A 912,371-nucleotide genomic window follows, 5' to 3' on the forward strand; every position below is an offset into this window, starting at 1 on the left:
GGATCTCGACCTCAATATCCTTCAGAGGCGGAATGCGCATCGCCTGATGAACGCCGATCGCGGCGGCCGCGGCCGCGAGCGCAGCAAGTGCGTAGCGAACGCCGTCAGGCGCGCCGACGAAGCCGCCATGGATCAGGGCTGCGACCAGCAGTCCCGCATCGAGCGCCAGTTGCAGCAGCGCCAGCAGCACGATCGTGCCGAACGCCCAGTTGAACAGGACGACCACCGGACGCGGAAACTCCGGCGAGAATTCCGATCCCGACGACAGCCTGTTCCAGCGGTGAAACTGCAAGGCGACCAGCACGAGCAACGCTGCGACGATCTTTGCCGGAAGCGGCCAGTCGAGCGGCCAGATGAAGCGGGCCAGGATCAAGAGACTGGTCAGGCCGAAGATGAGTTGGGGAATAGGTTCGCTCCGGATCGGATCGGTGGGACTGCGCGGTGAGCGCTCAGCGAAGGTAGGGTGGATCGGCCGCGGGCGTAAGGCGCCGTCATCAGCACATTTTCGGCAAGTAACGCCTCGCTGAAATGCGCGCTGCGCGCTCAGCTTTGCTGTGGAGCAAGGCGGACATCGCCCCGGCAAAGCCGGAGACCGCGTCGAAGCTTCGATGGAGGTCTCCAGGCGCCTGCCCCATCAGCGGCGGCCAAAACTCCGCTAAAAATAGAACTTGAACATCGCTCATTTTCTTGGGCCGACGCGACGATTTTCCGGCGGCGGCGGTCGAAAGCGAGCGTAGCGCCAAAGGCGCAATCCACCTTTCCTCGTCTGGATTGCCGTGACGCTTCGCTACGAGTCTCAAGCCAATCCCGTCATCCCCGCGCAAAGGCTTGGCCTTTGTCGCTGGAGGTGCGAGCGGAGCGAGCCTCGAAGGATGCACGGCCACCAGCCGGGCCGTCGACCCTTCGAGACGCCGCTACGCGGCTCCTCAGGGTGACGGGGGGGATTGCTCAGCTTGCTCAGTGTCATCACCCGCGCATGCGGGTGATCCAGTATCCCAGAGACCGCGGTGCTTGAGCCGAGAGGTCGCGGCGTACTGGATCGCCCGGTCATCAAGCAGGGCGATGACAGCGGTGGACGAGGATATAGCCTCACATCCTCTCAGGGGTGACGGTGACAGCATGTGGAGCGACTTGTCCGCCGTAGCTCGAAGAGCGAAGGCGGAAGCGATACCCATCGCTTGCTCACCAAGGTCACCCCTACGCGATCTGCACAATTTCGGAATAATGGAAATATACCGCTGAGTTGCCCGACGCGTCAAGTCGCTTCTCCGGGTCGCGGCGGGCACAGCTACTTTGCATGGGGTTGTTTTCGATATTTTGGGACGGACAGCTTTGCCGCTTCACCGCACCTCGGTCGGATCAGGCGGATTGACCCGCATGGCGACCGTATCCATATGCATCTGCATGAAACGGCAGCCCAGCCGCTTCGCACCCACCGTGGACACAGCCTGATACCACCGGCCTCGTCCCTTGCGCACCCTCCTCTAGTTCCGGAGCTCCCGTGGCCGCCCTCTCCATTCTCGATCTCGTCCGCGTCACCGAAGAGACCGACGCGCGCGGCGCGCTCTACAATGCGCGCGATGTCGCTCGCCATGCCGAGGCGCTGGGCTATCGCCGGATCTGGGTGGCGGAGCATCACAACATGGCTGGCATCGCGAGCGCCGCGACGTCTGTCGTGATCGGGCATATCGCGGCGGGCACCAAGACCATCCGGGTCGGCGCCGGCGGCATCATGCTGCCGAACCATGCGCCTTACGTGATTGCCGAACAGTTCGGCACGCTGGCGCGATTGTTTCCTGACCGGATCGACCTCGGCCTCGGCCGTGCGCCGGGCACGGATCAGCTCACCTTGCGCGCGCTGCGCCGGACGCCCGAATCCGCCGAGAACTTTCCGCAGGACGTGCTCGAGGTGCAGGCCTTCCTCGCGGCCGCCGGTCCCAACCAGCGCATCCAGGCGGTGCCGGCCGCGGGCACCGACGTGCCGCTGTGGATTCTCGGATCGAGCAATTTCGGCGCGATGCTGGCCGGCGAGCTCGGCCTGCCCTACGCCTTCGCCTCGCACTTTGCCCCCGAGCTCCTGATCCAGGCGCTGCAGATCTATCGCGCGCGCTTCAAGCCGTCGGAGCAGCTCCAGCAGCCCTACACCATGGTCGGCGTCAACATCATCGCCGCCGACACCGACGCGGAAGCGCGGCGGCTTGCGACCACGCAACAGATGTCGTTCACCAACATCTTCCGCGGCGCGCGCGGCCTGAGCCAGCCGCCGATCGACGACATCGAGAGCTACTGGTCGCCATCTGAAAAAGTGCAGGCGATGCGGATGCTTGCCCGCACCATCATCGGCTCGCCCGAGACGGTGCGTGCCGGCATCGATGCGCTGGTCGCGGAGACCGGCGCCGACGAATTGATGATCGTGTCCGACGTCTACGATCACCAGAAGCGGCTGCGATCATTCGAGCTGATCGCCGAGGCCGGCAGGATCAAGGCCGCCTGACCTCATCACGCAGCCGACCGCTGCCGCTTTTGGCGCGGCAGCGGTTGCTGGTTCGCATTCCGCTCAATGCGCAGCGACGGCTTGCGGCACGGCATGGCTGGCGCGGTTGTCGAGGCTGAGCGCGCCGGCGCCGAACGCTGCGATCTGCAGCAATCCACCCGCCATCATCACGTTCTTCAGGAAGTGGATCATCTGGTTCTGGTCGGCGAAATTGCTGTGGAACGCGACCGCGGTCGCGACCGAGAACACCGCCAGTGCGAGCGCCACGGCGCGGGCCTGATAGCCGGCAATCAGCAGCAAGCCACCGCCGAGCTCGACGACAACCGCCACCGCAAAGGCGAGCGGCGGAAACGGCAGGCCGACCGCACTGATGAGACCGGTGGTGGCCGCATAGGCGCCGAGCTTGCTGAGGCCGCTCATGGCGAACGGGAGGCCGATCAGAAGCCGGCCGGCGAAGGGAAAATATTTGGTAGCGCTCATGGTCGTGATCCTTTGTTCCGTGGATGAATTCGGCGCCCCACCGTCCGTGGCCTCGCCGGTCGCGAACCGTCTTGCTGTCCGCTTCGTCCCTGTTATCGCCCCGCAGCCGCCGATCGATTAGTCAGCCAGTTTCAGACGGATCGTTCCACCAGAAGAACGATCGCACGGCATGCGACGGCGGCGCGCCCGGACCACGCAGCGCCGGATCACGCAGCGTCGTTCAGTCCGTGGAACGCTCCGTCTGACAAACACCGGCTAATGCGGCTGGTCGGTCGCCCCTATGCTCCCCTGCATCGAAGGAGACGGACCATGTGCGATATCCTGATGAACAACCTGATCAAGGCCCTGCGCAGCTTCCAGCACGCCTGCCTCACGCCGGCCATCCGGGACGACGACGACGATGATGGCGACATCGCAACGCCGAAGACCAGCCTGGACGACGGCTGGTGAGGCCGCTCGCGAGGCGCCCTCGCCGGCCATCCGCAGACCCAGCGGCGCGCCGATATCGCGCCCGACATGGCGGCATGCCGGGCGCCGCCGCCCCGGTCGAACGGCTTTCCGGTCGACAGGTGGCGATTCGGCGTTGAAAATCGAAGGGAACTATGATGCGGATGAATGATCTGGTTCCGCCCGATGCGGGCGGAATTGACCTGGCAGCGCCTTTCATGCGGGACTTCAACGACCTCTATTTCTTCGCGGCGGTAGTCAAGCACGAGGGGTTTTCGGCCGCGGCACGCGCGCTCCGCCTGCCGAAGTCCAGAATCAGCCGCCATGTCGCGCTGCTGGAGGAGCAGCTCGGCGTTCGCCTGATCGAACGCTCGACCCGCCGCTTGAGCATCACGGCGATCGGCCGCGACGTCTACCGCCATGCGCAGACCGTGGTCGACGCCGCCGAGGCCGTCGACGAAGTCGCCTTGCGGATGAAGTCCGAGCCGCAGGGCCTCGTCCGCATCGGCTGCCCGGTCGGCGTGCAGCGGGCGCTGGCGCCGAAATTGCCCGAGCTGTTCGCCAGATATCCACGCCTCAGGGCGCAATTCCTCATCACCAACCGGCCGATCAATCTGATCGAGGAGCAGGTCGACGTCGCCATTCGCATCCGCGACAGCCTCGATACCGACAGCGAGATGCAGATGCGCAGGATCGGGACCAGCCGCAGGCTCCTGGTCGCGAGCCCGGCCTTGCTCAAGGAGCATGGCGCGCCCAAGGCGGCCGGCGATCTTGCCGGGCTGCCGATCCTCGATGCCACGGAAACGCAGGGCCTGCGGACATGGGAGCTTTCAGGCCCGCGCGGGCAAAAGGCCGCGGTCGCCGTCGAGCCGAAGATCTCGGCGGGTGATTTCACCATCCTCATTCACGCGGCCCAGGCGGGGCTCGGCATCGCGCTGCTGCCCGAGCTTCAATGTCAGGACGCACTCAGCGAAGGCAAACTGGTCCGCGTTCTGCCGGACTGGAGCGCCAAGGACGGCATCATCCATCTCGTATTTCCGTCGCGGCGCGGCATGTTGCCCGGCGTCCGCGCCACCATCGATTTCCTGGCCACCGCGCTCAAGGCACAGATTTAGCTGGCTCAAGTCTGGCCGATCCGTCCTGCGCGCTCGCCGCTCAGCCGCACACGCGACGGTTTTTTCTTGCTTTGCCCGCGTGCGCCCCTACGGTGCGCCCGTCACGACGGAGACGATCTCAACGATGGACGCGGCCATGAACTGCCCGAAATGCAATTCCGAGCATGCCTATCAGGACGCGGCTCTCTGGGTCTGCCCGGAATGCGCCCATGAATGGAGCGGCGACGCGATCACGGTAGCCTCGCACGAGGCAGGCGTGCGTGACGCGCACGGCAATCCGCTGGCGGACGGCGACAGCGTCATCGTGATCAAGGATCTCAAGGTCAAGGGCTCGTCATCGGTCGTCAAGGGTGGCACCAAGGTCAAGAACATCCGGCTCACCGAGGGGAGCGATGGACACAACATCGCCTGCAAGATCGATGGCATCGGCGCGATGAACCTGAAATCCGAGTTCGTGAAGAAGGCCTAGCGAGCATGGTGTGTAGAGCGGATTAGCCGACTACGTTCGCCGTAGCTCAACGAGCGAAGGCGGAAGGCGTAGTCCGCCGTTTCTCACGCGCTATCGGCCTGTTGCGCTGCGCTAACTCACCCGACGCATTTGCCTACACCCTGCTCAACGCCTGCGCGATGTCGGCGACCAGATCGGACGGATGCTCGATCCCGATCGAGAGCCGGATCGTCGTATCGAGCACCCCGATCTTCTTCCTGATATCGGCCGGCACGCCGGAATGCGTCATCGTCGCCGGCAGGCTCGCCAGCGACTCGGTACCGCCGAGGCTCACCGCCAGCTTGAAGATCTGCAAGCTGTTGAGGAATTTCTCCGCCGCCTGCTGCCCGCCGACGATGTCGAACGAGAAGGTCGAGCCGGCGCCGCTGCTCTGGCTTGCGAACACACGCCCCGCCGGTGACGCCGCGTCGTGGTGGCCAAGATAATGCACCTGCGCCACCTTGGGATGGTCGCGCAAATAGTCGGCGACGATCCGCGCATTGCGGTCGGCCTTCTCCATGCGCAGGCTGAGCGTTTCCAGCGAACGGCTGATCATCCAGCAGGAATGCGGATCGAGCTGGGTGCCGATCGCGCCGCGCAGCGCCTTGACGTCCTTCATCAGCTTCTTCGAGCCGAGCGCCGCGCCCGCGATCAGGTCGGAATGGCCGCCGACATATTTGGTCAGCGAGTACAGCGAGAGGTCAGCGCCGTGCTCGATCGGGCGCTGAAACACCGGTCCGAGCAGCGTGTTGTCGCAGGCAATGATCGGGGTAAAACCCTGCGCCTTGCCGATCGCGTCGGCGACGCGCCTGACAAGCGCGATATCGACCTGGCCGTTGGTCGGATTGGCCGGCGTCTCGATGAAGATCATCGCGACGCGGCCCTTCTTCATCGCCTCGTCGGCGGCAGCGCGGACGATGGTCTCGTCGAGGCCGTCGGCAAAACCCACCGCGCCGATCGAGAACCCCGCCAGCGTCCTGGTGAACAGCGTCTCCGTGCCGCCATAGAGCGGCTGCGAGTGCAGGATCACGTCGCCTGGCCGCGCGAAGGCCAGCACCGTGGTCGAGATCGCGGACATGCCGGAGGAGAACAGCGCGCAGCTCTCGGTGCGCTCATAGATCGCGAGCCGGTCCTCGACGATCTCGCTGTTCGGATGATTGAAGCGCGAATAAACCAGTCCCGCTCCCATGCCTTCCGGCGGCTCGCGCCGGCCCGCGACGAAATCGAAAAAGTCCTTGCCGTCCTCGGCAGTCCTGAACACGAAGGTCGAGGTCAAAAATACCGGCGGCTTGACGGCGCCCTCCGACAGCTGCGGATCGTAGCCGTAGTTCAGCATCTGGGTTTCCGGATGCAGCAGGTGATTGCCGATGTGGGTTCTGGACGGAAACGGTTTGACCACGGCCAGTCTCCTTGTCTCGAGGGATCGCCGCATCGGCTGATCCATAAGAATCTGCCGCAAGCATACTCCACCTTTGTGCCATTCCGCCAAAACACTGCATCGAACAGCTCTGGACAACGGACGGCCGGCGTGCGCGCTGCGCCGCCGGCCGCCCGAAAACCGTCCCCCACGTCGTACATGCCTGATGTCACCTACATCAGAACCGGTCGCCGACGCGGGCTGCCCACGCCGCAGTGAACACGCGGCTACCAGCTGCGATCCACATTGCGCACCTCGCCGGTCCGCGCATCGACATCGACCTGCATCCAGCGGCCGCGATAATCCCGGCCCTCGACTTCCCACTCGTCGCCGAGGAACTGGGTGTTGGACACCGTTACGACGCCGAGATTGGTCGCGACGTCGAGGGCTGCCTCCATCGAGATCTGGCTGCCGGAATCATAGGCGATCGCCGGCGTCGCCGCGCCGATCACCAGCGCCGCAATGGCCGGAATAATGAAGCTTCGCATCAGTCACTCCTCATGGAACGGGATGTCATGCCGCATAAAACGAGCGGCGCACCCAATCAGTTCCGACAGCAGGGGTGACGAAGCAGCGCGAAACTTCGGCAGTTGCGGCAATTTGGCGGCAGTTCCAGTTCATCGACGCGCACCGCGCGGCTTGCGCGTTGCCTTCTTCCACATCCGGAAGCCGCCCTCGAACGCGTTGGCGTTGTCGCCGAACCTCACTTTCGGCGGCGGGTTGTCGACCTTGTCGGCATTGCCGCCGCCGAGCACGATGTAATCGGGTTCCAGCGCCGCCGACAGCCGCGCGATGACGTCGTCGACGCTCTTGCGCCACTTCTTCCTGCCGCGCCGCTCGAGGCCGGCGGCGCCGACATAGTCCTCGAACGTCCCGTCCTTGCGATAGGGCAAATGACCGAGCTCCATCGGCTCGTAAACGCCCTCCACGATCATCGCCGAGCCAAGCCCGGTGCCGAGGCCGAGAAACAGCATCCGCCCGCCCTGATAGCTGCCGATCGCCTGCATCAGCGCATCGTTGACGACCTTCACCGGCCGGCCGAACGCGCTCTGAAAATCAAAGCCGGCCCAACCGCGGCCGAGGTTGTGCGGCTCCGTCAGCGGACGGTTGTGAACCACCGGTCCGGGATAGCCGATCGAGATCGCGTCATAGGACCAGTCCTTGGTCAGCGCCTTGACCTGCCGCACCATTTCGCCGGCGGACAGCGTCGGGCCTGACTCGAATTCGCGCTTGATGCGCTCCTTGTCGGTCATGACCTTCACATGCGTGCCGCCGATGTCGATCGCCAGCACCGTCCGGCGCGGCGCGGGCTTTGCCGCTTTCTTGTTTGTCTTCCTGCTTGTCTTCCCGGCCATCGTGCGCGCTCTCTCTTGTGCGCAGCGAGTGGAGCAGAGAAACGCACCGCGCGCCACAGCTCCGTTCTGCATCTGATTCCAGTTTGTTCGCGCGGAACGAATCGGAATCGAGAAAATCGGCGCAGCCCAGGCGTTAACAACCTCTATGCATGAGCCGCGTCCGAGCGACCGACATTGTGCCATGGTGGGATTATTGCGCTCGGCGCGGAATATCGTGCAGGACTTCAGGCGCGTTGCATTCAATCGCTTCCCCGATCAAACGGCAACTCGCACCACAGACATGTTCCCCATCCGACTCCAGTTTGTTCGCGAAGAACGAATCGGAATCGAAAAATCGGCGCGGAACGAATCTTAACAACACGTTTTCACGATTTGATGCCGGCGGACTTTCGTGGGGCGGATTGGCCGACCGCGTCCGCCGCTGTTCAACGAGCAAAGGCGGAAGGCGTATGATCGTTTCATGGTTGCCCTACACCACCCGCATATCGCTTCGCTCATGCGGCTACACGGATCGGACGCCAGACGTTCTCCATCCGACTCCATTTTGTTCGCAAAGAACGAATCGGAATCGGGCAAACCGACGCGAAGCGAATCTTAACAACACGTTTGCAGTTTTCGATGCCGATCGACTTTGTAAGGCGGATGAGCCGGCCGCGTTTGCCGCAGCTCAACGAGCGAAGGCGGAAGGCGTAATCCGCCATCGGTCCACGACGCCTGAGCGGCGGGTTACGCGGAGCCTGTCATCGGGCCGCCCTTCGGGCGGACCCGTTGGCCAACCCGCCTGACGCGATCATCCTCATACGCAAGCCCGGGCCGCAGCGCGCGCATCTTCTCCGCAAGCCTGCGGCTTGACGTCTCCTTCGCATGTGCGAGCCGGTTGACGAGCGCGACATAGTCGGCATCGCTCTTGTGCTGGTTGAGCTTCGACTGGCCCTCGATCTCGTCGACGACGATATCGATCACCCGGATCCCCGCCAGCATCGCTTCGCGTTTGCCGGGCTCCATCTGCGAGAGGTCCCAGGGCTGCTTCGGCAACCACACCTCGGACACTGCGAGCAGCGCGTCGCCGTGGCCGCGGTTCTCCCCGTGATCGCGCAGATGCGCGACGCCCGACAAATGCACCGCCTCATAGAGCCAGGTGGAGACGTTATCGCGCGAGACGTACCAGTCGTTCGAGATGTAGGCGTCATCGCCGGAGACGACCAGCAGGAAACGGCTGATGCCGTCGGCGAGCTCGACCAGCGGATTCTTCGCGGTGAGATGGATCTGCACGATCACGCGATCGTCGTGCCGCTGGATCACGAACGGCACATGGGATGCCCGCGGGCCGCGCGCATCGGCGGCGACGATGGCGCCGAAGCCGCGCGCCGCCGCAAAGGCCAGGGCGCGGTCGTCCTCGATGCGAAATTGCGGACGGAGGATGTGCATGGCGGCGGCGCTCGCGGCTGGAGGGAGACGACCCAGCGAAGCTAGCGCAACTTTCGCCGGAGATCACCGCCATGCACCGTCCGGCTCAGCAGATCATGGCATTGTCGCCGTGATCGCAGACGCCGCCGGGCTGCTCGCGGGGCACCCCGTCGGACTCGCCGAAGCGCAGAGCCGGCATGCGCGGCGGATTACCACTCCAGTGGCTGCCGGCACCGGCATGGCCCTTTGCGAATGAGTATGGGCCGGCCAACGGGACTTCGCGCGCCATAGCGGATGTCGTCAGCATGGCGAGCGCGACCAGGCCGGCCGCGACGTGCTTAATCGTCGTCATCGAACTTCTCCTGCTGGATTCAACAGGATGGGACCATCTCGCCGGCCTGCTGAAGCATTTTCGCTAGAACCATGACGAGCGGCGCCATCCGATTATTCCGCGACGACGCAGCGAAATTTGCGCGTCTTGCGGCTCAGTTCCACACATTCGATTGATCGGTGCGTGACCGCCGGGACCGGAGGCCCGCGCAGCTGCAACTGAGTTGCCTGCGCGCAAGTCAAATCCGGTCGCGAGAGCTGCGACAAAACAACCCGACGGGCAACTCGGCAATAAGCGTCAAGCTGCGTCCCCACAACAATTGTCATCGCCCGGCTTGACCGGGCGATCCAGTACGCCGCGGCCTCTCGGTTCAAGCACAGGCGTCTCTGGAATACTGCATCGCCCGGTCAAGCCGGGCGATGACACCGAACTTGTTCGAGACCGCGCCACACATTCGATGTCGTCCTGGCGAAAGCCAGGACAACGATGGGGCAGATTGCGGGCTCAAATCTATCACCGTCGCGCTTCAAGACGACCGCTTCGCGGCCCCCTCAACGTGGCGTTGCCTATAGAGCATACGCTCGAGATCCCAATCCACCGTTGAACTCGCGCCAACTCGCGGGTTACGCTGTCACCAATCGCGCCCTCCCGCTGGAAGGATCACCATGAACGGCAATCGATATTATGGCGTGCGCGTCGAGGGCGCGAAATACGGCGTGGGGTTCGGCTCGGCGCTGGCGATTGCGATCTCCTACACCAAGAACCATTCGATCCTGTGGGCGATCATCCACGGTATCCTGGGCTGGCTCTACGTGATCTACGCTGCGCTGTTCGGGTGATGCGCGCAACATGACCGTCATCTCGATCCAGTCACAGGTCGCCTGGGGCCATGTCGGCAACAGCGCTGCCACCTTTCCGATCCAGCTGCACGGCATCGACGTCGTCGCCGTGCCGACTACGCTGCTCAGCAACCGGCCGGGCTATCCGACCATCCGCGGACGGGTGCTCGATGTGCAACTGGTCGCCGACCTCTTGCGCGGCATCGAGGAGCGCGGCGCGGTCGAAAGTGCCCGGATGATCCTGTCGGGCTATCTCGGCTCGGCCGACATCGCGATTGAGGTCGCCGACTTCGTCGCCCGTGCGAAGGCGGAAAACCCGGCCCTGCTCTATTGCTGCGATCCCGTGCTCGGCGACCGCGACCGCGGCATGTTCGTGCGATCGGACATCCCGCCGCTGGTGCGCGACCAGCTCTGTCCGCTGGCCGACATCATCACGCCCAATCATTTCGAATTCGAATTCCTCTGCGGTACGCGCGTGACGACGATCGATGACGTCATCGCGCAAGCTAGCGCGCTGGTGGCGCGGGGGCCTGCGACCGTCGTTATCACCAGCGCAGAGCTTGCCGGTACGCCCCACAGTGAGATCGAGACGCTGGCGATCGAGCGCACGGGAGCCTGGCGCGTGCGCACCCCGCGCGTGCCGATCAGCCCGTCCGGCACCGGCGACCTGTTCGCCGCGCTGTTCGTCGCCGCCCGCGTGCGCGGCCTGGCGACGCCGGAGGCGCTCAGCCACGCCGCGTCAGGCATCCACGGCGTACTCGTGCGCACGGCGGAGAAACGAACCGAGGAAATGCGCATTGTCGAAAGCGCTGAGGTGATGCTTGATCCGAAACCGCGCTTCGCGGCGGTTGCCATCCCTGCATCCTGACATCCGGGATACGTTTCATGATCGACATCACCACCCTCCTCACCTACGCCGCCGTCGTGCTCGGCCTGTTCCTGATCCCGGGGCCGGCCGTGCTGCTGGTGCTTGCGCGTTCGGTCACCGGCGGGCCGCGCGTCGGCGTCGCGACCGGATTCGGAATCGCGCTCGGCGACCTCGTCCACACCGCGATGGCGACGTTCGGGCTGTCGGCCGTGCTGATGACCTCGGCGCTCGCGTTCTCGATCGTCAAATATGCCGGCGTGATCTACCTGATCGCGCTCGGCGTCCGCGCTTTGTTCGAGAAAAATGACGATCTGCATTTGCCGGCATCGCAACCGGTCGATCCGCGGCGCGCGTTCCGGCAGGCGATCTGGGCAGAGATGCTCAACCCGAAGACCGCGCTGTTCTTCCTCGCCTTCCTGCCGCAGTTCGTGCATCCCGGCCACGGCTCGGCCGTCGCGCAGTTCGCGACGCTGGGCCTGATCTTCGTCGCGATGAGCGCGGCCTATACCTCGCTGCTCGCGCTGGCCGCCGGCCAGATCAGCCCATGGATCCGGCGGCATCGCCGCATCGGCCAGTGGCAGGGCCGCGTGGTCGGCACGATCTACATCGCGCTCGGCATCCGCCTCGCGTTTCAGGAGCGCTGATGTCACCTCTCAAGCCGCAAGCCACGTACGACGACTTCGGCCGCCTCGACATCAGGATCGGCAAGGTGGTCGAGGTGGAGTCGTTTCCGCGCGCCCGCAATCCGTCCTACAAGGTCGGCGTCGATGTCGGCGCCGGGCGGACCATGTGGTCGAGCGCGCAGATCACGAATTATGAGCCGGCGGCGCTGATCGGCTCGCTGGTCGTCTGCGTCTGCAATCTCGGGCCGAAGAACATTGCCGGTTTCACCTCGGAACTGCTGATCCTAGGCGCCCAAGATGCCGGCGGCCACGTGATCGTGCTCGGCCCGCGCAGCGAGGTTGCGGTCGGCGAGCCGATCTTCTGACGTCGCCCTCGATCACGGCCGCGTGATTCAAATCGTCTGGATTCCCCGTAGTTTACCTATGGGGGATCACCCGGATTCTAAGTGCCCGCGCGCGCTGCTATTTCAGCGCAAGAGAATCGCTTCGGCATGGGAATCGGAAGATGTCCGCAGTTTTCTTTCACTGCTCCGACGACAAGCACGTCATCCTGGATCGCATCGGCGCCGCGATGGATTTTTCGGAGGTGCGGGTGCATGCGGAGCAGCTGGCGCGCAGCTTTGTCATGACACCGAGTGTGGAAGACTGGCGCAACTGGGCGGTCCACGTCACCGACGATATCGGGACCGAGATCTTCGAGTTGCCGTTCACCGCCGTCCTCGGCGAATTGCACTGAGGGCATGCCATGAATTCGATGGAACTCGCCCTGCAGCCCTTGCGGCGCGGCCTCGCCCACCTCGTTGCGCGCTGCGTCGCGTTGATTGAGGGCGTCATCAACCCCTATCGCCCCGAACTGTATTACATGCGCGGGCCCGGCCCGAAATGCCGCGCCAGACGGCAGGCCACGCTGCGCGACTAGGCCGAGGGCTTGAGCGACGAGAAAAGGCCGATGGGCGTTACGCCACCGGCCTTCTCCTGCGGCTGCCGGTTCCCGGAGTCCGGTTCCGCCGCAATTCCACCTGGTCCCAAGCTTGCGACGACAGTTTTAATCAAATCTTAACGGCATGGCGGTGAGCTGGATGACAGGACTCCTTCGCCGTGCCGCGCTGTGTAGTCGTTCATCGTGCGTGGAGCGTTGCACACGTTTTGCACCGGTCGCTCTACGATTGTGCGCGATGCATCTTAGGGAACGCACGACTCAGTGTTACCCTGTGATGCAAACCGAAACGGAGAACTTCGGAATGCCGTACTACACCTTCGATCTCGTGGTGGGGGACGAGTTCCGCAATCAAGGAACGATCATCCTCGAAGACATCAGCCTCGCGTCCGATCGCGCCGATCAGCTCGCCAACGAGCTGTCGCAGGTCAAGCCGGAGTTGAAGGCGCGCGGCTGCGCCGTGCGCGTCACCGACATTGACCGGCGCGAGCTCTACCGGACGCCGCTCGATCCTGTGCCGCGGTGGCGCAGGGCGGGCTAGCGTCCGCAGGCTTGAGGTTCAACTGATCGCGCCGGCCCGCGCGCGGTCTTGATCTTGCTGCGTGCGAGGCGGCCGGTGTTGCCGCCTCAGCAAGACCAATCTGCGCGCGGCCCGATCACTTCTTCATGTTCAACCGGCCAATGAAGTCACGTTTGCCGAGCGGCGCGCCCTTGTGGCGGAGGATGTCGTAGGCGGTGGTCGAGTGGAAGAAGAAGTTCGGCAGCGAGAACGACATCAGGAATCCCTCGGCCGTGAACGGCATCGTGCGCTCGCCGAGCTTGAACATGACTTCACGCCCGACCAACGCATTGACCGCGTCCGGCGTCAGGGCCGACAATTCGCTGTGCGCGTCCTTCACCAGGGTCTGCAGTGCGGCGTAGTCCAGATCGGGCTTGCCGGACGGCGGGACGAACACGCCGTTCTTCGCAGCCTCCACCGCGCCGCGGGAATGATGCGCGAGCGAGACCACCTGAAAGCGGAACGGCAACATGTCGGGAAACAACCGGGTCTCGACGATCTCGGCCGGATCGATGCCGTTGACCTTGAAATGCGCAAGGCTCTTGTCGAGAAAGCCCGAGGCGGCGCCGAGGATCTGCAGATAGTTGGCAACGGTCGCGTCGTACAGTGAAAAGGTCATGGCGAATTCCCCCAGATCAAATTTGTCTGCTGCTTGCCGGAACAGAGTTCCCGGAATTTCCAGCAAAGGCAAGCACCCCTGGGGGATTCGCAACTCAAACGGCCCAGCGCGCAGCGCCGGTTCATTCGATCAAACATCGTGGGCTCGCGCCGTCAGCTCTGATGCGGTCCGCGCATCATCTTCATGGCGTCCTCGATATGGCGCCACTCGCGGACCTCTTCGGTCTCGCCCTTGCTCTCGCAGGCGATGGCGTTCTGCGCCGCCTCGGCAATCGCCTGCAGGCCGTGCTTCTCCAGCATCTGCCGCGCGATGGTGTGGACCTGCATCTCGGCTATCATGGCGCTCTCCTCTGCTGTCTGACGCCGCAGGGACAGGCGTGACCGCGCGTCCCGCGGGGCTGACATCAGAAACCGCCGAGCGCGGCGTCTGGTTCCAGCGGCACCGCCGGCGCGACACAATCAGCGGTTCCCACGCGCCGCAGCGGCGGATACAGAGAGGCGGTCCCCGTTGCTTCCCGAGTTGCCGGACCCATGGCGCAGAATATCTATGACGATCCCGGCTTCTTCGCCGGCTACAGCCAGTTGCCGCGGCAGGTCCGCGGACTGCTCGGGGCGCCCGAATGGTCCGCGATCCGCGCCATGCTGCCTGACATCGCGGGCAAGCGCGTGGTCGATCTCGGCTGCGGCTTCGGCTGGGTGTCGCGCTGGATGCGGGAGCAAGGCGCCTCCGGCGTGCTCGGCGTCGACCTCTCGCAGAACATGATCGCGCGCGCCACGGCGGTGACGCAGGATCCGGCTATCGCTTACGAGATCGCCGACCTCGAAACGCTGGAGCTGCCGAAGGCCACATTCGACCTCGCCTACAGCGCCCTCACCTTCCACTACATCAGGGACTTCGATCGCCTGGCGCGGATGCTGTATCGCACGCTCGTCCCGGAGGGGCATCTGGTCTTCACCATCGAGCATCCGATCTACATGGCCGCCACCCATCCCGACTGGGGACAGGACCAGGACGGCCGCAAGACCTGGCCGGTCAACCGCTACTTCATCGAAGGCGAACGCCGGACCGACTGGTATGTGAAGGGCGTGCTGAAATATCACCGCACCATCGGCACCACGCTCAATGCGTTGATCGGCGCCGGCTTCACGCTTCGCCATGTCGAGGAATTCTCCCCGACGCGGGAGCAGATCAAGGCTGTGCCCGAACTGGCTGATGAACTCGAGCGGCCGATGATGATGCTGGTGTCAGCGCAGCGCTAGCGCATGATCCGGAAAAGTGCGAAGCGGTTTTCCCTCGCGACAAACGCGTAGCGTTTGCGCGGAGATCATGCGCAAACAGCAATAGAGCATTACGCCGCGAGCAGCTTGTCGAATTCCTCGGGCGGGTATGATTTTCCGTCCTTGTCGGTGATCACCACCTGCCATCCCTCGCTCGCCCAGACCTTGGCCTTGGCGATGATGATGAAGGTGCTCTCCCGCTCGATCCTGACCGTTTCGTTCTCGCGTTCTGCGATCATCTTGTAGGCCAACGCTTGTCCCTCGCCGACATCATCCATTCGGCGGTGTGTTGGCAGCGACGTTGGGCCGCAATTCGCCGGGAGCATGACAATTTGGTGGAAGCGCTGGCGCCGGATGCGGCAGAGCGCATGGCACAAAGAAAAACCCCGCCTCGGTGGGACGCCAAGGCGGGGAAGGTTCATTGGGTAGAAATCCACGCGCCTGCTAAACGAGAGCGCGGGGAAGTAGCGGCGACAATTCTATTGGGATGGGTCGTCCGGACAACAGGATTAAAGCGCACGCAACGCCGGGACTTTTTCCCGATCCGTCCGGCAAAAATCCCGAACCTGGCTCGCGACGCAGCTCACTGCACCACGTCGAGCCGGACATTCGCAACGCCCTTGCCGATCATGCCGAGCGACTGGGCGGCAGAATATGAGACGTCGACGATGCGCCCGGGAACGTAGGGCCCGCGGTCATTGACACGCACCGTGACCGAGCGGCCGGTCTTGACGTCGGTAACGCGCAGCTTGGTGCCGAACGGCAATGTCGGATGCGCGGCGGTCAGTTCGCGCCCGTCGAACTTCTCGCCGCTCGCGGTCTCCTGCCCTTCGCTGTAGAAGCTCGCGACGCCCTGCGAGGCGATCCTGGTGTGGGCGGTCTTGCGCGCAGCGTAAGGCGTGTGCTTGCGCGCGGTTGCGACATGCGTGCGCGTCGCCGATGAAGCAGCCCGCGTCGGCTCGGCCGATACCGGCCGGCTCGCGAGCGCCTGCGAGCGCTGGCTGATGACGGAGGACTGCGCACAGGCCGCAAGCGACGCGGCGCCGATCACGATGGCGCAGAGCCGCAGCGGCCCTCGCGCATAAGTCAACAAAATCGCGGGCGCAGCACCGCGTGCGCTGCGTTTGACGTCGACGTACGAAATGACTGCATCGTCGCGTGACATGTTGCACCCCCAACTCGCGCCCCAGCCCAAGCCGAAAATCCAACACCCGCATGGCCGAATCCAATCGGGGCGGAACGGTGGCGGAGCGCGGTCGGACGTGCCGCAGGCGACCCGATTTCCCCTCGGGTGTGGTGGATGCGCCACACAACCAGTGAGATTCACCCGGAAACGCGATCATGGAGCTTCCCGAGCGCCCGGGCGGGCGCCTGCCCCCCGGCTCCCAGCATCGGTTCCCGAAACTCCCCAACCTCTCCACCCTCTCGCCTTGCTTTGGTCAAACCGGACTGGAGTCGTGGGGTCAGGGCCAGGGGTCGTACAGAGCTCAAATTGCCGGCCGCCCATTTGCGGTTGACCTTGGACTGAAACGGGGACCGCCATGCAATCGACACTGAAAGACGCAGATCCGCACGATATTTTCGCGATCGAACCTAGCTTCGCTCCGGCACGCCCGGACAACGCCGCCGCGCCTGCACCCGCCGCCAAGGCAGCGCCGGGGCTGCGCGAACCATGGTTCGGCCCGAGCCTCGCGCCCTCTTCCACGCCACAGGTCGCGCCCGCCGCCCCCGTCGCCTCGGTGCCACCGGTGACACCGGTGACACCGATACCAGCGGCGCCGCCGCCGGCCGCGCCGGAATACAGCACCGCGAGCCATGACGGCAGGCTGGACGACATCAGGCTGGAGCGTGCGCCGCGTCCGACCAACAAATGGGCGATCCGCGCCTTCTGGTTCCTGTTCGCGATCGCCGGCGCCATGGGCACCGCGGCGTGGCAACACTACGGGCATCGCGTCAAGCAGGTGGTGGCGGAGTACGTGCCCCAGGTCGAGGCCCTGACGTCGCTGCTGCCAGGCAGGGCCACTCCCGCTGCCGACCAGGCGAGCCCGCCCGCGCAGGCGGCTGCCGCCGATCAGCCGGCTGAGGCTGCTCCGGCGGCTGCGCCACAGGACGTCGCTACGGCTGCGCCCACTCCTGCCGCGGCAGCGGCGCCGATCGCGCCCACAGCAGCGGCGGCGCCGGTTGCCCCGGCGGCACCAGCCGACCAGACGCAGTTATTGCAGTCGATGGCGCACGATCTCGCGTCGATGGGACAGCAGATCGAGCAGCTCAAGACCAGCATCGATCAGCTGAAGGCGGGCCAGGATCAGTTGACGCAACGGGTCGCACGGACGACTGAGACCAGGGCCGTCGAGCCGCGGCCGGTTGCGCCGCGCCCACGTGCCGCGATCGCACCGCCCCCGACGGCGTCACACACGGCCGTTGCCCCGCCGCCGGTGCGCCGGTCGTACCCGCCGGCACAGGCCTACATCCCGCCGGCATCAGCAGCACCGCTGCCGGCGCCAGTTGCGGCCGCACCGCAGGCCGTCGCGCCGCGGCCGGTGCAATCGCAGCAGTCCTCTGTTGTCGATGCCGATGAAAACGGGCCGGTGGTTCGGCCGCCGATGCCGCTGCGCTGACGGCCAGCTAACGCGTGAAAGAAAAGGCGCCGATCGCGATAACGCAATCGGCGCCCCTTGCACCTCAATTTGCGAATTACGCGCTCTGTCCCGGCGGCAGCACGACCACGGTCGCGCCCGGCTTGACGTGCTGGTAGAGATCGATGACGTCCGCGTTGTTCATGCGGATGCAGCCCGACGAGATCGCCTGCCCGATATATTCGGGCTGGTTGGTGCCGTGGATGCGGTAGAGCGTGTCCTTGTTGCCCTGGTAGAGGTAGATGCCGCGGGCACCGAGCGGATTGGCCGGGCCGCCGGCGACACGCGCCGGATACGGCCCGAGCCGCTCCTGGATGTCCTTGGTCGGAACCCAATCCGGCCATTCGGCGAGACGGCCCACGGTCGCGACGCCGGAGAACGCCATCGCCTCCTCGCCGACGGCGACGCCGTAGCGGATCGCCTTGCCGCCGGGCAGCACGTAATAGAGGTAGCGCGCGTCGGTATCGACCAGGATCGAACCCGGCTGCTCCTTGCGCGTGTAATCGACAATGTGACGCTGGAACTGATCCGGAATCCTGGCCTCCGCATAGGGCGGATGCGCCAGCAATTGCCGATCGCGCGGCGTCATCGCGGCATCCGTCACCGGCGACAGCGTCGCCTGCATGCAGCCGCCAAGTGCGAGCGAACCCATCAGCACCGCAGCAAGCCCCAACTTCGACACGATCATTCTCCCCTGCGTCAAGTTGTGGCACTTGCTGCCGAAATCGTGCTGAAATCGTGGCAGCCCAGACTGGAACACGGCTGTTTGATCGGTTCCTTCCGCAAGTGTGTCCTTACGGTTGCAGTCGGTTCCCGCGGACGCTAGCTTTGCGGCAAAATGTCTGAAACATCGGGAGGAATTCGATGCGTTACGCTCTGCTGATCGGCGGCCTGATTGTCGCGGCAACACCGGCCCACGCCGATCCGCGCGCGGCCTATGTCACCATGGTGCTGCAGGCCTTTGCCGCCAAGGTCGAGTGCCCCGGCACCGATCTGGTCTATCAGGACCTCGTGCAGCGCGCGCAGGACATGCACCTGCCCGACGGCACCACCGAGCAGGTGCGCAAGGCGATCGCCTTCATGCATACCGGCGGCAAGATGGGCGAGAAGCAGGCCGACGACCTGATGACCGAAGTCGCGATCGCGACGCAGAGCACCGACCTCGACCAGCGCCGCGCCGGCAGCATGACGACCTGGTGCCAGGACCAGAAGACGCGGCTTGCGGGCTACATCAGGACGAAGACGAAGGAGTAAACTTCTTAGTCGAACTCCGGCGGCGCGAACCAGTTGGTCAGCGACAGGCCGCCGTCGACCACGATCGATGCGCCGGTGACGTAGCCTGCGAGCCTGTGCGAGAGCACGGCGAGCGCCATCGGCGCAAGATCGTCCGCCTGACCAAGCCGCCCGAGCGGAATGTGCTTGGCCAGCGCGGGATCGGCGACGAAGCCGCCGGCCGCGATCGCACCGGGCACCAGCGCATTGACCCGGATGCCGTAGCGGCCCCAGCTCTTGGCCAGCTCCTTCACCAGCATCGTCATGCCGGCCTTGGCCGTCGAATAATGCGGCAGGTTGCGCGGCGTGCCCGCATGCAGCGAGGTGAGCAGCAGGAACGAGCCCGGCGTGTTCGCCGCGATCAGCTTGCGCGCCAGTGCGCGTGACAGATGAAAACCGGCATCGAGATTGACCGCGTGCATCTGCCGCCAGGTCTCTTCATCGACCGCCATCGCGTGATCGGCCTCGCGGCGCGGCGGCGAGGCGCTATGGACGAAATGGGTCACCTGCCCAATCGTGCCTTGCGCATGCGCCAGCAGCGCGTCGCACGCCTCGCGCTGCGCGAGATCGCCGATCCAGGGCACTGCAAGCTCGGGACGCGGAGCGGCCTTGATCGCGGCCAGCACCTTGTCCTCCTGCAGGTCGGCGAACACCGTGCGCACACCTTCGCCGACCAGGGCCTGCGCGACCGCGCGGCCGATGCCGTTGCCGGCGCCGGTCACCAGGGCAGCCTCGCGCGCGGGATCGAAGAGCGATGTGAAGGGGCTCATGATGCATGTCTCCGCGGACGCGCAGCCCTGTGCTCAGTATGGCGGCGCCTTGCGCGCCCGCTGTGCCTTGGCGGCTTCGATCCACCAGGTGAAGTCGTCGGCGAAGCGTGGAAAGGCGCGCTCGAGCGACTTGCCGCCCTCACCGATCGGCTTGCCTTCGGCGGATAGGGTCTGCGCGATCGGCCCCGCGCTGATCGAGCTCGACACCACCACCATGCCCATCTCCGACAGCGTACCGTGCCAGGCGGTCGCGGCGCGCGCACCGGCGAACCGCCCGGCCGAATAGCTTGCGATCGCCGCCGGACGCCAGAACCATTCCTCGAGGAAATGATCGGTCAGGTTCTTCAGCCCGGGCTGGATGCCCCAATTGTATTCGCCGGTGACGAACAGGAAGCCATCGGCGTCGCGGATCTTGCCGGCGAGCGTTTCGAGCACGGCCGGCGCCTGCCCCTTGGGATGCTCCTTGTACATCCGGTCGAGCATCGGCAGGCCGACCTCCTTGGCATCGATCAACTCGACATCGTCGCCGCGTCCCCGAAGGCCGTCGACGACGAAGTGCGCCAGGCGGATGCCCATGCGATCCGAACGATAGGAGCCGTAGAGAACGAGAATGCGGTGGGTCATGATGGCGCGATCCTACCACGGCGCTGCGACAGCCGTCCCGCGGCTGACGCGCAGATGTTAACGGGCATTCCGGCGCGTTTTCCCGGCATTAAGCAATTCGTCGCAGGTCGCCCGCCGCGGCCAAAAATTGCCAGATTTGTTTTCTGGATATGTTTTCGCTTCGAGAAGGAGAACCCGACATGCGGATCGCAAAGCAGGTCTTCGCAGGCTCGCTCGCGGCCATCGCTGCCATTGCCACACCAGCGCTGGCGAAGAGTGCCGAGCGGCAGAGAGCCGACGAAAAAGCCGCCACCACAACCAATTCGGCCGGCTGCCAGGCCTACCAACAGGCTGCCGACGGCACCTGGAACCAGCTTCCCTGCGGCGAAGCGGGCACAGGCGGCGCGACCCAGCACCGCGCCGCGACCAAGGGCGCTGACGAAGACTCACGCTAGAGTCTCTGTGGGAACCGCTGCGCGTACGCCAATCGGCGGACACGGTATCGTACAGCTGTCGCCGCATTCCCGGTCTTAACCTCTCTCCTTACGGAGGGAGCCGGATGTTCAAACGAGTGGCAATCGCGGTACTTGGGCTTTCGCTCGCGCTTCCATTGATACCATCGGAAGCTGCGGAGCAGCATCGCGGCGGCGACGCCGCGCTCGGCGCGTTGTCGGGCGGGATCATATTCGGCCCCATTGGCGCCGTCGCCGGCGCCGTCGTCGGCTACACGGCCGGACCGTCCATCTCTCACTCGCTCGGCGTCCGTAGCCATCAGACACATGCGCGGCGGACCAAATCCGTCAGACAGGCGCAGGCATCCACGAAGTATCGTCAACCCGCACCGGACCGTCAGGCGGCACTCCCTGAGGCGGCGCCGGCAGCGGCACCGGCACCGCCGCCGTCTCCCCTCGAGACGGCAACGACAATGCCGCCGGTCCAGCCGCTGGAATAGGCGACGGCCCCGCCGGAGTACCTCCGGTTGTCGCCGCTCGAGTGAACGCCCGATCATAACCCAAGCTTAATGCGCACCCGGTACGGTTGAGGCCTTCCCTCTCCCGTCAAGAAATGGCGCGCATCCCATGAAAATCGGTACTCTCCTGACGGCCGCGATCGTCTCTTTGTCCGCGGTCGGCGGTGGCCTGGCGGCCTATGTCGCGGCGACCAAGTACCAGACCATGGACAAGGTTTCGACTGCGCAGAGCCGGCTCGAAATCGTCCGCGCCGTTGGCGATATCCCGCGCTACATGAACCCCGAGCGTGGCTATGCCACCAACCTTCTGCTTGGGGGGGCGACGATCGATCCGAAGCAGATCGCCGAGCTCGACCGTCAGCGTCAGCTGACCGACAGCGCGCTCGCCAAGGTCAACCAGGTGCGCCCCACCCTGCCGGGATCGCTCGACGATGGCGAGGCCGTCGCGCGCGAGATCGATGCGCTGAAGCTGAAGTTTGCCGGACTGCGCGACGCCATCGCGACCGCAATCTCAGGTCCGGCCGATGCCCGCCGCGCGGCCGCCGGCAAGATCGTCGCCGACAATTCCGTATTCAACGCCGGTGTCACCACGCTGCTCGACGAGCAGGTGCGCCGGCTCGCCGGCCTCGACGGCAATGCCTATCGCCAGGCCAGCTACGCCAATGTCGCCTGGATGCTGCGCGACACCGGCGGCCTCAATGCCAGCCTGCACAAGGCGCTGGTCGGCGCCAAGCGCGTCGCGACCGATCAGGAGAAGCAGGAACTCTACCGCTCGACCGGCCGCACCGAGCAGATCCTCTCGACGCTGCAGGAATTGCGCAACAATCCGGCGACGCCCGCCAATGTCATGACCGCGCTCGGCAAGATGCAGGCCGACTATGTCGAGCGCTTCGGCAAGGCGCTGAAGCTTGCCAAGGAAGGCGCCGTGACCGGCAAGTATGAGCTGGATCTCGACACCTACTATCCGGAATCGCAGATCGGCCTCGCCGCCATCATCACCGTACGCGACGCGTTCTACGAGAATGCCGAGCAGGTGCTTGCGAACGCCTATTCGTTAGCGCGCCTCAGCTTCGTGATTGCACTGACCGGGCTGCTCGCGGTCATCGCCGTCAGCGCCGGCCTCATCGTCGTGGTCCGCCGCCGCATCCTCAACCCGATCGCCGCCCTCACCGGCCGGATGTCGCGCCTCGCCGCGGGCGACGTCGCCGAGGCGATCCCGGGCGCCGCGCGCAACGACGAGATCGGCGCGATGGCCGCCGCCGTGCAGGTGTTCAAGGACAACAGGATCGAAGCCGATCGCCTCGCGAGCGAGAAGGAAGCCGAGAACGACGTCAAGATGCGCCGCGCCCGCGTGCTCGACGATCTGACCCGTGCTTTCGAAGCCAAGGTCACCGAACTGGTCGGCGGATTGTCCGCGGCGTCCTCGGTGATGGAGGATACCGCGCAATCGATGTCCGCCACCGCGGCCGCCACCAACCGCCAGGCCGCGGTCGTCGCCGCGGCGTCGGATCAGACCTCGACCAACGTGCAGACGGTGGCGAGCGCGACCGAGGAACTGACCTCCTCGATTTCGGAGATCGCCCGCCAGGTCGCGACCTCGACCGAGATCGCCGCGCGTGCCGTCGACCATGCCCGTCGCACCGGCGACACCGCGCGCTCGCTGGCCGAAGGCGCCCAGAAGATCGGCGATGTCGTGACGCTGATCCAGAGCATCGCGGCGCAGACCAACCTGCTCGCGCTCAACGCGACCATCGAGGCGGCCCGCGCCGGCGAGGCCGGCCGCGGCTTTGCCGTTGTCGCCTCGGAAGTGAAGTCGCTGGCCGGCCAGACCGCGAAGGCGACCACTGAGATTTCCGAGCAGATCACCGCGATCCAGACCGCAAGCGACGAGACCGTGACGGCGATCCGCAGCGTCGTCGACGTCATCACCGAGATCGACCAGATCGGCACCGCGATTGCCGCCGCGATCGAGGAGCAGGGATCGGCGACCAAGGAGATCTCGCGGAGCGTTCAGGAAGCCGCGCGCGGCACCCAGGAGGTCAATTCCAACATCTCCGGCGTGCAGCGCGCCGCCGACGACACCGGCGCCGCGGCAACCCAGGTGCTGGGCGCGGCCGAGCAGCTCTCGACGCAGTCCAAGGACCTCGCCGGCCAGGTCAACCGCTTCCTCTCCGACGTGCGGGCGGCGTAGCGTGCAGGCGGGGCACGACCCCGCCTCACACGACTGACGGACCGTCAGCCGCCGCGCAGGCCAAGCACGCGGCGGGCGATCGCCTGGCGATGGACCTCGCTCGGGCCTTCGTATACCCGCATCAGGCGGGCCTTCTGCCAGAGCGCGTTCAGCGGCAATTCCAGCGTCACGCCGAGTGCGCCGAGCGTCTGCATGGCGTGGTCGCAGGCGTCATAGGCCATCTCGGTCGCGAACACCTTGATCATCGAGGCCTCGTGGCGGATGTCCTCGCCGCGATCAGTCTTGTCCGCGGCCTCGCGCACCATCAGCCGGCACGCATGCATGCGGGTGGAGATATCGGCGATCCACCACTGGATCGCCTGGCGCTCGGCGAGCTTGACGCCGAAGGTCTCGCGCTGCTTGGCGTGCTCGCACATCATGTCGAGCGCGCGCTTGGTGATGCCGACGCAGGTCGATCCCATCTCGAGCCGTCGCGTGCGCAGGCGCAGTTGCATCGGCGCGTAGCCCTTGCCGACCTCGCCCAGCACCGAGTCCTTCGGGATACGGCAGTCCTCGAACACGATCTCATAGGTCGAGCCGCCGCCGACCATCGGGATCTCCCGCTCGATGATGAAGCCGGGCGTGCCCTTCTCGACGATGAAAGAGGTGATGCCGCCCTGGCGCTGGCCGTTGCCGACGCGCGCCATCACGATGATGAAGTCGGCGGCGCGCGCATTGCTGATCCAGATCTTGCGGCCGTTCAGCACCCACTGTTCGCCATCGAGCACCGCGCGCGTCTTCATGCCCGCGGGATCGCCGCCGGCGCCGGGCTCGGAGATCGCGATCGCCGACGCCATCCGGCCCTCGATATAGGGCTGCAGATATTTCTTCTTCTGCGCGTCGGTGCCGACCGCCTGCAGCATGCGCAGGTTCGGCGAGTCCGGCGGCAGCACGAACGGCACGCAGCTGCGGCCGAGCTCTTCGTGTACTGCAGCCATCGTGCGCGTCGGCAAATCGTGGCCGCCGAGTTCCTCGGGCGCATCGAGGCCCCAGAGCCCGAGCTCCTTGGAGACGTCGCGCAGCCGCTTGCGCTGCTCAGCGGTGAGCTCGGGATGATCGCTGCCGGGCAGTTTGGATTTCAGATATTGCGGCTCGAGCGGGATGAGTTCGCGATCGACGAATCTCGCGACGGTCTCGCGGATCATGGCTGTCTGTTCATCGTCGCTCATCTGAGATTCCTCGCCTGTGCTGTTTCGCTTCACAAAACCAGTAGCGCATTTTTTGTCGGCACAAATAGCGGAAACGCGCACTCGCGCTCACGCTCGCGCGAGGGTTTCATGGTGCGGAATTCAATATCCCGCGGCGCGGTCAGCGCGTGCGCCATTGCGCCGGCCGACCGGGCGCGTCGAGCAATCGATCACGCAGCGCAAGGTTATCGGCCGCAAGCAAGCGATCGACGATCAGCGTTCAGATCGCCGATGCTGCCGGTGCTCCGCACTGGTCGGATCATGCGCTACTCGGCAAACCCGACATAGCGGACAAAGTCGCTGTTGGCCTCGCGGTCCGAACGCACCGCGTTGGCGGCGAAGCTGTCGTCGGGATAGCCCATCGCGACGCAGGTCATGATCACCTGGTCTTCCGGGATATTGGCGACCTCGCGCACGATGTCGGAGCGCATGATGCCCTGGCCGTTGATCACGCTGCCAAGGCCGCGATCCCAGGCTGCCAGTACGATGCCGTAGCAGAGCGCGCCGAGGTCGAAATGGCAGACCGCGCCGGGATCGAGGATCCGGTCGTAGGCCAGCACCAGCGAGACCGGGGCGTCGAACTGGCGGAAGCCGCGCAGCACCCAGTCCTGCCGCATCGGCTTGTCCTCGCGGGCAATCCCCATGGCCCCGAACAGCTTCTTGGCGATGTCGACCTGGCGGCCGCGGTGCACGCCCTGGTATTCGCCATGGCTGACGATGTCCCGCTTGGCCTTGGCGCCGGCGATCATCTCCTCCATGTTGCGGCGGCGCACCTCTTCCAGCGGCGCCCCGGTCAGGACATGGACGTGCCAGGGCTGGGTGTTCATCGAGGACGGCGCGCGCTTGGCCACCTCGATGATCTCCTCGACGGTCGCCCGGGACACCGGCTGCTTCTTGAACCCGCGCACGCTTTTGCGTGTCTGTACCAGCGTCTCGAATTCCATTCCGCGTTTCCCCCATTTTGTTCCGCGCTGCACACGGAATTTTCTCACGGCTATCCGGGTATTTTATAGACAAATTCGGCTGTGGGAACTTGATCGGGCCAAGAATCCGATATCCAATCCGGACACTGGTTTGGTTTAGGGAGAACCCAGATGAAGCGGATTTTCTTGGCGGCCGTGATCGCGACCTTTGCCGCCGGTTCGGCATTTGCGCAGGACGCCTCCTGCGAGACGAAGGCCGTCGGCAAGGACGGCAAGCCGCTGGCCGGCGCGGCCAAGACCTCGTTCATGAAGAAGTGCACGATGGATACCTGCGAGACCAAGGCGGTGGGCTCCGACGGCAAGAAGCTCGCCGGCGCGGCCAAGACCTCGTTCATGAAGAAATGCCAGAGCGGCGCCTGAGCCCCTCGTGGCGCTTATTTAGCCCCCTCAATCGGGACAGACTTCATCGGGACTCGATCGGGTCGCGCAGGGCGCGGCCCGAACCGCTATTGATCGGTGCCTCAGAACGAGACGCCGACCCGCACGCCCCTGCTCCAGACCCGCCGGCAACGCTTTTTGGTGTTGCCGTGAAACATCTCGAAGCGTTCCGGCAACTGCACGGGCTTCGAAAATTCCAGGCAGGCCCCGCCGGCGGAGTAATCCACCAGCCGGCATTCGATCAGGGGCGCCTTCGGTTCGAGCTGGAGCTTGACCACGCTAGACACGCATCCTGACGGACGAACACGCGCAAATCGTCGGGGATGCATCAGGCCGCCTCTGGTGGAATCGTACCAACAGATTCGCAACCGTCCGTTAAGATTCCGTTCAGGCGAATTGTTACGATTCGTGTCTGCCGTCTGACGGATCGGCGGGCACGACGCCGGCACGGCGCGAGGCTGCCAGCGTCTCCGATGGCGCTTCCCCGAACTGCGACCGGTAGCTCCGCGAAAAATCACTCAGGTGCCAGAACCCGTAGGCCAGCGCACAAGCCTTGACGCTTGGCGCACCGGCGAGCAGTCGCTGGCGCACCAGCCAGAGCCGGCGCAGCCGCAAATAGCGATGCAGGCTGACGCCCCGGTAGCGCTGGATCGCGTCGTGCAGCGTGCGCACGGACACTCCGATCTGCCTGGCGAGTTCGCCGCTGTAGATCGGGTGAGCGACGTCGCCGGCCAGGATGACGCGCGCGTCGTTGAAGACCTTGAACTGGCGCGTCGTGTTGGCCCGCGTCGTCCACTTGGCCGGCACGATCTCGGCGAACGCGTTGTCGATCGCGGCCAGCAGCGTCTCCTTGATCGACGCCCCCGTCGCGAACTCGGCAATCGTGACCTGGTTCGATGTGACGAGCAGAACCTGCCTCACCACTTCGCGCAGCCGATCTTGCGCGCGTTGAGAGATCTCGTGAATGCTGAAATGGAGTCCGGCACTCGGCCAGCCGCGGTCGACAATCTCCGGCGTGAATATCATCGAGACATATTGGCGGGGCGTCTCCTCCACGGAGGTGTAGAACGCGCCGCCGCCGCCGAGCACGATCACCGCACGATCGCGCTCGACGCCGTTGAACCGCATCGGAACGCCGTCATCCATCGTGAAGCCGACCGCGGTCGTCTGCCGCGCAAGCTGCGCGTCGACGATCCGTGGGAACGACTGCGTGTAATTGAGCTCGCATCCCGGCAAACTCAGGATGACCTGCTCGGCCGAAATCTTTCGCGCAAGTGGCGTGAAATCAACATCCAGATCTCGGATCGAACTCCGGAATGCATCAACATCGTCAAAACGAAAGACTCTCGGCACCAGCAATGGCGCCGTCAAATGACTGCTCCTGTGAAATGGTCTCTAAAATTTGCACGCGGCGCCGCGCACAGCGCGCCTGCCGCATTAATAAATTCCGTGCACAAAATACGAATCGTCCAATGAGCTCAATCAGGAAAAATGCGGTCCGCTCGTCGAACCGGACAATCAGGCAAAATAGCGCTGCTGCCGAATTTCGATAGTGTTTGCCAGGATATCCACTGTTGGGATCAGCCTCCACATCAATTTCTATACCCCTATTAAAGATTCGGGGAGCAGATTGACGTTGGGAACGATGATGTTCCCCGTCGCGGAACATTTTAGGGACCGCAATGACAGCCATTGCCTCGCCCGATCTTATTGCCAAGCTCGACCATGTCTTGAGAGCCGGTTCCCCAGACCTCCGCACGCGCATGCTGCAGGAGGTGGCCCGGCTGTTTCTCGACGACGCTCACCGCCTCAACGAGCATCAGGTCGGTCTGTTCGACGACATCCTGATCCGTCTGACCGAGAGCGTCGAGCTGCGCACCCTGACCACGCTCAGTCGCTCGCTCGCCGACTTGCATCTGGTGCCGCGGGAGCTCGCCCGTCGCCTCGCCAACCATGACGATGCCGATGTCGCCGCTCCGATCCTGCGCAAATGCGCGTGCATTCCGGACGCCGATCTGATCGACATTGCCTGGATGCGGGCCGAGGGACATCTCTGCGCCATCGCAGGACGCAAGGCCGTCAACCAGGAGCTCACGGACATTCTGCTGATGCGCGGCGACAGCAATGTGCTTCGCGCGCTCGCGCGCAATCCCGGCGCGGACATGACCAGCGCAGGCCTTGCCATGATGGTTGATGCCGCCGAGCGCGATGAAGACATCGCGGCCGCGCTGATCTCGCGCAAGGAGCTGCCTCACCGTGTTCTTGCCGATCTCGTCGTGCGATCCACGCCGCGCCGGCAAGCCCGGCTGCTCAAGATCGCACGCCCCGAGATCAAGCAGGCGATCCGCGCTGTTATCGAGGCCAGCGCAGCCCGCGCCTCCGCAACCCCACCAGCCACGATCGACTATGCGGAGGCGCGGGCTACGGTGATGGCCCTCAACAATTCCGGACAGCTGAACGATTCCAGCGTCAACCGCTTCGCGATCCGGCAGGAAGTCCACAACGTCGTCGCGGCGCTGGCGCAGCTCGCGGCCGTTCCGATCGCGACGATCGTGCCGCTGATGGAAGCCGCCGACATCAGCGGGCTCGTGATCGCCTGCCGCGCATCGCGGCTGAACTGGAATACGACGGCCACGGTCGTCAGCTACCGTAAGGCCGGATTGAAGGTCGCACCGGATGAGCTTGAGCAAGCGCGGAAGATGTTCGAGGCACTGCCGCTCTCAAATGCGCAGCGCATGATCCGGTTTGGCTCGCTGAGCGAGCTGGCTGCGAAACCCATTCAGGCAGTGTGAGTTGCGTCATGACGTATGGTGACCGCAGGGCGGAGCGTGTCAGGCTCGAGACGCGCCATCCCGTCAATCTCATGGGGGTCGACGGCACCTGGCGGCGGAGCTGCATCCTGCTCGACGTCTCACAAAGCGGTGCCCGGCTCGAGGTCGACGGAACGCTTGATGTGCTGAAGGCCCAGGAGTTCTTCCTGGTCTTGTCCTCGCGGGGACTGGCGTTTCGCCGCTGCGAGCTGGTGCGTGTCGACGGCACCGAGATCGGCGTGCGATTCATCGAAGAACGAAAGCGAAAGGGACGCGCCGTCATTCCGAAATGAGGATTGGCTGCAACCGGCCCCCAGGGGAAGTTGACGACATGACCATGCAGAGACCAACCAGCATCGCGGTATCGGCGGTCTCCGCCGCACCATTGCGCGGCACCATCGCAATCGACTGTGCCGGCAGCGTCGCGACGTTCGAGATCGACGAGGAGCTCGCCCATCGCCTGTGCACGGACCTGGAACGGTTCCTGACCCAGGTGCCGCGCGGGACCCGCGCAGCGCGGTGACCTTGAACTGCCGACTGCCGCGCCCTACCGGCGCTTGAAGCGATAGTCGAAGCCAGATCGCCGGCGACCACGGCACGCTGTCCCTTCGAGAAGATGTTGACGCAGCAATGGCAGGGCGAATGGCCCGGCGTCGGCGTCAGCGTCACGGTGTCGTCGAGCGCATAGTCGTCGTCGACCAGCAGCGCCTGCCCGGCTTCGACGATCGGCAGGCAATTGTCGCGAAACACCGTGCCGGGCGGATTGGCGCCCTTGGCGTTCTCGGCCTCCCAGGCGGCATACTCGCCCTTGTGGAAGACGTATTTTGCGTTCGGGAAGGTCGGCACCCAGCGCCCGTCGCGCAGCGTGGTGTTCCAGCCGGTATGGTCGATATGCAGATGGGTGCAGAACACGTAGTCGATTTGCTCGTAGGAGATGCCGAGCGGCAAACAGCGCGGTGTTCGTGCTCGGCCCCTATCAGGGCGGCGAATTCTCGACCGGGGTCGACGATGCCGGCCTATTCCGGCGCCTGCCCGAGAACTATTCCGGTGGCATCTGGACCAACGAGATCGAGACCATCGCCCGCCTCGCCGGCCGGTAGATCCGGCGTCTCCTGTCATCTCGCTGTCATAGAAATCGTGCGACTGAAGCCGCTCGTTGCATCGAGGATAACGCTATGAACGGACTGACCGCCGCCCGCCCCAAGCTTGCCGAAACCGTCATCGAGCCGACGGTGAAGCTGCGGGAGGTCAAGGTCGGCCGTTGCTGCGAAGTCCTCGGCGACACCGCGATCGAATACACCGAGCTCGGCGATTACTCCTACCTCGGCAGCGGCTGCATGGTCGCCGACGCCGTGATCGGCCGGTTCTGCGCGATTGCGGCGCAGGTCCGGATCGGCGCGCCCAATCATCCGGTCGAGCGTCCCTCGCAGCATCGCTTCACCTATTGCCCTGAATATTACTTGGCCACAGCCGAGCGCGATCACGGCTTCTTCAGCGACCGGCGTGCAGACCGCGTCGTGATCGGCAACGACGTCTGGATCGGCCATGGCGTGATCGTGCTGCCCGGCGTCACGGTCGGAGACGGCGCGGTGCTGGCGGCCGGCGCGGTGGTCTCGCGCGATGTCGCGCCCTACACCATCGTTGGCGGCGTGCCGGCCCGGCCGATCAAGGAGCGGTTCAACCGCAAGATCGCGGCCGAGTTGTCGCAGATCGCCTGGTGGAACTGGCCGGCCGAGACCATCTGGGAGCGGCTGCCGGAATTCCAGTCCGGAGACGTCGAGGCGTTCTGCGCGCGGTGGCGGCCTTAGCAAATCCGGTAGCCCGGATGAAGCGAAGCGAAATCCGGGGTAATCTATCCGCATGGTGCGCTATCGACGTAACTTCATACCCGGCGGCATGTTCTTCTTTACGGTCACGTTAGAAGACCGGACATCGTCGCTTCTCGTCGAGCATGTCGGGCTGTTGCGCGATGCCTTTCGCGCAACGCGCGCCAAGAAGCCGTTCACGCTGGATGCCATCGTGATCCTGCCGGATCACCTGCATACGGTAATGACGCTACCACCTGGCGACAGCGACTTTCCAGATCGCTGGCGGCAGATCAAGAGTCATTTCACGCGCGCCGTTGTTGCCGCCGGCGTGCCGCTCTCTGCAAACCACCGCGCCGAGTACCCGCTTTGGCAGAGACGGTTTTGGGAGTACACGATCCGCAACGAACGCGATCTTGAGCGTTGCATAGACTATGTCCACTACAATCCCGCCAAGCACCGGCTGGCCTCATCGCCTGTCGACTGGCAACACACGTCCCTTCACCGATACATCAGGGAAGGGATTTTGCCGGCTGATTGGGGCGGCGGCGGAGCTACAGACAACAACGACTTTGGCGAGCGGAAGGACTGACCCGGATTTCTTCGCTTCATCCGGGCTACGAAGTGGGTGGGTATAATTGCGTGAGCTAACTCCGCAACCCCGGTGCTTCCTGCCCGGTGCGCGCGACGTATTCGGTGTAGCCGCCGCCATATTGGTGGATGCCATCAGGCGTCAGCTCCAGCACGCGGTTGGAGAGCGCGGCGAGGAAATGCCGGTCGTGGGACACAAACAGCATCGTGCCCTCGAACTCGGCGAGTGCGTTGATCAGCATCTCCTTGGTGGCGAGGTCGAGATGGTTGGTCGGCTCGTCCAGCACCAGGAAGTTCGGCGGATCGAACAGCATCTTGGCCATGACGAGCCGCGCCTTCTCGCCGCCCGAGAGCACCCGGCATTTCTTCTCGACATCGTCACCCGAGAAGCCGAAGCAGCCGGCGAGCGCGCGCAACGAGCCCTGGCCGGCCTGCGGAAACTGGTCCTCCAGCGACTGGAACACGGTGCGCTCGCCGTCGAGCAGGTCCATCGCGTGCTGGGCGAAGTAGCCCATCTTGACGCTGCCGCCGACCGCGACCGCGCCGTCATCGGGTTCGGTTGAACCGGCGACCATCTTCAAGAGCGTCGACTTGCCGGCGCCGTTGATGCCCATCACGCACCAGCGCTCCCGGCGGCGGATCATGAAGTCGAGGCCGTCATAGATACGCTTGCTGCCATAGGCCTTGTGAACATTCTTCAGGCTGACGACATCCTCGCCGGAACGCGGCGCCGGCTGGAATTCGAACGCCACGGTCTGGCGCCGCCGCGGCGGCTCGACCCGCTCGATCTTGTCGAGCTTCTTGACCCGGCTCTGCACTTGAGCTGCGTGCGAGGCCCGCGCCTTGAAACGCTCGATGAACTTGATCTCCTTGGCGAGCATCGCCTGCTGCCGCTCGAACTGGGCCTGCTGCTGCTTGTCGGAGAGCGCGCGCTGCTGTTCGTAGAATTCGTAATTGCCGGAATAGGTGGTGAGCTGGCCGCCGTCGATCTCGACCACCTTGTTGATGATGCGGTTGATGAACTCGCGATCATGCGAGGTCATCAGCAGCGCGCCTTCATAGCCCTTCAGGAACTGCTCCAGCCAGATCAGGCTTTCGAGATCGAGATGGTTGCTCGGCTCGTCGAGCAGCATGACGTCGGGACGCATCAGAAGAATACGCGCAAGCGCGACGCGCATCTTCCAGCCGCCGGAGAGTTTGCCGACGTCGCCGTCCATCATCTCCTGGCTGAAGCCGAGACCGGCCAGCGCCTCGCGCGCACGGCCGTCGAGCGCATAGCCGTCGAGCTCCTCGAACTGATGCTGCACCTCGCCATAGCGCGCGATGATGTCGTCCATCTCATCGGCCTTGTCGGGGTCGGCCATCGCGGCTTCGAGTTCCCTGAGCTCGGCCGCCACCACGCTGACGGGTCCCGCCCCGTCCATCACCTCGGCAACCGCGCTGCGGCCGGACATTTCGCCGACATCCTGGCTGAAATAGCCGATCGAGATGCCGCGATCGAGCGAGACCTGGCCTTCATCGGGGATTTCCCGGCCCGAGATCATCCGGAACAGCGTGGTCTTGCCGGCGCCGTTCGGGCCGACGAGGCCGATCTTCTCGCCCTTCTGGAGCGCCGCGGAGGCTTCGATGAAGAGGATCTGGTGGCCGACTTGCTTGGAGACGTTATCGAGGCGGATCATGCTCTATTACTGGAAACTGAGGGTTTGCGGCCTCTTATTCGATCTGGGACGTGGGTGGAAGCCCATTCCTTGCGGTTTCGCGCCGTGCTCCATGCATGCCACGATCGTTGCCAATGGAATATGACATCAAGCTCTTCGGCGATCGGTTCTGGGGCAACGCATGCAAGTTTGGCTTCTCTATCTCCTCGCGCTCGGTGCCGGCATCAGCGTCGCCACGCAGCAGGTCCTGAACGGCAACCTCCGGTCCGCCCTGAACTCGCCGGCTTGGGCCGGGCTGGTCAGCTATCTCGGCGGGCTTGTGACGATGGCGGTCGTGCTGGTGGCGACGCGCGAGCCGGTGCCGTCCTGGAAGCTGGTCTCGGCCGTGCCGTGGTGGGCCTGGAGCGGCGGCATCCTCGGCGGCGTCTTCATCCTGCTGATGATCCTGCTGCTGCCGTCGCTCGGCGCCGCGACCTTGCTGGCGCTGGTGGTTGCCGGTCAGATGATCGCGGGCATCGCGATGGACCATTTTGGTATGTTCGGGCTGGCGCAGCATCCGGTTTCGATTTCACGGCTGGCCGGCATCGCGCTGATCATCGGCGGCGTGCTTCTGATCAAGGATTGAGGCCATCGACAAGCCGGTCGATGCGATTGATTCCCTGAATGAGAAAGCTCCGCTGAATCCGTATCCGTCGTCGAATGACGTTATGACGCAACCACCCCGGGTGGTAGTCTCTGGGTGTGGACACCCGCCGATTCGTCGCTTAGCTGTAAGCACCCGCCCTCGTCGTGTTGCGTCATGCGGGACCGACCCTCCCTGTTCATTCGCGTCAAAAGAGTTGCGCATCCCGCCAGCGTCGAGAGGCCGCATCCCCGGCTTCGGCGTGAGTCGGAGGTTGCGAGGAGCACAACATGACCCATCGTTTCCGTTTGGTCGCTGCACTAGCATTGCTGCTCGGTAGCGGTAGCGCGGCGCTGGCCCAGTCGCTGCCCGACTACATGGCGCCGATCTCGGGCAAGACCACCTCCACGCCGGCCGATGTCGCGACCAAGGACGTGCTCGCACTCAACACCGGCATGTTCGAGCTCTATGGCGATGCGGCGCGGATCTTCCAGAAGAACATCCTCGACAAGCATCCGGTGATCCTCGGCCTGTTCTCCGGCGCCGGCGGCCGCCTGATCCTGTACCGGCCGGGCAAGCCGCCGACCGAGGCGCCGCAGGTGCCGGTCGTCTATCAGCTGCTCAAGTCGGTCGGCCACAGCACAATGGCGCTGGCCGAGGTGGTCGGCCCCTATGTCAACAATCCCGACGACAAGGCGTGGCGCGGCTCGATGCAGGCCTATCGCAGCCGGATGCAATCGGCACTCGACGGGCTCGATGCCACGCCAATGCAGGCGGACTGGCGCGACAACAATCGCGCCATCCTCAAGAACAACATCGCCTTCATGGATGAATGCCTCACCGCGGGCGCGATCCCCTTCGCGACGCTCGAGGCGTTCGGCAAGAAGCAGGCGCCGCTGCTCGCCAAGAACGTCGCCTGGGCCGCGCAGACCCAGGTCGCGCACTGGATGACCGTCATGGCCGACTGGAAGACCCAGCTCGGCGCTGACTGGGACAAGACCTATGGCGCGAGCAACACGATCTATGTGGCGCGGCAGAACAACGTGATCTTCAGCGTGCTGGCGCAGTTCTTCGGGCCCGACGCCATCAACAGCCGCCTGATGCTGATCGAGACGATTTCCTTCACCACGACGCCGTCGGACATGCTGGAGTCGCTGACCCGGATCATCGCCGACCGCTCGGTCGGCGCGCTGTTCTTCGGCAGCTATCATTTGATGGACTTTGAACTGATGGGGGGCGATGCGCGCGAGGCGATCATCGCCGAGACCAAGAAGCGCGGCATGACGACCTTCCTGCCGCCGCTGGTGCCGTTCGGTTCCAAGCAATGGCCGACCCTGATCACCCCGGGTCCGGGACCGGCCACCATCGCAGACCTCAAGTGAGGCCAGATCTACAAGCGAGAAGGCTACGACCTATTGCGGCATTGCGATTGCGCTCGCTTTGCCGCAACACTGCAGCGTGTATTTTGCCGATTCATAAACCGCGGCGCGACGTGCCGCCGAAGCGTTGATGAGAGATCAGACCATGCGGCCCTCGCGACGCGATTTCGTGAAGTGGTTGTCGGCAGGCGGCATCTCGGTCAGCCTGTCGCATCTGGCGCTTGCGAAGGAACCGGCCTTCGCAACCCGCGAGACGCTTCCCGGGCGCGGCCACTTCAATCCGGCGGCCAACGGCGCCGGCCGGGTCGACGGACTGGCCAAGGTCACCGGCGCAAAGCTCTACGCCTCCGACTTTCGCGCCGCCGACATGCCGGGCTGGCCAGCGACCACCTCGCACGCCATCCTGGTCCGCGCCAACGACGCCACGCATGTCTATGCCGGCATGGACCTCGCCCGCCTCGACGGTCCGGCGAAGCCCTCGGTCGTGGTGACTGCGGCCGATCTCGACCGGATCGGCACGCGGGTGCCGGAGTTCTACACCGGCGATCTGTTCTGCCCGGTCGGCACGACGCCGATCTATCTCGGACAGCCGGTCGCGCTGTTGATCTTCGAGCAATTCGATGCCTTCGACCGGGCGCGCATCGCGCTGCGCGATGTCGGCTTCGTCAAGTTCGGCGACGAGACCGGTCCGGTGAGCCTGCCGAACTACGGCGCCTATCGCTTCACCCGTGTCGCCGGCGCCACGCCTGATGCGCCCGACCTCTATTCGCCGATCCAGGCCGGCTGGGTCTCGCCGAGCCGCATCCAGAATGCAGCGCTGCCGGTCTGGCTGCCGCTCGCCAAGGAGACCAAGGCCGACTACGCCAGGGCCGCAATCCGTGGCGAGGAGATCCGCTCCCTGCTCGCCAAGGACGATCCGTCGCAGCTCGTGCTCGACCGCGAGTTCGAGACCCAATCGGTCGATCCGATGTTCCTCGAACCCGAGAGCGGGCTCGCCTGGTACAGCGACAACAGCGGCAATCTCGAGCTGGTGCTCGGCGTGCAGTCGCCCTATGAGGCAACCGAGTCGATCGCGCATCTGCTCGGCAAGGCCCGTCCGCCCTTCCGCCCCTCGCACATCAACGCGCAGTTTGCCCATGTCGGCGGCGGCTTCGGCGGCCGCGACCACACCCCGTTCGTGCTTTACGTGGCGCTGGCGGCGATGTTCTTCCCGGGACGGCCGGTGCGGCTGGCGCACGATCGCTACCAGCAATTCCAGGGCGGCATCAAACGCCACCCGATCAAGATGCGCTCGCGGATCGGCATCGATCGCAAGAGCGGCAAGATCACCGCGTTCGCGGCCGACCATGTGCTCGACGGCGGCGGGCTCGCCAACTTCTCCGCCAATGTCGCGACCGTGGCCGCCGCCGCGGCGATCGGCATCTACGACGTCCCGAAGGTCGACGTCACCACCGTGGCGCTGCATTCGCGCGGCGTCACCGCCGGTTCGATGCGCGGCTACGGCACGCTGCAGACCATGACCGCGCTGGAAGTCTTGATCGACGAAGCGGCGAGCGAGCTCAAGGTCGATCCGATCGCGTTCCGCCGCAACAACGCGCTGAAGCAGAACGGCCGGACCATGACCGGCAACCCCTACATCGTGTCGGTGCGCACGCCCGAAATCCTCGACAAGCTCGAGACGCACCCGATCTGGCGGCAGCGCGCCGACTTCAAGCAGAAAGCACCGGAAGGACGGCTGGTCGGCACCGGCTTGGCCTGCGTCACCAAGGATTACGGCGCGGGCGCGGATTGCTCGCTCGGCCGGGTCGAGATCGATCCCGAGGGACGGATCGCGATCTTCTGCGACCACGTCGAGATGGGCAACGGCATCGGCACCGCGCTTGCCAACCGCGTCGCCGGCCATCTCGGCGCCGTCGCCGATGAGGTCGCCGTCTCCCGGGTCGACAGCTACGAGGCGCTCGGGCTCGTGACGTCCGGTAATCCCTACACGATGGATCAGAAGGCCCAGGATCTTGCCGAGAAGAACCCGCGCTGGGTGCCCGTGATCAGCTCGGCGACGAGTGCGTCGATCGGCGCCCATGTCGGCACGCACTCCTCGGCCGAGGCCGCCCGCGTCATCTTCCGCTTCGGCCTGTGGCCGGCGGCGCTCGAGCTCTGGCACATCGGCAAGGCCGATCCGCGCGCCCGGCAGTGGGACAGAGCGCGCTGGAGCGATGGCCAGCTCGTGCTCGATGATCTCGCGCCGCTGCCGCTGCCGAAGCTTGCCGCGACCGCGCATGCGCGTGGCTTCGTCACCGGCGCGGTGGCGCACAGCTTCTCGCGCTGGGCCTGGTCACGCGCGCGCTTCCCGCTATCCGGCGAGCAGTACCGCGCCGACATCGACGCACTCGCGATCCGGCGCGGCCGCGGCCGGTTCGAGCGGATCGACCGCGTCAGCGTCAAGTTTCCGCCGACCGACAACAACCGGATCGGCACCGCCTACACCTCGATGTGCGGCGCGCTGGTGCGTGTCGAGATCGAGCGCGCCACCGGCATCCTGCGCATCGCCAAGGCCTACAGCGTGTTCGAATGCGGAAAGGCGCTGGCGCCTGAAGTGGTGCTCGGCCAGTCGCATGGCGGTTTTGCCATGGGCGTCGGCTACGCGCTGCTCGAAACGCTGCCGCCGTTCGAGGGCGGGCCCGGCAACGGACAGTGGAATCTCGGCCAATACCTGATCGCGCGCGGCTCCGACCTGCCGCTGCACGATCTCGAGATCGAGATGCTGCCGCCGCTGACGCCGGACGAACCGCCCAAGGGCATGGCCGAGGTGGTGATGATCCCGATCGTGCCGGCGCTGCTCAACGCCATCAACGATGCCACCGGCCACCGCTTCCGCTCATTGCCGGTGACATCGAGCCTGCTCAAGGGAGCGCTTGCGTGACGAGGCTCAATCTCACCATCAACGGCCAGAAGCACGGCCCGATCGAGGTCCGCGACGACCTCTCGATGAACGATTTCCTTCGGGAAATGCTCGGCATGACCGGCACCAAGTTCGGCTGCGGCGCCGCGCAATGCCTGAGCTGCGCTGTCATCATCGATAACCCCGACGGTACGAGCTACACCAGCCCGACCTGCGTGGTGCCGGCGGCCAATTTCGACGGCATGGCGATCCGCACCGTCGAGGGCCACGCCAAGGACGGCGAGCTCTCCGCGTTGCAGCGCGCCTTCATCGACCACTTCGCGTTCCAGTGCGGCTATTGCACGGCCGGCTTCCTCAACGAGGGCCAGGTGCTGCTCGAACGGCTGGCGAAAACGCCGGTCGCGCGGGACCAGCTCGAGACGATCATCGCCGATGCGCTCGACGGCCATCTGTGCCGCTGCACCGGCTACATCAAATATCATCAGGCGGTGCGCGACGTGATCCTCGCCGATTCCAAACGCTATCTGACCGCCAACAAATGAGCGTGCGCGCAATGACATCGGAAACGCGGTTTCGGATCATTGCAGTGCTGACGGCGCTTGCGACCAGCCTGTGCGCCGGCTATGCGGCGTCGGAGAGCGCGAGCCACGCCCTCGCCTCGCCGGAGAGCTTTGCCGGCATTGAGAATGTCGAGCAGCGCTCCGCGGCGATCTTCACCGAGCTCGGCAAGGTGCTGACCCATCCGCGCTGCACCAATTGCCATCCCGCCGGCGACAGCCCGCGGCAGGGCGACATCAGCCGCATGCACCAGCCACCGGTCGCACGCGGCGCCGATGGCCATGGCACCAGCGCCATGCGCTGCTCGATCTGCCACCAGCACGCCAATTTCGATCCCGGTCGCGTGCCGGGTCACCCCGAATGGCACCTCGCGCCGCGCGAGATGGCTTGGGCCGGCAAGACAATTGGCGAGATCTGCGAGCAGATCCGCGACCCCGCGCGCAATGGCGGCCGCAAGGTCGAGGATCTGATCGAGCATATCGGCAAGGACACGCTGGTGGGCTGGGCCTGGCATCCCGGCTTCGGCCGCTCGCCGGCGCCAGGCACGCAAGCAGAGGCCGGCGCCTTGGTCGAAGCCTGGGTGAAGACCGGCGCGGCCTGCCCCGCGCCATGAGTGTGCGGGATCAAAGTATGTGATCCTGGTTGAACCAGCCCAACCGCAGACGCCTTGAACTGCGAACCGTCCTCATCGTCGTCCCTGCGAAAGCACTAGGTGGTGTGGACTCTAAGGATTCCCTTTTAGGAGCAAATCAGATTCAAGGCTGCTTTTGGGAGGCCGCCTTGGGAGTGATGGACCGTTTGGTATTGAGCGACGCGGCGTGGGAGCGGATGGCGCCGCTGATCATAGGGCGCCCCGATCAGAAGGGCTCCACCGGGCGCGACAACCGGATGTTCGTGGAAGGTGTGCTGTGGATCGTGCGTACGGGGTCTCCCTGGCGCGATCTCCCGGAGGTCTTTGGCGATTGGAACAGCGTGTTCCGGCGCTTCAGCCGATGGAGCATCAAGGGTGTTTGGTGGCGGATCTTCGAGGCGATGTCCGATGATCCGGACTTCGAATATCTGATCGTCGATTCCACCATTGTTCGGGCGCATCAGCACGCCGCCGGCGCCAAAAAGGGGGGTCTGAAGATCAAGCGATCGGTCGCTCGCGCGGGGGCCTGAGCACCAAGATACATATGGCCGTTCGAGGCTTGGGATGTCCGGTGCGGTTCACGCTTACCGCAGGTCAGAAGGGCGATGCACCGCAAGCCGCCGCATTGATCGAAGGCTTATCCGCCGAGGTCGTCATGGCCGACACCGCCTATGACGCCGATCATCTGCGCCAAGCCATTGTTGCCAAAGGCGCGATCGCCGTCATTCCCAACAACCCGTCACGCGCGCTCAAATATCCGCTCGACAAGCACCTCTACGCCCAGCGTCATCTCGTCGAATGCTGCTTCTCAAAGCTCAAGCAGTTCCGACGCGTCGCAACCCGCTTCGAAAAGACCGCCCGAAATTATCGCGCCGTCATCACCCTCGCAGCCATTGTTCTATGGATGCGCTAGTGTCCACACCACCTAGGGCATGCACAGATCTCTGAGGCTCCATCCGGTGGCGACAGCGTGGAAGTATTCGAGGCCGTTCTTGAACGTGATCGGGCCTGGCGGCTTGGACGAAGGATAGCCATCCCATCCGCCGAGGCGGCCGATGATCCATGCGGCCCATGCGAGGCAGTCTGGCGGATGCGGATTCTTGAGCCGTTTGCTGCTGGTTTCGAGCTGCTGATTGAGGGCGACGAGGGCAGCGACCTCGCCAGGATTGAAGACGATGTGGAGCGGCTGCCGACTGCCGTTGCGCGCTTGCAGGAGCTGGATGGTGATGACGGCGGCCTTGGCGGCGATGGCGACCAGCTTGAGGAGCCGGTCGGCGGAGGCGATCTGGCTGTCTTCGAGCCTGAAACCTTGGGTTTTGAGGACGCGGAAGAACTGCTCGATGAGCCAGCGCTGCTTGTACCACTCAACGATCCGCCAGGCGTCTTCAGCCTTGGCAATCGGGTGAGAGGTGAGGAGCCGCCAATGCAGCGGCTCGACGCTGGAGGCGCCGACCTCGCGCACGTCGACGACGGCCAGCGGCAGGTTTTGGGGCAAATGGCGCAGGAACTTGGTCTGGGGTCGGGCAAGCTCGATGGCGCCAAAGCGCAGCTCGAGCTGAACCTGACGCGCAGGTCGCGACGCGCGGGCAGGCAACTGGATGGCGCGCTGATCCACCGCAGCCATGGCATCGCTGACCGCATACAGGCCGCTCGCGTCGGCCAGTTTGCGATCATGCATGCTGCGGGCGATCACGTGGCATTGCTGCTCGGCCGCGCTGGCATACAGGGCAAAGATGTCGCTCTCGCGGTCACCGATCACGGTCACCATCGCAGCGCCGGCGAGCAGTGGCTTGGCGGCGATCACAGTAGACATCCAGCGCTGCGATTCCTTGTCCGACAGCTCGCGCAGGTCGTGCGAGACGGTGCGGCGGCCCTCGCGCGTCCACACCTCGCCGCTCAAAAGGCCGAGGCAGGTGCCGGCGTCCGCATCCACCGCCAGCATCGGATGCAGCAGCACGCCGTAGCTGTTGCCCTTGGCGATCTCTCCGAGCCCGCGCCGGCGTTGCGGCGTGGTGTTGAAGTGGATCTCGCTGGTGTCCTGGATCGCCAACACATGGCGGCCCACGACCGCTGCAACCGTGCTTTCGCTCCAGCTTTCGATGATCCGCTCCGCTGTTACCTTGGTGTTGCCGAGGAAGCGGTTGAACCGCACCTCCAGCGCGCGGTCACCCTTGCAAAGTCGCCGCAGGCAGACGTCCTTGCCCGCGACCATGCGTCCGACGAACGCCGCCCCCCTTTGTCGAGACGACGATCCCCGAATCTGCCCAACGTCCAGTCAATCCGCAACAACATGCTGACACTCCGTCCAAACCGAAGTGCCGTAATAGGAATCACATCAATGGGCGATTCTGGAATCCCCCCAGCCCGCCCCGAGTCAATCCGCCACACCAGATCTGTGCATGCCATAGTGCGAAAGCAGGGACCCATAACCACAAATGCCAATTTTGGGGCGATGCTGGAACGACGAGCCCCTTCAACAAGGTACGCCGCAGCGTATGGGTCCCTGCTCCCGTGCGCAATTGCGCACTAGGCAGGGACGACGTATTGGAGGAGCCGCGGACTCACATCTCTCTCCGGTGCGATGCCCCGCGTACGCATCCAGCACGCCGCAGCCTCTCGGCCCAAGCACTGCGGTCTCTGGAATACTGGATCACCCGCATGCGCGGGTGATGACACTGAGCAAGCTGAGCAATCACCCGCGAGCGTTCCTGTCTGACTAGAAGCAGAGGTTGGTCACGGCATTGCCGCGCTTGTCCTTGATCACGTACGGACAGCGCGCGCGCTCCAGCGCCTTCTTGGCATCCTCATCGCCGAGCGCGGCCGCCCGCTCGTAATAGGCCTTGGCCGCATCGCTATCCTTCGGTCCGCCGCGGCCGGCCTGCGCGAACGCGCCCATCCGCTCCAGCGCGCCCGGATGGTTCTGCGCAGCCGCCTTCTCGAACAACGCCCGCGCGCCGGCATCGTCCTGCGCGCCGCCCTTGCCTTCAGCCAGCATCATGCCGAGCTGGTACTGCGCCTCCGCATTGGTCTCGGCAGGCTTGGCGAGCAATTCGCGCGCACGTGCCGGGTCGGACGCGACGCTGCCGCCGAGGGCGGCGAGATTGCTGACGCCGCGCGCGTTGCCGGCTTGCGCCGCACGTTCGAATAATTTGCGCGCCTGCGCCTCGTCCTTGGCAACGCCGGTTCCGTTGCCGTAAAGCACGCCGAGCTCGACCATCGCCGACGTCGAGCCCTTGTCGGCCGCCTTGCGCCAGGCCGACATTGCTTCCGCGGCCTGCCGGTTGGCGGCATAGGCGCGGCCGAGCTCGTACATCGCGCGGCGCGACGATTTTGCCGCCACCGCGCAATATTTGATCGCGGTCGCGATATCCGCCGACGCAATGTCGGGGACGCCCTTCACGTCAGCCGGCTTGTCGGGATCGGTGGGATCGGCGGCGAGCCGGTCGCACAGCACGAGGTCGGCCGATTGCGCGTGGGCAAGCAGAGGTGCGGCCAGCGCCACCGCGAGAACAATAGTATGGAGAGGTCTGAGCATGACCGGCAGGTTGCGTCGCGGTGCGGGCAAATTCAAGGCTCGAGCCCGGTCGCGCGCAGCACCGGCGCGACATCGGCCGACGCCAGGTAACGCAGCAGATGGTCGGCGGCGGCTGCGCGCTCTGAGGCGACCATGCGGCCCGCGGAAAACACCGCCGGCGTCTGCAAGCCTAAGGGAATTGGCCCGACCACTTCGATGCCATCGATCTGCTTCAACTCGCTGATCTGCTGGATCGCAAGGTCGGCTTCGCCTGTGACGAGCCTTTCCGCGGTGAAGCCCACCGGAATGATCACCGCACAGGCATTGATCGCCTCGGCAATGCCGAGACGCGCGATCAGTTGCGCGAACAGGATGCCGCTGGCACCGAGCCGCGTATAGGCCACCGCCCGCGCACCGACCAGCGCCGCACGCAATGCGGTTTCGCTCGCGATATCGGGGTGCGCAGCGCCCGCCTTCACGGCGACGCCGACATAGGAGCGCGCGAGATCGACAACGCTTTCCCGCGCGATGCGGCCCTCGCCCGTCATCTGGTCGAGGCCCTCGCGGGTCAGGATCACGAGGTCGGCGGCCTCGCCGCCGCGCAGGCGTTCGAGCAGCGCCAGTGTCGGCGCGAAATCGGCGTCGATCCGCACACCGCTCGCCGCCTGGTAGGCCGCGGCAAGGCGCGCGACCGCGCCCTTCAGCGCCAGCGTCGAGAGCACGCGAACCGAATTGTCCATCCCGTTTACGCCCGCCGCATCAGCTTGAGCGCCGCCTTGAGGCGGAGGCTGCGCTTGCCGGCAAGCGCCGTCGCTTCGAGCACGGCGCCCTCCGCGTCGCAGGTACCGGCAAAGCCGATGCCGACCTCATGGCCGCCGAAGACAGGGTTCTCACCCATCGCCGAGGTGTGCTCCTGATTCAGGATCTGCCCCTTCCAGCGGCCTTTCTCTGACGTGTAGGTACCGAGATAGTAGAAGGACGCATCGCCGCCGAGGATGCGGCCATTATTCAGCAGCATCACGCCGGTGAGGCCGCCGTCGACACCGTCGAGCAGCTGGATGTGGATCGAATAGAGCCCGTTGATGATGCCGCCCTCGCCGACCCCGCCTGCGATCGGGACTTCATCCCCGGTGATCGGCGTCATCACCGACTGGAACGGCACGCCGGGCAATTCCTTGAGCTCGCCCTTGAAGCGGTATAACTCGCCGTCCGGCGCGCCCCTGGCGAGCAGCGTCGCGTCGTCGGTACCCGCCATCGCGCGGTAGTTCGGATCGGGGTTGTGGCGGACGGTCTGGATCTCGATCGCAATCTCGTCGCCGGCCTTCTCGTAGGTGCCGATATGGGCGAAGGCAGAGTTGCCGCCGAGCATCTTGCCGTCGCCGACATACATCACGCTGCGGCCGACGGCGCCGCCCAGCTCGAACCGGACCTTGTAAAACCCTTCAAACAAGCGCCGTGTCCCCGGCAGCCAAGATACAACCGTTGTCTAGCGCGGTTCATAACGCAGCGAAACCGCTTTCGGCGGCAGGCCGTCCGCAAAGACTGTCGTTAAAAAGCAAAGGTCCGCCAAGGCAGTCGCCCTGGCGGACCCTATTGCGGTACCGGATGGCTCCATCCGGGTCCGATAGCTGCTCAGGCGGCGGCCGTTAAGCCGCAGCCATTTAAGCTGCAGCCATTTAAGCCGCAGCCTTGGCGCCGGTCGGAACCTCGGAGATCGTCTTCAGGATCTGCGAAGCGATCTGGTAGGGGTCGCCTTGCGAGTTCGGGCGGCGGTCTTCCAGATAGCCCTTGTAGCCGTTGTTGACGAAGGAGTGCGGCACGCGGATCGACGCACCACGGTCAGCCACGCCATAGCTGAACTTGTTCCACGGCGCGGTCTCGTGCTTGCCGGTCAGACGCTTGTCGTTGTCCGGGCCGTAGACGGCGATGTGGTCCATGAGGTTCTTGTCGAAGGCCTTCATCAGGCTCTCGAAGTATTCCTTGCCGCCGACTTCGCGCATGTACTTGGTCGAGAAGTTGGCGTGCATACCCGAGCCGTTCCAGTCGGTGTCGCCGAGCGGCTTGCAGTGGAATTCGATGTCGATGCCGTAGCTCTCTGTGAGACGCAGCATCAGGTAGCGGGCCATCCACATCTGATCGGCGGCAGTCTTGGAGCCCTTGCCGAAGATCTGGAATTCCCACTGACCCTTGGCCACTTCGGCGTTGATGCCTTCGTGGTTGATGCCGGCGGCGAGGCAGAGATTGAGGTGCTCTTCGACGATCTTGCGGGCGACGCTGCCGACGTTCTTGTAGCCGACGCCGGTGTAGTACGGGCCCTGGGGCGCCGGATAACCCTCTTCCGGGAAGCCGAGCGGACGGCCGTCCTTGTAGAAGAAGTACTCCTGCTCGAAGCCGAACCAGGCGCCATCGTCATCCAGAACGGTGGCGCGCTTGTTCGAGACATGCGGCGTCTTGCCGTCGGGCATCATGACTTCGCACATCACCAGCACGCCGTTCTCGCGCGCGGCGTCGGGATAGCAGGCGACCGGCTTCAGCACGCAGTCAGAGCTGTGGCCTTCAGCCTGCTGGGTGGACGAACCGTCAAAGCCCCACAGCGGAAGCTGTTCGAGGGTCGGGAACGACGCGAATTCCTTGATCTGCGTCTTACCGCGCAGGCTCGGCGTCGGCGTATATCCGTCGAGCCAGATATACTCGAGCTTGTACTTGGTCATTGAACCTCTCTGTTGATGATGCAAAACCGTGAGGAACCGAAAGCCAGTCGGCCGCCGCACGCGTACCCGGCCACCATCGGCCAGCTCTTACTAAGCAATTAAAATGCCAGTCGCTGCACTGCGCACCCGCCCAACCCGCGGACGTCCACAGCGGACATCGCATTTTTAGCTGCGACAAAGCAGCGCAGCTGGCATGCGTCACGGTCAGCCAAAATCTTCTCTCAGCGCCCTCCGCCGCTCGTTTCTGCAGCAAATTCAGCTACGGCATCGGCCGCCGATTAATACGGCGGCAGCGCCGTGTGACAGTTCGTGTCCAGCCAGCGGGCGCCCAGCAACCATCGACTCGGCTCAAGCGTTGGTCAGCTGCATCCTGCCTCTCAGGAAGCAAACCTGGATTTGCACACGAATTAGACAAGACATGACTATTTTTTGGTCAACTTGCACCCTGTCGGCCCCGGGCCGATATCAAAATGACGGTAACGACACGCGAATGAGTCGGGCGCACCATGGAGGCTCGCTCCGGCCATAGGAGACTTTGACATGATCACGACGGGCCAAAATCAGGGATCGGCAACGATCTATCAATTCCCGGCTGGAGGCCGCGCGGCTCTCGGCGGACGCCGCTACGGCGAGGTGCGGACAGGGCGTGAGCTCGCCGCAGAAGTCGAGACCTCGGCCTGTAGCGAGAGCTGGTACCATCAGGCGGCCATCGACGACGCCAAGCCGAGCCGCGATCACTGATGTCGATCAGGCAGAGAGGCGAGACGCAAAAAACGTCAGACGGCAACAGCGCAGTAAGAGAGGGTCGGAACGAAGCGTTTCGGCCCTTTTTTCATGCCAGTTCGCAGGCCGTTACCGGCCGCTTCGCATGCCGGAGCCTGGTCAATCCGGCCCGGGTGATCTCGAGCGTGACACCACTGCCCTTGTAGCGCGTGCCCGTCAGCGACAGACGCTTCGTCAATGTCACCGCCTTGCCGTCGAGTTGCAGATGCGCGCGAGTGTCCCCGTTGAAGAACGCGGCAATGAACTGCGTCCCGTCGGCACAGCGATAATTCCGGAAGGCGGACTGCGCCGGCGCTGCCGAGGCACCAAAAATCCCGAAAAGAATTACGCCGACGAGAATGGCGCCTCCGCGATAAGTCATATTCTCCCCCCGAGAGGCCGGTTATAGACCTGCCTGCGCCGACATTCCTGCGCCAGGGATTCTTGCGCCAGGAATTCTTGCGCCAAGACCTCATCAGCTGCAACAGGCCCCCCGATGTCAGAAGCCCCTGCCCGTCACCTCAACCTCGCCGGCGCCAGCAATTTTCGCGACCTTGGCGGCTACCAGACACGTGACGGCCGGACGGTGCGTTGGCGACAGATCTTCCGCTCCAACCATCTTGCCCATCTCACCGAGCGGGACGTCGCCGTGGTGCGCTCGCTTGGGGTCAAGAGCGCATTCGACTTTCGCGGTGTCGCCGAGCGCGCCGAGGCGCTGTGCGGCATGAGCGACGTGACCGTGCATTCGCTTCCGGTCGAGCCGACGGTGGTTGCTTCGCTGCGGGCGATCGCCAGCAACCGTCAACTTCTGGAATCCGACGCGATCGACGTGATGCGGGATTCCTACCGCGGCTATGTGCAGGACAACACGCCGCGCTACCGCGCGCTGTTCGCCCATCTGCTTGAGGATCGCGCTCCGCTGGTGATCCACTGCACCGCCGGCAAGGACCGCACCGGCTTTGCCTGCGCGCTGATCCTGCACGCGCTCGGCGTGTCCGATCAGGTGATCGCGGACGACTATCTCCTGACCAACCAGTTCTACAAGCGCGACCCGGCCCACAGCACCGAGCTGCCCGATGACGTCAAGCAGGTGCTCGGCACCGTGCGCGCGGCGTTTCTGGAGGCGGCGTTCGAGGCGATCGATGCCGACTATGGCAGCCTCGACGGCTATTTCCGCGAAGGCCTCGGGCTCGGCCAGGCCGAGCGCAAGGCGCTTGAAGGCCGCTATCTGCAGGCCTGATCAATTTACGCGAGAGCGTTTTCGAACGAAGCCTGTCCCGCACGTGATGCGGGATGGACACCGGTTCGCGTGAAGAAAACGCAGCAGACTGAAAAAGACCTCAGGCCGCCGCGGCCTCGAGCTCGAGCTCCGCGTCGAGATCGGCGATCACATCCTCGAACGCCGAGATCGCCTGCTGGATCGCCGCGATCTGCATCAACTCCCAGCTGCCCACTGGTCCCTTGCGGTTCTGCAGCGCCACCACGAGATCGCGCCGCTGCTCCTTAAGCTGAACAAGCGGTAAACCGTGATCCGGAAGATTTCCCATTCGCATAACCCCTACCTTGGCTGGAGTTCCGCTTCTAAGGGAAAGGGTTCTGAAAACGACTTACGGAACTGCCGCAAATTTTATCCAACCGGCCCACCTCCGTAGTCTTACGTAGTCAGGACGACATGCTCGCGCTCCGTGCCGCCGCATCGTTGATCGCACCGAGCAACGCTTGAGTGACACAATCGGTCGCCCACTCGCTCGTATGGAGATGCTCCTGTGCACCATCGTCGAGTTCGGTGAGCGGAATTCCGGCATCGACCCATTGCTTCATCAGTGCAAAGCGGCGGAACAGGTTGACTTTCCTGCTTGCTGCGACGTCGGCGATCATTGGCATGAACTGGTTGGCGAGCTTGAGCACGTCCGGTGTGCCGATGATTGCCTGGGTGTATTGCGAATCCATCACCACGACGTCCAGCGGCAGCCCGGCGAGCACATCGAGTCCCGCCTCGAATGTCGCCTGCACCTGATCGAAGTTGTAGTTCCTGTACACGGCGTTGGTGCCGACCTGCCAAATCACCATCACCGGTGCTTCAGCGATGACATCGGACTCGATGCGCGAGAACTCTTCCGGCGCCTCCTGCCCGCCGATCCCTCGGTTGACGATGTCGATCATCCGGCCGAAGGATTGCTTCTGGCTTCGCCATAAGATCTCCAGCCGTGGTGGAAATGGGAGAATTTTATCGGCTCCCGCGGTCGACGATGATCCGAGGGCAATGATCTTGACCTTCCGGTCGCGCTTGAGCGCCTGCGCAAGATGCGGCAATCCGTAGCTGAACTTGACGAGTTCGAGATGGGTTTCGCAGGTCCTCGGTGTTGGCATCGCAAACATCCTTGAGCTGAATGAATTGATGAATGCGCGCAGTAGGAGACGAAATTGGCGGCATTGCAAATGAAATCCGCCTGATCATAGTGGGGCAGCAACCTGCTGCTGATACGGAGACCGCCATGAACGGAAAAGCAATCGTCATCACCGGCGCGCTTGGCGCGCTCGGCAAGGTGGTCGCCGAAGAAGCCCTGGCGCGCGGCGCGCGCGTTGCCGGCATCGATCATGCGGCTTCGCAGCTGGCCGCGACGGCCGATCGTATCGAGCTCGGCAATGTCGACCTCACCGACACCGCGCAGGCGACGGCTGCGATCGACAAGGCGGCGGCGCATTTCGGCCGGCTCGACGGACTGATCAACATCGCGGGCGGCTTTACCTTCGAGGCGGTGAGCGACGGCGATCCCGCGACCTGGCAGCGCATGTTCGCGATGAACGTGATGACCGCGTTCAACACGTCGCACGCGGCGATTCCGCATCTCATCAAATCCGGCGCCGGACGCATCATCAATATCGGCGCACTCGGCGCCTTGCAGGCCGCCTCCGGCATGGGCCCCTACGCTGCCTCGAAGGCCGGCGTGCACCGCCTCACCGAGTCGCTCGCCGCCGAACTCAAGGGCAAGGTCACGGTCAACGCCGTGCTGCCCTCGATCATCGACACCGCCGCCAATCGCGCCGCGATGCCGAAGGCCGATATTTCGAAATGGGTGACGCCGAAGGAGCTCGCCGAGGTGATCCTGTTCCTCGCCAGCGATGCCGCCAGCGCCGTCACAGGCGCGCTGCTGCCGGTGAACGGGCGAGTTTGAGCCTGTCGCTGCCGATCGGCCCCGCTACCAGAGATCGCGATAGTTCGCGAACTTTCGGAGGGTCTCGTCGTAGCGGGCCGGTACGATCCAGGGCAACAGCAACCTGAAGATCGCATTCGGAAGCGGAGAGCGAAAACGCGCATAGAGGTCGAGCGGATCGAGCTCATGCCGCATCCGGAATTTCGGCTCGTAGCTGAGACCTGTGCTGCGAAACCACCTGTAACCGTTGGCGATCGCCCAGTTCATCATGTCGCGAATGGTGTAGTAGTAAAGATGGAGGTCAAGGGCGACAGCATAGTCCAGTCCGACATACTCCCAGAACAGACTGTCGCCTTCGACCATGCAGAGGCTGAAGGCAATCACCTTCCCGCCCCGCCGCCAGATGAAGAAACGGGCCTTGTCCTTCATGTCACTGCCGACCCGGCCCAAATACTCGGCTGTCAGCTTCTCGAAACGGAATTTCGAACGGTCGAAGACCTGCAGATAGAGCGGATGGATGTCGTCGACGGCATCCCCGGCATCGTCGGTGACGGTGAGGACAAGGGGTACGCCGTCGGTCGCCTTGAATTTCTTGCGAAGCTGCCACCGCGCCGATCGCGGCAGCGCATTTTTCATGTAGGCGTCGAAATCCTCGTGCTCGATATTGAGCACCGTCATCGGCATGCTCGGCGCGCGGGCAAAGCCGTGCCGGACGAAGCAATCCAGCACCGGCCGATAGCGCGCAGGGAATTCCTTCAGGACGATGAGCTGCGCCCGGCACGACCTCGCGAGATTGACGATCTCGCGGCAAAGAATCTCCGCCATCTCGCTTGGTGGCACCGTGTCTGATGCGCCGAGGTGTCCCTCTCCGGCGAAACATCCAACCATCAAGGTGCGCATCTTGAGAAATCGGGGAACGAAGCGCCGGATGCGCGCCAGCCAAACCTGCCATTCCGCGCCAAGTCCTTCGAGAATGTCCTGGTCGAGAACAAAGAATGGCTGGACGGCCTGGATGCAGCCGGCCCGGTCGACGATCGCGACGTAGCGGTATTCGACGCCGTCGCCGAGCGTATCCTCCAGAATTTCGTAGTAGCGATGATCCTTGCGCAGGGCAGCGAAGGTGTCAGCCCAGGCGCGGCAACCGGCGAGTTCGCCGCGCGTCATGATCTTCACGCCGAACCGCGCGGCAGCAGCCGCGGCGTCGGCGACACTTGGTGTACCAGACAGGCTGACGGTGTCCGACATCACGCTTTGCCCCAGTGATGCTTAACCTTCCAAGTCCGGGTTGGAACTTAATCGATCTGGGCTGGGGACCCTGTGCCATCCGCGCAACAAGCAGCAAAATTTCAATCGGTGGCAACCAGGCGGACAAGGCTAGCAAGAAAGCCGCGGGTCAATCGCGCGCGACCCGGACGCCGCGGGGCGGCCGATGTCCCCGACCGCGACCTTGCAGAGCCCGGGATTGGCGCCTTAGTCAGCAACCATCAGCAACCAGGAGCCGCAGCTTCGACCTGAAGCGGATGCTCTGCTTGCCGGCAAGCGCCATACCGTCGCCTTCGGCGGTCTCGTCGGTGTAGGTGCCGGTAAAACCGATCGTGACCACCTTGCGTTCCCACACCGGGCGCTCGCCATAGGTCGGCGAATGCTCCTCGTTGGTGACCTCGCCCTTCCACTTGCCATCGGCCGCGGTGTAGCTGCCATGGGCAAAGAAGAACGAGTCGCCGCCGCGCATCTGGCCGTCGCGCAGCACCATGACGCCCTGGTTGCCGCCAGAGACGCCATCGAGAAATTCGACGGTGATGTGATAGAGGCCGTTCCGGATCATGAAAATGGTCGCGCCCTGTCCGGCCCAATAATAGCCGCCTGGCCGCGCTTTGGGCAAATTCCATCGGGCTCAATGGCTGCAATTCCGCGCTATGCTGGCACCTGAGTCGCGGCGGGATGCCGCAGGAGCCTGCCTGTTGGAAACTGCGCTTTATCTGCCCGTCAAACGCTTCCTCGAAAAGCTCGGCTTCACGGTGAAGGGCGAGATCGGCGGCTGCGACCTCGTGGCGCTGAGCAGCGGCGATCCGCCTGTCGTCGTGATCGGTGAACTGAAGCTCGCCTTCAATCTCGAACTGATCCTGCAGGCGGTCGATCGCGCCGGCGCCGCCGACGAGGTGTGGATCGCGGCCAAGGTTTCGGCCCGCGGCAAGGGACGCGAGAGCGACGCGCGCTATCGCAACCTGTGCCGGCGGCTCGGCTTCGGCATGCTCGGCGTCACCGACCGCGGCGACGTCGAGGTGCTGGTGCCGCCGCCAACTGCGGCACCACGCCGCAACCCGAAGAAGCGCTCGCGCCTGATCGCCGAGCACCGGAAGCGCAAGGGCGATCCTGCCATGGGCGGATCGACGCGCGCGCCGATCATGACCGCCTACCGGCAGCAGGCGCTGGCCTGCGCCTGTGCGCTGTCGGATGGTCCCCGGCGGGTGCGCGACCTCCGCGCCGAGATTCCCGACGCCGGCAAGATCCTGCTGCATAATGTTTATGGCTGGTTCGATCGCGCCGAGCGCGGCATCTATGTGCTGACCGATGCCGGCCGCACCGCGCTGAAGCGCTGGCCGCAGCAACCGATCAATGCATCAGGGGCGGAAGCCGCCCCGTAACAACAGGGGGAGACCATGATCGTCGTCACCGGCAGCGTCACCGCCCGCCCCGACTCCTTCGAGGAGGTGCGGCGATTGAGCCTCGAACATGTCCATCGCTCGCGCACCGAGCCCGGCTGCATCTCGCACGCGGTGCATGTCGACTGCGAAAATCCGCTCAGGCTGGTGTTTTTCGAGCAATGGGCCGACCGCGCTGCGCTGGCGGCGCATTTTGCGGTCCCGGCGTCACGCGATTTCGTCCGCTCCCTGCAATCTCTTGCGGCCGCAGCGACCACCATCGAACTTTATGACGCTCACAAGATTGAGAGACTCTAGCTGCATGGCTGGATTGCCATCTCATATTCATATTGCAATGCAACATTGGGGACCTTACGTATCTCCCGCGATTCAAAGATGAGGCGGCGATGAGCGGAGACTGGAACACCAAGTATGGCACCCGGCGCGTGCGGCATGATCCGCCGACGCTGGAGGAGGCAATCTTCGCCGCCATCGGCATCACCGATGAGGTGGAGGCCCAGGCCGAGATCGCGTCGTCCCTGATGGGGCTGCCCTTTGAAGAGGTGCTGGCCGAGGTGAAGAAGACCGCGCGCGTCAGCGCCCGCACCGGCACGGCAACCCGCGTGATCGCCGGCGAACAGGGCGCGCAGCGCTCGGTCGTGGTCGAGCGCCGCGTGGTCCGCCGTCTCGCACCCGCTAAGCGCACCGGCACCTGAAACACAACATCCGGCGAGTTAAGGAAAAAGGGCAATCCGCTGAGCGGATTGCCCTTTTTACGTTTGATCTGAGACTCTTATTGGACGCGTTTCCTTCACGCGAACCGGTGTCCACTTCGCTTGGAAACGCTATCGGCTCAAGCTGCCCGGCCCCAGCCGGACATCTGCATCACCATTCGCCAATAGGCACGGTTCATGGCGACGATCGCGTGCGCGGCCTCGACCGGCGTAACCGGTGCAGCGGCCGGCGCCGGTTCAGACTGGTTCTGCTCGGTCAGGTCGATGCTGCCGGTGGACTCACCATGACGGAAGCTCAGCTGCGCACCGAACTTGGTGGCGAGCGCACGCATCGCGTCGTTCTGCGCGCCGGTGGTGATGCGCAGGCTGCTGTAGCCCTTGGCATGCGCCTCGGCGATCAACTTGCGGAACAGGGTGCTACCGACGCCCTTGCGCCGCACAGACCGCTCCACGCTGAAGGCGATCTCGGGCTGCGCATCTGGTGACTGCTCCGGCGGATGCAGCTCGGCCGCACCGCGGACCACGCCATCCTCAAAGTAGGCGATGATGACGGTGCCGTCATTGGCGCAACGTTCGGCGTAGCGGCGGATGAAACTATCGTCGATGAAGCCATGAAAACGATCATGGCGGCTGGTACGATCCAGTCGCAACAGGTGATCGCGCAGCAGGGGAAGCTCCTCCTGCTGGCTCAACGTCCGCACGGTGCCCTTGGCGGACGTCGGACGAATGGAATCATAGTTCATTTCATAACTCCTCTTGGTAGCCCTCGAGGAGGCGTCGAGTCCCTAGCACCGATATATTGTGCGTCGCAGCATATAATTCAAGTACTGAGATTCATTTAAGTAAACAATGATGTGATCGGTAAATCACAGTATCGCCCCATCATAATACCAGCTGCGTTTGCGTGACCACTGCGACCAGCTTGCCGTCCTCAGTCTCCAGCCTGGTCTGCCAGACTTGGGTCCGCCGGCCGCGGTGAACCGGGGTCGCCGTCGCGATCACGGTGGTCCCTTCCTTCGCCCCGCCGATGAAGTTGGTCTTGCTCTCCAGCGTCGTGGTGCCCTTGGCGTCCTCAGGCAGGTTGATCACGGTGGCGGCGGCACCAACCGAGTCCGCGAACGCCATCACCGCGCCGCCGTGGATGGTGTTGCGAAGGGTACAGAGGTCCGGCCGCACCACCATTTTCGCGACCACGCGATCCGGGCCGGCCTCGGTGAAGGTGACGCCCTTGAGTTCCGCAAACGGCATCTTCATCGACTGGATCTTTTCGAGCGGCGTCATCAGGTTCCTCCGGTTTTTCTGGCGTCATACGCGGGCTTGACCCGCGTATCCATCGTTCTCGCGAGAAGCTTCCTCTGCATGATGGATTGCCGGGTCAAGCCCGGCAATGACGTGCGAGGTAATCGAACGGATGACGTCATGACCGCCGTGACAATCCCTGGCGAGTCTGCCTACCGTCCGCGATGCGTGACTTCCCTCCCCGCCGGATCGTCTGCCTGACCGAAGAGACGGTCGAGACGCTCTATCTGCTGGGCGAGCAGGACCGCATTGTCGGCGTCTCCGGCTACGCGGTGCGACCGCCCCAGGTCCGCCGCGAGAAGCCGCGCGTGTCGGCGTTCATCTCCGCCGACATTCCCAAGATTTTGGCGCTCGACCCCGATCTGGTGCTCGCCTTCTCCGATCTGCAGGCCGACATCGTCGCCGATCTCGTGCGCGCCGGTGTCGCCGTCCACGTCTTCAACCAGCGCAATGTCGCCGGCATCCTCGCGATGATCCGCTCCTTGGGCGCGATGGTCGGCGCCGCCGATCGCGCCGGGCAACTCGCGCAAGGCCTCGAACAACGGCTGGCCGCGATCGCAGCTGCGCCGCGCCCGGCACCGCGGCCGAAGGTCTATTTCGAGGAATGGGACGATCCGCTGATCAGCGGCATCGGCTGGGTGTCCGAACTGATCGAGATCGCCGGCGGCGAGGACGCGCTGCCGCATCTGCGTACGCACAAGGCCGCCAAGGATCGCATCGTCACGCCCGACGCCGTGCGCGACGCGATGCCCGACGTGATCCTGGCCTCCTGGTGCGGCAAGAAGGTCGTGCCCGACCGCATCCGCAATCGTGAAGGCTGGAGCGACATTCCCGCCGTGCGCGACAACCGCATCGTCGAGATCAAGTCTCCGATCATCCTGCAGCCCGGCCCAGCCGCGCTGACCGATGGGCTCGATGCGATCGTGAAGGCGTTGTGGGCGGAGCGCTGAACCTTCCAACGTCGTCCCGGCGAAGGCCGGGACCCATAACCACAGCTCTTGCTTGTTGTGCGGCTCTGCAAGGACGAGTCCCGATCACAACATCCGCCGCGGAGTATGGGTCCCGGCTTTCGCCGGGACGACATCGAATTTGTTGCGCTATCGCGCAATAAGAACGACTGCAATGAAGTGAGCGAGAGGCTGCCTACGCCTGCTCCACCCCGCACCATTCAGCGATGAACAGCGCGGTGGCCTTGGTCGACTTCCGCAGCGAGTCCAATTCGACATATTCGTTGAAGCCGTGCATCGCCGCACCACTGGCGCCGAAGCAGAGGCTCGGGATGTCGTAGTTCAGGCCGTAGAAGCGCGTGTCGGTCAGCGCGGTGAAGGCGCGGTCTTCCACCGCGCCACCATAGACCGCCTGATGCGCCTTGGCGAAGGCCGCTTCCGGCGCCTCGGAGTTCACCAACTCATAGCCTTCCGACAGGAAGCCCGACCATTCCACCTGCGGCGGATTGTTGGAGAGGAAACGATGATCGCGCGCCGCCGCCGACACGCAGGCCAGGATCTCCTTCTGGCATTCGGCGATCGACCAGCCCGGCAGCACCGCGATGCGGCAATCGACATCGCACCAGGCCGGCACGCTGGAGGCCCAGTCACCGCCCTTGATGATGCCCGGATTGAAATTGATCGGGTGATTGACGTCCTTGAAATGGCGGTCGGCCTTGGCGCGCTCGTTCCATGCGATCTCGAGCTTCTCCAGCGCATGCACAAGGTGATACGCCGCCATGATCGCGTTCGAGCCGGCGCCGGCCTCGAACACATGCACCGGGAAGCCGCGCACCTTCAGGCGGAACCAGATCACGCCGACCTGCGAGCGGATCATCTTGCCGTTGGTCGGCTCCGGGATGAAGCAGGCATCGGCGCGATAGCCGCGCTGCAAGGTCGAGAGCGCGCCGACGCCGGTGCTCTCCTCCTCGATGACGGACTGGAAGTGAATCCGCGCCGTCGGCTTCAGGCCGGCCTTCCTGATCGCATCCAGCGCATAGAGCGCCGCGATGGTGCCGGACTTCATGTCGCAGGCGCCGCGGCCGTACATCTTGCCGTCCTTGATGACCGGCGAGAACGGCGGCGTCTCCCACATCTCGAGCGGACCGGTCGGCACCACGTCACAGTGGCCCTGCAGGATCAGCGATTTGCCGGCATTGGTGGCCGGGCGGTAGGTGCCGACCACCGTGCGCGCCTTCGAGAAATCATGCTCGATCGGGCCGAAGCCGCGCAAATCCTTCAACTCGTCGAGATTGATGTGCCAGTCGTCGACCTCATAGCCGCGCTCGCGCAGGAGATCGCCGATCATGTCCTGGCACGGCCCCTCGGCGCCGCGGGTCGAAGGGATCGCGACAAAGGCCTGCGTCGTCGCAAGCTGCGCATCGAATCCCTCGTCAACGGCAGCAAGGATTCGTTGTTGCGTCTCGGCAGTCATTCGGCAGCTCCATGGGGGACATCAGAAGAGGCGGGAGCCGCACCGTAACCCGATTTATCCCTCCGGGTATTGCGCAAAATAGGCATCCCGCAATGCATCTTCGAGCAGACGGCCTTCCGAATAGCCATCGAGTGTCGCAGGCCGCGTCACGCCGTCGAGCAGCCGCGGGCACGGCTCGGGCGCACCGAGCACGGTGCGCACCGGAATCCGCTCGGCATAGATCGGCAACTCGTAATCCTCATCGTCGTCGGCGACGCCCTTGGCGCGCACCTTTGCCGAGGCCTCCTCGATCTCCATCGCGATGAACGAGGTCGCCTTGATCTCCTGCCTGTTGCTGGCGCGCAGGCCCGCGGTGCGCTCGGGAAAGAAGCGGTCGACCATCGCAACGATTGCGCGCTCCTTCTCTTCCGGGTCGGTGACGAGATAGGCAGAGCCGAACGCCATCACCGCGCGGTAGTCGGCCGAATGGTTGAAGCCGCATCGCGCCAGCACCAAGCTGTCGAGATGGGCGACCGTCAGGCACACGCGCTGGCCTTCCGACTGGTTCTCCAGCATCCGGCTCGCGCTCGAGCCGTGCCAGTAGAGCTTGGTGCCCTCGCGCCAGAAGAAGGTCGGCGTGCAATAGGGCTGGCCGTCGATCACGTAGGAGACGTGGCACAGCATCGAGGCGTCCAGGATCTTGTGCACGGTGGCGTGGTCGTAGAAGCCGCGGTCATGGCGGCGCTTGACCCGGTTGCGGGACGACATGGGGTAGGACGGAGTGGACGCGCCTTCGGTCACGGCAGTGCCTTTCGAAATCTGGAATCTGTCCAGAGTTGTAGCGGCCCATTTGGTCTGCGATAGTGCCAATTCCATGCGAAAAATTCCGACCAATTCCCGCAAGCCCTCGCCGGCCAAGCCCGAGCTGCCGCTCGACCTCACCGGCCCGCACGTGACCGCTGGCGCGGCCTCGCAGCAGCGGCTCTATCAGGCGCTGTGCCACACGATCGTCGGCGGGCTCGTCAAGCCGGGCGAGCCGCTGCCGCCGTCGCGCGCGCTGGCCAAACAGACCGGCTTCCGCCGCAACGCCATCACCACCGCCTATGAGCGGCTGATCGCCGACGGCTTTGCGGTGGCGACCACGGGCTCCGGCACCTTCGTCGCGGCGCGCATTCCGGCCCAGGCCACCGCGCCACGACGCGCGAAGATCGAGATCGAGCCGCCGCAGCACAATGCGCTGTCGCTCGGCTGCACCCATATCGATGAGCGCGCGCTGCAGCGCTTCCGCGCCTTTGCCGGCCGACGGCTGCGCGCCTTCGGCTCCGAGCATCTGCATTACGGTGATCCCCGCGGCAGCAGTGAATTGCGTGCCGCGATCTCAGACCATTTGCTGTCGGCGCGCGGGCTGCGCTGCGATCCCGATCAGATCATGCTGGCATCGGGCACGCTGCATGCGTTGCGCATTGTGTTAGGGGCGATCCTCAAGCCCGGCGACCAGGTCTGGTGCGAGGATCCCGGCTATCCGGCGGCGCGGCGCGCGATCGAGCATTGCGGCTATCGCCCGATGTCGGTGCCGGTCGATGGCTCGGGCATGCGCATCGACAAGGGACGCGCATCGGCACCGCGGGCGCGCGCCGCCTATGTCACGCCGTCGCACCAGTTTCCACTCGGCGTGCAGATGTCGATGCCACGCCGGCTCGAGCTGCTCGACTGGGCCAGGGACGCCGGCGCGTTCGTGTTCGAAGACGATTACGACAGCGAGTTCCGCTATGACGGCGCGCCGCTATTGTCGCTCGCCGGCATCGATCATCTGCGCCGCGTGATCTACATGGGCACGTTCGCGAAGACGCTGTTTCCGGGATTGCGGATCGGTTACTGCGCGCTGCCCGAAGCCTTGATCGGTCCGGTGACGGCGGCGCGCGCCGCGCTCGATCGCTTTCCCGGCACCCTGATGGAAGGCGCGGTCGCCGACATGCTGAACTCCGGCGCCTTCGCCGCGAACTTGCGCAAATCGAGAAAACTCTATCGCGAGGCGCGCGACGTGCTGGCGTCGACACTCACCCGTGCATCCGAGGGCGAACTCACGGTTCCCGTGCCATCGCAAGGCCTGCACCTCGTGGCACGGCTCGATCCCTTAACCGATCCGCAGATTGCCGCGCAGGCCAAGGCGGCTGCCGGCGTCGGCGGCTGGCTGCTCGCCGAGACCTATCATCGCGCGCGGCCCCTGCCCGGCTTCGTGCTGGGATTTTCCGGTCATCCGGTTGCGCAACTCGTCGCGTCGGCGGAACAATTGGCGCAGACAACGCTGACTGCGCTGCGCGCAACGCGCAAGATATCAGTCAAGCCATCCGCCAAGCCGCAGCGCTCTAGGAGAATCGCAGTCACCTGACTAAGGTCGCCCGCGTTCAGTCAGTGTCCGCCTACGGAGATACCGGATGCCCAATCGCAACGTCCTGTATCTCGTGATCGGCGCGCTGGTCGTGATCGCGGGGATGCTCGGCTACAATCTGTATCAGGCGAGGAAGCAGCCCGAAGGCATGCAGATCAATGTCGGCCCCGACGGGGTCAAGATCCAGAACAAGTGAAGGAGGCTGCGATTCCGCGCATTGGATTGGTCGCGCTGGTCAGCGCCGCAGCACTTGTCGCGACAATTCATTCCGCCTCCGCACAGACCGTCATGCGCGAGGCCGACATCGTCGACCTCCGGGTCGGTCAGCGCGTCCTGGTCGATGATGGCTCCTGCCCGGCCGGGCAGATCAAGCAGGTGATCGGCGCCAGGCTGAGCCAGAACGGCGTGGTGCGGACCCAAAGCTGCGTGCCGCGCCTCGCCAAAAAGTAAAGCGCCCCGCTGTCGCGAGGCGCCTCATTCATCATTGCCTCGGCAACGCGCCGCTCAGTTCGAGATCGGCTCGAACATGCATTGCAGCGTCGGCTTGGCGATCTTGGTGAAGGTCGGGCCAATCTCGTTTTGCTTGGACGGCGGCACCCAATCGGTCTCGATGGTCGGCACGCCGGTCTCGCTGATGCCGCGCAGCAGCGCCTGGCGCAGATCGGGATCATCCACCGTCGCGGCAGCATGGTCGTGCAGGCAACCGCAGACGGCCTCGGGATGCGCCCAGCGGCCGAGCATATGCGGCGCGCACTGGCGCACGAACTCGTCGCGCGGCTCAGTCACCCGGTACAGCGACCGGATCTGCATCGACTCGAGCGGCAGTTGGGATTGGGCCTGCGCGGAACCTGCCGAGAGACTCATCAGGGCGAGCGCTGCCAGGATCGCGGCGGAACAGATGCGGAGCAACATGGGGAGCCTTTACCGGCAGTTCTGTTTTTGCGCCGCGCTCAGTTGACCTGCGCCATCACCATCGGGGCCGAGGTGACCACCGGCGAGCCGTTATAGGAGAAGGCGCCGATGCCGGGCAAACCATTGTCCGGGGTACCAGCCATCGACGAACCGGCCATCACGAAGGCGAAGGCGAGGATCAGGCTCATGGTCCGCATTTGACAGTCTCCGTCATTCCGACTCGGCGCCGGGCGCCGTTGTTGACGGTTTGATAACGATCTGCCGTTTCGAGAGTTCTGCGGAACAAGCTGAAAATGGTTTCGTCGACCGGAGAATTGTTTCGTCGGTCGGCAGCCCACGAAACATTGGCCGGAAAATACCAATGTTTTCAGTGCGAGCACGCTGCCCGTGAGCGTGTTCAACATTTCGCGCGCCGAGCGCCGCCCGGCGGTTGGGAACCGCCTACGAATTATGCGTGCAAATTGAGCGGGCTACCGCGCTTTCTTAACTTTCCTCTGCTGAGACAGGAAGCAACACAGCAAGGGTGGCGTGAACCGACCGGCGGTTTGGCCAACTCATCTGGGCACCGTGCAACCATCTCCGCGGTGGCACGTTGTCGAGATTCCCGATCCCACGGTTGTTGTGGTTCCCCGATCCAACAATTGTTGTGATCCAATCCAACGAAGGATGTCAGTCGTGGGCAATGGCAACATCGGTGTTGGCAACGAATCCGCGGCCAGCAAATCCGGCCAGCAGCAACAGATGACGGCCGCAATGCCGCAGCAGGGCGCCTATGTGATGGGCGACAATGAGTGCGCGCAGCAGAAGCTGGTCCGCCTCGTCGGCTGCCGCGACTCGAAGGTCAAGCCAGGCCTCAGCATCGGCACGAAGCAGTTCGGACAAGCCAAGCGCTAGCTCGTCCGCTGCTTCAGGCGAACCGACCAAGCCCCTGCTTCAGCTACTGAATGAACTCGCCGCACTTCTGCACGGCGGTGGCATCGGCCGCGCCCCAAGGCATGATCGGCACCGACGACGTCGAGTTCTTCGGCGAGCCCTCGATCAGCTTGTCGGAATACACCATGTAGACCAGCACGTTGCGCTTGGCGTCGCAGCCGCGCACGATCTGCATCTTCTTGAAGAACAGCGACCGCCGCTTGCTGAACATATCGTCGCCCTGGCCGAACTTGCTCTTGAAGCGGATCGGCCCGATCTGCCGGCAAGCCAGCGAGATATCAGAGACTTCCTCGGCAAGGCCGAGCCAGCCCTTGAAGCCGCCCCTCTCCGGCACCGTGAAGTGACAGGCGACGCCCTCGACCTCGGGGTCGTCGACGCCATAGGTCGCGAGCTTGTCGTTGGGGCTCACCCATTTGAACACCGTCGACCGGCGAAAGATCAGGTCCGGCTCGTCAGCCGCGGCCGCGGGAACTGCCTGCCCCAAAGCCAGAAACATCAGCAGCGCCGCGCAGCCCCATCGAGACAACAATCGCATGTCACACAAGCTCACATTTCTCGATGTCATTGAGGTCTCCGCGGGGTGGGTTCCGCCTATGTAGTGCGCAAACGCCGCACAGGAAGGCGCTGACAGTTCGGTGATCAGACCGGGCGCTTTAACCTCCTGTGAGGCTTTTTTGTTACTCTTTCGTCCAAAATCCGCCCCTCACGGAAGGGTTAGATCGCTTGCGCTGGTGAACGCGTTCGGCGTCTGCGACAACCAACAGATAGTTTGGACTGGATTCGGAATATGCGCGCAAGCGGACGTCGGATTTCGATTTTTGATTCTGCGACTGGACGATTCTGGCAGTTTGCAATTCTGACGGCGGCCGGCACCGTGGCCGCCTCCTCGCAGGCCGATGCAGCCCTGTTCTACTGGAACCGTGACTCCGGCTATTACGGCGATGTCGAGCCGATGCCGCCGCAGCAGCCCCGGCCGAAGCCGAAGCGCAATACAGCCAAGAAGAATCCGGCGGTCGAGAAGGAGGCCGGCCGCAAGCCGCAGGGTCCCCTGATCATCTCGGTCTCGATCGACCAACAGCGGGTCAGCATCTACGACGCCAACGGCCTCTACGCCGAGAGCCCGGTATCGACGGGCATGAAGGGGCATTCGACCCCGATGGGTGTCTTCAGCGTCATCCAGAAGCAGAAGTACCACCAGTCCAACATCTACAGCGGCGCGCCGATGCCGTACATGCAGCGCATCACCTGGTCGGGCATCGCCATGCACGCCGGTGTGCTGCCCGGCTATCCCGCCTCGCATGGCTGCATCCGCATGCCGATGTCGTTTGCGGTCAAGATGTACAACTGGACGCGGATGGGTGCCCGCGTGTTCGTCACGCCGGGCACGATCTCGCCGGAGAGTTTCTCGCATCCGCTGCTGGTGACGCAGAAGGTCGCGCCGCAGCAGCCGGTTGCCGATGATGTCCTGAAGATGGATGCGCCGCTCGGCGTGAAGAGCGACAAGGGTGCGGACAAGCAATCCGGTCTCGACTTGCGCACCAGCGTCGGCCATGCCGCCGCCGCGTCACTGCGCGACAATACCCACACCGCCGACGCCAGCAGCGCGATGCCGGCGGCAAGCGCGTCGGCGACGATGTCCGATGCCTCCACCGCGCGCGACGCCATTGCGGAGAAGATCGCGGCTGACAAGTCCGAGACGAGCGCGACCGAGACTGCCGCGGCCGACAAGCCGGCCGAGACCAACTCCGCCGCTGACGACAGCAGCGCCGCCACCGACGACAAGACCGTCGGCGAAGTCACCGGCAGCACCGACACGCCGAAGTCCGAGGTTTCCGCAAGCGACCCGGTGAAGGTCGAAGCCAAGGCCGACGAGCCGAAGGCGGACGCCACCACGTCCGGCGTTGCCGAGGCGCCGAAGACGGAACCATCGAAGACGGATGCGGCCAACACTGATCCGGCCAAGTCCGGCGCGGTTAAGACTGATGCTGCCAAGGACGCGGCCAGCAAGGACGCAGCCAAGGCGGCGGATGCAGACAAGCCCGCCGAGGCAGCAACTGCGACCGATGCACCCGACGCCAAGAAGGATCCGGCACGGCTGCCGGGCGTCGCCAAGATCGACGTGTCGAAGCGCGCCGGCCAGATTTCGGTGTTCATCAGCCGCAAGGATTCCAAGCTCTATGTGCGGCAGAACTTTGCGCCGCTGTTCGAGGTGCCGGTGACGATCGCGGCTAGCGACCGGCCGCTCGGCACGCATGTGTTCACCGCGGAAACCGACAAGACCGATGCGAACCTGCTGCGCTGGTCGGTGGTGACGCTGCCGACCCGGAGCGCCGCCCGCATCGACGTCGAGGAGCGCGCCTCGCATCGCCGCAAGGTCGCGGCCGCAGCGCCGGTCGAGGCAAAGCCGCAGCCTGCGACCAACACCCCGGCCGAGGCACTCGACCGCATCTCGATTCCGGCCGACACGATGGCGCAGATCAACGAAGCGCTCGGCACCGGCGGATCGATCATCGTCTCCGACCTCGGTGTGAACCAGGGCGAGACCGGCGAAGGCACCGACTTCATCCTGCCGCTGCGCTGAGGCGACCGTAGCCCGCTTCCAGCAATAACGCCTTCTTGAAAGCCTCCGCCTGCCCGCTGGATTATGATCCCGACGAACATCTGTTCCGGGGACGAGACCATGATGGACCGCAGGACACTGATCGTGGCGGCGTTGGCTGCGGCCGCAGGATCCCGTGCTTTGCATGCGGAGCAGCCGGCGATGAGCCGGATCACGGCCTACGCCTTCTCATTTCCGGCACTCTCTGGCTGCGACATTCGCCTTGCCGACTATGCCGGCCATCCCCTGATGATCGTGAACACGGCCTCGCTCTGTGGCTTCACACCGCAATATGCCGGCCTGCAGCAATTGTGGACCGAATTCCGCGATCGCGGCTTCGTCATCATCGGGGTGCCGTCGAATGATTTCGGCGGCCAGGAACCCGGCGGCCCGACCGAGATCGCCGAGACCGCGCAGCATCAATACGGCGTCACCTTCCCGATCGCGGCGAAAGCCGTGGTCAAGGGCGCAAACGCGCATCCGTTCTACCGCTGGGCGGCGGAGGCACGGCCGAAGGACGTTCCGCGCTGGAATTTCCACAAATACCTGATCGGCCGTGACGGCTATATCGCCGACGTCTTCCCTGAGTCGGTGACGCCGGACGACACCCGCATCAAGACCGGGATCGCACGGGCACTGGCGGCGGCCTGAGAGGCTAAGGTAATCCACGGAATTAACTGGGATTTCGGACTGAGCCCCGCCACGTTCATTGCCTTGGCGTCGCCACTGTGACTAGGGTACGATCGGTTGGGGGTGAAGCGGCCTTGGTTGCGGCAGTGCCGGCACCGGGAGCGCGATCAGCAGGGAACACGCCATGCGCATTGCGGCAGGTCTGATTTTCGCAGGGACCGTATCGTTGCTCGCGTCGAGCGCAGCTTGGTCGCAGACGCCACCCGCCAAGGGCGCCGCCGCGGCACCGGCGGCCGCAGCCCCGGCGCCTGCCGCAGCTGCACCGGCGCCTGCCGCCGCGGCCGCTCAAGTGCCACCGAAGCAACCGCCGCAGCCGGCACGCGCCGCCTGCAACAATCCGAACGCGCTCGGCGTCGCCCGCACCGTCGAGATCGACACCACCGGCGGTCCCGGCTTCGGCTTCGAGCATTTCAAGCAGCTCGACTTCCTGCGCGATCATGAAGTGGTGCTGACCTTCGACGACGGTCCGTGGCCGGCCAACACGCCGGCGGTGCTGAAGGCGCTCGCCGACGAATGCACCACGGGCATCTTCTTCCCGATCGGCAAGCACGCCACCTATCACCCCGAAATCCTGCGCCAGGTCTATGCCGCCGGCCACACCGTCGGCTCGCACACCTGGTCGCACGAGAATCTGAACAACAAGAAGCTGACCGAGGATCAGAAGAAGGACGAGATCGAGCGCGGCCTTGCTGCAGTCAAATGGGCGCTCGAGACGTCGCCCTCGCCGTTCTTCCGTTTCCCGGCGCTGCAGCATCCGCCGGAGATGGTCACCTATCTCGGTAACCGCAACATCGCGATCTTCTCCTGCGACCTCGACTCCTTCGACTTCAAGTCGAAGAACTCGCAACAGGTGATCGACACCGTGATGAAGAAGCTCGCCAAGCTCGGCAAGGGCATCATCCTGATGCACGACTTCCAGAAGCACACCGCGGAAGCCCTGCCGACGCTGCTGACGCAGCTGAAGGCCGGCGGCTACAAGGTGGTGGCGATGCGCGCCAAATTCCCGGCGACCGTGCTGCCGCAATACGAGCAGGAGCTCGCCAAGGACGTCAAGCTGCCGACCGTGAGTTCGCGACCGGTGAACAACGTCGTCACGACAGTCGATCAGTAAACGCGCCGGCGATCATCCTGGTGTCTGCGTTGCGTATCGAGGGTTTCGTCATCGTCTCCGCCGATGGCCGGCTGGCGAACGCGCACAATGTGATGCCCGACGATCTCAAGATCGAGGGCGACAAGCGGTTCTTCACCGCAGCCCTCGACCGCGCCGATCTCGTGGTGCATGGCCGCCACTCCCAGGAAGAGCAACCGAACGCACCGAAACGGCGCCGCCTGATCCTGACCGGCAAGGTCGCCGCGATCGCACCCGACCCGGACAATCCGAAGGCGCTGTTGTGGAATCCCGCCGGCTGCCCGTTCGAGACCGCGAGCCGCGAGGCCGGCGTGAGCTCGGGCCTGGTCGCGATCATCGGCGGCCCAAGCGTGTTCGGCATGTTCATGGACCGCTACGACACGTTCTGGCTCTCGGTTGCACCGAAGGTGCGCATCCCCGACGGCGAGCCGTGCTTTCCCGGCGTCCCTGCCCGCACCCCGCAGCAGGTGCTGTCAGCGCACGGCCTTCACGCCGGCGAACCGCAGCTGATCGATGCCGCGCACAATGTCAGCGTGACGCCGTGGCGGCGCGGTTGATCCGGCGAAGCCAAGGCGGCGCGCCTCAGCTCCGCTGCTTACGGAACGAGTTCTTCACCGCGATCTTGCCGCCCTCGAACTGAAAGACGTCGCAACCTGCGACTTCGACCGGCCTACCGTCGACGCCGGTGCCCGTGAAGATCCACTCCGAGCAGCCGCGATCGCCGGAGATGAAGTGCCGGGCATCGTTCCAGCGCGCATCCGGGAACAGCTGCCACGCACGCATGAAGCCGCGCCGCACCTCTTCCCTGCCGCGATACACCGTGCCTGATACGTCGGGCCCGGCATTGGCCTCGAACACGCAATCGTCGGTCATGAACAACATCAGATCGTCGATCGCGTGACGATTCCAGGCGTCGGCGAACGCTTCGAGCGTCGCAATGGTCACCTTGCGATCGGACGTCATGCGGCAACCTTGACCGCATCCGCGAGGTGGAGCCGGCCATGGAGGAACTCCGCAATCATCGTCTCGACGTCGCATGCGCTTCCGTCGGCGCGGAGCACTGTCGCGTCACGCTGATAGAAGTGATCGGCACCGGCCACGTTCACAAACCGGTTTGCGACACCGACGCGGTCGAAATGCGCGCGCATCTCGTCGATCCCGTCGAGGATGACCGGAAGATCGCGTTCGCCGTGGAACACCAGGGCGGCCGGCGCGATCGCACCGTCGGTCAGATGGAGATCCATCGTCGGCCCGGCGATACGGCCGGACAACGCGACGACGGCGGCAACCGGCGCCCGTTCCGCAAATGCTGCATTGAGCGCGATTGCTGCGCCCGCAGAGAAGCCTCCGCACACGATCCGCGTGACGTCGACGCCATAGGCCTGCGAGCGGTTGCGCACGAAGTTGATCGCCTTGGTCATATCGTCGGTCGCGGCTTCCAGCGTATCCGCCATCATTTGCGGCGTGCATGGCGGCAGGCCGAGGATGTTGCGGACGAAGTCGATACGGTCGGTATTTTGCGGCTGCCCCGGCAACAGGAACGGCGTGACGCCGGGATCGGGCGCCTCCTGCATCAGCCGGTAGTCGATCGAGAAGCAGACATAGCCGCGGCGCGCGAATTCGCGGCAATACTCCGCCATCGCCGTGCTCGGGTGCTCGCCCTCGAACACTTCCACGCCCTTGGCGCCGCGATGGAATGCGCCGCCGAACGCGAGGATGAGCGCCGGTCGCGGCGCCTTGATGTCACCGACCGGACGGTAGACGTCGAGCTTGAGTTCGCGGTAGCGCGCGGGCCCCTTCCCCGCGACGTAGCCGATGCCGCCAACGCCATAAATGACGTCGGGCGTGAACGCGACGTCGTGGACCTTGTCGAGATAGAGTGCGTCGGCCGGTGGCCTGGACGAAACAGTGCTCACGGAATCCTCCTCACGTTCGAGCCGGCCGCGCCGGACCGGTGCTGCCACGCACGATCAGTTCGGTGGCCAGTTCGATATGCTCCACGCCGGCAGCGCCGGCGAGTTTCGCCAACAGGCTGCTTGCGGCCATCCGCCCCATATCGGCGGCGGGCGTCCTGACCGTCGTGATCGGCGGGGTCATGGCTGCCGCGATATCGAGGTCGCCATAGCCCACGACGGACACGTCGCGCGGCACCGACAGGCCGCGCGACGTGCATTCCATCATCGCGCCCGCGGCGAGCAGATCGTTGGCACAAATCACCGCGGTCGCCTCGGGAAAACGCGCCCGCGCGGTCCGGAATGCATTGCGGCCGTCCTGCAGCCCACTGCCGCCGGCGAAGATCACGCGGTCGCGCGGAAACGCGACGCCGCGACCAGCGAATGCGTCCTCGATGCCGGCCAGGCGATCGCGTTCGCGGTCGCTGACGTTCAGGAACGCCATGATGGCGACGACGTCGCGATGGCCGAGGTCGAGCAGATGATTGACGACCGGTTGGATCGCCTTGCGATGATCGAATCCGACCGACGCGACTGTGGTGTCGTAGGACCAGGTGACGATGAACGGCTTGCCGAGGTCATCGAGCAGCGGCAGCAACGTGGGATCGTGCTGCATGCCGACCAGCACAACGCCATCGACGCCCTGCCGGATCATCGAGCGAACCGCTGCAAGCTCGGTCTTCTCGTCGAAATCCGATGTGGCCAGCAGCAGCGTGTAGCCGTGTCTTGCGATCTCGGACTGCAAGCCCTCGACGGTGCTCGCGAAATAGGCGTGGCGAAGCGCGGGCACCACGGCGCCGATCACCATGCTGCGGTTGCGGCGCAACGACCGCGCCAGGCCATCAGGAATGTAGTTGAGCTCTGCGGCTGCGGCGTTGACCCGCTTCAGCGTCGCTTCGTTGAGCAGGTCCGGTGTGTTGAACGCCCGCGACACGGTCGCCGGCGACACTCCGGCGAGATCGGCGACCTGCGCCAACCTTGAGACACTGCTCGGGGATTTGTTCCGGACCGCAACCATCGATTCTGATATCTATTTCATTATGATCATGAGTAGGCTGGCGGACCGGCAAAGTCAACGAAGCCAACAACAGTCAGATAAGATATTGATAATACGTATATTGTCGAAAGTTTAGGCGCCCCGCCCACATATCGAGCCATGCAAACCCTTGACGTGGCGCGTCTTGGATGCCCTCATTATGAAATTGATTTCATAAACCATAACAGGGACGGACGATGCGCAACACCCCCTACTTTGCTGGTTGGTATGTCGTGGCCGGTTCGGGCATCGGCATCGCTTTTGGCTCGCTGCCCTTCTTTGCCGCGGGCTTTGCGCTGCTCGCCGGCGCGATGGCCAAGGATTTCGGCTGGAGCCAGCCCGAAGTCGCCAAGGCCGCGTCGATCTTCTTGCTGCTGCAAATGGTCGCCTACCCGTTTTGCGGCTGGCTGCTCGACCGCTGGGGCTCACGCAGATTTGCGGTCGCCAGCATCGCGCTATTTGCCACATCGGTGCTGGTGCTGAGTCGGATCGACGGCTCGCTCTTGCAGTTCTATCTTGCCTTCGCCCTGATCGGCATCGTCAGCGCCGGCACCAACGTCGTCTCCTATGCCCGCGCCATCGCGCTGTGGTTCAACCGCAAGCGTGGGCTGGCGCTCGGCATCGCGGCGAGCGGACAGGCACTCGGGTCATTCGTGATCCCGATCCTCGCACACCGGCTGATCTCGACGCACGGCTGGTCGTTTGCGCTGGTTGCGATGGCTGCATTCGAACTCGTGGTCTGCCTGCCGCTGGTGGCGCTGCTGGTCAAGGACAGCCCAAAGCCGCTCGGCCTGCTGCCCGATGGCGCGAGCAGCACCCAGGCGCCCGGTACAAGCGCGCCGGCTGATGACGGCATGACGGTCGGCGAGATCGTCCGAACCGGCGTGTTCTGGAAACTTGCGATCTGCTTTGCCGTCATGGGCATGTCGTTCTACGCGATCGCGCCCAACATCGTTTACATCCTGACCAAGAAGGCCGGAATGAGCCTTGCCGATGTCGCGACGGTCCAGGCGGCCTCGGGCATCGCGGTTCTGTTCGGACGAATCGGCTTTGGCTATCTGCTCGACCGGGTGCACGCGCCGTTCGTCGGCATCGTTGCCCTGGCGCTCACCAGCATCTGCGCCATGACCTATGCCACGACGTCGATACCGGCGCTGATCATCATCGCAGCCGTCCTCAGCGGACTTGCGATCGGTGGCGACACCGATTTGATGCCGTATCTCGCCAGCCGCTACTTTGGCACGGCTGCGGTGTCGCGGATCTTCGGCTGGTTCCTGTTCGCCTTCTTCCTCGGCGCCGCGATCGGGCCCGTCGCCTTCGCCCAGCTGAGCGCGACCTTCGGAGGCTCCGACATTCCGCTGATGCTGCTGGCGGGAATGCAGGCCATCCCTGCCCTGCTGTTCATCTCGATCGGCCGCTACCGGACCGGCCCGGCCGAGGCCTCCGGCCTCACCGCGGCGGCATCGTCGTAAGCCGCTTTACACATCCCCATACGCCGGGTCGTCGCGGCGCGGGCCGCGGCCGTAGCCGGCGATAATGAACAGCGCGCCGATCAGCGACAGGTTCTTCAGCGCGTCGATCAGGGTCTTGGCGTTGTCGGGCGCCGGCTGATTCCAGAAATCATGGAAATAGAAGGTCGTGAAGCACACGAAGATGATCAGCAGAATCGCGAAGAACCTTGCCAGCACGTTCACCGCGATCATCAGCCCCGCGATGATCTCGAAGCCGCCGATCGTGATCGCCAGCAGCTGCATGAACGGCATGCCGACGAAGGTTTCGATCTGCTGCGCATAGGGCGCTGCGATGGCGGGGATCGTCACCTTGGCCGTGAGCAGATCCGCCGTTGCCTGGATGCCGAACAGCTTGCTCGCCCCCGAATAGAGGAACAGCACGGCGAACAGAATGCGCCCGAAGGTGATGAACGCTGGCATGGGTCGGCCTCACTGAATGGCAGAAATCGGACGAAGCAGGCGGAGCGAGTATGGCCGCCCCGCCCGCTTCGATCAAATCGAATCCGTCTCGAGCATGATCCGGAAAAGTGCCTAGCGGTTTTCCCCCGCGACAAACGCCAAGCGTTTGCGCGGAGATCATGCTGAAAACAGCTCTTGCTCAGCCGAACAGTGTCGGCTGCGCGCGGCCGGCACGCTCCTGGGCCTCGACAGCTGCAACCGCGGTCATGTTGAGGATGCCGCGCGCCGTCACGCCGGGGGTGAGGATGTGCGCCGGACGCGCCGGACCGATCAGGATCGGCCCCACCGGCAACGCGTTGGCGAGCGACTTGATCATCTGATAGGCGATGTTGGCGGCGTCGAGGTTCGGCATGATCAGGATGTTGGCCTCGCCTTCCAGCCGTGACTGCGGCAGCACCATGCGCCGGGCAACGGCCGATAGCGCGGTGTCGCCCTGCATTTCGCCGTCGGCCTCGATCTCCGGATGCTTGTCCTTCAGGAGCTGGGTGGCCCGCCGCATCTTGCGCGAAGAGTCCGTATCATAGCTGCCGAAGTCGGAATGTGACACGAAGGCGACCTTCGGCTTGAAGGCGAAGCGCTGGACGTGGACCGCCGCGAGCGACGCCACTTCGGCGAGCTCCTCCGCACTCGGGTTCGGCCGCACCTGGGTATCGGCGAGGAAATGGGCGCCGGTGGAGGTGATCATCAGCGCCAGCGCGGCATAGTCGCTGACCCCCGGCAGGAAGCCGATGATCTCGCGGACATGGCGCAGATGGCTCATGTAGCGGCCCTCGACGCCGCACAGCATCGCGTCGGCCTCGCCGCGCGACACCGCAAGCGCCGCGATGACAGTGTTGTTGGTACGGACCACGGTCCGCGCGCCCTCTGGCGTCACACCGCGCCGGCCGGCGACGTCGATATAGGACTGCACATAGGAGCGGTAGCGCGGATCGTCCTCGGGATTGACCAGGTCGAAATCGCGGCCGGCCTTGATCGACAGGCCGAAGCGCTTGATCCGCGTCTCGACCACGGATGGACGGCCGACCAGGATCGGCCGCGCCAGCTTTTCCTCGAGCACCACCTGGGTCGCGCGCAAGACGCGCTCGTCCTCGCCCTCGGCGTAGATCACGCGCACCGGCTGGGTCTTCGCCTTGGCGAACACCGGCTTCATGGTGAGGCCGGAGCGGAACGCGAAGCGTTCGAGGCTGGCGGCATATTCGTCGAAATTGCTGATCGGCCGGGTCGCGACGCCGGACTCGATTGCGGCCTTGGCGACGGCCGGTGCGATGCGCAGGATCAGGCGCGGATCGAACGGGCTCGGGATCAGCGAGCCCGGGCCGAATCCTTGCGTCTCGCCGGTCTCGAAACCATGGGCCACCGCATCCGACGGCGGATCGCGCGCAAGCTGCGCGATCGCATCCACTGCGGCATGCTTCATCGCCTCGTTGATCGCGGTGGCGCCGACGTCGAGCGCGCCGCGGAAGATGAAGGGGAAGCACAGCACGTTGTTGACCTGGTTCGGAAAGTCCGACCGGCCGGTGCAGATCATCGCATCGGGACGCGCCGCGCGCGCCTCTTCCGGCATGATCTCCGGCACCGGATTGGCGAGCGCCATCACCAGCGGCTTGTCGGCCATCTGCTTGACCATTTCAGGTTTCAGCACGCCCGGCGCCGACAGCCCGATGAAGATGTCCGCGCCCGGAATGACGTCGGCAAGCACGCGCGCGTCGGTCTTCTGGGTGTAGACCGCCTTCCAGCGGTCCATCGTGGTGTTGCGGCCCTCATAGACCACACCGTCGATGTCGCAGACGAAGATGTTCTTGCGCTGCGCCCCCATCGAGACCAGGAGATTGAGCGTGGCGATCGCGGCGGCGCCCGCACCCGAGCAGACGATCTTCACGTCGGACAGTTGCTTGCCGTTCAGCAGCAGCCCGTTGACGATCGCGGCCGCGACGATGATGGCGGTGCCATGCTGGTCGTCGTGGAACACCGGGATCTTCATGCGCTCCTTGAGCTGGGTCTCGATCTCGAAGCACTCCGGCCCGCGGATGTCCTCCAGATTGATGCCGCCGAAGGTCGGCTCCAGCGCCGCGACGGTCTCCACAACGCGCTCGATCGTGTTGGCGTTGATCTCGATGTCGAACACGTCGATGCCGGCGAATTTCTTGAACAGCACCGCCTTGCCTTCCATGACGGGCTTGGAGGCCAGCGGGCCGATATTGCCGAGCCCGAGCACCGCGGTGCCGTTCGAGACCACCGCCACCAGATTGGCGCGGGCGGTCAGCGTCGCCGCCTCGGCCGGATTATTGGCGATCTCGGTGCAGGCAGCGGCCACGCCCGGCGAATAGGCCAGCGCTAGGTCGCGCTGGTTGGCGAGCGGCTTGATCGCCTGGATCTCGAGCTTGCCCGGCCGCGGCAGCCGGTGATAGGCGAGCGCGGCGTTATGGAGTTCTTCAGACGATGACGACATGCGTGCTTCCCGCGTTTCCGGCCCAAATTTCTTGTTTCTGTGCTAATCCAGGCAAAAGTCAGTTGTCCGGCAAATCGAGCCGGATGTGAAGCATGTCCCGCCGCTTGGATGCAACATCGGATACTATCCCCGTCAACAGGCCCGGGCGGGCCCGTTCATTGATGCTGCACCTTCCGACCGCCGATTGGCAATTTTTTTCCTTGATGATCCGGAGTTGACCGAATGAAGAAAATTCTGCTCGGCTTGGTCGCCGTCGCAGTCGTCGCAGCTGGCGGCTACTTCGGTTTCGACTTCTATGCCCAGCGCCGGGTCACGCGCGACGTCGAGGCCGCCTTCGCGCAGGTCCGTGCCGCCGGCGCCAAGGCGAGCCACGGCAAGATCGCGTTCGACACCAAGAGCCGTACCCTGACGATTTCGGACATTGCCACCGAGTCCGGCGCGCAACCCCCAGTCAGCGTCAAGATCGCCAGCCTCACCATGACGGGCCTTGGTCAACCGGACGCGGCACGGGTCTCCGCCGACAATGTCGAATTCAACGATGTCGAGATCGGCGTGACGGGGCCGACCCCGACGATCGCCTCCCTGACCTACAAGGCGCCGCGCATCACCGTGAAGGACTATTCCGGTCCGGCCGGCCTGCCCCAGCTTCCGGCCTCGTCGTCGATCTTCGAGCTGTACCGGTTTGTGTTCACCCAGCTCGCGAGCATCAACGCCTCGTCGGTGACCGCGCCCACATTGACCGGAACGATGACCTTCAGCGCCGCCGCACATGCCGGTGACGGCGCCGGTGGCGAATTCGCCTATTCGGGCCTTGCCGTCGAAAACATGAAGAACGGAAAGATCGGCACCAACAAGATCGACAAGGTTGCGTTCACGATCAACTCGCAGGCGGCGGGCAAGGCGCTCAAGACGACCGGCGATCTTGCGAATATGGTCGCGACCGATATCGACGTCGGCGCGATGGCCGCGATATTCGATCCGGCCAAGGCCAATGACGACCGGGAGTACCGGGTTCAGGGGCACGTTTCCGCCGGCCCCTACGTGGTCACCACCACGACCACGCCGCACCTCAACATGCGGATCGATGGCATGACCATCGACGACGTCAGGATCAACCCGTCAAAGATGCAACTGCCGGCGCTGCTGGCAATGGTCCCGCCACCGGGCAGTCCACCGCCGTCTCCGGCCCAGGCGCGCGAACTGCTGGAGAAAGTTGCCGGCCTCTATTCGGGTGTCGGCATCGGAAATGCCGAGATGCACGCCTTCTCGGTCGAGACGCCGAAAGGCCCGCTCAAGCTTGCCTCGATGCGCTTCAACTTCGAACACGGCAAGATCGGCGAGCTTGCGGTCGAGGGACTTGATGGCAACGCCGAGAACGGCCCCTTCAAGGTCGGACGTTTCGCGCTGAAGTCGCTCGATGTCGCGAGCCTCATGCGGCTGTCGGCGCAGTTCGCCGCGCAGAAGCCGTCACCTGAACAGGCGCTGGCGCTGTTGCCGATGATCGAGGGCGTCGAGATCAAGGGTGTCACGTCGCCCTACAAGGCCACCGGCAAGCCGGTCAACATCGATGTCTTCAGCCTCGACTGGGGCCAGTTCGTCGGAACGATCCCGAGCAAGCTGCGGCTGGTCGCGAAGATGGCGGCGCCGCTGGATGCGGCCGATCCGCGGCAACAGGCGCTCGTCGCCGCCGGGATCGACCGGATGGCCGTCGATGCCGATCTCGGCGCGGTCTGGACCGAGGCGTCCCGCTCGTTCGCGCTCGAGCCGGTCAAGCTCGACATGGCGGGCCTGTTGAATGCGTCGGCGAAGGTCACGCTCGCCAACGTGCCGCGCGAGGCATTCTCGACCAGCGCCGCGGAATCCCTGGGCGCGGCCGCGCAGATCGAGACTGGCACGATCGAACTTGCCGTCCACGACCTCGGCGTCATCGATCTCGCCATCGCCCAGTACGCGCGCACCCAGAATGTCAGCCGCGACGAGGCGCGCAGCGCCGTCCTCAGCAGCATCAAGGCGCAGGGCGAAGCGGTGAGCGGAGGCAGTGCCGATGTCACGGCTCTCGTCACCGCGATCAGCCAATTCATCGAGACGCCGGGACAAACGCTGGTCATCAAGCTGACCCCGCGCGCGAAAGCGCCGGCGCTTCAGCTGATGCAGCTGCTCAAGACCGACCCGCAATCGGCGCTGGCGCAATTCCGGATCGAGGCCTCGACAGGGTTGTGACGCGCTCGCCCATTCTTTTCCCTCTCCCCGTTCTTACGGGGAGAGGGTCAGGGTGAGGGGCTGCCTCCCCAAATTCGGAAGATGAGTTAGCGCGGAGAGAGGCCCCTCACCCGGATTGCTTCGCAATCCGACCTCTCCCCGCAAGCGCGGGGCGAGGTGACTTCAAAGGCTACCCCTTCGCCGGCAAGTTGGTCCTGATGTGCAGCTCCTTGAGCTGCTTCGGCGAGGCTTCCGACGGCGCGCCCATCAGCAAATCCATGGCCTGCTGGTTCATCGGGAACAGCGAGATCTCGCGCAGATTGTTGGTGCCGCAGAGCAGCATCACGATGCGGTCGAGGCCGGCCGCCATGCCGCCATGCGGCGGCGCGCCGTACTGGAAGGCACGGTACATGCCGCCGAAACGGTCGATGACTTCCTGCTCGCCATAGCCGGCGATCTCGAACGCCTTCACCATCGCTTCCGGCTTGTGGTTGCGAATGCCGCCGGAGGCGATCTCGTAGCCGTTGCAGGCGATGTCGTACTGGAACGCCTTGATCGTCAACGGATCCTGCGACTTCAGCGCGTCGAGACCGCCCTGCGGCATCGAGAACGGGTTGTGCGAGAAGTCGACCTTCTTGTTCTCCTCGTCGTACTCGTACATCGGGAAGTCGACGATCCAGGCGAGCTCGAACCGGTCCTTGTCGATCAGGTTCAATTCCTCGCCGAGCTTGGTGCGCGCAAGCCCCGCGAACTTCCAGAACTTCTCGGGATCGCCGGCGACGAAGAACGCGGCATCGCCCTCCTTGAGGCCGAGCTGGTCGCGGATCGCAACGGTGCGCTCCGGGCCGATGTTGTTCGCCAAGGGACCTGCGCCCTCGCCGCCCTCGCGCCACATGATGTAGCCGAGGCCGGGCTGGCCTTCGCCCTGCGCCCACGAGTTCATGCGATCGCAGAATGCGCGCGAGCCGCCGCCGGTGCCCGGGATCGCCCAGACCTGGTTCTTCGGGTCTTCCAGCATCCGCGCGAACACCTTGAAGCCCGAGCCGCGGAAGTGCTCGGAGACTTCCTGCATCTCGATCTTGTTGCGCAGATCGGGCTTGTCGGAGCCGTATTTGCGCACGGCTTCGGCAAACGGAATCCGCGGCCAGTTCTTGGTGACCGGCTTGCCCTTGGCAAAATCCTCGAACACGCCGGTGATGACAGGCTCCATCGCCGCGAACACGTCGTCCTGCGTCACAAAGCTCATCTCGACGTCGAGCTGGTAGAACTCGCCCGGCAGGCGGTCGGCGCGCGGGTCCTCGTCGCGGAAGCATGGCGCGATCTGGAAGTAGCGATCGAAGCCCGACATCATCAGGAGCTGCTTGTACTGCTGCGGCGCCTGCGGCAGCGCGTAGAACTTGCCGGGATGGATGCGCGACGGCACCAGGAAGTCGCGCGCGCCTTCCGGCGAGGACGCCGTCAGGATCGGGGTCTGGAATTCGAAGAAGCCCTGCTCCTTCATCCGCTTGCGCATGGAATCGACCACCGCGCCGCGGGTCATGATGTTCTGGTGCAGCTTCTCGCGACGCAGGTCGAGGAAGCGGTATTTGAGCCTGATGTCCTCGGGATATTCCTGCTCGCCGAACACCGGCAGCGGCAGCTCGGCCGCCGGGCCCAGCACCTCGATCTCCTTGATGTAGATTTCGATCAGGCCGGTCGGCAATTCGGGATTGTCGGTGCCGGCGGGACGGCGGCGCACCTTGCCGTCGATCCGCACCACCCATTCGGAGCGGAACTTCTCGACCTCGGCGAATGCCGGCGAGTCCGGATCGGCCACGCACTGGGTGATGCCGTAATGGTCGCGCAGATCGACGAACAGCACGCCGCCATGGTCCCGGACACGGTGGACCCAGCCTGACAGCCTAGCCGTCTGGTCGATATCGCTCTCTCGGAGCGCGCCGCATGTGTGTGACCGGTAGCGATGCATATTCGTTCCAAAACTGATTGTCAGAGAGGAATCGCAATAGGAATTATCCTATTCGAAGGCGCTGGGTTTACCCGAGCCCGCCCGGGGCGGCAACCAACGGAACGGCAAGTTTTAGCTCGAAAACGCACATTTTCGGGTCCTCCGGCACTGACCGTTTGCCTATTCTCACCTTCGGCCTATCTTTCTGGACATGACCATCCATTTCCCGTTCCAGAACACCTATTCGGCGCTGCCGGCGAATTTTTTCGCCCGCGTCGCGCCGACCCCGGTGGCTTCCCCCCGGCTGATCAAGCTGAACCGGCCGCTCGCGGTCCAGCTCGGGCTGGATCCGGACCTGCTCGCGACGGCGGAGGGCGCCGAAATCCTCGCCGGCAAGCGGCTGCCTGACGGCGCCGACCCGATCGCCATGGCCTATGCCGGCCACCAGTTCGGGCACTTTGTTCCCCAGCTCGGCGACGGCCGCGCCATCCTGCTCGGCGAGGTCATCGACAGAGACGGCGTCCGCCGCGACATCCAGCTCAAGGGATCTGGCCCGACCCCGTTCTCCCGCCGCGGCGACGGCCGCGCCGCGCTCGGCCCCGTGCTGCGCGAATATATCGTCAGTGAGGCGATGTTCGCGCTCGGCATCCCGACCACGCGTTCGCTCGCCGCGGTCGTGACCGGCGAGCCTGTGATGCGCGAGACCGCCCTGCCGGGCGCGGTGCTGACCCGCGTCGCCGCGAGCCACATCCGCGTCGGCACCTTCCAGTTCTTCGCCGCCCGCGGCGACACCGACGGCGTGCGTGCGCTCGCCGACCATGTTATCGCGCGGCATTATCCCGAGTTGAAGGATGCCGCCCAGCCCTACCACGCGCTGCTCGCCGGCGTCGTGGCGCGGCAGGCCGCGCTGGTCGCGCGCTGGCTGCTTGTCGGCTTCATCCACGGCGTGATGAACACCGACAACTCTTCGATCTCGGGCGAGACCATCGACTACGGTCCCTGCGCCTTCCTCGACGCCTACAATCCGGCGCAGGTGTTCTCCTCGATCGACGAGATGGGCCGCTACGCCTATGCCAACCAGCCGCGCATCGCGTTGTGGAATCTGACCCGGCTCGCCGAATGCCTGCTGCCGCTGTTCGACAGCGAGCAGGAGAAGGCCATCGAACAGGCGCAAGTGATCCTCGGCGAATTCCCGGAAAAGTTCACCGCGGCCTATCAGGCCGGGCTGCGCGCCAAGGTCGGCCTGTTCACCGCACGCGACGGCGACGAGGCGCTGATCCAGGACCTGCTCGACGCGATGGCCAAGAACGCGGCCGACTTCACGCTGACCTTCCGCCATCTCGGCGAGGCGGCGAGCGGTGACGCCGCAGACGCCCGCGCGCAGTTCACCGATCCGGCAGCATTCGACGAATGGGCCGGCCGCTGGCGCGCTCGCCTCGCGCTGGAGCAGCAGAGTGCAGCCGAGCGCAAGACCGCGATGGGTGCCGTCAACCCGGCCTTCATCCCGCGCAACCACCGCATCGAGGCGGTGATTGCGGCCGCCGTCAACAGCGACGACTACGCGCCGTTCGAGGAGCTGCTGACGGTGCTGGCAAGGCCGTACGAGGACCAGCCGCAATACGCCGCCTATGCCGACCCACCGCTGCCCGAGCAGATGGTGACGCAGACGTTCTGCGGGACGTGAGCCCGAGATTTGTAGGATGGGTAGAGCGCAGCGAAACCCATCCTCATACTCACACCGTCACCACGATCTTCCCGAACTGCACGTTCGACTCCAGATACCGGTGCGCCGCGACGATCTCCTCGAACGGAAACGTCCTGGCGATGATCGGCTTCAGCGTGCCGTCCGCAAACCCGTCGAGGATGAACGCTTTCGCCGCAGCGAGCCGCGCCGGATCCTGGACGATCTCGTGCACGCGGTAGCCGCGCAGGATCAGGCTCTTGCTCAGCACGGTGAACAGCGGAAACGGCGTCGGCTCCGCGGCGCGCGGCATGGGGCTGGCTTGGCTGCCTTCCTGGCTGGTGCGCGAACACCTCGAGCGCGGCGCGCTGGTCCGCGTTCTCGGCAACGAGGGTGAGCTTCCCTACGATTGCCATGCGCTGTGGCTGCCGACGCCGCGATTGCCGCCGAAAGTCCGGCTTGCGGTCGACGCGCTCGCAGCCGCGCTGCCGAAGCTCGTGGCGTAGCGCGACCGCGTTGTTCCAGCGCCCCGCCTCGTGAGCGTTAACTCAGCCTCCACCATGCCGGGAGGCTCGCGGCGGTAACCATAAGGCTTAACAGCGCGTCAACGCTCCCCCAACAAGTCTAATTGTTTCTAATGGGGGAGAATGGCCCGTGGACGCATTTGCATTCGAATTCATGGGACTGGCGATGATCGCACTATGTCTCGTCGTGCTGGCGATGCCGGCGGCGCGGCGCCCGTCGAAGAACATGCGCTACGAGTGACGCGCTCAACGCGGCGCGCGCATCCGTATGTGGTCAACAGGCGCCCCGCTCGGCTCGCCGTCGTCAACGCAGGAGATCGTTCATGTTGGACCACGTCTCCATCACGGTATCCGACATACGCGCTGCCGAGCCCTCGTCGCGAGAAATATCGCGCCGAGGCGTTATCGAATGACGATATGCTTGCCCGGATGAGTCCTGACATGGGACACGACTCAGGGATTGACGACGCTTGAACGATACCGACGTCCAGCACACCCGCACATCCACCGCGAGCTCAGCACACTCGCCGCTCGAGGTGCTGTTCATTTTCCTCAAGCTCGGCGTGACCTGCTTCGGCGGCCCGATCGCGCATATCGGTTACTTCCGCGACGAGTTCGTCACCCGCCGGCGCTGGCTTGACGAACAGGCCTATGCGGATCTGGTCGCGCTCTGCCAATTCCTGCCGGGGCCTGCGAGCAGCCAGGTCGGCTTTTCGCTCGGCCTGATGCGATCAGGCTATCTCGGCGCGCTGGCGGCCTGGACCGGCTTCACGCTGCCCTCGGCGATCGCGCTGGTGCTGTTCGCCTTCGGCGCCGGCGGATTGAGCGGCCCGGCCGGCACAGGGCTCGTGCATGGTCTCAAGCTGGTCGCGGTGGCGATCGTCGCCCAGGCGGTCTGGGGCATGGCGCGCTCGCTCTGTCCCGACCGCGAGCGCGCTTCGATTGCAACGGTCGTAGCGCTCGTCATCCTCACGAGTTCCTCGTCGATCGCTCAGATCGGCGCCATCGTGCTCGGCGCCGTCGCCGGGCTGTGGTTCTGCCGTGCGGCGCAAGGTGCCGATGGCGTCACCCACATCGCGATGCCGGTGTCGCGCCGCGTTGGCGTGGCGGCGCTGATCCTGTTCGTCGCGCTGCTGGTCGGGTTGCCGCTGCTCGCCCGCGCATGGCCCGGCCTCGGCCTGTTCGAGGCCTTCTACCGCTCCGGCGCGCTGGTGTTCGGCGGCGGCCATGTCGTGCTGCCGCTGCTGCGCGAAGCCGTGGTGACGCCGGGCTGGATCGGCGACGATGCGTTCCTGACCGGCTACGGCGCCGCACAGGCCGTGCCGGGACCGCTGTTCACCTTCGCCGCCTTTCTCGGCGCGGCAATCGGCGGCGTGCCGGGCGCGATCACAGGCCTCCTTGGCATCTTCCTGCCGGGACTCCTCATCCTGCTCGCGGCGCTGCCGTTCTGGGACGGTTTTCGCAAGCGACCGGCGGCGCAAGCGATGATGCGCGGCGTCAACGCCGCTGTGGTCGGCATCCTCGGTGCCGCGCTCTACGATCCGGTGTGGACCAGCAGCGTGCAGCGTCCGCTCGATTTCGGCATCGCGCTGGCCGGCTTCGTCCTGCTCACGGCATGGCGCGCCCCGCCGCTCGTGGTGGTCGTCCTCAGCGCGGCTGCCGGCATCGCCACCGGGCTCCTGCAATCGTGAACAGCGGCGCCGGCCCCTCGCCGGCCGAATTAAGAGCGCTTTCATGCCTGGCCGCCATCATTGAAGGCGTATGCCGAGCGTACCCAAACAACAGGATTCGACCCGGGTTCCCGTGCTGGACCTGCTGCGGCTCGCCGCGGTCGGGGCCGTGATCCTGTACCATTACGGCTTCTGGGGCACCGCATCGCACGGCGTTCAGAAGGTGGCGATGCCGTACCTCGCCCCGGTCGCCCAGTACGGCTTCCTCGGCGTCCCCGTGTTCTTCGCGATTTCCGGCTTCGTCATCGCCTATTCGGCCGAAGGCCGCACACCGATCGGATTCGCGATCGCCCGCTTCAGCCGAATCTATCCGACCTTCGTCATCTGCATGACGCTGACCTTCCTCACCACGCTGCTGCTGGGCCAGGCCCATTTCCACGTGACGTGGGGGCAATGGCTGGCAAACCTGTTCATCGCGGCGCCGATGCTCGGTCAGCCCTATATGGACGACGCCTACTGGTCGCTGGTGATCGAGGTCATGTTCTACGTCTGGGTCGCGCTGCTTCTGGCCTGGGGCATCTTCCCGCGGAAGATCGGCACCATCATCCTGGCGTGGATCGCCATCACCTTCGCCAACGAGTTGACCTTCAACCTCCCGATCGTCGACAAGCTCTTCATGGCGGCCGACAGCGGCTTCTTCGCCGTCGGACTACTGATCTATCAACACTACCGGGGACGGCGCGACATGAGGCTCTACAGCCTGCTGACGCTGGCGATGGGCACGGCGACGTTCCAGGCCGTGCACAAGCTGGAACGGCTCGGCGTCCACACCCATGGCAGCTTCGATCCACGCGTCGTCACCGTGATCTGCATCGTCTCACTCGGTACCGTGTTCGCCGCCACGCGGATCAAGTCGGTGCCGCTGCCGGACAGCCTGGTCAGGGCCGTGGGCGGCATCACCTATCCGCTCTATTTGCTGCATCTGCAGCTCGGCTACGTGCTCCTGCTGATGATGACGCCAGTGCCGGATGCGGTTTCGACCGCGCTCGTGGTCGCGGGCATGGTCGTGCTGGCGTGGTTCGTCTGGCGCTTCCTCGAAGGCCCGGCGCATGACCTGGTCAGGGACAAACTCACAATGCTGGCCTCACGGCACGGATGGCCCTCGCGCCTCGGCCGCCCCGGCAACGCCTTGCTCACGGACGGTTGATCCGGCCCGATTGGTTGCAACGTCGTTATCCCCCGACCGTTGGACACGTATTCTACGCCAGCCAACGCTTGCGCCGCTTGTAGTGCTTCACATCGCGATATGATTTTCGCTTACCGCCGGCGACGCCAAGATAGAACTCCTTGACGTCCTCGTTTGCGGCGAGCGCACGCGCTTCGCCGTCCATCACGACGCGGCCATTTTCGAGGATGTAGCCGTGGCTGGCGTATCTGAGCGCCATGTTGGTGTTCTGTTCGGCGAGAAGGAATGAGACGCCTTCCTTGATGTTGAGGTCCCGCACGATTTCGAAGATCTCCTCCACGATCTGCGGCGCGAGGCCCATCGAAGGTTCATCGAGCAGGATCATCTTCGGGCGCGACATCAGCGCGCGGCCGATCACGCACATCTGCTGTTCGCCGCCCGACGTGTAACCGGCGGTGGAACCGCGCCGTTCGCGGAGGCGCGGGAAATAGGCGTAGACCCGTTCGAGATCCTGCGCGATGGCTGACTTGCCGTCCCTCCGCGTGAAGGCTCCGGTCAGGATATTCTCCTCGACCGTAAGATGAGCGAAGGCACGCCGCCCCTCCATCACCTGAATGCAGCCGCGCCGCACCAGATCATTTGGCGACAAGGACTTCACCTCGACGCCATCGAACAGGATCGAGCCCTTGGTGACCTCGCCGCGCTCCGCGTGCAGCAGATTGGAGACCGCCTTTAGCGTCGTGGTCTTGCCGGCGCCATTGGCGCCGAGAAGCGCGACAATGCCGCCCCGCGGCACCTCCAGCGATACGCCCTTCAACACGAGGATGACGTGATCATAGACAACCTCGATATTGTTGACCGACAGAACCAGCGCCGCTTCCGTCGTCATGGCGACCTTGGCAGTTGACACGCGCAGACCTCCAAATGGTTGCACCTTCCGGAATCCGGGAGCAGGCAAACCTGCCTCCCGGATCACTCACGCGTGCTCAGGTTTCTTTCGCGCAGTCGCGCGGCTTGATCTTCTTCTCCGCGGCATATTTCGCGGACACATCGGCGACGAGCGGTTCGATGAGCGATTCGTCAGCCGTGTACCAGTCGGAGATCACTTTCCAACCCTTGCCATCCCATTGCTGGACGCGCCCGTAGCGCGCGCCCTCGTGGTCGGAACAGGAAATGCTGACCGGCTTCAACATCCCCTCGAAACCGAGTTCCTTGATACGATCAGCGGTGAGGATGAGGTTCTCAAGCCCCCAACGGACCTGCTCGCCCGTCAGCGGTTTCTTGCCGAATTTTTCCTGCGCCTTGCGGATCGCCTCCACGCCGAGCATGGCGTTGACCATGCCGCGGTTGTAGAGAACTTCGCCGATCTTGCCAGGTTCTGTCGAACCCTTGCCTTTGGCGTAGACGTACTTCTCTATGTCCGCGTGCACAGGGTACTTGCCTGCGCCATGCTGAAGCATCAGCGACTTGTAGCCGGCGGCCTGTTCACCTGCCGGCGTTACATCCGGCTCTGCGCCTGACCACCAAACACCGATCATCTTGTCGCGCGGATAGGCAACAGCCGCGGCTTCCTTGATCGCCGTGCTGTTCATGACGCCCCAGCCCCAGACCAGGACATAGTCCGGCCGCTGCTGGCGGATCGCCAGCCATTGGGACTTCTGCTCGACACCGGGGTGCGTGACCGGGATCGGGGTGAACTCAAAGCCGTACTTCTGCGCCAGCACCTGCAGCATCGGGATCGGCTCCTTGCCATAGGGGCTGTCGTGGTACAGCAGCGAAATCTTCCGGCCCTTCAACTTGTCGAACCCGCCGAGTTCCTTGGCGACGTGCTGGATCGCGATATCGGCCGCGGACCAGTAAGTGCCGAGCAACGGGAAGTTGTACGCGAACACCGCACCGTTCTTGGAATCGGCGCGGCCGTAGCCCATCGTGATGACCGGGATCTTGTCGGTCGCGGTCTTTTCGGTCAGTGCGAAGGTGATACCGGTCGACAGCGGATTGATGAACGCCGCCCCGGTCGGCCCCTTGCTCTTGAGGCGCTCGTAACACTCGACGCCCTTGTCGGTCGCGTAAGCCGTCTCGCATTCCTCGGTCAGAATCTTGACGCCGTTGATGCCGCCGTCACGTTCATTGATCAGGTTGTAGTAGTCTACCACGCCGTTTGCGTAGGGCGCGCCGTTCACGGCGTACGGTCCGGTCCGGTAGGACAGGATTGGGATGAACTGCTCGTTTTGCGCTGCGGCCGGTGCGCTGAACGCCGCGCCCGACAGGGCGGCCGCCAGTATCAGTACATTGCGTGCAATACCTGCCATGTTGATATCCTCCTCCTTAAATTCCCGTGGGGTGTTTCCTTCCTCTCGGTTGTCAGCGGCCGCCATCCGCGTTGCGATCGAGGCACGATCGCTCCTTCAATAGGGAAACGGCCAAAGTCTGAGCTTCTCCTTGCCGATCGATATCAGCCTTGCGAAGCCATGGGGTTCCTTGATGAGAAGATAACAGATCAACGATCCGAAGATGATGAGCTGGAGGTGAGTGATCGTTTGCGTGGACAGCGGCAGGCCGAGTTCGGTTGGAAGCACATTCAGCAGGATCGGCACGATGAGGATGAAGGCCGCCCCGATGAACGAACCCATGATCGATCCGAGCCCGCCAATGATGACCATGAACAGAAGATCCAGCGAGCGTTCGATCGAGAATGCAAGCGGCTCCCATGAACCGAGGTAGACGAACGCCCAGAGCGCGCCCGCCACTCCGATGATGAACGAAGAGACCGCGAAAGCCGTCAGCTTTGCGTAGAGCGGCCGGATGCCGATCAGTTCGGCGGCGATATCCATGTCGCGGATCGCCATCCACTGCCTGCCGAGATTGCCGCGAACGAGATTCTTCGCCAACACCGCAAGCACGGTCACGAAGAGCAGGCACAGCAGGTAGCGCTCGACCGGCGTGCGAACGACCAGACCGAAGAAATCCAGTTCCGGCGCATTCACCGATCCTGACGGCGCATAGTTGGTGAACCACGAGAGTCGCAGGAACGCCCAATCGAAGAAGAACTGCGCGGCAAGCGTCGCAACCGCCAGATAGAGGCCCTTGATGCGCAGACTGGGAATACCGAACAGGACTCCAACACCCGCCGACATGAGCCCGCCAAGCAGAATGGATGCCAGCACGGGCAACGGTGGGATCGCGATCGCGAAGCCGAGCGAGGCCAGCGGGATGTGGACGCCGGTCGCCAGTTTGTAGGCCGAATAAGCGCCGATGGCCATGAATGCGCCGCTGCCGAGCGAGATCTGGCCGCAATAGCCGACGAGAATGTTGGTGCCGATGGCGGCGAGCGCCAGGATGAGGAAGGGCAGCAGGATGGCCCACAGCAGATACTCGCTGCCGAACGGCCAGACATGGAAGGTGGCCAACAGCGGCACGCCAATGAAAGCAATCCCGAGCAAGATGGCGAGCGCAATACGATCCTGGCGAATCGGGAAGATCGCCATGTCCTCCGCGTAGGTCGTCTTGAACTGGCCAGCTTCGCGATAGAGCACACCGACCTCCTTGCCTCAGATGCGTTCGATGATCCGCTCGCCGAACAGCCCCTGTGGCCGCACAAGCAGCACCGCCAACGCCAGCACGTAGGCAAACCAGTATTCGATACCGCCGCCGATGGATGGCCCCAGATACACCTCGGCAATCTTCTCACCCGCCCCCACGATGAGCCCGCCGACGATGGCTCCCGGAATGGAGGTGAGGCCTCCGATGATCAAAACCGGCAGGGCCTTCAGCGCAAGGAAGGTGATGGAGAACTGCACGCCAAGCTTGGTACCCCACACCGTCGCCGCGACCAACGCAACGAGACCGGCAACGAGCCAGACCACGAACCAAATCCAACTGATTGGAATCCCGACCGAGTGCGCGGCAAGATGGTCATCGGCCACGGCCCTGAGCGCACGACCGGTCTTGGTGCGCTGAAAGAAGATCGCGAGGCCGGCGACCAGGATGCCAGCAATCAACGCGCCCCAGACGTCCAGCTTGTTGACCAGAATCCCGCCCGGGAAGAGCCCTTCAAACAAAAACCAGGCGTCGGTCGGGAACAGCCGCAACGGGTAGACATCCGATCCGAAGATCATCTCCGCCACGCCCTCGATGACGAACGTCACGCCGATCGTGGACATGAACAGCGTGAGGCCATCCTGGTTGACGAGAGGTCCGATCACGAACCGCTCGATGAGCCAGGCCGTCGCCGCCATGATCACGGCGGCAAAACCGATAGCGAGCACGACCGCGACCCAAAGCGGAAAACCAGTGGCGACCAGGAGGTCGAGGGCGCGAACCAGCGCCAGCCCTGCGAGCAATACCATCGCTCCCTGCGCATAATTGAACACGCCGGATGCCTTGAAGATAAGCACGAAGCCGAGCGCGACCAGCGAATAGAGCACGCCGGACATCAATCCGCCGATCAGGACCTCGAGAAACTGACCGAATGCGATCACGAGCGCTCCTCAGTGTGCAACGCCGAGATAGGCGTCGATGACAACCTGGCTTCGCTTCACCTCGTCAGGCGTGCCGTCGGCGATCTTTACGCCGTGATCAAGTACCGCCACGCGATCCGAGAGATCCATGACCACGGCCATATCGTGCTCGATCAGGGCGATGGTCGTGCCGTAATGATTGTTCACATCTATGATGAATCTCGACATGTCCTCCTTCTCCTCGAGGTTCATGCCGGCCATCGGCTCGTCGAGGAGGAGAAGGTCGGGCTCCATCGCCAGAGCGCGACCAAGTTCGACACGCTTCTGCAAACCATACGGCAAACGCCCGACCGGCACCTTGCGGATTGTCTCTATCTCGAGGAAGTCGATGATCTCCTCGACCTTGTGCCGATGCTCGACCTCCTCCGCCAGAGCTGGGCCCAAACGCAGCACCTGCCACAACAGGCCCCGGCGCACCTTCAAGGTACGGCCTGCCATGATGTTGTCGAGCGCGCTCATGCCCTTGAACAGGGCGACATTCTGAAAGGTACGCGCGATGCCGCCGCGTGCCGCCTCGAATGGCTGCATCTTGGCCCGGGTGCGCCCTTTGAAGGTGATGGCGCCATGATTGGGGCGATAGAAACCGTTGATGACGTTCAGCATCGAAGTCTTGCCGGCGCCGTTGGGTCCGATGATGGCCCGAATTTCGCTCTTCCGGATGTTGAACGAAACGTCCCGCAGCGCCTTGACACCTCCGAAGGAGAGCTCCACGCGCTCGACCTCAAGCAGAATGTCGTTGGTGTCCGGCGCTCTCATGCGGCTCTCCCCAGAGATTCACCCGAACCAATGGCTTGCATGTCGCAAATCCTGACCCGTGCCGCGGTCGTGCCCTTCCGGCCATCCTCGAAGGTGACTTCCGTGGAAATGTCGGCGTCATGCGCCCCGTTGTAGAGTGCCGTAACCAGCGGCGCATAGCGCTCGGCAATGAAGCGACGGCGTACCTTCTGCGTGCGGGTCAGTTCGCCATCATCCGCATCGAGCTCCTTGTGCAGAATGAGAAAGCGGCGAATCTGGGCGCCTGCAAGCGCCTTTTCCCCGGCCAGCGAGCGGTTCACCGCGGCAACGTCCCTCGCGACCATGTCGTAGACCAGCGGATGCCCGGCAAGCTCCTGATAGGATCCGTAGGCGACGTTGTTGCGTTCCGCCCAATTCGCGACGGCGACCGGGTCGATGTTGAGCATCGCGCAAACGAACTCCCGGGAGTCACCGAGCGTGATCGCTTCCTTGATATTGGGATAGAACTTCAACTTGTTCTCAAGGTACTTCGGGGCAAACATCGTGCCGTCAACCAGCCGACCGACGTCCTTCGCACGATCGATGATCTTCAGATGCCCGGTCTTCTCGTCAAAAAAGCCCGCATCGCCGGTCCTGACGTATCCGTCGGACGTCATGGCTTCCGCCGTCTTTGCCTGATCCTTGAAATATCCGAGAAACATGCCGGGCGAGCGGAACTGCACTTCGCCCGATTCCGCGATGCGGATGTCGACGTTGGGCGCCGCCGGACCAACCGTGTCCGAGTAGATCTCGCCATCAGGCTGGCACGTTACATAAAGGAACGCTTCGGTCTGGCCGTAGAGTTGTTTCAGATTCAATCCAATCGAGCGGTATAACGCGAACAGATCCGGACCAATGGCTTCGCCTCCAGTGTAGGCGACCCGCACCAGAGACAAGCCAAGGACGTTCTTGAGAGGCTCGTAGACCAGCCAGCGTCCGAGCGCATAGAGCAACCGGCCCGACAGCGGCACTGGACGTCCGGTCAAGACTTGCTCGCCATACCGGCGTGCGACGTCCAGAAAGTAGTTGAACAATCGCCGCTTGAGCGGCGCGGCGTCCTCCATGCGGACCATCAGCCGCGTCAGCATGGCCTCGAAACCGCGTGGCGGGGCCAGGTAGAAGGTTGGTCCTATCTCATGCCGATCCTGCTCGATTGTGTCGCTGCTCTCGGGACACGCCATGCAGAATCCAGCCACGAGGCCCTGCACGTAGCTGACGTAATGATCGCCCGCCCAGGCCAGCGGCAGATAGGCGAGCACCACGTCCTTGTCGGTCAGCTTGTCGAATCGCGTGGTGTCGGTTGCAGCATCGATGCAGCCGCGTGCCGACAGCATGACACCCTTCGGCGCTCCAGTCGTTCCCGAGGTGTAGAGGATGACCGCAATGTCCGAACCGTTCCCCACTCGAACGTATTCATCAATCCGTTCACCAAGCGCCACGTCGGCCGCAAGCGCGGCGCGGCCGTCCTCGATGATATCGCCGATTGCGATCAATCCACTGCGGTCGTAGCCGTCAAGGCCGCGCGGCTCGTCGTAGACAATCTTGTTGAGTTGCGGCAGTCGGTCGGACACCGACAAGACCTTGTCGACCTGCTCCTGGTCCTGCGCTGCGACGAGCTTCGCCTCGGCGTGAGCGAGGACGAAGGCAAGCTCATCCGCCACCGCATCCGAGTAGACCGGAACGGGAATGGCGCGCAGCATCTGCGCTGCCATCATGGTCCAGTAAAGCTTCGGCCGATTTGAGCCAACAACGGCGATCGTGTCGCCTTGCCGCAGGCCAAGGCGATCCAGGCCGGCGGCGTAAGCTCGCACGATCTCGGCAACCTGAGCCCAGGTCCAGTTCTGCCAGATACCGAGATCCTTGTGCCGAAACGCTGGCCGCGTGCCAAACTGCGCGGCATTTCGCAGCAGCAATTTGGGGAACGTATCGAACGATCCGCCGCCAGCCATGTCGGTCTCGATCCCAAAAACCGGCGCGTTGGTTCGCACCTGTTATGGTGATGCCTGCCCATTTTGGGCAACAGCCATGCGAGTGCCGCATGCTCCACCTTACAACGGATCGGAAGTCCCACAAATACCCTATTGAAAGATCGCGCTTCTCTGCGGCGCCTTGGCGACAGAGATAGTGTGCGAAGCTGACTATCAAATCGGTCCCGAAACGGGTTCAGTGGAAGCGCCCGGTCGGCTCCTGCTGGAGGTAATCCCAATGAGTTGCAGGCCAACGGCGTGGGGGATCTATTTCTCAATAGCGGAAGTCTCTGCCGCGCGCGCCTGCGCGAACCACCGGTCGACATCCGGCGAGGTTTGGGTCCTCGGCTCGTCACGATACCGAAGCTGGCCATAGGCACCTCGCATTGCCATCATCGTCCTCTCAATGGCCTGGCGGGGGTACAGGGTCGTGGCCAGTCTGAGACAGAGATCTTCGAGAGCGCCGTCGTGTGTCTCGTCCGCAATGGCGGGCACGACGGTTCGGCATTGCTTCGCGACCCAGCACGTAGATGACGGGGTTTCGCGTCCGCCAGCACAGGCAGAACTCCGCCGGTGCCGGGTCACCGAGCTCCGCATCATTGCAGCATCGATTTCGGAATAATGGAAAAATATCGCTGATTTGCCCGACGTGTCAAGTTGCCGTGTCGAACGTGTCAGTAGCTCGTGATCTGTCGCCTGTTTGTAGCTCGTGAAGTGTCGTGTTTTCGGTGCCCCGGAACAAAGGGGGCACGATGGGCACGGCATCCATTCACGAGGGTGTACGACGGATGCGGTTTTCAAGTTTGTTGGAGCGGACGGAGGCCAAGGAGCTGACGCAGGAGGCGGCGTCAGAGGTTCTGGGGATCAGCGTGCGGACCTTTCAACGTTGGGCAGAACGCTTTGAGGCGGAGGGCGATGACGGGCTTGTCGACCGGCGGATGGGTCAGCGCTCGCCGAGGCGGGCGCCGGAGGAAGAACTGGAGCGGATGCTGGGGCTGTTCCGGGACAAGTACGCGGACTTCACGGTGAAGCATTTCCACGAGCAGCTGCAAAAGCGGCATGACTATATGCTGGGCTATACGGTGACCAAGCTGGCCTTGCACGCGGCGGGGTTGGTGCGGAAGGCGCCGAAGCGTTCGGCGCACCGCAAGAAGCGCCCACGCCGGCCGCTTCGGGGCATGCTGCTGCACCAGGACGGATCGCGCCACGTCTGGATCGAAGGTCTGCCCGCGAAGGACCTGATCGTCACGATGGACGATGCGACCAGCGAGATCTACTCGATGGTGCTGGTCGAGGAAGAAGGAACGGCCTCGACCTTCCAGGCCTTGCGCGAAGTGATTGGCGAGCACGGCCTGTTCTGCGCGCTCTACACCGACCGCGGCAGCCATTATTTCCTGACCCCAAAAGCTGGCGAGAAGGTCTCCAAGACGCAACAAACCCAGGTGGGACGGGCTTTGTCGCATCTTGGGATCGAGCATATCGCAGCCTATTCGCCGCAGGCGCGCGGGCGCTCCGAGCGGGTGTTCGGCACGTTGCAGGATCGGCTGCCGAAGGAGCTGCGGCTTGCCGGGATCACGACGCTCGAAGCCGCCAACACGTGGCTGAAGACGCATTACATCGCCGGGCACAACGCCGCGTTTGCGATCAAGCCCGAACAGGACGGCACGGCATTCGTGGCCGACCGCCATGAGGCCTGGCGCGAGGCGCTGTGCGTGATCGAGGAGCGAACCGTCGCCAACGATAATACCGTTGCATGGAACGGTCGGCGGCTGCAGCTGCCGCAGAGCCGGCTCAGGCCTCACTTCGTCAAGGCTGTGGTGCGCCTACATGAGTATCCCGATGGCACCGTCAGCGTGTTCCTCGGACCGCATCGGTTGGCGATGTTCAGCGCCAACGGACACCAGATCAGCCCCGACGCGCCTCAGCCTGGCAGCGTGCTCGGAGCCGTCAAGGACAAGCCCTTGCGGGCGCGCAAGCGCGCGTCCTTGACCGCTCCTGCGCGCGCCGCCGTCGAGACAGCGCGGGTCGGGGCGGAGAAACGGGCTTCAAGTCGAACAAAGAAACCGACCCGGAGGGCTAAAACCGCCGCAACAGCCATGGCATGATCAATCAGGGAAAGCCGTCCCCGCCTTCCGGCTCCCCTGCAAATCTGAAACGAAGGCGACAGATCACGAGCTACAAAAACACGACATCTTCACCCGCTACGGACAGTTGCTTGGTCGAACGTGCCGTGTCGAACGCCGCTGGCTGTCGGCTACTGTGCATGGGGTTGTTTTCGATGTTTTGGTAATGCGCCCCTGCGACAGCGGGCTATCACCTATGGCGCTCAGCCCATGTTCGTCACGCCCGATCAAGCCGGGTGATGACACCGGGGGTGGGGGTCGCCAGGACGACGGAAGGATTTGGGGCACAACCGGGCCGAAAACGCCCGCGAATCGCGCCCAATCAATTCAAAAATGCCCTGTCCCTCACCCCGTGCAGGGCCAAAATCCCTGCAAGACCCTTGACATAACTGCCCTTTCGGCAGAACGCGTGTGGTCAAGCCGTCATGGACTGTTCATGGATCTGATTAGCACGACCCCCGACCTCGCCGCCGCCTGCGACCGGCTCGCCCAACACAAGGTCATCACCGTCGACACCGAGTTCCTGCGGGAGACGACCTACTATCCCCTGCTCTGCGTCGTGCAGATGGCGAGCGCGGATGAAGCTGTCGTGGTCGACGCGCTGGCGCCCGGCGTCGACCTCAAGCCGTTCTTCGAACTGATGTCGAACGAGGCCGTGCTGAAGGTGTTTCACGCCGCGCGGCAGGACATCGAAATCGTCTGGCATCTCTCCGGCACGATCCCGCATCCGATCTTCGACACCCAGGTCGCCGCCATGGTGCTCGGCTATGGCGACAGCATCGCCTATGATCAGCTGGTCGATCGCGTCACCGGCCACCGCCCCGACAAGACCCATCGCTTCACCGACTGGTCGCGCCGCCCGCTGAGCGAGGAGCAACTGCATTACGCCGTCTCCGACGTCACCCATCTGCGCGAGGTGTTCGCGGCGCTCGACGCCGATCTGAAGAAGCGCGACCGCAGCGACTGGGTCAGCGAGGAAATGGAGATCCTGACCTCGCCGAAGACCTACGACTTCCATCCCGAGCGTGCCTGGGAGCGGCTCAAGACCCGCGTCCGCAAGCCGCGCGAGCTCGCGGTGCTGATCGAGGTTGCCGCCTGGCGCGAGCAGGAGGCGCAGAGCCGCGACGTGCCGCGCTCGCGCGTGCTCAAGGACGATGCGGTCGGCGACATCGCCACCCATGCGCCGACCTCTCTCGACAAGCTCGGCAATCTGCGTTCGCTGCCGAAGGGTTTCGAGCGCTCTAAATGGGGCGCCGACATCATCGCCGCGGTGCAGCGCGGGCTGGCCCGCGACCAGGCCACGCTCCCCAAGCTGGAAAAGCCGAGAAACAATTCCAATGGCGCGGCGACCGTCGAGCTGTTGAAGGTGCTGCTCCGCATGACCTCGGAGCGCCACGGCGTCGCCAGCAAGGTGATCGCCACCGTCGACGATCTCGAGCAGATCGCGGCCAGCGATCAGGCCGAAGTCGGCGCCCTGCACGGCTGGCGGCGCGAGTTGTTCGGCGAGGCGGCGCTCAAGCTCAAGCACGGCCAGCTCGCGCTCGCGATCGACAAAGGCCGCGTGGTGCGGGTGGATCGGGGTTAGCGCACGCCATTCGCCTGGTGCACGCGAAGTTCCGGCGCCTTCGACCGTCAGCCAGTGGCCGAACGCTAGGTGCGGGAGTTCGGCCGGCACAGGCTGAGGTTGCGTCACGCGAAACCAGCGCGCTTGCTAAGGCGCAGATTTCGTGTTGCAATCCCTTCACAATCGGATTGCGGCCGTTCGACTGTGCGTTCCACGATGTTGATAGCCAAGGCTTCAATGTACAGGCTTCGAGAGGCGAAACTTCGGACTTGAAGACCTTGGATATAGAGACCCGGGAATTGAACAGACAGCGGAAAGCCCGCTTGTGGCGTGGCACGTGGAAAACGTGGTCGCGTCTTTTTTATGTCTAGACTGGGAGAGAGACGATGCCGAAGGGTACCGTCAAATGGTTCAACCCGACCAAAGGCTACGGGTTCATCAAGCCTGCCGTCGGCGACAAGGATGTGTTCGTTCACATCTCGGCGGTCGAACGCGCAGGTCTCAGCACATTGAACGAGAACCAGACCGTCGAGTACGAGCTGGTGGAGAACCGCGGCAAGGCGTCGGCAGAGAACCTCAAGGTTCACTGAGCGCCGCTGCTGGCGGAATTCATCCTGACGCCTCCCCCGGCCGCATCACCCGGGGGATTGTTCTCGGGGATCTCTCGTGCAACCGCGCACTAAGGCGCCGGCGCGATCAGCGTGCTGTCGGTTGCGGCGCTGCCTTGCGTCCTGCAGAGATCGCCTTCGAGCTTGAGCCGGCCGCTCGCCAGAAGCCGCAGCGCCTCCGGATAGATGCGATGCTCGATCGCGATCACGCGTGCGGCGAGCGTCTCCGGCGTGTCGTCGTCAGCCACGGTGACCGCGCCCTGCATCACGATCGGCCCGGCGTCGGTCTCCGGGATCACGAAATGCACCGTCGCGCCGGACAGTTTGACCCCTGCACGCAAGGCCTGGCCATGCGGATCGAGGCCGGGAAAGCTGGGCAGCAGCGACGGATGGATGTTGAGCATCCGGCCGTACCAGTGCCGGACGAAATCGGCGGTGAACAGCCGCATGAAGCCACCGAGGCAGATCAGCTCGACCTGCCTGTCGTCGAGCGCCCGCTGCAGCACCGCCTCGAAACCCGCACGGTCCTTGCCGAACGGCTTGCTCTCGATGACGATGGTCGGAATGCCGCTCGCGACCGCCTTCTCGAGCCCGGGAGCGTTGTCGCGGTTGGATATCACGGCGACGATCTCGGCTGGAAAATCCGCAGCCTTCGCAGCCTCGATCAGCGCGGCCATGTTGGAGCCGCGGCCGGAAATCAGAATGGCTGTGCGGCGCTTCATTGCGAGAGATCGAGATGACCGTGATAGACCACGCGATGCTCGTCCTTGGCTTCGATCACCTCACCCAGCAGCGTCACGGTCTCGCCGCCGGCGGTGAAGGCCGCGGTCACCGCATCGACCGCATCGGCCTTGACGATCGCGATCATGCCGATGCCGCAGTTGAAGGTGCGCAGCAGCTCGAGCTCGGCGATGCCGCCCTGCTCGGCCAGCCATTTGAACACCGGCAGCACCGGCAGCCGCGCCAGATCGATGCCGACGCCGAGATGCTTCGGCAGCACGCGCGGAATGTTGTCGGTGAAGCCGCCGCCGGTGATGTGGGCGAGCCCCTTCACTGCGCCGGTCTCGCGGATCGCGCGCAGGCAGGATTTCACATAGAGCCTGGTCGGCGTCAGCAGCGCCGCGCCGAGCGTCATGACCGGTGCGAATGGCGCCGGCGCGTCATAGGCCACGCCGGACTGCTCGACGATCTTGCGCACCAGCGAATAGCCGTTGGAGTGCACGCCGGAGGACGCCAGGCCGATCACGGCGTCGCCGGCCGCGATATCCCCGGTCGGCAACAGGGTGCCGCGTTCGGCCGCGCCGACCGCAAAGCCGCCGAGGTCGTAATCGCCATCCTTGTAGAGTCCGGGCATCTCGGCGGTCTCGCCGCCGATCAGCGCGCAACCGGATTCGCGGCAGCCCTCGGCGATCCCAGCGACGATTTGCGCGGTGGCCTCCGGATGGAGCTTGCCGCAGGCGAAATAGTCGAGGAAGAACAGCGGTTCCGCGCCCTGCACGACGAGGTCGTTGACCGACATCGCGACCAGGTCGATGCCGATGCCGCCGTGGAGGCCGGTCTCGATCGCGATCTTCAGCTTGGTGCCGACGCCATCGGTCGCGGCCACCAGGACCGGATCCTTGAAGCCCGCGGCCTTGAGGTCGAACAGCCCGCCGAATCCGCCGATCTCGGCGTCCGCGCCGGGCCGTGCGGTGGCCCGCACCATCGGCTTGATCAGATCGACCAGACGATTGCCGGCGTCGATATCGACACCCGAATCCGCGTAAGTGAGCCCGTTTTTGCGCTCGGTCATGCCCAATTCCAGATGATAAGGGGCTGGTTACGAGGAATTCCGCCCCCGCGCAATGGCTCGCGGCATTGCTGCCGCGATACTATGTAGATAACACCCGGCCGCCGCGCAAAAGAGCCGGATATCGAGTAAAATCAGGCTTCTAGCCGGGAAGCGATTCAAGTTGAGCATTCCGAATATCATCACCCTCGGCCGCATCATCCTGGTGCCGGTGATCGTCTGGGCCATCGTCTCGAGCCAGATGGAGATCGCGTTTGCGATCTTCGTGATCGCCGGCGTCTCGGACGCGGTCGACGGTTTTCTAGCCAAGCGCTTCAACATGGCGAGCGAGCTCGGCGCCCTGCTCGACCCGCTCGCCGACAAGGCGCTGCTGGTGTCGATCTATGTCGCGCTCGGCATCTGGGGCGCGGTGCCGCGCTGGATCGTGATTCTCGTGGTGTCGCGCGACATCATGATCGTCTCCGCCGTGATTGTGTCATGGTTATTCGACAAGCCGGTCGAGATGAAGCCGTTGATGGTGTCGAAACTGAACACGGTGGCACAGGTCGCGTTCGCGGCTTTGGTGCTGGCCTCGCTCGGCTTCGGCTTTCAGCCGCATCCCTACGACCTGATCCTGATGGGTCTGGTCACGATCTTTACTTTGGGTTCGGTGTCCCTCTATCTCGTGGAGTGGGTGCGGCACATGAGCACGATCGAGGCTCGGTAGCGCACGATCCGGAAAAGTGGAAACCGGCTTTCCCGCGACGAACGCGAAGCGTTTGCGCAGGGATCATGCTAGAATGAAGTGGTTTGGAGACTTGCGTGGCCGGTAGCGTTCAACCTCGTCAATTGGCCTTGGCCTTGCCGCACGAGGAGAAGCTGACCCGCGACGATTTCCTCGAGGGGCCCGCCAATGAGGCGGCGCTGGCGCTGATCGACGGCTGGCCCGACTGGCCGAACCGGATCATGCTGCTGCTGGGGCCCGAAGGCTCCGGCAAAAGTCACCTCGCCGCGATCTGGGCCGAGATCGCCGGCGCGCGCTCGACCGCGGCGCATGCCCTGACCACCGACACGGTGCCGACCGCGCTCGCAACCGGAGCACTGGTGGTCGAGGACCTGAGGCCGTCGGATTTCGACGAGCGCGCGATGTTCCATCTGATGAATCTCGCGCGCCAGGACGATGCCTTCGTCCTGATCACGGCGCGCGTGCCGCCCTCGGCGTTCGAGATCGAGCTGCGCGATCTGCGCTCCCGGCTCCGCGCGGTGCCGACGGTGACGTTGCTGCCGCCCGACGACCAGCTGTTCCGCGGCCTGATCGTCAAGTTCTGCGCCGACCGTCAGATGAGCGTGGACGAGCCGCTCGTCAGCTACCTGACCAACCGGATCGAGCGGTCCTATACCGCCGTCCGCCAGGCGGTCGAGCTGCTCGACACCGAAGCGCTCCGGCTGGGCCGGCCGGTGACCCGGGCGCTGGCGGCGGAGCTGCTGCGCGATGCCTGACCGTCCCCGCGGCTTGACGGCGCAGGCCTGCGGAACATCAATGTCATCGAAACGTCATCGCAATATCACATGTTCTGTGCGGCCCTCGGCTAGACCGCTCCGGCCCCCTGCCCCGAATTGGACCAGCACTTGATGGACTCGGCACAAGCACCTGAAATCAAAGAGAAAGAGGCAGAGCTTCCGCCCGTCCCCGCGGTCGCGACGAGCCCCGAGCGATTCATCAACCGGGAGCTCTCCTGGCTGCACTTCAACCGCCGGGTGCTCGAGGAATCGGTCAATCTCGGCCATCCCCTGCTGGAGCGGGTCCGCTTCCTGTCGATTTCGGCGAACAACCTCGACGAGTTCTTCATGGTCCGCGTCGCCGGCATCAAGGCCCAGGTCCGCGAGGGCATTGCCGAGCGCAGCCCCGACGGCCTGCTGCCGGCCGAGCAGCTCGTGATGATCAACAAGACCGTCTCGCGGCTCGCCTCCGACCAGCAGGCGATCTGGAGCGACCTGCGCGAGCTGCTGTCCAAGGTCGGCATCCAGCTGGTCGACGGGCGCGACGTTACCAAGTCCGAACGCACCTGGATCGAGGATCACTTCCTCCACAACATCTTCCCGTTGCTGACCCCGCTCGCGATCGACCCGGCGCATCCGTTCCCGTTCATCCCGAACCTCGGCTTTACGGTCGCGCTGCAATTGTCGCGGATCTCCGACGGCAAGGCGATGAACGCGCTGATCCGCATGCCCGGCAAGATCGACCGCTTCATCCGCATTCCCTCGACCAAGGAAGGCGCGCCGGCGCGGCTGATCACGCTCGAGCAGGCCACCGGTCTGTTCATCGGCCGCCTGTTCCCCGGCTACACCGTCAAGGGCCAGGGCGCGTTCCGCATCATCAGGGACTCCGAACTCGAAATCGAGGAAGAGGCCGAAGACCTCGTTCGCCTGTTCGAGACCGCGCTCAAGCGCCGCCGGCGCGGATCGGTGATCCGGCTCGAGATCGAGGCCACGATGCCCGAAGAGCTGCGCGTTTTCGTGCAGCACGCATTGTCGACCGCGGACGATGAAGTGATCCTGGTCGACGGCGTGCTTGCGATGAACGAACTGTCGCAACTCACCCGCCTCAATCGCCCCGACCTCGAATTCCCGCCCTACGTGCCGCGCCATCCCGAACGCGTGCGCGACCATGGCGGCGATATCTTCGCGGCGATCCGGCAGAAGGATCTCGTGGTCCACCACCCCTATGAATCCTTCGACGTCGTCGTGCAGTTCCTGCAACAGGCGGCGCGCGATCCCGACGTGGTCGCGATCAAGCAGACGCTCTATCGCACCTCGAACAACTCGCCGATCGTGCGCGCGCTGGCGGACGCCGCCGAAGCCGGCAAGTCGGTGACCGCGTTGATCGAATTGAAGGCGCGCTTCGACGAGGAGGCCAATATCCGCTGGGCGCGCGACCTCGAACGCGCCGGCGTGCAGGTCGTCTACGGCTTCATCGAGCTGAAGACGCACGCCAAGCTGTCGATGGTGGTGCGCCGCGAGGGCGGCAATCTCACGACCTATGTGCACACCGGCACCGGCAACTATCATCCGGTCACCGCCCGCATCTACACCGACGTCTCCTACTTTACGTCGGACCCGATCATCGGCCGCGACGTCGCGCGGGTATTCAACTACATCACCGGTTATGCCGAGCCGAGCGACATCGAGAAGATGGCGGTGTCGCCGCTCACATTGCGCAAGCGGATCATCGAGCACGTCCACGGCGAGATCGCTCACGTCAGACATGGCCGGCCCGGCGCGATCTGGATGAAGATGAACGCGCTGGTCGATCCTGATATCATCGACGCGCTGTATGAGGCCTCGCAGGCCGGCGTCTCGATCGAGCTCGTGGTGCGCGGCATCTGCTGCCTGCGGCCCGGACTGCCGGGATTGTCGGAGAACATCCGCGTCAAATCGGTGATCGGCCGGTTCCTGGAACACGGCCGAATCTATTGCTTTGGCATGGGCCAAGGCCTGCCGAGCGCAAAAGCTGCTGTGTATATCTCGTCCGCCGACATGATGCCGCGCAACCTCGACCGCCGCGTCGAGGTCCTCTGTCCGCTGCAAAATCCGACGGTGCATCAGCAGGTTCTCGAACAGATCATGGTCGCGAACCTGAAGGACACCGAGCAAAGCTGGCAATTGTTGCCGGATGGGTCGTCAACGCGTATGAAGGCCGCGAAAGGCGAAGAGCCGTTCAATCTGCATGACTATTTCATGACAAATCCGAGTCTGTCCGGCCGTGGTAAGTCTCTCAAGGAATCTTCACCGCGCCGTCTCACGCGTCGCAACGAGCGTCAGCAGCCATCGTCATAAGGGGGCCTTACGGTGAAGCGGCCGCGGAAGCGCGCTTCCAGCGTCGCTGTGATCGACATCGGCTCGAACTCGGTTCGTCTCGTGGTTTACGAGGCGATGGCGCGCAGCCTCATCACCATCTTCAACGAGAAGGCGCTGTGCGGGCTCGGACGCGAGGTGCAGAGCACCGGCCTGCTCGCAACCGATGCGGTCAACAAGGCGCTCACCGCGCTGCGGCGCTTTCGCGCGCTGTGCAGGATCCAGCAGGTCGGCCGCGTCTACGCGATCGCGACCGCGGCCTGCCGCGACGCCAAGAACGGTCCGGACTTCATCGCCCAGGCCGAGCGCATCTGCGGCGCCAAGATCGAGATTCTCACAGGACCGCGTGAAGCGAAACTGTCTGCGCTCGGCGTCGTCTCCGGCGTGCACAATCCGAACGGCATCGTCGGCGATCTCGGCGGCGGCTCGCTCGAACTGATCGACGTCAAGGGCAACCGCGTGCGCAGTGGCGTGACGCTGCCGCTCGGCAGCCTCGCGCTGCAGGACCTCTCGAACAAATCGCTCAAGCGCGCCGAGCGCATCGTCAAGAACGAACTGCTCGGCGTCGCCCAGCTCAAGACCGGCCGTGGCCGTACCTTCTACGCGGTCGGCGGCACCTGGCGCGCTCTGGCGCGCATCCACATCATCCAGAGCGGCTACCCGCTCAAGGTGATGCACGGCTATTCGATTCCCGCGGCAGACGCGCTCGACTTTGCGCAGCGGCTGCGGCGGCTGGCGGCGACCAACATGCTCGCCAATATCGAATCCGTCGCAGATGCGCGGCGGCCGCTATTGGCCTACGCCGCGCTCGTGCTCGAATACATCATCCGCGTGGCCCAGCCGAAGACCATCGTGTTCTCGACCTTCGGCGTGCGCGAGGGCCTGCTCTACGAGATGCTGCCGCAGGCCGAGCGCGCCAAGGACGGCTTGGTCTGCGCCGCGCAGAACCTCAACGAATTGCTGTCGCGCTCGGCTCGCCACGCCCAGGAGCTGACCTCCTGGACCGACCGGCTGGTGCGCGTCGTCCGGCTGCGCGAGACCGAGGAAGACCGCAGGCTGCGTCACGTCGCCTGCCTGCTGTCCGACATCGGCTGGCGCGTGCATCCCGATCATCGCGGCGAGGAAACCCTCAGCCTGATCATGAACGGCAATTTCGGCTCGATCACCCATCAGGGGCGCGCCTTCGTCGCGCTGTCGGTGTTCTATCGCTATGCCGGCCTCAGCGAGGAGAACGAGCCGCCGCCGCAGATCCGCGCGCTGGTGACGCCAGCGATGGACGAGCGTGCGCGCGTGCTCGGCGCCGCGTTCCGCGTCGCGCATCTGATCACGGCGGCACGCACCGGCGTGCTGCCGCTGACGCATTTCCGCACCCAGGGCCGCAAGCTGATGCTGGTGTTCGAGCACCGGATGGTAGATCTGGTCGCCGATCGCGTCGGCAGCCGCTTCAAGCAATTGGCGCGGCTGGTCGGGCGCGTCGGCTCGATCGTGCGGCGCTAGACGTCGTCGGTTCTGATTTCAATCAGAACCGACGACGTCTAGCCCTCTCGTTTTGACGCGTTTTCTTCACGCGAATCGGCGTCCACTTCGCTCGAAAACGCTATGGCCCCTCACGCCGCCTTGGCGGCGCGCTTGGCCCTGCGGAGCGCGTAGCGGCGCCAGATCGACCCGAAGAGCAGCACCACGATGATGCCGAGCACGGCGAGCGTGATCTCGCCGCCGGTGCCGCCATGCGCGAAGTGCGGCGACATCCCGACCGAGGTCAGCCAGGAATCGAGCCTGGTGCCGAGCGGTCCGGCGAACAGCGCATCCAGCTTTGGATGTACGGCCGGATCGGTCGCGATGACGTCACCCGCGATCCAGCCGAGCAGCGCGGCGCCGGCCCAGACCAGGACCGGCAGCTTGGTGAGCAGCGCCATGATCAGCGCAGCGCCAGCAACGATCAGGGGAACGCTGATCGCAAGTCCGAGCACCAGCAGCGGCACGCTGCCATTGGCGGCAGCGGCGACCGCGATCACATTGTCGAGGCTCATCACGATGTCGGCGACGACGACGATCTGAACCGCGGCCCACAGATGCGAGGCCGTGTTCACGCTGTCCTCGTCCTCCTGCTCCGGCACCAGGAGCTTGGCGGCAATCACGATCAGCGCCAGTCCGCCGACCAGCTTCAGATAAGGAAGAGCCATCAGGCTGGCGACGATGCCGGTGAAGATGACGCGCAGCAGCACCGCCGCGGCGGCGCCGAGAATCATGCCCCACAGGCGCTGGCGTGGCGCAAGACCGCGGCAGGCCATAGCGATCACGAGCGCGTTGTCGCCCGACAGCAGGACGTTGATCCAGATGATCTTGCCGACGGCAACCCAGAAAGTCGGGGTCGCCATCTCGTTCTTGAACTCGGTGAAGAACGCGCCGATGTACGCCGGATCAAAGATCTGCCACAGCCAGTCCACAGCGAGTCCTATTCGGCCCTGCGGCCGCCTCTGGCGGCGGTGGTCCGCCGCTCCCAGTTCATTTCGACACGGTCTCCCCAGGAGACCGCGTCACTTTCAGGTGTGCAGCGTCAGCCGACGATCTCGTTGCCGGCGAAGAACTGCGCGATCTCGATCACCGCGGTCTCCGGCGCATCCGAACCGTGCACCGAATTCTCGCCGATCGACTTCGCATAGAGCTTGCGGATGGTGCCTTCGGCGGCCTTCGACGGATCGGTCGCGCCCATCACGTCGCGATACTTCAGGATGGCGCCCTCGCCTTCCAGCACCTGCACCACGACGGGGCCGGAGGTCATGAAGTCGACCAGTTCGCCGAAGAACGGGCGCGCCTTGTGGACCGCATAGAAGGTTTCGGCCTGGCCGCGGGTCATCTGGATGCGCTTCTGCGCCACGACCCGCAGGCCCGCCTTCTCGATCACCGCATTGACCGCGCCGGTCAGGTTGCGCTCGGTGGCGTCGGGCTTGATGATCGAAAAGGTGCGTTCAATCGCCATGATTTCGTCCTTGTAAACGTGGCTGGGAGTTGCCGGGGCTTATATCGGCGCGGTGGGATAACGGCAAGCGACCCTGTGACGCGTTAGCCTTTAGTTTTGATGGATTTTCACGACAAAAACCGTCGTCCGGGCGGTCTCCGGACAGAGACAGGCTCGGCCAACTTACCGCGATTTCACCTAGGTGAACCCATTCTGACAGCGCCGTGCCGCTACCGTTCAGCTGCGGCCGCCTAGGCTCTGCACTGATCGGACGCCTTGCTGGCCCCCCATCCGCAAGCCTCACAGGACGTCTCGGGAAACGATGTCACCGCGGGCGCGTCATGCGCGCCCATACCTCGAGGAGACGATCATGTTACGCAAATTGTCGCTCGCTGCCGTTGCCGCAATTTCGCTCGGCGCCGCCGCACTCGCCCCGACCTCCGCCTCAGCCTGGGGTGGTTGGCATGGCGGCTGGCACGGTGGGTGGCACCACGGCTGGTGGGGCGGCCCGCGCGTCATCGTCGGAGGTCCGGCCTACTACGGCGGCTATGGATACGGCTACGGTGGCGGTTGCTACGTGCGCCGCGTCGTGCCGACCCCGTGGGGTCCCCGCTGGCGCCTGGTCAACCGCTGCTATTGATCCATCCGTTCTGTCGACTGCTCCCCCGACTTGCTTTCGCCCCGGCCTTGCGCCGGGGCTTTTTTATGCCCGCCAGGGAACCCGGCCGCATGATGCGCCCCACCACCTCAAGGCGAGAGTAAGGCGGAACGGAAACCAAATTCGGGGGTCGCGACTTGTCATGGCAACGATTACGCGAATACGCGAGGTGGAACTCGCCAAGAGACATTCCAAAACACATGCCAAGAGCCATGCCAATGACAATGACCCAGACCGAGAACGATCCCGATCAGATTGATCGCAAGACCTGCCGTTACATCTGCGATGCCGTGGGTGAGCGACTCCAGCAAAGCATGCGGCCAGAACCCGCATTGTCGTCCCGCCTGCAGCAACTCCTCGAGGAGATGCAACGCCGGGACAACGAGCGCCACTAGATATCGCCATCAGGTATTGTGGGCTCACCAGCAGCCCCATTGCGTTTTTGCAACAGCCGTACGGAGAGATTTTACAAACAGACGGGTTGCGTTTGGCAGCGGGTCCGGTGACAACGCTGCATGCTCTCCATCACTGACATTTCGGTCCGGATCGCCGGGCGGCTGTTGATTGATCACAGTTCTGTGCAAATCGTGCCCGGCGCACGCGTCGGATTTGTCGGCCGTAACGGCGTCGGCAAGTCGACGTTGTTCCATGCCATCCGCGGCGAGCTCCCAACCGAGAGCGGCAGCATTGCGCTTCCGCCGCGCTGGCGAATCAGCAGCCTTGCGCAGGAAGCGCCCGACGGGCCCGAAAGCCTGATCAACGTGGTGCTGAAAGCCGACCTCGAGCGCGACGCGTTGCTGCGCGAGGCCGACACCGCGCACGACCCGCATCGGATTGCCGAGATCCAGACCCGGCTGGTCGACATCGACGCCCACTCCGCCCCAGCCCGCGCCGCGGCGATTCTCTCCGGCCTCGGCTTCTCGACATCAGATCAGGCGCGGCCGTGCGCAGAATTTTCGGGCGGCTGGCGCATGCGCGTGGCGCTGGCGGCGACGCTGTTCTCCGCGCCCGATCTCCTGCTGCTGGACGAACCGACCAACTATCTCGATCTCGAGGGCACGTTGTGGCTCGAGAATCACCTCGCCAACTACCCGCGCACGGTGATCGTGATCAGCCACGACCGCGATCTCCTCGACACCTCGGTCGATCAGATCCTGCATCTCGATCGCGGCAAGCTCACGCTCTACAAGGGCACCTATTCCTCGTTCGAGGAACAGCGCGCCGCGCGCGAATTGCTCGACGCCAAGCACGCCAAGCGGCAGGCCGATGAGCGCAAGCGCCTGCAGGACTTCGTCGACCGCTTCAAGGCCAAGGCGTCCAAGGCGCGGCAGGCGCAGTCGCGCGTCAAGATGCTGGAGCGGATGAAGCCGATCACCGCGCTGGTGACCCAGGATGTTCGCGAGATCTCCTTTCCGGCACCGGAGAAGCTGCTGTCGCCGCCGATCATCGCGGTCGATGACGTTTCCGTCGGCTACGAGCCGGGCAAGCCCGTGCTCAATCGCGTGACGCTGCGCGTCGATCCCGACGACCGCATTGCGCTGCTCGGCTCCAACGGCAACGGCAAGTCGACGCTGGTCAAGCTGCTGGCAGGCAAGCTCGCGCCGTTCGCGGGCAGGATCACGCGGGCGGACAAACTGTCGGTCGGCTATTTCGCCCAGCATCAGGTCGACGAGCTCAACCTCGACGGCTCGCCCTACGATCACATCCGCAAGCTGATGCCCGAGGCGCCGGAGAGCAAGGTGCGCGGCCGCGTCGGCGCGATCGGTTTCTCCGGCAAGGCCGGCGACACGCTGGTGAAGAGCCTGTCGGGCGGCGAGAAGGCGCGGCTGCTGCTTGGGCTTGCGACGTTCTACGCCCCCAACATGATCATCCTCGACGAGCCGACCAACCATCTCGACATCGACAGCCGCGCGACGCTGGCGGAGGCGATCAACGAATTCCCCGGCGCCATCATGATGGTCTCGCACGATCGTTATCTGATCGAGGCCTGTGCCGATCGTCTGTGGGTCGTGGCGAACCAGACCGTGACGGCATATGACGGCGATCTCGACGAATATCGCCGCATGATTCTGTCAGCCAATGACGGACGGACCGCGTCGCGCGAGCGCGTCAAGGAGCTGGCAAAGCCGGAACGTGCCCGCAATGAGAAGCGCGCTTCACCCAGGCAGCGGGTCGCGCAGGCCGAGAGCGAGATCGAGCGCATCAACGGCATCATTGCAAAGATCGATACCGCGCTCGCGCTGCCCGATATTTTCACGCGCGATCCCAAGCAGGCCGCACAGCTGACCAAGGCGCGCGCCGGCGCCGAGAGCGCGCTGCAACGCGCCGAGGAGGAATGGCTGGAAGCCAGCGCCGAACTCGACGAAGCCGCGAACTAGATTTGATCCGCCGGGCGGAGCTACATATTCGCTGTCGTCCCTGCGAAAGCAGGGACCCATAACCACCAATGGTAATTGTTGCGCGATCGCGGAACGACGAGTCCCCGTAACCCCCTCCGCCGCGGAGTATGGGTCCCTGCTTTCGCACTAGGGCATGCACAGATCTCTGAGGCTCCATCCGGTGGCGACAGCGTGGAAGTATTCGAGGCCGTTCTTGAACGTGATCGGGCCTGGCGGCTTGGACGAAGGATAGCCATCCCATCCGCCGAGGCGGCCGATGATCCATGCGGCCCATGCGAGGCAGTCTGGCGGATGCGGATTCTTGAGCCGTTTGCTGCTGGTTTCGAGCTGCTGATTGAGGGCGACGAGGGCAGCGACCTCGCCAGGATTGAAGACGATGTGGAGCGGCTGCCGACTGCCGTTGCGCGCTTGCAGGAGCTGGATGGTGATGACGGCGGCCTTGGCGGCGATGGCGACCAGCTTGAGGAGCCGGTCGGCGGAGGCGATCTGGCTGTCTTCGAGCCTGAAACCTTGGGTTTTGAGGACGCGGAAGAACTGCTCGATGAGCCAGCGCTGCTTGTACCACTCAACGATCCGCCAGGCGTCTTCAGCCTTGGCAATCGGGTGAGAGGTGAGGAGCCGCCAATGCAGCGGCTCGACGCTGGAGGCGCCGACCTCGCGCACGTCGACGACGGCCAGCGGCAGGTTTTGGGGCAAATGGCGCAGGAACTTGGTCTGGGGTCGGGCAAGCTCGATGGCGCCAAAGCGCAGCTCGAGCTGAACCTGACGCGCAGGTCGCGACGCGCGGGCAGGCAACTGGATGGCGCGCTGATCCACCGCAGCCATGGCATCGCTGACCGCATACAGGCCGCTCGCGTCGGCCAGTTTGCGATCATGCATGCTGCGGGCGATCACGTGGCATTGCTGCTCGGCCGCGCTGGCATACAGGGCAAAGATGTCGCTCTCGCGGTCACCGATCACGGTCACCATCGCAGCGCCGGCGAGCAGTGGCTTGGCGGCGATCACAGTAGACATCCAGCGCTGCGATTCCTTGTCCGACAGCTCGCGCAGGTCGTGCGAGACGGTGCGGCGGCCCTCGCGCGTCCACACCTCGCCGCTCAAAAGGCCGAGGCAGGTGCCGGCGTCCGCATCCACCGCCAGCATCGGATGCAGCAGCACGCCGTAGCTGTTGCCCTTGGCGATCTCTCCGAGCCCGCGCCGGCGTTGCGGCGTGGTGTTGAAGTGGATCTCGCTGGTGTCCTGGATCGCCAACACATGGCGGCCCACGACCGCTGCAACCGTGCTTTCGCTCCAGCTTTCGATGATCCGCTCCGCTGTTACCTTGGTGTTGCCGAGGAAGCGGTTGAACCGCACCTCCAGCGCGCGGTCACCCTTGCAAAGTCGCCGCAGGCAGACGTCCTTGCCCGCGACCATGCGTCCGACGAACGCCGCCCCCCTTTGTCGAGACGACGATCCCCGAATCTGCCCAACGTCCAGTCGATCCGCAACAACATGCTGACACTCCGTCCAAACCGAAGTGCCGTAATAGGAATCACATCAATGGGCGATTCTGGAATCCCCCCAGCCCGCCCCGAGTCAATCCGCCACACCAGATCTGTGCATGCCATAGTGCTTTCGCAGGGACGACGTGTGGAGGGAGCTGAGCTCTCATCATGCCCGCGCCTGCAGGCATCGAGCTGTCGCTGCGGCGAAAATGCCCTAACCGTGCGCGGACTTTTTCTTCTTCGGCTTCGCGGGCTTCGGCTCCGGCGCAGGATCCGGGCCGCGTTCGACCGACGTCAGGCGTCCTGAGGAGAACGTATAGATACCGGCGCGCGCGCCGCGCGACCAGGTCACGACCGCGACGCGTCCGCCGCCCGGCCCGCTGGACAGGTTCACGCTGTCGGGGGCGCCGATGCCGCGCACGACGTCGCATTCGGTATGGCCGAGTGCGACACTGCCGCCGGTCGGCTGCGGCGGCGGCGCACCGGGAGCCTGCGCGTTTGCGTCAGTGGCGCCCGCCGGCGGCGCCATGCCGGGACAGCTTCCGTCGGCACTGACGAGGTCGTCGTTGGTCACCGGTTTGTCCGGCGTGAGCGGCGGCGATTCGATCGAGATGTTGCGGATGAACACCCGTCCAGGGCGCGAGAACCAATCCGCGTCACGCGAAAAGATGTCGGACGCGCTCGAGCAGCCGGCAAGGCTAGGTGCAAGCACCAGCAACGCCAGCAGCGACTTCCGACTGAATGTTCCATCACGCACGATCGACAAGGCTCCGACCCCCTCTACCTAAGGGCTTGTCCGAACATCACTTTGCGGCATGACCGTGACCCGCCCGAGGAAACGTCGAATTATCATTAATTCATCGATATCGCTATTGGCGCCGCTGCCAGCGTCCCCGCTCGTCGCTCTGCCAATAGGTGACCTCGAAGCCGCGTGCCTTACAAGCGGTCCAGCTCTCCCGCGCCGCAGCCACCGCGTCGGGGTCGTCGCCGTTGAACACGAGGACCAGGCGCTCGTAGCTGTCGCAGTCGGCCGGGAGCGCCGCGTTGTCGACCAGGAACCGGACATTGGCCCGGTTCGGATTGCCCTCCTCGATCGACAGGATGATCGGCTGGTCCTGCGCGTCGGCAACACGCGAGCTCGCATGCGGCAGGAACGAATCGTCGCTGTAGGTCCACAGATGCGCGTCGAGCGTCTCGGCGCGCTCCTGCGACGTCGATTGCACGACCACCCGCCAGCCGCGCTCGAGCGACTTCTCGAGCAGCGGCGGCAGCACGCTCTCCAGCGTCATGTTCTGCAAATGGTAAAACAGAACCTCGGTCATGCGCCGGCCGACACTCTATTCCTGTTACTTCTTGGCTTCGTAATATTCGGACACGAGCCGCTCGAGCAGCCGGACGCCGTAACCCGAGCCCCAGCTCTGATTGATCTCGGTCTTCGGCGCGCCCATCGCGGTGCCGGCGATGTCGAGATGCGCCCAGGGCGTGCCGTCGACGAAGCGCTGCAGGAATTGCGCAGCCGTGATCGAGCCGCCATTGCGTCCGCCGGTGTTCTTCATGTCGGCGAATTGCGAGTCGATCTGCTTGTCGTATTCGGGACCGAGCGGCATGCGCCACACTTTCTCTCCGGTCTCCAGACCGACCTTGGCGAGACGCTCGGCGAGTTCGTCATTGTTGGAGAACATGCCGGCGTAATCGGTGCCGAGCGCGACCATGATCGCGCCGGTCAACGTTGCGAGATCGACCATGAATTTCGGCTTGCACTTCTTGGCGACGTACCAGAGCACGTCGGCGAGCACGAGGCGCCCTTCGGCGTCGGTGTTGATGATTTCGATGGTCTGGCCGGACATCGAGGTGACGATGTCGCCCGGACGCTGCGCGTTGCCGTCGGGCATGTTCTCGACGAGGCCGATGGCGCCCACCGCGTTGACGCGGGCCTTGCGCGCCGCGAGCGCATGCATCAGCCCGACCACGCAAGCCGCGCCGCCCATGTCACCCTTCATATCCTCCATGCCGCCGGCCGACTTGATGGAGATACCGCCGGTGTCGAAGCAGACGCCCTTGCCGACGAATGCGACCGGCGCCTCGCTCTTCTTGCCGCCGTTCCAGCGCATGATCACGGTGCGGCTGGGCCGTACCGAGCCCTGCCCGACGCCGAGCAGCGCGCCCATGCCGAGCTTGGTCATCGCCTTGACGTCGAGGACCTCGACGGTGACGCCGAGCTTGCGCAGCTGGCTTGCGCGGCGCGCGAACTCTTCGGGGTACAGCACGTTCGGCGGCTCGTTGACGAGTTCACGCGCCAGGTTCACGCCGTCGACGATGAACGAATCGGGCGCAAACGCCTTCCTGGCAGAAGCGACGTCCTCGACCGCGATCGAGACGTCGGCACGTACGGCGCCGTCCTCGCCGTCCTTCTTCTTGGTCTTGTAGCGGTCGAACTTGTAGGCGCGCAGCCGGATGCCGGTGGCGATCGTCGCCGCCTGGTCGGCTGTCATCGCGGCATCGGGCAGTTCGCCGAGGACGGTCATCGCACCGCTGCCGGCGTTGAGCTTGCCGGCCACCACGCCGCCGAATTTAAGAAGGTCCTTCTCCTTGAGGTCGGCGGCCTTGCCGGTGCCGATCACGATCAGCCGGTCGACCTTGATTCCCTCCGGCGCCAGGATGTCGAGGGCGGCCCCGCTCTTGCCCTTGAACTGGTTGGCGGCAGCAGCCCGCTTCACCGTCTCGGCGGCAGCTCCCAGCGCCTTCCGGGTGGCGGCTCCCAGCTTCAATTGCTCGTCGCAAAAGACCACCAGAATGCCGCGGGCGGACGCGGAGAACGGGACAAAGCCGACCTTGACGGCGTCGGACATAGGAAAATCCTCCAGAACTCAGGGTGTTGCTCGGGCCTGAGGCGGCCCTTCCGGCACGCGGGGATGAGCATTGCGATGGCGGTCCGGAGCGACCCGGACCGGGCTTCTGGCACACTATGACCTGCCGGCTGCGCCGCTGCCAAGCGCCGGAGTGGCCGGAAGGCCACAAAAGCGATTAATTAACCATAAATTAAGCGTGCCATGGCCCGGCCATTTTGTTGACGGATCAAAGGGATGGTAGTGAGATTGTGAACAGAGAGTGAGCCGGACGAGTCCGCGGCTCGACCATAGGGGAACCCGGGTTGACGGGATTGGTCGAAAGCCGTGCGTTTGGTTGCGTGCAGGGGTCCTTGGGGGTCGTGCGGTAGCGATGGGGTCGATCGACAAGTACATCTTCAAAACGACGCTGGCGTCGTTTGCGCTTGTCCTGGTCAGCCTTACCGGCGTGATCTGGATTACCCAGGCGTTGCGCGGCATCGACCTGATGACCAGCCAGGGTCAGACCATCCTCACCTTCCTCGGCATCACCAGCCTCGTGATCCCCGCCCTGGTCCTGATCATCGCCCCGATTGCGCTGATGATCGCGATCTCGCACACGCTGAACAAGCTCGCGACCGATTCCGAAATCATCGTGATGAACGCAGCGGGCTTCTCGCCGTTCCGGCTGTTCCGGCCGTTCTTCTTCGCCACCTGCGTGGTAGCGGCGCTGGTCGCCTTCATCGGCGCCTATCTCGCCCCCGACGGCATGCGCCGAATCAAGCAATGGGATGCCGAGATCACCGCCGACGTTCTGACCAACATCCTGCAGCCCGGCCGCTTCGCCCAGCTCGATCAGAACCTGACGATTCGGATCCGCGAACGGCTGCCCGCCGGCGTGCTCGGCGGCGTTTTCGTCGATGATCGCCGCGATCCGCAGCAGCGCGTCACCATCGTCGCCGACCACGGCACCGTGCTGAAGAACGAGAGCGGCTCATATCTCGTGCTGGAAGACGGCAATCTCGAGCGATTCGAGGTCGGCAAGCGCGATCCGACGCTGGTGGTGTTTCAGCGCTACGCGTTCGACATGTCGAAATTCTCGCAGGGCCGCGACGTCACGCTCGGAATCCGCGAGCGCTATCTCTGGGAACTGATGTGGCCGGACGAGAACGACCAGACCTATCAGCAGCTGTCGGGCCAGTTCTTCGCGGAGCTGCATGATCGCTTCATGGCGCCGATCTATCCGTTCGCGTTCGCGGCCCTCACCTTTGCCTTCCTCGGCGCGCCGCGCACCACGCGCCAAAGCCGCAATTTCTCGATCGGCGGCTCGGTATTCGCGGTGTTCGGCCTGCGAATGGTCGGATTCGCCTGCTCCGTCATGGCGGTGAAGACGCCGCTGGCTGCCCTGGTGCAATATCTGATGCTGTTCGCAGGCATCGGCGTCGGGATCTGGATGATCGTCGGCGGCGTGGTCGTCGAACCGCCGGCGGCATTGATCGAAGTCATCAACAGGAACAACGAACGCATTGCGCGCCTCTTCCGGAGGCCGGCCACCGCATGAGCATGGTCACAAATACGCTCGGGCGTTATTTCGCCGGCCGCTTCGTCGTCGCGGCGGTGGGCGTGTTCGCGGGCATCTTCGTGCTGCTCGTGCTGGTCGACTACATCGAGATGGTGCGCAAGACGTCGAGCCTGGTCGGGGCCTCCGCCATCACGGTCGCGGAAACCTCGCTGTTCCGCGTGCCGCAGCTGCTCGAGAAGCTGATGCCGTTCTGCGTGCTGATCGGCGCGATGACCTGCTACCTCGCGCTGTCGCGGCGGCTGGAGCTCGTCGTGGCACGCGCCGCCGGCGTCTCGGCCTGGCAATTCATCTCGCCGGCGCTGGTCAGTGCGATCGTGCTCGGCATCTTCGCGACCACCGCCTACAATCCGGTGTCGGCCAATCTGCGCGAGCTCTCCAAGCGGATGGAGGCCGAGCTGTTCGGCTCGGCGCCGGGCGGCGGCATTCAGGACGCGTCCGGTTTCTGGCTCAACCAGATCAACGACGAAGGTCAGGCGATCATCAATGCGGCCCGCAGCGAGCAGCAGGGCATCCGGCTGACCGGCCTCACGGTGTTCCGATTCGACACGGCGCTGCAGTTCAAGGAACGAATCGAGGCCCGCGAAGCGACGCTCGAAGAAGGCCGCTGGGCGTTCACGGGAGTACGCCGATACACCCTCGACAAGGCTCCGGTGGACCAGGACACCTTCTACCTGACCACCACCCTCACCCCTGCACAGGTGCGCAACAGTTTCTCCACCCCCGAAACTGTGTCCTTTTGGCAACTGCCGAACTACATCCGTTCGTCGGAGAGCTCAGGGTTCGCGACGGCTGGCTATCGCTTGCAGTATCACAAGCTTATCGCACAGCCGTTTTTGCTGGCTGCGATGGTGATGTTGGCGGCTTCTGTGAGCCTCCGCTTCTTCCGGATGGGCGGCGTGCAGAAGATGGTTTTGAGTGGCGTGGGCGCAGGCTTTCTGCTCTACGTCCTGTCGAAAGTAACTGAAGATTTGAGCAAGGCTGAGTTGATGCATCCCATCGCTGCGGCGTGGTTGCCTGTCGTTGTGGGTAGCCTCACCGGTTTCTTAGCCTTGCTGTACCAGGAGGACGGGTAGTGGCTACTGTCGCCGCCCGCCAGTTGAGGTCGCCTGTATCCGGGTGGCGCAGTGCCCTGCGCCGTCAACGGAGCCGCATGGCCGCGTTTGGCGTTTCGATTTCTGCTCTCCTTGCCGCGTTCGTCGTGGTCAGCGCGCTCGACGTCATCGCGTCGACGCCGGCCGCCGCGCAGGCCTTCACCTACAATCCGCGTCCGCCGAAGCCGGTTCGCCCGCCGGCCAAGAATGACGGGCAGATGCTCGTTCAGGCCACCGAGGTCGATTACGACTACAACAACAGCCGCATCTCGGCCGTCGGCAACGTCCAGATGTTCTACAACGGCACCAGCGTCGAGGCTGACAAGGTCATCTACGACCAGAAGACCAAGCGTCTTCATGCCGAAGGCAACATCCGCATGACCGATGCGGAAGGCAAGATCACCTACGCCAACATCATGGATCTCAGCGACGACTACCGCGACGGGTTCGTCGATTCGCTGCGCGTCGACACGGAAGACCAGACCCGCATGGCGGCGACCCGCGCCGATCGGTCCAGCGGCAATTACACGGTGTTCGACAACGGCGTTTATACCGCCTGCGCACCCTGTAAGGATGATCCGAAGAAGCCGCCGCTCTGGCAGGTCAAGGGCGCGCGCATCATCCATAACCAGACCGAGAAGATGCTCTATTTCGAGAACGCCCAGCTCGAATTCTTCGGCGTTCCGGTGGCGTATCTGCCCTACTTCTCGACGCCCGATCCGACGGTGAAGCGCAAGAGCGGCTTCCTGATGCCGGGCTTCACCACCTACTCGGCGTTCGGCTACGGCGTCGAAATCCCCTATTATTGGGCGATCGCGCCTGACATGGACGCGACCTTCAATCCGCGCATCACCTCGAAGCAGGGCGTGCTGCTGCAGACCGAATTCCGCCAGCGCTTCGTGGACGGCTCCTATCAGATCCGGCTTTACGGCATCGACCAGCTCGATCGGGGCCAGTTTACTGGCCAGCCGGGCGACCGCGACTTCCGCTGGGGCGTCGACACCAAGGGCCAGTTCGCGCTGAACGACAAATGGGTCTGGGGCTGGGACGGCGTGGTGCTGTCCGACTACTTCTTCATGTCCGACTACCGCCTCGCGCAGTACAAGGACCCGTTCGGATCGTTCTTGTCGCTGCCGACGGAAGCGATCTCGCAGCTCTATCTGACCGGTGTCGGCAACCGCAGCTTCTTCGACGCGCGCGCGATCTACTATCTCAGCTACTCGGGTAACCAGAACCAGGTCCCCGTGGTCGCGCCCGTGATCGACTACAACAACGTGATCAACAACAACATCCTGGGCGGCGAGTTCAGCTACAAGATGAACTTCGTCAACCTGACCCGCGAAACCGCGGTGTTCGACCCGATCACGACGATCGCCAACACCGCTGGCCTGTGCAGTTTGACGTCCGCCGATCCGCTGGCGCGGACGCCGTCGCAGTGCCTGCTGCGCGGCATGCCGGGCACCTACACGAGGCTGACGGCCGAGGCGCAATGGCGCAAGTCCTACACCGACCCGCTCGGCCAGATCTGGACGCCGTTCGCCAGCGTCCGCGCCGATGCCATCAACGCCGACGTCTCGAACCAGCCCGGCGTTTCCAACTTCCTGCCGGTCGGCGATACCCAGACGGTCCGCTTCATGCCGACCGTCGGCCTCGAATACCGCTATCCCTTCATCAACGTGCAGCCGTGGGGCACGACCACCGTCGAGCCGATCGCGCAGGTCATCATCCGGCCCAACGAACCCGATGCCGGCAAGCTTCCGAACGAGGACGCACAGAGCCTGGTGTTCGACACCAGCAACCTGTTCGCGGTCGACAAGTTCTCCGGCTACGACCGCGTCGAAGGCGGCGGCCGCGCCAATGTCGGCGTGCAGGCCACCACGCAGTTCGACCGTGGCGGCAGCGTCAAGGGGATGTTCGGACAGTCCTACCAGATGTTCGGGTTGAACTCGTTCGCGGTCGCCGACGTCACCAACACCGGCGTCGATTCCGGCCTGCAGAACCCGCGCTCGGATTATGTCGCGAGCCTCGCCTATTCGCCCAACCGCACCTACACCTTCAGCGTCCGCTCGCGGATGGATGAAGCGACCTGGAACATCAACCGATTCGAAGCCACGGCGAGCGCGAATTTCGACCGCTGGTCGATCGCCGTGACGTACGGCGATTATGCAGCGCAGCCGGAACTCGGCTACCTGACGCGCCGCGAGGGCATCCTCACCAGCGGATCGGTCAAGGTGGCGTCGAACTGGGTGGTTCAGGGTGCGGCGCGCTGGGACCTTGAAGCGAACAAGATCAACCAGTATGCCGTCGGCGCGGGCTATGTGGACGACTGCTTCGTGCTGGCTGCCAACTACGTCACGTCCTATACCTATCAGGCAGGCTCGCAGCCGCCCGTCCTCAGCCATGCGTTCATGTTCCAGATCGGGCTGCGGACCATCGCCCAAACCTCCACGACCAGCAGTTCGGCTGGCGTGCAGTAGCTTGCAAAGGGCCTGGCAAGGGCTTGAATTGGGGGCTTTTATTGCCCGCGGGCCGGTGGCCCCGGCTTGAATTGGTTTAAACGACTGACATGACCACGATGACGACCGCTAGCCTGCCAAGGCGCCGCCATTCGCTAGTGTTGAGTTCCCTGCTGGCTCTTTTCCTCCTGTTCGGGGGCGGTGCGCGACTGCACGCCCAGACCATCGCCGTGATGGTCAATGGCGAACCGATCACCAATTTCGACGTCGAGCAGCGCGCCAAGCTGAACGGCCTGACCGGCGGCAAGAATCCCGATCGAAAGGCGATCCTCGACGAGCTGATCGACGAGAAGCTGAAGATCAAGGAAGCCAAGAAATTCGGCGTCGATCCCACCGCCAACGATATCGAACAGTCCTATGGCGGCATGGCCCAACGGATGCGGCTGAACAACGACCAGCTGACCAAGGTCCTCGAGAGCAAGGGCATCCGCCCCGATACGCTCAAGCAACGCATCAGGGCCGACATGGTCTGGACCAGCCTGGTCCGCGGCCGCTTCAAGGAAAGCCTGCAGGTCGGCGAAAAGGACGTCGCCACCGCGGTCAAGGAGACCGGTGACGCTCCCGACGCCGAAGCGTTCGAATACCGGATGCAGCCGGTCGTTCTGATCGTGCCCCGCGGCTCTCCGCAATCCGAATTCGAGAACCGCCGCAAGGAAGCGGACACCCTGCGCGAACGCGTGACGAGCTGCGAGGAAGCCAACACCTTCTTCAAGTCGATGCGCAACGCCGCGATCCGCGAGATCGTGGTCAAGACGTCGGCCGACCTGCCGCAGTCGCTGCGCGACATCCTGGACAAGACCCCGGTCGGCCACCTCACCCCTCCCGAAGTCACCAAGCAGGGCGTCGAAATGGTCGCCCTCTGCGGCCGGAAGGCAACCACCGTGGACACGCCGAAGAAGCGTGAGATGCGGGACAAGATGTACGTGCAGAAGTACGAGGCGAAGTCGAAAGCCTATCTGCAGGAAGTCCGGAAAGCCGCGATGATCGAATATCCAGGCGGGCGATGATCGACTATCGTTGACGCATGGCTCAACCTCTCGCACTGACATCCGGCGAGCCCGCAGGCATCGGCCCCGACATCACGCTCGCCGCATGGCTGCGCCGCCGCGAACTCGATCTGCCGCCGTTCTATCTGGTCGGTGACCGCGCGGCCCTGGCCGAGCGCGCCAAGACGCTCGGGCTCGCCGTCGAGTTTGCCGAGGTCAGCGCCGAGGAGGCATCCGCGGCATTTGCACGGGCCCTGCCCATCGTTGCGACCGGCAAGGCGGCGACTGCGCAGCCGGGCAAGCCCGACGGAACGAGCGCCGATGCCGCGTTGGCGTCGATCCGTCAGGCCGTCGCCGATGTTGTGTCAGGCAAGGCCAGCGCCGTCGTCACCAATCCGATCGCCAAGAACGTGCTGTACCGCGCCGGCTTCCGCCATCCCGGCCACACCGAATTCCTCGCCGAACTTGCCGCGCGTGGCGAGCCCGCGCCGCAGCCGGTGATGATGCTGTGGTCGCCGGCGCTCGCCGTGGTCCCGGTGACGATCCATGTGTCGGTCCGCGAGGCGCTGGCGCAATTGTCGACCGACCTGATCGTCTCGACCGCGCGAATCGTGGTCGCCGACATGAAGGCGCGGTTTGGCCTCGCCTCGCCGCGGCTTGCCGTCGCCGGCCTCAACCCGCATGCCGGCGAAGACGGCACGCTCGGCATGGAAGACATCGAGATCGTTGCGCCCGCGGTCGAGATCCTGCGCCGCGACGGCATCGACGCCCGAGGCCCGCTCCCGCCCGACACCATGTTCCACGCAGCCGCGCGCAAGACCTATGACTGCGCGCTCTGCATGTACCACGACCAGGCGCTGATCCCGATCAAGACCGTCGCGTTCGAGGACGCCGTCAACGTCACGCTGGGCCTGCCCTTCATCCGGACATCGCCGGATCACGGCACCGCGTTCGACATCGCCGGCACCGGCAAGGCCAATCCCTCGAGCCTGATCGCCGCCCTCCGGCTCGCCGCGCGCATGGCCGCGGCATCCAGCTAAGTGAGCGCGATCGACGATCTGCCACCGCTGCGCGACATCATTCGCGAGCATTCGCTGTCGGCGCGCAAATCGCTCGGCCAGAATTTTCTGCTCGATCTCAATCTCACCGCACGCATTGCCCGTGCCGCGGGCCCGCTGGAAGATTCCACCGTGATCGAGGTCGGACCCGGCCCCGGCGGACTGACGCGCGCGCTGCTTGCGATGGGCGCAAAGCGCGTCATCGCCATCGAGCGCGACGAGCGCGCGATCGATGCACTCGACTACATCGTCAAGCGCTATCCCGGCCGCATCGAGATCGTGCATGGCGACGCGCAGCACTTTGATCCACGTCCCTTGCTCGATGGGGCTAAGGCCAAGATCGTCGCCAACCTGCCCTACAACATCGCAACCCAGCTCCTGGTCGACTGGCTGTCGATCGAGCCATGGCCGCCCTGGTACGACACCATGGTGTTGATGTTTCAGCGCGAGGTCGCCGAGCGCATCGTCGCCCATGAGGACGAGGAGGCCTATGGCAGGCTCGCAGTGCTCGCCAACTGGCGCGCCGAGACCAAGATCCTGTTCGACATTTCGCCCGCAGCCTTCGTGCCGCAGCCGAAGGTGACGTCCTCGGTGGTACGACTGATACCGCGCGCCGCGCCGGAGCCGTGCGACCGCCGCATGCTCGAGCAGGTGGCCGCCGCCGCCTTCGGCCAGCGCCGCAAGATGCTGCGCCAGAGCCTGAAATCGCTGTCGGTCGATCCGGCGCGGCTTGCGGCTGCAGCCGATATCGACGCGACGCGGCGCGCCGAAACCATTCCGGTCACGGGCTTTGTTGCCATGGCAAGGGAATTGGCCGATATACGGTCCACAAAATAGAACATCAGGAGAAAACGTAATGGCGCGTATGGTTCGCCAATCCCTCGTCAAATTCGATGCACCGCTGTGCGAAACCATCGTCGACACGCCCAAGCCGCAGGGACGCGAAGTGCTGGTGCGCATCGAGCGCTGCGGCCTGTGCCATTCCGACCTCCACATCCAGGACGGCTACGCCGATCTCGGCGGCGGCAAGAAGCTCGACACCACCCGCGGCATGACCCTGCCCTTCACGCTCGGCCATGAGATCGCAGGCGTCGTCGACGAGGTCGGTCCCGATGCGCCGAAGGATCTGGTCGGAACGAAGAAGGCGGTCTTCCCCTGGATCGGCTGCGGCCAGTGCCGCGACTGTCTCGCCGGCGACGAGAATCTCTGCGTCAAGCAGCGCTTCCTCGGCGTCTCCATCGACGGCGGCTTCGCCACCCACGTGCTGGTGCCCGACGCGAAATACCTGCTCGATTACGATCCGCTGCCGGTCAATCAGGCCGCCACGCTGATGTGCTCCGGTGTCACGGCTTACGGCGCGCTGAAGCGCCTGGTCGATCGTCCGCGCCAGCGCAATCTGCTGCTGATCGGCCTTGGCGGCGTCGGCATGATGGGCCTGTCGTTCGCACAGGCGATGTTCAAGCAGCCGATCACTGTTGCCGATCTCAGCCCGGCGGCGCGCGAGACCGCGCTGAAGAATGGTGCGGCGGCGGCCTACGATCCCGCGGAGCCCGATGTCGTCAAGCGTATGCTGAAGGAGAGCGACGGCGGCTTCGACGGCGTCGTCGACTTTGCCGGCAACGAGAAGTCGATGGCGTTTGCGGTGTCGACGGTCGCACGCGGCGGCAAGATCGTGGTGTCCGGCCTGATGGGCGGCCAGTTCACGCTGCCGATGGTGCAATGGGTCTACAAGCGCATGACCATCGAAGGCTTCATGGTGGGCACGCTGGCCGAGGGCCAGGAGCTGATGGCGCTCGCCCGGGCCGGCAAGATCAAGCCGACGCCGATGAAGGAAGAGCCGATGGCCGATGTCCAGAAATGGATCGAAGAGCTGCGCGCCGGCAAGGTCGTTGGCCGCATCGTCCTTAAGAACTAAGGCATGATCGGGAAAAGCGCGTAGCGGGTTGCATGCGATAAACACGAAGCGCTTCCACGAAGATGACGTTTAGACAAGACGTCCCGCCGGCGCTGCCAGCGCCGGCGGGACGTAACGTTTCAACGGCCCCCGCGCAATTGTGGTCCTGCGGAACCTGACCGCCGACCAAGCCATCGCCCGCGTCCCAGCCTCCCGCGCGCCGCAATTGCGGTACGCCGCGAGCCTCAATTAAGCCCCACCCGTTCCGGATTTGCGGCGCATTGCGACCCAACTCTTTACCGAGATTGGCTGCACCAGCGTTTGCGTAAAAAGAAATACCGGGGACGCGTATGTCAAATCGTTCAGCGAAATTCGCTGCGGCGCTTGCCGTCAGCATGTTGGCCGGTGCCAACTTCACGGCCATGGCCCAGACCGCCGCCAACACGGCGAGCACCGATACTACGAATGCCAAGACGGCCGACACCTGTCAGGCCGCGCCGAAGGGAACCGCGCCTGCGGGGAGCCACTGGTTCTATCACCTCGACCGAAGCACCCAAAAGAAATGCTGGTACCTCGGTGACGCCAAGAACAAGGTTGTTGCCAAGACCGCGACCGCGCAGCAGCAGCCCGCGGCCGCGCCCGACACGGCAACGGCCGACGCGCAGCCGCCGCAGAGCCAGCCGGCGCCGCCACAGCCGGCCATGCGCAAGTCCGTTGCCGACGCCCATGCCGAATGGCCCTCACCGCAGGCCGCAGCAGCGCCGGTCGCGCCCCCCGCCGCCGGTCAAGCCGGCGGTGCGGCAGCGGCGACGGATCCGGCGGCGTCAGGCACGAACGCTCAGGCGTCGGACGTAAACGCCAGATGGCTGGATGCATCGAGCATGGCCGGAACCAACGGAACCCGGCACGCCGCAGACCAGCCGACCGTAGTCGCGCAGGCCGATGCGACGCCGCAACAGACGGCCGCGCCGGCACCGGCCGCCCCCGTAACAGCCGAGGCGTCCGCCGAGAAGTCTTCCTCCTCGACGCAGATGCTGCTGATCGTGATGGTCGGTGCGCTGGCGCTGGCCGGCCTGGTCAGCGCGCTGGTGTTCCGGCTGACCCGCACCCGTACGCCGCCTTACGAGATCAGCGACGAATGGCGAGCGCCCTGGGATTCTCTCCACACCGAGCCGGCGCCGCCGATGGCAGTCGTGAGCCGCGACCGTCCGCTACGCCTGTCGGAAGCTGCGCCGCGCCGGTCAGAGACACCGGTTCCGCGCCGTGCCGAGACGCCAGCTGCCCGCCGCGAGACGGCGCGCGAGCCGGATCAAACCGAGCAAGACAACAAGCAGATCGCCGCGATGCTGCAGCGGCTGGCGCGCAGCGCGGCGAATTAGAGGGCACTCAGGAAAGCAGATGAGACATGATGCGATCCCCGGATCGCACCATGGTTCCGGAGCGTTACTTCTCGAGCTGACGCTGCAGGCCGCGCACGAACTCGGTGAGGCCGGTGCGGCGCTCTCGCTTGAGACGCTCGGCCTTCAGGATCGACTGCACCTCGGCAAAGGCGTCGTCGACGTTCTGGTTGACGACGATGTAGTCATATTCCGCCCAGTGGCTCAGCTCATGGGTGGCGCGGTTCATCCGCCCGCGGATGACTTCTTCGGAATCCTGCGCACGGGTGTGCAGTCGCTTCTCGAGATCGGCGGCCGACGGCGGCAGGATGAAGACGCTGACCACGTCGGCGCGCGCCTTCTCGCGCAGCTGCTGGGTGCCCTGCCAGTCGATGTCGAACAGCACGTCCTGGCCGGCCGCGAGCGCAGCCTCGACCGGCGCGCGCGGCGTGCCGTAGCGGTTGTCGAACACGGTGGCCCACTCCAGCAGCTCACCCTGCTTTGCCATCGCCTCGAACTTGGTCTTGTCGACGAAGAAATAGTCGCGGCCCTCGACCTCGCCCGGCCGCTTCGGCCGCGTGGTCGCCGACACCGACATCTTCAATCCCGGCATGCGGTCGATCAACATGCGCGACAGCGTCGTCTTGCCGGCGCCCGAGGGCGAGGACAGGACGAACATCAGTCCGCGCCGCTCAACGCCGTCAAAACCCTGCGCCGTCATCGTTCACTCCAGATTCTGGACCTGTTCGCGGAACTGCTCGACCACGTTCTTCATTTCAAGCCCGGTATTGGTCAACTCGACGTCGTTCGACTTCGAGCAGCAGGTGTTGACCTCGCGATTGAACTCCTGGGCGAGGAAGTCGAGCCGCCGCCCGACCGGTCCGCCCTTGCCGATCATCTCGCGCGCCTGGCCGATGTGCGAGGCGATGCGGTCGAGCTCCTCGCGGATATCGGCCTTGGTGGCGATCAGGATCGCCTCCTGGCTCAGCCGGTCGGCATCGAAGCGATCGGAGGTCTCCAGCAGTGCCGCGATCTGCTCGGCAAGCCGCGCCTTGATCGCCTCGGGCTTGCGGCCGGGAGCCGTCTCGGCCCGCTTGGCGAGCCGCTCGATTTCGTCCATCCGCTGCATCAGGATCTGGCCCAGCGCATCGCCCTCGCGGCGGCGCATCTCGACGAGGCTGCCGAGCGCCTGCTCGAACGCGTTCGCGGCGGCCTCGCGTGCCGCCTTGTCCTCGTCCTCATCGCTGTCAGGCTCGACCACCTCGATGACGCCCTTGATGCCGAGCAATCCATCGATGCTCGGCGCCACCGCGTCGATCCGTTGCGCGAGCTCACCCGCGACCTTCACGACCGCGGCCAGCACGTCCTCATTGATCCGGATGGTCTGCGCCGCATCGGTGCGCTTGACGCTGAGATTGGCGTAGACCGTGCCGCGCGACAGCAACTCGCCGGCCCGCTTCTTGGCGAGGGCTTCCAGCTCGTCCCAGCCCGGCGGCAGCCGCAATCGCAGATCAAAGCCCTTGGCGTTGACCGACTTCAGCTCCCACTCGAACGTATAGGGACCGCTCGCGCCATGGCTTCGGGCAAAGCCGGTCATGCTCGATAGCGCCATCGCGTGAAACTCTCCAACAGAAGGATATGGGACTCACCCGGAGACGACGAGACTCGTGGGGACCCGGAGCGACCTTAGAACGGATTCCGTGAAAGTGGAATTACGTCCACCCTCGGGAAATGCAGAGCTGCGGCAAGCTCCGGAAAGCTGTGAAGCGGATTTCCGAAAGACGATGCTCAAACAAGAAGCTAAAGCGCGATGATCGCATCGCGCTTTAGCGCTGCACAACGGGCGGCGAGCTGGTCTGCTGGGCTGCGCCCTGGCGACCGCTGCGCGGCGGTTTCTTCTGATTGGTGGGCTTCGGCGGCGTGGCCGCCGTGGGATTGGTGTCGGCCGCGCCGGGCGCCGCTGCCGCAGGCGCCGGATCATCCGCGGGCTCGACGGTATCGTTCTGGATCTGCTTTTCCGACGCGCGCAGCTTGGCGACGTTCTTGGCATGCTGATCGTAGGTTTCGGTAAAGGCGTGGCCGCCGGTTCCGTCGGCAACGAAGAACAGGTCGCGCGTGCGCGCCGGATTGGCGGTCGCCTCCAGCGAGGCGCGGCCGGGATTGGCGATCGGTCCCGGCGGCAGGCCGTCGATCACATAGGTGTTGTAGGGCGACGGCTGCGTGATCTCGCTGCGCTTGATCGGACGCCCCAGCGTTCCCTTGCCGCCCACCAGCCCGTAGATGATGGTCGGATCGGATTGCAGCTTCATCCTCTGGCGCAGGCGGTTGACGAACACGGCGGCGACGCGGCTGCGCTCGTCGGCGCGGCCGGTTTCCTTCTCGACGATCGAGGCCAGCGTCACCAGCTGGTCCGGCGATTTCAGCGGCGAGTCGGTGTTGCGGCGTTCCCATATCTCGGCGAGCACGCGCTTCTGCGCCTGCTGCAGGCGCTGGATCACCTGGTCGCGCGTGGTACCGCGCGGAAATTTGTAGGTCTCCGGCAACAGCGTGCCCTCGCGCGGAATCTCGCGCACCGAGCCGGTGAAGATGTCGTTGTCGGTGAGCCGCGTCACGATCTGCTCCGAGGTCAGACCTTCGGGGATCGTGATGGCGTGCTGCACCACCTTGCCATCGACGATGGTGGCGATGACATCGCGCAGGCTGGCATTCTTCTGGAACGAGTATTCGCCGGGCTTGAGGTCGGAGCTCGCCTTCAGCGCAAACACGCTGCCGATGAAGACCCACGGATTGACGTTGATGACGCCCTCGCGCGACAGCACGTCGGCGATGTCACGCTTGCCGGCGCGCGCGGGGATGTTGACGATCTTGTCTTCCTGCAGCGGTCCCGGGGATTCCAGCGTCTGCTTGCCGTAGTAATAGGTGGCGCCGGCGCCGATCATCAGGATGATCAGGATGGTGAAGATGGCATTGCCGACGATCACGAAGGGATTGCGGGCACGATCCGAGCGCTTGGGCGGCGGCGGAACCTGTTCGGGCTCCAGCGCGGCACGTGGACTCCTTGGTGAAATGGGCGGCCTCTCACTCATCGATGCAAACCAATATCCTGCCGGTTGAATCGTGGCCGGACAAACCCCTGCCCTGCCAATAGCATGCGCCCGCTATTAGGAGTCACCGCGGAATACGGCAAAACGGTGGACTAGTTCTAAAGTCCCGTTCCGATCGCATCGGAACGGGACTTTAGATTCTTATTTTGACGCGTTTTCTTCACGCGAACCGGTACCCACTTCGCTCGAAAACGCTCTAACGACCTACTAATTGGTCACGCGCTGCACGATCACGGAGGCGTTTGTGCCGCCGAAACCGAAGGAATTGGACAGCGCCACATTCACGTCACGCTTGCGCGACGTATGCGGCACGAGATCGATCGCCGTTTGCACCGACGGATTGTCGAGATTGATGGTCGGCGGCACCACGTTATCGCGAATCGCCAGCACCGCGAAGATCGCCTCGATCGCACCGGCCGCGCCGAGCAGATGTCCGGTCGCGGACTTGGTCGACGACATCGAGACCTTCGAAGCCGCATTGCCGAGCAGACGCTCGACCGCGCCGAGCTCGATCTCGTCGCCGACCTGCGTCGAGGTGCCGTGCGCGTTGATGTAGTCGAGATCCGATGCGACGAGGCCGGCGCGCTTCAGCGCCATGCTCATGCTGCGGAAGCCGCCATTGCCGTCCGGCGGCGGCGAAGTGATGTGGAAGGCATCGCCCGACAGGCCGTAGCCGGTGACCTCGGCATAGATCTTCGCACCACGCTGTTTGGCGTGCTCGTATTCCTCGAGCACCAGAATGCCGGCGCCCTCACCCATCACGAAGCCGTCGCGGTCCTTGTCGTAAGGCCGCGATGCCTTTTCCGGCGTGTCGTTGAAGCCGGTGGACAGTGCGCGCGCTGCGCAGAAGCCGGCGATGCCGATGCGGGAGATCGGCGATTCGGCGCCACCTGCGAGCATCACCTCCGCATCGCCGAGCGCGATCAGCCGCGCTGCGTCACCGACCGCGTGCGCACCGGTCGAGCAAGCCGTGACGACCGCATGATTGGGCCCTTTCAGGCCGTGCTCGATCGAGACGTAGCCGGACGCCAGATTGATCAGGCGGCCCGGAATGAAGAAGGGAGAGATCCTGCGCGGTCCACGCTCCTTCAGCAGCACCGCGGTCTCGGCAATGCCGGTGAGGCCGCCGATGCCGGAGCCGATCATCGTGCCGGTCGCGAACTGATCCTCATCGGACTTCGGGTGCCAGTCGGCATCGTCGAGCGCCTGCCTGGCCGCGCACATCGCATAGAGGATGAAGTCGTCGACCTTGCGCTGGTCCTTCGGCTCCATCCACTGATCGGGATTGAAGGTGCCGTTGGAGCCGTCGCCGCGCGGAATGTAGCAGGCGACCTGGCTCGGCAGGTCGGACACTTCGAACGTGTCGATCTTCTTGCCGCCGCTGTCGCCGGCGAGGATGCGCGCCCAAGTTGCGTCAACGCCGCAGCCGAGCGGTGTAAGCATGCCCAGCCCCGTGACGACAACTCGTCTCATTTCCACGTCTCCGGCCGGCAATGCGCGGCTGATAATAAGAAGCCGGGGGACCGCTCGATCACGGTCCGTCCGGCCCCGTCAACTTCGCGATCGGCGTCAGCTCTTCGCGTTCTTCTCGAGAAACTTGGTCGCGTCGCCCACGGTCAGAATCGTCTCCGCCGCGTCGTCGGGAATCTCGCAACCGAATTCTTCTTCAAAAGCCATCACGAGCTCGACGGTGTCGAGGCTGTCGGCGCCGAGGTCATCGATGAAGCTCGCGCTATCGACCACCTTCTCGGGTTCGACACCAAGGTGCTCGACCACAATCTTCTTAACCCGCTCGCCAATCTCACTCATCGTTCAACCTCGTTGTTCCATTGGACCCGACCCCAAGACGATACGAGCCATCGTGGTCGTCTCGATTACTCAGTCGCGCATAGTCTTGATTCGGCCCGGTCGTAGCCGACTAAAGCCCCGGCGAACGGCAGGCGTCGCCACGCCAATATACAGGGTTTCAAAATCCTGCAATGGCGTTCTTTGCCCATCCATGGGGGGTTCAGCTATCATACTTCCCAAGCCTTGACTACACGCCTGAACCGGCTCCCGAAAACGGCTTTTCGCCGCATTGCGAGAGCCAGCAACCAGCTCAGATCATCGCCATCCCGCCGTTGACGTGAATCGTCTGTCCGGTGACGTAGGCGGCCTCGTTCGAGGCCAGATAGACGGCTGCCGCAGCGATATCCTCGGGCGTTCCGAGCCGCGCCGCAGGAACCTTCGCCAGGATGGCTTCGCGCTGTTTGTCGTTGAGCGCATCCGTCATCGGCGTCTTGATGAAGCCCGGCGCGATGCAGTTGGCGGTCACGCCGCGCTTGGCGTATTCGGCGCCCAGCGTCTTGATCAAGCCGATGATGCCGGCCTTCGACGCGGTGTAGTTGCCCTGCCCCGGATTGCCGGTGACGCCGACGATCGAGGTGATCGCGATGATGCGGCCGAAGCGCTTGCGCATCATCAATTTGGTCGCCGCGCGCGCCATGCGGAATGTCGCGGTCAGGTTGACCGCAATCACGTCGTCCCAATCCTCGTCGCGCAGCTGCACGAACAGGTTGTCGCGGGTGATGCCGGCGTTCGCGATCAGGATGTCGACCTGCCCCATCGCAGCTTCCGCCGCCGGCACCAGCGCCTCGACGTCATCCTTGCTGGAGAGGTTGCACGGCAGCACATGAACGCGCTCGCCGAGCTTGGCCGCGAAGCCGTCCAGCACCTCGCGCCGTGTCCCCGAAATCGCGACCGTCGCGCCCTGCGCATGCAACGCCTGCGCGATCGCGCCGCCGATGCCGCCGGTTGCACCCGTCACGAGCGCCGTCTTGCCAGTCAGATCAAACATCGAATTCTCCTTCCGGCTGCTTCAGGCCGATGCTGCCAGCGCGTCCTTGGCCGCAGCGATATCGTTCGGGCCGCCGACGGATACGCCGACCGCGCCATCGGCGATGCGCTTGACGAGGCCGCTCAGCACCTTGCCGGCGCCGATCTCGAAGAACCGCGTCACGCCCTGGCCTGCCATATAGGCAACCGACTCGCGCCAGCGAACCGTCCCCGTGACCTGCTCGACCAGGCGGCGGCGGATCTCGTCGGGATCGGTGATGGCCGAAGCCAGCACGTTGGACACCAGAGGCGCCGCGGGCGCCTTGATGGTGACGCCGGCCAGCGCCTGTGCCATCGCATCGGCCGCCGGCTGCATCAGCTTGCAGTGGAACGGCGCCGACACCGGCAGCAGCATGGCGCGCTTGGCCCCTTTGGTTTTCGCAATCTCCACCGCGCGATCGACGGCCGCCTTGTCGCCGGAGACGACCACTTGGCCGCCGCCATTGTCGTTGGCGGCCTGGCAGACCTGGCCCTGCGCCGCTTCATTGGCGACCGCAACCGCCGCCTCGTAATCGAGGCCGAGCAGCGCCGCCATCGCACCGGCACCGACCGGCACCGCCTTCTGCATCGCGAGCCCGCGGGTCCGCAGCAGCCGCGCGGTATCGCTCACGGTCAGGCTGCCGGCGGCGGCAAGCGCCGAATACTCGCCGAGCGAGTGCCCGGCAACGAAGGCCGCGTTGCGGCCGACCGAGAAGCCGGCTTCGCTCTCGAGCACGCGCAAGGTGGCGATCGAGACCGCCATCAGCGCCGGCTGGGCATTTTCCGTCAGCTGCAATGTCTCGCCCGGACCATCCCAGATGATCGCGGTCAGCTTCTCGCCCAGCGCGGAATCGACCTCATCGAACACGGCCTTGGCGACCGGAAAGGCGTCGGCCAGGGCCTTGCCCATGCCAACCGCCTGCGAGCCCTGCCCGGGAAATGTGAATGCTGCCGTCATCGGCGCTCCCTACCTTGTTGAGCGTGATCCCCGCGCAAGCGCCGCGCCTGCCGCAGGGGAAAACGGTATCCCGTCGCGCGAAACGCGCCACAGCGGGTCCGGACCCTGCCTTGCAACCGGCCTCGGACCGGGCCGTAAGACACTGATGGGGGGCGCGATGTCAAGCCGCGCGCGCGGAACCCTGGGGATGCCGGGACCGCCTCCGCCTAGAATCCACCGGCATTCTGGTCGGCGTTAACCTCGGCACCGGCCCTCGCCCGGCGCGCGCTGTTGACCAGTTGGCCCGGACGGTCTTCCCGATTGGGCCTGGCGGTCGCCAGCCGCAGCACCGCAGCGTAGCCCGGCTGGACTTCCATCCGGTCGGCATAGCGGCTTCCGCTCAGGATGCGGTGGACACGCGGCAGGTTGTAACACGGCACGTAGAACAGCAGATGATGCTCGAGGTGGTAGTTCACGTAGTACGGCGCGATGAACAGCCGCTCCAGCACATTGGCCCGCGTGGTGCGGGTGTTGCGCAAGGGGTCGGCGCTGTCGGGCACGACGGCATGTTCGGCGATGTTGCGGATGCGCGTGATCACCATCATCCAGGTCAGCAGCGGCACCAGCCACAACAGCGGATAGGCCCACCACACGCCCGCGGCGGCGAGCCCTGCGAACAGCAGCGCGTTGGTGACGCATTGTGGCCCGAGCTTCTGCCAGAAGTTCGCGGCGCGCTGCGATAGCGGCCACTCTTTCGGTCCGATCGCATTGAGCAGTTGCGCCTTGCGCTGCTGGTAGCCGGTCTGCCCGGTGATATCGCGGAGGAATTTCCGGCGGTAACTCATCTTCGTAATCGGAAACGGCGCCGACAGAACCAGATCCGGATCATCCTCCTGCTGTGTCCGGGCGTGGTGCTGCAGATGATAGCGGCGATAGCCACGGGTTTCCGCGAAGATCGGATAGGCACAGAACCACTGGCTCAACGCGAGATTGGTCGTCTCGTTCGCCGAGAGACAGCCATGCGCACCGTCGTGCATCAGGATGGCTAGCCCGAGCTGGCGCGAGCCGATGATCGCAACGGCCAGCAGATAGGTCAGCGGATTGGGCCACCATGCGACCAGCGCGATCGCGCCCAGGATCAGGGCCCAGGCGTGCACGATCAGGGCTACGCCCTTCCACGTCGTGCGTTGCCGGACGGCGACCAGTTCGTCCTCGGTGAGGAAATCGCGGGCACGCATGCGCAGCGCGGTCATGAGCTTGTCTCCCCGTCCGTTGAGGGTGAATGATCGCGATCGCCGACCAGGCGCAGCCGCGATCCATCATTGGCCGACGGCGATGTCGCCTGCTCGCCGAGCGCGCGCAGCAATTCGCGGCACATCTGCTCGGCGCCGCGGCCCATCGCAAAACCTTCGACGATCACGCCGATCGCAATCGCCCAGAAGCGGCGCGAGCTCTCCTCGGGCGCGCGCAGCGAGCGCCAGCCGTGCCGCTCGACCTGGCCCGCATAGGCGCGCGCGCCTTCGCTGTGCAGACGCTCGATGGTGCGCTCGACCAAAGGCGCGAGGTCCTGGCGGCGCCGCGTCAGCGTCAGCGCCTCGGCGAAGAAGGCGACCGTATCCGTCGCGGTCACGGTCTCGGCCAAGGCGTGGGTGTAATCGCGTGGCGTCTGGGCCTTCAGGGCGGCCTGCTCGGTCGCCCGCGCGAGATAGAGCATGTCGCGGCTGGCGGCTTCGACGAACAGCGCTTCCTTGGTGCGGAAGTAATAGGTGATCTGGCTCGGAAAGGCATCCGCCGCTGCGGCGATGTCGGAGATCGACGTGCCCGAGAGCCCGCGCTCCTTGAACAGGCGGCTGGCGGCATCCAGCAGCAGCGAACGCATCTTGCGCCCCGCCGACCGCGTTGCGCGGACCGCGTGCTTCGGATCGGGCGCAGACATGCCGCTGGCGGTCTCCGAACCCATCGATCATCCTCCCTGAGATATTTGTATGACATACAAACAAAGAAATCAACCCGGAACTGCGCAAAGTTGCGCCGAACGGCCCGGAGGGCTACGACCCGTCGCAAATCCGCAAGGCCAAGAACCCTCCGCGGACCCTTGCCTTCGCGGCCAAAATCCGTATAAAGCGCCCCATTCGTGGGCTCCGGCCGGGAGCTGAACGGACGGTCTCAGCAAATTCACCCTTTCATTTTGATGTGGCGATTTTGATGTGGCAGGGCCAGTCGGCCCGTCGTCCCGTGCTCCCGCCTTCTGAGCAGCTCGAGTCCTTTCCGAAGGTCTCGAAGGGCTTGTCGCCGGAACCCGCGCCAACACAGGAAAGGACAACCATGCCTCTATATGAGCATGTTTTTCTCGCGCGTCAGGATGCGAGCACCCAGCAGGTGGATGAACTGACGGCCCAGATGACGGGTATCGTCGAACAGGGCGGCGGCAAGGTCACCAAGACCGAGAGCTGGGGCGTGCGCTCCCTCACCTACCGCATGAACAAGAACCGCAAGGCGCATTTCGTGCTGATGAACATCGACGCACCGTCGGCTGTCGTCACCGAGATCGAGCGCCAGGAGCGGATCAGCGAAGACGTCATCCGCTATCTCACCGTGCGCGTCGAAGAGCACGAGGAAGGCCCGTCCGCGATGATGCGCAAGGCCGACCGTGACCGCGAGCGCGATGACCGCGGCGGTGGCTTCCGCGGCGACCGCGAAGGCGGCTTCCGTGGTGATCGCGATGGCGGCGGCTTCCGCGGCGATCGTGGCCCGCGCCGTCCGCGCGAAGAAGAAGCTGCGACCGAGGAGTAATGAATCATGGCTGATGCTGGTGCCCGCCGTCCGTTTTTCCGTCGTCGCAAGTCCTGCCCGTTCACGGGCGCGAATGCGCCGAAGATCGACTACAAGGATTCCAAGCTGCTGATGCGTTACGTCTCCGAGCGCGGCAAGATCGTGCCGAGCCGCATCACGGCCGTGTCCGCCAAGAAGCAGCGTGAGCTCGCCCGCGCCATCAAGCGCGCGCGCTTCCTCGGCCTGCTGCCCTACGTTATTCGCTAACCGTTTCCGGCCGGCGGCATGCGCCGCCGGCCGCTCATTCTCATAAGGCTTCCGGGTCGTCCGGTCGCCGATGGTTGGGGTTCTCGACAGAGTGCCTCTAACCGCTCGAAAGGAGCGGGACAGCTGATGATCGCGATCCTCATTGTTGCACTTGCCGCCGGCGCCGCGTCGGCGCTGATGTTCGCCTCGATCGTTTCGGGCGCGGCGGTCTCGATATTGCTGTTCTATCTCGCGCCGCTGCCTCTGATGGTGACGGCGCTCGGCTGGGGCCCGCTCGCCGCGGCCATCGGCGGTATCGCTGCAGCATCCGTGCTCGGCGCGCTCTTCGGACTTCCCTATTGCATCGCGTTTGCCATGATGGTCGCCCTGCCCGGCTGGTGGCTCGGCCATCTGGCTCTGCTCGGACGGCCGATCGCGGGCGCAGCCGGCGATAGCGCTGCCCAGCAGCCGCCGGCGCTCGAGTGGTATCCCGTCGGCCGTATCCTGCTCTGGATCGCGGCCTTCGCCGTTGTCACCACGACCGCCGCGCTGCTGACGCTTGGCACGGATACCGACACGATCACCGGCACGTTGCGGCGCGGCCTGCTCAAGATGCTCAGCGCCGGCGAAGGTCAAGCCGGCAGTGACATCGAACGGGTCGTCGACGCGTTGGTGATCTTTGCGCCGCTCGCGGCAACGGTGATCGCGATGGTCACGCTGACGCTCAACCTGTGGCTCGCCGGCAAGATCACGCAAACCTCCGGCCGGCTGAACCGGCCGTGGCCGGAGCTCCGCGGCACCGCGCTCCCCGCCATGGCGCTGGTCGCCTTGCTGGTGGCGGTGGCGGCCAGCTTCGTCGGCGGCATGCTTGCGCTGCTGGCGCAGATCGTGACCACCGCGCTCGTGATCGCCTATGCGCTGGTCGGCTTCGCCGTGCTGCACACCCTGACGCTGTCGCTTACCAATCGCGGGTTCTGGCTCGGCGGCATCTACGCCGTCGTCGTCATGTTCGGCTGGCCGATCGTGGCAATCTTCGCGCTCGGCATTGCCGACGCCGTGTTCGGCCTGCGCCAGCGCTATCTGCAAACCAGACCGCCGCCTTTGCCTGCGGCCTGACATTCGATCCAACCACTCAACCCGATACTTAGCCTCTAAAGGAGAACGAAAATGGAAGTCATTCTGCTGGAACGCGTTGCCAAGCTTGGCCAGATGGGCGAAGTCGTGCGCGTCAAGGACGGGTTCGCCCGCAACTTCTTGCTGAAGCGCGGCAAGGCGCTGCGCGCCACCGAAGCGAACCGCGCCAAGTATGACGGCATGAAGGCCGAGCTCGAGGCCAACAACATCAAGGCCAAGGGCGAAGCCGCCGTTGTCGCCGAGAAGATCGACGGCCGCGACATCATCATCATCCGCCAGGCCTCCGAGTCCGGCCAGCTGTTCGGCTCGGTCACGGTGCGCGACATCGTCACGGCGCTGGCCGCCGACGGCGTGAACGTTGCGCGACCGCAGGTCTGGCTCGACTCGCCGATCAAGGTGATCGGCGCGCAGAAGGTGACGATCGCGGTTCACCCCGAGGTCGAAACCAGCGTCACCGTGACGGTCGCCCGCTCCGCAGAAGAGGCCGAGCGCATCAAGCGCGGCGAGGACATCTCGACCCGCCAGGAAGACCAGGACGCCGCCGCCGAAGCGCTCGCCGCCGCCGGCGAATTCTTCGATCCGGAAGCCCAGCACGACGACGAGGCCGAGCCGGCTCCGGCTGCCGAAGAGAAGTAAGCGTCTCTTCATTTCTCCACCGACTGAAGCCCGGCCCCATCAGGCCGGGCTTTGGATTCGTGCCGCCGCCTGATCGTCGAGCATCGCGATCGACGCCAATGCGGTCGCGGTATGCTTTTCTTTGCCATCGATGATGCAGAACACGTCGGCTGCGACGACGGCGACCTGGCGTCCCGGCTTGATCACGCGCGCCCGGCAGATCAGGCGATCGCCCGATGCCGGCGACAGCAGGTTCAGCTTGTACTCGGCCGTCAGCGCCGGCTGGCCACGCGACGTCGCCGCCGCAATCGTGGTGGCGTTGTCGACCAGAAACGCCGTCACCCCGCCGTGAAACAGGCCGTGCTGCTGCAACAGTTCAGGCCGCCGGTCCACCGCGAGCGTGCACGCGCCGCGCGACAGCTCGGCCACCTCGGCACCGACAAGGCCCATGAAGCCCTGACGGCCGACATTGTCGCGAATTCGCGTCGCGATCGGCGCAAAGTCCGGATCGGCCTCGTTCATGACGTCCCTCCTGCTCGCTCCGGCGCACCCGGCGCCACCACCGCGCGGATCGCGCAGGCGACCAGCGTCTCGACCTGCTCGCGCGGGTCGCCGGGATGGCGGCCCGACAGATAGGCGCGGCAAAAGATCTGCGCCGGCCCGATGATCTGGCTGAAGAACAGCACAGCGCTCATCGGCAGCAACTCGCCGCGCGCGAGCAGCGGCGCGCGCCAGCGCTCAATGCCATCAGTCAGCCGCGAGTTCTCGGTGCGCTGCGCGCCGCGCACCTCCTCGCCCCACTCGCTGCGCGAAATCTCGAACAGAAAGCGCGCCTCGCGCCTGAAGGTCACGACCCAATCGAGGTGGGCGCGGATCAGCCGCGCAACGCCTTCGCTGGCGCCGTGCGTGTCGTTGACCGCGGTGATGATCGCGGCGTGATAGGCCTGCAGGATTTCCAGGAACAGGGTTCCGGCGAGCTGCTTCTTCGAGGTGAAGAAATGGAAGAAGCTGCCGTTCGACGCGCGGGCGCGGGCGCGGATCTCGGCCACCGTCGCGCCCTCGAAACCATCGCGGTCGAACACTGCCAGTCCCGCCGCCAGGAGATCTTCGCGTGCCGTACTCACCCGTGCTCCCTTCCTGACTAGATCAACACTCTAGAGTTATACTCTAGTGACAGTCAAATGATAACGCCGGACCTCCCGGCCCGGCGTTGGCGATTACTTCGAGGTTGGCGCTTCCGGCGGACCGGAGCCCGGCGTCGTCGGGGGTGGCGGAGGCGGCGCGGCTGCGGTTACCGGGGACGCGGCGGGCGCCGGCGCGGGAGATGCGGCAGCGGCCGGTTCGGGCGCCGGAGCAGCGGGCGTGACCTGCGGAACCGGGTCCGATCGCACGGCAACCGGCTCGCTGCCTGCGCTGCTCTTAGGCGCATCGACCTTGGGCGCATCGACCTTGGCCGTATCGGGCTGGCTGGCTGGCTTCGCCGGCCTCTCGGCCTCACCCTTGTCCTCGCGCTTGACGGCGGTCTGGGATTTGGGCTCGTCGCCCGCCGTCTCGCCCTTGGGCGCCTCGTCCGACTTCGGCTCCTCGACCGGCTTGCCGCGGCGGCCGTGCTTCTGGCGCGACGGCCTGCTCTCGCCCGCGGCCTGCGGGGTCTGGCCGTCGTCCGGCCTGGCACCATCAGGCGCCTCGCTCGGACGCGCCATGCGCCGGCCGCGGTGGGCGGGACGTGCTTCGGGATTCAAACCGTCGGCGTCGGGCTTCGCACCGTCATTGACGCCTTCCTTGGCCCCTTCCTGCGGCGTGGCACTCTGATGCTGCCGGCGCGACGGACGCTCGGCCGGCTGCTCCGGAGACTGGTTTGCCTCCTGCCTGCCTTCTCTGCCCTTTGCCCCCTTGGGCTGATCCTTGGCCTGGTAGCGCGGATCGTTGGCGCCGTTCGAGATCAGATAGGACGCCAGCACGCCGGCCATGTCGCTCGACGTCGTGTAGTGCTGGCGCAGGAAGCCCGGCAGCGAACCGGCCGGCACGGTCTTCAAGAGACCGCGCGGGCTCTTGTGGCAGGCCGTGCAGGTGTTGGCGAAGATCTGGGAGGGGCTTTTGCCGGCCTCGAGGTTCTGCGCTTGCGCTGATACGGCTGACAGGCAGCCAATCAGAAGCGTCACCGTCGCCAGACTGAGGGCTCGGCTCAACATTCCTTAAGTCTCCAGATTCCGGAAAAATCGCCGCCTGCGCCTCATGGATCGGCCGCGGCGGTCACCTTTTATCCGATTATCGCGCGAATGGAAGCGCGCGCGTGCCGCATCCACGCAATTGTCACATTTTGGAATATCGGCTTTGAGCACAACGCAATAGCGTGATCCAATTCCCTGCCTATGTTTGGATCGGGGACACATTGGAGTGATCAGCTCCGGTGATGTCAGTGTGCAGCTTGCCGTTCCGTTGGTGCTTCGATGGACCGATTGTTGCGATTTTTCTTGGGGCGCTTCATCCGCCGCGGTTCGATCACGTTCACGACCGCGAGCGGCGCCAAATTCACCTGTGGTGACGGCACGGGCATTCCGGTCGCCGCACGGTTCATGACCAGGGCCGCGGAACTGCGCATTCTGGTCGATCCCGAGCTGTACCTCGGCGAAGCCTTCATGGACGGCACCTTCGTGGTGGAGCAAGGCACCATCGCCGATGTGCTGGCTGTCCTGATGGGTCAGGCGGCCATGCTGCCGAACTTTGCCAGGCTGCAGGCCTGGGTTCGCTTCCTCGGGCGGCGCGCCCAGCAGCTCAATGTGCGCGGCCGCTCCCGGAGCAATGTCGCCCGCCATTACGACCTCGACGGCCGCCTCTATTCCCTCTTCCTCGACGCGGACAAGCAATACAGCTGCGCCTATTTCGAGACGCCTGACGCGGCGCTGGACGACGCCCAGCTTGCCAAGAAGCGCCACCTCGCCGCAAAACTGCTAATCAAACCCGGCCACCGCGTCCTCGACATCGGTTCCGGCTGGGGTGGCCTCGGGCTCTACCTCGCCGAGATGAGCGGCGCCGACGTCACCGGTGTCACGCTGTCGACCGAGCAGCTGCAGATTTCCAACGCCCGGGCGGCGGAAAAGAGCCTGACGCATTCGGCACGCTTCCTGCTGCAGGACTACCGCGACATCCCCGGCCCGTTCGACCGCATCGTCTCGGTCGGCATGTTCGAGCATGTCGGGGTCGCCTTCTACGAAACCTTCTTCAAGCGCTGCGCCGAGCTCCTGAGCGATGACGGCGTCATGCTGCTGCATTCGATCGGCCGTTCGACCGGTCCGGATGTCACCAGCCCCTGGATCCGGAAATACATCTTCCCCGGCGGATACATTCCGGCGCTCTCCGAAGTCATGCCGGCGATCGAAAAGGCCGGATTGCTGATCTGCGACATGGAGATCCTGCGCCTGCACTACGCCGATACCCTGAAGGCGTGGCGCGACCGCTTCATGGCGCGGCGCGAGGAGGCCGTGCGGCTCTACGACGAGACCTTTGCCCGGATGTGGGAATTCTATCTGGCAGCCTCGGAAATGTCGTTCCGGGTCCAGAACATGATGAATTTCCAGCTGCAGTTGACCAAGCGACAGGGCATCGTGCCGATGACCCGCGACTACATCGGCCGCGAGGAAGGCCGCCTCCGGCTCAAGGAAGCCGGGGCCGCAAAACCACGGCTGCAACTCGCCGGCGAATAGGTCGGAAAGCGCGGATACCGCTAGTTGCGGAGGCTGTAGGCCGAGCCGCAATGGGCGAAGGTCGGCGTCGGGCGCGCAAGGTGAGCCGCGGCGGCCGAAAGCAGGCTGATATCGCAGGGGACGCTCTGGACCTCCGGACGCCCCGCCTGCTCCATGGCATCGACAAGCGACGCCAGCCAACGGCGGTCCATGCCACCTGCCCGGCCAACCCTTGATCGCACTGTCTGAAACTCTCGAGCCATCGGCGCCGTATCTTCCCTGAGCGAAGACAACCCGGAAAGCGCCAGGTCGTTCCCGCGAAGCCGCCGCAAAGAAAAAAGCGGCAGATGTGATCTGCTTCACAGAGGTCTGTTCCGGGCTGTCGTAATGGTCCGGAATGACCCGAGAACCGCACCAGACGATGTTGGACCCGCAGCGCGACCTCGTGACCGATTACGCCCTGATCGCTACTGGCGTGGCGGCCGCCTTGATCGCGCTGGCTTTCCTCATCCTGGTCTGAGGAACCGAGGCCAGCACCGACCTCGCTGCTGGTTGGGCGCGGCAGCCCGGAAAAAGGTTCAGGCTGCGTCAGATTTTTGCCAACGATACCGCTGACCGGCCGGGCACCGCCGGTTTTCGACCGAATCCCCCGTCAAGCGGAATGCATCCGGGCGTCCCTGATTCACACATCGCGTTGTGTGAATCGTGCATAAGAAACATCCGTCCTTTCGCTTCCTGCCGGGCTGGCGCTTGATCGCGGCCCCACAGCCGAAAATCTCAGTAACGACGAAATCAGAAGAATAAGCTCGTCCATGGCCTTGATTGATTCGAACGTCCACAAGCTCACGCCCGACGCCGCGTCCCCGACCTATCGGAGCGCGCCGCATAATATCGAAGCGGAACAGGGACTGCTGGGCGCGATCCTGGTCAACAACGACGCCTTCTATCGGGTCTCCGATTTCCTGGAGTCGAAGCACTTCTTCGAAAGCATCCACCAGCAGATCTATGAAACGGCCGGCAGCCTGATCCGGATGGGCAAGGTCGCGAATCCCGTGACCTTGAAGACGTTCCTGCCTGCCGAGCTCGACCTGGGCGGCATGACGGTCAGCCAATACCTCGCCCGCCTCGCCGCCGAAGCGACCACCATCATCAACGCACAGGACTACGGGCGTACCGTCTATGATCTGAGCCTGCGCCGCAACCTGATCCAGATCGGCGAGGAGATCGTCAACGTCGCCTACGACGCACCGGTCGATTTTGCCCCGCGCGCGCAGATCGAGGACGCCGAACGGCAGCTCTACAGCCTCGCCGAGACCGGCCGCTACGATGGCGGCTTCCAGCGCTTTGCGGATGCACTCACAGTCGCCGTCGACATGGCGGCCAAGGCGTTCCAGCGCGACGGCAAACTGTCCGGCATTTCGACGGGACTGCGCGACCTCGACACCAAAATGGGCGGATTGCAGCCAAGCGATCTGATCGTACTCGCCGGCCGTCCCGGCATGGGCAAGACCTCGCTCGCCACCAACATCGCCTACAACATCGCCAAAGCCTATGTCCCCGAGGTGCAGGCCGACGGCACCACCAAGGCGGTGAACGGCGGCGCGGTCGGCTTCTTCTCCTGCGAAATGAGCGGCGAACAGCTCGCCACCCGTATTCTCGCCGAACGCACCGGCATTCCCTCCAGCCATATCCGGCGCGGCGGTATCTCCGAGCTCGATTTCGAGAAGATCCGCGACTGCTCGATCGAGTTGCAGTCGCTGCCGTTCTACGTCGACGAAACCGGTGGTCTCTCGATCTCGCAGCTCACCGCGCGCGCCCGCCGCCTCAAGCGGCAGAAGGGTCTCGACCTGATCGTGATCGACTACATCCAGCTGTTGCAGGGCTCGGGCAAGAAAGGCAACGACAACCGCGTGCAGGAAATCACCGAGATCACCACCAATCTGAAAGCGCTGGCGAAGGAGCTCAACGTCCCCGTGATCGCGCTGTCGCAGCTCTCGCGCCAGGTCGAAAACCGCGACGACAAGCGGCCGCAGCTTTCAGACCTGCGTGAATCCGGCTCGATCGAGCAGGACGCCGACGTCGTGATGTTCGTGTACCGCGAGGAATACTATCTCGCGAACAAGGAACCACGGCCCGGCACCCCGGAGCACGCGACCTGGCAGGCCGAAATGGAGCGCGCGCTCGGCAAGGCCGAAGTCATCATCGGCAAGCAGCGCCACGGTCCGACCGGCACCGTCGAACTGCACTTCGAAGCCAGCGTCACCCGGTTCGGCGACCTCGCATCGGACGGACTGGTCCCGGATCGCCCGCCCTCCTACTGACGGCGGGCACGGTTGAAGGTGGCCCTCCCCGCTTGTACAACTGAGCCATGAACATCGTGACCAACGCGAAATCGCAGCTGACGCCCGAAGCCAGACTGCTGGCGGCCCATCCGACCGCCACCGGCATCCTTACCGTCGACCTCGACGCCATCATCGCCAACTGGCGCAAGCTCGAGAAGACCGCGGTGCCGGCGGAATGCGCCGCCGTGGTCAAGGCCAACGCTTATGGCTGCGGCGCCGAGCAGGTGTCGCGGGCGCTGGCCAAGGCCGGCTGCAAGACCTTCTTCGTCGCCACCGTCGAGGAGGCTGCCGTGGTGCGCGCAGCCGTTCCGGAGGCGACCGTGTATGCGCTCGGCGGCTTCTTCCAGCAGACCGGCGACGCCTACGCCAGGATCGACTGCAAGCCTGTCATCGGCGATCTCAACGAGCTCGCCGAATGGGACGTGTTCTGCCGCCGCTCCGGCTGGTCCGGCGGCGCCGCCATCCATATCGATACCGGCATGAACCGGCTCGGGCTGACGGTCAGCGAAGCCCAGGGCATCATCCCGCGGATCAACGCCGGCGATCACGGCATCACGCTGGTCATGAGCCACCTCGCCTCCGCCGAACTGCTCAACAGCCCTGCCAACGCCAGGCAGCTGGCGAGCTTCCGCGAGATCGCGAGCCTGTTCGCCGGCGTGCCGGCCTCGCTCGCGAACTCATCCGGCGTGTTCCTCGGCGCCCAATTCCAGTTCGAGATGGTGCGGCCAGGCTGCGCGCTCTATGGCGTCAACCCGACGCCGGAGGCCGACAACCCGATGCGGCAGGTGGTCGATCTCAAGGCGCGCATCGTGCAGATCCGTAACATCGATCGCGGCGAGACCGTCGGCTATGGCGGTACCTGGACCGCGCGCCGGCCGACCCGGCTTGCGATCGTCTCCGCGGGCTATGCCGACGGCTATTTCCGCGCCGCCAGCGCCAATGACGGCACCCGCGGCGCCGAGGTCGTGGTCGCCGGCAAGCGTTGCCCGATCGCCGGCCGCGTCTCGATGGATCTGATCGCGGTCGACGTCACCGACCTCGACAAGAACGCCGTGCGGCGCGGCCACATGGTGACGCTGATCGGCGAAGGCATCACGGTCGACGAGGTCGCGCATCATTTCGGCACCATCGGCTACGAGGTGCTGACCAGCCTCGGCCGCCGCTTCGTGCGCATCTACAAGGGCGGCGATGCCGTCGCCACGAGCAGCGATGCGGCCGCCGAGAACAGCGAGGCCGTCACCGAGAAGAGCGAGCCGGCCGCGGCGCAAGCAGCGCCTCCTGCTTTGCCAACGGCAGCGCCTGCGCCGCCACCATTGCCTGCCGCCGCGCCCACGGCACCGTCCACCTGACGCGATCGAGGTTCGCGATTGCGCATGAAGATCGCGACCTTCAACATCAACAACATCAACCGCCGGCTCCCCAACCTGCTGCGCTGGCTGAAATCGGCCAGGCCCGACGTCGTCAGCCTGCAGGAGCTGAAGGCGAGCGACGCCGAGTTTCCGGCGGCCGCGCTCGAGAAGGCCGGCTACGGCGCGGTGTGGCAGGGACAGAAGACCTGGAACGGCGTCGCCATCCTCGCGCGCAAGGCCGAGCCGGTCTTGATCCGCACCGCCCTGCCCGGCGACGCCGGCGATCACGAGGCACGCTACATCGAGGCCGCGGTGCGCGGCATCGTCGTCACCAGCCTTTACCTTCCGAACGGCAATCCGCAGCCCGGCCCGAAATTCGACTACAAGCTCGCCTGGTTCAAGCGGCTGCGCGCCCATGCCGCCAAGCTGCTCAAGCAGCAGGTCCCCGTGGTGCTGGCCGGCGACTACAATGTCGCGCCGACGCCTCTCGACATCTATCCGACCCGCTCCTGGGACAAGGATGCGCTGATCCAGCCGAAGAGCCGCGCTGCGTTCAAGGCGCTGGTCGACCAAGGCTGGTGCGATGCGCTCCGCACGCTGCATCCGGATCGTCAGATGTTCACCTTCTGGGACTACAAGCGCCAGCGCTGGCCGCGCGATGCAGGTCTCCGGCTCGATCATCTGCTGCTCAGCCCCGACGTGGCGGCGCGGCTTCTGAAGGCCGGCGTAGATCGGAACGTTCGTGGCGAGGAAGGCGCCAGCGATCATGCGCCGGCGTGGGTGGTGTTGAAGTGATGGGCCGGTCTCACACCTCTTAACAATCAGCACAGGTGGTCGCGACCCGGATCGAATGATGCCGCATGCACCACCGTCGTCCTGGCGAAAGTCAGGCCCCTAACCACCGCATTCGGTGATGAACGGGATCGTGGCCCCGGCGTCGTGCAACAATTGAGATTTGGGGTAATGGGTCCTGGCTTTCGCCAGGACGACGTCGAATCTGTTGCACGGCGTGCGAGTCAAACATCCGCATTCTCGCGCCACGGGAGCCTGCGGTACAAGCGAATGCGGCCGGATGTGGCGGACCGGGTACAGCCGGAGGTGGTGCAAATCGAGTAGCCTGACATCGATTTGATTCATGCATTGGGGCTCCCCATGAAGACGTATTTCGTCGCCGCATCCATGCTCATGCTCGGCATTGCAAGCGCGTCCGCTGCCGACCTCGCCGCCCGCCCATACACCAAGGCGCCCCCGATCGTCGCCGCCACGACTGACTGGAGCGGATTCTATGTCGGCGCCAATGGCGGCGGCGGCTGGAGCCGGAAGTGCTGGGACATCGTGCCCTTCACCATCACCAATCCGACGCTCGGCGTCGTGAATTTCACCGGGCCGGAAGGTTGCCACACCGCGAGCGGCGCGACCGCCGGCGGCCAGATCGGTTATCGCTGGCAGCAGGCGGCCTGGGTGTTCGGCGTCGAAGCGCAGGGCAATTGGGCCGACCTTTCCGGTTCGAACCCGTCCATCGCCCCGTTGTTCGCAGGGTTCGCCAACCGCTCGAAGATCGATGCGATCGGCCTGTTCACCGGACAGGTCGGCTATTCCTGGGGCGCCTTCCTGCTGTACGCAAAGGGCGGAGCGGCCGTCGTGCGCGATCGCTACGAGAGCTTCATCACGCCGGCATTCGGACCGGGCGTACCGGTCGGATTCATCGCCGACCGCAGCAGCGAGACGCGCTGGGGTGGCGCGATCGGCGCCGGCACCGAATATGCGATCGCACACAACTGGTCGCTGGCGCTCGAATACGACCATCTGTTCATGGGAACCAACAATGTTCACATGACCTACGATCCCGTTTTCATCGCCCAGCTCAACCATGACGAACGCATCCGTCAGGACGTCGACATGGTGACGGTGCGCGTCAACTACCGCTTCGGCGGCCCGGTCGTCGCGAAGTATTGACGCTGCGCGCGACGACGCGTCCCTGGTTCAAGGCGCCCTTGCGCCGTCTCGAACCGTGAGGTCACACTGAGCCTTTCGCTTTCGAGACACGCATACGGCGTGGCTCGGGATCACGTCCCGGAGTGCGCGTGGGCTTCCTGTTCGTCCTCATCGTCGGCCTGGTCGCCGGCACCATCTCGGGCATCGTCGGCACCGGCTCGTCGATCATGCTGATGCCGGTGCTGGTCTATCAGTACGGACCGAAACAGGCGGTGCCGATCATGGCGGTCGCAGCCGTGATGGCCAATCTGTCGCGCATCCTGGCCTGGTGGCGCGAGGTCGACTGGCGCGCCTGCGCGGCCTACTCGGTCACGGGGATTCCGGCCGCAGCGCTCGGCGCGCGCACCTTGCTCGCTTTGCCCTCGCGCGCGGTCGATCTCGCGATCGGCGTGTTCCTGATCGCGATGGTGCCGGTGCGGCACTGGCTGGCGCAGCACAAACTGAAAGCCAATCTCTGGCATCTGATGATCGGCGGCGCGCTGATCGGCTATCTCACCGGCATCGTGGCCTCGACCGGTCCGCTCAGCGTGCCGCTGTTTTTGTTTTACGGCCTCAGCAAGGGCGCGTTCCTCGCCACCGAAGCGGCAAGCTCGCTCGGGCTCTATGTCAGCAAGTCGGTGACGTTCGAGCGGTTCGGCGCGCTGACACCCGACATCGCGCTGAAGGGCCTGATCGCCGGCGCCTCGCTGATGGCCGGCGCCTTCATCGCCAAACGCTTCGTGCTGCAGCTGAAGCCGGAGTCGTTCCGCCTGATCATGGACGGCATCATGCTGGCGGCGGGGGTGTCGCTGCTGTGGTCGGCAATGACGTCGTAGAATCGCAGGCGTGTCGTAATTCTACGGGGTTCCGCGCACACTTGGCGGTGTGTACTCCGAATGAGCCTTGCTGCGCGCTCACCTCCCGGTGTTACCCGGATTGCCTCCATCCGGCCTCTGCGCTTATGACAACTGCATTACGTACACTCGATCGTTTGCGGAAAAGAACTTTGCTCCAGCAGGCATCACGGGATTGATCGACGACCCGGATGCGAATCCCGAGAGTCAGGCGACACGTGGTGGGCTATCGAGCGCACACCTCAACGGCTGATGTCGACCTGACGGATTCGGGATCGCAAGTCGAAGCATTGGGAATAGCGGGTTGTCAGAACCCGCAGCAGGTAGGAAGGCAGACGCGCGATGCGCAAGATGATGATCACGACTGCGGCGGCCGTCATGTTCGCTGTTGCCGGCGCGGCCTTGTGGCCGACCGCAAAACCCGATGTCGAGCATCTCGGGGACAGCGTCTACGAGACGATCTGGGTCTGGCGCATTCCAGCCTACGCGAACAATCCGTCCTGGCGCGTTCGCTGGAGCTGGACCGATCCGCTGCGGGCGCAGGCACGATGCTGCCGGGCTTTGCCGACGGGCTTGGCTCCGCACGAGAGTTCGCCGCTGCTGCTGTCGGGACGAGACATCCGCGCTTGAACGCGGCCGGCGATCGAGCAGCCACGCATTTGATTCAAATTCGCGTTGTAGTTGAACTTACTTTTTATCCTTAACCAGAAACCCGATCTTTAATTTACATCTGCAAGATGCGGTTTACCTTGTCTCCGCGAACACAGCGGATTCAGGGACAACAACAAGATGCGCCAGTTAAGCCTTACGCTGTCATTGGCCTTCTTTCTCGCAACACAAGCCGTGAGCGTCGCCGCCGACGATGCGAAACCGAACCAACCGGGTTCGGCTGCCGCCGTTGACCGCGTCGCGTGTTCCCTGCAACCAAAAGCTGAGGAACCGTCCGATCCGTCGTCGACCTCGGCGATCCCTCGCCCAGAAAAATTCGTCGCACGGGACCATTTCAAGGAGAACATCGCCTCGAGCGCGCCGGTGAAAATCTCCTGGCTGGGTGCGACCTTCGCGCAACGCTTCACGAACAAGGTCGAGGACGAGACCGGCGGCGCATCGTTGCAGACCTACGTTCTGAGCGCAGCCTCGAGCGATAGGGAGATCCTGGCCAAACTGGGTCCGAGCCACGAGAGCCGGTTGGCCGACGTCTGGTGCAGGTTGCAGCAGCAGCCCAACGGCAATGGCGGCCCGCTCGAGATCAACGCCAAGCCGAACGTGTTTTATGTTCGCGATATCGCAGGCGAGCTTGGCGCCGTCGACGTGCTCTGGGGCGGCGTCGGATGGGAGGTCGGCGCAAGCCCGGTCGGGGACAAGCCGCGATGGCCGGCCGGAACGCGGGTCTTCTCTCGCTGAGCCCGTCGTCCCATCAGGTGCTCCATCTTCGATGGATCGTGCGCGCCGGCCGAACCGTGCTATGCATCGTGGGCGATAGCGCGACTCACCTGCTCCATGGCCAAATCCACTCTCTCCTTCGTCTGCCAGAACTGCGGCGCGGCGTATAATCGCTGGCAGGGCAAGTGCGATTCCTGCGGCGAGTGGAACACGCTGGCCGAGGAAGATACCACGGGCTCGGTGCCGGTCTCGATCCGCAGCAAGCGCAAGGGGCGGACGTTCGCGCTGGAATCGCTCTCCGGCAAGACCCAGGACGCGCCGCGGCTGTCGTCGGGCATGGCCGAGCTCGACCGCGTTACCGGCGGCGGCTTCGTCCGCGGCTCGGTGCTCCTGGTGGGCGGCGATCCCGGCATCGGAAAATCGACGCTGCTGACCCAGGCAACCTCCATGATGGCGCGCGCAGGCCATCGCGCGGTCTACATCTCGGGCGAAGAGGCGGTCGCGCAGGTGCGGCTGCGCGCCGAGCGGCTCGGGCTCGCGGACGCGCCGGTGCAGCTCGCCTCCGAAACCTCGGTCGAGGACATCGTCTCGACGCTGTCGGAAGGCGCGGTGCCGCGGCTGATCGTGATCGATTCGATCCAGACCATGTGGACCGACACGGTCGAATCCGCGCCCGGCACGGTGACCCAGGTCCGCGCCTCGGCGCAGGCCCTCATTCGCTTCGCCAAGAAGACAGGGGCAACGATCATCCTGGTCGGGCATGTGACCAAGGACGGCCAGATCGCCGGCCCCCGCGTGGTCGAGCACATGGTCGATGCGGTGCTGTCGTTCGAGGGCGAAGGCTCGCAGCAGTTCCGCATCCTGCGCTCGGCGAAGAACCGATTCGGCGCGACCGACGAGATCGGCGTGTTCGAGATGACCGGCCTCGGCCTGCGCGAGGTCACCAACCCCTCGGAATTGTTCCTCTCCGAACGCGAGCTCGGCAGTCCCGGCACGGCGGTGTTCGCCGGCATCGAGGGCACCCGCCCGGTGCTGGTCGAGTTGCAGGCGCTGGTGGCGCCGACCTCGCTTGGCACCCCGCGCCGCGCCGTGGTCGGCTGGGACCCGAGCCGGCTGTCGATGGTGCTGGCGGTGCTGGAGGCGCATTGCGGCGTCAAATTGTCCGGACATGACGTCTATCTCAATGTCGCGGGCGGCCTGCGCATCCAGGAGCCGGCCGCGGACCTCGCCGCGGCGGCCGCGCTGGTCTCCTCGCTGGTGAATGCGCCGTTGCCGACGGATGCGGTCTATTTCGGCGAAATTTCGCTGTCCGGCGCGATCCGCCCGGTGGCGCAGACCCCGGCCCGGCTGAAAGAGGCCCTCAAGCTCGGCTTCGGCCGCGCCATCCTGCCCGAATCGGCCCGCGGCGATGGTGGCGGAGATAGCGGGCTGGCGCTGAACAGCGTCGGTAATCTGACCACGCTGGTCGCCGAAATTGCGGCGCGCGGTACGCCCCGAGGTGGCCGCGCTGCGCCACGGGACGACCAGGGCGGCTCCAGGGGTGCTGATCCGGCTGAGAAAAATGCCACACCGGCCCGATTCCGTCGCGAGACCAGCTAAAGCAGGCGTGACGTATCAGCCCCCCGCCGCTATACATCCGCCGCGCGGGACTGGTGGTGTTGCGGCCTTGCCGAATGCCCCCGATGCGCCTCAGTTAGGACGGCACCGACTTTGCCGATTCGCGAGCCCTTAACAGCGGACCCAAACGTACCAGCGGACCTGACCAGCCGATGCCCATAACGATACTTGATCTCGTCCTGCTCGGCGTGATGCTGATCTCGGGCCTGCTTGCAATGGTGCGCGGCTTCATGCGCGAGATCCTGTCGATCGCGGCCTGGGGCGCTGCCGCGCTGGTCACGCTGTATGCTTTCTCGAAGCTGCTGCCGACCGCCAAAACTTACTTCAACAACGACACGGTCGCGGCCGTCGTCGTGGTGGCCGGCGTCTTCATCGGCACGTTGATCGTGGTCTCGATCATCACGGTGCGGATCTCGGACATGATCCTGGATTCCCGGATCGGCGCGCTCGACCGCACCCTCGGCTTCCTGTTCGGCCTCGCCCGCGGCCTCCTGATCGTGGTCGTGGCGTTCATGTTCTTCACCTGGCTGGTTCCGGACAAGCAGCGGCCCGATTGGGTGACCGGCGCGAAGTCCCGGGTGGTGTTGCAGGGAACCGGGGATTGGCTGATGGCGCTCTTGCCTGACGACCCCGAGAACACCATCTTAAAGAAGTTCAAGAAGAATAAGCCGGACGACGATTCTGCGGCTGATACCAACGATCAGGCAACGCCGGCGTCGGGCGATGGCTATAGCAAACCTGCGCGTGACAGCTTGAAAAAGCTGATCGAGAAACCCGCGGGCCGATAACTTATTTGGGCCCCTTACGAGAGGCGATGAACGAGATGCAAACCCCTTCCGATCACGCCGCCCAAATGGATCTCGACCTCGGCCCGATCGAAATGCAGGACCATCTTAGACAAGACCATCTCCGACAGGACCACCGGGACGACGATCCCAGATACCATCCCGATCTCGATGGCGACACGCTCCGCGAGGAATGCGGCGTGTTCGGTGTCTTCGGCCACCCCGAGGCCGCCGCGATCACCGCGCTCGGCCTGCACGCCCTGCAACACCGCGGCCAGGAGGCCGCCGGCATCGTCTCCTTCGACGGCGGCCGCTTCCACAGTGAACGCCGCCTCGGCCTGGTCGGCGATGCCTTCTCCCGCCGCGAGGTGATCGATCGCCTGCCCGGCAACGCCGCGGTCGGCCATGTCCGCTACTCCACCACCGGCGGCACCATCCTGCGCAACGTGCAGCCGCTGTTCGCCGAGCTCAGTGCCGGCGGCTTTGCGGTCGGCCACAACGGCAACCTGACCAACGGCCTCACCCTGCGCCGCGAACTGGTCAAGGGCGGCGCCATGATGCAGTCGACCACCGACACCGAGGTGATCCTGCATCTCGTCGCACAGTCGAAGCGCACCCACTTCATCGACCGTTTCATCGAGGCGCTGCGCACCATCGAGGGCGCCTATGCGCTGGTCGCGCTGACCAACAAGAAGCTGGTCGGCGCCCGCGATCCGCTCGGCATCCGGCCCTTGGTGCTCGGCGATCTCGACGGCCATCCGATCCTGACCTCCGAGACCTGCGCGCTCGACATGATCGGCGCGAAATACGTCCGCGACATCGAGCCCGGCGAGATCATCGTGTTCGACGAGCGCGGCGCGCACAGCCACAAGCCGTTCCCGCCGAAGCCGGCGCGGCCCTGCATCTTCGAGTACATCTATTTCGCGCGGCCGGATTCGATCGTCGGCGGCCGCTCGGTGTACGACGTGCGCAAGGCGTTCGGCGCCCAGCTCGCGCGCGAGAGCCATCCCGAGGTCGATGTCGTGGTGCCGGTGCCGGATTCCGGCGTGCCCGCCGCGGTCGGCTACAGCCAGTATTCCGGCGTGCCGTTCGAACTCGGCATCATCCGCAACCACTATGTCGGCCGCACCTTCATCCAGCCGACCCAGACCGTGCGCGAGCTCGGCGTGCGCATGAAGCATTCGGCGAACCGCGCCGCGATCGAAGGCAAGCGCATCATCCTGATCGACGACTCGCTGGTGCGTGGCACCACTTCGAAGAAGATCGTGCGCATGATGCGCGATGCCGGCGCCCGCGAGGTGCATTTCCGCCTCGCCTCGCCGCCGATCCTCTATCCCGACTATTACGGCATCGACCTGCCGGACCGCGGCGGCCTGCTCGCCGCGACCCATTCGCTCGAGGAGATGCGCGACATCATCGGCGCCGACTCGCTCGCCTTCCTGTCGATCGACGGCATGTACCGCGCGATGGGCTATGAAGGGCGCGACCCGGCCAATCCGAGATTCGCCGACCACTGCTTCACCGGCGCCTATCCGACCCACCTCACCGACCAGAGCGAAACCGAGGCCCCGCCGCGGCAGCTTTCGCTGTTGGCCGAGGCGAGCTGACGCCCCATCCACGGTGTCGTCCCTGCCTAGGGCGCGATTGCGCTCCGGAGCAGGGACGCATAACCACCAGCCTATGAGGCAGGGGCAGTATTAGACACGAACACTTTCTTCCATTATCGCCGTCACGGCGTATGGGTCCCTGCTTTCGCAGGGACGACGATTTGTTAGAGTCCCTTCCATGACAAAACCCCTCGCCTCCCGTATTGCCCTCGTCACCGGCGCCTCGCGCGGGATCGGCTATGCGACATCGGTCGCGCTGGCCAAGGCCGGCGCGCACGTCGTCGCGGTGGCGCGCACGCAAGGAGGGCTGGAAGAGCTCGACGACGAGATCCGCAAGGACGGCGGCAGCGCCACGCTGGTGCCGCTCTCGCTCACCGATTACGACGGGATCGCGCGGCTCGGGCTCGCGCTGCATGAGCGCCACGGCAAGCTCGACATCCTGGTCGGCAACGCCGGCACCGCGGGCCCGTCCTCGCCGCTCGGCCATATCGAGCTGAAGCCGTGGAACGACGTGTTCGCGATCAACGTCACCGCCAACTTCCAGCTGATCCGCTGCATGGACCCGCTGCTGCGCCAGTCGGACGCCGGCCGCGCGGTGTTCGTCACGTCAGGCGTGGCGCACAAGGCCAACGCCTATCTCGGCCCCTATGCCGCCTCGAAGGCCGCCCTCGATGCGCTGGTGCGCTCCTGGGCCAACGAGACCGCCAACACGGCGCTGCGCGTCAATCTCTTCAGCCCCGGCCCGATCCGCACCCGGATGCGCGCGCAGGTGTTTCCCGGCGAAGACCCGATGACACTGGATACGCCCGACATGGCCGCCGAGTTCGTGGTGCCGATGTGCTCGCCCGCGTGGACCGAAACCGGCAAGCTCTACGACTACAAGGCGCGCACGCTGCGGAGCTTCCAGCCGCCGGTGTAGATTCGTTCTCTCTCCCGTAGCCCGGATGGAGCGAAGCGCAATCCGGGATATCTCTACGCGGCGAAACCGGCCCCGGATTTCGCTTCGCTCCATCCGGGCTACGCACCTCCTTGCGATTGACTCGTTCCGCTCCCCGCGATTGACTGCCCTCCTCAAGCGGGACGCCCCGCCAAGAAAAATCTCGGGAGGCATCATGACGCCGACGTTCAATCGCGCGCGCTCCATTCTGTCCGGATTGTTTCTCTCCGCCGGCATCGCATCAGCAGCCTTTTTCGCTCAACCAACGCCTGCCAGGGCCGATGACGTTCCGACCTTCGCGGTCGATGCGTCGTGGCCCAAGCAGCTGCCGAACAACTGGATCATCGGCCAGGTCGGCGGCATCACCGTCGACTGGCAGGGACATATCTGGGTGGTGCATCGCCCGCGCTCGCTGACCGATGGCGAGAAGGCGGCGAGCCTCACCCCGCCGCGCGCGAAATGCTGCGTGGCGGCGCCGCCGGTGCTCGAATTCGATGTCGACGGCAATCTGCTGCGAGCCTGGGGCGGCCCCGGCGACGGCTATCAATGGGTCGGCCGCGAGCACGGCATCGAGGTCGACGAGCGCGGCTTCGTCTGGATCGGCGGCAATGCCGATGACGACAGCGCGATCCTGAAGTTCACGCTCGACGGCAAGTATCTCGGCCAGATCGGCAAGATCGCAGCCCGCACCAACAGCAACGACACCACCCAGCTCGGCCGCCCCGCCGAGATGGCGATCGACAAGGATGCCAACGAACTCTACATCGCCGACGGCTATGGCAACCGCCGCGTCATCGTGTTCGACGCCACCACGCTGGCCTACAAGCGGCACTGGGGCGGCTACGGCAAGCTCCCCACCGACGACAAGCAGCCGCCTTATGATCCAAGCGCCGCGGTGCAGGAGCAGTTCGGCAATCCCGTGCATTGCATCAAGATCGCCAATGACGGGCTGGTCTATGTCTGCGACCGCAGCCAGGACCGCATCCAGGTGTTCCAGAAGAACGGCACCTTCGTCAGGGAATGGTTCTACGAGAAGAACACCCGCGGCGACGGCGCGGTGTTCGATCTCGCGCTATGGCCCGATCCGAAGCAGACCTATCTGCTCAACGCCGACGGCGCCAACAACGAGATCCGCGTGCTGAAGCGCGACGACGGCAGCGTGGTCGGCACCTTCGGCCATAGCGGCCGCAATGCCGGACAGTTCGCCCTGCTCCACGTCATGGCGGTGGACCAGAAGGGCAACGTCTACACCGGCGAGGTCGAGGGCAAGCGGATCCAGAAATTCAAGCTGACCTCGGATGCGCTCAAGTAGACATGACGGCAGGATGACGCTTCGACGCAGTTCATCCGGCTTTATGCGGATTGCCGCTCGCCAAAGGAAAGGGTAAGCGGGAACCCGAACGACCGGCACAAGGCTCCGCAAGAGGGCCGTCCGGAAAAATTGACAGTGGAGGGAATGTCTCATGACGACGACGCTCGCACGGCGCCAGGCCGTGCTTCTCGCTTGCGCCGCACTCGGCCTTGCAACGCCAGCCTTTGCCCAAGAAAAACAAGACAAGAACGTCAAGATCGGCGTGCTCAACGACATGTCCGGCCTCTATGCCGACATCGGCGGCCCCAATTCGGTGGCCGCGGCCAACATGGCGGTGGAAGATTCCGGCCTGCGCGCCAAGGGCTGGAAGATCGAGGTGGTCAGCGGCGACCATCAGAACAAGCCTGACGTCGGCGTCAACGTCGCGCGCAACTGGATCGACAACGAGAAGGTCGACATCATCACCGATACGCCGAACTCCGGTGTCGCGCTGGCGGTGAGCAACCTCGCCAAGGAAAAGAACTCGATCGTGCTCAACTCGGGCGCGGCGACTGCCGATCTGACCGGCAAGGCCTGCAACGCCAACACGATCTCCTACACGTTCGACACCTACATGCTCGCCAACGGCACCGGCAAGGCGCTGACCAAGGCGGGCGGCGACACCTGGTTCTTCCTCACCGCCGACTACGCCTTCGGCCACGCGCTGGAGCGCGACACCTCGGCGGTCGTCACCGCGAACGGCGGCAAGGTGCTCGGCGGCGTCAAGCACCCGCTCAACACCGCGGACTTCTCCTCGTTCCTGCTGCAGGCGCAGGCCTCCAAGGCCAAGATCATCGGCCTTGCCAATGCCGGCGGCGACACCACCAACGCGATCAAACAGGCCTCCGAATTCGGCATCACCGCGGGCGGACAGAAGCTCGCGGCGCTGTTGCTGTTCGTCAACGACGTGCACGCGCTGGGCTTGAAGATCGCCCAGGGCCTCACCTTCACCGAGTCGTTCTATTGGGACATGAACGACCAGACCCGCGCCTGGTCGAAGCGCTTCCAGAAGGTCTCGCCGAAGAACGCGATGCCCTCGATGACGGTGGCCGGCGTCTATGCCGGCGTGCTGCATTACCTGAAGGCGCTCGACGCGATGGGCGGCAATCCGCATGACGGCGCCAAGGTCGTCGCCAAGATGAAGGAGATCCCGACCGACGATCCGCTGTTCGGCAAGGGTCCCTTACGGATCGACGGCCGCCGCATCATCCCGGCCTATCTGTTCGAGGTGAAGAAGCCGGAAGAGTCCAAATACCCCTGGGACTATTACAAGCTGATCGCCACCATCTCGCCGGAAGACGCCGCCAAGCCGCTCGAGGCCAGCGATTGTCCGCTGGTGAAGAAGTGACTGCGTAGCTGCGTAGGGTGGGTTAGCGAAGCGTAACCCACCCTCTTGCTTCGCGGCACGAAGTCGGCGGGTTACGCCTTCCGCCTTCGCTCGTTGAGCTACGGCGGACGTGGTCGACTAACCCGCCCTACTCTCCTTCACTTCGCTGCCGACTTCCGCGCCGGTGCCGGCAACGATGCCCATTCCCGGTCGGCACGCGGGCCGCCGGCGTCGCCGGTCAGGCCGACGAGCTGTCCGGGCTGAACGTCCAAGGTCTGCGTCCAGGTCTGGGTCTGGCACAGCAGCTTGAGCAGACACCCCTTGAGCTTCAGCCGGTCGGACGCATCGCGCCACAGCGAAACCGAATAGGACTTGCCGTCCTCGGCATTGTAGATGTCGCCGTCGAACCGGCCCTCTGGCGACAGTTTCAATCCCAGGATCAGCTGGTGGCCGAGCAGCGCGCGCGTTCGCTTGTCGGGATCGGGGTTGAAGCTGTCGCGGAACGGCTGGCCGCGTGGATCGAGCGGATCCTTCATCCACACGATGAAGCCGCAGATGCGGTCGCGCGTCGTGCCGCAATGCTCGAGGCGGATGCGCGCGCGCCCGTCTTCGGTCAGCCAGGTGCCGCTCGGATCGGCCGGCGCGATCGTCTCGGCGCGGCCGGTCGAGCTCATCAGCAAGGCGGCGACGAGGCTGCGCAGAAACATGCGAACCAGAAAGTTCATTGTCCGGGACCTTTCATTGACGGGATGATTTCGGGACGCGCGACGCGCGCCTCACTTCAGTTGCGCCATGAAGGCGTCGGCACCCTTGTCGATGCCGGCGGTGGCGGCGGCGAGATCGCCGACGCTGGCCTTGATGTCGTAGGCGTTGGGATATTGCTTGCTGACGTAGGCGCCGAGCAGGCGCGCGGTCGAGCTGTCGAACATCTCGACGGCATAGATCACCGAGCCGGTCATCGTGCCCTCGCCGTCACGCGCGGCCTGCACGCCGTTATAGATCGCACCGGCCATGTCGAAGCGCGACAGCGTGCCGAGCACCGGCGTATTGGCGACCGCGCCGGTCAACGTCAGCCGAACGCGAAACGTGTTCGGCCCGCGCGTATTCACCAGCGTGAAGCGGCCGCGCAGCTTGTCGGCGAAGCGGGTCTGCATGTAGGCGGCGAGCGTCTCCTTGTCCTTCTCGGACATGTTGCCGAACTGATGATCGGCGCCGCGATAGATCACGACCGGATCGAGCATCACCTTGTTGTAGCTCCGCCAGTCGACCGGCGGCGCATAGCGATACGGCACACGCCCCGACGAGTCGGACGTATCAGGCGTCATGTAGGCCGTTGATGCCACCTCCGAATAAGCCACCGGCGTGACGGCGGCACATCCTCCGGCGAGGACGCAAAGCGCCATCGCTCCCAGACCGCGCGCGGCGATCGAGCTCTCCATTCCAATCTCCTCATCCGACCCTAAAGCGGAAGAGCAGCTCGGCCGCAGCCGCGTCCGGGGCTGAAGTGCGGCTGCGGCCGTCACTGCCGATCTGGCTCGCCGTCGCGGCGCCGTCAGATCTTGCCTCAGTGCGACGAACTATAAAACCGACCAGTTGGTTTGTAAAGTTGCAATCGCGGGAAACGCGTCGGAAAAATGCGGCAGTCAAAGCGTGTGGAAAGCTCGCGAGGCCGCCCTGCCAAGACGGTCTCGCGCTGTCACAAACCCACGATATCTCTCGTGCTACCGCACCAATTGCCGGGGGATTTCAGGGGCCCGGTGCCGACCCAACGCCGCCGAGCGATTCATATTCCGCTTGGGCGGCGTTGCGCTTTCGCCCAGCGCCGGAGATTCAGCCGCGCTTGCGCGCCGGCTTTGCGGCCCGTGCGCCGACAGGCCGTGGCGATGCCGCGCGTGTCGCCGTCGCCTTCGATGGCTTTGCGGCCGCCGTCGCGCCCTGCTCGATCGCAGACCACTTGCTGTCGTCGAGCAATCGCTCGAACAGGCGATCGCGCTCGGCGTCGGTCAGCGACGACAGGCCGAACAACGAGCTCAGCAGCAACCCCCGCGCCGCCGCCCAGCGCAGCAGCGCGAGATCCGGATCGCGCGCCTCGGCCTTCATCAGCGCGATCTTCTTGATGTCGACATCGCGCGGCATCGCCATCAATTCGGGATTCTCGTTCATCGCAGCCAGCAGTGCGAACGCCCCGGCCCGCGGGGTCGAGATCGCTTCCCGCAGCGTCGCGATCTGCGCCGCCAGTTCCGGCTGATCCGTCGTCTCGCGTGCCGTTTCGAGGTAGCGGGTCGAGAACTCCTCGAAATGCGCCATCTGTTGCTCGAGCAAGGCGCGCAGCACCGCTTCCTTGGTGCGGAACTGATGCATCACGCCGCCCTTGCTGAGACCGCTCTCGCGCGCAATCGCGTCCAGCGTCAGGCGTCCCGGACCATCGCGCGTCACGATGGTGATCGCGGCGTCGAGTGCGGCGTTGCGGGAACGTTCCGAGCGGGAAGGATTATCCATGGATTTACTCAGGAAGGAGTCGCGTGAGATCACAGTATCTCAGCGGCATCAGTCAATCTCAAGCGCTGGATCGGAGCTCGCCTGGCAGCGCAAACGACGTCCCGGAAAGCCAATGCCGGCTCCGGGTCACACATCACTTCGAGGAATCAATCATCGCGCTACCCGGTCGCTCGCGCGCACCAGCTCCCGGTGCCGCGCACCTTTTGCAGCACGCGGCGACGCAGGCTGTGAAGGAAGCCGTGAGCCATTCGGCCGATGACCCTCTCTCCCCGGCCACGCCGGCGGGCGACAGATTCCGCGTCGGCATAACTGGCAGCGACGATCGTGCCGTGCCTGTTGCCATCGAGCTTCAGGTCGGTGAGATAAACCAGGCCGCGCGACGTCAGCAGCGCCGCCTGCGCGTCGCTGAAGCGGGTCAACTCATCGCAGATATCAACGGCCTCGTCGTCCACCATGCTCCTCCTGCCGAGGCGGCCTCCGGGAACGAGGCACGCATCTTCATCCAGCGCCAGCTTTGTACAAACCAACCGGATGGTTTGTAAATAGGCAAAATGACGCAATCCGCAAAGTCCGACCCGGACCCATCGGCGTGTCGGATCGGTGCCCTCGCGTTCGTCCTCGAAGCATCGATCAGCCAGCACTCGGAGCGCGCGAGCGATGACACAGCAGAGCCAAACGGCAGAAACCGAGATCAGAACACTCATCGAAGCCTGGGCGCACGCCGTCCGCAGACACGACTATGCGGGCGTTCTCGCCCATCACGATCAGGACATCGTGATGTTCGACGTGCCGCCGCCTTTCCAGTCACGCGGACTTGATGCGTACAGGAAGACCTGGGATCTGTTCTTCGGCTGCCAACGCCCGTCCTACGCCTTCGATATCGAGGACCTCGCGATCACGGCCGGCGATGACGTCGCCTTCGCCGTCGCCGTGATGCGGTGCGGACCGCCCGACGCCACGTTCCAGTTCCGCCTGACGATCGGACTGCGCAAGATCGACGGCAGCTGGCGGATCGCGCATGAACATCATTCGGTGCCGGCGACGGATTAGAACGCTACGCTCTCTTCGCCGTTGCGCGCCAGGCGATGGCGAGCGCGAGCAGCAGCAGCGCGCCTGCCAGATAGAACGGCGCGCCGGGCATCTTGATCGGCACGTTGTCGCCGATGAAATAGGCGAAGGTCAGCGTAAACAGGAACGGGCCGATCAGCTGCGAGACGCTCTGCACGCTTGATGTCGCGCCCTGCAGCTGGCCCTGCTGATCCGGCGCCACGAGCTGCGTGGTCAGTGCCTGCGTCGCGGCGCCCGCGACGCCCCACAACGCCATCACGGGAATGCCGATCCAGAACGCCGGCCCGGTCGGTGCCGCACCGAAGATGAAGAAGCCGGCCGCGCCAAAGCCGAGCCCGAGGAATAGCGTCTTGCGCTCGCCAAGGCGCTTGACGATCGGGCCGATCGCCGCGCCCTGCACGATCATGGCGCAGACGCCGACCAGCGCCAGCGTTGCGCCGACGGTGCCGGTGTTCCAGCCGTAACGATAGCTCGCATAGAGCACGAAGACGGAAGGCAGCACGACATGGGCAAGCTGGGCGAAGAAAGTCGTCAGCGACAGCCCGGCGAGCACGCGGTTCGAGCGCAGCAAGTGCAATGCGCCGAGAGGATTGGCGCTCCGCCAGCGGAACGGCGAACGACGCGCCGCGGGCAGCGACTCCGGCAGGATCAGCAGGCCATAGAGGCCGTTGGCAAGGCTGAGGCCGGCCGCGACCCAGAACGGCAGCCGCGGATCGACCTGGCCGAGCAAACCGCCCAGTGCCGGCCCGAGGATGAAGCCCGCACCGAAGGCGACGCCGATCTTGCCGAACACCGCGGCACGCCGCTCCGGCGCGGTCACGTCCGTGATGTAAGCGAACGCGGTTGAGATGCTTGCCGAGGTGATGCCCGAAATCATCCGGCCGATGAACAGCCAGCCGAGCGTCGGGGCGAGCGCCATCACGACATAGTCGGCGGCAAGCCCGAAGTTCGACAACAACACCACAGGCCGGCGGCCGAAGCGATCGGACAACGCGCCCAGGATCGGCGAGCAGAAGAACTGCATCAACGCCCAGATCGTGCCGAACAGTCCGAAGATGCGCGCAGCGTTCGCGGTGTCGTTGTTGACGAAACTCTCGATCAGCTTCGGCAGGATCGGGATCACCACGCCGAGCGCGAGCGTATCGAGCAGGATGGTGACGAAGATGAAGATGACGGCGGCACCGCGAGCCTGTGGTGCCTCGGTTCTGCCGCTCGCCGCCTCTCCGCTCACGACGGCCGTTTGCGCTTGTGGGCGAACGGATTGGCCTTCTCGCGCAGCGTGATCCGGATCGGCGTCCCCGGCAGATCGAAGGTCTCGCGCAGCGAGTTGGTGAGGTAGCGCAGATAGGATCTCGGGATCGCGTCGGCACGCGAGCAGAACAGCACGAAGCTCGGCGGGCGCGCCTTCACTTGCGTGATGTAGTTCAGCTTCAGCCGGCGGCCCGAGACGGCCGGCGGCGGGCTGGCCTGGATCGCCTGCTCGAACCAGCGATTGAGCGCGGCAGTCGGCAAGCGCCGGTTCCAGACCGCATAGGCCTCCTGGATCGCCGTCATCAGGCGGTCGATGCCCTCGCCGATCAGGCCGGAGACGGCAACGATCGGCGCGCCCTTGACCTGCGGCAGCCAGTGGTCGGCATCAATGCGCAGCTGCGAGATCTGGTTGGGCTTGCGCTCGACGAGGTCCCATTTGTTGACCGCGAGCACGATGGCGCGGCCCTCGCGCTCGATCAGGTCGGCGATGCGCAGATCCTGCTCCTCGAACTTGTTCTGCGCGTCCATCATCATCACGACGACTTCGGCAAAGCGCACCGCGCGCAACGCGTCGGCGACCGAGAGCTTTTCCAGCTTCTCCTCGATCCGCGAGCGGCGGCGCAGGCCGGCTGTGTCGAACACGCGGAACTGGCGGCCCTGCCAGGTGATCTCGACCGCGATGGAATCGCGCGTGGTGCCGGCCTCGGGGCTGGTCAGCAACCGCTCCTCGCCGAGCAGATGGTTGATCAGCGTCGACTTGCCGGCGTTGGGCCGGCCGACGATGGCAACGCGGATCGGGCGCTGCGCGGCCTCTTCCTCCGAAATGTCCTCGTCGTCCTCGCCCTCGTCGTCTTCGTCCGATGTCGCGGGCACCAGCGCGCTCAGCGCCTCGTGGAGGTCACCCATGCCCTCGCCGTGCTCGGCCGAGATCTGCACGGGATCGCCGAGGCCGAGCGCGTAGGATTCCATCGCGCCGATCTCGCCATGCTTGCCTTCGGCCTTGTTGGCGACCAGCACCACCGGCTTGTTGGCCTTGCGGGCGAAGTCGGCGAAGGCGCGATCGGTCGGCGTCAGGCCGACGCGGGCGTCGATCACGAACATCAGGGCGTCGGCGAGCTCGATCGCGGTTTCGGTCTGCTCCTGCATCCGCGCCGTCAGCGAGCCCTTGGCGCCTTCATCAAGCCCCGCGGTATCGATGATGGTGAAGTCGAGATCGTAGAGCCGGGCCTGCCCCTCGCGGCGGTCGCGGGTCACGCCGGGCTCGTCGTCGACCAGCGCGAGCTTCTGGCCGACCAGCCGGTTGAACAGCGTCGACTTTCCGACATTGGGCCGGCCGATAATGGCGATGGTAAAAGACATGGATCATCCCGGCGCCGCGGCGCGGCGCGCGTCTAATGAATTGAAGCAGGAGCCTAGCGGCTAAATCCACCGCTCGGTAGCGGCGCGGGGAACGCGCCGCCGGATTGTTGCGTGGTCTGGGTCTGCTGGGCCGGCGCCGCAGGCTGCGCCTGCTGGTCGTCGGCCGGCGGCGCGGTGGTGCGGCGGCGGACGATCTTCTTCGGCTTCGGATCCGGCGGCACCGCGGCGGGGGCGCCCTCTTCGGTCGCGGCGTCGGGAGCAGCGGCCTGATCCGCGGCCGGCGCGGCCCGCTTGGTGTGCTTCTTGGCGCCCTTCGGCGGCTCCGGCGGCGGAGCCGGCTGGGCGGCAGCCGCAGCCGCGGCGTTCTGCTGGTCGAGCTGCTCCTGCTGCGAGCCCTTGTACAATTCCTTCGGCACGCCCTGCTCGAGGCCGGGCACGCCTTCCGGGAACACCGGCTTGCGGTCGCCCTGCAGCTTCTTCTTGGAGTCGAGGAAGTCGAGCAAGTCGCTCGGATCGAAATTGGCCATGCCGCCACTGCCACAGCCGGCCAGCACGCTGCAAAGCGCGAGGAGAACTGCGGCTGCGATCAGGCGTTGCGAGCGGCGCATGGTCGATCTCTCACTCAAACTCGGGTTTCGCGCCAAGTCAGCTTTTGGCGACCGGCGGCAACAGCGCCTGCAGCGCTTCGGCGCGCGAACGCAGGCTCGGCGGCGTCTCGCCGTCATTGGCAATCTGGTCGAGCCACTGCCGCGCGGCGGTGGCATCGTTGGCGCGCCAGGCCGACAGCGCCAGCAGCTCGCGCGCAGAGTGGCGGAACGTCGAATCCTTCGACGTCGCCATCGCCTCGAGCCGTTGCACCATGTTCGGATAGGTCGTGGTGTCCATCACCATCTGCGCGGCACGGATCCGGGCCAGATCCTGATCGGGACCGCCGACGCTGCGGTCGGCTGCGATCTCGTCATAGAGCTTCGCAGCGGCCGGCCGATCGCGGGTCGCGACCTCGGCGGCCATGCGCAGGCGCGCTAGATTGCGGTAGCCAGACGGCGCCTTGGTGATCAGGTCGGCAAATGCAGCCTCGGCCTCGGCGTGCTTGTTCTGGTCCGATAGTTCGACCGCACGGTCGAACGCCGCACCGGCCTCGGCGGCCTTCTTGCCCTCGAGATATTGGTAGCCACGCCAGCCACCGACGCCCGCGACCACCAGGATCGCCAGCGCGATGATGAAAAGCGAGTACTTGTCCCACAGCTTCTTGAGCTGATCGCGACGGACTTCCTCGTCGACTTCGTCAAATAATTCAGACACTTAAGGCTATCCCATCCCCTCGGGACCGCGAATCTCGGCGGAGCGCAGCCCCTACCTGATCCCCACATCGCGGCGGCGTTACCCCAACGGTGTGGCGGAGGCAAGGCAAAGCGAGGCGGATCAAAGCGTTAACCGGGGAAGTTTGCCCTGCCCCGGCCTACGCCCCTGTCGAGATGCTTTCCCGCAGCTGGCGCTTGATCACCTTGCCGTTGGCGTTGCGCGGCAGCGGCTCTGCGGTCAGCGCCATCGTCTCGGGCACCTTGTAGTCGGAGAGACGCTCGGCGCACCAGGCGCGCAGGCTCTCCGCATTGACCTCGGTGCGGGTCACGATCACGGCGTGCACGCGCTCACCGAGCACCGGGCACGGTTTTGCGATGATCGCGCTCTCGACCACGGCCGGATGGCCTGAAAGCACGGACTCGACCTCGGCGGAATAGATCTTCAGGCCGCCGCGGTTGATCATGGCCTTTTGGCGATCGAACACTCGGACGAAGTTGTCGGCATCGACGGAGCCGAGATCGCCGGAGTGCCAGAAGCCGGCGGTAAAACTCTCGGCGGTCGCCTTCGGATTGTTCCAGTAGCCCTTGATGACGGAGGCGCTGCGGATCCAGAGCTCACCGATCGCGCCGCGCGGCACCTCGCGGCCATCGGCGCCCATCACGATGATCTCCGCACCGGGACACGGCAGGCCGACGCTGTCGATATGGGTGGCGGTCAACTCGCCCGGCATCAAGGTCGAGGGCGACGTGGTCTCGGTCGCGCCATAGCAATTGGCGAGCTTGAGCCCGGGAATCTTGGCATCGAGCTTCTCGATGGTCGCAACCGGCATCGGCGCGCCGCCGAAGCCGCCGATCCGCCAGCTCGACAGATCGTAGGTGTCGAAATCCGGCTGCATCAGGCAGAGATTGTACATCGCCGGCACCATCACCGTGTAGGTGACGCGCTCGCGCGCCGCCACCTTCAGATATTCCGACGCCTTGAACTCCGGCATGATGATCAGCGCGCCGGCAGAGCGCGCCATGGTGGTGACGTTGGCGACCGCGCCGGTGACATGCGCGAGCGGCACCGCAGCGATCGAGCGATCGGCCTTTGTCAGCTTCAGGCAGGAGGCGAACACCATCGAGGAGTGGATGATGTTGCAATGGGCGAGCATCGCGCCCTTCGGCCGGCCCGTGGTGCCCGAGGTGTAGAGGATCATCGCGGTGTCCTCTTCCCTCACCTCCGCCGGCGGCTGCGCGGGAGCGCTGTCGCGCAGGCCGGCGAATTGCGACGCGTTGTCGTCGCTGACCGAGATGCGATGCGCGAGGCCGGGAATGTCGGCGGCGTCGGGGATGCGGTCGGCAAGCGTGGCCTCGTGGACCAGCAGCTTCGCGCCGCAATCGTTCAGCACATAGGCGATCTCGGGCTTCTGCTGGCGTGTCGAGAGCAGCACCGTGACCAACCCAGCATGGGCGGCGGCGAACATCGTCAGCACGAACTCGATGCGGTTGCCAAGCAGGATCGCGACGCGGTCGCCGGGGACGAGGCCGAGCCTGGTAAAGCCCGCCGCGACCCTGGCCGATTGCTCAGCGACTTCGCGCCAGGAGAGGCGCCTCTCGCCGCAGACCAGCGCCTCGCCATCGCCATTCTGCGCGACGGCGTCCGCGATCATCGCCCACAGGCTGGCTGGCCGCTCGGCGAAGACAGGTACGACACGGTCGCCGAAGCGTGGCTCGAGCCGCATGGGCGGAAGTGCGTGTTGCGACCAGTCCATGCCCGCCTCGTCAGCTCTTCTTCATGCCGTAAACGTGCTCCGGCCCCGGAAAGGCGCGGCTCTTGACGTCGCGCGCATAGCCCGCGATCGCTTCCTCGATCATCGGGCCGAGGTTGCCGTAGCGGCGCACGAATTTCGGCGCGCGCGGCGACAGGCCGAGCATGTCTTCCAGCACCAGCACCTGACCGTCACAGGCAGCGCTGGCGCCGATGCCGATGGTGGGAACATCGATCGATTGCGTGATCTTGCGCGCCAGCGGCTCGGCGACCGCCTCGACCACGATCGAGAAGGCGCCCGCCTCCGCGATCGCCTTGGCGTCGTTCTCGATCGGCGCCCAAGTCTCCTCCTCGCGGCCCTGCGCGCGGAACGACCCGAGCGTGTTGATCGATTGCGGGGTCAGGCCGATATGGCCCATCACGGGAATGCCGCGCTCCGACAGGAACGCCACCGTCTCCGCCATCCGTGCACCGCCCTCGAGCTTGACCGCGCCGCACAGCGTCTCCTTCATGATCCGCACCGCGGATTGAAACGCCTGCTCCTTCGAGCCCTCGTAGGAGCCGAACGGCATATCGACCACGACCAACGCCTGCTGCGAGCCGCGCATCACGGCGCGGCCTTGTAGAATCATCATGTCGAGCGTGACCGGCACCGTGGTCTCGAAGCCGTGCATCACATTGCCGAGGGAATCGCCGACCAGGATGGCGTCGCAGTGTCGGTCGACCAGCGCCGCGGTGTGCGCGTGATACGATGTCAGCATCACGATCGGCTCGCCATTCTTGCGGGCGCGGAGATCGGGCGCGGTCTTGCGCTTGATGGCGGATTGAACAGACATAGTCAGGCTCCCATGACAGGCACGCCGATCACGACCGGGTGGAACGCAAACGCCAGCGCCAGATAGACGATGACACCGACCGCGACCGCGATCAGGTCGTTGGTCGGGCCGCCCACCGGGATCGGCGGCCCGCCGGCATCCGCGCGGCGCTTCAGCGAGATGCGGTCATAGACCGCCCAGCCGAGAAACGAGCCGAACAGGATGATCGAGCCGAGATCGCCATTGGCGAGCAGATGCGCGAACGCCCACAGCTTCACGCCCGCCAGCATCGGATGCTTCAGCGTGGTGTAGATGCGGCCGCGGATATAGGCGGCCACCACCAGGATCACGGCCGGCAGCATCAGCGCCACCGTGATGTGCTTGAACGCGGTCGGCGGCGTCCAGACGTCGATCCAGCCGGTCGCACGGTAGTGGCCGAAGCCCCAGATGATCAGCGCGAGCCCGGCGAACGACACCAGCGAATAGACGCCCTTGTAGGCGCCCTCACCCATCGCGTTCACGATGCCGGCGCGCAACTCGCGCAGGCTGGTCAGCACATGGATGCCGAGGAACAGCACGAGACCCAGGATCATGACGAGCAGTCCCACGATGTTCCTCCCCTGATTGATTGGCGCCTTCGCGTAACATCTTCGCCGGGCGGGTGGCAATGCGCCACGCCGGGTGGCGGGTCACGGATTGCCGGCCGGCTTGGCGAGCTCGCGATTGTCGACATAGCGGATCATGATCGGACGCCCGGCCAGCGCGCCCCCGAGCCCGCCGGTGAATTTCAGCGGCAGGCAGGCACTGAGCGAGGCGTTGATCGCGTTGAGGTAGGTCGTGCGGGTATCGGGGGGGATGCCCCTTGTCGCGAATGTCAGGCGCGGCGCGCCGATCATCTCCCCGGTCCGCTTGAAGCTGAAGCGCACCGACATCTGCATGCCCTCGCGCGCATCGCCCGCCGGCGGGGGCGCCCAGCAGGAACGCAGCGCGGCGAACAGATCGCCGATGGTATCGAGATCATGATCCGGCTTGCGGTACTTCTCGGCCTGTCCTTCGGGCGGCACGGTCAGGATCGTGAGCTGCAGATTTTCGCCGTACGGATAATCGATTTCGGGCAGGCACGGCCCGTGGTTGAACACGCTGCAGTAAGACGGGATGCAGGGCCCATAGTCGAGCACGCTGCAGGGCGTGTGTGCGAACGGCACGGGGTTGGTCTGCTGCCGCTGCCGCGCGCCGGCAGTGCCCGCGAGGCCAAGGGCCAGCACGGCTAAAGCGAGGCAGATGACGACGCGGCGGAACATGCAGGTAGACCCGGGATGCGCTCCGGGGAAAATGGTACCGCGGCGGGACCGGAGCAAGCGGGGGCCGGTTCACGTCCTCGCGCTTTTCGCCTCACACCCCGCTGTCATCGGCTTGACCGGGCGATCCAGTATTCCAGAGGCAGTTGTAGTTGATCGATAGGCCGCGGCGTACTGGGTCCCCCGGTCAAGCCGGGGGACGACACTGAATACGGGGCGTCACGCCTTCTTCACATCCTCGCGCTTTTCGCCTCATACCCAGCCGTCATCGCCCGGCTCGACCGGGCGATCCAGTATTCCAGAGACAGCAGTGATCGATCGATAGGCCGCGGCGTACTGGGTCCCCCGGTCGAGCCGGGGGACGACACCGAATACGGGGCATCACGCCCGCTTCTTCACGTCCTCGCGCTTCTCGCCCCACAACCCAGCCGTCATCGCCTGGCTCGACCGGGCGATCCAGTATTCCAGAGACAGCGGTGATCGATCGGTAGGCCGCGGCGTACTGGGTCCCCCGGTCAAGCCGGGGGACGACAGTGAATATGCGGCGCTACGCCTTCTTCACGTCCTCGCGCTTCTCGCCCCACAACCCAGCCGTCATCGCCCGGCTCGACCGGGCGATCCAGTATTCCAGAGACAGCAATGATCAATCGAGAAGCCGCGGCGTACTGGGTCCCCCGGTCGAGCCGGGGGACGACACTGAGTATGTGGCGCTATCGTATTCGGCGCTACGCCTTCTTCTTCACGTCCTTGACGTTGGAGAAGGTGATGCCCTCGGCGCGCTCGCGGGTGTAGCCGAGATAGAACTCATTCTTGGCCATGAACACCGGATCGCCGTCGACGTCGTCGGCGATGCCGGAATTGTTGGCGGCGACGAAGGCCTCCAGCTTCTTGCGGTCGTCGGACGAGATCCAGCGTGCCAGCGAGAATTCGGAGATCTCGAACTCGACCGGCAGCGAATATTCCGCATCGAGCCGTGCCTTCAGCACGTCGAGCTGCAGCGGGCCGACCACGCCGACCAGCGCCGGCGCGCCGTCGCGCGGACGGAACACCTGCACGACGCCCTCCTCCGACATCTGCTGCAAGGCTTCCTTCAGCTTCTTCGCCTTCATCGCATCCGTCAGGCGGACACGGCGGACGATTTCCGGAGCGAAGCTCGGCACGCCGACGAAGGTCAGATCCTCGCCCTCGGTCAGGGTGTCGCCGATCCGCAGGGTCCCGTGGTTCGGAATGCCGACCACGTCGCCGGCAAAGGCCTCGTCCGCCACCGAGCGGTCCTGGGCGAAGAAGAATTGCGGGCTCGACAGGCTCATGTTCTTGCCGGTGCGCACCAGCTTGGCCTTCATGCCGCGGCTGAGTTTTCCGGAGCACAGCCGCGCGAACGCGATGCGGTCGCGGTGGTTCGGATCCATGTTGGCCTGGATCTTGAACACGAACGCGCTCATGCGCGGCTCGGCCGCCTCGACCTTGCGCAGATCGGAATCCTGCGCGCGAGGCGCCGGCGCGAACTTGCCGAGGCCCTCGAGCAAGTCGCCGACGCCGAAATTGCGCAGCGCGCTGCCGAAATAGACCGGCGTCAGATGGCCCTCGCGGAATGCCGCGAGCTCGAACGGCTTGCAGGCCTCGGAGGCCAGCGCGAGCTCGTCCCGGACCTCGGCGACGTCGAGATTGGGATTGCGCTTGCCGAGATCGGCGATGTCGATCTGCTCGGTGGCGCCGGTCTTGGCGCCGCCGCCCTCAAGCAGCCGCACGCCGCCATTGACGACGTCATAGGTGCCGAGGAAGTCGCGGCCGCGGCCGACCGGCCAGGTCATCGGCGTGGTGTCGAGCGCCAGCGTCTTCTCGATCTCGTCCAGAAGCTCGAACGTATCGCGGCTCTCGCGGTCCATCTTGTTGATGAAGGTGATGATCGGGATGTCGCGCAACCGGCACACCTCGAACAGCTTTCGGGTGCGCGCCTCGATGCCCTTGGCGGCGTCGATCACCATGACCGCGGAATCGACCGCGGTCAGCGTGCGATAGGTATCTTCCGAAAAGTCCTCGTGGCCCGGCGTGTCCAGGAGGTTGAACACGAGCTCGTTGAACTCGAAGGTCATCACCGAGGTGACGACCGAGATGCCGCGCTCGCGCTCGATCTTCATCCAGTCCGAGCGCGTGTTGCGGCGCTCGCCCTTGGCCTTGACCTGGCCCGCGAGGTTGATGGCGCCGCCGAACAGCAGCAGCTTTTCCGTCAGCGTGGTCTTGCCGGCGTCCGGGTGCGAGATGATCGCAAAGGTGCGCCGTCGCGCCACTTCCTCTGAAAGCGGCGAGCGGGACGGCGATTCGGTTGAAACAGCGGTATCAGACATGGCGGGGCAGCGTTTGGCAGGGAAAACGGGCGCAATCAAGGGCGTTTTGTCGCAATGCGGAAGAGCCGCACCACCCACATATAGGCACGAGAAGGACGACCTTCTCCTCACCATACCATCCGCGGGGACGACCCTGCCTTATCCGGAGGGTTCGTTATGGCTTGGGCCATTCTGTTCACCGCAGGCCTGCTCGAGATCGGCTGGGCGATCGGGCTGAAATATACCGAGGGCTTCTCGCGGCTGGTGCCGTCGGTGCTGACGCTGGCGGCGATGGCCGGCAGCGTGATCCTGCTTGGCATCGCGCTGAAGACGCTGCCGATTGGAACCGCCTACGCGGTCTGGACCGGGATCGGCGCGGTCGGCACCGCAGCGCTCGGCATCATCCTGCTCGGCGAGCCCGCGACCGCGATGCGGCTGGCCAGCATCGGGCTGATCGTGTCCGGCATCGTCGGCTTGAAGCTGGTCGGCTGATCACTTGTTTTGGACGCGTTTTCTTGACGCGAACCGGCTTCCACTTCGCTCGAAAACGCTACTTTAGAACCTGCACGGCCCAATAGGTCGCGGCTGCGACCGCGGCCGAGGCCGGGATCGTGATCACCCAGGCGTAGACGATCGAGCTCGCCACGTTCCAGCGCACGGCGGACAGCCGCCGTGCGGCGCCGACGCCGACGATGGCGCCGGTGATGGTGTGGGTGGTCGATACCGGCACCCCGAGATAGGTCGCGATGAACAGCGTCGCAGCGCCGCCGGTCTCCGCGCAAAAGCCCTGCATCGGCGTCAGCTTGGTGATCCGCAGCCCCATGGTGCGCACGATCCGCCAGCCGCCCATCAGGGTGCCCAGTGCCATCGCGCTCTGGCAGGCCAGCACGACCCAGAACGGAATTTCGAACTTGTCGCCGAGATGGCCTTGCGAATAGAGCAGCACCGCAATGATGCCCATGGTCTTCTGTGCGTCGTTGCCGCCATGGCCGAGCGAATAGAGCGAGGCCGAGGCGAATTGCAGGATGCGGAAGGCGCGATCGACCGCGAACGGCGTCGAGCGCACCGAGAGCCAGGACACGATCGCGACCAGCACCAGCGCCAGCAGGAATCCGACCAGCGGCGACAGCACGATCGCGAGCAAGGTCTTGGTGAGCCCGCTCCACACCGCCGCCGATATCCCTGCTTTCGCCATGCCGGCGCCGACCAGGCCGCCGATCAGTGCGTGCGAGCTCGACGAGGGAATGCCCAGCGCCCAGGTGATCACGTTCCAGACGATCGCGCCGACCAGCGCGGCGAAGATCACGGTCGCGTCCACCACCGACGGGTCGATGATCCCGGTGCCGATGGTGTTGGCGACGTGCAGGCCGAACACCGCGAAGGCGACGAAGTTGAAGAACGCCGCCCAGAACACCGCATATTGCGGCCGCAGCACGCGGGTCGAGACGATAGTCGCGATCGAGTTCGCGGCATCGTGCAGGCCGTTCAGGAAGTCGAACAGCAGCGCGACCGCGATCAGGATGGTCAGGACCGGAAGACCCAGCGTGGCGTCCACGTGATGTCCCTGCCCTAAACCTGTTCAATCACGATCGAGTTGATCTCGTTGGCGACGTCGTCGAACCGGTCGGCCACTTTCTCGAGATGATCGTAGATCTCCGCGCCGACGATGAAGTCCATCGCGTTGGCGTTGCGGTGCTTTAGGAACAATTCCTTGAGCCCGATATCGTGGAGATCGTCGACCCGGCCTTCGAGCTTGGTCAGCTCCTCCGTGATCTGGGTCAGCATCGAGACGTTGTGGCCGATCGCCTGCAACAAAGGCAGCGCTCGGACGACCAGATTGGCGCATTCGACGATCAGCGTGCCGATCTCGCGCATTGGCGGCTCGAATTCGCGCACCTCGAACAGCATGACGGCCTTGGCCGTCGCCTGCATCTGGTCGACCGCATCGTCCATCGCAGTGATCAGGTTCTTGATGTCGCCGCGGTCGAACGGAGTGATGAAGGTGCGGCGAACCGCTGTCAGGACCTCACGGGTGACGCTATCGGCGTCGTTCTCGAACTGGTTGACGCGCTGGCAGAAGACCGGGGTCTCCTCGCCGCCCTTCAGCATGTCCTGCAGCGCCAGCGAGCACTTTACCGAGGTCTGGGCGTGTCGGGCGAATAGCTCGAAGAACCGCTCTTCCTTGGGCAGAAAGGCGCGAAACCAGCGCAGCATGTCTCAATTCCATCGTTCCGGGACAGCCCTTTTAGCGACTGTCACAGAACTGTCATAGAGCATCTGGCGGGGAAAATACCCGGAGCGACCGCCCGAACGGGCGGTCGTCCACCGCTAATGTCGGCCGAAGATCGCGTGCCCTGCCCTACAGCGAGCGCCGCAGCAGGTGGGCCAGCTCGCCGACCAGGCCGCGCCGGAACAGCAGCACGCAGGCCACGAAGATCACGCCCTGGATCACCGTCACCCACTGGCCGAAACCGGCGAGATATTGCTGCATGGCGATGATCACGAAGGCGCCGACCACCGGGCCGAAGATGGTGCCGAGGCCGCCGACCAGCGTCATCAGCACGATTTCGCCGGACATCGACCAGTGCACGTCGGTGAGCGAGGCGTTCTGCGCCACGAACACCTTCAGCGAGCCGGCAAAGCCCGCCAGCGTGCCCGACAGGATGTAGGCCAGCATCTTGTACTGGTCGGTCTTGTAGCCGAGCGAGATCGCGCGCGGCTCGTTCTCGCGGATCGCCTTCAGCACCTCGCCGAACGGCGAGTTGATGGTGCGGTAGATCAGCAGGAAGCCGGCGAGGAATCCGACCAGCACGACGTAATAGAGCACCATCGGCTTCGACAGGTCGAAGATCCCGAACAGGTGCCCCTGCGGAATGCCCTGGATGCCGTCTTCACCATGGGTGAACGGCGCCTGCAGATAGAGGAAGTAGAGCAGCTGCGACAGCGCCAGCGTGATCATCGAGAAATAGATGCCCTGCCGCTTGATCGAGATGAAGCCGGTGACGAGGCCGAGTAAGGCCGCCGCGGCAGTGCCGGCCACGATGCCGAGCTCCGGCGGCAGCCCCCACACCTTCAGCGCATGCGCCGAGACGTAGCCGGCGGTGCCGAGGAACATGGCGTGACCGAACGACAGCAGGCCGCCATAGCCGATCAAAAGGTTGAAGGCGCAGGCGAGCAGCGCAAAGCACAGCGCCTGCATCACGAAGAAGGGATAGATCCCCGTGAACGGCACCACGGCCAGCAGCACCGCCATCACGGCGAATACGATCATCTCGTCGCGCATCGCACGCGGCGTCATCGGAAGTGTATCGTCGGTCAATGCTGACATATCAGGCCGCCCGTCCCGTCAGTCCCGTCGGCTTCACCAGCAACACCACCACCATCAGGACAAACACCACGGTGTTGGAGGCCTCGGGATAAAAATACTTGGTCAGTCCCTCGATCACGCCGAGCGCGAAGCCGGTGATGATCGAGCCCATGATCGAGCCCATGCCGCCGATCACGACCACCGCGAACACCACGATGATGAGATCGGCGCCCATCAGCGGGCGGACCTGGTTGATCGGCGCCGACAGCACGCCAGCGAGCGCGGCGAGACCGACGCCGAGCCCGTAGGTCAGCGTGATCATGCGCGGCACGTTGATGCCGAAGGCCCGCACCAGCGTCGGGTTCTCGGTGGCCGCGCGCAAGTAGGCGCCGAGCTGCGTCTTCTCGATCAGGAACCAGGTCGCAAGGCACACCACCAGCGAGAAGATCACGACCCAGCCACGATAGATCGGCAGGAACATGAAGCCGAGATTGACGCCGCCCTTGAGCTGATCCGGGATCGAGTAAGGCAGGCCCGAGGAGCCGAAATAGTTCTGGAACACGCCCTGCACGATCAGCGCGATGCCGAACGTCAACAGCAATCCGTAGAGATGGTCGAGCCCGGCGAGCCATTGCAGCATGGTCCGCTCGAGGATCATGCCGAAGATGCCGACGATGACAGGTGCGATGAGCAGCGCCCACCAGTAGTTGATGCCGCCCAGATTGAGCAGGAAATACGCCACGAAGGCGCCCATCATGTAAAGCGCGCCGTGCGCGAAATTGATGATGTTGAGCATGCCGAAGATGACGGCGAGCCCCAGACTGAGCAGCGCGTAGAACGAGCCGTTGATCAGTCCTACCAGAAGCTGTGCGTAGAGAGCCTGCATCGAATGAGCTTTCGCTGGATAGATGAAGCCCGCCGGCCACGCTCATGGCCGGCGGGCATGATCGTCACTTCTTCAGAAGCGCACAGGTGCTCTTGTCGAGCGGCGTGAAGGCCTGGTTGCCCGGCACGGTGCCGACCAGCTTGTAGAAGTCCCACGGCCCCTTGGACTCCGAGGGCTTCTTCACTTCGAACAGATAGGCGTCGTGGGTGACGCGGCCGTTGGCCTCGACCTCGCCCTTGCCGAACAGCGGATCGTCGGTCGGGATCGTCTTCATCTTCGCGACCACCTTGGCGCCGTCATGCGGATTGCCGCCGAGCGCTTCCAGCGCCTTGAAGTAATGCAGCAGGCCTGCATAGACGCCGGCCTGCACCATGGTCGGCGGAGCGCTGTTCTTCATCTTCTCCGAAAAGCGCTTCGAGAACGCGCGGGTGTTGTCGTTGAGGTCCCAGTAGAAGGTCTCGGTGAAGTTGAGGCCCTGCGCGGTCTCGAGCCCGATCGCCTTGACGTCGGTGAGGAACAGCAGCAGCGCGGCGAGCTTCTGGCCGCCCTTGACGATGCCGAACTCGGCAGCCTGCTTGATCGAGTTGGTGGTGTCGCCGCCGGCATTGGCGAGACCGATGATCTTGGCCTTGGAGGCCTGTGCCTGGAGCAGGAACGAGGAGAAGTCAGCGGTGTTGAGCGGATGCTTGACGCCGCCGACCACCTTGCCGCCATTGGCGGTAACGACCGCCGCGGTATCGCGCTCCAGCGCCGCACCGAACGCGTAGTCCGCGGTCAGGAAGAACCAGGTGTCCCCGCCCGCCTTCACCAGCGCCTGGCCGGTGGCGTGGGCGAGCATGTAGGTGTCGTAGGTCCAGTGCACCGTGTTCGGCGAGCACTGCGCGTTGGTCAGGTCCGAGGTCGCGGCGCCCGAATTGATGTAGACGCCGTTCTTCTCCTTCACGATGTTGTTCACAGCGAGCGCGACGCCGGAATTCGGCACGTCGACGATGGTGTCGACCTTGTCGACGTCGAACCACTGGCGCGCGATGGTGGTGCCGATATCGGGCTTGTTCTGGTGATCGCCGGAGATCAGGTCGATGGTCCAGCCCTTGGCCTTGAGGCCGGAGTCCTCGATTGCCATCTGCGCCGCCAGCGTCGAGCCGGGGCCGGCGAGGTCGGCATAGAGGCCGGACTGATCCGACAACACGCCGATCTTGACTGTCTTGTCGTCGGCAGAGGCGACGCCTGCGACGGAGAGCACCATCGCGGTGCCGAGCAGAAGCGCTGAAATCGTATTCCTCATGGCGTATTCCCTCAGTTCTTAAATTTTCTGGCTCCGGCGGTTTCAAACGCCGAGATAGGTATGCAGCTTGTCCATGTTGGCCGACAGCTCCGAATTGGCGAAGCCGTCGATCACCTTGCCGTGCTCGACGATGTAGTAGCGGTCGGCAACGGTCGAGGCGAAGCGGAAATTCTGTTCGACCAGCAGGATGGTGAATCCCTGCGACTTCAGGCGCGCAATGGTGTGCCCGATCTGCTGGATGATGACCGGCGCCAACCCTTCGGTCGGCTCGTCCAGCATCAGGAAGCGCGCGCCGGTGCGCAGGATGCGCGCAATCGCCAGCATCTGCTGCTCGCCGCCCGAGAGCTTGGTGCCCTGGCTGGTGAGACGCTCCTTCAGGTTGGGAAACAGCGTGAATATCTGGTCGAGCGGCAGGCCGCCCGGGCGCACCACCGGCGGCAGCATCAGGTTCTCGCGCACGTCGAGACTCGAGAAGATGCCGCGCTCCTCGGGGCAGAATGCGATGCCGAGCCGCGCGATCTTGTCGGAGGTCGCGCGAATGATCTCCTTGTTGTCGAAACGGATCGAGCCGGAGCGCTTGCCGATGACGCCCATGATCGACTTCAGCGTCGTGGTCTTGCCGGCGCCGTTGCGGCCGAGCAGCGTCACCACCTCGCCGGCCTTCACGTTGAAATTGATGCCGTGAAGAATGTGGGATTCGCCGTACCAGGCCTGCAGGTCGCCAACCGTCAGCACCTCTGCGCCGGCCGCAGCCACGGGCCTCTCCGCCAGTTTTGCCTCAGCCATGACCCGCTCCCAGATAGGCTTCCTTCACGCGCTCGTCCTTGGAGAGGTCGGCGTAATTGCCCTCCGCCAGCACCTGCCCGCGCGTCAGCACGGTGATGATGTCGGAGAGGTTGGCCACCACCGAGAGGTTATGTTCGACCATCAGGATGGTGTATTTGGCGGAGATCCGCTTGATCAGCGCCGCGATCTTGTCGATGTCCTCATGGCCCATGCCGGCCATCGGTTCGTCGAGCAGCATCATCTCGGGGTCGAGCGCGAGCGTCGTTGCAATTTCGAGTGCACGCTTGCGGCCGTACGGCATCTCGACCGCAGGCGTGTTGGCGAACTCGCTCAAGCCGACGTCGTTCAGCAGTTCATGGGCGCGCGGATTGAAGCGGTCGAGCACGGTTTTCGAGCGCCAGAAATCGAACGACGAACCGTGCTGGCGCTGCAGCGCCACGCGGACGTTTTCGAGCGCCGTCAGATGCGGAAATACCGCCGAAATCTGGAACGAGCGGACCAGCCCGAGCCGCGCCACATCCGCCGGCGGCATCGCGGTGATGTCCTGGCCCTTGTAGCGAATCTGCCCGCCCGTCGGCTTCAGGAACTTGGTCAGCAGATTGAAACAGGTGGTCTTGCCGGCGCCGTTCGGCCCGATCAACGCATGGATACTGCCGCGACGCACCTTCAGCGCAACGTCGCGAACGGCAAAGAAACCCGCGAATTCCTTGGTCAATCCGCTGGTTTCGAGAATGAACTCATCGGCCAAATAGATTCCCCCATACGCCATCGCCGCGAAGCCCGTCGCCCGCGTGGCCAGCCTTTTTCGTGTTCGACAGGTTGTCCGTACGTCTTGGAAACCGTCCGGGGGCCTGTCGCCTCCGGGCCGGAATATGCCGTCATCTGCGGCGGTTACGCAAGGTGGAAAGCTGTGCAGTGCAGTATTGGCACGACCGGTTCCGGTTGATCCTTAGTCGAATGGCCTTCGAGCGCGCTTTGCGCCTCGGAAAGCCGTCATTAAGGGTGTTTTGCTGCGGACTTTCCTTTTCATAGAATATTTCCGCCCCTCGTCGAAACTCCCGCCATTGTAATAAGGGCGGTTAGAGCCTTGCATTTCGAGAGCGCCAATTCCTCGGTCATCAAGTCGATCCGGCAACGTGATTTTCTGAACACGTGGCTGCGACTTTATGCCCGTGGCCAGACCGTCGACACGGCAGCACATCCGCCGCAGCCGCTTGAATTCGGCTAGCCCATGCCATTCAGGAGTGCCGATCCATCGGTGGTCAAATCGATCACGCAGCGGGTGCTGCTGAACGCCTGGCTGCGCGCGCTACGCATGCCGGACGCGCTTCCCTTGCTGTGCGATTTCCACACCGACGGCACCGCCGACGAGCGGGCCGACATGATGAATTTTGACGTGGTCGGCAGCGGCGAGACCGCACGCTTCCTGATCACGCAGGAAGGCGCGCGGCTGACGACGGCCTATGGCAACGAACATGTCGAGCCGCGGCTGCGCACCAACCGCTACCTCGATGACGCGATCGGCCCGGAGCGCTATGCCGGCGTGATCCTGTCCTATCGCGCTTGCCTCGCGCGCAAGCGTCCGACCTACACGGTTGCGGAGGTCACGGACGCCGACGGCAAGGACGTCTCCTATGAACGGCTGCTGCTGCCGTTCGGACGTGGCGACACCGTCGAACACATCATCGGCTCGTACAAGGCGATCAGCATCGAGGGCGGCTTTCGGCTGCACAATCTGATGGGCGTAAAGGCCAAGGCCGTGCCTGTCGTCACGGTGCGGGCGGTGATCGACCGCAGGTTCGTGCCGGCGGAGCGTCCGGCGAGCCATGATTCAGTCGAGCTGATCTAGGGCCACAAGCGGTCATTTGATGGTGCCGCTTGAGTTGCTACGAAACAAGAACCCTCAATGGACGCTTCCCGCAAAAAGCTGCCGCCGGGCACAGCCTCAGACTGCAAGACGATCCAAAGGAACCGAAACCCTCAACCTGAGCCCGCTCGGCAGCCAATCATGCTCAACCTTGCCGCCGAGCTGATCAGCAATGCTGCGCTCTGCAAGCACGCTGCCAAAGCCTTTAGCTGACGGTGGGGCGACAATCACGGGGCCGCCCGTCTCCTCCCATTCAAGATGGAAATCCCCACCATGCGTCTCCCATGTGATGCTGACCGAACCAGTCGGCTCCGATAGCGCGCCGTATTTGGCCGCATTCGTCGTTGTTTCATGCAGGGCGAGAGCGAGACTTGTCACGGCCATCGCACCCACGGGCACATTAGGTCCTCTCAAAACGATGCGTTCGCGAGACGCATCATCTTCGTACGGCCGCAACACCGTTTGCACGACGTCTCCCACCGTTGTTCGCTCGCCATGCGCCTCCGTACCCATAATCCCGGGACGGATGAGATCCTTGGCCTGCATGAGAGCGTTCAGGCGGCCTCGTAGCGATTGAGCCATTTCCTGCGGCGTTCGCGCTGATCGAGCACTCAGATTAATGATGCCGTGGAAGACGGCGAACATGTTCTTCACGCGGTGGTTAGCTTCCCGCGCGAGCAATCGTTGGCGCTCTTGCGCAACTACACGCTCGGTTGTCTCACTGACGATGCAAAGAACACCGCCAATTCCACCAAATTCGTCCTGTATCGGAGAATAGGAAATGTCGAAGTAAACAGTCTCCGGGTAACCGTGGCGCTCGATATAAAAGGGGCGGTCCTTGGCGAAGACTGTTTCGCCGGTATCGAGGACGCGCGTGAGTAGCGGTTCTAAATCATCCCACAGCTCGGCCCAATTCTCGCGTGCAGGCCGTCCAAGAGCCGTTGGGTGCTTCTGACCTATCGTCGGTGCATAAGCGTCATTGTATAGCGCCACAAACTCCGGCCCCCAGAACAGCACTATCTGTGCTTTGGCCGGCAGCATAAGGCTGACTGCGCTCTTGAGGTGCGCAGGCCAGTCCGCGATTGGCCCCAAGCTGGTGGCAGACCAGTCAAGAGACCTCATGAGTGCGGCAGCTTCGCCCCCACCTTGGGGAAAATCGCCCTCGACGTTGCGAACGGTGCCCATGGCGTTCAACAAGCAGGTTTTATCGTCGGGGAACAAGGCTCTCGACACCAGCTTGTGTCAAGTCCGTTGCGGGTCATTTTCGACGGTCTCGGCGAGGACTATTGCCAGGTTGATGTCCGCCTCTGCCCGCAGGCGCCGGGGAGCCGGGTAGCAAGCGTTGCGATTGCCCCACCCCGTGTGATTCACCCCCAACGCATCAGCCCTTCTTGCGCGCCTTTGCCGGCACTTCCTTGGCATAGATATCCGGCTTGAAGCCGACGACGCGCTTGCCCCCGAGATCGAGCACCGGGCGCTTGATCATCGAGGGCTGCTCGGCCATCAGCGCCAGCGCCTTGCGCTCGTTCAAGCCTTCCTTGTCGGCATCGGGCAGCTTCTTGAAAGTGGTGCCGGCGCGGTTGAGCAGCGCCTCCCAGCCGACCTCGTCGCTCCACTGCTTGAGCTTGTCCTTGGCGATGCCGGCGGTCTTGTAATCGTGGAAGTCGTAGCCGACGCCGTGATCGTCGAGCCAGGCGCGCGCCTTCTTCATGGTGTCGCAGTTCTTGATGCCGTAGATGGTGATCGTCAAGGCCGTTCCCCGCATGCGATTGCTGCGGGGAAACTAGCCTCACTGCAACGGCAGCGCCAGATCGGACCGCGACGCGAGGACGTGAAGAAGGCGTAGTGCCCATACTCGGTGTCGTCCCCCGGCTCGCCGCCTCCGCCAAAGCTTCGGCGCGCCTGCGACTCGTGGCCTCGTCGAAGCCTTGGCGTAGACGGGACCGGAGACCCAGTACGCCGCGGCATCTCCGTATCTCACAGCCGCCTCTGGAATACTGGATCGCCCGGTCGAGGCTGGGCGATGACAGCGGGGGTATGACGAGAAGAAGCGGTCTCCACACCGATATTCGTGGCACTCAATGCGCGTCATGCGTGAAGACGAACCTGCTTCATGATCCGTGATCCGCCCGCGGCTCAGGCGTTGCTGACGTCGATGATGGCCTGGGTGAAGGCCTGCGGCGCTTCCTGCGGCAGGTTGTGGCCGATGCCGCCGGTCAGGGTCCGATGCTCGTAATGCCCGGAGAACTTCTTGGCATAGGCCGCCGGCTCCGGATGCGGCGCGCCGTTGGCATCGCCCTCCATCGTGATGGTTGGGATCGCGATCACGGGCGCCTGGGCCAGCGTCTTCTCGAAGGCGTCGTACTTCGCCTCGCCCTCGGCGAGACCAAGCCGCCAGCGATAATTGTGGATCACGATATCGACATGATCGAGGTTCTCGAAGGCAACAGCGCTGCGGTCATAGGTGGCGTCGTCGAACTTCCATTGCGGCGAGGCGAGCTGCCAGATCAGCTTGGCAAAATCGTGCCGGTTCTTGGCATAGCCCTCGCGGCCGCGCTCGGTCGCGAAATAGAACTGGTACCACCATTGCAGCTCGGCCTTCGGCGGCAGCGGCACCTTGCCGGCCGCCTGGCTGCCGATCAGATAGCCGCTGACCGACACCATCGCCTTGCAGCGCTCGGGCCAGAGCACCGCCATGATGTTGGCGGTGCGTGCACCCCAATCATAGCCGCCGAGCACAGCCTTCTCGATCTTCAACGCGTCCATCAGCGCAATGATGTCGGCGGCAACCGCGACCGGCTGGCCGCTGCGCATCGTATTGCCAGAGAGGAAGCGCGTGGTGCCGTAGCCGCGCAGATGCGGCACGATCACGCGATAGCCGGCCTCGGCCAGCGCCGGCGCGACGTCGGCATAGCTGTGGATATCGTACGGCCAGCCGTGCAGCAGGATCACCGCGGGACCCGACGCCGGGCCCATCTCGACATAACCGGTATCGAGCACGCCGGCATTGATCTGCTTGACCGGACCGATCGTGGTGTGGCCGCCGGCCTTGACCGCGGGCAACGCCGCCTTGGTCTGCGCCTCGGCCGATCCGATCAAGCCGAGCCTGGAAGCGGCGAGGATCCCGCCTGCGATGCCGAGGAAGCGGCGGCGTTGCTGATTGATGGATTGGGACATGGCGATCTCCTTAAGTCTGGTGTCGGGATCGACTATCGCAGAGACCGACCCCGGCCGCTTTCAGAGGACGTGGATTTGTCCTTCAGACCGTCGTGATTTTGGCTCCACGCTGCCTGTGCTAGGTTCCGCCCCGCATTCAGCCGCCGGCCGCCGGACTCTTCGATTTGACCTACTATTTCAATGACTTGACCCTCGATTCCGGGCGCCGGGAGCTGCGCCGCGGCAATGCCCTGGTGGCCGTCGAGCCGCAGGTCTTCGACCTGCTCGAGTTCCTGATCCGCGCCCGCGACCGTGTCGTCAGCCGCGACGAGGTGCTGGCGGCGGTCTGGCACGGGCGGATCGTCTCGGAAGCGACGCTCTCCAGCCGGGTCAATGCGGCACGGACCGCGATCGGCGACAATGGCGAGGAGCAGCGCCTGATCCGCACCCTACCCCGCAAGGGCCTCCGCTTTGTCGGCGATGTCAGGGAGCACAGCGCGGGCGATCATTCGGTTGCGGACAAGACCGCCGCGCCGCGGCCGAGCGAGGGTCCGTCGATCGCGGTGTTGCCCTTCACCAATATGAGCGGCGATCCCGAACAGGATTACTTCGCCGACGGGATCGCCGAGGACATCACCACCGCGCTGGCGCGCTGCAGCCGCCTCACCGTGATCGCGCGCAACTCCGCCTTCACCTACAAGGGCCAGGCGGTCGACATCCGCCAGGTCGGGCGCGATCTCGGCGTCGGCTATGTGCTCGAAGGCAGCGTCCGCCGCGGCGGCGACCGCCTGCGCATCACCGGACAGTTGATCGACGCCGTCTCCGGCGCGCATCTGTGGGCCGACCGCTTCGACGGCGCGGCGACCGACGTGTTCGACCTGCAGGACCGCATCACCGAGAACGTGGTCGGCGCGATCGAGCCGACCCTGCTGGTCGCGGAAGCCGAGCGGGTGCGGACGGCGCCGCCGGACAGGCTCGACGCCTACGACCTGCTGCTGCGCGCTTACAGCCTGAGGTACGAGTTCACGCCCGAAAGCATGGTTGCCGCGCTCGATTGCCTCGACCAGGCGCTGGCGCTCGCCCCCGCTTACGCGCCCGCGCTGGCGGCGTCGGCCTATTGCCATGCGATGCGCCATGTCCAGGGCTGGCTGAAGCCGAACGACGCCTATCGGGAACGCGCGGTCGCGCAGGCCTGGCGCGCGGTCGAGCTCGCGCCCGGTGATCCGCAGGTGCTGTGGATGGCCGCGTTCGCGATCTGGAATATGGCCGACGAGATCGAACCCGCGCGCGACTTGTTCGAGCGGTCGCTGGCGATCAACCCGAACTCGGCGATGGCGCTCGTCCTCTGCGGCTGGATCGAGGCGATGCGCGGCAACCAGCAGACCGGCCGCGCGATGATCGAGCGCGCACAGCGGCTGAACCCGCGCGACCCGCGCGGCTGGTTCGCTTCCGCCGCGCTGGCAATCTGCGCGGTGCTCGACGAGAATTTTGCCGAAGCGGTGATGTGGGCCGACAAGGCGCTGGCACAGAACCGGCGCTTCGCGGTGGCGCTGCGCGTCTTGATCGTGGCGCTGGTGAAGACCGGCGACACCGAGCGCGCGACCCAGATCGCGCGCGAACTGCTCAAGGTCGATCCGGAGTTCACGATCTCCGGATTCCTGTCACGGATCCCGTTCCCGGTGGAAGCGATGTCCGCGACTTATCGCGAGACGCTGAGGGCGGCCGGCGTGCCGGACTGACGCCGTTCTGCCCGTGGGCAATTTCGAGCGAAGTGGATACCGGTTCGCGAAAGGAAAACGCAGCGCCGCCGAGGCTTACGCGACCGCGAGCTTCCGTTGCTTGCGCGTCGCCCCCTGACCGTCCAGGAACCCCGACTTCAGCACGATCTCCAGCGTCGTCTCGAAGTGACTGGAGAGTAGCGCGCATGCGCGCGGGGCATCCCGATCGAGGGTCGCCTCCATGATGGCTCTGTGTTCGGCGTCAACGTCGCGATGGTCGAAGACATAAGGCGCAGCCATCCGCCGATAGCGTTCTGCCTGCAAGAACATCATGTCGCGAAGCTTCAATCTCCATGGGCTGCCGCAAGCGGCGATCAGGCTGTCGTGGAATTCGGCGTGAAGCTCAGTCCAAGTCGTGCTGACGGTGTTGTCCTCCGCGGACTTGAGCCCAGTGCGCGACAACTGATGATAGGCTGAAAGGATCTTGCCTTCCCAACCCAGGTCGCCACGTTCGATCGCGAGCTGGAGGCACCGAACCTCAGCCTCGATGCGGATGTTGGTGAGGTCCCGGAGATCGTCGACGGAAATCGGCGCTGCGATGAAGCCGCGCTGAGGCGTGTTTTGCACGAGGCCGTCGGACGTCAGACGGGACAATGCCTCCCTCACGGCGCCGATGCTGACATCCATCGATTTGCGGATCGAATCGATCCGCAACTGCTCGCCAGGCGCGAACCGGCCGTTCAAGAGACTGTTTTTCAACGACTTATAGGTTTCGGACGTCTTGCTGGTGCTCATGGCCGGCCTCTCCTCCTGCGAAAATGGCATATGATGCCGTTTTCTTCAAATAGTGAGTTTTATGGATTGAAAATGTATTTTTCTGTGATAATTCTCTTTTCAAGAATAGAACAGAGCGTCCCTTCGACTGGCCCCAGGCCAGAGTGTGGAACAGGATGCAAGAAGGAGGAGGAGGATGATGCAGGCCAAGTTCGACCCGAAAGTCTTTCAACTCGGCTTTGTTGCGCTGGAGACAGCCGACATAGAGCGCACCAAGGATCACTATCTGAAGACCATCGGCATGGCCGAAACGGCACGAGGAGACGATGGCGCCTCGTATCTGTCGGTCGGCTACAATCATCACGATCTTGTCTTGCGGCCGGCAAAGCAGAAGGCGCTGCTGCACCTCGGCTATCAGTTGAAGCCACACATCTCGGTTGCGGACTTCACGCGGCAGGTTCGCGATCTCGGGCTACCCGCCACGATCAAGACAGATAGCCAGCCCGGCATTTCCGAACTGGTCGAAGTCGAAGCGCCGGGCGCGAACATCTTCCAGTTCTACAGCGCCGCCGAGGCCCCGGCGCCTGGCTTCGCCAAGAGCGGCGTCGCGCCCCTGCGACTCGGCCATGTCGCCGTCATGTCCTCGGACGGTGACAAGCTCATCCGCTTCTATCGGGACTTCCTTGGGTTCTTCCCGACGGACGACATCGGCAAGCTTGCATTTTTCTTCACCTGCAATCGCGACCACCACGTCGTCAACATCTTGAACGTCCCGGAGTCGCGCGTGCATCACATCGCGTTCCAGTTGAGGGACAACGCTCATCATGCCGTCGCGGCCGACGCGTTGCGCGCGGCAGGCGCAAAAACCCTCTGGGGGCCGTCGCGCCACACGGCGGGTCACAATCTTGCCGGCTACCACTATGACCCCGATAAGGTGCTCGTGGAGCTCTACACGGAGATGGACGTTTTCATTCCGGAGTTGGGCTTACATGAGCCGCGTCCCTGGCATGAGTATTCCCCGATGAAGCCGAGGAGCTGGGGGCTCGACGAACTGAACGCCTGGGGCTCCGAGTTCGCCTTCAACCTCGCCGCTGGTTGAACCGAGCCCACCGCCTAATCTCGCGGATTGGATGACGATAAGGCGCCGGGCATCAGCAAGGCGCTTGCGGGAGACTGTTGTCTAAAGAGCAACCAAATCAGGGATGGAGTGCGATCATGAAGACGGAAACGCGTGTCCTCATCGTTGGCGGGGGCGGAGCTGGGCTCACCACATCGATGCTGCTCTCGCAGCTTGGGATCGACCATATATTGGTCTCGGCCCTGTCTCACACCTCCTTGCTTCCCAAGGCTCACGTTCTCAATCAGAGGACGATGGAGATCTTTGAGGAGTTGGGCGTCGCCGAGCGCATATTTGCGCGCAGCACTCCGCCCGAGAACATGAAGGCGACCGCCTGGTATGCGGGCGTCACCGGCAATCATGACGGCTACGGGCGCCGGCTTGGACATCTCGAAGTCTGGGGCGGCGGTTACACGGACCCCGATTTCATCGCCGCGAGCCCGTTCCGCACCGCCAACCTGCCGCAGATCAGGCTGGAGCCGCTGCTCAAACAGCGGGCCGAGGAGATGGGTGGCGACATCCGCTTCGGCCATGAAGTCATGGGCTATCAGCAGGACGCCGACGGCGTCACCGCTGAGATCAAGATTCGCGAGACGGGCGACACCTATCGCGTACGCTGCGAATACCTCCTCGGCTGCGACGGCGGCCGCACCATCGGCAAGCTCGCGGGAATCGAGCTCGAGGGGCAGCGCAATCTCATGCGCATGGTCTCCTCGCACATCTCCTACGATTTCTCGAAATTCCTCAAAGACGAGGACGTCCTGATCCGCTGGCTCGTCAATCCGGATTTCGGCGGCTCGTGGGCGAGCGGCGTGCTCGTCGCGATGGGTCCCGACCATTGGGGCACGAAGTCCGAGGAATGGGTGCTGCATCTGCAATTTGCGATGGACGACGAAAGCGCCCTCGACGATTCCAAGGTTCTCGAACGCATGCGCGCGACGCTGGGCATACCCGACTTCTCGCCCGTGATCCATTACATCAGCCGCTGGACGATGGAGGGCGTGCTCGCCAACAAGTTCCAGTCGGGTCGAGTCCTTGTCGTCGGCGACGCCGGGCACCGCCATCCGCCGACCGGAGGCCTTGGCCTCAACAGCGCGGTTCATGACGCCTATAATCTCTGCTGGAAGCTCGCCGCCGTGCTGCGTGGCAAGGCCGGCCCGGGACTTCTCCAGACCTATGGCGTCGAGCGCCGGCCGGTCGACGGCGCCAATGTTGAGGCCGCCGTCAACGCCGCCCTCAACCACTACACGATCGACCGCGCCCTCCTCCTCTCGCCGGAAAAGACGGCGGAGCAGAACTGGAGCGAGATCCGCCCGCTGTGGGAGGACCTGCCGGACTCGGCGCAAAAACGTCATGCGCTCAATTCCGCGATCGTCTCGCAGACGATGGAGTTCCGCCATCACAACGTCGAGTTCGGCTACGTCTATGATTCCAGCGCCGTGGTCGGAGACGGCACGCCTCCGCGCGCCCCGCTCGACAAGGTGCGCATCTACGAGCCGAGCACCAAGCCCGGCCATCCACTACCGCACGCCTGGATCGAAAAGGAAGGCAAGCGGGTCGCGCTCAACACGCTGGTTCACGGCGGCAAGTTCGTTCTCATCGCCGGCGAGAACGGCCAGCCTTGGATCGACGCCGCACAGAAGGTCGCCAGGCAATTCGGCATCGATCTGACCGCGGTGCGGATCGGCATTCTCGAAGGCGACTATGTTGACGCCCGCTGCGCCTGGACCAAGCAGCGCGAAATCTCGTCCGAGGGCGCAGTGATCGTTCGCCCGGACCGCTACATCGGATTCCGCAGCGCCAACGCAGTCGCGGACCCCGAAGCGGCTCTGTCAGGAGCACTGCGCCAGATCCTGGATCGCAATTGAGGATCAATCGGTGCACGGCTCGCGGCGCCCCTCTCTTGGAGTCGCCGCCCCCCGAATCTGCATGACCTAAGCCAAAGAGGAAACCAATGAAGCTCTTCCGACATGGGCCGTCCGGCGCCGAGGCCGCCGGCGCGGTGGACGCCAAAGGCGTCAAGCGCGATTTGTCGCTGCTCGTCCCGGATCTTACGCCCGACTGGCTGTCGCCGGCGAAGCTCAAGGCGTTGCAGGCGATCGACCTGGAGAAACTGCCTGCGGTCGCTGAGGGCGCACGCATCGGCGCCCCCGTCGGCGGCACGCGCCAGTTCATCGCCATCGGGCTCAACTACCGCAAGCACGCGGCGGAGTCAGGCATGACGCCGCCGAAAGAGCCGCTGGTGTTCAACAAGGCGCTCACCTGCATCCAGGGGCCGAATGACGACGTCGTGCAGCCGGAGGGTTCGGAGAAGCTCGACTGGGAGCTTGAGCTCGGCGTTTATATCGGGACCAAGGCGCAGCGGGTGAGCAAGGCGGATGCGCTGAAGCACGTTGCCGGCTATTGCCTCGCCAATGACGTCTCGGAGCGAGACTGGCAGGCCAACCGCAGCGGTCAATGGGTCAAGGGCAAGAGTTTCGACACCTTCGGTCCACTCGGGCCGTGGCTGGTGACGGCAGACGAAATCCCTGATCCGCAGAATATTCCGCTGTCGCTCTCGGTGAACGGTGCCCGGCGCCAGAGCAGCAACACCAGCGACATGATCTTCTCGGTCGCCGAGATCGTCGCCCATCTGAGCCTCTTCATGACGCTGCTGCCCGGCGACGTGATCGTGACCGGGACGCCCGAAGGCGTCGGCGGCGGCATGAAGCCGCCGCAGTTCCTGAAGCGCGGCGACATTGTGGAACTCGTCGGCGGCGTTCTCGGAGAACAGCGTCAGAAGATCGTCTGACTGCACGTACCGTCGCGGCTGGGCGTCACGACATCTGGTCTTCGCCCGCAACGATGCTTCCGTAGTTACCGAACTTCACCTGGAAGATGATTGGTGTTCCGAAACCTGAGGAGGTCGCATGTCAAACGCTCGACGCATCGACACACCCGCTCATATCGTTCCGCCCTTCTATGAGGAATGGCTAGCGACCAAGAACGTCAATGCGGGCGGGCTGCCCATTCCGACCTGGCGTGTGGAGTCGACCCTCGACTTCATGGAGGCAAATGGAATCGAGACCTCCATCATGGCGGTGTCGACACCCGGCGTAGAACCGGGAGACCGCGATGCCGCTGCGCGGTCGCGCTGCGCGTCTTGATCGTGGCGCTGGTGAAGACCGGCGACACCAAGCGCGCGACCCAGATCGCGCGCGAACTGCTCAAGGTCGATCCGGAGTTCACGATCTCCGGATTCCTGTCACGGATTCCGTTCCCGGTGGAATCGATGTCCGCGACCTGCCGCGAGACGTTGAGAGCGGCCGGCGTGCCGGACTGACGCCGCCCGGGGGACGCGACCATCATTCACCAGTGGTGCGCCGGGCGGCTTATTTGGCAGCATCGGCCTGATGGCGGTCCATTCCTCGTCTTAGAGTTCGCAGCGTATAGTTCAGCCCGCTTCGGTCAAAGATTCGAATCATGGCTCGGCAGTCAGGCTCAATGAGCCCGTGCCGACGCGAGCGGTCGCGATGTGCCCGGAAGCGGACGCATTATACTCACCTTGAGTTTTGTCGAGTTTGACCCAATGCGGAAGTCCTGAACTTGCCGCACCTGTCATCAGGCGGAAAGCTGTGCAAGCAATTCTTCGGTCGTGACGATGGCGTGGGCATAGGTCGGCCCGTTGATGGCGTGGGCGGCGTGCATCGCCTCGGGGCTGAAGGCCGCGGTGGCGTCCTTGACCAACGTGACGTGATAGCCGAGCTCCATGCCGAAGCGGCCGGTCGCTTCGATACAGGTGTTGGCGATCATGCCGATTAGGATCACGCGTCTGATGCCATGCTGCTTGAGCTGGAGATCGAGATCGGTATTTGCGAAGCCGCTCGATCCCCAGTGTTCGCCGACAACGACATCGCCGGGTTGCGGCTGGAAGTCGTCGTGGAAAGTGCCGCCCCAACTGTCTCTGGCAAACACCTGCGCTTTGGCGGAGCCAAGCTGGTACGGCGACGGGTTGTCAAAGTACACATAATCGCCTGGTGTCCAGCGGTGATGCGGCACAAAGACGATTTTAAGTCCACGCGTGCGCGCCGCGGCGACCACCTCGCGCAAGTGGTCAAGCAGCTTGACGTCCTCCGCGATCGCCTTGACGCGCGGCCAGAGCTTGCCGCCATCGGACAGAAAATCGTTGTACGGGTCTACCAGCAGGATCGCGGTGCTTGAAGGATCGTAACCCATGACGGCCTCCCGGGCGGAGTAAGCTCGACCACAAGATGTCACATCACCGCTTTCGCGGCTTCGCGGATCACCTCAAGCACGGCTTTCGGCTGGGACAGCATGGGGACATGGCTCGATTTGAGCTCGACGATCTTCGCACCCATGCGCTTCGCGGCGAAGCGCTCCAGCTGGGGGTTAACGGTGCGGTCCTCCGTCGCCACGATCGACCAGCTCGGCTTCGAGCGCCAGGCGACGCCGTCGAGCTTCTGCGTGAAGAGATCGAGCGCCGGCGCAAAGTGCGTCGCATAGACGATGCCCTGCTCCTCGGCGGACAAGTCGCCGGCGAAGCAGAACACGCCTTCCGGTTTCACCCAGACGCGCCCATCCGCAACTTCGATGTGGTTGAAGACGTCCGTTTTTGGAAACTGATCCTGCTGGCCCTGCGAAGTCTCGGTCTCGTCAGGCCCGAGCGCCGCGATGTAGACCAGCGCGGCAACGCGCTTGTCCATGCCGGCGTGCGTGATGACGGTGCCGCCATACGAATGGCCGACAAGGACGATCGGCCCCTTCACCCGCCCGAACGTGCGGATCGTCGCGTCGACATCGCCCTTCAGCGTATCGAGGCCATACTGTGCAGCCATCACGTCGTGGCCTTCGGCCCGCAGAGCCGGGATCAGCTTCTGGAAGCAAGAGCCGTCGGCCCAGATTCCGTGAGCGAAGACGATGCTTGGTTTGGCCATTAGCAATCTCCTGATCTGTTGCGTCACCGCAGATGCTGATTGAGAAATTCGCGTGTTCGACCGTTCGCCAGCACTGCCGCCGTTGCGTTGTAGTGTGTCCCGTTGTGTCGGGAGAACGCGTGACGCTGACCCGGATAGCTGTAGACGGTTGCGTTCGGCTTCCTCGATAGCGCGGCCGTGATCTGCGCCTGCGCCGGCTTCGGGATGAACTCGTCCTCCTCGCCAAGGTGCATCAGCAAGGGAGCGCGCAAACCACCGACTTCGCCGAGGTATTTTTCCGTGTCGCTGCCATGGTAGGCGACAGCGGCGGAGACCTCATGGCGGGCCGCCGTGATGAACGCCATCAGCGCGCCAAGGCAGTAGCCTTGCAGGGCAACCCGTGCGGTGGATTCGGGCAGGTTGGCCGCAGCGCGGATGGTTTGCGCGATGTCGCGGACCCCGGCGTCGCGATCATACGCGCCGTAGAGCTGCAGGCCGTGCTGCCAGTCGGCTTCCGATCTCACGTCGAGATCGACGCTCGGCTCCTGTCGCCAGAACAGATCCGGCGCGATTGCGATGAATCCCTGCGACGCCAGCTCATCGCAGGTCGTTCTGATGTCGGCGTTGACGCCGAACAACTCCTGGAGCACGACCACCGCGGGGGCTGGTCGGCTTGCGGGCCGCGCGATGTAAGCGTGGAACGATCCGTCCGGAGCGTTGATGAGGAGTTGATTGTCCATGAGCTCGGCCTAAAGATTTCCGATGTGACGCCCGAGGTTCCGCTCGAAATCTCCGGCCTGCCCGATTCCCCGCTCGCGCAGCTTCGGCAATCGCTCCTTCGCGCCATCCCATGAGAAGGTTTGGAAGAAGATATCCTGCGTGGCCTTGAGCGCGACCGGATCGGGCAAGCCGGCCTGGTTGACGATCAACTTCACCGTCTGCAACGCCTGCCGATCGAACGAGAGCACACGGCGGACGAAATCGGCGACGAAGGCGTCGAGTTCGGCGTCAGGCAGGGCGCGATTGATCCAGCCGTACCGTTCGGCGGTATCGGCGTCGAAATCGTTCGCGCCCATGACGATCTCGAGGGCGCGAGACCGGCCGACAAGGGGCGGCAACCGCTGAAGCGCTCCGCCTCCCGGTATCAATCCGGTGCCGACCTCCGGCTGTCCGAAAATCGCCTTCTCGCGACTGGCGAAGCGGATGTCGCACGCAAGGGCGAATTCACTTCCGCCGCCGCGAACTCGTCCCCGTATGACGGCGATGCTCAGCACGCCGCTTCTCGCCAGCCGCGTCGCGGCATCAATCCACGGCGGCACACCGAAACGGCTGCGCGGCCCCGCCGTGCCGTAATGCGCGATGAAGAAATCTGGATTCGCGCTTTCGAACGTCACGACCTTGAGCGCCGCATCGGCCTCGATCTCTCCGACGAGGTCATAGAACGCATCGTACATGCCATCGTCGATCACGTTGATCGGCGGGTTGTCCAGTGTGACGCGCCAATGGCCCGGCGTTGATTTATCGACAAGCAAGGTCTGCATGGCGTTGCTCACTCGCGTCTCGCCCCTCGCGCGCACGGTATGGTGGGCGGCGCGCGCAAAATTGTACGGATTTGACCGCATTGAAAAAATCAGTCGAAAAAACCCTGCCGCAGAGAGTGCCGCCGACGACTTTGCCGCTGTTTTTATGACGGCCGACAGATTATGCTGTTCCTGCCGGGACGGTGATGCTCGCGTTGAGGCCGCGAGAATGTTCGTCACTTTGCAACTGTGATGGAGGCAATGATGGCTGCGGATGCAATCGAGGACGACCTTTCCAGACGCTTCCGGATAGAACGACCAGCGACCCTTCTGGCGCGCAACTCCTCGAAAGCACGCGTCGTGTTTTCGCGCATGCGGAGCAATCATCCGATGCGTGGGCGTTCGCTGGCCGCCTCACCGCAAGAAGCTTTTGCATTCCATGTTCCGTTATCGGTGCCGTTCTTCTCGAACTTGTGGACGGCGGGACGGCGCAGGGAAGTGCCCGATTGGCGTCTCGGCCACGCGCAGCTCGTTGACCTCGGTGACGGTCCGGTCGTCAGTTTGGATACTCCCTTCGATTCGATCCGCTTTGGCATCACGCAGGTCGCGCTTGACGAGATGGCCAACGAGGCCGGAATCCCCCGAGTGAGAGGACTTTACGCGCCGAACTTCGGCGCCCGCGACCCGATCATGTATGGTCTGGCGCAAGCGCTCGCCGGCGCGATGGAGCAGCCGGGCGAGGGAACTGCGATGTTTGCCGACTGCATCGCGCTGGCTTTTTTTGCTCACATCGTGCGCGCATACGGCAGCATCCCGATTGGGGGACGGAACGCCCGCGGCGGGCTCGCGGCGTGGCAGCTGAAGCGCGCCCGCGACCTTCTCAATGTCAATCTGGCCCACGATCCTTCGATCGAGGAGATCGCGCATGAGTGCGGGCTTTCGAGCAGCTACTTTGCGCGGGCGTTCAAGCGGTCGACGGGCGTTCCACCCAGCCGATGGTTGACCAAAATGCGCGTCGAGCGCGCCAAAGAACTCTTGAAGGACCCGCGCTGCGAGCTCGCCGAAATTGCCCTTCAGTGCGGCTTCGTCGACCAAAGCCATTTCACGCGCGTATTTTCCAAGAGCGAGGGTTACAGCCCGGGCCGGTGGCGGCGTCTTCACCGTCTATAGTGTTGAGCTTGAGGAATGTCCGCTTGTGGCCCTTCGGCGAACTCGGGAGATGTCCGCTTTTCCGCCGCTGTTGCGGTTAAGCGGACATCAGGTGCCGGCCGCTCAATGAGTACACGGCTTACGCAGTACTACTCCAGTCGCCTGGCCGCTCCGATGAAGCGAGCACTACAATCCCGGTGATCTCGCCGCCCAAGCCTTGGTGGCCTGGCAGCTTTCCATCGCTCGAACGTAGGCCGGGCGTGCCGTCGTGCGGGCGAGATAGTCCCGCTCGGTAGAACCGGGGACGTAGTTGCCGGTTCGCATGCCGAGCAGGAGGGCGTAGCTCACCGAGATATCGGCAGCAGTGAATCGGTCGCCGGCGAGATAGGGGCAATCCGCGAGGCGACGGATAACCAACCCCAGCCGGCTCTCGAAGGTCTCGAGAGCCCAGCAGGTCACCCGGGCATCTCGCTCGGCTTCGGGCGCCAGTTGGCGACCGACAATGACGGCGTTCATCGGCCCGGCGAGGCCGGCCTCGCCCAAGTGGAGAAATTGCAGATAAGAAGCGAAGGCGGGATCGTTCGGGCCGACGGCAAGCGAACCTGAGCCGTGGCGGGCGAGCAGGTACTCAAGGATCGCGATCGATTCGACCATGATCGTCTCGCCGTCCTGCAGTGCGGGAATGAAGCCGGCGGGGTTGATCGCGAGGAAATCGCGATCATTCTCGACTGCGAACAGATCGACCGGGCGCAGCCGATAGGCCAATCCCAGTTCCTCGAGCAGCCAAACGACACGGAAGCCACGACCTTCGCCATAGACGGTGAGCATAGTTGAGCGTTCCTGGATTGGGCTGGATGAACGAACTCGCAGAGGCAGGCCGCCGCGCAATGGACTATCGATGGCGCATCATGCACGCAAGGCTTGGCGCATCTACTTTACCGACGTTCATCCTACTGGCGACGGACCTCAGCGGCAGCCCGGCATTTTCTCGGCCAGCGCTCGGATGGCGGGCTACCCGAAGGTCTACAACATCGAGATGGACCCGCACGAAGACCTCATCGTGGGAGGCATGTTTAGCTGGGTGTCAGAGCCGGCGCTCAAGCAGGTCGATGAATATTTGGAAACGGTCAAGAAATATCCCAATCCGCCCGCGCCTAACATCACGCAGTTCCATGGTGGCCGCGGTTAACTTGGAGACTGGTGTCTATTGTCCGTTGTTGGCCCGAATGCGAAGTCCAGCTGGGTTGTTAAATTGTCAGCTTATCAGGATGAAACCGGAAGTGGCCAGTTGAGGCTCGGATAGGCGCTTTTGATCCTGAGCAGACCGCCGCAACTTCCGGTCTAGCCCGTCTCATGGCCGCTAAGTGCTACGGGGCGACCTCATCGACATCGCCGTGTCCGCTTTACTTCCAGGTGGTACTCCTAAGGTGGACGTGGGGACTGACGCAGTGTCATGTCCGCTTTGTTGCATTGATTTAGATCAACGTCGTCTCTACCGAACGGTCATTACTTCCGGTTGCACTTTAGGAAAGTCTAGACCGCGCTTCGCCGTCCGCAAACACAAAAGCTACCGCACAGATGCCGATATTGGACCATCGTCCGACATCGACCGAGGATTCCGCCAGGTGGCATGCATCGGCTGGGGGGTAACGCATTGAGAGCGAAGCCTGAGCTAACGCACCATATCGCCATTTGTGATGGTGCTTCCGATATCGATAAAATGATCTGGATACCCGGCGGCACATTTCGCATGGGGTCGGACAAGCATTATCCGGAAGAAGCACCTGCGCATCGCGTTACGGCGGACGGCTTCTGGATGGACCACCACCCGGTGACAAACCGGCAATTCAAGGAGTTCACAAAAGCCACCGGGTACGTCACCGTCGCCGAGATCACACCTGACCCCAAGGATTATCCGGGAATGCTCCCGCATATGATCTATGCGGGCTCGCTAGTGTTTTCTCCGCCCAAGCACGCCGTCAGCCTGCGCGACTTCAGCCAGTGGTGGAGCTTCGCCAAGGGTGCACACTGGCGGCGTCCCTACGGACCCAATAGCAACATCCATGCGCTCGACCATCATCCCGTCGTGCATGTGGCCTTCAACGACGCGCTTGCCTACGCGCAATGGGCTGGCAAAGAATTGCCGACCGAAGCGGAGTGGGAGTTTGCGGCGCGCGGCGGGCTCGACGGCGCCGAATATGCGTGGGGCGATGAGTTTATGCCGCACGACCGTCACATGGCCAACACCTGGCAGGGTGATTTTCCGCACCAAAACACCAATGCCGACGGCTTCGAACGTACCTCGCCAGTCACCGCATTCCCGCCGAATGGCCACGGACTTTACGACATGATCGGCAACGTCTGGGAATGGACGGCCGACTGGTATTCGCCAAAGCATCAGGCGGAAGCGGCCAAGGCCTGCTGCATCCCGAAGAACCCGCGCGGCGGGCGCGAGGCCGACAGCTACGATCCCCGAACGACCAACGTGAAGATTCCACAGAAGGTCGTCAAAGGCGGCTCGCATTTGTGCGCGCCGAACTACTGCCGCCGCTATCGGCCAGCTGCGCGGCACGCGCAGCCGATCGACACCTCGACGAGTCACATTGGCTTTCGGTGCGTCAGGCGAGAAGCCTCCAATGCACCACAACCGGGAGAGTGACCATGTTTGATTGCATTCTCAAGAACAAGCCGCGCGCTGCGCCAAGCGTGCCGCCGAGGAGGACCTCGGGTTGGCACAAGCGGGCCGCTACATTCCTCGGAGCAACGACGCTCGTGACGTTGTCGTTGAGCGGGCTGACAAGCATGCCCGCTGCGGCACAGCAGCAGAAGCCCAACATCCTCTTCATCATGGGTGACGACATCGGCTGGATGCAACCAAGCATCTACCACCGCGGATTGATGGTCGGAGAGACGCCGAACATCGATCGCATCGGCAATGAAGGCGCGATGTTCACGAACTATTACGCCGAACAGAGCTGCACGGCGGGGCGTACAGCCTTCCTCACCGGCATGCAGCCGGTTCGCGTCGGCATGGTCTTGCCAGAAATTCCCGGCAGCCCATCCTACCTTCGGACGGGGACGCCGACGCTTGCCAAGTTCCTGCTCGATCTCGGCTACACAACCGGCGAATTTGGCAAGAACCATCTCGGCGACCACACCGAGTCGCTGCCGACCGCGCAAGGCTTCCAGGAGTACTGGGGCTATCTCTATCACCTCGACGCCATGCAAGGGGTGAGCTTCCCGGACATCAACAAAACCCCGACCCTGCAGACCCTTGCCCCGCCATGCCAGAACACACCGATCCCGGGCGTGGCCGAGGTCCCCGGCGCCGTGGATCCCAGGACCACGGTCTGCCTGACGCCGCCGCGGCCAATGCTGGCGTGCAAGTCCTCGGACGGCACCGCAAAAAATATGATGTGCAAGGATGAGGGCCCGCTGACCCTCGATCGATCGAAGACCGTGGACGAGGAAATCTCGGCGAAGGTCGTTGACTACCTCGATCGCAATGACCCGAAGAAGACCAACAAGCCTTTCTTCGTCTGGTACAACCCGGCGCGCATGCACATCACGACCGTGCTGCCGGACAAGTACCTGGCCATGGTGGGCGAGCCCGGCGGCAAGGACTGGGGCGTCAACGAAGCCGGCATGAAGCAGATGGATGACAACATCGGCGTCGTGCTGAAGAAGCTCGAAGACATGGGCCAGCTCAACAACACCATCGTCGTATTCACCACCGACAACGGCGCCGAGACTATCACCTTCCCGGACGGCGGCACCACGCCGTTCAAGGGCGGCAAGCTGAGCACCTGGGAGGGCGGCATGCGCGCTCCGATGGTGATCCGCTGGCCGGGCGTCATCAAGCCCGGCACGATCAAGAACGAAATGTTTTCCGCTCTTGATTGGCTCCCGACGTTCGTCGAGATCGCCGGCGGGCCCAAGGGCGACGCACTGAAGCAACAGGTCGAGGCCGGCTATCCCAATATGGTCAAGACCACCCTCGACGGTGTTAATCAGACCGATTATCTGAGCGGCAAGTCGGACAAGTCGCCCCGCGACCACTTCCTGTATTACTCCGGCAAGGAGCCGTCTGCGGTCCGCTACAAGAACTGGAAGATGTACTTCGCGATGGTGTCCGACGCACCGGCGGGCTTCATTAACGGTGTGCGGCCCTATTCCTGGACCCAGGTCGTCAACATCAAGCGCGATCCCTTCGAGACCTCCGTTGGCGAACAGCAGAAGACGCTGTTCGGCATGGGCGGAGCGATCGCGTCTCCGTCGACCGCCTATGTCTATGACTGGAACATGCTGCCTATCGGACAGCAGCTGTGGCTGAGGCACCTCGAGACTTTCATCAAATTCCCGCCGCTGCAGGACCCTGCCAGCTACAACCTGGAACAGGTCATGCAGCGAGTGAAGGACATGAGGAACGCCGGCGCCAGCGACTAGTCGGACGCCTCGGGTCGCGATTTGCGAACAACACGAGAGGCGGCCGGCCTCAAGGACCGGCCGCTTCTGTGCGGCGCTGGGAGAAACCTACCATGAGATGAAAAAATGAGTGTGGTTTGGAAATCGGTGGAAGCGCTGCAAATTGCTTTCAATCCCAATCGAGGCTGCGCGATCGATTTACAACTGACGCTCGATCAGCGGCCTCGAAGCTCATCCCACCGAATGGCCCGAGGGACTGACCTGCCAGTTTGTGGGAATCAATCGCCGAAAGGGAGTTCGGTCATGAAATGCAGTAAGCGGTCGTTTACCGTCATGTCCTTCGCAGTGTCTCTATTGCTGAGCATCGGGACACTCAATGCGCGTGACGCCGATCTCACCTCTCTCACTTTTGCGGCGGCTCAGACCGCTAATCGGCAGTGCACAAATACCTGTCGTGCGCGATATCGCGACTGCCTGTCCTTGAAGCAAATACCATCCTCCGAGTGTCGGGGCATTTACCAGGATTGTAACCGCTACACCTGCAATGCTGGTTCATCTGGTCGTCCGTCTTGGTCAGGGTTTCCAAGGTAATTGATCATGAAGGCCGCCCGCGCATCTCGCCCGTGCTGACCGGGTGATGGAATGGGCCGCTCCACTTCCGATATTGGCCCCATAGCTGACGGTCTGGACGACCATCGAGAACGTCGGCTCTCCGGAGTGAACCGGAAGTCCCAATGTTCGGTCGCAATCGGCGGCTTTTGACCCATAACGGTCATTGTGAAGTTGATGGACATATCATGGTGTTCCTCCACCGATTGAGCCCGTTACCGTCCAGGATCGGAGTGCCCAACCTAACTGAGGCACGCGAACACCTTGGCTTCCGGCTAGCCTCGCAGACAATGTCGCAGCCTACTCGCGCCCAGTGTCCGTCGGCACGCTCGCGGCTTTGAAGGGCGCATCAACACGAGATCGTTAATCGCGCAATCGATCTTAAATAACGTGCCTTCCATCGAAAAAGAGGAAAAGGGGTTGCGATTATAATCACACGCTCAAGGCCCAGTAACTCGATGAAAATAGGGTTTGATGGATGGCTGCCAAGGAAATTCTAGGAAAGCATTTGCCTACAGTCGCCATCCTCGTGATCGCCGCGGTGATCGCATGGGCTGCCATTATAGTGTTGCGCAACATGCCGCCGTTCACAATCGCTATGGCGACTGGACCCGAGGGAAGCGCCTATTACCAGTACGGTCAACGCTATCGCGAAGAACTCGCGAAGGCAGGCGTGGATGTGCGACTGGTGACCACTGCGGGCTCGCCGGAAAACATAGCTTTGCTGCAGGACCCACGTTCCGGGGTTAGTGTGGGTTTTATCCGGGGCGGCACTGCTGGCGCAAGCGCTTCGCGCGAACTCGAATCGCTTGGGGCAGTCTCCTATCAACCGTTGTGGCTTTTCCATAAGCGCGAGTTGCTGCTAGCGGACGGGTTTATGGGTCTGCGGGGCCGGAAGATATCAATTGGTCCCGTCGACAGCGGCACTCAAACACTATCGCTCGAACTGCTCAAACGTAACAGAATTGATGAACGGGTTAGCGAATTGCTGAACCTGGCTCCAGAAATAGCGGGCGAAAAGCTCATGGGCGGGGAGATCGACGCGATGCTAACGCTGAACTCTTGGGAATCACCCATTGTTCAGACGCTTCTCGCCGACGACCGCATCGAGATTACAAGTTTCCCACGTGCGGATGCGTATGTCGCGCTGTATCCCTATCTGAATAAGGTTGTGGTACCTAGGGGTGTGGGCAACCTGGCAAAGGATCTGCCACCAGCCGACGTTGTTTTGCTCGCGCCGAAAGCTAGTCTCGTCGTTCGCAAGGATCTGCATTCAGCAATTCAATACTTGCTGCTGAATGCGGCCGTGCAGATCCATTCGGGGCCCGGCATTTTTCAGCACGCTGCTCAATTCCCAGCCGCTCAATCTATCGACGTTCCCCTAAGCAGTGAGGCAAATCGGTTTTACAAGTCTGGGCCGCCATTCCTGCAGAATTATCTTCCTTTTTGGATGGTTGAACTGGTCGGAAGGCTATTAGTACTGCTCATTCCGGTTATCGGCTTGCTCTATCCGATTATAAGATTTCTGCCGTCATTTTACGATTGGCTAATGCGAACAAAGATTTTTCGGCTGTACGGCGAGCTGAGATTTCTGGATGATACTATATCGAGCCCCACCGAACGCGACACGGCTGCAATGATCGCGAAGCTCGATCAGCTTGAAGAACAAGCTGACAGTCTCAAGCTACCGGCCGCCTACGCGAGTATGCTATATATGTTGCGAAATCACATCGATCTTGTGCGGGCCAAACTGCAAAAAAGGCTGACGAATTGACAAATGGCATCCTCCCGCCTTCGGCCCATCGCATCATATCGCCCACCACGAGCTCGCACGCACCGATGAGGTGAATCAAATAGCCAGCCGTGAAGTCTCCTATTGGCCCATCGGTGATCTCGGGAGATATCCGCTTTTCCGCCGCTGTTGCGGTTAAGCGGACATCAGGCGCCCGCCGCTCAATGAGTACACGGCTTACGCAGCACTACTCCAGTCGCCTGGCCGCTCCGATGAAGCGAGCACTACAATCCCGGTGATCTCGCCGCCCAAGCCTTGGTGGCCTGGCAGCTTTCCATCGCTCGAACGTAGGCCGGGCGTGCCGTCGTGCGGGCGAGATAGTCCCGCTCGGTAGAACCGGGGACGTAGTTGCCGGCTCGCATGCCGAGCAGGAGGGCGTAGCTCACCGAGATATCGGCAGCAGTGAATCGGTCGCCGGCGAGATAGGGGCAATCCGCGAGGCGACGGATAACCAACCCCAGCCGGCTCTCGAAGGTCTCGAGAGCCCAGCAGGTCACCCGGGCATCTCGCTCGGCTTCGGGCGCCAGTTGGCGACCGACAATGACGGCGTTCATCGGCCCGGCGAGGCCGGCCTCGCCCAAGTGGAGAAATTGCAGATAAGAAGCGAAGGCGGGATCGTTCGGGCCGACGGCAAGCGAACCTGAGCCGTGGCGGGCGAGAAGGTACTCAAGGATCGCGATCGATTCGACCATGATCGTCTCGCCGTCCTGCAGTACGGGAATGAAGCCGGCGGGGTTGATCGCGAGGAAATCGCGATCATTCTCGACTGCGAACAGATCGACCGGGCGCAGCCGATAAGCCAATCCCAATTCCTCGAGCAGCCAGACGACACGGAAGCCGCGACCTTCGCCATAGACGGTGAGCATAGTTGAGCATTCCTGGATTGGGCTGGATGAAGGAACTCGCAGAGGCAGGCCGCCGCGCAATGGACTATCGATGGCGCATCATGCACGCAAGGCTTGGCGCATATTCGTCATCCTACCGTGGGCCCTTCCCGCTTCATGGGTTCACGATCAAGGCTGCGGCCGCGAACAAGGCGCGTTCCCGCTCCCGCCTGCGATGTGGAAGCGTCAGTTGCAGAAGCCCGCAAATGCCATATGCGACAGCCTTGGGACGAGGAGACACCTGGCAATTTCGGAATATTAGAAGAATACCCCTGAGTTGCCCGACGTGTCAAGTTGCTTGGTCGAACAGTGTCAGTAGCTCGTGATCTGTCGCCTGTTTGTAGCTCGTGAAGTGTCGTGTTTTCGGTGCCCCGGAACAAAGGGGGCACGATGGGCACGGCATCCATTCACGAGGGTGTACGACGGATGCGGTTTTCAAGTTTGTTGGAGCGGACGGAGGCCAAGGAGCTGACGCAGGAGGCGGCGTCAGAGGTTCTGGGGATCAGCGTGCGGACCTTTCAACGTTGGGCAGAACGCTTTGAGGCGGAGGGCGATGACGGGCTTGTCGACCGGCGGATGGGTCAGCGCTCGCCGAGGCGGGCGCCGGAGGAAGAACTGGAGCGGATGCTGGGGCTGTTCCGGGACAAGTACGCGGACTTCACGGTGAAGCATTTCCACGAGCAGCTGCAAAAGCGGCATGACTATATGCTGGGCTATACGGTGACCAAGCTGGCCTTGCACGCGGCGGGGTTGGTGCGGAAGGCGCCGAAGCGTTCGGCGCACCGCAAGAAGCGCCCACGCCGGCCGCTTCGGGGCATGCTGCTGCACCAGGACGGATCGCGCCACGTCTGGATCGAAGGTCTGCCCGCGAAGGACCTGATCGTCACGATGGACGATGCGACCAGCGAGATCTACTCGATGGTGCTGGTCGAGGAAGAAGGAACGGCCTCGACCTTCCAGGCCTTGCGCGAAGTGATTGGCGAGCACGGCCTGTTCTGCGCGCTCTACACCGACCGCGGCAGCCATTATTTCCTGACCCCAAAAGCTGGCGAGAAGGTCTCCAAGACGCAACAAACCCAGGTGGGACGGGCTTTGTCGCATCTTGGGATCGAGCATATCGCAGCCTATTCGCCGCAGGCGCGCGGGCGCTCCGAGCGGGTGTTCGGCACGTTGCAGGATCGGCTGCCGAAGGAGCTGCGGCTTGCCGGGATCACGACGCTCGAAGCCGCCAACACGTGGCTGAAGACGCATTACATCGCCGGGCACAACGCCGCGTTTGCGATCAAGCCCGAACAGGACGGCACGGCATTCGTGGCCGACCGCCATGAGGCCTGGCGCGAGGCGCTGTGCGTGATCGAGGAGCGAACCGTCGCCAACGATAATACCGTTGCATGGAACGGTCGGCGGCTGCAGCTGCCGCAGAGCCGGCTCAGGCCTCACTTCGTCAAGGCTGTGGTGCGCCTACATGAGTATCCCGATGGCACCGTCAGCGTGTTCCTCGGACCGCATCGGTTGGCGATGTTCAGCGCCAACGGACACCAGATCAGCCCCGACGCGCCTCAGCCTGGCAGCGTGCTCGGAGCCGTCAAGGACAAGCCCTTGCGGGCGCGCAAGCGCGCGTCCTTGACCGCTCCTGCGCGCGCCGCCGTCGAGACAGCGCGGGTCGGGGCGGAGAAACGGGCTTCAAGTCGAACAAAGAAACCGACCCGGAGGGCTAAAACCGCCGCAACAGCCATGGCATGATCAATCAGGGAAAGCCGTCCCCGCCTTCCGGCTCCCCTGCAAATCTGAAACGAAGGCGACAGATCACGAGCTACAAAAACACGACATCTTCACCCGCTACGGACAGTTGCCTTGTCGAACGTGTCAAGTTGCCTTGTCGAACGTTGCCTTGTCGAACGCCGGCGGCCGCCGGCTACTTTGCATGGGGTTGTTTTCGATATTTTGACGGCGCCCCCTGCGACGGCCCCATGACATCATATTGCCCTAGCCGGAGCCCCCCGGCTCCAGCGCCTCGCCGAGCTCGAGCGGATGCGCCATGGTCTCGTGCAGCGCGTCCTTGTCGAGCTCGCCCTCGGAGAGGCTGATCACGACGCAGGCGACGCCGTTGCCGATCAGGTTAGTGAGCGCGCGGCACTCGCTCATGAACTTGTCGATGCCGACCAGGATCGCGATCGACTGGATCGGAATGTCAGGCACGATCGACAGCGTCGCTGCGAGCGTGATGAAGCCGGCGCCGGTGACGCCGGAGGCGCCCTTCGAGGTGATCATGGCGATGCCGAGGATGCCGAGCTCCTGCCAGATCGTCAGATGGGTGTTGGTGGCCTGCGCCAGGAACAGCGTCGCCAGCGTCATGTAGATGTTGGTGCCGTCGAGATTGAAGCTGTAGCCGGTCGGCACCACGAGGCCGACCACCGAGCGCGAGGCGCCGAGATGCTCCATCTTCTGGATCATCTGCGGCAGCACGGTCTCCGATGACGAGGTGCCGAGCACGATCAGGAGCTCGTCCTTGATATAGGCGATGAAGCGGATGATGGAAAAGCCCGCCAGCCGCGCGATCGCGCCCAGCACGATCAGCACGAACAGGATGCTGGTGAGATAGAAGGTGGCGATCAGCGCCGCCAGATTCACCAGCGAGCCGAGGCCGTAGGCGCCGACGGTGAAGGCCATCGCGCCGAACGCGCCGAGCGGTGCGACCCGGACGATCATCCGGATGATGCCGAAGAACATCTTGGACGCCTTGTCGATCGCCTCGGCGATCGGCTCGCCGGGCTTGCCCATCAAGGCAATGGCAAACCCCGAGAGGATCGAGATCAGCAGCACCTGCAGCAGGTCGCCGCGCGCGAGCGCGCCGAAGAAGCTGTCGGGGATGATCGCCATCAGATGGGCAACGATGCCCTGCTCCTTCGCCTGCGTGACGTAGGTGGAGACGGACTTCGGATCGATCGTGGCGGGGTCGATGTTGAAGCCACGGCCGGGCTGCAGCAGTTCGCCGATCAGCAAGCCGACCGCGAGCGCGACCGTCGACACCGCCTCGAAATAGATCAGCGCCTTCAGCCCGACCCGGCCGACGCGCTTGAGGTCGCCCATCGAGGAGATGCCGTGCACCACGGTGCAGAAGATCACGGGGGCAATCATCATCTTGATCAGCGCGATGAAGCCGTCGCCGAGCGGCTTCAATTGCTTGCCGAGGCCGGGATAGAAATACCCGATCAAGACGCCGGCGGCGATCGCGATCAACACCTGGACGTAGAGGATCTTGTACCAGGGCTGATGTCTGTGATGGGCGGCGGGCTTGATCGCGTCTGTGGCCATGAGGTGCCCCGGGCTGGAATGAACTCAACTGGTGATGCCATCTTGGCGGAGCCGCGCGCAAGCGACAATGGCCATTCGCGCCCGCCGCGCGCACACGAATCTGTCATAGACTACGGCCGGCTCGCATCCGGAGGCTGAGATGGAATTCACCGCGCTGTTTCTCGCCATCACCATCGCCATGCTGGTGGCCTGGCGTGGCCCGCGTCCCCTCGCGATCGGATTGTTTGCGGTGATCCTGGTCGCCTGCGTCGCGACCTTGCTGCACCACGCCACCGACCGTCTCACCCTGTCGTTCTGAGGCGAGCCATGACCGACACGCAGGCCGTGACCCTCAATGCCCTCGCGCTCTATGGCCTCGCGCTGTTGCTGGCCGCAGCTTTTGCGGCCCAACTCCTGCTGCACGAGCTGCCCTGCCCGCTGTGTTTGCTGCAGCGCATCCTTTTCGCCCTGCTGGCGATCGGACCGATCCTGAACATCCGCTTCGGACCGCGGCCGAGCCATTATGCCCTGTCGCTGTTGACGGCTGTCCTGGGCGCCTCGGTCTCGACCCGGCAGGTCCTGCTGCATATCCTCCCCGGCGACGCCGGCTACGGGTCAGCGCTGCTCGGCTACCATTATTATACGTGGGCGCTGATCGGATTCATCGCGGCGATCGCCCTGCTCGCCACCATGCTGCTGTTCGACCGCCAGTTCGACCACCGCGTGGCGCCGGGCGCCTCGCCCGGCAAATTTGCACAAGGTAGCGTGTGGCTGGTGGTCGGGCTGACGGCGCTGAACGTGCTTTCCACCCTGCTCGAATGCGGCCTCAGTGCCTGCGCCGACAATCCGACCGTCTACGAGCTGCTGAAGCAGACAAGCTAGGGCCGCTTCGGAATAATCAACCCGCGCTCCACTGCCGGCCGTTTGAGACCGCGCTCCAGCCAGGCCGCGACGTGCGTGAACCGGTCGAATTCGACGAGCTCGCGCGCGCCGTAGAAGCCGACCAGATTGCGCACCCAGCCGATCATCGAGATGTCGGCGATGCTGTATTCGTCGTCCATGAACCACTGCCGCCCGGCCAGATGCGTCTCCATCACGCCGAGCAGGCGCGCGGACTCGGCGACATAGCGCTGCAACGGCCGCTTGTCCTCATAATCCTTGCCGGCGAATTTGTGGAAGAAGCCGACCTGGCCGAACATCGGCCCGATGCCGCCGATCTGGAAATGCACCCACTGGATCGCCTGGTAGCGGCGCGCGGCATCCGCCGGCAACAGCTTGCCGGTCTTCTCGGCGAGATATTGCAGGATGGCGCCGGACTCGAACAGCGGCAGCGGTTTGCCGCCGGGACCGTTGGGATCGAGGATTGCCGGGATCTTGCCGTTCGGGTTCAGCGACAGGAACTCCGCCGTCTTCTGGTCGTCAATGTTGAAATCGACGAGATGGACCTCATAAGGCAGCCCGATCTCCTCGAGCATGATCGAGACCTTCACGCCGTTCGGCGTCGGCAGCGAATAGAGCTGCAGGCGGTCCGGGTGCTGGGCGGGCCAGCGCTTTGTGACGGGAAAGGCTGACAGATCGGTCATGTCGACATTCTTTGCACGGTTGTTGTTGGGTGGCTAATGTACGGAGCTCAGTAAAAGCCGCAAGGTCTGCAACCGGCCATGAACGATCAAGAGACAGACGCAACGCTCGGCCCTTCCGACGACGAACTCGCGACACATCCGACGGTGTTTGCGGCCGACGCGTTGGCCGGTCAGGTGGCTGTCGTATCCGGCGGCGCCGGCGGCATCGGCCGCGCCATCGCGTGGCTGTTCGCCCGGCTCGGCGCGCATGTCGTGATCGCGGGACGCAATGCCGATAAGCTCAATACGCTCGTCGATCATCTCGGCCATCGCGGCCTCAAGGCGTCTGCGCATGTCGTCGATATCAAGGATTCCGACGCGGTTGGCGCGATGTTCGACGCGCTGTGGACCGCGCATGGCCGTATCGACCATCTCGTCAACAGCGCCGGCGGCCAATTCCCGCAAGCCGCGATCGATTTCTCGATCAAGGGCTGGAACGCGGTCATCAACACCAACCTCAACGGCACCTGGTACATGATGCAGGCCGCGGCGCAGCGCTGGCGCGACCGCAAACATCCCGGCAGCATCGTCAATATCGTCGTGGTCACGACGCACGGCCTCTACGGCATCGCGCACACGATCGCCGCGCGCTCCGGCGTGATCGGTCTGTCGCGCGCGCTCGCGGTCGAATGGGCGCCGCTGAACATCCGCATCAATTGCATCGCTCCGGGCGCAATCGAGACCGAGGGCTGGAACGTCTACAGCGAGGCGGCGCGCGCCGCCTATCCACGCTCCAACCCGATGATGCGTCCGGGCACGCCCTGGGACATCGCGGAGGCCGCCGCCTATCTCGCCGCGCCCTCCGGCAAGTTCATCACCGGCGAGACCCTGACCGTCGACGGCGGCGGCCAGCATTGGGGCGAGACCTGGACGACTGGCAAGCCCGACTACTTTAAGGGCGACGAATAGCGCAGGCCTATTCCGCCTGCCGCTTCTTCGATTACTTGCCGTCGTCGAAGCTGACGATGACGGCGGCGTTCGCGATCAGGATCGGGTCGTTGCCCACATCGGACGGAATCTCGAGCCCACCCGCGATCGCCTTCACCGTCTTGGTGCCATAAGGCAGTTCCCTGGCGACGGCGTCGGTATCGACCGCTTCGGGATTCGGCACGGCGATCGTGACGTCGACGAACATGTCGTTGGCGGTCTTGCCGAGCATGCGGAAGAAGCCGAGGCTCGAATGGCGGATCGCATCCGAGACCGCCCGCTTGGCGGCCTTGGTGGCATCGCGGCCGTGGACGTCGACGCCCATGCCCATGCCCATTTCGGTGATACAGCGCACGCGTGTCATGAAGCTTTCCTGTTGTCGTTGGCGTGAGAGACCTCCACTCCTTCGCCCCCGGCGCTCGCGCCGTCAAGCCGGGCCCCTCGCCTCGCTTGCGCTGTTGTGATCGCCGCGCGAGGCAGCGCGCCGGCGAACAAGACGAAGGCACGCAAGCAGCGCTGAAGTTCTCTCGGCGCGATCATTTCCCTTGTTGACATCGACCATGACGAGGCGTATGTCCCGCAACCTTCGCGAGCGCTGTCGCTCGCGATCGAACATGAGCACGATGATGCAATACGGATTTGAAAAATTCCGCAGACTGTCGAACGGCCTCCGGCCGGTCGATAGCGTGTGCCCGGCTCAAGGGAGCGATCTCGCATAATGCGAGGTCGATAGTCCGCCTTAAACGGACCCTCCCGAGCCAGCCGCTCCGGAGGGTTTTTTGTTGTCCGAAGCGCGGCTCATCTGAACTGCCCGGCGCAAGCCGGAACGGGAGACCCGGATCCCGGGGCTCGCGCGGCAACGCGCGTGCCCAAGCGCGCGGGGCCTGCTGGAGGGAACAAGGCGATGAGCCGGACACCGATGGCAGAGTGAACTCCAAGGAGTTCGCAAACGGCGGCGCGTCGACAGCGCCGCGACGAAATTTTCAAATCGGTTTGCCGCATCGCTGCGGCTCGACCGACGCTGGTGGTGAAGATACCGGATACGTCGCACGGTGGAACGCCGGTCCTTTGGACGCAGACACCACCACAAAAACACCGATATCGTTTGTTCCCCAGCGTGCCCATCAATGGCCGGCGCATGGCGCCGGTCTGGCGGTGGTGAAGATGTCTGTTACTTCGTGGTAAGGCGCTCCGGCGCCGAGCGGGTTCGAGGCCCGCACGCCGAAAGGCGGTTCGCCCGCAAGGGCAGCAACAGCATCGCTTGTTCCCCGCCAACCCTCTCCACGCCCCGTGGTGAAGATCGCTGTTACATCGTTCAAACACGAGAGGTCGCGGGTTCGAATCCCGCCCGGTGTCATGTGCACCGGTAGCTCAGCGGATAGAGCGCTACCCGGCCGGCTTTGGCTTGCCGGGGTCTCAGCAATCGCCCGTTCCCGGGTCGTGGTCTTCGATCGTTGGCATGGTCTCCGCAAACGCTTCGCGTTTGTTACGAAATCGTTCCGACGGCCGGTGGTGAAGAGTGCTGTTACTTCGTGATCGCAGTGTCGAGGGTTCGAATCCCTCCGGACGAAAGTCCGTAGCTCAGTGGATAGAGCATGCGAAGCCCGCAAGGGCAGTACAGTCTCGCTTGTTCCCCGGCACCACGTTCCAATCCATACTCACCCAGAAAGGAGGCCATCATGGCCACGATCAACAAGATCATGCGCGCCTTCACCCGTGAGGGGGCGCGCGGCAAGCGCTTCACGCCCGAGATGGAGCTGCGGCGCGCGCTACTGAACTGCCTCCTGTGGGAGAACCAGTTCTACGAGGACGGGGTTGCGATCGCCGATCGCATCAAGGCGCTGGTGCCGAAGGTCGAGCCGGCGCGCGTGGCGGAGCTTGCCATCGCCGCCCGCGAGACCATGAAGCTGCGGCATGCGCCGCTGCTCGTGGTCCGCGAGATGGCGCGGCACGCGACCCACCGTGGCCTCGTCGCCGATACGCTGGCGCAAGTGATCCAGCGGCCGGACGAGATGACCGAGCTGCTTGCGATCTACTGGGCCGATGCGCTCGGCCCGCAGCAGCAGCGCAAGCGTCAGCCGGTCTCGGCGCAGATCAAGAAGGGGCTGGCGCGGGCGCTCACCAGGTTCGACGCCTACCAGCTCGCGAAGTACGATCGCGACGGCGCGGTGCGGATCAAGGACGTGCTGTTCCTGGTTCATGCCAAGCCGAAGGACGCCGCACAGGAGAAGGTGTGGAAGCAGCTCGTCGACGGCGAGTTGGCCTCGCCCGACACCTGGGAGGTTTCGCTCTCGTCCGGCAAGGACAAGCGTGCGACCTTCGAGCGGTTGATCGCCGAGAACAGGCTCGGCGGGCTGGCGCTGCTGCGCAACCTGCGCCTGATGCAGAAGGCGGAGGTGCCGCGCCGGACCATTGCGGACGCGATTGAGGCGATGCGGACGGATCGTATCCTGCCCTACCGCTTCATCACGGCGGCGCGTTATGCGCCGGACTTCGAGCCCGAGCTCGAGGCCGCGATGCTGAAGTCGGTCAAGGACTACGCGCGGCTGGACGGCCGCACGCGGCTCCTGATCGACGTGTCGGGATCGATGTTCACTCCGCTCTCGGCCCAGTCAGAGATGACGCGGGCGGAAGCGGCCTGCGGGCTTGCGATCCTCGCTCGCGAGGTCTGCGACCAGGTGGAGATCTTCACGTTCAGCAATGAGGTCGTGAAGCTGCCGCCACGCCGCGGTTTCGCGCTGCGCGATGCGATCATCGGCTCGCAGCCGCATGGCGGGACGTATCTCGGCAAGGCGGTGACGGAGATCGACCGCAAGGGCGATCGCCTGATCGTCTTCACCGACGAGCAGAGCCACGACCAGGTGCCCGCGCCCAAGGGACGCGGATACATGGTCAACGTGGCGTCCTACCAGCACGGCGTCGGACACGGCGCGTGGACGCGGGTCGACGGCTTCTCGGAGGCCGTGATCGCCTGGATCGCGGCGTCGGAAGCGACGACGCACTGACCGGCGTCACACAACAACGGACCCGGACGCGCGGACCACAGCGCGCCCGGGTCTTTTCACGAGCGGCAACCAACATATCTGTGATCGTCCGTCAGCGATCTTCATCACGAGGTCGAGAGCCCTCACGCCAACTCCCCGTTCATTTCGCTGCGGTTCATCTCGGCCGGCAGACAATGTGCGCAATCAACCGCGGTTCCAGAGGGAGTCGTGTGCCCATGCCGATCAGCCGCCGGCGAGCGCTCATGCTTGCCTCGTTTGCCGCAGCGACCCCGCTGCTCGGCAGCGAAAGCCGTGCCGAACCGACGACCGTTGCGGGCGCGGCCACGTTCGACATGGCCACCTTCACAGCCACCTCCGGCGGCGACGCCGACGCGGCCTTTGCCACGGCGCTGGCCGCCATCGCCAAGGCAGCGGCTGATGCGAGCAAGGCGGGGCCGGTTCACATCGTCCTCAATCTGGAGAAGAACGCCAGCTACCGGATCAAGCGGCCGCTCGCGTTCCGGCAATTGCACGGCTTCGAGCTCAACGGCAACGGCGCACAGCTGATCAACACGGCACGTAGCGGGACCTTCGTGATCTCCGGCTGCAACCGCCTCACCATCCGCGATCTCACCATCGACTACGATCCGCTGCCCTTCACCCAGGGAACGATCACCGCATTCGACAAGCAAGCGGTCGACATCACGGTGAAGGTCGATCCCGGCTATCCCGATGATGCCGCACTGCTGGCCGCCTTCACGGACGGCTTCTTCAAGGTGATGGACCGCCGCAACCGGGCGCTGAAGACCGGCGCCAGGGGTTTCCTCTCACCAGCCCATGCCACGCGCCTCAGCGACGGCCAGATCAAGGTGCATCTGCGATGGAGCGCGAACGATCGTTTCCCGAGCCAGCTACCGATCACGGTCGGTGACATCGTCACCATCGCAAACAGCGGCGCGCACGCCATCGCCGTGGACTCCAGCGTCGCCACCAGCCTGATCGACCTGAAGCTGCTGGCCTCACCGGGCATGGGCATCATCGAGAATGGCGGCGAAGGCTCGATGATGCTGCAAAAAGTCTCGATCGTTCCGGGACCCCGGCCGAAGGGCGCGATGACCGACCGCCTGATCTCGACCAATTCCGACGGTTCGCACTTCACCGCGGTCGCGCGCGGTCCGACCATGGAGAACTGCAGTTTCGCCAACACCTCCGACGATGCCGTCAACGTCCACGGCTTCTACTACTATGTCGTGGCGAAGACCGCGCCGCGGCGGTTTCTGCTCAGCCCGAAATGGGACGTCGGCCTCGTGGCCGGCGACGATGTCGAGAGCTGCGATCACGCAACGTTTCGCTCGCTCGGGCGCGGCAAGATCGCGCAATTGACCAAGCGCCACGCGCCCGAGCTGAAGGCCAAGATCGCCCAGCTTTGGAAGAACCGGAGCCCGACCACCCAGCCGGACCTGATCTACGACGTGGTGTTGCAGCAGGACCTGGCGCTCAAGACCGGCGATGCCATCACCTCGCTGACGCATATCGGGTCCGGCGCCACCGTGCTGCGTTGCAATTTCCACGCTTGCGGCCGCGTGCTGATGAAGGCGCCGAGCGCCATCGTCGAGAACTGCCAGTTCACGTTCTCGACCGGGGTCGCGCTGCAGGCGGGGAGCGACATCGGCTTCTGGTCGGAGTCCGGATTTGCCGAGAACCTCGTGTTTCGCAACAACCGCTTCAGCCACTGCGTCAACGGCGCCAATGAGCTGACCAGCGGCAGCGGCACGCTCGGCGCGATCTATGTCGGCATGGTGCCGCCGGAAGGCGCCAAGGGATTTCAGGACAATTTCCAGAACCGGCGCGTCATCATCGAAGGCAATCACATCGACGATTCCTACATCTACGCGATCTTCGTCAGCAATGCCGACGGCGTCAGGATCGCCGGCAATGTGATCGGCCAGACATTTCTGCGCGGCGGCGCGTTCGGGGCCGGCGACTTCTTCCACGTCAAGCCCGGCAGCGCGATCTTCGTCGGCCGCGCCAGGAACGTCGAGATCAGCAACAACGTCGCCGCCCGCGGCCGGATCGCGACCAATGCCGTCGCGATCGATCCCAGCTGCGACAAACGGACGGTGCATCTTGCCGGCAACAGGCTGGCCTGAGCCAGCGCAACGCCGCCATCCAGGGCGTCATTCCCGGACTTTGCTCTACCCCTGCTTCTGCAGCACCGTGATGTGCAGACGGCGGCGGATCTCCATGCCCTGGCGGCGGTAGAGCGCGATCGCCGAGACGTTGCCGGTGAAGACGTGCAGGAACGGACGTTCGCCCCGCGTCACGATCTGGCGGCCGACCGCCGACAGCAGCGCCTGCGCATAGCCGCGGCCGCGATGGTCCGGATGCACGCAGACCGCGGTCATCTCGGTATAGTCCCCTGGCTTCATCCGTTCCCCGGTCATCGCAACCAGCTCGCCGCCAACGCGAATACCTAGGAAGGTGCCGAGCTCATGCGTCCGCGCGCTGAACGGTCCGGGTTTTGTCATTTCCGTCAACGCCATCATGGCGGGAACGTCGGCCGCGCCGAGCGTGACGATCTTGACGCCGGGCAGAGAAAACTCCGCCGGTGTGCCGATCATCTGCTCGCCGGTCTCGGCCAGCAGCACCTTGAACTCCGGCGGCACCGGGACAGGATCGGGCGTGAACAGCACCGCGATCTCCGGTCCCGACAGCAGCGCACCCAGCGCGGCAAAACTGTTGGGCGACATGTCGGCCATGTCGGCGAAGGGTGCGATCGCGACCGGAAAGCGCCGTGCCTCGGCGCCGCCTTCCGCCAGGTCGCGTTGCCTTGTGGTCAGCGCGCTCCAGATTGGGCGATCAAGCGGATGGACGGGCGGGACTTCGGACATGCGGCGCTTCGCTCCTGATTTTCCTCGAGCAGAGCAAGAAGCGCCGACAAAATCCAGCGTGGCGTGATGTCGTTGCGGCTCACAATCACGCCAGCAGGATTTCGCCGTCCCGAACCGATCCTTATGCCACCTTCAGGCAGAGCTCGGTGCCGCCCTTGAGCGGCAGCGTGATCGACACGAAGCCATTCTTGGCATCGCGCACGAACTCCAGAAAATCCGCCTCGGCATTGTCGTTCATGACATAGCCACCGACGCGAAGCTGCGGGGCGACGATCTCGATCACCTGGCGCGCCAGCGTCGGTCCCACGTCGCCGGGCCAGCCGTCGATGAGGATGAAGTCCACGGAGCCGCCGAGATCGCGCAGCGTTTGGCGCGCATCGCCCTCGCGGATCTCGGCGTAGTCGGCAAGGCCGGCCTCGGCGAGATTGCGCTTTGCAATTGCGACCTTGGCCGGCACGATCTCCGAGCCGATCACGGTGCCGCCGCCATTGTCGCGCATCGCGGCCGCGAAATACAGCGTCGACATGCCGACCGAGGTCGCGAACTCCGCGACGCGTTTGGCGCGCAGGCCGCGGCACAGCAGGTAGATCAATTCGCCTTGCTCGGGATGAATCGAGAATCCCTGCTCGGCATAGTCGTGCGGATCGCGGCTCATCGTCGGATTGCCGCGCGGTCCGCCGTCGGCCGGCCTGCGGCGCGTGGCCTGCAGGCGCGCGATGACGGCAGCCACGCGGGTATCGGCGATCGCGCTGTGCGGTTCAGCGTTGTACATGAAGGGTCTCCTTTGCGACTGCGTCATTGCTGCAGGATTTCAGCGGCGGCGCGGTCGAGGATTTTGGCGATGCGGCGAGCCTCGGCGGCGTCGCAACCGCGCTTCTGGCGCAGCGCACTCTTCAGGGCGTGGCGGGCGCGGTACACGTCGTCGGACGCTCCGCCATCCAGATCGCTGACGCCGGCGAAGGCCTCGCGTACCTCGTCCATGCGGCGGCCGATCCGCGACAACGCCTCGAGAATGGTGTCCGCGGTGGCGCGGTTCTCGGCGAGATGCGCCTTGCCCTGCTCGGTGATGTTGTAGAGCTTGCGCGCCGCGTCCTGGGTGACGCTGGCGTGGCCGATCTCCTCGAGGAAGGTCAGCGCCGGATAGATCACGCCCGGGCTCGGGGTGTAGAAGCCGTCCGACCGCTCCTCGATCTTCTTGATCAGCTCATAGCCGTGCGCCGGCTGCTCGCCGAGCAGCGCGAGGATGACGAGTTGCAAGTCCTGCGACGAGAGCCGCCGCGATCCCGGAAAGTCGCCGCCGCCACCCCGTCCGAAGAAGCCATGGCCGCCACGGCCAAAGCGATGGCCGCCCCTGCCGTGCCGGCCCATGGCGAAAAACCCAAACCGGAATCCATCATCGTCCCGGCCGCCAAACATCGATCGTCTCATTGCTCTTTCCTTACTGAAAACATATCTTACGATATATCTACAGATAGAACAGCAACAACCCACGTTTTCGTGAGGTCCAAGGGACGAAGCAGCGAGGGAAACCAGGCCGGGATCAACGGCTCACTCCGGGCTTGTGGACCTTCGCGCGGCTGGCCTATGGCTTTGACACCCCGCCAGCCCCTCCGACTCATGCGCCCAAAAACCTTCGAAGCTCACTGCCTGCGCCTGCCGGCCGCCACCAAGGTGGTGCAATGGGAAGGCACGTCGGTGTTCAAGGTCGGCGGCAAGATGTTCGCGCTGGCCGGCGGCTTCATCGCGAGCACCGGCGGCTTCATGTTCAAGACCTCGAACATGGCCTATCAGCTTCTGATCGAGCAGGGCCTGGCACGACCGGCGCCGTATCTCGCACGCGCCAAATGGGTGCAGTTGGTCGGCAACGACGCCCTGCCCGACGCCGAGCTCAAGGCCTATCTCGATCAGGCGCATGCGCTGATCGCTGCGAAGTTGACGCGGAAATCGCGCAAGGCGCTCGGGCTCGATTGACGGCCGAGCCGCTACGCGGTTCAGCCGCCCAACGGCTTGTCGGAATCGCCCGACAGCAATTTTGGAAACAGCTCCTTGAAGGCGAACTTGTCATCGCCCTTGGCGCGATGGAAGCGCAGTACGACGTCGAACCGTCTGGCATCCCATTTGGTGGGCGGCTTGCCCCTGCTGACTGGTATCAACGGAACGACGTCGGCGATGATCGCCTTGTGCTCCCAGCACAGCAGCACGACGCCGTTCAGCGCCAGCAGCGCCTTGATCAGCGCCGGCTCATCACCTTTGCCAAAACCTTCGTTGGGCGTCGCGCCAAGACGCGCCGCCAGCGCCGAGATCGTCTCAGCGGGACGGCTGCTCGGGCCCCGGTTGGGCGTGGTGCCGGGCGTCGCGGCATAGATCGCGTCAGGCTTGGCATAGTCGCCCTTGGCGAGGTCGGTGCCAAACAACGCGGTCCATGCGCCGGCGCGCTGCCAGCCGCGGAGGACAAGCGACTCGGTGTCGGACACACCGTCCGCGGTGAAGCCGGGCCCCGGCCAGCCATCATCAGGCTTTTCGGCATGACGGATGATGAAGAGCGTGAGTGCGTCCATGGCGTCCTCTCGGGCGGAGATGTGTTGCTGGCAAAGGCAATTTCGATCCTACGCTGGCGGCATGCTCCCCTTCATGAACAGAGTCACAATTTGCGAAAGCTCGACCGGTACTGCGCTGGCGACACGCTGAGCCGCTCGGTGAACACGATGCGCATGCGGTCGGCCGAGCCGAAGCCGCAATCGAACGCAACCGCCTTCAGCGGGCGATCCGAGCCCTCGAGCAGCCGGCGCGCGGCGTCGACCCGGGCGCGTTCAACGAATTCATGCGGTGTGATGCCGGTCTCCTGCGCGAAAGCGCGGCCGAAATTGCGCACGCTCATGCCGACGGCCTCGGCCAGCGATTGCAGCGTGTGGCGCTCGCCGACACGCTGCATGACATGCGCCTGCGCACGCGCGATCGGCGAATCCTCGTCGACCGGCGCGGTGAGGTAGGGGCTGAACTGCGACTGGCCGCCCTGGCGTTGCGCCACCACGACCAACCGCTTGGCCACCGCGACCGCGACCTGCGGTCCATGACGCTCGGCGACCAGCGCGAGCCCGAGATCGATGCCCGCGGTGACGCCGGCGGAGGTCATCAGCCTGCCGTCACGAATATAGATCCGGTCGAAGATCACCTCGGCAGCCGGAAAGCACGCCGCCAGAAGCTGCGCATTCTGCCAATGCGTCGTCACCTTGTGCCCGTCGAGCAGCCCGGCATGGCCGAGCGCGAAGGCACCGGTGCAGATCGAACCGTAGAGCTCGGCGCGCGCCGGCGCTCCGCGCAGCCACTGCGTCAGCGCCGGATCCGGCTCGGCATCGGGCAAGGCCGGTCCGCCGGCGACGAGCAGGATGTCGAATTTCTCTTCTGCCTCATCGAAGCTGAGGTCGGCCGATATCTTCATGCCGTTCGAGGCGCGCAGCGGTTCGCGGCTGGCGCCGACCAGCACCGTCTCATAGCCGTCGCCATCAGCGACAAAACCGTTCGTCTCCGCGAACACATCGACGGGACCGGCGACATCGAGCGCCTGAACCCCTTCGTGAATCGCGATGGCCACCTTCTGAACCGCCATACCCTCTCCCTGCCCGCTGGCGCGAAACGATGTCTCGTTGGCCCGATCCGGCGGCGCACGCGCGTTGCGGGATCAAGCCGAAACGGGCGACAAGCAGACCACGGATCACGCCACCAGGCGATCCGAACCCACCGCAGAGACGACGCCGGCGCCGCGCGTGTTCGCACGCCACGGCATCGTCTTGCCATATCGAGGAGCGTCTTGAAATGACCGAGATCATCGCCGGCATCCGTGTACCCGACAGCGCCATGGCGCGTGCCGCCACCCAGCTGGTGCGCGATACCGAGGACGACCTGCTCTACAACCACAGCCGCCGGGTGTTCTTCTGGGGCGCGCTGACCGGCAATCGCCGCAAGCTGAACTTCGATCCCGAGCTGCTCTATATCGGCGCCATGTTCCACGACATGGGCCTCACCGCCAAGCATGCGAGCCCCGATCTGCGCTTCGAGGTCGACGGCGCCAACGCCGCACGCGACTTCCTCAAGGGCTACGGCATCGCCGAACGCGACATCGAGGACGTCTGGGCCTCGATCGCGCTGCACACGACGCCCGGCATCCCCGAGCATATGCGTCCGACCATCGCGCTCGTCACCGCCGGCGTCGAGATGGACGTGCTCGGCATCGCCTACGACGATTTCTCGTACGAGCACCGCGACCATGTCTGCACGCACCATCCGCGCGAGGCGAATTTCAAGGAAAACATCATCGATCATTTCGCTGCCGGCACCATCAAGAAGCCGCTGACCACCTTCGGCAACGTCAAGGCCGACGTGCTGGCGCTGAAGGACATGAACTACACGAGGGTGAACTTCTGCTCGATTATCCTCGGCTCGAAATGGCCGACATGACCGCGCGCCGAATTTCGATCCGAACCGCAGGGGAGAAGACCATGACCATCGCCGTCAACACCGGCTTCGCCGAGGCCGAGCGGACCAACATCGCGGCGGCGCTCTCGACGGTTCTCGCCGACACCTATGCGCTGTATCTGAAGACGCATGGCTACCACTGGAACGTCACGGGTCCGACGTTCCAGGCCCTGCACACGCTGTTCGAAGGGCAGTACCGCGAGGAATGGCAGGCGCTGGATGAGATCGCCGAGCGCATCCGCGCCCTCGGCGAACTGGTGCCGCAGACCTATTCCGCGTTCGCCAAGCTCACGGCGATCAAGGACGGCTATGCCAGTCTCGACTCGGAGGCGATGGTGGCCGAACTGCTCCACGACAACGAGACGGCCGTGAGGACGATCCGCGATGCCTTCGCCGTCGCCGAGTCCGCCGGAGATCAGGCGACGATGGACATGCTCAACGTGCGCACCACCGCGCACGAGAAGCACGCCTGGATGCTGCGCGCGACGCTCGACGTCAAGTGAACGAACCGACTGAACCGCACCAGCGTGCCGGTTCAGGTGTGCGGACCGCGGTCGGGGCCTGGAGCTCGCCCCGCTGCCGCGAGCGCGAGCCTGGCAAGGTAGTGCGTCCAACCCTTGCTATGGCTCGCGCACTGCTCCGCGTTCGGCAGGCCGCTATGGGTCATCCGCAGCAGCGTGCCGCTGTCCTTGCCGATCAGGTCGATCTCGATCAGGCTCGATCCCGGCGGCACCTCCGCACCGCCCTCCCAGCCGAAGCTGTAAGCGAGACGGTGCACCGGCACGACCTCGCGGAACGCGCCGCGCGCGGCGCGGTTGCGGTCCTCGCCGAGGCCCTTGAGCAGATAGAGCCCGCCGGGATGCAGCTCGGTCTCGGCCTCGAGCCCCATCCAGCTCACGATCTTCTGCGGATCGGTCAGGAAGGCGAACACGGTCGCGGGCGGCGCTGCGATCTGGATCTCGCGTTGAACCAAGAAGGCTTCAGTCATCGATCCTTCCTCCATTGACGGTGGGTCTTCAGGGATAATTCGTGACAAGGGCGGTGCGTCAACCCCATGATGGGTGATGCAATTGTCCTCGACGCTGAGCTGGCTGGTCGACGCCGCCGCCGAGACCGCGGGCGCCAACCGGTTGCTGGCGGATCTGGGTCACCATCTTATCACGGATGGCCTGCCGCTTGCCGGCGGCGCGCTGACGCTCGAAGTTCCGCACCCGCTGATCGCAAGGCGCACCTGGCTGTGGCGCGCCGGCAATGGCGAGGTGATCGAGGCGCTCGGGTTCGCGCCGGAACAACCCTTTGCGATGCCCGATATGGTCGGATCCGGCGATGCCGGCCGGCGCTGGCTCAATGGCCTCGCGCCCGGCCCCATCCACGAGGACACGATCGGAACGCGGCCGGATGGCCCGACCCTCGGCTGGGTCGGGACACGCGCCTTCACGCCGGCCGAGGCGGATCAATTGCGCGAGGCGGCGCGCTTCACGGCCGCACCGCTCGCCGCACTCGCGGCGCGCGCGACATTGACGGCGGCGCTGGAGGCCTATCTCGGCCGGCGCAGCGCGGCGCGCGTGCTGGCATCGCCGTTGCGGCGCAACACCGGCGAAACCATCCGGGCGGCGCTGCTGTTTGCCGACCTGCGCGGCTTCACCGCGCTGTCCGAAAGCCATCCGCCGGCCGAGGTGATCGCCGCACTCGATGCTTGGTTCGACCGCATCGCCGGCGCGATCCACGCCTTCGGCGGCGAGGTGTTGAAATTCATCGGCGACGGGCTGCTCGCGATCTTTCCGGTCACGACCAGCGCGCGCAGCGCATGCGAGGCGGCATTGCGCGCGGTGTCGGCGGCCCGCGTCGGCATGGCGCATCTCGATACCGAACGGCGCAAGCAGGGCCTGCCGCCGCTGCCGTTCGGCGTGGCGCTGCATCTCGGCGAGGTGCATTGGGGCAATATCGGCGCCGCCGACCGCCTCGACTTCACCGCGATCGGCGCCGCGGTCAATCTGGTCAGCCGGCTGGAAGGCCTGTGCAAGCCGCTGGAGCAGACCGTGCTGGTCTCGGGCGCGCTCGCCGCCGAGACCGAGATGCCGTTGGTTACGCTCGGCACCCATGAGCTGCGCGGCATCGCACGGCCCTGCGCGGTCTTCACCCTGCCGGAGGGATGAGCCGGTCATCGGAACAGGCGCAGCCACGGCGCCAGATGAAATGCGCTCATCAGCGCGTACATCGGGACCATCCCCTGCAACGAGAGCGGCCCCTGCACGGCGCCGCAGATCATGTCGGCCGGCGCCATCGCGGCAACCAGCGCCATCACGGCGAAGGTCGGCGCCGCCGCCAGCGACAGCCAGCGCGCGACCATGGCACCGCGGCCACTGATGCGGCCTTTCAACCAATCCTCATGAGTCTCGATTCCGGTCATCATTCGATCTCTCTGGAGATGATCCATCTCGTCATGTGCTAGGTTAGGACCGGGCCTCGGAGGGCGAGAGTGACAAGTGTGTCGGGATTCGAATGGACTCGCTGATTACCGCTGCGGCGCGCGCGCTCGCGGCGGGTGATCCCCTCGGCGCATTGAAACGGGTGGCCCTGCGCGACGATGCGCCGGCGCTGGCGCTGCGCGGCATCGCGATGGCCCGGCTCGGCGATTTCACCCGCGCCAAGGAGCTGTTGCGGCGCGCGGGCCGCGCCTTCGGTCCGCGTGAAGCCATCGCGCGGTCCCGCTGCGTGGTGGCCGAGGCCGAGATCGCGCTGGTGTCGCGCGACCTTTCGTTTCCGAGAAAAAGCCTCGCCGCGGCGCGCGCGACACTCGCGGCGCGTGGCGACGCGCTCAACGCTGCCCATGCCGGCTATCTCGAAATCCGCCGGCTGCTCTTGATCGGGAGCCTCGATGCGGCCGAGCGCATGCTTGATGACCTCGACCCGGCGCCCTTCCCGCCGGCGCTGCGGGTCGGACATGAACTGGTCGTCGCCGGGATCGCGATGCGGCGGCTGCGCACGAAGCCGGCACGCGAGGCGCTGGCACGGGCAAGGGATGCCGCGCGCCGCGCCGGGATCGCCGAGCTTGCGGCCGAAGTGGAGAGCACCGCGAACCTGCTCGCCACACCGGCGGCGCGCCTGATCGCGCGCGGCCAGGAGCGGCCGCTGCTGCTCGAGGAGGTCGAGGCCCTGATGGCATCGAAGGCGCTCGTCATCGATGCCTGCCGCTACGTCGTGCGCGATATCAGTACCACGGTCTCGCTGACGCGGCGGCCGGTGCTGTTCGCGCTCGCCCGTGCGCTCGGCGAAGCGTGGCCGCAGGACGTATCGCGCGGCACGCTGATCGCACGCGCGTTTCGCGGCAAGCACGCCGATGAATCGCACCGTGCGCGGCTGCGGGTCGAGATCGGACGGCTGCGCCGGGCCTTGCAACCGCTCGCCGATCTCAGCGCGACGCCCGACGGCTTCGTGCTGGAGCCGCATGGCCGCCGCGAGGTCACCGTGCTGGCGCTGCCGGTCGAGGAGGAGCATGCGGCGGTGCTGGCCTTTCTCGCCGACGGCGAGGCCTGGTCGAGCTCGGCGCTGTCGGTGGCACTGGGGGCGAGCCAGCGCACCGTGCAGCGCGCGCTCGACGCCCTGGCCGCCACGGGCAAGGTGCAATCGGTCGGCCGCGCCCGCGCCAGGCGCTGGATGACGCCCCCAGTGCCGGGATTCACGACGACGTTGTTACTCCCTGCCCCGCTGCCGAACGGCTAGCATCAGGGAGCAATCAGCGCGTTTTCGAGCGAAGTGGATACCGGTTCGCGTCAAGAAAACGCGTCAAAACAACAACCAGGAGCGCCGCATGAAGAAGTCCGAGGCCGAGATCATTCGGGAATATGCGTTCGACGGCGTCGAGAGCGTGGGCGGCGTCAGCTTCGACGGCGAGCAGGTCTGGTTCGCGGCCGGCGGCCGGTTGGTCGCCTTCGATCCCGACAGCGGCAACACCACCCGCACCCTTGATATCGCGGCCCATGCCGGTACCGCGTTCGACGGCAAGCACCTCTATCAGATCGCCGAAGACCGCATCCTCAAGATCGAGCCGAACAGCGGACGCGTGGTGTCGACGATCCCCTCGCCCGGCGGCGGCCGCGACTCCGGCCTCGCCTGGGCCGAAGGCTCGCTGTGGGTCGGCCAGTATCGCGACCGCACCATCGTTCAGGTCGATCCGGAAACCGGCAAGGTTTTGCGCACCATCGAAAGCAACCGGTTCGTCACCGGCGTCTCCTGGGTCGATGGCGAACTCTGGCACGGCACCTGGGAGGAGGATCAGAGCGACGTCCGGCGCATCGATCCGCAGAGCGGCGAGGTGATGGAGCGGCTCGAGATGCCGCAGGGCGTGTTCGTCTCCGGGCTGGAGTCCGACGGCAAGGACCGGTTCTTCTGCGGCAGCGGCTCGACCAACAACAAGGTACGCGCCATCCGGCGCCCGAAGCGCAGTACGCGCTCCGGATGACAGTACCTATTCAAGGAACTCTGCGATCACCTTTCGGCTAGGGAAAGAAAGGAGCGGATGATCTGGCGCTTCTCGTCCGACAAACCGGCGAGCAGCGCTTCGTCGAGATACTGCTCTCGAATGAACTGCGCGAAGACAAGCAGGAGCTGCGAGTATCGATAGTCGAACATCTCATCAAGCTCCCTCCTTTTCCGGTGCAGATAGTCGCCAACTTCCCACATCTCCGACGGCGTCGCGGCTGCGACGGCTCTGCTCTTGAATTCGACCATCACCTTGGCGAGTGCGCACTCCACCGCTGAATCATAGGCCTTGCGCGCGATCTTCTTTTCGGCCGAGGACCATTTGAGATCATGGTACATTGAGGGTTCTCACGGAAATCGTCGGTGCCATGATGACGGTCACTGTAACGGCATTCGGGTACGTGTACACCCGGCCGATCCAATGATGCCGCTACATTGCAGTTTTGCCCGCCGCCCGGCAAGAACAAGACGTCTGTCCTCGCGGCGCGCGGCATGACGTAGGGCAAACCTCACGCCGGCGCAGGCACCGCGGTGGACCGCGCCGCCGGCATCGGGCGGAACGTCATCATGATCAGGAATGCGCCGAGGCCGACGGCCCAGGAGCCGACATAGAGCCACGTATAGCTCGCAAAGGTGTCGTAGATCAGGCCGCCGGCCAAGGGGCCGGTCGCCATGCCGAGGCTGCCGGCCATCGCGGTGCCGCCGATCACGGTGCCCAGCATCCGCAACGGAAAGTTCTCGCGGATCAGCACGGAATACAGCGGCATGGTGCCGGCATAGATGAAGCCGAACATCGCCGCGACTGCATAGAATGCGGCAAGCTCGCGCACGAAGACATAGCCGAGCGCGCCGAACGCCTGCGCCAGCAGCCCCAGCACCAGCACGCGCTTGGCACCGAAACGGTCGCCGAGCAGGCCGAAGGCGATGCGGCCGCCCATGCCGGCGAGCCCTTCCACGCTGTAGATCGTCACCGCCGCGACCATCGGAATGCCGCAGGTGACCGCATAGCTCACCGTGTGGATGATCGGTCCCGAGTGCGTGGCGCAGCAGAAGAAATTGGTCGCGATCAGGATGATGAATTGCGGCGAGCGCAGCGCCTGCGCCGGCGACATCGGCGGCTCACCGTTCGTGCCGGCCGCTTCGGCGCGGCCGCCTTTCAGCGCCGGCGGGCGACGCACCAGGAGCGAGACCGGGATCATGATCGCGCCGACCACGCCTGAGATGATCAGCATCGACGTCCGCCAGTCGTGGTGGGAGATCAGCCAGGCCGCGAGCGGCGACATCGTCATCGGCGCCATGCCCATGCCGGCTGACACCAGCGAGACGGCGAAACTGCGATGGGTATCGAACCAGCCGGTGACGCAGGCCATCATCGGGGCGAAGATCGCCGCAGTGGCCGCGCCGACCAGCGCGCCGAACAGAAACTGAAATGCCAGCAGCGACGGTGCCCGGCTTGCCAGCGCAAGGCTTGCCGCCAGCACGACCGATCCGGTCAGCACCACCGGGAGCGGTCCGAAGCGGTCGGACAGCGTGCCCCAAATCATGCTTGTGAAGGCCATCGCGAGGAAGCCGATCGTCATCGCGCTGGAGATACCGGTCACCGACCAACCGGTCTCCCGCGCCATCGGCTGCAGGAACACCGGCAGCGAGAACATGCCGCCGATCGCGACGCAGCCGAGCAGGCCGCCGGCCGCGACGATCACCCAGCGATAGGTCGAATTGGTCATTCCAGAACTCCCATGCAGTGCGTCCTGGCTGAAAGACGAACGGACCTGGGTGGAACCGACAGCGGACGACCGCCCTGGCTCACATTTTTGCGACCGTGGTGACCTCCAAGGACCACTATTGCGATACCCGGCCCACAGTCAGCGACCCGCCAGACTGCATCCGGGCTGCGGCGCGATCTCGCCAAGCGGCCGGACCTGCACCAGTTCGGTACCTTGCGTCCTGGCGATGAACATGTTCATCGCTGCGTGATGATCCTGGCCGAGCGTCACCGGGCCAGTCGGCGACGCAATGGTGAGGCCAGCCATCGCGTCGATGATGGCCTCCTTGTCGAGCTTGCCGGCCTTCTCGGCCGCCGCCTTGAGCGCGATCAGGGTGTTGTAGTGCGTCATCACATAGTTCGACACTGCGACGCCCGGGTTCGCTGCGGCGCGCGCCTTGGCGACGAACGCCTTCACGGCCGGGTCCTCGCTCGCCGCGACCGCCGGCACGACCGTCACCATGTTCTGGCCCTTGCCGTGAAAGATCCCGAGGTCGACCTCGGACAATCCAAGGAAAGCGACGGTGATCTCCTTCAGCAACCCGGCCTCGTCGGCCTGCCGGATGAAGTCCATCCCGTCGCCCTTCAGCGCGAACAGCAACACCTTGGCCCTGCTCGCCGCGACCTCCTTGATCAGCGGTGAGAAGTCCGTCTCGGTCCCCAGCGTGTACTTCGTCCCGACCACCTTGCCGCCGAGCTGCTCGATCAAGGGCTGCGCGATGCCGAACATCTGATGCGGCCAGACGCGGTCGGCGCCGAGCAGGAAATACGTGTTGCCGAAGGTTTTCGTCATGTAGGGCAGCAGCTGGCCGAGCTCCTGGTTCGGCACCGCGCCGAACGAAAACAGATAGCGGCTGCATTTGCCGCCCTCGTAATTGGTGGCGTAGAGCAGCGGCGTCCTCGAGCTCTCGGCAAGCGGCACCAGCGCATTCAGGTTTTGCGAGGTGATCGGGCCGACCACGGCCAATACGCCGTCCTTCTCGACCAGGGAGCGCATCGCCTCCGCGGCCGCTTGTGGCCGCGTCTTGTCATCGGCATAGATCACCTCGACCGGCCTGCCGAGAATGCCGCCCGCCGCGTTGATATCCCCAGCGGCGAGATCGAGACCGAGCCTCGCCTGCTGACCGTAGAGCTCGACGCCACCGGAGAACGGCAGCACCGCACCGATACGAATGGGTCCGCGGGATTCCGCTGCGCGCAACGGCTGAAGCGCCGCGCCGCAGAGCAGCAGCGTGAGCGTAATGCAGGTGATCGAGCGTGATGCCATGTGCGTCTTCCCCTTCGAGCAGGATGCAACCATGCCTGATCGACACTAACCGCGCGGCGCTGAAGAATTCGTCAAGCGCACCCCGCCTGTGTCACATTCGAGACTATGCTCACCTCGCGCGTCGCGACATCCCCGCGCCACCTTCCCCAAAACTTCAGACCATCTGGCAACCCGCGTCCGCGGGGTGCTGGTTTATGCCTTGTCATAATTGATGAAAGGACACGTCTTGCAAAATCGCTTCGTCCTGATCTCCGGCTGCTCCGGCGGCGGAAAATCGACCCTGCTGGCGGAACTGCGTGGACGCGGCTATCCGGTCGTCGAAGAGCCCGGCCGCCGCATCATCGCCGATGAACTTGCATCCGGTGGTTGCGCCCTGCCCTGGATCGATCCGGTGGCCTTCCTGCGCCGCGCTCTTGACGTCGCGCTGAAGGATATGGCGATGGCGATGGCCCATTCCGGTTGGGTGTTCTTCGATCGCGGCCTCGTCGACGCCGCGTCGGCGCTGGAGGCTCTAACGGGCGAGCCGGTGCTGCGCCCGATCTGCTCCGACCATCGCTACCACGCGCGCGTGTTCGTGACGCCGCCGTGGCCGGAGATGTATGTCAACGACGCTGAGCGACGGCACGACTTCGAGGCGGCGACGGCAGAGTACCAGCGGCTGATGCAGACGCTTCCCATGCTCGGCTACGACGTCATCAGCCTGCCGAAGACACCACCGCGAGAGCGCGCCGATTTCGTGCTGGCAACGCTTGGCGGCGGTGTGGCATCGATAGACTGATCAGACCCTCACCCCGCGGCCTTGTCGGCAAGTGGTACACTTGCCAACTCAGAACGACGTCCCGCCGCCGAACCTGAACTCCTGCACGATGTCGTATTTGCCCTTGGTGATCGGCACGGCGTAGTCGAAGCGCAGCGGGCCGAACGGCGATGCCCAGATCAGACCGACGCCCACCGAGGTTCGCACCACGTTGTTGTCGTCGTACTGCAAGCCGCAGGTCGGGCACGCCGGCGTATTCACCTCGCCGGTCACGGTCCACGACGTCGGCCCTTCGTACCCCCAGAGCGAGCCGGCATCGGCATAGACCGCGCCCTTCAGCCCAACCTCCGAAGGCAGGAACCAGAACGGCATCTGCAGCTCGAACGAGGCCCCCCAGTACTTGGTGCCGCCCAGCGCATCGCCGACCGCCCCGAGACTCGCGTAAGTGATGTCACGCGGCCCGATGCCGTTGGTGGCAAAGCCGCGCACGAGGTTCGGCCCCATCTGGAAATGATCCAGCATGCGCAGATCGTTGTCGCCGACCTTGGTGAGCACGCCGCCCTGCAGATGGATCAGGCCGATGAGGTCGGAGACCAGCGACGTGTAGTATTTCGCATCGACCGCACTCTTGAGATACGTCACGTCGCCACCGACGCCAGCAAAATCCTGCTTGAAGTCGATCAGCAGGCCGTCGGTCGGGTTCTTGGTGTTGTCGAGCGTGTTGTAGGTGAGCGTATAGCCGATCTGCGAGGTCCAGGTCGCTCCCGCAGCCAGCTCCTTGCGCACCGGCAAGGTGGATTCGCCGTCGCCGTAACAACCATATCCATAGAGCCCTGACGAGACCGAGTTCGTCGGATCGACGCCGCCGAGCACATCCTTGATGTAAGCCGGCGTCGGATTGAACGCGAGCGATGTGTTGGCGGCATTGTTGTTGCAGTTGTTGTAGGCGCTATCGAGCGAGATTTCTTGCTGATAGAGCGAATAGCGCAGCTGGAGCGTCAGGTCCTCGCGCAAAGCGAGACCCAGCCGCGGCGCGAACCCGATCGTCTTCACGCCATAGGTCGTGTAGTCGGTCGGCAGTTGCTCCTTGTAGTACGCATCGAGCCCGAGCGCGACGCGGTAGTCGAGCAGATACGGCTCGACAAAGGAGAGCGACAGGCCGCGCGAATACTGGCCGTAGCTGACCGTCGCCTTCGCGAACAGGCCGCGGCCGAGCAGGTTGCGTTCGGAGACGCTGACCTCGGCGAGCGCGCCGTCGGTCGTGGAGTAACCGCCCGAGACCGAGAAGTCGCCGGTCGACTTCTCCTCCAGATCGACGATCAGGACCACGCGATCGCTCGATGAGCCGGGCTCGGTGGTGATCTTGACCGTCTTGAAGTAGTCCAGATTCTTCAGCCGCCGCTCGACACGATCGACCAGCGCGCGATTATACGCATCGCCCTCGGAGAGATCGAACTCGCGCCGGATCACGTAATCGCGCGTGCGGCCGTTGCCGCGAATGTCGATCCGCTCGATATAGGTGCGCGGCCCCTCCTCCACGCGGAACATGATTCCCACGGTGTGGGCCTCGAAATTCCGCTCGCCGTCCGGGCGGACCACCGCGAACGCGTAGCCGCGGCGCGACGCTTCGATCTGCATGTCCTCGACCGACTTCTCGATCGCCTCGACATTGTAGAGCGAGCCTTCGCTGACCCGCGAAAGCGAGCGCAGGATGCTGGGATCGAAGCCCGAAATGCTCGAGCGGAAACTTACCGTCGCAACGCGGTACTGCTGCCCCTCATCGATCTTGAAGGTGACCTGAAAACCCTTGCTCTCGCGGTCATATTCGGCGAGCGCGGCCACCACCTGCACGTCCGCATAGCCATGCTTCAGGTAGAAGCGGCGGATCAGATCGCGGTCGGCCTCGACGCGGTCGGGGTCATAGATGTTGGCGCTGCCGAGAAAGCTCAGGAAGTTCGTCTCATGGGTCTTGATCACGTCCTTCAGGCGCGCGGCCGTGAAGCTGTTGTTTCCCATGAACTCGATGGTCTTGACGCCCGTCTTCGCGCCCTCGTCGACGGTAAAGACGAGGTCGACGCGGTTGTTCGAGCGTTCGATGATCTCGGGCGTGACGCGCACGTCGTAGCGGCCGGAGTGACGGTAGATCTCGGCGATCCGCAGCGCATCCGACTGCACCATCGGCCGCGACAGCGTGCCTCGCGACTTGGACTGCACCTCGGCCGAGAGCTGCTCGTCCTTGACCTTCTTGTTGCCCTCGAACGCGACACGGTCGATCACCGGGTTCTCGACGACCGAGACGACGACCCGTCCGCCGACCTGATTGATCTTGACGTCCTGGAACAACCCGGTCCCGACCAGCTCCTTGAGCCCGTCATCGATCGCAGCCTGATCGAGATGACCGCCCGGCCCCGGCCGGAAATAGGAGCGGATGGTCTCCGCCTCGACCCGCCGGTTGCCTTCGATCGCGATCGCATCGACCGATTGGGCCGCCGCCGGCGCCAGCAACAGCCAAGTCACCGGCCAAGTCACTGGCCGGTTCACCGACGTCGCCGGGATCGAAAATCCCGTCAGCACAAGCGCCGCGACAAAGCTCCGCCACATCTTCATTCCACACCTCGCGAACCAGTCGCCCGTTGTGGCGGGATGGTGATGGCTGCGGTGTGGCTGCCGGATTGCGGAATTATTTCCAGTGATTGGGGACTGTAAGCGCTGTACGACGCAGCCACCGTCCCGGTTTGTTTCCGGCCGCGCGCGCCGCTTACAGTTCAGAAACACTATGCTGACGAAAAGGCGCAATGCCGCCCACAAGCGATGCGCATGCTGGTCGATTGGTGGCTAAGCCAGCGCGCTGCAATGCGCGCGAAATGACCTGATGACGAGGCCCAGTCGCAAACCATGCTCGCACATACCCCGAAGATCCTGGTCGTCGAGGACGATCTGCCGACCAGAGACTTGATTGCCCGCTACCTGCGCGACCAATCGTGCCTGGTGGCCACCGCCTCGAACGGCAAGGAAATGGATCGTTACCTTGCCGGACACTCGCTCGATCTCGTCGTCCTCGACCTGATGCTGCCGGGAGAGGATGGACTAACGCTGTGCCGGCGCCTTCGCAGCGACTCGACGATTCCCATCATCATGCTCACGGCGAAGGGCGAGGACCTCGACCGGATCCTCGGGCTCGAGATGGGGGCGGACGACTATCTCGCCAAACCTTTCAATCCGCGCGAGCTGCTGGCGCGGATCAACGCGGTGCTGCGCCGCCAGACCCAGGCCGGTCTTGCCGGACGCTCCGGCCAGAGCGCCGCGCGGCTGCGCTTCCAGGATTGGACCATCGATCTTCGCCTGCGCGAACTGCGCGATCCCGACGGCGCCCAGGTCCCGCTGACCAGCGCAGAGTTCGACCTACTGCAGGCCTTCTGCGAGCGGCCCGGTCGGATCCTGACGCGGGACGGCCTCCTGACCATGACGCGCAGCCGTCCGGCGAGCCCGTTCGGGCGCAGCATCGACGTGCTCGTCAGCCGGCTTCGCCGCAAGCTCGATACCGGCGAAGGACCGTCGGTGATCAGGACGGTGCGCACCGGCGGCTACATCTTCACGCCGCATGTGGAGGATGCATGAGCTGGACCTATAGGATCGCCGCGCTCTTCAGCTTCCGGCGGATCAGCGGCCAGATCGGCGCGCTGATCTTGCTGTCGCTGGTGCTGATCCACGCGCTGATCGGGCTTTATTTCACCAGCCAGAAACCGAAATCGTTCGCGGACAGGCCGATCCATCAGTTCCAGCTGGTCGCGAAGCTTTTGGCCGAGACCCCTGCGGCCGAGCGCGCAACGCTGTTGCAGGCTGCCGACCGGGCGTTTCCCCGGCTGCATTTCGCATTGCGCGACGCAGGTCCAGCCGTGTCTGACGATGCTTCGTCCGGAGCATCAGGCGTTGATGATGTCGATCTGGAGTTTTCCACGAAGACCGCGCCGGCGGTGGTTCGATTGCCGGATGGAGCCCTGTTCGAAGCGACAATCGGCCCGGCGAAGATCCCGCCGTTCTTCGGCGCCTTCTGGCTGAGCACATTCCTGTTCCTGTTCGTGAGCGTCACGCTGCTCGGCGTCTGGGCCGGCCGGGCGCTCAGTGCTCCGCTCTCCGCCTTTGCCCGCGCCGCCGAGAATTTCAGCGTCAGCCAGGCGGCCGCGCCGCTTGCCGAGACCGGCCCGGAGGAAATCCGTGCCGCCGCGGTCGCGCTCAATCGGATGCGCGAACGCATCACCACGCTGATGAATGACCGCACGCGGATGCTCGCCGCCATCAGTCACGATTTGCGAACGCCGATCACCCGGCTGCGGCTCAGATCCGAATACATCGAGAACGATGCCCAGCGCGCAGAAACCCTGCACGACCTCGACCAGATGCAGGCCATGCTGGAATCGGTGCTGTCATTCCTGAGCGGCGGCAGCGCGGCGAAGCCGACCCTTGTGAACGTAGCCGCCCTGCTGCAGACGATCTGCGAGCAGTTCTCCGATTGCGGCCATGTCGTGCGCTACCACGGCCCGCTCAGGGCCTCGCTGTTGATCCGCCCCAGCGATATCAGCCGGACCGTGACGAACCTGGTCGAAAATGCCCTGCGGTTCGGCAGCGAGGTCGATATCCGGCTGACGGCTTCCGCCGATCACGCAACCATCGACGTAGCGGACGACGGCCCGGGGATTCCGGAGCACCGCCGGGCCGAGATGTTGAAGCCTTTCGTCCGCGGCGACGAAGCCCGCACCATGGACGAGAAAAGCGGCTTCGGGCTCGGCCTATCGATCGCTCAGGCCATGGTGTGCGGCCATGGCGGCGAGTTGTCCTTGCACGACAACGCACCGCACGGCCTGCTTGTCCGGATCAGATTGCCGGGCGCTGTGCATCTTGGATCAGATCGAAGCATGGCAAGCGCGGCTCGCCCCGCAGTTCGCGCGCTCGTGTCGGGCTAGACCCTCAGGATCGCTTGCCCCTGCCGCCAGGCTGTTTCTGCTCGGTCGGCGCCCCCTTGAGTTCCTCTGGCGTGACGCGGCAGTCGCCGTTCTTGTCGTTCTGCAAGATGAACTCGTTCGGCTTCTCGACGAACTCGCGGCGGGTAATCTTGCCGTCCTGGTTCTCGTCGAAATAGCCGAAATCCGCGTCGGCGAGCGCACTCCCGGCGCGACGAACGCTCTCGAACTCCGCCGGGGTAAGATTTCCGTCGTGATTGCGGTCGGCGCGATCGAACAGCCGCCCGAGATAGGCCTTCCATTCGTCGCAAGTGTAGACGCCATCATGATTGGCGTCCCAGATCTCGGCCGCGGTCGCCGGCGAACGATCGCCGCCCGCACGCGGCGATGGCTGTGCTCGATCCGGTGAGACCGGTTGCGCCACGGCAAGCGGCACCGCCGTACAAAGCAGACTTGTCGTCGCGATTATCCCGCAGACGAATGGCAACTTCCTGCGCAAGCCGAACTCTCCTCCGCGTCTTCCAAATGCGGAGCGGAGTAGCCGGTTGCGCCGTGGCGAAAGTGCGGAAGGACACGCTGAGGATACAGCCCGTTACAATTTGGTCCGGCGCACGTCGTGCACCGACGTGCCGCCGCAGCAGCATCAGCCCTTCTTCGAATCGCCGCGCGTGTGGTGCAGCAGATTGTCGCGCAGCCTGACCACGCTCTTCTGCACGATCGGAAATTCGTCTCCGAGCCCGGTGGCATCGACCAGCGACGCGTTGATCTCCTTGTCGAGCAAACGCCGCCCCGCCGCCGTCAGGCTCACCCGCACCTGCCGCTCGTCGGCGGGGTCGCGGGCGCGGCTGATATAGCCGCTCTGCTCCAGCTTCTTGAGGATCGGCGTCAGCGTGTTGGATTCCAGAAACAGCTTCTCGCCGAGTTCGCTGACGGTCTGCTCGTCGCCCTCCGACAGCGCGATCATGGCAATGTACTGGGTGTAGGTCAGGCCGACGGCGTCGAGGATCGGCTTGTAGGCGCGGCCAAAGGCCAGATTGGCCGAATAGACCGCAAAGCACAGAAAATTCGATAGTTTTCGGCCTTTGGTCTCGGCCTTGGCGGTACGGGTCACGGGCTTCTCCGGAGCTTGTGAAGTCGCGCCCAATATATATCGTATCCGATTAAATCGGAAGTGCTTGACACGCTCCATTCCCGGGACTATTTCAACTCGCATCCGATTAGATCGGATACGATCAATATCCAACCAAAGGAGCTCGCCATGACCGCCAATGCAAAGGTTCTCGTCACCGGAAAGACCCACGTTACCGCCGGCCCGAACGGCGCCGCCCACTCGCGCGACGGCTTCCTCGACGTCAAGCTGCCGCAGCCGCACCCGGCCGCCGAAAACCTGTTCGCCGCCGCCTGGTCGGCCTGCTACATCGGCGCGATCCAGCTCGCCGCCGGACAGCGCAAGGTCAAGCTCCCGAGCGAGCCCGAGGTCGACGCCGAGATCGATCTGAACCAGGCTGGCAGCGCCTTCTTCCTGAGCGCGCGCCTCAACGTCCATGTTCCCGGCGTCGAGCGCGAGGTTGCCCAGGAGCTGATCGAAGCCGCGCACGGCATCTGCCCTTACTCCAAGGCAGTCCACGGCAACATCGACGTCACCACCAGCCTCGTTTGAGACAGGCGGATGACGACCTCCGACGCGGGCCGGCGCCTTGCCGGTTCGCGGTCGGAAGGACCAGACGACAAACCCCGGAGTTCAAAATGACCAGCAAGCTGATGAGGGCGACGCGCCTGCTCGCAAGAGCGGCCCTGATCGCCGGAAGTTTCCTGACGATACCGACGGCCCAGGCGCAGCAGCCGGCCGGGTTCACGCGAACCGACCTGCAGCGCCATGACCTCAGCGCTCCCGGACGCGAAGCCGTGCAGGTGCGTGTCGACATCGCGTCCGGCAAGGCATTCGACCGCCATACGCATCCCGGCGAAGAGATCATCTATGTGCTCGCCGGGACGCTCGAATACGATGTCGACGGCAGACCGCCGGCAACGCTGAAGGCGGGCGACGTGCTGTTCATCCCCGCAGGCACGATCCATGCGGCAAGGAACATCGGTAGCGTCACCGCCAGCGAGCTCGCGACCTATATCGTCGAGAAAGACAAGTCGCTGCTGACCCTCGTGAAGTGACCGATGCCGCCTGCCCGCCCTGTTCCGGGGCGGCCGCGGCGACATCAGGTTCACTTGGTGCACTGAACTTCGGCCTGCCGCACCGGCCGCGCGTTGAAGATCAGGAAGCTGATAGCGGCCATGATCCAGACGCCGATGCCGCCATAGAGCATCACCCAGCCAAAGCCGCTCGCCAGCGCCTGATGCACGACAGGGCCGGTCAGCTCCGGCGCGGATGCGGCGTCGCCTGCCGCGATCCGTTCCGCGATGCTGCGGAGCTCCGCGCCGTCAAGCGCAGGCAGCACGGCCTTCAGATGCGCCAGCACGCCGCTCGCCAGGATGAAACCCATCAGGGCGATGTTGACCGAAAGCGAGACCATCCGCGCGCTCATGTCGATGCCGGAGGCCATGCCGGCGCGGTCGCTCGAGACCGAGCCCGTCGTCGTGTTGGTCACCGGCGTGTTGGTGATGCCGAGGCCAATGCCGGCGATCAAGCAGCCCGGCAGCATCGTCAGCCAGTCGGGCTGTGCGGCGGTGCTGCCGAACTTCATCAACATGAATCCAATGCCGATGGTGAACAGGCCGGCCGGGATGATCAGGCCCGGCTGATAGCGCAACGACAGGCGCTCGGCGAAGGGCGGCATCACCAACGTCGGCAGCGTGTAGGCGAGCAACGCAAGGCCGGCGGACACGCTGTCATAGCCAAGGCCGGCGTGAAACCAGATCGGCAGATAGATCATGAACGGCCAGTAGCTGAGGTTCATCGCGGCCGAGCCGACGATCGAACCGGAGAAAGCGGGGATCCGAAACACCGAGAAGTCGAACATCGGTCGCCGGCTGCTTCTCTCGGCAACGAGGAACGCGATGAAGCTCAGCGCGGAAACGCCGAGGATCGCAAGCCCCTTCGGGCTGACAAAGCCGAGATCCGGCCCCTGCGTGATGTAGAAGGCGAGGCAGAACACCGCGAGCGACATCGTCACGATGCCAGCGACGTCGAGGCTGCTCGCCTTCGGGTCTTTCGATTCATGCACGCCGCCGATCGTGAGCACGAACGCGACGGCTGCGAACAGCACGTGGACGAGGAATACCCATTCCCAGCTCAGCAGCGCGACCACAGCACCGCCGATGATCGGCCCGAAGCCGAGACCAATGCCGAAGATCACGCCCCACCAACCCCAGGCGACGGCGCGCACCCGGCCGCCCTGGAATTCGTGCGACAGCACCGCGATCTGGCAGATCAACAGCGCGCCGCCGCTGAGCCCCTGCAGCAACCGGGCGACGATCAGCATCTCGACGCTCTGGGCGACGCCGCAGATCAGCGAGGTGATGCCGAACGCCGCGATCGCGACCAGGAAGATGCGCTTGCGCCCGTAGCGGTCCGCCACCGTCCCGATCGCCATCAGCACCGTGGTCACCGCGATGGTGTAGGCGTTCATGATCCATTGCAGCGCCTTGAAGTCGGCATGCAGCACCCGCTCCAGCGTCGGCAGGATCGCGGGAATGCTGGATATCTCCAGTCCAAACATCAGGCAGGCAAGACATACGGCGGACAACACGACAGCGCCGCGGCGGCTCAGTTCAGTGGACATGATCAGGCCTTTTGTTGTGGCGAGCCAACGGCATACCGCACGCTGTTGCCAGGGTGCTGGCAGCAGCGTCGGTCGATCGACTCACGATGTATTGAGGCAGCAGCGGCGGGAATCGGGTGGCCGCGGCGCTTCACAGCCAAAAGCTAGTCACGGCTTGAGCATTGGTGAATTGGATGACTAGATATTTCAGAGACAACAATTCCGGATGACTGACATGACCACGCTCGATGTCGATGCCGTCAAGGCGTTCGTGACGATTGCCGATCTGCAGAGCTTCACCCGTGCAGCCGCCGCGCTCGGCACCACGCAAGGCGCGATCAGCGTGAAGTTGAAACGGCTTGAGGACCGGGTCGGCCAGAAACTTGTCGAGCGAACGCCGCGGCTGGTGCGCCTGTCGGCGCAGGGCGCGGTGTTTCTCGAATCAGCTCGCGCGTTCCTTGCCGCGCACGACCGCGCGGTCGCCGGATTGTCGTCAGCGCGACGCCGTTTCTCGCTGGGAATCGCAACCCATGTCGGGGCGCCCGAGCTTCCCACCCTGCTGGCTCGGCTGAATGCGCATGACCCGGCACTGACGATCGAGGTGCGGCTCGACGATGCCCGCGACCTGCTCAGTTCCTTCGATCGTGGAGCCGTTGACGCCGTGATCGTGTTTCGGGAGGACGACCGGCGCGACGGCGACGTTCTGGGACCGGACCATTTCGGCTGGTTCGCCACGCCGGATTTCGTCCATCGCGCCGGAGAGCCGTTTCGATTGGCTGCCTCATCACCGTCCTGCGGCATCCTCAACACCGCCACGCATGCGCTCGACGCGGCGGGACTTCCGTGGACAGAGACCTTCCTTGGTTGCGGCGCCTTCGCCGTCGCCGAAGCGGTCTCGGCCGGCCTCGCCATCTCGGTATTCTCATGCCGCGTTGCCCCGCCCGGTACGATCGAGGTGAGCAAGAAGTTCGGCCTCCCCGCACTGCCGGCGTCCGAAATTGTGCTGTTGTCGACCTTGTCGGACGCAAGATCACGTGCGGCGCTGAAAACGCTGGCAAGCGCCTTTCGCGAGCATCATCGTCCGCCCGTGAGCGCAGGCAGCGCTGCGAGCAGCACGCGAACGGTCACCACGGCGCTCGGGTCCTGACCGATCGACGGCCCGATAATGCTTGCCGGCTAGCGCCGCGCGCGGCCGGCTCGCCTTCCCTCGAACAGCGCGCGCTCCGAGGCGAGCGCCTTGGCCAGAAAATCGAGCGTGGCGCGGATGCGCGCGGTGCGCTTGAGATCGTCATGCGTCAACAGCCACAGCGCCGAGCGCGGCGCGGCGAGCGCCTTGGGCGTCAGGCGGCGCAGCGCGGGCGCGAGATCGCCGACATAGCAGGGAAGCAACGCAAGCCCCAGCCCCGCAGCCGCGGCATCGCGCAGCGCCGGGAGCGCATCGACACGGCAGGCGATGCGCGCCGAACGCACGCTCTCGCGCATCCAGCCGGCGATGACGGTTCCCGCCAGCGCATCGTCGAGCCCGACCCAGTCGTGTGTCGACAGATCCTTGTCGTGACGCCGGGCGAGATAGGCCCGCGATCCGTAGACCGCATGGGCAATATCGGCAACGCGCCGCCCGACCAGCAGTTCGGACGGTGCCGGCGTCGGCCGGATCGCGATCTCGGCCTCGCGGCGCGTCAGGTTCGCCATCGCATTCGAGATGATGATTTCCGGCTGGATCTCCGGATGCGCAGCGCGCATCGCGGGCAGATGCCGCACCAGCACTGCGCCGAGCGTATCCGTCGTTGTGATCCGGACCGGGCCTGATGGCCTCAAGTCCTGTCCCGTGAGCTTGCGCTCGAGTGCGAGCACTTCATCCTCGAGCCGGGCCGCCGAAGCCGCCGCGGTCTCGCCGGCCGGGGTCGGCGCGTAACCATCGCGGAAGCGCTCGAACAGCCGCGTTCCGATCGCTGCTTCGACCGTGCCGAGACGGCGAAACACCGTCGAATGCGTCACGCCCAGTCTGCGCGCCGCCCCGGACAGGCTGCCCTCCCGCGCGACCGCGAGGACAAGGCGGAGATCATTCCAGTCGAGCGGGCTGTGCATTTTTGCAAACTCGGTTCGCAGAGTTGGCGAATACCTTATCATAAACAGACAGGCCATCTTCCCGAAAGTTCGGCCGACGGGCGCATTCCTTGCGACGCGCCGGCGACGCAGGGGAGTCGGCAGGTGACAAGCGAGACCACTGATACGTTGCAATTGCACGACGCGCGGCCGACTACGGTCGACCCGCGGCGATGGCTGGCGCTGCCCGTGCTGCTCACCGGCGCCTTCCTGCCGATCCTCGACTTCAACGTCGTCAACCTCGCGCTGCCGGCCATTCGCGACAATCTCGGCGCGACCCCGAGTCAGGTGCAGTTCGTGATCTCGGCCTATGCCGCGACCTACGCGGTCTTCCTGATCACGGGCGGCCGGCTCGGCGACCTGCTCGGCCGCCGGCGCATGTTCCTGACCGGCGTCGCCGGTTTCACGATCGCATCCGTGCTGTGCGGCGTTGCGTGGTCGCCGGACATGCTGGTCGCCGGACGGATCCTGCAGGGCCTCACCGCCACCGTGATGGCGCCGCAGGTGCTCGCCTCGATCCGCGTGCTGTTTCCGGCGGCCGAACAGGGCCGCGCGCTCGGCTTCTACGGCGCGACGTTTGGTCTTGCCAACATCTGCGGCCAGGTGCTCGGCGGCGTCCTGGTCTCGGCCCATCCGCTCGGACTGGCCTGGCAGGCGATCTTCCTGATCAATGTGCCGATCGGCCTCACGGCTTTCATCGGCGGATTGCTGTACCTGACCGACTCGCGTGCCGAGCATGCGCAGCGGCTCGACATCGGCGGCGTCATCCTGCTGTCGCTTACGCTCGGCTTCCTGGTCTATCCGCTGATCGAGGGCCGGGAATCCGGCTGGCCGGCCTGGATCGTCGCGATGCTGCTGGCCTCTCCGCTGATGCTCGCCGCCTTCGTCCGCTTCGAGGCGCGCCTAAATGCCCGCGGCGGTGATCCGCTGGTCGCGCTGTATCTGCTGCGCAACAGCGATTTCGTCATCGGGCTGGTGATGGCGCTCGCCTTCTACATGCTGTCGTCGTTCTACCTCACCTTTGCGGTCTATCTGCAAAGCGGGCTGCATCTGTCGCCGCTGGCGGCCGGCCTCGCCACCCTGCCCTTTGCCACCGGCTTCTTCGTCAGTTCGCTGGTGTCGTCGCCGGTGATGCAATGGCTCGGCGCGCGCACGCTGACGCTGGGCTTCGCGCTCCAGGTCATCGGCTTCGGTGTCGTGATGCTGTCGGTCAGCGGCACGCTGCCACAAAGCATTGAATTCGGCCTGATCTGCGGCGGGCTCGGCTTCGGCACCGTGATGCCGTCGGTCATCAAGGCCGTGATCGGCAGCATCGATCCGCGTCACGCCGGGCTGGCATCGGGGATGATGATCTCGACGTTCCAGATCGGCGCCGCACTCGGCGTCGCAATCATCGGCGGCGTCTTCTACAGCCTGCTGGGACCGCATCCGGAAGCCGACGACTATGCACACGCCTTTACGGTCGCGCTCGGCTGCAATGTCGCGCTGCTGGCGCTCGGCGGCTGGCTATCGCTGTGGCTGCCGCGCGAGCCTTCGGCTTGAGGTGAGACGAGGACAATTCCATGAACGCCCCGTTGAACGACGCCTCGGTTCCGGTGTTCCGGCACATGCTCGACGCGCTTGCCGATCTCCTGCGCAGGGGCGAGGCCCACGCCCGCGAACGCGGTCTCGATCCCGACGCCATGCTCGCGGCGCGGCTGGCGCCCGACATGCTGACGCTGGTTGGTCAGGTGCCTCCGGCACAGGACAGCAACGCGGCAAGGACCAACGCAACGACGCGGGTCTTGGTCGACGGCACCATGTTCTTCTTCCTCCCTTATCTGGTTTTGCAACAGGATAACTTGCGCCGCTCACCGCAGCGAGTCCTTGGGCTCAGGACGTTCTGGGGAACATCGCCTTCAGCATCGCGGCTGCGAGCAACGTCATCACGGCAAGGCCGGTGGAAAGATAGAGCGCACTGGCATCGCCGTACTGGTCGATCACGATTGCATAGACCAGCGGCGCCGCCGCGGGCAGGATGAAGCTCGGAACAATGAGCCGGCCGACCAGCGTGCCGTAGCTGCGATGATCGAACAGGATCAGCGGCAGCGTTCCCCTGGTGATGGTCAGAATGCCGTTGCAGGCGCCGTAGAGCAGCGCGAAGGCAATCCCCATCTCCTTCGACGACCCGCTGGACAGGCCCGCGATGAACGACAGCGGCATGATCAGGCAGGCTATCAGATTGAGCGCAAGCGGATCGAGCCGTGCACCGAACAGCACCTCGCAGAGACGCGCGGCGGATTGCCCAATGCCCCGGAGCGTTGCGATCCATACCGCCACGGTGACGGTCAGCCCGAGCCCGGCGAGCACCGCGATCATATGCGCGGACATGCCGGCATTCAGGAAGTTGGCGCCGGTCATGATCACGGCGTAGAGCCCGCCGGCTGCCGCAAGCTGCCGGCCGCCGGCGGCGCGCGGTTGCTTGGATGCCGGCGCAGCCGAACCCGACACGACGGCAAACCGCTTGTTCGGGATCAGCAGATGCAGCGGGATCGTCAGCAGTGCGAGCCCGGCATAGACCAGCACGGCGATGCGCCAGCCGAACTGTTCCGAAAGCATATGACCGAGCGGCCAGAACACGGTTGCAGCCAAACCACCGAGCAAGGTGATCCCGGACATCGCGCGGCGCGCTTCCGGTCCGCCGATCCGGGCCAGCGCTGCGAACGCTGCATCGTACAGCGTCAGCCGCATGCCGAGGCCAAGCACGATCCAGGATGCGAAATAAGTCGGGATCTGATGCGAGACCGCGAGACCGGCGCAGCCGAGCGCGTTGATCACGGCGCCTGCGACCATAACCTGACGGCCACCGCTTCTGTCCACCCATCTCCCCGCAAGCGGTGACGCCACCCCCATCACCAGCAGCGCCGCGGCGAATCCGCCGTAGACGATGTCGCGCCCCCAGCCGAGATCTGCGGCCATCTGCTCGCCGAAGCCGCCGATCAAATAGTAGGTCGCGCCCCACGAGATCAGTTGAGCCAGCCCGAGGGCGGCCACGACGCGGCGGGCGATCACCGTGGCAAGTCCGTCTCCGCGGGAAGCGTTGAGGCGCCCAGCCCGAGCGGCCGCTGCATCAGCACGGTGTCGACCCATTGCCCGAGCTTGAAGCCCACCGATCTTAGCGTCCCGACCATCTCGAAGCCCATGCGACGGTGCAGCGCGATCGATCCGGCGTTGCCGCTGTTGCCGATTACGGCCAGCATCTGCCGCCACGGCCCCGCTTCGGCGCGCACGATCAAGCCCTGAAGCAGCGCCACGCCGATACCGCGGCCGTGCAGCCCGTTGGATACGTAGACCGAGTCCTCGATGGTGTGGCGATAGGCCGGCCGCGGCCGGTACGCTGTCGCATAGCAATAGCCGGCCACCCGGCCGTCAACTACAGCCACGAGATATGGCAGCCCCGCCGCCACCACCGTGTTGCGGCGGCTGCGCATCTCGTCCACCGTCGGCGGCACCTCCTCGAAGGTCGCCAGTCCGTTGAGCACGTGATGGGCGTAGATGCCCTGCACGTCGGCCATATCGTCGTCCGCTGCGTCGCGCACGACGACGCCGTTGTTGCCTGTCGCCATTCCGTGTCTCACCCGAGCCGTCAATATTGCCCGAGCATGCGCCTTCGCGTTATATAAGTGAAGCTTTGACACCTTATGCGTAGCATAAGAGATGCTTTGATGAAGAACCTCAACCTCGACTATCTCGAAAGCTTCGCCGTCGTGATCGAGTACGGCAGCTTCTCGGCCGCGGCCGAGCGGCTGCAGCTGACCCAGCCTGCAGTGAGCCTGCAGGTGCGCCAGCTCGAGAAGAGCCTCAATGCGACCTTGATCGAGCGGGTCGGACGACGGGCGAGGCCAACGGCCGCCGGCGTCGCCTTGCTCTCGCACGCGCAGCAGATCAGCGCGGCGGTGACCTCGGCGGTCGACGCCGTTGCACAGCAGACCACGGGAACGGCAGGCCGCGTGCGGCTCGGCACCGGCGCGACCGCCTGCATCTTCCTGCTGCCGCCGATCCTGAAGGAGCTGCGCGCCGCACTGCCCTCGCTCGAGATCACGGTCACAACCGGCAACACCGCGGAGATCGCGCGGGCGGTCGAGGACAACACGATCGACGTCGGGCTGGTCACACTGCCGGTATCGGGGCGAAGTTTTGAGATCACCCCCGTCATGAATGACGAGTTCGTGCTGATCGCGCCGCACGACATGCAACTGCCGGCGCGGATCACGCCGGAGGTGCTGGCGACCAGGCCGGTTCTGCTGTTCGAACCCGGTGGCAACACGAGGCGCACTGCCGACGAGTGGTTGGCGCGGGGCGGCGTGTCGCTGAAGCCATTGATGTCGCTCGGCAGCGTCGAGGCGATCAAGGAGATGGTGCGCGCCGGTCTCGGCTGCGCGATCCTGCCCGGCATGGCGGTGCCTGCCAAGACCAAGCAGCGCGACCTGATGGTCCGGTCGCTGTCGCCGAAGCTCCACCGCCGGCTCGCCGTCGTGATCCGCCGCGACAAGCGCCTCGACCGCGGCCTGCGGCAGACGCTGTCGGCGCTGAAGGCACTCTCGACCGCAAAGCACGATGGCCGCTAGTGTGCTTTATGAATGCGAAGTTCGTGAAAGCGGCTGCCGCGAAATCGCACGAACTTCGCATTCAGCACACCTACTAGGGAGGACGCTGCGCGCGTCCTCCCTGCTCCACCCGGTCAAGTCGCCTTGCGTTCCTGCTCCGCGATCTTGCGGAACGCGGCTTCGCCGGCGTCGGTCACGGCCGCCCACTTCGCGTTCGGCGCGGCTTCGGCATCGTAATTGTCGTGCCAGTTCCACCATTTGTAGGTCGGGCCCTGCGGATAACCCTTGGGCGAATCCTCCCAGAGCTCCTGGCGGCCGAACGGCGTGATGTCGAGATAACTCCACACCGTGCCCATCGCCTCGTCGCCGCGGCTGTTGACGAGATAGGTGCGGAAGATCCGCTCGCCGTCGCGGACGAACACGTTGTGGCCATGCCATTCGGCGACGCCGAAATCGGCATCGAAACTGTCGGTGATCGTGTACCACGGCATCTCCCACTCCATCCGCGCCTTCAGCCGCGCGATGTCGGCCTGAGGCGCACGCGAGGCGTAGGCCAGCGTGGTGTCGCGCTGGTTCAGATGCGAGAGATGGCCGACCTGATCGGCGCCGAGCGAGCAGCCGCGGCAACCGTGATCCGGCCAGCCGAACACGCCAGGCTCGAAGAACGCGCGGTAGATGATCAGCTGCCGGCGCCCCTCGAACAGATCGAGCAGGCTCGCCTTGCCGTTCGGTCCCTCGAAGACATAGGCCTTCTCGACTGCCATCCACGGCATCCGCCGCCGCTCGGCGGCAAGCGCGTCGCGCGCCCGCAGCTGCGCCTTTTCCTTCACCAGCATCGCCAGACGCGCCGCTTCCCACGCCTCCCGCGACACCACGGCCGGTGTCTGCATTGCCGCCAGTCCGCCGCCACCGTTTTCAGCCGATTTACTCATGATGATCTCCATCTTTCGAATTGGGCGAACTCCGCGGCGACGGCACAGTTCCCGCGCCGAGGCCGTTCGTCATTGGCCATGCCGCAATCTGGCGCGGCGGCAACGGATTGTGGGAGTGACAAGTGTGTCGGGATTTTCGCGCATGCGCTCCGATCGCTTCTCCTCCTTGGTTCATTGAGATATGCTTGCACTTTGCAAGTACCTGTGCGAGCCTCTCGACCCATGAAACAAGCTGCTCCCGCGGCCGACGATGGCCTGAAGCTCAGCACCTGGCTGCCCTATCGCCTGTTCCTGGTCGCAGCGCAGGTCGCCCGCCCGCTCGAGAGTTTTTACAGCGAGACATTCGGACTGAGCCAGGCGAGCTGGCGTATCCTCGCCGTGATCGCCGAGCGCGATGCGGCCAACGCCTCCGAGATCGGCCGCGCCTGCGCGCTCGATCCATTTGCGGTCAGCCGCGGCATCGGCCAGCTCACAGAGCTCGGCTTCGCGGTGCGGCGCCCGGGCAAGACCGATCGCCGCTTCGCCGCTGTGAGCATCACTCGCAGCGGGCGAACTGCGTTCAACCGCATCGCTACATTGGGCAGCGCGATCGAGGCGCGGCTGCTTGCGCGTCTCTCCGACAGCGAACGGACATCACTTGATTCCGCCCTCACGCGGCTCGAAGGAGAAAGCGCGCGGATCGATGCCGTCGGCTGGCGCGCGCTGCTCGACGACGCCGCAACGCCATGACGGCCGTGCTGTTCGTGCTGACCGCACTGCTGTGGGGCGGCGGCGCGCTGGCAACCGCGATGCAGGCCGGCGTCACGCCCGCACCGTGGTCGGTCGCGCTGCGCATGGTGCTCGCGGGTCTCATCCTGCTCGGCTACGGCTGGCTGCGCGGCGTGCCGCTCACGATCCCGCGCAAGGACAGGCTGGCCGTCGCGTTGCAGGGCCTGCTATTCTTCGCCATTGCCTTCATCGCGTTCTATGAAGCGACCGCGCGCATGCCGAGCGGGCTTGCGGCGCTGGTGCTGTCGACATCGTCGCTGTTCGCGGCTGTGATCGCGCGGACCGCACTCGGTGTCCCGATCTCGCCGAGCCTTGTATGGGGCGCGCTGTGCGGCATCCTTGGCCTCGCGATCATCTTCCTGCCCGGCGCCACCGCGCATGGCGCCGCGCCGCCGCTTGCCGGTCTGGCCTGGGCGCTCGCAGCGGCAATCGCGACCGGCGCCGGGACGACGGTCGGCGCACGCAACCAGCGCGCCGGACTGCCCGTCGTCTCCGTGCTGGCCTGGGGCGCATTCATCGGCGCGGCGGCGAGCGCACTCTGGGCGGTCGCGACCGGCACGCCGTTTGCCGCCGACGTCTCGCTCTCCTATTTGACTAGCTTCCTCTATCTCGCCGTCGCCGCCTCCTGCGTCACCTTCATGCTCTATTTCGAGCTGGTGCGCCGGCTCGGTCCCGGCCGCGCCGCCTATACGCTTGCGCTGGTGCCGCTCGTTGCGCTCGTGCTGTCGGCGCTGTTCGAGCACCTCGCGCTGGGCTGGCCAGTGCTCGCCGGCGCCGCCGCGATCCTTGCCGGCAATGTGCTGGTGCTGGCGCGGGCCTGAATTCAGTTGGCCTGCCCGGCCGCGCAGCCATCGCAATTGACGTCGACACGATATCTGACTAAAGTCAGAGATATGCTCGATCCGGTTTCCCGCGTTCGCCGCTTCAACCGTGCCGTGACCTCCTCGGTCGGCGCGCTCGACACCTCGTTCCTCGGGCGCGGCCGGCCACTCGGCGCGGCGCGCGTGCTGAACGCGGTCGGGCACGGGTGCACGGATGTCGGCGAGATCAGGGATTATCTCGGCCTCGATTCCGGCCTGATGAGCCGCCTGCTGCGCAGCCTCGAGGACGAAGGGCTGATCGAGACCACGGCGCATGGCGACGACGCGCGCCGGCGCATCGCGCGGCTGACGGCGGCGGGCAAGCGCGAGTTCAACGCCTATGAGGCGATCTCCAACCGGCAGGCCAAGGACTTCCTCGCTCACCACACCCAACGCGAGGCGCTGCTTTCGGCGATGGATCTGATCGCCTCGGCGCTCGGACGCGACGGCACGGCGCTGCACGAGATGGACCCGCGCAGCAACGAAGCGCGCTACTGCCTCGGCGAATATTACGCCGAGCTCGCGCGGCGCTTCAAACAGGGCTTTGACGTCAAGCTGTCGCGCGATCCCGATGCCAAGGACATGGTGCGCCCGCGCGGCAGCTTCATCGTGGCGATGTCGGACGGCCTGCCGATCGGCTGCGTCGGGCTGAAGGGCAGCAGCAGTGGGTTCGCGGAGATCAAGCGGCTCTGGGTCGCGCCAGCCGCGCGTGGCCTCGGCCTCGGCCGCCGCCTGATGGACGCGGCAGAGCGCGCCGCCCGCGAGCTCGGCATTGCTGTGCTACGGCTCGACACCAACAGCGCGCTGGCGGAAGCCGGCCAGCTCTACCGCCGAAGCGGCTGGACCGAGATCCCGCGCTTCAACGACGACCCCTACCCCGATCTGTTCTTCGAGAAGCATCTCTGAGCGGCCCGCCGAGCGCGGCATCTGCATGCGCGTGTTGTCCGGCGTCCTGCGCTGGCCTATGACGCTGACATGACCATTCGCCCCATCGTGCGCTATCCCGATCCGCGGCTCGCGCTCCCCGCTAAGCCGATCGACCTGTTCGACGACGCGCTGCGCGAACTGGCGGCCGACCTGCTGGAGACCATGCATGCGGCGCCGGGCATCGGCATCACCGCGCCGCATATCGGGGTGTCGCTGCGGCTCGTGGTACTCGAACTCGACGCCAGTGAAGGTCCACAGACCTATGTCAATCCGGAACTCATCTGGACCTCGCCGGAGATGATCCTGCACAAGGAGGGCAGCGTCTCGATGCCCGGCGTCACCGACGAGGTCGAGCGCCATGCGCGCGTGCGCATCCGCTATCAGGACCTCGACGGCAACATGCAGACCGAGGAGTCGGACGGCCTGCGCGCGGTGTGCCATCAGCACGAGATCGATCAGCTCGACGGCGTGCTCTGGATCAGGCGGCTGTCCCGCCTGAAGCGGGAGCGGCTGATCAAGCGGTATGAGAAGATCGCGCGGGGCTAAGCCTCGTGGCCTGCATGAGCGAAGCGACGTGCGGGATAATCTGTACTGAGCGGATGGAAGAGCCCCGGATATCGCTTCGCTCATCCGGGCTACACGTCCTCCTGCGCGACTGACCGAAGCTCCCTGCGTCGCTACCCTCCCGCCATCAAATCCTTCGCCAGCGCCATGTAGGCCGGCAGCGTCACCGGGTCGTTGGCGGCGTTACCGGCGGCGTGATGCGAGGCGTAGCGCGCGATCACCATCTCGGCTTTCGGATCGATATAGATGCCCTGGCCGTGCACGCCGCGCGCCATGTAGGCGCCGTGCGCATTGTGCGTCACCCACCACTGATTGCGATAGGAGGCCCCTAGCAAGGTGGTGTAGCCGGCCGGCTTGAATTTTTCGGGATCGCCGCCGCGCGCGATGTCCTCGACAACAGTGGACGGCACGATCTGCCGGCCGTTGAAGCGGCCGTGATTGCGGATCGTCTCGCCGAAGCGGGCGAGATCGCGCAGCGTCGTCGAAAGCCCGCCGCCGCCGCTCTCGGTGCCGATGCGGTCGACGTGATAATGCGCGTCCTCCTCTGCGCCCATCGGCGCCCAGATTCGCTCGGACAGCAGGTCCGACAGCGTCATGCCGCTGGCGCGCCGGCAGATGAAGGCCAGCACATCGGTGTTGACGGTCTTGTAGGCGAAGGCCTTGCCGTGCTCGCCCTGCTTCTGCTGCGCGCAGAGGAAGTCGAAGATGTTGGTCGCGCCCTCATAGCCCGGCGGGATCGGCGCCATGCCGTTGGCGCGCCGCAGCCCCCACACGTCGGAATTCCTGTCGGTATAGACCTCGGTGTATTTGAGCGCCGTGGTCATATCCATCACCTCGTGCACGCGCGCATCGCCGAACGCGCTGGCCTTCAGCTCCGGCACATAGTCGGTGACCGGTGCCTGCGGATCGATCTTGCCCTCGGCGACCAGCATGCCGGCGAGCGTGCCGGTGAACGACTTCGTCACCGACATCGCGATATGCGGCTTGTGCGGCTTCAAGGCGCCGAAATAGCGCTCGTAGATCAGCTTGCCCCGATGCAGCACGGCGATGCCGTCGGCATAGCTCTCCTCGAGCATGCGCGCGAAGGTCTGCGGGCGGCCGTCCATCGTCACCGACGCGGAAGTGCCGATGTCATGATCCTCGCGCGGCAACACCGACGCCGGCCCCGCGCCGCGCCAGACATTCACCGTCGGCACCAGCTGGCGGATGTTGCTCCAGGCCCAGCGCAGCTCAGGGAAGCTGCGGAACGAGCCGTCCTGGAATGTGATCGTCTTGTCCTGCGGCGGCGGAAAGCCCTGCATCCAGCCGAGCGTCTCGGGATCGGACTCGGCGGCAGTGGGATTCTGTTGAGTGGTGGCGGCTGCGACGGACATCAAGGCTGGCTCCAGAGCTGCGATCTGGATCTCGTATCATGCGATCGCATGAGACACATCCCGCGTTTGCGCCGGGGTGACCGTCGCGGCGAGCGCAGGCCGCGGCACGAATAGTTGCGCGACCGCACGACCAGCTTGATCGGACACATGACTGTCGAGTCCGGGCCAAATCATTCCAGCGCGCGGATTACGCCGCGGCCGCCCGCTCGATCGCGGCGATGTCGATATTCTTCATCGTCATCATCGCCTCCATCGCGCGCCGTCCCGCCGCGCGATCGGCTCCATTGACCAGTTCGAGCAATCGCCGCGGCGTGATCTGCCAGGTAAAGCCCCAGCGATCCCGACACCAGCCGCACGGCAATTCCTTGCCGCCATTGCCAGTGACCGCATTCCAGTAACGATCGGTCTCGTCCTGGCTGTCGGTGAGCACCATGAAGCTGACCGCCTCGTTCGGCGTGTAGTTGGAGCCGCCATTCAGCCCGACGAAGCGGCGGCCGAGCACGGTGAACTCAACCGTCAGTTCATCGCCCTGCCCTATGCCCGGTATCGGCGACGTGTGGCCAGCACCGACATGGCTGTTGGGAAAAGTCGCGGCGTAGAATTCCGCCGCTGCGCGCGCCTGGCCCTGATCGAACCAAAGGCATGTGACGAGATCGGTCATTTGCAGTCTCCTGGTTTTTGCGAAGGACGATTGGCGAAGACGCCAGCCGACAGCGCGCGGACAGGCTGACGAAAACAATTTTGCAGGGTGCCGTCGTCACAGCACCGCCTCTCCACGCACCACCGTCGTCCTGGCGCAAGCCAGGACCCATACCCGCCGAATTTGGTTATGGACGAGATCAAGGCCCCCGCGTCGCATAGCAACTGCCATTTGGGGTAATGGGTCCTGGCTTCCGCCAGGACGACGATGAGGATGGCTCTCGATTCAAGTTGTCACACCACGCGGTGTCATCACCCGCGCATGCGGGTGATCCAGTATTCCAGAGACGCCTATGCTTGAGCCGAGAGGCCGCGGCGTACTGGATCGCCCGGTCGAGCCGGGCGATGACACCTGAGAATAAGGACGCAGCTTCCAGGATCGGCTGTCGGGGCGCGCGCCGCGCGTTCGTCCTCGGGACGCAAGGACACGGAGAGTAACGATGACCCCGACCATCACCGCCTTCGAACGGTCCCCCGATGGCGGCAAGGGATTGGCGCGCGATACGCGGGTTCGCTGGGCGCTTGAAGAAGTGGGCCAGCCTTACGCGGTTCGTCTGGTTTCGTTCCAGGCGATGAAGCAGCCGGCACATCTGGCGCTGCATCCCTTCGGCCAGATCCCGACCTATGAGGAAGGTGATCTCGCGCTGTTCGAGACTGGATCGATCGTGCTCCATATCGCCGAGCGTGATGCGGGCCTGCTGCCCGGCGATGCCAACGCCCGCGCCCGCGCAATCAGCTGGATGTTTGCCGCGGTCAACACGGTGGAACCGCCGATCCTCGAACTCGCAACCGCCAGGATTCTGGAGAGCGACAAGCCATGGACCAGGGAGCGCCTGCCCCTGGTCATGGATCGCGTCCGCGATCGGCTCCGGCAACTCGCCGCCCGCCTCGGCGACGCCGACTGGCTCGACGGCGCGTTCAGCGCGGGCGACCTGATGATGGTGTCGGTGCTGCTCAGGCTGAGGCTATCGGGCATCCTGGACGAATTTCCGAATCTATCCGCCTACGTCGCTCGCGGCGAAGCGCGGCCGGCGTACAAGAGGGCTTTCGAGGCTCAGCTTGCGGTTAACACGGGTAAGCATTCGGCCGGCTGAGTTGCGCCAGGAACAGACGCTGTTTGCAGGCATGTGGCCGAAGCCAATGCCGCCGCGCCGGCCGAGCCCGTCTATGTTGATGGTCGCGCCTGCATCCCGGCGCCGCGTGTCGGTTCGTTCGCGACGGCGCCCTGGACCGGCAGCAATGTCCCCTGCGAACCGGGTCCGTATTGATCGCGCTTGCTGCTCTGCAGACGCGAGCACCCCGCCACCAGGTTGTAGCATTCATGATTCAAACAGCATGAACATCCGCGATCTCGCGACATGATCTGTCCGAGTTTTGCGCTTCGTTTCGCCCTCGCTTCTAACAGAGGGCGCAGGGAAGACCGGGTGCCGATCGCACCCATGGGCCCCGAGCAATGGGTAGAGAGCTCGGGGGTAGGACCACAGGTGTAACCGGGAACATCCCGGCCTTCCCTGCGCGATGGTTGTGCGGCTTACTTCGTGCTCTCCCCGGCGAGACCAGACTTTTTTGTCACCGCCCTCGCACGCGCATCGCGCAATGCGAGAAGACACCTGCCACTAGGGCGTCAGGACCACACGACTTCGCCGTCCGCGTCATGCGCACTCGTCAGTCGCGCACTCAACGTCCACCGCATCCCACACCGCGCTCGTGACGATCGCGAAGCGCCCCTCGTGTCGGGTAGGACGCGCAGATTGAACATCTGAGTTGGGTCAAACGCCAAGCGGAATATTTTCTTATCTGCCGATTGACAGGTTTTGCTGAGTTGCCCGTCGGGGTGATTTGTCGCAGGCGGCGCGGGTGGATTTGACTTGCATCGCGGGCAAACCAATCGCGACGCCCGACCGGAGCGACGAGCGAAACGGGCCATTATCGGCTGGCCGAGCAGTGCCGGATATCAGTCTACGCTCGTCCGGGATTTACACTAGCCAGCCCGTAAGCTGTCTGCGAGCGCGGAAAGCATACTGGCAAGGCGTCTTGCGGTTTCCGGCGGCGGCAGGGGCATCTTGAGGCTTTGCACGCCCGTGGTTGGATCGCGTTCGATCCAGGGATGCGCGGGAGCACCGGAATTATTGGCGGCGGCCAGCGCTGTAACAAATTGCGCGCCGACCTGAGCCAAGGCCTGCCACGGATTGGAAACAGCATCGCGCGGCGGCGCTTCGGCCGTATCAGCCCGTGCAATCGCCGTCCCGCCCGTACCGACATCCATATCCGCGTTTGCGTCTGCCGTGGATTGAGCGGTATCAGCGGTCACGATATTCGCCACCTCTTCGGCTGGCGTCACGACCTCGCTCTTGCTCATGCCCCCGGTGACGTTCTCGACATCCTTCATGAAGCGGTTAAGGCGCGAACCGCCCAGCGAAATCTCGCTGCTGCCACCGTCGAGAATGCCTGCCGACAAGGAGCGTTTGAACGCGAGAACCGAAAGCATGCCCTCCTCGATGGTGCCTTTTGAGACGAAATTGATGACCTGCACCGGCTGTCTCTGGCCCATGCGATGGACACGCGCGATGCGCTGTTCGAGGATCGCCGGATTCCACGGCATATCCATGTTCACCAGCGTCGAGGCATGCTGCAGGTTAAGGCCCGTGCTGCCGGCATCCGTGGACAGGAACACCCGGCAGGTGGGATCGGAACGGAATCGCTCGACCAATGCCGGCCGTTTCTCCGACGGCACGCCCCCGTGGAAGCTGACATAGCCCAGCCCGCGAGCTTCGAGGCGGCGGATGACGATGTCGTGGGTCCGGGTCCATTGCGAGAACACCACCGCCTTTGCCGAAGGTTCGGCGAACAAGTCGTCGAATAGCGCGGCCAATTCGTCTGCCTTGACGCCATGGTCGGTTTCCTGGTCCAGCAGATAGGTGCTGTTGCACGACATGCGCATGTTCTGCAGCGCACAGGTCAGCCGCCGCTGATCCTTGTCCGACAGAAACCTTGTCTTGCGCCAGCGGTGAACGATTTGCGCCACCACGTCGGCATTTTCCTGGTGATGGAGCATCTGCATTTCCGTCATCGGCACCAGCAGATTCTGGTCGGTCCGGCTCGGCAGCTGCCGCAGCACCTCGGATTTGCGGCGGCGGATCATGATCGGCGCCAGCGTCTGGCCAATCTTCTCCAGCCCGGTATAGCCGGTGACGCGGCCCGCTTCGTCCTTGACCTGGTGCTCGTGCAGCAGCTTCCAGGTCGGCCCAAGCCGGTGCTGATCGACGAACTGGACGATGGATACCAGTTCCTCCAGCTTGTTTTCCAAGGGCGTCCCTGTCAGCACAATTGCATAGGCGCTGTCGATGCGCTTCAGGGCGCGCGAGGCGATGGTGTTCCAGTTCTTGACCCGTTGCGCTTCATCGACGATGACGAGTTCAGGCGCCCAGGCGGCGATCAGGTCGAGATCAGGCTTGAGTTTTTCGTAGTTTGTGATTTTGCAGAAGTCATCCAGGGCGTAGTCCTTATGCCGTTGCGCCCGACCGCCGCCGATGACGCGCGCCGCATTCTCTCCATCCCGTCCGGTAAATCGCGCAATCTCGCTTTGCCACTGGTACTTGAGCGAAGTCGGGCAGATCACGAGCACGCGTGAGACGCCGAAATGTTGCGCCAATATCTCCGTTGCGGCAATCGCCTGGATGGTCTTTCCGAGTCCCATATCGTCGCCGATCAGCGCCCGGCCGGCCCGCACAGCGAACAGCGCGCCTTCGACTTGATAGGGATAGAGAGGTATCTTCAAAAGTGTCTGGAGCCCGGAATCGGCGGCTTCTCGCGGGAAAAGCTGCTTGAGCTTCGAGGCTCGTCGTTCCGCATCCCGTTTTCCGGCAATGAAATCGAGCGCATCGTCGTAGGCGCGGACCTCATGACCGCTCCTGGACGCCATGGCCATGAAAGACTCCAGGTCGCCAAAGCGGTCGTCCGGAAGCATGCCGTCGCGGTCGACGTCGAACAAGGCCGCGGCGGCCTCCTTGACCGCCGCCGGGCAGTCGGTTCCGGCACGAAAATGGACGCGGCGTTTGCCGTCATTGCGCAGATAGAACTCGGAAAATGCCGGTTGATAGCCCCGCGCAAATGCCGTCTTGGCTCCGCGCTTCTTCTCCAGTTGGGCGAGCGTGAACTCGATGTGCTTGCAGGTGCCCAACTCACCGGTGGAGTAGTCGGGGCACGAACAGAAATTGCCGCCCGGTCCCAAGCCTCGAATCGCCACGCGGTAGCTGGAGTGCGAAGCCGGATTACGGACCATGAACTCGGAGAAGAACGGCTCGCTGGTCAGGTTTTCAAGCCCGAAGTCCTGTTCGCGACCGAACTGGCGGCGCAAGCGACGTTGCCAGTCCACAGGCGATAAATCGGCGGGCGCGTGGGTACGCGAGAGCTTAGGCTCCTTGTTCGGCTTGGCCGCCGATTTCAGGCTTCGGGGCTTGGATGTTTTCATCGAGACATATTCCGTTCAGCATCGGATCCTTGCGAGGTACCTGCCGCACCAAGGCGGAGTCCGCGCCCCTTACTCCCACTCAATCATCTTTGAGGATGCTTCCACTTTGATTTCAAAGCACAAATTCTTGCAACTGACGGACAAATGCCGACGGCATACCCGCCCCAACCTTTCTCTCTTGAATTCACAGGAATATTTGAAGGCTTGAGGAAACGGCACCTTCAGCAAGTATCGGAATCAATCGACCCCGTTGACGTATATCAAGTCGGAACGGCTTCCTCGTGGCCTTTCGCCGATTTCCATCCGATACCGTCAATGCCAGTTGGACGGGGCCCGAGTGGATGCCAATCGTTTTCTCAGGAGTGACATGAAGCATCTCGCTTACTTCAAGCAAAAAGCACGCGGCGCAATAATTGAATTCGAGATGATCCTTGTTCAGCCCGGCGGATCCGTTGCCACGATCACGGACGACGCGCTCCGATTGCTGGCTGCCACCGAGCTATATTTGTTCAAGCCGACTCAGGCGAAGCTGCGTGTGGCAATCTCCGCTTAAGGAGTAGCAGCCACTCAGACGCAGGCTGTATGAGAGAACTTGGCGGTTGTGCCATCAGTTCGATTGACCCAAAAACATTTGGAACCAAATTCAGCACTGCGTACGCTGAAATCCTTAATGCCTGGACCGATCTTTTCGTCAGCCTCAGGATGTAGTTTAAGCGCCTCCGCCAAGACGGCGGCGTCGGTCGCACTGACCTTGTCCCCCGGATCATATCGATTGAGCATCGCATTTAGGAATGCCTTTGCGTCCTTCTGCGATTCGAAGTGCAGGGTAGACGGACCTGTTGAGCGTCAGGATCCTGCAAAACAGTATCCGCGAGCGGATCCGCCTCATCGAGCGTTTCGACCTCGTCGTCGGCCGATCCGGGTTCGGTCAGATCCTCCGACACTGCAGCAGCAAGATCGGCAATACGCGTGCAGGCAGCGGTCGCCTCAAGCAACTCTTGCTTGACGTTGGAAAACTCTCGAAAAATGCGCCTTTCGCGATCCAGACTGAAGGAAGTGTAGCGATCAATATCAATCAGAAATCTGTCGGCTATCGAGAGATCCTGCGCCAGCTCATCCTCCAGGTGAGCAATTGCGCTCTCTACCGTATCGATATCAGTTGGAGCGACGGCGGCCTCGCCGCGGCTGTTCCAGGTCGCACCTTTCCGACCAGATATGACCTTTACCCCGGCTTCCTGCATAACAGTACAGAGCAGCTGAAACTGGGCAGCAGTAGCGCCCGGCCACACGCTTCGCAGCTTGTTGACAGGGATAGACCCTTCCGCGAAGGCCGCGGCCATTGTCGATCTTGCGTCAACAGAGAAAGCCAGTGGCTGGCTTTGCCTACCGCTCGGCAGAGCAATCTCAGCGAACGACCATTCGTCGCGTTCTTCCCTCAAACGATATGCGGAGATCGCATCCTGGATCTCGTGCAACACTTCGCTGGACGGATGCGTGGAAACGGGAGCGATGACCTCTCCCTCAGGTTCCCATTCAACGGCGATATCGTCCAGGTCAGCATTCGACCCGGGATCTTCGACCGGCCTGGTCTGAAGCAGGGTGATCGGCTTCGAGAGCCGAACAGCCAGATCGTGATGTCCCTCCAGCTCAGCGAGCCGCGAGGCAGTCCGGCCTTCTGGGTCTTCGAGAAGGGGATCCGCTCCTTCTTCAAGCAGCAACAAACAAACGTCTGCGCGTCCTTCCTGGGCCGAGATCATTAGAGGCGTGCGGCCCGAAGAATCCCGGCCGTTTGGCGAGGCACCTCTTCTGAGGTGCATCAAGACGAGACTCTGCTGGCCCTTCGAGAGAGCCAGGCGAAAGAGCGGCGGTATCGCTACTCTCGGGTCAAGCAAGGCCCCACATGCCGCAACGCAACATCCCCCGTAATATTCCCCGTATACGAATCGAGTCCAGCCAGAACAAATTCGGCCAATCGAGCAGTGAAGCCAATTATGCTTTAGGAGCAGCTTAAACTGGTGTGCGGCCCCGATGTATACTCTTGCTGGCGTTCGGAATCCAGCTTGGCAATGCGCCGATCAGAGCCCGAAGCGGAGCTTCGCGAGGCTGTTTTTAACCCCTCCTCTTCGTCAGGCCCGCGGTAAGCGTAGGCGCGATGACCACAGGCGCGGCCGCCTACGCTAGATACCTCGAGAAAGCAAAGGGCGCGACAAGGTGTTCACGGACTTTGGGGCGGGCCGTCGAACGACAGGAGCTCGAGCCGTCGCACGGGATGTACTGAGAGCGCGACCGCCAGAACGTCTAGATTAGCCGGCTCGCGGCGAGCGAATCGGTACGACGGACTCGATTCATCACGATATTCAAGAATTGAGATTCTGGCCCCCCACCTGTCAACTTGCTCAGGGACAAAGGGGTGATTCCAATGACGAGCAGCGCAAGCCGAGGTGATGGCAGAGCCTGGGCGACCCGGGCAGTCCAGGCGCGCCGGGTTGCCGGCATGTTGTCGCCGCGAGATGCCGCGCTTGCCGAAGCCTACGCGCTGGAATGCGAGGATCGGGCGTGCAGAAATTCCACGGATGCTGTTCTGACGGTGCTGACTTCTGACAGCCAGATCGTGCCGGGCCCGATGCCGACGATCCGACGACGACCGGTCAGATCGGCGGCCTAACCGTCCCGTCGGAGGAGGCTCTGCCGCCGAGCCAAAAAGTCCGCGCGTCCCGACGTTACATAGGTACAATTTCTGATATAGTACGGCTTTTCGCACACCTTGGGGAATAGTGTGCATGCCGAAGAATATTGTGATCTTTTCCGACGGCACCGGCCAAGCCGGTGGCATTCACTTCGACGAAGCACGAACCAATATCTACAAGCTGTACCGGGCCTGCCGGGTCGGCCCGGACACCAAGGTCGAGCCATCCGAGCAGGTTGCGTTCTATGATCCGGGGCTTGGATCGGCCTCGGACGGTGGTCATTTCAAGATCGGCTGGCTGCGCTGGCTCTACAATCTCGCCAGCATGGCCACAGGTCTTGGCATCACGCGCAACATCGTCGACTGCTATGCGGCCATTATCAGCCTCTATGAGGAAGGCGATCGCGTCTTCCTGATAGGTTTCAGCCGCGGCGCCTATACCGTACGCTCGGTCGCTGGCGTCATGACCTACTGCGGCATTCCGCGCCACATGCCGGATGGCTCCCCGCTGCGCCGGGATCCGAAAAGCATCCGCAATCTGGCGGAACATGCCGTCAAGAGCGTCTATCAGTTCTGCCCATCCTACGAGCGCAAGATCCTCGGCTATCGGCAGTTCCTGCTGAAGACACGCGATGCGATCGCCGCACAATTCAGACAGCAGCATGGCTGCTCGGTGACTGTCGAAGGTAGGGAGCGCGCCAACGTGTTCCCGTATTTCATCGGTGTCTTCGATACCGTCGCGGCGCTGGGGCACAAGTATCTTGGTGCGGCCCTGGTACTGTCCGGCATTGCGGCGATTGTCGGCCTGCACATTCTGGGCGGCGCACTCGAACCGGTTTTCCCTTGGGCGGGCGTGAGCGCACGGATGCTCTCCTATCTCGGGCTCGCCACGGCCCTGATCGTGTTTCTGATGAACTATCTCAAGATTGCGCCTGCCCTGCCTGACCACAGCGCATGGCAACGGCTGCGAACCCTGCATTTCGCGCCGCCCAAGCACAAATTCTACGACAAGACGCTGAATCAGAACGTCGGCTACGCCAAGCATGCGATCTCGATCGATGAGAACCGCGCCGACTTCAAGCGGGTCGGATGGGTGCCGTCCGAGGCGAAGCAGGACCAGCGAGATGCGCACGGTAACCTCTACTTTGAGCAGGTCTGGTTTCCCGGAGTGCATGCTGACGTCGGCGGCGGCTACCTCGAAAATGAGGCTCGGCTGTCGGATGTCGCACTCAACTGGATGATCGCGGGAGCGTCCATCATTCCCGGCGGGCTGCAGCATGACGGAAGCGTGCTGCGCCTGTCGCCCGACCCCGCGGGCCCCCAACACGACCAACAGGCCGGCAGCTTTCTCAAGCTTGGCGTTCGCGACCTGCCGATTGATTCAGAGACCGAACACTCAGAATCCCCGATGCATAAATCGGTCTACCGACGCTTCGAGGCGCCATCGGTTCTGCTCTATGACCGCGTGGTTGCCTACCGCCCGGATAACATGCGCGTGCATGTGGATTTCAAGCATTACTTCGATGAGAGCTTAGCCGAGCCGCCGCAATGCGTTGCTGACGATATCGAGCTGAAATGGAAAACTGGCGGCTACGCCGGGCGGTTGTGACCGGCGAACCGGCGTGCGGCGGGTTTCTGCAAGCTCTTGTCGATGCCGATAGATCTCGAAGCCGCTGCGGCATGAACTGCCAGGTGCCATGCCGTCTCGTCCGAAAATCGGACATTCGGTTTGGCTGTTAGACGTTTTGCTGGAAGTCTTGAGCACAAGGGGATTCAAACCCTGGAAGGATGGTCGACGGCCCGAAGACTATCGCCGCAAGTTTCTTTTTCCACGATCGGTCACCAGGGGAGCTTGCCGACGACGCGCCCAATTTTCTACCGGTAGGAACTATCAAGTTCAATCGAGAGAGCAGCAACGTGGCACGTCGGGAAATCACGCCCATCAAGCGCACCATCCGGCGAGACCAGCTTCGCGAGATGGTCCCGCTCGCCGACAGCACCATCTATGAGATGGAACAGCGCAGCGAGTTTCCGAGGCGGTTCGCGCTTTCGCCCCGGTGTGTCGTGTGGGATCTCGCTGAGGTCGAAGCTTGGCTGGCTACGCGCAGATCGACGCCTCCTGCTCGTGCGCCGCATCCTGATGTGAGGCAACGTCGAGCCCGGCCGGTTAGAGCGCTGGGTCGGGCTGCAGGAGCGGCATTGAAGGCGGAATGAGCGTTGGGATGTATTTCTGGCCACCAACCCAGGCATCAATGATGTTGGACCACTCTTGCATCATATGCCGACGCTGCACCTCGTACTCTGCCTTGTTGTAGACCCCCCTCGATGACCGTCCGTCCTCGTGCGCAAGGCACTTTTCAATCCAGTCGCTGTTGAAACCGAGTTCGTTCAGGAGGGTCGACGCAGTCCTTCGCAGGTCATGAACCGTGAACGGCTGCAGCGGAAGCCCTTCCTTGCTTGCCTGCTCGACGACCGAGTATGTAACCCGGTTGAACGTTGCTCGCGACATCGGAGCGTCGGCGTCATAGCGCGATGGCAGGACATACCTTGAATTCCCTGCGCACGTCTTCAACGCGATGAAGATATCGAGCACCTGACTCGAGAGATACACATTGTGCGCCTTCGAACGCTTCATACGCTCCTTGGGAATCGTCCAGACCGCATTCTCGAAGTCAACTTCATCCCATGTGGCATCCTGCAGTTCGCTCTTGCGAACCATGGTGAGCAGATAAAGACGCAATCCCAGCCTGATGGTGGGCAGTGTCGCGACGTGATCCAGTTGTTTGAGCATGACGCGGATTTCGGTCGGTGAGAGAGAGCGATCTCTCGGGACAAAGGTTGCGATCGACGCCGGTCCGACCTCGTCGGCAGGATTTGCGATCTTCTCGCCATGCAGGATCGCAAATCCGTAGATCTGCTTCACGATATCCCGGACGTGGATTGCCGTTGCGGGGGCGCCGCGCTCTACGATGGCCGCGCAGTGGGCGCGGAGATCGCCGGGTGCAATCTCATTCAGAAGGCGCTTGCGCCAAACTGGAAGCAGCTCGCGTTCGAAGATCGATCGCCGCATTGCCCGGGTACTGTCCGCCATGGGTGCCGCGACAAGCCACTTCTCTCCGAGCTCGCCAAAACTCCTTGCTTCAAGAAGACGCCGTTTCTCGCGCTGCTTCTCGATAGCGGGTGACCGCCCCTCGCCGACCGCGCGCCTCGCATCGATGCACTTCTCGCGAGCGCGTGCGAGCGACAACCCTGTCGGGCCGTATTTTCCGAGGACCACAGTCTCGCGTCGACCATGCAGACGGTAGTCGAGCCGGAAAGACAGCGTCCCGGCGGGCGACACAACCACGTACATGCCGTCCCGGTCGGTGACCTTGTACGATTTTTCCTTTGGTCTCAGCGCCTTAAGCGCAGCGTCTGTCAGCAAGGACTTTCCCTCCAGGCAAATACCGTCAGCTATTTTTGAGCCGCGTTTGACCGGAGATTTCCTTGTTTTGCAGATACTTAGGCAAAGAAAAATACCGTCAGACGCAGCATCGCCTATGACGGTATTGATCGGGATCGGTTGTTTCAATGGACGGCGACACCGTCAGGCGCTCCGTCCGTCCGGTTTCATGCGCGCCGATAGTTGTCGAATGTAGATGACGATTTAGATCGTAAAATCAGTCTGTTACGTCGTACAATTGGATAAAGCGGGATAGTCCCGGACGGGCCTGAATCATTCCCACTCGATCGTCCCCGGCGGCTTGCTCGTCACGTCGTACACCACCCTATTCACGCCCTTCACCTCGTTGATGATGCGCGTCGCGGTCTCCGCCAGAAACTTCATGTCGAACTGGTAGAAGTCGGCGGTCATGCCGTCGGTCGAGGTGACGGCGCGCAGGCCGACGACGTATTCGTAAGTTCTGCCGTCGCCCATCACGCCGACGGTCTTGACCGGCAGCAGCACGGCGAAGGCCTGCCAGATCGCGTCATAGAGGCCGTGCTTGCGGATCTGGTCGATATAGACCGCATCCGCGTTGCGCAGGATGTCGAGCTTTTCGCGGGTGATGTCGCCGGGGCAGCGGATCGCGAGGCCGGGGCCCGGGAACGGGTGGCGGCCGACGAACACTTCGGGCAGGCCGAGCTCGCGGCCGAGCACGCGCACCTCGTCCTTGAACAATTCGCGCAGCGGCTCGACCAGCTTCATGTTCATGCGCGCGGGCAGGCCGCCGACATTGTGGTGCGACTTGATGGTCACCGAGGGTCCGCCGGTGAAGGAGACGCTCTCGATCACATCAGGGTAAAGCGTGCCCTGCGCCAGGAATGCGGCCGGTCCTTCACCTTTCTTTGCGATCTTCTTCGCTTCCGCTTCGAACACGTCGATGAACAAGCGCCCGATGGTCTTGCGCTTCACCTCGGGATCGGTGACGCCTTCGAGCTCGCCCAGAAACTCTTTCGACGCGTCGACGTGGACCAGCGGGATGTTGTAATGGTTGCGGAACAGGTCGACGACGGTTTTCGCCTCGTCGAGCCGCAGCAGGCCGTGATCGACGAACACGCAGGTGAGCTGGTCGCCGATCGCCTCGTGGATCAGGACCGCCGCCACGGCAGAATCGACGCCGCCGGAGAGGCCGCAGATCACCTTGCCCTGGCCGACCTGGGCGCGGATCTTCTCGATCGCCTCCTCGCGGAAGGCGCGCATGGTCCAGTCGCCGGTCAGACCCGCGACCTTGCGGACGAAGTTGCGCAAGAGCTTTGCGCCATCGGGCGTGTGCACCACTTCGGGATGGAACATCAGGCCGTAATATTTCCGCTTCTCGTCCTGGATGATCGCGAACGGCGCGTTCGGCGAAGTGCCGGCCACAGAGAAGCCGGGCGGCATTTTGGTGATGCGGTCGCCATGGCTCATCCACACCTGGTGCTTCTCGCCGTGGCCCCAGACGCCGTCGAACAGCTGGCTGTCGGTCTTGACCTCGACATCGGCGCGGCCGAACTCGCGGTGGTGCCCGCCCTCGACTTCGCCGCCGAGCTGGGCGGCCAGGGTCATCTGGCCGTAGCAGATGCCGAGCACGGGAACACCGGATTCGAAGATCAGCTGCGGCGCGCGCGGCGAGCCGGTCTCGTGCACCGACTCCGGCCCGCCGGACAGGATCACCGCCTTCGGCTTCATCTCCTTGAAGGCGGCCTCCGCCTTCTGGAACGGCACGATCTCGGAATAGACGCCCATCTCGCGGACGCGGCGGGCGATCAGTTGCGTCACCTGGCTGCCGAAATCGACAATCAGAATCTTGTCATGCGCCGAGGCCACCGTGGGCGCCGACGCGTTATGGGCTGTGTGCTGGGCTGTCATGGCAAGCAGATACGCGACGGCGCCCGCCCCCGCAACCGCGCAGCGCGGGGCGCCCACATTCTTCTTTGGGCATGGACAAATCGATATAGGTCAGTATTGTTGACCTAATTTGGCCATAACCGATGGGAGGAAACCAATGCCGGATTTTCACGAACCGTCCCGCCTCACCGCGCTCGGCCGCGACTGGGTCGCGGCCTGGAACGCGCGCGACCTCGAGCGCGTGCTTGCGATGTATTCGGAGGATACCGAGATGACCTCGGACCGGATCCCGGCGTTCGGCTTCGGCGCCTCCGGCACCGTGCGCGGCAAGGCGCAGCTGCGGGCCTATTGGAGCGCGGCGCTCGCGAAGCTGCCCGAGCTGCATTTCGAGCTGATCGACCTGTATGTCTCGCCCGACAGCGTCGTGGTGTTCTACCAGAACGAACGCGGCAAGAAGATCTGCGAGTACCTGCGGTGTGACGCCGAGGGCAAGATCAGGCAGGGCTCGGCGAACCATCTGGTGGGCTAGATTGCTGTGGCACTCCTACTCTCTCCCGTCACCCTGAGGTGGCCGCTTCTTCAGCGGCCCTCGAAGGGCGACAGCCCGGCTCCAACCATCCTTCGAGGCTCGCCGAGCGCTGCTCGCGCACCGCTCGACGCGCACCTCAGGATGACGTCGGCGTTTGGGGATGCAGAGCCGTAAGATGAGCAAAATCGAGGAGCCCGCCCATGAAAATCCCGACCCTGCCCTTCACGGTCACCGACTGGAGCAACGTCGAACCTTCGGTGCATCCCGGCGAGACCGGGCAAGCGTTGTGGCGCACGCTCGACATCGGCGAGCTGCGGGTGCGGATGGTGGAGTATTCGCCGGGCTATCTCGCCGATCACTGGTGCGATCGCGGCCATGTGCTCTTTGTCGTCACGGGCGAGCTCGACACCGAGCTGCGCGACGGCCGCAAATTCACGCTGAAGCCGGGCATGAGCTACCAGGTCTCCGATTTCGGCGACGCCGCGCACCGTTCGTCGACCGCGACGGGTGCGACGCTGTTTATTGTTGATTGATAGCCTCTACTTTCCCCCGTCACCCTGAGGAGGTCGCGAAGCGACCGTCTCGAAGGGCGACAGCCCGGCTCCATCCCCATTCTTCGAGGCTCGCAAGAGCTCGCACCTCCAGCGACAACGGCTTCGCCGTTGCGCGGGGATGACGTCGGAGTGTGCGGATGACGACCGCGCTTGCAGTCGCACACATGCCGCTACCGCCGCCGCGCCGCGACCTTCTTCACCTTGGTATCCGCCCAGCTCAGCGGCTTGCCGCTCTTGGACGGCAGCACGAGTTGCCCGACCGCCTGCCCGGCCTGGTCGAGCAGCACCGAATGCGGCTCGCCGCGCGCGTAGAGATGCGCCTCGCCCCATTGCCGCAAGGAGACCACGATCGGGAACAGGTCGTGTCCCCGCTTCGTCAGCACATATTCGAGGTAGGCGCTGCCGTCGGACGCCGCGACCTGCTCGAGCACGCCCGTTTCGACCAGCTTGCGCAGCCGCGCCGTCAGCATGCCCTTGGCGATGCCGAGGTTCTTCTGGAAGTCGCCGAACCGGCGCAGGCCGTCGAACGCGTCGCGCACGATCAACAGCGACCACCAGTCGCCGATCGCATCCAGCGCGCGGGCCACCGGGCAGTCCGCCTTTGCGAATCCGGTCCGCTGCATCGCGCTCCACCTCCCTCGATCACGATTCCGCACTGGTCTTAAAATAGGACTAGACAGGCTGCGATGCAACTGGTCTCATTATAAGACCAGATTGCGAATTGCAGCGGAGGCAAGATGACGAACCAGACCATGACGGAGGCCGGGCCGGCCACGGGCGATCACAAGACGGACGGCAAGCCCCGCGACACCAAGACAGGCGCGCTTTCGCCCGCGATCGTGCTGCTGTTTGCGGTCGCCTGCGGGCTGAGCGTCGCCAACATCTATTCCGCCCAGCCGCTGCTCGACACCATGGCGCAGGATCTCGGCATTACCCCCGCCGCGATCGGCATCGTCGTGACGCTGACCCAGGTCGGCCTCGCCTTCGGCCTGATGCTGATCGTGCCGCTCGGCGATCTCTGGGACCGCCGCAAGCTGATCGTCGGCCAGATCATGCTGTCCGCGGTCGCGCTTGTCGTGGTCGGCACCGCGCCGAACGCGATCGTGCTGTTCTGTGGAATGGCGCTGGTCGGGCTGCTCGCCGTCGTGATCCAGGTGATCGTCGCCTTTGCCGCGACATCGGCCGCGCCGGCCGAGCGCGGACAGACCATCGGCACCATTCAAAGCGGCGTCGTGTCGGGCATCCTGCTGGCTCGTTTTGCGTCGGGCACGCTGGCCGACATCGGCGGATAGCGCATGGTCTACCTGACCTCGGCGGTGCTGATGCTCGCGATGGCCGCGCTGCTCGCCTATGTGCTGCCGCGACAGCCGCCGCGGACGCTGACCGGATCATCCTATGCCAAGCTACTGCGCTCGACGGCCGCGCTGTTCGCCGAGGAGCAGGTTTTGCGCGAGCGCGCCGTGTTCGCGCTGCTGGTCTTCGCGAGCTTCAGCGCGTTCTGGAGCTCGGTGGTGCTGCCGCTGGCCGCACCGCCGCTGTCGCTGTCGCACACCGCGATCGGCATGCTCGGCATTGCCGGCCTCGCCGGCGCGCTGGCGGCGCGCAATTCGGGCCGCCTCGCCGATCGTGGCTGGGGCCAGCGCACCACCGGATTGTCGCTGCTGCTGATGCTCGCCGGCTGGGCGCCGATCGCCTGCCTGCATTCTTCGCTGTGGCTGGTGCTCGCCGGCGTCGTCATGATCGACTTCGCGGTGCAGGCGGTCCACGTCACCAACCAGAGTCTGATCGTCGCCGCCCGCCCCGAAGCATCGAGCCGCCTGATCGGCGTCTACATGGTATTCTACTCGGTCGGCAGCGGGCTCGGCGCGATCTCTTCGACGATGGCCTATGCCGCCGCCGGCTGGCTCGGCGTCTGCGCGCTCGGGGCCGCGATCAGCGCCATCGCGCTGTTGTACTGGGTCATCGTGGTGAGCAGGACGCCGGTGCCGGTCGGCGTGTGCACGGTTCCGTCACCCTGAGGAGCGCGCTCTTGCGCGCGTCTCGAAGAGCGACGGCCCGGCTCCATCCCCATCCTTCGAGGCCCGCCGAGCGCTGCTGACGCATTGCTCGGCGCGCACCTCAGGATGACGGGGTGGTTGCTCTGCTTGCTCAGTGTCATCACCCGCGCATGCGGGTGATCCAGTATTCCAGAGACCGCAGTGCTCGAGCCGAGGGGCCGCGGCGTACTGGATCGCCCGGTCCATGTGCGCAATTGCGCACAGGCCGGGCGATGACCGCGTTGGACGAGGATATAGCCTCACATCCTCTCAGGATGACGCCCGCTTGAGGATGCTAACGAAGAACCCGTCCGTGCCGGTGCGGCGCGGCGTCATCAGCAGGCCCTCCGGCGACAGCAGCGCGGCCTCTGCAAACGCCTCGGCCTTGTCCCACAGCACCGATGCGGTCTGCTCCGGCGGCTGCACGGAAAACTCCGGATGTCGCACGGTGAACGCCTTGACCTGCTCGCCGTTCTCCTCGGCCAGCACCGAGCAGGTGATGTAGGCGATCCGGCCGCCGGACTTGACCAGCGGCGCCGCGCGCTCCAGCACCTCGGCCTGATCCTTCAGCCGCACCTCGAGCGCGCCGGGGCGCATCCGCCATTTGGCGTCGGGATTGCGGCGCCAGGTGCCGGTGCCGGTGCACGGCGCGTCGATCAGCACGAGATCGGCGGAGGCCTTGATGTCGGACAGCACCTCGTCCTCGCCGCGCGGCGTGCGCACATCGCAATTGTGCACGCCGGCGCGCGACAGCCGCTCATGGATCGGCACGAGCTGGCGCTTGTCGCTGTCGGTCGCGATCAGCCGGCCTTTGCCGTCCATCATGGCGGCAAGCGCCAACGTCTTGCCGCCGGCGCCGGCGCAGAGGTCGATCACCTGCTCGCCGGGCTTGGCCGCCGAGAACAATGCGGCGAGCTGCGAGCCCTCGTCCTGGACCTCGATGGCGCCCTTGATGAAATCCTCCTCGGCATGGATGCCGGGGTTGCGCGCGTCGGCGCCGAGCTCGATGCGCAGGCCGAGCGGCGACCACGGCGTTTCCCTGGCGCCGAGATGCGACAGGCGCGGCAGCACCTTCTCGCGCTTGCCGCGCAGCGTGTTGACGCGCAGATCGAGCGGCGCGCGGCTCGCCATCGCGGTCGCTTCCGCTGCGCGGTCGTCGCCGAACACCTTTGCCAGATACGGGTCGAGCCAGTCCGGATAGTCGCCCGCGACATGCGCCGGCGCATCCTTGAGCGAGCGCGAGGCCAATGCAGCCTCCTCGGCCGCGGTCAGCGGATCCGGCGCGAAGCGACCGCCGTCGCACAACGCCGAGATCGTCGGGATGTCCATGCCACGCTCGAGCTTGAGCATGCCGAGCACCCGCGACCGGGCGCTGGCATCGTCCATCAACCAGGCGGCGGAGGATTGCCGGCGCAGCACGTCCCAGATCAGGCCGGAGATCGCGGCGCGATCGCCGGAACCGGCATAGCGGTGCGCGGTGCCCCATTCCTTCAGCGCTTTGGCCGCGGGAATGCGCTGTGCGTCGATGGTGGCGATCAGCTCGATCGCGGCGGAGAGCCGGGCAGCGGGGGTCATCGATCTCTTTCGGTTGGGCGCATCAAATCAGCAGCAGGAGTTTGAGCGCGAAATACAGCCACATCGCCGCCAGTACCAGTACGCCGGCGAACCAGGCGAGCGAGCGCGGCCGCACGTCGTTGGAGCTGACGAACACCCCGGCATGGGCAAACCGCGTCACCACGAACACCCAGGACATCAGCACGATGAACAGATCGGCACGGCGCAGCGGCAGCGCAATGGCAATCAGCACATAGAGCAGCACCGGCAGTTCGAACTGGTTGGCAAAGCAGTTGGCGAACTGGGTGGCGCGGGGCGGCCAGTTCGGCTGGCGCAGCGCGATATCAGCCATCTTGGTCTCACCGCTCGCCAGCGTCCTGGTCCGTGCCGTCGCCATCGCAAACAGGAGCGCGAAGGTGAGCCCGATCTGGATGAAGACCGGCAACAGAACCATTTGAACCGACATCAAGAATCTCCCTTAAGCCGGGCGCCGGCCGCTCTCTTAGCGGTCGCGGCCGCCCAACACAATGAATCGCGCCAATAACGCGCCTGGGTAACCCGTTGAACCATGATCCGAGCCCGGGTGACCAACTCCCAGGAATAATGGCGGTTTCAGTTCCCCACGGATGACGCGATGAGCATCATCACCCCGATCCTGGACGGCGCGGCTTTGGCGGCCGCGAGCCTCGGCGATCTCCTCACCTCCCTGCTGAAAGCGATCGACCCCGGCATCGGCTGGTTCGACGACGCGGCCTACGACATCGGGCACGATGCGCTCGCCTATCTCGGGCTCAACGCATCGCCGGCCGTGACGGGAACAAACCCGCCGAACACGGGGCTGCTCGGAGGTCGCGTCGGTCCGCCTGCCCTGCCCATCCGCGCGGACAAGCAGCTTGCGATCTAGCGGCCTGCGCTGCCGGATCAAACAAGACATCAAACAACGCATCAAACAGAGCAGCGAAGAACACGCTGAAATCGTCATCGTTCCGACTTCGCGCCGACGCTATAATTCGGCCGAAAGGATCGATGCATGCCCCAGTTTCGCCTGACACAAATCTCCGACACCCACCTCGCGCGCCGCTTCAAGCCGCTCGTCGACAACTTTCATCGCGTCAGCGAACACATCGACGCGACGCGTCCCGATCTCGTGCTCAACTCCGGCGACGTCGCGTTCGATGGGCCGACCAGCCGCGACGATCTGGTGTTCGCCAAGGAGCTGCACAACGCGCTGCCGGTGGATTGCCTCTATCTGCCGGGCAATCACGACATCGGCGACAATCCGACAGCGGTCGGCCCGGTGCCGGCGCAACTGCCGACCGAAGAAACGCGCCGCGCCTTCACCTCGGTGCTTGGCGAGGATCGCTGGCATTTCGACGCCGCCGGCTGGTGCTTCATCGGCCTCAATTCCCTGATCATGAACACCGGGCTCGACAGCGAGGCCGCGCAATTCGACTGGCTCGCCTCAGCGCTCGACAAGGCCGTCGGCAGACCGGTCGCGCTGTTCCTGCACAAGCCGCTGTATCTCGACGTGCCCTACGATGCCGAACGCGTCGAGACCGCGATCCGCTACGTGCCGCAGCCGGCGCGCCGCCGCCTCATCGAGATGTTCGGCAAGGTCGATTGGCGCCTGGTCGGCAGCGGCCATGTGCACCAGCGCCGCGACTATACGTTCGAGCATGTCCGGCACATCTGGGCGCCCTCGGCCGGCTTCGTCATTTCAGATGCGCGACAGGAAGTGATCGGCATCAAGGAAGTTGGCCTGGTCGAATACCGTTTCCAGCCGGACAGCTTTGAAGTGCGTCACGTCAGGGCCAAGGGACAGGTCGATGTCGACCTGGACATGCTGCTCGGCAAGCAGCCGGCGTGAGCCGTCTCAGCTCCGCGCCGCGTCGTGCAGATCCTGCTTGATGACGGTGAGCAGCGCCTGCAGCGAGTCCTTGTTGGGCCGCGCCGCCGGCCTGGCCCGCATGCGCGGCACCTGCGGCATGAAGCGGACCGGCTCGGCGGCCGGCTCGTCCGCGACAAATTTTCCATGCAAGACGTCGTCGCGGCGGCCCATGACGAACATCGTCGCCCAATAGCCGACGGCGAGGAGAATGAGCCCGAAAACGATAGCTTCAAAAATCATGGCTACACCTGAAATATAGCCATATTGAAACAACTGCTCCGGGTTCCCCGTCAAGCAAATGGGGGCCGAAACGCCCCCAAAAGCCCGCCATTGTGGCGTTTTTGATACTTTGTTACGCGGAATGGGAGATTCCGGGCCTTAACTCAGGCCTTGTCCGGCCCGATCCGGACCAGCTGCTTGCCGAAATTGGCGCCCTTGAGCAGGCCCATGAAGGCCTCCGGCGCGCTGTCCAGCCCCTCGGTCACGAACTCCTTGTACTTGACCTTGCCCTCGCGCACCCACTGCGACATGTCGCGCAGGAAGTCGCCATGCATGGCGGCGAAGTCGCTGACGATGAAGCCGCGGAACGTCAGCCGCTTGGTCAGGATGTTGCGCATCATCGCACCGGCCCATTTCGGGGCGTGCGCCTCGGTGTCGTTGTAATGCGCGATCAGGCCGCAGACCGGAATCCGCGCGAACGCATTGAGCAGCGGAAACACCGCGTCGAACACCGCGCCGCCGACATTCTCGAAATAGACGTCGATGCCCTTCGGACAGGCTTCCTTGAGCTTCGCCGCAAGGTTGGGATCGCGATGATCGAGGCACTCGTCGAAGCCGAGCTCGTTCTTGACGTAGGCGCATTTGTCCTTGCCGCCGGCAATGCCGATCGCCCGCGCGCCCTTGATCTTGGCGATCTGCCCGACCGCCGAGCCGACGGCGCCGGACGCAGCCGCAACCACCACCGTCTCGCCCGCCTGCGGCTTGCCGATCTCGAGCAGCCCCGTATAGGCGGTCATGCCGGGCATGCCGAGCACGCCGACCGCGGTCGAGATCGGCGCGATCTTCGGATCGATCTTGGCCAGCCCCTTGCCGTCGGACAGCACATGCGTCTGCCAGCCCGCGCGCGACAGCACGATGTCGCCCTTGGCAAAGGCGGGATTGTTGGACGCGATCACCTCGCTCACCGTGCCGCCTTCCATCACCCCGCCGACCGGCACCGGCGCGGCATAGGACGGACCGTCGGCCATGCGGCCGCGCATATAGGGATCGAGCGACAGCCAGATGGTGCGCAGCAGCACCTCGCCCGCGCCCGGCGTCGGCGGCGTGTAATCCTCGAGCCTGAAGTTGGCCGGCGTGGGCTCGCCGTGCGGGCGCGAGGCCAGAACGATGCGCTTTCCTTGGCCGTTTCCTTGGGACATTGGATTTCCTCTTGGGTGATTGGTTCGTGGCGCACACGTAGTCATGCAATCCAGCTCCCCGCAAGGGAGATGGATTTGCTCTTTCGCGCAGAGCTGTTTGAAATGTTGTTTGAAATGACGGCCGTCATGCCGGGGGCACGCCGCCCTGCGGGCCCGTCACTGCGGGCAGTCCGCCTGGCTTCCGCGCGATCGCTAGTCAGCCGGGATGAAACGGAGGGTGCCTGCGCGACGCGTTGGCTTGCCGGTGTCGTTGGTATGATTGACGCCGTCCATGACAGGCACCTCGGGGAAATCGAATGGGCTTACGCCGTCGAGGCATGCCACGTTGACGGCATACAGGCTCTGGTTCGATCGTCGCTGATGATGCGTGTAGATACCGCACCGAGAACAGAAGAAGTGCTGTGCTGTTCCGGTGTGGAAGCGATAGCTTGTCAGCGCCTCCTTGCCCTGCAGGAACTTGATCCCGCCCATCTCCGCCATGACGACGACGGCACCGCGCATCCGGCAGTAAGAGCAGGTGCAGCGGCGGATCGAACTGAAACCGTCGCTGAGCGTCGCCTCGAAGCGCACCGCACCGCAATGGCACTGGCCGGCCCGAACATTCGTGTCGCTCGCCATGTCGCCTGGGTTCCCTGTCAAGAGATTCCGGGGCAGTCCCGTGGACCGACCCGGAAATGACGAGCGAGGTGCTTACACCCCGCCCGGATAGTTCGGGGCTTCGCGCGTGATGGTGACGTCGTGGACGTGGCTCTCGCGCAGGCCCGCGCCGGTGATGCGGACGAACTCGGCCTTGTCGTGGAAATCCTTGATGTCCTTCGCACCGACATAGCCCATCGCCGCCCTGAGACCGCCGGCGAGCTGGTGCATCACGTTGCCGACCGGGCCCTTGTACGGCACCTGGCCCTCGATGCCCTCGGGCACCAGCTTCAGCGTGTCCTTGATGTCCTGCTGGAAGTAGCGGTCTGCCGAGCCGCGCGCCATCGCGCCGACCGAGCCCATGCCGCGATAGGCCTTGTAGGAGCGGCCCTGCCACAGGAACACTTCGCCAGGCGTCTCGTCGGTGCCGGCGAGCAGCGAGCCGACCATCGCGATGTCCGCGCCGGCGGCAAGCGCCTTGGCAAGGTCGCCGGAGTATTTGATGCCGCCGTCGGCGATCACGGGCACGTCGGCCTTCTTCGCCGCCGCCACAGCATCCATGATCGCGGTGAGCTGCGGCACGCCGACGCCGGCAACGATGCGCGTGGTGCAGATCGAGCCCGGACCGATCCCGACCTTGATGCAGTCGGCGCCCGCGTCGATCAGCGCCTGCGCGCCGCCCTCGGTCGCGACGTTGCCCGCCACCACCTGCACGGCGTTGGAGAGCCGCTTGATGCGGTTGACGGCATTGAGCACATGCCGCGAGTGACCGTGTGCGGTGTCGACCACAACGACGTCGACGCCGGCATCGATCAGCCGCTCGGTCCGTTCATATCCGGTCTCGCCGACCGTGGTCGCTGCTGCGACACGAAGCCGGCCCTGCGCGTCCTTGCAGGCCAGCGGATGGGCGACTGCCTTTTCCATGTCCTTCACGGTGATCAGGCCGACGCAGCGATATTGGTCGTCGACGACGACCAGCTTTTCGATGCGATGCTGGTGCAGCATCCGCTTCGCCTCGTCCTGGCTGACGCCCTCGCGCACCGTGACGAGGTTCTCGTGCGTCATCAGCTCCGAAACCCTTTGCCGCGGATCGGTTGCGAAGCGCACGTCGCGGTTGGTCAGGATGCCGACCAGCTTGCCCGGCACGTTCTTGCCCGCACCGGTCACGACCGGGATGCCGGAGATGCCGTGATCCTTCATCAGCGTCAGCGCGTCGGCCAGCGTGGCCTCAGGACCGATGGTCAGCGGGTTGACCACCATGCCGGATTCGAACTTCTTGACCTGCCGCACCTGCGCGGCCTGCCCTTCGGGATCGAAATTGCGGTGGATGACGCCGAGGCCGCCGGCCTGCGCCATCGCGATCGCCATCCGCGCCTCGGTGACGGTGTCCATTGCGGACGCCATGATCGGAATGTTGAGCTGGATCGCGCGGGTGACGCGCGAGCGGATATCGACTTCCGAGGGAAGAAAATCGGACAGACCGGGCTTCAGAAGCACATCGTCGAACGTGTAGGCTTCGCGGATAGCCTGAAATCCCGTGGCCATTGCCAACTCCTTATCTGCGGCCGCAGCCGCGAGGGTCTTACGGATGAGCGCTACCTGCGGCGACGCTCGCTGCGTCACCGTCGAATCGGCGCCCATCGGTGGGGTTGACGCTGGTCGATAGCATGGCGGCATGACGAATCAAAGTGTTTGCCAGCCATGCACAGGCTTTTTACGGGCCGGTTCAGGGGGCCCTGTAGCCTGCTTACCGATATCCCTGCGGCGGCCCGTGGCGGCGGATCGCCTCGACCACCTCGCGGTGGCGCCGGTCCTCGCGCTTCATATGGACCGCGATCACAGCATGGGCCGACGGCACCAGCAGCAAGACGTGGAAAAACAGCCCGAAAATCGCGCAAAACACGATCAGGACCAGATTGAAGATGGCCGAAAACGGCTGTCCGTTCAGGAGCAGCCCGATCGGCGGCAGCAGAGCGGCGAGAACGTAGATCACGGCAGCACCTCAAACGCTGGCGGATGCATAGCAGCGTCACGCAGGATTTAGGGCGTTTGCCCGGTTCCGCAATAGCGTGGTCCGGGGCAGGATGATATGGCCCCCTCGCCCGCCTTTTTCAGCACGGCTGTCCTATTTTGATGAACAAACAACGCCTGATCCCGCTCATCGTCGCCACCGCCCTGTTCATGGAAAACATGGACTCAACGGTGATCGCGACCTCGCTGCCGGCGATCGCCGCCGATATCGGCACCAGCCCCCTGACGCTGAAGCTAGCGATCACATCCTATCTGCTGTCGCTCGCGGTGTTCATCCCGGCCAGCGGCTGGACCGCGGACCGCTTCGGCGCCCGCATCGTGTTTGCCGGCGCGGTTGCCGTGTTCATGCTGGGCTCGATCGGCTGCGCGCTGTCCTCCTCGGTGACCGATTTCGTGTTCGCCCGCATCCTGCAGGGCCTCGGCGGAGCGATGATGACCCCGGTCGGGCGGCTGGTGCTGCTGCGCTCGGTCGACAAGAGCGCGCTGGTCAACGCGATGGCCTGGGTGACGGTGCCGGCGCTGATCGGCCCGGTGATCGGGCCGCCGCTTGGCGGCTTCATCACCACCTATTTCTCCTGGCACTGGATCTTCCTGATCAACATCCCGATCGGGCTGCTCGGCATCTTCCTGGCGCTGAAATACATCGACCCGATCAAGAGCGAGGATCCCGAACGTTTCGACCTGATGGGACTGGTGCTGGCCGGGGTCGGGCTCGCCGGCATCGCCTTCGGGCTGTCGGTCGCAGGCCTCAACCTGCTGCCGTGGCCGATCGTCGCTGGCCTGGTGGGGGTCGGCACGGTGTCGATGACGCTCTACGTCATCCACGCCCGGCGCACCGGATCGCCAGTGCTCGATTTCGGCTTGCTGCGGCTGCCGACGATGCGGGCGTCGATCGTCGGCGGCTTCATGTTCCGGCTCGGCATCGGCGCGCTGCCGTTCCTGCTGCCGCTGCTGATGCAGGTCGGTTTCGGCCTGTCGCCGTTCCAGTCCGGCCTCGTCACCTTTGCCTCCGCGGTCGGCGCCATGGGCATGAAGACGCTGGCGGCGCGCATCATCAAGGCCTTCGGTTTCCGCAACATGATGACGGTGAATGCGGTGGTCAGTTCGGCCTTCCTCGCCGCCTGCGCCTTGTTCACGATCTCGACGCCGCTGATGCTGATCTTCACCATCCTGGTGGTCGGCGGCTTCTTCCGCTCGCTGCAATTCACCGCGATCAACACCGTGGCCTATGCCGAGGTCGAGGCGCCGCAGATGAGCCGTGCCACCACCCTGGTCAGCGTCAACCAGCAGCTCGCAGTGTCCGCGGGCGTCGCCGTCGGCGCGTTCTCCGTCGAAACCACGCTGGCGCTGCATCACCAGACCGAGCTCTCCGCCGACGTGTTCGGGCCGGCGTTCATCGTGGTGTCGCTGATCTCGGCAGCGTCCGCCTGGTTCTTCTGGCAGATGCCGGCCGACGCCGGCAATGAAATCGCCGGCCGCAAGGCAATCGACATCTCGAGCCGCAAGGGCGCCGAGAAGCGCGCCGCTGCCGAAGCCGTCAAGGTCGCGACCGAGGACACGCAGAACGCGCGCGATCAGCGGCTCGGCTAAAGCGCGATGAGATTGGGTTGAATCGGCTCACGGCGGTTTCGGTTCACCTCTCCCCGACGGGGAGAGGTCGGATTGCGAAGCAATCCGGGTGAGGGCACTTGCTCTCTCGATAGGCCGTAACCCCTCACCCGATTTGCTACGCAAATCGACCTCTCCCAAGGGAGAGGTGAACCTCCGATGCCGATCCAGCCTAACCTAATCTCATCATGCCTTAGTTGATCGAACGAGCCGTTTCCGAAGCACGGACACTGCAAGCCGCCGTCCGGTCACGGCCAGGCCCTTAGGGGTGGCCGGTCATTCCGCCTAGCTGTCCTCGATCCGGACGTTCAATAAGTTCGTATGTGGGAACGTGGGTCGCTTCCAGCCACGATTCCAGCGCAGCTCCGCAGACCGTGCAGATCGCGTCGCCCGTATGCGGCACCAAGAACTTCTCTTCAGTGCGTCTGTACTCGGCGCCGCAACTGCATTGAACAATGGTCGCCATATCAGAGATATGCGCCCGCGATGCTCGATTTTCCAGCCCTGCAAGAAGCGGCCCCAGTGCGCGAAACCCGACGCTGCACAAGGCCGCCAACCCGGTGGGGGTTCTCCCGGTGGGCTTGGGGGCATTGGCCGGGAGCAATGGAGTCGCCCCGGCCAGGCGCCAAGATTCCAACCGGTCGCGCTGAAACATCGGGCCGCGCGCGGGATCAGCGGCTGGGGTGAGTCCGGCCTCCCTCCGACAATGACGACCTCTCTACGATGACGGCTGCTGCTGTCCCCGAAACCCCGTCGCCAGCACGTAACGCTCGGAGGAATCCTGCCGGCTGGCGGACGGCTTGACGTGACGCACGCTGGCGAAATCGCGCTTCAGCTGCCCTACCAGCTCGGCGTCGGCGCCGCTCTGGAACACTTTCGCCAGGAACGTGCCGCCGGGATTGAGCACCTCGCCGGCAAAATGCGCTGCGGTCTCGACCAGGCCGATGATGCGCAGCTGATCGGTCTTGCGATGGCCCGTGGTGTTGGCGGCCATGTCGGACATCACGAAATCGGCGCGGCCGCCCATCATCGCGATCAGCTTCGCAGGCGCGTCATGGTCGAGGAAGTCGAGCTGCGCAAAGGTGACGCCGGGGATCTCGCCCATCTCGAGCAAATCGATCGCGACCACCTTGCCCTTGCCGTCAGCGGCACCGGTGCGTTTGGCCGCGATCTGGCTCCAGCCGCCGGGCGCAGCGCCGAGATCGACGACGGTCATGCCCGGCTTGAGCAGGCGGTATTTGTCGTCGATCTCGAGCAGCTTGAACGCCGCGCGCGACCGGTAGCCCAACGCCTTGGCCTTGGCGACGTAGGGATCGTTGAGCTGGCGCTCGAGCCAGAGTTTTGAGGACAGTTTTCGCTTGCCGCCGCTCTTGACCGTGACGTGCAGCCGCCCGGTGGTGTCTTTCGCCATGATGGTTCTTGGGTCTCGGTGTGGGCTTCTCCCTCGCCCCGCGCTTGCGGGGAGAGGGTCGGGGTGAGGGGCTGCTTCCGCAATGACGGTGAGAGATGCACTCGCGGAGAGCCCCCTCACCCGGATTGCTGCGCAATCCGGCCTCTCCCCGCAAGCGGGGCGAGGCTAAGGCAGCTCTAGCACGCCCGCAGCGCGCCGTCCTCGCGCATCATCTCGACCAGCATGCCCTCGCGCAGGCCGCGATCGGCGACGCGCAGCCGCGGCATCGGGAACGCGTTGCGGATCGCATCGAGGATCGCGCAGCCGGCCAGCACGAGGTCGGCCCGCTCGACGCTGATGCAGTTGTTGTTGACGCGCGCCTCGTAGCTCATGCCGAGCAGTTTCTGGATCGTCGCGGTGACGTCGCCATCGTTCATCCAGATGCCGTCGATGCGGCGGCGATCGTAGCGCGACAGATTGAGGAACACGCCGGCGAGCGTGGTCACGGTGCCCGAGGTGCCGAGCATGTGCATGTCGCGCAGATCGCGGCCGTGCTCGGCCGCGAATGGCGCGACGTGACGGGCGACCTCATCGATCATCCGCGCATACATGTCCCTGGTGACGTTCTTGCCGCCGAAATGCTCGGCCAGCGTGACGACGCCGAGCGGGATCGACATCCACGCCTTGATGCGCGGCGGCGCATCGGGCGCGTCTGGATCGCGCTCGATCCGCACCAACTCGGTCGAGCCGCCGCCGATGTCGAACAGGATGGCGCCCCGCCCTTTCGGGTCGAGCAGCGGCGAGCAGCCGATCACGGCGAGCGTCGCCTCGGTCTCGCGATCGATCACCTCGAGCTCGATGCCGGTCTCGGCTGCGACGCGCGCGCGAAAGCTTTCGGCATTGCCGGCAGCGCGGCAGGCTTCGGTGGCGATCAGCCGCAGCCGGCGGGCCTTGCGATAGCGGATCTTGTCGCTGCAGATGGCAAGCGCGGCAATCGCCCGCTCGATCGCGGCCTCGCTGATCGAGCCGGTCGCGGCGATGCCCTCGCCGAGCCGGATGATCCGCGAGAACGAGTCGACCACGCGGAACCCGTCGCCGGTCGGACAGGCGATCAACAGCCGGCAATTGTTGGTGCCGAGGTCGAGCGCGGCGTAGACCCCGCTTTCCGCGGCCGCCGCAATCAGCCCTGACGGGGCTTCGCCGGCCGGAGGGCCGTCACAAAGCCGCACATAGTCATTCATCAAAACACTGTCTTTCCGCAGGACCCCAAGGGCAATCCAGGGGGATTCTTGGGGCCTGCCGAACAATTGTCCGTTCACGGAAACTTTAGCAGCGACAAAGCCCTACGCAAACTCCGTTCACATTGGGTCCATGCCCAATCGGGCGTTGTCGTTAAGGGGGGCGTGCGTTATCTCCTCAGCGCCCCCAAACTCCAGCAAAACCGGGCATTTCAGGTCATTTTCGATGCAAGATCATACGCCGCCCGCCTCTCTCGAGAACGCTATCGCACTGCAAAAATACGGTGTCGGACAGCCTGTTCGACGAAAGGAGGACGACACCCTGGTGCGCGGCAAGGGCAAATACACCGACGATTTCTCCCTTCCCGGCCAAGCTTACTGCTGGATGGTCCGCTCCTCCCATGCCCACGGCATCATCAAGGGGATCGACACGGAAGCCGCCAAGGCGATGCCGGGTGTGCTCGGCGTCTGGACCGGTGCCGACCTTGCGGCCGCGGGCTACAACCCCTTCACCTGCGGCCTGCCGCTGAAGAACCGCGACGGCTCGCCGCTCAAACAGACCAACCGCCCCGCGCTCGTGACCGACAAGGTGCGCTTCGTCGGCGATCCCGTGGCCTTCGTGGTCGCAGAGACCGCGGCACAGGCCCGCGACGCGGCTGAGGCCGTCGAGCTCGACATCGAGCCGCTGCCGGCGGTGACGGATGCGGCTGAAGCGTCCAGGCCCGGTGCGCCGCAGCTCTATGACAGCATCCCTGATAACGTCGCGCTCGATTATCATTATGGCGACACTGCAAAGATCGACGCGGCATTTGCCGGCGCCGCGCACGTCACAAAACTCGACATCGTCAACACCCGCGTCGCCGTGGTCTCGATGGAGCCGCGCGTCGCGCTCGCGCATTACGACAAGAAGACCGAACGCTTCACGCTGCAGGTGCCGACCCAGGGCGTCTCCGGCAATAAGGCGATCCTGGCGCGCCTGCTCAACGTGCCCGCCGACAAGGTCCGCATCCTCACCGGCAATGTCGGCGGCTCGTTCGGGATGAAGAACCTCAACTATCCCGAATACACCTGCATCGCGCATGCGGCGCGCGAGCTCGGCCGCCCCGTGAAGTGGCTCGACGAGCGCTCGACCAGCTTCTTGTCCGACAGCCAGGGCCGTGCGCAGCTGATCCATGCCGAGCTCGCGCTCGATGCCGACGGCAAGTTCCTCGCGGTGCGGCTCTCCGGCTACGGCAATCTCGGCGCCTACATCACCGGCGTCGCCCCGGGCCCGCTGTCGCTCAACACCGGCAAGAACCTCGCCAGCGTGTACCGCACGCCGCTGCTCGGCGTCGACATCAAGACGGTGCTGACCAACACCACGCTGATGGGCGCCTATCGCGGCGCTGGCCGGCCCGAGGCCAACTACTACATGGAGCGGCTGATCGACGCCGCCGCCGACGAGATGGGCATCAACCGCTTCACCTTGCGCAAGCGCAACTTCATCAAGCCGTCGCAGCTGCCGTTCCCGGCCGCTTCGGGCGTGACCTATGACAGCGGCGATTTCGCCGGCGTGTTCCAGAAGGCGCTGGAGATCTCCGACTATGAGAACTTCACCAAGCGCAAGAAGGAGAGCAGGAAGAGCGGCAAGCTGCGCGGCATCGCCGTCGGCTCCTATCTCGAAGTCACCGCGCCGCCGAGCGGCGAGCTCGGCAAGATCACCTTCGAGCCCGACGGCTCGGTGAAGCTCACCACCGGCACGCTCGATTACGGCCAGGGCCACGCCACGCCGTTCGCGCAGGTGCTGTCCGACCAGCTCGGCGTTCCCTTCGAGAAAATCACGCTCGAACAGGGCGACAGCGATCTGGTGCGCTTCGGCAACGGCACCGGCGGTTCGCGCTCGATCACCGCGACCGGCCAGGCGATCGTCGAGGCCTCAGCGCTCGTCGTCGAGAAAGGCAAGAAGGCGGCCGCGCACATGCTGGAGGCCTCCGAGGCCGACATCGAATTCGGCCAGGGCCGCTTCACCATCGCCGGCACCGACCGCTCGATCGGCATCATGGAGCTCGCCGAGCGGATGCGCGACAGCAAGATGCCCGAGGGCACGCCCGAGACGCTCGACGTCGATCACGCCACCAAGGAGACGGCGTCGACCTTCCCGAACGGCTGCCACGTCGCCGAGGTCGAGATCGATCCCGACACCGGCGTGACGCGGATCGTGCGCTACTCCGCGGTCAACGATTTCGGCACCGTGGTCAACCCGATGATCGTCGCCGGCCAGTTGCACGGCGGCGTGGCGCAGGGCATCGGCCAGGCGCTGATGGAAGAAGTCAGCTACGACGGCTCGGGCCAGCCGATCACCGGCTCGTTCATGGACTACGCGCTGCCGCGCGCCGGCGACGTCCCGTCGATGCTGGTCGGCGATCATCCCTCGCCGGCGAAATCCAATCCGCTCGGCACCAAAGGCTGCGGCGAAGCCGGCTGCGCCGGCAGCCTCGTCTGCATCGTCAATGCGGTGGTCGACGCGCTGTCGGAATACGGCATCAAGCACATCAACATGCCGCTGACGCCTGAACGCGTCTGGCGCGCGATCCAGGATGCCAAGGCAAAGGCGGCGTAGGGGCGTATTGCCCGCCGCCGCAAACACCACTGTCATCGCCCACGAAAGCGGGCGATCCAGTATCCCAGAGACAGCAGTTCTTGAGCCGAGAGACCGCGGCGTACTGGATACCCCGCATGCGCGGGGTATGACAGTTGTGGACGATGCGGGACCACGCCCCACCTCACGGTTGTCATGCCCGGGCTTGACCTGGGCATCCATCGACTTGAAACGACTCTTGCGAGGGCGATGGATTGCCGGGTCAAGCCCGGCAATGACAGACTGAACTACGCCGCGGCCTGCTCGCGCGGCTGGGTGATGGCGATGTGCCAGCAATGCGCGAGCGGCGTGCCGTTGCCGAGCACCAGCGCGTCGAGCTCGACGAAGCGGTGGCCCTTCTTGTCGTAATTGCCGGTCACCTTGGCGCGCGCGGTCAGCTCGTCGCCGATCTTGCCCGCCGAGAGCAGCTGCATGCGGGTGCCGACATGGATCCAGGGCCCGAGGATCGCGTTGTCGACCAGCACCTTGTTCATCACCCGCGGCAGCAGGCCGGGATGGCCGAGACCTTCGCGCAAGTAGATCGGGTCGGTCTCCCTGATATCGGCGAGATATTCCTTCGCGGCGTCGCCGGACCAGTCGCGCGGGATGGTGCCGAGCCATTTGCCCTCTTCATAGGACGACGCACTCACCGGCTTGCGCTCGGCGACGGCGGCGACGTGCTTGTAATTGTCGAGCACATATTTCGGCACTGAAGCCGGCAGCGACGCGGTGCCGGTGGCGCAGAGCTCGCCGCGGCTGGTGAGTTCGATCGTGAGCCCATTGCCGGTTTCCTGGCCGGTCAATTCTGCGATCTCACCGTCATAGACCGGCTTCACGAAGCGGGCCTCGATCAGGCCGCGTTCCAGGAAATCGCGGCCCCACTTCTCGACCGGCAGGTGCATCATGTAGGCCATCACATCGACGCCGGGCACCAGACCGCCGGAAAACCCGAACTTCCGCGCCACCGTGTCGTCGTGGATCTTGTTCTCCGACAGTTTCGAAGTGTTGTACGCCGAGACGCGGTAGGCCTGCGATCCGGTCTGCGAGTTCATGGGGTTTTCCCTTATTTCGGTTGTTTTTCTGGTGACAATGGTAGTCGAACAAAGAGGCATGGCAAGCCTCTCGTTTTGCTCGCAATTTTCCGCACCATGGAGTACACGCAGGCCGCGCCCGCCAACCGCTGAATCGATGACTGAAACCCCTGCCCAATCCCGCATCTATGTCGACGCCGACGCCTGTCCGGTGAAGGACGAAATCTATCGCGTCGCGATCCGGCTCGGCGTGCCCGTCAGCGTGGTCGCGGGCAATTTCATCCGCGTGCCGCAGGATCCCCTGATCGAGCGCATCGCCGCCGGTTCCGGCATGGATGCGGCCGACGACTGGATCGCGGAACGCGCGCATGAGGGCGACATCGTGATCACCGCCGACATTCCGCTGGCGAGCCGCTGCGTCAAGGCCGGCGCCGACGTGATCGCGCCGAACGGCAAGCCGTTCACCGAACAGTCGATCGGCATGACGCTCGCGGTGCGCAATTTGATGACCGATCTACGCTCGTCCGGTGAGATCACCGGCGGGCCGAAATCCTATTCGCCGCGCGACCGCTCGACCTTCCTGTCGACACTCGACCAGACCATCCGCCGCATCCAGCGCCGCCGCGCCGAGCAGGCGCCGGCGAACGGGAATTAGCGTAATGGCCCCACCGCTCATCCAGCTCAAGGACATCCGCCTGACCTTCGGTGGCACGCCGCTGCTCTCCGGCGTCGAGCTGTCGGTCTCCGCGGGCGAACGCGTCTGCCTGATCGGCCGCAACGGCTCCGGCAAGTCGACGCTGCTGCGCATCGCCGCCGGCCTGGTCGAGCCCGATGGCGGCAGCCGCTTCGTGCAGCCCGGCGCCACCATCCGCTACCTGCCGCAGGAGCCGGATTTCGGCGAGCACAAGACGACGCTGGCCTATGTCGAGGCCGGCCTTGGCCCCGGCGACGACCACTACCAGGCGCGCTATCTGCTCGAACAGCTCGGCCTCAGCGGCGAGGAAGATCCGGCGCATGTCTCCGGCGGCGAGGCGCGCCGCGCCGCGCTGGCCCGCGTGCTGGCGCCCTCGCCCGATATCCTGCTGCTGGACGAGCCGACCAACCATCTCGATTTGCCGACCATCGAATGGCTCGAGGGCGAACTGGAAAGCCGGCGCTGCGCGCTGGTCCTGATCAGCCACGACCGCCGCTTCCTCACCAATCTGTCGCGCACCACAGCCTGGCTCGACCGCGGCCAGATCCGGCAGATCGAGCGCGGCTTCGGCGCCTTCGAGGCGTGGCGCGACGAGGTGCTGGCGGAGGAAGAACGCGAGCAGCACAAGCTCGACCGCAAGATCGTCAACGAAGAGCACTGGCTGCGCTACGGGGTCTCCGGCCGCCGCAAGCGCAACGTCAAGCGGCTCGGCAATCTCTTTGCGCTGCGCGATCAGCGCCGCGACTACCGCGGCGCCACCGGCAATGCCACGCTTGCCGCCGCCGAGGCCGAGAAATCCGGCCGCCTCGTGATCGAGGCCAAGACCATCACGAAGGCCTTCGGCGAGCGCACGATCGTCGATACCTTCTCGACCCGTATCCAGCGCGGCGACCGCGTGGGCATCGTCGGCCCGAACGGCGCCGGCAAGACCACGCTCGTGCATCTGTTGATCGGTAACGATCCGCCCGACTCCGGCTCGGTGCGGCTCGGGGCCAATATCGAGATGGCGACCCTCGACCAGCATCGCGAGAGCCTCGATCCGAAGCTGACCTTGGCCGAAGCTTTGACCGGCGGCCGCGGCGATCACGTCATGGTCGGCGACAAGTCCAAGCACGTGATCGGCTACATGAAGGACTTCCTGTTCGCGCAGGAGCAGCGCGGCACGCCGCTGGAGGCGCTGTCCGGTGGCGAGCGCGGCCGGCTGATGCTGGCGCGCGCGCTGGCCAAGCCGTCGAACCTCTTGATCCTGGACGAGCCCACCAACGACCTCGATCTCGAAACCCTCGACGTGCTCGAGGACATGCTCGGCGATTACGAGGGCACCGTGATCCTGATCAGCCACGACCGCGACTTCCTCGACCGCGTGGTGACCTCGGTGATCGTGCCCGAAGGCCAGGGCCGCTGGATCGAATATGCCGGCGGCTATTCCGACATGCTGGCGCAGCGCGGCGCCGACGTGAAGCGCGAGACGGTGAAGGCAGACGCCGCGATCGAGGAAAAGAAGGAAGCCAAGATCGCGGCACCCGAAGCGGCACCGAGGCGCCGGCTCAGCTTCAACGAGAAGCACGCGCTGGAGACGCTGCCGAAGACCATCGACAAGCTGCACGCCGAGATCGCAAAGCAGCAGAAGCTGCTCGACGATCCCGACCTCTATGCGAAGGATCGCAAGAAGTTCGACGCCGCTTCAGCGGCGATCGCCAAGGCGCAGGACGAACTCGCAGCCGCCGAGGACCGCTGGCTCGAATTAGAAGTGCTCCGCGAAGAGATCGAACAGGCATGAACAATGACTTTTGCCGTCATTGCGAGGAGCGAAGCGACGAAGCAATCCATGCATCTGCAGATGCGGACAGGTAGATTGCTTCGCTTCGCTCGCAATGACGGAAACTCTGGAATGGAGCCGACCCGATGACCACGCCCCTCGCCGCCAAGATCGCCAAGGAATACGGCACGCCCTGCGCCGTGATCGACATGGACCGGGTCGAGCGCAACATCGCGCGCATCCAGAAAGCCTGCGACGAGGCCGGCGTCGCCAACCGGCCGCACATCAAGACGCACAAGAATCCGATGCTGGCGCAGCTGCAGATCAAGGCCGGTGCCAAGGGCATCACCTGCCAGAAGCTCGGCGAGGCCGAGATCATGGCCGACAGCGGCATCGACGACATCCTGATCAGCTACAATCTGCTCGGCGACGAGAAGATGGCGCGGCTCGGCGCCCTGCAGGGCAAGGCCAACGTCACTGTCGCCGCCGACAATTCGGTCGTGGTCAGCGACCTGCCGAAGGCGGCAGCCGCCTCCGGCCGCCCGCTTTCGGTCGTGGTCGAATGCGACACCGGACGCAAGCGCGCCGGCGTCGAGACCCCGGCCGAGGCGATCGCGCTGGCGCGGGAGATCGCAGCCTCGAAGGGCCTGAGCTTCGCGGGCTTCATGCTGTACCCGACCGAGACCGGCTGGGCGGAGGCGCAAAGATTCTACGACGAGGCGCTGGCCGGCGTGCGCGCCCACGGCCTCGACGCGACCATCGTCTCGACCGGCGGCACGCCGAACCTCGTCAATCTCGGCAGGCTGAAGGGCGGCACCGAGCACCGCTTCGGCACCTACATCTACAACGACCGCATGCAGGTCGCGGCCGGCGTCGCCACCTGGGACGATTGCGCGCTGCATATCTATTCCACCGTGGTCAGCCGCGCCGGCCCGGAGCGCGGCATCCTCGATGCCGGCTCCAAGACGCTGACCTCGGACACCGGCGGCCTCGAAGGCCACGGCCTGATCCTCGAACATCCCGAGGCCAAGATCGCACGCTTTGCCGAGGAGCACGGCTTCCTCGACCTGTCCCGCAGCAACACCCGGCCGAATGTGGGTGACGTCGTGCGGATCGTGCCCAATCACGTCTGCGTCGTCGTCAACATGATGGACGAGGTGGTGATGGTGCGCGGCGACGAGATCATCGGCGCGCTGCCGGTGACGGCGCGCGGCAAGTTGCGCTGATCTGAGCGCCCGCGCATCCTTCGAGGCTCGCCCAGCGTCGCAATTGCGCCGCAAGGCTCGCACCTCAGGATGACGCTCTCTCTGAGCCGTCACCCTGAGGTGCCGGAGCGAAGCGGAGGCCTCGAAGGGCGGCGGCGGGCATCGAGCCCGTAGCCTCATAGCAGCTCACCACACGGGGCGCCGATCCGAGCTTCCCCGCCACCTTGGCGCGGATCCGTTCGATCAACACCAGCAGTCCGGCGTGATCGCCCCCTTCCAGCTTGTGGCGCGACATCCGCTCCCGGTCCGGGCTATGCAGCGTCACCAGCCACGTCTTTTGACTCAGTTCGATCGCAACGAATATTGTGTCACAATCGCCGGCGGTGGGCGTGACTTTAGTCGATGCTTGCATCTGACTTCTCCGATGGTTCGAGTGTGCAAACCCAAACCTATCGGATAGGCCACGCTCACCGCCCCATGGAATCTACGATTGCTGCGCGAGCCATCGCAACGCCCCCTTCCCGACGGCGAAACCGGTCGCAAACGACGCCTGCAGCAGATAGCCGCCGGTCGGCGCTTCCCAGTCGAGCATCTCGCCGGCGGCAAAGACACCGGGCAATTTGCGCAGCATGAAATGCGCATCCAGCTCGCTGAACGCGATCCCGCCCGCAGTCGAGATCGCGCGATCGATCGGCGCGACGCCCGTGAGCTGAACCGGAATCGCATTGATCAGCTGCGCGAGCTCTGCTGGAGAGAACAATGCCAGTTGCCGGCCAGACGCAATCGCTGCCTCCTGCATCAGGCCGATGCCGACAGGAGAGAGTTGCGCCGCCTTGCGCAGGAAATTCGCGAGCGACTGCTTGCCGCGCGTCCCGGACAGGCGGGTGGTCAGCGCGGCGGCGTCGAGGTCCGGCCGCAGCGCGATCGTCAGCGTCGCCTGCCCGATACCCAGCACCGCCTCGCGCAATTCCGCAGACATCGCATAGATGGCGCCACCTTCGATGCCCGCGCGGGTGACGACGGCCTCGCCGCGCACCGTGTGCGGACCAATCGTCAATGCGATGCCCTTGAGTGGCTGGCCTTCGAAGCGATCACGGAAGACATCCGACCACGCGACCGTGAAGCCGGAATTAGCCGGCCGTATCGGTGCGACGGCGATGCCCTTCGCTGCGACGGTCACCGTCCACGTCCCGTCGGAGCCAAGCCGCGGCCAGCTCGCGCCGCCGAGCGCAAGCACCGACGCGTCGGCATTGACTACGCGCGGACCATCCGGCGTTGCAAACAATAATCCGCCGCTCTCGTCCCACCCAATCCAGCGATGCCGGAACGCAAACGCAACGCCCGCGGCATCGAGCCGCCGCAGCCAGGCACGCAGCAACGGCGATGCCTTGAACACTTTTGGAAACACGCGGCCGCTGGTGCCGACGAAGGTGGGCTGCCCCAGCCCCGCGCTCCAGGCGCGCAGGGCGTCGGGCGGAAATGTCTCGACCGCGGCCGTCAGATGCGGCATCGCCTCGCGATAGCGCGCGAGGAAATCCGGCAGCGGCTCGGTGTGGGTGAGATTGAGCCCGCCGCGGCCGGCCATCAGGAACTTGCGGCCGGCCGACGGCATCGCGTCGTAGACGGTGACCTGTGCACCGCCCGCCGCAAGGGTTTCCGCAGCCATCAGGCCGGCGGGACCGGCTCCGATGACGGCGACGCTCATGCTCAGAGCTTGATCCCGGCCCGCGCAGCGGCCTGGGCGACGTATTTCTGCGTCTGCTCGAACGCGCCCTGCAGCGCCTTCGCGGTCGACATGTCGCTGATCGCGTTGAAGTGCGCGGCAACGCCGTCGGGCGTCCATTCGGATTGCGGCAGGTTGACGCCTTCGGTCTCCAGCACGCGGATCACCGCGAACGAACCGGCACCGGCGCCCATGATGGTGCGGGTCGGCGCATCCTCCGAGAGCAGGAATTCGACCGCCGGCGTGATCGCTTCCGGCTTCATCAGCGCCAGCGCCTGCGGCGGCAGCAGTTCCTCGGTCATGCGGGTCGCAGCGGTCGGCGAGATGGTGTTGACCTTGATGTTGTTCTTGCGGCCCTCTTCCGCGAGCACATTCATCAGGCCGACCATGCCGGCCTTCGCCGCGCCGTAATTGGCCTGGCCGAAATTGCCGAACAGGCCCGACGACGAGGTCGTCAGCACGATGCGGCCATAGTTGCGCTCGCGCATGCCGGCCCACACCGCCTTGCAGCAATAGAAGGTGCCGGTGAGATGCACGTCGAGCACCTTGGCCCAGTCGGCGACCTCGAGCTTGGTGAACGATTTGTCGCGCAGGATGCCGGCATTGGCGCAGAGCAGATCGACGCTGCCCCACTCCTTTGTGGCGCGCTCGACCATCGCGGTGACCTGCTCGAAGTTCGAGACGTCGGCCCCGTCGGCCATCGCGGTGCCGCCGGCCTTGCGGATCTCCTCGACCACGGTCTCGGCCGGCGACAGCGAACCGCCGGTGCCGTCGCGCGCGCCGCCGAAATCGTTGACCACGACCTTGGCGCCGCGGCTGGCGAGCCCCAGCGCATGCGCCCGCCCAAGACCATTGCCCGCGCCGGTGACGATAGCGACGCGTCCGTCAAACCTGATTGCCATGCCGTAATTCCTGCTCTGACTTCCCTTCTCCCCTTGTGGGAGAAGGTGGCGCGAAGCGCCGGATGAGGGGTTCTCTCCACGGATGAGCACGCGGAGAGAAACCCCTCACCCGGCTCCATCTCGCTCCGCTCGATTGCGCCACCCTCTCCCACAAGGGGAGAGGGTGAGTGCCGAGCGGCATGAAAAGGTTGGAGACTTTTGAGCAGCGATGGATGGCCGGGTCAAGCGCGGCCAGGACCCAAGCGGCCACCCGGGCGCGCTAGTGTCCCGAATCCGAAGTTCGTATCATTCGCCGCACCTTCGGAGCGAACTTCGGATTCGATAAGGACACTAGCAAGCTTATGATTCTAGTGTGCTTTATGAATGCGAAGTTCGTGAAAGCGGCTGCCGCGAAATCGCACGAACTTCGCATTCAGCATACTAGATGGAAGGCGTCATCGATCCGCAGGGTTTCAGGCTTTTGAGCAGGTGCCCACTCCAGCACTCGTGATGCTCCTGAGCGTAGCTCATCGAGCCAATCACAATCAAACCGACCACGACAAGTCCGGCGACGATGTTCTGCACCATGGCTGCCACTCCCGGGACCGCACCGCCTGAAGGGCGTATGATGGACACCAGGGATCAAAGCCGTCAATGGACTACTTGGACCAGGCGAGCTCGCTCCACCTCTCCCGCTTGCGGGAAAAGTGGAGCTACTCAACCATCCCTCAGTTGAAATAGATCAGGCCGAGCCAGTCGGCGACCAGCGCGGGCTTTTCCTCGCCCTCGATCTCGACCGTGACGTTGGTGCGCGACAGCAGTTCCTTCGGCTTGCGCAGCGTGGCTTCCGCCAGCACGAAGCGGCCGCGAACGCGCTTGCCCGAGCGCACCGGCGAGATGAAGCGCAGCTTGTCGAAGCCGTAATTGACGCCCATCGCGGTGCCCTCGAGCACCGGCATCACCTCGTAGGACATGATCGACAGCAGCGACATCGTGAGGAAGCCATGGGCGATCGTGGTGCCGAAGGCGGTCTCCTTCTTGGCGCGCTCGGGATCGACATGGATGAACTGGTGATCCTCGATCACGTCGGCATAGGTGTCGATGCGGCCCTGATCGAGCAGGTGCCATGAGGACACGCCGATCTCCTTGCCGACCATGCCCTGGTAGGTTTCCAGCGACACCGGCGGCTTCTTCCAGACTTCGTTCATTGGCTAACCTCTGCTAACCGGAGGTCCGCACCTTCTGCAGCTCCGGAAATTCTTCCTCGCGGAACTCGGCTCCGCGCAACGCATCGCTTCTGACATCGTCATGTTCGAGACGGCGCAACTGCACGCGACGGATCTTTCCAGAAATCGTCTTTGGCAGTTCGGTGACCAGCTCGATCTTGCGGATGCGTTTAAACGGTGCGAGCCGCGTGTGCAAATGCTTGAAGATCGACAGCGCCGTCTCCGGGGTGCGCTCGACGCCTGATACCAGCAATATATAGGCCTTCGGGACCGCCAGCCGGATCGGGTCCGGGCTCGGCACCACGGCAGCTTCCGCCACCGCATCGTGCTCAAGCAGGACGCTCTCCAATTCGAACGGCGAGATGCGGTAGTCGGAGGATTTGAACACGTCGTCGGTGCGGCCGACGAAGGTCAGATAGCCCTCGTCATCGGTGAACACGACGTCGCCGCTGCGGTAAATCTCGCCGTCGGTGCCGATCAGCTTGCCGTCGTCGCCCTGATAGCCCTGCATCAGGCCCGCCGGCCGGTTGGCGCCGAGCAGCAGCGTCACCTCGCCCTCCTTGGCGGCATGGCCGTCATTGTCTGACACCTGCACGCGATAGCCGGGCAGCGGCCGGCCCATCGAGCCGACCTTCACCTTCTGCCCCGGCGAGTTGCCGGCCAGCGCCGTGGTCTCGGTCTGGCCGTAGCCGTCGCGGATGGTGAGGCCCCAGGCCGATTTGACCTGGTCGATGATCTCAGGGTTGAGCGGCTCGCCGGCGCCGCACACTTCACGCAGGCTCACTTTGAAGTCCGACAGTTGCTCCTGGATGAACATCCGCCACACCGTCGGCGGCGCACAGAGCGTGGTGACGCCGCAGCGGCCGATGATCGAGAGCAGTCCTTTCGCCTCGAAGCGTGGCTGGTTGGCGATGAAGATCGTCGCACCGGCATTCCACGGCGCGAAGAAGCAGCTCCAGGCATGCTTGGCCCAGCCGGGCGAGGAGATGTTGAGATGGATGTCGCCGGGCTGCAGGCCGATCCAGTACATGGTCGAGAGATGGCCGACCGGATAGCTGCGCTGGCTGTGCCGCACCAGTTTTGGCTTGGCCGTGGTGCCCGAGGTGAAATACAGCAACATCGGGTCGTCGGCGTTGGTCGGGCCGTCGGGCGTGAATGCGTCGGACGCCTTGGCCGCCTCCTCGAACGGCAGCCAGCCGTCCTGCGTCTGCGTCGCGCCGACCACGATGCGGACGAGCTTGTCGCTGCCGAGCCCTTCGAACTTCGCGACCTGATCCTGCGTCGCGACCACCGCCTTCGCCTTGCCGCGATCGAGCCGGTCGCGCAATTCATCCGCCGTCAACAGCGTGGTCGCGGGGATCACGACGACGCCGAGCTTCATCGCCGCCAGCATGGTCTCCCACAGCGGCACCACATTGCCGAGCAGTAGCAACAGATGATCGCCGCGCTGCAGCCCCTGCGTGCGCAGGAAGTTCGCGACCTGGTTGGAGCGGCGCGACAGCTCGGCAAACGACAGCTTGGTCTCGTTGCCGCTCGCGGCATCGACGATCCACAGCGCCGGCCGGTCGCGACTATCGGCATTGCGCGCGAGTTCAGCGTCGAACCAGTCGAGCGCCCAGTTGAACGGCACCGAATCCGGCCAGCGAAATCCCTTCACCGCGGCATCGTAGTCGGTGCGGTGCTTGAGCAGAAAGGCGCGTGCGTCCTGAAATGTGGTCATCTTCTTCCGAGCCCGTTGATTGGCAACCAGCGTCACCGTCAAGCGTAGCCCGGATGGAGCGAAGCGCAATCCGGGGGCGGTCGCGCCAGTAGATAAAGCAGTCCCGGATTTCGCTGCGCTCCATCCGGGCTACGAGTGGCCCGCTATTTCCCAGCGAGGCTCCGAACGTGCTGGATAATTCCGGAAAAGTCGACCCCGCCGTGGCCCGACGCGTCGAAGGTCTTATAGAGCTCCTGCGCATGCTTGCCGAGCGGCGTCACCGCGCCGGCCGCATTGGCGGCGTCCTGTGCCAGCGTCAGGTCCTTGACCATCAGGTTGGAGGCGAAACCCGGCTTGTAGTCGTTGTTGGCCGGCGAGGTCGGCACTGGACCTGGAACCGGGCAATAGGTCGTCAGCGACCAGCACTGGCCCGACGAGGTCGAGGCGACGTCGAACAGCGCCTGATGCGACAGGCCGAGCTTTTCGGCCAGCACGAAAGCCTCGCCGACCGCGATCATGGAAATGCCGAGGATCATGTTGTTGCAGATCTTCGCCGCCTGCCCTGCGCCGCCGGCACCACAATGCACGATCTTCTTGCCCATGTTGGCCAGCATCGGCTGGGCCGCCGCGAACGCCTTCGCCTCACCGCCGCACATGAAGGTCAGCGTCGCGCCCTTGGCGCCGCCGGTGCCGCCGGAAACCGGCGCATCGACCGAGGCCATGCCGTGCTTGGCGGCGAGCACGTGCGCCTGCTTGGCGCTTTCGACGTCGATGGTCGAGCAGTCGATGATCAGCGCCCCCTTGGCCATCGCCGGAAGCACTTCGTTCCAAACGCCGAGCACATGCTTGCCGGCCGGCAGCATGGTGATGACGACATCGGCACCCTTCACCGCGCTGACGCCGCTCTCGGCGATGGCGGCACCGTCACTCTTGGCCTGATCGCGCGACGCTGCGACCAGATCGAACGCGGTCACCTTGTGGCCGGCCTTGACCAGATTGGCCGCCATTGGCCCGCCCATATTGCCGAGCCCGATGAATGCGACGTTTGCCATGGGAAGTCCTCCGCTTGCGACGTTTCTATTTGCTGTCAGGAAATTTCAATTCGTCGGCGCCGATCTCGGCGAAATAAGGCGCCAGCATCTCCGCCGTCACGTCCTCGATATTGGCCGGAGACCATTTCGGATTGCGGTCCTTGTCGATCACGGCGGCGCGCACGCCCTCGCGGAAATCGTCGCTGGCGAACACCTCGAGTGCCGCGCGATATTCGCGCACCAGGCACTCTTCCAGCGTCTCGGTCGCCCGCGCCAGCCGCAGCAGCTTCAGCGTCACCACCATGCCGCGCGGCGACTTCTCACTGAGCGTCTTCAGCGTGGCCTGCGCCAGCTCGGAGCCATCGGCTTTCAGTGCATCAATGATGTCTTCCATCCGTCCGCGCGCGAACCAGCCGTCGATTTTGGCCTGTAGCGCGGCCACGGGGCCAGATTTCTCGCTGGTGGCGAAGCCTGCGATCAGCCCGTCGATCGCGACCGAGTTGGTGCCCGGCGCAACCTTGGTCAGCGCCTCGCGCAGCGCCGGAAGCTTGGCGCTCGGCACCACGGCATCGGCGAATTTGGCATAGATCGCATCCGGACCGTTCATTGTGGTGCCGGTGAGACCGAAATAGGTGCCGATCTCGCCTGGCGAACGCGACAGCAGATAGGTGCCGCCGACGTCGGGGAAGAAACCGAGCCCGACCTCGGGCATCGCGAGCTTGGTCTTCTCGGTCACGACGCGGTGGCGGCCGTGCGCCGACAGCCCGACGCCGCCGCCCATCACGATACCGTCCATGAACGCGACATAGGGTTTTGGGAATTTCTTGATCCGCGCGTTGAGGATGTACTCGTCGCGCCACAGGATCTTGCCGAGGTCGCCCTTGACCTTCGAGCTTTCCCAGAGCGCGCGGATATCGCCGCCGGCGCACAGGCCGCGCTCGCCGGCGCCCTCCAGCACGATGACCGCGACATCAGGATCGGCTTCGAACAGGTCGAGCGCCTTGTCGATGTCGTGGAACATCTCCAGCGTCACGGCATTGATCGCCTTCGGCCGGTTGAGCCGGATGATGCCGGCAGAACCTTCCTTGCGCGCGATCAGGTCGACTTCGGCAGCTGCCGTATCATTCATCGCGCGCCCTCGATCAACTTGCGCGACACGATCAGCCGCATGATTTCATTGGTGCCTTCGAGGATCTGGTGCACGCGCAGATCGCGCACGATCTTCTCGACGCCGTATTCGCTGAGATAGCCGTAGCCGCCGTGCAGTTGCAGCGCCTGGTTGGCGACCTCGAAGCCGACATCGGTGCCGAACCGCTTCGCCATCGCGCAGAGCATGGACGCGTCGGCATCCTTGCGGTCGAGTGCGGCGGCTGCGCGCCACAGGAAGGTGCGTGCGGCTTCCAGTTCGGTTGCCATGTCGGCGATCTTGAACTGCAGCGCCTGGAACTCGTCGAGCCGCTTTCCAAATGCCTTGCGGTCCTTCATGTAGGCCAGCGCCTTGTCGAGCGCCGCCTGCGCGCCGCCGAGCGAGCACGCCGCAATGTTGAGACGACCGCCGTCGAGGCCGGCCATCGCGATCTTGAAGCCGATGCCCTCCTCGCCGAGCCGGTTCGCGACCGGCACGCGCGCGTTCTCGAACACCACGGCGCGGGTCGGCTGCGCATTCCAGCCCATCTTGCGCTCATTGGCGCCGAACGACACGCCGGGTGTCTTGCCGTCGACGACGATCGTCGAGACGCCGCCGGGACCATCGCCGCCGGTGCGCACCATCGCCACCAGGAGATCGGTGCTGCCGGCCCCGGAGATGAACTGCTTCTGGCCGTTGAGCACGTAATGATCGCCGTCGCGCACGGCGCGGGTGCGGAGCGCAGCGGCATCGGAGCCGGCGCCCGGCTCGGTCAGGCAGTAGCTCGCGAGCAGCTCCATGGTGCAGAGCCTCGGCAGCCATTGGTGGCGCTGGGTGTCGTTGCCATAGGCATCGATCATCCAGGACGCCATGTTGTGGATCGAGATGAACGCAGATGTAGTCGGACAGCCCGTCGCCAGCGCCTCGAAGATCAGCGCGGCGTCGAAGCGCGTCATCGCCGAGCCGCCGACATCGTCCTTGATGTAGATGCCGCCGATGCCGAGGCCAGCGGCCTCACGCATCACGTCGACGGGAAAGTGCTTCTTCTCGTCCCATTCGAGCGCGTGCGGCGCGATCTTCTCTGCCGCAAACGCCCGCGCCATGTCGCGAACCGCGATCTGGTCCTCGTTGAGAGCGAACTGCATCTCGCCGCCTAGCCCTGAAGGTTACCCCATCGTCATTGCGAGGAGCTCGCGACAAAATTGCAAGAGCAATTTTGCGCTGAAGCGACGAAGCAATCCATTCTTCCACGCGGGGGATAGATGGATTGCTTCGTTGCGCTCGCAATGACGTTCCCGGAAATCACTTCATCGTCGGGATCGAGAACTCCGCGCCGTCCTTGACGCCGGACGGCCAACGCGAGGTCACCGTCTTGGTCTTGGTGTAGAAGCGGACCGAGTCCGGACCGTGCTGGTTGAGATCGCCGAAACCCGACTTCTTCCAGCCGCCGAAGGTGTAATAGGCGATCGGCACCGGGATCGGAACGTTGACGCCGACCATGCCGACATTGACTTTGGCGGCGAAGTCGCGCGCGGCGTCGCCGTCGCGGGTGAAGATCGCGACGCCGTTGCCGTAGTCGTGGTCGGACGGCAGCGCCAGCGCCTCGTGATAGTCCTTGGCGCGCACCACCGAGAGCACCGGGCCGAAGATCTCTTCCTTGTAGATCCGCATGTCCTTGGTGACGTTGTCGAACAGCGAACCGCCGAGATAGAAGCCGTTCTCATAGCCCTGCATCTTGAAGCCGCGGCCGTCGACGGCAAGCGTCGCGCCTTCCTTGACGCCGATGTCGATGTAGCTCTTCACCTTCTCGACCGCCTCGCGGGTCACCAGCGGGCCGTAATCGGCCGACGGATCGACCGAGGTGCCGATCTTGAGCGACTCGACGCGCGGGATCAGCTTCTCCATCAGGCGGTCGGCGGTGGTCTTGCCGACGGGCACCGCAACCGACACCGCCATGCAGCGCTCGCCGGCCGAGCCGTAACCGGCGCCGATCAGCGCATCGACCGCCTGGTCCATGTCGGCGTCCGGCATGATGATGGCGTGGTTCTTGGCGCCGCCGAAGCACTGGCAACGCTTGCCGGTCTGCGCGGCGCGCTCGTAGATGTACTGCGCGATCGGGGTCGAGCCGACGAAGCCGATCGCCTTGACGTCGGGATCGTCGAGGATGGCGTCGACCGCTTCCTTGTCGCCGTTGACGACATTGAGGATGCCGGCCGGCAGGCCCGCTTCGATCATCAGCTCGGCAAGCTTCATCGGCACGCCCGGATCGCGCTCCGACGGCTTCAGAATAAACGCGTTGCCGCAGGCGATTGCAGGCGCGAACTTCCACATCGGGATCATCGCCGGGAAGTTGAACGGCGTGATGCCGGCGACCACGCCGAGCGGCTGGCGCATCGAGTAGATGTCGATGCCGGGGCCGGCGCCTTCGGTGTACTCGCCCTTCATCAGATGCGGGATACCGCAGGCGAACTCGGCAACTTCGAGGCCGCGCTGGATGTCGCCCTTGGCGTCGGGAACGGTCTTGCCGTGCTCGCGCGCCAGCAGCTCGGCGAGCTTGTCGTAGTCGCGCTGCACCAGCTCGACGAATTTCATCATGACGCGGGCGCGGCGCTGCGGGTTGGTGGCGGCCCATTCGCCCTGCGCGGCGCGGGCGTTCTCCACCGCGGCGCGAACTTCGGCCTTGGAGGCCAGCGCCACCTTGGCCTGGACGTCGCCGGTCATCGGCTCGAAGACGTCGGCCGTACGACCCGAAGTGCCCTTGACCTCCTTGCCACCGATGAAATGTCCGATAGAGCGCATGAATATCCTCCCTTGGAGACCTGAATCGCCGCGCCTCGCCGACGAGATCGCTTTACAAACCCTAATGACCCTGCATTTTATAGGATTCAAGTCCGATAAATTGCACCATAGATGTGCGGAAATGCAGGATCAAGGCGGCGACACGATCGACTGGGACGACTTCCGTTTCGTGCTTGCCATCGTACGCGGCGGGTCGGTGTCGGCTGCCGCCAAGCAGCTCGGCGTCGATCATGCCACAGTGATCCGACGTGTCGACCGGCTGGAAGGCCACCTCTCCGCAAAACTGTTTGATCGCCGCAAGACCGGCTACCTGCTCACCGAGGCCGGCCAGCGCGTCGCCGACAGCGCGGAGGCGATGGAATCGACCATCGTCGCCAACCAGGAGGCGGTCGGCGGCTCGCGCGCGCATCTCACCGGCACGGTGCGGATCGGCGCGCCCGACGGCTTCGGCAGCCACTTTTTGGCCTCGCGATTGGTTAAGTTCACCGAGCGGTATCCCGATCTCGATCTGCAGCTCGTCGCCACCGCGCGGCTGTTCTCGCTGTCCAAGCGCGAGGCCGACATCGCGATCAGCCTGACCATGCCGAAGGAAGGCCGCATCGTCGGCCGCAAGCTGCTCGACTACACGCTCGGACTTTATGCCGCACCCGGCTATCTCGCGCAGGCGCCAAAGATCGCCGCGCGCGCCGACCTGCCGCAGCACCGCTTCGTCGGCTACATTGAGGAGCTGCTGTTCACGCCGGAGCTGGACTATCTGCCGCAAGTCTCGCCGAAGATTTCCGCCAAGTTCCGCAGCGCCAACCTGATCGCACAGCTCAACGCCACCATCGCCGGCTTTGGCATCGCCGTCCTGCCGCACTTCATGGCATCAGCCCACCCCGAACTGCAACCGGTGCTGCGCGACGAGGTGCGGATCTCGCGCACCTTCTGGCTCCTGATGCACGCCGACAGCAAGGACCTTGCCCGCATCCGCGCGGTGGCGGATTATATCTACGAGACGGTGGAAGCCGAGCGCGCGCTGTTTAGCGGGGCGACCTGACTAGCGCCGGCCCTCGAGCTCAGTTTGAGAAATGGCTTTCTGAGAAATGCCTTGGCGGTGTGGCGCTTCATCCTTAAACCGCATTTTGGACGGATCCTGAGTAGGGAGTAACACTGTGCCCGACCCGGAAAGTCTTCCAATCGATCAGATTTACGTACCCGTTAAGAAGCGGAAAACCCTCAGGCCTGAGCTCGTTCAAGAAATTGCGGCGAGTATTCTGGAAGTTGGGCAACAAGTCCCCATTCTCGTTCGGCCTGATGAGGGCCGTCTCGTTTTGCTCGAGGGGTTACATCGGCTCGAGGCCTGCAAGGCGCTTGGCGAGACAACCATCATCGGAGTCTGGGGTTTAGCAGAGACTGCTCACCACAAGACGCTGTTGTCCGACGGAGCTGAGACAGAGGCCGAGCGGGACAAAATGGCGCGATTGAAGAAGCTGCGCCTCGAGAGAGAAGCTGCCGAGAAATCGTCGGCTTCCGCAGACGCGATCGTGGAAACTGAATCAGCCAAGCTTCGGTCGGCGCGCTCCGGAACGAGTATCAGACGAGGGGCGTCGGGCGATCCACGATCAAAAACGAGGACGCTGTCGGAATGGCTCACACAACAAAAGCGCGATGGTGGTCGTTATTGATGACCGCCTCGGCCATCAAGGTCGGAGGGAGCATGCGAAGGGCCATCACTCCGGAAGCCTCGCAGGGCTGAGGCCTTCCAAAGGGTGCCTCATGCCTTCGTTGCCGACGAAAACCAAACCGGGGAGATCCGGCGCCTCGTCGCAGGAACTCCCCTAATTCGCTCTGGCACGCGGCCTCTTCGTCACCGCTGCCCGCCCCATCACCGCCTCGCGGCCCGCGCTCAGGATCTCGTCGGACATTTCGCCGTTGCCTGCGATCCGCGACATCACGATGGTGCCCATCATGGTCGCGAGCGTGGCCATCGCCTGCCTGCGCGCGGTCTTGCGCGGCACGTCCTGGATCTGGTCGGCCATCATGTCGATCATCTGGTCGAGCTTGAGCGCAAAGGCCTTGCGGGTCTTCGGGCTCTCGCGGGCGATCTCGGCGCCGAGCGCCGGGACTGCGCAGCCCTGGCCGGGATCGTCGCGATGGGTCACCGAAAGATAGCCTTCGACGATGGTCGCCAGCCGCTTCTCCGGCGGCACCTCCGCCGTGACCTTGCGCCAGCGCTCGTTGGCGCGGTCCATGGCGTAGTTGAAGGCCTCGATCACCAGCGCCTCGCGCGAATCGAAATGCGCGTAGAAGCCGCCATGGGTCAGGCCGGCGTCCTTCATCAGGTCGGCGACGCCGATGCCATGGGCGCCCTTCTCGCGCAGCCGCGTCGCGGCCTTCTTCACGATCCGCGCATGGGTCTCCTGCTTGTGTTCTTTCGAATAGCGCATGCCGCTCTCATGGAATGTTTCTAATCATACAATAGCAGATTTGCGCTGGGAATGCTGCAGTTATTTCGCTTTTGGTTCCCCGCCGAGCATGGAAAATGTCGCGGTCGCGTGCACCGCAAGATTGCCCCTGCCGTCGCGGACGAAGCCCTCGGTGTAGCTGGTCTGGCGGCCGAGCTTGATCACCTTGCCCTCGGCCGAGATGGTTCCCGAGCGCGCCGAGAGCGGGCGCAGATAGGTCAGCTTGAGGTCCAGCGTCACTGAGGTCTGCCCGGCCGGCAGCAGGGTCGAGATCGCACAGCCCATCGCGGTATCGAGCAGCGCGGCGGCGGTCGCGCCGTGCAAGAGGCCGATGGTGTTCTCCAGGCTCTCATGCGGTTCGAGTTCCATCACGATCCGCCCCTCGTCGACCACGGCCATGCGGAAGCCGATCAGCTTGGCCATCGGCGGCGGTGGCAAGGAGCCGTCGCGGATCGCGCGCATCGCCGCGATGCCGGACATCGGCATCGCCGCCTTGGCGACCGGCCCGGGCGCCTGCCAATCCACCACGCGCGTGCGCGTCAGTTCGGGCGAATGCAGGTCTGATGTCTCGGCGGCAGTCATGACGGCTCCATTTATATGATAAACATAATTCTATATGTCCGCGCCCCGCAGTGCAACCGCCGGTCCGGTGCTTGACAGCGGCGAGCTTTGTCCGGGACATGGCGCCATCAATTCCTGCGTCGGGACTTTTCCATGGACATGCTCAATCCCCACTGCGGCATCGACCGCGACAGTAGAGGCGTCGTCCGCCTCACGATCTGCAACGCCGGCAAGCTGAACATCGTCGGCTCGGCCGTGACCAACGGCGTGCGCGAAGGTCTTGAGCACCTCGCCGCCGACCGCGACATCCGTGCAGTGATTCTCGCCGGCGAAAGCGAGCGGAGCATGATCGGCGGCGCCGACATCAAGGAGATGGCGACGCTCGACCAGACGTCAGCGGAAGCGTTCATCAGCCGCCTGCGCGACCTCTGCGAGGCCGTGCGCAAATTCCCGGCGCCTGTCATCGCCCGCCTGCCCGGCTGGTGCCTCGGCGGCGGGCTCGAGGTCGCGGCCGCCTGCGACGTCCGGGTCGCGGCGCATGATGCGATGTTCGGCATGCCCGAGGTGCGCGTCGGCATCCCCTCAGTGATCCACGCCGCGCTGCTGCCGCGCCTGATCGGCTGGGGCCGCGCGCGCTGGCTGATGATGACCGCGGAAAACATCGACGCCCCCACGGCGCTCGCCTGGGGCCTGGTCGATACCGTGGCGAAGCCCGGCGGCCTCGATGAGGCCGTCGAGCACACCGTGAAGGCGCTGCTGGAATGCGGCCCCGAGGCGCTGCGCATCCAGAAGGATTTGCTGCGGCAGTGGGAAGAGTTGCCGCTGACCGAGTCGGTCAACCTCAGTGTCGACGTGTTCGGAAAGTCGTTCCAGACCGGCGAGCCGCAGCGGCTGCTGCAGGGATTTCTGGATCGCAAGCGGTAATGCCTGATGCCTCGTAGCCCGGATGAAGCGCAGCGAAATCCGGGGTGCATCGTCAGCGGATCGAGTCATCCCGGATTGCGCTTCGCTTCATCCGGGCTACGAGACCAACCTGACAGACTGTTGACCACGAACCTGGGCGGATTAGTCTAACCTCCATCGCGAGACGGGCGCTCCAGATCGAGAACGTCGATCGGAACACGCTTTCTCGCGAACAATCGCGCTTGCGGCCAAAAAAGATCACTTTCGGGACAGACGCACGAGGTCAGAACTCAAGAGCTGCAGGAGGACATATGGTCCAAAAGCGCGACGTTCCCGGTATCCGACCCTACAATGCTCCAGCCGGCGGCTGGGGCGCCCTCAAGGCCACCGCGACCGCGGTGCGCGACCAGATGGATCTGGTCGAGGCGCCGATCACGCTGCTGCGGACCAACAAGCCCGACGGATTCGATTGTCCGGGCTGCGCCTGGCCGGACAAGGAGCACACCTCCACCTTCCAGTTCTGCGAGAATGGCGCGAAAGCCGTGACCTGGGAGGCGACCAGCAAGCGCGTCACGCCTCAATTCTTCGCCGACCACACCGTCACCGAGCTGCTGACCTGGAGCGACTTCCATCTGGAGAACGAGGGCCGGCTGACCGAGCCGCTCGCCTATGACGAGGCGTCCGACACCTACCAGCCGATCACCTGGGACAACGCCTTCGCGCGGATCGGCGAGACGCTGCGCAGCCTGCCCGATCCTGACATGGCCGAGTTCTACACCTCCGGCCGCGCCTCGAACGAGGCCGCGTTCCTGTTCCAGATCTTCGCGCGCGAATACGGCAGCAACAATTTCCCCGACTGCTCGAACATGTGCCACGAGGCAACCAGCGTCGGGCTGCCGCAATCGATCGGCATCGGCAAGGGCACGGTGTCGCTGGACGATTTCGACCATTGCGAGCTGATCATCGCGATGGGCCACAACCCCGGCACCAACCATCCGCGGATGATGGGCACGTTGTGGGAGGTCTCGCGTCGCGGCGCGCCGATCATCGTGTTCAATCCGCTGCGCGAACGCGCGCTGGAGCGCTTTGCCGATCCGCAGGACCCGATCGAGATGGCGACCCTTGGCTCGACGCGGATCGCCTCGACCTATTACCAGCCCAAGGTCGGCGCCGACGCCGCGGTGCTGAAAGGCGTCATGAAGGCACTGATCGAGAAGGATGACGCGACGCACGACGTGCTCGATCATGCCTTCATCGCCGAGCACACCAACGGCTTTGCGGCGTTCGCCGCCGATCTGCGCGCCACGCCGTGGGAGGCGATCGAGACGGTTTCCGGTTTTACGCGCGCCCAGCTCGGCGAGGTCGCTACTGCCTATGCAAAATCCAATGCCACCATCGTCACCTACGGCATGGGCATCACCCAGCACAGCCGCGGCACCGACAATGTCCAGCAGATCGCAAACCTGCTGCTCTTGAAGGGCAATTACGGCAAGCCGGGCGCCGGCATCTGCCCGCTGCGCGGCCACTCCAACGTGCAGGGCAACCGCACCGTCGGCATCACCGAGAAGCCCAACATCCCGATGTTCGAGGGCATCGAGCGCACCTTCGGCTTCAAGCCGCCGCGCCATCACGGCCATGACGCGGTCGCCGCGATGGAGGCGATCGACGATGGAAGGTCCAAGGTCCTGATCTGTCTCGGCGGCAATTTTGCCATCGCGCTGCCCGATCCCGAGCGTTGCGCGGCCGGCATGCGCAAGCTCGAGCTTGCGGTTCATCTCGGCACCAAGCTCAACCGCTCGCATCTCCTGGTCGGCAAGCAGTCGATCATTCTGCCGGTGCTGGGGCGCACCGAGCGCGACATCCAGGCCTCGGGCCCGCAGGTCGTCACCGTCGAGGATTCGATGTCGATGGTGCACGCCTCGCGCGGCAAGCTGACCCCGGCCTCCGAAAATCTGCTTTCGGAATCGGCGATCATTGCCGGCATGGCGATGGCGACCCTGCCGGCGAGCAAGGTGCCGTGGACCGATCTGATTGCCGATTACGACCGCATCCGCGATGCCATCGAAGGCGTCTTCCCCGATTTTAGGGATTACAACGCGCGGATCCGGATTCCCGGCGGCTTCCGCCTGCCACTGCCGCCGACCGAGCGCAAATGGACCACGCCATCGGGCAAGGCCGAATTCCTGATTTTCGCCGGCCTCGAAGAGGACCCGGTGCTGTCGGACGAGACCATCCTCAAGCTCGCGACGATCCGCAGCCACGACCAGTACAACACCACGATCTACGGATTGAACGACCGCTATCGCGGCGTGTTCGGGCGGCGCGACGTGCTGTTCGCCAACGAGGCGGACCTCACCGCGCGCGGCCTCGCCCATGGCGATCTCGTCGAGATCGAGACCGCGCTGCCCTCGGGCGCGCCGCGCCGCCTGACGCTGACCGCGATCGTCTACGACATCGCGCGCGGCTCGGTCGCCGCCTACTATCCGGAAGCCAACGGCCTCGTGCCGCTCGACTATCAGGACAAGGAGAGCGGCACGCCGTCGTACAAGTCGATCCCGGTACATATTCGGCGGGCGGCTGAGGTGGCGTAGCGACCTTCGTAGCCCGGATTGAGCGAAGCGAAATCCGGGGCGCGCTATCCGCGGATAGGACTTCCCGGATTGCGCTTCGCTCCATCCGGGCTACGCGCACTGCTCACCTAGCGTTCGCCGGCGCGTGCACCGGCCAGAGATCGGCGCGCCAGTGCAGCGCGATCGCCAGCATCGCGATGAAGCCGGCGGCGGCGAGCAGCGTGCCGGTCGCGGTGTAGCCGATCAGGTCGATCAGGCTGCCGGCCGCGAGCAGGCCGAGCGGCAGGCCGTAGATCACCATCATGCGCACGCCCATCACGCGGCCACGCAGATGCGCGCTGGCGTTGCGCATCAGCATCACGGCGGCCGAGATCATCGACATGCTCTGCGCGATCCCGGCCAGCACCAGGCAGGCCATCGCCACCGGCATGGTCCTGAGCTCGACGAACACCAGCAGCATCGCATACCAGGCGAGCGTCGCGCCGATCAAAAGCCGTGCGATGCGGACGCCGCCGGCCATGCTGAGCGTGATCGAGCCGATCAGCGAGCCGAATGCAAAACTCGCCGAGAGATAGCCGAGGCCGGTCTGGTCGGTATGGAAGATGTCGCGCGCGACGAAAGGCAGCAGGCCGTTGGTGAGCGGAAACGCGGTGAGGTTGGCGAGGAACGCGACGCAGAGCGCGGCGCGCATGCCCGGGCCGCTCCAGGCATAGACGATGCCCTCCTTGAGGTCGCGCAGCAGCTTTGAGCCCGGCGCGTCGCCGGCCGCCTCGTCAGCCACGCCGTGCGCTTTGGCCGGACGGCCCATGCAGAGCATCAGGATCGCGGCAACGAAATAGAAGCTCGCGATCCCGACATAGACATAGCCGATGCCGAGCGCCGCGAACAATCCGGCTCCGGTCAGTGCGCCGGCGATGCGCGCCGAATCCTGCGTCGTGCGCGCCAGGCTGATGGCGCCGACCAGCTGCGCCGGCGGCATGATGTCGGCGAGCAGCGCGCCGCGCACGCCGAGATCCGACGGACGGATCACGCCCATCAGCGCGACGATGACCATGACCTTCAGCGGCGCCAGATGGCCGGTCAGCGCCAGAATCATGATGGTGCCGGCGAGTGCGGTATAGGCAAAGCGCATCACGGCGAGCAGATCGCGATGCCCCATGCGGTCACCGATCATGCCGACGACGGGCGCGACCAGCGTGCCGACATATTGCAGGGAAGCGAGCACGGTCAGCAGCAGCACCGAGCCGGTCTCGACCATGATGTACCAGCCGAGCACCAGCGTCTCGACCTCGAACGCCCAGGAGGTGAGCAGATCGGACGGCCATTGAAAGCGATAGCTGCGGATGCGAAACGGCGCGAGCGCGGAGGTCCGCGTGGTCCCGCTCAAGACGCGATGACGCGTGTCACGGCGTGTCCTGCCCTTTTTCTTGGTTCTTCTGGGTCTTGATTCTCTTGCGAAAACTCCCTGCTACGGAAGCGTAGCGCTGACAATGTCGGTGTCAATCGAAGCCGCCGCATGCAGCCATGCGCGTGGGCATCGGCGGCAACCGCGTTGCACTGCCAAGCGCCCGCGGCCGCCCGGATCGCCCCCCTCCGCCCCGCAGGATGAATGTGCTAACATGCCTGCGCCGAAATCGCGGAGGACGCCATGAAAGCCTTCGAAGTTTTCGCGATCTATGTGACGCCCTTTGTGATCATAGGGATCGCCATCAAGCTGCTGATGAAGCGCTACGCCGTCGACCTGCCCGACGTGCAGAAGCAGGCAGGCTCTACGCCGAAGCGGCGGTTTTTGCTCGGCGCCTGGCGGTCGGAATAGGTCACGTCGCAGGCCATCCGGGACGCGCCGCCTCCACGGAGAAATTCTCAATCACTGAGTTGCCCGACAGCGCAAGCCCCTTTTGCAAAAATATTTCGCTTTATCAGAAAATCAACTCGGTATATGAAACTTCGGGCAAATGATGTCGCGAGAATGCGAAGCTGCGTCCCCGCCACAACTGTCATCGTCCGGCTCGACCGGGCGATCCAGTACGCCGCGGCCCCTCCGTTCAAGCACAGGCGTCGCTGGAATACTCGATCACCCGCATGCGCGGGGTGATGACACCGCGTGTTAGACAACTTGAATCGAGAACCATCCTCATCGTCGTCCTCGCGAAAGCCAGGACTCATAACCACCGGCTTTGGTTGTCGGAAGGATCGTCGTCCCAGCGTCGCGCGACAATTCGCATTTGGGGTAATGGGTCCTGGCTTTCGCCAGGACGACGGTGGTGGTGATTGCGGAACCGTACCGGCCTCTCATGCGAACACGACATTTTGTCATGACCGGCGGAGTTGCATTTTTCGCATCGCATCATATGATGATAATAATCCAATCAAATCCCCGGCATTGAAGGGAATCCTGCCATGGCAACCAGCACCGATCCCGTCGTCATCCTCTCCGCTGCCCGCACCCCGCTCGGTCGCTTCATGGGCGAGCTCACGCCGCTCGCGGCGCATAAGCTCGGCTCGCATGTGATCGGCGCGGCGCTGGAGCGCGCCAAGCTCGCACCCGAGCGCATCGACGAGGTGTTCATGGGCAACGTGCTGCCCGCCGGCCAGGGCCAGGCCCCCGCCCGCCAGGCTGCGCGCGGCGCGGGGCTGCCGGATGCCACCGGCGCCACCACCGTCAACAAGGTGTGCGGCTCCGGCATGAAGGCGACCATGCTGGCCCACGACATCATCAAGGCCGGCTCGGCCGAGATCGTGCTGTCCGGCGGCATGGAGAGCATGAGCAACGCACCCTATCTGCTGCAGAAGGCGCGCGGCGGCTATCGCGCCGGCCACGACCGCATCATCGACCACATGATGATGGACGGGCTCGAGGACGCCTATGAGACCGGCCGCTCGATGGGCGATTTCGGCGAGGCCACCGCGGAGGCCTATCAGTTCACCCGCGCCGACCAGGACACCTATGCGATGGAGACGCTGAGCCGGGCCCGCAAGGCGGTCGAGGGCGGCGCCTTCAAGGCCGAGATCGCGCCGATCACGCTCACCGAGAAGGCCGGTCCGCGTATCATCGCCAATGATGAGCACCCGCTGAAGGTCGATCCGGCAAAGATCCCCGGCCTGAAGCCGGCATTCCGCGCCAACGGCACCATCACGCCGGCCGCCTCCTCGGCCAATGCCGACGGCGCCGCGGCGCTGATCCTCAGCCGGCGCTCGCTCGCCGACCGCGACGGCCTGCCGGTGCTGGCCGAGATCAAGGGCCATGCCACCCACAGCCAGGAGCCGCAGTGGTTCACCACCGCGCCGATCCCGGCGATCAGAAAACTGCTCGACAAGGTCGGCTGGAGCGTCGGCGATGTCGACCTGTTCGAGATCAACGAGGCGTTCGCGGTGGTCGCGATGGCGGCGCAGCGCGATCTCGGAATTCCCCGTGACAGGCTGAACATCAATGGCGGCGCCTGTGCGCTCGGCCATCCGATCGGCGCCACCGGCGCGCGTCTGATCGTGACCTTGCTGCACGCGCTGGAGGCGCAGAACCTGAAGCGCGGCGTCGCCGCCTTGTGCATCGGCGGCGGCGAAGCCACCGCGATCGCCGTCGAGCGGGTCACGCACTAGTTTTAAGACGGCTCCACGTCCGAGTCCGAAAACGAGGGAACTTTGGCATTTTAGCCATAGCTCCCTCGTGGCATATTGTGCATCACGAAATAGAATCCTCATCGCATTTCATCCGGGCCCCAATGATCTCGAACTGGCTTGCTTCCGCCCTCGCCCGCCGCAACATCCATTACGGCTGGGTGATGGTCGCCGTGACCTTCCTTGCCGCGCTGATCTCGGCCGGCACCGTCGGCGCCCCCGGCGTCTTCATCGTGCCGCTGCAGAAGGAGTTCGGCTGGTCCACCGCCGAGATCTCCTCCGCGCTGTCGATCCGCTTCATCCTGTTCGGGCTGATGGCGCCGTTCGCCGCGGCGCTGATGAACCGCTACGGCCTGCGCAACGTGACGCTGGCGGCGCAATTGATCGTGGTGTCGGGACTGTTGGCTTCGCTCGCCATGACGCAGGTCTGGCAGCTCGTCCTGTTGTGGGGCGTCGTGATCGGGATCGGCACCGGCATGACCGCGCTGGTGCTCGGCGCGACGATCGCGACGCGCTGGTTCGTCGCGCGACGCGGCCTCGTGATCGGCATGCTCACTGCGAGCGTGGCCACCGGGCAGCTCGCCTTCCTGCCGCTGCTTGCGACCATCACCGAGCATTACGGCTGGCGTGTCGCGCTCGGCCTCGTCTGCGTCATGCTCGGCGTCGCCGCCTTTGCCGTGCTGATGGTGATGCGCGACCGGCCGAGCGACGTCGGCCTGCGTCCGTTCGGCGACGAGGGCACCGCGCCGCTCCCCGCGCCGCCCCCGGCCAACGCGCCGATCATGGCGGCCGCGCTCGGCACGCTGCGCGACTCCTCGAAGTCGTCGGTGTTCTGGATCCTGTTCGCGACCTTCTTCGTGTGCGGCGCCTCGACCAACGGGCTCGTCCAGGTCCACCTGATCCCGATGTGCCTCGACTACGGCATCCCGCAGGTGCAGGCCGCGAGCCTGCTCGCCGCGATGGGCATCTTCGATTTCTTCGGCACCATCATCTCGGGCTGGCTGTCGGACCGCTTCGACAATCGCCGGCTGCTGTTCTGGTATTACGGCCTGCGCGGGCTGTCGCTGCTCTATCTGCCGTACTCCGACTTCACGTTCTACGGGCTGTCGCTGTTTGCGATGTTCTACGGGCTCGACTGGATCGCGACCGTGCCGCCGACGGTGCGCCTGACCGCGCAGCGCTTCGGCGCCGAGCGCGCCAATCTGGTGTTCGGCTGGATATTCGCCGGCCACCAGCTCGGCGCCGGTGCCGCCGCGTTCGGCGCCGGGCTGTCGCGCACGGTCTACGCGAGCTATCTGCCGGCATTCTTCATCGCCGGCGCGCTCTGCGTGATCGCCGCGCTGAGTGTGCTGGCGATCTCGCGGCCGCAGCCCAAGGTCGCGCCGGAGGCGAAACCGGTCGCGGCCTGATGGGGCACGGACGTCGCTGGGTGCTACTCCGCGGCGAGACCGGTCGGTGTCGCCGCGTCTGTGACTTCCTTGTTGTAGTCGTGCACGATGCGGCCGAACGGCAGCGTCAGGTCGGCGATATAGTGATGTGCGCCGATCACGCGCTTGAGCGGGAAATCCGCGACCGGTGCGTTGACGTGCGGCACGAGATGCAGGCGGCCCGGTCCGATCCACGATCCCTTGACGACGAGCCGGCCGCGATCGGCGGATCGTCGTCGAGATACATCTGACAGACGAAGTTGACCTCTTCGCCATGCAGCCGCGCGGGGATCACGAGGCCGGACTCGGTGTAGCTGCCGAAGCCGGAGCTGTCGGGCATCTTGATCGGCTCCAGCGGTTCAGGCAGGCCGGCGCGCGCACCGCCACCAGCTGTTACGACACGACGCCGCTGCGTGAATCGCTGCTCGAGCTGGTCGATTTCGACCGCATCAATTCCAAGAAGATGCGCTTTCCGGTCGGCGCGGTGAACGTGCTGTCCGGCAACTTCATCTATTTCGAAAATGCCCATGACGAGATCATCCCCGAGCACATCATGGCGAGCGGCGCGGTGCCGCGCCACATCCAGGACGTGATGGCTCGCCACAAGGACATCATGTATTCGTCGCGCACTGGGCGACGCCAAGGACCACGAATTCTCCGGCACCTCGATGCGCGAGCACTGGGCGAGCGGACACGAAGACACCAAGCGCTCGCTGAACCGGCGCGAATGGATCAAGATGCCCGAGAACGGCATGGGCATCGTGATCCACGACGTGCATCGCGAAGCGGAGTAGATGAACTCGTCATTGCCAGGCTTGACCCGGCAATCCATCCCGCTTCGCATGACTCATTCGTCCGCCGTTGCGGACGATGGATGCGCGGGTCAAGCCCGCGCATGACACGGTGGGTTCGCGGCGGCGGCCTTACGGCCGCGTCGACATGTTGCTCGGCGGCCCAGCCTTGCGGATCGGCTCGGCGAGACGCGCGAACTCGCAGAGCAGCGAGCGGGTCTTGCGCGGATCGATCACCTCCTCGACCCAGAACTTCTCGGCCGAGCGGAACGGCGAGCGCAGCTTGTTGAGGCGATCCTCGATCTCGCGCAGCTTGGCAGCGGGATCGGCGGCGGCATCGATCTCCGCGCGATAGGCCGCCTCGATGCCGCCCTCGAGCGGCAGCGAGCCCCAATAGGCCGACGGCCAGGCATAGCGCATCGAGAACCGGTTGGCCGGCTGATGCACCACGCCGGCAACCCCGAAGGCGTTGCGGATGATGATGGTGCACCAGGGCACCGTGCTCTGGTTGACCGCGGCCATCGCCCGCACGCCGTGACGGATGGTCGCCGACTTCTCCGCCTCGAGCCCGATCATGAAGCCCGGACAGTCCATCAGATAGACCACCGGTAGATGGAAGGTCTCGGCGAAGTCGACCCAGCGGATCACCTTCTGGCAGGCGTCCGCGGTCCACGAGCCGCCGTAGTGGAAGGGATCGCTGGCGAGCAGCAGCACCGCCCTGCCCTCGATCCGCGCCAAACCGGTGATCACAGGCCGGCCGAAATTGCTGGCGACCTCGAAGAACGAGCCCTTGTCGACGACCGCATCGATGATCGGCCGCATCTTGTAGACCTGCTTGCGGTTGCGCGGCACGGCCTTCAGCAGCGATTCCTCGGCGCGTTCCGGATCGTCGGTGCAGGGAATGGTCGGCGGCAGATCGTAGACCGACGCCGGCAGGTAGGACAGGAAGCGCCGTGCGTAATCGAACGCCTCCTCCTCCGTCTCGACCGCCTGGTCGATCGCGCCGGCGCGGGTCTGGATGTCGGCGCCGCCGAGCTCCTGCTTGGTCAGATCCTGACCCAGCCGCTTCACCACCGGCGGGCCGGCCACGAACATCGCGGAGCTCTTGGTCATGACCGAGTAATGCGTGGCCGCGAGCCGCGCCGCGCCGAGGCCTGCGACCGAGCCGAGCCCGAGACCGACCACCGGGACGCGCGCCAGATTGGCGGTCGTGTACCAGTACCAGCGCGTGCCGCCGACGCCGCCGGGCAGATTGGCCGCGCCCCTGGTCTCGATCGTCTTCACCGAGCCGCCGCCGCCGGAGCCCTCGATCACGCGAACGATCGGCAGGCGGAAGTCGTGCGCCATCTCCTCCGCCATCAACGGCTTGGCGGAAATCGATGCATCGGCCGAGCCGCCGCGCACGGTGAAATCGTCGCCGACCACGACCACGGTGCGGCCGTCGACCTTGGCGCGGCCGAACACGCAGTTCGCCGGCGTCAGATGCTTGAGTTCGTTGCTCTCGTCGTATTCGGCGATGCCGGAGATGGCACCGACCTCGTGGAAGCTGCTCTCGTCGACGAGCTTGTCGATACGCTCACGAACCGTGAGCCGGCCCTGGTCGCGTTGCCGCTTGACCTTGTCAACGCCTCCCATCTCCCGCGCGAACGCTTCGCGCCGGGCGAGGTCGTCGAGTTCCGGCTTCCAGTTCATTCATTGCCTCCGTCTTGATGATTTTGTTGTTATGGGTGGCCACCGGAAGCGACTTGCGTTCGATCCGATTGCTGAAGATGTCGCCGTCGGCGCCTTCGAGCAGGCTGCCGACCGCGGCGGCGAGGTCGACCATCAGCGGCGCGACCTCGCGATGCAGCCGCTGCTCGTCATACATCGCCGAGAGCAGGCCGATCGTGGTGACCACATAGGTCTGGTATTGCGGTGACCACAGCGGCACCGCGACGCCGTTGATGTGCGGGCTCCACAGGCCGCAGGCGACGACATAACCGTGCTCCTGCAAATGACGGCGGTTGGCCGCGATGCGCGGCGTCAGCATCTTGGCGCCGTCAGGCAACTCGCCTTCCATCTCTGCTATCAGCGCATCACCGATCGCGGGATCGAGCGCCGCCGTATAGGCGTGACCGGCTGCGGTGGTCGCCATCGAGATGCGGCTGCCGGTGGCCTCATGCAGGCCGAGCGCGTTCGCCGCGCGGGCGAACTCCAGATAGACCAGATGAAAGCGGTCGGGGATCACGAAGCCCACGGTGCCAGGCAACTGGTCCGCGACATCCTGCAAACGCAGCCGGATCAGGTTGCGCAGCTGCAGCCCCTTCATCATCGAGGTACTCATCGCGACCGCGCTCGGGCCGATGCGATATTTCTGATCGCGCGGCAGATAGACCAGCTGCCCCATTCGCGTCAGCGTGTGCGTCAAGCGCGACACCGTCGAACGCGGCAGGCCGCAGCGGTTCGAGATTTCGAGATTGCCGAGCCGGGCTTCGTGTCCTTCGAAGCACCGCAACACATCAAACGCGCGCGACACCACCTGGATGACATCGCCATCGCCAGTCTCGCTGGCGAGCATTCCCTGCCGGCTAAGCCGTTCCGAGCGCCGTCCCATTTGTTTTGGCTCCATTCCGTCTTGCGGAATAAAATTCCACTTGCAGATGAAGCTACCTCAGGCAATCTGCCGCCACAACAAAAAGCCGTTCGCCGGATGAAATTTCCGCAAGACGGTATCGGAGAGTGGAATGCCAGAGATCAAGGTTGTGACTGAAGTTGCCGGGCGCGTTTGCGCGCTTCCTGTTGAAGCCGGCAGCAGCGTCGGCGATGGCGACGAGATCGCGTTCGTCGAAGCGATGAAGATGGAGATCCCGGTCACATCGACGGCAGCAGGCAAAATCAAGTCGATTTTGGTCAGGATTGACGACGTCATCGCCGAAGGCCAGGCCGTTGCGATCGTCGAGACCTGAGCGCGGCCGTCGAGTCGCTCGGCTCGGACCAAATTCCCAGATGTCATGTGATCGGCGGTGGTTCCTTTGGGAGCCGCACGGCGTCGCATGCTGTTTCGCCTTCGAAACATTCTCAACCTGAAAGTTTCGTATGGCGATACAATTGCCGAGCAACTGCTCGTTTTGTGAACATCTGTTCGAAAACCGACGGCCACCGGTTCTCCGCACCCCGCTGATGTCGGTGCGCGCTCAGTTGCGTGCGCCATGATTGCGTTGCACAACAGGAGGTGATGAAACGATCGCCTCCTCCCGTCACCGCCACCACCACGGCCTGGTCGAGCTCCAAGCCGCCACTGCTGCGGTTTCTGCACACGTGTTACGCAGACTTCCTGCCGGAGGCCGGCGGCGCGGTGGCCGACTACATCCCGGAGCTCGGCAAGGCCGACCCCGCCCATTTTGGCATCAGCCTCGCGACGCTCGACGGTCATGTCTATGAGGTCGGCGACACCGGGGTGCCCTTCACCATCCAGTCGATGTCAAAACCGTTCGTGTTCGCGCTGGCGCTGGACACGCTCGGCGCCGAGCGGGTGGAGAGCGTGATCGGCGTCGAACCGTCCGGCGACCCCTTCAACTCGATCCGGCTCAACGCCGAGAACCACCCGTTCAATGCGATGGTGAATGCTGGCGCGATCGCCTGCTCCGGCCTGCTCCATGCCGACAAGGGCGACGGCGCGTTCGACTATATCCGCCAGGCGCTCGGCCGCTTCGCCGGCCGCGAGCTCGACGTCGACGAGGCGGTCTACGCCTCCGAGAGCGCCACCGGCGACCGCAACCGGGCGATCGGCTACCTGCTGCGCACCAACAGCGTGATCACCGAGAACGTGCCTGCGGTGCTCGACGTCTATTTCCGGCAATGCGCCATCCTGGTTACCGCGCGCGACACCGCGGTGATGGCAGCGACGCTGGCCAACCGCGGCATCAATCCGCTGACCGGTGAGCAGGTCGCGACGCCCTACGCGATCGCGCGCACGCTGTCGGTGATGACCTCGTCGGGCATGTACGACTACGCCGGCGAATGGATCTACCGCGTCGGCATCCCCGCCAAGAGCGGGGTCGGCGGCGGCATCCTGGCAGCGCTGCCGGCGCGGCTCGGGCTCGGCAGCTACTCGCCAAGGCTCGACAAGCACGGCAACAGCGTGCGCGGCATCAAGGTCTGCGAGGCGCTATCGGCGCATTACGACCTGCACATGCTGAATCGCAGCGACGACGCCCGCCACAGCATCATCGCCGACTACAATATCGGCAAGAACCCGTCACGGCGGGTGCGGCGGCCGCAGGAGCAGGAGATCCTGGCTAGGCACTTCCAGGAGGTGCGCGTGATCGAGCTGGTCGGCACGCTGTCGCTTTCCAATGTCGACTATGTCTCGCGCCGCCTCGCCGCCAGCCCGCGGCCGGAGTTCGTGATCTTCGACCTGCGCCGCGTCACCGCGACGACCCGCGCCGGCGCCCGCCTGGTGGCGGAGGCCTTTCAGGAACTGGCCGAGCTGGGCGTCACCGTGATCCTGTCCGGCATCAAGCGGACCTCGCGCGAGTGGAGCACGATCAGCGAGTGGACCAACCGGCTCGGCAATATCAGGGATTTCTACCTGCTCGACACCGCGATCGAATGGGCGGAGGACCAGATCGTCTATCGTTATGGCGGCTCGATCGACTTCCTCGAAACGACAGAACTGTCCGAGCAGCCGCTGCTCGCCGGATTGAGCGAGCGCGAGATCGCAGACATCGCCTCGCTCTGCACGGTCAGGACCTACCAGCCGAATGAAAAGATCATCGCCGCGGATCGTGAGGCGACCTCGCTGTTCTTCCTGCGCAGCGGCGTGGTCCATGTCACCCTGCCCGACGGCATCCGGCTTGCGACCCTGACCGCCGGCATGGCGTTCGGCGAGATGGCGCTGCTCGAGACGAAGCGCTCGGCCGACGTGCTCGCCGACATGTCAGCGACCGCCTATGAGGTCGCGATCAAGGATTTTGAGCGCTTCCGCGAGCAGCACCCGCGCGCCGGCGAGCGGATCATGCGCAACCTCGCGCAGATCCTCGCCGAGCGGCTGATCGTGGCGAATGCGAAGGTCGATCTGCTGACGTCGGGGTAGATTTTCGTCACACCGCGCGGGGATTTAGACAACTCGTCATGCCCGAGCTTGACCCGGGCATCCGCGTCTTGGCGCTGATCGTGAAGAAAGACGTGGATGGCCGGGTCAAGCCCGGCCATGACGTGTGGAGATGGACGCCCAGGAGCAGCCTAACTCACCACTTCCGTTACCGGCTGCATGTCGATCTCGAACGTCTCGAGGAATTTCGACGTCATGATGTAGAAGCCGACCGAGAGCTGCAGTTCGATCAGTGCGCCCGGCGTCAGCTTCGCCGCGATCGCCTTGAAGGTCGCATCGGTCGGCTTCTTCAGCTTGACGATCTCGTCGGTGAAGGCGAGCGCCGCGCGCTGCACCTCGTTGAAGCAGGCTGCCTCCTGCCAGTTCTCCAGCGCTGCGTTCTGCTCGTCGGTGACGCCGACATTCTTCCCGATGCGCTTGTGCGCGACGATTTCGTAGGGCGCCTCGCAGAGAATGCCGGTGCGCGTGATCGCGAGCTCGCGCACGATCGGATCGAGTTCGCCCTTGTGGCGGATCGCGCCGCCGAGCCGGCAGTATTGTTCGAAGTAGCTCGGCGAATGCGCCATCATGCGAAAGATGTTGGCGTTGCGGTTTTTGTCGAGGATCTCGCGGGTGCGCGGGCTTGCCTTCGTGGGATCGGAGTAGTCGATACGGGCCATTTCCCAACCTTGATGTTGCTGTCGTTTCTCTCGGGTTCCGAAACAGTATCCGCCGGGCGTCGCAGGAGCAACACGCGCGAGTCAAATTGCCGCCGTATTCCCAGACAACCCTGACACAGTCGATATTCGCTGAGTGGGGACTCGTCAAAAGCGAATGCTCGACGCGGGGTGTTCCGAGTACAAAATCTGGCCGTCGTTCGCGCAATTTGCGCAACGATGAGTCACGCCCAAGTCTAGGGGAAACGCATGAAGGAAGCCACCAAGAGGGCGGCCTCGGAAGCGCTTGCGCAAATGCTGGCGGTGACGGCGATGCTCGTCATCGCCAGCTTTGTCTTTTATTGGCGATAGTATCCGTAAACTATGAGGGGCAAGAGCGAACCAATTCAGCCTGATTTCGCGTTCTGACTGGATCGCTCAGCCCCTCATTTTGCCTTTGCGAAATACGGAACCAGTCGTCCCGTGAATTGCGTGAAACGCGCCAAAACCTTGTCGCCGATGGCAAGGTCGTTGTCGCCATGGGCCATCATGCGAAAGCCCTCGTCGGCATCCACGAGCACGATATTGTAGGGCACATGCGCCCGGGTCTCCGGCGTTGCGGCGCGGCAGACCAGCGACGTCGCATACACCGTCCCTGCTCCGCTCGCGCGATGCTCAGCGAGATCTGGTGAGCCGCAGGCCGCGCAGAAGCTGCGGCGGAAATATTGCCGCGCGCCGCAGGCGTTGCAGGTCTGGTAGACGATGGCTTCCGCGCCCTTGGTCCAATCCGCGATCGGTCCGCTCATCGCACGCGCTCCAGGAACATGCTGACATGCGAGGACAGCACGCCGCCGTCGCCGTGCAGCAGCGCGACCGAGGCGTCGCGCACCTGGCGATTGTCGGCGCGGCCAGTCATCTGCAGATGGGTTTCGACCAGATGCGCCATCGCGCCGCCGACACCGCAATGGCCATAGCTGAGCAGGCCCCCATGGGTGTTGAGCGGCAGCTCGCCATCCTGATTGAAATAGCCGGCCCGCACCCGCGCCGCCGCCTCGCCGCGCTTGGCGAGGCCGAGGTCTTCCAGCAGCATCGCCAGCGTGATCGTGAAGCTGTCGTAGACCGCGGCGTAACGCACGTCTGATATCGCGATGCCTGACACCTCTTTCGCCTTCGCGATCGAAATCTCCGCGCCCAGTTCGCTCAGCGCCGGCGCGGCCGTGACGTGCTGATGGGTATGGGCCTGGGCGCAGCCGCGAACGCGAACCCGCCGCTCGCCGGTCGGCTTGCGGCTGATCACGCACGCCGCGCCGCCGTCTGAGACCGGGCAGCAATCAAGCAGTTTGAGCGGCATCGCCACCGGCTTCGAGGCCATCACGTCGGCAACCGTGATCGGCTCGTGGAATTGCGCGCCGGGATGCGTCAGCGCATGCTTGCGCATCAACACCGCGAACTCGGCGAGGTCCTCCTGCGTGAGGCCGTATTCATGCATGTAACGCGTCGCGACCAGGCCGTAATAGGCGGGGATCGTCGGCCCCAGCGTCACCTCGTAGTCGGGATGGCCGACCTGGGCCAGCGCCTGGATCGAGGCGTCGCGGCTCTGCCCGGTTAGCCGGTTCTCGCCGCCGACCACCAGCACGTGTCTTGCGACACCGGCGTCGACCAGGTGATGCGCCAGCATGGTCATCGCAAGGCCCGTGGCGCCGCCGACCTGCACGGCGTGGGCATAGGACGGACGAATACCGAAATGCTCGGCGAATACCGTGGCCAGCATGATGTGCGGCGAGACCGTGGAGTAGCCGCACAGGATGCCGTCGATGTCGGATCGCTTCAGCCCTGCATCAGCAATGGCCAGCTCGGCCGCGTTGCTCATCAGGTCGAGCGAGGACAGGCCCTCATGCTTGCCGTAGGACGTGAGGCCGACGCCGGTGACGAAGCTCATCTTGTCTCCACCATCTCCGTCGTCATTCCGGGGCGACACGAAGCGGCGAGCCCGGAATCCATTTCAGCGGCTTCGCATGTGGCCCGATGGATTCCGGGCCTGCGCCTGATGGCGCATCCCGGAATGACGCTGTGGAAATTCCCAACCATCAATACGACTTCGGAAGGCCGAGCACCTTCTCGCCGATGAAACTGAGGATGAGCTGCGGGCTGATCGGCGCGATGCGCGGGATCAGCGACTCCCGCAGGTAGCGCTCGACGTGATACTCCTTGGCATAGCCGAAGCCGCCATGCGTCATCACCGCCTGCTCGCAGGCGTGGAAGCCGGCTTCCGCAGCGAGATATTTCGCCGAGTTCGCGGCGGGGCCGCAGGGCAGGTTCTGGTCGTATTGCCAGCCAGCCCGCAGCACCATCAGCCAGGCCGCCTCGAGCTCCATCCAGCACTTCGCCAGCGGATGCTGGATCGCCTGGTTCATGCCGATCGGGCGGTTGAACACGATGCGGCCCTTGGCGTATTCCGACGCCCGCTTCAGCGCGATCTGGCCGAGGCCGACAGCTTCGGCCGCGATCAGGATGCGCTCGGGGTTCATGCCGTGCAGAATGTATTCGAAGCCGCGGCCTTCCTCGCCGATGCGGTCTTCGACCGGAATCTCGAAATTCTCGAAGAACAGCTCGTTGGAGTCGACGGGCTTGCGGCCCATCTTCTCGATCTCGTGCACGGTGACGCGCTTGCGATCGAAATCGGTGTAGAACAGGCTGAGGCCGTGGGTCGCGCTCTTCACCTCTTCCAGCGGCGTGGTCCGCGCGAGCAGCAGGATCTTGTTGGCGACCTGCGCGGTCGAGATCCACACCTTCTGGCCGTTGACGATGTATTTGTCGCCCTGGCGCACGGCGCGGGTCTTGAGCTGGGTGGTGTTGAGGCCGGTGTTGGGCTCGGTGACCGCAAAGCAGGACTTGTCGCGGCCGTCGATGATCGGCGGCAGCATGCGCTGGCACTGCTCCTTGGTGCCGAACACCACCACCGGATTGAGCCCGAACACGTTCATGTGCACGGCCGATGCGCCGGACATGCCGGCGCCGGATTCGGAGATCGTGCGCATCATGATCGCGGCATCGGTGATGCCGAGCCCGGAGCCGCCATATTCCTCGGGGATGCAGATGCCGAGCCAGCCGGCATCGGCCAGCGCGCGGTGGAAGTCGGCCGGATAGCCGCCCTCCTTGTCCTTCTTCAGCCAGTAGGCTTCGTCGAAGCGCGAGCAGATCTTGGCGACGGCGTCGCGGATCGATTCCTGGTTGGCGGAGAGTGCGAAATCCATCTGTCGTGCTCCTATGCCTTCACCACTTTGGCCGCGCCGTCGCGCACCATTGCCGCGATCTCGTCAGCGGAGAAACCGGCCTCCCGCAAAATCTCCGCGCTGTGCTCGCCGAGCCGCGGCGCCAGCCGACTTGGCTCGACCTTGGTCTCCGACCAGCGCGCCGACGGCGTCATGCTGCGGATGCGGCCCTCGGTCGGGTGATCGATCACGGGGAAGACGCCGGTCGCGACCATATGCGGGTCCTCCAGCAGGCTCTCGAGATCGTGCATCGGCATCACGGGCACGTCGGCCTTCTCCAGGATCTCGTTCCACTCGGCCGTGGTCTTGGTCTGCAGGATGCGCGCGAGCTCGGCGTAGACGACATCGATGTTGGTGGCACGGCCGGCGAAGGTCGCGAACTTTGGATCGCTACGCAGATCGTCGCGGCCGGTCGCCTTGAAGAAGTTCTCCCACTGCTTGTCGTTGTAGACGATCACGCAGATATAGCCGTCCAAGGTCTTGTAGGGCCGCCGGTCCGGCGACAGATGCCGCGCGTAGCCGCCCTTGTCGAGCGGCGGATCGTAGGTCAGGCCGCCCATATGGTCACCCATCACGAAGCCGGCCATGGTCTCGAACATCGGGATGTCGACGCGCTGGCCCTGCCCGGTGCGGTCGCGATGCACGAGGCTCGCGCAGATCGCGCCGACCGCGGTGAGGCCGACGATGCGATCGACCAGCGCATTCGGCACGTAGCGCGGCACGCCGTCCGAGGTCTGCGCCATCAGCGCCGGCAGCGCGGTGGCGCCCTGGATCAGGTCGTCATAGGCGGGCTTGGCTGCGTATGGTCCCTCCTGGCCGAAGCCGAACACGCCGGCATAGATCAGCCGCGGATTGACCTTGGCGACGACGTCGTAGCCGAGTTGCAGCCGCGCCATCGCCTGCGGGCGCACGTTGTAGACCAGCACATCGGCCTGCGCGATCAGGCGCAGCACGGCTTCGCGCCCCGCCGGCTTCTTCAGATCGAGACAGACCGAACGCTTGCTTCTGTTGGTGTTGAGGAACACCGGTCCCATGCCGGGATGCCGGGTCGGACCGATCTGCCGCGTCACGTCGCCGTCAGGCGATTCCACCTTGATGACGTCGGCGCCGTAGTCGCCGAGCATCTGGGTGGCATAGGGCCCCATCAGCACGGTCGTCATATCGACGACCTTGATACCCTGCAGTGGTCCCATCGTGCTGTTCGCTCCCGGATGTTGTGGTTACGCAGCTAAAGCATGATGAGATCAGGCGAGCGTCATCGCGCTTTGGCGTCTTTTAAGCATGAGCTTTCCGGAAAGCCGCTTCGCACTTTCCGGTTCATGCCTACTAACGGGAGCTCTTCGCCGAGATCAAGCTGCGCCGGGCGTATGGGCGTATGCGCGGCGACGGCCGGATCGTTTCCGCGCGGCGGAACGCAGGGCGGCAAGACGAAGCGTGCGCACCGCCGGCCCGATGCCGGTTACTGCCCGGTCATCGCCTCGCGCGCCTTCAGGAACTTTTCCAGTTCCGCGTTCTGCTGCTCGAGCCGCTCGGCAATGCGCTCTTCGACTTCGGCGCCAGCGGCACCCGCGGCCTGCTCGATCAGCTGCCTGATATTGTCCCGGAGGATTGCGATGCGATCGTTCACTTCCGACAGCGACAGGGACGTCTCGATACCCATGGTCCGTTCTCCCGGTGACAGGCGCAAGCAGCTTAGCGCGACGGGAGGCCGCGGCCTATCCCTTTGCAGATTCCTTGGCCGATCCCTTTGGCCTATCCTTTGGCCATCATCTCCCGCAGCGCGGTCTTCAGCACCTTGCCATAATTGTTCTTCGGCAGGGCATCGAGATAGACATAGCGCTTGGGCCGCTTGAAGCGGGCGATCGAGGCAAGACAATGCGCGTCGAGCCTGCCGTCGTCGGCGGTGGCGCCCTCCTCCAGCACGACGCAGGCGACGACGATCTCGCCCCATTCCGGATCTGGCACACCAATCGCCGAGACCTCGCGGACATCAGGATGCGTCAGCAGCGCTTCCTCGACCTCACGCGGATAGATGTTGGTGCCGCCGGAGATAATCACGTCCTTGGAGCGGTCCGACAGCGTCAGGAAGCCGTCGGCATCGAGACGGCCGACGTCGCCGGTGCGCAGCCAGCCGTCCTTCAGCGTCTCGGCATTGGCCTTCGGATTGTTCCAGTAGCCGAGCATCACGGTTAAGCCCTTGACCTCGATCTCGCCGGTCTCGCCGGCGGGCAGCGGCATGCCGTCCTTGTCGGTGATACGCACGGTGACGACGCTCTGGGCGGTGCCGACCGAAGCCAGCCGCTCGAGATAGCGCGGATGGTCGCTCGCGCGGTGCCAATCGCGCGACAGCGCCGTGATCGTCATCGGCGACTCGCCCTGGCCGTAGATCTGCACGAAGCGCTGGCCCATGGTCGCGATCGCATCGGTGATGTCGGCCGTGTACATCGGCCCGCCGCCATAGATAATGGTGCGCAGTCCCTCGCCGTTCTCGCCGCGCTTCTTCGCCGCATCGACCAGGCGTCGCACCATGGTGGGCGCCGCGAACATCACGACATTGTCGAGCTGGCGGCCGAGGTTGAGCACCTCGTCCGGATCGAAGCCACCGGACTCGGGGACGACGTGGCGGCCGCCCATCCGGACATGCGGGAAATTGTACAGGCCGGCGCCATGCGAGATCGGCGCCGCATAGAGCGAGGCATCATGCGGCGTCGCCGGATCGACATCGGCGAGATAGCACAGCGACATCGCAACCAGATTGCCGTGGCTCAGCATCACGCCCTTGGGACGGCCGGTCGTGCCTGACGTGTAGAACAGCCAGGCAAGATCGTTGCTTTCGCGCGGCAGCGGAGCAGCTGACCCCTCGCCGCTTCGCATCGCCTTGTAGGCATCGCTGTCGACCGACAGCATGGTCATGCCGGCCGGACAATCGTCCTTCGCTTCGGTCAGCGCGCCGATGGTGTCGTCGGACACGAAAGCGAGCCTGGCGCCGCCATTGCCGCAGATCCACGCCGCCTCGCGGCCGTGCAGCTTGGCGTTGATCGGGATCGCCGCGGCGCCGATCCACCAGATGCCATAGAGACATTCGAGATATTGCGTGCAATTACCGGCAAACAGCGCGATGCGGTCGCCGGCGGCAACGCCGTGATCGCGCGCCAGCGCCGCCCCGATCGAGGCGGCGCGGCGGGCAAAGGTTGCATAGTCGGCGTCGAGGTCGAACCCGGTCAGCAGCGCCGGCGCTTCGGGACGCGCCCGTGCCGTTGCCGCCAGCCATTCGGCAATGTTCAAGCTACTTCGCCGGCTCGAGGATCGAGACGTAGTTGGCGACCGCCGCACCGCCCATGTTGAAGATGCCGCCGATCTGCGGGTTCTTGAGCTGCATGCCCTCGGGCGCCTGCCCGGTGAGCTGCATCGCGCTCATCACGTGCATGGAGACGCCGGTGGCGCCGATCGGATGGCCCTTGGCCTTGAGGCCGCCGGACGGATTGACCGGCAGCTTGCCGTCCTTCTGGGTCCAGCCTTCCATGATCGCGCGCGCGCCCTGGCCCTTCGGCGTCAGGCCCATCGCTTCGTATTCGATCAGCTCGGCGACCGTGAAGCAGTCATGGGTCTCGACAAAGGACAGATCGGAGAGCTGCAGGCCGGACTTCTGCAGCGCGCGCTGCCAGGCGACAGTGCAGCCTTCGAACTGCAGGATATCGCGCTTCGACATCGGCAGGAAATCCTGCGCATGGGCGGTGGCGCGGATGTTCACGGCCTTGCCCATGGTCTTGGCGGTCTCGGCATCGGTCAGCACCAGCGCGGCGGCGCCGTCGGAGACCAGCGAGCAATCGGTGCGCTTCAAGGGACCGGCGACGAACGGGTTCTTGTCGCTCTCGGCGCGGCAGAACTCGAAGCCGAAATCCTTGCGCATCTGCGCATAGGGGTTGGCGACGCCGTTCTTGTGGTTCTTGGCGGCGATCATCGCCAGCGCATCCGACTGGTCGCCGTATTTCTGGAAGTAGGCCTGCGCGATCTTGCCGAACACGCCGGCGAAGCCGCCGACCGTGTCGCCGTCCTCAGGCAGATAGGACGCCTTCAGGAGGTTCTTGCCGATCTCCGGCCCCGGCGTCTTCGTCATCTGCTCGACGCCGACGACGAGCACGATCTTGGCGGCACCCGCCTCGATGGCGCGGATGCCCTGGTGCACCGCGGCCGATCCGGTGGCGCAGGCGTTCTCGACGCGGGTGGTCGGCTTGAAGCGCAGCGCCGGATTGGCCTGCAGCACCAGTGACGCCGTGAAGTCCTGCGGCGAGAAGCCGGCGTTGAAATGGCCGAGCATGATCTCGTCGACGTCGGACGCGGCAATGCCGGCATCGGCGAGCGCCTCGTTGGCGACCTTGACGACGAGCCCCTCGACGGTCTCCGCGTCAAACTTTCCGAATGGCGTGTGCGCCCAACCCACAATGCTGGCTGTCATGGCCGTATCTCCCTGTTCCTGTTCGGGAGTTATGTAGCGTATCTCGAGAGCGTTTTCGAGCGAAGTGGATACCGGTTCGCGTAAAGAAAACGCGTTAAAACCAGAGTCTAGAACCCCGTTCCTATCGGAACGGAGTTCTAGCCGGCTTTCAGCGTTTTCATCGCCTTCGCGCACATGGCGGTTATGCCCGCCCAGTTGCCGGCGCGGATATCGGCCGCCGGGCACAGCCAGGAACCGCCGACCGCGAGCACATTGGGCTCGGCGAGCCAGGTCGCCGCATTGGTCTCGCCAATCCCGCCGGTCGGGCAGACCCTGACGTTCGGGAATGGACCGGCCAAGGCCCGCAGTGCCTTGATACCGCCGGCCTGCTCGGCGGGGAAGAATTTGACGACGTCGAAGCCGTGCGCCAGCGCCTGCATCAGCTCCGAGGCGGTCGCGATCCCCGGCGCGAAAGGCAGCCGGCTGGCAGCGACCGCCTTCAACAGCTCGGGCGTCGCGCCCGGGCTGATGCCGAACTTGGCGCCAAGCGCCTCGGCGCGCGCCAGATCGTCGCCATTGAGGATCGTGCCGATCCCGACCACCGCATCGGGCACCTCGGCGACGATGGCCCTGGCCGCATCGACCGCGACCGCCGTACGCAGCGTCACCTCGAGCGTCCGCACGCCGCCCGCGACCAGCGCCTTGGCGAGCGGTACCGCGTCCTCAAGCCGCTCGATGGTCAGCACCGGGATCACGGTGGCCTGGCGGATCAGCTCGGCGATCCGGTCCTGCTTCGATGTCGTTGTCATTGCGAGACCTTGCGGGATGGTGGGGGACGAGGCGCCTTCTTCGGCGGCATGGCGTAGCGTGGAATGATCGCACCGGGATAGCACACCACGACCCCGGCCAGACGATGGCCGGCGCGCGCCGCTTCCTCGGGCTCGGCGCCGCCGAGCCGCGCGGCGAGATAGGCCGCGGCAAAACTGTCGCCGGCCGCCGTGGTATCGACCACCGGTTTCGGCAGCGGCTCTGCCCTCACCTCGCGCGTTCCGCCGGCGGAGCGCACGATGCAGGCGGGCTCGGCGAGCTTCAGCACGACCTCGGGGCTCGAGATGCCGGCGAGCAGCGCGGTGTTGCTCTCGCCGGGATAGAGCGGCGCCAGATCCTCGGTCGAAGCAAGCACGATATCGGCGGTCTCGAATGCGCTGCTGAAGACCTTCCGCGCGAGAGCCAGGTCCGGCCAGCTGCGGGCGCGGAAATTGGTGTCGAACGCGAAGCGCGTGCCCAGCAGTCGCGCGCGCTTCAGCGCCGCCATCAGCCGGTCCCGCCCATCCTCGCGCAGGATCGAGAGCGTGATCGCCGAGAGATAGACGATATCATAGGTCGCGAGCGAGTTCAGGATGTCGGCCGTCTCGGGCAGGTCCATCAGTTCGCGGGCGGCGGCGCTGTCGCGCCAGTGGAAGAAGCGCCGCTCGCCCTTGTCGTCGGTCTGGATCAGATAGAGCCCGGGCAGCTTGCCGGCCAATCGCGCGACATGCTTGGTGCCGATGCCTTCGCTCGCCCAGCCCGCGATCATCTCATCGCTCAGCGCATCATCGCCGAGCGCCGTGATGTAATCGATGTGGACGCCGAGCCGGGACAGATAGACGGCGGTGTTGAGCGTGTCGCCGCCATAGGAGCGCGAATACAGCCCTCCGGGCTGGCCGCCCGGAGCCTGTCGCAACTCGATCATGCATTCGCCGATGCTGGCGACCCTGGTCATGCCAAGACCCGCGTGCCTGAGCGGAGCTAGGCGGCGAACTTGCCGCCCAGTTCGTCCTCGATGTGGATGCGGATGATGTCGTCGAACGTCTTCTCGGCGGTGGTGAAGCCGAGCTTCAGCGCGCGGTCGGTGGCGAAATCGCGCGGCCAGCCCGAGACGATGCCGATGATGGTCGGATCCGGCACCCGCTTGATCCGCGCGGTGACGTTCTTGCCGGCAACGCGCTCCAGCGAGGCGATCTGCTCGCCGACGCTGACGGACATCCCGGGCATGCTGAGATTGCGCCGCGGCCCCATCGCGTTGAGGTCCATGGTGCCGGCGTGGACCAGGAATCCGACCGCCGATTTCGGCGAAGCGTGCCAGTGCCGCACGTCCTCGGACACCGGCAGCACCGCCTCCTCGCCCGCCAGCGGCTCGCGGATGATGTTGGAGAAGAAGCCGGATGCCGCCTTGTTCGGCTTGCCCGGCCGCACGCAGATCGTCGGCAGGCGGATCGATATCCCGTCGAGCAGGCCCTTGCGGGTGTAATCGTTGATCAGCAGCTCGCAGATCGACTTCTGCGTGCCATAGCTCGTCAGCGGCGTATGGAAGAACTCGTCGCCGATCTTCTCCGGGAACGGCGCGCCGAACACCGCGATCGAAGAGGTGAACACCAGCCGCGGCTTGTAGCCGCCGCCCACCGCGCGGATCGCATCGATCAGATAGCGGGTGCCGTCGAGATTGATCCGGTAACCCTTGTCGAACTCGGCCTCCGCCTCGCCCGAGACGATCGCGGCGAGATGGAAGATCACGTCCGGCCGCTCGGCGATCAGGGGCGCCGCGGCGCCGGCATCGGCGAAATCGGATGCGACGACATTGACCGGGATCGAGGCGTTGGCGGGCTTGGCCGGCGCGACCACGTCCTGCAAGGTCATCCTGCTGATGTCCTGCTTGCCGAGACGGCCTTCACGCAACAGACGTTCGGTCAGCTTGCGGCCGACCATGCCGGCGGCGCCCAGAATCAGAATGTGCACGACCCTGCTCCCTTTCTTCTCTTCTTCGAATTCAGCTGCGGGCCTTGCGCGCTCATTCCTTCACGGCACCCGTCATCGCCGAGACATAATGCTCAACGAAGAAGGCGTAAAGAATAACCAGCGGCAGCGAGCCGCATAGCGCCCCTGCCATCAGGGAACCCCAGCGATAGATGTCACCGTCAACGAACTCGTTGACGATGGCGACCGGCACGGTCTTGTTCGGGGTCGATTGCAGGAACGTCAGCGCGTAGATGAACTCGTTCCAGCACAGCGTGAAGCAGAAGATGAAGGCCGAGATCAGGCCGGGAATGGCGAGTGGCAGCACGATCTTGATCAGGATCTGCCAGCGGCTGGCGCCGTCGATCAGCGCGCACTCCTCGAGCTCGAACGGAATGGTCTTGAAATAGCCCATCAGAAGCCAAGTCGAGAACGGGATCAGGATCGTCGGATAGGTCAGGATCAGCGCCATCGGCGAGTCGAACAGGCCGTACTGGAACACGACGGTCGCCAGCGGAATGAACAGGATCGAGGGCGGCACCAGATAGGCCAGGAAGATCAGGCCGCCGACGACGGTGGCGCCCTTGTAGCGGAGCCGCACGATCGCATAGGCCGCGAGCACGCTCGCGATGATCGACAGCACGGTGGCGCCGATCGCCACATACATCGTATTCCAGAGCCAGTGCGGATAGTAGCTCTCGAACAGCAGCTTGTGGATGTGCTTGAAGGTCGGATTCCAGGTCCAGAACGGATTGTACTTGTCGAGGTCGAGCAGCTGGTCGTCCGGCTTGATCGCGGTCAGTCCCATCCAATAGAACGGGAACAGCAAGATGATGACGATGATCGACAGCGGGATGTAGAGCGTCACGATCCGCCGCGGCACCGACTGCAGATAGCTCATGCCCTCGCTGTTGTCGACGCGCGCCGGCGTCGACAGGATGCTCTTCAGATCGACCTTCTGTGCGGGGAGATCAGTCATTGCTTTCTCCCTGCTGCCACTTCCTGCGCTGCAAGCCGAACCAGGACACCATGATCGCGGCGAGCAGGAACGGGATCATCGCGCTCGAGATCGCAGCGCCCTCGCCCAATTGTCCGGCGATGATCGCCCGCTGGTAGGACAGCGTCGCCATCAGGTGGGTGGCGTTGACCGGGCCGCCGCGGGTCATCGCCCAGATCAGCTGGAAGTCGGTGAAGGTGAACAGCACCGAGAACGTCATCACGACCGCGATGATCGGCGTCAGCAAGGGATAGGTGATGAAGCGGAACATCTGCCAGCGCGACGCGCCGTCGAGCGTCGCGGCCTCATAGAGCGAAGGCTGCACGGTTTGCAGGCCGGCCAGCAGCGTGATCGCGACGAACGGCACACCGCGCCAGATGTTGGCGAAGATCACGCAGATGCGGGCCCAGGTGCTGTCGCCGAGGAAATTGATGTTCTGGGTGATCAGGCCGAGATGTTTCAACGACCAGGAGATGATCGAGAACTGCGAATCGAAGATCCACCAGAACGCCAGCGCCGACAGCACGGTCGGCACTATGAACGGGATCAGCACGGCGGCACGCAGCAGCGCCTTGAACGGCATGCGCTCGTTGAGCAGCAGCGCGAGATAGAGCCCGACCGCGAATTTCACCGCGCTCGCGACGGAGGTGTAGAGCAGCGTATTGAACACCGACAGCCAGAAGATGGAATCGTCCCACAGCCACTCATAGTTCTCGGTGCCGATAAAATGACCGACGCGGCCGATGCGGGTGTCGGTGAAGGACAGCCAGATCCCGAGGCCCAGCGGATAGGCCAGGAAGAAGATCAGGAACGCCATCGCCGGCACCATGAACCAGAAGCCGAGCCAGTTCTTGTTGTGGCGCAGCTGATCCCAGGCGGTGGCTTCGCGGATTTCAGTCTTCCCACGTCGCGGCGCAAGGGCGATGTCAGCCATAAGCGATGTCCCGATTGCTCATGCGATTGAGCATGACCACGCAATAGTCCAGTAGTGGCATTCCAGGATGGTGCGGACGGCGGCTCGCGCCGCCCGCGCGCATCACGTCAGCGATAGGTGCGCTTCAACTGCCGCTCGGCCTCGGAGATCGCCGCCTTGGCATCCTTGGCGCCAGTGCAGTAGTTGGCGAACATGTCGACCACGATGAAGTCGGCGATCGCGGTCGCCGCCTTCTCGCCGGGGTTGCCAATCCCGGAGGCCGGCAGCGTGCGCTTCGAGGCCTGCGAGAACACCGCGTTCTTCGGGTCGGCGGTCCAGACCGGCGCGTTTTCGTAGGCGTTCAGCGTTTGCGTCAAGTATCCCTGCGCCCCGTCCAGCCACTTCTCGAACTGATCCTTCTCCAGCATGAAGGCGATGAACGCCTTCGCGGCATTCGGGTATTTCGTGAAGTTGAAGGCCAGAATCGGCAGCGCCAGTTGCAGTTCGGTCGGCTTGCCGATGGGCCCGACCGGATGCAGCGCATGATAAGTGTCTTCGGCGAGTTCCTTCTTGGTTGGATCGGTCTTGGCCGCGACATAGATCGAGATGCCGTTGAGGGTACAGTAGAGCTCACCGGCCAGGAACGCCTTGTTGTTGGATGAGTCGTTCCACGAGGCAACACCCGGAATGAAGGTTTCGGACAGCGCCTTGCAATATTCCAGTGCCTTCACCGTCTCGGGCGAGTTGATGATGACTTGATCCTTTTCGTTCACGGTATAGGCGCCGTGACCCCACAGGATCCAGTGCAGCCAGCCATTGGCGTCGCCGGTGGCATGGCCGAGCGCAAAGCCGGCTGGCGTGTTATTCGCCTTCATCGCCTTGCACATTTCGAGGAAGCCCGGAAAGTCCTTCGGGAACTCCTTGAAGCCCGCCTTGTCTGTCGCCGACTTGCGATAGGTCATGTAGCCGCCGTTGGTCGCAACGGGAATGCCCAGCCAGTCGTCGCCGAGCTTGCAGGTTTTGGCCGCCGCGTCCGTCCAGCCGCCATACTTCTTGCCGAGGTAGTCGGCGACATCGTTCATTTTCAGGACTTTGGTCGGGAACAGCTGCGGCAGCGTGTGCAGGCCCCAGGCGAGGTCGAGACCGGAGCCGGTGTTCGCGGCGACCGAGGCCTTGGGCTGCACGTCCTCGAAGGACTCGCTGAACACGTTCATCTCTGTGCCGGTTGCCGCCTTGAAGGCCGCCACCATCGCATTGAAGGCATCGTCTTCCGCGGGCACGAAGCGCTTCCAGCGCATCACGGTGAGCTTGGCGCCGGGCTCCGCCTTCCAGGGCGCGCTCTGCGCCCAGGCCTTGGCGAAGTCAAATAGCGCCGGCCCGGTGAGCATCCCGGTTGCGGCCAGCGCGGTGCCGCCCTGAAGTAGCGAGCGGCGAGTGAAATCGTGCATCGTCCTTCCTCCCAAATGACTTTGTTTTTGTTGCTTTTGATCTGGCCTGTTGGTCGGCCATTCAGATCGATCAGTCGGTCAGCTATTCAGTCGTTTCCCCGTCGAATCGTCGAACAGATGGACCAGCGCCGGATCCGGCTTGAGCCGAACCTTGTCGCCCGGGTTGAACTGATGGCGCTCGCGGAACACGGCGACGACCTGCTCGCCGCCGAGCTTGGCAAACACCTGGGTCTCCGAGCCGGTCGGCTCGACCACCACGATCTCGGCTTCGGCGCCGTCATCGGCAATGGTGAAGTGCTCGGGCCGCACGCCGTAGACCGCGGGTTGGCCGTCGGAATTGGCCGGCGCCGATTTCAACGGCAGCTTGACGCCGTTCGGCCCCTCGAAATAGGCGGCGCCGTTCACCTTGACCTTGCCCTTGAGGAAATTCATCGCCGGCGAGCCGATGAAACCGGCCACGAACTGGTTCTCGGGCTTGTCGTAGAGCTCGAGCGGCGAGCCCATCTGCTCGACGATGCCGTCATGCATCACCACGATCTTGTCGGCCATGGTCATGGCCTCGATCTGGTCGTGGGTGACGTAGACGGTCGTGGTCTTGAGTCGCTGATGCAATTCCTTGATCTCGGTGCGCATCGCCACCCGAAGCTTGGCGTCGAGGTTCGACAGCGGCTCGTCGAACAGGAACACCTGCGGATCGCGCACGATGGCGCGGCCCATGGCGACACGCTGGCGCTGGCCGCCGGAGAGCTGGCGCGGATAGCGCTCGAGCAGCGGCGTCAGCGCGAGGATTTCGGCTGCACGCTTGACCCCGCTCGAGATCTCTTCGGGCTTGGCGCCGCGCAGCTTCAGCGAGAAGCCCATATTGTCGGCGACCGTCATGTGCGGATAGAGCGCGTAGTTCTGGAACACCATCGCAATGTCGCGCTCTTTGGGCTGGACATTGTTGACGACGCGGTCGCCGATCGAGATCGTTCCGGAGGTGATGTTCTCAAGTCCCGCCAGCATGCGCAGCAGGGTCGACTTGCCGCAGCCGGAGGGGCCGACCAGAACGACGAACTCGCCGTCCTCGATCGGGATCGACACGCCGTGCAGGACTTCGAAATTACCGAACGACTTCCGCACGTCGCGAATCTGGACCGACGACATCCACTTCCCTCCCTCAAGTTCCCGACGGCGTACGACGAGTGCCGCCACCGCTCTGTTTTGTTCCGGCCACGCTGGGTGCGCGGCTCTGTTGGACTTGCGTTATTGTCCGCAGTTTATCCGGTTTTGGCAATCGTTCGATTAGCAATCGCTTGGTAGCGCTGTCAATATCGGTTTGTCTGCGACGAACGTCGTGATATGAGCGGCAAATGGCCCGAAAGCGCATCACGCCAGGCAAGATCCGGCTCGCCGAAGTCGCGAAGCTTGCCGGCGTCAGTCCGATTACGGCCTCGCGGTTCTTCAGGAATCCGGATGCACTCTCGGCCGGCAAGCGCGCCCGGGTCGAAAGTGCGGCAAAAGAACTCGGTTACGTGCCCAATCTCGCGGCACGCGCGCTTGCGTCGCAGCGCACCGAGGTGATCGGTGTCCTGATCCCGTCACTGACCAACAACGTGTTCGCCGACGTGCTGCGCGGCATCTATGACGCGCTCGACGGCAGCCGCTACAGCATTCAGCTCGCCAACACCCGCTACAGCATCCTGCAGGAAGAGCGCCTGCTGCGTCTTTTTCTGGCACAGAAGCCGGCCGGGCTGATCATCACCGGCATCAACCAGACCGACGATTCCCGCCGCATCATGGAAACGGTTGATTGCCCAATCGTGCAAATCATGGAGGTCGGTCCCTCTCCGATCGACATGATGATCGGATTCTCGCATTTTGACGCAGCAAAAGCCGCAATCGCCCACCTTCTCGCACAGGGCAACCGGCGGATCGGCTTCCTCGGCGCGCGAATGGATCCGCGGGTCCAGCGGCGGCTTGACGGCTATCGCGCCGCGATGACCGAGGCCGCGCTGTTCGATCCGCAACTCATCGTCACGACGGCGATTCCAACCTCGGTGACGCTGGGCGGGACGCTGTTTGCCGACCTGCTCGCCAAGACGCCCGACATCGACGCGGTGTTCTGCGTCAATGACGACCTGGCGCTCGGCGCGCTGTTCGAATGCAAGCGCCGTCACATGACGGTGCCGGAGCAGATGGCCATCGTCGGCTTCAACGACCTCGAATTCATGGCATCGAGCGAGCCGACGCTGAGCAGCGTACGCACCAATCGCTACGAAATGGGCAGAAACGCTGCCATGATGGTGATCGAGACGCTCGAAGGACGCCGGCCCGCCGAGCCCGTCGTCGATCTCGGCTTCAGTGTCATGGAACGGCAAAGTTCGGCCCGACGCAGCTGACATGCACTTGACACCAGCCTGTCATAAGGGACGCGAAAAATGACAAAATGGTAGCGCAACCAAGTGCCTTCAACTAAGGTCCAATCCATCCACTGAAACACCTGTGCGTGATCGCTTGGGTTTGTAATGCGCGGCGATTTGCGCAAGGTAGAACGACGTTGAACCAGAGCCCTTGAATGGGCCCATCAAGAGTTTGCATTGCGGGAGAAACCAATGACAAAACCCCACACCAACGGGCATAGCGCCGCAGGCGAGACCAAGACGGGCAAGGGCCGCAGGCTCCGCTCCCAGGAATGGTTCGACAACCCGCACAATCCGGGCATGACCGCGCTCTATCTCGAGCGCTACCTGAACTACGGCTTGACGCGCGAGGAATTGCAGTCGGGCAAGCCGATCATCGGCATCGCCCAGACCGGCAACGACCTGTCGCCCTGCAACCGCCATCACCTCGAGCTTGCGCACCGCGTCCGCGAAGGCATCCGCGCCGCCGGCGGCATTGCCATGGAGTTTCCGACCCATCCGATCCAGGAGACCGGCAAGCGCCCGACCGCGGCGCTCGACCGCAACCTCGCCTATCTCGGCCTGGTCGAGATCCTGTTCGGCTATCCGCTCGATGGCGTGGTGCTGACCACCGGCTGCGACAAGACCACCCCCGCCTGCATGATGGCGGCGGCGACCGTCAACCTGCCGGCGATCGTGCTGTCGGGCGGTCCGATGCTGAACGGCTGGCACGAGGGCCAGCGCACCGGCTCCGGCACGGTGGTGTGGAAGGCGCGCGAGCGGCTTGCCGCGGGCGAGATCGACTATGAGCAGTTCATCGAGATCGTGGCCTCCTCGGCGCCATCGGTCGGCCATTGCAACACCATGGGCACCGCCTCCACGATGAACTCGCTCGCCGAAGCGCTGGGCTTCTCGCTGCCGGGCTGCGCGGCGATCCCGGCGCCCTATCGCGAACGCGGCCAGATCGCGTACGAGACGGGCAAGCGCATCGTTGACATGGTCTGGGACGACCTGAAGCCGTCGGACTTCCTGACCCGCGAGGCGTTCGAGAACTGCATCGTGGTCAACTCCGCGATCGGCGGCTCGACCAATGCGCCGATCCACATCAATGCGCTGGCGCGCCACGTCGGCGTCGAGCTGTCGATCGACGACTGGCAGAAATACGGCCACGACGTGCCGCTACTGGTGAACATGCAGCCGGCCGGCTTCTATCTCGGCGAGGAATATCACCGCGCCGGCGGCGTGCCGTCGGTGGTGCGCGAGCTGATCAAGCACAAGCGCATCCACGAAGGCGCCCTCACCGTCAATGGCCGCACCATGGGCGAGAATTGCAAGGAAGCGCCGAAGCCCGACGGCGACGTGATCTGGGGCTACGACAAGCCGCTGGTGAAGGACGCCGGCTTCCTGGTCTTGCGCGGCAATCTCTTCGATTCCGCGATCATGAAGACCAGCGTGATCTCGAAGGAATTCCGCGACCGCTATCTGTCCAACCCGAAGGACCTCAACGCCTTCGAGGGCCGCGCCATCGTGTTCGAGGGCCCGGAGGACTATCACGCCCGGATCGAGGATCCCGCGCTCGACATCGACGAAAATTGCGTGCTGTTCGTCCGCGGCACCGGTCCGATCGGCTATCCCGGCGGCGCCGAGGTCGTGAACATGCAGCCGCCGGCGGCACTGATCAAGCGCGGCATCCTGTCCCTGCCCTGCATCGGCGATGGAAGGCAGTCCGGCACCTCGGGCTCGCCGTCGATCCTCAACGCCTCGCCGGAAGCGGCGGCCGATGGCGGGCTAGCGATCCTGAAGACCGGCGACAAGGTCCGCATCGACCTCAACAAGGGCAGCGCCAACATCATGATCTCGGAGGACGAGCTGCGCACCCGTCGCGCCGAACTGAAGGCCAAGGGCGGTTTCCCGCACCCGGCCAACCAGACGCCGTGGCAGGAGCTGTACCGCCAGACCGTCGGCCAGCACGCGACCGGCGCCTGCCTCGAGCTCGCGACGCGCTACCACGACATCGCCGGCAAGGTCGGCGTGGCGCGGGATAATCACTGATCTGCAAGACCGTCATTGCCGGGCTTGACCCGGCAATCCATCGCTCTTCGAAAGATGGATGCGCGGGTCAAGCCCGCGCATGACAGCAAAAACATACGAGAACCGAAGGAAGAAACGCATGTCCAATCGACTGAAGGGAAAGCGCGCCGTCGTCACCGCGGCGGCGGCAGGCATCGGGCGCGCATGTGCGATCGCATTCGCGCGTGAAGGCGCGACCGTGATCGCCACCGACATCAACGAGAGTGGCATCGCCAGCCTCGGCAAGGACGGCGTCGCCGAGACCGCGCGGCTCGACGTTCGCAGCACCGCCGAGGTCAACAGCTTCGCCAAGCGCGTTGGAAAGATCGATATCCTGCTCAATGCGGCGGGCTTCGTGCACCACGGCACGATTCTGGAGTGCTCCGACGAAGACTTCGACTTCTCGTTCGATCTCAACGTCAAGTCCATGCACCGGACCATCAAGGCGTTTCTGCCGGCGATGCTGGCCGGCGGCGGCGGCAGCATCGTCAACATTTCGTCCTGCGCGGCGTTGCGGCCGCCGGCCAATCGCTATGTCTACAGCGCGTCGAAGGCGGCGGTTTCGCTGCTGACGCGCGCGGTCGCGCTCGACTTCATCACCCAGGGCATCCGCTGCAACGCGATCTGCCCCGGCACCGTTGAGACGCCCTCGATGCTGGAGCGTGCGACTGCCGCGGGCCCGGACGGACGCGAGAAATTCGTCGCCCGCCAGAAGATGGGCCGGCTCGGCACCGCCGAGGAAATCGCCGCGATGGCGGTCTATCTTGCAAGCGACGAAGCCGCATTCACCACTGGTGTCGACATGGTCGTCGACGGCGGCTTCATGCTCTGATCTCAACCTCTCCCCGCTCTTTGCGGGGAGAGGTCGGATTGCGAAGCAATGCGGGTGAGGGGCGAGGCACACTGCTTCCATATGCGCGCGTGGAGACAACCCCTCACCCCAACCCTCTCCCCGTAAGAACGGGGCGTGGGAGCGGATTTTTCGCCGCGGCTGCACTTGAGGCAAACGTCAAAGGATTGAATCAATGAACAAGATCGATCTCAACGACCGCTGCGCCGTCGTCACCGGCGGCGCGCAAGGGTTCGGCCGCGCCATCACCGAGCGCTTCGTCGCATCCGGCGCCAGGGTCGCGATCTGGGATTTCGACCAGCCGCTGGCAGAGAAGACCGCCAGGGCGATCGGCGAGAACGTGATCGCGATCAAGACTGATGTCACCGACCCGGCCGCGGTCGACGCCGCACGCGATCAGACGCTGCGGGCGTTCGGCAAGATCGACATTCTCGTCAACAACGCCGGGATTACCGGAGCCAACAGGCCGGTATGGGAAACCGATCTCGACGATTGGCGCAGGGTGATGCGGATCAATCTCGAGGGGCCCTTCATCTGCTGCAAGGCGGTCGTGCCGACCATGATCGGCCAGAAATACGGCCGCATCGTCAACATCGCCTCGATCGCCGGCAAGGAAGGCAATCCGAACGCCGCGCATTATTCGTCGTCGAAAGCCGGCCTGATCGCGCTGACAAAATCGCTCGGCAAGGAGCTCGCGCAGCACGACATCCTCGTCAATGCGGTGACGCCGGCGGCGGCGAAGACCGCGATCTTCGACCAGATGACGCAAGCACACATCGACTTCATGCTGTCGAAGATTCCAAAAGCCCGCTTCGTGCAGGTCGAGGAACTCGCTTCGATGGTGGCGTGGCTGGCGTCGGAAGATTGTGCATTCTCGACCGGCGCGGTGTTCGACATCTCTGGCGGCCGGGCGACCTACTAACTCCCTCGCCTCGCCGGCTGCCGAAGCGCTGCGACGAGATGATCTGCAAGCAATGACGCCGCGCGCGCAAGGTTCGGCGCGCGGTGCAGGCGAATCGCTGCGCGCGGCAGCCGCGGCATGCCGTCGCGCGCAGTCAGGCGCCGCAACGTCGGCGGAAAGGTCCCCGACTTCACGACCGTCACCGCAAGGCCCTGCGCCGCGATCGCCTCGACCGCGGACAGGCTGTGGCTGACGAAGGCGAGCCGCCACGGCCGGCTCGCTTGGTCCAGCGCCTGCATCGCCCAGCTCCGGAACAGGCAGCCCTGCGGATAGAGCGCAACCGGCAACGGATCGAACTCCTCGACACGGTGCGTGGCGCTCGCAGCCCACACCGCCTGCTCGATGCGCAGCAACTCACCCTCGCCACGCCCCTCGGGGTGCATCGCGATCACGAGGTCATAGGCTTCGCCAAGCCGCTCCGTCATCGACGATGTCAGCCCCGTCTCCATCTCGACATGGATCAACGGATAGTTGGCGATGAACTCCTTGAGCAGCGGCGGGACGATCAGCGTCCCGTAATCGTCCATCACGCCAAGGCGCACCCGTCCGTCGATGCCGTGCTCGCGCACCCGCCCGACCGCCTCCGCGTTGAGGCTCAGAATCCGGCGGGCGTAGCCGAGCAATCCCTCGCCGGCCGCGCTCAGATCGACGCTGGACGTGCTGCGTCGAAACAGCTCGGCCTGCAGCCGCTCCTCCAGCCGCTTCACCTGCATGCTGATGGCGGATTGGGTCCGGTTCAGCGCCGCGGCGGCGCGGGTAAAGGAGCGATGGTCCGCCACCGCGACAAAGGCCTGCAGGAGATCCGGGTCCAGGACGGGCGTGCTCATCACAATCCGTGATTTAGCTGATCAGATTTATTCCATTCACTGAATATCGGCCCTTCCCTAGATTGCGCAAGCAAAACAGAGGGATCGAGACGGGATGGGCGAGATTTGGGGGGTTTTGGCCGCGGTCGCGTCGAGCGCGCTCGGTGGAACCTCGATCGGGGCTACGCGGTTTCTGGTCGGTGCCATCGATCCACTGGCGATCGGCGCATTCCGCTTCGGCATCGGCGTCCTGCTGCTGCTGCCGTTGGCACTACTGCAGCCTGGAGGCTGGCCGCCGCGGCGCGACTGGCCCGGTGTCATCGGCCTCGGCCTCTTGTTCTTTGCGGCGTTTCCGATCCTGTTCAATGCCTCGCTGATCTTCACGACCGCCGCCCGCGGTGCGCTCGCGCTCTCGACGCTGCCGCTGCTGACCATGCTGGTCGGCGCGGCGCTCGGTGCCGAGCCGCTCACGGGGCGAAAGACCACAGGCGTGCTGGTCACCATCCTGGGCGTCTCGATGGCGCTGCTCTCCGGCCTCGCCACGGCGCCGCCGGGCGCCTGGCGCGGCGATCTCCTGATGGTCGCAGCCGCGCTCTGCATGGCGCTCTACAACATCTGGTCGAAGCCCTATATCCGCCGCTCCGGCCCAATCCCCTTCACCACGCTCGCCATGGCGGCCGGAGCTGCGGTCCTCATGGCAGCCGCGCTGCTACGCGGCAGCTTCGCACCGGTTGCGGAGTTCGGTGCGCCGCAATGGTTCGGCGCGGCCTATCTCGGCGCGTTCGGCGCCGCCCTCACCTTCTATCTCTGGGCCTTCGCGCTGGAGCGGACGACGCCGACCCGGGTTGCGATCTCGGTCACCGTCAATCCGATCGCCGCCTCGCTGGTCGGTGCAGCCCTGCTCGGCGAGCCGCTGAGCTGGAATCTGATGGCCGGCATCGCCACCGTGTTCGCCGGCATCTGGATCGCGACGTCCCAGCCGCAAGAGGCGCCTGCAGCGGCGACACCGGACGCGCCCTGAGCTACGGCCGTGCGCACCGGCAAAAGCCGTCAGCGAATCCGTGCTAGCTTGAGGGTCCGGTGAAACCGAAGCTGAGGCGGCACGCCATTGAACATTTCCCTCTACGACGTCTCCGTTTGGGTATTGCCGCTGGTCATCGCGATCACCTTCCACGAGGCGGCGCACGGCTTCGTCGCGCACCGGCTCGGCGACGACACCGCCTGGAAGCTCGGCCGCGTCAGCTTCAACCCGCTGAAGCACATCGATCCGTTCGGCACGCTGATCCTGCCCGCGGTGCTGCTGTTCGCGCATTCGCCGTTCCTGTTCGGCTATGCCAAGCCCGTGCCGGTGAATTTCCGCAAGCTCAACCATCCCAAGCTCGACATGGTGTGGGTGGCGTTGGCCGGCCCGGTCACCAACATCATTCTGGCGACCGCGGCGGCGCTGGCATTCCACGCGCTGCCACTGGTTCCAGCAGATGCGGCAAAATGGACCGCGGACAATCTGAAAAACGCGTTCCTGATCAACATCGTGCTCGCGATCTTCAACATGATGCCGATCCCGCCGCTCGACGGCGGCCGGGTCGCGGTCGGGCTGCTGCCGCGGCCGCTGGCGGTCCCGCTCGCCCGGCTGGAGCCCTACGGCATGCTGATCCTGATCGGGCTATTGATCCTGCTGCCGGTAATCGGCAGCCAGATCGGCCTAAATCTTGATGTTATTTCAACGATACTGCGAACTCTGACCGGCTATGTAATCAACGCCCTTCTCCTCATTACCGGAAACACATAGCCTTGATTTGCGGATGACCCGATCGGAACATCGGAACCCGATCTTCCAGGTTATGTGCAGGGACAGGGACGCTTCGAGGCCATGGTGATCAAAGCTGCCGATATGCTGATTGCACGACGCGCCGACACCCGCGCGCGGGCCGACTTTGCAACCTGGAAGATGATGGCGAAGCTGAACGGCGCCTCCGCCCTGCCGCCGGAAGCGCAGAATTTCCTCGCTATCTACAAGAAGCTGCTGGACCAGATGAACGACGGCGAGGCCAGCGAGGCGACGATCCAGGAGATGTATCGCACCTACTATGCGGAGATGGGCGGCGCTGGCAAGGCACCCGAGGTTCCGGCACGCTCGCGCGAACCGGCCGCCGACACCGGCAACGTGACTGCGTTCCGCCGCCTGCCCGCCAAGAAGGCGACCGCCGCTGCCCCGAACGCCAAGCGTCCGATGCCGGTGGCGCTGATCTTCGCCTGCCTCGTCGTGGTCTACGTCGCGATCCGCTACTACTGGAAATAGCGCGGTCCGCGCTTCAGGCCATCCCCCGCTTTCATCATCGACATGGACGCTGCGGCGTCCCGTCGCGCGTCACTGGCTGCTCGATCGCCGCAGCGTGGAATATCGCGCGCGATTGATCACGCCTGTGCCCTAGGCGATGCGCCCGATGCCGGGCATAGTGAGGAACTCAAGAACAAAAATCATACTGGAGGAAAGATGAAGCGTTCCATTGCAGCCTCGGTCAAGGCAGCCCTGGTCATGACCACGAGCCTCGTGCTCGCCGGCAGCGCGTCGGCGCAGACGATGGACAAGGTCGCCAAGGTCGGCGCCCTTGGCGATCAGTCCGGTCTCTATCAGGACATCGGCGGTCCCGGCTCGACGGTGGCGGCGCAGATGGCGATCGAGGATTCCGGGCTGCTGGCGAAGGGCTGGAAGATCGACCTGATCTCGGCCGATCACCAGAACAAGCCCGACGTCGCGGTCAACATCGGCAAGCAGTGGATCGATGTCGAGAAGGTCGACGTGTTCGTCGATCTCGCGGCCTCCAATGTCGGGCTCGCGATCGCCAACCTCGCCAAGGAGAAGAACGTCGTCAACCTCAACTCGGGCTCCGCCTCGTCCGACCTCACGGGCGCGCAGTGCTCACCGAACACGGTGCACTGGGTCTACGACACCTACATGCTCGCCAACGGCACCGGCAAGGCGCTGGTGAAATCCGGCGGCGACAGCTGGTTTTTCCTCACCGCGGACTATGCGTTCGGCCAAGCACTCGAGCGAGACACCTCGGCGGTCGTCACTGCGAATGGCGGCAAGGTGCTCGGCAGCGTCAAGCACCCGCTCAACAACGCAGACTTCTCGTCCTTCCTGCTGCAGGCGCAAAGCTCGAAAGCCAAGATCGTCGGTCTTGCCAATGCCGGCGGCGACACCACCAACGCAATCAAGCAGGCCGCCGAATTCGGCATCGTCTCGGGCGGCCAGAGGCTTGCGGGCATGCTGCTGTTCATTACCGACATCAACGCACTCGGCCTCAACGTCGCGCAGGGCCTGAACTTCACCGAGACATTCTACTGGGACATGAACGACCAGACCCGCGCCTTCACCAAGCGCTTCATGGAGCGCTTCAAGAAGAACCCTCCGACCATGGTGCAGGCCGGCGTCTATTCCTCGCTGATCCATTACTTCAAAGCATTGGAAGCGCTCGGCGGCAATCCGCATGACGGCCGCGCCGTCGTTGCCAAAATGAAGGAGCTGCCGACCGACGATCCGCTGTTCGGCAAGGGTTCGATCCGCATCGACGGCCGCAAGATCCACCCCGCCTATCTGTTCGAGGTGAAGAAGCCGTCGGAGTCGAAGTATCCGTGGGACTATTACAAGCTGGTCGCGACCATCCCCGCGGATGAAGCTTTCCTGCCGCTCGAGAAGAGCGCCTGCCCACTGGTGAAGAAGAGCTGAGACGTCGTCATTCCGGGCCTCGTGACGCAAGCGCCCGGAAGCCGTTAGGCTAGACTTACAATAGATAAATGGATTCCGGGCCCCGCGACTTCGTCGTCCCCGGAATGACGGAGACTTGCGCGAACTACTTCTTCTGTTTGTTGAACTTGAAATCGAGACTGAAGGAGAACTGATCGTCTGTCAGGTCCGCCGGGGGCGGTGGCACAGGATCGGAACGGCGCACCGTTGAGACCGCCGCTTCGTCATAGGCGGCGTCCCCGGACGATTCCATCACGGCGACCGACAACACCTTGCCGACACGGTTGATCACAAGGGCCACCTTCACCTTGGCATCCTTGACCTTGTTCTCCGGGAATTTCTTGTGCAGGTCGAAATAGGCGCTGATCTTCTTGCCCCATTTGGCTGTCAGCGCGAGCTTGTCCTTGCCAATGCCGGGATTGGGCGCCTTGGTGGTGTCCGACTGACGCGTCGCGTCCTCCAGCTTGGTTGGCGATTGGTCTTGGTGCTTCTCAGCGGCCTCGCTCGTCTCGGTCTGTACCTTGGCGACCTGGGCATCCTCTTCCTTCGGCTTCTTGCTGTTGTCTTCCGTGACGATGCGGTCGGCGTCCTCGGTCTCGGTCGGCTTGGCCTGCGGAAGGTCGGTCTCCTTGACCTCCGCCTTCTGCTGGGTCATTTCCGGCGAAGCTTCCTGTGCACGGTCCTCGGGTCCAGGGGGCGCCGAGTTATCCTCGTCGGTTGCTGAGGCGAGCTCGACGGCATATTCCGCGCCGGCAGCACCAAGCCCCTCGTTGCCGTCGTCGCCGCGCAAATTCGTCAGCGCCAGCGCCGCGCCGCCCAGATGCAGCCCGACCGCCGTCACGGCGGCGATCACCCAGAGCCGCTTCGAGGTCCGCAGATCGAGATCAGGGTTGGTGGACATCGCTGTTCGCCGTCAGGGTTTGGCCGGCTCGGCCGGTGCCGCCGCGGGCGCTCCCGGCACGCCCTCGAGCGTGACCAGCTTCACATGCGTGTAGCCGCCGGCGCGCAGCAGCTCCATCACGCCCATCAGCTCGCCATAGGGCACCATCCGATCGGCGCGCAGGAACACGTATTTGTCCCTGCTCATGTCGGCTACCGCATCGAGCGAATTGATCAAATCGGCCCGCTTCACCGCGTTCTCGCCGATCGCCAGCGTCAGGTCCGGCTTGATGCTGAGATAGGTCGGCTTGTCCGGCTTTTTCTGCGGCGTCGCGCTGGAGGTCGGCAGATCGATCGGCAGGTCGACGGTCGAGAGCGGCGCCGCCACCATGAAGATGATCAGCAGCACCAGCATCACGTCGATGAACGGCGTAACGTTGATCTCGTGGGATTCCGCGAAATCGTCGTCGCCATCGTTCTCGGAGATCGAGACTGCCATCGCCTACTCCGCCGCCGCGGCGCGCGGATGCGCAGTGCGCGGAACGTCGCCATGGGTGCGATCGAGGTCGCGCGACAGGAGCCGTCCCGCCGCGCCCGAGGCGCGATTGACGAGCTCGAGATAGACCTTCGTGACGCGCGAGAAATGGTTGTAGATGATGACCGCGGGGATCGCTGCGACGAGGCCGATCGCGGTGGCGAGCAGAGCCTCCGCGATGCCGGGCGCCACCACGGCAAGGTTCGTCGTCTGCGACTTCGAAATGCCGATGAAGCTGTTCATGATGCCCCAGACCGTGCCGAACAGGCCGACGAAGGGCGACGTCGCGCCGATGCTCGCAAGCAGGCCCATACCGACGCGGATCTTGCGGGCTTCGGCGCGCACGATCTCGGCAAAGCTCGATGCGGCGCGCTCCTTGATGCCGGCGTCGCTGGAGATACCCGCCGACAGTCGTCCCTCGCGCATCGCAGCCGCAATGAACGACGACAGCACGCTGCCCTTGGCGCCGAGTGCGAATTGCGCTTCCGCCAGCGACCGCGATTCAGCGATCTTGGTGAGTGCGCCGCGCAGCTTGCTCTGCGCCACGGTCAGCTCGACCATCTTGGCGATGAACACCGTCCAGGTCACGAGCGAGGCGAAAGCGAGACCGAGCATCACCGCCTTCACGATGATGTCGGCATTCAGGAACATGTTCCACGGCGACAATTCGTGCAGGCCGGTGCTGGTCGACTTCAGCACCTTGCCGTCGCCGCTCGCGGGCGCGGCCGGCGACGCATCGAGCGCCGTCGGTGCCGGAGCCGCTGCGGCGGGTGCCGGCGCGGCCTGAGTTTGCTGGGCTTGCGGCGCCGCGGGCGCCGGCTGGGCCACCGGCGCGGTCTGGGCAGCTGCCGCCGGCTGGACCTGGGCAACCGGCGGTTGGGCCACGGGAGCGGACTGCGCCCGGGTCACGGGCGCGGGCTGCGCGGCAGGCGCCGTTTGCTGCTGCGCCGAGGACGGCGCGGCCAGCATCAGCATCGCCAGCGAGGCGATCATGGCGGATGCAGCGGGGAACTTGAATGTCATCATCAGTTACACTTCAGCCCAGTGGCGGATCAGGTTGTGATAAATCCCGGTCAATTTGACCGTTTCAGGGTCATCGCGGCCCAGCCGCTCTACCAGAGCCTGGATCGCACTATCGAGATCGAAGATCAGGCTGCGCGCGTGGGCATCCCGTACCATGCTCTGCAGCCAGAAAAAAGACGCTACCCGGGTCCCCCGCATGACCGGCGTGACCAGATGCAAGCTGGAAGCAGGATAAACGACGAGATCGCCCGCCGGCAGCTTGATTTCATGGGATCCGTAGAGGTCTTCAATGACGAGCTCGCCGCCATCATAGTCTTCCGGCTCCGATAAAAACAGCGTGACCGAGAGGTCGGTGCGGATCCGCAAGCCCGTCAGTTTGTCGCCCCGCACCGCATTATCGACATGCAGCCCGAAATGGTGCCCGTCGCTAGCGGCATAGCGGTTGAACAAGGGTGGAAAGATTCTAAGCGGGATCGCCGCCGAGATGAAGCGCGGGCTCGCCGACAGCGCCGACAGGATCCGGTTGCCGAGCTGCCGCGCGACCTCGCTGTCGGGCGGCAGCTGCTCGTTGCGTTTGACCATCGCGGACGCAGCACCCGCAGTCGAGCGGCCGTCCTCCCAATCGCCGGCATCCATGATGCGGCGGAAGTCCGCCACATCAGCCTTGCTCAATACGTCGGGAATACAGACCAGCATCTTGTGCCACGAAGCCTCCGTCAGTAACGCGCAGACACAACGAGATACGCAGCGCGTCCCGGCGCCTCGAGCACGAACGGTGCTGCGCTCTGGTACAGCGCGTCATAGTAGCGCTTGTCGAAGATGTTGTTGACGAACAGCTTCATGGTCCAGTGCTTGTCGATCTTGGCCTCGGCGAAGGCGTCGAAGCGCCAGTAGCTCGGGATCGACGTGCCCTGGTTTGCCGCGAGGAAGGTGCCGCCGTACATCTTGGAGCGATACACCGCTTGCCCGCCGATCTCCCACATGTCGGTCAGCTGATATTTCGAGAGCATGCTGAACGACTGATGCGCCACGTTGGCGAGCGGCAAGCCAACGTTCGAAGTGTACAGAATCGTGTTAGCTGGCGGAATGTTCGATTTGGTCACCTCCGACTGCATTAAGACGAGGCCGCCGAACACGCTCCACTTGTCGGTGATCTTGCCGCCCACTCCGAGATCGATGCCGCGGATGCGATAGGCCGCGCCGGCGCTGATGCAGGAGATAGTTCCGGTCGTACCAGCCGGATAGGGACATGCGGCGGTTGCAGTCGCCGCGGTGACGTTCATGGATTCGCGCGCGTTCTCCTTCTCAGTCTGGAACAGCGCCGCCGTAACCAGCAAATGACGATCGAACAACTCCCACTTGGTGCCGACTTCAATCGCCTGGTTTTTCTCCGGCCCGAAGATCTGGTTTGGATTGCCGTTGAGAACCGGCGCGATGCCACCATACTGAATGCTCGTGCCGTCGAACTCCGCGCCGACGGGGTTGGATGACGTGGCATAGGCGGCATAGACGCTACCGTTCGGCAACGGCTTGAGCGTCACGCCGAGGTTGAAGTTCGGCATGCCGTAGTCTTGCTGTTGCTGACCGAAGACGTTCGCGACACCATTGACCGTACCATAGCCGCTGGTCTTGATGGTGTAGTCGTCATAGCGGACGCCACCATTGAGGATGACGAAGTCGTTGTAGTTGGCGGAATCCATGACGTATCCGCTCACGGTGTCGATCCCGATCTTGGTCGGCCTGCCGCTGAGGCTCGGGCTGCCCGTAAACGGGATGTTCGTGTATTGCGGGTTGAAGACGCTGACGCCGGAGAGCGAGCCGCTCCCCGTGAAGGACGATGTGCCGGTCGTTATTTCGGAGGCCAGGCCGGTGAAGCTGTCGATCGAAGACCGCTCGTTGTCGTATTCGACGCCGGCCGTCGTGGTGTGCTTGAACCCGAGACCGTCGACCGACTTGTAGGTCGCCTCGGTCTGGTTGGCGAACACGTCGGTAACCTGGAAGCGGCTTTGCGGGTTGGCCGTGAGTGTATAGCTCGTGAACGGGGCGCCGGCGGCGAGCGTCGGCGATTCCGGCAGCGTGCCGATGTATTTCTGGGTCGAACGCGATTCCCGGATCTTGTTGCTGATCGTCAGGTCCGGCGTGATCTGCACCTCGGCATTGATCGTGCCGATGTCCTGCCCGGTCCTGAAGAAGTCGCGATTGACGAAGCCGTAGAAGTTATTGCGGTTGACGCCGAAGTCCGGGAACGGGCCGCCGGCCGTGCTCGCGGTGCTCGGCCGGTAGTAAGGCACGCCGAAATCCGGGATGCCGGTGAGTTCGGTATGGATGTAGTTGCCGCTGATCTTCACCGCATCGACCGGCTTCCACGTTCCGGCCACGAACGCGCCGTCGCGATTGTCGGTGACATAGCTGCGGCCGGCGACGCCGGCATCCTGGAACAGGCCGCCGGCGCGGATCGCCAGCGTCGGGCTGATCACCTGGTTGACATCGAGCGTCACCCGCTTGGTGCGATCGGTGCCGAACGAGGTGTCCATGTTGTAGAAGCTGTTCTCCGTGGTCGCCTGCTTGGTGACGATGTTGATCGCGCCGCCGGTGGTGCCGCGGCCCGCGAAGGACGATCCCGGGCCGCGCAGGATCTCGACCTGCTCGGTGAAGAAGTTCTCGCGGACGCTGACGCCGGCGTCGCGTACGCCGTCGATGAAGATATCGTTGCGCGCGTCGAAGCCGCGGATGAAGAAGCGGTCGCCGAACGCATTGCCGCCCTCGCCCGTGCCGAGCGTGACGCCGGCCGTCGACAGGATCGCTGATTTCAGCGAGGTGGCGTTCTTGTCTTCGAGCACATCCTTGGTCAGCACCGTGACCGATTTCGGCGTGTTCAGGATCGGCTCGGGATACTTCCCAGATGCCTGCAAACGGTCGCCCTTGTATGGCGCGGCCGGATCCGCATAGCGGTCGCGGTCAGCGGGAAGACCGCCGGCGTTGGGAAACGGCACCGGCGCCTGCTGGGCCTGCTGATTGCTGCGGCGCGCGGCGCGGCGCAGTGCGTTGCGGGCGCGGACCTGGTCCGATGTGGGCTTTGACGTGACGGGCCGCGGACGCGCGACCGGGGCGTCGACATTCACCGGCGGCAGGCTGGATTGCTGCGCTTCAGCCCCCGAAAACGACGCCACCGCGATCAGGCTCGCGACTGCGGAGACCTTCGTGGCGGAATAACCCGTATCATCGGCCCAACCGATCGCCGCATCGAAGCGCAGCGATCTCGGCGCCTTCACATTGCTCATTTCTTGCACGCCCCCAGAAAGCAAGTCCGTTCGCGAAATCACAGCGCGACGAACTGTCTCTTTCGGTTATCGAGCGCGACTTTTTTTATCAATGCGATCAGCGCCACATTTTGCTTGAATCGCCCCAATTCAAAGCGATTCTAATCTGTGGTTTGATATCGTTCTAAACTCTGGTTTTTAAGCGTTCTAATAATCGTTCTAAACTCATGCCAACGCGGCCGCGCCTTGCAGGCGCCAGCCAATGCGCCTCGCCAATCACTCGGCGCTAGGCGGCTTCATCAGCGAGAACAGCTCGTCGATGGTCCGCTGCGCGACCTGACGCACGCGGTCGCTGTTCTCGAGGCCGGCGATATTGACGCCGTTGACGACAGCTTTGATCTCGTCGCGGAAGTCGGTGAGAAAACGCAGCGGGTCACGCTGCTCGTTGGCGACGCGCGCGATCAACCCGGTGAGCAGGATCTGGCATGCCATCATGCGCCCGTTCAACTCGTCCATCGCTGCCCTCATCCTCTCGCATCGTCGCTGCGCGATATGAACGACATCCCGCGGCGTTTCAACCGCGTCGCGCAAGTTGCATCGGGTGAACGGATGGAGAGCAGGTCTGAACGCAGCGAGGCGCCCGCTATTTCGCGGCGATGTGCCCGGCATCCTCGCCGAGCGCCTTGATGCGATCCTTGACCTCGCGCAGCGTGGCCAGTCCGCTCTCGACATGTTTGTCCGATACATCGCGGAGCACGTCGCCGGCGATCGCATCGCGCAGACTGTCGAGATCGTCGACGAGACGGCGCCCGCTCTTCGTCAGGAACAGCCGATTGGCGCGGCGATCCCTGGGATCGGGACGGCGTTCGAGCAGGCCGTGTTCGACGAGGCGGTCAAGCAGCCGCACCAGCGAGATCGGCTGTAACTCGAGCACGTCGGCAAGGTCGACCTGGGACAGTCCTTCCTGCTCGCGCAGGCGGAAGAGCACGATCCATTGTGCGCGCGTGGTGCCTCGCGCCTTGGCGCGATGATCGATATAGTTGCGCAGCAGCCGGGAACTCTCGACGAGCTGCGCAATGAACTGGCGTTTGAGATCGAGCGACATGGGGTCCTCGGTGCGTTTCCCAGACAGAATGTTTCTGCTCGTTTCTGGCCTAAACCTTTCCAAATGTTTAGGATTCTCAAGCCTTGGTGTGTTTACACATTAAGTGCACGCATATTATATCCGCAAGCTCTGTGAACCGTTTCGATCACCCTTTATTGTTACGTCGAGCCCAAGAGTCCGCATGTCAAAGTCACGCACCATCGGTTGGGTTTTAGTGATCGCTGCGGTCGGCGCGGCCGGTTATTTCGGCTGGCAGAAGCACACGGACAATCAGCAGGCGGCTGAAGCCGCGCAAAAACGTTCCGCCCAGCGCCCGGCCGTGCCGGTCAAGATCGCGCCGGTCGAGAAGGCCGACTTCCCGGTCTACCTGACCGGTCTCGGCACGGTGCAGGCATTCAACACCGTCCAGGTCCGCACCCGGATCGACGGCCAGATCACCAGGATCGCGTTCAAGGAAGGCCAGTTCGTCAAGGCGGGCGACACGCTGGTCGAGATCGATCCGCGGCCCTATCAGGCGACGCTCGACCAGGCCAAGGCCAAAAAGGCCCAGGACGAGGCCAACATCGCCAACGCCAATCTCGACCTGCAGCGCTACACCAAGCTCGGCGAGTTCGCGACGCGCCAGCAGCTCGACACCCAGCGCTCCACCGTGGCCCAGCTCACGGCCCAGATCGCAGCCGACGACGCCGCTATCTTCAACGCCCAGACCCAGGTCGACTACGCGACCGTGAAGTCGCCGATCGACGGCATCGTCGGCCTGCGACTGGTCGATATCGGCAACATCGTCAACGCCTCGGCGGCGACCGGCATCGTGACGATCACCCAGATCGAGCCGATCACGGTGATCTTCACCGCGCCGGAAGACCAGCTGCCCGATATCAAGGCCGCGCTGGCCGTGGCACCGCCCAAGACCATTGCCCTGACCACCGACGGCAAGCGGGTGCTGTCCACCGGCGCGCTTGCGCTGATCAACAATCAGGTCGACACGTCAAGCGGGACTGTCCGGCTGAAGGCGGTGTTTGATAACAAGGACCATGCGTTGTGGCCGGGCCAGTCGGTCTCGACCCGGCTTCTGGTCCGAACCTTGAAGGATGCAACCGTCGTCCCGGATGACGCGGTGCAGCATGGCACAGAAGGCCTCTACGCGTATTCAGTCAATCAGGAGAACAAGGCCGAGCTTCGCAAGCTCAAGGTCAGCCAGTCGATCGACGGCAAGTCGGTGATCGAGGAAGGCCTGTCGCCGGGACAGCAGGTGATCACCGCGGGCCAGTACAAGGTCTCGCCGGGAACCCTGGTGACGACGGCGGTAGCGAGCACGGACCAGTCCCAGTCGAAGGTTACGCAGGAATGAGCGACGGAATTTCCGCACCATTCATTCGCTTCCCCATCGGCACCTCGCTGCTGATGGCCGGCATCCTGTTCGTCGGCCTCGTCGCCTATCCCCTGCTGCCCGTCGCGCCGCTGCCGCAGGTCGACTTCCCCACCATCCAGATCACCGCGACGCTGCCGGGCGGCAGCCCGGAGACCATGGCGAGTTCGGTCGCCCAGCCGCTGGAGCGCCAGTTCGCGCAGATCCCCGGCATCGCGCAGATGACCTCGACGAGCTATCTGGGCACGGCGTCGGTCACGATCCAGTTCGACCTCAACCGGTCAATCGACGGCGCCGCCAACGACGTGCAGGCCGCCATCAACGCCGCCAGCGGCCAGTTGCCGAAGAACCTTCCCTCGCCGCCGACCTATCGCAAGGTCAATCCGGCGGACGCGCCGATCATGCTGCTGTCGGCGACATCGGACACGCTGCCGCTGACCACGGTCAGCGATTCCGTCGACGCCCAGCTTGCCCAGCAGATCAGCCAGATTTCCGGCGTCGCGCAGGTCATCATCGGCGGCCAGCAGAAGCCGTCGGTTCGCGTCCAGATCGACCCGGCCAAGCTGGTCGCGAAAGGCCTGTCGCTGGAGGACGTCCGCGCCGCGATCAACATCGCAACCGTCGACAGCCCGAAGGGCAATATCGACGGCGCCACCCGCGCCTACACCATCTACGCCAACGACCAGCTGCTCACCGCGGACCCGTGGAACGACGTCATCATCGCCTACCGCAATGGCGGGCCGCTGCGCATCCGCGACATCGGCCAGGCCGTGACCGGCCCCGAGGACGCCAAGCAGGCCGCCTGGGCCAATGGCAAGCGCGGCGTGTTCCTCGTCATCTTCAAGCAGCCCGGCGCCAACGTCATCGACACCGTCGACAAGATCAAGGCGGCGCTGCCCCGGCTGGTCGCGGCCATTCCGCCGGCGGTCAAGATCGAGGTCATCAGCGACCGCACGACCACGATCCGCGCCGCGGTGGAGGACGTCCAGTTCACCCTGCTCCTGACCATCTTCCTGGTCGTGATGGTGATCTTTGCCTTCCTGCGCAGCTTCTGGGCCACTGTCATCCCGGCCGTGACTGTGCCGCTGGCGTTGCTGGGCGCCTGCGCGCTGATGTGGATCTTCGGCTACACGCTCGACAATCTGTCGCTGATGGCGCTGACGATCGCGGTCGGCTTCGTGGTCGACGACGCCATCGTGATGCTGGAGAACATCAGCCGCTACATCGAGGAAGGCGAGCGGCCGATGGCCGCCGCCTTCAAGGGCTCCAAGGAAATCGGCTTCACCATCGTCTCGATCAGCATCTCGCTGGTCGCGGTTTTGATCCCGCTGCTGCTGATGGGCGGCATCATCGGCCGCCTGTTCCGCGAATTCGCGGTCGTGCTGGCGATGACCATCTTCGTCTCGATGTTCGTGTCGCTGACGCTGACGCCGATGATGGCCTCGCGCTTCCTGCGCGCCCACAATGAGGAACGGCACGGTCGTCTCTACAAGCTCAGCGAGCGCGGCTTCGACGCCATGCTGCGCGGCTATCAGAGCGGACTCGACCTCGCGCTGCGCTGGAAGTTCACGACCCTGATGGTCTTCTTCGCGACGCTGGCGCTGTCGATCTACATGTTCGTCATCATCCCGAAGGGCTTCTTCCCCCAGCAGGACGTCGGCCTGATCACCGCGACCTCGGAGGCCAGCCAGGACATCTCGTTCGCTGAGATGAAGGGCAAGCAGGAGGAGCTCAGCAAGATCGTCATGCAAGACCCCGGCGTGGCGACGGTGGCGATGGCGATCGGCGGCAGCGGCCGGGCCGGCAACAACGGCAACATGTTCATCACGCTCAAGCCGCTGAACGCGCGCGATGCCAACGCGCAGCAGATCATCGCCCGGCTGCGGCCGAAGCTGGAGAAGGTGCTCGGTGCCCGGCTGTTCATGCAGGCCGCGCAGGACGTCCGCCTCGGCGGCCGCCCGACCCGCACCCAGTTCGAGTTCACGCTGCAGGATGCCGACCTTTCCGAACTGAACCAGTGGGCGCCGAAGATTCTCGGCAAGATGCAGACGCTGCCGCAGCTGCGCGACGTCGCCACCGACCAGCAGACCAACGGCACCACGGTCGAGCTGAAGATCAACCGCGACACCGCTTCGCGCTATGGCATCCAGCCGCAGCTGATCGACGACACGCTCTATGACGCGTTCGGCCAGCGCCAGGTGACGCAGTACTTCACCCAGCTCAACAGCTACCACGTCATCCTCGAGGTGCTGCCGCAGCTGCAGGGCTCAATCGACACGCTGAACAACATCTACATCAAGTCACCGCTGACCGGCGAACAGGTGCCGCTGTCGACCTTCGCGAAGTGGACCACCGTTCCGGTGCGGCCGCTGTCGATCAGCCACCAAGGCCAGTTCCCGGCGATCACCATCTCGTTCAACCTCGCGCAGGGTGTCGCGCTCGGCCAGGCGACGGAGGCGGTGCAGAAGGCGATGATCGACCTTGGCGCGCCGCCGACCCTGAGCTCAAGCTTCCAGGGCACCGCGCAGGCGTTCCAGCAATCGCTGTCGAGCGTACCGCTGTTGATCCTGGCGGCGCTCGTGGTCGTCTACTTGATCCTCGGCATTCTCTACGAGAGCTATATCCACCCGATCACCATTCTGTCGACGCTGCCCTCGGCCGGCGTCGGCGCGCTGGCGATCCTGATGGCCGCCGGCTTCGACTTCTCGCTGATCGCGCTGATCGGCATCATCCTCCTGATCGGTATCGTGAAGAAGAACGGCATCATGATGGTCGACTTCGCGATCGCCGCCGAGCGCGATCAGCACATGGAGCCGGTGGCGGCGATCCGCCAGGCCGCCCTGCTCCGCTTCCGCCCGATCATGATGACGACGATGGCCGCGATGCTCGGCGGCGTGCCGCTGATGTTAGGGACCGGCACCGGCTCCGAGATCCGCCAGCCGCTCGGCTACGCGATGGTCGGCGGCCTGATCGTCAGCCAGGCGCTGACGCTGTTCACGACGCCCGTGGTTTATCTCTATCTCGACCGGCTCTCCAACGCGTTTGCGAATTGGGGCCGCTCGCCGCGCGCCGACCACGATGCCGACGATGGCGAGGATCGGTCGGTCAAGCAGGCCGCCGAGTGACTTGACTTTTGCCCACATACCGGCACACCCGAAAGCTGTTCATTTCGGAGCCGGTACCGTGAAGATTGTCGCAAAGTCGCTTTTCGTCCTGTTCACCGTGTCCGGCATGGCCGGCCTGAGCCACGGCGAGACGCCCAAGGGCAAGAATGCGCCCGCGCCGGTTCAGGCAGCTGCTCCCGCCGCTCCTCAAGGTGACGCCGCCTCCCCCAACAACACCGGCTGGGTCGCACGCTGCACCAGCGCGAGCCGCGATGCGCCGCTCGAATGCGCGATGGAGCAGACCGCTGTTCTCACCAAGACCGGCCAGCTCATCGTGCTGGTCAATATCCGCGTTCCCGGCGACACCCGCGCACCGGTTGCGCTGATCCAGCTTCCACTCGGGCTGAACCTGCCCGTCGGCGCCAAGCTGCAGGTCGACGACGGCAAGGCCGTCGATGTGCCGATCCAGACCTGCGAGGCGCGCGGCTGCTACATCAATGCGCCCATCGCGGCCGACGTCCTGACCCAGCTGAAATCGGGAAAGCAGCTCAAGGTGTCGTTCCAGAATCTCGGCAAGGAAACCATCAGCATCCCGATACCGCTCGCCGACTTCGCGACGGTGTACGACAAGATCAAGTAGGTCGGCGCAGGCAGCCCTAACGCTCGCGCTTGTAAAGAAACGCGTTGTCCGGCTGCGGCATACCGATGGTCTTGTAGAACCCGATCGAGTCGGGCGCCGACAGCAACAGGCACATCGATTCAGGTCCGGCGTGGCGCCGGGTTTCCGCGATCAGGCGCTTGCCGATGCCGTGCCCCTGAAACTCACGATCGACCGCAAGGTCCGACAAATAGCAGCAATAGGCGAAATCGGTCAGCGCACGCGAGACGCCGACGAGCCGGTGCGCCTTCCGCGCCGTCACGATCAGGTTCGCATTGGCGATCATGCGCGCCATCCGGTCGGCGTCCGCCAGCGGCCGCCGCTCACCAAGGCCAGACTGGCGCAGCACCTCGATGAACTCGTCGACGCCGATCGACGGCTCGCGGGCATAAAGGATTTCGTCCATCACATTCAACCTCTGTCGCAACAGGCCACACCACAGGCGCGAGAGACCATGGTGGATCGCCCGCGCGAATCCACCCTCGCCGCTGCAATGGCGTCTGCTGCGCGACGAACACTTTTGCATCGGGCGCGGGTCTCACTTAGCAGTCTGATCGGGATTTTGGCTGCGCCGATCCGGCAGATTGGCTGCAAGGGAGTCTCCCCGGGCCAGCCGCACCGCCCGGCACCGGGTGCGCCGAAGCAACAAGCAAAAAAGGCCGCCTTTCAGAGCGGCCTTTCGTCTGAGGAGGTGCGGATTTAATCTCAGTGCAGCGCCTGCAACTCATGAAGCAGCGCTTTGGATTGCTCCAACCTTTGAGGCGTGATTTTGGAAGCTTTGCGTCGCTTCGTCTCTTCCCAAGCGTCACTGCCGTACCCGTTCTTACGAAGGAAGTCGGCAGTCGCCGCCAGTTCAAGAACCGTGGCTTCGTACTTCCCAAGCACCTTCAACACTTCGCCAGCTTTATCGAAGTTTGGGAAGTCGCTGACAGAAACACACGATTTAAAAATCGCGTACTCGTTTCCATAACTCATCTTCCATTCAACATCGACCATGCCCAAAGCCTCCGCGTCGAGAGCAGCGGTAGCGAGCTCCTCGCTAAACGGGCCATAGTGGTGATAGTCGAAATCAAACCCCAGATTGATACCGGAGGCTTGCAATAAATAAACGGACTTCTGAAGACGAGTTCTTCCGACAAGCTTGCCTCCATTCAAGGCAATTAGCTCCGCCACGGCGTCGTAATAATCCATCACAGTCCCTCCGCCAGCTTTCGGACCTTTTCGCCAATCGCATCGTCGCGGACATAGACGCGGTAGATTGATTTAGACTGAAGCGCCTTTACAACCTCTGAACGTCTGGCCAGGTCTTCGTAATTCCCGTCCGGCTTTCGAATATGTATCTTCGCCATCGCTTCCGAAGTATCGTATCCCCGTAGCTTGTACGGCGTGCGGTTCGTTTGATCTTCAAATACGTCGTTTGACTTGAATACCTGATTCGCCTTAGCGTCCCGCAGGCGCATTTTAAAGCGCGCCACCGCATCGTCGCGTCCGGCAAAAAGATCTCCGATCTCGATTGCTTTATACAGGCGCCTGTTCAGCAGCCTGAACGAGATGTCTTTGCAGACCTCGTCCGTCGCTTCCGTCATGAAGTGGAGGCTGGACCAAACGACGAAATCATCAAGCGCAAGGTACTCATTGAGCGCTTGATTCTGCAAAAAGCGCACGAGCGGATGATTCGTAGGCAATCCTGCCTTATCCACCTCACCTTTATCCAGAAGCTCGCCAACACGGCAAACCAAAGCGGTCAGCAACTTCTCAGCGGACCGCGTGGCTTTGTGAAAGTAGACAGCGAAATACATGTGAAACAACCCAAGCACGTATGATTCAGCGGCCTGAAACGCCTTTCCACCGAGTATCAGGGTTTCGGCCTCCGCGTAGTGCTCACCATCGATGGCCAGCGGTATCTTATCGACCTCAAGGTTTGCAAGCAGCCACGGATAGTCAAATCCGCCATGCTGCGCCCCCGTCATCAAACGATCACGTCGCACATAGTCAAGGCGATCCGCGTCAAACTGGCTCGACACGATAGCGGAGTAAATGTCGGTCGGGCTTTCGTTTTTGAGGAGCGCGGCAACATTGTCTCTAAATCCGTCGCCAGCCTTCGCCAAAATGGCCCCTAATTCCGTATCTCCAGTGACAATGTCGGCAGTCCACAATTCGTGGCGCTTAGGCTTCTGTTCCTTGCCCTTTCCGAGTTGCTTCATCGCATCCTCGAAAGCGTGACTGAAGGGCCCGTGTCCAACGTCATGAACGAGTGCCGCGGCCAGGGCGATGTTAGCTCTGTCGGGATCGTTTTTCCCAATCCGTGTCGCGATCAAAGATGCGAGCTGTCGGGCCACATGGAAAACGCCCGCGCTATGTGCAAGTCGCGTGTGCGTTGCCCCAGGGTAAACCAGTTCCGAGAAGCCGAGCTGCTTGATCCGCCGCAATCGCTGAAATTCTCGCGAGTTCAGCGCCTCCCACATTAGACCGTCAAAATCGCTTTCGGTGAAGATGATCAGGTCGTGAAGAGGATCACGGATTCGTTGGAGTTTGGGCACATCACCACCACTGGTAGATAGCGTTTCGTGCGACGAATCGCTGTCCGAATGCAATAGGTGCCCACCCTGTTCATCCACAAAAAGCATACTGCAGTATGTTCTTGTTTTGTTCTTTTGTCGAGTGACTTTTCCCTTTGGGAACGATCGCCAGTTACCCTGCTATCTATGCCAAATTCTTGTCCGCCTCATGTCGCGCCGAGCCACCGGGAGTGGAACGGAATCATTGGAACCACAGGGGAATACATACTGCGCAACAGGCGCAACACGAAGGTCAGCCGATTGAGGCGCGCCACATCGCCAAATCTTCAATTTTTTCACTGACTTACGATTGGCTGGGGAACCTGGATTCGAACCAAGACAAACAGAGTCAGAGTCTGTTGTGCTACCGTTACACCATTCCCCAAGAATTGTCCGTGGTATCAACAGCTTAGCTGGATGACTGGACATCTCGGTGCAGCGGGTTCGCCTGCCAAATCAGCGCCCGCGCGAGTGCGACCTTCTACCCGCTTGGTCCCACGCTTGGCAAGCATTGATGGCGTGGAATGGGCGTGAAAATCGCGGCCGGGAGGAAGCGATCAGCGTCGGCCAGAGATTTACATTTCAGCGAACAGTTCAAGCAGCACTTCGGGGCAGGCTGCAAGCAGGGCTCCAAGGCCAAATCCTACGGTGCCAAGCGCGATGGCACCAATCCAGCCGTGCCACCCCCATCCAAGGACCGCGCCTACCAAGGTGGCCGCCCCAATCACGAGAACGGTCCAGATCAGCCGTACTACGACAAGCAACGCGTTGACCATCGCGATCCACGGCTCGACGCGCGCGGACGCGAATGAAAGCGCCGCGTTTCAAGGGTTCTCCGGTCGAGGACTCTATTTTGGGTCGGCGCCGCACGCGGCACGTTCAACCACGGCGACGTGATGCGCTCGGACAAAGCGCCGCACCACCCCAACCGCGAATGCCCTGCCGTTTGGCGTCAGTACAGCCCGCCCGTCCCTGACCGCATCACGGCCCGATCGGCGTCGGGCGGGATTGCCTGTTGGGTCCCGTCGATCACATCGGTGCCCGCGACCAACGTCGGATCATAGAACGGCGGCGCCTGGCCCGGCTTGAAGGCTTCGAGCACCACGCCCCGATTCTGACCGGACGAGGCGCGCAGGCCGGTCTTGGCATCGACCAGCACCAGCCTGATGCCGACCGGCTGCTTGAACGGGGTGGCGGGCTTGTCGGCCAGCGCGAGCTTCAGGAAGTCGCGCGCGATCGGCGCGGCGGTGTGGCCCGCCTGCGCGTTGCGGCCGAGCGAGCGCGGCTTGTCGTAGCCGACATAGAGACCGACCACGAGGTCCGGCGAGAAGCCGACGAACCAGAGGTCCTTGGCCTCGTTGGAGGTGCCGGTCTTGCCGGCGAGCGGCTTGCCGACGTCCTTCAGCGCGGTGCCGGTACCGGCCTGAATCACGCCCTCCATCAGCGAGGTGATCTGGTAGGCGGTCATCGCGTCGAGCACCCGCTCGCGGCGGTCGACGAGCTGCGGCTCGGGCTGGTTCTTCCAGCCTTCCGGCGCGTCGCAGCCGCGGCATTCGCGCTGGTCGTGCCTGAAGATGGTGTGGCCGTAGCGGTCCTGGATGCGGTCGATCAGGGTCGGCTTCACGCGGACTCCGCCATTGGCGATCATCGAATAGGCCGTGGCCATCCGCATCACCGTGGTCTCGCCGGCGCCGAGTGCATAGGCGAGATAGTTCGGCAACTCGTCATAGACGCCGAAGCGCTTGGCATACTCGCCGATCACAGGCATGCCGATTTCCTGCGCCAGCCGCACCGTCACGGTGTTGAGCGACAGGCGCAGCGCGTTGCGCAGCGTGACCTGGCCCTGATACTTGCCGGTGGAGAAGTTCTCCGGCCGCCAGATGTTGCCCTGCCCCTGATCGATCTCGATCGGCCCGTCGATCATCACGGTCGATCCGGTGTAGCCGTTGTCGAGCGCCGTTGAATAGACGATCGGCTTGAAGGTCGAGCCGGGCTGCCGATAGGCCTGCGTCGCGCGGTTGAACTGGCTCTGGTCGAACGAGAAGCCGCCGACCATCGCGAGCACGCGGCCGGTGTGCGGATCCATCGCCACCATCGCGCCCGACAGTTCGGGAATCTGGCGCAGCCGGTATTGGCCCTCGACCGCCTTGCCGTCCTTGAACAGCGGATCGGCGTAGATCACGTCGCCCGGCTGCAGCACCTGCGAGACCGCGGTCGGCGTCTTACCCTTGGTCCTGGCCCAGCGCACGCCGTCCATCGTGATGATGCCGGTCTCGCGCTGCTTGCTGACGGCGCCGCCGAGCTCGCGGCCGGGCTGGAAGCCGATCCGCGCCGACTGGTCGTTGCTCTCCAGCACCACCGCCATCCGCCACGGCGAGATGTCCGAGAGCGACTTGATTTCGGCGAGCGGAACGCCCCAGTCGCTGGTGAGGTCGAGCTTCTGGATCGCGCCGCGATAGCCCTGCTGCTCGTCATAGTTCACGAGCCCCGCCACCATGGCCTTGCGCGCCATCACCTGGACCTTGGGATCGAGCGTGGTGCGCACCGACAGGCCGCCCTCGTAGAGCTTCTTCTCGCCATAGCGCTCGAAGATGTCGCGGCGGACTTCCTCCGAGAAATATTCGCCGGCGAAGGTGTGCGCGCCGTTGCTGCGGTTGGTGACGGTCAGCGGGTCCTTGCGCGCCTTGTCGGCGTCGGCAGCGGTGATCCAGCCGTTCTCCTGCAGGCGGTCGATCACGTAGTTGCGCCGCTCGATGGCGCGCGCACGGTTGCGCACCGGATGCAGGCTGGCCGGCATTTTCGGCAGCGCCGCCAGATAGGCCGCTTCCGAGACCGTCAGTTCATTGACGGACTTGTCGAAATAGACCAGCGAGGCCGCCGCGATGCCGTAGGCCCCGAGGCCGAGGTAGATTTCGTTGAGATAGAGTTCGAGGATCTTGTCCTTGGAATAGGCCCGCTCGATTCGCATCGCCAGCAGGGCTTCCTTGATCTTGCGGGTGAACGACACCTCGTTGGTCAACAGGAAGTTCTTGGCGACCTGCTGGGTGATCGTGGAAGCACCCTGCGGACGGCGGTTGGAACCGAAGTTCTGGATGTAGGAGACGCCCGCGCGCGCCATGCCGGTATAGTCGATGCCGCCGTGCTCGTAGAAATTCTTGTCCTCGGCCGCGAGGAACGCGTTGATCACGAGCTTCGGCACCGCCTGGATCGGCAGATAGAGCCTGCGCTCCTTGGCGAATTCGCCCAGCAGCGATCCATCAGCCGCGTGCACGCGGGTCATCACCGGCGGCTCGTAGTTCTGGAGCTGCGAATAGTCGGGCAGGTCCTTGGAAAAATGCCAGAACAGCCCTGCGACCGCGGCGAGACCAGCCAGGAACAGGATGGTTCCTGCGGTGAACAGGAACCCGAAGAACCGCAACAGAAATTTCATCGACCAGATTTTCCGTGGCGAATACGTCGCTCGTTCTGAGTGCGCTGCGTGCCACTTAGGCCGCCCGGTATATCGGTCGCACCATGGACCTGCAATTCAACACAGGAGAATTAAAGCGCGCCAGGCGTCAAACTTATGCCATAGAGCCCGGCTCGCGCGCGCAGCCAAATCAGGTCCTCCCGGCTCTTCGGACGCTCTGCAGGACTGCATCGACCTCCAGCCCTCCGCGCCTCGATTCGCCGGCCCGCCCGCGGGCGGCACGCCGGTCTCCAATCAACGCGCTTGCGCGGTGAGCCGGCGGCGAAAGAAACGCGCAGGCCGGCCGGGCGCTTGCACTACCCGGCTGCCGTTCCAGGCGCTGTGTCGTCAGAAACCGGTGGACGGTGCCGACGCGTCGACGGGATTAATGGTCCATTAACCATAACTACCGCAGTTTGTTGTCAACCACGCGACTCGCGAGGGCTGGTTTGCATGGCACTGCGCGGATTCAAACGGCCTTTTGCGGCCGACCCGAATGTCCTCGGATTTCCGAGACCTCCCACATCGGCGATGGGCACCGAAGCCTTGGACCTCGTCTATCAGGCGGCGGACCTGTTCCGCAGCATCGAGGACCGGGCCCGCGCCGGCGAAGCGCGCGCCGAGGCCGCCGAACAGGCGCAGCTCGAAATCATCGCCGCCACCGAGCGCAAGCTGAGGGACGCGTCCCGGGCACTCGAGGAGGCCCGACGGCGTATCGAGTCCCAGCAGGAGCAGCTCGATGCCGCCGAATTCCGGGCCCAGGCCGCCGAAGCCGAGGTGCGTGAAGCCAGGCAATCGCTGGCCCTGGTCGAGGATGCGATCCGGCGGCGCCTGCTGCTTACGGGCGGGCACGACGACGGCAGGTCGACGGCCGTCGCCTGACGCGCTGCCGCAACGCACAGCCGCGCTGTTTCATCAGCCATTTGTAGCCCGGATGAGCCAACGGGTCGCGCGAACGCGCCCGATGACAAGCTCCGCGATATCCGGAGGTTGCGCATGTCGCTTGGCTCATGCGGGCTACTGCTCCGTCTCAATCAGTAGCCGGCGGCAAGCCCCGAATTGCGGCGCGGATCGTTCGCTCCATAGAAGCGGTTGTTGCCGACCGGCTTGCCGTCCAGCGACGGCGCGCCGATGATGATGACCGCGAGGTGGTTGGGATCCTGCGGTCGGCCGAATTTGTGTCCCATCCCTTCCAGGACCTTCTGCGTATCCGGCGACAGCGTGTAGTTCTCGAGGTTGGTCAGGTCCGGCAGCCACTGCTGGTGGAACCGCGGCATGTCCACGGCTTCCTGTGCGTTCATGCCGTAGTCGATGGCGTTGATCATCGTCAGCAACACGGCGGTGATGATGCGGCTGCCGCCCGGCGTCCCCACCACCATGACCGGCTTGCCGTCCCTGGTGACGATGGTCGGGCTCATCGAGGACAGCGGGCGCTTGCCGGGGACGATGGAATTGGCCTCCCCCTGGACCAGGCCGTAGAGGTTCGGCACGCCGACCTTGGCGGTGAAGTCGTCCATCTCGTCGTTCAGGAGCACGCCGGTCTTGGCCGCGGTCACCTTGGCACCGAACCAGTCGTTGAGCGTATAGGTCACCGACACCGCGTTGCCGTCCTTGTCGGCGATCGAATAGTGCGTGGTGTTGCTGCCCTCGTGCGGCGGAACGCCGGGCTTGATGTCCTTGGAGACACCGGCCTTGGCCGGGTCGATCACGGCGCGGATCTTCGCGGCGTAATTCTTGTCCAGCAAACGCTCGAGCGGATTCTTCACGAAGTCGGGGTCGCCGAGATAGCTGTTGCGATCGACATAGGCATGGCGCATCGCCTCGATCTGGTAGTGCACCGCCTGCGCGGAATGGTAGCCGAGCTCCTTCAGCGGGTAGCCCTCGACGATATTGAGGATCTCGCAGATCACCACGCCACCCGAGCTTGGCGGCGGCGCCGAGACCACGTGGTAGCCGCGATAGTCGCATTCGACCGGCGCGAGCTCGCGAACCCTGTAGTTGTCGAGATCCTCCTGCGTGAGCAGGCCCTTGCCGGCCTGGCTCGAGGCGACGATCGCCGCGCCCACCCAGCCCTTGTAGAAGCCGTCGGTGCCGCGCTTGCTGATCTCGCGCAGCGTCTCGGCGAGCTCGTGCTGCGTCAACCGCTCGCCGACCTGGAACGGCTTGCCGTTGTTGAGGAAGATCGCGCCCGAGGCCGGATCGTCCTGAAAATCCTTGGTCGAGGTCTGCAGCATGCTGACGTCGCCCTGGTCCAGCACGAAGCCGTCCTCGGCGAGTTGCAGCGCCGGCGCGATGACGTCGGCGCGCTTCATCGTGCCGTATTTCTCGCGCGCATATTCCATGCCGGCTACCGAGCCGGGCACACCGACGGCGAGATGCCCCTTGGTCGACAGGCCGGCGATGACGTTGCCGTCCTTGTCGAGATACATGTTGGCGGTGGCGCCCTTCGGCGCGGTCTCGCGGAAATCCAGGAAGGTCTTGCGGCCATCGGCGAGCTGGATCGTCATGAAGCCGCCGCCACCGAGATTGCCGGCGGCGGGATAGACCACCGCCAGCGCGTAACCGACCGCAACCGCTGCGTCGACCGCGTTGCCGCCCCGCTTCAACACCTCGACGCCGACCTGCGTCGCGAGATGCTGCGCGGCCACCACCATGCCGTTCTCCGCGGCGACCGGCGCAACCGACGCGGCGTGGCCAGGAGCTGACGCCGCGACGCCGATCGCGACGAGCGCGGCGATCATCCATCGCGCGCGCCTCTTTGGATTTTGCATGGAGGCCTCCCCGGATCTGCGCCGACTGTCGCGGCTTGTGGTGCTATCTCAACGGGCAAACCTAGCAGGCCGCTCGCCTGCGCACTATAGGCCCGTGCGGTCGCTGCCTCTCGCCCGCAGCCGGCTGTGGCGTCTGCCATAGCCGGCATAGATCACGAGCCCGATCACGAGCCACACCGCGAGCCTGATCCAGGTGTCGAGCGGCAGGCCGAACATCAGGAACAGCGAGGTTCCCGCGGCAGCCGGCGCCACCAGCCAGATCGCCGGCGCCCTGAACGGGCGCGGCAAATCCGGATCGCGCAGACGCAGCACCAGCGTTCCGATCGAGACCACGGTGAATGCGAACAGCGTGCCGATCGAGACCAGTTCTCCGACCAGCCCGATCGGCAGCAACCCGCCGAGTATTGCAGCGACGCTGCCGGCGAAGATGGTCGAGACATAAGGAGTCTGGAACCGCGGATGGATCCTTGCGGCGATGCCCGGCAGCAGCCCGTCATGCGCCATGGCGCGGAAGATCCGCGGCTGCGCCAGCAGCATGATGAGGATCACCGACGTCAGCCCGAACAGGATGCCGAGCTTGATGAAGGGACCGAGCCAGCCGATGCCAACAGCGTCGATGCCGACCGCGATCGGATCGGGCACGCTGAGCTTGTCGTACGGTACGATGCCGGTCAGCACGAAACCGACCGCAACATAGAGCGCGGCGCAGATGACGAGCGAGCCGAGAATGCCGATCGGCATGTCGCGCTCCGGCTTCTTCGCCTCCTGCGCCGCGGTCGAGATCGCGTCGAAGCCGATATAGGCGAAGAACACCACCGCCGCGCCGCGGACCACGCCGGACCAGCCGAATACGCCGGGACCGGCATTCGGCGGGATCAGCGCGCCCTCCGGATTGCTCGCGGTCACCCAGTTCGCCAGCGATACCGAGGAGGCTGCGGTGGCGAGAAACAATGCGATGACGACGAGCTTGACCACGACGACGAAGCCGGTGAAGCGTGCGGACTCGCGAATGCCGACCACGAGCAGCGTGGTGACGAAAGCGATGATCGCCATCGCCGGGATGTTGATCACCGCGCCGGTCGACGACCACGCACCGGTGTTGGCGTCGTAGGCGAGCGGCGCCGAGGTGAATTGCTGCGGCAGGTCGATGCCGAAATCGCGCATGAAGCTGACGAAATAGCCGGACCATCCGACCGAGACCGCGATCGCGCCGACCGCATATTCGAGGATCAGGTCCCAGCCGATGATCCAGGCGATCAGTTCGCCGAGCGTTGCATAAGCGTAGGTGTAGGCGCTGCCGCAGATCGGCACCGTCGACGCCATCTCGGCGTAGCACAGGCCGGCGAAGGCACAGGCGACGGCGCCAAGCATGAAGGAGAGCGTGACGGCGGGACCGGCGTTGGCGGCGGCCGCATGGCCCGTGAGCACGAAGATGCCGGCGCCGATGATGCCGCCGATGCCGAGCGTGACCAGCTGCAGCGCCGAGAGCGAGCGTTTGAAGACCGGCGTCTCCGCGTCGCCGTCGGCGCGTGCCGCTTCCCGCAACAGCTCCGCGGTCGACTTTCGGTCCCAGAAACCGGACAGGGTGTCTGTCACGCCAGCTGCCCTCCCCCGCTCGGGTCCGGCGGGACCCCGACACGATCAGCGGACTATAGCGCGCCCGATGTCCTGGCGTTCGGGCGCGGGGCGACAGCCCGCGCGCTTATCCACCGCCAAGAACGACGGCCAAGCGCGGTGCTTGACCCTATTGGCAGGGATGGCGGCGGCCGTCGCGGCCAAGGAAGGTGCCGGACGCAGGATCGAACGAATGGTAGCGCGCGCAAGAGAACGATGGTGCCGCCGGTATGGCGCCATAGGCATTCGCCGGATTGCCGCCACGTTGCGCCGCCTGCTGGGCCTCACCCCACGGCGTCAGGGCGCCGCCGTTGATCGCGCTCCGCCCCGGATTCTGCGCGTCGAAAAGCGCCGGCTCCGATATCTGGGCCGAGACTGGGGTGAACGTCATTCCCACGAGCAGCACAGCGGCTGCGACGGCCTTGAGTCCGGCCATAGGACCTCTCCGATGCATCAATTGAAATTGCCCAAGAAACTGAATGAGGAACTGAACAAGAAACTGAACAAGAAACTGCGCGAGGGCGGCAGCGCCATCCCTGTGCCTGGATCCGATGTGGTGACGGCCAAACTCCCGATGCAGGGGCCACAGGGTCACAATGCCGCGAGGCAGCCGTCGGCGTGGCACGACGACCACGGCGCGCGACGGTCGCCCGCCCGCGCTTCACCGATTATGGACGTCGGGCCGCGGGTCGGAGACGAACCCGTCGCGGTTCGGCATCTTGACGGCGGCGAGAGATTTCGCGTCGAGCACCGCATTGGCCGGCACGATGCCGTTCAGGCTGAGGATGTAGGCGGACACCGCGTAGACGTCCTCATTGCTCAGTGACTGCGGCGCGTTCTGCGGCATCGCGCGTCGGATGTAGTCGAACAACGTCGGGGCATAGGGCCAGTAGCTGCCGACAGTGCGGATCGGTTTTGGACTCGGCAGCGTGCCCTGCCCGCCGACCAGGCGGTCACCAACGCCGCCCTGCCCGCTGTCGCCATGGCACGCCACGCATTGCTCGCTGAACACGATGCGGCCGCGCTCGACGCTGCCGCTGCCCGGCGGAAGGTTGGAGCCATCGCGACCGATGTCGATGTTCCAGCCCGCGATCTCCGCCGGCGTAGCCACACGGCCGATGCCGTAGCGCTCCTCGGCATGAACAGCTGCGCCGAATATCGCGACCGCACTCACCAGCGCGGCGGTCTTCAGATTACGCCTGGCCATTGATCACCTCGCCATTCGCATCGATGCGCCAGGGCCAGATCGCGTTGTTGTGGTAGAAGGAGTTGAGACCGCGCACCGCCACCAATTCCGCCAGCGTCGGCTGCACGTAGCCGGTCTCGTCGATGGCGCGGCTCTGGATCACGGCGGGGTTGCCGTCCCAGTGCCAGGGCAAACGGAAGCGCGTGAGCGCGCGCGTCAGCACCGGCTCCTGCAGCTCCGCCTGCTGCCAGCTCTTGCCTTCGTCGAGCGAGATCTCGACGCTCTTGATCTTGCCGTGGCCGCTCCAGGCTATCCCGGTGATCTCGTGAAAGCCGTGCGTGGTCAGCTTCTGACCGCCGGACGGCCGCGTGATGATCGACTTGGCCTCCATGTAGAAGGTGAATTCGCGCGACGTGCCGTCGGGCATCGGGTCGGTGTATTTCGAAGTCTCCTCGCGCGAATAGGCCGGCTCGGCGACGACCTTGAGCCGACGCAGCCATTTCACGTTCATGTTGCCCTCGAAGCCCGGCAGCAACAGGCGCAGCGGGTAGCCCTGTTGCGGACGCAGCCGTTCGCCGTTCTGGCTGTAGACCAGCATGGCATCGTCGAGGCATTTCTCGATCGGAATCGAGCGCGTCAACGCGGCGGCATCGGCGCCTTCGGCGACGATCCATTTGGCGCCCGCCTGCAGGCCGGCTTCGTCCAGCACCGTCTTGAGCGGCACACCGGTCCATTCCGCGCAGCTCAGCAGGCCGACGAGGTCGGAAGCCGTCTTGCCGTAGGGCTTGGTGTAGACCGGATTGCCGGAGCACTCGAGGAAGTGGATGCGCGACTGCGACGGAAAGCGGCGGATGTCCTCCATCGTGAACAGCAGCGGGCGATCGACCATGCCGTGCAGCATCAGCCGGTGCTCGGCCGGATCGATGGTCGGCACGCCGCCATGGTGGCGTTCGTAGAACAGACCGTTCGGCGTGATGATGCCGTCGAGCTCCTGCAACGGCGTGCGGCCCGACGCGGAGATGTATTGCGGCAGCGTCTTCGAGATGTTCTTGACGACGCCCTTCTCGTGAACCGACGGCGTGCCATAGGGCTGGCTTCCCATCGGGTCACCGGGCGCTTTCATCCATTCCGGCACGCTGGGCGGAAGATTATTCCCCTGTTCGGCAAGCGCGGTAGAACCGGCAACTCCCGCGATCGCGGAGCCGCCGGCCAGTGCTGCGCCCGCCTGAAGGAATCGCCTGCGAGACGCCTCTCGCACGCGCTTGTCCGTCGTGTGTTCGCTCATCGACGTTTTCCTCTGACGTTGCGAGGTGCAGCCTAACACCAAACGCCCGAGACGAGGCAATGATCCAGCGCGCAGAGCTGCATCAACTGCACGCGATGGCGCACGATGCCGGACACGCAGATCCCGAACGCGACCCACCGAATGCGCGCCTCAATCCTTCACCGGTGGCGTACCGTGGGTGTGGAACGACTCGATCGTCTTCAACCCCCAGGCCTGGCCCTTCTTGCGCTCTTCCTCGGTCCAGACGATCGGCTTCCAGTCCGGCGCGAGGATCAGGCGTGCGCCGGCATTGGCGACCTCGACGCGGTTGCCGCCGGGTTCATAGACATAGAGGAAGAAGGTCTGCTGGATCGCGTGCTTGTGCGGCCCGGTCTCGATATGCACGCCGTGCTCGAGGAAGATATCCGCCGCGCGCAAGATCTCCTCGCGACTGTCCAGCGCGTAGGTCACATGATGGAATCGACCGCTCTTGCCGTAATGATCGCGGGTATAGGCGAAGTCGTAGCTCTTGTTCGACATCGTCATCCACATCGCTGCTTCCGTGCCGTCGTTGAGCACGATCTGCTCGGTGGTGCGGCACCCCAGGTAGGTCTCGAAGAACAGGCGGTTGGCCTTGATGTCGACCGCGAGGCAGTTGAGATGATCGAGCCGGCGGACATTGACGCCGCGCGCCGGAAAGCGCTGCGCCTGGTTCTTCAGCGCTGGCTTCAGCTCGGCCGGCGCCTCGTACCATTCGGTCTCGTAATAGAGCTCGATGACGTGGCCGTCGGGATCGCGGCAGCGGAATGCCGGTCCCTGCCCCATGTCACCATCGATCCAGCCGATGTCGAAGCCCGAGCCTTGCAGCGCGGCGACCCGGCGTTCGAGTGCCTGCGGACTGCGGGCCCGCAGCGCCATGTGCTCCATGCCGGAGGTGTTCGACGCGGTGAGCTTCAGCGAGTAGCGCTCGTAATCGTCCCAGCCGCGCAGGTAGACCGACTCGCCCTTCCGGCCGCTGACGGTCATGCCCATGACGTCGACGAAGAACTTCAGGCTCTCGTCCGGTTTCGGCGTCAGCAGCTCCATGTGCCCGAGATGAGCGAGATCGAAGATCGGTTCCGGCTGCATGGACGCTCTCCTTCCGCGACGACGCCGGATCGACGTCTTTCCGCTCGGGCACGAAAACGGCGGCGCGTCTATTTGTACTAGTGTACAAAGGATTAGGTCTCGTCAACAAAATGTTGACGCCGGAAACTGCGGCGCCCGTTGGGGCCAGCGCTCGCGCCTAGCCTTTCGACACCACCACCGGTGCCGGACGGTGCGGCCGGGACAGGGTCGCCGACACGGTCAGCGCAACGGCGAGCGCGCACACCATGCAGAGTTTCATCCGCGCGATACGGCGATCGGTCATCGGCAGGAAGAAGAAGAACGCGATCGCCAGAACGAGAAGCGCATTCACGAGAATGTACATGGCGGAGCCCTCTTGTTGCGTATCGACAAGGTGGCTGGCGCTCGCGCGGCATTCCGTGGCTGAAATCACATATTGAAAGCGAACGAAGCCGGCGGTCAGGCGACCGAGACGGCCCGCTCGCGATGCGACGACAAGAGCTTGCGGATTTCGACATCCGGCACCGGCCGGCTGAACAGATAGCCCTGCATCTCGGTGCAGCCGAGGATGCGAAGCAGGTTGCGCTGCTGCTCGGTCTCGACGCCCTCCGCGGTCGTCGTCATGTCGCTCGCGGCGGCAATGTTCACGACGGCCTGGACGATCGTGGACGACGCGCCGGTCCCGGCGAGATCCTTGATGAAGGCACGATCGATCTTGATCTTGTCGAAGGGGAAGCGCTGCAGATAGCTCAGCGACGAATAGCCGGTGCCGAAATCGTCGAGCGCGATGCGAACGCCGAGCTCGCGCAGCTGATGCAGGATATCGAGCGCGGCCTCGTCGTCGCGGATCAGCACGGCCTCGGTGATCTCGAGCTCGAGCCGCGAGGGTGCGAGCCCCGACGCCGCGAGCGCGGCGGCGACGTTCAGCGCCAGCGTCTGGCTCTTGAACTGGATCGGAGACACGTTGACCGCGACGTTGATGTGATCCGGCCAGTTCGCCGCTTCGCGGCACGCGGTGTTGAGCACCCAGTGTCCGAGATCGTTGATCAGGCCGGTATCCTCGGCGACCGGGATGAAATCCGCCGGCGAGATGGTGCCGCGTTCGGGATGCCGCCAGCGCACCAGTGCCTCGCAGCAACTGACGCTGCCGTCCTCGAGATGCAGCAGCGGCTGATAGTGCAGCTCGAAGCTGCCGTCGGCAATGGCCTGGCGCAATTCCAGTTCGAGACTGCGCCGCGCCTTGGCGCGCGCATCCATGCCGTTTTCGAAGAACCGGTAGGTGCGGCGGCCGTCGCTCTTCGCGCCATAGAGCGCGAGGTCGGCGTTGCGCAGCAATTGATCGAGGTCGAGGCCGTCGGCGGGCGCGACCGCGATGCCGATGCTGGCATCGGTCGTGATCAAGTGCCCGCTGCAATCGATCGGCTGACGGATGGTCTGATAGATCGCGGCCAGCAGCTGCATCGTCTGCGTCTGATCGCGGACCGCCGTCTGGATCACGGCAAACTCGTCGCCGCCGAGCCGCGCCGCGACATCGGTCTCCCCGACGCAGGAGCGCAGGCGTTCGGCGATTGCCCTCAGCAGTTCGTCGCCGATCTGATGGCCGAGCGCGTCGTTGACGCTCTTGAACTCGTCGATGTCGATGTACATGACCGCGAGCTGCTCGTCCGGCCGGATCGCGTTCAACGCCTGCTCAAGGCGCTGACGGAACAGCAGGCGGTTGGGCAGATCGGTCAGCGCATCATAGTGCGCCATATGCGCGATCTTGTTCTCGGTGCGCGTCCGCTCGGTGACGTCCTCGATGGTCGCCACCCATCCGCCCCCCGGGAGCGGCTTGTTGACGATCTCGATCGCGCGCCCGCCCGGCGCGTCGGTCAGCTGACGCGTCGCCTTGCCGAGTTTCACATTGCGGATGATGGCATCGCAGAACGCGTCGACGTCGCCATCGAACGAGCCGGTCTCCTGCCGGTGCGCGATCAGCCGCTGCATGGTGCAGCCGGGTTTCGCGACATCGGGCGAGAGCCCGAACATCTCGATGTAGGGACGGTTGCAGATGATGATGCGCGCCGACGCATCGTAGAGCACGAGCCCCTGCGGAATGTTGTTCACGGCGGTCATGAGATTGCGACGTTCGGTGGCGAGCCGCGCGTCGGAGATTTCATGCCGCTTCAGCAACAGGAAGACGATCACGGCCATGATCGCAAAGGCCGCCATCAGCAGGCCTTCGCGCTCGCTCCACTGCGCGGTCACGCTTCCGAACAGGCTGCCTACCAGCAGGCCGGCACAGAACGCCAGCCCCTTGGCCGAGCCAGCGTCGGCATTCCTTGACGATGAATTGCGGTGTTCGATGCGCACGCTGATCTCTCCCGGGCGCCGCATCGTTACGCAGCACTGATGGAAAGGTCGTTACAACTCGCAGTTAGCAATCGGTTACACGATACCTGGAGACAGGGCGTAACGAATCGCGCCGAAACCTCCGTAAACCTACGGAGCTGCCGATGCACTCCTCGGAGATGGTGAATCCCGCCTTAACGGAAAGACCGCGAAACAAACCCGGCTGTGCCGGAAAGCGACGATTTCGCCGCCGATGCGCGCGACCGAGCGTAATCTCGCAGCACGATAGAAACAAATCGTCACCGGGAAGGTGTAGATTTAGCCGATGCGCAACCTCGGCGACTTAACGGTTTTTCCAAACCCGGGCGCGCATATTGGTCCGGACATTTAGATTTTGCGAACGAGCCAGGCTGGAACTGTGACATCCTTCGGACGTGTGATCTCTGTGCGCGGCTCGCAGGCCCGGGTTGGGCTGCTGACGGGCGGCCAGATACAGCTTTCAGAAATGCGCGCGACCGTCGGCCGGTTCGTCAGTATCCGCTGCGCGAGCTCGGTGATCGTCGCCATGATCACCGAAGTGTCGTGCGAGAACCTGCCGCCGTCCGACGAATACATGGCGACCGCCTCGGTCGACCTGCTCGGCGAAATCCTCGGCGGAGACCGCCCGAAATTCCAGCGCGGTGTCACCCACTATCCGACCATCGGCGACAGCACCGATCTGATCACGAACCAGGAGCTGCGCACGGTCTATGCGCCGAGCGGCTCGGACCAGATCAATGTCGGCACGCTGCAGCAGGACCGTTCGGTCATCGCCTATGTCGACGTCGAGGAAATGCTGTCCAAGCACTTCGCGGTGCTCGGATCGACCGGCGTCGGCAAATCCACCGGCGTGTCGCTGCTGCTCAACGAGATCCTGAAGTCGCGGCCGAACCTGCGCATCTTCCTGCTCGACGTGCACAACGAATACGGCCGCTGCTTCGGCGAGCGCGCACAGGTGCTCAACCCGAGAAACCTGAAGCTGCCGTTCTGGCTGTTCAACTTTGAAGAGGTCGTCGACGTGCTGTTCGGCGGCCGGCCCGGCGTGCCCGAAGAGCTCGACATCCTCGCCGAAGTGATTCCGATGGCGAAGGGGATCTACACCCAGTACCAGAACTCGGACCGGGTCGGCCTCGGACTGAAGCGCGTCGACCCCAAGCAGGTCGGCTACACCGTCGATACGCCGGTGCCCTATCGCCTGGTCGACCTGATCTCGCTGATCGACGAGCGCATGGGCAAGCTCGAGAACCGCTCCTCGCGCATCATCTATCACAAGCTGATCTCGCGCATCGACGCGGTGCGCAACGATCCGCGCTACGCCTTCATGTTCGACAATGCCAATGTCGGCGGCGACACCATGGCCGAGGTGATCAGCCATCTGTTCCGCCTGCCCGCCAACGGCAAGCCGATGACCATCATGCAGCTCGCGGGTTTCCCCGTCGAGGTGGTGGATTCCGTGGTGTCGGTGCTGTGCCGCATGGCCTTTGACTTCGGACTGTGGAGCGACGGCGTCTCGCCGATGCTGTTCGTCTGCGAGGAAGCACACCGCTACGCCTCCGCGGACCGCAACATCGGCTTCGGGCCGACCCGCAAGGCGGTATCGCGCATCGCCAAGGAAGGCCGCAAATACGGCGTCTATCTCGGCCTGATCACCCAGCGTCCGGCCGAGCTCGACGCAACCATCATCTCCCAGTGCAACACGTTGTTCACGATGCGCCTCGCCAACGACCGCGACCAGGCGCTGCTGCGCTCCGCGGTGTCGGATGCCGCCGCCAATTTGCTGTCGTTCGTACCCTCGCTCGGCACCCGCGAAGTGCTGGCGTTCGGCGAAGGCGTGGCGCTGCCGACCCGGCTGCGCTTCAAGGAGGTGCCGCCGCACCAGCTGCCGCGCGGCGAGGCCACCATCGCAACGGTGCCGTCGGTCACCGCCGGCCATGATATGCATTTCGTCAGCGCCGTGCTGGAGCGCTGGCGCGGCGCCACCTCGCATCGCGATTCGCCGAGCGGCGACGCCAACTTCAACGCTCCGACGCAGGCGCCGCGCACCATGGCGCCCGCCGAGGCGCCGATGCTGCAGCCGTCACTGGGCCTCGATCCGGACCGCTTCTCGCTTCTGAAGAAGCCGCTGCGCTGACGTCATCATGGCAGGGCGCCGATGCGCCTTGCGCCCAAGCCGTCATCCACTATGGTTTCGCGTGACGCCGCGTCCCCGCGGCACGCCGGAACCATCTCATGACGCAGCCGACCGCAAAACGCTTCCCGACGCCCGCTCTCGACAAGCTCCCCGAGGATATCCGCACCCGCATCCTGGCGGTGCAGGAGAAGTCCGGCTTCGTGCCGAACGTATTCCTCACCCTGGCCTACCGCCCCGACGAGTTTCGTGCCTTCTTTGCCTATCACGACGCGCTGATGGAAAAGGACTCCGGCCTCTCCAAGGCCGAGCGCGAGATGATCGTGGTGGCGACCAGCGCCGCCAACCAATGCCAGTATTGCGTGATCGCCCATGGCGCGATCCTGCGCATCCGCGCCAAGAACCCCGAGATCGCCGACCAGATCGCGATCAACTACCGCAAGGCCGACATCACGCCGCGGCAGCGCGCGATGCTCGACTTCGCGATGAAGGTCCGCCGCGCGGCCGAGGAGGTCTCGGAGACGGACTTCGCCGCACTCGCCGCCCACGGCTTCAGCGACGACGACGTCTGGGATATCGCCGCGGTCGCGGCCTTCTTCGCGCTCTCGAACCGGCTTGCGAACGTCACCGGGATGCGGCCGAACGACGAGTTCTACATGCTCGGCCGGCAACCGAAATAGAGGACGCCTTGGCAGACTGGAGCGAGATCATCCTGCGTCTTGGTGCGGCCACGCTCGCCGGCAGCGCGATCGGGCTCGACCGCGACTTGCGCGGCAAGCCGATCGGGCTGAAGACGCTGGGCCTCGTCAGCCTCTCGACGGCCACGGTCGTGCTGCTGGCCTTGCAGGCGGTCGATCCCGGGAAATTCACCGATGCGGTCAGCCGCGTAATCCAGGGTGTGCTGACCGGAATCGGCTTTCTCGGCGCCGGCGTGATCGTCCGGCGGGGCGACCGCTTTCACGTCCACGGCCTGACCAGCGCCGCATGCGCGTTCTTCGCCGCCTGCGTCGGCATTGTCTGCGGTGCCGGACACTGGCCGATCGTCCTCACCGCGCTGGCGCTGGCATTCCTGCTGCTGACCTTCGGCAAGCGCACCGAGCGGTGGCTGCACCACGCGCTCGGCGGCAGGGAGGCGCCGTACAGACCGCAGGCCGCGCCAGGTCAGTCGTCAGATGCCGGCCCGCACCAGCCGGGCAAGTAGATCGCGTCCTTGCTGCGACCCAGCGCCAGCCCCTTCTCCAGCGCCTTGGCGAAATTGTTCTCTACCGTCTTGCGCGGGATGTGGCGGCGCAGGAAATCGGCCCACAGGAATTCGCTGAATGGCGTCGTGTCCTTGGCAAAGCCGCCGGCCCGGCGCATTTCGCCGGCGAGACTGCGGAACGGATCGTCCTTGAGATCCTTGATCGACCTCGGAATGTCCCTGAAATGGCAGCGCTCGCCCTTGGCGTTGTAGGGATAGACCCAGCGCTTGTTGTCCATCACGCCCCAGAACACGTCACGCTCGACCATCGTGAGATCGCCGATCACGGTGACCAGGATGTCCTTGACGCCCTCCTCGTGCAGCGCCCGCGCCATGTGATGATGGTCGACGACGTAGTAGCGATCATCGGGACCATGGACGACCGGGATCATGTGCTTGCCCAAGAGTTCGGCGCGCTTCTTGTCCGAGCTGTGCTCGCGCCAGCGCTTCCGCTTCTCCTTCACCTCCTGCATGCCGACCGTCATCTGGGTCGGTCGCAGCGCCATGATCGGGACCGGTTTGACGTAAGGCTCGCGCGTATGGGCCATAATTTGTACTCCCGTTTGACCGGCATTCCGGAATGGGTTCCATTATGACATGATGTCACAGGCAGACGAAAGAGCCGGTTCGGCGGAATGGCATTGAGAGCAAGCGAACGCGTGAAGGCCCGCACGATCCGTCTCGGCAACCGCGAGGTCGTGACTGAGGGGTTGGAGCTCAGTTTCTGGGCAGACATCAGTCATCGCTGCATGACCGCGACCTGGCCCTCCTTTATTGGCGGTGCAGCATTGGTGTTCATCGCCTTCAATGCCGTCTTCGCCTTGTTCTATTGGCTCGGCGATCATCCGATCGCCAACGTGCCTGACGGCCAATACATCGACTACCTCTATTTCAGCATCGAGACGCTTTCGACCGCGGGCTATGGCGACATGCACCCGCAGACGCATTACGGGCACTTCATCGCCACCATCGAACTCTTCACCGGCATCTTCTCGATGTCGCTGATGACCGGGCTGATCTTCGCCCGCTTCTCGCGGCCGAGCGCGCGCCTGCTGTTCGCCGACAATCCCGTGATCTCGGACCATGAGGGCCAGCTCACGCTGATGATCCGCCTGGCCAACGAGCGGCACAACGTCATCGCCAATGCCACCGCGCGGCTATGGCTGTTCAAGAACGGCGTCAGCAAGGAAGGCATGCCATACCGCCGGTTCTACGAACTGCCGCTCCTGCGCAGCGAGAGCCCGGCGCTGGCGCTGAGCTGGACCCTGTTTCATGTGATCGACCAGGACAGCCCGCTCTACGGCCTCGACGCCGCGGAGCTGCAAGCCGTCAATGCCGGGCTCGGCCTCTTCGTGTCAGGACTTGACGACGTTGCAGCGCAAACTGTGCATGCGCGAAAATCGTACGAACATTTCGACGTCCGCTTCGGCCATCGCTATGCCGAGATCCTGCAAACGACCGACGACGGCCGCCTGCGGATCGACTACAGTCGGTTCCACGAGACCATCGAAGGATAAATACCACCTCTGCGCGCATCAAGATTTTAGGTGAGAAGCGCAGCGAACATGCTAAACATGAGCGGCGACGCGACCGGACTGACAACAGTGAAGACGCAGCGGCCAATTTCCTCGGATGACGAGCACGTGGTGCTCAAATTCCGGCCGCGCACCTCGGCGCAGCCGCCCGGCAAGCGCGAGGAGCCGGTCCGATCGACCCGCCCGGCTTCCGTCGCTCCTGTTTCCGTCGCCAACGACCTTTCCCGCTATGAAAAGCCGCGCGAGGAGCCGGACGATTTCCGCCAGCGCATGCTTGCCAACATCGCCGCCTTCGCCTTCACCGTGGCGCTCACCGCGATCGGCATCTGGCTCGCCATGAGCATCGCCGATTTGCGCAAGACCCAGGATTGCGTGCTGATGGGACGCCGGGATTGCGCGAAGATTACGGTGATGCCACGCAGCTAGGCAGACCGGAACCGTACCCCAAAACCGTCCCTGCCAGGCCGGCCAAGCTCCATTGAACTAACGGCCCTGCTCCGATATACGGGCACACGACTCCGGCAGCAGCAATCAGGCAATCCGGGGCACCGCGCCCGCCTCCTCCGAGCCGACCCGGAATTACCTTCAATATATCAAAGGCTTAATGATGTCCTCCACATTCGAGCAGATCGCCAACATTATCGCGGAGACCTGCGACATCCCGCGCGATACGATCAAGCCGGAGAGCCACGCGATCGACGATCTGGGGATCGACAGCCTCGACTTCCTCGACATCGCCTTTGCCATCGACAAGGCCTTCGGGATCAAGATGCCGCTTGAGAAGTGGACCCAGGAGGTCAACGACGGCAAGGCCACGACGGAGCAGTACTTCGTGTTGCAGAATCTCGCCGACCGCATCGACGAGCTGGTTGCGGCCAAGAACGCGGGCACGGGCTCGGCCTCGTAATCGCCCATCATGCAGCTTGAAACTTTTCAGCTGATCGATCGGATTGTCGACCTCAACCTCGACGCAAAGACCATTGTCGTCGAGGCGGATGTCCCGCCGGACAGCCATTCGGTGTTCACGGGGCACTTCCCGGGCTACCCGATCATGCCCGGCGTGCTGCTCACCGAAGCAATGGCACAGAGCTCGGGCTGGCTGATCCTCGGTCTGACCAAGTTCGCGCGCATGCCCTTCCTCGCCATGGTCAAGGAAGCCAAGATGCGTGGCTTCGTCAGCCCCGGCTCGACACTGACGATCGAAGCCAGGATCGAACACGAAGGTTCAGGCTTCACCGTGACCTCGGCGAAGGTCCGCGTCGGCAAGGAGCTCAAGTGCAACGCCGAGCTGACCTTCCGTCATATCCCTTTCCCCAGCCCGGACTTGCGTGTGCACATGGATGCGCTCGCCAACAAGATCGGGTTTCCGCTGCAGGCAATGAGTAATGGCTGAGAAGGAAGTCTGGATCACCGGCGTCGGCCTGCTTTCCTCGCTCGGCGAGGGGCTGGATGCGCATTGGGAGGCGCTCGGCGCCAAGCGCGTCAATGCCGACGAGAAGCGCCTCGCGCCGTACGTAATCCATCCGATCGCCCCCGTCAGCTTCGACGCCCAGATCCCGAAGAAGGGCGATCAGCGTCAGATGGAGACGTGGCAGCGTATCGGCACCTACGCCGCCGGACTGGCGCTTGATTCCGCCGGCGTCAAAGGCAATCAGGAAATCCTGTCGCGGATGGACATGATCATCGCAGCCGGTGGCGGCGAGCGTGACCTCAATGTCGACCTGGCGATCATGAACGCCGATGCGCAGGGCAAGCTGCCGCCTGCCGTCCTCAACGAAAAGCTGATGAACGAGCTGCGCCCGACGCTGTTCCTGGCGCAGCTCTCCAACCTGCTCGCCGGCAACATCGCAATCGTTCACGGCGTGTGCGGGACGTCGCGCACCTTCATGGGCGAGGAAGCCGCGAGCATCGACGCCGCACGGATCGCCGTCGCACGCATCGGGGCCGGACAGAGCGACATCGCGCTGGTCGGCGCGGCCCATAATGGCGATCGCGGCGACCTCTTGATGCTCTATTCGTTCGGCGACTTCGCCCTCAAGGATCAATACGCCTCGGTCTGGGCCCGCAGGAACAACCCGGGCTTCGCCATCGGCTCTGCCGGCGCCTTCCTGGTGATGGAATCGCGCGAGCACGCCGAAGCGCGCGGCGCCAAGCCGTACGCCAAGCTGACCAAGGTGGTCGCCGATCTTGCCAAGCGCAAGCAGCCCGGCGCAGTGACGAAGTCGCTGCAGGCGATGTGGCCGCAGCTCGGGATCAGCAACGACAACGCCATGCTGATCACGGGCGCGACCGGCGCCGAGCCTGCGACCGCCGAGGAGCGCGAATTCCTCGGGCAGCATCCCGGCCTTGCCGTGCGCGCCACCGGAACGACCTTTGGCCACACGATGGAGGCGCAGTTTCCGCTCGGGCTGGCGCTCGCCGCATTGTCGATCTCGCGCGGTGCGCTCTATCCGGCCAACGACCCGACCGGGCTGGAGGTTGAAAAGACCGAAGCGCCCACCCAGATTGTCGTGTTGGGGGTCGGCCACTGGCAGGGCGAAGGAATGGCACTGGTTGAGGCCGTCAAGTAATTCGGCGCAAGCACCGACGGGGACACCATGACAGCACCACGCGATAAATTCGGCCGACCGATCGTCGTCGTGACCGGCATGGGAATCGTAACGTCGCTCGGCGGCGGCAAGACCGACAATTGGAAACGCCTCAGCGCGGGCGAGTCCGGCATCAAGACGGTGACGCGCTTCCCGCTCGACAGTCTGAAGACGACGATGGCCGGCGCCGTCGATTTCGTCACCGTCGACCCGTTCTCCTCGACCAGCCTGTCGCAGCGCCTGGCGGAGATCGCGACTGAAGAGGCGCTGGAGCAGTCCGGCATCGGCAGCAAGGGCGACTTCCCCGGCCCGCTGTTTCTGGCGGTCGCGCCGATCGAGACCGAGTGGCCGCAGCGGCTCGAGGTCGCGCGCGACGTTCCGACCAAGGACTTTGGAATCATCGACTATCTGGCAACCTGCAGCGGCGGCAAGTTTACGCACTTCCACCGGCGCTTCACCTTCGGTTCGGTCGCGCTCAGCCTCGCCGAGACCTTCGGCACCAAGGGGTCGCCGATTTCGCTCTCGACGGCTTGCGCGTCCGGCGCAACCGCAATCCAGCTCGGCGTCGAGGCGATCCGCCGCGGCGAAACCGACGCCACGCTGTGCGTCGCAACCGACGGCTCGGTCAATCCGGAAGCCCTGGTGCGCTTCTCGCTGCTGTCGGCCCTCTCCACCCAGAACGATCCGCCCCAGGGCGCCTCAAAGCCGTTCTCGAAGAACCGCGACGGCTTCGTGATGGCCGAAGGCGCCGGCGCACTGGTGCTGGAGAGTTACGACGCCGCGATGGCGCGCGGCGCGCGTATCCTGGGCGTCGTCGCCGGCTGCGGCGAGCTGACCGACTCCTTCCATCGCACCCGCTCTGCCCCGGACGGCAAGCCTGCGATCGGCTGCGTGCGCAAGACGCTCGCTGACGCGGGCATGGAGCCCGAGCAAATCGATCACATCAACGCACACGGCACCTCGACGCCGGAAAACGACAAGATGGAATATCTTGCGACCGCAGCGGTGTTCGGCGAACACACCAAAAACATTCCGGTGTCGTCGAACAAGTCGATGGTGGGCCACACCATCTCGGCAGCCGGTGCGGTCGAGGCGATCTTCTCGCTGCTCACGCTCGAGCATCAGCGGATTCCGCCGACGATCAATTACGAGGTGCCCGATCCCGCGATCCCGTTCGACGTGGTCGGCAACAAGGCGCGCGACGCCAAGGTGACCGCCGTGATGTCGAACTCGTTCGGGTTCGGCGGACAGAACGCTTCGCTGATCCTGACGCGCGAGCCGGCCTAGCGCCCTCGCCTGATCAGATGAAACGCCTGCTCCTTCGTACCAGGGCGCGCCTGCGCGACGCCGCGAAGCCCGTCACCGATGCGGCGATCGGCGGGCTGACGATCGGCCTGCTGCGCACCACGCGTTATTTCGATCCGGAGAAGACTGCACGGTTCTTCGGTCGGGCTGCGCACTTCATCGGCCGCCGGCTGCGCGAGGACCGCATCGGCCGCGAGAACCTCACAGCCGCCTTCCCGGAAAAGTCACCACAGGAGATTGAAGAGATCCTGACCGGCGTCTGGCACAACCTCGGACGCATCGGCGCCGAATTCGCGCACATCGACCGCATCTGGGATCACGATCCCCAGAATCCCGACAGGCCGGGTCGCGTCGAATTCTCGGCGCGCAGCAAGCAGCTGTTCGACCAGTTGCGTGACGACGGCAAGCCGGCCTTGTTCTTTGCCGCACATCTCGGCAACTGGGAGCTCTCTCCGATTGCCGCGGCGGCACATGGGCTCGATGCTACGATTCTGTTCCGGCGGCCGAACATCGAAGCCGCCGACCGTGCCATCGAACGCATCCGCGCAGTCAACCTCGGCACGCTGGTGCCGGCCGGCCGCGATGCGCCGCTCAAGCTGGCGCAGGCGCTGAAGAACGGCCAGCACGTCGCGATGCTGGTCGACCAGTATTTGACCAACGGCGTTCCCGTCACCTTCTTCGGCCGCAAGACCACTGCGAATCCGCTGCTGGCGCGCCTGCGCCGGCAGATCGATTGCCCGATCCACGGCACCCGGATCATCCGCCTGCCGGACGGCCGCTTCCGCGGCGAAGTCACCGAGGAAGTGAAGCCCGTGTTCGACGCATCCGGCCAGATCGATATCCAAGGCACGATGCAGGCGATCACCGACATCGTCGAGGGCTGGGTCCGCGAATATCCGGATCAGTGGCTCTGGCTGCACCGGCGCTGGCGGTAGGGCGACGCCACCTTTGCGACGCGCAGGCGCGCGTCACTTCCCGGTCTTCACTCGCGTCCACAAGCGATTGATGATCCGCTGCGTCGCCGGATCGCGCGCGGTGATCACGAACAGCTTCTTCTGCATCGCCTCGTCGGGATAGATGTTCTTGTCGTCGAATATCTTCGGATCGATCAGCTTCTGGCTCGCCAGATTGCCGTTGGCGTAGGACAGGAAGTTCGAGTTCTTTGCTGCAACGTCGGGACGGTAGAGGTAGTTGATCAGCTCATAAGCTTCAGCGACGTTCTTTGCGTCCGCCGGAATCGCGAGATTGTCGAAGAACATCTGCGCGCCCTCCTTCGGGATCGTGTAGCCGATCTCGACGCCGGTCTTGGCCTCCGCCGCCCGGCTGCGCGCCTGCATGATGTCGCCCGACCATCCGACCACGAAGCAGATCTCACCCGAGGCCAGCGCGCTGAGATATTCGGACGAGTGGAATTTGCGCACATAGGGCCGGATCTTGATGACGAGATCGGCAGCCTTTTCGAGGTCAGGCTGCTTGGTCGAGTTCGGATCCAGCCCGAGATAACTCAACGCCGCAGGCAGGATGTCGTCGGCGGAATCCAGCATGTGGATGCCGCAGTCTTTGAACTTGGCGAGGTTCTCCGGCTTGAACACCATGTCCCAGCTGTCGATCCTGGCATCGGGCCCGAGAATCTTCTCCGCGATCTTGACGTTGTAGCCGATGCCGGTGGTGCCCCACATGTAGTTGGCGCCGAAATTGTTGCCGGGATCGTAGGTCGCGAGCTGACCGGTCACCACCGGCCACGCGTTGCCGAGGTTCGGCAGCTTCGACTTGTCGAGCTTGAGGAACACCTTCGCGGTGATCTGGCGCTGCAGGAAATAGCCGGTCGGCACCACGACGTCGTAGCCCGACTTGCCCGCGAGCAGCCGTGTCTCCAGCGTCTCGTTGGCGTCGAACGTGTCGTAGACGACCTTGATGCCGGTTTCCTTGGTGAAGTCCTCGAGGACTCCCGGCGCCATGTAGTTCGACCAGTTGTAGAAGTTGACCGTACGCTCCTCCGCACGTGCGGAGCCAGCGAACAACAGAACCGTGGCGACCGTACCGACGAGGCTGACGAGACGACGGCTCTGCTTCTCCATTCTGGTCTACCTCTTGCGACGGTGCACTGCGTCGGACAACCGCTCCAGCGCGGTGTCGAGCGTCGAGTCCTTCTTGGCGAAACAGAAGCGCACCACGGACGTCACCGCATCCTGCTCGTAGAACGCCGACACTGGAATAGCGGCGACCTTGTAATCCTGCACAATTCGCCAGCAGAACTCCGCATCGGTCTCATTCAGTCCGAGCGGCGACAGGTCCACGGTGAGAAAGTAGGTCCCCTGCGACTTCAGCACCGGAAAACCGATGCTCTCCAATCCCTTGGTCAGGCGGTCGCGGCTCCGCGCCATGTCCTTGCGCATGTCGAGGAAGTAGTCGTCCGGCTTATTGAGGCCGTACGCGACGGCCGCCTGAAGATTCGGCGCCGTCGTGAAGGTGAGGAACTGGTGCACCTTGGCAGCAACGCGCAGCAGCGGCGGCGCGGCACAGACGAAGCCGATCTTCCATCCGGTCAGCGAGAAGATCTTGCCGGCGCTGCCGACCTTGATGGTGCGGTCGCGCATGCCCGGGATCGTGATCAGCGGGATGTGCTCGCGACCGTCGAACACGACGTGCTCCCAGACCTCGTCGCAGATCGCGACCACGTCGAACTCCTGGCAATACCGCGCCAGCAGTTCGAGGTCCTCGCGCGGATAGACCACCGCCGCCGGGTTGAGCGGATTGTTGAACAGCACCGCCTTGGTCTTGTGGTTGAAGACGCTGCGCAGCATCTCCTCGTTCAGCCGCCACTCCGGCGGCTCGAGCCGCAGCAGCCGCGGAATGCCGCCGGCCTGGCGGATGATCGGCAGATATGAATCATAGACCGGCTGGAAGCACACCACCTCGTCGCCCGGCTCGACCACGGACAGGATCGAGGAGGTCAGCGCTTCGGTTCCGCCGGAGGTGACCATCACCTCGGTCATCGGATCGAGCTTGAGCCCGTGCCAATGGCCGTAATGCGATGCGATCGCCTGACGGAGTTCCGGAATGCCCATCATCGACGGATACTGGTTGTAGCCGTTGATGGACGCGTCCGCGGCGGCACGGCGGATGTCCTCGGGTCCTGGATCGTCGGGAAAGCCTTGGCCGAGATTGATGGCGTTGTTGTCGCGCGCAGCCTGCGACATCGCCTCGAAGATGGTGACGGGAAGGTCCGCGAAGACCTTGTTCATGGAGGTCATGTCAGGGATCAGCCGCCCGTCTTGGTGGGCAGTCCCGCCGCCTTCCAGCCGATGATGCCGCCCGCCAAATGCTTGTCGTAGGGCAGGCCCGCGGCCTGGGCGGCAAGCGAGGCCGTCACCGAGCGCTTGCCGGAGCGGCAGGCGAACACCACCTGCTTGCCCTGCGGATCGGGAATCGCTGACGGATCGAACGTCGACAGCGGCACCACGACGCCGTCGGGATAGGCCTCGACGGCAACCTCATTGGGCTCGCGGACGTCGACCAGGAGATAGCGGCCTTCCGCTATGCCCTTCGACACCTCGTCCGGAAACAAATCTTCCACCTTGTGGTCCGCCACGGAAATATCCTCCCGAAATCAGCTTGGCGGGCGCCGCACGGCTCGCCGTTCCGGGCCGCAAAGTCGCCTCTTGCGCGGAGAAAATCAAGCACCCGAAACGGGTTAGATGCCGCGCGGAAACGCTGGATCGTGGACCCTAGATCGTGACTTGCGTGCCGACCTCGACCACCCGCCCGGTCGGGATCTGGAAATAGTCGGTGGCATCGTTCGACGAGCGGCTCAACGCGATGAACAGATGGTCCTGCCAGCTCGGCATGCCCGAATGCGCCGCCGGCTTCAGCGCGCGGCGGGACAGGAAGAACGAGGTCGACATGATGTCGAACTGCCAGCCGAGCTTGCGGGCGATCGCCAGCGTCTTCGGCACGTTCGGCTGCTCCATGAAGCCGAACTTCAGCGTCACCTTGGAGAAGGTCTCGGTCAGCTGCTCCATCCGCACCCGCTCGGACGGATCGATGCGCGGCGTCGGCGCGGTCTCGATGGTGAGGATGACGTTCTTCTCGTGCAGCACCTTGTAGTGCTTGAGGCTGTGCATCAGCGCGGTCGGCGCGCTGACGGGATCGCTGGTCAGGAACACCGCTGTCCCGGAGACGCGCTGCGGCGGCCGCTTCTCCAGCATCGCGACGAGATCGGCGAGCGGGAACTCCAGCTTGCGCGACTTCTCGAACAACAGCCGGCTGCCGCGCCGCCAGGTGTACATCACCACGATCATGGCCCCGCCGAGCGCAAGCGGCACCCAGCCACCCTCGAATACCTTGAGCAGGTTGGCGGCGAGGAACGTGATGTCCAGGAACAGGAACGGCGCAACCAGCGCTGCGGCAGCGATCGGCGACCAGCGCCAGACCTTCCAGATCACCACAAAGCCCATCATCGCCGTCACCACCATGGTGCCGGTCACGGAGATGCCGTAGGCCGACGCCAGCGCGCTCGACGAGCGGAACATCAGCACCAGCACGATCACCGCGATGAACAGGAACCGGTTGATGCGCGGCATGTAGATCTGCCCGGAATGCGCTTCCGAGGTGTGGCGGATCTCGAACCGCGGCAACAGGCCGAGCTGGATCGCCTGCCGGGTCAACGAATAGGCACCGGTGATGACGGCCTGGCTTGCGATCACGGTCGCCATGGTGGCAAGCGCGACCATCGGGATCAGCGCCCAGTCCGGGAACATCAGGAAGAACGGATTCTCGATGCCCCTGGGATCACCGATGAGAAGCGCGCCCTGCCCCAGATAGTTCAGCGCCAGCGACGGCAGCACGATGAACAGCCACGCCGTCTGGATCGGGCGTTTGCCGAAATGGCCGAGGTCGGCATAGAGCGCCTCCGCACCGGTCACGGCGAGGAAGACCGCACCGAGGGTGATGAAGCCGATCACGCCGTGATGCAGCATGAACGACACCGCAAGGATCGGGTTGAACGCGTATAGCACTTCGGGATGCCGCACGATCTGCGGCAGCGCCGCGATCGCGATCACGGCGAACCACACGCACATCACCGGGCCGAAGAACGCCGCGACGCGCGCGGTGCCGCGCGACTGCACCGCGAACAGGGCGACCAGGATCACCACCGTGAGCGGAACCACGTAGGGATCGAATGTCGAGGTGACGAGCTTGATGCCTTCGATCGCCGACAGCACCGACAGCGCCGGCGTGATGACGGCATCGCCATAGAACAGCGCGCCGCTGATGATGCCGAGCAGCACGATCGCAGCGGCGCCCTTGGTCGCCGCGCGCTGTGCCAGCGCCATCAGCGCCAACGTCCCGCCCTCGCCGTTGTTGTCGGCACGCAGCAGGATCACGACATATTTCAGCGTCACGACCACGATCAGCGCCCACAAGATCAGGCTGAGCACGCCGAGCACCGCATGGGCCGTCACGGCGCCCTCGCCGCCGGCAGCGGCGACGACGGCTTCGCGCAGCGCGTAGAGCGGGCTGGTGCCGATGTCGCCATAGACGACACCGATGCTGCCGAGCATCAGCGCCTTGAAGGTGGCGGTTGAATGCGCCTCGCCATGGCCGTTTGCCGCGGGCGTTTCCGCCGCGGTGATCGCACTCTCGGATGACATGGGAAGCTGCGCCTCTGTCTTCTGCCGCACTGCACAATGCCGGGTTGCAGGCCTATACTCCCGGCAGGAATGCATAGGTTAGCACGGATTTAGGCCTCCACCATGCGCACCACGCATAGATCAAGGCTTTTCAACGCCGGAATTCGCTGTCAGCTCAAATAGTTACCTGCGTACCCACTTCAACGACCCTCCCGGTCGGGATCTGGAAATAGTCGGTGGCATCGTTGGCGGACCGGCTCATCGCGATGAACAGGTGGTCCTGCCACTGCGGCATCCCCGACTGGGCGGACGGCTTCAGCGACCGGCGCGACACGAAGAACGAGGTCGACATGATGTCGAACTGCCAGCCCAGCTTGCGCGCGACCGCGAGCGCCTTCGGCACGTTCGGCGATTCCATGTAGCCGAAGCGCAGCCGTACCGCGGTGAACTTGTCGCTGACCTTCTCCATGGTGACGCGCTCCGACAGGTCGACGCGCGGCGTCGGTGCGGTCTCGATGGTCAGAATCACATTGTGCTCGTGCAGCACCTTGTTGTGCTTGAGATTGTGCAAGAGCGCGGTCGGCACGAAGCTGGGGTCGCTGGTCAGGAACACCGCGGTGCCCTTGACGATATGCGGCGGCCGCTTCTCCAGGCTGTGGATCAGGTCGCGCAGCGGCACCTCGATGCGGCGGGTCTTGGCGATCAGGATCGCAGCGCCGCGACGCCAGGTCCAGATCATCGTCGCCATCACGACGCCGAACAGCAGCGGCACCCACGCGCCCTCGAACAGCTTCAAGAGATTGGCGCTGAAGAAGGTCATGTCGACGATCACGAATGGCAGGATCAATGCGGCTGCCGACGCCACGCGCCAGTTCCACAGCTTCCAGATCACGATGAAGCCCATGATGCCGTCGGCGACCATGGTGGTGGAAACGGCGATGCCGTAGGCCGAGGCGAGCCCGCTCGAGGTGCGGAACAGCAGCACCAGCAGCAGCACGCCGATCAGCAGCAGCCGGTTGACGCGCGGCAGATAGATCTGACCGGCATGAGTCTCCGAGGTGTAGCGGACCTCGAAGCGCGGCAACAGCCCGAGCTGCACCGCCTGGCTGATCAGCGAATAGGCGCCGGTGATGACGGCCTGGCTCGCGATCACCGTCGCAGCGGTGGCGAGCCCGACCAGCGGCAGCAGCAGCACGTCGGGCACCATGCGGTAGAACGAGTTCTCGATCGCGGCGGGATCGGACAGCACCAGCGCGCCCTGCCCGAAATAATTCAGTAGCAGCGACGGCAGCACGAAGAACAGCCAGCCGGACTGGATCGGCTTGCGGCCGAAATGCCCGAGATCGGCATACAATGCCTCGCCGCCGGTCACCGCGAGGAACACCGCACCCAGTGTCACCAGGCCGACGGTGCCGTGGGTCAGCAGGAACTGGATTGCGTAATAGGGATTGATCGCCGCCAGCACCGACGGATCGTCCATGATGTGGACCAGCCCCATTACCGCGAGCGAGGCGAACCACACCACCATCACCGGCCCGAAGGCGGAGGCGACGCGCGCGGTGCCGGTGCGCTGCACCGAGAACAGCAGCACGAGGATCAGGATCGTCAGCGGCACCACATAGTGCTCGAGATGCGGCGTGGCGAGCTTGAGGCCTTCGACCGCCGACAACACCGAGATCGCCGGCGTGATCATGGAATCGCCGATGAACATCGAGGCGCCGACCACGCCGAGCGCGAGCAGCGGCCAGCTGCGCCGTCCGATCGCGCGCTGGCCGAGCGCCATCAGCGACAGCGTGCCGCCCTCGCCGTTATTATCGGCACGCAGCAGCAGCAGCACGTATTTGGCGGTAACGACGGTGAACAGCGCCCACAGGATCAGGCTGAGCACACCGAGCACCATGATGCGGGTCACCGGCTGGCCGTGCGCGGCGCCGCCGACCGCCTCGCGGAAGGCGTAAAGCGGCGAAGTTCCGATATCGCCGAACACCACCCCGATGCTGCCCAGTGTCAGGGCCCAGAAGCCGGAGATGCCCTGGCTTTTGCCTTGCCCCGTGCCTTGAGTTTCCCGGGCTTCGCTGGATGAGACGCTGGCAGCCATGGCGAGGTTGGAACGCCCGATCGGTTGATTTTGATCCGCGCGGCTATCGACGCTTCCGCCTCGCCTGTCAACCAAGCAGCTCGGTCATCGGCGGTAGCATGGTAACCCGGAGCTACGGCTTCAGATCCGGCGGCAGCGGCGGATTTTCCCGCATCAACGTGATGGTCACGCGACGGTTCGCCGGCAGCGTCGGATCGTCGGGAAACAGCGGCTGGCCGTCCGCCTTGCCGGAAACCGCGAAGATGTGGGACGACGGCAGCCCTTCCCGCTCCAGGATCTGCCGCACCGCGTTAGCGCGGTCCGCGGACAGGTCGAAGGCGTCGTAATCGCTGCGCGCCGGCACGAAGCCTGCGGCTGTATGCCCCACGATCGCGATCCGCAGCGGCGTCGCCTTCAGCGGCGCGGCGAGCTTCTGGATCAGCCGGCGGGTGCGCTCATACGGCTCCCTGGAACCGTCGGCGAACATCGAGCGGCCGTCCTGATCGACGATCTCGAGGTTGAGCCCCTCCTTGGTCTCCTCGAACATGATGTTCTTGGAAATCTCGGTCAGCTCCGGCATGTCCTGCAGCGCCTGCCGCAGCGAGGCGGAAGCGAGCGCGAATTCGCGGTCGATCTTCAGCCGCGCGCCGTTGATCTGGCTGCGCTCCTTCTCGTCCGGCGTCGGATTGGCGGAGGATTCCTCCGGCGAGATGTGCTCGACGTTCTTCAGCTTCGGCCGGGTCGGCAGACCGTCGGACTCGACGATGCCGGAATAGCGCACATTGGTCTGCACGCCGAACGCGTCGCGCATCGAGCCGGCGACGATCTTCAGCTTGTTGTTGTCCATGGTCGAGAACGCGACGAGCATCACGAAGAAGCTCATCATCAGGCCCATCAGGTCGGCGAAGGTCACGAACCAGCCGTGACCTCCACCATGGGCGTCGCCGCGCTTTTTCTTGGCCATCGCTGCGTTTCCCGAAAGCGCCAGCCGGTCAGGCCGGCACCGGCTCGCCTTCCTCGTGGCGATGCTTCTCCGGCAGATAGGCCAGCAGCATCTCGCGCACCAGCGCCGGGCTCTTGGAATCGCGGATCATCAGGATGCCGTCGATGATCAGCGTGCGGTTGGTCTCCTCGTCGAGCAGCTTGCCGTGCAGCTTGTCGGCGATCGGAAGACAGAACAGGTTGGCCACCAGCGCGCCGTACAACGTCGCGAGCAGCGCGGTCGCCATGAACGGGCCGAGCTTGGAAGGGTCGGTCATGTTGGCGAACATCTGCACCATGCCGATCAGCGTGCCGATCATGCCGAAGGCGGGCGCGCAGTCGCCGATCGCGCGATAGATCTTGCTGCCCTCGTCGAGGTGCATCAGGAAATTGTCGCGGTCGCGCTCCATGTTGTCGCGGATGAATTCGAGGTCGTAACCGTCGGCGACGTAGCGGATGCCCTTGGCGAGGAACGGCTCGTCGGTCTCGACTTTTTCCAGGCCGACCGGGCCCTGCTTGCGGGCGATCTCGGCGATGCGGGCGAGCTCGTCGACGAGGTCGCGGGCCGACAGCCGGCTCATGGTGAAGGCAAATTTGGCGCCGAGCGGCAGGCCGTGCAGCATCACGCCGAGCGGAAAGCGGATCATCGTCGCCGCGATCGAGCCGCCGAAGATGATGATCATGGCATGTTCGGAGATGAACATGTGCAGGTCGCCGCCCATGAACATCATCACCGCGATGACGATGATGCCGGCCAATAGCCCGGCGCCTGTCATGATATCCATGAAAAACTCCAACGCGAACGCAACCCGCCTGTCCTGGACGGCGCGCAGCCCAAGGCGGGCCGCGTGAAAAACCCTAACGTTAATGCCATTAAGGACGCGTTACCGAATTTGGTAGGGATAACAACGGGTAAACGGCTGCCTTTTCGTGATGTCGTTGAAGATGTTGGCTTTCCGCATGGGACGCCGTCGCTGCATGCGCAAAAGGTCTCCCCGTAGAACAACGGACATGAGATAGATTCGCCAAGAGCGTTTTCGAGCGAAAGCCTGTCCCGGACTTGATCCGGGATGGGTACCGGTTCGCGTGAAGAAAACGCGTCAACACGGGAATCTGGAGCCGCGTTCCGATTCAGTCGGAACGGAGAAGGCTCCAGAGGAAACGAACAAGCGAGCAGGACAGGATGAAGGCGGTCGTCGTCGAGCAATACGCACCCATCGATCGGATCGGGCTGAAGGAGATCGCCACCCCAAGACCCGCCGCAGGACAGATCCGCGTCCGGGTCCACGCCGCGAGCATCGGCTTCGTGGATGGGCTGAAGGTCGAAGGCCGCTACCAGACCAAGGATGCCCTGCCCTTTACGCCCGGTGCGGAATTCGCCGGCGTGGTCGATGAAGTCGCGGGCGACGTCGCCGGCATCACCCCAGGCATGCGGGTGATGGGCGCGGCGCGCTCGGGCGCGCTGGCCGAGTACATCGTGGTGCCGCCTGCCGCCGTCGAGGTCATGCCCGACGGCCTGTCGATGGAGGCCGCCGCGGCCTTCCGCACCAACTACCTCACCGCGCTCTATGCGCTCGGCGAACGCGGCTCGCTCAAGGCCGGCGAGCAGTTGCTCGTGCTCGGTGCTGCCGGCGGCACCGGCATCGCTGCGATCCAGGTCGGCAAGCTGCTCGGCGCGCGCGTCGTTGCCGCGGCCTCGACCGACGAGAAGCGCAGCTTCGCCGCAAGCTTCGGCGCCGACGCCGTCGTCGACTACACGAAGCCCGATTGGCGCGACGCGCTGAAGGACGCAACCGGCGGCCTTGGCCCCGACGTGATCTTCGATCCGGTCGGCGGCGAGGTCTCGTTGCAGGCATTCCGCTCGATCGCCTGGAACGGCCGCCACGTCGTGGTCGGCTTCGCGGCAGGCCAGATCCCCGCTCTGCCGTTCAATCTGCCGCTTCTGAAGGGCGGCCTCCTGATCGGCGTAGACGCCGCGCAGATCGCGCGCCGCGAACCCGAGGCGCAGGCGCGCGTATTGACGCAGTTGTCGGCATGGCTGAACGACGGCCGACTGACGCCGGTCGTCGGCAAGGTGTTCGAGCTTGAAGACTTCCGCACGGCGTTCACGACGATGCAGACCCGCGCGGCGCTGGGCAAGATGGTGGTGCGGATCGGATCGTGAGAGAGGCACCGCCCTCACCTCGTCCTCGCTGTCGTCCGTGCGAAAGCTACCGGACCCGTCATCCTGAGGAGCGCGTAGCGCGTCTCGAAGGATGCACGGCCACAGTGTCGCCGTTGTGCTTCGAGCTCGCTTCGCTCATACCTCAGCATGACGGGGATAGTTCTGATTCAGCTGTCAAACTCCTTGTTCGGTGTCATCACCCGCATGCGGGTGATCCAGTATTCCAGAGGCAGTTGGGCTCGAACCGAGGGGCCGCGGCGTACTGGATCGCCCGCCTTCGCGGGCGATGACAGATGTGCATGAGGACACAGCTTCGCGTTCTCGCGACATGATTGTCCGAGGCTTGCTCTTCATTCCGCCCTCTCTCTTGCAGAGGGCGCAGGGAAAGCCGGGTGCCGATCGCACCCATGGGCCCCGAGCAAAAGGTAGAAAGCTCGGGGGTAGGACCACAGGTGTAACCGGAGCAATCCGGCTTTCCCTGCGCGATGGGTTACGGCTTATTTCGTGCTCTCCCCGGCGAGACTGGGCTTGCTTGTCACCGTCTTCGCAACGCGCATCGCGCAATTCGAAAAGACACCTGCCGCTAGGGCGTCAGGACCACACGACTTCACCGTCCGCCTCATGCGCACTCGTCAGTTGCACACTCAGCGTCCACCGCATCTCGACCCACGTTCGTGACGACCGCGAAGCGCCCCTCGTGTCGGGTGAGACAGGCGTATTGAACATCTGAGTTGGGTCCGGCGTCAAGTTAAATTCTGAAAAGCCGAATGATCCAAATCAAGGATTCGGGGCCGGCGACAAACTATCATAGGTTATTGTCGCCGGAATCCGGGCCTCCTACCGTTTGCCGAAAACGGCGGTGGGGAGAAAAAAATGCAGGACATGCTGACGCATCTGGAGAAGCTTCGCACCGATGCTGCGGAGTGCGCGCTGATCCGCGACCTCGCCACCGACATTCAGAAGCGCGAATTATTCACCAGGCTCGCCGAGCATCTTGCGGCCCTCGCTGCGGAAATCGAGAAGGCCATCGCCGCGGACGGTAAGGGCGGCCAAGCCGTCTAGTACGGCATGCGCCGGCAGGGGGTCACCCGAGCGGGCAGCCCAACATGCTATTGGATCGCGGGAACCAACACCGCTGCAGGCGCATTGACATTTCACCCATCGGTTGACGGGTAATATGCCGCCCGCATCGGTATCCGCGCCGATCCTGTAGCATTCCTGTCCGCCGAAGAACCAATTAGCCGTTATCTGTTGTATTTCAGGATTCCTCCCTTGGCACTTTTTGCATATCGAACATCCAGCACCACGTCCCGATCGCGCGGGCGAACCACCGTCGCCTGAGACGCGCGATGAAGACGGACAAGGCCATCTGGTACGTGTCGTTCGCCGTGAGAAGCACTGACGCCGGACACCACCGCTTCGCGCGCCAGACCCGCACCTTCACGAGCGAGCAGGATGCCAAGGCGTTTGCGCGCACCCTGCTCGAACAAACTCAGGACATCAGCGCCGGAACGATCAATCCGCACACGCCGAGACGCGTGATTGCACCGGCTGCGATCACGGCCTGGGCCGGCGAGAGCTGAGGCTTGCGTCTTCTCGCTAAAGGAAGCGTGACGGCGCGAACGGCTGCAGCGGAATCTCCGGCGCCTTGCCACTGAGCAGTTGCGCGACCAGCCGGCCGGTGCGGGCCGAGCCGACCAGCCCGACATGGCCGTGGCCAAACGCATAGACCACGTCGCGCGAGGCGCGGCTATGGCCGATGCAGGGCCGCCCGTCGGGCATGCTCGGGCGATGGCCGAACCAGGTCTTGATGCGCGAGGGTGGAATGTCCCTCGGCAGCTTCGGGAACATGCTCAGCAGATGCTCGCGCAGGATCGCGGCGCGCTTCCAGTTCGGCGCGGCGTCGAGCCCCGCGATCTCCACCGTGCCGGCAGCGCGCAGGCCCTTGTCGGTCCAGTTGACCACCATCTTGGCGTCCGAGGCCATCATCGAACTGCGCGGTCCGGATTCCGGATTCTCGATCATGACGTGGTAGCCGCGCTCGGTCTCCAGCGGCAGCGGATCGCCGATCGATGCGGTCAGCTGCTTCGAGCGCGCGCCGGCGGCAACGACAGCGGCATCGCAGGCGATCTCGCCGGCCTCGGTGACCACGGCGACAAGCCTGTCGCCCGCAAGCTTGAGGCCTATCGCCTTGGCGGCGACGCGTTCGGCGCCGTTCGCGATCGCGTGCGCGGCGAGCGCTGCGACATAGGCGCCGGGATCGCGGCAGCGGCCGGCCTCCTCGACCACGACGCCGAACTTGTAGCGCGGATGCAGATCGGGCTCGCGCTGGCGCATCTCGTCTTCATCGAGCTCCAGCCATTCGATGCCGACGCGCTTGCGGATGCGCCAGCCGAGGTCGCGGTCGAACGGCGCGCGCGACGGAAACACGTGCATCACCCCGCGCCGCTCGATCAGCTCGCCCACGCCGGCTTCCTCGGCGAGTTGCTTGTGCAGCAGCGGCGCGTCCTTGAGCAGATCACGCATCGCCCGCGCGGTGGCTTCGACCTGCGGCTCGGTCCAGCTCGACAGCAGATACTTGACCAGCCACGGCAAGGCCTTTGGCAGGTACGACCAGCGGATCGAAAGCGGTCCGAGCGGGTCCATCAGATAGCCCGGCACCTTCTTCCAGGTACCCGGCTCGGCCGGCGGAATCACCGAATGCGACGACAGCCAGCCGGCATTGCCATAGCTCGCCGCCTGGGTGCCGCCGGGCTCGCCCGGATCGATCAGCGTGACACGATGGCCCGCGCGCAGCGCCTCGATGGCGCTGATCACGCCGACCGCGCCGGCACCGATGATCGCAACGTGACGGCCGGCGGATTCAGGCATTACTGCGCCACCTGCGGCACAAAATCCTTGCCGACCGACAGCGCGCGCTGATCGACCAGGCAGTGCAGGATCGCAGGCTTGCCGGAGGCCAGCGCCCGCTCGAACGCCGGCGCGAAGTCTTCGGTGCGCTCGACCCGCTCGCCATGGCCGCCGAACGCCTTGGCATAGAGCGCGAAGTCCGGGTTCTTGAGCTGGGTGCCGACGACGCGGCCGGGATAGTCGCGCTCCTGATGCATGCGGATGGTGCCGTATTGCGCGTTGTCGATGACGACGACGATCAGCGGCGCATCGTACTGCACGGCGGTGGCGAACTCCTGCCCGTTCATCAGGAAGCAGCCGTCGCCCGCGAACGCAACGACCACGCGATCCGGATGCTGTCGCTTGGCCATCACGGCCGCCGGCACACCATAGCCCATCGAGCCCGAGGTCGGCGCGAGTTGGGCTGCGAAAGCGTGGAAGCGATGGTGGCGATGAATCCAGCCGGCGTAATTTCCGGCGCCGTTGCAGACGATCGCATCCTTCGGCAGCCGATCGCGCAGCCAGGTCACGACCTCGCCGTATTGGAAATGGCCCGGCAGCTCGCGCGGCTTGTCGGTCCAGGCCAGATAATCCGCGTGCGCCTTGGCCGCCTCGCCCTTCCAGGCGGGCGTGGCTGCGGGCTTCATGCTCTCGACCGCGGCAGCGAAGGCCGCAGGCGTCGCCTGGATCGCGAGCGCCGGCTGGTAGACGCGGCCGAGCTCTTCGGAGCCCGGATGCACGTGGATCAGCTTCTGGCTCGGCACCGGAATGTCGAGCAGGGTGTAGGACGAGGACGGCATTTCCGACATGCGGCCGCCGATCAGGAGAATGACGTCGGCGCCGGTGAAGCGGTCCTTCAGCTTCGGGCTCGGGCCGATGCCGAGATCGCCGGCATAATGCGAATGGTCGGCGTCGAACAGCGAGGCGCGGCGGAACGAGGTCGCGACCGGCAGGTCGAAACGCTCGGCAAAGCGTGCGATGCCCTTGGCGGCCTCCTGTGTCCAGGCCGAGCCGCCGAGCACCACAATCGGCGCCTTGGCGCCGGCGAGCATGCTGCCGAGGCGCTCGAGATCCGACGGCGCCGGCCAGGTGACCGCAGGCTCGACCTTCGGCGCGTCGGCGACCGCCGCGGTCTCAGTCAGCATGTTCTCGGGCAGCGAGATCACGACCGGACCGGGGCGGCCCTGCAGCGCGACACGGAAGGCGCGCGCGACCAGCTCCGGAATGCGGTCCGGACGATCGATCTCCACTGCCCATTTCGCCATGGTGCCGAACACCGCCTTGTAGTCGAGCTCCTGGAACGCCTCGCGCTCGCGCATGCCGGTGTCGACCTGGCCGACGAACAGGATCATCGGGGTGGAATCCTGCATCGCGATGTGCACGCCATGCGCGGCGTTGGTCGAACCCGGGCCGCGGGTGACGAAGCAGATGCCGGGACGCCCGGTGAGCTTGCCATAGGCCTCCGCCATCATCGCCGCGCCCCCTTCGGCACGGCAGATCACGACGTCGATCGGGCTGTCATGCAGCGCATCGAGCGCCGCCAGATAGCTCTCGCCCGGCACGCAGGTGACGCGCTCCACCCCTTGCGCGACCAGCTGGTCGATCAGGATCTGGCCTCCGGTGCGGGCGTTGCTTTTGGTCATGAGAGCTCCCTGCGGCATTGGCGCGCGCTTGCGGCTCGCGCGGAACGTGGTCCGACGGGGTATGATAGACGGGAATATGGCGCAAGGCCGAAGCAGCCTGTCGAGGGCGAAGCCGCCTCAAGCCATGCGATAGGCAATGGGCAACCTTGTTTCGTCATCGATTTCCGCAGGGCGGACGATCGCCGGCAGGATCGAAGCCGCCAGCCGGCGATCACGCCAGGCATCATCTTCCGATCTCAGACCCATCTCGCCGCCGGCTTTCGGATGAAATGCCCCGACGCCGGTCAGCGGGATCGATTCGGCATCGCGCCGCGCCGGATCAACCTAGCCTTGTTTCTTCCAAAAACACCACCATCGACCATGGACCGGCCTCGTGGTCGTCGCGAACCCCTACTGCCGCGCGAGACGATCGAAGACAAGCGCGTTGCGGCGCGCGCGACGACAGCGTGGCACAATCTGCATACAGCACGCCCTGATTTGCACGACAGAAATCACGAGCAGCGCGCGCCTGCGCTCCCGTATGATTACGGTGCAGCGATCGGTCGCTTCACACCTTTCGCTGCCGGATCGCCCAGACTTCGCAGCAAATCGACGTCTTGCTCGTCGATTTCGGCTGCGTTCGCCGCATGCAGCGCGCGTGACGATAGCGGCACAAACTGCATGCACTTTGGGACGGAACTCGAATCGCTTACGGTTCCATGCAGTCAGAAGTTGTAAATCATGTATCGCACTTGCCCGCCGTCCCGCGGTGGAAGGCGTTCTGTTGCCGAGCAGGTGCATGGTTTTCAGTTCACCAATTGATATCAATGCTGGAGGCAATGCATGTTGGGGATGAAGAGCGTCGCAAGCGTGGTCGGCTCGGATAGTTCATACCGGCTGTTCGACGACATGCCGATCAGTGTCATGCTCTGCGAGCTGGACAATTTCAGGATCACCTACATCAACGAGTCGACGCGGCAGAATCTGAAAAAGATCGAGCATGTGCTGCCGGTGAAGGTCGACGCGCTGATCGGACAATCGATCGACATCTTCCACAAGAACCCGCAGCATCAGCGCCGGCTCTTGTCCGATCCGAAGAACCTGCCGCACAAGGCGCGCATCACCATCGGCGGCGAGACGCTCGATCTCACCGTGACGGCGATGACCAATTCGCGCGGCCGCTACAGCGGACCGATGCTGACCTGGGAGCTCGCGACCGAGAAGGCGCGGCTTGAAACCCAGACCGAGCGGCTGTTGCAGATGCTCGACAACATGCCGATCAACATCATGATGTGCGATACCGATTTCAACATCACCTACATCAACCAGACCAGCCTCAAGACGCTCGACACCGTGAAGCATTTGCTTCCGGTGGCGCCGGAGAAGATCCTCGGTAACTCCTTCGATATCTTCCACAAGAACCCCGCGCATCAGCGCCGCATCGTCGGCGATCCCAAGAACCTGCCGCACGCCGCCAAGATCAAGCTCGGCCCGGAAACGCTCGACCTCAGGGTCTCCGGGCTCACCGACACGCGCGGCAACTATACCGGCGCGATGCTGAGCTGGGCGGTCGTCACGGGCAATGTGAAGCTCGCCGACGATTTCGAGAAGGACGTGAAGGGCCTTGCCGGGATGCTGGCGTCGGCCTCGACGCAAATGCAGGGCACCGCGCGATCGCTGACGACGACCGCCGAATTCGTCAATCAGCGCTCCGCGAGTGCTGCGTCCGCGTCCGAAGAGCTGTCGTCCTCGGTCAACGAGATCAGCCGCCAGGTGGCCGAGGCGAGCCGCATCGCCCGCATGGCGGTCGAAGAAGCGGAAAAATCCGACAGGCTGGTCTCGGGCCTCGTGACCATGGCGCAAAAGATCGGCGACGTCGTCGCGCTGATCAGCCAGATCGCCGGCCAGACCAATTTGCTTGCGCTCAACGCAACGATCGAGTCCGCTCGCGCCGGCGAGGCCGGCCGGGGCTTTGCCGTCGTCGCGTCCGAGGTGAAGGCGCTGGCCAACCAGACCGCCAAGGCCACGGAAGACATTTCGGCGCAGATCAACGAGATGCAGACCGCGACCGGCAACACCGCTACGGCGCTGAAGGCGATCTCGCAGGTCATCGTCCAGATCAGCGAGATCTCGACCGTGATCGCCAGTGCCGTCGAGGAACAGGCCGCGGCCACCAAGGAGGTCACCGCCAACATCAACGGAACCACCAAAGCGATCGACGATGCCAGCAAGGCCGCCGAGAACGTTCTGGCGGCCTCCGGAGAGCTCGCGAGCAACGCGTCCGAGCTGGAAGTCCAGGTCGACAAGTTCCTCAAGAACGTGCGGGCGATGTAACGCCGCGGAAGTCGCGCGCTTGCCCTACAGCGAGCGCGCGATCAGGACCTTCATGATCTCGTTGGTGCCGCCATAGATCTTCTGGATGCGGGAATCGATGAACATGCGCGAGATCGGGTATTCCTGCATGTAGCCGTAGCCGCCATGCAGCTGCAGGCATTCGTCGGCGGTCTCGACCTGCTTTTGCGAGCACCACCATTTCGCCATCGAGGCCGTCACGGTGTCGAGATCGCCGGCGACCAGGCGCTCGACGCACCAGTCGACGAACACGCGGGCGATCATCGCCTCGGTCTTGCGCTCGGCGAGCGTGAACGCGGTGTTCTGGAATTCGATCAGCGGCTTGCCGAAGGCGGTGCGCGCCTTGGTGTATTCGGCGGTGATCCTGACTGCGCGCTCCATCGAGGCGACCGCGCCGACCGCGAGCGACAGCCGCTCCTGCGGCAATTGCTGCATCAGCTGCACGAAGCCGTTGCCCTCCTCATTGCCGAGCAGGTTTTCCGGCGGCACCGTGACATTGTCGAAGAACAGTTCGGACGTATCTGACGCGTGCAGGCCGATCTTGTCGAGGTTGCGGCCGCGCCGGTAGCCCTCGGCGCCGGCGGTCTCCACGACGATCAGCGAGATGCCTTTCGCGCCCGGAGCGCCGGTGCGCGCGACGACGATCACGAGGTCGGCGGCCTGGCCGTTGGTAATAAAAGTCTTCTGGCCGTTGATGACGTAGGAATTGCCCAGCTTCTTCGCCGTGGTCTTGACGGCTTGCAGATCGGAGCCGGTGCCGGGCTCGGTCATCGCGATGGCGCCGACCATCTCGCCCGACGCCATCTTCGGCAGCCAGCGCTTTTTCTGCTCCTCCGAGCCGTAGTTGACGATGTAGTGCGCGACGATCGCGCTGTGCACGGAAACGCCGGTGGTCAGCTCTGGCACCGTGCTCTCGAGGTCATCGAGCACAGCCGCATCATAGGCGAAGGTGGCCCCTAAGCCGCCATAGGCCTCGGGCACACTCGGCAGCAACGCGCCCATCTCGCCAAGCGCGCGCCAGGCGGAGCGGTCGACCAGCTTCTGCTCGCGCCATTTCTCGGCGTGCGGCGCCAAATCCTTGGCGAGGAATTTGCGGAACTGGTCACGGAAGGTGTCCAGCTCCTCGGTCATCCAGGACGATCGGTAGTGCATTCTGCCCTCGTGTTAAATCAAGAGACCGCCGCCGGCGACGATCACCTGACCACTGATGTAGTTCGATTCCGGAGCGCAGAACAGATAGACCGCGTCCGCCGCCTCTTCCGGCGTGCCGCCGCGGCCGAGCGGGATCATTCGGCCCATCGCTTCCAGCATCTGCGGCTGGACGCCGACCTTGATGTCGCGGCCGGCGACGTCGATGGTCTTCTGCTGGGTCTCGATCGGCTGGGTCAGGCGGGTGTTGATCAGGCCGAACGCCACGCAATTGACGTTGACCTTATAGCGGCCCCACTCCTTGCACATCGTGCGCGTCAGCCCGATCAGCGACGCTTTTGCAGAAGAATAGCTCGCCTGCCCGGCATTGCCGTAGAGGCCCGCGATCGAGGAGATGTTGACGACCTTGCGGAACACCTCGCGGCCGGCCTCGGCCTCCTTCTTCGCCATCACCCGGATCGGCTCCGAGGCCGCGCGCAGGATCCGGAACGGGGCGACGAGATGGACGTCGAGCATCGCCTGGAATTGCTCGTCCGACATCTTCTGGATTGTCGAGTCCCAGGTGTAGCCGGCATTGTTGACGATGATGTCGAGGCCGCCGAACTGCTCGATGGCCGCACCGACGAAGCGATCGGCAAAGCCGGTCTCGACCACGCTGCCATTGACCGCGATCGCCTCGCCGCCCATGGCCTTGATCTCGGCGACGACCGCATTGCCCGGCTCGGCGTCGAGGTCGTTGACCACAACGCGCGCCCCCTCGCTCGCGAGTTTCAGCGCAATCGCCCGCCCGATGCCGCGGCCCGATCCGGAGACGAGCGCGACTTTGCCTTGCAGTTTCGACATGATTTCTCCCTCGAAGACTTCTCTCGTTGCGTTCCGCTTCACCTCGCCCCGCCTGCGGGGAGAGGTCGGAACGCATCGTCAGATTCGTTCCGGGTGAGGGGGTACAGGTCTCGCCGCGAGCAGAGCTCGCGGAAGCAGCCCCTCACCCCAACCCTCTCCCCGCAAGAGCGGGGCGAGGGAGCGCAGTTTCTTCGTGGCGACAGTTCGCCACCCCGCTACAGCGCGATAACTGCTTCCCCCGCGAGCTTGATCTCGCCGTTCTGGTCCTTGGTGGTGAGCGCGAGCCTGGCCCTCTTCTCGCCGCCCTGCTCGATCAGCTCGGTCACGATGCCCTCGCAGGTCAACGCGGCGCCGAGCTGGGTGATCGCGGCAAAGCGGGTCGAGAACGAGCGGATCCGCGACGGGCTGACCGCGTCCGTCAGCGCCTGGCCGAGATAGCCCATGACCAGCATGCCGTGCGCGAACACGTCGGGAAAGCCGGCCGCCTTCGCGAAGTCGATGTCGACATGGATCGGGTTGTGATCGCCGGAAGCGCCGCAATACAGCGCGAGGCGATGGCGGGTGATCGGCGGAAATTCCTTGCGGACGATGCGGTCGCCGACCGACGGAACGCTGCTGCTCATGACGGCCTCGCATTGCGCACCACGATGGTGCGCGAGGTATCGGCGACATGGACGCCGGCCTGGTTGGTGACCGCGGTCTCGACCACGATCAGCGTCATCGCCCCGCCCTTCTTCTCGGTCACGCTGGTGACGCGCGGCCGAAACGTCAGGGTGTCGCCGACCACCACGGGTGCGTGATAGTCGAAGCGCTGCTCGCCATGCAGCACACGGGCGAGATCGATGCCGAGCGCGGTCAGGAACTCGAACGCATCAGGCGCGTCCATCATCTCCAGACAAAACAGATAGGTCGGCGGCACCGGCGCCGCGGTCCCGTCACGATAGACCAGATTGGTCTCGCCGAGCGTGTCGAGGAAGAAGCGCAGGCGCCCCGGCTCGACGCGCGCGGTCACGGGCGTAAAGCTACGCCCGACGGCGGATTGATCGACCATGGCGGCCTCAGGCGCGTTCGTAGAGCGTCACGACGCAGGCGCCGCCGAGGCCGAGATTGTGCTGCAGTCCGAGCCGCGCGCCCTCCACTTGCGTCGCCGCAGCGGTGCCGCGCAGCTGCCGCGTCAGCTCGTAGCACTGCGCAAGGCCGGTGGCGCCGAGCGGATGGCCCTTCGACAGCAAGCCGCCGGACGGGTTGGTGACGATCCTGCCGCCATAGGAGTTGTCGCCGTCATCGATGAATTTCGCGGCCTCGCCCTCTCCGCACAGGCCGAGCCCCTCATAGGTGATCAACTCGTTGTGGGCGAAGCAGTCGTGCAGCTCGACGACGTCGAGATCCTTGGGGCCGATGCCGGCGGCTTCATAGACCTTGCTCGCAGCATCGCGCGCCATGTCGTAGCCGACCACCTGCATCATGTCGTCAGCACCGAAGGTCGAGGGCGTGTCGGTCGTCATCGCCTGCGCCGCGATGCGAACGCTCTTGTTGAGGCCGTGTTGGTCGGCGAACTTCTCCGACACCAGGATCGCGGCGGCGCCGCCGCAGGTCGGCGGACAGGCCATCAGGCGCGTCATCACGCCGGGCCAGATCACCTGGTCGTTCATCACGTCGTCGGCGGTGACCTCCTTGCGGAACAGCGCCAGCGGATTGTTCTTGGCGTGGCGGCTCGCCTTGGCACGCACTTTTGCAAACGCGGAGAGCGGCGTGCCGTATTTCTTCATGTGGCTCAAACCCGCGCCGCCGAAATAGCGCAGCGCCAGCGGCACGCCGGGCGCATCGACCAGCTTGTCGGCGGCGGCGTCGAAGTCGTCGAACGCGCTGGGGCGATCGGTGAACACGGCACCCAACGCGCCGGGCTTCATCTGCTCGAAGCCGAGCGCCATCACGCAATCGGCCGCGCCCGACTCGATCGCCTGCCGCGCCAGGAACAGCGCGGTCGAACCGGTCGAGCAGTTGTTGTTGACGTTGACGATCGGGATGCCGGTCATGCCGACGGGATAGAGCGCGCGCTGCCCGCAGGTGGAGTCGCCATAGACATAGCCGACATAGGCCTGCTGCACACGGCCGTAGTCGAGCCCGGCATCGGCGAGCGCGAGCTTGGCCGCCTCGGCGCCCATCACATGATACGGCGCATTGGCGCCGGGCTTGACGAACGGGATCATGCCGACCCCGGCAACATAGGTGCGTGACGTCATCGCGGATCCTCCCGGAAATTACCCACTGGACTATTTATTACCCATGGGTAATATACGGACGACCTTCCGGAGTCAATGCGACAACAGCCACGCGATGGACGCCCGCTTCCCCCCTTCCAGCACCGAGTCGCCCTGGCTGCCGTTCGAGAGCCGGCGCCGCGCCCGCGACGAGAAGCGCGAGGCCGTGCTGCGCGCCGCCGTGCAGCTGTTCCTCGAACAGGGCTATCACCGCGCCACGCTGAACGAGGTCGCCAAGCGGCTGAACATCACCAAGCCCGCGCTCTACAATTACTTCCGCGGCAAGGACGAGATCCTGTTCGAGTGCTGGTCGATCGGCCACGAGCTGGTCGACGAATGCATTGCCGAGACCTCGGCAGGCGCCGGCAGCGGCCTGGACAAGCTGCGCAAGCTCACCATCCGCTACGCCGAGCTGATGACGACGGACTACGGCAAGAGCCTGGTCCGCTTCGATCTCCGCGATCTCAGCGAGCACAATCGCAAGACCGTGCAGACCGCGAAGCGGCGGATCGACCGCGCCTTCCGCGACTATATCGCTGCTGGCATCGCGGACGGTTCGGTGAAGCCCTGCGACCCGAAGCTCGCGGCGTTCGCCATCGCCGGTTCGCTGAACTGGATCGGCCACTGGTTTCAGCCCGGCGGTGAGCTGACCGGACACGCCGTCGCCGAAGAATTCGCGATCCGCCTGACTGAAGGGATCGCCAAAACAACAACGCGCAATGCAGCCGTTCCGGCTGCAGAGAAGGCGGGCAAACCGCCTCGCAAGGCAAACGTGGGAAACGCATCAAGGGAGGACGGGAGTGAACATCACACACGGGCTGCGGCGGGCGCTGCAGGTCAATCCAAACGGGCTCGCGGTCGTCTGCGGTGAGCGGCGGCGCAACTGGCGCCAGGTCGGTACTCGCGTCGCCCGCCTCGCCGCCGCGATCCGCTCGCTTGGCGCCGACAACGGCGACCGCGTCGCGATCCTGTCGCTGAACTCAGATCGCTATCTCGAGCTCTATCTGGCCGTCGGCTGGGCCGGCGCCGTGATCGTGCCGCTCAACATCCGCTGGTCTCCAATCGAGAACGAGGATGCGCTGCGCGACTGCCGCGCAACGATCCTGTTCGTCGACAAGGCGTTCGCGGCGGTCGGCGCAACGCTGGCGAACGCCATCCCCGACCTCAAGCTGATCTATGCCGACGAAGGCGAGACGCCCGCCGGCATGGAGAATTACGAGACGCTGATCGCGCGCAGCGAGCCTATGCCGGACGCGATGCGCACCCGCGACGACCTCGCCGGCATCTTCTACACCGGCGGTACCACCGGCCGCTCCAAGGGCGTGATGCTGAGCCACGGCAATCTGATGGCCAATGCGCTGAACGCACTCGGCGAAGGCCTTTGGCCGGGCACCTCGATCTACCTGCACGCGGCGCCGATGTTCCACCTCGCCAACGGCGCGGCGATGTATTCGGTGCTGCTGTCCGGCGGCTCCAATGTCGTGATCCAGGGCTTTACGCCCGACGGCGTCGCATCCGCCGTGCAGAAGGAGCGCATCACCGACGTGCTGCTGGTGCCGACCATGATCCAGATGTTCGTCGATCACCCGACGCTCGGCAGTTACGATCTGTCGTCATTGAAGCGGATCTCCTACGGCGCCTCCGTCATCAGCGATGCCGTGATGATGCGCGCCATGAAGGCGCTGCCGCATGTCGAGTTCACCCAGGCCTATGGCATGACCGAGCTGTCGCCGATCGCGACGCTGCTGCACTGGAAGGAGCATATCGGCGACGGCCGCGTCAAGGGTCGGCATCGCGGCGCCGGCCGCGCCACGCTTGGCGCCGAAGTCAAGATCGTCGATGCCGAGGACAAGGTCGTGCCAACAGGCACCGTCGGCGAGATCGCGGTGCGCGGCGATATGGTGATGATGGGCTATTGGGAGCGGCCGGAGGAGACCGCGCGCGCCGTGATCGACGGCTGGATGCACACCGGCGACGGCGGCTACATGGACGAGGACGGCTTCGTCTACGTCGTCGACCGCGTCAAGGACATGATCATCTCCGGCGGCGAGAACGTCTATTCGGCCGAGGTCGAGAATGCCCTCGCCCAGCATCCGGCGGTGGCGCAATGCGCCGTGATCGGCATCCCGAGCGAGCGCTGGGGCGAGCAGGTGCACGCCGTCGTGGTGATGAAGAGCGGCGCAAGCGCCACACCGGAAGAGCTGATGGAGCACTGCAAGACGCTGATCGCCGGCTACAAATGCCCGCGCAGCGTCGACATCACGGCAACTCCGCTGCCGCTCTCCGGCGCCGGCAAGATCCTGAAGCGCGAGCTGCGCAAGCCGTATTGGGAGAACCGCGAGCGGCGGGTCAGCTGACGGCGCTGGTCAGACCTAGTTCTCGTCATTCCGGGGCCTGCGAAGCATGAACTATGGCGCGCAATTGCGCGCCTGAGAATCTCGAGATTCCGGGCTCGATGCTCCGCATCGCCCCGGAATGACAGGGTCTCATGCCGCCATTCAGCCGCGAGCGTTGACATCGGAGCGCACGACCGATTGGATCAATTTGAGATTCAATCCAGCGAGTTCCAATGTCCGCACCTGATACCAACGGCGACGGCAAGCCCCGCCGCCTGATGCACCGCCGCTCCGTCGAATGTCTCGGCTATCTCCGGGACGACGGGCTGTGGGAGGTCGAGGCGCGGCTGGTCGACACCAAACCCTATGCGCGGCAGGACAAGCATCGCGGCCTGCAGCAGCCCGACGATCCCGTGCACGACATCAGGCTGCGGCTCGCGGTCGACGACAGCTTTACGATCCGCGAGACCGGCACCACGATGGCCTCGACGCCCTACCCGTCCTGCCTCGACGTCGAAGGCATCCTGCAGCGCCTGGTCGGCGAACGCATCGGCAAGGGCTGGCGCGAGGTGGTCCGCCACAAGATCGGCAAGCTCGAGACCTGCACCCATCTCGCCGAGCTGCTGGGTCCGGCGGTGACGACGCTGTTCCAGACCGCAACCTCCGGCAAGGACCCGCAGGGCCGCGGCGCGCTCGATCACCAGCGTGACGCCACCGAGCCACCGTTCTTCGTCGGCGGCTGCTATTCGTGGCGGCTGGACGGGCCGGTCGTGGCCGAGACTTTTCCGCAATTCGCGAAAAAGCCTGTCGAGGTGAAACAGGGTTCGTGAGCGATGCCACGGCCGCTGCCTGCGTGATACTCTGTAAAAAAAGATCAGGGGGTCAACGTGGAGAAATACGGCGCCGGGTCGATTGTCGTCTCCGACTATGATGCCAACTGGCCCGCATTGTTCGCGCAGGAGCGCACGCGGATCGAGCAGGCTCTCGGCGCGCTCGCATTGGCCATCGAGCATGTCGGCAGCACGGCCGTTCCAGGTCTCCCGTCGAAGCCCATCATCGACCTGCTGGTTGGCGTGCGCAGCCTCGAAGCGGCCAGGCAACGATGCATCGAGCCGCTCGCGGCACTTGGCTACATTTACATGCCGGAATATGCGTCGTGGATCCCCGGCGAGCTGTTCTTCCGCAAGGGGCCGCCGGGTCCGTGGACCCACCATCTGCATATGATGGAGCCCTCCCATCCGCGTTGGGAGGCACGGCTGGTGTTTCGCGATTACCTGCGCGCACACGGCGAGACGGCCCGCGCCTACGCCGAGATCAAGCGGGCCCTCGCCGCCTCATCAAAAGACGATATCGAAGCCTATCGGACCGGCAAGGATGCTTTCGTCGAGGAGACCACGGCCAAGGCGCGGGCATGGCGCGCAGCGACACGAGACCAATAGCAAAAGCCGACCGCGGCAAGCCTGCACGTTCGTCGCCAACGAAGAACTTCGCAATCGGCTGCTGCGCCAATCAGCCCTGCATCGCGATGGGTTGATCCGTCCTGGCAGCTCACGTAGTCGTCCGGCATGGACAAACACGCGGCCGGCCCCAAGACTGCAGCTCTTCCTGACAAGAAAGCCATTCTGCTCGGGGTCGCAGGCGGTCTCGGCGCGGCGCTTTGCTGGGCTCTCGGCTTCGTAGCGACCCGGCACGGCCTGAAGGTCGGGTTCACACCGGTGGACCTCTTGATGCATCGCTTCCTGTGGTCGGGCATCGTGTTCATCCCGCTCGTTGTACGCGCCGGCCTGAAAGACCTCTGCGGCATCGGATGGGGCCGCGGCATGGCGCTGATGATGCTGGGCGGGCCGGTGATGTCGCTGATCAGCTATGCCGGCTTCATGCTCGTGCCTCTGGGACACGGCAGCGTGATCCAGCCTTCCTGCGCGACCCTGGGCGGACTGTTTCTCGCGGTCGTCCTGCTGAAGGAACAGATCTCGCTCTCTCGGGTCGCCGGCGCCGTCGTCATCGTTGTCGGCCTCGCCGTCATCGGTATTGAGTCGATCGGCCACATGGGATCGAGCGCCGTGATGGGCGATTTGATCTTCGTCACGACCGGATTGATGTTTGCAGGCTTCGCCACATTGGTACGCTATTGGCGTGTGTCTGCGTTCTCGGTGGCGACGGTGATCAGCGTGCTGTCGCTCTCGCTGTTTCCGCTGTATGCCGCCTCGGGCGGGCTGGCGCGCGATGCGGCCATCGGCCTGCACGAGAATGCGCTGCAAGCCGTCGCCCAGGGCATCCTGGCCGGGCCGGCAGCCATGTATTTGTTCGCGCTGTCGATCCAGCGGCTCGGGGTAGCCCGCGCCGCCGTATTTCCCGCGACCGTGCCGGTGCTCACCTTGCTGCTGGGCTGGCTGCTGATCGGCGAGCCGCCGACCACGTTGCAGGCGGCCGGATTGGTCACCGTGCTGACCGGATTCTATCTTGCGCAGCGTCAGAGCTAAGAGGCTGTTTGCTCGCGCACGGCTTGCGGCGGATTGCGGAAGCCGATTGCGATCCGGTTGTAGGTGTTCATCAGGCCAATCGCGATGGTCAGGTCGACCAGCTGCTTCTCGCTGAACACCGCGCGGGCGGCCTGGTAATCCGCGTCCGGGATCGCGGTTTCTGCGACACGCGTGACGGTTTCGGCCCAGGCCAGCGCCGCGCGCTCCTCGGCGTCGAACAGAACTTCCGCCTCGCGCCAGACCTGCAACAGCGCCAGCTTCTCGATCGCAACGCCCATTTTCTGCAAGCTGCGCGTATGCATGTCGAGGCAATAGGCGCAGCCGTTGATCTGCGAGATGCGCAGGTAGACGAGCTCGATCAGCGTCGCCGGGAGGCCGCATTGCGTGAGGTAGCCATAGACGCCACCGAGCGCCTTGATGCCCGCAGGCGCGACCTTGTTGTAATCGATGCGCATGCTCACGGCTTGTGTCCCTCCTTGTCGTAGACCGTCAGCGCCTTGTCGTTGCTGTCGGCGACGAACACCGCGAGCAGCTTCGCCGGCTCGGTGGCGCTGGCATTGCGCCCGAGCACGTGATGGGCGCCGGGCGGCTCGAAGAAGCTGTCACCGGCCCGATAGGTGTGCGCGGCCTCGCCCTCAAGCTGGCTCTCGATCGCGCCCTGCAGAACGTACACGTAGAGAAATGCCGACTTGGCGTGATGGTGCGGTGCCGAGGACTCGCCCGGCGGGAAGTTGACCTCGACCGCGACCAGCGACTTGCCGGGAATGTTCGGAATCACATGTTCGAACTTCGGCGTCACCGACTCCGCTCTTGCCGGCGTCGCAAGCGCGGCGCAGGCCAGCAGCGTCGTCCATAAAATCTTCATCTCGTGCCTCCATTGCTGTCGGATAAATGCGGGCGCGCGGGCCTGAAAAGAAGCACCAAGAATGAACCGAATTGGTGTACCACGGGCCATGCCAAATCCGCTTCCCATCGCGCTTGACCGCTCGGCCAGGACGCCGCTCTCCGAGCAGATCCGCAAGGCGATCGAGGTCGCGATCGACAATGGCGTGCTGGTGCCGGGCGCCCGGTTGCCGTCCTGGCTCGACCTCGCCGCGCAACTCGGCGTCGCGCGCGGCACCGTGCGGGCGGCCTACGAAAAACTGTCGGACGCCCAGCACATCGTGTCGTCGAGGGCGAACGGCACCACCGTCGCTAGGCGGCCGATAAAGGCTGCAAAGCCCGATACGCCGATCGTTCCCGGCTCGGTCGTGGAGATGTTTCATGACCTGAGCGGTCAAGGCCACTTCCGGATGGGCGTCCCCGCGCAGGACGCTCTCCCTGCAAAGCTGCTGGCGCGAATCCGCGCCCGCGCCGTGCGGGCGGAATTGAGCGCGGTGACCCGCACGATCGATCCGCGCGGCGAGCTCGAATTGCGGCGCGAGATCGCAGCGCACCTCGCAATCGCGCGCGGACTTGAATGCTCGCCTGCGCAGATCGTCATCACCTCAGGCTTCACCGGCGGACTTGGCCTTGCGCTCCGCGTGCTCGGCCTCGAAGGCCGCCGCGCATGGATGGAAGAACCGGGATTTCCATTGACCCGAAAGGGGCTCGAGCTCGCCCGGCTGGAGCCGGTCCCGATCCCTGTCGACGGCGACGGCCTCGATGTCGACCACGGCCTCAGGCACGCATCCGACGCGGCGCTCGCGGTCGTGACGCCGGGACAGCAGGCGCCGCTCGGGCCGCCGCTGTCAGCCAAGCGCCGCGCGCAGCTGCTCGAATGGGCCGCGCGAACCGGCGCCTGGATCATCGAGGACGATTATCTCGGCGAGTTGCAGCTCGATGGCCGCGCCGCGCCCGCACTCGCCTCGCTCGATCGTGCCGGCCGCGTGATCCATCTCGGCTCCTTCAGCAAGACGATCTCGCCGACGCTTCGGCTCGGCTTCCTGGTTGCGCCGGAGCAGCTGGCGGCGCAGTTCGCCGATGTCGCGACGTGCCTTGCCCCTGCTCCGGGACCAGCCGTGCAGCTTTCCACCGCGGAGTTCATGCGCGGCGGCCACTACATCCGTCACCTCAGGCGAACCAAGCAGGCCTATAGCGAGCGCCGCGATGCGTTGACGGCAGCGCTGCGGCCGTGGAGCAACGACGTGCGGGTTGCCGGCCTCGCCGTGATGCTGACGCTGCCCGACAAGGCCGACGATGTCGCGATCGCACGGCAAGTGCTGGCGCATGGACTGGCGCCCGCGCCGCTCTCGCCCTGGTATCTCTCACCGAAGCGGGCGCAGCCCGGCTTGCTGCTCGGCATCGCAACCGTGCCCGATCGCGGCGTGCAGGCCGCCTGCAAGCGCTTGTTCGAGGCGATCCGTGCCGAAGCTCGCACTCAAGGCGCGCCGGCCGCGCGCCGCGTCAGGAAATCCGCAGCCCGGTGAGCACAAGGCTCACCGCCTTGAGCCGTTTACGCGCCTCGGCGTCATAGGCTTGGGCATGGGCGCGGGCCTCGCGCTTACCGTCGAAGAACAGCCCGCTCTTGCCCGCGACGTCGTCGTCCTGGACCAGACGCAGGATGGCGTCGCCGCCCTGCTCGACGGTCGAGATCGGCGTCGCGCCGCTGGCGCGCACCATCGTGGTGTTCATATAGGTCGCCGGATGCAGCGCGTTGACGGTCACGCCGGAGCCTTCGAGCTCCGCGGCGAGATCGATGGTGAACATGATCTGCGACAGCTTGCTCTGCGCATAGGCGCGGGCGCCGCTATAATTCTTCGTGATCATCACGTCGCCGAAATCGATCGGGTGCTGGCCGAGCGACGCGACATTGACGATGCGCGCGGGCGTGCTCGCCTTGAGTCGCGGCAGCAAGAGATGCGCGAGCAGGAAGCCGGCGAGATAGTTGACCGCGAAGCGCAGCTCGTGGCCGTCCTTGCTGGTCTGCCGCGCCGGCCCCTCGTTCTGCGAACCGATGCCGGCATTGCTGACCAACACATCGAGGCGCTCCTGTTCGTCGAGCACCAGCTGGGCGAACTCGCGGACCTCGGCGAGCGAGGACAGATCGGCCTGGTAGAACATCGGCTCGCGGCCGGAGACCCGCTTGATCTCGTCGGCGAGGGTCTGTGCCCGCTTGGTATCTCGGCCGTGGATCAGGACCCGGGCGCCGGCGGCCGCCAGCTTCATCGCAACGTAGCGGCCGACGCCATCGGTGGAACCGGTGATCAGCACGGTCTTGCCTGCCATATTCATGGACATCGCCCTTCGGTCGTTCTCCCAGCCCTGCCAGCAAAGATAAATGCGCAGCTCGGACTTTGCCATGGCATGCCGCGGCGCGATCAACCCCAAAACGGCGCCGAAATGGCCCGCCCACGACCCTCGTCCACGGCCCCAAGTGTACACTCTGTCGCGCGGCCTGCGGTCGCGCGACGCCGCGCCGCGCATCAACGTGAATGCATTCTGATATCGTCGGGATGAACGACACGGCCAGGATCGGCAAGAGCCGGCAAGAATCGGAATGTCCTCGACCATTCCAGACAGGGTCTCGCGGAAGGCTCCCTCACCGGAGCCGTTCGGCATGCTGCTGTTATTCGCAGTGCTGACCGCGCTGCCGATCATCCTGACCGTTCGTCTGGTTGAGCCCGCACTTGCGCTGCCCGCGCTCAGCCTGGTGTTGTTCGCAGAGGCAGCCATTGCCGCGCTTGCGGCGCGCGTGATCCACATGCGTGCAAGCGCGGCGAACCTCACGCTGTGGGATTTTGCCGGGGCATTCACCTTCATGGGGTGTGCGGCGGCGATTCTCGGCGAGCCGGATCAGGCGGCGCTGTTCTTCGAGGAACAGGCCGCGCTTCGTCCGGCATCACGACCGTAATCCCAGGCCGGGCCCCTCTGGCAGCCACAAGCTGCGATGTCGGACTGGAACTCAGTTGGAGTGGCCCTGCTTCGACCCGCGATGCTGACCGGCATCGCGGTGGATTCGTCGTCTGCACGACGACGTCGTCGAAACGGTCCACTCCCCGACCTCAAGGGGAGCATTGCCCATGTCCGAACTGTTTTCACTCGACGCCCTCAGCGCGCTGCTGCAGGTCGTCGTCATCGACCTCGTGCTGGCAGGCGACAACGCCGTCGTGATCGGCCTTGCCGCGGCCGGTCTGCCGGCGAAGCAACGCGGCAAGGCGATCCTGATCGGCATCGGCGCCGCGACGCTGCTGCGCATCCTGTTCGCCCTGCTCACCACGCAATTGATGCAGATGGTCGGCCTGCTGCTGGCCGGCGGCATCCTGCTGCTCTGGGTGTGCTGGAAGATGTGGCGGGAACTGCGCGCCACCGCGCATGAGACGACGGCCGAACATGCCGCCGATGGCACGGAGGGACAGCGCAAGACGCTGTGGCAGGCCACGACCCAGATCATCGTCGCCGACGTCTCGATGTCGCTCGACAACGTGCTGGCGGTTGCCGGCGCGGCGCGCGAGCAGCCGATCGTGCTGGTGTTCGGCCTCGCGCTCTCGATCGCGATGATGGGCGCGGCCGCGACCTTCATCGCAAAGCTGCTGCAGAACCACCGCTGGATCGCCTATGTCGGCCTCGCCGTGATCCTGTATGTCGCCGTCGACATGACCATTCGCGGCGCATCCGAGATCGCCAAGGTCGCACCGGCGTGATGCTGAAAGCAAAACGGCAGGCCTGATGGCCCGCCGTCAGCTAGTTCATATTGATTTTCGGAATATTCGTTTGTGTCAGTCGAACCATGGAAGGAAGGCCATAGAGTTCGGAGATCGTCTGCTGGTTCTTCTGGTATAGCACTAGGACCTTGTCGTCGGCGATCTGCTGGACGGAGTAGAGTTGCTCAATCCCCTCGATCAGCTTCCTGTATGCGGTGCCGTCGACCGCGCTCGCCGCCAGGGCGACCGCATCCTTGTCGGTTAATCGGTTGTCACCGTTCGAATCTTTCTCCACGACGACATAGAATATTCCCACGGCGGCGCGTGCATCATCCGGCGCACTCTTCGCCTTGTTAAACAACACCTGGCTGTCGATGATCAGCTGGTTCGTGCGCTCGAACAGCCATCGGTTCTCATTAGTGACGGTGTTCAGGAACAGATAATTGACGATGTTTTGGTCACTGCGCTTTGAATAGTACGACGCGGCATAAGCCTGCCCGCGGTAAAGCGGAACCCGGACGTAGGGTGCCGCCGCGATGGTGGTGGGGCTCCCCAACGCGAACACGTCCGAGGCCTTGTCCTTCTCGTCGATATTGACGACGTTGGTGACCCGACGGACCCCCGTCTCCTGTCTGAAGATAGCCAGCCCAACGTAAGCGCCCAGCACGATGCAGACGATCGTGGCTCCCGCTATCGCCAGCGCATTGAACCGCCAGACAAATCTGAAGAAGCTACTCTCGCTGGATTCCACGACTTAATCCACCTGATCAGTCTGCCGAGAGGAATGCGCCTCAGTGGATCTCCGCCGAGCGCTTCAGCGCATCCTTCAGCTTCTCGAGCGTAAAGTCCTTGCTGCGCGCGATATCCAGGATCGGGGTCTCGCGGCGGCCGCAGAGTTCGGCGGCCTCCGGCAGCTTGGCCGCGATCTCATACGGGATCACGATCGCGCCGTGGCTGTCGGCGTGGATCAGGTCGTCGGACCGCACCGTCATGCCGGCGACGCGGACCTCGCCGCCAAAGCTTTCGGCATGGACCCAGGCATGCGACGGGCCGATCGAGCCGGCCAGCGCCTGGAAGCCCGGCGCCCATTGCGGGATGTCGCGGATCGAGCCGTCGGTGATGACGCCGAGGCAACCGAGCGCCTTGTGCACGGCGCTCTGCACCTCGCCCCAGAATGCGCCGTAGCCGACGTCGGGACCATCGATGTCCTGGATCACGGAAATGCGCGGACCGAAGCCGGTGCCGACATATTCGTAATATTCGATGCGGCGCTTCGACTGCTCCTCGGCCGACAGGCCGGACTTCAGCACCGAGCGGATTGCGACCGTGCGGGCATAGCCGACGATCGGCGGCAAGGTCGGGAACGGGCAGACCAGCGGCTTCACGGTGTAGCCGATCAGGCGGCGCTCCGGCGCGACGATCTCCATCGCGTTGCAGATCGTCGGCGTGTCATAGCGCGCCAAGGCTTCAAGGACGGAAGCAGGCAGCGGGGCGGAAGCGGATGTCACGGCGTTTCTCTCCTGATTTTTGGCGTTCGCTGGGCCGCCTCAGGCTATAGCCGAGATCGCAGGCGAACCCAACCGAGCCACGCTCATGGCTGATATTTGCTGGGACGAAACAACTGCACCACCGTCACCCTGAGGAGGCCGCGCAAGCGGCCGTCTCGAAGGGTCGACGGCCCGGCTGGTGGCCGTGCATCCTTCGAGGCTCGCTTCGCTCGCACCTCAGGATGACGGGTTGGGCGAGTAAGAGGTCTCAGTGCAAATGCGTGGGACGATCGTCGTTGTCAGCATCCGCGACCGGCGCCGTGTAGGGCGTGGCGGCTTGCGCCGCCATCGGCGCGCCTGCACCTTGCGTCTGCACTGCAAGGGCGCGTTCCTGGTCGCGGTAGGACTTCCAGCCCCAGGGCAGGCTGATCAAATAGGCGACCGAGCCCGCCGACAGGATGTGCCAGGGATAGCCGATCAGCAGCGCCACGAAGAACACCACCGAGACGAACACCGGCAGCACCATCTCCGGCGGCACGCGCATCTTCACGGTCTTGCCAGAGAACACCGGCAGCCGCGACACCATCAGGAAGGCGATCAGGAGCGTATAGAACGCCGTCAACGTCGCCGGCGGCATCGGCACGCCGAGGAAGGCGAGATAGATCGGCAGCAGCACCGTGATCGCGCCGGCCGGTGCCGGCACGCCGGTAAAGTAATTCGCGGCGAAGGCCGGCTTGTTCGGGTCGTCGATCGAGGCGTTGAAGCGCGCCAGGCGCAGGCCGCCGGAGATCGCGAACACCATCGCGGCGATCCAGCCGCCATTGTTCAATTCATGCAGCTGCCAGAAATACAGGATCAGGCCCGGCGCGACCCCGAAATTGACGAAGTCGGCGAGGCTGTCGAGCTCGGCGCCGAATTTCGACTGGCCTTTGATCATGCGGGCGACGCGGCCGTCGATACCGTCGAGGATCGCGGCGAACACGATGGCGGCGACCGCAAGCTCCATCCGCCCTTCCGTCGACAGCCGGATTGCGGTCAGGCCGGCGCAGATCGCCAGCAGCGTGATCATGTTCGGCACGAGCATCCGCACCGGGATCGGGCGGAACCGGCGGCGGCGCAACTCGCTGGAATTGGGATCAAAGGGCATCATGGTTTGCAATATAGCAAGCGCTGCCCCGCTCCGCCATTGCCGCGGGAACCGGCTGGTTAAGGCGTTTCCCGACGAAATCGATACCGGTTCGCGTTAAGAAAACGCGTCAAAACAGCAAACCAGAGCTCCCGATCCGATTCCGAGCGGAACGGGAGCTCCAGGCTGGCGAAACAGAGTTAATCGGCGCGGTAGGTGCGGCCCGGGTCGGCGTTGCGGAAATCCGCCAGAATCGTCTCGCCGGCGACCGCCGTCTGGCCTTCCGAGACCAGCGCCTTGGTGCCCTCGGGCAAGTAGACGTCGAGCCGCGAGCCGAAGCGGATCAGGCCGAAGCGCTCGCCGGCGCCGATCGATTGCCCTTCCTTGACGAAGCAGACGATGCGGCGCGCCACGAGACCGGCGATCTGGACCACGCCGATGCGTCCATTGGCGCTCGAGATCACCAGCGAGTTGCGCTCATTGTCCTCGCTCGCCTTGTCGAGCTCGGCATTGATGAAGGCGCCAGGCCGGTAGGCGATGCGGTCGATGCGGCCGGCCACCGGGCTGCGGTTCACGTGGCAGTTGAACACGCTCATGAACACCGAGACGCGCGGCAGCGGCTTGTCGCCGAGACCAAGCTCGGCCGGCGGCAGCGCCTGCACCACCATGGAGACGCGGCCATCGGCCGGCGACACCACGATGCCGTCGCGCAGCGGCGTCACGCGTACGGGATCGCGGAAGAACAGCGCGCACCAGACCGTGAGCAGCGTCCCGATCCAGCCCAGCGGGGTCCAGATCCAGAACAGGATCAGGCTCGCCAGAGCGAAGCCGCCGATGAAGGGATAGCCCTCGGGGTGGATCGGCGGGATCTGCGCGCGGATGGAATTGGCGATCGACATCAGAGCTCGCTTGCGTTTCCCCGCCCCGTTTGGCGGGAGAGGCCCTAAATCGACTATTCCGCGGCGGTCGGCAAGGGTTTCTCGCCCGCAACCGGGGAGGAATCCTCTGGCGAATCGGTGGCCACGGGCGGCAAGCGATTCGGCGCGCTGCCGTCATCATCGACCTGGGCGAGCCGTTCGCGGGCCTCCTCCGCCTCGCGCTGCCGGTTCCACATGCTGGCGTAGAGGCCGCCCGAGGCCAAAAGCCGCGCATGCGTGCCGCGTTCAGCGATCCGGCCCTGGTCCAGCACGATGATCTCGTCGGCACCGACGATGGTCGACAGCCGGTGCGCGATCACCAGCGAGGTGCGGTTGCGCGAGACCCGCTCCAGCGCGCCCTGGATCTCGTGCTCGGTGTGACTGTCGAGCGCGGAGGTCGCCTCGTCCAGCACCAGGATCGGCGGCGCCTTCAGCACCGTGCGCGCGATCGCGACGCGCTGCTTCTCGCCGCCGGAGAGTTTCAGGCCGCGCTCGCCGACCTGGGTCTCGTAGCCCTGCGGCGACATCCGGATGAAGCCGTCGATCTGCGCCAGCCGCGCCGCCTCCTCCACCTCATCGTCGCCGGCATCCCAGCGGCCATAGCGGATGTTGTAGCGGATGGTGTCGTTGAACAGCACGGTGTCCTGCGGCACCATGCCGATCGCCGACCGCAGCGAGGTCTGCGTTACGGTCTTGATGTCCTGGCCGTCGATCAGGATGCGGCCGGAGGAGACGTCGTAGAGCCGGAACAACAGCCGCGAGATCGTCGATTTACCGGCGCCGGAGGGACCGACGATCGCGACCGTCTTGCCGGCCGGCACCTCGAAGCTCAGGCCTTTCAGTATCTGCCGGTCGGGCTCGTAGGCGAAGCGGACGTCCTCGAAGCGCACGCTGCCGGACGACACCACGAGCGGCTTGGCGCCTGGAACATCCCTCACCTCGGGATCGCGCGCCAGCACGTCGAACATCTTCTCGATGTCGATGATCGCCTGCTTGATCTCGCGATACACCATGCCCATGAAATTCAGCGGCTGGTACAGCTGGATCATCATCGAGTTGATCAGCACGAAATCGCCGACGGTGTGGGTGCCGTTGCGGATGCCGAACGCGCACATCAGCATGGTCGCGGTCAGGCCGGCGGTGAAGATGATCGCCTGTCCGGTGTTGAGCACCGCGAGCGAGGTATAGGTCTTCACGCTGGCCTGCTCGTAGCGTTCCATCGAGCGGTCGTAGCGCCTGGCCTCGCGCTCCTCGGCGCCGAAATATTTCACCGTCTCGTAGTTGAGCAGCGAGTCGATCGCCTTGGTGTTCGCCTCGGTGTCGGAATCGTTCATCTTGCGGCGGATCTCGATCCGCCACTCGGTCGCGATGTAGGTGTAGTACATGAACACGACGACCGTGATCAGCACCGCGAGCACGTAGCGCCAGTCGAACTGCCAGAGCAGCACCCCTGCCAGCAGCGTGACCTCGACGATGGTCGGGATCAGCTGCAGGATCACCATCCGCACGATGGTCTCGATGCCGGAGCGGCCGCGCTCCAGCACGCGGGTCAGGCCGCCGGTCTTGCGTTCGAGATGGAAGCGCAGCGACAGCTCGTGCATGTGCACGAAGGTGATGTAGGCGAGCCGCCGCACCGCGTGCATCGCGACCCGGGCGAAGATGCCGTCGCGCCACTGCGTCAGCACCGCCATGATGATGCGCACCGCGCCGTAGCTGATGGTCATCAGCACCGGCGAGGCGATCAGCCAGACCATCCAGTTCGAGGCCGCGACCGGCGCCGATCCCGTGCCGTTCAGCGCGTCGATCGCCCATTTGAAGGTGAACGGCACCGACAGCGTCGCGAGCTTGGCGAACAGCAGCAGCACCACCGACCAGATGACGCGCATCTTCAGATCGGCGCGATCGCCGGGCCAGATGTAGGGCCAGAGATGAACGAGGGTGCCGAGCAGCGTCCCCTTCTCGGCGGCGGGCGTCGTGGCCGTGGGCTGGTCGGCCGCGGTCACAGTCTGTTGCGGCGGCACCATCAGGAGCCCGCTCGCGACGTCATGGCGCGGCGGTCCGCGGCCACATCTTTTCCACGATTTGCCATTGTGCCCGTCATATAGATCGTTTGAACGCGGCGTACAGGCTTATGACGAAAATTGTTCGCGATTCGCGGGAATTTACGGGATTTTTTGGCCCTCAATCCCCATATCCGAGTCTTGACCCTGTTTACGCTGCAGTGCCACAAGGATCGTATGAACCAAATCAAGACTGTCTGTGTTTATTGCGGCTCCGGCCCCGGTAACAATCCCCGTTTCGTTGAAGCTGCCGTCGCGCTCGGCAAGGCCTTTGCGGACAACAACGTGCGCCTGGTCTATGGCGGCGGCTCGATCGGCCTGATGGGCGCGGTCGCGAAATCCACCCTCGACCATGGCGGCTCCGTCACCGGCATCATTCCGGAATTCCTGCGCGCGCGCGAGAATGCGCTGACCTCGGTTCAGGAGATGATCGTCACCCCCGACATGCATGAGCGCAAGCGGCTGATGTTCGAGCGCTCGGATGCGTTCGTCGCACTGCCCGGCGGCATCGGCACGCTGGAGGAGCTGGTCGAGCAATTGACCTGGCAGCAGCTCGGTCGTCACTCCAAGCCGATCCTGCTCGCCAACATCGACAACTTCTGGGAGCCCCTGCTCTCGCTGCTGAACCACATGCGCATGACCGAGTTCATCCGCGCGACGCTGCCGATCAACGTCCTGATGGCCGACCGCGTCGACGAGATTTTGCCCCGGTTGCGTTCGGCCGTGGCCGGCAAGCCGGCGGCCGCGAAGGAGCTCGCACCCGAGGTGGCGCGGCGGCTGTAAACGAGAATGCTTCAGCGACCTCGTCGGCTCGCACCAGCCTTATTCCCGTCATCCTGAGGAGCGCGGCACGCGCGTCTCGAAGGATGCACGGCCCGGCTGGTGGCCGATTCATCCTTCGAGACGCGGCTAACGCCGCTCCTCAGGATGACGGATCGGGATAAACGCTAGTCACTGAATCTCACTCGCTCGGAAACGTCACGGCCTCGATGCGGTTGCCATCGGGGTCGAGCACGAAGGCTGCATAGTAGCGCACGCGGTCGTGCGGGCGCAGGCCCGGGGCGCCATCGGATCCGCCGCCGGATGCCAGCGCGGCGGCGTGGAAGGCATCGACCTCGGCGGTGGTCTTCGCGCGCAGGCAGATGTGGCTGCCGCTCTCATGCGCGACCTGCGCCATCGCGGCGCGCAGATTGATCCAGAATTCGGGATAGGCCTTGCCGAAGCCGATCGTCGCCGGCCGCGTGACCAGACGGCTCAGGCCGAGCGCGGCCAGCGTCGGCTCATAGAACCGCGCGGCGCGTTCGAGATCGCGGACGCCGACGGAGACGTGGTCGATCATGGGCCCTCCTTCCTCCCCGTCATTGCGAGGAGCGAAGCGACGAAGCAATCCATGCATCCTTGCGCGCTGAAAGGTGGATTGCTTCGCTTCGCTCGCAATGACGCCTGTCTGCTTCGCAGCCGCCTTCACGCCTGCGCGCCCGACTTCACCAGCTTGTAGAACACCGAGTCCATCAGCGCCTGGAACGAGGCGTCGATGATATTGGGCGAGACGCCGACCGTGGTCCAGCTCTCGCCGGTCTCGTCCTCACTTTCGATCAACACCCGCGTGACCGCCTCGGTGCCGCCATTGAGGATTCGCACGCGGTAGTCGATCAGCTTCAGGCCATCGATGTATTTCTGGTACTTGCCGAGGTCCTTGCGCAGCGCCACGTCGAGCGCGTTGACCGGACCGTTGCCCTCGGCGGCCGAGATCAACCGCTCGCCGTCGACGTCGACCTTCACCACCGCGAGCGCCACCGTAACGCGCTGGCCGTTGGCGTTATAGCGCTGCTCGACATTGACGTCGAACTGCTCGACCTTGAAATATTCCGGCACCTTGCCGAGCGTGCGGCGCGCCAAGAGGTCGAACGAGGCGTTCGCCGATTCATAGGCGAAGCCCGCGGCCTCGCGCTCCTTCAGCTCCTCGACCAGGCGCGTCAGCCGCGGATCGCTCTTGTCGTAGGCGATGCCGGCGCGGTCGAGCTCGGCCATCACGTTGGAGCGGCCGGCCTGATCCGAGACCAGCACCTTGCGGTGGTTGCCGACGGAATCCGGCAGCACGTGCTCATAGGTCTGCGGATCCTTCATGACCGCGGAGGCATGGATGCCGGTCTTGGTGACGAAGGCGCTCTCGCCGACGTAAGCGGCATGGCGATTGGGCGCGCGGTTCAGCATGTCGTCGAGGGTGCGCGACACCTTCACCAGCGTCGCCATCTTCTCGGTGGTGACGCCGATCTCGAACTTGTCGGCAAACTCCTGCTTCAGCTTCAGGGTCGGGATCAGCGAGCAGAGATTGGCGTTGCCGCAGCGCTCGCCGAGGCCGTTGAGCGTGCCCTGGATCTGCCGTGCGCCGGCGCGCACCGCGGCCAGCGAATTGGCCACCGCCTGCTCGGTGTCGTTATGGGCATGAATGCCGACATGGGCGCCCGGCACCTGCTTGACGACGTCAGCGACGATGGTCTCGATCTCGTGCGGCATGGTGCCGCCATTGGTGTCGCACAGCACCACCCAGCGCGCGCCGGCCTGATAGGCCGCAATGGCACAGGCGAGCGCATAGTCGCGGTTCTCCTTGTAGCCGTCGAAGAAATGCTCGCAGTCGACCATTACCTCGCGGCCGAGCGCCTTGGCGGCCGCGACGCTGTCGCGGATCGAGGCAAGGTTCTCCTCGTTGGTGGTCTCGAGCGCGACGCGGACCTGGTAGGCGGAGGATTTGGCGACGAAGCAGATCGCGTCCGCCTTGGCCTCGAGGATGCCGGCGAGCCCCGGATCGTTCGAGGCCGAACGGCCGGGCCGCCGCGTCATGCCGAACGCGGTGAAGCGCGCGTGGCCGAACGCAGGCTTCCTGCTGAAGAACTCGGTGTCGGTCGGATTGGCGCCTGGGTAACCGCCCTCGACGTAGTCGATACCGAGCGCGTCGAGCATGCCGGATATCACCTGCTTGTCCTGCAGCGTGAAGTCGACGCCATTGGTCTGCGCGCCGTCGCGCAGCGTGGTGTCGAACAGATAGAGGCGCTCGCGGCTCATGCGTGGCCTCCCGGGACCGCGATGCCGTCGAGTGTCTTCTGCATCGTGGTGTTGGCGAGCCATTCGTCGTTGATGGTCACCGTATTGCGCTGCTGCGCGACGTAGCCACGTTTGCGGAAGAATTCGAGCGCGGTGTCGCTGGCATCGACCTTGAGGGCCTTGGTGCCGCGGGCACTCGCGATCTTCTCCAGCGCATCGCACAGCGCGCTGCCCGCACCCTGCCCCACGGCGCTCGGATGCACATAGAGCATGTCGATGCGATCGGCCCCCTTCAGCGAGGCGAAGCCGACCGGCGCGCCCTGCAAGGTCGCGATCAGCGTCAGCTGACCGGCGAGCTTCTTGCCGAAGGCCTCCTCGTCGTCGGCGGCCATCGCCCAGGCTTCCTGCTGCGCCTCGCTGTAATCGTCGCCGGTGAGGTCCATGATCGACGCCGCGAAGATCGCCGCCAGCAGCGGCGCGTCGTCAGGCAGATACGGGCGCAAAGCGGGTGCGGACCGGCTCATCGCGCAACCTCCCAGGTCGTCATCGGCTTTCCTTCGGCATCCTTGCCGTCCTTGATCGCGACGCCCATCGCGGCGAGCTGATCGCGGATCCGGTCGGACTCCTTGAAGTCCTTCCTCGCACGCGCCGCGGTGCGCTCGGCGATCAGCGCCTCGACGGCGGCGGCATCGACACCGCTGGCCTGCTCCTTGCGACCCTTCCACGACGCCGCGCTCTCCGACAGGAAGCCGAGCAGCCGCAGCGAGCCGGCAAATTCCTTGCGGCTCGCTTCATTGCTGGCGGCAGCATTCCGCAGGCTGTGCAGCACGGCCATGGCCTGCGCCGTGTTGAGGTCGTCGTAGAGCGCCTCGACCATCGCCGGCGACGGCGTTCCGGACTCGGCGTCGGCCGCCACTGCATACCAGTCGTCGAGCGTCCTTGCGGCTTCCTCCGCGCTCTTCAGGGTCCAGTCGAGCGGCGAACGGTAGTGCGTTCGCAGCATGCTGAGGCGCAGCACCTCGCCCGGCCAATCCGCCAGCAGATCGCGGATCGTGAAGAAGTTGCCGAGCGACTTCGACATCTTCTCGCTCTCGATCTGCAGGAAGCCGTTGTGCATCCAGACATTGGCCATGCGGTCGGTATGGAACGCGCAGCAAGTCTGCGCGAGCTCGTTCTCATGGTGCGGGAACACCAGGTCGATGCCGCCGCCATGGATGTCGAACTTTTCGCCGAGATGCTTCCAGGCCATCGCCGAGCACTCGATGTGCCAGCCGGGCCGACCCTCGGCCGCAATGCCGGCCGGTGACGGCCACGACGGCTCGCCCGGCTTCGACGGCTTCCACAGCACGAAGTCGGTGTTGTCGCGCTTGTAGGGCGCGACATCGACGCGCGCGCCCGCGATCATCTCGTCGAGCGAGCGCTTCGACAGCGCGCCGTAGCGCGGCAGCGTGGAGTTAGCCGCGTTCATCGCCTGCGGCGAGAACAGCACGTGATCCTCGGCGACATAGGCAAAGCCGCCGGCGACCAGCTTCTCGATGATCGCGCGCATCTCCGGGATGTGCTCGGTGGCGCGCGGCTGCACGGTCGGCGGCAAGCAGCCGAGCGCGGTGACGTCGTCCTGATACTGCTGGTAGGTCTGCTCGGTGACCTTGCGGATCGCCTCGTTCAAGGGCACGCCGGGATAGTCCCGCGCGGCGCGGACGTTGATCTTGTCGTCGACGTCAGTGATGTTGCGGACATAGGTGACGTGACCTGTGCCATAGCGATGGCGCAGCGCGCGGAACAACACGTCGAAGACAATAGCCGCCCGGCCGTTGCCGATATGGGCGAAGTCATAGACCGTCGGTCCGCAGGCATACATGCGGACGTTGTCGGCATCGAGCGGCACGAACGGCCGCTTCTCCCGGGTCAACGTGTCGTAAAGGCGCAATTCCATGGATCACCGTCCCTTGCGGCCGGGCGTCCAGTGATCTCAGGGTGATTGAGAAAAGACGGCCTCAGCCAGCGAATCGCTAGCTCATAATCTCGCGGCAAATGCTGCAGATGGCGAGGTGGCCGTTCATGGTTCCATCGTGTCTCACGGCCCCCTTATCGCGTCAAGGGGCAGTTTTCGGGCGTTATGCAGCCCGCGTCGCACCGAAATCACGCCAACGCCCTCATGGTTAATCATTATTAAGGAATTGGGCGTACGGGAGGGCCAGCGGATTCTCCGCCATTTTCAACGGTGCACCATGCGGCCCATTTCAGCATTGATTGCCTGCACGTTCGTCCTTGTCTCCTCGGCCGCCTTGGCCGACAGCCGGGTTTTCATCGTCGCCAACCAGGCCGACGGATACGGCATCGACCAGTGCCTGGCCCGCGGTGACCGGTGCGGCGCCTCCGCCGCTCGTGCCTACTGCCGGTCACGCGATTTTGCGCAGGCCACCAATTACCGCCGCGTCGATCCCGATGAGATCACCGGCGCGGTTCCGCACGCCGCGAACGAGACATGCCGGGGCAACAGCTGCGGCGAATACGTCGCCATCACCTGCCAGCGCTGAGCCAAGCCGCTGGACAAACGGGGTTATTGCCACACCGGCGCCCCGGAAACGACGTGACGCTGCCCCGAGAAACGGCTATTGCAGCGGCCTTGCCCGCGCGCTTTGGCGTTGATCGCCGCGCGGCGTCGTTTTAATGGCCGGATATGCCCAATAGCTCCCGTTCTCGCTTCTCCCGCTGGTTTCTGACTAGCGCCTTGTTGGCCGGCATCGCGCTGCCCGCCACGCATGCCCTGGCACAGGTGCCCCCGGGCCCGCCCGGCCCGGCTCCCCAGGCCAATCCGATGTGCGCCCGGCTCGAAGGCCAGCTGGCGGCAATCGATCGTGGCGGCGGCGATCCGGCCAAGGACGAGCAGATCCGTCGCTATCAGGACGCGGCAACCCGGCAGCAGGGCGAATTGGATCGCGTGACGGCGCAGGCCCGGCGCATGGGCTGCGACAGCTCCGGGTTCTTGTCGCTCTTTAATAACAACTCGGCGCAGTGCGGACCGGTCAACAACCAGATTCAGCAGATGCGCGCCAATCTCGACCAGATGACCGCAAATCTCGAGCGGCTGCGCACCGGCGGGCTCGGCGGCGCCGATCGCGAGAACCAGCGCCGCTCGGTATTGACCGCACTGGCGCAGAACAATTGCGGCCCGCAATACGCGGCGGCCGCGCGTGGCCCCGGCAACTTCCTCGAGAACCTGTTCGGCGGCGGCGGCGGTGGTGGCGGCAATCCCAATCCGCTGCCCCCGCCTGACGCGCAATATGGCGGACAGTCCGGCACCTACCGCACCGTCTGCGTCCGCACCTGCGACGGCGCCTATTTCCCGATCTCGTTCGCGACCAGTCAGGCGCGCTTTGCCGCCGACGAGCAAATCTGCAAGGCGCAGTGCCCGGCCGCGGAGGCCAGCCTGTTCGCCTACCGCAATCCCGGCGAGGACATCAACCAGGCGGTCTCGATCAGCGGCCAGTCCTACTCGTCGCTGCCGAACGCCTTCAAGTACCGCACCGAGTTCAATCCGTCCTGCTCCTGCAAGGCGGCCGGCCAGAGTTGGGCGGAGGCACTGAAGGCGGTCGACGACCAGGCGGCCGCCACGCAGCAGGGCGACATCATCGTCACCGAGGAGAGCGCGCGGAAGATGCAGCAGCGCGCGCAGACCAAGGCCGCCGCCGGCAAGAAGGGCGCGCCTGCGGCAGCGGCTCAGCAGCAACAACCTGCTGCAGCCGACGCGACCGCGCCGGCCGCGCCCGCGAGCGACGGCCAGATCCGCACGGTCGGCCCGACCTTCATCCCGAAGAAGCAGTAAGGCTCACCCCTCGAACGCTTCAGCCGACGCGCGCGAGCCGCGCGTCACCAGCTTCTCGTCCGGCTCCGGCAGCGCCTTGCCGAAATCGCGGAAGCGGTTGGTGATGGGATAGCGGCGGTCGCGGCCGAAATTCTTCCGCGTTACCTTCACCCCCGGCGCCGCCTGCCGCCGCTTGTATTCGGCGATGTTGAGCAGGCGATCGACGCGGGTCACCACATCGCGGTCGAAGCCGGCCTCGATGATGGTCGCAAGCGGCTCCTCGCGCTCCACCAGCCGTTCGAGGATCGCATCCAGCACCTCGTAGGGCGGCAGCGAATCCTGGTCGGTCTGGTTCTCGCGCAACTCCGCGGTCGGCGGCCGGATGATGATGTTGACCGGGATCACCTCGCCCGACGGGCCGAGCGCGCCGTCCGGCTTCCATTCATTGCGCAGGCTCGACAGGCGGAACACCTCGGTCTTGTAGATGTCCTTGATCGGGTTGAAGCCGCCATTCATGTCGCCGTACAGCGTGGCGTAGCCGACCGACATCTCCGACTTGTTGCCTGTCGTCACCACCATGGCGCCGGTCTTGTTGGAGATCGCCATCAGGAGCGTGCCGCGGGCGCGCGCCTGCAGATTCTCCTCGGTGATGTCACGCTCCAGCCCTTTGAACACCGGCGCGAGAATAGTCTCGAACCCGTTGACGGCGTCGGCAATCGGCAGGATCTCGTAGCGGATGCCGAGTGCGGCGGCGAGCTTGGCGGCATCGTCGAGCGACACCTGCGCGGTGTAGCGGAACGGCAGCATCACGCCGCGCACCTTGTCGGCGCCGAGCGCGTCGACAGCGATCGCCGCACACAGCGCCGAGTCGATGCCGCCGGAGACACCGAGCAGCACGCCGGGAAAACCGTTCTTGCGGACATAGTCGCGCAGGCCAAGCACACAGGCCGCATAATCGGCCTTGTCGCCCTCGAGCTGCGGCGTGATCGGCCCGTTGCAGCGCCAGCCATCCGCGGTCTTGCGCCAGGTCAGCGTCGTGATGTTCTCCTCGAACGCCGGCAGCTGCGCCGCCACGGAGAGATCGGCGTTCAGCGCAAACGAGGCGCCGTCGAAGATCAGCTCGTCCTGGCCGCCCATCTCATTGAGATAGACCAGCGGCAGCCCGCTCTCGGTGACGCGCGCGACCACGATCGAGAGGCGAAGATCGGCCTTGTCGCGGGCATAGGGCGAGCCGTTCGGCACGATCAGGATCTCGGCGCCGGTCTCGGCCAGGCACTCGACGACGTTCTCGTAGTCCTCGGATTCCTCGAGCCAGATGTCCTCGCAGATCGGCACGCCGATGCGCACGCCGCGCACCGTCACCGGGCCTGATGCCGGGCCGCGCGCGAACAGCCGCTTCTCGTCGAACACCCCGTAGTTCGGCAGATTGGCCTTGAAGCGCAGCGCGGCGATGCGTCCGCCGTCAAGCAGCGCACAGGCATTGTAGAGCTTGCCGTCCTCGACCCAGGGCGTGCCGATCAGCATCGCCGGGCCGCCATCTTTGGTCTCGCGCGCCAGTTCCTCGATCGCGGCGCGGCAGGCCGACTGGAACGCCGGCTTGAGCACCAGATCCTCCGGCGGATAGCCGGCGATGAACAGCTCCGACAGCACCACGAGGTCGGCGCCGTCGGCTTTCGCCTTGTCGCGCGCGGCACGCGCCTTCGCGGCGTTGCCGGTGACGTCACCGACCGTCGGATTGAGTTGCGCCAGGGTGATCTTGATCTGTTGTTCGCTCATAGCTTTATGTTGTCCCGCACAACGGCAAACTGCAATGGTCGTCCGATCATGGTGCGATTGCAGAAATCGCACTGGGATCGCCGGCGCCGGTCAGGGGGCAAGCTCTGCCCTCACCTCGCCGAGCAGCGCCAAGCCACCCAGCCGACCCAATTCGTCCGAACATTTCGCACTCTTGCCATAGCAGCCGAATGCAACCGTGACCCGCTCGGAAAGTGGTCCGATGCTGGGCAAGCCGGTGTCGCCGAAGGTGGTCATGCAGGGCACGACGCGGCGTTCCTCGAATTTGAGGTCGCGAATGCGGTCAAGGATCTGGGTTTGCAGCCGATCAGCGACGTCAACCGATCCGCCCGATCGGAACCAGTGCTTGATCTCAGCCTCGCTCTCGAGCGCACGGTCGACCGGATCGCCGCCGAGCTTCAGCCAGGTCTGGCCATCCGGATAAGGGATCGGCGGCAGGATGTAGGGATTGTCGCCTTTCGGCCCGAGACAGCGCATCGACGGCATGCCGGCCAGGCGTTGCACCTCCGCCGCACCGAGCCGAAACAGCGCCACGGTGCGCGCATAGACCGTAAAGCCCAATGAGCGGCCGAGCAGCGATTGGGTGTGCCCACCGGCCGCAACCAGCACGCGGTCGGCCTCCACACTGCCCGATCGCGTCCGGATCGTCACACCGGAGCCGCTTTCCGAAATCCCGAGCGCAGGCTCGTCGACGACCCGGGCGCCGGCGCGCTCCGCCGCGATGGTCTGCGCCCGGACCAGGCGGCGCGGTGAGATGTATCCGGCATTGCGCGGCTCGAAATAGCCCAGCATTCCCGCCGTCGATTTCAGGAACGGAAATCGCTCCGCGAGCGCCGTATCCTGATAGGCTTCACACGAAATCCCTTCGTCGGCGCAGACCTTGCCGACCGAGGCGACATCGGTGGTCTCGCGATCGCCGATGTGGAGCGCACCGGCTTCCCGGTAGAATTCGACACCGCTCTCCGCTGCAATCTCACCGTAGCGCGCGATCGCCGCGCGGTTCATCTGCCGCCAGAACGGCTGCGGATCGTAAACCCGCGTGATGCGGCCCTCATCATAGTGGCTGCCGAACACGCCGCTGTGCTGCGCAAAATCCGCCGGTTCATCGGGCCCGATCAACGCAACCTCATGGCCCATCTTGCTCAGATGGCGCGCGGCCGCCGAGCCGATCAGTCCACGCCCGATCACCGCAAGCTTGATCGGCTTGCTGGCGCTCACGACGAGAATGCGCCCAGGCGTTCGGCGAGGGCGAACAGCCAGAACAGCCCGGCCATCACGAGCGCGACGCCGACCGCGGCCGAGCCCATGTCCTTGACCCGCCCGATCTGCGGATCGTGATCCATGGTCAGGCGGTCGGCGAGCTTCTCGATCGCGGTGTTGAGCAGCTCGATCACAAGCACCAGCACCACGGTCGCGACCAGCTCGACCCTGCGCATCACGGTGGCGCCGACCAGCCAGGCCAGCGGCACCGACAGCACCAGCGCGACGACTTCCTCGCGAATCGCCTGCTCCGAGCGAATGGCGAAGGCCAGCCCGTTGCGCGAGTTGATGGTGGCTCGCCAGAACCTCAGCAAGTCACTGCCCTCAAGTCACGGCCCCCAAAATCACAACCCTGCGGCGGCCGGCATCGGTTTGACCTTGCCTGCGCGCTCCTGCTTCAGCAGCTCGGCGATCAGGAAGGCCATGTCGATCGACTGTTCGGCGTTGAGGCGGGGATCGCACACCGTGTGGTAGCGGTCGTTGAGATCCTCGTCGGTGATGGCGCGGGCGCCGCCGATGCACTCGGTGACGTCCTGCCCGGTCATCTCCAGATGCACGCCGCCGGCATGGGTGCCTTCGGCCGCGTGGATCTGGAAGAACGCCTTCACCTCCGACAGCACGCGGTCGAACGGCCGCGTCTTGTAGCCCGAGGTCGAGGTGATGGTGTTGCCGTGCATCGGATCGCACGACCACACCACCTTGCACCCTTCCCGCTGCACGGCGCGGATCAGGCCAGGGAGATGGTCGCCGACCTTGTCGGCGCCGAAGCGGTTGATCAGCGTCAGCCGTCCCGGCTCGTTGTCGGGGCTGAGCACGTCGATCAGCTTCAACAGCTCGTCCGGCTTCAACGACGGACCGCACTTCAGGCCGATCGGATTCTTGATGCCGCGGAAATATTCGACATGGCCGTGATCGAGCTGCCGGGTACGATCGCCGATCCAGATCATGTGGCCGGAGGTCGCGTACCAGTCGCCGGTGGTGGAATCGACCCGCGTCATCGCCTGCTCGTAGCCGAGCAGCAGCGCCTCGTGGCTGGTGTAGAAATCGGTGGCGCGCAGCTCCGGATGGCTCTCGAGGTCGAGGCCGCAGGCGCGCATGAAGTTCAGCGCGTCAGATATCCGGTCGGCCAGCTCCTTGTAGCGGCGGGACTGCGGCGAATCCTTCAGGAAGCCGAGCATCCATTGATGCACGCTGCCGAGATTGGCGAAGCCGCCGGTGGCGAACGCCCGCAGCAGGTTCAGCGTCGCCGCGGATTGGCGATAGGCCATCAGCTGGCGCTGCGGATCGGGAATCCGCGCTTCCGGCGTGAAGGCGATGTCGTTGACGATGTCGCCGCGATAGCTCGGCAGCTCGACATCGCCCTGCTTCTCGGTCGGCGACGAGCGCGGCTTGGCGAATTGGCCGGCGATGCGGCCGACCTTCACCACCGGCAGCGCGCCGGCATAGGTCATCACCACGGCCATCTGCAGCAGCACGCGGAAGAAGTCGCGGATGTTGTTGGCGCCGTGCTCGGCAAAGCTCTCGGCGCAGTCACCGCCCTGCAGCAGGAAGGCCTCGCCGGCGCAGACCCGCGCCAGCGCCTTTTTCAGGTTGCGCGCCTCGCCCGCAAACACCAGCGGCGGAAAGGTCGCAAGCTGGGCCTCGACATCGGCCAATGCCTTCGCATCGGGATAATCGGGCACCTGCAGCACCTTCTTGGCGCGCCAGCTATCGGGTGTCCACCGCTCGGACATGAGGTCAACTCCTGAGCAAAAACCGCGACTTAATCGGCGGGAAAGGTCGGCTTATACACAGCCGCCCGCCCCGCCGCTAGAAGGATTCCTGCAATCCCGTCAAACTCTTGCAGGAAAATACGAATTCGCATTTGCTGGACCATACCATGAATGCCAGGGAAATTGCCGCAGCCTCCGCCGCGCTGGACGACGTTTTTAGCGACGACATCGTCGTGCCGGCCGCGGATGGCTATCCGCTCGCCGCGACGCTGTTCCTGCCGCGCGGCAAGAAGCGTCATGCCGTCCTGATCAACTCGGCGACCGCCGTGCCGCGGAAGGTCTATCGCGGCTTTGCCGGCTACCTCGCCCGCCGCGGCGCCGCGGTCTTGACCTACGACTACCGCGGCACCGGCGACTCGAGGCCGATGACGGCGACCGGCCTCAACAAGCCGAAGTCGCTCGCCGGCTTCAAGGCCACGATGGAGGACTGGGCCGCGCTCGACACCACCGCGGCGGTGAGCTGGATGCGCTACCGCTACCGCGACCTCCCCTTCGCCTATGTCGGCCACTCCTTCGGCGGCCAGGCGCTCGGGCTCCTTGCCAACAACGCCGAAATCCCGCGCGCGCTGCTGGTCGCCTCGCAGGCCGCCACCTGGAAGCTGATGGCCTCGCCCGAGCGCTACCGCGTCGTCGCCTTCATGAATGGCATCGGCCTGCCGCTGGCGCGCACGCTCGGCTATGTGCCCGGCTGGGCCGGCCTCGGCATGGACCTGCCGAGGGGCGTGTTCGAGCAATGGCGCGGCTGGGTGATGCGCGAGCGCTATCTGCTCGACGACGCCACGCTCGTGGCGCGCGAAAACTTTCCGAAGTTCAAGGGCAAGCTCCGCGCGCTGGCGATGACCGACGACACCTGGGCAACGCGGCCGGCAGTCGAACTCTTGTGCTCCGCCTTCACCTCGATCACGCCGGAGGTCATCTCGATCCGCCCCGCGGATGCCGGCGCGAAAGCCATCGGCCATTTCGGCTTCTTTCGCAGCGAACACCGCGACGCCTTGTGGCGGGGTGCTGCTGAGTGGATCGAGGCGGAAGGCTAGCATCGAACTCTTACCCCCGTCGTCCTGGCGAAAGCCAGGACGACCATGCGGATGGTTCTCGCGCGATAGAACTCAACCCGTCATCCTGAGGTGCGAGCGGAGCGAGCCTCGAAGGATGCACGGCCCCGCAGGTGGCCGCCGATCCTTCGAGACGCCGCTTCGCGGCTCCTCAGGATGACGGGGATAGGTTTGCGCACGCATCCACATTCTCGCGACATCATCTGTCCGAAGTTTTGCATCTCGTTTCGCCACTCTTTGATCAGAGGGCGCAGGGAAAGCCGGGTGCCGATCGCACCCGTGGGTCCGGTGCAACAAAAAGCACCGGAGGTCGGACCACAGGTGTAACCGGGAACATCCCGGCTTTCCCTGCGCGATGGGTTACGGCTTATACGTGCTCTCCCCGGTGAGACTGGGCTTGCTTGTCACCGCCTTCGCACAACGCTTTCGCATCATGCGACGAGACACCTGCCGCTAGGGCGTCAGGACCACACGATTTCGCCGTCCGCCTCGCATGCATGTCGTCGCTCGCATGCCCGGCGTCCACCGCATCTCACCGCAACACTCCTGACGATGCGCAGCGCCCCTCGATCGGGTGAGACGGGCCAATTGAACATCTGAGTTGGGGGGCGCGTCAAGCGAAAATTCCGAAAAAACGAAACGGCCGTCGCAGGGGATTGTTGGGTATTACAGCCTCACACCACCTTCCGCGCCGCCGCCGTCGCCGCATCGCCCGTGTTCGGTGTGCCCGTCGGCTCGATCAGCAACAGATGTACCTCTTCCCTTGCGACCGGCCGGTGCTCGACGCCTTTCGGCACGATGAACAGCTGGCCCTCCTTCAGCGTCACCGTGCGGTCGCGCAGCTCGATGTCGAGCACGCCTTTCAGCACGAGGAAGAAGTCGTCGGTGTCGTCATGCTTGTGCCAGACGAACTCGCCCAGCACCTTCACCACCATCACGTCGCAGGCGTTGAATTGCGCGACGGTGCGCGGCGACCAGTGATCGGCGAATGTCGACAGTTTCTCCGAAAGATCGATCGCGTCGCTCATGATGCCTCCGGGTCCGGGCCAGTCTGCCGGGCTCGTTAGCTCAGCCGCGCGACACACTCAATGCACGCCCCTCAACTTCTCCGGATACGTTGTCGGCCCGTCGTGCCCGTTGATATCGCAATGCGCTCCGCCATTGGCGGCCTTGCGCGCCAGCAGCTCGCGTTCGGCCTTGTACCAGAGCTGATCCATCTGGCCCGGCGGTTCGCCGGCGTCCTTCCACAATTCGTAGGCGCGGGTCCGAATCTCCTGCTCGGTTGGGCCTGTCATGGGCGGCTCCCTCAATTTGAGACGTCAAACCGTTTGGAGTGGAACTGCCAGCATAGCGCAAGGTTCCAGCGCGCGCGAGATCGTCGCGCTGCCGATTGCCGCAGCATCGGTGCACAAGCGCCGTTGCGCAGGCCATTCGCCAGAAATCGGATGTGATTTGAGCGCGCGCGAACACCGGCCGCAAGAAAACACCCCAGTGCATATGCATGTCAACAAGGGTGCCCTAGTTCCCCGGCACCAGGTACGGCCGCCGGCAGTGCGCCGGTCTTGCGGAAGCAACCTACCCCTTCTGAGGTATGAAACCTTTGTGCGCTTCTGCAGACCTAAGATTATCAGGATTTTGCCATCACCTTCCTGGGGCTAGAGACAACGCCGCTCGCATGTATTTTAAGCGGGCGGCGTTGGACTTTCAGGCATAGCCCGTTCCCGATCGCCAGAACCGCACCAAGGCGCCGCGGTTGCTCAGCGCAAGCTTGCGGTGAAGAAATCGAGCGCAAGGCCGATCGTCTCGGCATGGACCGCCTCGCGGTCGGTGCCATCGGGATCACGGCAGACGGTCCCGATCACCAGACGCCCTACCAGTGTACAGGTGTCGAAGAAGACGAAATGACCGGCGCGCGGAAACTCCTTCAGCGCCGCATGCGGTATAGCCTTGCCGAGCGCTTCGGCCCCGGAGGCCGGCGGCGCCACTTCATCGGCGCTTCCTGTGACCATCGCGACCGGGATCGATATCCCGCCAAGGCTCTCCGGCGTCAGGGCCGGTCCCGGCCCGGGCGCCATGGCAAAGACAGCGCGAACGCGCTCATCGCGATAGGAATTGCCGGCAAGGCTGTAGCGCCGCCGGAAGTCGGGATCGGAGCCGAGGCGCAGCTGGCTCTTCTGACGCAGGTCCGAGACGCCCGCTTGCGCCGTGCACAACGCATCGGCAGCGGGTGAGCGGCAGAACGCCTCCGTGCGCGCCGGATCGGTCATGCCGCCTGCGATCACAAGCACGGTGTAGCCGCCGAGCGAGTGGCCGGCAGCGCCGACCCGCGTCAGGTCGATCCGGTCGCCGAAAGTCTCGTCGGCGCGCATGGCGTCGATGATCGCGCTGAGGTCGACGGCGCGCAGCCACATCAGCGCAAAACCCTCGGCCGTGTAGTCCTCCAATCGATTATTCCCGGGATGGTTGACCGCAACCGCGATGAAGCCGTGCGCCGCGAGCCCCGCGCCGAGCCAGGCGAGATCGGACGCTGTGCCGCCAAAACCGTGCGACAGCAGCACCAGCGGACGCCGCGGTCCCGCCGCAGGCGCAGCATCGGGCGCGGCACGGCCCGCACGGGCGAAGGGGATGAGGCGCGGTCCGATCGATTGCGGCTGCTCGCGCGCGTCGGCCACGGCCGGGTACCAGATTATGACGCGGAGCGCATGGGTCGCGGCGCCCCGCCAGTCGTAAGGCTCGGCCGGAATGAAATCGCGCGTCGTGACGCCGACCTTCAATGCAGCATCGTCGGCGCATGCCACCCCCGCCGTGAGCAGCATCAACCACAGCGCCAGAAACCGCATTCGGACGCTCTCCCGTCACCGCTGGTTCGACATTATTAACATGCCTAGCGCGGCGGCGCACCGTGGAGCAGGACCGAGTGGCGCCGGCCATAGACGAAATAGAGCGCGAGGCCGATCACCAGCCACACGATCAGCCGCAGCCAGGTCTCCCAGGGCAGGAACACCATCAGCAAGACCGAGAAGGCGATGCCGAGCACCGGGACGACAGGCACGCCGGGCGTGCGGAACGGGCGCGCGATCTCCGCATCGCTCTTGCGCAGATAGATCACCGCGCCGCAGACCAGCACGAAGGCGAACAGCGTGCCAATAGAGACCATCTCGCCGAGGATATCGATCGGGGTCAAAGCCGCGACGACGGCCACCACGATCCCGATCAAAAGCTGGCTCTTCCAGGGCGTGCCGAGCGAGGGATGCACGTCGGAGAACAGTCTTGGCAGCAGGCCGTCCTTGGCGATCTGGAAGAAGATGCGGCTCTGGCCGTACAGCAGCACCAGGATCACCGTCGTGAGGCCGGACAGCGCGCCGATCTTGATCAGCACCGAGAACCAGGTCTGCCCGATCACATCGACGCCCTTGGCGATCGGATCGGCGACGCCGAGCTCGGTGTAGGGAACGAGGCCGGTGAGCACACCGGCGACCGCGACATACAGGATGGTGCAGATCAGCAGCGAGCCGAGGATGCCGATCGGCATGTCGGTCTGCGGGTGCTTGGCCTCCTGCGCCGCGGTCGACACCGCGTCGAAACCGATGAAGGCGAAGAACACCACCGAGGCGCCGCGCATCACGCCGGTCCAGCCGAATTGACCGAACGTGCCGGTGTTGTCGGGGATGAAGGGATGCCAGTTCGCTGGTGTAACGTATCCGACGCCGAACAGGATGAAGGCGAGCACGACGGCAAGCTTGATGCCGACCATGATGTTGTTGAGCCGGGCCGATTCCTTGGTTCCGCCGATCAGCATGGCGGTGAGCGCCAGCACGATGAACGCCGCCGGCAGATTGACGATGCCTTCGACGGTCGAGCCGTCAGCCAGCTTGGCCTCGGTCCAGGGCGCGGCGGCATATTGGGGTGAGATGTTGATGCCGAAATTGTGCAGCAGCGAGACGATGTAGCCGGACCAGCCGACCGCGACGGTGGAGGCGCCCATCGCGTATTCGAGGATCAGGTCCCAGCCGATCACCCAGGCGAACAGCTCGCCCAGGGTCGCGTAAGTATAGGTGTAGGTGCTGCCGGAGACCGGCAGCAGCGCCGCGAGCTCGGCGTAGCACAGGCCGACAAAGGCACAGGCGATGCCGCCGACGACGAAGGAGAGCATGATGGCGGGGCCGGCATAATGCGCCGCTGCGGTGCCGGTGAGCACGAAGATGCCCGCACCGATGATGCAGCCAATCCCGAGTGCCGTGATGCTGAGCGCCCCGAGCGTCTTGCCGAGCGTGTGCTCCCCTGCTTCGGCGATGATGGTGGCGACCGACTTGCGCGTCATCAAACCCAGATCTGTCATGGCGACATCTCCATCTGGTATGACCAATGCGGCACCACAATCAGAGCTAGAACCTTGGGCCGCAGTATCCGAACAATTGTCCTGACGTTCAGGCAAGGCAGGCGGTTTGGCGCGCGAGCCGCCAATCAACGATCTCAGGGAGCTCTGTCTATATACGCGCGACTATGACGACTGGTTCCCGGTGCGGAACGTGACGGCGTCGCGCCGCCATCCGCGAACCGACCGACGCGCCGCATCATCGGCACGCCGCGCGCGCCCTACTCCGCCGCCTGACGGACGTGGCGCGAGGTCGGGGTTCGCATCGTCACCAGCTCTTCGGAGGCGGTCGGATGCAGCGCGACGGTGGCGTCGAAGTCCGCCTTGGTCGCCTTCATCTTCACGGCGATCGCAACGACTTGCGTGATCTCGGCGGCGGCATCGCCGACGATGTGGCAGCCGAGCACGCGGTCGCTCGCGCCGTCGACCACGAGCTTCATCAGCACGCGGGTGTCGCGGCCGGACATCGTCGCCTTGATCGGGCGGAAATCGGCCTTGTAGATGTCGACGTGGCTATACTGCGCCCGCGCCTCTTCTTCCGTGAGGCCGACGGTGCCGACCTCCGGCTGCGAGAACACCGCGGTCGGGATCGTCGCGTGGTCGACCTGCACCGGGCGCTTGCCGAACACGGTGTCGGCGAAGGTATGGCCTTCGCGGATCGCAACCGGCGTCAGATTGGTGCGGTGGGTGACGTCGCCGACCGCGTAGATGTTGTCGACCGAGGTCTTCGACCAGCCGTCCACCTGGATGCCGCCATTGGCGGGATTGATGGCGACGCCGGCGGCCTCGAGCCCGAGACCCCGGACATTGGGATGCCGGCCGATCGCGAACATCACCTGGTCGGAGGCGATGCTCGAGCCGTTCGACAGACGGGTCGTGTAATCCTTGCCGTGCTTGTCGACCTTCGCCACCGTGCAGCCGGTGATAATGGTGATGCCGCGCTTCTCCATCTCGGTGCGGACATGCTTGCGCACGTCCTCGTCGAAGCCGCGCAGGATGTTGTCGCCGCGGTAAACCACAGTGACGTCGGAGCCGAAGCCGGCGAAGATGCCGGCGAATTCCAGCGCGATGTAGCCGCCGCCCTGGATCACGATCCGCTTCGGCAGCTCCTTCAGGTGAAACGCCTCGTTGGAGGAGATCACGTGCTCGATGCCGGGAACGGCCGGCCCGTGATTGGGCGCGCCGCCGGTCGCGATCAGGATGTACTTTGCGGTCACCTTCTCGCCGGTGGCGAGGCGGACGGTGTGGGCATCCTCCAGCACCGCGCGGGTCTTGACGATCCTGGCGCCCGACTTCTCGACATTGCTGGTGTAGGCGCCCTCGAGCCGAGCGATCTCCTTGTCCTTGTTGGCGACGAGCGTCGCCCAGTCGAACGAGACCTGGCCGATGCTCCAGCCGAAGCCGGCCGCGTCCTCGATCTCCTGGTGGACGTGGCTGCCGATCACGAACAGCTTCTTCGGCACGCAACCGCGGATCACGCAGGTGCCGCCCATCCGGTACTCTTCGGCGACCATGACCTTTGCGCCATAATTGGCGGCGATGCGGGCGGCACGGACGCCGCCCGAACCACCACCGATGACAAACAGGTCGACGTCAAACTCGGCCATGGGTACCTCTCTCTTCCTTCTCCCTCGCCCCGCTCTTGCGGGGAGAGGGCTGGGGTGAGGGGCATCTCTACGAGTCAGACTCGCGGAGAGTCCCCCTCACCCGGCACTACGTGCCGACCTCTCCCCGCAAGCGGGGCGAGGTGACAAGACTTTTAGATATCCTTGCCGCGCTTCTTCATCTCGGTCTTGAACTGGCCGTTGACGATCACGCCGAACTGCTGCGCCCACTGCTGCATATATTGCAGCGATCCGTTGATTGCCGTGGGCTCCGCGATCAAAAGCTTCTGACCGAGCGGGGTCTTGTAGAACGTCACGAGGTCCTTCAGCTCCTGCTCGGTGAACTCGGCGGCGTAGATCTGCGCCATGCCGTCGCCGATCTCCTTCTCGCTGCCCGCGAACTGCTTGGCGACGACCAACGCCACCTCGTCGAGATCCTTCTGGTAGTTCAGGTACTGCTGCAGCAGGCCGGTCTTGGTCTTCTCGATGATTCCCGGAACGGCGCCGGCATACATCACCGCCACGTTCTTCATCGTCAGGATTTCCTTGGCGTACCCGATCGCCGCGGGGGTCGACTGCTTGACCTTGGGCATGGGGGGCAGCTGCTGCTGCGCCATCGCCGGTGCAGCCGCGAGCGCCAGTCCAGCCGCCAGGGCCGCTGCCGACAAAAGTCCCGAAAAACGCTTCATTCCAAGTCTCCTTGCTTGCGGCGTTAACGCCGTTCAACAACCCGAATTCCCTGTGCGCCGGCCAGGATGGCGACGCTGCCGAGCCCGATGAACAGGCCATGTTCAACCACGCCCGGGATCACGCTGAGCAAACCGGCGAGACGCGGCGGGTCGCCGATCCGGCCGAGATGGGCATCGACGATCCAGTGGCCGCCATCGGTGACAAAAACGTGACCGTCCTTGCCCTTACGGACGATCATTTGGCCGGACACGCCGGCCTGTTCGAACGCCCGCGCCATCGCGGCCTGGGTCGCGGCGAGCCCGAACGGGATCACCTCGACCGGCAGCGGAAAGCGGCCGAGCACGTCGACCCATTTGCTGTCGTCGGCAATCACGATCATGCGATCACTGGCGGCCGCCACGATCTTCTCGCGCAGCAGCGCGCCGCCGCCGCCCTTGATCAGATTGAGCGCGTGGTCGATCTCGTCGGCGCCGTCGACGGTGAGGTCGAGGTGATCGACCTCGTCCAGCGTGGTCAGCGGAACGCCGCAGCGGATCGCGTCCGCCCGGGTCGCCTCCGAGGTCGGCACGCCGATCACCTTCATGCCGGATCGGACCTTTTCCCCGAGCAGCTCGACGAAATGCTTGGCGGTCGACCCGGTGCCGAGCCCGAGCTTCATGCCGTCACGCACTTCTTCGAGCGCGCGCGCCGCCGCCTGGCGTTTCAGTGCGTCCATGTCCACGGCCGATAGCCCCTTGTCCGTTACGGGCGCGCCATCGGCCGCCCGGCGGGCGCATATCTAGCCTCGATTCACGGGTAGGAATAGCGCCATGCGGGCCAGTCTTTAGGCCGAAACGGCATCCATCGCGGCCAAAATCGCCGCAAAACGGCCCTCGACCTCGGCTCGCATCCCGGGATGGGTGAAAACGTAGAGCTGGTCGTCGTGAATCGCGCGCACCACGCGAGCCGCAACCGCGGCCGGATCGAGACCGGCCTCCAGGCGGCGCTCGATCTCGGCGACGACAGCGGCCATCGGGCTCGCCGGATCGAGCTGGCGGCGCGGTCCGTAGCGCTCGGGGCGGTTGCGCCCGCTGTCGCCGATGCGGGTCTGCACATAGCTCGGACAGAGCACGCTGACGCCGATCCCAAGCGGCTTCAGTTGCGCTGAAAGCCCTTCGGACAGGCTGACGACGGCGAATTTGGTCGCCGAATACGGGCTGACGCCGAGCCCCGCATTCATCCCGGCCATCGACGCGGTGTTGACGATATGGCCGCCTTCGCCGTGCGCGCGGATATGCGGCAGGAAGCTCCGGATGCCGTGCACGACGCCCATCAGGTTGACGTCGATCACCCAGCGCCAGTCGTCGACCGAGATCTGGTCGATGCCGCCGCCGCCTGCGACACCGGCATTGTTGCAGACGACGTGGACGTTGCCGAAGGCGCGGAACGATGCCTCCGCCGCGCGGTCGACGCTTGCGGGATCGGCGACGTCGCAGACCACGCCATGGACGTCGGCGCCGCTGGCCCGCAAGGCATCGACGGCCTTGTCGAGCGCGCCGGTTTCGATGTCGGCGAGCATCACCTGCGTGCCCTCGCGGGCGAACGCGGTTGCCATCGCCAGTCCGATTCCGCTGGCCGCACCGGTGATAAACGCGGCTTTTCCGGCAAGTTCCCGCATCCCGGCCTCTCCAATTTGATGTTGCGCCGAGATCTACTCTTGCATCGCGGCGCACAGCCCGATAGCCAAAAGCGTGATGTCCGCCTCCTCTCCCCCCATCATCGTGTTCGATCTCGACGGCACGCTGGTCGACACCGCGCCTGACCTGATCAGCGCGCTGAATTATGTGCTCGACCGCGAAGGTCTGCGGCCGGTTCCGCTGTCGGCCGCCCGCAACATGATCGGCGCCGGCGCGCGCAAGCTGCTCGAGCGCGGGCTCGAGGTGGATGGACGCGCGGTAAGCCTCGCGGACCTCGATCGCTTAACCGCGGATTTCATCGACTATTACGCCGAGCACATCGCCGACGGCTCGCGTCCGTTCGACGGGCTCGAAGCCGCGCTCGACCGGCTGGAGGCCAAGGGCCATCGCTTTGCGGTCTGCACCAACAAGCTGGAATGGCTGTCGAAGCTGCTGCTCGACCGGCTCGGCCTGACGCGGCGTTTTGCCGCGATCTGCGGCCAGGACACATTCGGCGTCGCCAAGCCCGACCCGGCGTTCCTGCGCGAGACGGTCGCCCGCGCCGGCGGCAAGCTGCCCGGCGCCATCATGGTCGGCGATGCCGGTCCCGATGTCGGGGTCGCCCGGCGCGCCAGCGTCCCGGTGATCGGCGTCGATTTCGGCTATACCGACGTCCCGATGACCGAGCTGAAGCCGGATCGGCTGATCAGCCACATGCGCGATCTGCCGGACGCCGTCGCCAGCCTCGGCGCAGCATAAGATTTCCACAACACATTGATATTACTTGGCAATATTTTGCCATGCGAATTTTCCATTAACCATCCTTTAACGAACAGACCTCCCCCTGTTGCACCCCTGTTCCGACGCTCCTATGGTCGGGCCGGGGATTGTGGCTGATTGCCGCAGTAGAGTGTGGATCATGCGTCGTATCATCGTGATTGCGGCCGCCGGGCTGAGCCTGGCCGGCTGCTCTTCGTTCTCATTGGATTCGTTCAAGTCGGCACCGCCGCCGATGCAGGTGCAGCTGGATTCGGCACCGCAAGGCGCCGATGCCGTGACCTCGATCGGGCCGGGTTGCAAGACGCCCTGCTCGGTGTCGATCCCGGCGCCGGAGGCCAACTTCACCGTCACCTTCAACATGCCGAAGTTCCAGCCGGCGACGGTGCCGGTGACGGTGACCCGCACGCCGGGCGACATCACGAGCCCGGCCACCACCACGCTCGATCCGAGCCCGGTGTTCGCCGAGCTGCAACCCGCCGGCCCGCCGCCGCGCGGGCACAAGGCGATGCGGCCAAAGAAGAAGAAGCCAAAGCCGGCTGCCGCCGCGGCTCCTGCCGCCGCTCCGGACGCGGCGTTCCCTGCTCCGAGCGCGGCACCGCCGCCGGCAGCCGCGGCTCCGACGCGCTGACGCCCAACACTGCGCGCGTCTGAACCAGGATTGCACTGCACAAGAGCCCGGCCGAAAGCCGGGTTTTTGTATTCTGTGGAGACACATCGGCGATTGCGATCATGCATCGCGCGATCTGTCTCACCTATCGCTTTGCAATTGGCTTCGCAGGTTGCGGATCATCCATTGGAACGCATTGTGACGGCGTGCCAACATGCATAGATTGTGCGTGCAGGGCCCGTCACGGCCCGGCGCTCTGGGAACGCCTTGGTTTGAGGCTTGGCTTGAAGGCTTGGGTTGAATGAACGGATCCACGCAGGCGCATTCCGACACGCTGTTTCGTCCGATGACCGATCCGTTCGGCCGGACGATCCGTTACCTGCGCGTCTCCGTCACCGACCGCTGCGACTTGCGCTGCTTCTACTGCATGTCGGAAGACATGACGTTCCTGCCGAAGGCCGACCTGCTGACGCTGGAAGAACTCGACCGTCTCTGCTCGGCCTTCGTTGCCAAGGGCGTGCGCAAGATCCGCCTCACCGGCGGCGAGCCGCTGGTCCGCCGCAATGTGATGGGCCTGGTGCGTTCGCTGTCGCGCCACCTTTCGACCGGCGCGCTCGACGAATTGACGCTGACCACCAACGGTTCGCAGCTCGCGCGCTTCGCGCAGGAGCTGGCCGATTGCGGCGTTCGCCGCGTCAACGTCTCGCTCGACACGCTCGACCCCGTAAAATTCCGGGCCATCACCCGCTGGGGCGACATCGACAAGGTTCTGTCGGGCATCGAGGCGGCGCGATCGGCCGGGCTTGCGGTCAAGATCAATGCGGTCGCGCTGAAGAACATGAACGAGGACGAGATTCCCGCGCTGATGGAATGGGCGCATGGCAAGGGATTGGGCCTGACCTTGATCGAGGTGATGCCGATGGGCGACATCGGCGAAGGCCGCATCGATCAGTACGTTCCGCTGTCGCTGCTGCGCGCACGGCTCGAGAAGCACTACACGCTGACCGATCTCGCCGACGACACCGGCGGCCCTGCCCGCTATGTCCGGGTCGCCGAGACCGGCGGCAAGCTCGGCTTCATCACGCCGATGACCCACAATTTCTGCGAATCCTGCAACCGGGTGCGGATCACCTGCACCGGCACGCTGCACACCTGCCTCGGCCATGAGGACGCCTCGGACCTGCGCCGGCCGCTGCGCGCCTCCGACGACAACGATCTGCTGTCGGCGGCCATCGACCGGGCCATCGGGCTGAAGCCGAAGGGGCACGATTTCATCATCGACCGCCGCCATAACCGCCCGAGCGTCAGCCGCCACATGAGCGTGACCGGCGGCTAGTTCAAAGCCCCGCGGCCAACGCCTGCGCCGTCCCCCGATTACCAAGGCGGGACAACGATTTGCCGCGCCGTCAATTTGCCCATTTTCCGATTGACGGCGTTCGACGGCGCTGATTTGGTGCCCCGGCTTTCACGCTCGCCCGGCCGGATAGGCCGCTGCCCCCTGTCGGCACATGCCGACGATCCGGTAGCCAAGAGCACCAACAACGGCGGAAGCGGATTTCGGGGGAGGACGATCGCTTGCAACTGCTCCTGAAGGTGAGCCGTGGCTCCGAGCGCATGCGCGCGGCGGCCAGATGATGCTTGAGAAAATATTCGGCGCGCAGATCGCGCGGCCGCGGAGATCGTGATGCGCCCATTGTTGGCACTGAGTCAGGCCATCGACCGACTCAACGAGAAGATCGGCACCATCTGCAATCTGCTTGTGCTGATCGCCTGCCTGGTCAGCGCCGGCAATGCCATGATCCGCTACGCGTTCAGCTACTCCTCGAACGGCTGGCTCGAGGCGCAGTGGTACATGTTCGCGATCCTCGTGATGTTCGGCGCCTCCTACACCTTCAAGCGCAACGAGCATGTCCGCGTCGAGATCCTCTATCTGATGCTGTCCGAACGCGGCCAGCTCTGGCTCGACATGATCGGCACATTGTTCTTCCTGATCCCGGCCTGCCTGCTGCTCGCCTATCTGTCCTGGCCGTTCTTCCACCAGGCCTATGCGGTCGGCGAGATGAGCGGCAATGCCGGCGGCCTGCTGCGCTGGCCGATCAAGTTCGTTATCCCGTCCGGCTTCGTGATGCTTGCGTTGCAAGGCGTGTCAGAGGTGATCAAGCGGATCGCCGCGCTGCAAGGCTATGTGACGATCGACGCGAAGTATGAGAGGCCGACGCAATGACGATTACGCTGGAGATGATGCCGCCACTGATGTTCGGCGGCCTGATCATTGCAATGCTGATCGGCTACCCGGTGGCGTTCACGCTCGCCGCGGTCGGCCTGTCGTTCGGGTTTCTCTCGATCTATCTCGGCTTCTTCGACCTCAACTTCCTGCAGGCGATCCCGGGCCGCATCTTCGGCAGCGTGCTGTCCAACGAGCTGTTGCTCGCGATCCCGTTCTTCACCTTCATGGGCGCGATATTGGAGAGATGCGGGCTCGCCGAGGACATGCTGGATTCGATGGGCCAGCTGTTCGGCCCGATCCGCGGCGGCCTTGGCTATTCCGTGATCATCGTCGGCTTCATCCTCGGCGCCATCACCGGCACGGTGGCGGCGCAGGTGATCGCGATGGCGCTGATCTCGATGCCGGTGATGATCCGCTACGGCTACAATATCCGCTACATCACCGGCGTGCTCGCCGCCTCCGGCACCATCACGCAACTTGTCCCTCCCTCTCTCGTCCTGATCGTGCTCGCCGACCAGCTCGGCAAATCGGTCGGCGACATGTATCTCGGCGCCTGGGGTCCGTCGGTGTTCCAGATCCTGCTGTTCGCCGGCTACACCTTCCTGCTCGGCATCTTCAAGCCGAGCCATGTGCCCGCGGTGCCGATCGAGGCCCGTACGCTGACCGGCTGGGCGCTGTGGAAGAAGTGCCTGCTCGGCATCATCCCCTCCGCGGTGCTGATCTTCGTCGTGCTCGGCACCATGATGATGGGCCTTGCGACCCCGACGGAAGCCGGCGCCATGGGCGCGGTCGGCGCCATCGTGCTGGCCGCCATCCACCACAAGGATTTCAGCGCGACCGGCCGCAAAGTGCTGATAACAGGCGTGATCGCCGGCGGCATCGGCACCATCATCGCGATGCTCTACACCGAGAACCTGATCTTCAAGCTCGCGTTCGCGATCACCTATCTCGCGGTGGTCTGGATCTGCCTCGAGGCCGTCAAGATCCGGGACCTGCGCGACCTGATCAAGCAGGGCTACGAGACCACCATGCGCATCACCTGCATGGTCACCTTCATCCTGATCGGTTCGACCTGCTTCTCGGTGGTGTTCCTCGGCGTCTCCGGCGGCACCTGGCTGGAGCACCATCTGACCTCGCTGCCCGGCGGCGTCTGGGGCTTCCTGATCTTCATCAACATCTTCATCTTCTTCCTGGCGTTCTTCCTCGATTTCTTCGAGATCGCCTTCATCATCCTGCCGATGATCGCGCCGATTGCGCAGAAGGTGCTGGCGCCGGTGGTCGGCCCCGACGCCGCGCTGATCTGGTTCGGCGTGATGCTCTGCGTCAACATGCAGACCTCGTTCCTGCATCCGCCGTTCGGCTTCGCGCTGTTCTATCTGCGTGGCGTGGCGCCGAAGGAAGTGAAGAGCTCCGACATCTATTGGGGCGCAATGCCCTGGATCGGGCTGCAGGCGATCATGGTGGCGCTGGTGATTGCGTTCCCGGTCGTCGTCACCGGACTGCTCGACAAGCCGCTCGATGTCGACCTCAACAAGGTCAAGATCGAGGTGCCGCAGATCGAGCTGCCGCCGCTCGATTTCGGGCAACCAAAGCAGTAGCCGGCGCCAGCTTCTTCAGCGTGCCTAGAGCATTTTCGGTTCTGATTGAATCAGAACCGAAGCTCTAGATTCTTGTTTTGACGCGTTTTCTTTACGCGAACCGGTGTCCACTTCGCTCGAAAACGCTCTTGCGGAAGCGGGGCATGCTGGAACCGTTGACGGCGGCGGCGAGTCCTGTGAAGACGCGGGGATACGGATCGTCCTCCAACATCACAGATGCCACTCCATGCCGCAACCGCATCTCGCCCGCTCGTTCGTTCGCCCGCTCATCGCATCTCTCGGCTTGGCTGCTGCCGTGGCGCATGCGGCGCCGGCGTCCGACATTCGCGCACTGGCGCAACAGGAGCAGCAGCCGCTGCTCGACACCCTGCGCGACCTCGTGCAGATCGAATCCGGCAGCAAGGACATCGAAGGCCTCAACCAGATCGCCGCGCGCATCGCCGGCGAGCTCAAGCAGCTCGGCGGCACGGTGGACATCCTGCAGACCACCGACATCTACCGGCTGGACGACACGCCCGAGAAGATCGGCCCGGCCGTGCAGGCCGTCTTCAAGGGCACGGGCAGCGCGAAGATCATGCTGATCGCGCACATGGACACCGTGTATCTCAAGGGCATGCTGAAGGATCAGCCCTTCCGCGTCGATGGCGACAAGGCTTACGGCCTCGGCATCGCCGACGACAAGCAGGGCATCGCCACCATCATCCACAGCGTGGCGCTGCTGCAGAAGCTCAACTTCAAGGACTTTGGCACGCTCACGGTGCTCATCAATGGCGACGAGGAGATCTCTTCGCCCGGCTGGCGCAGCACCATCACCCGCGTCGCCTCAGAGCAGGATGCCGTGTTCTCGTTCGAAGGCAGCGACGCCAGCGGCACGCTGCGCCTCGCCACCAGCGGCATCGGCTCGGCCTATCTCACGGTGCATGGCAAGTCGTCACATGCGGGCGCGAGGCCCGAAGGCGGCGTGAATGCGCTCTATGAGCTGTCACACCAGGTGCTGCAGATGAAGGACCTGTCGAAGCCCGAGCAGGGCCTGAAGCTGAACTGGACGGTTTCCAGGTCCGGCACCAACCGCAACGTGATCCCCGCCGAAGCCACCGCCCAGGCCGATGCCCGTGCGCTCAAGGTGTCCGACTTCGACGAACTCGAGACGGCGCTGCAGGACAAGATCAAGAACCGCCTGCTGCCCGACTCCAAGGTGGACGTGAAGTTCGAGATACGCCGCCCGCCGCTCGAAGCCAACGACGCCTCACGCCGCGTGGCCGGCCACGGCAAGACGATCTATCAGGACCTGGGTATGCCGCTGAACGTGGCCGAGCGGGCCACGGGCGGCGGTACCGACGCTGCGTTTGCCGCCCTCAAGACCAAGGGAGCCGTGGTTGAAGGCATGGGCCTCTCGGGCTTCGGCGCGCACTCCAACGATGCCGAGTATGTGCAAATCAACAGTATTGTGCCGCGCCTGTACTTGACCACGCGGATGATCATGGACCTGTCCGACGGCAAGGTGAAATAGACCGGCAGCCGGCGGCACGACAGGTGCCGCTGGCCGGCCCTCTCAGGCGGTCGCCGGCTCCGCCTTGGCGAGGTGGAAGCTCAACGTGAACTGGGCACCGCCGGACGGCAGGTTCTCGACCCTGATCGTCGCGTCGTGGTCGTCGACGACGCTGCGGACGATCGAGAGCCCGAGCCCCGCCCCGTCCGTGCGCTGGCGCTGGCGATCGCCGCGCCAGAAGCGCTGGAACACCAGGCCCTGCTCGGCGGGCGCAATCCCCGGCCCGCAGTCGCGCACCTGCACCGAACCGTCCTCATGCACCTCGACATCGACCGAGGTCGCGTCTGCCGTGTACTTGATGGCGTTCTCCGCCAGGTTGAAGATCGCGCGCTGCAGCATCTCGGCATTGCCCTTGACCCGCACCGGGCCGTCGGTGCCGCGCAGCGCGATGTCCTTCTGCTGCGCCAGCGCATAGGGCGCGATCGAGCCGACCACCTCGGCGCACACGGCGCGCAGATCCGCGGTTTCGCCGGGGTCCAGCACCAGCGTATCGAGCTCGGCGATCTCGAGCAGCTGGCTGACGATACGGCTCATGCTCTCGATGTCGGCATGCAGCTCCTTGGTCCCCTTGGCTACATCCAGCGTCTCGATCCGGGTCCTCAGGATCGCGAGCGGGGTGCGCAGCTGATGCGCGGCATCGGCGGTGAACTGGCGCTGCACGTGAAACCCGTCCTCCAGACGATCGAAGGCCTGGTTGACGGCGGTCACCAGCGGCAGGATTTCGCTCGGAATCCCCTCCGTCGGCAGACGGATGTCGGTCCTGGCCGGTCCGATGCTCCTGGCCTCCTCCGAAGCCCGCAGCAGCGGAATCACGGCGCGGCGGAAGATCAGGATGTCCGTCGCCAGCAGGATCAGGAGGATCGGGATGGTGATCCAGCCGACCCGGCGGAAGAAGTTGGAAACGATGTCATCGATGATGACGTCGCGATGCGACAGGTCCTCGGCGACCTGGATGCGCAGCGTCTGGCCGCCGACGAGCTTGGTGGCGCTGGCGCCGGCAATCCGGTCGGCCAGGGCCGGCAGCCGCGGCGCGCCGCGATGCGACGAAAACAGCAGGTTGTCGTCCGCATCGTAGATGTCGTAGCGATAGCGGCCATAGGCGTCGGAATAGAGCCCCCTCAGGCTGTCCGGCAGGTTGAGCTGCACCTTGCCGGCGGAATCGACCACGAGGTTCTGGCCGAGATCGGCGGCCTGATCGCGCATCGCTTCGCGATGCAGCTGGTTGATCTCCGAATTCAGCAACCACAGCAGCAGCAGCGGCAGGAAGATCGCCGCGACCGCGACCGCCACGATGTGCAGGAACACGATTCGCGACGTCAGCGACGTGAAGCGGAACACCGCTATTTCTCCTCCGCCATCAGATAGCCGACGCCGCGAATGGTGTGGATGATGACCTTGGCGCGGTGCTCGGTGAGCAGCTTGCGCAGGCGCGACACGTAGACTTCGACCGCATTCGAGGCGACCTCGCCCGACAGACCGAAAATGTGGTCCTCGACATTCTTCTTTGGTACCACCCGCCCCTGCCGCCGCAGCAGGATTTCGAGCACAGACGTTTCACGCGCGGAGAAGACGTATGGAGCGCCGTCGACGAACACCTGCTTGCTCTCGGTGTCATAGACCAGATTGGCGAGCTTCAGCGATGAGCCGAGCAGCTGGCCGGGCCGGCGCAGGATGGCTTCGAGCCGCGCCACCAGCTCTTCCAGCGCGAACGGCTTCGCCAGATAATCGTCCGCACCGCTGCGCAGGCCGTTGACCCGATCCTGCAGACCGTTGCGCGCGGTCAGCACCAGGACCGGCAGCGGGTCGCTCTTGCGGCGCAGCTCCGACAGCACCGACAGGCCATCACCGTCGGGCAGACCGAGATCGAGGATCATGGCAGCATAGGTGACGCTTCGCAGCGCATCACGCGCCTCGGCAACGCTGTTAACGATATCGGACTCATATCCCGCCGCCACCAGCCCGCTCGCGAGCAGTCGCGAGAGCTCGAGATTGTCCTCGACGATCAGAAGGCGCATCGCGGCAGTCCTGTCTTCATTCGATCGGTCTTCCGTTTGCACACCTTGTTGCAATGCGCCAGCCAAGCGACAATTCCGCAACAGATCGCGCATTGAGCATTCCCGACGTGCAAACGATACGCATTTGAGCATAACGCCGGATTACCGCTCACTGCGCTACTTTTTGGCTATGCGCGGCCGCTCCCATTCCCACGCAAAATAGATAAACCGGCCCCCGCCGCAATCAAATTCGCGCGCCGCGCCGCACCCTTGAAAAGGGCAAATGTAAGGCTGGCGTCAGCTAGCCCTGATAACTGTTCATTTGTCTCACCGGGAGATCGGACGACGGCCCGCCATGCGGCCGGACCTCGTCTCTCGCGCGAGGCTTTCATGCAGTATTGGCGGCGGGTGATGTCATTTCGAATGAAGTATATGGGCTTTGCGGCGATGCCGGTGCTGGCGGCGCTTCTCGTCGGCGCGTGGCTCACGACGCGCGCCGATGGCGTGGTGAACGCCAAGGCCGCGCAGGAGACCGCGCCGCAGGATGTCAACGTCGAGCAGCAATACGTCGCGCTGAGCGACAAGCAGGCAGCCTCCCTGAAGACCATGGCCGCGGAGCAGCGTTCGTTCAGGACCCTGAAGAACGCAGTCGGCTCGATCGACTTCAATCAGAACATGCTGGTGCAGGCGTTTACCTCAAATCCCGGCAGGATCGTCGACACGCCGCTCAATGTCGGTGACGAGGTCGCGAAGGGCGACAGGCTGTTCACGATCGACAGCCCCGATCTGCTGCAGGCCGAGTCGTCGCTGCTCGCCTCGGCCGGCGTGCTCGAACTGCAGACCAGGACGCTGGCCCGGGTCAGGCAGCTGCTGAAGACCGGCGGCGGCGCGCAAAAGGACGTCGATCAGGCGACGTCGGATCAGCAGACCGCCGAGGGCAACTACAAGGCCGGGCGCGACGCGGTGCGCATCTTCGGCAAGACCGACGCCGAGATCGACCGCATCGTCGCCGACCGCAAGGTCGATTCGATCCTGGTGGTGCCGAGCCCGATCTCCGGCCGGATCATTGCGCGCAATGCCGCGCCGGGTCTGTTTGTGCAGCCGGGCAATGCGCCGGCGCCCTATTCGCTGGCCGACATCTCGACGATGTGGATGGTCGCCAATGTGATCGAGACCGATGCCCCCTCCTACCGGATCGGCCAACCGGTCGAGGTGCGGGTGCCGGCCTATCCGAACGAGGTGTTTCGCGGCCGCGTGACGACGCTCGGCCTCAACATCGATCCGAACTCGCACCGCCAGCTGGTGCGTTCGGTGATCGATGATCCCCAGCACAAGCTGCGCGCCGGCATGCTGGCGAGCTTCACGATCGAAACCGAGCCCCCAAAGCTGTCGGTGAGCGTTCCGCTGGACGCCATCGTGCGCGAGGGTGACGGCACGATGACGGTGTGGGTCACGACTGACGGCCGCAAGTTCGACCGCCGCACGGTGACAATCGGAATGGAGCAGGACGGCTGGCGGCAGATCCTCAACGGCCTCGCAGCCGGCGAGAAGGTTGCCTCCACCGGCGCGATCTTCCTCAGCAACAAGTTCGCCAACGCGGCCACCGGCTAGCCCGTGCTAACCGCGCGTTCGTCCGCTCAAGAGTAGTGCAGTACCTTGATCAAAAGCCTCCTTCAATTCGGCCTGACCCGAAGCGCCGTCATCGTGCTCGGCCTCGCCGTGTTCTGCGCCGCCGGAATCGCCGCGTTCACCAAGCTGAACATCGAAGCCTATCCGAACCCGGCGCCCGTCATCCTCGAGATCACGGCCCAGGCCGCCGGCCTCTCTGCCGAAGAGATGGAGAAGTACTATACGATCCCGATGGAGGTCGGGCTGTACTCGACGCCGGGCGTGGTCAACATCCGCTCGACCTCGTTCTACGGCCTGTCGTTCGTGCGGGTCACCTTCAAATACGGCGTCGACTATTACTTCGCGCTCTCGCAGGCCACCAACAACCTCACGCAGAACGTTCAGCTTCCCGGCAACCAGATTCCGCAGATCCAGCAATCCAGCCTGGTCGGCGAGATCTACCGCTACCAGCTCGTCGGCCCGCCGAATTTCGGGCTGACCAATCTCAGGACGTTGCAGGATTACGTCGTCGCCCGCCGGCTGATGACGATACCGGGCGTCGTGCAGATCAACTCCTGGGGCGGCACCACCAAGCAGTTCAACGTCGACGCCGATCTTGCCAAGCTCGAAGCCTATAACATCACCGTGCCGCAGCTGATCAGCGCGCTCGGCAACTCGAACATCAATGTCGGTGGCCGCGAAATCGCGATCGGCCAGCAATCCGTCAACATCCGCGGTATCGGCCTGATCAATTCAGGCGGCGATGACGATATCACCAAGGGCTACAGGGTTCGGGACATCGAGAACGTCGTCCTGACCCAATCCAACGGACTGCCGATCCAGATCAAGGACGTCGCCAAGGTTTCGGTCGGCTATGTGCCGCGGCTCGGCATCGCCGGAAAGGACAAGAACGACGACGTCGCTGCGGCGATCGTCGTGATGGGACGCACCCAGCACACCAACGACATCGTGCCGAAGGTCAAGGAGGAAGTCGCCAAGATCAACAGCGACGGCACCCTCCCGGCCGGCGTCAAGGTTGTCCCCTATTACGACCGCACCTCGCTGGTCAATGTGACGACCCACACCGTGCTGCACAATTTGATGTTCGGCTGCCTGCTGGTGTTCGTGATCCAGTGGGTCTTCCTGGGCGATCTGCGCAGCGCGCTGATCGTCAGCGCCAACATCCCGTTCGCCCTGTTTTTCGCGATCATCATCCTGGTGCTGCAGGGCGAGGACGCCAATCTGCTGTCGCTCGGCGCCGTCGACTTCGGAATCATCGTCGATTCCGCCGTCATCATGATGGAGAACATCTTCCGCAATTTCCAGTCCAGCCCCGAGAACCGGCTGCGGGTGCTGCAACACCTCGCCGAGGGCTACTGGGGAGATGATCCCACGGCGCGAAACGGCCAGCCCGCGCCGGGCTGGACCGAGCGGCTGCGCATGATCTTCGTCAGCGCATTGCAGGTCGACAAGGCGGTGTTCTTCACCGCGGCCATCACGGTCACCGCGTTCGTGCCGCTGTTCACCATGCAGGGCGTCGAAGGCCAAATCTTCGGACCGATGGCGCGAACCTACGGCTACGCGCTCGCGGGCGCGCTGCTGGCGACCTTCACGGTGACGCCGGTGCTGGCATCGCTGCTGCTGCCGAAGCATATCGAGGAAACCGAAACCATCATCGTGCGCTCGCTGCGCAAGGCCTACACGCCGGTGCTGCGCTGGTCGCTGACGCATCTGAGGGTCGCGGTCGCAGCCGGCATCATCTTCCTCGGACTGAGCGGCCTTGCTGCGAGCCGGCTCGGCAGCGAATTCCTGCCCGCGCTCGAGGAAGGCAATTTCTGGATCCGCGCCTCGATGCCGCCGACCATGTCGCTGGATGCAGGCACCGAGCCGACCCGCAAGATGCGCGAGATCCTGCTGCGTCATCCTGAAATCATCACGGTGGTGTCACAGCACGGCCGCCCCGACAATGGCAGCGACGCCTCTCCATTCTCGAACGTCGAGCTGTTCGCGCCGATCAAGCCGTTCGACCAGTGGCCCCCCGGCCTGACCAAGGAGAAGCTCACCGAGGAATTGCAGAAGGAGTTCGACGAGGAACTGCCCGGCGTCACCTTCAACTTCTCGCAATACATCCAGGACAACGTCGAGGAGGCGCTGTCGGGCGTCAAGGGCGCGAACTCGGTCAAGATCATCGGTCCCAACCTTGCCGTGCTCGAACAGCTCGCGACCAAGGTCGCGCAGGAGATGGCCAAGATTCGGGGCGTCGCCGATCTCGGCATCTTCCACCTGGTCGGACAACCCAACCTCAATATCAAGGTGAACCGCGAGAAGACTGCCCGCTACGGACTCAATACCGGCGACGTGACGACCGTCGTCCAGGCCGCGCTCGGCGGCACCAGTGCGACGACCGTGCTGGAGGGCGACCGGCAGTTCGGCGTCGTGGTGCGGCTCGATCCGAAGTTCCGCCAGAGCATCGACGAGGTGCGCGAGATCAAGGTGGCCTACCAGACGCCATCCGGTAACAACGCCTATATTCCGCTGAGCGAGCTCGCCGACATCTCGCTCGATACCGGTGCGTCGTTCATCTATCGCGAGCGCAGCCAGCGCTACATCCCGATCAAGTTCAGCGTGCGCGGCCGCGATCTCGGCAGCACGGTGGCGGAGGCGCAGACGCGCGTCGCCGAGGCGGTGCAGCTTCCGACCGGTTACCGGATGATCTGGTCCGGCGAATTCGACAATCTCGAAGCCGCCAAGGCACGTCTGATGATCGTGGTGCCGGTGACGCTGCTGCTGATCTTCGTGCTGCTGTACAGCCTGTTCAACTCGCTGCGCGACAGCCTGCTGGCGCTCGCCGGCATACCATTCGCCATCGGCGGCGGGTTGATCGCGCTGTATCTTTCCGCTCTCGACTTCAGCATTTCGGCGGCGATCGGCTTCATTTCGCTGTTCGGCGTGGCCGTCATGGACGGCATTCTCAACATCACCTATTTCCGCGAGCTGCGGGCCGCGGGAATGAGCATCAGCGAGGCGGTCTTCCAGGGGTCGGAACAGCGCATGCGTCCGATGTTGATGACTGCCCTCTCCGCCGGCGTAGGCCTGTTCCCGGCGGCGCTCTCCCATGGTATCGGTAGCCAGGTGCAACGGCCGCTTGCCACTGTCGTCGTCGGCGGCATGTTCATCGGGCCGTTGCTGCTGCTCGTGGTGGCACCTGCTTTGCGCAAGATATTCCTGTCGCGGGCGAGCGAAGTGCCGAGCGAAGACAGCGCGGCCGCAGCGCCGCCCGAAGCGGCGCGTTAAGGGGGCGGCCGATGTCCGAGACCGTCGCAAGAATTGTTGCCGCACTCGCACTGTGCGGAAGGCGCGCCCTGCGTCCGACGCTTGGCGCCGGGACCGCCGGGCTATTGCTGGCAAGCTGCGCCGTCGGCCCGAATTTCGTTCCGCCGGCCGCTCCGGATGTCGACCGCTACACACCCGAGAAGCTAGCTTCCCCCAGCACCAATGCCGGGGGACCCAGCGTGCCCAAGCAGCATTTCGTCAGCGGAGAGGACGTGTCGCTGCGGTGGTGGACGGCATTTCGGTCGAAGCCGCTCGACGAGCTGATCAAGATGTCGGTCGCGCACAACCCGTCTTTGCAGGCGGCCGAGGCGTCGATCAGGATCGCCCAATACAACGCGCTGGCCCAGCGCGGGCTGTTCTTCCCGCAGCTCGGCGCAAACTACACGCCTTCCCAGCAGCAGATTTCCGGCGCATCGGGTTCGGGCCCGGGTGGCCAGTCTCCCTCGGTATTTTCGCTTCATACCGCGCAACTGAACGTCAGCTTCGTGCCGGACATCTGGGGCCAGAACATTCGCGCGGTCGAGAGTCTCGACGCGATCTCCGAGCAGCAATTGTTCCAGCTGGAAGCGGCCTACCTGACCCTGACGGCCAACGTCGTCACCGCGGCGATCCAGGAAGCATCGCTGCGCGGCCAGATTGCCGCGATCCAGCGCGTCGTGAAGATCGAACGCGGCATTCTGGAGATCGTGAAGAACCAGTTCAACGCGGGCAGCGCCGCCCAGGTTGACGTGCTGGCGCAGGAGGCCGCACTGGCCCAGTCCGAGCAACTGCTGCCGCCGCTCGAAAAGCAGCTCGCGGTCCAGCGCGACCTGCTGACGTCGCTGGCCGGGCAATTCTCGGCTGACGAAATCCTGCAGAAGTTCACGCTCGACCACCTGGCGCTTCCCGCACACCTGCCGGTGAGCCTGCCGAGCAAGATGATCGCCCAGCGTCCGGATGTCAGGGCCGCAGAGGCGCTGCTGCACTCGGCGAATGCCCAGGTCGGCGTGTCGATCGCGGCGCGGCTGCCCAACATCACGATCACCGGCAATGCCGGCGCCGCCGCCTTCAGCCTCGCCGAGCTGTTCACGCCGGGAACCAGCTTCTACGTCATCGCCGCGAGCGCGACCCAGCCCCTGTTCGATGGCCTGACGCTCTACCACAAGCAGAAGGCCGCGGAGGCCGCGGTGGACCAGGCCGATGCGCTCTATCGCCAGGCTGTCGTCACGGCGATGCAGAACGTCGCCGACGCCTTGCGCAGCCTGCAAGCCGACGCGCGCGCCTTGCAGGCTGCGGTCAAGGCCGAGCTCGCCGCGAAGGCCAGCCTCGACATCATTCAGAAGCAGCTTGCTCTCGGGCAGGTCAATCAGGTGGTCGTGCTTAATGCCCAGCAAGTCTATCTGACGGCGGCAGTGGTCCGCGTTCAGGCCCAGGCGACGCGCCTCTCGGACAGCGCTGCGCTTTTCATGGCGCTTGGTGGCGGCTGGCCAACGAACTGCGCATCCGACGACTGGCGCAAATGTGCCCTGGAGGATTTGCCCGCCGCCCCGCAGCAGGTCAGCGAAAATGGGCCCCCTGCCCGCTAAAAAGCGCCCACGAGGCTACTGACTGGAGGAACCGACGAATGAAAAAAATGCTCACCTTGGCGGCAATTCTCCTTGCGCTCTCGGCGGGATCCGCGGCCGCACAAAGCGCGGTCGGCGGTCCTAAAAAGCCAAGCAATCTCGGCGGTCCCGCCGAGCAGAAGAACCCGGTGGTTCGCACGACGCAAGGTGCCGTATCAACGCCTCCAGCATCGCCGCCAAAGCGATCGCCGAGGAAATAGCGGCACCCCGCAATTGATTTAGCTTCCGGGATTCACGCTGATCGGCTCGATGAGACCCATATGAAAAATACAACGCGTCTGCTTCTCATCGCTGCGGCCGGTGCCATGATGGCGTCGGTTGCCCGCGCGGCGCCTGTTCAGGTCACGCGGCTGTCGCCGCAACATCCCGCAAGCGCCGTTCGGATACGGCTAGCGTGTGACCAGAACTGCCATTGCTGGCAGACACGCTATCAGCAGCGAAGCTATCGCCGGAAGATCGACGATCAGGAGCGACAGGATCCGAATTACTGCCCAGGCGGGGGGCATTATAACGGCCATTACCGCACCGGACCGGCCATCGGGCTGGGCTTCGAAAGCCGCGTTCGGGTGCGGTCATTCCCGTTTCCGTTTTGATCAAGGGTGTCATGCCATGGCAGCCATTCGGTACCCTGTCGGGCCAGTTCCTTGCGAAGGAAAGACCCCATGAAATGCGGCGTTTTCGGTGTTGTGCCGTTGATGGCCGCCGCATGCTTGGGCGTCCTGCCGAACGCCCAAGCGTCCGCCACCAACCCGAACGATTGCACCGCCCGAGTTCTGCATTCCGAAGAGCTGCCTTACGCGCCGATCGGATACTGGCTTGTACAGGTGACCCTGGAGGTCACCCCATCGAACGGACCGCAATTTGTGAGAAGACTGCTGAGGGAGATCCCACGGCAGAAGTCGCCCCCCAGGCGGGGCGAGACCTATCGGCTGAGATGCAACTCGGCACACGAGTTCGCTTACTGACCCTTTGCTCGGTCTCGAATAGTCGCACAACGACCCGAGCTCCCTGTGACCCCCCTGTAAGTCCGGTGTAAGCGCGTCGTTATAGCCTCCCGCTGTGGAGCTCAGGATGCGGAGGCTGGGAATGCGCAACTGGCTCGTGGGGTACGTTACGACTTTCGGCTTTCCAATCCAGAGATGGGTGCCGCCAACCCTCGCGCTGCTCCTGGCTTGGGCCCTATTGGCGCGGTGGTTGCCCCGGTGAACCCGCTTCCTCCCGGCGGCTGGCGCACACACCGGTCACCGTCGACGATCCCGGGCCAACCTACCAGATGACGGCCGCGCATATCAGCGCCAACGGCACCGCGGCGCCCCCGATGATGACCCACCTGCGCATGTCCGCAGGATCTCTGGAATAGGTGAATATCTGGAAGGCCACGAAAAGGCAGACCGCGGCGCCCAGGATGATGCGAAACAAATCCGATGGCGTCTCGTAGGCCGACCAGATGGTTTCGTTCTGCGGGCTCGCGACGCGAGCCGTTATGACCACCACAAGGATCAGAAACAGCGTCCGCAGGATAAGACCGAGGAAACGCATATTGGCGCCCTGATTCACACTCCTGAATAACGCTAGCACGAATCGTGCCGAAAAGCATTCATTTGGCTGGTCCCTGCCGGCTCCAAACAAAAATCCCGGAGCTTTGCCCCGGGATTCCTGCTTGCTCCGAAGGTGAGCGGCGTCAGACCTGAGAGTGGCGTGCCATAAAATTGTCAAAGCCGACTTCGGCGACCTGGAACCACTGATAGCCGTTGTTGGAGAACGACGTCAGCGAGTCATAGACCTTCTTGAAGTTGGCATTGGTCGCCGAAACCTCGGCATGCAGCTCCTTGGCGGCCTTGAAGGACGCTTCCATCACCGCAGACGGGAACGGACGCAGCTTGGTGCCGGCCGCGAGCAGCTTCTTCAGCGCGACCGGATTGGCCTGGTCATAACGCGCCATCATCCAGTTGTTGGCGAGATGGCCGGCCTGCTCGAGCACGAACTGATAGTGCTTCGGCAGCGCATTCCACTTGTCGAGGTTGATCATCGCCACCAGCATCGGGCCGCCTTCCCACCAGCCCGGGAAGTAATAGTTCGGCGCGACCTTGTAGAAGCCGAGCTTCTCGTCGTCGTAGGGACCGACCCACTCGGCCGCATCAATGGTGCCTTTTTCCAGCGCCGGGTAGATGTCGCCGCCGGCGAGCTGCTGCGGTACCGCGCCAAGCTTCTGCATCACCCTGCCGGCAAAGCCGCCGATGCGGAATTTGAGGCCCTTGAGATCGTCGACGGTGTTGATCTCCTTGCGGAACCAACCACCCATCTGGCATCCGGTGTTGCCGGCGAGCAGCGAGGTGACGTTGTAGCTCTTGTAGAACTCGTTGAGCAGGTCCTTGCCGCCGCCCAGCATGAACCAGGCCTGGTTGAGCCGCATGTTGGGCCCGAACGGCACCGAGGAGCCGAAGGTGAAGGTCGGGTCCTTGCCGAAATAGTAGTAGGGCGCGGTGTGCCCCATCTCGACCGTGCCGTTCTGCACGGCGTCGAGCACCTGCAGGCCGGGCACGATCTCGCCGGCAGCAAAGGTCTGGATCTGGAACTTGTTGTCGGTAGCTTCACCGACCGCCTTGGCCATCAGCTCGGCGCCGCCATGCAGCGTGTCGAGCGACTTCGGCCAGCTCGTCGTCAGGCGCCATTTGAGCTCCGGCATCGACTGCGCGATCGCGGGAGCTGCGACCGTTGCCGCGCCTGCGACGCCCAAACCCGTGACCTTGATGAAATCTCTGCGCTTCATTTGAATCCCACCCTGTATGATTGTGATTGTCCGAGCGTCGACTGCTTGCGATCGTCGCGCTGCGTTTCTTTGCTGTCATGACCGGTGACCGATCACGCGCCGCCTTCGTGCCGAGGCTTCGGGCGCGAGCATGGAACATCCCCTCGGCGAATGCCAGACGCAAAAAACCCGGCCTCCTTGCGGGGGCCGGGCTACTTAAGTCGAAGCTTTGGGCGCGTTCTCGTCTCGCGAACGCTCGAAGCGCTGTTAGCCGCGGGTGCGCGAGCGGATCATGAAGCTGTCGAAGGTGTATTCGGCGACCTGCCACCACAGATACTGGTCGGAACGGTACGCCTGCATGGCGTCGATCGACTTCTTGAAGTCGGCATTCTTGGCCGAGATTTCACCCCACAGCTCGTTGGTCGCCTTGAGGCAGGCCTCGAGCACTTCGTTGGTGAACGGACGCAGCTGCGTGCCGCCGGCAACCAGCCGCTTCAGCGCCGAGGGGTTCTGCATGTCGTAGCGCGCAGCCATCCAGGTGTTGGCGTTGGCGGTCGCGTTGGTCAGGATCGCCTGGTAGTTCTTCGGCAGCGCGTTCCACTTTTCGAGGTTGCAGTAGGCGTGCACGGTCGGGCCGCCTTCCCAGAAGCCCGGATAGTAATAGTACTTGGCGACCTTCTGGAAGCCGAGCTTCTCGTCGTCATAGGGACCGACCCACTCGGCGGCGTCGATGGTGCCCTTTTCCAGCGCCGGATAGATGTCGCCGCCGGCGAGCTGCTGCGGCACCACGCCGACCTTCTGCAGCACCTGGCCGGCAATGCCGCCGATCCGGAATTTGAGGCCGGAGAGATCGGCGACCGTCTTGATCTCCTTGCGGAACCAGCCGCCCATCTGGGTGCCGGTGTTGCCGCAGGGGAAGCCGATCACGCCGAACTTCTTGAAGAACTCGTTGCCGAGCGCCTCGCCGCCGCCCTGGTACCACCAGGAGTTCTGCATGCGCGCGTTGAGGCCGAACGGCACCGACGCGTAGATCGCAAAGGTCGGGTCCTTGCCGACATAATAGTAGGACACGGTGTGGCACATCTCGACCGTGCCGTTGGAGGTCGCGTCCAGCGCCTGCAGGCCGGGGACGATCTCACCCGCCGCGAACACCTGGATCTGGAACTTGTTGTCGGTCATTTCGGCGACATACTTCGCCACCTGGTCGGCACCGCCATAGATGGTGTCCAACGACTTCGGGAAGCTCGAGGTCAGGCGCCACTTGATTTCAGGCGAGGACTGCGCAATCGCCGGCGCGGCAACCGCCGTCGCGGCAGCACCGGCCGCAGACACTTTCAAAAAATCACGACGCTTCATCGTAAGGCTTCTCCTTGAGGGGCGTTTCCCAGTGACCGCAAGCAGTTCTCCGGCAGGACGCTTGCAAGCAGAACACTCGCAAACGCCCGCCGAGGCGCTCTCGGTCGGCCCTTTAACACGGAAGACGGCCTCACGGAAACGCGACAATGGCATGACCGCACCAATTAAACGAAAGTCTGATGAGGCGGGAATATGCCGGAAAATCCGGGCTCAGACTGCGGTGAAGACGGCCTGCAGCGGCTCGCGGAGCTTGTCGCCGTGACGCGGTAAATCGCCGCGTGCGGACCGCCCGGCTGGCGCTCAACCACCGGGCTCCCGTCGCAATCAGCGCCGCGTCGCCTCTCGCGCCTTCTTGGCTTTGTCGGCCAAATACCGCCCACGCCGGATCCAGCTTTGCGCGGTCGTCTTGCTGACGCCAAAGGTCTTGGCGATCGCCACGGCGGCCTCGCCGATCGAGCCGGATTTCTTTGCAAGGTTGAACGCCGCCCGGGAGGCCTCTTCACGCTTCTCCCGCGTCAGATGCTTGCGGCGTTGTTTGTTTGCTTCGCGTGATGCTGCCATGTCGCTGGTCGCCTCACGGCCCCTCCCCGCATTTCGGCTACCCGTGCCCGCCTTCAATTGACGGAACGGTGGTACGATTCGGCCAGTGCTGGACAAACATACAGGCCGGACGCGATTCAGCAATCGTCCAAGGGCGACAGGCCTGTGAAGAAAGGCCGCCGGGATGCCGGCCTTTGAGGCCCGCCGGCTGACCGGGGCAACAGCGCGGGCTCAGGCGGCGGCGATGACGCCTTGCAGCTGCTCGCGGACCTTGCTGCCGATCGCGCGATAGATCGCCGCGTGCGGCCCGTCCGGTTCGCTCTCGACCACCGGGTTGCCGGAATCCGAGGCGGTGCGGATGGCGATGTGCAGCGGGATTTCGCCGAGGAACGGCACCCCGAGCTTCTCGGCCTCGTGACGGGCGCCGCCATGGCCGAAGATGTCCGAGCGCGTGCCGCAATGCGGGCACTGGAAATAGCTCATGTTCTCGACAATACCGAGCACCGGCACATTGACCTTCTTGAACATCGCCAATCCGCGCCGCGCGTCGATCAGCGAAAGGTCCTGCGGCGTCGAGATGATGACGGCGCCCTTGAGCGGGACGTTCTGCGCCAGCGTGAGCTGGGCGTCGCCGGTGCCGGGCGGCATGTCGACGACCAGCACATCGAGCGTGCCCCAGGCAACGTCGCGCAGCATCTGGGTGATCGCCGACATCACCATCGGCCCGCGCCAGATCATCGCGGTGTCCTCCTCGACCAGGAAGCCGATCGACATGATCGACAGGCCGAAGCGATGCAGCGGGATCATCTTCTTGTCGTCGTTGAGCTGCGGCTTCTCGCGGATGCCGGTCAATCGCGGCACCGATGGGCCGTAGATGTCGGCGTCGAGCAGCCCGACGCGCAGGCCGATGTCGCGCAGACCGAGCGCAAGATTGAGCGCCGTGGTCGACTTGCCGACCCCGCCCTTGCCGGAGGCAACCGCGATGACGGCGGAGATGCCGGGGATCTCGGCCTGCCGGGCCATCGGCGATTGCGCACCAGGCGGGTGCGGATGACGGTGCGCGGACGCAGGCTGGACGCCGCCGGCCGGCCGCGGCGCAGGCGCCGCACCACCGGCCTTGCGCTCCGCGGTCAGCGCGATCATCGCGACGCTGACGCCGGGAATGGCGCGCACGGCGTTCTCGGCCTGCGCACGCACGCTCTCCCAGGCGCGGGCTTCCGCGGCATCGACGTTGATCGAGAAGAACACCTTGCCGTCGGTGACCGTGATCGCCGACAGCACATTGGCGTTGGTCAAGGCTGTGCCGCGCGGCGACATCACCTTGGCAAGACAATCGAGAACCTGTTGCTGCGTCACGCTCACCACGCATCTCCTGGCAAATTCAAGAGAGCACCCATAGAGCGTTGCAGCGCAAAAGGCTACCTCGCTCCGACGTCGTCCCGTCGCTCGGCCGGCGCTGCGGCGCCGCCCTCCTTGGCGGCCTCGTAGTTCAGCTCGATCATGACCCCGTTGGGGTCGTTGACGAAGATCTGCCAGAGATCGCCGCCGGGAACCTGTCGCGAGTCGAATTCCATACCTTTGGACTGCAGCCGCTTCCGCATCCCGTCAAAGCCCTGACTGGCAAAGGCGACGTGATGGACGACGCCGGAGTCAGGCTTTTGCGCCTCGTCGGTCGCGGAAATGTCGACCAGATGCACGACCGCCTTGCCCTCGCTGTACATCCACGCACCGGGGAACGCGAAGTTCGGCCGCGCACCTTTTTCCAGGCCCAAAATGTCCTCATAGAACCGCACCGTGGCGGCGAGATTCCGGGTCCGGATATTGAAATGATCGAGCACACCGACGCTCATGCCCATGCGAGACACTCCCTTTTTTGTGAGGTTCTTTGGTGGGCCGATCCTAGCACAAAACCGGGGTCTGCCATCCAACGAAGCCGTTGCCCTCCGCTGCGCAGGGGGTATGGTGCGGCTCCCTTCCATGGACGGAATGCCCTGCCCGCCGCGACGTTTTCCGGGCGGTCCCAAGGGGCGATCACCACGGCAAATCACAAGGTAACAGACATGGCTAAAGTCGCTTTCCTCGGTCTCGGCGTAATGGGTTTCCCGATGGCGGGACACCTCGTGAAAAAGGGCGGCCATGAGGTCACCGTTTACAACCGGACCGCGGCGAAGGCGAAGGAATGGGCCGACAAGTTCGGCGGCAAGACGGCGCCGACCCCGAAGGCCGCCGCCGAAGGCCAGGATTTCGTGATGTGCTGCGTCGGCAACGACAACGACCTGCGCGCGGTCACGATCGGCGCCGACGGCGCCTTCGCCGGCATGAAGAAGGGCGCGACCTTCGTCGACCACACCACCGCCTCCGCCGAGGTCGCCCGCGAGCTCGATGCCGCCGCCACCAAGGCCGGCTTCAAGTTCGTCGACGCGCCGGTGTCGGGCGGCCAGGCCGGCGCCGAGAACGGCGTGCTGACGGTGATGTGCGGCGGCAGCGCAGACGCCTACGCGGGCGCCGAGCCGATCATCACCGGCGCCTATGCGCGGATGTGCAAGCTGCTCGGACCGGCGGGCGCCGGCCAGCTGACCAAGATGGTCAACCAGATCTGCATCGCCGGCCTCGTGCAGGGCCTGTCCGAGGGCATCCACTTCGCCAAGAAGAGCGGCCTCGACGTCGCCGCCGTGATCGAAACCATCTCCAAGGGTGCCGCGCAGTCCTGGCAGATGGAGAACCGCTACAAGACCATGAACGAGGGCAAGTACGATTTCGGCTTCGCGGTCGAGTGGATGCGCAAGGACCTGTCGATTGCGCTGGCGGAAGCCCGCCGCAACGGCGCGACGCTACCGGCGACCGCGCTGGTCGACCAGTTCTATGCCGAGGTCGAGAAGATGGGCGGCAAGCGCTGGGATACGTCGAGCCTGCTGGCGCGGTTGCAGCGGTAGCTGCTCGCATTGGCACGGTGACCCGCGTCGGCGGGTCACCGTGCCATGCAGCCTCGTCTCGCGAAGGAGCATTCCCCTTAGAAGGTGCGCGCTGCCAAAATATCGAAAACAACCCCATGCAAAGTAGCTGACCCGCCGCCGGCATTCGATTTGGCAACTTGACACGTCGGGCAAATCAGGGGCACATTTCCATTATTCCGAAATCATTTGGACGTGGCCAGCGTCTGGGGTTCGCAGGCGGTCACGCAATAGATGTATGCCGAAACATGCCGGCTTTCGTTGCAGTCCTCGAAAGCCGTGGCTCTTCTCGGACCAACGGCGCGGCGCCTGCACAAAAGTTAATTTAACCTCCGGTTAACGCTTTTCTTTAGCTCTTTAAGGTAACGCTTAATGAATTGGCGTCACAGATAGACAATGCAAAAAGCCCGCGCGGTTCGCGGGCAGGATTTGTGTTGTTGATGAGTAATCCCGCAGAAAAGCCTGAAGTTGTACAGCTTCCGGCAGGACCTCAGGTGACGGCGCCGGTGAACAGCCGGCGCGTCGCAGCGCAGCGGGTGCGTGAGGCGCGGGATCGGTTAACGTCAACCAGTGGAACCCGCCCGGCGTTCGACGCCGAACTGCTCCGGCAATATGCCCAGACCCGGATCTCGGCATCCTACGTCGTGATGCTGCTCGTGGTGGCAACCGGCGTCCTGTTTGGCCTCTGGATGAAGCCGATCGTGGCCGGCGCCTGGACGGTCGGCATCCTCGGCGTCCATCTCGCCATCATCCGCAGCTGCGCCCGCTTCCTCGCCGAGCCGACCTCGGTCGCGGTGACCCGCAAATGGCGGACGCGCTTCGTGCTGCTCGACCTGCTCTACGGCCTGTGCTGGACCGCGATCCTGATCCACCCCGCCGTGCGCGATCTCTCTTCCAACACGCTGATGATGTTCCTGATGCTGCTGGTGATCGCGGTCTCCAGCATGCTGGCGGCAAGCCTGCCGATCGCAGCACTCGCGGCGACCGTTCCGGTGACGGTCGGGATTGCGCTCGACCTCGTGCTCAACGGCGCGTTCGACAATTACGTGCTGGCGCTGCTTGCGCTTGCCGCCGAAGGCTATTTCGCGCTGCTGGCCCATCGCCTGCATTCGACCACGCTGGCGACGCTGGAAGCCCGCGCCGAAAAGGACGCGCTGATCGGCGAGCTGGAACAGGCCAAGGCAATCTCCGACGAGGCGCGGCACCGCGCCGAATCCGCCAACGTCGCCAAGTCACGCTTCCTGGCTCAGATGAGCCACGAACTGCGCACGCCGCTCAACGCCATCCTCGGCTTCTCCGAGGTGATGAAGAGCGAGATCTTTGGTGCGCACGCGGTGCCGGTCTACAAGGAATATTCCGCCGACATCCATAATTCCGGCGTGCACCTGCTCAACCTCATCAACGAGATCCTCGATCTGTCCCGCATCGAGGCCGGCCGCTACGAGCTGAACGAAGAGGCCGTGGCGCTGGTGCATGTCGTCGCCGACTGCCACCATTTGCTGAAGCTGCGCGCCTCCAGCCGCGGTATCACCATTCACGAGGTGTTCGAGCATGGCATGCCCCGGATCTGGGGCGACGAGCGCGCCATCCGCCAGGTCGTGCTCAACCTGCTCTCCAACTCGATCAAGTTCACCCCGCAGGGCGGCGAGATCTGGCTGAAGGTCGGCTGGACCGCGTCGGGCGGGCAATATCTGAGCGTCAAGGATACCGGAAGCGGCATCGCCGAGGACGAGATCCCGGTCGTGCTGGCCTCGTTCGGCCAGGGCTCCAACTCGATCAAGTCGGCGGAACAAGGTGCGGGTCTTGGGCTGCCGATCGCGAAGAGCTTGATCGACATGCATGGCGGCACCTTCACGCTGAAATCGAAGCTGCGCATCGGCACCGAGGTGATCGTGACCTTGCCGCCGGAGCGGGTGATGAGCGCGCTGGCGCCGATGACGGAAGACGCGCCGCCGATGCAGCCGGAGCCCGTCGAGCCCGCGATGGGCGCCGACCGGAAACGTGTGCGCCGCAGGTCGATCATGAGTGCCGGCACCGGATTGTAGAGCATGTCGCGGACAATCGTGACGCGGTTTTCGTTGCCCATATATGCAAGGCGTTCGCGCCAGGACCATGCTCGCGACAAAAAGCCGGGGCGTGATGGTGCATCCCGATTCGACCGACTTGCACTGGCGGGTGAAACGGTTCAACAGTTGAAGAATGAGCTCAGAAACGCCGTGTATCGCAGTCTGCATGATGGACCCCAGGACGAAGCTCTGCTTCGGCTGTGGTCGCACGCTTCCGGAGATCGCGCGCTGGCACAAGATGGACCGCGCGGAGCGGCTGTCGGTCATGGCGACGCTGCCGGCGCGGATGGCCGAGGCCGGGCTCGAGCGCATGGAGCCGCATCCGAAGCGCGCGTGACCACCGTCGCGACCGGAGCCGCACCGTGACCCGCATCCTCCTTGTCATCCTGCTGCTGATGGCAACCGCCGGCGCCGTTGTCGCCTATGGCGATCCCGATCAGATCGCGCGCGCGAGGCAAAATCTGACCCAGATCTTCGGCCGCAGCATCGCTGCGCCGGCCGCCGCCCCTGCCCCCGCGGTGCAGATTGCGCGCAGCCAGGGCGGCGAGTTTGCGTTCCGCGCCAAGATCAACGGCGTCAGCGCGCCGATGGTGATCGACACCGGCGCAACCTCTGTCGTGCTGACCTGGGAAACCGCCAAGGCGATCGGGCTGCCGACCGACATGCTCGAATACAATGTCGACCTGGAGACCGCCGGCGGTCACACCAAGGCGGCGCGGCTGACGCTCGATCGTCTCGCGGTCGGCAAGCTGGTCGAGAAATCGGTGCCGGCGCTGGTGGTGCAGCGCGGACAGATGAAGACCAACCTGCTCGGCATGAGCTTCCTCGACCGGCTCGAAAGCTGGGGGGTCCGTTCCGATACGCTGAGCCTCACCGGGTACCCCGACGTCACCGGCAGCATCAACACCTCAAGCCGTCACCGGCGCCCGCGCGCGGTTGTCGACTAGCGTTTCTTGTCTTGACGCGTTTTCTTCACGCGAACCGGCATCCACTTCGCTCGAAAACGCTTTGGCGCTAGCGGTCGTCGTCGTGGATCGACGATGGATGCCGGCATAGCGGGGTGACGCGGATCTCCATGAACGGGAACAGCGGCAGGCTGGACAGGATGTCGTGTAACTCCTGCGCGCCCGATACGTCGAAGACGCTGACATTGGCGTAGCGCCCGGCCACCCGCCACAGATGGCGCCAGGCTCCCGTGCGTTGCAGCTCCATGGCGCGGACGCGTTCCGCCTGCTTCAGCGCATCGACCCTTTCGGCCGGGAGATCGTGCGGGATCCGCACTTCCATTTCGACGTGAAACAGCATGATGATGAACCTTTTCTGCGGCGAGGTGACAACGGCGTGGAGCCGCCACGCGAGCGTGGCGGCTCCACTAATCCGTCTATCAGATAATCAGCCCTGCACCAGACCGCGACTGACGAGGTTGATGTCATCGGGATTGACGAGATCCTTCGCCGTCCAACCGGAGACGTCGTAGTCGCTCATGCAATTGCGCACGAAATCCTGCATGGCGCCGAGGTCGCCGGTCGCGCTCGCGGCCATCAGCGTCTCGACGCGCAGGTTCTCGTAGTTGCCCGCGTAGTTGCGCTCGTAGAGCTCGTGCCGGCCGCCGAACTCGGAGCCGACCGCGTCCCAGAGCAACTTGAGCAGCTTGATCCGGTCGATCGCGGCATAGCCGTTGGAGCCGCGCACGAAGCGATCGAGATAGGGCCGGATCGCCTCGCTCTCCAGGTCGGCCGAGCTCGACGGCAGATAGATCAGGCCGCTCGCGACATGGCGTTCGATCAGTTCCTTGATCCGCGGATAGGCCATCGGGGCGAACACGCGATAGGCCAGCCCGTAGTTCAGGTTGGGCAGATTGTAGCCCTCGGTCCCCTGCCAGGCGATCGGCGATTTCACCATTGCATCCGAGATGCCGTGGAACAGATTGCGCCAGGCAATCACCTCACCAACCGCCGTCTGCACGCCGCGGAAATCCTTCGATCCGGTCGCCTCCACCGCCATCGAGAACAGACCGGCGATGAAGTCGAGCTTGACGGCGAGCCGTGTCACGCCATGCAGCGTGAAGCGCGGGATGAAGCCCGACGCCGGGAAGAACTGGTTGATCTTGTCGACGTCGCCATAGATGAAGACGTTCTCCCAGGGCACCAGCACCTTGTCGAACACGAGGATCGAGTCGTTCTCGTCGAAACGGCTGGACAGCGGATAGTCGAACGGCGAGCCGGTCGCGGCCGCGGTGAATTCATAGGACGAGCGGGCGATCAGCTTGACGCCCTTGGCGTCCATCGGCGCCGTGAAGATCAGAGCGAACGACTTGTCCTTGATCGGGATGCCGTAGTGGGCGATGAAATTGTAGTGCGTCAGCGCCGAGCCGGTCGCAACCACCTTCGCACCCGAGACGATCAGGCCGGCATCGGTCTCCTTCTCGACATGCATGAAGACGTCGCGCACGTCCTCGATCGCCCGGTCGCGATCGATCGGCGGGTTGACGATGGCGTGATTCCAGAAGTCGAGCCGCTCCTGGGTCCGGGCATACCATTTCTTCGCGTTGCCGGCGTATTCGCCATAGAAGCCCGAATTCGCGCCCAAGGTCCCAAGGAAAGCCGCCTTGTAGTCCGGCGAGCGGCCCATCCAGCCGTACGCAACCTTCTGCAATTCGGTGATCGCGTCGCGGCCCTTGATCAGGTCATCGGCCGTTCGCGAGCCCAGGAAGAACGGATGGGTCAACTGTCCCGAGCCGGTGTCGGTCAGGACGCCGATCTGATCCTTCTTGGCGTGAAAGCGGTCGTACCAGCGCGCCACCATCCGCGCCGAGTTGCGGAAGGCGGGATGCTGGGTGACGTTCTTGACGCGCTCGCCGTAGATGTAGATCTCTCGGCCATCCTGGATGCTGTCCAGAAATTCCGCGCCGGTATAGACGCTGGTGGTTGGCGCAGGCGCGTCGGCCCGCAGGGCAGCTGCTGTAGTCATGGGTTTCTCCTCCGCTTGTGTCGTTGGACCGGCGGGCGTTGCTACCGGCCCGGACCATCCCGTCACGCTCTTGGTCGGCGTGACATCGGCGGAAAAGCTACGCGCTCAGCCTGAGCGGGCGAAAGGTATCACACCATACCGCGCGAACCGCCGCGGCTCGGGCTATGACTCGATGGACCGGACGGCGAACGATCGTCAGGCCGACGCAACGCCGCAGCTGATGCAGCAATCGCACGGCACGGCAAGGGAGCGAAAACCGGAGCGAGCCATGGGCAAAGGTTTGGCCAAGGATCTGGGCAAGGATTTTGACAGCGCTGCTGTCGCTTTCCATCGCGATGGGAAATTGGCCCTCAACGCCTGCGTCGTGACCATCGGCGCGTTCGACGGCGTTCATCGCGGCCATCAGGAACTGCTCCGGCAGACCATTGCGGCAGCGCGACGCCGTGGCATTCCGGCCGTGGTCTATACCTTCGATCCGCCACCGAAAGTGTATTTCGGACAAGCCGAGGCGCTGATCTCGCTGCGCGAAAAGCTCAAGCGCATCGCAACATTCGCACCGCATCATGTCGTCGTCGCCGATTTCAACCAGCTCTACGTCCGCCGCACCGCGGCCGATTTCCTCGCCGAGTTGCAGCTTCTGCAACCGCGTGAAGTGGTCGTCGGCGAAGATTTCCGCTTCGGGTCCTGCAAGGGCGGCACCGCGCAGCTGCTGCGGCAGCACTTCAACACGCGCATCCTGCCGCCGGTGCGCTGCGGCAATGGCGAGATCGTCTCCAGCAGCCGGATCCGCACGCTTCGGCGATCCGGCCTTGCCGCCGCCGCGTCGGCGCTGGAAAACTGGCGAGACATCGTGACCGCGTCACCTGCCAACCGATCCGGTTTGGTCCAACTCGAGGTCATCAACCCATGACCGCCATCGATCCGCGCGAGCTGCGCAATGCCTGTGGCCAATTCGGCACCGGCGTCACCATCATCACCACGCATTGCGAGGGACGCGACCATGGCATGACGGCCAATGCGTTCATGTCGGTCTCGCTCGATCCGCCGCTGGTCGCGATCTCGATCGCGAAAAGCGCAAAGATGCTCTGCAACATCCAGAATAGCGGCCGCTTCGCGGTCAGCGTGCTCGCCGAAGGCATGGAAGATCTCGCCTGGCATTTCGCAGGCAAGCCCAGGCTCGACCTCTGCGACGTCTTCGAACGCCGCAAAGAGCTGCCTGTCATCGCCAACGCGGCGGCGTATTTCGTGACCGATCTTGCGGATGAGGTCGTCGCTGGCGACCACACCATCTTCCTCGGCCATGTCCGCGAGATGGCACTGGAGCCCAGCAAAAAGCCGTTGCTGTTCTGCCGCGGCCGCTTCGGCGGCCTTGCCGATCCGCACCCGGCGCCCGCGATGCTGGAGAATGCTGCCTACGAATTTATCTGGTGAGACCGCCAGCCGAAATTCCCGAAAACGGGAATGCAAGTTTGATCCAAACTGCAAGAAAAGGAGGAAACGACCATGCTGAACGTCACCAAGGACACCATCACCGACCACGTGATCGCCGCGCTCTCGAACGACATTCCGGATCGCAACCGTCAGATCATGACGAGCCTGATTCGCCACATGCACGCGTTCTGCAAGGAGGTCGACCTGACTTTCGCCGAATGGTTCGCCGCCTGCGAATTCCTGCGGCGCGCCGGCGACATCTCGGACGAGAAGCGCAACGAGTTTATCCTGATCGCTGACATTCTCGGCGTCGAGGTGCTGGTCGACATGCTCGACCACCGGGTCACCGATGGCGAAAGCGAATCCACCGTGCTCGGGCCGTTCTACCGGGAGAACCCGCCGGTGCTGCCGAAGGGCGCCTCCATCATCAAGAAGACGTTCGACAACGCGCAGACCGTCAAGGTCAGCGGGCGCATCAGCGACACCGCGGGCCGGCCGATCGAGGGCGTCACCATCGATGTCTGGGAAGACGCGCCGAACGGCCTGTACGATCTGCAGGATCCGGAACAGCCTGCCTATAATCTACGCGGGCGGTTCACGACCGACGCCAACGGCGAATATTCGTTCGTGGCGCTGCGTCCCGAGCCTTACCCGATCCCCTATGACGGCGCCGGCGGCGAGCTCCTGAAATACATGGGCCACCATCCCTGGCGTCCGGGCCACATCCACTTCATGCTCTCGAAGGACGGCTATCAGTCGCTGATCTCGCAGATCTACGATTCCGAGACCAAGTACCTCGACAACGACTCGGTGTTCGCCGTGAAGCAGAGCCTGATCGGCAAGTTCGACAAGGCACCGGCCGGCGCCGGCACCGATCTCGTTCTTGATTTCGACTTCAAGCTCAAGAAGGCGGCGGTCGAGCGCCTCGTCGCGGCCGAGTGATAGACACCACGCCCTGCCAGACCCTGAAAGGCCTGGCAGGGTACATCTTTATCTGACCTGCGAGGACCTATGAGTCGTGCCGTGATCGAAATCGCCCAGCCCGTGGAGCAAGTGCGGAGCCTCGCAAGGGACACTGCGATCCGCAGTATCCGCGCCACCATCGTCGAAGCGCCGACCCGCCGGCGGCACAAGCTTTCGAACACGGAAGTCACGCATCAGGGCTACGTGCTGGTGCGCGTGCTGCTCGATAACGGCGTGACCGGTATCGGCGAAGCCTCGACGCTCGGCGGGCCGCGCTGGGCCGAGGAGAGCGTGGAATCGATCAAGGCTGCGGTCATGAACTACCTGGCGCCGGCGCTGCTCGGGCAGCCTGCCCTCGCCTTCGAAGCCAATGCGTTGCGGATGAGCAAGGCCGCGACCCGCAATTTCGCGGCCAAGGGTGCGATCGAGTCCGCCCTGCTCGACGCCGCCGGCAAGACGCTCGGCCTCCCCGCCAGCGCACTGCTCGGCGGTGCGGTTCGCCAGCGCATGGAAGTGATCTGGGCGCTGGCCTCGGGCGACAGCGGCCAGGAGCTGGAGGAAGCGAAGGAGAAGCTGCGGCGCCGCGAACACCGCCAATTCAAGATCAAGTTCGGCTTCAATCGCCCACAGGCCGATCTGAAGCGGCTGCAGACGCTGCGTGCCGGCCTCGGCGACGAGGTGCGCCTGATCGTCGATGTCAACCAGGGCTGGACCGAGGCCGAATGCATCCGCTTCATGCCCGCGCTTGAGGAACTGGACGTCGCTCTGGTCGAACAACCGGTGTCGGCGCTGCAGCTGGAAACCATGGCGCGTGTCGCGGCGCGCACCTCCATCCCGTTGCTTGTCGATGAGGCCGCTTTCACCAAGGAGGAAATCGCCCGCGTCGCCACGATGGGCTGCGGCAGCGTCTATTCGCTGAAGCTCGTGAAGAGCGGTGGCCTGTTTGAAATGAACCGCGCCGCCGCGGTCGCGGCCGCGCACGGCCTCGAGCTCTACGGCGGCTGTCTGCTGGAGAGCAGCATCGGCGCGGCTGCGCATCTCGCCGCATTCGCCACCCTGCCCAGGCTCGAATGGGGCAGCGAGCATTTCGGCCCGCGGATCCTCGTGGAAGACCTCGTCGTCAACCCGATCAGATTCGACGAGTTCGAGATCTCCGTGCCGGATGGCCCGGGCCTCGGCGTCGAGGTCGACGAGGACAAGATCCGTGCCTTCGCCCGGAAGGATTAGCGAGATGGCATCGGTCGGGCTGATAATTGACAATCCAGGGATGCCCGCTCAGTCTTCCCGCTGGAACCACTGTCTCGATCATGCGCCGATGACCACGCGATATCAAACCCGGCAGGCCTTTCCCGCAGCTTCCGCGGAAGCGTGCGGACAAACGTCCGGCTGACCGTGACCGATCGCGACGACGTCATGGATCTGAGGCGACTGGTCTACTTCGTCGCCGTCGCCGAGGAACTGCATTTCGGCCGTGCCGCATCGCGGCTCGCGATCGCCCAGCCGCCGCTCAGCCGGCAGATTGCGCAGCTGGAGAGCGATCTCGGCGTCGTGCTCATCGACCGGAGCCGAAGCCAGATCCGGCTGACCCAGGCCGGCAGCGTTCTGCTGGAACGTGCGCGGGATGTGCTGGAGCGGCTTGACCGCACGCATCGCGAGATCAAGCGGATCGGCGAAGGCTTTTCGGGGCACCTGCGCGTCGCCTTCGTCGGATCGGCGACCTATGGCGTGCTGCCCAACGTGATCAAGGCGTTTCGCTCCGCCTATCCTGACGTCGAGCTCGCGCTGTCGGCGATGAACAACGCCGAGCAGAAGCGCGCGGTGATCCAGCGCGAGATCGATATCGCCGTCGCCCGCCCTTCGCTCGACGACGAGGAATTGAAGTCGGAGCCGCTGCTGCAGGAGCCGTTGATCCTCGCGCTGTCCGACACCTCGCCGCTGCTCGAGCAGCAGGTCACGCTTCTGTCGGCGCTCAAGGCCGAGACCTTCATCCTCTACCCGCGCAAGCCGCGCCCGAGCTTCGCCGACCACATCCTCAACATCTGCCTCGAAGAGGGTTTCATTCCGAAATCGCAGGTGCTGGCGCAGGATTACCAGACCGCGATCAGCCTGGTGTCGGTTGGCGTCGGCATCGCGCTGGTGCCGCAATCCGTCTCGCAGGCGGACCGGCCCGGCGTCGCCTACCGCGCCTATGAGGGACATAATCCCGGCACCGCGCTGTCGCTGAACTACCGGCGCGACAACCGGATGCCGCACCTCTTCAACTTCCTGAAGGTCGCACAGGACGTCACGCGGCGTCAGCGCAAGCCATAGGCGCGCGGTCGTCGACGCGCGCGATCGCATCGCGCAGCACGTCGCTTCCTGCGCCCGGCCGAACGCCGTTCTCCGCGAGATATCTGCGGAAGGCACGCGCACCGGGGACGCCATGAAAGGCGCCGACGAAATGGCGCGTGATCGAATGCAGCCGCGTGCCCTCGGCCAGTTGCCGCTCGATATAGGGCAGCATCGCCGCGAACACGTCCTTCATCGTGGCGTGCGGCGGCGTTTCGCCGAACAGTTCGGAATCGACCGTGAGCAGCCGCCACGGCTCCTGATAGGCCGTCCGCCCCAGCATCACGCCATCGACCTGCGCCAGATGCTGCTTCGCTTCGGCAAGGCTCGTGATCCCGCCGTTGATGATGATGGGCACATCCGGCAGCGCCGCCTTGAGGCGATAGACGCGATCGTAGTCGAGCGGCGGGATGTCGCGGTTCTCCTTCGGCGACAATCCGTTGAGCCAGGCCTTGCGCGCATGCACGACGAGCGCGTCCGCGCCCGCGGCAATCACGCCGCGCGCCAGCACATCGAGCGCGACTTCCGGATCCTGGTCGTCGATGCCGATCCGGCACTTCACCGTGACAGGAATCTTCACCGCGCGCTTCATCGCCGCAACGCCCTCGGCGACCAGCGCGGGCTCCGCCATCAGGCAGGCGCCGAAACGGCCGTCCTTCACCCGGTCGGACGGACAGCCGACATTGAGATTGATCTCGTCATAGCCGAAATCCTCGCCGATCTGCGCAGCGGTCGCGAGATCGCGCGGATCGGAACCGCCGAGCTGCTGCGCCACCGGGTGCTCGCTGGCATCGAAGCCGAGCAGCCGCGCCCGGTCGCCGTGGATGATGGCGCCCGTGGTCAGCATCTCCGTATAAAGCCGCGCCCGCCGTGACATCAGGCGATGGAAGACCCGGCAATGCCGGTCAGTCCAATCCATCATGGGAGCAACTGAAAATATATAACTCTGTGATTTCAATGCCTTACCTTGGCCTTCCACACAACGAACCATGAACCTGTGCACTTCAATAGCCGAATTTGCACACGCTTGTACCCGTTTTGACCTGTCAGTGCACACGTCGCACACGGTTTGGGGAGTGCACACGACCGTGGCCAGCTTCAACTAGTTGGAACATGCGAGATGGCCGCTTGATCGCCAAGCCCTCGCCGGCGCTGTCATTACGACACGTCGATGGGGCAGCGCACGACTGCCTTCAGCTCGTTCTCCATTTTGGCCCGCGTGGTGACAGCCAGCCGCGAGGCCAGATCCGCTTGGGCGCGCTGCGCTTCAACGGGCAAACGCTCGATCAATTCCACATTCAGAGCTGAAATGCCCCTCAATGCGCCGCAGATGCCGGCGGCCATGCAGGCAATTGTATCAGCATCGCGGCCGAAATTGGCGCCGAGACTGGCGGCCAGCCGGGGATCGCCTCCAGCGAGACGAACGATCGCCAGCGCCGCAGGGACCGTTTCGCGGCTGTCGCAGGCGATCTGCCGGCGGAACTTGGCGTGATAGCGCTCGCGGAACATCTTGTAGTCGGCTGTTTCGCCGGCAAGCTCCAGCGCTGCGGTGATCAGCGACAGCATCTCCTTGCCGCTCCACCGCTTCAGGTGAGCTGTCGATGCTTGCAGCGTCGAGCCGACCGTCGCCTCCGGCATCAGTGCCTCGGCCACTGCGGCGGCGATCGCCGCCGCCCCATCCTGGCAGAACGCAAGGTCCGTGACGTGGAGCAGGCTCGCGATCTCCATGGCTTGCGCCGCCGCCGCGCGCGGATTTCCGGCATTGACGATTCCAACCGGTGCGATCGCCATCGCGGCGCTTGAGCTCGGCATCGTGCCCTCGGCAATCGTGCGCGGCGCATAGCCGTGGCGCAACTTGGCGGCCGCATGCAGCACGGACGGGAAGAAACGACCGACCTTGCTGCCGAAGATCAGGTCGTGCCGATCACGCCATTCCTCGGCCCAATGATCGGCGTCGGCATATCCGCCGGTCCGGATGAGCGCGGATGCGATCAAGTCGCGCATGATCGTGTCGTCTGTTCCGTCACCCTCGAACGAATCCACCCAGCCGAAGCGCCGCTCGATCTCCGCCGGCTCGAGATTCTCGGTCGGCGTGCCCATGGCGTCGCCGATCACGCCGAACGTCAGGCAGGCCAGAACGTGGGTCTCAAACCGGCTGGAGGTGCTGGCTTGCATGTCGGCTCCTTAAAGCGGGGAAATATCGACGGCCTTCGTCGCGATCGACCCGGTATCGACGACAAGTCCGACCGCGCCACCGAGCAGCGGTAGCCTGCCTTCGTCGCGAACCGAAAACACCTGACGACCGTCGACAGAAGCCTGGATCTCGACGTCCTGCAGCCGAAGCTCAAGGGCGTATGGCCGGTCGACTTCCCAGGCGAAACGGTCGCTGGCGAGAACCATCTCCTCATGGTCGCGCCTGAGCAGCGTGACGCGGCCTCCGTCGACCTCGTCGAACATCAGCGCGTAGTAGCGCTCGCGCCCTTGCAGGCGGGCGGCGAGCCCCCAACGCCGGGCGAGCAGCGGCGTGATCACCGAGCTAACGCGGTAGTCACGCCAATCCCGCGAACCCTGCGAGACGAAACCGATGCCTTCACCATTGGTGACGCGCAATCCTTCCCAACGGGTCTGAAACTGGCTCGCGCCGTTCACCCAGGCATGCTTCCACATCGTGCTCAGATTATCGTCCGGCCGGTAGAGCCTGGCCTCGGGGGCGCCGGACCAGGTCATATAATCGAGGTAGAGCGTGCCATCCGCGCCAAGCGGGTTTTCGGTTTCAAGTTCGAGCCCGATCTCGAAGATCGGATATCCGCCGGTATCGGGTATCCGCCAGGTCAGGACGGCATCCTGACCTGGCTGCAATGGCAGCCGTTCGCCGAAGATCGGGGCGAGTTCATCGCGCTCGTCGTAGACGCTGGCATAGAGACGCACGGAAACGTCCCCGATGCTTGAGCCAGCCTCGACCCTGGTTTCGACAAGCTGTCCGGAATGCAACGTCGGACAGGCCAGCAGCTGGTAGATCGGCATCGTGAAGACGTCCTTGTCGAAGAACGTCGGCGTCGCCACGCGCGCGACCCGTCCGCGCGCGAGACGTCGAAAGCCGATGGCCAGGCTGCGATGCCCGTCGCGGCTGTGCCCCTCCACGTTACCGACCTGCAATGGATGCAGGCTGGCGGCCTCCCCTGGCTTCGCACAAAATCCTTGCAGGCTACCCGGGAAATCGAAGTTGAAGCGCGCCCCGTTGTTCGGCCGCGCAGGCGGTTTCGATCCGACCAGCCTGTGGCCGGCCTGGATCAACGCGTTGGCCTCGATCACGGCATCGGTGATCGAGGCGCCGCCATCCGCCGTCGAGATGTACATCCGGTCGGCGATCGGCGCGCGAAAGTCGGGTCCGGCGTCGATGCCCGCAAGACCCGTCCTGATGCCGAACAGGCACCCGACATTGCCGGCATTGCAATCGGTGTCCCAGCCGGCGGTGTTGGCGATACGCATCGCGTCCTGGAAGCTGTCGGCGCCGTAGAGTGTCGCGAGGATGACAAGGGCGTGGTTGGGCACGACGTGGCAATTGCCACTGAACTTGTCGTAGCCATAGCGCCCGGCGATCAGCGCCCGCGTCCGTTCCCAGTCGTTGCCATTGTCGCCCGCATGCCATGCGCGCACGTCATCGACCACGCGCCGGATCAAGCAATCGGCGGGAATGAATCCGAGGCCGATGTCGAGCAGCTTCTGAACGTCCGCCTCGACGAAGGCCTGCGCCTCCATCGCCGCCAGCAGCCTGGCCGCATGCACCGCCTCGCCATCGTGGCTGACGCGGGCTGCCTGCTCGGCGAGATAAGCGGCCTGTTCGGGATTGCCGGGGCTCACCATCGCCCAGCCATCGATGAAGATCTGTCCGCCGATCTGCTCGGCGACGGTCTTGCCGTTCAGCTCGATCGAGCCGCTGCGCGGCGCCGGTACTCCGGACTTCAGCCTCAGATACGCCGTATGTTCCGTCGAATTGCCGATGCCGCCCCACCACAGCACCGAACGGTCCTCGACGATGTAGTTGAGCCAGCCGTTCCCGATCTGCTGCGACGTCAACCGCTCGGGAAAGCCGCAGTCGGCAAGCGTCCGCGGAAAGGCGAAGGTGCCCGAAACGTCGTCGTCGGTGACGACGAGATGGTGCGACCGCAATGCAACGTCATGGCGCTCGTTGACATAGTAGTTGATCGGACCGAGCTCCTGCATGATCCGATCATAGGTCCAGCCCTCGAACGGGCGCCCGAGATAGACGCCGATCAACTTGCCGAGCACGCCCGCATAGACCCGTTCGGCATAACCACCTGGTATCGTCGGCACGCCTTACTCCCTTCGTCCGCAGCCTTAAGCCGACGAACGTGTCATGACTTCAAACTTCAACTCGCGGCTCTGGCCGCGCGAATTCAGGCCGCCCGGCTGCAACCGTTCGAGCAGCGTGCGTGCCGCGAGCGCACCGAGATCGAATTCGGGCTGCCGGACCGTCGTCAAACCCAGGAGCTTGGCGGCTGGAATATCGTCGAAGCCGGCGATCGCGATATCGTCCGGGACCGATAAACCAGCGCTTCGCGCGCTGACCATCGCACCGATCGCCAGCATGTCGTTGGCACAGAACACCGCGGTGGGGCGGTCCCGGCCTCGCGCCAGGATCTCGCTCATGGCGCGCGCGCCCGACTCCTCCGAATAGCGGCTGTCAGTCACCACATCCGGCACGAGACCGGCTGCGCGCATCACCGCGGCATAGCCGAGGGCTCGCTGCCGGCTCGGCCCGACCTCGGCGAGGATCATCGCGATCCGCCGATGTCCCCGCTCGATCAGATATCTCGTCATGGCGGCCGATGCCTCCGCGTTGTCGATGTAGACGCTGTCGATCGGCAAATCGCCGGCCGCCTTGTACCGGCTCTCGAGGCGAACGATCGGGACACTCTGTCCGGCAAGCATCGACAGTTGCGGAACACGCAGGTGAAAGAACGTGCCGACCACGCCATCCGCGCGGCCCTGCAACAACCAGCTGACGGCGCGTGCCTCCCCTTCTTCACGGCCATCGGTATCGAACATCAGCACGTCGTAACCGGCAGGCGCCGCCACCGATTGCACCCCCCGCACAAGTCCCGGATAGAACGGGTTGGTGATATCAGGCACGACGCAGGCGAGCGCCATCGTGCGGGCACGGCGCAGCATCCGTGCGGGATGGTGCGGCTGATACCCCATTTCACCGGCGAACTTGAGAATGCGCGCGCGCGTCGCATCGGGGACGGACGGCGTCTCAGACTTGTTGAGCACCAGCGACACGGCGGCCTGCGAGACGCCGGCAGCCAACGCAACGTCCTTCTGCGTCGTGCGCGGATTGAAGCGCTCGCCGCCTCCGCCGCTTCGCGGTGATTGTGTTGACGATCTCATCTTGTTTAATTATACGTATTACTAAAGGAATATCAACAATCATAATTCCGCCGTCCCGGGAAAGAGGAAGCGCCGCCATGCCAGTAACCCGACGCCAAATCGTTGCCGCCCTGCCCGCCGCCGCTGTCGCGGCCAGCCTGCCTCGCGTGCCCGCACGGGCACAGGACGGACGCAAGGTGGTGACGTTCTGGTTCGCGCAGGCCAATTCCGATGGCCAGACGGCGCTGCGCAACGACCTCGTCGATGCATTCAACGCCTCACAAGACAAATATCTGCTTCAGCTCGAGGTCAAAGGCGCTGCGGTCAACAATCTCCTGAAGGTCGCACTGCTTGCCGGCAACGGACCCGACATCGTGCAGACGTCGGGCCCCTCCTATCTCACGGCGATCGCCAATGCCGGCCAGTTGCTGCCGCTCGATGATCTTGCGGCGCGCCATAAATGGAAGGAGCGCTTCCTGCCGGCGCTGCTCAACACCGGCGTCTATGGCGACAAGCTCTACGCCCTGCCGCGCGACTACGAATCCATGCACCTGTTCTACAACAAGCAGGTGTTCAGCCAGAACGGCTGGAAGGTTCCGACCAATCGCGCCGAAACCGAAGCCCTCGCGGACGCGGCCCTCGCCAAGGGCATCACGCCGTTCAGCGCCGGCAATGCAGATTGGAAGGGCGTCAACGAGTGGCTGATGACGGTATTCTTCAACAACGTCGCCGGTCCCGACAATGTCCGCAAGGCACTGAGCGGCGAGTTGCCGTGGACGGCGCCCCCCTTCGTCGAAGCCGTCGAACTCGCCAAGGCCTGGTACACCAAGGGCTACTTTGGAAAGAACTATTTCTCCCTCACCAACGAGCAGAGCTTTCTGCAGGTGGTGAACGGCAAGGCAGCCATGGCAATGAACGGCACCTGGTCGTTCGGCACCAAGTCCTTCGGCATGTCGAAGCCCGATACCGTGATGGACGTGGTGCCTATCCCTGGCCTCAGCGACAGGGTGACCGAGCCGCTCTCGCATCTTGCATGCGGCGCCACGCTTTCGATCGCGAAGACTTCGCAGAACGCTGAAGGCGCGGCAGCCGTGTTCGAGTTCATGCTGTCGCGGCAGTTCTACCAAAGCATGAATCGCGATTGGCCGGGCAAATGGGCGCTGCCCGTGAAGGATCTTCCCCCCGATCTGTTGCAGGGCATCGGATATCCCCTGTTCGAGAAGACCATCGCCAGCCTGCACGAGGCGTTCAGCAAGGGGCGATTCGGCTTCACGACCTGGACGTTCTGGCCGAACGCCGCGAACAGCTATGTCACGGAGGGGATCGAGCAAGTCTGGCTCAACCGGATCACCGTCGATGGCTATCTCAACCGCTTGCAGACCGTGTTTGCCGAGGAACTCAAGGCAGGCAGGGTGCCGCCACTCCCTCCCCGCACGGCGTGAGCGGCAGGATGTGGTTGTTTGCGCTTCCGGCACTCTTGATCAACGTTTGCATCATCCTGATTCCAGGCCTTCTCACGCTGATGGCGGCGTTTTTCGTCTGGGACGGCGTGGGCACGCCGGCATGGGCAGGGCTCGCGAATTTCCACAGCCTGTTCGACGATCCCGTGTTCTGGACCGCGCTGACCAACAACTTCATCTGGACCGCAATCTTTCTGATCGTACCGATGTGCCTCGCGCTGGTCATGGCGGCCGCGCTGATGATGGTTCCTTCGTCGCGCATCGTCGTGCAATCCATTATCTTCCTGCCCCGGATCCTCGCCGCCGCCGTCACCGGCCGGGTGTTCCAAGGCATGATCTTCAGCCCGGTCACCGGACTGGTGGGCTGGCTGAACGGGCATGGTCTTTCCATCTCGGATCCGCTCGCCGATCCTGACCGCTCGCTCTATGCGGTTGCGGCCGTCGACATCTGGCACTGGTGGGGCTTTCTTGCGGTCGTATATTTCGCTGCCATGCGGCAGATCAGCGTCGATCAGATCGAGGCCGCCCGTCTCGACGGTGCCGGCTTTTTCGCACTGCTGCGTCATGTCCTGCTGCCCGGCATTCGGCCAACGCTCGTGCTGATGATGATCCTCACCGTGATATGGTCATTCCAGGTCTTCGACTTCATCTACATCGTGACCCAGGGAGGTCCTGCCAACGGCAGCGACGTGCTCGCCACGCTCGCATATCGCAACGCGTTCTTCGCAGGCGATATCGGCAAGGCGACGGCGGCGGCCTGTGTGATGAGCCTCTTCGGCCTGTGCGCGACGTCGGTATATCTCTGGCTGCAAACCCGCGACAGTGCCAACGCAGCATGACCGAGAGCCGCCTGAACCGGACGCTCTGCCTGATCCTGATCGGCGTGGCGTCATTCGCCTCCCTGCTGCCCATCGTGCTCGCGGTGATGAATGCACTAAAGACAACCGTGGAAATCAGCACGAACCCACTGGCGCCCCCTCGCCAATTGCACTGGGAGAATTTCACGGCAGCCTGGAACAATGCGGCACTCGGCCCCAGCCTGTTGCACAGCGCCGAAGTCGCCGCCCTCACCATCGTCATGGTTTGCGCCACGGCTGCACCTTGCGCCTACGTCCTTGCACGGCAGCGAGGACGAGGCTTCCGGCTCCTCACGTTTTATTTCATGGCCTCGATCACGGTCCCGGTGCAGCTCTATCTTTATCCGCTGTATTTCATCTTCGCCAAGCTCGGACTGGTCAACTCGATCCCGGCAGTAGCGCTGATCTATACGGCGATGTTCTCGCCATTCTCGATCTTCCTGCTGCGCACCTATGTGGTCGCAATCCCCTACGCGCTGGAAGAGGCGTCGGAGGTGGATGGCGCGACAGCCTGGCAGAAGTTCTACTACGTCGTCCTGCCGATGATGCGGCCTGGGCTCCTGACCGTTGCGATTATCGTCGGCCTCAATGCCTGGAATGAGTTCGTGATCGCAGTCACGTTCTTGCAGAACGACAGCAACGTCACGGCGATCGTGAAGTTCTACAATCTGACCGGACAATATTCGACGGATTGGGGTGAGATGCTGGCTGCAGCAGTGATCATCGTGCTGCCGGTCGTGCTGGCTTTTGTGCTGCTGCAGCGTCGCTTCATCGACGGCATGACAGCCGGTGCCGTCAAGTCTTAGGTCGCTCTTCCCGCGGGCTCGACGGCTTCTCCGGCCGCAACGGCGCCGGCAGCATCAGCCTGCACCACGAAACAGCTGGTCTCATTTATTCTAAGTATAATGTACCAAAGCTGACTAACGGTCGCCAAGGCGCTCGTTGGAGAGCCGCGGAGCTTGCCTCTCGGCACGCCAACCTCTGCCCAACCGGGCCGGTGACCGCTGCCGAGTAGCTTCCAGCCAGCAATCCGATCCAGAAGGTTATCCCGGTCCTGCCGTAGCGTCGCGCGGCTTGAAAGCGTGATCCGCGACGGGCGCCACGCCGGCGGCCGGGCATTCCCGCCGCCGTCGGCAAACCGAACGAGTTGGAGATCATCGAGGCCGAAGCCGACATCATGCGCCGCATGCTCGCCGGTACATCGCCGACAAGACACCTCGCAGCATCGCGATCGACCCAGTGTGCCGGCGCTTCGCGGCACGTCGTGGACGGCCGCCGACCTTGTGGTTTGGAAAATGATGACGGTGGACGCGCGAATCTGGGGCGCCGCTTCTGCTTTTCCGACCAACAGGCCAGGAAGGAATGCTGAAATTCATTGCTTTAACGGGCCAACAGTCCGGGCCCTTCAGCCAGAACCGCGGCAGCGCTCGGACCACCCGCCCGGCAGCACGAAAGGAAAGCCAGCAGCGTGGAGGGAGAAGTCAGTCACACCTCATATCATCTTACACAGGGCGGCCTGAAAACCTGGCTGCTCAGAAGAATTACTTAAAAAGACCCTAGGGACACTTTGAACGGAAGACCTATTTTCCTCCCTTATCCGTAAACCCGGTCGCCGGCTCGCTCAGGTTGGCAGAGCCTTGTTTTCGCACCTGGACCCAATCTCGGAGGTCGCCACATGACGCAAAACCACGTCTGGTACGTCTCCTTCGTTGACGAACGCGACGCTCCGCCCGAAAGGCATGCGCGAAGGACTACGACCTTCAAATCCGAGCAGGAAGCAAAGCAGTTCACCAGGACGCTGGCGCAGGACCGGCGTGTCAAAGGCCTTTCGGCCGGAACGATCAACCCGCACCAGCCGAAACGCGTCGTCGGATCCAGAGAAATCGGCCGGTGGCTCGGCGACATCTAGGGCGCCTACTCGTAAATCTCCGTCAACGTCCGTTTCGCTCCGATACCGACCGCGTATGTGCAACTGGCAAATGACGCGATGGGCCATGCGGTCATTGGGACGTTCAGAGTTGCCCGCTCGCCCGATCTCCGATGAACGCGGCCGACGAGATTGCCAATAGTGCTGCGATCTCATTCGCGGAGGTCCACGGGAAGGGCGACCCGCGTGGTGGCCGAACTTTTGATTTGTCGCAATTTGAAAGGGTTCGCCTCCGTTATTGTGCCAATTCGTCAACCTGGGCCAGGACATGCTTAAGGACCCGCTGAAAATTCCAGTCCTCGTATCCCATTAGGCGAATGCACTGTGGTCGACCTGTTCGAAGACAGTGAGGGGGAAGCAGGCGGATCTAGGGGTCCGCTCGACACTCTCTGGGCGCGTCTGAAGGAGCATCCGCTGTCAAGGGTCGGACCGGGGCTCATCACCGGGGTCGCTGACGACGATCCTAGCGGGGTTGCCACTTACTCCCAGGCGGGAGCCCAATTCGGTCTGGACATGCTGTGGACGATGCCATTGGCCTACCCGCTCATGGCCGCGATCCAGGCGATCTGCGCCCAGATTGGAAGGGTCACCGGCAAAGGGCTGGCGGCCAATATCAAGGCAGCATTTCCACCAATCGTGCTCAAATGCGTGGTTCTGCTGCTGCTCGTGGCAAACACGCTGAACATCGCTGCCGACGTTGCTGCCATGGGTGAAGTCGCCGAGCTGGTCAGCGGTATCGACCGGCATCTCATGACTACGATCTTCGTGCTGGCAACCCTGCTGCTCCAGATCCTCGTGCCGTATCATCGATATGTATTCTTCCTAAAGTGGCTCACGCTTTCGCTCCTGGCCTATGCAGCGGTCCTGTTCACCGTTCACGTGCCATGGGGTGAGGTCGCGCTGAGAACGGCATGGCCAAGGCTGACCTTGAGCTCCGATTTTGCCGCGGTCGTCGTCGGTGTGTTCGGGACCACGATCAGTCCCTACCTGTTCTTCTGGCAGGCCTCTGAGGAGGTCGAAGATATGCTGGCTAAGCCAGGCTCTGAGCCACTGTTGCACGATCACGCCAGCGCACCGGTCGAACTGCGGCGGATACAGTGGGACACCTGGAGCGGAATGTTCTACTCCGACCTCACGGCCTATTTCATCATCCTCGCAACCGCTGTGACCCTTCACGTCGCGGGAATCACCGACATACAAACGGCCGCCCAGGCGGCAAGCGCACTACGGCCGCTTGCCGGAAATTTTGCCTTTGTCCTCTTCGCGCTTGGCATTCTCGGCGTTGGCCTCATCGGTGTGCCAGTCCTCGCCGGTTCGGCCGCCTACGCTCTCGCAGAAGCGATGGGCTGGAAATCCGGCCTGGAGAGAAAGGCGACGGATGCGCGTGGCTTCTATGGTGTGATTGCCGTTAGTGTGCTCGCAGGGCTGGTTATCCAGTATTCGCCGATCAGTCCGATGAAAGCGCTGTTCTGGAGCGCGGTGATCAACGGGGTCGTTGCGGTCCCGCTGATGGCCGTCATCATCCTGCTGGCTTCAAAGAAGAGTGTGATGGGTCCGTTCACTTCGAGCCGGCCGATCGTGGCTCTTGGCTGGATTGCCACAGCGGTGATGGGCCTAGCCGCTGTACTAATGTTCGTTCCGAATGCGAGCCAGTAGCTATGGCTGCGCGCTAATGAGCCCGCGGCCTAGTACCGCCATGCGCAGACGCCGCCTCGGATATTAGACTCGGTGATCGGCCAGACGCCCGTCGGGTCCGAAGCCCAATTGCGGTCAGGGTGAATATTGCAGAGGATTATCGCTCCAACATCAAGAACGTCCAGATATGTCACTCTCACGACATTGACGCGACCACATCCAACATCACCTCCGTCGCGCCGCCGGCAATGGAGAGGATGCGGGCGTCGCGCGATATGCGCTCAATCGGGCTCTCCCGCATGACGCCCATGGCGCCGTGGAACTGCACGCATGCATACACCACCTCGTTGACGAGTTCGCCGCAGATGGCCTTCAACATCGAGATCTCGCGCATGCAGTCGTCGTCCGCCGCCATGCGCCAGGCGGTGGCATAGAGAAACGCGCGGCTTGCCTCCACCTTCGCAGAAAGCATCGCAAGACGTTGCCGGATCGCCTGCATGTCCCAAAGGACGCCTCCGAATGCGCGGCGCGTTTTCACGTAAGTGAGGGTCATATCGATCGCCGCCTCGGCCATCCCGATAGCCATGGCGGCGAGGACAAGGCGCTCGTTCTGCAAGTTGCGCATGATGGAGTAGAAGCCTTGCCCCTCCGCGCCGAGCACGTTATCGGCAGGAATGCGGCAACCGTCGAAGACGAGCTCGGCCGTATCGGAGGAGCGCCAGCCGAGCTTGTCCAGCTCGCGAGCCACGCTGAATCCTGGCGTCCCCTTCTCGACGAGGAACATCGTGATCCCGTTGCTCCCTGCCGCGGAATCAGTCTTGGCCGCAACACAGTAGAGATCCGCGCAGACGCCGTTAGTGATGTATAATTTCGTACCATCAAGCACGTAGGAGTCGCCGTCTCGGCGCGCGCGCGTACGGATGGCCTTCACGTCCGAGCCCGCATCCGGCTCCGTGATGGCGATCGCGGTGATCGCCTCGCCGCTCACGATGCCCGGCATCCAGCGAGCCCGTTGGGATTTGGTCCCGTCGTGAAAGACATAACCGGAAGCCATCTCGGCATGGACCAGCATTGCGTCTGCGGCGCCGGCATAGGTGGAGCGCCCGAGTTCCTCCGCGAAGACCGTCGATGCGACTGCGTCCATCTCGGCACCACCGTACTCGGCCGGATAGCGGATCCCGAAGAAGCCAAGTTCGCCCATGCGACGCAGGACCGGACGCGGAACGCCCCCCTCCTCCTCCCAGCGATCTGCACAGGGCTTGATTTCCTCCTCGACAAAGCGGCGGACCTGGTCCCGTAAGAGCTCATATTCCGGCGCCGCCCAAGGCAGCCCCGGTTCTTGCTCAGGTACCCAAGCCTTGTCCATCATCTTCATCCGCCCCGCTATGATTTGCGGCCGTTCCGATCGACTAGAGTTCGATTTCCTCTCGCGGTCCGCCCGAGAGTGAAGAGGCTCTGGAATCGGCCACCCAGCGCATCCCATCGATCACTTCCGCCAGTTCGGCCACGGTCGGGCGCTCGAACAGGTTGCGAAGCTGCACGTCGACGCCGAAGATCTTTCGCATGCGCGCCACCGCTCTCACGACCAGGAGCGACTCTCCGCCCAGGTCGAAGAAGTTGTCGTGGCGTCCGATCGACTTGAGCTTGAGCAGATTGCACCACAGGGCAGCCAAAGTCTTCTCGGTCTCTGTTGACGGGGCGACGAACTCGTGTGCCGGCTGAATGCTATCCGCCGTCGGCTCGGGAAGCGAGGAGCGGTCGATCTTACCGTTGGACGTGAGCGGCATCCGTTCGAGGCAGACATAGTGCGTCGGAATCATGGACTCCAGGAGTTCTTCGGCGAGGTGGGCGCGTAGCTCCGCCACGGTCAGAGGTTTCGAGGAGACATAGTAGGCTACAAGTCGCGTGATTGCGCCTTCCTCAGCATTTCCCACGGCAGCGGGAATGGCAACGACCGCGCATTCCTGAACCTGGGGCTGCTTGAGAAGCCGCGCTTCGATCTCACCCAGCTCGATACGCGTGCCACCAACCTTCACCTGATGATCCGCGCGGCCGAGAAATTCCAAGCGCCCTTCCGAGTTCCAGCGGGCAAGATCGCCCGTCTTGTACAGCCGCAGCCTCGAAAAGCCATCTCGGGGATCCGTAGCCGTGCGGAAACGCTCGTCGGTCAAATCGGGGCGATTAAAATAACCTCTCGCGAGACCATCGCCTGCGATGAACATCTCGCCGATGACGTTGGGGCCGGTCGGGTGATATTCCTTGTTGAGGACGTAAATTCCCGCATTGGCGGCCGGAACGCCGATCGGCACCGATGCGGAGCGATCCTGATCTTCGTCGAACCGATGAATCATGCAGCCCACTGTGGCTTCGGTTGGTCCGTATTCGTTGTAGATCTCGACAGGATGAGGGATGGCTTTGGTGATGTCGCGAGCCAGCTCGGTCTTGAAGTCCTCGCCACCCACAATGAACTTGCGCAATCGCGTGGCCTCAAGATCGCGATCGCGGATCATCGCGAGATGCGCCGGCGTCAGCTTGATGATATCGACGGCATTGTCGTCCACGACCTTGAGCACGACCATGTTGCTCAACCCGGGATCACCAAGATAGACCACGATCCGGCCGCCCGTGATGAGTGGCGCGAAGAGCGTTGTGACGGTCAGGTCGAAGGCAAGAGATGAGAAAAGCGGCCATGCGAGCGGCTGGCCGGAACTGTACACCCGCGCGGCCCACCAGATGTAGTTCACGAGGCTGCGGTGCTCGATCTCGACGCCCTTGGGAGTGCCGGTCGAGCCCGAAGTGAAGATGATATAGGCGATGCCCTCCGACGTCGCGGCGGACGGTCGGGCCGAGGCCGGCTGATTCAAAATCGAGCCGAAATCGGCGTCGAGCGTGAAAATGTCGGCAAGCTCCGGCGAGATGGCGGATTGCAGACGCGCCTGAGTGATCGCCACCGGCGTTTGCCCACCGGTCCCGTTGGAAATGTCTTTCAGGATTGTAGCAATGCGTCCTTTCGGCGTCGCCGCATCAATTGGCACATAGGCTGCTCCGGCTTTGAGGACGCCCAGGATCGCAACGACGACCTCGAGGGAGTGCTCCATGAAGACAACGATGATCCGACCCGGGCCCACGCCCTTTGAGCCCAGATGCGCGGCCATCTGGTTGGAGCGTTCGTCGAGCTGCCGGTATGTCAGCATTGCATCGCCAAAGCGGATCGCCTCGGCATCAGGACTGCGCGTCACTTGATCACGAAAGAGATCGATGATTGTCCTGTCCGATGGGTAACGCGCCGAGGTGGCGTTGTAATCGACGACGAGCGCCCGATGAGTGGCATCTTGCAGCGGAGGAAGCGCCACGCTCTCCGCCACGATAGGTAGGACTTCATTCATGAAATGCGCTCCCATCCGGCAAGTTTAGAAATCGGATCACGTCAATCTCCGAGCTTTCGAGTTGCCCGGCGATAGAGCTCTGCGACGGCAGGTGCGTCAGGCTCTTCCAGCATGGAGACTTCGTCGCAGTCCTCGGGGCCGAAATAGAATTCGGCATCGGGCGCGACGAGCCGCCATCGATGAGGTGCTGCGCCCGATCGCAGCCAAGCCTTGTTCGGAAGGAATATGCACACGCGGCCTGAGTACGGAGTCGGAGTGTACCGCCGAAATGCCGCCATCGCCGTGGATTTGAGCAGAGCTCTGCTGGCCAGCACCGGATCTGTCGCGACAGGCGCCTTGCGAACGAGGGGCATGACGGCACGCTCGTGAAGGCGACTGCCGAAATATCGGAGACGAGCGCCAAATGTCGGTAACTTCGCCATCGATCTCCGGACCGATCGGATCGTCCCCCAGGCAGAGAAGTACAGCAGACGCAGCAGTTCCTGGTGGGTGGCGGGGTGAAGAGGACCAAAGAGAGCGACGCATGGAACGTCCGCTCCGCGCCTTGTGAGGATTTTGGCCAATTCGAAAGCGGTTGGACCGCCGGAGCAGTATCCGGCGATGATGTACGGACCGACCGGCTGATACTGAACGATTTGGCCAGCGAAGTACTCGGCGATGTCCTCGACGCGGTCCATCGGCTCGCTCTGCCCGTCGAATCCAGGCGGTTGAAGTGCGTAGAACGGTTGATCGCCACCGAGGTGCTTCGACAGGTCCGAGAATGAAAAGGGTGCGCCGACATGCCCCGGTACGGCGTAAATGGGCGTGCGCGTTCCGCGCGACTGCAGGGGAATGATCGCAGGCTGCTGTGTGGTCGCGGCGGTCGCCATGTTCAGAAAGGCGATGATCTCACCCTTTCGCCCCTGCAATTGATCGCGAAGCTCCGCCGTCATCGCGCCGGCCGGTGCGCTGCACCGGAGCCGATCGCCCTCGACCCAGACCTTGATGTCCTTGACCGCGAGGTCTGCAAGCAGTTCCGAAAACTGCGTCACGCGCGCTTGCATAGGCTATTCCCGTGCTCTCGACTGCGACCGCGAGGTGTCTCAAACCAGCGCGGCTTGGAATGAACTTGGGTGCCTTCCAGGGCTGGGCACCCCGCTATCCCCAGTGAATGATTACATCGCGGAAGCTCCAGTCCGGACAACCATTCATTTCCGAACAACCACGCTCCCGAGATACCCCGTTTTGGGTACGAAACTTCTGACAACCCAATCCTTTTCATCCGAAGAGCTGGGGTATCCCAAGCCGCATCCCAGGCCCTTGGAAATAGCCTCCAGCCGGGTCCAGCGCCGGAAGAAGCCTTCCAGCCGGTCGTCCGGACCGAGGGCGGTATAAGACTCGTAGTCCGAGGCGGAAAAGCACAGCGCGGCGATCTCGTCCGCTTCGGGCACGGGGAGAACTGCCTCGATGTCCACTCCGACCTCTCGCCCGGGCGAGAGGGCGACGACTGCCACATCTGCGGATCGAGAGACGCTGAAGTGCAAATTGCGAGAAGGCATGCGGTGCGGGAGCTGGGGTTTACCCAGCTGTCCGAATTCCAGCTCGACATCGGATGGCGAGACTCCGAGTCTGGAAGCGAGGATCTGGCGCAGCTGTCCACGGCAAACAATAAAGCGGCGGCGGTCCCGCTCCGACTTCAACCCATCAGCGCGCCTACGCTCCGCTTCGTTGAGGAAGACGCCTATCGCGCGAACGATATCCTGCCTCACATCGAGCATGCATGCGAGAACCTCCAAGCCATCATCCTCGAGAACCGGCACCATGATCCCGGCCCTCGGCTCAGCTGCCTTATCAAGGAGGCCCGAAAAGGACGCTGCTTGCTCGACATGAGTCTGACTGACGTCGCATTCGGCGAGCTGCAACAATCGAGGCCCCGAGCGGGCCAAGGCAACTTGAAAACTCCGGCTCGAAGCCAACGCGCCACGACCATCGGCCCCGCCAGAAAGCCAGGTAAGGTCGAGCTCAGGCCGGTCAAGCGTCATACCTGGATTCCAATCGCAGGAGCGCTCATGCGCACCGGAGCATTCCTTCTGGAGCGGCAGCTCCCGTTCTCGCGGATTTCTTCGATTGAACAATCACGTAGGCGCGAAAACAAGCAGTCCTGGTGGATATTTAGGTGTATGGATGGGCTACATCAAAAGACCTAGGCCCCTGACATCCTTACGCTTTGGCTTCCTGCCTAATCGTTGCGCTGACGGAGTTCGCGCGCCGTCTCGATGAATGTCCGTCTTGGGCTAGTCACTGCGGAAAGACTCCTCTCGACATGGCCCATTTGGGGCATGCCCGGGGACAAAGCGTGCCCGCGAGGGAGCAGTTGCGATGCGATGGACGTTGAATCGCGCCATCGACAGTCAAGCGCGAACCAATGCGGCGAAACGGTGCTTCCCGCCACCGGTCATACATTACACCGTGCACCCGAGCGCCAGGTCGGTTGATATCGTACCAAGTCAAAAAGCTTGCGTGCTAATCGGAAGGCAAGCCGCCTTGCCCTGCGTATGAGACCGCGAGCGTAGCAAGAGCTGTCCTGTTGCCGATCTCGAGCTTGCGAAAGATGTGGTGGAGATGAACCTTGATGGTGCCGTCAGTAACATTCAACCGACGGCCAATCTCCTTGTTTGACAATCCCTCCGATACCAGACGCATGATCTGACGCTCCCGGTCCGTCAGTACGGCAAGATGCTTCTCCAAAATCGCGGACTGCCCAGAAGAGATAGCGAGCTCGCTCGAAGGCGCAGGAAGCATCCTGTGGCCGTCCGCGACTTGCCGCAATGTCTGCAGAAGAGTTTCGGGCTCCTCGTCATTCAGGATAACACCAAAGGCGCCCACTTCTGCCAACATGGTGAGGTCGCGATCCTCAACGGAGGATGCGAGGAACACGAGCCGGACGGCAGGCGCCCGGGAATTTGCGATACCGAACAATGCCTGCCCAAAAATGTCAGGCATCGATATGTCCAAGATGGCGATATCGGGCACGAGAGCGCGAATTGCATTGAAGCAACTCGCACTATCGCTGCATCGAGCAGCAACCCTGAAATCACGTTCTGCTTCTAGCAGACAGTTCAGACCCAATAAAACAACGGGAAATCTGCTAGCAATAACCACACGACTGAAATGCATTTTCGGCCAATCCTCAGTCCCTCCAGTTCAAATCGGCACCCCAATATCGCTCCTAGGCTACTTCAATTTGGGGCATTCAAGTAAAATTTTGTCATCGCGGCCAAGCCCGAATCCCGCGAATATGCAATTTTAAATAGCATCATGGCATTGACGCCGCCCAAAGCGAGCGCTGTCGACAGGTCTCCGGAGATCGCCCCCGTAGAACACCGGCCTGAATATTACGGGCGACATCCCAAACAACGTCTATAACCAACGGCATATATGGATATTGGGGATTAGCATCTAATATTAGTAAATCTTTTGACGCATGCTCAGGGCTTTTTTCGCCCCAAATTTCTGTCCAAGCGACCGGAATCTGAAGAAGCAATTTCAATGCGTCGCTGTGTTTTGGCTTGGCAAGCCATCTAAGAAACGAGTCGGGTTAAACCGATGAGCCTGTTTCATATTTTGTAGCGTCCAGGAGAGTTCCATGAGACGACAATATTCTTTTTCTATTGTGCTTGGTGGTGAAAACAGTCTTCGGAAAGAAGGTCTCGCCAGAATTCTAAATTCCGAAAATTTCCAAGTGTTAGCCTCAATAGCCGATGCCGACGGTTTGCCCGGTAAGGTTAATGTGGAAGGTGCTTCAGTCTGTCCGGCACTGTTCCTCATTGTCCATAGCGGCGATGATTTCGGCCCTACAATCGAGCAGATCGAGTGTTTCAAGCGCCGTCACGCGGATGGACGCATTGCCGTCGTTGCAGATCACTACCGACTGAGCGAGTTGACTGCTGCGATCCGAGCCGGCGCCACCGGCTATTTCATCGACGTGATGAACTGCGATACGTTCATCAAGTCCATCGAGCTCGTCATGATGGGCGGCACGGTATTTCCGACCGACTTCTTGACGTCCGCTCTTGATATCGAAAAGCGTGACGCGGACGGTGTCCCTCCACGCCTCGATGATAGTCATGCCATGGCGAACGCGGATAATGGCAGGCTCGCACAGCAGCTTTCGCCGCGAGAAATCTCCATTCTCCAGTGTCTGATCGAAGGCGATTCCAACAAGTGCATCGCACGCAAGATCGATATCGCGGAAGCTACGGTGAAGGTTCACATCAAGGCGATCCTCCGCAAGATTCGTGTTCAGAACAGAACACAGGCGGCGATCTGGGGGCTGAACCATCGACCTACAGCTCGGCCATCAAGCGGGACGGCGTACCCGGCCGCTGACGCAACCGAACGCCTGCTCCCACCGAAGAGAGAACTTCCTAAGATCGCGAGGACAAGCCGGCCCGCGACGCTCGGTTCAATCGACCATGCGGTAAACTACTTCGAAGTGCCTCTTCCTAACGGCCACGCCCGCAAGGAAATCGGTTCGAAGGCCGACGGGGCGATCCGACTGCGGAAATAGCCGAAATTGGATCGGCCCCCATCGGGAAGCTTTCCGTCGGATTTCTCGAGCTGGAGTTCGTGCCGCATCGATGGATGCGGCACGCATCGATGTGGCGATCGGCACCATTGGTGCCGGCCGCTTTGGTGTCAGCGCAAACGCTTGACGCGGGCGTTGCCAGGACAATGCAAGCACCTGGTGATCGTGCACGTGTCGTCTTGATTTCGGTCAATCTCCGCGGGCTGGAGTCGTAGTCGCGATCCCGGATTTCGCGGGCAGACGCGGAATGGAAGTGGAATCAGTATGATCCTGTTGACCGGAGGCGCCGGCTATATCGGGTCACATATCGCGGCCGCCCTACTCGACGCCGGGCTGGATGTCGTTGCGATCGACAATCTCTGCAACAGCAATCGCGCGTCTCTCGAACGAGTACAAGGCATCTGCGGGCGATCGCTCGTATTCCGGCAGATCGATATCTGCGATGAGGACGCGGTTTGCGAGATCCTGCGCACTCACGGCGTAACCGCGGTCATTCACCTCGCCGGGCTCAAGGCGGTCGGCGAGTCCAGCACTCAACCCATGACGTATTACCAGAACAACGTGGTTGGGACGATGCGACTCGTGTCGGCGATGTCGCGTGCCGGTGTGAAAACGCTGGTCTTTAGTTCGTCCGCAACGGTTTACGGCACGCCCGCATACCTGCCGCTGGACGAGAAGCATCCCGTAGGTCCGATAAATCCGTATGGTCGCACAAAGTATTTTGTCGAAGAGATATTGAGGGATCTCCATGGGTCCGACAGCGATTGGCGGATCGCCATCCTGCGCTATTTCAATCCGGTTGGTGCCCACGAAAGCGGGCTCATCGGAGAAGACCCGCTCGGCGTACCCAACAATTTGTTGCCACTTGTGGCGCAAGTAGCCATCGGGCGACGCGAGAAGCTGCACGTCTGGGGAAATGACTACGATACTCCGGATGGCACCGGCATCCGCGACTTCATTCATGTCGTCGATCTTGCATCCGGACATCTGAGCGCCTTGAACGAGCTGAGACAACCCGGCGTGATGACCATCAATCTCGGAACAGGAAGCGGCAGCAGCGTCCTGGAGGTGATCAAAACGTTCGAGACCGTGAGCGGCCGGCCAGTTCCGTATGTGATTGACCAACGCAGGGCCGGTGATGTCGCCACCTGTTACGCGGATCCGACGCTCGCCAAGAATCTGCTGGGCTGGACCTCACGGCGATCACTGACACAGATGTGTACAGATCATTGGCGCTGGCAGATGCAGAACCCGAATGGCTATCGCGGCGGCTAGAGCGGGATGATTTTTGGTTGAATCGGCTTGCCGCGGGTTCGGTTCACCTCTCCCCGTCGGGGAGAGGTCGGATTGCTCTCGGCGATGCGAAGCATCGTCCGGTGCAATCCGGGTGAGGGCTCTTGCTCTCTCGATAGACCGTAACCCCTCACCCGATTTGCTGCGCAAATCGACCTCTCCCAAGGGAGAGGTGAACCTCCGATGCCGATCCAGCTCAACCTAATCTCATCACGCTTTAGATCGCAGGAAGCAGCCCTGCAGGAAGCGCCGATCCGCCACCAGCCACGATCCGAGCCCGCGGTTCGGCCGGATATCGGCAGGACCGCCCTAACCTCCTCCAGGCGCGGTACGGCGGGCCGGAAGGCCGTACCTTGCGTCCAGGCCGCCCAGGGCTAGCAGCAGCCCCGGCGGGCGCCGCCATTAGGTCCCGCTAAGCGTCCCTCTCCGGGGACCGTCCTGCAAGGCGAGGACAATGCGGCGTCGTTTGAGGAAACGCCGTGGTCGGTCCTGTCGAGGAACTGGCTCATTGTCCCTTAAGGGAGGCAGCCAATAGCCACAAACAACGTTTCCGGCGGAATTGTCTGTCCGGTAATAAAAGCGAGCCAGCGACCGCCGTAGGCGCGGCCATGCCATTCCCAGAATATCGACGCCGACGAGCGCCACTTAATTCGGCGCGTAAGCTCTTCGCATAAGCGAAATCAGCCCGGCGTGCCCAGCGCAACAGATCTCGCGCGCGTCGAGGCCAAAATGCCTCATTTTGAATTCCGGCGTGTTTCGATGAGTTCGCAAACGACGCTGCACGACCACGCTGCGCCGGTGAAGCGATTGATGACTATTGCAGTGCTGAGACCTGAACTCGACACTGAATAGACGCCGCCGCTCAGAAGCCCCGCAATGACGATCGCGAGTGCGATGATAGCCAGCCGATCCACAGTCCTCTCCAGGGATGCTCAAGGTCAACAGCGAGGTTTGACCGCTTTCGGGAAGTTTTGCTGACCTAATATGCGGTACTCATTTTGGTAATCGAAGATCCCGCACTGAAAGGACGCCGAACAACGAGGTAGGACAGCTGGGAAGAGCGCTTCATTTGCTGTGCTCGCCGGCCAATGTCTTGCTTCGATATCGCCTTAGGCCGTTGCTGTTTGCCTCGCGAAAAACTGAAGAATGCTTCAAGGACCCGCTCGTGCCGTCACGGCCACCGGTTCAGGCTCTCGAACATTCGAGCCCGTCAGGACGGGCGGATCGACGTCGAGAAAATCAACGACCAATGCTTCACGAGGGCAAAACCGCACAGGCCGGACCTCGGGCCGGCCTGTGGTACGCAAAAGATCACGGGCAATACCGTGAGAGCGGGCCTCACATGCGAACCCGTTGGGCCAAGAACGGCCGATTTGCCTGAGGCGCCGCGTAGGAGAACCGGCCTCGCGCAGATAAATCCCGCACGGACCGGCAATCCTTTAGCTCTGAGGCTTGGCCAGGAGCGAGTTCTGTGTCCAAGCAGAGCCACTCATGGCTACAGCGATCATACCGCCATTGGCCCCACCGGAGCTACCCGCCAGATACTGGTTCAGCAGCGCAAAGCTGCTGCTTGCCTGAGACGCGGCGGGCGTGCCTTGATATCCCGACCAGTCGGTCGTCTGCGGGGCGGCCGTTGCCAGCGTACTGGTGTCAAATCCAAAACCCGTAGGATCCAGACCTGCCGGGCTTGCGCCGGCCGCTGGCGTCGACCAACCGGACGCCGACGTCGGCGCCATTCCCATAGCTCCCATGGCTCCCATGGCTCCCATGGCGCCTAGAACGCTGGGGTCGGCCGTTGTAACAGTTGCCGCCGGGGCGGCTATCGCGGCCGCCGGCGAAGTGGTGTCCTGCGCTACAGCCGGCGCGACAATGGTGGTCGGGCTGGTGACCGTAGTTGGGGTGGTGGGCGTGGTCGGTGTGGTTGGCTGTGTCGGAGTTGACGGCGACGTGACAGTCGCCGCCGCCCCCGTCAACAGCGTCATGTTTCGGTAATCGACCGCAACGGTCTCGGGCGCCGTCGACCGATAGACTCCGTACTCCCAATTGGTGCCCTGCCCATAACCTAAGGGGCCGCTGTAGTTCACGACCTGTGTGCCGTTGATCGAGACCTGCAAATACCCGCCACCGGTGTTCGAAACATCGGCCTGTATTTGGATGTTGTTATACACGCCTGTCTGGATTGGATTGGGGTCAGTCCAGAGCGTGAGCATCTGCACATTGCCGGCCCCGTTGCTCGGATCCTGGCCCGGCTGGACGTATCTGGCGACGACCTGCAGATGATCGCCGACAAGCTGGATCGCAAACGGCGGCGAGGTGCCCACGCCGCTCGCGTTATCATCGTTGTGCATCTGTCCGACGATGAACCAGCCATCTGCGGTATTCGTAAATGACCCATTTGGGCCATTTGCCTCCACCATGAACTGATAGTTCAAGTTGAGCGGAGTGCCGCCGGGAATGTTGGCCGCGGCTGAGACCTCGGAGCGGTCGACCGACGAGCTGTCGTACCAGGCATGATCACCCTGCTGCACTTGGAAGCGCAGAGTTTGCGAGTCAGGATTGGTCAGGCTGTAGCTCGTGCTCGCATCCTGCACTCCGTAGACGTCGCCACCGATCGAAAACCTCGTCATCGGTGTGGAAGAAAATGATGTAATTGTCCCGGTCGTATCCAATTCAGACCTCCGTGGGTCGCAGAGATTCTTCTCTTTTGACGTTTACAAGGGAATTCCACTGCCGCGCATCGCGAAGGCGCGCGACATACCACATGCTCACAACACCCTGTGCCGCGAGCAGACTTCCGATGTATCGCGGTGACCGCCAACACATACCGTTGCAGTGGGATTGCCCCCCGACTGCGAGACTTGATTGGTTAATTAGGGAGTATGGCAAAAAAAATGAACTAGCATGGCGACAATGAGAAGCGCGGCCCATGCCTGCCGTTAGGCTAAAATTCCGCGGATAACCGAGCATTTCCCGCGGTGGCCGGTGCCAGCGCTGAAGCAAGCTCAAGAGCGGGATCCACACACCGCATCGCGGCGTCGTCGAGTTAGCCGGGGCCGAAAATCATATACAGCAACATCGTGCCCACAACGGCCGTCCAACCGATCGAAGCGGCAACGGCCCACACCTGTATCGGCATTGATGGCCCCTCGCAATTCAATGATGCAAAACGAAGAGGCCGCTGGCGCTGGACAGCGACCTCTTGGACCCGATCTCAAATGAACGTCTTGGAAATAAAATCGCCGCCGAAGGTCCGTCATGATTAGACGATGAATTCGCGGCGGCGTGAAGCCCAAACACGTCCGATACCCTGCGAAACCATTGAGACGTTGCGAGATCGACACACTATCTGCAGCGAACCCCATCGCCCGACGCATCGTAGACCAAGCCAGGCGCGAGTGACGCTCAAATCGGCATGAAAGCGACAACTCCCGCGCCGGAATGATTCGCCGGGTCACGGAGCCCCCTCGAGCACCTGAGCCCGTCGGGGAGCGAGCCTCGACCGCCTGAAGCTGCATCAGTTCGTGTCAAAGTCCGGTGACGCGTGGCACTCGCCCTCCTGGGCCTTCTGCAAAACCTGCGCTTTGCCAGGCAATTCGCAATTTGTCCCATTTGGCGCCGTCTTGGCGTCTCAGAACACCTTCCTCCGGGGGGACTTTTACGCGCGGTTAAAGCTTGGAAGCGTAAGTTCCGGGTGGGACCTTTCGAGGGAAAGCGCATGGGACAATTACGCCAACGCGTGGTTCAGAGGGATACTCTCGAGGCACGGCTTGCAGAGCGAGCTAGAGAGCTGCGGAACGAGGCCGCAGCCCTTGCCCCGTGTGCAGCCAAGGAAGTGCTGATAAAGCTCGCCGGATACGCAGAAACGAGTGCCCGGTTGAGCGGGAGGCCGTCGTCGCCGGAACTAATGCCCAATTGAACGACGGAAAATAATCCTAGGACTGCAGAGTAAGGCCGCCTTATCTGGCGGCCTTCTTCATTTAGTTCGACCCGATCCCGCACGCCGAGGCTTGATAGCCTGCGTCCTTGATCGAGCAAACCGCCGAGGCCGGCCTCGGGCTTCTAACGGTGCGTCGTCAGCAACGGCTCGACCTTGGCCGATCAAGGTTCGAACGCAACATCGTAGCAAGCGCTTCATGATGAGCGGGCTTGTTCGGCGAGCGGGCCGAACAGTTCGCACTCTCTCTTTTCGAATTCGTCGTCCATGACGTCCGGCTGAAATCAAACCTGACTGTTGTCAGCTAAGCGTTCGGCAGCATACGACCGGATTGAACAGCGAGTTCTCTGCGGCCACTCGCGCGCGTCGCTCGTATCATTCAGTGACGAATGCGACGCCAACCCATGCGCCTTTTCGCCAAACGACGTTGCACGCGTAAGTCCTGCTAGGAGGAACGATAAGCGTGAATCGGTCAGGAAGAGGCGATGGCGGATCATCCGCCTTCAGCGCCGCGCCATTCTCTGTGATGTCGCCGGCGATGCAGCACAGTGACAAATCACCGAACCTGATCAAGGCATTGTCCAGCGATGGATTACGCACAGACTTTCGCCTGTCGGGAAAAGCAATCATTTCCGAGCCCATCAATAACCAATGCAAATTTGAACGATGCTGCGCGAGAAAGATTGCGTTTCTACTAACGATCGAGGCATCTCGTGCGCTGCGGCCAGCAAAGCCGTCACCAAAACAGCCGGTATACGAAAGCGCCTCCCTGGCGCCGGCTCTTCTTAACCTGGTGTGACCAAGCAACAGTCGATCAGCGCGATTTTTGGCAGGCTTCCCACGATGGGGATTTCAGGGCCCAGGGCCGAAGGGCCCCGTCAGGACAAACCATTTCGGGTCCGGCGGCGTACTTTTGCGCGCCTTCTGATTCAGGCGCGGCAGACTCTGCTGTTTAGCTCAAGAAGCCGGCAAGACAGGCTATCAATGCGCCCAACAAAGCGCCTGTCGCTAGCCACCGACAAAGGTCGGAGTAGTTGGTCCGCCGCAGGGACACAAACATGTCTCCGCTTTGAGCTCTCCTCTCCTCAAAGAGGCTCCTCGCCGCGAGCGTACCAACGGCGGAAGCACCCAGAAAAATCCACCAGTGCCACGTCCACGGCATCGCGCTTGATACTCAACCTTCTCAAACGCCGACCAGAGCTTCGGGCTTCTCAACGGCTGGCGACGCTGAAGCCAGAATACACAGCTTACGCCTTCAGTCAGTAGCGCCTGCGTATCGGATTATTGCTGTGAGAAGCACTGCGCGCGCCGGTGAGATCAGGTCGACCGTATTCCGGCGGCCTGCACCAAGGTGCGAATGACGGTAGTCAAAACGTCTCTTCGATTTTCACGATTTCACGTTCTGCAATATTTCCGGTGGCTGCTCGCCAGTCGAGCGTCAGGCTCGGCGCATACCGTGCCGGCATAGGTCTTGCCGCTGAAGGGAAAGGAATATGAAGGGCGCTAGACAAGTTTACTTCAGCGAAGCCGCCTGCTGCCCTGCGCTGGCGGGCTACCCCTTCGGAGCTAGAAAACTGCTGCGCTCCCGGCGGGGCCGGCTACCCGCCGCGGCTCCGCCGAAAAGAAACAGCCCCGATCTGGGCGATAGACCGGGGCCGTTACCGGGGTGCGAGGCTTGGGGGCCTGAACTCACCCCGTCAGAGTTACAAGGGGTATTGTTGTTCCAATGATGGTGCGCCGATGTCCTAATTCGCTCCTGCGAGTGGTCTAACTTGGACAGCACAGCGAACTGAGACTACGAACGGAATCTGGGAAATTTCGGAGCCATCTCGGGGGACATCTGCGTGCGGAGATCGTTGATAGCGATAGACGCTATGATTGTCTTCTGCATGGGTGATCACCATTCCGCTCAGGGACAGCACACCGACGCTGTCCAACGCATGGCCGGACTTCGGAATGTAAGGCCCGCCTCCGAGTTGGCGGCCTCTTCATCTTCGCGGCCAGGCGACGAATGGATCTACGCGAGCGTTGCCAATATCAACGGCGCCGCCGGTGGACCGGGCAGCGACGTCCGTCGCGCGGCGAGCCCCGGCTCAGGGAGCCGGGGCTATGGGCTTTGGAGGTTGTAGCGGTCAACCTCGACCAATGACTTTACGTCTCTCCCTTGAATTTCGTCACCAGGATTTCGCAATTTTGCAGCGCGCTAATACCTTTGCCCCAAGAGGCGACGTGCTGTCGGATCGCTTAGTTCGGACTAGTTCAGAATGGCAATTTGCCGCAGGCATTTGCCGATTTACCGTGTCCCCAGTCGTGCGGATTGGCGGACAACGACACCCCGACCAAACATATCGTGCGATAAGGGATCGCCGCTCAGCCTAGGGAGCGACGGTCCCGCCCAATTGCGGAGCGATCAGCTCACTCGAAAGCAGGTTGAATTCCGAATAGCAACGCTCACTATCGCGAAAGCAAAATTGAGGCCCGCGTTGACCAATCGAGACGGCACGCTTGAGCGACAAACCATCAAGGGTTTTCTCGGGATCGAGAGCTCCGATGACGGACTGGCATTTAGAGTTGAAGTTGACGCCGATCAGGGCTCGGCAATCTGGACGATTCCCTACAAGCATGCGATCTGGTTGGCCCAGGCGATACTAGAGATTTCGCCCGTCGCTGTCGGCAGGCAAACCGCCGGCGGCTCTGTGGAAGGAACCAATCTCGTCGGTGAGCGCCTCAACGTGGAGAGAACCCGCGTGCTTGTGAAGGTGCGCTCCGATCATGCTGCGATCTCCGCTCAGGGCGCTTGGTCGTCCGACAAAACACCCGGCACCACAATTCTTATGGTCGACACGTCGATCGCGGCAGATTTGGTCGAGCAACTCGGAGCGTTCCTGGCCTCGGCTCAGGCTCTATCTCGACCATCGTAGTCGTTCTATCGCACAATTGCGGAAATAGCGCGCTCGAAGCGCGATAACTGCCAGAGCGTATCGCGCCGGCAGCGCCGCCGCTGCCAGCACGTAACAGGCAGACCAGACTGCTGTTCAAAAGCTGGCCGTTCACAGTCCCCTCGGCACAGTCGCGCCGAAGGCACAAGTCGCAGGAGTGGGTAACCAGAAAGGGTCCGCACATAGGTCGAATTCCAGATATAGTACCGCCATCCGCCCGGCCGAGGCGACCGTCACAGACGCCCAATGGCTTGGCCGCCCGAAGGATACGTGTGTGACCAGGCCCGCGCCATCATGCGACTATGCGCGATCATTGCAGCGGGATCCTTGTTCTCTCATCAAAGCGCGTTTGCGGTCCTCTGGCGTTGAGCACGAATGAGCATGCCTGACGCCGTCACCGATGTCAGCCTGGAGGCCTTGGACAGCATTGCCTGGCTTGAAACCGCGTGGAAGGAGCTCGAAGCTCGGGCCACTCACTCGTTCTTCTTGTCTTGGCTCTGGATCGGCACGTGGCTACGGCACATTCCGGATGGCACCCAACCGCACGTCCTCGTAGCACGGTCGTCAGGCAAGATCGTCGGGTTGGCGATCATCTGCCGGCGGAGAGCCTGGAGTCTTGGGCCGCATGCGCGGGCACGCTGGCTGCTCAATGAATCGGGAGATACCCTTTTCGACCGGCTGTTCATCGAGTGCAACAGCATTCTTGCAGAGCAACCGGACACCATTATCCCGGCAGGTCTCGACGCGTTGACGTCCCGCTTGCGCCGCGCGGATCAGCTGGTGCTTTCCGGAATTGATGCGGACGTCGAGTTGGCCGCTTGCCGCGCTGCGGGCAAGGCTGGGCTCGTCAGCGAGGTGAAACAGGCTGATACGGCCTTGTGGGTTGATTACGCCAAAGCCCATCAGCAAAAGAAAGATTATCGCGCCACATTGGGCCGCAGCACTCGCCAGGCCGTGAGCCGTGCCATGAGGTTGTATGCCGAACGAGGTCCCCTTGAATTCCGGATCATGGAAACGACGACGGAGGCCCTGGCTGCGTTCGATCTGCTGAGCGACTTTCATCGGTCGCGATGGGGACGCAAAGGGGCGTTCGCCAATCCGGGCTTCCGCCCGTTCCACGAGGAGTTGATCGCGCGCGGAATTCCCACAGGAGCGGTCCGCGTCTCACGGACGCTGGTTGGCGACCAGACGATTGGGGTCGTGTACAATTTCGTGCACGACGGCCGTGTCCTGAACTACCAAAGCGGCTTTCTTTACGAGAGCGATGGCCGCCTCAAGCCCGGGCTCGTGAGCCACGTACTGGCTATCGAGGATAGCATCTCGCGCGGGGAACGCGGCTACGACTTCCTGGCTGGTGGCGCCGGGCACAAGGCCCATCTTGCAAATAGCGAGTATGCCATGAAGTGGATCGCAATTTGCAGGGACGGTCCAGAACGCCACATCGAGGCGAAGCTCCGTGACGCGAAACGGACGCTACGAACGATCGCTACGAACCTTCCAAAAAGGAAGCTGCGGCTCTTCGGGTCAGCAAATGCAAGTTGAGATATTGGCCGCGGCCGCCTTCCGAGCTGTCAGGCACATGGGAAGGTCGCAGTCTGCTCCCGGTTCAGGCATCCGGATCCAGCCATAGAGGCTCGTTCAGGTGGTCCGCAGCAGCCTGATGGCCCGGGCGGCGTCTTCGGGGCCGGAGTCTGCTCACATGTTACCAATGGCCTGAATGTGTACGCCCTTCACTGCCCTTCCAGATGGATCATCCATGCTCGCAAATTGCTGGGACCAGAGAAACGCGGTCGGCGTCGAACACGCGATCGAGGGACCGACGGGGACGGTCAGGCAGGCTGTCGGGTTCTTGAAAATGCCGTCAAAGATGGTCCGATAGAAATATCCTTCCTTCGAGGTCGGCGTCTGCTTCGGAAAGCGCTTACCCGCCTCTGCGAACATCTGGTCCGAGACTTTACCCTCGGCATGATTCCTCAAGCACTCGATCCAGCTGTACCCCACTCCGTCCGAAAACTGCTCCTTCTGACGCCACAAGATCTCCTGCGGCAACAGGTCGGTAAAAGCTTCCCGCAATATGCCCTTCTCGATCTTCGCACCGGGGCACATTTTTTCGGCAGGGTTTATCGACATCGCGTAATCCAGGAATTCCTTGTCCAGGAAGGGCACACGGGCTTCGACGCCCCAAGCCGCGGTTGCCTTGTTCGCGCGACAGCAATCGTACCTGCTCAGCGCAAAGAGCTTTCGAACAGTCTCCTCGTGGAATTCTTCTGCCGATGGGGCCATGTGGAAGTAGAGATAGCCGCCGAATACCTCGTCAGCGCCTTCTCCAGACAGAACCATCTTGATGCCCATTGCCTTGATCTTGCGCGCCATGAGGTACATCGGCGTACCAGCACGAATGGTGGTGACATCGAAGGTTTCCAGGTGCCGGATCACATCGGGCAACGCGTCCAACCCGTCCTGCACGGTGAATACAACTTCATGATGGACCGTGCCGATGTGAGCCGCCACCTTTCGCGCATACTTCATGTCGGGTGAGTTTTCCAAACCCACGGAGAACGAGTGCAGCCTTGGCCACCAGGCCTCCTCGGTCTCCCCGGACTCGATCCGCTTGAAGCGGTGCCGTGCTGCGAGCGCTGCGATGAGCGAGGAATCGAGCCCACCGGAAATAAGTACCCCGTAAGGCACGTCGCACATCATTTGCTGTTTGACTGCGGTCTCGAGTGACGTCCGGAGCTCGTGCAGCGACACCTTCTTGGTTGGAAATGCATGCGCCCACTCCGGATCATACCACTGGACGAATTCGCGGGCCTTGCCGCTATAGTAATGTCCCGGCGGAAACTCCTGAATCGTCTCGCACACCCCATCGAGTGCTTTCATTTCGCTTGCGACATATGTTACGCCGTCGCCGCTCCATCCAATATAAAGCGGCACTATGCCGATGTGGTCCCGGGCGACGAAGAAGTCTCCGTTACGTTCGTCGAAGAGGGCAAACGCAAAAATGCCACTCAGCATCTTGCACAGCGCTGGTCCGTACTCGTCGTAGAGATACAGGATAATCTCGCAGTCTGATTTCGTTTTCCAGGCGTGCGGCCGCTTCAGTGCGTCGCGCAGAGCGACATGATTGTAGATCTCTCCGTTCACAGCCAGCGCCCGCCCCGCGGTGAGGTCGAGAAGCGGCTGGGCTCCGTGCTCTACGTCGACAATGGAAAGCCGTTCGTGCGCGAGCATCGCGCGTTCGCTGGAATAAATGCCACTCCAGTCCGGGCCACGGTGCCTGACCGTCTTTGCCATCTCCAGCGCCCGGCTGCGCGCCGATTCAAACGATTCTCTGAATTCGAATATGCCAACGAAGCCGCACAAGGTGGTTAACCCTTCCGAATGCTGGGATCTGGCCTGCTATGATCAACGCTTGCATTGAACTGGAATACCCAACAGTGGCATTGAATTGGCTAGCTGAACAGCGCACCATCCGAAGTAACCAAAATGCGTTGAGAGGCTGCCTGGAGGTAAGCGCCATGTTGCGCCCCAGAGCAGCAGCGGGATCGGCATACGGCGGACGGTGCCGACGGACGTCCCGGTAAAGCGAGGCGGCTCCGGCGTGGCGTGGAGTTTGTTGGCGGCGGATACTCACGCCGTGTCCAGTGCCAGGGGGTGTCCGAACAGATCCAGTGATCTACGGGATGGTGGATGAAGCCCCGCCTTGATTACCCGCAGACGAGATGCCTGGTCGCTGGGCCGCTCAACAACGACCCCAAAAGCTGTGGCCTCAGGGCGTTGCCACATCTGTGCGGTGATGCCGCGACCCGGATTGCGGCGCTATCGATCTGGGCCTTTCCAACATCCGCCCTTGGACTTGCCTAGCCCCCGGTTTAGCTCCGGCGGGACGAGGGCCCGCCGGAGAAAGTCGGCTTCTCACCGTTCCCGCAACGCTTCCTGCTTGTATCTCGCCAGCGGCGAAAGCAGGTAGCTGATGATCCTGCGCGTACCCGTCTTGATCTCGACCGTCACCGCCATGCCCGGGCCAAGCTTGACGAGCTTGTCCTCCACTTGCATGTGTGTCCGGTCGAGCGACACGCGCGCGGCATATTCCAGTTCCTGACCTTTCGGCTCGCTACTGCTCTGCGTGGCGCCCGACGGGTGGTCATTCGAGCCCTGCATCCTGTCGCGCGTGATGGCATCCGTCGACACGCTGAGCACATCGCCGTGAAGCAGTCCGTAGCGCGTGAAGTTGAAGGTATCGACCTTGATCTCCGCCGCCTGCCCCGGATGGACGAATCCGATATCGCGGTTGGAGAGCATGGCCTCGATCTCGAGTTGGCTCTCGCTCGGGACCACCACTGCGAGCGCCTGAGCCGGGGTCACCACGCCGCCCACCGTATGGACGGCAAGCTGCTGCACGACCCCATCGACTGGCGCGGTCAGACGCTGGAGCTTCGTGCGCCGATCCGCCTTGATCACCTCTTGCGCCGCGCTCGCAGCCTTCTGCTCGGCCTTCGCAAGTGCATCGTAGGTCGCGCGGCGATACTCCGCGGTAGCCTTCTCCTTTGTTTCCTTCAGCAGCGCGATCGCCGCATCGGCTTCGCGCAGCCGGCTCTTCTGCAGCACAAGATCCTGCTGCATGGCGACCAGTTCCTGATACTCGGTGAGATAGACGACCTTGGAAGCCAGTGCCTTTTCGACGAGGCCCTTGCGGATATCGACCCTCTCCTGCAGCACCGGAATGGTCGCTTCCAGCTTGGCAACGCTCGCCGACGTCGTCTCTCGTTCCGCCTCCTTCTGCCCCTGCTGCCGCTCGATTTCGGAAAGCTTGGCATTCTGCTCGGCGCGCTCGCTGATCAGGAACTGGCGATGCATCTCGATCTCGGCGGCGCTTGCGTTCGGCGGAGCACGGAACGCGGCGAGCGGATCGGCTGCAAGTGCCGCCCGTAATCGCGCTGCGTCGAGCTCGGCCGCAAGCAGATCGCTCTTCTGGCGCTCCTGGTCGGCCTCCGTCATCGTCGGGTCGAGCTCGATCAGGACGTCGCCGGCCTTCACGCTCTGGCCGTCACGGACCCGGATGGCACGGACTACACCCGTCTCGAACGGCTGGATCAGCTTGGTACGGCCGCCGGGCACGATCTTGCCGGTCGCCGTGGCGACGATATCAACGCTGCCGAGCGTCGCCCACAGCAGCGCGATGCAGAACATCGCGATGATGCTCGCTCCGATCGCACGCCCGATCGGTGACGGCGGAGATTCGGCGATTTCGAGCGCCGCCGGCAGAAATGCAAGCTCGTGCTCCCGGCGCCGGAGTTCGCGTCTCGGAAACGGGACGATGTTGCGGTTAGCGGACGTCATGGATACCGGCCTGCAGATAATGAAGATTGGCGTAACGGCCATTGGTTTGGATCAGCTCATCATGGCTGCCGTCCTCGACGATGCGGCCATGCTCGAGCGTGATGATCCGGTTGGCATTACGTACAGTCGACAACCGGTGAGCGATAACGATCACGGTCCGTCCGGCGGAAATCCGCCTCATGTTCTGCTGGATCGCGCGCTCACTTTCGTAGTCCAGCGCGCTGGTCGCCTCGTCGAAAATCAGGATGCGCGGGTCGGTGATCAGCGCGCGCGCGATTGCGATACGCTGGCGTTGTCCGCCGGACAGGCTGCTACCGCGCTCGCCCACGACGGTGTCGTAACCCTCGGGCAGTTCCAGGATGAAGTCGTGCGCCCCGGCCAGCATTGCGGCTTCGATGACACGTTCCATCGACATGGTTGGATCGGTCAGCGCGATGTTGTCCCGGATCGTGCAATTGAACAGCACGTTTTCCTGCAGCACGACGCCGATCTGGCGTCGTAGCCAGCTCAGGTCGACCATTGCGAGGTCGACGCCGTCGACCAGTACGCGTCCGCTTTCCGGAACATAGAGACGCTGGATCAGCTTGGTGATGGTGCTCTTGCCCGACCCCGACGAGCCGACGATGCCGATGACCTGGCCCGGCTCGATGCTGAAGGACACGTCGTGCAACACCTCGGGGCCGTCGATGCGATAGCGGAACGTCGCGTGCTCGAACTTCACCTGGCCGCGGATCGGCGGCAAAGCCGCGCGGGACGGCGTGAAGCTCGGCTCCGGAATGGTGTTGAGGATGTCGCCGAGACGATCGATCGAGAGGCGGGCCTGGTGGAAGTCCTGCCAGACCTGTGCAAGCCGAAGCACCGGCGTGCTGACGCGCGCGGCCAGCATGTTGAACGCGACAAGTTCGCCGACGGTCAGGCCCCCATCAATTACCAGCCGCGCGCCGAAGTAAAGGGTCGCGGCGATGACCAGCTTGTTGATCATCTGCACTGCCTGGCTCGCCGTGTTGTTCAGGCTGAGCACGCGGAAGCTTGCGGCGACATAGCCGGCGAGCTGCTCCTCCCAGCGGCGTTGCATCTGCGGCTCGACCGCCATGGCCTTCAAAGTCTCGACGCCGGTGACGCTTTCGACCAGGAAGGCTTGATTCTCGGAGCCGCGATTGAACTTCTCATCGAGCCGCGCGCGGAACAGCGGCGCAGCTCCCGCCGATATGCCGATGTAGAATGGGAAGGACGCGAGCACGATCCAGGTCAACGTCGTCGAGTAGTAGAACATCACCACAAGGAAGACGACCGTGAAAAGAAGGTCGATGACCAGCGTGAGCGCCGAACTCGTCAGGAACTGACGGATATTCTCCAGCTCCCGGACGCGTGCTACCGAATCCCCGACGCGGCGCGTCTGGAAATAGGCGATCGGCAGTGCCATGAGGTGGCGAAACAGCCTCGCACCGAGCTCGACATCGATACGGTTTGTCGTATGCGCGAACAGATAGACGCGCAGTGTCTCGAGAACGGCTTCGAACACAGTCAGCACGACAAGGCCGATGACCAGAACGTCGAGCGTGCTCATGCTTCGATGCACGAGCACCTTGTCGATGACCACCTGGAAGAACAACGGTGAGACAACGGCGAAGATCTGAAGGAAGAACGACGCCGCCAGCACCTCGCTGAGCAGGCGGCGATACTTCTGCATGGCGCCGACGAACCAGCCGATATCGAACCGTCGCGCGAGATCGGTCAGTCTGGCGCGCCGGGCCATCAGAATGAGGCCACCATCCCAGATCGCCTCGAGCTGGGCCTGGGTAAGGGTTTCAGGGCGCGGAGACAGCGGGCGCTGAACGAGAAGCTTGCCGTCGATCAGCTTGCCGAGAATCAGGAAGCTGCCGTCGCGCAGCAGTGCAATTCCCGGCAGCGGCGTGACTGCAAGCCTGTCCCAACTGGTCCGCTGCACCCTTGCCTTGAGTCCGAACTCCTTGGCGCAGCGCAAGATTTCAGTAACGCCGAGGCGCGCCGCGCCCACCCGGTGGTGGATTTGGGCGGGGTCGGCAGCAATTCCATGGCAACGCAGCAAGATCGCGAGCGCAATGAGCCCGGATTCGTCGACGTCGTCGGGATCGGCGCCCGCAGCCGGGGACCCGATATCCGCGGCCTCGTTCGCAACATCGCCGGAAGCGGTAGAACGCGCCCGCACGCCGGGCGTCATCGTCAACAAGGTATCGCGAGCCTTGGTCAAGCTGTCGCGGACGAGCATCAGCAGGCCACCGGCGTGGCGCATCAGGCCGGCGCCCAGGTCAACTGCCTGGGCGCGGATGTCGGCAATCGCGTGACGTGCGCGGTGTGAGAGGCTCTGTGAGCCGGGCGAGATCAAGCCGCCATCCCAGATCGCTTCGAATTCCGCACGCGTCATCCGCCGCGGATGCGACGAGGTCGGGTGCAGCACAAGCGCTACCTGGTCCTCGATCTTTCCCAGAAGCAAGAATCCGCCGTCACGCAGCGAAGCGATTCCAGGCAGCTGGATGCCCGCCAGCCGCGGCCAATCCATTGTCGTCGCACGGACCTTGACCCCGAATTCGCGCGCGCAACGAAGCATTCCGCGGATGCCTATCCCATTGTCTCCGCAACGATCGCGGAGCTGATCGGGTTCGGTGTTCACGCCATGAAGGCGCAGGAACAGAGCCAGCGCTCGAAACCCTAGATCTGGAGTTGCGTGGGCATTTCCGTTCTGGATCGCCATTTCGTTACTCTACCCTTCGCGGCTACCGCCTGCGTTTGTGGTCCTTTGCATGCACATGGAATTCCAATGACGCCTATCCGAGGATACGCGACATACGCGTGCTTGCGGCCAAAACGGCGCAAGCAATCATCAGAGCGTTAGGGCCTCGAACCGCGAGGAGATTTCAGCGCGACGGGATATTGAAATTGCCCCCCCGACTGGCTGAGCAGGTTGGTTAACGAGCAAAAATGGCGAAAAAACTTTCGAATTGTGGATTTATACACATGCAAGTTGTGCCCGGAAACTGACCTAAACTCAGGCGTTTTACGCTCACAACGAAGTATCGAATCAGAATTCTTACGGCGATTGTCCGTCAATCGGTGGCAGCCGGCAACCCTCCGTTGTGGATTGGTTTTCACCGTGCCCCTCGCGGCTGCTGACCGACCACTTTTGCCGCTCGGCGTCCAAAAAGCTGACGGTGCCGCACCCGGGCGCAAGGTGCCCGGGTGCGGCATGGCGTTAGTGATGCGGCCTCGTCAGGAACGCGTTCTGCGTCCAGGCGGAGCCATTCGAAATGGCTGACGCGATCTGCCCCCCGTCGACCCGACCAGAGCTACCCGCCAGATACTGGTTCAGCAGCGCGAAGCTATGGCTTGCTTGCGACCCATTGGCGGTGTCGTAGTTCGCCAAAGAGGTGGTCTGCGGCGCGGTAGCTGCCAGCGTGCTGCTGCCCGACCCAAGGTGGTGATGGTGCAGCCCATGGTCCTGGTTTGCCGTGCTCCCTGAGGTTGCGGATGGCCGAGGATCCGTGACGGTGATGGTCTGTGGCGTCGCCGACGTCACAGCGCCGCTAACCGGGTCGGTGGCGCTGGCGGTCAGGGTAAGGGTCGCGACCGGATGAGCATTACCCCGGTAGTACGATGTCAGCGTCAGTCCGCTGGCGACCTGCGCAGAGCTCAGAGTGATGTCGCCTCCCCTGAACGTCGTGCCATCGCCGGTCGTGATCGTCTCATATTTCGGCAGCCCTTTGATGTTCAGGCTGACTTTATCGTTGGGATCGGTCGTGGACAGCGTTGTCCCCAGGTCGACGTGACCGCCTCTGCCGGCCACCGAGAGCGAGCTGTCCGCGACGGAGAGCACCGGCTGAGTCACCGTCGGCGTCGTCGGTGTGGTTGGCTGCGTCGGCACGATGGGCGTGTTCGATATCTGAAGACCAGAGAATGTCTTCACCGCGCCCGAAAGATTGGCGGCAAGGCCCCCGGAATCCTTGATGCTCGCACCGCTCGCGAGATTAACCCCGGTGATGGCGAGCGCCGAGGTATTCGTATCAGTCGACGCGACCTTCGTCTGGAAGGTGAGCGTATTTGTCCCGGAGCCACCAACATAGGTGGCGCTGGCACCATCATTGAGCGACAGCGTCGGCGTACCTGTGACGGACACGGCCTCGCTCAAGGTGAGCGTCAACGTGACGACATCGCCGACATGCTCGGTTCCGGTCCCCGGCGAAGCGGCCGCCTGCGTTACCGTCGGCGCGACGTTCGGGGTGGTGGGCGTGGTCGGCTGCGTCGGCATGATCGGCGTGTTCGAGATCTGAAGACCGGAGAATGTCTTCACCGCGCCCGAAAGATTGGCGGCAAGGCCCCCGGAATCCTTGATGCTCGCGCCGCTCGCGAGACTAACCCCGGTGATGGCGAGCGCCGAGGTGTTCGTATCAGTCGACGCGACCTTCGTCTGGAAGGTGAGCGTATTTGTCCCGGAGCCACCAACGTAGGTGGCGCTGGCACCATCATTGAGCGACAGCGTCGGCGTACCTGTGACGGACACGGCCTCGCTCAAGGTGAGCGTCAACGTGACGACATCGCCGACATGCTCGGTTCCGGTCCCCGGCGAAGCGGCGACCTGCGTAACCGTCGGCGCGACGTTCGGGGTGGTGGGCGTGGTCGGCTGCGTCGGTGTGGTCGGCTGCGTCGACGTCGCCGCCGCCCCCGTCAACAGCGTCATGTTTCGGTAATCGACGGCGACGGTCTCGGGCGCCGTCGACCGATAGACTCCGTACTCCCAATTGGTGCCCTGCCCATAACCCAAGGGGCCGCTGTAGTTCACGACCTGTGTGCCGTTGATCGAGACCTTCAAATACCCGCCGCCGGTGTTCGAAACATCGGCCTGTATTTGGATGTTGTTGTACACACCCGTCTGGATCGGATTGGGGTCAGTCCAGAGCGTGAGCATCTGCACGTTGCCGGCCCCGTTGCTCGGATCCTGGCCCGGCTGGACATATCTGGCGACAACCTGCAGATGATCGCCAACAAGCTGGATCGCAAACGGTGGCGAGGTGCCCACTCCGCTCGCGTTATCATCATTGTGCATCTGTCCGACGATGAACCAGCCACTTGCCGTATTCACAAATGACCCATTGGGGCCATTTGCCTCCACCATGAACTGATAATTCAAGTTGAGCGGAGTGCCGCCGGGAATGTTGACCGCGGCTGAAACCTCGGAGCGGTCGACAGACGAGTCGTCGTACCAGGCATGATCACCCTGCTGGACTTGGAAGCGCAGAGTTTGTGGGTCAGGATTGGTCAGGCTGTAGCTCGTGCTCGCATCCTGCACTCCGTAGACGTCGCCACCGATCGAAAACCTCGTCATCGGTGTGGAAGAAAACGATGTAATTGTCCCGGTCGTATCCAATTCAGGCCTCCATTGGTCAAGAGATGCTTCTCATTGACGCTTACAAGGGAATTTACGGCCGCGCATCGCGAAGGCGCGCGACATACCACGCGCTCGCAACGCCTTGCGCCACGAGCGGATTTCCGATGCATCACAGGATCAACTGCGCGCACATTCCAATGCAGTGCGAATCGCCCATCCCCAACTGCTGAGTCGGTTGGTTAATTAGGGAGTATGGCAAAAAAAGTTACTTAGCATGGCGATAGTTTGAAGCAGCCAACTCGCCGGCGAGTACGATATGTGCTTGCCGTTGCAACTAAATTCAGCGTGATCCTCACAGGAGGATCAAAAAAGTTCTCCACTGATATTGCCAATGAGGCGCTCGCCATCGTGAGCGATCCCAGATCCGGCTGAATGCAGCCCTTCTTGCACATGGCCGCAAATGACCAAGCTTGCCGATGCAAAATGTCAGTCCTGCGCAGCTTGGGATTCTCTTCGGATGAGTAAGCTGTCAATTCCGAAGCTGGTGAAGGCCGAGACGCGGGTCGCTCACATCAAGCAATTGACGACGAGGATTGGTGACCGGATCCGAATGGTCGGGCGCTCCAGCAGTCCGCCGTAGTCAACCGCCTCTCGCATCGGCAACGCTCCGCATCGTCACAGAAAAGACAGCCATGAACGGAATGGCCAGGTAGTCCGGGCACGCATGCCGCCCGGGCCGCTTACTGGTCCGAGTGCGGCATTTCAGCAGCTCGACTCCTCCTGCTGGTTGAACGCCGCACGTCGCGACCGCGCGTGATGCGCGCGCCATCCTCGCGAGTAAGTCGAGATGACATGATGACGCAACCTCCAAGGATTAACCCGCTTGCTCCATTGAGGGTCACCCGTGGCCACAGCATTGTTCAGAAACATGAAGCTGGCAGGGGCCATGTGCGGAATTTTTGGCTGGGCACTTCGGGGAAAGCACCGGCAAGATTACGGGACCCTTGTCCGCCTCACCAACCTCATGAAGCACAGGGGCCCCGACGGCGCAGGCTACTGGCAAGGCGACACCGCCGGCGGGTGCCATCAGGTCAGCTTGGGGCATAGGCGTCTCTCGATCATCGATCTCGAGGGCGGAGCCCAACCGATGTGGAGCGCTGATGGCTCGATCGGACTCGTTTTCAACGGAGAGATCTATAACTACGTCGAGTTGCGCGAGGAACTCGTCTCTCTCGGACATGCTTTTCGCACGTCCTCCGATACGGAAGTGCTGATCGAAGCCTACCGGGCCTGGGGACTGGACTCGATCAGGCGTTTCCGTGGCATGTTCGCGTTCGGGCTATGGGATGCGAGAACCCAACAGCTTGTGCTGGCGCGCGACCCGTTCGGCAAGAAGCCGCTCTTCATTGCCGAGAACTCAGGTCTTTTGTTCGCGTCGGAAATCGAGCCCCTGCTCAAGTTCCCGGGCATGAACACCCGGATCGACCCGCATGCCGTCGAGCATTATCTCCTCAATCGATATGTCCCCGGCCCCAGGACATTCTTTCAAGCCGTGCGTAAGCTTTCCCCGGGCTGCCACCTGGTGTGGCGCGAAGGACGCACAAACATCACCCGGTATTTCGTACCACCGTTGGCGTCGGCAGAGCCTGACATCACGGACTTTGGCGAAGCAGTCCGGATGTTCAAGGCGACATTCGATGATGCCGTACGAATTCGCATGCGGAGTGACGTTGCGTTTGGAGCCTACTTGTCCGGCGGCATCGATTCGTCTGCGGTTGTAGCTGCTATGGTCCGCCATAGCTCTGAGCGCGTGCGCACCTTCTCGGTCGGCTTTCGTGAAGCCGGCTACTCCGAGCTTGATCACGCCCGCACCATAGCTCGTCAGTTCGACACCAATCACGAGGAGATCGTGCTGGAGCCGCACGACTTCTTGAAAAGCTGGCCGACCGCTGTGCTGCGTCGCGGCGCCCCTGCTGCCGAACCGGCCGATATTCCAGTTATGATGCTGTCGCATATGGCGGCGAGCAAGGTGAAAATGGTCCTTACCGGAGAAGGAGCAGACGAACTTTTGGGCGGCTACCCCAAGCATCGAGCCGAGTTGTGGATCGAGCTTTACCAACGACTGGTTCCACAGACTATTCATGATCGCATCATATCGCCCGCAATGCGTGCACTCCCGTACGATATGCGTCGCGCCAAGATCGTGACTACCGCAGCGGGCGAGCGGGATTGGCCGAGCCGGATGCAGCTCTGGTTTGGCGGGGTTTCCCTGAACGAACGGGATCGTATTATCGGACGCCCCCTACCTGTAACGCCGCCGGATCCCCATCCGTTCTCGATGGCCGTCGGGTCGAATGTCCGGCGCACGCTGTTCTTCGATCAGACGTCGTGGCTACCCGACAACCTCCTTGAACGTGCGGACCGAATGATGATGGCAGGTTCAATTGAGGGCAGGATGCCATTCATGGACACCAGTCTCGCCAAGCTTGTAGCGCGGTTTCCGGACAATTTCCTGGTCGGCCGGAGCGGCGGCAAGTCAGTCTTGCGAGCAGCGATGCAGCACACTCTTCCACCGGGGACTCTGACGCGCAAGAAAATCGGATTTCGCGTGCCAATTGAGGAGTGGTTTCGCGGTCCTCATCGTGAATTTATCTCCGATTTGTTGGTTTGCGACGGTACGCGTGTGGCATCCTTCTGCGACAGGGAGGTCTTGAGGCAGTTGGTCAACGAGCATCTCGCCCGCCGTCAAAACCACGAAAAGGTGCTTTGGTCTCTGGCCAACCTGGAGCTGTTCTTGCGAGCCTTCAAGCCGTCGAGTCTCGACACTCTGGCCAGGCATTCCGTTCCGGAGCCGCTTTGAACGCCCAAGGCGAACACCGTCGAACGGCGATCGGAACCAAGCACAACGATAGACTGAGGCCTGGCGAGACGTGAGCGAACAACGTGGGCAGCATCACACGTTGCTCTTGAGGTGGCTCAGCAAACTCCAATCGCACGCCATGTTGCCAGGAAAACGATCGAACGACCAGACGATCAATCGACCATATCGCTCGTCGTCGCGCCTTGCCATGTCGCGCGCGTCCTCTTGCGCGCCACTTTCCGATAAAGGCAGAGATACGCATCGCACATCGCATCCAGTGAGAATGCTGTTTCAACGCGCCGACGTCCTGCGGCACCAAAACGATCGGCGAGTTCAGCATTGTCGAGGAGCTTGAGCACGCGATCGGTCAAAACGCCGGCGTCATGGCTCGGCACAAGAAATCCGGTCTGCCCCTCCAGAACCAATTCAGAAGTGCCTCCATCGTCTGTCGCCACAACTGGTTTACCCAATGCCATGCACTCGGTTATTGCGTTGGAAATCCCCTCCCCGTGCAAATGGCTATTGGTAGTGAGAACGCCGACCGTGAAGAGGTTGACAATGCTCTCCACGTCGTTCCGCCGCCCCAGAAGCTTTATGCGCAGCGAATGCTCAGTCGGGATGCTGCCGCGCACATGCTGCAATGTTTCACCGCTACCGATAGCCAAAAACGTGACGTCGTCCCTTACACGGCAGATGCGACATGCCATCTCGACGAAGGTTTCATAATCCTTCCTGGGCGTAAAGTTAGCGACCATCCCGACAATGTAGGGCGTCGCAATCTCCAGACTGCCGCGAAGCTCGGTCTTATCCTTCAGGTTGGAGACCCTTTCGGGACTAAACCCGTTGTAGATGCAGAGACCTTTACGCTCGGGAATACCATAGGCAGCCAGCCCCGCCCGCGAGTTGGCAACAACGACATCCGAAAATGGGATCGTCAGCTTGCCTCTCACGTACCCTTCCCTCCACAACGTCATACGCGAAGGCGCATCTCGCACAAACCCATTCACGAAGGCCGTCCCGCACACTTTCGCAACCGGCGCTGCATAGATGGAGCACATCGAGCCCCACGAGTGGATGATATCTATTCTCAGGTCGGTGACCAGTTCGCATAGGCTCTTGAAAAGGCGCAAATCCTTCCTGCCTCTGCGATTGAGCTGAATGACTTGCGCGTGTTCGCGGTCAATCTCGAGGCGAACCTCGTCCTTGTCCATAACACCGACGAATGACCTTATGTCACTGTGAGCGGCGAGCCCTTTCAGCAATTCGACGATTTGTCGTTCTTTCCCTCCCGGGCCAAGACGTTCGATAAGGTGCAATATGCGCATCTCAGCGGCCTTCCCGAGTGAACTGATGCAGTCCACCTCGCAGTGAGTGGTTCAGAGCTACATTCAACGTTGGGACCCCATCAGCATGTGGGCTGCCGATTGAATGCCGCTGATGCGAGCCTCGAATCTGGCTGTCGAATCGAATGGCCCCCCAATGCCGAGACGAGGAAGCGCAAAATGATCTGATTTGAGACCGGACAGTTGCCCATGCCGAGTTGTCACTGCGGTTGAAAAGCCGATCTCCCTTGCAAGGCCTGCTTCCCTGGGGCCGCATGCTTTGGAGTCGCCGTAAGGATAGGCAAAGTGCTGAACCGGAAGCTGTAGCAATTGCTCCAGATAGCGGCGGTTATCTGCCATTTCGGCCCGCGCAGACTCAATATCAAGGCACGATAAGGCGGCATGCGAGTCGGTGTGCCCGCCGATCGACACGAGAGGATGCCGCGCCAAGCCTTGAAGCTCGCGCTCATCCAGAAAGTATGCCTCATTCAAGGCCGACAACGACAAACCTGCCTTCCTGAACGTTGGAGCAAGCGTTGCGATCCGGTGATAATCTTCATGAATCCACTCAGTGACCTCGTTCAAGCCCGCCATCTTTTCGCGCAGCCGGGGGCAATGAAATCGCCTGTCCATCGCATCGATCGTTACCGTGTCTCCAGAGCGAAACATTTCACGCAAACCCAGCCACCACGCCTGCAACGTCCGTTTTGGCGCGCCGGTCGGAACGTAGATCGTGAACGGAGCGTTGTATCGCTCGAGGATTGGAAGCGCGGTCGCGACATTGTCCCGGTAGCCATCGTCGAAGGTAAGCGCCGCATAGCGGCCGCCCGTCCCGGATTCCGACGCCAATCGCTCGAGAGATGTCGCTAGACTCACAATCTCCCAGCCTTCTTGCCGCAGCCAATTGAGCGAATATTCGAAGAGGCCGACTGAGGTCCCGGTCATCAATTCCGAGCGGCTATGCTGCTGGATCTCATGGAACATCAGGATAGCCGCACGGCCAGCAAAGATCTTGCTGAAGGCCGCCATCAGGCCAGACCAACGCGCAATTTCGATTACACTGTTCGTGAGAAGCTGCTTCACTCTCGCTCACCGTAAGAACACAGACCGCACGCCTCCGCCAGCCGAATCGACAATCCCGGCGACGACGTTTTCTCCGCGAAGCGCATTGCTATCATCCACTCCGTAGCAAACGCCTGCCGACCGTTCTTGCCCTGAAGTTCGACAGGACGTCGGTATACACACCGACGATCCTTTCCACGGTGAGCGCCTGGTCATATCTCGCCACTGCCGCCCGCCCTTGAAACTCGCCGTTCAGCGACCAATCAAAGGCCTCTCGAAGGCTGCGCGCAATCGTGCCGGCGTCCGGCGGACATATCCACGTCCCCGCGATGCCATTCAGCTGTTCACGGACGTCGCCGACATTGGTCGACACCACCGGAAGATTGCACGCGAGAGCTTCCTTGATGGAGGTCGGTGACCCCTCATAATCCGAGCTGAGCAGCAGGGCGTTTGCCGCGCTGTAGTACCAGGGCATCTCCTGGTTCGGCACATTGATGACCGTCATCAACTGCGCGTCGACACCCTCCTGCACCAGTCGGTCGACTGACGCTCTTGCCAGATCATATCGCTTCTCAGGGCGTCTCGGATCAAACGGAAACAGGACGACGAATTTATCGTTGGGCCATTGCAGCCGCGCTCGCGCTTCGTTGCGGTCGTACGGCTTGAATACGTCGAGGTTGACCCCACAGGGAATCACGATCCCAGGAATCCACTTCCGCATCTCCTCCGACACGACGATAATGGCATCGGCGAAATGCGACACAAGCCGCGTAGACAGCCTTTCAAGGACATTCCCAAGTACGTCGGTCCCGTGCAGGGTGATGACGAGTGGCGCCCGCAACCGAAACATTGCGGGATAGGCCGAATATCCGTAGTGCGCATGGACGATATCGTATGTCGTCATGCCAGTCTTTCGCATGACATCGAAGGTGCCCTTCAGGTAGTTCAGCTTCGACTGCGACCCGACAATATTGATGACGTCGACCGTATGGCCGAACCGGCGCAGCTGCTCTACCTGCTGGTACACGAAGGCTCCGGACCCTGGTCGCTCCGGGCTCGGATACATATTGGTGACACAAAGGATCCTCACGACTACTCCCTTGAGGCTTTGGCAGTGCCGCCATCCCCGTTGAGCTTTCGTCGAATTTCCGCAGGGACGCCCGTCACGAGCGTGTTGTCAGGCACGTCCTTCGTCACCACCGCGCCGGCGCCGACGATAGCACCAATACCAATTCTGACACCCGGCAGGAGGTTGGCTCCCACGCCGATCGCCGCGCCGCGCGCGATAGTGGGCCCATGCATCGGCGAGCCATCGTAGCCGTTGCGGCCGATCGCGTTGTCGTTCGAAGTGCCGACGCAGCCCGATATGAACACGTCGTCTTCGATCGTCATATTGCCGGCCAGCCAGGTATGATCCTGCACACGGACGCGATCGCCAATATGCGTATTGTAGTTGACCGTAACGTAACGGCCGACAACCGTCTTCGAGCCGATCCGCGATTGTTCACGGATCGAGGCGCCATCACCGATCAAGGTCCCCGCGCCGAGCGAGACGTCGTAGAAGATGACCGCATGCGGTCCAATTGAACAATCGGCGCCGATATCGATCCATGCCTCAAAATGCGGCGCCCGCGACAACGCGCCGGCACCCTTGGGCACCTTTCCGATATAGGCTCCTGGGAATATCTCGACATTGTCCGCTATTCTCACGCCGCTCTCGATCACGACATGCGGATGAATGACCACCCTGTTGCCGATCGTGACATCAGGCCGGACCACGGCGAACTCGGCGATCGTCACGTCCGCACCGATCGCCTCGGTCTCGACCACCGCCCGTGGGCTAATTCGACTCATCGTCACACCTTCCCGCCGTCGGCGTGCATCGCGACGGGCTTCCGCTGCAGTTCCTGGTGGCTTTCGCGCTCCGCAACAGCAAGCACAGTCGCAGCGATACGCCGCACCTGGTCGCGTGTGAGCTCCGGGAACATCGGTAGCGACAATGATCGAGCAGCCATCGCTTCGCAGCACGGCAACTCGCCCTGCTTGTAGCCGAGATAAGCGAACGCAGGCTGTAGATGCAACGGCAGCGGGTAGTGGATTCCGCTCGCCACGCCGACCTCGTCGAGCCTCTTGCGCATTGCGTCCCGCTCGTTCGTGGTGATCACGTACAAATGGTAGACGTGCGTGGAGCCCGTTCGGACGAAAGGCGTCTTGATGCCCGAGTGCCTCAACTCCGCGGTGTACCACTCCGCGGCACGCCGCCGATGGTCGTTCCACTCATCCAGGCGTCGGAGCTTGACTTGGAGAACTGCCGCCTGGAGAGCATCGAGCCGGCTGTTGAACCCGACCTCGGCATGGTTGTAATGCGTGGTTCGACCGTGGTCGCGCAACCGTTCGATCCGCTCGGCGATCGCTGCACTGTTGGTGGTGACCGCTCCTCCATCACCATATGCCCCGAGGTTCTTCCCTGGATAAAACGAAAAGCAGGCTACGTCGCCGAGCGCCCCGGTTCGGATCCCCTGATACTCCGCTCCATGCGCCTGGGCTGCGTCTTCAATCACAAAGAGCCCGCGCCGTCTTGCGATGTCCTTGATTGGGCCCATGTCAGCCGGCTGGCCAAAGAGGTGAACTGCAACGATCGCCTTCGTGCGGCTTGTCAGGGCCCGCTCGATCATCCTCGGATCGATCGTGTGGGTATCGGGATCGATATCGACGAATACCGGCTGCGCTCCTGTCGCTACGATCGCCGCAGCGGTGGCGATGAACGTATGGGCGGTTGTAATCACCTCGTCACCATGACCGACACCCAACGCGCGCAGCGCCAGATGAATCGCGTCCGTGCCGCTCGCCACGCCGCGCGCATAGGGCACCTGGCAATAGGCGGCGAAATCTCGTTCGAACGAAGCTACTGCCTCGCCGCCGATGAACTGCGTGGATTCGAGAACGCCTCGAATTGCCTCGGCCACCTCATCCTTTAGCGTCGCATACTGTGCCTTGAGATCTACGAACGGAATTTTCATTTTTAAAGCCTCGTTAGATTCCAAATTCATTGCCCGAGAACCTCATCGAGCACCGTGGCCCCGCAGCACCGCGGGAACCGTTAGGGCAATCAGCTTCAGGTCGGTCCACAAGGTCCAGTTCATTGCATATTCGACGTCCATCTCGAGCATCGCGTCCGGGCCCAGGCGACCGCGGCCGCGAACCTGGCAAAGTCCGGTGATGCCGGGCTTCACGATATGACGTCTATGATGCCAATCGCGAAAGTACTCGAGTTCATAGGGAATCGCGGGCCGCGGACCGACAATGCTCATCTCGCCCCGCAATACGTTGAGGAGTTGCGGCAGCTCGTCGACACTGGTTCTCCGCAGCAACCGCCCCACGCGCGTCACGCGAGGATCATCTGTCAGCTTGTATGGGGCATCAGGGTCGTTCGAGAGAACCTCCTTCGCCCAAACCCGACGAATAGCGTCGCGATGGATGCTGTCGTCGGCCTTGTGACGAAGCGTCCGGAACTTGAAGCAATTGAATGGCTTCTCGTATCGTCCGACCCGGCGCTGGCAAAAGAACGCTGGCCCGGGACTGTCGAGGCGGATCGCGACCCACACCGCTGCAAGGAACGGAGACAGCAAGAGGATCGCGGAGACGCTCACAGCGATGTCAAGCACCCGCTTAACGAATTCCCGCGGGCTCGCCTTCCACTGCAAGGCTTCATCTAACGACAATTTCGGCAGCCCCCGCCGACGCGTTCCGCCGCAGAAACGCCGGTTGATGTGTTCCGTTGCCACGGTGCTCCTGGTTGAGCCGTAGACACTCCGATGCAGCTTCGAGCGCCTCGACGACGCGCAGGCCATGCGCTCCGTTCGCAACCGGCTGTGTCCCGGTCTTGATCGCGTTGACGAAGTCGAGCAACTCGAGCTTCAGCGGTTCGCTGCTGGATATCGCGGGGATATGAACATCGCCATGATGATAGGCCGACTGGAAGTCGGCGTATGAATCGCCGTTGATCCGCGGCCTGAAGCGCTTCTGGTAAACGCGAACCTTCTCGGACGGCTCCACGTCGTCGAACACCAGCATGGCATCGCTGCCGACGACTGTGATCTGGCGCACCTTGACGGGGTCCAGCCATGAGACATGCACATGGGCGGTCGGCCCGCTCTTGAAGCCCAACTTGGCGTAAACGACATCCTCGACATCCGGCAGAACGTGCGCGCAACCCCAGGCGCCGATGTTTTGCGCGACCTCCTCAAGCAGGAAGAAGATGATCGAGAGGTCATGAGGCGCCAAGTCCCACAGGACATTGGCGTCGGGCCGGTAGAGACCGAGATTCAGGCGCCGCGAATCGATGTAGTAGAGCTCGCCGAGAGAGCCGCTCCGGATCATCTGGCGCATGACACCCACCGCCGGATGGTACTCGAACGTGTGCCCGACCATCAGCACGCGCTTCCGTTCTTCGGCTATCGCGATCAGTTCGCGGCAATGCGCGCTTGTCATGGCCAACGGCTTCTCGACGAGCGCGTGCTTTCCGGCCTGGAGCGCTGCCCGCGCCAGCTCAAAGTGCGTCACGGCGGGGGTGGCGATAATCACCCCGTCGACGGACGAGTTGTTCAGGATCGCATCGAAATCACGCGAAACAGCGACGGAGGGATACTGTGATTTCACGTACTCCAGTCTGTCAGACCGCATGTCGGCGGCCATCGACACCCTTGCGCCGATATCGTGGCCAACACGGATGTGTTTTGCGCCCCAATAACCGCAACCGATGACGGCGAGCGATGGACCGGCTTTTGCGGTCTCAATTTCCGCGCCACCGGTCTTGTTCTGAGTATCAATTAGGCCGGGAGCGAATTTGGAATATAATTGTTTCGACATGTTTGCCACAATCACGCCAGAGGAAAGCAATGGTGAATATCAGTATCCTCATGAGCACGGTTATCTCGCCATGTTGGCTCCCTAATTGAAGGCCTTAGCGTGCGTTCAAGGAGGATAGCCGGTTGGGCGCGCGCACCGCGGTAGAACACGGATTATGACTCACGCCCATCGGGGGTACCCCCGCCCTCGCGTTGGGAAACCCGGCAGCTTCGCACGCAGCGCAATAGCCGGACCAGGTGCGTCCAAGAGCTGCGCACCATATTGGAATCAATCGCTTTTTTTGCCTGCGATACAGGCCGGCGCGCTCCCACGGACAACAGCACCCGGTCGTCCCCACATCACGCCCCCATGAATGCATCACGTCGCAATTCGTTTGCGGCAACCCGGCGCGTCGCATGGCGCCCGAAGCAGCGCTTACGCAGAATGTTAGTGCTGCCAATTCGGGCTCACGCCGACCGCGGGATTCACAAATCCCTGACCGCGAGAGGCCTAATCTGATCTCGATAAGCCCGCGGTATCGCATACCGCAGATTGGTTAGGCCGGGACCACCATTGCGCATCCGTCCTGCAGTGGAAACTTCGCCGTCTTTCGTATAGGCTTCCCTAAAAGAGGCGCACAAGCGCGAGGTTACGAACAATCTGCAGGAAGCTTGGTGGCCTTACCAACAGATGAGGCACAACCCACGGATGAAACGCCGACGCTATGGCCAAAGGCACTTCGATCGCACTCCTGCTCCGCGGGAACGCTCCATCGACCAATGATCGCAACCTGACCGAAATTCTTGATCTCTTTGAAATTCCCTGGACTGCGCTGACAGTCGACGAAGCGCGCGGGGACAATATAGCCGCGCTAACAGCAGCTCATCAGCAATTCTCCGTCCTGACCTCCGCGGCCTGTCTCGGCGAAGTCCTACAGTGCAACAAGACCGCGGCGCTTCCGGCGTGGTTGGCCGCAGCCAGTTCAGTTTTCGTCTATGGATTTCAAGCCGCGGATCCCTGCAGGTCGCTGTTGCGCAAGATCACCGGAGATCCCGAGGCGGAAATCCACGGCTCCGATCCGTGCCCAACGACCGTATCAGTCACCGATTCTTTTGCCGAAATGTGCGGCCCAATGTCGGGGCTAAAGATCCAGGTGGAACGGGGCGCCGATACGACACTCGTCGTCCGCAACAGCCACCTTCGGAGCATCGTCGGAGTGCGCGAGGGACATCTGTTCGCCGAGTTCACTTATTCCGGCGTCCGCTTTTTCGCTGACTCGTCGCTGACGATTGTGGACGTTCGCGAACGCGCAGCAAGCTACTTTGATGTGAAGAAGTGTTTCGCCGGCGCGGTGCCAGTCGCGATGTATCTGAAGTGGGCGTTCCGCGACGTTTGCTTGACGAGCGTTGAAACAAGCGCTTGCCTGATCATTGACGATCCGCCTTTGTGGCCCCGGTACGGTCTCCTCGATTTTGACGAACTGCTGCAGCTGGCTGACAAGCTGGCATTCGCAACGACCATTGCTTTCATTCCATGGAACTGGAGACGAACAAACCGCGACACCGTTGCCGCGTTTCGGCATAGCAGTGGGAAATTGTCCGTCTGCGTGCATGGCTGCGATCACACAGGTGGCGAGTTTGCAGCCCGTTCGCTTGAGCTGCTCGACAGGAAGCTGAAGACTGCCAGGCTTCGGATGCAGGCCCTTCGCAAAACCACCGAGCTTGACCACGAAAACGTAATGGTTTTTCCGCAAGGGGCATTCTCGCCCGAGGCGGCCTCGGCGCTCAAGCGAAATGGCTTCATCGCGGCCGTCAACACCGAGGTCGCACCAACCGATGATGCGCTGAACGAAACGACACTCGCTGATCTCTGGAGCGTCGCCATCGTCCGGTATGGGAATTTCCCAATTTTTACCCGACGATACATTGACCACGGCATTGAAAACTTCGCGTTTGACGGCATCTTGGGCAAGCCGTGCTTCATTGCCGGGCATCACGATCTCCTCCGCGGCCACGGTAGCGACCTGGCCGAATTTCTCCGGCAGCTGGCATCCTTGCGCTGGAAACTCTGCTGGCGACCTCTCGAGGAAGCCGTTTGCCGCAGCTACAGCATCCAATCCGACGGTGGAACTATCGTAGTAAAGATGCTTGCCGAGCGGCTTCTGTTCGAGAACGGCGCGCCCACGACGCGACGGATTTGCGTCATGAAGCGCGAGCCACAGCCAGCTTCCTTAAAGGGTGTTGAAGCCAACCAAGACATGGTCGCGTACGAATATGCGGACGGACATGTTCGAGTGATGGTCGATGTCCCGCCGGGCGGCGCGGCGGATATCCGGTGCATCTATCGCGAACAGTTGCATAGTACGCCCACCTCGGAATCAATCCGATACCGGTTCGGAGTGGCCATCCGGCGATATCTATCGGAACTTCGTGACAATTACGGTCACCTCCTTCGTGCTCGCGTGTAGCCGCAGACGGAGCAAAACGACGCGATCAAGCCGCTTCGGCCCAGACGCATTGCCTCTATCATGAAGCTTCGAGCATGGGCGGCTCCCCGGCGCTCACCCAATTGGTCAGCCTCCAGGCAGCGGCTACCACGCGTCTCCAAAGGCAGTTGAAGTGGACGCGGGTCTCGAGCATCGATCTCTTGCTCCTTGTCCCTAGCAACCCTGTCTGCCATCTGCCTCGCCGGCCCGTATCCCTGGACGCCGCGGCGCGAACTGAACCACGAGTTTCGGGCCGATCCATCATCGAATAGCTCAGCGGCTCAAGTTCGATCACCCTCCGCCCGCGATCGGGATGCGGATCGGTTAGCACCGCTTTAAGCCGCCTTCTCTTGCCGAAACCGGAATAGGTAGCCCGAAAAAGTTCAGGCTCCGCAAGCCTGAACGAATACAATCGGGCTGCACTTTGGAAAGCGTGACGGACGCGTAACGCTCGCTCAGAGTGCCTGCCCGAAGACTATCTCTGAATGAAGCCGGCGACCTTGCAGACAACCCCTAAGCAGCCGCCAGTGTTGCCAGCGCAACCTGATGCGCGTGATGGATCAAGATGAAAATAGCGGTGTTCGGACTCGGTTACGTAGGCATGACGGCAGCCGCTTGTCTCGCAAGGCAAGGGCACGAAGTCATCGGCGTCGACATCAGCGATGAAAAAGTCGCGATCGTCAATGCGGGGAAATCTCCAATTACTGAACCCGGCCTCGATCAACTTGTCGAATCCGCCGTCCGAAAGCGCCTGCTGAGCGCAACGAAGGACGCGAGCGGGCATCTCGACGGCTGCACGTTGGCAATCGTGTGCGTGGGAACGCCCAGCGCGCCGGACGGATCTCACAACATGAGCTTCGTCGCTGAAGTGTCCCATCAGATCGCAGACCTCATCGGCCCCGCCCGCACGACGGCGCTAACTGTCGTGTTTCGTTCCACGATGCGGCCCGGCACCATCGAGGATCTGGTTCTCCCGATTTTCGAAAGCGCATTGAACGGCAGGATGGAGCTCGTCGACGTCGTTTATAATCCCGAATTCCTGCGCGAGTCGGTAGCGATCGAAGACTTCTTCAATCCGCCGAAGATCGTGGTCGGAACAAAGGACGGGGAACGGTGCCCGGTCCTTGACGAGTTGAACGCGAGCATCGCGGCGCCGGTCTTCTACACCACCTATCGCACGGCGGAGATGACCAAGTTCGTCGACAACTCGTTCCACGCAGTAAAGATTGCCTTTGCCAACGAAGTCGGTCGCGTTTGCGATAAGCTCGGTATCAGCGCGACCACTGTACACAAGATCTTCGTTTCCGATACCAAGCTCAACATTTCACCCTACTATCTGAGGCCTGGTGGCGCATTCGGCGGCTCCTGTTTGCCTAAGGACGTTCGCGCGCTCCAATACATCGCAAGCGATGTCGGGGCGCATACGTGGCTCGTGGATTCGGTGCTCCGATCGAACGACGAGCACAAGAATTTCCTGTTCGAGAATTGCCTGAAAGCAGTCCCTCCCGGCGGACGCGTCCTTATGTTGGGGCTTGCCTTCAAGGAGAACAGCGACGATCTTCGCGAAAGTCCCAACATCGACCTGGCTCGCAAATTCCTCCGCTTGCACATCGGCCTGTCGATCTACGATCCACACGTCGAGCCGTCGAAACTGCTGGGGCAGAACCTTGGCTATGCATTCGCCAATTTGCCCGCCCTTCGCAAGTTGCTGATCGCAAAGTCCGCCGCCGAATCGGAGCTATTCGACCTTGTCATCGATACCCGAGGGTGGGCGAAGCAAATGGCGCTGAACGCAAAACGGGTAATTGATGTCAACACTCTCTCATGACGACACCGTTGTGCGCAAATCCGAGCAAGCGGGCGTTGGCTCGGTTCGTGGCCGGGTCCTGATCATCGTCGAGAATCTTCCGGTCCCGTTTGACGGTCGGGTGTGGTCGGAAGCGACCACGTTGGCGCGGCATGGCTACGACGTGTCTGTGATCTGTCCCAAGGGACCAGGCGCAATGGCCTCCTTCGAGATGCTCGAGGGAGTAGCAGTCTATCGCCATTGGATGCCCGCGGAAGGTCGCGGGGTGCTGGGTTATGTGATCGAATACAGCGTGGCGTTGTTTTGGGAATTCGCGTTGAGCGTGAAAGTTCTGGCAACGCGCGGATTCGACGTAATCCACGCCTGCAATCCGCCCGATCTGATTTTCTTAATCGGTGGGTTTCATAAATTTCTGTTCGGGAAGTCTTTTGTCTTCGATCAGCACGACGTCAATCCGGAGCTCTACGAGGCAAAATTCGGTCGTCGCGGCCTTCTTTGGCGCGTCATGGTTCTGCTTGAACGCATCACATTCGCGTTGTCGGACGTATCGATCGCGACCAACCAATCGTATCGCACTGTTGCGATTGAACGGGGCCGAATGAGCCCCGGTCGTGTGTTCGTCGTGCGCTCCGCTCCGAATGTGTCCCGCGTTCGCTCGCTTCCACCGGACCCCGCCTGGAAGAAGGGACGACGGTATCTGGTCGGATATGTGGGTGTTATCGCGCGGCAGGAGGGGCTCGACCTGTTGCTGGATTCGATCAAGCACATCCGCAGGACACGCAACCGCGATGATATCCAGTTCGTGATCGTCGGGGGCGGACGGGAATTGGAGGAGCTCAAGACGCTTGCGAGAGCGCTTGAAGTGGACGAAGTGGTCACGTTCACCGGCCGTGTCGATGACGACACTCTGTTCACCATTCTGTCGACGGCGGACGTCTGTGTAAATCCGGACCGCCCCAGCTCGATGAACGACATGTCGACGATGCACAAGATCATGGAATACATGACGTTGGGTAAGCCCATCGTCCAATTCGACCTCACGGAAGGCCGCTTTTCGGCGGGAGATGCATCGTTGTATGTGCAGAATGCTGACACCGCCGAGTTCGGCGATAGAATACTGGAGCTTTTGGAAGATCCGGCGAGGCGCGAAGCTATGGGCGCATTCGGTCAGAAGAGAATCAATGGCGAGCTCGCCTGGCATCATGCATCGACGAAGCTTTTGGCGGCTTATGAAAAAGTATTCAAGCTAAGGGATAAGTGAGGACAGGAACCTCTTCTTTGCATGTCAGCAGACGCTTGGTTCCCGTTGCAGAAAGTCCATCAGCGCAGACCACCAGACTGCGGCAGACCCGGCCATTGTGACCGTATGCCGTGCGCTGCCAGTTCATGGCTGATCCCGAGCGGCTCAGCCTTGCACGCCTAATCCACCAATCGAGAGCACCAGGCGGATGATCGCGCACTGAACAAAGCCCAGCGGCAGATCGTCTTGCTTCACCGCGGCTGCGTCCATCGGGCCAAGGGAAACCGTGCCGCTGGTGACGTTGCGCACCGTGGGTCACGGTCGCTCTGACGATACAGGCGTCAGCGACCCGGTCGTTATCATCAAATTTCGATAGTTGACGGCAACGGTCTCGGGCGCCGACGACCGATAGATTCCGAATTCCCAATTGGTGCCGACCCCAAAGCCCAGCGGCCCGCTGTAATTCACGACCGGTGCCCCATCGATCCAGACTTTCAGGTAGCCGGTCGTGTCGTTCGAGAACTGGGCCTGCACTTTCACGTCGTGATACTTGCCGGTCACGATCGGGTTGGGGTCGGTCCAGAGTGTCTTGGTGACGACGAAGCCTGCGCCGTTGCTCGGGTTCTTGCCCGGCGGGCAGTAGCGCACGAGCACCTGCAGGTGATCGCCCTGCAGGTTCAACGCGACCGGCGGAGAGGTTCCGACGCCCGAGGCGTCATCGTCGTTGTGCCACTGTCCGACGATGAACCAACCGGTCGCGCTGTTGACGAGCGCCCCGTTGCTGCCGTTCGCCTCCACCATGAGCTGGTAGCTCAGCGTGATGGGCGTGGCGGCGGGATACGTCACGGTGGAATTGATCTCGGAACGATCCACGGACGAACTGTCGTACCACGCATGGTCGCCTTTGCGGACCTCGAAGCGCAGGGTTTGGGGGTCGGGATTGGTTAGACTGTAGCCCTGGTCCGCAACGTGAACGCCGTAGCTAACGTCGCCGATCTGAAAGCGGGTTCGCGGCTTGCCGGAGAATGAGTTGATCGACGAAACAGCCGTTCTGCTGGTTGCTGTATTCCCGTCGGTGCCGGCAGCATTGTAGGCCTCGGCGGATGGGCCCTCAGCCAACAGCATTCGCTGACCAGCTGCATTGGCAAGGCTCAATGTCGATCCATTGGAGGTTTCCGCCGCGCTCCCAGCCAGCGCGAAGATGAGGGGTAAAAATACTCTCATTGCCATCCCTGTTCGGTCCCACGACCGTCGCAAAATGCTCGGCCATACCAAGGGTAACCCATTCAAATCTCGATGCAATTTATCGAGGGGCTCAATCGTGGGAAAATAAGGACTACCGCCAGGACTCAGCTCCGATGGAATGCCTGATCAATCGCATCGCGACGCAGAGCCTTGCGGCCAGCGTGTCTGCCTCGCCGGCGGTTCATGCTACCAGAGCGTCGATGGCGGTCGTGTTGATCGGACCCTTGTGACGCCGGACGCAAAATCAACGGCCGGATCCGATTAAGCGCCTCACCGCGCGTCTCCCGCGTTGCTCATCTCCGATCTCGATGGATAACGAGCGAGCGACTCAGTGCATAACAGCTGCACCCGAGTGCCTCGACCTCGCCACAAGGGGTGTCAAAGCCGACATCAGCTCGTGAGTCTTCACCATCGGGGAGTGATTTGCCTTGACATAGATCTGGCATCGCCGACCGAGCGCGTTGTATTCACCCGCGTCCATGTTCCAAATCTCACTGACAGATCTAGAGAGCGCCAACTCGTCTTCAACTGAAGCGCCGAGAACATGACGCTCGACAATCGCATCCGGATCAACATGCCGGCGCGTCACGATGGGTGCGCCGACGGCCAGCGCCTCCAGAAATGCGTTTGAGAAGCCCTCGAAATCCGACGTACAGAGAAGCATTGTCGCTTCCGATAGAAATTGCTGAACGTCCGCCCGCCGCACATAGCCAACCAATTCCACGTTTGGCAGCTGACGCAAGCCATTCAAGGCGTCCAGCGTCGTTTGATCGGTATTGGGCGACGTCATGCCCGCTACGCGAAACTTGACGGCCGGCAATGCCTGGGCAATCCGAAAAAGCAAAGGCAGATTCTTCGGATACCGAAAGACACCGAGCCAGGCAACGTATCCGCGTTTTTCTCGCGGCAAAGGAGCGGCCGCGTCCTCCGCTATAGCAAATGGATTATGGAGGACGTGGACTGGCTTCCCCGGAAAAAGCGCTGCCAACTTTCCGCGTTGATACTCATTCTGACAGAGAAACCCGGCGGTGCGATGCCGGGCCCACGAATAGGATATCCATTCATGGGGTGGCAGAAGAGCCTTGCATCGCTCATCGACATCTATGTCACTCACAACGCGATAAACGAATGGAACTTTCAGCTGATCGGCGACGAACGCCATGATGGCAGTATGTATTCCACATACTCCCTGGATCAGAATATCCGGGCGGTAGCTGCGGGCGGCCGCCAACACTTTCGGAATATACGAATAGAAATACTTCGCGACCCGAATACCACGCGCGGGATCGTAGGTCTCTATAAGTTTGATTTGCTGTCCTGAGCCTACGTGCTCCAACGCGCCCTTCCAGGTGAGAACAGCGGTTTCGTGACCGGCGTTCTCAAGCGCACGAAGCCACACTGCGAGCTCGATCGCCCACCCGCCAATCGGGTAGTTCTCATCCTTCATCAGGTAAGGGATGGAAAAATCCATCGAGAGAATACGCACTCGAGACCTCGTGCCTAATGGGACCGCACCATCAAAAGAAGCTCTGCGACGCCTTGCCTGCGAACTCGAGGTGTACGGCTTCTCAGTAGCGAAAGAGCGAGCCTTGCCTTCATCAAGAAGCTCGATCGTCCGGCGTCAAGCCGACAATACGATACTCTCAATCTCGCTCCCCTCTCGAAGCTTGGCCACTGTCTCAAATTTGTTCGCGTCGTTGAGCCGGAAGAGCGTGCCGTGATTGGTGCCGTTTGCAAGCGTTCGATTTACGATGAGGAACGAACCGGCACCGACCAGGCGATCCCTCAGATTGCCGACAGCGCCGCGCAACTGCGCTTCGTTGAAATAGCCATGATTGAGCAGATTCGACACGCGGATCGCGTTGAACCGGCCGCGCAGGTGAGCAGGGTTAGGCGCCAGAATGTCATCCTCGGCAAAGCTCAGCCGAGCGTCGTCGCGGGCATGCGGGTTCACCAGAAGTACATCCTTCCCCTCTTCCCGCATGTTCGTCAGGGGCAGCAGCACGCCTGCAAGTGTGTTCAGCCCGGCGACCACGAATCCGGTGCCCTTGAGAAAATCTCGGGGACCATTCAGGTACCAGCGCACCGGACGGTCGGCAACGATGTGCTGAAGCACTTTGCCATCACGATCGAGAAGGACCTCATATCCTGGCAACAGGCGCACGAGGCTCCCGCGCATGCACAGATCGGTCGCCAGGATCTTCGCCTCGACGCCGGCGCGCGTCAGCGCATCCGCCCATTCGACTGAGGATATTCCTGATGATACGCCGACGTCCATGATCTGGCTCGGCTTGCTGCCAAGTTTCTTCCACTCATCGATAACCAGCCTATTGAGATCATCGAGGCGATGATGATCGGTGGTCTTGTAGGTGCCGTTCCGCAGGCGGATTGAGGCAAAGAACGCCGCTTCCTGTGTTTGCGTAAACGCATCACCTTCCGCCAAAAACTTCCTTGCATTCAAAACCACGCCGCCCCCAAAACCTCCGGAGAAGCGCATCAAGACCGTCATATACTGCACTCTCTGCTCGGCTCGTTTCTGTCAGGATCTCGAACTCTATCGATTGAAGGCGCACTGCTCCTGGTGCGCCCCGTTTCTCTCACAAGCATAATCTTTTGGATCGATACGCGGCGCGACCCTTTCGGATTACCCATTCTCGATCACAGCAAAGGCCGGCCCGGCCCGCTCGGACTGTGCGCTGACCAAGGAGAGCTGTGCAGCCGCCTGAGAAGGGTTTGTCTCGCTGCAGATTGCAGGCGCGTGTGGCGGCGGATTGCACCGGCAGAGGCGGCGGTTTCAACGGTTGAGGACTTCCCTACCGGAAGTGCCGCCGTCTTGCTAGAACTCCTCGTATGGTCCAATGCACTGGCCGCCCGCGGAGGTCCCGTCGATGATTCTCAACGTCGGCCGTATCGCCTTGCTCGTCATCATAGGAGGCTTCGCAACCCTGCAGGCCTTGCTTGCACAGGACGCCGCGCGCCCAGGCAGCAACGGCGACTTCGAACCGCGCATGCAGCGTATCGTGAATGGACTCCGGGCGGACACCACAGCCGCACCTCCGATGAAACTTGCTGATCGGATGAACGAACTGCACGTTCCTGGCGTCAGCATCGCGGTGGTTCACGGCGGCGTAATCCAGGCTCGCGCGTTCGGGTACGCTAGCATCGGTGGTCCGCCTGTAACGCCCGACACTTTATTCCAGGCGGCGTCGATCAGCAAACCGGTTACCGCTGTAGCGGCGCTCGCATTGGTTCAGGCCGGAAAGCTCGATCTCGATGGCGACGTCAATCTATCCCTTAAGACCTGGAAGCTCCCTGCTAATTCGTTCACCGATCAATCGAAGGTTACACTTCGAAGACTGCTGAATCATTCGGCTGGCATAACCGTTCCATATTTTCCGGGATATCCTGCAGGCGCAGTCATTCCGTCACTCGGCGACGTTCTCAACGGCGCGTCGCTGCTGTGTCGCGACCTAATCCGGTTCCAGCCGTCAACGCACGATTGGTTTGCACGATGCGGTTCCGCAAATACCGCGCCTATCGTTGTCGATCATGAGCCCGGCACACGGTTCGAGTACTCCAGCGGCGCCTATACCATTGTGCAGCAGCTGCTCATCGACGTGACCGGCAAACCGTTTCCAGAATTGCTTGAAGACCTCGTCCTCAAGCCGTTCGGGATGACCCACAGCAGTTTCCTACAGCCGCTGCCCACAAATGACACTCCAATGGCCGCAACCCCTTACCGGGCGACGGGAGAGCCGGTGCCGGGCGGCCCACATGTCTATCCTGAGCTGGCTGCCGCAGGATTGTGGACGACACCGACCGACGTTGCGCATTTTGCGCTGGGTGTGGTCCGCGCCTGGACCGGCCGAGATGCTCCCGTGCTGTCTCAGGCTACGGCTCTCCAAATGCTCACACCCGGCCTTGGCAACTACGGACTTGGTCCGATTGTACTAGGGGTCGCACCGCATCGACGAATTCTACATGCAGGCGTCAACGATGGCTTCGTCAGCTTGATGACGATGTTTGAAAATGGAGATGGCGCTGTCATCATGACGAACGGAGATCAAGGCGGAGAATTGGCCAACGAAATTATGCGCGGTATCGCAACCGAATACGATTGGCCGGACGGCCAGCCGAAGGCCCACTGACGAGTGGACGTCCCGCCGTGGCTCACCACTGAGCTTCGTTGGCCGCCACATCCTCGCGCTGATATTCAGGCAACCCCACACAATGCGGAACACCGTCCATCACGCCCCGAGAACTCCCCATTCTCTTCGGACCTCAGCCAGTGTTCGATAGTATCCGGTCACAAACAGCATCGCCACATAACACACCAGAACCGCAGCCGGACCAACCAGCGCAGCAACTGGAACCGGCGCTTGCAGCAGATCAAACGAAACTCGCACCAGCATTGCCGCCAACACCGAAGCGACCAGAATTAGTCCAAGGTTCTTCCAATCCTGCAACCTTGCGATCGGAATGCTCATGACCTTTGAAAGTCTTCTCAGGAACAAAATATACACAACGAAGGTTGTGAGTACCGACCCGATCGCCGCCCCTGGCAAACCGTAGTACCAGACGCCGGCCAGGCTTGTTAGCACGGCAAACGGAAGGATCGCCGCCTCATAACGCATGTTAGCCGAGCCCTGCCCAAACACATTGAGCAGCGTGGTAATCTCGGTCGAGATCAATGTTTGAATCAGATAAATGCGCAGCACTGGAGAGCCACTCACGTACTCCTTGGTAAACAGCAGCTGAATGACTTCGTCAGCAAAGACGAACAGTGCCGCGATGGCGGGGAACATGACCGCACTAATGATCACGTTGCCCTGATTGTTCAGCCGCAACAGCTCTTCGTGGCGACCCAATGAATGGAAATGACTCATCCTCGGCAAGAGCAAATTCCCCAGCCCGCCTCTCAAGACTTCGAACGGCATGAGGAGCATGGTTGCAATCGAAAAAATGCCGAACATGCCCGACGAGAACATCGTCGCGACAATCCAAAGCTCCGCCTGTTTCCGCACACTCCAAAGCAAGCCGGCCACACCGAACGGAAGGGCGTAGCGAAGCTGCACGCGGAACTGCTCCTTCTCAATCGGAAACAGTCGAATGCCGCAATGGCGCGCAATGAAGACGGCAAGAAGTACCAAGCGCACGCCAGCAGCAATCAGAGCCGCGATTAGCACCTCTTCGAATCGATGAAAAACGACTGCTGCAGAAACTATGAGCACAGCTCTCAGCACGGATGAAGCCAAGATAGCTTGCGCCTGCCAGCGGATCTGCCCGACAGCGTTGGGTACAACGTCCAGCAATAAGCCCAAATTCCAGACAAACAGGAAGATCGCCAGCAACAACCCGTGGTCGTGCAGCAGATCCTTCATGCCCGCTGGAAGGACATGACGAAAGGCGACGATGAGAAGCAGCGCAAACGTCGTTGTGGCGAGCAGGAACAGCACCGTCTGACCGACGTAAATCCGCCGTCCCTCCGCATCCAGCCGGACAAAGAAGAAAAGCAGGCTCCGGGGCATGTTGAAAGAAAACAACAGGGCCACCGTCGTTACGAGCAGCCAGAACAGCCGGTATTCACCAAACGCCGTGGGGCCAATCGTTCGCACCAGAACGACTGGCGTCAATAGCATAATGACCTGCTCGGTGTATTGGGCAGCCGAGAGTAGAATTCCTTGACGCAATATGGATGCCATGGATCAACGACCTCGCGACGGCGTCGACGACCGGAAGCGCGACTCCCGGTCGGCGCACTTTCCAGGAAGACGATCAGAACTCACTGACTGACTTCCAGAAGCACAGGGCAGCACGATCATCGCACGAAACGCACAACGATTTGATGGCAATCGGATCACTTCTCGCCTCACCTTTCTCGAGCCGCTCCTCGTCAATCTCGTATGACCAACTCGATGCATCAGCCTATCGGACCACGGCAATTGAACCGAAGGGCAGCCATGACCGAACCTCTCCCGGCACTCACACCGAGCCCAGGAGTGCATCCATGTCACGAGCAACCTTTTTCCAGGTGTAGTGCTCCAGCATCACTTTTCGAGCACTCTGGATCATAGAATACCGAACGCCTTCGTCTTCGATGAGCAGCTTGATCGCTGCCGCGATCTTCTCGGGCTCGTCGGCACGCATGTAATCGACACCTTCTCGCGCCATACCAAGCGCTTCGATGCCTACTCCCGTTGAAACAACGGCCAGCCCCATGGCAAACGCTTCAAGTACCTTGTTCTTTAATCCGCTGCCAATTCGCATCGGATTTATCATGATCGGATACTCAGCGAGCACCGAGCAGATATCGTCGACGAATCCAGTGAGGCGAATGCCGTCGTCTCGCTTCGCTTCCTCCAGAAGCCAGCTTTCCGCATCCTTGCCCACTACGCACCACTCAATTCCGGCCGGAGCCAAGCACGGTCGATAAACGTACTGGTAAAAAAACCGAACCGCATCGCTGTTTGGTTTGAAGGCAAGGTTGCCCCAAAATGCCACTCCCCTCCGCTTGGCGACACGCGCGTTTGAGTCGAAGGTATCCGCCAGGTCGGGCGAGACTCCGTTCGGTATCGTGCTAACGTTCGCCGTTCTGCCGGACAGCCTGCAAACAGTATCAGAATCGGCATCATTGACTGTAGTGACGTGGTTGAACCAAACGGGCAAACACGCCTCCGCCCTTGCGCGGCGCGCGAGCATCAGGCGCGCGTCGAGACGCGTCCTCAGGTGCGCGGGCCACGGCGGAAGGAACTGCATTTGTCTGGTCAGCGTTAGAACCTCGCTGTCGATGAGATCAAAGAGTATTTTCTTATCGCTCGAAAACGGTCGGACGAATTCTGCAAGCACGAGGCAGAAGACGATCATTTGATCGATACTGTTCTCCTCGCAGAAGCCGGCGATCGCTTTGGTAACCGTCGAAAAGTGATCCGGATAAGAGAGCGAGAAGTAGTCTGAATCATTTCGACGGAAGTGCCTCCTCAGCGAGGGCCTGTGGGCCGGAAACTTCGGCGTTTCCGCAATCTTTTTGAAGACATCGGACAAGCCAACCAAGCCATCGCCGGATTGATCTGTTGAACCGAGGTTCACCGTCAAAAGGTACAGTTCATGCCGCTTCGCCAATTCACGGCACAAGTGCCACACGCGGAGGTCATGCCCGTTTGTCAGGCTTGCGAGCGGCTTATGTGTTACAACCAGGATGCGCGTCACGACAATTCGTTGATTTTCGACTGCGGTAGAGCGGCATCAGGCACAGCATGATGCGACTAGACCCTTGGCCTCGGTCCTTTCATCAATCCAGTGGAGCCGAGCTTCCCAAGTCGATTTGAACTCATTTGGCTCTCCGGCGCAACGGGAGGTGGCGTTCCCATTGGAGCCCTGCGTGTCGCTGCGTTGCTCTTCGTGAGTAGTACTTTGGCTCCGAAGAGCTGCGACTGATGCCTGGCGTCCCCTCGTGCACGCGCTGTGTCGCGCGCGCGCGACGGGAATCAGGACAGCGGTGCGACCTCTATTGGGGCAGCGGACATTCATCCGGAATAATGAAGAAATTTCCCGTGAAGTTCTTGAGGCCGGAGCCGGCGGGCTTGAGCACGCCGTGCTCATAGCCGTACATGCGATAGCGTTCGCGTTCGAACATTGCTCGAATCTCGCTGCGGTTCTCTGGCTTCCATATCTCGCAGAATATGAGCGGCCGGCAGCGCCTTATCAGCCCCATGCCGCCTTTCAGCACCTCGGCCTCGAACTCCTCGACGTCGATCTTGATCGCGTGCACGTCTGTGCGTGTCTTGAGATCCGGAACGTCGTCGAGCGTCTCTATCTTGATCTGAAAACGGATGCCTTCCTTGTACTCCGAGTGCCCGTCGTCGACCTGGCACAGCGCGTGCCGTTTAATTCCGCCTATCACCGGCATGATCATCGGGAGCGCTGCGGCCTGACGGCCCAGGCCGCATTCGTGGACCGTCACGTTCGCGAGCGTATGCTGCGCGACCACGCGCGTCAGGCTCCTGAAGTTCTCAGGCCCCGGCTCGAACGCATGGACTCGGGAGCCGGGCTTCGTCGCCGCCAGAAAATAGGCCGTCACCCCGATATTGGCGCCGATGTCGAGGATCACGCCGTCGTTCGGCACCATGTTAAGAAAGTACAGGAAGTCGGCTTCGTAACGGAACGCCTTTATCGTAGCGATACGCGCTTGAGCGACGAAGAAGAGGTAGTTGTCAAATCCGAGCGCGCCGATGAGCAGGCGCTGCGTGAGACGCTTGAGCGGACCAATCATTGGAGCGCCCCCTGCTCGACCGACCTGTTTGAGCGGGAGTGGTCGAAGAAGCGGCCCCACACGATCTCCTCGTCATGGGTACGTTGGCCCCGGATTTCGATCGGGCTCCTGGGAATCTCGCGCTCAGACATAGTCACGCTGGAATCCATCACAATTGAAACGAGCGACGTTAAATGCCGCCATTAAGCGGGTTCGATCGCTGCGTTGCAAGAAGGTCGCTCGTTCAGAGACGGAGAACTGGAGTTACCTCCACCGGCTTGTCGCCGCGCTTACTGCGGCTGCGTCGGGCGGGGCCTCGACGAAAGATATCTGATCCCTCGGACCTGCTTCGTACTGCACCAGCGTCAGGTGGCCGAGGCTTACCTAAGTGACAATTCCATCGGCAAAGACCGTCCTAGTCAGCAGCTCCTGCCGAGGTTTGGCGTACGCGCGAAGACAGGCGTGCCAGGTTGACCATCATCGCGATGAGAAGGAACAGGTACATGTTCTCGAACGATGGAAATACCTCTCGCTCGGTAAACATGCTTATTCCGTAGCCGACGATGCAGGCAAACAAGGCCCAATACAGATCGCTATGCAACCGTCGGCCGACACGCCAAGCGGTTGATATCCCGACGCACATAAGAACGAGAAGAATGCCGGTCGCGATCGCCCCACAGTCGAGAAAGAAATCGATGATTGCGTTGTGCGCATGAGTCGCTTGTATCAGCGTTCCCGTGTACCAAGCTTCGCTGGTTATGATTCCGGACCGACCGGCGCCGAATAGAAACAGGCCGAGATCACTCGTCCATTCGTTGAGCAGCGGGATCCAGATGAAGTCTACACGGCCAGTAAGCAATTCATCAGCCGACACTTCCGAAGTCCCGTCGAAACCGATGGAAAGGATGGCGTCCATGGTCGGCGCGATCCAGAGAACGGAAGCGATGGCCACCATCGCGGCGCCGGCAGCCAGGACAGCAAATTTGCGCTTGTAAATCAGAAGCAGAACATAGGAGCCCGCGACGGTTAGAAGCGCGCTGCGCGATGAGAGGAGGAGGAGCCCCAAAAGCGACAGGGCGACGGGCACCATCCAGAGTGAGCTACGCGTAAGTGCCTTGTACAGCAACAAAGGCGCCGTGCAGATGTATATCGTGCCCATCGTATTGTAGTGGATGCCGAAGTAGGCTTCACACAAATCGTTAACGGCGGCCCGTCCTGAAAGTGCGGCCGATGGATTCATAAGGGCGACGAGGATGAAGCTGGCCGATAAGAGTAGGATCGAAACGCAGATTGCGTTGACGACTGTCTCGATCTCCGAAGATGAGCGACATCGCTTCAGAATGAACAGAAACGGCAGTATGTAGAACGCCGGAACCATGCCGTATGACATGATGTAATCCAGATAGGACTCCGGAAATACATCCGGGAGGCGCTCATGAAGCAGAGGGGCGTTCGGGATCGATCTAGCGAAAGCAATGGTGAAGGTTACGAAATATAGCAAGAGAATGCGGATGGACGTCCGTTCGATTTTGTCGGTCGCTGATAAGAGTGAAACTCGGAATAACAAATAGACCAGGACTCCCGCTGACAATAGGTTGAAGGGCTTGCAGCCCTGTATGCCGAGCAGGTTCGAATTGACAAACGGCACGCGTTGAAATGGCAGTATGAAAACGACCGCTAGAAACAGCCATTTTGCGCTTTGGCCGAGCGAGTACGCAGACGCGCGATGATAGGGAGTTCCGCCGCCATATCTTAATGCAACGGTCATGACGGGCCGGCTCCTTGCCATCCAGCGCGACCGAACTCGAACGCACGGCTTCTCGGTGCGCAGCGGCTCCCAAGCCCCTGAATCTCACCTCGAGCGAGCCTGAGCGGTTCTATCGACATGGCCACACCGCGTCGAATCCGCACCCTGTCTTCATCCCAGCCACAAGCGTGACGTCTTCCCAACGCGAATTCCGGCGGCCATCCAGATGACCCGGCCACCATCGCCTCAATCGTTGCCACTGGGATGCGGCCAAGGCGCCATCGTGCCCGATACTGATCATCCGATGGCGCCTGCCCGTCCGCCGTCCAACACAATGCATCCCACGCATTGCCAGAAATGGCAGATCCGCCCTCATCCCGAACCTGTAAGGCGTACCGGCCTCGTCTTTGTCGATCCGTCAGGTTGATGATCCGGCCGGACTGTGTCCGAGACGGGCCACTCCGCTCTATCATCGTGTCCGCGCAAGACGTCCCACGCAGCGAAGTGCATATGACCATCCATCAGATCCTGCAGCACGGCGGCGGCGAGGCCGAGAAGCAGCCCGCCAAGGAGCGCTATTGCGAGCACATTCTTAGGCTTTGGCGAAGCGGCCCTCAGGGGAGGCAAGGCCTGAGTAATCAGACTCGCAGCAAACACCGGCGAGGACTGTTGTCGCGTAGCCTCCAGCCTGCGCAGCATATGACGAAAATTGTCATAAGCGCTTTTGGCGGACTCCGCAGCGGCTGCCAACTTATCCATGTTGGCAGCGTAATCCGGCGCATCCTTCTTGTTTCTGCTGAAGTCCTCGAGTGCCGCTTGCGCAGCTGACGCTTGGCTGCTCAAGCCATTCAGTCGATCCCGGACCCACGTCTCATCTTGCAACGAGCCACCCTGATCCATTTGATGAGTAATATACTTTTCTGCAACGGCGTTCAGAATCTGCGCTGCTCGATCAGGGTCTTTGGAACTGAAGGTGAGTTCGACAAGGTAAGTCGGGCCGACACGCTTGGCGGTAAGCCTTTGTCCGAAGGATTCCACGGCGTAGCGCATGGCGCTACCTTTGCCTTCCGGCCTACTCCAGCCGAGCAGACGCGATACGGACAGCATGCTACTACCCTGGCCGCCCGCAAATTCCGGATCCTGCGCAAGACCGAGCTTCTCGATCACGGCACTGGCGATGCTCTCGGACCTGATGATTCCGATCTGACTCTCGACAATCGTTGCGACTGCTGCAACGTCGCCGGGGGTCGCTTTCGAATCTACGATCAGTTGCGCCTTGGAAATAAAAGTGGGAACCGCCATGATGAGGTAGACCATGGCAACGCCAAGCGCTGCGCAACACACCAGTGATATGGTCAACAGGCGTCGCCTTATGAAAGCAACCACCGCTCGCAGGGAAATGACCGACGCAGGATGAAATTCCGGCGGCGGCGGATCGTCCCGGTTCATCCAACTATCCGTTGTATTCTGTAACATTTTCATACCAGCGCTGATAATTGGAGCTCCGTTGCGGCAGCCAGGTCAAACAGCGCAAGGGAGCTCACTGTACGAAGCAAGGTTAGCGGAAGGTGCGGCCGGCTGAGTCACATCAATAGGCATTCGTGCACCTCTTGAGACGAGGGTAGCTGGCCAAAACCGGCGAGTGGTCACCGTATCAACCTGTGATAGACGACGGCCACGAAACGAGCCGAAATCACGCTGGTGACGAATTCGGCAGCAGTCATGGCCAGTGAGGCCATTACCCGGCCTGAGGGTACCTGCTGGATTCACCTGGCTGCCATGGACCAGATGCGCCGGGAGGTTGGCGGAGGCCGGCAAACCGGTGAAGAACGCATCGTTCATGGCACTCTACGGCCCAATCGCTCATTTCCTACTGAATCAGTACATTCCGGGTCACAGGTTGGGAAAGGCAATAAATGGGTAATTACGATGGTCCATTGAGCCGCGGCACGACCGGACTAAATTCGAGTGGCGATCCGCTCGCTCGCACATCGCCATGGGTCTGATGCAACTTCGAATTGACGATCAACAGGGCCGATCAATCGAAAATGTAGGCGGGACGTCCTGCTTCCCTGCAGATGTGGGAACGAACCTCGGCTTTGCCGATCGTCGGTCTCGATGGTTACCCGAGCGTCAGCGATGTTGACGTGTTGGCACGCCAACAGAATCCGAGGGTTTCATCCTGGTGACCGCGTCATAGAGAAAGTTGCCGTCATGCCGAACTCCGCTCCGCGCAAGCGTTTCAGGCTCAGTATCCTGGGCAACGACCTCGGCGGTTACACCAAATGGGGCTTGGCCGCCGTGGCCTTAGCGATTTCGGTGGCACAAGCGAAAGCCGAGTATCTCGTCAATGCCGGAGATGTGCTGGAGGTCGCGGCGGCGGGCGTCCCGGAGTTGCGATCTCGTGCAGCCGTCCAGACGGACGGTAACATATCATTGCCGCTCGTCGGAGTGCTTCAGGTAGCGGGCCTGAGCTTGCCGCAGATCCGAGCCAAGGTCGGCGCTGCACTGGCGAACAAGGTGTTTCGACAGAGAAGTCCGGATGGGCGTGAAAGCGTCATCGTGATAGATGCAGATGAAATCACTGCAACCGTGGCGGACTACAGGCCAGTATACATCAATGGCGATGTCTCGAAGCCGGGCCAGTATCCTTACCTTCCGTCGATCACCGCACGTCAACTCATCGCGCTGGCGAGCGGTTACGACATCATGCATGTGAGAATGAACAATCCGTATCTCGATCTGGCGGACCTGAGAGCCGAGTACGGATCGCTTTGGACAGAATTCGCCAAAGAGCAGGCGCGCTCTTGGCGTATCAAGATGGAACTCGGAGAGGCAACCCAGATCGCTCCAAACGCTGAGAAGGAGGCGCCGATAGCTCGATCGGCGATTTCAGAGATCTTCAATGCGGAAACCGAGTATTTGAGGGCGAAGCAGCGTGACTATCAGCAGGAGAAGGAGTTCCTCCAGCGCGGTGTTCGGCAGGGTGACGATGAAGTGCGCGTGCTGTCCGAGCAGCAAAAGCGGGAGGAAGAGGGATTTCAGTCGGACCAGGAAGAGCTGCAAAAGGCGCAAGATATGTTCGCCAGAGGCACCCTGACCAGCCCGCGCGTTACAGATGCGCGGCGAGCGGTTCTGCTGTCGTCAACCAGGAAGTTGCAGACCTCTGCGCAGCTGCTGCAGGTCAAGAAGCAGCAGGATGAGCTCTCCAGAAGGCTGACGAAGCTCGATGATCAGCGGCGACTTGACCTGCTGCGTGAGCTGCAGGACACGAGCTTGAGGCTTAACCAGGTTCGCGAGAGACTGCAGGCCGTAGGTGAGAAGATTCAGTACACCGCGATGGTACGATCACAGCTCGTGCGAGGAAGCGGAAGCAAGCCCGACATTACCATCGTCAGGAAGGGTAAGAACGGGCCGGAACAGATTGTCGCAAGCGAAGATACCGAGTTGCAACCAGGCGACACGGTCGAGGTATCCTTGCGATACCAGGATCTTCCGGACGCACCTTCCCGAAAGCTAAGCGGTCTAGGCCCGTCACCGGCGGCCGGGCGAACTGCGGTGACGGAAGCTGATCCGCCTTCAGTCGGTATCAGATGATGAGGTCGGCCCGATCGGTCACGGTTGCGAGCTGAGGGGCTTGGGACGGCGCGTGTCCGGAAATGTTAGCGATGCAGCGCGTCCAACCGAGCTTTCGCCTCCTTGATTCCTGCTGCATCGGCCCTGGCATACAGGGCCTTCGCTCTGCTCGCATCGCTGCGCGTGCCGTAAGTTCCCCATTTCGCCAGAACCAGCGGATCGTAGGTTTCTGCCAGCGCAAAGCTCGCCTGGGCACTGCCCATCTCGACGGCGCGCTCAAGTACAAGCCGCGCCGCACCTACGTCGCCCTGCCGAAGCAGGGAACTGGCACGCGCCACCAACCCTGCCGCTTCCGCAACATGCTCGGAAGCGGGCTGAACAACAGCGCGAGCGGGTGCCAGGGGTGCCTGCTCGGCGATCGGATCGGCAGCCACTCCGATGTAACCGGACTTGTCTGGGCCCCGCGAACCGGTCGTCACGACGTCTGACGCAGCGCCGAGCCCTTTGCGGCCCTGGGCCTCATAGGCATGGATCGCGCTCCGCGACAGGAAGAAGTTCTGTGCCTTCACGCCGGCGCTTTCGCCGCGCAATTGCTTCAACTCGGCAGCATCGGCTTCTGTTGCTGTCCTCTGCAGCAGGACTTCCTCGTTTGCCTTTGCGGCCCTCGCCGTCTGGACCTCATTTTCGCGACGCACTGCTGCCAGATCCTGTTCCATGCGTGCGGACCGCTCACGCTCCTTTTGCAAATCCGCCGCAGCGCTCTTCCCCGCCGATGTCAGCCGGGACAAATCCTCGGCCGCTTTGGCCGCCAGTGCAGTCTTGGACTCGACATCGCGCCGCGCCGTCGTCAGATCCTGCTCCAGCTGTGCGGACCGCTCGCGTTCCTTTTGCAGGTCCGCAGCCGCGCTCTTGCCCGCTGCTTGCAGTCGGGATGCTTGCTCGCCTGCCTGCGTCACCAGCGCGGTCCTACTCTCGACATCACGTCGCACCGCCGCCAAATCCTGCTCCAGCCGCGCGGATCGTTCGCGCTCCTTTTGCAGGTCCGCGGCGGCGCTCTTGACCACTACCTGCAGCCGTGTGGTTTCGTCGCCTGCTTGCGTCACCAGCGCAGTCTTGCTTTCGGCATCACGCCGCGCCGCCACCAGATCCTGCTCCAGCCTGTCAGCCCGCTGACGCGCCGCCTGCAGCTGGTTCTGCGACTCTGCCGCGCTGTTCTCCCTCTCCCGTTTCAGTCGGGCTGCTTCATCGCTTGCTTTCGCCGCCAGTGCGGCCTGGGCCTCGGCATCACTGCGAGCCGCCGCAAGATCCTGCTCCAGCCGGGCCAATTGTCCAGGTTCAACGGGTGAGGTTTTCTGAGCTGAATCCGCGCCGCGTTCGGCCGCCCGCCGGAGCTCCGCCACTTCTTCTCCAGCCTTGAGGGCCTGTGCCTCATAAGCGTAGATCGAGCTGCGTGCCTGGGAAAGCTCCTGCGCAAGCGCGTCGGCCTTCGCGCGCGATTGCCTCAGATCGACAACCACTGCTTCCGCCGACAGCTTCTGACGCGAGACTTCCTCGCCCGCCTTTGCCGCCAGCGCAGTTTGGGCCGCCAGATCACGTCGCGCCGCCGCAAGATCCTGCTCCAGCTGCGCGGACCGCTCATCTTCCTTTTGCAGGTCCGGCGTTCCGCTCGCCCCTGCGGCTTTCAGCCGGGAGGCTTCTTCGGCTGCCTTCGCCGCAAGCGCAGTCTGAGTCTCCAGATCACGCCGCGTCGCCGCGAGATCCCCATCTAGCCGCGCAGATCGGTCGCGTTCCTGCTGCAGGGATACTTCCAGCTTTGCTGCACCGCTCTCTCCCACCGTCTTCAGGCGGGCCGCTTCATCGCCCGCCTTCGTTGCCTTTGCGGTTTGGATATCCAGATCACGTCTCGCCTCGGCAAGATCCCGCTCCAGCCGCGCAGATTGCTCGCGTTCCTGCTGCAAGTCGGCTGCGTTTCTCTCCCCCGACTGCCTGAGGCTGGACGCCTCCTCGCTCGCTTTCGCCGCAATTGAAGTCTGTGTCTCCAGCTCCCCTCGCGCGACGGCGAGATCCTGCTCAAGACGTGCGAACTGTTCCGGGTAGCGAAGCGACCCGGCATCGCTCGCAGTAGCCTGTCCGAGTTCGGCCAGTTCTCCTCCAGCAGCACGGGCTTGAGCTTCGTAGGCCCGGATTGCGCTCCGCGCCAAAGAAAGGCCGCTCGCCGACACTCCGGCCCCTGCAGGCGGTTGCCTTGTCTCGGCCTTCAGCCGTGAAACTTCCTCGCCTGCCTGTGCCACCAGCGCGGTCTGGGTCTCGACATCGTGTCGCGCCGCCGCGAGATCTTGTTCGAGCCTTCCTGCCCTGTCGCGCGCTTGCTGCAACGCGTCCTGCCCCCCCGCGGAACCCTGCGCGGCTTGTTTCACCCGGGCAGCGTCTTCGACGGCCTTGTTGGTCAAGGCAGTCTGGACTTCGAGGTCGCGTCGAGCCGCGGCGAGACCCTGCTCCAACTTCTCTGCCCGCTCACGCTCGTGCTCGATGCGTTGCAACAAGCCAATATCAAGCCTTGCAGTGGAGAGCTCGCAGGACAGGCTCCCACCCCAATCGGGCTCCTGGTCCGAGGGAGGCGCGCTCTGGTCGCGCGCTCCCTGTACGATCAGCATCGGCCGCTCGGTGCCGCGTTCGTCCCGCGGCGTAGCTTTGGAATTGCCGTCCTCCGCCGCGGCCGCCGAATTGACAATGCGAAGAGCTATCGTTTGCTGCGCATCCGCCGCGAGACGCAGCGGATCGGGCGAGGCCCGTGTTGTTTCGGGTGTCCACGCGGTTGCGAGCAAAGCGAAGGTCGTCGACCACAGGAGAACAGGCTGTGCAACACAGAGCAGGCGTCGCGGCGGCGCGCCTGCGATGTCGGAGGCGGTGCCTACTTCATTGTCGAGGAGAACCGTGCGGTCCATCCGCAATCACCCTTCGTTTGGCGACACGATCTATCGAGGTGCGGCGTTAAGTGCCCTACCCTCGGCGCGACGCCTATGATCCGGATTGAGGCCCCGCTCCCAATGTGACCACCTCGATTCTCACCTTCTGACCGAGATCGCTGTAACATTGTGCGACGTTGGCCCCCTTTTTAAGGAGCGGATGGTTTCGTGAGCACCAGCACCGCGAGCACGAGCACGGCAATCCGCCGTTTGCGGTTCGTGGCACTGCTGCATTTATTTTCCCATGGAGCCCTGTCTTCGCCGATCCGGATTTTCATCGTAGTTTCGTGCAGTTCGCCCTCGCGCGCTATTTCCCCTTGGAGGAGCCCGCCTAACCCTTCCGGATTATGCGCACTGCCCACCCTGACCTGACGCAGCAACGAGGAACGATTGACCGGCGCGTCAGCGCGCGCCAGGAACACCGTCTGACCGCCGGGATGGCCGTCGTTCGAAACGGATCGTGACTCCGGATGGCTCCGCGGCAGCTCGACGGAATACCTCGGAATCTCCGGCCATCTCTCTGCAAAGAAGGGTAACTAATCTACACTCGCTTGATTGCAGCGAGAGCAAATCGTGCGTTGCGCGCCTTCGATCGTTCGCAAGATGCGGAGCAAGGCCTCGATTTTGTAATTGCGGGAGGCCTTATGGTCCTGGATAGGTCGCGCCTCGCGCGATACCGGTGATGATGCGAGTACACATCGCGAGACGCTGCTCCGGAGCCGTGCAGGGAAGCCATTCGGTGCGCATCGTCGTCTTCCACACTGCCAGGAAAGGTTGCGCAAAGTCACAACCGAAATCATTGAAGCGGCGCAGAGACAGTGGCGAGATTTTTCCCGGCTCTCTGCAATTTTGTTGGGAACGGCCGGCTGTCTGCCTATTGCCGGTCTCGCATGGAGACGAAGATGACCGACGAGCAGTTGATGCGCCTGAAAGTCTACGGGAACAATGTCCAGCGCTATCGCCGATTGCTCAAGGGCAACCTAACCGAACAAGAGAGGGAATTCGTTGAAAGGCGCCTCACTGAAGAACAGTTGGCGATCCAGAGGCTAAGGACGAATGGCCTCGTAAATGGCACGTCGGAGATTGTGTGAATGGGTTACTTCCTCCGCAAGACCATGGCATCACGCTGATTTTTGACCGCAGCGCCCGGCGGCAGCATGGACATGAAGAACAGGCTCTCGGGAAGTTCCCGGCTTGTTCTAAAGGCTCACAAAGCAATGGCCGTCCTTAACGCTCAGCAATCACAGTCGAATTCCGCAGGGGCCTAACTTTATTCCACGAAGGTGCCGCCGTTTTGCCTCGCCTCGTTCCCCAATGTCTCATTCTGTTCATATACCTTACTAGGTAACACAGGCGTCATTTGTTCGTGGTCTGTTTCACCGACGCTTCGCGATGCAGTCGATCCCGAGCATTGCTCGCAGGTGTCGGCAGAGCGTCAGTCAACACCTGCTTTATGTGTTCGGCCTGCTCCTTCGTCAGCTTCTCGGCAAAGCGGCCTCCTCTTTCGAGCTGCGCCGGCCGCTTGAGTTCTCGATCATAAACCATCCAGTCAGTGCTTCCCTTCCGAACGAGGAATCTAGCCTGTACACGCGCGGTGAAGTTCAACGATGCCTCCCAATCGGTAAGTCCGCCGGTCTCAAAAATACACAGCCGGGGACGGTTTATTCCTGAACTGGGACACTGAAATTCCCAGTATCGCCTAGACAGCAAGGGCCATGCCGATACACCCCGTTTCCGCGGAACCATGCGGCGGCGTGTAGTATTGCAACGACCTTGAAGTAGCAGATCTCCGACGTTGCGCTTTGCATGACGCAGAGCCAGACAGTTCTCGCAGCTCGGCCTTCCACTCTGCGGGTTCCACGCGATGTCACTCGCCAGTCCGAGGTATCGCGCGGGTGACGAAGCCTCTCGTCACTCGTCTGGAGCCGTCTCTTCGACTTTACGTAGGGAGCGTCGATGCCAACGAAGAGCGCTCGCGATGCGCCATGCGCGCGACGTGATCAGAATGAAGGCTGCGGGCTAGCGTCCCACGTCAGATGGATTACGCACTGGCAACCGCCTGCGGGCGCTGTCCCAATTGACGCTCACCGCCAATTCCAAGATCACTCATTGAGATCAGGTTCAAGGGGCCGCAGTCGCGGCGCCAGCGGCTTATCCATATTGCTTGTCATGAAGGAGGCTGCGCAGATTAGCGCACTGACCACGGCCATGCCGACGGTTGCGGCTTGTTGGCTTGCGGGCGCGCCGCATTCGGCGCCCGCTTGGGCGTCTGGGTGACATTGGTAGGCCGCCGCGGGCGCGGCAGTGGTATCTCGGGGGATGCCTGTGGTTGGTCTAACGTCTGCTTAGGCTCTTCAGGCTCAGCCTTTGGCGCCGAAGCGTTAGCGATCAGACTGGCCAGCTGTTCCTGGCTTGCGTTGAGCCGCTCGGTCATCGTCTTGCCTTCCTGCGCCATCTGAATCTGGGCAGCCTTGATCTGGTCGATGACATCGTTGTTGCGCGCTATTTCTACCTGACTTGCCTTGAGTTGGCTTGCCGCGCTTTCATTGTCGCGGGCCAGCTGTTCTTGCCTCAGTTGCAGTTGTTCGACCGCCTGCCTTAAGGCGGCGAGATCGCGTGCCATCGGTTGGAGCTGCTGTGCGAAGTCGAGAGAAAGCGCGACGACATTCGGCGCAATGTCTTTCGGCGGGACTTGTGCCAGAGGTGAGGGTTTTGGGGAGAGTACGGCCGGCGTACCTGCGGAGGACCACCACCAAGCAGCGCCACCAATGGATGCCAGCAACACGAAGCCGACAGACGCTGCGTAGCGCCAATCTGCCAATCGATGAATCGTTGCCGGCAGCGCACCAAGCACTTTCATGTTGTTCGGCGGACTCGAGGGCTTGACTCCCGCTTCGCGCGCAAAGTTCGAAAGCTGCTCCTCCAAGCTCGTGGGCCGCCCGTCCGCAACCTTGTCGTCCAGCGTGGCGCCCATTTGTTGCTCCGTAACAAACAAAATGTGATCGGACCGAGAGCAGAACCCAAAGGCTTCGATTGTCGCGTCTCAGCGGGCAATTGAAATCCCGGAAATGGGAAAGCGGTAGCGTACTGCAACTTGGGCAAGCAGGAAAGCGGCTCGGCGCTTAGGTTCACCGGGATTGCAGGGGGCATTAGTGAGCGGCTTTGCTGGCTCAGTGATCATCAACCGGGACCGCAGGCGTATGACGATGTTGCACGCCTCACGTTCGAGAGCGTTTTATCAAGCAAGGCGAACGGACTGAGCCACCGTTGAAAAATCCCCACCGATCCGTTCCATAACCCAGAACGGAAACTCTTCGTCCGTCCGGCGTGTTCTTCCGGCGCTTCCGTTAGCATGCACGGACGGCGCGCGGCCCGGCTGGAAACCGTTATCTGGCAGGGTTCCGATGCCAGGCCAAGGACTATCCCGGCAAAGTACGGCTCCCACCCTGGTAATTCAATAAAACAAATGGGGCCCTGTGCCGTGGTTCTGCTGCGCGCGCTCGTGTCGTTCGGGCGCGCGATGGCTGCCCGATCGTCGCCTGCCGGGGTTCAGCCGCCCCGGCGACAGGCGCCGCCGAGACACGATATTTCGAGCCCGACGCCATAGCATTTCACGGGATCGTCGCTCGTCTGCTCAATGCGCATGCGAATAATCGAGAAGATCGTAGCCGTGACCGTCTTCATCCCGTTCTAACAAACGTCCACTCAGGAACTTCAAACGGTAGGCCGCGGGCCGACGGATAATGGGAATAACCTCCGAGGAGATCGAGCGCGGCCATTGCCGAGTGATAGGATCCAAAATCCTCCTCTCCGAAGAAGAAGTGAAATCGCCCGTTCAGTGGCACGATGCGAAATGTGCCGCCCTTGGAGCGGAATTCCCAATAGCCTGGCGTCATTGTCGCCACCACACGCGCCGGCGGCCGGCCCTTGCGGCCTCGAACGTGTAGGCCATCAACCTAACGTCATCGCCAAGGTGGACGGCTTGGAATGTCATATGAATCACCCCCTCGAATCGGCGTGATTTTACAGCGGAGGGACATTGTCAGCCAAAGCGCGGGCTGACTTATCCATCGACTTTCGAAGCGGGCGTCTAACAGGGCGGCAAGTCATCAATCGGTTGAAGCGCGGAATATTACGGGAGTATGCAGGACGCGGGCTGGCTGCGGAAACTGCTAGCAAGCGCCCGCCTCGTGCCAGGGGCTGCCAAGCGTCTTCCACTGCCCTCTTCGCCTGAGGCGGCCTACGAATGCGGATGGCGGAGCAGCAAGGAAATTCGCTTCAGATCGACCGGTTGCTACGCCAACGAGCCTCCCGGCGGACGCATGGTGCACGCCAATTGGGGAGCCGATACCTTCTTGACCAACGTCACTCGGTCGACCGACTTATCAAACCGCCCTGTCAATCAGGCATCCATTTGATGGAAGCCGGATCGGCGGGCCGTGTGGTCGTGTAGGTCACCAGGTCGTATCCTCGCTCGACGACGAGATCGGCAACTTCGATGAAGCCTTCGCCGTTCCCGTCCTTCGAACTGTGCAGCGTAACGTCGCTCATGGAGACATCCTGGTCTGTCAGCGACAGCCTGACCATTCCCTGATGGTCTCGAATTGGCCTGCAGATCGGAATGAGCCGCGCCTCGAAGTTTGTCGGGTGATAGGGCTTGAGACGCAGGTTCTTGTGGAAAGTTCTGTCCCCCTCGATCGACAGCACGCTCTTGCAGGCTGCCGAGTTCACCATGAGGCCGCGGATGGATGAATCCGACCCGATGTGGACCGGATACGTCTCGCCGCGTTCCAGCCGGACACCCGAGAACGCGATCAGCCTCGACGAATGCTCGACCGGTGTGCCCGCTATTTGATCTTTGAGCGGCACGCGGTCGTAAGCCGTGAATGCAAACGTACGTTTGCACTTTGCCGTCTCGGCCGTCCTTATCTTAGTCAAGAAATTGCCAAGGTGCGTCGCTATCACGCCCGACAAGAACTCGGCCGGATGACTGCCGTCTGCGTAGAGTTCCTTCGCGTCTACGTTCTTGGACTTGGCGGCGGCGGCGATGACGTCCCTTACATCAAGGTAGTACCAGTCCTGCTTTTGGCAGACGGAGATGCAGGCGGAGATGATCGTTCTTGATGCGTTGATGTCGCTCACCGGTATGCAAACAAAAACCGGCTCGCAATTGGCGCGTTTGGCGGAATGCCCGATCCACTCGACCCACTTCACAACATCGTAATAGTCGATCGCATTGGCGGAAAGCAGCGAAAAATCGATCACGCACGTATCGACGATGCAAAACTCCGAGCCTTTGAAGAAATCGCCCTGGGCGAAGTACGGACCAAGCAAGGATGGAGATGCACCGATCCTTCCTGATGACTTCACTTCAATCGTGTCATCGGCGTCCAGAAATTTCTGGAAAAAGCCTGCCTTCAGGATGCTGTTTGACTGTCCCAGGATCGAAATGCTCAGCGACATCAGATTGACTGCCCTCAGATGGAACCGCGCAATGACATCGAAAACGCACGATGGAGAACTCCGCAACACCGCGTCAATCGTCTATGTCGCGGCGACGTTATCAATTGTTGCGGCGCTCTGTCTACCATCGGCGGGACGTGCGCAAAGTTCGAGAGTCGCATGCGACAAGACTGACACGCAATTCGCCGTAACGGCCGCGATGCCGGACAATGCCGATGCCCTGCGCAAATATGAGAGAAATGTGTCGGGCCTGTCCGGCGATGTCTCGACGGTGTTGCTTGGCGACTCGCTGGTTGAGGCGTGGCCGAGGGAACTATCTGCCTCGCTCGGCGCCGGGCCGGTAGCCAACCTCGGCGTCGGACGCGACAGGATTCAGAACACGCTCTGGTTCATCGAACACGAACGCGAGCGGCTGCGAAAGATCAAGCCAAAGTCCATCGTCGTGCTGGTCGGAACCAACAACATCTATCTCGACAAGCCGTGCGGCGTGATGGAATCCTATCAAAAGCTGTTTGAGGAGATCAGGTCGCTTTGGCCGAACGGCAAGATCTTCTCCATCCAGATTCTTCCGCGCGGCGACCAGATGAAGGGTGCGGCCGAGAACATTGGTTCTGTCAATGCCGAGCTCAGCAGAAGAAGCCGGGAACTCGGAATCAGAACGATCGACGCCTCCAACATCGCATGCGGACGAACAACGCCGTGCGCCAATTACAAGAGCGATCTCCTGCACCTGACGCCATCCGGATACGAAGCCCTGACCAGGATCGCCAGGGAAGGCATTGGTTCATCGTAGGCGTCCAACGAAGCTGCAGGGGAGCCGTCAATGACGCTTGGACGCGATCTGGCCTGCTAGCTCAGCATCGAGATGATCGATTGAAGTTGATTGGATGCGGACGCCACGAGCCCATCGAACGACGTCTGTCCGTGCGCCGCCGCCCGCAAGATGGATTCGGCAACGGCCGCCTTGAGACCGAACACGGATTGGTCGGCGGGCACGCTTGCCATCACGGTGTCTAGCGCGTCGCGCATCGTCTGGATCAGTTCGGAGCTGAATTTCATGGCCATCCTCCGCGTGCACAGGATAGACCGGGCGCGCCAAGCCACCACTCACAAGCCCGCGATTCCAGATTGCGTTTTCTTAATACAATGACAGGAGGGTGAATCGGCGAGGAGCTAGAGGTCCTTCTCGGCCAGCTTGCGGAAGTCGTCGGGCACCGAACGAACGACCTCCAGCGCTGCCGAACCGTATCCGATCGCATCCCAGCCAAAACGATCGCGGACCTTGTCGATGGCACAGTCCGCGGCCCAGCGGGCCATCCCGATCGGACTTCCAGGGCGAAGCGCCTGATCGGCCAGTCCGAGCGGAAGCTCGAGCGCAAGATCCCAATGCTCCTCGAGATGCGACACCGAGATTGCCAGCAGCGAAATGAACTTCTCGCTCGGGTGGTCAGCAAGCGTCGCGCGCACCAGATTCTCGGCGAGCGTGGCGAGGATCACTGTCGTGCACACGGGCGCATCGAGCGTCATCGAGCGCGTCACCGATTTCAGGTCGGCGAAGCGAACGCGCACCGTCACGGTTCGTCCAGGCCGGGATTTCGCCCGAAGCCGCGTGGCGACCCGGTCGGCGAGATGAAGCAGCGTCGGCCGAATGACCTGCTCGATCGCGGGCTTTCGGCCAAGCGCCGATTGTGCTCCTGCCGATCGCGCGCGCCGATGCGGCGTGAGCTGTCGCGGATCGCGATTCCAGGCCAGCGCTGCGAGTTTTTCGCCCGCCGCCGGACCGAGCAGCCGCGTCAGCGAGCGCTCCGACAACCTGGCGAGTTGACCGATCGTCGAGACGCCGATCGCGTCCAGCCGTGTCCTGGTGACCGGCCCTACTCCCCACATCAATTCAACCGGCAGTTCGTGCAGGAATCCGAGTTCCGCGTCGGGATCGACGACGACGAGCCCATCGGGCTTTGCGACCTGCGAGGCGATCTTCGCCAGATGCTTGGTGCGCGCGACGCCCACCGAGATCGCAAGGCCGAGCTCTGTGCGCACGCGCCGTCGGATCGCCGCGGCTATCTCGGCGGGCGTTCCGAACAGATGGGTGCAGCCGGCAACGTCGGCAAAAGCCTCGTCGATCGAAATGCGCTCGACGAGCGGCGTGAAGTCGCCGATCACCTTGATGGCTGCGTCACCCAGTCTTTGGTAGTCGCTGAAGTGGCCGCCGACGAAAATGAGGTGCGGGCAGAGCCGGCGAGCTTCCCGTCCCGACATGCCGCCGTACACCCCGAACGCCTTGGCCTCATAGGACGCGGCAAGCACGACCCCGCCTCCGACGGCGATCGGCTTGCCTTGCAGCGACGGCTCAAGCAGCTGCTCGACCGACGCGTAAAACGCATCCAGGTCGGCGTGAAGGATGGTGGCTGCGGCTGCCATCTCAACCCGTTCATCCCTGACCTGACCAAGATTGCTCGTCCTTGGACGCTACAACAATTAAAAGAACAAAACAAGAACAAACTCAAGTCCCGTCGACCAGGAATGGCCGCCGGCGCCGGCGGTTTCCCGGCGAACGTTGGGCGCGCGCTGTCGCGCCAAGCGTCGATGCGGGCTGCCGGTTGCTGTCGAAGGAAATCACCGCGAGGCGGTTGGCAGGTCGCTCGACGTCCACGGGCATTCTTTGCCGAAGACGAGCGCGATTACGCGCCGCTCTCGCGTCCCGCTGCGCCAGCTCGCTCATGAGCCGGCGTTGTTTGACGAACAGGCTTTTTCGGGTAGAGATCAAGGAATGACCGACCACTCTCATCAGGTGGACTTCCAGGCTGCGGCCTCGCTTTACAAATGGCCTTCTCTCGGCAACTCCAGGCGAGAGGATCGCGCGCCCTATATGATCGTCAACGGAACGCTCGACCAGTGCATTCGGGACTTCATGGGCAAGCCCGAGAAGACCCGGCATCTCTACGAGATCCGGACCACGCCGCAGCCTCCGCTCGTGCCGGATGTGCTGTCGCCCGAGCACGTGATCGAGCTCTCCAGGCTTCGCGAGTTTCTCTGAGGCGCTTCAGCGGACGCGATCCCGACGCGTCTTGATCGCGGGCAGACTTGTCCACCTGCGTGCGCCGGAAGGCGCATTGTTTGCCTCTGAGGGAGCCGCTACACTTGCCCGGCTCACCGACTGACGGACGTTCGCGCCGGCATGATTGATCCGCTTCGACCTCTTCTGCGGTACCCGCACCGGAGCGGAGCGGCTGCGCGACCGGTTGCCGGGGCATCGAGAGGCGCCAAATGAGGTTCAATCTGGCGATCTTGAGCGTGCTCGCCGCAAGACCCGAGCAACGGATCCCGCTTGAAGAGGTCAGCCGCGAAGTCAAGCGCATGATCGCTGCCGGCGATGCCGCCACGAAGCTGAAGCGATCGGCAGAACTGGGCGACGCCGACGTCTTCCAATCCGGATGGGCTTCGATCAATGAGGCCGGGCTGCGGATCACGGACTCCGGCCTCGCGCTCTGGCGCGAGCTTGAAGCGTCCCGCGTCGAACAGGAGCTCATAGAGCAGGAGCTCGGCGAACAGCAAGCGGAGGGCGTGGAGACCGCCGCTGCCGACCCGCGCGATGCGATCAGCGATGCTGTTGTCGAACGGCCCGACGCGATTGATCGGCAAATCCTTCGCGTGATGGAAGAAGGCCTTGCCGATCGCACGACCTTGGGCGCAAGCCGCGCAACGGCAGCACCCGACCCGCCCGCGCGCGCCCCGATCATCCCCGAGCCGGCATTCGGCTCCATTCACGAGACGGACCGAAACGTTTCTCGGCTCTCGCGCCTTGTAAAACTCCTAGGCACCGGCATGCCGAGATTTGCCCGGGCGCGGCGGCGGCGTTCCGAGGGCGACGTGCCGGATCGGAAAACGGCCAGTGGCGTCGGAATGTCGGGGCTGGCCGTTGCATGCCTCAGCCTGATCTCGGTCGTTGCGTGCGTTGCCGCAGCGATCGCACTCGGCCAGATCTCGTCGCTGAAGTCGGACAACGCCGGGCTGCGGCGCGAGCTGGTCCCGTTGCGGGAACGTCTCGTGCGACTCGAACAGGACGCCGCGAGACGCGAGGCCGCGCAACAGGAGCAAGCGCAAGCCAGGCTTGAAGCGGACAGGAAGGCCGCTGACGCCGGCAGCGAACAAACTGCGCTCAACCTCTCGCGGGAAGAGATTCAGATGATCAAGGAATACATCAAGGCGGCCCCTTCGGCCGGCGGCGGCGGACCGCCGATCAACATCGGCGATCCCATCACCGGCGGAATGATCCCGTTGCCGTCGCCGCTGACGGAGAAGGCGCCGCGGCTGATCGGTGCGAGATTTGCGATCCGCAACGGCGTGATCATCATCAGCGCACGAAGCAGCCGCCGCGTCGATGCCGTGCTGATGCCGAATTAGATCGGCGCGGCGGCACCGATTGCCGCCGAGACCGCGATCAGCCTACGGCTGATTGTTCGGCGGCCGCTCGATGAACTTCCGGCTGCCGTTGAGAAGCTCGAGATTGTTGGCGATCACCGGATTGCCCGGATCGAGCGAATACGCCTTCTCGAACTTGCGCCGCGCGCCGCTCAGATTGCCGCGCAGCATGAGGGAATAACCTTGATCGTTAAGGATTTGAACGGTCTCGCCGCCAAGCCGGATCGCCTGCGCATAGGCCTGATCGGCAAGATCAAACCGACGGATCTTGTCATAGCTCGCCGCGAGCCCGACCCAAGCCGTCAGGTCCTTCGGCGATTTCTCGACCGCGTCCTTGAAATAGCGCTGCGAGATTCCGTAGTTGCCGCGGTTGTATTGCTCGAGCCCCATCCGCACCGGCTCATCGGAGGGATAGTACTTGACGTCGGTCGGCTCCTGCACGGGGTCGCCGCCCGGCGGATCCACGGGTGCAACGATCGCGGCCTCGCGCGTCGTGTAATCGCAGGCCGCGAGGCCCGCAGCCAGCCAGCAGCAGGCGAGCGCCGGAATGAGACGCCGTAATCCTCGTCCCACGTTCCAGCTCCAGCGACTTCCCTGCGTCATTCGAAAACCCATCGTGAAACTACCTAACAAAAAACAGACGGCGCGATCCGACGCTGTCAGCGCCAGACCCCAATCTTTAGCTCGTTACCTGCCCCCTCCTCCTACCCCGACGGCCAGCGATCCACCGGTCCCCGCGCCCAATCCGGTTGTGTTGACGTTCTGAATTGTTGTGACAGGCGGCGCCTGGCCCATTGCCTTGGTCGGATCGCCCATATCCGGCAGCTGATCCAGCGGCCGCTGCTGATAACCGTAGCGGGTGATCGCACCACTTGTCCGCCGCGCGTCGTACGCGATCCTGCGATCGCCGACATATGCCGGCCATGGGTGGATCGTGTGGGTGGCGGCGTTGACCTCCTTGGCGTTGCCGGCGCTCATCGTGATGGTGTCGGAACGCTGGACGTAGCGGTCCATCTCGTCATGCCCGTACACGCCGTAACAGCCGCCAAGCAGCAAGGGGGCGAACAGAGCCAGATATCGGACAGTCATCTCTCGCCTCCTCTAGTTCAGGGTCTTCACGACCGGCTGGTTTGCAACGGCAGCCGGTGGCGGAACGGGGGCAGCGGGCGCGATAATGTGGCCATAGGGCCCCTTCACGTCGCCGCCGGAATTGACGTAGTCGTCATAGCGCTTGCGGACTTCCATCTGGCCATTCAGGAAGAAATCGACATCGTTGGCCGGAAGGCGGGAGTCGAGCGGCGATGCCAGTTGCTGGCCGGGGACCGCCGGCGCCACCAGACGCGGCGTCACGATGATGACGAGGTCGGTTTCCTGCTGCTGGTACGACTTGCTGCTGAACAAGCTTCCAAGCACGGGCACCGAGCCGATCCAGGGCAGCTGCGAAACGTCCTGCTGATTGCGGGTCTGCAGCAGGCCGGCGATCGCAAAGCTCTGGCCGTCGCGCAACTCGACCGTGGTGCGCGCGTCGCGGCGGGTCAGAGCCGGGATCGTCGTGCCGGCGATGGTCACCGCGTTGGAGAAATCGAGCTCGCTGACCGAGGGCTCGACGCGGAGATTGATCACGCCGCGCGAGAGCACGGTGGGGACGAACGCCAGCTCGACGCCGAACTTCTTGTAGTCGATGGTCACGGTTGGCAGTGCGCCCGCGACCGCCGTCGAGGCGATGGGCACCGGGAACTCGCCGCCGGCCAGGAAGCGCGCGGCATCGCCGGAAAGCGTGGTCAAGTTCGGCTCCGCCAGCCGGCGAGCCAGTCCCTTGGTTTCCAGTGCGGTAATCAGCAGGTCCACTGAACTGCCGTTGCTGGTTCGAAGAATGCTCGTCAGCAGACTTCCGAACGGAGGCGCAGCTACGCCGCCGGCAGTGGTGGCGAGCGTTCCGAGCGTTCCGAGCACAGGAAGACTGCCCGTGGGAGGGGCACCGACTTGACCGCCCCCGGCGCCGAAGGTGCCATTGTTGGTGTTGATACCGCCAATGGGAGTTCGACCAGCGGCTACGACGCCGCCGAGCCCGGAATTGGCAATGTTGGTGCCATTGGCGTTGGCCGCCATGAGGTTCACGCCGAGGTCGCGTCCCGCGGCCCGATTGACCTCGAGGAAGCGCACCTCGAGCATCACCTGCTGCGGCGCCGCAACGCTCATCGCGTTGACGACGATGCCGCCTTGGGGAACGCTGCCCTGGGCAATCGTCATCGCACGCTCCGCGGTGACCGCATCGGGAGCCATCCCGCTCAGCACCACCTGGCCTTCCGACGCGGACACGCGAATGCCGCGCGCACCCGTGCCGGTCTGGATATTCTGTTGCAGATTGCCGATATCGAACGTCACGTCGACATCGAGAATGCCGATCTGCTTCATCGAGCTGTCGAACAGGATGACGTTGGTGGTGCCGGTCTTCTTGCCCTGGACGTAGATGAGGTGGTCGCTCAGCGATTTCACATCGGCGATATCGGGCGAGCCGGCGACGATCGACGAGAACGCCGTCTCCACCCTGAAGGTACGTGACTTGTTGAGCGTCACCCTGACGCGCTGGACGTCGCTCATCTCGCTGACGAAGACGCCGCTGGACGACGGCGCCCGCCGGTCGGCGGCCGCGGCAGGATCGGCGACATGAATCAGGGCAACGGCAGCGCCAAGCGTCATCGCGCTCCAGGCGACCAGCCTACGTCCCGCACCATCCGAAACGCGACTTCCCATCATGCCAATCCCCTTCGCCGCGTTTCCACGACGACCCCCGTAAATCTACGGCACCGACGTCCCGATCACTCCCGTTCGTCCACCACGCCGTAGAGCTTACAGACTGTCCGACTACAAATAGTTACTTCACGAATTCCCATTCCCCGACGCGACGAGCTGAAGCAAAGGGCAGCTCACCCAGGGACGCATCCCGACGCGACGGACCGCAAATGGCGGCTTGGTGATCATCCCCCGCCACGCGCCTTGATTGCAAGGAAAGAGCCCCACCGGCCTGCGCCAACCCAGGAGAAAACTCTGCCATGTTGCTACCGCGCACCACTTCCCTAGTCCGCTTGGGCTATTTGCCGGCTGTCCAACAGGCCGAGGCCGATCCGGCGGTTGGCGATTCGGAACAGCCCCCCGGTCGGCCGCGACGAAGCGGGTCCTCTCAGTATGGAATATTGGTGGACGCGCTCGGCGCGTTGAGCGTCGTGCCCCATATCGGCATCAGCATGGTGAAGTTTAACTGCTGTGCCTTCACGACGATCGCAGATCCGCCCGCGGACGTTGTCACCGTCGTGGTCACCGTCGGCGTGAGACCGGCGCCATACAGGAACGGGGCAATGGTCCGCTTGTCCGCATCGGCCAGGTAGTCACTGGTACAGGTGGATGGCGAATTGGACGCTATTACAGCGGGCGTGTAGCATTTGATCATGTTCGCCCGAGCGCTCGCATCCGCAAGCATGCGCAACGACTGCATCGTGATCGTGTAGCGTCCGAAATCAAAGATCGCGAAGATCAGGGTGAACAGAGGCACGGCAGCAAGGCAAAACTCCAGGGCCGCCATGCCACGTTGGTCGAGCCTTCTCATGACGGCACCAGATACACGTTTTGGACGTTGGGCTTCGTTGCCCCATCTGAATTACAGGTGGAATTGTCCAGCCTCGTATTGCCCTGGAATTTCACCGAATAGGCTATGACCTGATAGCAACCGGTAGAGGGGGCACCCGAGCTGTTACCTGAGTACATAACGGGACTGTTCGGTACGTAGACCGTGCCATTGAAATAGCTCGTGGAGGAACCACTGATGTTGACGCCGCCGCTGGTCGACTCATCATCATAGATGAGAACATCTTTCAGCAGGGCCTTGGCCGTTGCCGACAATGTGGACGGCCCCGCGGGCGACTTCATCGCCGTCAATTGGATCGTCGGGTTTCCGGTGATCCTGAGCGATCCGCCTTTGAAGAATATCAAGGTAGCCGTTCCCGTTATGGTTGGACTGCCATTGATTCTGACGTTCCCCGTAAAATAGTACGTGCCGCTCAACGTGTTGGGGATCGAATTCCCGGTATTGTAACAGGCTCCTGCCTCATACGAGGTGACTGTCCCGCCGCACGACTTGTTCGGAAAATCATTCGGCACCTTCAACGCCCCGATCGCAGTGGCCAATCCACTTAACGGATCGGGGATCGGTTGCTGATAGGTTTTCACGTTCGTGCACTGGCTTCCCCCCGTCTGGGAGCAGCCGCCGACCGTGTAGCTCGGCGCATTCACCTGGATGCCGGCATTGCCCTTGAAGCCGATGGCGTCCGAGGCCGTGCTATTCGACGAAATGCCGCAGCTTGGCGATGATACGGTCGGGCTGCCCTGGAACGTGACAGAGCCTGTGATCGCCAGCACACATGGGGGTTGCGACAGACTGCTGACTTGGGCGACGCCCGTCGCGGTCACCGTGACCGTCGATAGACCCAGCACCGCGGCCAGATATGTCGGCTGCTGCTGGGTAATGGTGGCCTTGACGAAGGTTCCGGTGGCCCCATTCCACGTAGCCACCGAAGCGATCGTGACAGTTTGCGTGATTCTGCTCGGAAGGCTCGTCGAACAGTTGGTGCCAGGATAGGACGTGTCGCCCGAATTGCAGAACGCGTTCTGGGCTGCAGCCTGCCTGCCGCGCCAATCGTACAGCTCTGCATTGTCGCAGGTTACACCGGGCTGCGCAGCGTTGCCGCACGCGACCCGCAAGGCGCCTGAATAGGCGGCTGCATCGGCTGCACCTTGGGCGCGCTGCTTGATGGCGTACCACGTCGCGGCCTCACCACCGAGCGCCATCATTCCGATCAACGGCACCAATGCAACCACGGTTGCGAATGCGGCTGAGCCTCGACGGCAACGGAGCATGTTACGCATGGAAGCACCTATTGAAATCGTTCCGAGTAATACAGCGTGAACGCACAGGGATTGCTGGTACTTCCGCTGTTGCACAACGCCGACTTCAACACCATCGGCGTCAACGTGATCGTCGTGGAGTAGCGATAGTACTTCGGCTTGGAGGGATCGGAGTTGGTCGAATCGCAGACGGCATAGCTGTCGCCGCAGATGAACTGGAGGCTTGGGATCGGGTAACGGGAATCGGCCTTGGCGAGCGCCGTCGTCACCCAGCTGCTGTTCGCGTTGGTGACGTCAGGCGGCGTCGAATACTGGATGGATTGCCCGAACGCACGCAGCGCCGCGTACGCCGATACGTATTGAAAGCCCGCCATCGCAAGGTCGGCAAGCGGCAGCAGGACCGCCATCATCAGGAAAAGGTAGATGAACGGCATCTCGAACGCGACGACGCCGCGCTGATCCGCGATCAGGGAACGATACTTTTTCCGGCAGGGCAAAGAATGCGGCACGTTGGCACCTTCACGCTACGGTTCGACGAATGCTCGCTCTCATGGCTCACTTGCCGAGGTCGGCGAATGTGCGCACGAGATGCATGAACGGGCTTGCGCCCAGGATGACGAACATCGCCGGCAGCAGGAACAACACCATCGGAACGGTGAGCTTGGCGCCCAGCTTGTGCGCCCGCTCTTCCAGCTTGGTGATGCGCTCGCGGCGCAAATCGATGGCGATGCTGCGCAGCGCCTGACTGAGCGGCGTGCCGTATTGCAGGCTCTGGCTGACCATGGTGCCGAAGCGGCGAAGCCCTTCCGACGTCAGGGAAAGCTTCTCGAATGCGTCGGCGCGGTTCGGCAGGATCCGGAGATCGTCGAGCAGACCGTGCAACACCTGCGCGATTGCAGGATTGTTCTCCTTCATCTCGTCCGCCACGCGTTCCAGCGCGCTCTCCAGGCCCATGCCCGCCTCGCTGCATACGACGAGCAGGTCGATGGTGTCGGGCGTGCCGACCCGGATCGCCGCATCGAAGCGCCGCTTCAGGACGAGCAGAACAAGACGCGGGGCCATGATGCCGAACGCCACACCAAGCAACGTAAGGATGATCACGTCACCGAACGAACCTCCGGTAACTTGCGAGAGCGAGAAGGCGGCGGCCGGAAACGCAAACGTGCTGACGGTCTTGAAGCCGATCCAGATCGGCAGCATTCGGTGATGATTGAACCCCGCCGCCTGCAGAATCATCCGCAGCTGGTCGAGATTTTCCTGGCCGTAGAAGCGCCTGTAGCGCTCACCGACCGACGAGAGCCAGCCGATCAGATCCTTCGACGAATTCGATCGGTCGGGAATGCCCTGCACGGCATTCGACACGCGGGTGTCCAGGGCGCGAATGTGGACCTCGCGGATGATCAACAGGAAAGTCGCAGCCGCGGCCACGACGGCAAGGGAGGCAAGACCGAGACCAGCCGTCATAGCGTCGTTTCCCTTCTGATCATCCAGCGGATCACGAAGTGCCCCATCAGGACCGAGGACACCACGAAGGCGAGCAGCATGTGTCCGACCGGATCGTACAACAGCAGATCGATCGATGGCGGGTTGATCATGTACAGCAGCCCACCGACGATCAGCGGCGCCGCCGTGAGCGCGCGTGATGAAAAGATGACCTCGCCCGCCAACGCCTTGGCACGAGCCGCCAGTGCAACCCGCTGTCTCACCGTCTCGCCCAGCGTGTGCAGCGTTTCGGCAAGGCTGCCGCCGGTCTTCAGTTGCACCGCAAGCGTGACCGCGAACATCGCATATTCCGCCACCCCGGTTCGCCGATAGACCGCTTCCACGGCTTCCTCCGCCGACCTGCCGAAACTCAATTCGCTGCAGACGATCGCGAACTGGCCGGCCGTCGGTTGCGGCATCTCCTTGGCGATGGTGCGAAACGCCTCGTGGACCGGCAGCCCCGATCGAACGGTGCTCGTCACCAGCTGCACCGTATCGGGAAGCTGACGGAACAGGAGATCGGTGAACCGGCGCTGCTGCCATCCAAACAGACCGCGCACGGTCAGGATGGCCACGATCGCGGCCGCGATGGCGGCATACTCGCCGGGGAAGTTCAGGATTCCATTCACATAGAAAATTACCGCCGCGGCCAGGCCCCCTGCCAGCAGCACGTAGACCGGGCGCACCACGTACACGATATCGGGACGGTAATTGGCGAAGCGATAGACCAGACGCCAACGCGACGTCTGGGCCGCGCGACGGATGGACACCAAGGCCGCCGCTTCGACCGCCGGCAAGGCATTCTCGAGCTGACGCTCCATCCGCTGGTGTCGCGCGTCGAGCCACAGCGTATTGCCTGCCGCACAGACCAGAAGCACCAAAACGATGACCAGGGGCATTGACATCAGATATGCCTCATCGCTTCCGCCCAGGTTCGATCGAGCCCATAATAAACCAGGCGGCTCTTGAACTTCGGGACCGCGTTGGTGGACCTGTAGGTGCCCGAGATCCGCCCGTGAACGTCCTCTTCCTTGTACTCGAACAGCGCAATGTCGTTGGTGGTGATCACTTCGCCCTCGAGCCCGATCACCTCGCTGACCTGCACGATGCGGCGCTGGCCATCGCGCATGCGCTCGATCTGCACGATGAGATCCAGCGCGGCGACGATCTGGGCGCGGATCGCGCGCGACGGCAGGTTCACCTGGCCCATCTGCACCATGTTTTCGACGCGGGTCAGTGCATCGCGCGTGCTGTTGGCATGCACGGTCGAGACTGATCCATCATGGCCGGTGTTCATCGCCTGAAGCATGTCGAATGCCTCGGCGCCGCGCACTTCGCCCACGACGATGCGGTCCGGCCGCATGCGCAGCGCATTCCACAACAGATCGCGCTGGGTAACCTGCCCGGTCCCCTCGAGGCTCGGAGGCCGCGTTTCCAGGCTGATCACATGCGGCTGCTGCAACTGCAACTCCGCCGCGTCCTCGATCGTGACGATGCGCTCGCTGTTGTCGATGAACTGGCTCAGCGCATTCAGCAGCGTCGTCTTGCCGGAACCGGTGCCGCCGGAAACCAGCACGTTGAGGCGGCAGCGGGACGCGATCTCCAGCAGCTGTCCGAGCGCGGGGGTCATGGTGCCGTTCTCGATCATGCCAGCGATATTGAGACGCCGGCTGGGGAATTTTCGGATCGAGATGCAGGGGCTGTGGACCGAGAGCGGCGGCAGGATGATGTTGACGCGGCTGCCGTCCGGTAGACGGCAGTCCACCATCGGGCTCGACTCGTCGACGCGGCGGCCGACCTGCGCGGCAATCTTCTGCGCGACGGCGGCGATATGGTCGTTGTCGCGAAACCGGACCGCAACCCGCTCGAGCTTGCCGCCGCGCTCGACGTAGACGTTGCTCGGCCCGTTGATCATGATGTCGTTGATCGTCTCATCCAGCAGCAGCGGACGAAGCGGCCCGTAGCCGGTCATGTCGTCGGCGATTTCCTCCGCCAGGAAGAGCTGCTCGCGGCCCGACAATTCCAGCCGCTCCTGGTTGGCGATGCCGTGGATGATTTCCTCGATCTGCCGCCGCAGCACGTCGCGGGAGACCGTCGTGGCAACCGACGGCTCGATCTGCTCGATCACCCGTTCGCGCAGCGACGCCGGCATCACCGGATGGTGCGTGGCAGGCTCGTCATGCTTCGGCGCCGATGCGAACAGGCTGGACGCCGATGGCGACGCGCCCGATTCCTCAAACGGCAAGGCCGGCGGGACCGGCTGCACGCTTGGTGCCGTTGGCGGCGCGACCAGCACCGCTCCGGGCATCCGCACTGGCATCTCGTCTGCGCGCCTGCCGAATTTTTTCATAGCCCGAGCCACCTCTTCCAGCCGGCCTTTTTCTTGGCACCGACGCCGGTGATCTCCCGTACGATCGGAGCAAGGTGACGCCGCAGTGCCGATACATGCTTGAGCGCGGGAACGCCGAGGTTGACCGCCTGGGTCATTCCCTTGCCGAGATCGGGGATCACCATGTCCGGCTCGGCGCCCAGCGCCTTGACGATCGTCGACCTCGGCAGTCCGCCGGCACGATCGGCGCGATTGAGCAGGGTGAAGACCCGATCTTTGCCGGCGATGTTGGTGACGGCGTTGCGCAGCGCGTGGGCATTGCGCAGGCCGGTCACCTCGGCTTCCAGCAGGACCAGCACGTGACGGGACATCTTGATGACCGGATAGATCGACGCCGGGAACGGCACCGGCACGTCGACGACGACGTAGTTGAATCGCTGACGGAGCAGACCCAGCACGTGCCGGACGCCCGCTTCGGTGATGTCGAGCTTGGCGTCGAGGTCTTCGTCGCCGGAAATCAGGCAGACCCGATCATTCACCTCGATCGCCGCCCGCTCGAGGAACAGCGTGTCGGCCCGCATCGGATTTTCAAGCGCGATGCGCAGACCCGGCCCAGGGCGAACGCCGAGCATCACGGCGGTCTCGCCGCCCTGCAGATGCAGGTCGAGCAGCGCGACCTTGGCCTTGGTGGTCTCGGCCAGTTGCAACGCGAGGTTGATCGCGACGCTTGTCGCGCCGGCGCCGCCCTGCGCACCGCAGATCGAGACCACATGCCCGCCACGATCGCTCTGGGCGGGTGCGGTGTCGCCCAACAATTTCGGACGGAGCTGATCCAGCACCATGTCGCGGGTGATCGGCGTCGGAAGGTATTCGGTAAGGCCGATTTCCATCAATTCGCGATAGAAGGTGATCTCCCTGTTCTCGCCGATCAGACACACCCGCACATCGGGCGGGCAGACGCTTGCGAGACGTTCGAGTTCCGTGAAGGGATCATCGATCCCGCTGATGTCGGTCACCAGGGCGAACAGGTCGGTATCGGTCTCGAGCATGCGCGTGGCATGACGGATGGTGCCACGCCGTATCACCAGGTTGCTGCCATCGAGGCCCTTGCGGAGGGCCGCAGCGCTCAGTTCGTCGTTCACGAAGCAAACGATGCGGTTGCGCGCGACAAGGGACGTCGTCTCTTCCGGTTGGTCCACCATTGCCATGTTCACACTCATCACCGTTTCTCCGGCCCCTTGCCCGCGTCACTGACCACCGCCGTGGTCTGACGATCGGCGTCGAACTGCCCGTCGCAGCCCGCGCGGACGTCATCGTCCACGTCCTGCTTCCTGACCGAGTATTGCTTGACGTCGCTGCCGGTATAGATCGCGACCATCGTGCTCTGGCCGGCAACCGCACTCTGGCGCGCCAGCTCCGGCGACACGTCGCAGCTGGACGTCGCACCCGTGTCGGCCTTGTCCCACTGCTCGGCCGCAGCGCGGACGACGAGCGAGAGCGTTCCTAGCTGCTTTGCGACGGCGACCTTCTTGACCTGCTCCGGCTTGAGCTCCAGCGACACGGTTTGCGCCGTCTTGCCTGCGATGGTGTTGGTGACGGTGCGCCCGCCCTGCGCGATCTCCTGATCGATGGCGATCACGCGCACATTGGACAGAACCGTCTCGCTGACGGCTCGGCGCACCGGAGCAGCCTTCTCGAACACCTGGGTCAGCACCACGTCGACATTGTCGCCCGGCCTGATCAGACCCGAGACGCCGGTCTCCTCGTCGACCTTGATGCTGATGGCGCGGCTGTCCGGCGCCAGAACGCTGGCGAGGAAGCCGCGATCCTTCGGACGCAGAATGTCGTCCAGGGTGATGGCGCTGCCGGCGTCGACGAACTTGCGAACCAGAGAACCGGGAAGTCCGGCCTTGGTGTCCGGGCTTTCGAGGATCGCCCCCGCGGGCACTTGATTCGGCGCCGCCTGGCGTATGGTGAAATCTTCGTCGCGCGCCAGCGTTCCTTTCGGAAGCGCGCGTGCCGCGACAAAGTAGCCGACGGTCGCCGGCGCGACCGGCTTTTCCGCAACTACCTCTGCGACCTGGTCTTTCGGCCGGTTCGCGTTATAGGCGATGAGCCCGAGCGCCGTCGCCGCAAGCAACAGCACCATGATGATGGAAACGCGCAATGCGGAGGACATGTCAAAATCCTTTGCTCAAAATAGTCCAGATACCACCGCACGCGATGGCAACCCCGTAAGGCAGCGGCGCATGTCGCAAATGGCGCCAGCGCTCGACCACATAAACCCTTCGCACCAGCGACGATCCGGCGGGCGCCAGCTTCGGTTGCGGCAGACGGCGCATCACCAGATGCACCGCGGCCAGACCACCGCCGGCCAATGCGGTTACCATCAACAGCTCGATCACACCGGCCAACGGGAGACCGACCGCCAGGGCAACCAGCAACTTGACGTCACCGCCGCCGATCATTCCGCGCTGGTAGATCACGAACAGCAGCAGAAACAGGATCGAGGCGACGATCAGCGACTGGCCAATCTGCATTGGGCTCGCCAACTGACCGACGATCCCAAGGAGCGCCAGCGCCAGGCAAACTTCATTTCGGATCAACCGTGTCGCGATATCGATCGTTGCGACATAGAACAACAATGCGATTTCCAGACACGAGGTCGTGGACGCAATCCAACTCATGAAATAGCTGCCTCAGGGAAGGCGGGGGCATGAAATAATGCCCCCTCCGAAATGCCGCCCTCTGGACTTAGTGGGTAGTAATTGCAGTGTTGACCGCGGTGCCGACAGTGGTGATGGCGTTGCTCAGCGTCGTCGAAAGCGTATTCGCACCACCTGTACCGAACGCAGCCGCCACCGCCGCAACGACGCAAGCTGCGACGATCACGTATTCGAACGACACGACACCGTCCTTGTCCGCGCGCAGACGCTTCAATGCATCCGCAATAATGATGTAAGACTGCAACATAGGAAAAAGCTCCTCAACTCACACATATGGCAATCTTGTTGACAGCTGTTGGCAAGAAAACCGTGCCAACAGCGATCAACTCCGGACCTTAATGGGTCGTGACTGCAGTGTTCACCGCGGTGCCGACAGTGGTGATGGCGCTGCTCAGCGTCGTCGAGAGCGTATTCGCACCTTTCGTGCCGAACGCAGCGGCCACGGCGGCGACCACGCAAGCGGCGACGATCACGTACTCGAACGACACAACGCCGTCCTTGTCCGAGGCGAGACGCTTGAAGGCTTCGGTGGTCTGGATGTAGAGCTTCAGCATAGGAAAATATCCCTTTTGCGATGAATGTATTTACAATTTAATTTACGCAACCCGTTGGGGGCCAAAATCCGCCAACTAAGTTTTGCTTATAATCAGCCGAAAGAAATCTGTCACTCGGTAATCCTTCATTAACCCTACTGATGTGGCGGCCGACGCCCCCTTCTAGGCACGCCGCGCCGAAGCGAAACGTACGAAACCCCTTGAATTGTAGGAGTTGCAGCATCTCGCGACATTTCAGTATGGCGTCCCCGTGCGAATACGGTGACCGCCCGAAGAGCGCCTCCCCACGGACAAGCTGTCGCGAGCACGACGTCCAGAATGACGGCCGAGTTTCACCAACAGGTCCCGGAATCCCCCGAGCCAGCCGCAGCTCTCCGGGTTGGATTGGCTCCACTGGGTGAGTCGGCGCGGCTTGCTCGCCTCGGCCGGCGCGGCCGATTGCCTGCTGCGCTCGTCATCGGAGAGTTGTTGTGTCGCTCACGGCAAGCCCCGATCGCGAGCCCACTTGCCTCCCGCCGATACGACCATCACGTCGAGCAGCGGATCGATCGCGACGGTTCGTGATCGATGAGGGCGAGCGAGCTGTTGAGGCGGCGCAGCAGACACGACGCCGCGCATCCACGCCCGCCAGCAATGACGGAGTGTCTGCTCAATCCGGGGACGCAAAGCCGTGCCCTTTCCGGCGAAACGGGTATCGAAAACCTGCATCTGCAAAAAAGTGGTATCTCGAAATACCGCATCGGCACAAAATGGCGCCCCGGTACACCCCGCTGATTTTAGATATAGTTTTGTTGGTAGCGCGATGCCGCCTCCGGCGCAGCGGTGCTCGCTCGATGAGGTCGAAACGCCATGGCGAGGGAATTCTTCGGCGCTGAATGCACCAGCATGCGTCGCGGGCGTAAGCGGCAGCATCCTTCTCGACGGCGACCGTTTCATCTCCATGCGAGGGGCCGGCTGCATGCTGGGACCATTGCCTTATCAATGGGCGCACGATCATCAGGGCACCCGCCGGGGTCGAAAATTCCGCTTCGTCCCCGCCGAGTCCTTGCTCTAGGATCAGACATTTCAATTGAGCGCCCGGCATACGCTCGGGAAATTTCCAGGACCAATGCGTACTACAACTGATCCGGGCCTCATGGGGACTTGAGATGACCGATCGCATTGCACTTTTCATCGATGGTGCGAATCTGCACACGACGGTCAAGAACCTCGGCTTTGAAGTCGACTTCCGGCGATTGCTCTCGGAGTTCGGCAAGCATGGACAAATCGTCCGCGCCTATTTCTACACGGTCGTGAGGGACGACGACGAGTTCAGCAGCCTTCGGCCGCTGGTGGATTGGCTCGATTACAACGGATATGCGGTGCGGAGAAAGGCCGCCAAGCCGCACGACGACGGCGATGGACGGAGGCGAATGAAGCGCAGCATCGGCATCGACCTCGCGGTCGACGCAATGGAGATCGCGCACCGCATCGACCATGCGTTCCTGTTCTCTGGCGATGGTGACTTGCGCGCCGTTGTCGAAGCTGTCAGGCGGATGGGCGTGCGTGTCACCGTCGTTTCCAGCATTCGAACGAAACCTCCGATGATCGCCGATGAGCTTCGCAGACACGCCGATGTCTTCGTTGAACTCGAGAGCCTCAGGTCATCGATCGAACGTCCAGCGCATCCGATCGCGCCGGAGTAAAGTCGCAGCCCCTCCCCGACGTGCCCCGTTGGCAGCGCCCGGAAAGGAGAACACACGTTCTGAGGAGCGCGCTGATACATCCCCGAGTTACGCAATCCGGGCGGCGACAAACTGTATCACGCCGACCAACGCCTCCGGAGGAAAGCCAGTTTGGACGTCAGTCGGCTGCCTGTTGTCGATCGTGGCGACGACAAGCGCAACGATCCCTGCCCCCTCAAGGTTCACCTGCGAGACGCCGTACGGCAAAACGGGTTGATTTTGGCGCCTCTGGCAAGGGCGGTGACGTTCAGTGGATCGATGACGATCTGGATACGGTCCGCCTGCTGTCGTGATCGATGGCCAAACCCTCTCGGTCGCGTGAGGAACGCCGGTTGCGATGAAGGGCAACGGAGGCTAGCTCACAACCTAGGTCTTTGTGGCCGCTCAACGTACGGCCGTGTTGATGGTTGCGACCCGCTTGGACGAATCCCCAACCGAGATCTTCCAGGGTTCTATTTGCCAGCAAGTCGCTCGACAAGGTGACGACCTGCCTGGGCGGTCCCTCGTCAGACCCCAAGGCCGCCATTCGTCGCAACCAACTTCGCGACCTGTCGAACCGTTGGTCGGGCCGGCGGCCGGTAAGACAACCTTAACTGACCTTTCCGTTCCGGATATCCGGTGTTGCTCCTGGGCAACTCCGCCACCAAAGACAAACCATTGAATTTTAATCAAAATATCCGAATTACGGTCCGCTCGCGCCCGATGACCCGGCTCGTTAGGGCGACTGTGTGGCTGAAATGTCATAGGTGGCGGAACCGTCCTTTGTTAGCCTTCCCAGATTCTACGGAATATTTTTTGTGACTGGGGGCGGAATATGAGGTCGGCATACACGGCCATCGCGTGCGTTTGCCTGGCGGCAACTCCGGCATGTGCCGAGGTTTTTTCCATTAACGATGCATTGCGCCAGGCAATGCTGACCAACCCGGGCGTGGGTGAAGCTTCCGCAAATCGCCGGGCCACGGAAAGCGAGCTGCGACAGACTCAGAGCACGCTGCTGCCACAGGTGCGCGTCGACGCCAGCTACGGGCCGGAAAAGTTCGATCAGCCGCCGGGCTTCATCAGCCCGAACATTCAGGCGGCACCGGTTGTGGGTGCAGGACCGTGGCGCAATGGCAGCCAGGAATCGGTGGTGGTGCGCCAGTTGCTCTGGGACGGCTTCTCGTCAATCTATGACGTCTGGCGCCAGACCGCGCGCGTGAATGCGGCGGCCTCTCGCGTCAAGGAACGAACCGAGCTGCTGGCGCTCGACGCCGCCGAAGGTTACATGGACGTCGTGCGCTATATCCGGCTAGTGAGCCTTGCCCAGCAAAACGTCGCCAATCACGAGAAGATCTTTGCAAACGTGAACTCCCGCTTCTCGGGCGGCCGGGCCGGCGAAGGCGACCTGGAGCAGGCGCGCGAGCGCGTCGAAGCCGCCCGGGCCGCACTCGCCGAATTCCAACGCAGCCTCGACGATGCCAGGGCGAAGTACCGTAAGGTCGTCGGGCTTGAGCCGATCAACGTTCGCTTTCCCGCCCCTCTCGGCGGATTGCCGCGCAGCCGCGATGAAGCGCTGGCGACCACCCTCCGCTTCAATTCGACGATTGCGGCGGCGCAGTCCGACGCCGACGCCGCCAAGCATGCGTTCAAGGCAACGGACGGCACGTTTGGCCCGAAGTTCTATCTCGAGGGACGGGCAACCCACTACGACAACTCCTACCCTTACGTGGCAGCCACCGGAACTCCCTCCATTACGCATGAGGACTACAGCGGCAAGGTCGTGATGTCGTGGGACATCTTCCGCGGCGGCCAGGATGCCTGGAACAGGTCGGAGAAGGCCGAGCGCTATACCGAGGCCACCATGCGCCACGCGCGCTTGCAGCGCGACGCCTATGAATCGATCGACAAGGCGTGGAATGCCCGTACGATTACGGCCACGCGTATTGCCGCTCTGACGCGCCAGCTCGAAGCGGACCGGAAGACCATCGCTGCCTTCCAGAAGGAATACGAACTTGGCCAGCGCTCCCTGATCGACCTGCTGAACGCGCAGAATCAGTTCTTCAACGCATCGGTCTCGCTCACCTCCGCCCGCAGCGTCGTCGTCTTCGCCGACTATCAGCTGCTGGCCGCGATGGGCACCTTGATCGAGTATCTGAAGGCTCCGCCGCCGGTCGATGCAGCGCCCACCGACATGCTTTCGATTGGCCTGCCGCGCTACTCGTTCCCCACCCTCCGCGTGAACCTGCCGCAGACGGGCTCCGAGCCGCTGCACGTCGCCGTTCCGGCCGCCGTCGCCGCCGCCCGCCCCGCCAAGACCTATGCGGCAGCTCAGCCGAAGGATGCTGGCTTTGCTGACCGGTTCAGCGGCGCGACCACGACCGCGGCCGTGCCCGGCTCTGCGGAATGGATGCAGCAGCAAAAGAGCGCTGCGGACGGCCCAAATGTGATTTACGCGGATCCGTCAGTCACGGCGAATGCGAGCTCCTATGCGTCGACAAAGCCCCACTGGCTCCTGTCGGCCTTCCCGAATTCCGCTCAATAGAAGCCGCCAACCAACATCAGGACTTCAGAAAGGGCCCCAAAACGGGGCCCTTTCGATTCCCGTATTAATACTTAAAGCAAGTTTCGCTGATTTTGTTCGCTATTTGTTGTAGGTTGCACGAAAGCATCGAATGCGATTTCTGCATTTCCATTTTGGTTGTCGAGGTTTCAGTTGTTATTTCGAACCCCTACCGCGGCGGCTGACGCCGTCCGCCCCCCGTCGAATGACTCAACTTCAATGCCTGCCGCAACAAGTCGGCCGCGCGCGCTCGGCGACGATCCCCTCACCGCAACGTTGACTTATCTCGCGGCTTATCATGGCCGCGCAGTCAGCCGCGAAGCGCTGCTCGGCGGACTTCCGATCACGGATGGACGCCTGTCCGTTTCGCTCTATGACCGAGCAGCCAGACGCGGGGGTCTGGAAACCGAGGCCGTCAAGCGCGACATCTCGGACATTCCCGCGCTGGTCTTGCCGGCCGTCCTCATCATGAAGAACGGCTCCGCGCTCATCCTTCTCGGCGTGGACGCAGCGAACAAGGCCATCAAGTTCGTTGATCCGGCGACGCCGAACGCCCCGCGCGTCGCTGAAGTTGCCTCGATCGCTGCGGACTACACCGGCTATGCGTTCCTGGTGAGAAGCGCCGCGCAGGCCGATGCGCGCGCCGTCGCCGCAGGAGACATTCCCAAGAACCACTGGTTCTGGTCGGTGGTGAAGACGCACTGGCGCAGTTACGGACACATCGCGACCGCCGCCTTTCTGACCAACATCCTCGCGCTGGCGACGCCGCTGTTCACGATGAGCGTCTATGACCGCGTCATCCCCAACGGAGCTATTCCCTCCCTGATCGCCCTCTCGATCGGCATGGGGCTCGGCATCGTCTTCGATTTCATCTTCCGCATGGTCCGCAGCCGCATGATCGACGTGACCGGCAAGACCATCGACGTCGTGCTCGCCGCCAACATCTTCGAGCATGTGATGTCAGTGAAGATGGCGCAGCGGCCGACCTCGGTCGGCATCATCGCCAATCAGCTCCGGGACTTCGACTCGGTGCGCGAGTTCTTCACGTCCGGAAGTGTGGTTTCGGCTACCGACCTGCTGTTTGCCATCCTGTTTGTCGGGGTGCTTTTCATCATCGCCGGACCGCTGGCCTGGATCCCGCTGATCATGCTCCCTCTCGTCATGCTGGTCGGCTTCCTGCTGCAGCGGCCGCTCGATCGCGCCATGAAGCGCCTGCAAGCCGAATCCGCTGCCCGGCACGGCGTGCTCGTCGAGTCCCTGTCTGGTCTCGAAACCGTCCGCGCAACCGGCGCCGAGGCCCGCATGCAGACCTTGTGGGAACGCTCGGTCGCGGCGACCGCCCGCTCGGGTGAGGACGTTCACTTCTGGTCGTCGATGTCGCTGACGAGCGCGAGCACCGCTCAGCAGATCACGAGCTTGCTCCTTGTCATCGTCGGCATTTTCCTGATCCTCGACGGCAAGCTGAGCGTCGGCGCGCTGGTCGCCGCAAACATGCTCGCCGGCCGCATTCTGGCGCCGATCGCCGGAATCGCTTCCGTGATCACCAAGGGAACACAGACGCTGTCGTCTCTCAAGGCAATCGACCGCATCATGTCGATCGAGCGGGAACGATCGCCGACCCGATCCTATGTCGCAAGACGCATCGACGACGGCAAGGTCGCCTTCGAGAACGTCTCGTTCGCATACCCCAACGCGCCGGGCAACGCGCTCGAAAAGGTCAGCTTCAAGATCGAAGGTGGTGAAAGGGTCGGCATCATCGGCAGGGTGGGATCCGGCAAGACCACGGTCGGCCGGTTGCTGCTCGGGTTCTACGAGCCGAAGGAAGGCCGCATCCTGGTCGACGGCGTCGACTCGCGCCAATACGATCCTTCGGACCTACGCGCCGGCATCGGCTTTGCGATGCAGGATACCGACCTGTTCTTCGGCAAGCTGCGCGACAACATCGCCCTCGGCAAGCCGGAGGCGACCGACGAGGAAGTCCTGCTCGCCGCGCGGCTCTCGGGCGTCGAGAGCTTCATCGCCGGCCACCCGATGGGCTATGACATGCCCATCGCGGAAGGCGGCCGCAGCCTGTCGGGCGGCCAGAAACAGGCGATCGGGCTCGCCCGCGTCTTGATCCGCAAGCCTCGGGTACTCTTCCTCGACGAGCCGACCGCACACTTCGATATTCGCAGCGAGCAGGAGTTCCTCGAGCGGCTCAAGGGGTTCCGTGACGAGCGGATGACCATCATCATTTCGACCCATCGTCTGTCATTGCTGAACATGGTCGATCGCCTGCTGCTGTTCGACAACGGCCGCCTGGTTGCCGACGGCCCGCGCGACAAGGTGCTTGCCCTTCTCCAGGGCAAACCCGCGTCCACGGCTCCGGCGCCCGAGAATACGATCCAGCCGAAATCTGCATAACGAGCGAATATTATGGCGTCTTCCGATTTTGCGTTTGCAAATGATATCCGGTCCGCGGCGCTGCTGCGCACGCCCCGCACCTCTCGCATGCTGCTGTGGACGTCCTGCGCGCTGCTCGTGACGTTCCTGACCTGGGCGCATTTTGCCGTGCTGGACGAGGTCAAGCGCGGCAACGGCCGTGTCGTGCCGTCGCGGCAGATGCAGGTGGTCCAATCGCTCGAAGGTGGCATCGTCGGCGACATCCTGATCCGGGAAGGCGACATCGTTCAGCAGGGTCAGTCGCTGATGCGCATCGACGATACGAAATTCGCCGCCGAGTTCGGCGAAATCCGCGAGCGCCGCGCGGCGATGGCGGCGCGGGTGGCCCGCCTCGACGCCGAGGCACGGGGACGAACCGAGATCACCTTTCCGGATGAGGTCGACAAGGTGGTTCCCGCCGCCGTCGCGACCGAGGCCAGCGTGTTCAAGATGCGGGCCCAGAAGGTTGCGCAGGACATCGACGTCCTCAATCAGCAGGTCACTCGCCTCGCCGGCTCCCTGAAGCTCCTGGAACGCGAGCAGACCCTGACCCGCAAGCTCTATGAGCAGAAGGTCGTGCCCGAGATCGAGATGCTGCGGCTTGACCGGCAGGCCACCGAGATGAAGGGGCAGCTGGCCGAGGCGCAATCGAAGATCGCGAACATCACCGCGTCGTTCCGCTCGCAGGCCGACGAGGATCTTGCCAAATCGCGCGGCGATCTCGCCGTCCTCGACGAGAACATCAAGTCTGCCCAGGACCGGGTGCGCCGCACCGACCTGAAGGCGCCGGTCCACGGCATCGTCAACAAGCTGAACGTCAGTACCATCGGTGCCGTCGTGGCGCCCGGCGCCAACCTCATGGATATCGTGCCTCTCGACGACACGCTGCTCGTCGAAGGCCGGATTCGTCCCCAGGACATCGCCTTCATCCGCCCCGACCAGGACGCGGTGGTGAAGATCAGCGCTTATGATTCCTCGGTCTACGGATCACTGAAGGGCAAGGTCGAACGCATCAGCGCCGACACGATCGTCGACGACAAGGCGGAGAAGACCGAACGTCAGGAGACCTTCTATCGGGTCATGGTGCGCACCGATAAGAACCATCTCGGCAGCGAGCAGCATCCGCTGCCGATCATTCCGGGAATGGTGACCACGGTCGAAGTCCTGACCGGCGAGAAGTCAGTGCTGGACTACATCATCAAGCCCGCTCGCCTGCTGCGTGACGAGGCCCTCCGCGAACGCTGATCGGAACCGCCGATCGCGTGGTTAACCTATCATGACCTGCGGTCGTTCAACTTCGAACGAACCCGCAAACCCTGGATTGACCGCCTTCTCGACAATCCAGGTCGCGGCCCTCTCCACTTAACTCCGCTTAAGCGGCCAAGGCGCCAGTCTGCGCCCCGATAACAGCGGGGACGCAGATCGACGCACAGACGTTGACGGTCCCCGACATTGGGGACGTCATATGAAGTCGCTGAAGATTGCTTCGTCGGCGGTCATGGCCGTGGTTGCATTTTCAATAAGTCTTTGCGCTGGGTCATCCGCGTTTGCCGCGGACGAGCTTTCCCTCGGCAATCCCGCTGGCGAGCTCGCGCCGGCCTCGGATGCTGCATCGAACCGCCCGCCCGCCACCTTCTTCACCATCGCCGAGGTGCTGGCCAAGCTCGACCGGCAGCGCGGCCGTGGTCCGAACGCCATTCGCACCGCCTCGCTCACGCCGCTGAATACGGCGACCGACGCGTTGCCCGCGGCGAAGCCGCTTCCGCCTGAAGGCACCGAGCCGTTCGGCCTGTTCACGTTCCGCGCGCCGGAAAGCAGCCTGTCGCGCAAATGGCGTGGCCTCGAATCCGATCTCGCAAGGGAGCAGACCGTCCTCGAGCATTGCCGGGAGAACGCCGCCGGCTGCCCGCCCAATGCCGCGCAGTTCCTTCGCCTGATCAACGCGGTCAAATCCAGATCCGGACGCGACCGGCTGGATGAAGCCAACCGCGCCGTCAACCAGGCGATCCGCTATGTGAGCGACTTCGCCCAGCACGGCGAGGCCGACCGCTGGACCGCCCCGCTCGCCACCTTCGCAACAGGCAAAGGCGATTGCGAGGACTACGCGATCGCGAAATACGTCGCGCTCAGCGAAGCCGGCTTCCCGCGCGAGGAGCTGCGCCTGGTGCTCGGCCGCGATCGCGCCATCCGCCAGGATCATGCCGTGCTGGCGGCGCGGCTGGACGGCCATTGGCTGATCCTGGACAGCCGCCGCTCCGAGCTGATTGACGACGGCGCCCTCGAAAACTTCACGCCGATGTTTGCGATCAACGAGCGCGGCGTTCAGCTGTTTGCCGCTCCCTACGCCAAGCGGCTTCCGCGCGACGGCGAGCTCGACACGGCACCGGCGGCCGCCAATGCGGCGGAGAGCGAATGGACCGGCGTGGAGTCGCTTGACGCAGCAAGCCCCCTTACCGGCTTCCTACCCGTGCTGATGTGATTGCACGCGAGCAAAGCCAAAATTCAATCAAGTGACAATCCCAAAACAAATCCGCGGAGTGGTCTCCGCGGATTTTCGTTTTTGCCGCAAGCGTTGCCTAGAAAATATGAATGTTCGCGGCCGCCGGAATGCCGGTGCTCAGATGCGCGAGGTCCACCTTGTCGGAGCCAGTACCATTTGCCGAGTACCAGAGTTCATGCGTCGCATTGTTGAAGAAGAACTTGTTCGTACTTCCACTTTCGGTCCAGGCGCTCGCGTTGCTCTCGGTCCCGCCGGTGGCTGCTGATGACGTGAACTGACTGGCCGTCAGAGCGTTTGAGGTGCCCGCCGGAAGGCTCAGACCGGCCACGTCGAGAAGGACCAGGTCACCGCTGTTGAAATCACTAATGATCTGGTGGGCGGCGAGATTGAGAACAAACTTGTCGTCCCCGCCGTTACCAGTGAGCGTTTCAGGCGTTGCTCCCGCGACGATGACATCATTTCCAGCGGTTCCCGAAAGGGTCGTCCCGCCGTTCACATTTACGTCGAATGACCCGCTAACGACATTTCCGTCGCCGTCCTTGACCCCGACAGTGAAGGGAACGTCGGTTTGGCCGTTGTTAACGACTTCGGAAATTCCAGCCAACAGCACCTTGGACGCGCCGGAAACTTGATACAACTCAACGTAGTCGATGTTTCCGTGACCAGTAGCCGTGAGAGTGAGCCCATCGGTGGACGAGTTATAGACGCTGGAGGTCACCGTGCCATCGATACTGTGCACGACGTAGTCGATAATCGACGCACCACTGCCAAGGGCCTTGACGCTGAACGAGATCTGATTCCCCGTTCCAACAGCCGAAGCACCAGACGCTGTGCCATACGACCAAGTATCGCCATGGCTGTTGTCACCGACAGCTCCAAGATCAAAGCGCATGAAGTCGCCGGCATTAAAGCCATTGCTGTGGACACCCTCGCCTGTCGAACTTGCCTTGACGGAGTCCTGGGTCAACTGCGCAGTCGTCAACGTGTCGTGCGTTTCGTTGAGCCATTTATTGACATCGAACGCTGCGGTTGTGTGGTAGCCCGTCAATATGGTTACCGGATTGCCGCTCGTGTCCGATAATACGGCATACGCCGCTGGTCCAGATCCACCGGGACTACCGGCGGGATTGATCTGCTCCGGCGAATATGCATCGAGAGTATGTAATAGGTAGAACGAGTAAGTCGATGTTGTCGGATCAAGCGCCACCTTGAAGACGTCCGCCCCATTGGCAACACCGTGGAGGACGCCACTTGCATCCACATATTCCGAGACCGCATATCCCCCCGCCTGGATCGTCGTCGCAGTAGGATGTAGCGGATCCGTGGATACGCCGGTGAAAAAGAGTGATCCCAGGCCGTCTGCGCCGGGTGTGAATTGCAGACCTCCAATCACGCTGATGCCTGCTACGTTGGCAACTACGCCGTGGTCGGCCGACGTCCAAATCGGCGCGTCGTCCACCACATTGGCCGTGATGTGATCCGTGACCGACCCGCCGTTCAGCGTGTCCGTCGCCACCACCTTCAGCGTGCCCAGATCGGGCAACGTCGAACCCTCGCCCAGGATCGGCCCCAGAAGCTTCTCCTGTACCGTCACCGTGCCGGTCGTCCCGGCATTGATCGTCGCGCCCGACAGGATGTCGAACTGCACCACGTTGACGCTGCCCTGCGCGCCCGTGATGTGCTGGCCATCGGGGCTGACCGTCCAGCTCAGGGCCGGATAACCGCTGGCCAGCACCGTGGTCAACGTGCTCGCGTCCAGCGTCACATGCAGGTCGTCCGCGCCCGCCGTGAACGTCACCTGCTTCGTCTGCGTCAAGTCCGACGGGTTCGGGCTCGTCCCGAGCGGCAGCGAGCTTTCGTGGACCGTCCAGGACGTGTCGCCGCCCGCCGTCGGGCCCGCGCCCGCCTTGATCGTGATCGCCAGCTGCGCTTGCGACGTCGTGCCGTCGGCGTCCGTGATCGTGTAGGTGAACGTGTCGACCGAACCCGCCTTCACGTTGGGGTTCGGCGTGTAGCTGAACGTGCCGTCCCCATTCAGCGTCAGCTTGCCGTCCGCACCCACAATCGTCGTCGTCGCCGAAGCCCCTGAACCCGTCAGAGCCTGCGTCGTTGCCCCAGACGTAACACTCGTCACATAAGTCGGCCTGTCCGCGCCCAACGCGTCGTTGCCCAGAACGCTCGCAGCGTTGCTCGTAACGGCGTCCGTCAGCACCGCTACCGCAGGACCGCCGTCAACCGCCGAAGCCGTGTCGTTGACCGCCGTCGGATGATCGTCCAGCGCGTTGACGGTGATCGTGTTGGTGACCGTGTTCCCGACGCTGTCCTTCACCTGGTAGGTGAACGTGTCCGCCAGTTCGGTCGCCGAGCCGTTAATCACCGGGCTCGTCAGCGTATAGGTGAACGTCCCGTCGCCATTGATCACGATCGTGCCGTGGGCGCCCGTTGCCGGGCCCACCAGGCTGTAGGTGTCGGCGCCAACCCCGCCCGAGACAAGGCCAACCAGGGTCGCCCCGCTCGTCACGTTCGAGCCGTCATGCAGCGAGCCGGTCGCAAGGCCCGCCTCGTTCACCGTCACCGTGTCCGGCGTCGCCGCCAGACCCGAGGCGTTCACCGTGATCTTCAGCGTCGTCGTCGAGGTGTTCCCGTCGCCGTCCTGGATCGTGTAGACGAAGTTGTCCGCGCCGCTCACATTCGGCTTGGCCGCATAGCTGTAGCTGCCGTTCGCCTGCAGCGTCAGGTCGCCATAGGTGCCATGGATCACCGAGCCCACGCCGCCGCTCAGCGCCGTCGACGTGCTCGTTCCCGCCGCAACCCCGACGACCCCGCCGCCCGCCGCGTAACCGTCCGCCCCCGCAACGTCGTTGCTCTCCACATTGGCCGCCACCGTCTGGCCGGAGATCAGGCTGTTCGTGTCCGCGTTCGCCGTCGGATGATCGTCGATCACATTGATCGTCAGGGTGCCCGTCCGGTTCTGCCCGTCCAGGTCCGTCACGCTGACAGGGAAGCTCCGCGCCGGATCGATCCCGCCGGAACCGGTCTCCGCCGAGGTCAGCGTGTAGCTGTAGTGGATCGTGCCCGCACTCGTGCCGTCATAGGTGTAGTACGCGCTCACCGTGCCGGTCGCATCCGTGAACACCGTCGGATGACCGGAATCGCTCGACAGCACGTGGCCGCCCAGCGACACCGTCTGCACGCCGTCCGGCGAGGTGAACCCGATCGTTCCCGTCGTCACCACCGGATCCGCCGCCTGGCCCGCATGCGAACCGATCACCGGCAGCCCGGCCTCGTACACGATCGCCGAGGCGGAGCCCGCCGCCGGGATCGACCCGAGCTCGGGCGTTCCCTTGCCGATCGCGATCGTCAGCGTCGTCGACGACTGGTCGCCGTCGCCGTCCGTCAGCGTGTAGTGGAACACGTCGCTGACGCCGCCCGGCGTGTTCGCCGCGCGGTCGTAGGTGTAGCTGCCGTCGGAATGCAGCACCAGCGTGCCGTACGCTCCCGCGATCGTCGTGCCGCCCGCCGTCACCGCCTGCGCCGCGCCCGTGCCGTAGGCCGAGGTCACGCTCGCGCCGTCCGCGCCCTTCACGTCCGCGTCCGCCGCCGGATTGCTCTCGCCGGCCCCCGTGATCACGTTGCCCGCGATCTCGACATGGCTGCCCGCCGCAACGCTGTTGTTATCCGGGTTCGCCGTCGGCACGTCGTCGACGACGTTGATCACCAGGTTGTTGCCCGCCGGCGTGCTCTGGCCGTCGAGGTCGGTCACGACCACCGCAAAGCTCGGCTGACGCTCGACGTCGGCCCCGTTGTTCGCTGGGGGGCTCTCCAGATAGTCCGCCGTCAGCGTGTAGCTGTAGTGGATCGTGCCCGCGCTGCTGCCGTCGTAGCTGTACCACGCGCTCACCGTGCCGGTCGCGTCCGTGAACAGCGTCGGATGGCCGGAATCGCTCGACAGCACGTGGCCGCCCAGCGACACCGTCTGCACGCCGTCCGGCGAGGTGAACCCGATCGTTCCCGTCGTCACCACCGGATCCGCCGCCTGGCCCGCATGCGAACCGATCACCGGCAGCCCGGCCTCGTACACGATCGCCGAGGCGGAGCCCGCCGCCGGGATCGACCCGAGCTCGGGCGTTCCCTTGCCGATCGCGATCGTCAGCGTCGTCGACGACTGGTCGCCGTCGCCGTCCGTCAGCGTGTAGTGGAACACGTCGCTGACACCGCCCGGCGTGTTCGCCGCGCGGTCGTAGGTGTAGCTGCCGTCGGAATGCAGCACCAGCGTGCCGTACGCTCCCGCGATCGTCGTGCCGCCCGCCGTCACCGCCTGCGCCGCGCCCGTGCCGTAGGCCGAGGTCACGCTCGCGCCGTCCGCGCCCTTCACGTCCGCGTCCGCCGCCGGATTGCTCTCGCCGGCCCCCGTGATCACGTTGCCCGCGATCTCGACATGGCTGCCCGCCGCAACGCTGTTGTTATCCGGGTTCGCCGTCGGCACGTCGTCGACGACGTTGATCACCAGGTTGTTGCCCGCCGGCGTGCTCTGGCCGTCGAGGTCGGTCACGACCACCGCAAAGCTCGGCTGACGCTCGACGTCGGCCCCGTTGTTCGCTGGGGGGCTCTCCAGATAGTCCGCCGTCAGCGTGTAGCTGTAGTGGATCGTGCCCGCGCTGCTGCCGTCGTAGCTGTACCACGCGCTCACCGTGCCGGTCGCGTCCGTGAACAGCGTCGGATGGCCGGAATCGCTCGACAGCACGTGGCCGCCCAGCGACACCGTCTGCACGCCGTCCGGCGAGGTGAACCCGATCGTTCCCGTCGTCACCACCGGATCCGCCGCCTGGCCCGCATGCGAACCGATCACCGGCAGCCCGGCCTCGTACACGATCGCCGAGGCGGAGCCCGCCGCCGGGATCGACCCGAGCTCGGGCGTTCCCTTGCCGATCGCGATCGTCAGCGTCGTCGACGACTGGTCGCCGTCGCCGTCCGTCAGCGTGTAGTGGAACACGTCGCTGACACCGCCCGGCGTGTTCGCCGCGCGGTCGTAGGTGTAGCTGCCGTCGGAATGCAGCACCAGCGTGCCGTACGCTCCCGCGATCGTCGTGCCGCCCGCCGTCACCGCCTGCGCCGCGCCCGTGCCGTAGGCCGAGGTCACGCTCGCGCCGTCCGCGCCCTTCACGTCCGCGTCCGCCGCCGGATTGCTCTCGCCGGCCCCCGTGATCACGTTGCCCGCGATCTCGACATGGCTGCCCGCCGCAACGCTGTTGTTATCCGGGTTCGCCGTCGGCACGTCGTCGACGACGTTGATCACCAGGTTGTTGCCCGCCGGCGTGCTCTGGCCGTCGAGGTCGGTCACGACCACCGCAAAGCTCGGCTGACGCTCGACGTCGGTCCCGTTGTTCGCCGCCGGGCTCTCCAGATAGTCCGCCGTCAGCGTGTAGCTGTAGTGGATCGTGCCCGCGCTGCTGCCGTCGTAGCTGTACCACGCGCTCACCGTGCCGGTCGCGTCCGTGAACAGCGTCGGATGGCCGGAATCGCTCGACAGCACGTGGCCGCCCAGCGACACCGTCTGCACGCCGTCCGGCGAGGTGAACCCGATCGTTCCCGTCGTCACCACCGGATCCGCCGCCTGGCCCGCATGCGAACCGATCACCGGCAGCCCGGCCTCGTACACGATCGCCGAGGCAGAACCCGCCGCCGGGATCGACCCGAGCTCCGGCGTTCCCTTGCCGATCGCGATCGTCAGCGTCGTCGACGACTGGTCGCCGTCGCCGTCCGTCAGCGTGTAGTGGAACACGTCGCTGACGCCGCCCGGCGTGTTCGCCGCGCGGTCGTAGGTGTAGCTGCCGTCGGAATGCAGCACCAGCGTGCCGTACGCTCCCGCGATCGTCGTGCCGCCCGCCGTCACCGCCTGCGCCGCGCCCGTGCCGTAGGCCGAGGTCACGCTCGCGCCGTCCGCGCCCTTCACGTCCGCATCCGCCGCCGGATTGCTCTCGCCGGCGCCCGTGATCACGTTGCCCGCGATCTCGACATGGCTGCCCGCCGCAACGCTGTTGTTATCCGGGTTCGCCGTCGGATGATCGTCGCTGATCGACAGTTTCGGCCCGAGATCAACGCTAGCAGAAGCCGTACTGGCATCATTTCCCACAACCGTCTGCGTCAGCGTCACGGTGCCGGCCGCCAGCGAGACGGGCCCCGAATGATTGTCGACCGCGCGGTCCTCGGTGAACGTCACGATGCCTGAGCTGTCCACTGTGATAGTGAACGCCAGCGCGCCGCCGACGCCACCGACATGGCCCTCGATCGTCGTGGCGTTGACCTGCACCAGCACGTCGTGCTGCTGGGTCTGAGAATCGATCAAGCCAGAAAACGTGCCGTTGCCGGGAATCGAGAGCGTGTAGCTCACCGAGAGAATGCCCGCGGTCCCCGCCGCGACGGTAAAGTCGGCAGCAAAATTCCCCTTCGCACTCGTCAACGCTGCGTTGTGTAACGAGCCGTCGACGCCGTTGTTGGTCGCCGCCGTCAGGTCTGCCTCGCTCAGCGTCAGGCTGACGATCGAATCGGCCTTGATCGCCAGCGGCACCGAAGTCAGAGAAGTCAGGGGAGTCAGGGGAGTCTGCTGCAGAGGAAAGCTTCCGGTCGGCCCAAGGGTCGTGATACCCGGCAGTGTTTCCGGCCCAGCCAAGACGTTGGTGCCAACGGGATCCAGCGGATCAACCGCGGGTGCACTGAAATTCGCACCGCTCGCCTGCGCGTTGCCGTTCGAGTTGCCGCCATTGTCGGCCGCCGGCAACACGGAGGAGTCCGTGCTGATCGGAAACAGGCTTGCAAACTCTTGCACCGAGACGTCGCGACCGGGCGCCATCTCGATTGTGACGTTGTTCTGCCCATTCGCGCGAGAGTCGAAGAACGGCTCAACCGTGACGGTCGACTGGTTGTCGAACAGGATGATCAGCTTTTCGCCGATATGAACCAGCGTGATCTTTTCATTCGCGATCGACGAAAAGTCGACCTTCGCTTTCTGGTCGTATCCAAGATTGACGATGACGGCCTGATCCGTCAGCGGCTTCGTCAGCTTGTAAACTCGTGCGGGAGCCGAATTGGTGGAATTGCCGGTGCCGGTAGCCTGAGCGACCCGAAACGAACCCTGCATTATCAACCCCGCAAAATGCGATTAGAGGAAAAATTGTAGAAAAATTTAGTTTTAGGCTATTGTTAACCCTCCCTCCGGTCAAGAAATGTATTTGGTTAATCAATGCTTTCCCTGCGAGTGTGGTAAAGATCGAACAGGTCGAAGCTGCAAGAACCACGGCTTGGCCAATTTTGTTTAGCCGAAAGGCGGTACTCGCCGTCGGCCCGGCTCGATCCCTGCCGGCGATTTGGAGTGGTCGATGCGGGTGATTCGTCAGGGATGTGCCGCGGTTTTCCTTTGGGCCTCGATCGGCGCGGCATCCGCACAAACCCCGACGCCAACGCCAGTGCCGCCGGAGACCACCGTCGAACGCCAGGTTCGGGCGCTGGCCAACCGGGACACCCAAATCGGGATTTATCTCAATGTGTTGCCTGACTGCACGTCGGGGCCCCTGCCAACCATCCGGCTGGTCAGTCCACCCACTGCCGGAAAGGTTGTGGTGAAGTCAGCGAAGGCCAAGGCCACCAATTACAAGGCCTGCCTGGCGCTCGAGGTCCCGGCCTATGTCGCCTTCTATAAGGCGCCGCCCGAATTCCTCGGCGACGACGCCTTGACCATCGAGGTCAAATATCAGGGCGGCCGCACCGAGATTCAGAAGATCACCGTCAAGGTGAGTGGTCCAGGCAACCAGCAAAAGATCTGACGACAACGCCAGCGATCTCGATTGCGCGCCCTTCCAGGATGCGCATCGGCATCCAAGCGTTGCGGGGCCTGAGCACCGACTTAGAGCGGCTCACCTTCAGCCGTTTCCTGCTCGACGTCGTGCGAGACCTCGCTCGGTCGACCGGCAGGCTGGCCAAGCGACGCCCTGTCCTCGTGGCAATCACTGATCCGGCGGGCGACCACCCGGTCCTTCCGCGGCGCCTGGCCGTGGACTTCGTTGACCTCGGTGTATGCCTCGTCGCTCAGCACCGTGATGACGGTGCTCACCGGCCCCATGTAGTCGCACCGGTTGGAGAAGATATACCTGTTGCTGATCTTCTCAGGCCTTGAAGAATGGCAATTTCCGATCGACGGCGATGAGAACGTCGCCTTCATCGCCTGGGTCGGGTCGACACAGCGCGTCATTTCGCGCTCGAGCAGCTTTTGCCGGCCGTTGGAGGGCAAAACCAATTCCAGCGTCCGCACGAATCGCCACATCCCCTTTCGGAAGGTCGGCCCGCTGAAACTCTCCTCAGCCGCCGCGTTGTCGGAAGCGAGCAAGAACACAGCAAGCGCGGCCACGACGCCAAGCGTGCATGCGCAGACCTTCGATTGCCCGAAGCCCTCACGCGAAGTCATTCGTTGAATCCTTATCGGCTGCACGATGCGCATCGCGCGACTTCACTTGAAGCACGCCGAACCTCACTTCATTCCAGAACACTTCACGTTAAGGTCGAGTAAACACTCGCCCTTTTCGTTAGGGTTCTCCGCAGTCGAGGCCCGACCCCGCGCGAGGCAAGAGCAAGGGCGGATGAGAAGGTGGCCTTCATGCGAAGGTCGGGCCGACGCACCGCGTCGTTTCCGCGTTGACCACCCGGTACTTGAAATTCTTGTTCGCGCTCTTGACGACGTCGAGCGTTCGGATGAAGCGCCACAGGTCCTTGCGGAAGCTCGGGCCGGAAAACCATTGATCGCCGTGAGCAGGCTGAGCCGCTGCAGCCCGGCCGTTCACCAGTCGAGGAGATGGCGTCTGCGCGTGAGCCGCAGGGACGATCGCCAAGGTCAGTAGCGAACCTGCAATGGCACCACGGAAGTTCATTCCCACCCCGATGTTCGCCCCGAAACCCGTTCGCGATGCGATCCGGTCAGGCGCTTGGAAGCAGTCGCTGCGAAACGACTCGGATGTCCCTCACCACCCGCAGGCCAATTGTGGCCAGTAAAGGCACGTTGTCGCAGCCGGACAGTCTTCGACTTGATTCCGTTCCACTGAACCAAACCTGCAACACCTAACGCTCAATCCCCAAGGTGATTGCTTAACCCGCCGCGCTGCACTGGGCGGAGCGGTTTGACCTTGGAGGTTTTTTTTGCTCATTTAGCGCGAGATATTTTTTGCTCAATTGCTTAGCCTATCGCCGGACGAGGGGGCACTGATGCGTATTCGGATTTGCTACATGGTCGCGGGCATGTTGGCCTTGGGCGCAACGCTATCAGGCGCTTCCCGGCCGGCGGCGGCCGCGGACCTCGGCCTGGTCACCAAGGCACCGGTCGGCACCTGCTCAGAAATCGTCTTCACCTGCGAGAACGGCCATCAATATCCGCTCTGCCCGCGCGCCGTGTCGGTCGAGGGCGAAGTCGTCACGGCCTCGCTGCTGACCGGCCATGGCGGGGTGCATGTGCGGCTGGTGCCGATGGGCGTCGGATATCGCTATGCCGGCCACGGCATCTGGCTGGACGGCTTCCGGGAAAACGCGCTGCTCAACTTCGGCAAGCACCACCAGGTAGCCTGCGCCATCGCCCACTGATCAAAGCCTGATCCGGAAAAGCGCGAAGCGGTTTCCCACTGTCAGCGCTCCGCGCCCGCGCGGAGATCATGCTCAAACGAGGCGCGACACGAAGCCGGCTGCTCCTCACCTCTTGGTGCGGAGCACGGCGCGCGACGATCGTGAAAACATATACGCCTTCGGATAGACGTAGACCGGGCAGTGATCCTGCCACTGGTACAGCTGCCAATTCCATTTCCAGCAGCCGGATTCGATCTGAGGCTCCTGCACGTAGTCCAGCCGGTACGGCGGATCACCAAACGGATAGTCGCCGCATCGCGCCGCTGTCGATGACAGAACGACGATTGAAGCGGCCGCGGCAATGATCGCAGAAAATGACTTGTTCATAACGCCCCTCGATCGAATGACGTGACGACGCGAGAGTGCCAAATCCGCCGGTCCTTATCAAGGTGCCGGCCGCCCGCGACGCGACGCCAACCGGCCGTCTACACGGCGCGATTCTGCGTCGGCGAGCGACCGCCGCCATCGGCGACCAGCACCGCTCCGGTCACGAAGGACGCTTCGTCGGAAGCCAGGAACAGGCAGCATGCCGCGATCTCGGCGGGCTCGGCCATCCGTCCCAAGGCGATCCGCCGTTCGACGCCGCGAAACTCGGTCTCGGCGCTGGTGCCATTCTGGTCCGCGAGCAATTGCATTTCATAGGCGCTCATCGGCGTCCGCACCCAGCCTGGCGCAACGGCATTGGCGCGGATGCCGTCGGCGCCGTGGGCGTAGGCCAGCGAACGCGTATAGGCGACGACGGCCGCCTTGCTGGCGGCGTAGCTTGCGCTATCCGGGCTGGCATTGAACGCGGCAACGGAGGCGACGTTCACGATCGCGCCCCCGCGCTGCCGGAGCAGCGGCAAGGATGCCCGGCAGACACGCATGGTCCCCGTGAGATTGACGTCAAGCGTCCTGGCCCAGACCTCGTCGGAAACGTTCGCAGGCTGATCCGGCACGATCAGGCCGGCGGCGTTGACGACGACGTCGAGCAACGCGCCGCAGGCGGCGACGGCGTTGGCAATGTCGTCCGGACGCGTGACGTCACCATGGACCGCCTGCCCGCCGCACTCCGCCGCCGCGGCCTGAAGCTCGGCCTCACCGAGCCCGAACAGCACGACGCGCGCGCCGCTCAATGCCAGCAGGACAGCCGTCGCCCGGCCGATCCCCGTGGCTGCGCCGGTCACCAGCGCGGTCTTTCCGTCCAGCCGCGGCATCAGAGCATGATCCGGAAAAGTGGAAGCCGGTTTTCCGAAAAGATCATGCTCATCTAGAGTCCCCACTGCCGTTCGACGGCAAATCCGGTCTCCGGCAAGGTCGACCCGCCGTCGACGACGATGGTCTGCCCGGTGACATACTTGGCCTCGGTCGAGGCGAGATAGAGCATCGCGCAGGCGATGTCGTCGGCAGTCCCCATGTGCCCCATCGGAATGAAGCGTTCGAGCTTTGCCTTGTTCTCCGGCACGCTCATGGTGCCGCGGCCGGGCTTCTCGATGAAGCCGGCTTCGACGCCGTTGACCGTGATACCGTCGCGCGCGAGCTCGAAGGCGGCGCCGCGAATGAACGCGTTGACGCCGGCCTTCGCCGCCGAGTAATGCGCGCCGCCGCCCATCGCGACGCGCGCCGACACCGAGGACGTCACCAGAATGCGTCCGAACCTGACGGCGCGCATATGCGGAATTGCGGCCTGCGCGAGCCAGATGCTGGCGTTGAGATTGAGAGCCAGCGTCTCGTCGAGCCTGGCTTCGTCGAGCTCTTCAAGCGAGGCCCACGGACAACCACCGGCATTGTGCACGACGATATCGAGCCGGCCGTATCTGGCGGCGACATCGTCAACCATCGCACGCAGGCCGCTACGGTCCAGCTTGTCGAACGGCACACAATGCGCGGTCCGACCATCGGCTACCAGTTCGCGCGCCAGTGCCTCGGCCACATCGAGCGTTCGGTTGGCGATCACGACCGTCGCGCCGGCCTGCGCAAGACGCCTGACAATGGCCGCACCGATCCCGCGGCCGCCGCCGGTGACGATGGCGACCCGGCCCTCGAGATTGAACGGAAGCGCCTGCATCAGATGGCTCCTGCGCCTCGCAGCAGATCGATGAACTGCGCGAACACCGCCGTGTGCCTGTCGACATCCCGCCCCGACGTCGCCGGACACATCAGCAGCATGGTGTGGAACGGCGTCACCAGAATGCCCTCGTTCATGTAGAACGCATGCAGCAAGGTCTCGAGATCGGGCTGCCGGCCCGCAATGACGTCGGCGCCGCTGCGTGGCGGCCGTGGCATGAACATGATCTCGGCACGCGCGCCGATCTGCGTGACGTGCCAGGGCAGCCCGGCCGCATCGATCAGCCGGCGCGCCTCCTGCGCGAGCCAGGTCGCGGTTCCGATCATCCGTTCGTAATTCGCTGAGGTCAGGACCTTCTCCAGCACCGCGCGCATGGCGGCAACCGTCAGCGCGTTGCCGGCGAGCGTGCCACCGAAGCCGAGATGCGCGGACTGCCGCTCGCGCGGATTGACGTGGGGGACGAGCTTCCAGAGCCGCTCGGCAATCTCCTGGCTGAGACCGAACACGCCGGCGGGGATGCCGCCGGCGATCGCCTTGCCGGCGACGAAGATGTCGGGCTCGAGCCCGTGGCTCTCCGTGTAGCCCCCCGGTCCGCAGGACAGCGTATGGGTCTCGTCGATGATGAGCACGGTGCCGGCGCGGCGGGTCAGGTCGCGCAATGCCTGGTGAAAGCCGGGGTCGACCGGGATCATGCCGAAATTCGTCATCAGCGGCTCGGTCAGCACGCAGGCGACATCGCCCTGCGCCAGCGCCGCCTCCAGGCCTGCGACATCGTTGAACTCGACCACCCGGCTCACGGCGTCATGTTCGATGCCGTTGGGGTGGATCATGTTGCGCAGGCCGACCCGGCCGTCGCGGATCTCGACATGCGCCTCCTCGACGCCGCCATGGTAGCAGCCGGAGAACACCAGCACCTTGCGCCGGCCGGTGATCATGCGCGAGATGCGGATCGCGGCGCGGTTGGCGTCGGTCGCCGACGTCGTCAGGGTCCAGTATTTCGGACCGAAGCGCCGCGACAGCTCGGCACCGACCCAGAGACTGTCCTCGGTCGGCAGCATCATGGTCGCGCCGCGCTTGAGCTGATGCAGCGCGGCTTCCGTCACCGCCTCCGGCGCGTGCCCGCACATGCCGCCGGTGTCGCCGAGGCAGAAATCGATATAGTCGCGGCCGTCGATATCCCTGATATGTGCGCCCTGCGCCTCCTCCACATAGACCGGGAAGCCGCCGGCCCAGCGCCGCATCCAGTGCGACGGGCCGCCGTAAAGATAGTGCTGCCGGCCTTGCTGCCAGGCCGCCGCCGATCGCGGATGCAGCGCCCGGAAACGTTCCTGCTCGGCATCGAGCAAGCGGTTCAGAACGCCTGCGCGCTCGGTAATTGCTGATGTCATAGCGCGATCCAGGCGGTCTTGAGGTCGGTATAGGCGTCGAGCGCGTGGAGCGACTTGTCGCGTCCGAAGCCGGATTGCTTGAAGCCGCCGAGCGGCACCGTGATGTCGGCGCCGCCATAGGCGTTGACGTGCACGACGCCGGCCTTGATGGCGCGCACCATGCGATGCGCCGTTGACAGACTTCCGGTCCACACCGCCGATGCAAGTCCATAGGGCGTCGCATTGGCGAGCGCTGTGGCCTCTTCCTCACTGTCGAACCGCGTGACCGCCAGCACCGGGCCGAACACCTCCTCGCGCCAGACTTCCATCGACGGCGCCACCTCGGTGAGGATCGCCGGCGCCATGAAGTTGCCGCCGCTCTCGGCGCGGATCTGCTCGCCGCCGATCAGCCGCTTCGCGCCCTGCGCTTCGGCGCGGGCAACCGCATCGAGATTCTTGCGCAACTGCGCCTGGCTCGAGATGGCGCCGATATCCGAAGTCAGATCGAGGGGATCGCCGACCCTGAGCCCTCCGGTCGCATCGAGCAGCGCATCCATGAAACGATCGTAGATTGCGGACTGCACCAGCAGCCGCGAGCCGGCGACGCAGACCTGGCCCGAATTGCGGAAGATGCCGTTCGCGGAGACCTTGGCCGCGTGCTTGATGTCGGGCACATCGGCGAAGACGATGTTGGGCGACTTGCCGCCGAGCTCAAGATGAACCCGCTTCAGGTTCGACCGCGCCGAGCATTCCAGCAGCCGCCGGCCGACCGCGCCCGAGCCGGTGAAGGCGAGCACATCGACGTCCATGTGCAGTGCGAGCGCCTCGCCGGCCGATGCACCGCGGCCGGTGACGATATTGAGCACGCCGTCGGGCAGGCCTGCCTCGGTCGCGAGCTCGGCAAGCCGCAGCAGCGTCAGGGATGCCAGCTCCGGCGGCTTGACCACGACCGAGTTTCCAGCGGCGAGTGCGGGAGCGATCTTCCACGCGCCGATCATCAGCGGGAAATTCCACGGCACGATGACGCCGACGACGCCAAGCGGCTCGCGATGCACGAGCCCGAGCACGTCACCTGAGGTCGGCGCGATCTCGCCATACACCTTGTCGATCGCCTCCGCGTAATAGCGGATGGTACCAGCCGCCGACAGCGGTTCGGCCTTGTAGGCCATGCTGATCTCGGTGCCGTTGTCGCGCACACCGAGCACCGCGATCTCGAGCGCGTGCTGCTCGATGAGATCGGCGAACCGCAGCAGCACCTTCTTGCGCTGCGCCGGTGCTGCGCGCGACCAGATTCCCTGCTCGAAGGCCTGCCGCGCCCGCTTCACCGCGAGGTCGACATCGGAGGCATCGCCGTCTGCAATGGTCGTCAGCACCTGGCCGTCGATCGGCGACACCACGTCGAGCCGCGCCTCACCGATCGCCTGCGCCGGTCGGCCGCCAATGAAGAGCTGCTGGGCCGGAACTGCGGCCGAGCGTAACAGATCGATCTGGGCTTGCTGCATGCGGGATCATCATGACGGTGACAAAAGCGGCTCCTGACCGGAGACCGCTGGCATGGCGCAATCCTCGCCAAATCAAGGCTTTGGCAGCAATCAACCGATAGGTGGATGTCGCCGCGGCCAGCACCCTCATAGCGTGATCGCACGATGGCCGAACACCCTGCCCGCTGGGTGCAAACCAACTCGTCCACATCCCTCACGCCGCCGGCGAGCCGAAGGTCATGCCCGAGATCACGCAGCCCCGTATTCTTCTGATCGGCACTGGAGACACCAAGGCCGACGAACTGCTGTTCATGAGCGAGTGCATCGCGCGCGCCGGCGGCAGCACGATCATGATGGACATCAGCGTGCTCGGCGATCCGCCGTACCAGCCGGCTCATGACAAGCATGCGGTGGCGGCCGCCGCAAAGACCACGATCGCGGCGATTGCATCTAGCGGCGACGAAAACACCGCGATGTCCCTGATGGCGGTTGGCGCCGCAAATCTGGCACGCGAGCTTGCGGCGCGCGATGCCATCGACGGCGTGATCGCGATCGGCGGCACGATGGGCACCGACCTCGCGCTCGACGTCGCGCAGGCGCTGCCGCTCGGCCTGCCGAAGCTGATCGTCTCGACCGTCGCATTCTCGCATCTGATCCCGCCAGAGCGCGTCGCCGCCGATCTGATGATGATCCTGTGGGCCGGCGGCCTCTATGGCCTCAACGGCACCTGCACCGCCGTGCTGTCGCAAGCCTGCGGCGCGATCGTCGGCGCGGCGAAGAGCGCAATCAAGCCGAGCCAGGACCGGCCGCTCGTTGCGATCACATCGCTCGGCAAGAGCTGCCTGCGCTACATGGTGGAGCTCAAGCCGCAGCTCGAGCAGCGCGGCTACGAGGTCGTCGTCTTCCACACCACAGGCATGGGTGGCCGTGCCATGGAGTCGATCGCAGCCCAAGGCGGCTTTGCCGCGGTGCTGGACCTCAGCCTGCAAGAGGTCGCCAATCAGCTCACCGGCTCGGTGGTCAATTCAGGCGCCGACCGGCTGGAGAATGCGGGCAGAGCCGGCATTCCGCAGATCGTTGCTCCCGGGGCGGTCGACATGGTCGACTTCCCGGCATGGCTTGGGGTTCCGAACGAACTGTCGGATCGGCCGTTCCACGCACACAACCGGCTACTCGCATCGGCGACATCAGGATCCGCCGATCGCCGCCGGATCGCGCACGCGATTGCGGAAAAGCTCGCCGGCGCCAGCGCGCCCGTCGCCTTCGTGCTGCCCGCCGGCGGCATTCAGCAATGGGACCGCGAAGGCGAAGCCCTGCACGACCCCGATGCCCTCGCCGCCTTCGTCGACGCGATGCGAACGGCGGTCCGGCCGCCGGTCGAACTGCACGAGATCAAGGACCACATCAACAGCGCGACATTCAATGCAACGGTGCTCGGTATCTTCGACCGATGGGTCGCGGCCGGCATAGTCCGCCCCGGCCGCGCGACGGTTGCCGCATGACGAGGCCGCTCGCCCAGGCGCTGGTGCTCGACTTCGGCGGTGTCATCTCGAAGACCTTGTTCGAGACCCATGACCTGACCGAGCGCGCGCTCGGGCTCGCACCGTGCACGCTGAAATGGCTCGGACCATTTGCCCCCGACAGCGATCCGCTTTGGACGGCAATGCAGCGTGGTGAGATTTCCGAACGCGACTACTGGCTGACCCGCAGCCGCGAGGTCGGCCGCATGGTCGGCGAGGACTGGCGCGACATGGAAACCTTCGTGAAGCGCGCGCGCGGGGCCGATCCCGACACCGTGATCCGCCCCGAGGCCGCGCGCGCGATCACTCTCGCCGCCGATGCCGGATTCCGGCTCGCCATCCTCTCGAATGAACTCGACCTGTTCTACGGCGCGGATTTCCGCACCCGTCTTTCGATCCTCAAGCGCTTCGAGGCCATCGTCGATGCGACCCATACCGGGATCCTGAAACCCGATCGGCGCGCCTATCAAAGCGTGCTGGACGAACTGGCGCTGGAAGCAGAAGATTGCGTCTTCGTCGACGACCAGCGTCGCAACATCACGGGCGCTGCCGCGTGCAACATGCGCACGGTGCTGTTTGACGTGCGCAATCCGGCCGCGTCCTACAGCGAGGCGCTGCGGCATTTCGGGCTGCAATTCGACTGAGCGGGATAGAGAACGATCATGCGCGACAAGAACTTCCTGGTTGAGAACAACGCCAAGCCGATCTGGCACCCGATGGCCCATCCTGCCGAGATGCGGGCGCAGCCGCCGCGGATCGTGATGAAGGGCGAAGGCGTCCACGTCACCGACATCGACGGCAAGACCGTGATCGATGCGGTCGGCGGCCTGTGGAACGTCAACCTCGGCTACAGCTGCGATCCGATCAAGCAGGCGATCGCAGACCAGCTCAGCGCGCTGCCATACTATTCCGGCTTCCGCGGCACCTCGAACGGTCCCTCGATCGAGCTCGCCTACGAGCTCACCGAATGGTTCAAGCCGGAAGGCATGGTTCGCGCCTTCTTCACGTCGGGCGGATCGGACTCGGTGGAAACCGCGCTGCGGCTTGCGCGGCAATACTGGAAGATCAAGGGCCAGGCCGACCGCACCAAGTTCCTGGCGCTGAAGAAGGGCTATCACGGCACCCATTTCGGCGGCGCGTCCGTCAACGGCAATGCCAATTTCCGCCGCAACTATGAGCCGATGCTGCCCGGGGTATTCCACATCCCTGCCCCGTCGACCTTTCGCAACCCCTTCAACGAAACCGATCCCGCCCGGCTCGCGCAGCTCTGCGCGGCGGCGATGGAAGAAGAGATCGCGTTCCAGGGCGCGGATACGATTGCGGCCTTCATCATGGAGCCGGTGTTAGGGGCCGGCGGCGTGATCGTGCCGCCGGACAGCTTCATGAAGCTGGCGCGCGAGATCTGCGACCGACACGGCATCCTGATGATCGCGGACGAGGTCGTCACCGGATTTGGTCGCACCGGCGCGTGGTCGGGCTCGCGTCTGTGGGGCGTGAAGCCTGACATGATGACGATGGCCAAGGCGATCACCTCGGGCTACTTCCCGCTCGGCGCGACGCTGATCGGCGAGCAGGTCGCGGAAGCCTTCGAGACCGACACCACCGCGTTCGGCTCGATCGGCCACGGCTACACCTATTCGGGCCATCCGGTCGGCTGCGCCGCGGGCCTTGCGGCGCTCGCCGAGACCCGCCGCCTCAAGCTCGACGAGAATGCGGCCGCACGCGGCAAGGACCTCGCGCAGGCGCTGGCCGCGCTCAAGGCCAAGCATCCGCTGGTCGGCGACGTCAGGGGTAAGGGGCTGATGGCCGCGCTCGAACTGGTCGCCGATCGCGACGGCAAAAAGGCTGCGGACAAGAAGACCATGGCGAAGGTGGCGGATAGCGCTTACGAGGCCGGCGTGATGCTGCGCGTCTCCGGCAACAACCTGATCCTGTCCCCGCCCCTGATCCTCTCCGCATTGGATGTGAAGGCGATCGCCGAAGGGATCGACGCCGGCCTCTCAGCGGCCGGCTGACAGCGCGCTGACACAGGCCATGGCGCGCTCGAACGGCGCGCGATCCGCCTTGTCGCGGTCGAGGCAATCGGCGAGCGATGCTGCCGACATCCTCTGATCGGTGCAGAAGATCCGCATGAAGTCGGCCGCGAGCGCGACCTTGCGCAGCGCGGATTGGCGCTCCCAGTCGCCGCTGCTCAAATAGAGCAAGGACGCATCGTCAGCGCCGCTTTCGACCGCCGCGCCATGCGCAACGGGCTGCGCGGCCAATAGCGCCAGCAGCGCGCCGACCACCGCCACAATGCGACGCACGCCGCCACTCATTTGGTGTCCCTGGCATTCACCACCGGCGGCACGTCGAGCGCGGGATTGCGATCGAAGAAGTTGAACGGGCGGAGCCGGAAGCCGTGCCACAGGCCGGGCATGACCGGCCAATCCTCGGCGCGCGGTACGTGGCGGAAGCCGACCGTGTACCACAGTACGAGGTCGCGATCCTCGATCGGCCGTTTCGCCGCCGTCCATTTCGGCAGGCCATCGACCTCGGCATTTTCATTCGGATACATACCCGCGGCGTAGCGCTCGTCCCTGGCGTAGGCCGAGGTCCACAGCGTGTAGGCGCTGAAGCCGGCGCGGAGCTGGATCGGATCGTCCTTGGCGAGCAGCGAGACGTCGGAGTGTCCGGGCATCAGCTGGTAGCTGGTGCGATAGCCGCGGCCGTTGGTCCTGCCCGTACTCTCGATCCTGAACTGCGCCGCGCTCAGCGGCGTCGTGATCGGCCCTTCGGTCGCGACCGGCCTGGTGTCGACCTGCCAGAGGCTCTTGCGCTGCCCCTCATCCAGCCGGCGGACGCTGAAGCGATCCTCGACCAGCCGGTTCGAGGTGCCGTCAACGTCCATGTCGATCCGGAACGTCATGTAGTGATCGTGATTGACGGCCAGCAGCCGCTCGTCGACCAGCGTCCCGTAGGCCGTATCCTGCTTCGCCGTCGGATCGCTCAAGGTCCGGCTTGCCACGCCCTTGGTCGCATCGATGCCGTAGGCGCCGAGCCGCACGTCGATGTTGCCGGCACGGTCGAACACGTAGTCTACCAGATAGTCGTAATTGCCGACCACCGGTGCCATCCGCACCACCAGCTCGTTGTTCGGCCGCACCTCGGCGGTGTTGTTCAGCAGTTCGCTGTGGCGCCAGATCGGATCCCCGGTCGGGCGCTCGAAGATGCAGACTGCGCCCTTGGAGACGACAGGCATGCCCTTGGTGTCCGAGATCGTCAGATCGAGGAAATGCGCGCCTTCCGGGCAATCGACGCCGCGCTGCAATTCGCTGGAGAGCACGCCAAAGCCGTATTCGCCGATATCCATATAGGCGCGGAACGACCAGGTCGGCGAAGGATCCATGTAAGGCACGAACATCTCGCTCGCCGAGATCTGATAGGCGATGTCGCGGAACGTGCCGTGGTCGTCGTAGCGGATCAGCGACAGCACCGCGCCGACACGCGGCTCGAGCCGGACATGGAACGACCAATTGTCCCAACGGACCTGGCCGCCCTCCACCTTCACATTGCTGCCCTCGGGCGCGGTGATCTCGATCGGCTTCGGCGGCTTGCGATATTTTCCGGAGTCGGCATAGGCATGCGAGGGCGTCTGCGCCGGTGGCGGCACCACGCCAAGATCGGTCACCGACAGCACCGCCCTGCTCTTGAGATCGACCTGGGCGACCAGGTTCTCGATCGGCTTGCCCCAGAGATTGTTGGCGGCGCCCGTGGTGTCGACGCAGGGAACGTTGAGCAGGCGGCGGCCCTTCAGGGCCGGGTCGCTCACCGGACCGACCGTCAGCGGCAGGCACAGCACATTGCGGAAGTCGGTGATGCCGCGCTTGGCCATCGCGGCGATCCAGCGCGGGTCCTGCTTCGGCAGATCGCCGGCCGACATCAGCTCGTCGATGGTCAGCGCGGCCTCGTGATCGCTGACCTCGTCCCAGCCGAGCAGGCTACGCGCGGCGAGATCGATATGCGCTTCGTAGAGATGTCCGCCGCTCAGCAGCGTGGCGTTCGCCCGCCGCGCGAAGGGTTGTCCGGGCTTCCACGCCCGCACCTCGTCCTTGGGGTCCTCGTCGACGGTCATGGAAACGACCCGCGCCGCATCGTCGAGCTTGCCGGCATTGCGGAGGATTTCGGAGACCGAACGGATTTCGTCCGTCGTCAGCCCGTCCATCGGGTGTGTTGCGGCCGCCTGCGGCCACATCCTGCGCTCGGCCTGCGCCGGCAACGGCGCCGCCATCGTTGCCGCAACCAGGCCGGCCAATGCCAATCCGCCATGCCGGAATCTCAGAGCCATCACGCCCTCCACTCAAAGCCAGAACGCTCAGAATACAAGCAAAGGTGACGGCGTGAAGGCCCGCCTCATCCGGTAACCCGTTCCGATGCGCCCGGCAGGACGGAGGCCGCGGCCGGCCGTGGCGCGGCACGGTGGACGTCCAGCAGCCGCACGCCGAGGCGATCGCGCAACGCCGGCCAGATGCCGCGCGGCGCCACGATCATCACGACGACCGCAATGATGCCGAGCCCGACCAGATACCAGCCGCCGGACAGGCCGAGCGGCCCGGTCATCAATTCGCGCAGGCCGAAGAAGATGATGACGCCGAGGATCGGACCTTCCAGCGTTCCGATACCACCGATGATCACGATGAACATCATGTAGACGGACCAGTTGACGTCGAAGGCCGCGAGCGGCGCGATGAACAGATTGCCCATGAAGCTCAGCGCACCCGCAAGCCCGCATCCCGCCGCCGACAGCACGAAGGCGATGAAGCGGTTGTGGCGGACGTCGACACCGACGCTCATCGCGGCGAGATCATTGTCGCGCACGCTCATCAGCCCGAGCCCGAAGCTCGAGGTCATCATCTTGTACAGCGCCGCGATGGTGACGAGCGTCAGGCCGCCCGCCAGCCAAAACATGGTCGGCTCGAACCAGTCGAAATCGATCAGCTTGCTGGTGGCGAGCGGCACACCCGACGTGCCGCCTACCGCCTGCGATTTCATCGTGAAGGCGCCGATGATCTCGGCGAACACCCACATCGCGATCGAGAAATAAGCGTCGCGCAAACGAAACAACGGAAACGCGATGATCGCCGCGACGGCCGCGGCCACCAGCGGCGCCACCGGCAGCACCCAGATCGGGGTGACCTCGAGCCAACCGGAGGTCAGGAACAGCGCATAAGCGCCGAAGGCGATGAAGACCTGATGGCCGAGCGACACCAGCCCGGCATAACCCGCCAGCAGGTTCCACATTTGCGCCATCGTCAGCAGCAGCAGGCATTCGGTCGCAAGCCGCAGGATGCCCTCATTCAGCACGAAGGGCGCGCCGGCGATCACCGCAACGAGAACGACGGCGGAGGTCAGAAGAAGTGTCCGTGTCGGCATCGGCGTCACACCCTGCTCGACACGAGACCCGACGGGCGGATCAACAGCATGATGAAGAACAGCAGATGGGCGTAGAGCAGCCCCGCATTCGGATCGATCTTCAGGCCGATCAGTTGCGCCATCCCGAGCGCGATGCCGCCGAGCAGCGCGCCCCAGAACGAGCCGAGCCCGCCCAGCACCACGACCTCGAAGGCGATCAAGAGGCGCTCGGCGCCCGAGAACGGCGTGAAGCTCGACCGTACCGCGAGCAGCACGCCGCCGATCGCGCCGAGCGCGAGCGACAGGCCCATCACATAGTTATAGACCCGGTCGGGCTTGACCCCGGACAGCCGGACGATGTCGCGGCGGTCGGCGGTGGCGCGCACGATCCGGCCGAACTCGGTGTGGCGCAGCACGAGTTGCAGCGCCATGAACAGCAGCGCGGCCAGCACCAGCGTGAGCAGCGGCATGATGCCGATGTTGAGGCCCGCGATCTCGAGGCTGGCGCGCGCGAGCTCGCCGACCTGCAGGCTGCGCACGTCGGCGCCGAAAATTTCGACCATGACGTTGCGCAGGACCACCGAGACGCCGAAGGTCAGCAGCAATGGCGAGAGCGGATCGGGTGACGTCACGACCCGGTTGACGATGAGCGCCTGGTAGAGCCACCCGACCGCAAAAGACAGTGCAATCACCGGGATCAGCATCAGCAGCGGCGAAACCTGCGGAAACAGGTTGGAAAGCAGCACGGCGCAGAACGCGCTCAGCACCATGAACTCACCATGGGCGATGTTGACGACGCGCATCACGCCGAACACCAAAGCGAGCCCGATGCCGAGCAGGCCGTAGAGCCCGCCCAGCAGGGCCCCGTTGATCAATGTCTCAACCCAGATCATGTCGTGCCAATCCTGGCTAGTTACCGAAATAAGCGTGCGTCAGCTGCTCCGGCTGCAACCCTTGCGCCGGGCCGGTCAGCGACACGCGCCCCTTCAACAGGCAATAGATCCGCTCCGAGGTCGCAAGCGCGCGCTTGACATCCTGCTCGACCAGCACGACGGCGGTGCCCTCGCGGCGAATGTCGGCAAACGAGCGATAGATCTGCTCGACCACGACGGGGGCGAGCCCAAGCGAAATCTCGTCGCACAGCAGCAGCCGCGGGTTCGACATCAGCGCGCGGCCGATTGCCGCCATCTGCTGCTGACCGCCGGAGAGCTGGCCCGGAAACATCCGCCGCCGCTCTTCCAGGATCGGGAACAGGTCGAACACTCGCCGCAGCGTCCAGCTCCCCTTGCGCCGGTTGACGCTGCCCATCAGCAGGTTCTCCTCGATGGTCAGCGAGTCGAACAGCAGCCGCCCCTCGGGCACCATGATGAGCCCGAGCCGCGACACCTGCTCGGCCGGCATCTGCGAGATGTCGATGCCGTCGAAATGCACCGCCCCTCGCCGCTCATCGTTCAGCCCGACCAGCGCCTTCAGGAACGTCGACTTGCCGGCGCCGTTGGCGCCGACCAGCGCCACCGCCTCACCGTCGGCCACGGTGAAATTCATGTCGAACACCGCCTGGAGATCGCCGTAGAAGATCTGCAGGCCGTTTACATCAAGCAACGCCATCGGCCTTCAATCCCATGTAGATCTCGCGCACAACGGCGCTGTCCATCACCTCGGCCGGCGGCCCGTCAAGCACCTTGCGGCCGAAATCGAGCACCAGGATGCGATCCGACACAGCGCGCAGCGCGTGCGGAATGTGCTCGATCCAGATCATGGCATGATCGGCCTTGACCGACTTGATGATCGCGACCAGCCGTTCGACCTCGGGTTCGGTAAGACCAGCGGCGATCTCGTCAAGCAGGATCAGTTTGGGTTTCGAGGCCAGCGCCTTGGCGAATTCCAGCCGCTTGCGATCGATCAGCGGCAACGCGCCCGCGAGCTTGTCCGCCTTGGCGTCGAGCCCAGTGCGCTGCAACACCTCCATCGTCCAGTCGGACGCCGCCTCGCCATAGAGACCCGCGCCGTAGGACGCCGCGACCAGCGCGTTCTCGTAGACCGACAGATGCGGAAACGGTTGCGGGATCTGGAACGCCCGCCCGAGCCCCATCCGCGCCCGGCGATGCGGCGGCAGCTCTGATATCTCCCTGTCGTCGAGCATGATCGAACCGCCGTCGGCGGTGAGCAGGCCGACGATCAGGTTGAGCAGCGAGCTCTTGCCGGCGCCATTCGGGCCGATCACGCCGAGGCATTCGCCGCGCGCCAGCTCGAAGCTGACGTTATCGGCGACCACGATCTCGCCGAAACGCTTCGACAGCCCGCTGACGCGCAGAAGCGGTGCCATCTCAGGCGAGCTTCGACAGCAATGTGAGATCGGCCTGCTTCGGGATGAACGGCGCCGTCCCGTTGTGCACGATCAAGAGCTCGTATTTCGCCTTGCCGCCCTTGGTCTTGCGCCATTGCCCGCCGGACAGCGAGGTCACCGCGACGTTCTTGATCGGCGTTCCCTTGAACTTCACCGGTCCGACCACCGTCTCCATGTCGAGACCCGCTATGGCATCGCGCAGCGAGTTCTTGTCCTTCGGGTCGCTGTTCTGCAATGCCGCAAGCGCGACCTCCCACAGGGCATGGGCGTAGCCGATCGGCTGGGTCCATTGCTTGCCCGTCGTCTTCTCCCATTCCGCGGCGAGCTCGGCGGCGCTCTGCCCGGTCAGCGACGACTTGAACGGATAGGCCGGCGTCCACCACACCTCGGTCGACATGCCGTCGCCGCGATCGCCGAGCGCGTTCACCGCGCTCGGGAACAGGAATGCGGCCGCCACCGTGCAAATTTGCGGTTTGAACCCGGCCTGCGCCGCCTGGTTCCACAGCGTCACCCAGTGATTGCCGTAGGTAAATCCCGAGACGATATCGACGCCGTTGCTCTTAAACGACGACACCTGGTTGGTGAAGTCATCGGTCGCGATCTGGAATTTTCCGGCGGAGAATTCCTGGTAGCCCGCCCCCGCAATGCCACCGGGCAGACCGACCTTCGGGTCGGAGAACGCCTGGCCCGCGGGATTGTCGATGTAGAGCGTGCCGACCTTCTTGTTGGTGTCGACCGACTGCCACATGCCGAGGAAATTCTTTACGACGTCATCGGCGCCCCAGAAGAAGTGATAGCTGTAAGGGAAGCCCTTGTCGGGGGTCGACTTGCGCGGGAACATCCAGCCCTGCCACGGCACCATGGTCGAAATCGACGGAATGCCGCGGGCATCGGCGAGCTCCTGCACCGGGGCCTGCGCGTCGCCGTCCTCGATCAGGATCAGATCGCATTTCTCCCGCAGCACCAGTTCGCTCGCGACCACCGACGAACGGTTCGGATCGGATTGATTGTCCTTGAAGACAAACTCGACCTGCCAGGTCTTGCCGCCGATCTTCAGGCCGTCCTTGAGCCGGGCCTTGATGCGTTCATGGATCCAAGTGTCGGGCTCGGCAAACGGCGCGCGGACGCCGGACAGGCATCCGACCCAGCCGATCTTGATGGTGTTGCCGGCGGCCCGCGCAACATTGACCAGCGGCACGTTCATCGCCGATGCGAGACCGGTCGCACCGGCCGCCTTCAGCAGCGTGCGCCGGTCGAGCCGGCCGGACGTCTTGTCATTCTTTGTCTCAGTCATGTCCCTCTCCCTCCATAACCAATGATGAAATTGTTCGATCTCGGGCTCATGCCGCCGACCGCTGGATCGCCGCCCGGCTCACCGCGGCAAATTTGCACAATGTGTTTTCGATGATCTGGCGCGGGATGCCGCGCACGATGAAGACGAGCCGCGAGCGCCGGTCCGCCGACGGCCAGCCCTGCAACGTGATCGGCGGATGGAACACATGCTGAACGCCATGCACCACGACCGGCGCATCGGGCTGCTCGGCGACATGCACGATCGCCTTGAAGCGCAGCAGGTCCTCGCCCTTGAGCGCCGCGACATAGTCGAGCCAGCGCGCGAATGCGTCGCGCTGGATGGGCTCGTCGATGACCAGGCTGTAGGACGAGACGCCGGCATCGTGCGCGTGATGGCTGTGGTGGCCGCAATCCGCGCCATCGCAATCGTGACCGGCGTGATGATGCGGCGCATTCGCCGCCTGCGATGCCAGATCGAACCAGCGCACGACATCGGCGGAGCGGGCCGCCGGATCGAACAGGCCAGCGTCGAGAACCCTGGCCGGATCGATGATCCCGTTCCGCACATGTGAGCGCGTCGCGACCGGGTTGATCGCGGCAAGCCTCGTATCGAGCCGCGCCAGTTCTTCTTCGGCGGCAAGATCGGTCTTGGTCACGAGCAGCCGGTCGGCGACCGCGATCTGTCTGATGGCTTCGCTGTGCGCCTCGAGTGTATGCGCGCCGTTGACAGCATCGACGGTCGCGACCACGCCGTCGATCCGATAGCGACTGAGGACATCGGGCGCCGTCATCAGCGTGTGCAGCACCGGCACGGGATCGGCGAGCCCGGTGGTCTCGACCAGTACGCGGTGGAACGGCGGGATCGCCCCAGTGGCGCGGCGGTCGGCGAGATCGGCCAGCGTCTCGATCAGATCCTCGCGCACCGAGCAGCAGATGCAACCATTGTCGAGCAGCGCCAGGCGGTCCTCGCTGCTCTCGACCAGCAGGTGATCCAGCGCCACCTCGCCGAACTCATTGATGATGGCGACGACGCCATTGAGCTCGCCCTGCCGCAGCAGATGGTTCAGCACCGTGGTCTTGCCGCTACCGAGGAAACCGGTCAACACCGTGACCGGGATCTGATCCGCCGTGCCCATCACGCGCCCCGCTGGTAGACCTTGCGGCCTTCGAAGAAGGTCATCTCGACCCGCGTGTCGGCGAGCTGGTCCGGCGGGATGTCGAAGATCATCTGGTCGAGCACGATCAGGTCGGCCGACTTGCCGACCTCGATCGAACCGATCGACTGGCCGAGCCCGGCCGCGCGCGCGGCATCGATAGTGTAGATGTCGATCACGGTGGCGAGATCGAGCGCCTGCTCGGCCCACAGCGACTTGCCGGGAAAATCCCCGGTGGGATTTTGCCTTGTCACCATGCCCTCGATGCCCTGCCAGGGATCGGGGATCGGGATCACCGGCCAGTCCGATCCGCCGGCCATCAGCGCGCCGGCGTCTTTCAGGTCCTTGTTCGGCCAGAAGCGCTGCGCGCGCTCCTCGCCCATCGCGGCCTTGTGCGCCTCGAGGAAGACGGTCGGATACCAGATGATCGGCGACAGATCGGCGGCGACGCCGAGCTCGGCGAAGCGCTTGATGTCGTCGGGCGCGATGTAGCTCGCATGCGCGATCTGGTGGACCAGATGGGTCGCCCCGTTGAAGCTGCGCACGACGTCGATCGCGTCGAGCGCCTGCGTCACCGCGGCATCGCCCGCGCAATGGATCTTCGCCGCAAGGCCGAGCTTCTCGCAGCGCCCGAGCCAGCGGATCAGGTCGGGCACAGTCAGCATGGTCGATCCGCGGAAGCAGCAGCCGCGCACCGGGTCGGCCAGATAAGGCTCGTGGAACGCGGCGGTCTTGGCGCCAGGCACGCCGTCGAGGAACACCTTCACATAGTCCGGCTTCACGTGCGCGCCGCGATACTGTTCGCGCAGCGCAAACAGCTCCTCGCCGGCCTTGCCGAACATGAAGCCCGGCTCGACCACCGGCATCGCGCAGACCGCCCAGGCGGTCAGCTCGCCGCGGTCATCGAGCCCCTTCAGCGCCGCCATGATCGGCTGCATGCTGGCGGCGTCGATGAAGGCGGTGACGCCATAGGCGTTCAGCACCGAGATCGAACGCGCCACCGCCGCGCGGTCCATCTCGGCCGTGTAGTGACCAGAGGCCGCGAGCGCCCGCTCCACGAGGCCCGAGGCGGCCTCGATCATGATCCCGGTCAGCGTCCCGGTCTTGAGGTCGCGGCCGATCTCGCCGTCGGTCGGATCGGGGGTACCGGCCTCAACGCCGGCCAGCCGCAGCGCCGCCGAGCTCGCCCAGCGATTGTGATAGGTGTCGTCGCGCAGCACGACGGGGTGTCCGAGGCACGCCGCATCCAGCAGCGCGCAGGACTCCGCGGTGTTCATCTCGTTCAGGAGATTGTTGCCGAACTGGCCGCCGACGATCCAGGCACCGGGCGCGGCCGCCGAGGCAGCGTTGTGCAAGGTCTCGGCGATCCTTGGCACGCTGTCGGCGTTGGAGAAGCGCAGCTCGTAGAGATCGGCCTGCCCGCCCATCATGATGTGATTGTGGATGTCGACGATCCCCGGCATCGCCATCCGTCCACCGAGATCGACGGTCTTAGTGCCCTCGCCGACCAGGGCCGCGACATCGCGCTCCTCGCCCACAGCGATGAACCGGCCGGCCTTCACGGCTGCGCACGCCGCCCAGGGCTGCGCCCGGTTCGACGTGTAGATCCGGCCGTTGCGGAAGACCGTGTCGGCGAATGTCCTGTTCATACGGATCAACTTCTCGATTAGGAAAGTCCGGAGCGATCAGCCTTTCGCGGTGCACAGCGGCGAAACCGCGCATGGCGCCGGCACGATAGGCCAAACGTTCGACATGTCGGCATTTGGAACAATCCACCGTCCGGTGGATGCTCCGCCGCCTGCCGCAATGCGGGCAGGCGGCCCTCTCAGTAGCCCAGCGCCAGCCCGTCCTTGCGGTGGTCGGAGGCGCCGAGCAGAACGCCGCGCGCATGGTCGATGCGGATCGCCTGGCAGCCGCCGATGGGCTCCTCGGAGAAGCGGGCATCGTGGCCGCGGGCACGCAGCTCGTCGCGGATATCAGGCGATATCGTCGTCTCCAGCGACAGCGCGCCGTCGAAGGCAAAGGAGCGCGGTGCCTCGGCAGCCGCCTGGATGTCCATCTTCATGTCGAAGATGTTCGAGAGCAGATTGGCATGGCCGGCGGCCTGGTAGTGCCCGCCCATCACGCCGAACGACATCATGGTCTTGCCGTCCTTGCGCAACAGGCCCGGGATGATGGTGTGCATCGGGCGCTTGCGCGGCCCGAGCGAATTGAGGTGTCCGGGCCCGGCGCGGAAGCTCCAGCCTCGGTTGTGCAGCAATATGCCCGATCTCGGCGCGTAGATGCCGCTGCCGAACGGATAGAACAACGAGTTGATCAGCGAGACGGCGTTGAGGTCGCGGTCGACCACCGTGACATAGACGGTGTCGCGATGCTCGATATCGTCCCACGCCGCGAGCGCAGAGGCGCGGCTCATGTCGATCTTGCTGCGGATTCTCCCGATATAGTCCTCGGCAAGGAAGGCGGCCGGATCGACCTTGCCGGCGGCGGGATCGCAGAAGAAGGCGTCGCGCGCGCGGTAGGCCGCCTTGGTCGCCTCGGCGAGCAGATGGATCCGATCGGCCTGCGACAGCGCGCCGACATCGAAGCCCGCCAGCGTCCGCAGAATCATCAGTGCCGCCAGGCCCTGCCCGTTCGGCGGACACTCGATCACGTCGTGGTCATGGTAGCGTGCCGAGATCGGCTGCACGTAGTCCGAGGTATGCGTCGCGAAATCGTCGGTGCTGTGGGCGCCGCCGAGCCCGCGCAAAATACCGACCATCTCGTCGGCGGCCTCGCCTGCGTAGAACGCCTCGCGCCCGTGCTGCGCGATCCGGCGCAGGGTCCGGCCAAGCGCAGGTTGCGTGCGGATGTCGCCGACCTCAGGCGCCCTGCCCCCGGGAAGGAACTGGGCGGCGGCATTGGCGTCGATCTCGATCCGCGCCCGGAAGCGGCGCCAGTCCTCCGCGACGCGCGGTGTCACGCAAAAGCCCTGCTCGGCCGCCGCGATCGCCGGCCGGAAAATCTCCTCCAGCGACCTGCTGCCGTGATCGGCGACCAGCCTGCACCACGCGTCGATCGCGCCCGGCACGGTCACCGCCTCGGGCGCGGTCGGCGGAATGTCGCGCGCGCCGCTGCCGGCATATTTTTCTGCATCGGTGCCGGCGGGCGTGCGGCCCGAGCCGTTCAGCGCGATCGGCTCGCCGGCCTTCGGCGAATACAGCGCAAAGCAGTCGCCGCCGATCCCGGTCATCTGTGGCTCGACGACGCCCTGCACCGCCACCGCCGCCACCGCGGCATCGACGGCATTGCCGCCGGCCTTCAACATCTCGACCGCGGCGAGCGTCGCCTGCGGGTGCGAGGTTGCGGCCATGCCACGCTCCGCAACCGCGACCGAGCGGCCGATGGCCATGAAATCACGCATGTCGCCTCCTTCAATGCTGTGAGCGGCAGCCGCTCGCCAACATTGTCGAAAACGACACCGGTCCTTGGCGGATTCTCGGCCGGCTGCGCGGCGAGCGGCAATCCACCTAACGGTGGATCGGTGAATACAGGCGAGGTTCGTCTCGCTGGACGCTTTCCGGACGCGGCGAATTTATCCGACGGCAACGCAGCAAAACCTGTCAGACCTGTGCGTGAGGAGTGCTTTGTCCTATCTGAGTAGTTGCATATTCGCCGGCCAATTCTGCGGTGGTTAACTGCGGTGGTTAACTGGTTGCCAAGCTCAGAGCGCGATGGCACGCTGTCATGATCAGTTTGGATCATGTTTGATTTCCAATGCGGATGTCATCTCGCAAAGAGGTTCGTGGCACCAAGCGAAATCAGTTCGGTTGCGGGGCTGGTTGGTTACGCATTGCCGCGCCTCTGATCACACTGTCATGCGGTGTCGTCGTTCGCGATGTGCACGCGGCGTCGCCCACGGAAGAGTCGGGCCCACAGGTGACAGCATCCGAACCGTCGGCTCAAGCCGATACTCGGAGCGCGCCGCCAGATGCGGACCGAGCTAGCACCGAGGCTCGGCCAACGACGGAAACCGAGAAGCAATCCGAGCAAGCATCTCAGACGGCCAACGTTGTCGATTCGCTCAAGGCCGCTCCTGACAATGTCGATACGGTCTTGGTCCTGGACGAGTGCTTTGTTGCCGAGGCATGCATCGACCGGTTCCTTGGAGCACTTTACACGCGAGCGCCGAAGACGGACTGGATCGTCGTGTACGAGAAAAAGGACGTAACGATCAGGCGGAAGCGAAAACAGATCACCGTCACTCGCAGCATCCCGAAGCGGGTCGAAAATGACTTCGGATGGAAGGACCCCAAAGCAGCAGATAAAGCCGGCATGCCTCTGATGGATTACGTGATCGGAGGGATGGATCGAGCCTTCAAGGGAAAGCTGTTCTGTTTACTCCATGCTGCAGAACAGGCCGGACTGGCACCTGGGATCACAAGCGGATTCCGGGATGACTATCGCCAATCAATCGCGAGCGGGCTGAAGGCCGCGAATGACAAGTCCTATCACGGTGGCAGTTCGCGAGGAGGCTATGGTCACGGGCTCGCCGCAGACGTCATCAGCATGAATGGCGGGAGCAAGGACGAGCGTGCAAGCGAGACCAAGAGATTGTGGAAATGGATCGACGAGCACGAAAAGCAGTTCGGAATTGGACGTCCATATTTGAATGGAGACCCAGCGCATCTCGGACCAGTCGACGGTCAGGAATACGTAGCTCATCGTTCAGCATCGAGCCACGCTAGGCTAATCGGCACGCGACACACCCGAATTGCAGCATCTTCCAGACATGGCGTGAAAACGCGAGCAAAGTCAAAGGCAGCGACGAAGCCTGCGACAACGAAAATCAGCTCGCGCCTGTGATCGGCGCACCTGTCGCTGCGCTTCGAATGTGCGCTCCGGCGAGCCCCAGCTCAGGGGGTGAGCTGGGGCTCACGGCGGCTTCGGAGACTGTAGCGGCCAGCCTCCGGCCACGACGTTACGCCTCTTCCCTGAATTTTATCCACCAGGAACCGCAATTGCTGCGCCGCGCTACTACCTTTGCGTTGCCGGGTCTGCACACCGCGAGATCTGTTACTCAGAGCTAGTTCAGAATGGCAATTGTCGCGCGCAATCGTCGATTTTACTATGTCCTCAGTCGTGCGGATTGGCCGACGTCAACCCCACACCCCGACCATGCACATCGCGCGATCAGGGATCGCCGCTTCTGCCCACGGAGCGACGGTCCCGCCCAACTCGGGATGCGACAAACTAACCCGACGGGCAACACAGCAAAAACGCGTCAACCCGGCCTTCGCCGGGACGACGGTGGGGCGAGAGCCGTGCTCGCAATCGACAGCCCCGCCCTAATGCGGCCGCGACATCAGCGCGACGACGGCGGAGCGGGTCTCGACGCCGAGTTTCTCGAAGATATGGATCAGGTGCGTCTTCACCGTCGCAAGGCCGATGCTCAGGCACTCGCCGATCTCGCGGTTGGTGCGGCCGCAGCACAACAGCTCGACCACTTCCATCTCGCGCGAGGTCAGTCCGTAGCGCGCCGGCTCGTCGGCATTCGACGACAGGCGACTGGTCAGGTTGAATTCGAGGTAATCGTGGATCTTCTCGGCAATGTGCATGCTGCCGTCGGGAATCGCGCAGCCCGGCGCCCAAAGCACGCTCATTCCGGCCACGATGCGGTCGTTGCGGCGAAAGAAGAACTCGATCATGTCGGCGACGCCGCATTGGCCGGCAAACGCACGATAGGTCGCCGCCTCCTGGGACGCGCACTGATCGAGCGCGATGCTCAGCCGGGCAATCGGCCGGTTGCTCGCGGAGCGCGGATGCAACGGATCGAGCCGGTTCATGCCGGCAAGATACTGGTCGTGGAAGCTCGGCGGAACGTTGCTGCTGAGCACGAAGCGGTTGAGGGTCAGGTTTCCGTCGACCTCGTAGAATGCGGTCGCCGACCCCTCGAGAATCCCGCGCGCGAACTGAATGGCCTGTGTGGTTGCCGGATCCGGTCGGCCCAGAAGCGCGATCATGACCTACCTCCCGATGTTTCCCGATGGCGAACGTCTGCGCGTCGCATGGTCGTCACGCTGGGGCAGACGCAGGGCGTAGTCAAGCAATTTGCGGGCCAAGCGCACATCCTGGAACTGGTTACGCCGAAGTAACCCGGCTGCCGTCTCCACCATCCGGTTGATTGCAAACGAGGCAGCCGATACGGAACTCTTACAGGCCTCCCAACTCATTGCTGGATCAAGAATGAATTCGCGTCGCATCATGGCCGCCTTCCCGTCGGCGGCCGACGAACAGGTCACGCTGGCCAACTGGCGTCAGCATCCCTTCAGCGAGTGGGCATTCCGCAATGTCCGCGAACTGCTCCCTACCGCCAACATCGCACGCGCCTCGACGCCGGCGCCACTGTCCTTTGCGCCGCGCTACCTCGACGACGTCAGCTTCGCTGACCCGCGCGGCGAGACGGTCGATGTCGGCCAGGCGCTGCGCGCAAGCCACACCGACGGCATCGTCGTGTCGCATCGCGGACAGGTCGCCTTCGAATGGTATGCCCACGGCCTGACGCCGGACACCCCGCATCTGATCTTCTCGGTCAGCAAGTCGGTCGCCGGAACGCTCGGCGGCATCCTGGCCGACCACGGCAAGCTCGATCCCGATGCGGCGGTGACACGCTACATCCCGGAGATGGAGGGATCGGTCTATGGCGGCAGTTGCACGGTGCGCCATCTGCTCGACATGAGCGTCGGCATCCGCTTCGACGAGGACTATATGGCGCGCGACGGCGACGTCATGAACTACCGGCGCTCGACCGGCTGGGAGCCGCCGGACCCGTCCGTGCCGCCGACCAATCTGCGCGACTATCTACGCACGCTTCGCCCGAATGGCGCACTGCATGGGCATACCTTCCACTACGTCTCGACCAACACCGACGTGCTCGGCTGGGTCTATGAGCGCGCCTGCGGCATGTCCTACGCAAAAATCCTCGCGCAATATCTGTGGCAGCCGATGGGCGCCGAGCACGATGCCTACATCGCCGTCGACTCGCGCGGCGCCGCGCGCGTCGCCGGCGGCATCTGCGCGACACTGCGCGATCTCGCCCGCTTCGGCGAGATGATGCGCAATCACGGCATCAGCAACGGACGGCAGGTGGTGCCTGGCTGGTGGGTCGACGACATCAGGCAGAACGGCAGTGCCGAGGCCTGGTCGCGCGGCGACCTGACCAAGGTGTTTCCCAACGGCAACTACCGCAACAAGTGGTACACGATCGACCGGGGCGAAACGCCGTTTGCCGCAGTCGGCATCCATGGCCAATGGATCTACATCGATCCGGAGAGCGAGACTGTGATCGCGCGCGTCTCCTCGCAGCCGCTGCCGATGGACCTCGATCTCGATCACATGTGGATGCGCGGCTATCGCGCGATCGCGGCAAGGCTTGCCGGCACGGCCTGATAAGGCGCGACATGGAAGGCGATTGAGGAAGCTTCATTCGATCGGCGGCCGCCGCGTGTGCCAATCCGTCACCGATTGGAATGCGGCGCCGGCGCGGACCAGCACGTCCTCGGAGAGATGCGGGCCGACCAGCTGCATGCTGAGCGGCATCTGGTCCGACGTCATGCCCATCGGCAGCGTGATCGTCGGACTGCCCGAGAAGTCGAACACCGCCGTGAAGCGCAGGATGTTCAGGAGAACGTTGGGGTCGGCGCCATATTCGCTCATCTTCGTGAGCGTCGGGATCGGCACCGGCATCGTGGGGATGAGCAGCAGATCGATATCCTCGAACATGGCAGCCAGGCTGCCGCTGAACTTCAGGCGCTCGTGATGGATCGCCGCAATATCGACACCGCTCGTTGCCCTGCCCTGCTCGATCAGCTGCGCGAGGTCCGGTCCATATTCCGACTTCCGCGACGGGTAGGTGTCCAGATGCGCCTCCGCCGTCTCCACCGAGCACATCGCAATCCACTGGCTGACGAGCCTCTGATAGGGCGGGAAATGCACCTCGCGGATATCTGCACCGAGATCGGCGAGCGTGCGCTCGGCCTGCACGAGGGCGGCGACGACCTGCCGATCGATCCCCTCCTGGGTGTACCTGCGATCGACGCCGATCCTCAAGCCCCGGATGCTCTCGCCGACGCCGGCCAGATAGTTCGGCACCGGCGCGCACAAGGCGGTCGGATCGTTGGCGTCCGCGCCCGCGATGACGCCGAGCATTACTCCGGCGTCGGCCGCGCTGCGGCACATCGGTCCGACGTGATCGAGCGAGTCCGCCAGCGGGAAGATGCCGTGCCGGCTGACGCGGCCCCAGGTCGGCTTGATGCCGGTCAAGCCGCAGGTCGCCGACGGAAACCTGATCGAGCCGCCGGTGTCGCTGCCGATCGAGCCGTAGCAGAGGCCGGCCGACGTCGCGACGCCCGATCCGCTCGACGACGAGCCGACCCAGTAGTTCACATTCCACGGATTGAGCGGGGCCTGCACGGCGGGATGGTGGCTGGTATAGGCGCCCTCCGTCATCTTGAGCTTGCCGAGTGTGATTGCGCCGGCGAGCTCGAGCCGGTCCACGATCGTGGCATTGAAGGACGGCACGAACTTCGCATGGATCGTCGTGCCGCCCGCGGTCGGCGCAAACGTCGTGTAGCAAAGGTCCTTCAGCCCGATCGGAACGCCATGCAGCGGGCCGCGCCAGATGCCCTTGGCAATCTCCGCATCGCGCTGCTTCGCCTGCGCCATGGCTCGCTCCGCAAGGACGAGCGCGTAGCCATGAAACTGCCCATCGAGCTTCGCGATCCGGCCGAGCATCGCCTCCGTGATCTCCGAGGCCTTCGCCTCGCCACGGCGAATGAGCCCGGAGATCTCGGTGATCGACTTGTAGTGCAATGGATCCGCTGACATGTCGTTTGGCCCGGGCTAGAACTGGACGCCGCGCGTCAGGGCACCGTCCACGACGAGGTTGGTCCCCGTGATGAAGCTCGCCGCCTTGCTCGCCAGGAACACGGCGGCGTTCGCCATCTCCTGCGGCGTGCCCATGCGCCCGGTCGGGTTGAGCGCCAGCGCGGACTTGTACAGTTCGGGATTGCCGTCCTTGATCATGTTCCAGACGCCGCCCTCGAAATAGGTGTTGCCCGGCGACACCGAATTGGCGCGGATGCCCTTGGCCGCAAGCTGGTACGCCAAGCCCTGGGTGTAATGGATGATCGCGGCCTTGAACGTTCCGTACGGGCCGCTGGCAAAATCGACCTCGCGCCCCGACACGCTGGAGATCGTGACGATCGCCGCCGCCGCGCTCTTCTCAAGATAAGGCATTGCGGCGTTGACGAGCCGCACCGTCCCCATCATGTCGGTGGAGAATTCCTTCTCCCAGCTCTCCTCGTCCTGCCCGATCGAGAGCGCGCTGACATTGGCGACCACGATATCGATGCCGCCGAGCTTCGACGCCATGTCGGCGACCCAGGCCTTCAGCGCCGGTCCATTCGAGACGTCGACCGCACCACCGAATGCCGCAACGCCCTTGGCCTTGATCGCGGCGACCGCAGCCTCGACATCCTGCTGATTCCGCGCGCTGATGCCGACATTGGCGCCCTCGGCCGCGAATGTGTCGGCGATCGCGCGGCCGATCCCCTTGGTGCTGCCGGTCACGAGAACCTTTGCTCCCTTGAGTCCCAGATCCATATCCATTTCCTCCGTTATTATCGATTATGGAACGCGCACTCCCGAACCAAATTGCGCGGCTGATCAAAGCAGCAGCTGCGCGCGCACATTGTCTTCGTTGACATCTTCGCCGGCCAGCGACCGCGTGATCTTGCCCTTCTCCATGATGTAGCAGCGCTGGGCGACGGCAAGGATCGTGTCGAGGTTCTGCTCGACGATGACGATGGTCGTCCCGAGCTCGGCGCGGAACGATTTCAATGCGTCGCAAATATGCTGCACGATCGAGGGCTGGATACCCTCGGACGGCTCATCGAGGATCATCAAGGAGGGATTGCCGATCAGCGCGCGGCCGATTGCAAGCTGCTGCTGCTCGCCGCCTGACATGGTGCCCGCAATCTGCCGCCGGCGCTCCTTCAGGCGCGGAAAATACGCGTAGACAAGCTCCGGAATCTTCTTTCCGTCAGGTCCGCCGATCAGTTCGCCCACTTGCAGATTCTCCTCGACGCTCATTTGCGGAAACACGTCGCGGCCCTGCGGGATGTAGCCGAAGCCGGCGCGCGCCCGCGCATCGGCCTCGAGCTGCGTCACATCCTGATCCATGAAGGTGATGGTGCCGCGCCAGGTCTGCAGCAGCCCGATCAGGCACCGCATCAAGGTCGACTTGCCGACGCCGTTGCGCCCGATCACGCCGACGATCTCGCCACGCGCGACCGACATGCTGACGCCCTGCAGGATCGGCGTCGCGCCGTAGCCCGCCCAAAGTCCCGACACGTCGAGGATGCGATCAGTGGGCATGGGTCTTACCCAGGTAGATTTCCGCGACCTTCTCGTCTTCCAGAATGGACTCGAGGCTGCCGCGCGCGAAGATCTTGCCAAGATGCAGAACGGTGACGCGCTGGGCGACCTGACGCACGAACGCCATGTCGTGCTCGACGACAAGAACCGTCATGCCCTCGGCATTGAACGACTTGATCAGTTCGCCGGTCTTGTAGGTCTCTTCTGGCGACATGCCGGCGGTCGGCTCGTCCAGCAACAGAAGCTGCGGCTGCAACGCCAGCGCCATCCCGATCTCCAGCCATTGCTGCTGGCCATGCGACAGCGCGCCGGCAAGCTTGCCGGAATCTTCGGCCAGATTGAGCAGCGCCAGCAGCCGTTCCTCCTCATCCCGGCATTCCGCGCCCGAAAGCCGCTCCTGCAGCGCGATCTGGACGTTCTGCCGCACCGGCAATTCCTTGAACACGCTCGGCGCCTGCATCTTGATGCTCATGCCGCGCTGCACCCGCGCGTAAGGGCGCTCCGCGGTGATATCGACGGAGTCGAAGAAGATGCTGCCGGCGGTCGGCGGATAGAGGCCGACGATCAGCTTGAACAGCGTGCTCTTGCCGGCACCGTTGGGCCCGATCAGGCAATGGACCTCACCGGCATTGACCGTTAGGTCGACGTCGGAGACGGCGGTCAATCCACCGAACCGCTTGGAGACGCCTTTTACATCGACCAGCGCCATGGTTCAGGTCTCATCCGATTGCAGACGGCTGGCGTCCGCCAGCGCGGGGGCCTCGTCGCGCCGCCGGCGCCTACCCCACCAAACGACGACGAGCTTGCCGATGCCGAGCACAAACCCCTGCGGCGCCAGCATCACGGTGGCGAGCAGCAGAACGCCCATCAGCACCAGCGCGGCCTGCTGGCTGTAGACCGTGATGGTCTGGAAGCCGAACAGCAGCAGGAACGACCCGACCAGGGTCGCGGTCAAATCGTTGCGTCCGGAGAACGCGACCCAGACGATCGGCATCGCCGCCGCCGGCAGGCCGATGCTGGACGGCGTGATGAACTGTCCCCAGGACGTGTACAACGCGCCGCTGAGGCCCGCGAGGCCGCTGCCGATCACGAAGGTCAGCAGCTGATATTTGCGAACGTCGTAACCGAGCATCTCGGCGCGCTGCGGGTTTTCCCGCGTCGCCACGATCACGTTGCCGATGCTCGAGTTCACCAGCATGCGCAGCGCGCCATAGACGATCACGATCAGCGCGATCATGAGGTAATAGAGCGCCGATCCCTCGATGTCGAAATTGCCGACGGTGAGCGGATCCATTCCCTTCATGCCGTTGAAGCCGTTGAGCCGGGCCGGACCGATATGCCATTCCGGTCCTGCGGTCTGCCCGAGGAAGAAGGCCAGCACCAGCGTTGCCGACAGCGTCACGATGCCGAAGAAGATCCCGCTGATGCCGCCCCAGATCATGAAATAGCCGAGGACCCCTGCCGCGATCATCGCGATGACCACTGAGAGAACGAGCGCGGCGATGGTGGCCGTTCCGCCGCCCATGTTGATGGCGAGTACGCCATAGCCGTAGCCGGCAATGCCGAAGAAGAAGGTCTGCCCGAACGACAGCATGCCGCCGTAGCCCCACATCAGGCAGAGCCCGAGCGCCATGAAGATCCAGATCAGGAAGTAGGCAAAATTGCCGACATCGTAGGAGTCGGCGAACAACGGATAGATCAGCGCGCCCGCCAGCACGGCAAGGAAGCAGGACCAGAAGATCTTCCCGCGTCCGAGCGTCTGTGGACCGTCGAGCAGCTTCAACATCGGAAATTCCCGTCTAGCGCCCACGACGCACCAATACGCTGGATAGCCCTTCAGGCAGCACCCGTATGATCAGGATGACACCAAACAGCATGCCGATCTGCCCGATGATCTGGCCATAGCTCGCATTCAGCGCCATCCTGATCATGGCCAGGAACACCGCGGCCGGCGCGGTTCCGAGCAGGACATTGGCGCCGCCGATCACCACGGTGACGAAGCTCTCGACCACGAAGGTCGCGCCCATGGTCGGGATCAGCGTCATGGTCGGCGCGTAGAGCGCACCGCAGAGCCCCGCGAGCGCCGTGCCGATCCCGAAGCTGATGGAATAGATGCGGCCTGTGCGCGCGCCGAGCGCCTTGGCCATTGCCGCGTTCTGCATCGTTGCCCGCGCGATCACGCCGAAGCGCGTCTTCATGAAGATGATGTAGAGTCCGGCCAGCACCGCCACCGCACAGCCGAACAGCACAAGGCGATAGGTCGAGAACGTGTAGCCTCCGATCGCAAAACTTCCTTCCGGCGTACCGATGCCGCGCACTGCGGAGCCGACGATCAGCAGCATCGACTGCGTCACGATCAGGCTGAGGCCCCAGGTCGCCAGCAGCGAGTCGAGCGGACGCTTGTAGAACCGCCGTACGATCAGCAACTCGACGATCATGCCGATGATCCCCGCGGTCAACGCGGCCAGGATCTGGGCGATCGGAAGCGGCACGCCGAGATTGACGAGCCCGACCGTCACATAGGCTCCGCACATGATGAACTCACCATGCGCCATGTTGATGACGCCCATCATGCCGAACACGATGGCAAGACCCGCCGCCGACAGGATCAGGAACGCGAAGACATCGGCGAACTGATAGAATACCGAGAAGAGTTCAGCCGACATTCCGCTCTCCGTGATCACGGCGCCGCATCATTGCGGCGCCGATTCGCTTCAAAGCCGTGATGCAAAACACGAGCAAGATTCGTGCCCGTGCGCGTCACGATTTGCTGGGAAGATGGCTCGGCGTGTACTGATCCTTGTCGTTCTTCTTGGTGAGATCGCAGCCGATCTCGCCAAGCCAGTATGGCTGGATCGTCCCGTAGTCCTTCTCGACGGTCACCTCGTGCTTGGGCCCGACCGAGATCAGGCGCATGCGGTGCGACGTATGCTGGCTCTTTGGATCGATGCAGACCTTGCCTTCGGGTGCGTCGATGCAGGCATCGCCGGTCGCGATCACCTTGCGCATGTCCTCGAGCTTGGTCGACTTGGCCTTCTCGACCAGCGCCTTGTACATGTAGAGCGCGTTGTAGGCGTTGTAGCCCATGTCGTTGATATAGAGCTCGTCAGGGAACTTGGCGTGCCAGCGCTTTTTGAAGTCGTTGGCTTCGGGCGTGTCGATCTCCTCGAACCAGTTCGCGGTCGCATGCATGTTGTTGAGCGCCGGCGGCTTGAACCGCTTGTGCTCGAAACCGAGCATGATCTTGATCGAGGATCCCATCGGCAGATTGAGGTTGGCGGAAGCGGCCTGCTCGAAGAACGAGTCCTGCGCGGCGCCGACATTGATCGTCAGCAGCCAATCCGGCTTCGCCTTTTGGATGTTCTGGATCGTCTGCGCGAATTGCGACACGCCGAGCGGGATGAACTCCTCGCCGACGACCTCGCCGCCGAGGTCCTTCATGATCTTGCGGTTCCACTCCGCGGAGATCTGGCCGAAATTATAGTCTGCCGCGATGACGTAGACCTTCTTGCCGAACTTCTGGACCATCCAGGGGATCAGGGTCGAGAACTGCTGCTCCGGCACCGCGCCCATGCTGACCATGGAGGCATCGCACACGCCGCCTTCATACTGGTTCGTATAGAAGTACGGCGTGGTGGTGCGATCGACGATCGGTCGCAGCGCCTCGCGCGACGCCGAGGTAATGCCGCCGATCAGCACGTCGACCTTGTCGCGGTTGAGCAACCTTCGGCCGAACTCCTGGTAGCGGGCATTGTCACCTTGGGGATCAAGGTGAATCAGCTCGATCTGCCGGCCGAGAATGCCGCCGCTCTTGTTGATCTCCTCGACCGCCAGCTGCGATCCGTGCAGCTTCGGCATGCCCATGAACGCCAGGTCGCCGGAGACGTCCTCCAGCAAGCCGACCTTGAGCGGCGGCTCGGCCGCCTGAGCAGCACCGATTGCAGCCGTCCCGAGCACGGCACCAAGCAAAGCCATTCCAAATATACGCCCCGAATTCATCGCGATGTTCCTTGTCGTTGAAAGATGTTGGACGTCACGCCTTGAGGTAATTCTTCAGGATCGACGCCCCCATCGTGTATTTGGGGTCGACCATGTTGCCGAGCCGCATGCGGCCGGCCTGGCTGAGCAGCATGTAGGCGTCGATCTCGTCGAAGCCGTAATCGGCGCTCATCCAGCGCACGAGCTCGCGATAGGCGATCCGCGCCGCGTCCTCGAGCGGCCGCGCGCTGCCGATCGTCATGATGAAGTCGCGCGTCTCGAGCCGCGGCCAGGCGAAGCTCCAGTTCTTGATCAGATCGATCTGCAGCGTCACGGTGGCGCGTTGTTCGAGCGCGACGCCCGAGAGCTCGCCGTCGCCCTGCGTGGCGTGGCAGTCGCCGACATAGAGCAGCCCGCCTTCGGTATGCACCGGAAAATAGATGATTGCGCCAGGTGCGACGTCAGGCAGGTCCATGTTGCCGCCGTGATAGTCGGGCTGCAGCGAGGAGATCGCCTCGATCTCGGGCGACACGCCGATGGTGCCGATGAACGGCTCATAGGGCAGCGTGATCTTGTCGTTCCAGCGCACGCCGTTGCGGTCGACATGCAGCTTCTTGACGCGCTCCGGCAGCGGCGGATTGAGCAACGCCGTGGATGCGGTGCCGACCAGGCCGCCGAATTCCGGGATGATGCAGGTGGTCCCGGCCGGCTGCGCGCCGCGGGTCTCGACATCGCGGATATAGACGGCGAGGCAATCCCCCTTCCTGGCGCCCTTCACCGCGATCGGCCCGCATTGCGGGTTCAGATAGGGGAAGTTCAGCTTCGCCGTAGGGCTGTCGCTTTCGCTGGTGAGCACACCGCCGAAGGCATCCTCGGTCTCGACGACGACCACCCCGCCCGGATCGATCGACAGGGTCGGCTTGGCATAGGGTCCGTAGACGTAATGGAAGCTGCCCTGTTGCTCGATCGTCAAACTATGGGTCGTGCCGGTCGCGCCCTTGGCGACGGCGCGCTTGGCCATGATGGAACTCTTCAACCAGTCTTCGGTCATGCGAACGGCTCCTCAACTCAGATCGCGGGATGGCGCTTGTGCCAGTCGGTGACGCGCTGGAAGGCATCGCCCGCACGGACGAGACTTGCCTCATCGAAATGACGGCCGACAAACTGGAAGGCGACTGGACCACCGTTCGGCGCGAAGCCGCCGGGAAGCGTCACGGTCGGGCTGCCGGTCATGTCGAACGGACAGGTGAAGCTCAGCAGCCCGGTAATCAGCGACGGGTCCTCACCCAGCGCCGCCATCTTGGCCAATGTCGGCGCAGCGAATGCCTGGGCTGGGACCGCGACGAGATCGACCGTGTCGAACAACAGCCGCACGGCGCCGCGAAACGCCTCGCGCCGCAGCACGATCTTCTGATAGTCCATGCCGGATTGCGCGCGGCCGAGATCGAGCAGGCCGGCGAGTGCCGGACCGTATTCGTCCTTGCGTGCCGGATAGGTCTCTTCGTGCGCAACGGCCACTTCGATGCCGCACAGCGGGAACCAGTCCTCGATGACCGCTTTCGGATCGGGGAACGTGATCTCCTTGATCTTCGCGCCGAGATCAGCGGCAACCCGCAGCCCTTCGCTGAGCACCTTGCCGGCAGCCTCGTCGGTGCCCTCGCTGGTCCAGCGCCGATCAACCCCGATCGTCACGCCGCGCAAATCGCCCGACAGGCCGGCGAGATAGTCCGGCACCGCCAATGGCACGGACGTGGTGTCCTTGGGATCCTGGCCCGCGATCGCGGCGAGTATCGCGCCGCAGTCGGCCGCGCTACGCGCCATCGGACCGATGTGATCCAGCGTTGCGGCGAGTTCGAAGGCGCCGTAGCGGCTGACACGTCCCCAGGTCGGCTTCAGCCCAGTGATGCCGTTGGCAGCCGAGGGAAAGCGGATCGACCCGCCGGTATCGGTTCCAAGAGAACCGAAGCAAAGCCCCGCCGCGGTGGCGACGCCGGAACCGCTCGACGAGGCGCCGGACCACAGATCGGCATTCCACGGGTTCTTCGGCGGATCGATCTTCGGGTGATGATCGGCATAGGCGCCTTCGGTCTGCTGCAGCTTGCCGAGAATCACAGCGCCGGCATCCTTCAGCCGCGCGACCACGGTGGCATCCTCGCTCGGACGGAAGTCGCGATGAATGGTCATGCCGTGCGCGGCCGGCGCACCCTTTACCCAGCACAAATCCTTGACGGCGATCGGCACGCCATGCAGCGGCCCCTTGATCTTGCCGGAGGCGATCTCCTTTTCGGCTGCCGCGGCTTCCGCAAGCGCTGCATCGCCCATCACATGGGCGTAGCTCTTGAGCTGGCCGTCGAGCTGCGCGATCCGCCCGAGCATCGCCTTGGTCACCTCGACCGGTGAGAGTTTTCTGGCCTGAATTTGCAGCCCGACCTCAATGAGCCCGAGATAGTGAAGATCCGTCGTCGGCATCGTTTCTCATCCCCCCACTTGGCACGACGCAAGCGCAGGCACTGCCCATCACCGCGCATGCGCCTCCGGCTTGGCGACACGGATGTGTCGCCAATTTGTTTGGCGGCAAAAGCAAAAAGCCACCCGCCCCTCCAAACGAAGGTGACGAATGGCCCAAATGCCGCGGCTATGAACTATCGCGTGGGTCCGGGATCGAACGGAGCACTCTGCGCGGCGATCGGGACGTCATCGGCCAAATCGACGCACGCAAGGTTCGACAGGAAGCCCTGTAGGAGAAAATTCTAAGGAGGTGTGCAGCGCGTTGTCAACGAGGCTGGCTGCACAAATTTCGCGAGGTGCTGCGCAGCAAATCGGCACGACCACTTGCGCCGGCCTCTGCGAAGATGGTTTCCTGCATGAAGTGCACTGAAAGTCCTCGATGACAAAGCCGTCCATTCCCGTTGGCATTATCTGCTCGCAGCACGGGCCTTATCAGGCCATGGGGCGCGAGATACTGAAGAGCGCCATGATGGCGGTCGACGAGATCAACGAGCAGGACGAGTTCGACTTCGCGATATCGGCGCATGTCCGCGATCCCCGCGGCATCATTTCGGAATACCATACGGTCTGCGACGATCTCATTCGCAACGTCGGGGTCGAGCACATCATCGGCTGCTACACCTCGGCCTCGCGCAAGCAGGTGCTTCCGATCGTCGAGCGCACCGACCGCCTGCTCTGGTATCCGGCGCGCTACGAGGGGTTTGAGTGCTCCGACAACGTCATCTATGTCGGCGCCTCGCCCAATCACAACGTGCTGCCGCTGGTGCGCTACGTGCTCGACAATCTGTCGCATGAGATTTTCTGCGTCGGCTCCAACTATGTCTGGACCTGGGAAACCAACCGCGTCACCCGCGAGCTGGTGACGGCGGCGCGAGGACGGATTCTCGCCGAACGCCTGCTCGAGCTCGGTGAAAGCGCGGTCACGCACATCGTCGACGAAATCGTGCGGCGCCGGCCGCCGGTGGTCTTCAACACGCTGGTCGGCAGTTCGAGCTATGATTTCATCCGCGCGTTTCACGCCGCAACCCTTGCCGCGGGTCTCGACATCCCGATGCTGAGCTGCAGCCTGTGCGAGCCCGAGCTCAAGATCGCAGGTCCCGCATCGGCCGGCTGCATCACGTCATCGGCCTATTTCGAAAGCATTCGCCTGCCCGAGAACCAGGCCTTCGTCGCGCGCTGGAAGGCGCGTCATGGCGAGCACAGCAGCCCGTCGGTGGACGGGCAATCCGCCTATGTCGCGGTCTATCTTTTGGCGCGCGCGCTGCAACGTGCCGGCACATCCGATATCGGCGAGGTGCGGCGCGCCGCGGCCGGCCATCGCTACAATTCGCCGCAAGGTCCGGTCTGGATCGACGGCAGCAACAACCACTGCGTCCTGACGCCGCGGCTCGCCGTCTCCAACGCCGAAGGACAGTTTGACATCTTCTGGGAAGCTGAAGCTCCGGTTAAGCCGGATCCCTATCTGACGCAGCTCGACGTCGCCGCCAGCCCCGCAAGGGATGGAACGTTGCCGAATGCGCCCCATTTGCGGGTTGTGAAATGAGCAAGCCGTCGTCATTTTCGCTGCGCGGGCGCAAGGCGCTCGTCGCCATCAAGGACGAGCGCGACGCCACCATCGTCAGGCGCCAGTTCGAACGTCTCGGGATCGACATCGTCACATGGGACGGCGGTGCCGATATCGACTGCCGGCCGGACGTGACGCTGATCGACGACGAGTTCCTGCCGCTCGCCTCGCCGGCGCAGCGCGCGGCGCTTGGACGAAGCCCGGTCATCGCCCTGCTCGGCACGGAGACGCCAAGCCGCCTCAAGCTGGTGCTCGACCTCGATCCGGCCTCGTTCCTGGTCAAGCCGCTGCGCTCAGCCGGCATCTATGCCGCGCTGGTCCTCGCCTTCGAACGAAGCGAACGCACCAATGAGCTGAAGCAACAGGTGCTCAAGCTCGAACAGCGTCTTCGATCCCGCCGCGTCGTGCTCGCCGCCGTCCTTCAGATCATGCACACGCATGCGCTGGCCGAGCCGGCCGCCTTCGCGCTGATCCGGCGGGCCGCCATGGAGCAGCGCAAGACCATCGAGGAGCTCTCGGCCGAGATCACGGCAAACGGCTCCCTGCCCCGCGCGGCGGGCTAGACCTTACGACTATTTCTTCAATTCCGCATAAAGCTGCATCACGCGTTGCGGCAAGACCTCGATGCGCGGCACCCGGAGCGCATGGCGTTCGCCGAAAATGCGATCGAGCTGGGGAAATCTGTCCTCGCCGATACCGAAGGCAAAAATATCGGTGCCGCGCCGCCGCAGCTGCTGAGCGGCACGGCGCGCGTCCTCCACCAGATATTGCGGATCGGGCACATCGACGTCGGACGGCTCGCCGTCGGTCAGAACCAGCAGCACCTTGCGGAACGCATGCCGCCCCGCGAGGTAGCCCCCGGCGTGGCGCAACGCGGCACCGAGCCGGGTGGAATGGCTGCTGCCAAGGCCCGCGAGACGTGAACGCACGACGGCGTCCATCGGCTCCTCGAAGCCCTTGATGCGGAGATAGCGCACGCGCTCGCGGCCGTCGGAGCTGAAGCCGTGCACCGCGATCGCGTCATTGGCGGCCTCGACCGCCGTCGCCATGATCGCGGCGGCCTTGCGCTCGACGTCGAGAACCGTCCGGCCGCGACGATCACGGTCCGCGCTCGATTGCGACAGGTCAAGCAACAGCAGAACGGCGAGATCACGCGGTCCCGGTGCGTCGCGCTGGTAGACTCTGGGCTCGCTGATACTGCCGGCACGGCGCTCGATCGTCAGCGCGATCGCCGCGTCGATGTCGAGCGCTTCGCCGTCGCGCTGGCCCTTGTGTCTGATACGGCGGCCGATCGAGGCGTCGCGGGTCAGCTCGGTGATCCAGCGCATCGCCTCGGCATCCGTCGAAGGGTCGAACGGCGCGGCGGATACAGCGGCATCAGCCTCCAGGATCGTGGTCCAGTCGGCCCGCTCGGTGCGCGTGGCATAGTCCCATTCCGGGTAGGTCGCGACCGGAAATCCGTCCAGCAGGGTCACCGCTGCGGCCTTCGCGCGCAGCGTCTCGTCGGGCTTTGCGCTGTCGTCGGTGGACTGCCCATCGGGGTCGTCGCGGCGCTCGATTCGCACCGAATCGACCGCAAGCTCGATCGTCTCGGTCGGGCTGTCCGGCTGATCGCCAAAATCCCACAGCGCCAGATTGTCATCGCGATAGGCCGGTTCGACGACATAGCTCTTGGCGTTGAACTGCAGCCGCATCTGCCCGATGTCGTTGCCGAGCAATCCGCCGATCTCGCGGCTGATGGCAGGATCCGTCCAGCGGTCGGCGGCATCGGCAAACAGCGCGCGTCCCTTGCTCACCCACGCATCGGGGTCCTGATAGTCCGGATCGATCAGCGCCCGCGCCAACCGCATCATCAGTCCAGCAGCAGTTGCCTGGCCGGCTGGCGTCGCGCTGTGAAACGGCAACCACAGCCGTCGCAGCCCGGGCATCTCGCGAAGCGCCAATGTCTCGACCCTGGCATCCTCGATCAGCGAGACCAGCGCAATCTGCAGCGCCTTCAGCCGCCCCACCGGAAAGCGGACGGTGGAATGCACCAGGTGCGCGCCGGCATGCGCGACCGCGGCGAGATAGATGGTGTCTGCCCCCTCGCCCGCGAAACCGGGGAAGGTCTCCGGGAGCCCGATCAGGCCGGCGGCAAGCGAGGCACGTCGCGGCACCGGTGTCGGGGCAACGGCAAGCTTGCGGAAACGCGGTTTCCTGTTCCACAGGGCGATCGTGGTTGCGGCGAGGCGCTTTTCCAGGCGTGCAAAATCATCGCCGGTCCGGCCGACCGCGAACAACCGCACCGAGAGCGGATCGTCGAGCGCAAAATAGGCGCGTCTGCGCGATGCGCGGCCGCCGCTTGCACGCAAGCCGGCCGAAATCCAGGCGGAAAAGTCGTCGGCCCCGGCATGCGCGAGCAGCGGCTCCAGCCGGCCGATCGCAAGGCCGACCGATTCCGGGCCTGCATCTGCGAGTTGGCCGAGCGCAGCAAGAACGGCGGTGAGTTCTCCAGCACCCGCAAGCCGCGGCAGCATTTTGGACAATTCGGTCAGCAACCCATGGGCGGCGCGGCTTCCGGCGCTGCGGCCGACATCGCCGGCGGCGCGTCCGATCGCGATCAGATCGTCCGTCGATCTCAGCGCCTGCCATTGCTCCGATAGTCTTAGAAAGCCCAGAACCACGGCCTGGCCGAGGTTGGCCTCGAACAGGTCGTGCACCGCCTCGTCCCAGGCCGCCAGACGATCGATCGCCCCCATCCGGTGCAAGGCGGCCCGCGCCGCCTGCACCGCCAGGGCGATTTCATCGTGGCCGCGCAACAGTGCCGCAAGTCGGCGCCCGGACCGGAAGCCATCGAGCGAACTGATTTGCGCGACCGCCACCTCCGAGTTTCCGTTTACGCAGAGGCCGAAATCACGTCACGCAACGTGTTCCTGGTGTCCGCATCATCGGTCAAGGGAACGACGATCGTGGTCTCGCACGCCTTTTCGAGGCTGATGCCGCATCCGATCAAGCGGCCGGCATTGACCAGCATCCGGGTCGAAGCGCCCTCGTCGAGCCCCTGGCCCTTCAGGTTGCGGCTGTGCTGGGCGATCTTCACCAGGAGATCGGCGAGATTCGGTTCGATGCCGGCCTCGCGCGACACTACCTCGGTTTCCGCCGACCGGTCCGGGTAACCGAAATCCAGCGCCGCAAAGCGCTGCTTGGTGGATTCCTTGAGGTCCTTGATCGCGCTCTGGTAGCCCGGATTGTAGGAAATCACGAGCTGGAAATCAGAATGCGCGTGGATCAGCTCGCCACGCTTTTCCAGCGGCAGCACGCGCCGATCGTCGGTCAGGGGATGGATCACGACCGTCGTGTCCTGGCGCGCCTCGACGATCTCGTCGAGGTAGCAGATCGCGCCAAGACGCACGGCCGTCGTCAGCGGCCCGTCGCTCCATACCGTACCCTGGGCATCGAGCAGCCACCGTCCCACCAGATCCGCCGCCGTCATGTCCTCGTGACAGGCGACCGTGATGAGCGGACGGCCGAGCCGCCAGGCCATGTATTCGATGAAGCGGGTTTTGCCGCAGCCGGTGGGGCCTTTCAGCATCACCGGCATGCGGTTCGCATAGGCCGCACCGAACAGTTCGACCTCATCCTTGAGCGGCCGGTAATACGGCTCCTCGCGGATGCGGTACTGGTCGAGCAGCAAAGCGGGATTGGACACGCTCACGCCTCCCATGATCGCGCAGGCCGCCGTTCGCAACAGATGGGCATCACGATGCGAGCAATTCCTTGAGCTTGCTATCGATGAAGGCGACATCGACCGGATTGGTCCCCGGCCCGCCCGCGAAGTGTCCCCAGATCGACGGCACCGGCACGAACTTGGCGTTCGGCATGTTCGCGACCTCGTTCTCACTGTCTTCAGGCGGGAAGTAGAGGTCGGTCTGCCCCGGCATGACATAGGCCTTGGCCTTGATCGCCTTCAGCGCAGCCTTGAAGTCGCCGTTGTAGATCTCGTTGGCGCTGATGTCGCCATTCTGCCAGGTCCACAGCATCGTGAGCAAATTGTTGGCATCCTTCGGCAGGAAGAAGCCCTCCCAGAATGCCACCAGGAAATCCTCCAGCGACGAGAAGCCCATCGTCTTGATGTCCAGCTGTTCGCGATAGAAGGCCTGCGAAAAGCCCCAGCCGGCATAGACCCGCGCGGCGGCGCGCAGGCCGCGGGCCGGCTTGTCGGTGTACCAGCCCTCCTTCCACGCCGCATCCGCGGTGAGTGCGGCCTTGACGCCTTCGAGGAACACATAGTTGTGGCGCGAGCATTTCGCCGAGCCGCAGAACGGCGCCAAGAGATCCATCATATCGGGATAGAGCGCACCCCAATGGAACGTCTGCAACGCGCCCATCGACCAGCCGACCACCAGACGGATGTGCTTGATGCCAAACTTCTCAATCACCAGCCGGTGCTGCGCGCGCACGTTGTCATAGGCCGTCACTTGCGGAAATCGCGGCCCGTTGTAAGGCTCCGGGGTATTGCTCGGCGACGACGACAGGCCGTTGCCCAGCATATTGGGGATGATGATGAAGTACTTCGCCGGATCGAGCGCCATACCAGGCCCGATCAGCCATTCATTGTCGTAGTGCTGGCCGGAGTACCAAGTCGGATAGACGATCACGTTGTCCTTGGCCGCGTTGAGCTGGCCAAACGTCTTGTAGGCGAGCTTGCAGTCGCGGAGGGTCGCGCCGCGCTGCAAGGCCAGATTGCCGAGATCATAGATCTGATAGTCGACGCTCATTGATGTATCCTTCTTGCTTGATCGAGCTTGTCGCTTACGCGGGACGCGCCACCTTTTCGGTGGAGGATTCCACCCGCGCGATCGCCCCGTACACGATGCCGGCGACCAGCGCGGCTGATATCGCAGTGGACAACCCCGGCATCAGATTTTCAACCGCAAAGGCGCACAGCGACCCGATGCCCCAGGCAATGAACGGCTTCGCACGCCAATCCACGTCCGCACGCGCCCCGGTGCGCAACAAATACTGATCGACCAGGATGATCGCGCCGATCGGCGGCACGAGGATGCCGAGCAGCGACAGCCACTGAATGAAAAACGCCCAGACGTTGCCCGCGGCGACAACGATGCCGATAGCGCCGAGGATCACGGCCATCAGCCGCATATTGGTCCCGAGGATACGCGACCAGCCGGTGGCCGCATTGTAGAGACAGTGCGAGCAGACCGAACCGAGATTGGCGTAGAGGAAGATGAACGCGAGAACGCTGAGCCAGGTGAGCTGCTTGCCGTTCATGTAGCCGAACATGTTGTCGACACCGAATGGATTGGCGTTCGGCACCGCAAGCGCAGCCGTCATCACGCCGCCAACCAGCATCGCCACCAGATTGGCGAACGGGAACGCGCTGAACGTGGCGAACAGGGATGCCCGCGGGCTCGGCGCCCAGCGGTTGAAGTCCGCCGTCACCGTACCGGCGTCGATGAACAGCGCAAGCACCACCGTGAGCCCGACACCCATCGACATGCTGGCGGCGCCGTTATTGCCGGCATAGCCGAAGATCGCCGAAGCCGTCGTGGTCGAGGCGGCATCGGCCGCGACCCAGAGGCCGAGGACGACGAACAATGGCACCGACGCCAGCCCGATATAGTGCAATCCCTTCACGCCGACGAAGGTGATGCCGATATAGAGCACGCCCGCGACGATGGTCATCGCCACATAGTTGAGGCCGTAGGTCGAGGAGATCAACGCGCCGGTGATGCCGGTCTGCACCGCATACCAGCCGAGCAGCAGGGTCGACAGCAGGCCCGACGCCAGCACATAGCCCTTCTTTCCGAACACAATGCTGGCGATCAGCGCAAAGTTCATGCCGCGCCTGGTGCCGATCAGGCCGAGCGCGCCCACATAGGCGAACATGATCAGATTGCCGATGATCATGGCGACCAGGGCATTCTTGAAGCCCATGCCCAGCACCAGCAACGATCCCGTCATCGCGCCGGTGATGATCATCGGAAAGCCGAGCCACACCATGGTGACCGAGAAGGCGCTGCGCCGGGCGCTGTTCGGCACCGGCTCGTGCTCGAACTCGTGACCGAGAAGGTCGTCGATCTGCCCCTCGGTCTGGTGAACCAGTCCGCTATTGGCTTCGCTGCTCATGGTAACCCCCGTTTCCCGTTGCAACAGTTTCAGAACCGCGCCGGCGCGAATGATCGCGCCGGCACAGCTCGGCTCTTTCCAGTCAACGATGTGCGACTTTCTGGTTCGGAATGCCCTCGATCGGACATTCGTCGGTTCCGACGGTTGGACGGGTCATGGCTTCAACCATCTCCCGCGTACCTTCGGGATCCGTGATCCAGTTCTTGTAGAAGGTGTACGGGCAGACGGCGTGGCCGCGATCGCCCTCTCCGGAGTTGATCAATCCGGTGTAGCCGCGGTGCATCAGCTTGAAGAGGTGGTTCTGCGACTGCATGTTGCGGCGGGCATCGCGGATCAGCGACACCGAGAGCTGCGCATACTGGATGCCGTTCTCCTCGGTGCCGCACTCGCCGAGCGTCCGGCCGTCGAAGCCGATGAGCGCGGAATGGCCGAAGTAGGAATACACGCCGTCGAAGCCGGAGGCATTGGCGACCGCGACGTAGCAGTTGTTGGCCCAGGCCATCGATTTCGAGATCTGGATCTGCTGCTCCTTGGCCGGATACATGTAGCCCTGGCAGCGGACGATCAGCTCGGCGCCGCGCATCGCGCAGTCACGCCAGATCTCCGGGTAGTTGCCGTCGTCGCAGATGATCAGGCTGATCTTCAGGCCCTTCGGCCCTTCCGAGACATAGGTGCAGTCGCCGGGGTACCAGCCCTCGATCGGCACCCACGGCATGATCTTGCGATACTTCTGGACGATCTCGCCCTTGTCGTTCATCAGGATCAGCGTGTTGTACGGCGCCTTGTTGGGATGCTCTTCATGGCGTTCGCCGGTCAGCGAGAACACGCCCCAGACCTTCGCCTTGCGGCAGGCGTCGGCGAAGATGCGGGTTTCCTCGCCCGGCACTGACGAAGCCGTCTCGTACATCTCCTTGGAGTCGTACATGATGCCGTGGGTCGAATATTCCGGGAAGATCACGAGATCCATGCCGGGCAGGCCGAGCTTCATGCCCTCGACCATCTTGGCGATGTTGCGCGCGTTATCCAGCACCTCGGCCTTGGTGTGCAGACGCGGCATCTTGTAATTGACCACGGCGACGCCGACCGTGTCCTTGCTGCTCGATATATCTCCATGCAACATGTCTCGACTCCCTTTCTGAACGATAATTCCCGCTACACGGCCATGTGCAGCTGGATGAGATCATCGGTGAGCTCACCGATCGCGCCCTTGGCGACGACGCGTCCCTTTTCGAGCAACGCGAAGCGGTGGGACGCGCGCCGCGCGAACGCGACATTCTGTTCGACCAGTACGACCGTGATCCCGCGCTCGCGATTGAGCTTGACGATCACGTCCTCGATCTGCTCGACGATGTTCGGCTGGATGCCCTCGGTCGGCTCGTCCAGCAGGATGACCTTGGGCTGGGCGAGCAGCGCGCGTGCGATCGCAAGCTGCTGCTGCTGGCCGCCGGAGAGATTGCCGCCGTAGCGATTGAGAAAATCCTTGAGCACCGGAAACAGCTCGAGCACCCACTCCTCGATGCCGTTGGCCGATTTCGCCGCGAAGGTCCCGAGCGTCAAATTCTCCCGCACGGTGAAGCGCGGCAGGATGCCGCGGCCCTGCGGCACATAGGCGATACCGGCCTTGGCGCGCTGATAGGTCCGCAACGGCGAGATGTCGGCGCCGTCGAGCGACAGACGTCCGGTGCACCGGTCCATCAGGCCAAGGATGCTGCGCATCAGCGTGGTCTTGCCGACGCCGTTGCGGCCGAGCACCGACAGGAATTCGCCATTGCCGACCATCAGGTTGATGCCCTGCAGGGCGCGGCTGTTGCCATAGAACGCGTCGACGTCGGTCAGCTCAAGCATGGCTGATGCCTCCCGATCCGAGATAGGCGCGGCGCACTTCCGGATGTGCCTCCACTTCCGCTGCGGTGCCCTCAGCCAGCATCTGGCCCATATGCATCACCGAGATGATGTCGCCGATCGCCTTGACGAAGCCCATGTCGTGCTCGACCACGATCAGCGTGTGCTTGCCCTTCAGCCGTACGAACAGTTCGGCGGTCTTGCGGGTTTCCTGCGCCGTCATGCCCGCGGTCGGCTCGTCCATCAGGATCAGCTCGGCGTCCTGGGCGACCAGCATGCCGATCTCCAGCCATTGGGTCTGACCATGCGACAGATACGACGCGGGCTGGTCGAGCTGTTCGGTGAGCCCGACCAGTTCGGCGAGACGTTCGATGTCGTCGCGCCCGGCATTGCCGATATTCCAGCGCAGATTGCCGAACACGGAGGTGCGGCGCGCCCGCGCCACTTCGAGATTGTCGCTGACCGAGAGCTCGCGGAAGACGCTCGGCACCTGGAACTTGCGGCCGACACCGGCGCGGGCGATCTCGTATTCCTCGAGATCCTGCAGCGCGGTCCCGTCAAAGCTGACGGTGCCGGCGCTGGGCTTGACCTTGCCGCAGATGATGTCCAGCGCCGTGGTCTTGCCGGCGCCGTTCGGCCCGATCAGGCAGCGCAGCTCGCCTTTGCGCACGCTCATGTTGAGCGAATTGAGCGCCTTGAAGCCGTTGAAGCTGACCGAGACGTCGCGGAGGTCGAGATGCGAGCTCATGTGCTGCCCTCCGTCTGGCTGACACCTCGTGCAACCGCGCTGTTGGCGGCCTGTCTGCGCTGGGCAACCCAGCGCCAAGTGGACTGTGCAAGGCCGGCGAGTCCCTTCGGCAGGAACAGCACCACGAGCACGAACAGCGCGCCCATCACCAGCGTCCAGGTTTCCAGGAACGCCGCGGATTCCGACAGCGCGCCCTGCATGCCCGCGACCAGCACCGCGCCGAGGAACGCGCCGACCAGACTCTGCCTGCCGCCGACGGCGCACCACACCACCACCGAGAGCGAGAGCTGCACGCCGAGGAAAGTCGGCGAGGCAAACTCCATCACCACCGTGTAAAGCATGCCGGCGAGGCCCGCGATCGCGGCCGACAGCGCGAACACGAAGATCTGGTAGAGCGCGACGTCGTAGCCGAAGTAGCGCACCCTGCTCTCGTGGTCGCGGATCGCCTGCACGATCAGGCCCGCTCGGGACTTGGTGAAAGCAAAGGCAACCAGCAAGCTGAGCAGCACACATCCGGCGACGAGGTAGTAGGTCGCGCGGCCATAGGCATCGAACGCGACGCCGAAGAGCTCGAGCTGGGCGAGATCGGTGATGCCGTTGAAGCCGCCGGTGTAGCTCTGCTGGTCGATGATCACGAGATTGATCACCACCATGGTGGCGAGCGTGATGATCGAGACATAGACGCCGGTGACACGTCCCCGGAACATGAACCAGCCGAGTGCCGCCGCGACCAGCGCCGGCACGATCAGGCCTGCGGCGATGGCGAAGCTGAGCGAGCGGAACGGCTCCCAGAACCATGGCAAATGCTGGACATTGTTCCAGACCATGAAGTCCGGCAGTCCGCTCGCCCCCGTATGCACCGGCACGGTCTTGAGCTTCAGCGCCATCGCCATGGCGTAGGAGCCAAGCCCGAAGCTCATCGCCTGGCCGAGGTTCAGGATGCCGCCGAAGCCCCACGACAGCCCGAGCGATATCGTGAGGATGCCCAGCACCAGATAGCGCGCGACCTTGTTGAGCAGGAAGTCGTTGTTGAGCAGCACCGGGAGCGCGAACACCAGGGCGCAGACGATCAGCAGAGGTGCAAGCTGCGCGATCAGGCGCTGCAATCCGCTGGAGTTGGGAGCATTCGACGGCATAGATGAGCGATCTGTCTCAGGCCCGCACGCGTGCGGTGAAAAGCCCCTCGGGGCGGAAACGGATGAGCACGACGATGGCGAGCAGCACGATCGTCTTGGCCACCGTGTCGTTCTGCAGGAAGGCGATGCCGCCGGAGAGCTCGCCGAGGATGAAGGCGCTCGCCACGGTGCCGGCGAGGCTCTGCACGCCGCCGAGCACCACCACCATGAAGGCGTCGACCACGTAGCCGGTGCCCATATCGGGCGACACGCTCTTGAGCGGCGACACGAGCGCGCCGGCAAGTCCGGCAAGGCCCGCGCCATAGGCGAAGGTCAGCGCATAGACCCGTTTGGCGTTGATGCCGAACGAGGCGGCGACCGAGCGGTCCTGGATGATGGCACGCAGCTTCATCCCGACCGTGGTGCGGTTCATGAGCAACCAGGTCGCCCCGAACAGCGCGATCGACACGACGAACAGGAACACCCGATACGACGATATCGGAATGCCGAACACGTCCATGCTGTCGGCCAGCGCCGGCGGCAGCTGCACATAGCGCAGCTCGCTGCCGACCATCAGCCGCACTGCCTGTTGCAGCATGATGCCGACGCCCCAGGTGGCGAGGATCGTATCGAGCGGCCGGTTGTTGAGCAGGCTGAGGACGTAGCGTTCGATGACCCATCCGAACGCGGCTACCACCAAGAAGATCGGAACGAGGCTCGCCAGCAGGCCGAGCCCGAGATAGGTGTGGAACACCCAGGCGGCGTAGGCGCCGAGCATCACGAACTCGCCATGGGCGAGATTGATGATGCCCATCGAGCCGTAGATGATCGACAGGCCCAGCGCGACCAGCAGCAGGATAGATCCGATGCTGAGGCCGGTGACGATTTGTTCGATGAGTTGGTCCACGTCGGGATCCGCTTTCGATGTTGGTTTGGGCGCCCTGCCTCTCGCACGCATTCGTGCGAGAGACGGCATTCGTTGCGGGAAGCCGGCCGCCGGCGCCGCACGCCGACGACCTTCGTCAGCCTCCCGTCAGCTCTTCTCGACCAGGCCCTTCTCGGTGCAGGACTGCCCGGGATAGGCCGCGTAGGGCACCGGCTTCAGCCAATCCTTGGCTTCGACGAGAATCTCGAACTGGCCGTTCGACTTCGCCTGCGCGATCTTGGGCCACAGCCAGGTGTGCAGATTCTCCGGCTCGATCCGGACCTTGCCCTGCGGCGCAATCACTTCCTGGCCCTTGACCGCGTCGCGAATGTTCGGCGGCGTGAGATCGCTGGTCGCAAGCTTCTCGACCGCCTGTTTGAACAGATAGGTCTGGAAGTAGCAGGCTTCCGAGACGAAATGCGTCACCTTGTCGGCGCCCCAGCGCTTCTTGTAGGCCTCGACGAACTTCTCGTTCTCAGGCGACTTGTGCACCATGAAGTACGGCGCCGAGGTGAAGTGACCGGCGGCGGCCTCTCCGCCCATCGCCGCGACCTCGTTCTCGGAGGTCGTCAGGCTCGCCATCGGCATCTTCTCGGGATCGAGACCGGCAGCCTTGTACTGACGATGCAGTGCGACCACGGAATCGCCGACCACGGTGGAGAAGATCACGTTCGGCTGCGTCGAGCGGATCTTGTTGATGACGGAAGAGAATTCGGAATGGCCGAGCGGCACATATTCTTCCGCCACGACCTCGCCGCCGAGTTTCTCGAGCAGCTTCTTGCAGTAGTTGTTCTCTTCCTTCGGATAGATGTAGTTGGAGCCGATCAGATAGAACTTCTTGCCGAACTTCTTGACCAGCCAGGGTACGAACTCGTCCTGCTGCTGGTTCGGCACGGCGCCGGTGTAGATGACGTTCTTGGAGCACTCGCGGCCCTCATAAAGCGTCGGATACCAATAGAGGTTGTTCTGCCGCTCGAAGACCGGAAGCACCGCCTTGCGGCTCGCCGAGGTGTAGGAGCCGAACACGCTCACGCATTTGTCGCCGACGACGAGCTTGCGGGCCTTCTCCGAGAAGGTCGCCGGGTCGGACGCCGGATCCTCGACGATCGGCACGATCTTGCTGCCCTTGATGCCGCCGGCGGCGTTGATTTCCTCGATCGCAAGCAGCGTCGCCTTGTTGAGCGACTCCTCGATGATCGCAGTCGTTCCCGTCAGCGAGAACAGCACGCCGACCTTGATCTCGCCGCCGGCCGCGTAAGCGAGGTCGGCGTTCTTGATCCAGATATGCGGCAGTCCGGCGCCGGCAAACGCGCCAAGCGCCGCGGTATTCCTCAGCAAAGTCCGCCGTGAAATGCTCATCCCTAGCTCCCTTCAGGACTGAAAAAACAAAAAGCCCTCCCGATGCGCGCTTACGCGAGCATTGGGAGGGCTTTGTTGCCGGTTTTGTCGAAGGCGGCGCTGTCGCCGCCGGCCCCGCTATTGGGGCTTACTGTTGATGATCGTAGCCAAGCAGTTCGAACGAGTCAACAATCGCCGCGGCGACCGCACTTGCCGACACGCGACGATCCATCGCCTGTCGCCTGATGAAACCATAGGCTTCGGTTTCCGGCATCTGCCGCGTCGCCATCAGGATCGCCTTGGCGCGTTCAACCGTGCGCATCGAGCGCAGATTGTCGTCGAGCTTTTCGATCTTGCTGCGGAGCCGCCGTTCGTAGCTGAACTGGCTGCGCGCCAGCACGAGGCTGGACAACACCGCATTCTGCGTGAACGGCCGCGGCAGAACGGCGTTGGGCGTCGCATGACACAGCGCATCGGCGTGAACGGCTTCCGTCGCCGGCAGGATCACGACCAGGGCGGAGCGCGCATCGCCTGGAATCCACGGCAGACGCCGCGCCAGATCCGGCGAATATTCGCAGTACACCACGTCGGCATCGGCCGGCACGCTCTCCGGCATCGGCCAGACCTGGCGCACCCGCATCCTGAACCGCTGCAATTCGCGGAGCAACATGCCGACCTGATCGTCGACCGGTGCGACCACGACGGCCGACAGATCGGCAAGTTCCTGAACCATGGTCTTGCGTCCGCCGACGTCTCGGCTCAGCGACGGCTTACGCGACTGCTCGTTCATTGGACGCTTCCTGTTTGCGTTGCACGACCATATCCGATCAGGAACGGATCCGCATGCACCGGCTCCTTCGACTGGCTGACGACATCGAACTGTCCCTGGCGGTTGGCGCGTCCGATGCGTGTCCACAGATCGGTATGGCCCGACATCGGGTTGACGGTGACGGCACCTTGCGGTGCATCAAAACTGGTGCCGAACACCATCGAGCGGAGCACTTCCGTGTCGAGCGAATTGACCTGCTCGAGCGCCTTCGCAAACAGATGCAGCTGGAAATAGGATGCCTCGGCGCACATGTTGGTCGAGATGTCGGCGCCGAACCGCTTCTTGAAGCGCTGCACAAACGCGTTGTTGGCGCTGCCCTCGACTCCCTGGAAATAGGATGCCGCGGTGACGTGTCCTGCGCCGACGTCGAAGCCCATGGCGGCGATTTCGGCTTCCGTCGTGGTCAGGCTGGCGATCGGCACTTGCTTTGGATCGAGCCCGACATTCGCGTAGGCCTGATAGAGAAAGACCGTGCCCTCCCCCACGACGGTCGAGAAGATCACGTCGGGCCTGACCCGCTTGATGTCCTGGATGATCGGGACAAAGTCCTGCCAGCGCGCGTAGACATTGACGTAGCGCTCACCGACCACCGAGCCGCCGTTGCTCTTCAGCAGCTCCCGCATCACCCGGTTGGACTCGCGCGGATAGATGTAGTCCGAACCCACGAAATAGAATCGTGTTCCGAACGTATCCATCAAATAGCGGCACAGCGCGAGGCTGTTCTGATTCGGCGAGGCGCCGGTGTAGATGACGTTCGGCGACGCCTCGAAACCCTCATAGAGCGTCGGGTACCACAGCAGGCCGTTCAGCCGTTCGACCACCGGCAGCACCGCCTTGCGGCTCGACGAGGTGTAGCAGCCGAATATAGTGCTGACCTGATCCTCCACCATCAACCGTTTGGCGTAGTGGCCATAGGCGGCCGAATCCGAGCCGGGATCGTAAGCGACGGGAACCAGCTCGCGGCCGCAGACCCCGCCCGCCTCGTTCACCTCCTCGATCGCAAGCTGCGTGCCCTGATACTGCGTCTCCTCGATCACCGACATGAAGCCGGTTCGCGAGAACAGCACGCCTATCCGCCACGGAGCGGAGGTCGCTTGGGTAAGATTCGACATGATCAGGCCCTCGACAGAATTGGAGGGACGAGAGGGATTATTGTTCTTGTTGCTCTCGAACAGCGTTGCCGGGGGCGGAAGATTGCATGTCATCTGCCGCGAGACAAGGACCCAGGCAGCTCATCCTGTCAGCGCCGCTGACGCGAAAGCGGGCAAATCAGATGTCACCCGCGAATGATCACAGGTGCAGCGGTCCACGGACCATCTATCTCCGGTAGACGCGCGATCGATTGCCCGCATCAGGCGCAGGGGTCGATAGTAACTCCGGGGAAACCTACGCCCGGCGCCATTGCAGCAAGGAGTAAGGCGGATCCGACTCCGGGTGATGCTCGAAGACCCCTTCGACGTCAGCGCCGATTGCAACCGCCTGTTCGGGATCGCCGAGCAGATTGCCGACCATGCGGATGCCGCCGGCATGCGGCAATTCGACAAGCACCGCGATGTACGGTCCATGCCCTTTCAGCGCCGCATGCGACGGATGCCACGCACGTTCCCAGCTGTAGATCCGGCCGCGCGGCGCGACCTCGGTCCATGCCGGGTCGAAGGCGTGGCAGCGGTGGCAGAGCCACTCGGGTCCGAACTGCCAAGTGTTACAGCGGCCGCAGCGTTGCACCAGCAGCTTGCCCTGACGCAATCCTTCCCAATAGGGCGCGGACAGGCCGTCGGGCTCCGCGACCGGGATCGGCAGGCCTGCCGGGAGATGGCGCGCACTCGGCTTGCTCATAAGGTTGCCTCCGAACCCAAAATGAGGTTGCTCGCGGGAGAGACCATCGGACCTCCGATGACCATTGCGACGTCGCTGCGCCGAGCCTGATTCGTCGACGTGCCGCGCACCTGACGAACCGCTTCCAGGACGAGCTCAAAACCGTGCATGTAGCATTCGGCAAGGTTGCCGCCGCTGGTGTTGAGCGGCAGCCGCCCGGACGGCGCGATCAGGTTCTCGAAGGTCAGGAAGTCGTTGGCTTCCTCCGGCTTGAAGAAGCCGTGCTCCGCCAGCGCCATCACGACACCGCCGGTGAAATTCTCATACGCCTGGACCACACCGACATCGGACGGCCCTACTCCAGCCATGCGGTAGAGATCGGGGGCAACGGTGTCGAAACTCGCCGTGGCGTAGAGCGGCGCGTTGTGCGCCGTCGCCGCCGCGCGATGTCCGGATCCGAAGGCCGCACCGAGCAGATAGGCCGGCTTATTCCGGAATTCGACGGCGCGCTCCGCCGATACCAGCAGCAATGCCGCCGCTCCGTCATTTTCCATGCAGCAATCGTAGAGATGGAAGGGCTCCACGATCCAGCGCGAGGCATCGTATTTCTCGGCGTCCAGCGGCTTGCCGTGCATCACGGCACGCGGGTTGGCCTGCGCATGGTGATAGGAGGCGAGCGCTATTGCGCGCAACGCCGCTTGCCGCACGCCATGCTCGTGCATGTAGCGCTGCACCCGCATGGCAAAACGCTGCGGCGGCGCCAGCACACCATAGGGCATCAGGTAAGATCGCTCGCCCGAAACCGTATGGATCCCGCCCGCCTGTCCGAACCGGCCATATTGGCCCTGAGCCAGCGAGCGGAACACCACGACACAATCGGCGAGGCCCGCGACGATCGAGGCCGCCGCGTTGGCAACCGCAGCACAGCAACCGCCGCCGCCTCCGCCCCATTGCATGGTGGCGGAGCGCAATCGATGCGTCCCCAGCGCCGCGGCCAGCCGTGAGGCCTCGCTGCGATCGTCGCTGTAGGACGAGAACCCGTCGATCTCGCGGGGATCGAGTCCGGCATCCTGGCACGCCGCCAGAATGGCCTTCAGCGCTAGCTTGAATTCCGGATCGGGAGAAGCGCCGTGGCGATAATATTCCGTTTCACCGATCCCGATCACAGCCACGCGGCCCCGCAGCGTCCGCTCGTCTCTCGCGCGCGCTGTCACGGCTTGGCATCCTGTCGCGAGGGCTCGCTGCCGAACGCCCCGCCTGCGGCAAGGCGCGCGATCTCCGCTTCATCGTAGCCAAGCAACTCACGCAGTACATTTTCGGTGTGCTGCCCGACGGCCGGTGCCGCAACGGGATCGACGATCGGCGTCCGCGAATAGCGGATCGGCAGGTTCACGTTCGGTACCCACCCCAGCGTCTCGTGCGGGATCCGGGTGACGATTCCGCGCTCCCTTGCCTCCGGGGAGCGGATCGCCTCGCCGACGGTGCGCACCTGACCGCACGGAACCCCGGCCGCCCGCATCCGCGACTGCCAGTGCAACCAGGGCTGCTGCGCAAAGGCATCGCCGAGAATCGCGAACAACTCCTCGCGCCGGCGGATTCGATCGGGGCCGGTTGCATAGTTCTCGGCCGCCGCGAGATCCTCGCGCTCGAGAACCTGCGCCATCAGGCGCTGGAATATCTTGTCGTTGCCGCAGTTGATATAGAAGGCGCAATCGCTCGCCAGGAACACGCCCGACGGACAGGTGTCCGGGCTGGTATTGCCGCTACGCTTCGGATCGGCGCCGCTGAACAGCGACTGCATGGTCGCGTAGCCGGTCATCAGGACGGCATTCTCGAACAACGAGACCTCGATAGCCTGGCCCTGCCCGTTCCGCTCCCGCGCGAACAGCGCGCCAAGGATCGCATTGCTGGCCATCATCGCGGTGCTGATATCCATCACCGGCGACAATGCCCGCACACCCTCGCGGTCGGCATAGCCGTTCATGGAGACAAAACCGCTCTCGACCTGCGCGATCGGATCGAAACCGAGCCGGTCCGAAAACGCCCCGTCGCGGCCATAGGCCGACACCGAGCAATAGACGATCTCAGGCTTGATCTTGCGGCAGCTCTCATAGTCGAGCCCCAGTCGCGCCATCACGCTCGCCGAAAAGTTCTCGACAAGGACGTCCGCCGTCGCGATCAGCTCGCGCGCGACCTTCAAGCCCTCAGGGGATTTGAGATCGAGGGCAATGCTGCGCTTGTTGCGGTTGGTCCAGAGGAACGGCGCACCGTGCCTGAGATCGGGATGCACCGGGGGATAGCGGCGCAAATCATCACCACGGCCCGGCGCTTCGACCTTGATCACCTCGGCGCCCATGTCGGCGAGGATCATGGTCGCAAACGGTCCCGCGATGAAATGCGAGAAATCGATCACCCGGACCCCCTCGAGCACCCGTGGCGCATCGGCAGGGCGCGGCGTGTGCTCGGGGAAGTCGGCTTCAAGCTGATCCAGCATCGGGAGGTCCGTCGGTTTGAGAAGTGTTGATCCGAGGGTCGCGGGCGTCGTCGTCAATTGCTTTTCGGCGGCTCGGCGAGCGAGCATCCGCCCTGGTCGAGCGGCCGAAACGCCTCCGGTCCGGACAGCACGCCGACCTGCTCAAGCAGGTCCCACTTGCTCTTCGACGCATTCGGGCTCTTCACCTTGAAGATGTACATGTTGTGAATGGCACGGCCGTCCGCGCGCACCACGACCGGCCCGAACAACGCGTCGTCGATCGGCTTGTCCTTCAACTTCCGGATCACGGCCGGTGCGTCATTGGTTCCTGCCGCCAGCGCGGCGTCGAGATAGGCCAGCACCGAGGAATAGACGCCGGCGTGGAACGCGGTCGGCGACTGTCCGTGCTGACGCGCGCTGAACTTCGCCGACCAGGCGCGACTGGCATCGGTGAGGTCCCAGTAGAACGGCTGGGTGATGATCAGCCCCTCCCCGACCGCAAGTCCGCTCGACTCGACATCGTTGGTCGTGGTCAGCAGCGCAGCAAAGGTCCGCCCGCTCTGCTTCAGCCCGAACTCGGCGGATTGCTTGATCAGGCTGACCGTATCGCCGCCGGCGGTCGCGAACGCGATCACATCGGCGCCCGAGCTATCCGCCTGCAGGATGAACGAGGCATAGTCCGCATTGTTGATCGGCACATTGACCGACCCGAGCACGGTGCCGCCGCCGGCGCCGATCACCGCCGTGCCGTCGCGCACCATCGACTTGCCGAGCGCATTGTCGGTCGCGATGAAGTACCATTTCTTGCCGCCGTGACGCACGAGATAGGCACCGATGGTGTGCGAGGCCGCCCAGGTATCGAAAGTCCACTGGATCGTGTTGGGCGAACAGTATTTCCCGGTCAGGTCGGAGGACGCCGCGCTCGATGCAATCAGCGCCGCCTTGGTGCCGCGCACGACCTCGTTGACGGCGAGCCCGACAGCCGAGTTCGGCACGTCGGCAACCGCATCGACCTTCTCCTGATCGATCCAGCGGCGCGCGATTGCGGCGCCGACATCCGCCTTGTTCTGGTGGTCGGCCGAGACGATCTCGACCTTGAAGTCCGGATGAAGCCCCATGAAGTCCTCGGCCGCCATCCGGGCCGCCGTCACCGAACCTTCGCCGGCATTGTCCGAATAAGGGCCGGATGCATCGTTGAGCACGCCGATCTTGAGCGAGCGCGCTACGTCCGCCGACGCGGGCAAACTGCCGCAAACGGCCAGCAGGGCCATTCCGGCGATATGCGAAAGATACTTCATTGTTTCCACCCGTCGTATGTTGTTGTTCTAGAGATCGAGTACGAGCGTGCGGGACTTGGCACCCGAGCAGCAGATCATGACGCTCGTGTTCGCCGCCTGCTCTTCCTTGCTCAGAAACTGGTCGCGATGATCGGGTATCCCCTCGATCACGCGCGTCTCGCAGGTGCCGCAGACCCCTTCGGTGCAGGCGTAGTTCGCGGTGATGCCGGCATCCAGCAATGCATCGAGGATCGTCTTGCCGGGCTCGACCGCAATCGTGCGGTTGCTGCGCGCGAGCTTGACGTCGAAGCCGCCCTCGGTAGCGGGCGCTTCCCGCGCCTGGAAATATTCGACATGCACGCGGTCCGAAGGCCGATCAGCCGTCGCCGCCTCGAATGCCGCGAGCATTGGCACCGGGCCGCAGCAATAGAGATGCGCGTGGGCCGGCGCGTTTCCGACAATTGCCGACAGGTCGAAGAGACGCCCCGATCGCTCATCGTCGAAATCGAGATGTATCCCCGAATGAAGACCGGATCGGAATGCGCCAAGTTCGTCGAGGAATGCGGCAGCGGCGCGGGTCCTTGCGGCGTAGAACAGCTCCCAGCGGCGTCCGAGTGCGTCCAGACGTCGGATCATCGACAGCAATGGCGTGATGCCGATGCCACCGGCGATCAGGACCGAATGCTCTGCCTCTTCGTGAAGCGCGAAGTTGTTGCGTGGCCGGGAGATCGTCATGATGTCCCCGACCCTGACGGTGTCGTGAACAAAGCTCGAGCCGCCCCGGCTCTCGGCATCCTTGTTGACCGCAATCACATAGCGGTGCCGCTCGCGCTGATCGTTCACCAGCGAGTAGCTGCGGATCATGCCGTTCGGCAGATGCAGGTCGATATGGCTGCCGGCCGTGAACGGCATCAACTCGCCGCCTCTCCGCGCGATCAGCTCATAGGAATTGATCCGCTCGGCCTCGTAGCCGATGCGCTTGACCAGCACGTCCTGCGTCATTTCAGCCATGGCGGGACGCGCTCACAGCTCGTACCCGAAATCGGCGCCGAGCTTCGCCCGCATGAACGGCGCGCCGACATCGACCCAGGAATCCTCCGGCGGCAGCCGCAGCGACACCGCCCGCACCATGAACACGTCGGGATCCAGGACACCCTTGGGCTTGATCGCATGATCGCGATAGGCGCCGAGCGCCTCCAGAATGAAGCGCCGCGTCATCGCGATGCCGGTATCGCTCGAGCAGAGCGTCTCCCTGGTGCGATCGAAGATCGGCGAGACGCCGCTCTGGCAGGCGCCGTCCTGCACCCAGAGCCCCGGCAGGCCCGAGAACCAGGTGGTGCGCTGCGCCTCGTAGTCGAATTGAAAGCCGTTCTGCGGATTGTATTTGGTCCAGTAGCCTGCATACGGCACCGTCACCGGGTGCTGGACCAGCGCGTGGCGGCTGGCATGACCGCTCTCGCGGCCCTTGTGGCCTTCGGCGAAGACCTGCCGGGTTTTCTCCAGCAGCGGTTCCGACGGATGATAGGAGAACATGATGCAGAGCGTGTTCTCGTCATCGATCGGCACCCAGGCGTGCCCGCTCAGATCCGGGAACGGGGACAGCGGGGGCACCAGCGTATAGAACGGCAGCAGGAACTGGTTGACGCGCCAGTACAGCGTATTGGCATCGTAATTGCGCCGCGCGGCGATGCTCATGCCGAAGTCTTGCTTGATGCATTCGAAGGTCGGCCTCAGGTCGCGCTTCTGGATCCAGGCACTCGTCGTGCCCTGCGCGTCGAGCCGGCCGTGCAGCAGCGGCGCGTGCGCCGAGTCGATCTCGCCCTCGACCGCTTGCAGCCAGTTGCACTCCTGGACGCGGACCGAGATGTGCACCTGCTCGGCCGGCACCAGATTCCATTCGAGGTTCGGCAGCGGCGGGAGCTCGGCCTGGTCGGGACCCATATAGGTCCAGATCATCCCGTTGCGCTCCTTGCAGGGATAGGCCTTGATCCGCACCCGCTCCTTGAGGCGGCTGCGCACCGGCTCGGCCGGCATGTCCGTCACGGCGCCGGTGACGTCAAATTTCCAGCCGTGATAGACGCAGCGCAGCCCGCAATCCTCGTTTCGCGCGAAGATCAGCGGCGCTCCGCGATGCGGGCAGGCCTGATCGACCAGCCCGACCCGCCCTTCGGTGTCGCGGAAGGCGACCAGGTCTTCACCGAGCAGCCGGATGCGCTTCGGCTGTCCGTCCCTGGCAAGGTCCGCCGACGGCAGAAACGGAATCCAGTAAAGCCGAAACAGATCGCCGAGCGGCGTGCCTTTGCCGACCCTCACCAGCCGTTCATTGTCTTCGCGCGAGAGCATGGGTTTGCCTCCTTCAATTGCGTGTAGTCGGGGCCGCTACGCCGCCGAGAAGCACGGCGACGCGGTCAGACAGTCCGAGATCCTGAGCGGTCCAAAGCGGATCGGATGCGGTGAGCGGCTTGCGTGGAATCGGAGGCTGCTTGCCTTCCTCCACCAGGCCGACGATCAATTCGATGCGGCGCCGCTCGAGCTCCCGCAATGCGTCCTCGACGGCGGCGGCTTCCGCCGTGCATCCCGGCAGCTCCGGATAGGCCAGCCGAACCCGCCACTGCCCCGGCTCGGTTTCGACGGCCTCGGCCTCCAGCAAATAGGGAATCGACAGCAGCTGGCGCAGATCCAAGTTCAACCTCCCTGAACGATGTCTTGGCATCGCATTTGATACGTATACGTACTACATTGCCGGATGACTGACAAGGGCCGAACGCAAATGCATCGTGCCGGGAACGGACCGGGGTGCGGTTCACCGCAGGGTTGAGGACGTCAGGCCAAGCTGCTAACGGCTAACGCGAATTCGAAAAATCGGAGTCCGACGACGGCATGGCAGCCGACAAGGGTATGAAAACGAGCTCGGCCACGGATATTGCGCGCGACTGGCAACTCGAAGGCGGCGTCGGATTTCTGCTGCGGCTGCTGGAAGCCCGCTACGACGGGCTCTATCAGAGCATGACGCGCCAGAGCGACATCACGCCGCGGCAATTCGGCCTGCTGATGGCACTGTACCAATTGGGTCCTCTCACCCCCTCGGTGTTGGCGGAACGGATCAGCTGCGACCGCAACACGCTCAGCGAGATGCTGAAGCGGATGGTCGCGCGCCGGCTGGTCTCGAAGAAGGACAATCCGGACGACCGCCGCTCGCTCCAGGTGCAGATCACCGCCAAGGGCGAGGAAGCGCTTCTGGCCGTCATCCCGGCCGCCGCCGAGCTGCAAAACATCATGCTGGCCCCCCTGCGTAAGGAAGACCGCGCGCATTTCCTGAAATGCCTGCTCGCGATCGCGAAGGCCCCGCCGCCGGACGCTCCGTCCGATACCTGAGATCGCTGCCTAGGCCTGCGTCCTGCCAAACGTGCCCGCAGCGGCGAGCGCCGCGATTGCGTCCGGCGACAATCCGAGGATCCGCGACAGCACATCGTCCCGCTGCGCGCCGATCCCGGGCACTTGACTTCCGATCGATGTATCGGCCCCGGACATCTGCCATGGCGCATTGACGCCGACGAATTCGCCGGCGCCATCCGAGACCGTGCCAAACACACCACGTTGACGCAGATGGGCATCGGTCAGCGCCGCGCCCGGCGTCCGGTACTCGGCGCAAGGAACGCCAGCACGATCAAGCGCCGCGATGCATTCAGCGACGGTGTGACGCTCGGTCCATTGCTCGATCACCTGCATCATGGCGGTCCAGTTGGCGCCGCGCGCCGGAATGGTCGCAAAGCGCGGATCGTTCGCCAGCTCGTCCTGCCCCGTGACCTCGCACAGCGCCGCAAAATTGCGCGGCGTGACCGGAGCGATCAGGATATCGCCATCGCGGGTGCGGACCGGCCCATAGGTCGGACGTGGCGCGCTGATCGGGAACTGGGCTTCCTGGAGTTCATAGACCAGCAGGTTGAGCATGCAGTCCATCAAGGCCACATCGACGCGCTGCCCCTTGCCGGTGCGTTCGCGCTGGACCATCGCGGTCTGGATCGCGGAATAGCCGAAGATGCCGCCGAGGATGTCGGCGACAAAGATCGCGCCGGCGGCCGGACGCTCCCGGTCGCCGGCATAGCGCATCAGCGAGGTATCGAATCCGCTTTCGGCGTGCACGATCATGGCGTAGGCCGCGCGCTCGGCAGCGGGGCCTGTCTGCCCATAGCCCGAGATCGAGCAATAGATCAGGCGCGGGTTGATCTCGCGAAGCGCGTCATAGCCGAGGCCGAGCCGATCCATCACTCCCGGACGGAAATTCTCGACGAGGATGTCCGCCTCCGCGACCATGCGATGCACGAGCTTGATGGCATCGGCGTTCTTCAGGTCCAGCGCCAGGCTGCGCTTGCCGGCATTGAGCTGGCCGAAATAGGTGCTGTGGCCTTCGCGCAGCGGCGTCCGCAGCCGCATGTCGTCACCTTCCGGCGGCTCGATCTTGATGACCTCGGCCCCGACGTCGGCGAGCAGCCGCGCACAATACGGCCCCGCCACCATGATGGAAAAATCCAGCACCCGCACACCGGCGAGCGGCGCCCTGTCGCCATCCTTCTGCATCCGATCTCTCCTACCTCGGCAGCCCGAGCGCGCGTTGCGCGATCAGGCTGCGCTGAATCTCGTTGGTCCCGATGCTAATCACCCACATCAGCGAGTGCCGCAGGTTCTGCTCGAAGCGGCCGTTGTCGATCGCGCCCGGCATCTGCTCGGACAGCGCCGCGCGCATCCCGAGAATGTCGAGTGCGGCCTCGCCGAAGCGCTCCATCAGCTCTCCGGAGAACACCTTGCTGATCGCGCCATATTCCGGCGGCGTCGCGCCATCGGCGGCAAGCTCGGCACAATGCATCATCAATAGGCGGCCGATCTCGATCTCGGATGCCAGGGTCGCCATCCTGTCGCGGACGATCGGGTCATCGGCCAAGGACCGATCGCCGATGACATGCGAACGCAGCTGCTCGAAGGCGTGCGCGACCTTCAGGACGATGCCTCCACCGACCAGTCCTCGCTCGAAGGCCAGCGCGCCGGTCAGCACCTTCCAGCCGCCATTGACCTCGCCAACCAGGTTTCCGGCGGGAATCCGAACGTTGTCGTAGAAGATGTTGGCAAACGTGCCGTCATACATGGTGACGGATGGACGGATGGTGATGCCCGGCGCATCCATCGGCACGATGAACATGCTGATGCCGGCATGCGGCGGTTTGGCATCCTTGTCGGTCCGCGCGGCGAGGAACATGTATTTGCCCCACCAGGTGGTGGTCCAGATCTTCTGGCCGTTGATCACCCAGTGATCGCCGTCCCTGATCGCGCTGGTGCGCAGCGCCGCAAGATCCGAGCCCGCCTGCGGCTCGCTGTAACCCATGCCGTGCATGGCTTCGCCGCGCAGCATTTCCGGAAGATATTTCTGCTGCTGCTCTGGTGTGCCGAACATCATCAGCGCATTGGCCTGGATCGCCGCGCCGATCCTTGGTGCCTCGCCGTGCTCCATCGTCTCCATGAAGGCGATCTGCTCCAGCGCAGAGCGTGCCTGGCCGCCGAACTGCTCCGGCCATCCGAGGCCAATCCATCCGGTCTCGCCGATATTTCGGGCGAAGTTCGCATCGAACTCACGCTTGGCGAACGGCCTCTGGTCGAAGGCCTGCTTCGTGTCTCCGGTCCAGTTTTGTTCGAGCCAGCGCCGGACCTGCTCGCGAAACGCATTTCCGGCGGGCCCGAGGTTGTATTGCGGCAGTCCGGCGCCGTCCGCATCCAACAGTCGCGCGGCCAATCTGTGCTTTGCATCCGCGGCGCCACCGAGCGCGATCGTATCGAGATGCACGCGCTTGAAATGGATCGGCGCCTCGTGCTCCTCGGCGTAGCCGATCGCGCCGAATGTATGCTGGGTCTCCAGCGAGACCTGCCGCAACGCATTGCCGGAGAACGCCGATGCGCAATCGGCAAAGTAGCGCCAGTCGTCGTCGCCGCCATCATGCAGTCTGGCGGTATGCTCGAGGATCAGCCTGACGCCCTCGAGTGCGATCAGGCAGTTTGCCAGTTTGTGCTGGATCGCCTGGAACTGGCCGATCGGTTGTCCGAACTGGTGCCGTTCCTTGGCGTAATCCACGGCCAGCTCAAACACACGCCGCGCCGCGCCGTAGGCGCGCGCGGTCAACGCCGCCTTTCCCTTGATGCGGAGATCGTCCAGATCGGCCGCCCTGACGGGAACGCGCGTGAGCGGCGCTGCGTTCAGCCTGAGCTCGCAGAGTCCCCACGCCCCCATCGCGCGGGTCGCGACGCATTCCACGCCGGGACCGCCAAGATCGATCAGCGCAAAATGTGCTTGATCGAGCGCGACGAGAAGATGCGTGGCGCCTCCCGCAGCCTCGACAAAGCGAAGCACACCCGTTGCCTTGAGGTCCGTGACCTCGATCGAGCCCACCCCAGGATCGCGATCCAGCGCCCCGAACGAGAAGGCGACGATCGCCTTCCCGGAATGCAGCCGCTCCAGGAGGTCCACCACGACGTCGGCCTGCGATCCGGCGATCGCAAGATTGGCGAGCGCCGCAGACCACATCGGCGCCGGACACCCGGCGCGACCGAGCTCTGCCATGACCACGAGAATCTCGGCGAGCCCGCCTTCGCTTTGCTCTGCACCGAGCGCGGCGACGCCCTGCCCGACGAGCTTGCGCCAGACCGCCGACACCTCGTCCGGCGAGGACGACGCCGTTGCGCCGCGCGGACGCCAATGCTCGTCGAGGAAGCCGCGCAAGGAATCGCGCAGCATTCCTGCGACATCGTCATTCGACGCTTCGGTCGCGGCCATGGCCCGGCCCCCGAGCTATGCCTGGCCGAACCTGGGCTTGCGCTTCTCCTTGAACGACATCGTCGCTTCCTTGTGGTCGGCGGTCTCGAACGTCACCTGCTCAAGCGCCATTGAAGCCTCCAGCAGCATGTTCACGCGCTCCTTGACGATCTGGTTGATCGACAGCTTGGTCCAGCGAATGGCCCAGGTCGGACCGTTCGCGAGTTCGACCGCAATCTCGCGAGCCTTGGCCAACACTTCGGCGCGCGGCGCGACATGGTTGACCAGCCCGATCCGCTCCGCCTCCTTGCCCTTCAGGAGCGTGCCGCGGATCAGGAATTCCTTGGCCTTGTTGATGCCGATCAGCAAGGGCCAGATCACCGTGCCGCCGTCGCCCGCGACCAGGCCGACGCGCGAGACGTGGGTGTCGCCGATCCGGGCATCTTCGGCCATCACGGTGATGTCGCAGAGCAGCGCATGGGTCGCCGCAAGGCCGATGGCGTCGCCGTTGATCGCCGCAATGATCGGCTTGTCGAGCTCGAGCTGGCGGGTGACGCCGCGCCGGCTGATCATGGGATCGTGGACTTCGCCCTCCTCGAGCACGTCGCCGCCCGGCCGCTCGGACATCGCCTTCACGTCACCACCGACGCTGAAGAAGTCGCCGGCGCCGGTCAGCACCACGGCATTGACGGCGTGATCGTCGGCGAGGTCGTCCCAGATCGTCCGCAACTCGCGGATCAGCTTCTGGTTGATGGCATTGCGCGCCTGCGGGCGATTCAAGGTCACGGTCGCGACCTTGTCCGCGACCTCGACCGTCAGGCATTCATACTTGGCGTAGTTGGACACGTTTGCCTCCGTTGTTGTTGCTGTTTGAGTGTTGATTTATTCGCCGGCGCGGCGCGCTACCGGCGCAGTCCGGGCTGTACGTCGGCCAATGCGACGTGAAGCGACATGGCCCCCGGGTCCTGCTCCAGCATGCGCTGCACCGATTCCAGGTGCGAATGCAGCAACCGGCTCGCCAGCGCCACGTTTCGTTCGCTCAGCGCCGCCAGGAATTGCCGCCGCTTTTCGGCGAGCCGCGCCATCGCAACCCCGCTCGAGGCGACCTTGGCATAGACGAAGCGCATGTGGATCTCGGTGACCGAGTCGACGATCATCGCGATCACCTTGTTGCCGGTCGACGCAGCCAGCAGCCTGTAGAACTCGCGCGAGCATTCGACCCGATCGAGCAGCCGACCTTCCTTGGTCGCAAGCTCCGTTCGCTCGATATTGGCTTCCAGCGCATCGAGGTCGCCCCTTCGTGCATTTGCGCACGCCAGCTGCACCACAAGGTCGAGCACGTGGACCCGCGCCTCCGACAATTCCCGCACGGATATCGTCCCGAGGCTCAGCATGTCGCGCATGACCTCGTTCATGCGCCGGGTGTCGCCCTGCTGGATGAAGGCGCCGCCCTTGACGCCCTTTTGCAGCCGCAGCACGCCGGCCATCTCCAGGCTGCGCAGCGCCTCCCGCAGCACGTTCCGGCTGACGCCTAGCTGCTGGGCGAGCTCGCGCTCGGCCGGCAGCTTGTCGCCGGGCTTCAGCACGCCGAGCGCCAGCTGCTCGCGAATCCGCTCGCAGATCTCCTCGAACGTCCGCCTGGTGTGGATCGGCTTGAATGTCGGCGCGGCCGCGGTGGCGGCGGCACGGAGATCGGTGGCCCGCTCCCTGCGGTTCGGCGAGGCGGTGCGGGGGCGCTGCGGCGCGCGAGGGCTTGACTTGGTGCTCATGCGGTGAATTATTAAATGGATCACCCATTCAATGGAAGCCCCTTTTTGGCTTCCGGCAAAGAAAACAGACGGGAGTCCGTATGAGTTTTTCCGAGGAGCAGGTCGCCTTCCGCGACAACGTGCGCAGGATGGTCGCCAGGCACGTGGCGCCGATCGCCGCCGAGATCGACGAGACCGACCGCTTCCCGCTCGAGCTGGTCAAGCTGTTCGGCGAGATGGGGCTGATGCAGCTCTGGGTGCCGGAGCGCTATGGCGGCCCGAACGGCAACCTGACCATGGCCTGCATCGCGCGCGAGGAGATCTCGAAGGTCTCGCCCGCCTGCGCATCGATCGCGGCACTCAACACCATGTTCATCATGCCGCTGCTGCATTTCGGTTCGGAAGAGCAGCGCCAGAAATATTTGCCGATCATCGCCCAGGGCGGCGTGGTCACGGCGATCGCGATCTCCGAGCCGCAGGCCGGCTCCGACGTCGCCGCGCTCAACACCCGCGCCCGGAAGGACGGCGACAGCTATGTCCTGAACGGCCGCAAGCAGTGGTGCAGCTACGGCGTCGTCGCGGACTACATCGTGGTGATGGCGCGGACCAGCGACGGCGCCGGCGCCGACGGAATCAGCGCCTTCATCGTCGAGCCGAAGAAGATGCCGGGCATTACGTTCGGCCGCCACGAGCGCAAGATGGGCTTTCGCGGCGCCCCCAACACGCCGATCTTCTTCGACAATGTCCGGGTGCCGGCCGAAAATCTCGTCGGCGAGGAGGGCAAGGGCTTTCGCGCGTCGATGCGTGCGCTCGACCTCAACCGCCCGACCATCGGCGCCCAGTCGGTCGGCCTCGCTCAGGGCGCGCTCGATGCCTGCATCGCCTACGCCAAGGAGCGCAAGCAGTTCAAGCAACCGATCGCCGAGTTCCAAGGCGTGCAGTTCATGCTCGCCGACATGGCCATGCAGATCGAGGCGGCCCGTGCACTGGTCTACGAATGCGCCCGCGCCGGCGATGCCGGCGACTGGAAGCGCCTCAACGTGCTTGCCAGCATGGCCAAATGCGTCGGCAGCGACATGGCCATGAAGGTCACGACCGACGCGGTCCAGATCTTCGGCGGCTATGGCTACACCATGGACTATCCGGTCGAGCGCATGATGCGCGACGCCAAGCTGACCCAGATTTTCGAAGGCACCAACCAGATCCAGCGCGTGGTGATCGCCCGCGAGCTGCTGCGCTAGCGCAGATCGATTGCAACAAGAAACGAATTACAGGGAGAAACGACCTTGAACTACATCATCGACCGGGCTTTGGCGGCCGTCGCGCTGTCAGCCCTGCTGGCGGCGCCTGCCTACGCGCAGAAAGCCTATGGACCCGGCGCCAGCGATACCGAGATCAAGCTCGGCCAATCGACGCCGCTGAGCGGCCCCGCCTCAGCGTTCGGCGCCGGCGCCGGGCGCGCCGTGGTCGGCTATTTCGAGATGCTGAATGCGAAGGGCGGCATCAACGGACGCAAGATCAACTTCACCCAGCTCGACAACGCCTACAGCGCGCCGAAAGCGGTCGAGCAATCGCGCAAGCTGATCGAAGACGTCGGCATCTTGGCCGAGGTCGGCACGATCGGCACCGCGCCCAACGTCGCGATCCAGAAATACCTCAACGCCAAGCAGGTGCCGCAGCTCTTCATCACCGCCGGCGGACGCCGCTTCAACGATCCCAAGAGGTTCCCGTGGACGATCCCGCTCTATCCGGACTTCGAAACCGAAGGCCGCGTTGTCGCCAAGTACATCCTGAGCGCAAAGCCCGACGCGAGGATCGGCGTGCTCTACCAGAATGACGACTACGGCAAGGACTATCTCAAGGGCCTCCGCGCCGGTCTCGGTCCGAGGGCCGAACTGATCGTCGCCCAGGCCTCCTACGAACTCGCCGACCCGACGATCGACTCGCAGATCGTCCAGCTGAAGGCCGCCGGCGTCGACACGCTGATCGAGCAGTCGTCATCGAAGGCCGCCGCGCAATCGATCCGCAAGGTCTACGAGCTCGGCTGGAAACCGCTGCACGTGATCGGCGGCTCGACGGCATCGGTCGAAACCATCCTGAAGCCCGCAGGCCTCGAAGCATCGAAGGGGTTGGTCACCACGCAATTCCTCAAGCAGCCCGGCGACCCGGCCTGGGCCAATGACGATGAGGTCAAGGCCTACAAGGATTTCCTGAAGACGTACGCCCCTTCGGCCAACCCGGACGACTATTCCGTGCTGGTTGCCTATATGAACGTGCACGCCGTGGAGCTGGCATTGCGCAAATGCGGCGACGACCTGACCCGCGAGAACCTGATCAAACAGGCGACGTCGCTGAACGGCGAGCGGCTGCCGATGATGCTGCCGGGCGTCTCGATCAGCACCCGGCCCGGCGACTACACGCCGTTCAGGACCTTGCGGATCGCGACGTTTGATGGCGAGAGCTGGTCGCTGACCGGCGAGCCGCTGTCGGCCGATTGAGGCCGAGTTGGCGAGAACCGTTATCAGTGGCCTCTCGCCAACGTCATCTCAGGCGCGCAAGCTCGGCAGATCGAGCCCGTTGGCGCGGGCGCATTCGATCGCGGTTTCATAGCCAGCGTCGGCGTGGCGCATGACCCCCGTCGCCGGGTCGTTCCACAGCACGCGCTCGAGCCGGCGCGCCGCCTCGGGCGTGCCGTCTGCGACGATCACCATGCCGGCGTGCTGCGAATAGCCGATGCCGACGCCGCCGCCGTGGTGCAGCGATACCCAGGTGGCGCCGCTCGCACAGTTGAGGAGCGCGTTGAGCAACGGCCAGTCGGACACGGCGTCCGAGCCGTCGCGCATCGCCTCGGTCTCGCGGTTCGGGCTTGCCACCGACCCGCTGTCGAGATGATCGCGGCCGATCACGATCGGCGCCTTGAGCTCGCCGCGCGCCACCATCTCGTTGAAGGCAAGGCCAAGGCGATGGCGGTCGCCGAGACCGACCCAGCAAATCCGCGCCGGCAGCCCCTGAAACTTGATGCGCGCCTTCGCCATGTCGAGCCAGTTGTGCAGATGACCATCGTTGGGCATCAGCTCCTTGACCTTGGCATCGGTCTTGAAGATGTCCTCGGGATCACCTGACAGCGCCGCCCAGCGGAACGGCCCGACGCCGCGGCAGAACAGCGGACGGATATAGGCCGGAACGAAACCCGGAAAATCGAACGCCTGCTTCAGGCCCATGTCCTTCGCCATCTGGCGGATGTTGTTGCCGTAGTCGAGCGTCGGGATTCCCTGCGCGTGGAAATCCAGCATGGCCTGCACGTGATCGACCATCGAGGTCTTGGCCGCGGTCTCGACCGCCTTCGGATCGGCGGCGCGCCGCGCCTCCCATTCGGCGAGCGTCCATCCCTTGGGCAAATAGCCGTTGATCGGATCGTGCGCGCTGGTCTGATCGGTGACGATGTCCGGCCGCACGCCGCGGCGCACCAGCTCCGGAAAGATCTCCGCCGCATTGCCGAGCAGGCCGACCGACACCGGCTTATGGGGCTTGGCCGCGTCCGCAATGATCGCCAGCGCTTCGTCGAGCGTCGCAGCCTGCCGATCGAGGTAACCTGTCCGCAGCCGCATCTCGATGCGGCTCGGCTGGCACTCGACGGCGAGCATCGAGGCGCCGGCCATGGTCGCGGCCAGCGGCTGGGCGCCACCCATGCCGCCGAGGCCCGCCGTCAGGATCCATTTCCCGGCGAGGCTGCCGCCATAGTGCCGGCGGCCGACCTCGACAAACGTCTCGTAGGTCCCCTGCACGATCCCCTGGCTGCCGATATAGATCCACGAGCCTGCCGTCATCTGGCCGAACATCATCAGGCCCTGCCGGTCGAGCTCGTTGAAATGGTCGAGCGTCGCCCAATGCGGCACCAGATTCGAATTCGCGATCAGGACGCGCGGCGCATCCGCATGGGTGCGGAAGATGCCGACCGGCTTGCCGGATTGCACCAGCAGCGTCTGGTCGCCTTCGAGCTTGCGCAAGGAGGCAGCGATCCGGTCAAAGCTCTCCCAGTCGCGCGCCGCACGGCCGATGCCGCCATAGACCACGAGCTCGCTCGGACGCTCGGCGACGTCGGGATCGAGATTGTTCATCAGCATGCGCAGCGGCGCTTCCGTCAACCAGCTCTTCGCGCTGATGTCGGCGCCGCGGGGAGCGCGGATGATACGTTCGTTATCCAGTCGGCGGTTCATGACGGATGCCCCTGTCGGCTAAGCAAGTTTTGGAAACGGATCGGACGAAAGGACCGCGATCGCAGTGGCGGGCAGCGCGTCGGCTTCGACCAGCGACGCGGCCCGTGCGAGATCGTCGGCCATGTAACGATCCGCTGCGAGCGCCGGAACATGCTCGCGCAGCGCAGCAATGACCGCAGCGAGCGGTGCGCTGGTCGCGTGTGGTGCGCGCAGCGTGATGCCTTGCGCGGCGACCAGAAGCTCGATGCCGAGGATAGCCGCAAGGTTGTCGGCCATGTCGGACAGCCGGCGCGCGGCATGCGCGGCCATCGAGACGTGATCCTCTTGATTGGCGCTGGTCGGCGTGGAGTCGATCGAGCACGGCATCGCACGTTGCTTGTTCTCGGCATAGAGCGCCGCCGCCGTCACCTCGGCGATCATGAACCCGGAATTGATGCCGGGCTCGGGGGTCAGGAACGGCGGCAGGCCGAAGTTCAGCGCGGGGTCGACAAGCGTCGCGATCCGGCGCTCGCTGGTGGCGCCGATCTCCGAAAGCGCCAGCGCGATCTGGTCGGCGGCGAACGCCACCGGTTCAGCATGAAAATTGCCGCCCGAGACGATCTCGCCGGTCTCGACCAGGACCAGCGGGTTGTCCGTCACGGCATTGGCCTCAACGGTCAGACCGCGAGCGGCCTGCACGAGCAGGTCGAGCACGGCGCCCGCGACCTGCGGCTGGCAACGCAGGCAATACGGGTCCTGCACGCGCTCGTCGCCTTCGAGATGCGATTGCCTGATGTCGCTGCCATCGAGCAGCGCGGTCAGGGCCGCAGCCGCAGCGATCTGCCCATCATGGCCGCGCAGGGACTGAATCTCGGGACGAAACGGCACCGTGGAGGCCATCGCCGCATCGACCGACAGTGCACCGGTCACCAGTGCGGCACAGGCGAGACGATGCGCGCGCAGCAGGCCGGAAATCGCATAGGCAGTCGAAAATTGCGTGCCGTTGATCAGCGCGAGCCCCTCCTTGGGGCCGAGCGTCAACGGCCCAAGGCCGGCAGCGGCAAGCGCTTCGTGGCCCGGCACGATCTTGCCCTCAAGGAATGCCTGCCCCTCCCCGATCATGACTGCGGTCATATGGGCGAGCGGCGCCAGATCGCCGGAGGCGCCGACCGAACCCTGCTGCGGCACCAGCGGCGTGACGCCGCGCGCCAGCATGCCCTGCAACTGCTCGATGACGTCGCGACGTACGCCGGACGCGCCACGGCCGAGCGAAATCACTTTCAATGCCATCATCAGGCGCACGATCGGCTCGGGCGTGGCCGGGCCTACCCCGCAGCAATGCGACAGGATCAGGTTGCGTTGAAGCAGCGTCGTCTGGTCGGGGGCGATCCGCGTCGACGCCAGTTTCCCGAAACCGGTATTGATGCCGTACGCGGGCACGTCGGTCTGCGCCGCTTTCGCCACGATCCCCGCGGCCGCCTCGACGCGCGGCCAGAACGAGGGATCGAGCACGATGGGCGCGCCTGCGAGCACGCGCGCCAGGACGTCGAGGCCGACCGCTCCGGGCTTCACGACAATGGGGACAGCCGGATCGCTCATTGGCCCCTCCACACCCGCCGGTGCAGCGGATTGAAGCCGATGCGATAAACCAGCTCGGCCGGACGCTCGATGTCCCAGATCGCCAGATCGCACCTTTTGCCGGCCTCTAACGTGCCGGTCTCGGCGAGCAGGCCGAGCGCGCGCGCCCCTTCCCGCGTCACCCCGGCGAGGCATTCGGCGACGGTCATCCGGAACAGCGTTGCGCCCATGTTCATCGCAAGCAGAAGCGAGGTCAGCGGCGAGCTACCGGGATTGCAGTCGGTCGCAAGCGCCATGTTCACGCCGTGGCTGCGGAACAGCTCGACCGGCGGCTTCTGCGTTTCGCGAATGAAATAGAACGCACCGGGCAGCAGCACCGCGACCGTGCCGGCCTTGGCCATCGCGACAGCACCGGCTTCGTCGGTGTGCTCCAGATGATCGGCTGATAGCGCGGAGAACTGTGCGGCGAGCGCCGCGCCGCCGAGATTTGACAGCTGGTCGGCATGCAGCTTGACAGGCAGCCCCAGCGCACGCGCCGCCGCGAACACCCGGGCCGTCTGCTCTCCGGAAAATGCGATGCCTTCCATGAAGCCGTCGACGGCATCGGCAAGGCCGGCCTTGGCCACCGCCGGCAGCATCTCGTTGCAAACCAGATCGATGTAGCGGTCCTTGTCGCCATCGGCTTCGGGCGGCAACGCGTGCGCACCCAGAAAGGATGTGCGGATCGCAACCGGCCGCAGGCGGCCGAGGCTGCGTGCCGCCGCAAGCTGCCGCATCTCGGTCTCGACGTTAAGGCCATAGCCGGACTTGATCTCGACGGTGGTTGCCCCCTCGCCGACCAGCGCGTCGAGCCGCGGCAGCGCGCCGGCGACGAGCTCGGCCTCGGTCGCGCTGCGCGTCGCGGCAACGGTCGAGACGATGCCGCCGCCCGCGCGCGCGATCTCCTCATAGCTCGCGCCCTTCAGGCGAAGCTCGAACTCGTGCGCGCGATTGCCGCCAAAGACGAGATGGGTGTGGCAATCCACCAGCCCGGGCGTGATCCAGCGGCCGCCGCAATCGATCCGCTCAACGGCGTCCGCATCCACAGGAAAGTCCAACTGCGCGCCTGCATAGACGATGCGGCCGTCACGCGCCGCGACCAGGCCGCGCTCGATCTCGCCGAGACCGGCGCCATCGCCTCGCATCGTGGCGAGCCGGGCGTTGTGCCAGATGCGGTCGAAACGCTCTGCCATGCGATCGTCCCCTCAAGGTGGGATGCTTGACTTATATGTCTAGACATATAATCGTGTCCCGGTTCTGTCCAGCCGGCATGGAAAAATGACACGACTGCATTTCGCATTCGCGCTGCTGCCCTCGGGCTGGGCCAATGACGTGCAGGTTGTGGTCACCGACGGCGCGATCGCCTCGGTGACGGCAGGCGTGCCCCCCGCCGCCGGAGATGAACGTCACCAATTGGCAGTTGCGGGATTGGCGAGCCTGCACAGCCACGCGTTCCAGCGCGGCATGGCCGGCCTTGCCGAACTGCGCGGCGACACCACCGACACGTTCTGGACTTGGCGCGAGACGATGTATCGCTTTGCGTTGACGATGACGCCGGACGATGTCGACGCCGTTGCGACCCTGCTCTATGTCGAGATGCTCGAGCGCGGCTTTACCCGCGTGGGTGAGTTCCACTATCTCCATCATGATCGCGACGGCTCGCCCTACGCCAATCCGGCTGAGATGGCCGTGCGCATTGCGGAGGCGACTGAGGCATCCGGCATCGGGCTTACGCTGCTGCCGAGTTTCTATGCCCACGGCACTTTCGGCGGCGCAGCACCCCATGCCGGGCAGCGTCGCTTCATCTGCTCGGTCGATCAATTCGCCGCGCTGATGGCGGCATCGCGCGAGGCGATCCGAACACTCCCTGGCGCCAACATCGGCATCGCCCCGCACAGCCTGCGCGCGGTGGCGCCCGATGAGCTCGCGGCGATCATTCCGCTTGCCGGGACGGATCCAATCCACATCCACGCCGCCGAGCAGGTGCGCGAAGTCGAGGATTGCATGGCCTGGTCGGGGCAGCGGCCGGTGGAATGGCTGCTGGAGAACGCTCCCGTCGATCAGCGCTGGTGCCTGATTCACGCGACCCACATGACGGATCGGGAAGTCGCTGCGCTCGCCGGCAGCGGCGCGGTTGCAGGCCTCTGCCCGGTGACCGAAGCCAGCCTCGGCGACGGCATCTTTTCGGCGCGCGAATTCATTGCCGCCGGCGGCCGGTTCGGCATCGGAACGGATTCCAACGTGCTGGTCGGGGTCGCCGACGAGCTTCGTCAACTCGAATACGGCCAGCGGCTGAAGCATCGCGAGCGCAATGTGCTCTCCGGGCGTCCGGGTGCATCCACCGGCCGCGCACTGTTCGACCACGCGCTCGTCGGCGGCGCGCAAGCTTTGGCACAAACCATAGTTGGGCTCGCGCCCGGCGCCCGCGCCGATATCGTCACCCTCGACGCTTCACACCCATCCCTGGCGGGACGGTCGGGCGATGCCATTCTCGACGGCTGGCTGTTTGCGGCCGGAAGCGATGCGATCGATTGCGTGTGGGCCGGCGGCGACAAGCTCGTCGCGGGCGGACGGCACAGGCTGCGCGACAAGGCGCGCGAGCGGTTCAACGCGAGCGTGCGGAGGCTCGTCGCATGAGCCTCGCCTCCGATCGGGCCCGCCCTGCCGCTGCCGGCAAGCCGACGCTCTACAAGCGGATCAGGCTCGATATCGAGACGCGGATCCTGACCGGCGAATGGCCACCGGGCCACCGTATCCCCTACGAGCACCAGTTGATGGCGCGGTATCGCTGCTCGCGCATGACCGTGAACAAGGCGCTGTCAGAGCTCGCACAAGCCGACCTGATCGAGCGGCGGCGGCGTGCCGGCTCATTCGTACGCCGTCCGCAGCATCTGTCGGCGGTGCTCAAGATTGCCGACATGCGTGCCGAGATCACCGCGCTCGGCCGCAGCTACGGCTATCAGCTGATCGATTGCCGGCGTCGCACCGCGACCGCGGCCGATCGTGCCCGGCTCGGCGTGAGCACGGCCGGCAAGGTGATCGCGATCGCATGCCGGCACAGCGCCGACAATGTGCCGTTTGCGGTTGAAGACAGGCTGATCGATCTCTCCACGGTTCCGGAGGCCGCGACGGCAGACTTTGCGCGTGAACCTCCGGGATCATGGCTGCTGCATCACGTGCCGTGGACCGAGGCTGAACATACGATCAGCGCGGTCGTTGCGGACGATCGCACGGCAAAGGCGCTCGACATCGCGGTCGGCGCGCCCTGCCTCGTGATCGACCGCTACACCTGGCGCAGCGCGCGCACGGTGACGGCAGTGCGGCTGCACTATCCAGGCGACACGCACCGCTTGGTGGCTCGCTTCAAGGGAGGCTGAAGACGGCTTGCGCCGCATATTTCATGCAATGCATCATGAGCCACCATCCACAGACATGCATCATGCGGCAATCCGCCGCGACTGACGTGAAGACATCACTGACGTGACGACATCAACAGGGTTCAATCCATCGTTCAAGGGGTCGATAATCATGCGTTCGTTCAAGCTATTGCCCGCAATCGCAGCTTTGCTCGCGTCCACCGCCGCGTTCGCGGATGACGTCAAAGTCGGCGTCGGCATCTCCGGCTGGACCGGCTTCGCGCCGCTGACGCTCGCCAAGGAGGCCGGCATCTTCAAGAAGAACGGCCTCGACGTGACCTTGAAGAAGATCCCGCAGAAGGACCGGCATCTGGCGATCGCCTCGGGCGACATCCAGTGCGCGGCGACGACGGTGGAGACCTGGATCTCCTGGAATGCCAATGGCGTCGCGACCAAGCAGATCTTCCAGCTCGACAAGAGCTATGGCGCCGACGGCATGGCCGTGCGCAATGACGTCGCCGCGATCAAGGACCTCAAGGGCAAGACCGTCGCGGCATCCGCACCGGGCACCTCGCCCTATTTCGCGCTGGCCTGGATGCTCAAGAAGAACGGCCTCTCGGTGAAGGATGTCACCGTGGTCAATCTGGAGCCCGCCGCCGCGGCGCAGGCTTTCGTCTCCGGCCAGAACGATGCCGCGATGACCTACGAGCCTTATCTGTCGACCGTGCGCGCCGCCCCCGACAAGGGCAAGATCATCGCCACCACGCTCGACTATCCGATCGTGATGGACACGTTCGGCTGCACCCCGAAATTCCTGACCGACAATCCGAAGGCAGCCCAGGCGCTGGCCAACAGCTATTTCGAGGCGCTCGACATGATCGCCAAGGATCAGGCCAAGGCCTATGAGATCATGGGCGCGGACGTAAAGCAGTCCGGCGAGCAGTTCGGCAATTCGGCAAAGTACCTGCGCTGGCAGGACAAGGCCGCCAATCAGAAGTTCTTCGCCGGCGACTTCCTCAGCTTCAACAAGGACGCCGCGGAGCTGCTGCTCGAGGTCGGCATCATCAAGGCCGCGCCGAAGGTTGAAGACATCTACGACGCCAGCTTCATCAAGTAACGCAGCCATCATTTCGGCCGGTCCCGCCTCGCGAAAGCCGGGCGGGACTGGCGCATGAGATACGCCTGGACAAATTGATGCGTCCCCTCGAGCCCACAACGTCGAAGCAGCGCGTGGTCTACGGCCTCGCCTTCTTCGTGCTGTTCGTCGCCCTCTGGTCCTGGGCAACGTTCGGCGGCCATGTCTCGAAGACATTCCTCGCCAACCCACTGACCATGGTGCAGGAAGGCTATGAGCTGCTCGCCAAGCAGGGCTTCCTGTTCGACATCGGGATGACGGTCTGGCGGGTCATCGGCGGTTTTGCCCTTGCCGCCGTGATCGCAGTGCCGCTCGGCGTGCTGATGGGGGCCTACAAGCCGGTCGAGGCTTTCCTCGAACCCTTCGTGTCCTTTGCGCGCTATCTGCCGGCGTCCGCCTTCATCCCGCTGCTGATCCTGTGGGCGGGCATCGGCGAACTGCAAAAGCTGCTCGTGATCTTCATCGGCGCGGTGTTTCAGATCATCCTGATGGTGGCCGTGACCGTCGGAGCCACACGGCGCGACTTGGTCGAAGCCGCCTACACGCTCGGTGCGCGCGACAGCGGCGTCATCCGCCGTGTGCTGCTGCCTTCGGCCGCGCCCGAGATCGCCGAGATCCTGAGGCTGGTGCTCGGCTGGGCCTGGACCTACGTCATCGTGGCCGAACTGATCGGCTCATCGTCCGGCATCGGACACATGATCACCGACAGCCAGGCGCTGCTCAACACCGGCCAGATCATCTTCGGCATCATCGTCATCGGGCTGATCGGCCTGATCTCCGATTTCCTGTTCAAGGCGTTCAACGCCTGGCTGTTCCCATGGAAGCTCGCATGACCGCGCTCAGGATCGATCAGGTCTCGCGAACCTTCCCCGCCCGCGCCGGCAACGCGCCGACAAGGGCGCTCGAGCCGACCACGCTCGATGTCGGCGACAACGACTTCGTCACCATCCTCGGCCCGTCCGGCTGCGGAAAGTCCACCCTGCTCCGGATCATCGCCGGGCTCGACCGGCCGACCAGCGGACGCGTCACGCTCGATGGCCGCGAGGTCACCGGCCCCGGCGCCGATCGCGGCATGGTGTTTCAGTCCTACACGCTGTTTCCGTGGCTGACCGTGCGTGAGAACATCGCCTTCGGCCTGCGCGAGCGCGGCGTTCCGCAACAAGGGCGCCATGACATCGCCGACGCCTTCATTCGCCGGGTCGGACTATCCGGCTTCGAGAACCATTGGCCCAAGCAGCTGTCGGGCGGCATGCAGCAGCGCACCGCGATCGCCCGCGCGCTGGCCAATGATCCGAAGATCCTGCTGCTCGACGAGCCATTCGGCGCGCTCGACAACCAGACGCGCGCATTGATGCAGGAAATGCTGCTCGGGATCTGGGAGCGTGACCAGAAGACGGTGCTGTTCGTCACCCACGACATCGAGGAAGCAATCTTCCTGGGCAGCCGCGTCATCGTCATGAGCGCGCGGCCCGGCCGCATCAAGGCGGAGATCGCGGTCGACCTGCCGCATCCCCGCTCCTACAAGATCAAGACCACGCCCGAATTCGTCGCGCTGAAGGAGCGGCTGGTCGAGGAGATCCGCACCGAGGCGCTGAAGGTTGCCGAACAGGCCTGACGAGCAGCCACGCCTCCGGCTCTAAAGCATGATGAGATTAGGTTAAGCTGGATCGGCATCGGAGGTTCACCTCTCCCTTGGGAGAGGTCGATTTGCACAGCAAATCGGGTGAGGGGTTACGCTCCAACGAGAGGGCAAGCGCCCTCACCCGGATTGCTTCGCAATCCGACCTCTCCCCGTCGGGGAGAGGTGAAACGAGACCGCCGCGAGCCGATTCAACCAAATCTCGTCCCGCTCTAGTGGCTGATCATCCAGGGGCGCGCGGTCGGAAAGCCCTTGGCGCCGCTCTTGGTCTTGGTCATCAGCCGTGCCGGCTTCTTCTTTCCCGTGGAACAACAGCCGCAGCCCGGGCCGTGCGCGGCCTTGTACTGATCGAGCGTTTTCGGCGCGTGCCGGCTCTGCTCGTTGGTGGCGTGCGCCTTGCGCTTGTCGGAGGGCATGCAGAAGAACGCCGGTGCAGTGAGGATCACGCGCGGCGACGTCGTATCGCATTGCGGACAGTCCTGCGGCAGGTCGCATTCCGCCATCGGCCGCATGTCGGTGAACGGGCCGCAATCGTTGCAGAGATATTCGTAGATCGGCATTTTCGTATCCTTGCGCAGTCATGTGCGATGTCTGGCGGCGGATGCGGGGCGGCCAATACGCAGCCGTCCCGCACCCTTCGCGCAGGGATCACCTAAAGGATCACTTGTCGGGCGAGATCGGCATCTGCACGTCGCCCTTGATATGCTTGATCGGACCTGCCGATGACGGCATGACGTCGAAGTCGAATATCTCCGTCGGCAGCCACAGCGTGGCGCAGGCGTTGGGCACGTCGACCACACCCGAGATATGGCCCTGGCACGGCGCGGTGCCGAGGATCGAATAGGCCTGGGCGCCGGAGTAACCGAACTTCTTCAGGTATTCGATCGCGTTCAGGCAGGCCTGGCGGTAGGCGATATGGACGTCGAGATAGTGCTGCTTGCCGGCCTCGTCGACCGAGATGCCCTCGAAGATCAGATAGTCCTTGTAGTTCGGCGTGATCGGCGACGGCTTGAACACGGGGTTCTTGATGCCGTATTTCGAGACGCCGTCCTTGATGACGTCGACCTTGATGTGCAGCCATCCGGCCATCTCGATGGCGCCGCAGAAGGTGATCTCGCCGTCGCCCTGGCTGAAATGCAAATCGCCCATCGAAAGCCCGCCGCCCGGCACATAGACCGGGAAGTAGATCTTCGAGCCGCGCGACAGATCCTTGATGTCGCAATTGCCGCCATGCTCGCGCGGCGGCACGGTGCGGGCACCCTCAAGCCCGATCTTGGCCTTGACGTCACCCTTGGCCTGGCCGGCATGTGCGGTCGGCGCGAACGGCGGATTGGCGAGACCCGGCACGCGGGTCGGGTTGGTCGCGATCAACTCGGCTTCGCGCTTGTTCCAGGCCGCCAGCATCTTGGCGTCGGGCAGACAGCCGATCAGGCCGGGATGGATCAGGCCGGCGAAGTTCACGCCGGGGATGTGGCGCGACGAGGTGTAGAGGCCCTTGATGTCCCAGATCGACTTCTGCGCCAGCGGGAAATGGTCGGTGAGGAAGCCGCCGCCATTCTGCTTGGAGAAGAAGCCGTTGAAGCCCCACAGGCTCTCCTTCAACGGACCGACGTCGAGCAGGTCGACGACGAGGAGATCGCCGGGCTCGGCGCCCTTGACGCCGATCGGACCCGAGAGGAAGTGCACGATCGACAGATCGATGTCGCGCACGTCATCGGCGGAATCGTTGTTCTTGATGAAGCCGCCGGTCCAGTCGACGGTCTCGATGATGAAGTCGTCGCCGGGGCTGACCCACTCGACGATCGGAACCTCCGGATGCCAGCGGTTGTGAATCTTGTCGTTTTCATAGGCCGACTTGCTGAGATCGACCTTGATCAGTGTATCAGGCATCGAGATGCTCCCCTTGGTTTACATAGTTAAAAGTTTGAGCGTGATCTGGTCGGAAAACCGCTTCACACTTTTCCGGATCACGCTCGGTTAGACAGACAGATATTTGGAGATTTGCGCGGCATCGACGCTGGCGCGCGGATCGTCGCGGACGATCTCGCCGTTCTCGATGACGAGCACGCGGTCGGCGATGTCGAGCGCGAAGCTCAGAACCTGCTCGGAGACAACGATCGACAGCCCCCGTTCGTCGCGGATCCGCTTCAGGGTGCGCGCCATGTCCTTGATGATCGACGGCTGGATGCCTTCGGTCGGCTCGTCGAGCAGCAGCACCTTCGGCTTGGTCGCCAGCGCGCGGGCGATCGCGAGCTGCTGCTGCTGTCCGCCCGAGAGATTGCCGCCACGGCGGCCCTTCATCTCGAGCAGCACCGGAAACAGCTCATAGATGTCGCCGGGCACCTCGGAACCGCCTGACACCACGAGCCCGGTCTCGATGTTCTCCTTCACCGTCATGGTGGAGAAGATCATGCGGCCCTGCGGCACGTAGGCGAGACCTTTGGCGACCCGCTCGTAGCTCTTCATCGCACCGAGCTCAGTGCCGTCCATCGTCACCTTGCCGCTCTTGGCCGGCAGGATGCCCATCAGCGACTTCATCAGCGTGGTCTTGCCCATACCGTTGCGGCCCATGATTGCAACGATCTCGTTGGGTGCGACTGAGACATTGAGGCCGTGCAGCACCTCGCTCTGGCCGTAGGCGACGTGAAGATCATTGATTGCCAGCATCGATAGCTCCTAGAACCGGGCACTGTTCTTCACCTCTCCCCTTGTGGGAGAGGTGAATCGAGTTCGGGGCTCGACCGATCCTGATCATCCGTCAGTGCCCCAGATAGACTTCGATCACCTTGGGATCGTTCTTGACGTGCTCCATCGTGCCCTCTGACAGGATCTGGCCCTGATGCAGCACCGTGACCTTGTGCGCGATGTCTTCGACGAACTTCATGTCGTGCTCGATCACCAGCACCGACCGGTCCTTGATGATGCGGTTGAGCAGCTCGGCGGTCTTGGCACGCTCGGAGACGCTCATGCCGGCCACCGGCTCGTCGAGCATCAAGAGGTCCGGGTCCTGGATCAGCAGCATGCCGATCTCGAGCCACTGCTTCTGGCCGTGGCTGAGCTGGTCGGCATAGGTATTGAGGCGGTCCTTCAGGAAGATCATCTCGGCGACCTCCTCGACCCGCTGCTTGACCGCGTCGTCGCGCTGGAAGGTCAGCGAGCCGAACACGGTGCGGCCGCGCGGGTAGGAGATTTCGAGGTTCTCGAACACGGTGAGGTCCTCGAACACCGAGGGCGTCTGGAACTTGCGGCCGACGCCGGCCTGCACGATCTCGTTCTCGCGCAATCTCGTCAGCTCCTGGCCGCGGAACTGGATCGAGCCTGAGGTAGCCCGGGTCTTGCCGCAGATCAGGTCGAGCACGGTGGTCTTGCCGGCGCCGTTCGGGCCGATGATGACGCGGATCTCGTTCTCCTCGACATAGAAGGAGAGATCGTTGACGGCCTTGAAGCCGTCAAAGGACACGGTGAGTCCGGAGACCGCGAGCAGGAAGTCCTTGGGCTGATGGCCGACGAGCATGATGATCCCCCTCACTCGGCCGGTGCGCCGTCGGCGATCAGGCCGGCCGCCGATTTCGATTTGCGTGATGCGAACAGGCGATCAATGCGGGGCTGGACATGATCGGCCCAGATGCCGGAGAGCCCGTTCGGGAAGGCCAGCACGACCGCGATGAACAGCGCGCCGAGGCCGAACAGCCAGAGCTGCGGGAAGGATTCCGAAAGGCTGGTCTTGGCGAAATTGACCAGCAACGCGCCCCAGACCGCGCCGAAGATCGACATCCGGCCGCCGACCGCCGTGTAGATCACCATCTCGATCGACGGCACGATGCCGACAAAGGACGGCGACATGAAGCCGACTTCGAGCGTGAACATGGCGCCGCCGATCGCAGCGAACACCGCCGCGGCACAGAACGCGAAGATCTTGAAATTGGCGACGCTATAACCGGAGAAGCGCACGCGATCCTCCTGCTCCCTCATCGCCACCAGGATGCGCCCGAGTTTTGTCAGCCGGATGAATTGCGCGGCAACGATGCATCCGAACAGCAGCACAACCTCGACGAAATACAGAATGAACTTGGCGTGATCGGTGCGGATGTCCCAGCCGTGCAGCGTGCGTAGATCCGTGATGCCGTTGATGCCACCGGTGTAGCCCTGCTGCCCCACGATCAGGATGGTGAGGATCGCGGCGATCGCCTGCGTGATGATCGCAAAGTACACGCCGCCGACCCGGCGCTTGAACATCGCAGCGCCGATGATCAGCGCGAAGAAGGCGGGAACCAGCAAGATCGCCAGCACCGTGACCGGAAAACTGTGGAACGGCTTCCAGAACAGCGGCAGCTGCGTGATCTGGTTCCAGTCCATGAAGTCTGGAATACCCGGCGTCGACTGGATCTTGGTGTTCGCGACCGAGGACGCCTCGAGCTTGAGGTACATCGCCATACAGTAGCCGCCGAGGCCGAAGAACACGCCCTGCCCCAGGCTGAGGATCCCGCCATAGCCCCAGCACAGCACGAGCCCGATGCCGACGAAGGCGTAGGTCAGATATTTGGCGACCAGGTTGAGGCGGAAGATATCCAGCGACAGCGGCAGGATGACAAGGAGCAGCACCGCGAGCGCGAGGAAGCCGAGCAGTTCGGAGCGATTGAAGAAGCGCGAGTTGATGACCATGACCTGCCTGCTTGTTCTTATTTGCGGACCTTGAGCGCGAAGAGCCCCTGCGGACGCACCATCAGGATCGCGACGATCGTGAGCAGCGTGATCACCTTGGCCATCGATCCCGACAGGAAGAACTCCAGCGTCGACTGGGTCTGCGAGATCGAGAAGGCGGAGGCGATGGTGCCGAACAGCGAGGCTGCGCCGCCGAACACGACGACCAGGAAGGTGTCGACGATGTAGAGCTGGCCGGCAGTCGGCCCGGTCGAGCCGATCATGGTGAAGGCCGAGCCCGCGATGCCGGCGATGCCGCAACCGAGGCCAAAGGTGTAACGATCGACCCTCTCGGTGTTGATGCCGACGGCGCCCGCCATCACGCGGTTCTGCACGACGGCGCGCACCTGCTTGCCCCAGCTCGACCAGAACAGCACATAGGCGACCGCGATCGTGATCAGCATGGTCAACGCCATCACGAACATGCCGTTGATCGGGATCTGGATCGAGTCGGTCGCCTGCCAGGAGCCCATCATCCATTCCGGCAGCTCGACGCCGACCTCGCGCGCGCCGAAGATCGAGCGATAGGCCTGCTGCAGGATCAGGCTGAGGCCCCAGGTCGCCAGCAGCGTGTCGAGCGGGCGCTTGTAGAGATGGCGTATCAGCGCCCATTCGACCAGCATGCCGAGCGCACCGGAGGCGATGAATGCCAGGATCATCGCGATGAAGAAGTAACCGGGGAACAGCCAGGGCGCGACGTGTTGCACGGCGTTCGACGTCATCCAGGTGACGTAGGCGCCCAGGATCATGAACTCGCCGTGGGCCATGTTGATGACGCCCATCTGGCCGAAGATGATGGCAAGCCCGAGCGCCATCAGCACATAGACGGAGAACAGAATGAGCCCGGCAAATCCCTGCATCGCGAGGATGGCGCCGAGATCGCTGATCGAATAGTCGCCGAACATCTGGTCCTCCGTCATTCCAAGGGGCGCGCGCCGCCGGTCAAGCGGCGCTCGTTCCGTGGCGAGGACGATGACGTCCACGCCACGATGCGTTGAAGTGAGGTTGCGCTTTACGCGCCAGAACTCACTGGTAGCCCTTCGGGAACGGATCCGGCTCGACGAGGTCGGCGGTCTCGTAGATCAGCTCATACTGACCGTCCGCCTTGGCGCGTCCGACGCGGGTCTTCGACCAGAGGTGATGGTTCTCGTGGATCCGGACATAGCCTTCCGGCGCGCCCTTGAACTCGACGCCTGGAGATGCCGCGGCGATCTTGTCGATGTCGAAGGAGCCCGCCTTCTCCACCGTCAACTTCCACAGCCACGGGCCGAGATAGGCAGCCTGCGTCACGTCGCCGATTACGGTCTTCTCGCCCCACATCTTCTTGAACGCCGGCACGAAGGCCTTGTTGTTCGGATTGTCGAGCGACTGGAAGTACTTCATGCAGGCATAGGCGCCGGCGATGTTCTCACCGCCGATGCCGTCGATCTCGTCCTCGGTGACCGAGATCGTCAGCAGCGTCTGCTTCGACAGGTCGATGCCGGCCGCCTTGAGCTGCTTGTAGAACGCGACGTTCGAACCGCCGACGATGATCGCATAGATCACGTCCGGCTTGGTCAGCTTGATCTTGTTGATGACCGAATTGAACTGGGTCGAGCCGAGCGGGAAGTACTCCTCACCGACCACCTTGCAACCCTGCAAATGGTTCTCGATGTGCTTGCGCGCGATCTTGTTCGAGGTGCGCGGCCAGATGTAGTCCGAGCCGAGCAGATAGAAGCTCTTGGCGCCCTTGGTCTTGTTGACCCAGTCGAGGCCCGCGATGATCTGCTGCGTCGCTTCCTGGCCGGTGTAGATGACGTTCTTGGACTGCTCGAGGCCCTCATAGAAGGTCGGGTAGTAGAGCATGCCGTTGTACTGCTCGAACACCGGCAGCACCGCCTTGCGCGAGGCCGAGGTCCAGCAGCCCATCACGGCGGCGCATTTGTCGTTGACCAGGAGCTTCTTGGCCTTCTCCGCGAAGGTCGGCCAGTCGCTCGCACCGTCTTCCTGGATGAACTTGATCTTGCGGCCGAGCACGCCGCCGGCGGCGTTGATCTGTTCGATCGCGAGCTTCTCGGCCTCGACCGATCCGGTCTCGGAGATCGCCATGGTTCCGGTCACCGAATGCAGGATACCGACCGTGACTTCGCTATCGGTGACTGCAAGACCCGTGGTGTTGACCGCAGAGGTTGCAGGAACGTCGGCGAATGCAGGACGGCCCAGCATCGAAACGGCCGGCAAAGCAGCCATTCCCATCAAGAGCTTGCGCCGGAGCGGAGACTTCAGGCCTGGTTTGGTTTCGTCTGACATGAGCACCCCATTGGTTCGAGAACGCTTATTGATCAGGCGAGGATTGCTCACTTTTGTGCAGCGCACTGATACGTGAGATCGCGTATACTGCACCGCAAAATAGCGACGTAGGTTTTTGGTACGGGATTTGCCCGCGATCAGCGCATCGTGGACCAGGAGTTCAAACGAGTGGCAGGGCGACAGCGGATAGACCGCGTCAGGCGCCAATACAATCAATGGGTCGCCAACCAGACGCTGGAAGACTACGCGCTGCGCTTCACCGCCAAGAGCGCGCGGCGCTGGTCCGCCGCCCGCGTCGCCAACACTGCCCTCGGCGCGATCTCCTTCCTCGCGCTGGAGGCGATCGGCGGCACCATCACGCTGAACTACGGCGCGATGAACGCCTCCGCCGCGATCCTGGTCGTCAGCGTCATCATCTTCCTCTGCGGGCTGCCGATCGCCTACCATGCCGCGAAAAGCGGCATCGATATCGACCTGCTGACCCGCGGCGCCGGCTTCGGCTATATCGGCTCGACCATCACCTCGCTGATCTACGCCTCCTTCACCTTCATCTTCTTCGCGATCGAGGCCGTGATCCTGGCCAGCGCGCTGGACATGTGCTTCGGGATCCCGCGGCCGATCGGCTACCTGATCAGCGCGGTCGTGATCATTCCGCTGGTCGTCTACGGCATCACGCTGATCAGCCGCTTTCAGCTCTGGACCCAGCCGCTGTGGGTGATCCTCCACATCATGCCGTTCGCGGCGATCGCCTGGGCCAATCCGCATTCGTTCACCGAGTGGCGCAAGTTCGCCGGCGAGCACGGCGACCCCGCGAGCAACCTCGATCTCCTGCTGTTCGGCACGGCCGCCTCGGTCGTCTTCGCGCTGGTGGCGCAGATCGGCGAGCAGGTCGACTTCCTGCGCTTCCTGCCGCGCGACCGCCGCACCTCGCGGAAGGCCTGGTGGATCGCGCTGCTGAGTGCCGGTCCCGGCTGGATCGTGCTCGGCGCGCTCAAGCTGCTCGCCGGCTCGTTCCTCGCCTTCTTCGCGCTCAGCCACGGCGTCTCGGCCGAGCACGCGGCCGAGCCCGCGAACATGTATCTCGAAGCCTTCCGCTACGTGCTGTCGCAGCCGGATCTCGCGATGGCGCTGACCGGGACGTTCGTGATCCTGTCGCAGGTCAAGATCAACGTCACCAACGCCTATGCCGGCTCGATCGCCTGGTCGAACTTCTTCTCCCGCCTCACCCATTCGCATCCCGGCCGCGTGGTGTGGCTGGTGTTCAATGTCGTCGTCGCCCTGCTGCTGATGGAGATCGGCGTCTACAAGGCGCTGGAGCAGACGCTGGCGCTCTACTCCAATGTCGCGATCGCCTGGGTCGGCGCGCTGGTGGCCGATCTCGTCATCAACAAGCCGCTCGGCTTGCGGCCGCAGCATATCGAGTTCAAGCGCGCCCATCTCTGCGACATCAATCCGGTCGGTGTCGGCGCTATGACGATCGCGACCGTGGTCTCGATCAGCGCATTCTACGGCCTGTTCGGCCCGACCGCGAAGGCGCTGTCCGCCTTTGTCGCGCTTGCGGTCGCCTTCATCACGGCTCCCCTCATTGCCTGGGCGACCGGCGGCAAGTACTACATCGCCCGCAAGCCGAAGCGGAGCTGGCAGAACATCGAATCGATCCAGTGCTGTATCTGCGAGCATGCGTTCGAGCCAGAGGACATGGCCGCCTGCCCGGCCTATGCCGGCCCGATCTGCTCATTGTGCTGCTCGCTCGACGCACGCTGCCACGACCTCTGCAAGCCGCATGGGCGGATTGGCGCGCAGGTCTCGGACGCCCTTGGCAAGGTGATGCCGCAGCCGATCTACGCCCGCATCAACTCGCAACTCGGACATTACCTCGGCGTGTTCGCGGTCTCGGCCGGTCTCGTGGCGCTGGTGCTCGGGCTGATCTACCTGCAGACCACCGCGGCCGTGCATGCCAACGAACTATTGGCCGACGTGCTCTGGAAAGTGTTCTTTGCGCTGACCCTGATCATCGGCGTCGTCGCCTGGTTGTTTGTGCTGGCGCAACAGAGCCGGCGCGCCGCCGAAGACGAAACACGCCGGCAGACCACGCTGCTGATCCAGGAGATCGACGCCCACAAGCGCACCGACGCCGAATTGCAGCGGGCCAAGGAAGTGGCGGAGGCCGCCAATCTCGCCAAGAGCCGATACGTCGTCGGCCTCAGCCACGAGCTCCGCTCGCCGCTGAATGCGATCTCCGGCTACGCGCAGCTGCTGGAGCAGGACGACAGCCTCCCGGTGCGGCCACGCGGGCAAGTGCGCGTGGTCCGCCGCAGCGCCGATCATCTGTCTGGTCTGATCGACGGCATCCTTGATATCTCCAAGATCGAGGCCGGCCGCCTCTATTTATCGCGCGACGAGGTGCGGCTGAGCGATTTCCTCGAACAGCTGGTCGGCATGTTCCGCCTGCAGGCTGCGGCCAAGGGCATCGACTTCGTGTTCAGGCGGCCGACCGTACTTCCGGTCGTGGTCTATGCCGACGAGAAGCGGCTGCGGCAGATCCTGATCAACCTGCTTTCGAACGCGATCAAGTTCACGCAATCCGGCAAGGTGCAATTCGTGGTGCATTATCGCAGCCCGGTCGCCGAGTTCGAGGTGATCGATACCGGGCCGGGCATCCAGCCCGACGATCTCGAACGGATCTTCGCGCCGTTCGAGCGCGGCGCGCTCGGCGTCACCCAGCCGCAGACCGGCACCGGGCTCGGCCTCACCATCAGCCGCCTGCTCGCGGGTGTGATGGGCGGCGACATCAAGGTCTTGAGCACGGTCGGCACCGGCAGCACCTTCCGCGTCAAGCTGCTGCTCTCCGAAGTCACCAATCCACGCCGCGATGCGCCGGTCGACGCTCCCGTGTACGGCTATCACGGCCCGCGCAAGACGATCCTGATCACCGACGATGACCCGACCCACCGCGACCTCCTGCGCGAGATCTTGGCGCCGCTCGGCTTCATCCTGCTCAGCGCACCGGATGGAGCGGGCTGTCTCGCGCTCGCGCAGCATTGCCGGCCGGACATGTTCCTGCTCGATATCTCGATGGCAGGCATGGACGGCTGGACGGTCGCCGAGACCTTGCGTTCCGAAGGCCATCACCAGGCACGCATCCTGATGATATCCGCGAGCGCATTGGAAGCCCATGGCGCGCCGCTGGCGCAACCGTTCCACGACGGCTATTTGATGAAGCCGATCGACATCCCGCGGCTGCTCGAGAGCATCCGCCAGCTGCTCAAGATCGAGTGGCAGTACGAGGCCGAGCAGATTCCATCCCCGCAATGGAAGCCCGACACGGGCTCGCGCCCACCGGTGAAATATGTCGAAGAGCTGATCAGCCTCGGCCAACTCGGCTATATCAGGGCGATCCAGCTCAAGCTCGACGAGATCGGCAACGAATGTCCTGAACATGCCGATTTCGTCGGCCAGATGCGCACGCTGATCGACCGGTTCGATCTTGATCAATATATGGCGACGTTGAAAACATTGCACAGCTATGACCATTGAACAGCGAAAGCGCGACGTTGCCCTTGTCGTCGACGACTCGCCTGAGACGTTGCGCCTGCTGACCGACGCGCTCGACGGCGCCGGCATGACCGTGATGGTCGCGCTCGACGGCGCCTCCGCGATGCGCATCGTCGACCAGATCACACCCGACATCGTGCTGCTTGACGCCGTGATGCCCGGCATGGACGGCTTCGAGACCTGCAGGCGGCTGAAGCGCGACGCCGGGCTCGACGGCGTGCCGATCATCTTCATGACGGGGCTGGCCGAAACCGAGCACATCGTGCGTGGGCTGGAGGCCGGCGGCGTCGACTATGTCACCAAGCCGATCGTGGTCGAGGAAATGCTGGCGCGCATCCGGGTCCATCTCGCCAATGCGCGGATGACCCAGAGCGCCCGCGCCGCACTCGACGTCTCCGGCCGCTATCTGCTCGCGGTCAGCAGCTCAGGCGCGCTGCTGTGGGCGACGCCGCAGGCGCAGCGACTGCTGTCGGATACGCTCGCCGACGCCGCCGACAATTTCGTGCTGCCGGAGCCGATGCCGCAATGGCTCGAGCAGGCGCAGAAAAGCAAAGCCGGGCCAAGGACCGCGACGGTGGCGTCATTCCCCGGCAACGAGCAGCTTCGCCTGCAATTCATGGGCAAGCTCGGGCCCAACGAATTCCTGCTGCGGCTGGCCAAGGACACCAGCGGCGACATGCCGGCCGAGTTCTCCAGCGAGCTCGGCCTGACCACCCGCGAGGGCGAGGTGCTGTCCTGGCTCTCCAAGGGCAAGACCAACCGCGATATCGCGCAGATCCTGGGCCTCAGCCCACGCACCGTCGACAAGCATCTCGAGCAGATCTACGCCAAGCTGGGCGTCGAGAACCGCACCGCCGCCGCCGCGATCGCGGTCAACGCCAGGCATCGCAAGTCGTAGCCTGCCAGCTCCGCTGCCGGCGCGCGTCCGGAAATGGCTAATCGCCTCGGACCGTGACAGGATGGGCATGATCGCTCATTCCTGTGGAGAATAGCCATGGATCGTCTGGCGGCGATGGAGACGTTCGTGCGGGTGGTCGAGACCGGCTCGTTCTCCGGAGCGGCGCGACAGCTCCGGGTCGGCCAGCCGGCAGTCTCGAAATCGGTCGCGCAGCTCGAAGAATTTCTCGGGGTCAAGCTGCTCACGCGCTCGACCCATGGGCTCACCCCGACCGAAGCGGGGCTCGGCTATCTCGAGCGCGCCAGGCGCGCGCTTGAAGAGGCGGCCGAGGCCGAGACCGCAGCGCGCGGCGCCGGCGCCGGCCTCAAGGGACGATTGCGGATCTGCGCCGCCGTCACCTTCGCCCGGATCCATCTCATTCCGATGCTGCCGAAGTTTCTCGCGCAGCATCCGGAACTGGAGCTCGAGGTCGTGCTCGACGACCGCCAGATCGATCTCGTGCAGGAAGGCATCGACGCTGCCCTGCGCATGGGCAAGATGACGGACTCGACGCTGACCGCACGCCGCGTGGCGAGATGTAGGCGCCTCGTGCTGGGTACGCCGGCCTATTTCGACCGCGCCGGCACGCCGGCCACGCCGAGCGAACTGAGCCGGCACCAGGCCGTCGTTTATCTCCGCGAGGGCAGCGTGTGGTCGTTTCAGCGCGAGAGCACCGAACTCGCCGTCACGGTGCGGAGCCGGTTGCGGGTGACCGCGGCCGAAGGCGTCCGGGCTGCGGTGCTCGCCGATGCGGGGCTCGCAATCGCCTCGGAATGGATGTTCACCCCCGAACTCAAATCGGGCGCAGTGCGTGCGGTCCTGCCGGAATGGGGCCTCCCCGCGCTCGATCTCTGGGCTGTGCTTCCGACCGGGCGCGCCGCGACCGCCAAAGCGCGCGCATTCGTGAGCTTCTTCGAGCGCAGCTTCAATGGATGACGCGTCATCCGCCGGTTGAAGCGGTTCGCGCCTATTCCGGCCGGGAATAAGCGCTAGTCCAACGGCAGCGCTACCGTGCGCGGCCATCTCCTTTAGCTTCCTCCGTGTGATTTCAACAAACGGACGGCGCTGCCGTCCACCACGCAGAAGCCAAGGAGAACCGCCATGTCGCTGCAAGCCAAGCTCGACGCTTTCAAGGCCGATTTCGAAGCCGGAAAGCCGCCCTACAACGTTCCGCCAGCCGTCATCGAGATCATGCACCGCGCCACCGCGGAGCTGATCGCATCCGGTGCCGCCCAGCGCGCCAGGAAGGCGGGCGATGTCGCCCCTGCCTTCTCGCTCCGGGATCCCGACGGCAATATCGTCAACTCGGCCGACCTGTTGAAGCGCGGCCCGTTGGTGCTCAGCTTCTACCGCGGCGTCTGGTGCCCGTATTGCAACATGGAGCTGCAGGCGTTGGAAGCCGCCAGGCCGGAATTCGACAAATACGGCGCTTCGCTGGTCGCGATCTCGCCGCAGACCGCGCCGAACAGCCGGAAGTCGGTGCGTCAGAACAAGCTCTCCTTCCCGATCCTGTCCGACGTGAAGGGTCAGATCGGCGACGCCTTCGGACTGCGCTTCCATCTGCCCGACTATCTGGTCGCGCTCTACAAGCAGCTGAAGAACGACCTGCCGACCTTCAACGACGATCCGAGCTGGACGTTGCCGATGCCGGCCCGCTACGTCATCGGACAGGACGGCATGATCCTGTACTCGGAGGTCAACCCCGACTATACCCGCCGCCCCGAGCCGGAAGACATGATCGCAGTTCTGCAGCAGGCGGCTGCCGTGAAGGCATGACAGCGCGCGGAGCGGCCGCTGGCAATCGACCATCGGCCGTTCGCCTCTCGCAGGTTATTCATGCGCAGCCGGCGAACTCCCATTCGGATCTGCCGGTGTGGCGGGTCCGGCCAACACATCCTCTCCAGAATGCTGCGCCTTTCGCCACTGCGCCGGCGTCACGCCCATATGGCTCTTGAAGGCACGCTGAAATGCGGCCTCGGACTGGTAGCCGACCATCTCCGCAACGGCGCCGGTCGAAAGCGATGATCTCCTCAACTCGTTCGCCGCAAGCGTCATCCTGATATCGGTTTGCAGATCGCTGGCCGAACGCCCAAGCTTGTCCTGGAACTGCCGTGCAAGCGTGGCGCGCGACATGTTGCAGAGACGCGCAAGCTCCGGCAGCGACCATGCGCGCGCAGGCTGGTTGAACATGGCCGCCACCGCCGGCGCAAGACGGGGATCGCCGACCAGTGCAAGCAGGCCGTGCGACCTGTCATCGGTCTCGCTCGCAAGCCGCAGCACCAGCGCAAACATCGCCGTGGAGAGCGCGTCCAGCATGGCGCGGCCGCCGAGATGATCGTCGGCCGTTTCGCTGCGCATCAGGGACACGAGCCCGGCGAGCCGTGCGGCCGTTCCCTTTCCCGTCCGCGGGCCGGCATGCACGACGAGACGCGGCGGAAGATAGTTGCGCAACAGACGGTCGTGCGGAGGTGCAATCGCGAAGTGTCCGCACAGCAAATCAAGCCGCTCGTCCGAACCCAGGTTCTCGCTGATCGTGAAATTCTGTGCCGCCCGGTTGCGCGCCGGCAGCGGCGGCGTCCCGCTGCCGTCATGCATCACGTGTCGCGGGTTGCCGGGCAGCAGGAGAATGTCGCCGGTCTTCAGCAGCAACGGCCGACCGCCTGCGGGATCGTCCAGGATCGCCGAGCCGGCGAGCACCGCATGATAGGGGATCTCGTTGGTCGCGCCCGGCCCCTGGTCGATGCGCCAGGGCACGCTGTAGCTGCAACGCAGGTCGAGCCGCCCGCGCACCGGCATCATATCGAACAGCCGGCTGAGCCAATCCATGGCAGTCCCCCAAAACGACCGGATTGAGACGATCGAGCATATATCTTAGCTTAATAGGCATTCAGTGTCTCACATCTCAATCCTATTGTCACTCCGCAATCGTTCACCAACCCCAACAAGGAGTGCCACCATGTCCCGTCTCTCAGTCCCCAATCTCGAAACCGATACCGGCCCGTCGGGCCAGATCTACGCCCAGATCAAGAAGGCGGCCGGCAGCGTCCCGAACGCCTACGCGGCAATCGCCGCCCACGGCCCGGCTGCGCTCAAGTCGATGCTCGCCGCCGATGCGGTGCTTGCCAGCGGCAGCCTTTCCAAGCGGGATCGGGAGATCATCAAGCTGGTGGTCAGCGCCGCCGGCGGCTGCGACTACTGTGTCGCCGCGCATTCTCATCTCGCCAAGCTCGCCGGTGTGAAGGCAGACGCACTGAAGCAGATCCGCGACGGCGCGCCGACCGGTGATGCCAAGTCCGACGTGCTGATCGGCTTCGTCCGCAAGCTCGCACAGTCGAGCGGCACCGTCAGCGCCGAGGACTTCGCCGCGATCAAGGCCGCCGGCTACAGCGACGCGCAGCTGGTCGAGATCAGCCTGGCGTTTGCGACCATCGTCTTCACCAACGTCTTCAACCGCATCAACGACACCGACATCGACTTCCCCGCGGTCGCATGAAGCGACCGCGCGATGTCACACAAGGGATCACGACCATGACCGCACTTTCCAACACCACGCAAAGTCCACTTGTCCGCGCACTGAACAGGTCGGGCCTGCTCACTGAAGATCTCGACTATCACGTCGTCCGCACCGCGATGGTGATCATGTTCCTGTTCTTCGGGTACCAGAAATGGTTTCCGTACGAATTCGAACGGCTGGTCCCGTTCATCAGCAACGGGCCGCTGATCTGGTGGCTCTATCCAGCCTTCGGCCATGCCGGCGCCAGCTATTTCCTCGGCGCCTCGGAGTGGACGTTCGGCTCGCTTCTGCTGGCGGGTTTCTGGGACAAGCGCCTCGGCGTTCTCGGCGCCCTCGGCTCGACCGGCACCTTCATCGCGACCGTCACCATCATCCCGTTCATGCCTGATGGTTGGGACGTTGGCGCCGGAGGCTTCCCTGCAATGACCGGCAACGTGCCCTTTCTGATGAAGGACGTCGTTCTGCTCGCCGTGTCGCTCTACTTGCTGAGGCAGGACGTGGTTCGCCTGACGCGGCAATAGGTGGCGTCCGCTGATGGCGAAGGATCGCCGGCGAACCTCGCGTTCGCCGGCGATCGCGCGTTGATCGGGGATCGGAGGGACTGCGGGCGTCGCGACATTGCAGCCCATTGTTGCGCTGCGGGCAAGGGTCAGACCGTGCTTCGACGTTACGCCATAAGCTGTTGCCGAGTTTGCGGAATGCGTTGCAGTTGCCGGTCCGTTCCTGGGCGGGATCGGTTTGGCGGTCCGGATGTTCGATCTCGATCGCATCGGCGTTGCCATGCAGGAATGATCGGTCGCTCTCCCGGCCATGACCATAGTTCTGCCGTGCGGTCCGGGTTACAAGATACCGCCGGTGTTGTTCTGGGGTGAGTTGATGAAGAAGGACGACGTCACGTGTCCGCGCTGCGGGGCTGGATTCCGGCGCCTTGAGCTGTCATCCGGATCAGGGAGCAAGGGCGAGTATCGCTGCCCGGTCTGCGAGACAACCCTCGAACAGTTCGATGGCGACAAGCTCGTGGCCTACCGCCTGACGATACAACCCTCGATTCGCGGGCTGAAGACCGGATAGCCGCCCTGCTCCGTGGAATGCCGACGCAATCCCTCGATCACGATCGCCGCTTGAGGACGTAGCTGTCCATGATCCAGCCGTGCCGCTCACGCGCATCACGCCGCGCAGCGACGATGCGAGGGCCCGCCTCGGCCAACTCTCCCGCCATGAGGATCTGATCGGGCATGCCGAGATAGGCGCCCCACCAGATCTTTAAGCCCTCCGGATCCAGCGTCTGGAAGGCTGCGCCGCCGTCGAGCATCACGACGATGGTGTCGACGCCGGAGGGCCAGCCGGCCTCGCGCAACCGCCGGCCTGTCGTGACCAGGAACGGCTCGCCGATCTCGTTGAGCGGCAGCGCATGCGCCGCGCACAGCGCCTGGATCGACGTGATGCCCGGGATCACCTGGATCGAGGGCCGCGGATCGAGCCGTTGCGCAATCCGCAGGCTCGAATCGTAAAGCGAGGGATCGCCCCAGATCAGCAGCGCCACGCGCCCCTCGCCGCCGAGATGGCCCGCGATTTCCCGTGACCAGGCCGCGGCGACCGCATCGTGCCAATCGTCGACGCCCTTGCGATAGTCCTCCTCACCGGCGTCACGCACCGGCAGGTCGAACTCGGCAATGCGCGTGCGGTCGTTGTTCAACACCTCTGCGCAGATCGTTCGGCGCAAATCGGCGAGGTCGGACTTCGTAGCACCCTTGCGCGGGATCAGGATCAGGTCGGCGGCATTGATGGCGGCGATCGCAGCAAGCGTGAGCTGCTGCGGATCGCCGCAACCGATACCGATCAGGGACAGCGTCAACATGGCCGTATCAACCTTGCTCCGGTGCCAGCGCACCGAACAGGATGACGGCAGCCGCTGTGGCAGCGCCCCCATGCGTGAGCCGCTCGGCGAGCTCTGCGATCGTGGTGCGGACAATTCGCTCGTCGGCATGGCCGAGCGACTCTGCCAACAGCGCAAGCGTCCCGGGGGCGAGGCCGTGCGCGATCAGCCTTGCGGACAAGGCCGGAAAGGTGCGCCGGCCCATATAGACGACGGTGGTCGCTTCGGGATCGGCCAGCGCCGCCCAATTCAAATCCGCGGGCAACTCGCCCGTGACATCGGCGCCGGTCACGAACTGGACCCGGCGCGAGGTCAGCCGCCGCGTCAGCGGAATGCCGGCTTGCGCCGCGGCAACCGAGGCCGAGGTCACGCCGGGAATGATCTCGTAGCCGATGCCGGCCGCGCGCAACGCCTCGATCTCCTCCTCGAGCCGTCCAAAGATGCCGGCGTCACCGGATTTCAGCCGCACCACGCGCACGCCGGCCGCCGCGTAGTCGACCAGCAGCCGGCTGACATGATGCTGCTTCGCCGAGAGGCGGCCGGCGCGCTTGCCGACTGCGACGAGATTGGCGCCTGTGCGCGCGAGATCGAGGATCGCGCCCGAGGCGAGATCATCATAGAGCACCACGTCGGCCTCGCGCAGCCGCGCGGCTCCCTTCATGGTCAGGAGTTCGGGGTCGCCAGGACCTGCCGAGACGAAGGAAACGAATCCGCTCACCGGTCCTCCGCAATCAGATGGAAGAATGTACCCGTTGCGTTGCCCCGCCGTGACCCCGTCTCTGCAACAATCGCGCCGGTCGCATCACGCACCACCGCAAGCGGCGTGTCCGGCTGCGCGATGATCGTCGAGTAGTGAAACTCGTGGCCGCGCAGGCGCGCGCCGGGACCGTGCCCGGGCATCGCAGCGGCAAGCTCGGCGAGCCGGTAGCCCAGATGCATGCGGCGCTTGGCATAGCTGGTCTCAAGGCCGAGCAAGCCCGCCATCGAGTGGCGCACGCCTTCGGCATCGGTCAGCGCGGCGCCCAGCACCATGTAGCCCCCGCACTCGCCATGCACCGGCCTCGTCTCTGCAAAGGCGCGCAACTGCCCAAGAAATCCCTTGTTGGAAGCGAGCCGGGCGGCATGCAGCTCGGGATAGCCGCCGGGCAGCCAGCACACATCGGCGTTCGCGTCGGGACCTTGGTCGGCGAGCGGCGAGAACGTCACGATCTCGGCGCCGGCCGCGCGCCAGGCTTCCAGCATATGCGGATAGACGAAGGAGAATGCGGCGTCGCGCGCGAGCGCTATCCGCTGGCCAGGCGGCGTGATGTCGAGACTGCGCACGGCCGATTGCGGCGACCAGGCGCGCGCCGATTGCAACACGGCGTCGAGATCGACATGCTCGACGACGAAGCGTGCGGCCTCACTGATCAGACCGTCGATCTCGGCCTGCTCCTCGGCCTGCACCAGGCCGAGATGACGCTTCGGCAAGGCGATCTCGGCGTGTCGCGGCAGCGCACCCAGCACCGGAATGCGCGCAGCCGCCATGGCACTGCGCACCAGCGCTTCGTGCCGCGCACTGGCGACGCGGTTGAGCACGACCCCCGCAAGTCGCACGCCGGCGCGAAAATCGCGCAATCCCGCCGCAACCGCCGCCGCCGTCTGTGCCTGGCCGGAGGGGTCGATCACCAGCAGCACCGGCCATCCCGTCATCTCGGCAATATCGGCGGTGGCGCCGGTACCCGAGACGCCGCGTGTCGCGACGCCGTCAAACAGACCCATCGAGCCTTCGGCCAGCACCAGATCGGCGTCCGCACCACGGCCTGCCAGATACGCGATCGCTTCGCCCGCCATCGCCCAGCTATCGATGTTGACGGACGCGCGGCCCGTCGCGACCGCGTGAAAGGCGGGATCGATGTAGTCAGGCCCGCTCTTGAGGCACTGTACCTTCAGCCCGCGATTGCGATAGGCGCGCGCCAGCGCCAGGGTCAGCGTCGTCTTGCCGACGCCGGATGCCGGTGCCGAGATCACGAGCCCCGCGGTCATCGCGATGAGTCCGGAAAGCGCGGCTCCGGTCCGACCGGCCGGTAGCGGCGATCATAGTCGGCCGCATAGAGACGGCTCTCGGCGAATTCGCCCGCGCCGAGCGTCTTGCCGACCAGGATGAGCGCGGTGCGTTCCAGCTCGGGGCCAACCGCGGCATCGAGGGTCGCAAGCGTGGCACGCACGATGCGCTGCTCCGGCCAACTCGCGCGCCAGACGATCGCCACCGGACAGTCTGCGCCATAGTGCGGCGTCAGCTCGGCGACGACCTTGTCCAGCAGATGGATCGACAGATGGATGGCAAGCACCGCGCCGGTCGCGGCAAACGCTGCGAGCGTCTCGCCGTCAGGCATCGCGCTCGCCCGGCCCGGCGTGCGCGTCAGCACCACCGATTGCGCGAGGCCGGGCAGCGTGAGCTCGGCCTCCAGTGCAGCCGCAGCCGCAGAGAAAGCCGGCACGCCGGGCGTGACCGAATAGGGAATTTGCAACGCGCGCAACCGGCGCAGCTGTTCGCCCATTGCCGACCAGATCGAGAGATCGCCCGAATGCAGCCGCGCGACGTCCTTGCCCTCGGCATGCGCCGCAGCGATCTCGGCGACGATCTCGTCAAGCGAGAGCGGCGCCGTGTTGACGATGCGCGCATCCTTCGGGCAATGCGCCAGAACCCCTGCGGGCACCAGCGATCCGGCATAGAGACAGACCGGGCAAGAGGCGATGAGATCGCGCCCCCGCAAGGTCAGGAGATCGGCGGCGCCTGGGCCAGCACCGATGAAATGCACCGTCATTCACCGTCTCCTTCCGCGATCGCCGCAGTGGCCATCCGATCCTGCGACACGGCCCTCGCGGAAATCAGGCGCGCACCGCGTCCAGCGGCTGCGACCGCGGCTGCTTCGGCGACCGAACCCGTCCCAAACCTGGCCTTGATGAACCCGGATTGTGTCGCGGTTTGCATCTCAGCCAACATTTCGGCGGGAATGCTCCGGATCGGCAATCCGAGTTCCTGTGCCAACGCTTGCAATGCCACAGCATCGGCCTTGTCACTCACCGTCGCAACCGCCGCAAGGCCGTTGGGCCCGCCGGCTGTGTCGAGTGCTTCGCGCAACGACGCGACACTGGCATTACGCCTGAATCCCAAGCCCGCGACCTTCATCGGACCGCGCTCCATTGCACGATCGGGCGCGCGGCTTTCCAGGAGCGATACCGGCCCAACGGCTCGGCCTGAGCGATCTCCAGGCGCATCAATTCGCCGCCATAGCGCCGGTGCAGATCGGAGAGCAGCGCCTCGGTTTCCAAGGTCACAGCATGCGCGACCAGCCGCGCTCCCGGCGCGATGCGCGACCAGATCGCATCGAACATATCAGCATCGAGGCCGCCACCGATGAACACGGCATCAGGCGCTTCGAGGTCTGACAGAATGCCGGGGGCCTCTCCCTCAACAATGGCTATCCGATGCGTCAGGCCAAAGCTTGCAGCATTGCTGCGGATGTTGGCGGCGCGTTCGCTGCGGGCCTCGACGGCGATCGCCGTCCCGCCGCAGAGCGCCCATTCGATCGAGATCGAGCCGGAGCCGGCGCCGATGTCCCACAGCCGCTCGCCAGGGCGCGGCGAAAGCGCCGACAGCGCAAGCGCGCGGACCGGCCGTTTCGTCAGTTGCCCGTCATGCACGAAGAGTGCGTCGGGGAGACCCGAGCTGCGCGCGATCCCCTGCGCTCCCCTCGCCTCCAGTGCAACAGCGACCAGGCTGTCGCTTGAATCGCCCGCATAGCTGTCGGCGCAATGCTGCGCGATCGATTCTCGCGGTCCGCCAAGTGCCGAAAGCGTCCACACCGCCGAGGACCCCCAGCCACGCTCCGTGAGCCAGCGCGCGAGATCGGAAGCCGCTCTGCCGTCGCGCACCAGGCAGACGATCCGCGCGCCACGCGCAAGATGCGGCAACAACCGCTCGAACGGTGCGGCATGAAGACCGAGACAGACGACATTCTCGAGACGCCAGCCCAAACGTGCCGCCGCCAGCGAGAACGTCGACGGCGCGGAATGCGCGACCCATTCGCCGGGCTGCAATTTCCCGACAAGGCTTCCGCCGACGCCATGCCAGAACGGATCGCCCGAGGCGAGCACAACAGTCGGTCGCCCCCGGCATTCAAGCACGATCTCCGCATCGAACGGCACCGGCCAGACGCGGCCGCGGTCGGTGATTCCGGCCAGCGCGAGATGCCGTTCACCGCCGAACACCGTTTCGGCTTCACCAAGCGCCTTTCGGCTTGCGTCTGAGAGGCCGGCAAGGCCATCTTCGCCGATGCCGATGATGGTCAACCAGGGATTATCCATGATGCGCGCCCTGATCCTGGGCGGAACGGCCGACGCCAATTCGCTTGCCGCGACAATCGCGCGCGCGGGAATCGACGCGGTCTATTCCTATGGCGGGCGCACCGCCGCTCCCGCCGAACAACCTCTGCCGACCCGGATCGGCGGCTTCGGCGGCGTCGACGGTCTTGCCGACTATCTCCGTCGCGAAGGCATCACGCATGTGATCGACGCGACGCATCCCTTCGCGGCCGAGATGAGCCGCAACGCGATCGCCGCCTGTGCGCAAACCGCAACGCCGCTGCTCGCGCTCGAACGCGCGCCCTGGAACAAGACCTCCGGCGATCGCTGGATCGAGGTTGCGGATATCGTATCGGCGGTCTCGGCCCTGCCGGATAGCCGCGCCAACGTGTTCCTTGCCATCGGCCGCCAGCACATCGCGCCCTTCGGCGCCCGGCCGCAGCATGCCTATACGTTGCGTTTCGTCGACCCGCCCGACGAGACGCTGCCATTGCCCGATGCCGACGTCATCGTCTCGCGCGGCCCATTCACGCGCGAGGGCGAGCTCGAGATGATGCGCGCGCGCGCGATCGCGTGGATCGTCGCCCGCAATTCCGGCGGAGCTGGCGCGCGCGCCAAGATCGACGCCGCCCGCACGCTTGGCCTTCCCGTCATCATGATCACGCGGCCGCTGCTGCCCGAGCGGCCGCGGGTGGAAAGCGTGAGCGAGGTGATGGAATGGCTCGGTCATCGGACCTGCCTCGGCGCATAGACCCAGCGGCCAACCCGCCGCGTCGCCGAATTGCAAACGATCACGAGCGTCCGCATGTCGGCCATCTCGGGCTTCGCGTCGCGCAGTTCGACCGTCTCGATCCGCTGCTCGGGCGTGCTGACGGCGCGTGCGAACACCACGATGCGCGCGCCACAGCCCGCCTCTTTCAAGATCTCAAGCGTCCGCGCAAAGCCTTCCGGCCGGCTTGCCGAGCGCGGATTGTACATCGCGATCGCGAAATCGGCTTCGGCCGCGAGCCGCAGCCGCTTCTCGATCAGCGGCCATGGCTTGAGATTGTCGGAGAGGTTGATCGCGCAAAAATCATGACCGAGCGGCGCGCCGGCACTCGCCGCCGCTGCCAGCATCGCCGTCACGCCAGGCAGAACGCGAATCGGCAGGTCGTGCCATTGCGGTGCGTCCTCGAGCGCTTCAAACACGGCCGAGGCCATCGCAAACACACCCGGATCGCCTGAGGACACCACCACGACATGCCGCCCCTCCGACGCGAGCCGCAACGCTTCGCCGGCGCGCTGCAATTCCACGCGATTGTCCGAGGGATGCAGCGTGAGGCCGGCGCGCGGCGGCACGCGCGTGACATAAGGCGCATAGCCGACGATGTCGGTCGCCATCGCGAGCGCAGCGGAGACCTCCGGCGTGATCAGCGCCTCGTCGCCCGGCCCCAGGCCCGCGATGGTCAGCGTGCCGGTCATTGCGCCGCCCCCCTGCGCCGTCCCTGCCCGTGCACCAGCACGATCGCGAAATACGGACCGTCGGCCTCGCCGAGATCCGCGAGCCGCGCGACCCGCTGATCGGGCATGGTGCCGCGTTCGACCAGCCACGCATCGTCGAGACGGCCGGCGGACGCAAGCGCGCGACGGATCTTGCTCAGATTGCGGCCGGTCTTCATGACGACCAGCGCGTCGGAACTGCGCATCCGCTGCGCGAGCTCGGCCTCCGGCAGCGTGCCCATCAGAACCGTGGTCACATCGTCAGCGAGCGCGATCGGCTGGCCGACCGCATTCCAGCAACCGACCATGCCGGGAATGCCGGCAATCACCTCGATCTCGACCCGACCCTGCAGGCGCGCATGCAGGTGCATGAACGAGCCGTAGAAATAGGGATCGCCCTCGCAGAGAACGACAACGTCGATCACGCGCGCAAGCCGCGCCAGGCGCTCGGTCCATTCGTCATAGAAGCCCGCGAGCAGCCGCGCATAGTCCGGACTGTCGAAAGCGATCTCCGTGGTGACCGGATATTCCATCGGATACTCGCTGACGTCAGCGGCGAGCAATCCGTCCACAATGCGCCGCGCCTGTCCGGGCTGGCCCTTCTTGCGAAAATAGGCGACGTGCTTGGCGGCACGCACCGTCCGGTCGGCGCGCACGCTCATCAGGTCCGGATCGCCAGGGCCAAGCCCGCAACAGATGATGCGTCCCATCGCTATTCGCTCCGGCTCGCCAGCGCATTGACGGCGGCGACCGTGATCGCCGAGCCACCGAGACGCCCCTCGACGGTCAGCGCCGGCACCGGCGGCGCGGCCATCAAGGCCGCCTTCGACTCGGCCGCACCGACAAAGCCGACCGGACAGCCGATGATCGCTGCCGGCCGTGGACAGTCGGCATCTTCCAACATGTTGAGCAGATGGAACAGCGCCGTCGGCGCGTTGCCGATCGCAACAATGGCCCCGGCCAGATGCGGCCGCCACAGCTCGAGCGCCGCCGCCGAGCGCGTATTGCGCATCGATTGCGCGAGTTCGGGAACCTTGGCATCGCCGAGCGTGCAGATGACGGCGTTGCCAGCCGGCAGGCGTGCGCGCGTGATGCCCTCCGACACCATCCGTGCATCGCAGAGAATCGGCGCGCCCTCCTGCAAGGCGGCGCGTGCGCTCCCGGCCATGCCGGGCGTGAAGCGGACATGCGCTTCCAGGCCCACCATGCCCGCGGCATGGATCATGCGCACGACCACTGGCTCCTCGTCAGGCGCAAAGCGGGCAAGGTCGGCTTCCGACCGGATGGTGGCAAAGGACTGGCGATAGATCGCCGCACCATCGGTCTCATAGACGTGCGGCATCAATGGTCTCCCATCAGCACGGAGGGATTTGCGACGAGGTAAGGGCCAGTCAGCCCTCGCATCACCGGCACATCCCGCGTGGTCCCGCAACGGATCAGGTCAAAACCCTCGCTTGACCCAACCAGGGTGACGTCCGCAGAACCGGAATGGGCACAGCCCTTGGCGCAGCCGGACACATGAAGCCGGGCATCGGCCGGGACAAACGATGCAAGCGCCGATGCCAATGCACGCGTGTCGGCATGCGCCTCACGACAGCGCGGTGCACCGCTGCAGGCGATCACGCGGAGCGCCGGATCATTGGCATCGGTGATGAGATCCGCTCCACGGGGCATCTCATGCATCCCCTCAGCCAGCACCATCCGCCACGGCGTCATGCGGAGAGCCTGCGCGCAGCCCGCGAGATGGCTGAGCATCTGGTGCGGCATCTGCCCAAAGGCTACGCCAACCAGCGCACCAGTCGGATAGAGGCCGGGCACAGAATCTGCCGATCGAGCCAGGGGCTCGGCGTCGCCGCGAAGCGACTGCGGCAAGCTCGCACCGCCGGCCAGATGAGCCGCCATCCGCCGCTTCCCACCCCCGGCTCCGCCGGAGGCGACGAACCATTCGGCCAACGCCAGCGCGGCCTGCACGGCCTCACTCCGCGCGACGGAAAGCCCGAATTGTGCGACGTCGGCACGCACCAGCAGTCCGCCGTTGCGATCGCGCTCGATCCGGATATCCGCCGACGCGCCAGCCAGGACCCGCTCGCTGCCATCATCGATCGCGAAGCCGAACTTGGTCGGAAGATCGAGCAACACGCTGGCGAGCGCCCGCTCAAGCTCGGCCGCGAGCAAAGGCGTGTCGTCATCGGGCGTCCAGAATGGCGTCACCAGAATGTTGCGCTGCGCCTCGGTATCCGGATCTGCGTCCAGCAACCCGAGCTCGGCGAGCCCGTCGATCAGGGGCGGATAACCTTCATCGTCGACACCGCGGATCTGGAGATTGGCGCGGCTGGTCAGATCGATCAGGCCGTTGCCGTATCGTCCGGCCAGTTCGGCAATTCCCCGTGCCTGCGCCGCCTCCAGCCGTCCGCCGCGCGGGCGAATGCGCACCACGAGGCCATCACCCGACTGCATCGGCCGCAGCGCGCCGGGACACCAGCCCTTGATCACGACGGCGCTCATGAGGCCTCCTGCAGCGCGGCCGCAATCGAATTGCGCCGCGTCTGCCAGAGCGATGCTTCATGCAGCCGGGTGAAGCAGGTTTCGATCGCAGCCAGCGCCGCCGGATTCTCGCGCGCCATGAAGGCGCGGACGTCGTCATTGCCGAGCGTCGCGTCGTAATAGAGGTCGAACAGATGCGGCGGCACCGCACCGGCAAGGTGCGCAAACGCCGCCATGTGCTCCAGCGTCGCCGATATCTCGGCGGCACCACGGAAGCCGTGGCGCATCATGCCCGCGATCCATGCGGGATTGGCCGCGCGCGCCCGCACCACCCGCGAGATTTCCTCGGTCAGCGAGCGGGCATGCGGTTGATCCGGCCGCGTCGCATCGAGGTGATAGAGCGACGGGACTTTTGCGCCGAGCCGCCGCGCCGCCGCGGCGATGCCGACCTCATGCGCGGCATAGTCCGCTGCCAGCAGCAGATCGGTCTCCGGCAGATCCTGGGTATGAACGAAGCTGTCGGCAGCAGCGAGCCTCGCCTCGATGCCGGCACGGTCAGGCCTGATCTCGCCATCGGATGCAATGGCCCAGGACGATGCCGACAGCCAGGCTTCACCGGCCGCGTCGCGCGCCTCGGGTGTGAAGACATCCGGGACAGCTGCGATGCCGGCACCATAATGTCCGGGGCGAGGTCCGAACACGCGCGAGATGCGCTGCCGGTAAGGATTCTCGTCCGCCTCATCGCTGCGTTCGGCCAACGCCTCGGCCGCTGCTTCGAACAACTGGGCAAGCCCCGTAAAGACGTCGCGGAATAGCCCCGACACGCGGAGCGTCACATCGATGCGCGGGCGGCCGAGCTCTGCCGGCGCGATGATGTCGTAGCCCGACACCCGGCCCGACCCATGATCCCAGCGCGGCGCGATGCCGGCGAGATGCAGCGCCATCGCAAAATCCTCGCCGGCGGTGCGCATCGTCGACGAGCCCCAGAGGTCGACGACCAGTCCTTTCGGCCAGTCGCCGTGATCCTGCAAATGTCGGCGCAGCAGCTCCTCGGCGAGCTTGACCCCTTGCACATGCGCCGACGGCGTCGGCACCGCGCGCGGATCGACCGCAAACAAATTGCGTCCGGTCGGCAGCACGTCGCTGCGCCCGCGATAGGGCGAACCCGACGGTCCCGGCGCAACACGCCGGCCGGCGAGCGCATCGCGCAACGCTGCCTTCTCCCCCTCGCCGCAGGCACCCTGTCCGAACACATGCAGGCCGTCGCCGAACTGGCTCTCCTTGAGATCGCAGACGAAGCGATCGATCTGCGGAATGGCCTCGGCCGCGGAGACCGATGCGGCGAGACCGAGATCGTCCTCCAGCCCGGCGATGCGCGCTTCTTCGCGAATCGCGGCAATCAGGCGCTGTCGCCGCGCCGGATCGAGACCGTCCGTAGTCGAGTATTCATCGAGCAAGCGCTCGAGACTGCGCAAGCCCTCCGGTACTGCCGCCTGCGCGAGCGGCGGCGGCAGATGGCCGATCGTCACGGCACCGATCCGGCGCTTGGCCTGCGCGGCCTCGCCGGGGTCGTTGACGATGAAGGGATAGACGACAGGCAGATCGCCGGTCAGCGCTTCCGGCCAGCATGCAGATGACAGCGCAACCGACTTGCCGGGCAGCCATTCCAGCGTCCCATGCGCGCCCATATGGACGACGGCATCGATGCCGTGCTGCCTGAGCCACAGATAGAAAGCGACATAGGCATGGCGCGGCGTTCGCGAGAGGTCGTGATAGTCGGCGTCACGCTGACCGACATCGCCGCGCTCCGGCTGAACCGCGATGATCGACTTGCCGCTCCGGATCGCCGCGAAATGAAATGCGCCGGCGCGACAATCGGGATCATCTTCCGGCGCACCCCATGCGCGCGCAAGATCGTCCTGGAGCTGCTGCGGGAGGCTGGAGACCAGTGCGCGATATTCGGCAACGTCCCATGTCAGCCTCCGGTGCAGCAGCACGCCACCCAGCGACTCCACCGGCTCGAGATCAAAGCCCGCAGCCGCGAGATCGGCCAGCAGCGTCTCCACCGAAGCAAGTGCATCGAGCCCAACGGCATGCGCGATCTGGTGCGGGCGCCCCGGATAGTTCGAGAGCACGACCGCGAATTGCTTGTCTCCGGCGGGCTTACGCGCAAGCCGATGCCAGGCCGCCACGCGCGCGACAACCGCTGCGACGCGCTCGGCATCCGGCCGGTGCGCAAGATGCGCGAATTGCAGATCGGGATCGCGCTCGCCGGGTGATTTGAAGCTCACGACGCCCGTGAAGAGGCGGCCGTCGACCTCCGGCAGCACCACATGCATCGCGAGGTCGCCGGGCGAAAGACCGCGCAGCGACAAGGCCCAATCCTCGCGCCGTGCCGTCGACAGCGCTACCTGGAACACCGGACATGAAGCAGCATCGAACGGCGTCGTGCCGTCGTCACCTGCCGCGGAGAACGCGGTCACATTGACGATGGCGGCGGGCGTGCATTGCGCGAATTGAGCACGCAGCCAATCGGCCACGCCGGCCGCCTTCAGCGAGGTGACGAACACGCCGTGGGCATCGAATCCGTTTTCGCGCAACGCCTCGATCAGCGCATCGACCGGCGCGGTATCGCCGGCCGCCAGATAGGAGCGATAGAAGGTCACGAGCACAAGCGGCCGGCCATCCGATGCCGGCAGCGCCGCGACAGTGCCGCGCCGCGAATCGTAGACGCCGATCTCGGGAAGATCGATCTCGCCGACGACAGGTCCGGCATAAAGGCCGGACGCCAGCGCCAGTTGCGCGATCACGGCTTGTGCGGCAACCGGGCCGCCCTTGTCGCACAGCACCTTCAGGCGGCGCAGCGTCGAGACCGGCAGGGTCGAGAATTCATCCAGCCGCAAATCGTCGCGGCCATCCGCCGGCAGCACGACCAGGGCGATGCCGCGCTCCTTCGCCAGGCGATGCACTGCGGCGAGCCCATATGACCAATAGGGTTCGCCGCCGATCAGCCGCACCAGAATGCCGCGCGCGTGCGACAGCGTCCGCTCGATATAGGTATCGACCGACAACGGATGGCGCAGCTCCGCCAGATTGGCGAGCCGCAGCGACGGCAGCGCAGCGCGGCCCCGCCGCCAGCCGGCCGCGAACGCCGCGAGATCACTGTCGGAAAACGACAACACCACGAGATCGGCCGGATCCTGGCCGAGGTCCCTTGGTGTCGCGGTCTCCTCAAGGCCGCGGCTCTCGCGGAAGACGACGTGCATCAGACACCTAGTCGCGCCCTGATCGCGGCTTCATCGATATCGCCATGTTCGCCGATCACGACGAGCTTCGACTGCCGTGCCCGCGCGCCCCAGGGCATATCGAACTGATGCCTGACCCGCTCGCCGACCGATTGCACCAGCAACCGCATCGGCTTGCCTTCGACCGCGATGTAGCCCTTGGCGCGCAGCACGTTCTGCTCGCGTGCCAGCCCCTTGATCGAGGCTATAAGCGCATCGACATCGGCGATCTCCGGAAGGTCGATCACGACGGAGTTGAAGTCGTTGTGCTCGTGTTCGTCCTCACCGTCATGGTGAGACGGCCGCGACGCGAGGTCATCCTCCGCCGCAGCCTCAAGGCCGAGGATCACGCGGGCATCGATCGCGCCATCGACGATGGGCAACATCGGCACCTCGCGCGGCATCTCGGCCGCGATCACCGCCTTGGCTGCGCTTATCCCCTCCGCTCCGGCGAGATCGGCCTTGGTCAGCAGCACGATATCGGCACAGGCGATCTGGTCCTCGAACACTTCGGACAGCGGCGTCTCGTGATCGAGGTTGTCGTCTGCCGCGCGCTGCGCATCCACCGCGGCCGGGTCAGGCGCAAATCGGCCCGCCGCGACGGCCTCGGCATCGGCCAGCGCGATCACGCCGTCGACCGTGATCCGCGAGCGGATCTCCGGCCAGTCGAACGCCTTCAGCAGCGGCTTCGGCAGCGCGAGCCCCGACGTCTCGATCACGATGTGATCGGGCCTCACAGGTCGTGCGAGCAACTGCTCCATCGCCGGGATGAAATCGTCGGCGACGGTGCAGCAGATGCAGCCATTGGCGAGCTCGACAATGTTCTCGGTCGGACAATTGGCATCGGCGCAGGACTTCAGGATGTCGCCGTCGACGCCTTCGCTGCCGAATTCGTTCACCAGCACCGCGAGCTTCTTGCCGTTGGCGTTGCGGATCAGATGCTGGATCAGCGTCGTCTTGCCGGACCCGAGAAAGCCGGTCACGACGGTGACCGGAACCTTGGCGAGCGTGGTCATTCTGCGGCCTCCGGCACGACGGCGATGGGTGGAATGCGGGCAAGCGATTGCTTGCGAAAGATTTCGGGACGGCTGCGCCACGGCACGATGCCGTCAGGCGCCGACGCGTAGGCGGTGGCGCCGGCGATCACATCCCTGGCATTGTCGGCGGACAGGCGGCCGTAGACATAGGACCACCGCCCCGGCGCGCTGAGCGCGACCGAGCAGCCCTGGCTGCAAGCCGACAGGCATTCGACCGGAACCAGATTGACGTCATCGGGCACGCCGGCCTCAACAAGCGCGGCATGCAGGCGCGCACCGGGCGCGACCTCACCTTCCGCGAGCGTCTGGCCCGCGCGACAGGTGATACAGACATGAAGTGTAACGCTCATCGCCCTTCCTGGATTGACTGCGGGAAGCGATGAGGCACACGAACCTGACGTGAACAGGCTCGTTCCCCGTCGCGGAACACCCCGTCCGCCGGTCTCAAACACACTGCGTCGGCAGGTCTCCCGGCTTGCGGAGTAGGATTGCTCCCTTGATACCCACCTTCCCGACTCCATCAGGGAATCAGTGGCTTGGGCATCTCTCCGGTCACGGTCGCGGGGGCGGCTGCGCTTTGGGCAAACCCTGCGGTCTGAGCCCTATCGCATTCCCTCTTCGCCTGTCGTAGGACAGGAACCAACGCGGGGTCACCATTCGGCCTAGCCTCGCACTTGTCAAGCCGAAGGAACGTGATGATTTCTGATGGAAACGACGCTGAGGACGGCGCCGTCGGCACCGACCCCTCGCTGGATGCGCGCCATGCGGCCAAGATGGCGAAAAAGAAGGTCGCCCGCGACAAGATCATGGCGACCAAGAGCGGTGAAAAAGGCCTGATCATCGTTCATACCGGCGCCGGCAAAGGAAAATCCTCCTCCGCCTTCGGCATGATCGTACGCTGCGTGGCGCACGGCTTTCCCTGCGCCGTGGTGCAATTCATCAAGGGTGCCTGGGATACCGGCGAACGCCGCCTGCTCACCGGGCATTTCGGCGACCTCTGTCAATTCCACGCAATGGGCGAAGGTTTTACCTGGGAGACGCAGGATCGCGCCCGCGACATCGCGGCAGCGCAGGCCGGCTGGGAAAAGGCCAAGCAGTTGATCGCGGATCCGAGCTTGCGGATGGTCGTGCTCGACGAAATCAACATCGCGCTGCGCTACGATTATCTGGCGATTGCCGATGTCGTCGGCTTCCTGACCACGTCGAAGCCGCCGATGACGCATGTCGTGCTCACCGGGCGTAACGCCAAGGACGAATTGATCGAGATTGCCGATCTCGTCACCGAGATGACGCTGGTGAAGCACCCCTTCCGCTCCGGCATCAAAGCGCAGCCGGGCGTCGAGTTCTGACGGTCAGCACCATGGCGCGCGCATTGATGATCCAGGGAGCCGGCTCGGACGTGGGCAAGTCGCTCATCGTCGCCGGCCTCGCGCGTGCCGCGAGGCGACGCGGCCTGCGCGTGCTGCCGTTCAAGCCGCAGAACATGTCGAACAATGCCGCCGTGACCGTCGACGGCGGCGAGATCGGACGTGCGCAGGCGTTGCAGGCGCTCGCCGCCGGCGTCGAGCCGCACAGCGACATGAACCCGGTGCTGTTGAAGCCGGAGACCGATGTCGGTGCCCAGGTCATCGTGCAAGGCAAGCGGATCGCGACCGCCCGCGCGCGCGAATATGCCGCCATGAAGCCGTCGCTGATGGGCGCGGTGCTGGAGAGTTTTGGGCGACTGAAGGCGCGCGCCGACCTGGTGCTGGTCGAAGGCGCCGGCAGCCCCGCCGAAGTCAATCTGCGCAAGTCCGATATCGCCAATATGGGCTTTGCGCGCAGGGCCGACGTGCCCGTGGTACTGGTCGGCGACATCGACCGCGGCGGCGTGATCGCGCAGCTCGTCGGCATCCAGGCGGTGATCGATCCTGATGATGCCGCGATGATCCAGGGCTTCGTCATCAACAAGTTCCGCGGCGATCCGACGCTGTTCGACGACGGCTACCGCCTGATCGAAGCCCGCACCACGTGGCGCGGCTTTGGCGTGCTGCCCTGGTTCGCTCGCGCCGGCGAGCTTCCGGCCGAGGACGCGCTCGGGCTCGGCGACGCGCGCAAGCCCGGCCAGTGCAAGATTGCGTTTCTGGCGCTGTCGCGGATCGCCAATTTCGACGACCTCGATCCGCTCAAGCTCGAACCCGGCGTCGATCTCGTGATGGTCCGGCCGGGCGAAGCCATCCCGGGCGATGCGCGGCTTGTCATCCTGCCCGGCTCGAAATCGACCCGCGGCGATCTCGCCTTCCTGCGCGCGCAAGGCTGGGACATCGACCTTCTGGCGCATCATCGCCGCGGCGGCCACATCCTCGGCCTGTGCGGCGGATACCAGATGCTTGGGCAAAGCGTCGCCGATCCCGATGGGATCGAAGGTCCCGCCGGCGAAACGCGCGGGCTCGGGCTGCTCGATGTCACGACTGTCATGACCGAACAGAAGACGCTGACCCGCGTCAATGCGGTGCATGCTGCGACCCATCGGCCGATCAGCGCCTACGAAATCCACATCGGGCGCACCGATGGCCCGGATCGCGCGCGGCCCTTTTCAATGCTTGACGGCGCGCCGGAAGGCGCCATGTCGAGCGACGGGCACGTTCACGGCAGCTATCTGCACGGCCTGTTCACCTCAGACGAATTTCGCAAGGCGTTCCTTGCGCAGCTCGATATCCCTGCGGCGGATCAGCCGTACGGCGCCAGGATCGAGCGCGCGCTCGACGCGCTTGCCGAGCACATCGAGACCCATCTCGATGTCGAGGGCCTGCTCGCGCTGGCGCGTTAGGCGGATAGTGCGGCAGAAAGGCGTGACCACTCGGTCTCGCTGCCCGGCAAGCCCAAGCGCAGCCATCCCGGCCTTTGCTGAAAAACCCGCGACCAGATCTGCGATCGAGCAAGCTTCTCCTGCGCAGCCAGCGCGTTGCCGGTCTCGTAGAGCCGGAACAGCGGCGTGCCGCCGAGCAGCGTCCAGCCCTGCGATCGCGCCTCCGCATCGAGCCTGGCGCAGTCGTCGGCCAGCCGGGCGGTTGTCGCCGTTGCCCAGTCGTGATCGAGCAAGGCCCGCCGCCCGATTGCGATTGCCCCGCCTGAAACCGGCCATGGGCCCAACATCGCCGCAAGCGCAGCGATATCCGGCTCGCTGCCGACGGCGAAGCCGAGCCGCAAGCCGGCAAGTCCGTAGAACTTGCCGAACGAGCGCAGGATCAGGAGGCCCGGATGTCCTGCCTCGCTTGCAAGCGACAGGTCGGGAACAGCGTCCGCAAAACTCTCGTCAATGACGAGCCGGCCGACGCGTGGCAACAGTGCGAGCAGTTCGTGCCGATCATGGCGCCTTCCATCGGGATTGTTGGGATTGACGACGACGGCAATGTCAGCTCCCGCAAGCGTTGCAAGATCGGACACCTCGGTCACGTCCCAACCGGCGGCCGAGAACACGGCAGCATACTCATTGTAGGTCGGTGCAAGGATGCGTGCCCGCCCCCGAGACGCCAGATGCGGCAGCAACTGGATGGCGGCCTGCGCGCCGCCTACCGCCGCGATCGGCGCATCGGTGCGGTAGGCCTGCCGTGCGGCGTTGTGCAGCGACTCGATCTCGGAGCGCGACGGCAGCGCGTTCCACTGCCGCGGCTCGACATCCACGTCAGGATACGGCACCCGGTTGATCCCCGTCGACAGGTCGATCCAGTCTTCCGCGGCGCCGCCGAAGCGCTGCTGGGCGACATCGAGATTTCCGCCATGCTCGCGCATGCGCCGCTCCTTCACGCCAGCGCCAGGACCACGAACGCCGCGGCCAGCAGCATCATGGCGTAACGATAGAGTTTCAGCCCGGTGAGAACGTCAGCGGCAGCCGGATCACACGCGGCCTCATTCAACCAGGGCTCATCCGCGATGCTGCCGTGATAGATGCGAGGCCCGCTGAGCCGCACACCGAGCGCGCCGGCCATCGCCGCTTCCGGCCATCCGGCATTCGGCGAGCGATGGCGCCGCGCATCGCGCAACATGCATGACCAGGCCTGCGAGCGATGCGGGGCAAGCAGGACGAACAGCAGACCGGTCAGCCGCGCCGGAATGAGATTGGCGAGATCGTCGATCCGGGCAGCGGCCCAGCCGAACGCCTCGTGCCGCTCGGTGCGATGGCCGATCATGGAGTCCAGTGTATTGATCGCCTTGTAGCCAAGAATTCCGGGCAGGCCGAACAGCGCACCCCAAAACACCGGCGCCACGATGCCGTCGGAGGCATTCTCGGCAAGGCTCTCGATGGTCGCACGCGCGATGCCGGCGTCGTCGAGCGTTGCCGGATCGCGTCCGACAATCTGCGCGACCGCCGAACGCGCGGCGGCGATGTCGCCGGCGACAAGCGGATGTGCGACCGCGGCGACATGATCATGCAGCGAACGCAGCGCGACCAGCGGCCACGCCAGTACACCGACAAGGACGACGCGCCCCCATCCGGATGGGAGCAGAGACTGCACGGCCCAACCCAGCGCCGTCGCCAGCGCGATCACCAGGATGGCGGCCGCGACACCGGCGGCGCGACGAAACGCCGGCGGATCAGAGGCCCGGTTCCAGGCGGTATCGACGAGATGGATCAGCCGGCCGAGCCAGGTCACGGGATGGCCGATGCGGGCAAACAGCCAAGCCGGCCAGCCGATCAGGGCGTCCACAGCCATCGCCACCGCCATCGCTCCCGCAAAACCCACGCACCTCTCCTCACCGCGATCCCCCTGATGCGCAAGACGTCGGCCGAGTGCAAGCCCTCCCGTGACGGATTTCGGCTTTGTCTTTTGCCGCGATTGGTGGTTAGAGCGTTTTCGGGCGGAGCGGATACCGGTTCGCAATGGGAGACCATATGGCCGTCATTCTGATCACCGGCGGAGCCCGGTCGGGAAAAAGCCGGCGCGCCGAACTTCGCACGCGCAGCTTTCCAGGTCAGCCGGTCTACGTTGCGACCGCCGAGGCGCTCGACGCGGAAATGGATGAGCGCATCGCCAAGCACCGCGAACGCCGTGGCGGCGGCTGGATCGAACGCGAGGTGCCGCTCGACCTGGTCGAGGCACTGGCCGAGACCGATGGCGGCGGCGCAAGGCTGGTCGATTGCCTGACGCTGTGGCTGTCCAACCTGCTGCATGCGGAGCGCGACTGGTCGCAGGAAGTCGCGCGGCTGTCGGACGCGCTGGCGCGCCAGCGCAGCCCGGTCATCATGGTCACCAACGAGGTGGGCCTCGGCATCGTGCCTGATAACGCGCTGGCGCGGACCTTCCGCGACGCCGCAGGGCTCATGAACCAGAGCATCGCCGGCGCGGCGGACGAGGTCGAGTTCGTCGTTGCGGGCCTGCCGATGAAGCTGAAATGAACAACACGATCGATCCCGGCAAAGGCCCCGCGATGGTCTCGTTCGACGATGCGTTTCGCCGGCAACTGCACGAACTCTTCGTGTGGCGGCGCGACGTGCGGCGCTTCCGCACCGATCCGCTGCCTGATGGCACGATCGAGCGGCTGATCGAGATCGCCTGCCTGTCGCCTTCGGTCGGGTTGAGCCAGCCCTGGCGGTTCGTCATTGTCGACGATGCGGCGCGGCGCCGCGCGGTCATCGAGGACTTCAAGACCTGTAACGCCGACGCGCTGCGATCCTATTCCGGTGAGCGTGCAGCAAAATATGCAGCATTGAAACTATCCGGCCTCGAAGAGGCGCCCGGCCATCTGGCCGTGTTTGCCGAAAAGTCCGACCAGATCGGCTCCGGTCTCGGGCGGGCGACGATGCCGGAGACGACAGAATATTCGGTGGTGGCCGCGATCTGTGCGATGTGGCTTGCCGCGCGCGCGGAAGGCATTGGGCTCGGCTGGGTCTCGATCCTCAATCCAGGCCGCGTTCAAGTGATCCTGGAAATACCTGATACGTGGAAATTCATCGGCTACCTCTGCATCGGTTACCCCCAGGCGGAATGCGACCGCCCGGAACTCGAGCAGGCCAAGTGGGAATCGCGGCGAGGTCCGGATGAATTCACCATCCGACGCTGAGCAATCTCCGAACGGCAGCGGCGCGTCGAACGGCGCCGCCCACTGGCGCGCCGACATCACCTCGCTGGTCTTTCCGCTCCCGGAGCACGGCGCCATCTGCGCGGTGCATCGGGGGGCGTTTCGGACGTTGCTTGGCGCCGACCCGACGCCGGAAGGCTGTATCGGTTATTTCGCGCGCCTTGAAGACGCGTTCAGGGCCGCGGCACGCGCCAAGATCCTGCGCAAGCGCATCCCTGTTGGAACAAATCTGCATCTTACCAGTCGCGACATCGCTCGAAAGCTGCTAGAAGCCGACCAAATCGAACGTGGAGAACGACCATGAGCCAGTCCCAGGCCGCGCAAACCCAGACCACGCATCTGCCGGTCGCCACCAGACAGGTCGGACGGCTTGCCCAGTCCCTGATGGCGATGTCGCTTGGCCTGTTCATCGTCGGCGTGGTCGGGTTCTCGCACATCGACGTGATCCATAATGCCGCGCACGACGTGCGCCATTCCAACGCATTCCCCTGCCACTGACCCCGCCGGCATGAGCACGTTTCGCTCGATCGTCTTCTCCTCGGTCATTGCCGGATTCATCGTTGGCCTGATCGTCACTGCGGTTCAGCAGTTCGGCACCGTTCCGCTGATCCTCAAGGCCGAGGTCTATGAGAAGGCGGCCGAGGTCTATGAGAAGGCGGCCGAGCACAAGCACGAAGCTGCCGCGCAGCCGCAGGCCATCCTCGTCCACGATCATGCGGATCATGATCATGGCGCCGAGGCGTGGGAGCCGCGCGACGGCCTGGAGCGCAACCTCTATACGGCAGGGGCGAACATCCTGACCGGGATCGGCTTTGCGCTCCTGCTGTGCGGCTTCTTCTCGATTCGCAGTGGCGCGACCGGCGAGCCGATCTCGTGGCACGAAGGCTTGATGTGGGGCCTCGCAGGCTTTGCCGTTTTCACGATTGCGCCGGGCCTTGGGCTGCCACCTGAACTGCCGGGGGTGCCCGCGGCACCACTGATGTCGCGTCAGATCTGGTGGGTGACGGCGGTGCTGGCGACATCCGCCGGCCTCGGGCTGATCGTGTTCCGCCGCTCGATGCCGGCCGCCATCGCCGGCGTGGTCCTGATCATGCTGCCGCATTTGATCGGCGCGCCCGAGCTGGAGCATGTCGAGACCAACGTGCCCTCGTCATTGTCGCATCAGTTCGTGGTCGCCGTCACGCTGACCAGCCTGGTGTTCTGGTCCTTGCTGGGCAGCCTGACCAGCGCCGCGTTCGCTTATTTCGACCGGCCGGCATCGGCGTGACGCCACGGTCATCCCGCTAGGAATGTATCGGCCTGGTGGCCTGGCGATAGGAATCATTTGAGATTCGGGGCGGAGCCTGATTAGCTTCGGCCATACCGTCTGCCGTACGCCGCAACTGGCGCGTCTGACGACGACAATGCCGAACCGACGGGACCCGACCACCGATGACCAAGACGCGACGGACACGAGCGACGATTCGTGACGTCGCGGCCGAGGCCGGCGTGTCCGTCTCAAGCGTCAGCCGCACGCTCAACGGCGGCATCTATACCAGCGCCGAGCTGCATGCGCGCATCATGCGCGCGGTGAAGCGCCTCGGGTTCGAGCCCGACCAGGCGGCGCAGGCACTGCGCTCGCGGGCGTCCAACACGATAGGCTGCATGGTCGCCGATTTCTCCAATCCGCACTACACCGGCATGGTGAGCGCGGCGGAGGAGGAATTCCAGCGCGCCGGCTTCCTCTTGATGCTCGCGGCGACCAAGCACGAGGAGGCGCGCGAGGCGGCGTTCCTGTCGGCGGTGCGGCGGCGCCAGATGGACGGACTGCTGCTGTTCGCCGGCGACAATTCCCACAAGGATTTCATGAAGGGGCTGGTCAGGCTCGACCTGCCCTGCGTCACCGTCGACCGCGAGGTGCCCGATAGCGTCATGGTTCGCGTCGATCACCGCGGCGGCGCGCTCGAAGCGACGCGCTACCTGATCGGCCTCGGCCATCGCCGGATCGCGCTTCTGACCGGCAGCGCCGCGGTGTTACCGAGCACGGAGCGGCTCGCGGGCTACCGGCAGGCGCATCAGGAAGCCAAGATCGATGTCGATCCGACCCTGATCCGACCACACATGCAGGGCGCCAACACCGCCTTCAGCTCGGTGTGCCAGTTGCTGCAAATGACAAAACCGCCGACCGCGATCATCTCGCTCGGCACCAGCATGCTGGCCGAGGTGCTGGAGGCAATCACCAGCAACGGCCTGCGCTATCCGCAGGACGTATCGATCGTGTGCAGCGGCGACACCGATCTCGCGCGCCATGCGACGCCCGCGATCTCGGCCTTGAGCTGGGACATGAACGAGGTCGGCCGCACCGCCGCGCGGCTGTTGCTGGAGCGGATCCGCGAGCCCGACAAGGCCGGCAGCAGCGCCCCGATGTTCCTGCCGACACGCCTCATCCTGCGCCGTTCCTGCGCCGCACCGCCGACGCCCACGCGAGGGTGGAAATAGTCCAGCGGAATCTCCGGGTTCTGGAAACGGTTCCAGTCTTTCGTGTCGGATAGCTCTATCCACGTCATTGCGAGCGACGCGAAGCAATCCATGGCGACCGATCATGTGGAACGATGGATTGCTTCGTCGCTTCAGCGCAAAATTGCTTTGCAATTTTGTCGCGAGCTCCTCGCAATGACGGAAGGAGACGGCACTCTCAGCGCAGCACAAACCCTTCATAACCGCGCTGCGCGATCTGCGCGATGCGGTGGCGGTAGCCCTGGCCGACATAGGGCATGAACACCCGCGGCTTGCCTGCGATGTTGGCGCCCTGGTACCAGGAATTGGCCTTCGGATAGAGCGTGCGGCTGGCGGCGTCGGCGACATGCGCCATCCAGGCCTGCTCGGCGTCGCGTTCCGGCTCGATCCGCGTCAATCCCTTGGCACGCATGCTGTCGAGGCAGGCCGTGATCCACTCAACATGATTCTCGCAGGCATGGATCACATTGCCGATGACAGAAGGGCTACCCGGTCCGGTCACGACGAACAGGTTTGGAAATCCCGACACCATCAGGCCGAGATAGGCGCTGGGGCCGTCGGCCCAGGCCTCCTTCAACGTCGCGCCATCGCGCCCGCGGATCTGCATCGCGGCGAGCGCCCCGGTCATCGCGTCATAGCCCGTCGCCAGCACCAGCGCATCGAGCGCGAACGACCGCGTCGCGGTCTCGACACTCGTCTCGGTGACTGTCGTCAGCGGCTCCGTGCGCAAATCGACCAGCTCGACATGCGGCAGATTGTAGGTCGCGAAATAGCCGGTATCGATGCAGATGCGCTTGACGCCGAGCGGATAATCCTTCGGTGACAGCGCCTCCGCCGTCGCCCCGTCGTGCACGATGCCGCGGATCTTGTCGCGCACGAAATCGCAGGCGACGTCGTTGACGGCCGCATCGGTCAGGATGTTCGGGAACGCGGTCAGGATGCCGCCGCCGCCCTGCTCCCACAGCTGTTCGTAGCGTGCCCACTGCACGTCCCGCTCAGGCACCGGCGCGTCGAAGGCGTTCGCAGGCACCCGTCCGAACTCCGGCGTCTCGAGGCTCTCGCGATATTTCGCGATCACGGGCTCGGCGGCTGCGATATCGGCATCGGACAGCGGCGCATTCCGTGCCGGCACCGAATAGTTCGGCGTGCGCTGGAATACGGTCAGGCGGCTCGCCGCCTTGGCGACCATCGGGATCGTCTGCACACCTGACGAGCCGGTGCCGATCACGGCAACGCGCAAGCCGGAAAAGTCGATCTCTTCATGCGGCCACTGCCCGGTATGATAAACTGGCCCACGAAAACGCGCGAGGCCCGGCAGCTTCGGCTTGTTGGGCACCGAGAGATTGCCGGTCGCCATCACGCAAGTCGATGCGACGATGCAATCGCCGCGATCGGTGCGCAACGTCCAGCTCTCGCCTGCCTCGTCCCAGTCGGCGCTCGTCACGCGGGTGTCGAAGCGGATCAGGGAGCGCAGACCGAACCGGTCGGCGACGCGCTGCGCGTAGCGCAGGATCTCCGGCTGGGCGGCGTATTTCTCGCTCCAGCGCCATTCCTGCCGCAGCTCCTCCGACCAGCTGTAGGAATAGAACAGGCTCGGAATGTCGCAGCGCGCGCCCGGATAGCGATTCCAGTACCAGGTGCCGCCGACGTCGGACGCCGCCTCGATGCCGATCACCTTCAGCCCGAGCTCGCGCAAGCGATAGATCGCATACAGCCCGCCGAAGCCGGCACCGACCACGACCGCATCGCATTCGGCGACCAGCGGCGGCCTCGCGCCATGATCCGGGCTCGTCTGCTCCAGTCCGCTCATTTGTCACATCTCTCCGGCCGCAGGAATATTGCCATCGGTGGGAACGCGCGCTAATCTGGAAACGTTTCCAGACCGGAAGCGCATACGATAATTGTCGCCGGGCGTCAACGCGCCGGCCCCGAAGGGGAGCCGCGGATACGTCACAAGGTGATCACATCAGGGAGTGACTGAGGGATGTTGGACGGATTTTGTCTTCGTGCGTGCCTGGCAGCCGCGGTGACGATCGGCGCGCTGTCGCCGGCGCTCGCGCAGAAGAACTACGGCCCGGGAGTCTCGGATACCGAGATCAAGGTCGGCAACATCATGCCCTATAGCGGCCCCGCTTCCGCCTACGGCGCGATCGGCCGGACCGAGGCGGCCTATTTCAGGATGGTCAATGACCAGGGCGGCATCAACGGACGCAAGATCAACTTCGTCAGCTACGACGACGGCTTCTCGCCGCCGAAATCGGTCGAGCAGGCACGCAAGCTGGTCGAGGGCGACGAGGTGCTGCTGGTGTTCCAGCCGCTCGGCACCGCGCCCAATGTCGCGATCCAGAAATATCTCAACGGCAAGAAGGTCCCTCACCTCTTCATCGCATCGGGCGCGACGCGCTTCGGCAATCCCCAAGGCTTTCCCTGGACCATGGGTTGGCAGCCGAACTACCAGAGCGAAGGGCGGATCTACGCCAGATACATCCTCGACAAATTCCCGAACGGCAAGATCGCGGTGCTCTGGCAGAACGACGATGCCGGCAAGGATGCGCTCAAGGGGCTGCGTGACGGCCTCGGCGACAAGGCGAGCAGCATGATCGTCGCCGACAAGTCCTACGAGCTGACCGATCCGACGCTGGATTCGCAGATCGTGGCGCTGCGCTCCTCGGGCGCCGACATCCTGTTCACCTGGGCGGCACCAAAGGGGGCGGCGCAGACCATCAAGAAAGTCGCCGAGCTCGGCTGGAAGCCAACCTTCTTCCTGACCTCGACGGCGACGTCGGTCGCCTCTGTCATGCGCGCCGCTGGCATCGAGCATTCGCAAGGCATCATCTCGGTCGCCTACCTCAAGGATCCGACCGACACGATCTGGAACGACGATGCCGAGACCAGGGAATGGCGGGCGTTCATGGACAAGTACATGCCCGACGGCGACAAGACCAACGGCAATCACGTCTATGGCTACGCCGCCGCGCAAACGCTCGCGCAGGTGCTCAAGCAGTGCGGCGACGATCTCACACGCGAGAACGTGATGAAGCAGGCCGCCGGCCTGAAGGACTTCGCGCCGAAGATGATCCTGCCCGGGATCAGGATCAACACCAGCGCGACTGATTTCCGCCCGATCGAACAGTCGCAGCTGATGCGGTTCGAAGGCGAGAGCTGGAAGCTGTTCGGCAACATCATCACCGGCGAGGTCGGCAGCGAATAGTGCGCAGGCACGCTCTGTTCCGTGAGAGGGCGGGACGAGACGCAAAGCTGAGGCAATTCGCGTCGCGACAGCGCGCAAGTATGACTCACCGACCGTGCAACAAATTCGATGTCGTCCCTGCGAAAGCAGGGACCCATAACCACAAGCAGTCGTTATTGCGCGACGCCGGAACGACGAGTCCTAATCACAACACCCGCCGCGGAGTATGGGTCCCTGCTTTCGCAGGGACGACACCGAGCGGGTTGTTCGACAGTTCAGCTCGAAACTCAATTGCCTAGCGCATCTCCCGCCTCTACCCGGCCGGCGTCAGGATCGCCCGCTGTGCTGCATGCCAGCTCTCTTCATCGGGTGCGCAGAGCAAGCCGCCGGTCAGATTGACCGGCCTGTAGGGCGATCCGTCGAAATGCGCGCTGTAGCCGCCGGCCTCGCGATGCAACAGCCAGCCCGCGGCATGATCCCAGGGCATCAGCTTGTTGTAGAACAACAGATGGCAATGGCCGGATGCCGCCATGCGATATTCATGCGCGGCGCATCTCAGCCAGGCGCTGACGCCAAGCCTGGACAGATTGCCGGCAACGATTGGGCGCAGCGCCTCAGGCAGGAAGTTGACGCCGATCACCGCGTCCATCTGCTTGACCGGCACCGCCGCGGCCACCTTCAAATCATGCCGCCTGCCGTCCGGCATCTCGAGCCAGGCGCCCTCGCCGCGCAGCGCGAACGCGGTGTCGTTGCTGACGGGATCGTGGATCGCGCCGAGCACGATCTCGCCGCGCATCGTGGCGGCCACCATGGTGCCGAACAGCGGCAAGCTCGAGGTGAAGTTCCGGGTGCCGTCGATCGGATCGATGATGAAGGCGAGCTCCGCGGTTCCGACCTGATCGAGCGCGGCCGGATCGCGTGCCGTGCCCTCCTCGCCGATCACGACCGCATTCGGAAACGCCCGGAGCAGCGCCGCCGAGATCGCCTGCTCGGCAATTTCATCGGCCTCGGTCACGACGTCGAATGCCGAGGTCTTGGTACGCACCTCGATCTCCCGGACGCGGCGGAACCGCGGCATGATCTCGGTGCGGCCGACTTCGGCGAGGATGTTTCCGATGTTCAGCGCATCGGCATGGGACAGTTTCACGCGGCGTTCTCCTGCGTTGCGCCGGCATCCTATCGCAGGATCATGACTGCGCGGCAATCAGCGGCGCTGGTTGTAGACATCGATGCAGACGGCGCCCAGCAGGACGAGGCCCTTGATCACTTGCTGATAATCGATGCCGATGCCGAGGATCGACATGCCGTTGTTCATCACGCCCATGATCATGGCACCGACCACCGCGCCGCCGACCCGGCCGACGCCGCCATAGGCCGAGGCGCCGCCGATGAAGCAGGCGGCGATCACGTCGAGCTCGAAGCCAAGGCCAGCCTTCGGCGTCGCGGTGTTGAGGCGGGCAGCAAACACCAGCCCGGCGAGCGCTGCCAGCACGCCCATGTTGACGAAGGTGAGGAAGGTCAGCCGCTCGGTCTTGACGCCCGACAGCTTCGCGGCCTTGGCGTTGCCGCCAACGGCATAGATCTGCCGGCCGATCACGGTCCGCCGCGTGACAAAACCGTACAGCGCGATCAGCACCGTCATGATGACGAGCACGTTTGGCAGGCCGCGATGCGAGGCGATCAGATAGGTGAAGTAGAGCACCGCGCCCGCCAGCGCGATACTCTTGGCGATGAAGAACGCATAGGGCTCCACCTCGATGCCGTGCGACTGCTCGCGCGCCCGGCTCTTGGCGCTCGCCAGCACCAGCGCGAACGCCAGCACGACGCCGATCAAGAGCGAGGTCGGATAGAGCGTGCCGGCACTCGGAAACAACTCGGGGATGAAGCCCGACGACAGCTTCTGGAAGGTCGGCGGAAACGGCCCGACCGACCGGCCCTGCAGGACCGCGAGCGCAAGGCCCTTGAACACCAGCATGCCGGCCAGCGTCACGATGAAGGACGGAATCTTGAAATAGGCGACCCAGTAGCCCTGCGCCGCGCCGATCGCGGCACCGATCAGGAGACAGGCGACGAAGGCGGTCGGGTAGTCGACATGGTAGGTCACCATCAGCACTGCCGCGACCGCGCCGACGAATCCCGCGACCGAGCCGACCGACAGGTCGATATGCCCGGTGACGATCACGAGCAGCATGCCGAGCGCCATGATCACGATGTAGCTGTTCTGCAGCACAAGATTAGTGAGATTGACCGGCTGCAGCAGTGTGCCGTCGGTGACGATCTCGAAGAACAGCATGATCGCGAGCAGCGACAGCAGCATGCCGTAATTGCGCAGATTGTTCTTGATGAAGCCGGAATGCTTGGGGGTCTCGGGAAGTGACACCGTCTTGTCGGTCATTATGCTCCGCCTCCCGCCCGCAGCTCACCGGCAGGGGCGCCGTTCCCGGACATCCTGACATTGCGCATGATGGCGCGCATGATCTTCTCCTGCGTCGCGTCGTCCTTCGCGAACTCGCCGACAAAGGCGCCGTCATTCATCACGCAGATCCGGTCGCAGATGCCGAGCAGTTCCGGCATTTCCGACGAGATCACCACGACGCCCTTGCCGGCCTCCGCGAGCTCGTTGATGATACAATAGATCTCGTATTTTGCCCCGACGTCGATGCCGCGGGTCGGCTCGTCCAGCAGCAGCACCTGCGGATCGGTCATCAGCCATTTCGACAGCACCACCTTCTGCTGGTTGCCGCCCGAGAGCTGCCCGGCCTCCTGATAGACGTCGGAACAGCGGATCCGCATCCGGTTGCGGTAATCGCTCGCGGCCTTCAGCTCGACGACATCGTCGATCACGCCGCGATCCGACACCTGGCGCAGGCTCGCCAGGGTCACGTTCTTGCGGACGTCGTCGGCGAGGATCAACCCGAGCTGCTTGCGGTCCTCGGTGACATAGGCGAGGCCGGCATGAATCGCATCCGGCACGCTGGCAAGGTTCGCCTCGCGTCCGTCAAGGCTGATCCTGCCGGAGATATTGTAGCCCCAGGCCCTGCCGAACAGGCTCATGGCGAACTCGGTGCGGCCGGCGCCCATCAGGCCGGCGATGCCGACCACCTCGCCGCGGCGCACCGTGAAATCGACGTTCTTGATCACCTGCCGGGCGGTATGCAGCGGGTGATACACCGACCAGTTCTCCACCGTCATCACGGGATCGCCGATCGCGACCTGTCGCTCCGGAAAGCGGTGCGCGAGATCGCGGTTGACCATGCTGCGGATGATGCGGTCCTCGTCGACCTGCTCGGTTCGGCAATCGAGGCTATCGACGGTGCGGCCGTCGCGCAGCACCGTGATCCGGTCGGCGACACGCGCGACTTCGTTCAGCTTGTGCGAGATCAGGATCGAGGCGATGCCTTGCTCGCGGAACGCCAGCAGCCGGTCCAGCAGCGCGGCGCTGTCGGCCTCGTTCAGGCTCGCAGTCGGCTCGTCCAGGATCAGGAGGCGCACCTTCTTCGACAACGCCTTGGCGATTTCGACGAGCTGCTGCTTGCCGACGCCGAGATCGGTGATCAGCGTATCCGGCGATTCACGCAAACCGACCTGCGCCAGCAGCTCCGCGGTCCGCCGGTACACCGCGTTGCGGTCCACCACTCCGAACCACGACGGCGCGCGCGACAGAAAGATATTCTCGGCGATCGACATCAGCGGGATCAGCGCCAGCTCCTGGTGGATGATGATGATCCCCAGCGCCTCGGAGTCGTTGATGTCGCGGAACCGGCGCTCCTCGCCGTCGAACAGGATCGACCCTTCATAGCTGCCGGCGGGATAGACCCCGCTCAGCACCTTCATCAGGGTCGACTTGCCCGCACCATTCTCGCCGACCAGCGCATGGATCTGCCCGGCTTCCACGGTGAGGCTGACGTCGCGCAAGGCCTGCACGCCGGCAAAGCTCTTGCTGACGTTACGCATCTCAAGCATCGCCGTCATCGGATCGCATCCCGCAACGTCACTCGGCCTCGGCGCTATCAGCTCCGCTCGCCCGCCTTAGTCGAATTGCGAGCGCTTGTAGTAGCCGCTGTCAATCAGGACTTTCTCCCAATTGGTCTTATCCACCACGACCGGCTTGAGCAGATAGGACGGAACCACCTTGACCCCGTTGTTGTAGGTCTTGGTGTCGTTGACGCTGACCTCCTTCTTGCTCAGCACGGCATCGACCATGTCGGCCGTGACCTTGGCGAGATCGCGGGTGTCCTTGAAGATGGTCGAGTATTGCTCGCCGCGCAGCATCGCCTTGATCGATGGCACCTCGGCATCCTGGCCGCTGACGAACGGCATCGGCTGGTCCTTGCTGCCGTAGCCGACGCCCTTCAGGGAGGAGATGATGCCGATCGACAGGCCGTCATAGGGCGACAGCACCGCATCGACGCGCTTCTTGCCGTAGAAGGCGCTGAGCAGATTGTCCATCCGTGCCTGCGCGGTCGCGCCGTCCCAGCGCAAGGTCGCGACCTTGCCCATGCCCGTCTGGCCGCTCGCGACCACAAGCTTGCCGCTGTCGATATAGGGCTTCAGCACCGACATCGCGCCGTCGTAGAAGAAATAAGCGTTGTTGTCGTCGGGCGAGCCGCCGAACAGCTCGATGTTGAAGGGCCCCTTGCCGTCCTTTAGCCCGAGCGCATTCACGATCGACCCTGCCTGCAGCACGCCGACCTGGAAATTGTCGAAGGTCGCGTAATAGTCGACGTTCGGCGTGTCGCGGATCAGGCGGTCATAGGCGATCACCGTGATGCCCTGGGCCTTGGCCTGCTTCAGCGCATCGGACAGCGTGGTGCCGTCGATCGCCGCGATGACCAGCACCTTGGCGCCCTTGGTCACCATGTTCTCGACCTGGGAGAGCTGGTTCGGGATGTCGTCGTCGGCATATTGCAGATCGGTGCCGTAGCCGCGTTCCTTCAGCACCTTGACCATGTTGTTGCCGTCGTCGATCCAGCGCGCCGAGGATTTGGTCGGCATCGCGATGCCGATGGTCGGCTTGCTCTGGGCCATGGCGTCGCGATCGGACGCCGTCGCGGCAAGGCCGGCCAGCGCGAGCGCGAACAAGGTGGTCTTCAATTTGAACATGCTTCACTCCCTTAATTTTTTAGTTGGGGTACCGTGCCGTGGACAGCGTCAATCGGCGGCTATCGTTCGTAGGCTCGCCGCAGATATACGCGATCTCGGATCGGCGCCGGGGCCGTCGCGAACCGAAATTGCGGAATGTCGATTGAACCCGTCAACAGCGCCAATGCTCACTCCGCACGATCAGCCAGGTCGATCCTGCAATGTCGGGTTCATCCGCGAGTCATGTCGTGGGACGAACGAGGCGCAGGAATGACGCGGAGGATCATGAGGCGCGGTCTCCCGGAATCGTTGGCGAGCGCTGGCCTCCGCCAGAACTTCTGGCGGTGCGGCACCTTGCTTCTGGCAACCTTTGGTGGACGTTGTCCCCACCATATGGATGCAAGCGCCAACGGGTCATTTATTTAAGTACACGAATAAATTGACCGGAGAGCGGCGGGTCATAAGGCGTTGCCTCCCGAAATTGTTGGCAGGCCCTACAGACCGCTGGGGTGCGGCAGGGCTTCTCGCAACCTTTGGTGAGATTGTGCCTCTACTGTGCGATGGACGCAAGTGCCATTTATTTCACTGCATGAATAAATTAATCGAACCGCCGCGCGACGGCGGCAGCGGCCTTCAGGCGTCGATCTCGGAGAGATCGTCGACGACCAGCAGGGCTCCGGCGAAATCGTCATCGCTGAAATAGGTGCTGCGGGTGATGACCACCGGGATGCCGGCCCCAGCCGCGGCGGCGAGACCGTTGCCGGAATCCTCGACGGCAATGCAATTCGACGGGCCAAGCGCGAGCCGCGCCAGCGTCTCGACGTAGACATCCGGGGCCGGCTTCTTGCGCGGCACGTCGTCGCCGGCGACAACAGCATCGAACAGATCGGCCCAGTCCAGCCCCAACGCGACCGACAGCAGCGCATCGATATTGCCATGCGACGTCGTCGTGGCGAGCGCCAGACGCTGGCCGCGGCTGCGCGCGCCGGCGAGCCAGGCTCTCACGCCCGGCCGCAACGGGCAGCCGCCCGCCGCAATCAGCGCGGCATAGCGTGCGGTCTTGATCCCGTGCAGGTTGGCAATGTCGGCGAATGTCAGCGACGGGACAGCGTTCCTCTGGTCGAAGGCGCGGATGCGCTCCTTGCCGCCGGCGACGCGAAGCAGCCGCGCGTAGGTGACCTGGTCCCAGAACCAATCGAGCCCTACTTCGGCGAACGCCTCATTGAAGGCGCGGCGATGCACCTCCTCGGTTTCGGCGAGCGTGCCGTCGACATCGAAGATCAAGGCGCGGGCGCCCGCAATGATGTCACGCATCCCGGCGTTCCTGATGCCGGCGAGCGCCTGGTTCATCGTCCCTCGCCCGCCGCGCCGGTCCCTTTCGCGAACACGCGGCTCGCGAGCACGTCACCGGCCTCGATCGACATCACGTCGTCGGCCGTGAGCGTGCGGTCGAGCTTTGCCACGATCCGGTTGGCCTGGCGCAGCCGGATGCGGTCGAGCGCGTTGCGGATCGAGCGCGCATTGGAGAACAGCGGCTGTTCCTTGCGGATGCCGATGTACCGGGTGAAGGCCTCGCGTGCTTCCGGGGAGAAATGATAATTCTGCTGCTGCAACATCAGCTCGGCGATCCAGAGCAGCTCGCCGTCCGAATAGTCGGGGAAGTCGATGTGATGCGCGATGCGGGAGCGGAACCCCGGATTGCTCTGGAAGAACTTCTCCATGCGGTCGCCATAGCCGGCCAGGATCACCACCAGATCCTCGCGCTGCTGTTCCATGATCTGCAGCAGGATCTCGATCGCCTCCTGTCCGTAGTCGCGCTCGTTCTCGGGGCGGTACAAATAATAGGCCTCGTCGATGAACAAGACGCCGCCCATCGCCTTCTTCAGTATTTCTTTCGTCTTCGGCGCGGTGTGGCCGATATATTGCCCGACGAGATCGTCGCGCGTGACGCTGATGACGTGGCCGCGGCGCACGAAGCCGAGCTTGTGCAGGATGCCGGCCATCCTGAGCGCAACCGTGGTCTTGCCGGTGCCGGGATTGCCGGTGAACGACATGTGCAGGGTCGGGAATGTCGTCGCCAGCGCCATCTTCTGCCTGATGCGTTCGACCAGCAGCAGCGATGCGATCTCCCGGATGCGGGTCTTCACCGGCTTGAGGCCGATCAGTTCGGAATCGAGCTGGTCGAGCACGTCGCCAATGCCGAGGTCGGCAAACTCATGCCGGAGGTCGATGGTCTCGGGCGGCGTCTCGCGGATTTGTCCTTGCGGTTGGGTCATCATCCTCTCGCTTCGAGAAAAGCTCCGTCGCCGCAGCGGCGACGACGGAGAAGTGCATCCGGACCAGGACGGTCGAGGGAGCAATCCGCCTGGCTTGCAAGCCGGACGCGGTCACTGATCTGCGTAACGTTCGCCCTCGGGGCGCGTCGCCGCATAGGAATGGGTCGCGTAACGGAGGTTGCGTCCTGCAGCCTCCTGGCGGTCGAGCCGGAAGCCGGGTTCCTCATGCGGCCGGTTGACGATGAAGGAGATGCGAACCGACTCCCAGCCGGGACTGGAATCGAAGCCGGAGATCCGGATGTAGCGGTCGCCGTAGACCCGCCGGCAGTCGGCGAGCTCCTTCATGATGCCGGCCGCATCGCGCAGGTCGAACATCGGCAGGCCCCACATGTCCCAATAGGTGTTGCGGGGATGCGGATCGTCGGTGAACTCGATGTTCACTGCCCAACCCTTGTCGAGGCAGTATTGCACCTGCGCGGCGATCTGCTCGTCGGTGAGATCGGGCAGGAAAGAGAAGCAGCCTTGGGTCACGCGCATGAAAACCTCCTGTCAGACCGCCATGCTCGGCGTGGGAACGAAATCGGGGGCGTCGGTCGACTCGTAGTTGAAGGTGACGTCCTTCCAGACGTCGAGCGCCTCGCGCAGCGGCGTGCAGGTCAGCGCCGCCTTCGCCAGGATCTCCGGGCCCTCATGGACGTAGTCGCGTCCCTCGTTGCGGGCGAGGATCATGGCTTCCAGCGCGACGCGGTTGGCGGTGGCGCCGGCCTGGATGCCGCGGGGATGGCCGATCGTGCCGCCGCCGAACTGCAGCACGACATCCTCGCCGAGCAGGTCGAGCAGCTGGTGCATCTGGCCGGCATGAATGCCGCCGGAAGCCACCGGCATCAGCTTGTTGAGGCTCGCCCAGTTCTGGTCGAAGAACACGCCGTGCTCGAGCTGCATCGGGTTGAAGTCCTCGCGGCAGATGTCGTAGTAGCCGCGCGTGGTGTTGGGATCGCCCTCGAGCTTGCCGACCACCGTGCCGGCATGGATGTGGTCGACGCCGGCGAGCCGCATCCATTTCGCGATCACCCGGAACGAGACGCCGTGGCTGCGCTGCCGCGTGTAGGTCGAATGGCCGGCGCGATGCAGATGCAGGATCATGTTGTTCCTGCGCGCCCACTTCGCCATCGACTGGATCGCAGTGTAGCCGATCACGAGGTCGATCATGACGATGTTGGAGCCGAGTTCATGGGCGAACTCGGCGCGCTCGTACATGTCCTCCATCGTCGCCGCGGTGACGTTGAGATAGGTGCCCTTGATCTCTCCGGTCGCGGCCTGCGCACGGTTGACCGCCTCCATGCAGTACAGGAAGCGCTCGCGCCAGTGCATGAAGGGCTGCGAGTTGATGTTCTCGTCGTCCTTGGTGAAGTCGAGCCCGCCTTTCAACGCTTCATAGACGACGCGGCCGTAGTTGCGGCCGGACAGGCCGAGCTTCGGCTTCACGGTGGCGCCGAGCAAGGGACGGCCGAATTTGTCGAGCCGCTCGCGTTCCACCACGATGCCGGTCGCCGGGCCCTGGAATGTCTTCACATAGGCGATCGGCAGCCGCATGTCCTCGAGCCGCAGCGCCTTCAGCGGCTTGAAGCCGAACACGTTGCCAATGATCGACGCGGTCAGGTTCGAGATCGAGCCCGGTTCGAACAGGTCGAGATCATAGGCGATATAGGCGAAGTAGCTTCCCGGCGAGTTCGGCACCGGATCGACGCGATAGCACTTCGCCCGGTATTTCTCCGCGGCGGTCAGCCGATCGGTCCACACCACGGTCCAGGTCGCGGTCGAGGATTCGCCCGCCACCGCCGCGCAGGCTTCGGTCGGATCGACGCCGTCCTGCGGCGTGACGCGGAACAAGGCGATGACGTCGGTGTCCTTGGGCTCGTAGTTCGGCTCCCAATAGCCCATCCGCTTGTATTCCATCACGCCGGACTTGTATCGATCCTTGCCCTGCACGGTGATCGACTGCTGCACGTTCATTTGAATCTCCTGTCGTTCGCCGCCCCTTGCTCAGGCGGCCTGGGTGATCTTTCCAATCTGCGGATCGAGCGCGCCGGCGCGATAGCGTCGGGCCATCTCCGGCAGAGCAACCACCTTGATCCTGGCGGCATTGCCGGCCGTGCCGAATTGCTCGAAGCGGTCACGGCAGAGTTCGCGCAGCGCATCCATCGCCGGCTTGAGGAATTTGCGCGGATCGAACTCGCTCTTCGACTGCACGGCGACCTTGCGGAAGGCGGCGGCCATCGCGAGGCGGCAATCGGTGTCGATGTTGACCTTGCGCACGCCGTGCTTGATGCCGCGGACGATCTCCTCGACCGGCACGCCCCAAGTCTGCGGCATCTCGCCGCCGAACTGGTTGAACATGTCCTGCAGCGGCTGCGGCACCGAGGACGAGCCGTGCATCACCAGATGCGTATTGGGCAGCCGCGCGTGGATTTCCTCGACCACGCGCATCGCCAGGATCTCACCATCCGGCCGCCGCGTGAACTTGTAGGCGCCATGCGAGGTACCCATCGCGATCGCGAGCGCATCGACCTTGGTGGCGCGGACGAAATCGACCGCCTGGTCGGGATCGGTGAGCAGCTGATCGTGGCTGAGCGTGCCTTCGACGCCGTGACCGTCCTCCTGCTCGCCGCCGCCATGCTCGAGCGAGCCGAGCACGCCGAGCTCGCCTTCGACCGACGCGCCGACCCAGTGCGCCATATCGACCACCCGGCGGGTGATATCGACATTGTAGTCGTAGTCGGCCGCGGTCTTGGCGTCGGCCTTGAGCGAGCCGTCCATCATCACCGAGGTGAAGCCATAGCGAATCGCGGTGGCGCAGGTCGCCTCCTCGTTGCCGTGATCGAGATGCAGGCAGAGCGGGATCTGCGGATACATCTCCTCCAGCGCGTCGATCATCTTCGCCAGCATGATGTCGTTGGCATAGGACCGCGCACCGCGCGAGGCCTGGATGATGACCGGTGCATCGCAAGCCGCCGCCGCCTCCATGATGGCGAGGCCCTGCTCCATATTGTTGATGTTGAAGGCCGGCACGCCGTAGCCGTGCTCAGCGGCATGGTCCAGCAATTGCCTCAAAGTTATCCGCGCCATGACGGGTCCTCCTTTCAATTCGCTCGTTGCATGAGCTGTCTTGCTGCCGCGGCAATCGCCGACGGCGTGATGCCGAATTCGCGATAGAGCACGTCGGCCGGTGCGGACGCGCCGAAGCCGGTCATACCCACGAACGCACCGTCGTCGCCGAGCCAGCGGGCCCAGTCGCCCTCGACGGCTGCTTCGACGCCGACACGCGGCGCGCTGCCCAGCACCTTTGCGCGATAATCGCGCGGCTGCTGGCGGAACAGGTCGAAGCACGGGGCCGAGACGACCGCGGCCTTCACCCCATCTTCCGCCAGCAGCTTTGCGGCTTCGAGCGCGATCGACACCTCCGAACCCGTTGCAATCAGGGTGACGTCACGCCCGAAGGCCGGCTCGACGAGAACGTAGGCGCCGAGCGCGACCTGGTTGTCCTTGCTGCCGTCGCGGACCGTCGGCAGCGCCTGCCGCGACAGGCAGAGGATCGACGGCGAGGTCTCTGCCTTCAGCGCGCAGTCCCAGGCTTCCGCCGTCTCGACCGCATCGGCCGGACGGAACACCAGCACATTCGGGATCGCCCGCAGCGCCGCAAGATGCTCGACCGGTTGATGCGTCGGCCCGTCTTCGCCGAGCCCGATCGAGTCGTGGGTCATCACATGGATGACGCGGATGCCCATCAATGCTGCGAGGCGGATCGCCGGCCGGCTGTAATCGGCGAAGCTGAGGAAGGTGCCGCCATAGGGAATGAACCCGCCATGCAGCGCGATGCCGTTCATCGCCGCCGCCATGCCATGCTCGCGGATGCCGTAGTGGATATAGCTGCCATCAAGCGTTTCCGGCCGCACCGAAACCTGCGACTTGGCCAGCGTCAGGTTGGAGTGCGTGAGGTCGGCGGATCCGCCCAGGAGATTGGGCAGGGCCTCCGCGATCACGTCGATGACCTGTTGCGAGGCCTGCCGCGTTGCGAGTTTCGGCCGCTCGGTCGCGAACCGCTCCACGAGCTTGGCCATCGCCTCGGCATAGGTACGGGGCAACTTCGGGTTCAACGCGTCGTGGAATGCAGACCGCTCGCCCTTGTCCGCCTTGCAGGCGCTGCGCGAGCGCTCGATCCAGGCCCGCCGCGCGTCGCGGCCGCGGCCGCCGAGCTCGCGCCACTCGGCCAGCACGGCATCGGGGATTTCGAATGCCGGATACGGCCAGCGCAGTGCGGTGCGGGTCTTCGCTGTCTCATCGGCGCCGAGCGGTGCGCCGTGCACCTTCTCGCTGCCCTGCCGGTTCGGCGCACCGAACCCGATCACTGTACGGCAAGCGATCAGCGCGGGACGATCGCTCGCGCGTGCCTGCCTGATCGCCGCTGAAATCGCCTGCCGATCATGGCCGTCAATGCGGCAGACGTTCCAGCCGCTGGCCGCAAATCGCGCCGTCTGGTCGTCCGAGCAGGACAGCGAGGTCGCGCCGTCGATCGAGATGTGGTTGTCGTCGAACAGCACGATCAGCCGGTTCAGCCGCAAATGGCCGGCGAGCGAGATCGCCTCATGGCTGAGGCCTTCCATCAGGCAGCCATCGCCGGCGATCACATAGGTGCAGTGGTCGACGAGGTCGTCGCCGAAGCGGGCGTTCATCAGCCGCTCGGCGAGCGCCATGCCGACCGCGGTCGCAATCCCCTGCCCGAGCGGCCCGGTGGTGGTCTCGACACCCGGCGTATGCCCGTATTCGGGGTGGCCCGGGGTTTGCGATCCCCATTGCCGGAACGCCTTGAGCTGATCGAGCGTCATGCTTTCGTAGCCCGTCAGATAGAGCAGCGCATAGAGCAGCATCGAGCCGTGGCCGGCCGACAGCACGAAGCGGTCGCGGTCGGGCCAGGCCGGATCGGCCGGGTCGAACTTCAGGAAGTCGGTGAACAGCACGGTCGCGACATCGGCCATGCCCATCGGCATGCCGGGATGGCCGGACTTCGCCTGCTCCACCGCGTCGATGGCGAGGAAGCGGATGGCGTTGGCCATCTCGTCGTGGCTGATGTCGGGCCGGCTGGCAACGGACGCAAGTGCGGTCATATCGTTCGCCTCTTTCGTTCGATCAGTTGCAGGATCAGCGGGGTGAGGATGAGCTGCATCGCGAGGTCGAGCTTGGCGCCGTGAATCACGATCGAATTGGCGCGCGACATGAAGCTGTTCGGGATCATCGAGAGCAGATAGGGAAAATCGATGCCGCGCGGATTCTTCAGCCGGATCACGACCATCGATTCATCCGGCGTCGGGATCCAGCGCGCGATGAACGGGTTCGACGTGTCGACCGTCGGCACCCGCTGGAAGTTGATGTCGGTCTCGCTGAATTGCGGACAGATGTAGTTCACATAGTCCGGCATGCGGCGCAGGATGGTGTCGGTCACCGCCTCGGTCGAGTAGCCGCGATGGCTGCGATCGCGATGCAGCTTCTGGATCCATTCGAGGTTGATCACCGGCACGACGCCGATCTTGAGGTCGGCGTGCTGCGCGACATTCACCTTGTCGGTGACCACAGCGCCGTGCAGGCCCTCGTAGAACAGCAGGTCGGAATTCTCCGGCAGCGCTTCCCACGCGGTGAAAGTGCCGGGCTTGGCACCGTAGAGCCGCGATTCCTCCTCGTCATGGACATAGTGCCGCGTCGTGCCGGTGCCGGTCTCGGCATAGTCGCTGAACAGCTTCTCCAGCTCCTCGAACAGATTGGTCTCGGGGCTGAAATGGCTGAAATGCTTGTCGCCGCGCTCGGCCTTCTCCAGCATCTGGCTGCGCATCTCGGCTCGGTCGTAGCGGTGGAAGGCGTCGCCCTCGATGTAGGCCGCGACCACATTCTCGCGGCGGAAGATGTTCTCGAACGTCTTCTTCACCGAGGTGGTGCCGGCGCCGGACGAGCCGGTGATCGAGATGATGGGATGTCGACGAGACATGCGCTCCCCCCTCAGCGGAACAGGCCGCGCCGCGCGAACAGCGGGGCATCGCTGCTCTCGAACAACGGCTCGACGGTCAGGTGGATCGCATCGACATCGCGCACGGCGCGCGCCGATCCCATGATCAGCGGCACGCGCTGATGCGGCGTGCGTGCCGAGAGTTCGAGAATGCGCGACCGGCCACTGGACGCGGCGCCGCCCGCCCACTCCATGATCAGCGCGATGGGATGCGCCTCGTACAGCAGGCGCAGCCGGCCTTCGCGGTAGCCCTGGCGCGCATCCGCAGGATACAGGAACACGCCGCCGCGCATCAGGATACGGTAGGCCTCGGCCACCAGCGAGCCGATCCAGCGCATGTTGAAATCCTGGCCGCGCTCGCCGTTCACGCCGGCAAGGCAGTCGTCGATGTAGTTGCGCACCGGACCGCTCCAGTGCCGCCGGTTCGAGGCGTTGATGGCGAACTCCGACGCATCCTGCGGCACCCGCAGGTCGCGCGCGGTCAGGACGAACGCGCCGGTTCGCGGATCCAGCGTGAAGCAGTCGACGCACTGGTCGAGCGCCAGCACCAGCACGGTCTGCGGACCGTAGATGAAGCAGCCTGCGGCACATTGCGCCGTGCCGGGCTCGAAGAAGGTCGAGAGAATGTCGTTTCCCTTCGGCCGGATCGAGAAGATCGTCCCGATCGAGATGTTGTTTTCGAGATTGGCCGATCCATCGAGCGGATCGATCGCGACGCAGAGCGGCGCGTCGGGATCGAGCGTCTCCGGCAGTTCGACCTCCTCCGAGACAACGGCGGCGACCGGCGCGGTGCGCAACGCGTCGCGCATCAGGCCGTCGGCGACGATGTCGATGGTCTTCTGGCGATCGCCGTCGGGATTGATGCCGCCGCTCTCGCCACCGATGCCGGCGAGCGGGCCGGCGGCGATGATGCGCGAGAGCTCGATCGCGGCGCCGGCGAGGGCCTCGATCACCGCAACGGTCGCGGCGCGCAACGGGTTGTGCTGCGTCGGCCACTCCAGATGGGTATGCAATGCAGGACGAATCTCCACCGGCCTCTCCCTTTGATCGCGCCCTCTGTCCCGAGGTGTCGAGAGGCGACCGCAGGGGAGTCGCCTTCGGCCTATCAACGCGCGAATTGCCCAATTAGGGAAATTTCATTATCTTGGGTCTGGGCAAAGTATTTCTTATGGAGCTTGTGATGGCCGGTAACTTCGCGCGCGACCTCACCATCCGCCAGCTGCGCGCGCTGTCCGCCGTGCACGCGGCCCGCTCGATCACGTCGGCGGCCAACCAGCTGAACCTGACGCAGCCGGCGGTGACGCTGCAGCTGCGCAACCTGCAGGCGCTCGCGGGATTGCCGCTGATCCAGCGCACCGGCGACGGCATGGCGCTGACCGATGCCGGCGCGCATGTGCTGGCGCTCATCGAGCGGATCGAGGCGGCGCTGAAGGATTGCGAGCAGTCGCTCGACATGATCGCGGGCCGCAGCGGCGGCCGCGTCGCGATGGGCGCAGTCTCGACCGCGAAATACTTCGTGCCGTTCGCGATCGCGGCGTTCTCGCGCCGCTTTCCCAAGATCGAGGTCACACTCAGGATCGGTAACCGCGAGGAGATCCGCGACGCGCTGCGCGGCTACGATCTCGACATCGCGGTGATGGGCCGGCCGCCGGCCGATGTCGAAGTCGAGATGAAGCCGCTTGGCCGGCATCCGCACTTCATCATCGCCGCACCCGATCACCGGCTGGCGCGGCGGCGGCACGTCGCGACATCGGAGCTCGCCAATGAAACCTTCATCACCCGCGAGCAGGGATCCGGCACGCGGATGCTGATGCAGCAATATTTCGAGCGGGTCGGACTGGAGCCAAAGCTCGGCATGGCCATGGACAGCAACGAGACCATCAAGCAGGCGGTGATGGCCGGGCTCGGCATCGCCTTCATTTCCCAGCACACCGTGTTCCATGAGCTGGAGGATGGCCGGCTGGTGGTGCTCAAGGTGAAGGGCCTGCCGATCGTCCGGCAATGGCACGCAATCAGGCGCACCGACAAGATCCTGCTGCCGCCCGCGCAGGCCATGCTGGACTTCCTGGGCAAGGAGGGCTGGCGCTATCTGCCGAATTCACGCTAACGCCACAACGTTGTGACACCCGTTCGATCGAAAAAATCGAGTTAACGCCGTATGTTAAGCATTGAAGTTCCCGCGAACGCGTGCCACATCTTAATTGCGGTCACGCGCGGGCCGTATCCCTGCGAGGGAGGATGAACTGCAGAACCAGTCCCCGCCGATGCCTGACTTCAAGGCGTTATTCGAGGCGGCGCCCGGCCTCTATCTGGTGCTGACGCAGCCTGACTTCCGCATCGTGGCAGTAAGCGACGCCTATCTGCGCGCCACCAAAACCGAGCGCGCCGCGATCCTTGGGCGCGGGCTGTTCGAAGCATTTCCCGATAATCCGGACGACCCAGCCGCCGACGGGGTGCGCAACCTGCGCGCCTCGCTCGAACGCGTGGTCCAGTTCCGCCGCCCCGATACCATGTCGGTGCAGAAATACGATATCCGCAAGCCGGAGTCAGAGGGCGGCGGATTCGAGGAGCGCTACTGGAGCCCGCGCAATACGCCGGTGTTCGGGCCGAGCGGACAGTTCAGCTACATCATCCATCGGGTGGAAGACGTCACCGGCTTCATTCAGCTGAAGCAGCGCGGCGCCGAGCAGGACAAGCTGACCGACCGGCTGCGCGAGCGCACCGAGCAAATGGAAGCCGAAATCTTCATGCGCGCCCGCGAGGTCGAGGCCGCGCGGGAGCAACTCGAGGCCGAGCAGAAGCTGCGCCAGGTGCAGAAGATGGAGGCCGTCGGGCACCTCACCGGCGGCATCGCCCACGACTTCAACAACATCCTGACCGTCATCACCGGCCTGATCGACATCCTCGCCGAGGCCGTGGAACACGACGCCGCGCTGTCGTCGGTGACAAAAATGATCAGCGATGCCGCCTTTCGCGGCGCCGAGGTGACCAAGCATTTGCTGGCCTTCTCGCGGCAGCAGCCGCTGCAACCGCGTGAAGCCAACCTCAACACGCTGGTGCAGGACACCGCGCGGCTGCTGCGCCCGTCGCTCGGCGAGCAGATCGAGATCGATACCGCGCTCGAGCCTGACGCCTGGCCGGCCTTCATCGACCCCAACCACATGGCGACCGCGCTGCTCAATCTCGCCGTCAATGCCCGCGATGCGATGCCCGACGGCGGCAAGCTGATGCTGGAGACCAGCAACGTCATCCTCGACGAGGTCTATGCCGCCGCCAACCTCGATGTGCGGGCGGGTGAATATGTGATGGTCGCGGTCAGCGACACCGGCGGTGGAATCCCCGAGACGATCCGCGAAAAAGTGTTCGAGCCGTTCTTCACCACCAAGGATACCGGCAAGGGCACCGGCCTCGGGCTCAGCATGGTTTACGGCTTCATCAAGCAGTCCGACGGGCATCTCAAGATTTATTCCGAAGAGGGCCACGGCACATCGATCAAGCTCTATCTGCCGCGCAGCATGGGCGACATGGTCGACGTCGAACCGCCTCCTCCGGTCGACATGCGCGGTGGCCACGAATCCATCCTGGTCGTCGAGGACGATCCGCTGGTCCGCAATTACGTCAGCGCCCAGCTCGAGCAGCTTGGCTACCGCACCATGGTCACCGCCAACGGCCCGGAAGCATTGGCTGCGGTCGAGAACGGCTTCGTCTGCGACGTGTTGTTCACCGACGTCATCATGTCCGGCGGCATGAACGGCCGGCAGGTGGCCGATGCCGTGATCGCCAAGCTGCCCTCGGTGCGCGTGCTGTTCACCTCGGGCTATACCGAGGACGCGATCATCCATCACGGCCGTCTCGACCCGGACGTCACGCTATTGCCCAAGCCCTATCGCAAGGCCGATCTCGCCCGCATGATCCGGCAGGTGCTGACGCAGCCTCCCGCATCGGCGGTGGCGGCCAAGTAACGCGGTTTGTAACGCGCGTTGCTCAGGGACCAAAGCTCAAGCGGCTCTGGATCTTCCAGGCGCCGCCGAGCAGGCTCAGCACATAGAGGGAATCGTAGACCCCGATGACCGATCCGTCCTCGCGGTAGCGCGTATAGCGGACGGCGTAATGTGCCTTCGCCGGCGAGGACTGCACGAGCCTGGTTTCGTTCCAGGCGCTGTGATGCCAGCCGTCCTGTTTGCGCAGCCGCTCGAACAGGTCCATCGGATTGTTGCCGGGCTGCTGATAGACCGTGACCGTGCCGCCGGCGATCCGCACATGCGGGAAGTGCATCAGTGCGTCCATGGCCGAGGCGTCATAGCGATTGAGCGCGGCCATCCAGCGCATCAGCACATCCTCGCACTTGACCTGGTCGTCGCGCGAGATCTGCGCCTCGATAGTATAGGTCGCGGCCGGCTCCGGCATTACGCGCCTCCATTCTGCTTGCTGGCCCCGTCGGCCGGCACGGCGCATCCGGACAGGAACAGCGCAGCACAGGCCTTGGCGCGCGCTTCGATCTCGCTGTGCGCCGGCACCGGCTTGTGGCCGAACATGACGTCGCGCTGCGGCTTGAACACGAACATGCCGAGCAGCATGCCGGCTGCGGCTTCGGTGTCATCGAGCACGATCCGCCCTCGCCGCTGCTGGACGCCCAGCCAATTCGTCAGCGCGGCGATCGAGCGCTGCATGGCCTTTTCGTAGAACGTCTCGGCGATGTCAGGGAATTTGTCGCTCTCGGCCAGGATGATCCGTTGCAGCGCGATGACCTCGGCATCGAGAATGAGTTCGGCGCATGTCAGCAATGCGGCCTCCAGGGCCGCCGCAACGTTGCGGCCATCGCAGGCGCCGAGATTCACGATGGACACGAACCGCTCGACCCGGTCGGTCACCATGCCTTCGAACAGCGCCAGCTTGGTCGGGATCAAACGATAGAGCGTCTTGGTGGAAACGCCGGCGCGGCAGGCCACGTCGGCGATGCTGGCCGCGGCGAAGCCGCGCTCCGAGAATTCACGCCGCGCCGCCTCATAGATCAGTCCGCGTGTTTCGTCGTCGGAACGAAGCTGTGGCCGCCCGCGGCCGCGCCGTTCCGGCGCCTGCGCGGTCTGCTCTGTCTGGTCTTTGTCGTTCCGGTTCATCCGCGAGCCATGCTTTTAGATGATGACTGTCATTCTATTGACAGTCCCAATATGGGCTCTATTTTGGAAAACATCAAGTTTCCTAATTATCCTGGGCCACCGAAATCCAAATTCGCACGGTTTGCCAAAGGGATATAGCAATCAGGAGCGCCTGCCATGAGCCAGCATGAAACGTCCTTCAAGGCCGAGAGCCAGGTTCCGGCCGAGACCGCCAAGCAGTTGATCGCAAATCCGGAGGCGGCCAAGCCGCCCGCAGCCAAGGGCAAGCTTCGGCGCCTGCTCATGACCGGCGCGGCACTCGCCCTGCTCGCCGGTGGCGCCTGGTACGGCTGGGATTACTGGACGGTCGGCCGCTTTCAGGTCTCGACCGACGACGCCTATGTGAAGGCCGACAACACCACGATCGCACCGAAGGTGTCGGGCTATCTCAGCGCGGTGCTGGTCGGCGACAATGAACATGTACGCGCCGGCCAGATCCTGGCGCGGATCGACGAGCGCGATTTCAAGGTCGCGCTTGATCAGTCGAAGGCTGACGTCGCTGCTGCCGAAGCCGCGATCACCAGCAAGCGCGCCCAGCTCGACGTGCAGCACTCGGTGATCGAGGCGGCGCGCGCGACGCTTGCGGTAGACACCGCAACGCAGACATTCGCCGAGCAAGAGAACAAGCGCTACACCGACCTCGCCGGCACCGGCTACGGCAGCGTGCAGAACGCGCAGCAGGCGCAGTCGCGCTACGCCAGCGCGCAGGCCGCCATCACCCGAGACACCGCAAACCTCGCCTCCGCAGAACGCCAGGTCGAACTGCTCAAGGCCGAGATCGCCCAGGCGGTCGCGGCGTTGGGACGGGCTACCGCCCTGCAAAATCAAGCCGAGCTCAATCTCGGCTACACCACCATCACCGCGCCGATCGACGGCGTCGTCGGCAACCGCACGCTGCGTACCGGCCAGTTCGTCCAGGCCGGCACGCAATTGATGTCACTGGTGCCGGCCACCGGCGCCTATGTGATCGCGAATTACAAGGAGACGCAGCTCACCAATGTCCGCAAGGGCCAGCCGGTCGAGATCGAGGTCGACATGTTCCCCGGTCAGGTCGTGCGCGGTCATGTCGACAGCCTCGCGCCCGCCAGCGGCCAGGAGTTCGCGCTGCTGCCGCCGGACAACGCCACCGGCAACTTCACCAAGGTGGTGCAGCGTATCCCGGTGAAGATCGTGCTCGACGCAACCAATGTCGACCTGCGGCCGGGCATGTCGGTGATCCCCTCCATCGCCACGCTGTCGCATCCCGCTGAGGAAACTCCGCGCTCCAGCGCCTCGCCCAAGCTCGCTGTCGCCTCCTTCAAATAGGTGATGTCATGTCCGACCTCGCGCTCTCCTCCCCGGCTGCTGCGCCCCGCGCAGTAGCCGCAGCAGTCGACCCCAACCGCGCCAGCATGGCCGTCTGGATCTCCATCGTCGCCGCGATGATCGGCGCCTTCATGGCGATCCTCAACATCCAGATCACCAACGCCTCGCTGCTCAACATCGAGGGCGGCATCGGCACCGGCGTCGACAACGGCTCCTGGATCTCCACGTCCTATCTGATCGGCGAGATCGTGGTGATCCCGCTGACCGACTTTCTCAGCCGGGTGTTCTCGTTCCGCAAGATCATCATTGGCTTCGCCACCCTGTTTGCGATCTTCTCGGTCGCCTGTGCCTTCACCCACGACCTGCCCTCGATGATCGCTATGCGCGGCCTGCAGGGCTTCTTCGGCGGCGTGCTGATCCCGATGGCCTTCACGCTGGTGTTCACCAAGCTGCCGAAGGTGCAACAGCCGATCGGCCTCGCGATGTTCGCGCTCGCCGTGACGTTTGCCCCGGCGATCGGCCCGACCATCGGCGGCTACCTGACCGAGAACTACGGCTGGCAGACCATCTTCTTCGTCAACGTGGTTCCGACCGCGGTGATGGTCATCACCCTTTCTTTCACCCTGGAACGCCAGCCGATGCAACTGCATCTGCTGCGCGAGGGCGACTGGCTCGGCATCATCACGATGGCGATCGGCCTCTCGTCGCTGCAGGCTGTGCTCGAGGAAGGCAACAAGGACGACTGGTTCGGCTCGCCCTTCATCGTCAAGCTTGCGGTGATCGCCGCCGTCAGCCTGACCCTGTTCGTCTGGATCGAGCTCGTGGTCGAGAAACCGTTGCTCCGGCTGCGCCTCCTGACCCAACGGAGCTTCGGCTTCGGTACCATCTCGGCCGTGTTCGTCGGCTTCGCGCTGTTCGGTTCGGTCTACCTGCTGCCCGCCTATCTCGGCCAGGTGCAGCGCTACAATGCCGAGCAGATCGGCCAGGTGCTGGCCTGGACCGGCCTGCCGCAGCTGGTCCTGATCCCGCTGGTGCCGAAGCTGATGCAGCGCTTCGACGCGCGCTTCATCGCCTTCACCGGCATGATCCTGTTCGCGGTCTCATCCTTCATGAACATACAGATGTCGCTCGATTACTCAGGCGACCAGTTCTTCGTCCCGAATATCGTCCGTGCGGTCGGCCAGGCGATCATGCTGGCACCGCTGTCGGCCGTCAGCCTCGGCAGCGTTGCGCCGCAGGATGCGCCGGCGGCCTCCGGTATCTCCAACATGATGCGTAACCTCGGCGGCGCGATCGGCACGGCATTGCTCGGGACCATCGTCACCAAGCGCGAGCAGTTCCACTCCAACATCATCGGCCAGTCCGTGCATCTGGGCCGCGAGGAGGTGCGTACCCGGATCGCCGAGGTCACCAACTACTTCCTCAGCCACGGCATCTCGGACCCCGCGACCGCACACAGCCAGGCGATCGTGGCGATCGGCAATATTGTGAAGCGCCAGGCGCTGGTGCTCGGATTCAGCGACGCCTTCGCGGTGATCGGCGTGGTGCTGGTGCTTGCCGCGATCGCGATCGTGCTGACCGGCAAGCCCAAGAACACTGCCGGCGGCGGCGCGGCGCATTGATCTCTCGGGTGGCGGCCGCAGGCCGTCGCCCTCCCCTAACTCGCCTCGCGCAGCTTGAAGCGCTGGATCTTTCCGGTCTGGGTCTTCGGCAACGCTTCGACAAACGAGATCGCGCGGGGATATTTGTACGGCGCGATCGTCGCCTTGACGTGATCCTGCAACAGCTTGACCTCGGCCTCGTCGTTGCGCGCGCCCTGCTTCAGCACGATGAAAGCCGAGACGATCTGTCCGCGCTCCTCGTCAGGCGCGCCGATCACCGCGCATTCCGAGACATCGGGATGTCCGAGCAGCGCCGCCTCGACCTCGGGACCGGCGATGTTGTAGCCCGCCGAGATGATCATGTCGTCGGCGCGCGCCACGAATGACAGCCTGCCATTCTCATCGCTGACGAAGGCATCGCCGGTGATGTTCCAGCCGTCGCGGACATACTTGGTCTGCCGGGAGTCGGCGAGATAGCGGCAGCCGGTCGGGCCGCGAACCGCCAGCTTGCCGACCTGGCCCGCCGGCAGCTCGTTCATGTCCTCGTCGACGATCTTCGCCTGGTAGCCGGTGACAGGCGTGCCCGTGGTGCCCGCGACGGCGCTGCCGGTGCGGTTGGTGATGAAGATGTGCAGCAGCTCGGTGCTGCCGATGCCGTCGAGGATCGGCTTGCCGGTCTTTTTGGTCCAGCTCTCGAACACCGGCGCCGGCAGCGTCTCGCCGGCCGAGACCGCGAGCCGCAGTGACGACAGATCGGCACCCTTGTCCATCGCGGCCATCATCGCCCGATAGGCGGTCGGCGCGGTGAAGCAGATCGTCGCCTTGTAGGTCTCGATGATCCGGATCATCTCGCTCGGCGCCGCATTCTCCAGCAGCGTCGCGGTGGCGCCATAACGCAGCGGAAAGATCGCGAGCCCACCAAGGCCAAACGTAAACGCGAGCGGCGGCGAGCCGACGAACACGTCGTCCGGCGTCACATTGAGCACTTCTTTGGCATAGCCGTCCGCGACGATCAGGAGATCGCGGTGGAAGTGCATCGTCGCCTTGGGTTCACCGGTCGTGCCCGACGTGAAGCCGAGCAATGCGACGTCGTCGCGGCCGGTCTTCACCGCGTCGAACTTGACCGGCTTGTTCAGCGCAATCCGGTCGAGCTCGGCATCGTGGTTCTGCGTGCCGTCGAAATTGACGACCTGCTTGAGGAATTTGCTGGTCTTGGCGCAGGCCACCAGTTCATCCGCGATGCGGCTGTCGGTCAGCGCCAGCGCAATCTCGGCCTTGTCGACGATCTTGGCGAGTTCGCCGGCGCGCAGCATCGGCATGGTGTTGACGACGACGGCGCCGGCCTTGGTGGCCGCGAGCCAGGCTGCGACCAGCGCCGGATTGTTGCCCGAGCGGATCAGGACGCGATTGCCGGGCTTGACGCCGTAATTCTCCACCAGCGCATGCGCCAGGCGGTTCGACCAGTCGGTCAATTCCTTGTAGGTGCGCTGGCGGCCGTTGCCGATCAGCGCGATGCGATCGCCCATCCCCTGCTCGACGATGCGGTCGGTCAGCTCGACCGCGGCGTTGAGATAATCGGGATAGCTGAATTCGGGCCGGTCGAGCAGCAGCTGCGGCCATTGCGCTGACGGCGGCAGGTTGCGCCGCGCGAAATCGTCGACATGCCCGGATGGGCCGAGCCCGGGAAATTCATCTGACATTCGATTGCCCCTCGCTTTCCATCAAGAAAGGCCAAGATCAACATCGAGAAGACCAGTATCGAGGACGCCCGGCAGCGTTCCGATCGCCAATCATTTTATACTTAAAATAATTTGGCGCAAGGGTGGAAATCGCGTGGACATGGCGCGGTCCTGCGAACCTCAGATCTGCGTGAGCTGCTTCAGCCGTGCGACCATCTCCGACTCCGGGTCGGCGAGCGGTGCGATCGCGGTGAAATGATTGGCATTGGGCACAGTGCCGAACCGTGTCGCTACGCCGGCCTTGCCCCAGACTTCGGCGATGGTCCGGCTCTGCCGGTGATACTCGGCGCTCTCTTCGCCGCCAACCACTGCATCGAGCGTTGCGCCTGCGGGCGCTTTCCAGAGCAGCGGGCTCGCCGCCCTTGCTGCGTCGCGGTCAAGGCCAAGCGCCTTGTTGATGGAGGTACCGACCAGCGGCTCGAGCTCGAACAGGCCGGAGATCGCGTAAGCAGCCCTGACCAGATCCGTCGGCAGCGACGCATCGTAGGCCGGCCAATCGGTCGCGAGCATGCATGCGGCAAGATGCCCGCCCGCGGAATGCCCCGACATGACCAGCGGCCGGCCGAGCTTCGCCAGTTCGCGTGACGCCGCGCGCATCTGGCCGATGATGTCGGCGACCGTGACGTTGGGGCAGAGGTCGTAACTCGGCACCGCAACGCTGATGCCGTGACCATTGAGGCCCCGTGCGCAGTGGCTCGATGACGATCCATCGAGCGCCTGCCAATAGCCGCCATGGATGAAGACGACGAGCGGCCTGTCGCTGTTACCCTCGAAGAGATCGATGACGTTGCGGCTGCCCGGTCCATAGGTCAGGCGACGCGGCGGATGCTGCTCGCGATAGGCCGCGGAGTCCCTCGCCCAGCCGGCCATCAGCGCCGGGTTTTCCGGCACCCGGGCCCGGTTGTTGTATTCGACCTCGTAATCGATCTCGCTCACGGCTCAAGCGGTCCTCGCCTTGGCGGAGCGCTGGGCCGAGCCCTTGGCCTTGGCAAGCAACCGCATCAGTTCGCGGATATCCTTCGGCGACAGGTCGCCGAAGATATCGGCGATCCATTTCTCGTGCTCGGCCGCCATCTTGCGGAATTCGGCGCGGCCGAGCCTGGTCAGCCGGATGAACTGCACGCGGCGGTCGGTCTCCGAGGTGCGGCGATCGAGATGGCCGGACTCGACCAGCCGCTCGACCAGCCCGGTGACGTTGCCATTCGACACCATCATCCGCTTCGACAGGTCCGACAGCGTCATGCCGTCGGACACCTTGTCGAGCTGGGCCATCAGGTCGAAGCGCGGCAGCGTGACATCGAACTTCTCGCGCAATTGGCTGCGCACCTCGCCTTCGATCAGCGTGGTGCAGGTCAAGAGACGCAGCCACAGCCTGAGCTCGGTGCCGTGATCGTCGGGCAGTTCGACGGCTTTGGTTTCGGAATCGAGGTTCATGCGGCGATCGTGCCTCCGCGCCGGGTTTCGGTCGGATCGATTGCTTTGAGCTTCAAGCAATTCGCGCTGCCCCGCAAGGACAATTGCGAATCCTGCCTGAAACTCCCGGCCGACCCGGCAATTTCTTTAAACTTCAAGCAATTGGCGCGGCGCTTGCATGTGCAACACTTGCACGGTGCGCGGCGATCGCCCTGACGCATTGCCACATCGCTTGCAGCGGTCGCGCGCGTCAGACTAAGCTGGGGCCAATGAGGCTGAGACAAAGGCAGCAAGCCGGTGGTTGGGGGAGAGATATGAAACAATTGACGAAGCTCGTTGGACTGGCGGCGCTGCTGGGTATCGCAGTAACCCCCGCGACCGCGCAGGAGAAGATCAAGATCGGCGTGCTGGTGACGACTTCGGGACCAGCTGCAGCGCTTGGCCAGCAGGTCCGCGACGGCTTTGCGCTCGCGGTCAAGGATCTCGGCGGCAAGATGGCCGGCCGCGATGTCGAGATCGTCAACGCCGACGACGAGCTCAAGCCCGACGCTGCCGTCGTCAAGGTGCGCGGCCTGCTCGAGCGCGACAAGGTCGATTTCGTGGTCGGCCCGATCTTCTCCAACATCCTGCAGGCGATCCACCGCCCGGTCACCGAGAGCAAGACCTTCCTGATCAGCCCGAATGCCGGTCCCTCCAGCTACGCCGGCAAGGAGTGCAACCCGTTCTTCTACGTGACGTCGTACCAGAACGATCAAGTGCACGAGGTCCTCGGCAAGGTGGCGCAGGACCGCGGCTACAAGCGCGTCTACCTCTTGGTGCCGAACTATCAGGCCGGCCGCGACTCCGTCGCCGGCTTCAAGCTCGACTACAAGGGCGAGATATCAGAGGAATCCTACACGCCGCTGAACACGCTGGATTTCCAGCCCGAGCTCTCCAAGATCGCCTCGCTGAAGCCGGACGCGCTGTTCACCTTCATGCCGGGCGGCATGGGCGTCAACCTCGTGAAGCAGTACAAGCAGGCCGGCGCGACCGTGCCGGTGCTCTCCGCCTTCACTGTCGACGAATCCACCCTGCCCGCGCAGCAGGACGCTGCCGTCGGCATGTTCGGCGGTGCGAACTGGGCGCCTGATCTCGACAATCCCCAGAGCAAGAAGTTCGTCGCGGCCTATGAGGCGGCCTACAAGGGCGTGCCTGGCACCTACGCCATGCAGGCCTATGACGCAGCGCTGTTGATCGACAGCGCGGTCAAGGCCGTGAAGGGCGACCTCTCCAACAAGGACGCGGTCGGGGCCGCGCTGAGGAAGGCCGACTTCACCTCGCTGCGCGGTAACTTCAAGTTCAACAACAACGGCTATCCGATCCAGGATTTCTACCTCACCAAGGTCGCGAAGCGGCCAGACGGCAAGTTCCAGACCGAGATCGTCGAGAAGGTGTTCTCGAATTATGGCGACCGCTACGCCAAGGACTGCGCCGCCAAATAGCTCACAAGAGGACGTACAAACATGAAAGAAGAGATCGCCGGCATCACCCGCGCCAATGAGGGCATCCAGGGCATTTCCTGGAGCATCCTCGGCCAGACCTATGTGCCGAAGAGCCGCACCGAGCATTCCTTCTCCTGGCACGCCACCTTCCCGCCGGGTACCTTCGTCCCGCCGCACATCCATCCCGACCAGGACGAGTACCTCTATATCCTCGAGGGCAAGCTCGACTTCATGCTCGACGGCGCCGATGAATCGGCAACGCCCGGCGACCTGGTGCGCCTGCCGGCGGGCAAGCCGCACGGCATCTTCAACAAGTCGCAGCAGCCGGCCAAGACGCTGTTTTGGGTGTCGCCGACGCGCAGGCTCTACGACCTGTTCTGGGCGATTCACAACATGAAGGAGCAGAACCCGGACGACGTGGTGCGGCTCGCCGCCGAGCACAACATCCATTTCCTGCCGCCGCCTCCGGCGTAGTTGCGCGACGGCTTCTCCGTGATCCCCGCGCAATGGCTGCGCCATTGTCGCTGGAGGAGCGCGCAGCGCGTCTCGAAGGATGCACGGCCCGGCTGGTGGCCGTCGACCCTTCGAGACGGCCGCGCTGCGGCCTCCTCAGGGTGACGGAGTGATTGCTCAGCTTGCTCAGTGTCATCACCCGCGCATGCGGGTGATCCAGTATCCCAGAGACCGCGGTGCTTGAGCCGAGAGGTCGCGGCGTACTGGATCGCCCGGTCCATGTGCGCAATTGCGCACAGGCCAGGCGATGACAGCGGTGGACGAGGATATAGCCTCACATCCTCTCAGGGTGACGGATCAGAGATTGCCTTCTCAGCACGAAGGGCAGCAGTTTTGGCTCCTGCGCATTTTCCTCTCGGAAGCCTGCCTACTGCCGCGCCACCACGCGCGCGGCGAAGCCCGCCTTCGCGGCATAGCCGCGGACGATTGCTTCGCGCGCTTCGTAATTGAGGATGGTGTCGACGTCGGTAAAGCCCTGCGGCGCGAGCTGCTCGACGGCATCGATCACACCCTCCGGCCCGCCGCGGCGGTTGGAGGCGACGATGTCGGCGGTCATCGGCAGCCGCTGCCGCTCATAGGCCGCCAGCGCCTGGCGCGGATGCTCAGCCCGCGCCAGCATGTCGGCGAGGCAGCGCGCATCGAGAATGGCCTGCGACGCGCCGTTCGAGCCGACCGGATACATCGGATGCGCGGCGTCGCCGAGCAGCGTGACGCGGCCGCTCGACCAATAGGGCAGCGGGTCGCGGTCGCAGCACGGATACTCCCAGAACTCCGGCGTCGCGTTGATCAGGCCGGCAAAGTCGACCTGCGGGATGGTGAAACCAGTGACATAGGGCATCATCTCGTCGCGGCGGCCTAGATTGGACCAGCCCTCGCGGCGCGGCGGCGGCGCGGAGCTGTCGCCGATCCGGACCAGCACCGCCCAGTTGGTGAGGCGGCTTGCCGGGCTCGATCCCGGCGCGATCGGATAGATCACGGCCTTGGCGTTCAGCCCGCCGGCGATGATCATCGAACGTCCAGTCAGGAAGGCCGGCCAATCGGTGGCGCCGCGCCACAGCATCAGTCCGTTCCAGCACGGACCGCCCTCATCGGGAAACAGCGTCTGCCGCACCTTGGAGTGGATGCCGTCGGCACCGATCAGGATGTCGCCACGCGCGGTGTGCACATGGCTGCCACTGCGATCGAAGAAATACGCGGAGACGCCGCCCTCATCCTGCGTGAAAGAGCCGAGCCGGCAGCCGGTGCGGATCGCATCCGCGCCAAGCCGGTCGATCACGGCCTGATGGATCACGCCTTGCAGGCGCCCGCGATGAACTGAGAATTGCGGCACGTCGTGGCCGGCATCGAGCCCGCGCTTCTCGTGCCAGACCTGCTGGCCATGCCGCGTCAGATAGAACAGCTCTGAGGTGCGGATCGCGACCTCGTCGAGTTTGTCGAGCAGGCCAAGCCCGGCCAGCTCGCGGATCGCATGCGGCAAGGTGTTGATGCCGACGCCAAGCTCGCGGATCGTCTCCGACTGCTCGTACAGCTCGCAACTGATGCCGCGCGAACGCAGCATCAGCGCAGTGGTGAGGCCTCCGATTCCGCCTCCGACGATAATCGCCTTCATCGTCCCTCACTCCACTCACAACAGGACGCTTTACGCTTTCGCCTAAGGTCGCACGGCCCTTTGCCCGGCCGCAAGCGGGTTTGTCGCCGCCGGTCTTGGCCAATCCGCGCTGTTTCGCCTTAGGATTAACAGTCGCTCAGCGCACTCCCATCCATCCCCGTCACCCTGAGGAGCGCGGAACGCGCGTCTCGAAGGGTCGACGGCCACCAGCCGGGCCGTGCATCCTTCGAGACGCCGCTTCGCGGCTCCTCAGGATGACGGGTTTGACAATCCGGCGTCGTCAATCCGGCACTACCGCGATGGCCTGGATTTCCACCTTGGCGCGGTCCTCGATCAGCCCGGCAACCTGGATCGCCGTCATCGCCGGAAAGCGCCGGCCGATCACGTCGCGATAGACCGTGCCGATCTCCTTCAGCCGCGCGGAATATTCCTTGCGGTCGAGCAAGAACCAGGTCATCGACACGATGTGCTCCGGCCCGGCCCCGCCGGCGGCCGCGACCGCGACGATGTTGCGCAGGGTCTGGCCGATCTGCGCCACGAGATCGTCGCTCTCGAACACACATTGCCCGTTCCAGCCGATCTGGCCGGCGATGAAGATCTGTTTGCCGCGCGCGGCCACGCCGTTGGCGTAGCCGATCGGCTTCGCCCATCCTTCCGGTTGCAGGATCTCGATCATCTCAATTGCCCTCGAAGGCCGGTTTCTGCTTGGCGGCGAAGGCCTCGAAGGCGCGGCGGAAATCGCCCGTCACCATGCAGATCGCCTGCGCCTGCGCTTCGGACTCGATCATCTCGTCGACGCCCATCGCCCATTCCTGGTTGAACATCGTTTTTGTCACGCCATGCGCGAACCACGGTCCATCCGCAAGCGAGCGCGCCAGTTCCTGCGCGGCTGCGGCGAGCTCGGCCGGCGGCACCAGGCGGTTGTGGAAGCCCCACGCAAACCCCTCGTCGGCGCTCATCGCGCGGCCGGTGTAGAGCAGATCGGCGGCATGGCCCTGCCCGATCACGCGCGGCAACAGCCCGCACGCACCCATATCGGCGCCGGCGAGGCCGACGCGGGTGAACAGGAATGCGGTCTTGGCCTGCGGCGTCGCCAGCCGCAGGTCGGATGCCAGTGCCAGCATCGCACCGGCCCCGGCGCAGATGCCGTCGATCGCGGCCACGATGATCTGCGGGCATTTGCGCATCGCCCGCACCACCTCGCCGGTCATCCGGGTGAAGGCGAGCAGGTCCGGCATCGCCATCCGCGTCAACGGTTCGATGATCTCGAACACGTCGCCGCCGGAGCAGAAATTGCCTTCGGCACCGGTCAGCACGATGGCACGGACGTCGGAGGCATATTTGAGATTGGTGAAGAGATCGCGCAGCTCTTCGTAGGACTCGAAGGTCAGCGGGTTCTTCTTGTCCGGCCGGTTCAGCGTGATCGTGGCGACACGGCCGCTCGCGTCGGCCTGCCAGCGGAAGTGCTTTGCGGGATAATCCCTGAACGGCCGGAGCTTTGCTTTCATCTCGGACATCATGTGTTCCTTCACCCGGTAAAGACTTCGCCGCCGGCAACCGCGACGGCTTGTCCGTTGATTGACGATGCGCCCTCGGATGCGAGCCAGAGGATGGTATCGGCGACCTCCTCCGGCGTGACCAGCCGCTGCATCGGATTGACCTTGGCGAGTGTGGCCCGCGCCTCCTGCTCGCTGCGCCCGGTCTTGGCGACGATGTTCGCAGCGGCATCCGCCACCAGCGGCGTATCGGTGTAGCCGGGGCAGACCGCATTCACGGTGACCCCGCGCCGCGCGTATTCCAGCGCCAGCGAGCGCGTCAGGCCGACGACGCCGTGCTTGGCCGCGACATAGGCCGAGACATAGGCGTAGCCGGTGAGGCCCGCGGTCGAAGCCACGTTGATCACGCGCCCGCGGCCGCGCTGCGCCATGGCAGGCAGCACCGCATGCGTCACCAGGAACACGCTGGAGAGATTGCTTGCCAGCATGTCCGCCCACAGCCCCGCGCTCGTCTTGTCGAACGGCGCGCTCGCAGCCTTCCCGGCATTGTTGACGAGGATATCGACCGGGCCGGCCTCGGCCTCGATCTGCGCGACACCCTTGGTCACGGCAGCTTCATCGGTCACGTCGATCGCGGCAACAGCGCCCGCGCGCCTACCGAGCAATGCAGCCGTCGCCTTCAGCGCGTCGATCCGGCGACCGGCGACGCTGACGCGCACGCCGGCTGTTGCGAGTGCTACCGCCGTTGCGGCGCCGATGCCGGAACCTGCACCGGTGACGAGCGCATGGGCGTTGGGCCAGAACCCTGTCATGCTTTCACTTCCGCGGCTACGCGTTCGAGATTGGCCTCGTATTGCGACTTGCCCGACTGATACTGCTTCGGCCAGGCGATCTGCTTGACGCCGATCTTCGCGGCCTCATGCAGCGTCCACGCCGGATCGGCCAGATGCGGCCGCGCGATGGCGCAGAGATCGGCGCGGCCGGCGGCGATGATCGAATTGGCGTGGTCCGCCTCCGAGATTGCGCCGACCGCGATGGTGGCGATGCCGACCTCATTGCGGATCTTGTCGGCGAACGGCGTCTGGTAGAGCCGGCCATAGATCGGATGATCGTCGGCCCAGACCTGGCCCGACGAGCAATCGATCAGGTCGGCGCCGGCCGCCTTGAACAATTTTGCGAAGGCCAGCGCGTCCTCGGACGTATTGCCGCCCTCGGCCCAATCGTGACAGGACAGGCGGACCGACATCGGCTTGTCCTCCGGCCACACCGCGCGGATGGCGCGGAACACCTCCAGCGGATAACGCGCGCGGTTCTCGATCGATCCGCCATAGTCGTCGGTGCGGCGGTTGGTCAGCGGCGACAGGAAGCTCGACAGCAGATAGCCGTGAGCGCAGTGCAGCTCCAGAATATCGAAGCCGGCGCTGGCGGCGCGCCGGGCGGCGGCAACGAACTGGTCGCGCACCTCGTCCATCTCGGCGCGGCTCATCGGCTCCGGGATCTGGCCGTCGGGCAGATAAGGCACCGGTGAGGCCGACACCAGCGGCCAGTTGTGATCCGGCAGCGGTTCGTCCATGCCTTCCCAGGCGACGCGCGTCGAACCCTTGCGGCCGGCATGGCCGAGCTGGATGCCGATCCGCGCTTGCGAATTGCGATGCACGAATTCGACGATCCGCTTATAGGCCACCGCCTGCGCGTCATTCCACAGGCCGCAGCAGCCGGGCGTGATCCGCGCCTCCGGCGAGACGCAGGTCATCTCGGTGAACAACAGGCCGGCGCCGCCGAGCGCGCGGGAGCCGAAATGCACCAGATGGAAGTCGTTCGGCACGCCCTCCTCCGCCGAATACATCGCCATCGGCGAGACGATGATCCGGTTGTGCAGCGACAGGCCGCGGATCTGGAACGGCGTCAGCATCGGCGGCGTGACGCGCTCGTTGGTGGCCGGCACGCCGCTGCGCTCGGCAAACCAGCGCTCATAGCCTTCGAGCCATGTCTTGTCGCGCAGCCTCAGATTCTCGTGGCTGATGCGCTGCGAGCGGGTCAGCAGCGAATACATGAACTGCTCCGGCTCCAGCGTGTCGGCATAGCGCGAGCCGACCACCTCGAACCATTCCATCGCGTTGCGTGCGGCATTCTGGATCCGCGCCACGTCGACCCGGCGCAGCTCCTCGTAAGCCTTCAGCACGGCGGGAATGCTGTCCTTGGTCGCGCCGTGGATCTTGAACTGGTTGGTGAGCTCGATCGCATCTTCCAGCGCGAGCTTGGTGCCCGAGCCGATCGCGAAATGCGCGGTGTGGGCGGCATCGCCCATCAGCACGACATGGCTGTTGCCGTTGAACGCGGTCCACTTGCCGCAGATCAATCGCGGAAACGACAGCCAGGCCGAGCCGCGCAGATGCCGCGCGTTCGAGACCAGATGATGCCCCTCGAGGATTTCGGCGAACACCTTCTCGCAGAACGCGATGGATTCTCCCTGATCCATCTTGTCTAGGCCGTGGGCGAGATACGCCTCCTCGGTGGTCTCGACGATGAAGGTCGCCGCGCCCTCCTCGAACTTGTAGATGTGCGACTGGAACCAGCCATGCTCGGTCTTGCGGAAGTCGAAGGTGAAGGCATCGAAGGGACGGTTCGTCCCAAGCCAGATATAGCGGTTCGGCCGCATCAGCATGTCGGGCTGGAAGGTCTCGGCATATTTGGCACGGACCTTCGAGTTCACGCCGTCGCAGGCCACGATCAGGTCGGCGTCGGGGAATTCGAGGTCGGAATTGACCTCGCGTTCGAAGATCAATTCGACGCCGAGCTGCTCGGCCCGCGCCTGCAGGATGTTGAGCAGCCGCTTGCGGCCGATGCCGACGAAGCCGTGGCCGGTGGTGCGCATGCGGCGGCCCTTGATCAGGACATCGATGTCGTCCCAGTGGTTGAAGGCCTGCTCGATCGTGTCGGCGGTGACCGGGTCCCATTTGCGCATGTTGTCCATGGTCGCATCCGAGAACACCACGCCGAAGCCGAACGTGTCGTAGGGCCGGTTGCGCTCGACCACGGAGATCTCGTGCGCGGGATCCAGCATCTTCATCAGGATGCCGAAGTAGAGCCCGGCCGGCCCGCCTCCAATGCAAACGATGCGCATGGCGTACTCGCCTTTCCGTTTGAGCATGATCGCGTCGGAAAACCGGGTGCCACTTTTCCGGATCATGCTCTGGCTTCGGCCGGGGTCGGTTTTCCCGCCAGCCGATACGGCATATTATTTTATACTTAAAATAATTGTCAAGGGCGGTTGACGCCCCACCCATTGCTGTCGTCCCGGCGCAGGCCGGGACCCATACGCCGCAGCAGATGTTGTCGGCGGGACTCGTCGTTCCAGCGACGCGCAATAATGACAAATTGTGGTTGGGTCCCGGCCTTCGCCGGGACGACATCGAGGATGAGGCGCCGCCGGTGCGCATGTGTCGACATCAAGGGCGGATTAACCGACTACGTCCGCCGTAGCTCAACGAGCGAAGGCGGAAGGCGCAATCCGCCCTACTCATGTCGCGGCTCGTCATTCCGGGGCAGCCCGAAGGGCTGAGCCCGGAATCCATCGGGCCACATCTTGTGCGGCGGAATGGATTCCGGGCTCGACGCTACGCGTCGCCCCGGAATGACAAGAGAGAGAAGTCGCGCGATCTCAATGCACCGCGGCGTACAGGATCTTGTCCTGCGTCGCGTCGGCGGCGTCGAACTCGGCGACGATGCGGCCGGTGCGGGCGACCAGGATGCGGTCGGAGACGGCGAGGATCTCCGGCAGATAGGACGAAATCACCACCACCGCCTTGCCCTCGTCCGCGAGGCGGCGGATTTCGCCGTGGATGTGCGGGATGGTGCCGACGTCGACGCCTCGCGTCGGCTCGTCGAAGAAGATGATCGACGGTTCCTGCACCAGTGTCTTGGCCAGCACCACCTTCTGCTGGTTGCCGCCGGACAGCTCGATGATCCGCGCCTTGCGCTGCAATGCACTGATCTTGAGCCGGTCAACCCAGTAACTGGCGAGCTTGCTGCGCTTCGCGCGCGACAGCAGGAAGCTCCAGCCCTTCCTTGTGGCGAGATTGCCGATATAGACGTTGTCGTCGACCACCATGGTCTCGAAGAAGCCGTTGGCCTTGCGGTCCTCGGTGATGTAGGCGATGCCGTCATTGATCGCCTGCCGCGGCACGCGGTAGCGGATCGGTTTTCCCCGCAGCCGGATGGTGCCGCCATTGACCAGATTGCGCTTCAACGCGCCGTAGACGATCTTGGCGATCTCGGTGCGGCCGGAGCCGATCAGGCCGGCGATGCCGACCACCTCGCCGGCATAGACCGAGAACGACATGTTCTTGACCGCCATGCCCATGGTGACGTTCTCGACGGTCAGCACCTTCTCGCGGCGCTGGTGGGTCTTCGCTCTGCCGCCATAGACCGCCTGCGCCACCTCGCGCCCGACCATGTGCTGCACCAGCGCATCGCGGGTGAGCTGTTTGGCGGGCGCCGTGATCACCAGCTTGCCGTCGCGGAGCACGGTGATGCGATCGGCAATCTGCAGCGATTCCTCCAGCGCATGGGAGATGTAAATGATCGAGACGCCGCGGGCGCGCAGGTCGCGCACCAGATGGAAGAAGTGGACGATTTCCTCCGGCGTCAGCGACGCGGTCGGTTCGTCGAAGATGATGATGCGCGCCTTGTTGTAGATCGCGCGCGCGATCTCCACCATCTGCTTCTTGGCGGTGCCGAGCAGCGCCACCGGCGTTGCCGGATCGACGTGGAAATTGAGCGACTGCAAGAGCTGCTGGGCCTGGATGTTCAGCGTGCGGAAGCGCGTCAGCAGCTTTTCATTGCCGAGCTCGATGTTCTGCGCCGCGGTCATGGTCGGCACCAGGCTGGTCTCCTGATAGACCATGCAAATGCCGGCATCTAGCGCGTCGCGCGGCTGCTCGAAATTGGCGGGCTTGCCGTCGAGCAGGTAGTCGCCGGAGGTGAGATTGATCGCGCCCGCGATCGCCTTGCACAGCGTCGACTTGCCGGCGCCGTTCTCGCCGACCAGCGCATGCACCTCGCCGGGATAGAGATCGAAATTGACGCCCTCGATGGCGTGGACACCGCCGTAGATCTTGGAGCCATTGTTGATCTGCAGCACCGGCTCGCGGGTTGCGGACTGGATCGCGGGTGCCGCCTGCGTCACGCCGTCATTCATCGCAGCTCTCCCGTGTAGCGCAGCAGCCGTCCGGCGCCGCGCGCCGCGATCACGACGCCCGAGGGCGTCGCGCAGGCGGCGGTGATGCCGTGGAAGCGGCCGCCGGCGCGGCTGTGCAGGCCGTCGCTGGCCTCACCTTCGGCATCGAGATGCACGAGCAGGCCATAGGATCGCGGCGGCGCCCACGGCTTCTGGATGCCGAGCGCCTTGACGCTGCCGATCTGCATCGGCTCCAGACAATCGCTGCCGCCGACCAGCGCCGGCGCCACCCAGTAATCGGGCGGCATCGTCGCCATCATTTCTTCGCGGAAATCGTCTTCCTTGAGCACGAATTCGATCAGATGGGTGCGGCGTGCGAACACGGCGAGCAGCACCCCGCCAAGGCCGTCCGGATGCAGCCGCGCCGGATAGCCCGGCATGTTGGCGGCGACGGTCTCGCGCGGGCCAAGGCCAGTGCCAGTTAGTGCGAACCGGCTGAGGCGATGCGCCCAGCTCTCGGTGAGCCACAGGCTCTTGCCGTCGGCCGAGACCATCACGCCATAAGGATATGGCAGATCGCGCAGCAGCACCTGCGGGTTGTCGAGACCGGCACCGCAGCTAATCAGGCGGCCGCCGGCGCGCTTCTCCATCAAATCATGTCGCCACTCGCCTGGGCGGCGGCCGGCGCTGCCTTCAACGGCATAAATGCGGCCGTCGGGCGCCGCCGTGACCGACAACAGCCCGGCGAGCGCGCTGCCGCCGGCGGCCTCCAGCCAGCGCGGCGCGGGCTTGGCGGGATCGATCGCGGCGAGCCCCCTGCCGGCGACGCAGACCAGAAGGCGGCCGTCCGGATGCAGCGCGAGCCCGCCGACATCATCCTCGAACTCGGCGACAACCGCACGGGTGGAGAAATCCGCGCCGCTGAGCTTCAGCACCTTGTGGCCCGCGGAGACGAAGATCGCCCCGTCGCCCGCGGCGATCACGTCGTCAACGCCCGGCAGCGGCTCGCCGATCGGCACGGCGGTGTCGAGCCGGTCGTTCGGGCTCATCGCACCGTCGAGCGGCGGGATCGCGTTCTGGCCGCCGTCGCGGTCGACGACGCTGCGGATGTCGCGCAGCAGATGATCGAAAAATCCCATTACGTCGTCACCCTGCTCTTTGCGCCCCAATAGGCATCGTAGCCGGTCCAGCTGTCGTCGACGCCGTCGAGCTTGATGCGGCCGATGCGGTTGTTCTCGAGCCCGCCGAGATAGAGATAGCCCTGGTGCTCGCGCATCGAGGTCAGGGTCGAGTGCGAGATGCCGGTCGGATCCCACCACGATTCCAGCGCCTCGCCCTGCTCGTTGAACTTCAGCACGCAGCCGTGGTTGAGCGCGGGCGCCAGCCATTCGTCGGTCGGCACCTGCTTGACCATGCGCAAGCGGAAACCGGGTTTTCGCGCGGCAAGGTCGAATGTGGGCGTACGAATGCCGACCAGCGCCAGCCAGTAGGTGCCGTCGGAAGCGCGGTTGATGTTGTCGGGGTTGCCCGGCAGCTCGTCCATCAGCACTTCGGTCTTGCCCTTGTTCGGCCCGTCGATCCAGTGGCGGAACACCTTGCACAGCGAGGTCGACGCGATCAGGATCGACTTGCCGTCATGGGAGACGCAGATCCCGTTCGGGAAATAGAAGTGGTTGATCACCGTGCGCGTGGTCTTGGTCGCCGGATCGTAGCAGACCACGCGGCCGTTCGGCCGGCCCTCGAGGATGTCGAGGGTGTTGGTGGTCATCTCGTAGCGCGTGGTGCAGTCGCTGAAATAGATCTTGCCGTCGGGCGCAATGTCGAGGTCGTCGGCCATGCGAAGGCGTGAGTCATCATTCAGCTTGTACCAGGTGCGGTTGGTCTCGTCGGTGACCTTGAAGATGCGCCCGTCGGGTGCGACGCCGTAGACGCCCATGCCGGCGACCGCGACGATCAGATTCTCGTCGCGATCGAACTGCATGCCGAGCGGCCGGCCGCCGATATGGGCGAACACCTCGCGGGTCTTGAAATCAGGCCCGGAGAAACGGATCACATTGCCGTCGCGGGTCGAGCCGTAGAGCCGGCCCTGACGATCGAGGATGACGTCCTCGGGCCCTTCGACCTGGTCGACGCCGATCGCCTGCGCGTTGATCAGCCGGTCGTTCTGCGCGTAGGGCGACGCCGCGCCCGGCTGCACCGCGGGCGCCGAGGCGAGCGGCACGAAGGCCGGATTGACATAGATCTTCTGGATCGCCTTGCCGCGGTTCTTCGACCATTTGACGTCGATGCCGACGGCGGCGAGGAGGATCATGCCTGTTACCGCCGAGGTGACATAGCCCGGGATGCCCATGCGCACGAGGCCGTTGATCAAGAGGAAGATGATCAGCGCGCCGATCATCGCCCGCCACACCGTGCCCTTGCCGCCGGCCAGCGACACGCCGCCGAGCACCACGGCGGTCAGCGCCTGGAATTCCCAGCCGACGCCGGTGGTGGAATCCGTCGAGGCCTGGCGTGCCGCATAGAAGATACCGCTCGCCGCGCACAGCGTGCCCGACAGCACATAGGTCATGAACAGCATCAACCGGACGCGGATGCCGGCATGGCGCGCCGCCTTGCGGCTGGCGCCGATCGCGGTGAGATGCCAGCCATAGCGCGAGCGCGACAGGAAGATGTGGCAGATCAGCAGCACCACGAACAGCGTCGCCGCATTGACCGGAATGCCGAGCACGCTGCCGCCGCCGATGAAGTCCCAGGCGTCGCTCTCGACCGAGTTGGTCGCGAACACCTGGGCGTAGCTGGTGTTGAGCAGATTGACCGAGGCGCGCAGGATGATCAGCGTCACCAGCGTGGTCAGGAAGGGCCGCGTCTTCAGGAAGCCGATCAGGAAACCGTTGATGCTGCCGAGCAGTGCGCCGACCAGGAGCGTCGCCGGCACCGCGAGGCCGACCGGCCATTCGCGCACCAGCAGGAAGTACAGCGCCGCGAAATTGCACAGCGCGAAGATCGCGCCGACCGAAAGGTCGATGCCGCCGGTAACGAGGCAGAAGCCCATCGCAAGCGCGACGAAGCCGAATTCCGCGAACAGCCGCAGCAGCGACACCGAGTTCTGCACCGAAGCGTAGTCGGGAATGGTGAGCGCGAAGTAGGCCCACAGTCCGATCATCACGGTGAAGGGAACGACCGGCTCGAACCACTGTTTCAGCAACAGCTCCGACAGCAGGAGCCGGGGTGAGAACCGCCGCACCGATGCGGCAAAGGAATCAACTGCCATCGACATCGCCAAAGCACTCCTGATCCGGTTTCAAGGTTTCCGGATTCTGACCCGTGATACAGCCGGCGCGGGAATGCCCCCCGCGCCGGCTGTCTCGCGCCTTGTTAGTTTTTCTTGGGTAGCGCGAAGCAGGTGCCGCCGAGCGAGGCATTCGACTTATCGATCCAGATCGGCCGCGTGTAATAAGACAGGTTTTTCGAGCCGGGCTTGTCGCCGGACATCAGCAACGTCTCGGCTGCGAACATCAGGTCGTGGCCCTGCTCGGTCGCCTTGTAGCTGAGGAACTTGCTGAAATTGCCCGACGTGACCTGGTCGCAATCGAGCTGCGAGCCCTCGCCCGAGGCGAACACCTTCACATCGTCGATCTTGCCGGCATTGCGGATCGCCTGCGCGGCGCCCGACTCCATGATGCCCCAGAAGCCGATCGACGCGCAGAGATCGGGATGCTGCTGGATCACGGTCGCGGTGATGTTGAGCGCGGTGTTGGCATCCCAGTTCGCCGCCTGGTTCGACACCACCTTGATGTTGGGATCCTTGTTCAACACCTCCATGATGGCGCCGACCTGATCGACGCTGGCGGCAGCGGTCAGTTCGCCCTGCACGATCTGCACCTTGCCCGATTTGCCGGAGCCGGTGCCGCAGGCCTTGACGGCTTCGTTCGCGAGCATCCTGCCGATCTCGCGCCAGTCGACGCCGACAAAGGCGCCGGACTTGTAGTTCGAGGCCATGTTGACCTGGATCACATGGGTGCCCTGGGCCTCGGCGCGCTTCAGATCCTTCATCAGCAGCGTCACGCTCGGATTCTGCACGATCAGGACGTCGGGCTTCTGGTCGACCAGCGCGGTCAGCGCCTGCTGCATTGCCGATGGATTGTTGTTGGGGTCGCGCACGATGTATTTCATGCCGCGCCACTCGGCCTCTTCCTGCACCACGCGGCCCCATTCGTCGGACAGCGGCACGCCGAGCGCGATCGGCAGATAGGCGACGGTCTTGCCCTGCAGCGACTTGTCGTAGGCGGCGCGCAGCTCGCGCCCGGCCTTGGTACCTTCCTCCTGCGCCGATGCCGCGAACGGCATCGCGGCGAGCGTCACCCCGGCGAGCAGGATCGTCCAGAACTTGGTCGTCTTCATCGTCTCCTCCACACAAGATTCTTTTGATTGATTGGATTTGTTTTTTGATTGGCGCGGCGCGCTCGGTCGCCTTGCGTCAGTCGCCCTTCTCAGTCGCCTTGCCGCGCGGTCTCCTCGTCGCGGGGATGCAGCCAGTTGTCGAGCACGATGGCGGCCAGCAGCACCACGCCCTTGATGATGTTCTGCACCTCGCTGTTGACGTCCATGATGGTGAAGGCGTTGAGCAGCGTGCCGATCAGGACGCAGCCGACCACGACGCTGAACACGCTGCCGCGGCCGCCGATCAGGCTGATGCCGCCGATCACGACGACCAGCACGACGTCGAAGATCATTGTCCCTTGCGTGATCGCCATCTGCATGCTGCCCGTGGTGCCGACCCAGACCAGGCCCGCAATCCAGGCGAGCAACGCAACCAAGACGTGCTCCAGCACGATCAGCGGACGCAGCGGAATGCCGCTCAGCCGCGCGGCCTCCGGATTGTCGCCCTGCGAATAGATGAAACGACCGATCGAGGTGCGCGACAGGAACAGGTGCATCGCGATCGCGCAGACCGCGAACACCAGGATCGGAACCGGGATGCCGAACAGCCGTCCGGCACCGAGATTCATCAGGCCCGGCGCGTCCTTCGGCGCGTAGACCACCCAGGCCGGCGCGATCCAGAACGCCAGGCCATAGATCACGAAGCCGGCGGCCAGCGTCACGAACAGCGCCGGCGCCTCGACGAAGGCGACCATGACGCCGTTGACGACGCCGATCAGCACCGCAATGGCCAGCGCCAGCAGCACCGCCGTAAAAACGGGCATGCCGTTCTGCATGTAGATCAGCGCGATCGCCCAGGAGCCCGCCATGATTGCGACCTCGGAGAGGTCGATGCCGCGGCTGATCACGATCAGCCCCATGCCGAGGCCGAGCACGCCGAGGATGGAAATGCTGCGCAACAGATTGAGGAGATTGGAGACGGTGGCGAAACCGTTCAGCGTCAGGCCGAACACGACCAGAAGCGCGATCGTGATCAGGAGCACGATCTGCTCCTGGCTCGGCTTTGCGAACATTGAGCCCGCGCGAGATGATGTCGCAGGGACAGCAACGCCGCGCGATGGCGATTGCACGCTCATCGTTTCCTCCAGGTATTATTTTGCTTGAGACTTTAAGAGTGCCAACTCATATTCGTCAAATGCATTCGACGGATACGGATTGATTATTTCCATGCATGTGCGCGATATCGATCTGAACCTGTTCGTCGTGTTCGACGCGATTTACACCGAGGGCGGCGTCAGCCGTGCCTGCTTCCGCCTCAATCTGACCCAGCCCGCGGTGAGCCATGCGCTGAGCCGGCTGCGCGCGATGTTCAACGATCCGCTGTTCGTGCGCCGCCATCACGTGATGACGCCGACCCCGCTGGCGCGCCAGATCATCACCACCGTGCGCCAGGCGCTCAACGGCCTGGAGACCACGCTGACCCACACCCACCGCTTCGATCCGGCCAAGACGCCGAAGCGGTTCGTGATCGGCCTGCGCAACAATCTCGAAGCGCCGATGCTGAGCGCGCTGATCAACCGGATCAGCACCGTTGCGCCGCTGGTCGAGATCGCGACCGCGCGCAGTGAGCGCAACAATCTGGAGCGCGAGCTTGCCGCCGGCACGCTTGATGTCGCGATCGATACGCTGCTGCCGCTCTCCACCGAGGTGCGGCGCGAGCAGATCCTGACCGAGCATATCGCGGTGTTCGCCCGGCGCGGCCACCCCGAGCTCGGCGCGCGGCTGGACAAGAAGGCCTATCTGCGCATGGAACACGTCTGCGTGACATCGCGGCGCAGCGGCCTGTCGTTCGAGGACTTCCAGTTCCAGCGGCTCGGCCTGACGCGCACCGTGCGCTTGACCTGCCAGAACTTCGCGACCGCCTGCCATGTCGTGAGCCGCAGCAACATGCTGCTGACGGCGTCGGAGAGCGCCGCCTCCGTGCTGGAAGATCCCGGCTTGTTGCAGTGCTTCCCCTGCCCGTTCCCGATCAGCCCGCACGTCAATTATCTCTATTGGCATGCCACCGCCGAAGGCGACACCACCAATCAATGGCTGCGCGAGCAGCTGCGCGCCGCCGCCGCGTTACTGGCGGGCAGCCGTTTCAGCAAGAAGAACCGGCGCGCGGCGAGAACGCGCCCCAAGGTGGGCATCCCGGCGCCGGCCAGCCTCGCCGCGGAATGAGAGCGCCTCGGGCGCCGCAACAAGCCATCATTCGGCAGCCTGCGACCGCGCATCCTCGCGACGCAGATGGCGCTGCGCCCAGGCGGCCACCTCCTCCATCGTCGCCTGCGTCTCGGGCAGGAACGGAAAGAGCGGGTAGACATGGACCGAGTCCTCGACCACCCGCAGTGTCACGTCGACCCCGGCCTGCTCGGCGCGCTCGGCCAGCCGCGTGGTATCGCTGAGCAACACCTCACCCCGGCTCGCGGTGAGGAACAGCGGCGGCAGGCCGGTGAGATCGCCGAACAGCGGCGACACCAGCGGATCGGTCGGCTCATGCCCCTGGAAGTAGGACGCCCCCATGAACGTGAGCAGGTCGCGGTTGGCGGCAGGATCGTCGCCATTGAACTGCCGGATCGTCGGACCCGACAATGTCAAATCGGTGAAAGGTGCCGCAGCAAGGATCGCCGACGGCAACGGATCGCCGGCATTGCGGAGCGCCAGCACCATTGCAACGGCAAGGCCGCCGCCGGCGGATTCGCCGGAGACCATGATCGAGCTTGCCGGAATACCGCGCGCCAGCAATGCGCGATAGGCGGCCACCGCGTCATCGAGCGCGGCCGGATAAGGATGCTCCGGAGCGAGCCGGTAGTCGACGGTGTAACAGGTTCCCCCCACCGCAGCCGCAAGCCGGCTTGCATACTCCAACGAGCCCTTGGCCGACCCGATCAGATAGCCGCCGCCGTGGCAGTGCAGCACGACGTTGCCACCTTGCGCATCCACGGCCGCGACGCGCCAGGCCTTGACGTCGCCAAGCTCGTCCTCCACCGCGGCCATGCCTTCGGGCAGCGGAAAGTTGCTCACGAGGAAGCGGTCATAGGCCTCGCGCAACCCGTCATGACCACGTGCGACATCTTCGGGCCGGAACGCATACTTCCAGAGATCGAACGCGCGCTGCGCTTCCGGACGCTGCAAGCGCTTGCCTTCGCGCAGGCCCGTGACATTGAGCACTTCGCCGGGCGGCCCTTCGGTGGCCTTGACCACATCGTAGTCCCAGGCGAGGCCCCAACTGGTCTCTGCCAGCGGATCGATCCGCGCCATGCCCTTCCAGCGGTGGTTGCGGTGGCGCAGGCGATCGGCATCGGTCTCGTGCATCAGCTTGACCACCGCACGCGCACCGGCCTGGATCCGCGTCGTCCGCGGCAGCCGCCGCTGCTCATACTCCTTCAGCGCGCCCGGCGCATCGTTCTGCCGTCGCGACAGCACGCGCGCAAGCGTCCAGCCATCCTCGATGCTCTGGCCGGCACCGGCGGCAAGAAACGGCACCATCGGGTGAGCCGCATCGCCGAGCAGCGTGATGCGGCCGGAACTCCAGCAATCGATCGGATCGCGATAATACATGCCGGTGATGAATGCGCTTTGGCATTGCTCGAGCATTTTTCGCGCACGCGGCTCGGCGTCATTGAAGGAGCCCAGCAGTTCGGAAATGTCGCCGGTCTCGTCCCAGGATTCCCGCGTCACTTCGTGCGCAGGCACCGAAGCGAGGATGCTGTAGAGATTTTGCGGCCGCACCCAATAAGTGATCAGCGTCCGGCCGGGGCCGAACCAGTAATTGCCACGCTCCTCCAGATCGAGGCCTTCGACCCGCTCGGCCGGAATCAGCGAACGCCACATCAGAATGTTGGCAAAGTGCTTCTCCTCCCGGCCGCGCAGATGCTCGCGCACCACCGAATGGATGCCGTCGCATCCGATCAGCACGTCCCCTCGCACGGTCTCGCCATTCGCGAGCTTCACTTCGACGCCGTCGGCGTCCTGCGAGATCGCCACGCAGCGGGCATCAAGCCGTCTGGCTTCCGGCGGCACCGCGTCGGACAGGATCTGAACCAGGTCGGCGCGATGGATGTTGTACATCGGTGCGCCGTAACGCCTGGCGGCCTCATCGCCCAGCGGAGCCTGGTACAGCATCTTGCCGGTGCGCAGGTCGCGGTAGTCATAGGATTGCGGCTTGACGCCAACGCTGCGAATGGCAGCCTCCAATCCAAGCTCGCGCAGCACGATCGCCGCGTTCGCGGCAATCTGGATGCCGGCGCCGATTTCGCTCAATGCCCTGGCCTGCTCGAGCACGAGAACGTCAATGCCTTGATGGCGCAGCGCAATCGCTGTAGTCAGTCCACCGATGCCGCCGCCCACGATGAGTACACGCATGACCTGCTTCCTCTCCGAGTCTGAATTAAGCGATTTCACTTAATTAATCCGGGATCAGTTCGCATGTCAAGTAGGCGGAAGGGCACGCGCGCGACCTCGGAAGAGACGCGGAACCAGATCAAGGCGGCCGCGCAAATGCTGTTTGCCCGCCATGGCGTCGACGCCGTGACCGTGCAGCAGATCGTCGACGCAGCCGGACAGCGCAACAACGCCGCCCTGCACTATCATTTCGGCTCCAAGGAGGAGCTGATCCGGCAGATGGTCGTCGACGGCGCCACGGTGCTCGAGGAACGACGGCGTGACATGCTCGGCGAGATCGAGGCGCGCGGTGGACCGAAGACCATCCGCGAGCTGATCGTGGTGCTGGTCATGCCCGTCATCGAACTCGGCGACGACGAGCGATGGCGCGGATATATCCGCTTCACCTCGCACCTGCAGGCCTCCGACCCCAAGGCATTGCGCGCGGCGCTCAACGGCCGCTGGAACGCCAGCTATATCGAATGCTTCGATCGGCTGAAGCAGATGCTGCAGCTTCCGGCGCCGATCGTCGAACAGCGGCTCTCGATCCTCGCGATCTACGCCAACGCGATCCTGTCCGCCCACGAGGCAGCGCTCGAGTTGCGCAACACCAAAAGCAGCCGGCTTTGGGGCCAACCCTTCACGATCGAGAATATCCTCGACACACTTGAAGCCACGCTGACATGCCCGGCTTCAAAGAGCGCCCTGTCCAAGCTGCCGGAGAACTGACCGGATCATTGCGGCCACGTCGAGGGCCGCAATGATCCGGTCTGCGACAGCCGCCGGAACGGCGCCTCGCTCACATTCCGCTCAGGCCGCTGTCGACCGCGAGCGTCTGCGCGGTGACGTAGACGCTTTCATCCGACATGAAGAACAGCACCGCATAGGCGATCTCCCACGCCGTCGCCTGGCGGCCGAACGGAACCTGGCTCTTGCCGCGCGACGGCCGTCCCGCACCGGCCTCGCGGCCGTTCGGCGTGTCGACCAGCCCGGGATAGACCAGGTTGGCGCGGATGCCGCGCCGCGCGCCGGTATGCGCGATGTTGCGCATCAGGCCGCCGAGCGCGGCCTTGGAGGAATCATACACCGCCATCTGCGATCCCGCCTTCAGCGCCGCGATCGACGAGATGAAGACGATCGAGCCGCCATCGGCGAACTTGGGCAACGCGGCACGGCAGCACAGCATCGGGCCGCGAACATTGACGTCGTAGATCCTGTTCCATTCCTCCGCGCTGACATTGTCGAGCCCGGTCTTGCCGAAGGTGCCGATGTTCAGCACCATGCCGTCGAGCCCGCCCATGGTGTGGTGCGCCTCGGCGGTCATCCTGACGACGTCGGCTTCATTGGTGACGTCGGCAGCGATCGCGAAGGCGCGGCCGCCGTCATCGGCGATGCGCGCGACCGTATCCTCGGCGGAGGCACGGTTGAGGTCGGCGACCGCGACATGCGCGCCCTCGCGCGCGAACAGCAGGCTCATGGCGCGGCCGTTGCCGATCGGGTCGGTCGCGGCATCGAACACGCGCTGGCCGCCGCCGACCACCAGGATGCGGCGGCCGTTGAGGCGTCCCCTGCCCGGCGCGGTGCCTGACGATTCCGCGCTCGGCGGACGGACATAGCGCTCCGGCTTCGTGTCTTGCGAGGTCTCTTGCTTGGCCTCTTGCGAAGTCTCCGACATCCATCAACCCCGCTTCTTGCCGCCCTCATAGACGGCCATGCCGGCGGCCGGATCGAGATCGGTCTCGGTCGCCTCCGTCAGCCGCGCCATCATCATGTAGAAGCCGAGCGTGACGATCGCCTCGACGATCTCCTGATCGCCGAAATGCTCGCGCACGCCGGCAAAGGCCGCCTCGCCGACACGGACCTTCTCGACCACCTCGCGGCCGAACCCGAGCAGCGCACGCTCGGCCGCGTTGAGCGCGGCATCATCGTAATTGCCGCGCTCGACGGCATCGATCTGCGCCTGGGTGACACCGACACCGAGCGCGATCGGCACATGCTGCCGCCACTCGTAGGCGCCGCCCTCGAGCTGCGCGGCCTGCAGGATCAGAAGCTCACGGTTGACCGCCGACAGCTTCTGCTTGTGCAAGATCGAGTTGCCGAGCCGCATCAGGGGCATCGCATTGGCGTCGGCATGGGCCATCATGCGGAAGATGTTGAGCTTGACCGGCATGCGGTCGAACGCCGCGCGGATGTCTCCGCTGGTCGTCTCCGGATCAATCAGGGGCAGCCTTGCCACGCGTCTCTCCCTTTTTTCGTTGTTTCTTGTCCGATGTGTCTGCGTCCCTTGCCGCAATCAGCGACAGGAAGAACGCGAGATAGCGGTCGATCGCCTCGATCACCTTCGGTCGCGGCGAGGCCTGCGCGCCCATCACATAATGTTCGAGCCTGACATAGATCAGGCCGGCCGCGAACAGCCGCGCCGCCTCGCGCGGGTCTGAGGTCGAGATCAGTCCGGCGAGCGCGAAGCCGCGGAAGTAGTCCGTCATCAGGCTTTGCTCGCGCGCATAGAAATGGTCGGCGAACTTGGCGCGGATACCGGGCACACGGTTGCGCTCGGCGGTGATGACCTTCTGGAACTGATGCTCGCGCGGATCCGACCATTGTTCGACGAGGTCGAGCGCGAACTGGCGGCAGAAAGCGCCCGGCTGCCGCGCGAGCTGCCGGTAGCGCGGCGCCTCGAGCCGGTCGGCCGAACTCGCCGGACCGTGCTCGCTGACGATCGCCTCGAGGATCGCGGCCTTGCCCGGAAAATGATTGTAGAGGCTGCTCTCGCGGATGCCGACGCGGCGTGCGAGCTCGCGCATCGAGGCGCCGCCATAGCCGCTTTGCGCGAACAGGCTGAGCGCCTCGCTGAGGATGCGCTCGCGGGTGGAGGTCACGACCGCTTCGGCCGCGCTGGATGTGGAAGCCGCCATGGCGCCTTGACTAACGAACGATCGTTCGCTAGTCAACCGTACGAACGATCGTTCGTCTGTAAGCGGCGGTCGCGGCCCGCAAGCCGCGCAAGCGGCGGGCGAAGTATTCGCGTTTCAACTCCGCCCGAAGAGGCGGAGAGCAATCTGGGGAGATTCCGTCATGGCGCGCCTCGTTCGCTCTCATTTGCGCGCGGCCCTTTTGCTGCTGCCGCTGATCGCCGCCGGCGCTGCCCGAGCCGAGAGCGCGAAATATGACTCAGGCGCCGACGACAAGACGATCAAGATCGGAACCACCGCGCCGCTGTCCGGCCCCGTCTCGGCGTTCGCGCAAATCGCGAAATCGGCGGAGGCCTATTTCCGCAAGGTGAATGACGAGGGCGGCGTCAACGGCCGGCGGATCCAGATGATGATCGCCGACGACGCTTACAGCCCGCCGAAAACGGTGGAGCAGACGCGTCGCCTGGTCGAGAGCGACGAGGTGCTGTTGATCTTCGGCGGCGTCGGCACGCCGACCAACAGCGCCGTGCACAAATATCTCAACGACAGGAAGGTGCCGCAGCTCTTCCTCGGCTCGGGCGCGGCGAAGTGGGACGATCCGAAGAACTTTCCGTGGACCGTCGGCTGGCAGCCGACCTATCGCGACGAGGCGATCGCCTACGCCAAATACATCAAGGCGAGCCACCCGAACGCCAGGGTCGGTGTGCTCTATCAGAACGATGACCTCGGCAAGGACTATCTAAGAGCGCTGGAGGAAGGCCTCGGCAGCACCGAGGCGGTCGTGGCGCGAGCGCCCTACGAGACCACCACCCCCACCGTCGATACGCAAATCCTGCTGCTCAAGAGCAGCGGCGCCGACGTCGTGCTGGTCGCGGCGACGCCAAAATTCGCGGCGCAGGCGATCCGCAAGATCGGCGAGATCGGGTGGAAGCCGACCACCATCATCTCCAACGTCTCGGCCTCGATCAGCGGCGTGCTCGAACCCGCCGGGAAGGACAATTCCACCGGCGTGATCTCGAGCCAGTACCTGAAAGACTCGACCGACCCGGCGCTGAAGGACGACGCCGGCTACAAGGAATGGGTCGCCTTCATGGACAAGTATCTGCCCGACGCCAACAAGAGCGACTGGCTCAATGTCTACGGCTACACCATCGCGCAGACGCTGGTCGCGGTGCTGAAGGCCGCCGGCAACGACCTTACCCGCGCCAATGTGATGAAGCAGGCGACCAGCATCAGGGATCTGCATCTGCCGATGCTGATCAACGGCACCGCGGTCAGCAATTCGCCGGAGCACTACACGCCCATGACCAGCCTGCAACTGATCCGCTACAACGGCACGCGCTGGGTGCCGTTCGGCGACCTCATCAAGGACTGAGCACCGCATGCGCCAGATCACCATCGGCAGCATGCGCATCGACCGCCTGGTCGAAATCCCCTCGCTTGCCTTCGACAAGACATGGCTGTTCGCCAATGTCACCGACGAGGTGATCGCCGCGAACCGAAGCTGGCTCGATCACCGCTATATCGAGCCGGAGACCGGCCGCTTCATCCTGAGCCACCACTCCTATCTGGTGCGGACGCCGCGCTGGACCGCTGTCGTCGACACCTGCTGCGGCAATCACAAGCCGCGTCCGCGCGTGCCGGCCTGGAACAATCTCAACCAGCCCTATCTGGACAACATGGCCGCGCTCGGCGTGCGGCCCGAACAGGTCGACTTCGTGATGTGCACGCATCTGCACGTCGACCATGTCGGTTGGAACACGCGGCTGATCAACGGGCGCTGGGTGCCGACCTTTCCGAAGGCACGCTATCTGATGGGACGCACCGAGTTCCGGCACTGGGAGGCCGCGCACCGGGCGAACCCGCCGACGCCGGTCAATCACGGCTCGTTCGAGGATTCGGTGCTGCCGGTCGTCGCGGCCGGGCAGGCGGAATTCGTCGAGACCGATCACCTGCTGTTCGACGACCGTGACGCGGGCCTGCGATTTGCGCCGGCGCCGGGCCACACCGCCGGCAACATGCAGATCCATCTCAACGGCGGCGGCGATCATGCCGTGATGTCGGGCGACGTGATCCATCATCCGATCCAGTGCGCGGAGCCGTGGCTGTCGAATGCCGCCGATGTCGATCCCGCGGCGGCGCTCGCCACCCGCGTGGCGCTGCTGGAGCAATTGGCGGACACGCCGAGCTATCTGCTGACCGGGCACTTCCCAGCCCCGACCGCAGGCCGAGTGATCAGGCACGGCGAGGCCTTCAGGTTCAGGTTCGAGGATTGAGCCTGTGAGACAATCGGATCGAGAGGGCGCCGAGCCGCAGCCCGTCTCCTGCGTGCCGTCGCCACAGAGGCCGCGATAGAAGTCGAATTGCGGGGTTCAGCCATGCGGTTCCGCGCTTGAATCGGCTGCTGCGGGCGGGCATAAGGGCTGCCATCTCCCTAAAAAGCGCCCATAGCCCAAGGATTTGAGAAGGATTTACGATGCCCGCCTATCGCTCCCGCACAACCACCCACGGCCGCAACATGGCGGGTGCACGCGGCCTGTGGCGCGCCACCGGCATGAAGAACGAGGATTTCGGCAAGCCGATCATCGCGGTGGTCAACTCCTTCACCCAGTTCGTGCCCGGACATGTGCATCTGCAGAACCTCGGCCAGCTCGTCGCACGCGAGATCGAGAAGGCCGGCGGCGTCGCCAAGGAATTCAATACCATTGCGGTCGATGACGGCATCGCGATGGGCCATGACGGCATGCTCTACAGCCTGCCCTCGCGCGAATTGATCGCCGACAGCGTCGAATACATGGTCAATGCGCATTGCGCCGACGCGATGGTCTGCATCTCCAACTGCGACAAGATCACCCCCGGCATGCTGATGGCGACGCTGCGCCTCAACATCCCGACCGTGTTCGTCTCGGGCGGCCCGATGGAATCCGGCAAGATCCTGCTCAAGGGCAAGAAGCGCGCGGTCGACCTGATCGACGCGATGGTCGCGGCCGCCGACTCCAACGTGTCGGACGAAGAGGTCGAGGTGATCGAGCGCTCGGCCTGCCCGACCTGCGGCTCCTGCTCCGGCATGTTCACCGCCAATTCGATGAACTGCCTGACCGAGGCGCTGGGCCTCGCGCTGCCCGGCAACGGCTCGGTGCTGGCGACCCATGCCGACCGCAAGAGCCTGTTCGTCGAGGCTGGCCATCTGATCGTCGATCTCGCCCGCCGCTATTACGAGCAGGACGACGCCAGGGTGCTGCCGCGCAACATCGCGAACTTCAAGTCGTTCGAGAACGCGATGACGCTCGACATCGCGATGGGTGGCTCGACCAACACCGTGCTGCATCTGCTCGCCGCCGCGCGCGAGGGCGAAGTGCCGTTCACGATGGCCGACATCGACCGACTGTCGCGCAAGGTGCCGGTGCTGTGCAAGGTCGCGCCATCGGTGCAGGACGTCCACATGGAGGACGTGCATCACGCCGGCGGCATCATGGCGATCCTCGGCGAGCTCGACCGCGCCAGGCTGCTCACGACCGATGGACCGACCGTGCACGCCGCGACGCTGGACGACGCGCTGAACCGCTGGGACGTGGTGCGGACCACGAGCGACAAGGTGCGTAATTTCTACCGCGCCGCGCCGGGCGGCGTGCCGACCCAGGAAGCCTTCAGCCAGGACCGCCGCTTCGACGACGTCGATGTCGATCGCGCCGAGGGCGTCATCCGCAACGCCGAGCACGCCTATTCCAAGGACGGCGGTCTCGCCGTGCTGTTCGGCAACCTCGCCGAGGACGGCTGCATCGTGAAGACCGCGGGCGTCGATCAGAGCATCCTGAAGTTCTCGGGCCCGGCCCGCATCTTCGAGAGCCAGGACGCCTCGGTCGACGCCATCCTCACCAACAAGGTGAAGGCCGGCGATGTCGTGCTGATCCGCTATGAAGGTCCGCGCGGCGGTCCGGGCATGCAGGAGATGCTCTACCCGACCAGCTATCTGAAGTCGAAGGGCCTCGGAAAGGCCTGCGCGCTGATCACCGACGGCCGCTTCTCCGGCGGATCGTCCGGCCTGTCGATCGGGCACGTCTCGCCGGAAGCCGCCGAAGGCGGCCTGATCGGCCTGGTCGAGGAAGGCGACATCATCGAGTTCGACATCCCGAACCGCAAGGTCAACCTCAAGGTCGACGATGCCGAACTGAAGCGCCGCCGCGCGGCGATGGAAGCCAAGGGCAATGCGGCGTGGAAGCCGGCGGCGCCGCGCAAGCGCGCCGTCTCGACCGCGCTGAAGGCCTATGCGGCGTTCGCAAGCAGCGCGGCGAAGGGTGCGGTACGCATCCTGCCGGAGTAATCGGCCCACGCGTTTTCGAGCGAAGCGGATACCGGTTCGCGTACGGAAACGCCTCAAAACAAAAATCCAGAGCCCCGTTCCGATTCAATCGGAACGGGGCTCTGGACGCGTCAGGTCATCTGCAAGTCGGCCGCCTCGATCCGGATGCGGTCGGCATGCAACGACCAGTCGCACAGCGATTGTTCCTGGCAGAATTTGACCTTGGCCATCTCGGTGGCCTGGCCTTCGCTCGAGGCGTCGATCTCGAGCGCGCCCTGGCAGACCTCGCGCTCGCGGCCGTTGCCGCCGAGCACGTCCTTCATGAAATGAACGACGAAGCGTGACATGGAACCCTCCCTGCTGCGCCGGCAGAGCCCGGGGGTACCACGTTAGCACTAACGCGAAATGGGAGTGAGTTAATTCGACGCGCGGCTGAGCGCTGCGCAGCGCTGGAAAACTATGCGCCGGCCTGGGGCAGGCTTGCGGCAGCGATCGCGACGATCTGCGCAAGACGGCGGCCGATCCTGGCGGGAGCTGCACGGAGGTATGACTGGACCTGTCGCATGACGCATCTTCCTTCCGTGCCCGCAATGGTCGGGCACAGACCGAAGATGGCGATATCGGGCTAAGCCGTCGATATCTCAGGGAAAATAACAACGGACGCGTTGTGAGGCGGTGCTTTGGCAGTGGGTTTATTGCCTCGATCGAGGCTACGACGAAGGAGATTTTCTCCGGTGTTTTTGCACGCGCAACAACACTCGCACGACTGGCCATTTGCGTGAGGCACGCGCTGGCGGGACAGTTCCCTCCGCCCTTGCGGTCTCTCTCCCCGCAAGGCCCGGCGCTTGCACGATTTCTGAATATTGGAAATCTACCCCTGAGTTGCCCGACGCGTCAAGTTGCCTGGTCGAACGTGCCTGGTCGAACGTGCCTGGTCGAACGCCGGCGGCCGCCAGCTTCTTTGCATGGGGTTGTTTTCGATATTTTGACCGCGCGCAGCCGCGGCCCCCGCAAAGGGGGGCCTGGCCAGCGTGTTCACCTCACCTGGCTGACTTCATCGTCGACAGCAATGACCGTCGACCTATCCAGGCATGAACCCGAACGCCTTCTCGAACCTTCTGGCATAAACCGGCCAGACCTCGGGATTGATAATGCGCGGCGGACGCTTGCCGTCGAGGGCATCGAGGATCTGCTCGGCCGCGATCCGGCCCATGTTGATGCGCGCCTCGCGGGTGACGCCGGCGGTGTGCGGGCTCGCCAGCACATTGTCGAACTGCAAGAGCGGATGATCCGGCGGCGGCGGTTCCTTGGCCCAGACGTCGAGGCCTGCGCCGGCGATGCGCTTCTCTCGCAATGCCTCTTCCAATGCTTTCTCGTCATGGATAAAGCCGCGCGCGGTGGTAACGAAATAGGCGTGCGGCTGCATCAGCGCGAATTCGCGCGCGCCGATCATGCCTCGGCTCTTGCTGTCCAGCGGACAGGAGATCGAGACGAAATCCGCGCGGCGCAGGAGATCGTCGAGCTCGACCTTCTCCCCGCCCCGCTTCGCCATCTCCTCGGCCGTGAGATATGGATCGTAGGCGATCACCTTCATGTGCAAGAGGCCCTTGCACAGCTCGGCGATGCGGCGGCCGACATTGCCGAGGCCGACGATGCCGACGGTCTTCTCGTTCAGCTCGTTGCCGATCAGGTCGTTACGGTTGACGTTGGCCTCGCGCCGCAGCCTGCGGTCGGACTGGATGATCCGCTTCGACAGCGTCAGCATCATGCCGAGCGCGTGCTCGGCGACCGAATTGGCGTTGCCGCCGGACTGGTTGACCACAAGCACGCCGGCGTTCGTGCAGGCATCGACGTCGACGGGATCGAAGCCGGCACCGTTCGAGGACACGATCAACAGGTTCGGCGCGCGCTTCAGCAGTTCGGCATGGGCATGGAAGTGCGGCGCCAACTCGTCGCGCGCCGCGCCGATCTGATAGGCATGCGCGTCGGCGAGGACAGGCGCGAACGCCGCCTCCGGCGTCTCGTTCTCCAGACGATCGAGCCGGACATCCGGCCGCTTCTTCAGGATATCGACGTAGATCTCGTGGGCGAGGTACTTGACGTAGAACACGCGCTTGTTGTTGACGGTCATGTCGTGGGGCAGCTCTCAGTTTGGGAAGCCATAGAGTCGTGCGGGATTGTCGACCAGGATGCGGTGTCGGGTCACAGCGTCCGGCGTCCACTCCTGGAACAGCGTCAGCAGATGGCCAGCATCGGGCATTTCGCCCTCGACGCGCGGATGCGGCCAGTCGCCGCCCCACACCAGCTGTTCGGAGTTGGCGGCGACGAGCGCCTCGTGGAACGGCCGCGCATCCGGATAATCGGGCGCCCGCCGGCTCAGGCGATGCGCACCTGACAGCTTGGCCCAGCACCAGCCCTCGCCGACCGCACGCAGCAGGCTTTGAAAGCCCGCGGTATTGATGCCGGCGGCAGCATCGGTGCGGCCCATGTGATCGACCACGACCGGCAGGCCCAGCGCCTTCAGCGTCGGGATCGTGTCAGGCAGATCCTTCACGTCGATCCAGAGCTGCAGATGCCAGCCGAGTTCGGCCATCACGGCCGCGTGCGTCTCGGCAACGCTCAAGGGGACGCCGCCGCGATAGTGCAACTGCCCGCCACGAAAGAAATGGTTGAAGCGCAAGCCGCGCACGCCGAGCACATGCCATTGCCGCAGCGTGCCCGCCGCCACATCGGCATCGGCTACCGCGACGCCGCGCAGCCGCGCCGGCTCGCGCTGCAGCGCGTCCAGCATCGCCGAATTGTCGTGGCCATGCGCGCTGCCCTGCACCAGCACACCGCGGGTGAAACCGAGCGCATCGAGCATGCCGAGATAGGTCGCGAGCGGCGCGTCGGGCGGCGTGTAGCTGCGATCGGCGGCATAGGGGAAACGGTCGGCCGGACCGAACACATGCGCGTGTGTGTCGCAGGCCTTTGGCGGCAGCTTCTCTGCCGGCGGCGTCACCGGACGCGGCGGCAGGCAGGCGGGAATCCCGGACGCAGCCATCTTCCTACTCCGCCTTCATACCGGCGGCCTTTATGACAGGCCCCCATTTGTCATAGTCGGCCTTGATCTTGGCGGCGAATTGCTCCGGCGTCGAGCCGATCGGGATCGCGCCGAGCTTGCCGAGACGCTCCTTCACGGCTTCCGTGTTCACGGCCGCGACAAAATCATGCGAAATCTTCGCAACGAGATCCGCGGGCATGTTGCCCGGTCCGAGCAGGCCCCACCACACCTCGGTGTCGTAGCCCGGCACGGCCTCGGACATGCTGGGCACATCTGGCAGGAACGGCGCGCGCGACCCCGTCGTCACCGCTAGCGCGCGGACCGTGCCGGCCTGCAACTGCCCGACCGATTCCGGTCCATTGTTGAACGACATCGGAATTTGTCCGCCGAGCAGATCGTTGATCGCGGGCGCGCCGCCCTTGTAGGGGATCGGGTTGAGATCGACCTTCGCAAGGCTGTTGAGCAACTCGCCTGCCAGATGGGTCGAGGTGCCGTTGCCGGCATGGGCAAACGACAGGCTGCCGGGCTTCGCTTTCGCCGCGGCGATGACGTCACTGACCGACTTGAACGGCGAGTCCGCGCGCACCAGCAGCACGTTCGGCGATGACGCGAGCAGCGAGATCGGAGAGAAATCCTTGAACGTGTCGTAGGGCAGCTTTGGATAGAGGAACGGATTGGTGGCGTGGCCGCTCGCCACCATGATCAAATTGTAGCCATCAGGCGCGGAGCTTGCGATCGCCTGCGAGGCGATCACGCCGCCGGCGCCAGGCCGGTTCTCGACCACGATCGACTGCGTCCAGGTCTTTGACACGGCTTCGGCGAGCGTCCGCGTCAGCACGTCGACGCCGCCGCCGGGCGGATAGGGAACGAGAATATGAACGGCCTTTGCCGGGTATGGCTGCGCGGACGCAAGGCCGGCCATCACCATAGCCGCTGCCGCAATCGCGGTCCGCCAGACCCATCCGGCCATCGACGCCTCCCGTCCCGTTATCGTTCCGTCCCTTTGTCGTTACCGCCTGTATCGCACGCCGGTTCGGCGCTGCGATGGCCGAATTCCGCAGGTCACGTTGCGGGCGTGACATGTTGACAATCGCATGGTCAGCGTCAAGTTTCGAGCGGCAAGCGGCCATCAGCGTCGCGCGAGAGGGAGAACAGGATGGCGGCCGCGGAACAAGCCTCGTCCAAGGATAAAGCCAAGGATAAGTCCCAGGATGCGGCGACCACCTGGCACGGCATCGTGCTCCAGACGCTGAAGCGGAACGAGATCAAGCTGGTGCCCTACGTGCCCGACCGGGTGCTGACCACGCTGATCAAGGACTTGCACGCCGATCCCTATTTCACGACGTTTCCGACTGCGCGCGAGGAAGAGGCCGTCGGCATCGTCTCGGGCGCCTGGATGGCCGGCACGCGCGGCGCGGTGCTGATGCAGACCTCGGGCTTTGCCACGCTCGCCAACGTGCTGGCCTCGCTCGCGGTGCCCTACCAGATCCCGCTGATCATGTTCGTCTCCGAGCGCGGCACGCTCGGCGAGTTCAACTACGGCCAGGCGCTCGTGTGCCGCACCATGCGCCCGGTGCTGGATTCGCTGGCGATGGAACATCACACCATCACCCGGCTCGACGAGCTCGAATTCATCGCCGACCGCTCGATCAAGCAGGCCGTCACCACCCAGGCGCCGGTGGCGCTGATCCTCTCGCCGCTGCTGACCGGCGGCAAGACCTTCGACAAGTGAGATCAGCCATGACCAGCACACACGCGCGCAACACCAAGGTGATGAACCGCTTCGATCTCACCCAGCGCCTCGTCAGCAAATTGAAGGACGAGGCCGTGATCGGCGGCATCGGCAACACCAACTTTGATCTTTGGGCCGCCGGCCATCGCCCGCAGAATTTCTACATGCTGGGCAGCATGGGACTTGCGTTTCCGATCGCGCTCGGCGTCGCCCTGGCGCAGCCCAAGCGCCGCGTGTTCGCGCTGGAAGGCGATGGCTCGCTCTTGATGCAGCTCGGCTGCCTCTCGACCATCGCGACGCTGGCGCCAACCAATCTCACAATGGTGGTGATGGACAACGGCATCTACCAGATCACGGGCAGCCAGCCGACGCCGGCGGCAGGCCATACCGATATCGTCGCGGTCGCGCTCGCCAGCGGGATTGCGAACAGCTCCTGGGCCGCCGACGAAGACGATTTCGAGCGGCTGATCGAGCAGTCGAAACAGGCCTCCAGCCCGACCCTCATCGGCGTCCGCATAGACGACAAGCCCGGCACCGGCACCACCCGCCGCGACCCCGTGCAAATCCGCGAGCGCTTCATGCACGGGATGGGGGTAAGGCAGCTGCTGTAGGCCGGTACAGCAAGCAAAACCGCAGCGCAATTGCGGACTATTGAACTTGCTAAAGTATAGTTGCACTCGCGCTCTAGTTGCGGTTAGCTCGCCGTATAGCTGGGGGCTTTTCCATGATCAACGGTTTAGCGCGGCACCCGCCGCGACGACTTTGTACGACATCACAACAGCTAATCTCCGAAGACCTCGAGTTCTGCTCATCGTGAAACCGACCCAAGAGCGTTTGGTTTGCTACGATGCGACGATGAGGATCGAGAAAACTTCCAGCGCAACACGCCCATCGATGCCTCAAGCCGGCGTCAAGCCTCAGCTCGAGATATCACCTTGAGATGCCTTGGTTGGCACCGTTAACGAACCTATGAAGGACCGCGGTATGGGATCCTTGTCGATTTGGCACTGGGTGGTAGTCATCCTCATGTTCGCAAGCCCCGTCATGGGGATTATTCGGGGCGTCCAGAACAGCAGCGCCATTCATGCGATCCTTTCAGCCTTCATCCCTCTATATGGACTCTTCTATTTCTTCCTAGCACGTGGCCCTAGGTAGCTGTTGAAATATGTCCAATTGGATCGCAACAAACAGGAACTGGTTGCTGATCGTTGGTGTCGCGCTTGCTGCTCAATGGGAAATCAGGAAAGTACATCGCCGCATCGATGCAATCATCGAACTTCTCAAACGGCGCGGGATCGACATTTACCGGAGCGATTAGGCAATTTGCATGTCGATCGAGCATGAATTTGGCGGACAACATACCGAAATAAAGCTGTCCATAGTAGACGGCTATCTACGCGCCTATGTGACCGCTTTGCGGTCCAAATTTAAGCATCTCTGGTACATCGATGCGTTCGCCGGCACGGGCGGCCGTACTGTCCGCACCGAAGCTCGCGGTGGCGACCTAGTGGAGAGTCCTGCTCCAGAGGCAATCGAGCAGCGGCGTGGATCAGCGCAAATTGCCCTAGATGTCACGCCGCCTTTTGATTTTCTATTCTTTATCGAGAACAACCCGAACCATGCAGTTGCCCACCACGAGCTCGCTGCAAAGCACCTTCAAAGAAAGATCGTTGTCGCAGAAGATGACGCGAACGCAGCTTTGAAAGCGCTCGTCGCGGCGAACAAATGGCATGACAAGCGCGGCGTTGTTTTTCTCGACCCTTATGGAATGGAAGTAGAATGGTCGACGCTACAAGCGCTGGCCTCTACTGAAGCAATCGATGTCTGGTTTCTTTTTCCTCTTGCTGGATTGTATCGCCAAGCCGCGCGGCGTCTCGTAGATATTGACGCGTCCAAGCGATCCGCTCTTACGAAGATGTTTGGCTCGGATAGCTGGGAGAAAGAACTCTATCCTATAGCAAGCGAACCAGACATGTTTGGCGACTTTCCCGAACGACGACGCCAGCTCGATCCGCGCGGCCTGGAGCGCTACGTACAGGCGCACCTATCACAGATCTTCGGCCACGTACTCACGCCGCTGGCGCTGCCGGTCGACAAGAATCCGCAAATGTTTTCGTTGTTTCTGTGCATATCGAACCGATCTCCGGAGGCAATCGGCCTTGCCAAAAGGATCGGTAATTATCTCTTAGAACCCAAGCGGCATCGCATCGTAAGTTCGACCATGAAGTAGTCGGCCGGCCGCCTTCTTATTCTTCCCGCCCCATTGCTTGAAGAAAAACGCGGCATCCGAGCCATCGCATTGGACACGGAGCGATTCCACCCAGGTTGGATCCATCGGCCGAGCTCGAGGCCCGCTTTCGCCCCCGACGATTACCCAATCGAGCGGCGGGCGCCTGCTGCTGCATGCACCGACACGCTCCTTGCGACCGCGAATATAACTACGAATGTTTAGTGGGCCGAGCAATGGTTCAGCCGAGATAAATCGTACCGCGGCGGGCGCCGTGAGCAGGAGGGGAATGCGCTCATCAGCTTCCTTCTGACGCTCCGTCGACACGCCGAGCCAAACGTTGGGTAGTGGCTTTTGCTGATGCACAGCGAGGTAATCATGCAGTCGCTGCGCACGCTTCGTTAGCACTTGAAAAGTGTGATGGCTGGCTTCGCCCATGATGCCAAAGACCCGATCGATCCATGCATCCGGGCAATCTTCATGAAAGAGGTCACTCATCGAATTGACAAAGTAGGTGGTCGGTCGCCGGCGGCGCAGAGGTGCCGCAATCAGATCGTCAGGAGCTAGAGATAGTTTCCCAGTCCAAATCGCCCTTCCCTTCACGCGCTCGGTTGTGCCGTCATAGTGCGGCGCCGTGCCCATTGCCTCGATACGCGCAGCCATTCGCATAGCATAGCAGTTGGTGCAGCCGGGCGTAGCGATGGAGCATCCGACGATTGGATTCCAGGTCGACTCCGTCCACTCGATCGATGTTTCGCCCATGTGTCGCTCCTTGCGGGAAGCTACCCTGGAGGGTCACGGTAAATATTCCTTATACTCATTGATTTTGCTTGTCACGCATGGCGCCGAGGAAAGCCCCTGACTCAATTCAACCTCAACTCCGTGATGTGCCGCGGATCCGGCGCGAGCTCGCCGCGTTCGACGCGCTTGACGATATCTGTCAGCGCGGCGTTGGCATTGCAGGCGAGGCCGAGCTTCTCGCCCTCGCGCACCACGAAACCGTTGAGAAATTCGATCTCGGTGCGGCGGCCCTTCTGCATGTCCTGGCCCATCGAGGGGCGCTGCGCCGATGAGGTGCGCCTGGCATCCTTGAAGCGTTGCTCGTCACAGGCGCGGATCGCGGCCTCATCGCCCTCGCCGGCCCGCGCGATGGTTTCGGGCGGCAGGTGCAGGATCTCCTCCAGCTGATAGCCCTGCGCCTGGCCGACTCGAATCGCCTCGCTGCCGAGCCGCGTCGAGAAGCGGCGCAGCGGTTCGCTTTGCAGCACCTCGCCACCGGGCAGACCGGTGCAGGCCGACAGCCCGTTGCCCATGACGTTGGCGACGAGCTTGGACCAGCGCTCGCCCCAGAGATTGGAGGTGACCTTGGCGCTGTCGGAGTAGCCGACCAGCCGGCAAACCTCCTCGGCCCGCGCGGTGATGCGGCCATGCACCTCGCCGGCGCGAAACACGGTGTGCGCGGCGCCGCCCTTGCCGGCGCCGCGGTGGATATGGCCGGGCTCGGGCAGATTGACGGTGATGCTGCTTGCGATGCAGCCGAGCGTCTTGCCCCAGCCGAGGATGCCGGCGATGGTTTCCTCATTCATGCAGTTCTGCAGCGACACGACATAACCGTCGGCCGCCAGATATTGCCGGATCAGCATGGTCGCCCAGGCGGTGTCGTAGGACTTCATGCAGACGAAGGCGATGTCGACGGGCTTTTCCTTGGCCAGCTGCTGCGCGTCGGTGACATCAAGCGCGCGCACCGGCACCGAGAATTCTGCCACGTCCATCGCATGCGTGACGCGCAGTCCGTGCTTGCGCATGTGCTCGACATGCTCGGGCCATGGATCGATGAAGGTGACGTCCTCACCCGCCTGCACCATATGCGCACCGGCGTAGCCGCCAACCGCACCCGCGCCGACGATCGCGATCTTCCGACCCATGTTTCCACCCTGCCCTTGATTGAAGCGGCCGCTGGCTGCGTCCGCCGATTGCGGACCAGTCTAGGGGATCGGGCCGTCAGGCCAACCGCTCGCTTCATGAAAAAAGCGGGCCTGTGCCATGCCGGTATTCATGGGACCAAGAAAATCCCCGCGGGCGATTTGCCCGCGAGGTTCCTCGCAATTGGCCATATCGGTGCGATCAGTCGATGATCTTGACGATCCGTCGGGTGCGCGGCTCGACGATCACGCGGCGATCGTTGACGATCGCGTAGCGATACTCGGTGTAGCGCGGCACCGGGCGAAGCACGACGGTATCGGGCAGCGGCTCGCCGACCACGACGCGCTCGCGCACCACGACAGACGGTTCGTCGCGCGGGATCGATGTGATCACCGCATTCGGAATCTCGAGGCCGGCGCCGACCGCAGCACCAACGGTGCCGCCGACGATCTCGCCAACCGGGCCTGCGATCTCGCCACCGGTCCGCGCGCCGTCCGCGGCGCCCGCCGCAGTCGTGGACTGTGCGAAGGCCGAGCCGGACGCGAGCAGCGACGCAGCAGCAACAACAAGGGAAACAGCGAAACGCTGGTTCATGATTCTCCTCCTCCGAGCGATGAGACGCCCCGTCAACATCGCTGGGAACGAGACGTTCCAGTTCCAACGCGGCAACTTGCGCGCAAATTCCAGTTCCGCAGCAACTCGCTTCGGTTCCGGCACAAACGAAAATGCTGTTCCGGATATTGTCCAAAGCAGCATTCATCGTTGGTTCAGATTCAGAGATGGTTCAGAGCAGGAGCGCGCTGCGCGCCGTTCATTCCGGCGGTTTTTGATCGGCTCGTCGTCTTGGCGTTCGCCGTCTTGGCGGCGGTGCGGTCGCCTGCTTGATGCGGATTCGCGTCGTCCCGCCCTTGGGCTGCTCGATCTCGAACGCGTTTGTCCTGCGCACCAGCTCGCTCAGGGTGCGGAAGCCGTACGTCCTTTGATCGAAATCCGACGCCAGATTGGCCAGCTGCCGTCCGACCTCGCCAAGCGTCACCCAGCCGTCTTCGCTGGCCATCTGGCCGATCACCTTCTTGAGGATGGGCGTGGCCGCATCGGGCGGCTGCAACGGCTGGGCACGCACGGCCGCATCCTGATTGCTCGTCACGCCGCCGCGCAAATTCTCGGTATAGACGAACCTGCGGCAGGCCTGCCGAAAACTCTCCGGCGTCTTCTGCTCGCCGAACCCGAACACGTCGATGCCATGCTCGCGGATGCGGGCGGCAAGCCGGGTGAAATCGCTGTCCGACGACACCAGGCAGAATCCATCGAACCGGCCGCTGTGCAGCAGGTCCATCGCGTCGATCACCAGGGTGATGTCGGATGCATTCTTGCCGGTCGTATAGGCGAATTGCTGCTGCGGGATGATGGCGTGCTTGGACAGAATGTCGGCCCAGCCCTTGGACCTTGGATTGGAGAAGTCGCCGTAGATGCGGCGCACGCTGGCCTCGCCGATCTTGGCGATCTCCTCGAACAGCCCATCGGCGATCCTAGCAGATGCATTGTCGGCGTCGATCAGGACCGCCAGACGGGGCGAACGGAGTTCGGAAGGCATGGCTTCTCTCTGCTGGGGTACGATGGATCAAGATGCGCGGACAGTCCCGAAACCGGCGCAGCCGCCGCATCGGAGCACATCGCGCGTCCCAGGCATAGAGCAAGCGGCCACCGGACGGACTTCCGCCGCCATGGCAGCGGTCGCCGCTGCAGGTCAGAGCACCTCGCCCATATCGATCGCGCGCCTGGCGAACTCGATGGCCTTCTCGGCGGTGATCGCATCCGCAGTCGTCGTCGCCTCGTCGCGCACCGACGGCGGAGAAGCGATGCGGATCTTCTTGCCGTTCGACCGGCGGATCGTCGCGCGCCAGCGATCGACATCGCGCCGGTAGGCATCGATCACAAAATCCCGATAGGTGACGCCGCTCATGAGCGGCTGAAGGGACGCCGCTTCGAGACCGGCCGGCCGGCTTGCGACATCGCGCACCATCTCGACGATCATCTCGACGGCATGCTCACGCGCGGCACCGGTCGCGTCCCTGAGCAGATAACTCACCGCCGCGCCGATCTGCGCCCTTGCGCGATCGTCGCTCGCAAAATCCAAATCGACCTGAACTGACATGATGGGGAAAACGCCTCCTCCGGACGCAACACCGGATACCTCCAGGCGTCCGGCACATTGCAACCACGAGACCTTTAGTCGGCCTCCCATTAAAGCCGGATTATCGGACAGGCCCCGATTTATCGAATGCCGTTAACCGGGCTTTGATGCCGCTTCGGAAGATGTCCGGAGCAGCATCGAACGTCGATCAGGTCACAGCAGGCCCGCGGCGCGCGCCGGTTTGTCCCCGGCCCTGTCGGGCGCCCATGCCGGTCCGCGCTGCCAGTCCGCACCTGATCACCAATTGACATATCACTGCTATCTGTGTGACATTTTATGGAACGGGCCGACAAGAGCCCGGCAACGTCCATCTGGGGAGGACAGCAATGACCGTTTCCGACGTCACCGCATCTGCCGGAAGCCGGGCTCCGGCCGCCGTCGCGCGCACCGCGCAAGCGCAGCAGGTCGCCGACATCGCGGCACGCCTCGAACGGCTGCCGCTGACCTCCTATCAGCGATGGATTTTCGGGATCATCGCAACTGCGTGGTTCTTCGACAGCATGGACCTCGCCGCACTGACCTTCGTGCTCGGCTCGATCCGCCAGACCTTCGGCCTGTCGACGGCCGAAACCGGGCTGCTGTCCAGCATGAGCTTCCTCGGCATGTTCGTCGGCGCCGCGTCCGCCGGCCTGCTGGCCGACCGTTTCGGCCGCGCCCGCGTCTTCCAGGTCAGCATGATCTTCTGGGGCTTGGGCAGCCTGTGCTGCGGTCTCTCAACGACGGCGACCGCGCTCGGCGCATCCCGCCTGCTGCTCGGCTTCGGCATGGGCATGGAGTTTCCGGTCGCGCAGTCGATGGTCTCGGAGATCATGCCGGCCCGCAACCGCGGCCGCTACATCGCGTTCCTCGAAGGGTTTTGGCCGCTCGGCTTCATCGCGTCGGGCCTGTTGACCTACTTCGTGCTGCAGGCCGCCGACTGGCGCTGGGTCTTCATCCTGCAGGCGATCCCGGCCGTCTTCGTGCTCGTGGTACGGCGCTACGTTCCGGAATCGCCGCGCTGGCTCGCTTCCCACGGCTATTCCGAGCGGGCCGAAGCGACCGTACGCGACATCGAAAGCAGGGTCCGCGATCGTCTCGGCAGCAAGGAGCTGCCGCCGGTGGTACGCCAGGCTGCCGCACCCGCGTCGGAAGTGACCGGCGTGAGGACGCTTTTTTCGGGCATCTACGCCAAGCGGACCACGATGTTGTGGACCTTGTGGTTCTTCGCGCTGCTCGGATTCTACGGCCTGACCACTTGGCTCGGCGCGCTGCTGCAGGCCAAGGGATTCCCGATCACCAAATCGGTATTCTACACCATCCTGATCTCGCTCGCGGGCATCCCCGGCTTCCTGGTCTCGGCCTGGCTCGTCGAATCCTGGGGCCGCAAGGCGACGCTGGTGATGAACCTGCTCTGCGGCGCGATCGCCTGCCATTTCTACGGCTCGGCGGCGGACCAGACCCAGCTCATCATCGCCGGCCTCTGCATGCAGTTCTTCCTGTTCGGCATGTGGTCGGCGCTCTACGCCTATACGCCTGAACTGTACCCGACCCATGTCCGTGCCGCCGGAACCGGTTTTGCCTCCGCGGTCGGCCGAATCGGTTCGCTGATCGGCCCCTATGTGATCGGTGTGATCCTGCCTGCGGCGGGACAGAGCGGCGTGTTCGCACTGGGCGCCGGCGCGTTCGTGGTGGCGGCGCTGGCGGTGCTGCTGCTCGGCGAGGAAACCCGCGGCCGGACGCTGGAGAGCATTTCGCACTGATGATGCGCCGCTGTTCGCTGCATGCGGCCGGATTCGGTGCAGCGCCGATCGAGCGGCCTTGTCAGTGCCGGCAGGGCGTGTGAGATATCTGCTGTACAGCAGCACGCAAGATCCCGATGGCCGATTCGAGCAAACGATCCAGCACGGTGCGCGCCCGCGCAGCAGGAAACCGCCGGCCGGCGCGGCCATCGTCCGCTGCTGCTGGCAAGCCGCGCGCTGCTGCGCAGGCCCTGCTCCCGCAAGGCGACGTCACCCTCACCGATCGCGCCTATGCCGAGCTGGAAGAGCTGATCGTGACGCTGCAACTGCCGCCCGGCACCGCGCTCTCCGAGCTCGTGCTCGCCAAGCGGCTCGACATCGGCCGGACCCCGATCCGCGAGGCGTTGCAGCGGCTGTCGCGCGACGGCCTCGTCAACATCCTGGCCCGTCGCGGCGTGCTGGTGTCCGAGATCGACCTGCGCGCCCAGCTCCGCCTGCTCGAGGTGCGGCGCGAGCTGGAACGGCTGATGGCGCGCGGCGCCGCCGAGCGCGCCACCACCGAGCAGCGCAAGCAATTCTCCGAGATCGCCGCCGGCATGCGCCGCGCGTCGGAAAAATCCGACGATCTGCTGTTCATGCGGCTGGATCACCAGTTCAACACCCTGATCTCGGCGGCGTCGCGCAACGAGTTCGCCTCCCGCGCCATGGGCCTGATGCACGGCCTGTCTCGCCGATTCTGGTACCAGCATTACAAGGAAGCGGCCGATCTGCCGCTCGCGGCGCGGCTGCATGCCGACGTCGCCGAAGCCGTCGCGGAGCGCCGTGTCGATGCTGCGGGCGCGGCCTCCGACAGCCTGATCGACTACATCGAAAGCTTTGCGCGTTCGACGCTGTGAGCGCTTGAGATCATGATGCGATTGGATGAAATCGCATCATGATCTCATCTCTTTGTTTGAGCATGATCTCTTCGGAAAACCGGGCTCCACTTTTCCGGATCATGCTCTAGAACTCGACGACCGTGCGGATCGAGCGGCCGCGCCGCAGCGCCTCGAAGCCGTCATTGATGCCGTCGAGGGTGCAGCGGCCGGTGATCAGTTCGTCGAGCTTGAGCCGGCCGTCGAGATAGGCCTGCGCCAGCAAGGGGAAGTCGCGCCGCGGCCGCGCGCCGCCGTAGCTCGAGCGGCGAAATCGCTTCTCGCCCATCAGCGCGCCCCAACGGAAACTCACGTCTTGCGTGACGTCGATCTTGCCGAGCCAGATCACCTCACCGCCTGGCCGCACCGCCTCCGCGGTCTGCCGAAACGCCATCGGATGGCCCGCCGCCTCGAGGATGACGTCGGCGCCTCGCCCGTGCGTCGCCTCCTTTGCGAACCGGACCGGGTCCTCGCGCGCTGCGTTGACGGCATGCGTCGCGCCGAGTTGCTGCGCCAGTGCAAGCTTTGCCTCATCGAGGTCGACCGCGATGATCGCACCGGCGCCGGCGAGCCGGGCGCCCTGCACCGCTGCCAGCCCGACCGCGCCGCAACCGGTGACCATCACGGTGTCGCCATGGCCGATGTCGGCGATGTTGAGCGCGGCGCCAACGCCGGTCATGACGCCGCAGCCGATCAGGCAGGCGCGATCGAACGGGATGTCCTTGGGCACGACGATCGCCTGCTGTGCCGGCAGCACGAGGTATTCCGAGAACGCGCCGAGAAACATCAGGTGCGCCAGGCTGCCGCCGCCCGCGAGCTGCGCCTTCGACGCGCCGTCGAAATGCACGCCTTCCGCGCCCCTGGCGAGGTAGGTCTCGCACAGGATCGGCTGCCCGCGGTCGCAGTGAAAGCAGTGCCCGCAATGCGGATTCCAGGACAGGATGACGTGATCGCCGGCGTGCACGTCACGCACCGCGTTGCCGACCTGCTCGACCACGCCGGCCGCCTCGTGCCCGAGGATCATCGGCAAGGGATAGCGCAGCGATCCGTCGATCACCTCCAGATCGGTGTGGCAGAGCCCCGCAGCGCGCACCTTCACCACGACGTCAGTCGGCATCGGTGGTGCAAGCGAAACGCGCTCGATGGAGAGCGGCGTTCCGCTCTGATGCAGCACCGCCGCGCGACAGGTCAGGGTCATCTCAAAAGGTTCTCTCGCCGGGACAGCGTGGGGTTACACCGTGCGTCCGGACCGCAGCGCCGCGACCGCCTCGTCGAGATCGGCCGAGGAGAGCTCCCATTCATTGCCGAAATTGGCGACGATGCGTCGCATGAAGCTCTCGTGCAGCGCCTTCGCAGCGGCGGCGTCGTGCAGATGATCATAGAGCAGCGCGAAGGCGAGTTGCGCCGGCTCGGGCCCCTCATAGCTCCATTCGAAACCGTGTTCAGTGAGACGGAGCTGGTCGTAATGCGGCGACAGCGGCTCGCCGTCAACCAGCACGGAAATGCCGTCGATGGTGCGGTCCCCGGCATAGCTCGCCATCGGAGTCTCCCTGCGCTGCAGCATCATGTCACGATCCCGGCGGACGCATCTTGAGGTCCTTCTTGACGACCTCGGGGAAGATCCACATCGCGACGGTAGCGAACACGCCGAGGAAGGCGATCGCGTAGCTCGGTCCCTGCTGTCCCAGATAGACCATGAAAAAATATCCGCAGGCCGCCGTGGCGAGGCACGCCAGTGACAGCATGAGCTTGATGTGGCTCGGCATCGAGACCTCCCTTCAGGTCATCCAGATGTGAAACGACGGTGCAACCGCGCCGACCAGCAGCGCCAGCGCCGCAATCATGACGCAGCAGGACAGCCGCAATCCCGCGCGTCCGTCGCGCCACCAGTCCGGCAGCGCCTGAAACAGCCCGGGCAGGAACAGGAACAGCACACCGCCCACCACAACGACGGTGGTCCAGCGCAGCTCGACGAAGGCGAACGCCAGCGTGCCGGCGAGCAGCATCGCCCATAACGCGGTCGTCATCGTCACCGGCAGAACGGCGCGTCCGCGCAGCGGATACCTCCCGGCCAGCTGCAGGAAGCCGATACAGCACACGCTCCACAGCAGGCCGAACCAGGCGAGGCCGGCAAGATTGGGCTCAAGCTGCGGCATGCGGCACCGATTGCTCTTTCACCACGACCCGCGGCGTCCGCGCCGTCCGTCGCATGTCGGTCTTCACGTAGCGCGTGCTGTAGCCGTTGAAGATGTGGCCAAGCAGTCCACGATTGAGATCGGAGGTACCGAACACATAGTCCATCACCGGGAAGGTCAGGTTCATGTTCCGCTCCATCATGATCGACTGGTTGTGATGGGCGGTATGATGCCGGCGGATGGTGTTGACGAACGGCATGTTGCGCACGAAGGCGTTTTCCTCGACGTGGCAGCAGAAATGCATGAATTCGTAGATCAGGTACATCGACGTGGTCGTGGTGATCAGCAGCCAGCCGGTATTGGCCGAGATCACGAGACCGGCAACGATCGCCGGCGGGATCGACATCAGGGTAAACACCACGAGCGCATAGGGCGGGAAGAAGGTGACGCGCCAGTCGTGATGATCGGCGAAGCGCATCTCCTCCTCGGTGAAGAACTGATGGTGCATCAAGGTGTGGCGGCTGTAGATCGCGCGCAGCAGCGGCACGTTCGACGGCCGGTGCATGACGAAGCGATGCACCGCCCATTCGAAGAAATTCGCAATCAGGAAGACCGCCGGAATGGTGAGGTATTCCCACCACTTCACGTCGTGCACATTGGCTAAATAGACGTACAGCGCGGTGAAGCCGATCGTGTAGATCAGCACGACGTGCAGCCAGCCATTGTACCAGCCCACCACGCGCTCGCGGTAGGTCGCGCGATATTTGCGCTGGCGGTCGGTCATCCCTGTTGCAGCCAACTCCATCGCGGGTCCTCCATCATTCTTATCTGACATATCAGTAGCACATCAGATGCGAAAGGCAAGCCGCCTTGGTGGGCCGGACGCGGTCGGGAAAAGGGATGGCGCGCGGAACCCGCGCAAGGCGGCCAGGAAGCCTGGGCTGGTTTTCGAACGATCGGGCCGATGCCGCCCCTTCCCGTCCACCTCGACAACGAGGCGACTCATGAAAAAAGCCGCCCCGGACAATGTCCGAGGCGGCCTCTGGTCTTCGACAGATCAGACGATCAGAGCAGACCCGCGCCGCGGGCCCACTTGTACTTGGCGCCGAGCACCTCGACCGGCAGTTCGGTCGAATAGGCGTAGGCCGGAATGCCGTTCTGGTAGAGATACTCGGCGGCTTCCTCGACCTCGACGTCGCCGGCGAGCGAGGCGACGATCGGCTTCACGAAGCCCTTCGCTTCCATCTCCTTCTTCACCTCGACCATGTTGCGCGCGAACACCATCGGCGGCGTCACGATGGTGTGCCAGTAGCCGAGGATCAACGCGTGGATGCGCTCATCGGAGAGACCGAGTTTCACCGTGTTGACGTAGGTGATCGGCGGCTCGCCGCCGGTGATATCCACAGGATTTCCGGCCGCGCCGAACGGCGGGATGAACTTGCGGAACGCCGCATCGAGATCCAGCGGCATCTGCATCAGCGACAGGCCGTTGTCGACGACGGAGTCCGAGAGCAGCACGCCGGAGCCGCCGGCACCGGTGATGATCAGGACGTTCTCGCCCTTCGGCGTCGGCAGCACCGGCACGCCGCGGGCGAACTCCAGCAGTTGCCGGAGCGAGCGCGCGCGGATCACGCCGGACTGCTTGAACACGTCCTCATAGATCTTGTCGTTGCCGGCAAGCGCGCCGGTGTGCGACGACGCCGCCTTCGCACCCGCAGAAGTGCGGCCGGCCTTCAGCACGACCACCGGCTTCTTCTTGGAGACGCGCTTGGCGGCCTCCGCGAAGGCACGGCCGTCCTTCAGGTCCTCGCAGTGCTGCGCGATCAGGTTGGTGTTGGGATCCTGCTCGAAGAAGGCGAGCAGATCGTCCTCGTCGATGTCGGACTTGTTGCCGAGGCCGACGATCGCCGACACGCCCATCTTGGCCGAGCGCGAGAAGCCGATGATCGCCATGCCGATGCCGCCCGACTGCGACGACAGCGCGGCGTGGCCCTTGACGTCATAGGCGGTGCAGAACGTGGCGCAGAGATTGGCCGGGGTATAGTAGAAGCCGTAGATGTTCGGCCCCATCAGGCGGATATTGTACTTCTTGCCGACCTCGACGATCTCGGCCTGCAATTCGGGCGCGCCGGCTTCGGCAAAGCCCGAGGGAATCAGCACCGCGCCGGGGATTTTCTTCTCGCCGCACTCGACGAGCGCGCCGGCGACGAACTTCGCCGGGATCGCGAACACTGCCGTGTCGATCACGCCGGGCACGTCCTTGACGCTCTTGTAGGCCTTGTAGCCGAGGATCTCCGCGGCCTTCGGGTGGATCGGATAGATCTCGCCCTTGTAGCCGCCGTTGATGAGGTTCTTCATCACGGAGTTGCCGATCTTGCCGTCCTCGGCGGAGGCGCCGATCACCGCGACGCCTTTCGGCTGCATGATGCGGCTCATCGCGGCGACGATTTCCTCGGTCGGACGCGGCGCCGGACGCGGCTTGTAGTCGAAGTCGACGACGATGCGGACGTCGGCGGCGATCGCGTTCTTGCTGGTGGCGAACACCGGATTGAGGTCGAGCTCGACGATCTCGGGGAAATCGCTGACCAGCTGCGACACCTTGACGATGACGTCGGCGAGCGCCTCGCGGTTGACCGCCTCGCCGCCGCGCACGCCCTTCAGCATCTCATGCGCCTGGATGCCGTCGAGCATCGACAGCGCATCGTCCTTGGTCGCGGGCGCGAGGCGGAAGGTGATGTCCTTGAGAATTTCGACCAGCACGCCGCCGAGGCCGAAGGCGACCAGCTTGCCGAACGAGCCGTCGGTGATCGAGCCGACGATCACCTCGGTGCCGCCGCCCAGCATCTGCTGGACCTGGATGCCCTCGATCTTGGCATCGGCCTTGTACTTCCTGGCGTTGGCCAGAATGGTCTCGTAGCTCTTCTCGGCGTCCGCGGCGCTCTTGACGCCGACCACGACGCCGCCGGCCTCGGTCTTGTGCAGGATGTCGGGCGAGACGATCTTCATCACCACCGGGAAGCCCATGTCGGAGGCGATCCGCGCGGCCTCGGCGGCCGACTTGGCAACGCCCTCTTTCGGCACCGGAATGCCGTAGGCGTCGCAGACCACCTTGCCTTCGGGCGCGGTGAGGCTCGTTCGCTTGTCGGCCCTGACCGCATCGAGAATTTTGCGGACCGCATCCTTCGAATTTGACATTGGCTTCCTCCTGGGACAGATTTCGTGGCATTTGGTATGCCAAAAACGTAATTGTCAAGGTCGGTCGATGCCCAAAAATACCGAAAAATATGGGCAGCTTGACATTCTGGTATTTGGCATGCCAAAAATCTAAGGTAATTTCTTCTGCTAAGAAGACGTCTCCAAGAGGAGGAGACGAGTCGTGCCAGAACCGAAACAGACCAAGGCGTCGCCCACCATGGCTGACACAGATATCGCCATCGTCCGGATCGCCCCGGAGACGAGCTTCAAGAACAAGGCCTATGAGGCCTTGAAGGAAGCGATCCTGAAGATGGACATCTACGCGACGCCGGAGCCGGTGATGCTCGACGAGCGCGCATTGTCCGAGCGTCTCGGCGTCAGCCGCACGCCGATCCGCGAAGCGATCGCGATGCTCGAGCAGGACGGCTTCGTGAAGACCGTGCCGCGCCGCGGCATCGTCGTGGTCCGCCGCACCAAGGCGGAGATTGTCGACATGATCCGCGCCTGGGCGGCGCTGGAGAGCATGGCGGCGCGCCTGATCACGACCACCGCGCGCAAGAAGGACATCTCGGCGCTGCGCGACTTCTTCAAGGACTTCAGCGACGACCGCCTGCCGCAGGATCACGTCGAGGAATATTCCAAGGCCAACATCGCCTTCCACCAGGCGCTGATCTCGCTGTCGGAATCGCCTGTGCTGGTCGACCTCACCAATGACCTGCTGCTGCATGTGCGCGGCTATCGCCAGCTCACGATCGGCCGCAAGGACCGCACCGCGACCTCGCTGCCCGAGCATCTCGGGATCATCGAGGCACTTGAAGCGCGCGACACCGAGCTCGCCGAAAAGCGCGCGCGCGATCACACGCTCGGCCTTGCCGCCTATGTCGAGGCGCACGGGCAGGAATTATTCACGTAGAGAACCGTTCGCGTAAGTTTGACAGTCCACACCCGCTTCAGACGACGATCAGATCGTCCGAACAAAGAACGATCAGGGAGACGATGCCGATGCTGAATACCGCTACGAAGTCCGAGGCACCGGGCACCGAGCAGGAACTAACCGATGGCTTCCACCTCGTCATCGATGCGCTCAAGCTCAACGGCATCGACACCGTCTATGGTGTGCCGGGTATCCCGATCACGGACCTGGGCCGCATGGCCCAGGCGGCGGGCATTCGCGTGCTCTCGTTCCGCCACGAGCAGAATGCCGGCTATGCGGCCTCGATCGCCGGCTTCCTGACCAAGCGTCCCGGCGTCTGCCTGACGGTGTCGGCGCCCGGCTTCCTCAACGGGCTCACGGCCCTTGCCCACGCCACCACCAACTGCTTCCCGATGATCCTGATCTCGGGCTCGTCCGAGCGCGAGATCGTCGACCTGCAGCAGGGCGACTATGAGGAGATGGACCAGCTCGCGATCGCCAAGCCGCTGTGCAAGGCGGCGTTCCGCGTGCTGCACGCCCAGGACATCGGCATCGGCCTTGCGCGCGCGATCCGCGCCGCGGTGTCGGGCCGTCCGGGCGGCGTCTATCTCGACCTGCCCGCAAAGCTGTTCGGCCAGGTCATGGACGCGGCGGCCGGCGAGAAGTCGCTGGTCAAGGTGATCGACGCGGCGCCGGCGCAGCTCCCTGCCCCGTCGGCGGTCAAGCGCGCGCTCGACGTGCTGAAGAGCGCGAAACGCCCGCTCATCATCCTCGGCAAGGGCGCGGCCTATGCGCAGGCCGACGAGGCGATCAGGAATTTCGTCGAGAAGAGCGGCGTGCCGTTCCTGCCGATGAGCATGGCCAAGGGCCTGCTGCCCGATCTGCATCCGCAATGCGCGGGTGCAGCGCGCTCGACCGTGCTGAAGGAAGCCGACGTCGTGATGCTGATCGGCGCCCGCCTCAACTGGCTGCTGTCGCACGGCAAGGGCAAGACCTGGGGTGAAGCTCCGAAGAAGTTCATCCAGGTCGACATCGAACCGAAGGAAATGGATTCCAACGTCGAGATCGTCGCCCCCGTGGTCGGCGATATCGGCTCCTGCGTGTCCGCGTTCCTCGACGCCATGGGCGCGAACTGGTCGGCCGCACCGAGCGACTGGCTTGCCATCGTGGCGAAGAAGCGCGACGACAACGTCGCCAAGATGGCGCCGAAGCTGATGAGCAACGCCTCGCCGATGGATTATCACGGTGCGCTCGGCGCGCTCCGCGCGATCATCGCGGAACGTCCCGACACCATCTTCGTCAACGAGGGCGCCAACACGCTCGATCTCGCCCGCGGCGTCGTCGACATGCACAAGCCGCGCAAGCGGCTCGACGTCGGCACCTGGGGCGTGATGGGCATCGGCATGGGCTATTCGATCGCGGCTGCGGTCGAGACCGGCCTGCCCGTGCTCGCGGTCGAAGGCGACAGCGCCTTTGGCTTTTCAGGCATGGAGGTCGAGACCATCTGCCGCTACAAGCTGCCGATCTGCGTCGTGATCTTCAACAATGACGGCATCTATCGCGGCACCGACGTCAACAGCGCCGGCGACGACCCGGCGACCACCGTGTTCGTCAAGGGCTCGCGCTACGACAAGATGATGGAAGCCTTCGGCGGCGTCGGCGTCAACGCCACCTCCCCCGACGAGCTGAAGCGCGCGGTCAATGCGGCGCTGGATTCCGGCAAGCCGACCTTGATCAACGCGGTGATCGATCCAGCGGCGGGCTCGGAGAGCGGCCGCATCGGCAACCTCAATCCGCAAAGCGTGCTGAACAAGAAGAAGTAACCCCCTAACCCCACCACTCCCTGCGGGTGCAGGGGCAGACAGAGTACGGAGCAATAGATATGACCAAGGCGCTCAAGGGCGTTCGCATTCTCGATTTCACCCACGTCCAGTCGGGCCCGACCTGCACGCAATTGCTGGCCTGGTTCGGCGCCGACGTGATCAAGGTCGAGCGTCCCGGCGTCGGCGACATTACGCGCGGCCAGCTGCAGGACATCCCGAACGTGGACAGCCTGTATTTCACCATGCTGAACCACAACAAGCGCTCGATCACGCTCGACACCAAGAACCCGAAGGGCAAGGAGGTGCTGACCGCACTGATCAAGCAGTGCGACGTGCTGGTCGAGAATTTCGGCCCCGGCGTGCTCGATCGCATGGGCTTCCCCTGGGAGAAGATCCACAGCATCAACCCGAAGATGATCGTCGCCTCGATCAAGGGTTTCGGCCCGGGCCCGTATGAGGATTGCAAGGTCTACGAGAACGTCGCGCAGTGCACCGGCGGCGCCGCCTCGACCACCGGCTTCCGCGACGGCCTGCCGCTCGTCACCGGCGCGCAGATCGGCGACAGCGGCACCGGCTTGCACCTCGCGCTCGGCATCGTCACCGCGCTCTATCACCGCACCCACTCCGGCAAGGGTCAGCGCGTCACTGCGGCGATGCAGGACGGCGTGCTCAACCTCGCCCGCGTCAAGCTGCGCGACCAGCAGCGCCTCGCCCACGGCCCGCTCAAGGAATACAGCCAGTTCGGCGAAGGCATCCCGTTCGGCGATGCCGTGCCGCGCGCCGGCAACGATTCCGGCGGTGGCCAGCCCGGCCGCATCCTGAAGTGCAAGGGCTGGGAGACCGACCCGAACGCCTACATCTACTTCATCACCCAGGCGCCGGTCTGGGAGAAGATCTGCGACGTGATCGGCGAGCCGACCTGGAAGACCGATCCGAACTACGCCAAGCCGCCGGCCCGCCTGCCGCGCTTGAACGAGATCTTCGCCCGCATCGAGCAGTGGACGATGACCAAGACCAAGTTCGAGGCGATGGAAATCCTCAACAAGGACGACATCCCCTGCGGCCCGATCCTGTCGATGAAGGAGATCGCCGAGGACCAGTCGCTGCGCGCGACCGGCACCGTGGTCGAGGTCGATCACCCGACCCGCGGCAAGTACATCTCGGTCGGTAACCCGATCAAGCTGTCGGATTCGCCGAGCGAAGTCGCCCGCTCGCCGCTGCTCGGCGAGCACACCGACGAGATCCTGCGCGAGGTGCTCGGCTTCAGCGATCACCAGGTCGCCGAGATCCACGACTCCGGCGCGCTCGCCCCGCCGCGCAAGCAGGCGGCCGAGTAACGGCTGCGGTCACGCAAGACACGAATGGCCGCGGGCAACCGCGGCCATTTTTGTTTGGGCCGGTCGTCGGCTCTCCCATCAATGCGGACATTGATGAGATCGAGCCCTCATGATGGGGCGACCGGTCAACTTCTGCGTACCGCGTCAGCGGTGCTTGACGCCGAGGGTATGCCGGATGATCGCGCTGATCTCGGCGGCGCAAGATCCTGGATAAAGTCTCTTAGCGCCTCGGTATCGAACGGCTTGCGAAGTATTTTCAGGCTTGGCGGGGCTGCTTTTGCGGCATCGCTGTAACCGGTTGTGAGGGCTATGGGCAAACCGGGGTACCGCGACCGAACTTCTCTCGCGAGCCCGACGCCATCGATGGTCCCTGGCATGACGATATCGCTGAAGACGAGATCGATCTTTGTACCGCTATCGAGTAGCTTCAATGCCGCTTCGGCCGAATCTCGGTAGATGGTTTCATAACCCAGATGCTCGAACAGCGATGACGTCACATCCGCCACTTCGGGGCTGTCGTCGACAACGAGAACCGTCTGCCGCGGCGGCTGCCTTGGCCTTGCCCGGGCAGCGGCGAGCTCTTTGCTGGTGATTTGCTCGTCCGCACAGGACGGCAGATAGATTGTAATCGTTGTTCCTTGTCCAACCTTGCTGTCCGCCGTCACCGTTCCGCCCGCCTGGTGCGCAAAACCATAAACCTGGGACAAACCGAGCCCGGTCCCCTTGCCGACCTCCTTGGTCGTGAAAAACGGATCGAACATCTTGGACAGAAGATGCGGCGGAATACCGGTGCCCGTATCGCCAAGTGTGATCGCGAAGAAAGCCTTCCCACGGCGTTCGCCGCCGGTTTCCTGATTTGCGGTGACCGCGTGGACGGACAACGTGAATGTGCCGCCGCTTGTCATTGCATCTCGCGCGTTAACAGCGATGTTGACGATCGCAAGTTCAAGTTCGGCGAGGTCAACCTTGACCGGCGAAACACCGTCGCCGACGTTCTCGTTGTACACGATGTTCCCGCGCAGCGAGCTCTCAATCATGGTCCGCATGTTCTTTATGGACGCATTCAGATCAACGACCGTCGGGCTGAGATGCTGGTGACGAGAGAATGTCAACAATTGGCGCGTGAGACTCTCACCGCGTTTGGCGGCGGTTTGTATGGCTTCGATGGCTTTTGGCAGTTTTGGATCAAGCAGGCGTTGAAATATCTGGGCGCTGCCTCCGATGATCATCAATAGATTGTTGAAGTCGTGCGCGATGCCGCCGGTCAGCTTGCCGATTGCCTCCATCTTCTGAGACATCGCGAGCTGTTCGCGCGCCTGGACCAGCTTCTCCTCCGCGTCGCGGCGCTCCGTCGCGTCGCGCAGGATACTGATAAAACCGATCAGATTTCCTGTGTCATCATGGCTCGAGGAGACTGAGCCCGTGATGAAAAACGGCGTACCATTCTTTCTGATACGCCAACCCTCTACGTCGTACTTGCCGCTCTCGATTGCCGACTCCAGCGCGTGTGTCGGTGAACCCGCGCGGCGTTCATCCGGCCGATAGAATATCCCGAAGTGCTTGCCTATGATTTCTTCCGAGCTGTAGCCGATGATCTTTTGAGCGGTGCTATTCCAGCTCGTAACGTGTCCTTCTCGGTCAAGCGCAAAAATTGCATAGTCGACAACGCCTTCGATAAGGGTCTGGAAGTGTCGTCTGATGCTGTCGAGCGCCAAAGCTTTCCGTTCAAGTTGACCGTTCAGCTGGTCCTGGACGGAAAGCAAATCGGCTTCCCTGGCCTGGCGGGTCGCGCTTGCCGCGGCCAGGGCAAGAGGAGGCGCCGACACGATGATCGAAAGCACGAACAAGCATAACAGCGCTCCGTTCGGATCGATCTTCGGAAATGGATCATTCCCCACCGCGAACCCCCACACGGCAGTTCCGATGAAAATCAACGCCGCCGTCGCCACGGTGCACCGATCGCCGCGCAGACCGGCCCAGATCAAGGGCAGCAGAACCAGAAAGCCCAGAAGGCTCCGATGTGGCAACAACACATCGAGGCCGGTGCTGACGAGATCGCTACCGATCAGCGGGCTGTAAGCCGCGAGCCCGATGATACCAGCGAGCGCAGCGACCGCGATCGATTGCAACAGAGTCCATCTGGAAGCAATGCGTAAGGGCATCGTCGCCCAGAGCACGATGACCGGAGCAATCGCCAGCGCCCCTGCAGCGTCCGCAAGCCACCAGGTCAACCCGGCGACGATGGAATCGGGAATGCTTGATTCGTTGGTGAGCGTGAAGCCGGCCAGGGCGATGGCTGAACTGATCATCGTGGTCGGCGCAAAGGAAATGATTGCAAACTTTGCGACACCGGACGCTGTGGCAAACGTCTGGCGACCGTTCGACCAGCGGCCGATCAGCCATGTCCCGGCCAATGCGGCAAGGAGGCTGCCGATCCCGGCGGCGCCGATCTCCAGGAGCGATCGGTCGGCCATAAGATAAGGCGAGACGACCCCCACCAGGATCGCGGGCCAGATCCGGTAGCCGCGCAGCAGGACCAGTGCAAGCGCAAGCCCGGTTGGTGGCCATACCGGTGTCGCGGCTGGATTTATTGCGGGAAGCAATCGCGCAGACTCGGCAAGACCAGCATAAATTGCGGCAACTATCAGGATCTCGACCGCGTAGGTCGCAACGCTCCGAGCGTCGCCAAAAGCGACAATCTTGGCCTTGGCGAACGTTGCCCTTTCCATCGCAAGCCTTTGCAGTGGGCATCTCAACAATGCGGACGCAGTTTTGACCAAAACATGGCCGCACGATCGTGAGTAGAGGATGCGCTAGCCAACTTCGGAACGAGGGGCCATCGGGCAGCACCGTTGACCTGACAGCGATGGTACACTAGGCGCGGCGGCATCCGGAATACGAATCGGTCCGATCCCGCCGCGTTTCGGTGAGATCATCAGCAATCATTTTCCCTGCTGGCGCAAGAACTCTCGCTGTCGATCTGATGACCACTTCGGGTCAGAAGCGGACCTTAGCGCGATTTGCATCTTGTCTAGGCAAAGAGGCAAACCACTGCCGTGATTTACGAGGGGCGGCGGAACTCGAAGGGGCAGCCGAGAAGCAAAATCTGACACGCCGACATCGGACCAATGGAGCAGGGGTGTGCTCGGGGACACTCGCGCGCGATCGATCACGCTCCGGATCAACCGCCCTCGCCGCCTTCAGCCTCCCCCTCATCGCCCGGCACATATTCCAGAATATCCCCGGGCCTGCAGTCCAGTTCGCGGCAGATCGCTGACAACGTCGAGAAGCGCATCGCTTTCGCCTTGCCGGTCTTCAGGATCGACAGATTCTGAATCGAGATGCCGATCGCGTCCGCGAGGTCACCGAGGCGGCGCTTGCGCTTTGCGAGCATGACATCGAGGTTCACCACGATGGGCACCAGCATCACCCTCAGATCGTCAGCTCGTTTTCGGACTGCAGCAGGATGGCGTGCTCGAGCACGAATTTCAGCGCCATCAGGAAAACGCCGCCTGCGATGGTGCCGACGTCGACGCCGTAGCTCGGCAGGAAGAACTTGATGTCGCCGAGCTTGTACAAGGCATAGGTGACCGCGTTGGTGGTGATCGTATCGACAAACGGCCAAACCACCAGGAAGATCCCCATCCACCACACACCCTGCAAGGTTTCCGACACGAAGATTCGCCCGTTGGCGAATCGGTTCACCATGCGATGAAGGATGCCGATCAGCACGGCATAAAACGATACCCCAAGCGCGAACAGCGCCCAGAACAGCATCTGCCCCTTGGCCGACATGGTGAGCGGGTTGGCGACGATGGCCGCGCATTTCGCCTGCTCGCCGGTGAGGCTTTCGGCGATCGCGCCCGCGGCAGTCGTGGTGCGGTAATAGGCCAGCCACAGCACGACCGGGAGCGCGGCCCAGATCACCCAGAACGCCCGATCGAGCCGGCGAAACCAAAGCTGGCGCCGCTCACGAACCGATTTCCTCATCGCATCCATCCGATAATTTTTTGCCCGCGCAGGCCGTTACGGCCGGGCCGCATCATGCTGCGGTAATGTTGTTGACTCAACCTTAAACGTGATTTATTTCATGTTTATCATGAAATTTTTCATGAAGAAGGTCGATGATGACGGTAACCTCAGATAATGACGGCCTCGCCAAGGCCCTGAAACGGCTGATTCGCGCTCACCTCACGCGCCGCCTGATCGTGGCAGCGTTCCACATTCCGCTGCTCGGCAGCGCCGCCGATGCCGCCAAAGCCAACGACAAGGCCAACGATCCGGCCGGCGTCTGGCTGACCCAGTCCGGTGACGCCAGGATCAAGGTCCACCGCTGCGGCAGCGCGCTGTGCGGCCGCGTCGTCTGGCTGAAGGAGCCGACCGACAAGGCCACCGGCAAGCCGCAGCGCGACGACAAGAATGCCGATCCCGCGCAGCGGACCCGGCCGGTGATAGGCATCTCGCTCTTCATCAACATGCAGCCCGCAGGCCCGAACGAATGGGCCGGCAGGATCTACAACGCCGATGACGGCAAGACCTATGAGAGCTCGGTGACGCTGGTGTCGTCGGGCACGCTGAACGTTCGCGGCTGCATGGGAACGCTGTGCGCGGGCGAAGACTGGACGCGCTGAAGGGAACTGGCCCCGTCCCTTCACCGGCCAAGAAGAAAAGCAAACCCAGTCACTCAAGGCCGCCCCGTCAGGCGTCCTTCTTTATGACGGCCGTGCCGATGTCGGTCCCGCCGCGCAAGAGCAGGATTCCCTAGGGTCAGGCGAAGGCCCGCGATTGCCTGGACTTGGCCGTGGCTTCAATGCGTTCCCCTTCAATCTGGGATGCCAACCGGCCCACCTTGTTGCATTGCACAATCCAGCATGCTGCTATGCAAACAAGCCCGTTGTCTCTGGCATCTGGTATACATAATTTGGCTGCAGATGATGAGCCGGCCCGTTGCTGGCCCTCCAGCCAAAGGGGACACCAATGTCCAAGACAACTGCACTCACGCTCGCGCCCTCCTCCACCCTGTTCGGCCGCCTGATGGCCACGATCGACCGCCTGCTGATGAAGAGCGCGGAGATCTCCAACCGCAATGGCGACGTGCCGCACTTCGGGCTCTGAGCCGCGCGCGCTGCAGCGAGACCGTTTCGTCGCAAGCTGCGAGCTGACATAGAACCTTCGACCAATGGCCCCGATCTTCGGGGCCATTTTTTTGCGCGCTGAATTAATCTCGTTGCGGTGACCGCCTTCAGTCCTCTGCGGCATATGCGCACGCAACCTCTGCGACAGCTTGAACCTTGGCATATCAAATACCAAGATGACCGAGCCGCGCCACAAGCAGAATGACAAAGCGCGCACTGGGAGGATCAATGTCGGACATGGTTCAGGCAACTGCGGCCCCCGCGGCCGCACGTGTCAGCGATACCTATCGCTGGACGCAACTTGCGATCGGCGTCGCCGCGATGGTGATGATCGCAAACTATCAATACGGGTGGACGTTCTTCGTCCCCGACATCCAGAAGAAGTTTGGATGGGATCGCGCATCGATCCAGTGGGCCTTCACGCTGTTTGTGCTGTTCGAGACCTGGCTGGTGCCGGTCGAGGGCTGGTTCGTCGATAAATACGGTCCGCGCCTCGTCGTGCTGATCGGCGGCATTCTCTGCGCGATCGGGTGGGCGATCAACGCGCAGGCGACCTCGCTGAACGGCTACTATCTCGGCATGATCATCGCCGGCATCGGCGCCGGCGGCGTCTACGGCACCTGTGTCGGCAACGCGCTGAAATGGTTTCCCGACAAGCGCGGACTTGCGGCGGGCATCACCGCAGCCGGCTTCGGCGCGGGCTCCGCACTCACGGTCGCGCCGATCCAGGCGATGATCAAGGACTCCGGCTTCCAGACCACCTTCCTGTATTTCGGTCTCGGCCAGGGCATCATCATCGTGCTGCTCGCCTTCTTCCTGCTCGCGCCGAAGGCCGGTCAGGTGCCGGCCGTCGTGGCGAATGCCAACATCATCCAGACGAGGCGCAACTATCAACCGACCGAAGTGCTGCGGCAGCCGATCTTCTGGCTGATGTACTTCATGTTCGTGATCGTCGGCGCAGGCGGCCTGATGGTGACGGCCAACCTGAAGCCGATCGCGGTCGACTGGAAGGTCGACAGCGTGCCGGTCACGCTGATGGCGGTGACGATGACGGCGGTGACCTTCGCGGCCACCATCGACCGCGTCCTCAACGGTCTGACACGTCCGTTCTTCGGCTGGATCTCCGACATGATCGGCCGCGAGAACACGATGTTCATCGCCTTCGGCATGGAAGGCTTCGGCATCTGGATGCTCTACCTCTGGGGCCACGACCCGGTCTGGTTCGTGCTGCTCTCGGGCTTCGTGTTCTTCGCCTGGGGTGAGATCTACTCGCTCTTCCCCTCGACCTGCACCGACACGTTCGGCGCAAAGTTCGCGACGACGAATGCGGGCCTGCTCTACACCGCGAAAGGCACCGCGGCGCTCCTGGTGCCGATCGCCAACTACATGCAGCAGTCGTCGGGCCATTGGGACAACGTGTTCATCATCGCAGCCGGCGCCAACATCCTTGCCTCGCTGCTTGCGATCGCCGTGCTAAAGCCATGGCGGAAGATCGTGGTCGAGAAATCGGCGGCGATGGCTTAGGCAACGCGCCAATCTTCTGCTGACGAAGCCGCCCGGCCAACGCCGGGCGTTTTCATTTTTCGGCATCCCTTGGGAGCTCGGATGCGAGCCCGAACCGGCGCGTCGTACGCCAGTTTTGCTGCAACGCAGCAGAAAGATGGGCTTGCTTTCTGGAATATAGTATACCAACCTCCGACTAAGCGCTTGCGACGATACGCCACAAGAATTGCGACACTGGGTCACAACAAGACCAGGCGCGCTCGGGAGGATTTGATGGTTTCCAGCAATGCTGCCGTAACACAAGCACAACCTTCGTCCAGTGGCTTCCGCTGGCTGCAGCTCGTCATGGGCATCGTCTGCATGGCGATGATCGCGAACCTGCAATATGGCTGGACGCTGTTTGTCGATCCGATCGACGGCGCGCATCACTGGGGCCGCGCGGCGATCCAGTTCGCCTTCACGATCTTCGTGGTGACGGAGACCTGGCTGGTGCCGGTCGAGGCCTGGTTCGTCGACAAATACGGCCCGCGGATCGTCATCATGTTCGGCGGCGTCATGATCACGCTGTCCTGGGTGCTGAACTCCTACGCTGACTCGCTCACCCTGCTCTATGCCGCGGCTGTGATCGGCGGCATCGGCGCCGGCTCGGTATACGGCACCTGCGTCGGCAATGCGCTGAAATGGTTTCCGGATCGCCGCGGCCTCGCCGCCGGCGCAACCGCGGCAGGCTTCGGCGCCGGCGCGGCGCTCACCGTGGTGCCGATCGCCAACATGATCGCCTCGAGCGGCTACCAGACCGCGTTCTTCGATTTCGGCATCGGGCAAGGCCTGATCGTGTTCCTGCTCGCCTTCTTCATCCAGAAGCCTGCGGTGACGATGCCGCCGAAGAAGAAGCAGCTCAATCTGCCGCAGACCAAGATCGACTTCACGCCGCCGCAGGTGCTGCGCAGCCCGATCTTCTGGGTGATGTATCTGGTGTTCGTGATGGTCGCCTCCGGCGGCCTGATGGCGGCGGCGCAGATCGCGCCGATCGCGCACGACTACAAGATCGCCACCACGCCGGTCTCGCTCGCCGGCTTCCAGATGGCCGCGCTGACCTTCGCAATCTCGCTCGACCGCATCTTCGACGGGTTCGGACGGCCGTTCTTCGGCTGGGTCTCCGACAATATCGGCCGCGAGCACACCATGTTCATCGCGTTCGGCACCGGCGCGCTGATGCTGCTGACGCTCTCCACCTGGGGCCATAACCCGCTGGTGTTCGTGCTGGCGACCGCGGTCTATTTCGGGGTGTTCGGCGAGATCTACTCGTTGTTCCCGGCGACCTCCGGCGACACCTTCGGCTCGAAGTTCGCGACCACCAACAACGGCATGCTCTACACCGCCAAGGGCACCGCCGCGCTGTTGGTGCCGGCCGCCAGCGTCGTTGCCGCCAGCTATGGCTGGCAAGCGGTGTTCGTGATCGCGGTCGCGCTCAACGCCACCGCGGCGCTGATGGCGCTGTTCGTGATCAAGCCGATGCGCCGCGCCTTCATCAACGGCAACGAGGCTGCCGCCGCCGCAGCCGAGACCGCGACGAACGCCAAGACGGCTTGAAATGTCGGCCTGATTTGACGCCTGAGTTCGGGACTTCCCGCGGAACTGATGGAGGCGCACTTTAGTGCGCCTCTTTCGTTTTGACCCAACAGGGATGCCAGATACCACATGCGCCCGGGAGCCGCGGATAGCCACCCGCTCACACCGGGCCACAATCGTCTGAAACGTCAGCGACTCTGCCTATTTCAGCTGCTTCCTGGTGGTAGATTTCTCTAGCGGCTACCGTTGACAATTGGCATTTTGTATACCAGAATCCTGTCAACGATAAACCAAGGAGGTTGCCATGCAAGTCGGAGATATCCTGCGCAAGAAGACCCCTCGCGTCGCCACGGTTCGCATGAACGAGACGGTGGCGATCGCCGCGCAACTGATGCGCGCCAGCAATATCAGCGCGCTCGTGGTCAAGGATGTCGTTCGCACCGAGGGCAACACCGCCGTCGGCATGTTCACCGAGCGCGACGTGGTGCGCGCGATTGCCGAGCACGGCGCGGCCGGCGCCAGCATGAAGGTGTCGCAGCTCGTCTCGGTGCAGCAGCTGGTGTCGTGCACCTCGAGCGACACGCTCGAGCACATCCGTCATCTCATGACCAAGCATCACATCCGCCACGTGCCCGTGATCGACAATTACAGCCTGATCGGCGTCGTCAGCATGCGCGACGTCGCGGCCGCGTTCGACGAGGAAACCTCCGCGTCGAAGAAGAACGCGGTGCCGGCGTAACAAGCATCTCCGCCGTCATTGCTCTCGGCCAGGCGCTGCGTGCGATCACCAGCGCCTGAGCAGATGACGAAAGATTTCCATCTCGCCTGACCACAGCGCCCCGTCATTTCCGCATGGGCGCGCCGCAGGTCGCCGGTAGACATTTGCCGGACAGGACTGCATCCTTCCCTCGACATCCAAAAACAACACCGTGCGCGGCCGTCCGCGTCGCGGAAAATTCTAATGGAAACGAGGGCAGAATGATCAAGACACGCTTCACCGAGATGTTCGACGTCGACCACCCGATCGTGCAAGGCGGCATGCAATGGGTCGGGCGTGCGGAGCTGGTTGCCGCCGTCGCCAATGCCGGTGCGCTGGGCATGATCACCGCGCTGACGCAGCCGACGCCGGACGATCTGCGCAAGGAAATCGCGCGCTGCCGCGAGCTGACCGACAAGCCGTTCGGCGTGAACCTGACCATCCTGCCCGCGATCAAGCCGCCGCCTTACGCCGAATATCGCCAGGCCATCATCGAGAGCGGCATCAAGATCGTCGAGACCGCCGGCAACAAGCCACAGGAACATGTCGACGAGTTCAAGAGGCACGGCGTCAAGGTGCTGCACAAATGCACCAGCGTCCGCCACGCGCTGTCCGCCGAGCGGATGGGCGCCGACGCGATCTCGATCGACGGCTTTGAATGCGCCGGACATCCCGGCGAGGACGACACCCCCGGCCTGATCCTGATTCCGGCCGCTGCCGACAAGGTGAAGATCCCGATGATCGCCTCGGGCGGTTTTGGCGATGCCCGCGGCCTCGTCGCAGCGCTGGCGCTCGGCGCCGAAGGCATCAACATGGGTACGCGCTTCATGTGCACCAAGGAAAGCCCGATCCATCAGCTGGTGAAGGAACGCATCGTCGCCAATGACGAGCGCGAGACCGAGCTGATCTTCCGCACCATGCGCAACACCTCGCGCGTCGCCAAGAATGCGATCTCGACCCAGGTCGTGCAGATGGAGAAGGAAGGCGCCAAGTTCGAGGACGTCCGCGAGCTGGTCGCCGGCGCCCGCGGCAAGATGGTCTACGCCACCGGCGATGCCGACGAAGGCATCTGGTCGGCCGGCCAGGTGCAGGGCCTGATCCACGACATTCCGTCCTGCGCCGAACTGATCTCGCGCATCGTGAGCGAGGCGGAAGCGATCATCCGCGAACGTCTGGAAGTCATGATGTCCGGCGCCAAGCGCCACGCCGCGGAGTAAGCATCGAGTAGTGATCCGTCACCCTGAGGAGCGCGAAGCGCGTCTCGAAGGGTCGACGGCCACCGGCCGGGCCGTTCATCCTTCGAGGCTCGCAAGAGCTCGCACCTCAGGATGACGGATCACGGAATCAATCTCACGCGAGACAAGCAACCGGGAATGCCCCCATGAAAGCCTATGTCTACGGCGCTAACGGCCCAGAGATATCAGACGTCGCGAAGCCCGTGCCAAAGGGCACGCAGGTGCTGGTCAAGGTTCATGCCTGCGGGCTGAACCGCGCCGATCTCGGCATGACCAAGGGCCACGCCCACGGCGCGGCCGGCGGCGTCGGCACCGTGCTCGGCATGGAATGGGCCGGCGAGGTCGCCGAGCTCGGCCCCGATGCCAAAGGCGTCAAGGTCGGCGACAAGATCATGGGCTCCGGCGGCGCGGCCTTCGCCGAGTACACGCTCGCCGATCACGGCCGGCTGTTCCGCAGCCCATCGAACATGAACTTCGACGAGGCCGCCACCCTGCCCGTCGCGCTCGCCACCATGCACAATGCCGTCGTCACCAATGGCGCGCTGCAGGCGGGCCAGACCGTGCTGATCCAGGGCGCGAGCTCCGGCGTCGGGCTGATGGCGATGCAGATCGCCAAGCTGAAGGGCGCGAAGCTCGTCGTCGGTTCATCGACCGACGCGATGCGCCGCGGGCGCTTAAAGGAATTCGGCGCCGATCTTGCGGTCGATTCCAAAGATCCCGGCTGGGTCGATCAGGTGTTGCAGGCAACCAATGGCGAAGGCGTCGATCTGATCGTCGACCAGGTCTCAGGACCGGTTGCGAACCAGAACCTCAAGGCGACCAAGGTCAAGGGCCGGATCGTCAATGTCGGCCGGCTCGGCGGCACCCACGCCGATTTCAATTTCGACCTGCACGCGGCGCGCCGCATCCAGTATATCGGCGTCACCTTCCGCACCCGCTCGATCGAGGAGATCAGGGAGATTTTCGACGAGGTGCGCAAGGACATCTGGCCCGCGGTCGAGGCGCGCAAGCTGCAGCTGCCGATCGACCAGGTCTACAAGTTCGCCGACATCGGCAAGGCATTCGAACACATGGAAGCCAACAAGCACCTCGGCAAGATCGTGGTGACGCTGTAGCAGCAGGCTCGGCGATTGTCATCGTCATTGCGAGCGATGCGCGGACTATGCCGGAGCCTGTCATCGGGCCGCGCTTCGCGCGGATCTGGTGGGCTAATTCGCGCCTGCTGCGTGCTATGCTCTGGCTCTTTCGCGTGCGCTGTTCAGCCGACCGGTCCGGGAATCCAATAATCCCCCGCAAGCGGGCTGACCTTTACGCCACTAATGACTCCGAGCTCCAGGCTAGGATCGAAATAGCGCATCGTCCGCTCATTGAGGTCAATGATGCGGCCAGGCCGTAGTGGCCCCACGTCATTTATCTTCACGATGACCTTCTTGCCTACAGCCTCGACGAGGGCATATTTCGGCCTCGCGCCAAATTGGACCCCACCAAACTTCCGACGCAAACTCGTTTTGATGGCAGCCGCCCAGACCGAGCGATCATAGCGCTCGCCGGAGGCTGTGCTCGGACCGCCCTCCTCCTTGCCGGGCTCGAACGGATTGTACATCGATGCCGCGCCAACGATTGCATCGCCACACGCGGCGTTGACGACGGCGCTTGAATGAACCGCACCGATTTCACTTCGAGCAGCGGTGCCAGAAATGGCGAGCGCAACCAGGGCGCCGCAAATTGCGGCGCTCGAGCCGAACAGCATCATAACTCCTTGATTGATTTTTCTCGATCGTCCGGTTCCCGATGCCGCAAAACATGGTCACACGAACGCGGAGGCGTTAACGCGTGCCAATGCTTTGCGGATTCGCGCCAGTTCCGGCGACGGAACCATTGTGAGAACCGGGGCGGTCCTCACACCGTGTCTTCAATTTCTCACCCGACTAAGACAGAGATTGCGTCAGCAAAATGACTGATTGGAGCGGTCTTCGACAGCGCGTGAAGAGCATATCGGCGTCACCTTCCGCACCCGATCGATCGAGGAGATCAAAGAGATCTTCGACGAGGTGCGCAAGCGACACCTGGCCCGCGGTCGAGGCACGCAAGCTGCAGTTGCCGATCGACCAGGTCTACAAATTCGCCGACTTCGACAATGCGTTCGAACACATGGAAGCCAACAAGCACCTGTAGCGACGAGGTGCGTAGGGCGGATTAGCGAAGCGTAATCCGCCGTTCTTCTTCCGGATGCAGCGGCGGATTACGCCGGATCCTGTCATCGGGCCGCGCTTCGCGCGGACCCGGTGGACTAACCCGCCCTACGTCCTTGCACTCGGTCTTACCTGCGTGATGGCGACGCCGGAGATCGCGAGCAGGCCGCCGACAACCAGCTTCGGCGTCACCTGATCGCCAAGGAACATCACGCTCGATATCAAGGCGAACACCGGAAGCAGCAGACCGAACGGCGCCACGCGGCCCATGGAGCAACGGGCGATCAGCCAGAACCAGAGGCCAAACCCGACAATTCCTCCGATGAAAATCGTGTAAGCGAGCGCCAGCCAGCCGCGTTGATCCGCCGTGCCAAGGCTCGCCAGCTGTCCATATTCGAGCAGCAGCGACATCAACATCACCTGCGGCACCGTGAGCAACGACGACCACCCCATCAACATCAGGGGATCAAACGGGCCGTAGCGTTTGGTCAGGACGTTGGACACCGCGAACGCGAACGCCGCCCCGACCACAAGCAGCAGCGGAAGCGCGTTTGCCGACAGGCCAGGCCCCGCCGCCAGCACCACCACGCCCGCGAATGCAAGCACCACGCCTGCCGTCGTGACGAGCGACGGCTTCTCCGCGAGCAATGGCCACGCCAGCAGGACGGTGAAAGGCGGCGCGAGTTGATATGCGACTGCCGATATGCTTCCCGAGCCGAGCCCAAGACCAACATAGAACAGCCCGAAGTTCAGTCCACCAAGGAAAATCGAAATGGCCGCGATAGGGCCGAACTGCTGAGGCGTGGGCTTCTTGACGAACGGAACAAGCAGCAGCGCGATCGCCAGGAAGCGCAGCGCGAGGAAGAACAGCGGCGGAAACTCCGCAACGCCCACCTTGATGGCCACGAACTGAAGACCCCAGAGCAAGGGAACGGCCACCGCGCAGACGATCTGGATGGCAGACATGGCATCTTTCCTTTCAAGATCGATCGGTCCATAAATCGGCGCGCCAATAGCGGAGGCGTCCATGGGTTCCTTACTTGAGGAAGCGATCGAGAAGCGCGTCCGCGGTGGCTTGCGACGTGGTACGCGCCGGAGCCGTTTTGGCGACCACGCGCAGCCCCCACAGGAAACAGATCAGAATTCGGGCGGCACTCGAAGGCTCGACGCCAGCCGCCAACTTGCCCGCGGTCTCCGCACGGGAAAATGCGTCCGCGACCCTGGCCTCCATGGTTTTGAAGAAGCTCGCGAAGCGACGACCAACCTCGGCATCCTGGCCAGCCAGTTCCATCGCCGTCGCCACCAACAGGCAGCCGCGACGGCCATTGGCACCGCGCGCGCGCTCAACGTAACCGGCAATGTAGGCTCGCAGGCCATCGACCGGATCTCTGCCTCGATCGAGTTCGTCATCCATCCGGGTCAGGGCATCGGCAATGTAGCGATCGAGTGCGCGCAGGAACAGCGAGTGCTTGTCGCCGAAGGCAGCGTAAAGGCTGCCGCGCGAGAGCTTCGTCGCACGCAGCAAATCCGGCAGCGCCGTGGCGTGATAGCCGCGCGACCAGAACACATTCATCGCGCGCTCGACGGCGGCGTCCATGTCGAAGCTTCGCGGGCGGCCACGGGGCGCCTGCATGATGGTCTGGCGGCTCATCACGGATATATAGACCATTTGGTCCATATATCGCAAGTGGTCGCTTCAGCTCTCCTTTCGTCATTCCCCGGTGCGCAATTGCGCACCTGAGGGCTCGCGAAGCGAGAGCCCGGAATCCATTCCACCACTCGTTTCGCGGCCCAATGGATTCCGGGCTCAGCCCTTCGGGCTGCCCCGGAATGACGGGGAGACAGGACGTAGTTGCGCAGGATGCACCTCACATTCTGCGTCGTCCTGGCGAAAGCCAGGACCCATTACCCCGAATGCGAGTCATGGCGCGGTGCAGTTGCGACAACGCGCTCAACAACACAACCCTGTGGTCGTGGGTCCTGGCTTTCGCCAGGACGACAACGTGCTTCCGGCGCCAACACAACGCTGGATGCAGGCACCGCGAAAGCGCGTCTTTGCCCACCCCGCGCAATTCGAAATGACCCGCAACAATTCCGCTCTTGCAAGTGAGTTGCGATTGCGTATTGCGAACGACACTTGATGTTCACAGTTGGCCTGCTAAACCCCCGCCCATGAGCTCTTCCAGCACCAGCGCACCCAACACCAAGACATCAGTCGCCGCGATCTCGATCCTTGCCAGCGGCAGCATGGCCGTGGCGAAGTTCGTCGTCGGCGTCGCCATCGGATCGCTGGCGCTGATCTCAGAGGCGCTGCACTCTTCGATCGACCTGGTCGCCACCATCATCACCTGGGCGGTGGTGCGGGTGTCGGACCAGCCGGCCGACGCCGAGCATCATTACGGCCACGGCAAGTTCGAGAGCGTCTCCGCGCTCTTCATTATCGCCCTGCTCTATGTGCTGGCCGGCGGCATCCTGGTGCAGGCCTACAGCCATCTGCGCGAGGGCGCGCCGCCGCCGTCGATCTCGGCGATTCCTTTCATCGTCCTCGTCCTCGATATCGGCGTCAATCTGTGGCGCGCCCGCGCGCTGCACCGCGCCGCCCGCGACACCAAGAGCCAGGCGCTGGCCGCCGACGCGCTGCATTTCGCCTCCGACGTGATGGGATCTGCGGCCGTCATTGTCGGGCTCGTGCTGGCGGGCTTCGGCTTCTGGTGGGGCGATGCCGCGGCCGCCATCGCGGTTGCCGTGATGATCGCCCTGCTCGGCCTGCGCATGGCGCGCGAGACGGTCGAGACCCTGCTCGACCGCGCGCCCGAAGGCGCGCTGGAAAAGGCCACCGCCGCCATCAAGGCCGTGCCGGGGGTGGTCGACGTCGAGCGGCTGCGGGTCCGCATGGTCGGCGCCACGCATTTCATCGACGCCATCGCCGCCGTGCCGCGCACCTACCCGATCGACCGCGTCGAGGACATCAAGCGCCGGGCGCAGCAGGCGATGACCAAGGCGTTCGGTGACGCCGACCTCACCTTCACCGCGGTGCCGGTGGCGCGCGACAATGAGAGCGTCCGCGAGCGCATCATGGTGATCGCGCGCAACTCCGGCCTCGCCATCCACCACGTCACCGTGCACGACATCGGCGGCAAGCTGATCGTCGGCATCGACCTCGAGGTCGACAGCGACATGGCGCTGGACGCCGCCCACGACATCGCCCACGAGCTCGAGCGCGCGATCCGCGAGGATTTCGGCGAGGACGTCGAGGTCGACACCCATATCGAGCCGCTCGAGCCGGAACTGCCGTGGGGAACCGACGCCGTGCCCGACCGCGTCGAAGCCATCAAGACCGCGCTGAGCGGCTTTGCCGATGGCGGCGCGATCCATGACATCCATAATGTGCGGGTCCGCAACAGCGACGCCGGCGAGATCGTCAACTTCCATTGCCGCGCTGCGCCCTCGATGAGTGTGATCAAGGTGCACGACAGCGTCGACGAGGTCGAACGCAAGCTGCGCCGCGCGTTCCCCACCGTGAAACGTGTGATCAGTCACGCAGAACCGACGCGCGCGTAATTCTACGGAGCCGTTCCTGTTTCGGACTCACATTGCGCCTGATGATTCTCTCTTGGACAAGAATTTTTTCGCATTAACGAATCGTTGACTCTCGACAGCCCGGGAAATCTGGATTCAAATCATCATGATTCGGATGCGACGTGGGAGCATCCGATCCGGGTAAAAAATCAGCTTAGATGGGGGTCTAAGGCATGGCGCGCGCGCATGCAGCGAACGCTTGCGTCCAATCCGATTCGATCAAGGGATTGGCGCAATCGATCGCGAAACCGGCCTATCACAGGCTCTTGACCGCCGAGCCTGCACTGCGCCGCGCTGTCCCTACGCTGATCATCGCTTTCCTCATCACGATCTGCCTCGGCGCCTTCGTCCAGGTGATCGACCAGAACCGGCAGAAGCGCGGCGCGATGAAGCGCGACCTTGCCGCGCTCTCCGACATCCTCGCCGAGCGTCTCGACCGCCTGACCTCGGTGCGGCGCGACCGGCTCACCAATATCGAGCGGATCCAGGAGCTGCTGCCGGATCTCATTCCGTCCTGGGGCATCGCCAACGGCCGCCACGTCATCATCACCAGCGCCGATCATCGCGTGCTGGCGCGCGTGCCGATCGACGGCGCCGGCGAGAACGACCGCGTCCTCGACATCGTCTCCACCGCGCAGCTCCTGGTCGCACCGGGCCAGCAGGGCGCGGTCAGCGACATGACGCTGCCGGGCGGCACCGGCGCGCTGGCGATCTCGCAGCTCGTCAAGTCGCTGCCCGGCCAGGTCGTCGTCATCCAGGAGATGAACGAGCCGATCTGGGGATCGGACGCGGCGCTTTCGGTGACGCTGTCGGCGACCACGAGCTTCGTGGTGCTGATCCTCGGCTTCGCGTTCCACTGGCAATCGACCCGCGCCCGCGAGGGCGACCTGATCAACGACGCCGTGCGCGGCCGGATCGACACCGCGCTCAATCGCGGCCGCTGCGGATTGTGGGACTGGGACCTGTCGCGCGGCAGGATCTTCTGGTCGCAATCGATGTTCACCCTGCTCGGCCTCGATACCCGCAACGACCTCCTCACCTTCGGCGAGGTCAACGCGCTGGTGAACTCCGACGACATCAACCTGTTCGACATCGCCGAGCAGCTGATCTCGGGCAGGATCGATCACATCGACCAGAGTTTCCGCATGCGCCATGTCGGCGGCCACTGGATCTGGCTGCGCGTGCGCTGCGAGCTCAGCCACGCCGCGGCCGACAGCGGCCTGCATCTAATCGGCATCGCCGTCGACATCACCGAACAGAAGAGCCTCGCCGAGAAGTCGGTGGAAGCCGACCTCCGGCTGCGCGACGCGATCGAGACCATTCCGGAAGCCTTCGTGCTCTGGGACGCCGAGGACCGCCTCGTGCTGTGCAACTCGCACTTCCAGCGGCTGCACAAGCTGCCTGATTCCGCGGTCAGCCCCGGCACCTCCTATGAGACCGTGATCGAGGTCGGCAGCATGCCCGAGGTGCGCACCCGCCTGCACGAGAGCGGCGTGCCGGCGCCGGGCGCCCGCACCTTCGAGGCTCAGCTCGACGACGGCAGCTGGCTGCACATCAGCGAGCGCCGCACCAAGGACGGCGGCTACGTCTCGGTCGGCACCGACATCACCCGCATCAAGGCGCACGAGCAGAAGCTGGTCGACAACGACCTGCGCCTGCGCGCCACCGTGATCGACCTGCAACGCTCGCAATCCGAGCTGGAGCGCCAGGCCGTCGAGCTCGCCGACCTCGCCGAGAAGTATTCGCAGGAAAAGACCCGCGCCGAGGACGCCAACGCCGCGAAGTCGAAGTTCCTCGCCAATATGAGCCATGAGCTGCGCACGCCGCTCAACGCCATCATCGGCTTCTCCGAGATCATGGGCTCTGGCCTGTTCGGCACGCTCGGCTCGGACAAGTACGCGGAGTATTGCCACGACATCCTGACCTCGGGGAAATACCTGCTCGAGGTCATCAACGACATTCTCGACATGTCGAAGATCGAGGCCGGCCGCATGAAGTTCGACATGGAGCCGCTCGACCTCTCCGGCATCCTCGCCGAGTCGCTGCGGGTGGTCTCCGGCCGCGCCGAGCACAAGGGCCTGTCGCTGGAATCGGATATCGAAAGCACGATCTCGGTCGTCGCCGACCGCCGTGCGGTGAAGCAGATCATCGTCAACCTGCTCTCCAACGCCGTGAAGTTCACGCCCGACCACGGCCGCGTGCTGGTGCGCGGCCAGATGCTCGATGACTCGATCGTACTGCTGATCGCCGACAGCGGCATCGGCATCGCGCCGGAATCGCTGCGGCGGCTCGGCAAGCCGTTCGAGCAGGTCGAGAGCCAGCTCACCAAGAGCTACCAGGGCTCGGGCCTTGGACTGGCGATCGCGCGCTCGCTCACCAACCTGCACGACGGCTCGATGAAGCTGCGCTCCAAGCTCGGTGTCGGCACCGTCGTCCGCATCACCTTGCCCCGCGATCCACGCTCGCTGCAGACCAGGCTGCCGCAAGCGGCCTAGGCCGCACGCTATTTCGCAAGCACCCCTTCCAGCAAAGCAGGATCGCCGAGGACGGCGAGCGTCTCGCGCGGCGTGAGATGCTCGGCCGCCTCGTCGAAGCCTCCGCTCGCCTCGATCCGCGCGCGTGCCATCGCAAGGTCAGGATCGATTTCGCCCGGACCGTGGCGCCTCGCCGGCGGGAGCGACGCGAGATGACGATGCAGCAGGTCGGAATCCTGCCGGAGCATTGCAAGCGCAGGGATCGAGGCCTGGGCGGGCTGCGACGCCAGCTCGTTGGCACGGACCAGCACGCGCGGCGGCCCGACCTCCTCCGGCGTCATGAACAGCGCACGGAGCGCAGGCCTGGCGGTCCAGGCACCGATCGGGATCGCGAACAGGAGGCCAACGATCACCGGCGACATCCACAGCAGCAGCGGCAACGACACCGCATAGGCGCTGGCCGCCATCGCGACACCGCACGCGGTCGGGACGCCGTATTTCCGATAGAGCTCCCGCCGCTCGACCTCGCCGTCGCCGCGCCGCTGCGTCTGCCAGCCGGCATCGCGGCCGAGCAGGATCTCGATGACGGCAATCGACTGGAACACCATCATGACCGGCGCGATCATCGCCGAGATCAGCACCTCGGCGATGACACCTGTAAACGCCCGAAAGCCGCCGCCGAATTGCCGGCGCGCATCCCGCCGCGTCAGCAGAAGGATGAAGCCGAGCAGCTTCGGCACGATCAGCAGCGCCATCGTGAGGCCGAACACCCACGCAGCAAGCACGGGATCCTGCGCCGGCCAGTTCGGGAACAGCGAAAAACCCTTCGGAAAATATTCGGGGCGAATGAAGCGCGCCTGCAACGAGATCAGGATGCCGAGCAGCAGGAACGAAAGCCAGAGCGGCGCGGTGATGTAGGAGCCGATGCCGGTCATGAAATGCAGCCGCGAGATCCAGTGCAGGCGGCGCGTCGTCAGTACCGCGAGATGCTGCAGATTGCCCTGGCACCAGCGCCGGTCGCGCGCGGCAAAATCCAGCAGCGACGGCGGCACCTCCTCGAAACTGCCGCCGAGCATCGGGGCCATGTAGATGCCCCAGCCGGCGCGCCGCATCAGCGCGGCCTCGACAAAATCGTGGCTCAGGATATGTCCGCCGAACGGCTTACGGCCGGAGAGTTCGGGAAGGCCCGCCTGCTCCGCAAAGGCCTGAATCCTGATGATGGCGTTGTGTCCCCAGTAATTGCCCTCGGAGCCGTGCCACCATGCGACGCCGGCGGCGACCATCGGCCCGTAAAGCCTGCCGGCAAATTGCTGCAGGCGGCTGAACAGGCTGCGCGCATTGACGATGATGGGCAGCGTCTGCAGCAACGCCGCCTGCGGATTGGTCTCCATGGCGTGAACCATCCGCACCATGGTGTCGCCCGACATCAGGCTGTCGGCGTCGAGCACGATCATGAACTGGTAGGCGCCGCCGAACCGGGTGATCCACTCGCCGACATTGCCGGACTTCCGCGCGGTATTGTCGGCGCGATGCCGGTAGTAGAGCCGCCCCCCGCCGCCGCAGGCATCGCTGAGCGCGAGGAACGCCTGTTCCTCCGCGATCCAGATGTCGGGATCGCGCGTGTCGCTCAGCACGAACCAGTCGAAGCTGTCCGCTTGTCCAGTCGCTTCGATGGACTCGTGGATGGCCTGCAGTCGCGCCATCAATTGATGCGGATCCTCGTTATAGGTCGGGAGCAGTACTGCGGTCCGGCTCGCAAGCTGTGGCAACGGACCATCATCGCGGATCGGCAAGGAGTTCCCGCTGCGCCGAAGCAGCACGAAGAAGCCGGCCAGCGCCGAAGCGAACGAGAACGCGATCCAGGCGAGCAGCGCCACGAACAACGCCAGCACCATGCCTTCCATGATCGTCACGCCGCCGACCTGGACCACCATGTACATCTCGTAGGCGCCCGCGCCGGTCAGCGCCGCCGTCAGCACCAGGACAAAGGCGCGGCGCATGAACATGCCCGCGCTGACCGACACCGGCTTGCTCACCGCGCGCGGCGGTTGGCCGAGATCGGCTGCCGCCATTGCAAGCGGGCTCTCTTGTGGCAGGAAGCCGACGGCCGCGATCGCGACGTCGGGACGCGGCGACGTGACTATGGCGCCCATCGATAGACCCAGATCTCCGAAAGCGGCTTGTCATCCTGCGCCAGGTGGGCGCGCAGCTCGATCGGGTCCTTCTTGACGGCGCACTGGAAGCTGAGCCGCCATCCGCCGGTGTTCGGGTTCGGCTGCGTGACGATGTTCGTGATCTCGGCCTTCTCGGCTGTCACGACGCCCTTGATGCTCTTGGGATCGACACCCTTCAGGTTGTCGCCGAACAGATCGAGCACGAACAGCTTGCTGTTCTCGCCATGCGCGCCGATGCCGCTGCGCGTGAAGCGCGCGAGCGAATGCGGCTTCGGCGCGTCGGGTCCCCAATGCAGCCGATAGGTCAGATTGGTCTCGCTCTTGGCCTTGAGCGGCGCCTTCGGCCGCCAGAACGCGGCGATGTTGTCGTGGATCTCCTCCTTGGTCGGAATCTCGATCAGGATGACCGCGCCCTCGCCCCAATCGCCAATCGGCTCGACCCACAGGCTCGGGCGCTTCTCGAAGCTCGACTCGATATCCTGATAGGCGAAGAAGTTCTTCTCCCGCTGCATCAGCCCGAAGCCGTGCGGATTGATATCCTGGAACGTGCTGATCTGGAGGTCGCGCGGATTGCTCAGCGGGCGCCAAAGACTCTCGCCCCTGCCGTTGTAGATCGCAAGCCCGTCGGAATCGTGCACCGACGGTCTGAAGTCATCGACCTCGTTGCGATCGTTCGGCCCGAAGAAGAACATGCTCGTCATCGGGGCGACGCCGGCGTGCTCGAGATCGGCGCGCGGATAGAGCGATGCTTCGACATCGAACACCGTGGTCTTCCCGGGTCTGATCGTGAATCGGTAGCTCGCCGCGCAGCTCTTGCTGTCGAGCAAGGCGTGAATCACGAGTGAGGTCGCATTGGGTACCGGGCGCTCGAGCCAGAACGCCTTGAAGAACGGAAACTCCTCGCCCTTCGCCTCGCCGGTATCGATCGAGAGGCCGCGCGCCGACAGGCCATAGGTCTCGTCTTTGGCGACGGCGCGGAAATAGCTCGCGCCGAGGAAGACGCAGACCTCGTCGTAATAGTCCGCCTTGTTGATCGGCGCGTGGATCCGAAATCCGGCAAAGCCGAGATCGGTCTCGGTGAACCCAGGCACATTCTCACCGAACGAGAACATGTCCTTGCTGTAGCTGACTTCGCTGACCTTGCCGTCCGCGACCTCGAAAATCTTGACCTTGTTCTTGTAGAAGAATCCACGGTGGAAGAACTGCGCTTCGAACGGCAGCCTCGCGCCGCGCCACAGCGCGCGCTCCGGCACGAAGCGGATCGAGCGGTACTGATCGTAGTTCAGGTCGGTCAGGCCATTCGGCAGCTTCTCGTCCGGCGCCTCGAAGGACTTGCTGGCGAGATTGCGGGCAAGCTCCCTCACCATCGACGGGTTGAAAGGTGCGTCCGGCGTGTTCCCTGCGGCCGCGGCAGCCCGCTGCGGCAAGAGCATCAGTGCCGGCAACATGGCCGATCCGTGGAGTAACTGGCGACGATTCAAAGCAGCTCCTGCTCGCTGACCGGGACGTCGCAATGAAACCGCTCAGCCGCCGCTGAGTTCCACGGTTGCCATGCGCGCAGGACAATTGCTTCGCCGCGGGGCTAGACCCGGCGGTCGTCGGAATGGGAACCGTCTTGGAAGAGCATCGATTGCCGGGCGCTACGCGCTCTCCAGCTTCGGCGCGACCTCGCGTGCGATCTGCACCAGGGCTGCGATCAGCGGCGTCATCGGATCGCGCTGCGGGATCACCAGGCCGATGCTGTAGTCGACGACCGGATCGACGATCGGAATGCTGCGCACGGCATCGGCAAGGCCGAGCGTCTCGGCGAGCTTGGCCGGCATCACGCTGGCCCAACGTCCGGTCTTCACGTGAGTGTAGAGCACGAGCAGTGAATTCGACGTCAGCGACGGCGTCGCTTCCGCGCCGACCGAGGTCAGCGCGCGATCGATGATGCGGCGGTTCTGCATGTCGGGCGTCAGCAGGCACAGCGGCACGGTGCCGACTTCCTTCCACGTCACCTGCTTGCGGTCGCCGAACATCGCATCCGGCGCGGTCAGCAGGCGATAGCTCTCGTTGTAGAGCGGGATGGTGCGGACCTTGCCGATCGGCTCGTTCTCGATGTAGGTCAGCCCGGCGTCGACCTCGAGATTTTCAAGCAGACCGAGCACGTCGGCGGACGTGCACGACTGGATGCGAAACCGGACATCGGGATGGCGCGCCCGGTACGGCGTGGTGAGCGAGGCCACCATGCCGAGCGCGGTCGGGATCGCGGCGATCCGGATCTCGCCCGACAGCTTGTCCTTGAGGCTGTTGATCTCCTGCTTCATCGCCCGCGCATCGCCGACGATGCGCCGTGCCCAGTCCAGCGTCCGTTCGCCCTCCGGCGTGAAACCCTGGAAGCGCGATCCGCGCTGCACCAGCATGACGCCGAGGATTTCCTCGAGCTGCTTGAGGCTGGTCGACATGGTCGGCTGGGTGACCCCGCAGGCCTCCGCAGCGCGGCCGAAATGCCGTTCCTTGGCCAGCGCCAGCAGAAGTTCCAGCTTGTCGATCAAGGTTCAAACCCCTTCGGAAAACGGCGCCCCCCATGGCAGCCCGACGTGTCCATAGGTAGCACGATCGGGGCGCGATCCCGAAATCCAAAGCGCCCCGGAAGTGCGTGATTCCAGAACATTATTGCGATCCCGGATCGACCCATTCGGCAACGCTATTAATCGCGTTTCGCAATCGCCGCATGAGACAGCTTTATTGATGTTTCGAAGGATTCCAATTCTCATGTGCAAAGCAAAAAACTGATCGTGAGAAGCGCGGATGACGGTGGGATACGAACCTTGGGACAAGGCGCGCGGCGCGGAAATCATCGCCGAGCATGCCGGGCTTGAAGGCGCGACGCTGGTGATCCTGCACGCGTTGCAGGAAGCGTTCGGCTACGTGCCGGAGCCTGCGATCCCGATGGTGGCGGAGGCGCTCAATCTGTCGCGCGCCGAGGTGCACGGCGTGTTCACCTTCTACCATGACTTTCGCAAGCAGCCGGCCGGACGCCACGTCCTCAAGCTCTGCCGCGCCGAGGCCTGCCAGGCTGCCGGCGGCGATCGGCTTGCGGCGCGGGCGGAAGCCAAGCTCGGCGTAGCCTTGGGGAATACCACGGCGGACGAGCGGGTGACGCTGGAGCCGATCTACTGTCTCGGGCTCTGCGCCACTGCACCCTCGGCGATGCTGGACGGCCGCCTGATCGGCCGGCTCGATGAAGCGCGCATCGACGCGCTGGTCGCGGAGGCACAGCGATGACGATGCGGATCTTCATCCCCCGCGATGCCGCGGCCATCGCTGTCGGCGCCGACGGTGTCGCCCTCGCCTTCGCGCAGGCCGCAGCAGCGCGTGGCGCTGCGATCGAGATCGTCAGGAACGGCTCGCGCGGGCTGTGCTGGCTGGAGCCAATGGTTGAGCTTTCGACCGCCCAGGGCCGCATCGCGTTCGGCCCGGTGACGCCGGCGGACGTGCCGTCGCTGCTCGATGCGATGGCCGGCAACGGCCAGCATGCCCTGCGGCTTGGTGTCACGGATGAGATCCCTTGGCTGAAGCGCCAGACGCGCCTGACCTTCGGCCGCTGCGGCGTGGTCGATCCGCGCTCGGTCGACGATTACCGCGCCCATGGCGGCTACAAGGGCCTGGAGCGGGCACTGACGCTGACCTCCGACCAGATCCTTGCCGACGTCACGACGTCGGGCCTGCGCGGCCGCGGCGGCGCAGGATTCCCGACCGGCATCAAGTGGAAGACCGTGGCGCAGGCCAAAGCCGACCGCAAATACATCGTCTGCAACGCCGACGAAGGCGACAGCGGCACCTTCGCCGACCGCATGATCATGGAAGGCGACCCCTTCGTCGTGATCGAGGGCATGACGATCGCGGGTATCACGGTCGGCGCCACCAAGGGCTACATCTACATCCGCTCGGAATATCCGCATGCGGTCGAGGCGATGAACGCGGCGATCGTGGCCGCCCGGCGCGCCGGCTTCCTCGGCAAACGCATCGGCGGCTCCACGCATGAGTTCGATCTCGAGGTGCGGGTCGGCGCCGGCGCCTATGTCTGCGGCGAAGAGACCTCGCTCCTGGAGAGCCTCGAGGGCCGCCGCGGCATCGTGCGGGCCAAGCCGCCGCTGCCGGCGCACAAGGGCCTGTTCGGCCGCCCGAGCGTGATCAACAACGTGTTGTCGTTCGCGGCGATCCCCTTCATCCTCGACAACGGCGCCAAGGCCTACGCCGATTTCGGCATGGGCCGCTCGCGCGGCACGATGCCGATCCAACTCGCCGGCAACATCAGATATGGTGGGCTGTTCGAGACCGCGTTCGGCGTCACGCTCGGCGAGCTCGTCGACGACATCGGCGGCGGCACCTTCACCGGGCGCGAGGTGCGCGCGGTGCAGGTCGGCGGTCCGCTCGGCGCCTACTTCCCCCGCGCGCTGTTCGATACGCCGTTCGACTATGAGGCATTCGCCGCACGCGACGGCCTGATCGGCCATGGCGGCATCGTGGTGTTCGACGACACCGTCGACATGGTCAAGCAGGCGCGCTTCGCGATGGAATTCTGCGCGATCGAATCCTGCGGCAAATGCACGCCGTGCCGGATCGGCTCGACCCGCGGCGTCGAAACCATCAACAGGATCATCAATGGCGAGCGCGTAGCGGAAAACCTCGCCGTGATCGAAGACCTCTGCAACACCATGAAATTCGGCTCGCTCTGCGCACTCGGCGGCTTCACGCCCTACCCCGTGATGAGCGCACTGAAGCACTTCCGGGAAGATTTCGGCGGAGATTTAGGTCCCGCACCGGCCCGGCTGCAGGCCGCGGAATAGCAAGGAAATCACGATGTCGCTGATCCAGGAAATCGATTTCGGCACGCCCAGGTCCAAATCCGAGGCGATGGTCACGCTGACCATCGACGGCAATCAGATCACGGTGCCCGAAGGCACCTCGATCATGCGCGCGGCGATGGAGGCCGGCACCCAGATTCCAAAACTCTGCGCGACCGACATGGTCGACGCCTTCGGCTCCTGCCGGCTCTGCCTCGTCGAGATCGAGGGCCGCGCCGGGACGCCCGCGTCCTGCACCACGCCTGTCATGCCCGGCCTCGTCGTGCATACCCAGAGCGAGCGGCTGAAGAAGCTGCGCAAGGGCGTGATGGAGCTCTACATCTCCGACCATCCGCTGGACTGCCTGACCTGTGCGGCGAACGGCGACTGCGAATTGCAGGATATGGCAGGCGCCGTCGGCCTGCGCGACGTGCGCTACGGCTATGAGGGCGAGAACCACGTCTTCGCCAAATCGCACGGCTGCGAAAACGACAACTGGATGCCGAAGGACGAATCCAATCCGTACTTCACCTACGATCCCTCGAAGTGCATCGTCTGCTCGCGCTGCGTCCGCGCCTGCGAGGAAGTGCAAGGCACCTTCGCGCTGACTATTTCCGGCCGCGGCTTCGACAGCCGCGTCTCGCCCGGCATGAACGAGAGCTTCCTCGGCTCGGAATGCGTGTCCTGCGGCGCCTGCGTGCAGGCCTGCCCGACCGCGACGCTGACCGAAAAATCCGTGATCGAGATCGGCCAGCCCGAGCACTCGGTGGTCACCACCTGCGCCTATTGCGGCGTCGGCTGCGCCTTCAAGGCCGAGATGCGCGGCGAGGAAGTGGTGCGCATGGTGCCGTGGAAGGACGGCAAGGCCAATCGCGGCCATTCCTGCGTCAAGGGCCGCTTCGCCTGGGGCTACACCACCCACAAGGAGCGCATCCTGAAGCCGATGATCCGCGAGCGGATCGAGGATCCCTGGCAGGAAGTGTCGTGGGACGAGGCGCTGAATTTCGCCGCCGCGAAGTTCAAGGGCATCCAGCAGAAATACGGCCGCGACGCGGTCGGCGGCATCACCTCGTCGCGCTGCACCAACGAAGAGACCTATCTGGTGCAGAAGCTGATCCGCGCCGGCTTCGGCAACAACAATGTCGACACCTGCGCCCGCGTCTGCCATTCGCCGACCGGCTACGGTCTGTCGCAGACCTTCGGCACCTCGGCCGGCACGCAGGATTTCGATTCGGTTGAGGACACCGACGTCGTGCTGGTCATCGGCGCCAATCCGGCTTCGGCGCACCCGGTGTTCGCCTCGCGGCTGAAGAAGCGGCTGCGCCAGGGCGCCAAGCTGATCGTGCTCGATCCGCGCCGCACCGAGATGGTGGAATCGCCGCATGTGAAGGCGCTGCATCTGCCCCTGATGCCCGGCACCAACGTCGCCGTGCTCACCGCACTCGCCCATGTCATCGTCACCGAAGGACTGGTCGACGAGGCCTTCGTGCGCGAGCGCTGCGACTGGAGCGAGTTCGAGGATTGGGCCGCCTTCGTCGCAGACCCGAAGCACAGCCCTGAAGCCACCGCGATCATGACCGGCGTCGATCCGAAGGATCTGCGCGAGGCGGCGCGGATCTATGCCACCGGCGGCAACGGCGCGATCTATTACGGGCTCGGCGTCACCGAGCACAGCCAGGGCTCGACTACCGTGATCGCGATCGCCAACCTCGCGATGGTGACCGGCAATATCGGCCGGCCCGGCGTCGGCGTGAACCCGCTACGCGGCCAGAACAACGTGCAGGGCTCCTGCGACATGGGCTCGTTCCCGCATGAACTGCCCGGCTACCGCCATATCTCCGGCGATGCCGTGCGCGAGCAGTTCGAGGCGATGTGGAACGTCAAGCTCAACAACGAGCCGGGCCTGCGCATCCCCAACATGTTCGATGCCGCGATCGAGGGCAGCTTCATGGGGCTCTACGTGCAGGGCGAGGACATCCTGCAGTCCGACCCGAACACCAAGCACGTGGTGGCGGCGCTGTCGGCGATGGAATGCGTCATCGTCCACGATCTCTTCCTGAACGAGACCGCGAACTACGCCCACGTCTTCCTTCCCGGCTCGACCTTCCTCGAGAAAGACGGTACCTTCACCAACGCCGAACGCCGCATCCAGCGCGTCCGCAAGGTGATGACGCCGCTCAACGGCTATGCCGACTGGGAAGTGACGATCATGCTTGGCAAGGCGATGGGCTACGAGATGAACTACAGCCATCCGTCCGAGATCATGGACGAGATCGCCGCGCTGACGCCGACCTTCACCGGCGTCTCCTATGCCAGGCTCGATGAGCTCGGCTCGGTGCAGTGGCCTTGCAACGAGAAGGCGCCGGAAGGCACGCCGGTGATGCATATCGGCGGCTTCGTGCGCGGCAAGGGCAAGTTCATCATCACCGAATATATCGCGACCGACGAACGCACCGGCCCGCGCTACCCGTTGCTGCTCACCACCGGCCGCATCCTCAGCCAGTACAATGTCGGCGCGCAGACCCGCCGCACCGAGAACGTGGTGTGGCACGCCGAGGACCGGCTCGAAATCCATCCGCACGACGCCGAGCAGCGCGGCGTGCGCGACGGCGACTGGGTGCGGCTGGCGAGCCGTGCCGGCGAGACCACGCTGCGCGCCGAGATCACCGACCGCGTGGCGCCGGGCGTGGTCTACACCACGTTCCACCACCCGGACACCCAGGCCAACGTCATCACGACCGACTTCTCGGACTGGGCGACCAACTGTCCGGAGTACAAGGTCACTGCCGTACAGATCTCGCCGTCGAACGGTCCGTCCGACTGGCAGAAGGCCTATGACGAGCAGGCCCGCAACTCACGGCGCATCGCGCCGGTGGTGGAAGCCGCGGAGTAGCGATGCGCGAACCGGTCCACAAGGCGGTACGGAAGGTCTGGCGCGACGGCGTCTTCAGCGACGGTGCGCGCCTGATCCCGGAAGAGACGCCGCTGGCGCTGACCTATAATGGCGGCACCTACGCCGTGATGATGGGCTCGCCCGAGGACCTCGGCGACTTCGCTGTCGGATTCAGCCTGAGCGAGGGCATCGTGCAATCTGCCGACGAGATCGAGACCCTCGACATCGTCGAGCTCGACGACGGCATCGAGCTGCGGATGTGGCTCAAGCCCGACAAGGCCGAGCAGATCGCCCAACGCCGCAGGAACATCGCCGGCCCGACCGGCTGCGGTCTATGCGGCATCGATTCCATCGCCGAGGCCGTCCGGCCGGCCGCGGTGGTGCCGGCGAGCCGCGTGTTCTCGCCGCGCGAGATCATGGCCGCGGTGGCGGCGGTCGCGCCGCTGCAGGAGATCAACCACCAGACTCGCGCCGTGCATGCCGCCGCGCTCTGGACCGCGACGCGTGGCATCGTCGCGCTGCGCGAGGATGTCGGGCGCCACAATGCGCTCGACAAGCTCGCCGGCGCGCTGGCCCGCGACGAGGTCGTCGCAAGTGATGGCATCGTGCTGGTAACCAGCCGCGTCTCGGTCGAGATGGTGCAGAAGACCGCCGCGATCGGCGTACCGCTGATTGCTGCCGTGTCGGCCCCGACCGCGCTTGCGGTACGGATGGCGGATGCCGCCGGCATCACGCTTGCCGCGATCGCCCGCGCCGATGGATTTGAAATCTTTACGCATCCGGAACGCGTCACAGGCGCGGTGCCCGGCAAGGAGTCCGCCTATGTCGTCGTCGCCTGACAAACTGGTCTATATGGCGAACCAGATCGGAAAATTCTTCCACAGCCAGGGGCACGACCGCGCGGTGCAGGGCATTTCCGAGCACATCTGGAAGTTCTGGGACCCCAGGATGCGCAAGCAGATCTTCGCCCATCTCGACACCGGCGGGGCCGGCCTCGACCCCGACGTCCGCGACGCCTTGCAGAAGCTGCAGCAGCAGGCGTAGCGAGTAACGCGCGCGACCTTCCCTCACCGTCACCCTGAGGAGCGCGCTCTTGCGCGCGTCTCGAAGGGTCGACGGCCCGGCTGGTGGCCGTACATCCTTCGAGACGCGCTACGCGCTCCTCAGGATGACGGGTCCAGCAGATCGTAGCGTCTCCAGCGCGCCAGCGAAGATGGCGGGTTACGCTTCACTACCGCCCTACCGACCTTGCCTACCCCACGATCGCGTTGAAGACGCGGCGCACTTCGCTCTGGGTCTCGCGCAGGCGCGCTTCCAGTGCGGAGAAATCCGGCGCATCTCCGGCCCGCGCCATCACGCGCCGCAAATCCTCACCCGCGGTCTCCGGATTGAACTTGCCGGTGACGCAGAGCCGCAGGATCTGCGTCAGATCGTGATACAGGCGCGCCGCCGAGCGCAGGATCTCTGCCTCGGACTGGCCAAGCAGGCCGAGCTTGGCGGCATGCTCGAGCACCTGCAGCGTCGAGACGCTGAGGATCTCCGGTTTCACTGATGCGTGCGCGAGCTGGAGATATTGCGCGATGAAATCGATGTCGACGAGCCCGCCGGCGGCGAGCTTGAGGTCCCAGACATCGTCCTCGCCCTTCTCCAGCGCGATCGCGCGCCGCATATCGGCAACGTCGGCCGCGGTCGACGCCGGATCGCGCGGCCGGGTCAGCACGCTGCGGATGATCGCCTCGATCTTCTCGCGGAATTCCGGCGACGACGAGATCACCCGCGCACGCGTCAGCGCCATGTGCTCCCAGGTCCACGCCTCGCGTTCCTGGTAGTCGGAAAACGAATCGATCCGCGAGGCGACCGGGCCGGCACGCCCCGACGGCCGCAGCCGCATGTCGACGTCATACAGGACGCCGTAATTGGTTCGGGTCGTGAACGCGCTGATCAGGCGCTGGGTGAAGCGGGCAAAGTATTGCGCGCCGTGCAGCGAGCGCTCGCCGTCGGAGTCCGGCGCCTCGCTGTCGAAATCGTAGAGCAGGATCAAATCGAGGTCGGAGGACGCCGTCATCTCGCGGCTGCCGAGCCGGCCCATGGCGACGATCGCGGTCTCCTGCCCCTTGATCCGGCCATATTGCGCGGCGAACTGATCGGTGACGAGACCGTGCACGGTGTGCACGATGCCTTCGGCGACATCGGCAAAGGCCGTGCTGGCGTGCTGCGCCGACACCGTGCCGGACAGGATCCGCGTGCCGATCAGGAACAGGCTCTCCTGACCGAACAATCTCAGACGATCGAGGAAGTCCTCATAGGACGACGCATCCTGCAGCGTGGCGGCGAGCCGCTCCGACAGCTCCTTCTTGTCCGGCATCGCGCCGAAGAAACGTGGGTCGACCAGGCCGTCCATGATCTGCGGCTGCCGCGCCAGCATGTCGCCGAGCCGCGGTGCCGCACCGAGGATCAAGGCCACCAGCGCGACGAAATCGCGGTTCTGGCTGAGCAGCGAGATCAGCCGCCCGCCCCGCTGCAACGCGCCCAGGAAGCGGTCGAATGCCGCAACCGCATCGTCCGGCTCCTCGGCATCGGCGAGGCCATCGATCAGGCCGGGAATGAATTCGAGGAACGCCGCCCGCGTCGCCTCCACGCGCAACGCGCGATAATCGCCCTCGATCCATTGCTGCACGGTGCCGGCGACCATGACCGGCTTCTTGAAGCCGAGACTGGCGAGATGCTCGATCAGGCGGCCGTCTTCGGGTCCTGCACCATAGTCGACATCGGGCAGCTTCGCGCTTCCGGTCGGATCGTCGCCCTCGAACAGCTTGCCGTAGTGGTTCTGCACGATGTTGAGCTGGCCGAGCAGGTCCCTGGCGAAGGCCTCGCGATTGTCGTAGCCGAAGAAATGCGCAAAGCGCGCGACCGCTTCCGGCTCCTCGGGCAGCGAGTGGGTCTGCTCGTCGGCGATCATCTGCAGCCGGTGCTCGACCCGGCGCAGGAATTCGTAGGCCGTCGTCAGCTCGTCGCGCGCCTCGAAGGTGATCCAGTTGCTGTCGGCGAGCACGTTGAGCGCCTCCAGCGTCGGCCGCACCCGCAACTCCGGATGGCGGCCGCCGGCGATCAGCTGCTGGGTCTGGGCGAAGAACTCGATCTCGCGGATGCCGCCGCGGCCGACCTTGACGTTGTGCCCCTCGACCGAGATCTCGCTCTGGCCGCGATAGGTCTGCATCTGCCGCTTCATGTCGTGGACATCGGCCAGCGCGGCAAAGTCCAGATGCTTGCGCCAGACGAACGGCGCGAGCTCGCCGACCAGCGCCTCGCCGGCCCTGGGATCGCCGGCACAGGGCCGCGCCTTGATCATCGCGGCGCGCTCCCAGGTGCGTCCCTCGCGCTCGTAATAGTGCAAGGCCGCATCGGTCGAGATCGCGACCTGGGTCGAGGCCGGGTCCGGACGCAGCCTGAGATCGACCCGGAACACATAGCCCTCGCCCGAGCGCTGCTGCAGCATCCGCGCCATCGCCTGGGTGACGCGGACGAAGAACGGCTGCGGCTCGATATCTTCGGCAAGCGAGGTGGCTGCGCGATCGAAGAACACGATCAGGTCGATGTCGCTGGAATAGTTCAGCTCGCCCGCGCCCATCTTGCCCATCGCGAGCACGATCAGGCCTGAGCCGATCTCCGGATGGTCGGGGTCGGCGGCAATCATCCGGCCGCGCGCGATCTCCTGCCGGAACAGAAATCGCAGCGCCAACTGTACCGAATTCACCGCAATGTCGGTCAGCGCCGCCGTCACCCGCATCACCGGCCAGACGCCGCCGATATCGCACAGCGCGATCATCAGCGCGGCCTCCGCTTTCATGCGGCGAAGCAGGACCATCACGTCGGCCTCGCTGCCGGCGGCGAGCACGTCGCGCGAGGTCGTCTCGATCAGGCCCGCCAGATGCGACTCCGGGTCGCATGACAGGATCCGGATCAGCCGCGCGGCATCAGCCCGCGCAAGCTCGAACAGATAGGGCGAGAACTCGGCAATGCCGCGCAGGATATCCCGCGCGAACGGGGGCTCCAGCAGCGCCGCGAGCGCAGTCGATTGCGCCGGTTCGAGCTCGGCGAACCAGTCGGTCAGGCGCTGATCGGCGGATTGGGGCGCGGCGACACGCGGTCCGTCCGCGAACCGCGCGGCCAGAGCATGTCGATCCGCGTTTCCCGGCGCGGCGGCATTCATGCCGCCTTCTGTGGCACATCCTGCGTTTGAGCCGCAAGCCTGTCACTGCCGCCCGCCCGCGCCGGCAGCACCAGGGTGGCCACCAGCCCCGGATGGGCGTCACCGAGGCGCAGCTCGCCGCCGTGGAGCGTGGCGACCGCCGAGGCCAGGCTGAGGCCGAGACCGGACCCAGGTAAGGTGCGGCTGGCCTCGAGCCGGACGAAGCGCTCCACTGCGTGCTTGCGGTCGCCCTCGGGAATGCCCGGACCGTGGTCGGTGACGCTGAGCAGGACCTGATCGCCCTCGCGCCGGGCCTCGATCAGTATCTCCCGCGCATCGGCCTTCATCGGCTCCACGCCCGGTTCGGGCTTGCCATATTTGATGGCGTTCTCGACCAGGTTGGCGACCGCCTGACTGATCAATTCGCGGTTGCCGTGAATCGGCGCCGGCGCGGTCTTCACATGCAGCGTCATGCCGTCGTCCTCGGCCAGCGGCTCGTACAATTCGTGGATGCCGTTGGCGACGTCGGCACCGTCGAAATCGTCCATGTTGCCGCGCGCCTGGCCGGACTCGGCGCGCGCGATCATCAACAGCGCGTTGAAGGTGCGGATCAACCCGTCGGATTCCTCGATCGTCCGCTCCAGCGCCGCGCGATAATCGGCCTCGCCGCCCGACCGCGCCAGCGCCTCCTCGGCGCGGTTGCGCAGCCGCGTCAGCGGGGTCTTGAGGTCATGGGCGATGTTGTCGGAGACCTCCTTCAGCCCGGTCATCAGCGCCTCGATGCGCTCCAGCATGACATTGAGATTTTCCGCGAGACGGTCCAGCTCGTCGCCACTGCGGCCGACCGGCAGCCGGCCGGACAGATCGCCCGCCATGATGCGCTTGGTGGTGCCGGTCATGGCGTCGATCCGGCGCAGCACCCGGCGCGCGACGAAGATGCCGCCACCGATGCCGAGCACGACGACCACGAGGATCGACCATTGCGCGGCCTTGGCGACGATGCCGAACAGCCGCCGCCGCTCCTCGAGGTCGCGCCCGACCAGGAGGCGGAAGCCGTTGTCCATCTCGGTGACCCGCACCAGCGCGCGGTGATCTGTCTTGTCCTGGTCGTCGAACCGGCGATAGGCGGTCTCGCTCCAGCCCTGGACGCTCATCACGCCAGGCGCCAGCGAGCCGACATTGCCGGCCAGCGCCTGCCCGTTCGGCGCCGTCAAGAGATAGAGGTTAGCGCCGGGCCGCAGCGCACGATTGCCCATGGTGGTCAGCAGGCCGTGCAGGCCGCGGCGGTTATAGATGGAGGTGATCTCGCCGATCTCGACGTTGACGGTCGTCGTGATCTGCTCGGTGATCAGCCGCCGCGTGTTCCAGGCGAAGTAAGCCAGCAGCGAGGCCGCAAACAGCGCGAACAGGAACAGGTAGACCAGCGTCAGCCGAAACGCCGTGGTCCGGATCAGTTTACCGAATGCCGTCACGGATCATGTACCCCGCGCCGCGGATGGTATGCAGCAGCGGCCGCTCAAAACCCTTGTCGATCTTGGAGCGCAGCCGCGAGATGTGCACGTCGATGACGTTGGTCTGCGGATCGAAATGATAATCCCAGACGTTCTCGAGCAGCATGGTGCGCGTCACCACCTGCCCTGCATGCTTCATCAGATATTCGAGCAGGCGGAACTCGCGCGGCTGCAAGGTCAGCTCATCCTTGCCACGGGCCACGCGATGCGACAGCCGGTCGAGCTCGAGATCGCCGACCCGGTAGGTGGTCTCTTCGGCCGGCCCGACATTGCGCCGCGACAGCACCTCGACGCGCGCGAGTAGCTCGGCGAAGGAATAGGGTTTTGGCAGATAGTCGTCGCCGCCGGCGCGCAGGCCCTTGATCCGGTCGTCGACCTGGCCGAGCGCCGAGAGGATCAGGACCGGCGTCCGGTTGCCCTTGTCGCGCAGAATGCCGATCAGCGACAGGCCGTCCCGCTTCGGCAGCATGCGATCCACCACCATCACGTCGTAATCGCCGGTCTCCGCCATCGACAGGCCTTCCTCGCCGTCGGAGGCGAGATCGGAGATATAGCCGACTTCACGGAATGCCTTGACCAGATAGTCGGCTGACTCACGGTCGTCTTCGATGATCAGGATGCGCATTTGCGGAGCGGTTGCGGTCACGGGAATGGGCCCTCTGTCAGCATGGCGCGGCCGGCCTGCACATGCAAGACGACCGCGAATATTCCGGATTGTCTGAAAAAAGTGGGCGGTGAAGCTGGGGGACCTCACCGCCCTGAGACCTTCCGACAGAGGGGGGCATATTCCATCGAAAGGCAACATAGGGAGCGAGCAAGGGGCCCGCCCCCCGGAACGCGCCGTCGGCGGGGGCGACGAATGCCGGCGACGCGTTCCAACTCATAGATAGTTATCCCTTGGCCAGCGGCACTGCCACAAAGCGCGACGAACCGCCGCTCTTCACGCGCATGAGAACGCTGTTCTTGTTGTCATTGCGCGCCGCGGTGATCGCATCACGCACCTCACCGGCGGTGCCGACGGACTTGCCGGCGACCTCGAGGATCACGTCGCCTTCCTTGAAGCCCCGCTCAGCGGCAGCACTCTTGGGATCGACTTCGGTCACGACCACGCCGTCCTTGCCGGCGCCGGCCACGCTGTTGGCAGGTGCCACAGTGAGGCCCAGTTTCGGCACGTCGGTGCCGCGGGACGAGTTGCCCTTGTCGCTGTTGTCGGTGTCAGCCTTGGCTTCCAGGTTGTTCGGCAACTGGCCGAGCGTGAGGTTGACGGTCTTGTCCTGCCCCTTGTGCAGCACGTTCAGCTTCACGGCATTGCCGGGCGCGAGACCACCGATGGTGCGGGCGAGTTCGCGCGCATCCTTCACCGGCTCACCATTGACGGCGGTGATGACGTCACCGGACTCGATGCCGGCCTTGGCCGCGGGGCCATTGGCCTGCGGTTCGGCCACCAGCGCGCCTTCGGCCTTCTTCATGCCGAGGCTGTCGGCGATGTCGGAGGTCACCGGCTGGATCTGGACGCCGATCCAGCCGCGGCTGACCGAGCCCTTGTCCTTGAGCTGGGCAACGACGCTCTTGACGGTCTGGGCCGGGATCGAGAACGCGATGCCGACGCTGCCGCCGGACGGCGAGTAGATCGCGGTGTTGACGCCCATCACCTCACCGGACACGTCGAACGCCGGGCCACCCGAATTGCCCTTGTTCACGGGCGCATCGATCTGGATGAAATCGTCGTACGGACCATTGCCGATGTCGCGGCCGGAGGCCGAGACGATGCCCGCGGTCACGGTACCGCCGAGGCCGAAGGGATTGCCGACCGCCAGCACCCAGTCGCCGATGCGCGGCTTGGTGTCGGAGAGCTTGGCGAACTGGAAGTTGGAGCCGCCCTCGACCTTGATCAGCGCGAGATCGGTGCGCGGATCGGTGCCGATCACCTTGGCGGAATAGGTCTTGCCGTCGTCGGTCGTGACCTCGACCTTGTCGGCGCCGTCGACGACGTGATTGTTGGTCACGGCATAGCCGTCAGCCGAGATGAAGAAGCCGGAGCCCTGGCCCGTCACCACGCCACCGCCACGCGGTCCACCGCGCAGACCCGGGGGCAAACCATCCGGACCGCCGAAGCGGCGGAAGAAGCGCTCCATCGGCGAACCCGGCTGGAACGGCGAATCGTCATTGTTGCTGTCGTCCTTCGCGACCTTCTCGCGAATGTTGACCTTGACCGAGATCACCGACGGCTTCACCCGCTCGACGATGTCGGCGAACCCGACCGGCTGCTGAACCTTCTTGACCTCGTTATTGACCTGCGCATGCGCGGGGGTCGTGAACAGGTCGGCCGGGTTGTGGGTGGGGCTGAAGCCGTAGGTGGCGGCACCGAGGCCGGCCACGACCGACGCCATCAGCGCGAGTTTGCGGGCAGAGAACAGCGAGCGCTTCGGCGCCTTGTAGGACGGAAGGGTCGAGAGGTCGGGACGGTCGGTCATGTGTTGAGATCTCCAGGGCCAGAATCAATCGGTGCGGGGGCGAGCACCTGATGCGCCTGAACATGGGGTCATCAGCCTTACGGCGCGCTGGCTGCGGAATTAAACTTTGGTAATTGAGCAAGCCTGCGCTGCGGCAGAATAGCGCATGCAAAATAAGGGCTTAGAAAGGAACTAAAGCGGCTTGTCCGGCGCGGATTCGGCCGCCAGCAGCCGTTCAAGGCGCGCCTGTTCGTCGGACGTCAATCCGGGGGCGGAATCGCCCCCGCCGGGGTGCGGATTTGCCTTGCGCCGGCCGAGCCGCCAGAGCGCGAACCCGCCCAGCAAAAGCGCCAGCGGCGGGGTCAGCCACAGCACCAGCGTATGCTCGTTGAGGCGCGGCTTGAGCAGCACGAACTCGCCATAGCGGGCCACCAGGAAATCGATCACCTGCCGGTCGCTGTCGCCGGCAGATATCCGTTCACGCACCAGGAGGCGGAGGTCGCGCGCCAGCGGCGCCTCCGAATCGTCGATCGACTGGTTCTGGCAGACCATGCAGCGCAGCTCTTTCGATAGCTCGCGCGCCCTCGCCTCCTTGGCCGGATCCGCCATGATCTCATCGGGCAGCACGGCCCGGGCCGGCATCGCACCGAGCATCAGGGTCGCCGCAAGCGCGGCGGCTGCAAGGGCGCGCGACCGCATCATTCGGCCGCCTGCAAGGCGCGCGCCGCTTTCGCCGGTTTCGGCGCACCGACCCGCAAGCGGCGGTCGGACAGCGACAGCATGCCGCCGAAGGCCATCAGCACCGGGCCCCACCAGATCATCAGCACCAGCGGCTTGTGATAGATGCGCACCGCGATCGCGCCGTCAGCCGTGGTATCGCCGAGCGAGATATAGAGCTGGCTTGCGCCGCGCGACAGCAGCGCGGCCTCGGTCGTCGAGGCGCCGCGGGTCGTGAAGTTGCGCTTCGACGGGGTCATCGTGCTGACCTTCTCGCCGTCACGCGTCACGGTGAATTGCGCGACCATCTCGCGGAAGTTCGGCCCCTGCCGTGGGTTCAGGCCGTCGAGCCGGAGCTCGTAGCCGGCGACCTTGGCGACGTCGTCCGGCTTCATGGAGCCGATATATTCGCTGTTCCAGGTGGTTTCGCAGACGATCCCGATCAGCGCTATGCCGAGGCCGGCATGCGCGAAGGCCGTGCCCCAGGTCGCACGCGGCAGGCCGCGCGCGCGGCGCAGCGACAGCGACAGCGGAATCCGGAACAGCGCGATGCGTTCGGCGAGATCGCACAGCGCGCCCATGATCACAAAGGCGGCAAGCCCGATCGCGAGCGGCGCCAGCGTCGCGCCACCATAGGTCCACGCAAACACCACCGCGATCGCAACCAGCGCGACGATGCCGGCGACCATCAGCCGCTGAGCGGCGCCGAGCAGGTCGCCGCGCTTCCAGGCCAGCAGCGGCCCGAACGGCACCGCGAGCAACAGCGGCACGAATAGCGGCGCGAAGGTGAAATTGAAGAACGGCGCCCCGACCGAGATCTTCTCGCCGGTCAGGACCTCGAGCGCCAGCGGATACAGCGTGCCGATGAACACCGTCGCGCAGGCGGTGGTGAGCAAGAGATTGTTGAGCACCAGCGCGCCTTCGCGCGAGATCGGCGCGAACAGCCCGCCCTGCTTCAGCGCCGGCGCGCGCCAGGCATAGAGCGCCAGGCTGCCGCCGATGAAGACGAACAGGATCAGCAGGATGAACACGCCGCGGGTCGGATCGGTGGCGAAGGCGTGGACCGACGTCAGCACCCCGGAGCGCACCAGGAAGGTGCCGAGCAGCGACAGCGAGAAAGTCAGGATCGACAGCAGGACGGTCCAGACCTTGAGCGCGTTGCGCTTCTCCATCACCAGCGCCGAATGCAGCAGCGCGGTGCCGGCCAGCCACGGCATCAGCGAAGCGTTCTCGACCGGATCCCAGAACCACCAGCCGCCCCAGCCGAGCTCGTAATAGGCCCAGTAGGAGCCCATCGCGATGCCGAGCGTCAGGAAGATCCACGCCATCAGCGTCCACGGCCGCACCCAGCGCGCCCAGGCGGCGTCGATCCTGCCCTCCAGCAGTGCCGCCACGGCGAACGAAAACGAGATCGAGAAACCGACATAGCCGAGATAGAGCATCGGCGGATGCACCGCGAGGCCGATATCCTGCAGCACCGGATTGAGGTCGCGTCCCTCGATCGGCGGATTGGCGATGCGCAGGAACGGGTTCGAGGTGATCAGGATGAACAGGTAGAAGGCGCTGGCGACCCAGGCCTGCACCGCCAGCACATGCGCGCGCAGCGACAGCGGCAGGTTGTTGCCGAAGGCTGCGACGAGGCCGCCGAACAGCGCCAGGATCGACACCCACAGCAGCATCGAGCCTTCATGGTTGCCCCACACGCCGGTGATCTTGTAGAGCAGCGGCTTCAGCGAATGCGAATTCTCGTAGACATTGGCGACCGAGAAATCCGAGGTGACGTGCAGCGTCACCAGCGCCGCGAAGGATGCCGCGACGAACAGCAATTGAGCGAGCGCGGTCGAGCGCGCGACGTTCATCAACGCAGCATCGCGCCAACGCGCGCCGACGATCGGCACGATCGACTGGATCAGCGCCAGGGCGAGCGCAAGCACCAGGGCATAATGTCCGCTTTCGGCGATCACCGCATCGCTCCCTGGGTCGGCGCCGCGGAGGCGCTCGGCATGCTGTTTGGTTTGGCGCCGTAATCGTCCTTCCAGTGACCCTGCTTCTTCAGGGCGTCGGCGACGTCCTTCGGCATGTAGGTCTCGTCATGCTTGGCGAGCACGGTGTCGGCCCGGAACACGCCGTCGGCATCAAGCGCGCCTTCGGCGACAACGCCCTGCCCCTCGCGGAACAGGTCCGGCAGGATGCCCTTGAAGGCGACCGGCAGCGTCGCGCCGCCGTCGCCGACGGTGAAGGTCACCGCGAGATTGTCGCCGCGCTTGAGCGAGCCCTGCTCCACCAGCCCGCCGAGGCGGAAACGCTTGCCCGGCCCGAGATGCTTTTCGGCGACCATCGATGGCGTCGAGAAGAACACAATGGAATCGCGCAGCGCATTGAGCACCAGGCCCGCGGCGATCGCGAGCACGACGAGCGCGCAGCCGATCAGTGTCAAACGCCGTTGCTTCCTGGTCATGGTGCATCCTTGCGCATGACATTCGCCGAAAACCGCTGCACATGTTTCGGCATCATGCGTTATCCATCCAATCCGAGATTCTTCAGCCCCTCATTGAGCTGGCGCAACCGATCCGCATCATTGGCCATCGCCTGGCGGGCATCCGCAAGCGCGCTCATCGCCTTGTCGCGCTCTCCCATCACGAGATAGGCGCGGACCAGCCGCAGCCAGCCCTCGACATCGTCACCGTTGGTCTTCAGCCGCGTCGCCAGCCGATCGACCATGCCCTTGATCATGTTGCCGCGATCGGCCTCGCTCATGTCCCTGGCCGCCGCCACCGCGCCATCCGGCAGCGCGGGTGCGCTGGCGCCACCGGGCGAGTTGACGCCACCGGGTACGCTGCCGCCGACGCGAACCAGCGCGGCCTGCACCAGCGGCCGCCACGGCGCGTCCGACGGCGCGCTCGCCAGCATCTTCTGCCAGAGCGCGGCGGCATCGGCCTTGCGGCCGTCCTGCTCGGCGGCGAGACCGAGGAAATAGTTCGCCTTGGCGTCGTCGCCATTCAGCGCGACCGAGCGCTCGAACTCCGCCTTGGCGTCCGCGGTGACGATACCGCCGGCGCTCCCCATCAACGCTTCACCGAGATCGGCGCGGCGATCGGCGCTGTCGCCGGCATAAATGATGGCATTGCGATAGGCGCGGACGGCATCATCGTAGCGGCCGAGGCGCGACAGCACCGGCGCCAGCACGGTCCAGCCGCGGCCATCGGTCGGGTTCTTCTCCAGATGGGCCTCGACCTGCGCGACCAGGTTGGCGAGCGGCTGGTTGACGTCGGCGACCCGGCTGCGCTCGGCGAGCGGAAAGTCGCCAAGGCGCGGCGAGCCGAGCGCGAGATAGAAGCCCGAAGCGATGACCGGCAGCCCGACCAGCGCCACGATCGCAGCAGCGCGCCGCAGGCTGAGACTGCCCTGCACCGGGGCTTCGCGCCCGCTCTGGTCGGCGGCGGCCAGCAGCCGGCGGCTGATCTCGATCCGCGCAGCATCGGCCTCGGCGGCGCCGATGATGCCTGAGGCCATATCGCGGTCGATTTCGGCGAGCTGGTCCCGGTAGACCACGACCTCGCTGCCGCCGGTATCCGCCCGTCCGCGGCGGCTGAGCGGCCACAGCACGGCAAAGATCGCCGCGACCGTCATCAGCGCGAACACAAACCACAGCGTCATCAAGCGGTTCCCGGATGGAACGGCGGCTTCCGGCAAGCCGCCTTAGAATCGCTTTACACTACCGGCGCCAAGCCCGGCAATTGACAATTACTGGATCGACCGAAGGTCGAAATCAGCCGGTTTCCGGTGCAGTTCCGGCGGTATTGCAACGGCGTTACCGCGCGAAGGCGCGCAATACCAAAATATCGAAAACAACCCCATGCAAAGTAGCAGCATCCGCCGGCGCTCGGTCGACGACTTGACATGTCGGGCAAATCAGCGCCACACTTCCATTATTCCGAAATTGCGTAAGCGCTGGTCGCCCCGCCCTGGCGGCGAACAAAGTGAGGGATATGTTCACCCCTGAGCAATTATTCATTTATAACTTTGAGAAGCTTATTCGGTGTCACGACAATCCGACCCAAGAAAACCTCTTCGAGTCGGTCGGACCTCTACGTAGACTTTTGCTGGATCATCCGTCGATCACGAGCCTTGCGAACCGCAGGGCGCAACTGAAATTCCGCTTTACTATTTATTCCGACCCAACAATGAGGATCAATTACGATCCGAAGATACACCCCTCAACTCCAGAGATTATCAAGACGATGACTCTGGATGAGTTTCTGCGACATCCACTCATGCAGTTCAGGGGCACGGACATCACTGTCAAAACCGCAATAAATTATGTCCGAGACTATGCAGGGTTAGAACACAAAAACGAACCAGACAGCGACACGTTGAGAGCCGCCCATAATGTAAATTGGATCGGATTGGGTGGGATGCCAGCAATCCTGTACTGCCTGAAAGGAGCCGTCTCCCTAACACTTCAGGGATACGAACCGTTGTATAGAAAGCTTAAAGGACAGTGAGAGCTCTACCCCGCGCGGGACGATTTGCGCTCGCCTGTCACGGCGTTCTCAGCCGCCCGGTTCATCAGCGAGGCGTAGTCGTGGCCGAACAGCAGAACCGGACATCAACCAAACGACAATCCCTGCCGAAACCCCGTCGAACATGACTCATCAGTAACCAGCGCCGGTCGATCGCGGCAATGCACAATGCACTTTGTGCCTGACGCTCTGTGGCCTTGATATTGTCCGTCACAGGCCTTCATAATCTTTCCGTGGGTTGTCCGTCTTCAGGCAGCGTTTCGGCACAGACGGAACCAGCTGGGAGGCAATCGTGGAGCTTGCGAGCTGGCTACGGAGCCTCGGCCTCGAACGCTTTGAGCCTACGTTCCGGGAAAATGCTATCGACGGGGACGTCCTGCGCGATCTGAAAGACGATCACCTGCGCGAGCTCGGTCTTCCCATGGGGGCGCGGATCAAGCTTCTGAAGGCCATCGTCGCGCTTCCAAAGGAAGAAGCGGTGATCGCTCCTTCGATCGCTTCGCCGGGCGACGCTGCGGAACGGCGACAAATTACCGTGATGTTCAGCGATCTCGTCGGCTCGACAGCGCTGTCGACCCGCTTGGACCCCGAAGATCTGCGCACGCTGATCTCCGCTTACCAAAAATGCGTCACGGAAACAGTGCAGCGCTGCGGAGGATTTGTCGCGAAGTACATGGGCGATGGGGTGCTGATCTATTTCGGTTATCCGCAGGCTCATGAGGACGATGCCGAAAGAGCCGTGAGGTCGGCCTTGGACCTCGTCGCAGCGGTGGCGAAACTGAAGACAGACCCCCGATTGCAAACCCGCGTCGGCATTGCCACCGGCATGGTGGTGGTCGGAGATCTCGTCGGATCCGGCGAGGCCCAGGAGCGCAGCATTGTCGGCGAGACGCCGAACCTCGCGGCTCGGCTGCAAGGGCTCGCCGAGCCCGATACAGTTGTGATTGCGGACGCGACCAAGCGACTTCTCGGCAATCTATTTGAGCTGAAGGATCTCGGCCACCAGGAGCTCAAGGGCATCGCCGGCGCTGTGCAGGTCTGGGCCGCGTTGCGACCCGCGTCCGTAGAGGGTCGTTTCGAGGCTTTTCATGCCGGCAATCTCTCATCGCTGATCGGAAGGGATGAAGAAGCGCAATTGCTGGAGCGACGGTGGTCTAAAGCCAAGGACGGTGAAGGCCAGGTCGTCCTGATTTGCGGCGAGGCCGGAATCGGCAAATCCCGACTGACCGCGGTGTTGCTGGAACACATTGACGAGGAGCCGCATGCTCGGCTGCGCTGCTTTTGCTCGCCTCAGCGCACAAACAGCGCCCTCTCTCCGATCATCGGACACATGGAGCGCGCGGCTGGACTGAAACATGACGATACAGCCCGGGCGAAGCTCGACAAGCTCGATGTTCTGCTGGCACGGAGCGCAACTTCCCCCAGCGATTCGGCCTTGCTCGCCGAACTTCTGTCTCTTCCGAACGACGGTCGCTATCCTCAGATGGCACTCGACCCGCAGCAGCGTCGGCAAGGAACGCTGCAGGCGCTTGTCACCCAAATCGAGGCGCTGTCGCGGTCCGCCCCCGTCTTGATGATTTTCGAGGATGCGCACTGGACCGATCCCACCAGCCTCGAGCTGGTTAGCCGTATCCTGGAACGGATCGTCGGGCTTCGCGTGCTAATGGTCGTGACATTCCGGCCGGAATTTGCACCGCCCTGGATCGGGCTCCCACACATCAGCACGATCACCGTCAATCGGCTTGGCCGGCGCGAAATCGACGCCATGATCGATCGCATCGTCGGCAACCAATTCCTGCCACCCGCTATCCGCGAGGACATGATTGACCGGACTGACGGCATTCCTTTGTTCATCGAGGAGATGACGAAAGCAATCCTCGAGACCGAGAGCGAGGAAGAGGCACGAAGAACGGCCGCCGTGATCCCCTCGTCGAGGCTTGAAATCCCCGCGACGCTTCACGCATCCTTGATGGCGCGTCTCGACCGGCTCGGTCCCGCCAAGGAGCTGGCGCAGATCGGTTCTGCGATCGGCCGTGAATTCCCACATGCGCTTATCGAGGCGGTCGCCGGCAAATCGCGGGCAGAGCTGGAGGTCGCACTGCATCGGCTGATCAGTGCCGGCTTGCTATTCCAGCAAGGGGTCCCGCCGCACGCGCATTATCTGTTCAAACATGCCCTGATACAGGACGCCGCCTACAGTACGCTGCTGCGCGAGCACCGCCGCGTCTTGCATGCCAGCATCGCGGAGACCCTTGAAGCTCGTTTTCCAGACAGAGTCGAGCGGCAGCCGGAGCTCCTGGCGCGCCATTGCGCCGAAGCCGGACTGCTCGAAAAAGCGGCCGGCCTCTGGGCAAAGGCGGGACAACGGTCGCTGGAACGCGCAGCGTTGCCGGAAGCTGCCGAGCAGCTCAGTCGAGCGCTTTCCCTGATCGCCGCGTTGCCTTCCACGCCGGCGCTCAGGCGCGAAGAAATCAAGCTGCAGGTGGCGCTGATCACCCCGCTGATGCATTTTCGGGGCTACGGCGCCCCCGAAACCAAGGCGGCTGCCCTTCGCGCGCGAACGCTGATCGAGCAGGCGGAAGAGCGCGGCGAAGCGCCAGAGGATCCGCTGCTGCTGTTTTCCGTGCTGTACAGTTTCTGGGTTGCGAACTTCAACGGTTTCCACGCCGACGCCGTGACCGAACTCGCTGCGCAATTTCTGAGGCGCGCCGAGGAACAGAAGGCTGCAACGCAGCAGATGCTGGGCCACCGGCTCGTTGGTGTCTCTCAGGCAACGGTCGGAAACCTTCCCGAAGCGCTCGCGCATTTCGATCGCGCGATCGCATCTTACGATCCCGTCGAGCATCGGCAGCTCGCGGCGCAGTTTGGACAGGATATCCGGATCGCCGCGCTTTGCTATCGCTCCTGGATCCGCTGGATGCTCGGCTATCCGGACGCCGCGCTCGTTGATGCGAAAAGCGCCGTCAGCGAAGCCCGCGAAGTCGGCCAGGGAGTTCCCTTGATGTATTCCCTGTATTTCACATCATACGCACTTATCCATTGCGGCGAATACGAAGCCGCGAAAATGCAACTCGACGAGCTTGTTCCGTTGGCGACAGAGAAGAATGCCGCGCAGTGGAGAGGCGGCGGCATCATGCACCGGGGTTGCATACAGGCACTGACTGGCAAAGCATCCGATGCGATTGCCACGATCCCCTCCGGCATAGCGGCCTGGCAATCGAGCGGCTCAGTCGTTTTCGTGCCTTGGTACGTGTCCCATATGGCAAGAGCATGCGGTGAACTGGGGCGGCTCGACGATGCGCGGCGGCATATCGACGACGCCTTGAAGGCGATCGAGACGACCGGCGAGACGTGGTGCGAATCCGATGTCCGTCGCACGGCCGGGGAAATCGCATTGCTTGGTCCCGAGCCGGATGTCTGCAAGGCAGAAGCGCATTTCGCCCGGGCGCTAGCGGTTGCGCAGGAGCAAAAGGCAAAATCCTGGGAACTGCGGGCGGCCACGAGTCTCGCGCGGCTCTGGCGCGATCGAGGCGACCATAAAGAGGCCAGCCAGTTGCTGGCGCCCGTTTACAATTGGTTTGGCGAGGGATTTGAAACGCTCGACCTCAAGCAGGCCAAGCGCCTACTCCATGAGCTCGCTTGAGGCATGGCGACGAACGAACGGTTGTCTGTTTATGGGCCCATCGCGGCCAAGCTGCGGTTAAAGACGATCGGTGTCAGAGCCAAGCGGACATTGACGGAGATTTATGAGTACGCGCCCCAGCCTTCGGATGCGCTGTAACGATCACCCGTTAGCTCTTTACACGGATGCGGTGATCCACGTTTACCAATCTCTTGAGACTAAGCCGCTGCCTGAGCCAAAAAAGAAGTCTCCGCAGTCAGCTTGCGGCGTTGCGCCATAATACCGCTCTCTCACCCGTTATTGTCCGCTCGCTACCCCGCGCGGGACGACTTGCGCTCGCCGGTCACGGCGTTTTCGGCCGCCCGGTTCATCAGCGAGGCGTAGTCGTGGCCGAACAGCACTTCGCAAAAGCGGATCGCGGCCTTCACCTGCTGCTGGCGGAAAGCGCGGGCCCGCGCGTCGCCGCCGCGCAGCGACTGCACCAGCCCCTCGGTCGACTGCTCGACATAATGTTGCAGGTCCGAGAAGGTCCGCAGCGTCACCTCGTTGATGGCGAGCTCGCTGGCATAGGTACGGCAGACCGCGACAAAATCGATCAGGGCGGCGGCGTCCTCGACCTCGGACATGTCGATCTTTGCCCCTGCCGCGATGTCCTTGTCGGCACGCTGGCGCAGGATGCGGCGAACCCGGCCCGGCACGCTGTCGATTTCCGACTGCAGCGCATTGGAGGTGTCGGCGCGGACCGAGGTGAGCTGGCGGCCCCAGGTGGAGTCGTTGCGCAGATCGAGCTCGGTGCGCAGGCCGCGGACGCCGTCATGCAGGGTCTTGAGCTGCTCGCTGACATAATCGAAATGTCCGCGCTTGATGTCGGTGCGCAGACAGGCTGCGACGAATGACAGATCATGCAGCGCGATGGTGACGGCGATGCCGTAAGGCGTTGCCGCGACCCGCAGCTCGTCGTCGGAGGCCGCCATCTTGATGGCGAGGCGGATGATCTGCCATGGCGCGGCGAGCCGCTGCGCAATCAACGACAGCGCGAACGGCAGCAGTTGCGGCGTCTGCAGCGACGGCAGCTTGAGCGCGTCCATCGCGGAGGCGATCTGGGAATCGGAAAGCACCCTGATCTGGCTCGGCAGCCGGCTGCCCAGGGTTTCCAGCGCCTCGCGGGCCTGCAACACGAGGCCAATCGGCAGCAGGTCCTCGACAACGCTCGGCGGGCCCACGCGCGCCAGCGCGCGCTGACGGTCGTCCTGCATCGGCCCCGCGACCTTGATGATGGCTTCCGCAGCCGCAAGCTGGAACTTGCGCGCGGCGATCTCCATCGGACCGCTCTCCGTGGCAGCCGCCAGCGCCCTCTCGAATTCGCGGGCGGCCTCGGGCGCCCCCTCGCGGGCCAGCCACTGCCAGATCGGCAGCAGCGAGGCACGCCGGAGCTGGCCTGGGCGGGTCGGGAAATTGGTCTCGGCGAGGAACGGCTCGAGCGGCCGGAACAGGAGCCGCGCCGGATCGTCACTGCGCGGTTGGATCTGCTCGTCCTGCTCGGCCCCGCGCACGATCTTGCGCAGTTGCTCCAGGACCAGATTGGCGACGGCGACGTCGTCGCCGCGTTCGACGGCGCGCTCCAGCTCCCGCATCAGCAGCGCCTGCGATTGCGGCGGAAGCTGCGCGAGATAATCCCTCAGCCGCTCGGTCGATTTCTGGCTCATGCCCGGTCGTGAAAGCTAGGTGCCCGGCAAGCGCCGCAGCCCGTCCGCCCGCGATGATAGAGGGGGGCGCGTTAAGAAGCCGTTTAGGAATAATGACGGTCGCGCCGCCCAAAAGGCTGCGCCGCGTCCGCACGGCAAATCGCACATGATGTCTGCGAAGATTGTCCGCGAGCTCTCCTCGCCTCCCCCGCAAGCGGTGCTGTCCTCATTCGGACACTTGCTCCGGCGAACCAGGACACTTGTCAAACAGACGGGAAAAAAGTGGCAGTTTATTTACGTTCGATTCACACAGGTGATTTCTGGAACAGCCCGCTGATTCGATCCTTTCGGGACTGGGCAGGGTGTTTCATTAAGATCAAATTACAGCCCAGAAGGGGCCGTCAATTATCGGCAAGCGGCGGTTCGGCGTGAGAATGGGAATAAAGAACGGCTCCAGCATCGCCTCCAAGGGTGCTGGGGCCGTTTCTTTGCGCCCCACAGGAACGAGGCGTGTCGGCTGGCGGTTGTTTTATGTCCGGCGTCCCCGCCGGGCACGTCGGATGACGTATGTAAACTCGGTCCCGGCTTGCGCCCCCTCGCTGGGGCCGTTTCTTCTTCACGGTTAGGAACAGCCCCGGTGACGTTCCGTTGTCGCGTGGTCCCGGTGCTCAAAACGGACAGCACTTGGACACGGCCTCAGCGTTCCCCCGGCGCTGGGGCCGCTTCTTTGGGGTGAAGAAGAAAGGTTCGGCTTTCGCCAGGCCTCGTAGTTCAAGCCGACTTGCAATTAGCGCCATCACGGTTCTCCACCATCAATTACAGTGAAGTTGCGCGTCACGCGCACTGGCCGGTTCGGCTCCCGCGGCAGCACGGCATCCAGCAAATCACCGATAGTCCAAACCCGCTCAGCAATACCAAGCGCGACAGCTGGCGTAGTCCGCAGCGCCTCATGCACGCGGCAGAGATAATGGTGAGCCACGTACAGGCCCACAGCAGCGGCGTGGTGATCCAGCTGCTTTGAAAAGCCGTTGGTGAGGCGGGCAAAGCGCGTCTGCGTCGCGTCCACTCTTCAGCGCGATCCCGCCCGCTCCGTTGGGGCAAGTATATAATATTGTTTGGATACGACGCGATTGATGGTGACGTCGGCAAATAGCTTTCAGGTCGCGGATGATTGAAGCCCCCCAGCGCGCAGCCATTCGGTCATGCTCGCGCCAGCCTCAGCTTGCCGGGCTAGCTTCAGGAGCGCTTCTCTCTCGATACCTGGGGCGAGCGCTTCGGCCTGTTCGCGTAGCTCTCTGGCTCTCTCAACAAGGCGCGCTTCAAGTGAATTGGTGTGTCTGACCCGACGTCGAATTTGGCCCATGTGACCTTTTTCCTCGCTCAGTTCCTTACGGGAACGGGGCTGTAAATCGACATGGGAACGCAAAGTTCCTATTGGGCTTCCTTCATGGTCCGCTCGACTTCATCGGCTAGCGTCCGGTGATGTGCGGCCAACCTAGCGAACAGTTCTTTCTTCGACTTATTGGTCGCCAGCTTGCTGATTAGCTCGCACTCTTCCGCCTCGACACGAAGCTTCTCCAAGTGCGCCTGCATGTCCTTCATGGGCCGTCTCCCGAGATCGGGGGATGATTGCACGGGGAACAAGCCGCACAATACGACTTCTGGAACTCCGTTCACCCACGGAGAACCCCGGGGATTGGATCTAAATCCTTTGATCCAGATCATGGGTACTGGCCGAAATAGGCCACTCGCCAAATCGAAACCGGCCACCGATTAGGAACGTTTGATGCCCGGGAAAATTAGGCAATTGGCGACGGCGCTATCCTGCCCCCAAAGTCTGCCGCCGCCCTCAGTCCCAGCGCCAACCTTCCCCGGGGCGCTGGGACTTATTCTTTTAGGCCATTCGCAGATACGAAACAGGCCACTCGGCATAGAGGTTGGACTTGCCGTCACGCTGGGGTTGCGTCCGAAAAAAAGCTGGCATGCCCTAAAGATGTGGGTCGAGTTGATGGTGGCGCTTGCTGAACCGAAGGACACTCCGGCAGGAGTGCATGCTGGAGTTGAACTGCCCGAAAAATGAAAGAGGCTGCCAACTGAGGCGGCGTAATCAAAGCTATGCCGCCCGTTTGAAAATCTTACAGGCGGCATGGCCTTCCAGCCCGAGAGGGTACAAACAAAATCCCGGTCATATTGGGTACGGACGCAGGGACGAAAGGTTCAAGGCCGCTAACTGAGGCGGACTTACTCTTCCTCAGACCAGGTCAGTTTCTCGCAGTTCAAGCACCTTCTGAGGCGGTAGGTCTTACCCTCTCGGCTATCGAGGATCGACATCGCAAGGGTCGGTCCGCCGCAGCGGTTGCAGGCATGAAAATTGATGGGTTGCGGCCTTTGCTCGCCAGCGTCCAGTAGATTGCTCATTGTCCACTTTCACGGAAGGTGGACTCATAAGTTACAAAGTGAACACTCGTTCCTGGAACGACGAGCAGAATTCTCAAATGGCATGGAACGGTTTCAAGACGGCTGTTCTGGTTCCGACAGAAAGCGGGAGCGCACCGCCTTCGCGACGGCGATTCAACCGAATTCCATCATACCCTACACCGCCGGCAGCACGAGTTCGGCGCGCAGACCGCCGATCGGCGCGTCGTTCAGCGCGAGCTTGCCGCCATAGAGGCCGGCGAGATCGGTCACGATCGAGAGACCAAGCCCCGAGCCGGGCTTCGATTCGTCGAGCCGCTGGCCGCGCCGCGACACCTGGGCGCGCTCGGCCTCCGACAGGCCGCGCCCGTCGTCGTCGACCATAATGCGCAGCCTGGGACCTGCGCCCGACGCCTCCGGCGGGACCACGCTGACCTCGATGAAGACCTGGGAAGCCGCCCATTTGCAGGCGTTGTCGACGAGATTGCCGACCATCTCCTCGAGGTCCTGCCGTTCGCCGCGAAACCGTGCCGCCGGGTCGGCCTTCGCCTCGATCGCGAGGTCGCGATCGCGATGGATCTTCTCCATGGTCCGGCGCAGCGCCTCGATCACAGGGGCGACATCGGTGATGGTGCTGACAATGGTGGCACGGGCAGCGATCCGCGCGCGCTCCAGGTGATGCGCGACCTGGTCACGCATCAGGTCGGCCTGCTCCAGCACCTTGCTGGCGAAGGGATCGCCGGCATGCGCGCCCGCTTCGTTCACGATCACCGACAGCGGCGTCTTGATCGCATGGGCGAGATTGCCGACATGGGTGCGCGAGCGCTCGACGATCTCCCGGTTGGCATCGATCAGCGCGTTGGTCTCGCGCGCCAGCGGCGCGATCTCGACCGGAAACCGGCCCTCCAGCCGCTCGGCGCGGCCGGAGCGAATGTCCGCAATCGCGTCCGAAATGCGCTTGAGCGGCGCAAGGCCATAGCGCACCTGGAAGATCGTGGTCAGCAGCAGCACGATGCCCAGGGCGGCGAAGGTGCCGCCGAGATAATAGTCGAAGCTGCGCGTCTCATCGAAGATCTCGGTGGCATCGCCGGCGACGCTGACCAGGAACTTACCGTCGGCGCCGAGATCGACCGGCCGCTCGACCACGCGCAGGCTCTGGCCTTCGGGTCCGTCGACATAGCCGAGGCGGACGCCGGCGGCGGTCAGCTCGGCGCCGTGCTCCTCGAGCTTCGGCAGCTTCTTGTCCCACAGCGAGCGGGAGGCGCGGGTCTCGCCCTTTTCGGTGTCGGTGCGGGTGATCTGCCAGTACCAGCCCGACAGCGGCAGGTCGAACAGCGGCTCGCCGAGCGACTGGAACTGGCGGTCCGCCGGCTCGTCCGGCGTCGCCACCTCGGCGATCAGGGTGCGCAGATAGAGATTGAGCCGCCGATCGAAGGCGCGCTCGGTGGCGTCGCGATAGACCGACGACAGGATGACGCCGGTGATCGCCAGGATCACCACCACCCAGGCGGTCGCCGAGACGAACAGGCGGGTCGCAAGCGAGCTACCGCCCATCAGGACACAGGCTCGAACAGCGTGTCAGCGGCAACAGACATCAGGGATTCCAACATTGGCGAATCCAGTCCTCCCGGCGCGGATCATGCCAATGCCCGTGTACGCCGATCAAGCGCTCTAAGAGCATGATCCGATTGAATAGGATATGCTCTCATCCCTTTGTTTGGTCGTGTCTTCTTCACCTGAGCGAACCGGTTATCCACTTCGCTCGAAAGCGCTTTAAGTCGGCGGCGACAGCATGTAGCCCAAGCCCCGAACAGTCTGGATGATATCGACTTCCAGCTTCTTGCGGATGCGGCCGACGAACACCTCGATGGTGTTGGAGTCGCGGTCGAAGTCCTGATCGTAGAGATGCTCGACCAGTTCGGTGCGCGAGACCACCCGCCCGGTGTGGTGCATCAGATAATCGAGCAGATTGTACTCGTGCGAGGTCAGCTTGATCGGGTTGCCGTTGACGGTAACGCGCTTGGTGCGGGTATTCAGCGCCACCGGCCCGCAGACCAGCTCGACCTGGGCATGCCCGGTCGCGCGGCGCAGCAGCGCACGGATCCGCGCCAGCACCTCCTCCAGATGGAAGGGTTTTGCGACATAGTCGTCGGCGCCGGCATCGAACCCCTGAACCTTGTCGCTCCAGCGGTCGCGCGCGGTGAGAATCAGCACCGGCATCACCCGCTTGTTCCGCCGCCAGGCTTCGAGCACCGAGATACCGTCCATCTTCGGCAGGCCGATATCCAGCACGACCGCGTCGTAGGGTTCGCTGTCGCCAAGGAAATGCCCCTCCTCGCCGTCGAACGCGCGATCGACCACATAGCCGGCGTCCGTCAGGGCGGTGGTGAGCTGGCGGTTCAGATCCGGGTCATCCTCAACGACGAGCAGACGCACTTTAGCCTCCGAGAGTGAGCATTACGATATTCCGGCATCAAATGAGGCTCCCAGCCGTGAACGGCCTATGAATGGAGCCGCAGGCGAAACCTTATTTTTTCGTCAGGTGCACCATCCCGGGAACCCGCGCAAGCGCGACAGGTTCCCGCAAAGAGATGCGCGCCAAGCGGGATTGAGTTTCAATATCAGGTATCTTGATACCGTCATTTGCCAACAAGTGGACGCGTCATGCTGGTCACAGTCGGCTGGCAAGTTAACCTTCGGCGACCATTTCCATGTCGCTGGCACGAGTGATGCGCTAATCCAGCCGGGGGTCGTCTGCGGTACAGGACCGGGAATACGTTGTTGCCTATTTCACAGATTCGGAAGTTCGGCGTGATTGCGGGCTGGCTCGCGCTTGCATTTATCGCCTTCGTGACGCTGTCGCCGATCCAGGACCGTCCGTCGTTTTTCCCTCCTCAGACCGAGCGCTTCGCCGCATATGCAGTGATGGCGATGGCCTTTGTGCTGGGTTACCCGCGGCGTACCGCGCTGATCGTGCTCTTTGTCGTCTTCAGCTCGTTCACACTCGAAGCGATGCAACTGCTCACACCGGACCGTCACGGCCGCCTGCTTGACGCGATCGTCAAGGTGTCGGGAGGTCTTGCCGGCATCGGCGCGGGTCACCTCTTCCTGCTGGTGCTGCGCAGCCAGTTCGGCCGGTTGAGTTCGCGCGCGGACGCAGCCTAGCCTTCCGCCGTTTTGGGCATGATCTCCGCGCAAACGCGTTCCGCGTTTGTCGCGACGGAAAACCGCTTCGCACTTTTCCGGATCATGCCCTATCGCCGGCGCGGATGCGCCTTCTGGTGCCACGCCCAGGCCGAGCGAATGATGTAGCCGAGATCCGACCGGCTCGCCTTGAAGCCGAGGCCGCTCTCCGACCTGGAGGGATCGGCGACCAGGATCGGCGGATCGCCGGCCCTGCGTTCGCGCACCACGCTCGGCACCGCTTCACCGGTCTCGGCGCGGATCGCGTCGAGCACCTCGCGCACCGAATAGCCGGTGCCGGTGCCGAGGTTGAACACACCGCCGGCGCTCCCCTTTAACAGCAGCTCGAGTGCTGCGATATGGGCGGCGGCGAGATCGTCGACATGGATGTAGTCGCGCACCGCGGTGCCGTCAGGCGTCTCATAATCTTCGCCGAAGATGGCAAAGTCCGGCACGTGCCCGAGCAGCGCCATCAGCGCGCGCGGAATCAAATGCGTCTCGGGATCGCGGAGCTCGCCGATGGTGCCTGATGCATCGGCGCCGCAGGCGTTGAAGTAGCGCAGGCAGACCGATTTGAACCGATAGGCGGCGCGATAATCATGGAGCATCTGCTCGATCATGAACTTGGAGCGGCCGTAGGGATTGACGGTCGGCCCTGCGGCACTTTCCGGAATGGGATCGCGCCCGGCATTGCCATAGACGGCGCCGGTAGAGGAAAACACCAGGCGGTCGCAACCTGCCTCACGCATGCCGCGCAGCAGGCCGAGCGTGCCGGCAACGTTGTTGCCGTAGTATTTCTGCGGATCCGCGACGGACTCGCCGACCGCGCTGAACGCGGCGAAGTGCATCACGGCCAGCGCATCGTGCTCGCGGATGGTGGCGGCGATCTTGTCGTGATCGGCGACGTCGCCGGTCACGAGCGGTCCCCATTGCACGAAATTGCGATGACCGGTGGAGAGGTTGTCGTAGACGACGGGGAGAAACCCGGCCTCGGCGACCGCCTTGGCGCAATGGGATCCGATGTATCCCGCGCCGCCCGTGATGAGGATCGAACCCCTGCTCGCCATCGAAAATGCCGTCCCTGCGCGGACCAATCCCGCGCCTCAACAAACGCAATGATGGGTACGACATTCCGTCCGGCGCGGCAAAACGACGATGGGAATAGCGTTAAGACCGAACGGATTTACCGCCGCAACGACGGTCGACACGCCCCCAGCGGATGCGCGCGAGCGCTCCGTTAACCAAGCCGGATTGCCGCGCCGGCAAGCCTTTCGGCTGTCGAATGATAACGCGCGTGGAGCTCGACGGACCGCCACTCCATCGCGCTTGCGGGCCATTTTTCCCGCGGTTTCGGTGGACGCCGGCGTCAGATGAAGCGGTAGCTGCGGCGCGGGATTTCTTGTTCTCCTGCAGGCATGGTTAGCCTGATGTGAAGCAGCCGGATCGCTTTGCCAATCTAGACCGTCACGCGCTGCCGGGGTGCGATCCCGCACCAGCTCATGACGAGATCGGCGAGCGTCTTGATCTCGATATCCGCGGGCGTACCGCTGGCGAAATCGGCAACCGATTGTCCCAGCGCGACGGCGCGAACATAGGCCGAGCGGCTTCCGATCGTCGGCCCGATCTCTTCGTCGAGCGTATCCAGCTCCTCGATCAGCTGCTGGCCCTCGAGCGTGCGCTGGTCGACGCGGTTCGGCACGATCATGGCACGGAGCGCGGTTCGCCGCGTCGCGCGCACCTCGCGCACGATGTCGAGCGTCCTTGCGGTGGCCTCGATGTCGAGGCCGGACGGCGTACATGGCATCAGCACGATATTGGCGACCGCGAGCACGGCGCCCAGCACCCGGTCGTTGGGCGCGGAATCCACGACGATGATCTGATGCGGAATCTGGCGCATCAGCTTGGCCCATTCGGCAACCGGCCGGGTTTCCGGATCAAGCTGGTAGACGGGGAACGACAAATTGCCGGGCTCGGCCCAGTGACAGGCGGACGCCTGGGAGTCGGCGTCGACCAGTCCCACCACGCCCGTACGCCGATCCAGTTCTGCGGCCAGCAAGACCGCAAGCGTCGTTTTACCGACCCCGCCCTTGCGCTGGGCAACCGAGATGACAAGCGGCATCGCTAGCTCCTGGCGTTAGCCCCCATGCGTGCGCAGGAGGACACCCTCATCAACGAGCGTCAGCATCCGCGGCAGACAGACCCGCTTTGCGTCGTAATTGTCTCGCACAAAGCTCCTCGCCTTCATCCGCATCTTTTTGAAGGCTTTCGGTCGTGACAGCACCGAGACTACCTGATCCGACAGCGCATCAATATCAAAAAACGGCGCCAGCAGGCCGTTGCCGTCCGAGATGATATCGCGAAGCGGAGCCGTGTCGGATGCCACCACCGCACATCCCGCACTCATGGCTTCCAGCAGCGACCATGACAGCACGAAGGGATAGGTCAGATAGACGTGCACCGAGGAGATCTGAAGCAGCGCGAGATACTGTTCCCGGGGGATCCGGCCGAGGAAATGCACGCGGCGCAGGTCGATGTCCGACCTGATCTCGTCCAGGAACATCGACTTCCAGCTCGAGCCCTTGGGCGGGTTCGCGCCGTAGGATGTCCCGCTGCCGCCGACGATCACCACCTGCGCATTCGGCCGCGCGGCCAATATCCGCGGCAGCGATCGCATGAAGATATGGAATCCGCGCACCGGCTCGAGATTGCGCGAGACGTAGGTGATCACCTCGTCGTCCGCCGACAGTGTCGCGCCGTTCGGAAGCTGAAACCTGGCGACGGGATTGGGCTTCACCTCGTCGGTGTCGACGCCCTCGTGGATGACTTCGATCTTGCTCTGAAACTCGCTGGGAAAGGTCGACCTCTGCCATGGCGTCGGCGAAACGCCGGAATCGCATTCCGTGAGCGCCAGCAGCGTCGTCGCGTTCTTCAGATGGAGTGCGACATTGCCGTCGAGTCCCGTCATCGGAAACTCGGGATCGAAGCCGACGTCCCTGCCCTCGGCGCCGTAATAGAATTCGCAATAGAGGATGATCCGCGCTTTCGGAAACATCGTGCGCAGCGGCAGCGTCTCACCCCAACCGGGGTGCGCGAAGATCAGATCGGGCACGAAGCCCTGCCCCGACAACGACGACAGCGCATACAGGACCTCTTCGGCACGCCGCGCCTCGACATCGAAGCGGCGGGCAAAGGGATGGACCATCGCGGAGTCCGACTTGGTCGTCGAATATTTCAGCAGCCGGATATCCCGCGTCGTGCTCGCGGTCGATGAACCGACCGCAACGACCTTGTTTCCGGGCTGCTCCGCGAGCGCGCGCGCAATGTGGCGGTACTGGGCTGGAAAGTTGTTGTGGACGAAGAGGACGTTCATTGGCGGGCGGGCGCGCCCCCCGGCCGCGCGGTCTTCGATTGGGGTCAGACTCGAGATCATGACCGGCAGGGTGTCTTCGATATGCACGTGCGAACTATCTCACCGGATTAACATTAAGCCCCCTTCTATCACATCAATTTTTGGGGCACACTGTGTGAGAAACATATCGACCCATTCCGTTAGGCTCGCAGGCGACCATGAACGAACAGATTCAGCAGAAAACCATTGACCTGGCACGAGGGCTTTTCCTGGTTCGCTACAATGGCGCGGAAGACAAGACATCACCTCCGGTGGTGCGCGTCTATGCCGATCGCGCCAGCCTTAACAATTGTAACATTATTACCGGGCCCGATGCGGCCAATGGAACCCTGTTTGCGCCCGAGACCGCGCTGGTCGTGTCGGTCGCCCGGCCAAGCCGTTTGATCGTCGAGGTCACGGCGGGGCGCACCGGCGGGTCGACCGCCGCCAATATCAAGATCGAGCCCCTGACCCAGGGACAACCGGCCGTGCAGCCGATCGGTCAGCCGGCCAGCCAGCCATCCGACACCTACGAGCCCGAGGCCGGCCCCGAGGAACTGAGCGACCTCAAGCTGCTCGCGCATGTCGCGGGTTTGGGGGATGTGGCGGTCGGCCCGAATACGTGGGTCGCAGGACCGGCCGCGCCGGCGCGCATCGAGGGAATTTCGCTCGAATGGCCGAACAAGCCGCATGATCTGAACCTGCAATACGCGGTCAAGTTCGCCAGGCCGCAGCGCGGCGACAACCAGTTCGTTCCGCTCGGAACCTTTGCCGGAACCCGGGGACGCGCGCTGGCCATCACGGGGTTCTCGCTGGAAGCCACGGGCCCCGGCGCGGATCGCTACGCCATCGCCGCCGAAACCATCTTCCTCGGGGCTCCCGCCCTGCGCGTAACCGGGAACCGGATTGTGGTGTCGGGCCCTTCAGGCCGGGAACCCCTGGTGGGCCTCAAGCTCAGCCTCGAAGAGCACCGGGCGCAGGCAGCGCCCCTGGCGCCTCGGCAGCCAAGGCACGCTGAACCCGCTCCCCCGATGCCGCGCCAGGAGGCACCGCGCCTCGAGGGACGGGTACGCGTATTCCGGAGCCGGCAGAACGCCGTCAAGACGGCGGGCTGACCATGCGGGCAGACAAGGGCGACATTTGACCGCCGACGCGCGCAGGATCGCCTTTACGTCCAGAACGCTCCACCACGTCGATCTCGAGCGAGCCGCTGTCGGGGCGCTCGAGGCACGTGATTTCCGTCGCGCGTTCGCGCTCGCCGACCGCCGCTGCCGGATCTTGCCGCATCCGGGCGCCCGTGCCCATTTGCTGCGCGCAGAAGCGCTGTTTCGCCTCGATCTCAAGGATGCAGCGGTCGCCAGCGTCGCCAGGGCGCTCGAACTCGAACCGGACGATCTTGCCGCCGCGCGGCGGATGATGGCTTGGGGCGACGGCCTTGCGCAGATCGAAGCCGCGCGAAGCGTCGCGCGGCGCGATGACGATCCGGATTCAGTCAGGAGCGCGCTCCTGCTGCTCGAGCAGAACGGTCAGGACAGTTGCGCGCGCATCGACTTCCTCGATGAGGAGGTGAAGGGATGGGTGACGTGGCGAGGAGCTGATGACCCCCACCTTTCGCTGGCGCAAGCGGATCAATCCAGCACCGTCCAGCTTCCCGCCGATCCCCGTCACAGGTTTGCGCTCTATGGGCGACGCGCTGCGAGCTTCCGCCTGATGCGGCCGGCATCCGCGACCTCGCAACGCCTCGAGATCGCGCAGGCGGGCCGCATCATCGCGAGCATCCAACTCCCAGCCAACCGCGCGCCGGATCGTCGCAACGCGCCACAACGGCCGCCTCGCTCTGATAGCGCCGAGGCTTCGCCGCTCACCATCATCATCCCGGTCTACCGGGATCTGGCCGCGACGCGTGCCTGCATCGAGAGCGCATTGACGGCCGTGGCCTGCACGCCGGGCGCGACCATCGTCGCCGTCGATGATGCGTCGCCCGAGCCCGACATCAAGCGCCTGCTCGGCGAACTGGCATCCGAGCAGCGCATCCGGCTGCTGACCAACGCACACAATCTGGGCTTTGTCGGCGCGGTCAACCGGGCGCTTGCCGAGACCGATACCGGCGACGTCGTGCTGCTGAACTCGGATACGACGGTGCCGAAATACGCGCTGCAGCGCTTGCGAAGTGCCGTGCAATCGACGCCGGGCGTGGGCACCGCGACCCCGCTCTCCAACAACGGCGAATATACCAGCTTTCCAATTCCGAACCGGTCGAACCCCCTGCCCTCGCCCGACGAGCTGGAATTGCTGGACGAGCTTGCCGGCGCGGCAAATTCCGGGATCGCCATCGACATTCCCAACGGCATCGGGTTCTGCCTCTACATCACCCGCGAATGCCTCGACGCCGTGCATGAACTCTCCGACGACTTCTATCGCGGCTACCTTGAAGACGTCGACTTCTGCCTGCGCGCCGCGGAGGCCGGCTTCCGCAATGTGTGCATCCCGGCGGTCTTTGTCGGACACGAAGGCTCGCGCTCGTTCCTTGGCGAGAAGCGTTCGCTGGTGCTGCGCAATCTTCGCGTGCTCGAGCACCGCTACCGGCGCTATGCGACGGAGTGCGCGGCGTTCCTGCTTGCCGATCCACTCCGCGATTGCCGCGCGGCGCTTGAGCTCAAGCTGCTCGCCAACGAACGGCGCGCCGCCGGCCCGCACGTCATCCTCTGCGGCTCCGCCGTTGGCCGCGAGATTGCCATCAGGCGGTGCCGGCAGCTTGCGGCACAAGGCAGGCGCGGTCTGATCGTTCACTTCCGCGCCGAGGGACGACGCCAGCTGGCTGCGATCTTCGCTCCGGACGGCGGAGCCCCGCAGTCGATCGCACTCGACGTTGCGACGCCCGAGGGGCGCGACGCCCTTCTGAAGCTTCTCGCCGATCTCCAGATCCGCTCGCTCGAGATTGCGGAACCGGACCGCATCCCCGGCGCATGTCTCGCGCAGCTCACGCAACATTTCGCCTACGAGCTGCTGATCACCGACACCAGACTTGCGGTGCGCGCCGCGATTGGATCCGGCCTCCATCCGGACTGGACGGGTCTTGTCGAACGGGCCCGAGGCGTGATCGCGATCGGCGAAGAGGGGGCAGCCTTTTCGGTCTCGGTTCTCGGCCTGCAAGTGGTCAGGCCGAGCGACCCGCCGGCGCGGCCCGCACGGCATCCTGCCGTGGACGGCCCGACGCGTCTCGGCCTGCTTGTCCTGCACGGCAGCGCGGCGGAATTTCGCTTCGTCAAAGCGCTCAGCGATCAAATCGCCAATACCAATACAGACACCGAGATCATCGTGCTCGGCACCACCCTCGACGATCTCAAGCTGATGCAGCGGGCGAACGCGATGGTCTCCGGCGAAATCGCCGTCGACGACGTTGCGACGCTGATCGACGGTCACGGCATCACGAAACTGGTTCTCGACATCGGCGAACCGGCCTTCGGGCATCCGCTGGTCGACGCGCTGCTGGCGAGCGGATTGCCGGCCGCCGCGACGGAATGGCTTCCGACACCACCGGGACGCGGCCGCAAGACCGACCTGAAGCTGCAGCCCGGCCTTGATGCCGATGATGCGGTTGCCGCCGTCCTCGACTGGGTGGCCGAGGACGTGCAGTTACATCCCGATCGGAGGAGCAGTCGGCACAGGCGGGAGGTTGGCGCGCGGCTTCCATGATCGCGGCGGCCATGCGAGCGAAGAGAACGGCGTCGAATCCAGCCCCAGCAGCGGGCTGTAATAGGGATCGTCGAGCAGCACCTCGCCCCACTTCGCGCGCAGCATCGCCAGCTCGTGCCCGAAGCGTGCCTTGCGGTCCGGCGCGGAATCGCGGCCCCGGCTTGCCGACTCCAGGTGAACGAGTTTCGCGTCCGGCGTGAACACGATCCGCTTTCCGAGCTGGCGCAGCTTCAGGCACAGATCGATATCGTTGAAGCTGATCGGAAAGCGGATCTCGTCCATGCCGCCGACGGCGACGAAATCGCGCTTGCGCATCAAGAGGCACGCGGCCGTCACCGCCGAACATTCGTGCGCCACCTGGAGCAGATCGCCGTAGCCGGGATCACCATCCATCCGGTCGTTGAAGGCGTGCGCGGCCGAGAAATTGGCGCCCAGCACCACGCCGCCATGCTGCACGACGCTGCTCGGCCAGAGCAGCTTTGCGCCGACCGCTCCGACATCGGGAGCGGACAGCCGCCACAGCATCTCCGCCAGCCAGCCGTCGTCGAGCGCCTGGACGTCGTTGTTGAGGAAGCAGATGTTCTCCGTGTCGACGCAATCGACGGCAGCGTTGTTGATGGCCGCGAAGTTGAACGGCCCTTCGACCGAAATGACATCGATCTCGTCCGCTGAGAGACCCTCCAGATAATCCAGCGCTTCCGGTTCGCTCGAGCTGTTATCGACGACGAGAATCCGGGCGTTGGTCTCATGTGCGGCCGGCAGGACCGTCTCGATGCAGCGCTTGAGCAGTTCGGCGCGGTTTCTGGTCGGGATGATGATGGTGGTGCGCTCGCTCCAATCGACCGCGCGCCTGACCCGCACGGCTGGAAGAAGTCCTGCTTTCCGCGGCTCGACATTCGCCTCGACGCCAGTCCTGGCAAAATATGCCTGGCTTGCAGCGACCAGTTCGGCGGTTGCGGCGGACGCATCAATTCGCGGTAACGCCGCAACCGATCCCGGCAGATGATAGATTCGCTCAGCCTCCGCGCAGTCAATGAAAATGTCGTAGAGCGACGCCGCCGATCGCAGCGCTTCCACGGCCCGTTCCCTGCGCACCGCAAAGCAATACGCGCCATAGCCCTGCTCGAGTGCACGTTCGCGATCGAACGCCGAGAACGCCAGCGGCCAGACAGCGCCGGCGCCGCCCGAGACCTCGACGTCGCCATAGACGAGATCGCAGCCGGGCTCGGATGCGAACACATCGGCGAAGCGCTGCAAGGCATCTTCAGCGAGGATCGTTCCGCTCAGGCAGAAGACGAAGAACGCGCTGTTGGCGGCATCGCCGTCAACGAACTCGCGCGCAGCGCCGGAATCGAACTGACTGAATCCCCGCGCCGGCAGAGACACCGCCGACCAGGCCGGGTGCCGCTGGGCCTCCAAGCTCTCGATGCTTTCGTCCACCCTGGCATCCCCGATCAGGACGACCGCGGCCTCGGATGGAACATCAGACGGTGCTGTCGGTGTTGTCGGCGAGAAGCGCTCTTTCCAGCTGCGATAGGTGTGAAACGGCACCGAGGCAGGCAAAAGCTGATCGAACAATTGTCCGCGCAGCCGCTCGCTATCCCAGCGCCCAAGCTCCGCGATGGTCTGCTCCAGGCCACGCTCGAAAGCGACGAATGCAACCGGCTCCGAGATCAGGCTCCGTCCCGAAATTGTCCGCGCGGACAGTCCGCGCACGCGACCATCGGCAAAATGCTCGGGCAGGTGAAAATCGATCCGGCGGCCGACGCCGAACTCGCTGCCCCGCGCAACGTTGGTCCACCCTGTCGGCTTCACGGTCATCACCGGCCGTTGCGCGATCAGAATCTCGATGTCTTCGTCGACGTCCTGCGAGAGCCAGCCCTCGAAGCGCAAGCCTCCGGCCCATTTGATCTCGCCGATTCGGTGCCACTGCGCTTCCGGTGCAGCGACATCGCAGCGAATCGGAGCACCGACGGGACTTCCGATATTCGCCAGTCTTGCCTCGATGATCGCAGCGTTCGAGCTGACCTCGTCCTGCACGTTGAACGTAAAGCCAAATCGACCGTCGCCGATTCCGGCATCGGCAAGCTCTGTTACAAACTCGTCACACAATGATGACATGTATGGCTCGCCATCGACCAGCAGCTCGACGGCGTAGCGTCGGCTGGGATCGGCGCGGTCATAAACAAATCCAGAAAACGTGGTGCGATCGTATCTGGAGAATTGCGTCTGCAACGACGCGTATTCAGCTCCTGAGGGCCTCTGCTTGCCTATCGTCTTCGTGCTCATGTCCACCCCTCAAAACGGCGGCTCGATTGTCGGTCGATTTCAAGTTGAGAATGTGTCCATGGCGCGCCCAAGGTGACTAGCGAGCACACAACTGCACTGAGGCCATCACCGTTTGCACAGAAAGCCGCCGAGCTCCAACACAAACCATACGTCATAAAACTTGGCGTTATCGGCTCCAATTGTGCTAGTGCTAACTCCTCCTCTCCACACTGATCGACGAGCGGATTCATGAAGATTGCAATGGTTGGAACGGGATATGTAGGTCTCGTGTCCGGAGCGTGTTTTGCCGATTTCGGCCATCAGGTCGTTTGTGTCGACAAGGACGCGGGCAAGATCGAAGCCCTGAAGCGCGGCAAGATCCCGATCTACGAAACCGACCTCGATAAGCTCGTCGAGACCAATGCGGCCGCCGGACGGCTGACCTTCACGACGGAGCTCGCGGGCGCCGTCGGCGACGCCGATGCGGTCTTCATTGCGGTGGGAACACCGTCGCGGCGCGGCGACGGCCATGCGGACCTGAGCTACGTCTATGCTGCCGCCAAGGAGATCGGCGCAGCGCTGAAGAAGTTCACCGTGGTGGTGACGAAGTCGACCGTGCCCGTGGGCACCGGCGACGAGGTGGAACGCCTGATCCGTGAGACCCGTCCCGACGCGGATTTCGCGGTTGCTTCGAACCCCGAATTCCTGCGCGAAGGCGCCGCGATCCAGGATTTTCGCCATCCCGACCGGATCGTCGTCGGCACCGAGGACGATCGGGCCAAGCGAGTGATGGGCGAAGTCTATCGCCCACTCTATTTGAACCAGGCGCCGATCCTCTATACCGCACGACGCACGGCGGAATTGATCAAATACGCCGCAAATGCCTTCCTCGCCACCAAGATCACCTTCATCAACGAGATCGCCGATCTCTCCGAAAAGGTCGGGGCGAACGTACAGGAAGTCGCGCGCGGCATCGGGCTCGACAACCGGATCGGAACCAAGTTCCTGCATGCCGGCGCAGGCTATGGCGGCTCGTGCTTCCCGAAGGATACCCGCGCCTTGTTCAAGACGGCGCTCGATCACGACGTCCAGCTGAAGATCGTCGAAGCCACGCTGACTGCCAACGACAACCGCAAGCGCGCGATGGCGCGCAAGGTCGCCAACGTGCTCGGCGGCGAGCTGCGCGGCAAGACGATCGGCGTGCTCGGCCTGACCTTCAAGCCCGATACCGACGACATGCGCGAGGCACCGTCGATCCCGCTGATCAACGGCCTGATCGACTTCGGCGCGAGCGTTCGCGCCTACGATCCGGTCGGCATGGAGCAGGCCCGCAAGGAATTGCCCGAGATCGTGTACTGCAAGGACGCCTATGAATGCGCCCGCCAGGCGGATGCGCTTGTCATCGTGACCGAGTGGCGTCAGTTCCGCGCGCTCGATCTGAAGCGCATCAAGCAAGAAATGAAGCACCCGGTCGTCGTCGACCTGCGCAACATCTACCGTCCGGACGAGATGGCCGCGCACGGCTTCACCTACGACAGCATCGGCCGGCCGCGCTAAGCGGCCGCGCCGGCGACGAAAGCCGCCGGCACGTCCAATTCCAAAGCGCGATGAGGTTGAATCATCATCGCGCTTTGGCTTGTTGTCTCAGCATCATCCCAACGCAAGCGCCTCGCTTACGTCGCGAGGAAACCGCTTCGTGCCTTGAGCTTTAGGCGTGGGCGGGCGCGGCGAGCTGGACATAGGCGTCCAGCTCGCGTGCGAGCGCTTCCTGCCACGTCGGCATCGCGACCCCGAACTGCGTCTTGAGCCGCGTCAGATCCAGCCGTGAATTGCCCGGACGCACCGCTTTGGTCGGGAACTCGGCCGCAGCAATCGGAACGATGTTGTCGACCGCGAGCGTGACGCCACGCGACCTCAGCCCGCCGACAATAGCGGTCGCAAAGCCGTGCCAGCTGGTTTCGCCGGCGCAAACGAGATTGACGACACCGCCCCTGCGCGCGAGCTGATCGTGCAGCGTGGTGATGTTCGGCAGGACGATGCCGGCGACCGCGCTCGCAATCGCTTGTGCCGTCGTCGGCGCGCCGATTTGATCGGCCACGATCCGCAGCTCCTTACGCTCGCCGGCGAGCCGCGCGATGGTGCGCAGGAAATTCGTGCCTTTTGCGGCATAGACCCAGGAGGTACGCGCGATCAGATGCGCGCCGCCCGCCGCCTGGATCGCGACATCGCCGGCAAGCTTGCTCGCGCCGTAGGCCGACAGCGGTTCGGTCGGGCTGTCCTCGCGCCACGACCGGTCGCCTGAACCGTTGAAAACGTAGTCAGTGGAGAAATGCACCAGCGGCACACGGTTCGCCGCCGCCCATTTCGCCAGCGCTTCGGGTCCCTTCGCGTTGACCAGGAACGCCAGCTCGCGCTCGTCCTCGGCGCGATCGACGGCTGTATAGGCAGCGGGATTGATGATGAGATCGGGCTTCAGTCTCTCAAGCTCGCCCGTCAACATCTCCGGCTTCGCGAGATCGAACTCCGCGGTCGGCGGCGCGATGAGGGTGCCGTGGCCTTCCAGCAGGGGCTTGAGCGCACTGCCGACCTGGCCGCGCGTTCCCGTCAAAAGAATCCGCATCAGATTTGTCCATAGGTCGGGAGATTGCTGGCGTCGGCGAGCAGCGGCGCATCCGCATCCTTGGCCGACAGCTGTGGCTTATCGACGCCCCATTTGATCCCGATCGCCGGATCGTTCCACCGGATCGAGAGCTCGTCCTTGGGGCTGTAGAAGTCGTCGCATTTGTAGAAGAAGTCGGCGGTTTCCGAGAGCACCACGAAGCCGTGGGCAAAGCCGCGCGGCACCCATAATTGGCGGCGGTTGTCTTCGCTCAATTCGACCGCGACGTGCTTGCCGAAGTTCGGGCTGCCGATACGCACGTCGACGGCAACGTCCAGCACCTTGCCGCGCAGCACGGTCACGAGCTTGCCCTGGGTGAGCGGGTTTTGCAGGTGCAGCCCGCGCAACACGCCGTAGGCCGAGCGGGACATGTTGTCCTGCACGAAGGGGCGCGTGATGCCGTGCTCGATATAACGGGGCGACTGGTAGGTCTCGAGGAAGAAGCCGCGCTGGTCGCCGAACAGCTTCGGCTCGACGATCAGAACTTCAGGAAGCTCGGTCTTGATGACGTTCATTTAACATTTGTTCCAGTTTGATGCGCCCGAAATGTTAATTTCCCCCTCATAACAAACTTGTGCAGCGCACGCTATATGTTATGTTCTGATAATCAAATTGTGAGGGACCATGAAAGGCATTATCCTTGCCGGTGGCACCGGCTCGCGCCTCTACCCCGTGACCACCGTCGTCTCCAAGCAGCTGCTGCCCGTCTTCGACAAGCCGATGATCTATTATCCGCTGTCGACGCTGATGCTCGGCGGAATCCGCGACATCCTGATCATCTCCACGCCGCAGGACAAGCCGCTGTTCCAGCGCCTGCTCGGCGACGGCAGCGAGATGGGCGTCCGCTTCGCCTATGCCACGCAGGAGACCCCGCGGGGCCTCGCCGACGCCTTCATCGTGGGGCGCGAGTTCATCGGCGATGACTCGGTCGCCCTTGTGTTAGGTGATAACATCTTCTACGGCCATGGCCTGCCGAGCATGCTGTCGGCCGCCTCGGTCCGCAAGAAGGGCGCCACCGTGTTCGGCTACGTCGTCAACGCGCCCGAACAGTACGGCGTGATCGAGCTGGACGGCACCGGACGGGCGCTGTCGATCGAGGAGAAGCCGAAGCGGCCGAAGTCCAACGTCGCCGTCACCGGCCTTTACTTCTACGACAATGACGTGGTCGACATCGCCGCCCGCATCAAGCCGTCGCCGCGCGGCGAGATCGAGATCACCGACGTCAACAAGGCCTATCTCGAGCGCGGCGACCTCTATGTCGAAGTGCTCGGCCGCGGCTTCGCCTGGCTCGACACCGGCACCCATTCCTCGCTGGTCGAGGCCAGCCATTTCGTCCAGATCCTGGAGCAGCGCCAGGGCCTGCGCATCGCCTGCCCCGAGGAGATCGCGCTGCGCCAGGGTTACATCTCGCTGGAAGCCTTCGCGAGGGTGGCACAGAAGACCGCCAAGAGCAGCTACGGCGAGTATCTGCTGTCGGTCTACCGCTCGTTCCAGGGTCAGCCCCGCACTGCCGAGGTATTCAAACATGCGGTTTAAGGGATCGACGATCTTCGTCACCGGCGGCGCGGGCTTCATCGGCTCCGCCGTGGTCCGGCACTTGCTGCGGGACACCCACGCCCGCGTCGTCAACATCGACAAGCTGACCTATGCGGCGAACCTGGCCTCCCTGCCCGGCTCGACCGAGAGCCTGAACTACACCTTCGAGAAGGGCTGCATCTGCGAAGCACAGGTGCTGCGCCGGCTGTTCGAGAAGTATCAGCCCGACGCGGTGATGAATCTTGCGGCGGAAAGCCATGTCGACCGCTCGATCGACGGCCCCGGCGAATTCATCCAGACCAACATCGTCGGCACCTTCACGATCCTGCAGGAGACGCTGCGCCACTGGCGCACGCTCTCGCCCGAGAAGCGCGACCAGTTCCGCTTCCTGCACATCTCGACCGACGAGGTGTTCGGTTCGCTCGGCGACGAAGGCCTGTTCACCGAGACCACGGCCTATGCGCCGAACTCGCCCTATTCGGCCAGCAAGGCATCGTCCGATCATCTGGTGCGCGCCTGGCGCGAAACCTACGAGCTGCCGACCCTGGTGACCAACTGCTCCAACAATTACGGCCCCTATCACTTCCCCGAGAAGCTGATCCCGCACATGATCATCAAGGGGCTCGCCGGCGAGCCGCTGCCGGTCTATGGCGACGGCCAGAATGTCCGCGACTGGCTGTTCGTCGAGGATCACGCCAAGGCGCTGACCTTGGTGCTGGAGCGCGGCGAGGTCGGCGAGACCTACAATGTCGGCGGCCGCAACGAGCGCACCAACCTGCATGTCGTGGAAAGCATCTGCGACCTGCTCGACGAGGTCATGCCGGCTGCGGCGGGCCCGCGGCGCCAGCTGATCAACTTCGTCGCCGACCGGCCCGGCCACGACCGCCGCTATGCCATCGACGCCACCAAGCTCGAAACCGAGCTCGGCTGGCGCGCCGAGGAGAATTTCGAGACCGGTATCGCCAAGACAGTGCGCTGGTATGTCGACGAGCAACCCTGGTGGCGCGCGATCCTCGAGCGCGGCTACAAGGTGGAGCGCGTCGGGTTGAACCAGTAATCGTCGCTCTCTCCAAGCCGTCGGCGTGGATAGCCAACAGCAAGCCGGGAAGCGCGATGAAGATTCAACCGGATCTCATCGCGGCTTGACGAGCAGCGACCGCCTTCCGACGGTGGATTGGCAACCACCCGCCAGACAACAAATCGAGAAACCAAGGGATCCCGCCATGAACATCGCAATGGACGGTCAGGAACAGACATTGTTCAAGAGCTTCGTGGATCTCTCGACGCGCTATCTGGAGTTCGGGTCGGGAGGCAGCACCTGGCTCGCCTGCCAGACCAAGAAGGAGTGGGTTATCTCCATTGATTCCTCGTCGGAATGGCTCTCCAAGGTCGCCGACGCCACGCGCGGTGCGAGCACCCAGCCGCTGCTGCTGCACGTCGATATCGGCAAGCTGCGCGAGTGGGGTTACCCGGTGGAGAAGGAGAAGGAGAGCTCCTGGCCCGACTATCACGAACGCATCTGGGAGCGTCCGGAAAGCAAGACGGCGGACTTGTACTTCGTCGACGGCCGGTTTCGCGTGGCTTGCTTCGTGCAGTGCGTGCTTCACGCCGCGCCGGGAGCTTTCATCGCAATTCACGACTTCGAGAACCGTCCCCACTACCACTCCGTGCGGACGGTCGCGCGGGAAATCGCGCGCGCCAACAACATGTCCGTCTTCCAAAGGCCGCCAAGGATCGACGTCGATGCCGCACAGGCCCTGCTCGCGAAATACCGCCTGGAGCCGCTATAGCCGGCCAGAGCCTCTGTAGCCGGCCGCTACGGTCGACGATCAGTTCAACGCACGAAACAAAAGGGCGCGCCAATTGGCGCGCCCTTCTTGTCTTCCCCGGATTCAGCTCTGGACCAGCTTCTTCAGCTCCGGCAGAAACCGCTGGATCGTCGCGTCCTCGATATCGTTGCGATCCCGCAACGTGAAGAACTCCATTGCGCGGATCTTCTCAGGATCGCCATCGGCAAGCGGCCTGCCGCGCTCACGCTTCTTCAGCAATTGTTGCCGTGACTTGGTGTAGTAGTGATTGATGACGAGCTTGTCCCGCTTGGGCGCCGTACAGCGGCCGCCGATCGGGAAAACGGGCGTGCCGTCTTCCTGGACGTAGCAGCCCAGGACGAGCGATTGATGGGGATGCAGGTAGGACACGATGGTGTCCGGCCGAATGATCGACTTCATGATGAAATGATCCGGGAAGTCGTCCGGAGCGCGGCGTGTGAAGGACTCGATGCACAAGCCGGCCGGCCTCGCGTCGTGGCCGTTCGATCCGAAGTTCAACCAATGCACCGCCACCGCCGGCGCTGATCCAACCTCCGCCAGGACGTCCTTGACGTTGCCGGCCTTCGTCGGAAACAGGTACTCATCGGCATCGATGAAGGCGCACCATTCCGAGCAATTGCGATAGCTGTCGATCGCATGAGAGAACGCGCGCATCTGGCCAAATTCGCCCGCCACGAAATGATAGGTGATCATTTCGGGCCACGGGAAGGCTTCGATCACGGCGCGCGTGTTGTCGGTGCTGCCGTTGTCGTAGAGATAGAAGTGATCGACTCCGACCAGTCTGTGGAAGTGCAACCATTCCAAGAGGTCGTCGCCCTCGTTCTTGATGGCGCATACGACGGAGAGGCCGTGCTTCTTCCGGTCGACCCCGACATAGAGTTTCTTCGCCTCCATCACGCGCAGCAGGCCGGCAAACTCTCGCCGCAGATTTTCACTTGTCGGGGCCGCAGCGAGCGCGGAGAGATAGACGTCCTGCGCTTCGTCGGCTGACCCCATGTTGAGATCCGCGATCGCCAGGCGATGCAAGATCCGCGAGTCGGATGGCAGCTGCTCGACGAGGTCGAGAAGGATTGCGCGCGCTCCGGCGAAATCACATGCCTGCACAAGCGCTGCCGCCTTTGCAAACTGGAATTCCTTGTAGTGGCCGTATTGCTGCTCCAGCTGCTCGACCGATTGGATGAGGTCGTCGGGCTTCGGATTTGCGATCCGCCCGGAGAAGAAGTCTCGAAGCCTTGTCTCGATCTCACTTGCCGGAAGCGTATCGAGATTCACGCCTGAGCTGAAACTAGACAATGCAGGAATTTCCATGTCCAACCTGAGCCGCTCCCCACGAGATCAACAAGCAATTACCATTGGTTCGCACCACGAATTCCCTATTAGCGCACTTATCCTACAAGAATAAGGCTATAACACGTAGCGCTCACATTTAACTGTTGTAAGGTTATTTCGAGGGAAATCAATACAATAGAGCAGAGGGCTCGCTGTCATTTGCACGAAACCGTCGCACTCGACGGTAATGATCGGAGGTCGCCAATGGACGATGGGAATGCAGCAGTTCGCAAGCCGTTCGCGCTTACAAGACGGATGTTTTTGACATCGTTATCCGCAAGCCTCCTGCCCGGCTCGCTCAGCGTCCTGGGTTCCGGCCATCCTGCTGCGGCCGCGGCACCTTCCCGGCCCCTGGTCGGAGCGATCCGATGGGACGCCTGGTATTCGCCGGGCTCGCAGCCGACGGAAGCCATGAAGCAATCGCTCGGTCCCGAAAAATATCGCTGGCGAACGCCCTTCTTCGGAACGCAAACGAACCGCGATCCCAACGCGCTCGATTTTTCGGCTTCGATCGAGGCGGAGATGGACAAGGAGATCGACCAGGCCATCTTTGCAGGACTGGACTATTGGGCGTTTGCCGCCTACGGCGCAAACCACCCGATGTCGAAAGCCCTGTATGCGTTCAGAGCCCGTCCAAAGGCAGCCCAGCTGAGATACTGCATGTTCACCGAGCTCGGGCGATGGGGATCGGCAGCCAAGCTATCCTCGCTGCCCCAGGAGCACATCGGCCTGATGGCGGACAAGAACTATCTGAGGGTGGAGAACGATCGGCCGCTGTACTTCCTCGGCTTCATCAAGGGAGCGGACGTGCAGCGAAGCTGGGGCGGCGTGCAAGGTCTGCGCACCCAGCTGAGCAAATTCAAGTCCGACGCGAACGGAGCAGGACTCGCGGATCCCTACGTCGTGCTGGCGGGAGACACGAAATTCCTGAGCCAGGAGGCCGCCAATCTCGGCGCCGACGCGGTCGGGTCATACGCGATCACAACCGGCAACGGCCGCGGCAGCTTTGCAGATCTCGCGAAGTATGCCGAAAAGGGCTGGAATGATCTGGCCGCGAGCCAGGTCCCGGTCGTGCCCACGGTGATGACCGGATGGGACAGGCGCCCGCGCATCGAACGTCCCGTGCCCTGGGAAAAGTCGCAGCGTCCCGGCGATGGCGTCACCAATTTCTATGCCGCGCCGACGAAGAAGGAATTGGCCAGCCATCTGGCGCAATCGATCAGCTGGGTGAACAGCCGTGCGCCCGATCGCCGGGCCCCCGCTGTGCTGATCTATGCCTGGAACGAGAATGACGAAGGTGGCTGGCTGGTCCCCACCGTGCCCTGCCAGACCGATCGCCTGGAAGCACTGCGCGAAGTTCTCAAGACGACCGCAAAGACGGCGTCGAAGAACCTCTGCTAGTCGGTTTCGAGCGAAGTGCGGCGCGGCTTGCATGAAGCCGCGCCGCACTCTCAACCAAGGCTCCGTTCCGATTGCATCGGAACGGAGAAGGCAGGCTTGCCCCCGATCAGCGCCAGCGAAGCGGCCTGGTCCGATCGTTCGACTCCACCGTCCGATGCTCCGGATGATAGGGCGCGTAGATCTGCTTGACCCAATAATTGAAGTTCGGGTGCAGCTTCACGAAGTCATAGAACGAATCGCCGAAATTGGACGGGCTAAGGCAGGTCTTGTTTTGCGGCCTCGACGAGATCGCATTCAGGCAATACGACTCCATGCAAGCCTTCGTCTCACTCTCCGCCACCTTGCTCAGACTTCGGAAGCTGTTGGTTGAGTGCAGCCGATACAGATAACGGTCGGTCTCGACATAGGTCGGCTCGACCTTGGTGACGGCGCGCAGGGCGAAGTCCCAGTCATGACAGTATTTGAGGTCGGCGAGCCAGCCCACCCGCCGCAGCAGTTCACGGCTGAAGACGAAGTTTCCGGTGGACGCGGCAATCTGGGAATCCAGGAATGTCCATGACAGCGGTGCACCTGCGATCTGGGCCCGGTCGATTGCATAGCGCAGTCGCGTGGGAAACTGGTAGTTGCTGATCGACCTGCCGTGTTCGTCGATCGGCTCGACGGCCGAGAAGCCGAAGAACAGCCGCTCATCGGCATATTGATCCGCGAACAGCCGCACTCGCTCCTTCGAAAAGGCATCGTCCGAGTTCAAAAGGAAGATCATGTCGCCGCTCGTCAGCGACAATGCCCTGTTCCAGGTGTAGTGGGCGCCGAGGTTTTGCGGGTTCTTGAGCAGCTTGCAGGAGACAAAGCGCTTTCCGAACGACCGCTTCTTGATCACGCGCTGCGCGACTTCAAAACTCCTGTCCGGCGAATGGTCGTCGACGATGACGAGCTCAATGTCGGCAAAAGTCTGCTGATAGACAGTCTCGAGGCATTCCTCGAGATACTGCTCGTGCTTGTAGCACGCGATGACGACACTTGCGAGCATCGGCGGCGACCTCAACGTCTCACGATGATCGAATGGCGGGACCGCACCAACGCGCTGGCGCCGTCGCCGACCTCCAGGACCGCGAGCTGATATTCACCATCCGGCAAATCCCGAATCGAGAAGGACAGCTGGAAGCCGAAATAGCAGTCCTTGCTTTCGGCCTTCATATAATCCTTCACGTCCACGCGCTCGTGCCAATCGACGATCAGGCAGTACCCGCCGTCGGCCGCGCTATCCGGCGCAAGCGCCGACAGCACCAGGAATCCCGTTCGTTGCCGGCTTGCCTCGAACGTATTGCCCGCGCAGATCCATCCCCGCACCAATATCTCGAAGCGCGGATCGACGATCACCCGCTCGCCGGTCTGCGAATTGATGTTCTCGATGACCAGCAACGAACCTGCCGGATTATCGGACGCGCCTTCCGCCTCGACCGGCGTACCGCTTCTGACGCGCTGTACGCCCGAATGGGTGAGACCCGACCGGTGCAGGTTGGCCAGCACTTCGACGTGCGTCGAGGCTTCCTTCACCGCCCACTCCAGCTCCTGCCGGCTCAGGCAATCGAGCAGATCCGGGCTATTTCGGATCTGCGCCGAAATCGGCTCCGCCGAAGCCACCCTTCGCACGACCTCCAGGAACGCGCGTCCGTGACGCGAATCCGGCTCGAGATGAGCACCCTCCGCCCACTCGTTCCAGGAATTGATGAACACCAACGACTCGGAGAAGCTGTTGCCCTTGGCGCGCAGCGTCGCGTCGCGAAGCCAGACCTCGAACGCCTCCGGACTGGACCTGGTGAAGACGTGACCGCGCGCGCCCTTGCGCGGCGTATTGTCCCAGCGCGGCATCACCGCAGGAAAGAACGGGAAATCATAGGTCTTGCCGATCGACGATCGCATCGCATCGACATAGTCGTACACCTTTCCGGCGAAGGTCGGCGGAGCATCGACCTCGGCCGGCGGCACCTCCCGCGTCGAGACCGTGTGCGGCGGAAACTCGATCGCCGCATCGCAATTGACGTCACGCGGATCGAACTCTCCGAAGGTCATCGCATTGCAAATCAGCAGTTCGCCGATTCCAAGCTCTCTGGCCCTCTCGCGCCAAATCTCGAACAGACGCTGCTTGTCCGGCAACAATGACGGCCTGTAGACGACGATGATCTTTCGACCATCGACAGTGATGTAGCGCTCATCGAGCAGCAGGTCGGCCATGTCGTCGATAAAGCGGACATCGTCGTCGAGCGAGTGATTTTGTCCCAACAGGAGCTCGGCATCGGAGCCGTCCCACCGGCGGGACCAGTTCTCGTTTGCCCAGCAGATGCAGAACGGCAGGTTCGGCTCGCCGTCCTCGAGCAGCAGCTGAAGCGGCTTTTCCAGCAGCCGTCGCCCCTGAAACCAGTAGACGTAGTAACAAAATCCATCGACGCCGTATTTGCGCGCGAGGTCGCCCTGCTGACGGCGCGTCTCCGGCAGCCGGACGTCATAGAATCCAAGATCGGCGGGCAACCACGGCGATTCGTGAGCCGGAAACTGCGCACGCATGCGCGCGACGTTGGTCCACTCGGTGAACCCCGGTCCCCACCACCTGTCGTTTTCTTCAAATGAATGGAATTGCGGCAGGTAGAAGCAAATGTAGCGCACCTCTTTGGTGGCGGCGTCCGCCGGTCCGGCAATTGTCCTGTTGTCGTTGTTCGGAAACAGCAGATCGTCGTAGTCCTCGATCGAGAAGCCCAGCGCGACGATCACTTCGCTCGGCGTAAAATTCTCGAACAGCGGTATCTCGTAATATTCGCCATCGCTCAGGCTGATCCGGAGATAGATCTGCGCATGCTTGGGCTCCACCAGCGAGTTTCGGAGGGCCCGCGCCAGACGACGGCGCACGCCCGGCGTGGATAGATCGATACGGAATCCGGGACGCCCGATCACGCTCCGCGGACCGATGCGGGCCGGCATGGATCGGCCGGTGCGCCCCTCTTCGACACAGTGGGAAGCGATAAAGAGCGCTATCGAAACCGTTGAAGCAGGCGCCTGGGCATCGACAATCCAACCCGAGATTCCCCGCCCCGAATATTCGAGGATCGCGCCACGCAACCGCGATCCTGACCGGAGATCGCTGATATCGGGATCCAGGAACAGGCTCTGCGGATGGTCTTCCTGCTGAACCGGACTGGCAACGGGCAACATATCCTTCGTATCCCTGACGCTCCGTTCGACCATCTTGTTCATTGCCACTCAATCTCCTGCCAACGTTTAACGCCGGCTCCAGTTTCTTTCCCGGTCACGCGGACGTTCGATCCCGGGATCACCTTGCCCGACACGCTCCAGATCGTGACCTCTCGGTTCTTATCGATCATCTTCACACAACCAGAGGTGCAATGAGCATTTATTCCGCGAACCCACATTAACGCAATCTCTCTATCGTCGATATGAAAGCCATTGTTAGTTCTGCCCAGATTGTCACGCGGACATGCACGCTTCCGTGCCTTCGCGCCCAAAAACAAAGCCGTTCACCGTCTCTGTCATTGCTCGCGCGCGACGTGATGTCGCCTCCAACAATCTCAGCCGGCGCTCTCGCCCATCGCCTGCAGACGACGCAGCGCACCTTCGTTGTTCTGCTGCGCCGCCTGTCGATACCAGCGCAGCGCCTGATCGCGGTCCTGCGCGACGCCGTTGCCGGCACGCAGTGCATCGCCGATGGCGAGCTGGGCTTCGGCCATACCCTGCTCCGCAGCTGCCGCGAACCACTCGGCCGCCTTCGCCGGATCGGCGTCGCGGCCCTGACCTCGCCCGAGCATCACGGCGAGGTTGTATTGCGCTGTCGTGTGGCCCTGGCGCGCCGCGGCCTCGTACCATTTCACGCCCTGGGCAAGATCCTGCTCGATGCCCTGCCCGGTGCAATACATCACCGCGAGCTTGAACTGCGCTGCGGCACTGCCGCCATCGGCAGCCTTGACGATCCAGCCGGCGGCCGCCTGCGGATCCTTGAGGGCGCTCTTGGGATCGGAATACAGCAACGCCAATGTGTGCTGGGCCTCGACATGGCCGGCACTTGCCGCGCGCTTGAACCATTGCGCCGCGGCCGGTAGATCGACCGCGCCACCGGACCTTCCCATGTGGAGCCCGCCCAACTGGAATGCCGCGGCGGAATGACCGACCTCGGCGGCATCGGTGAGCAGCGTGCGTGCTTGCGCAAGACCGGCTTCGGACGGCTCCTGCTGGATGAGAAACACGGCGTAGGCGGTCTTTGCATCGGCGTCGCCGCCCTTGGCAGCCTTGCTGAGCCATTCGGCAGCGCGTACCTGGTCGCGCGGCACACCGTTGCCCGCCGCGTAGAGCCGGCCGAGTTGCACGCCAGCGGCGCTGATGCCTCCCTCGCACGCGCGCTCGAACCACTTGATCGCGGCCGCGACATCGCGCGTCACGCCGTTGCCGTTGAGATAGAACACCGCGATGTTGTGGGCCGCCGTTGCATGGCCGCTCTCGGCGGCGCGTTCGAACCATTTCGCAGCCTGGCGGATGCTGGGCGGAACGCCGGCGCCGGTGGCGTAGAAGCGCCCGGTAAAGAATTGCGCCTGCGCGTCGCCGCGCTCGGCCGCCTTCTCGTACCAGTACGCCGCCTCGCGCAGATCCGGCTCGGCGCTAGTGCCGAGCGCATAGAACTCGGCCAGCGCCTGGATCGCCGGCAGGTAATCCTTCCGTGCCGCCTTGCGCAGCGCGGTCTCGGCCTTGTCGAGGTCCTTTGCCACCCCTTTGCCGCTCAGCCGCAACAGCGCGATGTTGTAGAGCGCGATGGTATCGTCATGGGCAGCGGCGCTCTGGAACAGCCGCGCGGCCTCTTCGACATTTTCGGGAAGCCCGGCGCCCTTGAGGCACATGAAAGCGAGTGCCACCTGCGCGCGCACATGCCCCTGCTCCGCGGCCTTGTGATACCAGATCGCGGCCTGCGCAAAATCGACGGGAATGCCGCGCCCCTGATAATGCACGTCACCGAGCGCGAATTCGCCGGCCGCCGCCTTCTGCTCGGCGGCGGCCTCGTACCAGCGCAGGGCAACAGCGTGATCCTTGGCGCAGCCTTGCCCGTTGGCGTACATGTCGCCCAGGAGCGCCTGTGCGTCCGCCTTGCCGGCCTCCGCCGCCACCGACATCCAGAGGAAGGCGGCGTCGAGGTCCCTGGGCACGCCGATTCCGTTCGGGAACACCAGATCGTGGAGGTTGGTCGCCTTGTCGCCCAGCCGCGCCGCCGTGGATTGCCGCCACATCTCGGGCCTGTTCGGTCCGAGCGCGGCCTGAAACCCGTGGAAGTAGATCAAGCCAAGCTGGAATTGCGCGTCGGTGTGTCCGTTCAGGGCAGCGCGCTCATACCACGCGACCGCATCGGGAATATTGCCGATGACGCCCTCGTTCCGCGCATAAAGCAGCCCGATCCGGTAATCCGCCTCCGGGTTACCCGCTCGCGATGCAAGCCGCCACAAGCGCAGCGCCTCGAGATATTGCTGGTTCTCGTAAGCCTCCAGTCCCCGTTCAAACTGCGAAGAGTCTGAACGGGACGAACCGGGTCGGAGCAAGTCGAGAAGGGATCGCGTCGATACCATCATGGCTCGCGCATTGCTTCTTTTGCACTGCGCAGCATGCCGCCGAGCAGATACATCGCCACCGATCGGGTACCGACATTGACATCGCCTTGCAGCGTCATGCCGGGGATGAGGCGGAAGTTCTTCGGAACATCCTTGAAGTTGGTCTCTTCGACGGAGCATCGCGCCTTGTAGTAGGCATCGACCGGCTTTCCGTCATCATCGGTCGTGAAGGCGCCTTCGCTGATCCAGCGAATCTTGCCCTGCGCCGTCCCGTGCTCTGCCGCGTTGAAGGCATCGACCTTCATCGTGCAGGGGTCGTTCGGCCGGACGAAGCCGACGTCGCGCGACAGGATCTGGATCTCGGCCTCGAGCCGGGTCTTGAGCGGCATCAGCGTGATGAAGGGATCGCCCGGCTTCAGCACCGATCCGACCGAGAGCTTGGCGAGGGTCAGGACGACCGAGGGCTCGGCTGCCGTCCACCGCACCAGGTCCTGATGCTTGATCGCCTTGTCATAGTTCGAGCGGGCGGTATCCAGGCTGTTGCGCGTCGTCACCAGATCCTGGCTCAGTTGCGCATTCCACTGCTCGGTGAAGGCCTTGCGGTCGGCTTTCAACGAATCCAGCTGGTGTTGCGCTTCCAGCAAGGTGTTGTGCGTGTTGTCGATCTGACGCAACAACTCCAGGCGATTATCCTGAGACAGATACAGGTTCAGCTTGGACCCGCTGCCGCTTTCGGCAAGCGTGGAGCGCATGTCCTCGATCTTGCCGGCGATCTCGGCACGTTGACTGTACCGCTCGTCGTCCTTCTTCGACTTCTGGATCGTCGCTTCGGTCTGGCTGATCTTGGAGTCGTAGCTGTTCACCTGCGCATTGTACTGGGCGACGCGCTGGTCGTAGAGCGCCTTCTGCAAGGCGTTGTACCTGGTGGCTTCCGGATCGTTGGTTTGGGCGAACGACAACGGCTTTCCGGACAATTCGGCCTCGTCGCGGGCAACCTGTGCGTCAAGGCTCGCAATCTGCAGCTTGTACTGCGTGACGTCGGCCACGGTGAAGGTCGAGTCGAGCGTCGCAAGCAGCTGACCCGTCTCAACCTGCTCACCTTCCCGAACATCGATCGTCTTGATGATCGACGCGTCCAGCGCCTGCAGCACGTTGATCTGATCGACCGGAACGATCCTGCCGCCGACGCTCGTGATGACCCGATCGACGCGGGTGAAGCACATGATCGCCACGACGGCGACCATGAACGCCGACAGCACGAACAGCGTCGCGCGCGCCAGCAACGGCTCGGCCGCCTCGCGGATGGCATCGGTTTCGGACTGGAACTGGCGAACGGTCGCGAGCGAAGCCTGATTAGGAGACAAGGGTCGGACTCCTGAAGTTCTTCTCGTTGCGGCCCGCCGGCACAAGATGCGTATTCTGCTGGTACCAGAGCGAGCTATAGATGTCGTTTCGTTCCAGAAGCTCATCGTGGCGGCCGATATCGTTGACCACGCCGCGATTGAGCACGAGGATCGCATCGGCCTTCGTGAGCGACGACAGCCGGTGCGAGATGATGATCAGCGTGCGTCCCTGGGCGATCCGCGAAATATTCGCGTTCACGATCGTCTCGCTCTCGGCATCGAGCGCGCTGGTCGCTTCGTCCAGGATCAGGATCGGCGGATTGACGATCAGCGCTCGCGCGATCGCGAGGCGCTGACGCTGCCCGCCGGAGAGATTGGTGGATCCCTCGTAGATGTAGGTCTCGTAGCCGCGCGGCAGCTTGTCGATGAACTCCTCGGCCCCCGCCAATCGCGCCGCCCTGACAATGTCGTCGAAGGTCGCATCGGGCTTTGCGGCCGAAATGTTCTCGCGGATCGTGCCGCTGAACAGGAAGTTCTCCTGCAGCACGACGCCGACGTTGCGCCGAAGATGGTCGACATCGTATTCGCGGACATCGATGCCATCGACCTTGATCAGACCGCCGTAGTCGGAATGCAGGCGCTGCAACAGCCGCGTGATCGTGGTCTTGCCCGAGCCGCTCTTGCCCATCACGCCCAGCGTCGTGCCGAGCGGGATCTCGAACGAGATGTTGTTCAGCGCCGGCGACACCGCTCCCTTGTACTTGAAGGTGACGCCGGAGAACTCGACCAGTCCCTTGAGCGGGACCCGCACGCCATGGCCGGAACGTCCCTCCTCAGGCGGCTGATTCACCAGCCGGCCGACGATCGTGACTGCCGTGCGCGCCTCGTCATACTGGTTGATGAGCTGGGCCATCTGCATCAGCGGGCCGGCAACACGTTGCGACAGCATCAGAAAGGCAAACAGCGCGCCGACGTAGACCGGATCGCCGCTCGACACGGCCAGGTAGACACCGAATGCATAGGGCGCACTCACCGCCAACCGTTCCAGCGGACGCACCACCGTCTGGATGGCGGTTCCGGTCAGGCCTTCGGCAAGACGCGCCTTGGCGACGCGCGCCACCAGCACATCCCACATGTGGCGCTGCCGCGTGTCGAGCGCCAGCGATTTGATGGTCCGCATGCCGTTCAGGCTCTGGATCAGGAACGCGCCCTGTGCGCCTTCGGCCGCCAGGGTTGCCGAGGACTTCTTCCGGTAGGTCGGCAACATCAGGATAAGCCAGGTTACGATCACCCCAGCAAAGCCGAGAACCATCAGCGTCATGATCGGGCTGAAGAAGAACATGACGGGCAGGAAGAAGAACAGCGTCGTCGAATCGAGAATGGTTCCGAACAACTGCCCGGTGAGGAAGCCGCGAATTCGAAACACCTCGCGGATGTCCCGCGAAATCAGACCGACTGCGTTCTGTTCGAAGTAATCGATCGGCAGATTGAGCACTTTCTCGAACACGTAGGTCGATAGTTTGACGTCGAGGCGGGCCGTCAAACGCTGCACCAGATACTGCCGCAGGAACGTGAACGCCGCCTCGAACATGATGACCACGAACATGGCGATGCACAGCACGTAGAACGTGTTGTAGGCCTTGTAGAAAATGACCTTGTCCGAGAGCAGCCGCCAGAACATGATCGGTGCCAGGCCCATGAAGCCCAGGATCAGCGCCGCGATCGCGACGTCGCGCAGGATCCGCCGCTCGCGGAACAGCAAGGCGGTGACAAAGCCGAAGCTGAACGGCTGGGTCTCGTCGGAGATCTCGTAATCGCGCTTGGCCATGACGACGTCGCCCGACCAGATGTCCTCAAAGCGCGGTTGATCGATGACGAGCAGCGCATCCTCGCTCGCGTTCGGATCCTGCAAGACCACCCGGGTGCTGTTTTCATCGCCTTCGAGGCGCAGCAAGACCATGTGGCTGCCGTCGCGCAGGCGAACGATTACCGGCAGCGCCCGTTTGAGATGGCTCAGTCCCTTCCAGTCCAGCGAGACGGCCTTTGCCGTCATGCCCGAGGTATTCGCGCACTTCAAAAGCTCGGCAAGCGTGACTTCCTGGTCGCCGAGGAGATTGTCATGGATGAGCTGGGACGGGGTCAGATGCAGACCATGCTGTCTTGCCACGATGACGAGACAGGCGAGACCCGAGGGCGGCAGCGCCTCCACCGAAGGTGCGCCGACGAGCGAGAGGTGTTTGGTCATGGAAGCCTCGAGGTTTCGACTGCGCAAGATCCGGTCCCTAGCGAGATATAACTTATCACTGTTAGTTCGCTAACGCAGCATTTTCAGCGCATCGTTCCGAAAGATATGTGTCTCAACAAGCACAGAAGCCAGTTCCGGCCATTGCTACCGGCGATTTAACCACGGAACCTTTATAACATTGTTTAACATCGACGATCACGGGGCGGCGGCTACCGTCTCCCGGAAGTCGAATCCGCAGGCCTCGAGCTGTGGCCGGATTCGCCTCTCCTCGGCCTCCGGCATCAACGCCAGCGCGCAAACCTCGAAATTCCCGCTGCGAACGGAGACCGTCGGAAAGCCGGCGCTGAGCAGCAGGTTTCCCATCCGGTCGCACGAAAAGCCGGTCTTGTGCGCCATGTGGTGGCGTCCCTGCTCGATCGCGCCGGAATGCCCGTAGATCATATCAAGTGGCCGTATCGGACCGGCCGGCGAGACATAGGCGACCGCGCCGAGGCCTTGGGTCAGCATGTGCTGAGCCACCGCCTCCAGGTCGGGGGACATGATCAGCGCGAATCCGTCCGGCTTGAGAACCTCGCGGAACTGGACGAATGTGGGGTGGATCTCATGGGCATAGAGATGCTCCATCAGATGGGAGCACCAGATCGCGTCGAACGACGCGGGCCGGCACAATTTGGCGAGATCGGTAATCGAGCCGACGATGTCCGGAGTCACGCTGCCGTCGACATCGAGGCGAACCTCCTCCCATTCATGCGACGTCAGGAGCGGCTGGATCCTCTTGGCAACCGTCGAGCCGGCACCGGCATTCAGCAATTTCTTCTTGGCCAATTCGAGAGCTCCGCGGTTCGCGCATTAAGCGGCTGATTTCTGCAGCGATCGCTCGTCCGACCGAAGTTGCCGGCGCCGCGGGAAACCATCGGCCACGGCACCACTCAATCGAGCGAGCCACACGCCTTTACAAAAGCTACGTGGTCCGAATGTGACGAACTAACGTTCTAACGTTCGCTAACGGAATGCATGGCGCGGAACTTGAGACGGAGTTCCACCGATCCGACGCCAAATGGTCGACAAGTTCCGATCACCGCGTTCGCATACCAAAGAACGTGCCGCCGCAACCGAGGTTGAGGCGGCACTCTCGCTATGTGAACACCCGGGATGTTACAGCCTGGTCGAGTGACCATCGTTGAAGATCAGGTATTCGACGTTGCTGATCTGGGTGACCTGGCCATTGCTGAAGTTGATGTCGAGAGAACCGTCCTTGCCCGCACTGATGTCGGTCACATCGGTCGAGGCGTGATCCAGGAAAGTCAGGGAGTCCTTGCTGCCGCCACCGCCGTCGACGGTGTCGTTGCTGTGGGGATTGGACAGGTAGAAATAGTCCTGACCGGCGCCGCCGACCATCGAGGCCGTACCGGTCGCGGAGCCGACGAACGACGAACCATCGTTGCCGCCGATCAGCGTCTGCGTGCCCGAGCCGGCGACCAGCGTATCGTGGCCGGAGCCGCCGCGCAGCGTATCGTTGCCGGCACCGCCGTAGAGTGAGTCGTTGCCGTCGCCACCGTAGAGCTTCGTCGCGTGCGAGGCGTCGCTGCCCGAGTAAATGACGTCGTTGCCGGCGCCGCCGTACTCCGCAACCGTGGCGGTGCCGCCCACCAGCAGGTCGTTGCCTGCGCCGCCATACAGCGAATCGGCACCGTCACCGCCATAGAGCGAGTCGTTACCGGCACCGCCGTCGAGGATCGAGCCGTGCGACGCATCCGAGTGCGAGTAGAGCGCATCGTTACCGCTGCCACCATATTCCGCGGCAGTCCCGCTAGCGCCAATCAGCAGGTCGTTGCCGGCACCGCCGTCCAGCGTGTCGGAACCGGCAAAAGCACTGCCATGCAGCGTGTCGTCGCCCGCACCGCCATCGAGCAACGTCCCAAACGTCTCACCGCTGCCCGAATAGAGATCATCGTTACCGCTCCCGCCGTACTCCACGGCGGTCCTCACGCCGCCGCTCAGCAGGTCATCGCCGGCACCGCCATCCAGCGTGTCGGCAGCGGTACTTGCACCGCCGAACAGCGAGTCGTTACCGTCACCGCCCGACATCAACGAGGCGTACTGCGTATTCAGGCTCGTGAAGAACATGTCGTTGCCGGGGCCGCCGTAGAGCTGATCGCTGCCCTGGCCGGCGGCGGCAAGGGTGTCATTGCCCTCGCCGTCGTAGAGAACCTGATTGCCCGTACCCGCGCCCAACCAGTCGTTACCGGCGCCGCCGTACAGCGTGTCGGCACCCGCACCACCGAACACCATGTCGTTGCCGGTACCGCCGTCCAGCGTGCTGGAAGTGCCCGCCGCGCTGACAGAATACAGCCTGTCGTCGCCACTACCGCCATACAGCTCCGACCAGCTCCCGGCTTGAAGCAGGTCGTTGCCGGCGCCGCCTTCAATCATGCTGTGGCCCGTGCCACCACCGTACACGGTGTCGTTGCCGGCGCCGGTGAGAACCGTCGTATCGCCGCTGTTGTTGAAAGAGACATAATCGTTGCCGGCGCCGCTCGCGATCAGCACAGGGGTGCTGCTGTTCACCGTCAGCGTCACGTCGCTGTTGGTGGCCTCGATGATCGCCTTCAGGCTGGCGTCGATGTTAACAGTATTATTGAAGTTGGTTTCGATCAGAACATTGGCGACCGGATCCGGCTTGCTGATCCCGGCACCGACCTCGACCGGGATCGTGGAGCCGTCGTCCGGGCTGGTGTACCCGATCCCGGCATTGATCAGATGGTCGAGAATCTGTTGCTGGGTCGCGTGATCGATCGTGGCGTTGATCGCTGCTTTGAGATCCGTCTGGTCCAGAGTGTGCGTCGTCATTCGATGACTCGCATTTAGAGCAATCCGTCACGCTGCCCAAGATTATCAGACGACATTCAGAACGCCATCAGCCACCAGAAAAAAGCGCCGCCTCAACGCGGGTTGAGGCGGCGCCTTAGCTCAGTGCAGAAGACCTAGGATCTTACAGCTTGGTCGAGTGACCATCGTTGAAGATCAGGTATTCGATGTTGCTGATCTGGGTCACCTGGCCATTGCTGAAGTTGACGTCCAGAGAACCATCCTTGCCCGCGGTGATACCGGTCACATCGGTCGAGGCGTGATCCAGGAAGGTCAGCGAATCCTTGCTGCCGCCACCGCCGTCAATGGTGTCGCTGCTGTGGAGGTTGGACAGGTAGAAGTAGTCCTGACCATTGCCGCCGACCATCGAGGCCGTACCGGTCGCGGAGCCGACGAACGACGAACCATCGTTGCCGCCGATCAGCGTCTGGTTGCCCGAGCCGGCAACCATCGTATCGTGGCCGGAGCCGCCATACAGCGTGTCGTTGCCGGCACCGCCATAGAGCGAGTCGTTGCCGTCACCGCCGTAGAGCGACGTCGCGTGCGACGCATCGCTGCCGGAGTAGAGGACGTCCTTGCCGCTGCCGCCGTACTCGGCAACAGTTCCGGTACCGCCGACCAGCAGGTCGTTGCCGGCGCCGCCATACAGCGTGTCGGCACCCGCACCGCCGTACAGCGAGTCGTTGCCGGCACCGCCATCCAGGATCGAGCCGTGCGAGGCATCCGAGTTCGAGTAGAGCGCGTCGTTGCCTGCACCGCCATAGAGCTGGTTGTTGCCCGAGCCGCCGATCAGGACGTCATTGCCCTTGCCGCCGTCAAGAACCTGGTTGCCCGAACCGCCGGTCAGTGTGTCGTTGCCGTCGCCGCCGAACAGGCGATCATTGCCGGCACCGCCGTACAGCGCATCGTTGCCCTTGCCGCCATCCAGCGTGCTGGAATTGCCAGCAGTGCTGCCGGACACCAGCACGTCGTTGCCGGTACCGCCATTCAGCTCGGACGAGCTGCCGCCGTAGAGCGTGTCGCTGCCGGAGCCACCGTTCAAGGTGTCGGCACCGGTGCCGAACAGCAGATCGTTGCCCTTGCCGCCATCGAGCGTGCTGTGACCGGAGACGTTGTCGATCAGCACGTCGTTGCCGTTGCCGCCGTCGATCGAATCGTGACCCGCACCACCGAAGATCGTGTCGTTGCCGTTGCCGGCCAAAACGGTGGTGTCACCGGTGTTGTTGAGGAAGATCTGATCGTTGCCGTTGCCGGTCGCGACCAGCACCGGGGTGCTGCCGTTGACCGTCAGCGTCACGTTCTTGCTGGTGTCTTCGATGATCGCCTTCAGGTTGGCGTCGGTCGTAACAGTGTTATTCGGATTGGTCTCGATAAGAACATTGGCTTCCGGGTCGGGATTGCTGATGCCAGCGCCCACCTGCACCGGGATCGCGGTGCCGTCATCCGGACTGGTGTATCCGATGCCCGCGTTGATCAGATAGTCAAGAATCTGTTGTTGGGTTGCGTGATCGATCGAGGAGTGGATCGCGTGTTTCAGGTCAGTCTGGTCGAGATTGTAAGTCGCCATCGATGTAGCCCCTGCTTGGGATACGAGGATTCAAGCCGCTCGCCCGCACGTAAGCTGTTGAATCACAACTGGTTTGTTGCGACGCAGCTCAAATGTGGACACACGTTACGAACTTGTTAAGTTCATTGTTAAGACCGCAATACCGGAGTGTCAATCAGCAATGCGCTATTAACGTCCGGCTCCATGAGACTTTTGTGAGACTTAGCACCATCGCGGCCGCGGACTAACATTCAGCGCAGGCAGCTCGCAAATGTTAGCCGCGATGCAAAAAAAGGGTAGTGATTATACGGGGTTTCATCCGGTCCCAAGATGGCGCCAGGGCGCGGGATTTCGCAGCCTTTGCGCGCCCTTCGACGCGATTTTCCGATCTGAAAAAATATTTCTGCGCCGCGTGAGAGCTTTTTCAGAAAAGCGTCAAACTTCACAACCGGCCGCAAGCGAGCGGCGTTAGGCCGGGGTCTGGTTGCAGGTTGCGAGCGCCAAGCGAGCGAAAACCGCGGAATCGATCACAGAATCGAGCAATTCGGCCGCCCGGCCAAGGCCGGAGCGGAGCCAGGTCAAGCGCCCGATATAACGAATTAACATCAGATTCGTCGTAACCCGTTAGGGACAGGAGCGCGGCGACGGCAAGACGGCGCCCGATCACGGGCGAAGCAACCGTCTGCGGCAATCATCCAGCGGCGGCGCGCGCGTAGATGGCCTCGAGCAGCCGCAGATTCTCGTCCGGCGCGTAGCGCTCGAGATAGGCGGTCCGTGCAGCCTGCCCCCATGTCGTTGCAAGATCGGAGGCGCCCAGAAGCTCAACAATCCATCGTTTGAGCCCGGCCGCATCGCCCGGTGGCACCAATGCGCCGGTCCTGCCGGCACTCACCACCTCGGCAAGTCCGCCGATCTCGGATGCGATCACCGGCGTGCCCTGTGCAAAAGCCTCGACCACGACCATCGGAAATCCCTCGTACCATAGCGACGGTACGACCAACGCCCGGGCACTCGCCATTTCCCGAAGCACGTCAGCGCGCGGGAGGGCGCCGAGGAACCTGACATTGGCGGGCGCCCGAGCCTCAAGCGCAGCGCGCTCCGGTCCCTCACCGACGATCCGCAACGGCACGCCGGTCCCCGCAACAGCGTCGAGCAGCACGCCCACGCCCTTCTCGCGGCTCAACCGTCCGACATAGAGCAGCCCTGTGCGCGGTACCGCCGGATCGGGCGCACCCGGATCGGCCATGAAGTTCGGTTTCACATCGATCCGGCCGGCATCGAAGCCTGCCTGCGTGAACAACGTCCGGGCAAACTGTGTCAGCGCAATCAGGCGCAGACCGGGACGCGTCCAGGTGCCACGGCGCTGGTGCCGCGCGATCATGTAGGCCGAGGCCAGCGAGCCCGGCAGCGATCCGCGGTAGCAGCGATGAGCAGCGCCCCAGAGATGGCCGCGGTCCAGGCATTTGTGGCAGATGCGGCCGTCACGCAGCAGCATGCCGCCGGTGCAGATGCTGCGATAATTGTGCAGGGTCACCACCGCAGGCACGCGCTGTTGCCGGCAGACATCGAACACGGCGGGCGAGAGCAGCGGGAAGAAATTGTGGACGTGGACGATGTCGGGGCGAAAGCGGCCGATCGCCTCCGCCACGGCCCGCTTTCCCTCCGCATTATCGGCGATCGACAGCGTCGTCGCGATCCGCGCGGCAAACGAATTGATCGCTTCATTGCTGACCGTGAGCGTCTCGACGCTGTGTCCGGCGTTGCGCAACAAATCGACTTCCGCTTCGAACACGACGTCTTCGCCGCCGCGTCCCTGGTACCTGTTGTGAGCGACCAGGATCTTCATGATCGGCGTGCCGGCTCGGGAAACCAGCGCAGCTCCGTCACCAGGCTTTGGCCGGCGGCCAGCGTTCCGGAGCCGATCAGCGTCGTCGCCGGCACCTTGAGATCGAACGACGGAGAATACCAGCCGGCCGGCATGGTTTCGTCGCCGCGATACACTGCCCAGTCGAGCGCCGCCGGCAGCTCGAGCTCGCCGCGTCCGCCGGGCCATGACAGGCGCGCGTTACGCCCTTCGAGCTTGCATTCGACGTCGGGACCGAGATGCCAGCTGAGGCTCGCCGGCACCGCAAGCCCTTCACCGGCAAGCACAATATCGGTGACGACAAGCCGCGCCGCCTGACGCTGCAATTGCACCGAACGGCGATGCACGAGACGATCTGCCGTGTCCTGATATCCCGAATGCTCCGCGACCCAGCTTGCGTCCGCATCACGATCGTCCAGGCCACTCGATGCGATCAGCCGGCTCTGCGCATGCCGCGTCCAGAGAAACGGGCCGCCCGACACCGACTGGTCGCGCCCGAACAGGCAGAGCGTGTTGTGCGCCAGCGTGGAACGGAAATAGGCACGCCATCGCGGATCGCCGTGATAGCAATAGGTGCCGGGGTCGGCGAGGATATCGACCCCGCCGATCCTGCACTCGAGCGACAGCGCATCCGCATGCGCATGTCCCGCAATGCGGCCGAAGCCATGCGGGCCGTGATCGCAGCGGCACCACACCGCTCGGTCGGCATCGACGAGAAAGGTCTGTCCCGCCTCATCAAGCAAATGCGGGCGGCGGGCGGGGCGCGCGGCGATCGCACGCGCCTTGATGCCGTCGGCCAGAAAAAACGTGCGCAGGTCGGGCTCCGGCAGCTTGGGCCACCACGGCAGCTCGCCGAACAGGCGCGCGCCGGTGGCGAGCAGACCGAGCCAGCGATTGCAGGCCGGATCGTCGAGCAGCAGGCCAACGCCCTCGTCGCCATCACCCTGACGCGGAGGATGCGCGCGATCGTCGAGCATCACGGCAATGACGTCGCTCATGCGGCACATCGTGGTCCAGACCACGTCGCCCAGCTGGTGCCCGGACGCTTCGCCCTGCACCGCCGCGGCCAGCAGCAGTTCGAGGACAAAGCCGTGATAGTCAGTCGCGAGCTCACGGTTGCTACCGCAGGCGAAGGTCTGCGCAACAGCTTCGTCCGCCAGCATGCTGGCGGCATTCTGGCGCCACAGCGCGCTCTCGCGGAAAAACGGAAACACACAGGCCGCCACGAACTGCCCGGCAGCCTCCGCGATGATGTGATTGTTGGCGGAGGAGCCGCGGCTGGGGAACTGCGACAACCAGTATTGATGCGCGTAAAGCTGCGTCAGGAACTGCTCGTTGTCCTCGAACAATGCGGGCGCGCCGGGCCAGTTCTGCATCAGCTCGCGTACCCAGGCCCACGAGATCAGCCGTACGCCGAGCTCGATGCCGCTGATCCAGTGCGGGCCGCGCGGAAACGGATTTTCGCGCCACCAGCTTGTGAGATGCGCGGCCACGCGCCTGGCGTAGCGTTCGTCCGAGGTGAGGTAATACGCCGACGCGAGCAAGGTGAGATGGTGGTGACGCGACGGTTCCCAGATGTATTTGATGTTCCCGACCGCGGCCTCGTCGCGATAGGGCACCGCAAACGCGTACATGTCCGCAGGCGCCCGCTTGCCGCTTCTGATATCGACGAACCAGTCCGGCCGTTCGCCCAGGGCACCATGATCTCTGGCGAAAACCCGCCAATGTCCGGCGAGAATCCGGTCGGCAGCATGGATCAGCCGCCCGGTGGCCTGCTGCGGAGCGTGCGCCGGCAACGGCAGCGGCTTCAGCCGCGGCTGCCGCGGGCCCGGGGCCAGCCTGGCGCTGGCGTGTCGTGCGATATCGGGCGGCGTGATGCGCCAGAGCAGGCGCAATGCCTGGTCGTTCACTCGTCCCGCAAGCTCGGACGGCTCCATGCGCTGCAGCCTGCGCAGATACCAGGCCGGATTCATCTCAACGCAGTCGCGGCGGGTGCGACGCCCTGCTCTGCTGCGCCGATCGTCAGATCGACCGGCATCCCGGCGGCTGCGCTCTCCTGCACCGCGAGCGTTGCACGGGTGGTCGCAAGCAGAGATTCGAGCCCGATCGGCATCGCGGCCCCCGATGCGACCGCCGCGATGAAGGCATCCAGCATCGGCCGCTGCCCCTTGTCGAGCCGCGCTTTCTTCGCGGTCCGCTGTCCGGCGTGCCAGACCTCGAAGCCCGAGAAATTGTCAAAGGCAGCAAAACCGGTGCTTGCCGATATTTCGAGCGCCTCCTTCGGCACACGCGGATCTCCGCCGGTGAGATAGCTGAGGCTCGCAACCGACCCGTCGGCGAAGTCGAACGTGGCGACGAGATTGTCGACATCTTTGCCCGCGGTGCTCGCGGAGACGCGCACCGGCTCGGCGCCGAGCAACCAGGACAACACATCGATGAAGTGCCCGCCCTCGCCGACGAAGCGGCTGCCCTCGCTCTCGGTCTGCAGATACCAGGACGATTTCTCCAGCGGGCCGGCGATGACGCGATATTGCAGGGCCTGCGGCCCCGCCGGCGCGAACGCCGCGCGCATGCCCTGCAACAGCGGCGAGAAGCGCCGGTTGAAGCCGACCATCAGCCTGTTGTTGCCGGTCTCGCGGATCGCCTGCTCCACCTGATCGAGCGCGTCTGTGTCGATCGCCAGCGGCTTCTCGACAAACACTGCCTTGCCGGCGCGCAGCGCTTGGATCGCGAGGTCGGCGTGGGAGGCGTGGCGCGTCGCGATCAGCACGGCATCGATGTCGTCGGCCTCGAGCACCGAGGCCGCATCCGTCGAGGCGCGCGCGAAGCCGAACTTGCGCACCGCGGTGGCGCCGCTCAGGCCGGTATTGGTGGCGACCTCGACGAGATCGACGCGCGCGTGACTCGCCAGCTGCGGCAACAACATGCTGGAGGCATAGTTGCCCGCGCCGATGACGCCGAGCCGGACCCGGCCGCTGCGCAGCGCAACGGCCGGCCGATAGACCATCTGCATCGCGCGGGGAGCGGCGTCCGGATAGGCGAACACCATGCCAAGGCCTACCTCGCCCCGGCTCATGCGCTCGAATGCCGACGTCGCCTGCTCCAGCGGCACCACTTCGGAAATCAGCGAGGAAAAATCGAGCCGCCCATCGGCGAGCAGCGCGACGATCGCCTCCATGTTGCGCTTCTCGGTCCAGCGCACATGGCCGATCGGATAGTCGATGCCGCCCTCCTCGTAGAGCGGATCGTAGCGGCCGGGGCCGTAGGAGCGCGAGAATCGAACGTCGAGCTCCTTGTCGTAGAATTCGTTCCACGGCAGGTTCAGCGTGCATTTGCCGATGTCGACGATGCGGCCGCGGTCACGCAGCAACGCGGCCGAACGCGACGCGAGATCGGGATCGTCGCTGCCCGCCGTGATGAACACGCAATCGGCACCGTTGCCTGCGGTCAGCTGATCGATCCGGGTGCGAAACCCGGCCGCTGTATCATCCGATGCAACCGCGCAGACCGCGGCGCCCGCCGCCTCCGCCTGACGGCAGCGCGCCTCCAGCCGGTCGAGCCCAACGACCACGACACCGGCGCTGCGCAGCAGGCGCACCATGATCTGCCCGATCAGGCCGAGGCCGATCACGCAGGCGCTCTCGCCGAAACCGATCTCCGACTGGCGCATCGCCTGCAGCGCGATCGAGGCGATCGTGGTGAACGCGGCCTGGTCGAGCGCGGCACGGTCCGGCAGCGGCACGCAGAGGTTCACCGGCACCCAATTATATTCAGCATGGGTTGCATATTGATTGCCGCCACAGCAGACCGGCTGTCCGACCGAGAAGCCGCCGACGCCCTCGCCCACCTCCACGACGGTGCCCGACAGCGAATAACCGAGCGGCGTGTAGGAATCGAGGCGGTTCATCACCTTCTGATAGGTCGCAAGCAATCCCTGCTGGCGGACCGAGCGCACCACCTTGGCAACCTGGTCAGGTCGCGCGCGCGCCTTGCCGAGCAGCGACAGGCGACCCTCGGTGAATTTCATCAACTCGGTGCCGGTCGACACCGCCGAAAATGCCGTGCGCACCAAAACCCCGCCGGGGCGGCAGCGCGGCGCCGGCACGTCGATCAGCTTGAGCTCGCCGCTCTTATAGTTTTGCGCGATCTGCTTCACAGTCGGTCAATCGCCTCAAGTTAACAGTGCCCGTTGTATCGCGCCCACCGCCCGCAATGAAGCCGGGAACATCGTCATAGTTATCTCATCGCGGAGGATTTAACATCGTTATCATTGCAGCAACAGGACCGGTTTGGCCGATATCTCGACCTCACCGTTCGCTACGGCTCCTTCGCCACCGTCGAGGCCCTGGTAACGGCTAAAACGCGGATCGACCCGATAAATGGACCGCCCGTTGGTCGTCCATAGGATCAGACCGCTGCGGCCATCCTTCATGCGGAGATCGACGCGCCAGATCGACGGCGACGTCCTGTCTGCCGCCACAACGCTGGCGCCCACCAACCATGATTGGACCGTGCGATAGGCAATTCCGCTCGGAAGCAGCCCGCGCGCCCGATCCCACAATTTGCCGAAGTCGCTGCCGCCGCCGGCGAACTCGTACCAATAGAACCGGTCGACACCGCTGATCCACTTCAGGATATAGGCGCGCGCCAGACAGCCATCCGGGTTGTCCTCGCGGGACGACCAGCCGGCCTCGGTGTCCCAGATCGGCCTTGTGGAGAGATCGTGCGCGGCGAGGATCTGCTTGAAGCGGGCGATGACCCCGATCACCGCTTCGGGTTCGCTCGTATAGCCATGGAAGGCGAAGACGTCGGCATATTGTCCGCCGCCTTGCGCCATGAAGGCCTGTTGCCAACGATAGCCGTCCGGCGTGCCGTTGGACGACGGTGTCAGCACAGTTAGGGCGGGATCGCTGGCCTTGATGATCTCGTAGGCCCGTTTCTGCATCTGGACCATGGTCGCGATATCGCCCGAGTAATATTTGGGATCCTCGGGCTCGTTCCAGATTTCCCAGTATTTGATGCGGCCGGCAGCGCGCGTCACGGCCGCGCGCACCCATTCATCCCACGATGCGAGATCGGCAGGCGGCGAGCTTGCGCCCGGCGTGAATGCCGGCGGCGCATCCTTCACCGATGCGGCCCAACGCGGCGTGAAGGCAAGATTGAGCACGATATCGACGTGCTCGCGCTCCGCCGCCGCCAGAATGGCGTCGAAGCGCGCCCAATTGTAGATGCCGGGTGCCGGGTTGATCTGCGCCCAGTAGATCGCGCCCCACAGGCGAACGCCGTCAAATTTGAGCGCCGGCCATGGCTGCGACTGCCCGATCGCATTGATCGTCATGCCGAAAAGCGTCGGCGGGATCGCCACGTTCACATGGCTCACATTGAGCACATCGTTTGCGGCCGCACCGGCCCACTGCAGCGGCCATTTGTGAGCCAGCGGCGCCAGCGCACTCAAAACCAGTGCGATCAACGCTCTTTGTGCCCAATCCCTCACTTTACCTGCCATGTCCGTGTCTCGTCGCTGTCACATCCGCGGCGGGATTGCAAAATGGAAGCTGCGTATGTTAATGCCGATGTTAGTTCGATTGTGATCTTGTTAGGTCAATGGTATAGATCATCGCAGATGTCGAGAGCTGAACCATCACCGCGGCGGATCCTGATCATCGTCGAGAACCTTCCGGTTCCTTTCGACCGCAGGGTGTGGTGCGAGGCAACGTCGCTGCGCAAGGCGGGCTATGAAGTTTCGGTGATCTGCCCGAAGGGCCGCGGCCATGACGAGCCTTACGAATGCCTCGAGGGCATTCACATTTACCGCCATCCGATGCCGCTGGAAGCGCGCGGGATCGCCGCCTATCTGATCGAATATCCGGTCGCGCTGTTCTGGGAGACGTGGCTTGCGATCAAGGTGGCGTGGAAGCACGGCTTCGACGTCATCCATGGCTGCAATCCGCCCGACCTAATCTTCCTGATCGGCCTGCTGTTCAAGCTCGGCGGCAAGCGCTTCGTGTTCGATCATCACGACGTCAATCCCGAGCTCTACGAAGCAAAATTCGGCCGCCGGGACTTTTTCTGGCATCTGCTGCGGCTGGTCGAATATCTCACCTTCAAGACCGCAAGCATCTCGATCGCGACCAACGAATCCTATCGCGAGATCGCGATCACCCGCGGCCGGATGCCGGCCAACCGGGTTTTCGTGGTGCGCTCCGGCCCCAATCTCGACCGGGTGCGCTCCCGCCCCGCCGATCCGAGCTGGCGCCGTGGCCGGCGCTACAGCGTCGGCTATGTCGGCGTGATCGGCCAGTCGGAAGGCATCGATCTCCTGCTGCAGTCGATCGGCCACATCGTGCACGATCTCGGCCGTACCGACATCCAGTTCAACATCGCCGGCACCGGGCCGGAGTGGAATGCGGTGATCAAGCTCTGCGAAGAGATGCAGCTTTCCGACTACGTGAATTTCACCGGCGCTATCGCCGACGAGGCTCTGTTCACGATGCTCTCGACCGCAGATGTCTGCGTCAATCCGGATCGCGTCACGCCGATGAACGACATCTCCACCATGAACAAGATCATGGAGTATATGGCGCTCGGACGGCCGATCGTTCAGTTCGAGGTTCGCGAAGGCCGGCGCTCCGCGCTCGACGCCTCGCTCTATGCGGCGAAGAACGAACCGCAGGATTTCGCCGGCAAGATCGTCACGCTGATCGATGATCCGTCGCTACGGCAGACGATGGGGGCATTTGGCCGCAGCCGCGTCGAGCGCGAATTGTCCTGGACGCACGAGGAGCCGAAGCTGCTCGCCGCCTATGAGGCGTTGTTCGCCAGGAAGCTCCGCTGGCAGAGCCGCGCCCCACGCGCGAGCGCGACCGCGGAGCGGTCGACCTCGCAGGCGTCTGGTGTCAACGCCAATGCAGCCGCCGGGCGGGCATCGCGTTGAACGCCCTGCCGCCTCACTCACGCGAAACGCGACACGGCCACGCGCAGGTCGCTGGATTGTTGAAGGTCGAAGCATGAACGTCAGCATTTTCGGCCTCGGCTATGTCGGAACGGTCTGCGCCGCCTGTTTCACCGAGCTCGGCCACCAGATCATCGGCGTCGACAAGAGCGTCGACAAGGTCGACCTGATCCGCAAGGGCCGATCGCCGGTCATCGAGCCGGGCATCTCGGACAAGGTGGCGCACGCGGTGGCAACGGGTCAGTTGACCGCAACCACCGACGCCACCGAGGCGATCGTCAACAGCGACATATCGATGGTTTGCGTCGGCACGCCGTCGTCGGGCAACGGCAATCTCGACCTGACCGCGATCCGGCAGGTCGCCATCGAGATCGGCCGCGGGCTGCGGGCAAAGAACGCGCCGCATACCGTGACGATCCGCTCCACCGTGCTGCCCGGCACCACCCGCGACACCGTCGGGCCGCTGATCGAGGAAGCCTCCGGCAACAAGATCGGACGCGATTTCGACCTCGCCTTCAATCCGGAGTTCCTGCGCGAAGGCAGCGCCATTGCCGACTTCAACGCGCCATCGAAGACCGTGGTCGGCGCCTTCAATCAGGAGACCGCCGACCGCGTCATGGCGCTCTACAAGGATCTGCCGGGCGCCAAGATTACCCCGCCGGTCGAGACCGCCGAGCTGGTGAAATATGTCGACAACAGCTGGCACGCGCTGAAGGTCAGCTTCGCCAACGAGATCGGCACCATCGCAAAGACGCTCGGCATCGACGGCCGCGACGTCATGAACATCTTCCTGCAGGACACCAGGCTCAACATCTCGCCGGCCTATCTGCGGCCCGGTTTTGCCTTCGGCGGCTCCTGCCTGCCCAAGGATGTCAAGGCGCTGAAGCACCTCGCGCGCAGCCGTGGACTGTCGACGCCCGTGCTCGAAAGCATCCTGCCGAGCAACGACATGATCATGTCGCGCGGCGCCGACTGGATCCTGTCGCATGACGGCCGCCGCATCGCGTTCCTCGGCATCAGCTTCAAGGCCGGCACCGACGATGTCCGCGACAGCCCCTTCGTCGAGCTGGTCAAGAGCCTGCGCGGTGAACAGCGCGATATCCGGATCTACGACCCCAACGTACAGCTGTCGCAACTGATCGGCGCCAACCGCGACTTTCTGATGCGCAACCCGGAGCTGGTCGGTTTGCTGCATGACGACGTGACGGCGACGATCGAATGGGCCGACATCATCGTGCTGACGACGGCAGATCCGCGCTTCGTTGCGGCGCTGAAGGCAACCCGGCCCGACCAGGTCGTGCTCGAACTGTCTGATATCGGATTGCCCGACGAGGTGCGCGCCAGAGTGAGCGGCTTCCACTGGTAGGGAATACCATGGCCACCATGGCCCAGACCCGCGACCGACCCGAAATCCGCTTTCACGACGAGATCTCGTCGGGGTGGGATAAACTGCATCGGAGCCGTACCTTCAAGGCGCGCACGGCCGCGATGTTCGATCTGCTCGGGAACGCGGACCTCAATGGCCAACGCTGGCTGGATGCAGGTTGCGGCACCGGAACGCTCTCCTGTCTGCTCGCCGCGCGCGGCTGCGACGTCACCGGCGTCGACGCCTCGTCGGAGATGATTGCGGCAGCACGCGGCCGCTCCGATGGCCCGCTGGCCGGACAGTTCAAATTCCAGCAAATCCCGACGATCGCAAACCTGCCGTTTGCGGATCGATCCTTCGACGGCGTGCTCTGCGCGAGCGTGCTGGAGTATGTCCCCGACGTGGCGCAGTGCCTCGCCCAGATCCATCGCGTGCTCAGGCCCGGCGGACTGTTGCTGGTCTCGATCCCCAATCGCGGATCGCTGCTGCGCCAGGGCTACAAGCTCGCGCATGCGGCCTCGTCGCGCGTGTCGGCACGGCCGCTGTTTCGCTACCTCGCCTTTTCCAAGTTCGAAACCACGCCGGTCGTCATGCAGGGCCTGCTGCGGCAGCATGGCCTCACCACGCTCGGCGCCAGCTTTGCCGGCTCCCCGCTCCCGCCGGCGCTCGACCGCCGGCCCGCGGTCGGCACGCTGATCAATATTCTCGCCCGCCGCGACGATTGATGCGGCGGGCAGATGCCCGCTTCACGCCTTGATCGCCATCAGCGACTTGGTCATGCCGAGATATCGCTCGCGATAGATCTTCGCGTCCGGAAACGACTCGATCATCTCGCCCCAGTCGAACAGGTGCCAGTCGGGCGCGGTGCGCTTGAACCAGAAGCGGTTGAACTTCTCGATCAGTGCGATTTGCTGTCGCCTCGGCAACAGGACGATGATTCCGGGCAGCCAGGTATGGCTCTCGATCGGAAAATACCGGTACGGCGTCTGCACGTAGAACGACTTCGCCACCCTCGAGATCTCACCGGCAAAGCGGTTCTGGTGCTCGCGCGCGACATTTCTGAATGCCGTATCGCTCTCGATCGTCACGACGGCCTGCTTCGGCCCGGTGACATGCTCGATCACCGACGAGCAGAAGCAGAAGTCGAACGCCTGATCCTCGAACGGCAGGCGTTCGGTCTCCCGCAGCAGCACCGTCTTGAACCCGAACCGCTCGCGCGCGACGCTCAGATCGTCAGCGGAGATATCGCAAACCGTGACATCGGTATGGCGCGGCAGGATCGCGCGAATGTGCCGGCCGGTGCCGCCGCCGAGATCGAGGATCTTTGCGTCGAGTGGCAGGTTCACGGTGCGGACGAGGAACTCGCCGCGCCGCTTGCGTGCTGCACCGGAAAATCGGGCTTGAATTGCGCCCAGCAATGTCAGTCTCCTGCTACCGGTCGCGTCGGTCTAGCACAGCACGCGCGATCCTTCGTGCAACCGTGTATCGATTTGCCGATCTCGCTCACTTGATCGCCTCGAAGAAGATCGATTCGTCCGGCCGGTTGTCGAGCCGGTCGATGTCGGGACAGACCCCCTCGCGGTAGGCCCGGCTGTGGGTCTCGGAACAGCCCGCGTCGCGGAACAGCGCCGCGAGGGAGGCGCGCGTAAAGCCCCAGTGATGCGCAAAGGCGGCCTCCCTGCGGCGCTCGATCTCGAACACGCCCTGGAGGAAGGCCTGCGGCGCTGCCGGATCGTAGAGGGCGACGATCCGTTCCATGTCGGGGACGATGATCCGGCACACCCCACCCGGTGCCAGCGCCCGCGCGATCTCACGCGCCAGCCGCTCGACCTCATCGGGAAACAAATGCTCGAAGACATGCGCGCTGAACACCGCCGAAAGGCTGCCATCCGCGAACGGCAACGGCTTGGTCAGGTCCATGTAGCGCAGCCCGGCAAACTTGCCCTGGCGATGCTCGGCATAGCGCGCGTCGCTCAGCAGGCCGGCGAGATGCAACGCTTTCGCTGCGAGCGGCAGGCGCGCGATCCACAGATGCATCGTGATGTCGGTGTTGATCCAGCCCTCGATGCCGCAATTGAAGGCGCCGATATGCAGCCTCGAGAGCGAGCGGCCGGATGCGTCGTCGGTCATGTCTGCTCCCGCACCGAATTGGTCAGCACAACCACGATCACCGACGCCGCGCTGGAGGCCACCATCGCCGCAACCGCCCCCATCACCTGCCAGGCCTCCGCCGCAAGCGGCAGGACGCAGCACAGCGCGAGGAGGCCGGCGATCCGGCTCAGCATGAACCGCTGCGGCCTGCCGGTCGCAAACAGCGGCAGCGCGAGGCCGAGCCACACCGCGTCGAGCGCCATCGCAGCACCCATCAAAGCGAGGCTGCCGGTGCCGATCTCGTAACTCTGGCCGTGGATGACAAGGGCGAGCATGCGCTGTCCGAGCAGCACAGCCACCGCGCCATAGGCGAGCGCGATCGAGCCGAGCAGCACGGCGTTTTCGCGCGCAGCAGCGGCGACCGCGCTGCGCCGGCCGGCGCGCAGCTCGGCTGCGATCTCCGGCAGCCGGACCGAGAACATCGTCGCGCAGAACTGGCTGAGCGGTGCGAACACCAGGAGCAGGATCCGCAGCGACGCGCTCGCGTCCAGCCCGATCAGGAAGCCGCAAACCGGGATCAGCCCGATGCTGCCGATCCAGTAGGTGAGCGAGGTCGCGACGAACCAGCGGCCGTTCCGAAACAGCCGCCGCAGCGAGCCGTGGAAAATCCTGGTCTGCGGCCAGGCCAGTTCGCTGGTGTGAACGAGCAGCGAGCTGCCGGCGAGCGCCGCCGAGATCGCGATGCAGGCCATCGCAGCCGCAGCGCCGGTCAGTTTGAGCGTGATCATCAGCCCGGCCGCGGCGACGAGCGCCACGCAATAGGTCAACGACGATCCCACCGCACGCGACAGCCGCCCATCGAGATAGCAGATGCGGCGGAACATGCTTTGCAGCCGAACCGCAGGGATCGCGAGCCCGGTTGCGATCACGAGCCCGCCCGCGGTGCCGCCGACAGCACCGATCACGACGCCAGCAACCACCAGCAGCAGGCCAAGCGCAGCCGAGACGAGTAGCGACGACAGATAGAGGCCGAGCCGCAGCTGCGGCCACCGCGATTTCGGGATGCGATGCGCAGTCGCCGGCAACCCGTCGTCGAACAAGCCGCGCAGAAACACCGCCTCGATCAGGATCGAGAACGACCAGGCGACGCTGAATTGGCCGAATGAATTGATATCGAGCACATTGGCCAGCACGATCGTCAGCACGAAGGCCGAGCCGCTGAGCAGCGCCTGATCGATCAGTCCGAGCGCGACATTGCCCCCGGCGCGCCGCAGCCGCCCCAGCGCGCCGCGCGCGGCACCGGCGACCCGGGCCTGGGCCGCCATTCGATCCAGCCTTTCGGTCAACACACTCACGCCTCACTCACACGCAGTCTGGTAAACGCCCGCCGCGGCGCCATTTGCAGCCTGGCTTCCGGGCCGAAATAGCACCAGAACACCAGCACGCAGCCGAAATAATTATGCAGCAGCTGGCTGGAATCGTTGGCTGACGCGATCACGACGAACAGCAGCATCGCGAACGGCGCCAGCCAGTACATCCCTCGCCGCTCGAACGTGAAGACGATGGTGTTCCACAACGCCCGCGCCACCAGCAGCATATAGAACGCGCCGCCGAGCAGGCCGAACTGGAGGAAAGCATCGAGATAGGAATTCTCGAACGAGCCGAACTCGGTGTTCCATGGCGCCATGCTCGTCAGCTCGTTCGCGGGCGAGTTCGGCAGCTCGTTGAAGAATCCGGAGAAGCCGTAGCCCAGCCAGGGGTGTTGCCAGAAGAAGTGCGGCCAGACCGCCCAGAGGAACGAGCGGCCGGTCAGGTTTCCGCTGCGGCCGACCAGCCCGTACAACTCGTCGCTCGGCACGGCGAACATGACAAGCGCAACAAAGGCGAGCCCGAGCCAGTAGATCGAGGCAGCTCCCCTGTGCCCAAGCACCACCAGCAGCAGCCCGAAAGTCACGGCGAGCGCCGTCAACATGCTGATCAGCGGCCCTGCGGCGCCGGCCGCGGCGAGCGCAAAAAGATGACACCCCATCAGCAACAGCGACCAGCCGAATTGCCGCCGCGGCCCCGCCAGCATGCGCACGAAACAGATCAGCACCATGAGACCGAAAAAGGCGCCCGCGAGATTCTTGTGGCCGAACACGCCGGCATAGGCCCGGGTCCCGAGCACGGTCGGACGATGCAGCGGGTCGTAGTCCCATTGCGAGCCGATCACAGGAAACAGCAGGACATGAACGATCAGCACCACGATCCCGATCCGGAACAGGGTGTCGACGAGCCGATCGACCGGGCAGCTGATCACGACCCAGGCCGAGAACAGCGTGGTCAGGAGATACATCGCGAACTTGACCGATGCGCCCGCGGGGTCGGCGCTCAGCGCCAGCGACACCAGCGCGAAGGCAATGAACGTCAGATAGAGATGTGATTGCAGCATCAGCAGGCCGAAGCGTTTCCGATCGACCGCAATATGCAGCATCAGCAGGATAAAGAGCAGCAGCCACGCGCCGCGGAACAGCGTGGACTCCCCGGCCCGTTCCGCGAACGAGATGCCCTCGATGAAATTGAACAGGAAGTAGATGCAGCCGAGCACCATCACCAGATAGGCGTGGAGAAAGACCTCGGTTCGAAACCACCATCTGCCGATCATTGCACGGCTTCCTGCCGGGCCGGCGCCCTCAAGAGATGATCGACCGCGGCCGCAAAGCGCGCCGCGGCATCGGCAAGTGCGTCCTTTCGCACGCTGTGCCGGGCCTGCTGGGACATCGTCTCCCAGCGCGCGGGATGTTCGAGCAAGCCGCGCGCCGCGTCGACCCAGACCTGCTCATCGAGCGCGCAAACCTGGCCATTAACCTGGTCGCGCACCAACTCGCCGCCCGCCCCGACATGGGGCGACACCAGGCAGGGAACCCCGCACTGCAAGGCCTCGTTGCACACCAGACCCCACGGTTCCAGCAACGATGGCAGCAGCAACAGCCGTGATTGCAGATAGACTTCCGATATCGCATGCCACGGCACATAGCTGTCGTGGCTGACATCGATGCCGGCGCCGCCGAGCCGCGCCAGCATGCGCTGCTCGGCAGCACCGGACCCGACCACGCGAACCCTTAAGCCGGGCAAGACCCGGCCGAGCGCGATGGCGACGCTCTCGAAGAAGACCGCATTCTTGGCGGCGTCGTTGATGCGGGCGCACCAGAGCAGGTGAAATGGACGGTCGTGGAAACCCGGGACGGTGTCCGGCGGATCCCATGCCGGCACCAGCGGCACCACGAACAGATCGTCGTCGCCGACACCTTCGCCACGGAAATACGCCCTGCCCTTGTCGCTGCAACACACGACCGCGTCGCACTGGCGCAGCAGCCATGGCCGCGCCAGGCGATGATAGGCCGTGTTGGGCATCGTCTCGCGCCAGCCGTCGATCGTCAGCGCAAGCGCCTTGCCGTTGGCGCGCGCCCATGCCGCGCCGGCCAGCATCGAGGGATAAAGGCCATTGACGAACAGCAGGTCGGGCGCGAGCGCGTTCAAGGCGCGCCCGATCCCGATATTGAGATGGGTGTGACGCGACCGCGACAGCGGGATCGACACACCGGGCACCGTGCGCGTCGTATAGCGCGGCGTGAACGATCCCGCCCAGGAACGATCGGCCTCCTGCGCGGTACAGGACAGCACGGCGAGATCCAGCCCACGGTCAACCAGCTCGTTGTAGAGCCGGTTGGTGTAGGGTGTGATCATGTTGTTGAAGACGACCACGCGCGGCGCCATGGCTTATCGGCTCCGCGGCGGCGCCGCCTCGGCGCGCCGGCAGAGCGCCCCGCAATGATAGGTCGCAAGCCGGGTCGCAAGCTCGGGGCTGACCGACAGCAGCGACTTCCGCACAAGGCTCTTGGCAAGCCCCTTCAACTGCGATGAATGAAAGGCGTGCACCGGCAGGCTGTGATCATAGATACCGAAGCCGGCAACATGGAGCCCCGTTGTCTCCAGCACCAGGCGGAACGTGTCGGGCGTGTAGAAATTGATGTGGCCGATATCGAGCGTCGATTGCAGCGCCCGGCGATTGGTCCGCGCATGCAGCTCGCACGGCACTTCGACATAGATGAAATTCCGCGCCACCCGGGCCAGCTCGTGCAGGAACGCGCGCGGCTCGGGCACGTGCTCCAGCACATGGCTGGCATAGACGAGATCGAACGATCCGTCGGCGAACGGGATCGTTGCGCCATCGTAGCTCGACCAGCGGAACGGGGCTGACGCGGCGCCGTCGGTCTCCAGGTTGGTTGCGGGATCGATGACGTCGATGCCGGTGAAGTCGCGGCCGATGCCGATCGCGGACAGCCGCGCCAGCACGGCGCCGGTGCCGCAGCCGACCTCGAGCACATTGCCGACACCGGCGGCGGACGCGCCGAGCAAGCCGGCAATATGATCGGCCTTGTCGATCGCGCAGACGCGGCGCCAGTCGCGCTCCTGCGCCGAATAGACGCCCTCATAATGCGCGTTGTGCTGTCCGATGCTGAATTCCATCGTCATGGTCTAGCCATCGCTCCGCGCGGCATGCGGGCAAGCCAGACGGCGGCACGCCGGGGCATCCCACCGTGCGTCTCACTCGGTGTAGCCATATCGCCCATAATGCGAGTTGTAATAGTAGTTCTTGCCGCCATAACCGCTGTAGCGGCTCATCGCGGCGATATCGGCCTTGTTGAGGACGACGCCGAGCAGGTTCTCATTCACCGCGCGCGCGCTGCGCAGCGCCCGCTCGACCACCTGCACCTGGGTCTTGCCCCATTCCACAATGAAGACGAAGGAATCGACGAAGTGCGCGGTGATGCGGACATCGACCACCGGCGTCAGCGGCGGGAAGTCGACGATCACGTAATCATAATGGCCGCGGACCCTGTCGATGAAATCCTTCATCTGGTCGGAAGCCAGCACCTCGTGCGAATGCGCGATGCGCGACCGTGTGGCGCCCGGCAGGAAGGCAAGACCGGTCTCGGGATCGCGCCACAGCGTGTCCTGCAATGTCGCATTGTTCGACAATACGTCCAGAATGCCGCGCTCGGCGTTGGCGGCGACCTTGCGGCTGAGCGAGGGATTGCGCAGGTCGCAATCGATCAGCAGCACGCGCGCCCCGCTCTGGGCGACCAATTGCGCGAACACGAAGGCCAGCGTCGATTTGCCCTCGTTGGGCAGCGCCGAGGTCAGGCCAAGGATCTTCGACGGCTTGGTGACATTGAGATCGGCATTGACCTTGATCGAGCGGATCGCTTCCGAGAACCGCGAGAATGGTGAATCGATCGCCGCCCACAGCACCGGCTCGTCGCCGCGCTGGATCATGCGCGCGGCGACCGGCAGGTTCGGACGACCGGCCACCGGTGCCTTGAGCTGGCTTGGCGAGAGGCGGGGAACGATCGCGACGCAATCGGCATCGAGGATGGTCTCGACCATTTCAGCGGTGCGGAACACCCGGTCATAGAGATCGCGCAGCACGCCGAGCGCGAGCCCGGCAATCAGGCCGCCGAGCGCCGAGAGCGCGAGCACGACGAAGGTCTGCGGGTGGCTCTTGCTGAGCGGACGCGAGGCACGGGTGATCACCCGCGCCTCGCTGACCGGAAACGATTGCTGCTGCACATTTTCCATGTAGCGCTGCAGGAAATTGTCATAGAGCGAGCGATAGGTCTGGGCCGAGCTCTCGAGCTCGCGCAGCGTGACCTGAGCCTGGTTGGTGGACTGCGACTGCGAAACCGAATCGTTCACGGCGCGCTCGATCTCGGCCTGACGCTGCTGGGCGATCGCATAATCGCTCTTGTAGCTCTCGGCGAGTCGCTTCAATTCGTCGATGATCGACGACTGGATCTCGCGCATCTGGTTGCGCAGATTGACGGCGGCCAGATGATTGTAGCCGTAGCGGGACGACCAGTCGGCCTCGCGGTTGGCAAGCTCGAGATATTGCGAACGCAGCTTGGTGATGACCTGGTTGTTCAGGGTATCGGCAACCGTCGCATCGGGGACGCCCCCCTTCACAACCGCCTCGATGCGGTCGAGCTTGGCCTTGGCGTCGGTGACCTGCGACTTCACTTGGACCAGCTGGGTGTTGAGCTCGCCGAGCTGCTGCTCGTTGAGCAGCTTGCCGCTGGACGTGACGATGTTGTTGGTCTTCTTGTAGTCGAGCACCGCGCGCTCGGCATTGGATGCCTGGGTGCGCAGCTCCTGGATGCGGTCTTGCAGCCAGACGCTGGCGCGGCGGGTCGACTGATACTTGGAATCGAGCTGCTCGACGATGTAGGCATCGGCAACCGCGTTGGCGATCTGTGCTGCGCGCTCCGGATCGAGCGAGCGGAAAGAGACCTCGATCACATAGGTCATGCCGCGGCGGCGGACGTCGAGCTGCTTCTCGAAGGTGCGGACCGCGCGCCGGGTCCGGTAGAACTCGTTGGGCGGCGCGCTGCCGGCGAACAGGCCGGACACGAAATCCAGCACCGCTCCCGCCGCGCCGGCCCTGGAGCCGATGAATTCCGGATCCTCGTTGAGCTTGAGGTCGCGGATCACCGCGAGCGCCACGTTCTCCGACTTCAGGATTTCGACCTGGCTCTCGACCGCGGAGGAATCGACCGGGACGTCATTCACCGGCGATTGCTGCTGGGCGCCCTGGAGTTTGCGGGTGTCGATGATCATCGTGGCGAGCGCGGTATAGCTCGGCGCTGCCGTCGCCAGGTAGCAGATGCCGCCGAACAGGCAGAGGCCGGCAGTCCCGAGAATGACCCAATACTGCCGCAGCAGATAGGTGACGAAGGCGTCGAAGGTTTCCGCCAGCGACGGCAGTTCGGCCGGACGATTTCTCAGATCGACAGATGGCGAAATCTGGTTGCGCTGAAGCATCTCCGTCCTATCGCCGCGCCGGCAGGATGCATCCTGCCGGACGCGCCAACACCGCCAGGCGCGCAGCGGAACGACCACCGGATCGCTCAAATGTGAACACTGCTATCTCCTTAACGAACACTAACAGTTCGTTAGCATAGTCAGAGTTATCGCGCCAATTAAAACCCCTGCCCGACCGCGCCCCAGGCTGATCGCGCCGGTCATTAACATTCCGCTGTCGGACGCCAGTTCGAGCCGGCTGTCCGGCGTTTTGCCGCGGAATTGGGCGTTTTCCCTGCGCCGCGCGCCTGCGCGCCGCTCGATGGCACCCTTGGGCCGCATGGCCGACAGATTTGCGACGACCGGGTTAACCCCGGCTTAGGACCCGGCCCGACAATATGCGGGCGCAGGGTTTGGTTATGTTATTTGTTTTGCTTGGCAATTTGATCGGCGGCGCCGTGCTTGGGCTGCGCCAGCACTGTCTGGTGCTGGTGCCGGTGATGCTTGCCGAACTCATGCTGCTGGCCGCCATCGGCATAGCGCGCCTCTCGTGGTCCGAGACTGCGCTGCTCATGATCATCGCCATGGTATCGCTGCAGGGCGGATATCTCGCGAGCGCCTTCGCTCCACTGCTCCGGTACCGCACCTCGCCGCAGCTCATCGCCGCGCGCCGTCCGCAGTAACGCGCTACGCCGCCGCGCGATCTGGCGCACCCGATTTCGATTGACCTCGCGGCGAGCCCGGGGCATCCCGCTGCCTTGCGTTCTGATCTTCCGCAGGACCTGTTTCCCAAGGATTTGCCCCTCCCGTGTGGAACGTCACGGCTTTCATCTGCATCTTGATCGGGGCGTCGATTCCGGTGGGTCTCATCGACGCGTCGCTCGCCATTGGTCTGGTCGGCGCCGCAACGTCGCTCGGGCTGCTGGCAAGCCTGACGGCGATCCGGCCAGGTGAACTGTCCTTCCTGAAGCGGGTCGCCGGGCCCGCCGTTGCGGCGGCGCTGGTGCCGATGCTCTGGATCATCCTGCAGATGCTGCCGCTGCCGTTCTGGGCGCATCCGTTGTGGAAGTTCGCCAGCGAAACACTGGAGGCACCGCTCAGCGGCAGCATCACGATCGATACCGGTGCAAGCCTCGGCGCGCTGCTGCTCGGGCTGTCGCTGCTCTCGGTCATGATCGCCGCCACGGCGATCGCGATCGATGCCCGCCGCGCCGACATGGTGGCCCGCAGCGTTGCAGCGACGGCGGCCGTCGCGGCGCTGATCCTGCTGTTGTATAGCGATCCGATCAAAGCCTGGCTTGGCCCGGCCGATGCTGCGCACGACGGGACGGCGAACGGATTCGTCGTCGTCGTTCTCATTGGCGTCCCGTTCAGCCTCGCGCGCGCGCTCGATGTCGGCGGACATATTGGCGGCCGCACGGCGGCCCAGTCGGCGCGATTGCGCCGGCTGCTCGCCGCCAGCGCGCTGTTTTGCGCCGCCAGCGCCTGCTGGTACGGGCGGCGCGGCGCCGCGATCGCGATCGCAGCGGGCATCGCGCTGGTCCTGATGACCTTCGCCGCGCGAAAACTTCATCTGCGTCGCTGGAGCAGCGCTGCCGCTGCGGCCGCGATCGCGCTGATCGCGCTGGTGACGGCGATCGCCAATCGTCATCCCGACGTGGCGCTTGCGATTGCCTTCGCCCATGCGCCGGACGAACTCGTGCAGTCGACCCACAATCTGCTCGCCGACCTGCCCGCGCTCGGCAGCGGCGCCGGCACCACGGCAAAGCTGGCATCGACCTACATGGACTGGCAAGGGGCGACCACGCGGCCCGTGGTGGCAACCAGCGCCGCCGCCTTGATCACGCAGTTCGGTTCCGCCATGTTCTGGACTTCACTCGCGGTTACGATCGTGGGCATCGCCGCGTTCACGGCCGGTGCACGCAATCGCGGCCGTGACTGGTCCTATCCCGCGGCGGCCGCAGCCGTGTTGCTGACGCTGGCGCTCGCCGCCTTTACCTTGCCGGAATTGCCGGCGCTGCCCGGAGTGATCGTGTTGGGAGCCGTGATCGGAACAGGACTGGCGCAGCGGATCAGCCGTTCACCGTTGCAGGCGGGCTAGACCACAGATGCGCAGCCTCCTCCGGCGTATGGTCGGCCAGACCGGCGACCTCGAACATCACGAGGGCGACGAGACCTGCATCTATGCCGTCGGCGATATCCACGGACACGCTGACCTGCTGCATGATATCTGCGCACGGATCGATGCCGATATCCGCAAGTTCCGGCCGGCGCGGCCGATCCAGGTCTTCCTTGGCGACTACATCGATCGCGGACCGGATTCGCGCGATGTGATCGCGATGCTCGATCAACGCCGCCGGACCCGCAGCATGGTCTGCCTGCTCGGCAATCACGAGGCCTGCCTGCTGGAGTTTCTCGTCAATCCCGACATGCTCGCGCAATGGCGGCAATTCGGCGGCCTGCAGACGCTGATGTCCTACGGACTGACGCCCTCGCTCAATCCCGACGCCGCGGAACGCAGGGCGCTCGCCCAACAGTTGGTCCGCCAGATGCCGCCGGCCCATCTCGCCTTCCTGCGCTCGCTGCCGATCACCTATTCCTGCGGCCGCTATTTCTTCGTGCATGCCGGCGTCAGGCCCGGGCTCGCGCTGAAGCAACAGCGCAAGGAGGACCTGCTCTGGATCCGCGACGACTTCCTGCTGTCGGAAGATGATTTCGGCAAGGTCGTGGTCCACGGCCATACGCCGGTGCACGAGGCCGAGCTGCTGCGCAACCGCATCAATGTCGACACCGGCGCGTATGCGACGGGCCGCCTGACCTGCGTCAAGCTGGAGGGTGCGCGGCGAACCCTGCTGGTGACCGGCAACCGGGCAGCGCGCCATGGCTAGCGCGAAGGCTGACGCGACCCGGCATCACGCGCGGCAGCTGTCGCCGGCCTTCGTGCCGGCCGCAATCCTGATCGGCGCCGCGACGCTGGCGTTGTCGATCTGGTGGCTCGCCGCCAATGCATTGCGCGGCAAGCCTTCGCTCGCGGCCGCTCTCGGCGTCGTCAGGAGCGAACTGTGGCTCGCCGACGGCTGGAGCGAACTGCAGACCTCGCCCGAGGCGGCCGAAGCTGCCTTCACCCGCGCGCTGCGGCTCTCGCCGATGGACGCCGGCGGCTGGTTCGGCCTCGCCTCGGCGACCGGGCGATTCGACTGGCTGAACCCGACCGCATCGAAGGCGCTGAAGATGTCCTACTACACCGGCTTCAACCGCAGCGACCTGATCGCGCCGCGCCTGATCCTGCTAGCGCAGGTCGATACCACGCGCGATGTGGAACTGGTCGATCTGTTGCAGCGGCAGATCCGCCTGATCCTCACCCGTGCGCCTGAACTGAAGGGCGCGCTCGGCCAAGCGTATCGCGTGGCGACCGATGCAAACCGGCGCATCATCGAGGCGGAATTCAAGGACGCAGGCCAGAGCATCCCGGAGTAGCGCGCGCCGGCACGCGGGCAGCCGTCGGATGCCGACCCGCTAGATTCCCTTGTGCCGCAGCACCGCGCCGACGGTGCGCAGCAGGATGCGCAGGTCGAGCGCGAAGCTCCAGCTCTTGATGTAGATGAGATCGTGCGCGACCCGCAGCTGCATGTCCTCGATCGCGGGCGTCGCGCCGCGCAGTCCCTGCACCTGTGCGAGACCGGTGATGCCCGGCTTGACGTGCTGGCGCTGCGCATAGCTTGCGATCAGCTTCGAATATTTGTCGTCATGCGCCAGCGCATGCGGCCGCGGCCCGACCAGCGACATGTCGCCGCGCAGCACGTTCACCAGCTGCGGCAGCTCGTCGATGCTGCGGCGGCGCAGCGTAGCGCCGATCCCGGTCAGCCGCGGATCGTTCGCGCGAGCCTGCATGATGACATCGCCGTCCTCGAGCACATGCATGGAGCGGAATTTGAGGATGGTGAATGGCTTGCCGTCGAACCCGTTGCGGCGCTGCCGGAACAGGACCGGCCCCCTGGAGTCGAGCTTGATCGCAATCGCCGTCCCGATCAGAAGCGGCGCGAACAGCACCAGAAGGCCAATCGATGCCACGATGTCGAACAGCCGCTTGCCGGCACGCTCAACCGAGGTCAGCGGCGAGCGCTGCATTTCCAGCGTCGGTATCGGGCCAGACGCCACCATCCGCAGCGCCAGGAACCGTTCCGCCGTCCGATCCGGCAGCAGCCGCACCGGCAGCGGTGACGCCCGCAGCTGATCGCACACGAACTGGATGCGCGGTTCCTGCTGCCAGGGCATCGCCAGGATGATCTCGTCGGCACCGCACTCCCGTGCCGCGCAAATGGCGGACGCGACGGCGGCGCGGTCGCCCGCGTCGTCGGACAGGCCGGACAACTGGATCCGTCGCACCTCGCTCAGGCCGAAATCGCGCAGCAGGCTCGATTGCCGCACCCGGGACAATTCGTCCGTCATCCCGACCACGACCGCGCGACGCGTCGCCAGCATGCCGCGGTCGATCGCACGTTGCAGCGGCGCTTGCAGCAGCATCCGTCCGGTCACCAGCCCAAGGCCGCCGATCAGGCCAAACGACATCACCGACCCGCGCGAGACGCCGGAGCCAACCTTCAGAAGGAAGATGATCAGGGTCATCAGCAGGACCACCAACAGCCACCCGCCGAGCAGGCTGCTCCAGCGCCGGTCGAGACCGGCCAGCACCTGCGCATAGTAGAGGCCCTGCGACTTCGCCACGAACATGTGAAGGATGGCGGCGAGGACGCCGATCCCTAGAAAACCCTCGAAGCTGTTGCTATAAACCGTGTGGTAGTAAAACAGGTGATAGGCCGCGCCGCCAATGATGCTGGACAGCACGACGATGATCATCTCGAAGACGACAGCAAACGCCTCGAGCGAGGCAAAAGCGACCGAGAAGGCGCCGAAGCTAACCGGTACCTTCGCTATTCGAGCGTCCGAAAGGTCCGTCATCGGGAATTAACATTCGTGTTAACAATTCACATGTTTAATATCAGGCAGGTCGTGAGCTCGCAAGACCTGCCGGCAATATCGGGCAGAGAGCTTCCATGAGTTCATCGGCTGGCGAAACAGAGGCCGCGCTACTGGCCCTCCTCCATCTCATCCGCCTGATGGGCGCCGAACTGGTCGCCGGCAAGCACCGCGACGACGTCGAGTTGCTGGTCAAGGCGGTCGAAACGAAGCTGCGTTCGGCCCGTTTTCCGGCTGAAATGCCGAATCAGGACATTGTCAAAGGCCTGGACCTCGCACAGGAGAGGCTACGTCCAATCCTCGAGGAGCTGCGCGCAAGATCCGAGAAAGCGCATCTGAGCGACCAGCTGCTGCTGGCGCCCAGGCCCCCACGTATTCACTAGCGGATCGGCTCACGTCAGCTCTGGACTTCACCACGGCGGGGCAAACCGTTCCCGCCGCTGGACCTGAGCGCAAGCTTCTCCTCGATCTTCATTTTCTCGAGCAGCAGGTCGGTCACAATCCGGCGCAGCCGTTCATTTTCCAGCCGCAATTCGTCAATACGGTTGTGGACGTGGGGAATACCATCTCGATCATCGGTGCGAGCGGCAAGCTCGGTCACAGTACCATTCGGGTGATGGCCGCGTGCGGCCTCCTGCTTGCGCCAGCGGTGAAATGTCATCACGCTAACGCCCAGCACCTTGCACGCTTGGGCTTGTGACTGCCCCCGCGCCATGAGTTCCTCGGCCTGTTTGACCTTGGAACTGATCTCGTCAGTCGAATGACGCCTCATTGGTCATCTCATTGCCCCCTAGATTAGCAATCATCGCATGGCCTATAAGCTATGTAAATGCAACAGGAAATTCAAATTGAGGGTTTCCCGGGGGGCCTTCGGGAGCCTCGAACTTGCCGCCGGCAGCGCCGCATTGCGCGAAGAAAGACCGAAGCTGCAAGGTACTTACCGGAATATATGAGCAATATTCCCGCCGAAAGACGACCTCACAGAAAAAGTTATACGACTTTCTGCGCATGACAATTTGATCCGGATAACTGGCGCACCGTTTGCATTCTCGAATGAGAAGCAAATGAGAACATCCAATCGGTCCTGCGACAGATTGTGAGTGCACCATGCCTCTCCGCGATATCTACGGCGCCGATCAAGCGAGAATTTCACAACATTCTAACAAATTAATCCCGCGACCTTCGCGTCCGGCAGCTTGCGGGCACGCACGCGCAACGGTAGTTACTCAGACGTTAGGCGTCATGAGGGTTTCAACAAATTTGAGGATCATTTTCAGGAAACTTAACACTCATAGCTCGATCCGCGAATTATCAATGAAGCGCTTTCCCACCCGAGGCCATCAGGCGGAACCACGACCGCCCGACAATCCGCGAACTCTTCTGTGCTGACGCTTGTCAGAGCCAGCCTCTGATCAACACATTCTACGAGGATCGACACCATGGCGCGTCTCAAGGTCTTCGAGGGGAAGCAATCCGCGTCCAGCGAGGCGACCGACGCCTTGGAACGCCTCGTCGCGGAGAATTCCGAACTCCGACATACCGCCGTCGAACTGGTCTTGCAGACGTGGATCCTGCGCGAGCGCCTGTCCGACGTCGTGGCGCACAAGCCGGCGCGGCAACAGCACTGACTGCCCTGCCCTCACGACCACAAATTGTCCCCGGCAAACATCAGCTAGGTCGAGCCAGCTCGCTCAAGACGAGGATCAGGCCGCACAACATTCAATTTAAAATTGAATTGTCCGTAGCGGCAAGCGCCGACATCCTCGCCAGACTGGCTTGGATGTGGCCGCAAATTCTGCTCAGTGAGAAACAGGCTGACGGACTTTAGCTGTGGTGAACCCGGCGCAATGCGACGCGCGGGGCGTTCTGCTCACGCGACATGCCGAACGAACGAGACGCGCCTGGACGCTCGTGGATTTCACGCAACGCGGCGATATCAAGCATCAGCGCAACGACTTCATTGCGGAGCGATTGATTGGTCGCGAGCAACGCCTCTTCGATTGGCTGATGCGAATGTTGAACTTTGTGCTGCTTCATGGCGCGCCCTCGCTCTGCGGTTAAGGGTATGAGCGATGTGATTGAAGTTTCGATGACAGAGTTAGATCACGCACATGGAATGCGGTTAATGGGGCAGGTTTGCGACGAACGTGGCTCCGCGTTGAATTTTCTCAACCGGGTTCCACAACCTGATCGCGAAACGTTCGATCGATGGCCTTATATGTGTCCTCGCGATGGGATGTCAGCGGCAGCGACGAGGCGCACGGCCAAGAGCACCGCTGACACTGATCATGAGGCGCGACCAAGAGCATGAAATCATTTGACGATCGTTGATCGCAGCGATCGCCGTCGAACCCGGCGACACGCCTGCCGGCTATCACAGTGTCGCCGCATCAAGGGCTCGGGACGTGATGAGGTGTTCCAGCCTCGAACCAGATATTCCACCAAGCACGACGTGCACACACTAAATCTGCTGCTTTCGATCAATCAGTTTTTTCGCCGCGCATAACAGGTTGAACCGAACAGCATGGATGCAGCGAACCGATGCCGCGTCCTCTGCATTGATCGCAGAATATTTCGATCTGTTTCGGATCTCGAGGCGGATCTGAGCATTCTGATCCGCCCTGACGATGCAGCGGAGGGAATCAACGCTACAGATTCGATCATGCAGGATATTCACCTCGACCCGAGCCGAACGCGACAATGCAATTCTAATTCGAAATGAGCGGTAGTGAGGCGTTTTGGCTTCTGCAGAGGCAGCGAAACGCCCACGTTCTCATCTCACATGCACTTGCACGATTGCCACGGCGGACAGCAGCGGACTCGAGCAACCGCCATAAGCATCGCTAATTCGTAACGCGCGTCGCGATCGCGCGCTATTTCGATTTGGGAGGCGTGTCGTCGCCCATCTTGCCGCCACTGGCGACGCATTTGAACGATTGCACTGGACATGATGAGCGCGGCCGACGCGAACGCAAAACCACTGATAACTCTCAGTGCCGCACTCCGTTCCAAACCGAGCCAGGTTCTTCTCGAGCCGGAATTCGCAGGGAGCGCACTACGTCCGATCGACGTGGTGATAAGCCCGATACCAGGCGACAAATTTGGCAATGCCGTCCTCGATCCGCGTCTGCGGCCGAAAGCCGATTTCACGCTCCAGATCGGAGACATCGGCTGAGGTCTCCAGGACATCCCCCGGTTGCATTGGCAAAAACTGCTTTTCGGCCTGCCGGCCGAAGCCCTGCTCGAGCAGCGCCACCACATGCATCAGTTCTTCCGGCCTGGAGTTGCCGATGTTGTAGACGCGCCACGGCGCCTTGCTCGAACCCGGATCGGGATGCGCGCCCGACCAGTTGACGTCGCCCTCGGGCGCGCGGCCGATCAGCCGCACCATGGCCTCGACGACGTCATCGACATAGGTGAAGTCGCGCCGCATGTTGCCGTTGTTGAACAGCTGGATCGGCTTGCCGCCGGTGATCGCGTCCGCGAACGCGTAGAGCGCCATATCCGGGCGATACCACGTCCCGTACACCGTGAAGAACCGCAGCCCTGTCGTCGGGATGCGATAGAGGTGGCTGTAGGAATGGGCGAGCAGCTCGTTGGCCTTCTTGGTAGCCGCGTACAGGCTGACCGGATGATCGACATTGTCGTGGACCGAGAACGGCAGCTTGGTGTTGGCGCCGTAGACCGACGATGACGACGCAAACAGCAGATGGCGGCACGCCGTATGCCGGCAGCCCTCGAGGACGTTGAGGAAGCCATCCAGATTGGAATCCACATAGGCATGCGGGTTCTGCAAGGAGTAGCGCACGCCGGCCTGGGCAGCGAGATGCACCACGACCTCGAAGCGATAGCGCTCGAACAGCGCCTTCATCCCGGCACGGTCGGCGAGGTCGAGCTCCAGGAAGGTGAAGCCACGGTGCTGCTTGAGCAGATCGAGCCGCGCCTGCTTGAGCGCCGGATCATAATACTGGTTCAGGTTGTCGATGCCGATGACCGGCTGCCCTGTCCGCAGCAAATGCTCCGCCAGATGGAAGCCGATAAAGCCGGCGCAGCCCGTGACGAGTAGATTGCCTGCGATCACCACGTTTCGCCTGTGCCTTTCGCCTTGCGCCGGACCAGGCCGCATACGCCGTCAGGCGCGGGCCGCAGCTTCTGGCTTCGCGTTGCGGCCGCGGGGCGCGTCAGTTGCTGGCGGCCGGAGGTTTGTAGTCCGGAAAGCGGCTCAGGACCGCGGCCTTCATGAACTTGAAGTGCGCAATCTCGGTCGCCAATTCCTTCAGCCGACGCTGGCCGTTGGAGATCTCGGCGTCAAACAGGTCTTGATGATAGTTGTCAAGCGCCTCGCGTTCCAGATACTCGTCGGTGCCGTTGCCCAGCGTCACCGCCGCGCGGGCCAGAACATCGTCGACACGGCGGCCAAGGCCGGATTGCTCGCTTTCGGCCGCCTGCAACGCGGCCTCGATCGCGGCCATGATCGATCCGATCCGGGCGCGGTCGGTCTCGGCATCGCGCTCGGCCGAGCGTGCCTTGAAGCCTTCCTCGCCACGCCGCGACCTGATCAGGTCATGCGCGCGAGTCCGCAAAAACAGCTGAAACATCTGTCAGTATCCGGTTCGGGCCCACTCAGGCAGTATCGCTCAAAATCGCCCGGTCTTAGTTAAAAAAAGATGAATTGCCCTCTTGCCCGGCCCTCAGGTCGGCCTTCCACTTGATCCAGGCCTTGTCGTGCTTGTCATAGAGTTCGACCCACCGTCCCTCGACGGCTGACGGCATCAGCTCCGCGCCGTGGGCTTCCCCGCCCAGCGCCGGCAGGGATGCGTCCAGCCCTTCGAATTCCGACGTCTCTTCAAGCGTGAGACCGACCAGCACGCGCCGTCCACTGACATCGACGACATACCGCCTTGGCGAATGCCCCCTGAGATCGCTCATGCGTGCAAGTTCCCTCACGATGCGCGGGTCAACGGCAGCACCCCGCCGGCACGCGAACCCAGCCCGGCTGCCGCAATGAAGACAAGATGACCGATTGCATGTCGCCCGCCAACCCCAACTCACGCCACTGTCGCGCTACCCCTGTCGAGCTAGCCCGCTAGAACGCGCGGCGCATGTGGCCGAATGCGGTGACCGGCTGTTCCCGCCTCGGCGATTTGGCGGCTGACGGCGCCACATACGGCGCATAGATCCGATATTGCGCGCGGCGCTTGCGCGATCGCCACGAGCGCGCGGCGAAACCGGAGAAGAAGCCGGCGACGAACGCCGCCGCAAGGATGAGAACAGGAGAGAGCATCACATTCGTCCACGTTAGAATCCGATGTTATTAACATTCGGAGTTGTGACGACATCATGATTGCGCGCGCCGAAAGAATGTTCAGCCGCTGGAATTTTTTGTGCAATCGAACGGCGCAACAATGACCAGGCGCCCGCATCGGCTGTGCTCGAGAGCGAGGCGCTTCAGGAGAACCACCACAGCATGAATTTCAGGAACATCGAGCTGAGAAGATAAATCCACCCCGCCATCGCCAGCAGCGTCAGTCCGACGAACACACCTGAGACGCTTTTCTCCTTGAGGCGCGCCAACAGCGAATTTTTTTCTTCTTGCGGATAGAACATCTCAAGCTCAAGACGCGTCTGATTCAAATCAGCTAGCAGCCAATTTCGATGATCTCATGACGCGCTACGACAGCGATTCGCTTCGCACGTCACAGATCTCAGCTGCAAAATCTCGTGAAGGCGCAGGCCATCGAGGAAGATTCCTGGCTCACAAAGTCTTGGCTCACAAAGTCTTGGCTCAAGAAAATTCTGCTCGACAGGGTCAGGCATCCCCTCGCGCCATCGCAGCAGCCCGCGCGCCGGAATTTTCACTTGCATGATATTGCGATCCGCGCCGCGGATACGCGTCGAGCCTGACAATTTCGCGCGACCGCATGCGCGACGGCCATGGCGCGATGCAGGCGTGATCGACCGCACATCCCGCAAGCGCATGGTGGCCGCTCTGCGTGCATCTCAACTTAACAATCAAGACCTCGCATGCGGCGACCGCGATCGCAGCGGCACATCCGGGAAGCGGCGAACCAGACAGTTCCGAGGATCACGACTGCCAGCCCGGTGGAGGCCGTGAGCAGCGCGAGAACCGATGGTCCGAGCTCGGCCTGCCGCGCCTCGGTCGGGGTTTACTATCGTTCCGTTGCTTAAGTGCCTGAAATTCCGGCGATTGCCGCTCCCCTCCGGAGGGCCAACGGGTGATCCGGAGCGATGTTCCGCGCCGTTTGACGGCTGTCCAACGGCGGTCGCCGCCGCCGCGTCAAACGGGCGCAGGCTTGAGGCCACGGTTAACGCCGTTGCCAGATTCACCAGGCCGCGTTGTTTCAAACCGGGGGTCCCGGTGTTATCCTTGACCGATCCGTCGGTTGCGTAATCGGAGTTTTCCCTATGGCCCCCCGCGCCAACTGGAAGGGCTTTTTGCGCCTTTCGCTCGTGACCTGCCCGGTTGCCCTGTACCCGGCGACGTCGGATACCGAGAAGGTCTCCTTCAACCAGATCAACCGCAAGACCGGCCACCGGATCAAATACGCCAAGGTCGACGCGGAGACCGGCGAGGAAGTCTCCACCGACGACATCATGAAGGGCTACAAGGTCGACACCGACACCTATATCGAGGTCACCAAGGAAGAACTCGACGACATCGCGCTGGATTCGACCCGCACCATCGAGATCGACGAATTCGTGCCGCGCAGCGAGATCGACAGCCGCTATCTGATCCGCCCCTATTATCTCGTTCCCGACGGCAAGGTCGGCCACGACGCCTTCGCGGTGATCCGCGAGACCATCCGCAGCATGGACAAGGTCGCGATCGGCCGCGTGGTGCTGACCAACCGCGAGCACATCATCGCGCTCGAGCCGCTCGACAACGGGCTGATGGGCACGCTGTTGCGCTACCCCTATGAGGTGCGCAGCGAGAAGGAATATTTCGACGACATCCAGGATGTGAAGATCACCAAGGATATGCTCGATCTCGCCAAGCACATCGTCGAGCAGAAGTCCGGCGACTTCGATCCGGAGGAGTTCGAAGATCGCTACGAGCAGGCGCTGATCGACCTGATCAACCAGAAGCGCAACGGCATCAAGATCGCCAAGCCCGCGGCGAAGGCCGGCGGCAATGTCATCAACCTGATGGACGCGCTGAAGAAGAGCCTCGCCAACGAGAAGCAGGCCGCTCCGGCCAAGGCCGAGGCAAAAGCGGCGAAGGGCAAGAAGCCGAAGAAGCGCATCGAGGGCCAGCGCGAGATGCTGCTGCCGATCTCGGGCAGCGGCAAGCGCGAGCCCAAGGAGGCCGTCAAGCCCGAGCCGAAGAAGGCCGAGAAGCCCGCGCGTGCGCAAGGCACCGCGGCGCGGAAGAAGGCGGGTTGACCGGCGCGGCGCTGCCGCAGGCCGCCGGCTACATCATGAAGCTATCGGACGACGCCCAGCAGGAGGCGCGCTGGTCGACCAGTTCTATGCGAGGTCGAGCAGATGGGCGGCAAGCGCTGGGATACGTCGAACTTGCTCGCGAGGCTGCAGCGCTAACGCCTGCTCGCATGCGGCCATGGTGACCCGCGCCCGCGGGTCACCTGCCATGCGGCGCCGTCTCGCGAAGGAGAATTCCCCTTTGAAGGCCGCGCTGCCAAAATATCGAAAACAACCCCATGCAAAGTAGCGAATTGAGTGCACTGTCACCGTATTTCTGGGCTTGTTCCAGAGGGTAAGATACCCCGTCTTGGGGCGGGCCCAGTCGCGGAATCAAGCGTCGCAATGATCGAGCCCTGTCGCGATCTGAACAAAGCCTCACCGCAAATGCCGGCTAGCTTTGAGGGCAGCCCCACGACGCCGCGTACCTTTCACCGGGTGAAATGCCATTGAGAGTATCTCCCGCTGTGATGCTGTCGTGTATCGGTGACGTCCGGTCAGTGGCCGTCGTTGCGAATGCCGGGTGCTGTTCAGTATGCGAGCTGCGTCAGGTCAGATTGACGCAAACAGATCATCGCATGCTTGGGCGATATGGCTTTCCCTTTATTGCTTCCACGCTCGCGACCTTGATAAACTCCTTCGTCCTAGGATTCTGAATAATTGTACTTCCAAGTACCACTATCTGTAGCCACAGATTCTCACCTGCCAACCACCTTTCGAACCAACACCGCAAGTCTTGATTGATATCGAACAGTCCGAACTCGCTCATAGTGACCACGCTGCCGGTATTAGCATCAACGCAGGACCAAATTCCGTCCCCCCAATCGCAAAGCGGCAGAAGTGCAACATTTGAGTTTGGCCATAGAGCTTCCCGTAGCTCGCAAAGCGAGCGACCTTCTATGTCCAGAGCCCCTCCTTTGGTTCCGATCAAGCCATCCCCAGGGCCGAATCCACCATTTCCCACGGTTTGCAACAAGCGTTGGTGAAGTGGCTGGAGAGCGAATCCCAATTCCTGCTCAGTAGCTCGGATCAATTCAGGTGTTGCGGGGAGACCGATTTCCCTGGGCCGTGTTCTTGCGAAATCGGTGCGAGTGTCTGCATCTGCTGCTCGCTGGCGGATCGCTTCTATCAGTTGATTTTCAGTCATGGCAAGACTCAAGGACCAAAGGTGAATGAGCGCGCACCCGTAAGCCTAGCACCGAGGTTATAAAAAGCGACTGCGCACTGCGGGCAAATGATATTTGTGGTAACTCCTACTGTGGGCGTGAGACCCAGCCGGCCTGCTGCGGAAATAGCGGCCATTTCGGCATGACGTCCCGCCGATTCGACGACCGTCAACCCAAGTTCATTCGCCAGCCCGACCTGAGCCGCAGACAGCTCAGTTGTACCGCCTGCAACAAGTGTGGGTCCCTCAACGGTCTCTAGCACTGCGATCGTGCGCAGATTATTCATGGGCGCAGTCGCCGCGTTAGCAACCTGCCTCGCGAGTGCCAAGGTTGCCTGTGGACCTGCGGTCTCAGCTCCGAGTACTCCCAGCCCGCCAATTCCCGCGATTGCTAGCGGTACGCCAAGTCCAATCGTTCCTTCGATTTTCGCGGCAGTTGGATACTGCTGGACGAAATCTGTTACCGCCTGCGATTGAGCAAGTTCTGGTGCGGTCGTTTGATTTAGATACGACGTCACCGCGGCCATGAAAAGGCCATTGGGATCAATCGCGTTCAGCGGATCATTGTTGACATAGGCATATAGGTTGACGCCGCCCTGAACTCCAACTGGATCAGGCTGCATGAAGCGGCCGAGCAGCGGCGAGTAGTGGCGCGCGCGATAGTAGTAGAGACCGTTGGTCTCTGGATCGATGCGCTGTGCCGTGTAGCCGAATGTAGTCGGCGAACCCGGGCTTGCTCCGTAGGGTAGATACCCCGTCTTGGCAAAGGCTCCGGTCGCAGAATCGAGCGTCGCAACGATCGAACCCTGGATGTCCGGGATGAAGGTGGTGCGGGTGCCGAGCGCTACGTTCGTCTGGTTCAGGACATCGTTCGACCCAAGGCCGAAGGCGTACCAGCGCAGGATCGCCCCGCTGGAGCCGTCGTAGTCCAGCAAAGCCCGATTAAAGGGATCCGTGACCGTAATCGTCGTCGAGCCGCTAACGGTCTTCGATTTGCGCTGTCCCTGCGCGTCGTAGCTGTAAGTTGCAACGGTCGCCGTGGGGGACGCGCAAGTGCCGCCATTGATCGCCGCGACGAGCCGATTTTCCGCATCGTAGCAATAGGTAAAGCTGCCGTCATAGGTCAGATTGCCGTTGCCGTCATAGCTGGGCGTGACCGCGCCGACGGCGGTATATTGATTGAGATTGTTGGCGGCGTAACTCACCGTGCTCGGCGTCGCGGTGGGGTAAGCCCAGAAACTGTTGTCTGTCGCCGCCTGGCCAATCCGTTGATTGCTGGCGTTGTAAGCGAACGCAAATGACGCGGTGTTGGCACTCGGCGGCGCTTGCGCCTGCACCGGGCTAAAGCTGGTCGCCGTGAGGCGATTGACGCCATCATAGCTGTACGTCATCGCCGCAACCGAGCCACTTACCGGCGGGGTTACTGAAGCGCTGGTATCGGAGACGCCGGTGACGCGCCCCGCCCGATCGTACTGGTAGCTCACCACGGCGGCCGGTGACGGCGGGGTCTTGCTGGTCAGGCGATTGAGCGTGTCGTATGCAAATGTGATGGTTTGACCGGCGCGCGTCTGCCGGGTCTTGACGTTGCCGTCTGCATCATAGGCCAAGACCTCGGTGCTCGCATCCGGATAAGTCGTCGTGCCCAGCCGGTCAAAGCCATCATACGCAAATGCTAGTGCATGGTTGCTCGCATCGGTCACGATCGCGATCAATCCATCCGCCGTATAGGCCTGCTGCAAGAGCGGCGTGCTCTGAATCGCACGGTTCAAGGCGGCGGTTTGGCGGCTCAGCGAGTCGTATCCATATATCGTCAATCTTCCGAGAGGGTCTCGCACGCTCGCAACCCGGTCCAGCCGATCGTAGCTGATCGACGTCGTGTTTCCGTTGGCGTCGGTCGTGCTCGCGAGCTTTCCGGTGGCGGTGTAGGTCGCCATCGTCAACCGCAACGTCAAGCCGTTCGCCGACTGTTGAACCTTTGTCGGCCGTCCATCGGGGTCATAGCTGGACGTCGTCAGGAGCCCGCTCGGTAACGGCAACTGGGTGCTGATGGGGCGGCGGGCCGTATCGAACCGGCTGGTCGTCGTATTGCCGTTCGGATCGGTCACCGAGATCGCATCACCGACAGCATTGTAGGCAACCGTGCTCGACTGGTTCAGATGGCCGCTGCCGCCAGCATCCCGAACGATCGAGGTCCGGTTCCCAACGCCGTCGTAGCCATATTGCGTGACAACGCCCAGCGGGTCCGTCGCGCTCAGAACTTGCCCAAGACTGTTGTATGTGAACGAAGAGGCGAGGTTGAAGTGCGGAGGTGCGCCAACGTCCGCCGTCGATACGGTGAGATTGCCGGTCGTTTGATCGTAGCTGGCGGTCGAGACGAGGCCGAGCGGATCGACTGTTCGTATCGGCTTGTTGAAAACGGGATCATAGCTGTACGTCGTCACGAGGGGCGCCAGCGGAGATCCCGGCTTCGGCGTAACGGTCGTCGTCAGGACATTGCTGTTTGCATCATACGTAACGCTGGAACTCTTCCCCTCCGGTGAAGTCGTGCTCACCGGCCGTTGAAGCCCGTCGTAGGTATTTTGTGTGACGAGATTCAAGCCCTGAAGGTCCTGAATCTCAGTAATCGTCTTACCCAATGGATTTGTATAGATGACGTGTCGGGTGCCGAACGGATCAACTTCTTCGCTCCGCGTGCCCGCAAAGAAATACTGCCATGGCGGGTTGTTTGCGCTCGCCTGGGTCTGAATCCGGCCGAGCGAATCGTATGTGTTCATGACGATGGCCTGACCAGGCGACGCAGGGTCAAAGATTTGCGTCAAACGGCCGGGGAGATCGTAGATGTAATTGGTCCGCTGCCCGAGCACATCGGTATAGGTCGAAAGATTGCTCGCGGCGTCATAGCCATAGGAAACGACACGACCGTTACCGTCCGACACCTGCGACAACAGACCCGATGAATACGTAAAGGACAGCGACCGACCCAGGTTGTTTGTAACCGATGTCAACACCTGGGGCGAGCCGCTGTAGTTCAACGTGATCGTGGTCCCGGCCGGGTTGCTCAGTGTCTTCAGGTTTCCGGCACTGTCGAAGGCAAGCTGCTGCCGGTTCTTGGTGAGGTAATTGTAGGTCCCACCGCTCAGCGTCAGCGTGGTTGCGGTTCCCGGCGGGGGATTGTAACTCCCGTCTGCCAGCTTGGTGAAATGCTCGACGTATCCGGGCTGCGAGACCGCAACGATATTGTTAGTCAGCTGGTCCATCATCCAGCGCTGGATCACGGCAGTGATGACCACCCGATCGAGGGGCTTTGGGGTCGTCGTTCCGCCGTTTAGAATATCCAATGTGACGAATGTCGCGGCGATCGCGGACGCTCCGCTGATCGGTGAGTTCGCAGCCATGCCCGCAAATCCGTCGCTATCGACAGTTGCGGTAATGGCAAAATTGTGGGTCCAGCCGTTGCCCATCGCCCCCTTCTGTAATCGCGTGCCAGAGTCGTAGTATCTCTGGAATGCAAGGCCGTAGGGCATTGCCTGGCTGCCGATCACGAGATCGGTCGGGCTGTTTAGGTAGTCGCCGGTGACGAGGTTGATCGGCTCGCTTGTTGTCTGTGTCTGGCCTACGTTACCGCCGCCGTTGCCTTGCGAGCCCTGCGGATTTGTGATCACAGGAGATTGGGTTAGTGCCGGGAGAACGGATTGCTGGTTGTTATCGACGATCTCGGGATCCGTCACGACGGTCGTTGGCTCGCCGCCGCTCAAACCTCCCGTAATGATGGAACCAATGGAACTGCCGTCCTGAGCAACCTGATAGTAGCCAGTGCCGGTGTACATGTTGACGGAGATTGCTCCGTTGGCAGGAGCTACGACCCGAAAATTCTGCGAACCAACAAGGGTGTCGACCCGAGCCAGATCGCCCGCCGTATAGTGGTTGGCGACGAGCGTCGGGCGAATATTGCTCGTGTAGTAAGCCGGCCCATCTCCGGAAATCGCGCTGTTGTTGATATCGAAGATCAGACCTCCGGCCTGGACAGTCGTATCGATAAGCTTGGTCGTGGACGCGGCAATCGCGCCGGGTTGAGTCTGCTCAAGTGAACCCGACTCGGCGACGCTGCCAAATAGTTGCTCAGAGAAGAATGCCGCAGATTCTATCGATGTGAGCGACGAGCTTGCCGAGCGGCCTGCCCGCTGGATGATGCTGAATCCGTTGATTGGAAGATCGACATAGGGCCCGCTTGAGGAGCCGACTGCCTTTGTGCCTACAACGCCAACGGCGTGTTGATAGACTGTGCTCGTTCCAATGAGTTGATCGACCAGTTGCTGTTGCTGGCCGCATTCGGCGAGCCACGTATAGCCGATCATCGCCAGGCTTTCGCCCAGGACAGATTCGGCACTAGGGTTGCCGGGATTCGCCGCGGCGTTCGCTTGAAGAAGCTTCCGATGCTTTTCAATCGTACCGCGACCAACCTGACCCCAACCCGTCCCGATCAGATAGATGTAATTTGGGATCGGCGACATCCGAACCGCATCGCTATTCAGGACGTTGGCGAAACCGTTGGGATCGGAATAAGGATGTATGATGGTAGACCTGACTGTCAATTGCCGGCCGGACGGCACCGCTCCGCTCGCCGTGACCTGTGTGACGCCATCGAACAAGAGGCTCGGGATCGACGACCCGTTGAACGAGATTACGAGACGGTGATCGTAGATGTCGGACGAATTGAACGTGATCGCGCTGGCGAGTGGAGTGAAGTTGCCACTCGAATCGTTCGAGCCAAGCGTCAAAGTGAGGGTCGTGCGATACGCGCTTGCAATCGTCGGCTGTGTCACGACGGTCCCTATCGAGTAACCCAGGGACGTCTGCCGCAAATGCGTACCGACGGTGAGCGGAACGATCGTTGCGCCGCCGATGATATCGGGCGTTGCCGCCGCCGGATTGTTGGCACGAATATACTGGACCAGATTGCTTGCGTAAGTCGCGAGGTTGTTCCGGATGTTTGTCCGATTGAGGCCTACGATGCTGGTCGGGGTGATCGTTGCGTCATTTTCCGCTTGGGTAATAAAACCGTTTGGACCGCCCTGTGCATAACCAAAAGCTGCTGAAAGCGCTGAGGTACCGAGACCTGCCGACCGGTTGTAAATCTTCGTGCTTGGATCGAACACGTAGTTCGTCCCGCCGATATTGACTTGAACCCACGCCCAACCGAGTTGAACTGCCGTCGCCGGGTTGCCGACCGCTCCGTTTCCTGGGAAACCTCCACTTCCGACAATGAAATTGATGCTGTTTACCGAGGTATCTGCCCCGACCCAATTCGTGAATTGACTGGCAGAGAGCTGAATTTGTCCGATTTGAAATGAGGCCGCTATGCCAGCTTGCTGCAGCAGCGCCACCATGAGCTCAGCTTGATCGAAAGCCGTGCCCTTCCCATCAAGGAGAGTCCCAAGCGGCCCCTTTAGGCTTCCGTATTGAGGCAGTGTCTGAATGTTGTTGTAGACGTATTCGTAAATCAGGTCTGGATCGTTTTTGAGCGCTCTCGCCAACTCTACAATTTCGGCTGGCGCAGGAGAAGTTTGCGCTCGACTTGGGCCACCGCAGATCGTTCCGGCGAATACGAATACGATCGCCAATACGTTCAAGAGAACCCGGAATGATCTCGAAGCAACGATCGGTTTCATACATTCCCGCCTTTCTGCAATGATCCGAGCACTACTGGGGCGGTGCGGAGGGCTTCGCTGGAGAGGCTGGCGCATCTGGCTGAGCTGATACGGTCGCCGCTGGAGGGTTCACCAGAACTGGACTGACGGCCTTTGGGCGCGTCGCATCTTGCCTCAGGATGCTCGCCATTCCCTGTTCGTAGGGAACGGTCACCGTAGAAATCAGATTTCGAGGCATGTTGTTCGGAAATGGCTGGGCGACACATGTTTTCGGCACGAGGAACAGGGCCGCGACAATCAAACCTGAGCGAAAGCAGCGACTGCAAGACATGGTCTGGGACATTATTTGCTCCAACTGACTTAAGCGGTTCATCGGCGCATCAAGTCGCCTTAGCTACCCCACTTGGCGCCGCCCGCTGAATTCCAGTTGAAGCATCCCCAAACGCCTGTCGCCCCGGCCGCTGCGACGTTGATGGTTTCGGAAACCCGATTGCCGTTCGCATCGTAGGTGTAAATAATGCAGACGCCGGTATCATAACTGGCGGCAGTGATGCGACCGAGTGCATCGTAGGTGAAGGCGACCGATCCATTTGCGGCGTCGACGGGTTCTATCGTGCCGCACGTCAAGACGGCAAACGCGAACAAGGCCGCTAGTCGAAGGTGCCGGGTGCCGCTCCTGGAAGTCTTGTTCATCATTTTTCTCTCTGCCGCAAGTCGTTCGCCAAATCAGCAAGGGCGTGTGGTGAGCGGACCGCGTCCGAAAAGCAATCATCAACAAACAGCGTAAAGTTGTGCATCTACTTCATCACATCTATCTGGCGCAATCAATCTAAAAATGCTATTGATCCGATCGACAATGTCTAATTGTGGAGACGTTTAATGTTTCGCGCGGTTGTTTTGGTTTCGTTGCTCTTGATCTCTCTTGCTAAAGGTGCTGCTGCACAGAGCTGTGCTGGCCTCACCACGATAGTCAACGGCACGAATGCGGACGCAACAGTTGTAATGGGCAACTTCACCGCCCTGCAAAACTGCATCAATAGCTTGGCGATGCCGCGGGGCTACTTGAACGGGTTGACCCTTTCCACAGCTGGCAGCTCAGTCAGTTTTTCAGTTGCAGTGGGAGCCGCAGCGTCAGACGACACCGCGCCTGTGCCGATGAAGCTGACCACTTTGATCACCAAAACGACCAACGTTTGGGCCGTTGGCACCGGCAACGGCGCGTTGGATGCCGGGGCGATAGCTGCAAACACATGGTACCATGTATTCCTGATTGAACGAACTGATACTGGGGGCGTAGACGTTCTAGCTTCGCTCAGCGCAACGTCGCCAACTCTGCCGACGAACTACACCGCCAAGCGGCGCATCGGATCGATGAAAACGAATGCATCCGCACAATGGACGGCATTCACGCAGATCGGCAATGAATTCTGGCTTGCGTCACCGGCGCTCGATTACGACCAGGCCATAAGCACGACGAATACCGACGTTACGGCTACGCTATCTAGCGTGCCCAGCGGCGTGCAGGTGAAGGCGTTAGCCAATGTCACCGCTTTCAGCAATACCGCCATCGATTTGCAAATTTATGTGCGGTCACCGTTTGTTTCCTCTCAAAACAGCTCTTGGAGCGTGTCACCCGGAGTTACGATCTACGATAATTCCTCCGGCGGAGGCGCCGTTGGCAATCTCGCCCTCTGGACAAACGCGGCCCAGCAACTAGTCTTTAACAACAGCCTTCCGATTGCTCACATTCGCTTTTTCACCCTCGGCTGGGTCGATCCTCGCGGCCGGGATTAACCGATGGAGACTGTGGCCATCGCCGTCGCCTTGGCCACTTTCACCGCCCCAGTGTATCTGAACGCCACAGCGGCTACGATTGCTCGGAATCCCGAATGTACCCAATTCCTTGATCGCGCATAGGGGAGGAAGTTGCGGGTTCACTGTCGCCCGTCGCTCATCCGATGCTTTGCGTTCGGAAAGGGCAGGCAAGGCCGGCGGCGAACAGTTTCATGGCGGCAAGTCCTCTGGCTTGGATTGAGGAGACTGGCCTTCAGCCGTGATTCGCCGCTACTCGAGGCTGCCGTAATTGGCCGTCACTGGTTGGACCCACGCGGGATGTGTGCAATCCGTCTCTGATAATTGTTTGCGACATCGTCTTTCACGAGGTGCAGACATGATCTGTCGAGGAATTGTCGTTTTCGTGCTCTGGCTTTTCGCTACGGGCGGAGCGTTCGCTCAAGGTTGCCCCGGCGTGACCACTTTGGTGAACGGCACCAATGCGGACGCTAACGCGGTCAGTGGAAACTTCACCGCGGTCGTAGGCTGTATCAATAACCTGTCCGCGCCCAGAGGCTGACGCTATCCACGCTCGGCCAGCCAAGCTTTGGAGTGGCCTGTCGGTGTGGCGACGTCTGATGACGCGACCACCTACATGAAGCTGGCGACGTCTCTTTCGAAGACGACCACCGCCTGGAGCGCCGGCACCGGGACTGGTATCCGGCCGGAACACGATCCGCAAAGAGCGGAAGCGTGCCCGGCGGCGCTTACTTGAATGCCGAACTGACGGCAGTGAATTGGCCGCTCACACTGGTGCCGATGCCTTTGACCCCGGCGACGATCACGATGCTGATGCCACCGGCGATGATGGCGTATTCGATCGCCGTAGCCCCGACGTCATCACGCAGAAATCTTGCAAGCAACGCGCGCATGAAAAGCTCCTGTCCGACGCCCGCGGCTTTTTCTCCCGCGCCGTAGCAATATTCCAGCAAAACTAGGCCACATTGGTTGACGGCCCATTGATGGACAGGATGAACGATCGCTTAAAGGTTGCAGAGAAAATCCCTGCTAGTTCTGCCTGCATCCTGGCCTCGCCCCGCGAGGCGGCGAGCCGCGAATGGGCGTAAACGCATATCAGGACTACCTGATCCGGCCCCGGCGGCGCTTTACCCTCGCGGCGGAATCCTGTTCCTTTATCGGACAGGACGACAACGAGGCCGGAACGAACCGGCCGCATCCAAAGGGAGTGACCGTCATGAAGCTCGGCACCGCGATCGCGGAAATCATGAAGCGCGAGGGCATCGAGATCCTCACGGGCTACCCGGTCAACCATTTGATCGAATACGCCGCCAGCGCCGACATCCGCCCCGTGATGGTGCGCCAGGAGCGCATCGGCGTGCACATGGCGGACGCGATCTCCCGCGTCACCTCGGGCGAGAAGATCGGCGCGTTCTGCATGCAGCACGGACCGGGCGCCGAGAACGCGATGGGCGGCGTCGCGCAATGCTACGGCGAATCCGTACCCGTCCTGGTGCTGCCGATGGGCTATGCCCGCCGGCTCGCCAACATCGATCCGAACTTCAATTCCAGCCAGGCGATGAAGGCGTTCTCGAAATCCTCCGAGCCGATCAACATCGCCGCGGAAGTCTGCAACATCTTCCGCCGCGCCTTCACCAAATTGAAGAACGGCCGCGGCGGGCCCGTGATCGTCGAGATCCCCGCCGACATGTGGAACGAGGAGGTGCCGGAGCCGCTGAACTACACGCCGGTGCTGCGCACCCGCTACGGCGCCGATCCCGTTCACGTGAAGGAAGCGGCAGCCTTGCTCGTTGGCGCCAAGCGCCCGGTGATCTATGCCGGCCAGGGCGTGCATTACGCAAAGGCCTGGCCGCAGCTGAAGCGCCTCGCGGAGCGGCTCGCGATCCCCGTCACCACGAGCCTCGGCGGCAAGTCGTCATTTCCGGAGACGCATCCGCTGTCGCTCGGCTCCGGCGGCCTTGCCGTACCGCGCGCGGTGCCGAAATTCCTGTCCGAAGCGGACGTGATCTTCGGCATCGGCTGCTCCTTCACCGAAACCTCGTTCGGCATCGCGATGCCGAAGGGCAAGACCATCATCCATTCGACGCTCGATCCGAACCACATCAACAAGGATGTCGAGGCCAAGGTCGGGCTGGTCGGCGACGCCGGCCTGGTGCTCGACGCGCTGCTGGAGGAGATCGGCAAGACCGTGACCGCCGACCGCAACGCCAGCGCCGTCGCGGAAGAGATCGCCGCCTCGCACAAGGAGTGGCTCGCCAAGTGGATGCCGAAGCTGACGCATAACGATGCGCCGCTCAATCCCTACCGCGTGCTGTGGGATCTGCAACACACCGTCGACATCCACAACACCATCATCACCCACGATGCCGGCAGTCCGCGCGACCAGCTGTCGCCGTTCTGGAAGTCGGTCGAGCCGCTGTCCTATATCGGCTGGGGCAAGACCACGCAGCTCGGCTATGGTCTCGGCCTCGCGATGGGCGCCAAGCTGGCAAAACCGGACAAGCTCTGCATCAATGTCTGGGGCGACGCCGCGATCGGCTTCACGGGGATGGATTTCGAGACCGCGGTGCGCGAGCGGATTCCGATCATGTCGATCCTGCTCAACAATTTCTCGATGGCGATCGAATTGAAGGTGATGCCGATCTCGACCGAGAAGTACCGCTCGACCGACATCTCCGGCGATTACGCCGCGATGGCCCGCGCCTTTGGCGGCTATGGCGAGCGGGTGACCAAGCCCGAAGACATCATCCCCGCGATCAAGCGCGGCATCCAGAAGACCAGGGAAGGCGTGCCGGTGCTGCTGGAATTCATCACCAGCAAGGAGACCGAGGTGTCGCGGCCGGGGACGTAAAAGAGTGCTGATTTCTAGCGGCAAGACATCAATAGTGGATCCGTCGTTCTAATCTTGCCCGCGTTCCGAAGCACATGAACCATCTTGCAGGCGAAGTTTGGATCGCATGAACAACTGTCGATCGCTTTTGCGGCTGAAGCAAAGTTCTGCAACAGGCACTCCGCCTGTCCTAACAACCACTTCTGCTCGCCCGGAGACAATGCGGACACATCGTTTGTGATCTTCGTGATCAAACCCGCTTGGCTACTGTCAGCAGAGCAGCTCTCTGCTTTGGCGCTCGGCGTGCCGAAAATTATCAATGATGCTACAAAGGCAGAGACTGATAGCTTCACGATCGACTTCCTCGATAGGCGAGTATGCGCTCAATACTTGCAGCGACAGCGGGAGCCCTAGGATAGATAAACACGAGCAGAACCAATATTGAGAGAGCACTCTTGTCAGCCAGATCAGATAAGACGCCGGCCCAATACGGGGCCTCTTGACCGACAAGATTGATTGGCGGCTCCGGAATCTTCCGCTTTGCGAAGCTGGACCGATCCAGTTCGAACAAAAAATCGTTTGTATGCCGGACGATTGCGGGGACCTCACTGGATTGCAGATGATTGCTCAAATAGTATGGCAGCTCCTCATTCAGCGTGCTGATGGCAACGGTGTCCGGAACTTGAACGGTCGTTAGCTGATGTCGGAAGACATCTTCATCGCCGCCCCACCAGGCTCCAGGAATGATTGGCTCGTCGCCCCCGCCTCCCGCAGACAATATCTGCCGTCTAAGCGCGCTTATTTCGTGATTTTGAGCATCAACCGATAGGCCGGAAAACGCCATACGTTTACCTCCGACCATGGGCCACCACTGTCGAGACTTAAGAAAGCTCGCCCGATCCGAATCCAGGAAAATTGGCCAGTTCTCTCCACCGATCAGAAGTGGAAATACGCTTATGCCGCCCATTTCCACTTTATTCTTGATCGCTGGCAGTTCGACTGTTCTGACGTAGTGCGAAGTGACGTAGGCGTCAGAAATCGCGAGCAAGATATGTGTGGCTTCGCGAAGATGACTCTCGATCTCTTCGTTCCACAGCTGGCTCGCCTGAATATCGCCGTCATGAAAAAACTCGATCTTCTCATCGAGTTGTAATTGATCGAGCATATACTTGATGCGGCGCATGACGTCTAAATCCGCATGCGCATAGCTTAGAAATATCGTTGGCAACATTTGCCGGCCTCAAAATATTTTGAGCTCGCCAGTTCGGATTGCTAGAACAATTTTCACTAGAATATTTATACTATGCACCCATGCAGGGTGGCCGTAAAGTTGAATTGCGCCTCGCGCCCAGTTCGCGACGCTTCGCGGGCCTGTCACACCCTACCTTCACCCACTTGATTTGACCTCGCCTGCGCAGGCAAGCTCTCTCCGACGCAACGTCGGAGGGAGAGATGGCGCGCATCCTGGTGCTGGGTGCCGGCTTTGCCGGGCTGTGGGCGGCGCTTGGTGCAGCCCGCAAGCGCGACGAGATCGGCACGCGGGCGGCGGACACCGAAATCCTCGTCGTCGATCGCAACGCCTATCACAACATCCGGGTGCGCAATTACGAGGTCGATCTCGGCGATGTCGCGCTGCCGCTCAAGGACCTGCTCGATCCGGCCGGCGTCAGGCACAGGGTGGCTGACGTCGGGGCGATCGATCCGGCGAAGCGCGAGGTCGTCGTCAAGACAAGCTCCGGCGCGGACACGCTGACCTACGACCGGCTGGTGCTGACCACCGGCAGCGAGCTGGTCCGGCCCGCGATACCAGGCCTTGCCGCGCACGGCTTCGATGTCGACACCTTCGAAGCAGCCACGCGCCTCAACACGCATCTTGCGGCGCTCGGCAGGCAGCCGCCCTCGCCGGCCCGCGCGACGGTGGCGGTGGTCGGCGCAGGGTTCACCGGGATCGAGGTCGCGGCCGAGATGCCGGCCAAGCTCGAACGCGCCGGCATCACCGGCGATCACCGCATCGTCCTGATCGATCCCAATCCGGTGGTCGGCGCGACGTTCGGCGCGCATGGCCGGCCCGTCATCAACGAGGCGCTGGCCGCGCTCGGCGTCGAGACGCGGCTGAACGTCAGGGTCAGCGCCGTCGGCGCCGACAGCATCACACTTGATAGCGGCGAGATCATTCCGGCCGCGACCGTGGTGTGGTGCGCCGGCATGCGCGCCAGCCCTCTCGCCGCGATGGTGGCGGTGAAGCGTGACGCGCTCGGGCGCCTTCCGGTCGACCATTACATGCGCGTCGAGGGCCTCAATGACGTATTCGCCGCCGGCGACGTTGCCGCCTGCCTGATCGATGGCGAGCATCCGACCGTGATGTCGTGCCAGTTCGCGCGGCCGATGGGCCGCTTTGCCGGGCACAATGTGGTCGCGGATCTGTTCGGCGAGCCCCTGCTGCCGCTCAATATCGACTGGTACGTGACGGTGCTCGATCTCGGCGCCTGGGGCGCGCTCTACACCACCGGATGGGACCGGGAGGTGCACACGACAGGCGCCGCGGCAAAACTCACCAAGCAGACCATCAACCGGCAGCGCATCTATCCGCCGCGCAATGGCGACCGCGCCGCACTGCTTGCGGCCGCCGCGCCGACGATCCAGACGGCACCGCCGACGCGCAAATAGCAAAAGGGGCGGTCACCGCGTGACCGCCCCTGCTCATCTCGCGATGGCTCGCGATGGCTCGCGCCGCGATTACTGCGACAGCTTCACAAAATCCGGAAACTTCAGCTTCCCTTCCGCGATCGCCTTCGGCCAGACCGTGATCTGTTTGCCGCCCTGCCACTGGAACACGAGGCCGGTGACGGCGCCCGGGCCAGACTTGATGCCGTGCGTGAACTCGTCGTTCTTGCCGTAGAACTGGATCTTGCCGATCGTACCGTCGAAATCGGTCTTCTCAAGCTCGGTGACCATCTTGTCCGGATCGGTCGAGCCGGCGCGCTGGATCGCCTCGGCGATGATGTAGACCTCGTCATAGGCGGTGTAGCCGGTATAGGCCGGCGGCGTGCCGAACTTGGCCTTGAACGCGGCCGCGAACGGTTTTGTCTTTGGCGTCACCGCGACGTCGGGCGTCGCCACCGCGAGCGACGGCACGCCCTCGGCCGCGCCGTTGGTGTCGCCCCAGAACGTCGGGCTCAGCGCCTGCGCGCTGATGCCAAACATCGGGATCGGCACCTGCTGGTTCTTCCACTGCACCGTCGGCTGCACACCGACATGGGAGATGCCGGTGACGATCACGTCGGGCTTGGCGGCTTCCATCTTGTTGAAGATCGGCGTGAAGTCGGTGGTGTCGGGCGAGAAGCGGATGTGCTCGACGACCTTCAGGCCGGCCTTGGGCAGGCAGGCCTCGTAGCCGATGTCGAGCGGCTTGGTCCAAGCCGCGTCCTCGCTCATGATCGCCACCGACTTGAACTTGAGCTGATCGACCAGCAGCTCCTTGGCCGCGTCGCAGACCAGCTGCGCCTGCGCGGCCGAGGTCAGGTAGCCGTGGAAGGTGTACTTGTTCTTCTCATAGTCGTTGTGAATCGCCTTGGTGATTTCGTTCGAGGCGGCGCCGGGCGTGATCAGCGGCATCTTCAGGCGCGAGGCCCACGGCTCCAGCGCCAGCACGACCTCGCTAATGTAGCTCGCGATCACGGCCGAAACCTTGTCCTCGCTCACCGCGCGCTGGAACGCGCGCACGGAATCGGCCGACGAGCTCTTGTTGTCGTAGGTGACGATCTCGATCTTGCGGCCCATCACGCCGCCCTTGGCGTTGATCTCGTCGGCTGCGATCTGCGCGCCGCCCGGGGTGGCTGCACCCGCGATCGACTGCACCTCGGCGATGACGCCGATCTTGATCGGATCCTTGGACTGCGCATAGGCCGGCGCCGCGAGGCACAGCGCCAGCGCCGAGGCCAACAGGCTCACGCGGGTGGCGGTTGAATATGCTGGCATCATGATCTCCCTTGCTTGTTTTGTTTTTCTAAAGCTTCGAACGTCAGAGAAAGTCCTTGCCGGCCTCTGCGGCGAACCGGCCCGGATCGCCCTCCCAGACGATCCGCGCGTGCTCCAGCACATAGACGCGGTCGGCATGCGGCAGCGCGAAGGTCACGTTCTGCTCGCCGAGCAGCACCGTGATCTTGGTGGTCTGGCGCAGCTTCTCCAGCGCCTTCGACAACAGTTCGAGGATGACGGGCGCAAGGCCCAGCGTCGGCTCGTCCAGGATCAGGATCTGCGGCTGCATCATCAGCGCGCGGCCGATCGCCAGCATCTGCTGCTCGCCGCCGGACAGCGTCTGCGCCATCTGGCCCTGACGCTCCTTCAGGATCGGGAACAGTTCGAACAGCCAGGCGAGCTGCTTGGCCCTCGCCGCATCGTCCAGATGCTGGCCGCCAAGATCGAGGTTTTCCCGCACCGTCATCTCGCCGAACAATTCGCGCGATTCCGGACATTGCACGAGGCCGGAGCGAGCGATCTTGGCCGGGCCCGTGCCGCGCAGCTTCTCGCCGCCGCGCAGTATCTCGCCGGTATAGGGCAGGAAGCCCGAGATGGTGTTGAACAGCGTGGTCTTGCCGGCGCCGTTCAAGCCAACAACGGAGACGAACTCGCCCTCATGGACGTGGATCGAGACGTTCTCCAGCGCCTGCGCCTTGCCGTAATGCACGCTGACATTCTCGACCTGCAGCAGCGGCACCTTGTCCTTGAACGAGGTCTCGGGCCGCGCATGGGTCTCGATCGCGCCGCCGAGATAGACCCGCCGCACGGTCTCGTTCTTCATCACGTCCTCGGCGCGGCCGGTCGTGATCTCCTCGCCGAGATACATCGCAAGCACGCGATCGACCAGCGCGGCGACGCTCTTGACGTTGTGGTCGACCAGCATCACCGCGCGGCCCTCGTCGCGGAAGCTGCGGATCAATTGCGAGAACACGCCGACCTCGGTGCTCGTCAGCCCGGCAAAGGGCTCGTCGACCAGCACCACCTTCGGGTCGCGCGCGATCGCCTTCGCCAGCTCGAGCCGGCGCAGGTCGGCGAATGGCAGCGTCGGCGGGCGGCGATCCATCACCGCCCCCAGGCCGACGCGGTCGGCGATCCACTTGGCGCATTCGGTCAGCGCCTTGTCGGGAAACAGCATGAACAGGCTGTCGGGCAGCAGCGCGACCATGATGTTCTCGAGCACGGTCTGCCGGTTGAGCGGCCGCGAGTGCTGGAACACCATGCCAAAGCCCTTGCGCGCGATCTTGTGCGCAGGCAGCCCGGCCACGTTCTCGCCGTCGAACAGCACCTCGCCCGCGGTCGGGCGCTCGATGCCCATCACGCTCTTCATCGCGGTCGACTTGCCCGAGCCGTTCGGCCCGATCAGGCCGAGGATCTCTCCGGGGCGGAGCTCGAAGCTCAGATTCTTCACCGCGGTCAGGCCGCCGAACCGCTTGGTCAGGCCGCGAACTGCGAGTGTCGGAGTGGTGGTCACAGTCTGATCCATTTAGGAGCGCGCCTCGCGTGACAGGGCTGCTCCGAGGAAACCGCCGGGGAAGAACAGCACGACGAGCAGCGCCACCGCCGAGACGATGAAGGTTGCGAGCTCGCCGGTCGGACGCAGGAATTCGCCGGCCACGATCAGGAAGATCGCACCCAGCGCCGCGCCCAGCACGGTACGCCGGCCGCCGAGCACGGCGGAGACGATGACGTTCACGCCGACCGCAACGTCGACGACGGTGCCGACCGAGGCGGTACCGAAGTAGAACACCAAGAGCGCCCCCGATAGTCCCGAGAAGAAGGCGCTGACGATGAAGGCCGCGAGCTTGTGCTTGACGATGTTGAAGCCGAGCGCGCCGGCCTGCACCGGGTCCTGCCCGCTTGCCTGCAGCACCAGGCCGACCGGCGATTGCGACAGGCCATACAGAATGGCCGCGCTGATGGTCATGAAGCCGAGCGCGATCCAGTAATTGGCCCCGGCATTGATGGTGATGACATCGGGGATGGTGAGGCCGATCTCGCCGCCGGTCAGGTCGGCGAACACCACGACGAAGTTCTGCAACATCAGCACCGCGACCAGCGTTGTCAGGCCGAAATACGGTCCCCTCACCCGCAGCGCCGGCAGCGCCAGCACGAAGCCCGCGACCACCGACGCCAGCGCGCCGAGCAGGATGCAGACATAGACCGACCAGCCGTACTGGTTGTTGAGGATCCCTGCGGTGTAGGCGCCGGTGCCGATCAGGAAGGTCGGCCCGAAATTGACCTCACCGGCGAAGCCGAACAAGAGGTCCCAGGCCATCGCGAACACGCCGAAATAGAACGCGACGGTCAGCAGCCCGAGGATGTAGCCGGAGACATAGAGCGGCAGCGTCGCGGCAACCACCACGCAGACCAGCGAAATGAAGAACAGGCGCGAGGTAAAGAAGTTGGCCATCTCAGCGCCTCCCCAAGAGGCCCTGGGGCCGGATATACATCACGAACACCAGCAGCAGCAGCGCCGGGATGGTGCGGTAGGCCGGCGAGATCATGTAGGCCGTGATGGTCTCGAGATAGCCGACAACGAAGGCCGCGATCAGCGAGCCGGAGACGCTGCCGAGGCCGCCGAGCACCACGATCGAGAACGCGCTCGCGGTCAGCGGCCCGACGCTGTAGGAGCTGACGCCGAGAAACATGCCGAGCAGCACGCCGGCGATGCCGGCCAGAATACCGTAGATGCCCCACACCACGATGTAGATCTGGGTGAGCTCAAGCCCGAGCAGCGTGACGCCGCGCGGGTTCATCGAGGCCGCCAGCACGGCCTTGCCGGTCCGGGTGCGGTTCACGAGCAGCCAGAGCAGGCCGATCACGAGGCAGCACACCAGCGCGGTGAAGATATTGTTGCGCGGCGTGCGGTTGCCGAAGATATCGACGACGCCCTCGACGATCGGCAGCACTGTCTTGGCGTTGTTGGTGAAGAAATAGGCGATAAGTTCCTGGATCATGATGCCCCACAGCAGGGTGCCGGTGAGGACGAAGATTTCCTTCTCCTCGTTGGGGATCCGCCTGGAATTCTGGATCGGCTTCACGACCGCGAAATAGGTCGCGAACGCCATGATCAGCGCGACGCCCACACCGAACAACGCGCCGGTGTAGATGTCGAGGTGCAGCAGGCTGGCCGCGGCCCAGGCCGCGACCGCTGCGGCCACCATGATGGCACCGTGGGAGAGGTTGAGAACGCCGGAGACACCGAAGATCAGGGTGAAGCCGGTGGCGCCGAGCGCATACAGCGCACTGATGGCGAAGCCATCGATCAGGATTTGTAAGGCAAGCATCTCAAATCGGCCGCGGCAGCAGGGCTGCCTGTTGTGGAGGACGCGGAACTGAATACGGATGCTCCCGGGACCGGCCCGGGAGCATTGTCATCAGTTAGTTGGTGGTGAGCTTGATGAAGCTCGGGAACTTGAGATCGCTCTTGGCGACCTCCTTCGGCCAGACCGCGACCTGCTTGCCGCCCTGCCACTGCAGCATCAGTCCGGTGATCAGGCCCTTGCCGTACTTGATCGAATGGGTGAACGGATCGTCCTTGCCGTAGAACTGGACGCGTCCGATGGTGCCTTCCCAATCGGTCTTCTCCAGCGCATCGACCATCTTGTCGGCCTCGACCGAGCCGGCGCGCTTCACCGCATCCGCGATGTAGTAGACCTCGTCATAGGCGGTGTAGCCCGCATAGGACGGATAATTGCCGTAGCGCTTCTTGAAGCCTTCCGCGAACGGCACCGACTTCGGCGTCACCGCGACGTTCGGACCCGACACGCCCTGATACAGCACGCCTTCCGCCGCGTCGTTGGTGTCCTTGCCGAAGGTCTCGTTGGTCGCCTGCGAAGAAATGCCGAACATCGGGATCGGCACCTGCTGGTTCTTCCATTGCACCGTCGGCTGCACGCCGACATGCGAGATGCCGGTGATGATGACGTCAGGCTTGGCGGCTTCGACCTTGTTGAAGATCGGCGTGAAGTCGGTGGTGTCGGGCGAGAAGCGGATATGGTCGACGACCTTGAGCCCGATCTTCGGCAGGCACTCCTCGTAGCCGACGTCGAGCGGCTTGGTCCAGGCCGCATCCTCGCTCATGATGACCGCGGTCTTCATGTGCTTCTGATCGACCAGAAGCTCCTTGGCTGCGTCGCAGACCGACAGCGCCAACGCCGCCGAGGTCAGATAGCCGTGGAAGGTGTACTTGTTCTTCTCGTAGTCGGCGTGGACGCTCTTGCTGATCTCGTTGGAGGCGGCGCCAGGCGTGACGAACGGGGTCTTCAGGCGCGAAGCCCACGGCTCGAGCGCCAGCACCACTTCGCTGATGTAGCTCGAGATGACGACATTGACCTTGTCTTCGTTGACCGCGCGCTGGAATGCCCGCACCGAGTCCGCCGAGGACGAGTGATTGTCGTAAGAGACGATTTCGATCTTGCGGCCGTCGATGCCGCCCTTGGCGTTGATCTCGTCGGCCGCGAGTTGCGCCGCCTGCGGGATCGACGCGCCGGCGATCGCCTGCGCTTCGGCGATCACGCCGATCTTGAGGGTGTCAGCCGCCAGCGCGCCGCTGGGGCTGGCTGCCAAAAGGCCCAACACGGCCGCTCCGGCAAGTTGCCGCATCGCATGAACAGGCAGTCGCGATGTTCTTTTCACCCTGTTTCTCTCCTCTTTTTGTTCGGCTGCTTCGAGCTCTTGGGGCCGGACTATAGCTGCGACAAAACGCGCAGCAAGTGAAACTGCGCGCAGATCGCCATGCACGGACGACAACTAAAGTAGTGGGTCGGCGCTGACAGGCTGAATAAATTTGAGGCAGCGCCGGAATAAAAGCGTGGGGCCGATCATCCACAGCTGTCATCGCCCGGCTCGACCGGGCGATCCAGTACGCCGCGGCCTATCGGATTGAACTCAAGCGTCTCTGGAATACTGGATCACCCGCATGCGCGGGTGATGACACCGCGTGGTGTGACAACTTGAATCGAGAACCATCGTCATCATCGTCCCGGCCTTCGCCGGGACGACAGCGGTGAGCTTGGCTACCGCCCTACTCCGCCATCTCCACCGGCTGCGCGGCCGGACCGGCGAGCGGGCGTTCTTCCATCGTGATCATGCAGATGGACGCAGTGGTCAGCAACACGGCCGCGGCGCCGAACACGTAGCGGAACGCGATGATCATGTCGGCCATCGGGATCGCGCCGACGGTGCCGGCGGACGCGGCATGATGCTCGCCGGCGAGCGAGATGTCGGTCCCGAGCGTCATCAACAGGATCGTGGTGAAGGCGGCGACCGTGAACGATGCCATCATCGCGCGGAAGAAGTTCATTGCGCCGGTCACGGTGCCGACCTGCGGCCGCGCCACCGCGTTCTGCAGCGACACCACGCTGATCGGGAATGTGGTGCCGAGCCCGAGCGCGAACACGCTCATCAACAGCAGCAACCCCCACAGCGGCAGCGTCGTCACGGCCATGCCGACGGCGCAGATCGCAGCGACCGAGGTGCCGACGATCGCGACACGCTTGTAGTGCTTGGCCTTCGCCATGGTCCGGCCGGCGATCGCCGCACCAAAGGTCGAGATCGCCGCGAGCGGGATCAGCGCAAGGCCGGCCTCGCTGGCGGTGAGGTGATAGACCACCTCGTAATAGAGCGGCAGGTGCACGGTGAGGCCGACCATGGCGCCGAGCGCACAGCCGCCTGCACCCATCGCGAACGGCACCACCGAACCGCCAAGCAGCGACAGCGGCAGGAACGGCTCGTCGGCGCGGCGCGCATGCCAGACGAAGGCGCCGGCGAGCGCGATCGAGGCGCCGATCATCGCGGTAATGGTCGGCGACAGCCACGACAGACGCGTGCCGCCCCAGGTCAGCACCAGCATCAGCACGACGGCGGAGGCCATCAGCAGCACGCCGCCGAGCCAGTCGACCTTGCGCTTGCGGTGGAACACCGGGATCTTGCTCATCTTCGGCAGCAGCAGCGCCAGCGCCGCCGCCGCGAGCGGCAGGTTGATCCAGAAGATCATCGACCAGTGCAGGTGCTCGGCGAACACGCCGCCGACCACCGGGCCGAGAATGCCGCCGGCCATCCAGACGCTGGAGAAATAGGCCTGGTAGCGGCCGCGCTCGCGCGGGGTGACCACGTCGGAGATCACGGTCTGCACCACGGGCATGATGCCGCCGCCGCCGAGCCCCTGCAGGCCGCGGGCGATGATCAACATCGTCATGCTGGGCGCGATCGCGCACAGCACCGAGCCGACCACGAACAGGCTGAGCGAGGTGATGATCATGACGCGGCGGCCATAGATGTCGCTCAGCGTGCCGAACACCGGCGCCACCGCGGTGGAGGCGAGCAGATAGGCCGTGATCACCCAGGACAGATTAGTGACGTCGTGAAACTGGCGCCCGATCGTCGGCAGCGCGGTCGCGACGATGGTCTGGTCGAGCGCGGCCAGGAACATCGTCAGCATCAGGCTGATCACGATGGTGCGGACTTCGTCCGGATTGAGCGGTGCCGGCGGCGCTAGCGGCGGCGCGTCGCTGAGTTCGATCACCTCGCTCGGGAGGTGAGACAGCTCTTCGGCAATGTCGTCAGGCAATGTCTCTTGGTCGGCAGGAAAACGGCTCTGCCGTTCATACTTGTTCATTGGGGGCGTAATGCTGCTGCGCGGGCGCGGGCCGCGATGGAATCATTCTCTGATCCGCAATTTATGCAGCAATTCGCTGCTGAGGCAGGCACCTCAGCGCATGGGTGCATCCCACAGCCGTGTTCTCGCGATGACGTGATTGCGGAAGAGCCGGCACCAGCTCTCGCGCCGTCAGCGTTACGTCCTGAAAATCTACTTGGAGACCTTGGGCCGCTTCTTCAATTGCGCTCGTTTCGGCAGCAGCGCCGGCCAGCGCACGATGTGATCCTCGAGATCAGCGTCGTTGACGTCGAGTTCGGTGCCTTCCACCCGCCCGCGCACCGAGACCCCGGCTTCATGAACGGTGTTGGGATCGCCGGAGATCAGGGGATGCCACCAGTAAAGGTCCCGCCCCTCGGCCACGAGCCGGTAGCCGCAACTCGGCGGCAGCCAGTTCAGCGTCCGGACGTTCTCGGGCGTCAGGCGGACGCAATCCGGAACCTGGTCGGAACGGTTCGCATAGTCCTTGCAGGTGCACAGGCCGGAATCGAGCAGTTTGCAGGAGATATGGGTGAAATAGATCTTGCCGGTGTCCTCGTCCTCGAGCTTCTCCAGGCAGCACCGTGCGCAGCCGTCACACAGGCTTTCCCATTCGGCGTTGGACATCTCTTCCAACGTCTTGGTTTTCCAGAAGAATCCCTCCTGGCCCGACGAACGCTTGGGCGGTGTGGTCATGCTATCCCTGACATGGCGGTAAAGCTCTTCTTGGGGCGCCGGCGCTCCCTCCGCAAGGGGGTGATATTGCGGGGTCGCAAAAGCCGGTGGGCAGCGTTAGGGCTTTCATTAAATTCACCAGCCGCGCCATTGGTTTATGGCAGCCGCTCGGATAGAACAACGAACGAGTCCCCAACGACGCAAAAGCGCCTTGGGATTGCCGCAACATCGAAGCAAGACGCTGGCCTGTGCCCGTTTCGGGCGCCCGCAGCGCTGTCGAACTGATCAAGGGTCCGGTCCTTCAGATCATGCCGTCGCATTGGAAACAGAAGGTCCGGAATTTCTTCCTGGACCTCGATGCGCGTATCGACTCGACGCTGTTCTCGTCGGGCAAGGGCCTGCGCGAACTCTACGAGCGCTATACCACCTTCATGGACCGCTTCTATGTCGGCCGCTGGAAGCGCTGGGTGTTCATCGAGCCGCTGTCGGAGGCCGCGACCATCGGGCTCGGCGGCATGATCCTGATGCTGACGCTCGCGATCCCCGCGTTCCGCGAGACCGCCGACGAGGACTGGCTGAAGAAGTCCGACCTCGCGGTGACCTTCCTCGACCGTTACGGCAACCCGATCGGCAGCCGCGGCATCAAGCATAATGACTCGATCCCGCTGGAAGACTTTCCGGACAATCTGATCAAGGCCACGCTCGCGACCGAAGACCGCCGCTTCTACGACCATTTCGGCATCGACGTCCCGGGCCTCGCCCGCGCCCTCGTCACCAACGCGCAGGCCGGCGGCGTCCGCCAGGGCGGTTCGTCGATCACCCAGCAGCTCGCCAAGAACCTGTTCCTGAACAACGAGCGCACCATCGAGCGCAAGGTGAAGGAAGCCTTCCTTGCGATCTGGCTGGAGACGCGGCTCACCAAGAACGAGATCCTGAAACTCTATCTTGACCGCGCCTATATGGGCGGCGGCACCTTCGGCGTCGACGGCGCCGCGCACTTCTATTTCAACAAGTCGGTGCGCGACGTGAACCTCGCGGAAGCCGCGATGCTCGCCGGCCTGTTCAAGGCGCCGACCAAATACGCCCCGCACATCAACCTGCCCGCGGCGCGTGCCCGCGCCAACGTCGTGCTCGACAATTTGGTCGATGCCGGCTTCATGACCGAGGGCCAGGTGTTCGGCGCCCGCCGCAATCCGGCGGTCGCAGTCGACCGGCGCGACGAGAACTCGCCGAACTATTATCTCGACTACGCCTTCGACGAGATGCGCAAGCTGGTCGACACCTTCCCGAAATCGTACACCGAGCGCGTCTTCGTGGTCCGCACCGCGATCGACATGAACGTGCAGAAGGCGGCCGAAGAAGCGATCGAGAACCAGCTCCGCCAGTTCGGCCGCGACTATCACGCGACGCAGGCCGCGACCGTGGTGTCCGATCTCGACGGCGGCATCCGCGCGATGGTCGGCGGCCGCGACTACGGCGCGAGCCAGTTCAACCGCGCCACCGACGCCTACCGTCAGCCCGGCTCGTCGTTCAAGCCCTACGTCTACACCACGGCGCTGCTGAACGGCTTCACGCCGAACTCGAAGGTCGTCGACGGCCCGGTCTGCATCGGCAATTGGTGCCCGCAGAACTATGGCCATTCCTATTCGGGTCAGGTGACGCTGACCCAGGCGATCACCCGCTCGATCAACGTGGTGCCGGTCAAGCTCTCGATCATGCTCGGCGGCAAGGAAGGCCCGAAGGCGGGCCGCGCCAAGATCGTCGAGGTCGCGCGCCGCTTCGGCCTCAAGGCGCCGCTGCCCGATACGCCGTCGCTGCCGATCGGCTCCGACGAAGTCACGGTGATCGAGCACGCAGTTGCGTATGCGACCTTCCCGAACCGCGGCAAGGCGGTGACGCCGCATTCGGTGCTCGAGGTGCGCACCGGCGCCGGCGATCTGGTGTGGCGCTGGGATCGCGACGGCCCCAAGCCGCGGCAAGCCATTCCGCCGAACATCGCCGCCGACATGGCCGGCATGATGAGCCATGTGGTCAGCGAAGGCACCGCGCGCCGCGCCGCGCTCGACGGCATTCCGACCGCGGGCAAGACCGGCACCACCAATGCCTATCGCGACGCCTGGTTTGTCGGCTACACCGGCAACTTCACCTGCGCGGTCTGGTACGGCAATGACGACTATTCGCCGACCAACCGCATGACGGGCGGCTCGCTGCCGGCGCAGACCTGGCACGACATCATGGTCGCCGCGCATCAGGGCGTGGAAGTCAAAGAACTCGTCGGCGTCGGCATGGGCCAGAAGCTGCCGCCGCAGCCGGCGCAGGCCAATGCCCAGGCGAATGCGGCGCCGCGCGTGCTGGAGACCAAGCCGGGTCCGCCGCCGGTCTTGACCAAGCGCGGCGCGGATATCCTGGTGCGGGTCGAGAAGCTGCTCGACGACGCGGCCAAGACGACCAACAAGACCACGCTGAACGAGCCCTCGAAGACCGGCAAGCCGGAATCCTCGAGCGCGCTGGCGTTCCCCGAAAACTACGTTGCCGCGGCCGGCCCGGACGGCACGACAGCCCCTGCGCCACGCAAGAACTGACGTGCGGCTCCTCCTCACCACCTTGCTGGCACTCGTCATCGCCACGGCCGTTGGCCTCGGCCTGACCTATGCGACGGCGACGCGCGGCACCGATCTCGGCACGCTGAAGATCGGCGCCTGGACGGCGCGGCCGAAGAACGGCACCTCCGACGTCGACCCCTATTCGCGCGCCACCATCGCGCGCAGCGGCGAGCTGCCGATCGGCACCGGCGACGGCATCGCGTTCTCGGCGACATCGGACGACAGGAACAAGCCGCTCGACGGCCGCTGCGACATCGTGGTCAGCGGCGTGACGCCGGCGGCGCGGTTCTGGACGCTGACGCTGTTCGACCGCAAGGGCCACCTCGTCGCGAATTCGCTGCAGCGCTACGGCTTCACCAGCCAGGAGATCATGCGCGCCTCCGACGGCACGTTCGAGATCCACATCGCCTCGCGCTCGCGCGCCGGCAACTGGCTGCCGACCGGCGGCATCGAGCGTTACGCGCTGATGCTGCGCCTTTACGACACGCCGGTCGGGGTCGCGACCCGCACCCAGCGCGACGCGCCGATGCCCTCGATTACAACGACGGGCTGCCCATGATCCGCGTGCTGTTCACCATCCTCGCAGGCGTGCTGCTCGGCGGCGTGGTGCATCTCGTCAGCGTGCTGGCGCTGCCGCGCATCGCCTCGCAGGACGCCTATTCGCGGCTGACGCCGATGACCAAGCTCAACGAGGTGACGCAGCTGCCGCTGGCCGACCCGAGCAACTCGCCGATGCCGCTGATGGATCCGGCCTTCGCGGTGGCGATCTGCCGCTACGATCTCTCCACCGGGCCGCTCAAGCTCACCGTGCCGGTCAGCCAGGCCTATACGTCGGTGTCGTTCTACACCCGCAACGAGGTCGCCTATTACGCGATCAACGATCGCTCCGCCGGCAAGAAGGTGATCGAGCTCGACCTGATGACGGAAGCGCAGCACAACGAGCTGCCGGAGGATGAGGAAATCACCGCCGCCGACCGGCTGATCATCGACTCGCCGACCACCACCGGCCTGATCCTGCTGAAGGCGCTGGCGCCGGAGCCCGGCCTGATGCCGCAGGCGCAGGCCTCGCTCGCGGCCTCCTCCTGCAAGCCGCAGGCCGAGCCGGTAGCGACGAAGCAGGAAGCCCCACCGCCACTGCCCGTTCCCGCCCCGCCGCCTGCGGCGCGCAAGCGCTAGCTCCGAAGCATGATCCGGAAAAGTGCGAAGCGCTTTTCCCTCGCGACCAACGCAAGGCGTTTGCGCGGAGATCATGCTCAAACAAGCGCGTGCCGGCCGCAGCGGCAGCTCTCGTAATCGACCGGGTCGTGGCTGTTGACGATCGTCACGCCGGCGCCATGCGCCGCCTTCAACTGGCGGAGCCGCTCCTGGTTCTGCATGCGCGTCGCGCGATCCATGTCGGCCCGGCGCTGGAACATGCCTAGCACCAGCGGGATCCGCGGCCGGGCGTCGAGCTGCGCGTGGTGGAAATAGGCATCGCCGGCGTGCAGCAGCCATCTGTCCTTGTCGCGCACCGCGATGCCGCAATGGCCGAGCGTGTGACCCGGCAGCGGGATCATCAGAATGTCCGGCTCGCGGTCGCCGAGCGCGCGCACGCCCTTGAAGCCGAACCAGTCCTCGCCGCCGGCGCCGTAAAACGCCCAGTCCGGTCCGTGCTTCCACTGCGCCGTGACGTAGCGTCCTTCCGGCGGCGCGACCTGATGCGTCACCGCCATGTCGTACTCCTTGCGATCGACGTGCACTTTGGCCTTCGGAAAGTCCGGCACGCCGCCCGCATGGTCGCGATCGAGATGCGTCAGCAGCAGATGCCGCACGTCATCGGGCGAGAAGCCGAGCGCCCTCACTTGGCGGACGGCCGTCTCGGCCGGATCGAGCCGCGGCGTCGTCTGCCGCACCCATTTGCGCCCCAGCCGCGGCGGGTCGCCGATGTCGTCGAGCCCGATGCCGGTGTCGACCAGCACGAGGCCGTCGTCGCTCTCGACCAGCAGGCAATGACAGACCATCCGCGCCCGCTGGAAGATGCTGCCGCTGCCGTTCACGAGCCGCTTGCCGATCGGGCACATCGTGCCGGTGTTGAGATGGTGGATGCGCATGACAAATCTCCGCTGAATTCAGCACAGGCTTGCCACCGGCCACTCCATAGGTAAAATATTGTCTATCTATCCATATGATAGGATTAGCCTATGGATATCCGCGAACTCCGCTATTTCGCCGCGGTCTACCGCGAGCGCAACCTGACCGCCGCGGCGAAGCGCTGCTTCATCTCGCAGCCGTCGATCTCGGCAGCGATCACCAATCTCGAGGCCGAGCTCGGCACCACGCTGTTCATCCGACACAAGAAGGGCATGGCACCGACGGAGTCCGCCGCGCAGTTTCACGGCATCGCCCGCAGGATCATCGACGAGGCGGACGCGGCGCGAAACCTGTTTCGCAAACCGGCGACAAGGCAGCCGCTGACGCTCGGCCTGTTGCGCACGCTGGATCAGGCGCGGACGATCGCGCTGCTGAAGCCGCTGACCGGCAATGCCGACCTCGCGCTTCGGCTGGTCGGTGCCAATGAGAAGGCCGACGCGCGGATCGTCGCCAAGACCATGATCAACGCCGGCGAGCACTTCATCCCGCTCTGGAGCGAGCGCTACGTCGCGGCGTTGCCGCCGTCGCATCCTCTGACCCTGAAGGAGACGCTTCGAACCGCTGACTTCGCCGGCGTTCCGATGATCGATCGCTGCCATTGCGAGCAGCAGGAATTCTTCAAGCGCACGTCGCCGCCGCGCAAGCCGGTGGCGATCGCGGAATCGGAGGAATGGGCGATGGCGCTGGTCGCGGCCGGGGTCGGCGTTGCGATCGTTCCCGAAGGCGTCGCGCGCGGCAATCCGGATGTGGCGGTGCGTGCGATCGAGATCGACGTAACGCGCCAGGTCGGCCTCGCCTACCCCTCCGCCCACCCGCCCTCCGATGCGCTGAAGGAGTTCATTGCGAGCCTGCCGCGGCAGGCGAGCAGCCGCGGGGTCAAATCAGCGCGGAAAGCGAAGCGGGCCTAACCCTTCGTCACCACGGCATGGCCCGTGGCCGGACCTGAGACCAGCGGCGCGTTGGCGGTGAGCCGGGCAAGTTCGTTGATCTGGCGTTCGGCGTCAGCCGCCATGCCGTCGGGCGCCTGGATCACCAGCCGCTCCAGCGCCCAGCGATAGGACGAGATCCGCCGCTCCAGGCTCTGCTGGACCCATTGCACGATCAGCGTGTTCTCTTCCATCCGCGCCACCGCGTCGGCCCGCTCGCGCGGCGACACGTCGGCGATCATGTTGAGGCTGGCATTGCGCTTGCGGTCGAGCTCGATCACCTGGATCGCGGTGGCGAAGAACGGCTCGAAGCGCGTGATGTCGTCGCGGACCTGGTCGATCAGCAACGAATAGCGCGAGGCGAACGAGCGATGCGGCTCGTCGATCAGATTGCGGCCATACGCCGTGCGATCGAACACGACCCTCTGCCGCCACGGCGAAGGCAGCGGCTGATAGTCGCCGTACACGCTCTTCCACGCCGGTCGCGACAGCGGCGGCTCGATGAACTGATAGGCGAGATCGCGCAACTGACGTTCGTGTTCGGTGAGCTGGAATTGCGAGGCGTTCGTGCCGACGCTGCCGGTCGCTTCGGCGCCCATCCAGCGATGCATGTCATCGTTGCGGAAATCGGCGCGGGTACGCCCGAAATCGCCGCCGCTGCAGCCCGCGAGCGCCGAGCCCGCCAGCAGCAGGATCAGCGCCGGGAGTGACCGCCGAGCGGCGGTCCGCTGCACAAGTTCCGGCATTGCACGATGTCCGCGATCAGGAGCGGCGGCGGCGACGACGGCCCTGCGCAGTGCCCTGCTCCGGTCCGCGCCCACCGCCGGTCTCCTCCGTCGTTCGTTCGATCCGCACGACGGGAAGGATCAGCACGGTCCCCATGCCTTCGCCGGCAGCACCGACAGCGCTCGGCCGCCGTGCAGCCGCATCCGCCGGAAACTCAACGATGGTGCCCATGTTCCGTTCTCTCTGGCCCCGCACGGACATGATTTGCCCCGCGCTCGCCGAGTTAAGAACGCGTATGGTTAACGACATCTTAAGCCGCCGATACGGACGGTTACGGATGTGGCGCTGTGCCTTAATAGACACGCGCAAATTTGCGCGTTCGCCTTCACGGCTTATTTTCCTTAACTGCGTCTTAAAACAGCCTGCGTAGGCTCGCTGCCACAAGGTTTTCAAGCCGAGTCTTATTGGCAAGTCGCGTACGCCCGAGATGACCGCAGCTCCGCTATTTCCTGGTTTCGATGGGCTGATGACGCTCTCCCGCCGCGAGGGAGTCGACATCCGCCCCACCTTGCTGCGCGTCCTGACCGATCTGTATGTGCAGGCGAGCGCACATTCCGCCGACGAAGAGCGCCAGTTCGTCGAGCTGACGTCGCGCCTGATCGACGAGGTCGACGACGCAACCCGCGCCGCCGTCCGCGCGCGGCTTGCGATCTATCCGGCAACGCCGGCCCCGATCATGGACAAGCTCGGGCTGCGCCGCGCCGGCCCGGACCAGCCGGAGCCGGCTGCCGCGCCAATTCCCGCGCCCGCACCTTCCGCGCTGCCCGCCAAGGTCCCGACCGAGGCAGAGCTGCGGATGGCCGCGAGCCTCGCGATGCGGCCAAACGATGCCGCCGAAATCTCCGACATGTTCTTTGCCGCCAGCGCGAAGGAGCGCGCGCAGATCCTGCACAATCTGCAGGAGACGCCGCTGAAGGCCGCGGCGCGGATTCCGGCTGCGCGCGCCGCGCGCGCGATCCATATCCTGGAGATGGCGGCGTTTGCCGAGGATATCGACAACTTCACGCTCGAACTCGGCGAGGCGCTGATCCTGCCGTCGCGAATCGCCGCGGAGGTGGTGAATGATCCCGGCGGCGAGCCGCTCGCCTGCGCGATGCGGGCGCTCGACGTGTCGAGCGCCGCGTTCCAGCGGATCCTGATGTTCCTCAATCCGGAAGCCGGCTCGTCGGTCAACTATGTCTATCGGCTGTCGCGGCTCTACGATCGTCTCAGCGAGCGCTCGGCGCTGGTGATACTGGCGGCGTGGCGCGGCTCGACCATGGCGGTGGCCCGTGCCAAGTACCGCTCGTCCCTTTATGACGATGAGCGTCATGGCGTGCGCGCAACGTCCTCGCAGACACGACCCGTCGTGCAGCCCGGCAGCGCGCCCGGCATTCGCAACCAGAAGTCTGGAAGCTAGCTCTTCGCCAGATCGAGAAAGTGCCGCCCGGCGCGGTCTTCGGTCTCGACGATCCAGGCATCGGGATCGAAGCGAAGCTCCTTGATCAACCGCTCCTCGACCGAAGGCTCGGACACCGGCTGCTGTGCGGTCGGCACGAACAGCCGCTCGGCCGGACGGCTGTCGTCATAAACCGTCTGCGGCGCCGGCGCATACAGCATCGCGTTGCCGTCCATCAGCGCCACCTTGACGAACACGGCACCGGCTTCCTCCGCGCCCTTCTTGCGGATCGCGCCGAACACGCCTTCGGTCTGGCAGCGGCGCAAATACGCCGCGACCCATATGCTGGTTTTCAATCGCATGCGCCGACCTATAGGCCAGCGCCGCGGCCACGTCCAATTGTCACAGATGACGTCACGCACCGGCGGGCCGATACCAGCGTCGCTCATATCCTTGCCTCTGCGGTGCAAGCCGCGCCCGGGTCCACGGGAAGGGTTGAACCCACTCGCATCTGATATGCGGCCAACCAAGCCTTTGTGCAGCCGGTTTTGTGGACCATCGGCGATTGATGCACGGAGGTTTCCATGAACCGATCGCCCGCGCGATTGAATCTCGAACATCTGAAGAAGCAGGCCAAGGAGCTCATTCGCCTTTACCGGCGACAGGCCCCCGAGGCTTACACACGTTTCCGACAGGCACTGCCGACTGCGGCTGGACGCAGCGACGCGCAAATCGCCGCACTTGATCTGCGGCTGCACGACGCGCAGTCCTGCATCGCGCGCGATCTCGGCTTCGCCTCATGGCCGGACCTGCGGCGCTATGTCGAAGCCCAATTGCCATCCGGCAAAAGCAAAGCCGATCGGGTGCGGCGATGGCTGCAGCTGGTCTATGCCGCAGACGTCGACGGCACCACCGATCGCGCCAATCCGCGCATCGCGGCGCGGATGCTCACCGAGGATCCCGATCTTGTAGCCGACGATCCCTATCTCGCCTGTGCCGTCGGCGACGAAGAGACGCTACGACAGGCCGCAGCCAATGATCCCGCATGGGTCAACCGTCCCGGCGGTCCGTTGAAACTGCCGCCGCTGGTTGCGGTGACGCATTCCAGCCTGCTGCAGATTCCGGAATTTCAGGCGCGCCTGCATCGCTGCGCGCGCCTGCTGCTTGAGGCCGGCGCCGATCCCGACCAGCACATCAGCAGCCGTTGGCCGCCCGGATCGCTCGACGCGCCCGATGACAGCAACCCGCTGTCAGCACTGTATGGCGCCGCCGGACGCAACCACGATCTCGCGCTGACGAAACTGTTGCTCGAAGCGGGCGCCAATCCGAACGACAATGAATCGCTGTACCACTCGCTCGAAGGTTCCGTGACGACGGGCATCTTGCTTGAGCATGGGGCGCGGATCGCCGGCACCAACGCGATGTACAAGGTGCTCGACGACGAGAACGTCGCGGGACTCGAATTGCTGCTGCGCCACGGCGGAAATCCAAATGAGCCCGCCGGCAACGCGCCGTTGACGGATTGCGGATCGCCGCTGATGTGGGCGATCCGGCGGCGGCGCTCGCGGACCTGCATCGCGATCCTGCTCGACGCCGGCGCAGATCCGCACATCACGACACCGGACGGTCTCAGCGCCTATCGCTACGCTTTGCAGTTCGGCTTGACCGAGGTTGCCGAGCTGTTGCGGGGGCGGACCGGCGACGAGACGCTTGCCGATGACGAGCGCTTCGTCGCGGCGTGCAGCAGCGGCGACGAGGACGAAGCACGGCGGATCCAGGCCGCTCGGCCAGATCTGCCGGGATCGCTTTCAGCAAAGCAGTTGCGGCTGCTTCCTGAGCTCGCCGCGGCAGGCGGCGACGATGCGGTACGGCTGATGGTCAAGCTGGGCTGGCCCATCACGGTGCGCGGCGGCGATTGGGACGCCTCGGCACTCAATCACGCGGTGTTCCGCGGCGATGCCGGGCTGACGCGCTTCCTGCTCGAGCACGGTGCTGACTGGACCGAGCAGCACGGCTTTGGCGACAACGCGTCCGGAACCTTGTCGTGGGCGTCCTGCAATGAACCGGTCAGTGGCGGCGATTGGGCCGGCTGCGCGCAAGCCCTGCTCGATCACGGCATGCCGCGCGGCATTCCGGATCGCGACGATCCGGAATCGGTGCTGGTGGCCGGCCGCAGGAAGCCGTTCTCCGACGAGGTCAGGGACGTCCTGCTGGGCGAAGCTGTCTGACGTCAGTCGAGGAGAGCCGTCATGGCCGGATGACACCGGCCATGACGAGAGGACGAGCCTAGTCGATCGAGTGCCCGATCATCGTGCTGAGCTCGCGCACCAGGCGATCGGACATCTGCCCGGTCACCGGCAGCTTGCGCGCGCGCTCGAACTTCGCGATCGCGTGCTGGGTATCGGCGCCGATCGTGCCGGTCGGCTTGAGCTGACCGTAGCCATATTCGGTCAGCGTCCGCTGGACCGCTGCGATGCGCTTGCCGGCCGGGCTCAGATGCTGTGTCGGGATCGGCGCCGGCGGACGAATGACGCCGGACGGCGCTGCGGCCGGGGACGGTGTGGCGGCCGGCGGCGCGACGGTCGACTTCAGCACCAGATTGGCCATCGGATCGACCGGCTTGGACTCGACCTTTGGTTCGGCCGGCTTGGCTTCGACGGACCTGGTCTCGGCCGGCTTCGTCTCCACCGGCTTCACGTCGACCGGCTTGGTCGGCTCCATGACGGCGGGCTCGGCTGATCGGGCGGCCGCCTCGGCCGGACGCGGGCGCGGCAGCGGGCTGGTGGCCGCCGCAACCGGAGCCGGCGGCGGCAGCGTCACCACCGACCCGCCGAACATCGGCGACGGATGACGGCCGGCCTGCAGGAACAGCGCATTGATCAGGATCGCAACAATGGCAGACGTTGCCAGCACGCCAGCAACCAGATCCTTCGGACTATGCAGCAGCAGGCGCAGGACGAGGCCACGTTCCTCCTCGGCCGCGATGGCCACTGCCTTGGCGCCGCGGCGACGGCGCGGCGTTTCCTCGTCATCCAAAGTCTGTCTAGGCACTCTTCTTCACCTGTTGGGTTTGCTCTTGCAGTCCGGACCGCAGCGCGGGCTTCAGGGTCGAGACATTGCTGGACGGCTCGACCGCGGCCGGCGGGGTGAACGACAGCGGCAGCGCCACCGACACGATAGTGCCCTCGCCCACCTTGCTCTCCACGTTCATTTCGCCGTTGTGCAGGCCAACCAGGCCCTTGACGATGGAGAGGCCGAGGCCCGTGCCTTCGTGGCGGCGCTGATAGGTCTTGCCGGCCTGGAAGAACGGATCGCCGATCCGCTTGAGGTCGTCGGCGGCGATGCCGACGCCGGTGTCCGAGACCCGCAGCAAGAGCCGCGATCCCTCGACGCCGCCCGATACGGTGACCTTGCCGCCGCGCTCGGTGAACTTGATGGCATTGGAAACCAGATTGAGGACGATCTGCTTGAACGCGCGCGAATCGCCGTTCACGATCGGCAGGTCGTCGGGCACCCGGGTGACGAGGTCGACACCGCTCTCGCGCGCCTTCAACGCCACCAGATTGCAGCAATTGAGCAGCGCCGGCCGTGGCGCAAACGGCTCCGGCGAAATCTCGAAATTGCCGGACTCCATCTTCGACATGTCGAGGATGCCGTTGACGACGGACAGCAGATGCTGGCCGGAGTCGTTGATGAGCTGCGCGTATTCCTTGCGGCGGGCCGCGTCGAGGCCGAGCACGTCTTCCTGCGCGATCATCTCGGAGAAGCCGATGATGGCGTTGAGCGGGGTCCGCAGCTCGTGGCTCATGGTGGCCAGGAAGCGCGTCTTCGATGCATCGGCCTGCTCGGCCGCATGGCGCGCCTGCTCCAGCGCTTGTTCCTGCACCTTGCGATCGGTCACGTCGCGGATTACGGCGACCACCTCGGCATCGGCGGAGGCCTGCTCGAGCGCCCGGCAGCGCATCTCGACCCAGATGAATTCGGCGGTAGCCTCGCCACGCGCACCGTCGCGGCGCACCCGGAACTCGACGCTGCGGGACTCGGCGCGGGCGGCGTCCGACAACGCGGTGAGATAGGCCGGGCGATCGGCGACATGAACGCGGTCGAACAGGCCGTGGCCGGAGAGCCGCGATGCCGGCACGCCGAGCATGACCTCGACCGCGGGCGAAATGAAGCGCACCGCGCCGTTGCGGCTGTGCCGCGACAGCACGTCGCTCATGTTATGCGCGAGCAGGCGGTAGCGCTCTTCCTCGACGTAAAGCAGTGCCACGCTGGTGCGCGCCAGCGACTCCGCGCCGAACGCAAGCCCGGCCGCATAGAAGATCGCCGACACGACGCCGAAGCCGACCAGCGTGCTGTTCGACGTAACCGCGGGATCGACCACCGGCAACACGTGGTAATGGCCAAGCACGCTGAGCAGCGCCGCGCAGATCATCGCCAGCGCGAACGCAAACGCCACCACGCGCCGCGAGGCCGACAGCGCCGCCTCGATCGGAATCACGACGAGCCACACCGCCGCGAACGACGCGATGCCGCCGGTGGACGCCGCGATCATCATCACGAGACCGGCGAGCGCCAGCGACGACAGCACATGCGCGCCTTCATAACGGCCGGTGCGCGACAGGAACCAGGACAGCAGGATCGGCGCGATCAGCCAGGCGAACGCCGCGACCTCGATCGCCGTCGGCGCCCCGCGCATCGCCAGAAAGGCAGGGAACGACGCCAGCGCCGCCAGACTGCCGAGCAGTCGCGGTGCCATGAAGGCACGATGGCGCGCACGCGTCAGCGCATCATATTGCGCCGACGGATGCAGCAGCGCATCCAGGCAATCGCGGATCAGACTCAAACTACTCACAGCACTCGCGCTTCGGCTTGATCGTCAGACAGACGCGCCGGAACGCCTCCTTTGTGATTGCAGGCCAACGTGTCAGAGCGAACTTAAGCGAACGCTAAGGCGGGGCGGCCTGCTGCCAAACACCGTGCATTGGCGAGGTTTCGACGCTGTCATTCACCGGTCATTTGTCGGGGATGGTGAACGGCTGGTTTCCGGGTGCGACAAACTATGGTTTCGAATTGGTGGACGCAGCCCGATCTGCCGATTTGGCACCCGTCAGCCGCCATCAATCGAAAATTTACGGCGAATCAATTCAGGCGAATCTTCCGCGATTTTTCGGCGGATTTACTTCAAGGCAGATACTTCCGATTTATCGACCGATGCTAACCGTGAGGGCAATAGCGGCATCGACCGCGCAAGAAGCAAAAGACAAGATAGACGACCGGGATCGCGCCATGTTCTTCCTGCTGCGTTTGGCATTCTGGCTCGGGCTTGTGCTCGTGCTGCTGCCGAGAGACAAAACCCCTGAAGCGGACAAGGCGCCGCAGATCAGCGCGTCGGACGCGGTGTCGGCTGCGACGGCGACGATCAACGACATGGGTCAGTTCTGCAAGCGTCAGCCTTCCGCCTGTGAAGTCGGCGGCCAGGCCGCGACCGCGATCGGCCAGCGCGCGACCGATGGCGCGCGCAAGCTCTACCAGATCATCACCGACAAGAAACCGCCCGACCACACCAGCTCGATCGGCAAGGACGATACCGACCCGGCCGCATCCCGCGACACGCTGACGGCGGACGATCAGACGATTGACTTCCGCCTGCCGCCGACGCCGTAAGCGCCAATAGAGCGCTGTCGCGTGAGGCGGATGCCGGTTCGCGCGAAGAAAACGCGTCAAAACAATCGGGAACCGGTTCCATTTTCGTCGCTTTCGCGGCCCGCCTTCCTATATAAGCCGTTGAGAATAGGATGCGGGCCACGATGACGACGATCGACGAAATCAGGGACAATTTTGCGCTGCTGGACGAGTGGGACGACCGTTACCGCTATGTCATCGAGCTCGGCCGCACGCTGGAGCCGTTGTCGGAGGCGGAGCACTCGGCCGAGAACAAGGTGCAGGGTTGCGTCAGCCAGGTCTGGCTGTCGAAGCGGATCGGTCGCGATGCCAATGGCGAACCGCGCCTGAACTATATCGGCGACAGCGACGCCCACATCGTGCGCGGCCTGGTCGCGATCGTGCTGACGCTGTTTTCCGGGCACACGCCGAAGGAAATCCTCGCTACCGACGCGCTTGCGCTGTTCGACGAGTTCGGCTTCCGCGACCATCTGACGCCGCAGCGCTCCAACGGCCTCCGCTCGATGGTCGATCGCATCCGCAACGACGCGCGCGAGGCCCTTGCGTCCGCCTAGAGCCATTTCCGTTCCGATAGAATCGGAACGGGGCTCTGGATTCTTGTTTGACGCATTTTCTTCACGCAAACCGGTATCCACTTCGCTCGAAAATGCTCTGAGCCCCTACTTCCGCTTCCGCGCCTGCTGGCCAAGTCCCATCTTCTTGGCGAGCTGCGATCGGGCCACCGCATAGTTCGGCGCCACCATCGGATAGTCGGCCGGCAGGCCCCATTTGTCGCGATATTGCTCCGGCGTCATGTTGTACTGCGTGCGCAGATGGCGCTTGAGCGACTTGAAGCGCTTGCCGTCCTCGAGACACACCAGATATTCCGGCGTGATCGACTTCTTCATCGACACCGCCGGCTTGGCCGGCTCGCTCGGCGTGTCGGCGCGGCCGCTCGACACCCGCAGCAGCGCCGCGTGGACCTGGCTGATCAGGCTCGGAATATCCGAGGCCGGCGTCGGATTGTTGCTGAGATAGGCCGAAACGATGCTTGCGGTCAGCTCGACCGGCGTTTTGCCTGACGTATCGGACATGACTCAACCTTCCCCGTGCTATCGACGGCCCGGCGCCCACCGGACAGTATCCACGTGCAGCAATACATCAATGGAATCGCGTACTACTTTGCGAATATGAGCGGATTACAGCAAATCTGACAAGAACGGCCGTATTTTTCCGGCCTCGAACCGACCGCTCGCAAGTATTGACGCCGACCTCAGGGCCGCTGCTCGAGATGCGACCTGAGCTCGTCGATCGAGGCAAACCGCATCATGCCCTCCGGCATCTGCGCCTCGATCGATCCGTCCGAATAGAGCGAATAGGCCATGCCGTCGACGACGCCCGATTTGAGCACGGTCACCGGCGGCTGCTCCTGGGGCGGCGGCGGGTGGCCCGATGACGGCGCCGCGCCGGCTGACTGGGTTTCGCTGAAGGTCGACGGCCGGGGCGTGCGCCGTGGGGCGACGTCGACCGACCGCGGCCGCTCGGCCTTCGGCCAGGTATCGTCGAACGTTGCCGAAGCGGGCTCGGCCGCTGCGGCCGGACCAGGACGCAGCTCTGGCGACAGCATATCCGGCGTCAGCGGCTCGGCCGTACGGCTCTGGGCCCGCTCGCGTTCCTTTCGCGAGGACGAAAACAACAGGTTGCGCCGCTTGGGCGTGGCTTCACCCTCCGGGGGCGCTCCACCCGGCACGGGCGGCGGCGCCTCGCCCGGCGCGCCACGCTGGCCGATTTCGTCGTGCCAGGGCGGTGGCGCCGCGGGCGCAGATGGCTGGACCGTCGGCGGAGGCGCGGCAACCTTGGGCTCACGCGGCGGCGGGAAAACAGGATCCTCGGGGGCATTGCGCGGGGAAGTTGCTGACGGCAGCGGAAGCTCGGCGCGGGCACCTGCGGCAACGGGATCGAGCCGCCTGGCAATGACCTGGAGTTCCCGGAGGATGGCGGCGAGCGCCAGCACGATCGCGCCGGTGCATACGCCGGTCACGCCTGTCGTGATCAAGGCACCGCCGACGCTGAATTCCTTGTAGGGGATTCCCAAGCCGATCGCCGCCAAGCCCGCCACAACCAGGCCCACGCCAACGACCAACAGACCAACCATCATCGAACTAACCCCCGGGAGACCCGACCGAAAATCGGCACAAGCCACCGACGCCACGTTACCGTCATGTTGCCCACACCGCCAACCGCCAATTGTAGCCAGAGTTCCCTAAAATCCCGCTTAACGGGCCAGATGGGCTTCTTGAGCGCGGCTGCGGCCACGTTCAGGAACCCGCTTCCCGTAGATTTACTGGCTACGAATTGCTGCCAATTTATTGCAGCGCATCTGGGAAATTACGCCACAATTACCAATTACTCGGAAACGGAACTGCGCTATGGATGCCGGGGAATGAGGCCCTAAAGCGCCAAACTGGGCCACAGGCACGCCGGTATCACTAGCTATGTCATCGATTACGACGTCTGCCCTCGAGGCGCCTGCACGGCGCTCGGTGGAGAAGACCTGCGACGATCTCGCATTCCTCGTCCTCGGCGTGGTCGCCGTGGTCGCCGGCCTCACATTCCGCGATTACGGTCTGGGCTGGGACGACTACACCCACGCTGAATA

General features: G+C 64.0%; 826 protein-coding genes, 1 tRNA gene, 10 pseudogenes and 1 riboswitch (2 of these 838 cut by a window edge). Of the genes and pseudogenes, 337 read left to right on the top strand and 500 right to left on the bottom strand.

All coding sequences use genetic code 11. The features are described from left to right. Positions 1–406 carry the beginning of a metallophosphoesterase gene (locus ACE10Z_RS26120; protein ID WP_375789922.1) on the bottom strand. The gene continues 719 nt to the left of window position 1, outside the view, so only the first 406 of its 1,125 coding nucleotides appear in the window; its start codon is at positions 404–406; its stop codon lies off the left edge, out of view. 1,095 nt (positions 407–1,501) lie between these two features. Here ACE10Z_RS26120 and ACE10Z_RS26125 point away from each other — a divergent pair. After that, on the top strand, positions 1,502–2,494 hold the full coding sequence (locus ACE10Z_RS26125) for an LLM class flavin-dependent oxidoreductase (RefSeq protein WP_375783327.1): 993 nt from the start codon (positions 1,502–1,504) through the stop codon (positions 2,492–2,494). 63 nt (positions 2,495–2,557) lie between these two features. Here ACE10Z_RS26125 and ACE10Z_RS26130 read toward each other — a convergent pair whose 3' ends face one another. Then, positions 2,558–2,974 carry a DoxX family protein gene (locus ACE10Z_RS26130; protein ID WP_375783328.1) on the bottom strand — a complete coding sequence of 139 codons (417 nt, stop codon included), beginning with the start codon at positions 2,972–2,974 and terminating at the stop codon, positions 2,558–2,560. 309 nt (positions 2,975–3,283) lie between these two features. On the opposite strand from ACE10Z_RS26130, the gene ACE10Z_RS26135 reads away from it, so the two are divergent. The 3 genes from ACE10Z_RS26135 (at position 3,284) to ACE10Z_RS26145 (ending at position 5,005) form a co-directional block, all read left to right on the top strand. Further along, a complete protein-coding gene (locus ACE10Z_RS26135) occupies positions 3,284–3,424 on the top strand; it encodes a hypothetical protein (protein ID WP_375783329.1) in 141 nt (46 codons plus the stop codon). 161 nt (positions 3,425–3,585) lie between these two features. Then, positions 3,586–4,536: a LysR family transcriptional regulator gene (locus ACE10Z_RS26140; RefSeq protein WP_375783330.1), complete on the top strand. Its 951-nt coding sequence runs from the start codon at positions 3,586–3,588 to the stop codon at positions 4,534–4,536. A gap of 124 nt (positions 4,537–4,660) precedes the next feature. Then, positions 4,661–5,005, top strand: coding sequence for a zinc ribbon domain-containing protein YjdM (locus ACE10Z_RS26145; protein WP_375783331.1), 345 nt, complete (start codon positions 4,661–4,663; stop codon positions 5,003–5,005). A gap of 133 nt (positions 5,006–5,138) precedes the next feature. On the opposite strand, the gene ACE10Z_RS26150 is transcribed toward ACE10Z_RS26145, so the two are convergent. The 5 genes from ACE10Z_RS26150 to ACE10Z_RS26170 form a co-directional block, all read right to left on the bottom strand. After that, entirely contained in the window at positions 5,139–6,422 is a 1,284-nt protein-coding gene (locus ACE10Z_RS26150; protein ID WP_375783332.1) for a cystathionine gamma-synthase family protein, read from the bottom strand. A 245-nt stretch (positions 6,423–6,667) separates the two neighbouring features. Beyond that, entirely contained in the window at positions 6,668–6,928 is a 261-nt protein-coding gene (locus tag ACE10Z_RS26155; RefSeq protein WP_375783333.1) for a PepSY domain-containing protein, read from the bottom strand. A 129-nt stretch (positions 6,929–7,057) separates the two neighbouring features. Then, complete coding sequence (locus ACE10Z_RS26160) at positions 7,058–7,795, bottom strand: ROK family protein (RefSeq protein WP_375783334.1); 738 nt, start codon at positions 7,793–7,795, stop codon at positions 7,058–7,060. A 726-nt stretch (positions 7,796–8,521) separates the two neighbouring features. Further along, positions 8,522–9,223 carry an FMN-binding negative transcriptional regulator gene (locus ACE10Z_RS26165; protein WP_375783335.1) on the bottom strand — a complete coding sequence of 234 codons (702 nt, stop codon included), beginning with the start codon at positions 9,221–9,223 and terminating at the stop codon, positions 8,522–8,524. Positions 9,224–9,308: 85 nt separating this feature from the next. After that, a complete protein-coding gene (locus ACE10Z_RS26170) occupies positions 9,309–9,554 on the bottom strand; it encodes a hypothetical protein (RefSeq protein ID WP_375783336.1) in 246 nt (81 codons plus the stop codon). Between the two features lie 644 nt (positions 9,555–10,198). Between ACE10Z_RS26170 and ACE10Z_RS26175 the strand changes: the two genes are divergently transcribed. The 7 genes from ACE10Z_RS26175 (at position 10,199) to ACE10Z_RS26205 (ending at position 13,341) form a co-directional block, all read left to right on the top strand. Next, the gene (locus ACE10Z_RS26175; RefSeq protein ID WP_016840760.1) at positions 10,199–10,372 is read left to right on the top strand and encodes a hypothetical protein; all 174 of its coding nucleotides are present in this window, start codon (positions 10,199–10,201) and stop codon (positions 10,370–10,372) included. Between the two features lie 10 nt (positions 10,373–10,382). Next, positions 10,383–11,240 (top strand): pyridoxal kinase PdxY, encoded by an 858-nt coding sequence (gene pdxY / locus ACE10Z_RS26180; RefSeq protein WP_375783337.1) that lies wholly within the window; start codon positions 10,383–10,385, stop codon positions 11,238–11,240. A gap of 17 nt (positions 11,241–11,257) precedes the next feature. After that, positions 11,258–11,884: a LysE family translocator gene (locus tag ACE10Z_RS26185; protein ID WP_375783338.1), complete on the top strand. Its 627-nt coding sequence runs from the start codon at positions 11,258–11,260 to the stop codon at positions 11,882–11,884. Further along, on the top strand, positions 11,884–12,228 hold the full coding sequence (locus ACE10Z_RS26190) for a tRNA-binding protein (protein ID WP_375783339.1): 345 nt from the start codon (positions 11,884–11,886) through the stop codon (positions 12,226–12,228). Before ACE10Z_RS26185 ends, ACE10Z_RS26190 begins: the two co-directional genes overlap by 1 nt. Positions 12,229–12,368: 140 nt before the next feature. Further along, complete coding sequence (locus ACE10Z_RS26195) at positions 12,369–12,599, top strand: DUF6894 family protein (protein ID WP_173643281.1); 231 nt, start codon at positions 12,369–12,371, stop codon at positions 12,597–12,599. 9 nt (positions 12,600–12,608) lie between these two features. Beyond that, complete coding sequence (locus ACE10Z_RS26200; protein ID WP_375783340.1) at positions 12,609–12,782, top strand: hypothetical protein; 174 nt, start codon at positions 12,609–12,611, stop codon at positions 12,780–12,782. Positions 12,783–13,104: 322 nt separating this feature from the next. Further along, entirely contained in the window at positions 13,105–13,341 is a 237-nt protein-coding gene (locus ACE10Z_RS26205) for a hypothetical protein (RefSeq protein ID WP_016840755.1), read from the top strand. Between the two features lie 115 nt (positions 13,342–13,456). Here ACE10Z_RS26205 and ACE10Z_RS26210 read toward each other — a convergent pair whose 3' ends face one another. Beyond that, on the bottom strand, positions 13,457–13,978 hold the full coding sequence (locus ACE10Z_RS26210; protein WP_375783341.1) for a DUF1993 family protein: 522 nt from the start codon (positions 13,976–13,978) through the stop codon (positions 13,457–13,459). Positions 13,979–14,130: 152 nt separating this feature from the next. After that, a complete protein-coding gene (locus ACE10Z_RS26215) occupies positions 14,131–14,316 on the bottom strand; it encodes a hypothetical protein (RefSeq protein ID WP_375783342.1) in 186 nt (61 codons plus the stop codon). Between the two features lie 192 nt (positions 14,317–14,508). Between ACE10Z_RS26215 and ACE10Z_RS26220 the strand changes: the two genes are divergently transcribed. Beyond that, on the top strand, positions 14,509–15,237 hold the full coding sequence (locus ACE10Z_RS26220) for a class I SAM-dependent methyltransferase (RefSeq protein ID WP_375783343.1): 729 nt from the start codon (positions 14,509–14,511) through the stop codon (positions 15,235–15,237). Between the two features lie 89 nt (positions 15,238–15,326). Here ACE10Z_RS26220 and ACE10Z_RS26225 read toward each other — a convergent pair whose 3' ends face one another. Continuing rightward, the gene (locus tag ACE10Z_RS26225; RefSeq protein ID WP_375783344.1) at positions 15,327–15,677 is read right to left on the bottom strand and encodes a hypothetical protein; all 351 of its coding nucleotides are present in this window, start codon (positions 15,675–15,677) and stop codon (positions 15,327–15,329) included. A 161-nt stretch (positions 15,678–15,838) separates the two neighbouring features. After that, the gene (locus tag ACE10Z_RS26230) at positions 15,839–16,420 is read right to left on the bottom strand and encodes a septal ring lytic transglycosylase RlpA family protein (RefSeq protein WP_375783345.1); all 582 of its coding nucleotides are present in this window, start codon (positions 16,418–16,420) and stop codon (positions 15,839–15,841) included. A 376-nt stretch (positions 16,421–16,796) separates the two neighbouring features. Between ACE10Z_RS26230 and ACE10Z_RS26235 the strand changes: the two genes are divergently transcribed. Beyond that, a complete protein-coding gene (locus tag ACE10Z_RS26235) occupies positions 16,797–17,873 on the top strand; it encodes a hypothetical protein (protein WP_375783346.1) in 1,077 nt (358 codons plus the stop codon). A gap of 76 nt (positions 17,874–17,949) precedes the next feature. On the opposite strand, the gene ACE10Z_RS26240 is transcribed toward ACE10Z_RS26235, so the two are convergent. Further along, a complete protein-coding gene (locus ACE10Z_RS26240; protein WP_375783347.1) occupies positions 17,950–18,579 on the bottom strand; it encodes a L,D-transpeptidase in 630 nt (209 codons plus the stop codon). A 176-nt stretch (positions 18,580–18,755) separates the two neighbouring features. On the opposite strand from ACE10Z_RS26240, the gene ACE10Z_RS26245 reads away from it, so the two are divergent. Continuing rightward, complete coding sequence (locus tag ACE10Z_RS26245) at positions 18,756–19,145, top strand: hypothetical protein (RefSeq protein ID WP_375783348.1); 390 nt, start codon at positions 18,756–18,758, stop codon at positions 19,143–19,145. A 5-nt stretch (positions 19,146–19,150) separates the two neighbouring features. On the opposite strand, the gene ACE10Z_RS26250 is transcribed toward ACE10Z_RS26245, so the two are convergent. Together ACE10Z_RS26250 and ACE10Z_RS26255 are read right to left on the bottom strand one after the other, a co-directional pair. Beyond that, on the bottom strand, positions 19,151–19,933 hold the full coding sequence (locus tag ACE10Z_RS26250; protein ID WP_375783349.1) for an SDR family NAD(P)-dependent oxidoreductase: 783 nt from the start codon (positions 19,931–19,933) through the stop codon (positions 19,151–19,153). Positions 19,934–19,966: 33 nt separating this feature from the next. Beyond that, positions 19,967–20,557, bottom strand: coding sequence for an NADPH-dependent FMN reductase (locus tag ACE10Z_RS26255; RefSeq protein ID WP_375783350.1), 591 nt, complete (start codon positions 20,555–20,557; stop codon positions 19,967–19,969). A gap of 179 nt (positions 20,558–20,736) precedes the next feature. Between ACE10Z_RS26255 and ACE10Z_RS26260 the strand changes: the two genes are divergently transcribed. Continuing rightward, positions 20,737–20,991 (top strand): hypothetical protein, encoded by a 255-nt coding sequence (locus ACE10Z_RS26260; RefSeq protein WP_375783351.1) that lies wholly within the window; start codon positions 20,737–20,739, stop codon positions 20,989–20,991. A gap of 624 nt (positions 20,992–21,615) precedes the next feature. Next, positions 21,616–23,697: a methyl-accepting chemotaxis protein gene (locus tag ACE10Z_RS26265; protein ID WP_375783352.1), complete on the top strand. Its 2,082-nt coding sequence runs from the start codon at positions 21,616–21,618 to the stop codon at positions 23,695–23,697. Between the two features lie 44 nt (positions 23,698–23,741). On the opposite strand, the gene ACE10Z_RS26270 is transcribed toward ACE10Z_RS26265, so the two are convergent. The 3 genes from ACE10Z_RS26270 to ACE10Z_RS26280 form a co-directional block, all read right to left on the bottom strand. Then, complete coding sequence (locus tag ACE10Z_RS26270; RefSeq protein WP_375783353.1) at positions 23,742–24,905, bottom strand: acyl-CoA dehydrogenase family protein; 1,164 nt, start codon at positions 24,903–24,905, stop codon at positions 23,742–23,744. 29 nt (positions 24,906–24,934) lie between these two features. Next, positions 24,935–25,060 carry a hypothetical protein gene (locus ACE10Z_RS26275; protein ID WP_375783354.1) on the bottom strand — a complete coding sequence of 42 codons (126 nt, stop codon included), beginning with the start codon at positions 25,058–25,060 and terminating at the stop codon, positions 24,935–24,937. Positions 25,061–25,189: 129 nt separating this feature from the next. Then, positions 25,190–25,867, bottom strand: coding sequence for a nitroreductase (locus tag ACE10Z_RS26280; RefSeq protein WP_375783355.1), 678 nt, complete (start codon positions 25,865–25,867; stop codon positions 25,190–25,192). A gap of 150 nt (positions 25,868–26,017) precedes the next feature. On the opposite strand from ACE10Z_RS26280, the gene ACE10Z_RS26285 reads away from it, so the two are divergent. After that, positions 26,018–26,266 (top strand): hypothetical protein, encoded by a 249-nt coding sequence (locus tag ACE10Z_RS26285; RefSeq protein WP_076860250.1) that lies wholly within the window; start codon positions 26,018–26,020, stop codon positions 26,264–26,266. Between the two features lie 101 nt (positions 26,267–26,367). On the opposite strand, the gene ACE10Z_RS26290 is transcribed toward ACE10Z_RS26285, so the two are convergent. The 3 genes from ACE10Z_RS26290 to ACE10Z_RS26300 all read right to left on the bottom strand — a co-directional run bounded on the left by ACE10Z_RS26290 (position 26,368) and on the right by ACE10Z_RS26300 (position 27,977). After that, on the bottom strand, positions 26,368–26,613 hold the full coding sequence (locus ACE10Z_RS26290; protein ID WP_375783356.1) for a PilZ domain-containing protein: 246 nt from the start codon (positions 26,611–26,613) through the stop codon (positions 26,368–26,370). 70 nt (positions 26,614–26,683) lie between these two features. After that, positions 26,684–27,643: a helix-turn-helix domain-containing protein gene (locus tag ACE10Z_RS26295; protein WP_375789923.1), complete on the bottom strand. Its 960-nt coding sequence runs from the start codon at positions 27,641–27,643 to the stop codon at positions 26,684–26,686. Further along, positions 27,615–27,977, bottom strand: a complete 363-nt coding sequence (locus ACE10Z_RS26300) for a hypothetical protein (RefSeq protein WP_375783357.1) — start codon at positions 27,975–27,977, stop codon at positions 27,615–27,617. Before ACE10Z_RS26300 ends, ACE10Z_RS26295 begins: the two co-directional genes overlap by 29 nt. Here ACE10Z_RS26300 and ACE10Z_RS26305 point away from each other — a divergent pair. Together ACE10Z_RS26305 and ACE10Z_RS26310 are read left to right on the top strand one after the other, a co-directional pair. Then, positions 27,967–29,076, top strand: coding sequence for a DUF2336 domain-containing protein (locus ACE10Z_RS26305; RefSeq protein ID WP_375783358.1), 1,110 nt, complete (start codon positions 27,967–27,969; stop codon positions 29,074–29,076). The two genes, ACE10Z_RS26300 and ACE10Z_RS26305, sit on opposite strands and share 11 nt — an antisense overlap. Positions 29,077–29,084: 8 nt before the next feature. Further along, positions 29,085–29,387, top strand: a complete 303-nt coding sequence (locus tag ACE10Z_RS26310; RefSeq protein WP_375783359.1) for a PilZ domain-containing protein — start codon at positions 29,085–29,087, stop codon at positions 29,385–29,387. 283 nt (positions 29,388–29,670) lie between these two features. Here ACE10Z_RS26310 and ACE10Z_RS26315 read toward each other — a convergent pair. Then, a pseudogene (locus ACE10Z_RS26315) lies at positions 29,671–30,036 on the bottom strand (MBL fold metallo-hydrolase); the annotation flags it as partial. 14 nt (positions 30,037–30,050) lie between these two features. Between ACE10Z_RS26315 and ACE10Z_RS26320 the strand changes: the two are divergent. The 3 genes from ACE10Z_RS26320 (at position 30,051) to ACE10Z_RS26330 (ending at position 31,491) form a co-directional block, all read left to right on the top strand. Then, the gene (locus ACE10Z_RS26320; RefSeq protein ID WP_375783360.1) at positions 30,051–30,194 is read left to right on the top strand and encodes a hypothetical protein; all 144 of its coding nucleotides are present in this window, start codon (positions 30,051–30,053) and stop codon (positions 30,192–30,194) included. A 75-nt stretch (positions 30,195–30,269) separates the two neighbouring features. Then, positions 30,270–30,902 carry a DapH/DapD/GlmU-related protein gene (locus ACE10Z_RS26325; RefSeq protein WP_375783361.1) on the top strand — a complete coding sequence of 211 codons (633 nt, stop codon included), beginning with the start codon at positions 30,270–30,272 and terminating at the stop codon, positions 30,900–30,902. A 52-nt stretch (positions 30,903–30,954) separates the two neighbouring features. Continuing rightward, on the top strand, positions 30,955–31,491 hold the full coding sequence (locus tag ACE10Z_RS26330) for a transposase (protein WP_375783362.1): 537 nt from the start codon (positions 30,955–30,957) through the stop codon (positions 31,489–31,491). A gap of 55 nt (positions 31,492–31,546) precedes the next feature. Here the strand turns inward: ACE10Z_RS26330 and ACE10Z_RS26335 are convergent, their stop codons facing one another. Then, complete coding sequence (locus tag ACE10Z_RS26335) at positions 31,547–33,169, bottom strand: ABC-F family ATP-binding cassette domain-containing protein (RefSeq protein WP_375783363.1); 1,623 nt, start codon at positions 33,167–33,169, stop codon at positions 31,547–31,549. Between the two features lie 160 nt (positions 33,170–33,329). On the opposite strand from ACE10Z_RS26335, the gene ACE10Z_RS26340 reads away from it, so the two are divergent. The 6 genes from ACE10Z_RS26340 to ACE10Z_RS26365 all read left to right on the top strand — a co-directional run bounded on the left by ACE10Z_RS26340 (position 33,330) and on the right by ACE10Z_RS26365 (position 40,150). Next, positions 33,330–33,773 (top strand): DMT family transporter, encoded by a 444-nt coding sequence (locus ACE10Z_RS26340; protein WP_375783364.1) that lies wholly within the window; start codon positions 33,330–33,332, stop codon positions 33,771–33,773. Between the two features lie 287 nt (positions 33,774–34,060). After that, positions 34,061–35,152, top strand: a complete 1,092-nt coding sequence (locus ACE10Z_RS26345; protein WP_375783365.1) for a hypothetical protein — start codon at positions 34,061–34,063, stop codon at positions 35,150–35,152. Positions 35,153–35,294: 142 nt separating this feature from the next. Beyond that, positions 35,295–38,069, top strand: a complete 2,775-nt coding sequence (locus tag ACE10Z_RS26350) for a xanthine dehydrogenase family protein molybdopterin-binding subunit (protein WP_375789924.1) — start codon at positions 35,295–35,297, stop codon at positions 38,067–38,069. Beyond that, positions 38,066–38,590: a (2Fe-2S)-binding protein gene (locus ACE10Z_RS26355; protein ID WP_375783366.1), complete on the top strand. Its 525-nt coding sequence runs from the start codon at positions 38,066–38,068 to the stop codon at positions 38,588–38,590. The genes ACE10Z_RS26350 and ACE10Z_RS26355 overlap by 4 nt, the downstream gene beginning before the upstream one ends. A gap of 11 nt (positions 38,591–38,601) precedes the next feature. Further along, the gene (locus ACE10Z_RS26360) at positions 38,602–39,219 is read left to right on the top strand and encodes an Isoquinoline 1-oxidoreductase subunit (RefSeq protein WP_375783367.1); all 618 of its coding nucleotides are present in this window, start codon (positions 38,602–38,604) and stop codon (positions 39,217–39,219) included. 167 nt (positions 39,220–39,386) lie between these two features. Next, positions 39,387–40,150, top strand: a protein-coding gene (locus tag ACE10Z_RS26365) for an IS5 family transposase (protein WP_375789853.1) whose coding sequence is annotated in 2 segments (ribosomal slippage) — positions 39,387–39,722 and positions 39,725–40,150 — 762 coding nt in all. Because the reading frame shifts where the segments join, the coding sequence is not laid out codon by codon here. Positions 40,151–40,162: 12 nt separating this feature from the next. Here the strand turns inward: ACE10Z_RS26365 and ACE10Z_RS26370 are convergent. The 5 genes from ACE10Z_RS26370 to ACE10Z_RS26390 form a co-directional block, all read right to left on the bottom strand. Further along, positions 40,163–41,449, bottom strand: a complete 1,287-nt coding sequence (locus ACE10Z_RS26370; protein WP_375783368.1) for an IS4 family transposase — start codon at positions 41,447–41,449, stop codon at positions 40,163–40,165. A gap of 504 nt (positions 41,450–41,953) precedes the next feature. After that, positions 41,954–42,772: a tetratricopeptide repeat protein gene (locus tag ACE10Z_RS26375; RefSeq protein WP_375783369.1), complete on the bottom strand. Its 819-nt coding sequence runs from the start codon at positions 42,770–42,772 to the stop codon at positions 41,954–41,956. 32 nt (positions 42,773–42,804) lie between these two features. Continuing rightward, positions 42,805–43,491 carry a substrate-binding domain-containing protein gene (locus ACE10Z_RS26380; RefSeq protein ID WP_375783370.1) on the bottom strand — a complete coding sequence of 229 codons (687 nt, stop codon included), beginning with the start codon at positions 43,489–43,491 and terminating at the stop codon, positions 42,805–42,807. A gap of 5 nt (positions 43,492–43,496) precedes the next feature. After that, positions 43,497–44,201 (bottom strand): GrlR family regulatory protein, encoded by a 705-nt coding sequence (locus tag ACE10Z_RS26385; RefSeq protein ID WP_375783371.1) that lies wholly within the window; start codon positions 44,199–44,201, stop codon positions 43,497–43,499. 226 nt (positions 44,202–44,427) lie between these two features. After that, a complete protein-coding gene (locus ACE10Z_RS26390) occupies positions 44,428–45,462 on the bottom strand; it encodes a glutamine synthetase beta-grasp domain-containing protein (RefSeq protein WP_375783372.1) in 1,035 nt (344 codons plus the stop codon). Between the two features lie 540 nt (positions 45,463–46,002). Here ACE10Z_RS26390 and ACE10Z_RS26395 point away from each other — a divergent pair. Continuing rightward, entirely contained in the window at positions 46,003–46,203 is a 201-nt protein-coding gene (locus ACE10Z_RS26395; RefSeq protein ID WP_375783373.1) for a DUF2735 domain-containing protein, read from the top strand. Between the two features lie 91 nt (positions 46,204–46,294). Here the strand turns inward: ACE10Z_RS26395 and ACE10Z_RS26400 are convergent, their stop codons facing one another. Then, positions 46,295–46,606 carry an MliC family protein gene (locus tag ACE10Z_RS26400; RefSeq protein ID WP_375783374.1) on the bottom strand — a complete coding sequence of 104 codons (312 nt, stop codon included), beginning with the start codon at positions 46,604–46,606 and terminating at the stop codon, positions 46,295–46,297. 114 nt (positions 46,607–46,720) lie between these two features. Between ACE10Z_RS26400 and ACE10Z_RS26405 the strand changes: the two genes are divergently transcribed. Beyond that, positions 46,721–47,464 (top strand): tyrosine-protein phosphatase, encoded by a 744-nt coding sequence (locus ACE10Z_RS26405; RefSeq protein ID WP_375783375.1) that lies wholly within the window; start codon positions 46,721–46,723, stop codon positions 47,462–47,464. A 100-nt stretch (positions 47,465–47,564) separates the two neighbouring features. Here the strand turns inward: ACE10Z_RS26405 and ACE10Z_RS26410 are convergent, their stop codons facing one another. Together ACE10Z_RS26410 and ACE10Z_RS26415 are read right to left on the bottom strand one after the other, a co-directional pair. Beyond that, on the bottom strand, positions 47,565–47,771 hold the full coding sequence (locus ACE10Z_RS26410) for a hypothetical protein (RefSeq protein WP_035634033.1): 207 nt from the start codon (positions 47,769–47,771) through the stop codon (positions 47,565–47,567). Between the two features lie 115 nt (positions 47,772–47,886). Next, positions 47,887–48,537 carry an SGNH/GDSL hydrolase family protein gene (locus ACE10Z_RS26415; protein ID WP_375783376.1) on the bottom strand — a complete coding sequence of 217 codons (651 nt, stop codon included), beginning with the start codon at positions 48,535–48,537 and terminating at the stop codon, positions 47,887–47,889. Between the two features lie 182 nt (positions 48,538–48,719). Between ACE10Z_RS26415 and fabG (ACE10Z_RS26420) the strand changes: the two genes are divergently transcribed. Then, positions 48,720–49,400, top strand: a complete 681-nt coding sequence (gene fabG / locus ACE10Z_RS26420; RefSeq protein WP_375783377.1) for a 3-oxoacyl-ACP reductase FabG — start codon at positions 48,720–48,722, stop codon at positions 49,398–49,400. Between the two features lie 24 nt (positions 49,401–49,424). Here the strand turns inward: fabG (ACE10Z_RS26420) and ACE10Z_RS26425 are convergent, their stop codons facing one another. Continuing rightward, positions 49,425–50,624, bottom strand: coding sequence for a GNAT family N-acetyltransferase (locus tag ACE10Z_RS26425; RefSeq protein WP_375783378.1), 1,200 nt, complete (start codon positions 50,622–50,624; stop codon positions 49,425–49,427). A 229-nt stretch (positions 50,625–50,853) separates the two neighbouring features. After that, entirely contained in the window at positions 50,854–51,204 is a 351-nt protein-coding gene (locus tag ACE10Z_RS26430) for a hypothetical protein (protein WP_375783379.1), read from the bottom strand. Between the two features lie 136 nt (positions 51,205–51,340). On the opposite strand from ACE10Z_RS26430, the gene ACE10Z_RS26435 reads away from it, so the two are divergent. The 3 genes from ACE10Z_RS26435 to ACE10Z_RS26445 all read left to right on the top strand — a co-directional run bounded on the left by ACE10Z_RS26435 (position 51,341) and on the right by ACE10Z_RS26445 (position 52,737). After that, a complete protein-coding gene (locus tag ACE10Z_RS26435; RefSeq protein WP_375783380.1) occupies positions 51,341–52,024 on the top strand; it encodes a DUF2161 domain-containing phosphodiesterase in 684 nt (227 codons plus the stop codon). 15 nt (positions 52,025–52,039) lie between these two features. Next, the gene (locus tag ACE10Z_RS26440) at positions 52,040–52,339 is read left to right on the top strand and encodes a putative quinol monooxygenase (RefSeq protein ID WP_375783381.1); all 300 of its coding nucleotides are present in this window, start codon (positions 52,040–52,042) and stop codon (positions 52,337–52,339) included. 89 nt (positions 52,340–52,428) lie between these two features. Then, positions 52,429–52,737 carry a hypothetical protein gene (locus ACE10Z_RS26445; RefSeq protein ID WP_375783382.1) on the top strand — a complete coding sequence of 103 codons (309 nt, stop codon included), beginning with the start codon at positions 52,429–52,431 and terminating at the stop codon, positions 52,735–52,737. A 137-nt stretch (positions 52,738–52,874) separates the two neighbouring features. On the opposite strand, the gene ACE10Z_RS26450 is transcribed toward ACE10Z_RS26445, so the two are convergent. Next, on the bottom strand, positions 52,875–53,498 hold the full coding sequence (locus ACE10Z_RS26450) for a GNAT family N-acetyltransferase (protein WP_375783383.1): 624 nt from the start codon (positions 53,496–53,498) through the stop codon (positions 52,875–52,877). A 139-nt stretch (positions 53,499–53,637) separates the two neighbouring features. Further along, positions 53,638–54,036 carry a PaaI family thioesterase gene (locus tag ACE10Z_RS26455; RefSeq protein WP_375783384.1) on the bottom strand — a complete coding sequence of 133 codons (399 nt, stop codon included), beginning with the start codon at positions 54,034–54,036 and terminating at the stop codon, positions 53,638–53,640. Positions 54,037–54,218: 182 nt separating this feature from the next. Here ACE10Z_RS26455 and ACE10Z_RS26460 point away from each other — a divergent pair, with 182 nt between their 5' ends. Next, entirely contained in the window at positions 54,219–55,004 is a 786-nt protein-coding gene (locus ACE10Z_RS26460) for a cobalamin-binding protein (RefSeq protein ID WP_375783385.1), read from the top strand. 193 nt (positions 55,005–55,197) lie between these two features. Here ACE10Z_RS26460 and ACE10Z_RS26465 read toward each other — a convergent pair whose 3' ends face one another. After that, positions 55,198–56,475, bottom strand: coding sequence for an ArgE/DapE family deacylase (locus tag ACE10Z_RS26465; protein ID WP_375783386.1), 1,278 nt, complete (start codon positions 56,473–56,475; stop codon positions 55,198–55,200). A gap of 54 nt (positions 56,476–56,529) precedes the next feature. Next, the gene (locus ACE10Z_RS26470) at positions 56,530–57,222 is read right to left on the bottom strand and encodes a pyridoxamine 5'-phosphate oxidase family protein (RefSeq protein WP_375789925.1); all 693 of its coding nucleotides are present in this window, start codon (positions 57,220–57,222) and stop codon (positions 56,530–56,532) included. A 106-nt stretch (positions 57,223–57,328) separates the two neighbouring features. On the opposite strand from ACE10Z_RS26470, the gene ACE10Z_RS26475 reads away from it, so the two are divergent. The 3 genes from ACE10Z_RS26475 to ACE10Z_RS26485 are packed head-to-tail and all read left to right on the top strand — an operon-like array spanning position 57,329 to position 59,293. Next, positions 57,329–58,843 (top strand): PLP-dependent aminotransferase family protein, encoded by a 1,515-nt coding sequence (locus ACE10Z_RS26475; protein ID WP_375783387.1) that lies wholly within the window; start codon positions 57,329–57,331, stop codon positions 58,841–58,843. A 46-nt stretch (positions 58,844–58,889) separates the two neighbouring features. Beyond that, on the top strand, positions 58,890–59,039 hold the full coding sequence (locus ACE10Z_RS26480) for a hypothetical protein (RefSeq protein WP_375783388.1): 150 nt from the start codon (positions 58,890–58,892) through the stop codon (positions 59,037–59,039). After that, positions 59,036–59,293: a DUF6719 family protein gene (locus ACE10Z_RS26485; RefSeq protein WP_375783389.1), complete on the top strand. Its 258-nt coding sequence runs from the start codon at positions 59,036–59,038 to the stop codon at positions 59,291–59,293. Before ACE10Z_RS26480 ends, ACE10Z_RS26485 begins: the two co-directional genes overlap by 4 nt. A 54-nt stretch (positions 59,294–59,347) precedes the next feature. Here ACE10Z_RS26485 and ACE10Z_RS26490 read toward each other — a convergent pair whose 3' ends face one another. After that, positions 59,348–59,755 carry a hypothetical protein gene (locus tag ACE10Z_RS26490; RefSeq protein WP_375783390.1) on the bottom strand — a complete coding sequence of 136 codons (408 nt, stop codon included), beginning with the start codon at positions 59,753–59,755 and terminating at the stop codon, positions 59,348–59,350. A gap of 38 nt (positions 59,756–59,793) precedes the next feature. Further along, positions 59,794–59,952: a hypothetical protein gene (locus ACE10Z_RS26495; protein ID WP_375783391.1), complete on the bottom strand. Its 159-nt coding sequence runs from the start codon at positions 59,950–59,952 to the stop codon at positions 59,794–59,796. A 469-nt stretch (positions 59,953–60,421) separates the two neighbouring features. Here ACE10Z_RS26495 and ACE10Z_RS26500 point away from each other — a divergent pair, with 469 nt between their 5' ends. Then, positions 60,422–60,649 carry a hypothetical protein gene (locus tag ACE10Z_RS26500; protein ID WP_375783392.1) on the top strand — a complete coding sequence of 76 codons (228 nt, stop codon included), beginning with the start codon at positions 60,422–60,424 and terminating at the stop codon, positions 60,647–60,649. 43 nt (positions 60,650–60,692) lie between these two features. Here the strand turns inward: ACE10Z_RS26500 and ACE10Z_RS26505 are convergent, their stop codons facing one another. Further along, on the bottom strand, positions 60,693–61,253 hold the full coding sequence (locus ACE10Z_RS26505) for a CreA family protein (protein WP_375783393.1): 561 nt from the start codon (positions 61,251–61,253) through the stop codon (positions 60,693–60,695). Positions 61,254–61,475: 222 nt separating this feature from the next. Here ACE10Z_RS26505 and ACE10Z_RS26510 point away from each other — a divergent pair, with 222 nt between their 5' ends. From ACE10Z_RS26510 to ACE10Z_RS26525, 4 genes are all read left to right on the top strand, one after another. Then, entirely contained in the window at positions 61,476–63,269 is a 1,794-nt protein-coding gene (locus tag ACE10Z_RS26510; protein WP_375783394.1) for a L,D-transpeptidase family protein, read from the top strand. 99 nt (positions 63,270–63,368) lie between these two features. Then, entirely contained in the window at positions 63,369–63,938 is a 570-nt protein-coding gene (locus ACE10Z_RS26515; RefSeq protein ID WP_375783395.1) for a glutathione peroxidase, read from the top strand. Positions 63,939–64,101: 163 nt separating this feature from the next. Then, positions 64,102–65,088, top strand: a complete 987-nt coding sequence (locus ACE10Z_RS26520) for a polysaccharide deacetylase family protein (protein WP_375783396.1) — start codon at positions 64,102–64,104, stop codon at positions 65,086–65,088. Positions 65,089–65,108: 20 nt separating this feature from the next. Next, positions 65,109–65,663, top strand: coding sequence for a dihydrofolate reductase (locus ACE10Z_RS26525; protein WP_375783397.1), 555 nt, complete (start codon positions 65,109–65,111; stop codon positions 65,661–65,663). A gap of 25 nt (positions 65,664–65,688) precedes the next feature. Here ACE10Z_RS26525 and ACE10Z_RS26530 read toward each other — a convergent pair whose 3' ends face one another. Genes ACE10Z_RS26530 through ACE10Z_RS26540 form a run of 3 tightly spaced genes read right to left on the bottom strand, consistent with a single transcriptional unit; the run spans position 65,689 to position 68,034 of the window. Next, positions 65,689–66,069: a nuclear transport factor 2 family protein gene (locus ACE10Z_RS26530; RefSeq protein WP_375783398.1), complete on the bottom strand. Its 381-nt coding sequence runs from the start codon at positions 66,067–66,069 to the stop codon at positions 65,689–65,691. Beyond that, the gene (locus tag ACE10Z_RS26535; RefSeq protein ID WP_375783399.1) at positions 66,066–67,022 is read right to left on the bottom strand and encodes an alpha/beta hydrolase; all 957 of its coding nucleotides are present in this window, start codon (positions 67,020–67,022) and stop codon (positions 66,066–66,068) included. Before ACE10Z_RS26535 ends, ACE10Z_RS26530 begins: the two co-directional genes overlap by 4 nt. Before the next feature lie 10 nt (positions 67,023–67,032). Further along, complete coding sequence (locus ACE10Z_RS26540; protein ID WP_375783400.1) at positions 67,033–68,034, bottom strand: LacI family DNA-binding transcriptional regulator; 1,002 nt, start codon at positions 68,032–68,034, stop codon at positions 67,033–67,035. Positions 68,035–68,291: 257 nt separating this feature from the next. Here ACE10Z_RS26540 and ACE10Z_RS26545 point away from each other — a divergent pair, with 257 nt between their 5' ends. After that, complete coding sequence (locus ACE10Z_RS26545; RefSeq protein WP_375783401.1) at positions 68,292–69,566, top strand: MFS transporter; 1,275 nt, start codon at positions 68,292–68,294, stop codon at positions 69,564–69,566. A gap of 6 nt (positions 69,567–69,572) precedes the next feature. Here ACE10Z_RS26545 and ACE10Z_RS26550 read toward each other — a convergent pair whose 3' ends face one another. Both ACE10Z_RS26550 and ACE10Z_RS26555 read right to left on the bottom strand, forming a co-directional pair. Next, on the bottom strand, positions 69,573–70,025 hold the full coding sequence (locus tag ACE10Z_RS26550; protein WP_375783402.1) for a DoxX family protein: 453 nt from the start codon (positions 70,023–70,025) through the stop codon (positions 69,573–69,575). A 178-nt stretch (positions 70,026–70,203) separates the two neighbouring features. After that, positions 70,204–72,513 carry an NADP-dependent malic enzyme gene (locus tag ACE10Z_RS26555; RefSeq protein WP_375783403.1) on the bottom strand — a complete coding sequence of 770 codons (2,310 nt, stop codon included), beginning with the start codon at positions 72,511–72,513 and terminating at the stop codon, positions 70,204–70,206. Positions 72,514–72,735: 222 nt separating this feature from the next. On the opposite strand from ACE10Z_RS26555, the gene ACE10Z_RS26560 reads away from it, so the two are divergent. After that, positions 72,736–74,733, top strand: a complete 1,998-nt coding sequence (locus ACE10Z_RS26560; RefSeq protein ID WP_375783404.1) for a hypothetical protein — start codon at positions 72,736–72,738, stop codon at positions 74,731–74,733. A gap of 169 nt (positions 74,734–74,902) precedes the next feature. Here the strand turns inward: ACE10Z_RS26560 and aspS are convergent, their stop codons facing one another. Continuing rightward, positions 74,903–76,678: an aspartate--tRNA ligase gene (gene aspS, locus ACE10Z_RS26565; RefSeq protein WP_375783405.1), complete on the bottom strand. Its 1,776-nt coding sequence runs from the start codon at positions 76,676–76,678 to the stop codon at positions 74,903–74,905. 190 nt (positions 76,679–76,868) lie between these two features. Here aspS and ACE10Z_RS26570 point away from each other — a divergent pair, with 190 nt between their 5' ends. Beyond that, positions 76,869–78,341, top strand: coding sequence for a YdiU family protein (locus ACE10Z_RS26570; protein WP_375783406.1), 1,473 nt, complete (start codon positions 76,869–76,871; stop codon positions 78,339–78,341). A 49-nt stretch (positions 78,342–78,390) separates the two neighbouring features. Here ACE10Z_RS26570 and ACE10Z_RS26575 read toward each other — a convergent pair. Continuing rightward, positions 78,391–78,636, bottom strand: a pseudogene (locus tag ACE10Z_RS26575) (zinc-binding dehydrogenase); the annotation flags it as partial. On the opposite strand from ACE10Z_RS26575, the pseudogene ACE10Z_RS26580 reads away from it, so the two are divergent. From ACE10Z_RS26580 to ACE10Z_RS26590, 3 genes and pseudogenes are all read left to right on the top strand, one after another. Next, a pseudogene (locus tag ACE10Z_RS26580) lies at positions 78,635–78,844 on the top strand (LysR substrate-binding domain-containing protein); the annotation flags it as partial. The pseudogenes ACE10Z_RS26575 and ACE10Z_RS26580 sit on opposite strands and share 2 nt — an antisense overlap. 488 nt (positions 78,845–79,332) lie before the next feature. After that, positions 79,333–80,553, top strand: a complete 1,221-nt coding sequence (chrA, locus tag ACE10Z_RS26585) for a chromate efflux transporter (RefSeq protein WP_375783407.1) — start codon at positions 79,333–79,335, stop codon at positions 80,551–80,553. Between the two features lie 70 nt (positions 80,554–80,623). Continuing rightward, positions 80,624–81,739 carry an acyltransferase family protein gene (locus tag ACE10Z_RS26590; RefSeq protein WP_375783408.1) on the top strand — a complete coding sequence of 372 codons (1,116 nt, stop codon included), beginning with the start codon at positions 80,624–80,626 and terminating at the stop codon, positions 81,737–81,739. A 52-nt stretch (positions 81,740–81,791) separates the two neighbouring features. Here the strand turns inward: ACE10Z_RS26590 and ACE10Z_RS26595 are convergent, their stop codons facing one another. The 6 genes from ACE10Z_RS26595 to ACE10Z_RS26620 all read right to left on the bottom strand — a co-directional run bounded on the left by ACE10Z_RS26595 (position 81,792) and on the right by ACE10Z_RS26620 (position 88,961). Next, positions 81,792–82,607 carry an ABC transporter ATP-binding protein gene (locus ACE10Z_RS26595; RefSeq protein ID WP_375789926.1) on the bottom strand — a complete coding sequence of 272 codons (816 nt, stop codon included), beginning with the start codon at positions 82,605–82,607 and terminating at the stop codon, positions 81,792–81,794. Between the two features lie 97 nt (positions 82,608–82,704). After that, entirely contained in the window at positions 82,705–83,901 is a 1,197-nt protein-coding gene (locus ACE10Z_RS26600) for an ABC transporter substrate-binding protein (protein ID WP_375789927.1), read from the bottom strand. A gap of 225 nt (positions 83,902–84,126) precedes the next feature. After that, a complete protein-coding gene (locus tag ACE10Z_RS26605; protein WP_375783409.1) occupies positions 84,127–85,254 on the bottom strand; it encodes a branched-chain amino acid ABC transporter permease in 1,128 nt (375 codons plus the stop codon). A gap of 15 nt (positions 85,255–85,269) precedes the next feature. Next, a complete protein-coding gene (locus ACE10Z_RS26610) occupies positions 85,270–86,154 on the bottom strand; it encodes a branched-chain amino acid ABC transporter permease (RefSeq protein ID WP_375783410.1) in 885 nt (294 codons plus the stop codon). Positions 86,155–86,208: 54 nt separating this feature from the next. Further along, complete coding sequence (locus ACE10Z_RS26615) at positions 86,209–86,994, bottom strand: ABC transporter ATP-binding protein (RefSeq protein WP_375783411.1); 786 nt, start codon at positions 86,992–86,994, stop codon at positions 86,209–86,211. Continuing rightward, on the bottom strand, positions 86,991–88,961 hold the full coding sequence (locus ACE10Z_RS26620; RefSeq protein ID WP_375783412.1) for an AMP-binding protein: 1,971 nt from the start codon (positions 88,959–88,961) through the stop codon (positions 86,991–86,993). The genes ACE10Z_RS26615 and ACE10Z_RS26620 overlap by 4 nt, the downstream gene beginning before the upstream one ends. A gap of 806 nt (positions 88,962–89,767) precedes the next feature. Between ACE10Z_RS26620 and ACE10Z_RS26625 the strand changes: the two genes are divergently transcribed. From ACE10Z_RS26625 to ACE10Z_RS26635, 3 genes are all read left to right on the top strand, one after another. Then, the gene (locus ACE10Z_RS26625) at positions 89,768–91,084 is read left to right on the top strand and encodes an ISNCY family transposase (protein ID WP_375783413.1); all 1,317 of its coding nucleotides are present in this window, start codon (positions 89,768–89,770) and stop codon (positions 91,082–91,084) included. Positions 91,085–91,538: 454 nt separating this feature from the next. Further along, positions 91,539–92,687: a ribonuclease D gene (gene rnd / locus ACE10Z_RS26630; protein WP_375783414.1), complete on the top strand. Its 1,149-nt coding sequence runs from the start codon at positions 91,539–91,541 to the stop codon at positions 92,685–92,687. A 365-nt stretch (positions 92,688–93,052) separates the two neighbouring features. Further along, the gene (locus ACE10Z_RS26635) at positions 93,053–93,256 is read left to right on the top strand and encodes a cold-shock protein (protein ID WP_021079877.1); all 204 of its coding nucleotides are present in this window, start codon (positions 93,053–93,055) and stop codon (positions 93,254–93,256) included. Positions 93,257–93,345: 89 nt separating this feature from the next. Here ACE10Z_RS26635 and purN read toward each other — a convergent pair whose 3' ends face one another. Both purN and purM read right to left on the bottom strand, forming a co-directional pair. After that, on the bottom strand, positions 93,346–93,996 hold the full coding sequence (gene purN, locus ACE10Z_RS26640; RefSeq protein WP_375783415.1) for a phosphoribosylglycinamide formyltransferase: 651 nt from the start codon (positions 93,994–93,996) through the stop codon (positions 93,346–93,348). Next, positions 93,993–95,066: a phosphoribosylformylglycinamidine cyclo-ligase gene (gene purM / locus ACE10Z_RS26645; protein ID WP_375783416.1), complete on the bottom strand. Its 1,074-nt coding sequence runs from the start codon at positions 95,064–95,066 to the stop codon at positions 93,993–93,995. The genes purN and purM overlap by 4 nt, the downstream gene beginning before the upstream one ends. Before the next feature lie 160 nt (positions 95,067–95,226). Here purM and ACE10Z_RS26650 point away from each other — a divergent pair, with 160 nt between their 5' ends. The 4 genes from ACE10Z_RS26650 to ppx all read left to right on the top strand — a co-directional run bounded on the left by ACE10Z_RS26650 (position 95,227) and on the right by ppx (position 100,394). Continuing rightward, positions 95,227–95,769: a CDP-alcohol phosphatidyltransferase family protein gene (locus ACE10Z_RS26650; RefSeq protein WP_092113493.1), complete on the top strand. Its 543-nt coding sequence runs from the start codon at positions 95,227–95,229 to the stop codon at positions 95,767–95,769. 95 nt (positions 95,770–95,864) lie between these two features. Further along, the gene (locus ACE10Z_RS26655; RefSeq protein ID WP_375783417.1) at positions 95,865–96,542 is read left to right on the top strand and encodes a chromosomal replication initiator DnaA; all 678 of its coding nucleotides are present in this window, start codon (positions 95,865–95,867) and stop codon (positions 96,540–96,542) included. 132 nt (positions 96,543–96,674) lie between these two features. Further along, positions 96,675–98,879 (top strand): RNA degradosome polyphosphate kinase, encoded by a 2,205-nt coding sequence (locus tag ACE10Z_RS26660; protein WP_375783418.1) that lies wholly within the window; start codon positions 96,675–96,677, stop codon positions 98,877–98,879. 12 nt (positions 98,880–98,891) lie between these two features. Then, the gene (ppx, locus tag ACE10Z_RS26665) at positions 98,892–100,394 is read left to right on the top strand and encodes an exopolyphosphatase (RefSeq protein WP_375783419.1); all 1,503 of its coding nucleotides are present in this window, start codon (positions 98,892–98,894) and stop codon (positions 100,392–100,394) included. Positions 100,395–100,504: 110 nt separating this feature from the next. Here ppx and ACE10Z_RS26670 read toward each other — a convergent pair whose 3' ends face one another. After that, positions 100,505–101,344: a TerC family protein gene (locus tag ACE10Z_RS26670; RefSeq protein ID WP_375783420.1), complete on the bottom strand. Its 840-nt coding sequence runs from the start codon at positions 101,342–101,344 to the stop codon at positions 100,505–100,507. 110 nt (positions 101,345–101,454) lie between these two features. Then, the gene (gene ndk / locus ACE10Z_RS26675; RefSeq protein ID WP_050425938.1) at positions 101,455–101,877 is read right to left on the bottom strand and encodes a nucleoside-diphosphate kinase; all 423 of its coding nucleotides are present in this window, start codon (positions 101,875–101,877) and stop codon (positions 101,455–101,457) included. 349 nt (positions 101,878–102,226) lie between these two features. Between ndk and ACE10Z_RS26680 the strand changes: the two genes are divergently transcribed. The 3 genes from ACE10Z_RS26680 (at position 102,227) to ACE10Z_RS26690 (ending at position 104,892) form a co-directional block, all read left to right on the top strand. Further along, entirely contained in the window at positions 102,227–102,496 is a 270-nt protein-coding gene (locus ACE10Z_RS26680) for a sulfur globule protein precursor (protein WP_173643210.1), read from the top strand. A 230-nt stretch (positions 102,497–102,726) separates the two neighbouring features. After that, positions 102,727–102,909, top strand: a complete 183-nt coding sequence (locus ACE10Z_RS26685) for a hypothetical protein (RefSeq protein WP_375783421.1) — start codon at positions 102,727–102,729, stop codon at positions 102,907–102,909. A gap of 120 nt (positions 102,910–103,029) precedes the next feature. After that, positions 103,030–104,892: an ATP-binding cassette domain-containing protein gene (locus tag ACE10Z_RS26690; protein WP_375783422.1), complete on the top strand. Its 1,863-nt coding sequence runs from the start codon at positions 103,030–103,032 to the stop codon at positions 104,890–104,892. A gap of 147 nt (positions 104,893–105,039) precedes the next feature. Here the strand turns inward: ACE10Z_RS26690 and ACE10Z_RS26695 are convergent, their stop codons facing one another. The 4 genes from ACE10Z_RS26695 to ACE10Z_RS26710 all read right to left on the bottom strand — a co-directional run bounded on the left by ACE10Z_RS26695 (position 105,040) and on the right by ACE10Z_RS26710 (position 109,246). Then, positions 105,040–106,326, bottom strand: coding sequence for an IS4 family transposase (locus ACE10Z_RS26695; protein ID WP_375783368.1), 1,287 nt, complete (start codon positions 106,324–106,326; stop codon positions 105,040–105,042). 285 nt (positions 106,327–106,611) lie between these two features. Next, complete coding sequence (locus tag ACE10Z_RS26700) at positions 106,612–107,163, bottom strand: hypothetical protein (protein WP_375783423.1); 552 nt, start codon at positions 107,161–107,163, stop codon at positions 106,612–106,614. Positions 107,164–107,266: 103 nt separating this feature from the next. Continuing rightward, entirely contained in the window at positions 107,267–107,719 is a 453-nt protein-coding gene (locus tag ACE10Z_RS26705; RefSeq protein ID WP_375783424.1) for a DNA polymerase III subunit chi, read from the bottom strand. Positions 107,720–107,743: 24 nt separating this feature from the next. Beyond that, a complete protein-coding gene (locus ACE10Z_RS26710; protein WP_375783425.1) occupies positions 107,744–109,246 on the bottom strand; it encodes a leucyl aminopeptidase in 1,503 nt (500 codons plus the stop codon). 370 nt (positions 109,247–109,616) lie between these two features. On the opposite strand from ACE10Z_RS26710, the gene lptF reads away from it, so the two are divergent. The 8 genes from lptF (at position 109,617) to ACE10Z_RS26750 (ending at position 119,728) form a co-directional block, all read left to right on the top strand. Further along, complete coding sequence (lptF, locus tag ACE10Z_RS26715; RefSeq protein WP_375783426.1) at positions 109,617–110,783, top strand: LPS export ABC transporter permease LptF; 1,167 nt, start codon at positions 109,617–109,619, stop codon at positions 110,781–110,783. Further along, a complete protein-coding gene (gene lptG / locus ACE10Z_RS26720; RefSeq protein ID WP_092113464.1) occupies positions 110,780–111,877 on the top strand; it encodes an LPS export ABC transporter permease LptG in 1,098 nt (365 codons plus the stop codon). The genes lptF and lptG overlap by 4 nt, the downstream gene beginning before the upstream one ends. Positions 111,878–111,954: 77 nt before the next feature. Then, complete coding sequence (locus ACE10Z_RS26725; protein WP_375783427.1) at positions 111,955–114,372, top strand: LPS-assembly protein LptD; 2,418 nt, start codon at positions 111,955–111,957, stop codon at positions 114,370–114,372. 98 nt (positions 114,373–114,470) lie between these two features. Further along, entirely contained in the window at positions 114,471–115,418 is a 948-nt protein-coding gene (locus ACE10Z_RS26730) for a SurA N-terminal domain-containing protein (protein WP_375789928.1), read from the top strand. 17 nt (positions 115,419–115,435) lie between these two features. Further along, positions 115,436–116,437, top strand: coding sequence for a 4-hydroxythreonine-4-phosphate dehydrogenase PdxA (pdxA, locus tag ACE10Z_RS26735; RefSeq protein ID WP_375783428.1), 1,002 nt, complete (start codon positions 115,436–115,438; stop codon positions 116,435–116,437). After that, on the top strand, positions 116,438–117,292 hold the full coding sequence (rsmA, locus tag ACE10Z_RS26740) for a 16S rRNA (adenine(1518)-N(6)/adenine(1519)-N(6))-dimethyltransferase RsmA (protein ID WP_375783429.1): 855 nt from the start codon (positions 116,438–116,440) through the stop codon (positions 117,290–117,292). It begins immediately after the preceding gene. Between the two features lie 19 nt (positions 117,293–117,311). Beyond that, positions 117,312–118,370, top strand: coding sequence for an alcohol dehydrogenase (locus ACE10Z_RS26745; protein ID WP_375783430.1), 1,059 nt, complete (start codon positions 117,312–117,314; stop codon positions 118,368–118,370). 329 nt (positions 118,371–118,699) lie between these two features. Continuing rightward, a complete protein-coding gene (locus tag ACE10Z_RS26750; protein WP_375783431.1) occupies positions 118,700–119,728 on the top strand; it encodes a hypothetical protein in 1,029 nt (342 codons plus the stop codon). Positions 119,729–119,792: 64 nt separating this feature from the next. Here the strand turns inward: ACE10Z_RS26750 and gmk are convergent, their stop codons facing one another. The 9 genes from gmk to ACE10Z_RS26795 form a co-directional block, all read right to left on the bottom strand. Beyond that, positions 119,793–120,446 carry a guanylate kinase gene (gmk, locus tag ACE10Z_RS26755; protein WP_375783432.1) on the bottom strand — a complete coding sequence of 218 codons (654 nt, stop codon included), beginning with the start codon at positions 120,444–120,446 and terminating at the stop codon, positions 119,793–119,795. A gap of 3 nt (positions 120,447–120,449) precedes the next feature. Then, positions 120,450–121,337, bottom strand: coding sequence for a YicC/YloC family endoribonuclease (locus ACE10Z_RS26760; protein WP_375783433.1), 888 nt, complete (start codon positions 121,335–121,337; stop codon positions 120,450–120,452). Positions 121,338–121,551: 214 nt separating this feature from the next. Then, complete coding sequence (mltG, locus tag ACE10Z_RS26765; protein ID WP_375783434.1) at positions 121,552–122,811, bottom strand: endolytic transglycosylase MltG; 1,260 nt, start codon at positions 122,809–122,811, stop codon at positions 121,552–121,554. Between the two features lie 225 nt (positions 122,812–123,036). After that, the gene (fabF, locus tag ACE10Z_RS26770) at positions 123,037–124,302 is read right to left on the bottom strand and encodes a beta-ketoacyl-ACP synthase II (RefSeq protein WP_375783435.1); all 1,266 of its coding nucleotides are present in this window, start codon (positions 124,300–124,302) and stop codon (positions 123,037–123,039) included. 96 nt (positions 124,303–124,398) lie between these two features. Beyond that, a complete protein-coding gene (locus ACE10Z_RS26775; RefSeq protein WP_002716125.1) occupies positions 124,399–124,638 on the bottom strand; it encodes an acyl carrier protein in 240 nt (79 codons plus the stop codon). Between the two features lie 289 nt (positions 124,639–124,927). Beyond that, positions 124,928–125,665: a 3-oxoacyl-[acyl-carrier-protein] reductase gene (gene fabG / locus ACE10Z_RS26780; RefSeq protein ID WP_375783436.1), complete on the bottom strand. Its 738-nt coding sequence runs from the start codon at positions 125,663–125,665 to the stop codon at positions 124,928–124,930. Between the two features lie 21 nt (positions 125,666–125,686). Further along, positions 125,687–126,640 (bottom strand): ACP S-malonyltransferase, encoded by a 954-nt coding sequence (gene fabD, locus ACE10Z_RS26785; RefSeq protein WP_375783437.1) that lies wholly within the window; start codon positions 126,638–126,640, stop codon positions 125,687–125,689. A gap of 206 nt (positions 126,641–126,846) precedes the next feature. Further along, on the bottom strand, positions 126,847–127,872 hold the full coding sequence (locus ACE10Z_RS26790) for a fatty acid desaturase family protein (protein WP_375783438.1): 1,026 nt from the start codon (positions 127,870–127,872) through the stop codon (positions 126,847–126,849). Continuing rightward, positions 127,869–128,579, bottom strand: coding sequence for a TetR/AcrR family transcriptional regulator C-terminal domain-containing protein (locus ACE10Z_RS26795; protein WP_375783439.1), 711 nt, complete (start codon positions 128,577–128,579; stop codon positions 127,869–127,871). The genes ACE10Z_RS26790 and ACE10Z_RS26795 overlap by 4 nt, the downstream gene beginning before the upstream one ends. 365 nt (positions 128,580–128,944) lie before the next feature. Between ACE10Z_RS26795 and rpsF the strand changes: the two genes are divergently transcribed. The 4 genes from rpsF (at position 128,945) to rplI (ending at position 131,407) form a co-directional block, all read left to right on the top strand. Beyond that, positions 128,945–129,412, top strand: coding sequence for a 30S ribosomal protein S6 (gene rpsF, locus ACE10Z_RS26800; protein ID WP_092113431.1), 468 nt, complete (start codon positions 128,945–128,947; stop codon positions 129,410–129,412). Between the two features lie 6 nt (positions 129,413–129,418). After that, positions 129,419–129,658, top strand: a complete 240-nt coding sequence (rpsR, locus tag ACE10Z_RS26805; RefSeq protein ID WP_016844287.1) for a 30S ribosomal protein S18 — start codon at positions 129,419–129,421, stop codon at positions 129,656–129,658. A 126-nt stretch (positions 129,659–129,784) separates the two neighbouring features. Further along, the gene (locus ACE10Z_RS26810) at positions 129,785–130,753 is read left to right on the top strand and encodes a hypothetical protein (RefSeq protein WP_375783440.1); all 969 of its coding nucleotides are present in this window, start codon (positions 129,785–129,787) and stop codon (positions 130,751–130,753) included. A 51-nt stretch (positions 130,754–130,804) separates the two neighbouring features. After that, positions 130,805–131,407 carry a 50S ribosomal protein L9 gene (gene rplI / locus ACE10Z_RS26815; protein ID WP_375783441.1) on the top strand — a complete coding sequence of 201 codons (603 nt, stop codon included), beginning with the start codon at positions 130,805–130,807 and terminating at the stop codon, positions 131,405–131,407. Between the two features lie 39 nt (positions 131,408–131,446). On the opposite strand, the gene ACE10Z_RS26820 is transcribed toward rplI, so the two are convergent. The 3 genes from ACE10Z_RS26820 to ACE10Z_RS26830 form a co-directional block, all read right to left on the bottom strand. Next, positions 131,447–131,908: a PaaI family thioesterase gene (locus tag ACE10Z_RS26820; protein ID WP_223968043.1), complete on the bottom strand. Its 462-nt coding sequence runs from the start codon at positions 131,906–131,908 to the stop codon at positions 131,447–131,449. Further along, complete coding sequence (locus tag ACE10Z_RS26825) at positions 131,905–132,510, bottom strand: TetR/AcrR family transcriptional regulator (protein WP_375783442.1); 606 nt, start codon at positions 132,508–132,510, stop codon at positions 131,905–131,907. Before ACE10Z_RS26825 ends, ACE10Z_RS26820 begins: the two co-directional genes overlap by 4 nt. 93 nt (positions 132,511–132,603) lie before the next feature. Continuing rightward, positions 132,604–133,578, bottom strand: a complete 975-nt coding sequence (locus tag ACE10Z_RS26830; protein WP_375783443.1) for a hypothetical protein — start codon at positions 133,576–133,578, stop codon at positions 132,604–132,606. A gap of 258 nt (positions 133,579–133,836) precedes the next feature. Here ACE10Z_RS26830 and ACE10Z_RS26835 point away from each other — a divergent pair, with 258 nt between their 5' ends. Beyond that, a complete protein-coding gene (locus tag ACE10Z_RS26835) occupies positions 133,837–135,090 on the top strand; it encodes a class I SAM-dependent methyltransferase (RefSeq protein WP_375783444.1) in 1,254 nt (417 codons plus the stop codon). Between the two features lie 20 nt (positions 135,091–135,110). On the opposite strand, the gene ACE10Z_RS26840 is transcribed toward ACE10Z_RS26835, so the two are convergent. After that, positions 135,111–135,281 (bottom strand): hypothetical protein, encoded by a 171-nt coding sequence (locus ACE10Z_RS26840; RefSeq protein ID WP_375783445.1) that lies wholly within the window; start codon positions 135,279–135,281, stop codon positions 135,111–135,113. A gap of 185 nt (positions 135,282–135,466) precedes the next feature. Here ACE10Z_RS26840 and ACE10Z_RS26845 point away from each other — a divergent pair, with 185 nt between their 5' ends. From ACE10Z_RS26845 to ACE10Z_RS26910, 14 genes are all read left to right on the top strand, one after another. Continuing rightward, a complete protein-coding gene (locus tag ACE10Z_RS26845) occupies positions 135,467–135,589 on the top strand; it encodes a hypothetical protein (protein WP_256437482.1) in 123 nt (40 codons plus the stop codon). A gap of 292 nt (positions 135,590–135,881) precedes the next feature. Beyond that, the gene (locus ACE10Z_RS26850; protein ID WP_375783446.1) at positions 135,882–137,390 is read left to right on the top strand and encodes a replicative DNA helicase; all 1,509 of its coding nucleotides are present in this window, start codon (positions 135,882–135,884) and stop codon (positions 137,388–137,390) included. A gap of 47 nt (positions 137,391–137,437) precedes the next feature. Continuing rightward, on the top strand, positions 137,438–138,760 hold the full coding sequence (gene alr, locus ACE10Z_RS26855) for an alanine racemase (protein ID WP_375783447.1): 1,323 nt from the start codon (positions 137,438–137,440) through the stop codon (positions 138,758–138,760). A gap of 24 nt (positions 138,761–138,784) precedes the next feature. Then, positions 138,785–139,555 carry an exodeoxyribonuclease III gene (locus tag ACE10Z_RS26860; protein WP_375783448.1) on the top strand — a complete coding sequence of 257 codons (771 nt, stop codon included), beginning with the start codon at positions 138,785–138,787 and terminating at the stop codon, positions 139,553–139,555. 357 nt (positions 139,556–139,912) lie between these two features. Beyond that, positions 139,913–140,716 carry an outer membrane protein gene (locus tag ACE10Z_RS26865; RefSeq protein ID WP_375783449.1) on the top strand — a complete coding sequence of 268 codons (804 nt, stop codon included), beginning with the start codon at positions 139,913–139,915 and terminating at the stop codon, positions 140,714–140,716. A gap of 128 nt (positions 140,717–140,844) precedes the next feature. Then, on the top strand, positions 140,845–141,570 hold the full coding sequence (locus tag ACE10Z_RS26870) for a sulfite exporter TauE/SafE family protein (protein WP_375783450.1): 726 nt from the start codon (positions 140,845–140,847) through the stop codon (positions 141,568–141,570). A 360-nt stretch (positions 141,571–141,930) separates the two neighbouring features. Next, positions 141,931–142,218 carry a hypothetical protein gene (locus tag ACE10Z_RS26875; RefSeq protein WP_375783451.1) on the top strand — a complete coding sequence of 96 codons (288 nt, stop codon included), beginning with the start codon at positions 141,931–141,933 and terminating at the stop codon, positions 142,216–142,218. A 159-nt stretch (positions 142,219–142,377) separates the two neighbouring features. Beyond that, the gene (locus tag ACE10Z_RS26880; protein ID WP_375783452.1) at positions 142,378–142,992 is read left to right on the top strand and encodes a hypothetical protein; all 615 of its coding nucleotides are present in this window, start codon (positions 142,378–142,380) and stop codon (positions 142,990–142,992) included. A gap of 96 nt (positions 142,993–143,088) precedes the next feature. Next, on the top strand, positions 143,089–144,570 hold the full coding sequence (gene radA, locus ACE10Z_RS26885) for a DNA repair protein RadA (protein WP_375783453.1): 1,482 nt from the start codon (positions 143,089–143,091) through the stop codon (positions 144,568–144,570). A 170-nt stretch (positions 144,571–144,740) separates the two neighbouring features. Further along, positions 144,741–145,376: a CvpA family protein gene (locus ACE10Z_RS26890; protein ID WP_050406454.1), complete on the top strand. Its 636-nt coding sequence runs from the start codon at positions 144,741–144,743 to the stop codon at positions 145,374–145,376. Positions 145,377–145,402: 26 nt separating this feature from the next. Further along, positions 145,403–146,980, top strand: coding sequence for an amidophosphoribosyltransferase (purF, locus tag ACE10Z_RS26895; protein ID WP_375783454.1), 1,578 nt, complete (start codon positions 145,403–145,405; stop codon positions 146,978–146,980). A 178-nt stretch (positions 146,981–147,158) separates the two neighbouring features. Further along, entirely contained in the window at positions 147,159–147,899 is a 741-nt protein-coding gene (locus ACE10Z_RS26900) for an SDR family NAD(P)-dependent oxidoreductase (protein WP_375783455.1), read from the top strand. Positions 147,900–148,092: 193 nt separating this feature from the next. Then, positions 148,093–149,229, top strand: a complete 1,137-nt coding sequence (locus ACE10Z_RS26905) for a hypothetical protein (protein WP_375783456.1) — start codon at positions 148,093–148,095, stop codon at positions 149,227–149,229. A gap of 151 nt (positions 149,230–149,380) precedes the next feature. After that, the gene (locus ACE10Z_RS26910) at positions 149,381–150,616 is read left to right on the top strand and encodes an ABC transporter substrate-binding protein (protein WP_375783457.1); all 1,236 of its coding nucleotides are present in this window, start codon (positions 149,381–149,383) and stop codon (positions 150,614–150,616) included. 137 nt (positions 150,617–150,753) lie between these two features. Here ACE10Z_RS26910 and ACE10Z_RS26915 read toward each other — a convergent pair whose 3' ends face one another. The 4 genes from ACE10Z_RS26915 to ACE10Z_RS26930 all read right to left on the bottom strand — a co-directional run bounded on the left by ACE10Z_RS26915 (position 150,754) and on the right by ACE10Z_RS26930 (position 153,546). Then, positions 150,754–151,320, bottom strand: coding sequence for a DUF2147 domain-containing protein (locus tag ACE10Z_RS26915; protein WP_375783458.1), 567 nt, complete (start codon positions 151,318–151,320; stop codon positions 150,754–150,756). A 51-nt stretch (positions 151,321–151,371) separates the two neighbouring features. Next, on the bottom strand, positions 151,372–152,034 hold the full coding sequence (locus tag ACE10Z_RS26920; protein ID WP_375783459.1) for a DUF3313 domain-containing protein: 663 nt from the start codon (positions 152,032–152,034) through the stop codon (positions 151,372–151,374). A gap of 391 nt (positions 152,035–152,425) precedes the next feature. Next, entirely contained in the window at positions 152,426–153,094 is a 669-nt protein-coding gene (locus tag ACE10Z_RS26925) for a TetR/AcrR family transcriptional regulator (protein WP_375783460.1), read from the bottom strand. Between the two features lie 158 nt (positions 153,095–153,252). Further along, on the bottom strand, positions 153,253–153,546 hold the full coding sequence (locus tag ACE10Z_RS26930) for a hypothetical protein (RefSeq protein WP_375783461.1): 294 nt from the start codon (positions 153,544–153,546) through the stop codon (positions 153,253–153,255). A 205-nt stretch (positions 153,547–153,751) separates the two neighbouring features. On the opposite strand from ACE10Z_RS26930, the gene ACE10Z_RS26935 reads away from it, so the two are divergent. Next, complete coding sequence (locus ACE10Z_RS26935) at positions 153,752–154,144, top strand: YybH family protein (RefSeq protein WP_375783462.1); 393 nt, start codon at positions 153,752–153,754, stop codon at positions 154,142–154,144. A gap of 4 nt (positions 154,145–154,148) precedes the next feature. On the opposite strand, the gene ACE10Z_RS26940 is transcribed toward ACE10Z_RS26935, so the two are convergent. The 9 genes from ACE10Z_RS26940 to ACE10Z_RS26980 form a co-directional block, all read right to left on the bottom strand. Next, the gene (locus ACE10Z_RS26940; RefSeq protein ID WP_375783463.1) at positions 154,149–155,393 is read right to left on the bottom strand and encodes a TCR/Tet family MFS transporter; all 1,245 of its coding nucleotides are present in this window, start codon (positions 155,391–155,393) and stop codon (positions 154,149–154,151) included. Then, complete coding sequence (gene der / locus ACE10Z_RS26945; protein WP_375783464.1) at positions 155,390–156,772, bottom strand: ribosome biogenesis GTPase Der; 1,383 nt, start codon at positions 156,770–156,772, stop codon at positions 155,390–155,392. Before der ends, ACE10Z_RS26940 begins: the two co-directional genes overlap by 4 nt. 53 nt (positions 156,773–156,825) lie before the next feature. After that, positions 156,826–157,380, bottom strand: coding sequence for a hypothetical protein (locus ACE10Z_RS26950; protein WP_375783465.1), 555 nt, complete (start codon positions 157,378–157,380; stop codon positions 156,826–156,828). 37 nt (positions 157,381–157,417) lie between these two features. Beyond that, a complete protein-coding gene (locus tag ACE10Z_RS26955) occupies positions 157,418–158,074 on the bottom strand; it encodes a tetratricopeptide repeat protein (protein ID WP_375783466.1) in 657 nt (218 codons plus the stop codon). 157 nt (positions 158,075–158,231) lie between these two features. Then, the gene (locus tag ACE10Z_RS26960; RefSeq protein ID WP_375783467.1) at positions 158,232–159,827 is read right to left on the bottom strand and encodes a class I adenylate-forming enzyme family protein; all 1,596 of its coding nucleotides are present in this window, start codon (positions 159,825–159,827) and stop codon (positions 158,232–158,234) included. A gap of 10 nt (positions 159,828–159,837) precedes the next feature. Next, entirely contained in the window at positions 159,838–160,659 is an 822-nt protein-coding gene (gene panB, locus ACE10Z_RS26965) for a 3-methyl-2-oxobutanoate hydroxymethyltransferase (protein ID WP_375783468.1), read from the bottom strand. Between the two features lie 2 nt (positions 160,660–160,661). Further along, positions 160,662–161,246 (bottom strand): NnrU family protein, encoded by a 585-nt coding sequence (locus tag ACE10Z_RS26970; protein ID WP_375783469.1) that lies wholly within the window; start codon positions 161,244–161,246, stop codon positions 160,662–160,664. A gap of 81 nt (positions 161,247–161,327) precedes the next feature. Then, a complete protein-coding gene (locus ACE10Z_RS26975) occupies positions 161,328–161,939 on the bottom strand; it encodes a hypothetical protein (protein WP_375783470.1) in 612 nt (203 codons plus the stop codon). Positions 161,940–162,661: 722 nt separating this feature from the next. After that, the gene (locus tag ACE10Z_RS26980; protein WP_375783471.1) at positions 162,662–164,281 is read right to left on the bottom strand and encodes a peptide chain release factor 3; all 1,620 of its coding nucleotides are present in this window, start codon (positions 164,279–164,281) and stop codon (positions 162,662–162,664) included. A 156-nt stretch (positions 164,282–164,437) separates the two neighbouring features. On the opposite strand from ACE10Z_RS26980, the gene sugE reads away from it, so the two are divergent. Further along, on the top strand, positions 164,438–164,752 hold the full coding sequence (sugE, locus tag ACE10Z_RS26985; protein ID WP_092113374.1) for a quaternary ammonium compound efflux SMR transporter SugE: 315 nt from the start codon (positions 164,438–164,440) through the stop codon (positions 164,750–164,752). Between the two features lie 58 nt (positions 164,753–164,810). Here the strand turns inward: sugE and ACE10Z_RS26990 are convergent, their stop codons facing one another. From ACE10Z_RS26990 to ACE10Z_RS27020, 7 genes are all read right to left on the bottom strand, one after another. Further along, positions 164,811–165,815, bottom strand: coding sequence for an inorganic phosphate transporter (locus tag ACE10Z_RS26990; RefSeq protein WP_298363918.1), 1,005 nt, complete (start codon positions 165,813–165,815; stop codon positions 164,811–164,813). 14 nt (positions 165,816–165,829) lie between these two features. Then, positions 165,830–166,474, bottom strand: a complete 645-nt coding sequence (locus ACE10Z_RS26995) for a DUF47 domain-containing protein (protein ID WP_375783472.1) — start codon at positions 166,472–166,474, stop codon at positions 165,830–165,832. 145 nt (positions 166,475–166,619) lie between these two features. After that, complete coding sequence (locus ACE10Z_RS27000) at positions 166,620–167,588, bottom strand: branched-chain amino acid ABC transporter permease (RefSeq protein ID WP_375783473.1); 969 nt, start codon at positions 167,586–167,588, stop codon at positions 166,620–166,622. A gap of 1 nt (position 167,589) precedes the next feature. After that, positions 167,590–168,453 carry a branched-chain amino acid ABC transporter permease gene (locus ACE10Z_RS27005; protein ID WP_050406473.1) on the bottom strand — a complete coding sequence of 288 codons (864 nt, stop codon included), beginning with the start codon at positions 168,451–168,453 and terminating at the stop codon, positions 167,590–167,592. A 64-nt stretch (positions 168,454–168,517) separates the two neighbouring features. Continuing rightward, positions 168,518–169,738: an ABC transporter substrate-binding protein gene (locus ACE10Z_RS27010; RefSeq protein WP_375783474.1), complete on the bottom strand. Its 1,221-nt coding sequence runs from the start codon at positions 169,736–169,738 to the stop codon at positions 168,518–168,520. Between the two features lie 42 nt (positions 169,739–169,780). Then, a complete protein-coding gene (locus tag ACE10Z_RS27015) occupies positions 169,781–170,524 on the bottom strand; it encodes an ABC transporter ATP-binding protein (protein WP_375783475.1) in 744 nt (247 codons plus the stop codon). Then, a complete protein-coding gene (locus ACE10Z_RS27020; protein WP_024581422.1) occupies positions 170,517–171,272 on the bottom strand; it encodes an ABC transporter ATP-binding protein in 756 nt (251 codons plus the stop codon). Before ACE10Z_RS27020 ends, ACE10Z_RS27015 begins: the two co-directional genes overlap by 8 nt. A gap of 483 nt (positions 171,273–171,755) precedes the next feature. Here ACE10Z_RS27020 and ACE10Z_RS27025 point away from each other — a divergent pair, with 483 nt between their 5' ends. Next, positions 171,756–172,373, top strand: coding sequence for a hypothetical protein (locus tag ACE10Z_RS27025; RefSeq protein ID WP_375783476.1), 618 nt, complete (start codon positions 171,756–171,758; stop codon positions 172,371–172,373). Between the two features lie 96 nt (positions 172,374–172,469). Here the strand turns inward: ACE10Z_RS27025 and ACE10Z_RS27030 are convergent, their stop codons facing one another. The 3 genes from ACE10Z_RS27030 to ACE10Z_RS27040 form a co-directional block, all read right to left on the bottom strand. Beyond that, positions 172,470–173,612 carry an HWE histidine kinase domain-containing protein gene (locus tag ACE10Z_RS27030; RefSeq protein WP_375783477.1) on the bottom strand — a complete coding sequence of 381 codons (1,143 nt, stop codon included), beginning with the start codon at positions 173,610–173,612 and terminating at the stop codon, positions 172,470–172,472. Between the two features lie 160 nt (positions 173,613–173,772). Next, positions 173,773–174,141 (bottom strand): ArsC family reductase, encoded by a 369-nt coding sequence (locus ACE10Z_RS27035; RefSeq protein ID WP_375783478.1) that lies wholly within the window; start codon positions 174,139–174,141, stop codon positions 173,773–173,775. Between the two features lie 386 nt (positions 174,142–174,527). Beyond that, positions 174,528–175,568: an alpha/beta fold hydrolase gene (locus ACE10Z_RS27040; RefSeq protein ID WP_375783479.1), complete on the bottom strand. Its 1,041-nt coding sequence runs from the start codon at positions 175,566–175,568 to the stop codon at positions 174,528–174,530. 164 nt (positions 175,569–175,732) lie between these two features. Between ACE10Z_RS27040 and ACE10Z_RS27045 the strand changes: the two genes are divergently transcribed. Then, positions 175,733–177,286 carry a winged helix-turn-helix domain-containing tetratricopeptide repeat protein gene (locus ACE10Z_RS27045; RefSeq protein ID WP_375783480.1) on the top strand — a complete coding sequence of 518 codons (1,554 nt, stop codon included), beginning with the start codon at positions 175,733–175,735 and terminating at the stop codon, positions 177,284–177,286. A gap of 75 nt (positions 177,287–177,361) precedes the next feature. Here ACE10Z_RS27045 and ACE10Z_RS27050 read toward each other — a convergent pair whose 3' ends face one another. Further along, positions 177,362–178,060: a GntR family transcriptional regulator gene (locus ACE10Z_RS27050; protein ID WP_375783481.1), complete on the bottom strand. Its 699-nt coding sequence runs from the start codon at positions 178,058–178,060 to the stop codon at positions 177,362–177,364. Positions 178,061–178,235: 175 nt separating this feature from the next. Here ACE10Z_RS27050 and ACE10Z_RS27055 point away from each other — a divergent pair, with 175 nt between their 5' ends. From ACE10Z_RS27055 to ACE10Z_RS27075, 5 genes are all read left to right on the top strand, one after another. Further along, a complete protein-coding gene (locus ACE10Z_RS27055; RefSeq protein WP_375783482.1) occupies positions 178,236–179,138 on the top strand; it encodes a VOC family protein in 903 nt (300 codons plus the stop codon). Between the two features lie 116 nt (positions 179,139–179,254). Continuing rightward, complete coding sequence (locus ACE10Z_RS27060) at positions 179,255–181,024, top strand: FAD-dependent monooxygenase (RefSeq protein ID WP_375783483.1); 1,770 nt, start codon at positions 179,255–179,257, stop codon at positions 181,022–181,024. 86 nt (positions 181,025–181,110) lie between these two features. After that, positions 181,111–181,947: a fumarylacetoacetate hydrolase family protein gene (locus ACE10Z_RS27065; protein ID WP_375783484.1), complete on the top strand. Its 837-nt coding sequence runs from the start codon at positions 181,111–181,113 to the stop codon at positions 181,945–181,947. A gap of 118 nt (positions 181,948–182,065) precedes the next feature. Then, on the top strand, positions 182,066–182,302 hold the full coding sequence (locus tag ACE10Z_RS27070; RefSeq protein WP_375783485.1) for a hypothetical protein: 237 nt from the start codon (positions 182,066–182,068) through the stop codon (positions 182,300–182,302). 2 nt (positions 182,303–182,304) lie between these two features. Beyond that, on the top strand, positions 182,305–182,478 hold the full coding sequence (locus tag ACE10Z_RS27075; protein WP_375783486.1) for a hypothetical protein: 174 nt from the start codon (positions 182,305–182,307) through the stop codon (positions 182,476–182,478). 278 nt (positions 182,479–182,756) lie between these two features. Here ACE10Z_RS27075 and ACE10Z_RS27080 read toward each other — a convergent pair whose 3' ends face one another. Genes ACE10Z_RS27080 through ACE10Z_RS27095 form a run of 4 tightly spaced genes read right to left on the bottom strand, consistent with a single transcriptional unit; the run spans position 182,757 to position 185,622 of the window. Beyond that, the gene (locus tag ACE10Z_RS27080) at positions 182,757–183,371 is read right to left on the bottom strand and encodes an isochorismatase family cysteine hydrolase (RefSeq protein WP_375783487.1); all 615 of its coding nucleotides are present in this window, start codon (positions 183,369–183,371) and stop codon (positions 182,757–182,759) included. Positions 183,372–183,409: 38 nt separating this feature from the next. Further along, complete coding sequence (locus tag ACE10Z_RS27085) at positions 183,410–184,090, bottom strand: alpha/beta fold hydrolase (protein ID WP_375783488.1); 681 nt, start codon at positions 184,088–184,090, stop codon at positions 183,410–183,412. Positions 184,091–184,113: 23 nt separating this feature from the next. Further along, positions 184,114–184,809, bottom strand: coding sequence for a dienelactone hydrolase family protein (locus tag ACE10Z_RS27090; RefSeq protein WP_375783489.1), 696 nt, complete (start codon positions 184,807–184,809; stop codon positions 184,114–184,116). A 9-nt stretch (positions 184,810–184,818) separates the two neighbouring features. After that, on the bottom strand, positions 184,819–185,622 hold the full coding sequence (locus ACE10Z_RS27095; protein WP_375783490.1) for an enoyl-CoA hydratase/isomerase family protein: 804 nt from the start codon (positions 185,620–185,622) through the stop codon (positions 184,819–184,821). On the opposite strand from ACE10Z_RS27095, the gene ACE10Z_RS27100 reads away from it, so the two are divergent. After that, on the top strand, positions 185,609–185,842 hold the full coding sequence (locus tag ACE10Z_RS27100; protein WP_375783491.1) for a hypothetical protein: 234 nt from the start codon (positions 185,609–185,611) through the stop codon (positions 185,840–185,842). The two genes, ACE10Z_RS27095 and ACE10Z_RS27100, sit on opposite strands and share 14 nt — an antisense overlap. Positions 185,843–185,853: 11 nt before the next feature. Continuing rightward, entirely contained in the window at positions 185,854–186,759 is a 906-nt protein-coding gene (locus ACE10Z_RS27105; protein WP_375783492.1) for a helix-turn-helix domain-containing protein, read from the top strand. A gap of 165 nt (positions 186,760–186,924) precedes the next feature. On the opposite strand, the gene ACE10Z_RS27110 is transcribed toward ACE10Z_RS27105, so the two are convergent. After that, positions 186,925–187,566, bottom strand: coding sequence for a glutathione S-transferase family protein (locus ACE10Z_RS27110; protein ID WP_375783493.1), 642 nt, complete (start codon positions 187,564–187,566; stop codon positions 186,925–186,927). 70 nt (positions 187,567–187,636) lie between these two features. On the opposite strand from ACE10Z_RS27110, the gene ACE10Z_RS27115 reads away from it, so the two are divergent. The 4 genes from ACE10Z_RS27115 to ACE10Z_RS27130 all read left to right on the top strand — a co-directional run bounded on the left by ACE10Z_RS27115 (position 187,637) and on the right by ACE10Z_RS27130 (position 193,546). Beyond that, positions 187,637–187,927 carry a hypothetical protein gene (locus ACE10Z_RS27115; protein WP_375783494.1) on the top strand — a complete coding sequence of 97 codons (291 nt, stop codon included), beginning with the start codon at positions 187,637–187,639 and terminating at the stop codon, positions 187,925–187,927. Between the two features lie 531 nt (positions 187,928–188,458). After that, positions 188,459–189,397 carry a formylglycine-generating enzyme family protein gene (locus ACE10Z_RS27120; protein WP_375783495.1) on the top strand — a complete coding sequence of 313 codons (939 nt, stop codon included), beginning with the start codon at positions 188,459–188,461 and terminating at the stop codon, positions 189,395–189,397. 143 nt (positions 189,398–189,540) lie between these two features. Then, positions 189,541–191,184: an arylsulfatase gene (locus ACE10Z_RS27125; RefSeq protein WP_375789929.1), complete on the top strand. Its 1,644-nt coding sequence runs from the start codon at positions 189,541–189,543 to the stop codon at positions 191,182–191,184. A 1,066-nt stretch (positions 191,185–192,250) separates the two neighbouring features. Beyond that, entirely contained in the window at positions 192,251–193,546 is a 1,296-nt protein-coding gene (locus tag ACE10Z_RS27130) for a TAXI family TRAP transporter solute-binding subunit (RefSeq protein WP_375783496.1), read from the top strand. A 242-nt stretch (positions 193,547–193,788) separates the two neighbouring features. Here the strand turns inward: ACE10Z_RS27130 and ACE10Z_RS27135 are convergent, their stop codons facing one another. After that, complete coding sequence (locus tag ACE10Z_RS27135; protein ID WP_375783497.1) at positions 193,789–194,430, bottom strand: glutathione S-transferase family protein; 642 nt, start codon at positions 194,428–194,430, stop codon at positions 193,789–193,791. Between the two features lie 444 nt (positions 194,431–194,874). On the opposite strand from ACE10Z_RS27135, the gene ACE10Z_RS27140 reads away from it, so the two are divergent. Beyond that, the gene (locus ACE10Z_RS27140; RefSeq protein WP_375783413.1) at positions 194,875–196,191 is read left to right on the top strand and encodes an ISNCY family transposase; all 1,317 of its coding nucleotides are present in this window, start codon (positions 194,875–194,877) and stop codon (positions 196,189–196,191) included. A 243-nt stretch (positions 196,192–196,434) separates the two neighbouring features. Here ACE10Z_RS27140 and ACE10Z_RS27145 read toward each other — a convergent pair whose 3' ends face one another. Continuing rightward, on the bottom strand, positions 196,435–197,763 hold the full coding sequence (locus ACE10Z_RS27145; protein ID WP_375783498.1) for a dicarboxylate/amino acid:cation symporter: 1,329 nt from the start codon (positions 197,761–197,763) through the stop codon (positions 196,435–196,437). 139 nt (positions 197,764–197,902) lie between these two features. On the opposite strand from ACE10Z_RS27145, the gene ACE10Z_RS27150 reads away from it, so the two are divergent. After that, on the top strand, positions 197,903–198,061 hold the full coding sequence (locus ACE10Z_RS27150) for a DUF5993 family protein (protein ID WP_021080068.1): 159 nt from the start codon (positions 197,903–197,905) through the stop codon (positions 198,059–198,061). Positions 198,062–198,069: 8 nt separating this feature from the next. Then, positions 198,070–198,624 carry a disulfide bond formation protein B gene (locus ACE10Z_RS27155; RefSeq protein ID WP_375783499.1) on the top strand — a complete coding sequence of 185 codons (555 nt, stop codon included), beginning with the start codon at positions 198,070–198,072 and terminating at the stop codon, positions 198,622–198,624. On the opposite strand, the gene ACE10Z_RS27160 is transcribed toward ACE10Z_RS27155, so the two are convergent. After that, the gene (locus tag ACE10Z_RS27160) at positions 198,621–199,325 is read right to left on the bottom strand and encodes a glutathione S-transferase family protein (RefSeq protein ID WP_375783500.1); all 705 of its coding nucleotides are present in this window, start codon (positions 199,323–199,325) and stop codon (positions 198,621–198,623) included. The two genes, ACE10Z_RS27155 and ACE10Z_RS27160, sit on opposite strands and share 4 nt — an antisense overlap. 78 nt (positions 199,326–199,403) lie before the next feature. On the opposite strand from ACE10Z_RS27160, the gene ACE10Z_RS27165 reads away from it, so the two are divergent. Beyond that, a complete protein-coding gene (locus ACE10Z_RS27165) occupies positions 199,404–200,273 on the top strand; it encodes an SDR family oxidoreductase (protein WP_375783501.1) in 870 nt (289 codons plus the stop codon). A 31-nt stretch (positions 200,274–200,304) separates the two neighbouring features. Here ACE10Z_RS27165 and ACE10Z_RS27170 read toward each other — a convergent pair whose 3' ends face one another. Next, positions 200,305–200,655, bottom strand: a complete 351-nt coding sequence (locus tag ACE10Z_RS27170; RefSeq protein ID WP_375783502.1) for a Lin0512 family protein — start codon at positions 200,653–200,655, stop codon at positions 200,305–200,307. Positions 200,656–201,970: 1,315 nt separating this feature from the next. On the opposite strand from ACE10Z_RS27170, the gene ACE10Z_RS27175 reads away from it, so the two are divergent. Both ACE10Z_RS27175 and ACE10Z_RS27180 read left to right on the top strand, forming a co-directional pair. Continuing rightward, a complete protein-coding gene (locus ACE10Z_RS27175) occupies positions 201,971–203,296 on the top strand; it encodes a TROVE domain-containing protein (RefSeq protein ID WP_375783503.1) in 1,326 nt (441 codons plus the stop codon). A gap of 215 nt (positions 203,297–203,511) precedes the next feature. Beyond that, positions 203,512–205,425, top strand: a complete 1,914-nt coding sequence (locus ACE10Z_RS27180; RefSeq protein WP_375783504.1) for a hypothetical protein — start codon at positions 203,512–203,514, stop codon at positions 205,423–205,425. Positions 205,426–205,470: 45 nt separating this feature from the next. Here ACE10Z_RS27180 and ACE10Z_RS27185 read toward each other — a convergent pair whose 3' ends face one another. The 3 genes from ACE10Z_RS27185 to ACE10Z_RS27195 form a co-directional block, all read right to left on the bottom strand. Next, entirely contained in the window at positions 205,471–206,166 is a 696-nt protein-coding gene (locus ACE10Z_RS27185; RefSeq protein ID WP_375783505.1) for a GNAT family N-acetyltransferase, read from the bottom strand. A 121-nt stretch (positions 206,167–206,287) separates the two neighbouring features. Continuing rightward, a complete protein-coding gene (locus ACE10Z_RS27190) occupies positions 206,288–206,938 on the bottom strand; it encodes an O-methyltransferase (RefSeq protein WP_375783506.1) in 651 nt (216 codons plus the stop codon). Between the two features lie 23 nt (positions 206,939–206,961). Beyond that, complete coding sequence (locus ACE10Z_RS27195; protein WP_375789930.1) at positions 206,962–207,582, bottom strand: PadR family transcriptional regulator; 621 nt, start codon at positions 207,580–207,582, stop codon at positions 206,962–206,964. A gap of 201 nt (positions 207,583–207,783) precedes the next feature. Here ACE10Z_RS27195 and ACE10Z_RS27200 point away from each other — a divergent pair, with 201 nt between their 5' ends. Next, entirely contained in the window at positions 207,784–208,137 is a 354-nt protein-coding gene (locus tag ACE10Z_RS27200; protein ID WP_375783507.1) for an MmcQ/YjbR family DNA-binding protein, read from the top strand. 20 nt (positions 208,138–208,157) lie between these two features. Here ACE10Z_RS27200 and ACE10Z_RS27205 read toward each other — a convergent pair whose 3' ends face one another. Both ACE10Z_RS27205 and ACE10Z_RS27210 read right to left on the bottom strand, forming a co-directional pair. Then, the gene (locus ACE10Z_RS27205) at positions 208,158–208,724 is read right to left on the bottom strand and encodes a histidine phosphatase family protein (protein WP_375783508.1); all 567 of its coding nucleotides are present in this window, start codon (positions 208,722–208,724) and stop codon (positions 208,158–208,160) included. A gap of 83 nt (positions 208,725–208,807) precedes the next feature. After that, on the bottom strand, positions 208,808–209,773 hold the full coding sequence (locus tag ACE10Z_RS27210; protein ID WP_375783509.1) for a GlxA family transcriptional regulator: 966 nt from the start codon (positions 209,771–209,773) through the stop codon (positions 208,808–208,810). 206 nt (positions 209,774–209,979) lie between these two features. Here ACE10Z_RS27210 and ACE10Z_RS27215 point away from each other — a divergent pair, with 206 nt between their 5' ends. Then, entirely contained in the window at positions 209,980–210,621 is a 642-nt protein-coding gene (locus ACE10Z_RS27215; protein WP_375783510.1) for an HD domain-containing protein, read from the top strand. Positions 210,622–210,662: 41 nt separating this feature from the next. Next, a complete protein-coding gene (locus ACE10Z_RS27220) occupies positions 210,663–211,142 on the top strand; it encodes a Dps family protein (RefSeq protein ID WP_375783511.1) in 480 nt (159 codons plus the stop codon). A gap of 32 nt (positions 211,143–211,174) precedes the next feature. Here the strand turns inward: ACE10Z_RS27220 and ACE10Z_RS27225 are convergent, their stop codons facing one another. After that, on the bottom strand, positions 211,175–211,627 hold the full coding sequence (locus ACE10Z_RS27225; protein WP_375783512.1) for an SRPBCC family protein: 453 nt from the start codon (positions 211,625–211,627) through the stop codon (positions 211,175–211,177). A gap of 76 nt (positions 211,628–211,703) precedes the next feature. On the opposite strand from ACE10Z_RS27225, the gene ACE10Z_RS27230 reads away from it, so the two are divergent. Continuing rightward, positions 211,704–212,795, top strand: a complete 1,092-nt coding sequence (locus ACE10Z_RS27230) for an adenylate/guanylate cyclase domain-containing protein (protein WP_375783513.1) — start codon at positions 211,704–211,706, stop codon at positions 212,793–212,795. A gap of 5 nt (positions 212,796–212,800) precedes the next feature. Here the strand turns inward: ACE10Z_RS27230 and ACE10Z_RS27235 are convergent, their stop codons facing one another. After that, on the bottom strand, positions 212,801–212,989 hold the full coding sequence (locus ACE10Z_RS27235) for a hypothetical protein (protein WP_375789931.1): 189 nt from the start codon (positions 212,987–212,989) through the stop codon (positions 212,801–212,803). A 152-nt stretch (positions 212,990–213,141) separates the two neighbouring features. On the opposite strand from ACE10Z_RS27235, the gene ACE10Z_RS27240 reads away from it, so the two are divergent. Together ACE10Z_RS27240 and ACE10Z_RS27245 are read left to right on the top strand one after the other, a co-directional pair. Further along, positions 213,142–214,362 (top strand): helix-turn-helix domain-containing protein, encoded by a 1,221-nt coding sequence (locus ACE10Z_RS27240; protein ID WP_375783514.1) that lies wholly within the window; start codon positions 213,142–213,144, stop codon positions 214,360–214,362. An 88-nt stretch (positions 214,363–214,450) separates the two neighbouring features. Then, the gene (locus ACE10Z_RS27245; protein ID WP_375783515.1) at positions 214,451–215,101 is read left to right on the top strand and encodes a glutaminyl-peptide cyclotransferase; all 651 of its coding nucleotides are present in this window, start codon (positions 214,451–214,453) and stop codon (positions 215,099–215,101) included. Positions 215,102–215,127: 26 nt separating this feature from the next. Here the strand turns inward: ACE10Z_RS27245 and ACE10Z_RS27250 are convergent, their stop codons facing one another. The 3 genes from ACE10Z_RS27250 to ACE10Z_RS27260 form a co-directional block, all read right to left on the bottom strand. After that, positions 215,128–215,460 (bottom strand): hypothetical protein, encoded by a 333-nt coding sequence (locus ACE10Z_RS27250; RefSeq protein ID WP_375783516.1) that lies wholly within the window; start codon positions 215,458–215,460, stop codon positions 215,128–215,130. Between the two features lie 170 nt (positions 215,461–215,630). Continuing rightward, positions 215,631–216,848, bottom strand: coding sequence for an MFS transporter (locus tag ACE10Z_RS27255; protein WP_375783517.1), 1,218 nt, complete (start codon positions 216,846–216,848; stop codon positions 215,631–215,633). Positions 216,849–216,986: 138 nt separating this feature from the next. After that, complete coding sequence (locus tag ACE10Z_RS27260) at positions 216,987–218,153, bottom strand: substrate-binding protein (protein ID WP_375783518.1); 1,167 nt, start codon at positions 218,151–218,153, stop codon at positions 216,987–216,989. Between the two features lie 211 nt (positions 218,154–218,364). Here ACE10Z_RS27260 and ACE10Z_RS27265 point away from each other — a divergent pair, with 211 nt between their 5' ends. Then, entirely contained in the window at positions 218,365–218,931 is a 567-nt protein-coding gene (locus ACE10Z_RS27265) for an AAA family ATPase (RefSeq protein ID WP_375783519.1), read from the top strand. A gap of 48 nt (positions 218,932–218,979) precedes the next feature. Here the strand turns inward: ACE10Z_RS27265 and bamA are convergent, their stop codons facing one another. Beyond that, on the bottom strand, positions 218,980–221,517 hold the full coding sequence (gene bamA, locus ACE10Z_RS27270) for an outer membrane protein assembly factor BamA (protein WP_375783520.1): 2,538 nt from the start codon (positions 221,515–221,517) through the stop codon (positions 218,980–218,982). A 288-nt stretch (positions 221,518–221,805) separates the two neighbouring features. On the opposite strand from bamA, the gene ACE10Z_RS27275 reads away from it, so the two are divergent. After that, entirely contained in the window at positions 221,806–222,528 is a 723-nt protein-coding gene (locus tag ACE10Z_RS27275; RefSeq protein ID WP_375783521.1) for a response regulator, read from the top strand. Further along, entirely contained in the window at positions 222,525–223,871 is a 1,347-nt protein-coding gene (locus tag ACE10Z_RS27280; RefSeq protein ID WP_375783522.1) for an ATP-binding protein, read from the top strand. Before ACE10Z_RS27275 ends, ACE10Z_RS27280 begins: the two co-directional genes overlap by 4 nt. A gap of 4 nt (positions 223,872–223,875) precedes the next feature. Here the strand turns inward: ACE10Z_RS27280 and ACE10Z_RS27285 are convergent, their stop codons facing one another. Together ACE10Z_RS27285 and ACE10Z_RS27290 are read right to left on the bottom strand one after the other, a co-directional pair. Continuing rightward, positions 223,876–224,292, bottom strand: coding sequence for an EF-hand domain-containing protein (locus ACE10Z_RS27285; protein WP_375783523.1), 417 nt, complete (start codon positions 224,290–224,292; stop codon positions 223,876–223,878). A 219-nt stretch (positions 224,293–224,511) separates the two neighbouring features. Next, positions 224,512–224,979, bottom strand: a complete 468-nt coding sequence (locus ACE10Z_RS27290; protein ID WP_375783524.1) for a MarR family winged helix-turn-helix transcriptional regulator — start codon at positions 224,977–224,979, stop codon at positions 224,512–224,514. Positions 224,980–225,126: 147 nt separating this feature from the next. Between ACE10Z_RS27290 and ACE10Z_RS27295 the strand changes: the two genes are divergently transcribed. Together ACE10Z_RS27295 and ACE10Z_RS27300 are read left to right on the top strand one after the other, a co-directional pair. Beyond that, positions 225,127–225,528, top strand: coding sequence for an Ohr family peroxiredoxin (locus ACE10Z_RS27295; protein WP_375783525.1), 402 nt, complete (start codon positions 225,127–225,129; stop codon positions 225,526–225,528). A gap of 101 nt (positions 225,529–225,629) precedes the next feature. Then, positions 225,630–226,034 (top strand): cupin domain-containing protein, encoded by a 405-nt coding sequence (locus ACE10Z_RS27300; protein ID WP_375789932.1) that lies wholly within the window; start codon positions 225,630–225,632, stop codon positions 226,032–226,034. Positions 226,035–226,084: 50 nt separating this feature from the next. On the opposite strand, the gene ACE10Z_RS27305 is transcribed toward ACE10Z_RS27300, so the two are convergent. Next, positions 226,085–227,602, bottom strand: coding sequence for an MFS transporter (locus ACE10Z_RS27305; RefSeq protein WP_375783526.1), 1,518 nt, complete (start codon positions 227,600–227,602; stop codon positions 226,085–226,087). A 214-nt stretch (positions 227,603–227,816) separates the two neighbouring features. Between ACE10Z_RS27305 and ACE10Z_RS27310 the strand changes: the two genes are divergently transcribed. Then, the gene (locus tag ACE10Z_RS27310; protein ID WP_375783527.1) at positions 227,817–228,728 is read left to right on the top strand and encodes a LysR family transcriptional regulator; all 912 of its coding nucleotides are present in this window, start codon (positions 227,817–227,819) and stop codon (positions 228,726–228,728) included. A 29-nt stretch (positions 228,729–228,757) separates the two neighbouring features. Here the strand turns inward: ACE10Z_RS27310 and ACE10Z_RS27315 are convergent, their stop codons facing one another. Beyond that, positions 228,758–229,669 carry a LysR family transcriptional regulator gene (locus ACE10Z_RS27315; protein ID WP_375783528.1) on the bottom strand — a complete coding sequence of 304 codons (912 nt, stop codon included), beginning with the start codon at positions 229,667–229,669 and terminating at the stop codon, positions 228,758–228,760. Between the two features lie 123 nt (positions 229,670–229,792). Between ACE10Z_RS27315 and ACE10Z_RS27320 the strand changes: the two genes are divergently transcribed. Together ACE10Z_RS27320 and ACE10Z_RS27325 are read left to right on the top strand one after the other, a co-directional pair. Continuing rightward, complete coding sequence (locus ACE10Z_RS27320; protein WP_375783529.1) at positions 229,793–231,229, top strand: MFS transporter; 1,437 nt, start codon at positions 229,793–229,795, stop codon at positions 231,227–231,229. Between the two features lie 65 nt (positions 231,230–231,294). After that, positions 231,295–231,378 (top strand): annotated as a pseudogene (locus ACE10Z_RS27325) (hypothetical protein); the annotation flags it as partial. A gap of 181 nt (positions 231,379–231,559) precedes the next feature. Here the strand turns inward: ACE10Z_RS27325 and ACE10Z_RS27330 are convergent. Both ACE10Z_RS27330 and ACE10Z_RS27335 read right to left on the bottom strand, forming a co-directional pair. Further along, on the bottom strand, positions 231,560–232,738 hold the full coding sequence (locus tag ACE10Z_RS27330; protein WP_375783530.1) for an MFS transporter: 1,179 nt from the start codon (positions 232,736–232,738) through the stop codon (positions 231,560–231,562). Then, positions 232,735–233,292 (bottom strand): GNAT family N-acetyltransferase, encoded by a 558-nt coding sequence (locus tag ACE10Z_RS27335; RefSeq protein ID WP_375783531.1) that lies wholly within the window; start codon positions 233,290–233,292, stop codon positions 232,735–232,737. The genes ACE10Z_RS27330 and ACE10Z_RS27335 overlap by 4 nt, the downstream gene beginning before the upstream one ends. A gap of 99 nt (positions 233,293–233,391) precedes the next feature. Between ACE10Z_RS27335 and ACE10Z_RS27340 the strand changes: the two genes are divergently transcribed. Further along, the gene (locus tag ACE10Z_RS27340; protein ID WP_375783532.1) at positions 233,392–234,294 is read left to right on the top strand and encodes a LysR family transcriptional regulator; all 903 of its coding nucleotides are present in this window, start codon (positions 233,392–233,394) and stop codon (positions 234,292–234,294) included. A 113-nt stretch (positions 234,295–234,407) separates the two neighbouring features. Here ACE10Z_RS27340 and ACE10Z_RS27345 read toward each other — a convergent pair whose 3' ends face one another. Further along, complete coding sequence (locus tag ACE10Z_RS27345) at positions 234,408–235,205, bottom strand: DUF899 domain-containing protein (RefSeq protein ID WP_375783533.1); 798 nt, start codon at positions 235,203–235,205, stop codon at positions 234,408–234,410. A gap of 222 nt (positions 235,206–235,427) precedes the next feature. Between ACE10Z_RS27345 and ACE10Z_RS27350 the strand changes: the two genes are divergently transcribed. From ACE10Z_RS27350 to ACE10Z_RS27365, 4 genes are all read left to right on the top strand, one after another. Beyond that, entirely contained in the window at positions 235,428–235,934 is a 507-nt protein-coding gene (locus ACE10Z_RS27350) for a MarR family winged helix-turn-helix transcriptional regulator (protein WP_375783534.1), read from the top strand. Further along, complete coding sequence (locus tag ACE10Z_RS27355) at positions 235,931–236,794, top strand: DMT family transporter (protein WP_375783535.1); 864 nt, start codon at positions 235,931–235,933, stop codon at positions 236,792–236,794. The genes ACE10Z_RS27350 and ACE10Z_RS27355 overlap by 4 nt, the downstream gene beginning before the upstream one ends. A gap of 72 nt (positions 236,795–236,866) precedes the next feature. Then, positions 236,867–237,739, top strand: coding sequence for a GNAT family N-acetyltransferase (locus tag ACE10Z_RS27360; protein ID WP_375783536.1), 873 nt, complete (start codon positions 236,867–236,869; stop codon positions 237,737–237,739). 69 nt (positions 237,740–237,808) lie between these two features. After that, complete coding sequence (locus ACE10Z_RS27365) at positions 237,809–238,306, top strand: peptide deformylase (RefSeq protein ID WP_375783537.1); 498 nt, start codon at positions 237,809–237,811, stop codon at positions 238,304–238,306. A gap of 131 nt (positions 238,307–238,437) precedes the next feature. Here ACE10Z_RS27365 and ACE10Z_RS27370 read toward each other — a convergent pair whose 3' ends face one another. Both ACE10Z_RS27370 and ACE10Z_RS27375 read right to left on the bottom strand, forming a co-directional pair. Then, positions 238,438–239,697 (bottom strand): serine hydrolase domain-containing protein, encoded by a 1,260-nt coding sequence (locus ACE10Z_RS27370; RefSeq protein WP_375783538.1) that lies wholly within the window; start codon positions 239,695–239,697, stop codon positions 238,438–238,440. Positions 239,698–239,884: 187 nt separating this feature from the next. Then, the gene (locus ACE10Z_RS27375; protein WP_375783539.1) at positions 239,885–240,358 is read right to left on the bottom strand and encodes a VOC family protein; all 474 of its coding nucleotides are present in this window, start codon (positions 240,356–240,358) and stop codon (positions 239,885–239,887) included. 478 nt (positions 240,359–240,836) lie between these two features. On the opposite strand from ACE10Z_RS27375, the gene ACE10Z_RS27380 reads away from it, so the two are divergent. After that, the gene (locus ACE10Z_RS27380; RefSeq protein WP_375783540.1) at positions 240,837–241,490 is read left to right on the top strand and encodes a glutathione S-transferase family protein; all 654 of its coding nucleotides are present in this window, start codon (positions 240,837–240,839) and stop codon (positions 241,488–241,490) included. Positions 241,491–242,377: 887 nt separating this feature from the next. Here ACE10Z_RS27380 and ACE10Z_RS27385 read toward each other — a convergent pair. Continuing rightward, positions 242,378–244,867: a DEAD/DEAH box helicase gene (locus ACE10Z_RS27385; protein WP_375783541.1), complete on the bottom strand. Its 2,490-nt coding sequence runs from the start codon at positions 244,865–244,867 to the stop codon at positions 242,378–242,380. A gap of 367 nt (positions 244,868–245,234) precedes the next feature. Between ACE10Z_RS27385 and ACE10Z_RS27390 the strand changes: the two genes are divergently transcribed. Further along, entirely contained in the window at positions 245,235–245,420 is a 186-nt protein-coding gene (locus ACE10Z_RS27390) for a hypothetical protein (RefSeq protein ID WP_375783542.1), read from the top strand. 14 nt (positions 245,421–245,434) lie between these two features. Here ACE10Z_RS27390 and ACE10Z_RS27395 read toward each other — a convergent pair whose 3' ends face one another. Further along, positions 245,435–245,647 (bottom strand): DCL family protein, encoded by a 213-nt coding sequence (locus ACE10Z_RS27395; RefSeq protein WP_375783543.1) that lies wholly within the window; start codon positions 245,645–245,647, stop codon positions 245,435–245,437. Positions 245,648–245,652: 5 nt separating this feature from the next. After that, positions 245,653–246,684 carry an ankyrin repeat domain-containing protein gene (locus tag ACE10Z_RS27400; RefSeq protein WP_375789933.1) on the bottom strand — a complete coding sequence of 344 codons (1,032 nt, stop codon included), beginning with the start codon at positions 246,682–246,684 and terminating at the stop codon, positions 245,653–245,655. A 963-nt stretch (positions 246,685–247,647) separates the two neighbouring features. Here ACE10Z_RS27400 and ACE10Z_RS27405 point away from each other — a divergent pair. Both ACE10Z_RS27405 and ACE10Z_RS27410 read left to right on the top strand, forming a co-directional pair. After that, on the top strand, positions 247,648–249,162 hold the full coding sequence (locus tag ACE10Z_RS27405; protein WP_375783544.1) for a DUF2235 domain-containing protein: 1,515 nt from the start codon (positions 247,648–247,650) through the stop codon (positions 249,160–249,162). Positions 249,163–249,470: 308 nt separating this feature from the next. Continuing rightward, positions 249,471–249,767 carry a helix-turn-helix transcriptional regulator gene (locus ACE10Z_RS27410; protein ID WP_375789934.1) on the top strand — a complete coding sequence of 99 codons (297 nt, stop codon included), beginning with the start codon at positions 249,471–249,473 and terminating at the stop codon, positions 249,765–249,767. Here ACE10Z_RS27410 and ACE10Z_RS27415 read toward each other — a convergent pair. Next, positions 249,721–250,977, bottom strand: a complete 1,257-nt coding sequence (locus tag ACE10Z_RS27415; RefSeq protein ID WP_375783545.1) for a tyrosine-type recombinase/integrase — start codon at positions 250,975–250,977, stop codon at positions 249,721–249,723. The genes ACE10Z_RS27410 and ACE10Z_RS27415 overlap by 47 nt on opposite strands. Before the next feature lie 291 nt (positions 250,978–251,268). After that, on the bottom strand, positions 251,269–252,882 hold the full coding sequence (gene guaA, locus ACE10Z_RS27420; protein ID WP_375783546.1) for a glutamine-hydrolyzing GMP synthase: 1,614 nt from the start codon (positions 252,880–252,882) through the stop codon (positions 251,269–251,271). Between the two features lie 136 nt (positions 252,883–253,018). On the opposite strand from guaA, the gene ACE10Z_RS27425 reads away from it, so the two are divergent. Further along, positions 253,019–253,390, top strand: a complete 372-nt coding sequence (locus ACE10Z_RS27425; protein ID WP_375783547.1) for a nuclear transport factor 2 family protein — start codon at positions 253,019–253,021, stop codon at positions 253,388–253,390. A 200-nt stretch (positions 253,391–253,590) separates the two neighbouring features. Further along, the gene (locus ACE10Z_RS27430; protein WP_375783548.1) at positions 253,591–253,923 is read left to right on the top strand and encodes a DHCW motif cupin fold protein; all 333 of its coding nucleotides are present in this window, start codon (positions 253,591–253,593) and stop codon (positions 253,921–253,923) included. Between the two features lie 191 nt (positions 253,924–254,114). Here ACE10Z_RS27430 and ACE10Z_RS27435 read toward each other — a convergent pair whose 3' ends face one another. Then, positions 254,115–254,567, bottom strand: coding sequence for a winged helix-turn-helix transcriptional regulator (locus ACE10Z_RS27435; RefSeq protein WP_375783549.1), 453 nt, complete (start codon positions 254,565–254,567; stop codon positions 254,115–254,117). A gap of 114 nt (positions 254,568–254,681) precedes the next feature. Here ACE10Z_RS27435 and ACE10Z_RS27440 point away from each other — a divergent pair. Beyond that, positions 254,682–255,962: pseudogene (locus ACE10Z_RS27440) on the top strand (MFS transporter). Between the two features lie 288 nt (positions 255,963–256,250). Here ACE10Z_RS27440 and ACE10Z_RS27445 read toward each other — a convergent pair. Together ACE10Z_RS27445 and ACE10Z_RS27450 are read right to left on the bottom strand one after the other, a co-directional pair. Further along, positions 256,251–257,555 carry an RsmB/NOP family class I SAM-dependent RNA methyltransferase gene (locus ACE10Z_RS27445; protein WP_375783550.1) on the bottom strand — a complete coding sequence of 435 codons (1,305 nt, stop codon included), beginning with the start codon at positions 257,553–257,555 and terminating at the stop codon, positions 256,251–256,253. Between the two features lie 22 nt (positions 257,556–257,577). Beyond that, on the bottom strand, positions 257,578–258,000 hold the full coding sequence (locus tag ACE10Z_RS27450) for an MAPEG family protein (RefSeq protein ID WP_375783551.1): 423 nt from the start codon (positions 257,998–258,000) through the stop codon (positions 257,578–257,580). Between the two features lie 168 nt (positions 258,001–258,168). Here ACE10Z_RS27450 and ACE10Z_RS27455 point away from each other — a divergent pair, with 168 nt between their 5' ends. After that, positions 258,169–258,438: a hypothetical protein gene (locus tag ACE10Z_RS27455; protein ID WP_375783552.1), complete on the top strand. Its 270-nt coding sequence runs from the start codon at positions 258,169–258,171 to the stop codon at positions 258,436–258,438. A 126-nt stretch (positions 258,439–258,564) separates the two neighbouring features. Further along, a complete protein-coding gene (locus ACE10Z_RS27460) occupies positions 258,565–259,401 on the top strand; it encodes a metallophosphoesterase family protein (protein WP_375783553.1) in 837 nt (278 codons plus the stop codon). A 6-nt stretch (positions 259,402–259,407) separates the two neighbouring features. Here ACE10Z_RS27460 and ACE10Z_RS27465 read toward each other — a convergent pair whose 3' ends face one another. The 5 genes from ACE10Z_RS27465 to ACE10Z_RS27485 all read right to left on the bottom strand — a co-directional run bounded on the left by ACE10Z_RS27465 (position 259,408) and on the right by ACE10Z_RS27485 (position 263,469). After that, entirely contained in the window at positions 259,408–259,662 is a 255-nt protein-coding gene (locus ACE10Z_RS27465; RefSeq protein WP_375789935.1) for a hypothetical protein, read from the bottom strand. Between the two features lie 143 nt (positions 259,663–259,805). Beyond that, the gene (locus ACE10Z_RS27470) at positions 259,806–260,840 is read right to left on the bottom strand and encodes an NADP-dependent oxidoreductase (protein WP_375783554.1); all 1,035 of its coding nucleotides are present in this window, start codon (positions 260,838–260,840) and stop codon (positions 259,806–259,808) included. Between the two features lie 192 nt (positions 260,841–261,032). Beyond that, positions 261,033–261,458: a GFA family protein gene (locus ACE10Z_RS27475; RefSeq protein WP_375783555.1), complete on the bottom strand. Its 426-nt coding sequence runs from the start codon at positions 261,456–261,458 to the stop codon at positions 261,033–261,035. A 72-nt stretch (positions 261,459–261,530) separates the two neighbouring features. Then, entirely contained in the window at positions 261,531–263,021 is a 1,491-nt protein-coding gene (gene guaB / locus ACE10Z_RS27480; RefSeq protein WP_375783556.1) for an IMP dehydrogenase, read from the bottom strand. A 202-nt stretch (positions 263,022–263,223) separates the two neighbouring features. Further along, the gene (locus ACE10Z_RS27485) at positions 263,224–263,469 is read right to left on the bottom strand and encodes a hypothetical protein (RefSeq protein WP_092125564.1); all 246 of its coding nucleotides are present in this window, start codon (positions 263,467–263,469) and stop codon (positions 263,224–263,226) included. A gap of 140 nt (positions 263,470–263,609) precedes the next feature. Here ACE10Z_RS27485 and ACE10Z_RS27490 point away from each other — a divergent pair, with 140 nt between their 5' ends. Then, positions 263,610–265,097, top strand: coding sequence for a DHA2 family efflux MFS transporter permease subunit (locus ACE10Z_RS27490; protein WP_375783557.1), 1,488 nt, complete (start codon positions 263,610–263,612; stop codon positions 265,095–265,097). Positions 265,098–265,833: 736 nt separating this feature from the next. On the opposite strand, the gene ACE10Z_RS27495 is transcribed toward ACE10Z_RS27490, so the two are convergent. Together ACE10Z_RS27495 and ACE10Z_RS27500 are read right to left on the bottom strand one after the other, a co-directional pair. After that, complete coding sequence (locus ACE10Z_RS27495; protein ID WP_375783558.1) at positions 265,834–266,526, bottom strand: RlmE family RNA methyltransferase; 693 nt, start codon at positions 266,524–266,526, stop codon at positions 265,834–265,836. Positions 266,527–266,702: 176 nt separating this feature from the next. Further along, entirely contained in the window at positions 266,703–267,746 is a 1,044-nt protein-coding gene (locus ACE10Z_RS27500; RefSeq protein WP_375780539.1) for a Ppx/GppA phosphatase family protein, read from the bottom strand. Positions 267,747–267,969: 223 nt separating this feature from the next. Here ACE10Z_RS27500 and ACE10Z_RS27505 point away from each other — a divergent pair, with 223 nt between their 5' ends. Further along, entirely contained in the window at positions 267,970–270,342 is a 2,373-nt protein-coding gene (locus tag ACE10Z_RS27505; RefSeq protein WP_375783559.1) for a xanthine dehydrogenase family protein molybdopterin-binding subunit, read from the top strand. A gap of 266 nt (positions 270,343–270,608) precedes the next feature. Here ACE10Z_RS27505 and ACE10Z_RS27510 read toward each other — a convergent pair whose 3' ends face one another. Further along, the gene (locus ACE10Z_RS27510; protein ID WP_375783560.1) at positions 270,609–271,412 is read right to left on the bottom strand and encodes a hypothetical protein; all 804 of its coding nucleotides are present in this window, start codon (positions 271,410–271,412) and stop codon (positions 270,609–270,611) included. A 136-nt stretch (positions 271,413–271,548) separates the two neighbouring features. On the opposite strand from ACE10Z_RS27510, the gene ACE10Z_RS27515 reads away from it, so the two are divergent. The 3 genes from ACE10Z_RS27515 (at position 271,549) to ACE10Z_RS27525 (ending at position 275,070) form a co-directional block, all read left to right on the top strand. Beyond that, entirely contained in the window at positions 271,549–272,046 is a 498-nt protein-coding gene (locus tag ACE10Z_RS27515; protein ID WP_375783561.1) for a YaiI/YqxD family protein, read from the top strand. A 4-nt stretch (positions 272,047–272,050) separates the two neighbouring features. Then, on the top strand, positions 272,051–273,865 hold the full coding sequence (locus ACE10Z_RS27520) for an ABC-F family ATP-binding cassette domain-containing protein (RefSeq protein ID WP_375783562.1): 1,815 nt from the start codon (positions 272,051–272,053) through the stop codon (positions 273,863–273,865). Positions 273,866–273,990: 125 nt separating this feature from the next. Next, positions 273,991–275,070 (top strand): D-TA family PLP-dependent enzyme, encoded by a 1,080-nt coding sequence (locus ACE10Z_RS27525; protein ID WP_375783563.1) that lies wholly within the window; start codon positions 273,991–273,993, stop codon positions 275,068–275,070. A gap of 64 nt (positions 275,071–275,134) precedes the next feature. On the opposite strand, the gene ACE10Z_RS27530 is transcribed toward ACE10Z_RS27525, so the two are convergent. From ACE10Z_RS27530 to ACE10Z_RS27575, 10 genes are all read right to left on the bottom strand, one after another. Next, positions 275,135–275,461, bottom strand: coding sequence for a hypothetical protein (locus ACE10Z_RS27530; protein WP_375783564.1), 327 nt, complete (start codon positions 275,459–275,461; stop codon positions 275,135–275,137). Positions 275,462–275,533: 72 nt separating this feature from the next. Then, positions 275,534–276,715 (bottom strand): TIGR03862 family flavoprotein, encoded by a 1,182-nt coding sequence (locus tag ACE10Z_RS27535; protein ID WP_375789936.1) that lies wholly within the window; start codon positions 276,713–276,715, stop codon positions 275,534–275,536. A gap of 41 nt (positions 276,716–276,756) precedes the next feature. Next, positions 276,757–277,674 carry an SDR family NAD(P)-dependent oxidoreductase gene (locus tag ACE10Z_RS27540; protein ID WP_028344663.1) on the bottom strand — a complete coding sequence of 306 codons (918 nt, stop codon included), beginning with the start codon at positions 277,672–277,674 and terminating at the stop codon, positions 276,757–276,759. Positions 277,675–278,094: 420 nt separating this feature from the next. Then, positions 278,095–278,241, bottom strand: a complete 147-nt coding sequence (locus ACE10Z_RS27545; protein WP_375783565.1) for a hypothetical protein — start codon at positions 278,239–278,241, stop codon at positions 278,095–278,097. A 140-nt stretch (positions 278,242–278,381) separates the two neighbouring features. Continuing rightward, positions 278,382–278,861: a MaoC family dehydratase gene (locus ACE10Z_RS27550; protein WP_298364244.1), complete on the bottom strand. Its 480-nt coding sequence runs from the start codon at positions 278,859–278,861 to the stop codon at positions 278,382–278,384. 13 nt (positions 278,862–278,874) lie between these two features. Next, a complete protein-coding gene (locus tag ACE10Z_RS27555) occupies positions 278,875–280,599 on the bottom strand; it encodes an AMP-binding protein (RefSeq protein WP_375783566.1) in 1,725 nt (574 codons plus the stop codon). Between the two features lie 143 nt (positions 280,600–280,742). Continuing rightward, the gene (mmsB, locus tag ACE10Z_RS27560) at positions 280,743–281,630 is read right to left on the bottom strand and encodes a 3-hydroxyisobutyrate dehydrogenase (RefSeq protein WP_298364253.1); all 888 of its coding nucleotides are present in this window, start codon (positions 281,628–281,630) and stop codon (positions 280,743–280,745) included. Between the two features lie 25 nt (positions 281,631–281,655). Further along, positions 281,656–282,738: an enoyl-CoA hydratase/isomerase family protein gene (locus ACE10Z_RS27565; protein ID WP_375783567.1), complete on the bottom strand. Its 1,083-nt coding sequence runs from the start codon at positions 282,736–282,738 to the stop codon at positions 281,656–281,658. Further along, on the bottom strand, positions 282,735–283,880 hold the full coding sequence (locus tag ACE10Z_RS27570) for an isobutyryl-CoA dehydrogenase (protein WP_375783568.1): 1,146 nt from the start codon (positions 283,878–283,880) through the stop codon (positions 282,735–282,737). The genes ACE10Z_RS27565 and ACE10Z_RS27570 overlap by 4 nt, the downstream gene beginning before the upstream one ends. A 157-nt stretch (positions 283,881–284,037) precedes the next feature. Next, the gene (locus tag ACE10Z_RS27575; protein ID WP_375783569.1) at positions 284,038–285,534 is read right to left on the bottom strand and encodes a CoA-acylating methylmalonate-semialdehyde dehydrogenase; all 1,497 of its coding nucleotides are present in this window, start codon (positions 285,532–285,534) and stop codon (positions 284,038–284,040) included. A 121-nt stretch (positions 285,535–285,655) separates the two neighbouring features. Between ACE10Z_RS27575 and ACE10Z_RS27580 the strand changes: the two genes are divergently transcribed. Then, positions 285,656–286,573 (top strand): LysR family transcriptional regulator, encoded by a 918-nt coding sequence (locus ACE10Z_RS27580; protein WP_375783570.1) that lies wholly within the window; start codon positions 285,656–285,658, stop codon positions 286,571–286,573. 115 nt (positions 286,574–286,688) lie between these two features. After that, entirely contained in the window at positions 286,689–287,201 is a 513-nt protein-coding gene (locus ACE10Z_RS27585; protein ID WP_375783571.1) for a ParB N-terminal domain-containing protein, read from the top strand. A 153-nt stretch (positions 287,202–287,354) separates the two neighbouring features. On the opposite strand, the gene ACE10Z_RS27590 is transcribed toward ACE10Z_RS27585, so the two are convergent. Beyond that, complete coding sequence (locus ACE10Z_RS27590) at positions 287,355–287,963, bottom strand: TetR/AcrR family transcriptional regulator (RefSeq protein ID WP_375783572.1); 609 nt, start codon at positions 287,961–287,963, stop codon at positions 287,355–287,357. 60 nt (positions 287,964–288,023) lie between these two features. Beyond that, positions 288,024–288,563 carry a PaaI family thioesterase gene (locus ACE10Z_RS27595; protein ID WP_375783573.1) on the bottom strand — a complete coding sequence of 180 codons (540 nt, stop codon included), beginning with the start codon at positions 288,561–288,563 and terminating at the stop codon, positions 288,024–288,026. Positions 288,564–288,695: 132 nt separating this feature from the next. On the opposite strand from ACE10Z_RS27595, the gene ACE10Z_RS27600 reads away from it, so the two are divergent. Together ACE10Z_RS27600 and ACE10Z_RS27605 are read left to right on the top strand one after the other, a co-directional pair. Then, complete coding sequence (locus ACE10Z_RS27600; RefSeq protein ID WP_375783574.1) at positions 288,696–289,466, top strand: enoyl-CoA hydratase; 771 nt, start codon at positions 288,696–288,698, stop codon at positions 289,464–289,466. Positions 289,467–289,756: 290 nt separating this feature from the next. Beyond that, on the top strand, positions 289,757–292,036 hold the full coding sequence (locus ACE10Z_RS27605) for an FdhF/YdeP family oxidoreductase (protein ID WP_375783575.1): 2,280 nt from the start codon (positions 289,757–289,759) through the stop codon (positions 292,034–292,036). A gap of 103 nt (positions 292,037–292,139) precedes the next feature. Here the strand turns inward: ACE10Z_RS27605 and ACE10Z_RS27610 are convergent, their stop codons facing one another. Beyond that, the gene (locus ACE10Z_RS27610) at positions 292,140–293,402 is read right to left on the bottom strand and encodes an MFS transporter (RefSeq protein WP_375783576.1); all 1,263 of its coding nucleotides are present in this window, start codon (positions 293,400–293,402) and stop codon (positions 292,140–292,142) included. Between the two features lie 261 nt (positions 293,403–293,663). Between ACE10Z_RS27610 and ACE10Z_RS27615 the strand changes: the two genes are divergently transcribed. The 3 genes from ACE10Z_RS27615 (at position 293,664) to ACE10Z_RS27625 (ending at position 297,039) form a co-directional block, all read left to right on the top strand. Continuing rightward, positions 293,664–293,831, top strand: a complete 168-nt coding sequence (locus ACE10Z_RS27615; protein WP_375783577.1) for a hypothetical protein — start codon at positions 293,664–293,666, stop codon at positions 293,829–293,831. 584 nt (positions 293,832–294,415) lie between these two features. Next, a complete protein-coding gene (locus tag ACE10Z_RS27620; protein ID WP_375783578.1) occupies positions 294,416–295,612 on the top strand; it encodes an acetyl-CoA C-acyltransferase in 1,197 nt (398 codons plus the stop codon). 122 nt (positions 295,613–295,734) lie between these two features. Beyond that, the gene (locus tag ACE10Z_RS27625) at positions 295,735–297,039 is read left to right on the top strand and encodes an MFS transporter (RefSeq protein WP_375783579.1); all 1,305 of its coding nucleotides are present in this window, start codon (positions 295,735–295,737) and stop codon (positions 297,037–297,039) included. Positions 297,040–297,062: 23 nt separating this feature from the next. On the opposite strand, the pseudogene ACE10Z_RS27630 reads toward ACE10Z_RS27625, so the two are convergent. Then, positions 297,063–297,511: pseudogene (locus ACE10Z_RS27630) on the bottom strand (acetoacetate decarboxylase family protein). On the opposite strand from ACE10Z_RS27630, the pseudogene ACE10Z_RS27635 reads away from it, so the two are divergent. Next, positions 297,428–297,851 (top strand): annotated as a pseudogene (locus ACE10Z_RS27635) (DUF3734 domain-containing protein); the annotation flags it as partial. The pseudogenes ACE10Z_RS27630 and ACE10Z_RS27635 sit on opposite strands and share 84 nt — an antisense overlap. Positions 297,852–297,980: 129 nt before the next feature. On the opposite strand, the gene ACE10Z_RS27640 reads toward ACE10Z_RS27635, so the two are convergent. Together ACE10Z_RS27640 and ACE10Z_RS27645 are read right to left on the bottom strand one after the other, a co-directional pair. Further along, positions 297,981–299,540 (bottom strand): acyl-CoA carboxylase subunit beta, encoded by a 1,560-nt coding sequence (locus ACE10Z_RS27640; RefSeq protein WP_375783580.1) that lies wholly within the window; start codon positions 299,538–299,540, stop codon positions 297,981–297,983. Further along, positions 299,470–300,441, bottom strand: a complete 972-nt coding sequence (locus ACE10Z_RS27645) for an IclR family transcriptional regulator (protein ID WP_375783581.1) — start codon at positions 300,439–300,441, stop codon at positions 299,470–299,472. The genes ACE10Z_RS27640 and ACE10Z_RS27645 overlap by 71 nt, the downstream gene beginning before the upstream one ends. 130 nt (positions 300,442–300,571) lie before the next feature. On the opposite strand from ACE10Z_RS27645, the gene ACE10Z_RS27650 reads away from it, so the two are divergent. Then, the gene (locus ACE10Z_RS27650) at positions 300,572–300,793 is read left to right on the top strand and encodes an acetyl-CoA carboxylase biotin carboxyl carrier protein subunit (RefSeq protein ID WP_375783582.1); all 222 of its coding nucleotides are present in this window, start codon (positions 300,572–300,574) and stop codon (positions 300,791–300,793) included. 269 nt (positions 300,794–301,062) lie between these two features. Next, entirely contained in the window at positions 301,063–302,922 is a 1,860-nt protein-coding gene (glsA, locus tag ACE10Z_RS27655; protein WP_375783583.1) for a glutaminase A, read from the top strand. Between the two features lie 149 nt (positions 302,923–303,071). Here the strand turns inward: glsA and ACE10Z_RS27660 are convergent, their stop codons facing one another. From ACE10Z_RS27660 to ACE10Z_RS27730, 15 genes are all read right to left on the bottom strand, one after another. After that, complete coding sequence (locus tag ACE10Z_RS27660; RefSeq protein ID WP_375783584.1) at positions 303,072–303,599, bottom strand: carboxymuconolactone decarboxylase family protein; 528 nt, start codon at positions 303,597–303,599, stop codon at positions 303,072–303,074. A gap of 422 nt (positions 303,600–304,021) precedes the next feature. Next, the gene (locus ACE10Z_RS27665; RefSeq protein WP_375783585.1) at positions 304,022–304,381 is read right to left on the bottom strand and encodes a Zn-ribbon domain-containing OB-fold protein; all 360 of its coding nucleotides are present in this window, start codon (positions 304,379–304,381) and stop codon (positions 304,022–304,024) included. After that, positions 304,378–305,514 (bottom strand): thiolase family protein, encoded by a 1,137-nt coding sequence (locus ACE10Z_RS27670; protein WP_375783586.1) that lies wholly within the window; start codon positions 305,512–305,514, stop codon positions 304,378–304,380. Before ACE10Z_RS27670 ends, ACE10Z_RS27665 begins: the two co-directional genes overlap by 4 nt. A gap of 148 nt (positions 305,515–305,662) precedes the next feature. Further along, the gene (locus ACE10Z_RS27675) at positions 305,663–306,829 is read right to left on the bottom strand and encodes an acyl-CoA dehydrogenase family protein (protein ID WP_298364356.1); all 1,167 of its coding nucleotides are present in this window, start codon (positions 306,827–306,829) and stop codon (positions 305,663–305,665) included. Between the two features lie 11 nt (positions 306,830–306,840). After that, positions 306,841–308,040: a CaiB/BaiF CoA-transferase family protein gene (locus ACE10Z_RS27680; RefSeq protein WP_223973067.1), complete on the bottom strand. Its 1,200-nt coding sequence runs from the start codon at positions 308,038–308,040 to the stop codon at positions 306,841–306,843. A gap of 266 nt (positions 308,041–308,306) precedes the next feature. Continuing rightward, positions 308,307–308,507 carry a hypothetical protein gene (locus ACE10Z_RS27685; protein WP_298364360.1) on the bottom strand — a complete coding sequence of 67 codons (201 nt, stop codon included), beginning with the start codon at positions 308,505–308,507 and terminating at the stop codon, positions 308,307–308,309. A 92-nt stretch (positions 308,508–308,599) separates the two neighbouring features. Continuing rightward, positions 308,600–310,132 carry a class I adenylate-forming enzyme family protein gene (locus tag ACE10Z_RS27690; protein WP_375783587.1) on the bottom strand — a complete coding sequence of 511 codons (1,533 nt, stop codon included), beginning with the start codon at positions 310,130–310,132 and terminating at the stop codon, positions 308,600–308,602. 1 nt (position 310,133) lies between these two features. Next, the gene (locus tag ACE10Z_RS27695; protein ID WP_375783588.1) at positions 310,134–311,303 is read right to left on the bottom strand and encodes an acetyl-CoA acetyltransferase; all 1,170 of its coding nucleotides are present in this window, start codon (positions 311,301–311,303) and stop codon (positions 310,134–310,136) included. Positions 311,304–311,440: 137 nt separating this feature from the next. Continuing rightward, positions 311,441–312,091 carry a bifunctional 4-hydroxy-2-oxoglutarate aldolase/2-dehydro-3-deoxy-phosphogluconate aldolase gene (gene eda / locus ACE10Z_RS27700; RefSeq protein ID WP_375783589.1) on the bottom strand — a complete coding sequence of 217 codons (651 nt, stop codon included), beginning with the start codon at positions 312,089–312,091 and terminating at the stop codon, positions 311,441–311,443. Beyond that, positions 312,088–313,044 carry a sugar kinase gene (locus tag ACE10Z_RS27705; RefSeq protein ID WP_375783590.1) on the bottom strand — a complete coding sequence of 319 codons (957 nt, stop codon included), beginning with the start codon at positions 313,042–313,044 and terminating at the stop codon, positions 312,088–312,090. The genes eda and ACE10Z_RS27705 overlap by 4 nt, the downstream gene beginning before the upstream one ends. Before the next feature lie 26 nt (positions 313,045–313,070). Further along, positions 313,071–314,057: a D-erythronate dehydrogenase gene (gene denD / locus ACE10Z_RS27710; RefSeq protein WP_375783591.1), complete on the bottom strand. Its 987-nt coding sequence runs from the start codon at positions 314,055–314,057 to the stop codon at positions 313,071–313,073. Between the two features lie 52 nt (positions 314,058–314,109). After that, the gene (locus ACE10Z_RS27715; protein ID WP_375783592.1) at positions 314,110–315,033 is read right to left on the bottom strand and encodes a carbohydrate ABC transporter permease; all 924 of its coding nucleotides are present in this window, start codon (positions 315,031–315,033) and stop codon (positions 314,110–314,112) included. Next, entirely contained in the window at positions 315,026–315,985 is a 960-nt protein-coding gene (locus tag ACE10Z_RS27720; protein WP_375783593.1) for a carbohydrate ABC transporter permease, read from the bottom strand. The genes ACE10Z_RS27715 and ACE10Z_RS27720 overlap by 8 nt, the downstream gene beginning before the upstream one ends. A gap of 107 nt (positions 315,986–316,092) precedes the next feature. After that, complete coding sequence (locus tag ACE10Z_RS27725) at positions 316,093–317,412, bottom strand: ABC transporter substrate-binding protein (protein WP_375783594.1); 1,320 nt, start codon at positions 317,410–317,412, stop codon at positions 316,093–316,095. A 78-nt stretch (positions 317,413–317,490) separates the two neighbouring features. Continuing rightward, complete coding sequence (locus ACE10Z_RS27730) at positions 317,491–318,558, bottom strand: ABC transporter ATP-binding protein (protein WP_166296685.1); 1,068 nt, start codon at positions 318,556–318,558, stop codon at positions 317,491–317,493. A gap of 206 nt (positions 318,559–318,764) precedes the next feature. Here ACE10Z_RS27730 and ACE10Z_RS27735 point away from each other — a divergent pair, with 206 nt between their 5' ends. From ACE10Z_RS27735 to ACE10Z_RS27750, 4 genes are all read left to right on the top strand, one after another. Beyond that, entirely contained in the window at positions 318,765–319,793 is a 1,029-nt protein-coding gene (locus tag ACE10Z_RS27735; RefSeq protein ID WP_375783595.1) for a LacI family DNA-binding transcriptional regulator, read from the top strand. 213 nt (positions 319,794–320,006) lie between these two features. Then, positions 320,007–321,845, top strand: coding sequence for an IlvD/Edd family dehydratase (locus ACE10Z_RS27740; protein WP_375783596.1), 1,839 nt, complete (start codon positions 320,007–320,009; stop codon positions 321,843–321,845). 118 nt (positions 321,846–321,963) lie between these two features. Then, positions 321,964–322,695: an SDR family oxidoreductase gene (locus ACE10Z_RS27745; protein WP_375783597.1), complete on the top strand. Its 732-nt coding sequence runs from the start codon at positions 321,964–321,966 to the stop codon at positions 322,693–322,695. Positions 322,696–322,888: 193 nt separating this feature from the next. Then, the gene (locus ACE10Z_RS27750; protein ID WP_375783598.1) at positions 322,889–323,635 is read left to right on the top strand and encodes an SDR family NAD(P)-dependent oxidoreductase; all 747 of its coding nucleotides are present in this window, start codon (positions 322,889–322,891) and stop codon (positions 323,633–323,635) included. Here the strand turns inward: ACE10Z_RS27750 and ACE10Z_RS27755 are convergent. Continuing rightward, on the bottom strand, positions 323,632–324,501 hold the full coding sequence (locus ACE10Z_RS27755) for a LysR substrate-binding domain-containing protein (RefSeq protein ID WP_375783599.1): 870 nt from the start codon (positions 324,499–324,501) through the stop codon (positions 323,632–323,634). The genes ACE10Z_RS27750 and ACE10Z_RS27755 overlap by 4 nt on opposite strands. Before the next feature lie 94 nt (positions 324,502–324,595). Between ACE10Z_RS27755 and ACE10Z_RS27760 the strand changes: the two genes are divergently transcribed. The 4 genes from ACE10Z_RS27760 to ACE10Z_RS27775 all read left to right on the top strand — a co-directional run bounded on the left by ACE10Z_RS27760 (position 324,596) and on the right by ACE10Z_RS27775 (position 328,210). Beyond that, a complete protein-coding gene (locus tag ACE10Z_RS27760) occupies positions 324,596–325,501 on the top strand; it encodes a DMT family transporter (protein WP_375783600.1) in 906 nt (301 codons plus the stop codon). An 87-nt stretch (positions 325,502–325,588) separates the two neighbouring features. Next, positions 325,589–326,269, top strand: coding sequence for a site-2 protease family protein (locus ACE10Z_RS27765; RefSeq protein WP_375783601.1), 681 nt, complete (start codon positions 325,589–325,591; stop codon positions 326,267–326,269). 102 nt (positions 326,270–326,371) lie between these two features. Beyond that, the gene (locus tag ACE10Z_RS27770; protein ID WP_375789937.1) at positions 326,372–326,779 is read left to right on the top strand and encodes a hypothetical protein; all 408 of its coding nucleotides are present in this window, start codon (positions 326,372–326,374) and stop codon (positions 326,777–326,779) included. 195 nt (positions 326,780–326,974) lie between these two features. Beyond that, positions 326,975–328,210 (top strand): ABC transporter substrate-binding protein, encoded by a 1,236-nt coding sequence (locus tag ACE10Z_RS27775; RefSeq protein ID WP_375783602.1) that lies wholly within the window; start codon positions 326,975–326,977, stop codon positions 328,208–328,210. Positions 328,211–328,334: 124 nt separating this feature from the next. On the opposite strand, the gene ACE10Z_RS27780 is transcribed toward ACE10Z_RS27775, so the two are convergent. The 7 genes from ACE10Z_RS27780 to ACE10Z_RS27810 all read right to left on the bottom strand — a co-directional run bounded on the left by ACE10Z_RS27780 (position 328,335) and on the right by ACE10Z_RS27810 (position 335,030). Continuing rightward, complete coding sequence (locus tag ACE10Z_RS27780) at positions 328,335–329,129, bottom strand: TonB family protein (protein ID WP_375783603.1); 795 nt, start codon at positions 329,127–329,129, stop codon at positions 328,335–328,337. 12 nt (positions 329,130–329,141) lie between these two features. Next, positions 329,142–329,606 carry a TonB system transport protein ExbD gene (gene exbD, locus ACE10Z_RS27785; protein ID WP_375783604.1) on the bottom strand — a complete coding sequence of 155 codons (465 nt, stop codon included), beginning with the start codon at positions 329,604–329,606 and terminating at the stop codon, positions 329,142–329,144. A gap of 3 nt (positions 329,607–329,609) precedes the next feature. Beyond that, a complete protein-coding gene (exbB, locus tag ACE10Z_RS27790; protein ID WP_375783605.1) occupies positions 329,610–330,668 on the bottom strand; it encodes a tonB-system energizer ExbB in 1,059 nt (352 codons plus the stop codon). 3 nt (positions 330,669–330,671) lie between these two features. Continuing rightward, positions 330,672–331,361 carry a Fe2+-dependent dioxygenase gene (locus tag ACE10Z_RS27795; protein ID WP_375783606.1) on the bottom strand — a complete coding sequence of 230 codons (690 nt, stop codon included), beginning with the start codon at positions 331,359–331,361 and terminating at the stop codon, positions 330,672–330,674. Positions 331,362–331,381: 20 nt separating this feature from the next. Beyond that, positions 331,382–333,946, bottom strand: a complete 2,565-nt coding sequence (locus ACE10Z_RS27800) for a TonB-dependent receptor (RefSeq protein ID WP_375783607.1) — start codon at positions 333,944–333,946, stop codon at positions 331,382–331,384. A 255-nt stretch (positions 333,947–334,201) separates the two neighbouring features. Beyond that, positions 334,202–334,441 (bottom strand): hypothetical protein, encoded by a 240-nt coding sequence (locus tag ACE10Z_RS27805; protein ID WP_028334316.1) that lies wholly within the window; start codon positions 334,439–334,441, stop codon positions 334,202–334,204. A gap of 127 nt (positions 334,442–334,568) precedes the next feature. After that, complete coding sequence (locus ACE10Z_RS27810) at positions 334,569–335,030, bottom strand: MarR family winged helix-turn-helix transcriptional regulator (RefSeq protein ID WP_229170276.1); 462 nt, start codon at positions 335,028–335,030, stop codon at positions 334,569–334,571. 181 nt (positions 335,031–335,211) lie between these two features. On the opposite strand from ACE10Z_RS27810, the gene ACE10Z_RS27815 reads away from it, so the two are divergent. The 3 genes from ACE10Z_RS27815 (at position 335,212) to ACE10Z_RS27825 (ending at position 340,143) form a co-directional block, all read left to right on the top strand. Then, a complete protein-coding gene (locus ACE10Z_RS27815; RefSeq protein ID WP_375783608.1) occupies positions 335,212–336,381 on the top strand; it encodes an efflux RND transporter periplasmic adaptor subunit in 1,170 nt (389 codons plus the stop codon). Continuing rightward, a complete protein-coding gene (locus ACE10Z_RS27820) occupies positions 336,378–339,524 on the top strand; it encodes an efflux RND transporter permease subunit (RefSeq protein WP_375783609.1) in 3,147 nt (1,048 codons plus the stop codon). Before ACE10Z_RS27815 ends, ACE10Z_RS27820 begins: the two co-directional genes overlap by 4 nt. A gap of 106 nt (positions 339,525–339,630) precedes the next feature. After that, positions 339,631–340,143 (top strand): invasion associated locus B family protein, encoded by a 513-nt coding sequence (locus ACE10Z_RS27825; RefSeq protein WP_375789938.1) that lies wholly within the window; start codon positions 339,631–339,633, stop codon positions 340,141–340,143. A 16-nt stretch (positions 340,144–340,159) separates the two neighbouring features. Here the strand turns inward: ACE10Z_RS27825 and ACE10Z_RS27830 are convergent, their stop codons facing one another. The 4 genes from ACE10Z_RS27830 to ACE10Z_RS27845 form a co-directional block, all read right to left on the bottom strand. Then, positions 340,160–340,567 carry a GNAT family N-acetyltransferase gene (locus tag ACE10Z_RS27830; protein ID WP_375783610.1) on the bottom strand — a complete coding sequence of 136 codons (408 nt, stop codon included), beginning with the start codon at positions 340,565–340,567 and terminating at the stop codon, positions 340,160–340,162. 299 nt (positions 340,568–340,866) lie between these two features. Further along, positions 340,867–341,352 carry a hypothetical protein gene (locus ACE10Z_RS27835; RefSeq protein WP_375783611.1) on the bottom strand — a complete coding sequence of 162 codons (486 nt, stop codon included), beginning with the start codon at positions 341,350–341,352 and terminating at the stop codon, positions 340,867–340,869. Further along, positions 341,352–342,788, bottom strand: a complete 1,437-nt coding sequence (locus ACE10Z_RS27840) for an HD domain-containing protein (protein WP_375783612.1) — start codon at positions 342,786–342,788, stop codon at positions 341,352–341,354. The genes ACE10Z_RS27835 and ACE10Z_RS27840 overlap by 1 nt, the downstream gene beginning before the upstream one ends. Positions 342,789–343,030: 242 nt before the next feature. Further along, a tRNA-Gln gene (locus tag ACE10Z_RS27845) sits at positions 343,031–343,104 on the bottom strand. Between the two features lie 139 nt (positions 343,105–343,243). Here ACE10Z_RS27845 and ACE10Z_RS27850 point away from each other — a divergent pair. After that, complete coding sequence (locus ACE10Z_RS27850; RefSeq protein WP_375783613.1) at positions 343,244–343,531, top strand: hypothetical protein; 288 nt, start codon at positions 343,244–343,246, stop codon at positions 343,529–343,531. Positions 343,532–343,671: 140 nt separating this feature from the next. On the opposite strand, the gene ACE10Z_RS27855 is transcribed toward ACE10Z_RS27850, so the two are convergent. After that, positions 343,672–346,149, bottom strand: a complete 2,478-nt coding sequence (locus tag ACE10Z_RS27855; RefSeq protein WP_375783614.1) for a penicillin-binding protein 1A — start codon at positions 346,147–346,149, stop codon at positions 343,672–343,674. 471 nt (positions 346,150–346,620) lie between these two features. Between ACE10Z_RS27855 and ACE10Z_RS27860 the strand changes: the two genes are divergently transcribed. Next, the gene (locus tag ACE10Z_RS27860; protein WP_375783615.1) at positions 346,621–347,049 is read left to right on the top strand and encodes a hypothetical protein; all 429 of its coding nucleotides are present in this window, start codon (positions 346,621–346,623) and stop codon (positions 347,047–347,049) included. Positions 347,050–347,201: 152 nt separating this feature from the next. Here the strand turns inward: ACE10Z_RS27860 and ggt are convergent, their stop codons facing one another. From ggt to ACE10Z_RS27900, 8 genes and pseudogenes are all read right to left on the bottom strand, one after another. Further along, positions 347,202–348,938 (bottom strand): gamma-glutamyltransferase, encoded by a 1,737-nt coding sequence (gene ggt / locus ACE10Z_RS27865; RefSeq protein ID WP_375783616.1) that lies wholly within the window; start codon positions 348,936–348,938, stop codon positions 347,202–347,204. Positions 348,939–349,022: 84 nt separating this feature from the next. Then, positions 349,023–350,522, bottom strand: a complete 1,500-nt coding sequence (locus ACE10Z_RS27870) for an amino acid permease (protein ID WP_375789939.1) — start codon at positions 350,520–350,522, stop codon at positions 349,023–349,025. Between the two features lie 160 nt (positions 350,523–350,682). After that, positions 350,683–350,988 carry a BA14K family protein gene (locus ACE10Z_RS27875; RefSeq protein WP_375783617.1) on the bottom strand — a complete coding sequence of 102 codons (306 nt, stop codon included), beginning with the start codon at positions 350,986–350,988 and terminating at the stop codon, positions 350,683–350,685. Between the two features lie 225 nt (positions 350,989–351,213). Beyond that, the gene (locus ACE10Z_RS27880) at positions 351,214–351,759 is read right to left on the bottom strand and encodes a c-type cytochrome (RefSeq protein ID WP_375783618.1); all 546 of its coding nucleotides are present in this window, start codon (positions 351,757–351,759) and stop codon (positions 351,214–351,216) included. Continuing rightward, on the bottom strand, positions 351,746–353,023 hold the full coding sequence (gene soxC, locus ACE10Z_RS27885; RefSeq protein WP_375783619.1) for a sulfite dehydrogenase: 1,278 nt from the start codon (positions 353,021–353,023) through the stop codon (positions 351,746–351,748). Before soxC ends, ACE10Z_RS27880 begins: the two co-directional genes overlap by 14 nt. Positions 353,024–353,173: 150 nt before the next feature. Beyond that, complete coding sequence (locus ACE10Z_RS27890) at positions 353,174–354,130, bottom strand: catechol 2,3-dioxygenase (protein ID WP_375783620.1); 957 nt, start codon at positions 354,128–354,130, stop codon at positions 353,174–353,176. Between the two features lie 157 nt (positions 354,131–354,287). After that, complete coding sequence (locus tag ACE10Z_RS27895) at positions 354,288–354,473, bottom strand: hypothetical protein (RefSeq protein ID WP_375783621.1); 186 nt, start codon at positions 354,471–354,473, stop codon at positions 354,288–354,290. Positions 354,474–354,568: 95 nt separating this feature from the next. After that, positions 354,569–356,344, bottom strand: a pseudogene (locus tag ACE10Z_RS27900) (putative bifunctional diguanylate cyclase/phosphodiesterase); the annotation flags it as partial. Between the two features lie 514 nt (positions 356,345–356,858). Here ACE10Z_RS27900 and ACE10Z_RS27905 point away from each other — a divergent pair. From ACE10Z_RS27905 to ACE10Z_RS27915, 3 genes are all read left to right on the top strand, one after another. Next, positions 356,859–358,610: an ATP-binding protein gene (locus ACE10Z_RS27905; protein WP_375783622.1), complete on the top strand. Its 1,752-nt coding sequence runs from the start codon at positions 356,859–356,861 to the stop codon at positions 358,608–358,610. A gap of 98 nt (positions 358,611–358,708) precedes the next feature. Continuing rightward, positions 358,709–359,287 carry a peroxidase-related enzyme gene (locus ACE10Z_RS27910; protein WP_375783623.1) on the top strand — a complete coding sequence of 193 codons (579 nt, stop codon included), beginning with the start codon at positions 358,709–358,711 and terminating at the stop codon, positions 359,285–359,287. Between the two features lie 8 nt (positions 359,288–359,295). Continuing rightward, positions 359,296–359,808, top strand: coding sequence for an MgtC/SapB family protein (locus tag ACE10Z_RS27915; RefSeq protein WP_375783624.1), 513 nt, complete (start codon positions 359,296–359,298; stop codon positions 359,806–359,808). Here the strand turns inward: ACE10Z_RS27915 and ACE10Z_RS27920 are convergent. Beyond that, positions 359,769–360,395, bottom strand: coding sequence for a ParB-like protein (locus tag ACE10Z_RS27920; RefSeq protein ID WP_375783625.1), 627 nt, complete (start codon positions 360,393–360,395; stop codon positions 359,769–359,771). The two genes, ACE10Z_RS27915 and ACE10Z_RS27920, sit on opposite strands and share 40 nt — an antisense overlap. A gap of 87 nt (positions 360,396–360,482) precedes the next feature. Between ACE10Z_RS27920 and ACE10Z_RS27925 the strand changes: the two genes are divergently transcribed. From ACE10Z_RS27925 to ACE10Z_RS27955, 7 genes are all read left to right on the top strand, one after another. Then, on the top strand, positions 360,483–361,364 hold the full coding sequence (locus ACE10Z_RS27925; protein WP_375783626.1) for an ion channel: 882 nt from the start codon (positions 360,483–360,485) through the stop codon (positions 361,362–361,364). Positions 361,365–361,451: 87 nt separating this feature from the next. Further along, positions 361,452–361,808 carry a hypothetical protein gene (locus ACE10Z_RS27930; RefSeq protein WP_097672665.1) on the top strand — a complete coding sequence of 119 codons (357 nt, stop codon included), beginning with the start codon at positions 361,452–361,454 and terminating at the stop codon, positions 361,806–361,808. A 181-nt stretch (positions 361,809–361,989) separates the two neighbouring features. Beyond that, a complete protein-coding gene (locus ACE10Z_RS27935) occupies positions 361,990–362,289 on the top strand; it encodes an acyl carrier protein (protein WP_021081038.1) in 300 nt (99 codons plus the stop codon). Positions 362,290–362,298: 9 nt separating this feature from the next. After that, positions 362,299–362,775: a 3-hydroxyacyl-ACP dehydratase FabZ family protein gene (locus ACE10Z_RS27940; protein WP_375783627.1), complete on the top strand. Its 477-nt coding sequence runs from the start codon at positions 362,299–362,301 to the stop codon at positions 362,773–362,775. Further along, positions 362,768–363,952 (top strand): beta-ketoacyl-ACP synthase, encoded by a 1,185-nt coding sequence (locus ACE10Z_RS27945; protein WP_375783628.1) that lies wholly within the window; start codon positions 362,768–362,770, stop codon positions 363,950–363,952. Before ACE10Z_RS27940 ends, ACE10Z_RS27945 begins: the two co-directional genes overlap by 8 nt. A gap of 27 nt (positions 363,953–363,979) precedes the next feature. Then, positions 363,980–365,257 carry a beta-ketoacyl-ACP synthase gene (locus ACE10Z_RS27950; protein ID WP_375783629.1) on the top strand — a complete coding sequence of 426 codons (1,278 nt, stop codon included), beginning with the start codon at positions 363,980–363,982 and terminating at the stop codon, positions 365,255–365,257. 17 nt (positions 365,258–365,274) lie between these two features. Then, complete coding sequence (locus tag ACE10Z_RS27955; RefSeq protein ID WP_375783630.1) at positions 365,275–366,210, top strand: lipid A biosynthesis lauroyl acyltransferase; 936 nt, start codon at positions 365,275–365,277, stop codon at positions 366,208–366,210. Between the two features lie 33 nt (positions 366,211–366,243). Here ACE10Z_RS27955 and ACE10Z_RS27960 read toward each other — a convergent pair whose 3' ends face one another. From ACE10Z_RS27960 to ACE10Z_RS27990, 7 genes are all read right to left on the bottom strand, one after another. Next, the gene (locus ACE10Z_RS27960) at positions 366,244–367,353 is read right to left on the bottom strand and encodes a polyamine ABC transporter substrate-binding protein (RefSeq protein ID WP_375783631.1); all 1,110 of its coding nucleotides are present in this window, start codon (positions 367,351–367,353) and stop codon (positions 366,244–366,246) included. A gap of 6 nt (positions 367,354–367,359) precedes the next feature. Continuing rightward, on the bottom strand, positions 367,360–368,529 hold the full coding sequence (locus tag ACE10Z_RS27965; protein WP_375780447.1) for an aminotransferase: 1,170 nt from the start codon (positions 368,527–368,529) through the stop codon (positions 367,360–367,362). 8 nt (positions 368,530–368,537) lie between these two features. Next, positions 368,538–368,867 carry a rhodanese-like domain-containing protein gene (locus ACE10Z_RS27970; protein ID WP_176531973.1) on the bottom strand — a complete coding sequence of 110 codons (330 nt, stop codon included), beginning with the start codon at positions 368,865–368,867 and terminating at the stop codon, positions 368,538–368,540. Positions 368,868–369,003: 136 nt separating this feature from the next. Further along, entirely contained in the window at positions 369,004–370,929 is a 1,926-nt protein-coding gene (locus ACE10Z_RS27975) for a potassium transporter Kup (protein WP_375783632.1), read from the bottom strand. Between the two features lie 154 nt (positions 370,930–371,083). Next, positions 371,084–373,006 carry a potassium transporter Kup gene (locus ACE10Z_RS27980; RefSeq protein WP_375783633.1) on the bottom strand — a complete coding sequence of 641 codons (1,923 nt, stop codon included), beginning with the start codon at positions 373,004–373,006 and terminating at the stop codon, positions 371,084–371,086. Positions 373,007–373,118: 112 nt separating this feature from the next. Continuing rightward, positions 373,119–373,949, bottom strand: coding sequence for a flagellar motor protein MotB (locus tag ACE10Z_RS27985; RefSeq protein ID WP_375783634.1), 831 nt, complete (start codon positions 373,947–373,949; stop codon positions 373,119–373,121). 28 nt (positions 373,950–373,977) lie between these two features. Beyond that, on the bottom strand, positions 373,978–374,751 hold the full coding sequence (locus ACE10Z_RS27990; protein ID WP_076860523.1) for a motility protein A: 774 nt from the start codon (positions 374,749–374,751) through the stop codon (positions 373,978–373,980). A gap of 398 nt (positions 374,752–375,149) precedes the next feature. Between ACE10Z_RS27990 and ACE10Z_RS27995 the strand changes: the two genes are divergently transcribed. The 3 genes from ACE10Z_RS27995 (at position 375,150) to ACE10Z_RS28005 (ending at position 377,713) form a co-directional block, all read left to right on the top strand. Next, entirely contained in the window at positions 375,150–376,130 is a 981-nt protein-coding gene (locus tag ACE10Z_RS27995) for an NADPH:quinone oxidoreductase family protein (protein ID WP_375783635.1), read from the top strand. Positions 376,131–377,003: 873 nt separating this feature from the next. Next, complete coding sequence (locus ACE10Z_RS28000; RefSeq protein ID WP_375783636.1) at positions 377,004–377,192, top strand: hypothetical protein; 189 nt, start codon at positions 377,004–377,006, stop codon at positions 377,190–377,192. A gap of 287 nt (positions 377,193–377,479) precedes the next feature. Beyond that, a complete protein-coding gene (locus ACE10Z_RS28005) occupies positions 377,480–377,713 on the top strand; it encodes a hypothetical protein (RefSeq protein ID WP_375783637.1) in 234 nt (77 codons plus the stop codon). A gap of 16 nt (positions 377,714–377,729) precedes the next feature. On the opposite strand, the gene ACE10Z_RS28010 is transcribed toward ACE10Z_RS28005, so the two are convergent. Next, on the bottom strand, positions 377,730–379,001 hold the full coding sequence (locus ACE10Z_RS28010; protein WP_375783638.1) for an NAD(P)/FAD-dependent oxidoreductase: 1,272 nt from the start codon (positions 378,999–379,001) through the stop codon (positions 377,730–377,732). Beyond that, positions 379,001–380,662 (bottom strand): thiamine pyrophosphate-binding protein, encoded by a 1,662-nt coding sequence (locus tag ACE10Z_RS28015; RefSeq protein WP_375783639.1) that lies wholly within the window; start codon positions 380,660–380,662, stop codon positions 379,001–379,003. The genes ACE10Z_RS28010 and ACE10Z_RS28015 overlap by 1 nt, the downstream gene beginning before the upstream one ends. Here ACE10Z_RS28015 and ACE10Z_RS28020 point away from each other — a divergent pair. Both ACE10Z_RS28020 and ACE10Z_RS28025 read left to right on the top strand, forming a co-directional pair. Further along, on the top strand, positions 380,603–381,379 hold the full coding sequence (locus tag ACE10Z_RS28020; RefSeq protein ID WP_375783640.1) for a hypothetical protein: 777 nt from the start codon (positions 380,603–380,605) through the stop codon (positions 381,377–381,379). The two genes, ACE10Z_RS28015 and ACE10Z_RS28020, sit on opposite strands and share 60 nt — an antisense overlap. Before the next feature lie 105 nt (positions 381,380–381,484). Beyond that, the gene (locus ACE10Z_RS28025; protein WP_375783641.1) at positions 381,485–382,975 is read left to right on the top strand and encodes a methyl-accepting chemotaxis protein; all 1,491 of its coding nucleotides are present in this window, start codon (positions 381,485–381,487) and stop codon (positions 382,973–382,975) included. A 24-nt stretch (positions 382,976–382,999) separates the two neighbouring features. Here the strand turns inward: ACE10Z_RS28025 and ACE10Z_RS28030 are convergent, their stop codons facing one another. From ACE10Z_RS28030 to ACE10Z_RS28050, 5 genes are all read right to left on the bottom strand, one after another. Further along, positions 383,000–384,145: an acyl-CoA dehydrogenase family protein gene (locus ACE10Z_RS28030; protein WP_375783642.1), complete on the bottom strand. Its 1,146-nt coding sequence runs from the start codon at positions 384,143–384,145 to the stop codon at positions 383,000–383,002. Positions 384,146–384,157: 12 nt separating this feature from the next. Next, positions 384,158–384,985 (bottom strand): SDR family NAD(P)-dependent oxidoreductase, encoded by an 828-nt coding sequence (locus ACE10Z_RS28035; RefSeq protein ID WP_375783643.1) that lies wholly within the window; start codon positions 384,983–384,985, stop codon positions 384,158–384,160. Between the two features lie 215 nt (positions 384,986–385,200). Further along, positions 385,201–385,608, bottom strand: a complete 408-nt coding sequence (locus tag ACE10Z_RS28040; RefSeq protein WP_375783644.1) for a MaoC family dehydratase — start codon at positions 385,606–385,608, stop codon at positions 385,201–385,203. Beyond that, the gene (locus ACE10Z_RS28045; protein ID WP_375783645.1) at positions 385,605–386,036 is read right to left on the bottom strand and encodes a MaoC family dehydratase N-terminal domain-containing protein; all 432 of its coding nucleotides are present in this window, start codon (positions 386,034–386,036) and stop codon (positions 385,605–385,607) included. The genes ACE10Z_RS28040 and ACE10Z_RS28045 overlap by 4 nt, the downstream gene beginning before the upstream one ends. Positions 386,037–386,043: 7 nt before the next feature. Next, a complete protein-coding gene (locus ACE10Z_RS28050) occupies positions 386,044–387,228 on the bottom strand; it encodes a lipid-transfer protein (protein WP_375783646.1) in 1,185 nt (394 codons plus the stop codon). Here ACE10Z_RS28050 and ACE10Z_RS28055 point away from each other — a divergent pair. The 5 genes from ACE10Z_RS28055 to ACE10Z_RS28075 all read left to right on the top strand — a co-directional run bounded on the left by ACE10Z_RS28055 (position 387,215) and on the right by ACE10Z_RS28075 (position 392,065). After that, positions 387,215–388,117, top strand: coding sequence for a TetR/AcrR family transcriptional regulator (locus ACE10Z_RS28055; protein ID WP_375783647.1), 903 nt, complete (start codon positions 387,215–387,217; stop codon positions 388,115–388,117). The genes ACE10Z_RS28050 and ACE10Z_RS28055 overlap by 14 nt on opposite strands. Further along, positions 388,047–389,603: a long-chain fatty acid--CoA ligase gene (locus ACE10Z_RS28060; protein ID WP_375783648.1), complete on the top strand. Its 1,557-nt coding sequence runs from the start codon at positions 388,047–388,049 to the stop codon at positions 389,601–389,603. The genes ACE10Z_RS28055 and ACE10Z_RS28060 overlap by 71 nt, the downstream gene beginning before the upstream one ends. A 212-nt stretch (positions 389,604–389,815) precedes the next feature. Beyond that, positions 389,816–390,412 (top strand): DUF2889 domain-containing protein, encoded by a 597-nt coding sequence (locus ACE10Z_RS28065; protein ID WP_375783649.1) that lies wholly within the window; start codon positions 389,816–389,818, stop codon positions 390,410–390,412. A 57-nt stretch (positions 390,413–390,469) separates the two neighbouring features. Then, a complete protein-coding gene (locus ACE10Z_RS28070; protein ID WP_375783650.1) occupies positions 390,470–391,021 on the top strand; it encodes a GrpB family protein in 552 nt (183 codons plus the stop codon). A 126-nt stretch (positions 391,022–391,147) separates the two neighbouring features. Further along, positions 391,148–392,065 (top strand): DMT family transporter, encoded by a 918-nt coding sequence (locus ACE10Z_RS28075; RefSeq protein ID WP_375783651.1) that lies wholly within the window; start codon positions 391,148–391,150, stop codon positions 392,063–392,065. Here ACE10Z_RS28075 and ACE10Z_RS28080 read toward each other — a convergent pair. Together ACE10Z_RS28080 and ACE10Z_RS28085 are read right to left on the bottom strand one after the other, a co-directional pair. Beyond that, positions 392,062–392,526, bottom strand: coding sequence for a carboxymuconolactone decarboxylase family protein (locus ACE10Z_RS28080; RefSeq protein WP_375783652.1), 465 nt, complete (start codon positions 392,524–392,526; stop codon positions 392,062–392,064). The two genes, ACE10Z_RS28075 and ACE10Z_RS28080, sit on opposite strands and share 4 nt — an antisense overlap. Further along, positions 392,523–392,930 carry a cupin domain-containing protein gene (locus ACE10Z_RS28085; RefSeq protein ID WP_375783653.1) on the bottom strand — a complete coding sequence of 136 codons (408 nt, stop codon included), beginning with the start codon at positions 392,928–392,930 and terminating at the stop codon, positions 392,523–392,525. The genes ACE10Z_RS28080 and ACE10Z_RS28085 overlap by 4 nt, the downstream gene beginning before the upstream one ends. Before the next feature lie 88 nt (positions 392,931–393,018). Here ACE10Z_RS28085 and ACE10Z_RS28090 point away from each other — a divergent pair, with 88 nt between their 5' ends. Continuing rightward, entirely contained in the window at positions 393,019–394,473 is a 1,455-nt protein-coding gene (locus ACE10Z_RS28090) for a PLP-dependent aminotransferase family protein (RefSeq protein WP_375783654.1), read from the top strand. Here ACE10Z_RS28090 and ACE10Z_RS28095 read toward each other — a convergent pair. After that, the gene (locus ACE10Z_RS28095; protein ID WP_375783655.1) at positions 394,451–395,278 is read right to left on the bottom strand and encodes an SDR family NAD(P)-dependent oxidoreductase; all 828 of its coding nucleotides are present in this window, start codon (positions 395,276–395,278) and stop codon (positions 394,451–394,453) included. The two genes, ACE10Z_RS28090 and ACE10Z_RS28095, sit on opposite strands and share 23 nt — an antisense overlap. 325 nt (positions 395,279–395,603) lie before the next feature. On the opposite strand from ACE10Z_RS28095, the gene ACE10Z_RS28100 reads away from it, so the two are divergent. Then, positions 395,604–395,897, top strand: coding sequence for a hypothetical protein (locus tag ACE10Z_RS28100; RefSeq protein WP_375783656.1), 294 nt, complete (start codon positions 395,604–395,606; stop codon positions 395,895–395,897). A gap of 169 nt (positions 395,898–396,066) precedes the next feature. Next, complete coding sequence (locus ACE10Z_RS28105) at positions 396,067–396,687, top strand: TerC family protein (protein ID WP_375783657.1); 621 nt, start codon at positions 396,067–396,069, stop codon at positions 396,685–396,687. Positions 396,688–396,727: 40 nt separating this feature from the next. Here ACE10Z_RS28105 and ACE10Z_RS28110 read toward each other — a convergent pair whose 3' ends face one another. The 5 genes from ACE10Z_RS28110 to ACE10Z_RS28130 form a co-directional block, all read right to left on the bottom strand. Further along, entirely contained in the window at positions 396,728–397,438 is a 711-nt protein-coding gene (locus tag ACE10Z_RS28110; protein ID WP_375783658.1) for a hypothetical protein, read from the bottom strand. A gap of 40 nt (positions 397,439–397,478) precedes the next feature. Beyond that, positions 397,479–398,114 carry an RraA family protein gene (locus ACE10Z_RS28115; RefSeq protein ID WP_375789940.1) on the bottom strand — a complete coding sequence of 212 codons (636 nt, stop codon included), beginning with the start codon at positions 398,112–398,114 and terminating at the stop codon, positions 397,479–397,481. 328 nt (positions 398,115–398,442) lie between these two features. After that, on the bottom strand, positions 398,443–399,321 hold the full coding sequence (pssA, locus tag ACE10Z_RS28120; protein ID WP_375783659.1) for a CDP-diacylglycerol--serine O-phosphatidyltransferase: 879 nt from the start codon (positions 399,319–399,321) through the stop codon (positions 398,443–398,445). A 179-nt stretch (positions 399,322–399,500) separates the two neighbouring features. Further along, positions 399,501–400,199, bottom strand: a complete 699-nt coding sequence (locus ACE10Z_RS28125; RefSeq protein ID WP_050404685.1) for a phosphatidylserine decarboxylase — start codon at positions 400,197–400,199, stop codon at positions 399,501–399,503. 53 nt (positions 400,200–400,252) lie between these two features. Further along, positions 400,253–402,241: an ABCB family ABC transporter ATP-binding protein/permease gene (locus tag ACE10Z_RS28130; RefSeq protein ID WP_375783660.1), complete on the bottom strand. Its 1,989-nt coding sequence runs from the start codon at positions 402,239–402,241 to the stop codon at positions 400,253–400,255. A 213-nt stretch (positions 402,242–402,454) separates the two neighbouring features. Between ACE10Z_RS28130 and ACE10Z_RS28135 the strand changes: the two genes are divergently transcribed. Beyond that, positions 402,455–403,060: a TIGR00730 family Rossman fold protein gene (locus ACE10Z_RS28135; protein ID WP_375783661.1), complete on the top strand. Its 606-nt coding sequence runs from the start codon at positions 402,455–402,457 to the stop codon at positions 403,058–403,060. Between the two features lie 178 nt (positions 403,061–403,238). On the opposite strand, the gene ACE10Z_RS28140 is transcribed toward ACE10Z_RS28135, so the two are convergent. From ACE10Z_RS28140 to cysS, 4 genes are all read right to left on the bottom strand, one after another. Beyond that, positions 403,239–403,616 carry a VOC family protein gene (locus ACE10Z_RS28140; RefSeq protein ID WP_375783662.1) on the bottom strand — a complete coding sequence of 126 codons (378 nt, stop codon included), beginning with the start codon at positions 403,614–403,616 and terminating at the stop codon, positions 403,239–403,241. A 125-nt stretch (positions 403,617–403,741) separates the two neighbouring features. Continuing rightward, the gene (cimA, locus tag ACE10Z_RS28145; RefSeq protein WP_375783663.1) at positions 403,742–405,340 is read right to left on the bottom strand and encodes a citramalate synthase; all 1,599 of its coding nucleotides are present in this window, start codon (positions 405,338–405,340) and stop codon (positions 403,742–403,744) included. Beyond that, on the bottom strand, positions 405,337–405,843 hold the full coding sequence (locus ACE10Z_RS28150) for a GNAT family N-acetyltransferase (protein WP_375783664.1): 507 nt from the start codon (positions 405,841–405,843) through the stop codon (positions 405,337–405,339). The genes cimA and ACE10Z_RS28150 overlap by 4 nt, the downstream gene beginning before the upstream one ends. Beyond that, complete coding sequence (gene cysS, locus ACE10Z_RS28155) at positions 405,840–407,255, bottom strand: cysteine--tRNA ligase (RefSeq protein ID WP_375783665.1); 1,416 nt, start codon at positions 407,253–407,255, stop codon at positions 405,840–405,842. Before cysS ends, ACE10Z_RS28150 begins: the two co-directional genes overlap by 4 nt. 295 nt (positions 407,256–407,550) lie before the next feature. Between cysS and ACE10Z_RS28160 the strand changes: the two genes are divergently transcribed. Beyond that, the gene (locus ACE10Z_RS28160) at positions 407,551–407,859 is read left to right on the top strand and encodes a hypothetical protein (protein WP_375783666.1); all 309 of its coding nucleotides are present in this window, start codon (positions 407,551–407,553) and stop codon (positions 407,857–407,859) included. Positions 407,860–408,002: 143 nt separating this feature from the next. Then, a complete protein-coding gene (locus ACE10Z_RS28165; RefSeq protein WP_375783667.1) occupies positions 408,003–409,148 on the top strand; it encodes a DUF2865 domain-containing protein in 1,146 nt (381 codons plus the stop codon). Positions 409,149–409,151: 3 nt separating this feature from the next. Here the strand turns inward: ACE10Z_RS28165 and ACE10Z_RS28170 are convergent, their stop codons facing one another. The 4 genes from ACE10Z_RS28170 to ACE10Z_RS28185 form a co-directional block, all read right to left on the bottom strand. Next, the gene (locus ACE10Z_RS28170; protein WP_375783668.1) at positions 409,152–410,903 is read right to left on the bottom strand and encodes an NAD+ synthase; all 1,752 of its coding nucleotides are present in this window, start codon (positions 410,901–410,903) and stop codon (positions 409,152–409,154) included. 90 nt (positions 410,904–410,993) lie between these two features. Next, positions 410,994–412,139, bottom strand: coding sequence for an NAD(P)/FAD-dependent oxidoreductase (locus tag ACE10Z_RS28175; RefSeq protein ID WP_375783669.1), 1,146 nt, complete (start codon positions 412,137–412,139; stop codon positions 410,994–410,996). Further along, positions 412,136–412,495 carry a diacylglycerol kinase gene (locus tag ACE10Z_RS28180; RefSeq protein WP_229170836.1) on the bottom strand — a complete coding sequence of 120 codons (360 nt, stop codon included), beginning with the start codon at positions 412,493–412,495 and terminating at the stop codon, positions 412,136–412,138. Before ACE10Z_RS28180 ends, ACE10Z_RS28175 begins: the two co-directional genes overlap by 4 nt. 30 nt (positions 412,496–412,525) lie before the next feature. Next, positions 412,526–413,914 carry a class II 3-deoxy-7-phosphoheptulonate synthase gene (locus ACE10Z_RS28185; RefSeq protein WP_375783670.1) on the bottom strand — a complete coding sequence of 463 codons (1,389 nt, stop codon included), beginning with the start codon at positions 413,912–413,914 and terminating at the stop codon, positions 412,526–412,528. A gap of 146 nt (positions 413,915–414,060) precedes the next feature. Here ACE10Z_RS28185 and ACE10Z_RS28190 point away from each other — a divergent pair, with 146 nt between their 5' ends. Further along, positions 414,061–414,987 (top strand): alpha/beta fold hydrolase, encoded by a 927-nt coding sequence (locus tag ACE10Z_RS28190; protein ID WP_375783671.1) that lies wholly within the window; start codon positions 414,061–414,063, stop codon positions 414,985–414,987. A gap of 692 nt (positions 414,988–415,679) precedes the next feature. On the opposite strand, the gene ACE10Z_RS28195 is transcribed toward ACE10Z_RS28190, so the two are convergent. The 8 genes from ACE10Z_RS28195 to ACE10Z_RS28230 all read right to left on the bottom strand — a co-directional run bounded on the left by ACE10Z_RS28195 (position 415,680) and on the right by ACE10Z_RS28230 (position 423,331). Then, the gene (locus tag ACE10Z_RS28195; RefSeq protein ID WP_375783672.1) at positions 415,680–416,033 is read right to left on the bottom strand and encodes a cupin domain-containing protein; all 354 of its coding nucleotides are present in this window, start codon (positions 416,031–416,033) and stop codon (positions 415,680–415,682) included. A gap of 57 nt (positions 416,034–416,090) precedes the next feature. Further along, a complete protein-coding gene (locus ACE10Z_RS28200; protein WP_375783673.1) occupies positions 416,091–416,300 on the bottom strand; it encodes a DUF2934 domain-containing protein in 210 nt (69 codons plus the stop codon). A 462-nt stretch (positions 416,301–416,762) separates the two neighbouring features. After that, positions 416,763–417,845, bottom strand: coding sequence for an alpha/beta hydrolase family protein (locus ACE10Z_RS28205; RefSeq protein WP_375783674.1), 1,083 nt, complete (start codon positions 417,843–417,845; stop codon positions 416,763–416,765). 44 nt (positions 417,846–417,889) lie between these two features. Next, positions 417,890–419,344 (bottom strand): amino acid permease, encoded by a 1,455-nt coding sequence (locus ACE10Z_RS28210; RefSeq protein WP_375783675.1) that lies wholly within the window; start codon positions 419,342–419,344, stop codon positions 417,890–417,892. 257 nt (positions 419,345–419,601) lie between these two features. After that, positions 419,602–420,987, bottom strand: coding sequence for a glutathione-disulfide reductase (gor, locus tag ACE10Z_RS28215; RefSeq protein WP_375783676.1), 1,386 nt, complete (start codon positions 420,985–420,987; stop codon positions 419,602–419,604). A gap of 152 nt (positions 420,988–421,139) precedes the next feature. After that, complete coding sequence (locus ACE10Z_RS28220) at positions 421,140–421,673, bottom strand: DUF2059 domain-containing protein (RefSeq protein ID WP_375783677.1); 534 nt, start codon at positions 421,671–421,673, stop codon at positions 421,140–421,142. Between the two features lie 23 nt (positions 421,674–421,696). Further along, the gene (gene rpiA / locus ACE10Z_RS28225) at positions 421,697–422,395 is read right to left on the bottom strand and encodes a ribose-5-phosphate isomerase RpiA (RefSeq protein WP_375783678.1); all 699 of its coding nucleotides are present in this window, start codon (positions 422,393–422,395) and stop codon (positions 421,697–421,699) included. A gap of 102 nt (positions 422,396–422,497) precedes the next feature. After that, on the bottom strand, positions 422,498–423,331 hold the full coding sequence (locus tag ACE10Z_RS28230) for an SDR family NAD(P)-dependent oxidoreductase (RefSeq protein ID WP_375783679.1): 834 nt from the start codon (positions 423,329–423,331) through the stop codon (positions 422,498–422,500). Between the two features lie 76 nt (positions 423,332–423,407). On the opposite strand from ACE10Z_RS28230, the gene ACE10Z_RS28235 reads away from it, so the two are divergent. The 6 genes from ACE10Z_RS28235 to ACE10Z_RS28260 all read left to right on the top strand — a co-directional run bounded on the left by ACE10Z_RS28235 (position 423,408) and on the right by ACE10Z_RS28260 (position 430,051). Continuing rightward, the gene (locus ACE10Z_RS28235) at positions 423,408–424,088 is read left to right on the top strand and encodes an HAD hydrolase-like protein (RefSeq protein ID WP_375783680.1); all 681 of its coding nucleotides are present in this window, start codon (positions 423,408–423,410) and stop codon (positions 424,086–424,088) included. A gap of 160 nt (positions 424,089–424,248) precedes the next feature. Continuing rightward, entirely contained in the window at positions 424,249–424,737 is a 489-nt protein-coding gene (locus tag ACE10Z_RS28240) for a hypothetical protein (protein WP_375783681.1), read from the top strand. A 280-nt stretch (positions 424,738–425,017) separates the two neighbouring features. Continuing rightward, positions 425,018–426,052, top strand: coding sequence for a GTP 3',8-cyclase MoaA (gene moaA / locus ACE10Z_RS28245; protein WP_375783682.1), 1,035 nt, complete (start codon positions 425,018–425,020; stop codon positions 426,050–426,052). A gap of 348 nt (positions 426,053–426,400) precedes the next feature. Further along, positions 426,401–426,940 carry a TRAP transporter small permease subunit gene (locus tag ACE10Z_RS28250; RefSeq protein WP_097672497.1) on the top strand — a complete coding sequence of 180 codons (540 nt, stop codon included), beginning with the start codon at positions 426,401–426,403 and terminating at the stop codon, positions 426,938–426,940. Continuing rightward, on the top strand, positions 426,937–428,541 hold the full coding sequence (locus ACE10Z_RS28255; protein ID WP_375783683.1) for a TRAP transporter large permease subunit: 1,605 nt from the start codon (positions 426,937–426,939) through the stop codon (positions 428,539–428,541). The genes ACE10Z_RS28250 and ACE10Z_RS28255 overlap by 4 nt, the downstream gene beginning before the upstream one ends. 226 nt (positions 428,542–428,767) lie before the next feature. After that, positions 428,768–430,051, top strand: a complete 1,284-nt coding sequence (locus ACE10Z_RS28260) for a M20/M25/M40 family metallo-hydrolase (protein ID WP_375789941.1) — start codon at positions 428,768–428,770, stop codon at positions 430,049–430,051. Positions 430,052–430,093: 42 nt separating this feature from the next. Here ACE10Z_RS28260 and ACE10Z_RS28265 read toward each other — a convergent pair whose 3' ends face one another. Together ACE10Z_RS28265 and ACE10Z_RS28270 are read right to left on the bottom strand one after the other, a co-directional pair. After that, the gene (locus tag ACE10Z_RS28265; RefSeq protein ID WP_375783684.1) at positions 430,094–431,428 is read right to left on the bottom strand and encodes a sensor histidine kinase; all 1,335 of its coding nucleotides are present in this window, start codon (positions 431,426–431,428) and stop codon (positions 430,094–430,096) included. Positions 431,429–431,430: 2 nt separating this feature from the next. Next, positions 431,431–432,105: a response regulator gene (locus tag ACE10Z_RS28270; RefSeq protein WP_375783685.1), complete on the bottom strand. Its 675-nt coding sequence runs from the start codon at positions 432,103–432,105 to the stop codon at positions 431,431–431,433. A gap of 390 nt (positions 432,106–432,495) precedes the next feature. Here ACE10Z_RS28270 and ACE10Z_RS28275 point away from each other — a divergent pair, with 390 nt between their 5' ends. Genes ACE10Z_RS28275 through ACE10Z_RS28295 form a run of 5 tightly spaced genes read left to right on the top strand, consistent with a single transcriptional unit; the run spans position 432,496 to position 439,222 of the window. Beyond that, on the top strand, positions 432,496–433,695 hold the full coding sequence (locus tag ACE10Z_RS28275) for an efflux RND transporter periplasmic adaptor subunit (RefSeq protein WP_375783686.1): 1,200 nt from the start codon (positions 432,496–432,498) through the stop codon (positions 433,693–433,695). 45 nt (positions 433,696–433,740) lie between these two features. Further along, positions 433,741–436,986 (top strand): efflux RND transporter permease subunit, encoded by a 3,246-nt coding sequence (locus tag ACE10Z_RS28280; RefSeq protein WP_375783687.1) that lies wholly within the window; start codon positions 433,741–433,743, stop codon positions 436,984–436,986. A gap of 11 nt (positions 436,987–436,997) precedes the next feature. Continuing rightward, a complete protein-coding gene (locus ACE10Z_RS28285; RefSeq protein ID WP_375783688.1) occupies positions 436,998–438,590 on the top strand; it encodes an efflux transporter outer membrane subunit in 1,593 nt (530 codons plus the stop codon). Positions 438,591–438,628: 38 nt separating this feature from the next. Then, a complete protein-coding gene (locus ACE10Z_RS28290) occupies positions 438,629–438,829 on the top strand; it encodes a hypothetical protein (RefSeq protein WP_375783689.1) in 201 nt (66 codons plus the stop codon). 60 nt (positions 438,830–438,889) lie between these two features. Further along, on the top strand, positions 438,890–439,222 hold the full coding sequence (locus ACE10Z_RS28295; protein ID WP_375783690.1) for a hypothetical protein: 333 nt from the start codon (positions 438,890–438,892) through the stop codon (positions 439,220–439,222). 673 nt (positions 439,223–439,895) lie between these two features. On the opposite strand, the gene ACE10Z_RS28300 is transcribed toward ACE10Z_RS28295, so the two are convergent. From ACE10Z_RS28300 to ACE10Z_RS28325, 6 genes are all read right to left on the bottom strand, one after another. Beyond that, on the bottom strand, positions 439,896–440,186 hold the full coding sequence (locus ACE10Z_RS28300) for a hypothetical protein (RefSeq protein ID WP_375783691.1): 291 nt from the start codon (positions 440,184–440,186) through the stop codon (positions 439,896–439,898). Between the two features lie 124 nt (positions 440,187–440,310). Continuing rightward, positions 440,311–441,399, bottom strand: coding sequence for a TRAP transporter substrate-binding protein (locus tag ACE10Z_RS28305; protein ID WP_375783692.1), 1,089 nt, complete (start codon positions 441,397–441,399; stop codon positions 440,311–440,313). Between the two features lie 246 nt (positions 441,400–441,645). Then, complete coding sequence (locus tag ACE10Z_RS28310; protein WP_097672506.1) at positions 441,646–442,734, bottom strand: TRAP transporter substrate-binding protein; 1,089 nt, start codon at positions 442,732–442,734, stop codon at positions 441,646–441,648. 324 nt (positions 442,735–443,058) lie between these two features. Further along, positions 443,059–443,352, bottom strand: a complete 294-nt coding sequence (locus ACE10Z_RS28315; protein ID WP_375783693.1) for a hypothetical protein — start codon at positions 443,350–443,352, stop codon at positions 443,059–443,061. A gap of 153 nt (positions 443,353–443,505) precedes the next feature. After that, positions 443,506–444,636 (bottom strand): Mrp/NBP35 family ATP-binding protein, encoded by a 1,131-nt coding sequence (locus ACE10Z_RS28320; RefSeq protein ID WP_375783694.1) that lies wholly within the window; start codon positions 444,634–444,636, stop codon positions 443,506–443,508. A 56-nt stretch (positions 444,637–444,692) separates the two neighbouring features. Continuing rightward, entirely contained in the window at positions 444,693–445,130 is a 438-nt protein-coding gene (locus ACE10Z_RS28325) for a VOC family protein (RefSeq protein ID WP_212315226.1), read from the bottom strand. A 204-nt stretch (positions 445,131–445,334) separates the two neighbouring features. On the opposite strand from ACE10Z_RS28325, the gene ACE10Z_RS28330 reads away from it, so the two are divergent. The 4 genes from ACE10Z_RS28330 (at position 445,335) to ACE10Z_RS28345 (ending at position 449,238) form a co-directional block, all read left to right on the top strand. Further along, positions 445,335–446,207, top strand: coding sequence for an NAD(P)-dependent oxidoreductase (locus ACE10Z_RS28330; RefSeq protein WP_029078521.1), 873 nt, complete (start codon positions 445,335–445,337; stop codon positions 446,205–446,207). A gap of 458 nt (positions 446,208–446,665) precedes the next feature. Beyond that, positions 446,666–448,270 (top strand): sensor histidine kinase, encoded by a 1,605-nt coding sequence (locus tag ACE10Z_RS28335; RefSeq protein WP_375783695.1) that lies wholly within the window; start codon positions 446,666–446,668, stop codon positions 448,268–448,270. Positions 448,271–448,424: 154 nt separating this feature from the next. Beyond that, positions 448,425–448,628: a DUF1289 domain-containing protein gene (locus ACE10Z_RS28340; protein ID WP_375783696.1), complete on the top strand. Its 204-nt coding sequence runs from the start codon at positions 448,425–448,427 to the stop codon at positions 448,626–448,628. A gap of 25 nt (positions 448,629–448,653) precedes the next feature. After that, a complete protein-coding gene (locus tag ACE10Z_RS28345; RefSeq protein ID WP_375783697.1) occupies positions 448,654–449,238 on the top strand; it encodes a TIGR02281 family clan AA aspartic protease in 585 nt (194 codons plus the stop codon). A gap of 67 nt (positions 449,239–449,305) precedes the next feature. Here ACE10Z_RS28345 and catC read toward each other — a convergent pair whose 3' ends face one another. Together catC and ACE10Z_RS28355 are read right to left on the bottom strand one after the other, a co-directional pair. Then, a complete protein-coding gene (catC, locus tag ACE10Z_RS28350) occupies positions 449,306–449,596 on the bottom strand; it encodes a muconolactone Delta-isomerase (RefSeq protein WP_375783698.1) in 291 nt (96 codons plus the stop codon). 87 nt (positions 449,597–449,683) lie between these two features. After that, the gene (locus tag ACE10Z_RS28355) at positions 449,684–451,261 is read right to left on the bottom strand and encodes a 4-hydroxyphenylacetate 3-hydroxylase N-terminal domain-containing protein (RefSeq protein ID WP_375783699.1); all 1,578 of its coding nucleotides are present in this window, start codon (positions 451,259–451,261) and stop codon (positions 449,684–449,686) included. 79 nt (positions 451,262–451,340) lie between these two features. Here ACE10Z_RS28355 and ACE10Z_RS28360 point away from each other — a divergent pair, with 79 nt between their 5' ends. From ACE10Z_RS28360 to ACE10Z_RS28380, 5 genes are all read left to right on the top strand, one after another. Next, the gene (locus tag ACE10Z_RS28360) at positions 451,341–452,171 is read left to right on the top strand and encodes a hypothetical protein (RefSeq protein ID WP_375789942.1); all 831 of its coding nucleotides are present in this window, start codon (positions 451,341–451,343) and stop codon (positions 452,169–452,171) included. After that, positions 452,168–452,692, top strand: a complete 525-nt coding sequence (locus ACE10Z_RS28365) for a flavin reductase family protein (RefSeq protein ID WP_375783700.1) — start codon at positions 452,168–452,170, stop codon at positions 452,690–452,692. The genes ACE10Z_RS28360 and ACE10Z_RS28365 overlap by 4 nt, the downstream gene beginning before the upstream one ends. A 72-nt stretch (positions 452,693–452,764) precedes the next feature. Then, complete coding sequence (locus tag ACE10Z_RS28370) at positions 452,765–453,634, top strand: intradiol ring-cleavage dioxygenase (RefSeq protein ID WP_375783701.1); 870 nt, start codon at positions 452,765–452,767, stop codon at positions 453,632–453,634. 81 nt (positions 453,635–453,715) lie between these two features. Then, positions 453,716–454,882 carry a muconate/chloromuconate family cycloisomerase gene (locus tag ACE10Z_RS28375; RefSeq protein ID WP_375783702.1) on the top strand — a complete coding sequence of 389 codons (1,167 nt, stop codon included), beginning with the start codon at positions 453,716–453,718 and terminating at the stop codon, positions 454,880–454,882. 141 nt (positions 454,883–455,023) lie between these two features. Then, a complete protein-coding gene (locus tag ACE10Z_RS28380) occupies positions 455,024–455,965 on the top strand; it encodes a LysR family transcriptional regulator (protein ID WP_375783703.1) in 942 nt (313 codons plus the stop codon). Here ACE10Z_RS28380 and dusA read toward each other — a convergent pair. The 4 genes from dusA to ACE10Z_RS28400 all read right to left on the bottom strand — a co-directional run bounded on the left by dusA (position 455,940) and on the right by ACE10Z_RS28400 (position 461,287). Continuing rightward, positions 455,940–456,905: a tRNA dihydrouridine(20/20a) synthase DusA gene (gene dusA / locus ACE10Z_RS28385; RefSeq protein ID WP_375783704.1), complete on the bottom strand. Its 966-nt coding sequence runs from the start codon at positions 456,903–456,905 to the stop codon at positions 455,940–455,942. The genes ACE10Z_RS28380 and dusA overlap by 26 nt on opposite strands. Positions 456,906–457,141: 236 nt before the next feature. Beyond that, positions 457,142–458,158 (bottom strand): ADP-ribosylglycohydrolase family protein, encoded by a 1,017-nt coding sequence (locus ACE10Z_RS28390; protein WP_375783705.1) that lies wholly within the window; start codon positions 458,156–458,158, stop codon positions 457,142–457,144. Between the two features lie 9 nt (positions 458,159–458,167). Next, positions 458,168–460,318, bottom strand: coding sequence for an ADP-ribosylglycohydrolase family protein (locus ACE10Z_RS28395; protein WP_375783706.1), 2,151 nt, complete (start codon positions 460,316–460,318; stop codon positions 458,168–458,170). A gap of 24 nt (positions 460,319–460,342) precedes the next feature. Further along, entirely contained in the window at positions 460,343–461,287 is a 945-nt protein-coding gene (locus tag ACE10Z_RS28400) for a LacI family DNA-binding transcriptional regulator (protein ID WP_375783707.1), read from the bottom strand. A gap of 95 nt (positions 461,288–461,382) precedes the next feature. Between ACE10Z_RS28400 and ACE10Z_RS28405 the strand changes: the two genes are divergently transcribed. From ACE10Z_RS28405 to ACE10Z_RS28425, 5 genes are all read left to right on the top strand, one after another. Continuing rightward, positions 461,383–462,816, top strand: coding sequence for an ABC transporter substrate-binding protein (locus tag ACE10Z_RS28405; RefSeq protein WP_375783708.1), 1,434 nt, complete (start codon positions 461,383–461,385; stop codon positions 462,814–462,816). 8 nt (positions 462,817–462,824) lie between these two features. Continuing rightward, positions 462,825–463,673, top strand: a complete 849-nt coding sequence (locus tag ACE10Z_RS28410; RefSeq protein WP_375783709.1) for a carbohydrate ABC transporter permease — start codon at positions 462,825–462,827, stop codon at positions 463,671–463,673. After that, the gene (locus ACE10Z_RS28415) at positions 463,670–464,497 is read left to right on the top strand and encodes a carbohydrate ABC transporter permease (protein ID WP_342728424.1); all 828 of its coding nucleotides are present in this window, start codon (positions 463,670–463,672) and stop codon (positions 464,495–464,497) included. The genes ACE10Z_RS28410 and ACE10Z_RS28415 overlap by 4 nt, the downstream gene beginning before the upstream one ends. An 869-nt stretch (positions 464,498–465,366) precedes the next feature. Then, on the top strand, positions 465,367–465,600 hold the full coding sequence (locus ACE10Z_RS28420) for a hypothetical protein (protein WP_375783710.1): 234 nt from the start codon (positions 465,367–465,369) through the stop codon (positions 465,598–465,600). 342 nt (positions 465,601–465,942) lie between these two features. Then, entirely contained in the window at positions 465,943–467,274 is a 1,332-nt protein-coding gene (locus tag ACE10Z_RS28425; RefSeq protein WP_375783711.1) for an NRAMP family divalent metal transporter, read from the top strand. A gap of 175 nt (positions 467,275–467,449) precedes the next feature. Here ACE10Z_RS28425 and ACE10Z_RS28430 read toward each other — a convergent pair whose 3' ends face one another. From ACE10Z_RS28430 to ACE10Z_RS28450, 5 genes are all read right to left on the bottom strand, one after another. Next, positions 467,450–468,628, bottom strand: coding sequence for an acyl-CoA dehydrogenase family protein (locus tag ACE10Z_RS28430; RefSeq protein WP_375783712.1), 1,179 nt, complete (start codon positions 468,626–468,628; stop codon positions 467,450–467,452). Between the two features lie 34 nt (positions 468,629–468,662). After that, a complete protein-coding gene (locus ACE10Z_RS28435) occupies positions 468,663–470,639 on the bottom strand; it encodes an amino acid adenylation domain-containing protein (protein WP_375783713.1) in 1,977 nt (658 codons plus the stop codon). 41 nt (positions 470,640–470,680) lie between these two features. Then, a complete protein-coding gene (locus ACE10Z_RS28440; RefSeq protein WP_375783714.1) occupies positions 470,681–471,682 on the bottom strand; it encodes a thioesterase domain-containing protein in 1,002 nt (333 codons plus the stop codon). A gap of 144 nt (positions 471,683–471,826) precedes the next feature. Beyond that, positions 471,827–472,660 (bottom strand): 4'-phosphopantetheinyl transferase family protein, encoded by an 834-nt coding sequence (locus ACE10Z_RS28445; RefSeq protein WP_375783715.1) that lies wholly within the window; start codon positions 472,658–472,660, stop codon positions 471,827–471,829. A gap of 481 nt (positions 472,661–473,141) precedes the next feature. After that, a complete protein-coding gene (locus tag ACE10Z_RS28450) occupies positions 473,142–473,795 on the bottom strand; it encodes a LuxR C-terminal-related transcriptional regulator (protein ID WP_375783716.1) in 654 nt (217 codons plus the stop codon). A gap of 469 nt (positions 473,796–474,264) precedes the next feature. Here ACE10Z_RS28450 and ACE10Z_RS28455 point away from each other — a divergent pair, with 469 nt between their 5' ends. Further along, positions 474,265–475,188 (top strand): LuxR C-terminal-related transcriptional regulator, encoded by a 924-nt coding sequence (locus ACE10Z_RS28455; protein ID WP_375783717.1) that lies wholly within the window; start codon positions 474,265–474,267, stop codon positions 475,186–475,188. Positions 475,189–475,470: 282 nt separating this feature from the next. Continuing rightward, positions 475,471–476,481: a UDP-glucose 4-epimerase GalE gene (gene galE / locus ACE10Z_RS28460; protein WP_375783718.1), complete on the top strand. Its 1,011-nt coding sequence runs from the start codon at positions 475,471–475,473 to the stop codon at positions 476,479–476,481. 752 nt (positions 476,482–477,233) lie between these two features. Here galE (ACE10Z_RS28460) and ACE10Z_RS28465 read toward each other — a convergent pair. From ACE10Z_RS28465 to ACE10Z_RS28475, 3 genes are all read right to left on the bottom strand, one after another. Then, entirely contained in the window at positions 477,234–477,413 is a 180-nt protein-coding gene (locus ACE10Z_RS28465) for a hypothetical protein (RefSeq protein ID WP_171948146.1), read from the bottom strand. Positions 477,414–477,938: 525 nt separating this feature from the next. Then, on the bottom strand, positions 477,939–479,168 hold the full coding sequence (locus tag ACE10Z_RS28470) for a heparin lyase I family protein (RefSeq protein ID WP_375783719.1): 1,230 nt from the start codon (positions 479,166–479,168) through the stop codon (positions 477,939–477,941). Positions 479,169–480,808: 1,640 nt separating this feature from the next. After that, positions 480,809–481,075: a PilZ domain-containing protein gene (locus ACE10Z_RS28475; RefSeq protein ID WP_375789943.1), complete on the bottom strand. Its 267-nt coding sequence runs from the start codon at positions 481,073–481,075 to the stop codon at positions 480,809–480,811. 1,841 nt (positions 481,076–482,916) lie between these two features. Between ACE10Z_RS28475 and ACE10Z_RS28480 the strand changes: the two genes are divergently transcribed. Both ACE10Z_RS28480 and ACE10Z_RS28485 read left to right on the top strand, forming a co-directional pair. After that, a complete protein-coding gene (locus tag ACE10Z_RS28480) occupies positions 482,917–483,354 on the top strand; it encodes a hypothetical protein (protein ID WP_375783720.1) in 438 nt (145 codons plus the stop codon). Positions 483,355–483,747: 393 nt separating this feature from the next. Next, positions 483,748–484,914, top strand: coding sequence for a GNAT family N-acetyltransferase (locus ACE10Z_RS28485; protein WP_375783721.1), 1,167 nt, complete (start codon positions 483,748–483,750; stop codon positions 484,912–484,914). A 153-nt stretch (positions 484,915–485,067) separates the two neighbouring features. Here ACE10Z_RS28485 and asnB (ACE10Z_RS28490) read toward each other — a convergent pair whose 3' ends face one another. The 4 genes from asnB (ACE10Z_RS28490) to ACE10Z_RS28505 form a co-directional block, all read right to left on the bottom strand. Continuing rightward, positions 485,068–486,735 carry an asparagine synthase B gene (gene asnB / locus ACE10Z_RS28490; RefSeq protein WP_375783722.1) on the bottom strand — a complete coding sequence of 556 codons (1,668 nt, stop codon included), beginning with the start codon at positions 486,733–486,735 and terminating at the stop codon, positions 485,068–485,070. A 552-nt stretch (positions 486,736–487,287) separates the two neighbouring features. Next, positions 487,288–488,712: an HlyD family type I secretion periplasmic adaptor subunit gene (locus ACE10Z_RS28495; protein ID WP_375783723.1), complete on the bottom strand. Its 1,425-nt coding sequence runs from the start codon at positions 488,710–488,712 to the stop codon at positions 487,288–487,290. Then, on the bottom strand, positions 488,699–491,443 hold the full coding sequence (locus tag ACE10Z_RS28500) for a type I secretion system permease/ATPase (RefSeq protein WP_375783724.1): 2,745 nt from the start codon (positions 491,441–491,443) through the stop codon (positions 488,699–488,701). The genes ACE10Z_RS28495 and ACE10Z_RS28500 overlap by 14 nt, the downstream gene beginning before the upstream one ends. Before the next feature lie 498 nt (positions 491,444–491,941). Further along, complete coding sequence (locus ACE10Z_RS28505) at positions 491,942–494,110, bottom strand: heparin lyase I family protein (protein WP_375783725.1); 2,169 nt, start codon at positions 494,108–494,110, stop codon at positions 491,942–491,944. Between the two features lie 478 nt (positions 494,111–494,588). Here ACE10Z_RS28505 and ACE10Z_RS28510 point away from each other — a divergent pair, with 478 nt between their 5' ends. Together ACE10Z_RS28510 and asnB (ACE10Z_RS28515) are read left to right on the top strand one after the other, a co-directional pair. Then, positions 494,589–494,711, top strand: a complete 123-nt coding sequence (locus ACE10Z_RS28510) for a hypothetical protein (protein WP_375783726.1) — start codon at positions 494,589–494,591, stop codon at positions 494,709–494,711. Positions 494,712–494,975: 264 nt separating this feature from the next. Further along, the gene (asnB, locus tag ACE10Z_RS28515; RefSeq protein ID WP_375783727.1) at positions 494,976–496,931 is read left to right on the top strand and encodes an asparagine synthase (glutamine-hydrolyzing); all 1,956 of its coding nucleotides are present in this window, start codon (positions 494,976–494,978) and stop codon (positions 496,929–496,931) included. Positions 496,932–497,104: 173 nt separating this feature from the next. On the opposite strand, the gene ACE10Z_RS28520 is transcribed toward asnB (ACE10Z_RS28515), so the two are convergent. From ACE10Z_RS28520 to ACE10Z_RS28550, 7 genes are all read right to left on the bottom strand, one after another. Continuing rightward, positions 497,105–498,256, bottom strand: coding sequence for a glycosyltransferase (locus tag ACE10Z_RS28520; protein WP_375783728.1), 1,152 nt, complete (start codon positions 498,254–498,256; stop codon positions 497,105–497,107). A gap of 63 nt (positions 498,257–498,319) precedes the next feature. Next, positions 498,320–499,336, bottom strand: coding sequence for a polysaccharide deacetylase family protein (locus ACE10Z_RS28525; RefSeq protein WP_375783729.1), 1,017 nt, complete (start codon positions 499,334–499,336; stop codon positions 498,320–498,322). A gap of 91 nt (positions 499,337–499,427) precedes the next feature. Beyond that, positions 499,428–500,381 (bottom strand): glycosyltransferase, encoded by a 954-nt coding sequence (locus ACE10Z_RS28530; protein WP_375789944.1) that lies wholly within the window; start codon positions 500,379–500,381, stop codon positions 499,428–499,430. A gap of 26 nt (positions 500,382–500,407) precedes the next feature. Then, on the bottom strand, positions 500,408–501,169 hold the full coding sequence (locus ACE10Z_RS28535; RefSeq protein WP_375783730.1) for a hypothetical protein: 762 nt from the start codon (positions 501,167–501,169) through the stop codon (positions 500,408–500,410). Between the two features lie 2 nt (positions 501,170–501,171). Continuing rightward, on the bottom strand, positions 501,172–502,335 hold the full coding sequence (locus tag ACE10Z_RS28540) for a DegT/DnrJ/EryC1/StrS family aminotransferase (protein WP_375783731.1): 1,164 nt from the start codon (positions 502,333–502,335) through the stop codon (positions 501,172–501,174). Between the two features lie 42 nt (positions 502,336–502,377). Then, positions 502,378–503,100 (bottom strand): sugar transferase, encoded by a 723-nt coding sequence (locus ACE10Z_RS28545; RefSeq protein WP_375783732.1) that lies wholly within the window; start codon positions 503,098–503,100, stop codon positions 502,378–502,380. Further along, on the bottom strand, positions 503,024–504,184 hold the full coding sequence (locus ACE10Z_RS28550) for a Gfo/Idh/MocA family protein (RefSeq protein WP_375783733.1): 1,161 nt from the start codon (positions 504,182–504,184) through the stop codon (positions 503,024–503,026). Before ACE10Z_RS28550 ends, ACE10Z_RS28545 begins: the two co-directional genes overlap by 77 nt. Positions 504,185–504,887: 703 nt before the next feature. Here ACE10Z_RS28550 and ACE10Z_RS28555 point away from each other — a divergent pair. The 3 genes from ACE10Z_RS28555 (at position 504,888) to ACE10Z_RS28565 (ending at position 509,716) form a co-directional block, all read left to right on the top strand. Beyond that, a complete protein-coding gene (locus ACE10Z_RS28555) occupies positions 504,888–506,630 on the top strand; it encodes a hypothetical protein (RefSeq protein WP_375783734.1) in 1,743 nt (580 codons plus the stop codon). A 583-nt stretch (positions 506,631–507,213) separates the two neighbouring features. Further along, positions 507,214–508,476 (top strand): nucleotide sugar dehydrogenase, encoded by a 1,263-nt coding sequence (locus ACE10Z_RS28560; protein WP_375783735.1) that lies wholly within the window; start codon positions 507,214–507,216, stop codon positions 508,474–508,476. Next, complete coding sequence (locus ACE10Z_RS28565; RefSeq protein ID WP_375783736.1) at positions 508,457–509,716, top strand: glycosyltransferase family 4 protein; 1,260 nt, start codon at positions 508,457–508,459, stop codon at positions 509,714–509,716. The genes ACE10Z_RS28560 and ACE10Z_RS28565 overlap by 20 nt, the downstream gene beginning before the upstream one ends. Positions 509,717–509,860: 144 nt before the next feature. Here ACE10Z_RS28565 and ACE10Z_RS28570 read toward each other — a convergent pair whose 3' ends face one another. From ACE10Z_RS28570 to ACE10Z_RS28585, 4 genes are all read right to left on the bottom strand, one after another. Then, complete coding sequence (locus ACE10Z_RS28570; protein WP_375783737.1) at positions 509,861–510,004, bottom strand: hypothetical protein; 144 nt, start codon at positions 510,002–510,004, stop codon at positions 509,861–509,863. 6 nt (positions 510,005–510,010) lie between these two features. Then, complete coding sequence (locus tag ACE10Z_RS28575; RefSeq protein ID WP_375783738.1) at positions 510,011–510,919, bottom strand: heparin lyase I family protein; 909 nt, start codon at positions 510,917–510,919, stop codon at positions 510,011–510,013. Positions 510,920–511,268: 349 nt separating this feature from the next. Continuing rightward, positions 511,269–512,426, bottom strand: a complete 1,158-nt coding sequence (locus tag ACE10Z_RS28580; protein ID WP_375783739.1) for a glycosyltransferase family 4 protein — start codon at positions 512,424–512,426, stop codon at positions 511,269–511,271. A gap of 135 nt (positions 512,427–512,561) precedes the next feature. Continuing rightward, on the bottom strand, positions 512,562–513,449 hold the full coding sequence (locus ACE10Z_RS28585; RefSeq protein ID WP_375783740.1) for a hypothetical protein: 888 nt from the start codon (positions 513,447–513,449) through the stop codon (positions 512,562–512,564). A 379-nt stretch (positions 513,450–513,828) separates the two neighbouring features. Between ACE10Z_RS28585 and ACE10Z_RS28590 the strand changes: the two genes are divergently transcribed. After that, positions 513,829–515,088 carry a serine hydrolase domain-containing protein gene (locus ACE10Z_RS28590; RefSeq protein WP_375783741.1) on the top strand — a complete coding sequence of 420 codons (1,260 nt, stop codon included), beginning with the start codon at positions 513,829–513,831 and terminating at the stop codon, positions 515,086–515,088. Between the two features lie 99 nt (positions 515,089–515,187). On the opposite strand, the gene ACE10Z_RS28595 is transcribed toward ACE10Z_RS28590, so the two are convergent. The 5 genes from ACE10Z_RS28595 to ACE10Z_RS28615 all read right to left on the bottom strand — a co-directional run bounded on the left by ACE10Z_RS28595 (position 515,188) and on the right by ACE10Z_RS28615 (position 522,384). Continuing rightward, positions 515,188–516,642: an oligosaccharide flippase family protein gene (locus ACE10Z_RS28595; protein ID WP_375783742.1), complete on the bottom strand. Its 1,455-nt coding sequence runs from the start codon at positions 516,640–516,642 to the stop codon at positions 515,188–515,190. Positions 516,643–516,922: 280 nt separating this feature from the next. Next, a complete protein-coding gene (locus tag ACE10Z_RS28600) occupies positions 516,923–518,146 on the bottom strand; it encodes a glycosyltransferase (RefSeq protein ID WP_375783743.1) in 1,224 nt (407 codons plus the stop codon). A 298-nt stretch (positions 518,147–518,444) separates the two neighbouring features. Next, positions 518,445–519,209: an FkbM family methyltransferase gene (locus ACE10Z_RS28605; protein ID WP_375783744.1), complete on the bottom strand. Its 765-nt coding sequence runs from the start codon at positions 519,207–519,209 to the stop codon at positions 518,445–518,447. 394 nt (positions 519,210–519,603) lie between these two features. Then, positions 519,604–520,956: a hypothetical protein gene (locus tag ACE10Z_RS28610; RefSeq protein WP_375783745.1), complete on the bottom strand. Its 1,353-nt coding sequence runs from the start codon at positions 520,954–520,956 to the stop codon at positions 519,604–519,606. A 351-nt stretch (positions 520,957–521,307) separates the two neighbouring features. Continuing rightward, a complete protein-coding gene (locus ACE10Z_RS28615; protein ID WP_375783746.1) occupies positions 521,308–522,384 on the bottom strand; it encodes a Wzz/FepE/Etk N-terminal domain-containing protein in 1,077 nt (358 codons plus the stop codon). 765 nt (positions 522,385–523,149) lie between these two features. On the opposite strand from ACE10Z_RS28615, the gene ACE10Z_RS28620 reads away from it, so the two are divergent. After that, the gene (locus ACE10Z_RS28620) at positions 523,150–524,532 is read left to right on the top strand and encodes a polysaccharide biosynthesis/export family protein (protein ID WP_375783747.1); all 1,383 of its coding nucleotides are present in this window, start codon (positions 523,150–523,152) and stop codon (positions 524,530–524,532) included. Positions 524,533–524,597: 65 nt separating this feature from the next. Here the strand turns inward: ACE10Z_RS28620 and ACE10Z_RS28625 are convergent, their stop codons facing one another. Next, entirely contained in the window at positions 524,598–527,456 is a 2,859-nt protein-coding gene (locus ACE10Z_RS28625) for a hypothetical protein (protein ID WP_375783748.1), read from the bottom strand. Positions 527,457–527,626: 170 nt separating this feature from the next. After that, the gene (locus tag ACE10Z_RS28630) at positions 527,627–527,899 is read right to left on the bottom strand and encodes a hypothetical protein (protein WP_375783749.1); all 273 of its coding nucleotides are present in this window, start codon (positions 527,897–527,899) and stop codon (positions 527,627–527,629) included. Between the two features lie 480 nt (positions 527,900–528,379). On the opposite strand from ACE10Z_RS28630, the gene ACE10Z_RS28635 reads away from it, so the two are divergent. Then, positions 528,380–528,568, top strand: a complete 189-nt coding sequence (locus ACE10Z_RS28635) for a hypothetical protein (RefSeq protein ID WP_375783750.1) — start codon at positions 528,380–528,382, stop codon at positions 528,566–528,568. Between the two features lie 265 nt (positions 528,569–528,833). Here the strand turns inward: ACE10Z_RS28635 and ACE10Z_RS28640 are convergent, their stop codons facing one another. From ACE10Z_RS28640 to ACE10Z_RS28655, 4 genes are all read right to left on the bottom strand, one after another. After that, on the bottom strand, positions 528,834–529,082 hold the full coding sequence (locus ACE10Z_RS28640; RefSeq protein WP_375783751.1) for a hypothetical protein: 249 nt from the start codon (positions 529,080–529,082) through the stop codon (positions 528,834–528,836). 583 nt (positions 529,083–529,665) lie between these two features. Continuing rightward, the gene (locus tag ACE10Z_RS28645; protein WP_375783752.1) at positions 529,666–530,451 is read right to left on the bottom strand and encodes a hypothetical protein; all 786 of its coding nucleotides are present in this window, start codon (positions 530,449–530,451) and stop codon (positions 529,666–529,668) included. 706 nt (positions 530,452–531,157) lie between these two features. Beyond that, complete coding sequence (locus ACE10Z_RS28650) at positions 531,158–531,373, bottom strand: hypothetical protein (protein ID WP_375783753.1); 216 nt, start codon at positions 531,371–531,373, stop codon at positions 531,158–531,160. Between the two features lie 502 nt (positions 531,374–531,875). Beyond that, entirely contained in the window at positions 531,876–532,940 is a 1,065-nt protein-coding gene (locus tag ACE10Z_RS28655) for a hypothetical protein (protein ID WP_375783754.1), read from the bottom strand. Here ACE10Z_RS28655 and ACE10Z_RS28660 point away from each other — a divergent pair. Continuing rightward, complete coding sequence (locus tag ACE10Z_RS28660) at positions 532,927–533,733, top strand: GDSL-type esterase/lipase family protein (RefSeq protein WP_375783755.1); 807 nt, start codon at positions 532,927–532,929, stop codon at positions 533,731–533,733. The genes ACE10Z_RS28655 and ACE10Z_RS28660 overlap by 14 nt on opposite strands. A gap of 56 nt (positions 533,734–533,789) precedes the next feature. On the opposite strand, the gene ACE10Z_RS28665 is transcribed toward ACE10Z_RS28660, so the two are convergent. After that, positions 533,790–533,999 carry a hypothetical protein gene (locus ACE10Z_RS28665; RefSeq protein WP_375789945.1) on the bottom strand — a complete coding sequence of 70 codons (210 nt, stop codon included), beginning with the start codon at positions 533,997–533,999 and terminating at the stop codon, positions 533,790–533,792. Between the two features lie 114 nt (positions 534,000–534,113). Beyond that, positions 534,114–535,361: a DNA polymerase IV gene (gene dinB, locus ACE10Z_RS28670; protein ID WP_375783756.1), complete on the bottom strand. Its 1,248-nt coding sequence runs from the start codon at positions 535,359–535,361 to the stop codon at positions 534,114–534,116. Positions 535,362–535,710: 349 nt separating this feature from the next. Here dinB and ACE10Z_RS28675 point away from each other — a divergent pair, with 349 nt between their 5' ends. Both ACE10Z_RS28675 and ACE10Z_RS28680 read left to right on the top strand, forming a co-directional pair. Beyond that, positions 535,711–535,977 (top strand): hypothetical protein, encoded by a 267-nt coding sequence (locus ACE10Z_RS28675; protein WP_375783757.1) that lies wholly within the window; start codon positions 535,711–535,713, stop codon positions 535,975–535,977. A gap of 251 nt (positions 535,978–536,228) precedes the next feature. Continuing rightward, the gene (locus tag ACE10Z_RS28680; RefSeq protein ID WP_375783758.1) at positions 536,229–537,344 is read left to right on the top strand and encodes a hypothetical protein; all 1,116 of its coding nucleotides are present in this window, start codon (positions 536,229–536,231) and stop codon (positions 537,342–537,344) included. A 42-nt stretch (positions 537,345–537,386) separates the two neighbouring features. Here the strand turns inward: ACE10Z_RS28680 and ACE10Z_RS28685 are convergent, their stop codons facing one another. The 15 genes from ACE10Z_RS28685 to ACE10Z_RS28755 all read right to left on the bottom strand — a co-directional run bounded on the left by ACE10Z_RS28685 (position 537,387) and on the right by ACE10Z_RS28755 (position 550,264). Further along, positions 537,387–537,935 carry a tetratricopeptide repeat protein gene (locus ACE10Z_RS28685; RefSeq protein WP_375783759.1) on the bottom strand — a complete coding sequence of 183 codons (549 nt, stop codon included), beginning with the start codon at positions 537,933–537,935 and terminating at the stop codon, positions 537,387–537,389. Between the two features lie 114 nt (positions 537,936–538,049). Beyond that, the gene (locus ACE10Z_RS28690) at positions 538,050–538,451 is read right to left on the bottom strand and encodes a hypothetical protein (protein WP_375783760.1); all 402 of its coding nucleotides are present in this window, start codon (positions 538,449–538,451) and stop codon (positions 538,050–538,052) included. 12 nt (positions 538,452–538,463) lie between these two features. Next, positions 538,464–540,119: a type II and III secretion system protein family protein gene (locus ACE10Z_RS28695; RefSeq protein WP_375783761.1), complete on the bottom strand. Its 1,656-nt coding sequence runs from the start codon at positions 540,117–540,119 to the stop codon at positions 538,464–538,466. A gap of 424 nt (positions 540,120–540,543) precedes the next feature. Beyond that, complete coding sequence (locus ACE10Z_RS28700; RefSeq protein ID WP_375783762.1) at positions 540,544–540,966, bottom strand: TadE/TadG family type IV pilus assembly protein; 423 nt, start codon at positions 540,964–540,966, stop codon at positions 540,544–540,546. After that, positions 540,963–542,282, bottom strand: coding sequence for a pilus assembly protein TadG-related protein (locus ACE10Z_RS28705; RefSeq protein ID WP_375783763.1), 1,320 nt, complete (start codon positions 542,280–542,282; stop codon positions 540,963–540,965). The genes ACE10Z_RS28700 and ACE10Z_RS28705 overlap by 4 nt, the downstream gene beginning before the upstream one ends. Before the next feature lie 8 nt (positions 542,283–542,290). Continuing rightward, positions 542,291–542,770 (bottom strand): hypothetical protein, encoded by a 480-nt coding sequence (locus tag ACE10Z_RS28710; RefSeq protein ID WP_375783764.1) that lies wholly within the window; start codon positions 542,768–542,770, stop codon positions 542,291–542,293. Between the two features lie 46 nt (positions 542,771–542,816). Further along, positions 542,817–543,725 carry a type II secretion system F family protein gene (locus ACE10Z_RS28715; protein WP_375783765.1) on the bottom strand — a complete coding sequence of 303 codons (909 nt, stop codon included), beginning with the start codon at positions 543,723–543,725 and terminating at the stop codon, positions 542,817–542,819. Continuing rightward, a complete protein-coding gene (locus ACE10Z_RS28720) occupies positions 543,722–544,642 on the bottom strand; it encodes a type II secretion system F family protein (RefSeq protein WP_375783766.1) in 921 nt (306 codons plus the stop codon). The genes ACE10Z_RS28715 and ACE10Z_RS28720 overlap by 4 nt, the downstream gene beginning before the upstream one ends. A 5-nt stretch (positions 544,643–544,647) precedes the next feature. Beyond that, positions 544,648–546,093, bottom strand: a complete 1,446-nt coding sequence (locus ACE10Z_RS28725; RefSeq protein ID WP_375783767.1) for a CpaF family protein — start codon at positions 546,091–546,093, stop codon at positions 544,648–544,650. Then, a complete protein-coding gene (locus ACE10Z_RS28730; protein ID WP_375783768.1) occupies positions 546,090–547,292 on the bottom strand; it encodes a CpaE family protein in 1,203 nt (400 codons plus the stop codon). The genes ACE10Z_RS28725 and ACE10Z_RS28730 overlap by 4 nt, the downstream gene beginning before the upstream one ends. After that, the gene (gene cpaB, locus ACE10Z_RS28735; protein WP_375783769.1) at positions 547,292–548,251 is read right to left on the bottom strand and encodes a Flp pilus assembly protein CpaB; all 960 of its coding nucleotides are present in this window, start codon (positions 548,249–548,251) and stop codon (positions 547,292–547,294) included. The genes ACE10Z_RS28730 and cpaB overlap by 1 nt, the downstream gene beginning before the upstream one ends. 1 nt (position 548,252) lies before the next feature. Further along, positions 548,253–548,759 carry a prepilin peptidase gene (locus ACE10Z_RS28740; RefSeq protein WP_375783770.1) on the bottom strand — a complete coding sequence of 169 codons (507 nt, stop codon included), beginning with the start codon at positions 548,757–548,759 and terminating at the stop codon, positions 548,253–548,255. Positions 548,760–548,826: 67 nt separating this feature from the next. Beyond that, positions 548,827–549,045, bottom strand: a complete 219-nt coding sequence (locus ACE10Z_RS28745; protein WP_375783771.1) for a hypothetical protein — start codon at positions 549,043–549,045, stop codon at positions 548,827–548,829. An 88-nt stretch (positions 549,046–549,133) separates the two neighbouring features. Continuing rightward, on the bottom strand, positions 549,134–549,352 hold the full coding sequence (locus tag ACE10Z_RS28750) for a hypothetical protein (RefSeq protein WP_375783772.1): 219 nt from the start codon (positions 549,350–549,352) through the stop codon (positions 549,134–549,136). 477 nt (positions 549,353–549,829) lie between these two features. Continuing rightward, positions 549,830–550,264 carry a hypothetical protein gene (locus tag ACE10Z_RS28755; protein ID WP_375783773.1) on the bottom strand — a complete coding sequence of 145 codons (435 nt, stop codon included), beginning with the start codon at positions 550,262–550,264 and terminating at the stop codon, positions 549,830–549,832. Between the two features lie 236 nt (positions 550,265–550,500). On the opposite strand from ACE10Z_RS28755, the gene ACE10Z_RS28760 reads away from it, so the two are divergent. The 5 genes from ACE10Z_RS28760 (at position 550,501) to ACE10Z_RS28780 (ending at position 558,515) form a co-directional block, all read left to right on the top strand. Next, positions 550,501–551,037: an NYN domain-containing protein gene (locus ACE10Z_RS28760; RefSeq protein WP_375783774.1), complete on the top strand. Its 537-nt coding sequence runs from the start codon at positions 550,501–550,503 to the stop codon at positions 551,035–551,037. A gap of 853 nt (positions 551,038–551,890) precedes the next feature. Beyond that, on the top strand, positions 551,891–553,597 hold the full coding sequence (locus ACE10Z_RS28765; RefSeq protein WP_375783775.1) for a TolC family outer membrane protein: 1,707 nt from the start codon (positions 551,891–551,893) through the stop codon (positions 553,595–553,597). Positions 553,598–553,834: 237 nt separating this feature from the next. Continuing rightward, on the top strand, positions 553,835–556,018 hold the full coding sequence (locus ACE10Z_RS28770) for a type I secretion system permease/ATPase (protein ID WP_375783776.1): 2,184 nt from the start codon (positions 553,835–553,837) through the stop codon (positions 556,016–556,018). A gap of 12 nt (positions 556,019–556,030) precedes the next feature. Next, positions 556,031–557,281, top strand: coding sequence for an HlyD family type I secretion periplasmic adaptor subunit (locus ACE10Z_RS28775; RefSeq protein ID WP_375783777.1), 1,251 nt, complete (start codon positions 556,031–556,033; stop codon positions 557,279–557,281). A gap of 220 nt (positions 557,282–557,501) precedes the next feature. Further along, positions 557,502–558,515, top strand: coding sequence for a transglutaminase-like cysteine peptidase (locus ACE10Z_RS28780; RefSeq protein WP_375783778.1), 1,014 nt, complete (start codon positions 557,502–557,504; stop codon positions 558,513–558,515). Positions 558,516–558,612: 97 nt separating this feature from the next. Here ACE10Z_RS28780 and ACE10Z_RS28785 read toward each other — a convergent pair whose 3' ends face one another. Continuing rightward, positions 558,613–565,674: a tandem-95 repeat protein gene (locus ACE10Z_RS28785; protein WP_375783779.1), complete on the bottom strand. Its 7,062-nt coding sequence runs from the start codon at positions 565,672–565,674 to the stop codon at positions 558,613–558,615. A gap of 238 nt (positions 565,675–565,912) precedes the next feature. Between ACE10Z_RS28785 and ACE10Z_RS28790 the strand changes: the two genes are divergently transcribed. Beyond that, positions 565,913–566,356 (top strand): hypothetical protein, encoded by a 444-nt coding sequence (locus tag ACE10Z_RS28790; RefSeq protein ID WP_375783780.1) that lies wholly within the window; start codon positions 565,913–565,915, stop codon positions 566,354–566,356. 80 nt (positions 566,357–566,436) lie between these two features. Here ACE10Z_RS28790 and ACE10Z_RS28795 read toward each other — a convergent pair whose 3' ends face one another. Then, entirely contained in the window at positions 566,437–567,027 is a 591-nt protein-coding gene (locus tag ACE10Z_RS28795) for a DUF3617 domain-containing protein (RefSeq protein WP_375783781.1), read from the bottom strand. A gap of 154 nt (positions 567,028–567,181) precedes the next feature. Continuing rightward, on the bottom strand, positions 567,182–567,460 hold the full coding sequence (locus ACE10Z_RS28800) for a hypothetical protein (protein ID WP_375783782.1): 279 nt from the start codon (positions 567,458–567,460) through the stop codon (positions 567,182–567,184). Positions 567,461–567,785: 325 nt separating this feature from the next. Here ACE10Z_RS28800 and ACE10Z_RS28805 point away from each other — a divergent pair, with 325 nt between their 5' ends. Next, complete coding sequence (locus ACE10Z_RS28805; RefSeq protein WP_375783783.1) at positions 567,786–568,157, top strand: hypothetical protein; 372 nt, start codon at positions 567,786–567,788, stop codon at positions 568,155–568,157. Positions 568,158–568,262: 105 nt separating this feature from the next. Here ACE10Z_RS28805 and ACE10Z_RS28810 read toward each other — a convergent pair whose 3' ends face one another. From ACE10Z_RS28810 to ACE10Z_RS28830, 5 genes are all read right to left on the bottom strand, one after another. Then, positions 568,263–568,523: a hypothetical protein gene (locus tag ACE10Z_RS28810; RefSeq protein ID WP_375783784.1), complete on the bottom strand. Its 261-nt coding sequence runs from the start codon at positions 568,521–568,523 to the stop codon at positions 568,263–568,265. Between the two features lie 98 nt (positions 568,524–568,621). Next, a complete protein-coding gene (locus tag ACE10Z_RS28815; protein WP_375783785.1) occupies positions 568,622–569,392 on the bottom strand; it encodes an SDR family NAD(P)-dependent oxidoreductase in 771 nt (256 codons plus the stop codon). Between the two features lie 53 nt (positions 569,393–569,445). Then, positions 569,446–570,243 carry an SDR family oxidoreductase gene (locus ACE10Z_RS28820; RefSeq protein ID WP_375783786.1) on the bottom strand — a complete coding sequence of 266 codons (798 nt, stop codon included), beginning with the start codon at positions 570,241–570,243 and terminating at the stop codon, positions 569,446–569,448. Next, a complete protein-coding gene (locus ACE10Z_RS28825) occupies positions 570,243–571,631 on the bottom strand; it encodes a transaminase (protein ID WP_375783787.1) in 1,389 nt (462 codons plus the stop codon). Before ACE10Z_RS28825 ends, ACE10Z_RS28820 begins: the two co-directional genes overlap by 1 nt. Next, the gene (locus ACE10Z_RS28830; protein WP_375783788.1) at positions 571,628–573,112 is read right to left on the bottom strand and encodes an aldehyde dehydrogenase; all 1,485 of its coding nucleotides are present in this window, start codon (positions 573,110–573,112) and stop codon (positions 571,628–571,630) included. The genes ACE10Z_RS28825 and ACE10Z_RS28830 overlap by 4 nt, the downstream gene beginning before the upstream one ends. 218 nt (positions 573,113–573,330) lie before the next feature. Between ACE10Z_RS28830 and ACE10Z_RS28835 the strand changes: the two genes are divergently transcribed. From ACE10Z_RS28835 to ACE10Z_RS28845, 3 genes are read left to right on the top strand one after another with little or no spacing between them, the layout of a single operon-like run. Continuing rightward, positions 573,331–574,593 carry a Tm-1-like ATP-binding domain-containing protein gene (locus tag ACE10Z_RS28835; RefSeq protein ID WP_375783789.1) on the top strand — a complete coding sequence of 421 codons (1,263 nt, stop codon included), beginning with the start codon at positions 573,331–573,333 and terminating at the stop codon, positions 574,591–574,593. Beyond that, entirely contained in the window at positions 574,590–575,255 is a 666-nt protein-coding gene (locus ACE10Z_RS28840) for an HAD family hydrolase (protein ID WP_375783790.1), read from the top strand. The genes ACE10Z_RS28835 and ACE10Z_RS28840 overlap by 4 nt, the downstream gene beginning before the upstream one ends. Before the next feature lie 18 nt (positions 575,256–575,273). After that, positions 575,274–576,626, top strand: coding sequence for an aminotransferase class III-fold pyridoxal phosphate-dependent enzyme (locus tag ACE10Z_RS28845; protein ID WP_375783791.1), 1,353 nt, complete (start codon positions 575,274–575,276; stop codon positions 576,624–576,626). Here the strand turns inward: ACE10Z_RS28845 and ACE10Z_RS28850 are convergent. From ACE10Z_RS28850 to ACE10Z_RS28895, 10 genes are all read right to left on the bottom strand, one after another. After that, on the bottom strand, positions 576,612–576,917 hold the full coding sequence (locus ACE10Z_RS28850) for a hypothetical protein (protein ID WP_375783792.1): 306 nt from the start codon (positions 576,915–576,917) through the stop codon (positions 576,612–576,614). The genes ACE10Z_RS28845 and ACE10Z_RS28850 overlap by 15 nt on opposite strands. A gap of 8 nt (positions 576,918–576,925) precedes the next feature. After that, positions 576,926–578,938, bottom strand: a complete 2,013-nt coding sequence (locus tag ACE10Z_RS28855; RefSeq protein ID WP_375783793.1) for a tyramine oxidase — start codon at positions 578,936–578,938, stop codon at positions 576,926–576,928. A gap of 65 nt (positions 578,939–579,003) precedes the next feature. Beyond that, entirely contained in the window at positions 579,004–580,023 is a 1,020-nt protein-coding gene (locus ACE10Z_RS28860) for a branched-chain amino acid ABC transporter permease (RefSeq protein ID WP_375783794.1), read from the bottom strand. A 5-nt stretch (positions 580,024–580,028) separates the two neighbouring features. Further along, positions 580,029–580,895: a branched-chain amino acid ABC transporter permease gene (locus tag ACE10Z_RS28865; protein WP_375783795.1), complete on the bottom strand. Its 867-nt coding sequence runs from the start codon at positions 580,893–580,895 to the stop codon at positions 580,029–580,031. A 16-nt stretch (positions 580,896–580,911) separates the two neighbouring features. Beyond that, complete coding sequence (locus ACE10Z_RS28870; RefSeq protein WP_375783796.1) at positions 580,912–581,610, bottom strand: ABC transporter ATP-binding protein; 699 nt, start codon at positions 581,608–581,610, stop codon at positions 580,912–580,914. Further along, on the bottom strand, positions 581,597–582,328 hold the full coding sequence (locus tag ACE10Z_RS28875; protein WP_375783797.1) for an ABC transporter ATP-binding protein: 732 nt from the start codon (positions 582,326–582,328) through the stop codon (positions 581,597–581,599). Before ACE10Z_RS28875 ends, ACE10Z_RS28870 begins: the two co-directional genes overlap by 14 nt. Before the next feature lies 1 nt (position 582,329). Then, a complete protein-coding gene (locus ACE10Z_RS28880) occupies positions 582,330–583,643 on the bottom strand; it encodes an ABC transporter substrate-binding protein (protein WP_375783798.1) in 1,314 nt (437 codons plus the stop codon). A gap of 46 nt (positions 583,644–583,689) precedes the next feature. Beyond that, a complete protein-coding gene (locus ACE10Z_RS28885) occupies positions 583,690–584,778 on the bottom strand; it encodes a CobW family GTP-binding protein (RefSeq protein WP_375783799.1) in 1,089 nt (362 codons plus the stop codon). Next, a complete protein-coding gene (locus tag ACE10Z_RS28890) occupies positions 584,778–586,445 on the bottom strand; it encodes an amidohydrolase (RefSeq protein WP_375783800.1) in 1,668 nt (555 codons plus the stop codon). Before ACE10Z_RS28890 ends, ACE10Z_RS28885 begins: the two co-directional genes overlap by 1 nt. A gap of 176 nt (positions 586,446–586,621) precedes the next feature. Next, positions 586,622–588,199 carry a gamma-glutamyltransferase family protein gene (locus ACE10Z_RS28895; protein WP_375783801.1) on the bottom strand — a complete coding sequence of 526 codons (1,578 nt, stop codon included), beginning with the start codon at positions 588,197–588,199 and terminating at the stop codon, positions 586,622–586,624. A gap of 515 nt (positions 588,200–588,714) precedes the next feature. On the opposite strand from ACE10Z_RS28895, the gene ACE10Z_RS28900 reads away from it, so the two are divergent. Beyond that, the gene (locus tag ACE10Z_RS28900) at positions 588,715–589,641 is read left to right on the top strand and encodes a D-alanyl-D-alanine carboxypeptidase family protein (RefSeq protein WP_375783802.1); all 927 of its coding nucleotides are present in this window, start codon (positions 588,715–588,717) and stop codon (positions 589,639–589,641) included. Between the two features lie 482 nt (positions 589,642–590,123). Here the strand turns inward: ACE10Z_RS28900 and ACE10Z_RS28905 are convergent, their stop codons facing one another. After that, on the bottom strand, positions 590,124–590,798 hold the full coding sequence (locus ACE10Z_RS28905; RefSeq protein WP_375783803.1) for a response regulator transcription factor: 675 nt from the start codon (positions 590,796–590,798) through the stop codon (positions 590,124–590,126). 223 nt (positions 590,799–591,021) lie between these two features. Here ACE10Z_RS28905 and ACE10Z_RS28910 point away from each other — a divergent pair, with 223 nt between their 5' ends. Then, the gene (locus ACE10Z_RS28910; RefSeq protein WP_375783804.1) at positions 591,022–592,224 is read left to right on the top strand and encodes a serine hydrolase domain-containing protein; all 1,203 of its coding nucleotides are present in this window, start codon (positions 591,022–591,024) and stop codon (positions 592,222–592,224) included. Positions 592,225–592,257: 33 nt separating this feature from the next. On the opposite strand, the gene ACE10Z_RS28915 is transcribed toward ACE10Z_RS28910, so the two are convergent. The 9 genes from ACE10Z_RS28915 to ACE10Z_RS28955 form a co-directional block, all read right to left on the bottom strand. Next, on the bottom strand, positions 592,258–593,661 hold the full coding sequence (locus ACE10Z_RS28915; RefSeq protein WP_375783805.1) for an amidase: 1,404 nt from the start codon (positions 593,659–593,661) through the stop codon (positions 592,258–592,260). A 15-nt stretch (positions 593,662–593,676) separates the two neighbouring features. Further along, positions 593,677–594,438: an SDR family NAD(P)-dependent oxidoreductase gene (locus tag ACE10Z_RS28920; protein ID WP_375783806.1), complete on the bottom strand. Its 762-nt coding sequence runs from the start codon at positions 594,436–594,438 to the stop codon at positions 593,677–593,679. Between the two features lie 63 nt (positions 594,439–594,501). Further along, a complete protein-coding gene (locus ACE10Z_RS28925) occupies positions 594,502–595,212 on the bottom strand; it encodes an ABC transporter ATP-binding protein (RefSeq protein WP_375783807.1) in 711 nt (236 codons plus the stop codon). Next, on the bottom strand, positions 595,202–595,921 hold the full coding sequence (locus tag ACE10Z_RS28930) for an ATP-binding cassette domain-containing protein (RefSeq protein ID WP_375783808.1): 720 nt from the start codon (positions 595,919–595,921) through the stop codon (positions 595,202–595,204). The genes ACE10Z_RS28925 and ACE10Z_RS28930 overlap by 11 nt, the downstream gene beginning before the upstream one ends. A gap of 3 nt (positions 595,922–595,924) precedes the next feature. Continuing rightward, entirely contained in the window at positions 595,925–596,998 is a 1,074-nt protein-coding gene (locus ACE10Z_RS28935) for a branched-chain amino acid ABC transporter permease (RefSeq protein WP_375783809.1), read from the bottom strand. Positions 596,999–597,011: 13 nt separating this feature from the next. After that, positions 597,012–597,878 (bottom strand): branched-chain amino acid ABC transporter permease, encoded by an 867-nt coding sequence (locus tag ACE10Z_RS28940; protein ID WP_375783810.1) that lies wholly within the window; start codon positions 597,876–597,878, stop codon positions 597,012–597,014. 94 nt (positions 597,879–597,972) lie between these two features. After that, on the bottom strand, positions 597,973–599,187 hold the full coding sequence (locus ACE10Z_RS28945) for an urea ABC transporter substrate-binding protein (RefSeq protein ID WP_375783811.1): 1,215 nt from the start codon (positions 599,185–599,187) through the stop codon (positions 597,973–597,975). A 58-nt stretch (positions 599,188–599,245) separates the two neighbouring features. Continuing rightward, on the bottom strand, positions 599,246–600,241 hold the full coding sequence (locus tag ACE10Z_RS28950; protein ID WP_375783812.1) for an acetamidase/formamidase family protein: 996 nt from the start codon (positions 600,239–600,241) through the stop codon (positions 599,246–599,248). Positions 600,242–600,258: 17 nt separating this feature from the next. Continuing rightward, positions 600,259–601,659: an amidase gene (locus ACE10Z_RS28955; protein ID WP_375783813.1), complete on the bottom strand. Its 1,401-nt coding sequence runs from the start codon at positions 601,657–601,659 to the stop codon at positions 600,259–600,261. A 418-nt stretch (positions 601,660–602,077) separates the two neighbouring features. On the opposite strand from ACE10Z_RS28955, the gene ACE10Z_RS28960 reads away from it, so the two are divergent. Together ACE10Z_RS28960 and ACE10Z_RS28965 are read left to right on the top strand one after the other, a co-directional pair. Further along, on the top strand, positions 602,078–603,241 hold the full coding sequence (locus tag ACE10Z_RS28960; RefSeq protein WP_375783814.1) for a transporter substrate-binding domain-containing protein: 1,164 nt from the start codon (positions 602,078–602,080) through the stop codon (positions 603,239–603,241). Further along, positions 603,238–603,825: an ANTAR domain-containing response regulator gene (locus ACE10Z_RS28965; protein ID WP_375783815.1), complete on the top strand. Its 588-nt coding sequence runs from the start codon at positions 603,238–603,240 to the stop codon at positions 603,823–603,825. Before ACE10Z_RS28960 ends, ACE10Z_RS28965 begins: the two co-directional genes overlap by 4 nt. Before the next feature lie 9 nt (positions 603,826–603,834). On the opposite strand, the gene ACE10Z_RS28970 is transcribed toward ACE10Z_RS28965, so the two are convergent. The 19 genes from ACE10Z_RS28970 to ACE10Z_RS29060 all read right to left on the bottom strand — a co-directional run bounded on the left by ACE10Z_RS28970 (position 603,835) and on the right by ACE10Z_RS29060 (position 624,433). Beyond that, the gene (locus tag ACE10Z_RS28970) at positions 603,835–606,123 is read right to left on the bottom strand and encodes a nitric oxide reductase activation protein NorD (RefSeq protein ID WP_375783816.1); all 2,289 of its coding nucleotides are present in this window, start codon (positions 606,121–606,123) and stop codon (positions 603,835–603,837) included. A 14-nt stretch (positions 606,124–606,137) separates the two neighbouring features. Then, on the bottom strand, positions 606,138–606,965 hold the full coding sequence (locus tag ACE10Z_RS28975) for a CbbQ/NirQ/NorQ/GpvN family protein (RefSeq protein ID WP_375783817.1): 828 nt from the start codon (positions 606,963–606,965) through the stop codon (positions 606,138–606,140). 34 nt (positions 606,966–606,999) lie between these two features. Beyond that, on the bottom strand, positions 607,000–608,019 hold the full coding sequence (locus tag ACE10Z_RS28980; protein ID WP_375783818.1) for an alpha/beta fold hydrolase: 1,020 nt from the start codon (positions 608,017–608,019) through the stop codon (positions 607,000–607,002). A 34-nt stretch (positions 608,020–608,053) separates the two neighbouring features. Next, on the bottom strand, positions 608,054–609,388 hold the full coding sequence (locus ACE10Z_RS28985; RefSeq protein ID WP_375783819.1) for a purine-cytosine permease family protein: 1,335 nt from the start codon (positions 609,386–609,388) through the stop codon (positions 608,054–608,056). Positions 609,389–609,470: 82 nt separating this feature from the next. After that, positions 609,471–610,508, bottom strand: a complete 1,038-nt coding sequence (locus tag ACE10Z_RS28990) for an aliphatic amidase (RefSeq protein WP_092125395.1) — start codon at positions 610,506–610,508, stop codon at positions 609,471–609,473. Between the two features lie 32 nt (positions 610,509–610,540). Continuing rightward, positions 610,541–611,233 (bottom strand): urea ABC transporter ATP-binding subunit UrtE, encoded by a 693-nt coding sequence (gene urtE, locus ACE10Z_RS28995; RefSeq protein WP_298367995.1) that lies wholly within the window; start codon positions 611,231–611,233, stop codon positions 610,541–610,543. Beyond that, positions 611,226–611,978, bottom strand: coding sequence for an urea ABC transporter ATP-binding protein UrtD (gene urtD, locus ACE10Z_RS29000; protein ID WP_375783820.1), 753 nt, complete (start codon positions 611,976–611,978; stop codon positions 611,226–611,228). Before urtD (ACE10Z_RS29000) ends, urtE (ACE10Z_RS28995) begins: the two co-directional genes overlap by 8 nt. Beyond that, entirely contained in the window at positions 611,975–613,114 is a 1,140-nt protein-coding gene (gene urtC, locus ACE10Z_RS29005; protein ID WP_375783821.1) for an urea ABC transporter permease subunit UrtC, read from the bottom strand. Before urtC (ACE10Z_RS29005) ends, urtD (ACE10Z_RS29000) begins: the two co-directional genes overlap by 4 nt. Positions 613,115–613,130: 16 nt before the next feature. After that, the gene (gene urtB, locus ACE10Z_RS29010; protein ID WP_229164622.1) at positions 613,131–614,000 is read right to left on the bottom strand and encodes an urea ABC transporter permease subunit UrtB; all 870 of its coding nucleotides are present in this window, start codon (positions 613,998–614,000) and stop codon (positions 613,131–613,133) included. Positions 614,001–614,126: 126 nt separating this feature from the next. Further along, positions 614,127–615,377: a transporter substrate-binding domain-containing protein gene (locus ACE10Z_RS29015; RefSeq protein ID WP_173641995.1), complete on the bottom strand. Its 1,251-nt coding sequence runs from the start codon at positions 615,375–615,377 to the stop codon at positions 614,127–614,129. Positions 615,378–615,504: 127 nt separating this feature from the next. Then, entirely contained in the window at positions 615,505–616,146 is a 642-nt protein-coding gene (locus ACE10Z_RS29020) for an ANTAR domain-containing response regulator (protein ID WP_092125390.1), read from the bottom strand. After that, complete coding sequence (locus tag ACE10Z_RS29025) at positions 616,143–617,297, bottom strand: transporter substrate-binding domain-containing protein (protein ID WP_375783822.1); 1,155 nt, start codon at positions 617,295–617,297, stop codon at positions 616,143–616,145. Before ACE10Z_RS29025 ends, ACE10Z_RS29020 begins: the two co-directional genes overlap by 4 nt. A 274-nt stretch (positions 617,298–617,571) precedes the next feature. Continuing rightward, a complete protein-coding gene (locus ACE10Z_RS29030; protein ID WP_375783823.1) occupies positions 617,572–618,021 on the bottom strand; it encodes a Zn-ribbon domain-containing OB-fold protein in 450 nt (149 codons plus the stop codon). After that, entirely contained in the window at positions 618,018–619,214 is a 1,197-nt protein-coding gene (locus ACE10Z_RS29035; RefSeq protein WP_375783824.1) for an acetyl-CoA acetyltransferase, read from the bottom strand. Before ACE10Z_RS29035 ends, ACE10Z_RS29030 begins: the two co-directional genes overlap by 4 nt. Next, positions 619,211–620,494 carry a CaiB/BaiF CoA transferase family protein gene (locus ACE10Z_RS29040; protein ID WP_375783825.1) on the bottom strand — a complete coding sequence of 428 codons (1,284 nt, stop codon included), beginning with the start codon at positions 620,492–620,494 and terminating at the stop codon, positions 619,211–619,213. Before ACE10Z_RS29040 ends, ACE10Z_RS29035 begins: the two co-directional genes overlap by 4 nt. A gap of 53 nt (positions 620,495–620,547) precedes the next feature. Continuing rightward, on the bottom strand, positions 620,548–621,771 hold the full coding sequence (locus ACE10Z_RS29045; RefSeq protein WP_375783826.1) for an ABC transporter substrate-binding protein: 1,224 nt from the start codon (positions 621,769–621,771) through the stop codon (positions 620,548–620,550). Between the two features lie 27 nt (positions 621,772–621,798). Next, positions 621,799–622,761: a PDR/VanB family oxidoreductase gene (locus tag ACE10Z_RS29050; protein WP_375783827.1), complete on the bottom strand. Its 963-nt coding sequence runs from the start codon at positions 622,759–622,761 to the stop codon at positions 621,799–621,801. Positions 622,762–622,773: 12 nt separating this feature from the next. Then, complete coding sequence (locus tag ACE10Z_RS29055; protein ID WP_375783828.1) at positions 622,774–624,093, bottom strand: Rieske 2Fe-2S domain-containing protein; 1,320 nt, start codon at positions 624,091–624,093, stop codon at positions 622,774–622,776. Positions 624,094–624,106: 13 nt separating this feature from the next. Beyond that, positions 624,107–624,433: a type II toxin-antitoxin system HicB family antitoxin gene (locus ACE10Z_RS29060; RefSeq protein ID WP_375783829.1), complete on the bottom strand. Its 327-nt coding sequence runs from the start codon at positions 624,431–624,433 to the stop codon at positions 624,107–624,109. Between the two features lie 215 nt (positions 624,434–624,648). Here ACE10Z_RS29060 and ACE10Z_RS29065 point away from each other — a divergent pair, with 215 nt between their 5' ends. Further along, on the top strand, positions 624,649–625,125 hold the full coding sequence (locus ACE10Z_RS29065; protein ID WP_375783830.1) for a MarR family winged helix-turn-helix transcriptional regulator: 477 nt from the start codon (positions 624,649–624,651) through the stop codon (positions 625,123–625,125). Between the two features lie 9 nt (positions 625,126–625,134). Here ACE10Z_RS29065 and ACE10Z_RS29070 read toward each other — a convergent pair whose 3' ends face one another. From ACE10Z_RS29070 to ACE10Z_RS29085, 4 genes are read right to left on the bottom strand one after another with little or no spacing between them, the layout of a single operon-like run. Then, positions 625,135–626,328: a CaiB/BaiF CoA transferase family protein gene (locus tag ACE10Z_RS29070; protein WP_375783831.1), complete on the bottom strand. Its 1,194-nt coding sequence runs from the start codon at positions 626,326–626,328 to the stop codon at positions 625,135–625,137. 10 nt (positions 626,329–626,338) lie between these two features. Beyond that, positions 626,339–628,567 (bottom strand): acyl-CoA dehydrogenase, encoded by a 2,229-nt coding sequence (locus ACE10Z_RS29075; protein WP_375783832.1) that lies wholly within the window; start codon positions 628,565–628,567, stop codon positions 626,339–626,341. A 15-nt stretch (positions 628,568–628,582) separates the two neighbouring features. Further along, on the bottom strand, positions 628,583–629,392 hold the full coding sequence (locus ACE10Z_RS29080; RefSeq protein ID WP_245452754.1) for an enoyl-CoA hydratase/isomerase family protein: 810 nt from the start codon (positions 629,390–629,392) through the stop codon (positions 628,583–628,585). 56 nt (positions 629,393–629,448) lie between these two features. Beyond that, positions 629,449–630,315, bottom strand: coding sequence for a FadR/GntR family transcriptional regulator (locus ACE10Z_RS29085; protein WP_375783833.1), 867 nt, complete (start codon positions 630,313–630,315; stop codon positions 629,449–629,451). 80 nt (positions 630,316–630,395) lie between these two features. On the opposite strand from ACE10Z_RS29085, the gene ACE10Z_RS29090 reads away from it, so the two are divergent. Continuing rightward, a complete protein-coding gene (locus ACE10Z_RS29090; RefSeq protein ID WP_375783834.1) occupies positions 630,396–631,535 on the top strand; it encodes an acyl-CoA dehydrogenase family protein in 1,140 nt (379 codons plus the stop codon). A 54-nt stretch (positions 631,536–631,589) separates the two neighbouring features. Further along, positions 631,590–632,792, top strand: a complete 1,203-nt coding sequence (locus ACE10Z_RS29095) for an ABC transporter substrate-binding protein (protein WP_375789946.1) — start codon at positions 631,590–631,592, stop codon at positions 632,790–632,792. A 48-nt stretch (positions 632,793–632,840) separates the two neighbouring features. Here the strand turns inward: ACE10Z_RS29095 and hutU are convergent, their stop codons facing one another. From hutU to hutI, 3 genes are read right to left on the bottom strand one after another with little or no spacing between them, the layout of a single operon-like run. Then, on the bottom strand, positions 632,841–634,511 hold the full coding sequence (gene hutU / locus ACE10Z_RS29100) for a urocanate hydratase (protein ID WP_375783835.1): 1,671 nt from the start codon (positions 634,509–634,511) through the stop codon (positions 632,841–632,843). A gap of 18 nt (positions 634,512–634,529) precedes the next feature. Continuing rightward, on the bottom strand, positions 634,530–636,089 hold the full coding sequence (gene hutH / locus ACE10Z_RS29105) for a histidine ammonia-lyase (RefSeq protein ID WP_375783836.1): 1,560 nt from the start codon (positions 636,087–636,089) through the stop codon (positions 634,530–634,532). Further along, positions 636,086–637,300: an imidazolonepropionase gene (hutI, locus tag ACE10Z_RS29110; RefSeq protein WP_375783837.1), complete on the bottom strand. Its 1,215-nt coding sequence runs from the start codon at positions 637,298–637,300 to the stop codon at positions 636,086–636,088. The genes hutH and hutI overlap by 4 nt, the downstream gene beginning before the upstream one ends. 85 nt (positions 637,301–637,385) lie before the next feature. Here hutI and ACE10Z_RS29115 point away from each other — a divergent pair, with 85 nt between their 5' ends. The 5 genes from ACE10Z_RS29115 (at position 637,386) to ACE10Z_RS29135 (ending at position 642,213) form a co-directional block, all read left to right on the top strand. Continuing rightward, positions 637,386–638,744 carry a formimidoylglutamate deiminase gene (locus ACE10Z_RS29115; protein ID WP_375783838.1) on the top strand — a complete coding sequence of 453 codons (1,359 nt, stop codon included), beginning with the start codon at positions 637,386–637,388 and terminating at the stop codon, positions 638,742–638,744. Continuing rightward, positions 638,741–639,484 (top strand): histidine utilization repressor, encoded by a 744-nt coding sequence (hutC, locus tag ACE10Z_RS29120; protein WP_375783839.1) that lies wholly within the window; start codon positions 638,741–638,743, stop codon positions 639,482–639,484. The genes ACE10Z_RS29115 and hutC overlap by 4 nt, the downstream gene beginning before the upstream one ends. Positions 639,485–639,635: 151 nt before the next feature. Then, positions 639,636–640,580, top strand: a complete 945-nt coding sequence (locus tag ACE10Z_RS29125) for an ABC transporter substrate-binding protein (protein ID WP_375783840.1) — start codon at positions 639,636–639,638, stop codon at positions 640,578–640,580. Between the two features lie 77 nt (positions 640,581–640,657). Then, entirely contained in the window at positions 640,658–641,431 is a 774-nt protein-coding gene (locus ACE10Z_RS29130; RefSeq protein WP_375783841.1) for an ABC transporter permease, read from the top strand. Further along, positions 641,428–642,213, top strand: a complete 786-nt coding sequence (locus tag ACE10Z_RS29135; protein ID WP_375780129.1) for an ABC transporter ATP-binding protein — start codon at positions 641,428–641,430, stop codon at positions 642,211–642,213. Before ACE10Z_RS29130 ends, ACE10Z_RS29135 begins: the two co-directional genes overlap by 4 nt. 236 nt (positions 642,214–642,449) lie before the next feature. Here ACE10Z_RS29135 and ACE10Z_RS29140 read toward each other — a convergent pair whose 3' ends face one another. From ACE10Z_RS29140 to urtA, 7 genes are all read right to left on the bottom strand, one after another. Next, the gene (locus ACE10Z_RS29140; protein WP_092125367.1) at positions 642,450–642,797 is read right to left on the bottom strand and encodes a zinc ribbon domain-containing protein; all 348 of its coding nucleotides are present in this window, start codon (positions 642,795–642,797) and stop codon (positions 642,450–642,452) included. Positions 642,798–642,897: 100 nt separating this feature from the next. After that, positions 642,898–644,127 carry a formamidase gene (gene fmdA, locus ACE10Z_RS29145; protein ID WP_176532317.1) on the bottom strand — a complete coding sequence of 410 codons (1,230 nt, stop codon included), beginning with the start codon at positions 644,125–644,127 and terminating at the stop codon, positions 642,898–642,900. Between the two features lie 87 nt (positions 644,128–644,214). Beyond that, on the bottom strand, positions 644,215–644,904 hold the full coding sequence (gene urtE, locus ACE10Z_RS29150) for an urea ABC transporter ATP-binding subunit UrtE (RefSeq protein WP_050400072.1): 690 nt from the start codon (positions 644,902–644,904) through the stop codon (positions 644,215–644,217). A gap of 91 nt (positions 644,905–644,995) precedes the next feature. Further along, positions 644,996–645,751, bottom strand: a complete 756-nt coding sequence (gene urtD / locus ACE10Z_RS29155; protein WP_063695194.1) for an urea ABC transporter ATP-binding protein UrtD — start codon at positions 645,749–645,751, stop codon at positions 644,996–644,998. Between the two features lie 11 nt (positions 645,752–645,762). Beyond that, the gene (gene urtC / locus ACE10Z_RS29160) at positions 645,763–646,899 is read right to left on the bottom strand and encodes an urea ABC transporter permease subunit UrtC (protein ID WP_375783842.1); all 1,137 of its coding nucleotides are present in this window, start codon (positions 646,897–646,899) and stop codon (positions 645,763–645,765) included. 17 nt (positions 646,900–646,916) lie between these two features. Further along, on the bottom strand, positions 646,917–647,843 hold the full coding sequence (gene urtB / locus ACE10Z_RS29165) for an urea ABC transporter permease subunit UrtB (RefSeq protein ID WP_375789947.1): 927 nt from the start codon (positions 647,841–647,843) through the stop codon (positions 646,917–646,919). Positions 647,844–647,964: 121 nt separating this feature from the next. Beyond that, entirely contained in the window at positions 647,965–649,227 is a 1,263-nt protein-coding gene (gene urtA / locus ACE10Z_RS29170) for an urea ABC transporter substrate-binding protein (RefSeq protein ID WP_050400067.1), read from the bottom strand. Between the two features lie 168 nt (positions 649,228–649,395). Here urtA and ACE10Z_RS29175 point away from each other — a divergent pair, with 168 nt between their 5' ends. The 4 genes from ACE10Z_RS29175 (at position 649,396) to ACE10Z_RS29190 (ending at position 655,495) form a co-directional block, all read left to right on the top strand. Further along, a complete protein-coding gene (locus tag ACE10Z_RS29175) occupies positions 649,396–652,764 on the top strand; it encodes an ATP-binding protein (protein ID WP_375783843.1) in 3,369 nt (1,122 codons plus the stop codon). After that, positions 652,754–653,680, top strand: coding sequence for a response regulator (locus ACE10Z_RS29180; RefSeq protein ID WP_375783844.1), 927 nt, complete (start codon positions 652,754–652,756; stop codon positions 653,678–653,680). The genes ACE10Z_RS29175 and ACE10Z_RS29180 overlap by 11 nt, the downstream gene beginning before the upstream one ends. Before the next feature lie 96 nt (positions 653,681–653,776). After that, on the top strand, positions 653,777–654,655 hold the full coding sequence (locus ACE10Z_RS29185) for a LysR family transcriptional regulator (RefSeq protein ID WP_375783845.1): 879 nt from the start codon (positions 653,777–653,779) through the stop codon (positions 654,653–654,655). A 165-nt stretch (positions 654,656–654,820) separates the two neighbouring features. After that, positions 654,821–655,495 carry a peroxiredoxin-like family protein gene (locus ACE10Z_RS29190; RefSeq protein ID WP_375783846.1) on the top strand — a complete coding sequence of 225 codons (675 nt, stop codon included), beginning with the start codon at positions 654,821–654,823 and terminating at the stop codon, positions 655,493–655,495. A gap of 54 nt (positions 655,496–655,549) precedes the next feature. Here ACE10Z_RS29190 and ACE10Z_RS29195 read toward each other — a convergent pair whose 3' ends face one another. After that, complete coding sequence (locus ACE10Z_RS29195) at positions 655,550–656,545, bottom strand: AraC family transcriptional regulator (RefSeq protein WP_375783847.1); 996 nt, start codon at positions 656,543–656,545, stop codon at positions 655,550–655,552. A 130-nt stretch (positions 656,546–656,675) separates the two neighbouring features. Here ACE10Z_RS29195 and ACE10Z_RS29200 point away from each other — a divergent pair, with 130 nt between their 5' ends. The 3 genes from ACE10Z_RS29200 (at position 656,676) to ACE10Z_RS29210 (ending at position 658,304) form a co-directional block, all read left to right on the top strand. Beyond that, positions 656,676–657,212 carry a carboxymuconolactone decarboxylase family protein gene (locus ACE10Z_RS29200; protein ID WP_223968610.1) on the top strand — a complete coding sequence of 179 codons (537 nt, stop codon included), beginning with the start codon at positions 656,676–656,678 and terminating at the stop codon, positions 657,210–657,212. 35 nt (positions 657,213–657,247) lie between these two features. After that, on the top strand, positions 657,248–657,754 hold the full coding sequence (locus tag ACE10Z_RS29205; protein ID WP_375783848.1) for a YkgB family protein: 507 nt from the start codon (positions 657,248–657,250) through the stop codon (positions 657,752–657,754). Between the two features lie 355 nt (positions 657,755–658,109). Next, positions 658,110–658,304 (top strand): hypothetical protein, encoded by a 195-nt coding sequence (locus tag ACE10Z_RS29210; protein WP_223968606.1) that lies wholly within the window; start codon positions 658,110–658,112, stop codon positions 658,302–658,304. A 37-nt stretch (positions 658,305–658,341) separates the two neighbouring features. Here the strand turns inward: ACE10Z_RS29210 and cobF are convergent, their stop codons facing one another. The 6 genes from cobF to cbiE are packed head-to-tail and all read right to left on the bottom strand — an operon-like array spanning position 658,342 to position 663,459. Further along, entirely contained in the window at positions 658,342–659,091 is a 750-nt protein-coding gene (gene cobF, locus ACE10Z_RS29215) for a precorrin-6A synthase (deacetylating) (protein ID WP_375783849.1), read from the bottom strand. Between the two features lie 7 nt (positions 659,092–659,098). Next, positions 659,099–659,827 carry a uroporphyrinogen-III C-methyltransferase gene (cobA, locus tag ACE10Z_RS29220; protein WP_375783850.1) on the bottom strand — a complete coding sequence of 243 codons (729 nt, stop codon included), beginning with the start codon at positions 659,825–659,827 and terminating at the stop codon, positions 659,099–659,101. Further along, on the bottom strand, positions 659,824–661,134 hold the full coding sequence (locus tag ACE10Z_RS29225; RefSeq protein ID WP_375783851.1) for a cobyrinate a,c-diamide synthase: 1,311 nt from the start codon (positions 661,132–661,134) through the stop codon (positions 659,824–659,826). Before ACE10Z_RS29225 ends, cobA begins: the two co-directional genes overlap by 4 nt. Further along, positions 661,131–661,916: a precorrin-4 C(11)-methyltransferase gene (gene cobM, locus ACE10Z_RS29230; RefSeq protein ID WP_375783852.1), complete on the bottom strand. Its 786-nt coding sequence runs from the start codon at positions 661,914–661,916 to the stop codon at positions 661,131–661,133. Before cobM ends, ACE10Z_RS29225 begins: the two co-directional genes overlap by 4 nt. Beyond that, positions 661,913–662,281 (bottom strand): cobalamin biosynthesis protein, encoded by a 369-nt coding sequence (locus ACE10Z_RS29235; protein ID WP_375783853.1) that lies wholly within the window; start codon positions 662,279–662,281, stop codon positions 661,913–661,915. Before ACE10Z_RS29235 ends, cobM begins: the two co-directional genes overlap by 4 nt. Beyond that, the gene (gene cbiE, locus ACE10Z_RS29240; RefSeq protein WP_375783854.1) at positions 662,278–663,459 is read right to left on the bottom strand and encodes a precorrin-6y C5,15-methyltransferase (decarboxylating) subunit CbiE; all 1,182 of its coding nucleotides are present in this window, start codon (positions 663,457–663,459) and stop codon (positions 662,278–662,280) included. The genes ACE10Z_RS29235 and cbiE overlap by 4 nt, the downstream gene beginning before the upstream one ends. Between cbiE and ACE10Z_RS29245 the strand changes: the two genes are divergently transcribed. Beyond that, positions 663,458–664,207 (top strand): cobalt-precorrin-6A reductase, encoded by a 750-nt coding sequence (locus tag ACE10Z_RS29245; RefSeq protein WP_375783855.1) that lies wholly within the window; start codon positions 663,458–663,460, stop codon positions 664,205–664,207. The two genes, cbiE and ACE10Z_RS29245, sit on opposite strands and share 2 nt — an antisense overlap. Here the strand turns inward: ACE10Z_RS29245 and cobJ are convergent. Genes cobJ through ACE10Z_RS29280 form a run of 7 tightly spaced genes read right to left on the bottom strand, consistent with a single transcriptional unit; the run spans position 664,183 to position 672,090 of the window. Then, positions 664,183–664,917, bottom strand: coding sequence for a precorrin-3B C(17)-methyltransferase (cobJ, locus tag ACE10Z_RS29250; protein WP_375783856.1), 735 nt, complete (start codon positions 664,915–664,917; stop codon positions 664,183–664,185). The genes ACE10Z_RS29245 and cobJ overlap by 25 nt on opposite strands. Continuing rightward, positions 664,914–665,645, bottom strand: coding sequence for a precorrin-2 C(20)-methyltransferase (locus tag ACE10Z_RS29255; protein WP_375783857.1), 732 nt, complete (start codon positions 665,643–665,645; stop codon positions 664,914–664,916). Before ACE10Z_RS29255 ends, cobJ begins: the two co-directional genes overlap by 4 nt. Positions 665,646–665,647: 2 nt before the next feature. Next, positions 665,648–666,277: a precorrin-8X methylmutase gene (locus tag ACE10Z_RS29260; protein ID WP_375783858.1), complete on the bottom strand. Its 630-nt coding sequence runs from the start codon at positions 666,275–666,277 to the stop codon at positions 665,648–665,650. Then, positions 666,277–667,440 carry a precorrin-3B synthase gene (cobG, locus tag ACE10Z_RS29265; protein ID WP_375783859.1) on the bottom strand — a complete coding sequence of 388 codons (1,164 nt, stop codon included), beginning with the start codon at positions 667,438–667,440 and terminating at the stop codon, positions 666,277–666,279. The genes ACE10Z_RS29260 and cobG overlap by 1 nt, the downstream gene beginning before the upstream one ends. Continuing rightward, on the bottom strand, positions 667,437–670,685 hold the full coding sequence (gene cobN / locus ACE10Z_RS29270) for a cobaltochelatase subunit CobN (RefSeq protein ID WP_375783860.1): 3,249 nt from the start codon (positions 670,683–670,685) through the stop codon (positions 667,437–667,439). Before cobN ends, cobG begins: the two co-directional genes overlap by 4 nt. Beyond that, positions 670,685–671,719 carry a cobalamin biosynthesis protein CobW gene (gene cobW, locus ACE10Z_RS29275; protein ID WP_375783861.1) on the bottom strand — a complete coding sequence of 345 codons (1,035 nt, stop codon included), beginning with the start codon at positions 671,717–671,719 and terminating at the stop codon, positions 670,685–670,687. Before cobW ends, cobN begins: the two co-directional genes overlap by 1 nt. Next, positions 671,716–672,090 carry a DUF1636 family protein gene (locus tag ACE10Z_RS29280; protein WP_375783862.1) on the bottom strand — a complete coding sequence of 125 codons (375 nt, stop codon included), beginning with the start codon at positions 672,088–672,090 and terminating at the stop codon, positions 671,716–671,718. The genes cobW and ACE10Z_RS29280 overlap by 4 nt, the downstream gene beginning before the upstream one ends. A 92-nt stretch (positions 672,091–672,182) precedes the next feature. Further along, a riboswitch (cobalamin riboswitch) is annotated at positions 672,183–672,399 on the bottom strand. A 36-nt stretch (positions 672,400–672,435) separates the two neighbouring features. Here ACE10Z_RS29280 and cobO point away from each other — a divergent pair. Next, a complete protein-coding gene (cobO, locus tag ACE10Z_RS29285; protein WP_375783863.1) occupies positions 672,436–673,089 on the top strand; it encodes a cob(I)yrinic acid a,c-diamide adenosyltransferase in 654 nt (217 codons plus the stop codon). Between the two features lie 11 nt (positions 673,090–673,100). Next, entirely contained in the window at positions 673,101–674,549 is a 1,449-nt protein-coding gene (locus tag ACE10Z_RS29290; protein ID WP_375783864.1) for a cobyric acid synthase, read from the top strand. On the opposite strand, the gene cobD is transcribed toward ACE10Z_RS29290, so the two are convergent. Both cobD and cbiB read right to left on the bottom strand, forming a co-directional pair. Continuing rightward, a complete protein-coding gene (gene cobD, locus ACE10Z_RS29295) occupies positions 674,546–675,511 on the bottom strand; it encodes a threonine-phosphate decarboxylase CobD (protein WP_375783865.1) in 966 nt (321 codons plus the stop codon). The two genes, ACE10Z_RS29290 and cobD, sit on opposite strands and share 4 nt — an antisense overlap. Before the next feature lie 11 nt (positions 675,512–675,522). Further along, on the bottom strand, positions 675,523–676,446 hold the full coding sequence (gene cbiB, locus ACE10Z_RS29300; protein WP_375789948.1) for an adenosylcobinamide-phosphate synthase CbiB: 924 nt from the start codon (positions 676,444–676,446) through the stop codon (positions 675,523–675,525). Positions 676,447–676,613: 167 nt separating this feature from the next. Between cbiB and cobU the strand changes: the two genes are divergently transcribed. The 6 genes from cobU to ACE10Z_RS29330 all read left to right on the top strand — a co-directional run bounded on the left by cobU (position 676,614) and on the right by ACE10Z_RS29330 (position 680,278). Continuing rightward, positions 676,614–677,117 (top strand): bifunctional adenosylcobinamide kinase/adenosylcobinamide-phosphate guanylyltransferase, encoded by a 504-nt coding sequence (gene cobU, locus ACE10Z_RS29305; protein ID WP_375783866.1) that lies wholly within the window; start codon positions 676,614–676,616, stop codon positions 677,115–677,117. A 32-nt stretch (positions 677,118–677,149) separates the two neighbouring features. After that, on the top strand, positions 677,150–677,782 hold the full coding sequence (bluB, locus tag ACE10Z_RS29310; protein WP_375789949.1) for a 5,6-dimethylbenzimidazole synthase: 633 nt from the start codon (positions 677,150–677,152) through the stop codon (positions 677,780–677,782). Beyond that, a complete protein-coding gene (locus ACE10Z_RS29315; protein WP_375783867.1) occupies positions 677,760–678,104 on the top strand; it encodes a hypothetical protein in 345 nt (114 codons plus the stop codon). Before bluB ends, ACE10Z_RS29315 begins: the two co-directional genes overlap by 23 nt. Continuing rightward, positions 678,101–678,298 (top strand): CbtB-domain containing protein, encoded by a 198-nt coding sequence (locus ACE10Z_RS29320; protein ID WP_375783868.1) that lies wholly within the window; start codon positions 678,101–678,103, stop codon positions 678,296–678,298. Before ACE10Z_RS29315 ends, ACE10Z_RS29320 begins: the two co-directional genes overlap by 4 nt. A 10-nt stretch (positions 678,299–678,308) precedes the next feature. Further along, the gene (locus ACE10Z_RS29325) at positions 678,309–679,067 is read left to right on the top strand and encodes a CbtA family protein (RefSeq protein WP_375783869.1); all 759 of its coding nucleotides are present in this window, start codon (positions 678,309–678,311) and stop codon (positions 679,065–679,067) included. A gap of 221 nt (positions 679,068–679,288) precedes the next feature. Beyond that, complete coding sequence (locus tag ACE10Z_RS29330) at positions 679,289–680,278, top strand: LacI family DNA-binding transcriptional regulator (RefSeq protein ID WP_375783870.1); 990 nt, start codon at positions 679,289–679,291, stop codon at positions 680,276–680,278. 196 nt (positions 680,279–680,474) lie between these two features. Here the strand turns inward: ACE10Z_RS29330 and ACE10Z_RS29335 are convergent, their stop codons facing one another. Then, positions 680,475–682,106, bottom strand: a complete 1,632-nt coding sequence (locus ACE10Z_RS29335; protein WP_375783871.1) for a flavin-containing monooxygenase — start codon at positions 682,104–682,106, stop codon at positions 680,475–680,477. 174 nt (positions 682,107–682,280) lie between these two features. Between ACE10Z_RS29335 and ACE10Z_RS29340 the strand changes: the two genes are divergently transcribed. Next, entirely contained in the window at positions 682,281–683,507 is a 1,227-nt protein-coding gene (locus ACE10Z_RS29340) for an ABC transporter substrate-binding protein (protein WP_375783872.1), read from the top strand. A 292-nt stretch (positions 683,508–683,799) separates the two neighbouring features. On the opposite strand, the gene ACE10Z_RS29345 is transcribed toward ACE10Z_RS29340, so the two are convergent. From ACE10Z_RS29345 to ACE10Z_RS29400, 12 genes are all read right to left on the bottom strand, one after another. After that, positions 683,800–684,633 carry an inositol monophosphatase family protein gene (locus tag ACE10Z_RS29345; protein ID WP_375783873.1) on the bottom strand — a complete coding sequence of 278 codons (834 nt, stop codon included), beginning with the start codon at positions 684,631–684,633 and terminating at the stop codon, positions 683,800–683,802. A 57-nt stretch (positions 684,634–684,690) separates the two neighbouring features. Beyond that, the gene (mmsB, locus tag ACE10Z_RS29350) at positions 684,691–685,881 is read right to left on the bottom strand and encodes a multiple monosaccharide ABC transporter permease (protein WP_375783874.1); all 1,191 of its coding nucleotides are present in this window, start codon (positions 685,879–685,881) and stop codon (positions 684,691–684,693) included. Then, positions 685,881–687,458, bottom strand: coding sequence for a multiple monosaccharide ABC transporter ATP-binding protein (mmsA, locus tag ACE10Z_RS29355; protein ID WP_375783875.1), 1,578 nt, complete (start codon positions 687,456–687,458; stop codon positions 685,881–685,883). The genes mmsB (ACE10Z_RS29350) and mmsA overlap by 1 nt, the downstream gene beginning before the upstream one ends. A 57-nt stretch (positions 687,459–687,515) precedes the next feature. Further along, complete coding sequence (chvE, locus tag ACE10Z_RS29360) at positions 687,516–688,589, bottom strand: multiple monosaccharide ABC transporter substrate-binding protein (protein WP_375783876.1); 1,074 nt, start codon at positions 688,587–688,589, stop codon at positions 687,516–687,518. A 612-nt stretch (positions 688,590–689,201) separates the two neighbouring features. Further along, on the bottom strand, positions 689,202–689,918 hold the full coding sequence (locus ACE10Z_RS29365; RefSeq protein ID WP_375783877.1) for an HAD-IA family hydrolase: 717 nt from the start codon (positions 689,916–689,918) through the stop codon (positions 689,202–689,204). Continuing rightward, positions 689,915–690,844 carry a CbbX protein gene (gene cbbX / locus ACE10Z_RS29370; protein WP_375783878.1) on the bottom strand — a complete coding sequence of 310 codons (930 nt, stop codon included), beginning with the start codon at positions 690,842–690,844 and terminating at the stop codon, positions 689,915–689,917. Before cbbX ends, ACE10Z_RS29365 begins: the two co-directional genes overlap by 4 nt. Positions 690,845–690,955: 111 nt before the next feature. Further along, on the bottom strand, positions 690,956–691,381 hold the full coding sequence (locus tag ACE10Z_RS29375) for a ribulose bisphosphate carboxylase small subunit (protein ID WP_375783879.1): 426 nt from the start codon (positions 691,379–691,381) through the stop codon (positions 690,956–690,958). Between the two features lie 12 nt (positions 691,382–691,393). Beyond that, positions 691,394–692,857, bottom strand: a complete 1,464-nt coding sequence (locus ACE10Z_RS29380) for a form I ribulose bisphosphate carboxylase large subunit (protein ID WP_375783880.1) — start codon at positions 692,855–692,857, stop codon at positions 691,394–691,396. Between the two features lie 30 nt (positions 692,858–692,887). Next, complete coding sequence (gene fba / locus ACE10Z_RS29385) at positions 692,888–693,970, bottom strand: class II fructose-bisphosphate aldolase (RefSeq protein ID WP_375783881.1); 1,083 nt, start codon at positions 693,968–693,970, stop codon at positions 692,888–692,890. Between the two features lie 14 nt (positions 693,971–693,984). Next, on the bottom strand, positions 693,985–696,006 hold the full coding sequence (gene tkt / locus ACE10Z_RS29390) for a transketolase (protein ID WP_375783882.1): 2,022 nt from the start codon (positions 696,004–696,006) through the stop codon (positions 693,985–693,987). Further along, positions 696,003–696,878, bottom strand: coding sequence for a phosphoribulokinase (locus ACE10Z_RS29395; protein ID WP_092127070.1), 876 nt, complete (start codon positions 696,876–696,878; stop codon positions 696,003–696,005). Before ACE10Z_RS29395 ends, tkt begins: the two co-directional genes overlap by 4 nt. Positions 696,879–696,889: 11 nt before the next feature. Then, positions 696,890–697,921, bottom strand: a complete 1,032-nt coding sequence (locus ACE10Z_RS29400; protein ID WP_375789950.1) for a class 1 fructose-bisphosphatase — start codon at positions 697,919–697,921, stop codon at positions 696,890–696,892. Between the two features lie 155 nt (positions 697,922–698,076). On the opposite strand from ACE10Z_RS29400, the gene ACE10Z_RS29405 reads away from it, so the two are divergent. After that, the gene (locus ACE10Z_RS29405) at positions 698,077–699,003 is read left to right on the top strand and encodes a LysR family transcriptional regulator (RefSeq protein ID WP_212310929.1); all 927 of its coding nucleotides are present in this window, start codon (positions 698,077–698,079) and stop codon (positions 699,001–699,003) included. A gap of 157 nt (positions 699,004–699,160) precedes the next feature. Continuing rightward, entirely contained in the window at positions 699,161–700,858 is a 1,698-nt protein-coding gene (locus tag ACE10Z_RS29410) for an ATP-binding protein (protein WP_375783883.1), read from the top strand. A 22-nt stretch (positions 700,859–700,880) separates the two neighbouring features. Here the strand turns inward: ACE10Z_RS29410 and ACE10Z_RS29415 are convergent, their stop codons facing one another. Together ACE10Z_RS29415 and ACE10Z_RS29420 are read right to left on the bottom strand one after the other, a co-directional pair. Continuing rightward, positions 700,881–701,303, bottom strand: a complete 423-nt coding sequence (locus ACE10Z_RS29415; RefSeq protein ID WP_375783884.1) for a hypothetical protein — start codon at positions 701,301–701,303, stop codon at positions 700,881–700,883. Continuing rightward, on the bottom strand, positions 701,303–702,013 hold the full coding sequence (locus tag ACE10Z_RS29420) for a TetR/AcrR family transcriptional regulator (protein ID WP_375783885.1): 711 nt from the start codon (positions 702,011–702,013) through the stop codon (positions 701,303–701,305). The genes ACE10Z_RS29415 and ACE10Z_RS29420 overlap by 1 nt, the downstream gene beginning before the upstream one ends. A gap of 156 nt (positions 702,014–702,169) precedes the next feature. On the opposite strand from ACE10Z_RS29420, the gene ACE10Z_RS29425 reads away from it, so the two are divergent. Next, positions 702,170–703,357 carry an HlyD family secretion protein gene (locus ACE10Z_RS29425; RefSeq protein ID WP_375783886.1) on the top strand — a complete coding sequence of 396 codons (1,188 nt, stop codon included), beginning with the start codon at positions 702,170–702,172 and terminating at the stop codon, positions 703,355–703,357. Positions 703,358–703,365: 8 nt separating this feature from the next. Continuing rightward, complete coding sequence (locus tag ACE10Z_RS29430) at positions 703,366–704,979, top strand: DHA2 family efflux MFS transporter permease subunit (RefSeq protein WP_375783887.1); 1,614 nt, start codon at positions 703,366–703,368, stop codon at positions 704,977–704,979. 35 nt (positions 704,980–705,014) lie between these two features. On the opposite strand, the gene ACE10Z_RS29435 is transcribed toward ACE10Z_RS29430, so the two are convergent. From ACE10Z_RS29435 to ACE10Z_RS29445, 3 genes are all read right to left on the bottom strand, one after another. After that, positions 705,015–706,658: a benzoate-CoA ligase family protein gene (locus tag ACE10Z_RS29435; RefSeq protein ID WP_375783888.1), complete on the bottom strand. Its 1,644-nt coding sequence runs from the start codon at positions 706,656–706,658 to the stop codon at positions 705,015–705,017. 159 nt (positions 706,659–706,817) lie between these two features. Further along, entirely contained in the window at positions 706,818–707,633 is an 816-nt protein-coding gene (locus ACE10Z_RS29440; RefSeq protein WP_375783889.1) for an alpha/beta hydrolase, read from the bottom strand. A gap of 3 nt (positions 707,634–707,636) precedes the next feature. Next, positions 707,637–708,131 (bottom strand): MarR family winged helix-turn-helix transcriptional regulator, encoded by a 495-nt coding sequence (locus ACE10Z_RS29445; RefSeq protein WP_375783890.1) that lies wholly within the window; start codon positions 708,129–708,131, stop codon positions 707,637–707,639. 293 nt (positions 708,132–708,424) lie between these two features. Here ACE10Z_RS29445 and ACE10Z_RS29450 point away from each other — a divergent pair, with 293 nt between their 5' ends. Together ACE10Z_RS29450 and ACE10Z_RS29455 are read left to right on the top strand one after the other, a co-directional pair. Continuing rightward, the gene (locus tag ACE10Z_RS29450) at positions 708,425–709,591 is read left to right on the top strand and encodes an ABC transporter substrate-binding protein (RefSeq protein ID WP_375783891.1); all 1,167 of its coding nucleotides are present in this window, start codon (positions 708,425–708,427) and stop codon (positions 709,589–709,591) included. Between the two features lie 21 nt (positions 709,592–709,612). Beyond that, positions 709,613–710,065 carry a cupin domain-containing protein gene (locus ACE10Z_RS29455; protein WP_212310936.1) on the top strand — a complete coding sequence of 151 codons (453 nt, stop codon included), beginning with the start codon at positions 709,613–709,615 and terminating at the stop codon, positions 710,063–710,065. A 406-nt stretch (positions 710,066–710,471) separates the two neighbouring features. Here ACE10Z_RS29455 and ACE10Z_RS29460 read toward each other — a convergent pair whose 3' ends face one another. The 10 genes from ACE10Z_RS29460 to ACE10Z_RS29505 all read right to left on the bottom strand — a co-directional run bounded on the left by ACE10Z_RS29460 (position 710,472) and on the right by ACE10Z_RS29505 (position 723,841). Continuing rightward, positions 710,472–711,713: a flavin-dependent oxidoreductase gene (locus tag ACE10Z_RS29460; RefSeq protein WP_375783892.1), complete on the bottom strand. Its 1,242-nt coding sequence runs from the start codon at positions 711,711–711,713 to the stop codon at positions 710,472–710,474. A 280-nt stretch (positions 711,714–711,993) separates the two neighbouring features. After that, on the bottom strand, positions 711,994–712,389 hold the full coding sequence (locus ACE10Z_RS29465) for a RidA family protein (RefSeq protein ID WP_375783893.1): 396 nt from the start codon (positions 712,387–712,389) through the stop codon (positions 711,994–711,996). A gap of 1 nt (position 712,390) precedes the next feature. Next, on the bottom strand, positions 712,391–713,230 hold the full coding sequence (locus ACE10Z_RS29470; protein ID WP_375783894.1) for an enoyl-CoA hydratase family protein: 840 nt from the start codon (positions 713,228–713,230) through the stop codon (positions 712,391–712,393). Between the two features lie 11 nt (positions 713,231–713,241). Then, complete coding sequence (locus ACE10Z_RS29475) at positions 713,242–714,021, bottom strand: SDR family NAD(P)-dependent oxidoreductase (protein ID WP_375783895.1); 780 nt, start codon at positions 714,019–714,021, stop codon at positions 713,242–713,244. Next, a complete protein-coding gene (locus ACE10Z_RS29480) occupies positions 714,018–716,333 on the bottom strand; it encodes a bifunctional salicylyl-CoA 5-hydroxylase/oxidoreductase (protein WP_375789951.1) in 2,316 nt (771 codons plus the stop codon). The genes ACE10Z_RS29475 and ACE10Z_RS29480 overlap by 4 nt, the downstream gene beginning before the upstream one ends. A gap of 537 nt (positions 716,334–716,870) precedes the next feature. Beyond that, positions 716,871–718,409 carry a sugar ABC transporter ATP-binding protein gene (locus ACE10Z_RS29485; RefSeq protein WP_375783896.1) on the bottom strand — a complete coding sequence of 513 codons (1,539 nt, stop codon included), beginning with the start codon at positions 718,407–718,409 and terminating at the stop codon, positions 716,871–716,873. Beyond that, on the bottom strand, positions 718,406–719,527 hold the full coding sequence (locus ACE10Z_RS29490; RefSeq protein ID WP_375783897.1) for an SMP-30/gluconolactonase/LRE family protein: 1,122 nt from the start codon (positions 719,525–719,527) through the stop codon (positions 718,406–718,408). The genes ACE10Z_RS29485 and ACE10Z_RS29490 overlap by 4 nt, the downstream gene beginning before the upstream one ends. Beyond that, positions 719,527–721,665: an ABC transporter permease gene (locus ACE10Z_RS29495; protein ID WP_375783898.1), complete on the bottom strand. Its 2,139-nt coding sequence runs from the start codon at positions 721,663–721,665 to the stop codon at positions 719,527–719,529. The genes ACE10Z_RS29490 and ACE10Z_RS29495 overlap by 1 nt, the downstream gene beginning before the upstream one ends. A 98-nt stretch (positions 721,666–721,763) precedes the next feature. Next, positions 721,764–722,789 carry a sugar ABC transporter substrate-binding protein gene (locus ACE10Z_RS29500; RefSeq protein ID WP_375783899.1) on the bottom strand — a complete coding sequence of 342 codons (1,026 nt, stop codon included), beginning with the start codon at positions 722,787–722,789 and terminating at the stop codon, positions 721,764–721,766. An 89-nt stretch (positions 722,790–722,878) separates the two neighbouring features. Then, positions 722,879–723,841 (bottom strand): ABC transporter permease, encoded by a 963-nt coding sequence (locus ACE10Z_RS29505; RefSeq protein WP_375783900.1) that lies wholly within the window; start codon positions 723,839–723,841, stop codon positions 722,879–722,881. 142 nt (positions 723,842–723,983) lie between these two features. Here ACE10Z_RS29505 and ACE10Z_RS29510 point away from each other — a divergent pair, with 142 nt between their 5' ends. Beyond that, positions 723,984–724,991 carry a LysR family transcriptional regulator gene (locus ACE10Z_RS29510; RefSeq protein ID WP_375783901.1) on the top strand — a complete coding sequence of 336 codons (1,008 nt, stop codon included), beginning with the start codon at positions 723,984–723,986 and terminating at the stop codon, positions 724,989–724,991. A 27-nt stretch (positions 724,992–725,018) separates the two neighbouring features. Here ACE10Z_RS29510 and ACE10Z_RS29515 read toward each other — a convergent pair whose 3' ends face one another. After that, on the bottom strand, positions 725,019–727,175 hold the full coding sequence (locus tag ACE10Z_RS29515; protein ID WP_375783902.1) for an alpha/beta hydrolase fold domain-containing protein: 2,157 nt from the start codon (positions 727,173–727,175) through the stop codon (positions 725,019–725,021). A gap of 63 nt (positions 727,176–727,238) precedes the next feature. Here ACE10Z_RS29515 and ACE10Z_RS29520 point away from each other — a divergent pair, with 63 nt between their 5' ends. Beyond that, complete coding sequence (locus ACE10Z_RS29520) at positions 727,239–727,922, top strand: TetR/AcrR family transcriptional regulator (RefSeq protein ID WP_375783903.1); 684 nt, start codon at positions 727,239–727,241, stop codon at positions 727,920–727,922. Positions 727,923–727,992: 70 nt separating this feature from the next. On the opposite strand, the gene ACE10Z_RS29525 is transcribed toward ACE10Z_RS29520, so the two are convergent. From ACE10Z_RS29525 to ACE10Z_RS29535, 3 genes are read right to left on the bottom strand one after another with little or no spacing between them, the layout of a single operon-like run. Next, positions 727,993–728,868 (bottom strand): SDR family NAD(P)-dependent oxidoreductase, encoded by an 876-nt coding sequence (locus tag ACE10Z_RS29525; RefSeq protein ID WP_375783904.1) that lies wholly within the window; start codon positions 728,866–728,868, stop codon positions 727,993–727,995. Between the two features lie 3 nt (positions 728,869–728,871). Next, on the bottom strand, positions 728,872–729,429 hold the full coding sequence (locus tag ACE10Z_RS29530; RefSeq protein ID WP_375783905.1) for a carboxymuconolactone decarboxylase family protein: 558 nt from the start codon (positions 729,427–729,429) through the stop codon (positions 728,872–728,874). After that, positions 729,407–730,108 (bottom strand): TetR/AcrR family transcriptional regulator, encoded by a 702-nt coding sequence (locus tag ACE10Z_RS29535; RefSeq protein ID WP_375783906.1) that lies wholly within the window; start codon positions 730,106–730,108, stop codon positions 729,407–729,409. The genes ACE10Z_RS29530 and ACE10Z_RS29535 overlap by 23 nt, the downstream gene beginning before the upstream one ends. Positions 730,109–730,268: 160 nt before the next feature. Here ACE10Z_RS29535 and ACE10Z_RS29540 point away from each other — a divergent pair, with 160 nt between their 5' ends. The 3 genes from ACE10Z_RS29540 to ilvD all read left to right on the top strand — a co-directional run bounded on the left by ACE10Z_RS29540 (position 730,269) and on the right by ilvD (position 734,426). Beyond that, positions 730,269–731,480: an ABC transporter substrate-binding protein gene (locus ACE10Z_RS29540; RefSeq protein WP_375783907.1), complete on the top strand. Its 1,212-nt coding sequence runs from the start codon at positions 730,269–730,271 to the stop codon at positions 731,478–731,480. Positions 731,481–731,487: 7 nt separating this feature from the next. Further along, entirely contained in the window at positions 731,488–732,381 is an 894-nt protein-coding gene (locus ACE10Z_RS29545) for an MBL fold metallo-hydrolase (RefSeq protein WP_375783908.1), read from the top strand. 200 nt (positions 732,382–732,581) lie between these two features. After that, complete coding sequence (ilvD, locus tag ACE10Z_RS29550; protein WP_375783909.1) at positions 732,582–734,426, top strand: dihydroxy-acid dehydratase; 1,845 nt, start codon at positions 732,582–732,584, stop codon at positions 734,424–734,426. Between the two features lie 110 nt (positions 734,427–734,536). Here ilvD and ACE10Z_RS29555 read toward each other — a convergent pair whose 3' ends face one another. The 4 genes from ACE10Z_RS29555 to ACE10Z_RS29570 form a co-directional block, all read right to left on the bottom strand. After that, on the bottom strand, positions 734,537–734,752 hold the full coding sequence (locus ACE10Z_RS29555) for a hypothetical protein (protein ID WP_375783910.1): 216 nt from the start codon (positions 734,750–734,752) through the stop codon (positions 734,537–734,539). Between the two features lie 734 nt (positions 734,753–735,486). Continuing rightward, complete coding sequence (locus tag ACE10Z_RS29560) at positions 735,487–736,536, bottom strand: hydroxyacid dehydrogenase (protein ID WP_375783911.1); 1,050 nt, start codon at positions 736,534–736,536, stop codon at positions 735,487–735,489. Between the two features lie 15 nt (positions 736,537–736,551). After that, positions 736,552–737,448 carry an amidohydrolase family protein gene (locus ACE10Z_RS29565; RefSeq protein WP_375783912.1) on the bottom strand — a complete coding sequence of 299 codons (897 nt, stop codon included), beginning with the start codon at positions 737,446–737,448 and terminating at the stop codon, positions 736,552–736,554. A 4-nt stretch (positions 737,449–737,452) separates the two neighbouring features. After that, entirely contained in the window at positions 737,453–738,418 is a 966-nt protein-coding gene (locus ACE10Z_RS29570; RefSeq protein WP_375783913.1) for a Bug family tripartite tricarboxylate transporter substrate binding protein, read from the bottom strand. Positions 738,419–738,604: 186 nt separating this feature from the next. Between ACE10Z_RS29570 and ACE10Z_RS29575 the strand changes: the two genes are divergently transcribed. The 3 genes from ACE10Z_RS29575 to tcmP all read left to right on the top strand — a co-directional run bounded on the left by ACE10Z_RS29575 (position 738,605) and on the right by tcmP (position 741,410). Further along, positions 738,605–739,180 carry a thiamine pyrophosphate-binding protein gene (locus ACE10Z_RS29575; RefSeq protein ID WP_026192548.1) on the top strand — a complete coding sequence of 192 codons (576 nt, stop codon included), beginning with the start codon at positions 738,605–738,607 and terminating at the stop codon, positions 739,178–739,180. A gap of 8 nt (positions 739,181–739,188) precedes the next feature. After that, positions 739,189–739,791 (top strand): thiamine pyrophosphate-dependent enzyme, encoded by a 603-nt coding sequence (locus ACE10Z_RS29580; RefSeq protein WP_375783914.1) that lies wholly within the window; start codon positions 739,189–739,191, stop codon positions 739,789–739,791. 716 nt (positions 739,792–740,507) lie between these two features. Continuing rightward, positions 740,508–741,410 (top strand): three-Cys-motif partner protein TcmP, encoded by a 903-nt coding sequence (tcmP, locus tag ACE10Z_RS29585; RefSeq protein ID WP_375783915.1) that lies wholly within the window; start codon positions 740,508–740,510, stop codon positions 741,408–741,410. On the opposite strand, the gene ACE10Z_RS29590 is transcribed toward tcmP, so the two are convergent. The 5 genes from ACE10Z_RS29590 to ACE10Z_RS29610 all read right to left on the bottom strand — a co-directional run bounded on the left by ACE10Z_RS29590 (position 741,366) and on the right by ACE10Z_RS29610 (position 745,485). Beyond that, the gene (locus tag ACE10Z_RS29590; RefSeq protein WP_375783916.1) at positions 741,366–742,169 is read right to left on the bottom strand and encodes a DUF5131 family protein; all 804 of its coding nucleotides are present in this window, start codon (positions 742,167–742,169) and stop codon (positions 741,366–741,368) included. The genes tcmP and ACE10Z_RS29590 overlap by 45 nt on opposite strands. Before the next feature lie 101 nt (positions 742,170–742,270). Continuing rightward, a complete protein-coding gene (locus ACE10Z_RS29595; protein WP_375783917.1) occupies positions 742,271–743,332 on the bottom strand; it encodes a ketopantoate reductase family protein in 1,062 nt (353 codons plus the stop codon). 199 nt (positions 743,333–743,531) lie between these two features. Further along, the gene (locus ACE10Z_RS29600) at positions 743,532–743,924 is read right to left on the bottom strand and encodes a DUF1236 domain-containing protein (protein WP_375783918.1); all 393 of its coding nucleotides are present in this window, start codon (positions 743,922–743,924) and stop codon (positions 743,532–743,534) included. A gap of 217 nt (positions 743,925–744,141) precedes the next feature. Beyond that, positions 744,142–744,924 (bottom strand): NYN domain-containing protein, encoded by a 783-nt coding sequence (locus ACE10Z_RS29605; RefSeq protein WP_375783919.1) that lies wholly within the window; start codon positions 744,922–744,924, stop codon positions 744,142–744,144. Positions 744,925–745,077: 153 nt separating this feature from the next. Next, positions 745,078–745,485 carry a hypothetical protein gene (locus ACE10Z_RS29610; RefSeq protein WP_173641891.1) on the bottom strand — a complete coding sequence of 136 codons (408 nt, stop codon included), beginning with the start codon at positions 745,483–745,485 and terminating at the stop codon, positions 745,078–745,080. A gap of 365 nt (positions 745,486–745,850) precedes the next feature. On the opposite strand from ACE10Z_RS29610, the gene ACE10Z_RS29615 reads away from it, so the two are divergent. Both ACE10Z_RS29615 and ACE10Z_RS29620 read left to right on the top strand, forming a co-directional pair. After that, entirely contained in the window at positions 745,851–747,263 is a 1,413-nt protein-coding gene (locus ACE10Z_RS29615) for an MFS transporter (RefSeq protein WP_375783920.1), read from the top strand. 116 nt (positions 747,264–747,379) lie between these two features. After that, positions 747,380–748,138 (top strand): GntR family transcriptional regulator, encoded by a 759-nt coding sequence (locus ACE10Z_RS29620; RefSeq protein ID WP_375783921.1) that lies wholly within the window; start codon positions 747,380–747,382, stop codon positions 748,136–748,138. 106 nt (positions 748,139–748,244) lie between these two features. Here the strand turns inward: ACE10Z_RS29620 and ACE10Z_RS29625 are convergent, their stop codons facing one another. From ACE10Z_RS29625 to ACE10Z_RS29650, 6 genes are all read right to left on the bottom strand, one after another. After that, entirely contained in the window at positions 748,245–749,354 is a 1,110-nt protein-coding gene (locus tag ACE10Z_RS29625; RefSeq protein WP_375783922.1) for a Zn-dependent alcohol dehydrogenase, read from the bottom strand. A 33-nt stretch (positions 749,355–749,387) separates the two neighbouring features. Further along, complete coding sequence (locus ACE10Z_RS29630) at positions 749,388–749,696, bottom strand: DUF6166 domain-containing protein (protein WP_375783923.1); 309 nt, start codon at positions 749,694–749,696, stop codon at positions 749,388–749,390. Between the two features lie 28 nt (positions 749,697–749,724). Continuing rightward, on the bottom strand, positions 749,725–749,922 hold the full coding sequence (locus ACE10Z_RS29635; RefSeq protein WP_375783924.1) for a hypothetical protein: 198 nt from the start codon (positions 749,920–749,922) through the stop codon (positions 749,725–749,727). A gap of 12 nt (positions 749,923–749,934) precedes the next feature. Next, the gene (locus ACE10Z_RS29640) at positions 749,935–750,312 is read right to left on the bottom strand and encodes a hypothetical protein (protein WP_375783925.1); all 378 of its coding nucleotides are present in this window, start codon (positions 750,310–750,312) and stop codon (positions 749,935–749,937) included. Beyond that, positions 750,299–751,096: a sterol desaturase family protein gene (locus ACE10Z_RS29645; protein ID WP_375783926.1), complete on the bottom strand. Its 798-nt coding sequence runs from the start codon at positions 751,094–751,096 to the stop codon at positions 750,299–750,301. Before ACE10Z_RS29645 ends, ACE10Z_RS29640 begins: the two co-directional genes overlap by 14 nt. A 260-nt stretch (positions 751,097–751,356) precedes the next feature. Continuing rightward, a complete protein-coding gene (locus ACE10Z_RS29650) occupies positions 751,357–753,486 on the bottom strand; it encodes an acetate--CoA ligase family protein (protein WP_375783927.1) in 2,130 nt (709 codons plus the stop codon). 217 nt (positions 753,487–753,703) lie between these two features. On the opposite strand from ACE10Z_RS29650, the gene ACE10Z_RS29655 reads away from it, so the two are divergent. From ACE10Z_RS29655 to frc, 3 genes are all read left to right on the top strand, one after another. Continuing rightward, positions 753,704–754,399, top strand: coding sequence for a GntR family transcriptional regulator (locus ACE10Z_RS29655; protein WP_050387017.1), 696 nt, complete (start codon positions 753,704–753,706; stop codon positions 754,397–754,399). Positions 754,400–754,488: 89 nt separating this feature from the next. After that, entirely contained in the window at positions 754,489–756,222 is a 1,734-nt protein-coding gene (gene oxc, locus ACE10Z_RS29660; RefSeq protein ID WP_375783928.1) for an oxalyl-CoA decarboxylase, read from the top strand. Between the two features lie 59 nt (positions 756,223–756,281). Then, a complete protein-coding gene (frc, locus tag ACE10Z_RS29665) occupies positions 756,282–757,559 on the top strand; it encodes a formyl-CoA transferase (RefSeq protein WP_375783929.1) in 1,278 nt (425 codons plus the stop codon). Positions 757,560–757,684: 125 nt separating this feature from the next. Here the strand turns inward: frc and ACE10Z_RS29670 are convergent, their stop codons facing one another. The 3 genes from ACE10Z_RS29670 to ACE10Z_RS29680 form a co-directional block, all read right to left on the bottom strand. Then, positions 757,685–760,288, bottom strand: coding sequence for an MASE1 domain-containing protein (locus tag ACE10Z_RS29670; RefSeq protein ID WP_375783930.1), 2,604 nt, complete (start codon positions 760,286–760,288; stop codon positions 757,685–757,687). Positions 760,289–760,740: 452 nt separating this feature from the next. Beyond that, on the bottom strand, positions 760,741–760,986 hold the full coding sequence (locus tag ACE10Z_RS29675) for a helix-turn-helix transcriptional regulator (RefSeq protein ID WP_106319850.1): 246 nt from the start codon (positions 760,984–760,986) through the stop codon (positions 760,741–760,743). Positions 760,987–760,991: 5 nt separating this feature from the next. After that, positions 760,992–761,549, bottom strand: a complete 558-nt coding sequence (locus ACE10Z_RS29680; protein WP_375783931.1) for a DUF2975 domain-containing protein — start codon at positions 761,547–761,549, stop codon at positions 760,992–760,994. A gap of 134 nt (positions 761,550–761,683) precedes the next feature. Here ACE10Z_RS29680 and ACE10Z_RS29685 point away from each other — a divergent pair, with 134 nt between their 5' ends. The 7 genes from ACE10Z_RS29685 to ACE10Z_RS29715 all read left to right on the top strand — a co-directional run bounded on the left by ACE10Z_RS29685 (position 761,684) and on the right by ACE10Z_RS29715 (position 768,876). Then, the gene (locus tag ACE10Z_RS29685; RefSeq protein WP_375783932.1) at positions 761,684–762,190 is read left to right on the top strand and encodes a DUF2147 domain-containing protein; all 507 of its coding nucleotides are present in this window, start codon (positions 761,684–761,686) and stop codon (positions 762,188–762,190) included. Between the two features lie 346 nt (positions 762,191–762,536). Continuing rightward, on the top strand, positions 762,537–762,674 hold the full coding sequence (locus ACE10Z_RS29690) for a hypothetical protein (RefSeq protein ID WP_375783933.1): 138 nt from the start codon (positions 762,537–762,539) through the stop codon (positions 762,672–762,674). 248 nt (positions 762,675–762,922) lie between these two features. Next, positions 762,923–764,218, top strand: coding sequence for an oxalate/formate MFS antiporter (gene oxlT / locus ACE10Z_RS29695; RefSeq protein ID WP_097670726.1), 1,296 nt, complete (start codon positions 762,923–762,925; stop codon positions 764,216–764,218). Between the two features lie 252 nt (positions 764,219–764,470). After that, positions 764,471–765,790: an oxalate/formate MFS antiporter gene (gene oxlT, locus ACE10Z_RS29700; RefSeq protein ID WP_375783934.1), complete on the top strand. Its 1,320-nt coding sequence runs from the start codon at positions 764,471–764,473 to the stop codon at positions 765,788–765,790. A gap of 283 nt (positions 765,791–766,073) precedes the next feature. Continuing rightward, positions 766,074–766,508: a CBS domain-containing protein gene (locus tag ACE10Z_RS29705; RefSeq protein ID WP_375783935.1), complete on the top strand. Its 435-nt coding sequence runs from the start codon at positions 766,074–766,076 to the stop codon at positions 766,506–766,508. A 239-nt stretch (positions 766,509–766,747) separates the two neighbouring features. After that, the gene (locus tag ACE10Z_RS29710; protein WP_375783936.1) at positions 766,748–767,743 is read left to right on the top strand and encodes an NAD(P)H-dependent flavin oxidoreductase; all 996 of its coding nucleotides are present in this window, start codon (positions 766,748–766,750) and stop codon (positions 767,741–767,743) included. Positions 767,744–767,907: 164 nt separating this feature from the next. Further along, positions 767,908–768,876, top strand: a complete 969-nt coding sequence (locus ACE10Z_RS29715; protein ID WP_375783937.1) for a zinc-binding dehydrogenase — start codon at positions 767,908–767,910, stop codon at positions 768,874–768,876. Between the two features lie 143 nt (positions 768,877–769,019). Here the strand turns inward: ACE10Z_RS29715 and ACE10Z_RS29720 are convergent, their stop codons facing one another. Further along, positions 769,020–769,514 (bottom strand): RlpA-like double-psi beta-barrel domain-containing protein, encoded by a 495-nt coding sequence (locus tag ACE10Z_RS29720; protein ID WP_375783938.1) that lies wholly within the window; start codon positions 769,512–769,514, stop codon positions 769,020–769,022. Positions 769,515–769,743: 229 nt separating this feature from the next. Between ACE10Z_RS29720 and ACE10Z_RS29725 the strand changes: the two are divergent. Beyond that, positions 769,744–769,936 (top strand): annotated as a pseudogene (locus tag ACE10Z_RS29725) (quinone oxidoreductase); the annotation flags it as partial. A 125-nt stretch (positions 769,937–770,061) separates the two neighbouring features. On the opposite strand, the gene ACE10Z_RS29730 reads toward ACE10Z_RS29725, so the two are convergent. Together ACE10Z_RS29730 and ACE10Z_RS29735 are read right to left on the bottom strand one after the other, a co-directional pair. After that, positions 770,062–770,919, bottom strand: a complete 858-nt coding sequence (locus ACE10Z_RS29730) for a DMT family transporter (protein ID WP_375789952.1) — start codon at positions 770,917–770,919, stop codon at positions 770,062–770,064. Between the two features lie 70 nt (positions 770,920–770,989). Further along, positions 770,990–771,586, bottom strand: a complete 597-nt coding sequence (locus ACE10Z_RS29735) for a TetR/AcrR family transcriptional regulator (protein WP_375789953.1) — start codon at positions 771,584–771,586, stop codon at positions 770,990–770,992. 539 nt (positions 771,587–772,125) lie between these two features. On the opposite strand from ACE10Z_RS29735, the gene ACE10Z_RS29740 reads away from it, so the two are divergent. Together ACE10Z_RS29740 and ACE10Z_RS29745 are read left to right on the top strand one after the other, a co-directional pair. Next, a complete protein-coding gene (locus ACE10Z_RS29740; RefSeq protein WP_375783939.1) occupies positions 772,126–773,514 on the top strand; it encodes a cation-efflux pump in 1,389 nt (462 codons plus the stop codon). A gap of 191 nt (positions 773,515–773,705) precedes the next feature. Continuing rightward, a complete protein-coding gene (locus ACE10Z_RS29745) occupies positions 773,706–776,027 on the top strand; it encodes an ATP-binding protein (protein ID WP_375783940.1) in 2,322 nt (773 codons plus the stop codon). An 8-nt stretch (positions 776,028–776,035) separates the two neighbouring features. Here ACE10Z_RS29745 and mdoH read toward each other — a convergent pair whose 3' ends face one another. The 3 genes from mdoH to ACE10Z_RS29760 form a co-directional block, all read right to left on the bottom strand. Further along, entirely contained in the window at positions 776,036–778,159 is a 2,124-nt protein-coding gene (gene mdoH / locus ACE10Z_RS29750) for a glucans biosynthesis glucosyltransferase MdoH (protein ID WP_375783941.1), read from the bottom strand. Beyond that, positions 778,147–779,613 carry a glucan biosynthesis protein G gene (locus ACE10Z_RS29755; protein WP_375789954.1) on the bottom strand — a complete coding sequence of 489 codons (1,467 nt, stop codon included), beginning with the start codon at positions 779,611–779,613 and terminating at the stop codon, positions 778,147–778,149. The genes mdoH and ACE10Z_RS29755 overlap by 13 nt, the downstream gene beginning before the upstream one ends. 207 nt (positions 779,614–779,820) lie before the next feature. After that, positions 779,821–780,717 (bottom strand): LysR family transcriptional regulator, encoded by an 897-nt coding sequence (locus ACE10Z_RS29760; protein WP_375783942.1) that lies wholly within the window; start codon positions 780,715–780,717, stop codon positions 779,821–779,823. Between the two features lie 256 nt (positions 780,718–780,973). Between ACE10Z_RS29760 and ACE10Z_RS29765 the strand changes: the two genes are divergently transcribed. From ACE10Z_RS29765 to ACE10Z_RS29785, 5 genes are read left to right on the top strand one after another with little or no spacing between them, the layout of a single operon-like run. Continuing rightward, positions 780,974–781,450, top strand: coding sequence for a formate dehydrogenase subunit gamma (locus tag ACE10Z_RS29765; protein ID WP_375783943.1), 477 nt, complete (start codon positions 780,974–780,976; stop codon positions 781,448–781,450). After that, entirely contained in the window at positions 781,447–783,015 is a 1,569-nt protein-coding gene (locus tag ACE10Z_RS29770) for a formate dehydrogenase beta subunit (protein ID WP_375783944.1), read from the top strand. The genes ACE10Z_RS29765 and ACE10Z_RS29770 overlap by 4 nt, the downstream gene beginning before the upstream one ends. 13 nt (positions 783,016–783,028) lie before the next feature. Then, positions 783,029–785,905 (top strand): formate dehydrogenase subunit alpha, encoded by a 2,877-nt coding sequence (gene fdhF, locus ACE10Z_RS29775; protein WP_375783945.1) that lies wholly within the window; start codon positions 783,029–783,031, stop codon positions 785,903–785,905. 2 nt (positions 785,906–785,907) lie between these two features. Beyond that, positions 785,908–786,744, top strand: a complete 837-nt coding sequence (gene fdhD, locus ACE10Z_RS29780; RefSeq protein WP_375783946.1) for a formate dehydrogenase accessory sulfurtransferase FdhD — start codon at positions 785,908–785,910, stop codon at positions 786,742–786,744. Then, the gene (locus ACE10Z_RS29785) at positions 786,728–786,949 is read left to right on the top strand and encodes a formate dehydrogenase subunit delta (RefSeq protein ID WP_375783947.1); all 222 of its coding nucleotides are present in this window, start codon (positions 786,728–786,730) and stop codon (positions 786,947–786,949) included. The genes fdhD and ACE10Z_RS29785 overlap by 17 nt, the downstream gene beginning before the upstream one ends. Before the next feature lie 208 nt (positions 786,950–787,157). Here the strand turns inward: ACE10Z_RS29785 and ACE10Z_RS29790 are convergent, their stop codons facing one another. The 8 genes from ACE10Z_RS29790 to ccmI all read right to left on the bottom strand — a co-directional run bounded on the left by ACE10Z_RS29790 (position 787,158) and on the right by ccmI (position 798,432). Further along, the gene (locus ACE10Z_RS29790) at positions 787,158–790,115 is read right to left on the bottom strand and encodes a bifunctional [glutamine synthetase] adenylyltransferase/[glutamine synthetase]-adenylyl-L-tyrosine phosphorylase (protein WP_375783948.1); all 2,958 of its coding nucleotides are present in this window, start codon (positions 790,113–790,115) and stop codon (positions 787,158–787,160) included. Next, positions 790,112–791,566, bottom strand: coding sequence for an ATP-binding protein (locus ACE10Z_RS29795; RefSeq protein WP_375783949.1), 1,455 nt, complete (start codon positions 791,564–791,566; stop codon positions 790,112–790,114). Before ACE10Z_RS29795 ends, ACE10Z_RS29790 begins: the two co-directional genes overlap by 4 nt. Then, on the bottom strand, positions 791,550–792,230 hold the full coding sequence (locus ACE10Z_RS29800; protein WP_375789955.1) for a winged helix-turn-helix domain-containing protein: 681 nt from the start codon (positions 792,228–792,230) through the stop codon (positions 791,550–791,552). The genes ACE10Z_RS29795 and ACE10Z_RS29800 overlap by 17 nt, the downstream gene beginning before the upstream one ends. A 265-nt stretch (positions 792,231–792,495) precedes the next feature. Continuing rightward, positions 792,496–794,079 (bottom strand): Do family serine endopeptidase, encoded by a 1,584-nt coding sequence (locus ACE10Z_RS29805; RefSeq protein WP_375783950.1) that lies wholly within the window; start codon positions 794,077–794,079, stop codon positions 792,496–792,498. A gap of 171 nt (positions 794,080–794,250) precedes the next feature. Beyond that, positions 794,251–794,757 (bottom strand): cytochrome c-type biogenesis protein, encoded by a 507-nt coding sequence (locus ACE10Z_RS29810; protein WP_375783951.1) that lies wholly within the window; start codon positions 794,755–794,757, stop codon positions 794,251–794,253. Further along, on the bottom strand, positions 794,757–796,739 hold the full coding sequence (locus tag ACE10Z_RS29815) for a heme lyase CcmF/NrfE family subunit (RefSeq protein WP_375783952.1): 1,983 nt from the start codon (positions 796,737–796,739) through the stop codon (positions 794,757–794,759). The genes ACE10Z_RS29810 and ACE10Z_RS29815 overlap by 1 nt, the downstream gene beginning before the upstream one ends. Beyond that, positions 796,736–797,233, bottom strand: coding sequence for a cytochrome c maturation protein CcmE (ccmE, locus tag ACE10Z_RS29820; protein ID WP_375783953.1), 498 nt, complete (start codon positions 797,231–797,233; stop codon positions 796,736–796,738). The genes ACE10Z_RS29815 and ccmE overlap by 4 nt, the downstream gene beginning before the upstream one ends. 59 nt (positions 797,234–797,292) lie before the next feature. Beyond that, positions 797,293–798,432: a c-type cytochrome biogenesis protein CcmI gene (gene ccmI, locus ACE10Z_RS29825; RefSeq protein WP_375783954.1), complete on the bottom strand. Its 1,140-nt coding sequence runs from the start codon at positions 798,430–798,432 to the stop codon at positions 797,293–797,295. A gap of 323 nt (positions 798,433–798,755) precedes the next feature. Here ccmI and ACE10Z_RS29830 point away from each other — a divergent pair, with 323 nt between their 5' ends. Both ACE10Z_RS29830 and ACE10Z_RS29835 read left to right on the top strand, forming a co-directional pair. After that, positions 798,756–799,280 carry a hypothetical protein gene (locus ACE10Z_RS29830; protein WP_375783955.1) on the top strand — a complete coding sequence of 175 codons (525 nt, stop codon included), beginning with the start codon at positions 798,756–798,758 and terminating at the stop codon, positions 799,278–799,280. 310 nt (positions 799,281–799,590) lie between these two features. Then, on the top strand, positions 799,591–802,941 hold the full coding sequence (locus ACE10Z_RS29835) for an adenylate/guanylate cyclase domain-containing protein (RefSeq protein WP_375783956.1): 3,351 nt from the start codon (positions 799,591–799,593) through the stop codon (positions 802,939–802,941). A 290-nt stretch (positions 802,942–803,231) separates the two neighbouring features. On the opposite strand, the gene ACE10Z_RS29840 is transcribed toward ACE10Z_RS29835, so the two are convergent. The 5 genes from ACE10Z_RS29840 to ACE10Z_RS29860 form a co-directional block, all read right to left on the bottom strand. Next, the gene (locus ACE10Z_RS29840) at positions 803,232–804,626 is read right to left on the bottom strand and encodes a hypothetical protein (RefSeq protein ID WP_375783957.1); all 1,395 of its coding nucleotides are present in this window, start codon (positions 804,624–804,626) and stop codon (positions 803,232–803,234) included. A 775-nt stretch (positions 804,627–805,401) separates the two neighbouring features. Continuing rightward, entirely contained in the window at positions 805,402–805,671 is a 270-nt protein-coding gene (locus ACE10Z_RS29845) for a hypothetical protein (protein ID WP_375783958.1), read from the bottom strand. 365 nt (positions 805,672–806,036) lie between these two features. Further along, a complete protein-coding gene (locus tag ACE10Z_RS29850; RefSeq protein WP_375783959.1) occupies positions 806,037–806,207 on the bottom strand; it encodes a hypothetical protein in 171 nt (56 codons plus the stop codon). Positions 806,208–807,197: 990 nt separating this feature from the next. Further along, positions 807,198–808,574 (bottom strand): ATP-binding protein, encoded by a 1,377-nt coding sequence (locus tag ACE10Z_RS29855; protein ID WP_375783960.1) that lies wholly within the window; start codon positions 808,572–808,574, stop codon positions 807,198–807,200. A 219-nt stretch (positions 808,575–808,793) separates the two neighbouring features. After that, positions 808,794–809,456: a response regulator transcription factor gene (locus ACE10Z_RS29860; protein WP_163154879.1), complete on the bottom strand. Its 663-nt coding sequence runs from the start codon at positions 809,454–809,456 to the stop codon at positions 808,794–808,796. A 375-nt stretch (positions 809,457–809,831) separates the two neighbouring features. Here ACE10Z_RS29860 and ACE10Z_RS29865 point away from each other — a divergent pair, with 375 nt between their 5' ends. Further along, on the top strand, positions 809,832–810,185 hold the full coding sequence (locus ACE10Z_RS29865) for a VanZ family protein (RefSeq protein ID WP_375783961.1): 354 nt from the start codon (positions 809,832–809,834) through the stop codon (positions 810,183–810,185). Positions 810,186–810,274: 89 nt separating this feature from the next. Here the strand turns inward: ACE10Z_RS29865 and galE (ACE10Z_RS29870) are convergent, their stop codons facing one another. The 3 genes from galE (ACE10Z_RS29870) to ACE10Z_RS29880 all read right to left on the bottom strand — a co-directional run bounded on the left by galE (ACE10Z_RS29870) (position 810,275) and on the right by ACE10Z_RS29880 (position 813,573). After that, positions 810,275–811,270: a UDP-glucose 4-epimerase GalE gene (galE, locus tag ACE10Z_RS29870; protein WP_375783962.1), complete on the bottom strand. Its 996-nt coding sequence runs from the start codon at positions 811,268–811,270 to the stop codon at positions 810,275–810,277. A gap of 389 nt (positions 811,271–811,659) precedes the next feature. Further along, complete coding sequence (locus ACE10Z_RS29875; protein WP_375783963.1) at positions 811,660–812,322, bottom strand: AAA family ATPase; 663 nt, start codon at positions 812,320–812,322, stop codon at positions 811,660–811,662. A gap of 15 nt (positions 812,323–812,337) precedes the next feature. After that, positions 812,338–813,573, bottom strand: a complete 1,236-nt coding sequence (locus tag ACE10Z_RS29880) for a glycosyltransferase family 4 protein (RefSeq protein ID WP_375783964.1) — start codon at positions 813,571–813,573, stop codon at positions 812,338–812,340. Between the two features lie 197 nt (positions 813,574–813,770). Between ACE10Z_RS29880 and ACE10Z_RS29885 the strand changes: the two genes are divergently transcribed. Together ACE10Z_RS29885 and ACE10Z_RS29890 are read left to right on the top strand one after the other, a co-directional pair. Further along, positions 813,771–814,706: a hypothetical protein gene (locus tag ACE10Z_RS29885; protein ID WP_375783965.1), complete on the top strand. Its 936-nt coding sequence runs from the start codon at positions 813,771–813,773 to the stop codon at positions 814,704–814,706. Between the two features lie 25 nt (positions 814,707–814,731). After that, positions 814,732–817,287 carry a glycosyltransferase gene (locus tag ACE10Z_RS29890; protein ID WP_375783966.1) on the top strand — a complete coding sequence of 852 codons (2,556 nt, stop codon included), beginning with the start codon at positions 814,732–814,734 and terminating at the stop codon, positions 817,285–817,287. On the opposite strand, the gene ACE10Z_RS29895 is transcribed toward ACE10Z_RS29890, so the two are convergent. Further along, on the bottom strand, positions 817,228–819,576 hold the full coding sequence (locus ACE10Z_RS29895; RefSeq protein ID WP_375783967.1) for a glycosyltransferase: 2,349 nt from the start codon (positions 819,574–819,576) through the stop codon (positions 817,228–817,230). The two genes, ACE10Z_RS29890 and ACE10Z_RS29895, sit on opposite strands and share 60 nt — an antisense overlap. Positions 819,577–819,804: 228 nt before the next feature. Between ACE10Z_RS29895 and ACE10Z_RS29900 the strand changes: the two genes are divergently transcribed. Next, on the top strand, positions 819,805–821,112 hold the full coding sequence (locus tag ACE10Z_RS29900) for a UDP-glucose dehydrogenase family protein (protein WP_375783968.1): 1,308 nt from the start codon (positions 819,805–819,807) through the stop codon (positions 821,110–821,112). A 151-nt stretch (positions 821,113–821,263) separates the two neighbouring features. Here the strand turns inward: ACE10Z_RS29900 and rfbD are convergent, their stop codons facing one another. Both rfbD and rfbC read right to left on the bottom strand, forming a co-directional pair. Continuing rightward, complete coding sequence (gene rfbD, locus ACE10Z_RS29905) at positions 821,264–822,175, bottom strand: dTDP-4-dehydrorhamnose reductase (protein ID WP_375783969.1); 912 nt, start codon at positions 822,173–822,175, stop codon at positions 821,264–821,266. After that, complete coding sequence (gene rfbC, locus ACE10Z_RS29910) at positions 822,175–822,729, bottom strand: dTDP-4-dehydrorhamnose 3,5-epimerase (protein WP_375783970.1); 555 nt, start codon at positions 822,727–822,729, stop codon at positions 822,175–822,177. The genes rfbD and rfbC overlap by 1 nt, the downstream gene beginning before the upstream one ends. Before the next feature lie 109 nt (positions 822,730–822,838). Here rfbC and rfbA point away from each other — a divergent pair, with 109 nt between their 5' ends. The 3 genes from rfbA (at position 822,839) to ACE10Z_RS29925 (ending at position 825,540) form a co-directional block, all read left to right on the top strand. After that, positions 822,839–823,750, top strand: a complete 912-nt coding sequence (rfbA, locus tag ACE10Z_RS29915) for a glucose-1-phosphate thymidylyltransferase RfbA (RefSeq protein ID WP_375783971.1) — start codon at positions 822,839–822,841, stop codon at positions 823,748–823,750. After that, the gene (gene rfbB / locus ACE10Z_RS29920; RefSeq protein ID WP_375783972.1) at positions 823,740–824,807 is read left to right on the top strand and encodes a dTDP-glucose 4,6-dehydratase; all 1,068 of its coding nucleotides are present in this window, start codon (positions 823,740–823,742) and stop codon (positions 824,805–824,807) included. The genes rfbA and rfbB overlap by 11 nt, the downstream gene beginning before the upstream one ends. 85 nt (positions 824,808–824,892) lie before the next feature. Then, the gene (locus tag ACE10Z_RS29925; protein WP_375783973.1) at positions 824,893–825,540 is read left to right on the top strand and encodes a hypothetical protein; all 648 of its coding nucleotides are present in this window, start codon (positions 824,893–824,895) and stop codon (positions 825,538–825,540) included. A 102-nt stretch (positions 825,541–825,642) separates the two neighbouring features. Here the strand turns inward: ACE10Z_RS29925 and ACE10Z_RS29930 are convergent, their stop codons facing one another. Next, entirely contained in the window at positions 825,643–826,872 is a 1,230-nt protein-coding gene (locus ACE10Z_RS29930) for a glycosyltransferase family 92 protein (protein ID WP_375783974.1), read from the bottom strand. A gap of 447 nt (positions 826,873–827,319) precedes the next feature. Here ACE10Z_RS29930 and ACE10Z_RS29935 point away from each other — a divergent pair, with 447 nt between their 5' ends. Beyond that, on the top strand, positions 827,320–828,309 hold the full coding sequence (locus ACE10Z_RS29935) for a hypothetical protein (RefSeq protein ID WP_375783975.1): 990 nt from the start codon (positions 827,320–827,322) through the stop codon (positions 828,307–828,309). 106 nt (positions 828,310–828,415) lie between these two features. Here the strand turns inward: ACE10Z_RS29935 and ACE10Z_RS29940 are convergent, their stop codons facing one another. From ACE10Z_RS29940 to ACE10Z_RS30000, 13 genes are all read right to left on the bottom strand, one after another. Continuing rightward, entirely contained in the window at positions 828,416–829,339 is a 924-nt protein-coding gene (locus ACE10Z_RS29940; RefSeq protein ID WP_375783976.1) for a glycosyltransferase family 2 protein, read from the bottom strand. 11 nt (positions 829,340–829,350) lie between these two features. Further along, a complete protein-coding gene (locus ACE10Z_RS29945; RefSeq protein ID WP_375783977.1) occupies positions 829,351–831,285 on the bottom strand; it encodes a glycoside hydrolase family 99-like domain-containing protein in 1,935 nt (644 codons plus the stop codon). A gap of 269 nt (positions 831,286–831,554) precedes the next feature. Then, positions 831,555–831,686 carry a hypothetical protein gene (locus ACE10Z_RS29950; protein ID WP_375783978.1) on the bottom strand — a complete coding sequence of 44 codons (132 nt, stop codon included), beginning with the start codon at positions 831,684–831,686 and terminating at the stop codon, positions 831,555–831,557. Between the two features lie 204 nt (positions 831,687–831,890). Further along, a complete protein-coding gene (locus ACE10Z_RS29955) occupies positions 831,891–833,924 on the bottom strand; it encodes a tetratricopeptide repeat protein (protein WP_375789956.1) in 2,034 nt (677 codons plus the stop codon). Continuing rightward, positions 833,924–835,270 carry an HlyD family type I secretion periplasmic adaptor subunit gene (locus ACE10Z_RS29960; protein WP_375783979.1) on the bottom strand — a complete coding sequence of 449 codons (1,347 nt, stop codon included), beginning with the start codon at positions 835,268–835,270 and terminating at the stop codon, positions 833,924–833,926. The genes ACE10Z_RS29955 and ACE10Z_RS29960 overlap by 1 nt, the downstream gene beginning before the upstream one ends. Continuing rightward, positions 835,260–837,494 carry a peptidase domain-containing ABC transporter gene (locus ACE10Z_RS29965; protein WP_375783980.1) on the bottom strand — a complete coding sequence of 745 codons (2,235 nt, stop codon included), beginning with the start codon at positions 837,492–837,494 and terminating at the stop codon, positions 835,260–835,262. The genes ACE10Z_RS29960 and ACE10Z_RS29965 overlap by 11 nt, the downstream gene beginning before the upstream one ends. A gap of 195 nt (positions 837,495–837,689) precedes the next feature. Continuing rightward, positions 837,690–838,304 carry a methyltransferase domain-containing protein gene (locus tag ACE10Z_RS29970; RefSeq protein ID WP_375789957.1) on the bottom strand — a complete coding sequence of 205 codons (615 nt, stop codon included), beginning with the start codon at positions 838,302–838,304 and terminating at the stop codon, positions 837,690–837,692. Positions 838,305–838,649: 345 nt separating this feature from the next. After that, positions 838,650–840,344: a calcium-binding protein gene (locus tag ACE10Z_RS29975; protein ID WP_375783981.1), complete on the bottom strand. Its 1,695-nt coding sequence runs from the start codon at positions 840,342–840,344 to the stop codon at positions 838,650–838,652. Positions 840,345–840,486: 142 nt separating this feature from the next. Next, positions 840,487–841,929, bottom strand: coding sequence for a calcium-binding protein (locus ACE10Z_RS29980; RefSeq protein ID WP_375783982.1), 1,443 nt, complete (start codon positions 841,927–841,929; stop codon positions 840,487–840,489). A gap of 670 nt (positions 841,930–842,599) precedes the next feature. After that, on the bottom strand, positions 842,600–843,754 hold the full coding sequence (locus tag ACE10Z_RS29985) for a glycosyltransferase (protein ID WP_375783983.1): 1,155 nt from the start codon (positions 843,752–843,754) through the stop codon (positions 842,600–842,602). Beyond that, complete coding sequence (locus ACE10Z_RS29990) at positions 843,751–845,745, bottom strand: alginate lyase family protein (protein WP_375783984.1); 1,995 nt, start codon at positions 845,743–845,745, stop codon at positions 843,751–843,753. Before ACE10Z_RS29990 ends, ACE10Z_RS29985 begins: the two co-directional genes overlap by 4 nt. Beyond that, a complete protein-coding gene (locus ACE10Z_RS29995; RefSeq protein ID WP_375783985.1) occupies positions 845,742–847,928 on the bottom strand; it encodes a bi-domain-containing oxidoreductase in 2,187 nt (728 codons plus the stop codon). Before ACE10Z_RS29995 ends, ACE10Z_RS29990 begins: the two co-directional genes overlap by 4 nt. A 111-nt stretch (positions 847,929–848,039) precedes the next feature. Further along, a complete protein-coding gene (locus tag ACE10Z_RS30000; protein WP_375783986.1) occupies positions 848,040–849,278 on the bottom strand; it encodes a glycosyl hydrolase in 1,239 nt (412 codons plus the stop codon). A 117-nt stretch (positions 849,279–849,395) separates the two neighbouring features. On the opposite strand from ACE10Z_RS30000, the gene ACE10Z_RS30005 reads away from it, so the two are divergent. The 3 genes from ACE10Z_RS30005 to ACE10Z_RS30015 all read left to right on the top strand — a co-directional run bounded on the left by ACE10Z_RS30005 (position 849,396) and on the right by ACE10Z_RS30015 (position 852,815). Then, the gene (locus ACE10Z_RS30005) at positions 849,396–850,706 is read left to right on the top strand and encodes a glycosyltransferase family 4 protein (protein WP_375783987.1); all 1,311 of its coding nucleotides are present in this window, start codon (positions 849,396–849,398) and stop codon (positions 850,704–850,706) included. A 73-nt stretch (positions 850,707–850,779) separates the two neighbouring features. After that, positions 850,780–852,090, top strand: a complete 1,311-nt coding sequence (locus ACE10Z_RS30010; protein WP_375783988.1) for a nucleotide sugar dehydrogenase — start codon at positions 850,780–850,782, stop codon at positions 852,088–852,090. A gap of 8 nt (positions 852,091–852,098) precedes the next feature. Beyond that, a complete protein-coding gene (locus ACE10Z_RS30015) occupies positions 852,099–852,815 on the top strand; it encodes a class I SAM-dependent methyltransferase (protein ID WP_375783989.1) in 717 nt (238 codons plus the stop codon). Positions 852,816–852,836: 21 nt separating this feature from the next. Here the strand turns inward: ACE10Z_RS30015 and ACE10Z_RS30020 are convergent, their stop codons facing one another. From ACE10Z_RS30020 to ACE10Z_RS30050, 7 genes are all read right to left on the bottom strand, one after another. Next, positions 852,837–853,508 carry a class I SAM-dependent methyltransferase gene (locus ACE10Z_RS30020; protein ID WP_375783990.1) on the bottom strand — a complete coding sequence of 224 codons (672 nt, stop codon included), beginning with the start codon at positions 853,506–853,508 and terminating at the stop codon, positions 852,837–852,839. Positions 853,509–853,593: 85 nt separating this feature from the next. Continuing rightward, the gene (locus tag ACE10Z_RS30025; RefSeq protein WP_375783991.1) at positions 853,594–854,220 is read right to left on the bottom strand and encodes a methyltransferase domain-containing protein; all 627 of its coding nucleotides are present in this window, start codon (positions 854,218–854,220) and stop codon (positions 853,594–853,596) included. Then, positions 854,217–855,506: a polysaccharide transporter gene (locus tag ACE10Z_RS30030; protein ID WP_375783992.1), complete on the bottom strand. Its 1,290-nt coding sequence runs from the start codon at positions 855,504–855,506 to the stop codon at positions 854,217–854,219. Before ACE10Z_RS30030 ends, ACE10Z_RS30025 begins: the two co-directional genes overlap by 4 nt. A 26-nt stretch (positions 855,507–855,532) precedes the next feature. Next, positions 855,533–856,825, bottom strand: a complete 1,293-nt coding sequence (locus ACE10Z_RS30035; RefSeq protein WP_375783993.1) for an O-antigen ligase family protein — start codon at positions 856,823–856,825, stop codon at positions 855,533–855,535. Next, positions 856,822–857,937 carry a glycosyltransferase family 4 protein gene (locus ACE10Z_RS30040; protein ID WP_375783994.1) on the bottom strand — a complete coding sequence of 372 codons (1,116 nt, stop codon included), beginning with the start codon at positions 857,935–857,937 and terminating at the stop codon, positions 856,822–856,824. The genes ACE10Z_RS30035 and ACE10Z_RS30040 overlap by 4 nt, the downstream gene beginning before the upstream one ends. A 3-nt stretch (positions 857,938–857,940) precedes the next feature. Then, a complete protein-coding gene (locus ACE10Z_RS30045) occupies positions 857,941–858,696 on the bottom strand; it encodes a class I SAM-dependent methyltransferase (RefSeq protein WP_375783995.1) in 756 nt (251 codons plus the stop codon). A gap of 72 nt (positions 858,697–858,768) precedes the next feature. Continuing rightward, positions 858,769–861,042: a polysaccharide biosynthesis tyrosine autokinase gene (locus ACE10Z_RS30050; protein ID WP_375783996.1), complete on the bottom strand. Its 2,274-nt coding sequence runs from the start codon at positions 861,040–861,042 to the stop codon at positions 858,769–858,771. Between the two features lie 377 nt (positions 861,043–861,419). Between ACE10Z_RS30050 and ACE10Z_RS30055 the strand changes: the two genes are divergently transcribed. The 4 genes from ACE10Z_RS30055 to ACE10Z_RS30070 all read left to right on the top strand — a co-directional run bounded on the left by ACE10Z_RS30055 (position 861,420) and on the right by ACE10Z_RS30070 (position 864,498). Beyond that, a complete protein-coding gene (locus ACE10Z_RS30055) occupies positions 861,420–861,704 on the top strand; it encodes a hypothetical protein (protein ID WP_375783997.1) in 285 nt (94 codons plus the stop codon). Positions 861,705–861,829: 125 nt separating this feature from the next. Next, positions 861,830–863,122, top strand: a complete 1,293-nt coding sequence (locus ACE10Z_RS30060; protein WP_375783998.1) for a hypothetical protein — start codon at positions 861,830–861,832, stop codon at positions 863,120–863,122. A 7-nt stretch (positions 863,123–863,129) separates the two neighbouring features. Next, complete coding sequence (locus tag ACE10Z_RS30065) at positions 863,130–863,909, top strand: metallophosphoesterase family protein (RefSeq protein ID WP_375783999.1); 780 nt, start codon at positions 863,130–863,132, stop codon at positions 863,907–863,909. Beyond that, on the top strand, positions 863,902–864,498 hold the full coding sequence (locus ACE10Z_RS30070; RefSeq protein ID WP_375784000.1) for a hypothetical protein: 597 nt from the start codon (positions 863,902–863,904) through the stop codon (positions 864,496–864,498). The genes ACE10Z_RS30065 and ACE10Z_RS30070 overlap by 8 nt, the downstream gene beginning before the upstream one ends. A 39-nt stretch (positions 864,499–864,537) precedes the next feature. Here ACE10Z_RS30070 and ACE10Z_RS30075 read toward each other — a convergent pair whose 3' ends face one another. Beyond that, positions 864,538–865,980, bottom strand: a complete 1,443-nt coding sequence (locus ACE10Z_RS30075; protein ID WP_375784001.1) for an undecaprenyl-phosphate glucose phosphotransferase — start codon at positions 865,978–865,980, stop codon at positions 864,538–864,540. A 95-nt stretch (positions 865,981–866,075) separates the two neighbouring features. On the opposite strand from ACE10Z_RS30075, the gene ACE10Z_RS30080 reads away from it, so the two are divergent. Next, entirely contained in the window at positions 866,076–866,381 is a 306-nt protein-coding gene (locus ACE10Z_RS30080) for a hypothetical protein (RefSeq protein WP_375784002.1), read from the top strand. A gap of 14 nt (positions 866,382–866,395) precedes the next feature. On the opposite strand, the gene ACE10Z_RS30085 is transcribed toward ACE10Z_RS30080, so the two are convergent. Beyond that, positions 866,396–866,770, bottom strand: a complete 375-nt coding sequence (locus ACE10Z_RS30085) for a transposase (protein ID WP_375784003.1) — start codon at positions 866,768–866,770, stop codon at positions 866,396–866,398. Positions 866,771–867,437: 667 nt separating this feature from the next. On the opposite strand from ACE10Z_RS30085, the gene ACE10Z_RS30090 reads away from it, so the two are divergent. Then, positions 867,438–867,626, top strand: a complete 189-nt coding sequence (locus ACE10Z_RS30090; protein ID WP_375784004.1) for a hypothetical protein — start codon at positions 867,438–867,440, stop codon at positions 867,624–867,626. A gap of 196 nt (positions 867,627–867,822) precedes the next feature. On the opposite strand, the gene ACE10Z_RS30095 is transcribed toward ACE10Z_RS30090, so the two are convergent. The 6 genes from ACE10Z_RS30095 to ACE10Z_RS30120 form a co-directional block, all read right to left on the bottom strand. Beyond that, positions 867,823–868,035 (bottom strand): hypothetical protein, encoded by a 213-nt coding sequence (locus tag ACE10Z_RS30095; protein WP_092125205.1) that lies wholly within the window; start codon positions 868,033–868,035, stop codon positions 867,823–867,825. A 1,018-nt stretch (positions 868,036–869,053) separates the two neighbouring features. After that, on the bottom strand, positions 869,054–870,124 hold the full coding sequence (locus ACE10Z_RS30100; protein ID WP_375784005.1) for an NAD-dependent epimerase: 1,071 nt from the start codon (positions 870,122–870,124) through the stop codon (positions 869,054–869,056). Positions 870,125–870,179: 55 nt separating this feature from the next. After that, positions 870,180–870,596, bottom strand: coding sequence for a hypothetical protein (locus ACE10Z_RS30105; RefSeq protein ID WP_298367491.1), 417 nt, complete (start codon positions 870,594–870,596; stop codon positions 870,180–870,182). A gap of 55 nt (positions 870,597–870,651) precedes the next feature. Next, the gene (locus ACE10Z_RS30110) at positions 870,652–870,927 is read right to left on the bottom strand and encodes a hypothetical protein (RefSeq protein WP_375784006.1); all 276 of its coding nucleotides are present in this window, start codon (positions 870,925–870,927) and stop codon (positions 870,652–870,654) included. A 157-nt stretch (positions 870,928–871,084) separates the two neighbouring features. After that, positions 871,085–871,282, bottom strand: a complete 198-nt coding sequence (locus ACE10Z_RS30115) for a hypothetical protein (protein ID WP_375784007.1) — start codon at positions 871,280–871,282, stop codon at positions 871,085–871,087. Between the two features lie 164 nt (positions 871,283–871,446). After that, complete coding sequence (locus ACE10Z_RS30120; protein ID WP_229168758.1) at positions 871,447–871,605, bottom strand: hypothetical protein; 159 nt, start codon at positions 871,603–871,605, stop codon at positions 871,447–871,449. A gap of 819 nt (positions 871,606–872,424) precedes the next feature. On the opposite strand from ACE10Z_RS30120, the gene ACE10Z_RS30125 reads away from it, so the two are divergent. The 3 genes and pseudogenes from ACE10Z_RS30125 to ACE10Z_RS30135 all read left to right on the top strand — a co-directional run bounded on the left by ACE10Z_RS30125 (position 872,425) and on the right by ACE10Z_RS30135 (position 874,094). Beyond that, positions 872,425–873,402, top strand: coding sequence for a Ku protein (locus ACE10Z_RS30125; protein ID WP_375784008.1), 978 nt, complete (start codon positions 872,425–872,427; stop codon positions 873,400–873,402). Positions 873,403–873,469: 67 nt separating this feature from the next. Next, positions 873,470–873,558, top strand: a pseudogene (locus ACE10Z_RS30130) (oxidoreductase); the annotation flags it as partial. A 350-nt stretch (positions 873,559–873,908) separates the two neighbouring features. Further along, positions 873,909–874,094 (top strand): Cas8a1 family CRISPR/Cas system-associated protein, encoded by a 186-nt coding sequence (locus ACE10Z_RS30135; RefSeq protein ID WP_375789958.1) that lies wholly within the window; start codon positions 873,909–873,911, stop codon positions 874,092–874,094. On the opposite strand, the gene ACE10Z_RS30140 is transcribed toward ACE10Z_RS30135, so the two are convergent. The 3 genes from ACE10Z_RS30140 to ACE10Z_RS30150 form a co-directional block, all read right to left on the bottom strand. Further along, positions 874,010–874,585 carry a hypothetical protein gene (locus ACE10Z_RS30140; protein ID WP_375790119.1) on the bottom strand — a complete coding sequence of 192 codons (576 nt, stop codon included), beginning with the start codon at positions 874,583–874,585 and terminating at the stop codon, positions 874,010–874,012. The genes ACE10Z_RS30135 and ACE10Z_RS30140 overlap by 85 nt on opposite strands. 8 nt (positions 874,586–874,593) lie before the next feature. Beyond that, the gene (locus tag ACE10Z_RS30145) at positions 874,594–880,272 is read right to left on the bottom strand and encodes an RHS repeat-associated core domain-containing protein (protein WP_375784009.1); all 5,679 of its coding nucleotides are present in this window, start codon (positions 880,270–880,272) and stop codon (positions 874,594–874,596) included. Positions 880,273–880,641: 369 nt separating this feature from the next. Continuing rightward, positions 880,642–880,944, bottom strand: a complete 303-nt coding sequence (locus ACE10Z_RS30150) for an RHS repeat domain-containing protein (protein WP_375784010.1) — start codon at positions 880,942–880,944, stop codon at positions 880,642–880,644. A gap of 186 nt (positions 880,945–881,130) precedes the next feature. Between ACE10Z_RS30150 and ACE10Z_RS30155 the strand changes: the two genes are divergently transcribed. Further along, positions 881,131–882,045: a hypothetical protein gene (locus ACE10Z_RS30155; protein ID WP_375784011.1), complete on the top strand. Its 915-nt coding sequence runs from the start codon at positions 881,131–881,133 to the stop codon at positions 882,043–882,045. 746 nt (positions 882,046–882,791) lie between these two features. Here ACE10Z_RS30155 and ACE10Z_RS30160 read toward each other — a convergent pair. Continuing rightward, positions 882,792–882,956, bottom strand: coding sequence for a Flp family type IVb pilin (locus ACE10Z_RS30160; RefSeq protein WP_375784012.1), 165 nt, complete (start codon positions 882,954–882,956; stop codon positions 882,792–882,794). Positions 882,957–883,279: 323 nt separating this feature from the next. Between ACE10Z_RS30160 and ACE10Z_RS30165 the strand changes: the two genes are divergently transcribed. Further along, positions 883,280–884,914 carry a thiamine pyrophosphate-requiring protein gene (locus ACE10Z_RS30165; protein WP_375789959.1) on the top strand — a complete coding sequence of 545 codons (1,635 nt, stop codon included), beginning with the start codon at positions 883,280–883,282 and terminating at the stop codon, positions 884,912–884,914. A 14-nt stretch (positions 884,915–884,928) separates the two neighbouring features. Here the strand turns inward: ACE10Z_RS30165 and ACE10Z_RS30170 are convergent, their stop codons facing one another. Continuing rightward, positions 884,929–885,246 (bottom strand): hypothetical protein, encoded by a 318-nt coding sequence (locus ACE10Z_RS30170; RefSeq protein ID WP_375784013.1) that lies wholly within the window; start codon positions 885,244–885,246, stop codon positions 884,929–884,931. Then, complete coding sequence (locus ACE10Z_RS30175) at positions 885,243–886,076, bottom strand: TIR domain-containing protein (RefSeq protein ID WP_375784014.1); 834 nt, start codon at positions 886,074–886,076, stop codon at positions 885,243–885,245. Before ACE10Z_RS30175 ends, ACE10Z_RS30170 begins: the two co-directional genes overlap by 4 nt. 269 nt (positions 886,077–886,345) lie before the next feature. Between ACE10Z_RS30175 and ACE10Z_RS30180 the strand changes: the two genes are divergently transcribed. After that, positions 886,346–887,560, top strand: a complete 1,215-nt coding sequence (locus tag ACE10Z_RS30180; protein WP_375784015.1) for an NAD(P)/FAD-dependent oxidoreductase — start codon at positions 886,346–886,348, stop codon at positions 887,558–887,560. A gap of 69 nt (positions 887,561–887,629) precedes the next feature. Here the strand turns inward: ACE10Z_RS30180 and ACE10Z_RS30185 are convergent, their stop codons facing one another. From ACE10Z_RS30185 to ACE10Z_RS30215, 7 genes are all read right to left on the bottom strand, one after another. Continuing rightward, positions 887,630–888,874 carry an ABC transporter substrate-binding protein gene (locus ACE10Z_RS30185; protein WP_375784016.1) on the bottom strand — a complete coding sequence of 415 codons (1,245 nt, stop codon included), beginning with the start codon at positions 888,872–888,874 and terminating at the stop codon, positions 887,630–887,632. 40 nt (positions 888,875–888,914) lie between these two features. Continuing rightward, a complete protein-coding gene (locus ACE10Z_RS30190) occupies positions 888,915–890,396 on the bottom strand; it encodes an ATP-binding cassette domain-containing protein (protein WP_375784017.1) in 1,482 nt (493 codons plus the stop codon). Then, positions 890,397–891,323 carry a branched-chain amino acid ABC transporter permease gene (locus ACE10Z_RS30195; protein WP_375784018.1) on the bottom strand — a complete coding sequence of 309 codons (927 nt, stop codon included), beginning with the start codon at positions 891,321–891,323 and terminating at the stop codon, positions 890,397–890,399. Between the two features lies 1 nt (position 891,324). Next, on the bottom strand, positions 891,325–892,200 hold the full coding sequence (locus ACE10Z_RS30200) for a branched-chain amino acid ABC transporter permease (protein WP_375784019.1): 876 nt from the start codon (positions 892,198–892,200) through the stop codon (positions 891,325–891,327). Positions 892,201–892,294: 94 nt separating this feature from the next. Then, positions 892,295–893,518: an ABC transporter substrate-binding protein gene (locus tag ACE10Z_RS30205; protein WP_375789960.1), complete on the bottom strand. Its 1,224-nt coding sequence runs from the start codon at positions 893,516–893,518 to the stop codon at positions 892,295–892,297. A gap of 421 nt (positions 893,519–893,939) precedes the next feature. Beyond that, a complete protein-coding gene (locus ACE10Z_RS30210) occupies positions 893,940–895,532 on the bottom strand; it encodes an MDR family MFS transporter (protein WP_375784020.1) in 1,593 nt (530 codons plus the stop codon). A 192-nt stretch (positions 895,533–895,724) separates the two neighbouring features. Next, complete coding sequence (locus ACE10Z_RS30215) at positions 895,725–896,246, bottom strand: YcgN family cysteine cluster protein (RefSeq protein WP_375784021.1); 522 nt, start codon at positions 896,244–896,246, stop codon at positions 895,725–895,727. A 287-nt stretch (positions 896,247–896,533) separates the two neighbouring features. On the opposite strand from ACE10Z_RS30215, the gene ACE10Z_RS30220 reads away from it, so the two are divergent. Genes ACE10Z_RS30220 through ACE10Z_RS30230 form a run of 3 tightly spaced genes read left to right on the top strand, consistent with a single transcriptional unit; the run spans position 896,534 to position 900,004 of the window. Next, on the top strand, positions 896,534–898,807 hold the full coding sequence (locus ACE10Z_RS30220) for a transglycosylase domain-containing protein (RefSeq protein ID WP_375789961.1): 2,274 nt from the start codon (positions 896,534–896,536) through the stop codon (positions 898,805–898,807). Position 898,808: 1 nt separating this feature from the next. Continuing rightward, the gene (locus ACE10Z_RS30225; RefSeq protein WP_375784022.1) at positions 898,809–899,387 is read left to right on the top strand and encodes a DUF1214 domain-containing protein; all 579 of its coding nucleotides are present in this window, start codon (positions 898,809–898,811) and stop codon (positions 899,385–899,387) included. Beyond that, the gene (locus ACE10Z_RS30230) at positions 899,384–900,004 is read left to right on the top strand and encodes a DUF1254 domain-containing protein (protein WP_375784023.1); all 621 of its coding nucleotides are present in this window, start codon (positions 899,384–899,386) and stop codon (positions 900,002–900,004) included. Before ACE10Z_RS30225 ends, ACE10Z_RS30230 begins: the two co-directional genes overlap by 4 nt. Positions 900,005–900,081: 77 nt before the next feature. Here ACE10Z_RS30230 and ACE10Z_RS30235 read toward each other — a convergent pair whose 3' ends face one another. Beyond that, positions 900,082–900,918 carry an MBL fold metallo-hydrolase gene (locus tag ACE10Z_RS30235; protein WP_375784024.1) on the bottom strand — a complete coding sequence of 279 codons (837 nt, stop codon included), beginning with the start codon at positions 900,916–900,918 and terminating at the stop codon, positions 900,082–900,084. 90 nt (positions 900,919–901,008) lie between these two features. Between ACE10Z_RS30235 and ACE10Z_RS30240 the strand changes: the two genes are divergently transcribed. Beyond that, a complete protein-coding gene (locus tag ACE10Z_RS30240; RefSeq protein ID WP_375784025.1) occupies positions 901,009–901,866 on the top strand; it encodes a LysR family transcriptional regulator in 858 nt (285 codons plus the stop codon). Here the strand turns inward: ACE10Z_RS30240 and ACE10Z_RS30245 are convergent. Further along, positions 901,863–902,630 (bottom strand): hypothetical protein, encoded by a 768-nt coding sequence (locus tag ACE10Z_RS30245; protein WP_375784026.1) that lies wholly within the window; start codon positions 902,628–902,630, stop codon positions 901,863–901,865. The genes ACE10Z_RS30240 and ACE10Z_RS30245 overlap by 4 nt on opposite strands. A gap of 16 nt (positions 902,631–902,646) precedes the next feature. Further along, complete coding sequence (locus ACE10Z_RS30250; RefSeq protein WP_097670912.1) at positions 902,647–902,841, bottom strand: hypothetical protein; 195 nt, start codon at positions 902,839–902,841, stop codon at positions 902,647–902,649. A 295-nt stretch (positions 902,842–903,136) separates the two neighbouring features. On the opposite strand from ACE10Z_RS30250, the gene ACE10Z_RS30255 reads away from it, so the two are divergent. After that, positions 903,137–904,069: a DUF2336 domain-containing protein gene (locus tag ACE10Z_RS30255; RefSeq protein WP_375784027.1), complete on the top strand. Its 933-nt coding sequence runs from the start codon at positions 903,137–903,139 to the stop codon at positions 904,067–904,069. On the opposite strand, the gene ACE10Z_RS30260 is transcribed toward ACE10Z_RS30255, so the two are convergent. Further along, a complete protein-coding gene (locus tag ACE10Z_RS30260; protein WP_375784028.1) occupies positions 904,066–904,410 on the bottom strand; it encodes a DUF1491 family protein in 345 nt (114 codons plus the stop codon). The genes ACE10Z_RS30255 and ACE10Z_RS30260 overlap by 4 nt on opposite strands. A 222-nt stretch (positions 904,411–904,632) precedes the next feature. Between ACE10Z_RS30260 and ACE10Z_RS30265 the strand changes: the two genes are divergently transcribed. Then, on the top strand, positions 904,633–906,276 hold the full coding sequence (locus ACE10Z_RS30265; protein ID WP_375784029.1) for an ankyrin repeat domain-containing protein: 1,644 nt from the start codon (positions 904,633–904,635) through the stop codon (positions 906,274–906,276). A gap of 58 nt (positions 906,277–906,334) precedes the next feature. Here ACE10Z_RS30265 and ACE10Z_RS30270 read toward each other — a convergent pair whose 3' ends face one another. Then, positions 906,335–907,099 carry a peptidoglycan-binding domain-containing protein gene (locus ACE10Z_RS30270; RefSeq protein ID WP_375784030.1) on the bottom strand — a complete coding sequence of 255 codons (765 nt, stop codon included), beginning with the start codon at positions 907,097–907,099 and terminating at the stop codon, positions 906,335–906,337. After that, positions 907,092–908,903 (bottom strand): PAS domain-containing sensor histidine kinase, encoded by a 1,812-nt coding sequence (locus tag ACE10Z_RS30275; protein WP_375784031.1) that lies wholly within the window; start codon positions 908,901–908,903, stop codon positions 907,092–907,094. The genes ACE10Z_RS30270 and ACE10Z_RS30275 overlap by 8 nt, the downstream gene beginning before the upstream one ends. A gap of 434 nt (positions 908,904–909,337) precedes the next feature. On the opposite strand from ACE10Z_RS30275, the gene ACE10Z_RS30280 reads away from it, so the two are divergent. Both ACE10Z_RS30280 and ACE10Z_RS30285 read left to right on the top strand, forming a co-directional pair. Then, on the top strand, positions 909,338–909,715 hold the full coding sequence (locus ACE10Z_RS30280) for a DUF5330 domain-containing protein (RefSeq protein WP_375789962.1): 378 nt from the start codon (positions 909,338–909,340) through the stop codon (positions 909,713–909,715). Positions 909,716–909,858: 143 nt separating this feature from the next. Next, positions 909,859–910,287 (top strand): SufE family protein, encoded by a 429-nt coding sequence (locus tag ACE10Z_RS30285; RefSeq protein WP_375784032.1) that lies wholly within the window; start codon positions 909,859–909,861, stop codon positions 910,285–910,287. A gap of 105 nt (positions 910,288–910,392) precedes the next feature. On the opposite strand, the gene ACE10Z_RS30290 is transcribed toward ACE10Z_RS30285, so the two are convergent. Further along, positions 910,393–910,806 (bottom strand): MucR family transcriptional regulator, encoded by a 414-nt coding sequence (locus ACE10Z_RS30290; protein ID WP_375784033.1) that lies wholly within the window; start codon positions 910,804–910,806, stop codon positions 910,393–910,395. Between the two features lie 179 nt (positions 910,807–910,985). Next, positions 910,986–911,867 carry a DUF308 domain-containing protein gene (locus ACE10Z_RS30295; protein WP_375784034.1) on the bottom strand — a complete coding sequence of 294 codons (882 nt, stop codon included), beginning with the start codon at positions 911,865–911,867 and terminating at the stop codon, positions 910,986–910,988. Positions 911,868–912,207: 340 nt separating this feature from the next. On the opposite strand from ACE10Z_RS30295, the gene ACE10Z_RS30300 reads away from it, so the two are divergent. Next, positions 912,208–912,371: the 5' portion of a glycosyltransferase family 39 protein gene (locus ACE10Z_RS30300; RefSeq protein WP_375784035.1), read on the top strand. The gene runs 1,486 nt beyond the window's last position; the window shows 164 of its 1,650 coding nt (coding positions 1–164); its start codon is at positions 912,208–912,210; the stop codon falls past the right edge of the window.

Source organism: Bradyrhizobium sp. Pha-3 (assembly GCF_042258615.1).
GTDB lineage: Bacteria > Pseudomonadota > Alphaproteobacteria > Rhizobiales > Xanthobacteraceae > Bradyrhizobium.

Bases quoted from the DNA above. Each gene is read 5' to 3' on its own strand.
- ACE10Z_RS29755 (WP_375789954.1), bottom strand. From the start codon at position 779,613: ATGCTCTTGCCGCAGCGGGCTGCCGCGGCCGCAGGGAACACGCCGGAC.
- ACE10Z_RS28325 (WP_212315226.1), bottom strand. From the start codon at position 445,130: ATGGGCATGAGCGTCGGTGTGCTCGATCATTTCAATATCCGGACCCGG.
- cysS (WP_375783665.1), bottom strand. From the start codon at position 407,255: ATGGAATTGCGCCTTTACGACACGTTGACCCGGGAGAAGCGGCCGTTC.
- ACE10Z_RS27775 (WP_375783602.1), top strand. From the start codon at position 326,975: ATGAAGCGTTCCATTGCAGCCTCGGTCAAGGCAGCCCTGGTCATGACC.
- ACE10Z_RS30150 (WP_375784010.1), bottom strand. From the start codon at position 880,944: ATGAACAAGACTTCCAGGAGCGGCACCCGGCACCTTCGACTAGCGGCC.
- ACE10Z_RS29850 (WP_375783959.1), bottom strand. From the start codon at position 806,207: ATGAAGGACATGCAGGCGCACTTGGAGAAGCTTCGTGTCGAGGCGGAA.
- ACE10Z_RS30155 (WP_375784011.1), top strand. From the start codon at position 881,131: ATGTTTCGCGCGGTTGTTTTGGTTTCGTTGCTCTTGATCTCTCTTGCT.
- ACE10Z_RS29040 (WP_375783825.1), bottom strand. From the start codon at position 620,494: ATGCTGGATCAGCTTGAAGCCGACTTCCCCGAGCACACGCCGCGCCCT.
- dusA (WP_375783704.1), bottom strand. From the start codon at position 456,905: ATGATGGATTGGACTGACCGGCATTGCCGGGTCTTCCATCGCCTGATG.
- ACE10Z_RS26375 (WP_375783369.1), bottom strand. From the start codon at position 42,772: ATGCTCAGACCTCTCCATACTATTGTTCTCGCGGTGGCGCTGGCCGCA.
- ACE10Z_RS27880 (WP_375783618.1), bottom strand. From the start codon at position 351,759: ATGGCCAGGCGTAATCTGAAGACCGCCGCGCTGGTGAGTGCGGTCGCG.
- ACE10Z_RS26170 (WP_375783336.1), bottom strand. From the start codon at position 9,554: ATGACGACGATTAAGCACGTCGCGGCCGGCCTGGTCGCGCTCGCCATG.
- ACE10Z_RS27090 (WP_375783489.1), bottom strand. From the start codon at position 184,809: ATGGACAATCAACTCCTCATCAACGCTCCGGACGGATCGTTCCACGCT.
- ACE10Z_RS29280 (WP_375783862.1), bottom strand. From the start codon at position 672,090: ATGAGCGTTACACTTCATGTCTGTATCACCTGTCGCGCGGGCCAGACG.
- ACE10Z_RS27920 (WP_375783625.1), bottom strand. From the start codon at position 360,395: ATGGCCCATACGCGCGAGCCTTACGTCAAACCGGTCCCGATCATGGCG.
- ACE10Z_RS28415 (WP_342728424.1), top strand. From the start codon at position 463,670: ATGACCGAGAGCCGCCTGAACCGGACGCTCTGCCTGATCCTGATCGGC.
- ACE10Z_RS27745 (WP_375783597.1), top strand. From the start codon at position 321,964: ATGTCCAATCGACTGAAGGGAAAGCGCGCCGTCGTCACCGCGGCGGCG.
- ACE10Z_RS26830 (WP_375783443.1), bottom strand. From the start codon at position 133,578: ATGTTGAGCCGAGCCCTCAGTCTGGCGACGGTGACGCTTCTGATTGGC.
- pdxY (WP_375783337.1), top strand. From the start codon at position 10,383: ATGACCGTCATCTCGATCCAGTCACAGGTCGCCTGGGGCCATGTCGGC.
- ACE10Z_RS27215 (WP_375783510.1), top strand. From the start codon at position 209,980: ATGACCGAGATCATCGCCGGCATCCGTGTACCCGACAGCGCCATGGCG.
- urtC (WP_375783821.1), bottom strand. From the start codon at position 613,114: ATGCCGTCGAATGCTCCCAACTCCAGCGGATTGCAGCGCCTGATCGCG.
- ACE10Z_RS26255 (WP_375783350.1), bottom strand. From the start codon at position 20,557: ATGACCCACCGCATTCTCGTTCTCTACGGCTCCTATCGTTCGGATCGC.
- ACE10Z_RS27025 (WP_375783476.1), top strand. From the start codon at position 171,756: ATGCCATTCAGGAGTGCCGATCCATCGGTGGTCAAATCGATCACGCAG.
- ACE10Z_RS29185 (WP_375783845.1), top strand. From the start codon at position 653,777: ATGGATCGTCTGGCGGCGATGGAGACGTTCGTGCGGGTGGTCGAGACC.
- ACE10Z_RS27550 (WP_298364244.1), bottom strand. From the start codon at position 278,861: ATGAACGAAGTCTGGAAGAAGCCGCCGGTGTCGCTGGAAACCTACCAG.
- ACE10Z_RS28090 (WP_375783654.1), top strand. From the start codon at position 393,019: ATGCCAAATCCGCTTCCCATCGCGCTTGACCGCTCGGCCAGGACGCCG.
- ACE10Z_RS26915 (WP_375783458.1), bottom strand. From the start codon at position 151,320: ATGAACTTTCTGGTTCGCATGTTTCTGCGCAGCCTCGTCGCCGCCTTG.
- ACE10Z_RS29245 (WP_375783855.1), top strand. From the start codon at position 663,458: ATGATGCGCGCCCTGATCCTGGGCGGAACGGCCGACGCCAATTCGCTT.
- ACE10Z_RS27825 (WP_375789938.1), top strand. From the start codon at position 339,631: ATGGCCGGCCTGAGCCACGGCGAGACGCCCAAGGGCAAGAATGCGCCC.
- ACE10Z_RS28930 (WP_375783808.1), bottom strand. From the start codon at position 595,921: ATGGCGCTGGTCGATGTAAAAGGCGTCTCCAAGCGGTTCGGTGGATTG.
- guaB (WP_375783556.1), bottom strand. From the start codon at position 263,021: ATGGCCACGGGATTTCAGGCTATCCGCGAAGCCTACACGTTCGACGAT.
- ACE10Z_RS26455 (WP_375783384.1), bottom strand. From the start codon at position 54,036: ATGACGCCGCTCGAAAAGATCCAGTCGATGAAGATGCCGTTTGCGGAA.
- ACE10Z_RS27365 (WP_375783537.1), top strand. From the start codon at position 237,809: ATGACCATTCGCCCCATCGTGCGCTATCCCGATCCGCGGCTCGCGCTC.
- ACE10Z_RS29460 (WP_375783892.1), bottom strand. From the start codon at position 711,713: ATGAAGGCGATTATCGTCGGAGGCGGAATCGGAGGCCTCACCACTGCG.
- ACE10Z_RS27255 (WP_375783517.1), bottom strand. From the start codon at position 216,848: ATGACCAATTCGACCTATCGCTGGGTGATCGTCGCGGCCGGCGGCCTG.
- ACE10Z_RS28420 (WP_375783710.1), top strand. From the start codon at position 465,367: ATGACGCAAAACCACGTCTGGTACGTCTCCTTCGTTGACGAACGCGAC.
- ACE10Z_RS28275 (WP_375783686.1), top strand. From the start codon at position 432,496: ATGTCATTTCGAATGAAGTATATGGGCTTTGCGGCGATGCCGGTGCTG.
- ACE10Z_RS28575 (WP_375783738.1), bottom strand. From the start codon at position 510,919: ATGAGAGTATTTTTACCCCTCATCTTCGCGCTGGCTGGGAGCGCGGCG.
- ACE10Z_RS27800 (WP_375783607.1), bottom strand. From the start codon at position 333,946: ATGAGCAATGTGAAGGCGCCGAGATCGCTGCGCTTCGATGCGGCGATC.
- pssA (WP_375783659.1), bottom strand. From the start codon at position 399,321: ATGCCCTTTGATCCCAATTCCAGCGAGTTGCGCCGCCGCCGGTTCCGC.
- ACE10Z_RS29455 (WP_212310936.1), top strand. From the start codon at position 709,613: ATGAAAGAAGAGATCGCCGGCATCACCCGCGCCAATGAGGGCATCCAG.
- ACE10Z_RS30035 (WP_375783993.1), bottom strand. From the start codon at position 856,825: ATGATCGGCAGATGGTGGTTTCGAACCGAGGTCTTTCTCCACGCCTAT.
- ACE10Z_RS26165 (WP_375783335.1), bottom strand. From the start codon at position 9,223: ATGCACATCCTCCGTCCGCAATTTCGCATCGAGGACGACCGCGCCCTG.
- ACE10Z_RS28885 (WP_375783799.1), bottom strand. From the start codon at position 584,778: ATGGGCACGGCGGATCAGATCCCGGTCACGGTGTTGACCGGTTTCCTC.
- ACE10Z_RS28775 (WP_375783777.1), top strand. From the start codon at position 556,031: ATGGCGTCTTCCGATTTTGCGTTTGCAAATGATATCCGGTCCGCGGCG.
- ACE10Z_RS29315 (WP_375783867.1), top strand. From the start codon at position 677,760: ATGAATTCACCATCCGACGCTGAGCAATCTCCGAACGGCAGCGGCGCG.
- ACE10Z_RS28285 (WP_375783688.1), top strand. From the start codon at position 436,998: ATGTCCGAGACCGTCGCAAGAATTGTTGCCGCACTCGCACTGTGCGGA.
- ACE10Z_RS29655 (WP_050387017.1), top strand. From the start codon at position 753,704: ATGGCTGACACAGATATCGCCATCGTCCGGATCGCCCCGGAGACGAGC.
- mltG (WP_375783434.1), bottom strand. From the start codon at position 122,811: ATGAGTGAGAGGCCGCCCATTTCACCAAGGAGTCCACGTGCCGCGCTG.
- ACE10Z_RS27205 (WP_375783508.1), bottom strand. From the start codon at position 208,724: ATGGACGCACTCACGCTCTTCATCATCCGTCATGCCGAAAAGCCTGAT.
- ACE10Z_RS27190 (WP_375783506.1), bottom strand. From the start codon at position 206,938: ATGTACAACGCTGAACCGCACAGCGCGATCGCCGATACCCGCGTGGCT.
- ACE10Z_RS27645 (WP_375783581.1), bottom strand. From the start codon at position 300,441: ATGGGACGGCGCTCGGAACGGCTTAGCCGGCAGGGAATGCTCGCCAGC.
- ACE10Z_RS27525 (WP_375783563.1), top strand. From the start codon at position 273,991: ATGACCACGCCCCTCGCCGCCAAGATCGCCAAGGAATACGGCACGCCC.
- ACE10Z_RS27665 (WP_375783585.1), bottom strand. From the start codon at position 304,381: ATGAGCGGACCGATCGCGGATTGGACCAAGGGCGCGGAAGCCATCGTC.
- ACE10Z_RS29810 (WP_375783951.1), bottom strand. From the start codon at position 794,757: ATGCGGTCGCGCGCCCTTGCAGCCGCCGCGCTTGCGGCGACCCTGATG.
- ACE10Z_RS27390 (WP_375783542.1), top strand. From the start codon at position 245,235: ATGAAGCATCTCGCTTACTTCAAGCAAAAAGCACGCGGCGCAATAATT.
- ACE10Z_RS26810 (WP_375783440.1), top strand. From the start codon at position 129,785: ATGATCGCGATCCTCATTGTTGCACTTGCCGCCGGCGCCGCGTCGGCG.
- ACE10Z_RS29235 (WP_375783853.1), bottom strand. From the start codon at position 662,281: ATGAAGGTCGCGGGCTTGGGATTCAGGCGTAATGCCAGTGTCGCGTCG.
- ACE10Z_RS27670 (WP_375783586.1), bottom strand. From the start codon at position 305,514: ATGAGCTTCGTCACCGGCGTCGGCCTCACGTCCTACGGCAAGCATGAG.
- ACE10Z_RS30220 (WP_375789961.1), top strand. From the start codon at position 896,534: ATGCCGTCGCATTGGAAACAGAAGGTCCGGAATTTCTTCCTGGACCTC.
- ACE10Z_RS27425 (WP_375783547.1), top strand. From the start codon at position 253,019: ATGCCGGATTTTCACGAACCGTCCCGCCTCACCGCGCTCGGCCGCGAC.
- ACE10Z_RS30080 (WP_375784002.1), top strand. From the start codon at position 866,076: ATGAGTTCATCGGCTGGCGAAACAGAGGCCGCGCTACTGGCCCTCCTC.
- ACE10Z_RS29595 (WP_375783917.1), bottom strand. From the start codon at position 743,332: ATGGGTCGGAAGATCGCGATCGTCGGCGCGGGTGCGGTTGGCGGCTAC.
- ACE10Z_RS27620 (WP_375783578.1), top strand. From the start codon at position 294,416: ATGGCAACCAGCACCGATCCCGTCGTCATCCTCTCCGCTGCCCGCACC.
- ACE10Z_RS29445 (WP_375783890.1), bottom strand. From the start codon at position 708,131: ATGAACCTCGATTCCGAAACCAAAGCCGTCGAACTGCCCGACGATCAC.
- ACE10Z_RS26875 (WP_375783451.1), top strand. From the start codon at position 141,931: ATGCGCAAGATGATGATCACGACTGCGGCGGCCGTCATGTTCGCTGTT.
- ACE10Z_RS26250 (WP_375783349.1), bottom strand. From the start codon at position 19,933: ATGAGCCCCTTCACATCGCTCTTCGATCCCGCGCGCGAGGCTGCCCTG.
- ACE10Z_RS28645 (WP_375783752.1), bottom strand. From the start codon at position 530,451: ATGGGCGCCACGCTGGACGACAAGGTTGCGGACGGGCGGCCCACGAGC.
- ACE10Z_RS26130 (WP_375783328.1), bottom strand. From the start codon at position 2,974: ATGAGCGCTACCAAATATTTTCCCTTCGCCGGCCGGCTTCTGATCGGC.
- ACE10Z_RS30070 (WP_375784000.1), top strand. From the start codon at position 863,902: ATGGCTAGCGCGAAGGCTGACGCGACCCGGCATCACGCGCGGCAGCTG.
- ACE10Z_RS30040 (WP_375783994.1), bottom strand. From the start codon at position 857,937: ATGGCGCCGCGCGTGGTCGTCTTCAACAACATGATCACACCCTACACC.
- ACE10Z_RS29225 (WP_375783851.1), bottom strand. From the start codon at position 661,134: ATGACCGCGGGGCTCGTGATCTCGGCACCGGCATCCGGCGTCGGCAAG.
- ACE10Z_RS29730 (WP_375789952.1), bottom strand. From the start codon at position 770,919: ATGTCTGCCATCCAGATCGTCTGCGCGGTGGCCGTTCCCTTGCTCTGG.
- ACE10Z_RS28535 (WP_375783730.1), bottom strand. From the start codon at position 501,169: ATGAGTCGAATTAGCCCACGGGCGGTGGTCGAGACCGAGGCGATCGGT.
- ACE10Z_RS27780 (WP_375783603.1), bottom strand. From the start codon at position 329,129: ATGTCCACCAACCCTGATCTCGATCTGCGGACCTCGAAGCGGCTCTGG.
- ACE10Z_RS26850 (WP_375783446.1), top strand. From the start codon at position 135,882: ATGGCCTTGATTGATTCGAACGTCCACAAGCTCACGCCCGACGCCGCG.
- ACE10Z_RS27220 (WP_375783511.1), top strand. From the start codon at position 210,663: ATGACCATCGCCGTCAACACCGGCTTCGCCGAGGCCGAGCGGACCAAC.
- ACE10Z_RS28340 (WP_375783696.1), top strand. From the start codon at position 448,425: ATGAGCTCAGAAACGCCGTGTATCGCAGTCTGCATGATGGACCCCAGG.
- cobN (WP_375783860.1), bottom strand. From the start codon at position 670,685: ATGCACGTCGTCTTCCGCGAGAGCCGCGGCCTTGAGGAGACCGCGACA.
- ACE10Z_RS26400 (WP_375783374.1), bottom strand. From the start codon at position 46,606: ATGACTTATCGCGGAGGCGCCATTCTCGTCGGCGTAATTCTTTTCGGG.
- ACE10Z_RS27125 (WP_375789929.1), top strand. From the start codon at position 189,541: ATGCCCGCTGCGGCACAGCAGCAGAAGCCCAACATCCTCTTCATCATG.
- ACE10Z_RS28770 (WP_375783776.1), top strand. From the start codon at position 553,835: ATGCCTGCCGCAACAAGTCGGCCGCGCGCGCTCGGCGACGATCCCCTC.
- ACE10Z_RS27300 (WP_375789932.1), top strand. From the start codon at position 225,630: ATGAGGGCGACGCGCCTGCTCGCAAGAGCGGCCCTGATCGCCGGAAGT.
- ACE10Z_RS29985 (WP_375783983.1), bottom strand. From the start codon at position 843,754: ATGAAGATCCTGGTCGCTCACAACAGGTACCAGGGACGCGGCGGCGAA.
- ACE10Z_RS26205 (WP_016840755.1), top strand. From the start codon at position 13,105: ATGCCGTACTACACCTTCGATCTCGTGGTGGGGGACGAGTTCCGCAAT.
- fabD (WP_375783437.1), bottom strand. From the start codon at position 126,640: ATGACGGCAGCATTCACATTTCCCGGGCAGGGCTCGCAGGCGGTTGGC.
- ACE10Z_RS27510 (WP_375783560.1), bottom strand. From the start codon at position 271,412: ATGAACTCGCAGACCGGATCGCAGGCCTACCGCGTCTCGGCGTACAAC.
- ACE10Z_RS30005 (WP_375783987.1), top strand. From the start codon at position 849,396: ATGTCGAGAGCTGAACCATCACCGCGGCGGATCCTGATCATCGTCGAG.
- ggt (WP_375783616.1), bottom strand. From the start codon at position 348,938: ATGCAAAATCCAAAGAGGCGCGCGCGATGGATGATCGCCGCGCTCGTC.
- ACE10Z_RS28745 (WP_375783771.1), bottom strand. From the start codon at position 549,045: ATGTTGCAGTCTTACATCATTATTGCGGATGCATTGAAGCGTCTGCGC.
- galE (WP_375783718.1), top strand. From the start codon at position 475,471: ATGATCCTGTTGACCGGAGGCGCCGGCTATATCGGGTCACATATCGCG.
- ACE10Z_RS28920 (WP_375783806.1), bottom strand. From the start codon at position 594,438: ATGGATCTGGGACTCAAGGGAGCAAAGGTTCTCGTGACCGGCAGCACC.
- ACE10Z_RS26310 (WP_375783359.1), top strand. From the start codon at position 29,085: ATGACGTATGGTGACCGCAGGGCGGAGCGTGTCAGGCTCGAGACGCGC.
- ACE10Z_RS28235 (WP_375783680.1), top strand. From the start codon at position 423,408: ATGTCCGCCTCCTCTCCCCCCATCATCGTGTTCGATCTCGACGGCACG.
- ACE10Z_RS27080 (WP_375783487.1), bottom strand. From the start codon at position 183,371: ATGGGTTACGATCCTTCAAGCACCGCGATCCTGCTGGTAGACCCGTAC.
- urtA (WP_050400067.1), bottom strand. From the start codon at position 649,227: ATGTCAGACGAAACCAAACCAGGCCTGAAGTCTCCGCTCCGGCGCAAG.
- ACE10Z_RS28625 (WP_375783748.1), bottom strand. From the start codon at position 527,456: ATGGACCGCACGGTTCTCCTCGACAATGAAGTAGGCACCGCCTCCGAC.
- catC (WP_375783698.1), bottom strand. From the start codon at position 449,596: ATGCTGTTTCACGTCGAAATGGAAGTGCGGATCCCGCACGATCTCCCG.
- ACE10Z_RS26225 (WP_375783344.1), bottom strand. From the start codon at position 15,677: ATGAACCTTCCCCGCCTTGGCGTCCCACCGAGGCGGGGTTTTTCTTTG.
- ACE10Z_RS26570 (WP_375783406.1), top strand. From the start codon at position 76,869: ATGACCATCCATTTCCCGTTCCAGAACACCTATTCGGCGCTGCCGGCG.
- ACE10Z_RS26545 (WP_375783401.1), top strand. From the start codon at position 68,292: ATGCGCAACACCCCCTACTTTGCTGGTTGGTATGTCGTGGCCGGTTCG.
- ACE10Z_RS30260 (WP_375784028.1), bottom strand. From the start codon at position 904,410: ATGCGATTGAAAACCAGCATATGGGTCGCGGCGTATTTGCGCCGCTGC.
- ACE10Z_RS28965 (WP_375783815.1), top strand. From the start codon at position 603,238: ATGAGCAAGCCGTCGTCATTTTCGCTGCGCGGGCGCAAGGCGCTCGTC.
- ACE10Z_RS29770 (WP_375783944.1), top strand. From the start codon at position 781,447: ATGACGATGCGGATCTTCATCCCCCGCGATGCCGCGGCCATCGCTGTC.
- ACE10Z_RS29705 (WP_375783935.1), top strand. From the start codon at position 766,074: ATGCAAGTCGGAGATATCCTGCGCAAGAAGACCCCTCGCGTCGCCACG.
- ACE10Z_RS28845 (WP_375783791.1), top strand. From the start codon at position 575,274: ATGCGCGACAAGAACTTCCTGGTTGAGAACAACGCCAAGCCGATCTGG.
- ACE10Z_RS28875 (WP_375783797.1), bottom strand. From the start codon at position 582,328: ATGGCACCGCTTCTGCGCGTCAGCGGGCTGTCGAAGCGTTTCGGCGAG.
- fmdA (WP_176532317.1), bottom strand. From the start codon at position 644,127: ATGCCTGATACACTGATCAAGGTCGATCTCAGCAAGTCGGCCTATGAA.
- radA (WP_375783453.1), top strand. From the start codon at position 143,089: ATGGCCAAATCCACTCTCTCCTTCGTCTGCCAGAACTGCGGCGCGGCG.
- ACE10Z_RS30190 (WP_375784017.1), bottom strand. From the start codon at position 890,396: ATGGATCAGACTGTGACCACCACTCCGACACTCGCAGTTCGCGGCCTG.
- ACE10Z_RS29050 (WP_375783827.1), bottom strand. From the start codon at position 622,761: ATGGCTGAAATGACGCAGGACGTGCTGGTCAAGCGCATCGGCTACGAG.
- ACE10Z_RS28150 (WP_375783664.1), bottom strand. From the start codon at position 405,843: ATGAGCCGGTCCGCACCCGCTTTGCGCCCGTATCTGCCTGACGACGCG.
- exbD (WP_375783604.1), bottom strand. From the start codon at position 329,606: ATGGCAGTCTCGATCTCCGAGAACGATGGCGACGACGATTTCGCGGAA.
- ACE10Z_RS26185 (WP_375783338.1), top strand. From the start codon at position 11,258: ATGATCGACATCACCACCCTCCTCACCTACGCCGCCGTCGTGCTCGGC.
- ccmI (WP_375783954.1), bottom strand. From the start codon at position 798,432: ATGACGCTGTGGTTTGTGTTCGCGCTGATGACGGTCGCGGCGATCTTT.
- ACE10Z_RS28220 (WP_375783677.1), bottom strand. From the start codon at position 421,673: ATGAAGCGTTTTTCGGGACTTTTGTCGGCAGCGGCCCTGGCGGCTGGA.
- ACE10Z_RS26980 (WP_375783471.1), bottom strand. From the start codon at position 164,281: ATGTCTGATACCGCTGTTTCAACCGAATCGCCGTCCCGCTCGCCGCTT.
- ACE10Z_RS27675 (WP_298364356.1), bottom strand. From the start codon at position 306,829: ATGGATTTCGCACTCTCCGCCAACCAGGAATCGATCCGCGACGCCGTC.
- ACE10Z_RS27705 (WP_375783590.1), bottom strand. From the start codon at position 313,044: ATGACCAGGGTCGCCAGCATCGGCGAATGCATGATCGAGTTGCGACAG.
- oxlT (WP_375783934.1), top strand. From the start codon at position 764,471: ATGGTTTCCAGCAATGCTGCCGTAACACAAGCACAACCTTCGTCCAGT.
- ACE10Z_RS28560 (WP_375783735.1), top strand. From the start codon at position 507,214: ATGAAAATAGCGGTGTTCGGACTCGGTTACGTAGGCATGACGGCAGCC.
- urtE (WP_050400072.1), bottom strand. From the start codon at position 644,904: ATGCTGGCAATCAATGATCTTCACGTCGCCTACGGCCAGAGCGAGGTG.
- der (WP_375783464.1), bottom strand. From the start codon at position 156,772: ATGTCTTTTACCATCGCCATTATCGGCCGGCCCAATGTCGGAAAGTCG.
- ACE10Z_RS27160 (WP_375783500.1), bottom strand. From the start codon at position 199,325: ATGACCGATCTGTCAGCCTTTCCCGTCACAAAGCGCTGGCCCGCCCAG.
- rfbA (WP_375783971.1), top strand. From the start codon at position 822,839: ATGAAAGGCATTATCCTTGCCGGTGGCACCGGCTCGCGCCTCTACCCC.
- ACE10Z_RS27815 (WP_375783608.1), top strand. From the start codon at position 335,212: ATGTCAAAGTCACGCACCATCGGTTGGGTTTTAGTGATCGCTGCGGTC.
- ACE10Z_RS30285 (WP_375784032.1), top strand. From the start codon at position 909,859: ATGACGACGATCGACGAAATCAGGGACAATTTTGCGCTGCTGGACGAG.
- ACE10Z_RS28115 (WP_375789940.1), bottom strand. From the start codon at position 398,114: ATGGAGATCGTCGCGCCGGAGCGCCGCCTGATCGGCTACACCGTGAAG.
- ACE10Z_RS26905 (WP_375783456.1), top strand. From the start codon at position 148,093: ATGACGCCGACGTTCAATCGCGCGCGCTCCATTCTGTCCGGATTGTTT.
- ACE10Z_RS27430 (WP_375783548.1), top strand. From the start codon at position 253,591: ATGAAAATCCCGACCCTGCCCTTCACGGTCACCGACTGGAGCAACGTC.
- ACE10Z_RS28105 (WP_375783657.1), top strand. From the start codon at position 396,067: ATGTCCGAACTGTTTTCACTCGACGCCCTCAGCGCGCTGCTGCAGGTC.
- ACE10Z_RS26615 (WP_375783411.1), bottom strand. From the start codon at position 86,994: ATGAGAGCGCCGGACACCAACGACATTCTGCTTGAGGTCGAGCGCGTG.
- ACE10Z_RS26215 (WP_375783342.1), bottom strand. From the start codon at position 14,316: ATGATAGCCGAGATGCAGGTCCACACCATCGCGCGGCAGATGCTGGAG.
- ACE10Z_RS26305 (WP_375783358.1), top strand. From the start codon at position 27,967: ATGACAGCCATTGCCTCGCCCGATCTTATTGCCAAGCTCGACCATGTC.
- ACE10Z_RS26705 (WP_375783424.1), bottom strand. From the start codon at position 107,719: ATGACCGAGGTTCTGTTTTACCATTTGCAGAACATGACGCTGGAGAGC.
- ACE10Z_RS26685 (WP_375783421.1), top strand. From the start codon at position 102,727: ATGCCAATGACAATGACCCAGACCGAGAACGATCCCGATCAGATTGAT.
- ACE10Z_RS29600 (WP_375783918.1), bottom strand. From the start codon at position 743,924: ATGAACCAGCGTTTCGCTGTTTCCCTTGTTGTTGCTGCTGCGTCGCTG.
- ACE10Z_RS29685 (WP_375783932.1), top strand. From the start codon at position 761,684: ATGATGACGGTAACCTCAGATAATGACGGCCTCGCCAAGGCCCTGAAA.
- ACE10Z_RS28295 (WP_375783690.1), top strand. From the start codon at position 438,890: ATGAAAAATACAACGCGTCTGCTTCTCATCGCTGCGGCCGGTGCCATG.
- ACE10Z_RS28065 (WP_375783649.1), top strand. From the start codon at position 389,816: ATGTCCGCACCTGATACCAACGGCGACGGCAAGCCCCGCCGCCTGATG.
- ACE10Z_RS28605 (WP_375783744.1), bottom strand. From the start codon at position 519,209: ATGATTGGTCCGCTCAAGCGTCTCACGCAGCGCCTGCTCATCGGCGCG.
- ACE10Z_RS30265 (WP_375784029.1), top strand. From the start codon at position 904,633: ATGAACCGATCGCCCGCGCGATTGAATCTCGAACATCTGAAGAAGCAG.
- ACE10Z_RS27455 (WP_375783552.1), top strand. From the start codon at position 258,169: ATGAGCATCATCACCCCGATCCTGGACGGCGCGGCTTTGGCGGCCGCG.
- ACE10Z_RS30140 (WP_375790119.1), bottom strand. From the start codon at position 874,585: ATGACTGAAAATCAACTGATAGAAGCGATCCGCCAGCGAGCAGCAGAT.
- ACE10Z_RS30230 (WP_375784023.1), top strand. From the start codon at position 899,384: ATGATCCGCGTGCTGTTCACCATCCTCGCAGGCGTGCTGCTCGGCGGC.
- ACE10Z_RS30210 (WP_375784020.1), bottom strand. From the start codon at position 895,532: ATGAACAAGTATGAACGGCAGAGCCGTTTTCCTGCCGACCAAGAGACA.
- ACE10Z_RS29590 (WP_375783916.1), bottom strand. From the start codon at position 742,169: ATGGGCGAAACATCGATCGAGTGGACGGAGTCGACCTGGAATCCAATC.
- ACE10Z_RS28820 (WP_375783786.1), bottom strand. From the start codon at position 570,243: ATGCAGGCGCTTCCGTTCAATCTCGAGGGCCGGGTCGCCATCGTCACC.
- ACE10Z_RS27380 (WP_375783540.1), top strand. From the start codon at position 240,837: ATGACCCCGACCATCACCGCCTTCGAACGGTCCCCCGATGGCGGCAAG.
- ACE10Z_RS27910 (WP_375783623.1), top strand. From the start codon at position 358,709: ATGACGCAGCCGACCGCAAAACGCTTCCCGACGCCCGCTCTCGACAAG.
- ACE10Z_RS30075 (WP_375784001.1), bottom strand. From the start codon at position 865,980: ATGACGGACCTTTCGGACGCTCGAATAGCGAAGGTACCGGTTAGCTTC.
- ACE10Z_RS28485 (WP_375783721.1), top strand. From the start codon at position 483,748: ATGAGCATGCCTGACGCCGTCACCGATGTCAGCCTGGAGGCCTTGGAC.
- ACE10Z_RS27245 (WP_375783515.1), top strand. From the start codon at position 214,451: ATGAAGAAGTCCGAGGCCGAGATCATTCGGGAATATGCGTTCGACGGC.
- ACE10Z_RS26690 (WP_375783422.1), top strand. From the start codon at position 103,030: ATGCTCTCCATCACTGACATTTCGGTCCGGATCGCCGGGCGGCTGTTG.
- ACE10Z_RS26200 (WP_375783340.1), top strand. From the start codon at position 12,609: ATGAATTCGATGGAACTCGCCCTGCAGCCCTTGCGGCGCGGCCTCGCC.
- ACE10Z_RS28365 (WP_375783700.1), top strand. From the start codon at position 452,168: ATGACCGCCATCGATCCGCGCGAGCTGCGCAATGCCTGTGGCCAATTC.
- ACE10Z_RS27640 (WP_375783580.1), bottom strand. From the start codon at position 299,540: ATGAACTGGAAGCCGGAACTCGACGACCTCGCCCGGCGCGAAGCGTTC.
- ACE10Z_RS29435 (WP_375783888.1), bottom strand. From the start codon at position 706,658: ATGTCAGATGAATTTCCCGGGCTCGGCCCATCCGGGCATGTCGACGAT.
- ACE10Z_RS29630 (WP_375783923.1), bottom strand. From the start codon at position 749,696: ATGGCGAGCTATGCCGGGGACCGCACCATCGACGGCATTTCCGTGCTG.
- ACE10Z_RS27265 (WP_375783519.1), top strand. From the start codon at position 218,365: ATGAAAGGACACGTCTTGCAAAATCGCTTCGTCCTGATCTCCGGCTGC.
- ACE10Z_RS28000 (WP_375783636.1), top strand. From the start codon at position 377,004: ATGCAGGACATGCTGACGCATCTGGAGAAGCTTCGCACCGATGCTGCG.
- frc (WP_375783929.1), top strand. From the start codon at position 756,282: ATGACCAAGGCGCTCAAGGGCGTTCGCATTCTCGATTTCACCCACGTC.
- ACE10Z_RS26425 (WP_375783378.1), bottom strand. From the start codon at position 50,624: ATGTCGGACACCGTCAGCCTGTCTGGTACACCAAGTGTCGCCGACGCC.
- ACE10Z_RS29615 (WP_375783920.1), top strand. From the start codon at position 745,851: ATGACCGTTTCCGACGTCACCGCATCTGCCGGAAGCCGGGCTCCGGCC.
- ACE10Z_RS28915 (WP_375783805.1), bottom strand. From the start codon at position 593,661: ATGTCAGCGGATCCATTGCACTACAAGTCGATCACCGAGATCTCCGGG.
- ACE10Z_RS30215 (WP_375784021.1), bottom strand. From the start codon at position 896,246: ATGACCACACCGCCCAAGCGTTCGTCGGGCCAGGAGGGATTCTTCTGG.
- ACE10Z_RS27565 (WP_375783567.1), bottom strand. From the start codon at position 282,738: ATGAATGATACGGCAGCTGCCGAAGTCGACCTGATCGCGCGCAAGGAA.
- rfbC (WP_375783970.1), bottom strand. From the start codon at position 822,729: ATGAACGTCATCAAGACCGAGCTTCCTGAAGTTCTGATCGTCGAGCCG.
- ACE10Z_RS27895 (WP_375783621.1), bottom strand. From the start codon at position 354,473: ATGTACATTCTCGTGAATGCGCTTCTCGTTCTGGCGATCGCGTTCTTC.
- ACE10Z_RS28725 (WP_375783767.1), bottom strand. From the start codon at position 546,093: ATGAAAAAATTCGGCAGGCGCGCAGACGAGATGCCAGTGCGGATGCCC.
- ACE10Z_RS27575 (WP_375783569.1), bottom strand. From the start codon at position 285,534: ATGCGCTCTATCGGACATTTCATCGGTGGCAAGGAGGTCAAGGGCACT.
- ACE10Z_RS28165 (WP_375783667.1), top strand. From the start codon at position 408,003: ATGCCCAATAGCTCCCGTTCTCGCTTCTCCCGCTGGTTTCTGACTAGC.
- ACE10Z_RS29045 (WP_375783826.1), bottom strand. From the start codon at position 621,771: ATGAAGTATCTTTCGCATATCGCCGGAATGGCCCTGCTGGCCGTTTGC.
- ACE10Z_RS26230 (WP_375783345.1), bottom strand. From the start codon at position 16,420: ATGTCACGCGACGATGCAGTCATTTCGTACGTCGACGTCAAACGCAGC.
- ACE10Z_RS29020 (WP_092125390.1), bottom strand. From the start codon at position 616,146: ATGAACGAGCAGTCGCGTAAGCCGTCGCTGAGCCGAGACGTCGGCGGA.
- cobU (WP_375783866.1), top strand. From the start codon at position 676,614: ATGGCCGTCATTCTGATCACCGGCGGAGCCCGGTCGGGAAAAAGCCGG.
- ACE10Z_RS27310 (WP_375783527.1), top strand. From the start codon at position 227,817: ATGACCACGCTCGATGTCGATGCCGTCAAGGCGTTCGTGACGATTGCC.
- ACE10Z_RS27335 (WP_375783531.1), bottom strand. From the start codon at position 233,292: ATGGCGACAGGCAACAACGGCGTCGTCGTGCGCGACGCAGCGGACGAC.
- ACE10Z_RS29380 (WP_375783880.1), bottom strand. From the start codon at position 692,857: ATGAACGTGCAGCAGTCGATCACCGTGCAGGGCAAGGATCGATACAAG.
- ACE10Z_RS29710 (WP_375783936.1), top strand. From the start codon at position 766,748: ATGATCAAGACACGCTTCACCGAGATGTTCGACGTCGACCACCCGATC.
- ACE10Z_RS28195 (WP_375783672.1), bottom strand. From the start codon at position 416,033: ATGAGCGACGCGATCGATCTTTCGGAGAAACTGTCGACATTCGCCGAT.
- ACE10Z_RS27150 (WP_021080068.1), top strand. From the start codon at position 197,903: ATGGAATTCACCGCGCTGTTTCTCGCCATCACCATCGCCATGCTGGTG.
- ACE10Z_RS27435 (WP_375783549.1), bottom strand. From the start codon at position 254,567: ATGCAGCGGACCGGATTCGCAAAGGCGGACTGCCCGGTGGCCCGCGCG.
- ACE10Z_RS27400 (WP_375789933.1), bottom strand. From the start codon at position 246,684: ATGCACCTCAGAAGAGGTGCCTCGCCAAACGGCCGGGATTCTTCGGGC.
- ACE10Z_RS26725 (WP_375783427.1), top strand. From the start codon at position 111,955: ATGGCCGCGTTTGGCGTTTCGATTTCTGCTCTCCTTGCCGCGTTCGTC.
- ACE10Z_RS29620 (WP_375783921.1), top strand. From the start codon at position 747,380: ATGGCCGATTCGAGCAAACGATCCAGCACGGTGCGCGCCCGCGCAGCA.
- ACE10Z_RS28755 (WP_375783773.1), bottom strand. From the start codon at position 550,264: ATGCTGCCGCTTACGCCCGCGACGCATGCTGGTGCATTCAGCGCCGAA.
- ACE10Z_RS26245 (WP_375783348.1), top strand. From the start codon at position 18,756: ATGCGTTACGCTCTGCTGATCGGCGGCCTGATTGTCGCGGCAACACCG.
- ACE10Z_RS27990 (WP_076860523.1), bottom strand. From the start codon at position 374,751: ATGGATATCATGACAGGCGCCGGGCTATTGGCCGGCATCATCGTCATC.
- ACE10Z_RS26410 (WP_035634033.1), bottom strand. From the start codon at position 47,771: ATGGGAAATCTTCCGGATCACGGTTTACCGCTTGTTCAGCTTAAGGAG.
- ACE10Z_RS28140 (WP_375783662.1), bottom strand. From the start codon at position 403,616: ATGATCGACCACGTCTCCGTCGGCGTCCGCGATCTCGAACGCGCCGCG.
- ACE10Z_RS27500 (WP_375780539.1), bottom strand. From the start codon at position 267,746: ATGAATGACTATGTGCGGCTTTGTGACGGCCCTCCGGCCGGCGAAGCC.
- ACE10Z_RS27445 (WP_375783550.1), bottom strand. From the start codon at position 257,555: ATGACCCCCGCTGCCCGGCTCTCCGCCGCGATCGAGCTGATCGCCACC.
- ACE10Z_RS26925 (WP_375783460.1), bottom strand. From the start codon at position 153,094: ATGGATAATCCTTCCCGCTCGGAACGTTCCCGCAACGCCGCACTCGAC.
- ACE10Z_RS27985 (WP_375783634.1), bottom strand. From the start codon at position 373,949: ATGGCCAAGAAAAAGCGCGGCGACGCCCATGGTGGAGGTCACGGCTGG.
- ACE10Z_RS27250 (WP_375783516.1), bottom strand. From the start codon at position 215,460: ATGTACCATGATCTCAAATGGTCCTCGGCCGAAAAGAAGATCGCGCGC.
- ACE10Z_RS26590 (WP_375783408.1), top strand. From the start codon at position 80,624: ATGCCGAGCGTACCCAAACAACAGGATTCGACCCGGGTTCCCGTGCTG.
- ACE10Z_RS26680 (WP_173643210.1), top strand. From the start codon at position 102,227: ATGTTACGCAAATTGTCGCTCGCTGCCGTTGCCGCAATTTCGCTCGGC.
- ACE10Z_RS29575 (WP_026192548.1), top strand. From the start codon at position 738,605: ATGGCGGCCGCGGAACAAGCCTCGTCCAAGGATAAAGCCAAGGATAAG.
- rpsR (WP_016844287.1), top strand. From the start codon at position 129,419: ATGGCTGATGCTGGTGCCCGCCGTCCGTTTTTCCGTCGTCGCAAGTCC.
- ACE10Z_RS27235 (WP_375789931.1), bottom strand. From the start codon at position 212,989: ATGGTCGCGCGCTGGCTGTCGCTGGCGGCGGCGCCGACCTTCGCCGTG.
- ACE10Z_RS28815 (WP_375783785.1), bottom strand. From the start codon at position 569,392: ATGCCGCGGCTGGACGGAAAGACCGCGCTGGTGACCGGCGCAGCCACG.
- ACE10Z_RS27470 (WP_375783554.1), bottom strand. From the start codon at position 260,840: ATGTCCCAAGGAAACGGCCAAGGAAAGCGCATCGTTCTGGCCTCGCGC.
- ACE10Z_RS28830 (WP_375783788.1), bottom strand. From the start codon at position 573,112: ATGCAGCAAGCCCAGATCGATCTGTTACGCTCGGCCGCAGTTCCGGCC.
- ACE10Z_RS27810 (WP_229170276.1), bottom strand. From the start codon at position 335,030: ATGTCGCTCGATCTCAAACGCCAGTTCATTGCGCAGCTCGTCGAGAGT.
- ACE10Z_RS29955 (WP_375789956.1), bottom strand. From the start codon at position 833,924: ATGGTATCGACGCGATCCCTTCTCGACTTGCTCCGACCCGGTTCGTCC.
- ACE10Z_RS27860 (WP_375783615.1), top strand. From the start codon at position 346,621: ATGGCACTGCGCGGATTCAAACGGCCTTTTGCGGCCGACCCGAATGTC.
- ACE10Z_RS29670 (WP_375783930.1), bottom strand. From the start codon at position 760,288: ATGGAAAGGGCAACGTTCGCCAAGGCCAAGATTGTCGCTTTTGGCGAC.
- cbiE (WP_375783854.1), bottom strand. From the start codon at position 663,459: ATGGATAATCCCTGGTTGACCATCATCGGCATCGGCGAAGATGGCCTT.
- ACE10Z_RS29290 (WP_375783864.1), top strand. From the start codon at position 673,101: ATGGCGCGCGCATTGATGATCCAGGGAGCCGGCTCGGACGTGGGCAAG.
- urtD (WP_375783820.1), bottom strand. From the start codon at position 611,978: ATGAGCTCGCATCTCGACCTCCGCGACGTCTCGGTCAGCTTCAACGGC.
- ACE10Z_RS26270 (WP_375783353.1), bottom strand. From the start codon at position 24,905: ATGAGCGACGATGAACAGACAGCCATGATCCGCGAGACCGTCGCGAGA.
- galE (WP_375783962.1), bottom strand. From the start codon at position 811,270: ATGGCGAGCAGGGGTTCGATCCTCATCACGGGCGGCGCGGGATACATC.
- ACE10Z_RS29640 (WP_375783925.1), bottom strand. From the start codon at position 750,312: ATGCCGCAGCTTGAGCCCAATCTTGCCGGCCTCGCCTGGTTCGGCCTG.
- ACE10Z_RS26135 (WP_375783329.1), top strand. From the start codon at position 3,284: ATGTGCGATATCCTGATGAACAACCTGATCAAGGCCCTGCGCAGCTTC.
- ACE10Z_RS28330 (WP_029078521.1), top strand. From the start codon at position 445,335: ATGGCTAAAGTCGCTTTCCTCGGTCTCGGCGTAATGGGTTTCCCGATG.
- ACE10Z_RS27060 (WP_375783483.1), top strand. From the start codon at position 179,255: ATGAAGACGGAAACGCGTGTCCTCATCGTTGGCGGGGGCGGAGCTGGG.
- ACE10Z_RS29885 (WP_375783965.1), top strand. From the start codon at position 813,771: ATGAACGAACAGATTCAGCAGAAAACCATTGACCTGGCACGAGGGCTT.
- ACE10Z_RS27520 (WP_375783562.1), top strand. From the start codon at position 272,051: ATGGCCCCACCGCTCATCCAGCTCAAGGACATCCGCCTGACCTTCGGT.
- ACE10Z_RS26950 (WP_375783465.1), bottom strand. From the start codon at position 157,380: ATGCGCCGCTCGCAACGCCTGATCGCAGCCGCAGTTCTCCTCGCGCTT.
- glsA (WP_375783583.1), top strand. From the start codon at position 301,063: ATGAAACGATCGCCTCCTCCCGTCACCGCCACCACCACGGCCTGGTCG.
- ACE10Z_RS28635 (WP_375783750.1), top strand. From the start codon at position 528,380: ATGACCGACGAGCAGTTGATGCGCCTGAAAGTCTACGGGAACAATGTC.
- ACE10Z_RS26500 (WP_375783392.1), top strand. From the start codon at position 60,422: ATGTCAGTCGTGGGCAATGGCAACATCGGTGTTGGCAACGAATCCGCG.
- purN (WP_375783415.1), bottom strand. From the start codon at position 93,996: ATGAAGCGCCGCACAGCCATTCTGATTTCCGGCCGCGGCTCCAACATG.
- ACE10Z_RS28520 (WP_375783728.1), bottom strand. From the start codon at position 498,256: ATGCGCATATTGCACCTTATCGAACGTCTTGGCCCGGGAGGGAAAGAA.
- ACE10Z_RS29965 (WP_375783980.1), bottom strand. From the start codon at position 837,494: ATGACCAAACACCTCTCGCTCGTCGGCGCACCTTCGGTGGAGGCGCTG.
- fdhF (WP_375783945.1), top strand. From the start codon at position 783,029: ATGTCGCTGATCCAGGAAATCGATTTCGGCACGCCCAGGTCCAAATCC.
- ACE10Z_RS28785 (WP_375783779.1), bottom strand. From the start codon at position 565,674: ATGCAGGGTTCGTTTCGGGTCGCTCAGGCTACCGGCACCGGCAATTCC.
- ACE10Z_RS26470 (WP_375789925.1), bottom strand. From the start codon at position 57,222: ATGTCGTCCCGCAACCGGGTCAAGCGCCGCCATGACCGCGGCTTCTAC.
- ACE10Z_RS28715 (WP_375783765.1), bottom strand. From the start codon at position 543,725: ATGACGGCTGGTCTCGGTCTTGCCTCCCTTGCCGTCGTGGCCGCGGCT.
- ACE10Z_RS29505 (WP_375783900.1), bottom strand. From the start codon at position 723,841: ATGTTCGCAAAGCCGAGCCAGGAGCAGATCGTGCTCCTGATCACGATC.
- ACE10Z_RS27975 (WP_375783632.1), bottom strand. From the start codon at position 370,929: ATGTCATCCGAGAGTGCGATCACCGCGGCGGAAACGCCCGCGGCAAAC.
- ACE10Z_RS29945 (WP_375783977.1), bottom strand. From the start codon at position 831,285: ATGCCGGCCCGCATCGGTCCGCGGAGCGTGATCGGGCGTCCCGGATTC.
- ACE10Z_RS28955 (WP_375783813.1), bottom strand. From the start codon at position 601,659: ATGCCGACGACGGATCTTCACTATCTCGGGCTCATTGAGGTCGGGCTG.
- ACE10Z_RS27495 (WP_375783558.1), bottom strand. From the start codon at position 266,526: ATGGCGAAAGACACCACCGGGCGGCTGCACGTCACGGTCAAGAGCGGC.
- ACE10Z_RS26345 (WP_375783365.1), top strand. From the start codon at position 34,061: ATGACCCATCGTTTCCGTTTGGTCGCTGCACTAGCATTGCTGCTCGGT.
- rfbB (WP_375783972.1), top strand. From the start codon at position 823,740: ATGCGGTTTAAGGGATCGACGATCTTCGTCACCGGCGGCGCGGGCTTC.
- ACE10Z_RS28865 (WP_375783795.1), bottom strand. From the start codon at position 580,895: ATGATCTGGGTTGAGACATTGATCAACGGGGCCCTGCTGGGCGGGCTC.
- ACE10Z_RS27875 (WP_375783617.1), bottom strand. From the start codon at position 350,988: ATGGCCGGACTCAAGGCCGTCGCAGCCGCTGTGCTGCTCGTGGGAATG.
- rplI (WP_375783441.1), top strand. From the start codon at position 130,805: ATGGAAGTCATTCTGCTGGAACGCGTTGCCAAGCTTGGCCAGATGGGC.
- ACE10Z_RS29180 (WP_375783844.1), top strand. From the start codon at position 652,754: ATGACCATTGAACAGCGAAAGCGCGACGTTGCCCTTGTCGTCGACGAC.
- ACE10Z_RS27730 (WP_166296685.1), bottom strand. From the start codon at position 318,558: ATGTCGTCGGTCCAGATTCGCGACGTGCGGAAGTCGTTCGGTAATTTC.
- ACE10Z_RS27360 (WP_375783536.1), top strand. From the start codon at position 236,867: ATGCTCGATCCGGTTTCCCGCGTTCGCCGCTTCAACCGTGCCGTGACC.
- ACE10Z_RS28945 (WP_375783811.1), bottom strand. From the start codon at position 599,187: ATGGCTTTGCTTGGTGCCGTGCTCGGGACGGCTGCAATCGGTGCTGCT.
- ACE10Z_RS28335 (WP_375783695.1), top strand. From the start codon at position 446,666: ATGAGTAATCCCGCAGAAAAGCCTGAAGTTGTACAGCTTCCGGCAGGA.
- ACE10Z_RS28200 (WP_375783673.1), bottom strand. From the start codon at position 416,300: ATGACAGGCCCAACCGAGCAGGAGATTCGGACCCGCGCCTACGAATTG.
- ACE10Z_RS29130 (WP_375783841.1), top strand. From the start codon at position 640,658: ATGCGTCCCCTCGAGCCCACAACGTCGAAGCAGCGCGTGGTCTACGGC.
- ACE10Z_RS28925 (WP_375783807.1), bottom strand. From the start codon at position 595,212: ATGCCCACTGATCGCATCCTCGACGTGTCGGGACTTTGGGCGGGCTAC.
- ACE10Z_RS30175 (WP_375784014.1), bottom strand. From the start codon at position 886,076: ATGCGCCGCATCAAGTATATGCTCGATCAATTACAACTCGATGAGAAG.
- ACE10Z_RS28905 (WP_375783803.1), bottom strand. From the start codon at position 590,798: ATGATCGCGCTTCTGGGCCGACCGGATCCGGCAACCACACAGGCCATT.
- ACE10Z_RS26260 (WP_375783351.1), top strand. From the start codon at position 20,737: ATGCGGATCGCAAAGCAGGTCTTCGCAGGCTCGCTCGCGGCCATCGCT.
- ACE10Z_RS26275 (WP_375783354.1), bottom strand. From the start codon at position 25,060: ATGGCGCACGCGCTGACCGCGCCGCGGGATATTGAATTCCGCACCATG.
- ACE10Z_RS28615 (WP_375783746.1), bottom strand. From the start codon at position 522,384: ATGAACCGGGACGATCCGCCGCCGCCGGAATTTCATCCTGCGTCGGTC.
- ACE10Z_RS27350 (WP_375783534.1), top strand. From the start codon at position 235,428: ATGAAACAAGCTGCTCCCGCGGCCGACGATGGCCTGAAGCTCAGCACC.
- ACE10Z_RS29680 (WP_375783931.1), bottom strand. From the start codon at position 761,549: ATGAGGAAATCGGTTCGTGAGCGGCGCCAGCTTTGGTTTCGCCGGCTC.
- ACE10Z_RS29735 (WP_375789953.1), bottom strand. From the start codon at position 771,586: ATGCAGGCGCCCCGTGGCCGCCCGCGAAGCTTCGACATGGACGCCGCC.
- ACE10Z_RS26155 (WP_375783333.1), bottom strand. From the start codon at position 6,928: ATGCGAAGCTTCATTATTCCGGCCATTGCGGCGCTGGTGATCGGCGCG.
- ACE10Z_RS27065 (WP_375783484.1), top strand. From the start codon at position 181,111: ATGAAGCTCTTCCGACATGGGCCGTCCGGCGCCGAGGCCGCCGGCGCG.
- ACE10Z_RS29190 (WP_375783846.1), top strand. From the start codon at position 654,821: ATGTCGCTGCAAGCCAAGCTCGACGCTTTCAAGGCCGATTTCGAAGCC.
- ACE10Z_RS28450 (WP_375783716.1), bottom strand. From the start codon at position 473,795: ATGCATTTCAGTCGTGTGGTTATTGCTAGCAGATTTCCCGTTGTTTTA.
- cobJ (WP_375783856.1), bottom strand. From the start codon at position 664,917: ATGACCGGCACGCTGACCATCGCGGGCCTGGGGCCGGGCGACGAGGCG.
- ACE10Z_RS27375 (WP_375783539.1), bottom strand. From the start codon at position 240,358: ATGACCGATCTCGTCACATGCCTTTGGTTCGATCAGGGCCAGGCGCGC.
- ACE10Z_RS27805 (WP_028334316.1), bottom strand. From the start codon at position 334,441: ATGGACGAGTTGAACGGGCGCATGATGGCATGCCAGATCCTGCTCACC.
- ACE10Z_RS28880 (WP_375783798.1), bottom strand. From the start codon at position 583,643: ATGACTGAGACAAAGAATGACAAGACGTCCGGCCGGCTCGACCGGCGC.
- hutU (WP_375783835.1), bottom strand. From the start codon at position 634,511: ATGAACCGCCGACTGGATAACGAACGTATCATCCGCGCTCCCCGCGGC.
- ACE10Z_RS26760 (WP_375783433.1), bottom strand. From the start codon at position 121,337: ATGGCGCTATCGAGCATGACCGGCTTTGCCCGAAGCCATGGCGCGAGC.
- ACE10Z_RS27385 (WP_375783541.1), bottom strand. From the start codon at position 244,867: ATGAAAACATCCAAGCCCCGAAGCCTGAAATCGGCGGCCAAGCCGAAC.
- ACE10Z_RS28760 (WP_375783774.1), top strand. From the start codon at position 550,501: ATGACCGATCGCATTGCACTTTTCATCGATGGTGCGAATCTGCACACG.
- ACE10Z_RS29895 (WP_375783967.1), bottom strand. From the start codon at position 819,576: ATGAGCACGAAGACGATAGGCAAGCAGAGGCCCTCAGGAGCTGAATAC.
- ACE10Z_RS28390 (WP_375783705.1), bottom strand. From the start codon at position 458,158: ATGCAAGCCAGCACCTCCAGCCGGTTTGAGACCCACGTTCTGGCCTGC.
- ACE10Z_RS27590 (WP_375783572.1), bottom strand. From the start codon at position 287,963: ATGCGCTATTCGAAAGAACACAAGCAGGAGACCCATGCGCGGATCGTG.
- ACE10Z_RS27195 (WP_375789930.1), bottom strand. From the start codon at position 207,582: ATGTTTGGCGGCCGGGACGATGATGGATTCCGGTTTGGGTTTTTCGCC.
- ACE10Z_RS27940 (WP_375783627.1), top strand. From the start codon at position 362,299: ATGCAGCTTGAAACTTTTCAGCTGATCGATCGGATTGTCGACCTCAAC.
- ACE10Z_RS27170 (WP_375783502.1), bottom strand. From the start codon at position 200,655: ATGACACGCGTGCGCTGTATCACCGAAATGGGCATGGGCATGGGCGTC.
- ACE10Z_RS29580 (WP_375783914.1), top strand. From the start codon at position 739,189: ATGACCAGCACACACGCGCGCAACACCAAGGTGATGAACCGCTTCGAT.
- ACE10Z_RS30105 (WP_298367491.1), bottom strand. From the start codon at position 870,596: ATGTTTCAGCTGTTTTTGCGGACTCGCGCGCATGACCTGATCAGGTCG.
- ACE10Z_RS26475 (WP_375783387.1), top strand. From the start codon at position 57,329: ATGCGAAAAATTCCGACCAATTCCCGCAAGCCCTCGCCGGCCAAGCCC.
- mmsA (WP_375783875.1), bottom strand. From the start codon at position 687,458: ATGACGGCGATGCTTGAGATGCGTAACGTCAGCAAGAGCTTTGCCGGC.
- ACE10Z_RS26890 (WP_050406454.1), top strand. From the start codon at position 144,741: ATGCCCATAACGATACTTGATCTCGTCCTGCTCGGCGTGATGCTGATC.
- ACE10Z_RS29395 (WP_092127070.1), bottom strand. From the start codon at position 696,878: ATGTCTCGTCGACATCCCATCATCTCGATCACCGGCTCGTCCGGCGCC.
- ACE10Z_RS26510 (WP_375783394.1), top strand. From the start codon at position 61,476: ATGCGCGCAAGCGGACGTCGGATTTCGATTTTTGATTCTGCGACTGGA.
- ACE10Z_RS29565 (WP_375783912.1), bottom strand. From the start codon at position 737,448: ATGGCTGCGTCCGGGATTCCCGCCTGCCTGCCGCCGCGTCCGGTGACG.
- ACE10Z_RS26460 (WP_375783385.1), top strand. From the start codon at position 54,219: ATGCGTGACTTCCCTCCCCGCCGGATCGTCTGCCTGACCGAAGAGACG.
- ACE10Z_RS29935 (WP_375783975.1), top strand. From the start codon at position 827,320: ATGAAGCAATCGCTCGGTCCCGAAAAATATCGCTGGCGAACGCCCTTC.
- ACE10Z_RS26325 (WP_375783361.1), top strand. From the start codon at position 30,270: ATGAACGGACTGACCGCCGCCCGCCCCAAGCTTGCCGAAACCGTCATC.
- ACE10Z_RS29340 (WP_375783872.1), top strand. From the start codon at position 682,281: ATGTTGGACGGATTTTGTCTTCGTGCGTGCCTGGCAGCCGCGGTGACG.
- ACE10Z_RS28035 (WP_375783643.1), bottom strand. From the start codon at position 384,985: ATGTCGAAACTGCAAGGCAAAGTCGCGCTCGTCTCCGGATCGGGCCGC.
- ACE10Z_RS29650 (WP_375783927.1), bottom strand. From the start codon at position 753,486: ATGTCAAATTCGAAGGATGCGGTCCGCAAAATTCTCGATGCGGTCAGG.
- ACE10Z_RS28660 (WP_375783755.1), top strand. From the start codon at position 532,927: ATGCTCAGCGACATCAGATTGACTGCCCTCAGATGGAACCGCGCAATG.
- urtC (WP_375783842.1), bottom strand. From the start codon at position 646,899: ATGGTCATCAACTCGCGCTTCTTCAATCGCTCCGAACTGCTCGGCTTC.
- ACE10Z_RS27685 (WP_298364360.1), bottom strand. From the start codon at position 308,507: ATGGGTATCGAGACGTCCCTGTCGCTGTCGGAAGTGAACGATCGCATC.
- ACE10Z_RS27830 (WP_375783610.1), bottom strand. From the start codon at position 340,567: ATGGACGAAATCCTTTATGCCCGCGAGCCGTCGATCGGCGTCGACGAG.
- ACE10Z_RS27625 (WP_375783579.1), top strand. From the start codon at position 295,735: ATGATCTCGAACTGGCTTGCTTCCGCCCTCGCCCGCCGCAACATCCAT.
- hutI (WP_375783837.1), bottom strand. From the start codon at position 637,300: ATGGCAGAGCGTTTCGACCGCATCTGGCACAACGCCCGGCTCGCCACG.
- ACE10Z_RS26395 (WP_375783373.1), top strand. From the start codon at position 46,003: ATGATCACGACGGGCCAAAATCAGGGATCGGCAACGATCTATCAATTC.
- ACE10Z_RS30025 (WP_375783991.1), bottom strand. From the start codon at position 854,220: ATGACCGACGACGCATCCGGCCGCTCGCTCTCGAGGCTGCATATCGGC.
- gor (WP_375783676.1), bottom strand. From the start codon at position 420,987: ATGGCCGAGTTTGACGTCGACCTGTTTGTCATCGGTGGTGGTTCGGGC.
- ACE10Z_RS27950 (WP_375783629.1), top strand. From the start codon at position 363,980: ATGACAGCACCACGCGATAAATTCGGCCGACCGATCGTCGTCGTGACC.
- ACE10Z_RS27135 (WP_375783497.1), bottom strand. From the start codon at position 194,430: ATGCTCACCGTCTATGGCGAAGGTCGCGGCTTCCGTGTCGTCTGGCTG.
- ACE10Z_RS28255 (WP_375783683.1), top strand. From the start codon at position 426,937: ATGACGATTACGCTGGAGATGATGCCGCCACTGATGTTCGGCGGCCTG.
- ACE10Z_RS28590 (WP_375783741.1), top strand. From the start codon at position 513,829: ATGATTCTCAACGTCGGCCGTATCGCCTTGCTCGTCATCATAGGAGGC.
- ACE10Z_RS29195 (WP_375783847.1), bottom strand. From the start codon at position 656,545: ATGGATTGGCTCAGCCGGCTGTTCGATATGATGCCGGTGCGCGGGCGG.
- ACE10Z_RS29485 (WP_375783896.1), bottom strand. From the start codon at position 718,409: ATGAATGACGGCGTGACGCAGGCGGCACCCGCGATCCAGTCCGCAACC.
- ACE10Z_RS26730 (WP_375789928.1), top strand. From the start codon at position 114,471: ATGACGACCGCTAGCCTGCCAAGGCGCCGCCATTCGCTAGTGTTGAGT.
- ACE10Z_RS30125 (WP_375784008.1), top strand. From the start codon at position 872,425: ATGGCCCCCCGCGCCAACTGGAAGGGCTTTTTGCGCCTTTCGCTCGTG.
- ACE10Z_RS26280 (WP_375783355.1), bottom strand. From the start codon at position 25,867: ATGGAATTCGAGACGCTGGTACAGACACGCAAAAGCGTGCGCGGGTTC.
- ACE10Z_RS30100 (WP_375784005.1), bottom strand. From the start codon at position 870,124: ATGCGGCCTGGTCCGGCGCAAGGCGAAAGGCACAGGCGAAACGTGGTG.
- ACE10Z_RS27210 (WP_375783509.1), bottom strand. From the start codon at position 209,773: ATGGCGGTTCAGAAGGTGGCCATCGCGATTCACGAAGGGGTTCAGGCG.
- ACE10Z_RS27395 (WP_375783543.1), bottom strand. From the start codon at position 245,647: ATGCTCAATCGATATGATCCGGGGGACAAGGTCAGTGCGACCGACGCC.
- ACE10Z_RS29715 (WP_375783937.1), top strand. From the start codon at position 767,908: ATGAAAGCCTATGTCTACGGCGCTAACGGCCCAGAGATATCAGACGTC.
- ACE10Z_RS26220 (WP_375783343.1), top strand. From the start codon at position 14,509: ATGGCGCAGAATATCTATGACGATCCCGGCTTCTTCGCCGGCTACAGC.
- ACE10Z_RS26795 (WP_375783439.1), bottom strand. From the start codon at position 128,579: ATGGGTTCGGAGACCGCCAGCGGCATGTCTGCGCCCGATCCGAAGCAC.
- ACE10Z_RS26595 (WP_375789926.1), bottom strand. From the start codon at position 82,607: ATGACGACGGAAGCGGCGCTGGTTCTGTCGGTCAACAATATCGAGGTT.
- ACE10Z_RS29475 (WP_375783895.1), bottom strand. From the start codon at position 714,021: ATGACAGGGTTCTGGCCCAACGCCCATGCGCTCGTCACCGGTGCAGGT.
- sugE (WP_092113374.1), top strand. From the start codon at position 164,438: ATGGCTTGGGCCATTCTGTTCACCGCAGGCCTGCTCGAGATCGGCTGG.
- ACE10Z_RS27370 (WP_375783538.1), bottom strand. From the start codon at position 239,697: ATGTCCGTCGCAGCCGCCACCACTCAACAGAATCCCACTGCCGCCGAG.
- ACE10Z_RS27540 (WP_028344663.1), bottom strand. From the start codon at position 277,674: ATGGCAATCAGGTTTGACGGACGCGTCGCTATCGTCACCGGCGCGGGC.
- ACE10Z_RS30115 (WP_375784007.1), bottom strand. From the start codon at position 871,282: ATGCTCTCTCCTGTTCTCATCCTTGCGGCGGCGTTCGTCGCCGGCTTC.
- cobM (WP_375783852.1), bottom strand. From the start codon at position 661,916: ATGACGGTGCATTTCATCGGTGCTGGCCCAGGCGCCGCCGATCTCCTG.
- ACE10Z_RS26635 (WP_021079877.1), top strand. From the start codon at position 93,053: ATGCCGAAGGGTACCGTCAAATGGTTCAACCCGACCAAAGGCTACGGG.
- ACE10Z_RS26995 (WP_375783472.1), bottom strand. From the start codon at position 166,474: ATGCTGCGCTGGTTTCGCGCCTTTCTGCCCAAGGAAGAGCGGTTCTTC.
- ACE10Z_RS27105 (WP_375783492.1), top strand. From the start codon at position 185,854: ATGGCTGCGGATGCAATCGAGGACGACCTTTCCAGACGCTTCCGGATA.
- ACE10Z_RS28190 (WP_375783671.1), top strand. From the start codon at position 414,061: ATGAATGCCAGGGAAATTGCCGCAGCCTCCGCCGCGCTGGACGACGTT.
- alr (WP_375783447.1), top strand. From the start codon at position 137,438: ATGAACATCGTGACCAACGCGAAATCGCAGCTGACGCCCGAAGCCAGA.
- ACE10Z_RS30090 (WP_375784004.1), top strand. From the start codon at position 867,438: ATGGCGCGTCTCAAGGTCTTCGAGGGGAAGCAATCCGCGTCCAGCGAG.
- purF (WP_375783454.1), top strand. From the start codon at position 145,403: ATGAACGAGATGCAAACCCCTTCCGATCACGCCGCCCAAATGGATCTC.
- urtD (WP_063695194.1), bottom strand. From the start codon at position 645,751: ATGCTCGTCGGCCATCAGCCCAAGGACTTCCTGCTCGCGGTCTCCGGA.
- ACE10Z_RS28840 (WP_375783790.1), top strand. From the start codon at position 574,590: ATGACGAGGCCGCTCGCCCAGGCGCTGGTGCTCGACTTCGGCGGTGTC.
- ACE10Z_RS28135 (WP_375783661.1), top strand. From the start codon at position 402,455: ATGAACCAAATCAAGACTGTCTGTGTTTATTGCGGCTCCGGCCCCGGT.
- ACE10Z_RS27760 (WP_375783600.1), top strand. From the start codon at position 324,596: ATGGGCGAGATTTGGGGGGTTTTGGCCGCGGTCGCGTCGAGCGCGCTC.
- ACE10Z_RS26835 (WP_375783444.1), top strand. From the start codon at position 133,837: ATGGACCGATTGTTGCGATTTTTCTTGGGGCGCTTCATCCGCCGCGGT.
- ACE10Z_RS29690 (WP_375783933.1), top strand. From the start codon at position 762,537: ATGTCCAAGACAACTGCACTCACGCTCGCGCCCTCCTCCACCCTGTTC.
- ACE10Z_RS26750 (WP_375783431.1), top strand. From the start codon at position 118,700: ATGTCAAATCGTTCAGCGAAATTCGCTGCGGCGCTTGCCGTCAGCATG.
- ACE10Z_RS27280 (WP_375783522.1), top strand. From the start codon at position 222,525: ATGAGCTGGACCTATAGGATCGCCGCGCTCTTCAGCTTCCGGCGGATC.
- ACE10Z_RS27890 (WP_375783620.1), bottom strand. From the start codon at position 354,130: ATGCAGCCGGAACCGATCTTCGATCTCGCTCATCTCGGGCACATGGAG.
- ACE10Z_RS27460 (WP_375783553.1), top strand. From the start codon at position 258,565: ATGCCCCAGTTTCGCCTGACACAAATCTCCGACACCCACCTCGCGCGC.
- ACE10Z_RS28125 (WP_050404685.1), bottom strand. From the start codon at position 400,199: ATGTCGATCGCCAATTCCATCCGCGCGCAGATCCCGCCGATCCACCCC.
- ACE10Z_RS30120 (WP_229168758.1), bottom strand. From the start codon at position 871,605: ATGTTCTATCCGCAAGAAGAAAAAAATTCGCTGTTGGCGCGCCTCAAG.
- cobG (WP_375783859.1), bottom strand. From the start codon at position 667,440: ATGAGCGCCGTCGTGATCAAGGGCTGGTGTCCCGGCGCGCTGCGGCCG.
- ACE10Z_RS30180 (WP_375784015.1), top strand. From the start codon at position 886,346: ATGGCGCGCATCCTGGTGCTGGGTGCCGGCTTTGCCGGGCTGTGGGCG.
- ACE10Z_RS27490 (WP_375783557.1), top strand. From the start codon at position 263,610: ATGAACAAACAACGCCTGATCCCGCTCATCGTCGCCACCGCCCTGTTC.
- ACE10Z_RS30135 (WP_375789958.1), top strand. From the start codon at position 873,909: ATGCTGTCGTGTATCGGTGACGTCCGGTCAGTGGCCGTCGTTGCGAAT.
- ACE10Z_RS28430 (WP_375783712.1), bottom strand. From the start codon at position 468,628: ATGAAGATGATGGACAAGGCTTGGGTACCTGAGCAAGAACCGGGGCTG.
- ACE10Z_RS29210 (WP_223968606.1), top strand. From the start codon at position 658,110: ATGAAGAAGGACGACGTCACGTGTCCGCGCTGCGGGGCTGGATTCCGG.
- ACE10Z_RS28750 (WP_375783772.1), bottom strand. From the start codon at position 549,352: ATGCTGAAGCTCTACATCCAGACCACCGAAGCCTTCAAGCGTCTCGCC.
- ACE10Z_RS26625 (WP_375783413.1), top strand. From the start codon at position 89,768: ATGCGGTTTTCAAGTTTGTTGGAGCGGACGGAGGCCAAGGAGCTGACG.
- ACE10Z_RS27680 (WP_223973067.1), bottom strand. From the start codon at position 308,040: ATGGGACCACTGCAGGGTATCAAGGTCGTCGATATGACGACCGTGCTG.
- ACE10Z_RS29950 (WP_375783978.1), bottom strand. From the start codon at position 831,686: ATGATCGATAAGAACCGAGAGGTCACGATCTGGAGCGTGTCGGGCAAG.
- urtB (WP_375789947.1), bottom strand. From the start codon at position 647,843: ATGTTCGGCGACTATTCGATCAGCGATCTCGGCGCCATCCTCGCGATG.
- ACE10Z_RS29465 (WP_375783893.1), bottom strand. From the start codon at position 712,389: ATGATCGAGATCCTGCAACCGGAAGGATGGGCGAAGCCGATCGGCTAC.
- ACE10Z_RS27070 (WP_375783485.1), top strand. From the start codon at position 182,066: ATGTCAAACGCTCGACGCATCGACACACCCGCTCATATCGTTCCGCCC.
- ACE10Z_RS27295 (WP_375783525.1), top strand. From the start codon at position 225,127: ATGACCGCCAATGCAAAGGTTCTCGTCACCGGAAAGACCCACGTTACC.
- ACE10Z_RS26820 (WP_223968043.1), bottom strand. From the start codon at position 131,908: ATGAACGAGGCCGATCCGGACTTTGCGCCGATCGCGACGCGAATTCGC.
- ACE10Z_RS29405 (WP_212310929.1), top strand. From the start codon at position 698,077: ATGGCCGGTAACTTCGCGCGCGACCTCACCATCCGCCAGCTGCGCGCG.
- ACE10Z_RS26935 (WP_375783462.1), top strand. From the start codon at position 153,752: ATGACACAGCAGAGCCAAACGGCAGAAACCGAGATCAGAACACTCATC.
- ACE10Z_RS27515 (WP_375783561.1), top strand. From the start codon at position 271,549: ATGACTGAAACCCCTGCCCAATCCCGCATCTATGTCGACGCCGACGCC.
- ACE10Z_RS27840 (WP_375783612.1), bottom strand. From the start codon at position 342,788: ATGCTTTTTGTGGATGAACAGGGTGGGCACCTATTGCATTCGGACAGC.
- ACE10Z_RS29500 (WP_375783899.1), bottom strand. From the start codon at position 722,789: ATGAAGACGACCAAGTTCTGGACGATCCTGCTCGCCGGGGTGACGCTC.
- ACE10Z_RS26790 (WP_375783438.1), bottom strand. From the start codon at position 127,872: ATGACCGCGCTGCGCATGCGTGCCCGCGATTTCCTCACCGAGGACGAA.
- ACE10Z_RS29875 (WP_375783963.1), bottom strand. From the start codon at position 812,322: ATGCCGCTTGTCATCTCGGTTGCCCAGCGCAAGGGCGGGGTCGGTAAA.
- ACE10Z_RS30235 (WP_375784024.1), bottom strand. From the start codon at position 900,918: ATGCGCATCCACCATCTCAACACCGGCACGATGTGCCCGATCGGCAAG.
- ACE10Z_RS27015 (WP_375783475.1), bottom strand. From the start codon at position 170,524: ATGGCTGAGGCAAAACTGGCGGAGAGGCCCGTGGCTGCGGCCGGCGCA.
- ACE10Z_RS26290 (WP_375783356.1), bottom strand. From the start codon at position 26,613: ATGCATCCCCGACGATTTGCGCGTGTTCGTCCGTCAGGATGCGTGTCT.
- ACE10Z_RS28040 (WP_375783644.1), bottom strand. From the start codon at position 385,608: ATGAGCAGCAGCGTTCCGTCGGTCGGCGACCGCATCGTCCGCAAGGAA.
- ACE10Z_RS26865 (WP_375783449.1), top strand. From the start codon at position 139,913: ATGAAGACGTATTTCGTCGCCGCATCCATGCTCATGCTCGGCATTGCA.
- ACE10Z_RS29540 (WP_375783907.1), top strand. From the start codon at position 730,269: ATGGCGCGCCTCGTTCGCTCTCATTTGCGCGCGGCCCTTTTGCTGCTG.
- ACE10Z_RS27240 (WP_375783514.1), top strand. From the start codon at position 213,142: ATGGACTCGCTGATTACCGCTGCGGCGCGCGCGCTCGCGGCGGGTGAT.
- ACE10Z_RS27145 (WP_375783498.1), bottom strand. From the start codon at position 197,763: ATGGCCACAGACGCGATCAAGCCCGCCGCCCATCACAGACATCAGCCC.
- ACE10Z_RS26190 (WP_375783339.1), top strand. From the start codon at position 11,884: ATGTCACCTCTCAAGCCGCAAGCCACGTACGACGACTTCGGCCGCCTC.
- ACE10Z_RS28695 (WP_375783761.1), bottom strand. From the start codon at position 540,119: ATGATGGGAAGTCGCGTTTCGGATGGTGCGGGACGTAGGCTGGTCGCC.
- ACE10Z_RS28160 (WP_375783666.1), top strand. From the start codon at position 407,551: ATGCGGCCCATTTCAGCATTGATTGCCTGCACGTTCGTCCTTGTCTCC.
- cobW (WP_375783861.1), bottom strand. From the start codon at position 671,719: ATGACCACGCTCGCCAAGGTTCCGGTCACCGTCGTGACCGGCTTTCTC.
- ACE10Z_RS26430 (WP_375783379.1), bottom strand. From the start codon at position 51,204: ATGATCCGGAACGGCCTCTATCACATCACCGTCGAATTTCTCGATGGC.
- ACE10Z_RS27260 (WP_375783518.1), bottom strand. From the start codon at position 218,153: ATGGCATCACGCTCGATCACCTGCATTACGCTCACGCTGCTGCTCTGC.
- ACE10Z_RS29855 (WP_375783960.1), bottom strand. From the start codon at position 808,574: ATGGGCGGTAGCTCGCTTGCGACCCGCCTGTTCGTCTCGGCGACCGCC.
- ACE10Z_RS29115 (WP_375783838.1), top strand. From the start codon at position 637,386: ATGACACGACTGCATTTCGCATTCGCGCTGCTGCCCTCGGGCTGGGCC.
- ACE10Z_RS26960 (WP_375783467.1), bottom strand. From the start codon at position 159,827: ATGGACTGGTCGCAACACGCACTTCCGCCCATGCGGCTCGAGCCACGC.
- ACE10Z_RS29645 (WP_375783926.1), bottom strand. From the start codon at position 751,096: ATGGAGTTGGCTGCAACAGGGATGACCGACCGCCAGCGCAAATATCGC.
- ACE10Z_RS28445 (WP_375783715.1), bottom strand. From the start codon at position 472,660: ATGACGCTTGACCGGCCTGAGCTCGACCTTACCTGGCTTTCTGGCGGG.
- ACE10Z_RS26495 (WP_375783391.1), bottom strand. From the start codon at position 59,952: ATGCGGACCATGAGCCTGATCCTCGCCTTCGCCTTCGTGATGGCCGGT.
- ACE10Z_RS26845 (WP_256437482.1), top strand. From the start codon at position 135,467: ATGACCCGAGAACCGCACCAGACGATGTTGGACCCGCAGCGCGACCTC.
- ACE10Z_RS29085 (WP_375783833.1), bottom strand. From the start codon at position 630,315: ATGAGCACCAAGTCAAGCCCTCGCGCGCCGCAGCGCCCCCGCACCGCC.
- ACE10Z_RS28250 (WP_097672497.1), top strand. From the start codon at position 426,401: ATGCGCCCATTGTTGGCACTGAGTCAGGCCATCGACCGACTCAACGAG.
- ACE10Z_RS27650 (WP_375783582.1), top strand. From the start codon at position 300,572: ATGCCAGAGATCAAGGTTGTGACTGAAGTTGCCGGGCGCGTTTGCGCG.
- ACE10Z_RS30095 (WP_092125205.1), bottom strand. From the start codon at position 868,035: ATGAAGCAGCACAAAGTTCAACATTCGCATCAGCCAATCGAAGAGGCG.
- ACE10Z_RS28765 (WP_375783775.1), top strand. From the start codon at position 551,891: ATGAGGTCGGCATACACGGCCATCGCGTGCGTTTGCCTGGCGGCAACT.
- ACE10Z_RS28130 (WP_375783660.1), bottom strand. From the start codon at position 402,241: ATGGTGCCGCCGCAACAGACTGTGACCGCGGCCGACCAGCCCACGGCC.
- ACE10Z_RS28050 (WP_375783646.1), bottom strand. From the start codon at position 387,228: ATGACGTCACGCACCTATGTTGCCGGGGTCGGCATGATCCCGTTCGTC.
- ACE10Z_RS30250 (WP_097670912.1), bottom strand. From the start codon at position 902,841: ATGGGCACCATCGTTGAGTTTCCGGCGGATGCGGCTGCACGGCGGCCG.
- ACE10Z_RS28305 (WP_375783692.1), bottom strand. From the start codon at position 441,399: ATGAAGCGCAGAGATTTCATCAAGGTCACGGGTTTGGGCGTCGCAGGC.
- ACE10Z_RS27165 (WP_375783501.1), top strand. From the start codon at position 199,404: ATGAACGATCAAGAGACAGACGCAACGCTCGGCCCTTCCGACGACGAA.
- ACE10Z_RS26900 (WP_375783455.1), top strand. From the start codon at position 147,159: ATGACAAAACCCCTCGCCTCCCGTATTGCCCTCGTCACCGGCGCCTCG.
- ACE10Z_RS29990 (WP_375783984.1), bottom strand. From the start codon at position 845,745: ATGAATCCGGCCTGGTATCTGCGCAGGCTGCAGCGCATGGAGCCGTCC.
- ACE10Z_RS29260 (WP_375783858.1), bottom strand. From the start codon at position 666,277: ATGCCGCACGTCTATGAGACCGATGGTGCGGCGATCTATCGCCAGTCC.
- ACE10Z_RS27595 (WP_375783573.1), bottom strand. From the start codon at position 288,563: ATGACTGCCGCCGAGACATCAGACCTGCATTCGCCCGAACTGACGCGC.
- tkt (WP_375783882.1), bottom strand. From the start codon at position 696,006: ATGACCGCACTTGCGTCCGTTGCCAGCCGGCCCGACATCAGCCACGAC.
- ACE10Z_RS27580 (WP_375783570.1), top strand. From the start codon at position 285,656: ATGCAGGATCAAGGCGGCGACACGATCGACTGGGACGACTTCCGTTTC.
- ACE10Z_RS28675 (WP_375783757.1), top strand. From the start codon at position 535,711: ATGACCGACCACTCTCATCAGGTGGACTTCCAGGCTGCGGCCTCGCTT.
- ACE10Z_RS28960 (WP_375783814.1), top strand. From the start codon at position 602,078: ATGACAAAGCCGTCCATTCCCGTTGGCATTATCTGCTCGCAGCACGGG.
- ACE10Z_RS28935 (WP_375783809.1), bottom strand. From the start codon at position 596,998: ATGTTGAAGCTGCTCGACGGTCCACAGACGCTCGGACGCGGGAAGATC.
- ACE10Z_RS27040 (WP_375783479.1), bottom strand. From the start codon at position 175,568: ATGTCCCAATCCATCAATCAGCAACGCCGCCGCTTCCTCGGCATCGCA.
- ACE10Z_RS30015 (WP_375783989.1), top strand. From the start codon at position 852,099: ATGGCCACCATGGCCCAGACCCGCGACCGACCCGAAATCCGCTTTCAC.
- ACE10Z_RS29200 (WP_223968610.1), top strand. From the start codon at position 656,676: ATGTCCCGTCTCTCAGTCCCCAATCTCGAAACCGATACCGGCCCGTCG.
- ACE10Z_RS27110 (WP_375783493.1), bottom strand. From the start codon at position 187,566: ATGCTCACCGTCTATGGCGAAGGTCGTGGCTTCCGTGTCGTTTGGCTG.
- ACE10Z_RS30160 (WP_375784012.1), bottom strand. From the start codon at position 882,956: ATGCGCGCGTTGCTTGCAAGATTTCTGCGTGATGACGTCGGGGCTACG.
- chvE (WP_375783876.1), bottom strand. From the start codon at position 688,589: ATGTTCAAATTGAAGACCACCTTGTTCGCGCTCGCGCTGGCCGGCCTT.
- ACE10Z_RS27155 (WP_375783499.1), top strand. From the start codon at position 198,070: ATGACCGACACGCAGGCCGTGACCCTCAATGCCCTCGCGCTCTATGGC.
- ACE10Z_RS28990 (WP_092125395.1), bottom strand. From the start codon at position 610,508: ATGTTGCATGGAGATATATCGAGCAGCAAGGACACGGTCGGCGTCGCC.
- ACE10Z_RS30295 (WP_375784034.1), bottom strand. From the start codon at position 911,867: ATGGTTGGTCTGTTGGTCGTTGGCGTGGGCCTGGTTGTGGCGGGCTTG.
- ACE10Z_RS28585 (WP_375783740.1), bottom strand. From the start codon at position 513,449: ATGACGGTCTTGATGCGCTTCTCCGGAGGTTTTGGGGGCGGCGTGGTT.
- ACE10Z_RS29520 (WP_375783903.1), top strand. From the start codon at position 727,239: ATGTCAAGTAGGCGGAAGGGCACGCGCGCGACCTCGGAAGAGACGCGG.
- mmsB (WP_375783874.1), bottom strand. From the start codon at position 685,881: ATGACCGACAAGACGGTGTCACTTCCCGAGACCCCCAAGCATTCCGGC.
- cobD (WP_375783865.1), bottom strand. From the start codon at position 675,511: ATGCGCGAGCATGGCGGAAATCTCGATGTCGCCCAGCAGCGCTTCGGC.
- ACE10Z_RS30065 (WP_375783999.1), top strand. From the start codon at position 863,130: ATGCGCAGCCTCCTCCGGCGTATGGTCGGCCAGACCGGCGACCTCGAA.
- ACE10Z_RS27995 (WP_375783635.1), top strand. From the start codon at position 375,150: ATGAAGGCGGTCGTCGTCGAGCAATACGCACCCATCGATCGGATCGGG.
- ACE10Z_RS29675 (WP_106319850.1), bottom strand. From the start codon at position 760,986: ATGCTGGTGCCCATCGTGGTGAACCTCGATGTCATGCTCGCAAAGCGC.
- ACE10Z_RS28510 (WP_375783726.1), top strand. From the start codon at position 494,589: ATGAGTAAGCTGTCAATTCCGAAGCTGGTGAAGGCCGAGACGCGGGTC.
- mdoH (WP_375783941.1), bottom strand. From the start codon at position 778,159: ATGGGCGCCATAGTCACGTCGCCGCGTCCCGACGTCGCGATCGCGGCC.
- ACE10Z_RS28290 (WP_375783689.1), top strand. From the start codon at position 438,629: ATGAAAAAAATGCTCACCTTGGCGGCAATTCTCCTTGCGCTCTCGGCG.
- ACE10Z_RS27085 (WP_375783488.1), bottom strand. From the start codon at position 184,090: ATGGCCAAACCAAGCATCGTCTTCGCTCACGGAATCTGGGCCGACGGC.
- ACE10Z_RS27960 (WP_375783631.1), bottom strand. From the start codon at position 367,353: ATGGAGAAGCAGAGCCGTCGTCTCGTCAGCCTCGTCGGTACGGTCGCC.
- ACE10Z_RS28740 (WP_375783770.1), bottom strand. From the start codon at position 548,759: ATGAGTTGGATTGCGTCCACGACCTCGTGTCTGGAAATCGCATTGTTG.
- ACE10Z_RS27230 (WP_375783513.1), top strand. From the start codon at position 211,704: ATGCAATTGTCCTCGACGCTGAGCTGGCTGGTCGACGCCGCCGCCGAG.
- ACE10Z_RS28085 (WP_375783653.1), bottom strand. From the start codon at position 392,930: ATGAAGATTTTATGGACGACGCTGCTGGCCTGCGCCGCGCTTGCGACG.
- ACE10Z_RS28440 (WP_375783714.1), bottom strand. From the start codon at position 471,682: ATGCAAGCGCGCGTGACGCAGTTTTCGGAACTGCTTGCAGACCTCGCG.
- ACE10Z_RS27660 (WP_375783584.1), bottom strand. From the start codon at position 303,599: ATGGCCCGTATCGACTACTCCGATCCCACGAAGGCAAGCCCGCGCACC.
- ACE10Z_RS26860 (WP_375783448.1), top strand. From the start codon at position 138,785: ATGAAGATCGCGACCTTCAACATCAACAACATCAACCGCCGGCTCCCC.
- ACE10Z_RS29335 (WP_375783871.1), bottom strand. From the start codon at position 682,106: ATGAGCGGACTGGAGCAGACGAGCCCGGATCATGGCGCGAGGCCGCCG.
- ACE10Z_RS27605 (WP_375783575.1), top strand. From the start codon at position 289,757: ATGGTCCAAAAGCGCGACGTTCCCGGTATCCGACCCTACAATGCTCCA.
- hutH (WP_375783836.1), bottom strand. From the start codon at position 636,089: ATGAGCGATCCGGCTGTCCCCATTGTCGTGAAGCCCGGAGCGGTCGGC.
- ACE10Z_RS26240 (WP_375783347.1), bottom strand. From the start codon at position 18,579: ATGATCGTGTCGAAGTTGGGGCTTGCTGCGGTGCTGATGGGTTCGCTC.
- ccmE (WP_375783953.1), bottom strand. From the start codon at position 797,233: ATGACCAGGAAGCAACGGCGTTTGACACTGATCGGCTGCGCGCTCGTC.
- cobO (WP_375783863.1), top strand. From the start codon at position 672,436: ATGATTTCTGATGGAAACGACGCTGAGGACGGCGCCGTCGGCACCGAC.
- ACE10Z_RS26440 (WP_375783381.1), top strand. From the start codon at position 52,040: ATGATCGTCGTCACCGGCAGCGTCACCGCCCGCCCCGACTCCTTCGAG.
- ACE10Z_RS26145 (WP_375783331.1), top strand. From the start codon at position 4,661: ATGGACGCGGCCATGAACTGCCCGAAATGCAATTCCGAGCATGCCTAT.
- ACE10Z_RS26350 (WP_375789924.1), top strand. From the start codon at position 35,295: ATGCGGCCCTCGCGACGCGATTTCGTGAAGTGGTTGTCGGCAGGCGGC.
- ACE10Z_RS26380 (WP_375783370.1), bottom strand. From the start codon at position 43,491: ATGGACAATTCGGTTCGCGTGCTCTCGACGCTGGCGCTGAAGGGCGCG.
- eda (WP_375783589.1), bottom strand. From the start codon at position 312,091: ATGACAACGACATCGAAGCAGGACCGGATCGCCGAGCTGATCCGCCAG.
- gmk (WP_375783432.1), bottom strand. From the start codon at position 120,446: ATGACGGCGCAGGGTTTTGACGGCGTTGAGCGGCGCGGACTGATGTTC.
- ACE10Z_RS26620 (WP_375783412.1), bottom strand. From the start codon at position 88,961: ATGGCTGGCGGCGGATCGTTCGATACGTTCCCCAAATTGCTGCTGCGA.
- ACE10Z_RS29545 (WP_375783908.1), top strand. From the start codon at position 731,488: ATGCGCCAGATCACCATCGGCAGCATGCGCATCGACCGCCTGGTCGAA.
- ACE10Z_RS29415 (WP_375783884.1), bottom strand. From the start codon at position 701,303: ATGCCGGAGCCGGCCGCGACCTATACTATCGAGGCGCAGATCTCGCGC.
- ACE10Z_RS26265 (WP_375783352.1), top strand. From the start codon at position 21,616: ATGAAAATCGGTACTCTCCTGACGGCCGCGATCGTCTCTTTGTCCGCG.
- ACE10Z_RS30045 (WP_375783995.1), bottom strand. From the start codon at position 858,696: ATGACGATGGAATTCAGCATCGGACAGCACAACGCGCATTATGAGGGC.
- ACE10Z_RS27315 (WP_375783528.1), bottom strand. From the start codon at position 229,669: ATGCACAGCCCGCTCGACTGGAATGATCTCCGCCTTGTCCTCGCGGTC.
- ACE10Z_RS26560 (WP_375783404.1), top strand. From the start codon at position 72,736: ATGAAGAAAATTCTGCTCGGCTTGGTCGCCGTCGCAGTCGTCGCAGCT.
- hutC (WP_375783839.1), top strand. From the start codon at position 638,741: ATGAGCCTCGCCTCCGATCGGGCCCGCCCTGCCGCTGCCGGCAAGCCG.
- ACE10Z_RS29075 (WP_375783832.1), bottom strand. From the start codon at position 628,567: ATGGCCGCGACCGAAGCGTCGAATGACGATGTCGCAGGAATGCTGCGC.
- ACE10Z_RS27050 (WP_375783481.1), bottom strand. From the start codon at position 178,060: ATGAGCACCAGCAAGACGTCCGAAACCTATAAGTCGTTGAAAAACAGT.
- ACE10Z_RS28270 (WP_375783685.1), bottom strand. From the start codon at position 432,105: ATGCGCCTTCTGATCGTCGAGGACAATCTCGAGCTCTCGCGACTGCTC.
- cpaB (WP_375783769.1), bottom strand. From the start codon at position 548,251: ATGTCCTCCGCATTGCGCGTTTCCATCATCATGGTGCTGTTGCTTGCG.
- tcmP (WP_375783915.1), top strand. From the start codon at position 740,508: ATGTCGATCGAGCATGAATTTGGCGGACAACATACCGAAATAAAGCTG.
- ACE10Z_RS28240 (WP_375783681.1), top strand. From the start codon at position 424,249: ATGCGTCGTATCATCGTGATTGCGGCCGCCGGGCTGAGCCTGGCCGGC.
- ACE10Z_RS28230 (WP_375783679.1), bottom strand. From the start codon at position 423,331: ATGCGGGAACTTGCCGGAAAAGCCGCGTTTATCACCGGTGCGGCCAGC.
- ACE10Z_RS27835 (WP_375783611.1), bottom strand. From the start codon at position 341,352: ATGGATTATTACGACGCCGTGGCGGAGCTAATTGCCTTGAATGGAGGC.
- ACE10Z_RS28950 (WP_375783812.1), bottom strand. From the start codon at position 600,241: ATGACCGAAGACTGGTTGAAGAGTTCCATCATGGCCAAGCGCGCCGTC.
- ACE10Z_RS26505 (WP_375783393.1), bottom strand. From the start codon at position 61,253: ATGACATCGAGAAATGTGAGCTTGTGTGACATGCGATTGTTGTCTCGA.
- ACE10Z_RS28410 (WP_375783709.1), top strand. From the start codon at position 462,825: ATGTGGTTGTTTGCGCTTCCGGCACTCTTGATCAACGTTTGCATCATC.
- ACE10Z_RS27140 (WP_375783413.1), top strand. From the start codon at position 194,875: ATGCGGTTTTCAAGTTTGTTGGAGCGGACGGAGGCCAAGGAGCTGACG.
- ACE10Z_RS28825 (WP_375783787.1), bottom strand. From the start codon at position 571,631: ATGACATCAGCAATTACCGAGCGCGCAGGCGTTCTGAACCGCTTGCTC.
- urtE (WP_298367995.1), bottom strand. From the start codon at position 611,233: ATGCTTGAGCTGACCGACGTCGACGCGTTCTATGGCAACAGCCGCGCC.
- ACE10Z_RS29840 (WP_375783957.1), bottom strand. From the start codon at position 804,626: ATGAGCCAGAAATCGACCGAGCGGCTGAGGGATTATCTCGCGCAGCTT.
- ACE10Z_RS27120 (WP_375783495.1), top strand. From the start codon at position 188,459: ATGATCTGGATACCCGGCGGCACATTTCGCATGGGGTCGGACAAGCAT.
- ACE10Z_RS28795 (WP_375783781.1), bottom strand. From the start codon at position 567,027: ATGCGCATCGTGCAGCCGATAAGGATTCAACGAATGACTTCGCGTGAG.
- ACE10Z_RS29975 (WP_375783981.1), bottom strand. From the start codon at position 840,344: ATGACGACGCACACTCTGGACCAGACGGATCTCAAAGCAGCGATCAAC.
- ACE10Z_RS29420 (WP_375783885.1), bottom strand. From the start codon at position 702,013: ATGAACCGGAACGACAAAGACCAGACAGAGCAGACCGCGCAGGCGCCG.
- ACE10Z_RS26695 (WP_375783368.1), bottom strand. From the start codon at position 106,326: ATGGTCGCGGGCAAGGACGTCTGCCTGCGGCGACTTTGCAAGGGTGAC.
- ACE10Z_RS28540 (WP_375783731.1), bottom strand. From the start codon at position 502,335: ATGAAAATTCCGTTCGTAGATCTCAAGGCACAGTATGCGACGCTAAAG.
- ACE10Z_RS30010 (WP_375783988.1), top strand. From the start codon at position 850,780: ATGAACGTCAGCATTTTCGGCCTCGGCTATGTCGGAACGGTCTGCGCC.
- ACE10Z_RS27530 (WP_375783564.1), bottom strand. From the start codon at position 275,461: ATGCAAGCATCGACTAAAGTCACGCCCACCGCCGGCGATTGTGACACA.
- ACE10Z_RS27185 (WP_375783505.1), bottom strand. From the start codon at position 206,166: ATGTCCGAAGTCCCGCCCGTCCATCCGCTTGATCGCCCAATCTGGAGC.
- ACE10Z_RS28565 (WP_375783736.1), top strand. From the start codon at position 508,457: ATGTCAACACTCTCTCATGACGACACCGTTGTGCGCAAATCCGAGCAA.
- ACE10Z_RS26745 (WP_375783430.1), top strand. From the start codon at position 117,312: ATGGCGCGTATGGTTCGCCAATCCCTCGTCAAATTCGATGCACCGCTG.
- ACE10Z_RS27695 (WP_375783588.1), bottom strand. From the start codon at position 311,303: ATGACAGCCAGCATTGTGGGTTGGGCGCACACGCCATTCGGAAAGTTT.
- ACE10Z_RS28205 (WP_375783674.1), bottom strand. From the start codon at position 417,845: ATGCGGTTTCTGGCGCTGTGGTTGATGCTGCTCACGGCGGGGGTGGCA.
- rnd (WP_375783414.1), top strand. From the start codon at position 91,539: ATGGATCTGATTAGCACGACCCCCGACCTCGCCGCCGCCTGCGACCGG.
- ACE10Z_RS28015 (WP_375783639.1), bottom strand. From the start codon at position 380,662: ATGACCAAAAGCAACGCCCGCACCGGAGGCCAGATCCTGATCGACCAG.
- ACE10Z_RS28095 (WP_375783655.1), bottom strand. From the start codon at position 395,278: ATGAATATGGCAGGCAAGACCGTGCTGATCACCGGTTCCACCGATGGC.
- ACE10Z_RS26550 (WP_375783402.1), bottom strand. From the start codon at position 70,025: ATGCCAGCGTTCATCACCTTCGGGCGCATTCTGTTCGCCGTGCTGTTC.
- ACE10Z_RS28805 (WP_375783783.1), top strand. From the start codon at position 567,786: ATGCGTATTCGGATTTGCTACATGGTCGCGGGCATGTTGGCCTTGGGC.
- ACE10Z_RS27615 (WP_375783577.1), top strand. From the start codon at position 293,664: ATGAAAGCCTTCGAAGTTTTCGCGATCTATGTGACGCCCTTTGTGATC.
- ACE10Z_RS30290 (WP_375784033.1), bottom strand. From the start codon at position 910,806: ATGTCCGATACGTCAGGCAAAACGCCGGTCGAGCTGACCGCAAGCATC.
- ACE10Z_RS30200 (WP_375784019.1), bottom strand. From the start codon at position 892,200: ATGCTTGCCTTACAAATCCTGATCGATGGCTTCGCCATCAGTGCGCTG.
- ACE10Z_RS29900 (WP_375783968.1), top strand. From the start codon at position 819,805: ATGAAGATTGCAATGGTTGGAACGGGATATGTAGGTCTCGTGTCCGGA.
- bamA (WP_375783520.1), bottom strand. From the start codon at position 221,517: ATGAAGATGTGGCGGAGCTTTGTCGCGGCGCTTGTGCTGACGGGATTT.
- ACE10Z_RS27130 (WP_375783496.1), top strand. From the start codon at position 192,251: ATGGCTGCCAAGGAAATTCTAGGAAAGCATTTGCCTACAGTCGCCATC.
- ACE10Z_RS29560 (WP_375783911.1), bottom strand. From the start codon at position 736,536: ATGACCGTCAACAACAAGCGCGTGTTCTACGTCAAGTACCTCGCCCAC.
- ACE10Z_RS27405 (WP_375783544.1), top strand. From the start codon at position 247,648: ATGCCGAAGAATATTGTGATCTTTTCCGACGGCACCGGCCAAGCCGGT.
- ACE10Z_RS26340 (WP_375783364.1), top strand. From the start codon at position 33,330: ATGCAAGTTTGGCTTCTCTATCTCCTCGCGCTCGGTGCCGGCATCAGC.
- fabG (WP_375783436.1), bottom strand. From the start codon at position 125,665: ATGTTTGATCTGACTGGCAAGACGGCGCTCGTGACGGGTGCAACCGGC.
- ACE10Z_RS28005 (WP_375783637.1), top strand. From the start codon at position 377,480: ATGAAGACGGACAAGGCCATCTGGTACGTGTCGTTCGCCGTGAGAAGC.
- dinB (WP_375783756.1), bottom strand. From the start codon at position 535,361: ATGGCAGCCGCAGCCACCATCCTTCACGCCGACCTGGATGCGTTTTAC.
- ACE10Z_RS29015 (WP_173641995.1), bottom strand. From the start codon at position 615,377: ATGAGCATTTCACGGCGGACTTTGCTGAGGAATACCGCGGCGCTTGGC.
- fabG (WP_375783377.1), top strand. From the start codon at position 48,720: ATGAACGGAAAAGCAATCGTCATCACCGGCGCGCTTGGCGCGCTCGGC.
- ACE10Z_RS27450 (WP_375783551.1), bottom strand. From the start codon at position 258,000: ATGTCGGTTCAAATGGTTCTGTTGCCGGTCTTCATCCAGATCGGGCTC.
- ACE10Z_RS27175 (WP_375783503.1), top strand. From the start codon at position 201,971: ATGGCCACGATCAACAAGATCATGCGCGCCTTCACCCGTGAGGGGGCG.
- ACE10Z_RS29325 (WP_375783869.1), top strand. From the start codon at position 678,309: ATGAGCACGTTTCGCTCGATCGTCTTCTCCTCGGTCATTGCCGGATTC.
- ACE10Z_RS29720 (WP_375783938.1), bottom strand. From the start codon at position 769,514: ATGATGCTGTTCGGCTCGAGCGCCGCAATTTGCGGCGCCCTGGTTGCG.
- ACE10Z_RS29515 (WP_375783902.1), bottom strand. From the start codon at position 727,175: ATGCGTGTACTCATCGTGGGCGGCGGCATCGGTGGACTGACTACAGCG.
- ACE10Z_RS27715 (WP_375783592.1), bottom strand. From the start codon at position 315,033: ATGACTGATCTCCCCGCACAGAAGGTCGATCTGAAGAGCATCCTGTCG.
- fdhD (WP_375783946.1), top strand. From the start codon at position 785,908: ATGCGCGAACCGGTCCACAAGGCGGTACGGAAGGTCTGGCGCGACGGC.
- ACE10Z_RS26910 (WP_375783457.1), top strand. From the start codon at position 149,381: ATGACGACGACGCTCGCACGGCGCCAGGCCGTGCTTCTCGCTTGCGCC.
- ACE10Z_RS30000 (WP_375783986.1), bottom strand. From the start codon at position 849,278: ATGGCAGGTAAAGTGAGGGATTGGGCACAAAGAGCGTTGATCGCACTG.
- ACE10Z_RS26210 (WP_375783341.1), bottom strand. From the start codon at position 13,978: ATGACCTTTTCACTGTACGACGCGACCGTTGCCAACTATCTGCAGATC.
- exbB (WP_375783605.1), bottom strand. From the start codon at position 330,668: ATGATGACATTCAAGTTCCCCGCTGCATCCGCCATGATCGCCTCGCTG.
- ACE10Z_RS29790 (WP_375783948.1), bottom strand. From the start codon at position 790,115: ATGAATGCCGCCGCGCCGGGAAACGCGGATCGACATGCTCTGGCCGCG.
- ACE10Z_RS29940 (WP_375783976.1), bottom strand. From the start codon at position 829,339: ATGCTCGCAAGTGTCGTCATCGCGTGCTACAAGCACGAGCAGTATCTC.
- ACE10Z_RS29495 (WP_375783898.1), bottom strand. From the start codon at position 721,665: ATGTCGATGGCAGTTGATTCCTTTGCCGCATCGGTGCGGCGGTTCTCA.
- ACE10Z_RS27600 (WP_375783574.1), top strand. From the start codon at position 288,696: ATGGACATGCTCAATCCCCACTGCGGCATCGACCGCGACAGTAGAGGC.
- ACE10Z_RS27720 (WP_375783593.1), bottom strand. From the start codon at position 315,985: ATGGCTGACATCGCCCTTGCGCCGCGACGTGGGAAGACTGAAATCCGC.
- ACE10Z_RS30110 (WP_375784006.1), bottom strand. From the start codon at position 870,927: ATGAGCGATCTCAGGGGGCATTCGCCAAGGCGGTATGTCGTCGATGTC.
- ACE10Z_RS27570 (WP_375783568.1), bottom strand. From the start codon at position 283,880: ATGCAGTTCGCTCTCAACGAGGACCAGATCGCGGTTCGCGACATGGCG.
- ACE10Z_RS29125 (WP_375783840.1), top strand. From the start codon at position 639,636: ATGCGTTCGTTCAAGCTATTGCCCGCAATCGCAGCTTTGCTCGCGTCC.
- ACE10Z_RS27345 (WP_375783533.1), bottom strand. From the start codon at position 235,205: ATGAGTAAATCGGCTGAAAACGGTGGCGGCGGACTGGCGGCAATGCAG.
- ACE10Z_RS26775 (WP_002716125.1), bottom strand. From the start codon at position 124,638: ATGAGTGAGATTGGCGAGCGGGTTAAGAAGATTGTGGTCGAGCACCTT.
- ACE10Z_RS26330 (WP_375783362.1), top strand. From the start codon at position 30,955: ATGGTGCGCTATCGACGTAACTTCATACCCGGCGGCATGTTCTTCTTT.
- ACE10Z_RS29740 (WP_375783939.1), top strand. From the start codon at position 772,126: ATGAGCTCTTCCAGCACCAGCGCACCCAACACCAAGACATCAGTCGCC.
- ACE10Z_RS29625 (WP_375783922.1), bottom strand. From the start codon at position 749,354: ATGACCCTGACCTGTCGCGCGGCGGTGCTGCATCAGAGCGGAACGCCG.
- ACE10Z_RS27465 (WP_375789935.1), bottom strand. From the start codon at position 259,662: ATGATTTTTGAAGCTATCGTTTTCGGGCTCATTCTCCTCGCCGTCGGC.
- ACE10Z_RS28595 (WP_375783742.1), bottom strand. From the start codon at position 516,642: ATGGCATCCATATTGCGTCAAGGAATTCTACTCTCGGCTGCCCAATAC.
- ACE10Z_RS28045 (WP_375783645.1), bottom strand. From the start codon at position 386,036: ATGGTCGATCAATCCGCCGTCGGGCGTAGCTTTACGCCCGTGACCGCG.
- ACE10Z_RS29535 (WP_375783906.1), bottom strand. From the start codon at position 730,108: ATGGCGGCTTCCACATCCAGCGCGGCCGAAGCGGTCGTGACCTCCACC.
- ACE10Z_RS28870 (WP_375783796.1), bottom strand. From the start codon at position 581,610: ATGGCGTTGCTTGATGTAAACGGCCTGCAGATCTTCTACGGCGATCTC.
- ACE10Z_RS28260 (WP_375789941.1), top strand. From the start codon at position 428,768: ATGCCGCAACCGCATCTCGCCCGCTCGTTCGTTCGCCCGCTCATCGCA.
- ACE10Z_RS29635 (WP_375783924.1), bottom strand. From the start codon at position 749,922: ATGCCGAGCCACATCAAGCTCATGCTGTCACTGGCGTGCCTCGCCACG.
- ACE10Z_RS27555 (WP_375783566.1), bottom strand. From the start codon at position 280,599: ATGACCACATTTCAGGACGCACGCGCCTTTCTGCTCAAGCACCGCACC.
- ACE10Z_RS30195 (WP_375784018.1), bottom strand. From the start codon at position 891,323: ATGGCCAACTTCTTTACCTCGCGCCTGTTCTTCATTTCGCTGGTCTGC.
- ACE10Z_RS28025 (WP_375783641.1), top strand. From the start codon at position 381,485: ATGTTGGGGATGAAGAGCGTCGCAAGCGTGGTCGGCTCGGATAGTTCA.
- ACE10Z_RS27820 (WP_375783609.1), top strand. From the start codon at position 336,378: ATGAGCGACGGAATTTCCGCACCATTCATTCGCTTCCCCATCGGCACC.
- ACE10Z_RS29605 (WP_375783919.1), bottom strand. From the start codon at position 744,924: ATGCCTTCCGAACTCCGTTCGCCCCGTCTGGCGGTCCTGATCGACGCC.
- ACE10Z_RS28310 (WP_097672506.1), bottom strand. From the start codon at position 442,734: ATGAAGCGTCGTGATTTTTTGAAAGTGTCTGCGGCCGGTGCTGCCGCG.
- purM (WP_375783416.1), bottom strand. From the start codon at position 95,066: ATGACCGAGCGCAAAAACGGGCTCACTTACGCGGATTCGGGTGTCGAT.
- ACE10Z_RS26490 (WP_375783390.1), bottom strand. From the start codon at position 59,755: ATGTTGCTCCGCATCTGTTCCGCCGCGATCCTGGCAGCGCTCGCCCTG.
- ACE10Z_RS26195 (WP_173643281.1), top strand. From the start codon at position 12,369: ATGTCCGCAGTTTTCTTTCACTGCTCCGACGACAAGCACGTCATCCTG.
- ACE10Z_RS28975 (WP_375783817.1), bottom strand. From the start codon at position 606,965: ATGGGAGGCGTGAGCGTGTCCAATCCCGCTTTGCTGCTCGACCAGTAC.
- ACE10Z_RS26390 (WP_375783372.1), bottom strand. From the start codon at position 45,462: ATGACCAAGTACAAGCTCGAGTATATCTGGCTCGACGGATATACGCCG.
- ACE10Z_RS26450 (WP_375783383.1), bottom strand. From the start codon at position 53,498: ATGAACTATGATTCCATTCGTCCGACGTCCGCCAAGGGCACCGTGCGG.
- ACE10Z_RS26445 (WP_375783382.1), top strand. From the start codon at position 52,429: ATGAGCGGAGACTGGAACACCAAGTATGGCACCCGGCGCGTGCGGCAT.
- ACE10Z_RS29365 (WP_375783877.1), bottom strand. From the start codon at position 689,918: ATGAACCAGGCGCTCGCCGGCATCAGGAACGCCGGGATGCGTGACATC.
- ACE10Z_RS28730 (WP_375783768.1), bottom strand. From the start codon at position 547,292: ATGAGTGTGAACATGGCAATGGTGGACCAACCGGAAGAGACGACGTCC.
- ACE10Z_RS27945 (WP_375783628.1), top strand. From the start codon at position 362,768: ATGGCTGAGAAGGAAGTCTGGATCACCGGCGTCGGCCTGCTTTCCTCG.
- ACE10Z_RS29450 (WP_375783891.1), top strand. From the start codon at position 708,425: ATGAAACAATTGACGAAGCTCGTTGGACTGGCGGCGCTGCTGGGTATC.
- ACE10Z_RS30030 (WP_375783992.1), bottom strand. From the start codon at position 855,506: ATGGCGGCCCAGGCCCGGGTCGCCGGTGCCGCGCGCGGCGCGCTGGGG.
- ACE10Z_RS29140 (WP_092125367.1), bottom strand. From the start codon at position 642,797: ATGCCGATCTACGAATATCTCTGCAACGATTGCGGCCCGTTCACCGAC.
- ACE10Z_RS28835 (WP_375783789.1), top strand. From the start codon at position 573,331: ATGCCCGAGATCACGCAGCCCCGTATTCTTCTGATCGGCACTGGAGAC.
- ACE10Z_RS26335 (WP_375783363.1), bottom strand. From the start codon at position 33,169: ATGATCCGCCTCGATAACGTCTCCAAGCAAGTCGGCCACCAGATCCTC.
- ACE10Z_RS27755 (WP_375783599.1), bottom strand. From the start codon at position 324,501: ATGAGCACGCCCGTCCTGGACCCGGATCTCCTGCAGGCCTTTGTCGCG.
- ACE10Z_RS29425 (WP_375783886.1), top strand. From the start codon at position 702,170: ATGAGCCAGCATGAAACGTCCTTCAAGGCCGAGAGCCAGGTTCCGGCC.
- ACE10Z_RS27925 (WP_375783626.1), top strand. From the start codon at position 360,483: ATGGCATTGAGAGCAAGCGAACGCGTGAAGGCCCGCACGATCCGTCTC.
- cbbX (WP_375783878.1), bottom strand. From the start codon at position 690,844: ATGACCCAACCGCAAGGACAAATCCGCGAGACGCCGCCCGAGACCATC.
- ACE10Z_RS30245 (WP_375784026.1), bottom strand. From the start codon at position 902,630: ATGCCGGAACTTGTGCAGCGGACCGCCGCTCGGCGGTCACTCCCGGCG.
- ACE10Z_RS28705 (WP_375783763.1), bottom strand. From the start codon at position 542,282: ATGCGTAACATGCTCCGTTGCCGTCGAGGCTCAGCCGCATTCGCAACC.
- ACE10Z_RS28435 (WP_375783713.1), bottom strand. From the start codon at position 470,639: ATGAATGAAGTCCTACCTATCGTGGCGGAGAGCGTGGCGCTTCCTCCG.
- ACE10Z_RS30185 (WP_375784016.1), bottom strand. From the start codon at position 888,874: ATGATGCCAGCATATTCAACCGCCACCCGCGTGAGCCTGTTGGCCTCG.
- ACE10Z_RS28860 (WP_375783794.1), bottom strand. From the start codon at position 580,023: ATGCCGACACGGACACTTCTTCTGACCTCCGCCGTCGTTCTCGTTGCG.
- ACE10Z_RS28700 (WP_375783762.1), bottom strand. From the start codon at position 540,966: ATGAGAAGGCTCGACCAACGTGGCATGGCGGCCCTGGAGTTTTGCCTT.
- ACE10Z_RS29030 (WP_375783823.1), bottom strand. From the start codon at position 618,021: ATGAGCAAGCCGAGTGCGCGCCATCTCCCGGCAGGCCTGCCGATCCCG.
- ACE10Z_RS29320 (WP_375783868.1), top strand. From the start codon at position 678,101: ATGAGCCAGTCCCAGGCCGCGCAAACCCAGACCACGCATCTGCCGGTC.
- ACE10Z_RS28550 (WP_375783733.1), bottom strand. From the start codon at position 504,184: ATGTCGAAACAATTATATTCCAAATTCGCTCCCGGCCTAATTGATACT.
- ACE10Z_RS30085 (WP_375784003.1), bottom strand. From the start codon at position 866,770: ATGAGGCGTCATTCGACTGACGAGATCAGTTCCAAGGTCAAACAGGCC.
- ACE10Z_RS28500 (WP_375783724.1), bottom strand. From the start codon at position 491,443: ATGGCGATCCAGAACGGAAATGCCCACGCAACTCCAGATCTAGGGTTT.
- ACE10Z_RS29800 (WP_375789955.1), bottom strand. From the start codon at position 792,230: ATGCGCATCCTGATCATCGAAGACGACCGTGAGTCAGCCGACTATCTG.
- ilvD (WP_375783909.1), top strand. From the start codon at position 732,582: ATGCCCGCCTATCGCTCCCGCACAACCACCCACGGCCGCAACATGGCG.
- ACE10Z_RS28355 (WP_375783699.1), bottom strand. From the start codon at position 451,261: ATGACTACAGCAGCTGCCCTGCGGGCCGACGCGCCTGCGCCAACCACC.
- fba (WP_375783881.1), bottom strand. From the start codon at position 693,970: ATGGCGCGGATAACTTTGAGGCAATTGCTGGACCATGCCGCTGAGCAC.
- ACE10Z_RS29480 (WP_375789951.1), bottom strand. From the start codon at position 716,333: ATGCGCATCGTTTGCATTGGAGGCGGGCCGGCCGGGCTCTACTTCGGC.
- ACE10Z_RS26530 (WP_375783398.1), bottom strand. From the start codon at position 66,069: ATGACGTCCGATCGCAAGGTGACCATTGCGACGCTCGAAGCGTTCGCC.
- ACE10Z_RS26480 (WP_375783388.1), top strand. From the start codon at position 58,890: ATGCCCAATCGCAACGTCCTGTATCTCGTGATCGGCGCGCTGGTCGTG.
- ACE10Z_RS27005 (WP_050406473.1), bottom strand. From the start codon at position 168,453: ATGCAGGCTCTCTACGCACAGCTTCTGGTAGGACTGATCAACGGCTCG.
- ACE10Z_RS28030 (WP_375783642.1), bottom strand. From the start codon at position 384,145: ATGCACTACCGATCGTCCTGGATGACCGAGGAGCTGGACACCTTCCGT.
- ACE10Z_RS29090 (WP_375783834.1), top strand. From the start codon at position 630,396: ATGAGTTTTTCCGAGGAGCAGGTCGCCTTCCGCGACAACGTGCGCAGG.
- ACE10Z_RS26465 (WP_375783386.1), bottom strand. From the start codon at position 56,475: ATGACTGCCGAGACGCAACAACGAATCCTTGCTGCCGTTGACGAGGGA.
- ACE10Z_RS28495 (WP_375783723.1), bottom strand. From the start codon at position 488,712: ATGACGTCCGCTAACCGCAACATCGTCCCGTTTCCGAGACGCGAACTC.
- ACE10Z_RS29880 (WP_375783964.1), bottom strand. From the start codon at position 813,573: ATGAACGTCCTCTTCGTCCACAACAACTTTCCAGCCCAGTACCGCCAC.
- ACE10Z_RS28475 (WP_375789943.1), bottom strand. From the start codon at position 481,075: ATGGGCTCGGAAATGATTGCTTTTCCCGACAGGCGAAAGTCTGTGCGT.
- ACE10Z_RS30055 (WP_375783997.1), top strand. From the start codon at position 861,420: ATGCGGGCGCAGGGTTTGGTTATGTTATTTGTTTTGCTTGGCAATTTG.
- ACE10Z_RS27010 (WP_375783474.1), bottom strand. From the start codon at position 169,738: ATGAGGAATACGATTTCAGCGCTTCTGCTCGGCACCGCGATGGTGCTC.
- ACE10Z_RS27505 (WP_375783559.1), top strand. From the start codon at position 267,970: ATGCAAGATCATACGCCGCCCGCCTCTCTCGAGAACGCTATCGCACTG.
- ACE10Z_RS28210 (WP_375783675.1), bottom strand. From the start codon at position 419,344: ATGACAGATCTGGGTTTGATGACGCGCAAGTCGGTCGCCACCATCATC.
- ACE10Z_RS26880 (WP_375783452.1), top strand. From the start codon at position 142,378: ATGCGCCAGTTAAGCCTTACGCTGTCATTGGCCTTCTTTCTCGCAACA.
- ACE10Z_RS30145 (WP_375784009.1), bottom strand. From the start codon at position 880,272: ATGAAACCGATCGTTGCTTCGAGATCATTCCGGGTTCTCTTGAACGTA.
- ACE10Z_RS27475 (WP_375783555.1), bottom strand. From the start codon at position 261,458: ATGGCGAGCGACACGAATGTTCGGGCCGGCCAGTGCCATTGCGGTGCG.
- ACE10Z_RS26175 (WP_016840760.1), top strand. From the start codon at position 10,199: ATGAACGGCAATCGATATTATGGCGTGCGCGTCGAGGGCGCGAAATAC.
- ACE10Z_RS26360 (WP_375783367.1), top strand. From the start codon at position 38,602: ATGACATCGGAAACGCGGTTTCGGATCATTGCAGTGCTGACGGCGCTT.
- ACE10Z_RS28895 (WP_375783801.1), bottom strand. From the start codon at position 588,199: ATGCGTGATTTCATGGCCATCGGCCGCTCGGTCGCGGTTGCGGAGCGT.
- ACE10Z_RS29070 (WP_375783831.1), bottom strand. From the start codon at position 626,328: ATGCAGAAGGATGGCGACAGGGCGCCGCTCGCCGGTGTGCGGGTGCTG.
- ACE10Z_RS26300 (WP_375783357.1), bottom strand. From the start codon at position 27,977: ATGGCTGTCATTGCGGTCCCTAAAATGTTCCGCGACGGGGAACATCAT.
- ACE10Z_RS27935 (WP_021081038.1), top strand. From the start codon at position 361,990: ATGTCCTCCACATTCGAGCAGATCGCCAACATTATCGCGGAGACCTGC.
- oxc (WP_375783928.1), top strand. From the start codon at position 754,489: ATGCTGAATACCGCTACGAAGTCCGAGGCACCGGGCACCGAGCAGGAA.
- rpsF (WP_092113431.1), top strand. From the start codon at position 128,945: ATGCCTCTATATGAGCATGTTTTTCTCGCGCGTCAGGATGCGAGCACC.
- ACE10Z_RS26235 (WP_375783346.1), top strand. From the start codon at position 16,797: ATGCAATCGACACTGAAAGACGCAGATCCGCACGATATTTTCGCGATC.
- ACE10Z_RS29570 (WP_375783913.1), bottom strand. From the start codon at position 738,418: ATGGCCGGATGGGTCTGGCGGACCGCGATTGCGGCAGCGGCTATGGTG.
- ACE10Z_RS28980 (WP_375783818.1), bottom strand. From the start codon at position 608,019: ATGAGCGTCGACTATCAGATCTATGATCTCGGCAATCTGGCCTTGCAG.
- ACE10Z_RS26710 (WP_375783425.1), bottom strand. From the start codon at position 109,246: ATGTCCGACGCCGTCAAGGTCGGCTTTGTCCCGTTCTCCGCGTCCGCC.
- ACE10Z_RS28650 (WP_375783753.1), bottom strand. From the start codon at position 531,373: ATGACGCCAGGCTATTGGGAATTCCGCTCCAAGGGCGGCACATTTCGC.
- ACE10Z_RS29055 (WP_375783828.1), bottom strand. From the start codon at position 624,093: ATGCTCTCGCGCGAAGACAATGAACGGCTGGTGAGGGTCGGCAAAGGC.
- ACE10Z_RS30280 (WP_375789962.1), top strand. From the start codon at position 909,338: ATGTTCTTCCTGCTGCGTTTGGCATTCTGGCTCGGGCTTGTGCTCGTG.
- ACE10Z_RS27855 (WP_375783614.1), bottom strand. From the start codon at position 346,149: ATGAAATTTCTGTTGCGGTTCTTCGGGTTCCTGTTCACCGCAGGAACC.
- ACE10Z_RS28555 (WP_375783734.1), top strand. From the start codon at position 504,888: ATGGCCAAAGGCACTTCGATCGCACTCCTGCTCCGCGGGAACGCTCCA.
- ACE10Z_RS27180 (WP_375783504.1), top strand. From the start codon at position 203,512: ATGCCGATCAGCCGCCGGCGAGCGCTCATGCTTGCCTCGTTTGCCGCA.
- ACE10Z_RS28890 (WP_375783800.1), bottom strand. From the start codon at position 586,445: ATGAACAGGACATTCGCCGACACGGTCTTCCGCAACGGCCGGATCTAC.
- ACE10Z_RS30255 (WP_375784027.1), top strand. From the start codon at position 903,137: ATGACGCTCTCCCGCCGCGAGGGAGTCGACATCCGCCCCACCTTGCTG.
- ACE10Z_RS26660 (WP_375783418.1), top strand. From the start codon at position 96,675: ATGGACTCGGCACAAGCACCTGAAATCAAAGAGAAAGAGGCAGAGCTT.
- ACE10Z_RS29430 (WP_375783887.1), top strand. From the start codon at position 703,366: ATGTCCGACCTCGCGCTCTCCTCCCCGGCTGCTGCGCCCCGCGCAGTA.
- ACE10Z_RS27735 (WP_375783595.1), top strand. From the start codon at position 318,765: ATGGCCCGAAAGCGCATCACGCCAGGCAAGATCCGGCTCGCCGAAGTC.
- aspS (WP_375783405.1), bottom strand. From the start codon at position 76,678: ATGCATCGCTACCGGTCACACACATGCGGCGCGCTCCGAGAGAGCGAT.
- ACE10Z_RS26840 (WP_375783445.1), bottom strand. From the start codon at position 135,281: ATGGACCGCCGTTGGCTGGCGTCGCTTGTCGATGCCATGGAGCAGGCG.
- ACE10Z_RS28530 (WP_375789944.1), bottom strand. From the start codon at position 500,381: ATGTATCCGAGCCCGGAGCGACCAGGGTCCGGAGCCTTCGTGTACCAG.
- ACE10Z_RS29525 (WP_375783904.1), bottom strand. From the start codon at position 728,868: ATGTCGGAGACTTCGCAAGAGGCCAAGCAAGAGACCTCGCAAGACACG.
- oxlT (WP_097670726.1), top strand. From the start codon at position 762,923: ATGTCGGACATGGTTCAGGCAACTGCGGCCCCCGCGGCCGCACGTGTC.
- ACE10Z_RS29805 (WP_375783950.1), bottom strand. From the start codon at position 794,079: ATGACCGACCGTCCCGACCTCTCGACCCTTCCGTCCTACAAGGCGCCG.
- ACE10Z_RS27980 (WP_375783633.1), bottom strand. From the start codon at position 373,006: ATGGCTGCCAGCGTCTCATCCAGCGAAGCCCGGGAAACTCAAGGCACG.
- ACE10Z_RS26285 (WP_076860250.1), top strand. From the start codon at position 26,018: ATGAAGCGGATTTTCTTGGCGGCCGTGATCGCGACCTTTGCCGCCGGT.
- ACE10Z_RS27000 (WP_375783473.1), bottom strand. From the start codon at position 167,588: ATGTCAGCATTGACCGACGATACACTTCCGATGACGCCGCGTGCGATG.
- lptG (WP_092113464.1), top strand. From the start codon at position 110,780: ATGAGCATGGTCACAAATACGCTCGGGCGTTATTTCGCCGGCCGCTTC.
- ACE10Z_RS27965 (WP_375780447.1), bottom strand. From the start codon at position 368,529: ATGACCTCCATGAACAAGGTCTTCGCGGACCTTCCCGTCACCATCTTC.
- ACE10Z_RS28665 (WP_375789945.1), bottom strand. From the start codon at position 533,999: ATGAAATTCAGCTCCGAACTGATCCAGACGATGCGCGACGCGCTAGAC.
- ACE10Z_RS27750 (WP_375783598.1), top strand. From the start codon at position 322,889: ATGAACAAGATCGATCTCAACGACCGCTGCGCCGTCGTCACCGGCGGC.
- lptF (WP_375783426.1), top strand. From the start codon at position 109,617: ATGGGGTCGATCGACAAGTACATCTTCAAAACGACGCTGGCGTCGTTT.
- ACE10Z_RS28655 (WP_375783754.1), bottom strand. From the start codon at position 532,940: ATGTCGCTGAGCATTTCGATCCTGGGACAGTCAAACAGCATCCTGAAG.
- ACE10Z_RS27795 (WP_375783606.1), bottom strand. From the start codon at position 331,361: ATGCTGGTCTGTATTCCCGACGTATTGAGCAAGGCTGATGTGGCGGAC.
- ACE10Z_RS29610 (WP_173641891.1), bottom strand. From the start codon at position 745,485: ATGTCAGTTCAGGTCGATTTGGATTTTGCGAGCGACGATCGCGCAAGG.
- soxC (WP_375783619.1), bottom strand. From the start codon at position 353,023: ATGAGCGAACACACGACGGACAAGCGCGTGCGAGAGGCGTCTCGCAGG.
- ACE10Z_RS28985 (WP_375783819.1), bottom strand. From the start codon at position 609,388: ATGAGCAGCGAAGCCAATAGCGGACTGGTTCACCAGACCGAGGGGCAG.
- cimA (WP_375783663.1), bottom strand. From the start codon at position 405,340: ATGAGCCGCGAGCGCCTCTATCTGTTCGACACCACGCTGCGCGACGGC.
- ACE10Z_RS28780 (WP_375783778.1), top strand. From the start codon at position 557,502: ATGAAGTCGCTGAAGATTGCTTCGTCGGCGGTCATGGCCGTGGTTGCA.
- ACE10Z_RS27200 (WP_375783507.1), top strand. From the start codon at position 207,784: ATGCGCCCAAAAACCTTCGAAGCTCACTGCCTGCGCCTGCCGGCCGCC.
- ACE10Z_RS27055 (WP_375783482.1), top strand. From the start codon at position 178,236: ATGATGCAGGCCAAGTTCGACCCGAAAGTCTTTCAACTCGGCTTTGTT.
- ACE10Z_RS29065 (WP_375783830.1), top strand. From the start codon at position 624,649: ATGAAAACGAGCTCGGCCACGGATATTGCGCGCGACTGGCAACTCGAA.
- ACE10Z_RS29470 (WP_375783894.1), bottom strand. From the start codon at position 713,230: ATGTCCGAGATGAAAGCAAAGCTCCGGCCGTTCAGGGATTATCCCGCA.
- ACE10Z_RS29980 (WP_375783982.1), bottom strand. From the start codon at position 841,929: ATGGCGACTTACAATCTCGACCAGACTGACCTGAAACACGCGATCCAC.
- ACE10Z_RS29555 (WP_375783910.1), bottom strand. From the start codon at position 734,752: ATGTCACGCTTCGTCGTTCATTTCATGAAGGACGTGCTCGGCGGCAAC.
- ACE10Z_RS27115 (WP_375783494.1), top strand. From the start codon at position 187,637: ATGGCGCATCATGCACGCAAGGCTTGGCGCATCTACTTTACCGACGTT.
- ACE10Z_RS27225 (WP_375783512.1), bottom strand. From the start codon at position 211,627: ATGACTGAAGCCTTCTTGGTTCAACGCGAGATCCAGATCGCAGCGCCG.
- ACE10Z_RS28855 (WP_375783793.1), bottom strand. From the start codon at position 578,938: ATGGCTCTGAGATTCCGGCATGGCGGATTGGCATTGGCCGGCCTGGTT.
- ACE10Z_RS30205 (WP_375789960.1), bottom strand. From the start codon at position 893,518: ATGCGGCAACTTGCCGGAGCGGCCGTGTTGGGCCTTTTGGCAGCCAGC.
- ACE10Z_RS28940 (WP_375783810.1), bottom strand. From the start codon at position 597,878: ATGTCGGCTGAACTCTTCTCGGTATTCTATCAGTTCGCCGATGTCTTC.
- ACE10Z_RS28810 (WP_375783784.1), bottom strand. From the start codon at position 568,523: ATGAACAAGTCATTTTCTGCGATCATTGCCGCGGCCGCTTCAATCGTC.
- ACE10Z_RS29025 (WP_375783822.1), bottom strand. From the start codon at position 617,297: ATGTCGAATCTTACCCAAGCGACCTCCGCTCCGTGGCGGATAGGCGTG.
- ACE10Z_RS29205 (WP_375783848.1), top strand. From the start codon at position 657,248: ATGACCGCACTTTCCAACACCACGCAAAGTCCACTTGTCCGCGCACTG.
- ACE10Z_RS30050 (WP_375783996.1), bottom strand. From the start codon at position 861,042: ATGCTTCAGCGCAACCAGATTTCGCCATCTGTCGATCTGAGAAATCGT.
- ACE10Z_RS26555 (WP_375783403.1), bottom strand. From the start codon at position 72,513: ATGTCGTCATCGTCTGAAGAACTCCATAACGCCGCGCTCGCCTATCAC.
- ACE10Z_RS27725 (WP_375783594.1), bottom strand. From the start codon at position 317,412: ATGCACGATTTCACTCGCCGCTCGCTACTTCAGGGCGGCACCGCGCTG.
- mmsB (WP_298364253.1), bottom strand. From the start codon at position 281,630: ATGGCAAACGTCGCATTCATCGGGCTCGGCAATATGGGCGGGCCAATG.
- ACE10Z_RS28185 (WP_375783670.1), bottom strand. From the start codon at position 413,914: ATGTCCGAGCGGTGGACACCCGATAGCTGGCGCGCCAAGAAGGTGCTG.
- guaA (WP_375783546.1), bottom strand. From the start codon at position 252,882: ATGACAGCCCAGCACACAGCCCATAACGCGTCGGCGCCCACGGTGGCC.
- ACE10Z_RS27740 (WP_375783596.1), top strand. From the start codon at position 320,007: ATGACAAAACCCCACACCAACGGGCATAGCGCCGCAGGCGAGACCAAG.
- ACE10Z_RS28620 (WP_375783747.1), top strand. From the start codon at position 523,150: ATGCCGAACTCCGCTCCGCGCAAGCGTTTCAGGCTCAGTATCCTGGGC.
- rfbD (WP_375783969.1), bottom strand. From the start codon at position 822,175: ATGCGGATTCTTTTGACGGGAACGCGCGGCCAGGTCGGCAGTGCGCTC.
- ACE10Z_RS27275 (WP_375783521.1), top strand. From the start codon at position 221,806: ATGCTCGCACATACCCCGAAGATCCTGGTCGTCGAGGACGATCTGCCG.
- ACE10Z_RS28455 (WP_375783717.1), top strand. From the start codon at position 474,265: ATGAGACGACAATATTCTTTTTCTATTGTGCTTGGTGGTGAAAACAGT.
- ACE10Z_RS29375 (WP_375783879.1), bottom strand. From the start codon at position 691,381: ATGCGCGTGACCCAAGGCTGCTTCTCTTTCCTGCCCGATCTCACCGAC.
- cbiB (WP_375789948.1), bottom strand. From the start codon at position 676,446: ATGGCGGTGGCGATGGCTGTGGACGCCCTGATCGGCTGGCCGGCTTGG.
- fabF (WP_375783435.1), bottom strand. From the start codon at position 124,302: ATGAGACGAGTTGTCGTCACGGGGCTGGGCATGCTTACACCGCTCGGC.
- ndk (WP_050425938.1), bottom strand. From the start codon at position 101,877: ATGGCGATTGAACGCACCTTTTCGATCATCAAGCCCGACGCCACCGAG.
- ACE10Z_RS26160 (WP_375783334.1), bottom strand. From the start codon at position 7,795: ATGGCCGGGAAGACAAGCAGGAAGACAAACAAGAAAGCGGCAAAGCCC.
- ACE10Z_RS27535 (WP_375789936.1), bottom strand. From the start codon at position 276,715: ATGGCTGCGGAAACCCTTGCGGCGGGCGGTGCACAGGTCACCGTCTAC.
- ACE10Z_RS27955 (WP_375783630.1), top strand. From the start codon at position 365,275: ATGAAACGCCTGCTCCTTCGTACCAGGGCGCGCCTGCGCGACGCCGCG.
- ACE10Z_RS28790 (WP_375783780.1), top strand. From the start codon at position 565,913: ATGCGGGTGATTCGTCAGGGATGTGCCGCGGTTTTCCTTTGGGCCTCG.
- ACE10Z_RS26370 (WP_375783368.1), bottom strand. From the start codon at position 41,449: ATGGTCGCGGGCAAGGACGTCTGCCTGCGGCGACTTTGCAAGGGTGAC.
- ACE10Z_RS26405 (WP_375783375.1), top strand. From the start codon at position 46,721: ATGTCAGAAGCCCCTGCCCGTCACCTCAACCTCGCCGGCGCCAGCAAT.
- ACE10Z_RS28720 (WP_375783766.1), bottom strand. From the start codon at position 544,642: ATGCCCCTGGTCATCGTTTTGGTGCTTCTGGTCTGTGCGGCAGGCAAT.
- ACE10Z_RS30165 (WP_375789959.1), top strand. From the start codon at position 883,280: ATGAAGCTCGGCACCGCGATCGCGGAAATCATGAAGCGCGAGGGCATC.
- ACE10Z_RS28910 (WP_375783804.1), top strand. From the start codon at position 591,022: ATGAATTCGCGTCGCATCATGGCCGCCTTCCCGTCGGCGGCCGACGAA.
- ACE10Z_RS28370 (WP_375783701.1), top strand. From the start codon at position 452,765: ATGCTGAACGTCACCAAGGACACCATCACCGACCACGTGATCGCCGCG.
- ACE10Z_RS27100 (WP_375783491.1), top strand. From the start codon at position 185,609: ATGGCGTTGCTCACTCGCGTCTCGCCCCTCGCGCGCACGGTATGGTGG.
- ACE10Z_RS29765 (WP_375783943.1), top strand. From the start codon at position 780,974: ATGACGGTGGGATACGAACCTTGGGACAAGGCGCGCGGCGCGGAAATC.
- pdxA (WP_375783428.1), top strand. From the start codon at position 115,436: ATGGCTCAACCTCTCGCACTGACATCCGGCGAGCCCGCAGGCATCGGC.
- ACE10Z_RS26520 (WP_375783396.1), top strand. From the start codon at position 64,102: ATGCGCATTGCGGCAGGTCTGATTTTCGCAGGGACCGTATCGTTGCTC.
- ACE10Z_RS29135 (WP_375780129.1), top strand. From the start codon at position 641,428: ATGACCGCGCTCAGGATCGATCAGGTCTCGCGAACCTTCCCCGCCCGC.
- ACE10Z_RS28690 (WP_375783760.1), bottom strand. From the start codon at position 538,451: ATGACTGTCCGATATCTGGCTCTGTTCGCCCCCTTGCTGCTTGGCGGC.
- ACE10Z_RS30240 (WP_375784025.1), top strand. From the start codon at position 901,009: ATGGATATCCGCGAACTCCGCTATTTCGCCGCGGTCTACCGCGAGCGC.
- bluB (WP_375789949.1), top strand. From the start codon at position 677,150: ATGGTCTCGTTCGACGATGCGTTTCGCCGGCAACTGCACGAACTCTTC.
- ACE10Z_RS28100 (WP_375783656.1), top strand. From the start codon at position 395,604: ATGCTGCTGTTATTCGCAGTGCTGACCGCGCTGCCGATCATCCTGACC.
- ACE10Z_RS27545 (WP_375783565.1), bottom strand. From the start codon at position 278,241: ATGGTGCAGAACATCGTCGCCGGACTTGTCGTGGTCGGTTTGATTGTG.
- ACE10Z_RS29745 (WP_375783940.1), top strand. From the start codon at position 773,706: ATGGCGCGCGCGCATGCAGCGAACGCTTGCGTCCAATCCGATTCGATC.
- ACE10Z_RS27305 (WP_375783526.1), bottom strand. From the start codon at position 227,602: ATGTCCACTGAACTGAGCCGCCGCGGCGCTGTCGTGTTGTCCGCCGTA.
- cobF (WP_375783849.1), bottom strand. From the start codon at position 659,091: ATGTTGACGCTGTCCCTGATCGGTATCGGTTGCGGCGATCCGCAGCAG.
- ACE10Z_RS26975 (WP_375783470.1), bottom strand. From the start codon at position 161,939: ATGTTCCGCCGCGTCGTCATCTGCCTCGCTTTAGCCGTGCTGGCCCTT.
- ACE10Z_RS29490 (WP_375783897.1), bottom strand. From the start codon at position 719,527: ATGGGATTTTTCGATCATCTGCTGCGCGACATCCGCAGCGTCGTCGAC.
- ACE10Z_RS26515 (WP_375783395.1), top strand. From the start codon at position 63,369: ATGATGGACCGCAGGACACTGATCGTGGCGGCGTTGGCTGCGGCCGCA.
- panB (WP_375783468.1), bottom strand. From the start codon at position 160,659: ATGTCTGTTCAATCCGCCATCAAGCGCAAGACCGCGCCCGATCTCCGC.
- ACE10Z_RS26610 (WP_375783410.1), bottom strand. From the start codon at position 86,154: ATGTCCGGCGTGCTCTATTCGCTGGTCGCGCTCGGCTTCGTGCTTATC.
- ACE10Z_RS27340 (WP_375783532.1), top strand. From the start codon at position 233,392: ATGAAGAACCTCAACCTCGACTATCTCGAAAGCTTCGCCGTCGTGATC.
- ACE10Z_RS27850 (WP_375783613.1), top strand. From the start codon at position 343,244: ATGGGCGTGAAAATCGCGGCCGGGAGGAAGCGATCAGCGTCGGCCAGA.
- ACE10Z_RS29785 (WP_375783947.1), top strand. From the start codon at position 786,728: ATGTCGTCGTCGCCTGACAAACTGGTCTATATGGCGAACCAGATCGGA.
- ACE10Z_RS26140 (WP_375783330.1), top strand. From the start codon at position 3,586: ATGAATGATCTGGTTCCGCCCGATGCGGGCGGAATTGACCTGGCAGCG.
- moaA (WP_375783682.1), top strand. From the start codon at position 425,018: ATGAACGGATCCACGCAGGCGCATTCCGACACGCTGTTTCGTCCGATG.
- ACE10Z_RS29410 (WP_375783883.1), top strand. From the start codon at position 699,161: ATGCCTGACTTCAAGGCGTTATTCGAGGCGGCGCCCGGCCTCTATCTG.
- ACE10Z_RS28010 (WP_375783638.1), bottom strand. From the start codon at position 379,001: ATGCCTGAATCCGCCGGCCGTCACGTTGCGATCATCGGTGCCGGCGCG.
- ACE10Z_RS29255 (WP_375783857.1), bottom strand. From the start codon at position 665,645: ATGGGACGCATCATCTGTTGCGGGCTTGGCCCTGGCGATCCGGACCTG.
- ACE10Z_RS27770 (WP_375789937.1), top strand. From the start codon at position 326,372: ATGCTGATTGCACGACGCGCCGACACCCGCGCGCGGGCCGACTTTGCA.
- ACE10Z_RS27355 (WP_375783535.1), top strand. From the start codon at position 235,931: ATGACGGCCGTGCTGTTCGTGCTGACCGCACTGCTGTGGGGCGGCGGC.
- ACE10Z_RS28075 (WP_375783651.1), top strand. From the start codon at position 391,148: ATGGACAAACACGCGGCCGGCCCCAAGACTGCAGCTCTTCCTGACAAG.
- ACE10Z_RS26920 (WP_375783459.1), bottom strand. From the start codon at position 152,034: ATGGAGAGCTCGATCGCCGCGCGCGGTCTGGGAGCGATGGCGCTTTGC.
- ACE10Z_RS28170 (WP_375783668.1), bottom strand. From the start codon at position 410,903: ATGAGCGAACAACAGATCAAGATCACCCTGGCGCAACTCAATCCGACG.
- ACE10Z_RS28610 (WP_375783745.1), bottom strand. From the start codon at position 520,956: ATGACCGTTGCATTAAGATATGGCGGCGGAACTCCCTATCATCGCGCG.